Genomic DNA, 903288 nt, shown 5'->3' on the forward strand with positions numbered 1-903288 from the left:
TCACTTTCTGGCAGCCGCATTGGGCGATGTCGGCCTATGACGTTCAGTTCGTCGAACTGCCCGCCGGTGAAGAAGCGTGCTTCAGTGATCCGGCCTGGGGCCCGAACCCGAACGCTGTCAATGACTGCGACTTCTCGCCCTCGCGCATCTTCAAGGCCGGCTGGAGCGGTATGGAAGAGAAATGGCCAGCAGCCTTTGAAATCCTGACCAATTATCAGCTGGCGGTTGAAGATCAGCAGCCGATGATGGGCGCGATCGACGTTGACGGCGGAAAGGTCGAAGAAGTTGTCGCCGCTTGGATGGCCGAAAACGAAGGCAAGTGGCGTCCGGTTGTTGACGCGGCAACCCAGTGAGCCCGCGTAAGTGACGGACACGACTATGCCAGCCATCGCCTGCCGGAATCTCTGGCAGGTGTTTGGCCCCGGCGCTGACAAAGCCCTGACCGACGCGCTGTCTCGGTCAGGGAATGACGCCGACAAGGCTGCCGCCGCCCTTCGGGAACAGGGGCTGATCCCCGCCGTTCAGGATGCCAATTTCGAGGTTCAGGAAGGTGAACTTTTCGTCATCATGGGCCTGTCGGGCTCGGGCAAATCCACGCTGATCCGCTGCATCTCGCAGCTGTTGCCGGGCACAGGTGGTGAGATTCGGGTGGATGGCGAAAATGTCATCGGAGCCTCAAAAAAGGCGCTGACCGAGTTGCGCCGCAAAAAACTGGGCATGGTGTTCCAGCATTTCGGCCTGTTCCCGCATATGACCGTTTCTGAAAACGTGGCCTATCCGCTGCGCGTGCAGGGTGTGGGCAAGAAGGAACGGCTGGCGCGCGCGCAGGAGGTGATCTCCCTGGTCGGTCTGGAAGGGCGCGAAGACAGCTTTCCGCGCCAGCTTTCAGGTGGCCAGCGTCAGCGTGTGGGTATTGCCCGCAGCCTCGCCGTAAATCCCGATATCTGGTTTCTGGATGAACCGTTCTCGGCCCTCGACCCATTGATCCGACGCCAGTTGCAGGATGAATTCCTTCGCATTCAGGCGACGCTGAAGAAATCCATCGTCTTCATCACCCATGACATTCAAGAGGCGCTGAAGCTGGCCGACCGCATCGCCATCATGCGCGACGGCAAGATTGTTCAGATCGGAACGCCCACTGATATCGTATTGCGCCCGGTGGATGATTACGTGCGCGAATTCTCGAAGGATGTCGCCAAAGGTCAACACGCCAAGGTCGCCTCGGTCATGCGGAGCGAGGCGGAATGTGGCCCCGATGATCCCGGCCTCACCACCTCGATGACGCTGGACGCAGCCCTTGCGCATTGCATGGAGCTGTATGAACCCGTGCCCGTGCGGGATGAGGCGGGCAATGTCGTTGGCACGGTGCATCCGTCCGATCTGGCCGCAGCTCTTCAGGTGGACGAGACATGACCGCCATAACCGACCTCCCGACACGGCGCAGCGCGCAGTTGACGGCAGGTGCGAAGGCCGCCCTGATAACGGTTATCGTCGGTGCAGTTTGCCTCGCGCTCGAGGGTATCGCCCCGTGGCTGGTCAAGTGGCCCGCCGCGTGGGAACTGCCTGCAACCCAATGGGTTGGCGCGTTTCTGGACTGGTTTCTGAACCTGATCAAACCGGCAATGCGGCTGTTTTCGGACCTGATGACCCACCCAATGAACTGGGCGAATTTCGTGCTGGGCAAAACGCCATGGCCCATTCTGATCGGGATCGTGACCGCGTTGGGCTGGTATCTGGGCGGCTTGTCCATGGCCGCACTTGGCTTTCTGGGCCTGAGCTTTGTTTTGGCCTCGGGCTATTGGGCCGAAAGCATGAATACGCTGGCGCTTGTCGCCGTGTCTGTCCCTGTGGCGCTGGTCATTGGGGGCGCCATCGGCATCCTCGCCAACGAAGTGCCAAAGGTGAAATCCTTTGTGCAGGCCGTGCTGGACATCATGCAGACGGTGCCAACCTTTGCCTATCTGACACCGCTGCTGCTGCTGTTTGGATTTGGTCCTGTTGTTGGTCTGATTGCTTCGGCCATCTATGCCGCACCGCCAATGGCGCGCAATGTGATGCTGGGATTGGAACGGGTAGAGCCCGAAATAAAAGAGGCGGCCATCATGTCTGGCGGCACTCGGTTCCAGCAGCTGTTCCAGGTCGAAATCCCTGCCGCCACCACTCAGATCATGGTCGGTGTGAACCAATGTCTGATGGCCGCATTGTCGATGGTTATCATCGCCGCCGTCATCGGTGGGTTCAACGATATCGGCTGGGAGGTTCTGCTGACCATGCGCAAGGCGCAGTTCGGCGAATCGCTGATGGCGGGTCTGGTTATCGTGGTCTTTGCGGTGGTGATCGACCGGATGAGCGGTACTTTGGCGACCGAGCGTAAACGCTATGACAGCCGCGTTGTCTGGGCGATGCTGGGCTTTGCTGTTGTCTTCACCGCCGCCTTCTGGGCGTGGTTGCCAAACCCTGCGGAATTGACCCTGCTGGGCCCGATGGCCGAGGTCGTGGACAGCGGCCTGACCGCGTTCACGCAGGCCAACGGCCAGTGGCTGGACGCCCTCAAGAACAACTCATTGTTCTATGTACTGCTACCGCTTCGGATCGGGCTGGATCAGGCGGTGCTGCCCTTCACATGGGGTTTCCAGTGGACGTCGAGCTTGAGCTATGGCCTGTTCGCGGCCGGTGCCGGGATTGCGCTGTTGATGGCGTGGCGCGGGCGGCTGACTGGCGGGCTGGTCGTTCTGATCTTGATCGGAATGCTGGAAACCGGCATCGCGAACCTGCCCTGGCCCTTTGTCCTGACCGGCGCTGCCGCGCTGGGCTGGGTCGCCGGAGGCTGGCGTCTGGCCGCGCTCTGCGTGGGGCTGCTCTGCACCATCCTCGTCTCGGGCCTGTGGGAAAGGGCGCTGCTGTCGCTCTATCTTAGTGGTGCAGCGGTGTTTACCTGCGCTTTGGCAGGGGGGCTGATCGGTCTTGCCAGCGCGGTATGGCAGCCTGTGTGGAACGTGGTTCGCCCGATCTGCGATATGTTGCAGACGATCCCCCTGTTCGTGTTCCTGATCCCGGTGCTGATGGTGTTCCAGATTGGTGAGTTCTCGGCCTTTCTGGCGATCTGTGCCTATGCGATTGTCCCGATGATCCGCTACACGCGGCACGGGCTGGTCAATACACCGGATGAGATGATGGAGGCCGCAATTTCAAGCGGTGCGACCGAGTGGCAGATCATGCGTGATGTGCGGGCGCCTTATGCGGCCCCGACCATCCTTCTGGGGCTGAACCAGACCATCCTTTACGCCTTCGCCATGCTGGTCATCGCGGCACTGATCGGGACCACCGGTCTGGGCCAGTCGATCTATCTGGCGCTGGGTCAGGCGGATGTGGGGCTTGGTATTTCGGCCGGGGCTGCGATGGCGATTCTGGCACTGATCGCAGACCGCATCGTGCAGGGCTTTGCCGAAGAACGCCGCGCGGCGCTTGGGCTGTAATACAGGGCAGGGGCGGTGCGTCCGCCCCTGCGGCCCAACTTGATTTCGGGCAAGGACGTCGCTGTCCTCCCAGTCTAGACCGACCCCAACACGTTTGGAGAATATCATGACCGGTTGGGGCCTGTTCCTTGCAGCACTCATCGTTTTCCTGCTCAGCCATGCAATTCCTGTACGGCCCACTGTGCGGGGTTGGCTGATCGGCACGCTCGGCCGCCGGGGGTATTTCGCGGCCTATTCACTTCTGTCTTTGGCCGTGCTGGCATGGCTGATTGTTGCCGCTGCAAACGCCCCCTATGTCGAGGTCATTCCGCCGTTCGCAGTCTTGCGCTGGGTGCCGATACTGATCATGCCCGTGGTATGCTGGCTGGCTGTGACCGGGCTTGCGATCCAGAACCCGTTTTCTTTCGGAGGGATGGGCAACAGGTCCTTTGACCCCGAACACCCCGGTATTCTGCGCACCACCCGCCACCCGATCCTTGCCGCGCTGCTGTTGTGGTCCTTGGCGCATCTTCTGGCCAATGGAAGCCTGTCACATGTGATTCTGTTCGGCCTGTTTGCCGGATTTTCTGTTATGGGCATGGACCTGATCGACAGGCGTAAATCGCGTGAGATGGGCTTTGAATGGGTCCGGTTGTCCCGAAATACGTCGCGGTTCTTACTCCGCTCACCGCGACCCTGGCCACGCCCCTGGGTCTGGCTGACCGCACTGGTCGCTTATGCGGTTCTTCTTCACCTGCACGCACCTGTGATTGGTCTGCCGCCGCTTCCTTGACTGGGGGAGTAGTCGGGCAGCGCCTTGCGTGCTATTTGAAACGTCACAATCGATTTACAAGAGGTCCAAGATGCATCTGGCCTATGTCACCACCACCGACCGCGGCGCGACGGATCGCCTGCTCAGCGCTGTTGCTGGACGTCTGCTGGCGTCCGGCGCGAAACTGGCCGGTGTCGTGCAAACAAACACGGAATGCGCCGACAGCAGCAAATGCGATATGGACGTGCGCGTGCTGCCTAACGGCGAAACCATCCGTATCTCGCAATCACTGGGCACCCAGTCCCGTGGCTGCCGTCTGGACCCCGCAGCGCTGGAACAGGCGGTTGGGTATGTGACCGCCTCGCTTGCGAACGCGCCGGACCTGTTGATTATCAACAAATTCGGTAAACATGAGTCTGATGGGCGGGGGTTCCGCCCGGTGATCGGCGAAGCGCTGGCGCTGGAAATTCCGGTGCTGGTCGGCGTGAACGGGCTGAACGCCGAAAAGTTCAACGCCTTCGCCGAAGGCGCGGCCGAGGAGTTGCCTGCGGACTTGGACGAAATCGTGCGTTGGTTCAACCGCATAGCTCAGATGCGCCCGGCTGCGGAATAGGTGGGCAATCGACCGGCGTGTTGATCTGAACGTCATGACATGCGGTGGCGAAGACCACGCGGAACCCTTCGTCCACGATCCAGTCGCGTTAGCCCCGGGTTAAGATCTGTAAAACTGATCAGGTCTGTCGCATCTGAGAATGGTGGCAGACCAAAAGCAATAACGCAGCTGCCAGATTACAGAGCAGTGCGGACTACACGTCCTGACCATCTTCGAAATACATTGGAAAGATGGTGGGCGACCCTGGAATCGAACCAGGCGTGCGTCTCCGCGAGGGAGTTACAGTCCCCTGCCACACCTTGCGGCCTGTCGCCCACTGTCAGGCGTTGCACCTGACGTGGAGGCGTGATTACTAGCGCACCAAAGGAGCGTCAACAGGAAAATTTCCCTTTGGCGCAGGAAACCGAATTCCCGGCCCGGAGGCCCTTGAAATGAAGAAACCCAAATGGGTCGTCGAAAAGGAACAGGCGCGCAAAGCTGCCGCTGCAGAAACCGTCTGGCTGTTTGGCCTGCACGCGGTTCGCGATGCGCTGATGAACCCAAAACGGCAAAAACTACACCTGATGGTGACGCGGAATGCATGCGATAAACTGGCGGAAGCTATTGAATTTGCTGGGATCGAGGCCGAGATAGTCGACCCGCGAAAGTTTTCTGCCCCCATCGATGCCGGATCAGTACATCAGGGCGCAGCGCTAGAGGTCAAGCCGTTGGAATGGGGTAGTCTGGCCGATAACTGCATCGGTCGTGAAAACCCTCGTGTCATTCTGCTGGACCGGGTCACCGACCCGCACAATGTTGGGGCGATTCTGCGCTCGGCCGAAGTTCTGGGGGCCAGTGCTGTGATTGGCACACGCCACCATTCCGCGCCCGAGACCGGAGCACTGGCAAAAACCGCCAGCGGCGCGCTTGAACGGCAGCCCTATCTGCGGGTGCGCAACCTTTCGGACGCGATTGTCGAGCTTCAGGGCATGGGCTTTCTGGTTCTTGGGCTGGACGGAGAAGCCGACGTGACAATCGAAGGCGCTTTGGGCACTGGCCGGAACCGCCCAGTCGCGCTTGTGCTGGGTGCGGAAGGTCCAGGATTGCGGCAGAAGACAAAGGAAACCGTGGATCAGTTGGTTAAAATTGACGCAGCCGGGGGATTTGGTTCCCTGAACGTCTCAAATGCTGCGGCAATCGCCTTATATGCATCGCGACCCTGAATAAAGGAGAGCGTCATTCCCGGTCCTGCCAAAATCGCGACCTGCTGTTATTGCGGCACCCGGGCTGCCCTGATCCTGAAAGGCAAGGAACGGCACGAGCTTAGCTGTTCCAGCTGTGGGGCACCGCTGCACGACCTGAAGATGTTGCCCGTGCGGAAAGTACTCAAACCCGAACCGATGCGCGCCGCTGTGTCTCATACTGCCCCTCGGAAAACAAAGCGCAAAAAGAGGAAAAAGACCATGCTTGCGCGCGTGTTCGATGAAGCATGGGACGTGATCGAAGACGTCTTTGACTAAGTTTCAATTGGCGGACACTCATTCACAACCGCGTCAACAGGGGTTTCGAAAAGCGCGAAAAGTTGCATCTTGATGGTCTTGAATGTGCAGATTCCAATGTGACGATGCTGAACCGACGTACTCTTCTTTGCTCGCTGAGCACTGTGCTGCTTGCCCCTGCCGTATTTGCGCAGGACAAACCCGTGTATTACGCCACTGATGGTGTGGCGTTGGCGGGGTATGATCCCGTGTCATATTTTGGCAGCGATGCGCCCTCAAAAGGGGTGCCCGAAAATGCGGTCATGTGGAAAGGTGCCCGGTGGCATTTCAAATCGCAGACAAATCGTGAGCTCTTCGAGGGCAATCCGCGCGCCTTTGCGCCGCAGTTCGGCGGCTATTGCTCGTACGGGATGGCGATGGGCGTGCTGAAAAGCACAGATCCCAATGCGTGGCAGGTGGTCGATGGGCGTCTTTACCTGACGCATTCGCCCGAGGTCGAGGAAATCTGGCAGCAGGATCAAACAGGGTACATTGCGATGGCCGAAGAAAATTGGCCCGCAATTCTCTACGGAAGATAGGTAAAGTTCAGCTAATTGTGAAAAGTCATCACAAAAATGCGCTGCCCCTCTTTTTTTTAATAGATCCATGCTTAAATGTCACAGTGACCGCGGAACGGAACTGCCGCGGGTCATTTCACTGTCCCTCGTTCCAACAACTGGCGCCCAAGCTTTCTTGGGCGCTTTTTTCTTTTTGGAACGCTGTTAAGGATAGGGCATGCCAGATTATTCCGATCAGTACCTCAAGGCCATTTTGCAACGCACCAAGACGGTGGCTGTTGTCGGCGTTTCCATGAACCCGGTGCGACCCAGCTATTACGTGGCGCGCTATTTGTCGCTGAAAGGGTTCAAGGTGATTCCCGTTAATCCGGGCCACGCGGGCAATGACCTGTTTGGTCAGACGGTTTGCGGCAGCCTGTCAGAAATTTCCGAGCCTGTGGACATGGTGGACATTTTCCGGCGGTCCGAGGCCGTGCCACCTATTGTGGACGAGGCGCTGGATGCGTTTCCGTCGCTCGGTACGATCTGGATGCAGATTGGCGTGGAACACCCCGAAGCGGCGGCAAAGGCCAAGGCCCGTGGGGTCGATGTGGTGATGAACCGCTGCCCCAAAATCGAATATCAGCGCCTGTTTGGCGAATTGCGCATGGGTGGATTTTCGACCGGGATCATTTCGTCCAAGCTTTAGGGTTTGGCGGGGACGTAAGGTTTCAGGCGGGCGACCTGTTCCTTCCGCCGCTTTTCCAGCACCACGTCGCGCGGGACCCAGTCATACCGGGTATCCTCGACCAGCGGAGACCAGAACAACACGCCGCCATAACGCCACGGGTCCAATACGACACCGTCATACAGCGTCGCGCCTTTACGGCTGATGATTGCGGTGCTGTGGTCGATCCGCGTCGGGTTGTCCGCGTTTGCGATGGCACGGTGCAGATCCAGCGTCCGGAAGTTTTCCTGTTTCAGCCGCCGCTCGATATCCTCGGCCCAATGCCAGCACAGCCCACGCGGGCGCAGCCCCTTGTTGACCTTCATATTATGGATCAGGGGCGGGTCTGTGATCTGGTATTCCTCGACCAGCTGGGCGGTATAGGCGTAAGCAATTCCCGCCGCGCGTCGGGCCTCCTCGGGGTCGATATCCGGGCCAAGGCCCTGAATCTCCGAGGCGAGCCGCTGCACCTCGTCCCCGGTCGAGCGCGGCGGCGAGGTGCAGCCAGCCACGATGGCAAGGGTTGCCACAAGCATCAAAACTCGGATCATATCGCGCCTTCAGCCTGACAGTCTGGCATCCGATTATAACGGCACAGGCGACGGTGCGGAACCCGGGCCTTACCCTTTGGGGCGGGCAGCCTTTTCGGCGATACCACTGGTGCCCTGACGGCGGTCCAGCTCGGCCAGAACATCATCCAGCGCCACGTCCCGCGCGGCCAGCATGACCAGAAGGTGATACAACACGTCCGCCGCTTCCGAGGTCAGCTTAACCTGATCCCCTTTTACGGCTTCGATGATGGCCTCTATGGCCTCTTCACCAAATTTCTCGGCGCATTTCTCAGGGCCTTTCGCAAGTAGCTTGGCCGTCCAGCTGCTGTCGGGATCAGCCCCCTTGCGTGCCTCGATCGTGGCGGCCAGATCGTGCAAGATGCTCATGTCAACCTCATGGGGATGCCAGCTGCGACCATATGTTCCTTGGCCTCGCGGATGGTGTATTCGCCGAAATGGAAAATCGATGCCGCCAATACGGCGCTTGCGCCGCCCTTGGTGACGCCCTCGACCAGATGGTCCAGAGTGCCAACACCGCCCGAGGCGATCACGGGCACATCTACCGCGTCGGAAATGGCGCGGGTCAGCGGCAGGTTGAACCCGGATTTGGTGCCGTCGCGGTCCATTGAGGTCAGCAGGATTTCACCGGCCCCCTTGGCGACCACGGCTCTTGCAAAGGCAACCGCATCAATGCCGGTGGGTTTGCGCCCGCCATGGGTAAAGATTTCCCACTTGCCGGGGCTGACGGTCTTGGCGTCGATGGCGCAGACAATGCATTGACTGCCGAACTGATCTGCCGCTTCGGCAATCACGTCCGGGTTGGCAACCGCGGCCGAGTTGAAGCTGACCTTGTCCGCCCCCGCCAGCAGCAAGGCGCGCACATCGTCTTTTGTTCGCACCCCACCGCCCACGGTCAGCGGCACGAAACACTGTTCCGCCGTGCGCTGTACCACATCGAACATGGTGCCGCGATTCTCATGGGTCGCGTGAATGTCGAGAAAGCAGATCTCGTCCGCTCCGGCTGCATCATAGGCTTTGGCCGATTCCACCGGGTCGCCCGCATCGCGCAGGCCCACGAAATTCACGCCTTTGACCACACGGCCATCAGCAACATCAAGGCAGGGAATGATCCGGGTTTTCAGCATAGGATATCCTTTACGGGCGCACCTCTAGCGGCAAAGCCTTGCCGATGCCAGACTTGTGATTGTGAGCGGTCTCAAATCTGTGAGAATTGGGGTGAATTTCACAGAAGGAATATCGATATGCGTAGACTGATACTGGCTTATGTTTTTTCGTTCGGAGGCGCGCTGACCGCTATGGCAGATGATCTGATCAAGGTTCAAACCGACAAATCCGTGGCGGAGGCGCTGGACGCGCTTGAAGCTGCCGTCGGAAATGCAGGCGCAACCGTGTTTGCCCGCATCGACCACGCGGCCGGGGCGGAAAAGATCGGCACGCCCATTCCCGCCAATCAGGTACTGATTTTCGGCAACCCTGCGCTGGGTACGCCAGCCATGCAGATCGACCCGCGTGCCGGGCTGTTTCTGCCTCTCAAGGTGCAGGCTTACGAAGACGCCAATGGCCAGGTGTGGCTGATCTATGAAGACCCGAAAGAGACATTGGACGATCTGAACGATGTCGACAAATCACCGGTCATCGAAAAGATGCGCGGTGCGCTGGCCAAGCTGACCGCCGCAGCCGCGCAATAACCGATCACGACAGGGCGCGGATGGCCTCGGCCAGATCAATCGCGCCATCATAAAGCGCCCGACCTGAAATCGCGCCGTTCAGCGCAACGCCGCAATCGCGCAGGGCGATCAGGTCGTCCAGCGAACTGACACCGCCCGAGGCGATCACCGGGATGGAAACGGCCTGTGCAAGGGCAGCGGTCGCTTCGATGTTCGGGCCCTGCATGGCACCGTCGCGATTGATATCGGTGTAGATGATTGCCGCAACGCCTGCGTCTTCGAAACTACGGGCCAGATCGGTGACCTGAACGTCGGTCTCTTCGGCCCAGCCCTTGGTGGCCACCATGCCGTTGCGTGCGTCGATGCCGACGGCGACCTTGCCGGGAAAGGCTTTGGCTGCTTCGCGGACAAGGTCGGGGTTTTCGACAGCGACAGTGCCCAAAATGACCCGCGCCAGCCCTTTCTCGATCCAGGTTTCGATCGTGGCCATGTCACGGATGCCGCCGCCCAGTTGCGCAGGCACCTTGCACGCTTTCAGAATTGCCTCAACCGGCGCTGCGTTGACCGGCTCGCCTGCGAATGCGCCGTTCAGGTCGACCAGATGCAGCCATTCGCACCCTGCCTCGACAAAAGCACGGGCCTGAGCGGCCGGGTCTTCGTTGAACACGGTGGCCTTGTCCATTTCACCACGCAGCAGGCGTACGGCATTGCCGTCTTTGAGGTCGATGGCGGGGTAGAGGATCATGTCGGGCGGCCCTATATCACTGTTACACGAGCGGGATATCGCACAAGCAGGGCAGGGGATGCAACGCGACGCTGGGTCATTCTTGCCCGTCGCCCACTGGCGGGTCAGACTGCCTTCAAAACAGGGAGAAAATCATGAAGACTTTTACTCTTTCCGCGGGCCTGATGCTGCTTGCTACAGCTGCTTTTGCAGACGATCCGGTTGACGGCCTGTGGAAAACCGCGCCGGGCGACACGGGTGGCTATCTGCATGTGACGATTTCCGAATGCGGCAGTGCGATCTGCGGCACCATCGACAGCGCGTTCGACGCCGATGGCAACCAGCAGCTGGAATATGAGAACCTTGGCAAAAAGATCATCTGGGACATGGTTCCCGAAGGGGGCGGCAGCTATGACAGTGGTAAAATCTGGGCCCCCGACCGGGACAAAACCTACAACTCGAAGATGTCACTGGACGGCCAGAACAAGCTGACCGTCAAGGGATGCGTGGCGGGCGGCCTGATCTGTCGCGGGCAAACCTGGACGCGGGTTCAGTAAGCCTCAGGGCTTCCAGGTCAGGAAGTTGCCCAGCATGCGCAGGCCAACATCCTGGCTTTTCTCGGGGTGAAACTGCATCCCAACCATCGTGTCGCGGCCAATCACGGCCGTGACGTCCTGCCCATATTCCACATAAGCCAACCGCTGCGCCGGGTTGCTTACACGGAAGTGGTAGGAATGGACGAAATAGGTGTGATCGCCTGATTTCACCCCGGCAAAGATCGGGTGATCGCTTTCCAGAACCAGATCGTTCCAGCCCATATGCGGCACTTTCAGCGCGGCATCTGACGGTTCGATCCGAACAACATCACCTGCCACCCAGCCCAGACCATCGGTCTCGGTGTATTCATGGCCTTTGGTTGCCATCAGCTGCATACCAACACAAATACCCAGAAACGGACGGCCCTTCTGTTCGACCGCTTCGACCATCGCGTCATAAATACCCTTATGGCCGCGCAGCTCGGCGGCACAGGCCGGGAAAGCGCCATCTCCGGGCAGAACCAGTCGGTCCGCACGCGCAACCACATCCGCGTCAGAGGTGACGACAACGTCACCAGCGCCGACCTCTTGCGCCATGCGCTGAAACGCCTTTTCCGCTGAATGCAGATTGCCGCTTTCATAGTCGATGATGGCTGTCAGCATTTACAGCGCGCCCTTGGTCGACGGAATCGCATCCGCCTTGCGCGGATCGGTCTCAACCGCATCACGCAACGCGCGCGCGACAGCCTTGAACGCAGCCTCGGCGATGTGGTGGCTGTTGAAGCCGTGCAACTGGTCAATATGCAGGGTAATGCCGCCATGGGTGCTGAGCGCCTGAAAAAACTCGCGCACCAGTTCCGTGTCGAACGTACCGATCTTTTGCGTCGGCAGATCGACAGTCCAGATCAGGAACGGACGGCCCGACAGGTCCAGCGCACAGCGCACCTGAGCGTCATCCATCGGCAGATGGCATTCGCCATAGCGCCGGATGCCCTTCTTGTCGCCCAGGGCCTGTGTCAAAGCCTGACCCAGGGCGATGCCGGTATCCTCGACCGTGTGGTGATCGTCGATGTGATAGTCACCCTTGGCGCGGATTGTCATATCAATCAACGAGTGGCGCGCCAGCTGGTCCAGCATATGGTCAAAGAACCCGACGCCGGTCTGATTGTCATAGGTGCCGGTGCCATCCAAATTGACCTCGACCGAAATTTCGGTTTCGGCGGTCTTGCGGCTGATCGAAGCGGTGCGCATGGGCGAATTCCTTTTGCTACAGGCGCGCTTATAGACGGGGTGGGGCCGGTTGATCCAGACCATGCGTTGCAATCGCTGCAAACTGTTGCAAGGGATTGCACCCGGCCCGGCACCATGTCAGCTTGCAGACAACACGAACCAACAGGGCCACGCCATGTCCACCTGCGTATTCATCCAGATCCGCTGCAAACCCGGCACCACCTACAAGGTCGCCGAGGAAATCGCGCTGCGCGAAATACACTCAGAGCTTTATTCCACTAGTGGTGAGTTTGATCTGATGCTCAAGCTCTACATCCCCGAAACCGAGGATGTAGGCCATTTCATCAACGAACACCTGCTGGTGATTCCCAATATCGAACGCTCGCTGACGACGATGACGTTCAAGGCGTTTTAACCCAACTCAAACGTTGTCACGCCATAGATGCGGCTCAGGTCGATATCCGGCTGATCGCCGGAATACATCCGGGCCGTTTCGAACACTTTCGCAAGGCCCAGCCTGTCGGCCAGTGCAAAGGCGGCACTGTTGGGTTGTGGCATGTCGATGAACACCTCTTGCCCGCTTTGATCTTCGGGCAGAGCTTTTAATACGCTTGCAAGCAGTGCTTCGGCAATGTCGGCGCGGTCCGCAAACAGCGGCCCGACCTTGTATCCGGTCCGACAGGGGCGCAGCGTGGCATAGCCTTTGATCTGCCCGTCTTCGGTAAACACGCGGGACACATGGCCGCTTGCGCTCAGCCAACCATGCAGGAACGCATCGCGCCGGGCGGGGAAAAGCTGACGATCATAGTCCCTTAACGCATCTGAAACGGTGCTCAGCACATCAACACCAGCGGTCGGTGCCAGCGCGCCTAGGATATCTGCAACCCGCCCTGAAAAGCGGTAGTTGTTATAGGCAAAGGTGAACCCGGATTTCCGGTAGTTGTCCTGCTGCTCGACCACGCCATCCAGACCCATGTTGCGCCCGGCACAGTGGGCCAGCGCGTGCTGCGCAATCTCAAGCCCGTGGCCATGGTGTCTGTATTCTGGCTTGACGATGTAGAAACCCAAAAAGGCAAAATCATCGTCGTAGTTCACCGCCGAGACAGACGCGATCAATTCGCCATCCAGAAAACCTCCCAAGAACCCATCGGGATCAGTTGTACGAAAGCACTCGGCATCGTGACGACCCGGATTCCACCCCTCGCGCCCGGCCCAATCCACAGCCTCCTGCAACTCATCAGCGGACAAGGGGCGGATAACATAATCAGACATGCGAACATCCCGTGTTGCGAATTGCATTCAGAATGCCGCAACCGGGGCAGAAGAACCAGCATGTTTGGAAGGTTTGGTATCTGGAGCGGGCGAGGCGATTCGAACGCCCGACCCTAACCTTGGCAAGGTTATGCTCTACCCCTGAGCTACGCCCGCATCAGATACATATGTGGTCCGAAGACCTCTCAATGGAGCGGGCGAGGCGATTCGAACGCCCGACCCTAACCTTGGCAAGGTTATGCTCTACCCCTGAGCTACGCCCGCGCCGTTGAGTGAGGAGGGATGTATAAATTCCCACGCGGGGCTGCAAGCGGAAAAACACAAAAAGCGGGAAAAATCTTTTCGACGGAATCCGGCCCGTGATCCGTTCAACCCGTAATGCAAATCAGTAAAACACAGGCAGGAGGTGCCGTCATGATATCCGTTGCAGACCTGAAGATCGTGACACTTGCCGCGATGATTCTGATCGGCGCTGCCATCATGAAGCCGGACCTGCATGAACATGATCAGTTCACACCGGTTCTGCTGGGTGCACCGCAGATCGAAACAACCGTTCTGGCAGGGTAACACCCGCCAGACGGCCTAAAGCGCCAGAATCAGGTTTGCGAAGGCCGCCCCCAGAATGGCGAGGAACGTCAGGCTCATGCCGGCCTGCCGCAGGATGACGATCTGCGGCGTTCGCCCAAATCCGTACGCGTGCAAAAGACGCCCCGCCAGTAACATCAGCCCCAGCAGATGGACCAATATTCCGGCCGCGCCCTGAAGCTCAACCATGGCAATCAGCAACAGGGAAATCGGGGCGTATTCGGCGCAGTTCGAGTGTGTCCGTATCGCCTTGATCATCAGCTTGCTGCCACCATCCCCGACCGAGATCTTATCGCTGCGTCGTTGCAGGATCACTTTGACGCTGAGTGCGACGTAGAGAAGTGCGACCAAGGCCGCATAGATCGGGGTGATTGCAAGCATAATGGGTCTCCGCTCAATCATAGAAAAAGGCCGTGCGGTCTCCCACACGGCCTGACGAACATTAGGTTGTTTTCCGTCTTATTCCAGTTCGATCAGAAGGTCCTTTGCGTCAATCTGGCCGCCGGGCTGGATATGCACGGCTTTGACTGTCGCATCACGCTCGGCATGGATACCGGTTTCCATCTTCATTGCCTCGATGGTCAGCAGCATGTCGCCTTCCTTGACCTGCTGGCCTGCGGTGACGGTAACCGTGGCCACAACACCCGGCATCGGCGCACCGACATGATCGGGGTTGCCGACCTCGGCCTTTGGGCGCGCCTGTGTGGTTGATGTGACCATCCGGTTCGGCACCCGGATCACACGCGGCTGGCCGTTGAGTTCGAAGAACACCTTGACCTCGCCTTTTTCATCCGTCTCGCCGATGGCCTGACACCGGATTTCCAGCGTCTTGCCGGGGTCGATCTCGGCCGTGATCTCTTCGCCGGGCTCCATACCGTAAAAGAAGGTGCGCGTGGGAAGGGTACGGACCGGGCCGTAAATCCGGTGACGGCCCATGTAATCCAGAAACACCTTGGGATACATCAGGTACCCGTTCAGGTCCTCGTCATCGACCTCTTTGCCTTCCAACTGCTTGGACAACTCGGCGCGGGTGGCTTCAAGATCGACGGCAGGCACGTCCTTACCGGGGCGCTGGGTGTTGGGGGCCTCGTCCTTCAGCACCTTCTTGATGATGGTGTTCGGGAATCCTCCCGGAGGCTGACCCAGATTGCCGCGCATCATGTCGACGACCGAGTCGGGAAAGGCCACATCTGTCGCCGGATCCTCGACCTGTTCGCGGGTCAGGCCCTGACTGACCATCATCAGGGCCATGTCGCCAACAACTTTCGACGACGGCGTTACCTTTACGATATCGCCGAACATCTGGTTCACATCGGCGTACATCTGCGCGACCTCGTGCCAGCGCTCTTCCAGACCCAGACTGCGCGCCTGCGCCTTGAGGTTGGTGAACTGACCGCCCGGCATCTCGTGCAGATACACCTCGGACGCCGGGGCCTGCAGGCTCGATTCGAAGGCCGCATATTGACCGCGCACTGCCTCGAAGTAATCGCTGATCTCGCGGATGGCCTTGATGTCCAGCCCGGTGTCACGGTCGGTGTGGCGCAGGGCCTCGACCACGGTGCCCAGCGTCGCCTGGGAGGTGTTGCCGCTGAAGCTGTCCATTGCGCAATCCACCGCGTCCACACCCGCCTCAGAGGCGGCAAGGATGGTGGCGCTGGCGATGCCGGCCGTGTCATGGGTGTGGAAGTGGATCGGCAGTCCAACCTCTTCCTTCAGCGCCCGGATCAGAATCTTGGCCGAGGCTGGTTTCAACAGGCCCGCCATATCCTTCAGACCCAGAATATGCGCGCCTGCGTCGCGCAGTTCCTTGGCCATGCCGACATAGTATTTCAGGTTATATTTGGCGCGATCAGGATCCAGAATATCGCCGGTATAACAAACGGTGCCCTCGCAGATCTTGCCGTTGTCGATAACAGCATCCATCGCAATACGCATGTTCTCGACCCAGTTCAGCGAGTCGAAGACGCGGAAGACATCAATGTTTTTCGATGCCTGGCGCACGAATTCCTGCACCACGTTGTCGGGGTAATTGGTGTAACCAACCCCGTTCGCACCCCGCAGCAGCATCTGCGTCATCAGGTTCGGCATTGCCTCACGCAGGTCGCGCAGTCGCTGCCATGGGCATTCCTGCAGGAACCGGTAGGCCACGTCGAAGGTCGCACCGCCCCAGCACTCGACCGAAAACAGCTGCGGCAGGTTCGCGGCATAGGTTGGCGCCACCTTGATCATGTCGATCGACCTCATCCGGGTCGCCAGCAGCGACTGGTGTCCGTCTCGCATGGTGGTGTCGGTGATCAGCAGCTGCCGCTGCGCCTTCATCCAGTCGGCCACAGCCTGCGGGCCTTTCTGCTCCAGCAGGTTGCGCGTGCCCATCCGCGGCTCAGCCTTCGGCGCGGGGGGCTTGGCGACTTTCAGGTCGGCACGAGGTTCGGGGCGGCCCTTGGTTTCGGGATGACCATTCACCGTGATATCGGCGATATAGGTCAGAACCTTGGTGCCCCGGTCGCGGCGGCGCTTGAAGGCAAACAGATCCGGCGTCGTGTCGATGAACTTAGTGGTGTATTCATTCGACAGGAAGGTCGGGTGCTTCAGCAGGTTGATGACGAAATCGATATTGGTGCTGACGCCGCGAATACGGAACTCGCGCAGGGCGCGGTCCATCCGGCTGATCGCCTTCTCGGGTGTCGGCGCCCAGGCAGTGACCTTTGTCAGCAGCGAGTCGTAATACCGCGTAATCACCCCGCCCGCATAGGCCGTGCCGCCATCCAGACGAATGCCCATGCCCGTGGCCGAGCGGTAGGCGGTGATACGCCCGTAGTCGGGGATGAAGTTGTTCTGCGGGTCTTCTGTGGTGATCCGTGTCTGCAGCGCATGACCGTTCAGATGCACCTCTGCCTGACTGGTGGCACCGGTGGCTTCGGCCAGCGTTTTGCCTTCGGCGATCAGGATCTGCGCTTGAACGATATCGATGCCGGTGACCTCTTCGGTGACCGTGTGTTCGACCTGTACGCGCGGGTTTACCTCGATGAAGTAGAACTTGCCCGTCTCCATATCCATCAGAAACTCGACAGTGCCCGCGCATTCGTAATTCACATGGGCACAGATCTTGCGGCCCAGTTCGCAAATCTCGGCGCGCTGATCTTCGCTCAGGTACGGGGCAGGGGCGCGTTCGACGACCTTCTGGTTCCGGCGCTGGACCGAGCAGTCGCGTTCATAAAGGTGATAAATCTCACCATGCTTGTCGCCCAGGATCTGCACCTCGACATGGCGGGCACGGATGATCATCTTTTCCAGATAGCCTTCGCCATTGCCAAAGGCGGCCTCAGCCTCGCGGCGGCCTTCCAGAACCTTTTCTTCCAGCTCATCCTCCGACTGGATCGGGCGCATCCCGCGCCCGCCGCCGCCCCAGGACGCCTTGAGCATCAGCGGGTATCCGATCTCGGCGGCCTCCTTGCGGATCGCGTCCATGTCATCACCCAGAACTTCGGTGGCCGGAATGACAGGCACACCGGCCGCGATGGCCACGCGCCGCGCGCTGGCCTTGTCACCCAGTGCACGCATGGTCTCGGCCCGGGGGCCGATGAAGGTGATGCCGTTTTTGACACAGGCATCCACGAAATCCGGGTTTTCGGACAGCAGGCCATAGCCCGGATGGATCGCATCCGCGCCGCAGTGTTTGGCCACGCGGATGATCTCGTCAATCGACAGATACGCCGCGACCGGACCCATGCCCTCGCCAATCTGATAGGCCTCGTCCGCCTTGAACCTGTGCAGGCCCAGTTTGTCTTCTTCAGCGTAAACAGCGACGGTGCGTTTGCCCATCTCGTTTGCTGCGCGCATGACGCGGATGGCAATCTCGCCGCGATTGGCGATCAGGATCTTGTTGAAGTCTGTCATATCAGGTCCCGGTCTTTGGTGTTTGGGCGTCTTATTGGGCGGAGAATACGCACTGGTACATCCGTTCTTCTGGGTAGAACCGGCATGTTATCGCTCGCAAACGCCCTTTGGCCTCGGCACACTTATAGGGATGCCGCGTTGCAGCATCAATAATTTAGCGTTTCGTCTCAAACTGACATAAATCGGCCAGTCCCATCTGACCCATATTCGCGTGCAGATCCTGCCTCAGGATATCGATCACATGCGCGGGGCCTTTTGCGCCAAGTGCCGCAAGACCGTACAAAAAAGCGCGCCCCAGCATGACGAAATTCGCGCCCAGCGACAGCGCGCGCAAGATATCCAGCCCGCCTTCGACACCGCTGTCGAATATCAGTGGCAGGCGGGTCGCGTTCCGGATCGCGGGAAGAACCTCGATGCTGGCCGGGGCTGCATCGAACTGTCGGCCCCCGTGATTCGACACCCACAGGGCGTCCACACCCACTTGTTCCAGCCTGTCCGCATCCTCGGGGCGTAGGATGCCTTTCACGACAAACGGCCCATCCCAATGATCGCGCAGCAATTTGACGTAATCCAGATCCGGAGAGGTTCGCAGCAGGTATCCGACATGGGCCGTCGGCGGCAGATCACCGGGGTCATCGATATACTTGTCCAGTGTGCGCATGTGTGGAACACCGCTGCGCAGCATGCCCAGTGCCCAGGCGGGCCTTTGGACGATCTGTGCCAGCAGGCGCGGTGTCAGTTTCGGCGGCTGCCGCAGGCCCGAGCGTGTTTGCCGCTCCCTGCGCGAGGCGACAGGGACGTCAGCGGTCAGAACCAAAGTTCGAAATCCCGCCCGGCGCGCCCGGTTCAGCATGTCCATGCGAATCTCGGGGTCCCTTGGCGGATACAACTGAAACCACGCGGTCTCGCCCAGATAGGGGGCCAGGTCTTCTGGGCTCTGACTGGCCACCGTCGACAGCGAATAGGGAATGCCTGCTCTGGCGGCGGCCTGTGCCAGCAACCGCTCCGCATCAGGCCAGACCAGACCGCACATCCCGATCGGCGCAATACCGAAGGGCAAAGGACAGGTGCCGCCCAAGATTTTCACTGACGTATCGAATTCAAGGTCCTCATGCAGGATCGAGGGGCTCAGGCGGACATCATCCAGCGCCTTTCGATTGCGATGCCGCGTCGTTTCAATCCCGGTGCCACTGTCGATATATTCCCACACGAAGTGCGGCAGCCGACGGCGTGCGCGGCGTTTCAGATCGGGAATGCCGGGATAGGTACTGTGCAGGTCCATAAGGATTGATCCGACCTGCGGGGCGATTCGGCAAGGTTTTCAAGCGGCTTCCGGCGATGGGCGTTTACCCGTTGCAGGAACGCGCCTTGCCTGCTCCAGCGCCCCGGCGGCGACGTGAACCTGATTGCGCCCCTTGTCCTTGGCGACATACAGCGCATCATCCGCGGCACGCATCAAATCCTGCGGCATGGTGCCGTGGGCGGGGTAATGCGCGACCCCGACCGAGATTGTGATACGGGGCAGGGCCTTTTCACCATAGCGGACAATGACCGCCTCGACCGACTGGCGCAACTGCTCGGCACGGGTCATGGCATCTTCGGGGCTGTTGTCGGGCAGAATCAGCATGAATTCCTCGCCGCCGATGCGGCAGGCGATCTCGTCCCGGTCGCAACCCTGTTCCAGCGCCGCGCCGACCGCGCGCAACACCATGTCTCCGGCGTCATGACCGTGCGTGTCGTTGAATTTCTTGAAGTGGTCCACGTCCACGGCAATCAGGCTCAGCGCTGCGCCGGTCTGCTGGCTGCGGCTGATGGCCTTGCGCAATGTCTCGGTCATGTGGCGGCGGTTGAACAGCCCGGTCAGCGGGTCGCGCACCGACTGGTCATGCAGTTGATCGCGCATACGGACATTGGCGATTGCCATGCTGATCTGTTCGGCGCACAGCTGCGCCAGTTTGCGGCTTTTATGGAAACAGGCCTCTCGCCCCTCAGCCGAGCGCAGATGCAACAGGCCAACGGTTTCCCCGTGGGCCAGAATGGGAAAACAGAAATAGGGCCGCCCGTCATGCGGTTCGGCATGTTCGCAGACAAAATCGATCTCTGAGGCACCGAACTCGTAAGTCCGACCGCGCCTCAAACCCCAGCATCCCTCCGGATGGATATGAGATTTATGCGTTCCCCCGTTCCAGCTGGCACACCCGTCCAGCACATCGCGCGAGTTGGAATAGACGTACGCGCTGCCCTCAGCCTCGGGCAGGATATGGGTCATAAAGCGGGCCACCATGTCGAAAAGCTCATCCAGTGAGCGGCTTGATTGCAACCACTCGTTCAACTCGCCCAGCAGGCGCACCTCGCGCGCCAGGCGAAGCTGCTCTCCCATCAGTTCGCGTTCTTTCACGGCCCGTTTGCGCAAATCACGCATCTGGCGGCGGTTGGTGCGGTGGACAATCAGGATGACAGTGGTCAGTGCCAGCAGCGCGACACCGCTAAGAACCACCAACGACCAACGCACACGGGTAATGAACAGGGTCCTGAGATCGGTGATGTCCGAATAGAACTCGATAGCGCCCAGGAATACGCCATCCACGGTGATCGGCGTATAGACTTCGGCCACATGGCGGCTGCCCGGGCCGGTTCGCTTAGCGGGGTCGTTGTCAAATGAATCAACCTCTGTCGCGGGCTTTTCTTCGTGGTTGTAATAGACCCTTCCGGCGGCGACGACCGACTGGAAGTAGTGTTTTGTATTCACGGCCCCGATATCGTTTGCACGGGTCGACCAGAACACCTGACCGGATGCGTCAAACAGCTTGAACCGATAAATATCCGAGGTTTCGGGCAACAGCATCAGGAATTCCGCGTCATGCTCGTTCAACTCATGGAACCGAAACGTTGCATCCAGATTGTTCAGATGGCTTTCGACCTGACGGCTTAACCGCATGGCGTCTTTTCGCAGGTCCGATTCCAACATGCGGTCTACAACCGGGGCAGGGGCAGCATAGATGCCCCATCCCGCTGCCGCTGTCAGCGCGATCAGAATCAAGGTCACACCCACAAGTTTCAGCCGTGACGACCCGCCCGCCAGTTCCGTCGCTTCCATCTGTTCCACTCCCGCAGCCATGGAACCAGCATCCGGGTCAGGACTTGACAGAGGGTTAACAGCCCTACAGGGCAGCGGCATCTTTGTTTAGAATTGAATGCAAAAAGACCTGAAAAATCCCCGCGAACAAGCCGTGAACAAACTCTTTCCCTCGGCGATCATCCGGCGTAGTTTGGGGGCATGAGCAGTTTTGACGAAATGGACGCCTTCGAAGGCGCATCCCTGTCGGCGCGGGCTATGGCCGTGCGCCCTTCGCCCTATCTGGATGATCTGAACCCGGCGCAACGTGACGCGGTCGAACGTCTGGACGGCCCGGTTCTGATGCTGGCCGGGGCGGGGACCGGCAAGACCAAGGCGCTGACGGCCCGGATTGCGCATCTGCTCAACACGGCGCGCGCGCGCCCGAACGAGATTCTGTCGGTGACCTTCACCAACAAGGCCGCGCGCGAGATGAAAGAACGAGTAGGCCGCCTGCTTGGCCAGCCCGCCGAGGGGATGCCATGGCTGGGCACCTTCCATTCCATTTGCGTCAAACTGCTGCGCCGCCATGCGGAACTGGTCGATCTGAAATCGAACTTCACCATTCTGGACAGCGACGACCAGCTGCGCCTGCTCAAGCAATTGGTTCGGGCCGCCAATATCGATGACAAACGCTGGCCGGCGCGGATGCTGGCGGGGATCATCGACGACTGGAAAAACCGTGCGCTGACGCCCGACAAGGTGCCTGCGGCGGATGCCGGGACCTATAACAACAAGGGCATTGAACTTTACGCCCAATACCAGACCCGCCTGCGCGAGCTGAATGCGGTGGATTTCGGCGACCTGCTGTTGCACATGGTCACGATTTTTCAGACCCATCCGGATGTTCTGGAACAATACCAGCGCTGGTTCCGCTACATCCTTGTGGATGAGTATCAGGATACCAACGTTGCCCAGTACCTGTGGTTGCGGCTGCTGGCCGGGGGGCACAAGAACATCTGCTGCGTGGGCGATGACGACCAGTCGATCTATGGCTGGCGCGGGGCCGAGGTCGGCAACATCCTGCGGTTCGAAAAGGACTTTCCCGGTGCCTACGTGGTGCGGCTGGAACAAAACTACCGCTCGACCCCACATATTCTGGCAGCAGCTTCCAACGTCATTCGGGGCAACGAAAGCCGCTTGGGCAAAGAGCTTTGGACCGATGCCAAAGACGGCCACAAGGTCAACCTGATCGGCCATTGGGATGGCGAGGAAGAGGCCCGCTGGATCGGTGAGGAAATCGACGCGATGCAGGGCGGGACGCGCGGTATCCGTCCGATGAACCTTGATGAGATGGCGATTCTCGTCCGTGCCTCGCACCAGATGCGCGCCTTCGAGGACCGGTTCCTGACCATCGGTCTGCCCTATAAGGTGATCGGCGGCCCGCGTTTCTACGAGCGGATGGAGATCCGCGATGCCATGGCTTATTTCCGACTGGTGACCAGCCCCGAGGATGATCTGGCGTTCGAGCGGATCGTGAATACGCCGAAACGCGGATTGGGCGACAAGGCGCAGCAGACCATTCAGATTGTGGCGCGTGAGAACGGCGTGTCTCTGGTCGAAGGTGCCCGGATCGCAGTCGACAATGGGCTGATCAAGGGCAAGGGCGGCAAAGCGCTGCGCGAATTGATCGACGGGTTGGTGCGCTGGAATGCGATGACACGCGGTCCCCGGATTGAGGTCGATGATGACACTGTTATCGATGATGGGGTTTCGCCTATCCGATATGGCGCGCCCGAGCATACCCATATCGAACTGGCCCAGATCATTCTCGACGAATCTGGCTATACGGCCCATTGGCAGAACGACAAGACCCCCGAAGCGCCGGGGCGTCTGGAAAACCTCAAGGAACTGGTCAACCAACTGGACAATTTCGAAAACCTGCAAGGGTTTCTGGAACATGTCAGCCTGGTCATGGACAATGAGCAGGATGGTGACGGCGCTAAAGTCTCGATCATGACCCTGCACGCGGCCAAGGGGCTGGAGTTTCCCGTCGTTTTCCTGCCGGGGTGGGAAGACGGGCTGTTCCCCTCGCAGCGGTCGATGGACGAAACCGGCCTCAAAGGACTCGAGGAAGAACGCCGTCTGGCCTATGTCGGCATCACCCGCGCCGAAGAGGTTTGTACGATTTCCTTCGCCGCAAACCGGCGGGTATTCGGGCAATGGCAGAACTCGATGCCGTCACGGTTCATTGACGAGTTGCCCGAGGACCATGTCGAGGTGCTGACACCTCCGGGCCTTTATGGTGGCGGTCATCAGACGGCGGGCATAGAAACCCGCGCGGCCGAAGCCAACGTCTATAACTCGCCGGGCTGGAGACGGCTGCAGGCGCGGCAGGGCCAATATGGCATGTCGCAACCCCGCGAAAGCCGCAACACGGTGATCGACGCCACCGCACTGGCCAGTTTCACGCTGGGCGAGCGGGTGTTTCACCAGAAATTCGGTTATGGCGCGGTGATCGGGATCGAAGGTGACAAGGTCGAGGTCGATTTCGACAAGGCGGGCATCAAGAAAGTGGTCTCGCGTTTTCTGACCAACAAGGATGACGTCCCGTTCTGAGGCGTCATATCCCGTCGACCAGAACCAGATTGGTGGTTGCGGTGGCCTTTCGGATCTTCGCCAGTTCGATGTAATCCGGGTCGTCCTTCCAGGCGTTCGCCGCTGCAAGATCCGGAAACTCCATCAACACAATCCCGCCTTCTGGCCAATCGCCTTCGATCCGTTCGACCGGTTTGGATGAGACCGTCAGCAGGCGACCGCCGTGGCGGTCGAAGATCGGCATGAAACCTGCCAGATAGCCCTGGTACCCGTCGGGGTCGTGAATGTTGATCTGCGCAATGAAATAGGCGGCCATGGCGTCCTCCGCATCAGAAGTCAGGATGCCATCCTACACCAGTGTCTGAAAAACAAAAAAAACGGCGGTTCCCAGGGAGGAGGAGAGGGAACCGCCGTCTTGTCAACATCAGAGCAGGGAGGAGGAGAGCCCTGATGTATGCGAACCCGGGTTTGAACCCGGTATGAGGAAGACGCGGCGATGTCAGGGAGGAGGAAGACATCGCCGCGCGCTTTCAACATCAGAGCAGGGAGGAGGAAGCCCCGATGTATCCGTGTCCGGCAGGTTGAGGCCGGTATAAGGTGCGGCAACGTCAGGGAGGAGGAAGACGCTGCCGCTGATTACAGACCCTAAGGGAGGAGGAAGGGCCTGATCTCAGTATGCGTGTTGCGCTTATCGCGCGGATTGTTCGCTCGCTGCCTGCATGGCAACGCGGCGGATCATCGAGCGGTGCAGGCCAAGATCGGCTAGCTCGCGGTTCGACAGAGCGGACAGTTCATTGACGGTCTGGCGGTACAGGCGATAGCGCACGAACCGGGTCTTTGCGTTTTCCAAAACTGCGCCAAAACCAAACGCCGGTGCGTTCTTTACTGCTGTATGCGTGCTTGCGACTGCCATGCTCATCATCCGTATCTTTTTTGTCTTGCCGGTATCGTCCGGCCCTTGCTTGAGACTGAAGATAGGCAAATGCTGCAATTGCACAATAGGTCACGACATCAATGCTGCTATGCAGCAAATGCATAGATTGGCTTAGTTTTTTCATTTCGCAGCGATGCGCCTTGAAAATATGGGGTCGACCCTAGGTCAGCTTTGGCAGGGGCATCTGGCCCTTCCCGGTGGCCTGCCTTTGAATTGAGCGCACTCGGCGGGAAAATGGGCAAAACATATCCGTTCTGATGTTGACAAGGCTTGGGTAAATCGCTCGTGGGAAATCATGGGGCGATGTGGTCGCGTGGGGGAGATTGCCGGAAAGCGATCCGAAATTCTGAACGATTCGAAGGGCTGATTGTGCATTTGGGGCTAATATTTCCAGTCCAAAAGAAAAGCAGGCAAAATTCTTGGGAAATCGCGGGAAAAAATTCGGCCGCAGAATTTTCTATATATAGGGGCGTGTTTTTCATCACACGCTAAAACTGGTGTCGCGGGACTCGAATCCTTCAATGATATTCCGCTCTGGCCGTGTTCCTCATGACACGCTGCGCAAGTTTCCTATTGATTTCCATGAATTCCCATGTCATCCCTAATACATCCGATGAGGACGAGGCAGCAGGGGCACCAAACGACCCCGACCAAAAATATTCAGGTTTCATACAGGCATCTCGCTTTCATCAACCAAGAGATCCGGCGCGCGGGCGAGCAGACATCCCCCCAGGTGGCGCGCGCAGCTGGACATCCCGCTTAGCGGGTCAATGCGGCGGGTTGATCAGTGGCAGCAGATCAACCCGCCGTTTTTCATCCGGGGGGACCGTGAATTCAAGGTGGGGCGCAAGCGAAAGGGACAGTCGTCTTGGCGCGCAGGTTTAGAGGTGAGAGCCACCACAAGGTGGATACGAAGGGCAGGGTGTCGATCCCGGCCTCGTTTCGCCGTGTGCTTGAATCGTCCGATCCCAACTGGCAGCCCGGTGACAACCCTGAACTGGTGATTGTCTATGGTGACCACCGCCGCAGGTTCCTTGAATGTTATACCATGCAGGCGATTGACGAGGTTGATGCCAAGATCGATGCCCTGCCGCGTGGCTCGATGCAGCGGCGGATGTTGCAGCGCATGTTCCATGGTCAGTCTTTCCCGACCAACGTGGACGAAACCGGGCGTCTTGTGCTGCCCGCCAAGCTGCGCAGCAAGATCGGTCTGGAAGGCGAGGCGTTCTTTATTGCCGCAGGTGACACCTTTCAGATCTGGAAACCCGAGACCTACGAGGTCGAGGAACTGGCCAAGACCGAAGAATGGATGGATGATCTGCCGGACGATTTTGATCCGATGCAGTTCCTAGATGGCACCGGGGATGCGTAACGGCATGGCCGGCGCTGCGTCCTCATCTGAAAAACCACATATTCCCGTTCTGCTGCGCCCCTTGCTGGCTGCGGTTGCGCCGGTCACTGGCATTTGGCTGGACGGCACGTTTGGCGCGGGCGGCTACACGCGCGGGCTGTTGGAGGCCGGTGCGGACAAGGTTATCGGTGTAGACCGAGACCCGCTGGCCTTTGAAATGGCGGCAGATTGGGCGCTGGATTACGGCGACCGGCTGGTGATGCAGCCCGGCGTATTCTCGCGCATGGACGAATATGCGCAGGACCTGGACGGCGTTGTACTGGATCTTGGCGTGTCCTCGATGCAGCTGGATCAGGCCGAGCGCGGGTTTTCCTTCATGAAGGACGGTCCGCTAGATATGCGGATGAGCCAGCAAGGCGAAAGCGCCGCCGATCTGGTAAACACCGCGACCGAGGCGCAACTGGCCGATATCCTGTTCCACTATGGCGAAGAACGCGCCAGCCGCCGGATTGCCAAGGCGATTGTCAGGGCACGAACCGAGGCGCCGATCACAACAACCCTGCGACTGGCCGAGATTGTCGAATCCTGTCTGCCGCGTCCGAAACCGGGGCAATCGCATCCCGCAACGCGCAGTTTTCAGGGCCTGCGGATCGCGGTGAATGCCGAATATGAAGAGCTGTTTCAGGGCCTTATGGCTGCCGAACGTGCGCTGAAACCTGGTGGGCAGCTGGCCGTTGTCACCTTCCATTCCATCGAGGACCGGATGGTCAAACGGTTCTTTCAGTCGCGCGCGGGCAAGACAGGGCGTGCGAACCGCTATGCGCCCGAGAAGGAACAGGACCAGCCGCAATTCACGCTGAAGACCCGCAAGGCGGTGGGGCCCGACGAACAGGAATTGCAGGAAAACCCGCGCGCGCGCTCGGCCAAGCTGCGTGTTGCGATCCGTACCGATGCTCCGGCGGGGGAAATTGAGGCCCGCGCCATTGGAACGCCTCAACTTGGGGGAAGGGCAAGATGAAGAGTGTTTTGTATGTGTTGACTGCCCTGTCCGTGTTCGGATTGGCGCTTTGGGCCTATCAGGAGAATTATCGCACCCAACAGGTGGTGAAGGAAACGCAATCCCTGCAACGCGAGATCGGCGTGGCGCAGGTGCGGCTGGCGGTCCTGAACGCCGAATGGGCCTATTTGAACCGCCCCGACCGGCTGCGAGAACTGGCAGACCTGAATTTTGAACGTCTTGGTCTGCTGCCTCTGCGGGCCGAACAGTTCGGGCGCGCCGACCAGATTGCCTTTGCCGAGGATCCTGACCTGCCCATCGTTGACCCGATTGAATTGCAGGCCATCACCGACATTCAGGCCTTGGGCGAGGTGCAGATCCCATGACGCGCACGCCCCTTCGCCCACTGGCCCGTATCCTTGACGCCCGCGCCCGGGGCGATAACCCAAAGGCGATCGAGCGTGAAAACATCCGCAAGCGCCACGAAGACATGAAAGACCGCGCCCGCGCCCGCGCCGAAGGGCGTCTGCTGGTGCTGGGGTTGTTCTTCTTTTGCGCTTTCACGGTGGTTGGCGTCCGCATGGGTATGTTGGCAACGTCCGAGGCGCAGGAGCCGCTGGCCAATGCGCCGGGGGCTGCGATTGCCATGCAGCGCGCCAATATCGTCGACCGCGAAGGGCGCATTCTGGCAACCAATCTGGACACTTATTCCGTCTACGCGCAGCCACCGCTGATGATCGACCCGATTGCGGCAGCAGATCAGCTGGTCGCGATCTTCCCCGATCTGGATAAGGAGCGTCTGGTCAAGGACTTCACCGGCAACCGCAAGTTCCTGTGGATCAAGAAACGCATCTCGCCCGAACAGAAACAGGCCGTGCACGACATCGGTGATCCCGGCATCCTGTTTGGCCCGCGCGAAATGCGCCTCTATCCCAATGGCAAGCTGGCCGCGCACATCCTTGGCGGCTCCGGCTTTGGCCGCGAGGGCGTCAGCGCCGCCGAGGTGATCGGTGTGGCCGGGGTGGAAAAGCAGTTTGACGACTATCTGCGCGATCCCGCCAACGGCAACAAGCCGCTGCAACTGTCGCTGGACCTGACCATTCAGGCCGCGGTCGAACAGGTGCTCTATGGCGGTATGAAGATCATGAATGCCAAGGGTGCATCGGCGGTTCTGATGAATGCGCATACGGGCGAGGTTGTATCCGCCGCCTCGCTGCCCTCATTCGATCCCAATGATCGTCCGCGCCCGCCGACCTCGGGGTTTGATCCCTCAGACAGCCCGCTGTTCAACCGCTATGTGCAAGGCGTGTACGAACTGGGGTCGGTCTTCAAGATTTTCACCGCCGCGCAGGCGGTCGAGCTTGGGCTGGTAAACTCGAACACCATCATCGATACATCCGGCCCGATGAAGATCGGGCGCTTCCCGATTGGTGAATTTAACGGCAAGAATTACGGCAAGATCAGCGTGGCGGATGTGATCGTCCACAGCTCGAACCGTGGCACCGGGCGTCTGGCGTTGCAGATCGGTGCGCAGCGGCAGCAGGACTTTCTGAATGCGCTCGGCATGTTCGAACCGACTCCGTTCGAGATTGTCGAAGCCAAGGGTGGTGTGCCGCTGATGCCGAAGAAATGGGGCGAGCTGAGCACCGTGACCATCTCCTACGGCCATGGCCTGTCAACCAGCCCGATGCATCTGGCGGCGGGATATGCGGCGATTGCCAATGGCGGGCACTATGTCAGCCCGACCATCCTGCGCCAGAACGGTCCGCAATACGGCCCCCGCGTGATGTCGCAGGGAACCGCGCGTCAGGCGCAGAAAATGCTGCGCAAGGTGGTGACGGATGGCACTGCCAGCTTTGGCGAAGTGCAAGGGTATGACGTGGCTGGCAAGACCGGCACGGCAGACAAGCCCAAGCCACGCGGCGGGTATTACGAAGACAAGGTCATCGCCACTTTCGCAACGATCTTCCCGGCCTACGATCCGAAATATGTTCTGATCGTCACGCTGGATGAACCCTCGATCGTGGCTTACGGTGAAAAACGCCGAACTGCAGGCTGGACAGCAGTGCCTGTAGCTGCCGAACTTATCGGTCGCGTGGCACCTCTGCTGGGCTTGCGTCCCCGGCTTGAGCCTGAGGCGGGCGCTGCTATAACGCTGACCTCAAACTAGGCTGTCCGGCAAGAGGTGGGTCATGGGCACAAGGTCAAAGAAACTCAGCCAACTGGCCCTGACCGCGCGAGGCGGGGTAAACCCCGAGATCACCGGGCTGGCCGTTGACAGCCGCGAGGTGAAAGACGGTTTCCTGTTTGCAGCCCTTCCCGGCACGCGGGTTCATGGTGGTTCGTTCATCCAATACGCCCTGCGCATGGGGGCCGCCGCCATCCTGACCGATGCCGAAGGGGCGAGAATCGCAGCAGCTGAACTTGCGGCGTCGGATGCGGCGCTGGTGGTTGTCGAAGACCCGCGTCAGGCGCTGGCCGGGGCCGCCGCCCTGTGGTTCGGCGCGATGCCGCAGACCATTGTCGCGGTCACCGGAACAAACGGAAAAACCTCGGTGGCCACCTTTGTGCGCCAGATCTGGACCGAACTGGGCCATGCCGCCGTCAACCTTGGGACAACCGGTGTCGAAGGGGCATGGACAGCACCGCTGGCCCATACTACGCCCGAGCCGATCACCCTGCATCGCTGTCTGGCGGAAGCCGCCGAAAACGGCGTGACCCATGCCGCGATGGAGGCCTCGTCCCACGGCCTCGAACAGCGCCGCCTGGATGGCGTGCACCTGACCGCTGCCGGGTTTTCGAACTTCACGCAGGACCATCTGGATTACCACGAGACTTTTGAAGCGTATTTCGCAGCAAAGGCCGGGTTGTTCGACCGGGTTCTGCCACAGGATGGCACCGCGGTTATCAATCTGAGCGATCCCAAGGGGTCTCGGGTCCGCCGGATCGCCGAGGCGCGCGGTCAATCGGTGTTGACCGTCGGGTTGGGCGACGCCGATCTGTGCCTGATCAACCAGCGGTTCGATGCCACCGGGCAGGACCTGCGATTTGCGTGGCAGGGCCGGACCTTCCAGACCCGCCTGAACCTGATCGGAGGGTTCCAGGCCGAAAACATCCTGCTGGCTTGCGGTCTGGTGATTGCTGCGGGCGACAGCCCCGAACGGGTTTTTGAAACACTGCCGCATCTGACCACCGTGCGCGGGCGTATGCAGCTGGCCGCAACCCGCGACAACGGCGCGACAGTTTTTGTGGATTACGCGCACACCCCCGACGCCGTGGCCACCGCCCTCAAGGCGCTGCGTCCGCATGTGATGGGCCGCCTGATTGCCATTGTCGGCGCGGGCGGCGACCGCGATGCCACGAAACGCCCGCTGATGGGCAGGGCGGCCTCGAACTATGCGGATATGGTTTTCGTCACCGATGATAACCCGCGCAGCGAAGACCCCGCCGCCATCCGCGCCGCCGTCATGGCAGGTGCACTCGAGGCAGCGGGCGACGTCAGCGTGACCGAGGTCGGCGACCGCGCCGAAGCCATTCTGCGCGGCATCGATGCCCTGCAACCCGGCGACGCACTGCTGATTGCGGGCAAGGGCCACGAAACCGGGCAGGTCGTCGGCGATCAGGTACTGCCCTTTGATGATGTGGAACAGGCCAGCATTTCCGTCGCCGCGCTGGACGGGAGGGTCGCATGACGCTCTGGACAGCATCCGAGGCCGCTCAGGCAACAGGCGGGCGGGTCACGACCGATTGGACCGCTGATGGTGTCTCCATCGACACGCGAACCCTTCAACCCGGTGATCTGTTTGTTGCGCTGAAAGCGGCGCGGGACGGGCATGAATTCGTGGCCCAAGCGCTTGAGAAAGGCGCGGGCGCGGCTTTGGTCTCGCATATTCCCGACAACGTATCGCCTGATGCGCCACTGCTGATCGTCGATGATGTTCAGGCGGGGCTCGAGGCTTTGGGGCAGGCGGCACGCGCCAGAACGAATGCGCGTGTGGTGGGGGTGACCGGCAGTGTCGGCAAGACATCGACCAAGGAAATGCTGGCCGTGATCCTCGAAACACAAGGCAAAACCCATGCCAGCGTGGCCAGTTACAACAACCACTGGGGCGTTCCGCTGACCCTTGCACGGATGCCGTGTAACACTGAATTCGCAGTGATCGAGATCGGAATGAACCATCCGGGCGAGATTGCCCCGCTGGCCCGGCAGGCCCGCCCGCATGTGGCGCTGGTTACAACCGTGGCGGCGGTGCATCTGGAAGCCTTCGAGTCCGTCGCTGGTATCGCCCATGAAAAAGCAGCGATCTTTGAAGGGCTCGAACCCGGTGGCGCGGCAATCGTCAATGCAGATATCGACCACGCAGATATCCTGCGCCAAACGGCGCTTGGGCAGGGGGCCGGAATCGTGGATTTCGGCCAAGGCGCAACGGATTACCGGCTGACCGACGTTCAGCAGGCGGCGAACACCGTGAAAGCCGAGGCAGCCGTTGGTGAACAGGTAATCCGATTTGAGGTGAACTCTGCCGGTACGCATTTCGCCATGAACGCGCTGGGGGCCTTGGCAGCCTGCGTTGAATTGGGTGTTGATCTCGATGACGCCGTCGCAGGTCTGCGCGCATGGTCCCCGGTCAAGGGGCGCGGCGTACGGGAAAGCATTCCTCTGCCCGGCGGCGGGCAGATCGAACTGCTGGATGACAGCTATAACGCCAACCCGACCTCGATGGAGGCCGCGCTGGATGTACTCGCTGCCTCACAAGGCAAACGCCGCATCGCCATTCTGGGCGACATGAAAGAGCTGGGCACACAGGAAGTGGCGATGCACGCCGCCATGGCCGATGCCGAAGCGATGGCACATGTCGATCAGGTGCATTGTATCGGCCCGTTGATGCGGGCACTGCACCACGCGCTGCCCCCTGCCAAACGCGGTCTCTGGTCCGAAACCAGCGCCGAGATGGCCGGACGGTTGCCGTCGCTGGTCAGGGACGGCGATACTGTTCTGGCCAAGGGCTCTCTCAGCATGGGATTGGCCTCGATTGTTGACGGTCTGCGCAAAATGGGGCAAGGGGGCGCGCTTGATGGGTGATCACGCCCATGCGCCTCGTGTGAGAAAGGTATTGTCATGCTGTACTGGTTGACCGCCCTGTCGGATGGTGGGGATTTCTGGAACCTCTTCCGGTATATCACCTTCCGCGCAGGCGGTGCCTTCATGACGGCACTGATCTTTGGGTTCATCTTCGGAAAGCCCCTGATCAACGTGCTGCGCAGAAAGCAGGGCAAGGGCCAGCCGATCCGCAATGATGGCCCCGAGGGGCATTTTTCCAAGGCAGGCACGCCAACAATGGGCGGGTTGCTGATTGTCGGTGCTCTTGTGACCTCGACCCTTGTCTGGGCACGTCTGGACAACCCTTACGTCTGGATGGTGCTTTTCGTGACCCTGTCTTATGCGGCCATTGGATTCGCGGATGACTATGCCAAGGTGTCGAAACAGAACACCAAGGGCGTTCCGGGGCGGATGCGCCTTGCCTTGGGCGTGATCATCGCGGTGCTGGCCGCGCTCTGGGCGACGTTGCACCACCCCGAAGCGTTGCAGAATCAACTGGCCGTGCCGGTGTTCAAGGACACGCTGGTCAATCTGGGTATCTTCTATATCCCGTTCTCGATTGTCGTGATCGTAGGGGCCGCCAACGCGGTAAACCTGACCGACGGTCTGGACGGTCTGGCCATCATGCCAGCGATGATCGCCGCCTCGACGCTGGGCGTGATCGCCTATGCCGTGGGCCGCGTCGACTTTACCGAATATCTCGACGTGCATTACGTGCCGGGCACGGGTGAGATCTTTATCTTCACCTCTGCGCTCTTTGGTGCGGGTCTGGGATTTCTGTGGTACAACGCCCCCCCGGCGGCGGTCTTCATGGGCGATACCGGATCGCTGGCGCTGGGCGGCGCGCTGGGCGCCATTGCCGTGGCCACCAAGCACGAGCTGGTTCTGGCCGTCGTCGGCGGCCTGTTCGTGGTCGAGGCGCTGAGCGTGATCATTCAGGTCCTCTACTTCAAACGCACCGGCAAGCGGGTTTTCCTGATGGCCCCGATCCATCATCATTATGAGAAAAAGGGCTGGGCCGAGCCTACCATCGTCATCCGCTTCTGGATCATCTCGCTGATTCTGGCGATGATCGGTCTGGCAACGCTGAAGGTGCGGTAACGCTCCCGCCAGGTTCGAAGGGCCTGCGGCCCTCCTGCCACCTGTTGGGCCCGGCTCGCGCCGCAGCACGAGCCTGACACGCCCCTTGTCATTGAGATTTTCTTCAGTGCAGTGTGGCCTCCAAATCCAAATCAAAGAAGGTGGGTAGAATGATCCCGGTCAAAGGCTTTTCAGGGCAGAAAGTTGCGGTTCTGGGATTGGGCCGGTCCGGCCTGGCAACCGCACGCGCCTTGCGCGCAGGCGGGGCGGAGCCGGTCTGCTGGGATGACAACCCGACAGCTCGCGCCATAGCCGAGGGCGAAGGATTCTCCTGTGCCGACCTGCGTAAACAGGGGGCGTTTGACACCATTGCCACGCTCATCGTTTCGCCGGGCATTCCGCATCTTTATCCCGAACCCAACCCCGTGGTTGCCGCAGCCTTCGACGCAGGCGTGCCTGTGGACAATGATATCGGGCTGTTCTTCCGCTCTTTTGCGGGGCCGGAATGGAGCAACTATGACACTCCACCACGGGTCATCGCGGTCACCGGCTCGAACGGGAAATCAACCACTGCTGCTCTGATCCATCACATCCTGACCGAGGCCGGGCGCGAGGCGCAGCTGGCCGGAAATATCGGGCGCGGTGTTCTGGATATCGATCCGGGTGGCGATGGTTCGGTCGTGGTGCTGGAACTTTCCAGCTATCAGACGGAACTGGCCCGTGCGCTGACCCCGGATGTGGCGGTGTTCACCAACCTTTCGCCAGATCATCTGGACCGCCACGGCGGCATGGGGGGATATTTCGCGGCCAAACGGCGCCTCTTTGCCGAAGGCGGCCCGGACCGCGCGATCGTCGGCATCGATGAAACCGAAGGCGCCTTTCTTGCTGGCCAACTGGCCGAAGGGCCAGCGGATGACCGCGTAATTCGTATCTCGGTAACGCGAAAGCTGACGGGGCCGGGATGGCAGGTCTTTGCGCGCAAGGGGTTTTTGTCGGAATACCGCAAGGGGCGGCAGGCCGGGTCCATCGACCTGCGCGCGATCAAGGGCCTTCCCGGTGCCCATAACCACCAGAACGCCTGCGCGGCGTATGCGGCCTGCCGGTCGCTGGGCCTTGCGCCACGCGTGATCGAAGACGCGCTGCACTCGTTCCCGGGCCTGCCCCACCGCAGCCAGATCATCGCCGAGGCCGACGGGGTTACCTATGTCAACGACTCCAAGGCGACCAATGTCGACAGCGCCCTGAAAGCGCTTATGGCGTTCAAAAAGATCCGATGGATCTGTGGCGGCCTTGAAAAGGAAGGCGGTGTCGCAGCCCTGAACGCAGCAGCGGATCAGGTGATCAAAGCCTATGTTATCGGTCGTGAGGCGGCGGGCTTTGCGATGCAACTGACGTCCGACGCACAGGTTTGTACCACGATGGAGGCGGCAGTGGCGCAGGCCATGGCGGATGCACAGGCGGGCGAGACCGTTCTGCTGGCCCCGGCAGCAGCAAGTTTCGATCAATATGACAATTTCGAACAGCGTGGCGACGATTTCACAGCGCAGGTGCAAAAACGGCTGGGCTAACACCGCACCTGCAACAGCCTGCCGGTACGTGTGGACATTTTTCAGTCAGATTGACACTTTGTTGGAATTGAGGTTGCGTCACCTTAAGTTCAATAAAGAGGAAGCGGAAATGTCTGCACGCAAAATTCTCTCCATCCTTCCCGTCGTTGCGCTGGCCGGGGCCTGTGCCAATAGCGGGGCAAATTATGTTCCTATCATCGACGGGCCTGTGGGGCCGAACTACCAGTCCGATCTGGCCAATTGTCAGGCGCTGGCGCGGTCCCGTCCGACGCTGGACAGCAACACCGCGGGCGCTGCCGCCATCGGCGCGGCCGGTGCTGCGGCAACCACGGCAATTATCGACAACAGCGCCAGCGATCTTGGCCGTGCGGCGGCGGCCGGTGCTCTGGTCGGTGTGGGTGCCAGTGCGATCAGCAACACCCAGAACCAGGAAGTGATCGTGCGCAACTGCATGCGCGGTCGCGGCTACAACGTCGTAGGTTAATGCCGCGCAAACGGAAGTGTAGGTTAATGCCTGGCGGCAATGGCAACACCTGCGGCATGGCCTGATGACCACGCCCATTGAAAGTTGTAGCCGCCAAGCCACCCGGTGACATCCACCGCTTCGCCAATCGCATAGAGGCCAGGGACATCCTTGGCCTCCATCGTTTTCGACGACAGATCATCGGTATCTATTCCGCCCAGTGTGACCTCGGCAGTGCGATACCCTTCGGTTCCCGACGGTACCAGCCGCCAGTCAGACAGGGCCGCGACCAGTTCAGACAGCTTCGCGTCCGACTGATCGGCCAGATTGCCGGACATCGGAATGACTTGGCTCAGATACTCGACCAGCCGGGACGGCAGATGCCGCGCAAGTTCCGTTGTCAGCGCCTTGCGCCCGGCGTTTTGCCGTTGCGCACGCAGCAGATCGAACAGGGGCAGTTCGGGGATCAGGTTCACGCCGATCTCCTCACCTTCGCGCCAATAAGAGGACAGCTGCAAAACGGACGGCCCGCTGAGGCCGCGATGGGTGAACAACAGCGCTTCGTCAAAACTTGTGCGTTCGTTAGAAAGCCGCACGGGCAGGGAAACACCGGACAGGTCCTTGAACCGGCCATCCGAAAAGGTGAATGGCACCAGCGCCGCGCGGGTGTCGGTCACCCGCAGGCCAAACTGCCGGGCAATGTCATAGGCCAGCCCGGTCGCGCCCATCTTGGGGATGGATTTGCCCCCCGTGGCCAGCACCAGATTGGCACAGGTCAGATGCAGGCGCTGCCCCTCACGCTCGACCTCCAGCGCGAATCCGGTGCCATCCTTGCGCAGATCACGCAGCGCGGTCTGGACCCACAGCTCGGCGCCGGCGCGGCTCATCTCGTCCAGCAACATCTGGATGATCTGCTTTGAAGAGCCATCACAGAACAACTGCCCAAGCGTTTTCTCATGCCATCCGATGCCGTGCCGGTTCACCAGATCGACAAAATCCCACTGCGTAAACCGGGCCAGCGCGGACTTGCAGAAATGCGGGTTTTGCGACAGGAAGTTGTCCGGGCCTGCATACATATTGGTGAAATTGCACCGCCCTCCGCCTGAGATGCGAATTTTCTCGCCCGGCGCCTTGGCGTGGTCGATCACCAGCACCCGCCCACCGCAACGGGCCGCGCACATCATGCCTGCCGCTCCGGCGCCCAATATGATCGTATCGAACCTCATGCACCGCCCTTGGCGTGGATTTTCGGCGATGACAAGGGTGAAACCCGGCGCATCGGGCCTGAGGCAAAAGATTTAGTTGTCAGGTGAATGATTCCCGGAAAATCGGGGCCTGCGGGCGGTGACACCCTTGCACGGGGGCCGGTTTGGGCTGGTTGTCGGGATTTTGCACGGGTGTTTCGGGGCTGGGCTGGAAGGGCGCAGATCGCAGAAAACTACGTTAGGGTCCGATCAAATTGGGGCACCGTTCAGGTTGTGCAAGGCATCTGATCCCGCCACGTGTGGGGCCACCAAACAGGGTGGTGACTGGCTTGACCGGCTGAAACGGCGCGGGCCGGGCAACGTTCGGATACTTTTTGGAGAATCGATTTCCGGTACCAGTCAGCCGCTGTTGCGTCGTACTGTCCGCCCGGTTCAGCGGCAACAGGAAGGTCCAATGCCAAGGACTTGACCGGGGTCAGCCCTCGCGCACTCCTAACGGGAAGTCTTGCCGCATCAGCCCGTCTTGCCCGCCAAGCACCAAGCGCCACAGATGCCGGGTAAATTGGCCAAATTACACCGAAAAATATGTGCAAAAATAAAAATATGTCGACGGAAGTTCACTAAAACAATACAATATCCCTTATTATTTTGAACTTAACGCATTTTAGAAACCAAATCTCATCAGCGGGCCGATTAATGCCTCGTGATTTCCATTCAGGCCCGTGGCCCGTCCCGCGCAATGCAGCGCCATTCACACCCGTCGGCTGCATTTGCAATCGCAACACGCCTCTGATGCGTGCCAGCCCGCCTGTTTTCGGGGTGGCACATTTCAACAAGTTAAAGAGTTCCGAGACACGATCATGGGTATTAATCTGAATTTGAACAATCCAAGCGACCTTCCCAAGGCGCGGCTCAGGGCGATCCTGTTCCTTGATGCATGTGATTACTCTGCCGCCGTCCGCGAGGCCGAGCTTGAAACGCTGGCCAGAATCCGCCGCGATCTGAACTGCGTCAGCGATCTGGTTAACAGCTTTCGGGGCCGGGTGACCGGCCTGACCGGTGACGGGCTATGCGCCGTCTTTCCAAGTGCGCGTGCCGCCGTCGAAACTGCGCTGGGGGTGCAGGATGTCCTGACCCATGCCCCCGACCGGTACGCCAAGGGGTATCGAATTGGGATACATCTGGGCGACACGTTCGAGGTTGACCAGCAGATCATCGGTGACGCCGTGAACACGGCAGCGCGCATCGAAAGCGTTGGTTCATCCGGCGAGGTTCTGGTCTCAAGCGTTGTGCGCAATGCGCTGCGCGGGCGGCAGGATTTCCTGTTCAACTCGATCGGGCGGCCCAATCTCAAGAATATCGGTGCCTCGCTCGAGCTGTTTAAAGTTGCACGCGCAACAATCGACGTCCCCTATGAGAAGGACGGAAAAGAACAGCCGGTTCCTGTTCCCGCCAACCCAACGGCTTTCCGGTCAGAACAGCTGTCGTTCACCTTACCGCGCCCGAATTTCGTGATCGGTCTGTTGTCTCCGGATGTAGGCGGTGGTTCCGAAACCGCGGCATTCGTGTCCAACATCGTTGCGGAACAGCTGTCCAAATCCCTTACCGAAACCGAAGCGCTTGAGGTTCAGGATTACCGGGTGCCGCAGATTGCGTTCCCGCAGGAACCTTTGTCGGCAGGGCCTGACCTGTTCCTGCAATGCCGCGCCTCGACCTGTGGCAGCATGTTGCAAGTGTCCGCCACAGCAATGCGGTCGGAAGACAGGAAAGTGATCTGGAGCCAGAATGTAGTGGCCGATCAAGGTGACTTTCTGGGTCAAAACTGCTCTGGGCTGACGTCGTTCATCAGTTATGCCACCGACGCCTTGCTGACGGCCTTGCTGAACGGGCGTCACATGCGCGACCCGGCCGCCCATCACGCGGCGAAAACCGCCGTTGCCGCCGTGCATCACCTGCTGACCATGACCGGGCCGGGGCTGGACCAGCTCGAGGCCGATATTCTGGCGGCTTACGAGCTTGATCCCAAGCCGGTCTACCTTGCGTGGCTGGCTTATGTCACGACCTTCAAGGTCGGCGAACGGTACGGTACCTGGGATGCCGCGCTGGAAGCGCAGGCGCGCGATCTGGCCCGCCGCGCGGTCGAGGCTGACCCGGATAACGGCACCGTTCTGGGCCTTGTCGCCCACGTGCATTCCTACGTGTTCCGAGAGTTTTCGGTGGCGCAGGATCTGGTCGACCGCGCGCTCGAGCTCAGCCCTTATCGGGCGATGAGCTGGGATTCAGCCGCCATGCTTTATTGCTACACGGATCGTCCGGCGCTGGCGGTTGAAGCCGCGCAGAAGGCGCGGCTTATCGGGCGGCACAGCCCATACCGGCACCTGTTCGACGGGGCCGGTTGCGTCGCCGCGCTGGTCAATGGCGAGTTCGAGAAATCCATCAGGTTCGGAGAATCCGTGATGGAGGTTCAGCCGCAGTTCAAAACCGTCATGCGCTATCTGGCTGCGGCTTACGGGCACGCAGGTGACCGGCAGCGAGGCGAGTTCGCCTTGCAGCGGCTGACCAACCTGGAACCGGACATGTCGCTGGCCTGCATCCAGCAGGATCGGTTCCCGGTGCCAACACGGTTCAGCGCGCAACTGATGGAAAGCGGCCTGTCCAGGATCGGATTGCCGCAACACGCTTGAAGTAGGGGTAAAAGTAGGGGGTTTACTTATGTCTTACGTGTCCACGCTCAATGATTTTGGCATGATGGCCCGACGTGGAGAGCTGATTTCCTGCAAAGTGGTGAAATTGATGAACCTTGCCGGAACCGGTGGTCTCGGTGCCTCACCGGGGGACAATCGAAAGGCGTTGGACAATTTCATTTACGACGCGCAGAGGGAAAGCTTCATCGATTACCTCAATGCCATTCATGATCTGGATCCCGAGTTGCTGGATATTGAAAAACTGCGCGAGCTTACCGAGTTCATGCAGAACGAAGAATTCATCGACCCCTTCAGGTCTGACAGCCGTGTAAAAGGTGCGAAAGACGAAGAGATCGGGAAACGCTCTGCCCTCGGCGCGGCGTCTGTCGCGATGAGCGCATCTTCGGCATTCGCACTGAACCGAAACCGCAATAGAAACCGCAATCGGAACAGAAACCGGAACCGAAACAGAAATCGCAATCGTAACAGAAACCGCAGCGATTTTGACGTCGGCGGCAGCGATGCCTCCTTCGGCTGGCGCGAGATGCGCGATCTGTGCCGGATCGGTATGCTGCCCGCATCCGGATTGCTGGGCAAGGTCTGGGAAAATATCGATCTTCTGCCGCCACCGGGGCCTGACGAAAGCATGAAGGAAACTGAATACCTGCTGATCCTGCAAGGGCGGCTCAAGTGGTCAAATCAGGCAACACGGCGCGAGGAAATCGTGGCACAGGCAGGCTTTGGCATCGATGAATATCTCAGTCCGCTGGGCATTGACGAGAAGGGCGGCTTTGATGCGACCCGCGCGCTGATGACGATCCTGCTGGAACTGACGAATGAAATCGGCCTGACCTACAAGAACCGCTTCAGCCGGCCCAGACCCAATATTATCCAGCCGCTGATCCGGCCCTTTCTTCCGGTGCCTTATCATGCGGCTTACCCCTCGAACCACTCCTACCAATCCTTCGCGATTGCCGAACTGTTCTCGCGTCTGATCCCCGAACATCCGGGCACTGTCGCTTTGTTCCACCGCGCCCAGCGGATTGCTGAAAACCGCGAATGGGCCGGTTTGCATTATCCAAGCGACACAGCCGCCGGGCGAAGTCTGGCCAGAAAAACCGTGGCTTACCTGACCGAGGTTCTGGACGAACTGATGGACGAAGCACAAGACGAATGGCTGGGCTAAGGATCAACGCGAGGTGACGAAATGACCGCAGGAAACGAAGACTACGCACGCTATTACTATCTCTGGCATCTGGTCGCGATCAAAGCCTTGACCGTCAAGGCGCCCCTACCAGCCGACGGAGAGACCTGCCCGGAAATCGATACCGCGACCTGGGATTTCACAGGTCCCGCTCTGGCCGAGGCGAAAATCGCCCTGATCGACATGGGCGTGGCCCCGCATCACCCGAACCTGAAATCGCCGGACACCGGACCGGTTCCGGCGGACAGGGTCATTCGGGACGACGCCCTTGATCTGGCCAGCCACCCGTTCGGCGTCAAATACATCGACCGGTCGACTGTTGCGGCAGGGGCCGAGCATATCGAAGAACAGGTGCAACATCTGTCGGGCATTCAGGACCCCTTGGGCATTCCGGGCCTGACCTCTCAGGAACGGCGGGTGATTGCCGGGCTGAGGTCGGGTTTCGGCGTCAAACGTTACATCGATGCCTATGACGATCGCTATGCCGGGCACGGCACCAGCTGTGCCGGGCTGGCCTGCGGAACCAGCTTTGCAGCCGATCAATTCGGCAATACCGGCAATATCGCGGCGTATTACGGGGTCGATCCCAAAAGCAGGATTATTCCGATCACGACGTCGATCTCGCCCAGCCCGGAAGAATTGATTGCGGCGTTTCTTTATGCCCTCCACAAAGGCGCGCATGTCATCCTGTTTCCGCGCGATGCCGCGAACCCTGCTCATTGGCCGGGATATAGATTTCGCCCTGCCACTGGCACCGAGCCGTTCTATCCGGGTCTGGACTCGCACGAAAAGACCCGCCTGCACGAGACGAGGCGCGACGAACCCGACGGCGACGCGCGCGACATCTCGATGGCATGGTCGGCGCTGGACAAGATCATCAAATGGGTCAGCACGAGAATTCCGGTGGTCTGTGCCGCTGGCAATGACGGTCGAAGCGAGTTGATTTATCCTGCCAGCTTGTCTGGTGATCCAACCAACGGGATCATCTCGGTGGGGGCCGTCAACTATAATGGCACCCGGTCCGGGTATTCGAACTACTCTGCTGATCTGACCGTATCCGCCCCTTCGGATGACGGTGAGATATACAACCGCTATCAAATTCGTCTGGACCGTGATGCAGCCTCGGCCACTGACTTCCATCTGGAAAACCCGAAACATCACCTGAAACGCGACGGCAGTGGTGACGCGATCCCGATTGTCGATTTCGCATCTCAACGGTTGGTGACGTTGGATGTGCCGGGCCCGCGGGGCTATGTCGAAGGCAGCCTTGCCGCGGCTGTCGAAACCCGAAAAAAGGCTGTGGATGATCCTGCCGGGCTTTATACTGAATTCGGCGGAACTTCGGGGGCCTCGGCCCTCGTTGCAGGGGCGATCGCGATGATGCAGCGAAAGTCGCCCAATGTTCTCAATGGTGTGCAGATCAAAGCCATCTTCAAGAACCTCGAAACATCTGCAACGCGTTTCGACAACACCCACTGGTATTGGTCCTCTGCCGCAGGAACCCTGCAAGCTGACGCGATCAACGGTTACACGCCACCCCCCAGGGCCGAACTGTTCGGTGTGGCGGGGTTGCTGGATGTGCCGCTGCTGCTGACCAAAGTCTGACAGCCCGCCGCCTTCCGCCCGGTGGCCGTCGCAACACGGCTGACCGGCGGTCCGGGTGTGCGGCACGGGTCTTGGGCGGGAAATCCCGATTTGCCCGCGAACAGGCTGGCCTGATCGCCAAATTGCATGTAGACTTTCAGCCAGATCCCGAAAACGGGGCGTTAACGAGGCAGAGAGTGGCGGTATCTCATGACTGAGATGGTGTATGGCGCGGTCCAGGACCAGCGCGGAGAACCGATTCTACCGAAATGGTGGCGTACTATCGATCGCTGGACGATGTCCTGCGTTCTGATCCTGTTTACCATCGGACTGTTGCTGGGGCTGGCCTCTTCGCCGCCGCTGGCCGGTCGTAACGGGTTCGATCCCTTCCATTATGTCGAGCGCCAGGCCTTCTTTGGCGGATTGGCTCTGATCGCGATGCTGCTGACCTCGATGATGTCTCCAACCTTGGTGCGGCGTCTGGCCGTTCTGGGTTTTCTGGGGGCCTTCGTCGCTCTGGTCTTCCTGCCGGTGTTTGGAACGGATTTCGGCAAAGGCGCGGTGCGCTGGTATTCACTGGGCTTTGCCTCGCTGCAACCGTCCGAGTTTCTGAAACCCGGCTTTGTCGTCGTGGCTGCATGGCTGCTGGCCGCCTCGCAGGAAATCAACGGTCCTCCGGGGCGGTTGTGGTCCTTTGCGCTCTGCATGGCCATCGTGGCCATGTTGGTGATGCAACCCGATTTCGGTCAGGCCTGCCTGATCCTGTTCGGCTGGGGCGTCATGTATTTCGTGGCCGGGGCCCCGATGCTGCTGTTGCTGGGCATGGCCGGTGTTGTCGTTCTGGGCGGGATGTTGGCCTATTCGAATTCCGAACACTTTGCCCGCCGCATCGACGGCTTTCTGAATCAAGAGGTCGATCCGACCACCCAGCTTGGCTATGCAACCAACGCCATCCGCGAAGGCGGGTTGTTCGGCGTCGGCGTGGGGGAAGGGCAGGTGAAATGGTCACTGCCCGATGCCCATACCGATTTCATCATCGCCGTCGCGGCCGAGGAATACGGCCTGATCCTCGTCATGATCATCATTGCGCTGTATGCGCTGATCGTCGTGCGCTCGCTGCTGCGGCTGATGCGCGAACGCGACATGTTCATTCGTTTGGCCGGTACCGGTCTGGCCTGCATGTTTGGCGTTCAGGCGATGATCAACATGGGTGTTGCGGTACGTCTGTTGCCCGCCAAAGGCATGACTTTGCCGTTCGTCAGCTATGGCGGCTCGTCGCTGATTGCAGGCGGTATTGCCGTCGGCATGCTGCTGGCCTTCACCCGAAACCGCCCACAGGGCGAACTAGGCGATATTCTGCGCGGACGAGGATAATGGGGAACCCTTACCTGTTGATTGCGGCTGGCGGCACCGGGGGCCATATGTTCCCCGCTCAGGCGCTGGCCGAGGCGATGCTGCACAAGGGCTGGCGCGTGCGCCTGTCCACCGACCCGCGCGGTGCGCGCTATACCGGCGGCTTTCCCCATTCGACTGAAATTGTCGAGGCGTCCTCGGCCACCTTCGCCCGTGGCGGTCTGGCGGCCAAGGCGATGGTTGGCCCGATTATCGCTGGTGGTGTCACCAGCATGGTCTTCCAGATGATGCGCGACAAACCCGATGTTGTCGTAGGCTTTGGCGGTTATCCCTCGATCCCGGCGCTGGGCGCAGCGACCCTGCTGAAAGTTCCGCGGATGATCCATGAACAGAACGGGGTACTGGGCCGCGTGAATCAGCTGTTTGCAACCCGCGTTGCACAGGTGGCCTGCGGCGTCTGGCCGACGGATCTGCCTGAAGGCGCGCATGGCATCCACACTGGCAACCCGGTACGTGCCGCGGTTCTGGACCGCGCCGCCGCCGGGTATATCCCGCCGGGTGACTATCCGATGTCGGTTCTGGTGATGGGCGGCTCGCAGGGTGCGCGCATCCTCAGCGATATGGTGCCCGGTGCGATTGCCGCGCTGCCCCAAGACCTTCGCGCGCATATCCGTGTCTCGCATCAGGCGCGGGATGAAGATGGCGAACGGGTCAGCGCATTCTACCAAGATCATGGTATCCGCGCCGACGTTCAGCCCTTCTTCGATGACATTCCCCGCCGCATGTCGGATGCGCAGCTTGTGATCTCGCGCTCGGGCGCGTCCAGCGTGGCCGATATCTCGGTCATCGGTCGCCCTTCGATCCTGATCCCGTTTGCTGCTGCCGCCGGGGATCATCAGACCGCCAACGCGCGCGGGCTGGTCCAGGCCGGCGGGGCCATCATGATCCCGGAAAATGCGCTTGACGTTCCCACGCTGACACAGCAAATCACCACGGTTCTCACGAACCCCGAAGCCGCACAGAAAATGGCCCATGGTGCCCTGTCGGTCGGGGCGCCCGATGCCACCCAGCGTCTGGTCGCTCTGGTCGAGCAGCTGGCGCAGAAGGAGACCACATGAACCCAGCAACCAAACTGCCGCAGGACGTAGGGCCGATCCATTTTGTGGGCATCGGCGGGATCGGCATGTCGGGCATCGCCGAGGTGCTGCTGAACCTGGGGTATCAGGTACAGGGCTCCGATTTGAAAGCCTCGAAGATCACCGACCGGCTGGCCAGTTTGGGAGCCGAGATTTTCGTCGGCCAGCGCGCCGAAAACCTTGAAAACGCCGCCGTCGTGGTGGTCTCGACCGCAATCAAACCGGGCAACCCGGAGCTGGACCAAGCCCGCGCCCGAGGGCTGCCGGTTGTCCGCCGCGCCGACATGCTGGCTGAACTGATGCGCCTGCGCTCGAACATTGCCATTGCCGGAACACACGGCAAGACCACCACGACGACCATGATGGCCGAACTGATGGTGGCCGGCGATTTCGATCCGACCGTGATCAATGGCGGCATCATCCACGCCTATGGATCGAACGCGCGGATGGGGCAGGGCGAATGGATGGTGGTCGAAGCCGACGAGAGCGATGGCTCGTTCAACCGCCTGCCCGCAACCATTGCCATTGTCACCAATATCGACCCCGAGCATATGGAACATTGGGGTGATTTCGACAGGCTGCGCGACGGCTTTTACGAATTCGTCTCGAACCTGCCATTCTACGGTCTGGCCGTCTGCTGCACCGATCATGCCGAGGTTCAGGCCCTTGTCGGCCGCATCACCGACCGCCGCGTGCGCACCTATGGGTTCAACGCGCAGGCGGATGTGCGGGCTGTGAACCTGACCTATAAGGGCGGCGTGGCGCATTTCGACATCCACCTGCAATACGAAGACAAGATGATCGAAGGCTGCACCCTGCCGATGCCCGGCGATCACAACGTCTCAAACGCGCTGTCCGCTGTGGCTGTCGCCCGCCATCTGGGCATGAAAGCTGCGGAAATCCGCGATGCGCTGGCCAATTTCGGCGGCGTCAACCGTCGCTTTACAAAGGTCGGAGAAATCGACGGTGTCACCATCATCGACGATTACGGCCACCACCCGGTCGAAATCGCCGCCGTTCTCAAGGCCGCCCGTCAGGCGACCGAAGGCCGCGTGATTGCGGTGCATCAGCCGCACCGCTATTCCCGACTGTCCAACCTGTTTGATGATTTCTGCACCTGCTTCAACGACGCCGATGTTGTGGCGATTGCCGAGGTTTTTGCCGCTGGCGAAGACCCGATCGAAGGTGCCTCGCGCGACGATCTGGTGCAGGGCCTGATCCGTCACGGCCACCGCCACGCCCGTGCGCTGCTGGATGAAGACGACCTTGAGCGCCTCGTGCGCGAACAGGCCCGTCCGGGCGATATGGTCGTCTGCCTCGGGGCCGGTACGATCAGCGCCTGGGCCAATGGCCTGCCCGAGAGATTGCAAAGAAAACAAGCTGTTTGACGCGTCATTTGTTTGTCGCACAACTTAAAAGTGTGATACTCTGACTGCAGCAGTCGCGTGTCCTCGGAGGGGCGAATGGACTATTCGATGATCTTTGCAGCGCTTTGGGTGATCTGCGCCACCATCGTGGCAATGTTGCCGATGCGGCTGCAATTCCCGCCGGGGTTTGTCCTGCTGATCTGCGCACCAGTGCTGGTCGTGTGGCTTGGGTATGTCCATGGCTGGTTCTGGTCGGTCGCGGCATTTGCCGGGTTCGTGTCGATGTTTCGCAACCCCATCCGGTATTACTGGCGCAAATGGACAGGGCACGAGGTCGCGGAATGACATGGTCTATCGCTCTGGCGGCCCTGTGGGGCTTTGCCGCCAACATCCTTGCGCTGATCCCCAGTACCGACAACCACTGGACGCGCGCCTATATCCTGATCATCGTGGGCATTCCCATCGTCGGCTATGTCACCTATGAAAACGGCCCCTGGATCGGTTTGCTGGTGCTGGCAATGGGCATGTCCGTGCTGCGCTGGCCGGTGATTTATCTGACCCGTTGGACAAAGGCGAAAATGCAGGGCATGAAGGCGGCCAAAGAATAACCGGCCAACTTCAGGAGATCTGTCATGGCGACAATCGCCACATTTGCCTATCTACCGCTCGTTTCCTTCGTTCTGGGTGCCGCTGCCGGGTTTACGGCGGGCCGCTGGCTTGGCCTGCGCAGCCTTCTGTGGCTGATCGGGCTGACATCCGCGGTTGGTCTGGGGCTGATCGTCGTGCTGGCCGGTGTCGGAACGGGTGAAGAAGACAAGGCGTTCGGCCCGCTGGTCTGGTTGACTGCCGGCGTTCTCCCCTTCCTTTTCGCCGCAATCATGGGCGGGGTCGGTGGGCGCAGCCTGGCGGTGCGCGCGACTACATGACACGGCTTCCCCCTGTCCTTCCTGACGTCCGGGGCCGCCTGTCCAAAGCGCGTAACCTGTCTGACCTCACATGGCTCCGCGTCGGTGGGCCGGCGGATTACCTGTTTCAACCTGCCGATATCGAAGACTTGCAGGCCTTCCTGCGCGATCTGCCGGATGGTGTGCCGGTCTTCCCGATGGGGGTCGGCTCGAACCTCATCGTGCGCGATGGTGGCTTGCGGGCCGTGGTGATCCGGCTGGGGCGCGGGTTCAACGCCATCTCGGTTGAGGGCAATACGGTCATCGCGGGCGCTGCCGCACTGGACGCGCATGTTGCGCGCAAGGCCGCGGATGCGGGTGTGGACCTGACCTTTCTGCGCACCATCCCCGGCTCGATCGGGGGCGCGGTGCGGATGAATGCGGGCTGTTACGGCAGCTACACGGCGGACGTGCTGCGCAAGGCCACCATTGTCACCCGGCAGGGCGACCTGCGGGACCTGACGACCGAGGAACTGAACTTTCGCTATCGCCAGTCCGACTTGCCCGAAGGCGCCGTTCTGATTTCGGCCACGTTCGAAGGCCCGTCCGGCGATCCCGATGATCTTCATGCCCGAATGGAAGCGCAACTGAAAAAGCGTGACGAAACACAGCCCACCAAGGACCGCAGCGCCGGATCGACGTTCCGCAACCCGGCCGGGTTTTCTTCGACCGGGCAGGCCGATGACGTGCATGACCTCAAGGCGTGGAAAGTGATCGACGATGCCGGAATGCGCGGTGCGGCACGCGGCGGGGCGCAGATGAGCCCGAAACACTCGAACTTCCTGATCAATACCGGCACCGCCACCGCTGACGACCTCGAAGGCCTGGGCGAAGAGGTGCGAAAAAAGGTTTACGAAACAAGCGGCATCACGCTAGAGTGGGAAATCATGCGGGTCGGTGATCCGCTAAAAGAATAAAGCCCCGACCGTCAGACCAAAACAGGCAAATTCAGGCGACGGATCAAAGGCATAAACGCAGTACGGACCACCACATAAGGTCCGGGGACATTGAGGCGCACATTGGGTATGTCGAGCAGGACAAACCCCAAAGTGGCGGTATTGATGGGCGGCCCCTCGGCGGAACGCGAGGTGTCTCTCAGCTCTGGGCGCGAATGCGCAGCCGCCCTTGTGGGAGAAGGCTTTGAAGTGGTCGAACTGGACGCAGGTCCCGACCTCTATGCGCGCCTGTTGGATATTCAGCCGGATGTGGTTTTCAACGCCCTGCATGGCCGCTGGGGCGAGGATGGCTGCGTGCAGGGGATGCTGGAATGGATGCGTATTCCCTATACCCATTCGGGCGTTCTGGCCTCGGCCCTTGCCATGGACAAGCAACGCAGCAAGGACGTCTATCAGGCCGAAGGTCTGCCCGTTGTCCCCAGTGTGATCGTCCCGCGGGCCGAAGTGACCCGCGCCCATGTGATGGAACCGCCCTATGTGGCCAAGCCCAATAACGAAGGGTCCAGTGTCGGCATCTACATCGTTCACGAAAACGCCAACGGCCCGCCGCAGCTGTCCGAAGACATGCCCGACCAGATCATGGTCGAGAAATACGTGGCCGGGCGCGAGCTGACCGTGACCGTCATGGGCGACCGCGCCCTGACCGTGACCGAGATCATGACCGATGGCGGCTGGTACGATTATGACGCCAAGTACAAACCCGGCGGATCATGGCACGTGGTCCCCGCCGATATCCCGCAGGATATCTTTGATCGCTGTATGGATTATGCCTTGCGCGCGCATGATGCTTTGGGCTGCAAGGGTGTCAGCCGCACCGATTTTCGCTGGGATGACAGCGCGGGTGCTGATGGGCTGTTTCTGCTGGAAACCAACACCCAGCCGGGCATGACACCCACCTCGCTGGCCCCGGAACAGGCCGCGCATATGGGCATGACATTTGGTCAGCTCTGCGCCTGGATGGTTAAGGACGCCTCATGCAACCGTTAATCGCCAGCCGCTCTCTGGAAATCCATCGCACCAAGCCCCTTGCCGGGCCGGATGCCGATTTTGCCTCGGCAGATACGGAACCGCATGACACCCAGCCCATTCTGCGTCTGCGCGGGGCGCGGGTGTTTTCCCGCACCGCACGCCGCAGCGATCCGGCCCCGTCGCGCCTCAGCTATCGTCTTCAGCGCTGGATGCTGACACCGGGCATCCGTCTGGGCGTCAAGCTTGGCCTGCCGATCTGCGCCATTGCCGCGGCAGTTGGCGTCTATTTTGCCTCTCAGGAACGGCGCGAAGCGCTTGGTACCTATATTGCCGATATTCGCACCTCGATTCAGGAACGCCCCGAGTTCATGGTCAACCTGATGGCCATCGACGGGGCAGGCACCAGCCTGTCCGATGATATCCGCGAGGTCGTGCCTCTGGATTTCCCGATCAGTTCCTGGGATCTGGATGTCGAACAGATGCGCGACACGATCACCGGGCTTGATCCGGTGAAATCGGCAACCGTACGTATCCGTCCGGGCGGCATCCTTCAGGTCAACGTGGTCGAGCGTCAGCCCGTGATTGTCTGGCGGACGCATGACGGGCTCGAACTGCTCGACGAGACCGGCGCGCATGTCAAGGAAACCACCTCTCGCAAGGACCATGCCGACCTGCCGCTGATCGCGGGCGCGGGCGCGGATGCCCATGTGGCACAGGCGCTCGAGATCTTTCAGACCGCCCGCAGCCTGGGCAATCGTGTGCGCGGGCTGGTGCGCGTGGGTGAACGGCGCTGGGATCTGGTCCTGGACCGTGGCCAGCGCATCATGCTGCCGACCGAGCGCCCGGTGCGCGCGCTGGAGCGCGTGCTTGCGGTGAACGAGGTGCAGGACCTTCTGGAACGCGACGTGGCCGTGGTCGACATGCGCCTTGGCCAGCGTCCCACCATCCGAATGACCAAAGCCGCCAGCGAAGACTGGTGGAATACAAAAGTGACACTGAGTAACGGGCAGTAACGAGCATGATGACCGATCTTTATCAGTCCCAACGCGCCATGCGCCAAATGCGGCGCCAGGCATTGCAACGCGGTGTGATCGCGATTCTGGATGTGGGCAGTTCCAAGATTGCCTGCCTCGTTCTGCGTTTTGACGGATCGGGCCGGCTGAGTGAAGATAACACCATCGGCTCAATGGCGGGGCAGACTGGGTTTCGGGTTATAGGGGCCGCAACGACACGTTCGCGCGGCGTGCAGTTTGGCGAAGTCACCGCCATGCAGGAAACCGAACGCGCCATCCGCACCGCGCTTCAGGCCGCACAGAAGATGGCCGATATCCGTGTCGATCACGTCATCGCCTGTTTCTCGGGGGCCAACCCGCGCTCTTACGGGCTGGACGCACAGGTTGATCTGGATGGCCAGCTGGTGACCGAGGCCGAAGTGGGTCGTGTTCTGAACGCATGCGACGTGCCGGATTACGGCGACGGGCGCGAAGTGCTGCACGCACAGCCGGTCAACTTTGCGCTCGACAACCGCTCGGGCCTGATCGACCCGCGCGGGCAGATGGGCCAAAGCCTTGCGGTCGATATGCACATGCTGACCGTCGATGCGATGGCGATCCAGAACATCGTGCGCTGTATCAAACGCTGCGATCTGGAACTCGCCGGGATTGCGAACTCGGCCTATGTCTCGGGAATCTCCGCGCTGGTCGAAGATGAGCAGGAACTCGGCGCGGCCTGTATCGACATGGGCGGCGGCACCACCAGCGTTTCGATCTTCATGAAGAAACACATGATCTATGCCGATTGCGTGCGTATGGGCGGCGATCACGTGACCGCCGATATCTCGATGGGGCTGGGTGTGCCCGCGGCTGTGGCGGAACGGATCAAGACGTTCAATGGCGGCGTTCATGCGACCGGCGCTGATGACCGCGACATGATCGATATCGGCGGCGATACCGGTGACTGGGAACACGACCGCCGCACGGTCAGTCGGGCCGAACTGATCGGCATCATGCGTCCGCGCGTCGAGGAAATTCTAGAAGAGGTCCGCGTGCGTCTGGATGCGGCCGGGTTTGAACACATGCCAAGCCAGCAGATCGTTCTGACCGGTGGCGGCAGTCAGATCATGGGGCTGGACGGCCTGGCGACCCGCATCCTTGGTCAACGCGTGCGTCTGGGCCGCCCGCTGCGAGTGCATGGCCTGCCGCAATCGGCGACAGGACCGGCGTTCTCGTCCTCAGTGGGGCTCAGCCTGTTTGCGGCGCACCCGCAGGACGAATGGTGGGATTTCGAAATCCCGGTCGATACCTACGCCGCGCGCCCGTTCAAGCGGGCCGTCCGGTGGTTCCGTGACAATTGGTAGACACCTGCAACGGGCCGCGCTGTGTACGGCCCTGTTGCCGGGATGGGTTTCGGCCCAGACCATCATCACGCCCGAGGCATTTCTGGATGCCGCCGTCGGCAAAACGCTCACGTTCCATGAGATTCGCAGCGGCTATTTCGTCGGGACCGAGCAATTTCTGAACCGTCACGTTTCGGTTTGGCGACAAGAGGGGCAGGGCTGTGTCTATGGGCAGATCACCACGCCAAACGGTCAGATCTGCTTTCTCTATGACAATGATCCGGATGGTATTCCCGTCTGCTGGTGGCCCTTCCTGCACGAAGGCCGTCTGATGGTGCGTCTGGCCTCGTTTGCAGAAAGCGAAATCCAGGAGGTGCGCAGCATCACCGAAACCAGCCTGAACTGTCCAAGTGCGCCGCTCAGTTGAAAAATCCGGTTGCGGCGCGCCGATTTATCCCTCAAGATATCCACAAGGCCCGGCAGAGGCCTCGCGGCAGGACCTGAGCAGTTTTCCGCAGTGTAAATGATGGTCGACCAAAGCGTGACGAACGGCTGAGTCCTCGCGCCGGGGTCGTCTGCCTTGTGATGGTCGCCGATGTTTCCGCTATATCTGGCAGTACCCGCGAAATGCCGCCGGTTTCTGCCTTATTTCCTCCATATTTTGTGGTGAATCGCGATTTTTGACGTGACCTTTTCGCATCAGCCCGCTAGAATCGAGCAAGGATAGGTAAGAAAAATACCGCTTTGGCGGAACATAAATACAGGCGGACAGAGCATGACATTGAATCTTTCGATGCCCGGGCAAGACGAACTGAAGCCTCGGATTACAGTATTTGGCGTTGGCGGTGCGGGCGGTAACGCTGTCAACAACATGATTGAAAAACAGCTGGACGGCGTCGATTTTGTCGTCGCCAACACCGACGCGCAGGCGCTGCAGCAAAGCCAGTCCTCGGCGCGGGTGCAACTGGGTGTGAAGGTCACCGAAGGTTTGGGGGCAGGGGCCCGTCCGGCCGTGGGTGCCGCGGCTGCCGAAGAAAGCATCGAACAGATCGTCGACCATCTGGCAGGCGCGCATATGTGCTTTATCACCGCGGGCATGGGTGGCGGCACCGGCACCGGCGCCGCTCCGATCATCGCGCAGGCCGCGCGTGAGCTGGGTGTGCTGACCGTGGGTGTCGTAACCAAGCCCTTCCAGTTCGAAGGTGCCAAGCGGATGCGTCAGGCCGAGGACGGTGTTGAGGCACTGCAAAGGGTCGTCGACACGCTGATCATCATTCCGAACCAGAACCTGTTCCGCCTCGCCAATGAAAAGACTACCTTTACCGAGGCGTTCTCGATGGCCGACGATGTCCTGTATCAGGGTGTCAAAGGCGTAACCGACCTGATGGTGCGTCCAGGCCTGATCAACCTCGACTTTGCGGATGTACGCGCCGTGATGGACGAGATGGGCAAAGCCATGATGGGCACCGGTGAGGCAACTGGCGAAGACCGCGCCATTCAGGCGGCGGAAAAAGCCATCGCCAACCCGCTGCTGGACGAAATCAGCCTCAAGGGCGCCAAGGGTGTACTGATCAACATCACCGGTTCGCACGACCTGACCCTGTTCGAGCTGGACGAAGCCGCCAACCGCATCCGCGAGGAAGTGGACCCCGAGGCGAACATCATCGTCGGCTCGACGCTGGATACCGCGATGGAAGGCGGCATGCGCGTGTCGGTTGTTGCGACCGGCATCGACGCCACCGAGAAAACGGCTGATATCCCGGTCGCGCGCCGCTCGATGTCCGAGCCGCTGACCCGCACCGTTTCGGCCGAAGAATACGGTCGCGAAGAAGCGCCCGCAGCCGCCGAAATGGCAGAGCCCGCGCCGCAGATGGAAGAGAACCGCGAACCTTCGCTGTTTGAAGCCGCGGAAGAGCCCGCCCAGCCGAAGTTCCAGCCGTTTGATGAACGGGATGAGGACGATCTGCCGCCACCGGCCTATCAGCCGCGCGTCGCCGAATTCGAGCCGCAGCCCGAGCATATCGAACCGGCGCCCGAGGCTTTTGTTGCCCCGCGCGCGCCTGTTGCAGGCACCCCGTCGCCCGAAGCGCTCCAGCGTTTGCAGGCAGCGGTTCAGAAGGTTCCCTCGGCAGCTCAGCGCGCCGCAGCGCCCCGCCCGCAAGCGGCGGTTTCGCATCACGAACCCGAAGAACGCTCGCGGTTTGGCTTCAATCGGCTGATCGACCGGATGACCGGGCATGCCTCTGATACACCGGCCCATCCGCCGCGTCAGCAGCCCGTTCTGCGCCAGTCCGAGGCCACGGCACCGATTCACGATGAGGCCGACCCGGATCAGGATCGTATCGAAATTCCAGCCTTCCTGCGCCGTCAGGCCAACTGATCGCGGTAACAAAATCCACTCACGGGGTCGCCATTTGGCGGCCCTAATTCTTTTTAAAACAGTGGCTTACGAACGGGTAAGCAGGGTTTTGCCGATCTGTTACATACATGTTTCATTCGGTTACAAAGAGTGAGTTGAGCCTTGACGCGGGCTTCCTTAACTGAGTGTCCAACACAGCCCCAGCAGGCTGGACACCACTCGCCGAGGCCCATTTTGCAACATACGCTCAAATCTCCGGTCACGTTTAAAGGCGTCGGGCTGCATAGCGGCAAGCCTGCGACCATGATCCTGAAACCGGCAGCAGCTGGTCATGGCATCTGGTTCAAACGGACGGATATCCATCTGGGCGATGCGATGATCCCGGCGATCTATCACGTGGTCGAACGGACCCCGCTTTGCACCCGTCTGGTGAATGATGCCGGGGTGTCGGTATCCACCATCGAACATATCATGGCAGCTTTGGCCGGGTGCGGCGTTCACAACGCACTGATTGAAATCGACGGCCCCGAAGTTCCGATCATGGACGGGTCTTCGATCGATTTCGTACGCGGCATCATGGCCCGAGGCGTGCGCCGTCAGGCCAGCCCGGTGCTGGCCTATGAGGTGCTGAAGACCGTCACCGCATCGCGTGAAGGGGCCAGCGCAAGCATCGCACCTGCGGATGGGCTGATCATCGATTTCCACATCGATTTCGAAGACAGCGCAATCGGCAGCCAGACCAAGACGCTGGATATGCGCAACGGGTCGTTCGCGCGCGAACTCAGCGATTGCCGCACCTTCTGCCGCCGCATTGATGTTGAAGCCATGCGCGAACACGGGCTGGCCCTGGGCGGTACTCTGGATAACGCCGTGGTCGTGCAGGGCAGCGAGGTTCTGACGCCCGGCGGGTTCCGCCGCGTCGACGAAGCCGTGCGCCACAAGATGCTGGATGCTCTGGGTGACCTCTATCTGGCAGGCGGGCCGATTCTGGGCCGTTTCACGGGCGACAAGTCGGGTCATTCGCTGACCAACACATTGCTGCGCAATCTGTTTGAAACGCCCGGCGCGGTGCGCCCGGTTCTGTGCACGCCTGAACAGGCCGCACGCCTGCCGGGGCAGGGCCTGATCGTAAACGAAATTCCCGAAGTCGCCTGATCAGATCAACTCTGACGACATTTGCGCCAGATGTTGCATAAGGCGTTTTGCACCGGAATTTTCTGTGCTAGACCATGGCTCAATTCGGGGCGAACCCCATTAAGTAAGACGACAAGGATGGGCGGTATGGTTGGCAGCAAAGCGGCAGTCAGATTCGCAGGCGCGGTTCTTCTGGCAGCAGTTTTGACGGCATGCGGTAACGGGGGCGGCCTTTTCGGCAACAAGGGCGCGGACCGGGAACAGAATCTGGAAGGGTTCACACCGGAACAGATCTACACCCGTGGCGAATACGAACTGTCGCAGAATCGCTCGGATGACGCGGCTTGGTATTTCTCCGAGGTTGAGCGTCTGTATCCCTATTCAGACTGGGCCAAGCGTGCGCTGATCATGCAGGCGTTCTCGTTCCACTCCGACAAGAACTACGAAGAAAGCCGGGCCGCGGCCCAGCGGTATATCGACTTCTATCCAACGGACGAAGACGCGGCCTATGCCCAGTATCTGCTGGCGCTCAGCTATTACGACCAGATTGACGAGGTCGGGCGCGATCAGGGGCTGACCTTTCAGGCGCTGCAATCGCTGCGCACCGTGATCGAGGTTTATCCCGACAGCGAATATGCCACCTCGGCAGTGTTGAAATTCGATCTGGCCTTTGACCACCTGGCCGGCAAAGAGATGGAGATCGGGCGCTATTACCTGCGTCAGGATCACTTTGCCGCGGCCATCAACCGCTTCCGCGTCGTGGTCGAGGATTTCCAGACCACGTCCCACACCGCCGAAGCGCTTTATCGTTTGGTCGAGGCTTATCTTTCCCTCGGCCTGCTGGATGAGGCGCAAACCGCAGGTGCCATCCTTGGCTACAACTACCAATCCTCGGAATGGTATGACGATGCGTACAAGCTGCTGACCTCACGCGGGCTTCAGCTCAAGAGCCGTGGCAACAACTGGCTCAGCACGATCTATCGTCAGACCATCAAGGGTGAGTGGTTGTAATCGCCATGGCATTAGGCTTGGGACGCTGAAGACCCGATGCTGCGCGCCCTTGATATCCGCGACATGCTGATCATCGACCGGCTGGAACTCAGTTTTCAGCCGGGCCTGAATGCGTTGACCGGTGAAACCGGCGCGGGAAAGTCTATCCTTCTGGATTCGCTGGGCTTTGTTCTGGGCTGGCGCGGGCGTGCGGAACTGGTACGGCAGGGTGCGGCACAGGGCGAGGTTGTGGCCGAGTTCGAGCTTTCCGCCGATCATCCCGCACATGCGATACTGGCCGAGGCGGGCTTGCCGGGCGGGGATGAGCTGATCCTGCGCCGGATCAACACCGCCGAAGGGCGCAAGACCGCTTGGGTCAATGACCGTCGCTGCTCGGGCGATGTGCTGCGCGCACTGTCGGAAACCCTGATCGAACTGCACGGCCAGCATGATGACCGCGGGTTGCTGAACCCGCGCGGCCACCGGGCCATGCTGGACGATTTCGCCGGGGTCTCGGACCGGCTGACATCCGTTCGTGCGGCCTGGGCCGACATGTCACGCGCCCGCAAGGCACTGGCCGAGACAGAGGCCGCGCTGGCGGCCGTCCGAAGTGAGGAAGATTTCCTGCGCCACGCGGTTTCCGAGCTGGATCAGCTTGATCCTCAGCCCGGTGAGGATGCCGAACTTGATGCCCGCCGCCGCATGATGCAGGGGGCCGAGCGTATCCGCGATGATATCGCCCGCGCCTACGCGCTGCTGTCGGGGGACGGTGCCGAAGGGGCGATGTCCGACGCTATCCGGTGGCTGGAAGGCGTGTCCGGCAACGCAGGTGGTCAGCTGGACGAACCGATTGCCGCGCTGGGGCGCGCGATGATTGAACTGGGCGAGGCGCAGGATGGCGTGAACGCCTGCCTTCAGGCGCTGGACTTCAACCCGTCGGAACTGGAACAGGCCGAGGAACGCCTGTTTGCCATCCGCGCACTGGCCCGCAAACATGACGTGGCCCCGGATGACCTGGGCGCGTTTGCCGACACTCTGCGCACCCGCCTCAACCAGTTGGAAGCAGGCGATGCCGACCTGGCGGACAGGCGTGCCGCTGTGGACGCGGCACAAAAGGCTTATGACAATGCTGCCGCCGACCTCAGCGCGGCCCGCACGGCGGCTGCCGGGCGGCTGGACGCTGCCGTCATGGCGGAACTGGCTCCGCTCAAAATGGAACGCGCTGTATTCCGGACCGAACTCACCCCGGCCGAGCCCGGCCCCGAAGGGACCGACGCGGTGGCCTTTACCGTGGCCACCAACCCGGGCGCGCCTGCGGGGCCGCTGAACAAGATCGCCTCGGGGGGTGAACTCAGCCGCTTCCTGCTGGCGCTCAAAGTGTGCCTGTCGGGCGATGACAGTGCCCGCACGATGATCTTTGACGAGATTGATCGCGGCGTTGGCGGGGCCACTGCCGATGCGGTCGGGCGCAGACTCGCGTCATTGGCGCAGGGCGGGCAGGTGCTGGTTGTCACCCATTCTCCACAGGTCGCCGCGCGTGCGGCGCATCACTGGCGGGTGCAGAAACAGGTCACGGACGGGCAAACCCTGTCCACCGTCATCCCTCTGGCCCAGCCCGACCGGGTGGACGAGATTGCGCGCATGGTGGCGGGCGACACCATCACGGACGAGGCCCGCGCCGCCGCCCGGGCCCTGCTGCAGGCCTGATGCGCCCGTGGCACGAATTGGCCTCACACTGTCGCTATCTCACTTTTATTAGGGTGCTCCGTGGCTTACTAAGGGTTACGTGATGATCCCCGAGGGCCAATGACCCAGTCGACCCGCACCGTTCTGCGCAACCAGCTCAATCAGGCTCTGGCCGCGATCAAGGATGCGTGGCGGGTGATGCTGCGCCGGGGGCCAAGCCAGATCCAGTTCTGGTTCATCGCACTGGTCATCGGTATCGCTGCCGGTTTCATGGCGCTTGGGTTCCGCAAAGCCATCCGTGCGTTGCAGGCCTATCTCTATGACACCGACGACGTCCTGCTGCTGCACAGCCATGCCGAGAAACTGCCGTGGTTCATGATCCTGATCATCCCGATCATCGGTGGGCTGGTCGTGGGCCTGATCCTGAACCGGTTCACCAATGACGGGCGCGTCAGGTCAGTCGCAGATGTGATCGAAGGGTCCGCCATCACCGACGGGCGGGTCGAGGTCAAGGCCGGCATCGCCTCGTTCTTTGCCTCGCTGATCACGCTCAGTTCGGGCGGGTCAACGGGCCGAGAAGGCCCCGTGGTGCATATGGCCGGGGTGATTTCCACCTGGGTCAGCAACCGCATCCATGCCGACGGGATTACGGGCCGCGACCTGCTGGGCTGTGCTGTCGCCGCCGCCGTATCAGCCAGCTTCAACGCCCCCATCGCCGGGGCCCTGTTCGCGCTCGAGGTCGTGCTGCGCCACTTCGCCGTGCATGCCTTTGCCCCGATCGTCATCGCCTCGGTCGCCGGAACGGTAATCAACCGCCTCGAATATGGCGACGTTACCGAGTTCACGCTGGAAACGCCCGGATCGCTGCAATTCTATGTCGAACTTCCCGCCTTCCTGATCCTCGGCCTGATCTGCGGCTTTGTCGCGCTGCTGCTGATGCGATCGATCTTCTTTGCTGAAGATATCGGCAGCCATATCCAGAACCGCCTGTCCATTCCGGGCTGGCTGCGACCGGCCGTGTCCGGCGCGATGCTGGGGCTGATGGCGATCTGGTTCCCGCATATCATCGGCGTGGGCTACCAGACTACGATCCGCGCTTTAACCGGCGATCTGGTTTTGACAACCGCGATCCTGTTTGCGGTGACCAAGACAATCGCCGTGGCGATCACCATGGGCGGGCGCATGGGGGGTGGAGTGTTTTCACCGTCCCTGATGATCGGCGCGCTGACCGGGCTGGCGTTCGGACTGATCGCCACAGGGCTGCTGCCGGATGTGTCCGGCACGCACACACTTTATGCCTTTGCCGGAATGGGCGCGGTGGCCGCGGCGGTGCTGGGTGCCCCGATCTCGACCACTCTGATCGTGTTTGAACTGACCGGCGACTGGCAGATCGGCCTTGCTGTTATGGTCAGTGTGTCCATGTCCACGGCGCTGGCCTCACGCCTGGTGGACAGGTCGTTCTTCCTGACCCAGCTGGAACGCCGCGATGTCCATCTGGCCGCCGGGCCGCAGGCCTATCTGCTGGCAATGCTCCGTGCCGGGGCGGTAATGCGTCCGCTCGGGGATCAACGGTCGATCACTGCGGACGAGGCGCAAGCCCTGATCAAACAGGGCCTGTGCATTCAGGCCAGCGCCACGCTTGAGGCCGCGATGCCCTATTTCGACCGCGACGACATTCCCTGCATTCCGGTTATCGTTCTGGAACAGGACGGGTCCGAGACACCGGTTGGCGCGCTCTACCATGTCGACGCGCTCAAGGCTTACAACCGGGCCCTTGCAGCCACCGCGGCCGAGGAACATTCGTAAGGCGCCCGCGACCGGGACAAGCGTTCCGGAAACCTCCGCTGAAACCCTGTCCGGCGCCTCTAAATCTGCTCCACCTTCACCGAGTCCACCGGATAAAACGCCAGGTATCCCTTGATCTCGGCCACGGTGTAAATCGGGTCTTCATAGCTCCAGACCGCGTTTTCGGTCACCGAGGATTTGTTGACGATGGAAAAATGCGTCGCGTCGCCCTTGCCGGCGCAATGCGTCACCTTGTCGGTCTGATCCAGAAACGCCATCGCAACATCGCCGCGCGGAAAGTAAATCACCGGAGCTTTGTCGCCTTCGTGCAGTTCCAGCGCGTTGCTCGTTTCGCCCAGAATCGCACCGCCCGAACGGACAGTCCATTTGCCCGGTGCTTTTTGGATCGTGATCTCAGTCATTTCTATTCCTTCCGTCGACGTATTGGGGCCTCTCCTCTGCCCGTTCTATGTAACAGGCGGGTGTCAGATCGGCGCAGTTGCGGCATCCAACCACAGTTGCGCGTCATGTCCCAGCCTTGGGCGGATTTTTTCCGCGACGTCGCGATGATAGGCGTTCAGCCAGCCGCGCTCGTCAGGCGTCAACATATCCACCATGATCAGCCTGCGGTCAATTGGCACAAATGTCAGGGTGCGCCAGCACAGCATCGCGCGTTCCGCATCGCCACCGGGCAGGGCCGGAGCTTCTTCCACCACCACTAGGTTTTCAATGCGGATGCCAAAAGCGCCCTCGCGGTAATATCCCGGCTCATTCGACAAGATCATGCCGGGTTGCAGCGGGACATGGCTGACCTTCGACAGGCGTTGCGGCCCCTCATGCACGCTCAGATAGGCCCCGACGCCGTGTCCGACACCATGGTTGAAGTCCTGCCCCGCCGCCCATAGCGGCGTGCGGGCCACGCATTCGATGTCGCGCCCGGCCAGCCCTGCGGGCCAGCGCAGCATCGACATGGCAATCATGCCCTTCAGCACGCGGGTGAAGCAGGTCTTTTCCTCCGCCCCAACAGTGCCGATGGCAAGCGTCCGCGTGATATCGGTGGTGCCATCCAGATATTGCCCGCCACTGTCCAGCACCAGCAGATGACCATCCTGCAACCGGCTGTCGGTCTCGTCCGTCACGCGGTAATGCATGATCGCGCCGTTCGGGCCTGTCCCGGCAATGGTATCGAACGAGATATCCTGCAACACATTGTCCCTGCGGCGGTTTTCTTCCAGCCGCGTGACCACCTGCGTCTCGGACAGGCTACCGGGGGGCTGCGTGTCCAGCCAGCACAGAGTTTCGACCACCGCCACCGCATCGCGCAAATGCGCCTCGGCGCTGCCCGCGATTTCGGCCGGGTTCTTGCAGGCCTTGGGCAGGGCACAGGGGTCGCCGCCATCCACCATGGCATCGCCCAAAGCGTCTGCCACGATCTGCGGCACCGTGCTCAGATCCACCTGTACCGCACCGTCCAGCGCTGCCACCGCATCCAGAAACTCCGCAGGGTTGCGCACCGTTACCTTCGGGTCCAGATGATCCTGCACGTCCAACAGTTTTGCCGCAGACATGAACAGATCGACCCTGCCGTCGTCATGCAGGATCGCAAACCCGTGGGCCACGGGGTTGTAAGCGATATCCGACCCCCGGATGTTCAGCAGCCACATGATCGAATCCGGCAATGTTATCACTGCGGCCTTTCGCCCGGCCCGCCGCAGGTCTGCGGCCAGTCTGGCAATCTTGCTGTCAGCGGTTTCACCCGCAAACTCGATCGGATGCGCCTTGACGGCCTGCATCGGCGGTTCAGGCTGGTCTGCCCAGATCCGGTCCACCAGATTGTCGCACCGCACCAGTTCGACGCCTGTGCCCTCAAGCTCGTCAAGCGCGGCCGAGATTTGCCCTGCCGCGTGCAGCCATGGGTCGAAACCGACCTTGCCTCCACCGGGCAACTGCTCTTTCAGCCATGCACTCAGGCTCACGTCAGGCCACGGCACCGGCGTGAACACATCCGCGACCTGTGCCTTGACCTGCGTGCGATACCGCCCGTCGATGAACACACCAGCCATGTCGGTCAGCGCAGCACAGAACCCGGCCGATCCCGTAAACCCGGTCAACCAGGCCAGACGCTCATCCCGCGGGGCCACATACTCGCCCTGGTGCGCATCCGACCGTGGGATCAGAAACCCGTCCAACCCTTCGCGCACAAGCTCAGCGCGCAACGCAGCCAGACGCGGCGGCCCCTGCTCGGGCCGCGCGGTCACCTCAAAGGACTGGAACATACTACTCCTCCCTCAGCCGGGCGGTCGATATCGCCGCCTTTTCATCTTTTGGGAAATACTCCCGCCGGAGGCAAGGCCAGCCTAGCCGACCTTTTTCATCCCCATCACCCGCGCCCGCGCGCGTGGATCACTGTCGAACAAAGCCGCCAGTTGTTCCGTCATCGCACCAGCCAGCTGTTCCACATCGGTGATCGTCACCGCACGGTCGTAATACCGGGTCACATCATGACCGATGCCAATCGCCAGCAGCTCGACCATCTTGCGCTTTTCCACCATGGCAATCACATCGCGCAGGTGCTTCTCCAGATAGTTGGCGGGGTTCACGCTCAGCGTTGAATCATCAACCGGAGCTCCATCCGAAATCACCATCAGAATCTTGCGCTGCTCGCGCCGCGCGATCATCCGGCGATGCGCCCATTCCAGCGCCTCACCGTCGATGTTTTCCTTCAGCAGGCCCTCTTTCATCATCAGACCCAGATTGGGCCGCGCCCGCCGCCATGGGGCATCGGCGCCCTTATAGATGATATGGCGCAGGTCGTTCAGGCGGCCGGGTTGCTGCGGGCGGCCATCGTTCAGCCATGCCTCGCGCGCCTGTCCGCCTTTCCACGCCCGCGTGGTAAAGCCCAGAATCTCGACCTTCACATTGCAGCGCTCCAGCGTCCGCGCCAGAACATCGGCACAAATGGCCGCGATCGAGATCGGACGCCCCCGCATCGACCCCGAATTGTCCAGCAACAGCGTCACCACCGTATCGCGGAACTCGGTATCCTTCTCGACCTTGAAACTCAGCGGTGTGGTGGGGTTTGCCACAACGCGCGCAAGACGGCCCGCATCCAGAATGCCTTCCTCGCGGTCGAATTCCCAACTGCGATTCTGTTGCGCCTGCAATCGGCGCTGCAACTTGTTGGCAAGGCGCGAAACCGCCCCTTTCAAAGGTTCAAGCTGCTGATCCAGATAGGCCCGCAGCCGTTCCAGTTCCGCAGGCTCGGCCAGATCTTCGGCCGCAATCTCTTCATCATGCGTGCTCAGATAGACCTTGTAATCCGGGTCGGCCTCGGATGCGGGCGGCGGGGCAGGCGGCTCCAGCGGCGCTTCGCCATCCGGCATCTCCGCCTCGTCACCCAGCTCATCCTCGGCCATCTCATCCATCGAGACCTGCGCCTGAGATTGATCCTGCTGCTCTTCCTGTGTCTGCTCAGGGGTCGCATCCGCGTCCTGATCGTCCTGATCATCCTGACCGGTGCTGTCAGGATCGGGCTGTTCCTCGGCGTCGTCCTCGGCCTGATCTTCCTGATCGTCGTCCAGCTCGTCGGGGTCATCGCCCAGCTGATCGCCATAGCCCAGATCCTTGATCATCTGCCGCGCGAACTTGGCAAACTCCGCCTGATCCGACAGCACGTCATCAAGGTTCTCCAAGACGCCACCGGCCTGTTCCTCAATAAACCCGCGCCACAGGTTCATGATGTTCTCGGCCGCAGGCGGCAGATCGCGCCCGGTGGCCAGATGCCGGATCAGATAACCCGCCGCCACCGACAAGGGCGCATCGGCAGGCTGCTTGCACTGGTCATAGCCGCGCTGGATCGCCTCATGCCCGATCTTGACGTCTATGTTGCTGGCGGTGCCGGGCATATCCCGCGCACCCATCGCCTCGCAACGCGCCGTCTCCATCGCCTCGTACAAGTCCCGCGCCATATCCCCCGGAGGCGCATAGCGCGCATGGGTGGCGTCATCATGATACCGACGCTGCAAGGCCAGCGCATCCGCCGTGCCGCGCGCCAGCAGAACCTCTTCCCGCGTCATACGGCGCGACACCTGCGGCAGCCGCATCGCCTCGCCCGACAGACCTGATGGGTCGACCGTGTATGAGATGTTCAGCTCAGGGTCGTTGGCCATGACCTTGGTGGCCTCGGCCAGCGCTTTTTTGAACGGATCAGCGGGGTTGTCGTTGGGTTTGCTCATCAGGCAGGTCCGGTCTTGTTCTGTCCCGGCAACCTAGTGCTATTCCGGGGCCTTGACCATAGGGCCAACCCCCTTTTCCCATCGAACCAGCACACCTCTACAGCAGGTTCTTATGCAATCAGATGCACTTGCCCCATATAACCTACAGTCCCAGCTAATCACTCACCAGTTAGGAGTTACTCAGGTAGCGAAACTTCCTGGGTGTTTTTCGAGTAGAAACCGCGACCATACTTAATAGTGATGGCGTGCGTGAATTCTGCACATGCAATTGTGTGGGCAGCGAGAAGTCTGCCTTCGTGAACATTGTAAGGTTCGCCATCGTTAAGTTTGATCGGTGCCCAGTAGGTTTCGCCTTGGCTTCGCCAGTTTTTTTCCCAGCCGAGTGCTACTTTTTGCGCATCTGCTAAAACCGACATTCCTCCTATGGCCTCAAGAATCCAGTCGGCGGGTAGGTTGGTCTGAACTTTGTCGCCAAAGTAGTATTCGCGTGGCTTAGAGGACAAGTTGGCTATCTCCGAACCAACTAGTCCAGCTAGTGCGTTGGCATAGTTCACAGCCACACAGTGTTTGATCTTCTCGACTTCTGAAGCACCGGTCGGAAAAACGCTTGAAGATAGTTCGGCGTGCGCCAGAGAGGGCAACGAAATTAACGCTGCACCTATCGTTTGTCGTATCACCAATTAGCCCAAGCTCGCACTCGCCGCGCTTTCCGGCAATTCCTCGTCAAAGCAGCGCTGATAGAACTCGGCCACGGTCTGACGTTCCAACTCGTCGCATTTGTTCAGGAACGACAGGCGGAAAGCATAACCCACGTTGCGGAAGATCTCGGCATTCTGCGCCCAGTTGATCACGGTCCGCGGGCTCATGACGGTGGACAGGTCGCCATTCATGAAGGCGGTCCGGGTCAGGTCGGCCACGGTGACCATCTGGCTGACGGTCTTGCGGCCCTCGGCGGTGTTGTAATGCGGCGCCTTCGACAGCACGATCATCGTCTCGGCATCATGGCTCAGATAGTTCAGGGTCGAGACCAGCGACCAGCGGTCCATCTGTGCCTGGTTGATCTGCTGCGTGCCGTGGTACAGCCCCGTGGTATCGCCCAGACCCACGGTGTTTGCGGTGGCAAACAGGCGGAAACACGGGTTCGGCGTGATGATCTCGTTCTGGTCCAGCAGGGTCAGTTTGCCATCATGTTCCAGCACCCGCTGGATCACGAACATCACGTCGGCGCGGCCCGCGTCATATTCGTCGAACACGATGGCCACGGGGTTGCGCAGGGCCCAGGGCAGGATGCCCTCGTGGAACTCGGTCACCTGCTTGCCATCGCGCAGTTTGATTGCGTCCTTGCCGATCAGGTCAATCCGGCTGATGTGGCTGTCCAGGTTCACGCGCACAGCGGGCCAGTTCAGACGGGCGGCGACCTGCTCGATATGGGTCGATTTGCCGGTGCCGTGATAGCCCTGAATCATCACCCTGCGATTATGGGCAAAGCCCGCCAGGATCGCCAATGTTGTCTCGGGGTCAAACTTGTAGGTCGGGTCGATCACGGGCACACGGTCGGTGGCTTCGGCAAACCCTTTGACCTTCATGTCCGTATCAATGCCAAATACGTCACGGACCGAGATATCTTCGGTGGGTTTTGCGTTTACATCGATCGATCCGTCAGCCATGCGCCTTGTCCTTATCCTTTGCCCCGCTCACCGGGTTTGAACCCGTGTGTGGTGCAACATATTGCGGACAAGGGCAAGGGAAAGCGGCCCGCTCCGAAAGGTGAGCAGGTTTTTCTTTCAAACTGGCCCTATTGACGCGCGGACGATCCTTGGTCGCGATGGGAACAAGACGCAGATCAAGCCGCGTTCATCAACAATGACAGTGCTGCCATTCGGACGCACCCGCCAAACCATGTGTCCGAAAGGCTGCACGCAGGTAGGTATTCAACAATCTACATGTTGTAGAGGATGACCTTATCAGGCATATAATATGGTCTTATGGGGCGTTTTGTAAGTGATCGGGTGTTGGTGAAGCAGGAATGCCAAGCGCAGGCCTTACCGGGGTGTCGCTCCGTGTCGAATGACAGGCAGACGTTAGAAATTGCCTGCAAAGCCGCGGTGACTCCCGGTGGCATTTAACGCTCTTCTCCACACCGTCAATACGACGGGCCAGAACGATCTCATCGTCCAGAACACGACACAACCCGCGATCATCAGCGGATCGATGGTGTCGTTTGATGGGGGCACGACCTTCCAGCCCTACACCTATCTTGGCCAGGGAAACTATCGCGGAACCGGGGAATCCGGAGAGTTCATTCAGGTCGGCGGGCAGATCTACGCCTGGGATGCCAATAACCCAACAGGCCCGATGACCACAGGCAACTGGAAGATTACCCCGGTTGATCTGAACCCGACCGATCCACCCTGTTTTGTCTCGGGCACCCTGATCGAAACGGATTGCGGTCCGCGCCCGGTCGAAGATCTGGCCGTGGGCGATCGGGTTTGCGTGGCCGGTGGGACCACGCTGCCCATCGAATGGATCGGCAAACGAACGCTCAGCGCGCAAATCCTGCGCGTCCGGCCCCAATTCAACCCGGTTTGCATCCGGCGCGATGCGATGGGCAAGGGCCTGCCGGACAGGGATCTTTACCTTTCTCCGCAACACCGGGTCGTGCTGGGGGGCTGGCGGGCCGAGCTATATTTTGGCGCACCAAGCGTGTTCTGCGCGGCCATTCATCTGGTCAACGATGATACCATCCGGCAGGTGACGACGGGCGATGCGGTGACATATTACCACATCGCCTGCGCCGAACATGTGATCCTCACCTCGCACGGCCTGCAAAGCGAAAGCCTGTTTCCGGGCGATATGGCGCTGAAATCACTGCATCGCGACGATGTCGAGGAACTGCGCGCGCTCTTTCCGGGGTTACTTTCAGACGCAGGACCGCACCCCCAAACGTGCCTAAGCTGCCTGACCGGGCGCGAGGCACGCGCGTTGCGAGACATGTTCGCAGACTAGGCCCACATAACGGAAATCGTGGCGCCGCTGTTGGTGCGCGCTCGGATCACGCCCCGCTGTTAACTGCATAAGTGCAGAAGTTGCTAATCGGGGATCAACCGAACAAGGTTTGACGCCTTCATCCTCCGGGACATCGACCCAACATCATTCGCGCATGGCACGGGCATTATGGGCCGTTCAACCCGCCTATGCCCCAATCGGCATGGGTCTCGATAACACTGGCCACGGCCAGCGCCTTTTCCGCGATATCCTCCGGAGTGTCCTCGGCGAACGCGATGCGGGTCATCCTGTCGTGCATAGCTTCCGAGGTGTAAAACTCAAAGGCTCGCGTATTGCCCGGGCTGTTCCAGAACGCGGTGATCCAGATCGAGTCCCGCCCCGGAATACAATATGCACACCAATCGCGCCACAGACGCAGCACCAATTCGGTATCCGGGCTTGCGGCGACCTGTTCGAACAGCGACTCCAGCGGCCACCCTGCCAGGGCGAACATGCAAAGCGTATCGTCCAGACAGCCGCGTTCCCGTGCCATCTCGCGTTTCAGATACGCGCGCTGGAACCGGTCCAGAATCTGCCACTCCTCGGGTGACCAGTTATCCGGGTTACCGGTTTCAAACCGGTTCAGGCTCACCTCCAGCCCAACACTGGCGGGGTCTTCGTCCACGGACAGAATCTCTAGGATCCGGGGCAGCAGGTACCCCCATGTTTCGCGGGCTATCCCCGCGGGATCACAAGCGGCAAAGAACCAGTCCTGAACGTAATGCAGGGGCAGCTCGGCAATGGACGGCGTGAAGAAGTCCGCCTCAATATCGGCGTCCATGCAGCAGCCTTCGCAAACCTCGATACTGCTCGGCTTTGGATAGGCGAAAACCCTGTACGAATCGCTGACGATGTCAGAAAACGGATGATCCGGCGGGATCTTCGCGTTTGGCGGTTTCTGCTCTTTGCGTGCCACGGTCCTTGCATCCAAAACTGTTCTGTCGGGGCAAGGCCACGTCAGTGTGATCCCTGAACGCTACGAAACCCGGATCGATGCGTAAAGCTATGGTCGCGTGGTCAAAGCGAAAACCAAAGCTCATCCTTGCGAAAACCGCCTTTCACAAGACGATCCGCTTTCAACACATCCGGAAACTCGTCCTCCCAGTCCCGGAACATGTCATTTGTAACGATACGTGCCTTGCTGTCCCGCGCCGCCTGCAAGATCAACGGATCTGCCGGCGTGCCTTTGGGCGCGACCATGACCCGCTTGGCCCGCAAGCCCAGGGCGCGGCTCAGCGCCCGGTCGTTCATGTATTCCCCTTCGACCTTGTACCCGACGTTAGCATCGAACACGACTCCCGGTTTGAACCCGGCTTGCTTCAGGCTGGCCAGAACCTGCCGCAATGTTGCCAGATCCGGTGCGCCGTCTTTCCAGTGCATCACGTTCGACCCGTCCACGATGATCCATGTGTTGGCCCTGCGCCAGCCGAACCAGGCCCGGATCAGAAGGATCGTACTGGCGAACACACAAAGCAGGGCCAAAAGGAAAAGCCAGTCCATCTCGGTTGGATAGAACTGCGCCACGACCAGCCCGCAAAGTGAGGCAAGCAGCAAAAAGAAAGGCATACGCACAGCGGTTGCTCCGGGAAAAGCACTGTTTCAATTCCCACTACTATTGCGGGAATTGAAACAGGTTTCCAGACAGCATCCTCACAATCCGTTCAAACTGTGTAAACAGCTGGCGACTGACGGCGGCCTTACTTGAAATTCCGGCTGTCCTTGATCTGGTCCCAGGCCCAGACGACCTCTTGCAACTGCTCTTCCTGCGACCGGTCGCCGCCGTTCATGTCCGGATGCAGCACCTTGATCAGCTTCTTGTACGCCTTGCGCACTTCGGTTTTGGACCAGCTGTCATGGGCTTCCAGAATCTCGATTGCACGGCGTTCAGTGGGGGGCAGGCGACGTCCGCCACCACCCGAGGTGCGCCCCTTGTTCTGCGTGCTGTTGGCGCCCAGAACCTGATGCGGGTCCTCAATGCCCAGACGGGCCCAGGCGCGCGCCTCCGGGTCTCCCATCGGCTTGGTCTCACGTTCCCAAACCTTGTCCTTCGAGCGTTGCGCGTTCAGCTCGGCCTCAGTGGTCCCATCGAAGAAGTTCCACTTCTGGTTATACTCGCGCACGTGCTGCTGGCAGAACCAGAAATAGTCATCCAGAACATCCGGTGCCTTTGGCGCGCGGAACTTGCCCGGCTCGTCACACCCGTCGTGATCGCAGATCCGGACCGAGGTCTCGGACGCGCCTGACATGCCCCGGCGCCCACGCGGGTTCTTTTTCTTGGCGCTGGAAACGGACATATCGAATCCGAAGGGGTCTGATTTCGCCATGCTCTATCCTCACGAACGCATCTTTTCGACTCGGAGGCAGCAGTTTAGTCTAAGCAGCCGAAAGTAGAAGAGGGGGGCGGCAAAAATTTTGCCGCTGAGCAAAAAAATGAGCGTGACCGACGAAATCCGAACCCGCCTGCAAGCCGCCTTTGACCCGCATGAGCTTGACGTGATCGACGACAGCGAAAGCCATCGCGGCCATGCAGGTCACAGGGAAGGCGGCGAAAGCCATTTCAACGTCCGCATCCGCGCCGCCGCATTCGCCGGTCAATCCCGCGTCGCCCGTCACCGGGCCGTGCACAAGGCGCTGGGCGATATCGTGCCCCGCATCCACGCGCTGGCGCTGGATATCGGAACCTGACGCTGCGCCCTATTCCGCGCTCATCTGCGCCGACGGGGTCGAGGCCGAGATCGCATATTCCTCATCCGTCATGACGTCTTCGATCCCCTCGAACAGAGGCGTCGACAGGTAACGCTCGCCCGTATCCGGCAGCATCACCAGCATGACGGATCCCGGCGCCGCGGTTTCCGCCAGATTCATGGCCACCGCAAAGGTCGACCCGCCCGAGATCCCGGTGAATATCCCCTCTTCCGAGGCAAGGCGGCGCGCCCATTCAATCCCTTGCGGCCCCGGAACAGGGATCAGCTGGTCGTAATAGGCGTTGTCGATGGCTTCCTGAAGGACCCATGGAATGAAATCCGGCGTCCAGCCCTGAATCGGGTGCGGCTCGAAATTGGGGTGGCTTTCGGTGGGCTGGTGATCGTCGTTGCGCGTATTCACATAGCCTGACGACACGATGGCGGCATTTGCCGGTTCGGTCAGGATGATTTTCGTATCGGGCCGCTCCTTGCGCAACACTCGTGACACCCCAGCGACCGTGCCGCCGGTGCCATATCCCGTGACCCAGTAATCCAGCTGCGTGCCTTCGAAATCCGCAAGGATTTCCCGTGCGGTCGTATTCTCGTGAATATCGGCATTGGCTGCGGTCTCGAACTGGCTGGCCAGAAACCACCCGTTTTCCTCGGCCAGTTCCTTGGCCTTGGTATACATGCCGAACCCCTTTTGTGCCTTGGGGGTCAGAACAACCTTGGCGCCCAGAAAGCGCATCAGCTTGCGCCGCTCGACCGAAAAGCTCTCGGCCATCGTCACGACCAGCGGATATCCCTTGGCCGCACAGACCATGGCAAGCCCGATCCCGGTATTGCCCGATGTCGCCTCGACAACCGTCTGACCGGGTTTCAGCCGCCCGTCCCGTTCTGCCGCCTCGATGATATTCAGCGCCAGCCTGTCCTTGACCGACCCCGCCGGATTGAACGCTTCGAACTTCACATAAACGGTCACATGCTCCGGCGCGATCCGGTTGATCCGGATACAGGGTGTATCGCCGACTGTATCAAGGATGCTGTCATACAGGCGTGCCCGCCCCTGTGTCTGCCGAATACCCATTTCAAAGTCCCTCCCGGTTTTTCGGTTAACATGCCACAGATTTCGCTGGGTTGATAAGCACATATCGCGCCCGCAGCGCCAAACCTGCCCGCGGGCGGGCTGCTCAAACTGCGGTGCACACCGTGTTGCAGGTGTAACCGCACGTCAAACCCTGATCCGTCTCAGGCGTCTTTCTTGTCATTGGCGGTGTCAGTGTCCTAGTCAACCTAGTCCCGGCTTTTCAACGACAAAGGCGGTTCATTCGCTTCTTCTGAAATTGGTTTCGGCGCGGCCACCACACCGGGGCCGGGGATCGGTTGGGCCAATGGGGTATCGTCAAACTCGGGCACTTCTCCGATCACCGACGCATCGACTTCCTCGGCCACGACCCGCCGGAACACCAGCACATTGCGCCAGTTTGTGGTCGATCCGGTCAGGCCCGAGCGTTCCTCGCTGGGCAGCAGCTCGGCGCGCTGGTATTCCCAGCCGTCCTGCGCCATCTGGTTCAGAACCTGTTCGACCGAGACCGCAAAGCGGCCCTCGGCCGTTTTCACGCCCTTGGCTTTCACGCCCTTTTGCGGCGCGGGGACGACCTTGTATTCAAAAAGCTGCATCAAGTGTTCCTAAATACCTGTTCGCGCCAACTTACCACGCTGACCCCGGGGTGAAAGGGCCGTCGCCCGAGCGGCGGTTTTCAGCCCTGATTATTGCCGTTAGCCTGTGCCGCCTTGGTCACAACCGACAGGCACAGCTCGGTCGCCACTGCCATGTCCTGCACCGAAATCCACTCCAGCGGCCCGTGAATGCACTGCATTCCGGTGAACAGGTTGGGGCAGGGGGTGCCGAACTCGGTCAGGCGCGACCCGTCGGTGCCGCCGCGGATCGGCACCGACAGCGGCTCGATCCCCAGCTCGCGGCAGGCGTCGCGCGCCAGATCAACCGGTGTCATGTCGTTTTCCAGCCAATAGCGCATGTTCCTGTACTGGTGGCTGATATCGCAGGTGATGGTCGCGCGCGGTTCCGTGGCCTGCACGGCCGCACAGACCTGCCGCACGATGTCACGTTGCGCCTCAAGGCCCTCCATCTCGAAATCGCGCAGGATCAGCTTGATTTCCATCTCGGACGATCCACCGCTCATGTCGGTGACATGGATGAACCCGTCGCGGCCATCGGTTGTTTCGGGCGTCATGGTGGCCTGCGGCAAGGTCTGCACGATCTTTGCCGCCAGATGGGCTGCGTTCACCATCTTGTCCTTGGCCAGTCCGGGGTGGATCGATACCCCCTCGATCCGGATCACGGCGCGGTCGGCCGAGAAGCTTTCATATTCGATCTCGCCCACTTCGGCACCGTCCAGAGTATAGGCGAAATCCGCCCCCAGATCCTTGGGCAGCTGTTCGGTAACGCCGCGCCCGATCTCTTCATCCGGGGTAAAGGCAATGCGGATAGGCCCGTGCGGGATATCCGGGTTTTCGATCAGATGCCGCGCCATGGTCATCAGGATCGACACCCCGGCCTTGTCATCCGCGCCCAGCAGGGTGGTACCCGACGCCGTGATCAGGTCATGTCCGATCTTCTCGGCCAGATAGGGGTTCTCGTCCGGGGACAACACCAAATCCGGATTGTCCGGAAAGGAAATGTCGCCACCGTTATATCCCTTGATCACCCGCGGCTTGACGCCCGTTGCATTGAACTGGGGGGCCGTATCCACATGCGCCAGAAAGCCCACCGTCGGGCCGGGCGCGGTGCCGGGGATGCTCGCGACGACCACGCTGTCACCTGTCAGTGTCACATCCTTTGCGCCGATCTCGGTCAGTTCCTGCTTCAGCAGGTTCAGCATGTCGAACTGTATCTGTGTGCTCGGCGTGGTCGCCGAGGTCTCGTCGCTCTGACTGTCGATCGCCGCGTAACGCACCAGCCGATCTTCGAGTTCCTGATCAAATCTGTTCTGCATGATACCTCACCTCTCTGGGTCGGAAGAAAGGGTGCAATCACAGGCGAAGTCAAGCCGATGAGCTGACCCCATTTCTTAAGAAATCGTGGAAATCTGATTGTACAAACCTGACAACTGCCACTGGCAGGCTTGTACAAATTGTAAGGTTCAGGAGCTCAGCTTCTTGCTGACCAAATCGTTAACGGCCTTCGGGTTGGCCTTGCCGCCGGTCGCTTTCATCACCTGACCCACGAACCAACCCGCCAGTTTCGGGTTCACTTTGGCCTTCTCGACCTGGGCCGGATTGGCCGCGATGATCTCGTCCAGTGCAGCCTCGATCGCGCTGGTGTCGGTGACCTGTTTCATCCCGCGATCCTCGACGATCTGCGCCGGGTCACCGCCTTCAGTATAAACGATTTCAAACAGGTCCTTGGCGATCTTGCCCGAGATGGCATTGGACGAAATCAGGTCGATGATCCCACCCAGCTGCGTCGGAGAAACCGGCGACTCCGTGATGTCGTGGTCTTCTTTTTTTAGACGCCCGAACAGCTCGTTGATCACCCAGTTCGCGGCCAGTTTGCCATTGCGGCCCTGCGCGACCTCTTCGAAATAGGCCGCCGATTCCACTTCAGCAGTCAGCACTGAAGCGTCATAGTCGGTCAAGCTGAACTCACTGATAAAGCGCGCTTTTTTGTCGTCAGGCAGTTCTGGCAGATGGGCGGCGATATCGTCCACCCATGCCTGTTCGATCTCCAGCGGCAGCAGGTCGGGATCGGGGAAATAGCGGTAATCATGCGCTTCTTCCTTGGACCGCATCGACCGGGTTTCGCCCTTGTCCGGATCATACAGACGGGTTTCCTGCTCGACCTTGCCACCGGCTTCGACAATGGCGATCTGGCGGCGGGCTTCGACTTCAATGGCTTGCTGGATGAACCGCATCGAGTTCATGTTCTTGATCTCGCAACGGGTGCCCAGATGCGAAAAGTCCTGTGTTTCCTGATACTTCTCATAAGCACCCGGCAAACAGATCGAGACGTTGACGTCCGCCCGCAGGTTGCCGTTCTGCATGTTGCCATCGCAGGTGCCCAGATAGCGCATGATCTGGCGCAGTTTGGCGATATAGGCGGCGGCCTCTTCCGGCCCGCGAATATCAGGGCGGCTGACGATCTCCATTAGGCAGACACCGGTCCGGTTCAGGTCGACAAAGGACATGTGCGGGTCCATGTCGTGGATCGATTTGCCTGCGTCCTGCTCCATGTGGATACGTTCAATCCGCACCATGCGCGCAGTGCCGTCACCCATCTCGACCAGCACTTCGCCTTCGCCCACAATAGGATGATAAAGCTGGGAAATCTGGTAACCTTGCGGCAGGTCAGGATAGAAATAGTTCTTGCGGTCAAAGGCCGATTTCAGGTTGATATCCGCTTTCAGGCCCAGCCCGGTGCGCACCGCCTGTTCCACGCAGAACTCGTTGATCACCGGCAGCATCCCCGGCATTGCCGCATCCACGAAGGCCACGTTCGAGTTCGGCTCGGCCCCGAATTTGGTGGACGCGCCCGAGAACAGCTTGGCATTGGATGAGACCTGCGCATGCACCTCCATTCCGATCACCAGTTCCCAATCGTGCTTGGCCCCGGCAATGGTTTTGGGTTTGGGCATTTCGTGTGTCAGGTCGAGCATGGCGCGCCTCATTTCCGCAGAAGTCTAAGCCTGCGTATTAGGCCCGGCAGGGCCTAGGGGCAAGGGGGAATCCTGACGCGTTCAGTTCTTGGAAAACTGCAGACCAGACGGTGTGAAGGTTACATCCTTGCCGCTGCGCAGTTCATCCCGGAACAGATCCGAGATAGCGCGCAGCGCGTCGCGCTGACCGCGCGCAGCAAACCGCTCGGGCGAGTTGATGCGGACCGAGTTGTTGAACCCGTTGGCGGCATGGGCCCAGATCAGGGGGTGAAGCTCGGTCAGGTGATCGCGGATCAGCCAGTTTGCGGTGTCGCGCATCTGGGCGCGGACATTGTCTGCTTTTTCGTTCAGCCCGTGACCATTCTGAATGGTGATTGCACAATAGGCCGACAACATATTGATCATCTGCTGATCAGGGCGCAGACCGACGATATCGCGCAATCCTTCAAGGAAATATTCGACATCGACCTGTGCGCAGGCCTCTTCGTCCAAAGCGATGGCATCGAATTGCACCCACGTATATCCACCTGCGCCCCAGATATCCTGTGTCCGGACGGCATTGCGCAGTGCCTGTAATTCCAGTTCTGCGTAGCTGCCGAACCACCGGGGCAAAAGATGGCTGCCCATCGCGCGCATGTGACGCTGATTGTGCGGGTCCAGTGTGATCAGGTGCTCGTACTCATCGGCAACGCGGGCGTTTGACTTGCGCTGCCCGGCCAACAGGGCACAACCGGCGGCCGCAATCAGAGGGCTGTCCGACGCATCCGCCTTGCACTTGGGCAAGATCGCAGCGGCCCGGTCGAAATGAGCGGCACAGCGCGAGCGGTGCAAGGGCGGCAAGGCCGTGTCCGTGGCGTTCCCGCGCCAGGCCCAGGCCAGATCGATATGGGCCAGCGCCACAACGGCAGCGATCATCGGATCACCAGGATTGTCAGACAACTCGCCTTCCAGTTCCGAAATACCACCCAGCAAATCGTAATCGGATATGGCCTTGCCGTCCGACAGCGCATGTTCCGCAGCCAGAACCACGTCAGATCTGGCCCCGAACGCCAAAAGATCGGCAATCGGCATACCATCCGATACGGCGGCACGATCCTGATCCGCTGCACGCATTTCTTCGGACAACTCGGTCCAGCGGTCCTGTCTGGCCAGATAGCGCCCATGTTCGATTGTAGAATGTCCAATCAGATTGTCGCAATTCGATGTCGCCACAGGAATGTTGAGCTGCCCATGTTCAGGCAGGGCAGCGGCCAGTGCAGATTTCGTTGCGCACAGATCTTCTGAGGCGTCCGTGGGATTGGATATGGGTTGGGCAAACAACGCCCTTAACGACCGAAACATGGTAAAACTCAAAACTGTAAAAACACTTAACTGAGTCTGAAGTCTGGCGAGGTATCAGGCTCAATTCAAGTGATTTGCTCAATAAACTTTGTTTTTTGTGTCCAATGCGTCCGTAGATCACGCAGTGTTTCAGAAAACAGTGAAATGATGACGGTTTACGCGAAAACCTGCCTGTCTCAGAATGGCTTCCAGATCCCGATGCGGAGGCAGAGACTCATCTGGCAGCCGGATTCGTTTCCCGGATTTCAGGACGATGGATACGCGAACGGAAAAGTCCCACCGGGTGTCAAATTGGAAATGGTCGATATCCCGCATTGGGATGTCGCCCTTACGATTACCCGTGAACCAGCACACTGCATCCGCGTCCAGCTGCACCCCGGCGCTGGTGTTCTGGATCACGTCCCATAGCGCTGGGAGGGTGGCCAGAGACAGCAGGCCAACAACCCACCAAACCGCGTCGAACAGGATGACCAGAGCCAGCAGGGTCGCGTAGATGCTTGCCAGAATGACCAGTGTTCGCGTGTTCCGGTTGCGACGGGTAAAGCTGTAGGGTGTCATGCGCCGAGGATGCGGGATACCATTTCCGTCGTGTCGCGCGACAGGTTCGGAGTTTCCGCAATGCGGGACAATTGTGCGCGCATCAGGTCCTGACGCCCGGCGTCGTACCGTTTCCAGGTCTGGAAGGCAGAACACATCCGTGCCGTGGTTTGCGGGTTCACAGGATCAAGGCGGATCAGCCAATCGGCCAGCAGGCTGTACCCGGCAGCATCCGGTTGGTGGAACCCTGCGTGGTTCATCGCCAGCGCGCCCATAACAGCGCGGAACCGGTTCGGGTTCTTCCAGTTGAAGTCGGGATGCCCGGTCAATGCCTTCGCCGTTTCCGGTGTCGCCTCTGGTGCGGCCATGGTCACCTGCAAGCCAAACCATTTGTCCATGACCAGCCGGTCATGCTGCCATTGGTCATAGAAGGCGGCCAGCTGCGCCTCGCCCTTGCGGGCGCGCAGCAGGCAGGACAGGGCGGTCAGTTGCAGGGTCATGTTATCCGCTTTGGCATACACAGTGGCCGCCATTGCCCCTCCGTCCAGACGAGAAGTCAGCGCCAGTGCCGCGCTGCCAAGGGCGCGTTTTCCTGATTGCTCGGCATCCGGGCTGTAGGGGCCATCAACCAACGCCTCGCTGTGCAGGCGGGGCAGCAGATCCTGCACGTGCTGTGCCGTGGCCTGCCGCAGCGTTTCGACCGCCGACCAGATTGCCATCGGATCGGGCGTCTGGCCGCGTTCATGCAAGGCCGCAGCCAGTTCGGATTGCGTCGGCAGCCCAAGCATCAAGGCGCGATAGGCCGGGTCCAGCGTGTCGTCGCGCAGCACGGCCAGCAGCCCGTCAAGGTAATCGGCGTCTGGGGTTGCCTCGTCCAAGATCATCCGCAGCAAGGTGTTTTGCGCCAGCGATCTGCCAGCCTGCCAGCGGTTGAACGGATCTGTGTCATGCGCCAGCAGAAACGCGCGTTCGGCGTTTGAATGATCGTGTTCCAGAATGACCGGTGCCGAGAAATCGCGCAGGATCGAAGCTGTGGGCCTTGTCGCAAGCCCGGTGAACTGAAAGCTCTGCTCGGCCTCTGTCAGTTCCAGCACTTCAGTCGTGCGGACCTCATCCCCGTTTGGCCCCAGCAGGCCAACAGCGACCGGGATCACCTGGGGCAGTTTCTCTGCCTGACCCGGTGTGGGATCGGTGCGCTGTTTCAGTGTCAGGGTATAGGTCCCGTCGGCCCAATCTTCAGATACGGTCAAACGCGGCGTGCCCGATTGGCTGTACCACCGTTTGAACTGGGTCAGGTCGCGGCCTGTGGTGTCTTCGAACACCTTCAGCCAATCCTCGATCGTGCAGGCCTGCCCGTCATGGCGGTCAAAATAGAGGTCCAGCGCCTTTGCATAGGCCTCATCCCCGACCAGCCGTTTCAACATGCCGATCACTTCGGCACCTTTTTCGTAAACGGTGGCCGTGTAGAAATTGTTGATCTCCTGAAAGCTTTCGGGCCGGACCGGGTGCGAGAGCGGGCCGTTATCCTCGGGGAATTGCCGCGCCCGCAGGTCGATGGCGTCGTGTATGCGCTTTACGGGGGCCGAGCGCATGTCGGATGTGAACTGTGCATCGCGGAAGACGGTCAGGCCTTCTTTCAGACACAGCTGGAACCAGTCGCGGCAGGTGATGCGGTTGCCCGTCCAGTTGTGGAAATACTCATGCGCGATGATCGCCTCGATCCGTTCGAAATTGGCATCGGTCGAGGTTTCGGGACTGGCCAGAACAGCCGAAGAGTTAAAGATGTTCAGCCCCTTGTTTTCCATCGCGCCCATGTTGAAGTCATCGACGGCGACGATGTTGAAGACGTCCAGATCGTATTCCCGGCCATAGACATCTTCGTCCCATTTCATGGACTTCTTCAGCGCCTCCATTCCGAAGGCGCATTTGCCCTCATCCCCCTGGCGTACCCACAGGTTCAACGCCACATCCCGGCCTGATCTGGTGGTGAACCGGTCGGGATGGGCCACAAGATCCCCAGCGACAAGCGCAAACAGATAGGCAGGCTTGGGCCACGGGTCGGTCCATTCGGCCCATCCTTCGCCCTTGCCCGAGGGGTTGCCGTTCGACAGCAGAACCGGCAGGTCGCCATTGATACGCACGGTAAAGGTGGACATGACATCGGGGCGATCCGGGTAATATGTGATCTTGCGGAAACCCTCCGCCTCGCACTGGGTGCAATACATGCCGTTCGACATATAAAGCCCCTCCAACGCCGTGTTGTTGCCCGGATCGATCTCAACTTCGGCTTCCCAGATGAACGGAGCGTCGGGGACATCGGCGGTCAGGCCCTTGTCTGTGACGTCAGGCGAAACTTCGGTTCCGTTAATGGAGGCGCGGATCAGGTTCAGATCCTCGCCATGCAGGAAAAAGGTGCGGTCGGAGGCGTCGGGGTTTGGACGAAACGCGATACGCGACGTGACCCGTGTTGCATGTGCCGACAGATCGAAGGTCAGGTGCACGCTGTCCAGCAGATAACCAAATGGAGTGTAGTCTTTCAGGAAGATCGTGGTGGGGGCAGCGTCGCGCATGGGGGCCTCGCATCGGTTCGTGTCTGGCGCGACGTTAGGGGCATCGTTCCAGAGCTGCAACTGGCCCCCGCCATTCCCTTGTTGTTTTTGAAACAGCTTCCGTTCGATCCGAATAACCCTAACGCAAAGTCGAAAGTTGCCTATCGGAAACTTTCGGCCTAAGTCACTTACGCATACAATGGCACACAATCGCAGGAGAGCAGGAAGATGAGTGGCAGACAAACCCTGAGCGGGCTGCAGATCGATCCAATACTGGCAGAGTTTATCGAGACGCGGGCATTGCCGGGTACGGGTGTGTCGGCGCAGGATTTCTGGGCGGGTCTGGCACGACTGGTTTCTGAACTGGGGCCGAAAAACCGCGCGCTTCTGGCCAAGCGGGCCGAAATACAAGGGCGCCTCGATGGCTGGCATATTGCGCGCAAGGGTCAGAGCATTGATCCCACTGACTATCAGGCTTTTCTAAAGGAAATCGGTTATCTGGTCGAGGAAGGCGACGGGTTTCAAATCGACACGACGCATGTCGACCCCGAGATCGCGCTGACACCGGGGCCGCAGCTTGTTGTGCCGATCACCAACGCACGCTTTGCGCTGAACGCGGCGAATGCGAGATGGGGCAGCTTGTATGATGCGCTTTATGGCACCGATGCGATAGGCGATCTGCCAACAGGCGGTGGGTATGATGCGGCGCGCGGTGCACGGGTGATTGCATGGGCGAAAGCCTTTCTGGATGACGCTGTACCTCTGGCTGGTGGGTCTTGGGCCGACGTGTCGGGACTGCATGTCGAAGAAGGTGCTCTTTCCCCGGCACTGGCAAACCCCGATCAATTTGTTGGTTTCGGTGGCGCGGCAGACAAGCCGGCTTTTGTGCTTCTGAAAAACAATGGCCTGCATATTCAGATCATGATCGATCCGACTGGAGCCATCGGCGCCTCTGATCCCGCAGGTATAGCAGACGTCCGGCTGGAATCCGCTCTTTCAACGATTATGGACTGTGAAGACTCGGTCGCTTGTGTTGATGCGGCGGATAAGGTCGTTGCCTATGGCAACTGGCTGGGCCTGATGAAGGGTGATCTGACCGAAGACGTCACCAAGGGCGACACCACGTTTACCCGCAAGCTGGCAGAGGATCTGACTTTCACCACACCGACAGGTGAGCAGGCGACCCTGAAAGGCCGGTCGCTGATGCTGGTGCGGAATGTCGGCCACCTGATGACGAACCCGGCCGTTCTGGACGCCGAAGGGCGCGAGATTGGCGAAGGGTTGATGGACGCACTCTGCACCACTCTGATCGCAATGCGTGACCTGCAACGGGATGGGGGGAACTCGGTCGAAGGGTCGGTTTATGTTGTGAAGCCCAAGATGCACGGGCCGGAAGAGGTTGCCTTTGCGGTCGAGATTTTCGACATGGTCGAAGACATTCTGGGTCTGCCGCGCAACACCGTAAAGCTGGGGATCATGGATGAGGAACGCCGCACGTCGGTAAACCTGAAAGAGTGCATTCGCGCCGCGAAATCGCGCGTCGCCTTTATCAACACCGGTTTCCTGGACCGGACGGGGGATGAGATTCATACCTCGATGGAGGCCGGGCCGATGCTGCCCAAGGGCGACATCAAGAACACGCCCTGGATTGCGTCTTATGAAGACCGCAATGTCGATATCGGTTTGGCCTGTGGCCTGAAAGGCAAGGCGCAGATTGGCAAAGGCATGTGGGCGATGCCGGACCGGATGGGCGACATGCTTGAGGCCAAGATCGGTCACCCGCTGGCTGGTGCGACCTGCGCCTGGGTGCCGTCGCCCACAGCTGCGACGCTGCACGCCACACATTACCACAAGGTCAACGTACTGGCCCGTCAGGACGAGATCGCAATGGCGGGTGCCCGAGGAACACTTGACGATTTGCTGACCATTCCCCTGCTGGGGGGGCGCAATCTTGGCGACGCGGAAATCTCGCGCGAGGTCGAGAATAATGCACAAGGCATTCTGGGCTATGTCGTGCGTTGGGTCGATCAGGGCGTGGGATGTTCCAAAGTCCCCGACATCAATGACATCGGGTTGATGGAAGACCGTGCGACCTGCCGAATTTCGTCTCAGGCACTGGCCAACTGGTTGCATCATGGCATTGTCGACGAGGCACAGGTGATGGCTGCGATGCAGAAAATGGCGGCTGTCGTGGATCGCCAGAATGCAAGTGATCCGGGTTATGTCCCGATGGCGCCGGGCTTTAACGGAATCGCTTTTCAGGCGGCTTGTGACCTTGTGTTCAAAGGTCGTGTGCAGCCCTCGGGCTACACCGAGCCGGTCCTGCACGCGCGCCGTCTGGAATTGAAGGCGGCCACAGCGTAAAACGAAGGGGGCGATCCGCCCCCCTTTTCTTCTTTCGACATGCAGACACAGGAATGCACATGGAAGTTTCCCTTCGCAAAGCCCGTACCATTATCCGCAAAGCACTTGAGAAAGGCCGCGAGATGGAGCTTAAGCCACTTTCAGTGGTTGTTCTGGACGCAGGCGGCCACGTCATCGCGTTCGAGCGCGAGGATGATGCCGCACCGGGCCGCTTTGCGATTGCGCATGGCAAGGCGTATGGCTCTGTCATGCTGGGTATGGCGGGCACGGCACAGATGCAGCGGGCCGAGGCGCAAGCCTACTTTATGGCGGCGGTAAACGGAGTGTATGGCGGGCAGGTCGTACCAGTTCCGGGCGGGGTCTTGCTGCGGGGGCGAAAAGGGGACGTGATCGGTGCCGTAGGGGTGACCGGCGACACGTCAGAAAACGATGCTGCCGTTGCGATGGCGGGAATTGAGGCCGCCGGGTTGGACGGAGAGATATAGATCCGACCAAAGAGAGCAGCTCCGTCAAAGTAATGACTTGGCGCATGTTCCCAACTTGAAGTTTGGTGCTGGGAAAACGTGCCGGGACTGGACTGAATGTCGGGAGAAAATTTGTGCACCCCTGAACACGTCCCTGCGCTGTCACGCAGGAGGTGTATTCTTGCACGACTGTGAAGCTGCGGTTAGCTTCCTTTCCAAGGGGATGAATAACAAGGAAAGCGGAATGTCTCGACCCGTTGTTGGTATTATCGGCAACTCATACCTCATGAACGATCAATACCCGACCCATGCAGGGGGGACGATGAACTCTGACGCTGTGGCGAACGTATCGGGATGTTTGCCGCTGCTGATCCCCGCCGATCCCCGATATGTATCGGTTGAGGAGTTGCTGGAGGTTTGCGACGGGTTCCTTCTGACCGGCGGCCGCCCCAATGTGCATCCCGAAGAATATGGTGAACCTGCAACCGAGGCGCATGGAGAGTTTGACCGCGCGCGTGACGCAATCACCTTGCCGTTGGTTCGGGCCTGTGTGGACCGGGGTCAGCCGTTTCTGGGCATTTGCCGCGGATTTCAAGAGGTCAACGTGGCCATGGGCGGAACGCTCTATCCGGAAATTCGCGATTTGCCGGGGCGGATGAACCACCGGATGCCGCCCGATGGTACACTTGAGGAAAAATTTGCACTGCGCCATGTTGTGAAACTGACCAAAAATGGTGTGTTCCACGACTTGTTTGGTGCGCAGGAGGTCATGACAAACACGCTGCACGGGCAGGGGATCAAGTGCATCGGACAGCGTGTGGTGATCGATGGGCATGCTCCGGACGGAACGCCCGAGGCGATTTACGTCAAGGACGCGCCCGGATTCACGCTGTCCGTGCAATGGCATCCCGAATGGGATGCGATCAACGACCCGGTTTCACGCCCCTTGTTCGAAGCCTTCGGCATGGCTGTGCGGGGATGGGCGGCGGGGATTGCCTGTCAGGCAGTTCAGAAATCAGCCTGACTTGGGCACCGGACCGCGCGGGTGCGCGACGGACCGGTGCAGGGGAAGGTAAATGGCAATCAGACCAGCAGGTTGAACTGATTGACCAGCGGTAGGCTGCGCGCGCGTTTTCCCGTCAGATCAAACAGGGCGTTGCCCAGTGCGGGCATCGAGGGGGGCGTGCCGGGCTCACCAGCGCCGCCCATATGGCGATTGGTCTCCAGAACGCGCACCTCGACTTGTGGCGCGGTATGCATACGAAGGGCGTCATAGTCAGGGAAGTTGAACTGCTCGACTTCCCCGTCGGCAAAGGTGATCGCGCCGAAACATGCAGCCGACAGGCCATACATCATGCCGCCAAACATCTGCGCCTTGACGTTTTCCGGGTCCAGCGCCAGCCCCATGTCGCAGGCGATCCAGGCCTTGTGAATGCGGATGGCACCGTCTTCGTCGACAACTTCGATAACCTGAGCCACCGGCGTGCCGAAGCTGTAGGTGAAGGCTACGCCACGGCCTACGCCGTCAGGTGTTTTCCCGGTCCAGTTGGACATTTCCTTGACCGCTTCCAGACATCCGGCAGACGGGGCGTGTTCGGTTCTCATTAGCTCTAGCCGGAAGTCCAGCGGGTCGCGCCCTGCGGCATGGGCCAATTCGTCCATGAAGGTCTCGTGGAAAAAGCCGTTGTGGCTGTTGCCGACCGAACGCCAGAAGCCTACCGGGACAGCCAGATCAGCGACGTGGCCGCTCATCCGGTAGTTTGGCACGGCGTAAGGTTGGTTGAAGAACCCTTCGACCAGCACTTTGTCGGGTCCGCCTCCAGGGAAGCCGGTGTAACGCTCGACCGCCTGTTGCGTGCAGGACTGTGCCGCAACCTTGCCGTCAATGAGAACGGCTTTGCCGTCCTGAACAGCGCCGCGCATCCGGGCGATGGCGCCGGGGCGGAAGTAGTCGTGACGCATGTCTTCTTCGCGGCTCCAGGTTGTCTGGACCGGTATGCCAGGCACGGCCATCGCGACCTTGGTGGCGATTTCCCCAAAATCCAGCTCACCCCGGCGGCCAAACCCACCCCCCAGATAGGTGGTGTGAATCTGAACAGCCTCAGTGTCCAGATTTGCGGTATTCGCAGCGCGAAACCGGATCAGCGTCGGGGCCTGATTGCCGCACCACAGCTCCAGAGCATCTCCGGTATAGAGCGCGGTGGCATTCATCGGCTCCATCGTGGCGTGCGCCAGATAGGGCACTTGGTATTCGGCAGTGATCTCGGTCGCGCCATCCGGCGTCATGCTGACATCGCCATCGTCGCGCATAGTCGAGTTCGGCGCGTCGTCAAACGCCTCGGCAATCTTTGAGAAAATGCCGTCCGTATCAGGTGGATATGGCGCATCGCCCCAGTCGATCTCAATAGCCTCGACCGCCTGGTTGGCCAGCCATGTGTTGTTCGCGATCACGGCAACCCCTGTGCCCAGATCAACAACCTTCTCGACCCCGGGCATGGAGATTGCAGCACTGTCGTCAAAGCTGTTCATCGCGCCGCCCAGTTTGGGGTTCATGCGCACGGCAGCAAATTTCATACCGGGCAGGCGAACATCGATGCCAAACTCGGCAGTGCCTGTCACTTTGCCCATCATGTCCAGTCGCGGTTGTGTCCGGCCCAGATAACGCCATTGGGACGGGTCTCGCAAAGGTACCTCGACGGGTTCCAGTCCGGACGCTTCCACTGCAAGATCGGTATAAGCGATCTTGTCACCGTTCGGGGCGATGACATGGCCTGAAGATGTTTTCAGGTCCGAGGGCGCGACCCCCAACCGATCAGCGGCGGCGCGTTTCAGCGTTTCACGGGCCGAAGCGCCGGCTTGCCGCATCCTCTCGAACCCGTCCTTCATCGAGGTTGAGCCGCCTGTGACTTGCAGGCTTAGGGCCTTGCCAAGAACACCCAGTGCTTCACCTAAGTTGTGCTGGAAGTCCGAGATGTCGTAGCCCTTGTTTGGCAGTCCCTCGCCCATCATGGCTGAGTTGTAATAGGCGGTTGCTGCCGGACCGTGCAGGACGGTGATTTGATCCAGATCGACATCCAGTTCTTCGGCGATCAGCGCGGCCCACGTGGTTTTCACGCCCTGTCCCATCTCGGCACGGGGCGCGAACAGGGTGACGCCATTCTGATCGATCAGCACGAAGGGGTTCAGTGTCGCTTCACCTTCTTTCGGTTTCAGCGGGTTGGGGGCAGGGCGGGTGACATAATACGCGCCAAAGGCGACGCCGCCAACAATTGCGGCTGAGCCGATCAGGAACGTACGGCGGAAAATTTTGCCAACAGAAGCCATCTCTTATGCCTCCTTCAACTTGGATGCTGCGTCGTGGATCGCGGCCCGGATGCGAGGGTAGGTGCCACAGCGGCACAGGTTTCCCTGCATCGCCTCATCGATCTCTGCGTCCGTGGGCGCAGGGTTTTGCGCAAGCAGGGCAGCGGCCTGCATGATCTGGCCCGACTGGCAATAGCCACATTGCGCCACCTGATGATCAGCCCAGGACTGCTGGATCGTAGCCAGCGCTTCTGGCGTTCCGACGCCTTCGATTGTGGTCACCTCGCCCCAGACATTCGACAGCGCCACCTGGCATGAGCGTACGGCCTCGCCATCGATATGAACCGTACAGGCCCCGCAAGCGGCGACGCCACAGCCGAACTTAGTGCCGGTCAGGCCAACCTCATCCCTCAGAACCCAAAGCAGGGGGACATCATCCGGCAGGTCGATCTGATGGGGAGTTCCGTTAATCTTCAGGGCCGTCGCCATGGCGCACCTTTTTGTATCTGTGGAAGGTTCTGACATAATGGTTGTAAAGTGTCAGTCTGTCAATTGACAAATTAAACAAAGAATGTCAGAGATTTTCTTATGAAAGATACGAGTGACGAATCCCGGCAGAAAGCGATCCTAGCATCTGCTTTTCAGGCCTTTTCCGCATACGGGTTCCGCAAGACCTCGATGGATGACATTGCGCGCGGTGCAGGGATGTCGCGGCCAGCGGTCTATCTGTATTTCAGGAACAAGGAAGCGATCGTTCGCAAGCTGACCGAACGGCATTACGAGGAAAAGACCGTAGCGGTGGCCGAGGCGTTGAACGGCGAAGGCTCGGTTTCGGACATTGCCAGGAAGGCGATCCATGCCCAGACCGAGGGTATGGCTGCGATTTTGGCGTCGCCGCATGGGATTGAGATGCTGGACACAACCAAATCCATGGCCATCGATATTGTCGAGCGGGGCGAAGGGGAACTTGCCGCGCTTTATGCCGAATGGCTGAGGCGAGAGCAGGATGCTGGCCGCGTTCGCCTGTTTGACACGCCTGAAGAGACGGCGAAAACACTTACGGTCACGCTGAAGGGGATCAAGCTGACCGCGTCAGACGCCGAGGAATTTGAAAGGCGCACCAAACAGCTGGCTGCCCTGATCGGAGCTGGGCTGGAAATCAGGTAACGCGCTGCCGGGTTTTGTACTCTGGCGTGTCCCAAAGCTTGTTCTGCATGACATCCGCCAGAATCCCGACTGCACGCTCGACATCGCTTTCATCGATATACAGCGGCGTGAAACCAAACCGCATTGTGTCAGGTGCGCGGAAATCTCCAACGACACCACGCGCGATCAGTGCTTGCATCGCGGCGTAGCCTTCCCTGAAGCGGAATGAAACCTGACTGCCACGCTGCTCGGGAACACGCGGACTGTCCAATTGCAAGTCGGGGCAGGTCGCCTCGACCCGACGGATGAAAAGCTCGGTCAATTCAATGGATTTGGCGCGCACATCCGCCATGTCGGCCATATCCCAGATATCCATGGCCGCCGAAAGTGCGGTCATTTGGATGATCGGAGGTGTTCCAACGCGCATACGCTCAATCCCGCTTCCGGGCCGATAGTCCAGGTCAAAGGCAAAGGGCGCTTCGTGCCCCAGCCAGCCGGACAGGGCCGGGCGCACACTATCTGCCAGTCGGGGCGCAACATAAATGAAAGCGGGCGCACCGGGGCCGCCATTGAGGTATTTATAAGTGCACCCGACTGCGAAATCGGCATTGCACCCTGCAAGGTCAACGGGGATAGCACCTGCGGAATGCGCCAGATCCCAAACCGTCACGACACCATTGGCATGGGCCAGTTCCGTCAGCGCTTTCATGTCGTGCATCCGGCCCGTACGGTAATCCACTTCGGTCAGCATCAGGACCGCGACCTCTTCGGTGATTGCATCTGCGACGCCCTGCGGGTCGACGACGCGCAGTTCGTATGCGCCCCCAAGGGATCGCAGCAGGCCATCGACCATGTACAGGTCTGACGGAAAGTTCCCATTGTCGGAAAGCACAACCTTGCGGGTCGGGTTCAGTTCAAGAGCAGAGGACACGGCCTGATAAACCTTGATCGACAGGGTGTCGCCGGTCACGACGCTGCCCGGCTCGGCACCGATCAGGCGGCCAATTCGATCTCCAAGCTCAGTGGGAAGGCCCATCCAACCGGCCTTGTTCCAGCCGGTGATCAGCATTTGCCCCCATTCCTCGGTCAGCATGTTCTGCACACGAGACGCAGCCGTTTTAGGCAGCGGACCCAACGAGTTGCCGTCCAGATAAATCACGCCCTCGGGCAGGTCGAACATGGCTTTGGTTGCTGCAAAATCGGTCATGAAGGTTCACTCACTTGTGTGGTCGTCTTTTGTTGCATTTGGGGTAGCCGATCCTGACATGTCTGTCTATCGATGCGACATACTGGTCTTTTGCCAATCTGGTCGAAAAACGATAGGACGTCGGTCAGAAGCGACATATACCCGAAATTGTCGTCGCTCATGAGGGATTGGAATGCGCTGGATAGATGTACCGCCGGTTTGGTTGATCGCTTTCGCGGCGCTGGCATGGGCGCAAGCCAGATACATGGCGTTGGGCCTGTCACTAGAGAGCGGCCTGACCGACCTTCTCAGCGGAGTTCTGATCGGCGGCGGCCTTCTGATGGCCGTTCTGGCCATTGTCGAGTTTCGCCGCCACAAAACAACCGTCATTCCCCATGAGACACCGACCGCGATGGTGCAAACGGGCATCTACAAACGCAGTCGAAACCCGATCTACGTCGGTGACGTTCTGATTCTTGCGGGTTTGATCCTGCGGTTTGACGCCGTGTTGTCACTGGTTTTGGTTCCAGTCTTCGTCTGGGTGCTGGAGCGCCGGTTTATCCTGCCGGAAGAAGACCGCCTGCGCCGGCAGTTCCGCACGGATTTCGCACGCTACGAACGCAAGACGCGGCGTTGGATCTAATGTGGCTGATTTCGTGATGTCACGTAAAAAATGCTGCACTTGCGAAATAATGTTGCGCAGGATACATCTTTGCTTAACAAAGAATACCGACCACCCGCTCGGACAGAGTAAAAATTAGGGGGACTGCCAGTGAAGATAGGCACGCCAAAGGAAATACTGGACGGTGAGAGCCGGGTTGCAATGACGCCCGACTCGGCCGTGCAATTGCAGAAGCTGGGCTATGAGTGCCTGATCGAGAAAGGCGCCGGCGCGGCTGCCGGTTTTTCGGATGCCGCATACGAGGCCGTAGGCGTTGAGGTGGTCAAGACCGCAGCGTCGCTGTGGAAGACCGCGGATATCATTGCCAAGGTTCGGATCCCGACTGAGGCCGAACTGAAACGGTTGACCAAGGGCAAGACCCTGATTTCGTTCTTCAATCCTGCGGGCAACGAAGAAGGAATGGAGCTGGCCAAATCCAAGGGCGCCAACGTGATCGCCATGGAGATGGTGCCACGCATCTCGCGTGCGCAGAAGATGGACGCGCTGTCGTCGATGGCAAATATCGCGGGCTATCGTGCCGTGATCGAGGCAGGCAACAACTTTGGCCGTTTCTTCACCGGTCAGGTGACCGCCGCCGGTAAAGTTCCTCCTGCCAAGGTGCTGATCGTTGGGGCCGGTGTGGCCGGTCTGGCCGCAATCGGGACGTCCACGTCGCTGGGCGCGATCACCTACGCGTTCGACGTGCGCCCTGAAGTGGCCGAACAGGTCGAATCGATGGGGGCGGAGTTCGTCTATCTGGACTTCGAAGAAGAGCAGCAGGATGGCGCGGCCACAGGCGGTTATGCCTCGGTCCAGTCGGAAGAATTCCGCAACGCCCAGCTGGCCAAGTTCCGCGAACTTGCGCCCGAGATGGACATCGTGATCACCACCGCCCTTATCCCCAACCGTCCGGCGCCCAAGCTGTGGCTGGAGGATATGGTCAAGGCGATGAAACCGGGTTCGGTCATCATCGACCTTGCAGCCGAGCGTGGCGGTAACGTCGAAGGCACTGTGCCGGATGAGAAAGTCGTAACCGATAATGGCGTGACCATAATCGGTTATACAGACTTCCCCAGCCGGATGGCGGCACAATCCTCGTCGCTTTATGCAACCAACATCCGTCACATGATGACTGACCTGACGCCCGAGAAGGACGGTCAGATCAATCACAACATGGAAGATGACGTGATCCGCGGCGCAACCGTGACCCATGCGGGTGAGATTACCTTCCCGCCGCCACCGCCCAAGATTCAGGCAATTGCGGCGCAGAAAAAGCCCGAGGTCAAGGAACTGACCCCGGAAGAGAAAAAGGCGCAGGAGATTGCGGCCTTCAAAGCGCAGACCAAGCAGCAGTTCACCCTTTTGGGTGTTGGTGGCGCGCTGATGCTGCTGGTGGGGCTGGTTGCCCCGGCCAGCTTCATGCAGCATTTCATCGTCTTCGTGCTGGCCATTTTCGTAGGCTTCCAGGTGATCTGGAATGTCTCGCACAGCCTGCACACGCCGCTGATGGCGATCACCAACGCGATCTCGTCGATCATCATCGTCGGGGCATTGATGCAGATCGGATCGGGGTCGTTCCTGGTCATTCTGCTGGCGGCGCTGTCCGTCTTCATGGCCGGGATCAACATCTTCGGTGGCTTCCTCGTAACCCGGCGCATGCTCGCCATGTTCCAGAAATCTTAAGGAGGCCGGGCACATGGAATTTGGCTTCACCACTGCCGCCTATGTTGTTGCGGCTGTTCTGTTCATCCTTTCCCTTGGCGGGTTGTCGAACCAGGAAAGCGCCAAGCGCGCGGTCTGGTACGGCATCGTCGGCATGGCGCTGGCGGTTTTTGCCACACTGGTTGGTCCGGGTTCTGGCCTGTGGCTGCTGTCGATCCTGCTGATCATTGGCGGCGGTCTGATCGGTCAATACGTGGCGCAGCGCGTCCAGATGACCGAGATGCCGCAGCTGGTGGCCGCGATGCATTCACTCGTCGGTCTGGCCGCTGTGTTTGTGGGTTTCAATGCACATTTTGAAATCGGCAACGTGGCACAGGTCATGGCGATTGCGGATACGGCGAAAGAGGCGGATTTGCATGATCTGGGCACCTTTGCCAAACTGATCGCCAAGAAGACACCGGCCGAACTTGCTATCCTGCACGTGGAATTGTTCCTGGGCATCTTTATCGGCGCGATCACCTTTACCGGTTCGGTCGTGGCCTATGGCAAGTTGGCGGGCAAAGTGACCTCGGCGGCGACAAAGCTGCCCGGTGGTCATGCGCTGAACGCGGCGGCTGCGGGTCTCTCGCTGATCTGTCTGATCTGGTACACCGCGTCTGGCGGGCTGTTGCCGCTGATCCTGATGACCCTGGCCGCTTTGTTCATCGGTTATCACCTGATCATGGGCATCGGTGGCGCGGACATGCCAGTGGTTGTGTCGATGCTGAACAGCTATTCGGGCTGGGCCGCGGCGGCGATTGGTTTCTCGCTGGGCAATGACCTGCTGATCGTGGTCGGTGCGCTGGTGGGCTCAAGCGGTGCGATCCTGTCCTACATCATGTGCAAGGCGATGAACCGTCACTTTGTCAGCGTGATCCTGGGCGGCTTTGGTGGCCCGCAGGGTGAACAGATGGCTGTTGAGGGAGAGCAGGTGGCTATTGAGGCTGATGGCGTGGCTGCAGCCCTGAACGATGCCGACAGTGTAATCATCATTCCCGGCTACGGGATGGCGGTTGCGCAGGCACAGCAATCGGTCAGTGAACTGGTCCGTAAGCTGCGCGCCAAGGGTAAAGAGGTACGTTTTGCGATCCACCCGGTCGCGGGTCGTTTGCCGGGCCATATGAACGTGCTGCTGGCCGAGGCGAAGGTGCCCTATGATATCGTTCTGGAAATGGACGAGATCAATGACGACTTCCCGGATACGGATGTGGCCATCGTTATCGGCTCGAACGACATCGTGAACCCTGCGGCGCAGGAAGATCCCAACAGCCCCATTGCCGGTATGCCGGTTCTGGAATGCTGGAAGGCCAAGCAGGTCTTCGTGTCAAAACGTGGTCAGGGTACAGGGTATTCGGGTATCGAAAACCCGCTGTTCTTCAAGGAAAATACCCGCATGTTCTATGGCGACGCCAAAGCGTCTCTGGACAAGCTGCTGCCGATGATCGAGTGATTAACCGGTTTGATCCATTTGCAAAGGGCGCCTTTGGGCGCCCTTTTCTTTTTTTGTTTTATTGGGGGCTTTGCCCCCAAACCCCTAGGATATTTATGGCCAGATGAAGCGCGCTGGTTGTGGTATATTAGATGTGCGTATGGTTGGAGCGAAACATGCAGAAAGTGAACGGTATAGGGGGCGTATTCTTTCGGGCCAGTGATCCTGAGGCGTTGAGCCGCTGGTACGAAGAACATCTGGGCGTAAACCACTATGATCCGGTGCCCTGGAAGCAGCGCGAAGGGTATACGGTGTTTGCGCCTTTCGCTAAAGACACTGAGTATTTCGGAAACCCGGATCAGCAATGGATGATCAATTTTCGGGTCGATGATCTGGGCGCGATGATACAGCAGCTCGAAGCTGCCGGAATCTCTGTTGAGACCCGCCCAGACTGGGACAGCGAGATCGGAAAGTTCGCTCGGCTTCACGATCCGGAGGGAAATCCGATCGAGCTGTGGCAGCCAAATCAATGAGATAGTCGGTTTGTATACCTTTGTATTCGTGTAAGTATATGAAATAAAATAAGAATTGATGTATCCGAGTTGTGACGTATAGTGCGGACACCGCTATCGGAGCCTCGGAATGACGCCAATCGATGATCACCCGCTGCGCTATGCGCTGGCAAATGAACTTCATGCCCGCCCGTTTCCGGCCGCCGATACGCCGTGCACGGTCGCCTTTCTTGCGATCAAGAAGCCTGAAGCAGCCGTCGCTCGGGACCGCAGTCAGGATATTGCCCATCTGATCGATCTGCTTGACCGACATGGGGCGCAACATCCGCAGCCGGGGGCCACGCATTATGCCGGGCAGATAGGACGCCATTGGCTGAAATGGGAGCAGCACACTGAGTTTGTCACGTATACGGCGATTGTGCCGAATGTCAGCGGCCGCCCCTTCAACCCGGCTGATTTCGAGGTATTTCCCCCGGATTGGCTAATGGCCAGTCCGGGCCAGAGGATCACCTCGCTGCTGATGCGGGTGGTGCCGCGCCCGGAAGATGCGGCTGTAAAGGTCGCTCTGGCTGATTGGTTCGAACCTGAAAGTCTGGCGGTGTCGCGGGTGTTGGATGCTTCAGCAATTTGCGCCAGCGATTTCCGTATCGACCCGGCTGGTCACATGCGTTTTGCCCTGTTCGTGACCGAAGGCACGGGCACGCGCCGCACAGGGCGTATCATCCAGCGGCTGTGCGAGATCGAGACATACAAGGCGATGTCGATGCTTGGCTTTGCCCGCGTCAAACAATTGGCCCCCCGGATCGAGGAACTGGATGCCCAGCTGGCGAAGCTGATGGTTGAAATGACGGATGACACCACCCCACCAGATGCGCTGTTGCCTCAATTGCTGGCCATATCGACCGAGCTCGAGACCATATCGGCCCGCAGTTCGTTCCGATTCGGTGCGACCGGCGCTTACGAGGCGCTGGTCAATCAGCGGATCGATGTCCTGCGCGAGGAAAGGTTCGAAGGCGGCCAAAGCTTTGCCGATTTCATGATGCGCCGTTATGACCCTGCGATCCGTACCGTGAAATCAACAGAACGCCGCCTGCAGGCGCTGTCTGACCGGGCCATACGTGCGGGTGAGTTGTTGCGCACAAGGGTGGACGTCGAGCGGAGTGCACAAAATCAGGCCCTGTTGGAAAGCATGGATCGTCGGGCCGATCTTGCCTTGCGCTTGCAGCACACGGTTGAGGGCCTTTCTGTGGTGGCCATCAGTTATTACGCGGTCTCACTTGTCGGCTACCTTCTGTATCCGTTGACTGCCGCCGGCATAAGCAAGGGAATGCTGACGGCGGCGGCGACGATCCCGGTTGTAGCGGGCGTATGGTTCGCCGTTCGGCGCATCCGCAAACGCCTGGGTTAAGCTGCAATTGCCAATTTGCGCCCAACCTGTAGAACGGGTGAGGCGGGCAGACAGCACGAGGTTCTCTGTTGATTGGTGTTTTCTCGGCATGGCGGGCAGTTGCGACCATGTTCATCCTGAACGGGGCTTTGTTCGGCATCTGGGCCTCGCGCATACCGGCCGTGCGCGACCGGTTGGAGCTGTCCCATGACGCGTTGGGGTACGGGTTGTTGTTCATGGCGGCCGGGGCCGTCTGTTCGTTTCCGGTCACAGGGCGGTTGACGGATCGGTATGGCGCAGTTGCGATAACCCGGATTGTGGCCGTTCTGTACACGATGTCGCTGGTCCTGCTTGCTGTTGCTGGCGGGTTTTGGGCGCTGGCGTTATGTTTGTTTGTTTTTGGCGCCTTTCACGGATCGATGGATGTGGCGATGAATGCCTGGGCCGCCGAGGTCGAGCAGGCATATGACAAACCTGTAATGTCGTCATTCCACGCCATGTGGAGCCTTGGGGCCGGTCTTGGCGCGCTCAGCGGGTACGTGGCTGTTCAGATGGGGCTGACGGTTCTGGTGCATTTCCTATTGGCGGGTGGCGCGGTTGTTGCCTTCGCGCTGGCCTTGTCGTGGGTGCGCTGGACGTCGAAACGGTCCGAGCGGTCGCAAAGCTCGGGTTTTGCTTTGCCCTCGGGCGCGCTGATACTGGTCGGATTCGCGGCCATGTGCGGTGCATTGGGTGAAGGCGCCGTCGCAGACTGGAGCGCGATTTTCCTGCGAGACGTTTCCGGGGCGCCCGAAAGTGTTGCCGCATTGGGCTATGCCGTGTTTTCCGTGACGATGGTGGCGTTTCGCCTAGCAGGCGCGATTGTCATTATGCGGTTTGGTCCCGCTGCGACGGCCCGGTTCGGCGGGATCTGCGCGGCGTTGGGCGTTTTCGCTGTGGTTTCTTCGGTCGCGCCTTTGCCCGCATTGGCGGGGTTTGCGCTGATGGGCATAGGGTATGCGGTGATCATGCCGCTGGCGTTCAGCCGTGCAGCCAGCGATCCGCTTGTCCCGCCGGGGCAAGCCATCGCAAGTGTAGCTACGCTGGGATATGGCGGGTTATTGATAGGGCCGCCGCTGATCGGATTTTTGGCGGAACTGTTTGGCCTGCGTCTGGCGTTCGCCGTGCTGTTGCCACTGGCCGTTCTGATCGTGCTGTTGGCCGGCGCGCTGAGGCGCGCCGACTAAACTTGTTTCAGCGTCCGCGAATGCGGGGATCCAGCGCGTCGCGCAGACCGTCACCCAGATAGTTGACGCTCAGCACCGTCAGCGAGATTGCCAGACCGGGCCAGAATACACGCTCGGGGTATTGCTGAAGATAGTCGACACCATCAAACAACAGGCGGCCCCATGTCGGGAAGTCGGGCGGGAATCCCAACCCAAGGAAGGACAGCGCGCTTTCGGTGATGATCGCTGTGGCAATCCCCAGCGTTGCCGACACCATGATTGGCGACAGAACGTTCGGCAGGATATGCCGCGTGATGATCTGGCTGTTACTGGTGCCGATGGAGCGCGCGGCGAGAACGAATTCACGTTCCTTGATGGCCAGCACATCACCGCGCACGATCCGCGCAGTCGGCATCCATGAGGTGATGCCGATGGCGCAGACGATCAGGATGAATATCCCGCGCTCCAGCCCAAAAGCCGCTGACAGGGGCTCGCGGAACAGAAGCATCATGACCAGCAGCAAAGGCAGCAGGGGCAGGGCCAGAAACAGGTCGGTCAGGCGCATCAGCGGCCCATCGAGCCGTCTGAAGAATCCTGCCAGAACGCCGATGAACGATCCCAGAAACAGCGCCAGCAACATCGCGGTTATGCCAACCGAGACTGAGGTTTGACCACCCGACATCATGCGCGCAAGAATGTCGCGACCCAATTGATCGGTGCCAAAGGGATGCGCCCAACTGGGGCCCTGATTGCGCGACCGGATATCGATCTGGGTTGGATCGATGCTCCACAGATACGGGCCCAAATAAACACCGGCGACGATGATGATAAACAGGATCGCACCGACCATTGCGCCTTTGTGGGTCTTGAACTGATCCCACACATCGCGCCATTGGCTGCGGGGAGGGGTGGCCAGTTCTTCCATCACGCCGGCCGTTGGCAAGGCTGTCGAGGCAGGTGCAAATCCTTCGTCCGGGACCAGTGTATCGGTACGATCATGATCAGTCATATCGAATCCTCGGGTCCAGAATGCCGTAAAGTACGTCAGCGATCAGGTTGAACAGCACGATCAGTACGGCAAAGATGAAGGTCAGGGTTTGCACCATCGGCAGATCATTGGCCTGAATCGCTCCGATCAGCAGCTGACCGATGCCATTCACTTTGAACACCTGCTCGGTGATGATGGCGCCACCAAAGATGGACGGAATACCCAGCGCAATCACGGTGACCACCGGGATCATCGAGTTTCGCAGAACGTGAACCATGACCACGGTGTATTCGCTGAGACCCTTGGCGCGGGCGGTGCGAACATAATCCTGATTGAGGTTATCCAGCATGGACGCGCGCATGAACCGGCTGAGCTGCGCTGTAATCTGCAAGGCCAGAACCATGACCGGCATGATCATCTGTTTGAGTTGCACAACGAAACTGTCCCAGCTGTTGACCACCAGCGTGGTGTCATAGATCGACGGGAACCAGCCCAGCTGGACCGAGAATATGACGATCACCAGAACACCCGAGAAGAAGGGTGGAACGGAAAAGCCAACCATCGACACGAAGGTACCCATCTGATCGAACCAGGAATATTGGCGGTAGGCCGAATAGATGCCGATGGGCAGCGCGATCAGGATGGCGACCACATAGGCGGTGCCGACAACCCACAGGGTCTGCGGGATCCGCTGAACGACGATGTCCATGACCGGCGAGCGGGTCTGCCATGAAATCACGCGCAAGTCGCCTTCGGAGAAGGTTGTACCGAATACAGAGTCGACCAATACCTGTGGTTCTATCCAGAAGAACTGCACGATCCATTTCCAGAACCGGATATGCATCGGCTGGCCGAGGCCAAGCGCCTCGCGCATCTTCTCTTTGACTTCCGGGGGAACGGTGAGCGGAACCTGTGCCATCGGGTCGCCAGGGGCAAGCTCGAGCAGCAGGAAGATGACGAGGCTGATGAACAGCAGTGTGGGCACCGCCAACACCAGTCGTCTGATTGTAAAGTTGAGCATTCAAAGGCGCCTTTGTTGATGCGTCTTCTTGTTGGAACGGCCTGCAAATGACCGCGCCCCGAAGATCGGGGCGCGGCTTGGCAGGTTTAACGCTTAGGAGCCGGTTTTGCGGTACCAGTCCGCAACGTTCCAAAGCTCGCTGTCCCAAGTGTTCAGGATCACGCCACCCAACGTGTTGGAATGTGCAGAGACCCGTCCACGATCAACCAGCGGAACCACGACATAGCTGTCCTTGGTCAGCATATCGTTGAGTTTACGTGCAATTTCGCCACGCTTTTCAAGCTCACCGGTGCGGCCCAGTTCGGCCACCAGCTTGTCATACTCGGCGTCACAGTAACGGTTGATGTTCTCACCCTGCCACTGGCTTTCCGGCTTGGGTGCCTTGTCACAGGTGTGCTGCGCAAGATAGCTTTCCGGATCGGTGCCATCGAAGTTGTTGGCGTACATTTCAACGTCTGCATAGAAACGCTGGAATGTGTCCGGGCTGCCCGGGTCACCGCCGAAAAAGACCGACGCGTTGATGTTGCGCAGCTCGGTTTCAACACCGATTTGGCTCCACCATTCCTTGATCAGCGCCTGGAAGTCCTGACGAACAGCGTTGGTCGAGGTTTGATAGACCAGCGACAGTCTTACACCATCCTTGGCGCGGACGCCGTCAGCGCCTTTCACCCAGCCGGCTTCATCCAGCATCTGGTTCGCGCCGTCAATGTCCTGCGTCAGACACTCGGTGTTGTCGCTTGCGTACAATGCCGGGGCCGGTACCAGGTTGCAGGTCGGGCGACCGGCTTGACCGTAGCCAATCTCAACCAGAAGATCACGGTCGATTGCCATCGACAGGGCCTTGCGAACAGCCAGTTCCGACAAGGCTGGGTGCGGATGTTTGGCGGTTGAACGTTCGCCTTCAGGCAGGCTGGGGGACGGATCTGTCATGTTCATTTCGATCCGCTCAACCAGGGTCCCGAATGCCGCGATGGGAGTACCTTTACCACCTTCCTTCATCTGCTCGATGACTTCAGGCGCCAGCTGCAGGTTCCACGCATAGTCGAATTCGCCGGTTTCCATCACAGCACGGCCAGCCGCCGTTGCGTCACCGCCACCTTTGAAGGTCAGCGTGGCAAAAGCGGGCTTGTTTGGGTCACGATAATTCGGGTTGGCCGACATGGTGATCACGTCGTTTGGCTTGAATTCGTCCACAACAAACGGGCCGGTTCCGATCGGGCCAAAGTTCTGGTCTGTACATTCAGGCGCCTTGGAGCCCATGCAGTTCTGAAACTGGGCCATCTGGATAATTGGCGACTGACCACCCATGAACGGGCCATAGGGGTTCGGCTTTGGTTCGGCAAAGTTGACCTTGATGGTCAGATCGTCGATTGCCTCCACGCTTTCGACGCCTTCAAACTTGGCAAGCTGGGCGCAACCACCTTCCGGATGCATGCAATAATCCGCGGTGAACTTTACGTCGGCCGACGTCACGGGCGATCCATCGGACCAGACCAAACCGGTTTTCAGCTTCCACGTGATCGATTTCAGATCCGACGAAACACCACCGTTTTCCACGGTCGGGATATCCTCGGCGAGATAGGCTACAAGGTTCCCGTCTTGGTCATAGCGACCGAGCGGTTCAATCACCAACGAAGCCGATTCGATGTCTTTGGTGCCCGAGGACAGGTACGGGTTCAGGATCGACGGCGCCTGCCAGTAAATGATGCTGACATTGCCGTCCGATCCACGCTCAGCAAAGGCCGCAGGGGCCATCGCCGTGCTTGCAATCGCACCAAGCAAAAGGGTTTTGATTTTCATAAGTTACTCCCAAGTTGGACACGTTCGTGTCTCGATTATCTCCGCAAGGCCTGCGGGTTTGGCGTTGCCGCCCCAAGGTAAGGTTTTGATCAACAAAGATAATAGCGCTAACGATTTCAGTCTGCGCCGCCTCCCCAGGTCGGTTACATGGCGTATCGAAACAGAACCTGAGAAAATTGCAAGTAGTGCCGTCGCGAAAATGTGTAATGGGTTTGACTTTTCCCGGCGGCCCGCCTTAGCGTTCGGAATTCAGAAAAAGAATACCGTCGTCAAGGGAGCGCGCGCGTGCTGGATCAGCCTATTGCACAGATTAAAAAACTGCGGGTGGAGTTTCAGACGAAGGATGGCCCCGTTGTCGGTGTTGAGGATGTCTCGTTCGAGATCAAACCGGGTGAAACCGTTTGTATCGTTGGCGAATCGGGCTCGGGGAAATCGGTGTCTTCGCTGTCGCTGATGCGGCTGGTCGAGTTCGGAGGGGGTGAAATCGCGGGTGGTGAACTTCTGTTCGATCGCCGCGATGGGGGCGAAATGGACCTGTCCAAAGCCGATCCGGATCTGATGAAACAGATTCGCGGCAACGAGATCGGGATGATTTTTCAGGAGCCGATGACGGCGCTGAACCCAGTTTTTACCGTTGGTCGCCAGTTGACCGAAGGTCTGCGCATCCACAAGCAGATGTCGAAGGTAAAGGCCGAGGACCGGGCGCTTGAGTTGCTGCGCCAGGTTCGCATCCCCGAGCCTGAGCGTCGTTTGAAACAGTACCCGCATGAGCTGTCGGGCGGGATGCGCCAACGTGTCGTCATCGCAATGGCGATGGCCTGCGAACCCCGCTTGCTGATCGCGGATGAACCTACCACAGCGCTGGACGTGACCATTCAGGCCGAGATCCTGGCCCTGATGGATCGCCTCAAGCGCGAAACCGGTACGGCGGTAATGTTCATCACCCATGACATGGCGGTTGTGGCGCAGATGGCTGACCGTGTTGTCGTCATGTATCGCGGCAACAAGGTCGAAGAGGGGACCGTCAGGGAAATCTTTGAAAACCCGCAGCATGATTACACCAAGGCGCTTTTGGCCGCAGTGCCGAAGCTGGGTGAAATGCAGGGTAAGTCGGCGCCCGAACCGATGAAGTTGCTGGGTGTCGAGGGGCAGAAAATTGCACCCATCCCCGGAACCGAAGAAGTTTTGTTGACGGTAAAGAACCTGACCACGCGGTTTCCGGTCAAAGGTGGTCTTCTGCGGCGCACGATCTCGAACGTTCATGCGGTGGAGGATGTGTCATTCACACTGAACAAAGGTCAGACGCTCAGCCTTGTGGGCGAATCCGGGTGCGGCAAGTCCTCGGCCGGGCGTTCGATCCTGCGGCTGGTCGAGCCGATGGCGGGTGAGGTCAATCTGGACGGTGTCGATATCATGAAGCTGGACCCGTCCGGCCTGCGCAAGGCGCGGCTGGACATGCAGATGATCTTTCAGGACCCGTTCGCCTCGCTGAACCCACAAATGCAGCTGGTCGATCAGGTCGCCGAGCCGATGCGCAACTATGGCGTGGCGTCGGGATCCGAGTTGCAGGACCGCGTCGCACAATTGTTCGACAAAGTGCAGCTGCCGCGCAGCTTCATGCGTCGTTTCCCGCATGAAATGTCCGGTGGGCAGCGTCAGCGGATCGCGATTGCCCGCGCACTGGCCCTGAACCCCAAGCTGATCATCGCGGATGAGGCGGTCTCGGCCCTCGATGTGTCGGTTCAGGCACAGGTTCTGAACTTGATGATGGAACTGCAATCCGATTTGGGGCTGTCTTATCTGTTCATCAGCCATGACATGGCCGTGGTTGAACGTGTCAGCCACTATGTCGGCGTTATGTATCTGGGCCGCATTGTGGAACTGGGCCCGCGTGCGCGTGTGTTTGAAAACCCACAACACCCCTATACGCAGGCGTTGATGAAGGCAGTTCCAATTGCTGACCCGAACAAGCGAAAGACTGAAAAAGACCTGAACTTCAAACCGATCCCGTCACCAATCCACCCTGTCGATTTCAAACCGGAACCCTCTCAATATCACGAGGTTGAACCGGGTCACTTTATCCTGACCACAGACAGTGGGTACTGACCCGATGGGCAAGCGCCTGACGCCGCTTGAGATCATGACCAAGCTGATCTCATTTCCAACCGTGAGTCGTGACACCAATCTGCCGTTGGTCGACTGGGTGGAAGAATACCTGAAAAGCCATGGGATCACGTCGCACCGCTGGGCTGATCCGAATCAGCCGCATAAGGCGGCGATCTTTGCGCATGTCGGCCCTTTGGAAGAAGGCTCAGTTGTGCTGTCCGGGCACACGGATGTAGTACCGGTTTACGGGCAACCCTGGGACACCGACCCCTTCACCGTGACCGAGAAGGACGGCAAATATTTCGGGCGCGGCACCTGCGACATGAAGGGATTTGATGCGCTTGCCATCTGGGCGCTGGTCGAGGCGCATTACGCAAATGTGAGGCGACCGCTCCAACTTGCGCTGAGTTTTGATGAGGAAGTCGGTTGTACCGGGGCGCCGCCGATGATCGAGGCGATGCACGACGTTCTCCCCAAAGGTTCGGCGGTGATCGTGGGTGAGCCGTCGATGATGCAGGCGGTAACAGGTCACAAGGGCGGTTTCGGCTTTGACACCCATATCGTCGGGTTCGAAGTTCACAGCTCGATCATGCACACAGGCGTCAACGCCATCATGGCAGCGGCCCCATTGATCGACTGGGCCAACCAGCAGAACGCGCGGAACTTGGCGGCGCAACCCAGTGCCGTTGCCGCCGTATTCGATCCACCCTGGACAACCTGCCATGTCGGTATGATTGAAGGCGGAACGGCCCATAACATTACTGCCAAAGACTGCCGGTTCATGATGGATTTTCGGACCGTGCCCGACGAAACGCAGGCCCAATGGCGAGATGCCTATTTCGAACAGGTTCGGCACATTGAGGCTCAGATGCAGGCCGTTCACCCGGATACCCGCATCGAACTGACTGAAAACTTCGCGATTCCGGGGTTGATCCCGGAAGAGGATGGTGAAGCCGAAGCACTGGTACGCGCCCTGACCGGAGACAACGCAAGCCATGTGGTCAGTTACGGGACCGAGGCAGGCCAGTTTCAGGAGGCCGGGTATTCTGCCGTGATATGTGGACCCGGAGACATAGCGCAGGCACATCAGCCGAATGAGTTTGTTACGATTGAACAATTCGAAGCCGGTCATAAATTCATGCAGCGATTGGTTGAAAAACTATGCGCCTAGCCCGGTGTAATACGGTGCCAGCGGTTGAGAGAAAGGTCTTGAGATGCCCGTAAAAAACAGACTTGCGGAAATGCATGGCGAGATTACCGAATGGCGCCGCCACCTGCACGCCCATCCGGAGCTGATGTATGACGTCCATGAAACTGCGGCCTTTGTTGCCGCCCGTCTGAAAGAGTTCGGAGTGGACGAGATCACTCCGGGCATTGGCAAAACGGGCGTTGTCGGGGTGATCAAAGGGCGCACGGATACGCAGGGGCGCGTCATCGGCCTGCGGGCGGACATGGATGCGCTTCCGATTGAAGAGGCGACAGGGCTGGACTATGCCTCGACCGTGTCGGGCAAGATGCACGCCTGCGGACATGACGGGCACACTTCGATGCTGCTTGGGGCCGCGCAGTACCTTTCCGAGACGCGCAATTTCGATGGCACTGTGGTTCTGATCTTCCAGCCCGCCGAGGAAGGCGGGGCCGGCGGTCTGGCCATGTGTCAGGACGGGCTGATGGACCGCTGGGGCATTCACGAGGTCTATGGCATGCACAATATGCCCGGTCTTCCGGTGGGCGAATTCGCAATTCGCCCCGGCGCGTTGCTGGCCTCGTCCGATGAGTTTGAAATCACCGTCACTGGCAAGGGCGGACACGCCGCTGCACCGCACGAGGCGGTGGATACGACGCTGGTGGCCTCGCATATCGTTGTTGCCTTGCAATCGGTGGTGTCCCGGACCGTTGACCCGATCAAGCGAGTTGTCCTCACCGTTGGGACGTTTGTGACGGATAGCGTTGCGTCGAACGTGATCGCTCATACGGTGCGTTTGCAGGGAACCGTGCGGACACTTGACCCCGAGTATCGTACAATCGCCGAAGAACGCGTGCGCCGGATTGCCGAGGATACAGCCTCGGCCTTTGGCGCGAAGGCGGAAGTTATCTGGACACCCGGATACCCGGTGACAGTGAATTCCGAGGCCGAAACGGGCTATGCGGCCGAGGCGGCAGCTGCGGTTGCGGGCAAGGTCAACGACAGCACGGACCCGATCATGCCGTCCGAAGATTTTGCCTATATGCTTGAAGAACGCCCCGGCGCGTACATCTTTATCGGGAACGGGGATACGGCCATGTGCCACCACCCGCAATACAACTTTGACGACGACGCGATCCCCGCCGGTTGCAGCTGGTTTGCCGAGCTTGTGGAACGACGATTGCCTGTCGCATGAAACAGGGAGAATGACATGCCGATCAAGAACCGTCTCGCAGAGATGCATGATGAGATCACCGGTTGGCGGCGTGACATTCACCAACACCCGGAAATTCTGTACGACACTCACCGCACCAGTGCGCTGGTTGCGGAAAAGCTGAACGAGTTTGGTTGCGACGACGTCGTGACTGGCATCGGTCGTACCGGAGTCGTTGGCGTCATTCGCGGCAAAAGCGACACACGGGGCCGTGTGATTGGCTTGCGCGCCGATATGGACGCCCTGCCGATGCAGGAACAGACCGGGTTGGACTATGCCTCGGAAATACCGAATGCGATGCATGCCTGTGGTCATGACGGCCATACGGCGATGGTTTTGGGGGCCGCCAAGTATCTGGCGGAAACCCGCAATTTTGATGGCACGGCAATCGTGATCTTTCAGCCCGCCGAAGAGGGTGGAAATGGTGCCGAGGCCATGTGCAAGGACGGTCTGATGGATCGGTTCGGCATTCAGGAAGTCTATGCGATGCACAATGTGCCGGGTATTCCTGCCGGGCAGTTTGCCATTCGTTCGGGGCCGTTGCTGGCGGCAGCGGATGAGTTTGACATCCATCTTGAAGGGCGCGGCGGCCACGCGGCAAAACCTCATCAGACGATTGATACAACGGTGATGCTGTCGCAGCTGATCGTGGCGTTGCAGACGATTGTGTCGCGCAATGCGAATCCGATTTTGCAGGCCGTGCTGTCTGTGACCTCGGTCGAGACGTCCTCGAAAGCGTTCAACGTGATCCCGCAATCAGCACGGATCCGCGGCACTGTTCGGACCCATTCCAACGAGTTGCGCGACCTGATCGAACAACGGCTGAAGGAAGTCTCGGAAGGGATCTCTGCAACATTTGGCGGGTCTGTGAACGTCACCTATAAACGCGGTGTTCCGGTGACGATCAATGCCGAAGCTCAGACGGGATATGCAGCAGAGGCCGCGGTGTCGGTTGGGGGCAGTTGCATTGAAGCGCCGATGGTGATGGGGGGCGAGGATTTCTCGTTCATGCTGGAAGAGAGGCCCGGGGCATTCATCGTTTTGGGCAACGGTGACAGTGCCGGGCTGCACCACCCCGAATACAATTTCAATGACGAGATCATCCCCATTGGGTGCTCGTGGTTTGCGGAAATGGTCGAGCGCCGGATGCCAGCGGCTTGACCTGAATCAGGAGAGAGAAAAGACATGCCAGTCAAGAACCGCTTTGCCGAATTGCAGAATGAAATCACGGAATGGCGAAGGGATCTGCACGAAAATCCCGAGATCCTGTTCGAAACCCACCGCACCAGCGCGAAAGTGGCCGAGAAGCTGAAGGAGTTCGGCTGCGATGAGGTTGTGACCGGTATCGGACGTACCGGTGTTGTCGGGGTGATCAAAGGCAAGTCGGACAGCAAGGGAAAGGTGATCGGCCTGCGCGCAGATATGGATGCTTTGCCGATACATGAGGCAACGGGGTTGGACTATGCCTCGAAAACGCCGGGTGCGATGCATGCTTGTGGCCATGACGGGCACACCGCGATGTTGCTGGGGGCGGCAAAGTACCTGTCGGAAACCCGCAACTTTGACGGCACTGTTGTCGTGATCTTCCAACCTGCTGAGGAAGGTGGCGGCGGGGGCCGCGAAATGTGCGAAGACGGAATGATGGACCGCTGGAACATTCAGGAAGTCTACGGCATGCATAATTGGCCGGGGCAGCCTGTTGGCAAGTTCGCAATCCGGCCGGGTTCGTTCTTTGCGGCAACTGATCAGTTCGATGTCACCTTTGAGGGTCGCGGCGGACATGCCGCCAAGCCGCATGAGACTGTGGATACTACAGTTCTGGCAGCGCAGGCAGTCCTTACGTTGCAAACGATTTCTTCGCGCAATGCCGACCCAATAGACCAGGTCGTGGTGTCTGTGACATCGTTTGAGACGTCATCCAAGGCATTCAATGTGATCCCTCAGACCGTGCAGATCAAAGGCACCGTGCGCACAATGAGCAAGGGCATGCGGGATCTGGCTGAAAAGCGGATCAACGAGATTTGCAACGGTGTAGCGGCCACGTTTGGCGGCACCGCTGACGTGACTTACATTCGCGGGTACCCGGTAATGGTGAACAGCGACGAGCAAACAGAGTTTGCGGCGGATGTGGCCCGGTCGGTGTCCGGTGATTGCGACGAGGCACCGTTGGTCATGGGGGGCGAAGATTTTGCCTTCATGCTGGAAGAGCGCCCAGGCGCCTATATTCTTGTGGGCAACGGTGACACCGCAATGGTTCATCACCCGGAATACAATTTCAACGACGAAGCCATTCCGGCCGGATGCAGCTGGTGGGCAGAGATTGTTGAACAGCGGATGCCAGCCGCCTGATGGTGAGGGTGGGGGCTCTGCCCCCACACCCCCGGGGATATTTCTAGCCAGATGAAGCGGGATCCTTTGCTTGCAGATCAAGCACCGTGCAGAGGGTTTCGACGACGGCATCCAAGGCGGTCGACTGCGTATTGACGCAGGATTGTGCAGCCCTTCGGGCGGCTTGAAGGGCATTCTGGTCCGACAGCCAATGTGAAACGGCCTCAGAGAGGTCAGCGGATGTCTGGACCTCGACAGCGCCCTTGGCGTCGATCAGCGGGGCAAAGGTTTCTGCAAAGTTGAAATACCCTGGGCCGGTGACCACGGCGGCCCCAGCCTGTGCCGGTTCAAACGGGTTGTGTCCGCCAATCTCTTTCAGTGAGCCCCCAAGGAACACGATCGGGCAAAGCGCGTACCAGGTTCCGGTTTCGCCCAGTGTGTCGGCAACATACACGTGCGTCGTATCTGTGATCGGTGCATTTTTTGACCGGAAGGATGCCTTGAGCCCGGCGTTGTTCAGAAGTTCTGCAACCTCGTCGCGTCGTTCGGGGTGGCGTGGGATCAGTAGCAGCAGAAGGTCGGGCCAATGTTGCAATAACGCCTTGTGGGCTGTCAGAACGCTGTCCTCTTCTCCGGCGTGGGTGGAACTGGCGATCCAGACAGGTCTGGCGGCTATTTGCGCACGAATGTCGTCCAGCGTGCTCTGGTCCACGGGCAGAGGATCGGACATGGCCTTGAGGTTGGTGCCGGGCTGCACCCGTTGGGCTGGGGCACCCATGGCAATCAGGTTGGCTGCTGTTTTGTTGTTTTGCGTTAAGAGCAGGCGAAATTTATTCAGGACAAACCTTGCTGTTTTAGGGCGCTTCTTCCATCCGGCGACAGATTTGTCCGACAATCGAGCATTCAGCAGAGCCAGCGGAATGTCGCGCCCCGCGCTTTCGACAATCAGCCGCGGCCAGATCTCGCTTTCGACGAAGATCCCGGCATCGGGTTGCCAATGGTCCAGAAAGCGTTGAACCGGGCCGGCTGTGTCAAGCGGTGGGTACTGGTGTCGGGTGCGAGGCGGCAGTCGCTTTTCGATCAGGGCCGCTGAGGTTGGCGTTCCTGAGGTGATCAGAAACTCGGTTTTGGGAAGGCGGTCGGCCAGCCGATTGATCAGAGTGAGGACCGACAGGCTTTCGCCGACACTGGCGGCGTGGAACCAGATCAACTGCCCTGCGGGGCGGGGCATACTGGCATGGCCAAGACGCTCCTGTTGGCGATTGGCTGGTACACCGGCAGCCTCAAGTTTCTTTCGGACGGTTCTCCAGACCAGAGGTGCGGCCAGAGAGATCAGGGCGCAGTACAGGTGGTACAGTGCTGTGGGGCGGTCTTGGTGATCCGGCATATATCAGCCGCCTGTATGGCTCATATGGCGGCTCATCCGACCATCAACGGACTGGCGAGAATAGTCGAAGTCATGACCTTTTGGCTTCAGGTTAATCGCCGCACGGATGGCATCTTCAAGCGGCTGTTCGGTATCGGGGTGATCCCGCAATGCGCCCCGCAGATCCGCCATGTCCTCCTGCCCCAGACACATATAAAGCTCGCCGGTGCAGGTCAGGCGCACGCGGTTGCAGCTTTCGCAGAAATTGTGGGACAGGGGCGTGATGAAGCCGATCTTCTGACCTGTTTCTTCCAGCCTGATATAGCGGGCCGGTCCGCCTGTGCGTTCGGCCAGATCAGTGATCGTGTAATGGTTTTCGTACTCTTTGCGCACATCCTTGAGAGACCAGTATTGATCCAGTCGATCCTCGTTGCCGATATCGCCCATCGGCATGACCTCGATCCAGGTCAGGTCCATGTCGCGCTCGGCGCACCATTCGGTGATCTTCGGCAGTTCGGGTTCGTTGAATCCCTTGAGCGCAACAGCGTTGATCTTGATCCGCAGCCCGGCCTTTTGCGCCGCGTCGATGCCATTCAGTACCTGTTTGAGGCGGCCCCAGCGCGTGACTTTTGCAAATTTGTCGTCATCCAGCGTATCCAGGGAAACATTCACACGGCGCACACCGGCGGCATAAAGATCTTCGGCAAAGCGATGCAACTGCGAACCGTTTGTCGTGAGCGTCAGCTCTTTCAACGCACCGCTTTCCAAGTGGCGGGTCATGGCGTTGAAGAAGGTCATGATATTGCGACGAACCAATGGCTCACCGCCGGTAATGCGCAGTTTCTCGACGCCCATTCTCACAAAGGTCGAGCACATGCGATCCAGCTCTTCCAGCGTAAGAAGGTCTTTCTTGGGCAGAAAAGTCATGTTTTCGGACATGCAGTAGACACAGCGAAAATCACAGCGGTCCGTAACGGAGACGCGGAGATACGTGATGGCGCGGGCAAACGGGTCGATGAGCGGAGCAGACATGCGACATAGGTAAAGCTGTAACCTGCCTGCGACAAGTGCGAACTGCGCTTTGCACTGGATCACACCCGCATGGGGTTGTAGTTTCCGGGAATGAAAAAGGCATTTGTTTTTCTATGCGTTGTTTTGACCGGGTGCGATACTGTCCGGGCATCGACGGAACGTGTGTTCGGGTCGGGGGATGAGGCGGCTGCGGCCGTATCGGACGTTGAAACTGCGCCAGTTGTCGCTGAGGAGGTTCTTCGGCCCGAGCCGGTTGCGGCACGCCCCAGTTGGGTCGGAGCCAAAACAACCATTGCCGGGCTTGGTGATCCGACCACACCAGGGCGCTGGATGCAGACGCCGCTGGTCGATAGCGAGGTAACGGCGCGAGTTGTTGTGCCCAGAACCGGCGCGCAGGCCTATATCACCCTGGTTCCTGCCGCAGGCCCGGAAAGTAGCGGCAGCCGCTTGTCGCTGGATGCCATGCGGGCCCTTCTGGTGCCATTAGACGAACTGGTCGAAGTCGCGGTCTATGCCGACTGACTTTTCAGGTATTTGGCTGCTTCGCGTCGGGCGAACGGTTTCATGGCATCACCATGTCTGTCCAGAAACGCGATCACACGTTCGGGGTCGTGTTTGGACAGTTCCCGGAGCCACCAGGCGATTGATTTCTGAATAAACCAGTCGCGGTCAGGGACATATCCGGCGGCCCAGCCGAGGATACAGTCGCGACGTTGCAGGTCTTCGGGCTTGGGGTGGTTCTGTTTGGTCCAGGGCAGTGTTGCGACAAGGGCCGCGCGCCGGGTCCACATGTGATCGGACTGAGTCCACTGTTCGACGACAATCAGTCTCTCGGGGTCGGCCATCAGTCGTTTTTGCATCGCCATGCAGGCATGATCGGCGACGGCCCAGGCGTCAAAATCCGGTAGCCAGCTTTGAAGCAGGTCCCAAACCTGATCGTCGGGCCGGATGCGGGCCTGGGTCAGAAGCTTGGCCGCGGCAAGGCGCGCTTCGTGGATATCGGTTTGCCACAGCGCCTTGGCCAGCGCGACGCGTTTTTTCACATCCAGCTCTTGCCGCCATGCTTTGGTCAGATCGTTGAGAACCGGGTTGGCGACGCCCAGATAGACGCGATCCGCCTTGTGATAACTGGCCATCTGACCCGCACGTTCGGGGTCGGCATGGGCTTTGATCTGATCAAGAAAAGTGGTCAGCATCGGGGTCAGACCGGAACGCCTGTTGGTTCGCCGTCTATCGTCTGGCTGTTCTTTTCTGCCCAACAAAACCGGATGTCGCCGTCCGTTTTGCCATCGACCCATTTCTGCATCGTGTCGCGGTCGGACTGGAATGCCATGAACGGCACTGCATACCCGCAGGAGGTCTGAACCATTTCGATCGACTGGTCGTAGATCTGCCGGGCGCTGCGGTGGTTGGGGAAAAGATTGGCCAGTTCATCCCAGCCCTCATCTCCGACGTGCAGAGTGCGGGCAGTGCCATATGTGCGCAGGATCAGCGGGCGTTTGGTGAAGGAGCACCACATCAGTGTCATCCTGTTGACTTGCATCAGATGCCCCGCCGTCTCGTTTCCGCTGCCAGTCAAGTTCATCCAGACGATGCGGTTTGGTCCCAGCACCCGCAGCGAGTCCATACCTTTGGGCGAGATATTGACCTTTCCCTCGGTCCCGGCAGTGCCGACGAAGAACATATGCTGATCTTCGATGAACTTTTGATGCGCGTCATCAAGCTGGGAAAACTGTTTGGACATGGGTCACTCTACCGTCACTGATTTTGCCAGATTGCGCGGCTGGTCTACATCCGTCCCTTTGGCTACAGCCGTGTGGTATGCCAGCAACTGTGCGGGAACCGAATAAAGGATCGGCGCAAGACTGGTGTGAATATGAGGCATCCGGATTGTGCTCCAGACGCCGTCTCCGGCCTCGTCAATTCCATCATCATCAGACACAAGGATCACTTTGCCCTTGCGCGCCATCACTTCCTGCATGTTCGACACGGTCTTGTCGAACACGGTGTCGCGGGGTGCCATGACGACAACAGGCATATGCTTGTCGATCAGGGCGATGGGTCCGTGTTTCAACTCGCCCGATGCATACCCTTCGGCGTGGATATAGCTGATTTCCTTGAGCTTCAGCGCCCCTTCCATTGCCAAAGGATACATCAGGCCACGGCCCAGGAACAGAACGTCGCGCGCCTCGGACAGGCGTTGGGCTGCTTTGCGGATCGCCCGGTTCTGATCCAATGCCGTGTTCAGCACGGTCGGCAATCCGCGCAGCGCAGCGGTGTGATCGGCGATTTCCTCATCGGTCAGAGTGCCGCGGTCGGCCGCTGCCTTGAGCGCCAGCATCAGCAAAACGCTTAGTTGACAGGTGAAGGCTTTGGTCGAAGCCACACCGATTTCAACGCCAGCATGGATCGGCAGGGCGATATCGCTTTCCCGAGCAATCGAGCTTTCGGGGACATTGACGACGGAAACAATCTTGTCCGCCTTGCCCTCGCAATAGCGCAGCGCGGCCAAGGTGTCGGCGGTTTCACCTGACTGGCTGACAAACAGCGCCAGTGTGCGACCCGTGATCGGAGGTTCGCGATAGCGGAACTCGCTGGCGATATCGACTTCCACCGGCATCTTTGCCAGTTGCTCGAACCAGTATTTCGCAGTCAGGCAGGCGTAAAACGCGGTGCCGCAGGCGACCATGGTCAGACGGTCCAACTTGCTGAAATCCAGCTCGGCGTCGGGTAACACCACGCGATCACCGCCCGTGGGCAGGTAGGATCGGATGGCCTCAGCCACAACGATAGGCTGTTCAGCGATTTCCTTGGCCATGAAATGCTTATGCTCGCCCTTGTCGGCGCGCGCATGATCCAGCTTGATCTTGCGCTTTTCCCGGTTGGCCAGTTCACCGGCCTCGTTGCGGATTTCCAATGATGTTCGGGTCAGAACCGCGCGGTCGCCTTCCTCAAGATAAGTGATCTGGTTGGTTAGCGGCGCAAGGGCAATGGCGTCCGAACCCACATACATCTCACCATCCCCGTGGCCGATGGCCAGAGGTGATCCTTTGCGGGCGGCTACAATCAGGTCGTCCTCACCATCGAACAGGAATGCAAGGGCGAAGGCACCTTCCAACTTGTCGATGGTCTTGAAAGCGGCCTCGACCGGGGACATGCCTGTGTTGAGGTGATGTTCCGTCATCAGCGCGACGGTTTCCGTGTCGGTTTCGGTCTTGAAGGCCACGCCGTGTTTGGCCAGTTCCGCCCTCAGGTCGCGGTAGTTTTCGACAATCCCGTTGTGAACCACGGCCACCGGGCCAGCCTTGTGGGGATGCGCGTTGTTGACGGAAGGCGCGCCATGCGTGGCCCAGCGGGTGTGACCAATGCCGGATTTTCCCGGCAGCGGATCATGCACCAACAGATCGCTGAGGTTGACCAGCTTGCCGACCGCACGCCGACGCCCCAGGACACCGTCATTGACGGTTGCAATCCCGGCACTGTCATAGCCGCGATATTCCAGCCGTTTCAGGGCTTCTACCAGAATAGGGGCTGCTTCATGCTGCCCCAAGACACCTACAATTCCACACATATCTCAGGCCTCGTTTTCGCGGCGAGCCTTCTTCGCCTTCAACATTTCAAACAGTTTTCGCGCGTAGCCGGGTTTGTTTTCCTGCTTGGCGCGCGCCAAGGCCAACGCCTCGGGCGCTACGTCTTTGGTCACCACTGTGCCTGTCGCTGTCATTGCGCCATCGCCCACCGTGACCGGGGCCACGAGCATGGTGTTGGAGCCGATAAAGACATTCGCACCTATGTTGGTCTTGTGCTTCATCACACCATCATAGTTGCAGGTGATTGTTCCCGCGCCGATATTCGTCGCAGCACCCACCGATGCGTCCCCGATATAGCTGAGGTGGTTGACCTTCGCGCCTTCGGCGATTTCTGCATTCTTGATTTCGACGAAATTGCCAACCCGCGTGTTTTCGGCCAATTCTGCGCCCGGACGCAGCCGCGCGTAGGGGCCGACGATGGCACCGCGACTGACATGGCACCCTTCCAGATGGGAAAAGGCCCGGATGGTTGCACCGCTTTCGACAGTCACTCCGGGGCCGAAAACCACGTTGGGTTCGATTACTGTGTCACGCCCAATCACAGTGTCTGCGGACAGGTATACCGTATCCGGTGCCATCAATGTGACACCCATATCCAGCAGTTCTGCCCGCGCGCGCGCCTGAAATACGGCGTCGGCGGCGGCCAGATCAGCGCGTGAGTTCACGCCCAGCGTCTGCGCCTCGTCACAGGCGACGGCGGTTACGTTCAGACCGCGGTTGCGGGCGATCTCAACTACGTCTGTCAGATAGTATTCGCCTGAGGCATTGTTGTTTTCAACGGCGTCAATCAGCGAAAAAAGCAACCGGGCATCACAGGCCAAAAGGCCCGAGTTGCAAAATGTTATGGCGCGCTCATCATCTGATGCGTCTTTGAATTCGACAATGCGTTCCAACGTGTCGCCATTCATGACCAACCGGCCATAGCGGGCCGGATCAGCCGCTTCGAACCCAAGGATGACCAGGTCATTTCGGGACCGTGCCTCGACCATCCGCTCCAGCGTATCGGGTTGTAAAAACGGGGTGTCGCCGTAAAGAACTACGATATCACCGTCGAACCCGTCCAGTGCTGTCCGGGCCTGACCAACCGCATGGGCTGTACCCAATTGTTCCTCCTGAACGGCTATCCGGGCATCTTCGTCTTCGTCCTGAGCAACCTTTGCTACAGCTTCGGACCCGTGGCCGGTGACGATCACCGTGCGTTCGGGCGACAAAACAGACCCGGCACGCATCGCGTGAACAAGCATCGGAGCCTGAGCGATGGGATGCAGGACTTTGGGAAGGTCCGAATTCATCCTGGTGCCTTTTCCGGCGGCAAGGATGACAAGGGCAATGGTCATGAAATCGTTTTCTCTTTGTGTTTTGTTGCCGACCGTTTTATCCGCTGGGGGCAAAGGCGCAAGCTGTTCGGCCATCAAACAAGATTGCCGATTGAAACAGGACACGGCGAAAACCTGCCGAAACAGGAGGCAACATGCGGACCGTCATCTTCGATCTGGACGGCACTTTGGCGGATACATCAAGCGATTTGCTGGCGGCAGCGAACCATTGTTTCCGCGAAATGGGGCATGGTGATGTGCTGGTCCATGGGCAGGATGCAGGCATCGCGCTGCGTGGCGGGCGCATGATGTTAACCCAAGGGCTGAAACGCGTTGGAGCTTACGACGAGGACACCGTTCAGGCCTATTATCCGGTTCTGCTTGAGGCTTACGCGCAAGATATCAACACCCACACAAGTTTCTATCCGGGAGCGTTGCAGGCCGTCGAGATGCTGAGTAACGCGGGCTACGGTGTCGGCATTTGCACCAACAAGCCGGAACATCTGGCCGAATTGTTACTGACGCGCATGGGAGTGCGGGACCGTTTTGCCTCGTTGGTAGGTGCGGATACGCTGCCGGTGCGCAAGCCGGACCCGGCCCCTCTGCGCGAGGCTGCGCGACGGGCCGGGGGAGATCCAGCCTGGTGCGTGCTGATCGGAGATTCGGATACCGACCGCAATACCGCCCGAGCGGCAGGGGTCCCATCGGTTTTGGTGACTTTCGGGCCGTCAGGGGAGGACATGGCAGCGCTGGAGCCCGAAGCCCTGCTGCATCACTTTGACGACTTGCCCGATCTTGTGCCTGATCTGATCGGTGCGGCAGCCTGAAACCTTGACCGGACCCTGTCGGAGATCCAGAAAAAGACCATGACGGAAACATTCATTGGTAATTTCACGCAGCAGGAACCCCTTCCAGACGACGCAATCGAGGCAGCGCTGGCTGTCCTGCGTCACGGGCGGCTGCATCGCTATAACGTGGTCCCCGGTGAGTTGGGGGAAACGGCCCTGTTGGAACAGGAGTTTGCTGCACAGATGGGGGCCAAGTATTGCTTGGCGGTTTCCTCTGGCGGTTATGCGCTTGCCACCGCGTTGCGGGCCGTCGGTGTGCAGCCGGGCGACCCGGTTCTGACCAATGCGTTCACTCTGGCTCCGGTGCCGGGATCAATTGCATCGGTCGGAGCGCGGGCGATCTTTGTCGGCGTCACCGAAAACCTGACCATCGATCTGGAGGATCTTGAGGGCAAACTGGATCAGGCCCGTGTCCTGATGCTCAGCCATATGCGCGGGCATCTGTGTGACATGGATCGTCTGATGCAGATGTGTGACGCGGCAGGCGTTATCGTGATCGAGGACTGCGCACACACGATGGGCGCGGCCTGGCGTGGTCAGTTGTCGGGGCGGCAGGGGGCGATCGGGTGTTATTCCTGCCAGACCTATAAGCACGTGAACTCGGGCGAGGGCGGTTTGCTGGTTACTGATGACGCGGAACTGGCGGCCAAGGCCACAATGCTGTCGGGGTCATACATGCTGTATGAACGCCATCTGGCAGCGCCGGGACCTGAAGTGTTCGAGCGGATAAAGTACACCACACCCAATGTGTCCGGTCGCATGGACAATTTGCGTGCCGCCATCCTACGCCCTCAGTTGCGGGATCTGGACCGGCAGGTGACACGGTGGAACGAGCGCTATCGCGAGATCGAGACCGGGCTGCGCGGCACTCCGGGCCTGACGATTGTCGAGCGACCCGAAGAGGAAACCTATGTCGGGTCTTCGATCCAGTTCCTGCTGTTGGATTGGTCGCCTGAGCGGATAGCCGACGTTATCAGCCGCTGCGCCGCGCGTGGGGTCGAGATCAAATGGTTTGGCGGGGCTGAGCCAACAGGGTTCACGTCGCGCTATGACAGCTGGAGATATTTTGAAAGCGAACGAATGCCGGAAAGTGATCGTGTTCTGGCAGGCATCATGGATATGCGTGTGCCGCTGACCTTTTCAATGGAGGATTGCCAAGTGATCGCGCGCATCATCCGAGCCGAAGTGGGCGCAGTTTATCAATCCTAGCAAAACAGAGTGCGCTTTCAGCGCACACTCGACCCTTGAGAGCGCCGCCCGGTTTGGGCGGCGTTTCGCGTTTTGGTCCGGGCTTTCACAAAGATTGACCGAAGACAGATTCGCTGTTAGAGATTTATTGAACACTTGTTCATTAATGCGGAGGGAGGACACAGATGTTCATGGCCACGATGAAGTTTGATCTGGGTGAGGATGTGAACGCCCTGCGCGAGATGGTGCATCGGTGGGCGCAGGAGCGTGTCAAGCCGATGGCGGCTGAGATTGATGCCAAGAACAGCTTTCCGAATGAACTGTGGAAAGAAATGGGAGAGCTTGGTCTTTTGGGTGTCACCGTGCCAGAAGAATACGGCGGTGCGGGCATGTCCTATTTGGCGCATACAATTGCTGTCGAAGAAGTTGCGCGCGCTTCTGCCTCGGTTTCGCTGTCTTATGGGGCGCATTCCAACCTGTGTGTGAACCAGATCAAGCTGAACGGTACGGAAGAGCAGAAACAGAAATACCTGCCGCGCCTAGTATCGGGAGAACATGTGGGTGCGCTGGCGATGTCGGAACCTTCCGCAGGTTCGGACGTGGTGTCGATGAAGCTGCGGGCGGAAAAACGCAACGACCATTACCGACTGAACGGCAACAAGTACTGGATCACAAACGGGCCAGACGCGGATACACTGGTGGTTTATGCCAAGACAGACCCCGATGCCGGATCGAAGGGTATTACTGCATTTCTGATTGAAAAAGAGATGAAGGGTTTTTCGACTTCACCCCATTTCGACAAGTTGGGGATGCGCGGGTCGAACACGGCTGAACTGATCTTTGAAGATGTCGAAGTGCCGTTCGAGAACGTATTGGGAGAAGAGGGCAAGGGCGTAGCCGTGCTCATGTCAGGTCTGGACTATGAGCGCGTGGTTCTGGCCGGGATCGGAACCGGCATCATGGCCGCCTGTCTGGATGAGGTGATGCCGTATCTGGCCGAGCGCAAGCAATTCGGCAAACCGATTGGCAGCTTCCAACTGATGCAGGGCAAGATTGCCGACATGTATACCGCGATGAACTCGGCACGGGCCTATGTCTATGAGGTGGCCAAGGCCTGTGATCGAGGAGACGTCACTCGGCAGGACGCAGCGGCGTGCTGTCTTTACGCATCCGAACAGGCGATGGTTCAGGCGCATCAGGCGGTTCAGGCGCTGGGCGGGGCAGGGTTTCTGTCGGATGCACCGGTCAGCCGGATTTTCCGGGACGCCAAGCTGATGGAGATCGGCGCAGGCACCAGCGAGATTCGACGGATGCTGATCGGCCGGGAAATGATGAACGAAATGCGCTGAGTGAAGACGCCCCGCAGACGAGGTTACAGCGGGGCGTTTCGATCAAAGGATCAGAAGCGATGAACGTAGGAAATACCGACCAGCCAAGGGTCGATGTTTGCAGTGCCAATATCGGCTCCGTTCAGCGTGACGTCCGAGTCGATGTCGAACCAGCGTACATTCAGACGGACCGCACCTTTGTCGGTGATCATATAGTCGAGACCGGCTTGCAGCGATACGCCGAAGGAATCATCGACCTTGAGGTTGCCAAGGGCAGATTGCTCGTCAAAGAAGATGGTATAGTTCAGACCTGCACCGACATAGGGCTTCCAGGCGCTATTGGTCGGGAAGTGATAGTTCAGCGACAAGGTGGGCGGCAGATGTTTGACGCTGCCAGCGTCCACGCTTCCACCCAAGGTGACGTTATGTTTGAACGGGGTCGCGGCCAGCAGCTCGATCCCCAGATTGTCTTGGATGAAATACTCGGCGGTGAAGATCGGGCGCGTATCCGAGTCGATATCGGCGCTAAGGCCGGCCAGTGTTCCGTTGTTGGATCTCGGGTCAAGGTACCCCACACCGATACCGAGCGTCCAATCCCCCTGAGATTGGGCAAACGCAGGGGCGGCCAGAGCCACCAACGCGGTGGAAAGAGTCAAAGCGGCGAGTTTCTTGGTCATTGTCTTGCCTTTGGTTTCGTTGATGACCTTGGTGTTGCAGCGACTGAAATTGCCCACTCTGATCTGCATCAAGTAAACGTGAAAGAACTGGCTGCAGATGAATCGATAAGTGCAGGAAATATAGGGAATAATCACCGTGCTAAGCGCTGAGCGCATACCGGGTTTGCGCCCGGATGGAGGCTGGGATCTGCCGGACAGTCTGAACATGGCGCAGCAGTGCCTGCGGCATGCGGGGGATCGGGTTGCGCTGATCGATTTAACCGGACCGGACCCGCAGCGCATCAGCTATGCGCAACTGTCGCAAATGACGGACGGATTAGCCCGAGCATTATTGCGCCATGTGCAGCCCGGTGATCGCGTTGGAGTATTGCTAAGCCAATCTCCCTGGTGCGCGGCGGCCCATCTGGCGATCTGGAAGATCAGGGCTGTGTCGGTCCCTTTGTTCAAACTGTTCAAGCAGGACGCGTTGCGGTCGCGGGTCAGTGGCGCAGGTGTCCGGATTGTGCTGACCGACGCCGAAGGGGCTGATCTGTTGGGTGATCTGGCTGCGCCTTTGATCGCGTCGGAAATTGGCGAGGAAGGCCTTGCTGTACCATTCGCCGCGACCAGCCCAGATGATCCGGCTGTGTTGATCTATACTTCGGGCACCACCGGCAGCCCGAAGGGCGCGCTGCATGGACACCGGGTTCTGACGGGGCATCTGCCGGGAGTTTCGATCAGCCATAATCACTTGCGCGAAGGTGACTGTCTTTGGACCCCGGCGGATTGGGCGTGGATCGGCGGACTGTTCGACGTGCTGATGCCGGGTCTTGCGCTGGGCATTCCGGTCGTTGCCGCGCGGCTTGAGAAATTCACCCCCGAGGCCTGCGCTGACATCATCGCGCGTGGCGGGGTGCGGAACGTCTTTTTCCCACCAACGGCGCTGCGAATGCTCAAGGCAGCGGAACAGGTGATCCCCGATCTGCGCTCGGTCGCATCCGGGGGCGAACCGCTGGGGGCCGAAATGGTGGCATGGGGTCAGAAGGCGTTCGGCCTGACGATCAACGAATTTTACGGCCAGACCGAATGCAACATGGTCGTATCTTCCTGCGCCGAAGATTTCCCTGTGCGCCCCGGCTGTATCGGCCAACCGGTGCCAGGGCATGAGGTTGCTGTGATTGATGAGGACGGCAACCCGACCGGGGACGAGGGCGACGTGGCCATCCGGCGCGGCTCGGCCTCGATGCTTCTGGAGTACTGGAATCGCCCCGAAGCAACCGCCGAGAAGTTCCGGGGCGACTGGCTGATCACCGGTGATCGCGGCGTGTGGGAGGGCGACTATCTGCGTTTCGTAGGACGCGATGACGACGTGATTACCTCGGCGGGTTACCGCATTGGCCCGGCCGAGATCGAGGACTGCCTGCTGACCCACCCGGCAGTGGCGACGGTGGGTGTGGTCGGAAAACCTGACCCGCTACGGACTGAGATCGTCAAGGCTTATGTGGTTCTGAAGCCGGGTGCCGAGGCCTCGGGCGCTGAGTTGCAGGAGTGGGTCAAAGATCGTTTGGCGCATTACTCCTATCCGCGCGAGGTGGCGTTTCTGGAGGAACTGCCGATGACGGTGACGGGGAAGGTGATCCGGAAGGAATTGAAGGCGCGGGCGGCGGGGGAGATTGGTTCGTGAGAGAGACTCGCGTCATAAGCAGGTTACTATGGTCGGCCTCGGTCGCTCTGATCTTTCCGTCAGCAGCACTGAGTACTGACGATGATCCGAGTCAGTTCCATGAGCCCGTCCTCGGCGTTGAAGATTGGTTAGATGGGTGCGCGCGACTCAGCGAAGAAACGGTGATGACGGTTTCGAAAACCGAACTGGAAACCGACTGTGTCTTGTTAGCGTTGGAATATTGTACACGGGAGCAGTCGAACTCTTATGGCGAGATATGTCACGACATTTTGGTTGAGCATATTCTATTTCGAAGTGAAGAAATTTCGAAATCATTGCCTATGAACCCGAACCTAACGGAAGTCAGGCGATTTTCGTATGCCAATGCTTTGCAGCGTGCTTCGGAAGTTACTCAAGCAATTTGCGGTGCCGATTTGTCTGAAAAACAGTGCCAATTAAAGAATGCAACTTTGAGGTGGCTGGATTTGCGGTATGCAGACCGGCTGCTGGAGGGTGAACGAAAATGAAACTCACATCCAAAGCCGTACCCGGCTCCGAGGGCTTCAAGACAAACCGCGCCGCTCATCTTGATGCGCTGGCGCAAATCTCTGCTGCTGCCGAAGCGGCCCGCATGGGCGGGGGCGAGAAATCCCGCGCGCGGCATGAATCTCGCGGCAAGATGTTGCCGCGCAGGCGGGTGGCGAACCTGCTTGATCCGGGGTCTCCGTTTCTGGAAATCGGGGCGACGGCGGCGCATGGGATGTATGGTGATGCAGCACCCTGTGCCGGGGTCATCGCGGGCATTGGCCGGGTGCAGGGGCGCGAAGTTATGGTGGTGTGCAATGACGCCACCGTGAAGGGCGGCACCTATTATCCGATGACCGTCAAGAAGCACCTGCGCGCGCAGGAGATTGCCGAGGAAAACCATCTGCCCTGCATCTATCTGGTCGACAGTGGCGGCGCGAACCTGCCCAATCAGGATGAAGTGTTCCCAGACCGCGACCACTTTGGGCGTATCTTCTACAATCAGGCGCGGATGAGCGCGAAGGGTATCCCTCAGATTGCCGTGGTTATGGGGTCGTGCACGGCGGGTGGGGCCTATGTTCCAGCAATGTCCGATGTGACGATCATCGTGAAGGAACAGGGTACGATCTTTCTGGCAGGGCCACCTTTGGTCAAGGCTGCAACGGGTGAGGTTGTCAGCTCCGAGGATCTGGGCGGTGGCGATGTGCACACGCGCCTGTCGGGTGTGGCAGATTATCTGGCCGAAGATGATGCGCATGCGTTGGCATTGGCCCGCCGCGCGGTTGGGTCATTGGGCGGTGCCGGGCTGAAGCCCGGCCTACAGTTCGAAGCACCTGAGGAGCCTGCTTATGATCCGGATGAAATTCTGGGTGTCGTTCCCGCCGACTTGCGCACGCCCTATGACATCCGTGAAGTGATCGCACGGCTGGTCGATGGCTCTCGGTTTGATGAGTTCAAACCCCGCTTTGGCGAGACACTGGTCACCGGCTTTGCCCATGTCAAAGGGTGCCCAGTCGGGATCATTGCCAACAATGGCGTGCTGTTCTCGGAGGCTGCGCAAAAGGGCGCGCATTTTGTCGAGCTGTGTTCGCAGCGCAAAACGCCCCTGGTCTTCCTGCAGAACATCACCGGCTTTATGGTAGGCCGCAAATACGAGAACGAAGGGATCGCCCGCCACGGCGCCAAGATGGTGACGGCAGTTGCAACGACGAGCGTTCCCAAGATCACGATGCTGGTGGGCGGCTCGTTTGGGGCCGGGAACTATGGCATGGCAGGACGCGCCTATCAGCCAAGGTTTCTGTGGACATGGCCGAACTCTCGGATCTCGGTGATGGGGGGCGAGCAGGCCGCAGGCGTATTGGCGACAGTCAGGCGCGACGGGATCGAACGACAGGGCGGTACCTGGTCGGCCGAGGAAGAGGCCGAATTCAAACGTCCGACGCTGGACATGTTCGAAGAGCAATCGCACCCGCTATATGCCTCGGCCCGTCTCTGGGACGATGGCATCATCGACCCGCGCAAAAGCCGCGATGTGCTTGCCTTGTCGCTGAGTGCGGCGCTGAATGCCCCGATTGAGGAGACACGTTTCGGCGTGTTCAGGATGTAAGATGAACGTTTCATTGAATGACGTCATGGCCCGCTATCCTGGTGCCCAGACTTTCAAGTTTGGTGACAATGCCCGGCTGAGTGCTGAGCTGCTGGCTCTGGTACGATCAGGGCGGAAAACGGCAACCTGCGGTGCGTTGCGCGACTATCCCGAAGGTAGCCCTGACACTCCTGTTGTCGGGCGGAGAGACATTGCGCTGGATTGGGATGATCGTCCGGCCTTGGTGATCGAAACGGTCGACGTCTCGACCTGCCGATACTGCGACGTAACCGAGGATTTCGCGTTGGCAGAGGGCGAAAATGAAACGCTCGAGGGATGGAGAGAGGGGCATCGCCAGTATTTCGAACGCAATGGCGGGTTTGATCCCGAGATGGAGCTGCTGTGCGAACGATTTCGCCTTGTCGAAGATCTGGCGGTTGAGGGGTAAGCTATGTTCAACAAAATCCTGATTGCCAACCGGGGCGAGATCGCTTGCCGGGTTATGGAAACCGCTCAGAGGATGGGCGTGTCCTGTGTGGCTGTTTATTCCGATGCGGACGCTGCGGCCAAGCATGTGCAGATGGCGGATGAGGTCATTCATATCGGCGGCCCCGCCCCGGCGGAAAGCTATCTGAAGGGCGATGTGATTATTCAGGCTGCGCTGGATACGGGCGCGCAGGCGATCCATCCCGGTTATGGCTTCCTGTCAGAGAACCCCGATTTCGTCGACGCGGTTGAGGCTGCGGGTTTGACCTTTATCGGCCCATCAGCGGATGCGATCCGCAAAATGGGCCTCAAGGATGCGGCCAAGGTGTTGATGGAACAGGCTGGCGTGCCCGTGGTGCCCGGCTATCACGGCGACAATCAGGATCCCGAACATTTGGCGGGTGCGGCGGATGCGATTGGGTATCCGGTGCTGATTAAGGCCGTTGCAGGCGGCGGCGGTAAAGGTATGCGTCTGGTCGAACGCCCCGAGGATTTCCGTTCCGCATTGGACAGCGCACGGGGCGAAGCCAAAACCGCTTTTGGCAATGACGCAGTGCTGGTCGAGAAATTCGTGGCCAAACCTCGCCATATCGAAGTGCAGGTATTTGGTGACGGTACCCATGCGGTGCATCTGTTTGAACGCGATTGCTCGTTGCAACGCCGCCATCAGAAAGTGATCGAAGAGGCACCAGCCCCGGGCATGACTTCTGAGATGCGGGAGGCGATGGGGCAGGCCGGTGTGCGTGCCGCCGAGGCGATCGGGTACAAGGGTGCAGGCACGGTGGAGTTCATCGTCGATACCTCGGACGGGCTGCGCCCCGACAGATTCTGGTTCATGGAGATGAACACCCGCCTGCAGGTGGAACACCCGGTTACAGAGGCCATCACCGGCATCGATCTGGTGGAATGGCAGTTGCGCGTAGCAGCAGGAGAGAGACTTCCCAGGCAACAGGATGATCTGTCGATCTCGGGTCACGCCTTCGAAGCCCGGCTTTATGCCGAGGATGTACCAAAGGGGTTCTTGCCGGCGACAGGTACATTGACCCATCTGGTTTTCCCGGCCAACTGCCGAGCGGATAGTGGTGTTCGCACAGGTGACACGATCAGCCCCTGGTATGACCCGATGATTGCCAAAGTGGTGGTGCATGGTCCGACCCGCGCGGTTGCGCTTGAGACGTTGCACCGAGTGCTGCGGCAGACCGAAGTGGCGGGCACCGTTACGAATCTCGCCTTTCTGGGAGCGCTGACCCGCCATGACGGATTTGCCTCGGGCGATGTGGATACGGGCCTGATCGGGCGCGATCTTGACGGGTTGGTGCGGGAATCGCCGACTCCGGCCACAACCGCAGTTGCGGCTGCTATGACCGCACTGGATTTGGTTAATGTCACGCCTGACACCGGGTTTTCGCTCTGGGCTCCGTTGCATCGGGCGGTGCAGCTGTCCGATCAGGGAGAGGTTCTTGATCTGGACGTGCAAGTCGACGGGTCGGATCGCCAGCTTTGGCAGCTGGGCGAACACCGTGTCGTGGCCGAGCGGATCTCGGGGCAGTGGACGCTGAACGGCGCACCGATGCCGCGGGTCGCTGTCAGCGGAACAACTTTGACCGTATTTACCGACTACGGTCACAGTTTCGACGTTGTCGACCCGCTGGACCGGGATGCCAGCGCGACGGGTGACACCAACGTGATCGAGGCGCCGATGCCGGGTCTGGTCAAGGCAGTTTTTGCCACCGCGGGGCAGACCGTTCAGGAAGGCGACCGTTTGGCCATTCTGGAAGCGATGAAAATGGAGCATTCGTTGCTGGCCGCGCGCGATGGTGTGGTGGCCGAGGTGCTGGTCGAAGATGGCGCGCAGGTCGAGGCTGGGGCAGCTTTGGTGCGTTTGGAAGAAGAGTGATCTGTACCCGCGCGGCTTGACGTGGCACGGTCGCGCGATCCGTATTTGGAATGAGAACAAGCCATAAGGGGTTCTGACATGGGTGATCTGGTCGAAATCTACGAGGTTGGACCGCGCGACGGGCTACAAAACGAAACACGTGAGATACCGGTTGCCGACAAGGTGGCGCTGATCAATTGCCTCAGCCGCGCCGGGTTTCGACGGATCGAAGTTGCAAGCTTTGTCTCTCCCAAATGGGTGCCTCAAATGGCGGGGTCGGCGCAGGTTCTGGCCGGTATTACCCGCGCGGACGGCGTGCGCTACGCGGCGTTGACGCCGAATATGCGCGGATACGAGGATGCGCTGGCTGCCGAAGCGGATGAGATTGCCATTTTCGCGTCGGCTTCCGAGGGGTTTTCCAAGGCAAACATCAATGCCTCGATCGCCGAGTCAATCGAACGGTTCACGCCGATTCTCGAAGCGGCGCGTCATATCGACCTTCCGGTTCGCGGCTACGTCTCTTGCGTGACGGATTGCCCCTATGATGGCCCGACCCCGCCCGAGAAAGTCGCCGAAATTGCCGACCGGTTGTTTGCGTTGGGCTGTTACGAGGTGTCATTGGGGGACACGATCGGGCAAGGCACGCCAGACAAGATTGCGCATATGCTTCTGGCGGTTCGGGAAAGGGTTCCTGTGACGCGGCTTGCCGGGCATTTTCATGACACCAATGGGCGTGCAATCGACAATATCGATGCGGCACTTTCGCTGGGTGTGCGTGTGTTCGACGCGGCCGTGGGTGGGCTTGGCGGTTGCCCATATGCTCCGGGGGCTGCGGGTAATGTCGCGACTGAAACCGTTGCAGCGCATTTGCACCGGTTGGGCTATCAAACCGGTCTGGATATCGATGTGGTCGAAGAGGCCGCGCAGATGGCCAAGGCGTTGAGAGGCTAACATGTTCGAAACAATCTCGATTTCAGCAGACGAACGCGGTGTTGCCACGTTAACTCTGGACCGGGCGGAAAAGCACAACGCGCTCTCGGGTCAGATGATTGCCGAGCTGACACAGGCCGCGTCGCAACTGGGTCAGGATGGCACTGTCAGAGCGGTCGTTCTGGCTGCTGCGGGAAAGACGTTTTGCGCTGGTGGTGATCTGGGATGGATGCAGGACCAGATGGCGGCCGACAAGGCGACGCGGTTTGTCGAGGCGCGCAAGCTGGCCGAGATGTTGCAGGCGTTGAACACGATGCCCAAACCCCTGATCGGGGCGCTACAAGGCAACGCCTTTGGCGGAGGTGTTGGAATGGCGGCCGTGTGCGATGTCGCCATCGGTGTAGATAGTCTGAAGATGGGACTGACCGAGACCCGGCTTGGGCTGATCCCAGCGACAATCGGCCCTTATGTTATCGCTCGTATGGGTGAGGCGCGGGCACGGCGTGTATTCATGTCGGCCCGGTTGTTCGATGCGCCCGAAGCGGTTGATTTGGGATTGCTGGCAAAGGCTGTGCCTCCCGAGCAGCTTGCGGCTGCGATAGAAGATGAACTCCGGCCCTATCTTTCGTGCGCGCCGGGGGCAGTTGCATCTGCCAAGGCATTGGTTCGAACTCTGGGACCTCGTATTGATGATGCCACAATCGACCAGACCATCAACGAACTGGTCGAGCGCTGGGAAACGGAAGAGGCACGTGAAGGGATCGCGGCGTTCTTCGAAAAACGTAAACCTGCATGGAATAAGTAAGTTTACCGAGTTTCCGTAAGCCAATGCAAATCGCTCGTGATGCGATTCTATGCCGCGCTGTCAAGCGTATGTTTGATGGCAGAGGGGGCTGTGTTCGGTTGACCCTCTGACCCGGCGGGGATAGAGAATGTCCAGTCAACACGCCAATTGACGGCGCACCCGACAAGATGCGTGCGCAAGAAAGGAGCTATTCGTGGAAGACCTGCTGCGGGAGTATCTCCCGATTCTGGTGTTTCTGGCCGTTGCCGTAGGCCTTGGAATCGTCCTGATTCTTGCCGCCGTTGTACTGGCTGTCCGCAATCCCGACCCCGAAAAGGTCAGCGCATATGAATGTGGCTTCAATGCATTCGACGATGCGCGAATGAAATTTGACGTCCGATTCTATCTGGTCTCGATTCTCTTCATCATCTTTGATCTTGAGATCGCATTCCTGTTTCCCTGGGCTGTCGGGTTCCGCGATATCAGCGATGTCGGCTTCTGGTCGATGATGGTGTTTCTGGCCGTGCTGACCATCGGCTTTGCCTATGAGTGGAAGAAAGGGGCCCTGGAATGGGAGTGATGACCGGTGCAAATACCGCTGGCGTCGACAAAGAAGTCGCCACTCAGGCCCTGAATGCCGAGTTGCAGGACAAAGGTTTTCTGCTGACCTCGAGCGAGGATATTATCAACTGGGCCCGTACGGGTTCGCTGCATTGGATGACCTTTGGTCTGGCCTGCTGCGCGGTTGAAATGATGCACACTTCGATGCCGCGCTATGATGCGGAACGTTTCGGCATCGCGCCACGCGCCTCTCCGCGCCAATCTGACGTGATGATCGTGGCTGGCACGCTGACCAACAAGATGGCTCCTGCCTTGCGCAAGGTTTACGACCAGATGCCCGAGCCGCGCTATGTGATCTCGATGGGATCCTGCGCGAATGGGGGGGGCTACTACCACTATTCCTATTCCGTCGTGCGTGGCTGTGACCGGGTTGTTCCGGTGGATATTTACGTGCCTGGCTGCCCTCCAACCGCCGAGGCGCTGCTTTACGGTCTGCTACAGCTGCAACGCAAAATCCGCCGCACCGGCACAATTGTACGCTGAGGGGAAGGGTAGATGAGCGAAGCACTCAAAGAACTCGGCACCCAGCTTGAACTGAAACGAGCCGATTGCGTTCTGTCCTGGGATGTGACCCATGGCGAGCTGAACGTCGATGTGGCGCCGTCGAACCTGGTGGAATTCGTAGAATTCCTGCGGTCGGACCAAAACTGCAAGTTCTCGACATTGGTGGATATCACCGGCGTCGATTACCCCGAACGTGCCAAGCGGTTCGATGTGGTGTACCACTTCCTGTCGATGTACCAGAACCAGCGTGTCCGTCTGCGGGTTTCGATCCGCGAAGATGACATGGTGCCTTCGATCGTCGATATCCACCCCTCGGCCAACTGGTTCGAGCGTGAGGTGTTCGACATGTTCGGCATCCGGTTCTCGGGACATCCAGATTTGCGGCGGATTCTGACGGACTATGGATTCCGTGGCCATCCGCTGCGCAAGGATTTCCCGACCACCGGCTACACCGAGGTGCGTTATGACGAGGCGCAGAAACGCGTGGTCTATGAGCCGGTCAGTCTGGTGCAGGAATACCGTCAGTTTGATTTCATGTCCCCATGGGAAGGTGCGAACTACATTCTGCCGGGGGATGAGAAACAGGAGACATAATCATGGAGTTCCTGATCTGGATAATTCTGGTTGTTGCAACGGTCATTCCGATGATCAAGCTGCTGCCGCATTTCGGGATCAACAAGAACTGGGCGTTTGCATGCATCATCTCTCCGGTCGTGATTGTCCTGCTGTGGATGATGGCGATGAAACTGCAAGAGATGGAGCGACGCTGAGATGATGGGTGAGTTGATCATTCTGGGCGCGTTAGGGGTTCTACTGGCCGGAGCTGCGGTCAAAGCGACCGAGGCGGAAAAGGTCCGGGTTCGGGCCGAAGCAAAGAAGAAACGAGGGCGGTGATGGACGGCTCAAGATACGATGACGGCAGCACGGACGCGCTGAGCGGCGAGCAGAAGATCCGCAACTTTAACATCAACTTCGGCCCGCAACACCCTGCGGCTCACGGAGTTTTGCGTCTGGTGCTCGAGTTGGACGGTGAAATCGTCGAGCGTTGCGACCCGCATATCGGCTTGCTGCACCGTGGCACCGAAAAGCTGATGGAAAGCCGGACCTATCTGCAGAACCTGCCGTATTTCGACCGTCTGGACTATGTAGCACCGATGAACCAGGAACATGCCTGGTGTCTGGCCATCGAAAAGCTGACCGGGGTCGAGGTGCCGCGCCGTGGCTCGCTGATCCGGGTTATGTATTCCGAGATCGGGCGCATCCTGAACCACCTGCTGAACGTGACGACGCAGGCGATGGACGTCGGCGCACTGACCCCGCCACTCTGGGGTTTTGAAGAGCGTGAAAAGCTGATGGTGTTCTATGAGCGTGCCTGCGGTGCCCGCCTGCACGCCGCTTATTTCCGTCCGGGTGGTGTACATCAGGACCTGCCGCCGGAACTGCTGGACGATATCGAGGCGTGGAGCCACGAATTCCCCAACGTCCTTGATGACATTGACGGGCTGCTGACCGAAAACCGCATCTTCAAACAGCGCAACGCTGATATCGGCGTCGTGACCGAGGATGACATCCAGAAGTACGGCTTCTCGGGCGTGATGGTGCGCGGATCGGGTCTGGCATGGGACCTGCGCCGCGCGCAGCCCTACGAGTGCTACGACGAGTTCGAGTTCCAGATCCCCGTTGGCAAGAACGGCGACTGTTATGACCGCTACCTTGTCCGTATGGAAGAAATGCGCCAATCGCTGCTGATCATCCGTCAGGCCATCGCCAAAATCCGCGAGTGCCCCGGTGACGTTCTGGCGCGTGGCAAGATCACCCCGCCGAAACGCTCGGATATGAAGACCTCGATGGAGAGCCTGATCCATCACTTCAAACTGTACACCGAAGGCTTCCACGTGCCTGCCGGTGAGGTCTATGCCGCTGTCGAAGCCCCCAAGGGCGAGTTCGGCGTCTATCTAGTTGCCGACGGCACCAACAAACCCTACCGCGCCAAACTGCGCGCCCCGGGTTTCCTGCACCTGCAAGCCATGGACCACGTTGCCAAAGGCCACCAACTGGCCGACGTCGCCGCCATCATCGGCACTATGGACGTCGTATTTGGAGAGATTGACCGCTAATGCTCCGCCGTCTTCATCCCGAACAACCTGAAAGCTTTGCCTTCACCGCTGCCAACCAGCAATGGGCCGAAGCGCAGATTACCAAATATCCCGAAGGCCGTCAGGCCAGTGCGGTGATCCCTCTGCTGTGGCGTGCACAGGAACAAGAGGGCTGGCTGAGCCGCCCGGCGATTGAATCCGTCGCCGACATGCTGGGTATGGCTTATATCCGCGTGCTAGAGGTGGCCTCGTTCTACTTCATGTTCCAGCTGCAACCGGTGGGATGTGTGGCCCATGTTCAGGTTTGTGGCACGACCTCCTGCATGATTTGCGGGGCCGAGGATCTGATCGCTGTCTGCAAGGAGAAGATCGCGGCCAAGCCACACGTGCTGTCCGCCGATGGCAAGCTGAGCTGGGAAGAGGTCGAATGCCTTGGCTCCTGCACCAATGCGCCGATGGCACAGATCGGCAAGGATTACTACGAAGACCTGACCGCTGCGAGCTTTGGCAAGATCCTTGATGATCTGGTGGCAGGGAAAGTTCCGACGCCGGGCCCGCAGAATGGTCGCTATGCGGCTGAACCGCTCAAAGGGCTGACCAGCCTGACGGAGTATGACAGCGGCAGAACGCAGTACAACGCCAGCGTCGAACTGGCCACTAATATTGGTGATACGGTCAAGCGCATTGATGGGACCGAGGTTCCGATTCTGACCCCTTGGTTGGGCAAGGATGGCAAAGCGGCTGCGACCAAAGCTGCACCGAAGCCGCCCAAAGCGCCAACCCCGGCGAAACCTGCTGTGAAACAGGCCGCTGAGGCGAAGGCAGCGCAAGAGGACCAGCCCGAAACACTGACGGGCGCGCGCGACGGCAAGGCAGATAACCTGAAACTGTTGAAAGGCGTAGGCCCCAAGCTGGAGCAGACCCTGAACGAGTTGGGCTTCTTCCACTATGATCAGATCGCAGCCTGGACGCCGGAACAGGTCGCCTGGGTCGATGCTCGGCTGAAGTTCAAGGGCCGGATCGAGCGCGATGGCTGGATTGAACAGGCAGCCAAGCTTGCGGCGGGTGAGGAAACCGAATTTGCCAAACGTGCCAAGGAAGATGGCACCTACGAAGACTAAACGGGTGCCCCATCGGGGCATCGGGGGATGATGGACAAGGATAAGGATCAGGCCATAGCCCGAAAGGGCAGACATATCGGCATCGTAATAGCGGTGACGATGGTGATCTGGCTTGCCATGAATCTGTTCATTGGCCCCGCGCTGGGTTTGACAGCCCGGCACGCGCTGCTGTTTGATTTTGCCGCTTTGGCGGCATTCATTTATGCGGGTGTGAACATTTTTCAACTCTGGCGCATGCGTCAGGACAGCTGAAGGTAACGAATGATGCTGAAGGATCAGGACCGGATCTTTACCAACATCTACGGGATGCACGAACGCACGCTGAAAGGCGCGCAAGCCCGCGGGCATTGGGACGGCACAGCTGGCCTGATTGAAAAGGGCCGGGACTGGATCATTCAGACAATGAAGGATTCCGGGCTGCGCGGACGCGGCGGTGCGGGCTTCCCAACTGGCCTGAAATGGTCGTTCATGCCAAAGGAAAGTGACGGTCGCCCTTCCTATCTGGTTGTGAATGCCGATGAGTCCGAGCCCGGCACCTGCAAAGACCGTGAGATCATGCGCCATGATCCCCACACGCTGATTGAAGGGTGTCTGATCGCCTCTTTCGCGATGAACGCGCATACCTGCTATATCTACCTGCGCGGCGAATATATCCGCGAGCGTGAGGCATTGCAGGCCGCGATTGACGAGGCCTATGACGCGGGGCTTCTTGGCAAAAACGCCGCTGGTTCGGGCTGGGATTTCGATCTTTTCCTTCATCACGGGGCAGGGGCTTATATTTGTGGCGAGGAAACCGCCCTTATCGAAAGCCTTGAGGGCAAGAAGGGTATGCCGCGGATGAAACCTCCGTTCCCGGCGGGCGCGGGGCTGTACGGATGTCCGACCACTGTGAACAACGTGGAATCCATCGCGGTGGTGCCGACCATCTTGCGACGGGGTGCGGATTGGTTCGCTGGATTTGGTCGTCAGAACAACGCAGGTACCAAGCTGTTTGCGATCTCGGGCCACGTGAACAACCCTTGCGTCGTCGAAGAGGCGATGTCGATCCCGTTCGAACAGCTGATCGAAACCCATTGCGGCGGCATTCGCGGCGGGTGGGATAATCTGCTGGCGGTTATCCCTGGTGGATCCTCGGTTCCCTGCGTGCGAGGTGAAAATATGCGCGACGCGATCATGGATTTCGATTACTTGCGCAACGATCTGGGTTCGGGTCTGGGCACGGCAGCGGTGATTGTGATGGACAAATCCACCGACATCATCAAGGCGATCTGGCGCCTGTCGAAGTTTTACAAGCATGAAAGCTGTGGTCAGTGTACGCCGTGTCGCGAAGGCACCGGCTGGATGATGCGTGTGATGGATCGTCTGGTGCGCGGTGAAGCTGAGCTGGAAGAGATCGACATGTTGTTTGACGTGACCAAACAGGTCGAAGGACACACGATCTGCGCCTTGGGCGATGCGGCCGCCTGGCCGATCCAGGGCCTGATCCGCAATTTCCGGGAAGAGATCGAAGACCGCATCAAGGCTCAGAAATCGGGCCGTATGGGTGCGATGGCAGCGGAGTGAACGAGATGGAAGTGTTTGCAGAATATAGCCACGCAATTGCGTCGGTTGTGCTTTTCACGCTGGTTGTATTGTTTCTGGCGCCGTTTTCGGCACTGGCCAAACAAGCCAAGGGGCTGGCACCCGGTGCGACACCTGACCAGGATTATGCCGACAAGGCGTATCGTCTGAACCGGGCCTATCTGAACGGGACGGAGACACTTCCTGCGTTTGTGACAGTCATTACAGCGGCGATTCTGCTGGGCGTCAGCCCGTTCTGGGTAAACCTTCTGGCCTCGGTGGCGCTGGTTGCGCGCTTGGCGATGCTGGTGGTGCACTTGAAGGGGATCGGCAAGCCAACCAGCGGCCCGCGGACAATTTTGTATGTGATCGGATGGGCGTGCATGTTCGTGATCGGGCTTATGGCATTGGTCGCGGCGTTTTGATAGCGACGCAGCGGAACAGAAAACAAAGAGGGAAAGTATGAAGGCCCCCAAAGCCCTTATTGTTGCGCTGGCATTGGTTGGTGTTTCCGCTTGCGGTCTGGTTAAACCGTCGGCAGATCGGCTTTTGTTTGATGGCAAGTCGTTCAGAACCAAGGCGAAGGTGGTCGACAAGAAGACCTCGCCCGCGGACTTTACGGTTGTCGTCAAAGGCGTCTCTGCTTCACTCGATGGTGCGCGCGAGGCCGGACGTCATGAAGGAACCAAATTCTGCATCCAGAACTTCGGGTCGTCTCGGATTTCGTGGACGGTGGGTCCGGATACAGACCCGCAGAACCTTAGCATCAGCAATGATCAACTGACATTTGCAGGAACCTGCCAGCGGCCATGACCGGTGTTTTTCCATATCTCCGGTGGGCGAGCAGGGTGTTATTGCCTAGCAGCCGCGAACCGCTTCGTCTTGGACAGTCCAAGACGAAAGGAAAACCCATGTCTGTTACAAAACTAGCCGCCCTCGCATCGCTGATGGCCTTGCCCGTGGTTGCAGAAGCAAAGCCGCCCTTGAGGGATGTCAAAGAGATCGACAACGAACTCTACTACATCGCCATTGCAAATGAGATTTCCGAGTTCTGCCCGTCGATCAGCGGGCGGCGATTGAAAGCGATCAGTGTGATGTGGGGACTGCGGTCCAAAGCGAATAATCTGGGGTACTCGGACACGGAAATCCGCTCATATGTCGAGTCGGATGCTGAAAAGGATCGGATGCGGGCGAAGGGCGAGGCTTATCTGGCGAAAAACGGCGTGTCCTACGACAACCCCAAAACGTTCTGCTCTTTGGGGCAGAAGGAAATCCAAAGAAACAGCGCCATTGGCGTTTATTTGAGAGCGAACTGAGAGCCATGTCTGACCTCCGCAAGATCAATATCGACGGGCAGGAAATCGAAGTCGAAGGTGCGATGACCCTGATACAGGCCTGTGAGCAGGCCGGGGTCGAGGTGCCGCGTTTCTGCTATCACGAGCGTCTGTCGATTGCGGGAAACTGCCGGATGTGTCTGGTTGAAGTGGTGGGCGGTCCGCCGAAACCGGCTGCATCCTGCGCGATGCAGGTACGCGATCTGCGCCCGGGGCCAGAAGGGCAGCCACCGGTGGTCAAGACGAACTCTCCCATGGTCAAGAAGGCCCGCGAAGGGGTGATGGAGTTCCTGCTGATCAACCACCCATTGGATTGCCCGATCTGTGATCAGGGCGGAGAGTGCGATCTTCAGGATCAGGCGATGGCTTATGGCCTGTCCGGTTCGCGGTTCAAGGAAGCCAAACGCGCGGTTGATGATCTGGATCTGGGACCGCTTGTGGGCACCGCAATGACCCGCTGCATCAGTTGCACCCGTTGCGTGCGCTTTACCACCGAAGTCGCCGGGATCACTCAGATGGGTCAGACAGGGCGCGGTGAGGATGCCGAGATCACCTCGTATCTGAACCAGACGCTGGATTCGAACCTGCAGGGCAACATTATCGACCTGTGCCCGGTTGGGGCACTGACCTCGAAACCTTATGCGTTTACCGCCCGCCCGTGGGAATTGACCAAGACCGAAAGCATCGACGTCATGGACGCGCTGGGATCGAACATTCGTGTCGATACCAAAGGGCGCGAGGTGATGCGCTTCCTTCCTCGCAATCATGACGGAGTGAATGAAGAGTGGATCAGCGACAAAACCCGCTTTGTCTGGGACGGGTTGCGGCGTCAGCGACTGGACAAGCCTTACATCCGCGAAAACGGTAAGCTGCGCCCGGCCTCATGGTCCGAAGCTCTGACCAAGGCCGCAGAATCGCTGAAAGGTGCTGAGAAGCCAGCCGGTATCGTCGGTGATCTGGTACCGGTCGAGGCCGCATTCGCATTGAAACAGATGATCGAAGGGCAAGGCGGAGTTGTTGAGTGCCGCACCGATGGGGCCAAGCTTCCGGTCGGGAACCGTGGCGGATATGCCGGGACCGCCGCGATTGAAGTCATCGATACGGCCGAGCGTATTCTTCTGATTGGCACCAACCCGCGCGATGAAGCACCGGTTTTGAACGCGCGTATCCGCAAGGCGTGGGCGCACGGGGCCGAAGTCGCTTTGGTGGGTCCAGCGGTCGATCTGACTTATGGGTACCATCATGTGGGCGATGATCGCGCAGCGCTGCAAAAGGTTGTCGACATGGGCGGCGACGATGAAATCAGGGGTAAACGCTCGCTGGTCATCGTCGGGCAGGGAGCGCTGCAGGAGGCGGACGGAGGAGCTGTTCTGGCTGCCGCGCAAACAATTGCCGCAAATACGGAAAGCGGCCTGATCATTTTGCACACTGCGGCGTCGCGCGTGGGCGCGATGGATGTGGACGCCACCAACGATGGCGGTATGGAAGCAATCAATGCTGCGGATGTGATCTATAACCTTGGTGCGGATGAGGTCGAAATCGGCGAAGGCGCCTTTGTGATTTATCAGGGCAGCCACGGGGATCGGGGCGCGCATCGCGCAGATGTGATCCTGCCGGGCGCGGCATATACCGAGGAAAACGGTCTGTTCGTGAACATGGAAGGCCGCCCGCAACTGGCGATGCGCGCTGGGTTTGCGCCTGGTGAGGCCAAGGAAAACTGGGCCATCCTGCGTGCGCTGTCGGCTGAGCTGGGGGCGACACTCCCCTATGACTCGCTTGCGCAGTTGCGCACAGCCTTGATCGAGGCGGTTCCCCATCTGGCCCGCATCGACGAGGTGATCGAGAATGAGGTTCAAGCGCTGGAGGCCGGGTCTTTGGGCAAGGCGACCTTCCGCAATGCGATCAAGGATTTCTATCTGACCAACCCGATCGCTCGGGCCTCGCAACTGATGGCCGAGCTTTCGGCGCAGGCGCAAGCCCGCAAAGCTGAGAAGATTGCGGCGGAATGAACGAAAGCAGTTTCATATCGCAAACCAGCGCTGTGGTCGGGTGGCACCTGACTGCGCCGGAAATGTGCGTGAAACGAAAGAAAAAGGGTGGCGCAATGGCGGCAGATGCTGTTTACACCAACGCGCCGACCCAGCCGCAGTTTGCGCAGGCATCGGGCCTTTGCATCGCGCGCGAAAAACGGAATACCCACGGTGTGAGGACCAATGGCTGAATTCTTTAACACCCCCGGCGGAATAGCCATCATCATTCTGGCGCAAGTGCTTGCTGTTGTTGCCTTCGTGATGATCTCGCTGTTGTTCCTTGTTTATGGCGACCGCAAGATCTGGGCCGCTGTCCAGATGCGCCGCGGCCCTAACGTGGTCGGCGTTTACGGTCTGCTGCAATCGGTGGCGGATGCGTTGAAATACGTCGTCAAAGAGGTCGTGATCCCCGCGGGGGCCGACCGCACGGTTTTCATCCTCGCGCCGCTCACCTCTTTCGTGTTGGCGATGATCGCCTGGGCGGTGATCCCGTTCAATGATGGCTGGGTCCTGTCGGACATCAACGTCGCAATCCTCTATGTCTTCGCCGTTTCCTCGCTTGAGGTTTATGGCGTGATCATGGGTGGTTGGGCGTCGAACTCAAAGTACCCGTTCTTGGGCTCGTTGCGCTCAGCCGCGCAGATGATCTCATACGAGGTTTCCATCGGTCTGATCATCATCGGTGTGATCATCTCGACCGGGTCGATGAACTTTGGTGACATCGTCCGCGCGCAGGATGGGTCGTTCGGCTTCTTCAGCTGGTACTGGCTGCCGCATTTCCCGATGGTCTTTCTGTTCTTCATTTCGGCGCTGGCCGAGACCAACCGACCACCGTTTGACCTGCCCGAAGCGGAATCGGAACTGGTGGCGGGTTATCAGGTCGAATATTCGGCCACACCCTTCCTGCTGTTCATGGCCGGTGAATACATCGCGATCTTCCTGATGTGCGCGCTGACCTCGCTGCTGTTCTTCGGCGGCTGGCTGTCGCCAATCCCGGGCCTGCCCGATGGCGTGTTGTGGATGGTCGCCAAGATGGCGTTCTTCTTCTTCATCTTCGCGATGGTCAAGGCCATCACGCCTCGCTACCGCTATGACCAGCTGATGCGATTGGGCTGGAAAGTTTTCCTGCCGTTCTCGCTGGTTTGGGTGGTCTTTGTGGCCTTTGCGGCGAAATTCGACTGGTTCTGGGGCGCATTCGCCCGTTGGAGCGTAGGAGGCTGATATGGCAAACATCGATTACACCCGCGCTGCCAAATACTTCCTGCTGCAGGATTTCTGGGTCGGCTTCAAACTGGGCCTGAAGTATTTCTTCGCTCCCAAGGCCACCCTGAACTATCCGCACGAAAAAGGCCCTCTGTCCCCGCGGTTTCGCGGTGAACACGCCCTGCGCCGCTATCCAAACGGTGAAGAGCGCTGCATCGCGTGTAAACTGTGCGAGGCGGTCTGCCCGGCACAGGCCATCACCATCGATGCCGAACCCCGCGCGGACGGCAGCCGCCGCACCACGCGCTATGACATTGACATGACCAAGTGCATCTATTGCGGCTTCTGCCAAGAGGCATGCCCGGTTGATGCCATCGTCGAAGGCCCGAACTTTGAATTCGCGACGGAAACCCGGGAAGAGCTGTTCTACGACAAGGAAAAACTCCTGTCGAACGGCGAGCGCTGGGAAGCCGAGATCGCGCGCAATCTGGAACTGGACGCACCGTACCGATGAGTGACAGCCCGACAAATCCGTTCGAGCTGATGATGAAGCAAGCTCAGGACATGGCCAAGGCGATGAACCCGGCGATGGAAAGCTTCTCGCCCAAGGGGTTCGAGGCGCTGTGGCCAACCATGCCCAAAGAGGTCATGGAGATGATGTTCGGCAACACCGTCAACAAGGACGGGCTGGATGCCAAAACGCGTCTGCTTCTGACGCTGGCCGGGCTGACCTGCCAGGGTGCGCAGGCGGATTCGGCCGTGCGCCAGACCGTGCGTCATGCGCTGGAAGCGGGCGCGAAGAAACAAGAGATCGTGGAAACGATCGGTCAGATGTCGGTCTTTGCCGGCATCCCGGCCATGACCCGCGCGCTGGATCTGGCGCAAGAGGTCATGGGCGACAACGAGGATGAGGATCAATGACCGTCTTTGCCTTCTACCTGTTTGCCATCAGCGCCATCACCGGCGGGCTGTTCACGGTGATCAGCCGCCAACCGGTGCACTCGGTCCTGTGGCTGATCCTGGCGTTTCTGTCCTCGGCAGGGCTGTTCGTGCTGCTGGGGGCCGAGTTCGTGGCGATGCTGCTGGTCATCGTCTATGTCGGCGCGGTCGCGGTTCTGTTCCTCTTCGTGGTGATGATGCTGGACGTGGACTTTGCCGAGCTCAAGGCCGAAATGGCGCGCTATATGCCGCTGGCCCTGCTGATTGGTCTGATCATCCTGATGCAGTTTGTCATGGCTTTCGGGGCGTGGGACAGCGCACAGGGTGCTGCGGCCAATCTGGCCCAGCCGGTCCCGACAGACCGCCACAACACCGAGGCGCTTGGCCTCATCCTTTACGATCAATACTTCCTTCTGTTCCAACTGGCGGGCCTGATCCTGCTGGTGGCCATGATCGGCGCCATCGTTCTGACGCTGCGCCACCGCAAGGACATCAAGCGTCAGGACATTATCGGCCAGATGATGCGTGACCCGGCCAAGGCGATGGAGTTGAAGGACGTGAAACCGGGGCAGGGATTGTGAGAGGCGAACTCTTGAAAGTTTTAGCCATGACGGCTTGTCTTGCGCTAGCTCCGGCGTCGCTGTTGGCGTGTGAGAGTGCGCCGCAGAACGAGGGTTACAAGTTAAAACGAATGAACTCCGATTGCAGCTTTGTAAATGGCGGTAGAGGGCAATTCGAAACGTTCTCCGGAGAAGCCGTAGTCAATATCGGCAATGGACGCATTGGACAACGTGTGAATGCCGGAGACGGTTGCAGCCCGAAACAAAGCCTGTTCTTTCAAAACTGCGGCAGCGGAGAAGGTATCGTTATCGATGGAGAATATAGGCCGACCAACATCGCCGGTTACGTGCCAAGTTCTATTGATCTGATACAAAAGCCAGAAGGTCCCATCGGACTAACCGCTGAGACAACAGTCGCCGAACTGAAGCAGATTGCATCCGAACATCGAAATTCATTCACGAAAGATATCCGGAAGTTCTTTGCTCGAACCAAAAACCACAAGCGCATCGACTACACCTGCGGCTGCAAACTCTACTACCCCGACTCGCCAGGAGCGAAGCTATGATCGGACTTGAACACTATCTTACGGTCGCGGCGACGCTGTTCGTCATCGGCATCTTCGGTCTCTTCCTGAACCGCAAGAACGTCATCATCCTGCTGATGAGCATCGAACTGATGCTGCTGGCAGTGAATATCAACCTCGTGGCGTTTTCCAGTTTCCTCGGCGATCTGGTCGGGCAGGTGTTCACGCTGTTCGTGCTGACCGTTGCAGCAGCCGAGGCGGCGATTGGTCTGGCCATTCTGGTCTGTTTCTTCCGCACCCGCGGTACGATCGCGGTTGAAGACGTCAATATGATGAAGGGGTAAGGGAACATGGAAACCACCATCCTCTTTGCCCCGCTGGTGGGCGCGCTGCTCTGCGGGTTCGGCTGGAAGTTCATTGGCGAGAAAGCGGCCATGTGGACCGCGACGGGCCTGCTGTTCCTGGCCTGTCTGCTGTCCTGGATCGTGTTCTTCACCTTCGACGGGCAAACGCAGCAGATCGAGATCATGCGCTGGATCGAAAGCGGCTCGCTTTCGACAAGCTGGGCCATCCGTCTGGACCGACTGACGGCGATCATGCTGATCGTGGTGACAACCGTTTCGGCGCTCGTGCACCTGTATTCCTTCGGCTACATGGATCACGATCCGCAATGGCGCGAAGGCGAAAGCTATAAGCCGCGTTTCTTTGCCTATTTGTCCTTCTTCACTTTCGCCATGCTGATGCTGGTGACGGCGGATAATCTGGTGCAGATGTTCTTTGGCTGGGAGGGCGTCGGCGTCGCCTCATACCTGCTGATCGGGTTCTATTATCGCAAGCCTTCGGCCAATGCGGCGGCAATCAAGGCCTTTGTGGTCAACCGGGTTGGCGACTTTGGTTTTGCTCTGGGCATCTTCGCGCTGTTCTTCCTGACCGACAGTATCAACTTCTCGGATATCTTTGCCTCTGCTCCTGCGCTGGCAGAAGAGAAGCTGCATTTCCTGTGGGGGGAATGGACCGCGATCGAAGTGATCTGCGTTCTGCTCTTCATCGGTGCGATGGGTAAATCGGCGCAGTTGATCCTGCACACATGGTTGCCGGACGCGATGGAAGGCCCGACGCCTGTGTCAGCACTGATCCACGCTGCGACCATGGTGACCGCAGGCGTCTTTTTGGTCTGTCGCATGTCCCCGCTGATGGAGTTCGCACCGGGTGCGACAGGGTTCATCACTGTTCTTGGCGCCTCAACCGCGTTCTTCGCTGCTACTGTTGGTCTGGTTCAGACCGATATCAAACGTGTCATCGCGTATTCGACCTGTTCGCAGCTAGGCTACATGTTTGTGGCGGCGGGCGTGGGCATGTATTCGGCGGCGATGTTCCACCTGTTTACGCATGCCTTTTTCAAGGCGTTGTTGTTCCTTGGGGCCGGTTCCGTGATCCACGCGATGCATCACGAACAGGAGATGACCGAATATGGCGGTCTGCGGAAGAAGATCCCCTACACCTTCTGGGCGATGATGATCGGTACCCTGGCGATTACCGGTGTTGGTATCCCGCTGACCACCTTTGGTTTTGCCGGTTTCCTGTCAAAAGACGCAATTATCGAGAGCGCCTATGCGGGCGGATCAAGCTATGGCTTCTGGTTGTTGGTCGTCGCTGCCGCGTTCACCTCGTTCTACAGCTGGCGTCTGATCTTCCTGACCTTCTATGGCGAGCCGCGCGGCGACAAGCACACGCACGATCACGCACATGAAAGCCCGATGGTGATGTTGGTGCCGCTGGGTGTACTGTCGCTGGGTGCGGTATTCGCGGGCATGATTTGGTACGGAAACTTCTTTGGCCATGCGGATAAAGTCGGCAAATTCTACGGTATTCCGGTTGCAGAAGCCTCAGAGCATGCCGAGGCCAGTGATCACGCGGCGGCGGATGCGTCGCACGGCGAAGACAGCCATGCCGATGACAGCCATGCTGATGACGCCGCGCATGGTGAGAATGCCGCAGAGGGCGGGGACCACCATTATGTGTTTGCGGGCGAGCCGGGTGAAGGGGCGCTTTATATGGCGCCGGACAACCACATTCTGGACGATGCGCATGCGGCTCCGAAATGGGTCAAGGTTTCACCATTCGTTGCGATGGTGCTTGGCTTTATCGTGGCCTATTGGTTCTACATCGTGAACACGTCTCTGCCCGCACGTCTGGCAGCAAACCAGCGTCCGCTGTACCTGTTCCTGCTGAACAAATGGTATTTCGACGAAATCTACGACGCGATCTTTGTCAAACCCACTGTCGCCCTTGGCCGGTTCTTATGGAAACGCGGTGACGGCAACACGATTGACGGCTTCCTGAATGGGGTTGCTATGGGCGTGATTCCCTTCTTCACCCGCCTCGCAGGCAAGGCGCAGACCGGGTACATCTTTACTTACGCCTTCTGGATGGTTTTGGGCATTGCGGCCCTTGTCACCTGGATGTCGATCGGCGGAGGCGCACACTAATGGACAATATCCTATCTATTGTCACCTTTATCCCCGCCATCGCAGCAGGCATTCTGGCGCTGTTCCTGCACGGCAGCGACGTTGCAGCGCAGCGCAACGCCAAGTGGATTGCATTGCTGGCGACAACTGTGACGTTTCTGGTGTCAATTGGCATCTACACAGGCTTTGATCCTTCGAACACCGGTTTCCAGATGGTGGAAGAGGGTGAATGGCTGATGGGCCTGAAATACAAGATGGGTGTGGATGGAATCAGCGTTCTGTTCGTGCTGCTGACCACTTTCATCATGCCGCTGACCATTCTGGCCAGCTGGAATGTGACGGACCGCGTCAAAGAATACATGATTGCTTTCTTGCTGCTGGAAACGCTCATGCTGGGCGTGTTCATGGCGCTGGACCTGGTGCTGTTCTACCTGTTCTTCGAGGCGGGTCTGATCCCGATGTTCCTGATCATCGGTATCTGGGGCGGCAAGGATCGTATCTATGCCAGCTTCAAGTTCTTCCTTTACACCTTCCTTGGCTCGGTGCTGATGCTGGTGGCCATGGTCGCAATGTATGCTGACGCGGGCACCACGGATATCGAAGCGCTGATGGCCCATCAGTTCGCATCCGAGAGTTTCAGCGTGTTGGGCATCTATGTCACCGGCGGTATGCAAACGCTGATGTTCCTGGCCTTCTTCGCGTCTTTTGCGGTGAAAATGCCGATGTGGCCGGTGCACACCTGGTTGCCCGATGCGCACGTTCAAGCGCCGACGGCGGGCTCGGTCGTGCTGGCCGCGATCCTGTTGAAGATGGGCGGCTACGGCTTCCTGCGGTTCAGCCTGCCGATGTTCCCGGTTGGCTCGGCGGTGATGACTGATCTTGTGCTTTGGATGTCAGCTATAGCGGTTGTTTATACCTCGCTGGTGGCACTGGTGCAGGAAGACATGAAAAAGCTGATCGCGTATTCCTCGGTCGCGCATATGGGCTTTGTCACGATGGGCATCTTTGCAGCGAACCAGCAAGGCATTGACGGCGCGATTTTCCAGATGCTGAGCCACGGGTTCATCTCTGCCGCGCTCTTCCTCTGTGTCGGCGTGATCTATGACCGGATGCACACCCGCGATATCGAGGCTTATGGCGGTCTGGTCATCCGGATGCCCGCCTATGCGCTGGTCTTCATGCTGTTCACCATGGCCAATGTCGGACTGCCGGGCACCAGCGGGTTCATCGGTGAGTTCCTGACACTCATGGGCACATTCCAAGTCAACACCTGGGTGACCGCTGTTGCGGCGACCGGTGTGATCTTCTCGGCAGCCTACGCGCTGTGGCTGTACCGCCGTGTTGTCTTTGGGGACCTGATCAAGGAAAGCCTGAAGGCGATGACGGACATGAGCTCGCGCGAGCGGCTGATTTTTGCCCCGCTGATCGTGATGACCATCCTTCTGGGCGTTTACCCGTCGCTGGTGACCGATGTGATCGGCCAATCGACGACGGCACTCATTTCGAACTATGACACGGCTCTGGCCGCGGCTAAGGCTGCGACCCAGACTGCCGCTTCGCATTAAGGGAGCTTTGGAGACATGATCCAGGCTGATCTGACAATTATCCTGCCGGAAATCGTTCTGGCGATCTATGCGATGGTGGCTCTGTTGGGGGCTGTCTACACCTCGAAAGACGGGCTGGCTTCGGTTCTGGTCTGGACCACGGCGGGCCTGATGGCGGTTCTGGCGATCTGGATCGCTACCCAGGGCAGTGGCACCAACGTAGCCTTCAATGGCATGTTCGTGGATGACGGGTTCGCGCGTTTTGCCAAAGTTGCCATCCTTTTGTCGGCAGGTGCCGTGCTGGTGATGAGCCAGGAATACATGGCGCGCCGGGGTCTGCTGCGCTTTGAATATCCGTTGCTGGTGGCCCTTGCAGCCGTCGGTATGATGATGATGGTGAGCGCGGGCGATCTGATGTCTCTTTACATGGGACTCGAGCTGCAATCCCTTGCGCTGTATGTTGTTGCTGCGCTGCGTCGTGACAGCGCGAAATCAACCGAAGCAGGGCTGAAATACTTTGTTCTGGGCGCCCTCAGTTCAGGTCTGCTGCTGTATGGTGCTTCGCTGGTTTACGGGTTCACAGGCACGACACTGTTCTCGGGCATTATTCAGACGGTCCATCATGGGGACGTCTCGGTTGGTCTGTTGTTTGGCCTGATCTTCCTGATTTCGGGTCTGGCATTCAAGGTTTCGGCTGTTCCGTTCCATATGTGGACACCGGATGTCTATGAAGGGTCGCCTACGCCAATTACGGCCTTTTTTGCCACCGCCCCGAAAGTCGCGGCAATGGCCTTGTTTGCACGCCTGCTGCATGACGCCTTCGGAGGTGTGGTCAAAGACTGGCAGCAAGTGATCGTATTGCTGTCGGTGCTGTCGATGCTGCTGGGGGCGGTTGCCGCAATTGGTCAGCGCGACATCAAGCGTCTGATGGCGTTCTCGTCGATTGCCCATATGGGCTATGCGCTGATCGGTCTGGCGGCTGGTACCGAGTTGGGTATTCAGGCGATGCTGATGTATCTGGCGATTTACGTGACCATGAACATCGGCACGTTTGCGTTTATCCTGATGATGGAACGCGACGGCAAACCCGTCACTGACATTGATGCGCTGCGCCAGTATTCCAAACGTGATCCGGGCAAGGCACTTGCTGTTCTGATCCTGATGTTCTCGCTTGCCGGTGTGCCACCGATGCTGGGTTTCTTTGCGAAATTTGGTGTTTGGCGGGCTGGTGTAAGTGCCGATTTGACCGGCCTTGTTGTGGTTTCAGCCATCGCATCGGTAATTGGCGCCTTCTATTACCTGCGGATTGTGTTCTACATGTATTTCGGGGCCGAGAACGAAGACCCGATTGAAACGCGGTCGACACCCGTTCTGTGGGTCGCCCTGATGGGGTCCGCGGCGCTGATGCTGATCGGGGTCTTCTATCAGTTTGGGATCGAGGGCGCGGCAGCGGCTGCGGCGGCAACTCTTGTCAACTGAACGTTATGAACAATCTGAAAGAGGGGGCTCGGTCGCGTGACCGGGCCTTTTTGATATGACCAAGTGGCCACAAGGCTATGGCCTGCACGAGGTGCAGGAAGTTGATAGCACACTCAACGAAGCGGCGCGGATTGCCCCCAATGCCCGTGGTCCTGTGTGGATCATGGCGCATCATCAGACGGCTGCGCGTGGGCGACGCGGACGGTCATGGGCCAACCCCATGGGTAACCTTGCCGCGACCCTTTTGATGCGCCCCGAAGGTGCACCAGAACAGGCGGCTCTGCGCAGTTTTGTTGCGGCACTGGCTCTGTTTGACGCTTGTGTCTCTGTGACGGGGCGTGCGGCGGGGCTGTCGTTGAAATGGCCCAATGACGTACTACTGAACGGTGGCAAGCTTGCTGGTATTTTGCTGGAAAGCGCCGGGCAGGGGCGTGGTGTGGCGTATCTGTCCATCGGTATTGGTGTGAATCTGGCCAACGCCCCAGACGCCGACGCGGTGGAACCGGGCGCGGTCCGACCTGTCTCTCTTTTGTCGGAAACCGGTGCAAACGTCACGCCCGAGGATTTTCTGACCGAGCTTGCTTCAGCCTATGCCAAATATGAAACTCAGTTTGTTACCTACGGGTTCGAACCCATTCGCACCGCGTGGCTGTCCCGTGCTGCCCGGCTGGGCGAGGTTATTACGGCCCGTACCGGAACGTCCGAGACGGTTGGGACCTTCGAAACGGTAGACGCAGGCGGTAACCTTGTCTTAAACACCGCCAAAGGCCGCGTGAGCATTCCTGCGGCGGATGTCTATTTCTGAAAGGGGCGCAAATGCTTCTGGCCATTGATTGCGGCAATACCAATACAGTCTTCTCGATCTGGAACGGTCAGGAATTTCTGTGCACCCTGCGCACCTCGACCCATCATGCACGCACGGCGGACGCCTATTTCACTTGGTATTCGACGCTGGTGAAACATTACGGGATCGAGGCGAATATCTCGGATGTCATCATTGCGTCGACCGTGCCGCGCGTGGTGTTCAACCTGCGCATCTTTGCCGATCGCTTTTTTGGGTGCAGGCCGCTGGTGGTAGGTAGGCCGGATTGCCTGTTGCCCGTGCCGCCGCGCGTGGATCAGGGGACTGTGCCGGGCCCGGATCGACTGGCCAATGCAGTTGGTGCATTTGACCGTCATGGCGGCAATGTCGTTGTGGTGGACTTTGGTACCGCAACAAATTTCGACGTTGTCGCCGCGGACGGTGCCTATGTTGGGGGCGTCATCGCTCCGGGTGTGAATCTCAGCCTTGAGGCTTTGCATCAGGGCGCAGCCGCACTGCCGCATATCGACATCACGCGTCCCGAGAAGGTGATCGGTACGAATACGGTTGGTTGTATCCAGTCAGGCGTGTATTGGGGGTATTCCGGCCTGATCGAGGGGCTGATCGCGCGGATCAAGGCCGAATATGGAATGCCGATGAAAGTCGTGGGAACCGGAGGGTTGGCCCCCTTGTTCGATCAGGCCGACGTGGGGTTCGACGTAATCGAAGATGATTTGACGATGCACGGCTTGACCGTGATTCATCGCTATAACAAGGATAATGGCTCGATATGAGCAGTGAAAGATTGATCTACCTGCCGCTGGGTGGCGCGGGCGAAATTGGTATGAATGCCTACGTGTACGGATATGGCCAGCCCGGGCAGGAACGCCTGATCCTGGTGGATCTGGGTGTCACCTTTCCCGATATGGACACAACACCGGGCGTCGACCTGATCTATGCGGATATTTCTTGGTTGAAAGAACGGGCCGACCGGCTGGATGGCGTTTTCATCACCCATGCGCATGAAGACCATGTCGGCGCCGTGGCTCATTGCTATGAGGCACTGGGAGCTCCGATTTATGCCCGGGCTTTCACGGCCAATATCGCGCGTCGCAAGATGGAAGAATACGCGCACCCGACCGATGCGGTGACAACCGTGTCCTCTTGGCCCGAAACGATCTCAGTCGGACCGTTTACGGTGGGCTTCCTTCCGGTTTCACATTCGATCCCGGAAAGTGCTGCTTTGGTCATCGACACGCCCGCAGGGCGCGTGGTGCACTCGGGTGATTTCAAGCTAGATGCAAACCCAGTCGTGGGCGAAGCCTTTGATCCCGACCTGTGGGCCGAGATTGCCAAGCCGGGCGTCAAAGCGTTGGTTTGCGACAGCACGAATGTTTTCTCGGCGCATCCGGGCCGTTCGGAATCCGAGGTCGGGCCAGAGATTACAAAGCTAGTCGAAAACGCCGAGGGTATGGTTGTGGCAACCACCTTCGCGTCGAACGTGGCACGGGTCAAAACACTAGCCGAGGCGGGCGCGCGAGCGGGGCGTTCGGTTGTGTTGCTAGGGCGCGCAATGCGGCGGATGATCGAAGCTGCGACCGAAACCGGTATCCTGTCGGACTTCCCCAAGGTGATCAGCGCGGAAGAAGCGTTGGATCTGCCGCGCCAGAACCTGATGCTGATCGTGACTGGCAGCCAGGGCGAACGCCGTGCGGCAAGCGCGCAACTGGCCCGTGGCAAGTACCGTGGTCTGGAACTGTCCGAAGGCGACCTGTTCTTGTTTTCGTCGAAAACCATTCCCGGAAACGAACGTGGCGTGATTTTCATCATGAACCAGCTCAGTGAAAAGGGCGTGGATGTGGTGGATGACAGCTCGGGCCTCTATCACGTCTCTGGCCATGCGAACCGACCTGATCTTGAGAAGGTGCACGCGCTGATCGATCCGCAAATTGTGATCCCAATGCATGGAGAGCACCGGCACCTGCGCGAGCATGTCAAACTGGCTGAGCAGGGCGGCAGAACGGGTGTGCTGGCCGTAAACGGCACCATGCTGGACCTCAGCGGCAATGCACCCGTGGTGGTCGACTATGTCGAATCCGGGCGTACCTATCTGGACGGTACGGTGAAAATCGGTGCGTTGGACGGCGTGGTACGGGACCGTATTCGCATGGCTCTGAACGGCCATGTTACTGTGACGGTTGTTCTGGATGAAGAAGACGAGCCGCTGGGCGAACCGTGGTGCGACACGATGGGCCTGCCCGAGGTCGGAACGTCCCGCGCCGGATTGGTCGAAGTGTTGGAAGAAGACCTGAACCAGTTCCTAATGCGGGCGGCGGCCAAGACCCTACGAGATGACGACAAGCTGGAAGACGAAATGCGCCGGATCGTGCGTCAGACGGCAAAAGCGGAAATCGGCAAAAAACCCGAAGTGACGGTGGTTGTCAGCCGGATGCGGTGAAACTGATTGGTCAGTCGTGCTCGGGCATCGGATAGCCTCTGAGCCGCAGGAACAGATTGGCTTCTTCGTTGTTCTGATAGAACGGAACCGATACTGGCGGCTCGGGTGAGGTCACCCGGGCTGCGACCTCGGCCAGAACAACCTCGGTGATAAACGGCAGATCCAGTTCACGCGCCCGATCCAGTTCCACCCATTGCAGATGCGACAGCTCGTCCGAGGCATGGCTGAAATCATCCAGATCGCCCTGCAGCGCATCGGCATCGACCAGAAAAAACCGCGCATCGAAGCGGCGGGGGCGGCCGGGCGGTGTGACTGCGCGAAAAACAAATTGCAGCGCAGCTGCCGACGGCACGTAACCCATGGCGGAAAAGCTCTGCCAGTCGTCAGGAACGCTGCCCGGCCAGTGTCCTGTCTGGCCAAGGACAAGTCCTGTCTCCTCCCAAAGCTCGCGAATTGCTGCGGCGGCAAGGGCGTGTTGTTTTCCGGATTCCGCCTGTTCCGCCAACCGCTCAAAACACAGGTCAGGCAGTGCGGTCGCAAGCGGTACATCTGCATCCGCCGGATCGACAGCTCCACCGGGGAACACGAATTTGTTGGGCATGAACACGGCCTTGGACCCACGTTGCCCCATCAGGATCGACGGATTGGTCCACCTGTTTCGCAGCACGATGACGGTTGCGGCATCGCGGATGGCGGTCTTGTCGGTCGTCATGCGGAAAACAATCGCTTCTTCCGGCTCATGAATCGTTGCCAAAACCGTGCATACGACGCGCCCACTGATAAGCGACCACAGCGCCTTTCAGACGGGGGAGCAAAAACAGCGACAGTGCAACGCAAGCAATGGAAAACCCGATGGCCATCACCCATGGGTCCGGGCGCCAGTTCACATACGAGACGTGCAGGGCCGGGGCCAACAGGTGCCCGACCAGCAGGATCGTCAGATAAGCTGGGCCATCATCGGCGCGATGGTGAAACAGTTCCTGCCCACAGTTCGAGCAGGTGTCATTCACCTTCAGGTAGCTGTGCAACAGCTTGCCTTCACCGCAATTTGGGCACTTGCACCGAAACCCTTTGACCAATGCAGGCCAGGTTTCTCGCTCGTTCTGGGTTGTGGTGTCGATCGTCTGATCCGTCATAATATAACTCGCGCAGTAATCTTTGGCGGATAATGCGCCTGAACGGGTGGTTTTTAAAGGGGGGTGCGTCGCTTTGCAACGCACCTCAGGTGAACCACGTCGTGATATACCGCGCTGGTTCAAAAAAAGTTGCTGGCACCGCGACGGAATTCCCTGCCTCGCGCGTTTGAATGGTTATGAGCAGCGGCACTCAGGCCGCGTCAACAAGGGAAAACCGAAATGAAAAATGCAAAGTTCATCACGGCGATTGTCCTGTCGGGTGTTGCAATCACCGGCACGTCCGTTCTGGCGGCTGGTCCGGGTGGTCGTGAGCCAGTGTCCTTTCAGGAATTGGATGCCAATGGCGATGGTCAAGTGACGCAGCAGGAGATGGAAGCACATTATACCGAGCGTTTCTCGGCCGCGGATACCGATGGGGACGGCCAGCTCAGCCTAGAGGAGATGCAGGCTGCTGCTCAGAAAAAAGCAAACGACCGGGTCGCCAAAATGTTCGAAAACAACGATGCGAACAATGACGGGTTCCTAAGCCAGGACGAGTTGCCGAAACCGCGCCGGGGTGACAAGATGTTTGACCGGATGGATGCAGATAACAGTGGTGGAATATCGGAACAGGAATTTGCCGATGCCAAAGATCGGATGGGACGGCACCATAAGAAAAAGAACCATAAGTCAGGTGCAATCGACAACTGAAGCAGGGTGGAGGACCTGACCTCCCACCTACACGATGTTCGCGGTGCGGATTGCACCGCGAGCTCTCTCAGCGACGATGTGTTGCTGAGCCAATTCGCTGATGGTGACGCACAGGCTGCGCGGGTTTTAACCGATCGCCTTGGGCCGCTTTGTTATTCCGTTGCGTTGCGTATGTTGGGCAATCGGGCCGAGGCAGAAGACGTAACGCAGGAGGCGATGATGCGGTTGTGGCAGATGGCGCCGGATTGGGTGCCGGGTCAGGCCAAAGTTTCGACATGGCTGTATCGCGTAACGCTGAACCTGTGTGTGGACATCCGGCGCAGGAAGGCCCCCGGCAGGTTGTCGGATATTCCTGAGCCGGAAGATGGCAAAGCCAGCGTGGCCGACCGACTGCAGGATGAAGCCCGCGTGGACGCGTTGCAGCTTGCCCTGGCGGAGCTGCCAGAAAGGCAGAAGCAGGCTGTGGTTCTGCGCCACATCGAAGAGTTGCCCAACACTGAAATTGCCGGGATCATGGGAATTTCAGTGGAAGCGGTTGAAAGCTTGACCGCGCGGGGCAAACGAAGTCTGACCGCGATACTGGCCGGGCGACGTGAAGAACTGGGGTATGACGATGACGGATGAAAACCTGGAACTGGATCATTTGTTTGCGCAGGCTCGGCAGAACCGACCGGCGCTGCCCGATGATCTGGCCGTGCGCATCCAGACAGATGCTGAAAAACTCCGTCTTAGTCGCCTAGGGCCTGAACCTCGACCTCAATCTTCGATCTGGCATCGAATGATGGACAACGTTGGTGGCTGGCAGGGGGTGGGCGGCTTGATCGCCGCCAGTGCGGCGGGGCTCTGGATCGGCTTTTCCGCGCCGGGGTTCCTGCCCGATCCCGCCAATCTGCTGACATCGCAAGAGGCGGCATTTTTTGTGGCGGACCTTGGATATGACACGAGTTTTCTGGAGAGCACAGAATGAACGCTGCCCTTAAACCGAAACGCCGGTGGATGACGGTTTTGTTGGTCTTGTCATTGGCTCTGAACCTGTTGGTTGTCGGTGTTGCAGTCGGAACCGTGCTGCGCCTGAAGGATGGAGATCACACCGAGGCACCGCCGGGATTCGGCCCGGCGCTATATCGCTCTTTGCCGAAAGATGATCGAAAAGCGATGCGAGGGGAACTGTCTGCGCTACGCGAAAAAGACCTAAGGGGGCGCAGACAGGACTTTGAAGCCTTGAGCCTGGCACTGCGCACAGTGCCCTTCGAACCAGTCGCCGTTGAAGTGTTGTTGCAGAAACAGTCGCAGGCAACGGCAGAACTGCAACTAGCCTTGCAGACACGATGGCTGGCTCGCGTCACCGCCATGAGCGACGCAGAGCGGCAGTCTTATGCGGACAGGTTGCAAAAGATCGTCGAACGCGGGCCGCATGGACACAAGAAAAAGGATTGACGGGTTCAGGCGGCGCTTTGCCTGATACTCACCTGATTGCGCCCCGCTTTTTTTGCTGCGTAAAGGGCTTTATCGGCGGCTTTCAGGATATCTTCTACAGGAACGGGCGTGCGTTCTTTTCCCGGCTGACCCGATTGCGGCATCTCCAGCCCAATGCTGATCGTGACGTTAACCTGTAAACCTTGGTCCGATAGCAGGAACGGGGCGCGACAAATGCTGTCGCAGATGGTCTCAGCCAGTTTTCTGGCTTGCTTTTGTGACACATCGGGCACCGCGAACATGAACTCTTCACCGCCGATACGGGCGACAAAACCTTTGGATCCAAGTGCGCTTTGCATGCGTTTTGCGGCCAGCGTCAGAACACAATCACCGGCGCCGTGGCCATGGCAGTCATTGATGGCCTTGAAATGGTCCAGATCCGCCAGCATGACGGCAAAGCCACACCCGGTACGGGCAGACTGGCGCACGATCTGATCCAATGCCCGCATGGCGTAACGACGATTGTGCAACCCGGTCAGCGGATCAATCCAGGACTCGGCGATCCCTTTTCTCAATGATACGCGCAAATGATCAAGCCGCGCCTTGCGCGCAATCTGATTGTTCAGCCGCAACAGGATCTCTTGCGCGCAGAATCCCCCCAGGCACACGGCGTCTGCTCCTCTGTCCAGCGCTTCTGAGGCCTGCACGGCATCGTAGTCTTGCAAGACGCCAATCAGGACAGTGTTCCGGGTTGCTGCCCGTGACCTGAGATCTGCAAGGATATTCAGCGCGGACGGGTGCGAGCTCAGTTCGACCACAATCGCGTCCGGTATCGGTCCGGACAAAACGCCCTGCAAGTTCGATTGAAGGTGCCAGGACAGATCGAAATGGTGCTGGCCTTGCAAGGCCTTGTGCCAAAGGGCACCGGTTCGGACAGTATTGGTCAAGATATCAACCCGGGCCGCGTTCGGGGGGGTGATCATGACAGGGGCGGGTTCCCCAAATCCAATAGGTTGTGATCCGTTGCTGACCTGCAAATCTTGAGTAACTGCGCGCGCACGCAAAAGGCTGCGAATGCGTGCCAGCAGCAACGTATCTTTGAAAGGATGCGTCAACACATCGTCCAGCCCGTCTTTCAGGGCACGCAGGCGCGCGTTTTTGTCATTCTGTGCTGCAAGTACGACAACGGGCACGTCATCCAGGCCAGATACTTCGGTAAGGGCTTTCTTGACATCTGCGGCTGTTCCGTCGGGCAATGTCTGTGCCGTCAGTACAAGGTCCGGCTGAACGCGACGCGCAAGGGCTTGTAGCCCTTCAAGTTTTCCACCCTGTACCACGTGATACCAGGCAGCGGTCAGTTGAACCTTCAGCATTATGCGGTTGGTTGATACCCCGTCGAGGACAAGGATGGTGCCTTGCACAGACATAGTCGTTCACCGTTGATTGCATGCGTGAACAAATTGTTTATGAGTCTGGTTAACAAACTCTTTCCATCACCTGATCCGAGCACTGTTTATGTCCATTTCGCCCGATTCAGCCGAGACTCTTGCTCTGACGGCCTTGGGTTGGCTGGTCAGCAATGACGAGCTTTTGCCTGTCTTTCTTGGCTCGACAGGTGCTTCGATCGGGGATGTTCGCAATCGGGCCGGTGACCGGGACTTTCTGGCTTCGGTTCTCGATTTTCTAGTGCTTGACGATTCGTGGGTCATGGCGTTTTGTGACGCCAACTCGATCGCCTATGATCACCCTGCCCAAGCGCGGGCGGTTCTGTCAGGCGGTGGCGATGTACACTGGACCTGAACACCTTTTCCGCAGGAGCACGCGATGCCAATAGAAGCAATCGTCTTCGACAAGGATGGCACTTTGTTCGATTTTGCCAAAACCTGGGGAACCTTCGGGCGGTCGTTGCTGATGCGTCTGACAAAGGGGGATGTAGACCGGGCTGTGGAACTCGGCAGCATCATCGGATTTGACTTCGAGCAAGAGCGGTATTCCACGGATAGCATTGTGATAGCCGCAACAGTCGAAGAAATCGCCGAGGTGCTTATTGCGCATGTTGACGATGTGACATTGCAGGAAGTTGTAGACATGATGAATGCCGAGGCCGCAGCGGCTCCTCAATCCCCTGCCGTGCCGTTGGGTCCATTCCTGAAAGGGTTGCAGCAATCCGGGATCAAACTGGGCCTTGCGACAAATGACAGCGAGCATCCGGCTTTGCAGCATCTGGAATCTGCGGGAATACGCGAACACTTCGATTTTGTCGCCGGGTATGACAGTGGTCATGGGTTCAAACCCGGGCCAGGTCAGTTGCTGGCCTTTGCCGCACAGGTCGGGGTCGAGCCGTCGCGCATTGCAATGGTGGGGGACAGTGTTCATGACCTGCAAGCGGGGCGCGCAGCCGGGATGATCACCATTGGCGTTTTGACCGGATTGGCTGAAGCAGATGCGCTGGCACCGATGGCGGATGTGGTCCTTCCGGATATCGGTCACATTCCAGCGTGGCTGGCCGAAAAATGATGTGTTGATCCCGAAAATCGACGAACAATTATAGAAAACCGACAAGCTCTGTCGCAGATGGAGCGGCCAGAAACGCGTCTTCGGGTCTTGCTTGTACCAAGCCAGAACGGAGGCAACCATGGCCGAAACCAACACACGCAAACGCCGCGGCGGAGGACGCGCAGGTGCGGCAGCGCGCAGGGGTAGCGCGGTGATTGACCAGATGCCGTGGGACCCACCCATCAATATAGATCGCCCGACTGAACCGCTGGATCAGGCCGGGATCGAAGCGATCCATGAAGGGGCCATGCGTATTCTGGAAGAGATCGGGATCGAATTCTACAACGAAGAAGCAATCGGCATCCTGCGCGAAGCGGGGTGCACGATCAATGGTGACAACGTCCGCATGGGGCGCGATTTTGTCATGGAGATGATCGCCAAGGCGCCCAGCCAGTTTTCCATTACTCCCCGAAATGTTGACCACAGGATCGAGATAGGTGGAAAGAACATTCTGTTTGGCAACGTTTCGTCGCCGCCCAATTACTGGGACATGGAAATCGGAAAGAAAGTGCCGGGCAATCGCGAGATGTGCCAGAATCTTCTGAAACTGACGCAGTACTTCAACTGTATTCACTTCGCTGGCGGATATCCTGTAGAACCCGTCGATATTCATGCCAGTGTCCGGCATCTGGATGTGCTGTATGACAAGCTGACCCTGACCGACAAGGCGATGCACGCTTATTCGTTGGGTAAGGAACGTGTCGAAGATGTGATGGAGATGGTGCGCATCGCGGGCGGTCTCAGCCACGAGGAATTCGAGGCCTCGCCACGGATGTACACCAACATCAACTCGACCTCGCCGTTGAAGCATGACCATCCGATGATAGATGGTTGCCTGAGATTGGCGCGGCGCGGGCAGGCGATTGTCGTAACCCCCTTTACGCTGGCGGGGGCAATGGCACCAGTAACAATGGCAGGCGCGGTTGCACAGTCCCTGGCCGAAGCCTTGTGCGCCATCGCTCTGTTCCAATATGTGCGCCCTGGTATCCCCTGTGTAATCGGAACTTTCACATCCAATGTGGACATGAAATCAGGCGCGCCCGCTTTCGGGACGCCGGAATACATGCGCTCGACCCAAATGACCGGGCAGATGGCGCGATATTATGGGCTGCCGCTGCGTTCATCCGGTGTTTGTGCGGCCAATGTGCCAGACGGGCAATCCGTGTGGGAAACCTCGAACTCGCTCTGGGCGGCCGTACAGTCGGGCACCAACATGGTGTACCACGCCGCCGGTTGGCTGGAGGGCGGCCTGATCGCCAGCCCGGAAAAATTCATTATGGATTGCGAGGTTTTGCAGCAAATTCAGCGCTATATGAACCCTGATCTGACCGCGACCGGGCCGGATGAGATTGCTTTGGATGCCATTCGAGCAGTTGGCAATGACGGTCACTTTTTTGGAATCCAGCATACACAGGATCGCTACAGCACGGCCTTCTACCAGCCCTTCCTGAGCGACTGGAAGAACTATGAAGGCTGGGAGGCCGCCGGAGGCATCTGGACGGCTGAGCGTGCGCATCACATGTTCAAAGAGATCATCTCGAGCTTTGAGGCCCCTCCGATGGACGATGGTATTCGCGAGGAACTGGCCGAGTTCGTCGAACGTCGCAAGGCCGAAGGCGGCGCGCCGACGGACTTCTGACAAGGTGGGTAGTGTCGTCTTGATACTCAGTTGCATTCACAGCAACTCGGGGCGAATTTTGGCTATTTGTTAAGGTTTCTCAGACCACAGTGCCAAGGACACCAATCTGAGGCATCCGATGCATGGTCTGATCAACCGGGCGATACAATCCTTTGTCGGCGCGACCTACGGGCAATCCTGTTGGGTTCGCGTGACCGAAGGTGCGCGGCTTGGGTTTGTCGAGTTTGAAGCCATGCTCATCTATGACGATGACATGACGACGCGGTTGCTCGAGGCCCTGAGTATTGACCTCAACCGACCACAGGCGGAAATCCTTGAAGATCTGGGAACATATCTGGTGTCCCATCCGAACATGGAAGGGCTGCGCCGACTGCTCAGGTTTGGGGGTGTCACCTATGTCGAGTTTCTTCATTCCCTAGATGATCTTGCGGATCGTGTGAGACTGGCTGTCTCTGATCTGACTTTGCCTGCGCTTGAGTTGAGAGAGCTTTCAGCCACGGAATACCAGTTGTGCTGCCTTCCGGACTTACCGGGATTTTCCAGTGTTATGGTCGGGGTCCTACGAGCGATGGCCGATGATTATGGTGCGCTGGTGATGCTGTCGCATGAGGGTCGTCAGGAGTGTTGTGAAATCATTTCAATCATTTTGGTCGAAAGCGCCTTTGCCGAGGGGCGCCATTTTGATCTGGGGGCTCGGAACAGATGACACCTACCGAAGAACTGGCCGAACTTCTGGAAACGCTTTGCCCGATGTTCATGTTGGTGGACCGCAGCGGATGCATTCAACAAGCGGGCCCGACATTGCAAAAGTTGCGGCCCGAATTGCCTTTGGTCGGGCTGGGGGTTCTGGACATGTTCGAGCTGATCCGCCCCAGAACAGTCACCACCCTTCCCGCATTGATGTCGATGGCCGGTGCCAAACTGCATCTGAGATTTCGCGATGAACCACGTACGACCCTGAAAGGCCTGGTCGCACCCTTGCCCGAGACGGGCGGTGCAGTCATCAATCTGTCATTCGGTATTTCGATTTTGGATGCGGTTCGGGATTACGCGCTGACAAGCGCAGATTTTTCCGGCACCGACCTGGCGATCGAGCTGTTGTATCTGGTCGAAGCCAAATCTGCCGCGATGGAAGCGTCCCGTTCACTTAATCTCAGGCTTCAGGGGGCAATGCTAGCCGCGGAAGAGCAGGCATATACCGATACATTGACGGGATTGAAGAACCGTCGCGCGATGGATCATTTGCTGGGGCATCTGATCCTGACAAATTCTAGATTCGCTCTTATGCATCTGGATTTGGACTTCTTCAAATCCGTGAATGATCGGCTGGGCCATGCTGCCGGGGATTACGTCCTGCAACAGGCAGCCCGCATCATGCTTGAAGAGACGCGTGGAGACGATACGGTCGCGCGGGTCGGCGGGGATGAGTTTGTCATTATTTTCAAAGGTCTGACGCGGGAAGAAACCCTGGAGTCCATCGCCGGGCGCCTGATCGCGAGGTTGAATGAACCCATGATGTTTCAGGACCAACCGTGTTGTATCTCTGCAAGTATCGGAACGGCCTTGTCCACCCAGTTCAAGGTTCCCAAAGCCGCCGACATCCTTCACGCCGCCGACCTCGCCCTTTATCAGGCCAAGCGAGATGGCCGGTCCTGCCACCGCCTGTATTCCACTCTGATCAAAGCGCAAACCTGAGTTTTGCCTGTTTCCGGGGCAAAGAACTCAGGCGAATTTTTACGCGAGCTGAACGGCCTTCGTTACCTGCTTGGCAATCTGGTGCCGGATGGGTGGCAGTTCCCCAACCACTGGCAGCAGGACGCCTTCGAAGCCTGCTTGGCTCAACCCTGCGGGCACGTCGTCCACTGCGTGCCCCCCGGTGCAGGCAAAGAACGGAAGGCACAGCGCCTGAGCCCCCATGCCAGTCGCGGCTTCGGAAATGGATGGCGGTTCTTCAACAAACCCAACGCGGACAGATTTGAAAGCCAGCATTTCTTGAAGCTGCGATGCGAAACCCAGAGCCACGGCCGACGGGTTTCGGCTACGCCCCGACCCATGGGCGGCAATGACCAGATCGGTCGACGCAGTTGCCCAATTCCTTTGGGACAACTCGGATTGCAGGGCGTGCGCGGTCAATGCCGGTAGCTCTGGGTCAACACCCAATGGGTCTAGAATGCGCGCTTTGTGATCCCCTAATCGCTTGGGTAGTGCGCTGGTGACAAACCATCCGTTTGCCATGAAAAGCGGATAGATGACCGTGTTTTCCGGCAGGCTGTTCAGTTTAGCCTCGAACGCGCCGGGCGCGGCCAGAGTTGCAGCATGCACCGTTACATGCTCGGTCAGGGCGCCGACCGTAGCCGCGAACGCAGCCAAAGCAGCCTCAGCCGGTTCTGGATCGGACGGCTGGCCATGTGCGACGATGATGGCATGTGGCATTTGGATCTCCTGACACGATATGCGTTACGTGCCTCTGTGCGAACTGAAGTCAACACTACTGTTAGCCCAGAACCGTTAGCCAAAGCCAGACAGTCAGGATGGATGTGGCTGTCCCAATGAGAACAGAAGAAGCTGCGACCCGCTTGGCGCGGCCATACATATTGGCAAAGATATAGGCGTTAAACCCTGGCGCCATGGCTGCGTTCAACACCCCCGAGCGGAAAAGGTCCTGCGGCAGCCCCGTGGACTTGCCGAATATCCACACTAGGCTGGGATGTAGCATCAGCGAGATTGCGCAAACAAAGGCGATAGTTCGCAGATCGCCTTCGGGTTTGTATTTGACCAGTACCCCGCCCAGTGCAAACAGGGCGCCGGGCAGGGCGGCCCGAGTGATAAGACCAAGGGCTTCGTCCACCACAGCCGGGATGGTCAAACCGGACAGATTGACCACGAACCCCAGTGCAATACCAAGGATCAGCGCGTTCTTGAACATTGCAGACAGAACAGAACGTGCCATGCGCGCGCCACCGTTTCCGCGATTGCGGACAACCTCCATCACCGTGATCCCTACGCCGTAACAAAACGGGGAATGGAAGGCGATAATCGCATAGTTGCCTGTCAGGTTCTCAGGACCATAAGCGCGTTCGGTAATCGGCAATCCAAGCAGAACCGAGTTTGAGAACAGGCAACAAAACCCGATTGCCACGCAGTCTTCCCATTCGCGGTTGAAAATGATGCGCGCACCAAAAAGACCCGTGGTGAAACACAAGGCAGCGGCGGAATAGAAGCTGGCTAAAAGCCGGGGATCGAAACTGGCGCTGAGGTCCAGATGCGCGATGGCCAGAAACAACAGGCATGGGATCGCGAACCCTTGCGTAAATCTCATCAGCCCGTCGACATGGTTTTCTTTGAAATAACCTGTTCGTGTTGCCGTGTAACCGGCGCCGATCACAAGAAAGACAGGAAGAATGACGTCAATCAGGCTTTGCAGCATTTGGCCCCCATGCAGCTGCCAAGCTGCGATATCTTATGCAAAAGGAACAGGGGCCTGAAACGCGTGATGTATCACCATCCCGTCATAGGCGGGGGTGATATTGTCCGGAGTTTCTGCATCGACGGTCGCATAGTCCAGATCGATATGCATGTTGGTCAGTATCGCCTGTTTTGGTTGCAGCTTTCCAATCCACTCCAGCGTTTTTTCCAGATGTGCATGTGTGGGATGAGGGCTTCGGCGCAGGGCGTCGATAATGAGATACTCCAACCCTTCCATTTCAGGCCATGCTGCGTCGTAAATTTCGGCAACATCCGGCAAATAGGCGAGCTGCCCCATACGAAAGCCCAGAGAATCTATCGAGCCGTGGTTCACCTTGAACGGTCGAAACGGAATGGAACCGCCGGGTCCGTTGATTTCGAACGGCCCTTCGATGGATTTGAGGTCGAGGATCGGAGGATAGGGTGACCCTTCGGGTTGAATGAAGGCGTATCCAAACCGCCCCAGCAGGGCGTTCTGAGTATCACCATCAGCCCAGACCGGAACACGGGTTTTCATGTTGAACACGATCATGCGCAGGTCGTCGATTCCATGGACATGATCCGCGTGAGAATGTGTATAGACCACACCATCAAGCCGCCCGGTGCCCGCGTCCAGCAACTGGCTGCGCATGTCCGGGGTCGTATCAATCAACACGGAGGTTGTGCCGCCTGGACCGTCACGCTCGACAAGCAGGGAACAGCGTCGGCGAATGTTCCTGGGGTTTGCAGGGTCGCAATCACCCCAGTGACCACCCAACCGGGGTACGCCGCCTGACGATCCGCAGCCCAGAATGGTAAATCTCAATTCGGTCATGCAGCGGCCCTGTACGTTGCCGCCTTGCTGAACAGCCGGTCAAAGTTCGCCTGAGTTTGGGCGGCAAAAGCCGGATACTCCAGCCCGAACAGCTCGGCCCCTTTTCGGGCTGTATGTGCGGTATAGGCCGGTTCGTTTCGCTTGCCACGATAAGGGGGCGGTGCCAGATAGGGCGCGTCAGTTTCCACCAGAATGCGATCCACTGGCGCGCTTGCGAAAATGTCGCGCAACTCCTGGCTTTTGGGAAAGGCCGCAATGCCGGACATGGACAGATAAAACCCCAGATCCAGCGCGGCCTTGGCCAACTCGGCCGAGGACGAGAAACAGTGCATCACGCAGGAATAGGGCGCGTTGCGATACTCTTCGGCCAGAATTTGGGCCATATCGTCGTCTGCGGCGCGGGCATGAACGATCAAAGGCAACCCTGTGCGCTGGGCGGCTTCGATATGAATGCGCAGCGACTGCTTCTGAAGCTCTGCGCTATCGGCTGTATAGTGGTAATCCAGACCGGATTCGCCGATGCCCACAAATTTCGGGTGCTGTGCCAATGCGACCAATTCATCGACCGAGACCATAGGCTCGTCTGCGGCACTCATCGGGTGGGTCCCTGCAGCGTAGAATACCGGCGCATGGGCTTCGGCAATCGCACGGACCGCGGGTTCATTGCGCAGCTTGGTGCAAATCGTCACCATCCGGGTCACGCCAGCCTCGGCCGCGCGCGAAATGATGTCGCTCAACTGACCGTCAAAATCCGGGAAGTCCAGATGGCAATGACTGTCGGTGATCTGGGGGATGTCGCTCATCTGACCTGGCCGGCGGTTTCCTGTATCTTGAACACCGTATCTAGGACCAGAGCGGCAGGGTCAAGGTTCACCGCCTGACCATGTCGCGCGCGGGCTGTGATTGTCGCGGCGACTTCGGCCCATCGACGAGCCTGATCCGTAGAATTCGACAATCTGACCAGCGTTTCAGCTTCGTTCGGGGCGGCTTCGGGGGACGGTGGTGCACCGGTTGCCCCGGTCAGGGCCAGCCGAGACAAGGCGACATCGATCAGTGTCAGCAGCAGATCAAAGCGCTCGGCCGCGCCGCGTTGTGCTGCAGCCTCGGCCAGGGCCAGTGCGCGCTGCCGGTCCAGACGGGGCAGGGTGCCCAGAATGGCAATCAGTTCGGCATAGATTTCAAGTCCGCCCAGATTGATCAGGCGAACCGCGTGCCCGACCGAGCCAGCGGCCAATGCGGCGAGATATTCGGGGTGCGCCAGTAAGGTCGTCCCGGTTTGCGACAGCGCGTCCTGCATATCCCCAGCGTTCAGCGGCCCCAGACGTAGGGTACGGCAACGAGAGCGGATGGTTGGCAGCAAGCGCGAGGGTTGGTGCGATACCAGCAAAAGGGTGGTGCGCGCCGGAGGCTCCTCCAGCATCTTCAGCAGTGCATTGGCGGCGCTGACATTCATCTCATCCGCCGAATCCACGATTACGACCCGGCGCCCGCCATCGGCAGAGGACAGGCCAAAGAACTTTCCCAGCTTTCGGATGTCGTCCACAACGATTTCGTTGCGCAGCCGCCCCTGATCATTCAGTGACCTGGCTATCGCGGCCAATCCCGGCTCGGCCCCGGCCAGTATGCGACGTGACACCGGGTGGTTGGGATCAATGTCGAGAGTCTCTGGCGGTGGCGGCGCGCCAAACAGCCCACCGTCGTTTGCCAAAGGTGTTGCCAGCAAGAACCGCGCAATCCGCCATGCCAACGTCGCCTTGCCGACACCACGCGGCCCGGTCAGCAACCAGCCGTGGTGCAGCCGGTCCGAGTTGAAGGCGGTCAGAAACGCCTGTTCCGCTGCATCCTGACCAAAAAGCTGGGCGGTCTCGCGGGGATGCGGCGCACCAGGCACCTGATCCGGAGAGGGGATTTCGTCATTCATCGTCTATCGCAGTGCAGCCTGGACGATTTCTGTCACATCCTGTGCAACGCTGTCCATGTCCCGGTTGCCGTCCACAACGCGGAAACGGTCAGAAAACTCACGGGCCAGCGCCAGAAAGCCCGCCCGCATTTTCTTTTGCAGGTCCGGGCCGAAATCTTCGAACCGTTCTTCCGCGCCTTGCCGCCCTTTGGCGCGGGACAGGCCGGTATCGGGGTCCATGTCGATCAGCAGCGTCAAGTCAGGCTCGCGCTTGATCATCAGGCTGTGCAGCTGATCAACAAGGCCGCGCAGATCTCCCCGCGATAGGCCCTGATACATGCGTGTGCTGTCGGCAAAACGGTCGCAGATCACGACTTGCCCTGCGGCCAGCGCGGGTTCGATCGTACGTTCCAGATGGTCGCGGCGGGCGGCCGTGAAAAGCAGAATTTCCGTTTCTGCCGACCAGCGGTCGGGATCACCTTCCAACACCAGACTACGAATTTCTTCCGCGCCAGGCGAGCCGCCCGGTTCACGCGTCAAAACGACCTCATGACCCTGCGCGCGCAGTTGATCTGCCAGCATCCGCGCCTGAGTTGACTTGCCTGATCCGTCAATGCCTTCGAAAGTCAGAAATAACCCGGCCCTGGTCACATCGACTCCAGCGGGTTATTGATCACGTCTTTCAGAACAATGCCACCAACGGTCAGCATACGAACGACAAATCCACCAATTGCAACGTCTTCCGCTGCCACCAGCGGACGTCTTATTTCCGGCAATCCTTCAGGCTTGATGACAAGCTCGGCCAGTTGCTGGCCTTTTTTGACCGGCGCATTGATGGGACCCTGATAGACCACTTCGGCCTTGACGTTCTGTGTGCCCAGAACTGGAAACAGAACCGTCAGATCGCCGTCAGGTACAAGACCTACGGTCTTTTTCTCGCCCATCCACAGCTTGGCTTCAGCTATCGGCGTTTCCGCGTTGGCAACTGTCCTCTCGACAAAATTTCGAAACGACCAGTTAACCACGGCCTCAGCCTCCTCTGCCCGTTGGCCGGTGCTGTCCAGCCCGCTGAGGACGAAGATGACACGGCGGTCGCCCTGTTTGGCGGAGCCGACGAGGCCGTATCCGGCCTCCTGCGTGTGGCCGGTTTTAAGGCCATCCGCGCCGATGCTCAGTTTCAGCAACGGATTGCGGTTACGGGCATTCGATGGCGCACGGCCATCGAATTCGAATTCCTCTTCTGAAAACAGGGGGTAATATTCGGGGAAGTCGGTAATCAGCCTGTCGGCCAGAACCGCCAGATCGTGAACCGACATCATATGTCCGGCGGCAGGCCAACCGTTCGAGTTCGCGAAATTCGAGTTGTTCATACCGATCTGCTTGGCGCGTTGGGTCATGTATCGGGAAAACCCGGCCTCTGTCCCGTCGGGGCTCAGCGCCTCGGCGAGCACCACGCAAGCGTCATTGCCTGACAGAACGATGATGCCGCGCAGCAGGTCCTCGACCCGAACCCGGTCCTGCGTGTTCAGAAACATGGTCGAGCCGCCATAGCTCATCGCGTGTTCAGACACGGGCAGGGTTTCGTCCAGCGTCAGTCTTCCGTCACGCAGCGCTTCGAAAGCAACATACAGCGTCATGAGCTTGGACATGGATGCAGGCGGCAAGGGTTGATCAGCGTCTTTTGCTAAAAGCACCGTACCGGTGGTCTGATCGATCACATATGCCGCGCGGGCGGATGTATCAAAAGCCTGAGCCGGGATTGCCAGCACGGCAAGCCCAAAGGCCAGAACAGAAACTCGCAATGAGGATAGCATGTTATGCCTCCCTGTATCAGTCGGACACGGTGAACGCATCTTTGAAACCAAGATCCTTTACATCTTTTTGAATGGCTTTGCGTTCGGCCCGGGTTGTGGCAGGGCCAACCAGGACCCGCCATACTGTTTTGTTTTCGGTTTTCAGTTCCCGCACAACAGTCGACATGCCATTCCGGCGCACTTTCTCAGCAGCGGCATTGGCATTTGCTTCGACGCTGAATGTCCCGATCTGCACGAATGGTTTGCTCAGCGGAGACGCAGCGCCTGTTGCTGCTGCCGCGGTCGGAATCGCTTCGGTCGCGTCAATCGCGGCTGCCGCGCCTTCGATGGGGTCCAGCGGCGTTTCGGTGATTTCAGTGGGGTCATTCTTTTGCCACCACTTTCGTTTCGCGGGTTTTTCAGCGGGGGCTTCGACAGGCGCATCGGACAACGCCGGTGCAGCTGCGGCCGCCGCAACTTCTGCGGCCACATCCACACTGTCTGTTGCGACATCCGCCGCAGCCACGGTGGCTCCCGCAGCCGCCGCTGCTGGCTCTTGTTTCTGCCACCACTTCCGCTTGGCGGGTTTTTCTTCAGCGGGCTCTGTCGGATCCTCAGTGGCTGATGCCGCGTCGGTGGTCGTATCCGTACCTTCGGTCGCTTCGTTGGCAGAACTTGCCGCTTCCGCCGCAACCACTGCTGTACCAGCTGCTGCCGCTGGCGCCTTCTTTTGCCACCATTTCGGCTTGGCCGGTTTTTCGCTATCTGCCGCGGATGGATCGTCGGTGGCTGCGGCATCCGACACCGCAACCGTATCCGCCGCCTCGTCTTCCGGTTTGGGCGCGTCCTCTGGTGGTGATTCCTTTACAACTTCACGGCGCAGAGCGACGACACTGACCTTTGTCGGCGCGCCCGCCAGCATTCCGAGCTGTTCCGCAGCCGCAGATGACACCTGAAGTGCCGGGCCGGGCAGGTTGCGTTCACGTCGGAACAGGGCCCCTGTTACGGACTTGTTGTTCGTAGTGTTCGTAATCACGACACGCTCGGGCTGTGAAACATCCGGGTACGCGACCCAGATCCCGCCCAGCGAGGGTCTGCCATCCCAAAGCCCCGCTTCGGTGACCTGAAAAACATCAGGGGCTTCGACGTCACGCTGCGAACTCGAAGCCGCCTCGGGAAGGAGTTCGGTTTTGTTTGAGTTTTCTTCAGGTTTTTCAGCCTCTTGAAGAATGTCCTCACACCCGCTCAGAACTGTCAAAGTCAACGCCAGATACGCCAACCGTTTCGGTCCCGGGCGTGTCATGATCGCTCGCTTCATCTGCTTATCCCTTGCCTGAAGGGGTCTCGTTCTCGGAACCCCGCTGCCGGTCTGCTGGTTCTGCTTGCCAGCCTGTTTCGGTCTATTTCGGGGATCATAACGCGGCTGAAGAGTCATGGAAAGACCGCTGCGCGGGCTTCGGCAAGAAATCCCGATTTCGACTTGCCTCTGGCAGAACTTGCGCTTAGACCCTGCCTTCGACGGGGAGGTGGCAGAGTGGTCGAATGCGGCGGTCTTGAAAACCGTTGGGCGTGAGAGCGTCCCCAGGGTTCGAATCCCTGTCTCCCCGCCACTCATACCGTCTTTGCTCTGAGTTTTTTGCAGTGAATTGTGCTGCCGTTCCGGTCGGATGCCGACAGCATCCCGACCAGAGATGACGCGATGTACGCTGCGTCCCAGTCATCCACCCAGTCCATGTGAAGTTCAGTTAGGCTGGCCTGATTTCACATTCAGCGAAACACCCGGTCAGTGAAAAAACACTGAAATTGAAAGTAAGTTATATTGTGCCTAGAGCTTTTGCCGGAGGTACGCATGAAACTGACATCCTATTCCAACTATGCGCTGCGGTCTTTGCAGTTGGCAGCGCTCAAAGCTCCGGATCGCATTCGCGTTGATGATGTCGTGAGGGTGCACGGCCTTGCCCGGCCGCATATCGTAAAAATCGTGCATGAGTTGGGTCGGGCCGGTTATCTGGAAACAGCACGCGGCAGAGGCGGCGGTTTCCGGTTGGCCAAACCGGCGGAACAGATCAAAATCGGCGATGTAATTCGCCTGACCGAAGGCCCCCTGGATGTGGTCGAATGCTTTAACCCTGAAAAAAACACCTGCCCTTTGATCGGGATATGCAAACTGTCTCAAGCGATCCAAAAGGCAACGGGGGCTTTCATGGCTGTGCTTTATGATCTGACGCTGGCTGACATCGCCTCAAACAGAAACGAGTTGTTGAACCGTATCGCGCCGATTGAGGAGGGCATTGTGGCACCCATGCGCAACGCAAGATGACAATTTTGGACTGGACTGAGCGATTTCACGGGACAAGCCGCCTTCCGAAGGCTGTGCGTGAAAGGTTACGTACGGCGGCCCGTATTGTGCGGTGCCCAAAAGGCGCTCAGGTATTCGGCCCTGACAACGTTCCCGACAGCCTATTGTTCTTGTATGACGGACGGATCCGCGTTTCTCAAAGTTCGGATTCGGGCCGCGAGATCGTGCTCTATCGGGTCGAGGCGGGGGAAAGCTGTGTGCTGACGACGGCCTGCATGCTGGCAGAAGAAGCATATAACGCTGAAGGTATTGCCGAAACCGACGTAACGGCGGTGATCTTGCCGAAACATGCCTTCGATCGTCTGGTCTCGGAGGAAGACGCATTTCGTGAGTTTGTGTTCGAGGCCTACTCGCGCCGGCTGATTGATCTGTTGCGGGTAGTCGATGACGTGGCATTCGGGCACCTGGATATTCGCCTTGCTGAACGCCTTCTGGTTCTGTCCGGGGGTCGGGAAGACATTCAGGCGACGCATCAGCAACTCGCCAGCGAACTGGGCACCGCGCGTGAAGTCGTATCGCGGATTTTGCAGGACTTTCAAAAACGCGAGATGATTACCCAATCGCGGGGGCGCATTACGATAACCAACAAGGCGGCTTTGGAACAGTTGGCTCAAAGCACCTGACCATTTCGGGAAATTTTCCGGTTTCGTGACTTTGTCACTGAAGTCGGGGTTTCAAAGTTATACTTACTCCTCAACTTTTCATGCCGCCAAGGTGATTGCAGGTCTCACGCGAAGGCCGGATATGGGCTGGCAGAAACGGAGGAGGAGAAGATGGATGTGCGCAAACACGCCCGGACATTCGGCGGCACCGCCATTGCGTTGCTTGTTGCTGCTTTGGTCGGCGCGGCTGGCAGTTACATCTTTCTGATGTCCGGGCACGGGCATCGCCAGGGCATGGCCGGTGAAAGGGCAGAGCATCGTCACGGTGCAGATGGGCAAGGCCACGACGAGGTCAACATGCCGGGGCTGCGGGGCGAGAACGCGACGCCCGAGGAAAGCGCCGAGCTGGCTGTGATGTTCCGCAATTTCGATACGATCACACGCGAGGTTGAAAACCTTCCCAACGGTATTCGCACTGTCACACGATCTTCCGACCCGGATGTCATGGATGCTCTGATCTCCCATGTTGCCGGGATGATCGATCGGGTGGGCCGCAAGGATGATCCAATGATCATTATTCAGAGCCCGACCCTCGACATATTTTTCGACCATGGCGACAAGATCACCTCAGACATCGAAGTGACATCCGAAGGGATCGTAGTGATGCAAACATCCGACGATCCGGAAATAGCCAAAGCCATGCATATCCATGCGGCCGAAGTGAGCGCGATGGCGGATCGCGGCATGGACGCCGTCCACGAAATGATGATGACACGCGGCGGAAACGGGTAACGGATCCGCGCCAGTTAGGAGGCAAGATCATGAATGATCAGAAGTCTATCGAGATACACAACCAAAAGATGGCCGACGCGATAGCGACGCCGATTGACAGCTACCCGGTGGATCTGAGCGTGAAGCCCGATGTCCAGGGTTTTTACGACGAGGCGACCGCGACAATCAGTTATATCGTTGCAGACCCGACCTCGAATGCCTGTGCGATTATCGACAGTGTCATGGACATCGATTATGCCGCTGGCCGCATTACGTTTGGCCATGCCGACATGCTGATTGCCGAGGTTGAAAAGAGGGGGCTCAAGCTGGAATGGATCATTGAGACCCACGCCCATGCCGACCACCTGTCAGCCGCGCCTTACATCCAGCAAAAGCTGGGCGGTAAGATAGGCATCGGTGAAAACATCAAGATCGTGCAAGACGTGTTTGGCAAAATCTTCAATGAAGGCACCGAATTTCAGCGGGATGGCAGCCAGTTTGATGCCCTGTTCGTCGATGGCATGACCTATAAGATCGGCAACATGACCGCCTTTACCATGCATACACCGGGCCACACACCCGCCTGCATGGTGCATGTTGTCGGGGATGCAGCCTTTGTGGGCGACACGTTGTTCATGCCTGACGGTGGCTCGGCGCGGGCCGATTTCCCCGGTGGCGACGCGGGGACATTATTTGACTCGATCCACAAGGTGCTCAGCCTGCCGGACGAAACCCGGCTGTTCATGTGTCACGATTATGGTCCCAACGGGCGTGACATCCAGTGGGAAACCACGGTGATCGAGGAGAAGGCCCACAACATTCATGTGGGTGGTGGCAAGACTAGGGACGAGTTTATCAAGATGCGGTCCGAGCGCGACGCGACGCTGGCGATGCCAACGCTGATCGTACCCTCTATTCAGGTCAACATCCGGGCGGGCGGCATTCCAACGGACCAGGATGGGAACCAGATGCTCAAAGTTCCAGTCAACAAGCTCTGAACGCAAGAGGCACCCATGGACATCAGAAAGATATCAGGCTCAGTTTCGGTGTCGCCGCAGGTTACGCCAAATGACATCGAGGCGATAAAAGGCGCGGGCTTTCGTGCCATCATTTGTAACCGCCCCGATGGCGAAGGTGCCGATCAGCCGACATTCGAGGAAATCGAAGTAGCAGCGGAGAAACTGGGTCTCGAGGTGCGCTATGTTCCAGTGCAAACCGGGATCGTCAGGGACGAGGACGCCGAGGCCTTTGGCAGCGCGCTGACCGAGTTGCCGGGTCCGGTTCTGGCCTATTGCCGGACCGGCACGCGCTCGGCCACTTTGTGGTCGTTGAACGAGGCGGCGCACAAGCGTCCGGTATCCGAGATCCTGTCAGCCACCAAGGTCGCCGGTTATGACATGAGCGGCGTTGCACGCCGCATTGCCAATGGTGGGAAAACGCCGACCGACACGGGCGACGCATCCTTCGACGTGGTTATCGTGGGCGGTGGGGCAGGCGGTATTGCCACTGCGGCCAGCCTGCACGCGCGCAAATCCGACCTGTCGATCGCCATCATTGATCCGTCTGACGTGCATTATTATCAGCCCGGCTGGACTTTGGTGGGCGGGGGTGTCTTCTCAGCAGAACAGACCGCCAAGACGATGGGATCCCTGATCCCGCGCGGGGTGAAGTGGATCAAGGCGGCAGTTGCTGCCTTCGAGCCGCTGAACAATGCCGTTATTCTGGATGGCTGTCGCGTGGTGAAATACGACCGTCTTGTCGTGTCTCCGGGGCTCAAGCTGGACTGGAGCGCGGTCGAAGGGCTGGAAGAAACCTTGGGCCGCAACGGGGTGACCTCGAACTACCGCTATGACCTGGCGCCCTACACCTGGCAGCTTGTCGAAGGGCTTAAGGAGGGCCGGGCGCTGTTCACGCAGCCGCCGATGCCGATCAAATGCGCGGGTGCGCCACAAAAAGCCCTATATCTGTCGGGCGATGCGTGGTTCCGGCGCGGTGTTCTGAAGGATATCGACATCCAGTTCATGAACGCAGGCGGTGTGCTGTTCGGGGTCAAGGACTATGTCCCGGCGCTGATGGAATACGTCAGAAAATACGACGCCTCGCTGAATTTCTTTCACAATCTGGTGTCGGTAGATGGGGCGGCGAAAAAAGCGACCTTTAAGGTTGAAATGCCGGACGCCGAGCCCGAGTTGGTCACAGTCGAGTTTGACATGATGCATGTCTGCCCGCCACAGGTCGCGCCGGACTTTATTCGCGTGTCACCACTGGCGGATGCTGCGGGCTGGGTCGATGTTGATCAGGCGACACTGCGCCACAAGAGTTTCGACAATATCTGGTCGCTGGGCGACGTGATGAACGCGCCCAACGCCAAAACCGCAGCGGCGGCGCGTAAACAGGCACCGACCGTGTCCGATAATATCGTGGCAGATATTCAGGGCCGCGGCCCGGTTGCCGCCTATGACGGCTACGGCTCGTGCCCGTTGACGGTCGAGCGTGGCAAGATCGTTCTGGCCGAGTTCGCTTATGGTGGGGTGATGACACCCAGCTTCCCGAAAATCCTGATCGACGGAACCAAACCCAGCCGGTTGGCGTGGCTGTTGAAAGAGAAGCTGCTGCCGCCGATCTACTGGTCCGCGATGCTGAAGGGCAAAGAGTGGTTGGCCAAGCCCGAACCACTGAAGGTGGCGACCGATTAACTCCCTTCGAAACTGACACCGGAAGAACCGGTGTTAGATCTGGCCTGTCCCGCCTTCACTAAATGTGCGACGGGCCACGGTATGGCGGTCAGAGCCTTCCGCGCTCTGGCCGCCGCTTTCTCAGGACGTGAACCCATGCAGAGCCTTTTACGTTTCCTTCCTATTCTGGACTGGGGTCGCCAGTATAGACGTGCGTCGCTGTCGAATGATCTGATCGCAGCCGTGATCGTCACGATCATGCTGATCCCACAGTCCTTGGCCTATGCCTTGCTGGCAGGGTTGCCGCCTGAGGCCGGGATCTATGCTTCGATTCTACCGATCATCCTTTATGCAGTTTTTGGCACCAGCCGGGCTTTGGCGGTGGGGCCGGTGGCGGTTGTGTCGCTGCTGACAGCCAGCGCCGTGGGGCAGGTGGCCGAGCAGGGCACAGCTGGATACATGGTGGCGGCACTGACACTGGCTTTCCTCTCGGGTGGGTTTCTGGTGCTGCTGGGCGTTTTTCGACTGGGCTTTCTGGCCAATTTCCTCAGCCATCCTGTCATCGCTGGCTTCATCACCGCGTCGGGTGTCCTGATAGCGACCAGCCAGTTAAAGCACATTCTGGGTGTCAGCGCGCATGGGCATACCCTGCCGGGGATGCTGGGTTCAATCTTCGAAAACCTTGGGCAGACCAATTGGCTGACGGTAATCATCGGCGTGCTGGCCACTGCGTTCCTGTTTTGGGTGCGCAAGAACCTCAAACCCGCGTTGCGGCGCATGGGGGTGACGCCCTTGCTGGCTGACGTGCTGACCAAGGCCGGACCAGTGGCTGCCGTGGTGGTGACCACAGTTGTCGTCTGGGGGTTCGGGCTGGATGCGCAGGGCGTCAAGATCGTCGGCGACGTGCCTCAGAACCTGCCGCCACTGACTTTGCCGGGGCTGTCCTCGGACCTCATCGGTGCATTGCTGGTGCCTGCGATCCTGATCTCGATCATCGGTTTTGTCGAAAGCATCTCGGTTGCGCAGACGCTGGCTGCCAAGAAACGCCAGCGCGTGGACCCCGATCAGGAGTTGATCGGTCTGGGCGCAGCCAACCTGGGCGCGGCGTTTACCGGCGGCTTTCCGGTCACCGGCGGGTTCTCACGATCGGTCGTGAACTTCGATGCGGGGGCGGAAACCCCGGCGGCAGGCATATATACCGCTGGTGGTCTGGCGATTGCCGCGCTGTTCCTGACACCGCTGGTGTACTTTTTGCCCAAGGCCACCCTGGCCGCGACGATCATTGTTGCGGTGCTAAGCCTTGTGGACATGTCGATCCTGAAAAAGACCTGGGGATATTCGCGCGCCGATTTTACCGCCGTAGCCGCCACCATCGTTTTGACTTTGCTGGCCGGGGTCGAAACCGGTGTGGCCAGCGGCGTGGCGATTTCGATCCTTCTGCATCTCTACAAAACCTCGCGCCCGCATGTGGCCGAGGTCGGGCTTGTGCCGGGCACGCAGCACTTCCGCAATATCAATCGCCACAAAGTCGACACCGAGCCGTCACTTGTGACGCTGCGGGTGGATGAAAGCCTGTATTTCGTGAACGCCCGTTTCCTCGAAGACCTGATCCAGGCGCGAGTGACCGAGGGCTGCGAAATCCGCAACGTGGTTTTGATGTTCTCGGCGGTGAACGAGGTCGACTTTTCAGCCCTCGAAAGCCTTGAGGCCATCAACCACCGCCTGCGTGACATGGGCGTTGGTCTGCACTTGTCCGAAGTCAAAGGCCCCGTCATGGACCGCCTGAAACAGTCGCATTTCCTCGATGACCTCAACGGGCAAATCTTTTTGGCCCAGTACGACGCATGGCAGCGGTTGACCGCACCGGACAGGGTAACAGCAGCGGCAGAGTAACCGGAGACGCATTCAGGTCAGAGTCCCGCGGGAAGTGCCGATGCGGGCTAAACACTCGGGTTCACCTTAAGAAAAAGGTACGCTGCCGTGGGCCGCGCTCATCCGCGTTCAGGAAGGGATTTGCTACGACGTCAGATCAATAATGCAACGTGGCGAATTCGAGCGGAAGCGCATCAAAGCTTTGCCAGATTTGCTCACAATACTCGGACTGAGCAACCGCAAAACGAACCATCCTGATTGTCAGTTCCTGTGAAGGAAGCGTACTGTCAACGCGTTGAAGCTGACCTGTTGCCAGGGACGCAGCAACCAGGGAATGAGGTAACCAGGCAACGCCAATTCCATTGATGGCATATTGTTGCATCGCAAGTGTCAGGGCTGTTTCAGCTCTGGTCACAAGTGTGGTTTCCTCTGGTAATCGCGGCGCGATTTTCCGAGCGAAAACTTGACCCAGAAACACATCGGGCGGATAGCCTATGACCGGAAGTGCCGCAATGGTGATTTTGTTGCGAACAGAGGGCGCGCAAACGGGAATCAAAGTGTCCGTGCCAAGTGTCTTGGCTTCGAATGCGTCACCAATACTGCTTATTTCGTCGCCCGGAACCGAATACATGATCGCGAAATCGACCTGTTTTGAGATCAGGTTCAAAAGACATTCGTCCTGGTTCCCCGATCGCACGTGAATTGAGATATCGTCATTCTCGGTCAGCGTTTGCACGATCCTTGGCGAAATCGTGGTCGTCAAAGCATGTTGGCACACAAACGACAGTGACTTCCCGGTTTGGTCATTCGCTGTCTTCAGCACATGTCGCAGTTTGTGCAGCCGCGTACTAAGCTCTCTCAGTTCGGGCTCCAATGACTGAATGCCAGGCATAAGTGATACGGGCTTGCGGCGGCGGTCAAACAGGGTGGCTCCGACGCTGTTTTCGATAAGCCGTATACGCCGGGTGAAGGCCGATTGAGTGAGAAGCCGCTTTTCAGCGGCTCGTGTCAACGAACCGCCATCCAAAACAGCCAAAATGTCATCGATCCATTCCAAGCGCATGGGGTTTAAATAGACCAAGCATTTCTAATATGCAATTCATGCAAGTTATGAGTTGAATTTCGAATTAGATACGCGGTTCAAGCGATGATAAATTGCCAAAAGTCAATGTTAGGAGCCTCCACATGCATCTCGCCCGCTTTCCCCGTGTGCACCTTGCCCATCTGCCGACGCCGTTGGAGCCGATGAAGAGGCTGTCCAAAGAACTGGGGGTGGAAATCTGGATCAAACGCGATGACTGCACCGGTATGTCGACCGGTGGCAACAAGACCCGAAAGCTGGAATTCCTGATGGCCGAAGCCGAGGCGCAGGGCGCGGATATGGTCATGACGCAAGGGGCGACACAAACCAACCACGGCCGACAGACAGCCGCTTTTACAGCCAAGCTAGGATTTGATTGCCATATCCTGCTGGAAGATCGCACCGGTTATCAGGACGGAAACTACAACACCAACGGCAATGTCCTGTTGGATCACCTGCACGGTGCAACCACCGAAAAATTTCCTGGCGGGCATGACATGCCGGCCGAGATGGAAAAAGCAGCGGAAAAGAAAAGGGCAGAAGGACGCAACGTCTACGTCATCCCCGGTGGTGGATCAAACCCGACAGGTGCCCTTGGCTATGTGAATGCAGCTTTTGAGCTTTTGGGTCAAGCCAACGACCGCGGTTTGAGAATTGACCGGCTGGTGCACGCGACCGGCTCTTCGGGAACGCAGGCAGGGCTGGTGACCGGCATGTGCGCCATGAACGCGAAGGTGCCGGTTCTGGGGATCGGGACCAGGGCGCCCCAGCCTAATCAGGAACAAATGGTTTACGATCTAGCCTGTAAAACAGCCGAGAAGCTGGGATGCGCAGGCGTCGTGAACCGCGAAGACGTGATGGCCAATACAGATTACGTCGGACAGGGTTACGGCTTGCCTACCGAAAGTGGTATCGAGGCAATCCGGATGTTTGCCGAGCTGGAGGGGATACTTTTGGATCCCTGCTATTCGGCAAAAGGTGCGGCAGGTCTTATTGATCTTGCACGCAAAGGCGAGTTCCAGGACCAGCGAGTCGTATTCCTGCATACCGGCGGTGCAGCGGCGCTGGGAGGGTATGACTTTGTATTTGACCATCAGAACCGCTGGGTCAATATCTGACCAATGACGCGGGCGCCGATCGGTATTCTTGGTGGCATGGGTCCCGAGGCGACTATCCTCCTCCAGCGCAAGTTGGTGGAGGCAGTGCCGGCAAGCGATGATCGCGACCATATACCCTTGTTGATCGATATGAACCCGCAGGTGCCGTCTCGCATTGCTCACTTGATTGACGGAACGGGCGAGGATCCGGGGCCTGTGCTTGCCGCGATGGCACGTCGTCTTCAAGCTGCCGGGGCTGTGGCATTGGCCATGCCGTGCAACACAGCACATTACTATGCTGCTGCGATTACGGATGCCGCGACTATTCCCTTGTTGAACATGGTGGAACTGGCAGTGGATCGTGCCGACCGGACAATCGGACCGGGTGGGTGTATCGGGATGTTGGCGTCGCCCGCGCTGCGGCGCGTAGGTCTTTTCGACACGGCGTTTCAAGCGCGGGGAATGTCAGTTGTCTGGCCAGCAGATGAGGGCAAGATGCTCGCGGCCATCCGCAGGATCAAGGCCGGTGATCCTTACAATGAGGCACGCGAAACTCTGAATACCGTATCTGCGGAACTGATTGGTGCCGGGGCAGATATGCAACTTATCGCGTGTTCAGAGCTGTCGTTAATCGCCGACAGTGTCGCCGCGGACGTAATAGCCGTTGATACGATTGACCTGTTGGTTGATGCGATCATCGCGTTTTCCCAAGCAAATCGCACCCACTCTTGATCCTGCTGAAAGTGGGGCAAGTGATAAGGCTGGAAGGCAGCGCTGCTGTGCAGTTGTGATCGTTGATCGTCTTGCAGATCACCTCAGCGCATAACAAATGGGTTCGACATCGGTTTGTCCGATGTATTCAGCCAAACGGTCTTGGTTCGCGTGTAATCGTGAATGGCCTCCAATCCCGCTTCCCTGCCATAACCGGATTGATTGAAACCGCCAAAGGGCGCGATGGGTGAGATGGCGCGGTAGGTGTTGATCCAGCAGATGCCCGATTTCAGGCGTGATGAAACACGGTGAGCACGGGCGACATTTTCGGTGAAGATACCCGAGCCAAGCCCGAACGGCGTGTCATTGGCCAGGGCGATTGCCTCTTCTTCAGTGTCGAAGGGCAGCAAGGACATGACGGGGCCGAACATTTCCACCTTCAGGGTCTCCGTCTCGGCATTGGTGCATTCCACCAGCGTTGGGGCCATGAAATAACCTGACCGATCCAGTGGCGCGCCACCGAAACGAATACGTGCGCCCTGTTCCTTGGCCTTGGCCAGCGTCGCCTGAATTCTGACAATCTGAGCTTTTGTGCACAGCGGGCCAATGTGTGTTTCAGGTTTCAATGGATCGCCGATGACAATGCCCGTCATCTTTTCTTCGATTTTGGCGATAAGGGATTCCATAAGGGGGCGATGGATCAGCCCGCGTGATCCTGCGACGCAGCTTTGACCTGAAGCGCCGAAGTTGCCCGCGACCAGGCCGTTGGCGGCGCCATCCAGATTGGCATCATCGAATACTATGATCGGGGATTTTCCACCCAACTCCAATGTGGTTACGGCAAAGTTCTCAGCCGAGTTGCGCACCACATGGCGCGCCGTTTCCGGGCCGCCAGTGAACGCGATCCGGTCCACGTCAGGATGCCGGGTTAGAGGGATCGCACAGTTTTCTGCGTCCCCGGTAATGACGGAAACGACGCCGGGTGGGAATCCCGCTTTGTCGATCAAGCGGGCGAACTCCAGCATTGGGGCGGGCGCAATCTCTGATGCCTTCAGCACAACCGAGCACCCCGCGGCCAGAGCTGGCCCAAGCTTGGTAGCCGTCAGAAACATCTGCGCGTTCCAGGGGACAATTGCGACCACCACGCCAATGGGCTCGCGCCGCGTAAAGACATGCATGTCCGGTTTGTCGATCGGCAGGACCGCGCCTTCGATTTTGTCCGCCAGCCCCGCATAGTAGCGATAATAATCGCCGACATAAGCCGTTTGGGTCGCGGTTTCCGCCAGCAGCTTGCCGCTGTCCTTCGTCTCGACCTCGCCAAGGCGTCCTGCGTTCTGTTCGATCAGTTCCGCAAGCCGGAACAACAGTTTGCCACGCGCGGTTTGCGTCATGTCCCGCCACGCCGGATCGTCAAGTGACTGGCGCGCTGCAGAAACGGCGCGCTCTACGTCTTCGGGTGCGGCGCAGGCGAAACTGGCCCATTCCTCGCCCGTCGCGGGGTTCAAAGAGGTCATCACTTGCCCACGTGCCCCTTCGGTCCAAGTGCCGTCGATAAAAAGCTGGAAATGTGGCTTATGGTGCATTGCGGCCCCTTACTGAAACTTTGGCATTACATCGTCGATGAAACGGGCAAGCGATGCGCGTTTGCGTTCGAAGCTCATGCCGCTGTCGATCCAAAACGAGTATTCATCATATCCAAGGTCTTCATAGCGTTTCAGACGCTCTGTTACCCCGTCCGCCGTGCCGATTGTCAGATCGCGCACAAGGTTTTCGGGTGCCATCATTGCGTTGGCTGCCATTTCTTCTTCGGTCAGAGCCTGAATCAATCCCTGTCGGACTGGTCGCTTGTTTTGGAACCACGCGCCGAAATAGTTGTAGAACCGGGACAAATCCCGCGCAGCCTGATCCAGTTCAGCGTCATCGCGCCCGACATAGGTGTGGTGAAGCAGCATGATCTTGGGGCGCGCTCCGCCGTGATTGGCGCAGGCGGTCTCAAAACGGGTCATCAGTGTCTCGATTTCTTCGATGCCTTGCCAGAGCGGGGTGACCTGAATGTTGAACCCGTTCTGAACGCCGAACTCGTGGCTGTTCGGATCCCGCGCGGCAATCCAGATGGGTGGCCCGCCGAGCTGCACCGGCTTTGGCGCCGAACTGGTGGCGGGAAACTGAAAGAACGCTCCGTCATGCGCGCAGTCGCCTTCCCACAATTTGGGCAGCAGAGGAGCGATCTCTCGCATTCGCTGACCGGCGGTCCATGCGTCCAGACCGGGCATAAGCCGCTCATATTCATAAGAGTAGGCACCGCGCGCTATGCCCAGTTCGATCCGGCCACCGGTCATGATATCCGCCGCGGCTGCCTCTCCCGCCAGTTTGATCGGATGCCAGAACGGTGCGATCACAGTGCCGGTGCCAAGGCGCACGTTTTTGGTATGATGCGCGATGTCCACCAGCGACATCAGCGGGTTGGGTGCGATGGTGAAATCCATCCCGTGGTGTTCACCGGTCCAGACCGCACGCATCCCTGCCTGATCAGCCATCTTGCACAGCTCGATGAACTCTTCATACAACTTCTCATGCGACTCTTCGGGGCCCAGCCGTTCCATATGGGCAAAAAGGGAAAACTCCATTCCTCAGGTCCTTTCCGACAGGCTGTGCACATCGCCCCGCTGGGCGTCACCCAGATAAAGCGAGAAATTGCGGGTTCGGCTTTCCAGCGCAAAACGAGCCATCATGGTGGCGATGGGTGCTGACGCGTAAGGCAGGGTCGCCAGGTCTTTGGTTGCGACTGCGTGAAACGGGCCATGCCGGGGCAGGGCGGGCGCAGACGCAAGAATGTAAACATGGTGCGTGGTGGCATCGTCATAGACGGAATACGCGACGCCAAGGTGTGCATTGATACCCCTTGCCGTCAGGTTCTGCATAAGGCTGCTTCGCAGATCTTGCCGATCTGACAGCGTAACTTGCGGCGGGCGGAAACCGGCATCTGTTTTCTCCAGAAAGACGTGCTCGTCCTGCTCGATGATCGCGCCACAGACCACATTTCGCCCGGATGGTTCCAGCGCGCCACGCTCCAGCCCGAGGCTGAAATACTGCCCGTTCGCATAGCCAAGTCCGGTGGCATCGTTCTGAGAATACGTTTCGACTTGACCGATTAAAACGCAATGGTCGCCGGCTTCGACAACCTGATGAGTGCGGCAGGAAAACGTTGCGACTGCCCCCCTGATCAAAGGGACGTCATTCTTATCAAAGTAGTGATCGACTTTGGCAAATCGATCACCTTTGAACCCGGCAAACGTATTGGATACGTTTTCCTGCCCCTCGGCCAGAATGTTCACCGCGAAACGGGCGCAGGTTGCAAAAACGTCGAAAGAAGACAGGTTTTTTCCCGGACAGACCAAAAGCAGCGGCGGGTCGAGAGAAACCGAAGTGAAGGAATTGGCCGTAAAGCCAAGTGTATTGCCTACGTCATCACACGTCGTCACAACCGTCACACCGGTCATGAACCGACCGAATGCACGACGAAGGTCACGAGGATCAAGCGCGGTCATGGGCGCAGCTCACTCAGAAAGCTGGAAATCGCAGCGTTGACCTGATCTGCATGCGTCATCGGCATCATATGTGCAGCGCCTTCAATGATTTGCGCGCGCCCATTCATCGCGGCGTCCGCCATGGCGCGTGACATCTCCGGGGTTGAATTGGGCTCAAGACTGCCGGTTAGAAAAAGCGCCGGGCAGCTTAGTTTCTCCAACGCATCGCGTCGGGGGCACTGGCTGTGGGCGAAGACGGAATAGGCCGTTTTATACGCAGCCGGGTCCATGGCCGTCAGCCATCTACGGCAGGCATCGCGCTCAGCCGAGGCGACATCTCCGAACCATCGATGCAATGTGCTGGTGGGATCAGCGATCGTCTTGCCATCCAGCTGCGCCGCACGGTCGCGCACGGCCTGTGCCGCATTCGCGGCTCTCTCAAAAACCGCGTTCAATGCGACGACCCCACAAACCCGGTGTGACGCTTTGGTGGCAAGATCAAGCGCGATCATGGCCCCCATCGAGTGGCCAACCAAAACGACCGCTCCACTCATGCAGTCCAGAACACCCCGAGCCGCTTCGGTGTACGCCGAAAGCCCGATGCTGAGGTCAGTTAATGGGCTGTTTCCGTGACCGGGCATGTCCGGAGCGGTCATGCAACCCTCGGACTCAAGCCCGTCCAATTGTGCGCCCCAAGCTTCAGCCCGCAAGCCAACACCATGCAACAGAAGGATATTCTGACCCGAACCAGTCTGGATAGCCGCCAGCCCGCCGATCTCAGACCGCGGCCGGGTTGTCCAGGTCATGGCCCAAATCCTTGAGATCCTGATAACGGTCACCGATACGGTGGTGCGGTCTGCCCGAGGTTGCTGCGCCTAATACGACCACAACTTCGTCATCGCGCGGTGCGTCAGAAATTGAGAACTGAATTGTCAGGTAGTGCGACCTCCGCCCGGCATTGTTTTTATCCATCAACGGCACCATGATCGGCGCATTTGCCGGACCACGTGTGTTGGTGAACGCCAGATAGGATTTCGCACCGACGGCCTCACGGTAGTGATTGCCAAAGCGCAACGTGTGAATAAGGCCCGAAGCGTGCTCGACCTCACCATTCAGCCCGACCACGGCGGCTTTGCCATAGGCTTCGATTGCCTCACCACTCCCGGCCAGTTTGATCATACGTTTCGTCATCATCTCACCCAGAACAGGGCCATAGGCCTGTATCTCGGGTTTAAGGTCTTCCACAAACCGTCCTGCCCAGGGGTTGTGAACCACTGCGGCCACGGCAAACATGCGCCATGGGGTTTTGGCGGCTCGGAAGCCCTCGACAAGGACCTCCTCATCGTAGGTGACGATCTTACGTATTTCCGGTTGCATCAAAGCTCTCCTGTCGCGCTCGCAAACGTTAAAAACGGACAGGGTTTTTGACAAATGATTGAATTATGTGCTTTGCCATTAAAAAGATTAATGGACAGCTTGACCAAATGGGTAAATCTCTTCCACCACTGACCTGGTTCCGATCCTTCGAGGCGGCTGCACGAACGCTTAGCTTTACGGCGGCTGCCGAAGAGATTGGCTTGACGCAATCGGCGGTCAGTCAGCAGGTGAAATCGCTCGAGATGCGTTTGGGGACAGCTCTTTTTGTGAGGCACCCCAGAAGCTTGGCGCTGACGGATGCGGGGCGTAAACTATTGCCCGAGGTTGGCAGCGCGCTTGAAGCGCTTGCCGCGGCTGCCGGGCGCGTGGACGCCAGCGCGTCCGGAGACATCTTGACTGTCGCCACGTCTGTTAGCATCGCCCAGTGGGTTATTGCCCCATATCTGTCAGATTTTACCAGACGCCATCCTGAAGTTCGCGTCCGGCTTCTCAGTGCGATCTGGCCCGACGATTTCCACGCATCCCACGCTGATGTTCAGGTTCGGTTCGGATCAAAGAAACAGGTGGGACAGGGCGCTGTCCGCCTGATGCCTGACCGGCTGGTTGCCGTGAAATCCCCGACGGTCGCGGGCGGTGTGTTTGACCTGCCTCTGATTGAGGCTGTCGGGACATCAAGTGGGTGGGGTACATGGTTTGAAAAACAGGACTTGCGCCGCCAACCTGGTGTTTTTGTCGATACATTTGGGATGGCACTGCAACTGGCCGTTCACAGCAGCGGTGTCGCGTTGGTCAGCGAATTACTGACGACTCATGCGATTGCCGCCGGTCTGGTCATACGCGCGCATGAATGTTCGGTTGACAGCAACGAAGGCTATTACCTCTCGTCAAACGCCGCCAATCCGGCTGCCCGGTTGTTTCACGACTGGGTGTTGGCCTTGGTAACAGAACAGACCCCGAAGGTCGTCGACGTCTCTGGCTGACGGCAGAGGTTGATTGACAGTGTTCCATCGATAGGGTCACGTCACCAGATGAACAATTGGGGGAGGGCGTATGCAAATCATCAACAATCCACATCGGGGGGGCCAAAAGCTTGCACCGTCTGCGCCGTATCCTTCTACAAACGCTGCCCGTGTTGCAGACTTGCTTTCTCAGTGCCCTGTCGCGAAAGAAACGCCATTGGTTGATGCCGGGAAACTGGCCCCTGTAGCCAGGCTTTGGGTAAAGGATGAGCGGGCGCGGATGAACCTTGGTTCGTTCAAAGCTTTAGGGGCAGCCTATGTAATTGCGCGTCATGCGGCCGAGAAGACAGGTGAGCCGGGTGAACAAACTCTGGCAGGCGCGACCTATGTGACTGCCAGCGCCGGGAACCACGGCATGAGTGTTGCGGCTGGTGCCAGAATCTTCGGTGCGAAGGCTGTTGTTTACATTGCTGAAACTGTGCCCGAAACCTTCGCGGAACGTCTGAAAGGCCAAAAAGCCGAAGTTGTTCGAAGTGGCGCTGACTATGCCGCCAGCATGGAGGCCGCGAAAACGGCTGCCGAAGACAACGGATGGATATTGCTGTCGGACAGTTCGTGGGATGGATATTATGACCTGCCATGGACGCTCATGGAAGGATATCTGCAAATGGCGGCAGAGGCTGTCAGGCAGTGCCCTGAGATTCCGACGCATATTCTGTTGCAAGCAGGCGTGGGCGGGCTGGCCGGTGCTGTCGCAGCTTACGCACGACACATCTGGGGCGACACACCGAATATCGTTGTGGTTGAACCCGAAGCGGCGCCCGCGTTGCAGGCCAGCATAGTTGCCGGAAAATGTGTTTTCGCGGATGGCCCGGACAGCATCATGGGGCGTCTGGACTGCAAGGAACCGTCGTTGATCGCGTTAAACGGATTGGCCCGCGACACAGACCTGTTCCTGACCCTTTCAGATGACGATGTGGGGGCAAAGCTTGACGCGATGGCAAAGGTCGGGCTGACCACCACGGCGTCAGGCGGGGCAGGCCTTGCGGCGGTGATGAACGATACAGCACGGAAAGCCTTGGGGATCGACGAAAACTCACGCGTGTTGTGCTTTCTGTCGGAGATCGCGGAATGAGGGGGTTCGATCAGACAGAGTTCGAGGCGCGCACCAAACGCGCGCAGGAGCTGATGCGAGCCGCGGATTTGTCGGCGCTGCTGCTGACCACAGAAACTGATGTGCGTTACTTTACCGGCTATCTGACCCGATTTTGGGAAAGCCCAACCCGGCCATGGTTTCTGGTCGTACCGGCCACGGGCAAACCGGTGGCCGTGATCCCTTCGATCGGGGCCGCGCTCATGGGGCAGACCTGGATCGATGACATCCGAACCTGGAGCGCGCCCGATTTGCAGGACGACGGTATCTCGCTTCTGGCCGATGTCCTGGCCGAACTGACGCCCGTTTCAGGCAATGTCGGAATGCCGGACGGCCATGAGACTCATGTGCGTATGCCCATGGCGGACATTGAACGCTTGCGCGGCGCTCTCGGCACGCGACGCATCACCGGAGATCAGGGTATCCTGCGCCGGCTGCGCATGATCAAATCCCAGGCTGAAATTGCCAAGATCCAAACAGCCTGTGGTATTGCGGGACGCGCCTTCACCCGCGTGCCCGAGATTGCCCGCGCAGGGGTGCCTCTGGACACGGTTTTTCGCCGCTTCCAGATGCTCTGCCTTGAGGAAGGGGCCGATTGGGTGCCGTATCTAGCAGGCGGGGCAGAGCAGGGCGGCTACAGTGATGTAATATCACCTGCAACTTCGGCGCCGTTGGAACCTGGCGACGTACTTATGCTGGATACAGGTCTGGTTTGGGATGGCTATTTCTGTGATTTTGATCGCAATTGGTCTGTAGGCCCAGCCCGGCCTGAGGTGAGATCAGCGCACGCCCGACTGGTGGAAGCCTCAGATGCCGCGTTCGAAATCGCCCGACCCGGTGCAACAGCCTCAGATTTGTTCCATGCTATGAACAAGGTGCTTACCAAAGATGCTGAAGGCACAGATGCAGGGCGGCTGGGTCATGGGTTGGGGATGTCACTGACAGAATGGCCATCCATTATTCCGGCAGACCAGACCGTGCTGGAACCCGGCATGGTTTTGACACTGGAGCCGGGCATCGCCGTTGGTACAAAAATACTTGTCCATGAAGAAAACATTGTCATCACCGAAGGCGCTCCGTGTTTTCTAAGCCCGCGTATCGGGCCAGAGGTGATCGAGATATGACCCGAATACATTACGCCCTTGATGAGGACGATCCCAAGGCCACCCCGCTTGGTCTGATCGTGTTGCAGACCGATGAAACGTTGGAGCCTGAGTTCAGCTCGTATTTTTCGGACCGCAAGTATCCAATCTACGTGACGCGTATTCCCAGCGGGATTGAGGTGACGACGGAAAGCCTTGCGGAAATGGAGAAGGCGCTGCCAGCCGCCGCCGGATTGCTGCCCAGCGCGCGACCTTATCGCGTTGTCGGGTACGGGTGCACGTCTGCAAGCTCGGTTATCGGGTCCGACCGTGTAGCGGAACTTGTCAAACAGACATGCCAGACCGCCGAAGTTACAAACCCTTTGCGTGCGGCTACGGCCTGTGCGCGACACCTGGGAGTTTCGAAATTCGCGCTGCTGTCGCCCTATATTGAAGAGGTAAACCTTCCCCTGCGCCGGGCCTTTGCACAAGGCGGAGTGGAGATGGATGTTTTTGGGACATTCGGGGAATCAGAAGAGGCCAAAGTTGTTCGGATTTCGGTGCAATCCGTCATCGACGCTGCCACGAAACTGGGCTCGGACCCGTCGGTTGATGCGGTTTTTCTGAGTTGTACAAACCTTCGCACGCAACAGGCTATTCCCGAGATACGCGCTCGTATCGGCAAGCCGGTTCTGTCCAGTAATCAAAGTCTTGCGTGGCATATGCGGGTTCTGAACGAAGCCGGGTGAGCTGTTAAATCCCGATATTGTGTAACAAAACCGGGATTCACTGTTGCAATGTGAACATCGCTTGGTCTTAACTAACGGCTACAGATCAATGAAATCCGCAGAAGACGGATAATCATTTGACGTAACAGGGGGTCTTGTGGCCGATACAATGAACGACGCCGCGTTTGTCGAATTCCAACGCGTACAGAAGTCTTATGACGGCGAGAACCTCGTCGTAAAAGACCTAAACCTTGCAATGCCCAAAGGTGAGTTTCTGACAATGCTTGGGCCGTCAGGCTCGGGCAAGACGACTTGCCTAATGATGCTCGCCGGATTTGAAACCGCCACGCACGGTGAAATCCTCCTGGGCGGCAAGCCCATCAACAATATCCCGCCGCACAAGCGCGGTATTGGCATGGTTTTCCAGAACTACGCTTTGTTCCCGCATATGACGGTGGCCGAGAACCTGTCGTTTCCACTTGAAGTCCGTAAGCTGGGCAAGTCGGAGCGGGATGAAAAGGTCAAGCGCGCGCTGGATATGGTTCAGATGGGCGCCTTTGGTGGCCGACGTCCTGCTCAGCTGTCGGGCGGGCAACAACAGCGGATTGCTCTGGCCCGTGCCCTGGTATTCGAGCCCGAACTGGTCTTGATGGACGAGCCTTTGGGGGCATTGGACAAGCAGCTTCGTGAACATATGCAGTTCGAAATCACACGTCTGGCCCATGAGCTTGGGATCACAACTGTCTACGTGACCCACGACCAGACCGAAGCGCTGACCATGTCAGATAGGGTGGCCGTCTTCGACGATGGCCGCATTCAACAGCTTGCGCCACCTGATCAGCTTTACGAAGAGCCGGAAAACAGTTTCGTCGCGCAATTCATCGGTGAAAACAACACGTTGGAAGGTGTTATTAAATCGATTGATGGCGACACTTGCGTCGTACGCCTGGATGATGGCTCGGAAATCGACGCGGTTCCGATCAACGTCCACAACGCAGGCGACCGGACCAAAGTTTCGATCCGCCCTGAACGTGTGGAATTCAACAAAGACCGCCTGCACGCCGACGCCCATACTTTGAAAGCAAGGGTCGAAGAATTCATTTACATGGGCGACGTATTTCGGTTCCGCATGTCCGTTGCCGGAAACAACGAATTCATCGCCAAAACTCGAAATGCGCCTGATGCCGTACGCCTGACCCCGGGTCAGGAGATCGAGATCGGCTGGCTGGCACAGGATTGTCGTGCGCTCGACGCATAGGCCAAACCGCGCGGGACAAGCGCGGTTAAGCTGAGGGACCGGCCGGTGAAAACCCGTGCATCGGCTGACCACCACATAAAACGGGATGAACTGGGAGTAACACATGAAACCAACCAAGATCATGCTCACTGCGGCTGCAATTGCGACGGCTGCGGGCACTGTTTCAGCCGAGGAGATGACCATCGTTTCCTGGGGCGGTGCCTATTCAAAGTCGCAGTTGAAGGCGTATCACGAGCCCTATTCGGAAAAGACTGGCATCACGATTCTGAACGATGACAGCTCGAACGAGGCCGTCGCCAAACTGCGCGCGATGAATGAAGCGGGCAACATCACATGGGATGTAGTGGATGTTGTGGCCGCTGACGCAATCCGGCTTTGCGACGAAGGTCTGGCGCTTGAAATCGATTTTGACAGCCAATTGGCTCCGGCTCCGGATGGCACGCCGGCTTCTGAAGATTTCGGGGAACTGTTAGTCAGCGACTGCTTTATTCCGCAGATCGTCTATTCGACCACATTCGGCTACCGCACCGATCTGGTAGGTGACACCCCACCAACCGACATCTGTGCAGTGTTCGACCTGGAGGCATATCCGGGCAAGCGTTCGCTGGAAAAACGCCCCATCAACAATATGGAATGGGCGCTGCTGTGTGACGGCGTCGCGAAGGATGATGTCTATGACGTTCTGGCGACTTCGGAAGGTCAGGATCAGGCTTTGGCCAAGCTGGACACCATCAAAGACAGCGTTGTCTGGTGGTCCGCCGGTGCGGACACGCCTCAGTTGCTGGCTGACGGCGAAGTTGTCATGGGTTCGACCTATAACGGTCGTCTGTTCAGTGTGATCGAAGAGCAGAAACAGCCGGTTGCAATGCTGTGGGACGCGCAGGTGTTCGATCTGGACGGTTGGATCATTCCTGCCGGACTGAGCGATGAGCGCAAGCAGCGCGCTTTGGACTATATCATGTTCGCAACCGACACTCAGCGTCTGGCGGATCAGGCCAAGTACATCTCGTACGGTCCGGCCCGCGCTTCGTCAGCTCCACTTGTGGGTCAGCACGCCGATCTGGGTATCGATATGGCACCGCATATGCCGACCGATCCGGAAAACGCCAAGAACACGTTCCTGTATAACTACGAATTCTGGGCGGATTACCGCGACGATATCGACGCCAAGTTCCAGGCATGGCTGGCGCAGTAAGCGATTGATTTCATGACACAGTCGGGGGCGGTGCGCCGCCCCTGAACCAAGACATACCCGAGGGGCTCGAATGACTGACGCAAGCCAAAACGCCGGACCCATGCTGGCAGCGGACGGAACGCCGCTCAAACTATCGCTGGCACGCTCGCTGCGGCGGCAAAAGCTGCGCGCCCTTCTTCTGATCGCCCCTTTGCTTTTGTTCGTGCTGTTTTCCTTTATTGTGCCGATCGCGGCGATGCTTTTCCGATCGGTCGAGAACAGCATCGTTTCGGAAACACTGCCTCTAACTGTCGAGGCGCTTCAAAATTGGGACGAGCAGTCTGGCGAATTGCCGGGCGAAGATGTGTATAACGCATTTGTCCGCGATATGATTGTTGCGATTGACAACAAAGAGCACACACGGCTTGGTTCGCGTTTGAACTACGAAGAAACCGGTATGTCTTCGATGTTCCGCAAGTCAGGCCGTCAGATCAAGAAACTGGATCCTGAAACGGATGGTCCGTTCAAAGAGCAACTAATTGAAATTCACGACGGATGGGGCGATCCACAAACGTGGCGCGTGATCAAAATCCATTCGCCGAAGATCACCAACGGGTATTTTCTGAATGCAGTGGATATGCGCAGAACCCCTGACGGCGCGCAATCTCAGCCTGAAGACAAGCAGATCCTGATCAAGTTGTTTGGCCGGACCCTGTTCATGTCACTGGTTATTACCGGCGCCTGTATTCTTCTGGCGTATCCGGTCAGCTACCTGCTGGCCACCCTGCCGATGCGGGTGTCGAACCTGTTGATGATCCTTGTGCTCTTGCCGTTCTGGACGTCGCTGCTGGTCCGAACATCAGCCTGGAAAGTCATGCTGCAACAGCAAGGCGTAATCAACGAAACGCTGGTCTGGCTGGGGTTAGTAGCCGACGATGCACGGCTGGTGATCATCAACAACCAGATCGGTACGATCACAGCGATGACGCATATCCTGCTGCCATTCATGATCCTGCCCATGTATTCAGTGATGCAGACCATTCCGGAAACTTATACACGCGCTGCGAAATCCATGGGGGCGACGAACTGGACGACCTTCTGGCGCATTTATTTCCCGCAATCCATTCCGGGCATCGGCGCTGGTTCCATCCTCGTGTTCATTCTGGCGATTGGCTACTACATCACGCCTGAAATTGTGGGTGGTACCAAAGGTGTCTTTATATCAAACCGGATCGCCTATCACATCTCGTCTTCACTGAACTGGGGACTGGCGGCGGCGCTGGGAACGATACTGCTGGCGGTCGTTCTGCTGCTCTACTGGGTCTACGACAAGATCGTGGGCATTGATAACGTGAAGTTGGGATAATCAAGATGGCCGCACTTACTCCGATATCCCGCAAACCTCTGTCCATGGTTCTGCCCAGCGTCGCACTGGCCGGGGCATTCGCTGGTATCTTTGTCGGCGCCGGAAACGGCTCGGTTCTGCTGGGGGTCCTGGGCGGCGCCATCGTGATCGCCGGACTGGCATGGGTTTACATCAACATTCTGAAGAACGAGAAGTTGGCCCGCTGGATCAATATTCTCGGCTTTGGCATCGCAGGCTTCCTGTTGTCAGGTCTTATGGGAGGCGTTCTTGGCCTGCTGGGCGGCTGGTTCTTTATTTGGTTTACCTACTGGCTGTACGAAGGGCGATACCGGCGCAAGCTGCTGCCATACCTGACCGCGCAGCAAGTTTTTTACCACTACCTGTTTCGGGTGATCTGCGGTGCGATCTTCGTCTTCCTGATTACACCGATCCTCGTGGTCTTGCCGCTGTCGTTCAACGCACAGGACTTTTTTACCTTTACGCCAGAGATGTTGCGACTGGACCCTGAAGGGTATTCGCTGAAGCACTACCGTGATTTCTTCACCAACAATGAATGGCAACGCAGCTTCAAGAACTCGCTGATCATTGCCCCGATTGCCACAATCATCTCGGTTTCGCTTGGTACTCTGGCGGCCATTGGTCTCAGCCAGAGCCACGTCCCCGGTCGCCGTGCTATCATGGGAATCCTCATTTCGCCGATGATCGTTCCGCTGATCATCTCGGCCACCGGCATGTTCTTCTTCTACAGCGATATCGGTCGTTTCCTTGAAGGGACGTTGGGCATGAACAAGAACTTTGTGGGCTATCTGAAAGTCATCCTGGCGCACGCCGTTCTGGGTATCCCATTCGTGATCATCACTGTGACCGCCACGCTTGTGAGCTTTGATCGCTCACTAACGCGTGCTGCTGCGAACATGGGGGCAGGGCCGGTACGTACCTTCTTCAAGATCCAGATGCCACTGATTCTGCCGGGTGTGATCTCGGGTGGTCTGTTCGCCTTCATCACCTCGTTCGACGAAGTTGTGGTGGTTCTGTTTGTGGGCTCAGCCAGTCAGAAGACTTTGCCGTGGCAGATGTTCACCGGCCTGCGGGAACAGATCAGCCCGACCATTCTGGCGGTTGCGACAATCCTTGTGGTTCTGTCGATTGCGCTGCTGACCACGGTTGAATTGCTGCGGCGTCGTTCGGAACGCCTGCGGGGGCTTTCCCCCGCTTGACGGATCGTATCGTCTGATCTAACGATTTCCCTGTTCACCCTCGCTGCGATGGCGTCGCGGCACGTAAGGGGGTGATCGGCTCTCGGACCCCGAGACCGCCTGTCCTGAACGCCGGGACATGTGGCCGGGATTTGTCGCCCGGCAAAGTTGAGAGACCAAGTGATGACCGACACAACAAAACGCCCCGAATTCTTTACCTGCCACAATGGTGACAAAGCGCCTTTGCCGTTCAGCAAGGGTGAATATGATCGCCGTCTCAGCAAGCTTCGCAGCATCATGGCCGCACGTGATATCCCTGCGGTTCTGCTGACATCGATGCAGAATATCGCCTACTACTCGGGCTTTCTGTATTGTTCCTTTGGCCGTCTGTATGGCTGCGTGGTCACTCAAGAGGCCTGCACCACCGTTTCGGCCAACATCGACGCCGGGCAACCGTGGCGTCGGTCGGTCGAAGACAACGTGATTTATACTGACTGGAAGCGCGACAATTATTGGCGTGCGGTTGCAAGCCTGATCGGCAACGCCAAGCGCATCGGCATTGAAGGCGACCACATGACGCTGGCCGCCCGCGACACTGCCCTGCGGATGCTGGGTACCCCCGAGCTGGTTGATATCGCGCCGGATACAATGACCGCGCGCATGGTCAAGTCCGCCGAAGAGATTGAATTGATCAAGGGTGGCGCACGCACCGCGGATGTTGGCGGGTCGGCGATCCATGCGGCCATTCGTGAAGGCGCGACAGAGATCGAGATTGCCATGGCGGGCCGAGACGCAATGGAAGAGGAAATCGCGCGCGCCTATCCAGATGCCGAATATCGCGACACCTGGGTTTGGTTCCAGTCCGGGCTGAACACCGATGGCGCGCATAACCCGGTGACAAAACGCGCCCTGCAAAAAGGCGATATCCTGTCGCTGAACACTTTCCCGATGATCTCAGGCTATTACACTGCGCTGGAACGTACCCTGTTTCTGGGCGAGCCGGACGCCGACAGCCTGCGCCTGTGGAAGGCCAATGTGGCGGCCCATGAACTGGGTCTGAGCCTGATCAAACCCGGTGCGACCTGTTCAGGCATCACTGCCGAGATCAACCGTTTCTTTGCCGATGAGGGGCTGCTGCAATACCGCTCGTTCGGGTATGGCCATTCTTTCGGCATCCTCAGCCATTATTACGGGCGCGAGGCCGGTCTGGAATTGCGAGAGGATATCGACACCGTGTTGGAACCTGGCATGGTCGTTTCAATCGAGCCCATGCTGTGGATCCCCGAAGGGCAACCCGGTGCAGGGGGCTACCGCGAGCATGATATTCTGGTGGTTGGCGAAGACGGTGCCGAGAACATCACCGGCTTCCCATATGGGCCTGGCCACAACATTATCGATGCCTGATACAAAGAAGGGGGAGCAAACGCTCCCCCTTCATCTCTCGCGACCGGCGCGTTCGCGAAAGATAAAACCCAGGAAATTCAACAATAGCTGCGCGGCCAGAATCTGCGTGCTTTCGCTGGGGTCATAGGCTGGTGCCACTTCGACAAGGTCGATGCCGACGACATTGCCGCGCTTGGCGAGGCCCTGAAGGATTTCCAGAACGTCATAATACAAAAACCCCCCATGGCTTGGCGTCCCGGTCCCTGCTGCGATGGAAGGGCAAAAGGCGTCAATATCTATTGTCACATAGTACCGAGCACCTTCGGGAATTCGCTCAAGAACAGCCTCGGTTCCCAGCTTTCTCACCTGACGCACGGACAAGATGTCTGACCCACGTGCGCGCGCGTCCTCGTATCCTTCCTTGGCGGTTGACGAGACGTTTCGAATACCCAACTGGGTCATCCCCGAGACATAGTCTTTTTCGATCGCCCGTCGCATGGGGTTGCCGTGGCCATTGGTGACACCGTGACGCTCGTCCACGAAATCCAGATGCGCATCGATTTGAACCACGTGGATCGGGCCATTTTGCGCACAATCATCTTCAAACGCAGAAATGCAGGGAATGTTGATAGAGTGATCGCCGCCGATCACAAGCGGCAGCGCCCCGGCGGTCAGGATTTTGCGGACACCATAGGCGATGTTTTCGTGGCTGGCCTCGGTCTTTGTGTGGACGATATCCGCATCCCCCAAATCCACAATACGTACTGAACTGTCCAGATAGGTTGCGTCGTCTTCGTGGTCATAGGCACCGGCATGTCCAAAACTGAACAGGGTCGAAGCTTCACGCACGGCCCGAGGGCCGAACCTTGCCCCGGCCCGCCATTGCGTGCCGAAATCAAATGGCGCACCAAGGACGCAAACATCCGCATCAATATTGTCCCAATCCTCGACATACGGAGATTTTCCAAAGGTCGATATTCCAACGAAAGGTAGGTTCAGTCGACCTGACGCATATCCATGATCCTGCATTATCAATCCTTTTAGATGGCCCTGTCGCCTTGCGTGCAATTGAACATGAGAAGGCGGTGCAATGAAATTATTTTTCTTCGATCAAAACATGTCTGGCGTTCAGACAGGTCCGATCCGGTGCATTCTTTCCGTTTAGCTGTTGGTCGTTTCTCCTCAAACGAAAATTCAGAGGGGCAAGCTGGTATGCAGCAAAATCATTCACGGCAGCACATGATTTTGCGGGCGATACACAGGTCCGGCGAAACGCTGTTGACATGGGCGCAGGTGTTCAATCCACCGATGGCTTTTCCATCACGCCTGCAAAGCCAGCTGCGAGCCGGGCGCAATCGTTGGCGGTGCGCTGTTCAGAGCGTCGCGCGCAAAACCTGCGGCAGCTTTGTATTTGGCCATGAAACTGGCCCTTTCAGCCAAGGGAATGACTGTTTCAATATCGTCGAACACACCGCCACAGCGGTCGTTGACCAAATTCAACAGGCCAAAAGGCCCGGCACCCCGATTGCGAAGGACAAGGTCTGACACCGGACCGCACAGCGTGTCATCATAGGCCGCCAGCGCGGTTGGGCCCACGCCATGCTTGAGCAGACTGGCCCCCAATATGCGGGCGTCCATAATTGCTTGGCTGGCCCCATTCGATCCGGTAGGGTACATCGGGTGTGCGGCGTCTCCGATCAGGGCAACCGGCCCGTCAACCCACGTTTCAACCGGATCGCGGTCGATCATTGGGTTTTCATATGTCACATCCGCACCGCGGATCAGAGTTGGAACATCCAGCCAGTCATAGGTCCATCCGTCAAAATGGTGCGCGAAATCCTTGGCCTCGACCTGCCGGAACCACCCGGTTGCCGCATGCGCGTCCGGGTCATCGTAGGTGACTTCGGCAATCCAGTTTATCAGCGCCATGCCGGTTCCGGGATCAGGGTGTGAGATCGGGTAGATCACCATTCGTTTCTTATGCGTACCCAGTCCGACAAAGGAAGAACCCGTGCGCACGGGCTTTGCCAAAGTTGTGCCGCGCCACATGACGGCGCCTCCCCAATGGATCGGAGGTTGGCTTGGATGCATCTGGTTTCGGATGGCTGAATGGATACCGTCGGCGCCGATTAGAATGGCACCGGTTTCGCGGACGTCCCCCTGGTCAGTTTGCAACCGCACTGTAACCGTCTCATCCGCATTGGTCTGGTATCCCGTGGCCCGAGCACCAAGGCGTACGGCATCCGGGCCTGCGCGTTCGACAAACCGCTGGTAAAGCGCCATGTGAAACGCGCCGCGATGCACCGCGTATTGCGGCCAGTTGTAACCAGCGAAAGTTCCGCGCGGTTCCGCGTAAATCTCGTGCCCATTCAAACCAACAAGCGCCCATTCCTGCGAAGGGACGCCGAACTTATTCAGATCCTGAGCCGTGAAACCCAGATCGTACAACTCGCGCACAGCGTTGGGTTGCAGGTTTATTCCGACACCCAGCGGGCGCGGGTGCCGAACGCTTTCAAAGACAGTGCAGTCGATGCCAATCTGATGCAGTGTCAGTGCCAGCGACAACCCGGCAATACCACCACCCGCGATCAGCACTTTTGGATCTGTCATGTTGCGTTCCTTTCAGTCCGATTAGTGGCGGGTATCGGTTGTCGATAATCTGCGCGCTTGGATCCAGCCTCAACCGCAAATGCGTTTGATCCGTTCCGGGGATGGATGAAGGCTTGCGGCGTTGCGCAGCCGCACCCGCAGACAAGTCAGAGCGGTATCAATCGTCGTTTGCATGAACCCATGCGCCATCGCCGCGCTGTCACCCTGTTTCAGCTTTCTTCGAGCGGATTGCCAATTGTCCAGTGCGTCCGAGATCGCATCGCATGTCCAATGCTCGGCTTCATGCGCAACAAATTCGGCAAAGGCGTCGCCCGCAGGCTCTGCGGCAAGACGTGTTGCCAGCATACGCGCATGTATGCCGTTGGCCCCTTCATAGATCGAGGTAATTCGGGCATCGCGATAGGTCTGCTCCAGCCGGTATTCGCGCAAATAGCCATAGCCGCCCAGTACCTGCATACCCAATTCGGCGGCCTTGATACCGGCTTCGGTGCAATAGACCTTGGCAACCGGGGTCAGAAAATCGACTAGGTCAGGCGATGTACCCCGTTCCATGGTGACAAATGCAAGATGTGCAAGACTGCGGCTGCTGATTGCCAGCCAGTCGATTTGATCCAGCATACGGCGGATGTCGGCATGTTGATCCAGTGTTGCCGGTTGACCGTCGGCATTGCGTCCCTGCACCCTTTCACTGGCAAAAGTACTGGCAATGTCATAGGCCCGCGCGGCGTGCGCGACGCCCTGTAGGGCGACATCAAGCCGGGCGTGGTTCATCATGGTGAACATGGCCAGCAGGCCTTCACCCTCGGCCCCGATCAGTTCAGCTTTGGCCCCATCAAATGCCAGCTGGCACGTGGGTGAGGCATGCAGGCCCATCTTTTCCTCGATGCGCGTTACGGTAACGTGGTTACGGCTGCCGTCAGTGCAGGTGCTGGGGCATAGAAACAGCGATAAACCTCTGACGCCTTCATCGGACGTGCGCGCAAGCACAAGATGCAGGATATGATCGCTCATGTCCTGGTCACCGCCAGAGATAAAGATTTTTTCTCCCGTGATCTTCCAGCCATCTTCAGCAGGTTCCGCCCGGCAGCGCACGCGAGAAAGGTCAGACCCGGCCCCGGGTTCGGTCAGGCACATGGTGGCCAGAGTTTCACCCGAGGCCAGAGAGGGAATGTACCGGGACTGCTGATCTTTCGTGCCAAAGCGCAACAAGGTACGCACCGCGCCCGGAACCAACCCAGTAACCATCTGAAGGCTGTGGTTTGCGCCCGAAAACACCTCGGACGTTATGGCCAGTATCAGGGCACCAAGCCCTTGACCGCCATATTCTCCAGGCACGGTGAGCGAGGGCCAGCCCTGTTCCGAATACGTTGCATAAACTTGGGCAAAGCCGGCAGGCATGGATACGCGACCGTTTTCCAGCGAGCATCCCTGCCTGTCTCCCGGCTCGTCCAGCGGGGCAATTTCACCTTGTGCGAAGGCGGCAAAATGTTCGCCGATCTCACCAGCAAGGTCAGCGTCCCAATCTGGAAGATCGGTGGCCCGGACTACGTGGTTCAACGTGAATAAGATGTCCGCAAGTGGGGCTTCGAATGGCTTCATGATCATGTCACCCGATAGCTGGTGACTTCGACGACCACGACGCGGCCCGGTTCTGGCGGTTCGGCACCGTCGAAGTTCAAAGTGACTGGGTAGGGCAGTGATGGGGCAGGGGGCAGCATCACGGGGTCAGTCCCAGCAGGCGCGCGGCATTGCCTTTGATGATGTCCGAGCGCAGTTCGTCCTTGATATTGATCTTCTCGAAATCCGACAGCCAGCGTTCTGGAGTGATCATGGGCCAGTCGGACCCAAACAGGACCTTTTTCTTGAGGATCGAGTTGCAGTATTTCACCAGAATCTCGGGGAAGTACTTTGGTGACCAACCGGACAGGTCGATATAGACGTTGGGCTTGTGCTGCGCCACGGACAGCGCCTCTTCCTGCCAGGGAAATGACGGATGCGCGAGGATGATCTTCATATCCGGAAAATCGACGGCGACGTCATCCATGAACATCGGGTTCGAGTATTTAAGCCGCATTCCGTTACCACCCCGCATGCCCGAACCGACACCGGTCTGACCAGTGTGAAACAGGGCGATGCAGCCTTCCTCGGCGATTGCTTCGTAAAGGTCATAAGCCATGCGGTCATTGGGGTAGAACCCCTGCATCGTCGGATGAAACTTGAACCCTTTGATACCAAATTCGCGGATCAGGCGGCGCGCCTCTCGTGCGCCCATCTTGCCCTTGTGCGGATCAATTGACGCAAACGGGATCAGCACGTCGTCATTTTCCGCCGCCAATGCGGCAACTTCTTCGTTCTTGTAGCGCCGATAGCCGGTTTCCCGCTCGGCATCGACCGGGAAGATCACCGCGGCTATGTTTTGCTCGCGATAGTGCTGTGCAGTTTCGGGAACCGTAGGCGGATGGCTCCACGGCGCGCCAAAGTAGTTGGCCATGGTTGCCTGCAGGTCGTCATAGCCGTCATCCGAGTGGCACCCGCAGGGTTCTTCAGCGTGGGTGTGAATGTCGATTGCGCGAACCTTGGAGATATCGACCATCTGTTCGTTCCTTTCTCAGATCTTTATGATTGCCGGATCGGCGTCGTCATAAAGACGCTCAAGTAAATTTTGCCGGCGTGTCAGTATCTTGCGGAAATTGAGGTTCCCCTTGGCGGTCATTTCGCCCTCGGGCATCGAGGCGAGCTCGCTAAGGACAATGGCGCGCCCGACCCGTGTGGAGCTGCCCGATAACTCGCGGGCGCGCTCTGCCAGGCGGCGGTGAATTTCGCCTTGCAGCAATTTGCAGCAGTAGGCGCCACTGTCGTCGTTCAGGTCAAATCCTTCCCGCTTCAGCTCGGCGACATCGGGAAAGACCATGACGCCGATCTCATTTCTGTCGGCACCTGTAATGACCAGATCTGAGGCAAGAGGCGCAAGACAGGTCAACAAGTCCATCCTCAATTGCGCGGCCCGCACCCATGTTCCGGTCAGCAATTTGAAATCCTCGGATATCCGGCCGTCGAATTTCATACCTTTGTTTACGTCCTGCGGGTCGATGAACCGCATGGCGTCGCCGGTAATGAAAAACCCTTCTTCATCGAAAACGCTGGCTGTCTTGCCCGGCTCGTTGAAGTACCCGGGCATCACGTTTGGCCCTTTGATGCGCATTTCGCATCGCATGTCTTCATCCGGTATCAGCTTGAGTGTCACGCCGTTCATCGGAACGCCAACAACCCCGGAACGGTCAATGGGCTCGGACTGCATCATTGTGGCGGGCGCTGTCTCGGTCAGCCCCCAGGACGAGGTCATCAGCGGTATCTCACCTTTGACATCCAGCGCCATCTGTTCAAATCCAGACCAGATGTCCTGTGGCAGTGAAGCGCCCGCATAAAAGATCAGATCAAGTTCTTCGAAAAACCGCCGACGCAAATCGCCATCCCGCTGCAATGCGCCCAGCAGCATGCTGTAACCTACGGGGACATTGAAGCTGAGCGTGCCGGTGACCATGGACAGGTTTTCCAGCGTCCTCTCAAACAGACCGGCTACCGGTTTGCCGTCGTCGATGTAGAAGCTTCCGCCGTTGGCGAGCATCATGTTGAAGTTATGAGATCCGCCAAAGACGTGGTTCCATGGCAGCCAATCGACCACACGGGGCGGACGCGTGCGCAGAAATGGCAACCCGTCGGCCAGCATGGTCTGGTTCACGCACATCATGCGTTGGGTCGTGATGACCCCCTTCGGGGCCGAGGTTGAACCGCTGGTCATTAGGATCTTGGCGACGGAATCGGGGCCAACCAGTTCATAGGCTGCCTCCAGATCGACACTGACATCCCCTTTGAGAAGTTCGTCGAACGCTGTGACCTGACTGTTCCTGCCTTGTCGGCTGGCTACGATTTCGACCCCTTGAAGCGCATCCAGTTCCAGCGCCTCTCGGTATTGATCCGCATCGACGACATAGGCCATCTTCGGGCGCACCAGTTCGATGGCATGGCGCAGGCGGCCATGTGCACCGTGGATCAAGGCGTATTGTTCGGCTACGGGCGCAGTCGGTACGCCAATGTACTGAGCAGCCAGGCTCAGCAGACCATGATCCAAGCCGTTGCCGCTCATGATCAGGATCGGTGTGTCAGGCCCCATCCCACGCGCCAATAGCGAGCTTGCGATTGCCCGCACCTTTTCAAGCGTGGTCGCATAGCTTTCCTTGCGCCATCCTGCGCCGCCGCGTTCAGCAATGAACGTGCGGTCAGGCGCGTCCGAGGCCCAGGCGTGCAGCCAGACACCGGTTTTGTCGACGACAGGACCAAGAGTGTGGTTCGATTTCAGCAGGATGGAACCGTCGGCCCGATCTTCGCGCGAAACAGAATGCACCAGGTACTCCGATGTGCGTTGCATGATCAGCCCCTTTTCCTCGCTTTTTCGATCGTCCTGAGGGCATCGAAAACGGTGGTGATGGTTGCGTCATCCAAACCGGCCAGCAGCTTGCCTTCGTGGGCGGTAACCGCGGCGACGGCCTTTTCATATAATTGCCTGCCCGCCAGTGTCGTCCTTAGCGCATAGGCGCGCCGGTCGGTCGGTACCCGGTCGCGGACGATCAGTTCCCTGCGCTCCAGTTCATCAATGATGACGACAAGGTTCGGGCGCTCGATATCCATTGCGTCAGCCAGTTGGGACTGCCGCAAACCGGGGTTATCGACGATGAGAACCAGTGCCGTATACGTCAGCATTCGCAGACCAAAGGGACGCAGAGTTGTTGTCAGGTCTTCCTGCACCACATTGAAGGCCCGTTTCATGCGATAACCGACAAACCCCCGCAGCGTGGCATCGCTGATCGTGTTAGGCGCGCCGTCTTCTGGCGTGTGTTCATGTTTCTTTTTCATGTGTTCACCTGAAGTTCGGGGCGCGCTTTTCAAGAAAGGCCCGCAGTCCTTCCTGCGCATCTGGTGTTGTTTGCGACAGGGCCGCGGCCAGCGATTCAGTAAACAGTCCGTCGTTCTGCGACATTTCATTGATCCGCGCGACCGCCTGAATCATCAGATAGTTTGACAGTGGCGCGTTTCGGGAAATCTTACCTGCCAGCTTTTGGGCCAGCACTAAAGCCTCGCCTTCACCCACGCTATAATGTGCCAGTCCCAGCGATACCCCTTCATCGGCACCATATTTGCGGCCGGTCAGCATCATCTCGGTCATCCGATCGGCCCCCAGCAGGCGCCCAACCCGCGCGGTCGCACCGCCACCGACAAATATTCCGCGCCGGCCTTCGGGAAGCTGAAAGATCGTCGAAGGTTCAGCGATGCGAACATGTGTTGCCGCTGCAAGCTCCAGCCCGCCGCCGATCACGGCGCCAAACATGGCCGAGACAACCGCAAGCCCACCCAACTGGATCTTGTCCATGACACTGTGCCAGTGGCGGGAATGGTGCAGGTTTTCCTCGGCGGTACGATGAACATGCTCGGACAGGTCCAATCCGGAACAATAATGCCCTTCAGTTCCAGTCAGGATCACCACGCGTACGTTCTTGGGTGGAGCTGAAAAGAAATCATCCAGCGCGCCTAACAGTTCCTCGCACATCGCGTTTCGCTTGTCAGGGCGGTTCATGGTCAGGGTCGCGATGGATCCGTTGACCTCAATGTTCAGGATTTGGCTGTCCATGGGGAACTCCTTACCGGGGCGGCAGACGAACGGCGCCATCAAGTCGAATAGTGGTGCCATTCAAAAACGGGTTTTCAACGATCTGTTCGGCGAGCATTGCGAACTCACGCGCTTCGCCAAGGCGGGCCGGGAAGGGAATGTTCGCAGTGATCTTGGCACTGACCTCTTCCGGCAAGCCTTCCATCATTGGCGTGTGGAACAGGCCAGGTGCGATGGCCATCACCCGAATCCCCGACTGCGCGAGCTCCCGTGCGGCAGGCAGGCACATCGAGGCGATTGCCCCTTTGGATGCGGCATAAGCGGCTTGACCCAATTGACCGTCCTGCCACGCAACCGACGCCGTGTTGATGATCACACCGCGTTCACCGTCAGCCAACGGGTCGAGACCGGCCATGTGTCTCGCCGCGTGGCTCATGACGTTGTAGGTGCCAAAAAGGTTCACGCGCAGAGTTTTCTCGAACACGTCGAATGACAGCTTGCCTTCGCGCCCGACGATCCTGGCCGCCATGCCGACGCCCGCACAACTGACAGCGATTCTGGGTGCCGACCCGAAATGGGCTATTGCCGTCTCAAACGCGGCACTGACGGCGGCCTCGTCACTGACATCGGCTTGCAGGGCAAGACCACCAATTTCGTCAGCAACTGCCTTCGCACCTTCAGCATTGAAATCCAAAACGGCAACCTTTGCTCCGCTGGCGGCGAAATGCCTAGCCGTTGCAGCACCCAGCCCGCTTCCGCCGCCGGTGACCAGGGCGACACATCCACTTAACTGCATCGTGCTCTCTCCATTTTAGTATGTTCAATCATTGTTGTGTCTCATATCTATTTTCGGATGGGCCCGCCCCGGACCGCTGATGGTGATTTCGCTAGGGGATCAGGAACAGGGTAATGGCCGGAAACAGCACCAGGATCATGACCCGAATGATGTCAGAGGTGACAAACCACATCACTGCCTTGTAAGTTTGGGTCATCGGGGTTGAACGATCCATAGCGTTGATAATGAACAGGTTCATCCCGACCGGAGGGGTGATCAGCCCGACCTCGACAACGATCAGAACCAGAATACCGAACCAGATGGCCACATGCTCGGGGCTCATGCCGAAATCCAGTGCGCTGATGACCGGAAAGAAGATCGGGATAGTCAGCAGGATCATTGACAGGCTGTCCATCAGACATCCAAAGATCAGGTAGAACACCAGGATCAGGCACAACACCATCCACGGGCTGAGCCCAAGTCCAACGACCCAGCCAGACAGTTCCTGCGGTACCTGAGTGAGCGCTAGGAAACTGTTATACAGCCCTGCGCCCAACACGATGAAGAAGATCATCGCCGTGCTTGAGGCCGTTGCAATGATGCTTTCGACGAAGACCTGCCAGTTCAGATTGCCCGAGATCAGAGCAATCAGCCCGGTTCCCGCCGCCCCCACGGCTGCGCCTTCGGTTGGGGTGAACCAGCCAAGATAGATGCCACCGACAACAAGGCCAAAAACCAGAAGGACAGGCCAGACATCCAGCAGTGCCCGAACGCGTTCAGGATATGGGATCGCTTCGCGGGTGCCCGCGGCGTCAGGATACATGCGCACATAGATCGAAATCGTGATGATATAGCCGAGCGCTGCCAAAATGCCGGGGACAAAGGCCGCGAGAAACAGCTTAGCGATATTCTGTTCCGTCAGGATCGCATAGATCACAAGGATCACCGAAGGCGGGATCAGAATGCCCAATGTGCCGCCAGCAGCAAGCGTTGCGGTTGAAAACCCGCCGGAATAGCCGTAGCGGCGCAGTTCGGGCAGCGCGACACGGCTCATCGTTGCGGCAGTGGCAAGGGAGGACCCGCAGATTGCGCCAAATCCGGCACAAGCGCCGACTGCCGCCATGGCGACGCCCCCTTTGCGGTGGCCCAGCCAGCTTTCAGCAGCTTTGAACAAGGCTGAAGACATGCCCGACAATGTCGCGAACTGCCCCATCAGCAGGAACATCGGAATGATCGTCAGCGAATAGCTGGAAAAGGTTGAGTAGGTTTCGGTTTTGAGCTTGGCCATGAACATGCTGGTGCCACCCATGGCAAAATACAGCCCGCCAATCCCGCACAGCAACATGGCAAGGCCAATCGGTGCGCGCAGAAAGATCATGATCAGAAGTACGGGAAAGGACACGTAGCCCAGTTCGAGCATGGTCAATGTGCGGCCTCCCCGCGGTAGGGCAGGATATGACGCCCGGTGACAAGCTCGATGACCTGCGCGACGGCGCAATAGACAGCAACAAGTGATGCGACAAGGGCGGCAACAAAGCTTAGCCCATAGGCCCACCAAACCGGAAATTGCAGCAGAAAGGTCGTTTCACCATAGTCCAGCTTGTTTTGCATGCCGACAAACAAGCGCCACGTAATCAAAAGAATGACAAGCGACAGGACGAATTCCCAGAATGTGATGATCACTTTGTTCGCCTTTGTCGGAAGCGTGTTGGTGAATACGTCGACTGTGGCGTGAGAGCCATAGAGCTGGCAGATCGGCAGGAACGAGAATATGGCGAATGCAATGCCGGCTTCGACCAGTTCAAAATCGCCATTCACCGGTCCGACGCCCGATGCAATCAGCGCATTTGCCGCTGCTTCCGACAGTGACGTCATAACGTCCGAGTGGCCCAGCGTATTCAGGCCGCGCCCCAGCACGCTGACACAGGTCAGCAGGACCAGCGCAGTCAGAACCACACCGCCGAGAACGGCCATGAAGCGCGCGATGCGCTCTACCAGTTTCCGCATGATCAACTCCAAAGGGATTGCTCTCCCGGCGTGAAATAGCGCCGGAAGAGCGACCGGATCAGTTGCCGGAGTATTGCGAAATCAGTTCGAGCGCGCGGGCGCGCAAACCGGTTCCGTCCAGACCTTTTTCATCCATCTCGGCGATCCAGGCGTCAGTGGTCGGCTGTGATGCTGCCTTCCATTCCGCGACCTGTTCCGGGCTCAGCGTGATGATGTTGTTGCCGCGTTCCATCGCCTGCTTGTGAGGCCCGTCGTCATCGGCCTGCATCTGCTTGCCTGCGAAGGCCGAGAATTCAGCACCCGAGTTGGCGTCGATGACGGCCTTCAGATCATCCGGCAGTGCATCCCAGCGGTCCTTGTTCATCGCGAAGATGAAAGTGGTGGTGTATAGCGTGTCGTCGCCAAAGGTCGTGTGGTTTCCGACCAGCTCGTTGACCTTCAGGGCGCCGGTCACTTCCCAGGGAATCACGGTGGCGTCGATCACGCCTTTGGACAGCGCTTCAGGCACCGCAGGAACAGGCATGCCAACCGGGGTTGCTCCAAGCGAGCTGAAAAGGCCGTTGGTTACGCGTGTCGGTGCGCGCAGCTTTACGCCGTTCAGATCCTCGATGCTTTCGATCGGTTCCTTTGAATGGATCAAACCGGGGCCGTGCACCCAGAGCCCGAGTACTTTGAACTGCTTGAAGTCATCGTCCATCATGGTTTCTTCGGCCAGATCCCAATAGGCGCGTGAGACGGCTTCGGCATTAGTCATGGTGAACGGCAGTTCGAACACCTCGGTTCGGGGAAAGCGGCCTGGTGTATATCCGGACACAGTCCAGACAATGTCTGCCACACCATCAATGGCTTGGTCGATCAGTTCGGGGGGTTTGCCCCCAAGCTGCATGGACGGAAACCTTTGAATTTCGATCCGGCCATCCGAATCCGCTTCGACCTTGTCGGCCCAGACATCCAGAACGTTCTTGGGTACGTTGGCTTGTGCCGGCAGGAATTGGTGCATCCGCAGTGTCACTTCGGCCGCGATGGCAGTGGTTGACATGGCACCGAAAGCAATCGCCGTCACTGCAGATTTGAGTATGGTTCTGCGCAAGTTGGTCATGGTCTCCTCCCTAGATGACCTATGAGTATCATCCCCTGTTCATGATTGCTCATATTAGTTATGTTTTATAACGAGTTATATCCACTTTTTTTAGTGTTTGGTTTCAGGTCCTTTTCGGAAAACAGAATGTTCACACATGTGAACCTTTTCGTCGAAACGCTACGCATCAGACAGGTCATGCGCGGACGCAATTTATCCTCTCAGGATTACATTGCCCTCGGTTGGCTCAAAGGTAAATTGAGATTTCTTAGATTTTAGTTTCTAGTTTCGGAAACTAAAGCTCAAAAATTGTGGATTTGCTTTCCTTGTTTTAATTGAACCAGCGTCCGCTTTGTAATTCAAGGCCGTGTGTTATCGTCGGTGACAGCATCAACTGCCTTGCCTGCGAGCTTCAGGAACGTTTCGCGTTCATTCGGAGTTAGCCCTCCGAGGATCTCGTTTTGCAGGTCAATTACGACTGGCATAGCCGCCGCAAGGATGTCTTTTCCTTTTCCGGATAAGGTGACCTCTCGCGCGCGTCTGTCACGTTGACTGACCGAGCGTTTGACGTAGTTTTTCTGCTCCAGCCGGTCGATGACCCCGCCGATTGTTGCGCGGTCATAGGCGATTTTCGCCGCGACTGTGGCCTGATCAATGCCGGGTTCGGCGCGAATTGTTTCAAGTGCTGCGAACTGAACGGATGTAAGGTCAATCCCGGCCTCCTGCATCCGGACCGAGAACACGTGGGTTGAAATCTGATTGAGCCTGCGGATGAGGTGACCCGCCATTCCGTAAATACTCATTCAAAACCTCCGAAATCACTTTACGCCGTCACTTTTTCAGAACTACCGCGGCAATTAGTGAGTGTACATATCTTTGTTGACAAGAAATAGTAAGTATAGTTATTAAAATTGCATGAACCTGCGGAGGAGGGGGCAATGCAATATTACGTTGATGGATTTCGTCCGGGTGATCCGGATATCAAACCGGCTGCGTTCGGTCACCACAACCACCCCACAACCTTCCCCGAAAAGGTTGATGTTCTGATCGCGGGTTGTGGACCGGCCGGGCTTTGCCTTGCGGCGCAACTGGCCGGGTTCGCCGAAATTTCGACAATGATCGTGGATCAAAAGCCGGGTCCGATGGAGAAAGGCCAGGCGGACGGTGTCAACGTCCGTTCGATGGAGATGTTTCAGGCGTTTGGTTTCGCTGAGAAAGTGAAGCGCGAAGCGTATTGGGTCAACCAAACGGCATTCTGGACGCCCGATCCCGCAAACCCGGACCACATCCGCCGGGCGGGCACGGTGCAGGACGTGGCCGACGATCAATCCGAGATGCCACATACCTTGATGAATCAGGCCCGGATTCATGAGCTGTTTCTGGAGGTGATGAGAAATGCTCCAACGCGGTTGCAACCCCATTACGGGCTTCGTGTCAGCGATTTGACGATTGATACCGGTTCCACGGATCACCCTGTCACGGCCGAGCTTGAACGCCTGGGCGATGATGGTGACGTGGTTAAACGGCTTACAGTACGTGCGAACTATGTCGTAGGCTGTGACGGTGCACGCAGCAATGTGCGCAGGGCTATCGGGGGTAAGCTGCAAGGCGACGCCGCACACCAGGCGTGGGGCGTTATGGACATATTGGCGAATTCCGATTTCCCCGACTTGCGGCGGAAATGCCTTGTTCAATCGGCTTCGGAAGGAAACGTTCTGATCCTTCCACGCGAAGGCGGATACCTGTTCCGAATGTATGTCGAGCTTGACAAGCTGAACCCGGATGAGCGGGTCGCCAACCGCAATCTGACGGCTGACCATATCATCGCTGCCGCGAACCGGATCATGCGTCCTTATTCCATCGACATAAAAGAAGTCGTTTGGTGGTCGGTCTACGAGATCGGCCACAGGTTGACCGACAAGTTCGACGATGTCCCGCAGCATGAAATTGCAACACGTACCCCGCGCGTGTTCACGGCGGGCGACGCCTGCCACACCCATAGCCCCAAGGCGGGTCAGGGGATGAACGTGTCGATGGGCGATACATTCAACCTGGGTTGGAAACTGGTGCATGTGCTGACAGGAAGGTCAATGCCTGACCTTCTTCACAGCTACTCGGCCGAGCGTTTGCAAGAGGCCAAAAGACTGGTCGAAACCGACCATAAATGGGCCCGGATCATGAGTGCGCCACCGGGCGAGTCAGAGCTTGACGGCACCGACATGCCCCGATTTCAAAAACAGTTTATCGAAAATCTGGAATTCACCGGCGGGCTTTCGGTTCACTATGGGCCTTCGGACTTGGTCGCCGAACCGGTTCACCAGCATCTGGCGCGTGGGCTGGTTATAGGCAAGCGATTTCATTCAGCACCAGTTGTCCGGCTTGCAGATGCCATGCCCATGCAATTGGGGCATGTGGCCGAAGCGGATGCGCGCTGGAGGCTCTATGCCTTCGCAGGACAGAGAGACGCAGGTACCCAAGGCGGATCGATCCATCAGCTTTGCGAGGTTTTGCAAAGCGATCCGAACTCTCCTCTGCGACGGTTTGTGCGCCCTGACGAAGACATCGACGGTTTGATAGACCTACGGGCCATCTTCCCGCAGGATTTCATATCGCTGAATTATGAGGATATGCCGTCTCTTTTGAAACCCGAGAAGGGCAGGTATGGCCTGCGCGACTTCGAGAAGGTTTTTTGCGTTGATCACAAGAGGCGTGAAGACATCTACGAAATGCGCGGAATTGACCGGACAAAGGGCTGTATGGTCGTCGTCAGGCCGGACCAATATGTGGCGCATATCCTGCCATTAGAGTGTCACGCTGACCTGTTTGACTTCTTTTCCAGGCTATTTGTTGCGGGCGGCGGTCGATAAGTGCGACGACTCAGACCCCAACGGACCGCCGTTACGAGGGGAGAATGGACTGTCGCATCCGTGCTTGGTTCGGCAAGATTACCGCCTGTTCAAAGCTGGATTGGCGCTTGAATCCGCCCGTGTCGTAGGAAGGCCCTCTAGCCAGAAAGCTGAGCGCAGGTTTTTCAGGACGCGTTTAACGTGGCCAGAACCTCGGCGCTGACCTCAACACCGTCAGCCTCGGCTGCCGCCCGTTTGGCCAGACGCCCATCACCCGGAACACGGGCGTCCCCATTACCGACAATTTCTGAGCAAATGCGCGCGATATATTGATTGAAGGCCTCGTTGCCGAACCGCGTCGGATCAATCGCAATCAGTGTTGCACCGCCTTTGATGTTAAGGGCTCCGAACGCCTCACGTTCTTGATTGTTCACGGAAAGGGTTCCACCAGCCAGGGCGGCACCCAACACTTCAACCATGAAAGCGATTGCGGCGCCCTTGTGCTCGCCAAAAGGTAACAGGCTGCGGGTTTCCAGGATAGCGTTCGGGTCCGTACTGGGTGCGCCGTCAGGGTCCAGACCGGCAGGGTGGGGCAGGTCGTGCCCCTCGGCTGCGGCCATGCGGATATCCATCAAAGCAACCATTGAAGACGCCTGATCCCAGACTATCGGCGCACCGCCCTCGCGCGGACAGGCAAAAGACATCGGGTTGGTGCCAAATACCGGGCGCACCCCGCCTTGCGGCACCACCATGGACAATGAGTTGATCACGGCGAAAGCCACCAGACCAGCTTCGGCAAGCGGTTCGGTGTCAAACCTTAACGCGCCCAGATGGTGGCAATTTGCGCAGGTGAAAGCGGCAATGCCGTTTTCCCGCGTCATTTCGATCAACATGTCGCGGGCTTCGGCTGCCGCGACCTGATAATACCCGTTATCGGCGTCACAGCGCAGAACGCCCGGGGCAGCCTTTTCTATCTTTGGCTTCGCATTGCCGTTTGCATAGCCCGAGGTGAAGCTTTGGACATAGACCGGCAGCATACGCAATCCGTGGCTGCGCGGGCCGTCCCGCTCGGACCGGGTAACAATGTCGGCCAGAAAATCGCTGCCCTGTGCATTAACTCCGGCAGAAACAAGTACGGCTTTCGCCAGCGCCCGAACCTCGGCAAGAGAAAGCGTTTTGATCGAGTGTTCGGTCATGTTTTCAAATCCAGTCTTCTTACTTCAGGGGTCAGGCACGCGCACGTGCGTTGGTGGGATCAACGGCGCAAGTATCGATCACCTCGGCATCGCGCATTTCGTTATGGACCAACACCTGCATCCTTGCACCCGGCGCGGTCATATCGTTTGGTACAAGTGCCATCGCTATGTCGTGGTTGCAATAATAAGAAAACCCACCCGATGTAACGCGACCAATCAGTTCACCGTTTGCATAAACACCTTCATCGAACATCACCGAAGTTTCGCCAAAGGGAAGTTTCAACGTGACCAGCCGTTTGTGATTGCCCTCGTATCTCTGCTTCTCCAGCGCCGCTTTTCCGATGAACTCGCGTCCCTCGGTGACGACAAACCGATCAAGGCTGGCCTCATATGGTGTCATGTCCTTGCAAATCTCACGGTTGATGGCGCGATAGGATTTTTCAAGGCGCATGGACTCCAACGCCTCAAGCCCGAAGGGTTTTACACCGGCTTTCAAAAGCAGGTCGACAAGATGGCGGTTATACCCGACCGGATGGTGCAGTTCCCAGCCCAGCTCGCCTGTGTAAGATACCCGAAGCAGGTGAACGTCTTTGGCATAACCAACTTCACCTTTTTGTGCAGAGAGCCAGGGAAAAGCTGCGTTCGTCAAATCGTTGTCGGTCAGCGGTTGCAAAATCTCACGCGCCTTGGGACCCGCCAGAGCGATCACACCCAACTGTTCTGAAACGTCTTCAAGGATAACCGATTGATCTTGTGGTAGCAGACGTTGCAGCTGATCCCAGTTATAGGCGCGCCAATTCGGGGTAGAGACCAGATAGAAATCATTCTCGGCATAGCGGACAACTGTGTATTCCGCATCCATGCCACCTTTTGCGTTCAACAACAGCGACAGGCTCATCCGGCCCACTTTAGGCAGTTTGTTTGCCATCAGACCATCCAGCCACCGCGCGGCGCCGGGACCGCGTACAGTAAACTTGGTCATTGGCGACATCTCGATGAACCCGGCCTCTTCGCGGGTGGTGTGCACTTCCTCCTGAACGCGTTCCATGTGATTGGTGCGGCGGAAAGAATGTTCAGGGATCGCCTCTTGCGGCGATTTGGCGAACCAGCGCGGGAATTCATAGCCGTTGAAGCTGGTCCAGACTGCGCCATGCGCCGTCAGCAGATCGTAAGACCCCACGGTTTTCATTGGGCGCGCGTCCGGGAAATCTTCGCCGGGGATATGCGCGTTCATATGTGTGCCCCAGGTTTCGCGAACCTTGTCCATGGTCCAGCGTTTAGAGGCGTAGTCCGAGAAACGGCGCGGGTCCAGTTCCGACATGTCCATGCCCGGATCACCGTCGACGATCCAACGGGCCAGCCGTTCGCCCACGGTGCCGCCCCACAGAATGCCGCCGGGCATCCCTTCGGCCAGCCACAGGTTATTGTGCCCTGGCGCTGGCCCGGCAAGTGGCAATTCGTCCGGCGTCATTTGGAAGGGTCCGCGCGTGTTGGCCTTGATGCCCACCTCGCCAAGGACCGGAACCCGCTCAATAGCCCGTTCCCATTGGGTTTCCACGGCATCGAAATCCTCGGGCAAGAGGTCTGCGCCAAAGTCAGGTGGCACGCTGTCTTCGGCAAACAGCTTCAGGTCCTTGGTGAACTCATAGGGCCCGAACTGAATGCCGCCGACATCTTCGCGTAGATATGCGCCGTAATCCTCATCCCGCAGGATCGGGAACTCGGGCAAACCCTGCGCACGACGTTCCTTGAGCAGTGGAACTGTTTCCGTGGTCCAGTACTGGTGAACGATGGGAATGCAGGGCAGGTCCAGCCCAACGCGTCGGGCATTTTCACGGGCATAATTGCCGGTGGCAAAAACCAAATGCTTGCACGTGATCTCTCCCTGATTGGTGGTCACTTTCCAATGACCGCTTTCCAACTTTTCATACGCCTGTGCTTCGGTGTTCTGATAGACTGTGGCGCCCGCATCTCGCGCCAGCTTTGCCATTGCCATGGTGATGTCGGCCGGGTTCACATAGCCGTCCTCGGTATGCAGGAAACCGCCGCGAATATGCTCAGACTGGTTCAGAAGGGGATGAACATCGGCAATTTCCGCGGGCGTCAGCAGTTTGCAGGGCACACCTGCAGCCTCGGCAATCGAGATATATGACTGGAATTCATCCCAACGTTTCTGGGTGTTGGCAACGCGCAGCTGACCCACTTTGCGCAAGCCTACCGACGTACCCATCTTCTGTTCGACTTCTGAATAGATGCGGATGGTTTCCATCGTCATCTTCGACACGTTATGGGACCGCACGAAGGTGACCAGCAGACCGGCGGCATGCCAGGTCGAGCCTGAGGTCAGTGTGGTCCGTTCCAGCATCACCGCATCGCTACAGCCGTGCTGTGTCAGACCGTACAGAATGGACGCGCCCACACATCCGCCGCCAACGACAACAACTTTGGCATGTGATTTCATTCGCCGATTTCCTTCTTGCGACTGATCATGGTGTCAGAAGCTCTGCCTGCCCGAAATCAGTAAGATGAGAACATTCCGAAGTTTTTACGGAAACATGTTGCCAGACAATCGCAAAAAATTTCTCCCGCGGCTTAGTTCAGGTCACCTCTTATCGGGCACCTTCGTATTGGTCGCTGTCTGGGTCTGGGTCATTCAGTGCTGTCCAGGACGACATCATTTTTATATTCCTTGTCTTGTTTCACCTTGTGATGTTAGCGCAAACCGTGCCAGTGAAACCTGATGCCTTTGCAAAACTGGGTTTCTGTTGCCTCAGTATTGCGGCTTACAAATGGGAGGAGCAGGTGTATCTCGGTCTTGATATGGGGACGTCAGGTCTTCGGGGAATTGTGGTCAGTGAAGACGGTGACGTCGTTGCCGAGGCCGAAGCGAGCGTGAACACATCGACACCGCATCCGGGCTGGTCAGAGCAGGAACCTGCGGATTGGGTTGAAGCGTGTCAAAAGGTCGTTGCCCAGTTGCAGGGGCAAAACAGCGCTGCGTTTTCGGCAGTGCGGGGCATAGGTCTGAGCGGGCATATGCATGGCGCAACGCTTCTGGACCGAAATGGTAGCGTATTGAGGCCCTGTGTCCTTTGGAACGACACAAGGTCTGCCCGTGAAGCTGCCGAACTGGATGCGCTTTCCGCGATGCGATCGATCACCGGAAACATCGTTTTTCCCGGCTTCACTGCGCCCAAGCTGGAATGGATGCGCAGGCATGAACCTGACGTTTTTGAAAAAACCTCCAAAGTCTTGCTCCCCAAAGACTATTTACGCTTCTGGCTGACCGGAGAATACATAAGTGAAATGTCCGACAGCGCGGGTACAGCGTGGTTGGACGTCGGACGTCGGAAATGGTCGGAAACAGCGCTTGAGCTCAGCCACATGCGCCGGGATCAGATGCCCGAACTGGTCGAAGGCAGCGCCGTCGGGGGCGAGCTGAGGGCGGAGATATTGCAGCACTGGGGCCTGACCGGACCCGTAGTCGTTGCGGGCGGGGCAGGCGACAACGCCGCGGCTGCCTGTGGTATAGGAAGTATCGCCGAAGGCAGCGGTTTTCTATCGCTGGGAACGTCGGGTGTGCTGCTGGTTGCCAAGGACAGTTACGCGCCCGCACCGGAAACGGCGGTTCACTGCTTCTGCCACGCGGTGCCGGACCACTGGATTCAAATGGGTGTCATCCTGTCGGCGACCAACAGTCTGAACTGGCTGTCCCGGAACCTCGGCCAATCCGTTGGTGCACTCGCATCGGCGTTGCCGGATACCGTCACCGGGCCGTCGAAGACCAAGTTCCTGCCATATCTGTCGGGGGAACGTACCCCTCATAATGACAGCGCTATCCGGGGGGCGTTTATGGGGCTGGATATTGCGTCGGATCCAGAGGATCTTGCACAGTCCGTGATGGAAGGTGTCTCGTTCGCGCTGCGAGATTGCCTTGAAGCCCTCAGGAGCACGGGAACCAACCCTGAAAGCCTGATGGTCGTCGGTGGGGGCGCACGATCCCGTTTCTGGGTCGAGACGCTGGCAACTGTTCTGAACATCCCGCTTGCCTTGCCTAAAGGCAGTGAATTCGGAGCCGCCATAGGCGCGGCACGCCTTGCGGCCTGCGCAGTAAAAGTTGCAGATCCGGCGGAGCTCATGACATCGCCAGAAATCTCTGAAATAGTTCAACCGCGCGTGGGGTTATTCGACGCCTATGAGGCTGAATATCAAAGATACCGCCAATTTTATGCGGCTCTATCCCCCCTGTCTGCGTCATGATGAAGGACGTCACTTCAGTACCAATCGAACAGGTTGTTCTGTTAGATGGTGTGATGTCGGTCTCGCTGCTGAGTTATGGTGCGATCACACAAGGGTGGTGGATCGGTGAAACGCCCTTGATCCTGGGCTATCCAGACCCGCAGGAATACTTGGCGGACCCGTATTACATAGGCGCAATCGTGGGTCGCGTCGCCAATCGGATCGGTGGCGCAACGTTTAAAATGCAGGATGCCGCTTATCGCCTGACAGCGAATGAGGGGGAAAACACGCTGCATGGCGGTGCGCTCGGGCTGTCGCGCAGCCACTGGATTATCAGGAAGACCAAGCCGAACCGTGCGGTTCTGTCGTTGACGTCACCTGACGGCGATGATGGTTTTCCCGGAGAAATCAGGTTCGAGATTCATGTCGAGCTGGCTTTTCCACGGCTGACTTACACGATCACCGCATGGCCGGACCGGTCTACACCGATCAGTATCGCGCAGCACAATTACTATTCTCTGGGATGTCAAAGCGGTATTCTTGACAACCGTTTGACACTGAATTCCAAGCGGGTACTGGAGTTGGACGACAGCTCCATTCCGACAGGCGTCGTGAATGAGCTTGAAACGCAAGCGCTGGATTTCTCATCCGAGCGCGTTATCGGTGATGAGGGGCGTGGCCTTGACCACTACTTCGTGTTTGAAGAGGCGGGCAAATCAAATCGACCGGTTGCAACGGTTGAAACACCGTCAGGTTTGCGCATGAGTGTTTACTCTGATCAGCCCGGCGCGCAGGTCTATTCCGCGTCGTACCTGTCTGATCCTTTCACACCATGCGCAGGGCTTTGCATTGAGCCTTCCGGTTACACGGACGCTGTGAACCACCCCTTGTTTCCGTCCGTCATCTATTCTCCGGACAAACCCTATAAACAAGTTCTGACGTTGGAAATCGCAGAGGATCAGGCATGAAAGTTGCGATATCGGTGTATGCTCTGGCCTTTTGCGTGACACTGTCGGCGGCGCAGGCGCAGGCGCAGGACCTCGGGCCGCTTCCTCAATTTGTAGAACCGGACCTTGCCAAGGTCGAACTGGGACAGTTGCTGTTTTACGACCCGATCCTGTCGGGGAACAAAAACATCAGCTGCGCCACTTGTCATCATCCGAAACTGGGAACGTCAGACGCGCTGTCTCTGGGTATCGGTGAAGGCGGTGTGGGGCTGGGGGCAGCGCGCAGGCTTGATCAGGAAAACATGCCCGAGCAGCGCATTCCCCGAAATGCACCGGGGCTGTGGAACCTTGGGGCGCTGGAATTCACCACCTTCTTTCATGACGGGCGTCTTGAGGCAGACCCGTCACAGCCTGACGGGTTCAGAACGCCCTTGGGCACAGATATGAGGCCGGGCTTCCAATCTGCACTGGCCGCGCAAGCGATGTTCCCGGTCTTGTCGGCTGACGAAATGGCGGGCCACTATTCGGAAAACGAAGTGAGCAAAGCCGTACGTCTTGGTTTGCTGACCCAAAAGGATGGCGCATGGGATCTTATCGCGGCGCGTGTTGCCGCAATCCCGGAATACAGGACACGCTTTGACCAGCTCGCGCCCGGAGAAGAGATCACTTTTACCGCAATCGCCAATATCATTGCTGATTTCATCGCTTTTGAATGGCGCGCTGACAACAGCCTGTTTGATCGTGCGATGCGAGGAAAAGAGGAGCTGCCCGAGCAGGCGCAAATGGGGCTCGACCTTTTTTTCGGCAAGGCCGGGTGCAGCACCTGCCATTCCGGCTGGTTCCAGACGGATCATGGGTTTCATTCTATCGCCATGCCGCAAATCGGGCCGGGAAAAGCCGCCCGGTTCGAGAACCATGTTCGCGATGACGGGCGATTGCGTGTGACGGGCAATGCGGATGACGCCTTCACATTTCGCACGCCATCCTTGCGTAATGTAACCCTGACGGCACCCTATGGTCACAACGGAGCCTACGCGCGGCTTGAAGATGTTGTCCGTCATCATCTGGATCCGGTCGCAGCTTTGCGCAGTTACTCGATCGAAAAAGCAGCGTTGCCAGAGTTTCCGGGCGCGGAAGATCAAAAAGCCTTGCTCGACCCCACGTTGATCGAGGCGATTGCAGCGTCGAATGAACTGGCCCCAATCAGCCTGAGTGATGACGAGGTGAACGCCATTCTAAGTTTCCTCAGCACACTGGAAGACCCGGCAGTCCGGCTAGGTGTGCCTGCGCATGTGCCCAGCGGTTTGCCTGTTGATCAATGATCAGCGGTCGATGCGAAGCACCTGATTGCTTCTGAAGGTCTGCCAATCACCAACTGTGCCGTCTGGCCAGATAACCCGCAGCGCCAGTTCGTCCGCGTTGCCCAGGCCAAAGTGATGAAGCCCTGAGATGCCGCTTGCGTGACCGCCGCCAATGGTCACTTCCCGTGTTTGAATTCCGTCGGTGGTTTTGACCTCGATGAAGCTGCCGACAGCTGCGCGGTTGGAACGATCCTGGCCAAGATCAACCTGAACCCAGTTTCCAAGTTGTTGTTCGTTCTGAAATACTTCAAGCGCTGACCCGCGATTGACCACGACCAGATCAAGCGATCCATCCCCGTTCAGGTCCGCCAGGGCTCCACCGCGGGACTTGCCCATAGAGGCGACACCCGCCGCTGAGGCAGCCTCGAAAAACTGATCATCTGCGGATTGCAGCAACAGGTTGTTGGGGTCAGTTTGCGCTGCATCGGGCATCTGTTCGACATTGCCCTTGGCGACAAATATGTCGTCGCGCCCGTCGTTGTTGACGTCGCCGAACTGCGCATGCCAGCCGGTTGAGGGGCGGCCATCGCCACCAACATGCGGCCTGTGCGCCGTTGTTCCCCGGTCATAAGTCGCGTCGCGCCATGTCGGCCCCTCGGCAGTGGGATCAAAGATCTGAAACTTCTGGTCCCCCATCGAGGTCAGGTAAACATCCGGGAAGCCGTCCCCTGATATATCCCTTGATGCAATCCCCATGCCCCAGATCGAATAGGGCAGCCACCCATCTTCCGGCGCGTAAAGGCGTGGCGTGTCTTCCATAGCCCAAAGCTGCTCTTGCCCGCCGCGCACATAGTAATGGCGGTCGTTACTGACACGCAGGTCCGCGCGCCCGCTGCGCGCCCAGTCGGAAAACAGAATGGACAAGGAACAATGTCCCGGTGCCAGGTGGAGAGGTGGGCCATAGGCCGCCCCTTCGGGGCGATACAAAAGCGTCGGCCCGCAGGCTTCAAACGGGCCATCGGGGTTGGTTCGGTCGACATATGTTCCAAAAGCCAGTGTCGGCAGGGTTTGACCGCTTTCCCAAGTGGCGGAGAATCCGGTGGTCCAGTGATCCTGAGACTGGAAATTCAACGAGGTGAACGGTTCGAATGCGCAATTTGGTTTGCCACGCAACAAAACGTCTTCACCAACGCGCAATACTGCCAGGTCCACAAACCCGTCTCCATCGATATCCAGTGGGTAAGCGCCGGTCACGCCGGTCAGAGACAGTGCGCTTGGCGTTTCTGACCGAAAACTGACATTGGGTCCTGATGTGTTGACAAACAATTGAGCTGGATTAGTTCCTCCTGCGGCAAACAGCTCGGGCCGATCATCGCCGTTGCAGTCAAAAACGGCAACGCCTCCGCCGACGAAGTGCTCCCACCCGCCGTCGTAAACATGGCTGGGGACGTCGATGCTGTTAAACTGTGGCAGGCTGATGTCAGCCAAGGCGGCAGACGCTGTCGCTAGCAGGATCGTCAGTTCAACTCGCATTTTCCGCCAGTTCCCTGACTTTCAAAATCGAGACTTGTTCGATCCCATAGGCCGCCGCCCCTTTTGCCCACATTGAATCCCCCCAATGGTTTACGTTGATTTCAGGCAGCGGCGCGTCAACGCTGACAACACCGTTATTGATGCGGGTCATCACTGCGTCGGAATGCAGGTATTCAAAGCTGCCTCGGGTGCCGGACAGGATGATACATTCCGGATCGAACAGATTGATCAGGTTGGAAAGCCCCATTCCAAACATCTGACCAGCGCGCGACAAAACGGAAATGGACCGGGCATCACCGGATTGGGCAGCTGCGTGAATATCAGCAAGAGTGTGCGGGTCAGTAGCCTGGCTGGCAATGGTTGCCTCGCGGATCAGGGCATATTCCCCAACATAAGCTTCAAGGCATCCGCGCTGCCCGCACTGACATAACGCGCCATCCAGCTGAACTTTGACATGCCCGAATTCCGCACCGCAGCCGCGCTCGCCGCGATATAGCTTGCCATCCAACACAATGCCCAGACCAATGCCGTGTTCTATCGTGACAACCAGAAAGTTCTTCAACCCTTTGCCAAGCCCGAAAAGCTGTTCGGCCTTTGCAACCAGATTAGCGTCATTCTCGATGAACGCGGGGCAGGGGAGCACTTGAGACAGAAGCGGGCTCAGATCCACGTTGCGCACTGTCAGCGAAGATGACCAATGTACAAAGTTCCGCTCTGCGTCGACCAGTCCGGCAATTCCGATGCAGACGCCGGAAACCTCTGTCAGGGACCTGCTTGCAGAGACGCAAGCCTGGTCCAGCGCCGCGCATATCTTTTTTGCAAACGCCTCCGGGGCCATCCGGGCCTCCTCCAGCGGATGAGTGTAAGAGGTGATCTCGGTGCCTTCAAAATCGACCAGGATGACTGAAATCTGGTGCCGGGCCACTTTTACACCGGCAATCAGGTGACATCCGCCATGCAGCTTCAGCAGCACACGTGGTCTGCCGCGGCGCGCGGATTTTGACGGTGTTTCGCTTTCGATTTCCTGAATCAGACCAGCTGAAAGCAGATCTGACGTTGCCGCCGTCACTGTCGCTGGGCTGGTCTCAAGCGCGCTTGCAATGTCGATCCGCGATATCGCCCCGGTCGACCGGATTTGTTCCAGCACGCGCAAACGGGTGATGTTTCGTTGATCCGTAGCGTTTGAAGAAACCTTGCTTTTCAGCATCCTGCCCTCGCGAATCTGGTGATTTCCTAAGCGTAAGCGGTTTTTCTTCTTTCCGGTAGCATAAATATTTTACTGACTGAAATAAATATGATACTCAGAATTGTGAGAGCCACGAATCATGAAGCGATGGCTCGATAAACCGGGAGGAAATCATGAAACGAATTCTCAGCGCTTCTGCTGTGGCCGTCCTGATGGGAACGGTTGCGTTTGCAGAAACCACGGTCGGTGTCAGCTGGTCGAACTTCCAGGAAGAGCGCTGGAAAACCGACGAAGCGGCGATCAAAGCCGCGCTTGAGGCAGGCGGTGCCGAGTATATTTCGGCAGATGCGCAATCGTCGTCGGCCAAGCAATTGTCGGATATTGAAAGCCTGATCGCCCAGGGTGTTGATGCGCTGATCATTCTGGCGCAGGATTCCCAGGCCATCGGTCCAGCTGTTCAGGCAGCAGCCGACGAAGGTATCCCAGTCATCGCTTATGACCGTTTGATCGAAGATGATCGGGCCTTCTACCTGACCTTTGACAATGTCGAAGTCGGTCGTATGCAGGCGCGCGCGGTGTTCGACGCGATGCCCAAGGGCAACTATGTGATGATCAAGGGCTCGCCAACCGACCCGAACGCGGATTTCCTGCGCGGTGGCCAACAGGAGATCATCCAGGGCGCTGTTGACAGTGGTGACATTGTGATCGTCGGCGAAGCCTATACCGATGGCTGGCTGCCTGCGAACGCGCAGCGCAACATGGAACAGATCCTGACGGCCAACGAAAACAAAGTCGATGCTGTGGTCGCGTCAAATGACGGAACTGCAGGCGGTGTTGTTGCTGCACTGACCGCACAAGGTATGGACGGCATTCCGGTGTCGGGTCAGGATGGCGACCATGCGGCGCTGAACCGGGTGGCCAAAGGCACGCAAACCGTTTCGGTCTGGAAAGACGCACGTGAGCTGGGCAGAGCCGCAGGTGAAATTGCGGTCGCGCTGAGCGGTGGAACGGCTGCGGCAGACGTTGAAGGCGCGGTCAGCTGGACTTCGCCAGGTGGAACCGAGATGACGTCAGTCTTCCTGGCACCTGTGCCGATCACAAAAGACAACCTGTCCGTTGTGGTCGATGCTGGCTGGATTCCGCTGGAACACCTGTGCCAGGGCGTCGAAAACGGTCCTGCACCCTGTAACTAAGTCAAGTCTCCAAACCATAACGTCTCTGGCCCGCAAGGTCGGGCCAGAGACCATAGCTGAACATGAAAGATCGGATATGACCGAAACTTCGTCTCAGCCGGTACCCCAAAAAGCAAAGGCCAGCCTGTTCCAGCAACTGGAACTGGACATGCGGCTATTGGGCATGATCGGCGCCTTCATCATCCTGTGCATCGGCTTCAACATCGTAACGGATGGCCGTTTTCTGACGCCCAGAAACCTGTTCAACCTGTCGATTCAGACGGTCTCGGTCGCGATCATGGCCTGTGGCATGGTGTTCATTATCGTGATGCGCCACATTGATCTTTCGGTCGGCGCGCTGCTGGCGACCACATCCGCCGTCATGGCGATGACCCAGACCGAGCTTCTGCCGAACGTGCTGGGGCTAGGTTTGAATCACCCGGCCACCTGGGCAATCACCCTTGTTGTCGGCCTTGCAGTTGGAACCTTGATCGGCGCATTCCACGGTTGGATGGTCGGCTATCTGACCATACCGGCCTTTATCGTGACGCTTGGCGGTTTTCTGGTCTGGCGCAACGTCGCCTGGTACATGACCGATGGCCAGACTATCGGCCCGCTGGACAGCACCTTCCTGATATTTGGCGGAACCAACGGGACATTGGGAACAACGGTCAGCCTTCTGTTCGGCCTTGCCGCCACCGCTATTGCGGTTTGGGCGTTGTGGAGCGGTCGACGCTCCAAGGCTGCCCATGGGTTTCCTGTGAAACCGGTTTGGGCTGAAACTACATTGGCGGGGATCATTGGCATCGCCATTATGGGCTATGTCTTGATCGTCAACAGCTACTCGATTCCCACCCGCAGGCTGGAACGTATGTTCGAAGCGCGCGGCGAGGCCCTGCCTGAGGGGCTTGTTGTGGGTTATGGTATCCCGATCTCGGTTCTGATCCTGATCCTTGTTGCGGTAACCTTGACTGTTGTGGCCCGCAAAACCCGCTTTGGCCGCTATATCTTTGCCACGGGGGGCAACCCGGATGCGGCGGAACTGTCGGGCATCAACACTCGCATGATGACCGTCAAGATCTTTGCCCTGATGGGGTTCCTGTGTGCGCTGTCGGCGGTCGTGGCTTCGGCCCGCCTGGCCAACCACTCGAACGATATCGGCACATTGGATGAGCTGCGCGTGATTGCTGCGGCCGTAATCGGCGGCACGGCGCTGTCCGGTGGTATCGGTACGATCTACGGCGCGATCCTTGGCGCGCTGATCATGCAGGCGCTTCAATCGGGCATGGCTATGGTTGGCGTGGACGCACCGTTTCAGAACATCGTCGTGGGCACCGTTCTGGTTTTGGCCGTCTATATCGACATCGTCTATCGCAAACGTCTGGGAGCGAAATGATGCAAGCACAAGAAACACAGAACCAAACTTCGGGCCGAGGGTCCGGCCAGCCTCCGCTTGTCGAAATGCGCGATATCTCGATTTCGTTCGGCGGCATCAAGGCGGTGGACCGTGTCTCGGTCGACTTGTACCCGGGCGAGGTTGTTGGCCTTCTGGGCCACAACGGGGCCGGTAAATCTACGCTGATCAAGGTGCTTTCGGGTGCCTATCAGAAGGACCACGGAGAGATCCTGATCGACGGCAAGAAGGTTGAGATCAACAACCCCCGCGATGCGCGTGCCAACAATATCGAGACGATCTATCAGACGCTGGCCTTGGCGGACAATCTGGATGCAAGTTCGAACCTTTTCCTGGGGCGGGAAATGGTAACGCCTTTCGGGCTGGTCAACGATGCTGCGATGGAGGCCGAATGCCGCAAGATCATGGCACAGTTGAACCCGAACTTTCAGAAGTTCAACGACCCGGTCTCGGCGCTATCCGGTGGTCAGCGGCAGTCGGTGGCCATCGCGCGTGCGGTATATTTCAATGCGCGCATCCTGATCATGGACGAGCCCACAGCCGCGCTTGGCCCGCACGAAACACAGATGGTGGCGGACCTGATCCAGCAGCTCAAGGCGCAAGGGATCGGAATTTTCCTGATCGACCACGATGTGCATGCAGTAATGGAGTTGTGCGACCGGGCTTCGGTCATGAAAAACGGGCAACTGGTTGGCACAGTCGACATCGCCGATGTCACGGATGACGATTTGCTGTCGATGATCATTCTGGGCAAGAAACCTGGTGAAAAGACGGAATGAGGTAAAAGAGATGACGAGCGGTTTCTTTCAGGGGATCGAGCAGGTCCAATTCGAGGGCGAAAACAGTAAGAACCCGCTCGCATTCCGTCACTACAACCCGGACGAGATCGTCATGGGTAAGCGCATGGAGGATCACCTGCGTTTTGCCGTGGCGTGGTGGCACTCGTTTGCCTGGGAAGGCGGGGATCCGTTTGGTGGCTCGACTTTTGAACGCCCATGGCATCCGCAAGACGACATGGGCCGCGCGAAGATGAAGGCCGATATCGCCTTTGAGATGTTTCAGATCCTGGGACAGCCCTATTTCTGCTGGCATGACGCGGATATCCGCCCTGAGCATGGGAACTTCGCCGACAATCTGCGCACGCTGAATGAGATCACCGATTATATCGGTGAAAAGATGCAGGCATCCGGCACCAAGCTGTTGTGGGGAACGGCCAACATGTTCAGCCACCGTCGCTGGATGGGGGGTGCCAGCACCAACCCCGACCCCGACGTCTTTGCTTTCGCTGCCGCCACGGTGAAATCCTGTTTGGACGCGACCCACAAACTGGGCGGCGAGAACTATGTGCTTTGGGGTGGACGCGAGGGCTACGAGACGCTGCTCAATACCGACATGAAGGCCGAACTGGATCATATGGGCCGGTTCCTGAACATGGTGGTCGAGTACAAGCACAAGATCGGCTTCAAAGGCACGATCCTCGTCGAACCCAAACCGCAGGAGCCGTCCAAGCATCAATATGATTTCGATGCGGCAACCTGTATCGGTTTCCTGCGCAAGTACGGTCTCGAGGATGAGGTCAAGCTGAACCTGGAACAAGGGCACGCAATCCTGGCAGGACACAGTTTCGAACATGAGATCGCTGTTGCTGCGGCTGAGGGTATGCTTGGGTCCATCGACATGAACCGGAACGATTACCAGTCCGGGTGGGATACGGATCAGTTCCCCAACAACACGCCCGAAGTCGCGCTGGCTTATTACCACATCCTGAAAGCGGGCGGGTTTACCACGGGTGGCACCAACTTCGACGCTAAACTTCGCAGGCAATCCATCGACGCCGAAGACCTGATCGCTGCCCATGTGGGCGGGATGGATATCTGTGCCCGGGGCCTGAAAGCAGCAGCCGCTATGCTTGAAGATGGTGGGCTGGAACAGGCACTGGCCGACCGGTATGCAGGCTGGAAAACGCCCAAGGCTCAGGCGATGCTGAATTCCGACCTCGACGAGATTGCGGCACGGGTGCTTGCCGAAGACCTCAATCCTCAGCCGCGCTCGGGGCGTCAGGAAGTGCTTGAGAATTACGTGAACCGCTTTGTGTAATTCCGGCCGGCTCAGCCAGAACTCAAAATAATCGGTGTACAAAGCCCCGGAAACGCGTGAGTTTACTTAGGCGTTGCCCGGGGCTTTCCCTTGTCGAACGCAGTGGCATCATGGGCCCGTCTGGGTCGCGCAGGTGGGACGACCAGAGTATTGGTGGAAAAATCATCAGGTAAGGCAATCTTTCTAAGCGGCAACCTGATGCTACATGTGACGCGCATGTCGCTGACCACGAGCATCGGATTGATGGCGATCTTTGCTGTCGATTTTGTCGATATGGTCTTTATCTCGATGCTGGGCAACGACGCGCTGGCCGCAGCGGTAGGTTATGCCGGGACGCTGCTGTTTTTTACGAACGCCATCAATATCGGTCTGTCGATTTCTGCCGGGGCGCTGGTCGCGCGTGAGTTGGGCGGCGGGCGGGTCGAACAGGCAAGGCAATACGCGTCCAGTGTCGCCGTGCTGGGGCTGATCGTCGGGTTGGTAACCTCAGTTTTGGTGCTGCTGAACGTCAGCTTTCTGCTGTCGCTGCTTGGCGCAAAGGGCGAGGTTTTGCGGCTGGCGACGCGCTATGTCTCTATCATTCTGCCGACCATGTGGGTGATGTCGATTGCGATGGCGGCGATGGCTGTGCTGCGCGCCCACGGCGATGCGCGCCGATCAATGATGGCAACGATTTACGGCGGCGTTGTGAATGCAGTTCTTGACCCGATTTTGATATTTGCCGTTGGACTGGGGTTGGATGGGGCCGCGATAGCCTCAGTTCTGGCGCGGCTATGTATGTTGGGCGCAGCCTTATGGCCCGCGCTGCGGGTGCATCAGGGGTTTGCACGCCCATCGATGAAACAGGTGGCACAGGATTTTCGGCCCGTGCGGGCCATCGCAATCCCTGCTGTTCTGACGAACGTCGCCACGCCGATCGGGAATGCCATCGTTGTTCGGGAAATCGCGCAGTTCGGAACGGATGCAGTTGCGGGCATGGCGGTGATCGGGAGGCTGTTGCCGGTGGCGTTTTCGGTCATCTTTGCGCTGTCCGGCGCGATAGGGCCAATCATCGGGCAGAATTTCGGGGCAGAAAAATTTGATCGCGTGCGCACTGCGTTTCTGGCCGGGATCAAGTTCACCGCAATCTATGTTCTTTGCATGTCGGCTATTTTGTTTTTGCTGCGGTCCCCAATTGCAAATTTGTTCGCAGCCCAGGGGGAAACGCGCGTACTAATTTACTTGTTCTGTGGCCCGCTGGCATTGGCTTCTTTCTTCAACGGTGTGATTTTTGTGACAAATGCCAGTTTCAACAATTTAGGCCATCCGGTCTATTCCACGTGGATAAACTGGGGTCGTCACACCATTGGCACATGGGTGTTTGCCACGATTGGCTCACAAATCGCCGGGGCGTCGGGCGTTCTGTTGGGGCAGGCTTTTGGGGGCGTCATCTTTGCTGTCATAGGATGGGTTCTTGTCGCGCGCGTTGTTGCGCGGCTGGAACGCGTGCAATCGCCCGAGCCTTTTACCGATCAGGGGCGACTTCACTCGCTGTTCGGGCGTCGCGGCTGGTAAGCGATCAGGTCAGTTCCCCTGATTGCGCGCCTCCAGTCGTTCCAAGTTGACCACCGTTGACAGCATCAGGCGGTCATGGCTCCAATCCCGTGTCTGCTGGATTGAGGCCGACCCCAGAGCCAAAAGGGCGCCAAAGATCAGCGTCATGCCGAGGAACAATGCCGGCAAGGCGGGTACCGAAGGCTGAACATCGGTCAGTGCGATTACACGTTGCCGCAGTACGCGCTTTGCCTTGCCGCCTGTCACAAAAGCAACATTCAGAACGCGTGGGCTGTTGGTTGAGATTGTCCGGGCGCAATAGTCCAGCAGGCACGCCGTGTATTCCCGCGCATCAATCCGTTTGCGCGCAACAACCGACTGGTCACAGGCCAACTCGCGCAGCCGGCCGAATTGATACTTGAGCATCAGGTAGGCAGGGTTCCAGAACAAAAGCGGACGCAGCAACTCAAACCCCAGTTCCCATTCCACATCACCAGTACGGATATGCTGAAACTCGTGAGCGAGCGCAAAACGCAACTCGCGCGGGGTGTCCAGCAAATGGCTAGGCAGAACGACGTGGCGGCGGCGAAGTCCGCGCACGGCGAACGGCACGGTGATGCGATCGGACAGGCGAATATCCACCTTGGCAGACCGCCGCCAAAGAAAACTGGAATTGACAGTCTGACGGATCGCCATTGCGTCCCGCAAGGCACGCGCGGCGTACACGGCAGCGACACAGGCAAGTATGGCGGCAACGAGGGTGATCACAGGTTGCTGTCCCGACAATGCAAGATCTACCCACCTTTCGCGAGTGTTCAGCAGTGCTTCAAACTGCGTCGCAGGCATTGCGATGTCACCGCGCAGATAGGCCGCAACAGCGATATCACCAAGGGCCACGGCACTGCCCGGCCAAGCGTAGGTCGTCAGCGACGACACGCCAACCGCCAGAAACGGGCTGGCAAGGACGCAGATGCACAGAGTCTTGAGGGCCCGCAACTGTACAACATAGCCATTGCGCAGTGCGGTGCGGCTTAGGGCCGTGCGGGTCATCAGCCAGATGACCGCCGAAAAGGCCAGCACGATGTTGAGTTCGATGAATGCGTCGAGAACCGGTCTAACCGCTGTCATTTTGCAGTCTCCTCTCTACCAGTGCTCGAATTTCCTCCAGGTCGGCTTCGCTCAGCCCCGCGTCGTCGACCAGCCGCGCCACCAGTGTGGCGGGGGTGTCGTCAAAAAGCGTGCGCGACAGATTTTGCAGCGAACGGGCCTGATATCTGTCCTTTTCCAGAAGCGGCGTATAGATCAGGGTTTTTCCCGACTTTTGGCTTTCCACAAAACCCTTCTCGTCCAGAATGCGCAGGATCGTGGCCCCGGATGTATAGGCCAGGTTGCGTTCTGACGGCAGGCGGTCCAGGACATCACGCACCGAGCCTTGCCCGAGGGCCCAGAGCTCGTTCATGAACTCCAGTTCGACCTCGGTCAGCAGATTTGTCGTCTTTTTCTTTCGCATCGGTCTCGGTGTCGTCATGGTTATTATGCCTGACAGACAAGCATCCTTTCGCGATTTCTCAAAGTCTAAACTTTCCAGAACACAAAAACGCCCCAGCCAATCGACAGGAATAGCGGTGTCCAGACCGGTTGCCCGACCAATCCAAGCCACGCCAGGAAAATGTACGCGGACCCCAGAAGGGTTATGAACAGGCGATCCCCTAGCGTGGTTGTCAGCCCCAGAACCCCGCGTCGTTCAATCCCGTCGCGGAATTTGAAGCCTTCCAGCAAGCCAATGCATGCTATGGCCGAGAAGATGCCGACAAACACGGCCAGCGTGGCAGGTGTCCATGCCATCCAGAAATCAGGCCACAAGGGGTCCGTCCACGAGAACCCTTTTTCGGCCTCCTGTCCGACATTGCCCCATCCGGCCTTGGCCTGGGCAAAGGCTGCTGAGGGCAGGAAGGGGAGGGTGAGAAGCAGTTTTCGCATGTCGAACCTCACACACGTCCCATCGCGAAGCCACGCGCGATGTAGTTGCGAACAAACCAGATGACGATGGCACCGGGGATGATGGTCAGGGTGCCCGCGGCGGCCAGCAGACCCAATTCGTACCCGGCACTGGATGCTGTGCGGGTCATCACGGCAGCGATGGGTTTGGCTTCAACCGCTGTCAGGGTCTTAGCCAGCAGCATTTCAACCCATGAGAACATGAAGCAGAAGAACGCCGCGACACCGACACCTGCCTTGATGTTGGGCAGGAAGATTGTCACGAAGAAGCGCGGGAACGAATATCCATCCACATAGGCGGTTTCATCCAACTCCTTTGGGATGCCACGCATGAACCCTTCCAGAATCCACACCGCCAGCGGCACGTTGAACAGCGTATGGGCCAAAGCCACGGCCAGATAGGTGTCGAAAAGGTGGATCGACGAATAGAGCTGGAAGAATGGCAGGGCGAACACGGCCGCCGGGGCCATGCGGTTGGTCAACAGCCAGAAGAACAGCTGCTTGTCGCCGAGGAACCGATAGCGTGAGAACGCATAAGCCGCAGGCAGGGCAACGCAGACGGAAAGCACTGTGTTCAGAGTCACATAGGTAATCGAGTTGATGTAACCCCAGTACCACGTCGGGTCAGTGAAGATGGTGATATAGTTTTCCAGCGTAAAAGTCTGGGGAAACAAGGAAAAGCCCGACAGGATCTCGTTCGTGGTCTTGAAGGACATCGCCACCAGCCAATAGATCGGAAGCATCAGGAACGCTATATAGAGGATCGGGATGATGGACCGCTTTTTCATTCTGCGTCGTCCTTTGTCATCAGGGTGTAGAAGAGCCACGACACCAGCAGCGTGATGGCGAAATAAATCAGGCTCATCGCTGCCGCCGGGCCAAGGTCGAACTGCCCCAGCGCGATCTTCACAAGGTCAATCGACAGCAGGGTGGTCGAGTTGCCGGGACCGCCCCCAGTCAGAACAAAAGGCTCGGTATAGATATTGAAGCTGTCCATGAACCGCAGCAGAACCGCGATGGTCAGAACCGTCTTCATCTTTGGCAGCTGGATATAGCGGAACACCGACCACGGGCTGGCGCCGTCGATTTTGGCGGCCTGATAATAGGCGTCGGGGATTGATACGAGGCCCGCATAGCACAGCAGCACGACCAGCGACGTCCAGTGCCACACATCCATGACGATGACGGTTATCCAGGCCGAAAGCGGCTGTTGCGTCATGTCATAGTTGATGCCTAGCACGTCATTCAGGAAATATCCCAGCAATCCAATCTTGGGCAGGGTGAAGATGTTCCACATCGACCCTACAACGTTCCAAGGGATCAACATCGGCAAGGCCATCAGCACCAGACAGACAGGCACCCAAAAGCCTTTGCGCGGCATCGACAGGGCGACGATGATGCCCAGCGGTACCTCGATGATTAGGATCAGGAAGGTGAACAGAAACTGCCGTCCAAGTGCTGCCTGAAACCGGTCGGATCGCAGGATCTGTTCGAACCAGCCCAGTCCTTCCCAGAAGAACTGGTTGTTGCCGAAGGTTTCCTGCACCGAGTAGTTGACCACCGTCATCATAGGCACCAGCGCGTTGAACGCTACCAGCGCAAGTACGGGCAGGACAAAGAACCACGCCTTTTGGTTTTCCGTTCTCATTGCACCCGCTCCTGAGTTGCGATCCAGCCGTCGCGGTAGACGCGGGATTGTTCGGGTTTGAATTGCAAAAAGACCTGTGATCCCGGTTCCGGTACACTGTGTTCGGTCACGACCTTGAGGGCGGTGTTGCCGACCACGGCGCTGACCACATAGTGGCGGCCGATATCGGCGACCTTGGTCACATGTGCCGGAATGCCAGTGTCGCCGAAACCTACATATTCCGGGCGGATACCCAAATCGGTGCGGCCGCCGTCACCGTGTGTGGGACCTTCCAGCATGACCTCGTGCCCTTCAAATACGGCGCGGTCGCCTTTGGCTTCACACGGAAGGACATTCATACCCGGCGAGCCGATGAAATGGCCGACAAATGTGTGCTGCGGCCGTTCAAACAATTCGACAGGTGTTCCGATCTGAACCACTTCACCGTCTTGCATTACCACCACTTCGTCGGCGAAGGTCAGCGCCTCGGTCTGGTCGTGCGTCACGTAGATCATGGTTGCCTGCACGCGCTGATGCAGCTCTTTCAGCTTAGACCGCAGTTTCCATTTCAGGTGCGGGTCGATCACGGTCAGCGGTTCATCGAACATCACCGCATTCACGTCGTCGCGAACAAGGCCGCGACCCATCGAGATCTTCTGCTTGTTGTCCGGGCTCAGGCCCGATGCGCGGGTGTTCAGCATATCCGTAACATCCAGCATCTCGGCGATTTCTAGAACACGGCGCTTGATTGTCGCAGGCTCAACCCCCCGGTTTTTCAGCGGGAAGGCCAGGTTCTCGCCCACGGTCATCGTGTCGTAGATCACCGGAAATTGGAAAACCTGCGCGATGTTGCGTTGGTCCGGGGGCAGGGCGGTGACGTCCTGATCATCGAACAATATCCGGCCTTCCGAGGGGGTAAGAAGACCGGATATGATGTTCAGCAGCGTTGACTTGCCACAACCTGACGGTCCCAACAGTGCATAGGCTCCGCCATCGCGCCACGTGACGTCGATTTCCTTCAGCGCATAGTCCTCGGGGCCTTTTGGCGATGGCAAATAGCTGTGTCGGAGGTTTGAAAGCTTGATCTGTGCCATGTCAGGCCACCCTATTGCCGTCTTGGCTGAAGTACCGGCAATGGGCCGGGTTCATGTAGAAACTGTGATCTTCGCCGACCTGATAGGGATGCACACCAGCGGCGAGTGAAACCCAGGCTTCATCCCCATGCTGGAAATGCGCGCTGGAATCCGAACCTGACAGTTCGGTCACGATCACACGTCCGGTCAGTTCGACATCAGCGTCAGACGTACGGAATGGCGTCACGCGATGAGGGCGCACAGCGACCATATATTCCCCATCGGCCATGTCCGAGACAGCCCAGCCGACATTGCCTGCCAATTGCGCCCGGGCGCTGGCAACGGTGATACGAGCCACATTGATAGGCGGGTCCGAGAATACACGCGCCGCGGCAATGTTTTCCGGATTACGGTAGATGTCGGTGGTTGGGCCGAACTGGGTCACGCGGCCGTCGTCCATCAGCGCGGTGTAGCCCCCCAGCAGCAATGCCTCTTCAGGCTCCGAGGTGGCGTAGACAACGACGGCCCCGCGACCAGCGAACAGGTCGGGCAGTTGTTCGCGCAACTCTTCGCGCAGTTTATAATCAAGATTCGCCAGCGGCTCATCAAGGAAGACGGCGCGGCTTTCTTTTGCGATGGCACGCGCCAGCGCGGTTCGCTGTTGTTGCCCGCCCGACAGCTCATGCGGGCGGCGGTGCAGCATAGGGCGCAGTTGCAGCAGATCGGCGGCCTCGTCCACGCGGCCATCGATCTCGGACTTGGCCATGCCAGCTACGCGCAGAGGCGAGGCGATATTGTCGAATACGGTCATATGCGGGTAGTTCACGAAGAACTGGTGCACCAGGCTGATCTGCCTCTTTTGCGTGTTCAACCGTGTCACGTCCTGCCCGTCCATCAGGACCTTGCCCGAGGCGATCGGGTCCAACCCGGCCATCATCTTGATCAGTGACGTTTTTCCGGAACCTGTCGCGCCCAATAGCACGTTGAAATGGCCGGTTTGCAGCGTCAGGTTGGTTGGCTTGATATGGATGACGTTGCCGACCCGTTTGGTCGCGTCTTGAAGTTCGATCATCTGGGAAACTCGCGGGGCATTCAGGGGTAGGCCGGGCTTAAGCCCGGCCTACGATGTTGCTTTTACTGGGACTGCCAGCGCTTAACCAGTTCGTCATAGTTGACGGTCTGGCCCTGCGGCTTTTCGTTTTCCAGCTTGGCCTTGGGCGAACCCGCTTTTTCCAGCCAGAATGCGTCGTCCTGCGGTTCATTCAAACGCGGGCCACAGCCACCGTAGACACCGGCGCTTTCATCCGCGGCCTGCATACGGGCCATGGTGATGTCCATCTCTTCGGCCAGACGGTCCATCGCCTCTTGCGGGGTGAAGGCGCCCGAGTTCACGTCACCGATCTGCTGCCACCAGATCTGGGCCAGCTTTGGATAGTCCGGTACGTTGATGCCGGTCGGCGACCATGCCACGCGGTCAGGCGAGCGATAGAATTCGACCAGACCACCCAGCTTGGATGCACGTTCCGTGAACGACTCGTGGTTGACCGAGCTGTCGCGGATGAAGGTCAGACCCACATGGGACTTCTTCACATCAACAGTCTTGGACGTAACGAACTGGGCATAAAGCCAGGCTGCCTGCGCACGATCCGAGGGGGTTGATTTCAGGAACGTCCAGGAACCCACGTCCTGGTAGCCAACCTTCTGGCCTTCTTCCCAGTAGGGGCCGTGGGGGCTGGGCGCCATCCGCCACAGCGGCGTGCCTTCGTCATCCACGGTGTTGTTGCCTTCGGACTTCGGCTTCACCATGTCGGCGGTAAAGGCGGTGTACCAGAAAATCTGCTGGGCCACGTTGCCCTGGCTCAGTGCCGGCAGCGACTGATAGAAGTCGTAAGACGCCGCACCTGGAGGCGCGTAGGCCCGCAGCCATTCGTCCCATTTGCGGATCGCATAGACCGCAGCGGGGCCATTTGCAGCACCACCGCGCGACACCGAGGCGCCGACCGGGTTACAGGTGCCCGCTTCCATGCGGATGCCCCATTCGTCAACCGGAATACCGTTCGGCTCGCCCTTGTCACCGGCACCGGCCATCGAAAGCCAGGCGTCGGTCATGCGCCAGCCAAGGTCAGGCGCGCGCTTGCCGTAATCCATGTGGCCGTAGATCGCCACGCCGTCGACTTCTTTCACGTCATTGGTGAAGAACTCGGCGATGTCTTCATAGGCCGACCAGTTGACCGGAACGCCCAGATCATAGCCGTATTTCTCTTTGAACGCGGCCTTGTTGGCCTCGTCATCGAACCAGTCCTTGCGGAACCAGTAAAGGTTCGCAAACTGCTGGTCGGGAAGCTGATACAGCTTGCCGTCCGGCCCGGTGGTGAACTGAATGCCCATGAAGTCATCCAGATCGATTGTCGGCGAGGTTGTCGCCGCCCAGTCGCCGCCCATCATGTCGGTCAGCGGATAGGCCAGTTGCAGGCGCGAGTGGGTACCAATCAGGTCACTGTCGTTGACATAGCCGTCATACAGGTTCCGACCTGTCTGCATCTGGGTCTGAACAGCCTGGACCACTTCGCCTTCGCCAAGGATCTGGTGATTGACCTTGATGCCGGTGATTTCTTCAAAAGCCTTGGTCAGAACCTCCGACTCGTAGGAATGCGTCGGAATACCTTCGGACAGGACGTTGATTTCCATGCCAGCGTAGGGCTGTGCAGCTTGGATAAACCATTGCATCTCGGCCATCTGTTCGTCTTTCGACAAGGTCGATGGCTGGAATTCGTCGTCGATCCAACGTTGTGCTGCGGCTTCGTCGGCCCAAGCGGACCCGTGCCCCGCAATGACGGCAGCCGCCGCCACTGCGGAAAGTAGATGTCTCCGCATCTGTCTCCTCCCAAAAATTATGGTTCTCCGGCGGGAACCGGATGCAGAACAGCATCAGCGATTTTTTGCGTATGTGTCAAACTAAATTTTTAGTAATTGACGTTCAGGCATTCACAAGACAGGTGATTCGAGCGTCCTTCCAGTGCAGAGATTGATTGTAAACAACTAATTTTGCTTGTGAAAATCTATTGAGTTCAAGCGGGGTAAATAGGGAAATCCACCGTGACTCAATGCGGGCTTGCAATGACGGCTGGCGCGCAGAATTGCACTCGTGTTTCGTGAGGCACCGACACTGATCCGGCACTGAGTGGGAAGTCAGGCAAACCAGCTTCCCAGATCATTATTGCTAAAACTCAGTGCTCACATAGCACCAATCCGGTCCGAAAAAAGGCCGGATGTGGCAATGCGGATGTGGCACTGCCTTGCCGTTCACGGTATTCCGTGTCCATATAAAGAAAATTTCCGGAGCCGGTTCGTGAAGAAGAATACCCTCAACACCCATCGTGAGCTGGAATTGCTTGATGCCCTAAGACGTTTGGGTGGAACGGCCCGGAATTCAGATTTGGCGAATATGCTCGGCGTCTCCGAAGAGACGGTGCGCCGAACGATCAAAGCCTTGTCAAAGGCGGGTACGGTCGAGCGCGTTCATGGCGGTGCCTATCTTGCCGGAGTGCAGGGCGCCCCCAACTTCTTTCACCGGATTTCGCAAGACGCGGATGAAAAGCGTTTGATCGCCGGGCATACCGCGAAACTGGTTCGCGATCAGATGACCGTTTTCCTGGATGTGGGATCGACGACTGCCTTTGTCGCCGAAGAACTGCGCCAGGTCAGTAACCTCACGGTTGTCAGCAACTCCATCGGCGTCGTGCAGACCTTGGCCGGGGTCAACGGAAACCGGGTGCACCTTTTGGGGGGTGAGTTGCAGATCGATGAAAGGGGTACCTTTGGTCACGTCACCCATAAGCAGCTGCAACGCTATGCCTTTGACATCGTGATCCTGAGCACGGATGCGATTTCAGACAGCAAAGGGTTTCTGTATCAAAGCGCGGCCGAAGCGGATCTTGCATCGGTGGTGGTCAGGTGTGCGGACCAGGTTGTTATGGCTGCAGCGCATTCCAAGTTTGGTGAAAGGGCACCTTATGTGGGGCCGGATCCTCGGCTGGTGCATTCGCTGGTCACGGATGCTGTGCCAAAAGGTGGGGTGGCCAGATTCCTTGACCGTTGGGGCATCGAAATTCAGATCGCTGATGACATCTAGGTTGCTGTTTTAAGGCGCAGCCCGGATGGTCTTGCTGCATTGGGATGGAAGAATCTAAGGAAGAGTGGCAGCCCGTAGGGGAATCGAACCCCTCTTTCCAGGTTGAAAACCTGGCGTCCTAACCGATAGACGAACGGGCCACTTGGTATCAGGTCACAAGCGCAAATGGCAGCCCGTAGGGGAATCGAACCCCTCTTTCCAGGTTGAAAACCTGGCGTCCTAACCGATAGACGAACGGGCCACGCTGGCTTGTGGAGGGCCTTTTACGGTTTCGCCGTGACCCCCGCAAGCGTAAAAACGCAGGGATTGGAAAGTTTTTTAGCGCACCAAAGCTGCGTGTTAACGGGCTTCTGCCGCGTCCTCCAGCCTGAGCTGCACAGATTGGCGTCCGCCCCAGGTGTTGACCTCTAGCCGACCCGCAAAATGAAAGCGCGCACCGCCGTGATTTGACAGTTTTTCGCCCATCGGCCCGTCAAAAGCACCAAAGGCAATCGCATCCAGCCCGCCGCCCATTCCATCGGTCAGCGACAGTTTCAGATGCGATTCACCGACCCGTTTGGCAAAGCGAACCTGCAGGTCAGGCAACGCATAGCGCGGGGCCGGAGCACCGGCGCCAAACGGTCCGGCCTGTTCGATCTGCTCGATCAGATCCACGGTTGCCGCGCCGGGCATCAACGCGCCATCCAGTTTAAAATCCGCAGGACCGCCCTGGCCGGCCCCCTGTCTGGCCAGCAACTCGCTCAGGCGCTCCATTGCGGGTTCCAACTGATCGCGCATGACGGTCAAACCTGCGGCCATCTTGTGGCCGCCTCCTTTGACCAGCAACCCTTCGGCCGCCAGACGCTGGATCGAAGCCCCAAGATCGACGCCAGAAACCGAGCGGCCCGAACCCTTACCCTCATCCCCATCAAAACCGATCACGATTGCCGGTCGATTGGTTGTCTCCTTCAGCCGAGAGGCCACGATACCAACGACACCGGGGTGCCAGCCCTCGCCTGCCGCCCAGACCAAAGGGGCGTCCAAGCCACGCGCCTCGGCCTGCGCCAGCGCGGCGGAACGCACCGCGTTTTCAATGTCGCGGCGCTCAGTGTTCAATGCATCCAGACGTTCGGACAACGCCTGCGCCTCATGCAGAGAATCGGTACTCAGCAAGCGCGCGCCCAGATCGGCCTGACCGATCCTTCCCCCGGCATTCACACGGGGCCCAAGCAGAAACCCCAGGTGATAACTGTTGGGTGCTGTATCCATGCGCGAGATATCGGACAGCGCGACAAGGCCGGGGCGCTGCCGCTGTGCCATCACTTTCAGCCCCTGTCGCACCAGGGCGCGGTTAGCTTCTATCAGCGGCGCCACATCGGCAACGGTCGCCAGGGCCACCAGATCCAGAAGGGCCACCAGGTCCGGTCCCCTTGCGCCTGCGTCACGCAGCTGGCGACCGGCTTCGACCAGCATCAGAAACACCACGCCTGCCGCGCAAAGATAACCAAGATCGCCGCTTTCATCCTGTCGGTTTGGATTTACCACAGCGACGCAATCGGGCAGCGTCTCGCCCCCCAGATGGTGGTCCAGAACGATCACATCCGCACCCGTAGCCGCCGCAATCGGATCATGGCTGAGCGTGCCGCAATCAACGCAGATGATCAGGTCATGCCTGGCCGAAAGCTCCTGCATTGCGGGAACGTTGGGGCCATACCCTTCGTCGATCCGGTCCGGCACATAAAGCGTCGCCTGCACGCCCATCTGCCGCAGCCAGACCAGCAGCAACGCAGCAGAGCTGCCGCCATCGACATCGTAATCTGCAAACACCGCGATTTTCTGACGATTGCGGACGGCTTCCAGAAAGCGCGTGGCGGCAACTTCCATATCCTTTAAGGCCCGCGGATCAGGCAGCAACTCCTTCAGCTTTGGGTCAAGAAAGCCGGGCGCCTCCGATACTGGCACGCCGCGCCGGGCCAGAACTTGGCAAACGGCACGGGGCAGGTCGGTTTGTTGCGCCATCATCTCGGCCGCCCGCTCAATCTCGGGGCTAGGTCCAACCCAAAGCCGTCCCGTCAGTGATTGCTCGACTCCAAGAAAACTCATTGCTCGCCTCTTATGCGCCAAGGCCGGACCCTTGCGGACCCGGCCTCTTCACCTTTTCAGAAATACTCTGGCCGAAGGCAACGGCGCAAGCCGTTATGAATTGTCATGCGGCCAAGTCGGCGTGCGGTAGGACATGCGGCGTACCGACCCGGTCTTGGACCGCATCAACAGCGTCGTGGTTTCCACCCAGCCGGGCTCGCGCTTGATCCGGGGCAGCAAAGAGCCGCCAGTCACGCCGGTGGCGGCAAAGATCACATCCGCCGTCACCATCTCATCACGTGCATAAACTCGGTCCAGATCGGTGATGCCAGCCTTGGCGGCCCGGCTACGTTCGTCATCGTTCCGGAACAACAGGCGGCCAAAAATCTGCCCGCCCATACATTTCAGCGCAGCGGCGGCCAACACACCTTCGGGCGCGCCGCCCTGGCCCATATACATGTCGATGCCGGTCACTTCGCTTTCGGCGCAGTGCATGACACCCGCCACGTCACCATCAGTGATCAGACGGATCGCGGCACCGGTTTCGCGCACTTCGGCAATCATCGCTTCGTGGCGCGGGCGTTCCAGAATGCAGACGGTGATGTCGGCCGGTTTGCACCCCTTGGCCTTGGCCAGCGCTTCGACACGCTCGCGCGGCGTCATGTCCAGATTGACAACGCCTTCCGGCAGACCCGGGCCAACCGCCAGTTTGTCCATATAGACATCCGGCGCGTGCAGCATCGAGCCGCGCGGGCCCATTGCGATGACGGTCAGTGCGTTCGGCATATCCTTGGCGGTCAGCGTGGTGCCTTCCAGCGGATCCAGTGCGATATCCACGCCGGGGCCATTTCCGGTGCCAACCTCTTCGCCGATATACAGCATCGGTGCCTCGTCACGCTCGCCTTCACCGATGACCACGACACCTGCTATATCCAGCAGGTTCAGCTGTTCCCGCATCGCGTTCACTGCGGCCTGATCCGCGGCCTTCTCATCGCCCCGGCCCACAAGCGAAGCCGAAGCCAGTGCAGCCTGTTCCGCTACCCTCGCCAGCCCCAGAGACAGCAGGCGGTCATTGAAATCGGTCTTGGCAGCACTCATGTTTCTGTATCCTCTGGTCAGTATAGCCGTGTCTTCCGGCATAGCTTGCGTTTCATGCAGGCCGCAAGGTCAAACCGCTTCAATCCGCAATGCAACTGGGTCGCCTGCCACCACATCGGTTTCGCGGAAACCCTCCAACGCGACGTCCAGCGCCGTTCGGGTGGTCTTATGGGTGACGATCAGTACAGGCGCTGTGCTTTCGGCATGTGCATATTGGCGCATCCGGTCGATTGACACCCCGGCATTGCCCAGAATGGCCGCAACCTTGGCCAATGCACCAGGTTTATCCAGCAGGCCCAGTCGCAGATAATACGGCGCAGGTCGGCCGGTGACGGCGGGAACTGCGGTTTCAAGCGTGGTGGCCGGGCGGCCAAAGGTCGGGATTTGCAATCCGCGCGCCAGATCGCAGACATCGCCCATCACAGCGCTGGCTGTCGGGCCTTCGCCCGCGCCGGGGCCGCGCAGAACAACCTGCTCAACCGCGTCGCCTTCGATCACGACCATATTGGTGCCGCCTTCCAGCTGGCCCAGTGGTGAGTCACTGGGTACCAGGCAGGGCTGCATACGTTGCTCCAGCCCGCGCGCGGTGCGCTGCGCCACGCCCAGCAGCTTGATGCGAAAGCCCATGTCTTCGGCCTGGTCGATGTCGTCCAGGCTGATCTGCTGGATACCCTCAATCTCGATCGCGTCGAAATTCGGCTTGGTCCCAAACGCAATCGAGGATAGCAGAGCCAGCTTGTGCGCAGCGTCGATACCCCCGACGTCCAGATTGGGGTCTGCCTCCAGATATCCCAATTCGGCGCATTCATCGAAAAGGGCATTATAGCCCTGACGCTGCGACTGCATCCGAGTCAGGATGTAGTTGCACGTCCCGTTCATCACACCCATCACGCGGGTGATCTCGTTACCCGCCAGACCTTCGGTCAGGGATTTGATAACCGGGATACCACCAGCGACAGCGGCCTCAAACCGGATCACACGACCGGCGGCCTCGGCTTTTTCAGCCAGTTCCTGCCCGTGGATGGCCAGCAACGCCTTGTTGGCCGTGACCACATCCTTGCCACTGGCCAATGCTGCTTCGACCGAGGCTTTGGCTGGACCATTCTCGCCACCCATCAATTCGACGTAAACGTCTATGTCATCGCGTTTTGCCAATGCAACCGGATCAGTTTCCCAGGCATAGTCCGACAGGTTCACGCCACGGTCCTTGTTCGGGTCGCGCGCGGAAACAGCCACGATTTCAATCGAACGGCCTGTACGGGCCTGCAACAACTCTGCATGGCGGCGGACGATCTTGACGACACCCACGCCGACCGTTCCCAAGCCCGCAATTCCCAGCCGCAGTGCCTGTGTCATGTCGTGGTCCTTTTCCGCTCGAGTATTTTTGGTGTCGGATGCTTGTCCAATCAGCGCTGCCTTAGCGGGTTCAGGCCAAGGGTGCAATCCGTCACCGGGGGATAGTGGGGGTGATTTATGGCGCGTCAGTTGGTTTGCGCGTTTTGTAGCGCCTGCGCCTTTTGAGCCAAGGTATTGCTGCGTTGTGTCAGTTCGTCTTCGACGGCGGCCGCCTGATGGATCGGATCCACCGGTGGCCCCAAGGTTTCCTGCAGCGGAATAAGGCGCGGGTAGGCGGCGGATCTGACCGCAGCCTGTTCGCTGCCTTCCAGCTCGGGAATGTCCGCACAGGCGGTACAAAACAGAAAAAGTGGCAAAACAGGCAGCAGTTTCATGTCGCAGGCTTTTCGGTCTTTGTTGCCTTATCGTGATGCACGTTTTGACGACATCGTTCAAGCGGGGTTCTATATGAACATCTGTTCATATACTGTAGACCCATGGCACGCACTCAAGGCTCACATTCCGACATAACCGGCCCGCGTATCCGCAAGGCCGCGCTGCACCTGTTTGCCCGCTATGGGTATGCCGCTGTCTCGATGCGGCAGATCGCGAAAGAGGTCGGGGTCCAGGCAGGCGCGCTTTATAACTATACGCCCGACAAACAGAGCCTTTTACACCGGTTGATGCGCGAACACATGCAGGACCTGCTTGAGGCGCTAGATGCAATGGGCCGTTGCGACGATGCAAAAGACGCCTTGCGCCAGTTTATCGGCTTTCACATCCGCTTCCATTTGCAACGCCCCGACGAAGTTTTCATCGCCTATATGGAGTTGCGCAATCTTTCGCCCGAAAACTTTGCTGAAATCGAAGACCTGCGGCGCCAATACGAAAACGTGCTGGAAAGCATCCTTGACTCAGGGCAGCAGGCCGGAAAATTCGCAATTTCGGACACGAAGATTGCAACGCTGGCCGTGATTGCCATGCTGAACGGCGTGATGACTTGGTACCGTTCGGGTGGTCGCCTGTCACTGGACGAGGTCGAGGAAATCTATTGGAACATGGTGCACAAGGCAGTGACGGCCTGACAGGGTCAAACCGTCACGCTGTTAGTGCGCGGGGCGAATGAACGTGCCATTGCGCAGCTCGCGAAATGCCTGTTCCAGTTCGGCCCGCGTGTTCATCACGATGGGGCCATGCCACGCGACGGGTTCATTGATCGGAGCCCCTGAGATCAGTAGGAACCGCACGCCTTGGGGGCCAGCCTGAACGGTGATTTCATCGCCAGTGCCAAAACGGACAAGCGTGCGATCCCCAGACATGTCGCGGATATTGACCTCTTGCCCGGCGATTTCCTTTTCCAGCAGCACACCTGTCGGCTGCGAGGCATCGGCAAAGGCGGCCTGACCCTGAAACACATAGGCGAAAGCACGGCGATACGTATCGATTCGGAAAGTTTTCTTCACACCCGCCGGGACAGAGATATCCAGATATTGCGGGTCAGCAGCTATCCCGTCTACGGGTCCAGTCTTACCCCAGAAATCACCTACGATCACCCGCACTGTCGTGCCATCGTCATCGGTGATTTCGGGGATATCCTTGCTTTGGACGTCCTGATAGCGCGGGGCGGTCATCTTCTGGTCCGAAGGCAGGTTGCCCCACAACTGGAAGCCGTGCATCTGGCCTGAGATGTTGCCGCTTGGCATTTCCTGATGCAGGATACCGGATCCGGCGGTCATCCATTGCACATCACCTGCGCCAAGCGTGCCGGTGTTGCCCAGCGAATCCGAATGTTCGACCGTGCCGGTCAGGACGTAAGTGATCGTTTCGATCCCCCGGTGCGGGTGCCAGGGAAAACCGGCCTGATAATCCTGCGGGCGTTCATTTCTGAAATCATCAAACAGCAGAAAGGGATCCAGTTCGGACGGGTCCTGAAACCCGAATGCGCGGTGAAGTTTCACACCAGCCCCTTCCATTGTGGGGATGGCTTTGCGTGTTTCCAACGTCGGTCTAAGGGACATGTTTGCCTCCGTTTCATCCGGGCAGCATGTAATCTCTGCGCCACAGCAGTCAATTTGCACAAAATAACCGGACCTGTGCGAAATTGTTTTGCGGCCAAACCCCTGTTGTTTCCGGCGCAAAATGGCTAGATCGAAGTGGATCAGACAGGAGACATCCATGCAGGACGACGTGTTGGCAACGATTCAGGCCTCATCCCCCAGACGATGGACCGGGGTAGGGATGCTGACAACGGTTGGAATGCTGGTTACCTATGTCGCGCTGGCATCGCCGCCCGAACCGGTTTGGCAGGTGTTTCTGTTTGTCGTTGGCGGTGCATCGCTTTGGCTGGCGCTTCGGGTATGGCGCGCCACAGAAGACTGTATCGAACTGACCCGGACCGAGTTGCGAACGGGATCGGGTCAGGTCATCGCGGAAGTGGCCGATATTGAAACGGTGGATCGGGGTGTATTCGCGTTCAAACCGTCAAACGGCTTTCTGGTCCGTACGCGAAACAAAGCGGCGAACCGCTGGGCTCCGGGATTGTGGTGGCGGGTGGGTCACCGGGTTGGCGTGGGCGGCATGACATCTGCCGCCGAAGCCAAGTTCATGTCCGAAATTCTATCCGCTATTTGTGCAGACGAACGGGGTCCTGGATAAGTTACACGCAACTTCGTTAGTAAAGCGGGGACGGGTGAAGATGAAGTTCTCAAAGGTGATACCTGTCGCAAAGTCCCAACCCGGTCTAAACGTGGGGATGTACTCATTCGACGTTTCGACCAGAATGACCGTATCCTGATTGGGCATCGGCGGCAGGCGATCTTCGATTTCATCGATGCTGTTGTCGTCCCACTCATTGTCAAAGCCGCGAACGGTCGACCAGCGCACATAGTGGCGTTTATCGTCCTCATCGTAAACGATCAGCGAGACACGCATTTTCACGTCTGACCGGTTATTGATCATCTTGCCCGCCAAATCGTGCAGCGAGTCGATATACACATCTGTTACGGCCTGCGTTTCACGCGAAATCAGGTCGCTGATTGTATAAGCTGCCTTCAGATTGGACGCGCTTTGACGAAACCCCTCGAATGCTGTGAACGTGAACGTAATCGTCCATAACATCAGTGGAAAAATCATGAGGGCTTCTACGGTCAGAATGCCACTTTCGTCTTTCTTGAAGACTTTGACGCGATTTCTCAGATTTTGGAGTACAGACATGATCTTACAGTGGCTCCTGTACGAATGCCGTTGTTGCGGTCACCGCGTAGTGGCCGGTAGCGTCCGGGACAAGCTTGGCAATGGCAGAGGTCTCAAGAACCGGATCTATGCGCAGGCAGGCACGTAGGATCATCAACTCATTGGACTGGCCGCTCTTGAAATCCAGAACCGGCTTGGGATCTTCAGAACTGTCCGTGCAGGGGATGTCGTCAGAAAGCAAGATACCAGCGAACGCGTCCTGCTTGACCATTTGCAGTCGCAAATTCCCTGTACAATCCTTGATTCCGGACACTTCGCAAATCCGATCCCTGATCACGTCGTGATTCCAGTCCGTACCTGTACCCAGCCGAATATCCCTTACGATCAGGTCAACCCCACGCTCCAAAGCAGCATGCCGCATTGTGATGATGGACAGTTCGGCTCCTGCCACGAGAAGCGCCAGGAAGAAGGGTACGAGCATGATGAACTCGATTGTCGCATTCCCTGCCTCGGATTGTCGAAACAGGCGTAGCATCGACAGCTTTCTGCTGATCATTGGGTTAGCCTCAGCTTGCGGATCGACGATGCGATGGATTCAAAGGCTTTCTCAAGGTTCAGGCCACTTACGTCATAGACGTGGCTGTCAGAGCTGGCACAGTCTTTGAGGGTCCTGTATCCGCTTCTGGGCGCTTCGAATGCGATACCGTAAACGATGATACCCTGATCTTTGGCCGCATCACAAATGTGCTTGGTGCGCTGGTTCTTGGCCGACGTTTCGACTTTCGCGTAGGCCTTGGAATACCATTCTGCCCAACCGCTGGACTGCCAGTAATAGTTGTACCGTGCGTTCCATGCCAAAGATACTCGGTTAAACAGTTCAGGATATGTCAACCGAACGGCTGTTCCGGGTTCTTCGTTCAGCTCTGTCTCAGGTTCCGGGTTTCCGTAGGGATGATCCGCCCAAACGTCTTGCTGAGGCCAGAAAAAATTCGGACGACCCTGAGAATGGTACACGGTGTATTCATCAGCTTCCGGGTTGTACCAGACGTCTGACATACCTTCGCGCAGCGATGGGTTAAGCATGTATTGATCGGTGTTCTGACCATCGGTCATAACAATGGCGATTTTCAGAACGTCGGTGCCATAGTCCGAGGGACGGACCGAGAATTTTGATGGCACAATTGTTGTACCTGCATAGGATGGATCCTGTTCCAGTGACAGGTCGCGAACAATTCCGCGCATGCTCGGGTCCAGCAAGGCAGTACCCCACTTCATCCCAATATCGATTGATGTGTTCCCACCGGGGGTGAGGGACGCAATCTGGGCAAGCAGTTTGTTCATATTGTCGGTGACAGGGGTGATTGCACTCCCTGCGCGGACCGGACAAACGGGCAGGTCGATTGACCCTTCAGAATAGGTGAAAGGATCGAAATGGGCGGTGCGCTCCAACGTGTCATCCCGTTCCAGATCAGAATCGCTGTACTGTTCCGGAATGAAGTTTACGCAGTGCGAATAGCTGTGCTCCTGCGTGACATTCGTGAACTTGTCCAGGATTGATGCACCAGCGTTGACCTGCGTTGCATAAGGAACAATCGAGATTGAAATCTGTGTTTCGTCAGGTTTGTCTAGCATGAGCCTCACAAATTCCGACGCAGCTTCTCTCAATACCGCGATTTTTGTCTTTGATGGCGTGGCGGACGATTGAGACATGGAGCCGGAGATGTCGAGAACCAACGAGATTTCGACAGCGCCAATGGATTCTTCAGCCGCGCTGGTCGCAACAAGGCCCAGTTCAGTGACTTTGCCGAACCTCAGATAGCGGGTCGGCACAACCGCTTCAGCTGTAGCAGTTACTTTTTTGGAGCCGAAACCTTCGACGACCGTCGTAATGGCATTCAGATTGCCCAGCCCGGCCTTGTCCATGTAAGAATCGACGACCGCCTTGGCGGGAAGGTCCTGGTCGAGGTCTGCGGCGGCAAGCACAGCGCGGTCCAGTGTGGATTGCAGGCTAGCGCGGTCACGCTCATACTTCATGACATCCATGGCCATGCCGGTAATCGCCAGCATCAGGACCACCATAAACAATACGAAAATGGTGAAGACGCCATCTTCGTTCCGAGCGAACTGCACTAACTTGAACGTTTTGCGCTTCGGTTTCGAGCCGTCGTTACAAAGCAAGGAATTAAGCATTCTGGTTACTCCGCTTCACACGTCGAATTCGTGCGTCAAAGAAAAAGAGATTTGGGACAAAGTTAATTTTCAAACGTGGCGTGAATTGGGCGAAAAAGGCTTGGTTTTGGCCTTTTTACGCGCCCGAGGGGTATAATTCGGACCGTTTCAGGTGATCTGTCGATGAAATGAAAACAATTCGTTAAGGAGTTGGCCGATCTGAGCGACTCACCCTAGGGCAACTAAGCATGCGTTCATAAAATGATTAAAAAAAGTGCATTGTTTGATTGCAGCATGCCGCCAGTGGTGCGACAAAACGTCGTGACGTATCGTCATGTACCGCTACGGAGGATTTTATGACCGGCATCAAAGAACCCAGCTTTCGTGAAAGTGTTGACCTGATGTTCAACAGGGCAGCCGCCCTTATGGAGCTGCCGCCGGGGTTGGAGCAAAAGATCCGTGTCTGCAACGCAACCTACACAGTTCGATTTGGTGTTCGGTTGCGTGGTGAAATTCATACCTTCACCGGATACAGATCTGTCCACTCGGAACATATGGAGCCGGTCAAGGGCGGTATTCGATATGCCACCGCAGTGAATCAGGACGAAGTCGAAGCCTTGGCTGCGCTGATGACGTACAAGTGCGCGCTTGTCGAAACGCCGTTTGGTGGCTCCAAGGGGGGGCTTTGCATTGATCCACGAGAATATGAAGAGCATGAGCTGGAACAGATCACGCGGCGATTTGCGTATGAGCTTGCAAAGCGAGACCTGATAAACCCTTCGCAAAACGTGCCTGCGCCCGATATGGGCACCGGTGAACGTGAGATGGCCTGGATCGCCGACCAATACGCGCGGATGAACACAACGGATATCAACGCGCGCGCCTGCGTCACCGGCAAGCCCTTGAATGCGGGCGGCATTGCCGGGCGGGTCGAGGCGACCGGACGTGGCATCCAATATGCGCTGCGCGAGTTTTTCCGCCACCCTGAAGACATTCAAAAAGCAGGTTTGTCGGGCAAACTGGATGGTAAGCGCATTATCGTGCAGGGGCTTGGCAATGTAGGTTATCACGCAGCCAAGTTCCTGAGCGAGGAAGATGGCGCGCGCATCACCGGAATCATCGAATGGGACGGTGCACTATTTAATCCCGACGGCATTGACGTCGAAGCCGTGCGGCAGTGGATTGTCAAACACGGCGGCGTAAAAGACTATCCCGATGCGACCCATTCCGCTGAAAGTGCAGCAGTGATGGAGGCCGAATGCGACATTCTGATCCCGGCGGCTTTGGAGGGTGTTATTAACCTGTCGAACGCCGATCGGATCAAGGCGCCGCTGATTATCGAAGCTGCCAATGGTCCGGTTACCGCTGGCGCGGATGAAGTCCTGCGCAAGAAAGGCACAGTGATCATCCCCGACATGTATGCAAATGCGGGCGGTGTGACGGTGTCTTATTTTGAATGGGTCAAGAACCTTAGCCATATCCGCTTTGGCCGGATGCAGCGTCGACAGGAAGAATCGCGTCATGAACTGATCGTCAGCGAGCTGGAAAGGCTGGACCGGTACCTGGGCGATGCATGGTCGATGTCGCCGGACTTTAAGGCCAAGTACCTCAAAGGCGCGGATGAGCTTGAGCTGGTGCGCTCGGGTCTCGATGACACAATGCGCATTGCTTATCAGTCGATGCGTGAGGTTTGGCACAGCCGTGATGATGTCGAGGACCTGCGCACGGCGGCTTATATCGTGGCGATTGACCGTGTTGCGAAAAGCTACCGTGCCAAAGGTCTCTAATGTGATTTCGGGTGGCCGTGTTCGGCCACCCGCTTGTCCGCATTCCCCGGTGATGTGAAAAAAAACGATTGTGGAAGGTCTCGGCTCGCGTCGTTAAACTGACGCTCAGAAACGATTCAGGGAGCTCCCTATGTTACGTATCGCTATCACCGCAGCTTTGCTGGCTACGCCTTTGGCGGCAGCGGAAACCAAAGAACAAAGTTGTGGATATCAGGCAGATGTTGTCAGGGCGATCCAGAAAGCACGGCTGGATCGCGTAAAAGAAGAGGATGTTGCGAGCGCAATCGCTTCTACGAGCCCGACTTGGCCAGCGGGTTACAACGCTGCGATCCCACATTTGACTTCCTGGGTATTCCAACAAAAGAAACGAGATCTGCGAAAAAATGATCTCAGTGAGATCATGTACCAACAATGCGTGGACAACTGGGATCAAGTTCAGGCAATAAAAAACAACCTCAACAATTGATATGTCATTGCCCCCCGGATTTCTGGACGAATTGCGCACGCGGCTCAGCCTGTCTCAGGTTGTCGGGCGCAAAGTCATGTGGGACCAACGCAAGTCCAATCCGGGCAAAGGGGATATGTGGGCGCCTTGCCCGTTCCATCATGAAAAGACGGCCTCGTTCCACGTGGATGACCAAAAGGGGTTTTACTACTGCTTTGGCTGTCACGCCAAAGGCGACGCGATCAGTTTTGTGAAAGAGACCGAGAATGTCTCGTTCATCGAAGCTGTCGAGATTCTGGCCCGCGAAGCCGGGATGCCGATGCCTGCGCGCGATCCGAAGGCGCAGGAAAAACAGGACCACCGAACACAGCTGGCTGATGTGATGGAGCAGGCAGCGCAGTTCTTCCGCCTGCAACTCAAGACCGGGGCAGCAGCCGCCGCACGAGACTACCTCGCGCGCCGCGGGTTGAACGCGCAAGCGCTGGACCGGTGGGAGATTGGATTTGCCCCGGACGATTGGCAGGCGCTTTGGGACCATCTGCGCGGTAAGAACGTGGCCGAGGACCTGATCCTTGGGGCCGGGCTGGCCAAGCCCTCGAACAAGGGCAAAAAGCCTTATGATACCTTCCGCAACCGCATCATGTACCCGATCCGCGATCCACGCGGACGTTGTATCGCGTTTGGTGGGCGGGCGATGGACCCCAATGACAACGCGAAATATCTGAACTCGCCCGAGACCGAACTGTTCGACAAAGGACGCAGTCTTTACAATCAAGGCCCGGCACGACAGGCGGCAGGGAAGGGGCAGCCGCTGATCGTGGCCGAAGGCTATATGGATGTGATCGCGCTGGCCGAAGCAGGCTTTGGCGCGTCGGTTGCCCCATTGGGTACCGCCATCACTGAACATCAGCTGCAACTGCTCTGGCGGATATCGGACGAGCCGATCATTGCGCTGGACGGCGACACGGCAGGTCTGCGCGCTGCGATGCGGGCGGTTGATCTGGCTTTGCCGCTGCTCGAAGCTGGAAAGTCGCTGCGGTTTGCCCTGATGCCCGAGGGCAAAGACCCCGACGACCTGCTGCGCGCCGAAGGGGCAGGTGCCGTGAAGGCCGTACTGGATGGTGCCATTCCGATGGTCAAGCTGCTGTGGCAGCGCGAGACCGACGGCAGGGTGTTCGACAGCCCCGAACGCAGATCTGCGTTGGACAAAGCACTTTGGGAAAAAATCAAGTTAATCCGGGATAAGTCGATACGAAATCACTATCGACAAGAAATTAGGGATCTACTTTTCCATTTCTATCGCTCTCAGAAACAAATCCCTGCGCGAATCTGGAAGTCCAAAAGGGAGCGGGACCTTAAGTCCGCTGGACCTACACAAGGCACTCTTACTTCCTTCTTAGTCACTCAGAAGAACAGCGCGGATATTCGTTGGAAGGAAAGTGTAATTCTCGCAATCGCAATATTGACACCCGCCTTGGTTGTCCAGTTCGAACATCAGATTGATGAAATGTCGTGCCTAGATCCCGAACTGAATGCGATGCGGGATGTTTTGCTCAGACACGCAATCGACGACCCGGAAAATATCAAAGACCATATTGTTGCAGCTTTAGGACCTGAACCCCTTGAAAACCTGCTGGCGCTTAGCCATGTCGCCATAATACCCTGTGTGCGAAACCCAGGCGACGTAGAAAAGGCCGAGATGACACTGGCCGAAGAACTCGCGAAAATCAAAGCGCTCCGGGGGCGTGAGGAAGAAATAGTTGAGGGTCAAGAAGAGATCACAGCTACTCCGGATGAAACACTTACATACCGACTTGGTCAGGCGGCAGAAGAACTTAATCGCGCAACACGAAGTCAAAACGAAGACAAGGCTGTATACGATGTTGCACACAACGGTGCTCGTTTGAAGAAAGCTGAACGAGATGGCTTTGCTGATTCCCTTGCCAAGATCGATTTCACTCGGAAACGCCGGTAAAATGGTGTTTTCGTAAGGCACTGGAAAAGAAAAACAGGTAAACGGGTGGCCGAATCACTTCTACGCGCTAATGATTCGGATCAAACGAATCACCCATCCCTGCAGGAGCATTGAATGGCCGCCAAAGATACGACCGAAGATAGCAAATCCGACGAGCAGGAACAGGAAATCTCGCTGGACATGAGCCAGGCCAACGTCAAAAAGATGATCGCCGAGGCCCGCGAGAAAGGTTACATCACCTACGATCAGCTCAATCAGGTTTTGCCGCCTGATCAGGTCAGCTCGGAACAGATCGAAGACGTTATGTCGATGCTGTCCGAGATGGGCATCAACATCATCGAAGATGAAGAGGCCGAAGAGGAAGAGAACAAAGGCTCGACCGATCTGACAACCACAGAAAGCAACCGCGAGGTTGCGTTGGCAGGGGCCGCCACCGAAAAGCTGGACCGCACCGACGACCCTGTTCGCATGTATCTGCGCGAGATGGGTTCGGTTGAACTGCTCAGCCGTGAGGGCGAGATTGCCATCGCCAAGCGGATTGAAGCAGGGCGCAACACCATGATCGCAGGCCTGTGCGAAAGCCCGTTGACCTTCCAGGCGATCACCATCTGGCACGATGAATTGTTGTCCGAAGACATTCTGCTGCGGGATGTCATCGATCTGGAAACCACGTTCGGCAACCAGCTGGACGAAGACGGCGACGCGCCAGTCGTTGATGCGTCTGCCGTGCAGGCTGCAAAACCTGCAAGAGAGGCCGGGCCGGAACTGGATGCGGATGGCAACCCGATCACCAGCGACGACGATGATGACGAAGACGATCAGGTCAATATGTCGCTGGCCGCGATGGAAGCGGCATTGAAGGATCAGGTTCTGACCACTCTGGAACGGATCTCTACCGATTTCGCGATGCTGTCTGAAATGCAGGACAGCCGTATTTCGGCCACCCTGAACGAGGATGGCACGTTCAGCGAAGAGGACGAGGCGACTTATCAGAAGTTGCGGGCCGAGATTGTGCAACTGGTGAATGGTCTTCACCTGCACAACAACCGGATCGAAGCTTTGATCGATCAGCTTTACGGTATCAACCGTCGCGTTATGGCGCTGGACAGCTCGATGGTGAAGCTGGCCGATCAGGCGCGGATCAACCGTCGCGAGTTCATCGACGAATACCGCGGCCGCGAACTTGACCCGAACTGGCTGGCCGAGATGGCGGAAAAGCCGGGTCGGGGTTGGCAGATGTTCATCGAACGCTCGACCGCGAAGGTCGAAGAGCTGCGCAACGACATGGCTCAGGTCGGCCAGTATGTGGGTCTGGACATCAGCGAATTCCGCCGCATCGTTCAGCAGGTACAGAAGGGCGAAAAAGAGGCGCGGCAGGCCAAGAAGGAAATGGTCGAAGCCAACCTGCGTCTGGTGATCTCGATCGCCAAGAAGTACACGAACCGCGGCCTGCAATTCCTTGATCTTATTCAGGAAGGTAATATCGGCCTGATGAAGGCGGTAGACAAGTTCGAATACCGCCGCGGCTATAAATTCTCGACCTATGCAACGTGGTGGATTCGTCAGGCTATCACGCGTTCGATCGCGGATCAGGCGCGCACGATCCGTATTCCGGTTCACATGATCGAAACGATCAACAAGCTGGTCCGGACCGGCCGCCAGATGCTGCACGAGATCGGCCGCGAACCGACACCCGAGGAACTGGCCGAAAAGCTGCAAATGCCGCTTGAGAAGGTTCGCAAGGTGATGAAAATCGCCAAAGAGCCGATTTCGCTGGAAACGCCGATTGGTGACGAAGAAGACAGCCAGCTGGGTGATTTCATCGAGGACAAGAATGCCGTGCTGCCTCTGGACAGCGCCATTCAGGAAAACCTCAAGGAAACCACCACACGGGTTTTGGCATCGCTCACCCCGCGCGAAGAACGTGTGCTGCGGATGCGTTTCGGCATCGGTATGAACACCGACCACACGCTTGAAGAGGTGGGTCAGCAGTTCAGCGTGACCCGCGAACGTATTCGCCAGATCGAAGCGAAGGCGCTGCGGAAGCTGAAGCATCCCAGCCGATCCCGAAAACTTCGGTCCTTCCTGGATCAATAATTTCCAAGGCGCCTCACCCGAGGCGCCTTTTTTCAATCAAGGCGCTCTTCACGATGGCCTGTTCTCCCATCACATTGGCGGGAACGCACAAGGCCCGGACCTTCTGTCCTTCTATATCCGTTCTGTCCACTCATGGGACGGGCCGGGGCGAGGTTTTTCAAGCTGATGACCCCCGGTCTCACGTCCGTATCGGGTGTGCCAATCGTGTCTTGAACGCGCTGGGCGGCTGGCCTGTCCAACGTTTGAAAGCGGTCGAAAATGCGGCCTGATCCGCATAGCCCAGCGAATAGGCGATTTCGGACAAGGGCATTTCATTCTTGATAAAGGTCTGCGCCAGGTCGCACCGCAGTTCGTCGACAACATCGCGATAGCTGGTGCCTTCATCCCTGAGGCGCCTGCTGAAGGTTCTAAGGCTCATCCCCAGATCAGCCGCGACGCTTTCGGCCTGCGGGATTGCGCCGGGCAGGGAACGGGTAACCAGCCCTTCGACCTTGGAGCGGGTCAGATGTTTGGGGGCGCCTCTCTCAGAAAGCAGGCGATCTGCATATCCCAGCAAGTGCTCTCTGAGTTGGGGGTCATATGTCGGCACAGGCAGGTCCAGCGCGGAAAGTGGCAGGATAATCTCGAGGTTCTCAGCCCCAAAGGTCACGGGAAAACCGGCAAGCTTCTCAAATCTTCGGGCGTGGTCGCCGACCCTGTGCTGAAACCGAATTTCTATCGGATAGAGATTGACTTGCGTCAGGTTCCGCATTCTGGCCAGGGTCGCAAATATCAGGAATTCGGTGCGTCTATGATACCGCGCAAATCCGGGGTCTTTCCACTCGGCTTCCAAGGTCGCAAAGTTACCCGCGACGCGCAGGTTAAGCGCGATGGCAGGGTCGATGATGCCGTGAAAGCGCGAGAGGTTCTCCATCACCTGTTTCAGATCGCGGGAATACTTGCTGATATAGGCGGTCACGGTCGAGGCTGACGTAACCTCAAGACCCGTGCGAGCCGCAAACGTGACGTCGTGGGTGGCGTCACATGCATAACGGATAAACAAAGCCTCGCTTTGTACGCTGTAGGTTGAGACCGGCGGCGCGATATCCTGAGGGCGCAGCCCTGCCATCTTCAGGACATTACAGGACATATCGCCATTTCCGGAATAGCGGTCCAGTGCCTGAACAAACAGATGAAGTCGGCCGATATCGACATCCATCGCGAAGCAGTACCTCAAATTTTCAAATACATAAGCGGACTATTACAGAATTCTCTTTCATGATCGACGGTGCTGACAAGTCGATTTCACACAGAAACAAGCCATCGGTGGCAAATTCTCGAAATTTATTGACCGGTATGGACAAGCGTCGCCATGTGCAACGAACCAATTCAGCAATGTTGCCGGGTCCAGACCTTTATGGGGATGAGGTCAGAGCCTCGGGGAAATCACCAGCCTCTGGTCAAGGCTCCCCGGCACGCCCCCATACCTTTCGTACATGTCGCATTGCTTCGCTCAGGTGGTTTTGTCAGGCTGGCTTTAAGTCAAAAATACCGGTGAAAAACCTTGCAAGATGTTTTTTAGAATACAGGGGTTTATGACCAAAACCTGATTGTGTTTGACGGCGAATGCGTGCTGTGTTCGGGGTTTTTCCAGTTTATGCTGAAACGTGACCGGCGCCATGTTTTCCAATTTGCCACGGCGCAGTCCCCGCTTGGGCAAAAACTGTATCGAGATCTCGGCCTTCCCACACAGGATTTTCAAACCAATCTGGTGGTCGTGGATGGCGCTGTTTTTCAGCATCTGGATGCATTTTCTGAGGCGATGCGACAGTTGCGCGCTCCGTGGTCGCTGTTATCAATATGCCGGTTTCTGCCTCGGCCCATCAAGGATCCGGCCTATCGCTTGATCGCACGAAACAGATACGCGTTCTTTGGGCGTTCCAAGAAATGTCTGGTTCCCTGTCCCGATATCAGGGCTCGTTTTGCCGAAAACGGGTACTAGCGATGGGAGATCCCTTTCTTAAGGCGATAGGATCGACCGAAAGGTTGCCAAGGGCGGTTCGAGTTCTGCACACGAGCGAGGGCTACTTTACGGGGCGCTGCGACATCGAACGTGGCAAAGGGCTATGGGTTGCCCTTGCAACACGTCTGGCCGGATTTCCGCGAAGCGGCAAAGACGTCCCCGTTTCTCTGCACATTGGTGCAAATGGCGAATTCTGGTCATGGGACCGGAATTTCGCGGGCCACAAAACCCGATCAACTCTGAAATATGATACGAAAAGAGAGTGTGTTCGGGAATCTTTCGGCTCGATCTCAATCTGGTTAAAGCCCATTTGGCGGGAAAACGGAATGGATATCAAAATCCTCCGCCTGACCGTGTTTGGTATTCCGATGCCAGCTTTTACCTTGCCGCGATCAAGAACGCGCGAATGGCAGGACAAAACGGGGCGCTTTCGGTTTGATGTGTCTGCTGGCGCGCCGGGACTGGGAATGTTGATCAGGTATCAGGGATGGCTCACGCCGGTTCACGTATCGCACGAGACAGATTAAACAGAACGTGAGCGACCCTGTGCCGACGAAGCTAATGGCCTAACCTTTTTGACACACACACAATCAGGGAAGTAATGACAATGAAACATACACGGACATTTGCCGCGGTTGCCGCCCTGGCGTTCAGCATTCCCATGGCTGCTGACGCAGCGCCGCACGGGTACCGGACCGAGCCGATAAACGCCACTGACTTCGAGGTTATTCCGCGCGGCGACCAGCGTACCGAAGGATACTGGTGCGCGGCAGCGGATTATGCACGGCGTACTTTGGGCGCGGGCTGGCGCGATCCGATCTACGTGTTGCGCGGGTATGGGCCAAGCGTCACCACAGGGCGTAAAACAGCGGTTCAGTTTTCGATCAAGCCGCCACAGAATGTCGGTGCGCAGCCAAGCAGCTTTGTTTCGGTTGGTTTTCAGCCGGGGTACAGCATATCTGTACAAGGCGCGAATGCCAGGTGTAACTATCGACCGTTCTTTAACGACTGACAAAACGGCGAGACACCGTGAATGCAGACTGAATTTGTAATTCAGACCCAAGGTTCAGGTCTTTACGAGTTCACGGCCGAGTTGACGCATTGGCTGGGGCAGGTGGCGACGGATGGCTTACTGACGCTTTTCGTTCGCCACACCTCCTGTTCGTTGCTTATTCAGGAAAACGCGGATCCCGAAGTTCAAACCGACCTTCGGGCGTTCTTCGAAAGGCTGGTGCCGCCATCCAATCACCCGTCAATGTCGTATCTAAGGCATACTTATGAAGGCCCCGATGACATGCCCGCGCATATAAAAGCTGCGCTGTTGCCTGTATCCTTGTCGATACCTGTGGTGCAGGGTCGCCCATGCCTTGGAACATGGCAGGGGATATATCTGTTTGAACACCGCACGGCACCACACCAGAGACGGATTGCAGCGCACCTGGCCTGACCCTTTATCTAGCGGTTGAAATTTCCGACTACCCAAATCCTAGTTGCTGCCCTATAGTTGTGGATAAGTAAGTCGCAGCGCTTACAAAAAGAGGCGGAACAAGGGACGAGGAGACGGCGGATGCGCTGCCCGTTTTGCGGAAATATCGATACTCAGGTAAAAGATTCACGTCCGGCAGAGGATCACGTGGCAATCCGCCGACGCCGGTTCTGCCCGGCCTGTGGCGGGCGGTTCACGACCTATGAACGTGTGCAACTGCGTGATTTGGTTGTCATAAAGACCAATGGGAAGCGCGAGGACTTCGACCGCGACAAACTGGAACGTTCGATCCGTATCTCGATGCAGAAACGGCCAGTTGATCCTGAACGGATCGATCAGATGATATCGGGTATCGTACGTCGGCTGGAAAGCATGGGCGATACGGATATCCCGTCCCACAAGATCGGCGAGATCGTCATGGAAGCTCTGGCGCGGATCGATACCGTCGCTTATGTTCGCTTTGCGAGTGTGTACAAGAATTTCCAGGCGGCCGATGATTTTGAGGAGTTTGTCCACGAACTGCGCCCGCCGCAGCCACCGACGGACGAGTGAGCGAAACAGATAAGCGATTCATGGCGCTGGCCCTGTCACTGGGGCGGCGCGGTCAGGGGATGTGCTGGCCAAACCCTGCAGTGGGTTGTGTTATCGTGCGCAAAGGCCGGATTGTCGGGCGCGGTTGGACCCAGCCGGGCGGTCGCCCCCATGCCGAGACCGAGGCTTTGGCGCAAGCCGGGCAGGCCGCGCACGGTGCGACCGCCTATGTAACTTTGGAACCCTGCGCCCATCACGGCAAGACACCCCCCTGTGCCGAGGCTTTGATTGCTGCGGGTGTCGCCCGTGTCGTGGCCGCCGTGGAAGACAGTGATCCGCGCGTCGCAGGGCAGGGCTTTGCCAAGTTGCGCGAGGCCGGAATTAAGGTCGTAACCGGTGTCCTCGCAGAGCAGGCGGAACGTGATCTGGAAGGCTTCTTCCTGAAGACGGAACAAGGCCGACCTTTCGTGACCCTCAAGCTAGCCAGCAGTTTTGATGGGCGGATCGCAACCTCGACCGGACACAGCCAATGGATTACCGGGCCACAGGCGCGTCGTGTTGTCCATGCCATGCGTGCGCGTCACGATGCGGTGATGGTCGGAGCGGGTACCGCGCGGGCCGACGATCCGTCACTGACGGTTCGGGATCTTGGCGTTGAACATCAACCGGTGCGCGTTGTCGTTTCGCGCCATATGGACATATCCCTGATGGGACATTTGGCCCGCACAGCATCAAAGACACCTGTCTGGCTCTGCCATGCGCATCACCCGGACGCCGAGCGCGCGAAAGCCTGGGAAGGACTGGGCGCAAGGCTGATCCCATGCGCGTTGAAAGATCATCAGATTGACGCGGTCGATCTGCTCCATCAGTTGGGGCAAGCCGGTCTGACCAGCGTCTTCTGCGAAGGGGGGGCGGCGGTGGCGGCGTCACTGCTGGCAGAGGATCTGGTGGATGAACTGGTCGGATTTACTGCCGGATTGACCATCGGTGCCGAGGGGCTGGCGGCAGTTGGAACATTGGGGTTAACGACGCTGGACGCGGCGCCAAGATTCGAGCTGACGGAAACCAATAGGGTGGGTGGGGATATCCTGCACCGTTGGCGCAGGGCGTCTGACTAGGTTTAGCGCCACAAGTGCGCATGTGTCGCAAACACGCCCTGAAGTTTTGACAGAACACGATTGAAGGGACCGGTCGGGGCACAAGTGCCCTGCGCCAGACGTTCAACGGCAACCTCGACGGGGCAGGGTTGCCCCGTGACCGGGTCGAAATAGCGAGGATAATCAATAAGGGTGGCATGGACGAGGCCCATCAACGTCGGTCGCGCACCACGCCGGGCAGGAACAGCCCCCAGATCCGTGGTCAGCCCCCAACCCGCATAAAAAGGCGCGCCCAGAGTTGTAACCTTCACGCCGCGCAGCAAAGCTTCGAACCCCAGAAGCGACGTCATGGTCCATACTTCCTGCACGTGCAGCAACAATGATGCGGGGTCTGTTTGGGTTGCAACGATGTCGGCAATTGCCTCGGCATCGATCCTGCCTTCGCGCAAACCCGCTTCGACATCGGGGTGGGGTTTGTAAATCAGGATCGCGTCGGGATTGGCGTCGCGCGCAGCTTTCAGCAGGTCCAGATTGTTGCGAACCGCGCTGGTACCCAACAGGATTGAGGCATCGTCCTCGACCTGTCCGGGCACAAGAATACGATGGCCTTCGGGCAGGGGGCTGGCGGGATTGCCGGTATTGTATTTGCTCAAGCCTGCGGCCAAGAGGTTCTCGATAAGACGCTCTGCGCGCAGGTCCTGATCCGGCCTCAACGTTTCACGCAAAGTGATCAACTCTTCCAACTGGCTGGGTTTTGTCGGGTTGTAATAGATACCGAATTCGTCCGTCACCAGCGACAGTGGCGGGACCAGTGCCGCCCCAAGTCCGCGTGAACGCAAGAACCCGTCTTCGACCCGAACCGCCCCTTCGGTGTTTCTTGCCTGGCTGGCCCAGACCATGTGGGGGTGGTCCGGTGTGCCGGGTTGAGATGCCGTAAAGCGCAGCTTTCCATGTTGTCCGAAGAACTGTTGCAGATGCCTGCGTTTCCACAAGCGCATCCCGGATGCCGTCCAGCCGTTCTTGTCCTGTCGCCAAACGCGGGTCTGTGCCTCTAACGTGTCCAGCACCGTTTCCAGCTCGCACAGCTGATCGCGATAGGGATCGTACCAAGTCGGGTAAAGCAGCATGGCGGCCGCGAACAATTGTGCCCGTGTCAGGCTGCGCTGACGACGCGGAACGGGGCGGTCATCCTGCGTCAGGCCCCATCCTGCATAGAAAGGTTGGCCGAAAACACGCGGTTTGTGGCCAGCCAGAATTGCCTCAAACCCCAGTTGCGAGGACACGGTGTAGACTGCGACAGCCCCTTCAAGCAACGGCCATGGGCTGATCGGGTCGCTGAACTGCGATATCCGGTCTGACAGGTCCTGATTGGTAAAATGCCCCTGACGGTGACCAGCCAGTGTTTCAGGATGCGTCTTGATCAGGATACGCGCGCCGGGGTTTTCCTCCTGCGCCAAGACAAGCATTTCAAGAAACCGGGCGCGGTCCGCTCCGCTTGCTGTTACCGACGCATCGCCAACCGTCTGATCAATCACCAGAACATAACCCGGATCGGGTGGGTCAAGATCGAGATCGAAGGCGGAATACTTGCTGAGGTTAAGCTCCCTGATCCGCGTGATCGCGGCGCGGGCACGGTTCAGCAGGGCCGTGTCATCCAGGGGGTGCGTGGCCAGCACTGTTTCAAGCTCAGACGGCGTGGCGGCATCGAAATGCAGGCCGGAACGATCCAGTAACAGCCCCAAAGGGGGCTCGCCATTCCGGCCCGGGTGCAGAGATCTGAGAAAGGCGTCCTCGACCCGCAGAACCGGGGCAGCGTGTTTTTCGGCGATCTTAAGGCCGCGATGTGCTGTCGGGCTGTTACCCCAGACGCCTACGCAATCGCCGTCTTTGGGATATCCCAGACGAATGTCGTAACCCGAAAGCGACAGGATTCGTCTCAGACGATTCTGGGTCAGAAAGCCGCCGTTATAGACGAACAGCCGATTTTGCCCGCTCCCGGCTGACGTGTCGGGATCGGGCCTCATGCATCAATTGCCGGTTAGGGTGGCAACGTTTGCAACGGGTGTCAGACCGCCTGCGATAAGTGAGATCGATTTGCTCCATTGTGCATAGGGCGCTTCGGTCACGTAGATCGTATCATCGTCCCGGATCACGAAATCGCGTGCAATGAACAGGCCGTTGGGGGCTGTCAGGTTCAGCAGGTAGATCATGCGCTGATCCCCTTTGAGGTCGGCGCGTCCGGTGATACTGCGGGCGACATCCTGACGTTCCTTGCGCAGGATAAAGATACCCGTTGGATCTGAGGACAGCGTCAGCAGACCACCGACCTGTGCCAAGGCTTCCAGTGCCGACAGGTCCTGGCTTTCAAATGCCACGCGCGACTGGCCCCCGGTTGCGCCAAGGGCGATATACGATCTGCTGTCCTCTTCCACCAGAATGCGGTCGCCACCGCGCAGGGCGACGTCCAGCTTGGGGTTGCGAAACAGGTCCTCGTACCAGACGGTACCCTTCTGATCGCCCCGGATCAGGGTCACCAGCGCGATGTCAGACGCGACCGAGACTCCGCCTGCCTGGGACAACATACCAAGCAGCGACCGGGTTGGCCGTTCAATCGGATAAATGCCCGGCGCGGCAACCGTGCCCGTCAGCGAGACGGTGGACCCGTCACCAGCGACGCGCCGCACTTCGACCTGCGGGTCCGGCGTTTGCTCCTGAAGCTTGTCTGTGATCAGAACGCGCAGCTGTTCCGGCGTGTTTCCCGCAGCCCGAATCCGGCCTGCATAGGGAACAAAGATAAATCCGTCGCTGTCGACCTGAACCTCATTCAACGTGGTTGCAAGACCGGTTTCGCCGGACAGAAGGCCATCGTCGACGTTTTCCCAGATGGTCAGCCCCAGCACGTCGCCAGGGCGGACGGTATCCGCGGTCAATGTCTGGGCACTGCTAAAGGAGGAAGAAAAACCATACTGAGGAATAGCGGATGTCGCGCGTGTGACGTTGTCATCAACTTCAACGACAAATGCGTTGCCCCCTTTTTGAACTGAACCGGCCAGAATTTCGGATTTGTTCGGTCCGGATTTTGGCAGCTGGCACGCGGCCAGCAGGCCAATTGCAGCCACAAAGGACACGCCCCGAATCCATCGCCTAGGAGAGACTTTCACCGCCCGATATCCTCAGTCTTTTGTAGTTGCGTGCAGATTAGCTGGTAAGTTGCTTAACTTCCAGTCACACACCACCCGTTTCATTCGACGACTTTCAACTGTGTCGTTCGCGCCTCGTTCGTATTCAGAACCGATTGGTAGGGATCGTTGGTGTCCAAAAGCATATCCACGGCGCGGCGCAGCAGCTGACGGCGCCCTCGTCTTGAATAGAACCCGCCGGGTACCTGACTGGTTTCCAGAAGAAATTGCCGATAACAGCGATAGGCTTCGGAATCGGGGCGGCAAGGATCGGCAAAAAACGCCGCGATCGGCTGCTGCGAGACGAAATCGGGTTTGTCATAAACCGAACGCCCGAAAATGCGCAATGGAATGCCCCGCCACAGGACCTGCTGTCCGGCGGTGGAATTCACGGTGACGGCCGAATTCGCCTCATCCAGCAATCTGGCCAGCTTGCCGCCCGGCACATAATGAACCCGGTCGTCGATGCCGTGTTTTCTGGCAATCTCGCGAGCCCGGCGTCGCAACGGTTCGCGATGGTTTTCCAGGGGGTGTTCCTTTACCACCAGCCTGTGATGGGTCGGCGCGCCTTGCGCAAATCCTTCGATTGCCAGCTCAAGAAATTCACACATGCCCGAAAAGCTGGAATGAGCCTTCACCGAGCTGTCATGCCCAAGCTGCAACAGAACGAGGTGGTAGGGGTATCCGCCCCATCTGACCCGCGCCGTCGCCACACTTCGCTGAAGACGATGAAAAGGCATCAAAAACAGGCGCTTGAGGTACAATCTGAATTCTTGCGAGACAGGTAATTCCCTGTGCGGTTGAAAGTTTCGGTAGCGGCTGTTCAGAGTCATCACGAACCAATGATAAAGGGCGCCATAGAAGATATGATGCCGCATGTCTCCCCAATGCGACGGGGGCGGCGGCGCCTTTCGGTCGGACAGGGCCATGGCCTGACGCATCTGCTGAACGTCCAGCGTCATCAGCCGGGAATTTCCATTTGACCCGTCCCGCTCATAGGTCACCCACCAGGGGCGCAGATACCCCTCCTCGAATACATGTACGGTAACTCCGCAAGACCGTGCGATTTCGACCGCACGCGCATGTATGGGTCTGGTGTCGCCATATAGTACAATGTCCGTAACAGCTTTTTCAGCGATTAAAGAGGACAGTGTTGCGGGCCAGTTTTCCGGTTTGTCCTGAAACGGGATGTAACTTGCTTTGTCAAACCAGAACGCCTGATCGCCTGCATTGAATCCAACTCGCCAGACCCGAGCCCCCGTCGCGCGCAACATACGCCCCAAGGCCGGGAAAAAAGGTCCGTGCGGGCCCTGAAGGAACAGGAAGACCCGATCATGAGACCTTAAAGGCGGGTGCTGCATCCGAACTGCTCGTATTGTTGTTGTTGCCAAAACTATGCCCGTTTGGTCGGTGTACGGCAAGGCAGGGCTTGCCCGCGCGGCCCGTTGGCCTTACCTCGACGGTGATAGTCAGGCACAGGTTAGAAACTGAGGGTTAACGGAATGTTTACAGGGATCGTCACCGACATGGGCACCGTCGCCGAGCTGGAGCAGCAGGGAGACCTGCGTGCGCGGATCAGGACCACCTATGACACTGCGGGCATCGATATCGGGGCCTCGATTGCCAGTGACGGTGTGTGCCTGACCGTGATCGCGCTGGGCGACGATTGGTATGACGTCCAGATCAGCGCGGAAACCGTTTCGAAAACCAATCTCGACACCTGGACTGTCGGCAAGCGTGTCAATCTGGAACGCGCCCTGAAGGTTGGTGACGAACTGGGCGGTCACATCGTTTCGGGCCATGTGGATGGTGTAGCCGAGGTGATCGCGATCAAGGAAGACGGCGACAGCACCCGCGTCATCCTGCGCGCGCCAAAAGATCTTGCACGGTTTATCGCGCCCAAAGGGTCGGTGGCACTGAACGGCACATCCCTGACGGTCAATGACGTGACAGACTGCGATTTTGGCATCAACTTCATTCCACACACCAAAGAGGTCACCACTTGGGGTGACGTGCAGGTCGGTGACAGGGTCAATCTTGAGATCGATACGCTGGCCCGTTATGTGGCGCGTCTGGCCGAAATGTCCTGATAGGATACGTCGCGTCGGAACAGACCTGCGCCGTTTGTGGACTGGTCTTTGTGCCCTCAGTGGTCTATTCCGCCGTTCAAACATGCCATGCGAAAGGCTGCCCAATGAGCTTTGAGACACCCGGCCCGGTCGAGGCCCGGCTGCGCGATGCGATCAGCCCGATCGAAGACATTATTGAAGAGGCGCGTGCGGGCCGGATGTATATCCTGGTCGACCACGAGGATCGCGAAAACGAGGGCGATCTGGTGATTGCTGCCGAGTTCGCCGATGCCGAGGCCATTAACTTTATGGCCACCCATGGCCGTGGCCTGATCTGCCTGCCGATGACGGCAGAACGGGTCGAAGCACTTGGGCTGCCGATGATGGCGGTGAACAACTCATCCCGGCACGAAACCGCATTCACCGTGTCCATCGAGGCGCGCGAAGGGGTCAGCACCGGGATCTCTGCCGCCGACCGTGCGCTGACCGTGGCGACTGCGATCAACGAGCAAAACACGATGGCTCATATCGCAACGCCCGGCCACGTCTTCCCCTTGCGCGCCAAGCGGGGTGGGGTGCTGGTGCGTGCCGGTCATACCGAGGCTGCCGTTGATATCTCGCGTCTGGCCGGCCTGAACCCCTCGGGCGTGATCTGCGAGATCATGAAACCCGACGGCACCATGGCGCGTCTGCCCGATCTGGTTGAATTTGCGCAAGAGCACAACATGAAGATCGGCACAATCAGTGACCTGATCGCCTACCGGTCGCGCAACGACAATCTGGTGGTTGAAACCTCGCGTCAGATGGTGACCTCAGAATATGGTGGCGAGTGGGAAATGCGGCTGTTCACCGATCAGACCCATGGCATCGAACATGTGGTCATGATCAAGGGCGACATTACCACACCCGAACCGGTGTTGACCCGCACCCATGCTCTGCACGAGGCCCCCGATATTCTGGGTCTTGGTCCGAAATCCTCGCGCGAACTGCCGCGCGCCATGGAGAAGATTTCTGAAGAAGGACGGGGCGTGGTCTGCCTGTTCCGTCAACCGCGCAACTCGCTATATGCAACGGGTGACGAGGGGCCGCGCACAATCAAACAAACCGGTCTGGGGGCGCAGATCCTGTCCAAGATGGGAATTCAGGAACTGGTTCTGCTGACCGACTCGCCGCAAACCGTATATCTGGGGCTTGACGCGTTTGGCCTGTCCATCGTCGGTACCCGTTCGATTTTGAAGGAAGACTGATCATGGCTGCTCAAGACGAACATGGCGTTCTGCCGACACCGACATTTGACAAGCCGGTCAAGCTGCTGATCGTGGCGGCGCCGTTTTATCGTGCGATTGCCGATAACCTGATCACGGGCGCGAAGGCCGAAATCGAAGCCGCGGGCGGAACCTGCGAAGTGGTCGAGGTGCCCGGCGCGCTGGAAATCCCGACCGCCATCGCAATGGCCGACCGTCAGTGCAACTTTGATGGCTACGTCGCGCTGGGCTGCGTCATTCGTGGCGAGACAACGCATTACGAAACCGTTTGCAATGACTCCAGCCGGGCCATCCAGTTGATGGGCCTGCAGGGCCTGTGCATCGGCAATGGCATTCTGACTGTGGAAAACGACGCGCAGGCCGAAGTCCGCGCGAACCCGAAAAAGATGAATAAAGGGGGTGGGGCTGCTGCTGCGGCCTTGCATCTGATCGCGCTCAGCCGTAAGTGGGGCTCTTCCAAAAAGGGCGTTGGTTTCAAACCGCCGTCCGAGTCCATCCTCGTGGCGGGCGACAGCAACGGACCCTCGACAGCATGACCAAGACAGACGCGCCGAAACCGGCCAACCAGAAACGCCTGATGAAATCCGCCGCCCGGCTTTATGCCGTGCAGGCGCTGTTCCAGATGGAACAGTCCGGGCAAACGACCGAAGCTGTCGTGAATGAGTTTCTGGATCACCGTTTTGGCGCTGTCTATGAGGGTGAGGAAATGTTGGACGGTGATATCAGTGTCTTCCGCTCGTTGGTCGACAATGCGGTGAACTATCAGGCGGCCATCGACCAGATGACGGACCGTGCGCTGGTCGCCAAATGGCCGATCGCTCGGATTGACCCGACCTTGCGGGCGCTGTTCCGTGCGGCTGGGGCAGAGCTGACCCAAAGCGACACGCCGCCAAAGGTTGTCATCACTGAATTTGTTGACGTTGCGCGTGCGTTTTTCCCGGAAGGCAAAGAGCCGAAATTCGTCAATGCTGTGCTGGATCATATGGCGCGTGAGGCACAGCCCGAGGCATTCTGACGCCTTTACGAGAACCAGATATGCGCTAACTTGAATGTCATAGCGCAAAGAGGTTCGCCATGCCCAAACTGATCCGCCTTTATATCACGCAAGTTGCCTGGGGCTTTGTCATTTCGGCTGTGTTTGTCGGCGTCCTGTTGGCGCTGAATGTCGCAAACCTGCGCCATCTGATAACCAGTTCGGAAATCGGTCTTATCGCTTTGGTGATGATCTGGTTCATGAACGGCATTGTCTTTGCCGGTGTCCAGTTCGCCTACAAGATCATGAGCATGGCAGAAAAGCCGCAAGGCCCGCGCCGGGGGACACCTGTTGTACACAGCTTTGAACCGGCGGTTGCAAAGCAGGAAGCCCGCGCTGGGCGCTGAACTTCCGTGGAAAATGTGGCGGGACCACCAAACAACCGTGTGGTTTGATTCCCGAGGACCTGTATATACAGGTGGGCGCCAGGTAATCAGGCCAGGACCTGAACAGAGCCAGCCCCCTCGGAATTGCTTAAGGCCACCAGAATGCTACCTTTCACAAGAAGGGCAGAACCCGCCACGCGCTTAAGTAGGGCGTATGACGGGTTCGCACAAGGGGTCAGGCATCAACAGTTTCGTGCAATGCCGTGCGCATCTTGCCAAAGTGTTCGTCCCAACCCTTGTCCAGCGCCAGGATCAGGCCAAAGGCATCGGCCCCCTGCGGCAGGCCTTCATGCCGAAGGTCAAGGCGCGTCCCGCCTGCGACGGGTTCCAGGGTCCACTTGACTACGCTCACCGTGTCGCCCATCGGTTTTACGGTGAACGTGTATTCCAGATATTTGGGAGGGTTGGCAACGCGAACCTCACCCCAGATCAACAGGTCGCCGCTTGTCGTGCCAAACATCTCCAGCTTTTGACCCGCGGACAGAGTATGTCGAGGTTTGTGGAACCATTCCGCCAGACGATCCGGGTCTGTAAGATAAGCCCAAACCGTTTCCGGCTCGGCCCTCAGAAAGATCGATTTATTCAGAACTGCATCGGTCATTTCGATTTCCTTTCAACAGCTTCCTTGAGAGAGTTGAGGCGATCGTCCCAGAACTGGTCAAAATATCTGAGCCAGTCCAAAACGGGGGCCATCCCCTTTGGTTCAAGACGGTTAATGCGTTCGCGGCCGCGGGTTTCAACGGTGATCAAGCCGCCGTCGGATAGCACGGTCAGATGTTTTTTGACCGCGGCCCGGGTCATGTCGAACCGGTCTGTCAACTGCCCGATGGTCATGTCTTGAGACGAGAGCAATTGCACAATGTCCCTACGTGTGGGATCGGCCAGCGCACGAAACGCGTTTTGAGTTCGGTTATCCATAAGCAACCCCGGAAGAGATACCATTTGGTATCATATTAATGCGACACCCAAAGGTATCATGTCAAGTGCGACGCAGCACTTTACTTTTGTTCCCTAATTGTTCACATTTCTGACATGACTTTAGATCTGCAGCCCGGACAGAAACTGGCGCGTGGCGTCGCACGCCACCTTGCCGCGCATGGTTTTGTTTCTGTTGAAGAATTCGTTCCGGCACGTGGTCTGCGTGTCGATGTGATGGGGCTGGGTCCCAAAGGTGAGATTTGGGTGATCGAATGCAAATCCAGCCGTGCCGATTATCAATCGGATGCCAAATGGCAGGGCTATCTGGAATGGTGCGACCGATTCTTCTGGGCCGTGGATACCGAGTTTCCGACCGATCTGTTACCTGACGAAACGGGCTTGATCATTGCTGATGCCTATGATGCCGAGATCGTGCGCATGGCGCCCGAGGACAAGCTTGCTCCAGCGCGGCGCAAAAAGATGATCCAGAAATTTGCAACAGATGCAGCACGCCGACTGCATGCACTGCGCGATCCGCGCTTGTAAAAAGCTCAGCCTTTGACGGCGAGGGCGGCCTGTATCGCGGCGCGGATCTCGTCTGCGATTTCTTCGGCTTCCTCGGGATCGAAATCCATCGGAATCTCGATGCCGTCGGCTTCGATGAACAAGCGTACCATCCCCTGATCGGTCGGGCCGATTTGCAGGTTGGCCTGTATATCGCGTTCGGTATTGATGCCCATCTGTGCCTCCGAGCCTGAGCGTTCGTGCTAACGCGCACGGGGTTGAGAATCAAGTCACCTTTGCGGTCAGATAAGACATGGATAAAGTGGTTCTCAGAACGTTTCGCCCCGATGATGCCGCGTGGCTGGTTGAACAGCACGGGTTGCTCTATGCGCGCGACGAAGGATTTGATGACAGCTTTGCCCCATTGGTTGCGCGCATCCTTGAGGAGTTCATTGCAGACAACGACCCGTCCTTTGAAAAAGGCTGGATTGCTGAACGGGCTGGACAAAGATTGGGTAGCATCTTCTGCGTGCGCGTGGACCAGACGACCGCCAAACTGCGCCTCTTCCTGCTTGTCCCCGAGGCGCGCGGACTTGGGTTGGGGAAACGGCTGTTACAGACCTGTACAGACTTCGCACGCGAGGCTGGATATCGGGAAATGGTTCTGTGGACCCATGAAAGCCATACGGCTGCCTGCGCGCTTTACAGGGCGTTTGGCTGGGAACTGATCGACAGCAAACCGGTGCATTCCTTTGGGGTCGATCTTGTCGAACAAAGCTGGAGAATTCGGCTTTAATCCTCTTGCATTCCCCCGGCGCGTTCGGTACATCGCCCCTCACGAAGTGCCGCCTTAGCTCAGTTGGTTAGAGCGCTGGATTGTGGATCCAGAGGTCCCCTGTTCAAGCCAGGGAGGCGGTACCATCTCCCAAAGCTGTTTTTTTGTTTGATTGCTTGAGATTGTTCGGCTCAGTTGCACCAGTTTTTTATGGAGGTAGCTTCGAACAAAAAGGGGGCAAATTCGGATTTTGCCCAAAAATTGCCCAAAAAAGTAAGCGAAACAGACAACCAAGACCTCAGAATAAGTGCAGAAGTGTTAGCTTATGTTTCTCTCAAAATCTCTAGATTTGCTCAAACATCTACGGCGTAGACAAATTTTTTGCTCGAGCCTTCGGTTCCCTAAGGCTACTTGCGAAGTTTGCCGACGCGGGAGTGAATTCTGTCCAACATTCGACGTGCCATCGACGGGTTAACCACAAGACGAAGTTGGTCAATGTGTTCACGGTGACAATTACGAAGGCGTTTTCCACTACCACAAGGACAACTCAGGTGACCCTTTATTGGGTTTTTGGCTAAGATTTTGAGGTGATCGGCGATAAGTTTTGCGTCTGGTTCCAAGCCCAGAATATCCCCGAACGCCTCCAACTCTCCTGCAAGGCCATGAGACCTTTCACCTAAGGGCCATTCGCCTTTTCCCGTCTCCGCTAACTTGGTCTCATACCAGTGTTGGCTGAAGAAGTAGTCATCGATCGGACCTAAGAAATACTCTTGCAAACTAGGTTCGGTGGTGCGCAATAGCCATTCCTCATAGACACCGACGCAACAGTTGCCATGCTGTTCGAAGATGTGTCTGTCTAGAACCCGTTCAATCCGTCCACCGGTTTCGAAAACCACCGGCTCATCCTCTGGAAAACTCGCGGGAACAGCGATTTGGACTTCGAAACTGTCAAACTCACCGAGTGGTCCAGTCAAGATGTACTTTCCGGCGATGCAAACCAAATCCTTCCAAGTAGTGACACTTAGTTCGGGTTGGTACTGAGCGACGTACTTGTTGGCCTCTTCAATTAAGGCCTCCGGCGGGGCCGTTTCTTCGTCCTTTTTCGCTATTGCGCCCATGGTTTATTTCCACCACCTGCTGCACGCTTGGCTTCCAGCGCTGCCTGCGCACGATCCGTCTTCTCAGAGTCTGTAAGCGCAGCGGCTGCGGCAGAAGCAATCATTGGAGCGGCAAGTCCAACACCAAGCGCTGACTTTTTCTCTAGTGGCGCTACGGCGCTGTTAGCTGCTTCTTGTGCTGGATCGAAGAAACTGTGGCGGAAGACTTTTTTCCAAACTCGCTTTGCGTCTGCATCGCCCGTGTCGTCTGCATTAAGTTTGTCGAGCTCTTTGACGCAAGCTTCTGCTTGTTCGATTAACCGCCCAATGCGATCAGTGTCTTTCTCGTCCGAAACTTGAATGCCATCTGCGTACACAGGCAAATGTTTGGACCGATACGATAGATTGCGAAGCGTTTCTCGAAAGCTCTCATCGTCACGCCCCTCGGCTGAAACGTAAGCCTCAATGAATAGAGCCGTGGCGACCAGTCCTCCGGGGAATTTCAAACCCAAACGTTTTGAATGTGTTTTGGTGTAAAACTTCCCCAACCGAATAATCCGGCGGAGCTGGTAGCTTCCCGAAGTCTCAGGGCTCTTAACTGAAACCTGAGTTTCGATCCATTTATTCATGGCTGCAGGGTCGGACACTACCCACTCGTCGCCAGCGGACAGCTCGTATTTCCAGCCTGCTTCCGTCCAACTTCTCTGGAAAACCGGAAAGTCACATTGATAGCCATCGGAATAGACGACCCGGACGCACTTCATCTTGGTTTCGGGATCGTATTTCATGTTAGTTGCTTTGGCTGCAATTGCGTTCTTTACCCAATTGCGGGTAGTGCGTGGGCCCGAGGCCTCGCTCTTTTCGAACACAACCCCAAGGTCAATGTCGTAGCGACTATCTTGGTCCGCTTCTGGTGGTTGTGTCATGGTCTTTTGAGCATATCCACCTTGGTTTATAGTATCCACAAGAGATGGTTTTTCAGCATCCTCCAGCCCTCGTGTGATGCGGTCAAGATTCGCTTCGCGGCGGCGTTTCATATCCGCTCTCTGGGCGTTGGTGAGCCTCACGTGGTCAGAGTGAAATGAAGAAATTTCTTTTGAATAGTCGTACATATCGTGTCTCGTTCAGGTTATACATCAATAACTGGGGCCTTCACCGATTCACTTCAAGAGCCTTCTTACATAAACTTTAGGGAGAACGAACTGTGTACGCCTTGTTGCCCTGGAAGCTGCTTTCGACAATATTGTTGGTTGTTATTGCGGCGGCCCTTTACGTTGACGACTTGTTAGCGATAGTCGGTATTGCAGTCCCTGAAGCTATGATTGTGCGTGCTCTTCCGGTTGTGCTGCTCGGTTTGTTCTCGGGTTTCTTTGGGCCGACTGGATACTATGCGCCATGGAGAATTCTTTGGCGCGTCGTACCTGCGCTGAACAATTGGTTTCCAGACCTCAATGGTGTTTGGGTTGGGCGCACCAGCACAAACTGGCCGACAATCAAGCGGCTTTTCGAGGCAGCGCAGGGCGATCAAAAAATCACTGAGCAGGAACTGCACGACATCCCGGATCAGGCAGATGCTATGGCCGTTCAAATCACGACCAGCCTGTTTAGCCTAAAAATTGATGCGGGCCTCAGTTCGACAAACGGGCAGTCCCATTCTATCACAGCAAAGCCATGGAGGCATCAACACACAGGGCGAGTACATTTGTCTTATGTGTATCGACAAGAAACACCAAACCCGGGATTGACCGACGAGGAAACTCATCTCGGAGCTGCGGAACTTGTCTTGGACGCCGATGACTACTCCAAGGCAGAAGGTACTTATTGGACGCGTCGTTCATGGCGTACCGGGCGTAACACCGCCGGTAGTATATTGCTGGAACGAGTGCAGACTTACAAAAGCAAAAAACAAAGCCTCAGAGAATTCGCGACAGAGCACAAGTCAAAGATGGCAGCTAGCCAGTAGCTCTGAACAAGAAACGCTCGCTTAGACTATCAGATTTCGTGAGACAATTTTCGTGACCTCGTCAATTGTCTGCTGATCATTGGGGATTAGGTGCCCGTACTGATCTAAAGTAAATGCCACGGAACTATGGCCAGCAAAAACTGATGCTTCCTTTATCCGTCCTTCTCTAACCAATAACGAAACAAAAAAGTGTCTTAGTCCATGTAGGCCGTGATCGACTAGCAAAGGTTTGAATTGCTCCTCTCGCCGCGTATTGACGCGCTTTAGAAGTGGTTTCCAGAATTTGTTTTTGACGTTGTTATAATCGATTGGGTGGCCTGCACGCGTTGGGAAGACCCAGCCTTCCTTAGTTGCGGGGCAGGCGAGACGCCATTCGGCGAGCGTTGGCCAGACCAATTGAGGGACTGGTATTGTGCGCCTCGAGTTCTTTGTTTTGGTCTTTCCAACCCGATGTTTGAGCGACTGGTTACTGCGCGCACGATCAACTTTCCGGTTTATCGTGACGGATGAGAAACCAGCACCGAAGTCGCTCCACTGTAATCCAAGACATTCAGATATTCTTATCCCGGTCATCCGAAGCAGAAGAAACATGGGATAGTATCTTCGGTATGTCCGCGCGATACGAGGATCATCCGAATTGTAAAGGTCGCGAGCCATTTCATCTATTTCGGCCATATCTTGTTCGGATGGGATGCGACCCGACTTCAAGTCTTCTTGTGCACTCCAATCCAACTTGATTTTTACGCCTTCAGCGGGATTGGTGAAAACGGCATCGAGCAATGCAGCATATGTGAAAATGGCTTTTGCGAGATTTAGGGCGTGTTTGGCTGTGTTTCGACTGGGACAACGCGCAATCAGGTGATCTCGAAACTCTCGCATTTTTGCAGTGTTGATATCGCCAAGTGGAAGCGCTCCTATTTGTGGGTTGATCCAGTTGCGGAGATAGGACTCGTATCCGGCGATTGTCGCCGGTTGAAGGGGCTGTTCTCCATCACGGCCATTTCGACTATCCGTTATGAACTTTTCCGCGAACTTCTCAAAAGTGGTGTGACCCTGAGCGATTGCTTCATCTTGCAATTCCGAGGCCAAACGTTCTTTGGCCAACTGTTTAGCTTCTCTTCCGGACTGTGCTGTGACCCGTTTCCTTTGACCAGAGGGAGTGTAGTAGGCCTGAACCCAATAACTACTTCCGTTTACGGTTTCGATACGCGGGCGACCGGAAAGGCGTGCTTTCATTTTGGACAACTCATCACCTCAAATCTGGATAATGAGTTAAGCCAACTACCAAATTATTATCGAGTCAATGGCGGTAAATAATTGGCTTTAAACGGAAAAATCCAGTTTTTTGTCATTTTTGCTGACCAAATTTTTGAGGGAGGTTCATTTAAAATGACAATGACAAAAGCACTCACAAAAGTTACTGCCCAAATTGTTGCCCAAAAAATTTTCTCGAATCATTTAGTGACTTGATATTCAAAAGAATACCTCTTGATTCCGGGCCCCTTGTGGATCCAGAGGTCCCCTGTTCAAGCCAGGGAGGCGGTACCATTCCCCCAAAATCGACTGTCCGTGTTCGCACCGCCAAGCGCATTACAAACATAGTGTAGGCTCGAACGCCGGAAAGTCCGGCGCGCTGATCTTTAGCGCGCCAGGTTCAGTTTGAACCGCATTTTCACCCGTTTCGCAGTGGGCAGGTGGCGGTTCAGGCGTTTGTTGATGAGGCCAAAACCCCCGACAATCACCAATGTCAGCAAGATGAAATAGAACGCCAGAATTGGATAGGGAATAAACGGGTTGAACGTCTTGTCCGCGAAATAGCTGGCGTAATAGAGCGCGTCGCCGCGCTGCTGCCAGGCCGGAAAGGCCGAGAAGAAGACCAGCGTGGTGGCGTGGAACAGAAAGATGGCTTCGTTCGTGTAGGCAGGCCAGGCCAGCCGCAGCATGGTTGGCCAGACGATCCGCCGAAACCGCGACCAGCCGGACATACCATAGGCATCTGCCGCTTCGATATCTCCCTTGGGGATCGAGCGCAGAGCACCATAAAAAATCTCACCTGAATAGGCTGCGGTGTTCAGGAACAGCACGATCAGTGCGCCGAGCCAAGCCGAGGTGAAGGTGTCAAACATTGGATAGGTTTTCTTCAGCGACAGGAAGAAGAAATAGGCAAAGAAGAACTGGATAAAGAGCGGCGAGCCCCGGAACAGGAAGATGAACCATTCGGCAGGTTTGCGCAGCCATTTGTTGGTCGAGGCTTTGCCGACGGCCAGTGCAGTGGCCAGAAAGAACCCGGTCGCCAGCGCCATGACGCCGAAATAGATGTTCCAGATCATGCCCGATCCGATCAGGGTGAACTGTTCGCACAGGGTGAAATCGGTCTTGGGCAGCAGGCGCTCCCCAATGCCAAGCGAACGCAGGCCGTAATCCTGAATGGTCTGGATGCAGCTCATGCTCGGGCTCCCTGAAAAGGAGATTGCGTGCGCGAATGAGATTGCTGTGCAATCGCGTGCGGCACCCGGATGCGGTCTTGAACGCGGATCATCATGCCGTGGTCTCCTTGCGCAGAAGCTCTCCGCCCGAAGTGGCCTGTCCGTGGGACAATCGCCGCATCAGTTTTTCCAACCCAAGTTCCGAGAAACGGGTCATGCCAAGGTAGAAGATCAGCAGGAACAGGAAATACCACATGCGCCAGTCGCCATGCGGGTATTGCGTGAATTTCGAGGTTTTGGTGCCGCCCAGTTCGCGCGCCCAATACACGATATCTTCAACACCCAGCAGGAAGAGCAGGGGCGTCGCCTTGATCAGCACCATCCACAGATTGGACAGGCCGGGCAGCGCGTAGACCCACATCTGAGGCACCAGGATGCGCCAGAAGGTCTGGCGGCGGTTCATACCATAAGCTTCGGCCGTTTCCAGCTGCGCATGTGGTACGGCGCGCATCCCCCCGAACAGGACATTGGCCGCAAAGGCGCCAAAAACGATAGAGAACGTGATGACCGCCAGGAAAAACCCATAGGTTTCATGCATCCATTCAGGCGCGGTCCCGAGTGGCAGCTTGGCAGCCTGACAAACAAGGAAATCATTGCCCTGGCGGATTGGGTCGGTCCAGTCCGGGCACAATATCTTATGCCGCGTCCACTCGAACGCCTGATCCAGTGCGATGACGAAAAACAGGAAAAACGCAATGTCGGGCACGCCGCGCACAATCGCGATATACCCTTTGCCCAGCCAGCTGAGCGGGGGGAAATGCGAGCGCGCCGCCATGGCACCTGCAAACCCGAAGCCAAGTGCGACGGGCGCGGTCACAGCCAGCAGGGCCAAAACCTTGATGAAAGACAGGTAGAACGACCAGTGTACGCCATTGGTCAGGTAGCATGAAAACCAGCGGAACGTGCCCAGCGTGTCAGGATCAGCGCAGTACGAGAACATATGGCGTCTTTCCAACGTCTGTTCCGGCTAGGCCGGAATCGGCCCGGTGCCGAGGCACCGGACCGGGATTGGTCAGGTCTTAGTTGGTGACGACCGAACCGTCAGTACCGTATGTGGCGGTGCCTTCACCGAACCACTTGATCAGCATCTCGTTCAGCGTGCCGTCGGCTTTCATCGAAGTGATGGCTTCGTCGAACTTGCCGCGCAGTTCACCGTCGCTTTCACGCAGGCCCATGCCGACGCCGCCGCCCAGCGGAACCGGATCGCCGACAAAGACCAGCTCACCGCCCGATTCCTCGACCAGCGGCACCAGATAGTCGCGGTCGGCCAGAACGGCATCGGCTTCGCCGTTACGGACGGCTGCGATGGTTTCTTCTGGGGTCGCGAACTCAACCAGCGTTGCGCCGGATTCGGCAACGTGACCCGCCTGGATCGTGGCGGTTTGCGCCGCAACGACACCGCCGGTTACGTCTGCCGAGTCAGAGGTCGCAACATAGGCCGAAGCGGTCGGCGGGTAATAGTCTTGGGTAAAGTCGATGACCTCATCACGTTCGGCTGTGATCGACATACCGGCGATGATGGTGTCGTAGTTGCCCGAGACCAGGTTCGGAATGATCGAATCCCAGTCGTTCTTGACCCATTCACACTCCAGGTTGGCGCGTTTGCACAGCTCGTCGCCGACTTCACGCTCGAACCCGTCGATTTCACCTGCATCGTTGATGAAGTTGTACGGAGGGTAGGCGCCCTCGGTGCCCATGCGGATCGTGTCGGCCATGGCGATACCAGCAGTCAGCGCCAGGGCCGCAGTGGACAGAATCAGGTTTTTCATTGGTTACTCCCCAGTTTTGGTTCTGTTCTTGAAGTTAAGCCGCCTGAGTGGCGGAGAGAAAGCCCCGAAGCCGCTCGGATTCGGGTGACGTAAAGATATCTTCGGGCAAACCTTCTTCCTCGATCAGGCCCTGATGAAGAAATACCACGTGGCTCGAGATATCTGCCGCCATTTTCATGTCATGAGTCACGATGATCATGGTGCGCCCTTCGGCTGCCAGATCCTTGATCACCTTGATCACTTCCTGTTCCAGTTCGGGATCCAGCGCCGAGGTCGGTTCGTCGAACAACAGCGCCTGTGGTTCCATGCACAGCCCCCGCGCGATAGCGGCGCGCTGTTGCTGACCGCCGGACAATTGCGCCGGATAGGCGTCGCATTTGTCGCCAATGCCAACTTTCTCAAGGTATTTGCGCGCGCTGTCTTCCACTTCGGCCTTGTCGCGGCCCAGAACGGTCACGGGGGCTTCCATGACATTTTGCAGGATGGTCATATGCGCCCACAGATTGAACTGCTGAAACACCATCGACAGGTTGGTGCGGATGCGCAGGACCTGCTTGGGGTCCGCGGGGCGGCGCCCATGGCTATCGCCCGACCATTTGACAGGTTCGCCTTTGAACAGGATTTCGCCCTGCTGGCTGTCTTCCAACAGATTGCAGCAGCGCAGCAAAGTTGATTTTCCTGACCCCGATGACCCGATCAACGAGACCACGTCGCCGCCATGCGCTGTGATGTCCACCCCCTTCAACACTTCCAGATTGCCGAAGCTTTTGTGAAGGTTTTTGATTTCGATGACGGGAGCGGTTTCTGTCACGGGCAGTCCAGTAGTTTGTGGTGTTGGTGCGGTACTAGGGCCGAAAAATTTGCTCAATGCAATGCGCAATTCGCAAATTCAGGGTCGGAAACTGTCAAATTGACCAAATGCACCCGACAATTTGGCCATCAGATTATCCGCTGGGCGCATGGCGGTGGCGGGGTCGGTACGGACAGGTACTCCTCCGCCGGGATGTCGATCAGCCCCTGAATGTGCAGCGTTTTGCGGTCGTGTTCGGCAAGGTTTTCTATTGCTGCCCGAACTGCGTCTGCGACCAGATCCGCGTTTTGGTCGGGTCCGGTAATATAGGGCAGGGTCGGTGTAGAAGCGGTTTTTGCCAGTTCGCGCAGGCTTTCGCCCAGATCGGTATGTTCTTGCAACATCATCCAGGTCAACGCATCCAGCGCCGCGAAATCTGCCTTCCCCTCCGAGACCGCCTGCGCTGACAGCGCGTGACCGCCTGTCTCCAACAACGACGCGGGATACAGGTTCTCCCGGGATAAATGCGTGATGGGTGCCGCCCAGCCGGATTGGGACAATGCTTCGTTATATGCGAAGATACCGTCAGTCATTCCCGCCAGCGTGCGGTCGTCGTCGCGCCGCGCCACAAAGACCGAGCAATAATGCCCGGCAGGGCAACCGGGCAGGCCGTAATCCGGGGTGCCCACCAGTTGAACACGACCATGCAAGCGTGTGCGATAGGGCATTCCACAGGTCTGTGCCAGCACCAGATCGGGATCAAGCCAAACCTGCCAAACATCGGCGTCTCGGGTCAGCTGTTCTGGCCCGTAACCCAGATTCGTGCGAATCAACCCCCAGAACCGACCATTGGCGGCCTGAACCTCGGGCATGTCGTACATGCCAAGCATGGCTATCAAGATTTGGCGGCCTTTTGCCGGGCCAAAGCCGAATCCACGTCGCTGACCCCCAGCAGGCTGACAACCAGACGCAGCAGCGAGTCCTCCTCACCCGTGCGGTGGCCATCAGCCAGGGCCACTGACCACAGCGCCTGAACCACCGCCAGCCGGTTTTCATAAGCGACTGCTTCCTTGATGGCGCGGGTAAAACGGACCGTGTCGGGGGCTTCAGCCTCCAGATCTTCGGCACGGGCGCGCAAAGCCGCGCTTTCGAATGGGGACAAACCGTATCGTTCTGCCGATATGCGGTCGATGCGCGACATTTCTGAGGCAGAATAATCGTTGTCAGATCGTGCCAGACGCACCAGCAGGGCCGTCAGGGCCAGGCGGGCATCATCTTCGACAAGCGGGTCGGGCTTGGGCTGTGTGAGCCTGGAAAGAAAGTCACTGAACATGGGTAAGATATAGCGGGCGCTTAACTCACATCCAAGCGGCTTTGGACGCGCTCGCGCGCTGCCTGACTGTCATTGTAGCTCAGGCCCATGGCAATGCGGGCTTCTTCGACGATCTTTATCTCGCCCTCGTCCGAACTGCCATCCGCCAGAACGATTTCCCACAACGCGTCAAGGGCTGCCAGCCGCTCTTTCAGATCCGTGGTTTCCCGGATCAGTTTGCCGAACGTATCAGTTTCCGGTGCCGCAGCATGGAGTTTTTCACAGGTGGCACGCACCTTGGCTGCCTCAATCGCGTTATGCTGGTACAGACGGGCCAGTATCTTGTCGATCAGACTGATCTCTTCCAGCTTGTAATCGCGATCTGCCTGCGCGACGCGCACCATCAGAGCACCCAGAGCAAGTTCTGCATCCGGGTCCGGCAACTGTTCATGATGAGGCGGTCTGAGCGCCTTAAAGAACCTTTTCAACATAACAAACACCTAGACGACAGGTCGTGATCGGCCAAGCACGAAATGCTGGTCTTGATACAGTATTGCATGTATCCAGCGCCGAGTCGGACCTGTGCACGATAAAGTTGTATTTGAAAGGAAGTTTCAGATGATACCGCGTTTACCTGGTGCAATGGGGATCAGTAAATCAGACAAGGGGCTGGAAATCGCACCTTGGTTCAATCCGCTCGTTTCGAAAGCTGAAGGCTACAATGTCAAAATAGCAGACGTACTGACCGCGCAAGAACTTTTGGCGTCGGCGGAGGGAAATGACACAATTAACCCTGATAGTTACGGCCTTATAGAGGAGATAGACTTCGTCGGCAGCGCCACCGAGTTGGGTTCAGTCGTGCCAAAAGACGAACATGGCAGTTTCGATTATATATATAGTTCCCATAATTTTGAACATTTACCGAATCCGATCAAATTTCTTCAAGCTTGTGAGGCGCTACTGAAGTCAGGGGGGCGCTTGATCATGATCGTACCGGATGGGCGGTTATGTTTCGACCATTTCCGCCCCCCGACAACTACGTCAGAATGGCTTGAAGCCTACCGGGAAGATCGAAAGAAACCGACAGAAAAGCAGGTTTTTGACTCGCGTTACGTTCTCTCTCGTGAGGCCTGCGGCGCAGAGTTCAAGCCTGTTAACCATCAAACACCACCTGAACTTCACAGACTGCAATTTGATCCCGCTGTTTTGTGGGAACAGTGGCAGCAAACAACGCCAGAATCTCCTTATCAGGATGCTCATTGCACTGTTATGACACCCAGTTCGCTGCGCTTGATGCTGCAAGACTGCCAATACTTGGGCTTGACATCTTTGCAAATCGAAGACGTGCAGGAACCCAAGGGTATCGAATTCATGGTCGTGATGCGTAAGCCAGCGCAAGACGTTCAGGTTTTGAATGCCGAAGATTACGCAGATGTTCGATTGGAGCTTCTGCACCGGGTCTGGAAGGATCAGGGCTGGCGTGTAACACAGTTCGGTGCTGTTCATGGAAAGTTGGCGTTGTTTCCCGGCGGCAAAAGGTATCAATTACGAGGATCCAAAATTGGTCAGATACTTCGGAATATGAACTATCGGCGCCTTAAAAAAAGGCGTTCAAAAACTTAACGTTATCTTTCGACCAGTCAGGGTTTACGGGGATTCAGGTGTCTTGATCGGTTTAGTTGGTCGGGGATTTTCAATGAAAACCCTAGCCAACTTTGAAGATAAATTACCACCCAGGTCACTCAGGATCCGGTGAAATGGCTTCGGTCAGGCTTTTGACGTGATTACCAGGTCAGGGCCTCTTTGGCTGCGGTTTGCAACCAGGCCAGCATTTGGCGATAGGGAACCGGACCGTAGCTGATCCGCGCGACCCCCAGTTTTGCCAGGGTAGGCGTATCCGGCGTGCCGGGCAGGGCGATGATATTGACCGGTAAGGCCGTGGATTCGCAAAGCCGAGCGATCAGGGCTTCGTTCTTTAGCCCGGGTGCAAAGAATCCGCTGGCACCTGCATCAGCATAGGCATTGGCACGGGCAATGGCCTCATCCAGCATCGTGTCGTCATGGGTGTCCGCTGCTGCCTTCAGGAAGATATCTGTGCGCGCATTGACATAGGCGGGAATGCCTGCGCGCGCGCAGGCGTCGCACATCGCTTCAACACGTTTGGCCTGAGTGGCGATGTCAAAGAGGCCGTCTCCACCTATGATCTGGTCTTCAAAGTTGAAACCAACAACACCGCAGTCCAGCGCGCGCTGAACGTTTTGCGCGATCCCTTGCGGGTTTTCGGCATAAGCGCCCTCGAAATCCAGTGTTACGGGCAAGTCAACCGCTGCAACGATGCGGCGTGCATTGTCCAACGCGGCCTCAAGTGGAATGTTCTGCCCGTCGCCATAGCCCTGCGCCATGGCAACAGGGGCACTGCCGGTCGCGATGGCCTGGGCACCAGCGTCCCGAACAGCGCCAGCGCTGCCAGCGTCCCAGATATTGAACAGAATGACAGGATCGCCTTTCTTGTGAAGGCTGGTAAAGGTCACGGCTTTCTGGGACTGGCTGGTCATCGGAACTCTCCTGTTGTCGCGTATCCTACAGCTAACGCTGTGAAAATGACCCGGCCAGAGTTTTTGCACCCAGACAGGTCACTTTGAGGTGACGGCACAGGCACAGATTGCGTCAGCTGTGCAAAGTCCCTGTGACATCCACCGGTTTGAAACCAAGGCCTCAGGCTTCGCCCGCAGCGCCAGAGACGAATTTCGCGCTAAACGCAGATTCGCCAAGACGTTGCAGCAGGCTCAGCTGTGTCTCCAGCCAGGCTTTATGACCTTCTTCTTCCATCAGGATACGTTCGAACAATGTACGCGAACCAACATCACCGACTTCGGCCGCCTGTTGCGCTGCATTGGTGTAGAAATCGACGGCCTCACTCTCGTCTTGGAGATCAGAGGCGAACATTTCTTCCAGCGTGCCCGCTGCGGCTGGGCTTTTCTGAAACGCAAGCTCGGGGGTTCCTCCCAGAAACAGGATACGTTCGATAAAGGCGTCAGAATGCACCAGTTCTTCCTGCATCTCGCCCCGCATTTTCTCAGCCAGAATATCAAGGCCCCAGTCGTCCAAAACGTGCGCGTGCAACTGGTATTGGTGCGCGGCAGTAAGCTCCATATGAAGCGCTTGCTGAAGGTTGCTGATCGTTGTTGCGTTGCTCATCGGAAATCTCCTGAAATCGTGAAATGCAAAAGCAGAAAGCCTGCCTCTGCACACAGTTAAGAGATCAATCCCCACGAAACAACGTGGGGTGACAGTCCGACACAGTCAGGGATCAGACCAGGCGTGAGGTATCTTTCGCGGCCCGCACAAAATCGCGAAACAGCGGATGCGGGTCAAACGGCTTGGACTTCAGTTCCGGGTGGTACTGAACGCCAATGAACCACGGGTGATCCGCCCATTCCACGATTTCGGGCAGACGACCGTCCGGCGACATGCCCGAAAACTTCAGGCCCGCTTTTTCAAGCTTGTCGCGATACTTGATGTCCACCTCATAGCGGTGGCGGTGCCGTTCCTCGATCTGGGTGCCGCCATAGACCTCGGCGACTTTGGACCCGTCCGCCAATACTGCGTTGTAGGCCCCAAGGCGCATTGTGCCGCCTTTGTCGTCGCCGACCTTGCGCTCGACCTTGTGGTTGCCCTGTACCCACTCTTTGAGGTGATAGACCACCGGTTCAAACCGTTTCTTCCCGGCCTCATGGTCGAATTCCTCGGACCCGGCTTCGGTAATACCCGCAACGTTTCGCGCTGCCTCGATCACCGCCATCTGCATGCCAAGACAAATGCCCAGATAGGGGACTTTGTGCTCGCGCGCATATTGCGCCGCCTTGATCTTGCCTTCGGTGCCACGCTCGCCAAATCCACCGGGGACGAGGATAGCGTGGAAGCCTTCCAGATACGGAGCTGCGTCTTCGGTGTCGAAAACTTCGGCATCCACCCACTCGATCTTGACCTTCACACGGTTGGCCATACCGCCATGGGTCAGCGCCTCGGCAATCGACTTATAGGCGTCTTCAAGCTGCGTGTATTTGCCGACAATGGCCACTTTCACTTCGCCTTCGGCGTTGTGGATGCGGTCGCTGACATCTTCCCATTTGGCCAGATCAGGTTTGGGGGCGGGGCTGATCTGGAAGGCATCCAGAACGGCCTGGTCCAGCCCCTCGCGGTGATAGGCCAGCGGCGCGTCGTAAATGGTGGACAGGTCCTGCGCCGCGATCACGCTGTCTGGGCGCACGTTGCAGAACAGGGCCAGCTTTTCCCGTTCCTTGGTCGGGATCGGCCCTTCGGACCGGCAGACCAGAATATCGGGGGCCAGACCGATCGAGCGCAGTTCTTTCACCGAGTGCTGGGTAGGCTTGGTTTTCAACTCACCCGACGCTTTGATGTAGGGCAGCAACGTCAGATGCATAAAGATACACTGGCCGCGCGGTTTGTCCTGACTGAACTGTCGGATGGCTTCAAAGAAGGGCAGGCCTTCGATGTCACCCACGGTACCGCCAATCTCACACAGCATGAAATCAACCTCATCCTCGCCGATGGCGATGAAATCCTTGATCTCGTTGGTGACGTGCGGGATCACCTGAATGGTCTTGCCAAGGTAATCGCCGCGGCGTTCTTTCTCGAGCACGTTTGAATAAATCCGCCCGGAACTGACCGAGTCGGTCTTGCGCGCTGCGACACCGGTGAACCGTTCGTAATGGCCAAGGTCCAGATCGGTCTCGGCGCCATCATCGGTGACAAACACTTCGCCATGCTCAAAGGGCGACATCGTGCCGGGATCGACGTTCAGATAGGGGTCCAGCTTGCGCAGACGCACCGAATAACCGCGGGCCTGCAACAAAGCGCCCAAAGCTGCCGAAGCCAGCCCTTTGCCCAAGGACGAAACCACACCACCGGTGATGAAAATAAAACGTGCCATAGTTTTTCGGCTGCTCCCGTGAGACGTCAAAATCAGCTGCCCGGCGGTTCCGAAAAACCGCTGCATCACGGGACTTCACGTATAAAGGATTCGCGCCAAAAGCGCAAGAGAACCGCAAGATGCTGTTGCAGTCCTCTTTCATGTTTCTAGGTTTTGTGGATCAATCCGCCTGCGGGATCAGAGGCGCGTTGTCGTCCTGTGCCGGCGGCAAAAGATCATCAACCGACGGAATCGCCGGTGCGCTTTCCTCGGTCGAAGCCGGTGCCGGAACGCCCAGACGGTCGATTACCGAGCTGCCCGAAGATTTTTGAGCCGCAAGAATGGTCAGCGTGATCGAGGTGACGATGAAACAGGCCGCCAGAATCCACGTCAGCTTGCCCAATGCCGTCGCTGCTGCGCGACCGGCCATGGCACCGCCACCACCCATACCCAGGCCACCGCCTTCGGACCGCTGCATCAGGACAACGGCGATCAGGCCCAGAGCCAGAAGAAGATGGATAATGAGAACGACGTTTTCCATGGTGGTCCTGTACAGCGTGGCGTGTATCGCGTGGTACTTATGCAAGTTTGCCAGCGGGGGCAAGTCAGGAGTTGGCATCAACTTCTTTGATGTATCCCATCACGTCATAGGGACTGGACAGTGTGTTGATTTGTGACGCAGGCTGCGGCCATGCCACATGACGATCACGACCACCCGCATGCCCTGTTGCCACCTGAACCCGCATTGCGCGTCAAAGCGCTCGAGACGATTCTGACCCGCAAAGGGCTGATCGATCCGGCGGCTCTGGATGAGATCATCGACACTTATCAGAACAGGATCGGGCCGCAAAACGGCGCGCGCGTCGTTGCCAAAGCCTGGAGCGACCCTGCCTTCAAAGCTGCCCTGCTTGAAGACGCCACTCCGGTCGTAGCGGACCTTGGCTACTATGGCCGCCAGGGCGAACATATGGTGGTGGTCGAGAATACACCGGACCGGCACAATATGGTCGTCTGCACCCTGTGCAGCTGTTACCCTTGGCCGCTGCTGGGTATCCCGCCCGGATGGTACAAATCCGACGCCTACCGAGCCCGCGCAGTGCGAGAACCGCGCAAGGTGTTGGCCGAATTCGGCGTCACCTTGCCCCAAGACACCTCTGTACGGGTTTGGGATTCGACGGCCGAGATTCGCTATCTCGTCTTGCCCATGCGCCCTGAAGGCACAGACGGAATGAGCGAAGATGAGCTTGCTGCGCTTGTGACGCGCGACAGCATGATCGGCACGGGCCTTCCCAAGGTGCCATCATGACCCGCGTTCACGATATGGGAGGCCGTTTCGGTGATGGTCCGATACACCCCGAGGCAGAGGACGCGCCTGTTTTTGCCGAAGACTGGCACGCCCGCGCTCTTGCGGTGACACTTGCATCCGGGTTTCTGGGGCAGTGGAACATCGACGTTTCGCGCCACGCGCGCGAACGCTTGTCTCCGAAGGATTACACCCGGTTTTCATATTATGAGAAATGGATATCCGGTCTGGCCGATCTGCTGGTCGAAAAGGGTGTTCTGACATTGGATGATCTGCGTGGCGTGAGCGGCGACAATCCGCACCCCTTGGCAGACAGAGCGCTCAAGGCCGAAGCGGTGTCCGCTGCGCTGGCCAAAGGCGGGCCTGCGGACAGGCCTTCCAACGTCGCGGCGCTGTATTCTGTGGGGCAAGAGGTTGTCACGGTCCGGCCGACAGCAAATCGCCTCGTGGATGGAGGTCACACGCGCCTGCCTGTCTATGCATCCGGTGCCAGGGGCCGAATCCTGCGCCTGCACGGAACCCATGTTCTGCCCGATTCCAATGCGCATGGGTTGGGTGAGGCGCCAGAGCCGATTTATGCAGTGGCTTTTGCGGCATCAGAACTCTGGGCCGCCACCGAACATCCCGCCGACCAGGTGGTGCTGGACCTCTGGCAAAGCTACCTGGAACCGGCATGAACGACTGTATCTCACACGGAGCCCCCGAGCCGGTTTTTGCTGAACCCTGGCACGCTCAGGTCTTTGCCGTCACCGTCGCGCTGAACGAGGCCGGACGGTTCGAATGGGCGGATTGGGCGGCGCGTTTTTCAGCGACATTGAAACACAATGGGCTTGCCGGGGAATTGGATGGCGGTGACGATTACTTCCACGCATGGCTGGAAACGCTTGAGGCATTGCTGGCCGAACAGGGCGCTGCAAGGCCGAAAGATGTGCTTGATCTGCATAAGGCCTGGGAAGAGGCTTACCTGACCACTCCGCATGGGCAACCTGTCCACTTACGGCGACAGGGTTAGGGGGCTCTGCCCCCGCCGCCCGTTCCGGGCGCCTCCCCCGGGATATTTACAGCCAGGTGAAGCAGGGGATCCACTCTTCATCTGGCTACAAATATCCCCGCCGGAGGCATCGCGCGCGAGCGCGATTTTCCTCTGCGGCGAAATATCGGTTTCCCTGCCGTTTTTGCCCCGCTATATGAGCCGGGTTTGATCACTCAGCACGAAAAGGACCGGATATGGCCAACGTGGTTGTTGTCGGCGCCCAATGGGGCGACGAAGGAAAAGGCAAGATTGTCGACTGGCTCAGCGAAAGGGCGGACGTAATCGCGCGTTTCCAGGGCGGTCACAATGCCGGTCATACGCTGGTGATCGACGGTGAGGTTTATAAGCTGCACGCGCTTCCTTCGGGCGTGGTACGCGGCGGCAAGTTGAGCGTTATTGGCAACGGCGTGGTTCTGGACCCCTGGCATCTGGTCAATGAGATCGCAACCATCCGGGCGCAGGGTGTTGAGATCACTCCTGAGACGCTGATGATCGCTGAAAACACGCCATTGATTCTGCCCATTCATGGCGAGCTGGACCGTGCGCGCGAGGAAGCTGCGAGCAAAGGCACCAAGATCGGAACAACCGGTCGCGGAATTGGCCCGGCCTATGAAGACAAGGTTGGGCGGCGTTCTGTTCGCGTTGCCGATCTGGCGGACGAAGCCACGCTGGAGGCCCGCGTGGACCGCGCATTGCAACATCACGATCCGTTGCGCAAGGGTCTGGGTATCGAGCCGGTTGACCGCGACGCGCTGATTGCTCAACTCAAAGAGATCGCGCAACAAATTCTGCCGTTTGCAGCTCCCGTCTGGAAAGTGCTGAACGAAAAGCGCAAGGCCGGGAAACGCATCCTGTTTGAAGGGGCGCAGGGCGCGCTGCTGGATATCGATTTCGGCACCTATCCCTTTGTGACGTCGTCAAACGTGATTGCGGGGCAGGCGGCAACCGGTGTTGGTATCGGCCCAGGCTCGATCAATTTCGTGCTTGGCATTGTTAAGGCCTATACCACCCGTGTTGGAGAAGGGCCGTTCCCGACCGAGTTGGAAGACGCAGACGGTCAGCGTCTGGGTGAACGCGGGCACGAATTCGGCACGACAACAGGCCGCAAGCGCCGCTGCGGATGGTTCGACGCCTGTCTGGTGCGCCAGACCTGCGCAACCAGCGGCGTGAACGGTATTTCGCTGACCAAGCTGGATGTTCTGGACGGGTTTGAGACACTTAAGATCTGTACCGGGTATGAGCTGGATGGCGAACGTTTGGATTACCTTCCGACCGCTGCTGATCAGCAAGCCCGCTGTACCCCGATTTATGAAGAAATGCCGGGGTGGAGCGAATCGACCGAAGGCGCGCGCAGCTGGGCGGATTTACCTGCAAATGCGATCAAATATGTGCGTCGGGTCGAAGAACTGATCGAATGCCCGGTTGCGCTTTTGTCCACAAGCCCGGAGCGGGACGACACCATTCTGGTGACGGACCCCTTTGCTGACTGATGCGCGAGAAACAGAAGACAGGGTTGAGTTACAAGGCACGCCGGCGCTGGTCGCTGGTGATCCTTGTGCTTGGCCTTCCGCTGTACATCATCGCCGTGGTGACGATCGTGAACTTGCTGGGGCGTCCTCCGATCTGGATTGAGTTGCTGGTTTATATCGTGCTGGGCATCCTTTGGGCCCTGCCGTTCAAGTTCGTGTTTCGCGGCGTCGGTAAAGAAGACCCCGATCAGTCCTAGCGCTCGTGAGGTACGTGTAAATGACCGGGCCTGCTGAGTGCCGTGCGGGAAAACGCGTGGTCCTCGGCGCTTTGGTGACGACCGTCTGGTAACAGTCGAAACGTTCGGGCTTTGTCATTCAGGACGGGCGTTTGGTCCAATGGCCAAAAGCAAAAAGGCCGGGGGTAAACCCGGCCTTGATTGATAACCTTCAAGCGTGATCAGCCTACGGCACGCTCGTCATCGGGGCGAAAACCGATCAGGTTGGACGCCGCGAAACGCCCGCCTCCGGCTTTCTCGATTTTACCATCGCGCAGCAACTGCCCAAAAGAACGCAGGCTTTCTTCGCGATTGAACTCGTCTTGTTTCAGCGAACGCACCTTGTTCATCAGCTGCGGGCGCGAAAACTGCTCCTGACCTTCGATGAAGGACAGATAGGCGGCAGCCGCTTCCAGAAGATCAGGCAGCGATTGCGCACCCTGTTCCTGTGCAAACTGTGCAAAACCGCCTTCCTCTGATCCGGTTGTTTCCTGGTCTGTAGTGACGCGACGTGGCAAGACCGGACTTGCGGATGTTCCGTGTTCATCCACGCGCTGCTCGGCCACCAGCTTGAGTGGCGCCGGAGCTTCTGGTGCCGGACGCATGCTGGTTACCTTGATTTCGGGTCGCCGTGGGCTGACCACGGATGCCAGATCGCCGCGGTATTCCCGGTCGGCCGCCTCTTTCGAGCGCGCCTGACCGTCGCGGTCGGCTTCGGTGGCTGCGACGGCGGTGCGCAGGTGCGAATAGGTTTCGCGCGCATCGCTGCTGCTGGGGTCATCCATATGCTCGCCGGTCTTTGCCATCAGGCGCGACATATCCTGATCGGGATCCGCATCGTCAGCCAGTTTTTGGCTCGAACGACCGGACAGGTGCTGTTCGATCTCGGAAATTTCGGTCAACAGGTGCATTTCGTCTTCTGCCGTCAATACACCCTGCGTCAGGTCTTCCTCGACCGGTTCATCGTCGGATTCAATTGCTACGTCTTCAACGTTGAGGATGTTGGGGGCATCTTCTTCGTCGAAATCGTCTTCGGCAACGTCTTCAAGATCAGCGAACAGAGGCTCGGCAGCGGACTGATCCGCCACCGGCGCGTCTTCGATTTCGTCGATATGCAGGGGCTGGGGGGTCAGGGGCGCCTGCAGGTCAACGGTTTCTTCGATCTGAGTTTCAGAAGCTTCGGGGATCAGCGCTTCTGCTGTCTCAGCCGCTTGCGGTTCTTCAGCTTCCTGATCCTGCAACTCATCAATCGCAGGCGCTGCAGGCTCTTCGGTTTCCTGGGCTTCAGGCTCAGTGGGTTCGGCAAAGTCTTCTGCGCTGAGCGCACCGGCCTCAAACGCAGCGGCCACAGCATCTACCGGGGGGGCGGTATTGGCCAGCAGCGGCGACTCTTCGTCTTCGGAATACTCGGCAGCGGGCACGTCGGAATGAGAGACGACTGCGCGAATGCGTTGCAGTTTCGCCGCGATGCTGTCAGCAGCCGGGGGCGGGGTGTCCGCGACAGGTTCTGCCTCGGCGAACCCGGTCTGCGCGGGGGCCGTATGCGGCTGAACATGAGCGGGAGTTTCGGCAGCCTTGATAGCGGCCGTGTGCGGGGCCGGTTCTTCAGCAGCGACAGGAGTTTCGGTGGTCTGAGTGGCGCGCAGCAACAGGCCGGATTCGTTCTGACGGGCTTCGACGCGCTGTGATGCATCGCGCCGGGCGATGCGGGTCAGCATTTCGGCATCCGGTTGCGGGGGTTCTGAGCCGAAGTAGCGGTCATCCGCTGCGAGATCGCGGAAATACTCGGCGATGGCTTTCATCGTTTCAAAGGAATCATCAAATCCTTCCAAAGTGCAGGAGAAGGTTCCATATGAAACGGTTAATACCTTGTTATTCTGTACCATCAGACGCACGTCCTTTACAAACTACGAGAGCCCACTTACCCGGAATCGGGAGCACACGAAGGCTCTGAACTTTATGCATGAACCTATCATTTTGTGGTCTTAATGTGTCCAAATCCGGGAAAAATGGCCAATCTTAGGAAAATCAAGACAATTGTACGCTCTGCCGATCCAATTGGGCTGTTCGGAGGTGGATTTATCGGATCTGGAGACCTGAATCTGGTGCTGAATCGCGTCAATTCGGTCGTTGCCGCCGATGGCGGAGCGGACGTTTTGACAGAATCAGGCCGGATTCCCGATGCGGTGATTGGTGACTTCGATTCGCTGAGCAAAGCGACGCAAGCAAAAATTCCCGCGGATCGCCTGTTTGCCATCCGCGAACAGGACAGCACCGATTTCGACAAGGCTCTGCGCAATCTGCACGCTCCGCTGGTTCTGGGGGTTGGGTTTCTTGGCGGGCGGCTTGATCATCAACTGGCCGTTCTGAACGTTCTGGTCCGGCGGCAGGATCAGGCCTGCATATTGCTGGGCGAACGTGAATTGGTTTTTCACGCACCGCCAGAGATCAAGCTGCCGGTTGCGCCCGGCGAAGTGGTCTCGCTGTTTCCGATGCAGCCAGTAACGGGGCGTAGTACCGGGCTGGAATGGCCGATTGACGATCTGGCCTTTCGGCCGGACGGGCAGGTGGGAACGTCCAACCGCGCACTGGCACCTGTCGAGCTGAAGATGGATGGGCCGGGCTTGCTGGTGATGATCCCGCGCGCTGCACTCGATCCGCTTATGCAGGTGTTTCTGTCGGGGCAGACCGGGCGCTGGCCCGCTCGCGCAGAATGACGTACAGGCCTGCGGCAATGGTAATGACGATGCCAACTGCAGCCAATCCGTCGGGCAGGTCGCTGAAGATCACCCATCCGATCAGGGTTGCAACCGGGATTTCCAGATATTGCATCGGGGCCAGTGTAGCAGAGGGCGCATAGCGCAGCGACCACGTCATCAGCAGATGGGCGACCGTACCCAACACCCCGATCGCAATCAGCAGCCAGTTCAGGTCGCTGGACGGCAGGGTCATCGAGAGCTCTTGAATGTTCATTTGCGTGCCAATCAGAAGGATCGGAGCCAGAAGGACTGTCGCAAATACGCCGGACACGGCTTGCAACGACACCGGGTCGGTCTCTTTCGCGACTTGCCGTGTGACCAGCATGAACAAGGCAAAGACTACGGCAACGATCAGTGGCAGCAACGCAGGTGCACCCACCTCGGCAAAGCTGGGTTGAATGACCAGCAATGTGCCAATGAACCCGACGATGCAGGCGGCAAGACGGCGGGAACCGACCTCTTCCTCCAGAACATATTTGCCCAGCAGCAGCATGATGAATGGCATGACGAAAGCAATAGCAACGGCGTCCGCCAAGGGCAGGAATTGCAGCGCGCTGAACATGGCCGAAATGCCGATGATATGCAGCAGCGCCCGTAGCAGGGTCAGCCGCAGGATCCGTCCGCGCATCCGCCAGGGTCGCCCCGTCACCGCAACCAGCGGGATCAGGATCACCGCTTGCACCGCGAAACGCACCGTGACCAGCAGACCCAGCGGCGTGGTCTCGCCCAACAGCTTCGCCATCGCATCCCCCAAGGGCGCGAGCACGCAAAAACCGAGCATCAAAAAGATGCCAAAGACGGGTCTGTCCTGAGTCATGAGCGCGACGCTAACTGTTTCGCAACGCAGAGGGAAGCGCTGTTGTCAGCGGTCGGCCAGGGGCTGAAACTTGGTGTAATCCGGCCCGTTGCAGGTAGGCAAACCATCCTCCAATTTCAGCCATTTCAGCTTTTCTTCATGCGCGACATGTAACGTAGGTTCCAGCGCTTCAGGAGAGTCCAGCGTCGCGACAAAAAGGTGCATCACATCCGACATGGCGGTTGAACGGAAGGACATTGGCGTGCCGCAGTGCGGGCAGAAGCTGCGCTCGACACCGGGAGAGGAGTTGAAACGCTTGGGCTCTTCACCGGTCCACCGCCAATGGCCATCGTGAACTCCGAAATACGTTGTCATCGGCGCTGCGCACTGGCGACGGCAACTGTCGCAATGGCAGCTGACGCATGACAGTACCGGAGGGTCGACCTCGAACCGGATCTTGCCGCACAGACAATGTCCACGCATGTCGTCCCTCACTTTCGGTTTCAGCAGTTCGGTACGTTCACAGCCAGACCACCCAGCGACGTTTCCTTGTATTTCTCATGCATATCATGGCCGGTCTGGCGCATCGTCTCGATCACCGCGTCCAGCGGCACGAAATGCTGACCATCTCCGCGCAAGGCCAGCGAGGCCGCTGAGACCGCTTTGATGGCCCCCAGCCCGTTTCGTTCGATACAAGGAACCTGAACCAGCCCGGCAACAGGGTCGCAGGTCATGCCCAGATGATGCTCCAGCGCGATCTCGGCGGCATTTTCCACCTGTTCGGGGGTTCCCCCCATCACGGCGCAAAGCCCGGCTGCCGCCATGGCGGCCGCGCTGCCAACTTCGGCCTGACATCCCGCTTCGGCACCCGAGATTGAGGCGTTGTATTTCACCAACCCGCCAATGGCCGCCGCGGTCAGCAGGAAATCCTCGATATGACTTTCGGACGCGCCCGGTACATGATCAAGATAATAGCGCAGAACAGCGGGCAGAACACCTGCGGCCCCGTTGGTGGGCGCGGTGACAACTTGCCCGCCCGCCGCGTTTTCCTCGTTGACCGCCATGGCATAGACGCTCATCCAGTCGTTAATCGTGTGCGGCGCGGTCAGGTTCATGCCGCGCTCGGCCATCAGCGCATCATAGATGCCTTTCGCGCGGCGGCGCACTTTCAACCCGCCCGGAAGGATGCCGTCAGTGGTCAAGCCACGTTCGATACAGGCATTCATGACGTCCCACAAACGGGCCGAGCCTTTCGCGAAACTGTCGGCGCAGCCCCGCGCGATCTCGTTTGCGCGCTTCATCCCGGCAATGCTTTTGCCACTGGATTTGGCCATCTCAAGCATTTCTGCGGCGGATTTGAACGGGAACGGGACCGGGTCGCCTTCGTCGGTGTCTTTCCCCTCGGCCAGTTCTTCCTCGGTCAGGACAAAGCCGCCGCCAATCGAATAGAACACCTGCCGCAGGATCACATCGCCCTGTGCGTCGGTGGCCATCAGGATCATCCCGTTGGCGTGTCCGGGCAGATTGTTGTCGTAGTCAAAGATCAGATCCGCCTTGGGATCGAAATGAAGCGTCGGCAGGCCTTCGGGCGTGACCGTGTGCGTGCGGGCGATATCAGCCAGCGCGGCCTCGGCCTTTTCATTGTCATAGGTGTCAGGAACAAAACCCGCCAGACCCAGAATGGTCGCCCGATCGGTCGCGTGACCGACACCGGTGAAGGCAAGCGAGCCGTGCAACGATCCTTTCAGGCCTGTAAATTCAAAGGGGGAGGCGCGCATCATGTCCAAAAAGCGCGCCGCGGCCACCATCGGGCCCATTGTGTGCGATGAAGACGGGCCAATGCCCACTTTGAACATATCGAAGACAGATAGGAACATATCAGATAGCCGAGCCTTCCGGGGGATTAGCGTAAGTAGGGGATGTGAAGGGTGTAACGCCCAAACCTTCCGCAGCGATTGCCGAACGGGTGGCGGGGCATGTCTCAAGGTGCAGAAGCACTTTCTGCAGATGCGGCGTGTCGGCCAGTTGATACCAGCTACGGTCAGCACTTACGGGGTACAGGGCCATCCAGCGCATCATGCAGGCGACATAATAGGTCAGAACCGATGGGACACCTGCGCGAAACCACTCAGGCCCGCGTTGCGCCAGCGCATCCAGCAGCCGCAAGTGCTGCAGCAACCGGGGTCGGATGCCCGCGCGCAGCGTGTCGGCCTGAAAGGCGTCTATGTATTTTTCAGCGTAGAACAGGATGCGCAGATCCGCATGCAACGTGTTGGACGCGAAAAACAGCCATTTCAGAAATCCGGCGCGTTCAGGATCATCCGCCGTCGGGGCAAGTTGACCATGGCGCTCCGTCAGCCAAAGCAGGATCGCCGCGGTTTCAAAGATCGGGCCCTGCGGCGTTTCCAGAACCGGGATCAGCCCGTTGGGATTAAGCGACCGATACGCGTCGCTGTCCTGCTCGTTCTGGCGGCGGTCCACCAGCACCGTTTCATAAGCCACGCCCATCTCGTCCAGCGCCAGCCGGATCACCAGCGAGGCGTTGTCAGGGGCATAGTGCAGGCGGTACGGGGTCAACATGCGCGCAACTTACAGCGCAAAGATGTGGGTGTAAGACATGATTGCGACTTTTCCGACAGGAAACGCGTAGTCCTGAGACATCTTAACACCTGTCGGATCGCAAAATGGGGTCGCAGTCGCCTGACGCATTCCCTATAACTCCGTCAGAATAAACTGGGAAAGCTGCCATGACCAGAGATCTGTCGCCAATCGACACTGCGAAATACGTTGCCGCGTACCGTGCCGCCGACATGGTCGAAGACGGGATGCGCGTGGGCCTTGGCACAGGATCGACAGCCGCCTGGCTGGTGCGCCGTCTGGGTGAACGGGTGCGCGAAGACGGCCTGCGGATTAAGGGTGTTCCAACCTCGACCCGCACGGCGCAGCTTGCCCGCGAGGTTGGTATTGACGTCATTTCACTGGATCAGGCCGGTTGGCTGGACATGACCATCGACGGCGCGGATGAGTTCGATCAGGACCTGAACCTGATCAAGGGGGGCGGCGGTGCGCATCTGCAGGAAAAGATTGTGGCCACCGCCAGCGATCAGATGATCGTCATCGCCGATGCAGGCAAAGAAGTTGAAACTCTGGGGGCCTTTCCACTGCCTGTCGAGGTCATTCCCTTTGGCTGGCAGACAACGCGCACATTGATTGAGGAGGCCCTGGATACAATGGATGTGCTTGGGACATCCTCGGCGCTGCGCATGAATGGCGAGGCTCCGTTTGTAACGGATGAGGGTAACCACATCCTTGACCTGCACCTCAAGCGCATCGGCAACCCGCGCCAGATGGCGCTGATCCTGAACCAGGTGCCCGGTGTTGTGGAAAATGGCCTGTTTATCGACATCTGCGATAAGGTCGTGATCGGCCATGGCGATGGCCGGGTCGAGCTGCGGGATATCAACGCGGGCACAGTTGCGATGGATCAGCTGCTCAGCGGATCGCGCGATAACCTGTTTTCCGATTTTTCGGACTGAGTTTCGTGCAGTTCCGTTCGGCAAGTGGCTATGAAAGTTCGAATTTTCCGCGTCGGGGGTTGGCACAGGCTTTTTTACGCCCAGATATCCAGAGAACTTTGAAAGTTGAACGAAGGAACCCGGCATGAGCTTTGACTATGATCTTTTTGTCATCGGCGGAGGTTCGGGCGGGGTCCGCGCGGCGCGTGTTGCGGCGGGCGAAACCGGTGCCAAGGTCGCGCTGGCCGAAGAAGACCGGTATGGCGGCACCTGTGTGATCCGGGGCTGCGTGCCAAAGAAGCTGATGGTCTTTGCCAGCGAGTATTCAAGCATGGTCGGGGATGCGCAGGCCTATGGCTGGGACATTCAGCCCGGCGCGTTCAACTGGAACACTTTCCACGGCAAGCTGGTGGCCGAGCTTGATCGGTTGGAAGGGATATATCGCAATATCCTGAAGAACAACGGCGTCGAAAGCTTTGACCAGCGTGCGCGCCTTGTGGATGCCCACACGGTCGAGCTGACCGATGGAACCCGCAAAACCGCCAAACACATTCTGATCGCCACTGGCGGTCGCCCGGTTGTTCCGGATTTTCCGGGCTCGGAACTGGCGATTACGTCGAACGAGATATTCCATCTGGGTAAGCTGCCAGAAAGCATCCTGATCGTAGGGGGCGGTTATATCGCCTGTGAATTTGCCGGGATCATGAACGGGCTGGGGGTCAGGACGACTCAGTTCTATCGCGGCGCACAGATCCTTCGGGGTTTTGATGACGAGGCGCGTGGACTGATCAGCGAAGAAATGTGCCAGAACGGCATCGACCTGCATCTGGGCACCAATGTGCTTGAGATGAAAAAGCAGGGCGACAAGATCTGGGTCAAGGCCACCAACGGCTCCGAGCAGAGTTTTGATGTGGTGATGTATGCCACGGGCCGTGCGCCGAATGCCGATAACCTTGGGTTGGAGGCTTTGGGCGTTGAACGCGGTCGTAAGGGCGAGATCATCGTGGATGAATACAGCCAGACCGCCGTTCCCTCGATCTTTGCCATTGGCGATGTGACCGACCGGGTGAACCTGACCCCGGTCGCGATTCGCGAGGGGATGGCCTTTGTGGAAACCGTGTTCAAAGGCAATCCGACACCGGTAGATCACGAATTGATCCCGACTGCGATCTTCACTCAGCCCGAGATGGGAACTGTCGGCCTCAGCGAAGAAGAGGCAGCGGAACAAGAACCGATCGAGGTTTATGCCACATCTTTCAAGCCGATGCAGAAATCTTTTGCTGGCGGCACGCAGCGGGTACTGATGAAACTCATCGTCTCTCAGGCCACGCGCAAGGTGCTGGGTTGCCATATTGTCGCCCCCGGTGCCGGCGAGATGATCCAGCTGGCGGGAATCGCCGTAAAGATGGGCGCGACCAAGGAAGATTTTGACCGCACGGTTGCAGTTCACCCGGTCATGGCCGAAGAACTGGTGACAATGCGGCAACCTGTGCGCACGGCTTGATTTGCAAGCGCGCGCACACAGGTTACAAGGGAACCCGTGATCACACGGTCCAAAACGAAGGAAAAGATACATATGGCGGGCAACAGCGGCGGCCCCTGGGGGGGCGGAGGCTCATCCGGTGGCGGAGGAAATCAGGGTAACAACGGGAACGGGCGCAAGCCTCCCGAAAGCGATGGCCCGCATATTCCCGAGATCGATGAACTGATGAAAAAAGGCCAGGAACAGCTGCGCGTCCTCATGGGCGGCCGTGGCGGCGGTGGCCGTGGCGGTAGCGGTGGTCAGGGCGGTGGCGGTCCGGCCTTTACCAAGGGCACAGTTGCGATTGGCCTTGTTGCAGCTGCAGTAGTCTGGGGGCTTGCGAGCTTTTATACTGTCAAACCCGAAGAACAGTCTGTCGAACTGTTTCTGGGTGAATTCTCGGCCGTCGGCAATCCGGGCCTGAACTTTGCGCCATGGCCGTTTGTAACCGCCGAGGTTATTCCGGTGACCCGCGAACAGAACGAAGACATGGGTGGCGCGCGTGGTAGCGACGATGGCCTGATGCTGACCGGCGACGAGAATGTGGTCGACATAGATTATCAGGTTGTCTGGAACATCAACGACCCGGCCAAGTACCTGTTTAATCTGCGTGATCCGCGCCAGACGATCCGAGCCGTGTCCGAATCCGCGATGCGTGAGATCATTGCGCAAAGCGAGCTTGCACCGATCCTTAACCGTGATCGCGGCGTAATCGCAGACCGTTTGCAGGTGCTGATTCAGGATACAATGGACAGCTACGATTCGGGTGTGAACATCATTCGCGTCAACTTTGACAAAGCCGACCCGCCACAGGACGTGATCGCCTCCTTCCGCGATGTCCAGGCTGCCGCGCAAGAACGTGACCGGTTGCAGAACGTGGCAGACGCTTATGCCAACCGTGTGCTGGCCGAGGCACGCGGTGAAGCCGCACAGATTCTGGAAGAGGCTGAAGGGTACCGCGCCCAACAAATCAATAGTGCTCAGGGTGAGGCCAGCCGCTTTAGCGCGGTTCTGGAAGAATACTCCAAGGCACCGGACGTGACTCGCAAGCGTCTGTACTTGGAGCGGATGGAACAGATTTTGGGTGACGTCGACAAGATCATTCTAGACCCGAGTTCGAGTGGACAAGGGCAGGGCGTCGTGCCCTACCTGCCACTGAATGAGCTGCGCCGTAGTCCTTCTGGGGAGAGCAACTGATGCGTAAGACGACATTTATTTTGCCGATCGTTTTCATCGCGGTAGTCGGTGTTCTTTCCTCGATTTTCATCGTGGACGAGCGCGAACGTGCTCTGGTTTTACAATTTGGCCGCGTTGTCGCGGTGAAAGAGGAGCCAGGTCTGGCGTTCAAGATACCGGTGATTCAAGAAGTAGTGCGCTATGACAACCGCATCCTGTCCATCGATGTCCACCCGCTGGAAGTTACTCCGCTGGATGATCGTCGTCTGGTGGTTGATGCGTTTGCGCGTTATCGAATTTCTGATCTGGAACAGTTCCGTCAGGCCGTTGGCGTCGGTGGTATCCCGGTGGCCGAGGATCGTCTGGACCGCATTCTGCGTGCTGAAACCCGCGAAGTACTGGGTTCGGTTTCCTCGCGTGACATCCTCAGCTCGGACCGTGCAGCCTTGATGCTGCGGATTCGAAATAGCGCGATTGCCGAAGCGCAGGCGTTAGGCGTCACCGTAATCGACGTGCGCCTGAAAGCGACCGACTTGCCGCAGGCCAACCTTGAGGCCACATTTGACAGGATGAAGGCCGAGCGGGAACGTGAAGCGACAGATGAACGCGCACGTGGTAACGAGGCGGCGCAACGTGTGCGCGCGCAGGCTGACCGGACTGTGGTTGAACTGGTGTCGGATGCGCGCCGTGAGGCTGAGATCACCCGCGGTGAAGCCGACGCCGAACGCAACGCGATCTTTGCCGAAGCTTATAGCGCCGATCCGGAGTTCTTTGAATTTTACCGCTCGTTGACGGCCTATCAGAATGCGCTGCAAGGCGGTAACAGCTCGCTGGTGTTGAGCCCGGATTCCGAGTTTTTCAATTACCTGGGTTCACCCACAGGGCGGAGTGTTCCGGCGGCTCCGGTCTCTGAATAATGGGCATGATCCTTCTGGCCTTCGGGCTGGTACTGATTGTCGAGGGGCTGGCCTATGCGCTGGCCCCTTCGCTTATCGAACGGATGCTGGAGGCGCTGCGCGCCATGCCCGTACAGGCCCGGCGTCTGGCCGGGTTGCTTTGTGTTGTCAGTGGTTTGATCCTGCTCTGGGGGGCATATCAACTGGGCTTTTGACGGGGCGGTTTCACGTGCGGGTGATTTCGCTGCGATCCCGAGTTGCTCACCGGGTTAAACTGACTACATTGGAAACTAAGAAAGGCCGATACAGGCCTTGGCAAGATTGTCGACAAGGAGAGCTCAAGTGCAGGCGAAAGCGCGCAGTTTTTCCGTCCGATGGGACGATGTGAGTGTTTGGATGCGGCTGATGTGGCTGGCCTTTGCAGGTACACTGCTTGTGCTGGCGCAGTCGGTTTCTGCTCAGGCCAGAAGCGAAAGCCTGGCGCCCTTGGCGGAAAAGATCAGCCCGGCCGTGGTGAACATCACCACAAGCACCCTGATCGAAGGTCAGACAGGTCCGCAGGGCATCGTGCCCGAGGGGTCTCCGTTCGAGGATTTCTTTCGCGAGTTTCAGGATCGCAACGGCGGCAATGACAACAGCCCGCCCCGACGCAGCAACGCCCTTGGGTCGGGTTTTGTGATCTCCGAGGATGGCTTTATTGTCACCAACAATCACGTCATTGCGGAAGCTGATGAAATCCTCATAGAATTCTTCCCCGGCGACGGGCAGCCCAAAAATGAACTGGTGGCCAAGGTCATCGGAACCGATGAGAAAACCGATATCGCACTGCTCAAGGTCGAAGCGTCCGGCCCCTTGAAATACGTGCAATTCGGCGACAGCGACGTGGCGCGTGTGGGTGACTGGGTCATTGCCATGGGCAACCCGCTTGGTCAGGGCTTTTCTGTATCCGCTGGTATCGTATCCGCCCGCAACCGGGCGCTCAGCGGATCTTATGACGACTACATCCAGACGGATGCGGCGATCAACCGAGGCAACTCGGGCGGTCCGTTGTTCAACATGGACGGCGAAGTGATCGGCGTGAACACCGCCATCCTGTCGCCCAACGGTGGCTCGATCGGCATCGGCTTTTCGATGGCGTCGAACGTGGTAGTGAAGGTTGTCGATCAGCTGCGCGAGTTTGGTGAAACCCGGCGCGGCTGGCTGGGTGTCCGCATTCAGGACGTGACCGAGGACATGGCCGAGGCCATGGGGCTGGAAAAGCCCGGCGGCGCGCTGATCAGCGATGTTCCTGAAGGCCCCGCCCAGGAGGCCGGTCTGAAAGCAGGCGACGTGATCATCAGCTTTGACGGTGTCGAAGTCGAAGACACCCGTGGTCTGGTCCGTCAGGTTGGCGAAACAGAAGTCGGCAAAGCTGTCCGGGTCATTGTGCATCGCGATGGCGGCACGCAGACAATTCTGGTCACGCTGGGACGCCGCGAAGACGCAGAAAGCAAAGAAGATGACGAAGAAGAAACGCAAGATGCTCCGGTCGAAGAAAACGCCGATATTCTCGGGCTGACTATCTCCCCGCTCACAGATACGCTGCGCGCGGATATGGGATTGGATGCAGATGCCGAAGGTCTGGTGATTTCGAATGTCGACGAAGCGTCTGAGGCCTACGCGAAAGGGTTGCGTGCTGGTGACCTGATTACCGAAGCGGGTCAGCAGAAAGTGGAAACCATCGCGGATCTGGAGGCCCGAATGGACCAATCGCGAGAGGCTGGGCGGAAATCCCTGCTGCTTTTGGTCCGCAGGGGGGGCGAGCCGCGATTTGTGGCGCTAAGCCTGGAAGAGTGATTAGAAAAGGCCGGGACAAGCGCCTGGCCTTTTTCATTGCCTGAACACCTGAAGAGGCATGCAGAAAGAAAATGAGCCATACGCGGTAATTGCGTATGGCTCAGATACAGGGAGAGATCAGTGGACAGATATCGGGGATGATTCTCTGACCTCCTACGGTAACAACTTCACCTTAGGTCAACGCCGACCTCTTCGTATGTGAACCAGATCACACTGGGTCAGATAAGTTCGGAATCGGCCAGTTCCCGCAAAGCGTCGAAATCCTGAATCAGCAATCCGCCGCGCGAGGATTCGACAATATTGTCGCGTTTCCAGATCGAGATCGTCTTGGAAACGGCCTCGCGTGTGGCCCCGACAAATTCGGCCAGTTCGCTCTGCGACAAGGTGATGCGCTGCGTTGGGTCGTCCTGCAATTCCGACAGATGCAAAAGCTTTCGGGCCAATCGAATGGGCATGGGCAAAAAGACCTGCTCGTTCAGCTGCAACCCCATCCATCGCATGCGCACCCCGGCCAACCGGATCAGATCCACGGCAAGATCAGGCTGTTTTCTGATCTGGTTCATGACGTCATTGCGACGTACGCGCAAAACGCGCGATGGCTCGGCCGCCGCAATAGTCGCCGTGCGCGGGCCGTTGTCAAACAGCGCAATTTCGCCAAAGACTTCGCCAGGGCGCATCAGGGTCAGCGTCAGCTTTCGCCCGCTCATCGCCAGAAAGGACACTTCAAGCGTGCCTTCCAGAATGGCATAGAGCGAATCGCCTTCATCGCCCTGTTCGAATAGGGTTTCACCTTGAGCCAGCGAGATGTCGGTCGCCTGCGCCGAAAGCATCTCTCTAAGCCCGTCGGAGGCCTCCGAAAGGAAGCCGCTGGTGGGAAAGGCCGTCATGTATACACCGATCTTGGGTAAGGTGTGAGTGTGGGTGGTGACACAACTTCCCATAGCTCGGTGGCTAAGCCAAGAATTTTGTTTGTTTTGCAGGTATTGCGACGTCAGGGCAGCTATTTCTGTTCCGGGTCGTCCATATAGCGTTGCAGGATGCTGAATTGCAGCATCAGGAAGGCCATCAGCGCGATGGGAAATCCGAAGGTTTCGATTTTGACCCAAAGGTCGGTCGACATGGTGCGCCAGACAAACTCGTTTGCGGCGGCCAGAACGGCGAAACAAGCGCAAAGGCGGCGCGTCAGAATCATCCAGCCTTCGTGCTTCATCGGCAGCAATTCATCCAGTACATAAGCCAGATAAGATTTCTTTTGCAGCAACCCGATGCCAAGGATCAGGGCGAACAGGCCATAGACAAGCGTGGTTTTCATCTTGAAAAACCGCTCGTCATTGAACCATGCGGTCAGGCCACCAAAGAAAATGACCATGAAGGCCGTGAAAATCTGCATCCGGCTAAGCTGGCCGGTCAGGTACCACAGGATACCCATTGCCCCCAGCATCAAAGGCACGAAGATAATCGTGGCGATGATAAAGCCGGAATACTCGGTGCCACCGATCGGAAAGCTGTTATCACGCAAGCGCAGATAGATGAAGAAGAAGGCCAGCGGCGGGCCAAGTTCCAGCACCTGTTTCAGAAATGGGTTGATATCTTTTTTGCCTGTCATCGGTACGTCCTGCTGCTTACCCGCCCATTTCAACTATTACGGCGCCGAGTGCAATCAATGCCATCAATGCAATGCGTCTTGGGCCAACGGTCTCCTTCAGGACAAGCCAGCCGATCAGCGCCGCAAAGACGGTTGAGGTTTCGCGCAGCACGGCGGCTTCGCCGACTTTGTCCAGCCGTGTGGCCAGCATGATCGACCCAAAGGACAAAGGCGCGATGATGCCGCCGGCCAGACCCCGCAGCATCAGCGGGCCGGGTGCAGGGCGATGTGTCATCGCGCGCCATCTGAGGAAGGCGTAGACCGGCATCGCCGCGCCGTCGATCATGAAGAACCAGGCCAGAAATGTGAACGGGTCGGCGGTGGCGCGTATGCCATAGGCGTCATAGGTGGTGTAAAGCGCCACAAACAGGCCCGTGATGATCGCCAGTGTCAACGCGATGCCCAGCGTATCCCTGTTGGTTTCCAGGAACCTGAAGTTGTAGGCGGCCAACCCAAATATTCCGGCCAGCAGGGTGGCCACGCCCAGCCACTGAACGGCCGAGAATGTTTCACCGAACAGAAGATAGGCACCAATGACCGTAAACAGCGGGCCTGTCCCGCGCACGACGGGATAGACGACCGTGTAGGACCCCTTGGTGTACGCCGCGGCCTGCAGCGTCTTGTAGGCAATGTGGATCAGCCAGACGAGGGCGAAGATCGGCCACATATGAGGTTCAGGCCAAGGCACCACGAAAAAGGCAAACGGGGCGGCCATCAGGCCATAGCTGGCGTCAATGGCGCCGCGGGACAGCCATGGATCATGGCGGCCTTTCTGTAGCGCCCCGAACGCGGCGTGCAGGAAGGCGGCCATCAACGCCAGTGCCAGCGCCAGTTGGTGACCCGCTTCGGTGCCTTCAAGTGAGATCAGCCAGTCGCTCAATTACGCAAACCTTTTGCAGGGCGGAGAGGGGTGGGGGCTGTCTGCCCCCACACCCCCGAGGATATTTTGGGCCAGATGAAGAGGCGGATCAGCCCTTGTCGAGCCCGGTCAGGGCGGCGGCGAATTCTTCGGGGTCGAAGGGGGCAAGGTCATCAATCTGCTCTCCCACCCCGATTGCATGGATCGGCAGGCCGAACTTGTCGGCCAGAGCGACCAGCACGCCGCCCTTGGCGGTTCCGTCCAGCTTGGTCATGATCAGGCCCGAGACATCGGCCAGCTTGCGAAAGGTTTCCACCTGGCTCAGCGCGTTCTGGCCTGTGGTGGCATCGAGGACCAGCAAGGTGTTGTGCGGCGCGGTCTCGTCAACCTTGCGGATGACGCGGACGATCTTGGCCAGCTCCTCCATCAGATCCGTGCGGTTTTGCAGGCGTCCGGCGGTGTCGATCATCAGCAGGTCCGCGCCTTCGGCCTGTGCCCGGGTCAGCGCGTCAAAGGCGAGGCTGGCGGGATCCGAGCCCTCGGGCGCGGTCAGAACCGGAACCCCGGCGCGGTCGCCCCAGACTTGCAGCTGTTCGACGGCCGCAGCACGAAAGGTATCACCGGCGGCGATGACGACTTTTTTTCCAGCCTGCTTGAACTGGCTGGCCAGTTTGCCGATGGTCGTGGTCTTGCCCGAGCCGTTGACACCGACGACCAGCACCACTTGCGGGCGTTTGGGGTAAATCGGCAGTGGCTTGGCCACGGGCTCCATCACACGGGACACTTCCTGCGCCAAAAGCTGTTTGATTTCCCGGGTCGAGAGTTTGCGCCCAAAGCGCCCCTCGGCCATGTTCGAGGTGACACGGAGGGCGGTGTCGACGCCCATGTCAGAAGCGATCAGCAGCTCTTCGAGCTGCTCGAGCATGTCGTCATCCAGCGTGCGGCGCATTTCAGTGGCGGCGCCGCCGCGGCTGAACAGGCGGTTCAGGATGCCTTTGGATTCGGGAATTTCCGGCGGAGGGGCCATGGGCTTGGGGTCTGCCGGGGCGGGGGCAGGTTGTTCAGCCGGTTCCTGCGCCGGTTCAGGGGCCGGAATTTCCGGGACCGGTTGCGGCTCGGGCTCTGGTTCGGGGAGGACTGGGTCGGGTGCGGCGATTTCCTCGCCACCATCCTCGACGATGGCGTCCAGCCCCTGTTCGAGGCGGGATGAGGATTTGAACAGCTTGTCCTTTAGCTTTGAGAAAAACGCCATATTTGGTCTCCGCAGGTGTTCCTTTCACCTAATGCGGATTTGCGGCAGTTGCAAAGGGTCACGCAAAAGCGAAGACGAACCCAAATTGCGCGCCCCAGTAGAGCGGCCAGATCAGATAGGGAGTCAGCTTGTGGGCGGGATGGTTCGCAGGCAGCAGGAACTTTTCCGTTGCAAGGATCAGGTCGGACGCGATGAAGGCGATTGCAGCCGGAAACGCCCATCGCAGGGCACCTGTCTGGGGCAGCGCCAGCACGGTGATCCCCATGCCAAGGATGATCGGTATATAGGCCAGAACAGGGCCTTTCAGATCTCCGGCCCGAGAGGCAAGCAAGGTGGCCATGACAATGCCCAGAATGATCAGAGACCACACGATCGCGGGGGCGTCCCAGATCAGGCTGGCGGAACTTGCGGGATGCGAAAGAAACAAGGCGATATAGGCCAGATGCCCGGCGGCAAAAGCGGCAATACCAGCCATGAACGTGGCATCCGTTTCACGCGACAACAGCGCGTCCCCGGTCGCGCACAGTGCAAGCGCAACGGCCAGCATCCATGGGCCGCCCTGCAGAACCGCAATGACTGCCAACACGGCGACCGAGGTGGTTTTCAGCACAGTGCGCAAGGAACTGGCTGGTCGGACCGTCAGGGGCAGGTATCCCAATGCGCAGCCAAGGGCGATCCAGAAGAGAAGGGTTGTCATGTCACCTCACCGCGGTTTTCGAATACCATCATCCCGAGTGGGGCAAATAATCAAGCGCTTACGTGGAGTTAAGCGTGTTTCGCCAACCCTCGGCCAAAGGGTGAATGGCGTCTCCGGATCGCATCTGACACAATGGGCGTATGTTCCGAGCGCTGATGATTCTCGCCTGTTTTGCCGCACCGCCCGCTGTGGCCCAGACCCCTTTGTCCGGCCCCGAATTCGACACCTATACGCGGGGCAAGACCCTGTTTTACGGGTTCGAAGGGCAGGTCTACGGGGTCGAACGCTATTTGCCCAACCGCCGCGTGATCTGGTCTTTTCTGGATGGCGATTGCAAGGAAGGTGTCTGGTATCAGCAGGAAGAGCAGATTTGTTTCATCTACGAAGACCGGTTTGATCCCCAATGCTGGGTCTTTACGCGATCCGGCGGTGGCCTCGTCGCGCAGTTTGAAGGCGACCCGCAGGCGACCGAGCTGTACGAGGCGGAAGATATCGGTGAAGAAATGGTGTGTTATGGCCCCGACGTCGGTGTCTGACTAGGTCACCCGAAGCTCATCATAGCTGAGCATGACATGCTCCTGATATGCAGGTCTTTCTGTCAGCTTTTCGTAATAGCGCCGCAGGTTGGGCAGGACCCTGCGGGATATGGCGATGTCGTAATAGCGATAGAGGATATGTCCCAGCTGAATATCGGCCAGCGTCAGATCGGACCCGCACAGGTAGGTGTTTTCTGATAACCGGGTATCGGCAAGTGCCAGTTTGCTTTCCAGTGCGGCAACGGCCTGTTTAATCGCGTGTTGGTCCTGCTGCGCCGGAGCAGTTCGCACAACCTGCCAGAACACGGGTACCGTGAAATCCATCGCAATGTTGATCTTGGCCCATTCCGCCCATTTGTCGACTTCGGCCCGTTGGACCGGGTCGCGCGGCCAGAACGCATTCCCGCCATAGGCATTCGCCAGGTAGCGCAGGATTGCGCCGGTCTCCCACAGCGGTGGGTGATTACCATCCTGGAGTACTGGGATGGTGCCGTTCGGGTTCAGCTTGCGAAAGGCATCGGTGTCCAGCCCACCGAACCTGTGCCCTGCATCGTGGCGATGAAAGCGCAGCCCTAGCTCTCCGACGCACCACATCAGGGCCTGAACATTCGATGACGTTTTGCGGCCCCAGATTGTCAGCATGGCTTAGAACAACGATCCCTGATCTGGTGCATCCGGTTTGGTTTTCCGGTTGGGCTGCTTTGCGGCTGTCCCGGCGCCAAGAATGCCATCGGCGAATTCGATGTCCAGCGCCGTATGTTTCGCGGCCTCGGCTTTGGTCGTGATGACATTCCCATCTGCGCGGACCACAGCATATCCGCGTTCCAGCGTGGCCTTGTAGCTGAGCGTTTCGCGCAGGCGGTCGGTGGCCTCAAGCTGATGTTTCAGACGATCCAGCCGCGTGGTCTGCGCCGCGTTCAGCCGGTCACCAAGCCGGGCAAGGTTTTGCGCGTGCTGGCCGATCTCGCGTTGAATCGGTCGCAGGGACAGGCGCGAAGACAGGTTGCGCAGTGATTCCTGACGGGCCGAAACCAGACCGCGCAGAGTTGACGGGCGCAGATGCGCAGACAGTTCCACCACTTGCAGGCGACGGTTTTGCACTCCTCGCGTCAAAGCTGGGGTCAGGCGATCTGCAATCAAATCAAGGCGTTGTCTGGGGGAGTTCAACAGACTGTCAGGGCGCGGCAGGGCGCGGGACAAATCGCGCAGCCTTTGCGAACGGCGCTGCACCGCGTCCGTTGCCGCGCGCGACAGACGTGCGCCTTGCTCTCCGGTCCAGGCGAGCAGTTCGATGCGGACCGGCACGGCCAGCTCTGCCGCAGCTGTGGGTGTAGGCGCGCGGCGGTCCGAGACGAAATCAATCAGGGTCGTGTCGGTTTCATGCCCGACGGCCGAAATTAGCGGTATTTCCGATGCGGCGGCGGCGCGCGCGACACTTTCTTCGTTGAAGCCCCAAAGATCTTCGATCGACCCACCGCCACGGGCCACGATGATCAGGTCAGGACGGGGCAGTGCGCCACCGGGTGTAAACTGGTTGAACCCTTCGATGGCGCGGGAAACCTCGGGGGCGCAGTTTGCGCCCTGCACGGCTACGGGCCAGATCAGCACCTTGCGCGGGAACCTGTCCCGAAGCCGGTGCAGAATGTCACGGATCACCGCGCCCGAAGGCGATGTCACGACGCCGATGATCTGCGGCAGATACGGCAGGGGCTTCTTACGCTCGGGCGCAAACAGACCTTCGGCCTCAAGCTGTTTCTTGCGCTTTTCCAGCAAGGCCATAAGCGCGCCCTGACCGGCAACGGCAACTTCATCGACATTCAGGTTGTATTTGGATTGCGCGCCAAAAGCGGTCAGGCGACCGGTGACGACAACCTCCAGCCCTTCCTCTGGCACGACCGAGAGGCTGGAAACCTGACCTTTCCATGTTGTGCAGGCCAAAACGTTCCGGTCGTCCTTGATGTCGTAGTACAGGTGCCCGGATCGGGCCTTGAACACGCGGCCAACTTCGCCGCGCACGCGGATTCGCCCGAACGCGCCTTCCAGCGTGCGTTTTACCTCGCCCGATACCTCGGAAACCGTGTATTCAGGGGTGTTTTGGCCCGGAATCGGGTCATCAAGCAGGTCGGACATTTCAGCGCCTTGTTTCAAATGCTCACCCAGCTTAGAACGCCGCGCAGGCGAGGCCAAGCAGATCGGAGACGACCCCATGAACATCCTTATTCTCGGCAGCGGCGGGCGCGAACACAGTCTGGCCTGGGCGGTGATGCAAAACCCCAAATGCGACCGTCTGATCGTGGCGCCGGGCAATGCCGGGATCGCTCAGATCGCGGATTGTGCCGCTCTGGATATCGAAAACGGCGGGGCCGTCGTCAGCTTTGCCGAGGAAAACGCGATTGATTTCGTGATTGTCGGCCCCGAGGCCCCCTTGGCAGCAGGAGTGGCGGATCGCCTGCGCGAAGCCGGGGTGCTGGTTTTCGGACCGTCTGCCGAAGCGGCCCGGCTGGAAGCCTCGAAAAGCTTTACCAAGGAAATCTGCGACGCGGCACATGCCCCCACCGCCGCTTATGCGCGGTTCACCGCGCCCGAACCCGCCAAGGCTTATATCCGCGAACAGGGCGCGCCCATCGTGGTCAAGGCCGATGGTCTGGCCGCCGGCAAGGGCGTGATCGTGGCCATGGACGAAGACACGGCGCTTGACGCCATTGACGACATGTTCGGAGGTGCCTTTGGTGGCGCGGGGGCCGAGGTCGTGATCGAAGAGTTTATGGACGGCGAAGAAGCGTCTTTGTTTGTTCTGTGCGATGGCCAAGACATCCTGTCCATCGGCACGGCACAAGACCACAAGCGGGTGGGCGAAGGGGATACCGGCCTGAACACCGGGGGGATGGGTGCCTATTCTCCGGCGCCGGTTCTGAGTGCGGAAGTTGAAGCGCGCGCGATGGAAGAAATCGTGCGCCCCACCATTGCCGAAATGAAGCGCCGGGGCACACCGTTTCAGGGAATTCTCTATGCGGGGCTGATGATCAAGGACGGCCAGCCGCGCCTTGTGGAATACAACGTCCGTTTTGGGGACCCGGAATGTCAGGTCCTGATGATGCGTCTGGGCGCGCAGGCGATGGACCTGTTGCATGCCACCGCCGAAGGGCGGCTGGGCGAGATGCGGGTCAACTGGGCTGATGATCACGCGATGACGGTCGTGATGGCGGCCAAAGGTTATCCGGGAACCTACGAGAAGGGCACGGTCATCAAAGGATTGGACGGCATGCCCGAGGACAGCAGCAATATGGTGTTTCATGCCGGCACTAGCGAGGCTGCGGGGCAGGTGCAGGCTGTCGGCGGGCGCGTTCTGAACGTGACCGCGCGCGGAAAAACGCTGCAAGAGGCGCGCGACCGGGCGTATCAGATGGTTGATGCCGTGGATTGGCCCGAAGGGTTCTATCGTAGCGATATCGGCTGGCGCGCTTTGGAGGGATGATCGGGCATGGGGCTTTGCCCCCTCGGCCTTGCGGCCTCCCGACGCTGCGCGCGTTCGCGGTCGAAATCGTCCACTGGACGATTTCCTTTCAACCGCTCACCCCCAGGATACTTTTGGCCAGATGAAGAAGCGGATCAGCACTTCAGGGCTGATGTGAGACTGTCGCGGTGTTTGAGCGGGCCCAGGTCCGTCAGATGCCAGCCATCCTGATAGGAAACACGGATGATCTGCGACCAGTCGGCGCTTGCGAGGATCATCTCAGGGGGTTCACCACAGCTCCTCAGGCCGCCGGAAATGAAATCCTCACCGATCTTGTGGTTGGTCAGGCCGGGCAGAGCGGCGATTTCGGTCAGGCCGCCATCTTTGAAGCGCCAGATGCGCAGGGTTTTGGCCAGGTGGGGGCGGTCGATATAGGCGATTTCGATATTGCCGTCACCGTCCAGATCAGCAGCACCGACCGGGGCGAGCCAGCGGAAACGTGCGCCGATATGAGGTGTGGCCGCGATTTTTTCGCCAGCGGCGTTGTAGATCGCAAGCTGAGCGCCTGTTGTGTCCTGCGTTTCAACGACAATTGCTTCAACCGCGCCGTCCCTGTCGATGTCTGCCAGACGCGGCGCGAGGTCTTCGAATACACGGTCCTGTGGCAGGCGAACCGTTACGACTGTGTCATTGACCACAAGTTCCAGCGCGCCGTATTCGATGTTGTCGCCCAAAACACCATGCGCGTATCGCGTGGTTGGTTCCGTGAAGCGAGCGTCGGTGATGGTGTCCGCCGGGACTGCGATTGGCAGCGCGCACCACATGCCAAAAGGGAGCAAAGCGCTGCGCACCCGACATTGCCACAGGCGGGCGGGTTGACGCGGCGCTTTGGACAGCATCAGATCTGCTTTTCGGGCATCTGGACAATCAGACCGTCCAGCGCGTCGGTCACCTTGATCTGGCAGGTCAGGCGCGAGCGGGCCGGGTCGGGCTCATAGGCGAAATCCAGCATATCCTCTTCCATGTCGTCCTTGGCCGGGATCTTCTCGACCCAGTCGGGGTGGACATAGACATGGCAGGTCGAGCAGGCGCAGGCACCGCCGCAATCGGCCTCGATGCCGGGAATATTGTTGTCTCGGGCCCCTTCCATGACAGTCAGTCCGTTGGCGACCTCGACAGTGTGCTCGGTACCGCCATGCTCGACATAGGTGATCTTTGCCATTGCGTGCGTCTTCCTTTTGCGATGTTCGAAACCTTCCTTAGTGAAGGGAGTTAGGTGTTTCCAGCCTCATTTGCGACTCCTTGCGCCGTGTCTGGACTTTCCTGTATTTTGTTCTATTTTTGTTCTTATGTTTACTGCCCCTTTTCACCGCGCGATTTCAAACCGGGACTGGCCGCGACCGCCGTCCTGTCTGCCCTCCGCCCAGCTGGAGGCCCCGCCCGAAGGGGCGCGTGTGGCCGTGGCCGGGCTGGTGATCTTGCGGCAGCGGCCGGGGACAGCCAAAGGCGTGATCTTTCTGACGCTTGAGGATGAGACCGGGATCGTCAACGTGGTGGTCTGGCGCAAAATCTACGAACGCTTCCGCCGTGCGGTGATCTCGGGGCGGTTGCTGAAGGTGACGGGCCGGATGCAGCGGGCGCATTCGGTGACCCATGTGATCGCGGAAGAGATCGAGGATATCTCGGGCATGCTGGACCTGCTGGTGCAGGGGCAGGGTTAGGCCTGCTGTGCGGATCAATCCGACATTGTCCGTCGCAGTGCCGCAAACCCGCGCCTGAAGGGCGGGCGATATGTTTTCTATGCCCCAAATGCGCGATTAAGGCGCTTTTCCGCCACTTGAACGCGGGATGGTCGACTCTTTGGCACCGGGCGAGTAGTGACACGCATCTTTGCGCATCGGCTTGTGTCAAAGCTCGGGCCGGATTGCGCATCACTCAACGTCTTTTCAGAGTCAGTTCGGATGCCCAACGCAACACACCAAGGATCGCTCCAAAATACCGTCTCTCTGGACGAAAGCCGGATTTCCGACCGTCTGGCTGAGCTCTCGGAACTCACGCGTTCAGCGGGATATGTTCATACCGCCCGAATGATCGATGAGGCGTTAAGCGCTTATTCCTTTGAACGCAGGCAGGTTGAGACTGCAAAAAGGCTTCGGTCGGAGTTGCAGCAACTCAAGCGGATGGAGGCGTCGCGCTCGGCGGCGAAAGCGGATCGAAAGCCGCATTTGGTCCCGAGCTTTCGGTCCCGGCGGTCGGCAAAACCCGATGGGATGCTTTTCGAAAGGGCAGAGCGTTCTGACGGCGCAGCCCAGAAAGCCGGAGCGCGCAAAGGGCAGGCCGCATTTGTCCTGACGACCCGGATGCGTGTTGACGGGCGGAACGTTGCAAGGCTGCGCAATGGGCACTGGACAGGCATATCCATGTCTTTCCCCGCGGAACCTGAATTCCAGTTTCGCTGACAGGTCGCCCCGCGCCAAGGATTCGCTGCCGGGGGTGCTGGTCGTGTTGGTGCGGGGCGGAGTAACCTGGTACGGGGACAAAGCGGGCCATAACTGCACCGCTGTAAAGGTCCGCTTCATTAGACAGCTAGGCTATCCGAGTGAACGCTTATCGAGCCAGAAGCACACCAAGATAGACAACGTAAGCGAGCACAAAGAGCCCGCCCTCGCGCCGACTGATTGACCAGCCGCTTCGGGCAAACCCGATAAGGACAAGCGTTGAGGCACACAGAACCCAGATATCGAGACGAATAATCTCGCCAGGAATGACCATAGGTTGCACCAGAACAGTTACGCCAAGGATACCCAAGATGTTGAAGATGTTACTGCCCAAGACGTTCCCGAGTGCGACATCTCCCTCACCTTTCCGAACTGCGATGATTGAAGTGACGAGTTCCGGCATTGAGGTTCCGATTGCAACAATTGTCAGCCCAATTACCGTCTCCGAAAGCCCCGCTGTCTCAGCGAGAGACACGGCACCTGTCACCAAGAGCTTTGCCCCAAATATCGTGATTGCCAGCCCTGCAACGGTGATTAGTAACGACACGGCAAGTGATGTTTCTGGGCCGATCACGGCTTCTGCTTCGTTCTCGTAGACAGCTGCGGCTGGCGTGCCTTCGGACCTATACTCAGACCACAGTGTGAAGCCCAGATAGGCCGCCAAGGTGACGACAAGCCCTGCGCCGATCAGCCGGCTGATTTCGCCGTATAGAACTACGCTTAAACAAAGGAGAGTTACTATCACGACCGCCGTGCCGTCCCGGCGGAATGCTCTCGGGTTCACGGCGATAGGCGCGATGAGTGCTGCGATGCCGAGTATTAGAAGAATGTTCCCAATGTTGCTGCCGACAACATTCCCAATTGAAATGCCTGAAGAACCGGAAAGCGCGGCTTGCAAGCTTGTAACCAGTTCCGGTGTTGACGTTCCGAAGCCAACCAGTGTCAGTCCAATGACCATCGGTGAAATACCGAACGACTTGGCAGCAGAAACCGATCCGCGCACCACCAATTCGCCACCGACCACTAAGCCAACAAGGCCAAAAACGACAAATAATGCCGCGTACATCTTGAGTGGGTCTTTCTGAAGGATTTCCGTCGCTCATGTAATGATTTGCCAAACCTATACAATAGCAAAGGCGGATATTCGCGCATCACGCAGCATACGTAAGATTGACCTCAAAACCGGCCATGGAACAAGCCTACCGCTTGAACAAAACGCTCTGCGCCTGCTTGTCCCGGTGATCCCCTCGCAACTCGGCATAAAGCGCGCGTCCGGCCTGAACAGCTGGGCGGGCGCTGACGGTCTCCAGCCAGCGGGCAAAGTGCGGCTTGTCCTCCAGCACCTGCTGCTGACCTTCCCACAGGCTGGCCCAGCCCCAGATCGACATGTCGGCGATGGAATAGAAATCGCCCGCGACATACTCGTTTTCGGCCAGCCGCCGGTCCAGTACGCCGTAAAGGCGCGCGACCTCGGCGCGGTAGCGGTCCTTGGCATAGGGCAGGTCCTGTGGCGGGTCCAGTTGCGGGGCGTAGTTCAGGAAGTGATGCGCCTGACCCGCCATCGGGCCAACGCCTCCCATCTGCCACATCAGCCATTCCTCGACCGCGATCCGGTCGCGCTCGGTCCTGCCATAGAACCGCCCGGTCTTGCGGGCCAGATACATCAGGATCGCGCCGCTTTCGAAAACCGAAATAGGTGCGCCGTCCGGCCCGTCGGGATCGACGATGGCGGGCATCCGGTTGTTGGGCGCGATCTTCAGGAAACCGGGGTCGAACTGGTCACCCTTGCCGATATTGATCAGATGGGTGGTGTAGGGCAGCTCCATCTCTTCCAAGGCGATGGAAACTTTCCAGCCATTCGGTGTCGGCCAGAAATACAGATCAATCGGGTCAGCCATGTGTTCTCCTGATGTTGACGGGGATCATGCGGGTTTCTGCCGGTTCGGCAAGTACCGCTTACGAAAGCGTGACCGAACCGCAGGCCGGGCTTGACCGAGAACCGCCCGAGGCGTATTGCGATCCTGAAGCTACGTGGCGATTTGTTACCGGATTGCGGGCCACGCTAAACAACACCGCTAAAAGGTCAGGATGAAAGACCCCTTTCGCTTGGCCGCGTCTGGGGTTTTTTGTTTGCCTCCACCCGAGGCTGAAAGGATTGAGATGAGCGAGAACTGGAACAAACGCACCCAAGCCGTCCATGGCGGCATCCGTCGCAGCCAGTATAACGAGGTGAGCGAGGCGATTTTTCTGACGCAGGGTTTCGTCTACGAAAACGCTGAACAGGCCGAGGCCCGGTTTCTGGAATGTGGCCCGGACGAGTTCATCTATGCCCGTTACGGCAACCCGACCGTGTCCATGTTCGAGCAGCGCATCGCGGCGCTGGAAGGCGGCGAAGATGCGTTTGCGACGGCCTCGGGTATGGCCGCCGTCAACGGCGCGCTGACCTCGATGCTGAAGGCCGGGGACCATGTCGTTTCGGCCAAGGCGCTGTTCGGCTCGTGCCTCTATATCCTTGAAAACATCCTGAGCCGCTATGGCGTGGACGTGACCTTTGTTGACGGCACCGATCTGGAACAGTGGAAGGCTGCGATCCGCCCGGACACCAAGGCCGTTTTCTTTGAATCCATGTCGAACCCCACGCTTGAGGTGATCGATATCGCCGCCGTGGCCGATCTGGCCCATGCGGTCGGAGCCGTTGTCGTGGTGGACAACGTGTTCTCGACCCCGGTGTTCTCGCGCGCGATCCAGCAGGGTGCGGATGTGGTCGTCTATTCAGCGACCAAGCATATCGATGGGCAGGGCCGTGCGCTGGGCGGTGTGATCATCGGAACCAAGGACTTCATCCGAGGAACAGTTGAACCCTATCTTAAGCATACCGGCGGCGCGCTGAGCCCGTTCAATGCGTGGATCATGCTCAAGGGTCTTGAGACGATGGCGCTGCGGGTCAATGCTCAAGCCGAAAGCGCGCAAAAGATTGCCGAGGCGCTGGAAGGGCACCCGGCGCTGGAACGTACACTTTACCCCGGTCTGAAAACCCATGCCCAGAACGCGCTGGTTCAGACCCAGTTGGGCGGCAAGGGCGGAACCGTGCTGTCGCTGGACATTAAGGGCGGCAAGGATGCGGCGTTTGCCTTCCTGAACGCAATGACCATTCCTGTGATTTCGAACAATCTGGGCGATGCCAAATCCATCGCGACGCACCCGGCGACAACAACGCACCAGCGTCTTAGTGACGTGCAGAAGGATCAGCTGGGCATTACACCGGGTCTGATCCGCTTTTCCGTCGGGCTTGAGGATGCCGGTGACTTGCTGGCCGACCTTCAGCAAGCGTTGGAAGCCTCGCAGAAATAAACCAAAGCCCCCCGCGCGCCCATTTCGTGCGTGGGGGCTGGCTGCGTGCCTATGCGGCCACTCTGTTTCGGGCGGCAGCTAGGCGCACCGCCCGCTGTTCCCGCCTTCAAAAGGCGCTAACTGTTGCGAGATGACGGTTTTGCGCCGGATTTTTCAATCCGGGCTGCTATTGCCGACGTATCGGGTTAGACTGGTAATAGACCATCAGTCATATATAGTCCGACGACCAACCAAGGAACTGCCGCTGATGAACGTTCACCCGCGCGACATTGATGAAAAACCGGATCGGGACAAGGCTGCCGAGGCTTTGAACGTTTTGCGGCAATGGGCAAAGTCCGCCTCGGAAGCCGATATAAACCAGCTTGACCCGGCTGTGGCCCGGCTGCTGCCCGGTCTGGCGGCGGGCAACTATCCGCCCTTTTCGCGCGCTTACCCCGATGACTTTACCGTCGATGCAGCGTACCGCGCTTCCTTGCCGGATTTGCAGAACGGCCCGTCCAGCCTGATCCGTGGGGCCAAACAGCAGATTCAACATGTGGGTATTTCGAACTTCCGCCTGCCGATCCGGTTCCACCGGAAAGAGGGTGAAGACCTGACGCTGGAAACCTCGATCACCGGCACGGTCAGCCTCGAGGCCGAGAAAAAGGGCATCAATATGTCCCGGATCATGCGGTCTTTCTATAAACATGCGGAACGGACGTTCAGCTTTGAGGTCATGGAATCCGCTCTGGATGATTACATGTCCGATCTGGACAGTTTCGACGCCCGTATCCAGATGCGCTTTTCTTACCCGGATAGGATCAAAAGCCTGCGCTCGGGCCTTGAAGGGTACCAGTATTACGATATAGCGCTGGAACTGGTCGAACAGAACGGTGTGCGTTTAAAGATCATGCACCTTGACTATGTCTATTCCTCGACCTGCCCATGTTCTTTGGAACTCAGCGAACATGCCCGGTCGATGCGCGGTCAGCTGGCGACGCCGCATTCGCAACGCTCCGTCGCACGGATCTCGGTTGTCGTGGATTGCGATGCGGATTGCCTGTGGTTTGAAGACCTGATTGCGCTGTGCCGCCGTGCGGTTCCGACGGAAACTCAGGTCATGGTGAAACGCGAAGATGAACAGGCATTTGCCGAGCTGAACGCAGCCAATCCGATCTTTGTCGAAGATGCCGCGCGCCTGTTCTGCGCCGAGCTTCTGGCAGATCATCACGTTGGCGATTTTCGCGTTGTCGCAAGCCATCAAGAGAGCCTGCACAGCCATGACGCCGTGTCGATTCTGACCGAAGGCCCAACCTTCACCGCGTCCAGCCTGGACCCGAAACTGTTTACGACCCTGTTTCACGTTGGCTGAACGTCTCGGGTAAGTGGCTAGAATTTAATCAGAGATTTATCTGATCGGCGCTCATTCGCCGCAGTGCAGCAAAAATGCTGCAATTGCGTGAAGACTTCCTGTATCCTGACGGGGAATGCAGCTTCGGCACACCGGCGCGCTCAATGGTGTGTCACCCGAAAGGAAGCCGAGACGTGAGACGCCTTGGACTGCAAGACCCCAACCTCCGCCCGGACCCCCCGAGCGGGCAGGGCGCTTTACCCTCACTCTTCGGGCTGCATCGTTTTCAGAGGAGATCTATGGAATGAATCCGATTACCCAACCGCTAGAGCTTCAGGCCGCAGCTATACGCATGGCTGGCTATGCGATCGTCAACCAGATCAAGATCGCACAGATCATGACCCGTTCGGCACTTGAACTGCCGATGGTGCCGGCCCACGCCCTGCACCTGGCAGCATCAGCACCGGTTCCTGTGGTGGAAACACCGGCGGAAAAACCGGTGGCCAAACCCAAACCCGCCGCGACCCGTGCGAAACGCGTACCGGTGAAATCGTCAACGCCCAAGAAAAAGCTGGCCCGCAAACCTGCACCGTCCAAGCCGGCGGCCACACCGGTTGAGTTCTCAGCCAGTCCGCGGCCCACGGCAGCACCCCCGGCGGCAGCCAAACCGACACCAGCGGTTAGGGATGAAATAGCAGTAAAACCTGTTGAATCTACGGTGACACCTGCGACCGCAACCGTGTCGCCCGTAACGCCCAAGCCCGCCCCTGCAAAACCGGCGCCTGTTCAGGCAACGCAGGTTAAGCCGACACCGGCCGATCCTGCCCCGGCTGAGGTGCAGGCGAAATCTGCCCCGGCAACAGAGCCGCGCAAACCGCAGGCGCGAAAAACTCGTGCCCCGTCCAAACCACCCGTGATGCCCGGAGCAGATGCCAAAAACTGACGGGTAAACCGGGATCATCTGCTTGACACGGTCGGGTTGGCACGCCAACCCTGCGCGTCATGATGGATCTTCGCCCGGTCGGATATGTGATTGGCTTGCTGGTCGCCATTCTTGGGGCAACCATGCTGCTGCCTATGCTCGCGGACCTGATCGAGGGGCGCGGGGAATGGCACGTGTTTCTGGAAAGCGCGATTATCACGACGCTGACCGGGTCCGTTCTGGCGATGAGCTGCTCGAACGGTGTGGACGAAGGGCTGACCATCCGCCAGACCTTCCTGTTGACAACCGGTGTTTGGGCGGCGCTGCCCCTGTTTGGCGCAATTCCGTTTCTGTTCGGTGAAACCGAGCTGCGCTTTGTCGATGCGTATTTCGAGGCGATGTCCGGCCTGACAACAACAGGTTCAACGGTGATTTCCGGGTTGGACACCCTGCCGCAAGGGCTTTTGCTGTGGCGCGGTATCCTGCAATGGCTGGGGGGCATCGGGATCATCGTTGTCGCCATGGTGTTCCTGCCCGAGCTGCGCGTTGGCGGCATGCAAATCTTCCGCTCGGAAGGTTTTGAAACAATGGGAAAAATCCTGCCCCGCGCGCAAGAAATCGCGGGTCAGATTTCGCTCATCTATGTTTTCCTGACACTTGTCTGCGCGCTGGTTTACGCCGGTCTGGGAATGAACTTTTTCGACGCCCTGGTACATGCGTTGACAACGCTTTCGACCGGCGGGTTCTCGAATTATGACGCCTCGTTCGGAACCTTCTCGGGGCCCGCCGAATATGCGGCGTCGGTCTTCATGATTTTGGCGGCGCTTCCTTTTGTGCGCTACGTCCAGCTGGCAAACGGCCATACAGCGTCCTTGTGGAAAGACAGTCAAGTTCGCGTGTTTCTGGCGACCATTCTGGTTCTGGTCATCATCATGTCGATTTTCCTGACATCGGTCTTTCCGCATCACTGGGAACAGGCGTTTCGGGAATCTTTGTTCAACATCACCTCGATCATCTCGGGGACCGGCTATGCCAGTGTCGATTACATGGGCTGGGGCAGCTTTCCGATCATGATGTTCTTCCTGATCGGCCTGATTGGCGGCTGCGCGGGATCGACGGCATGTTCGATCAAGATATTCCGCTATCAGCTGCTGTTTGCCTCGATCAAAAGTCAGATCAAACGGATCAGGTCTCCGCATGGCGTGTTCGTGCCGCTCTATGATGGGCGGCCTGTGGGGCAGGGTATTCTGACCTCGGTGATGAGCTTCTTCATGTTCTTTGTCCTGTCGATGGGCGTTCTGTCCTGGGCGCTGGCGCTGACCGGTCTGGACTTTATCACAGCCGTTTCCGGGGCAGCGACCGCGCTGGCCAATGTCGGTCCCGGTCTGGGCGATCAGATCGGACCAGCGGGCAATTTCGCAAATCTCAACGACACGGCTAAATGGTTGCTGACAATCGGGATGCTGGTCGGGCGGCTCGAGCTGTTGGCCGTTTACGCGATCTTCACTGTTCAATTCTGGAGAGGCTGATGAAAAGACCCCTTGGCGCGCAGATTTCGCATATGCTCAAGGATCGTGGCGTGGACGTGATTTTCGGTATACCCGGCGTTCACAATCAGGAAATGTATCGCGGCATCGAAGAGGCTGGCATCCAACATGTTCTGGCCCGTCACGAACAGGGGGCGGGGTTTATGGCCGATGGGTATGCCCGCGCAACCGGCAAGCCGGGGGTTGCCTATGTGATCACCGGGCCCGGCCTGTGCAACATCATGACGCCGATCGGGCAGGCCTACAGCGACTCGGTGCCGATGCTGGTGGTGTCGTCCTGCCTTGATGAAACACAGGCCCTGCGCGGCCAGTTGCACCAGATGAAGGACCAGCGCCTTGCGGCCGGAACTGTTGCCGACTGGTCGGCACAGGCCAACACGGCCGAGGCCGCCTATGCGCTGGTCGAACGCGCCTTTGAAGAATTCGAGCTGTCGCGCCCGCGCCCCAAGCACATTCAGGTGCCAATCGCGCAGTTGCAGGCCGAGGCCGACCCGGCACCTTTCCCCAACCAGCCCGCGTTGCGCACCAAGGCGTTGCCGCCTGACGTATCGCCGGTTGTCTCGATGCTGAACCTTGCGCGCAGGCCGCTGTTCATTCTTGGGGGCGGTTGCAAGTCCAACGACTGGCGGCAGATTCTGACACAGCTTGGGGCTGCATGCTTTACTACATACGCAGGGCGCGGGCTGCCGGGCGCAAACTATCCGCTGGATTTCGGCGCGTCGCTGCCGCGCCCCGGCAGCGCCGAGGTTATCGCCTCGGCGGATCTGGTCATCGCGGTCGGCGCCGAATTGGGCGAGGTCGATCTGTGGCGCAGCGACCTTGGGCATTCGTCAACGCTGATCCGCGTTGACCTTGATCCCGAAGTCCTGTCGGACCACCATCGCGCCGCGATCAAACTGCAAACCGACAGCGAAAGCTTTGCCCGCGCCTTGTGGCAGGCGACCGAAAACCTGAAACCGGCAACCGGCTGGTCGCCCGACGAAATATCCGAAACCCGCGCCCGGTGGCGGGCCGAGGTGGATGCCGAACGGCCCGGAATTGCAGCAGTGGCCGATGCGCTGCGCGCCGCGATGCCCGCTGATACCATGATCTATTCCGACATGACCCAATTCGCCTATGTCGCGAAAGAGGTGTGGGACATGGCCTATCCGCATCACTGGCACCATCCGACCGGGTTCGGAACGCTGGGCTATGGTCTACCGGCCGGAATTGGCGGCGCGGTGGCGCGGCGCGGCAAACCAACGGCGGTTATCGCCGGGGATTACGGGTTCCACTATACGATGCAGGAACTGGGTGTTGCGGTCGAACTGGGTTTGTCGCTGCCGATCATCCTGTGGGACAATGGCAAACTGAAAGAAATCGAAGACAGCATGGTCCGCAGCCAGATCGCGCCCAATGCAGTGGTGGCGCATAACCCGGACTTCTGCAAGCTGGCCGAAGCTTTTGGCGCGCGCGCCTCAGCCCCTTCATCTCTGGCTGAGATGCAGAGCGCGGTTCGCGCGGCTTTCGATGCACCTGTCCCGACCTTGATCCACGTGACCCCGGACATTCTGTAACAAATAAAAGCGCCGCAGGTTCATGCGGCGCTTTGATGTTTCAATGTCTGGTTTCAATATCTGCGCGCGTTCAATCCCAGCAATGCACCAGAACCGTCATTCCGGTCGCGCGCCGGTTCAGCTCGTTGGGGGAAATCCGGGTGGTTTCCTCGCTCGACTGACCGGAAACACCGGCTTTCGTCAGGATTTCTGTCAACCGCTCGACCGTTGCCGCAAGGCTGACTGACGCGGGCAGGGTGCGCCCCTCGGACGGTGTGGGCAGCAGCATGCCAACCACGTTGCCGCTGTCGTTGAAGACCGGCCCGCCCGCATCGCCGGGCTGTGCGTTCAGCGCCAGCCGTTTGACACCCGTCTCGCCGTTCAGGCCACGGATATCCGCGATTTGGCCGTAGGTCAGCGTCGGTGCGCCCAAAGCCCCCTGGTAGGAAAAGCCGGATACGGCCACTTCGGACTGGATGCGCGGTTGGGTGGTGCTGAAAGCAGCAACACTCATAGGGGCAAGAGCTTTTGCAGGGCGCAAGACCGAAACACCAAGCTCCGGGTCCGTCAGCGCCAGCTGAACCTCCTGATCCCCTTCCAGAGTGATCCGGGTGCAGCTTTCGGCGGCTTCGGACACCGTCAGAACCGTGCCGTCCGCACCAGCGAAAAAGCCCGACCGCGACAACCGGGGCTTGCGGATCTGAAGACCCGAGACCAGATCGATGCGCTGTTCCGCATCCGCACCGGCGGCGGCATCCAGAACCGCGCCGGTTGTGCTCAGGCTGGTCGCCATCGCAGCCAGAACACGCAGGCGGCGCGCTTCGTCCCCTTCGGGCCAGACGAGTGTAAAGCCCTTGATCTTTCCATCATCCAGCCGCGCCTGCGTGAATGACACGATCCCATTGCCGCGCCCTTCAAGGGTGAACTGGTCGCGGCCCAGCTCGCGCGGGCCATTCAGCGGAACAATCTCAAGCGACTGCATCACCTCGTAAAGGGCGCGCAGCGTGTTCTTGTCACCCTCCTGACTGATCAAAAGGGCCTGGGCGTTCAGGTCCGAGGCGCTTTTGAAATGCACGAACGGTGCCTCATAGCGGTCAAAGCTGACTGTACCCAACGGCATGTCCAGCGCAATTCCGGCCGCGTCATCGGAATACCGGTCCATCCCGGCCGAGATCAGCGGCGCGTTGTATTCATCCATCAGGGCCTTGCGTTGCACCGTGGTCAGAACGCCCGTCGCCTCATACCCGTTGAACCGCTGCCAATCGCCCATCGACCGGCGGGTTCCCTGACCGAAAGCGCCATCGATGGTCGAATTATAGAAACCCGCCGCTTGCAGGGCTGTTTGCAGGTCTTTCCGTTCCTGCGCCGTCAAAAGGCGCTCGGATTGCAACGCCTGTTCGCGGGTTTCATCCGAATCCTGTGCGGTCGTAACCGCCACGGGTTCTTCCGCCTGTGCTGCCGGTTCTGTCAGCACGCTAACAACGTCGCGGTTCACCGCGTTTTCGCCGACCGGCCAGAATTGCTGCCCCAGCGCGCTTGAAAACGCGACAAAGCTGTCACGCGGGATCTGCCCCTCGGCCCGGTATACGCGCAAAACCTGCTCGGCATCGCCGCGCGAATAGGGGCCAATGACTATGGCATACCAGCCGCTGTTCAGCCGAAACCCGTTCACGTCGGGCAAGGTGCTGGCATAGGCTTGCGCCCGGTCCTGCGCTTCGCGCAGCGAGGGCTGCGCCTCGACCTGAACCCAGACGCCGGGATCTTGTTGTGCGGTCGCGGCGCGCAGGCCGACCAGAAGAAACAAAAGAATTGCTGAAAATACGCGTGTCATAGTCTGCCCGTGTTATGCGGTGTTTGTACTGAGGTGCAGAATACGCGATTTCATTTGCCAAATACCATGCTGTGAATGCGGGGAATTTGTGGTGTGGCCGCGCAGATACAGCCACAGCCCAAAGCCCCGTTGACGCCCCTCGACCCCTTGCATAGGAAGGGCCAAACCGACCGGAACCGGGCGCACGGGGCGCCCAGAGGGAATGTCATGACCGAACCGACCAGCGCACCGCGTTCATTTCAGGAAATCATCCTTAGGCTTCAGTCCTACTGGGCCTCGAAAGGCTGCGCGATTCTGCAACCCTATGACATGGAGGTCGGGGCAGGGACGTTCCATCCCGCTACCACTTTGCGGGCGCTGGGGTCCAAGGCATGGGCCGCAGCCTATGTTCAACCGTCGCGCCGTCCCACGGATGGGCGCTATGGCGAAAACCCCAACCGGCTTCAGCATTACTACCAGTATCAGGTGCTGATCAAACCCAGCCCGCCGGATTTGCAGGAGCTGTATCTGGGCAGCCTTCAGGCCATCGGCATCGACATGGACCTGCATGATATCCGCTTTGTCGAAGACGACTGGGAAAGCCCCACGCTGGGCGCTTGGGGGCTTGGCTGGGAAGTCTGGTGTGACGGAATGGAAGTCAGCCAGTTCACCTATTTCCAGCAGGTCGGCGGCCATGACTGCACGCCTGTCTCGGGCGAGCTGACCTATGGGCTCGAGCGTCTGGCGATGTATGTGCTGGGCATCGACCACGTGATGGACATGCCGTTCAACGATCCGCAATCGCCCAGCCCGCTGAAATACGGCGACATCTTCAAACAGACGGAAGAGGAATACGCCCGCTGGAACTTTGACGTGGCCAATACCGAGGTTCTGCTGCGCCATTTCGAAGAGGCCGAGGCTGAATGCGCCACTATCCTGGCGCAGGCACATGACGACCCGAAAACCGGCAAGCGTATTATCATGGCGCATCCGGCCTATGACCAATGCATCAAGGCGTCACACATCTTCAATCTGCTGGATGCACGGGGCGTGATCTCGGTCACCGAACGGCAGGCCTATATCGGGCGCGTGCGGGCGCTGGCCAAGCAATGCGCGGATGCCTTTGTGCAGACCGAGGCCGCCGGGTTCAGCGCCGGATGAGGCGATCAGGCCAGCCCCGGCAACAGGGCTTTCAGGCCGTCCGCGATCATGCTGACGGCGATAGCCGCCAGAATCATCCCCATAAAGCGGCTCATGATCACGCGCGCGGTGTCGGACAGGCGTTGGGCCAGCCAGGCCGCGTTCCAGAACGTGATCAGAAGCAGGCCAACAATGGCAAGGAATACACCAGCATAAACAATGGCTTCTACGGGCTTCTTGATCTGGTGTGCATACAGGATCAGCGTGGTGATCGTGCCGGGGCCGACCAAAACGGGAAAGGCCAGCGGATAAAAGGCGACGGTATCCGGTTCGGGGTAAGCGTCCTTTTCCCCCTTCGTCCCGTGATGAGAGGTGCTTTCGTGTCCGTTCAGCATGTTAAGGCCGATCATCATGACAACCAGACCACCGGCGACGCGCAGATGATTGACACTGATGCCAAAAAGGCCAAGCGCCTGACTACCGACCAAGGCAAAGGCGCCGCCAAGGATCAGGCAGTAAACCGCTGTTTTGACCGCAATCTTGCGTTGTTCGGCGGCGGACAGGTCCTGAGTGACGCTCAGAAACACCGGCAGGTTGGTGACCGGGTTCATGATCGCAAACAATGCGCCGAAAAATCCGACGGCAAGGGTGGATTCCATCGCGTTGACCTCGTTTCTGCCTGTCCCCGGATGAAACCTGTCCTATTTTACAAGAACTTGAAAGAGGCGGCCTGAAAGATGACGGGAAAACTGCTGACAATTCTTCTGCTGCTGTCGGCCATCGTGGCAGGCGTCGGCATGTATTATCTACAGGTCTACGGCTATTATTATGAGGTCGAACCGCAACCGGGGCAGGACGTTACCCTGATGACGGATGCGGGCGGTGTGCCCGAGCCCATCGCCTATTCCGGGTTTCAGGCAATCGACGCCGACAGCTCGCCGATCCGGTATCGTGCCTGCTTCGAAACCGAATTGTCGCCGGACCAGATGGCTGGATACGTGCCTGTCGAAAACTCCGAACCCCTGACCGCACCGGGATGGTTTGAATGCTACGATGCGGTGTCTTTGGCGGATGCGCTTGAATCAGGGCAGGCGCGGGCGTTCATGGGGGTGAAGAACATCCATTTCGGCGTCGACCGGATTGTGGCGATCACCGCGGATGGTAAGGGCTATGTCTGGCACGCGTTGAACAATTGTGGTGAAAAGGCCTATGACGGTACCGTCGTGGGCGAGGAATGCCCGCCGCGCCCGGAAAACTGAAGGAGCAGATCGTGGGTCATGTCATAGAAATCCCCGATTTCCTGACGGCCACACTGGGGTTTGCGGTCTATCTGATCGGGGCCGAGATCAATGCCCGTGTCGCTACCCTGCGCAACTTCAACATCCCCGAACCCGTGACAGGGGGCCTGCTGGCCTCGCTGGTGGTTCTGATGCTCTATCTGGTATTCGGGATCGAACTGTCCTTTGGCCTGACAGCCCGCGATTTCTTGCTGGTCCTGTTTTTTGCCGGGATCGGCCTGAACGCCCGCCTGTCTGACCTCATTGCGGGTGGTAAGCCGTTAATCTTGCTTTTGATTCTTACTCTGGCGACGATTGTCTTTCAGAATGTGATCGGCGCGGCTGGGGCGGCGATCTTCGGCTATCCCGCACAGGCCGGTGTGTTGTTCGGATCGGCTGCCCTGATCGGTGGGCACGGAACGGCAATTGCATGGGCGCCGGATGTGGCGCAGGCAACGGGCCTTGACGGCGCGACCGAACTGGGTGTGGCAGTCGCCACCCTTGGATTGGTCCTTGCTGCGCTGGTTGGCGGCCCGATTGCGCGCCTGTTGGTCGAACGGCGCGGCCTGACGCCTGACCGCCCTGACGAAGAACCCAGCGTCGGATTGCCGGATGAGCATGACGGGCACACCACAAGCATCGATCATCTGACCGTCATGCGCGTCCTGCTGCACCTGAACCTTGCGATCATCTCGGGGTATGCGCTGAATGAATCAATTGCCGCCGCCGGGCTGAAACTGCCGCTGTTCGTGCCCTGTCTGATCATGGGCATCGTGATCGCCAATCTGCGGGAAGCGCTGTTTCCCGGTGCTCCGAAAGTGTCGCGCACTCCATCGCTGGCGTTGATTTCGGAATTTGCGCTGGGCGCGTTTCTCGCAATGTCGCTGATGAGCCTGCAACTCTGGACCATCGCGCAGCTGGGCATGGCCATTGCCGTGATCATGACAGCGCAGACGGTGTTCGCGGTGCTGTTCGTCCTTTGGGTGCTGTTCCCGGTCATGGGGTCCAACTATCGCGCCGCCGTACTGGCCGCCGGGTTTGGCGGCTTTGCGTTGGGGGCCACACCCACCGCTATCGCAAATATGACAGCCGTGACCAAGCGATATGGCCCATCGCCTATTGCCTTTATCGTGCTGCCCCTTGTATCCGCCTTCTTTGTGGATATCGCCAATGCCATCGTCATTCAGACGATCGTCAATTTCTAAGGACCGACAATGCCCGACCTGCTGATCGAACTGTTCTCCGAAGAGATCCCCGCACGGATGCAAGCCCGTGCCGGCGAGGATCTGAAAAAGCGGATTACCGATGGTCTGGTCGAGGCCGGTCTGACCTATGCAAGCGTAGCCGCCCTGACCACGCCCCGCCGCCTGACGCTGGCGGTCGAGGGGCTGCTGGCGAAAAGCCCCACCATCCGGGAAGAACGCAAGGGCCCAAAGGTCGGCGCACCCGACAAGGCAATCGAAGGGTTCCTGCGCGGCGCGGGCCTGACCCGTGATCAGCTGGAAGAACGCGAAACGCCCAAGGGGGCCATCTATTTCGCCACCATCGAAAGGGCGGGTCGCCCCGCGGCAGAGATCATTGCCGAAGTGCTCGAAACCACCATCCGCAATTTCCCTTGGCCGAAGTCCATGCGCTGGGGCAGTGGCAGCTTGCGCTGGGTGCGCCCGCTGCATTCGATCCTGTGCATTCTGACGGATGAGGCCGGGGCGCAGGTGGTTCCAATGGATGTCGACGGCATTTCGTCCGGCGACACCACAGCAGGCCACCGCTTTATGGCGCCCAACCGCTTTTCGGTCACGTCTTTCGACGATTACGCGGCCAAGCTGAAGCGGGCTTTTGTCGTCCTGTCCCCCGAGGAACGCGCCCAGCACATCTGGAACGACGCCCAGAACATGGCCTTTGCCGCCGGTCTTGAACTGGTCGAAGACAAGGGTCTGCTGGCCGAGGTCGCCGGGCTGGTCGAATGGCCGGTTGTCCTGATGGGGCGGATCGACGACGAATTCCTCGACCTGCCGCCCGAGGTGCTGCAAACCTCGATGAAAGAACACCAGAAGTTCTTCTCGGTCCGCAATCCCAAAACGGGCCGGATTGAACGGTTCGTCACTGTTGCGAACCGCGAAACCGCTGACAATGGCGCGACCATTCTGGCGGGCAATCAGAAAGTGCTCTCAGCCCGTCTTGCCGATGCCAAGTTCTTTTGGGAAAATGACCTGCGCATCGCCAAATCGGACATTGCACAATGGACCCGCGCGCTGGAGAACGTCACCTTCCACAACAAACTGGGAACGCAGGCCGACCGGATCGGTCGTATCGCCGCGTTGGCCCGCGAACTGGCACCAGTAACCGGTGCCGATGCCGATCAGGCTGAAAAAGCCGCGCGCCTGGCCAAGGCCGACCTCAGCTCGGAAATGGTCTACGAATTCCCTGAGCTTCAGGGCCTTATGGGGCGGTATTACATCGAAGCGGCAGGTGAAGATGCCGCCGTGGCCGCCGTCGCGCAAGAGCACTACTCGCCTTTGGGGCCGTCGGATGATGTCCCCACTGCTCCGCTGTCGGTGACCGTTGCATTGGCCGACAAGCTGGACACACTGACCGGGTTCTGGGCGATTGATGAAAAGCCTACTGGCTCGAAAGACCCGTTTGCCCTGCGCCGTGCGGCGCTGGGGGTTATCCGGTTGGTGCTCGACAATGACCTGCGTCTGCATCTGGATCGGTTTTTCGACAGACAGCTGCTGCGTGCTGAAAGCGCTGCAAACGAGGCGCTGGCGGCTGAAAATGTTGACGAACTGTTGGATGAAATCGCAGATCATGGCGTGTTTGGCGCAGCCTTCCAGACTGTCAAGGAAAGGCTGGGAGAATTGTCGGGTGCCGATTTCCTGAGTCTTGAAAAGAAGATACCCGACGCATCCGACGATCTCCTCTCGTTCTTCCACGACCGCCTCAAGGTCTTCCTCCGCGACGAAGGCATCCGTCACGACGTCATCGATGCCTGTATCGCGATGGACGGAAATGATGATCTCAACCTGCTGGTCAAACGCGCCCGCGCGCTGAACGCGGTGATCGCGACCGAGGATGGCGAGAACCTCGTGCAGGGCTTCAAGCGCGCCAACAACATCCTGACCCAGGCCGAAGAAAAGGACGGGGTGGAATATTCCTACGGTGCGGATGTGAAATTCGCCGAAACCGACAGCGAAAAGGCATTGTTTGCCGCTTTGGATGCAGCACAGGCGCAAATCGAGCCCGCGCTGAAATCAGAAGATTTCCCCACGGCCATGGCCGCCATGGCCGGGCTGCGCGGGCCGGTGGATGCGTTCTTTGAGGATGTGCAGGTCAACACCGACAATGACATTGTTCGCCGCAACCGGCTGAACCTTCTCAGCCAGATCCGGCAGATCTGCTCCAGCGTGGCCGATCTGACCCGGATCGAAGGGTAAACGACTGGGCGCACTGGCAGGCGCGCCCACAACGCACTTGCGTGAAGGGCGCAAGCGCCTATGCTGCAGACAAACCAAAAGGTGCTGCAGTGCAGAATAATCCGAATACAACGCTCATTACATCCGACGCGCCTGTCACCGCCCATACACATGGCGGGCGGGCCAAATGTCTGCAACGTCTGGTCCGGCTGGACCTGCCGGTGCCCCGAACCGTTGCGCTGTCATTTGATGCCGTTCACCAGATTGCAGAAGGGGCGATCCCGGATATTGCGGCGATCCTCGAACAGTTCGACCCGACCTCGTTGCTATGCGTCCGACCCAGTTCCGAAGATCCCGATTGGGGCGGCCCCGGCGCGGTTCTCAATATCGGAATGAACGACGCGCGCTATGTCGACCTGTCCGACACCATGGGCGCCGAGGCCGCCGCAGCTCTGTATCTGCGGTTCGTTCAAAGCTATGCGATCCACGTGGCACGGCTGGATGCGGATGTGTTCGATGACATCGAAGCTGATGGCCGCGAGGGGTTGCGCCACTCGCTGCGCGCCTACGAGGATGAAACCGACGAGGTCTTTCCGCAGGACAGGGGCGAACAGCTGATCGGTGTTCTGCGCTCGATGGCGCGTGCATGGGACGGGACGTCCGCGCGCTTGCTGCGGCAGGCCAAGGGGGCACCCGCAGATGCCGGGCTTGGGTTGGTCATCCAAGAGATGATCCCCGGCGTCGGGAAAGGCGAATGCGGATCTGGCGTTCTGCAACTGGTTGATTCCACAACCGGAATGCCACAAATCACCGGCCGCTATCTAAGCCAGAGTCAGGGGCGCGATGCGCTGGGTGAAGATGTGGCAGCCCTGTTTCTGGAAAAAGACCCGCGCGGCCCCTCGCTGGAAGAGGTCGCACCAGATGCTTTCGCCGAGGTCAAGGCTCAGGCCGCGCTGATGCGCGAGAAACTGCGCGAAGAGATGCAGGTCGAATTCGTCATTCAGGACGGCACCGTGCATATTCTCGATGGTGTCCGGGTGCAGCGATCGGCCCGCGCGGCCATGCGCATTGCCGTACGTCTTGCCGAAGACGGTATCATACCGCCGCAAGAGGCGGTGATGCGTGTCGACCCGCACGCGCTGAACGAACTACTGCACCGTCAGGTCCACCCCGATGCGCAACGCGATGTGCTGACCACGGCCATTGGTGCCAGCCCCGGTGCCTCGACCGGCAAGATCGTGTTTACTTCGGCCGAAGCACAGGCCAGTGCCGCCCGTGGCGAGGCATGTGTTCTGGTGCGCCGGGAAACCTCGCCCGAGGATGTACGCGGGATGCACGCCGCCGTTGCGGTTCTGACGGAAAAAGGCGGCATGACCAGCCACGCGGCCGTGATCGGGCGCGGATTGGGTCTGCCCTGTATCGTCGGGGCCTCGGAAATGCGGTTTCAGACGAAAGACAAGATGCTGACCGCACCGGATGGCCGGGTATTCAAAACCGGCGATATTGTCACCATTGATGGCAGCTCGGGTCAGGTGCTGGCCGGTCAGCCCGCCATGCTCGAGGCCGCGTTGGATGACTGTTTCCAGACACTGATGGGCTGGGCCGATGCCGAGCGTGACATCGAAATCCGCGCCAATGCCGACACACCGGCTGATGCGCAGACGGCCCGGAACTTTCAGGCCCAGGGGATCGGTCTGTGCCGGACCGAACACATGTTCTTTGACCCCGGCCGTCTGATCGTGATGCGCGAAATGATCTTTGCGCAAACCTCGGCGGGCAGGGCGGCGGTGCTGGAACGCCTGCTTCCGATGCAGCGCGAGGATTTCGTTCAGCTGTTCAGGATCATGGAAGGTCAGCCTGTCTGCATCCGCCTGTTCGATCCACCCTTGCATGAATTTCTGCCGACAACGCGCACCGGGCAACGGGAGTTGGCCGAGGCGCTGGACCTGCCCGTGTCCGACGTCGAACGCCGGGTTGAGGCGATGACCGAATACAACCCCATGCTGGGCCTGCGCGGCGTTCGTCTGGGTGTCACCGTACCCGAGATCTACGACATGCAGGCGCGCGCGATTTTTGAAGCCACGCTTGACGCCCGAAAAAACGGTGCTCCGGTGGTGCCCGAAGTGATGATCCCGCTGGTATCCGCCAAGCGCGAGGTTGAACTGGTCAAATCCCGCATCGACTCGGTCGCCGCCGCCGTTGAATCGGAACGCGGGCAGAAGTTCGAATATCGGCTGGGCGTCATGGTCGAAACGCCACGCGCCTGTCTGCGCGCGGAAGAGATCGCGCCACAGACTGCTTTCATGAGTTTTGGAACGAACGACCTGACGCAGATGACCTACGGCCTGTCCCGCGACGATGCCGGTCGTTTCATGTCCGCTTACGTGCGGCAGGGGGTCTTTACCGAAGATCCGTTCCATGTCCTTGATCCGGACGGGGTGGGCGAGCTGCTGAAACTCGGGGCGGAACGCGGGCGTGCCGCGAAGCCGGATGTGACCCTTTCGGTCTGTGGCGAACACGGCGGGAACCCCGAATCAATCGCCATTTGCCGCGATCTTGGATTCGACTATGTGTCATGCTCACCGTTCCGGGTTCCGGTCGCTCGGCTGGCTGCCGCTCAACTGGCGATTTCCTCCAGACTTGGGGGTTGACACCGCGCCGGACCCCAAGGAATAGTGGGTTATACGGTCACTCGTAGGCGAAAAATATTTTCGCTACGGGCGATTTTCCACTTGCTTTTTTCAAGATACTGGACCTTTGCGTCAGTCTGGGGTATCAGCCTCGTCGCGCCCGCCGGGGGAGGGTAAGGCGCGTGATGTGCCTGTGCGAGGTTATCTGATGATACGTTACATATTGGCTGTTGCCGCAGTGGCGGCAACCGTTCTGCCGAGTGCATCCTTCGCTGAGAAGGAAGCGACTGATACTGCAAAACAAGAACTTGTCGCCCGCAGCGAGCTGCCAGCGCAAAGTTTTCGGGACTATTTCAAGCTGTTCCAGCCCCGCAAGGCGGCTGAACCTGTCGAAGTGTCCTTCTCCAAAGACTGGCTTGACCAGCAACCAAAGGCCTCCGGTGGTGAAAACTGGAAATGCCTGTCCGAAGCCCTGTACTTCGAGGCGCGCGGCGAAAGCGTGCGCGGCCAGTTCGCGGTTGCCGAGGTGATCCTGAACCGGGTCAAAAGCAGCCGTTTCCCGGATTCCCTGTGCGGGGTGATCCATCAGGGGACCGGCAAGAAATACCAGTGCCAGTTCACGTATACCTGCGATGGCCGCAAGGAAGTCATCCACGAGAAAAAGGCGTATGAGCGTGTGGCGAAAGTCGCGCGGGCAGCCATTGATGGCGTGGCAAATGAGTTGACCGAAGGGGCAACACACTATCACACGACGTCGGTGCGCCCGTCCTGGTCGCGGGTCTATAAACAGACCGCGAAAATCGGCGTGCATGTTTTTTACCGTCACAACTACCGGACAGCGAGCAACTGATTGACGCACCCGCGCTGGAAGCTTGCTGGCGTGGGGCAGGTTGCACCCTATATTGCGGGCCAGGAGGCCCGTGATGATTTTGAACCGCAGACACCTTTTGCAATCCGCCGCCGCAGCATTGCTGATGCCGCGTGTGGCCAGCGCGGATTTTGCACCGCTTAATGCGCGTGTAGCCAAACACCCGATCGCGCCAGCAAGTTATCCTGAAACGGAAGTCTGGACATATGACGGGTCTGTCCCCGGCGTTGAACTGCGTGTCAGGCAGGGCGACCGCATCCAGCGCACACTGATGAATCAGCTTCCGCAAGCCACGTCGGTCCATTGGCACGGCATTCGCATCGAAAACGCCATGGACGGCGTGCCCGGCCTGACGCAGGACGCAGTCGAGACGGGCGCAAGCTTTGATTACTCCTTCGTCGTTCCCGACGCAGGGACCTATTGGTATCATGCGCATAACCAGTCGATGGAACAGGTTGCGCGCGGGCTTTACGGGCCGCTGATCGTCGAAGAAAGTGCTGCCCCCGATGTGGATCAGGATCTGGTACTGATGCTGGACGACTGGCGGCTTGATCCGGAAACCGCTCAGATCACGGATGATTTCGACAATGGCCATGATCGCAGCCATGCTGGTCGGCTGGGGAATATCATCACTGTCAACGGATCCCTTGACCCGCGCGTTGAGGCGCGACGGAACGACCGTCTCCGGCTGCGCCTGATCAACGCCTCCAACGCGCGGATTTTTGACCTGAATCTTGACGGGTTGTCTGGTTGGATCGTCGCTCTTGACGGTATGCCACTGGAAACGCCGATCCCATTGTCTGGGGCTTTCCCAATCGCCCCCGCACAACGCATCGATCTTGTTGTGGATGTCGTGGCTGCGGGCGATACGGCAAGTCTGGTGAGTGTTGAGCGCGATGGTGCCTTTGGCATCGTTCGGTTTGATGTTGACGAACCTCTCGCACCTGCGCCGCGACAAGGCGTGTCAGCGTTGCCGCCCAACCCTTTGCCAGTCATCGAGGATGTCTCATCCGCACCATTGCACCGGATGTCCCTGCAAGGCGGGGCGATGCGCTGGCTGGATAGCGCCCGGATCGGGGACACAGAATTGCCAGGCCAGGAACTGGCGCAGTTGGGCCGGTTCTGGGCCCTGAACGGTTATGCGGAACGCCCGTCCGACCCGTTTCTGGATGCCCGGACCGGGGGTCTTCACAGGATCGAGTTCGTCAATGAAACAGTCTTTCCACATGCCATGCATTTGCACGGTCACCACTTCCGACTGATCCAGCCGGACGGATCGCTTGGCCCGTGGCGCGATACTGTTTTGGTTGATCGCGGACAAACCCGCCAGATCGCTCTGGTCGCGGATAATCCGGGGGACTGGCTGTTGCATTGCCATATGCTGGGACATGCCGCTTCGGGTATGACGAGCTGGTTTCGCGTTACCTGACGCCGCATTCGGCGGTTGGAATGGCGTTTGTTTGAATGTTATAGGCCCTTGCAACGCCTATAGAGGGCAAGCCCTGCAACAAGCCGAAAAGGCCGGACCCATGAGTTCTGAAATCCGACTGGCATTTGCGCACCCGACCGAACGGTCCGAGGCGACCTCGCCCCGAGGGCCGCTGGACCGCATTTCCCTGCGCGACCATATTGTCGAGGTTGAAATCGGTGCGTTTCAGGCCGAGCGGGGAACAACCCAGCGGATCTGTTTCAATATCGTGGTCGAAGTCCGGCCTCTGACCGACCCGATTGACGACGATGTGGATCGCATCCTGTCTTATGACCGGGTGACGGAATCCATTGCCTATGAACTCGCGGCCGAGCGTCTGAACCTGCTTGAAACCCTGGCCGAGCGTGTAGCCGAACGTATCTTGCATGAACCACAGGCTGTAAGGGTCTTTGTTCGCATCGAAAAACTGGATCGCGGCCCAGGCGCTCTCGGGGTCGAGATCGTGCGGGGGAAAGACTCGGTTCATCACGACGTGACCGAGGAAGATCGCCCGCATCCCCGTCTGGTCTACTTGTCGAATGACGCTATCGCGTCGGACAATCTGACCGGGTGGATCGACCAGTTGCAGAACCGACAGCGCCCGCTGATCCTGTGTGTGGGGGCGTCAGACCTGGCTGCGCCGCAAACCGGCCACGCAATGACACAGCGCCGGATTGACCTGCTGGCGATCGAGCAGAACGCGTGGGTTCTGGCCGCGCGCGATCACCGCTGCAAGGTGGTTTCAACCCGGACGGAACTGGACTGGGCCATGAAGAACGGCCAGATCTGTGTCTGGGCCCCGTCCAAGATCGTGCTGGACGCGGTGGATGGTCCGTCCGCCGCGCCCTCCGACGCCGTGGCTTTGGCCGCATGGTTTGCGGCGACCTTTGAAGCCAGCGAAATGATGGTCATCGGCGGCGAATTGCCGAAAACGCCCAAAACCCCCCTGCGGGCTGTGGCCGTGGATCAGGCCGAATTGTGAGCATCTATTTCAGACCGCTGGTTCAGCACGGCCAGACCCGGCCCGCTGGCGCGTATTCTCTGGCCGGTCAGCCCCTGTGGTTTACCCATGTCGAAGCGCTTGGGCGCGATACCGCACCGCAGATCATGGCAGCATCGGATATTCCCGGTGGGGCGCTGGAGCGGTTGACCCGCCCGCGCGCACCCATCGCCAGGCTGGATATGCAGGTGCCGCACATCATGGGCATTCTCAACACCACGCCTGACAGTTTCTCGGACGGGGGTGTTCACAGTTCCGTCGAGGCCGCCCGCGATGCCGCTGCAAGGATGGTGGCGCATGGAGCCACCATTCTGGATATTGGCGGGGAATCAACGCGCCCGGGCGCGGATTGCATTCCGGCAGATCAGGAAATTGCCCGCACCCGCCCGGTGATCGAGGCGATTCGCGCACAAACGGATGCCCTGATTTCAATCGACACCCGCAAAGCCAGCGTCGCCAAAGCGGCGTGTGCGGCGGGCGCGGGGCTGGTCAACGATGTCTCGGGGTTCACGTTCGATCCCGAATTGGCACCGTTTTGCGCTGACAAGGGCACACCGGTCTGCGTCATGCATATGCAGGGTGATCCAGCCACGATGCAGGAAAACCCCAGCTACGACAACGTGTTGCTGGATGTTTATGACTTCCTCGAAACCCAGATCGCTCTGCTGGAAAACTTGGGGCTTCGGCGCGACCTGATCATCGTCGATCCAGGTATCGGTTTCGGCAAGACCGAGGATCACAACCTGACCTTGCTGCGCAATCTCAGCCTGTTTCACGGGCTTGGCTGCCCGATCCTGCTGGGCGTGTCCCGCAAGGGCTTTATCGGAACAATTGGACGGGAGCCTGACAAGACTGCCCGCGCGCCGGGTTCAATTGCTGTGGCTTTGGCCGGATTGTCTCAGGGCGTGCAGATCATTCGCGTTCACGACGTCGCCGAGACCGCTCAGGCCTTGCGCCTATGGGCCGCTGTCCGGTAATCCGGTTTCACGGAAAATCACGGAGTGACACCAATGCGCAAGCTGTTCGGAACCGACGGGGTGCGGGGCACGGCCAACACGCATCCGATGACGGCGGAAATGGCGTTGCGCATCGGGGCTGCGGTGGGGCGCTATTTCCGGCGTGATGCGACCGGTGTGCACCGGGTCGTCATCGGCAAGGACACACGCCTGTCCGGCTATATGCTGGAAAACGCGCTGACCGCCGGTCTGACGTCAACGGGAATGAATGTGCTGTTGCTGGGGCCGGTTCCGACGCCTGCGGTGGGCCTGATGACGCGGTCGATGCGGGCCGATCTGGGTGTCATGATCTCGGCCAGCCACAACCCGGCAGAGGACAACGGCATCAAGTTCTTTGGTCCCGACGGTTATAAACTGTCCGATCAGGCCGAGATCGACATCGAAAAGCTGATCGACGAAGGTGTCCGGCCTGCTCAGGCCCAGAATATCGGACGGGCGCGTCGTGTTGATGACGCCCGGTTCAGATATGGCGAGCGTGTGAAATCCTCGCTGCCGCGCGATGTGCGTCTGGATGGTCTCAAGGTGGTGATCGACTGTGCCAATGGCGCCGCCCACCGCACCGCGCCCGAGGTTCTTTGGGAACTGGGTGCAGACGTGATCCCGATCGGGATTTCGCCCAACGGGAAGAACATCAACCTCAACTGCGGATCGACCAAGCCGCAACTGGCCGCCGAAACCGTCGTGGCGCATGGCGCTGACGTTGGTGTCTGTCTGGACGGCGACGCGGATCGGGTTGTTATCGTCGACGAGACCGGTCAGATCGCCGATGGCGATCAGCTTATGGCGCTGCTGGCGACGGCCTGGAAAAAATCCGGGCAGTTGAAAGGCGATGCCCTTGTGGCCACGGTGATGTCCAATCTGGGGCTCGAACGGCACCTCTCGTCACACGGCATGCGACTGGAACGCACGGCTGTCGGTGACCGTTATGTGGTCGAGCGCATGCGCGAAGGCGGCTTCAACCTGGGCGGTGAACAATCCGGTCATATCGTGATGAGCGATTATGCCACCACCGGCGATGGCCTGATGGCCGGCCTGCATTTCCTGGCCGAGATGGTTCTGTCCGGTCGCAAAGCCTCGGACCTGTCCAAGCAGTTCGAAACCGTGCCGCAATTGTTGAAGAACGTCCGCTATGCCAACGGTCAAACTCCGCTTGAAGTTCAAAGCGTTAAGGCTGCCATTGCCGATGCCGAGGCGCGGCTGAACGGGCAGGGCCGGTTGCTGATCCGCAAATCCGGCACCGAGCCGCTGATCCGCGTTATGGCCGAATGCGAGGATGACGCGCTGCTGTTACAGGTCGTCGACAGTATCGTGGCCGAGGTCGAAGCCGCCGCAGGCTAGCGCCCGAACAGAACCCTGCGCAAGCTGAACCATTGGCTGATGGCCATGCCCGTCAGGATCAGGGCCAGGGCGACGTAGAACCGCAAGGGCAGGGCCTCGGACAGGATCCAGGCCCCGAACACCATCGACCAGATCGGCACCTGATAATTCACCAGCGTCAAAAACACCGATCCGGCGCTGCGGGTGATCGAAACCCGCAGCAAATTGGCGAAAGCTGTGGGGATCAGCCCGAGGACAATCAGGGCCAGCGATGGGCGGTTGCCCTGCCAAGTAGGGGCACCTTCGACCAGCAGCATGATGGGCACCAGCAGAACAGCGCCGACCAGCAGGGTCAGCGCGGCCAGCGCCAGCGGCTCGACCGGCGGGCAGCGTCGTGTCAGAATCGACGTCGAGGCATAGCAGAGGGCGGCAGAGATACAGGCCAGCTGCGCCAGCGGCTCGGTCCCTTGACCCAGCTTTGCCAGACCGGGTCCGATCAGGACCAATGCGCCGGAAAACCCAAGGCATACGCCCAGAAACCGACGCAGGTTCAGCGGCTCATCTGAAAAGAAATGCGCCAGCGGCAACACCATCAGCGGAATTGCGGCCATGGACAGCCCTGCAAAGGCCGAGGGTACATATTGCTGCCCCCAGCTGAGCAGCATGAAAGGCACCGCAGTCGACAACACGCCAATCAGCAGGATTGATGTTGTCAGCGCGGGTGTCAAAACCGGCATACGGCGCCCGGTGATCCGCATCAGGACAAGCAATGTCACCGCACCCAAAGTGGTGCGCGATGTCGCCACGGTAATCGGGCCATAGCCTTCCAATGCCATCGCGACGACCATGAATGTGCCGCCCCAAATAAGCCCCAGCGTGAAAACGCCGCTCCAGTCCTGCTTCGTGGGTTGTTCAACCATTCCATCCCCTTATCCCGCGTGCGCGCCGGTGTCACGGGCTGATCTTGACTTTATGTTAGTTTCTACTTACTGTAAGCAATGACTTACGATATGACATTTTCAGCTTTGGGCGATGCGACCCGCAGGCAGGTGTTCGAAGCCGTTGCCAGCCAGCCTCAGGCAGTGGGCGAACTTGCGTCAAAGCTGCCGGTAAGCCGACCGGCCGTCTCACAACATCTCAAGGTGCTGTCTGATGCTGGGCTGGTGACATGCCACGCGAAAGGGACGCGCCGGATCTATGCGGTGCGCCCCGAGGGGTTGGCAGAGCTGCGCAGATGGCTCGACCGGTACTGGAGCGACGTGATGAACAGCTTTGCAGATGAGGTGACCAGAGCAGGAGAGAGGCCATGACAGACCCGATTGTCAAAACAATTGTCGTAAGTGCCTCTGCTGCGCGTGCGTTCGACATCTTCGTCAACCGCATCGGGACATGGTGGCCGCTGGACAGCCACGCGGTGTCCGCATCGCAGGGACAACCGGCAAGGGACGTGGTTATTGAACCCCGGATCGGAGGCGCGGTCTATGAGGTCATGTTCGACGGAACCCGTGCCGACTGGGGTCAGGTGCTGGCAATTGATCCCGGCCAATCCGTGGCATTCACCTGGCATCCGGGCACCAACAGCGGGTCTCCTACGCGCGTCGATGTGCGTTTTGAGGATTACGGTTCGGGGCAGGCCAAAGTCACCCTGACGCATTCCGGCTGGGACGTCTGGGCAGGGGAAGCGCCCGAAAAGCGCGGCGGCTACGATACGGGATGGGATTTCGTGCTGGGCGCATGCTTTGCCAAAGCGGTCTGAAACTGAAAAAGGGCGACCGCTTGGGCCGCCCTTTGCCTGACATCGGTCAGACTTAGTTCTTTTCTTTGTCGACCATCTTGCCGGCCGAGATCCACGGCATCATGCCGCGCAGCTTGGCGCCGGTCTCTTCGATCATATGCTCGTCATTGGCGCGGCGCGACGCTTTGATGGTCGGCTGGCCAACGGCGTTTTCCAGCATGAAGTCACGGACGAATTTGCCCTGCTGGATGTCGTCCAGAACCGCTTTCATGCGGGCTTTGGTCTCGTCGTATTTCAGGATGCGCGGACCGGTGACATACTGGCCATACTCAGCCGTGTTCGAGATCGAGTAATCCATGTTGGCAATGCCGCCTTCATAGATCAGGTCAACGATCAGCTTCACTTCGTGCAGACATTCGAAATAGGCCATCTCGGGTGCGTAACCGGCCTCGACCAGAGTTTCAAAGCCGCAGCGGATCAGTTCGACCAGACCACCGCACAGAACGGCCTGTTCGCCGAACAGGTCGGTTTCACATTCTTCGCGGAAGTTGGTCTCGATGATGCCCGAACGGCCGCCACCGATGGCCGAGCAGTAGGACAGGCCGATTTCCAGCGCCTTGCCGGTTGCATCGTTGTGAACCGCGACCAGGCAGGGCACGCCGCCGCCTTTGGTGTATTCGCCACGCACGGTGTGACCGGGGCCTTTGGGGGCCATCATGATGACGTCAACGCCGTCCTTCGGCTCGATCAGGCCGAAATGGACGTTCAGGCCGTGGGCAAAGGCGATGGCCGCGCCCGGCTTGATGTTGTCATGAACGTATTTCTTGTAGGTTTCGGCCTGCAATTCGTCGGGCATGGTGAACATGATGACGTCGCACCAGGCAGCCGCTTCGGCAATGCCCATCACTTCCAGACCTTCTGCTTCGGCTTTCTTGGCCGAGGGCGAGCCTTCGCGCAGGGCGATGACCAGGTTCTTGGCACCCGAGTCGCGCAGGTTCAGCGCGTGGGCGTGACCCTGGCTGCCATAGCCCAGGATAGCCACTTTCTTGTCTTTGATCAGGTTGATGTCGCAATCGCGATCGTAATAGACGCGCATTTTGCCGGTCCTTTCTGGTTTGGTTGGGGCGGTTCTACCTGCCGGGCGTCCGATTGGCGATAGGGTTGGGCTTGAGTATTTGTGAAAAAGATGAAGAATAATTCTTGGAAACGGAAAATACCGAAAAAATCATGCTTGACGATATCGACCGGCGCATTTTGCGCCATTTTCAGGCCAACCCCAGCCTGACCACCGCGGAACTTGCCGATCTGTGCCGGATCAGCGCTGGCGTCTGTTGGCGCAGGCTGGAAAAGATGCAGGCGGCCGGGATCATCGAAGGGCAGGAGGCGGTGATCGACTGGGCCGCAATGGGCTATGCTGTCGAAGTGTCGCTTCGGATCACCTTGGACAAGACACAGGCCCGCGCCTTTGACGAGTTTATGGAAGAGGCCCGCAACGTGGCCGAGGTGATCGAAATCCAGACCTTTCTGGGCCGGGTGGATGTCCGCCTGTCGGTCATAGCGCGGGATATGAAGCACTATCAGCAGCTTTATCGGGACCGGATCCTGACCCTGCCGCATATCGCCGATATCGAAGCGCTGATGCATATCGCGCGGGTCAAGCGGGACGAGGTGTTGCCGGTATGATCGAGTTGGACGAGATTGACCGCCGTCTGCTGCGTGCGCTGCAACAGGACGCCACCCAAAGCGCAGGTGCCCTGGGTCGAAGGTTAAATCTGTCTCAACCCGCCACCTGGCGGCGTATCCGCAGGTTGGAGGACGCCGGGATCATCAAGGGCCGAAGGTTGCGCCTGAATGCCGAGGCGCTCGGCTTTGGCGTGACCGTGTTTCTGGGGGTCAAGCTGGCGCGAAAGGGCCAGATCAGCCTTGAGGATTTCGAACGCGCCGTCAGCGCCATCCCTGAAGTTCAGACTGTCGAGCATGTTCTGGGTCTGTACGACTACCGTTTGCGCGTCGTGGCGCGGGACCTGTCCGATTTCGAACGCGTGTTGCGGCGCCGGATCATGACGCTGCCCGGCGCAGGCGATGTCGAGGCGAATGTTCTGCTGAGCGAGGAACGGCTGCCGGGACCGATTGGGTGACCTGCCTTAGTATCTGGTGCGGATGTAATATCCGGGATGATGGGTCAGGCGGGCAAATGTAATCGGTTTGTCTTCTTTCCATGTGGTGCGCTCCATCTGGATCATCGGCGCGCCCGCCGTGGTTCCCATGAATTCCGCCAGCCTTGCATCAGCGGAAATCGCGCAGAACGCAACCTCGGCATCGTTGAACGGAGCGGCATTCAACAGCCACTCATGCGGTCCTTGCTGGGTCAGGTCGGCCTTTTCCACATCGGGGACGGTTCCGATATTGATCCAGCGCTCTTCAAGCTGGAACGGGCGGTTGTCCGCGTAATGCATACAGACGACATGCAGAACCCGCGTCTCGGCGGGGACATCAAGCTGAGAGGACAGCCAGCGGGGGCAGGCCTCGACAGTCCGTTCCACCAGCGCATAGCGATAGGCGGCATTCTGGCTTTCGACCATCTGTCGCGCCAGCGAGAATTCCAGCTTGGCGTGTTTGCTGGGTTCTTTCTTGACCCGCGTACCGCTTTTGCGCTTGCGTTCGATGAAACCCTGATCGGCCAGTTCCCTGAGGGCGCGGTTCACCGTCGCGCGGGCGCAATTGAATTCTTCCGCCAGTTGCGTTTCGGTCGGCAGCAAAGATCCCTGAGGCCACACGCGGCTTTCAATACGTCGTTTTACTTCATCTCGAACGGACTGGAAGTTAATACGCTTATGAATCGTCACAGGAAAAATATCCCTTCAAGTAAAAAGTGTGCGCATCTGTTCAGAAGCAAGCAGAAGTGTAAAGGGGAAGTGACACTGGTTGGCGTCATTTTCTTGTGTTCCCAGCGTCCTACAGCACCAAACAGGCCGATTTTACCCGCATTCCGTGGCGTCACTATTTGTCGCGAAATGGCTTTACTGGCCAAGGTAAAGAGACCAAGACTGCACTGACGATATTGAAAGGACGCCATATGCCTGCCTTGCTGAAAAACGTTGACCCGAACGGGCTCGAAGAATTCTCGGTCGTATTCACCGATCGCTCGCTGAACCATATGTCCCAAAAGTTTCAGGGGGTAATGCGCGACATCTCGGCCATGCTGAAAGAGGTGTACAAGGCAGACGGGGTGGCCGTCATTCCGGGCGGTGGCACCTATGCGATGGAAGCGGTCGCCCGGCAATTCGCGCGCGGGGCGGAAGTCCTTGTGGTTCGGAACGGGTGGTTTTCATACCGCTGGAGCCAGATCATCGAAAGCGGCGCCCTGACCAGCTCGACCACCGTGATGAAGGCGCGCGAGACCGGCAATACCAGCCCGTCCCCCTTTGCGCCCGCACCGATTGACGAGGTCGTCGCAACGATTCGCGAACAGAAACCCGGTGTTGTGTTCGCACCGCATGTTGAAACGGCGGCAGGTGTCATCCTGCCGGATGACTATGTGACCGCCCTGGCCAGCGCGGCGCATGAGGTGGGTGCGTTGATGGTACTGGATTGCATCGCATCCGGGTGTGCCTGGGTGGATATGAAAGCCACCGGCGTCGACGTCCTGATCTCGGCCCCGCAAAAGGGCTGGAGCGCATCGCCTTGTGCCGGTCTGGTCATGCTGTCCGAACGGGGCGAAGCGCATCTGGAACAGACAAGCTCGGACAGTTTCGCCATCGACCTGAAAAAGTGGCGCCAGATCATGCAGGCCTATGAAAATGGCGGTCACGCCTATCACGCCACGATGCCCACCGATGCGCTGCTGGCTTTCCGCGACACCATGGCAGAAACCAGGGGATACGGGTTCGAAAAGCTGCGCAAGGCGCAATGGGCATTGGGCGACGGCGTGCGGGCGATGTTGAAGGAGTATGGCATTGTCTCGGTGGCGGCTGACGGTTTCGGCGCACCCGGCGTTGTGGTCAGCTACACCTCGGACCCCGAAATCCAGAACGGCAAGAAATTTGCCGCTCTGGGGATGCAGATTGCCGCCGGGGTGCCGCTGCAATGTGACGAACCCGAAGGCTTCAGCACCTTCCGTCTGGGCCTGTTCGGATTGGACAAGCTTTATGATGTAGACGCCACCATCGCGCGCCTGAAACGCGTGCTGGATCAGGTTCTGTAAACAGGCCGGGCCTTAGCGAACGCCAAGGCCCATCTGCATCAGCGTCTTGCGCACAGGCGGCAGGGAATACAGCGCGCTCAGCCCCATTGCGCGCGCATCCCGCAGCGGGCGCGCCTCGATCATCGAGGCGCGGTTCAGCAGGTCGATCCCTTTGACCCGCATCTCGATCTCGGTGTGGCGCGCCTTGTGATATGCGTCCAGCATCTGCGCGTCGCCCAGACCTTCGGGCTGGGATTGCGCCAGATCCAGCAGGCAGCGCAGATCGCCCAATGACATGTTCAGCCCCTGCGCGCCGATCGGCGGCACCACATGCGCGGCCTCGGCCATCAGGGCAATGCGCTCACCCGCCAGCCGTTCCGCGGACTGGCTGATGATCGGCCAGATGGTCCGGCGCGACGCCAGCTTCAAGGGGCCAAACAGGCCACAGGACCGTTCTGTCATCGCAGTCTCAAACGCTTCGGCATCAAGGGTCAAAAGGTCAACGGCATTTGGCCCGCGTTCCATCCAGACAATGGCGGACGAGGGCTGCCCCTGCCAATCGGGCAGCGGAACCAATGTGAACGGCCCGCCAGACCTGTGTATCTCGGTCGAGACATTCTCGTGCGGTACGGGATGCGTCACCGCGAACGCCAGCGCTTTCTGCCCATACCGCGTTGTATGCACGTTGATACCGGCGGCCGCGCGCATGGGAGAGTTGCGCCCATCTGCGGCCAGCACCAGCTTGCAGCGGATGCGGCTGCCGTCGCTCAGGCCAACGCGGGCTTCGGCAGTGCGGGTGAACAGGCTGACGGTGCCGGTGCCGGGGCGGAAATCGACATTCGGCAGCTCTGCCAGCCGCGCGACCATTTCCCGGCGCAACAGCCAGTTGGGCAGGTTCCAGCCAAACGGTTGCTCGGAAATGTCAGCGGCGTTGAAATCGCGTATGATGCGGGGTTCGGGCACGTCCCCGCCAGCATCGACAATACGCATGATCTGCAGCGGCGCCGCATGCGTATCCAGCCGTGCCCACAGGCCGCATTGCTCCAGCAGGCCGCGCGCAGGTTGCAGAAAGGCGGTGGTGCGCAGGTCGGACCCGTCCACATCCCGTTCGGTGATCGGTGGCGCGGGATCTACGCACACCACGTCAAACCCGGCGGTTCCAAACGCCGCCGCTGCGGTCAGACCGGCGATTCCACCGCCGGAAATCAGGATGTCACAACTGTCAGTCATGGCGCCTCTCATCAGTTCGGGCAGACCCTAGTTCGGTTCCGCCCCCTGCGCCAAGTGACATCCTGTCCCGTATCTCAGCCGCGTGAGATCAGGATCAGGACCAGGAACATCACCGGCACCATCATCAGGGCAGGGATGTAAAGGCCGGGAAGGCCGAACACCATGGCGGAACAGCCCCACATGCTGAGGACCGCGCCGACGGTGTAATACAAGTCCTCCGCCTTGGCGTTGGCGGCGTCGCGGGCCAGCCACCCGAAAACCGGAACTGCAAAGAAAAGGCGCTGCCAAACCGGCAGGCGTCCGGGCATATCGATCGCGCTCATGGGGCTTCTCCGTTCTGTTCGTCGCTCCAGCGCATATAGGGCTGCGCATGCGGGTGCAGAACGTACGGATCGTCGCAGTGTGACAGGCTACCGCAGGCGGGCCAGAAATGCGGTCAGATCGTCCGTGTGATGGTGGATGTGATCGGCCTCATGCGGGTCCGGGGCGACATGAACCGTGCGCATTCCCATCTCATGCGGGGCGGCCAGATTACGCGGGTCGTCCTCGAACATCGCGGCCTTGTCAGCCTGAATGCCATCCTGTGCAAAGATGGCTTCAAAGGCGGCTTTCTCGGGCTTGGGCCGATACCCGGCATGTTCGACGCCATAGATTGCATCAAACAGCCCCGAAAGCCCGCGCGCCTGCAAGACCCGCTCGGCGTAGGGCGCGCTGCCATTGGTGTAGACGATGCGCCGTCCGGGCAGGGCGCGAATGTGATCGGCCAGCTCTGCATCCGGGTCCATATGGCTCATGTCCACCTGATGCACCGCGTGCAGATAGGGCTCGGGGTCCAGATCATGTTCGGCCATCAACCCGGCCAGCGTGGTGCCGTATTGGCGCCAGTATTGCCCGCGCAGCCTGTCGGCCTCGGCCCGGTCCACGCCGATGGCTTGCACCACATAATCCGTCATCAGAACTTCGATCTGATCGAACAGCTGCATATGCGGCGGATACAGGGTGTTGTCCAGATCGAACACCCATTGCGTGACATGACTGAAGGACGGTTTGACCATGGCTTGGGTTTAGGGCGCGGGCCGGGTGATTTCAATGCCGTACTTGATTGCTGCCCCCAGAGACGGATAGACATGTCCGAACGAGGAGACAGAATACCCCATGAGCCAGACCCGATCCCCCACCAAGGATGCCTATAGCCTGATACTCGAAGCCATTGATGTCGGCGTCTACAAGCCCGGCGATCGTCTGGTGGAAAGCGAGCTGGCAGAACGGTTCGGGGTGTCGCGCACCCCGATCCGCGAAGCGTTGCAACGCCTGGAAACCCAGTCTCTGCTGGAACGGGACGGTCGGTCACTGATCGTGGCGTCGCTGGACCACAACCAGATGGCCGAGCTTTATATCGTGCGCCGCGAACTGGAAGGGCTCGCCGCGCGGCTGGCTGCCAAACACGCCACCGAAGAAGAGATCAGGGTTCTTCAGGACATGGTTCTCGAAGATGACAAGCTGGTGGGCGATCCGATGGCGCTGTCACGTGCCAACCGGCGCTTTCACGAACAGATCCATCTGGCCTCGCACAACCGCTACCTTGTCCAGCAGCTTGATCTGGTGCACCGGACTATGGCCTTGATGGCGACCACGTCGCTGGCCGTGCAGGGGCGCGGAGAGATTGCCCAGAGCGAACATAAAGGCATCGTCGAAGCCATTGCCGCGCGCGATGAAGAGGCGGCGGGGCGGGCGCTCAAGGATCATATCTCGATCGCGTTCATGACGCGCCTGAAACAGGACGCAAGTCGCCGCGACAAGTGATTATCAGGTCAGCGGCTCGTCTTCGCTGGCCTGTCCGTGCTGGGTCTTGTCCCAGAAAAACGGGTTGGTCGCCAATTCCCACAACGCCTTGTAACCGGCAATCACGCCTAGCGGGAAATACAGAAACATCGTCGGAACCCAAGGCAAAAGAAACCGCCGCTCACGCGCGGATACGGCGATCAGGCCAACAACGATACTCAGTCCCTCTGCCACCAGAAACAGCCCGATAAGCGCGGTTGAGATGGAATGCGGCAGAATAGGCCCCATCGGATTGGCCAACCCCAGGCTTGACAGCCAGAATACCCAGAGAATGGGTGCCAGCAGAAATTGCCCCAACGTGCCCAAAAAGAACGCCTGAAGGCCCAGAAATTTAACGGCACCAAGGTCACGCCACAGTTTTCGCGGGCTGCGCATATGCACCAGATACGTGACCATGAACCCCTTGAGCCAGCGCGAGCGCTGTTTGACCCAGGGCCAGGCCCGGAAATTCGCCTCCTCATATGTTGTGGTATCCACCATTTCGGTCCGGTACCCGGCCCGGCACAGCCTTACGCCCAGATCAGCGTCCTCGGTGACATTGTGGGCATCCCAGCCGCCCAGTTCCAACAGTTTGTCGCGACGGAAAAAGAACGTGGTGCCCCCAAGCGGCACCACCAGCCGCATGCGGGCGATCCCCGGCAGGATCACGCGGAACCAGCTGTTGTATTCGATGGTAAAGCAGCGAGACCGCCAGTTGCTGCGCGGGTTGTAGTAATCCAGAACCCCTTGCAGGCACACAACATCCGGCGCGGCCTGGGTGAAATGCGCCACCACACGCTCAATCTGATCCGGTTGTGGGGCGTCTTCCGCGTCCCAGACGCCGACGAAGTCGCCCCGGCAGAAATCCAGCGCGTAATTCATGGCGCGCGGCTTGGTGGTCAGCCCGTTCAGCTCGGGCACCTCGACGATGCGCATCCAACTGGGCAGGCTCATCTGCGCAAGGGCATTGCGCGTCACGTCATCCTTTTCCTCAAGCACAAGGATGACATCCAGCAACGCCTTGGGATAGGTCAGCCGCTGTAGCCTGTGCACCAGAGCGTTTGCAATCTCGCGCTCCTTGTACAATGGCACCATGATCGACACGCAGGGCTGCCGCAATGTGATGGCAGCTTCGGTGTGGTCCGGCTGCGTTCTCAGACGATGCCAAAGATAAGCCAGCGTGCCAGCCGTCCGAAAGACGGCAAAAAGCACCAGAGTTCCCACAGCCATGCCCAGCATCGCCAGCAGGCCAAACGCCGGGAACAAGGCAAACAGCCCCAGCACACACAACAGGGCCACCGACGGCCCTACGCGCGACCTAAGGGTCCAGTTGCGGCAGCTTTGCGCGGGATCAACTCGCGTTTCCGCCGATCTGGCCAAAGACCCCGAGAATTGCCGCGCGATCGTGCGGTCGATCTGATCGGATGCCGCCAGCACCGGGATCACGGCATAATCGCATTCGCGCATTTCGGCGGTCACGGTTGCGAACCGGTCGGGCCGGGCCGTGGCCACCAGAACAAGGGGGCCAATCCGCATCCAGGGGATGACATTGTGTTGCAGCCAGAAGTCGACCGGCATCAGCCCGCTCAGTTCCAGCATCGGCGGGATCTGTTCAAGATCCGCAATCTGCCAGCCGGATTGCGCGGACAGCGCGCTCAACACGTCCTGCCGGGTGGCATAGCCTTCGCCGACCAGTATCTCTCCCAGCGGAGCGTTCTGTCTGGTTTGCTGGCTCAGCGCATGGTCCAGCTGGGATCGGGTGATGGCTCCGGTTTCCAGCAGGCAGGTGCCCAGTGGTTTCCGATACCCGGGCGCAGGGATCGGTGCGGCGGACGTGAAATCCAGAAGATCAAGCTCAGCCATAACAAAACCCTGGCGCAGTTACCTGCGCTCAGGGTTGTTCGATCAAGGTTAACGCCCGGTTAACACTGCACAGACAAGCAGTTATGCCTGTATTTTCTTCTTTTCCATCGCCTCGGCGAAGCGCTCGAACAGATAGAAACTGTCCTGCGGTCCGGGCGATGCCTCGGGGTGGTACTGCACCGAATAGACCGGCCGGTCAGCCATGCGGATACCGCAGTTCGAGCCGTCAAACAGCGACCGGTGAGTTTCCACGACGCCATCGGGCAGGGATTGCGCATCGACGGCAAAACCGTGGTTCATCGAGGTGATCTCGACCCTGCCGGTGTCCAGATCCTTGACCGGGTGGTTCGCGCCATGGTGGCCGTGGTTCATCTTGACCGTCTGACCACCCAGCGCCAGCGCCAGCATCTGGTGTCCAAGGCAGATGCCGAACACAGGCAGGTCTGTCGTCTCCAGAATCTCTTTGATCATTGGAACAGCGTATTCGCCTGTTGCTGCCGGATCGCCGGGACCGTTCGACAGGAACACACCGTCAGGCTGATGTGCCAGCACGTCGGCTGCGGTCGCAGTCGCGGGCAGAACGGTAACGTCACATCCAGCAGATGCGAGGCAGCGCAGGATGTTGCGCTTGGCGCCATAGTCAATGGCAACAACCTTGTGGGCGGGGGCCTTCTGACGCTGGTACCCATCCGGCCAGGCCCACCGCATCTCATCCCAGCGATAGCTTTGTGCGCAGGTGACATCCATGGCCAGGTCCATACCCTCCAGCCCGGCGAAGCCGCGCGCGGCAGCGACCAGCGCCCCAATGTCGAAGTTTCCCTCGGGATCATGGGCCAGCGCCACATGCGGGGCGCCCTGCTGCCGGATGGCACGGGTCAGGCGGCGGGTATCGACACCACCGATGGCGATGCGCCCCCGGCGCGCCAGCCAGCCCTTGAGTTCCTCGGTCGAGCGCCAGTTTGATGGCTCGGTCGGATCCCATTTCACAACCATGCCTGCCGCGACCGGATCACCGGTTTCGTCATCCTCGGGGTTCACACCGACATTGCCGATATGAGGGAATGTAAAGGTCACGATCTGCCCGGCATAAGACGGGTCGGTCATGATCTCCTGATATCCGGTCATCGCCGTGTTAAAGCACAGCTCGGCCACAGTTTGCCCGGTCGCACCGAAGCCTGCGCCGTAAAACAGGGTTCCATCGGCCAAAGCCAGACATGCGGTGGGCTTGGACGGGGCATTCGGGGCCATGGCGCGACTCTCCTGTAGGGTAAATCGGCGCATACCTAAGGGGGTTGCGCGTCTGGGTCAAGTCTGTTCAATTTTTTTGCTATTGTTGTTTTTCAAATAGTTAGCTGTATTCACCCCCGGTTGTGTCAGGCTTTTTGTTTCGATATGGTCGGGGTTCCTTTGTCATGGGGATGGACAAACCAAATGGACATGCGATCACGGGTGAATGCCGCCCTGAAGCAAGCAATGAAAGACAAAGCAGCCGAGCGTCTGTCGACGCTGCGGTTGATCAACGCCGCCATCAAAGACCGCGACATCGCGGCACGTGCGTCCGACAATGAAGAAGCAAAGGGATGCAGCGACGCAGAGGTTCTTGAAATCCTTGGAAAAATGACCAAGCAGCGCAAGGAAAGCGCACGCGCCTACGAAGAGGGCGGTCGCCTGGATCTGGCCGAACGCGAGATTCGCGAAGTCGAGGTGATCGAGGAGTTTCTGCCCAAACAGCTGGATGACGATGAGGTCAGCAAGGCCATTCAAACCGCCATCACGGCAACCGGCGCGGGTTCGATCCGCGATATGGGCAAGGTGATGGGCGAGTTGAAGACGCGCTATACCGGCCGGATGGATTTCGGCAAGGTCGGCCCGATGGTCAAGGATCACCTGTGCGCAGCCTCAAACGGCGATTGCTGAGGCACTGGGCCCTGTGAATTGCTACTGCGCGACCGGCTCGCGCAGTCTTAGAACAAGCTCGTCATAAAGCGTGATCCGCTCATCTTCGGACAGAAACGCCCCGATTTCGACCTCGCGCCCGTCTCCCACAAGGGTGACATAATGCGGCACCGGGCCGCCTTTCTCGTGCATCGCCGGTCGCGCCCAATAGCGGTTGCAAGACCATTCGTGCTGCTCTTTGCCGGGGGTGTGGTGCACCAGCCGCGCATGTGTGCCCGACAGGGTCAGAACCTCGAAAACACTGCGGGCGCGGTAGTTGGTCTTGATGGCCAGCCACAGCCCCAGCACAGTGATCAGCAGAAACGGCAGCAGCCCCCACAGGATCACGGAACCAAGCGTGGCCAGCAATGGGATCAGGCCAAACAGGAACACCGACAATATCGTGATCATCGCCCCTCGCGGAGGCAGCGAGTTATGCGGCCAAAGCCGCAGTTCCTGTTCGGTTTCCGAGGTCTGATTCCACGTGTAGGGCATACCGCGAACATAGCGCAGCGCGGCCTCATGTCGACGGGTTTTGATCAGACGACGTGGCCGACCCGAGACCAGGATAGGGCGTCATCCAGACGATCGTCACCCCAGAACACCTCTTGCCGGACAACAAAGCTGGGGGCGCCGAAAACACCCAGTTTGACGGCGGTTTCCGTCTCGGCCTCAAGGGCCGCGACGATGTCGTCGCCTTGCGCGCGCGCCAGGGTCAGTCGGGGGTCCTGCTGACACCGCAAAAGCGCCTCGGACAGTGCACTTTCGCTACCGGCTTCCACCCCTTCTTCGAACCAGATGCGATATAGCGTCTGGGTGAACGTCACGCCCCAGCCGTCCATCATTCCAAGCACCGCAACCTGATTGGCCAGCGGCAGATTGGAAATCGGATAGGGCGCGGGCAGGTTGGCGTGGATGTGGTACTTGGCACAGCGGCGTTCGATGTCGCGCCACATATAAGCCGATTTCACAGGCTTTCCGGCAAAAGGAATATTCTGCTGGGCCGACATCACCGTACGCACGTTGAACGGGCGCCAGTTCACCGTGGCGTCATGCTGGGCGCACCATTCGTCCAGACGCATCACGGTCAGGAAGCTGTACGTGCTGCCAATGGAATACCAAAAGTCGATCTCGGGCATTGCCGACCCTCCGACTGTTCCGTCCGCACATCATAGCTGATTTCGGGGCACTTGGCGAACGCGAGGTGAGGGCAAAGAAAAACCCCGCCACCTGGGCGGGGTTTCTTTGGATCAGATCGAGATCAGTGCGCGTGGCCCTTGTCCCAGTCTTCCTGCTTGGGCAGCTGCTCGAACGTGTGCTCGGGCGGCGGCGTGGGCAGGGTCCATTCCAGCGTATCCGCATACTCGTTCCAGTAGTTGGGCCGGGTCTCGCGTGCGCCACGCAGCAGGGCGTAGATCACGATGCCGAAGAACAGCAGGAACGAAGCGAACGAGATGAACGCACCAATCGACGAAACATAGTTCCACTGCGCGAACGCCTCGGGATAGTCGATGTAGCGGCGCGGCATGCCCTGACGACCCAGGAAGTGCTGCGGGAAGAAGGTCAGGTTGGCGCCGATGAAGAACATCCAGAAGTGAACCTTGCCCCAGAACTCGGAATATTGGCGACCGGTCATTTTCGCGAAGTAGAAATACATCCCCGCAAAGATCGCAAAGACGGCACCCAAGCTCATCACATAGTGGAAATGCGCAACCACATAGTAGGTGTCGTGATAGGCACGGTCCACGCCAGCCTGCGACAGAACCACACCGGTCACACCGCCAACGGTGAACAGGAACAGGAAGCCGAAGGCAAACAGCATCGGTGTCTTGAACTCGATGGAACCGCCCCACATGGTCGCGATCCACGAGAAGACCTTAACGCCCGTCGGAACCGCGATGACCATCGTGGCCAGCATGAAATAGGCCTGCTGACGCAGCGACATGCCGACGGTGTACATGTGGTGCGCCCACACGACAAAGCCCAGAACACCGATCGCGATAATCGCCCAGACCATCGGCAGATAGCCAAAGATCGGCTTGCGCGAGAAGGTCGCGATGACATGGCTGATGATGCCGAAACCGGGCAGGATCACGATATACACTTCCGGGTGGCCAAAGAACCACAGGATGTGCTGATACAGGATCGGATCGCCGCCACCGGCCGGATCAAAGAAGGTAAAGCCAAAGTTGCGGTCCATCAGCAACATGGTGATTGCGCCCGCCAGAACCGGCAGCGACAGCAGAATCAGCCACGAGGTGACGAAGATCGACCAGCTGAACAGCGGCACCTTGAACAGGGTCATGCCGGGGGCACGCATGTTCAGGAAGGTGGTGATCATGTTGATCGCGCCGAGGATCGAGGAGGCGCCCGATACGTGTACGGCAAAGATCGCAAGGTCCATGGACATGCCGCCCTCGGTCGTGGACAGCGGCGGGTACAGAACCCAGCCCACGCCCGAACCCATCTGATCGTTCCCACCGGGGCTCAGCAGCGAGGCCACACCCAACGAGGTACCGGCAACATAAAGCCAGAAGGACAGGTTGTTCATCCGCGGGAACGCCATATCCGGCGCGCCGATCTGCAACGGCATGAAATAGTTGCCAAATCCGCCGAACAGGGCAGGGATGACAACAAAGAACATCATCAGAACACCGTGATAGGTGATCATCACGTTCCACAGATGCCCGTTGGGCGTACACGGGTCGGCCATGAAGCCTTCAAGGCACATGTACTGAACACCGGGGTGCATCAGCTCGAGCCGCATGTAAACGGTCATCAGAACCGAGATCAGACCGGCCAGAGCCGAAACGATCAGGTACAGAATCCCGATGTCCTTGTGGTTGGTCGACATGAACCAGCGCTGGAAAAAGCTGCGCTGGTCTTCATGGTCGTGACCATGAATGGCTGCGTCTGCCATTATAGGTGCCTCCTGTTGCAACTACACCGCGCAGCCGGACCTCTCCAACGCGCGGGATTCCTGCTGGTTTTAGAATGCGTAGGGGCGACCTTCAATGGCCGAGTTTGATCTGGATCAAGATAAATGGCCGCACCCCCCTTGAAAAGGAACGATCAAGAGGCCCGGATCTGAGCGTTTCGGGGGGTGGCGATACAGCGGATCTGGTACCTGTGTTCAGGTTGTCCTCAAACGGGACGGGCTCTCAAAGCCGACCCGGTAGGCGTGAACCCTTGCCGTCGGCCTAATCCCCCGAACCGAGGACAGGGAAGGGGGTGTTGAGGCCAAAGTAACAATCTGAACCTGAGGGTTTTCCAAGTTGCGAGGAACACTCGATAGTCTATAGATGCACACACATAGACTGGTTTCGCTTGGAGCAAAAATGGGCGTAAAAGGTGTGAGAGCCGGGGTATCAATAAGGGTAGCAATTTCCTGCTTTATTCTTCTGATAGCTTTACCCGCTACTTCGAAAGAAGGCTTCGATCCTCTGGACTATTTTGTAAAACCAGATGAAGCCGATATGCCAGATTTGGCAAACCGTTGGTGGCAGTGGTTTTATAGTATCCCGAAGATACAGAACCCGAGACTTGATTCCACCGGAATACATTGTGCTGCTATGCAATCAGGAGGCGTCTGGTTTCTTGCCGATGCCGAATCCGGCGAACTCATTGAACGGAAGTGTCAGGTACCTTTTGGGAGAAGCCTTTTCTTTACAGTCATTAACAACATCGGTTGGACGCCTCCCGGTGTTGAACAGAGTTGTGACGAGGCTAAGGCGTGGGTAGATTTTGAGCCAGTTTCGAGTGACGTTATCGAAGTTAAACTAAACGGGACGCCATTTCCAAATCCTGCATTGCATCTTGTTGGATCGTCAGATTGCTTTGATATTCTTGCCCGAATTCCCAGTGAGTACAATCCGCCGAGTTATTATCCATCCGCAACTGATGGCTATTGCTTCATGCTTAAACCTCTTCCGGTCGGCATCTACGATTTGTCGATTTTGGCTGTTTCAAAATGGGACGGCGGTCAAAATACTCTTCAAAACGTGCGCTATTTGATCGAGGTTGTACCAGAATAGGTTTTAACGGCGACAGGAAAACCTGAAAGTCAGCTTTGTCCCGCTTAGCGGGCATTCAGGAGCCCCTTGGGCGTGACATTGCCAGGCATGGCAGGTTATTTCAGCAAGGCAGATGTCGCCACCCTCTGTCGAGGGCGTCTCAGCCCTCCATCGCCTCCAGCTCGTCAATGAAGCCTGAGATCATCGACAGGCCTTTGTCCCAGAACTTGGGATCGCTGGCGTCCAGGCCGAACGGGGCCAGCAATTCCTTGTGGTGCATTGAACCACCAGCGCGCAGCATGTCGAAATACTTGTCCTCGAACCCATCCGCGCCGCTTTCGTAAACGGAATAAAGCGCATTCACGAGGCCGTCGCCGAAGGCATAGGCATAGACGTAAAAGGGCGAGTGAACGAAGTGCGGAATGTAAGCCCAGAAGGTCTCGTACCCGTCCATGAATTCAAATGCGGGGCCAAGGCTTTCGGCCTGTACACTCATCCAAAGGGCGTTGATGTCATCCGGGGTCAGCTCGCCCTCACGTCGGGCAGCGTGCAGCTTGCATTCAAAGTCGTAGAAGGCGATTTGTCGGACCACCGTGTTGATCATATCTTCGACTTTGCCAGCCAGCAGAACCTTGCGCTGTTCCGGGGTTTCGGCCTGTTCCAGCATCTTGCGGAAGGTCAGCATCTCACCAAAGACCGAGGCGGTTTCCGCCAGCGTCAGCGGGGTGGATGACAGCATCTCGCCCTGGCCTGCGGCCAGCACCTGATGGACGCCGTGACCCAGTTCATGAGCAAGCGTCATCACATCGCGCGGCTTGCCCAGATAGTTGAGCATCACATAGGGGTGGACATCCGTAACTGTCGGATGGGCGAAGGCCCCCGGCGCTTTGCCCGGTTTCACCGCCGCGTCGATCCATCCTTTTGAGAAGAAAGGCGCCGCGATTTCGCCCATGCGGGGATCAAAGGCATCATACGCGTTCATCACCGTCTTTTGGGCCTCTTCCCAATTCACGATACGCGTGTCTTCCATGGGCAGGGGCGCGTTGCGGTCCCAGACCTGCATGACGTCCAGTCCAAGCCACTTGCGCTTCAGCTCATAATAGCGATGGCTGAGTTTGGGGTAGGCGGCCACGACCGCCTCACGCAGGGCCTCGACCACTTCTGGCTCGACATCGTTCGACAGGTGACGCCCGGTCTGAGCGGTCGGCATCTTGCGCCAGCGATCAACGATTTCTTTCTCTTTGGCCTGCGTGTTGTGAACGCGGGCGAAGGTTTTGATGTTGTCCTGAAAAACCGATGCCAGTTCACGCGCCGCGGCCTCACGTTTCGCGCGGTCCTGTTCCGTCAGCAGATTCAGGGTGCCTTCGATGTTCAGTTCTTCACCGTCGACATGAAATGCCAGTCCGGCAATCGTTTCGTCGAACAGACGTTCCCACGCGTCGCCGATAACCCCCAGATCATGAAGGAATTTTTCCAGCTCGTCAGACAGTTGGTAGGGCTTCATTGCACGGATGCGACGGAACACAGGTTCGTAGCGGGCGAGATCCGTGTTGGCCGCAAAATGAGCTTTCAGAACATCGTCTTCGATCCGGTTGATCTCGAGCGTGAAGAACACAAGCGGAGTGGTGAAGATCGTGATCTTTTCCTGCATATCCGACAGGAATTTGGCGCGCTCTGCGTCTGTGGTCAGTTGGTAGTAGCGCAGACCTGCAAAGGACATGACACGCCCGGCGATGGCGTTGATCTTTTCGTTGCGATGCACACAGGTCAGCAGGTCTGCGGCCTCCAGATCGGCCAGCTTGCCTTCGTAATCGGCAGCAAATGCGGCACATTCGCCTTCCAGCCAATCCAGATCGCGCGCTAATTCGGGTGCGCCTTCCGAGGTATAGAGATCGCTCAGATCCCATTCCGGAAGATTGCCCAGATTGCCGGAACCACCGATTGCGTTCGCGTCACGGACAGGGAAGGGAAGGTCGCGCATGGATCACCTTTAGTAGACTGCTTTTGCAAACATCTAGGGCTGGCGCGCCCGGATCACAAGCGGCCAATCCCAAAGGTGAAAGGGTTTACGAGGAAACCAGCTCGGATGCACCATTGGCCTGATTGGCCAGAAAATGCGCCGCAATCTTGTCCAGCACCGGCCCCCGAACCTCGGGTGCTTCCATTAGTACCTCGTGTTCACCATCCGGAATTTCGATCAGCGTTCCGTTGGGCCAATTGGCCATGCGCGCACGAATTGCCTTGCGGTCAACGATTTGCTCATGGCTGCCCAGAAATGTCAGGCAGGGTGTCTGAGGGGCGGTCTGCTCCATTAACCAAGCACATTCATCCAGCGACTCGCGCAGCCACAGATTTGAAGGGGCACCAAGCGCGAGTTCTGGGTGTGCATTCAACTGATCCTGCATCATCCGGTACATGTCCGGGTCGCGGGTCAGCATGTTTCCCTCGAAAGGTTGCGACAGGACATAGCTTTTGAGTGTTGTGGTGGGGGGCGTTCGTTCGCCCAGGCCAAGCGCTGTGCCCCAATAGGCCGTAACGCGGCTTAGGGGTTTCATGACCGGAGTGAAGAAAATTCCCCACATTGGGCCCGTGAAAGCGCAAGCGGCAAAACATCCTTTCTCGATGACGGCACGCAACCCGATTGCACCGCCCATCGAATGCCCGACCACGTACCATGGTTTTGGCAGATCCAGCGCGCTTGCAAGTTTCAGAGTGACCTGAACGTCCTGCTGGTAATCGGTGAACTGATCGACATGTCCGACCCGAGCATCGTCCAGCAATCGATCTGCAAGACCCTGACCGCGCCAGTCGACGGCCAGCATGGCGAACCCACGCTCTACGAATTCGCTGGCAGTAGTGCCGTATTTCTCAATGTATTCCGTGCGTCCAGGAAACATCATGACAGTGCCATGTACCTTTCCGTCCGGAAGCCAGTGAGCAACGCGAATGCGTTTTTGATCCGACGTTATCAACCAGTGGGCCTTTCCACCGGCGGGGCCGCCGGCCACGTCTTCAAACAAAGGGGCCGGCGAGAACTCCATCAGGCCAGTACCGATGCAAGTTTCATGGCAACACCCATGTCGCCATCAATGCTCAGCTTGCCGGACATGAACGCACCTGTCGGGTTCAATTCACCGCTGAGGATTTGTTCGAACGTGTCGGCATCAGCGCTTAGGGTGACATCAGCGTCATCGTCGCTGACCCGCGCGCCGTTGGAATCCAGGACAATGGCACCCAGATCGGCGATATCAAACTTGGCCGAGGCATCAAACGCGCCGCCTTCCAGTTTTTCATTCAGCGCGGCAGCTGCCTTTTCAAGTATCTCGCTCATGTTTTTCCTCATATTGTTAGTGCGCCGTGAATGGACATCCCCGGTCGCAACGCTACACTGATTATTGTTATGAGCATTGCAATCCACAATCTCAAAGGTATCGTCGCGGCACTTTTTGTCCTAGTCACGATTTCCTCCACTTGCCTCGCGCAACAGGCGGATTCGCGGAACGAGGGCGAATTGCTGCAAAAACTTGCCCAATCGACACCCGATCAGGCCATCGCTTTGGATCGGCAGTTGCAAGCCCTGTGGGCGCAGTCCGGTTCAGCATCGGCTGATCTGCTGCTAGAGCGTGGCCGTGAAGCGCTGGATGACGGCGACATAGGTGCGGCATTGGATCACCTGACCGCCCTGACGGATCATGCGCCCGAATTCGCTGAAGGCTGGCATCTGCGCGCTTCGGCCTTTTTCGGAATCGAACGGTTTGGCATGGCCGCTGCCGATCTGGAACATGCCCTGACCCTGAACCCCAACAATTACGAGGCAATCTATGGTCTGGGCCTGATCTTTGAGATTATCGGACAACCTGACAAAGCCTACGACGCCTATTCACGGGCATTGGCTATACATCCCCACCACGAAGAAGTAACCAACGCGGTGAATCGACTGAAGCTGCAGATCAACGGCGCAGCGCTGTAAGGTCCGGGCAGGGGGCAAAGGTGAGCGGGTCATCCCGAATAGTGGCCGTTCTGGGCCCTACGAATACAGGTAAAACCCATTACGCAATCGAACGGATGCTGGGATACCGCACAGGTATCATCGGTCTGCCGCTGCGTCTGCTTGCGCGCGAGGTCTACGATAAGATCGTCGCCATCCGCGGGCCGTCGATTGTTGCGCTTGTCACCGGTGAAGAGCGGATCGTGCCCCCCCGGACCCAGTATTGGGTCTGCACTGTCGAGGCGATGCCCGAAGGTGTGGGCGCGGATTTCGTGGCGATTGATGAAATCCAGCTGTGTGCCGACCCCGAGCGCGGCCATGTCTTTACAGATCGCCTGCTTCGGTCGCGCGGAACAAACGAGACACTTTTTCTTGGCTCTGACACCATGCGTGGCCCGATTGCCGCGCTGGTGCCCGAGGCGCAGTTTGTCCGGCGCGAACGGATGTCGCAGCTGGTCTATTCCGGTTCGAAGAAACTCAGCCGGATGCCGCCCCGCAGCGCTATTGTCGGATTTTCGGTCGAAAATGTGTATGCCATCGCGGAGCTTCTGCGCCGCCTGAAAGGTGGCGCGGCGGTTGTCATGGGTGCCCTCAGCCCGCGGACGCGGAATGCTCAGGTGGAGCTTTATCAAAATGGTGAGGTTGATTACCTGGTCGCCACAGATGCTATCGGCATGGGCCTGAACCTGGATGTTAACCACGTTGCCTTTTCATCCCTGACCAAATTCGACGGGCGGCGGATGCGTCCGCTGGCCCCGAATGAGCTTGCCCAGATCGCCGGCCGGGCCGGGCGCGGGATGTCGGACGGCACCTTTGGCGTGACCGGAGAGGCACCGCCGCTGGACGAAGGTGTCGCGCAGGCGGTCATGGACAGCCGGTTCACGCCGATGAAAAAGTTGAACTGGCGGAATGCCGCTCTCCGGTTTGGTTCGATTGAAGCACTGATCAACTCGCTTGAAGTCAGTCCAAATGACGAACACCTGATCAAAGCCCGCCCTGCTGATGACCTGAATGTGTTGAAATCGCTGTCACAACAGGCCGAGATTGTCGCCCGCGCAAGTGACGGTCCATCCATTCGATTGCTGTGGGATGTGTGCAGAATCCCTGATTTTCGCGGCATCAGCCATGCAGAGCACGCAAGCCTGTTGGAAGTGATCTATGGCCACCTGCACGAACGCGGCAGTATTCCCGATGATTTCATGGCCCGGCAGATACGGCGGATTGACCAAACCCATGGGGATATCGATGCGTTATCCAAAAGGTTGGCATATATTCGCACCTGGACATATGTTGCGCAACGAAACGGTTGGGTGCGTGACGAATCACATTGGCGTGACGAAACGCGCACTGTAGAAGACAGACTGTCTGACGCACTTCATGAGCGTCTGACTCAAAGATTTGTGGACCGGCGTACATCGGTTTTGTTGCGGCGGCTCAAACAGAAGGAGGCCCTTTTGGCCGAAGTAAATGACAAGGGTGAAGTGACCGTCGAAGGCGAATTCGTCGGTCGTCTGGAAGGGTTCCGGTTTAGTCCGGACAAAAGCGCGCAAGGAACCGAGGCGAAAGCGCTCAAATCGGCATCCCTGCAAGCACTCGCGCCGCAATTCCATCTGCGTGCCGATCGCTTCTACAATGCGCCCGATACCGAAATTGATTTCACCGATCAGGGCGGCCTGATGTGGGGCGAATATGCCGTTGGCAAACTGGTTGCCGGGGCCGAACCTCTCAAGCCCGTGGTCGAGGTTTTTGTGGACGAGGCCGCAGGTCCGGATGTCGAACAGAAGGTGCGGCGCCGGTTGCAGCATTTCATCGACCGCAAGATCGCTGCACTGTTCGAGCCGCTGCTGAATCTGTCGCGCGACGAGGAGCTCAACGGGCTGGCGAAAGGGTTTGCCTTCCGCATGGTCGAGGCGCTGGGCGTACTGCCGCGCGCCGGCGTCGCGCAAGAGGTCAAGGATCTGGATCAGGACGCGCGTGGCGCCTTGCGCAAGCATGGCATCCGCTTTGGCCAGTTCACCATCTTCATGCCGCTCTTGCTGAAGCCCGCACCGACGCGTCTGCGTCTGGTGCTGTGGGCGCTGTATGGCGGTTTGCAGGAATTCCCCGAAGCACCGCCTCCGGGGTTGGTGACTGTGCCGGTCGCCAAGGATGCACCGCAGGGTTACGACACCATGTGCGGCTACCGCGATGCGGGCGACCGATCGATCCGTATCGACATGCTGGAACGTCTGGCCGATATGCTTCGTGCGGAAGACAGCCGTGGCGGGTTCGAAGCCAAGCCGGATATGCTGTCGATCACTGGTATGACGCTTGAACAGTTTGCTGACCTGATGCAAGGGCTGGGTTACAAAGCCGAACGCGGCGAGCGTGGCAAGGTCAAACCGGAACCGGTTGAGCAGCCTGTGACAGAGGCGGCTGAACAAGCCGTTATCGACGAGACGCCAGCACCTGACGCGGCATCAGAAGAGGTCGCCGCGCCCGCAGAGGAGGCAGCTGAGGCCACCGAAAGCACCGAGACGGCAGCCGAGGCTGTCGCAGAAGGTCAGGTCGCGGAACCTGCGTCGGATGAACCCGAGGTCGAAGTGTTTTACACCTTCACCTGGGGTCGTCAGCGTCAGCCGAACCGTGGTCCGCGCCGCGAGTCGGGGCAGGGCAAGGGGAAACCACGGGGCAAACCGCAGGAGGGCCGTGGCAAACCGCACGGCAAGAAGGGCGGAAAGCCGCAAGGGGCCAAGACCTTCTCGTCACGGCCACCGAAAAAAGAAAAGGCCATTGATCCCGACAACCCGTTCGCCGCAGCGCTTATGGGTCTGAAGGACGGTAATTGACGCAAGATGGCCGAGGCCAAACTGCGGATCGATAAATGGTTGTGGCAGGCGCGGTTCTTCAAGACCCGCAGCCTTGCCGCCAAACAGGTCAGTGGCGGCCATGTCCGGCTGAATGGAAACCGGGTGCTGAAACCGGCGCAGGCCGTGGCCCCCGGTGACGTTCTGACCTTCTCGCAGGGTCGCATCGTCCGCGTCATACGTGTGGAAAAACTGGGGGAACGCCGAGGTCCGGCACCCGAGGCGCAAACTCTGTACTTTGATATGACCGAAAAGCAGGAAGCGCCTCTTGTAAATCCAGGTTTCGAGGGAAAAGGTCGGCCAACCAAGAAAGATCGACGCGCTATTGATCTTTCTCGCCCGGAAGATCACTGATCCTGTCTTGAAGAGCGGGCCAGACTGAATTAGCTAGTCGCTCAAACCGCAAACAGGAATCCGACCATGACCTATGTAGTCACCGAAAACTGTATCGCCTGCAAATACACCGACTGTGTCGAAGTGTGTCCGGTGGACTGTTTCTACGAAGGTGAAAACACGCTGGTCATTCATCCTGACGAATGCATTGACTGCGGAGTGTGCGAGCCCGAGTGCCCCGCCGATGCAATCCGCCCCGATACCGAGCCGGGTATGGAGGAGTGGGTCGAGTTCAATCGCAAGTATTCCGAACAATGGCCGGTGATCGTCACCAAAAAAGACCCGCTGCCCGACGCAGAGGAGCGTGACGGTGAAGAGGGTAAGATGGAGAAGTATTTCTCGGAAGCGCCCGGAGAAGGCGGCTGAGTGATTCGTTCCACACGGCCTGTTTTTACATAAAGATCACGGCACAACCTGTTGAACGCAGGTTGAATATGAAAAATTCCCGTAAGGTAAACTTTCGGGCGTCGTAATTTTGTGATATACTAAATCCACATGATGACCGAGATTGGGATGCGCTCCGTAAGTATGCTCACTTTGGAGTATTGAATTTGTGACAATATCGCCGCCTGACGGGGCTGAGACAGTCCCCGCATGTGGTGTTTTTGTTGTCCGTGTCCCGTCCGCAAGCAAGGAAAAAACTGAATGACAAAGTCGAAAAAGCTCGAGTTCCGCCCGAACGACTATGTTGTCTACCCCGCCCATGGCGTGGGCCAGATTATCTCGATCGAGGAACAGGATGTCGCGGGATTCTCGCTTGAGCTGTTCGTCATCTCATTTGAGAAAGACAAGATGACGTTGCGCGTGCCGACCAACAAGGCGACCGAATCCGGTCTGCGGTCGCTCAGCTCGCCCGATGTGATCAGCCAGGCGATGAAAACGCTGAAGGGCAAAGCCAAGGTTAAACGCGCCATGTGGTCCCGTCGCGCGCAGGAATATGAACAGAAGATCAACTCGGGCGATCTGATCTCGATCGCCGAAGTTGTCCGTGACCTGCACCGCACCGATGATCAACGCGAGCAGAGCTATTCCGAGCGTCAGCTGTACGAAGCCGCTTTGGAACGTCTGACCCGTGAGGTCGCGGCTGTTTCAGGCGCTGGCGAGGTGTCTGCCGCCAAGCAGGTGGACGAAGTTCTGACCTCACGCGCTGCCTGATCGAAGGTACTTTGACAAAACGGGCCGCTCCGAATTTGGGGCGGCCTTTTTCGTGGCTTGGTGATTTGTTCAAGTGGCGCTAATTTCACTGTGTATGCAGCGGATTACCGGACAGACATGAAGCAGACTGTGAAATACCTGTATATCGGACACGACCCTGTTTCGGTTTGGTTTAGGTATGCGCTGATCCTGTTCGATGTTGCGACAATCATTTTCTTTGTCGCGACGGCCCACATCCCGCATGGGCCAGGTTTGACCGTTGCAAGCCAACTGGTCGGCGTGCTGATTTTTCTGGATTTCTCTGCGCGGCTCTGGATTTCAAAAGACCGCTGGAAGCTGTTGCGCCAGATTTACACGGTGGCGGATATCGTAGTCGTCCTCTCTCTGGTGCTTGATCCGTTTTTGACAGGCAACCTGGCTTTCCTGCGGATATTACGCGCCCTGCGTCTGATCCATTCATATCACCTGCTCTGGGATTTGCGGCGCGACAGCCGTTTTTTCCGCACGCACGAGGACGCTGTTATCGCAGCGATCAACCTGCTGGTCTTTGTCTTTGCCACCTCGACGGCCGTTTTGGTGTTTTTTATACCAGAAGACGCGCAAACGCCCTACGTAGATGCGCTGTATTTTACCATGGCGACGCTCACGACGACCGGGTTTGGCGACATCACTTTGGTCACACCGGGTGGCAAGCTGTTTTCTGTCTTCATTATGGTCGTTGGCGTGGCACTGTTCGTCCGGCTGGCGCAAGCAATTTTCGCGCCACAGAAGGTCCGTCACAAATGCCCCAGCTGCGGGCTGTACCGGCACGACCCAGACGCCGTGCATTGCAAACATTGCGGCGATACGTTGCGAATTGAAACAGGGGGGTCGCCTTAGGTCTGGGCGCTGAGTGTAAGCAGAAACGTGATTTCCGCCAATTGCTGCGACGCTCCCAGAATATCTCCGGTTTGACCGCCGATCTTGGTTTTTGCGACGAGCCCCAAAACGGCAACGACCAAAGTCGCGAAGACTATCGCGTTAAGCGCCAGACTTCCGCACAAGCTGAAAGCGACCAGAATCGCGATGCCCACAGCGATACAGGCTGTTCCTGCGCCGGGGGTACCAACCGAATGGCTCAGGCCCGACGTTCTGGCGTTTGGAAGAAGTACCATCAGTGCTGGCATCAATGCGCGGGAAAATACACAAGCCGCAACCACCATCCAGATCGGACCAGTGACAAGTATGGTAGAAATCGCGGATACTCGTAAAAGCTGCGACATCACCAAAGCGAGCACGCCGTAAGTTCCAATCTGGCTGTCCTTCATGATCTCCAGCCGCCGTTCAGCGGTGAAACCGCCCCAAAGCCCGTCGAACGTATCGGCCAGACCATCTTCGTGCATTGCCCCGGTCATCAGGATCAGCGCTGAAACCAGTAATGAAGCCGCCACAAACGGGGGCAGTTGAAGCCCCATCGCCAGCCAACCGGTCAGGCATGCCAACCCGCCAACGACCAGCCCAACCAGTGGAAACGCCCATACCGATTGTGCCTGCCGGGCAAAAACGGCTTTGGGCAAACGGGGCAGGGGCAGGCGGGTCAACAGCACCAGGGCCAGCGGAACATCCCACAGGGAAAACGGTTTGGTGTCGTTTTTATGCACGCCCGTGCCTTTCGGGGTCTTGTTGGTTTCGATCCTTCGGTTAAACACGCAGGACCACTCTGATGCAATGAGGCTTTCATGCTGCCTGAACTGAATGATTTGAACACGTTCCGTGCTGTCCTGGCGGGAGCTCCGGGCCCAGATGCCGCAGCGGTGCAGGGCGCGGCCGAGCGAAATGGACAATTGACCAAACCCCCCGGCGCGCTTGGTCGGCTTGAGGATCTTGCAGTCTGGTATGCAGGATGGCGGGGGGACGCCCGTCCACAGATCAGTGCGCCTCAGGTTATCGTGTTTGCCGGAAATCACGGTGTTACCGCGCAGGGTGTTTCGGCCTTTCCACCGGAAGTGACCGTGCAGATGGTGATGAATTTCGAACATGGCGGGGCGGCGATAAATCAGTTGGCCAGGGCCGCAGGCGCGAAGATGGATGTACACGCGCTGGATCTGGACAAGCCGACCGCGGATTTCACCCAAGCCCCAGCCATGACAGAGGATGAATTGCTAGCCGCGTTGCGCACTGGCTGGCAGGCCGTTGATCCGCAATCTGATCTTTTGGTGGTCGGCGAAATGGGTATTGGCAACACCACCCCGGCTGCGGCTATTGCCTGTGCTCTGTTTGGTGGCGACGCGTCCGATTGGACAGGTCGCGGAACTGGTGTGGATGACGCAGGTCTGGTCAACAAAACCCGTGTCGTGGCCGAGGGTGTCGCCAAACACGCGTCAGATGATGGTCTGGACATCCTGCGCTGTCTGGGTGGACGCGAGATAGTCGCAATGGCGGGTGCAATTGCTGCTGCGCGGGTGTTGCGCATCCCGGTGATCCTGGACGGGTTCATTTGTTCGGCCGCCGCCGCCTGTTTGTGGAAGCTGTCCGATGGCGCGCTGGATCATGCTGTGGCAGGTCACCAAAGCGCCGAAGCGGCCCATGGCGCCGTGCTGGCGAAATTGGGTAAAGAGCCGTTGCTGAGCCTTGGCCTGCGGTTGGGCGAAGGGTCCGGCGGGGCATTGGCGATCAACATTCTGAAAAGTGCCGTTGCCTGTCATTCCGGCATGGCAACCTTTGCCGAAGCTGGGGTATCTGACAGCTAAACCCGTACCTGGCCCGGGCAAAGGCTTGGGTCAGGCCGATTTTTTCGCGTGCTCTTCGGCCAGTTCCAGCAGCGCGGTTTCCAGATCCTTTTCCAGCGCCTGCGAACGCTCAATGTATTTTTTGTTTTCGGCGGTTGGCAGTCCGGGAACCCAAAGCTCGGCCAGATCACGCAATGACTTCCGGTCGTGGTGGTAAAACGTCTGCTCGGCCTGGGCTGCTTCGTACTCACTCAGCCCGATATTCTCCAGAACATAGCGACCTGCACGCAGCGAGCTGTCGAACATTTCCCGCACGATGTCATTGGCACCCGCCTGATACAACTCGTACACATGGGTCCGGTCGCGGGCGCGGGCGATGATGTGCAGGTCAGGGCGCTGCCGTCTGGCATAGCTGACCAGTCGCGTGACTTGCTTGTGATCATCCATAACGGCGACAAGAACGGATGCTTTGTCCAATCCCGCCGCGCGCAACAGTTCCGGCCGAGTGGGATCACCCAGAAAGCCTTTGACACCAAATCGGCGCATCAGCTGAATGGTTTCAATATTGTGGTCCAAAACGACTGTCTTGAAACCGCTGGCCCGTACCAGCCGGTTGACGATCTGACCAAAGCGACCAATGCCGGCGATGATGACCGGGCCCTTTTCGTCGATCACGTCCGGTTCGGGGGTGGTCGCTGAATCGCCAATCTTCTTTGACAAGGCGTCGTAGACAATGAAAAGAAGAGGTGTGATCAACATCGTCAGAGCAACGATCATCAGCAGCTTTTGCGACAGGTTGGGCGGAATAACATTCTGTTTCGTCGAAAATGCCAGCAGGACAAATCCGAACTCACCAGCCTGCGCTAACCCAAGGGTGAACAACCAGTGATCACGCCCCCGCAGTTTGAAAGCCTTGCCCACTAGATAAAGGATGATCCCCTTGGCAAGTATCACAAGCAGCGCCAGTCCAATCAGGTCCAGCGGGTCGTTGAAGAAATAACCAAAGTCTATTCCGGCCCCGACCGTGATGAAAAACAGCCCCAGAAACAACCCTTTGAACGGTTCAAGGTCACTTTCCATTTCATGTCTAAATTCAGAACTGGCCAAAACAACACCTGCCAGGAACGCGCCCAAGGCAGGTGACAGGCCGACCAGTGTCATCAGAAACGAAATCCCCACGACGATCATCAGTGCTAGTGCGGTGTACATCTCGCGCAGACGGGTTGCGTGGATGAAGCGAAACAACGGTCTTGTCAGGTAGACACCGGCCAGAATGACAAACACCACCGCGCCGATTGTGACCAGGGTAACGGCCCAGCCCGGCAACCCCTCGACCAGTGACAGGCTGTGATCGCCCGCGCCATGTGAACCGCCGGCCCCCCTGTCTATCGATCCATCGGCTTGGAAGCGTGGCATGGCGGGTAGGGCCAGCAGTGGCAACAAAGCCAGAATTGGGATCACCGCAATGTCCTGCGTCAACAGAACCGAAAATGTCGCGCGGCCGCCATTTGTCTGCATCAGGCCTTTTTCTGACAGGGTTTGAAGAACGATCGCGGTCGATGAAAGCGAAAGGGTCAACCCTACCGCCAGGGCAACCGACCAGGGATGGTTGGCGTACATGGCCACGGCAGCAATCGCGATTGTTGACAGCAACACCTGCAATCCGCCCAGACCCAATAGCTTGTCGCGCATGTCCCATAGGGCGCGTGGCTCCAGTTCCAGGCCAATGAGAAACAGCATCATCACCACGCCAAATTCGGCCACATGCTGAAGATTTTCGGTTTCCGCTCCGACAAGTCCCAGTACGGGTCCGATAATGATCCCGGCGGCAAGATAGCCCAGCACGGACCCCAACCCCAGTCTGGCAGACAGGGGAACGGCAATGACAGCCGCTGCCAGATAGATCGAAGCCTGATATAGAAAGTCGTCCATGTGTGTCCTCGGAACCTTTTCAGGTGGGAAGGGGGGCGTCGCGTTTAAGTTGATCCATTACGATCTGGCTCTGTACTCGTGCAACGGCAGGATGCGGCAGGATCACGTGATGTAGCAAGCTGTTGAGGGCGGACAGGTCGTCACAGTAGATGTGCAGCAGATAGTCGGCCTCGCCCGTCATCGTCCATGCGCTGGTAATCTCGGGGCGGGTGTCGACCATGCGGGCAAAGCTTGCGGATTGCTCGGGGCCATGGGTGCCCAGATGCACCTGAACAAACCCCTGCACCTGCAGGCCCAGTTTCAGCGGGTCCAGCCGGGCAGCGTATCCGGTGATGTACCCTTCGACTTCAAGCCGCTGTCGGCGGCGTCCCGCTTGACTGGACGACAAGTTCAGCATTTCACCCAGTTGATGCGCCGTCAGATGTGCATCTTTTTGCAGCGCGGAAAGCAGTCGCTTGTCGGTTGCATCCAGCATGTGCGGAAAAATCCTGATTTTATTAATTTATATGCGCGTTTTGCGCGTCATCTTGCAGTTTATACGAAAACAATGCGCAGAAACAGCGCCAGAAAAGTCGTATTTTTGAATCAGCAAAGAAATTCCTGTTTTCGTAGGAGACGCGCCATGGGTCCTTTCCCGCACAATGCCCCGAAATCCGTGATCAGCGAAGAAAACCCTGCCGGTACAGATGGGTTTGAATTCGTCGAATTCGCCCATCCAGAACCGCAGGAGCTGCGTGATCTGTTCGCAAAGATGGGGTTTGATCTGGTGGCCCGCCACAAGGAAAAACCTGCTGTCGAGCTTTGGCAACAAGGGGATGTCACATACATCCTGAATGCTGACCCGGACAGTTTCGCGGCTAAGTTCGTGGCCGAACATGGGCCCTGCGCGCCATCGATGGGCTGGCGGGTGGTGGACGCGCAAAAAGCGTATGAGCATGCCCTGTCAAAAGGTGCGGAACCTTACGACCACGATGACAGAACAATGAATGTGCCTGCGATCAAGGGTATTGGCGGGTCGCTGATTTATTTCATTGATCAGTACTACGACACATCACCCTATAATCAGGAATTCAATTGGATCAAGGAATCAAAACCTCGGGGCGAGGGGTTCTTCTATCTCGATCACCTGACGCACAACGTCTACAAGGGCAACATGGACAAGTGGTTCAAGTTTTATGGCGACCTGTTCAACTTCCGTGAAATCCGTTTCTTTGACATTCAGGGGAAGTTTACCGGCCTTTACAGCCGAGCGCTGACGTCTCCCTGCGGCCGTATCCGTATTCCGATCAACGAGGACCGCGGCGAGACCGGGCAGATCGTGTCTTACCTGAAGAAATACAAAGGCGAAGGCATTCAGCATATCGCTGTTGGCAGCGACGACATCTACGCTTCAACCGATGCTATTGCTGAAAACGGGCTGAAGTTCATGCCGGGTCCAAACGAAGCTTATTACGAGAAGTCCAGGACCCGCGTGGTCGGCCATGAAGAGCCGCTAGACCGGATGATGAAACACGGCATCCTGATCGACGGCGAAGGCGTCGTTGACGGAGGCGAGACGCGCATTCTGTTGCAGATATTCTCGAAAACGGTGATTGGCCCGATCTTCTTCGAGTTCATTCAACGCAAGGGTGATGATGGTTTCGGTGAAGGGAACTTCCAGGCGCTGTTTGAATCCATCGAGCGTGAACAGATCGAAAGCGGCGAGATTTCGGCAGCTTGATCAAAGTAAACCAACATGTCGGAGGCGGTTCTGCCGCCTCCGACGCGCCTGTTTACAGTTAATGGGTCAAGGCCTTGAGTGCCGAAATCAGCCACGCGGCATCGCCAGCGTCACGTTTTGACCCTTCTTCTGATAACGCAGCTCGCTGTCGCTGATGGCAATGACCTTGCCGCCGTCAATACTGTCCCCAACTTTCAGTTTCTTGTAACGTCCACTGGGAAGCCGGACCAAGGCGCGCCGGTTGGCGGGTGTGCCGTAAACACCGATCAGATTCAGGCGACGCAAATTGATCGCGTTATCGAGCGTGGCCTGCCGGGCAACAGACGCAGTTGTGGGAATCTTGGGGGCGACAGATTTCGCCTGAAACGATCCGGATTCGTCAGAGCTCTGGTCCAGCGCGGCCGTTGATCCAAGATTGGAGTTACCAGAAGCGGGTGCCTTTGCAGTGTCCAGACCCGCCGGGCGCACCCTGGGGCGCGGGACACGGACAACGGCCAACGCGGTTGGCGTCTCGTCGATTTCTGTGCGCGCTTGCAGACTGTCCGGGCGTGCTTTTGGGCGCTTGGCCGAAAGCTCTGCCAGCGACCGCCCCCCCAACTGCCCGCGTTCGAAACTCTCGACCAGATCTGAAGGGCGAGGTTTGGGTCGTAGACCGGCCAGCCTTTCGTCGACCTCGTCAAGTACGGGTTCATCTTCGAAACGCACTGGCGTTGCTGGCGGAACCTTTGACGGTCGGCCTTGATAAACGACAATCCCATCCGGGTTCAGCGTTCCTTCCGGTGTAGGTGCCACAAGCCCGCGATCATCCAGATTGAACCGCGCTCCTGCTATGCCATGTTGCACGTCCCGAACGAAGGGTTCGTCGGTATCGAAACTGGAAGCTGGGGGCAGGGCAACCGCATCGCTGGACAGGTCGGATTTGTCGATCGATGTCAGATACAAATCGTCCGGTTCCGGGGCTTCTGGCACGTCCAAAGCGGCCGGAGGCGTTACATTCACACCGGAGGCAGCGCTGATATCCTCATCTGCCTCGGGGTCCTGAGCGATGGGGTCTACCGGGGTAGGGGCCACCTTGAGCGCCTCAAGGATTGCCGCGTCGGTAGGGGTGAGCTCTGGTTGTTCTACGGCTTCGGCCTCGGCTTCGGCAGGTTCTGGCGTGGGGGGCACATCCCTGTCCAGTGGAGCCTCAGGCGGCAAGTTTTCAGGGGGGGTGATTGCCGCAACTTCGGGCACTATCAGTGGCAGGGCGTCGATATCCGGCTCGGAAACACCTATCTCGGTAGAAGTTGGACTCAGTGCGGTCTGATCTGTTTCTCCACCGCTGTCCAAGGCCAGCCAAACGCCGAAAGCGCCGCCAAGAAGAACCGCCGCGGCAAATGCCGGGATCGCAATGCGCGGTGCCTGCGCTTTCGTATTCGCAAACTTATTGTCAGGTGTTTCGGGGGTCAGAAACACGTTTGGTGCGGCTGTTCCTGCAATGGGATGCGCTGGTTTCCCGGCGGATTTTGCCGGTTCGGGCTGGTCTGTGTTTTTTGCCGACAGCGGTGGCTCTGCTGGTCGGGTTTCCGATGCGCCCGAACGCTCTGCGAACAATGCTTCTCGGGGGAATGCGTCTGCGTCTTCTTCGGCGCAAAATAAAACCGGCACGAAACCATGGTCCGAGGCAAAGGCCCGAGCCTCGCTCAGCGTTTCTTGCGCAACAGCCGCAACATAGGTGGTGCCGCCTTCGGTTTGATAGTCGTAGCTAAGTTCGGACAAAACGTAAGGCGTTGCGTCAGCAAGTGCGCTCTCAATGCGTTCCACTGTGTCTTGGGGGGGTAAGCCATCGGTTGCAACCTGAAGGTATCGAACCTGTTCGGAAGGCAAAACAAGCTTGCAGCTCAGGTCGTTTTCCAACGCAAAAGCGTTTTCCCGCAAAACCTGCATCTGACCAGACAGGTCCGGCGAATCCAAGGGAATCGAGCCGATAACGAACCATTCGTCATCCGAGTGATGATGCAATGATATTCCGGTCGCAGAAAAAGACAGCGCAAAGGCAGGTTTCATAATCCGCAGGAACCATAATTATCAACGTCAATGCAAACACCTTGGCGTTCGCAGACCGACATTAAAGCAGGAACTTGCCGAGGGAAAGAAAAAGGCAAACTCTCCTCTTGTATGGCAATGCATCGCCGACCCATCTTTAACCCAAGCAAATCGGAGTGATAACATTGAAGACATTCGCTTTTCTGGCCGCGATGATGGCCGCAACGACCGCTGGACTTGCCCATGCGGAAGAACGTCGCATCACAGTTGACGCAACTGGAACCATAGTGGTTGCCCCCGATATGGCGACGATCACATTGGGTGTGACAAATGAAAACGCCGAGGCTTCGGCGGCGATGCAGGCCACCTCGGACTCAGTTGCGAAGATGCTTGCGCGCCTGACCGGGATGGGGATTGAAGACCGCGATATCCAGACCCGCGATCTGTCGCTTTCCCCTGTTTGGTCCGGGCGGCACGGGCAGAATGGAGAAACACCGGAAATCTCGGGATTCGCTGCCTCGAACCGCGTGTTTGTGCGTGTGCGTGATCTGTCCAAACTAGGAAGTATCATGGATGCGGTCATTCAGGATGGCGCCAACGATTTCGGGGGCTTGAGCTTTGGGGTGCAGGATACCAAACCAATCGAGGCCCAAGCGCGCGCGCAAGCTGTGGGCGAAGCTATGGCCAAGGCCGAGCAGCTGGCACAGGCGGCGGGTGTAACCCTTGGCGCGGTGCAAACGATTTCGGAACAAACGGGGGGCGTGCGCCCGATGCCCGAGATGCGCATGATGAGCATGGCTGACGCAGGGGGTGTACCTGTGGCAGGTGGTGAGGTTTCGGTGTCTGTCAGCGTCTCGATGGTGTTCGAGATTTCCAAATGAATTCAACCCTTCGCGCGGGCCAACAGCGGTTTTCGTTGTTGGCCCGAAGCGTCGAAATTATCGGGTGACAACCAGGCCTCGAAAGCATCACGGATGCGTGGCCATTCGGTATCTATGATTGAATACCAGGCCGTGTCGCGGTTGCGCCCTTTGTAGTGGGTTGCTTGGCGAAACACGCCTTCGAAGGTGAACCCAAGCCGCTCTGCCGCACTGCGCGACGGACCATTCAGCGCGTCGCATTTCCACTCGTATCGCCGGTAACCCAGTTCATCGAACACGCGCCGCATCATCAGATACATGGCTTCGGTTGATTGCGGCTTGCGCTGAAGCAGGGGTGAAAAGTGGATATGCCCGACCTCAATCGCTCCGGCGGCGGGAGCTATCCTGAGGTAAGAAGCCATGCCCAACGGTACCTCATCACCGTCCAGAACGGTATGGAACATCGGGTCCGCGTCCACGCAGTTGGCGCGCGCCCAGTCTTCGAACTCAGGTTCGCTGTCAAACGGGCCGTAGGGCAGGTAGGTCCAGTTGTGGCCATCCGTGTCCTTGGCAAACGCCCGGAACAGTCCGGGCGCGTGCCTGTTCACATCAAGGGGCACGACAGAACAATACCGGCCCACCATCGGCGTATAGGGTGGTGTCGGGCGTGGAAAGTTACCCGAAACCGGTAAACCGATGGGCTGGCCAAGGTTGTTTGTATCGTGCTGGGTCATGGTCAGGCGGTTGCTTTGGCCAGAGCCTGATCAAGGTCGGCAATCAGATCGTTCACGTCCTCGATCCCGATGGATACGCGCACCACGCCCGGGCCTGCGCCCGCGGCTTCCTGCTGTTCTGGGGTCAATTGACGATGTGTGGTCGAAGCCGAATGAATGATCAGCGAACGCGCGTCGCCCAGATTGGCTACGTGGCTGAAAATCTCCAGCGCATTGACCAGTTTGATACAGGCGTCATAGCCACCTTTCACGGCGAATGTGAACAGGGCGCCGGCACCGCGTGGATACTGAGCTTTGACCCGATCCTGATAGGGCGATGACGGCAATCCAGCATAGGTGACGTAGTCCACCCGGTCATCCGCTTCCAACCACGCTGCGATTTTCTGGGCGTTCTCCACGTGGCGCTCCATCCGCAGCGACAGGGTTTCGATCCCCATCAGCGTGTAGTGGGCCGCCTGCGGGTTCATGGTCATGCCCAGATCGCGCAGACCGATGGCGATGCCGTGGAAGGTAAAGGCCAAAGGTCCGAACGTTTCGTGGAACTTCAGTCCATGATAGGCCGGTTCGGGTTGGCTGAGCGAGGGGAACTTGTCATTTGCCGACCAGTCGAACTTGCCCGAATCCACGATGCAACCGCCGGTGACCGTACCGTTGCCAGTCAGGTACTTGGTGGTCGAATGCACGACCAGGGTCGCTCCGTGTTCGATCGGGCGGCACAGATATGGTGTTGCCGAGGTGTTATCGACAATCAGCGGAATGCCCGCCGCATCGGCCACATCTGCCAGTGCACGGATGTCCGTCACATAGCCGCCGGGATTAGCGATGGACTCGCAGAAAATCGCACGGGTATTTTCATCGATTGCGCCCTTCACCGCGTCCAGATCATCGGTGTCGACAAACTTGGCAGACCACCCAAAGCGTTTGATTGTCTGGCTGAACTGGGTGACCGTGCCGCCGTACAGACGGGTTGAGGCGACCACGTTGCAACCCGGACCCATCAGCGGGAACAGCGCCATGATCTGGGCCGCGTGCCCGGACGAACAGCAAACGGCACCAACACCGCCCTCAAGTGTAGCCACGCGTTCCTGAAGGACAGCCACAGTTGGGTTGGTCAGGCGCGAATAGATAAAGCCCACCTCTTGCAGGTTGAACAGGGCCGCTGCGTGGTCTGCATCGCGAAACACATAGGCCGTGGTCTGATAAATGGGTGTCTGGCGCGCTCCGGTCGCCGGGTCGGGGCGGGCGCCCGCGTGAATTTGCAACGTGTCGAAACCGTAGGTGGGACCGTCAGACATCTTGAAAATCTCCTGTTGGAATTTGTCTTGCGAAATCTGTAGGCCATTGCCCGCTTGCGCACAACGATCCTGTCAGCGCAGCCAGAGGCCCTTGCTTTTGATCGTGTTGCGGATGGCCTGTTCACGTCGTGGCAGATGATCGCGGTCAAACAGGGCGCGGACTTTTGCGCCTTTACCCTGCAGAACCATCTTTTTCAGCGGCTCATATTGCTTGAGAACCTTCTTGACCTTGTTTGGAGCGACGATGGTTTCCAAAACGTCTATCACATGATCGCTTTCACGGGCGTACAGCAAGGGAAACAGGCGATAGTGGCAACTGACGGATCCATCCAGCAAACCAGAGGGCAAAACATCACGACCACCGCCGAACGAGTGAATGACAAGGGGCAGGGCGGCCTGATCCAGCCAGGGGTCAAGGCTTTGGCCTGTCAACTCCGGAATGTTTTCGTCGCGGATTGTTCTGGCGTAGTCCAGAAAACGCTCACCAAATTTCCGGGGACATTTGTAGAAGAAATAGCCTGCATTGAAATACAGGTACCGCCGCCAGTGGTCCCGGGGTTGATCGGTGTCCAGCGAGCTTTCGAAATCCAACCCGAACCGGGCGTAAAGTGCGCGCCAGATACCGTCAAAACCGGGACCATACAGCGTTGGTTTGGGCCATGTCCCTTCAACTTTCAGTGACGCGCTGGGGCGGTCGAAGTCAAATGGGACGGATGTGATCTCGCCAGTGATCAGCGAGTCGGTGTCAAAGAACACAAAGGGCTCATCTTCCGGCAGGGCCATCAGCGCTTCGATCTTGTTGCCGTAGGGATAGCTTTCACCGAATACATGCGAGTCGAAGGGCAGAATTTCAGCATCCAGTTGTTTCAGGGCTTTCAGAACATCTTCGTCCTGAATGCGGGGATCCTGTTTCCAGCGTGGCCCCGGATTGGGCGTGGCGACAAACAGTTTGCCCCCGAACTGCGGTGAAGAATGGCGCAGTGAAGCCGCAAACAGCAGGGCCTCGTATTGCAGGCGGTTGTTTTGACCGACGACCGCGACGTTGAATTTCTGTGACGTTGCCTGCATCTATGCCCGTTCCCGACAGGTGTTTGACCATGCACCTTGACGTTCGGATTACATCAAGCGGCCCAAGGCGTCAAAAGCGGATAATTTGAAATTTCATCACGCGATCCCATTTCTTTCAGGGGTTGCTTCAGAAAGGGATACACATGCGGATCAATGCGGATTTCACCAAACGGGTCGCAGTACACTTTGACGAAAGTGAATGGGTCGCTTCTCCCGCAGCAGGGGTCGAGCGCAAAATGCTGGACCGGATTGGTGATGAGGTGGCCCGCGCAACAACCATTGTCCGCTTTGCGCCCGGCAGCACCTTTTCCGCCCATACCCATGACGGCGGCGAGGAATATCTGGTGCTGGACGGTGTATTTCAGGACGAGACCGGAGATTTTCCCGTCGGCAGCTATGTTCGCAACCCTCCAACTTCCTCGCACACTCCGTCCGCTGCCGAGGGCGCAACCATTCTGGTCAAGTTGCACCAGTTTGACCCGCAGGACCGGACTGAGGTGCGTCGCTCGATAAATGGCGATTCTGACGTACAGCTGTTCAAAGATGATCATGAGGACGTTTTTGTGCGGACATGGGCTGATGGGGGCGTGGTCGAACTGGACGCGTGCGACGGCATGGAAGTGTTTGTCATAAGGGGCAGTTTCTCTGAATCGGGGGAAGAATTTTGGAAATGGGACTGGTTGCGCCTGCCTCCCGGAACGCACTCGCGGGCTGTTGCAGGGCCTGATGGGGCCCGAGTCTGGATCAAGTCCTGCCACCTTGGTGAAATGGTCTGAATGCTTTTCGGCCCTGAAATCAGCTAAATGCCAATAAATCCGGGTTTAACGGCCCGGATTTTCGATTTTTTGACCATTTGGCAAATTTTACCAATTGATAAAAAATTTATTTGTGGCAAGCTGAGGTCATAACAAACATATCTACAGGGAGTAGAGTGATGGCACAGGGCCAGATGGCACCCGGCATCGTCGCGGGGCGGCTTTCAAGCGATGAGCTGACCTCGAATTTCACCGATCTGCATCCGCCATTGGCCCCGCATGAGGCCGCAGTTGCAGCAGACCGTTGTTATTTCTGCTATGACGCACCTTGCGTGACAGCGTGTCCGACAGACATCGATATTCCGCTATTCATCCGGCAGATTCAGGCCGGACAGCCCCAGGCTGCCGGGCGAACGATCTTTCAGCAAAACATTCTGGGCGGAATGTGCGCCCGTGTCTGTCCGACGGAAACACTGTGCGAGGAGGCCTGTGTTCGTGAGGCGGCCGAGGGCAAACCGGTCGAGATCGGACGGCTACAGCGCTTTGCGACAGATGATCTTATGTCCTCGGGCGCGCATCCGTTTGAACGTGCGGCATCGACCGGGAAAACGGTTGCTGTCGTGGGGGCAGGGCCTGCTGGTCTGGCCTGTGCGCATCGTCTTGCCATGCTGGGCCATGACGTGGTGATCCACGAAGGCAAGCCCAAACCGGGCGGTCTGAACGAATATGGGATTGCCGCCTATAAATCGACCAACAACTTTGCGCAGGCCGAGGTCGACTGGCTGCTGAAAATCGGTGGTATCACGATTGAAACCGGGTCGGTTCTGGGTGAAGGCATCTCACTGGATGGTCTGGTCGAAAACTACGACGCGGTGTTCCTGTCCATCGGGCTTGCTGGGGTCAATGCCCTGCGCGCGGATGGTGTTGACAAGGACGGCGTGCGGGATGCCGTCGATTTCATCGCGGACGTGCGGCAAGCTGGTGATCTTGCAAAGCTTCCTGTCGGGCGGAACGTCGTCGTTATTGGCGGAGGCATGACTGCCGTGGACGCGGCGGTAAAGTCCAAATTGTTAGGTGCCGAAAACGTCACCATTGCCTATCGCCGGGGACGCGACGCCATGGGTGCCAGCCGGTACGAGCAGGATCTGGCAGCCTCGCACGGGGTTCAGATTTTGACCAATGTGCAGCCGGTGGCAGTACACGGCAATGGAGCCGCTACCGAGATTGAGCTGGAATATACCTCGAGCCAGAACGGTCAGCTTACCGGAACCGGAGAGACGGTCCGGCTGCGGGCAGATCAGGTTCTCAAAGCCATCGGTCAGACGCTGGAAGGTGCGCCGGAAGGGCTGAAGCTGGACGGCAACAAGATCGCTGTCAGCGGTGCAGGCCGCACTTCCGTGGCTGGTGTCTGGGCAGGTGGAGATTGCGCGGCGGGCGGCGAAGACCTCACCGTTACGGCTGTTGCTGAAGGCCGGGATGCTGCGATGGACATCCACGCGACGCTGGTTTCGTGATAGGATGGGGTATTCGCCCCATTCCTTTCGCTGCTGAGGTATTCCCATGTCCCAGATCGAACAAGCCGTAGCGCAACACTACACCACCGGAGCACTGGCCGACCGCGTTCGCGCGGCGCTTGAGGCCAGCGGTATCGATCCGGATGCGGCCACGGTCGCAGACCTGAAAGCGGGGGACGAGTTCCACACGGGCGGCGTTCTGGCGACCAACAACCTGTTTGCGCAGTTGTCGCCGACCCATGCGACCCGTGTTCTGGATGTCGGATGCGGTATCGGCGGAACCTCTCGCTATGTCGTGGATCGCTATGATTCGACAGTAACAGGCGTCGATCTGACACCGGAATTCGTTGAAACCGCCAGGGTTCTCAGCGATATGGTCGGGCATTCCTCGAAAACCAACTTTCATGTGGGCAGCGCTTTGGAGATGCCGGTGCCGGATGCTGGTTTCGACCTGGCCGTCATGATGCATGTGGGCATGAACATTATGGACAAGGCCGGACTGTTCGCCGAAGTGTCGCGGGCGCTTGCCAAGGGCGGTACTTTTGCCCTGTTCGATGTGATGGCCGGAGACGTGGACGAGCCGCTGGCTTTCCCTCTGCCGTGGTCCACTGTTGCCGAGACCTCGTTCGTGGATGCGCCGGATGTTTATAAGTCTGCGGCAAGCGCCGCGGGTTTTGAACTGGTGACGGAAACGGATCGCACCGAATTCGCGATACAGTTCTTCGAGGACGTCTTTGCAAAGATTGCCGAATCCGGCCCGGCACCACTGGGCATTCATCTGATGATGGGCGAGACGGCGCCCGAAAAGTTCCAGAACTACGTCAAAAACCTCAAGGCCGGGCGCATACGCCCGACCGAAATGATATTCAAAAAAAATCCGGCTGAGCCGGGAAGGGAGAAGCCATGGCCGATCTGACGACTAACTTTCTAGGCATTTCCAGCCCCAACCCTTACTGGCTGGCCTCTGCGCCGCCGACGGACAAAGAATACAATGTTCGTCGCGCGTTTGAGGCCGGATGGGGCGGTGTTGTGTGGAAGACGCTGGGGTCCGAGGGACCGCCGGTCGTAAATGTGAACGGCCCGCGGTATGGCGCGATTTACGGTGCCGACCGCCGTTTGCTGGGACTGAACAATATCGAACTGATCACCGACCGCCCGCTTGAGGTGAACCTCGAGGAAATGGCGCGGGTCAAGTCCGACTATCCGGATCGCGCCCTGATCGCTTCGATCATGGTGCCCTGCGAGGAAGAAGCCTGGAAAGTCATTCTGCCGCGCGTGGCCGAAACCGGCGCGGACGGAATCGAATTGAACTTCGGTTGCCCGCACGGGATGAGTGAGCGCGGCATGGGGTCCGCCGTGGGGCAGGTGCCGGAATATATCGAGATGGTCACGCGTTGGTGCAAGCAATACTATGACCGTCCGGTCATCGTGAAGCTGACGCCGAACATCACCGACATCCGGAAACCCGCGGCGGCGGCCAGAAATGGTGGCGCGGACGCGGTGTCGCTGATTAACACGATCAATTCGATCACCAGCGTCAATCTGGACACGTTCAGCCCGGAACCCTCGATCGATGGCAAGGGCAGCCACGGAGGGTATTGTGGCCCTGCCGTGAAACCGATCGCCCTGTCGATGGTGTCCGAAATCGCACGGGCTGAGGCGACGCATGGCATGCCGATCTCGGGCATCGGGGGTGTCACCACATGGCGTGATGCGGCCGAGTTTATTTCGCTGGGATGTGGCACGGTGCAGGTCTGTACCGCTGCGATGACCTATGGGTTCAAGATCATCGATGAATTGACAGCAGGTCTGTCGGAATGGATGGATGAAAAGGGGTATACCAGCATTGATGAGGTGATCGGACGCGCGGTGCCCAATGTCACCGATTGGCAATACCTGAACCTGAACTACATCGCCAAAGCCAAGATCGATCAGGACCAGTGCATCAAATGCGGCCGGTGCTATGCCGCCTGTGAAGATACCAGCCATCAGGCGATTTCAATGTCGGATGACCGTGTGTTTGAGGTAAAGGATGACGAATGCGTCGCCTGTAACCTCTGCGTTGATGTCTGCCCGGTCGAAGGCTGCATTTCGATGGTGCCGATGGCGGCGGGTGAAATCGATCCGCGCACCGGGAAAGAGGTTCAGCCGACCTACGCGAACTGGACCACGCACCCGAACAATCCGATGGCCAAAGCAGCGGAATGATCGAGACAGGGAATATCCCTCAGGGGCCGCAGACGCGGCCCCTGAATTCATGGTGTCAGGAGTTTTCGGTACAGCGTATCGACAAAGGGTTCTGCACCCTCAAACGGGTTTTCGTCGCCCAGAATAGCCCGCACCTGAACGTCGAAATCGGCATAATGCTGCGTCAGCGCCCAGATCGAAAACATCAGATGATAAGGGTGCAGCCGCGTGATTTTGCCCTGATCCATCCAATTGGTGAGAATGGTGACCTTTTCGTCAACCAGTTGTTTGAGATCATTGGACAAAGCATCGTGAATGCGGGGCGCGCCTTGCACAAGCTCATTGGCAAAAAGGCGGCTTTCCCGTGGTAGCTCCTGACTCATTTGCAGTTTCCGGCGAATATAGGACAGCATTTCCTCCATCGGATCACCGGTCTCATCCAGATCGTGCAAGGGCGCCAGCCAGGTTTCCAGCAAGCCCGAAAGCAATTCGGTGTGGATCGCCTCTTTCGACGCGAAATAGTAGAGGAGATTGGGTTTGCTCAACCCCGCCTCGGCGGCAATCTGATCGACGGTCGCCCCACGAAACCCGTGTGCGGAAAACACATTCAGGGCAGCCTCGAGAATCGCGGCTCGGTTCTTCTTCTGGATACGAGTCGGTGCGCGGTCTTTCGGCATGATTTCAGTGTGTCTCTTTTTTCGTCGGATAGGCACGGATTACACTGAAATTTCAGGCTTTGCCGCGCAATTTCTTGACTGATACCGAACCCGTGATAGCGTGAGTTTGACCAGTTGGTCAAATCAAGACACCAATAGCGAGCAAAATCGCAAGCAAACAGGGAATAAGACAATGGCAGCTCCGGCGCAGAATCTCAGGATCAATGGCGACAGGTTGTGGGACAGCCTGATGGAGATGGCTAAGATCGGTCCCGGTGTTGCGGGGGGGAATAACCGGCAAACTCTGACTGACGAAGATGCCGAAGGCCGCGCCTTGTTCCAGAAGTGGTGTGAAGAGGCTGGATGCACCATGGGTCTGGACCAGATGGGCAACATGTTTGCGCATCGTGAGGGCACCGATCCGGACGCTTTGCCGGTCTATGTGGGATCGCATCTGGATACGCAGCCGACCGGTGGAAAATATGACGGTGTGCTGGGCGTTCTGGGCGGGTTGGAAGTTATCCGAACGCTCAACGATCTCGGGATCAAGACAAAACACCCCATCGTGGCGACCAACTGGACCAACGAGGAAGGGACGCGATATGCGCCTGCCATGCTGTCGTCCGGTGTCTTTGCAGGAATGCACACGCAGGCTTGGGCGTATGACCGTGAAGATGCCGAGGGAAAGAAATTCGGGGATGAACTGAACCGGATCGGTTGGCGCGGCGAAGAAGAAGTCGGCGCGCGCAAGATGCGCGCTTTCTTTGAGTTGCATATCGAACAGGGCCCGATCCTTGAAGCTGAAGGCAAGGATATCGGCGTCGTTACCCACGGTCAGGGTCTGAGCTGGACACAGATCACGCTGACCGGAAAGGATGCCCATACCGGTTCGACCCCGATGCCGATGCGCAAGAATGCCGGGCTGGCGATGGCGCGCATTCTTGAGAAAGTGGACGAAATCGCCTGGTCTCATGCACCGCATGCGGTTGGTGCTGCGGGGCATATTGACGTTTTCCCGAACTCGCGAAATGTAATCCCCGGAAAAGTCGTTTTTACGGTCGATTTCCGCTCGCCCGAGCTGGAGGTGATCACCGACATGGAAAACCGCCTGCGGGTGGCGGCGGAAGATATTGTCGAAGAAATGGGCCTGCAGATCGAATTCGAGAAAGTCGGCGGTTTCGATCCGGTTAAATTCGACGACGATTGCGTGTCTGCCGTGCGCGATGCGGCTGAGAGGTTGGGCTATTCGCATACCAACATCATCTCGGGCGCGGGGCATGATGCCTGCTGGATCAATCGTGTGGCCCCGACCGCCATGGTCATGTGCCCCTGTGTCGACGGACTGAGCCATAATGAGGCTGAAGAGATCAGCAAGGATTGGGCAGCAGCCGGGGCAGATGTCCTGCTGCATGCCGTGGTCGAGACTGCCGAAATCGTGGAATAGGGGGCGCTGCCCCCGTCGCCCATTGGGCGACTCCCCCGGGATATTTTTGGCCAGATGAAGCAAGCGGCGCAGACCGCATCAGGGAGTTCAAAATGAGTACTGTTATCAAAAACGGAACCGTTGTCACCGCGGATTTGTCTTACAAGGCGGATGTATTGGTCGAAGGCGGCGTCATCACCGGGATCGGGATGGGTCTGAAAGGTGATAAAGAGCTGGATGCGACCGGCTGTTATGTGATGCCCGGTGGGATTGATCCGCATACCCATCTGGAAATGCCGTTCATGGGCACCTATTCCAGCGACGATTTCGAAAGCGGTACGCGGGCGGCCCTGGCGGGGGGCACGACGATGGTTGTTGATTTCGCGCTGCCCAATCCGGGTGAAAGCCTGCTGGATGCCCTGAAGCGCTGGGACAACAAATCGACACGGGCGAATTGCGACTACTCGTTCCACATGGCAGTGACATGGTGGGGTGAACAGGTATTTGACGACCTCAAGACCGTGATCGAGACGCGCGGCATCAACACGTTCAAGCATTTCATGGCCTATAAAGGCGCATTGATGGTGAATGACGATGAGCTTTACGCCTCGTTCAGGCGTTTGGCCGAACTGGGCGGAATCGCAATGGTGCATGCCGAGAATGGTGACGTTGTTGCCGAGCTGAGCGCCAAGCTGCTGGCCGAGGGGAACTCTGGCCCCGAAGCGCATGCCTATTCCAGACCACCGCAGGTGGAGGGTGAGGCCACCAACCGGGCCATCATGATCGCTGATATGGCGGGCGTGCCGCTTTATGTTGTTCATACATCCTGCGAAGAGTCTCATGAGGCCATTCGCCGGGCCCGAATGCAGGGCAAGAGAGTGTGGGGCGAACCGCTGATTCAGCATCTTACCCTGGATGAAAGTGAATATTTCAATCAGGATTGGGATCACGCCGCGCGGCGGGTAATGAGCCCTCCGTTCCGCAATAAGCAGCACCAGGACAGCCTGTGGAATGGCCTGCAATCAGGATCGCTGAGTGTTGTGGCAACCGACCATTGCGCCTTTACGACCGAACAGAAACGCTTTGGAGTTGGGGATTTCACCAAGATCCCTAACGGGACCGGCGGTCTGGAGGATCGGATGCCGATGCTGTGGACGCACGGTGTGAATACCGGGCGCCTGACGCCCAACGAATTTGTAGCGGTGACTTCAACAAACATCGCCAAGATACTGAATTGCTATCCGAAAAAGGGCGCGATCCTTGTTGGAGCGGACGCAGATATCGTCGTATGGGATCCTGAGAAAACGAAAACGATCAGAGCCAGTACGCAGCAATCTTCGATCGACTACAACGTGTTTGAGGCCAAAGAGGTCAAAGGCTTGCCGCGCTTTACGCTGACCCGTGGACAGGTTGCGGTACATGATGGTGAAATCCGCACGCAGGAAGGCCATGGCGAGTTCGTAGCGCGCGAGGCAAATACGACCGTCAACAAGGCTTTGAGCGCGTGGAAAGAACTAACCGCCCCTCGGCCAGTTGAGCGGACAGGTATCCCGGCGACGGGGGTTTGATCCGTTGGGCCGCTATTTGGGCGGCCCCGGCACCACTCTTTTCAAGGCAGTAGAATGACCACTGAAAGCACGAACCAGCACGTCATCGAAGCAAGGCAGCTTGACCTCACCTTTCAAACCAATGACGGGCCTGTTCACGCGTTGAAAGACGTGAACCTGACGATCGACAAGGGTGAATTTGTTAGTTTCATTGGCCCCTCGGGCTGTGGGAAAACCACTTTCCTGCGCTGTATCGCGGCCTTGGAGTCACCGACCGGCGGGTCGCTGACTGTCAACGGAATGACAGCGGACGAAGCGCGGCGAAACAGGGCCTATGGATATGTCTTTCAGGCAGCGGGCCTTTATCCCTGGCGCACCATCGCAAAGAACGTCAAGTTGCCTCTTGAGATCATGGGCTATTCCGCGTCCGAGCAGGAAGAAAGGGTGAGAAAAGTCCTGGAACTGGTTGATCTTGAAGGGTTCGGTGGGAAATTCCCATGGCAGTTATCCGGCGGGATGCAGCAGCGCGCCAGCATCGCGCGGGCCTTGGCCTTTGATGCTGATATCTTGTTGATGGATGAGCCGTTCGGCGCTTTGGATGAGATTGTACGCGACCACCTGAACGAGCAGCTTCTGGCGCTTTGGGCAAGAACCGAAAAAACCATCGGTTTCGTGACACATTCGATTCCCGAAGCCGTATATCTGAGCACAAAAATTGTCGTGATGAGCCCGCGGCCGGGGCGGATTACGGATGTGATCGACAGCCCGCTGCCAAAGGAACGACCGTTGGACATTCGTGACACCCCAGAATTCATCGAAGTGGCCCATCGTGTTCGCGACGGGTTGCGGGCGGGGCATTCTTATGACGACTGATCCGGGGGCAGAAACCATCAGACGGGCCGTGGTAGGTGACGTGCCGGCTTGTGCCCGCGTGATTTACAATTGGGCCTCGCAGACGGACTGGATGCCTGATGAAATGCCGGTGGAGGAATTGGCGGCCTTGATCCGCGATGCGTTCGACAGCCGTGAGATCTGGGTCGCGGGTGATCCGGTTGATTGCTACATGTCCGTTGATCCGGCACAGAGTAAAATCGGTGCGTTGTATTGCAGCCGGACGGGGCAGGGAATTGGCAAGTGTTTCGTTGACAAGGCGAAGGAGGGTCGGACCCACCTTTGGCTGACAACACACAAACCCAATCAGGCGGCGCAGAGGTTTTACCGCCGTGAAGGGTTCGAGGTAACCGCCGAAGAACTGCCTGCACCGCCGGATACAGTGCCCGTCTTTCGTATGGAGTGGCACGCATGAAGCAGATCATCGCCGTTTTCACCGTCGTCGCCGTGATCGTTCTGTTCTGGTATGCCGCTTGCGTTCCAATGAACATCAAAGGGGTTTTGACCGAACTTGAACGTGGTGGAGCCGAGGTTCAGCCGCCCACCGCAAGCGCGCGCCGGGATCTGGGAGAGTTCGGTCTGGTTCTGGATAATTCGTTCGCGATTCCAGTAACTTGGGAGCAGGGCAAGCCCCGTTTGCCATCACCTCATCAGGTGGCGACTGAACTGTGGGATACAACTGTCCTGAAGAAAATCAACTCGAAAAGATCGCTGATCTTTCATGGGTGGGTGACACTCAGCGCTACGATTCTGGGCTTTGTCATCGGGACCGGGCTGGGAGTCTTGTTGGCCGTTGGGATCGTGCATAGCCGCGTGATGGATTTGTCGGTCATGCCATGGGCTATCGTGAGCCAGACGATCCCGATTATCGCTCTGGCACCGATGATTATCGTGGTCCTGTACTCGGTTGGGGTTCAGGGGATCATTCCCAAAGCGATCATCTCAGCGTATCTGAGCTTTTTTCCGGTTGTTGTAGGCATGGTCAAAGGGTTGCGCAGCCCTGACGCGATGCAACTTGACCTGTTGCGGACCTATAATGCCAGCCAATCCCAGGGGTTTTGGAAACTGCGCTTGCCTGCGTCGATGCCATACCTGTTCACCTCGTTGAAAATCGGTATTGCGGCATCGCTGGTCGGCGCAATCGTGGGCGAGCTGCCGACAGGCGCTGTCGCAGGATTGGGCGCTCGGTTGCTGGCAGGCAGTTACTATGGTCAAACCGTGCAGATATGGTCAGCGCTTTTTGCAGCAGCCATTCTGGCCGCGTGCCTGGTCGGTTTGCTGGGATTGATTGAACGGTCGGTTCTGAGGCGAATGGGGATGGCGCAATGATGTTGGTTGTCTTTGCTTTGCTGCTGTGGGCCTTCGGCTGGTGGTTGAACAGCCGATTGGCCAGTGGCCCGCAAGCCGACAGCCAGATGGTACGCTTCCTGGCACCGGTGATTTTTGGTCTGACCATCGTCGGAGCCTGGGAGCTGGTGGTCCGCGGGCTTGAAGTACCGCTGGTCATTCTGCCTGCACCCTCCGCCATAGCGGTGCGATTTGCAGGTAGCCTTGACATTCTTTGGGCCGACTTTGTTCAGACGATCCTGAAAGGCGCGCTCAGCGGATATGTCATCGGCTGTGGATCGGCCTTCCTTATAGCGATTGCTGTTGATCGGTGGGATTTCCTGCGTTTGGGGCTATTGCCAGTCGGGAATTTCGTCGCGGCTTTGCCTATTGTGGGGACGGCACCCATTCTGGTCATGTGGTTCGGGTTTGATTGGCATTCCAAAGCGGCGGTGGTCGTTGTGATGGTGTTCTTTCCGATGCTGGTCAACACCGTGGCCGGTCTGCGCGAGGCCACAGCGATGCAGCGTGACTTGATGGAAACCTATGCTGCAAGTTATTGGCAGAGCTTTCTGAAGTTGCGGTTGCCTGCGGCGATGCCTTTCATTTTCAACGGGTTGAAGATTTCGACAACTTTGGCTTTGATTGGCGCCATCGTGGCTGAATTCTTCGGATCGCCAACACTCGGTATGGGATTTCGGATATCCACCAGCGTCGGTCAATTGTCGTTGGACATGGTCTGGGCCGAAATCGTTGTTGCCGCTATCGCAGGTACGGCCTTTTATGGCCTGGTGGCGGGAATCGAAAAAGTGGTGACGTTCTGGCACCCCTCACAACGCGGATAAGACGAAGAAAATCAACAGACCCTGAAAATCGGGGCGCAACAAGCAACTAGGAGAAATGAAGATGAACAAGCTATTCAGCGGGGCGGTTGCCGCCTTTGGTCTGGCAGCCAGTACGGCGCTGGCGGCGGATGAAGTGACACTGCAACTGAAATGGGTCACGCAAGCACAATTCGCGGGCTACTACGTTGCCAAGGACAAGGGCTTTTACGAGGAAGAAGGGCTGGACGTTACCATTCTGCCCGGCGGGCCTGACATTGCTCCGACACAGGTGATTGCGGGCGGCGGTGCTGATGTGACCGTTGAATGGATGCCTGCCGCTCTGGCCGCACGTGAAAAAGGGTTGCCGTTGGTGAACATCGCCCAGCCGTTCAAAAGCTCGGGCATGATGCTGACCTGCTGGAAAGATGCCGGTATTTCGTCGCCCGAGGACCTGAAGAACCGCACGCTGGGCGTCTGGTTCTTTGGCAATGAATTCCCGTTCATGAGCTGGATGAGCCAGTTGGGCATCAGCACTGATGGGAAAGGCGACAACGGTGTGGAAGTTCTGAAACAGGGCTTCAACGTCGATCCGCTGCTGCAACGTCAGGCGGATTGCATCAGCACCATGACCTACAATGAATACTGGCAGGTCATCGATGCCGGTGTCAGCCCGGATGAACTGGTGACTTTCAAATACGAAGACCAGGGTGTCGCGACGCTGGAAGACGGTCTTTACGTTCTGGAAGAAAATCTCAGCGATGCGGCATTCACCGACAAGATGCAGCGGTTTGTGCGCGCCTCGATGAAAGGTTGGAAATACGCCGAGGAGAACCCCGATGAAGCGGCAGATATCGTGCTGGAGAACGATGCAACGGGTGCGCAGACAGAAGAGCATCAGAAACGCATGATGGGTGAGATCGCCAAGTTGACCGCAGGTTCGAACGGCGCGCTGGACCCGGCGGATTTTGATCGCACCGTTGGTACTCTGCTGGCCGGAGGTTCTGATCCGGTGATCACCAAAACACCCGAAGGGGCCTGGACGCATCAGATCACGGACGCTGCTCTGAACTGACGCCAACGGTTCATCTGACTGATAAAAAACGCGGTCCCAATCGGGGCCGCGTTTCGTATTCGGGATGTCGGAATTGTGTCTGTGCTTGGCACCGAAATGAAGTAGTATTTCCCTGTAATCTAGCGATTTCTGTACGAAACGTAGATAACAAGGAAGAAAATGCAGGAATTTTCATCAGAATTCAGCGCTGCGATCGCCTTGATTCTCGGGGGAGATTCTGAGCTGTGGGCAATTGTGTTGTTGTCTCTGAAAGTGTCCGTGTTTGCAGTGCTGGTTTCTGCTCTGATCGGAATGCCCGTGGGGGCTGCGTTGGCCGTCGCCCGGTTCCCCGGCCGCAGGATGCTGATCGTCCTGATGAATGCACTGATGGGGTTTCCACCGGTTGTCGTGGGCCTGCTGGTCTATCTGACCCTGTCCCGTTCCGGTCCCCTTGGGGTGCTTGAGCTTTTGTACACTCCGACTGCCATGATCATTGCGCAGGTCGTTTTGGTCACCCCCATTGTCGCGGCTTTGACGCGTCAGGTTGTTGAGATGCTGGCTGAGGAATATTCCGAACAGCTGCGCTCCTTGGGTGTGTCACGGCTGGCCTCGGTGCCGGTTTTGTTGTGGGATGCGCGACTGGCACTTGTCACGGCTTTGCTTGCAGGTTTTGGACGCGCCATCGCCGAGGTGGGCGCGGTTATCATCGTTGGCGGAAACATCAATCATGTGACCCGCGTGATGACGACAACCATTGCGCTTGAAACGTCGAAGGGAAATCTGTCTCTGGCACTGGCGCTGGGGGCGATCCTGATCGGAATTGCAATTGCCGTAAACGCGATGGTCAGCGCGGTCAGTTTGCGGGCCGAACAGGAGGGGTTGCGCCATGCGTGACGTGACCTGTGACATGTCGAACTGTCTGACAGTTGAAAACTTGCAAATTCGCAGCAACGGCAAGGTTTTGCTGGATGTTCCTTCATTGGTTATGGATGGTCTGGGGCCGACGTTGCTTCTTGGCCCCAACGGTGCGGGCAAAAGCCTGTTGCTGCGGTGCTTGCATGGCCTGATCTCGCCGGATCGCGGGCGGGTGGTGCAGGATGGAAACCCTCTGAGCGCCGCGCAGAAAGCGCGCCAAGCCATGGTGTTTCAGAGACCGGTTCTGTTGCGACGGTCTGTTGCTGCAAACCTGGGCTTTGTCCTTAAGCGACAGGGCATTGGGCGAACAGCAAGAAAGGCACGTATCACCGAGTTGCTGGCCGAAGGCGGGCTGGATGGTAAGGCCCGGCAATCCGCCCGATCACTGTCGGGCGGCGAGGCCCAGAGGCTGGCCATATTGCGTGCCTTGGCGCTGGAGCCCGAAACACTGTTTCTGGACGAACCGACCAGCGCCCTTGATCCCGGCGCGACACAGATGATCGAACGTATGGTTCTGCGCGCCTCTGCGCGGGGTGTACGGATCGTGATGGTGACACATGATATTGGTCAGGCCCGTCGTTTGGCCTCGGATGTGGTCATGATGCAGGGCGGTCATGTGGTTGAACACGGCCCTGCAAAACAGGTTTTGGATACCCCTGTAAGCGAAGCATCGCGCCGCTACCTCGCGGGTGGATTGGTTACTTAAGAGATAGAACGGAGAGTATGATGTTCCGCGCAATATTTCGGGCAGCAGTGATAGCCCTTGGTCTGTCGGCAAGTGCGGCCAGGGCAGAGACTCCGTTCATTGTCGTTCAATCTACGACATCCACCCAGAACTCGGGGCTGTTGGACTATATTCTGCCGTGGTTCGAGGCCGATTCGGGCATTGACGTGCGCGTCGTGGCCGTAGGAACAGGTCAGGCAATTCGCAACGCAGTGAACGGTGACGGTGACGTCCTGCTGGTTCACGCCAAATCCGCCGAAGAGAAATTCGTCGCTGATGGATATGGCGTGGAGCGGAGGGACCTGATGTATAACGATTTTGTATTGGTGGGCCCCAAGGCAGATCCTGCCGGAATTCGCGGTGGTGCCGAAATTTTGAACGCTCTTGCTGCGATCGCAAGCGCTGAAGCCCCGTTTGCATCGCGCGGAGATGACAGTGGAACGCATAAGGCCGAGCTGCGGCATTGGTCTGCCGCGGGGCTGGATCCAACCGGCGCATCCGGAAGTTGGTATCGGGAAACCGGGTCGGGTATGGGGGCAACGCTGAATGTGGCCAGCGGCATGAACGCGTATACTCTGACAGATCGGGCGACGTGGCTATCCTTTGGTAACAGAGGCAATCTTGAGATCCTGGTCGAAGGTGATCCGCGTCTGTTCAACCAATATGGTGTGATCCTCGTAAATCCCGAAAAGCATCCCCATGTGCGCGCTGCCTCTGGACAGCGGTTCATCGATTGGTTGACCGGGCCGGACGGGCAGGAGGCGATCGCCTCTTTCCGACTGGACGGTCAGCAGGTGTTTTTCCCCAATGCGCAATAAGCTGGCCTGCGGCCAGCCCCTGCGGGGCGAGTATTTTTGAAAAGATGAAGGCGCGGGTGGAAGCTCACCCGCTGGCCCCATTGTGGTGGATCGTGCCAAGACCAGACAGGTCATAGCCGCCGAATTCGCTTGCCCGCTGGGCGAATTGACCCGAGCGCAACAGGGTCAGCAGTTTCTGTATTGGCGGATCGAAGAAGGCCCGGCGCCAGATCGCGAGGTCCAGCCGCTCGGAATGAGTGGGGACAAAACCCAAGTTGTAGAGCCCGGCTAGGGCGCCAAGCCCAAAACCGGCCTCGGCCTTCCGGTCATGCAGGGCGATGGCCAGCTCTTCTTCTGTGCGTGCGCAGCCTGGTCGAATGTCCAGATCATCCCGGCTCAGACCGTGGGCATCAAGTTGGGAGTCAAACAGGCGCTGGCTTGCCGCACTGTCCTGACGTAGCATGACGGTGCGAGACTTGAGGTCGTCAAAAGAATTGATGTCGGATATGCCCGGGGCAAGAAGCAATCCACGCTCACGTCGGGCGATTTCAAACAGGATCACCGGGGCTTCGCCCAAAGTGTCAAGCAGGGATTCTTTGTTGAATCCGCCATTTTCGTGGATGTGCAGCACAGCGGCCTGCGCGCTGCGTTTGCTGAGCCTGATCAGCCCGTCAAAAGAACCGTCGTAATAGGTGGCCAGCCCCGATCCACTTTCACGTAACGCCCAGTCCAGCAAGGGATCGTGGCTGCCCGCTATGATCGGGGGCAGGGGCGGTTCGGCGACCTGAGGACCGGATCGCGACGCGTTGAGCCAGGCAATGATCTCGGCCCGCGGAAACAACAGCTTACCCATGGCGCGCACGCACGGTATTTCGCCTGACGAGGCAAGGTCATAGGCCTTCCGCTCGCCAATGCGCAGCAGATCGGCCAGTTCACGGGTGGTCAGATATTGCGGCATTCAGTCGAGGCGCACGGCGGTGCCGGATGTTGTGTCAGCGGTACTGAATCCGATTTGTTCCAGCACAAACGGGGCTGCGCCTGCAATAACGACCATCGCGGCGACGGCGGCGAGAAAGGCTTTCATGGGCTCCTCCGGTTCAGTTCCGGTCAGTTGTTGCGCGACGCAGAAAAGCGATAAGATCCTGGCGATCCTGTGCTTTGGCAATCCGCTGCATCGGCATTTTCGACCCCGGAATGTAGTGGTCTGGCCCTTCGTCGAAAAGGGCATTTATCGTTTCGTCATTCCAAATGATATCAGAGCCTTGCAATGTATCCGAGTACAAATATCCGCGAACTGTGCCGGCCGGACGTCCAAATACACCGTGCAGGGTGGGGCCTGCACGTCGTGCATTATCGGAGGACAGGCTGTGACAGATCGAACATTTGCGCGCAAACTGGCGTTCTCCGTTGTCCATCTCATCAGGATTTTTCAGGAAACTCGGTTCTGCCGAGGCCATCTGGTGTTGGCCGGACAACGCGTCCACAGGCCAGCTGTACATCGCCTCGTCAAGTCCGCCCGCATGGATGCTTTTACCGTCTGCGGAAAATGCCAAAGCCCAGACCGGACCGCGCAACGTGGCGCGAAAATCCTGTGCAATGCGCCAATCGACGGTGTCGATGACCATAATATACCCTTCGCCATCGCCTACGGCCAAGAGTCTCCGATCCGGGCTGAGTGCAAGGGCAAGGATCGGGCGGCGGTCCAGTGTGAAGTCGCGCTCTTCCCCGGTGGCAAGGTCAAGGATACGCGTAACACCGTCAACCGCACCATAGGCGATCCAGTTATCCTGTGCATTCAGGGCCAGTTCATTGATGCCGAACCCGTGCTCGACCAGACGCCTTGTTTCCTGCCTGCTGGATACATCCCATAGCCGCAAAGCGCCGTCGACGCCCGCCGAATAAAGCTGCGTGCCGTCAGGTGAGAATGCGACCGCGTTTACGCCACTGCCAGTCGGTCCAAGCCGCGCGGGTTCTGTGCCATCGACAGGCCACAGGCCGATTGTTCCATCCCAGCTGGCCGTGGCAATAAGGGTTTCTGACGTGGCAAGGCCGACAATCTTGCCCTTGTGTCGGCCAATGACTTCACCGCTGGGCCATTTGCGCAGGGTGAAATCGTCCCCAGCAGAATAGAAAGCGGAGCCGTTGAACGCGACTGCGTTCACCGCCGCTTCGTGCCCTTCGAACCAATCTGGCTTTTGCCCGGTCCAAAGACCCACAGAGTTGTCGAAACTGGCTGTTGCGATGCGACCGTCTGGCGCGGTGGCAATGCCCATAATGGGGCCGCCATGCCCTTTCAGTGTAAAGAACTCTGCCACGGCAGGCAGGGGCACCAGCGCCAGCGCCAGAACCAGCCCACGCATCTATTCAGCGGGTGAGGCGGCTGCTTTGCCAGCCTCTTTTTCCTGCACCTCTTCCAGCCAGAGCGAGTGATGCTCGCGCGCCCATTGTTCCTCGACCTCGCCGGTTCCCATGGCGTCAAATGCGCCCTCCATACCGACCGAGCCGAGATAGATATGCGCAACGATGATCGCGATGAACACATAGGCAATCATGACATGCCAGACTTGGGCGAATTGCATCTCTTCCTGCGGTGACATCTGCACCGGCAAGGTCAGACCCAGCGCCTGCGGAACGCCCGTGGCGTTTGCGACCGAGAAGGTCTTGGCGAACAGGGGCAACTCGAACGGAAACAGCAGTGATAAGCCGGACAGACTGATTGACACGCCCAGCAGGATGCAGGCCCAGAAGATGATCTTCTGCCCCGCATTGAATTTCCGGGCGGGCGGGTGGTTGCCCTTGGTGAACAGGCCCCCGCCAGCGGCCAGCCATTTCAGGTCAGTGCGGTTGGGGATGTTATGAGCAATCCAGTTCACCGTGACGATGATCAGACCCAGCATAAAGGCCCAGGCCAGATTGTTATGCAGCCACTTGCAGCCTTGTGCGATGGTGGCGAAACCTTCCTTGCCGAAGACCGGGATCAGGAAGTCGCGGCCATAGAGCGTGAGCAAACCAGTAATGCCGAGGATCAGGAACGATCCTGCAAACAGCCAATGGCCAAAACGTTCAATCCCGTTGAAACGGGTGACTGTGCGGCCCGTTTTCTCTCCATCGATGTGGATTTTCCCACGGATCAGGAAGAACAGCAAAATGATGCCCAACATCCCGGCGATGATGTAAGTGCCATATTCGCGCAGCGGTCCGGTGCGGAAATTCAGCCACCACATGCCACCATCCTGTATCAACACGCTAGCAGCGGGGCCGTTTGACGACACGGTCACATCGGCCGAACCATAGCGCAACGCACGGTACACATCGCTGTTCGATGCAACACCACGGGTGCCAAGCTGCCCCATCAGACCCTCGACATTGCTCTGGCCGGTATTGTCGGAGCGATAAGCGTTATCCACCTTCTCACCACGTTGCCGGGCGAGGATGTCTTCGAGGGTCGTCGCTCCGCCGGTTCCCGCCCTTTCAGGTATGGCGGTGCTGTCATCGGTCGTTTGGGCGGCACCCGAAAAGGTAAGCCCAAGGGTGAACAGAAAAGCGATGAGAAAGCGGAGCATCTGAACCTCGGTCAAATTCCAAGATCGGACAACCCGCGCTGAGCGGGTTGTCCATTGCTTTGTGCAGACAGCGGCTTAGCCGTCTTTCTGGTCGTAGGCGGTACCCCAGCCCCAGGCGCCCGAGCCGAAACCGCGCGCCACGACGCGTTCACGGTAAACAGCCGACACCACGTCGCCGTCACCGGCAAGCAGGGCCTTGGTTGAGCACATTTCGGCGCAGATGGGCAGTTTGCCCTCGGCGATCCGGTTGCGACCATATTTGGCGAACTCTGCGGTCGAGTGGTTTTCTTCGGGACCACCAGCGCAGAACGTGCATTTGTCCATCTTGCCGCGTGAACCGAAATTGCCCGCCTGCGGGTATTGCGGCGCGCCAAACGGGCACGCGTAAAAGCAATAACCGCAACCGATGCACAGGTCCTTGGAGTGCAGGACAACACCTTCTTCGTTCTGATAGAAGCAGTCGACCGGGCACACCGCCATGCAGGGTGCGTCCGAACAATGCATACAGGCCACCGAGATCGAGCGTTCGCCCGGGTTGCCGTCATTGATCGTCACCACCCTGCGGCGGTTGATACCCCAAGGTACCTCATGCTCGTTCTTGCACGCGGTTACGCAGGCGTTGCATTCGATGCAGCGTTCAGCGTCGCAGAGAAACTTTGCTCTAGCCATTAATCGTCCTCCTTACGCTGCCGAGATCTTGCAGAGAGTACACTTGGTCTCCTGCATCTGGGTCACTGAATCATAGCCATAGGTCTGGGCGGTGTTGGAACTTTCGCCCAGAACATAGGGGTCAGCACCGGCGGGGTATTTGTGCCGCAGATCCTCGCCCTGGAAATGGCCGCCAAAGTGGAAAGGCATGAAGGCGACACCGGCACCAACCCGATTGGTCAGCATCGCCATCACCTTGACCTTGCCGCCTTCCGGACCTTCGACCCAGACCTGTTGTCCGTCCCGAATGCCAAGGTTGTTGGCATCGCGCGGGTTGATCTCGACGAACATATCCTGCTGAAGTTCAGCAAGCCATGGGTTAGACCGGCTTTCGTCACCACCGCCTTCATATTCGACCAGACGACCAGACGTCAGGATTATCGGGTAATCCTTTGAAAAATCGTTCTTTTGGATCGAAGCATAGAGGGTGGGCAGGCGATAGGAGTGCCGATCCTCGTAGGTCGGATAGTCCGCCACCAGATCACGCCGGTTCGTATAAAGCGGCTCGCGATGCAGTGGGATCGGATCCGGGAAGGTCCAGACGACCGCGCGGGCCTTGGCGTTCCCGAAGGGCGCGCAGCCATGCTTGATCGCCACCCGCTGGATACCACCTGAAAGGTCGGTTTTCCAATTGGTCTCGGGGCCTGCAACGGCATCGATTGCAGCGCGTTCTTCAGCCGTCAGGTCACCGTCCCAGCCAAGATCCATCAGCATCTGCATCGTGAATTCAGGGTATCCGTCCTGAATTTCTGATCCAACGCTATAGACCCCTTCGGCCAGCAGGTTGTCGCCATCGCGTTCCACACCGAACCGGGCGCGGAAGGTCAGGCCACCTTCGGCCACCGGTTTGGACATGTCATAGAGGTTCGGTGTCCCCGTATGACCCATCTCAGCGGTTCCCCAGCAGGGCCACGGCAGACCATAGTATTCGCCGTCGTTTGGTCCACCAATGGCCTGCAGCGTGGTTCTGTCGAACGTGTGCTGATTGGCCATATGGCTTTTCAGACGTTCCGGCGACTGCCCGGTATAGCCGATGGTCCAGAGGCCCGAGTTGAACTCACGCGTGATGCTTTCAACATTCGGGGTCTCGGGGTCTTCCATCTCGATATTGCGGAACAGGCGATCCGCCCAACCGAACTTATTGGCGAACTTGGCCATGATGACCTCGTCCGGCAGGCTTTCGAACAGCGGTTCTACGACCTTGTCACGCCACTGCAACGAGCGGTTTGACGCGGTGACCGAACCTCGGGTTTCGAACTGCGTACAGGCGGGCAAAAGATAGACGCCATCGGTACGGTCATGCAGAACAGCGGAAACGGTGGGATACGGGTCGACCACGACCAGCATGTCCAGCTTTTCCATTGCCGTTTTCATTTCCGGACCCCGCGTTTGCGAGTTCGGCGCGTGACCCCACAGAACCATGGCACGGACATTGTTGTCCTGATCCATGTTCGCAGGGTCTTCCAGAACACCGTCGATCCAGCGGGATACCGGGATACCGCTTTCATTCATCAGCGGTTTGTCCTTGCCGTCTTTGCCCTTGATCGTGGCGAACTGGCCCTTCAGCCAATCCAGGTCTTCACCCCAGACGCGGCTCCAGTGGCCCCATGCGCCCGCGGACAGGCCGTAATAGCCGGGCAGGGTATGGGACAATACACCAAGGTCTGTCGCGCCCTGCACGTTGTCGTGGCCGCGGAAGATATTGGTGCCACCACCCGAGGTACCCATATTGCCCAGCGCAAGCTGAAGCACGCAATAGGCGCGGGTGTTGTTGTTGCCGTTGGTGTGCTGTGTGCCGCCCATGCACCAGATGACCGTGCCGGGGCGGTTGTTGGCCATGGTTCGGGCAACACGTTTCAGTTGCGAGCCAGGCACGCCGGTGACGCGTTCTGTTTCTTCAGGCGTCCATTTGGCCACCTCATCCTGAATCTGGTCCATGCCCCAGACCCGGGTGCGGATGAATTCTTTATCCTCCCACCCGTTGTCGAAGATGTGCCACAGGATGCCCCAGATCAGCGCAACGTCTGTGCCCGGGCGGAAACGGACATATTCATCCGCATGGGCCGCGGTGCGCGTAAATCGCGGGTCGCAGACGATCAGCGGTGCGTTATTCTGCTCTTTCGCGCGCAGAACGTGCAGCAGAGAGACAGGGTGCGCCTCAGCCGGGTTGCCGCCGATGATGAAGATGGCGCGCGAGTTGTGGATGTCGTTATACGAATTGGTCATGGCGCCGTAGCCCCATGTATTCGCAACACCCGCAACCGTGGTCGAGTGGCAGATACGGGCCTGATGGTCCACGTTGTTCGTGCCCCAGTAGGCGGCGAATTTGCGGAACAGATAGGCCTGTTCGTTATTGTGCTTTGCAGAGCCCAGCCAATACACGCTGTCGGGCCCGGATTCTTCGCGGATCGACATCATGCCATCGCCGATCTCGTTGATCGCCTCTTCCCAGCTAATGCGCTTCCACTCGCCGCCTTCCTTTTTCATCGGATATTTCAGTCGGCGTTCACCATGGGCGTGCTCGCGAACCGAGGCCCCCTTGGCACAGTGTGCACCAAGGTTGAACGGGCTATCCCAGCCGGGTTCCTGCCCGACCCAGACACCGTTCTGCACTTCGGCAACGACAGTACAGCCGACCGAACAGTGGGTGCATACGGATTTGATGTTTTCAACGGCCTGTTTGGCCGCCGTCTGGGCACTGGCTGGCGTCACGGTTCCACCTGTGGCGCTGATCGCGGCAAGGCCGCCGATCGTCAGGCCCGAGCCACGCAGGAATGCGCGGCGATCGACGGTTTTCTCGCCGACCTGGGACAGGATACTTGTCCGCTGGGGGCGTCTCGCAACCCCGTTGGTCTTTTTCCTAAGCATGTCTTTCCTCCCTTGCGCGCCGTGTAAGCCACGGCTGGCTTGGTACTGCTGAAACCGACGTCAGGGCCAATCGCAACCGTCTGTCGGTGTGAGAGCGTCCGATCCTAGAACCGGGTGCTCTCGATGTAGGCGCGTGTATGCGCAGTATCCTGAATGCGGGTTTCGTCGGCCGGCAGCGCGGCGGCTTCGGCCTTCCCGGTCAGGCTGGCGGCGGCAACGGCAGCGGGTGCTGCGGTTCCGGCCAGTTTGAGGAAGTCACGGCGGGTGGCGCCTTCTTCCTTGGTCTTGCTCATGGGAACCTCCTTTCCCAATTGCGGTTTGGCGCCCATAGGACACCGGCGATGTGCGGGTTACCCCGCCGTCATCCGGAACGCTTCGCGCTCGATCTCCATGAACACCCGACCGGCAGTGCCGACGGATGCATAAAGAACCGAGTTCTCGGCTGCTTCCAAATCCGAATAGAAATGCGTGGCCCAGGGGCCGATATGCTTGCTCCAGAATGCCTTTTGGTCATCCAGGGATGCCGGGCTGCCAAAACGCCCGACGATCATTCCGGCCATCATCTCCATCAATGAGGCGATGTTATCTTCGGGCTCGAACACGTTTTGGGCACGTGTGATCCCGCGAACCGCCATGTCATTGCGCAGCTGAGCCAAGGGTTTCTCGTTCAGGAAGCCCGTCAGGTAGAAACTGGCGTAAGGCAGCAACTCACCCCGGCCCAATCCGATGAACAACGCATTGAATTCCCGTTCGGCAGCGGCTGGCTTGGTGACCTTGGCAACCCGCGCCATGGATTGAATGGCCTTGCCGAGATCCGTGTCATCTCCGACCAGACCAGCCATTTGGTTCAGCAACATCTGGTCCGGAGGACCTGCCAGTAACAGACCCAGAAAGTTATAGAAATCCGCGCGCAGGCGATCCTCGGCTGAAACATCCAGAGTGTGCGCGTCACTTGCGGTCATTCGGTCATCCTTCAAATTCAAATGTCATTCGACGTGGAGACGGGGGACGGTCGACTTCTTCCGGCTCTTCCACTTGAACCACTGAAACCGGCTGTGGCACGGGATCGGGGTCAACTGGCACGACCTCTGGTTCAGAGAGCGTATCAGTTTCGATTTCGTTTTCTTCCGTTTCTTGCGCGTCGGCGGCCAGCGCTTCGACATGCGCCAGCATGCCTTTTCCAACTTGATAGGCGGTTTGGATGCTTTCGATCACGCAGGCCGCATCGGTATAGTCCTCGCCGTAATCGACCAGCCCGTCGACATTGGCTAGAACAGGGTTCAACCGCCACAGCCGACGCAGGGCGCGGCGCCGCAGGCGATCAGGCACTGCCTTGGACATAAAGCCCGAAACATCATCGCAGGGTCCGAGGGTATCCGGATTGGGAAGGTTGAATTCGGCCAAAATCTCGGCGTCACTCTTTTCTTCAAGTTCGGTGTGATGTGCTGCGATCACCCGTTCTTCGAGGGCCATCGCCTCGGCTTCAGCTTCGGCCTGAACGGCTGCCTTCCGGCGCGACCAGAAATCACGCCGCTCTGTCATTGCAGCACCCGTCTCGGCGAGCGGTACACGTCCGATACCTGCCTGATACGCGCATCACCTTTACCGTCTTCAACCAGATCCGTCCGCTTCTTGTCGCGACGGCGCTTGACGAACACTTCGTGCTGGTGATGTTTCAGGGTGAAATCCCGCACCCAAGCGATCAGCCCTTCGGTCATCGGGATTTTCTCGACAATTTCTTCGCCGGTATCTGCGTAATCCTGCCCCTGGAACGGAGAAGCGGTGATCAGAACTGCATTCAGCGGCGTGTCGCCCTTCAGCTCATTCCGCAGTACAAGATAGATCGAGGGCTGCCCGTCCGACAGGTTGACCAGATAGGCTTCGGTCTCGTCCGCCCAAAGAGTCAGAGGAAGGGTGGCAGCGTGGTATTCGACCGCCTCGCCTTCGCGGCGCAGTTCCTGCCAATCGGCTGGCCCTGCACCAGGCAACACGGCGACCGCGCGCCAGTTCCAGCGGGCCCAACGCGTGACCCCGGGTGTTTTGCGCACAATGACGCCAACCGGCATGTCGATCTGGCTTGCGGCCTTGGCCACTGGATCCTCCCCGAAAGGCTCTCCCCTGCCTTTCCACGTCCACTATGGTACACAAAATAGCCACGTGCCAAGCCCGTGCGTTAATACTTTGGTCGTATTCCCGGTAGCGTCTTCGTGATCAAAGCCTGAGAAGGCTTTTGTTTTATGGGATTTTGCCGCGAAATTCTACCCGGCGCCCTGCACGCTGCGCAGGGTTGAAGTTGCTTCATCGGGAATGCAGCCTAAAGTGCAGAGGATCGGGACTGCTTCCCGAGGGAGGGGACATGGGCACGAAACTTTTGCTCTGCGATTGCGCGGGAACTCAGGCGCTGGATCCGGACAGGATCGAAAGCGCCTGCGGAATTTCCTGTTCAAAGGTGCATACCGCGCTTTGCACAAAAGAACTGCAATCCGCTGCGGCCTTGATTCAAGAGGGCGATACCGTCATCGCCTGTCTGCAAGAACAAGAGGTGTTCCGGTCGCTTGCCGAAGATATGAATATTGAGACCCCCGGCTTTGTCGACCTGCGGGATCGCGCTGGGTGGTCCGATCAGGGCGCGGATGCGACGGCCAAAATGGCTGCCTTAGCCGCCGAAGTGTTCCTGCCGCAACCCGTGACGCCCAGCGTTGATGTCATCAGCGAAGGCACGTGTTTCATCATGGGTCCGGGCACCGTTGCCTTTGGACTGGCGGAAAGGTTGGCCCGGACACTGGCTGTAACCGTTCTGGTCACAGATCAGGCTGAGCCGGACTCTCGGGCCTTCGACGTCATCCGGGGACAGTTGCGGTCTGTTTCGGGTGCTCTGGGTGGGTTTTCTTTGCGTCTGGACAATGTGCAGCAAGTGGTTCCCGCAGGCAGGGGTGCTTTCAATTGGACGGAACCAAGAGATGGGGCGCAATCGGCCTGCGATATCATTGTTGATCTGACGGGGGGCACGCCCTTTGTGCAGGCCCCGGCCAAGCGCGAGGGGTACTTGCGGGCTGATCCCAAGGATGCGGTTTCTGTAGAAAGTCTGGCTTTCGACGCCGCCCAACTGGTCGGAACATTCGAAAAACCCCTGTACGTGCGACTGGAAGAAACACTTTGCGCCCATTCGCGGGCGGAACAGGTCGGGTGCTCAAACTGTCTGGATATCTGCCCAACCGGTGCAATCACGCCCTCGGGCGAGCATGTAGCGATTGATCCGATGGTCTGCGCCGGGTGTGGTGAATGCGCGGCGGTCTGCCCGTCGACGGCGATAACCTATGAAGATCCACCTGTTTCGGCCTTGTTGTCACGGATGCACACTCTGGCGCGCACGTACCGAAGGGCAGGCGGTATCGCACCCCGGTTGCTTGTGCACGACGCCCACGGGGCCGAAATGATAAGGCTTGCAGCAAGGTTCGGGCGGGGATTGCCTTCGGATGTTATCCCGCTGGAATTGAAAGTGATATCCGGGTTCGGTCATTCGGAAATGCTGGCCTCACTGGCTCATGGATTTGCGCGTGTGGATGTGCTGCTGGCACCGACGACCGAGCGGGATGCGCTGGATCGCGAACTTGAACTGGCACGTGCCATAGCCAGTTCGGATGGGATCGGGCTGATTGAGGAGGTGGACCCTGATGCGATGGCAGACTTGCTGTATGCGCAAAATGTCCCCGAACCGTTGGCAGATCCGGTCTTGCCACTTGGCAACCGCCGACAAATCGCGCGACTGGCCGCACAGGCCCTGAATCCGCAGGCCAAAGCCCCGCTGCCATTGCCTGAAGGTGCGCCTTACGGTGCCGTTGCAGTGAATACTGACAGTTGCACGCTCTGTCTTAGTTGTGTGTCTCTGTGCCCGTCCGGGGCTTTGATGGATAACCCTGACAAGCCCCAGCTGAACTTTCAGCAGGATGCGTGCCTGCAATGCGGAATGTGCAAGACGATCTGCCCCGAAGATGCGATCACCTTGGTACCACAAATGGACCTGAGCGATGCTGCCTTGTCTCAGCAGGTCCTGAACGAGGAGGAACCATTTGCCTGCGTCGAATGCGGGGCTTTGTTTGGGGTGAAATCAACCGTTGAACGGATCATGGAAAAGCTTTCGGGCACGCACCCGATGTTTGCCTCAACGGAACAGGCGCGGATGATCCAGATGTGTGACAATTGCCGGGTGAATGCTCATTTCCAGCAGCAGGACAATCCGTTCCAGTCAAAACCAAAGCCTCGGGTCGTTACCACCGAGGATTACTATTCGGATAGAAAGGATCACTGAAGCTTTAGCGGCGAGCCCAGATCTGCGGCGTCAATGCGCGAAACAAATGCCAGGATGGCTTCAAGATCGTCCAACGTCATCTTGACCGGGTGAATTGGGGATGGTCGCTCGGGATCAAAGGGGGGTGTCAACCCGTCGATCTGCGTGAATGCGGGGTGGGGATTGAGGGCAAAGAACGCCTCGAACCGTTCCGACCAATCCGGCATCGCGCGCAGAACCGCGAAAGAGGGGGTTGAGCCAAGCCCGCTCATCCGGTTTCGGGGGCCAATCACATGACATCGACCACAATGGGTCATAGATAGTTCTTCGCCCAGCACGGTGTTGCCATCCAGGATATCGTCCGACTGGGTGAATGTGGGATCAAAGCCGGTGCTGAACGGTTCACTCACCGCAGGAAGAAAACCTTCGACAGTGCGCTTGCCGATATCTGATTGCAGCCAGTCGCGAAACCGGATTTGACGATTATCACCTTCGATCCGCAGGTGATAGACCACTCCACCACGGGCAAAGACAGGATCACCGGGCGGCGCGGTTTCCAGCACCATGGCACCGGCATCATCTGCGACAACGCGTATCCCGGTCTTGAGAGAGAAGCGAGGAAGGATATGTTGCAACAGACCGGAGTCTTTAACCTCTGCCGGAGCCGCAAGGCCAATCGCCTCCTGCGACAAGGAGGGGGTGGCGGTGAGCGTCAGGCTCAGGCACAACAAGACAAGGCGCATGGTTTAGCCTAACTATGAAGGCTGCGATGCGTCAAATGAACAGAAAGAGACGGAGACACATGCAATGAGCGGCGACCAATACATGTCGACACGCACGCCCCTGTCGGCGGGGCACACCAAGGAGAGAACAGCATGAGTGTTCGTGACGCGGTTCTGGCGAAACTGAAAAAGATCACCGATCCGGTTTCGGGTCAGGACATTGTCAGCGCGGGCATCGTGCGCGCGCTGAATGTTGAGGGCGACACGGTTCGCTTTGTTCTTGAGATTGATCCGAAGCATGCCGACAAGATGGAACCTGTGCGCGCAACAGCTGAGAAGGCTGCGCAGATGGTTGAGGGCGTTGCAAATGTATCGGCCCTGATGACTGCGCATTCCGATAAGGCGCCGCCGGATTTGAAGCCGAAACCCAAACCATCCCAAACTGGACCGCAGGCCGTTCCCGGTGTTGACCGGATCCTCGCGGTTGCTTCTGGCAAGGGGGGGGTGGGCAAATCCACCGTGTCGGCCAATCTGGCCTGTGCACTGGCCGCAGAAGGGCGGCGCGTGGGTCTGCTGGACGCGGATGTTTACGGGCCGTCGCAGCCTCGGATGTTAGGCGTCTCGGGCCGCCCGGCCAGCCCCGATGGCAAGACGATCCTACCGCTGCGCAACCACGGCGTCACCATGATGTCGATGGGGTTGATGACCAACGAAGGGCAGGCGGTTGTCTGGCGCGGGCCGATGCTGATGGGGGCGCTGCAACAGATGATGAGCCAGGTGCAATGGGGTGCCCTGGACGTGCTGATCGTCGACCTGCCGCCCGGCACCGGTGACGTGCAACTGACGCTAAGCCAGAAATTCAAGGTGGACGGCGCTATTGTCGTCTCGACGCCGCAGGACGTGGCGCTGATTGATGCCCGCAAGGGGATCGACATGTTCAATCAGCTCAAGACACCTATTGTTGGGATGATCGAAAACATGTCCACGCATATCTGTTCGAACTGTGGGCACGAAGAACATGTTTTCGGTCATGGTGGTGTCAAGTCTGAGGCCGAGGCGACGGGCGTGCCGCTGCTGGGTGAAATCCCGTTGCATCTGGACATTCGTGTAGCCGCAGACGGGGGCGCGCCAATTGTGGTCAGCAAGCCAGACAGTCCTCAGGCCGAGGCTTTCCGCAAGATCGCCCGCGACATGATCACCAAAGGCACCGCATGAGCCAACCGGTCTTTCCCCCTTTGTTGACGGGTCACCCGGTTCAGGGTGGGGAAGACCCGTTTGAACGGGCCCAGGCTATGGCGGCTTTGGGCTGCGATGCGGGGGCGGTTGTTTATAACATTCAGGCCGATTACCTGCGTGTCGCGATCGTATTTGCGCCCGAGGTGCCACTGCGGGACGCGATGGCGATGCTGCCGCTTTGTGCTGTCGGGTTTCAGAATGCGCTGGGCGCTCTGGCCCCGCCTGAAGTGGCGGTGCATCTGGAATGGGACGGTGTGATCTGTGTGAATGGCGCGAAATGCGGTGTGTTCCGCGTTTCGGCATCCGGGGAAAACGCGGAAGAAGAACCGGATTGGCTGATTGTCGGCTGGGAGCTCGCATTGATGCAAACCAGCACCGCGCCCGGCGAGACACCGGATGTCACAGCCCTTTATGATGAAGGCTGCGCCGAGGTGTCGGCCACGCAACTGGTCGAAAGCTGGTCACGCCATATGCTGACCTGGCTCAACCGCTGGCAGGAGGATGGCAACGCGCCGCTGCATGCCGAATGGATGGGCCTGCTGCGTGGGGTAGGTGAGCCACGGGTCGATGGCGGTGTATTCCTTGGAGCGGATGAGCGGTTCGGAATGCTGATCCGCGACGGGGTCAACACCCGTTTGCGCCCGTTGACGGAATTATTGGAGAACGGACGATGAAACTGGCCCGCGCCATCCATTTCGATGAAAGCGACATGAACGTGTTTCATTCTCCGGCACGTACGGGCGAATGGTGCGTTTCGGGCGGGTTCGAGTTTTCGAACTGGAGCGGCGCGGATCTGGAAGGTAAGGCGCGTCAGGCTTTTGCGAATGGCTGGCTGGGGCTGGAAACCTTTGGCCGGGTGACATTTGTGGCGGTAACCCAGATCGAAGCCGCTGAAAGGGATCAGGTCACCCGCAATTTGGCAGAACATTTCGTGCAGTATTATGGAGCGCCCTCGGTCGAAGCCGCATTAGGCGTGGCACAGGCTGAGATTGATCACATGTCAGATCTGTGTGAAGACCATGCCGCCAACACGCTGCTGACCGTCGCCAGAGAATTGTCTGAGACAGGAGTGCACGAAGCCTTTCGTGTGATCACTCCGCAAGACGCACAGCTAGAGGTGCTGACGGTGCATGGGGCGCTGGACGACTAGAAAGGGTCGACAAACCCGCCGAACTGACCGCGCTTGAAGATCAGACCCTTGCCAGTGCGGTACATGACCTGATCCACATGACCGACAATGATCAGATGATCTCCGGCCTCGTGCCGGGCGTGCAAACGGCAGTCAAACCGAGCCAGACAATTGGCCAGCTGCGGGCGATCAGCCTCGTCTGTCGTCCACTCGGCATGGGTGAAATCCACACCGTCGCGTGCAAATCTTAGCGCCTGATCCTGTTGATCCTGAGCCATGACGTGGATCGAGTAATGCGTGCAGGTGCTGAACGTATCGAAGCGGTTTGACTCTCTGGCCAGGCACCACAGCACCAGCGGCGGGTCCAGGGACACCGACGCAAACGAGTTTACGGTGATTGCACGTGGGCCGTCTTCGGTTTGCGCAGTGATCACGGTGACACCCGTTCCGAAACATCCCAGAGCCTCACGAAAGGCGTGGCTTTGATCCGGTGTTGGTGTGAAAATCTTTTCCGTCATATCGCGCGCGTGTTCCTTGGCCGCGCATCAGGTGCCATGCGTGGCCCGGATTGTCCACGAAAAGCTGAACGGCTATTGCAATTTTCGGAGTTAATTCAGGTCTTCCAGAAGACGTCCGTGTTTGCGGGTCTGGACGATGACTTCGCCAAAGGTGTTCAGCCCGCGCGCTTGCAGGATGGGCAGCATCTTGACCAGCGCCTCGGCTGTTGCCACCGCGTCGCCCAATGCCGTATGACGCAGCGCCTCGGGGATAGTGATGTCTAGCCGTTCACACAGCGCGTCCAGTGTATGTGTATCGCTCGCGCCGAACAAAACAGCCGACAACAGCACAGTGTCGAGTATCGGATGATCCCATTCGACTTCCATACGCTTGGCATGGCGGCGAAGGAACGCCATGTCGAACGGGGCGTTATGGGCTACGATCACCGCATCGCGTGAGAATTGGTGAAACACACGCCCGGCTTTGACAATATCCGGTGCGCCCTGAACCATGCGATCACTGATCTTGTGCACGCGGGTCGAGGCAGCAGGGATCGGAATGCCCGGATCTACAAGCATGTCCAGATGCTCGCCCGCGACGATCTTGCCTTTCACAACGCGGACCGCGCCGATCTGAACGATCTCATCCTTGTGCGGCAGCAAACCGGTTGTTTCCGTGTCAAAGACCACAAAACACAGATCCAGCAAAGAGCGGTTTTCGAACGCGCCGTCACCCGGCGTGTCCAGCAATTCGAAATCATAGACCAGCGGGCGGGCCTCATCTGGCGACATACGGGCAACGCTGTCTTCGAACACCAGCATGTAACCGGGTGCGTCACCCAATGGCTTCATTCGGGCCGAATAGGTTTGTCGGCCGTCCACGCTGGTCAGGGTGCAGAAAACATCCTTACCTGATTTGCACAACTTTCCATACGCGTCCGTCAACCCCGTCGATTCGATGTATTCGAAGAGCGAGGCGTTCAGGCGGGGATGCGCGATCTGGGCCAGCACCTCGGCCGCCTGACCGTCATACAAAACGATCTGGTGTTTTGGACTGGCCAGCAACATGGCGACCGGGATCTCGGTCAGAAGGGCAGTAAGGCGCTGTTTTTCCGCCGCCAGATGAGCGGTTTCAGCAGCCACCGCCTCGGCTGTGTGCATGGCATTTGCGGCAAGTTGCTCGGCCAGGCCAGCTGCAGCAGGGGCCAGATCTCCCAAATACCGCGCGGCCTGCATGTCCAGGTCCGTGCTGACACCGGCATGAGCGCGGGCCCGCAGTTGCGCTGAAAGCCGTTCGATCGGCTTGGCGACATTGTCGTCAAACAACAGCCAGACACCGGCGATCAAAGCCAGCAATCCAAACCCGATCAGAACCTCGGCAAAGATGAAGTCATCAAACAGGTCAGGTTGTGCGGCCCGGGCATAGGTGATCCACAGGGCGGCGGAACTGATTGATATCCCGCCGAGCGCGAGCAGGCAGAAAAACAGAAATATCCTGAGCCGCAGGCTTAACCCTGTGAGCATTGTCAAACCCCGCAGGTGGCGTCGATGATGGGGTCGGCAGGCCCGGCAGATATCCAGTCTGCATTCAGCAGACGTCCGTCATCGGAAAACTCAGCACCGTCCGCAAGGTTGGCGCGACGATTCTCGGCACAGTTTACGGCCACGGGCAGTTTTGAAACCGGAGCCCAGCGACCGAAGAAATAAAGATCGACAAGTCGTTGGTCGGGAACGTTTTCGTTTGTTCGCACCGACACGGTGTCAATAGCGGCAAAGCGGTCGACGAAGGGCACGGCATAGGTCCACGGGCGGTAGAGGGCGCGGCTTTCAACCTCTTGCACGATTGCCATTTCCTCGGGAAGTTGTTCGCGCGTACGGTCGTACCAGGAATACTCGCTGGATATGGTCACAGCGATCATCCCCAAACCCGCCGCGACCGGAGTAACCCATTTCGGCAACCGCCCTCCGGTCAGCTTGTTCAGCACAAGAACGATACCCGCAAAAGCGAAGCCCGCAAAAACAGTGCCGATCAATTCCAGAAACATCGTGTCTCTCCGTTCTTCAGATGCATGTCAGCCCAGCATTCCCTTGCCGTGGCCGACCGCTGATTGCATCGTTTTTACCACAACGAAGGCGTCACGAAGATGACTTCGCTCAAAGTCCGAAAGATCGGATGGTGGCAGATAATTGTCTGGTTTCTTGCCCGATTTGACCAGCTGGACCTGATGTTCAAGCCGGGTTTCGGCGATCAGATCATAGGCGTCCAGCAAATCGCGTGCGCCCGACGCGCTGAGAACGCCATTGGCCTCGCCAGCCTTCAGACGGGCGCGCGTATTGGCCTCGGGCAGTTCGCCTTGCAGGGCGTAGATTCGCGCCAGATCCACGACCGGAACAACACCATTGTGTTTCATATCCAGCGTGTTGCGGTGCTCGCCCGACCGGATGGTCGCAAAACCACGCAGCAATCCCAGCGGCGGCGTGTGTTTCAACGAGTTCGAGATCATATGTGCGACGAAGATCGAATTGGACCTTGCCGCCGCCAATGTGTCGGCCTGCAGGTCGGCGAACAGGTCGAACGCGCCGCCAATCGGACGCAAGTCAAACATGACCGAGGCCAGCATCTGCGCTTCGGGGTTCGGTTTGGCGATCCATCCCTTGAAATAGTCGCGCCAGACACGCACCGGCTGACACCAGCGCGGATTGGTCGCCATCATGTCGCCGGGACAATAGAAATAGCCACAGGTATCCAGCCCGTCCGACACGAACCCGGCCAGCATTGCAAAGTATTCCATATCCGCATCGGTCACGCTGTCATCCAGCATCAGGCAGTTGTCCTGATCCGACACGCCTGTCTGCTCCTGCCGCCCTTGCGAGCCGCATGCCAGCCACAGATACGGCACAGGGGGCGTGCCCAGTTTCTGTTCAGCAAGGGCCAGAAGGCGCCGGGTAACCGTGTCAGCAACGTCGGTGATCAGGCGCGTGACGATTTCGTGCCGGTTCCCTCCTGCAACCAGTTGTACCAGCAGCTGTGGGATTTCCGCCGTTACCCGCGCCATATCTTCGGCGGTATTTGCCTGGGCGATGCGTCGCACCAGTTCGGCCGAGTTCACGGCCTGGTAATGTGTCAGGTCGGTTTGTGTGACGATACCGACCAGCCGACCGCCCTCTGAAATCGGGACGTGGCCGATGCCGCGTTCCATCATGATGTGCAACACGTCTGAGCCGATGTCACCGGGTGACAGGGTGACGGGGTTCGCGGTCATGATCTCGGAAACCGGTGTGGACGGAGGCAGGCCGTCCGCAACATATTTGCCTGAGATATCCCGGAGCGTCGCGATGCCCTGCAACGTGTCGCCGTCTGTGATGCATAGTGACGAGATGTGTTTGTCGCGCATGATCTGCGCCGCTTTCTGAACAGGCGTATCCGCGGGGCAGGTAGCCGGGTTATGTGCCATCAGAATATCAATGGAACTGGTCGCAAGGCTTTGCGGGCCGCTTCTGTCGCCGCGTGTGCGGTTGAAGAACTTGGCGACCACATCGTGACCGTCGATCAACTCGCGCACCAGATCCGGTGGCAAAACAATCAGGACCGACGGAGTGTGCGCACGCGCCTTGGTGGCTGCCTTGCCGTCTTTCAGCAGTCCGCGCTCTCCAAAAGAATTGCGCAAGCCTAGTTGAGAGACAACTGCACCATTCTCATCGGTGATTTCAACCTGTCCTTCATAGATCACGAATACGCCGGGAAGCGCATGACCCAGTTCATAGACCGAGGTGTCTTCCTCTACTTCCCAGACCTCGATCTGTTTTACGATCTGATCCAGGGCTTCAGCCGGTAACGCGTCATAGGGATGAACGGATTTCAGAAACCGGGCGATTTCATCGTGGGACAGGGGCATCTGATGTCTCCGGTGTTCTGGTGAAAAAATCCCGCCCAGTGGTATGCCGGGCGGGAGTAGTGGATCGAAAGACGCGGTCGAAGGCAAGAGCCAACGACCGCATCATGCTCACTTGTTCTGAGCTGCACCCGCACCACGGGGAATGCGAACGCTTTCGACCAGTTCCTTGATCTCCGGCGGAGTTTCCTTTGTCATGCCAGCCACAACATAGGCGACAGCAAAGTTGACCATGGCACCGACAGCGCCGAACGAGGTCGACTGGATCGGACCCAACAACGGATCGGCATCGGTGAACGAGTTGGTGTCCGGAATAAACATCCAACCCTTGTGCAGGAAGATGTAGACCAGGGTAACGACCAGACCTGCCAGCATACCTGCAACAGCACCGGTGTTGTTGATGCGGGTCGAGAAGATCCCCATCATCAGTGCCGGGAAGATCGAGGCTGCCGCCAGACCAAAGGCCAGAGCAACAGTCTGTGCTGCAAAGCCCGGAGGATTCAGACCCAACCAGGTCGCTACAGCAATCGCCACAGCCATCGCAATCCGTGCCGACAGAAGCTCGCCTTTTTCCGAAATCTGCGGGTTGATTGCGCCCTTGATCAGGTCGTGGGACACGGCCGACGAAATCGCCAGCAGCAAGCCCGCAGCAGTCGACAGAGCAGCCGCAAGACCACCGGCAGCGACCAGACCGATTACCCAACCGGGCAGGTTGGCAATCTCGGGGTTGGCCAGAACCAGGATATCGCGGTTGAACTTGGTCAGCTCGTTACCGACCCAGCCTTTTTGTTCCGCAATCGCCTGCATCGATTCAGATTTGTCATTGTAGTACTGAATCTTGCCGTCGCCGTTCTTGTCCTCCCAATCCAGCAGGCCGGTTTTCTGCCATGTGGCCATCCAGTCGTACCGTGCATCATTGTCGATCTGTTCGACTGTAACGGCACCACCTTCGATGCCACCATTGGGCCACATCATGTCGGTGATGTTCAGACGGGCCATTGCGCCAACAGCCGGAGCGGTCAGATACAGCAGCGCGATGAAGACCAACGCCCAGCCAGCCGACCAACGTGCGTCAGACACTTTGGGGACGGTGAAGAAGCGCATGATAACGTGCGGCAGACCGGCGGTACCGATCATCAGCGACAGGGTGAACAGCACCATATTCAGCGTGTTGGAGTGATGGGCCGTGTATTCGTTGAAGCCCAGCTCTGTTACGATGCCGTCCAGTTTGGTCAGTAGCGGTACACCGCTTGCAGTGTCGCCAAACAGACCCAGCGCCGGAATCGGAGTGCCGGTCAGCTGTAGCGAGATAAAGATGGCAGGGATGGTGTAGGCGGTGATCAGCACGCAGTACTGAGCGACCTGTGTATAGGTCACGCCCTTCATCCCTCCGAACACCGCGTAGGCAAACACAACGCCTGCACCGATCAACAGCCCGGTGGTGTTCGACACTTCCAAGAAGCGGCCAAAGGCAACCCCAACACCGGTCATCTGACCGATAACGTAGGTCACCGATGCGACAATCAGACAGATCACCGCAACGATGCGCGCTGTCTGGCTGTAGAAACGGTCGCCGATGAATTCCGATACGGTGAACTTGCCGAATTTGCGCAGGTACGGCGCAAGCAGCAGGGCCAACAGCACGTAGCCACCCGTCCACCCCATCAGGAAGGTCGAGTTGTCATAGCCGGTAAAGGCAATCAGGCCCGCCATCGAGATGAACGAGGCCGCAGACATCCAGTCCGCCGCTGTTGCCATACCGTTGGTGACCGGGTGTACGCCGCGACCGGCGGCGTAGAACTCTGATGTGGAACCCGCGCGGGCCCAAATCGCAATGCCGATGTACAGCGCGAAGGATGCGCCGACAAACAGCAGGTTGATGGTAAACTGATCCATTATCCCCGCTCTCCCTTACTCTTCATCCACGCCGTGTTCGGCGTCTAGCTTGTTCATGCGCCAGGCGTAGTTGAAGATCAGCACCAGAAAGACCAGGATCGATCCTTGCTGAGCGAACCAAAAGCCCAGATCAGTACCACCGACGGCGATGCCCGACAGCAGCGGACGCAGCAGGATGCCGAATCCAAATGACACCAGCGCCCAGATCACGAGGCTGATGTAGATGAGGCGCAGGTTGGCCTGCCAATAGCCCTTGTCGGCTTCGGCTGCCTGCGCGGAGTTTGTAGATTGATCCGCCATTGCGGGTTCCTCCTTCGCTTCCTCGTTTGGCGGCCCGGTGCTCAACTCCTCCAGTGCGTCGGTCCGCTTCTCGACAATGCCCAACACCGTATGGTGCCAGGTAAAACTTCACCAGTCCGCCAAAGCGGTCTTTTGAAGTATTCTTTTTAGGATCAAAGCCTTGTGGCTTATCTCCTCCCCTTAACTCATGGTGTCGCTCACGATCCCTTCGAGATCGCCAGCGATATCTTCGATCCTGCCCATGGCATTGATGCGTTTCAAAACACCGTGACCGTCGTAATAGGTGATCAGCGGCGCGGTCTGTGCATGATAAGCCGCCAGGCGCGAAGCCACGGTTTCAGCGTTGTCATCCGCGCGGCGCTTGAATTCGGTGCTGCCGCACTTGTCGCACTTTCCGTCTTCGGCTGGCTTCTTGAACTGGTCGTGGTACCCTTCGCCGCAGCCCGCGCAGGTGTAGCGGCCCGAAATGCGGATCACCATTTCGGCATCTTCCACTTCCAGGCTGATTGCTGCGTTGATCTTCTGGTCATTGGACGCCAGCAGACCATCCAGCGCCTCTGCCTGAACCGTTGTGCGGGGGAACCCATCCAGAATGACGCCCTTGGCGCAATCTGATTGCGCCATACGGTCGCGCAGGATCGCAATGACGATCTCGTCACTGACCAGATCACCGGCTTCCATCACGGCTTTGGCGGCTTTGCCTGCGTCCGTGCCTGCTGCAACGGCTTCGCGCAGCAGGTCACCCGTGCTGAGTTGAACAAGCCCGAATTTCTCTTCCAGCATCCGGGCCTGCGTGCCCTTCCCGGCGCCCGGAGGGCCGAGAAGGATGAGTACTGCGGGAGTGGTGATCGTGGCGGCGTCCATCACATCCTCACTTGCTTGCGCGGTTTTCGATCAGGTCTTCGACCACCGACGGATCGGCCAGTGTCGAGGTGTCACCCAGCGAACCAAAATCATTTTCGGCGATCTTGCGCAGGATGCGGCGCATGATCTTACCGGAACGTGTTTTGGGCAGGCCCGGGGCCCATTGGATCACATCGGGGCTGGCAATCGGTCCGATTTCGGTCCGGACCCAGGTGCGCAACTCCTTACGGAGCTCTTCGCTTGGTTCACGGTCATTCATCAAAGTGACATAGCAATAGATGCCTTGCCCCTTGATTTCATGGGGATACCCAACAACCGCAGCTTCTGCTACGGCGGCGTGTGCAACCAGAGCGCTTTCCACCTCGGCCGTTCCCATGCGGTGGCCAGACACGTTGATCACATCGTCCACGCGGCCGGTGATCCAGTAGTCGCCATCTTCATCGCGACGACAGCCATCACCAGTGAAGTAGTAGCCTTTGTAATCCGAAAAATAGGTCTTTTCGAACCGCTCATGATCGCCCCAGACAGTGCGCATCTGGCCGGGCCAGCTGTCTTTGATGCAGAGCACACCCTCGACACCATTACCTTCGATCTCAACGCCGGACTGAGGGTCCAACACCACCGGTTCGATGCCAAAGAACGGTTTCATTGCCGATCCGGGCTTCATTGCATGGGCGCCGGGCAGGGGGGTCATCAGGTGACCGCCGGTTTCAGTTTGCCACCATGTATCCACGATGGGACATTTGCCCTTGCCGACGACTTCGTTGTACCAATTCCAGGCTTCGGGGTTGATCGGTTCACCCACGGTTCCCAGAGTGCGCAGATCGCTGAGGTCGCATTTCTCGACAAACTCTTTGCCCTGACCCATCAGGGCGCGGATCGCTGTGGGCGCGGTGTAAAACTGGTTCACCTTGTGTTTTTCGCAGACCTGCCAGAAACGCGACGCGTCGGGGAAGGTTGGAACGCCTTCGAACATCAGCGTTGTCGCACCATTGGCCAGCGGGCCATAGACAATATAGCTGTGGCCGGTCACCCAACCCACATCCGCCGTACACCAGTACACGTCGCCTTCGTGGTAATCGAAGGTGATCTCATGCGTCATTGCGGCGTAAACAAGATAGCCGCCGGTTGTGTGAACAACGCCTTTTGGCTGACCTGTCGAGCCGGAGGTGTAGAGGATGAACAGCGGATCTTCGGCGCTCATTTCGGCTGGTGCGCAGTAGTCGTCCGCCTCAAGGGCCATTTCGTTGTAGTCAAAGTCACGACCGTCAATCCAGGTGGTCTGGCCACCGGTGCGTTTGACGACAAGGCACTTGACCGTATCCTTGCAGTGTAGCAGTGCCGCGTCAGCATTGGATTTCAGCGGCGTCTTACGACCACCGCGCGGAGCCTCGTCCGCGGTGATGACAACCTTGGCGTCACAGCCGTTGATCCGGGCTGCCAGAGCGTCCGGCGAGAAGCCTGCAAAAACAATAGAGTGGATTGCGCCGATCCGCGCGCAGGCCAGCATGGCATAAGCGGCCTCGGGGATCATAGGCAGATAAATGACGACGCGGTCGCCTTTGCGCACACCCATAGATTCAAGGATGTTGGCCATGCGGCAGGTGCGGCGGTGCAGTTCTGCGTAAGAGATATGCTGAGCCGGATCATTTGGATCGTCCGGTTCCCAGATGATTGCCGTTTGATCACCGCGGGTTTTCAGGTGGCGATCCAAACAGTTGGCCGAGACATTCAAGGTGCCATCGGCATACCAGTTTATTTTAACCGAACCGAAATCGTAGTTAACGTCTTTGACCTGGGTGAAGGGTTTGATCCAGTCGACGCGCTTGCCTTGCTCGCCCCAGAATGCGTCGGGGTCACTGATCGAAGCGGCGTACATGCCGGCATATTTTTCGGCATCAACATGCGCACGGGCGACGGTTTCTGCGGATGGCGGATAGGTCTTGGCATCTGCCTGGGCAGCGGTGGTCATTTTTGAGGCTCCTCCCTCTGGACTGGATTACGTTGGGACATTTTTTGCCACTTGGTCCGGCAATGTCGATCCCGTTCCTCCCCAAGGTCGAATATTACCGAGTTCTGAAAATAAATAAATAAATTGCCGGAATCCCTGAATTTATTTGTAAAGAAATTTCTAACCACGGCCACATCTAGTAAAGAAAATGCGTAAATTTTGTGAAAATCTTTTTAAAGTAAATGGATAGGTGTAACACATGTCCTGCTTGCATTGCTTGACACAAGCGGGGGTCAGTCCACGAACACCTGGTTTTCCTGCATGCGCAATCCAAGCGGGAACTTCTTCTGATACCAGCGGAAAGCCAAGGCAGGGTTGGCACAGTAGAATGTTGGCGCTAGCTTGATCCTCAAGCGCCTCGGGAGGAGGCGCAGCAATGGGAGATCAAATGATGAAAAAGATGTTGAGCGGCGCGGCCGTCGCCGCCCTGAGCTTTGCTTTTGTCGGTGAAGCCTTTGCAACTGAATGGAACGCATCAGTCTGGGGCAAACGTCGTGCCTTCACCGAGCATGTTGAAAAACTGGCCGAGCTTGTCAGCGAAAAAACCGGCGGTGAATTCACCATCAATGTCAGCTATGGCGGACTATCCAAGCCGCGCGAGAACTTGGACGGTATTGAAATCGGCGCCTTCGAGATGGCTCAGTTCTGCGCAGGCTACCACCGCGACAAAAACCGCGCGATTACTGTTCTGGAGCTGCCCTTCCTTGGCGTGAACAACCTGCAGGAGGAGGTGGCGATAAGCCATGCGGTATATGACCATCCCGCAGTCAAAGATGAGATGGCCCAATGGAACGCCCGCATCATCATGACCTCGCCGATGCCGCAGTATAACTTGGTCGGTACCGGCGAGCCACGCGATGAACTGGCCGATTTTGACGGAATGCGGGTCCGTGCAACTGGCGGTTTGGGGCAAGCCTTTGAGGCGGTCGGAGGTGTTCCGACATCGGTCCCTGCAACCGAAGCGTTCAATGCCATGGAATCAGGTGTCGTCGACACCGTGGCCTTTGCCCAGCACGCACATCTGTCTTTCGGGACGATCAACGAAGCCGACTGGTGGACGGCAAACCTGAACCCAGGAACGGTAAACTGCCCAGTCGTGGTCAACATTGACGCCTATGAGGCCCTGCCAGCCGCGCATCGCGAGGCGCTGGACAGCTCGATTGATGAGGCGATTGACCATTACCTGACAAATTACGACGGATTGCTCGAGCAATGGGACAGTGTTCTGCAAGAAAAGGGTGTCCAGAAAGTCATGATCGATGATGCCGTGATCGCAGAATTCCGCACCAAGGCAGCCGACCCGATCCGTGAGAAGTGGATCGCGGAAATGACGGAACAGGGACTGCCAGCGCAGGATCTTTATGATCTCGTTCAGGCGACGCTGACCCAACAGCGCGGCGGCAACTGATCCTGAACACGGGTGCCCAACGGGCACCCGGTACACGAATATTGGGGAACACCGGAATGGCAGGACAGGCCACAGTGCTGGTGGACGGAAGCCGTCTGAGCCAGCTGGATCAGAAGTTATTGAAACTGGAGCGTTTTCTGGCGCTCATCAGCGGTTTCGCAGTATTTGGCTTGATGGTGCTGGCCGTTATTTCGGTCAGTGGGCGCAATGCCCTGAATGCCCCATTGCCAGGATATGTTGACTGGATCGAACAGGCGATGCCACTGATCGCATTTCTGGGCATTTCATATGTTCAGCGCGATGGCGGCCACATCCGCATGGACATCGTTCTATCGCGCCTTCACGGCAGGGGGTTGTGGCTGTTCGAACTGGTCTCGGTGGTTTTGATCCTGCTTCTGATGCTTGCACTGGTTTGGGGCAGTTGGTCTCACTTCGACCGCTCCTTTGACTTGGGCGCACCATTGTGGAGCCGCGACAGTTCCATTGATATCGGAATTCCATTGTGGCCCGCCAAACTACTGGCCCCCATCGCGTTTTCCGTACTGTGCCTGCGGCTTGCTTTGCAGGCTTGGGGCTATGGCCGCGCATTATGGCTGGGACTGGAAGCTCCGGTGGCCGTTCCGTTGATACAGGACGCGGCAGCACAAGCAGCGGCTGAGGCCGAACAGTTCGAAGGGCAGGACTGATTTATGGACACGATTGAAATTGGCCTCTGGGTTACGGGCGGGCTTCTGGTCTTTGTCGTGGTCGGCATGCGCGTGGCCTTCGCTGCGGGCTTGGCCGGGCTTATCGGGCTGGTTTGGATTTTTTGGGCCAAGTTTGGGTATGATCCTGCGCGGTTTGGAAAGGCGCTGACAGTTGCGGTCAAAACCGCCGGGCAAGTGCCGCATTCCAAAGTTGCCTCTCACACCCTCAGCCTGATCCCGACCTTTATCCTGATCGGGTATCTGGCCTATTACGCAGGGCTCACGCGGGCGTTGTTTGAAGCTGCCAAACGCTGGGTCGCCTGGGTTCCTGGAGGGTTGGCGGTTTCAACTGTTTTTGCCACCGCCGGTTTCGCCGCGGTTTCGGGTGCCTCGGTCGCCACCTCTGCCGTCTTTGCCCGCATCGCGATCCCGGAAATGCTAAAGGTCGGCTACAACAAACGCTTTGCTGCTGGTGTGGTGGCCGCCGGAGGAACGCTGGCCTCGTTGATCCCACCATCGGCCATACTGGTGATCTACGCGATCATCGTCGAGCAGGATGTCGGGAAGCTACTTCTGGCGGGGTTCATTCCGGGTGCTTTTTCAGCGATCATCTATGCCGTGCTGATTGTCGGGATCGCTGTGATCTTTAAGTCCGTCGGTCCTCCGGTCACAGGCTTTACATGGAAACAGCGCTTTTCGGCCCTTCCCGGAGCCATTCCTATTGTCGCCGTCATCCTGATCATCATCTGCTTTGTCTATAACCCGTTTGGTGAAAAAGCGTGGGGCACACCGACGGAAGGCGGCGCAATCGGCGCCTTCATTGTCTTCTGCTTCGCGCTGTTTCACGGGATGCGGTGGAGCGAGTTCAAATCCGCGCTGCTGGAGACGGCCAAGCTTACCGCGATGATCTTTTCGATCATCTGGGGCGTTCTGATCTATGTTCGATTTCTAGGGTTTGCAGACCTTCCCGGCGCCTTTTCTGACTGGATAACCGGGCTCGAGATGTCGCCCATGATGATCTTGATCTGCATTCTGCTGGCTTATGCCGTGTTGGGCATGTTCATGGATGCGATTGGAATGCTGCTTTTGACCTTACCTGTTGTTTATCCGGCGGTCATGGCGCTGAACGGCGGCGAAATGGTCAGTGCTGCAGACAGTGCGTTTGGCATGTCTGGGCCGATGTGCGCGATCTGGTTCGGAATTCTGGTAGTCAAAATGGCCGAATTCTGTCTGATCACACCGCCCATCGGACTCAACTGCTTTGTCGTCGCCGGGGTGCGACCGGATTTGAGTGTTCAGGATGTCTTCAGGGGTGTGACGCCGTTTTTCGTGGCCGACGCCCTGACCATAGCAATGCTTGTGGCGTTCCCTGGTATTGTACTCTACCTGCCATCGCTTGCGGGTTAGCTAGGATGCGAGGCTCTACCTCGCGCTCCGGGATATTTAAAGCCAGATGAAGAACGGATCCCCTGCTTCATCTGGCTAATAAATATCCCGGGGGAGGCGCCCGGCACGGGCGACGGGGGCAGAGCCCCCTTAGGTGCGCCTAACCGGCCCGCATCAGCATTCCGAACAGGTCGCGCGGATCGTCCGGGTCTGCCAGCATGTCCAGAGGTTCAAAGAATGCGGTGCTTTCGATCGCCTGCTTGACATAACGCAGGGCTGAGAAATCTTCAATCGCGAAGCCAACGCTGTCGAACAGGGTGATTTGGCGGTTGTCTGTGCGCCCTTTGGCAGCACCGGTCATGACCTGCCACATCTCGGTCACGGGATGATCAGCATCCAGCGCCTGAATCTCGCCCTCGATCCGGGTTTGCTCGGGATATTCGACGAAAATGTCTGAGCGCAGCAAGATGTCGCGATGCAATTCTGTCTTGCCGGGGCAATCGCCACCGATGGCGTTGATGTGGACGCCGGGACCGACCATGTTGTCGGTGAGGATGGTGGCGTTTTTCTTGTCTGCCGTGCAGGTGGTGATGATCTGAGCGCCTTCAATAGAATCTTCCGGCGTCTTGCATGGGACGACCGTCAGGCCCTTGCCTTGTAGGTTTGCGGCGCATTTCGCTGTTGCACCGGGATCGGTATCGTAAAGCCGCACAGTGTCGATCCCGCACATTGCCTTGAAAGCGAGGCATTGGAACTCGGACTGCGCCCCATTGCCGATCATGGCCATGGTTGTGGCATTCTTCGGGGCAAGATAGCGTCCGACCAGAGCCGACGTTGCCGCCGTGCGCAACGCCGTCAGCATCGTCATTTCGGTCAGCAGTGTGGGATATCCGGTGTAAACATCCGCCAGCAATCCGAATGCGGTCACAGTTTGCAGACCCTCGGAGGTGTTTTTGGGATGACCGTTCACGTATTTGAACCCATATGCCTCACCATCCGAGGTGGGCATCAGTTCAATCACACCGTGCGGAGAATGCGCCGGGATACGCGGGGTCTTGTCAAAGCTTTCCCACCGTTTGAAATCGGATTCGATTTGATCGGCGATCTGAACGATCATCTGTTCGACGCCAATGTGGTGGATCAAACGCATCATGTTGTCGACGGACACAAAAGGCACGAGTGCCTTGTCAGAAGGTTGCATCGTACTCTCCTATCGGCGGGCAAGGTGGACGCCTGCAATCATGCAGCGTACTGACCCACCAGCGGTTTCGATTGTTGGGACGGACAGTGGCAAAGGCGTTGCACTGGCTTGGATTATTTTGATTTGATCAGGAGTGAGGGCGCCTAACGCTCGGCTCGACAATGCCAGCACCAATCCATCGCGTCCCTTCAACTCAATTGCATTCCCCGCAAATTCGGCGATTTGGTCATGAGTCAGATCAATCACGGTTCGACCGGATTCCTCTAACCGATTGCGAATGTTCAAGCGACGGTCGGGGTCCGATATCATGTCGAGGCAGATTAACGCGTAATGAGTGCCGATCCCCATCAATACGTTGGTATGATAAACGTCCCTGCCTTTTGCGTCGCGGGCCTGAAAGGCAATTGGTTCATAGTTGAAATGAGTGCAGAACCGCTCCAGCAAGACCGGGTCGGCGCGATTGGACGTGACTGTATACGCGATGCGGGCAATGTGGTCCAACACCATCGCACCTGTCCCTTCCAGCGCAAGGTTGTCTTGTTCCAGCCCGGAATAGTCTATGACATCCTGCACGCGATACTCATGTTTGAGCAGTTCGATGACATCGGTTCGCCGCTCGCGTCGGCGAGAGGGCACGAACATCGGGTAAACTGCTATGTGACCACCAGGATGTGTGGAAAACCAATTGTTTGGGAAAACGCTGTCGGGTGTGTCGAGATCGCCAAAATCATCAAAAACGTGAACAGTGATTCCTGTGTCGCGCAGGCGTTGAACTGCCTGGTCATGTTCATCTCTCGCAGCTTCCGACGTGGCTGCGGCCGACGTGATACTCAGCGTTTGAAACGCATTGTCATCGCGTGTTTCCGGGTTGGAGGCAAAGGCATGTGGCCGGATCATTACTGCTGCAGACGGTGCTTGTAGCGATAGCATCAGAAACTCCGGGTGGGGCGGTCAAAGACGCGACGGCCCATAAGTGAGGCGGCCAGATCGACCATAAGTTTTGCAGTGCGGCCACGTTCATCCAAAAACGGGTTCAGTTCGACAAGATCCAGCGAACTGACCAGTCCGCTTTCATGCAGCAGTTCCATGACCAGATGAGCCTCGCGCTCGGTCGCACCGCCGGGAACAGTGGTGCCGACGGCAGGGGCGATGGCCGGGTCCAGGAAATCAACATCCAACGAAACGTGGAGAAGGGCGTTTTCAGCTTTGACGCGGTCCAGAAACGCCAGCAACGGGGCCTTGATCCCATGTTCGTCAATGCTGCGCATGTCGGCCAGCATGGCCCGGTTTTGTTCCAGCGCCGAACGTTCTGCCGGGTCGACAGAGCGTAGGCCGATCATGCCGACGCGGTCCGTTGGCACGATGGCAGGTAAGGAAGGAAATGCCTCGAACCCCGGCCTTCCTGTAAAATAGGCGACGGGTGTGCCATGCAGGTTGCCGCTGTCTGTGCTGTCGGGGGTGTGAAAGTCACTATGGGCATCCAGCCACAGAACGAACAGCGGGCGGTCAATCTTTGCAGCATAAGCGGCCATCCCGGTCACGGTTCCCATGGACAACGCGTGATCGCCGCCCATGAAAATCGGAATGCCCCGATCAGCCGCTTTTAGCGCGACCTTGCTCAGCGCTTGCGTCCAACCGATGCATTCGGGCAGCGCGAACAGGTGCGGATGTTCGGGCAAGCCGGTTTCTTCAGGTTGCACGTCGCCCCAATCGCAAACGGAGTGACCAAGATCGGTCAAGGCCTGATCCAGCCCGGCCACGCGATATGCGTCAGGACCCATTCGGCAACCCTGACGCCGTTTTCCGGCGTCCATCGGCGCGCCGACTAAAATGATGTTATTGCGTTCCATGTGGTCCATTTAGGCCGTCACTGTGTCTTGCGTGAAGAGCGCAAAATGCTCAAAATGGTTCAGGAAACTCCTTAGTGAGAAAGTGATATGGACGAATTGGATAGTCGTCTGCTGGGCGCATTGCAGCGTGACGCGCGCGCCAGCCTGTCAGAGCTGTCGGAAACGCTGGGCGTAACCCGCACTACGGTGCGCAGCCGTTTGCAACGGCTCAAGCAATCTGGTGAGATCGTCGGTTTTACTGTGTTGACGCGTCGGGATCTGGCACAAAGCCCTGTGCGTGGGCTGATGATGCTAGAAATCGAGGGGCGCGGTACCGAGCGCGTGATGTCCCGGATCGGGGCTATGCGGCAGGTCACGGCGGTCCATTCGACCAACGGCAGTTGGGATTTGATTGCCGAAATCAGTACGGAAACTCTGGCCGAGCTGGACGAGGTTCTGTTTCATATTCGCAGGATCGACGGCGTTACACGTTCGGAAACGAACCTGCTGCTGTCAACGCGCAAGGGGCGGCTCTAGTGCTTTGAGATAAATGCGAATTGTGCCAGAGTTCGTGAGTAGACAGGGTGCGGCTTACCCTTAGGTAGGCCTCTTGCTGATTAAGGGTTCAGTATTTCCGGAAGGCTTGCGGCATGACCACATCTGATAATGGTGACGAACCTTTGGCCGAAAAGTGGGCCGAACGTCTTGCTGGTCTACTGGAGAAACCCTGGCTGCGCATCGCGATACCGGTCGTTATTACCGGGATTGCCCTTTCGGTTTTGCACGATCTGTTGGCCCATGTGAAATGGTCGGATGTCCAGACAGATATTTCGGCGACATCATGGAAGTTGATGTTTTTTGCGATGTGCTGGACAGCGTTCAGCTTTTTGTCGCTGTCGCTCTATGATGTGTTCGCGGTACAAAGCGTGGCGGATGGCAAGGTGCCGTTACCTGTGGCGGGGATGGCCGGAGCCAGTGGATACGCAGTGTCGAACTGCCTTGGATTTTCCTACATCACAGGAACCGCAATCCGGTATCGGATATACGCGTCGCTTGGCTTGGATCTTGGCCGGGTGGCTGGTGTAATCGCAACCTCATGGGTGGCGTTCTGGATGGGTCTGATCCTGATTCTGGGCCTGTTGCTGACCCTGCACCCGGATGGAATATCCAAGGTGATGCCCGTCAGCGAAACGGTCGAAACCACCATAGGATTGTGCTTGCTGGTTGCATTTGTCGCGATGTTCATTTGGCTGTCCAGCGGTGGCCGACGGTTGGCTGTTGCAGGTGTCGGTTTCGATTTGCCCGGAGGCAAACTGGCGGGCCTGCTGACGTTGGCTGCCATCGGCGACCTGTTTGGCGCATCCATGGCGCTTTACGTACTGATGCCGGATGATTTGGGGGTCGGGTACCCGTATTTCTTCACCATCTATATCGCTGCCATTGCCGTTGGAATCCTGAGCCATGCGCCGGGCGGGATCGGCGTGTTTGAGGCGACATTGATTGCCGGTCTGGGGGCGTCGGGTCGTTCGGATGTGATTGCTGCGTTGCTGCTTTACCGGGTGGTTTACACTTTTTTGCCATTTGCAGTCGCCAGCCTTTCCATTGCCGTTGCATCGGTCTTGACCCAAAGACACATGATCGGCGGTGCCGCGGTTTGGGTCTATCGTGTGATCCGCCCCATGGTTCCAATGGTCGCGGCCGGGGTTGCCGCAGTGGCCGGGGTGATCTTGCTGGTGTCGGGCGCGCTGCCAGCGGGGGCGCAAAAGCTCGGCACGCTGAAAGATCTGCTGCCCCTGTCATTTGTCGAGGCTTCGCATCTTGCAGGCAGCGTCGTAGGCGTATTGCTGTTGCTGGTCTCGCGCGGGTTGTTCCGCAAGCTCTACAGGGCATGGGTCGTTGCGATGGTGTTGATGGGGGCGGGATTCTTTGCTTCGCTTGCAAAGGGGCTCGACATCCACGAAGCGCTTTCGATGCTGGGAACGATTGGTCTGCTGGCCATGTTTCGCGGTGCGTTCTACCGGGTCAGTGGCGCGTCGATATTTCGGTTGAACATCCCATGGCTGATCAGTGTCGTAGTTCTGCTGGCGGTGATTTTCTGGATCGGGCTGTTTGCATATTCGCATGTCGAATACCAAAATGATCTGTGGTGGCAGTTTGCTTGGAACGGTGACGCCTCGCGCTTTTTGCGGTCCAGCCTTGTCGTGGCCGTGATCGTGGGCATTGTTGCCATGAACTCTCTGTTCGGGCGTGAGATTCCGACACCACAGCGGGTTGAAATCCCAGAGGTTGTCGAGCGGCTAGTGATGGAGAGTGAGGATACGGAATCCCAAATCTCGCTTACCGGTGACAAGCAATTCCTGATCTCACCGGATGAGACCGCGTTTATTGCCTACGCCGACACAGGCAATGCGCTGATTTCGAAAGGAGAACCGGTTGGTGACGAGGGTGCCGGGCAGCAACTGATTTGGCAGCTTCGGGAAATGGCGGATCGCGAAGGTAAACTTTGCGCGTTCTACAGTGTCTCGACCAAATATCTGCCAACTTTTCTGGATCTTGGACTGTCGATCCTGAAAATTGGCGAGGTTGCGCGGGTTTCTTTGCACGATTTCTCGCTGGACGGAAAGTCGCGCAAGCGGTTCCGGCAAGCCAAGAACCGTGCTGAACGCGAAGGATATGTGTTCGAGATTGTTCCGAAGGAAGAACTGGCGCCTCTGTTGTCAGACTTGCGTGGGATTTCAGACCGCTGGCTTGCGCAAAAGGCCGGTGCAGAAAAGGGCTTTGCGCTGGGGGGATTTGATGATGAATACCTGTCCTATTTCGATCATGCTATCCTGCGTGATGGCAACACCGGCAAGATCATGGCCTTTGCCAATCTGTTCCAAGGGGGGAACAAGTCGGAGCTGTCGCTGGATCTTATGCGCTATGAACCCGATAGCCCAAGTTTCCTTATGGACGCTCTTTTCGCCGACATGATGGATTGGGGCGCGCAGCAGGGGTTTCACTGGTTTTCACTTGGTGCCGCACCGTTTTCAGGGATCGAAAACCGTCAGCTTGCTTCGCTTTGGAACCGCATCGGTGGGTTCGTTTACGAACATGGCGAGCAATTCTACCATTTTGAAGGCCTGCGCGCGTTCAAGCAGAAGTTCGATCCGGAATGGAGCCCGAATTATCTGGCCAGCCCCGGCGGGCTGGCCGCGCCCCGCATTCTGTATGAGGTCAATATCCTGATCTCGGGCGGATTGCGCGGGTTAACCAAGTAGCACTTAATTCAGGCTTGCGCGGGTTGGGGTTTTCTGCAGCAGATCGCCCCAGTCCGTGCGATAGGCCATCTCGGCCAGAACGGTTTCGGGCAGGAATTCCTGGTTTTGCCGGATCTGCCATCCGCCGCCCAGGCCCTTGTAAACCGCCACCAGATTGCTGGATACCTGCTGCCGTGCCTCGATCAGATTGGCCTGCGACCGCAATAGCGCGGTCTGGGTGTTCAGCACGCGCGAATAATCGGCAATGCCGTCTGTATACTGGCTGACGGCGATTTCGGCAGCTTTGCGTGAGGCCTCGACACTTTGTTGATAGAACCCAACCTGCTTACGTGCCTGCGCATAAGCGACCATGGCACTTTCAACTTCGGAATAAGCGGTCAGCACAGTGTTCTGATAATTCGCAATCAGCGCCTGATAAGCGGCGTCCTGCGCGCGAACATTGTTCTTGATGCGGCCATAGTTCAGCACATTCCAGACCACACCGGCACTGGCCAGACCGGTTGTGCTGCCACCGCTGAACAGATCGCGCCCGCCGGATGCCTGCAGCCCGATCGCGCCAGACAGGATGAATTGGGGATACAGGTCCGCCATCGCGATGCCCACTTGTGCCGATTGCGTGGCTGCCGCCAGTTCAGCCGCGCGCACATCCGGGCGGCGGCGTAGCAATTCAGCGGGAACGCCCACTGCCACATTTGCTCGGGCCGATGGAATGTGGCTGGAATTGCCCAACAGACCGGTCATGCGTGAAGGTGTCGTGCCCAACAACACCGCAAGCGCGTTCTTGGTCTGTTGCAAGTCGCTTTCCAGTTCGGGTACCAGCGCCTTAGTGTTGTTCAGCAGGGCGGTGGATTCCTGCACGTCCAGTTCCGTGGTGACGCCATTGTTAAACCGCAGCTGAGTCAGGTCTGCCGAATCCTGCTGCAATTTGATGTTCTCACGCGCAATTGCCAGCGTCTCTTGCAACGCCCGGATATTGACGTAAAGCGCGGCGACATCCCCGGTCAGCGTCACCAACGCGTCGTCGTAATTCGCCACTTGCAGGGCCAGATTGGATCGCGCGGCCTGAACGCCGCGCCGCTGCGCGCCCCAGACGTCCAACTCCCACTGGGCATCGAAGCCGACTTGCGAGGTCGAGAATTCGGTATCCAGCGGGATGACGCGATTGACATCCGAAATCGGCCCCAGATTGTCGCTGATCTGGCGCCGTTCAAGCGAGCCGCCAATGGCCTGCGACTGCGGGTAAAGCTCGCCAAAGGCGATACCCAGTTGTGCACGGGCCTGCAAAACCCGCGCGCCAGCGACCTGAAGTGTCAGGTTCTGGGCGTAGGCCTCGGCAATCAGTTTGTTGAGGGTAGGATCATTGAATGTTTGCCACCATTTCACGACAGGCGCACTGCGCGACGTCAGCCCGCTTTGACCGGCGCTGGGGTTGTTGACCTCAATCCACTGTTTCACGACCGGTGAGTTGGGGCGCACGAAATCCGGCCCAACGGGTGTGCAGGCCGCGAGAGTGGCGGCACAAATGGCGGTTCCCAACAACCTGCGGAGTGTCATGGCGCGCATCCTCAGATATCCAGAGGTCGGATGAAGTTGGCGAAGGAATAGAGACGGATGTTGATACGCCTCAGAAACTCAAAACTTTTGCCTTGGCCTGTATAGATCGCCACTGCGGCATGACCACCTGCCGGGAAAATGTGGTCTTCCGGAACATCGACGGTGATCTGGACCGCAATCCGACCGGGCAGTTTGGGCAGCTCGAAACCGGGCAGGCGGCCCGACGGGATGAGTTGCCCCTGCCGGGTGGCCCACCAGATCGCTTCGACCTTGCCCGTCAGGATTTCACCGGGATAAAGATCAAGTGCAACTTCGACCTCTTGCCCCGGCTCGACAAATTTCAGGTTCTGCTGGCGGAACGTGGCAAGGATATAAGGGCTTTCATCAGTCACAAAGCTGGCAATCGCACCCAATCGGACGTCACCGACTACCAATCCGGGGCGAGCCTGCTGTGAGACGATCATGCCATTTTCAGGCGCATAGATTGTTGTGTTTTCCAGAAAATATTCGGCTTCGGCCAATTGCGCCTGCGCCTGAAGGATGCCGGTGTTCACGCCGTCAATCTGCGATTCCAGCGCCAGCTGAGCCTTGGCCAGGTTCGCCTCGGCCTGTTTAACGGCGGCCTGATCTTCCGTCACCTGTTCGTTCCAACGGTCGAGGTCGTCCTGACGGGCACCTCCGGCGGGAACAAGGTTCTCATACCGCGCCTGTTGGGTTTGCGCATAAGCCAGTTGTGCATTGGCCCGTTCGACAGCTTCGGTCGACGCGATAACATCCTGTTCAAGGATTTTGGCATTCTGCGCTGCCGCCACCAACTGGGCCTGTGCATTATCGACCGCCAGCGAAAACACCGTATCGTCGAACCGATAAAGCGGATCGCCCTTTGTGACCGGTGTGTTCGGTTCAACAAGAACCTCGGACAGGATCGTCGGCTGTGTCAGCTTTGGGATGATCTGTATGGTCGAACGCACCACGTGGCTGTCTGCCGAAAACGGCTGAAAGAAGCGCAACGCCACAAGGAAGATCAGCAGCAGATGTGCGCCCACCCAGAACGAAACAATGCCCCAGGCAATGTTAAACTTCAGCCATTCCAGCTTGAAGAAAATGAGCCAGACGAAAATGATGTAGAACAGAGTGATGCCGAGGGCGACGAACATAGGTATTAGGGTCCTTCGGTCTTAACTGGGTTGTGTGTCGTCTGTGTCCAGACGATTCTGGTATTCGGGTTTGACCTTGCCGCCCAAGCGTTTGATTTCATCGCGAATGGCATCTTTTTCCTCGTCCGGGCCGCGGCGAATATCGACCGTGACGCCATCGTGAAAAGCCCACATGAAGGCGTGTACCCAGGGCACGACAGCCAAGAACCCCATCCATCCCATGATCTTTACAGCTTCGGCGTGGGGATGATTGCGTTTGATCGCGATCCGCCCCGGAAGGCCCATAATGAAAAGGAACAGCGCCATAACTGCTGCAAGCAGCAGGATCAGCGCGGCCAATGTCAGATAGTCATAATAGCCCAGCGGCTGGCCCAGTAGTCCCATGCGTGTGCCTCCATCAGGGGAAGGTTAGGGTATCCTCAGTCATTCGCTTTCAGTTCGTCAATCAACTTGTAGTCGGTGGGCGGGTCATCACAAATGCCCGGTCCGCATTCCAGCAGAGTTGAACCGGCGTTCAGCACGGCCAGTGCCAGCATGACAAAGAAGGCGGTTTTTGCCAGCTTGTTTCCCCCAAATCGTACCTCGCTGGTCGCGCCCGAGACATATTGGCGATCAAACAGCAGCATGAACGACGTACCCAGCAGGACTAGGAAAAAGGCGATGCCCGCCCAAGTGTAATAATGCAGCCCAAGAACGGGCGATCCATAGTGGCCGGTTCCCGGCACAATGTGCAACAGGATTTGCCGGATCGAAACACTGCCGCCATACAAAGCTGCAATCAGCATGATGGCATAGTGCTGCGGTCGCGCGCCATACAGCAGGTTCAAGCCCAGCCCGACGCCGACAGCAACAAAGCCGACACGCTGCAACAGGCAAAGCGGGCAAGGCAGTTCGTAAAGGAAAAGTTGATAAAAAAACGCCAGCGCCAGAACGAGACAGACGGCCAACATTCCGATCGCGTTAAATGTTCGTGACAGTTCAGGTGTCATGACGAGGCCCTCAAAGCTGAATTGTCAGCTGACTGGTGGCGTGGAATTTCAACCAGTAGACACTCAGGGCAATTGTAACAAAGAACAGCGCATTGCCTGCCTTCGTCATGTTGAAATAGTTGAGCCCCATCGTGGCGGTAAGTAGTGCAAATAAAAGCGCAATCATGGCCCGGTGCTCCCCTCCCGTGCACATATCTTTATGCAGACGATAGTGTCAGGCCGGGTGGCATCTGGCAAGCGACGTGGTAATTTTGAGACTATTCTTAATGTCCGCTAGTTACACAGTACGATGTCCGTTTGCCATTCCTGACTGCGCAGGTGCAGATCGCCAGGTAACGGCGCATCAGTGTAGATCGCGTCTATTTCAGCCAAGGAAGTGATGCGCGCCGGGGCCGAGCGGTGAAACTTTGAATGGTCGGCAACCAGAAAAGTTCGGCGTGCCTGCGCAATGATGGTCTGGCTGACTTGTACCTCCTGAAAGTCGAAGTCCAGAAGATCTCCGTCAGTGTCCAAAGCTGAACAGCCGATCACGGCAAGATCAAATTTGAATTGCCGAATGGTCGAAACAGTCAGGGTCCCGATCAACCCGCCGTCTGTGCGCCGCAGGACGCCTCCAGCCATGACGACCTCACAATCCGGGTTCTCAATCAGAATGTTTGCGACATTCATGTTGTTCGTCACAACCATCAGGTTCTTGTGGTGCAGCAATTGCCGCGCCACGGCCTCGGTTGAGGTCCCGATGTTCATGAAGATCGACGCACCGTCGGGGATATCGGTGGCGCAAGCCTGTGCAATACGGGTTTTGGCGTCGGAATTCAGGGCGCGGCGGTCTTCATATCCGATGTTGGAAACGCCCGAGCGCAGAACCGCGCCGCCATGCACCCGATCCAGTTTACCTGCCTCGGCCAGCTCGGTCAGGTCGCGCCGGATCGTCTGGACCGTGACACCAAATCTTTCGGCCAACCCGTCAACGGTGACGCGGCCTTCGGCCCCGGCAATGTCCAGAATGTCAGATTGGCGGAAAGACAGGGACATGGGTGTTTCCAGACTTGAAGTGTTTCTTTTCGTTTTTGTTCTTTCTGGCCGGTTTTGCAAGAACGGCATGCGAAAATTTCAGATCAGTGTTGTAAAACGAAAAAATTCGAACATAAACATTGACCATACGAAGGATGTTCTGGCAAATGCCTATCATCCATCCTGACAAGGAATCATTGGCATGCAGTCAGCGGACGTTCAGATAACGGACCTTTTTATCATCGGTGGCGGGATCAATGGTTGCGGCATCGCACGGGATGCTGCTGGCCGCGGGCTGTCAGTTGCTTTGGCAGAGATGAATGATCTGGCTTCAGCGACGTCATCAGCCTCGACCAAATTGTTTCATGGCGGGTTGCGCTATCTGGAATATTTCGAAATCCGTCTGGTCCGTGAGGCCCTGATCGAGCGTGAAACCCTTTTGCGCGCGATGCCGCATATCAGCTGGCCGATGCGCTTCGTGCTGCCATACCATAAGGACATGCGGTTTGACTCGGAAACGCCGACCTCACGGCTGCTCAGCACGGTCATGCCGTGGATGCGCGGGCGGCGTCCGGCCTGGCTGATCCGGTTGGGTTTGCTCATGTATGACAATCTGGGTGGTCGCAAAATTCTGCCGGGCACCACGTCGCTGAACCTGCGATCGGCTCCGGAAGGGGCCCCACTACAGGACAAATTCGAAACGGCTTATGAATATTCCGACTGCTGGGTCGAAGATTCGCGGTTGGTGGTCCTGAATGCCCGCGACGCCGAGGCGCGCGGTGCGCAGATCATGGTGCGAACCGAAGTGATTTCCGCCGAGCGGGTGGACGACCTTTGGCAGGTATCCATTCGCGATCGCGACGGCGGCGAAACCCGTCTTGTCCGGGCCAGAATGCTGATCAATGCAGGTGGCCCTTGGGTCGGGGACATCATCCAGTCCAAGATCCGTGTGAACTCACGCGAGGGTGTTCGGCTTGTTCGGGGCAGCCATATTGTGACACCCCGGCTGTATGACCACGACAAGTGCTATTTTTTTCAGGGCGAAGACGGCCGCATCATTTTCTCCATTCCTTACGAGCAGGATTTTACCCTGATCGGCACAACGGATCAGGATCACCCGGACCCTGACACGAAACCCGTCTGTACTGAGGCCGAGCAGGAGTATCTGTGCACTTTCGCATCGAAGTATTTCAAGCGCGCTGTGACCCGCGAAGATGTTGTGTGGACCTATTCTGGTGTGCGGCCGCTTTATGACGACGGTGCCAGCAGTGCCACCGCTGCAACGCGGGATTACACGCTGAAAGTCGATGCGCAGGGTGGGGCGCCTGTATTGAACGTGTTTGGCGGCAAGATCACCACCTATCGACGGCTCGCGGAAAGTGCTCTTGAGAAGATTGGTGAGTTCTTTCCGAATATGCCGGGCCCCTGGACCGCCGGTGTTGCGCTGCCGGGCGGTGACTTTCCGGTTGACGCTGTTGAAGCCCTGACTGATCAGCTTTTGGCCGCGTATCCGTTTCTGGGTGCCGCCTGGGCTACACGCCTGATCAGGGCCTATGGAACTGAAGCAGCAGATGTCCTTGGGGATGCGCAGCAGTTGTCTGATCTGGGCGAGGATTTTGGCGCAACACTGACCGCGCGGGAAGTCGCGTGGCTGATCGACAAGGAATATGCCAGAACCGCCGAAGATGTCGTCTGGCGGCGCAACAAGCTGGGCCTGCGAATGAGTGCCGAGCAGATCGCGCGGATCGACGGTTGGATGGCTGAACGGCGGATCAGCAGCACGGCCTGATCCATCTTTCTATCCTCTTGGCGGGTGATCCGTGTTGTGCTAGCCGTTGGTTACGGTCGGCAGACACCGAGGCGTCGCTGCTCTTACCCAGAGTGCTAAACCTGCCAGTGAATTTGAAACTATCGCAACCATCCGGGCGTTGTTTCGTCAAGTCAGCGACCAACGATCGCGAAAAACGCCCGATATGGATTTGTGATGAGCAAAACTCCTGTACCGTTGCACGCCGATGATCTGACCGGATTCGTGCGCACCTTGTCCCAACAACTTGGCGACTCTAGCCCGTCGCACCTGACCCTGATGAATATGGTCGCCCGTTCCGCCGGGTTTCAGAACGTGCAACATATGCGCGCCACCAGTGCCGCTGCCAGGCGGATTGAGGCCCGCCCGAAACAACCGGCTGCTGACATGCGTACGGTTGAGCGTGCATTGCACCTGTTCGATGAGCAGGGCAGGCTTCGGCAATGGCCGTCAAAAAGATCTGTGCAGACTTTGTCCTTGTGGGGGCTCTGGTCTGCGGTACCGGCTGCTGCGGTGCTGCAAGAGGGTGACGTCAACGCGTTCCTCAATGCCGAACACTGTTTTGATGACCCTGCAACCCTGCGCCGGACCATGATCTCCTGTGGGCTGCTGACACGGAACCGGGATGGATCGGATTATCGCCGGGTCGAGCAGGCACCGACACCAGAGGCAAAGGTGGTGATCCGCGAAATCTCTGAACGGCGGCGGGGAAGATCAGACTAACGCCAGAAAAAGCCCCGCTAATGTGCGGGGCTTTGATTGGATCAGGCCGCTTCTTTTGACGGGCCGGGATCGTTTTTGCTGCCTTTCAGCCACTCGCGCATGCTTTGCATAAGGGCGTAGAGGACAGGCACCACGATTACGCCAACCAGCGTCGCGGCCAACATGCCACCGAACACGGCGACACCGATGGCTTTTTGGCTGGCCGCGCCCGCACCATTGGCAGCCAGCAGCGGTACGACCCCCAGCAGGAAAGACAGGGCGGTCATCATGACAGCGCGGAAACGCTGATGAGCGGCCTCGACGGCTGCTTCCTTGATCGATAGACCCTTGGCGCGTTGTTCCATCGCGAACTCAACGATCAGAATGCCGTTCTTCGAAGCTAGACCCACCAGCATGATCATACCGATCTGCGTATAGAGGTTTATGTCACTGCCAACGATGGCAACCGCGGCCACCGCCCCGAACAGGGCTACGACCACTGACAGCAGGATCGAGACCGGCATAGTCCAGCTTTCATACTGCCCCACAAGAAACAGGTAACCGAATAGGATGGCCAGCCCCAGAATGATGATCACCAGGCTGCCGGACGCCAACTGTTGTTGTGCCGTCCCCGTCCATTCGAACGAGTATCCCGGCGGCAGGGCCGAAGCAGAAACCTCTGTCATCGCGGTGATCGCATCGCCGCTGGACAGGCCCGGTGCTGGTACCGCTGTCACCGTTGCCGATCGGAACAGGTTATGCCGCTTCAGCAGAACCGGCCCCAATACGTTTTCCACGTCGATCAGGGTACCAAGTGGCACCATGTCGCCCTTCTGTGAGCGCACATAGAGGCTGGCAATGTCATCGACATTATCGCGATAGCTGCCTTCCGCCTGGATCATTACGCGATAGACGCGACCAAACAGGTTGAAGTCGTTGACATAATATGACCCCAGTTGGGCCTGCATGGTCTGGAAAATCTCAGCCACCGAGACGTCCAGTGTCTTGGCTTTCTCACGGTCCAGATCCACGAACAGCTGCGGAACGTTGGCACGGAATGTGGTATAGGCCTGTCCGATCTCGGGTCGCTGGTTGGCCGAATAGACAAACGATCCCACAGCCGATGCCAGATCCTGCGGTGAACCGCCGCCGGTTTGCTGCACCTCCATCTCGACCCCGGCAGACATGCCGAGACCCTGAATTGGTGGCGGGTTGAAGGCAACGGTCGAGGCTGCGGTCTCATTATTCGCGATGGCCAGCACCTTAGCCAAAATGGCTTCGGCGCTCAGGTCTTCCTCCTGCCGTTCGCTCCAGTTGTCAAGGTTCACGAAGATCGCAGCGCCGTTGGTGATTGTGCCGTTCAGCAATGAGAAGCCATTGATCAGAACGGTGCTGGACACACCCGGGATCTCGCGTATCTGGTCATCAAGGCGCTTTGTCACGGCCTCGGTTCGTTCCAGCGTAGCAGCATCAGGCAGTTGCACGTCAACAAAGAGATAACCATTGTCTTCCAGCGGGATAAACCCAGCTGACGTGTTCGACATGATTGCCCCTGTTCCCATGCCGAGCCCAACCACGATGGCCAGCGCGATAGCCGGAAAGACAAGCAGTTTGCGAACAATGGCGACATAGCCATTGCGAACGCCACCAATGAGATTTTCGAACAGCGCAAGCAGCCCCTTGGGTGGCCCCGAGCGGGCCTTAAGGACCAGCCCACACAGCGCGGGCGACAGTGTCAGCGCGTTGATGGATGAGATTACAACAGCGGTCGAGATCGTAACAGCGAACTGAGAGTACAGCCGCCCTGAGATACCCGGCATGAAGGTTACCGGTACGAACACCGCCAACAGAACCAGTGTGGTCGCGATGACGGGGCCGGTGATCTGCCCCATAGCCTTACGGGTGGCTTCGGCTGGGGGCAGCCCCTCATCAGCGATGATGCGCTCGACGTTTTCGACCACGACAATGGCGTCATCAACCACGATACCGATGGCCAGCACCAGCGCAAACAGCGAGATCGTGTTCAACGACATGCCGAAGGCCAGCAAGAAAGCAAACGTGCCGATCAGTGAGACCGGGATAGCAACCGCCGGAATGATCGTCGCGCGCCAACTTCCCAGGAACACAAAAACGACCGAGATCACGAGGGTAAAGGTCAGGATCAGCGTGGAAACAACGTCATTCAAAGAAGCTTCGACAAAGTCTGTCGTGTTAAAGGGGACATCATATTCGACATCCGTGGGGAATGCGCGGGACAGCCGCTCCAGTTCCGCCTGCACGCGCTCTGAAACGGCCAGGGCGTTTGCGCCGGGGGCCTGATAAATGCCGATCACGGTGGCGGGCACGGACTGAAAATAACCGGATGCCGAGTAAAACTGTGCACCAAGCTCAACCCGGGCGATGTCCCTTACGCGGACAATTGCGCCGGCATCTCCAGTACGGATCACGATGTTGCCAAATTCTTCGGCTGACGTCAGTCGCCCTTTGGATTTGATCGTGTATTGAAAGGTCTGGCCTTCGGGAACAGGTGGTGCACCAATCGAGCCTGCGGACACTTCGATATTCTGTTCGCGGATCGCGTTGATCACATCGCCTGGTGTGATGGACAGGGCTGCCATCTTGTCCGGGTCCATCCAGACCCGCATGGCATATTCAAGGTTGGTCAGAACATCAGCCTTACCCACGCCCTGCACACGCGCCAGCGCATCGCGCAGGTTGATCGAGGCATAGTTGGAAAGAAACACGCTGTCATAGGTGCCGTTGGGCGAGGTCAGCGTGACCAGCATCAGCATGTTGGTCGACGATTTTTGTGTAACAACGCCCGAAGATGTCACTTCGGCGGGCAACGACGACATTGCCTGTGCCACCCGGTTCTGCACGTTGACCGAGGCGATATCGGGGTCGGTGCCAACTTCGAAGGTTACGTCCAATGAATACGAGCCGTTGTCAGACGATCTGGACGTCATGTAGATCATGTCGTCCACACCGTTGACCTGCGCCTCGATCGGTGCGGCAACAGTGTTTTCCACTGTTTCCGCATTTGCGCCGGTATATTTGGTGGATACGTTGACGACGGGCGGGGTAATGTCAGGGAACTGCGCGACCGGCAGCACCAGATAGCCGATGCCACCCATGATGGTCAGTACCAGCGAGATGACAAACGCCAGCTTTGGCCGGCTGATGAACAGGGCTGAGAACATCGATTATTCTCCCGGCTGTTCAGAAGCGACGACCGCGTCAACAGCCACGCCGGGGCGGACCCGTTGCAGGCCCTCGACAATCACGCTTTCGCCCTCACGCAAGCCTTCCGTAACGATGATGGCAGTACCTTCCGTGTTGCCTGTGGTGATGTATCGCTGCTCCACCATCTGTTTGTCGTTTACTACAAGAACAAAGTCACCACGCTGGTCGCGTTGCAGTGCAGCTTGCGGCACCAGAACTTGCAGGGTTGGTTGCAGCGCTTCAATCTGCACATTCACGAATGCACCATCCAGGATCAAACGGTCGGCATTTTCGAACTGGGCGCGCATTGTGATCGCACCGGTCAACGGGTCGATACGATTGTCAACGAATACGATCCTGCCCGTTTCATCCAACTTGGTTCCATTTGGCAGCGTGATATGCACATTGGGGCTTTGCGGGCTGTCAGCAAGAGAGGCGGAATTTGCGCCAACGGTCTGAAGAACCGAAGTGAAGATTTTTTCGTTGAGCGAGAAATTCACATAGATCGGCGTCTCGCTGACAATGTTCACCAGCGGGGGGTTGGTCGGGCCTACCACATCGCCGACACTGGTGGTGATGCTGCCGATACGCCCATCAAAAGGCGCGTGGATCTGTGTATAGCTGAGGTCCAGTTCGGCCTGCTGGATCGCTGCATTTGCGGCCTTGACCTGAGCCTCGGCGACCAGTTCGTTTGCCCGCGCGATGTCACGTTCGGATTCAGGTGTCGCGTCGCGCTTGTAAAGCTCTTCCTTACGCGCCAGGTCAACCTTGGCCAACTCAAGATTTGCCTCGGCCCGGTTCAGATCAGCTTTTCGGGCCTCCAATGTCGCTTCGTAAAGGTCCGGTTCGATGGTGAACAACAGGTCGCCTTCTTTGACCGTTGCCCCATCCTCGACATTTCGGCTGTTGAGAAAACCGTTCACGCGGGCGACGATGTCGACCTTATTGATCGCCTGAGCGCGCCCTATGAAGGAAGCCTCGTCGGTGATTTCTTCGGTGTAGGCGGCCGCAATCGTAACTTTCGGTGCCGCTCCTTCGTCCTGTGCAGTTGCAGGTTGGGCCAGTCCCAGGGATATCAGCAATAATGCGGTGGCAATTGGATTGCGGGCCTGAGTTGGAAAAGGGAAAACTTGGGACATGGCGAAAGCCTCGTGCATTTCAGAAACAATTGGTGTCCATCCCGGCGGTCACAATCGCGCGAGTCGACAAAACTTGTTTGCAGGATGGCTTGTTTACCACGATTTCTCAAGCGCGATGAATCCCGAGGTGGTTCGCGATGACGCCAAAAATTTGAGCAAGTAAGCTGGTTTAGGTGTCGGCCCGTTCCGAGGTGCCGAACGAAAACAGGGGCCAACGGCCCCCGTTTGAGTATCCGAATATCAGGGTGGTCAGCCGCGTTTACCAGCGAATTTTGCCTGCCATTCTTCGCGCTGTTCGTCTGTGATCTTGGCGAACAGAACGTCTGGCACGGTAAGGTCGTGACCCGCGGGTAGCGCGTTCAACGCTGCGGCTACGTCTTCCGGCCAGCTGGTATCAAGCGTGTTCATGGCGCTTAGCATCTTGGCCGCAGCATCAGGGATGAACGGCGCGCTGAGCACGGCATAGAACCGGATCAGGTTCAGACCCAGACGCACCTGTGCAGCGGCTTGTTCGGGGTCTTCCTTGAAGGTTGACCACGGCGCCGCAGCTTGCAGGAATTCATTGCCAGCCACCCAGATGGCCCGCAGCTCCTGAGCCGATTTGCGGACGTCCATTGCTTCCATATGCGCCTCATAGGCGCGGACACGTTTGGTAAGTTCATCGATCAGAGCGTTCTCACGCTCGCCAAACTCACCGCCTTCGGGCACCACCTCACCGAATTTCGAGCGGCAGAACTTAGTGATGCGGCTGACGAAGTTGCCCAGAACATCGGCCAGATCTTTGTTCACGGATTGTTGGAAGTTCTCCCACGTGAACTCGCTGTCGCTGCTTTCCGGTGCATGGCTCAGCAGCCACCACCGCCAGTAGTCAGCTGGAAGAATCTCGAGCGCCTGATCCATGAAAACGCCACGACCCTGCGAGGTCGAGAACTGGCCGCCGTCGTAGTTTAGATAGTTGAAGGATTTCAGGTGGTCGACCATTTTCCACGGCTCGCCCGACCCGAGAATGGTGGCGGGGAAAGAAAGCGTGTGAAACGGCACGTTGTCCTTGCCCATGAACTGGACATAGCGCACATCGTTCGCGCCCTTGTCGGTGCGCCACCAGCGTTCCCACTCGGAATCGGGTTTCCCAGTGGAATCCGCCCATTCCTTGGCACAGGCGATGTATTCAATCGGCGCGTCGAACCAGACATAGAAGACCTTGCCTTCCATACCGGGCCAGTCCTGATCGCCTTTCTTGACCGGAACACCCCAGTCCAGATCGCGGGTGATCCCCCGGTCTTGCAACCCGTCGCCATCATGCAGCCACTTCTTGGCAATGGATGTGGTCAGGATCGGCCAGTCGGTTTTGCTGTCAATCCAGGCATCCAACTGATCCTTCATTGCCGATTGGCGCAGATAGAGGTGCTTGGTCTCACGCACTTCCAGATCGGTCGAGCCCGAAATGGCCGAGCGCGGTTCAATCAGGTCGGTTGGATCCAACTGCTTGGTGCAGTTTTCACACTGGTCGCCACGTGCGTTCTCATACCCGCAATTGGGGCAGGTGCCCTCGATATAGCGGTCGGGAAGAAAACGACCATCCGCGTTGGAATAGATTTGCTTTTCCGTGACTTCACGGATCAACCCGGCCTCATCCAGTTTCCCGGCGAAATGTTGGGTCAGCTTTTTGTTCTGCTCGCTGGATGAACGGCCAAAGTGATCAAAGCTCATCCCAAAACGCTTGGCGATGTCGGCCTGAATTTCGTACATGTCCGCGCAATACTCGGCCACAGGCTTTCCAGCTTTAGCAGCGGCCAGTTCGGCCGGGGTGCCGTGTTCGTCGGTGGCACACAGGAACATGACCTCGTTTCCCCGGCCACGCTGATAGCGTGCATACAAGTCGGCAGGCAGTTGCGAGCCGATCAGGTTGCCGAGGTGCTTGATCCCATTGATGTATGGGATTGCCGAGGTGATGAGAATCCGAGCCATATTCCGTTTCCGCATATCTAACTGCGCGTTCGTCTAACCTATGTCACCGCTCAGCAAAAGCCCGGTTTCGTAGATGACTGGAATAACTCTGATTTGTGACGCGCCCCTGATGGGACGACCAAGCCGCCGATGGCCGTTGCAATACGGTCAGATTGTAGTCAGCCAATTCGCAGACTCTCCGCAATGCAGGGCTGCGGGCTCGCTTTTCATTCCTCGCGGGCGCGTTTCAGCAACCTTCCGACCGTAAAGGATGTACGCGGTGCGTAGACGTAATTGGTTCTTTCCGCGGGTGTTGGACGCGACCGCATTCGGGCCAGGCCGAAGCCGATCAGGAATACGTGGCCGACCGCGACAAATGCAAACAGCGCGCTGGGTCCAAAATCCTGGATCAGTGTTGATGTGATATAGGGTGACGCAATTGCCCCCAGCGCGTACCAGAACATCAGGGCGGCAGACAACTCGACCCTCTGCTCGGTTGTCGCAAAATCGTTGGCATGTGCGGATGACACCGAAAAGATCGGGAATGTCGTAAACCCAAAAAGCCCTGCTGCCAGCATGACACCGACAGTTCCCGTGTCGCTTGCCGCCATTGTGACCCCGCAGCTTAGTACCGCCGCGACCGAAAGCCAGATCAAGACCCAGCGCCGGTCGTACTTGTCAGCGAGCCACCCCATCGGATACTGCGCCAGTGCCCCGCCCAGAACGAAAGAAGCTAGGAAGAAGGCGATTTGATCCACTCCCAGCCCGACTTCCTGACCGTAGACGGGCCCGACCATTCGGAAAGATGCTGAGCTGAGTGCAGAAACAATGACGCCTGCTACGGCCAATGGCGAACTGTGCCACGCCAGTTTCGGGCGCAGGCGGGGGGCGTCAGGCGTCTTCGGTTGACTTGCGCGTGTCAGCGTCAGCGGCAGCAACGAGGCGCAGCACAGGATCGCCAAGAGGTTGTAGGATACATACGAGGCGGGTGGCAGGACAGCGATGATCAACTGAGCACTCAGCGAGGCACCCATATCGACGATGCGATAGGTGCCCATGGCTCGTCCACGTGTCTCATTGGTTACTTTTGCATTCAGCCAGGCTTCGATGACGGTATAACAGCCTGCCACACATGTGCCCGAGGCGATGCGCAGCGCCGCCCATACATAAGGATTGTCTGTCAGGGTGTGGCCGATCAACCCCATCGCGCCCAGCGCTGTGCATACGGCAAATGCGCGGGAATGCCCGACGCTGCCCATCAGTCGCGGCGCCCACCAGCAACCTATGAAAAAGCCAAGAAAATGCGCCGAACCCAGCATACCGATCTGTTCGGTCGAAAAGCTTAACGTGATCCCGGAGATGGCATCCAGTGGCCCGACGCCGCCTGTTGAAAGCTGAAGCAGAATGACCGACAGAAACAGGGCGGCAAATGAAATGATCGTGCGCATGGTTTTCTCAGATAGGCGGCGTCACCGGACAATGCGCGCAACTATTCGACTTTATCCAGTCGTTTTTTGCTTTTTGTCAGTCAGGTTGCTCGAATGATCTCGGCACGAATGTCCAGCCCAACATGTTGTCCTACCAGATCGGGATAACCCGAGGCACCGAAATCGTGCCGGTTCAAAGTCCCGATCAAACCTATGGACAGGCGGCTCAGGTCGTTCGCGGCTGTACCAGGCTGGCGGTACAGGTTGGCTTCCAAGGTTATGGAGTGCGTCAGACCTCGGATAGTCAGTTCTCCCTTGACACGAGCGCCATTCGAAATGCGCCCATCCGCCCCCAATTGAATGTCAGTCGAAACGAACTGAATTGTCGGATAGGTTTCGGCGTCCAATACACTGGGGCCGAGCATCGGCATGCGGGCAAAGGGCAAGCGGGTTCTGGCCTTGGTAACGTCCAGCACCACCGTGACCCGGCTGTTTTGCAGGCGTTGCGTGTCAATTTCCACGTTCGCGTCCCGGATCGGCATTGATCAGGTCTGGGGAATGCCGGAGAGGTCATAGGTAAACCCGACCCGGGTGCCGTTCGGTGACAAATTGTATGGCTTCAAGGCGGCCTGCACCGTATTCGCCAAAGGCAGAGCCGCCATCCCCGTAAGTACGAAGCGGCGGGTCAGGTGTGTCATGCCATGACCGTGTCCCGTCTGGGGCGGGATCTTTTGATCAACATCAGAACGATGGCAATGTTCAAGCCGTTCCAAAGAATGCCGTTGACGAAAGCCAGTTGGTAACTTCCGGTGACATCGTAAATCCAGCCTGACATCCAGCCACCAAGCGCCATGCCAAGAATTGTCATCATCATGACGAATCCGACTCGCGCGCCGGCTTCTTGCGGCGGCATGTATTCGCGGACAACCAAAGCGTAGCTGGGCACGATGCCACCCTGCGCCAGACCGAATAGCAAGCTGATCACATAAAGTGAGACCATCCCGTCATACGGCAGGAACAGGAACAGCGCGATGCACTGCAATACAGAGCCGATCAGAAGTGTCATGACGCCACCGAGACGGTCGGCCAACAGGCCCGAGACGATACGGCTGGCGACGCCGCCCAGTAGCATCAGCGATAGCATCTCAGCCCCCACTGCGGGGCCGTATCCCAGCCCGACGCAATACGACACGATATGGACCTGTGGCATGGACATCGCTACGCAACATCCAATGCCGGCCAGACCAAGAATGTACTGTAACACGCGTGGTGAAACACCGACACTGCGTGCGTTGATCCGGGCTGTGGCCGCGGCTGTGTCGTGCGCCTCGATTGGGACCTTGCGGCGCAACAACAAGGACAGGGGGATGACAACCAGCAACGTCAGAACCGCCAATGTCAGATAGACCTGTTGCCAGCCGTCGCGTGCCAGAATACCGGACAGCAGGGTGGGCCAGATTGCCCCGGACAGGTAATTCCCGCTGGCCACCAGAGCGACGGCGATTCCACGCCGTTTCATGAACCAGTGCGAGATATCGGCGATCAAGGGCCCAAATCCGATCGATGTTCCCAGCCCGACCAGCAGATGCGCCGCGGATAGTAGCGTTATATTCGGGGCCAGCGTTGCCAATAGATAACTGAAGGCGCTTAAAACAGCAGCGCCGATCAGGGCGCGTGTCACACCCAGCCGGTCCACCAGTTGCCCCAGCCACATATTGCCCAGCGCAAATCCAATCATCGTAAGTGTATATGGCATCGAGGCTTCGGCGCGACCGGCGCTGAATTCTGCTTCGACGGCGGGCATGACCACGATTACAGCCCACATTCCCACATTCGCCACAGTTGCGATGGCGAGCGTGATCAGAAGGCGTATCCAGGAATAGCGGCTGTCATGGATCGGATGGCTCATGCGGCGACGCTAGGGTGCGATCCGGAGTTTGGCCAGTCACATCTTGCGTGATCCTTGCGGCTTCACGTCAGAATGTCCTCTGTTTCAATGCGTTTCAGGTGCAGACCGGTGCGGGCAGCGGTCTGAGTGGCTTGCCAGCTGACCGGGGGCAGGGCGCGGGCGCGGCGGCGGGTCAGGGTCCAGTGCCTGGCATCCCCCTGATGGGCGGCGGCCATGTGCCAGCGTGTCTCAACCCCTTGTGCGCCGCCATCACCGGGCGTCAGCAGCAGGCCAAGCGGGGCATGGCCCATCGTGCCGCCTTGTTCTGCGGCCAGATGCATCCGCCGCACTGGTGTCAGCCCCGGCGCGCCGGGCAGGTCGCCTATGATCAGCGGGATGGCTCCGCTGCGCAGCGCCTCTTCGATACACCATAGCAGATCTTCGGCGCGGGTGGGATGGACGAACAGAAAACGCGCCGGATCAGCAAAGGCCATCATTCCGTCGGGATTCAGTTGGGCGGGCTCCCACGCGGGGGAAATCCACAGCACGGGCCCCTGTGTCTGACCGGCCAGCCAGATGGCAAAGCTGCGCCGGGCGGGGCCGTAAGCCTCGTGCATGCGGCCCGGTTGCAGGGTGATCTGCGAATGGAGATTTACCCCCGGTACCTGACGCGCAGGTTTGTGGCCAAGAAGCTGAGCAGACATGCCTGCAAGCTATCATGTTCCACTTTTGTTCTCAAGGGGTGAGGAGCATTAACGGGACAAGATCAGCTTGCCATCCGCAAACTGAATGCTTGAAAAACGGTGCAGATATTCCATCCCCAAAAGCGATTTGTCCAGCTCACCCTCGTTGACCCAGGCCGAAACGTTCTGATCCGTAATGGGTCCTATCGTCAGGGTCTCAAGCCGCACCGGCGCGGTTCGCACCTCACCGTTTGCAGTCAAGGCGCGCCCGAAATAATTCAGCTGATCGGGATCAATGCCTGCCCGTTTGGCATCCTGCGCGTTCAACACGATCTGGCTGGCACCGGTGTCGACAAGAAAGGTAATCAGCTCACCATTCACCAGAACCGGAAGGTAATAATGGCCGTCATAGGCGCGGGGAACCTCAACCGAGTTTCCGGTGACACTCATCTGCGGTGCGGGACCGACCGAGGAGCGAATATCCTCCCACAGGCCGACCAGTGCGATGACCCCGACGAATATGAACACCCATGCCATGACCTGCTGCAATGTCTTGCTAAGCGACTGCCGATTATGCGTGACAAACCACATCAGCAGCGCCGCCCCCAGCAGGGCCAGATAGATCAGGCGTCCAATGTCGAAACTGTCCATGCGGTTACCCGGAAATCCCTCTAACCTTGTGAATATGGGGATTTAAGATGCAAATCCAAAGGCCTTGAGGCCATCGAGAATGAACTGAACAGACAATGCAGCCAGCAGCATCCCAAGAAGCCGGGTCAACACGTTCAATCCGGTTTTCCCCAAAAGCCGTGCCACGGCCCCTGATGAAAGATACATCACAAAAACCATTGCCAGAACGACCAGCATAACGCCGATGACCACGGCCAGGCCCTGAATGCCGGGATGTTGACCGGCCAGCAGGATCATAGTGGCAATCGCACCGGGCCCTGCAATCAGTGGGATACCCAGTGGAAACACAGACGGGTCCGGATGTTCTTCCTCTTCGGCGCTGTTTTCACGACGTTTGGTCCGGCGTTCAAACAGCATATCGAGCGCGGTCAGAAACAGCAAAACACCCCCCGCAACACGAAACGCCTCCATCGAGATGCCGACAAATCCCAGCAGCGCTTCGCCGAAGGCCGCGAACATCGCCAGAATGCCGCCAGCAGTCAGGCACGCGCGAACAGCGACAGAGCGGCGCGTGTGCCAATCCATGTTCTGGGTCAGGGCCACAAAAATCGGCGTTTGCGCCGGTGGATCAAGAACCACGAAAAGCGTTGTGAACGCGGTGATCAGAAATGCGGTGTCAATCACTCTTTGCTACTCTGTTGCAGATGTTTCAAAATTCTCAGGGCGTCTTCGGCCAGTCCGGAGGGAACATAAACATGATCGTGGTGATAGCCCGCGACCATGTTTGCCGGAATTCCGGCCTGTGCCAACGCCCCCGAGACTGCAGCGGTCAGACCCACGCCTTCCAGCGAGGAGTGCACCTGAAGCGTGATACAGCGCATAGCGACCGCCTCTTTTGGTGCGCAATTGATCGGAACGACTAAAGACAGCCCATCGGCCTCGACGTAACTGGCGCGTGTCCCGTCGGGCCAGTCCATATCTTCGGGCCAGACCACAAATGCGAATTCTCCGGGTTGAATTTCGGGATGCATTCCCGCGATCATTGCTTTGGTTTCAACGACAGGATCGCTCATACCGTTTCTGCCTGTTCCAGTCGCTCAGCAGCGGCGATCCAAAGCGCTTCTGCTTTTTGCATAGCCTCGACCACCTCGGCGAATTTGCGATTCCAGATTTCCAGATCGTTGATCTTGTCGTCTTCGTAAAGCGTCGGGTCGGCCAGTTTTGCCGCGAGCTTGTCGTGCATCTCTGTCAGTTTCTCGACCCGGTCCTCGCATTTGCGCAGGTCCGCCCGCAATGCCAGCATGGTATCGCGCGAGGCGCGTTTGGGCTTCTCTGTTTGTGGCTTTTCTTTCACCGGTTTGTCACGCGCCAGCAATAGGGCACGATAGGATTCAAGGTCACTGTCATAAGATTTGACCGTACCGTCCGAGACCAGCCACAACCGATCGGCAACAAGCGACAGCAGGTGCATGTCGTGGCTGACCAGCACGACAGCACCCGAATAGGCGGTCAGCGCTTCGACCAGCGCCTCACGGCTTTCGATATCCAGATGGTTCGTCGGCTCGTCGAGGATCAGCATATGTGGTGCGTCGATGGTTGCCAGCAGCAGCGACAGGCGCGCCTTCTGCCCACCCGACAGGCGGCCAACCTCGGTTTCCGCCTGAGCCGCGTTCAGGCCGAACCCCGCCAGACGCGAGCGCCACTTGCCCGGCGCCTCGTCCGGGCGCAGGCGGCGCAGGTGGTCCAGTGGCGTTTCGTTCACATAAAGCTCGTCCACCTGATGCTGAGCGAAATACCCGATGCGCAGCTTGTTGCTGCGGGTCATCTTGCCTGCCATCAGGGGCAGGCGGTCTGACAGCAGTTTGGACAGGGTCGATTTACCCTGACCGTTCTTGCCCAGCAGCGCGATGCGGTCATCCTGATCGATGCGCAGGTTCAGGCGGCGCAGTACTTCGGTTTCGCCATAACCCGTCACACCGCCTTCAATCTGGATGATCGGTGGCGACAGTTCCTCGGGCTCGGGGAAGGAAAACGCACGCAGCGCGGCCTCTTGCGGGGTTGAGACCAACTGGATGCGTTCAATCATCTTCAGGCGCGATTGGGCCTGTACGGCTTTTGACGCCTTGTAGCGGAAGCGATCCACAAAGCTTTGCAGGTGTGCGATGCGGGCCTTGGCCTTTGCATTCTCGGATTCCGCCTGCGCTAGACGTTCCGCCCGCCGTTCGGCGAATTTGTCATAAGGCACGGCGTAATAGGTGAGTTTGCGATCCTCCAGATGCAGGATCGACCCTACGGCACGGTTCAGCAAGCCCCGGTCATGGCTGATGATAATGACCGTGTGCGGATATTTCGCCAGATAGCTTTCCAGCCATAGCGCGCCTTCAAGATCCAGATAGTTGGTCGGTTCGTCCAACAGCAACAAATCCGGTTGCGAGAACAAAACCGCCGCCAAGGCCACGCGCATCCGCCAGCCACCGGAAAAATCCGAGCAGGGGCGCAATTGGTCTGCGTCGTCAAACCCCAACCCCTTGAGGATCGAGGCCGCGCGGGCTTCGGCCGACCAGGCGTCGATATCGGCCAGCCGCGTCTGGATTTCGGCAATTCGCGTGGGATCTGTTGCGTTGCCAGCCTCGGCCATCAGGGCGCTGCGCTCGGTATCAGCGGCCAGAACAGTGTCGATCAGCGAAACGTTGGACGAGGGGACCTCTTGCGCGACCCCGCCAATGCGGTCGCGCTTGGGGACCGAAATATTGCCCGATTCCAGCGCCAGCTCCCCGCGGATCAGGCGAAAAAGCGTGGTCTTTCCCGTGCCATTCCGGCCCACAAGGCCAACCTTGTGACCGTCTGGTATGGTTGCGCTGGCGCCATCAAACAATGGGCGGCCTTCAACGGCATAGGTGATGTCTTCGATCCGTAACATGGAGCGCTCTTAGCAGAGGTGTGATGCCGCCGCCAGCGGCTTGGCATTTTCAAGTGTCAAGCAATGTGTTAGCGCTGTCTCGTTTGCTTTTTGAAACGGTTTTCCACATGCGCGCGGCCCGGACGCCTCCATCCCTGATCACGTTGATCTTTGCTACGGCGCTGTCTGTACTGACGCTCAACATGTTCCTGCCGTCGCTGGCACATATGAGTGAAGATTTCGCTGTGGATTACGGTCTGATGAACCTGTCGGTCGCGGGGTATCTGGCGGTTTCGGCAGTGTTGCAACTGATCATGGGCCCGTTATCGGATCGCTTTGGGCGCAGACCTATCCTTTTGATTTGTATATCAATATTTGTCCTTGCGTCGATCGGATGCACACTGGCCGGATCGATCTGGGTTTTTCTTGGCTTCCGCCTGCTTCAGGCTGCTGTTGTCGCCGGCTCGGTCCTGTCCAGCGCGTCGATCAGAGACCGTTACGCACCGAATGAGGCGGCAAGCAAACTCGGTTACGTCGCGATGGCCATGGCCTTAGCCCCGATGCTTGGGCCGATGTTGGGTGGGGCGCTGGATATGCTTTTCGGTTGGCGTTCGGGGTTTGTCCTGTACTCGTTGCTTGGAGCAGGGTTGCTGGTGCTGCTTTGGTTCGACCTGGGCGAAACCAACACGAACCGCTCGTCCACATTTGGTGCCCAACTGCGCGAATACCCACACCTGTTCCGTGCCCGCAGGTTCTGGGGTTATGCCCTATGCGCGGCGTTTTCGATTGGGGGGTTCTACAGCTTTATCACCGGTGCGCCGCTGGTTGCCGCAGCGTGGTTCGACCTGAGCCCAGCAACGCTGGGGCTGGGGATTGGCATCATCACCGGCGGGTTCATGGTTGGCAATTTTGTCACCGGTCGGATTGCGGCCCGGACGCGCCTGACGACAATGATATTGTCGGGGCGGATCGTGGCCTCAACTGGCCCGTTCTGCGGATTGATGCTGTTTCTCGCTGATCTGGGATCGGTCTGGGTCTTCTTCGGTTCGGCAATCTGTGTCGGCTTTGGCAACGGTTTGACCAATGCCAATGCCGCGGCCGGTGTCATGTCGGTACGCCCCGGGCTGGCAGGTAGCGCGGCAGGGCTGTCGGGGGCAATGATCGTGGCTTTGGGAGCTGTTCTGACCTCAATGACCGGCGCGTTCGTCAGCCCCGAAAACGGGCCGTATCTGGTACTGGGCATGATGTGGGCCTGTAGCTTTACCGGCTTGATGGCGGTGCTTTACGTTCGTCGACTGGACCGTGTCGACCCTTTGCCAGAAACAATCTGAACTGCAAAGCCACCGGCAAGGCATCATTACACTTTTCATGGATCAAAGACCGTGATACCCGGCGCGCGATGGATTTCGGCGCGGATCCCGCGTCACATTATAAGGAGAGGCCGATATGGCACTGGAACGCACATTCTCGATCATCAAACCCGATGCAACCCGCCGCAACCTGACCGGCAAGATCAACGCCAAGTTCGAAGAAGCAGGCCTGCGCATCGTGGCGCAAAAGCGCATTCACATGACCAAAGCTCAGGCTGGCAAGTTCTATGACGTTCATGCCGGACGTCCGTTCTATGACGAACTGTGCGAATTCATGTCGTCGGCTCCGGTTGTTGTTCAGGTTCTGGAAGGCGAAGGCGCCATTGCAAAGAACCGTGAAGTCATGGGCGCAACGAACCCTGCGGACGCAGCCCCCGGCACCATCCGCGCTGAATTCGCGGAATCGGTCGGTGAAAACTCGGTCCACGGTTCGGACGCACCGGAAACCGCAGCGGTTGAAATCGCATACTTCTTCTCGGGCATTGAACTGGTCGGTTAAGCCACAGCCATTGGTGACAAACAGGGGCCGCATCCTTGGTTGGGTGCGGCCTTATTCGTTCAGAGCTGCTTTAAGTCCTTTGGTGCAACACGAACTCCGATGGCGTCCAGATCTGCAATCATCTGGTTTTCCGGAGCAGCACCGTTACCAGCTTTGATTGCGTCGAACCTTTCGCGCAGGGCTTTCTTCTCGTCGCCCTTGCAATCGTTCCACGGGCGGCCCTGCAATCCCATCACCAGAACATAATATCCGATGAAATGCGCCCTGGTGCCGGCGCGCAACAGGCGGGCATAGGCTTCGTCCGGCCCCAGTTCTCGCAGCGCCTCAGCCGAATGAATACCAGCACGTGCGCAGGCCTGTTCAAAGGCGGGGCCAAGGTTTCGGATCGAAGATACTGGTTCGCTCATAGCGGTGTCTTACTTCGGCACCCGAGGCCTGTCACCCCGTGATTACACTCGGTCGCAGGCATAATGCCTTGATGTCCTTTCGGGTTCAGCCGAGACTGAAAAGGAGAACCTTGGATGGCGTTGGAGCAACCAAACCAAACAAGGGGCGCGCGCATATGATCGTTGAGAAACCTGTAAAGGGGTTTCTGAAGTTGAACTGGAAAGGCGTATCATGACCAGATCGTCAAGCGATCAGTTCATTTTCCCAGCGAGGATTGACGAAACGGCTCTGGCAAATGCCATTGCCGGGTTTTCCCAAAAAGTTTCACCCGATAGCCCCGTCGCAGCTTTCGCATTGCTGGATTGTCACGATCAGTCACTGCGCGCCTCGGGTCGTGCTTTGATCGATACTGGCGGGGTGTTGCACCTGCTGCGGAAGGACCACGGCCCTTTGTCTCAGCAGCACTCGGGGCATCTGCGGTTTGCACGGGACTTGCCAGAAGGGCCGGTTCAGAAGGCGCTGAGCGACTTTCCTGAACTACGGGCGCTGACGCAGATTGGTGTTGGAGAGATCGAGGCAAAGACCTTCGCCGTGCTTGATGATCTGCAAAAGACAAAAGTCAGGGGTACTTTAACGTACATGTCGACGCCATCAGGGCAGGCAACCATTGTACGAATTCAGCAGTTGCGCGGGTATAAGAAGGCCTATCAGTTGGTCCGTTCCGCTCTCGATCGCGTTTCGGGCGGTGTTCGTGACGTTGAAACGGTCTATCCCAGTCTGTTTCCAGACATGGTTCCCTATCAGGCCAAGCCTGAAATAAAGTTCGGTCAAGCAGATCCTTGCAGCGAAGTCGCTGCGAAAATCGTTCAAATATATCTGAGGGTTGCACGGCAAAACGAGGAGGGCATGATCGCTGATATCGACACCGAGTTTTTGCACGATTACCGGGTTTCGTTGCGCAAGATCAGGTCAGTGATCAGCCTGTTCAAGGGTGTGTTGTCCGAGGCCCAGACGGCCGAACTGAAGCGGCTCTTTTCCGATCTTATGGCCCCCACGGGACCTCTGCGTGATTTGGATGTCTACCTTCTGAAAAAAGACAAGTATTTCAATCTTATCCCGCCGAGCCTTCACGCAGGACTGTCCGAGATGTTTGATCAGTTTCAAACGGAACGTACACAAGAGCAACTGCGCCTATCTCGCTGGTTGCGCAGCGCCGACTACACGACGTCCATGACCGACCTGACCGCAATGTTCACCAGTACTGATTACTTGGACCTCGGACCAAACGCGCATCGCGGCACGTATGACTATGCCTGCGCGCTGATCTGGAAGCATCATCGCAAGATGTGCAAACTGGCGCGCGGCATAAGCGATGATACGCCAGACAAGACGGTGCATGAGCTTCGTATCGAATGCAAAAAACTAAGATATCTGATGGAATTGTTTGCCCCGCTCTTCGATGCGAACGGATTGAGAACGATCCTTAAACCGTTGAAAAAACTTCAGGATAATCTTGGTTTGTTCAACGACTATTCTGTGCAGCAAGACGCGTTGCTGACCTTTGTAGCGTCGCACGCCGATACGCAAGGCCACGTAAACGCGCAGATCGGTTTGTCCGTGGGCGGCCTAATCGCTGTGCTTGATCAACGTCAGAAGACCGAAAGAAAACGCGTTGTCGCAAGCTTCCTTCAGTTCGACGGGCAAGAAATCCGGCACATGTTCCGCAGTCTGTTTCACCACAAAAAGGAGTAGGGAATGAAGATCATTGCCTGTTACAGCAATAAGGGCGGTGTCGGAAAAACCGCTACTTCGGTGAACCTGGCCTATGCCTATGCGCAGGCTGGCCAAAAAGTTTTGCTATGCGATCTCGATCCTCAGGGGGCGTCCGGGTTCTATTTTCGGGTGAAGCCGTCAAAAAAACTGACGGATGCCCGTTTTTTTGAGGATGTGGAGCGGTTTACCAAAGCCATCCGGGCAAGTGATTTTGACGGGTTGGACGTTCTGCCCGCAAACCTGACTTTCCGCGACTTTGATATCTTCCTGTCGCGCATGCGGAACAAACGCTCGCGTTTGAAAAGGGCATTGTCGGCGGCTGGCAGTGACTATGATCTGGTTCTTCTGGATTGTCCGCCCAATTTTTCCACCTTGTCCGAGAATATCTTTCGGGCCGCTGATGAAATCGTTGTTCCGATCATTCCCACAACCCTGTCCGAGCGGTCATTCGATCAGCTGGTTGGCTTTTTCGACAAACACGGGCTGCGTAAGAAGAAGCTGCGGGCGTTCTTTTCGATGGTGCAGAACCGGAAGTTGTTGCATCGGGAAACGATGGTTTCAATGCGCGCCCAGCATCCCAAGCGCATTTTACACGCGGTTGTGCCTTTCGCTGCGGATGTCGAAAAGATGGGGCAATATCGGGGCCCTGTCTGTACTTACGCAGGTCGTAGCGCTGCTGGTGCGGCATATCGGGCGCTGTTTGATGAGCTGGAAGAAAGAGCGGGGGCACCCTGATGAGCAAAGAAATTGAACGCAAGTTTCTGGTGGCAAGGTTGCCGAACCTGAGCCGCGCAGAAAAAGCAGAGGTGCGTCAGGGGTACCTCACCGCGCCGGAGGACTCGACCGAATTGCGCCTTCGGCAAAAGAACAATGTGTTTTTCCTGACCTTAAAAGGCGGCGGTGATCTTGTACGTGTTGAGCGTGAGGCAGAGATAACCCGAGACCAGTTTGAAACCTTCTGGCCGGAAACCAAAGGTCGCCGGGTCGAGAAGGTGCGTTACACGGATCTAATGCCAGACGGCCACCAGTTCGAGCTGGATGTTTTTTCAGGCGGTCTGGAACCCCTGCGTTTGGTTGAGGTTGAGTTCCATACCAGTGAAGACGCAAATGCCTATGTCCCGCCGGGTTGGTTCGGTGCGGAAGTTACAGGGGATAAACGGTACAAAAACAAGGTATTGGCGATAAACGGACTGCCGGATTAACTCTGAATTGCCAGATTGATCGTAGTTTCCAAACCTGGGTCGCAGTTTCGGGCTGCGAATGTCCCGCCATGCATATGTGAAATCGCGGCAACCAGCGCGAGCCCCAATCCCGCATTGCGTTCCGTCCGCGCCGGATCAAGTGTGACGAAGGGAAGTTGAAGGCGATCCAACTCTCCGGGCGGAACACCCGGACCACGGTCCCGAACCCGCAATTGGGCAAATCCGTCCTTGGTACCGATAGAGATCGTGATTGCGGTATCCGCCGGTGCATAACGCATCGCGTTTTCCAGCAAATTAGAAAGAGCCTGCGAGAGTAGGGGCCGGTGCCCCTGAATAGCCGGGGCAGAGCCTGTAACCTCAAGGCGGATGTCCTGATCTGCGGCCACCGGGTCATACAGTTCCACGACATCTCCAACCAGTTGCTGCAAGTCGATGTCTTCGAATTGCTCGCGCCCTAGACCGGCCTCGGCCCGCGAAATTTCGGTAAGCTGCCCCAAGACCCGCAAAACATGGTCGATTTCTCCCGTAGCCCGCGCAATGTCGATTTCGCGGTCCAGATCGCTTTTGCCGGGCTCGGAAAGGGATTCGACCCTTTGGCGAAGGCGGGACAAAGGAGAGCGCAAATCATGTGCGATAGAGTTCGACGTGGTGCGCAGATTGCTCACCAGCTCTTCGATCCTGTCGAGCATGTTGTTCAACGTGCCAGAGACCTGATCGAACTCGTCCCCGGTTCCGCGCAGGGGCATCCTCTTGGAAAGATCGCCGGAAACGATGTTTTCGGCTGTGCTTGCGATGTCTGACAGGCGCGAAAACACCAGACGTGTGAACAGCCAGCCAGTGATCACGCTCAGAACAAATGCTATTCCTAGTGCCAGTGCCAGAGATCGGAACAATACACGGTCGAATTGTTGACGGGCCGCCGCATCCCGTCCCACCAAAAGGCGTTCACCACCGGGCAATCGGATCGAAGCGGCCGAGATGGGCACCAGTTGGTCATTGTCAGCCCTGCGCAACTCGAGGTCGACCCAACCGCTTCCGGCGGTCACATTGACCGGCCAGGTTTTCAGGTTACCCACAAGCTTGACGCCCTGCCGATCCGCCAGCAGATACAGCGCGTCTCGATCGGACGCGCTTGGAAGACGACGCTCGATCGCTGTAATCAGCCCGATCAGCCCGCGCCGTTCATATTCATCGGCAAGCCCGGTCAGTTCGGCGGACACGACCGATCGGGTCTCGGATTCGATGCTCCGGTTGGCTGTCACATAGACCAATGCCAGCACAGACGCGGTCAGTAACGTGCTTAGCACCATGCTGGTGGCGACAAGTCTTGTTCTTGAATTATTAAGGGAAAGCCGAAGGTTATCCATCGGACATCATGTAACCCGCACCGCGAACTGTTTCAATCAAAGGTATGTCTCCGCCTTCATCCAACTGGCGGCGCAGCTTTGAAATATGAACATCCACAACGTTTGTGTTCGGGTCGAAATGATAATCCCAGACGCCTTCAAGCAGCATGGTACGCGACACGACACGGTTCTTGCGGCGTAGAAAGAACTCAAGGATCTGGAATTCACGAGGCGTCAGCGTAATCTCATGGCCGTCACGCGTAACCTTGCGGGTCAGTAGATCCATTTCAAGATCCTTGCAGGTCAGCGTCGGCGTTTCCTCGGATTCCTGCGGACGCCGCAACAAGGCTTCGATCCGCGCATGAAGTTCCTGAAACGAGAAGGGCTTGACCAGATAATCGTCGGCGCCTGATCGCAATCCTTTGACGCGCTCATCCACTGCGCTCATGGCCGTCAACATCAAGACCGGTGTTTTCAACCCCGCTGCACGCAGGGATTTGATCAGGGACAGACCGTCCAGACCGGGCAACATCCTGTCCAACACAATGGCGTCAAAACCGCCGTCCGTAGCGTGGTACAATCCCTCGCGGCCATCAGCAGCCGTTTCGACCACATAGCCTTCTTCGCCAAACCCTTTGGCAATGAAATCCCTGGTGTCAGCGTCATCTTCGACGATCAACAGACGGCGGCTCATGATGTGGTTCCTTTCCCTAAGGATTTAAACACAAAATTCAAACAAAGCATATGGTTTGCTGACGATCTTGCCGGGTGCTGGGCACGCACCCGGCAAGCCCGACGGACAGCGGACAACTCAGGTCCGCCGGGTGAGGCACGCGCCGGATCTCCCCATCAAGCGGCGCGCGCATGGTGTTAGTCAGACCAGTTCGACAGCAACGAAAATCTGGCTGCCGGCCCGATTGATCAATACCAGTGCCGGGTCTGTCTTTTCGCTGTCCAGTGCGGCCTTCAGCGCTTCGGGTGTGAACGTGTCCTGGTTGCCCAGTTTGACGATCACGTCACCGCGTTGCAGACCCGCCCGGGCCGCAGGGCTGTCCGGTTGCAAGTCTGTGACGACCACACCTTCGACGGTTTTAGCAATACCCGCTTCAGCCCGCACCGTTTCGGTCAGCGGGGCCACTGTGACACCAAGCGACGTGCCTGCTGCATCAGATTCGACAGGGCTGTCGGACTGAGCCGCCGCTGCCTGATGCTGGCCAACGGTCAAAGTGACCGTTTCCTGTTTGCCATCGCGCAGAATGGTCAAATTACTGGCGGTGCCGACCTTGGTTGTGCCCACCAGAATAGGCAGGTCACCACTGGAGTCTACGGCTTCGCCATTGAAAGACAGGATAACATCGCCTTGTTCCAGGACGCCATCTGCAGGGCTGTCGGCGACAACATCTGCCACCAGTGCACCCGAGGAGGCATCAATTCCCAGCGCCGCCGCAAGCTGCGGGCTGATATTCTGGATCGAAACACCCAGCCACCCACGGCTGACCTGCCCGTCATCCTGTAGATCGGCTGCAATATGTTCAACGATGTTCGAGGTTACGGCAAATCCCAGCCCGACAGATCCGCCACTGGGGGAATAAATGGCCGAGTTTACACCAATCACTTCGCCGTCCATGTTGAAAAGCGGGCCACCAGAGTTGCCCTTGTTGATAGCTGCGTCCGTTTGAATGAACTCGGCATATGGCCCGTCCGAGATATTGCGACCTTTAGCCGATACAATGCCGGTAGTGACCGTGGAGCTCAAACCAAACGGGTTGCCGATCGCTACGACATCTTCGCCAACACGGATTGCATCGCTGTCACCCAGTTCGACGGCTTGCAGGCCCGGGACTGCATCGATCTTCAAGACTGCAATGTCTGTCAGCGGGTCGGTGCCAACCACCTCGGCCTCAAATGTCCGGTCATCACTTAGGCGAACGGTTACAGTCGCGGCATTGTCCACCACATGGTGATTGGTGACGATATAACCGGCTTCATCCAGTACAAACCCTGACCCGAGCCCTTGTGCCGGACCGCGTTGAGGCATGTTGAACCCTTCAGGCCCACCAAATCGTTTGAAGAATTCCCCAAACGGGTGACCGTCAAAGTCAAAATTCTGACCCTGTGTGGGGCTTGGGGCGGTCTTTTGCTCGGCAATGATGGTTACAACCGAAGGGGAAACGGTTTCGACAAGATCGGCAAGCGCTTCATCCGCCATCGAAGGTATAGCGGTTGTGGCCAGCATGGCTGCGCCCAATGCGCTGACCCCCATCCAGTTGGATGTGCGGGGAAGTAAAAGCGAAGATTTTCGGATGCTCATTTCTGTCTCCTGGTTTGATCACGCAATTTCCGTTGCGCGTTGAGACATGAGATGCACTGTCAGGATTGGGGTTTCCTGACTGATCAATTAATAAATCTTAATTTTGCCACAAAGCGGGTGTTTTGTGGTGAAGGACGTTGATCAGGATTCGCTGATTTAACCGAGGAGGTCGAAGGCGAATCGGAGGATTGTTGCCAAAACAGACGTCAAACTTTCAAAAAAGTTGAATTTTCATTGTTTTGTTGACAATGCTTTCACTGAACAGTGGGGAAAAATGCTGCTCTTCCAATGGTTGTGGGCGAGTCCGGGAAACTTCGGGCTTGACGCTGTAACTTTGCCGATAGGCAGCTGAATGGGTGCATAAGTTTGCGCTTAATCCCGAATCGATGATACGTGCACCGGACTTGGATCGCCTATAGGTTGAGCAAGCCTTGGTGCTATGTTGCCTAAAAGCCAAATCGAGGCACGCGAAATTAACCTATTCTTCCAATTTTACGTTGTTTCTAAGGATCGGATAAGTGAGGATGAAATTGCCCAAGTGAGGGGAAGCCAAAAGCGCTAGGGGGCGCTGGCGGCTAACTCAGTTACCGGAAGTTTTAGCGGCGTGTTAACGAGGGGGTCTTGTTTAGGTTTAGCGGCTAGGGAACCAGAGTGTCTTTAAGACCTATTGGTCAAACTTTTGGAATTGTGGAAAGTGGTAGTCCTGTATTGGGCACCGGCCCGGTCGATATCGACCGGGCCGTGTTTATTTAAACGGTGCGTTTCTTGCACCAAGCTGCCCAATCTTCCGGCGTATCCAGATCCAAAACCGCGTTTTGACCGGGCAGGGGTTGCAGGAATACGCCACCTTGTTGTGACCGGACCACCGTCTGCGCGCCGTGATCGCCGTGTAATGCCGAAAGCTTACTGAAAAGCGTCCGATCGAAGATCACCGGGTGCCCGGGCTTTCCATCTGTGGTTGTTCCGCGCCAGATTACATTGTCGGGATGCAACTGGCGTGCTTTCAAGATCGTTCTCAGATCGGTCTGGGTCAGGTCGGGTAAGTCGGCCAGCAAAACCATGACCGCGGGTGCATCAACAGGAAGGTGTTTTATGGCGGTGCGCAAACTGGCATTCATTCCCTCGGCCGCGTCCGGTACGGGAACGGTCTGTACGTCCATTCCTGCAAGAGCATCGTATCTTGGATGCGGGCGCGGTGGCAGGGCGACAAGGACAGGTGCCACGCCACGCGCTAGGGTCGCCGTACGGGTCAGCAGTGGAATGCCATCAATTTGCTGCATAAGCTTGTCCAGCCCGCCCATACGGCTGGAATGACCGGCAGCAAGCAGGATGATGGGGATTTCGGTCATTGCGCCACACTGCTGTCAGTCATGTGTGCTGTCATCCCCTCATGCGTGTGCCATCTGGGTCAAACAAAGGTGTCGAGATAACCTTCGCTTTGCGCATCTGCCCCAGAATCTCGATTTCAACCTCCAGACCATCTTCTATGCGCCCGGACGGCAGAAAGCCCATGGCGACAGATTTCTGCGCAAAATGAGAGTAGCCGCCGGAGGTACAGAACCCAACAACCGAACCATCCAGCCAGATCGGTTCATAGGCGTTGACGTCCGCATCGTCTGTTTCAACCTCGAAGGCTGCCAACTGGCGGATGGTTCCGTTGGCCCGTTCTAATTCCGCTGTATCGCGGCCGATGAAACGGGTGTTTTTGCTGAATGCAATGAACCGATCCAATCCCGTTTCAGCGGCGGTGTAATCCGGCGAATACTCTCGCATCCATGAGCCAAAAAACTTGTCCAGCCGCAGGCTCATCATTGCGCGCATTCCGAACGGAACAATTCCGTGGGGTTGTCCGGCCTCCCACAGTGTCCACCAAAGCTGACGCTGCGCTAAGGGGTCGCAATAGATTTCATAACCAAGATCGCCCGTATAGCTGACACGCTGAACGATACAGTCGGTCATGCCGACAGTCATCCGGCGCACGGTCAGGAAGTTGAAATCCGCCAGGTCGTCTCGGGTGCAGAGCGCCAGAACCTGCGTTGCCTTTGGGCCGGCAATCTGGAAACCGTTCAACCGGTCGCTGATGTTTTTAATTGTTACACCGTCCTGAGCGTTTTGCTGGAACCACCGCATGTGGAAGGCCTGACTGCCATAGGACGCCGTAAGCTGGAATTCAGTGTCACTCAGGCAGGAAACCGTGAAATCGCCGATTAGCTTGCCTTTTTGCGACATCATTGGGGTCAAAGACAGCCGACCGGGTTTCGGAATGCGACCAGCCATGATCTGGTCCAACCAGTTCCGAGCATTGGGTCCGGTGATGCGGTATTTGCCGAAATTGTGGACTTCGTTGATACCTACAGCTTCACGCACCGCCCGCACTTCGCGCCCCGTCGCCTCGAACGCGTTCGAGCGGCGGAAGGACGGCGTTTCAAATCCCGGCTCGTCTTCCTGCGCAAAATAATTTGGCACTTCAAGGCCGTATTGCTGCCCCCAAACCGCGCCAAGATCGCTGAAGATGTCATACATTGGTGTTGTGCGGTTGGGGCGTGCGGCGGGCAGTTCTTCGTTCGGATAGGCGACGCTGAAGCGTTTTTGATAATTCTCGATGACTTTGGGGCGGGTATAACCTGGGCTGATCCAGTCGCCGAAGCGGGCAACATCCATGGCAAACACATCGCGCTCTGGCTCGCCTTCGATCATCCACTGCGCCAGCGTCAGGCCAACGCCGCCACCCTGACTGAACCCGGCCATGACACCGCAGGCCGACCAGTAGTTGCGCATTCCGGGTACAGGGCCGACCAGCGGGTTTCCATCAGGGGCAAAGGTAAACGGCCCATGGATCACCGATTTTATCCCGGCCTCAGCCAGCACGGGAAAGCGGCGATAGGCGAATTCGATACTGTCGGTGATCTTGTCATAGTCATCGGGCAGCAACTCGTGCCCGAAATCCCACGGGGTGCCGTCTACTGCCCAAGGCTTGCAGGGTTGTTCGTAGAACCCGATGCACAGACCACGCCCTTCCTGCCTTAAATAGCTTTCACCCGCCGGATCCATGACATGCGGATGCTCGCCACCCGCATCAATGATCGCTTCGATCTGGGGGATCGCGTCTGTGACAAGGTATTGATGCTCCATCGGGTGCAAGGGAAAATAGACACCCGCCATGGCACCAACTTCGCGTGCCCAAAGCCCGCCCGCATTAACAATGTGTTCGGCATGGATTGTGCCTTTGTCGGTGACGACATCCCAGCTTCCATCGGGGCGCTGGTTGGTTTCACGCACCATGCAATGGGTTTCAATCGTAGCACCGCCCATTCGCGCGGCCTTGGCATAGGCATGGGTGGTGCCTGACGGGTCCAAATGACCATCCAGCGGATCGTAAAGAGCGCCGATAATTCCGTCGATGTTCGTAATGGGCGCGATCTTTTTGATTTCTTCCGGGCCGACGATTTCTGTCTCAAGCCCCATGAACCGATGCTTGGCGCGTTCGGCCAGCAGCATATCAAACCGGTCCTGATTGTCGGCCAGTGTCACACCGCCCACGTGGTGCAGGCCACAGGACATGCCGGTGATCTGTTCCAGTTCTTTATACAGCCTGATCGTGTAGCCCTGTAGCGCCGCCATGTTGGTGTCGCCGTTGAGGGTGTGAAACCCGCCTGCTGCATGCCAGGTCGAGCCGCTGGTCAGTTCGGACCGTTCCAGCAACATGACGTCCGACCACCCAAGCTTGGTCAGGTGATAAAGAACCGAACATCCGACAACGCCGCCACCAATGACGGCCACCTGGCATGTGCTTTTCATCCGCTCCTCCTTTTCTGGTAGGACGGTGCAGATCAACGATAAAGCATTCTGTCATACGAGCGACAGAGCGCGTCGTTTTTGTCTTGCGTCCAAACCCTATAGGGGCCGCACTTTCAGGGCTGTGATACGATTGCCTTCGCGTGCTGTTACCTCGAACCGGAAGCCATGGAACGAAAACACTTGCCCAACAACCGGGATCATCTGGGCTTCGTGGATGACCAGACCAGCTAGAGTGTTGGCCTCTTCATCCGGTAGCGACCAGTCCAGCGCACGATTGGCGTCACGAATGGTCATCGCGCCTTCGACAAGGAATTGGCCATCATCCGTCCGCACGACCAGCACCTCTTCGGCGATATCGAATTCATCTGCGATTTCGCCCACAATTTCTTCGAGAATATCTTCAAGCGTGATCAGTCCACGCAATGAGCCATATTCGTCTACGACCAGTGCAAAATGAGCGTGCATTCGCAGAAACTCGCGCATCTGGTCATCCAGAGTTGTGGTCTCTGGAACGAAATAAGGGGCATTCGCGACTTTGTCGATGTCAAAGCTGGCCAGACGGTCGGTGCCGCCGTCGCTGCTGCCAGCCTGTGCATACATCGCGCGGAACAAATCCTTGGCGTGAACAACGCCAACAATGTTCTCCTGCTCGTCCCTGAAAACAGGTAGACGAGTGTGAGGGCTTTCAAGGCATTGCCTCAGGATAGCTTCGGGTGGGGCGTTCGCATCGATCATCTCGATGTTGGAACGGTGGAGCATGATCTCTTCCACCGTGCGGTCGCCCAGATCCAGCGCGCCGAGGATGCGGTCGCGATCTTCTTTTTCAACAACCCCTTCTGAATGGCCCAGTTGCAGGGCGCCTGCGATTTCTTCGCGCACGGCCAGAATGTTGCTGTCAGGATCGATCTGAACTCCGAACAAGCGCAATACGCCGCGCACCAGCAATCGCACGGCTGCGACGACAGGCGAAAACACCGTCACGACCACGCTGATGATCGGCGCTACGGCCGCAGCGGCCTTTTCGGAATTGGTGATGGCGTATGTTTTCGGCAAAACTTCGGCAAAGATCAGCACCAGAAAGGTCATGACCAGCGTCGCCAATGCCACGCCGCTTTCGCCAAAAAGACGTGTGAACAACGCCGTCGCCAGTGACGCGGCAAGAATGTTGACGAGGTTGTTGCCCAGCAGAACCGACCCGATCAGACGTTCGTTGTCGTCGGTGATTTCCAGCGCCTTTTTAGCCCCGCGCGATCCCTTGTCGGCCTGAGCGCGCAGTTTCCCCCTTGATGAGGCGGTCAGCGCCGTTTCCGAGCCCGAGAAAAATCCGGACAGGATAAGTAGGAACAGGATAGCGCCGGTCGTAAACCAGAATGCGCCGTCGATCATAGAAGGTAAGGGTTCCATTGGTCCTTGATAGGTTAGTGTACTGCATCCGTTATGGGGACGTCGCTCCGCTGGATCAAGGTCTTAGCCTTTGTCCTCATTGCGGTCTTTGCTCAGTGGGTGATGTTGCAACACCAGTTCCGCCAGACGTTCATCCAGAACATGCGTATAGATTTCGGTCGTCGCCACGTCTGCATGACCCAATAACGTCTGGATCGATCTCAGATCAGCACCATTGGCCAGCAGATGCGTTGCGAATGCATGGCGCAGCGTGTGTGGTGTGACTTTTTCAGAAGAAACACCGCCGCGTACAGCCAGCTCTTTCACCAGCAAAAAGAACCTGTGCCGTGTCAGATGACCGGACTTTCCGCGTGATGGGAACAGAAAGCGCGAGCGTTGAGCGCCTTTTTCCGCGGCCAGATCCTCGGCCTCGTCCCGCGCGGTCAGCCACGCGGCCAGCGCATCCCGGGCCGGGGGCGACAGGGGGACCATTCGCTCCTTCCCCCCTTTCCCCAGCACCAGCAGCATCCGGGGATCGCCACGGGCCGAGGAGACGGGCAGGGAGACAAGTTCAGTCACCCGCATTCCGGTGGCGTACAAAACCTCCATCAGGCAGGTGTTTCTTAGTCTGTCAGCTTCGGTTCGCCCGGTTTTTCGGGCGGCCTCCAGTAAACGATCAACTTCGGGCACATCCAGCGTCTTGGGCAGCCGTTTCTGCCGGCCGGGACCTTTGATCTGAATGGCAGGATTGGCTGCGCGCCAGCCTTCCTCGAAGGCAAACCGGTACAGCTGCTTTATAGCAGACAAACGCCGTGCGCGGGTCGAACGTGACAAGCCCTGTGCATCGCAGTCGATCAGGTAGGCTTCGATCAGGTCGCGATCTGCCTGATCAAATCCGGATTTCTTGCGGTCCAGCCATTCGGCAAAATCTTTCAGGTCGCGCCCATAAGCCAGCAGCGTATTGGTCGCAGCGCCAAGCTCTGCCGCCTGCGCCTGCAAGAACGTTGAAATCCACAGTGCATCCGATGCTGGAGAGCCCATGATCAACGCTTTTGCAGGATCAAAAGGGACAGGGCCGCACGTCGCGCGGTGTCTTCCAGCCCAACGCGCCGAAATGTTGCAATTGCCGCTGTCAGATCCACCAGATTGCCCCGCGCACCATGTGCAAACAATTGCATGGCTTCAATTATGGCTTCGCCCAACTGACCGTTGGTCAGCAACGCATCAATGTCGTTTGGCACCGGCGCTGCCCATTCGAACCCCTGAGCGACGGCATCAGCCAAAGAGGACGGGGACACCGCGCGCCCGGGATCGCCTTGTGCCAAAGCGGCAAGAAACCGGGTTTCGTTCGATGTGTCAGGTGTTGACAAGGCGGCCTGTTCGTAAAGCCCGGACAGCATCAGAATACGCCAGCGCAGGTTTTCGGTGGCAGCAACCGGTAATGTGACAGTCGATAAGCGCTCGGCAAACAGTTCGGCAAACGGAACCTCAAGCCCGACACCGCGCATCTGTTGCCAGACCGGCTGCAAGGTCTTTCCGATCGCTTCCGCGTTCCCGGTGTCTAACGCGCTTTCAAAACGCTGAACGGCGGCCACTCGATCCCAGACAGCACCTGAGGCCGCCGGGTCACGCTCAGTATAAAGGCCCAGCAGCTGATTGGGGGTTAATGCGCCAATGCGGGTAAGCCGTTCCGCTGCTTCGATCTGTGCCTTCCAACCTGCGACATCGCGCAGATCCGCATTGGCAAACGCCCGTGGCAGCGGAGCGGAGGGAAGTCGTTCGCCAATTGCCTCAAACAAACGGAACGTCAGGGGATCAGGGTTCTCAGGCTGCGGCAGGTAAGCTGCGCCTTCATACAGTTCCGGGCTGAGGAAACGGTCCAGAACTGCCAGATCCTCGGGTGGAAGGATTTCAAGCGCATGCGCTGCCTCAAGGGTCAGCGCGGCTGAAGCCCAATCCCCGCGGCGGGCCTTGCAGAAGATCTGAGCCGCATAGTCCCGCGAAAGATGCGGTTCGGCAATAAGGGCGGTACAACTGCGATCCTCATCCCCGGTCAAGAGCGTCGCATCGAACCAGCGCTTGAAACGGTCTCGCGTGTCAGTAGGTCCGGCCAGTTGAACAAGCGATTGCGCCGGATCAGCGGCACCCAGTTGCATCAACCGATCCAGCCGCGCCAGTAAAAGGGTTTCTTCGGCCAGAGGCCCTGACGGCGCGCGTGTTTCAGACAAGAGTAACGTGAACAACAATCGCTGCATCGCCGGGTTGTCACGCACGTGGACGTCGGCGATCAGTTCGGCCAAGCGATCCGCATCGCTGCCTTGCCAAAGGTCGACGGGCAGGCCGGTGACAGAGGACGAAACAAGGCCCAGCGGCTGCGACAGCGCTTCAAGCGAAGTCACCTCAATTCCTGGCAAAGTGCCATCTTGCGTGACCGGTGGTTCCAGCAGAACGGTTCCCGGCAGGTTTTCCGGCGGGTCTGTCAGCCATTCGATGGCGGATAAGGGTTCCTGCGCATGTGCCGACCCGGCCAGTGTGATTGCCAAAAGCAGTTGCTTAGTTGACATCCAGTACAACCGGCTCGCGAATTTCACTTTGAGGCGCAGAGAAATCCACACCAAAGAATGGACCGACATAGGCATAGGCAACCAGCCCGATGAATACTAGGCACAGAACATATATCAGGAATTTGATCAGACGGCTCATGGCGTCACGCTGCCTCAATTTTTGGTTTTGACCAAGTTATAACTGGCATTTTTCCCAAGATCACGTCATTCACGGTGAAATGAGCGAAATTAAGCATAACACGCACTCAGCGGACGCGCAGACCCGATTTGCTCTGCACAAAACCGTGGTTCTGGTGGGGATGATGGGGGCTGGTAAGACAGCCGTGGGCCGCGCCTTGGCTGCGCGTCTGGGTGTTCCATTTCTGGATAGTGATGCCGAAATCGAATCAGCCGCCAACATGACCATCCCCGAAATCTTTGAGCGGGACGGGGAGCCGTTTTTTCGCACCAAGGAAACACAGGTCATCAGCCGCCTGCTGGGCGAGAAAAAAGGCATCCTTTCAACGGGTGGCGGGGCGTTTCTTCAGCCCGACAACCGGCGTATGATCACCTTGCGCGGGGCGTCTGTCTGGCTGCGGGCAGACCTGAAAGTTTTGTGGAGCCGAGTTCGCCACAAGGACACGCGCCCGCTGCTGCGCACTGCTGATCCTTATGCGACATTGAAAGCCCTCTACGAGGCGCGTGTTCCGGTTTACGCGGAGGCAGATTTGATCGTGGATTCGGATGGCGAAACTTCGATCGAGAATATGGTGGACCGGGTTGTCGACGCCTTATTGGCGCGCCCTGATGTTTTGGAAATCAGATAATGCACCAAACAGTACACGTTGAACTTGGAGACCGGTCGTATGACGTTGAGATCGGTCCGGATCTTCTGGCGCGCGCAGGCGATTGGATTGCACCGCTATTGGCGCGCCCCAAGGTGGCCGTCCTGACAGATGAGAACGTAGCTGGCCTGCATCTGGACGCACTACGTGCGGGTCTGAAAGCCGCCGGAATCGAAATGTCCGCGCTGGCCTTGCCAGCCGGGGAGGCGACCAAAAGCTGGCCTCATTTCGAACGCGCGGTTGAGTGGCTGTTGGCTGAAAAGGTTGAACGCAGCGACGTTGTTGTGGCCCTTGGTGGCGGCGTAATTGGTGATCTTGCCGGCTTTGCCGCAGCCGTCCTGCGCCGAGGTGTTCGGTTCGTGCAAATCCCAACGTCTTTGCTGGCGCAGGTCGACAGCTCCGTCGGAGGGAAAACAGGGATCAACGCCCCTCAGGGGAAGAACCTTATCGGCGCTTTTCATCAGCCATCGCTGGTTCTGGCCGATACATCTGTGTTGCAGACCATGACCCAGAGGGACTTTCTTTCAGGGTATGGCGAGGTGGTGAAATACGGCTTGCTTGGGGATGCTGATTTCTTTGAATGGCTTGAGGCGAACGGGCAAAGCGTGTCCTCGGGTGACTTGGCCGCGCGGGTGCGTGCGGTAACCCGCTCGGTTCAGATGAAAGCCGATATCGTGGCCCGGGACGAAACCGAACAAGGTGACCGCGCCCTGCTGAATCTGGGACACACCTTCTGTCATGCCTTGGAGGCTGCCACTGGTTATTCGGACCGTCTTTTGCATGGCGAGGGCGTGGCCATCGGCTGTGCACTTGCGTTCGAGCTTTCGTCCCGCCTTGGGCTGTGTTCACAAGAAGACCCAAGCCGGGTACGCGCGCATCTGCGGGCAATGGGTATGAAAACGGATCTGGCTGATATTCCGGGCGAATTGCCAAGTGCCGAGTCACTGGTGGATCTGATGGGGCAGGACAAAAAGGTCGTGGACGGCCAGCTGCGGTTTATCCTGGCCCGCGGAATTGGTCAGGCTTTTGTGACCTCGGATGTGCCGAAGGATGCGGTCTTATCGGTTCTGTCGGACGCTCTCGCCCCGGTGTGACGCAGGGGTTAACGACCCTGAATGACCATCAGCTCGCCGATGTTTTCGCGGGTTATGTAACCGATCATACGACCGCCATGGCTCAGAACTGCAATCGCCGGCGCACCATTGTGCAGGTGTTCCAGTACGTCCTCAAGGCCGGTTGTCAGCAAGACTGTGGGAACGTCAGCATCCATGATCGAGGTCGCGGGCGCAGTTCTGGGCTGGTCGCTTGCCAGAGCGGTGAACAGGCGATCGCGTGTCACAAAGCCCAGCAAAGTGTGATTTGGGTCCAGTACCGGAAACTCGTGCTGTGTGGTGTGAATGACGGCTTGCGCAGCTGTGCTTAGCGTATCGCTGGGGGACAGGGCATGAAATTCAGTGATCATCGCGTCACGAGCCAGAACACGGCGGACCGCGGATCGCAAAGCGACATCCTGGCTTTCTGCATTCGCTGCAAAGAACACGAATACGGCGATCAATACCAGAATTGGATTGCCGGAGCTCAGCCCTAGAAATCCAAACCCGACAGCGACAATCTGGCCACCAACCGCTGCAATTCGGGTGGCTTTGACGCGATTCATGCGCAAACAGAGAAGGGCGCGAAAAACGCGGCCTCCATCCATTGGGAAGGCCGGGATCAAGTTGAAGATGGCCAAAAGCAGATTGATATAGGCCAGCTTGTCCAAAATCCTCACATTTGGTGATTCCAATTGCGCGAGGGTCTCAAGCGGCATCCCTGCACCAAGCACGGCAAGGCCAATGAAGATAGCGATATTCACTGCCGGACCCGCAAGCGCCACCAGAACCTCTTGCATCGGTTTTTCCGGCATTCTCTCAAGTCGGGCCAGGCCACCGATGGGCAGAAGGGTGATGTCGGGGGTTTTGATACCATAGCGCCGCGCCATAAGAGCGTGACCGAACTCATGCGCGACAACGCAGGCAAACAGGGCCAGAACAAAGAGAAGGTTCTCAATCGCGGCTGGCAGGCCACCGGTCGAGAATGCGGCAAAACCGACCCAAGCCAGCAGCAGAAAAAAGGTGACATGGACCCTCAGTTCGGAACCGAGCAATCGGCCGAGAGAGAAGGACCATGTCATATTGTTACTCCGCTTTGGTTAGAACGGAATCTCGTCATCGTCGATTCCGCCCGAGGCTGGTGCCGCAGAGCTGGAAGGACCGCCATAGGGGTCATCGTAACCGCCACCGGCCTGGCCACCACCATAACCGCCGCCGCTGCCGCCACCGCCTTCACCACGACCGTCCAGCAGGGTCAGTTCCCCGCGATAGGGGCGTAGGACAACCTCGGTCGTATACCGATCCTGACCGGATTGATCCTGCCATTTGCGGGTTTCCAGCTGGCCTTCGATATAAACCTTGCTGCCCTTGCGCAGATATTGCTCGGCGATGCGGGCCAGCGGTTCCGAGAAGATGGCAACCGAATGCCACTCTGTCCGTTCGCGCCGCTCACCTGTGTTGCGGTCTTTCCAGTTCTCCGAGGTGGCAATGCGCAGGTTGCACACTTTGCCGCCGTTCTGGAACGACCGGACCTCGGGGTCGCGGCCAAGATTTCCCACCAGAATGACCTTGTTGACTGAACCCGCCATGTAAATCCTCGTTCTGTTCTGCGTAAATGCGCCGAATCTGACGCAATGAGTTTCGTGAGACCCTATACGGCCTGCATCATGGTTGAAAACAGTTGATACAACACTGTCGAATAAGAGTCTTACTGTACTATTTACCAAGCTTTCATTTTTTGCGGGAATACCTATACTCCCACTGGTTTTGATCGAGCAGGATAAGCAAAGATGCGTTCTTGGGTTGCTGGGTTTTCCGTTGCCTGCCTTGTATTGGCCGTTGCGCCGGTGCAGGCACAAACATTGTCCAGCAAAAGCCGCAAGGATATCTTCCTGAAGCAGGCGAAGGTTCTGGATTCTCGTGCGGCAACCCAGTACCGCGACTCGGCCCGGCTGAAACCCAAAACAACGCGTGATCAGGTCAGCAAACGGTATTCAGGAAAATATCGTGGAGAATATCTGGAAATCGCACGGCGTGTTGCTCGCCTTCACAACATCCCTGAAGATCTCTTTTTGCGTCTGGTGCAGCAGGAAAGTGGATGGAACCCACAGGCGAAGTCACATAAAGGTGCGTTGGGATTGGCGCAGCTTATGCCACAAACGGCCGAGCTTTTGGGCGTAAACCCGCATGATCCCAAGCAGAACCTCGAAGGCGGTGCCAGATATCTGTCTTGGCAGTACCGCAAGTTCAAATCGTGGCCTTTGGCGCTGGCGGCCTATAACGCGGGTCCTGATGCGGTTGAAAAGCACGGTGGGATCCCGCCGTACAAGGAAACCCAGAACTACGTGAAGGTTATCTGGGGCGGCTGAAACTGATGCTGCGCTGCAGAGTGTCGTATTCTTGATTCAGTGCAACGCCTCCAACTAACCTGACAGGGTATCGCCCAGTAACTGGTGAGGCCCCTCATGCCTGTTGATCATCCGCAGATTCCCAAAGAAACGCTGGCAAACTGGCAGCAACTTGTTGATCTGGTCGCAGAACTGGCCGACGTGCCCGCAAGCCTGATCATGAAAACCGACGCGCCGGATCATGCGGTTTTGATCACATCCGATCACCCCGAGAATCCATATCCGGTCGGTCTGAGTTTCCAGTTGAACCCCAAGCTATACTGTAAGGGTGTTCTGGAGCGTGACGGAGAGTTGGTGGTCGAAGACGCCAAATGTGATCCGGTTTGGGCGGACAACGACGACCTGGAACACGGAATGACCTTTTACATCGGCTTACCGCTGAAATGGCCCGATGGATCGGTGTTCGGCACAATCTGTGTTCTGGACCGTAAACAGAACCGGCGGGCCTTGTTATTCCGTGAGGGGTTGGCGCAGTTCGCGCGCATGGTCGAGTCGGATTTGGCTTTGTTGCAAGAGGTTTATCTGAGACGCGCGTTGGAAGAGAAACTGAACGAAACACTTGCCCAGCTTGAAACGCGTGTTTCGGATCGAACCCGAGAGCTGCAGGAGACGAACACAGCGTTGCGCGTATTGCTCTCAAGTCTCGACGATGACCGCAAGAACCGGGATCACGAAATCGTCGAGCAGGTTCGCAGCAGAGTTTTGCCGTATCTTGAAAAGGTTCGGGCGCAGCTTTCAGGGGATGAGGCGCAGTTTGTCTATCTTGAGCTGGCCGAGAAGAACCTGAACGAGATCACGTCTTCGCTGTCTGACAAGTTGACGGATGCCTTTGCGGCAATGACCCCGACAGAAATGGAAATTGCTCAGATGGTCATGTTTGGGAGAACCACGAAGGACATAGCCAAGGCCCTGTCCCGAGAGACGTCGACAATCGATTTTCACCGCAACAACATTCGCCGAAAACTTGGACTTGAGGGCCGGGATAAAAACCTGCGCAGTCACTTGCTCTCGATTTCGTGAATGTCGAATATGGGGATTGCCCCCATATTCCACCCCTATTTTTTCGGTCTGAGCCGATGTGCTTTAGCTTGTTACCTTTTGGGATGAGGTGCGGAAAAAAGGCGCACGTCCAACAGAGAGGTACATAGATATGGATCGCAAGGATCTGAAGCCGACCATCCTGAAAGGGGACAGGGATCATCTGGCACCGGGTTTGTCTCGGCGGTCATTTTTCATGGCGGCAGGTGCTGCCGGTGTTGGCGCGACCGCTTCAGTGCTGGGGGCGAAACCGGCCGAAGCGCAATCGCAAGCCTGGTTGCAGCCAGGGAACAATAACCATGTGATTGACCTGCAGGGATCGACGGGTCAGGCCAGTGCCGGAGTTGTCGGTATCGATTATTATGGCCATTGCGCCATCAAGATCACTTCGCCCAACGGCGCAACGGTCCTGCTTGACCCCTGGCGTGATGACCCGTCGGGCGCGTGGGGGCTTTGGTTCCGCAATGAATTCCCCCAGATTCCGGTAGACATTACCCTGTCGACCCACGCGCATTTTGATCACGACGCGATCGAACGCCCAAGCTCGACCATGGTTCTGGACAGGATGGTGGGCAATTTCGAGTTCGCCGATATCAAGATCACTGGTTTTGCTGATAAACATGCCTGCGTGGCGCCGGGGTGGTACAACTGGACCAATGCACTGGCCGAGTTTGGGGTCGATGCCTGCCCACCGAACAATGTGGGTCATATGGATATGGTGGTCTATCTGGTGGAAACAGGCGGCATTCGTACGCTGATCTGGGGTGACAATCGCCATAACCCACCGCAGGAGTTTTGGGACGCCGTCGGACAGGTCGATGTTCTGACCCTGCCGGTAGACGGGTCGCAACATATCCTGAGTTTCGATCAGGGTAATGACATCGTGGCCAAGCTAAAGCCCAAGATCATTATCCCAACCCATTACCTGAATGAAGTCACGTCTTACACGCTGACCACGCTGCAATCTGCGGACGAGTGGGTAAAGGGGCAGAAAAGCTATCAGATGCTTGACAGTGCCAGCCTGAAACTGGAGGCCGGAGAGATTTCAGGCATGGATCAGGAGTTCATGCATTTCGGCAACAACGTCATGACCGGCTGAGAGTCTTGTAGGGAACCACCACTCACAAGCGTCGCCGGTCTCCTCGTGACACGCGGCGCTCACAGAAAGGGCCGGTCAACGACCGGCCCTTTCCAGTAAAGATCCGCAAACCTATTCAGCCGCGACTTTGATCACGGGTTGCATCCGTGCCAGCACCTCTTCGGACAAGTGGCACTTTACCTGATGACCCTCGGCCAATGTCTGCACTGGCGGTACATGCGACTCACAGCGACCGTCAGGCACTTCGGACTTCCAGCGACACCGTGTCTGGAACGGGCATCCCGGTGGCGGGTTCATGGCCGAAGGGATATCACCCTCCAGTACGATGTGCTGCTTTTCGACCGATGTATCGGCGATGGGAACAGCACTCAGCAGCGCTTCGGTATAAGGGTGGTAGGGGGGTGCAAAAACCTGGTCAGTTGTGCCCAGCTCGACCACGTGGCCCAGATACATCACCATTACCCGGTCGCTGAGGTATCGCACGATGGAAAGGTCATGGCTGATGAACAGCAACGTGGTTTTGTGCACGCGCTGAATTTCCATCAGCAGGTCGGTCACCGCAGCTTGCACGGAAACGTCCAGCGCTGATACGGGCTCGTCGGCCACCACGATGCGCGCATCACCAGCAAAGGCGCGCGCGATACCAACGCGTTGCTTCTGGCCACCTGACAGCTGACGCGGCATCCTGTCTGCAAAGGCGCGCGGAAGTTTCACCAGATCCAGCAGCTCCAGCATCCGCTTCTTGCGATCAGCCTCGGAATTGCCAACACCGAAGATTTCCAATGCCCGGATGATTTGGCGCCCAACGGTCATCGACGGGTTCAGCGTGTCGAACGGGTTCTGAAACACCATCTGAACTTCACCAACGGTCTTTGCGTCACGCTCTTCTATGGGCACTTGTTCGATATTGCGGTTGTCCAGCAGAATCTGCCCATCCGTGGCCGTCTCAAGACCCATCAGAACTTTGGCGAACGTGGATTTGCCGCAACCGGATTCGCCCACAATGGCCAACGTCTCGGATTCATGCGCCTCGAAACTGAGCGTTTCGTTTGCTTTCACAACCTTCTTTTCGCCACCGCCGAACAGGGCGTTTGCCGCAACCTCATAGTATTTCTTGAGGTTGTCCATCTTCAGAACGACCCTGCCGATCTCACCTTTCTCTTTCTGTTCACCCACCGTGATCGGTGCGTTCCAGTCGATCTCTTTGAATTTCAGGCAACGGGTATGGTGCCGGTCATTTCCGGGCACTGCCTCCATCAGGATGTCCTTGGCGTCACAGCGACCCTCTTCGAAATAGTCGCAGCGCGGGCCGAAATTACAACCAGGGGGCCGCTCATGGGGTAGAGGAAAGTTCCCCGGTATAGCCACCAGCGGGCGCGAATTCTTGTCGGCCCCCGGCAGCGGGATCGACCGGAACAGGGCCTGCGTATAAGGATGCTGCATCTCATCAAACACATCCTTGATCGAGCCGCGCTCGACCGCCTCACCTGAATACATGACGCAAAGCCGGTCGCAGGTTTCCAGAACCAGACCGAGGTTGTGCGAAATGAACAGCATCGAAGTGCCGTATTTCTTACCCAGATCCTTCACCAGTTCGACCACGGCAGCCTCAACCGTCACGTCAAGTGCCGTCGTTGGCTCATCAAGGATCAGCAGCGCCGGTTTTGACATCAGTGCCATCGCGATCACGATCCGCTGTTGCTGACCGCCTGACAGCTGGTGCGGGAACGAGTTGAGCATTCGCTCTGGGTCCGGCAGGCGCACATCGGTGACAACTTCCAGAGCGCGCGAATACGCTTCTTCTGCGCTGACGCCCTCGTGAATCATGGGCACTTCCATCAGCTGCTTGCCGATCTTCATCGCCGGGTTCAGCGAGGCCATCGGCTCCTGATAGATCATCGCGATCTCATTGCCGCGTATGTCGCGCAATTCATCTGAACTCATTTCCGCCAGATCACGACCCTTGAACTTGATCGTACCGCCAACGATGCGACCGTTTTTACCAAGGTCCTGCATGACGCCCAGCGCCACCGTGGATTTACCGCAACCAGATTCACCGACCAGACCAACAGCTTCACCGGGTTGGACGCTGACTGAGAAATCCATCACAGCCGGAATTTCCCGCAGGCGGGTAAAGAAGGAAATCGACAGCTTGTCGATCTCAAGGATCGGGCCGTCATAATCCGCCATCTTGCTCATCTTGTATCTCCTCACCAGATCGAGGGGATCCCATTCATCTGGCTAAAAATATCTCGGGGGGTCCGGGGGGCTGGCCCCCGGTCGCTTTCACATCAGTCTTTCAGACTTTCTTCGCGCAAACCGTCGGCCAGCAGGTTCAGACCCAGAACCAGCGTCAACAAGGCCAGCGCGGGCGGCAGAGCAGGGTGCAGGTAGATCGACAAAAGCTTGCGCCCCTCGTTGATCGTCGACCCCCAGTCAGGGCTTTCGGGCGGCAGGCCCAGCCCAAAGAAACCTAAGGTTCCCAGAAGAATGGTGGTATAGCCAATGCGCAGGCAGAAATCGACGATCAGCGGGCCACGCGCGTTGGGCAGGATTTCCCACAGCATGATGTACCACGGACCCTCGCCACGGGTTTGTGCTGCCGCCACATAGTCACGGGTTTTGATGTCCATCGCCAGTCCGCGCACAATGCGGAACACGGTGGGCGAATTCACAAAGACCACCGAGACAAAGACCACCAGAATACCGCCTGGAATATCGAAAAGATCCAGATAGGTCGGCAGACCCCAGATACGATAGGCGTCGGTATTGATGATGTAGCCACCGGTCGAAATCAGAGACAGGTAGAACCAACCTGCAACCCCCAAAACTCCGATCAGCAGCGGTGTTCGGAAGTTCGGTCTGGTATAGTAGCGTGAGTTCAGCAGCACGCCGAGGAATATGATAGGGAATACGAACAAGACAGCCGCCATGTAGTTCGGCACACCGGTCGCAACGATCTCAGGTGTGACCAGCAGATAGAACAGCAGGATCACTGGGAAGGCCAGGATCAGGTTTGCAAGGAAGGACAGCAAAGTATCCAGCCGACCACCGTAGTAGCCTGCCGGCAGACCCAGCGTGATGCCAACCATGAAGGCAAATATCGTGGCAAGCGGGGCGATCTGAACAACAATCCAAGCCCCTTTGACCATGCGGCTGAACACGTCGCGGGCCAGGTTGTCGCCACCCAGCAGATACCAGGCGTATTGACCGTCCTCCAGATTGGACAGTGGCGTCCCTGGCACTTTGTTCTTCATGCCCGAGACCTGCGACAGCGGATCATGTGTAACGATCAGATCCATCGCGCCGAAAATCCCGGTGAAGACCCAGAACATCACAAGGCCAAAGCCAATCATGCCGATTGGACTGTCAAACAGTTTGCCGTAGAGGCCAAGCTTGCGTTTGAAAGCGATCGACATGGCATAAAGGATGATCAAAGACACCCATACGGGCAAAAACTGCTGGGACATGGCGCCAATTATTCCGGCGCTGGTGCCCATCAGAACGCCTAGCACAATATAGGCGAGTGCGATTCCTACACTGGCCAGGAAACTGTAACGCAGCGCCAATTGTATCAGTGTCCGCAGGCCTGAGCTTGAGCTCAACGTACCGTCCGGGTTCACCGTCATCTGGTCTTCGGGCAGCACGATGCTGGCCAGCATCCATACGGCAATGGACAAGAGCATCAGCGCAAGGCCAAGTGCAAAAAGCGGGTTCAGGAAGGCGATAGAGCCGGTCCAGGTAAGTGGTTCCATGATCTAACCCTCCTTAAGAAATGCGTATGCGCGGGTTGAGGTAGACATAGCCGATATCAGAGATCAGCTGGGTCACCAGCACCACAAAGACCGACACGACCGAAATTGCCAGTAACAGCTGAATGTCGTTATTGCCCGCGGCCTGAACCAGCGCCCAGCCGAAGCCCTTGTAGTTGAACAGGGTCTCGACGATCACCACGCCATTCAGCAGCCAGGGGAATTGCAGCATGATGACGGTGAACGGTGCGATCAGCGCATTACGCAGCGCATGTTTCATGACGATATTGGGGAAGGACACACCTTTCAGACGCGCCGTCCGGATATATTGGGCGGTCATCACTTCAGTCATCGAGGCGCGGGTCATCCGGGCAATATAACCCATCCCATAAAGCGCAATGGTCAGGACCGGCAGGAAGAAGTTTTCAAAGGTCGGGTTCTCCATCGCTTGCGTGGCCGTACCCTTGAACCACTTCAATCCAACTGCAGAAGAGGTGAAGATGGCGATAAAGATCACGCCCGAGACGTATTCCGGTGTCGCCGTCGTTGTGATGGCGAAGGTCGACAACGTCCTGTCGGTGGCAGATCCTTCTTTCATTCCTGCCAAAACACCAAGGATCAACGCAGACGGAACCATCAGCAGCATGACCCAGAGCATCAGACGGCCAGTCAGAGCCAATCTGTTGCCAACAACGGTCGAAACCTCTTCCTTGAAGACAGTCGAATAGCCCCAATACCCTTGCAGGATTCCGCAGAAATTCGGAGATTCCTCGGCGGTTTTGCCCGGCAGAATGCATCTTCCCTGAACGGTTCCGTCTTCATTCGTGTACCGATATGAGGGCAGGACACCCAGCCATTCGCCGTATTTTATCGGAGTGGATTGGAGGTAACCATTTTTGTTCAGGTAGCTCTCAACCTGCTCATCCGACATCCGAAAGTTGCCCTGCGTTTTCGCCAGCTTTTCGAGGTTCGGATAGAGGTTGGTTAAGAAGAAAACCAGGAATGTCAGACACAATGCCGTCAACAGCATGATGCCAACGCGCCTTAGAATGAAAAGTCCCATATTTGCCCCTGTGGGTCGGCTAGCGCGGGTTTCATGGAACGCCACGCTTAGCTGTTATTATTTGTTCGCCGCATTCAGGAAGAAGAGGCCGCGCCGAGGTGGCGCGGCCTTTTGTGTTTTGGCTCAGGACGTAAAGCCGAACTTATAAAGCTGCGGCAGGTCAGCGATATGCTTTTCAACACCCACCAAATTGTCGCGATGATGGCGCATCGCAGTCCGCCAATAAGGTTGGATCGTGACACCTTCGTCGATCATGATCGCCTGCAGTTTGGCCATCACTTCGCGACGCTTATCTACGTCCGCGATCGAGTTTGCTTCAGACAACAAGGCGTCGAACTCTGCATTGGCGAAACCTGATTCATTCCAGGCAACACCTGACTTGTAGGCCAGCGCCAGAACCTGGGTGCCCAATGGGCGGTGGTTCCAGTTCGTCGACGAGAAGGCGTATTTCGTCCAGTCGTTCCAGAAAGTTGATCCCGGCAGAACTGTGTGCTTGGCCTTGATGCCAGCGTCGTTCAGTTGCGCTACAACCGCAGCTGTGGTGTTACGACGCCAGTCATCGTCGATCGATTGCACTTCATGCTCAAAGTCACCCATACCCGCTTCGTCCATCAGGGCTTTCGCGCCGGCAGGATCATACGGAATGCGAGTTACGGCCGAGTCATGTTCAGGGTGCATTGGCCCGACGTGGCAGTTGTCAGCCGGAATGCCATAACCCGACATACCCAGTTCCAGACACACTTCGTTGTCCACCGCCATGGCTAAAGCCTGACGAACGCGCTTGTCGCCGTAGATTTTGTTACCGTTTTCGTCCTCCGCCAACTGGTTCGGCCGGATAACGATGGTGAAGCCCGACGGGATTTCCGAGCGCACAAGCCCAATGCCGTCGAAGATGTCGACGAATTCGCCAACAGACTCCCAGTTCATGTCGATCTCTTCGGCCTCATAAGCCGCAAGGAATGCAGCCGGGTCAGTGCCGTAGTCGATGAACTCGATGCGGTCTATATAGCCGCCTTTGCCGGCCTCATAACCCCACCATTCGAATCCTTCGTTGCGCACCAGCACGCCTTTGACGCCAACTTCGTGGCTGTCGGGCAGCATGAAGCCTGTGCCGACCGGGTTTGAAAGCATGTCGTTTGCATCAAAGCTGCTATGAACGATAGGAGCGGGATAGTCCGCCATGCCCGGGATGATCGTGATGTCAGGCGCGTTGCACTTCAGTTTTACAGTATGGGAGTCGACAACGGTGATCGCACCGTCCGCAGCTTGCTGAGTGCTTTCGTCGATAAGCGACGCCATACGCGATGCCATCGAGTTGCCTTCCAGACCAGCGTCACACCATCCAGCGATGTTGCGGGCCACGTCTTCGGCTGTGAAATCGTCGCCATTGTTCCACTTTACGCCCTTGCGAACGTTCAATGTGTATTCGGTGGCATCGGCGTTAGCTTCCCAGCTTTCCAGCAGCATCGGCTTGAACGAGCCATCGTTGTTGTATTCGACGAGGTACTCCAGCCAGCCAGCTGTGAAAGTAGCAATTTGCGTCCAGTCATAAGTCCGCGGATCTTTGAGCGCACGCACTTCCATCTGATAGCGGATGGTGCCGCCGCGCTGCGGCTCTTGCGCCGCCGCAGGCGACTGCAGACCGATCAATCCATAGGCTGCCGGTACCGCGACACCCAGCGCCGTCGCGCGGGCCAGAAATTCCCGGCGGCTAAGCTTGCCGTCACGGTATTCCTGCGCGTGCATCTCGGCCGCCCAGTGCACCTTGTCTGTGGTGATTGCCGTATTGGTCATAAATGTCTCCCTGTGACATTGATTTTGTTGATTTGTTATTGTTCTAAGCGACACGGGCTTGTCCTGTCGAAAGAAAGAAGGGTTCCGGTTTTTGGACTCTGTGCATCCCCATGCCGCTATTCGGCACCAGAATTCACTTAACGTCAACGTTCGGAATCGACATAAAATGCACAAAAGCGACGTTCCCGCAGTGTTGATACTTTGGCGCGGATTTTGTCATGTGGCGCTTCGTCAGGAGAAATCCTTGCGGAGATTCTGTGTCAAATCACTGATAACAGACGAAAAACTAATTCGTTTCCGTTGATCCGTTTACTTTGGTTGTCAAATCTTGTGGAATGAACAACACTAGATATCACTTTGAGAAATCAACGTGATTCCATGTTTTCATTCTGGCCCGGAACCACGTGCGTTGGCGTTTGGCAAATTGCCTGGTCGAGATTGTGGCCCTTTCACGGGCCTGATCCAAAGTCAGTTTTCCATCCAGATAGGCCATAAGCTCTGGCACACCAATGGCTTTGCAGGCGGGAAGAACGGGGTCGAAACGATCCCGCATGGCGCGAACTTCGTCGATTGCGCCCAGTTCCAGCATCTGGTCAAAACGGCGTTCAATCCGGTTCAGAAGCCACGCTTTGTCGACGTCGAAAACGATTGGAACCACATCTTTCAGCCGTAAGATTGGCGGTGGAGTATCGGCCTGCCAGGACATCAGGCTGCGCCCCGTGGCACGCTGCACTTCCCAAGCGCGCTGCACGCGCGCGCGGTTCTGTATATCCAGACCAGCCAGAGTCTGTTCGTCAACCCCGGCAACAAGATCAGCAAGGGTCAGTAAGTTTGCTTCGGCCCGCACCTGCACTGGGGTAGCAGGGATCTCGGCCATGCCTTCGGTCAGGGCCGTGAAATACAATCCTGTGCCGCCGACGATGATTGGCCGCTGGCTCCCGGTCAGCAGTGGCACCACTTCACGCAGCCAGTGACCGGCTGAATAATCCTGATCATAGGCGATGTGACCATAGAGCAGATGCGGTGCGCGTTCTTCTTCTTCGGCAGATGGTCGGGCCGAAATCACGCGCCAACAATCATAAACCTGACTTGCATCGGCATTGACGATGACCCCGCCATGGCGTTCGGCGATCTCCAGTGCCAGCGCTGATTTCCCGGATGCTGTGGGCCCTGCAATCAGGACAGGCTTGTCATCGGGAATAGGGGGCAATTGCCGAAATATCGCGTCTGTTGATCGCCGGGTCATATGCGGTTGCCTCAATCCTCACCAACCGCATTGAACCTGCGGAGCTTTTGCTTCATTTTGCGCCGGAAATTAACCCCGTGCCAGCCCGGAGCGCAACATGAGCCTTTCCCCGTCTTCTGAAACTGCCGAAACCCCGAAAACCACATACAAACGTGTCATGTTGAAAATTTCAGGAGAGGCATTGATGGGAGATCAGGGCTTTGGCCTGCACCCTCCAACCGTTCAGCGCATCGCGCAAGAGGTGAAATCGGTTCACGATCTGGGTGTTGAGATCTGCATGGTTATCGGTGGCGGAAACATTTTCCGGGGCCTGAGTGGGTCTGCTCAGGGTATGGAGCGGACCACAGCAGACTATATGGGGATGTTGGCCACGGTGATGAACGCACTGGGTATGCAGTCAGCCCTGGAAGAGATTGGGGTGTTCACGCGGGTTATCTCGGCCATTCGGATGGATGAGGTGTGCGAGCCGTATATTCGCCGTCGTGCCGTGCGGCACCTTGAAAAGAAAAGGGTGTGCATCTTTGCTGCCGGAACCGGTAACCCGTATTTCACCACCGACACCGCGGCGACATTGCGCGCCAATGAAATGGCATGCGAGGCGATTTTCATGGGCAAGAACGGTGTCGACGGCGTTTACGACAAGGATCCCAAGCAACATGCCGACGCGGTGCGCTATGACACGGTCACCTATGACGACGTTCTGGCCAAGCGCTTGCGGGTCATGGATGCGTCGGCCATCGCGCTGGCGCGTGACAACAACCTGCCTCTGATCGTCTTCGGTCTGGATGAGCCCGGTGGTTTCCGTGGTATTCTTGCAGGCGAGGGGACGTATACCAAGGTTCAGGGTTGAGGCCCGAACGAGACTTGGCCCAGAGTATGAGCAACTCAGCCCTGGCAGTCCCGCCGGGGCTTTTTCTTTTGCTTCAGCTTGACGGTCGCGGATGGCGCTGTCTAAGTAACGGTGTCCTTCTGCGGTGAAGGGCTGCCCGGTGTTTCGTCAGTCCATGACGCAAGCACAGGCTGGGCTGGAAGACCTGCCATGATTTCTGAGATGTCCGGAAACATGAGCGGGCATCTTGTTGATATGACAGCACAACTAAGGAGCAATGAGGCATGAGCTCTCTGGATATCAATTTCGTTCGGGCACAGTTTCCGGCTTTTTCCGAACCCAGCCTGAAAGGACAGGCGTTTTTTGAGAACGCGGGCGGGTCTTATACCTGCAAGCCGGTGATCGACCGTCTGACTCGGTTCTATACACAGCGAAAGGTTCAGCCCTACGCCCCGTACGAGGCCAGCCGTCTTGCAGGCGCAGAGATGGATGAGGCACGCACGCGCATGGCCGCCATACTGGGTGTTGAAACCGATGAGCTGAGCTTTGGCCCATCGACAACTCAAAACACCTATGTTTTGGCGCAGGCATTCCGGCAGTGGATGAAACCCGGCGAGGCGATTGTCGTGACCAATCAGGATCACGAGGCAAATTCTGGCCCTTGGCGCCGTCTGGCCGAGGCAGGGATTGAGGTGCGGGAATGGCAGATCGATCCGGAGACCGGATCACTGAACCCGCAGGATCTGGAAAATATGTTGGACGAAAAAGTGCGTCTGGTCTGCTTTCCGCATTGTTCCAATGTCGTGGGAGAAATTAACCCGGTCACCGAGATCACTGCGATTGCCCACGCGGCAGGCGCATTTGTCTGCGTGGACGGCGTATCTTATGCCCCGCACGGGTTTCCGAATGTTGGCGATCTAGGGCCGGATATCTATCTGTTTTCGGCCTATAAAACGTACGGCCCTCATCAAGGCTGCATGGTCATTCGCCGAACATTAGGAGAGTTGTTGCCCAACCAGGCGCATTATTTCAACGCCGATGTTCTGTATAAACGCTTTACCCCGGCAGGCCCGGATCATGCCCAGATTGCGGCAAGTGCAGGTATGGCCGATTACGTCGAGCTTCTGTGTGCTCATCACGGCGGGCCTGACATGGGCGCGGCAGAGCAGGGTGCATTTGCCCATGATCTGATGCGCGCGCATGAGGTGTCCTTACTGCAACCGGTTCTGGACGCGGTAAAGGATCGCAATGCGGTGCGTCTGATCGGCACATCAGACGCCACCCGGCGCGCGCCGACCGTTGCGCTGTCGTTGAACCGCCCGGCTGAACCTGTTGCGGCGGAACTGGCGCAATACGGCGTTATGGCCGGTGGCGGCGACTTTTATGCTGTGCGCCCCTTGAAAGCGATGGGAGTAGATCCGGCAGAGGGCGTTTTGCGGGTCAGCTTTACGCATTATACCTCGCAGCAGGAGGTTGATCAGCTTTTGGAGGCGCTTGAACGCGTTTTGTAATCCACTTTCCGCCGGGATTCGTAGAATGAAGAAACCAACTGGGCGAATATGGAAAACGAGCATTCTCCGATCATCTTATGGTTCCGACGGGATCTGCGCCTGTCGGACCATCCGGCGTTGACTGCAGCTGTCGCAAGCGGTCGTCCGATCATACCAGTTTTTGTTCATGACCCTCTTGTGCGACACCTTGGCGCGGCCCCGAAATGGCGGTTGGGGCTGGGTCTGGGGGTCTTTAGCGACGCTCTGACGAGGCTGGGTAGCCGCCTGATCCTGCGGCGTGGCGATGCGCTTGAGCATTTGCAGACACTTGTTAAAGAGACGGGCGCAAAGGCTGTCTATTGGTCGCGGGCCTATGATCCGGCGTCGATCAGACGCGATACACAGATCAAAACGGCTCTGACCGAACTGGGGGTATGCGCAAAGTCTTTTTCCGGTCATTTGCTTTTTGAGCCCTGGACGGTAGCAACAAAACAGGGCCAGCCGTTTCGTGTCTACACCCCTATGTGGCGCGCGATTCAGCGGCGGGACGTGCCCGCGCCGGATGCGTTGGTGTCACGCTTGGCAGCGCCAGCTACCTGGCCTTCCAGTGACAGACTAAGCACCTGGCAGATGGGTGCGGACATGAATCGGGGTGCTGCAATCGTGCGTCCCCATGTCCAACCCGGCGAGCAGGCCGCCCGCGATCGCCTTGAGCACTTTCTCGACCATATCCCCCGTTATTCCACTGACCGTGACCGATTGGATTTGGAAGGAACATCAAACCTGTCAGAATACCTTTCATTGGGCGAGATCGGGCCACGTACAGTCTGGCACAGGGTTCAACAGGCTGCGATGATGGGAACCCCCGGCACTGAGGCATTTCTGCGGCAGATGGTCTGGCGTGAGTTTGCCTATCACCTGATGTATCACTCACCGCATCTGCTGACCGAAAACTGGAAAGCGGAATGGGATGATTTCCCCTGGAACGTCGATCCGCACCATCCTGAAGTTGCCGCCTGGAGGCAGACCCGAACCGGAATTCCTGTCGTCGATGCTGGCCTGCGACAGATGTATGTGACAGGCCGTATGCATAATCGGGCCCGGATGATTGTTGCCAGCTACCTGACCAAACATCTGATGACACACTGGAAAATCGGGATGAGTTGGTTCGAGGATTGCCTGATTGACTGGGACCCGGCCTGTAACGCCATGGGCTGGCAGTGGGTTGCTGGGTCAGGCCCCGACGCGGCACCTTTCTTTCGCATATTCAACCCTCAAACGCAGGCGGAAAAGTTTGATCCGCAGGGGTCTTACCTGCGGCGCTGGATCGCCGAAGGCCAGACGAAACCCAGTGACATTGCGCTTTCTTATTTTGCTGCGGTTCCCCGGTCATGGAACCTGTGTCCGCAGGCGGATTATCCCGAACCTGTCGTGAAACTGGCAGACGGTCGAAACCGCGCCTTGCGTGCGTATGAAAGCCGAAAATCCCACTAAGGAACTGAAAACTTGCCAGAAACAAAATCGCGCCCTAGCCTGATAACTGTACCGCAGAGGGGAGAGCGGATGGTGCTGACGACGACAGAGGGGCAGTCGGATCTGCCCAGGTATTTCGCCCAGGTCTTCAAGATGCTGACCCGAATGGAGTCGGGGCGGTTGGACATTACATTGCCCGATGGCCGCACTTTTCGCGCTGAGGGGCCCAAGGCAGGGCCCGTCGCCCAGATCGACATTCACAACGGAGATGTTTTTGCCCGCCTGATCCGCGAAGGCGAACTGGGTTTTTCTGATGCCTACCTTGAGGGACATTGGAGCACGCCAGACCTCCGCTCATTCATGGATCTGGTCCATTTGGGGTCTGAGACCGTCTATGACGGATTTACTGGGAAATTTCTTGTTCAGGCCTATGAACGGCTACGGTTCTGGCTTCACCGTAATAACAGGACGCAGGCGAAGAAGAATATCTCGTACCACTATGATCTAGGTAACGACTTCTACGGTTTGTGGCTGGATGACACGATGACCTATTCCAGTGCCATTTTTGAGACCGGGCAAGAAAGTCTGGAGAAGGCGCAAACTGCCAAATACGCAAGCCTTGTCGATGAGATGGGGGCCAAACCCGGCGACCACATTCTGGAAATCGGATGCGGATGGGGCGGTTTTGCCGAATATGCCGCGAAAGAACGGGGCCTGCATGTAACCGGCCTTACGATCAGTGAGGAACAATTTAAATATGCGAAAGAGCGTATTGAAAAAGCAGGACTTTCGGATCAAGTGACGTTCAAGTTGCAGGACTATCGCGACGAGCGTGGACAATATGATGGCATCGCCTCAATCGAGATGTTCGAGGCGGTGGGCCAAAAATACTGGCCGGTTTATTTTGAAACCGTTCGTGAGAGACTGAAGCCGGGGGCACAAGCGACCTTGCAAATCATAACGGTGGGTGACCACCGCTGGGATTACTACAAGAACGGTGTAGATTTCATTCAGAAATACATCTTTCCGGGCGGAATGCTCCCATCACCTTCGATCCTGCGGCAGCAGATCAATCAGGCCGGTCTAAATGTGGTGAAGTCGAAAGAATTCGGCAAAAGTTACGATCTGACACTGCGGAGATGGTATGAAACGTTCAACGCAAAATGGGAACAGATCGCAGATCTGGGGTTTGATGAGCGTTTTCGCCGCATGTGGAATTATTATTTGACGGCGTGTGGCGCAGCCTTTGACACGCGCAATTGCGATGTGACACAGATCACCGTAGCAAAGCAAGTTAACTGACGGACCGTTATATGCCCACTGCCTCGCGTCTCGTAGCCGCCGTTTGCCTCATCGTGCTGGCCTTCATTGTCTCTGGCATGATCATCGAAAACGGTGAAGAAGGTAAGGATTATGGGTACTTTACCGTGGTCAACATGGCCCTTGGTGCGGTTTGCGGGTGGGGCATCATGGGTAAGCGGGCCGGGCGCGGTTGGACTGCTGCGATCAACAATGGGCTGACTGGTGTCGCCTCGATGATTTTCTGGGCGCTGTTCGTGCAGGGCTGTTATGAAATGTTCCGGCTTGCCATGCGCAATCGTTACGGTGGCCCGTTCGAGGCCATACTGGCCATTTTCAAAATCGGGATTGAGTACGGTAAGCTGCTGATTTATCCGGAAATCCTGATTGCATTCCTGATTGGTGCCGTTGTCTCGGGGCTGGCCACAGAACAGGCCAACCGTTCGTGGCGCTGATCCGTTTCCTTACAAGAGAGATCGAATTTGTCTGATTTGTTTTTTTATGGAACGCTGCGGCACTTGCCGTTGTTGGAACGCGTTCTTGGTCATCCTCTGAGCGAAAGCAAAGCACGGCCCGCCCGACTTCGAAGACATGCTGTCCATTCTGTTCAGGGGCAGGATTTCCCGATGATCCTGGAAACGGAAGGCGCCAGTGCCGAAGGGTTGCTCGTGCAGGACTTGTCGCCTGAGGATCTGGCCAGGCTGGATTATTACGAAGGGTCTTTCGACTATGATCTGAAGCCTTTGAAAGTCGAATTAGAAGACGGGACCGAGGCCGAAGCGCAGGTCTTTTTTCCGGCACCCGATGCATGGAGACCGGGTGATTTGTGGTCGCTTCAGAACTGGGCGGACAGATTGGGCGAACTCACAACGCTCGCAGCTGAGGAAGAGATGGCCTATTTCGGGAAGGTCGCCCCCCGGGTCATGGCCCGCAGTATTCGCGCCACGCAAACGCGTGCCTGGTCGAAGATTATGGCCGGGCAGCGGCGAACCGGTGATCCGCGGGACATTGCAAAAGACGTGATCGTGCATCGCCATGACCGGGTGTATCTCGATTATTTCGGGATGGAGGAAATCGATCTGCAACACCGGCGGCATGACGGCAGCATGGGTCCGGTGCTGCGCCGTGGAAGCTTGTTGCAGGGCAGTGCGGTCGGCGTTCTGCCCTATGATCCGGTCCGTGATACCGTTTTGATCGTGGAACAGTTCAGACCGCCGGTTTTCCTGAACAACGATCCGGAACCCTGGCTTTGGGAAGCGGTGGCCGGGATGATTGATCCGGGCGAGACACCCGAACAGGCCGCGCATCGCGAGGCGATGGAGGAGGCGGGTATTCGTTTTGATAGGCTGGAATATGCCGGCGGGGCCTATACCTCGAGCGGATCTTCCACCGGGTTCATGTATCTTTATGTTGGCCTGGGTGAGTTGACACACACCACAATCACTGGCGGCCTGGACACAGAAGGTGAAGACATCCGTAGTCAAATCTTGCCGTTCGATGAATTCATAGACTTGACGGATCGTCATGTTTTCAAGGATCTACAATTGGTGTCTCTGGCTTATTGGCTGGCCCGCCATCGGGACAGATTGCGCGGGTGACTATCCTGCTTGTGGTCGCGGCGGTGCGGCTGTAAATCTTCGATGGTACAAAACGACAAGGGGCCGTCATGCGCATTGCACGAGATCTTGCTGACGCAGTAGGAAAAACACCGTTGATCCGGCTGCGCCGCATCAGTGAAAAAACTGGTTGCGAAATTCTCGGAAAAGCCGAATTCATGAACCCCGGTCAATCCGTCAAGGACCGTGCTGCACTCTATATTATCCGTGATGCCATTGCGCGGGGCGATTTGAAGCCCGGCGGCACCATTGTGGAAGGCACCGCAGGCAATACCGGTATTGGCCTGGCGCTGGTGGGTGCGTCAATGGGGTTCAAGACCGTGATCGTGATCCCGGAGACCCAGTCGGAAGAAAAGAAAGACATGCTGCGGCTGGCAGGTGCACAACTGGTTCAAGTTCCAGCCGCACCTTATCGCAACCCCAATAATTTCGTGCATTATTCCCGCCGTTTGGCCGAGGAATTGGCGCAGACGGAACCTAATGGGGCGATCTGGGCCAACCAGTTTGACAACGTGGCGAACCGTCAGGCCCATGTTGAAACCACAGGACCCGAAATCTGGGAACAAACAGAAGGTAAGGTCGACGGGTTTATCTGTGCTGTCGGGTCGGGCGGTACGTTGGCCGGGGTTGCCGAAGCGTTACAGCCCAAGGGTGTGAAAATCGGTCTGGCCGATCCTATGGGTGCGGGTCTCTACTCTTACTACACCACCGGTGAAATCGCGATGGAGGGCGGATCGATTGCCGAAGGTATCGGACAGGTGCGGATAACAAAGAACCTGGAAGGGTTCACGCCGGATCATTCCTATCAGATCACTGACACCGAGGCGTTGCCCTATATCTTTGACCTGCTCCGTGAAGAGGGGCTGGTTATGGGCGGGTCAACCGCGATCAACATGGCGGGCGCCGTGCGTCTGGCCAAGGAAATGGGGCCGGGCCACACGATTGTGACTGTCCTTTGCGACTATGGCACGCGGTATCAGTCCAAGCTGTTCAACCCGGATTTCCTGCGCGAGAAAGAATTGCCGGTGCCGGATTGGATGACTGAAGCACCGCGCAGCATTCCCGGCGTTTTCGAGGACGTGTGATGCCTGGGCAGGTTCGCCTGTTTCTGACACTGGTATTCCTGTGTCTTGTCGGGCTCGCAGGCGGTGCTGTCGCGCAGCTGACCGACAGGCAAAGTGAGTATTACCGGGGCTGGATAAAAACGGCTGACCGTGCCGAGTCCGTGATTGAAGCGAACCGTGCGTCAAACGCTGCGTTTGAGAATTTACGTTCTGAAATAAACGGTTACCGAGAGGACTTTAACAAGGCACGCAGCGCCAACACAGACCGTATCACAACGCTGGAAAGCCAGATCAAGGCGCTTGGTCCGAAACCGGAAGGGGACGCGACCGAACCTGAAGACATCGCTAAATTGCGAACTCATCTTAATGATCAGCTCAACAGTTTGCGCGTTCCGCGCATCATTTCCGAAGAAGCGTATACCCGTGCAAACGGATTGATCAGTGAAATCGATCGGATCATCCGGACGCGGCAGACAAAACAATTCTTTGAGCGCGGGCCGTCACCGATCAACCCCGTATATTGGGGACCTGCATGGCAAGACGTAAAAGAGGCGCTTCAGAGCCTGACAAATGAAACAATTACCAACCTGCGTTCGGACGTAGTGAAAGAACGTATCCGTGATCGTGGCTTGGGAATCCTGTTTCTGGTGATCCTGGCCGCGGTTTTACTGATCTTCGGCAAACGTTGGTCCGAGCGGGGCGGCGACTATCTGAGGTTGCTGGGCGGAGCGGGCACTGGTGTTTGGTCCTTCATCATTTCTCTGTTGCGGATTCTGTTGCCATGGATCGGTGTCGTTGCCGCCATCGCCGCGATCAGTCTTTCGGGTATTCCGGGTCTGCGAGGCAGTTTGTTGCTGGAAAAAATCCCCTACTGGGCGGCAATTGCCTTCTTCTACGACTGGATTGGCCGACAGATTTACGTGATTGGCGCTTCACAAGGATTCAAGCGCCTGTCTGCTGCTCGGATTACCGAATTGCGGATATACATTGATCTGTTGGCTTTGATGTTGATCCTGCACGAACTGGCGCTTCTGTTTCAGCAGATCGAAAACGTCTCGGATGCGACCCGTGCGGTTATTAGCTTTCCCGTGATCGTCGGAACGGCATTGCTTTTGCTCCGCGTGCGGCAGACCCGAACGAACGACCGCCTGCTGGACCAGACGGCGTCTACCCGGGCCGCCGGATTCAGCCAGTTATTGGAATTCCTGCGCAAGGCCATGTTCCTGCTGGGGATTGCAACACCCGTTCTGGCAATCGCCGGGTATACCAATGCGGCCGAAGCGATCGTGTTTCCGGCGGTAAAAACGCTGGTTCTGATTGCCGCATTGGCAATTTTTCAACGGTTCGTCAGTCAGATATACGGATGGATCACAGGGCAGGGCGACGCTGCGCGCGACTCTCTTTTTTCAGTCTTGGTGGGCTTTGCACTGGCCATCGTCGCGCTGCCTGTTCTGGCGATATACTGGGGTGCGCGTGAAACGGACCTGCTTGAGGTGTGGTCACGTCTGCTGCTTGGCTTTGACATCGGCGGTGTCATGATCTCGCCCAGCAATTTCCTGACATTTATCGCTGTATTCGCAATCGGATATACGCTGACACGGTTGTTGCAAAGCGGGTTGCGCAACTCGCTGTTGCCCAAAACCAGCATCGATCCGGGCGGGCAGAATGCGATTGTCGCTGGCTCGGGGTATATCGGGATCTTTCTGGCTGCGTTGGCAGCGATTATGGTCGCGGGGTTCGACCTGTCGTCGCTGGCAATTGTTGCTGGTGCACTGTCCGTCGGTATTGGCTTTGGCCTGCAAACGATTGTGTCCAACTTTGTGTCCGGCATCATCCTTCTGGTCGAACGGCCAATCTCCAAGGGTGACTGGATTGATGTGAACGGGATGATGGGCTACGTACGTGACATTTCCGTCCGCTCGACCCGTATCGAGACGTTCGACAGATCGGATGTGATCATTCCCAACTCGGACCTGATCAGCGGTGTTGTCACCAACTATACGCGTGGCAATACAATCGGCAGGGTGATTGTTCCGGTCGGCGTCGCATATGGCACTGATACGCGTCTGGTCGAGACCATCCTGAGTGAGGTTGCGAACAACCACCCGATGGTTTTGGCCAACCCGGCGCCCAGTGTGGTGTTTCAGGGGTTTGGAGCGGATGCATTGGATTTTGAAATCAGGGCGATCCTGCGGGATGTGAACTGGGTTCTGTCCGTCAAATCCGACATGAACCACGAAATCAACCGACGCTTCCTTGAAGCAGGCATCGAGGTGCCGTTTGCACAGCGTGATATCTGGTTGCGTAATCCCGAAGCTTTGCAGACCTCAAACAAGGTGAAAGCTGCTGGTTCTGCGTCCAAACAGAAGGCAGATGAGTTGACGACAAGAGAGCCAGTTGAACTGACCGAATCTGATCTGGACCCCGACGCTGGCGATGAAATCTGACGACCTGTCCGAAAGCTGAAGAGTAGCCTTTCCGGTGGTTTGGCACACCGGAAAGGCGACCGGATTTAATTGATCTTTCCCGTGATTTCACCGAATTGGGGCCTTGCAAATTCCATGACATTGGTCCAAACATCGCCGGCACGGAGAGGTGGCCGAGTGGTCGAAGGCGCACGCCTGGAAAGTGTGTAGGCGGGGAACCGTCTCCAGGGTTCGAATCCCTGTCTCTCCGCCATTACTCCTTCTAACAGAGAACTATGTCTGCCCCGGCGTCTTGGCTGTGCAACGCAGTTTCGTGAACCACGCCAGATTTCCGAAAGCCCAGGATCGTATACCCTGGTCGCTATTGCTTTCCCTTAAAAGAACACCCGTTAAGCCGGAAAATAAAAAACACTATAAACATTAACAAAAATATCAATTTGATATAGAGTTATAGTGTTTTTGTTCTGTATCGCTTGGGTTTTCGTGTGACACAAACGCTTTATGACAAATACGGTGGCTTCAAAACGATCAGCCGTGTCGTGATGACCTTCTATGAAATGGCGTTGGATTCGGATGATATAGGCCATTATTTTGAAGATATCGACATGCCTCGGCTGATTGATCATCAGACGAAATTCGTATCGTCCCTGATTGGCGGACCGGCGTCATTCAGTGATGACAGGATCGAAGCCGTTCACAGGCATCTGGGTATTTCACACGACGAATTTGATGTGATGGCTGAGCTGTTTGGCGAAGCGCTGAGCGTGCATGGTATGTCCGATCAGGATATCAAAACCGCGCTGGCTGCAATTGAAGGGAAGCGTTCAATTATCGTCGCCCGAAACGCGGCATGAGCATTCATGCGATAAACGAACAGCTGTTACGCGCCATCGGTGTCGGCATTGCCGTGGTGCGCGCCTCGGATCTTCAGTTCGTGTTTCATAACGGACCTTTCGCAGAGTGGTTTGGAACCCCCGAGAACGGCAGTACTCTTACGGACATTCTGCCTGCCCTTGATCCCAAAGAACTGGAAGACGTCAAGCAATCGGGCCTGAGATATTCGGTTGAGTTGCAGATCAAACCAAAGCGGCGGACCTTGATCTTTGCGGTCGCAGTTTCGTTGGCAAGCGGATTGTCCGAGCAGGTTCTGATTGTCGAGTGCCAGAACATCACGCGCATTCGCGAGCTGGAAAGCATGATCGACAGCTATTCCACCATGGTCGAACGCAACACACGAGAACTGGAACGCGAGAAAGAACGGGTTGAACGCCTGCTTTTGAACTTGATGCCACGGGCGGTTTATGAAGAATTCAAGACATTCGGTGTTGTCACTCCGCAGCTCTACAAGCAGGTGTCTGTGGTCATGCTGGACTTTGTGGGTTTCACCGATTTCGCGGCCAAGACCGACCCGACAGTGACCCTGAGTGAGTTGAACGACATTTTCACGGCGTTTGACAGGATCGTTGAACAATTCGGGTGTGAAAGGATCAAAACAATAGGTGACGCATATCTTGCGGTCTCAGGCATGCCTGACCCGACACCCGATCACGCGACTGCAGTGGCTCATTGCGCGGTACGTTTCCTGCGTTATCTCGAACGCCGTAACGAAAGCCATCCGCACAAATGGCAGGCCCGGATCGGTTTGGGCATGGGGGCCGCAGTCGGGTCTGTCGTGGGCATTCAAAAATACGTCTACGACGTTTTCGGTCCGGCGGTAAATATCGCGTCCCGACTGCAAATATTCGCCAATCCTATGAAAATCGTTGCGCCGGAAGAGATGAAATACGCCCTGATTGACGAGTTTCAGGTCTCGGACCTGGGACGTGTCGACATAAAGGGAATGGGCGAGATGAATCTTATCAACGTAACGTCCGGGCTGAGCTTACCGCAAAGCAGTCGAACTTTTTGAAAGGTGTCAGTCGTCCTGAGGGATCAGACCCAGCCCTCGCAGATAGATACCAATGCCGCTTTCCAGCAGGTCTTCCGGGGGGAAGGGAGACGTCGCCCCGGTATTGCGCGCGTATAATTCGACCACGCCATGGCTCATCGCCCAGATGTGCGCGCTGAACATCGACGCGGGCGGGCGCTTTTCTGGTGGAATATGTTGCGACAAGTCAGCGGCTGCTTTCTCGAGAACCGATTTGGCCCGATTGGCGGCCATGGATAATTCTGGGGTGCGATTCAACGAAATTCCGCTTTCAAACATGGCGATGTAGTGGCCGGGGTTCTTCCGGGCAAAAGCCAGATAGGCCCGCCCGGTTGCTTCGAAGGCGGATAGGGCAGAGGGTTGGCCTGTGTCATAAGCGTATTGCATCAGGTCCGCGAACATCTCGAATCCCTGCCGTGCGGCTTCGGCGATAAGGTCTTCGCGCCCTTCAAAATGGCGATAGACTGCGGCTGGTGTTACGCCAGCGGTTTTGGCGGCTTCAGATAACGTAAAACCTGTCGGCCCCTTTTCTTCGATCAGGGACAAGGCTGCCTCGATCAGAGCTTGCTTTAGGTTTCCGTGATGATAACCGCGTTTCGACATCCCGGCCTCAGGTTCTTCGATTAGGTATTGGAAGACAAGGGGATAGATCAAATACACCCGGTCGTCCAACACTTGCCCTTGAAAGCCTTGGCCGGGCAGGGCGAAAACGCAACCTACGCTTCCCAGACATCCGGACCACCGCAGATCAGGGGATCAATGTTACCAATGCTTTTTGCGTCCTTCTCATCATAGTCCAGCGTGTGCAGGACCGATTGAATTGCTGCAAGACGGGCGCGTTTCTTGTCGTCGGACCGGACTATTGTCCAAGGAGATATGTCTGAGTGTGACCGGGTAAGAGTTTCCGAAATCGACTGTGTGTATTCGTCCCACTTGTCCAACCCTGCCACGTCAATCGGGCTGAGTTTCCATTGCTTTAACGGGTCGGTTTCACGGGCCAGAAAACGGTTCAGTTGCTCAGCGCGCCCGACATTGAGCCAGAACTTGAAGAGTTTGATGCCATCATTGACCAGACCCGTTTCAAGCGGCAGAACCTGACGAAAGAACCGCTCGCGCTCTTCCCGGGTGCAGAAACCAAAGACGTTTTCGACCACGCCGCGATTGTACCAGCTGCGGTCAAAGAACACGATCTCGCCGGCTGCAGGCAGGTGCGGGATGTAGCGCTGAAAGTACCATTGACTGCGTTCAGTTTCCGAGGGTTTGCTGAGCGCCACATTGCGCGCTCCGCGCGGGTTCAGGTTTTCGCGAAACCGTTTGATCGTTCCGCCCTTACCGGCAGCATCGCGGCCTTCGAAGATGATGGCGATCCGTTGCGCCGTGTCCTTGACCCAAGACTGCATTTTGACCAGCTCGATCTGGAGCAGTTCCATCTGCTCATCATAGTCCTTGGGTTTCATCTTCTCGCTATATGGGTAGGTCGGGTTCAGGATATCGCCTTTCTTCGAATTCTCGATCTCATCCCGCACAGCTTTGGGCGCGCTATCCTGAAAATACTTCTCGATAGAACCTTTTTCGGTCCGAGCCATATGTCACCTCGCGATAAAACCCATATCCGACTATGGATTAGAGCTTGGATTAACGCAAACCTGCACGCTGCACTGCACGATCAATTGCGGCAGCAACCTCGGGCGCTGCGACAACCTGCGGCATGTGACCGATCCCCGGTAACGCGACCAGTTCGGCCTGCGGGATTTGCTGGATCAGACGTTGCGAATGCCATTCAAGGCCGACAGTGTCGTCGGCGGTGCCGTGAACGATTTCGGTTGGCACTGAAATCTCACCGTATCGCGGCTGCAATTGGGTTATCTCATCCAATAGGTTGGCCCGTTGCTTGGCATTTGCATGCATGGAACTGCGCCGGATGGTCAGGCCGGGCCCAAAATGTTCAGCATATCCAGCGGGGGCCGATTGGGGCGCAAATACACTGTCCAATGCCCGCGTTACGTACCAATCGGGCACAAAGGAAGAAATCAGAGGCAGGGCGAGCGTATTGCCGAGCGTGGTAGACGCTAATTGGTTAAACCCATCCAGCGGCGTTTCCCACGGAATGGCGGCGGGTGCGATCAGAACAAGTGCTGAGAGGTCGTCGGTCCTGGTGACCGCCCATGCAAGCGCCACTGAACCACCATAGCTTTGGCCCGCCACGACAGGCTTGTCCGCCCCAAGCTGGGCAGCAGCTTTTTGCAGGATATCCGCTTGTTCCGTGATCGTTTCACCGTCTGGGTTGAAACTTTCTGAAAACCCCAGGCCGGGCCGGTCAAAAACGATGACGCGGTAGTTTTCCGCCAGAATAGGTGCCAGCGCAAAGGTCATGTCGCGGGTGTTGCCGCTTGAGCCGTGAAGAAGGACAACATCCGGCCCATTCCCTATGACAACCGCATGAACCGCGATTCCGTCGACATCAAGAATCTGGCCTTCGGGTGGGAAAGCCGCTTCTGCATGTGCTTCATTCCGGGCGCTGCGCCACGCAGTCACAGCGACAAGGCCCAGAATGATGAGGCTAAAGGATATCAAGGTTTTAGTGGCCAATTTTGCTCATATCAAAAGGCGTCGTCTGATAGATTTCGTTTATCCAGTTTCCGTAAAGAAGATGCGCGTGACTGCGCCAACGGTTTTGAGGTGTCTTGGATGGGTCATCATCCGGATAATAGTTGATCGGCACGTTGATGGGCGTGTTATTGGCGACGTCGCGGTCATACTCCTGTTTCAGCGTGTCGCTGTCATACTCAAAATGATTGAAGATATACAGCGCGCGGTGGCTGGGATCTTCGACCAGACAAGGGCCCACATCATCGCTGCCCAGCAGGGTCGTCAAACCCTGCGCGGCGTCGATCTCATCTTGTTTCATTTCCGTCCAGCGGCTGACCGGGATAACGCAATCGTCAGAGAACCCACGTAAAAAAGGTGATGCAGGGTTCAGATTGCGGTGGCGGAAACAGCCAAAGGCCTTGGCATCCAGCATGTGCTTTCGAACACCATGAAAATGGTTGATCATCGCCATCCCTCCCCAGCAAACACCAAAGGTTGAATGAACGTTGGTTTGGGTCCAGTCGAAGATTTCGCTGATTTCATCCCAATAGGTGACATCACCGAATTCCAGATGCTCGATCGGCGCGCCAGTAATGATCAGGCCGTCAAATTTCTGGTCCTTGACCTCCTGAAAAGGCTGATAGAACTCGGACATATGCTCGGCGGCAGTAGTTTTTGTCTGATGTTCCGTCATACGGATCAATGACAGTTCGATCTGCAACGGGGTTGCACCGATCAGGCGCGCAAACTGGTTTTCCGTCTGGATCTTCTTCGGCATCAGATTTAGCAGCCCGATGCGCAGGGGGCGAATATCCTGACGCATTGCCTGATCCTCGGACATGACCATAACGCCCTCTTTGTTCAGGACGTCAAAGGCGGGCAGATCAGAGGGAATTTTGATGGGCATGTGTCTGACTTCGAAGAGATTAGGGAAAACTGGTAGTTAGGCGTTATTGCGTCTGGCCTCAAGGGTGCGTTCGATCAACTCATCGAAATCGGCCGCATCGCGGATCTTGCCGATGTCGTTGGCATCAATCGTCACGCCCCAGTTCTTTGCCATCGCCTCGTATCGGGGCTGACGATGGGCCAGGGCTTGCGCATAGGTCCAGCGGACAAAATCATCGGGGTTGACCTCGGCCTCTGCACAGCCGTGTTGATCCAGATACTCGGTCCAGGAACGTGTCAGGAAATCAGCCTGATAGGACATGGGTTTTGGGGCCTTGTCGAAACGGCGCACAAGGTCGGCTGTGTGACCCTCGTCACCCTTCAGCCAGATCATGAGGGTGTGCCGCGCGAGTTCGGACAAAACCTGATCCCTTGGGTCTTCGGGATCTACCCACTCGCAGATGGATCCGCCCGTATCGCAGATAAAGTGAGGATATTTGTACAGACGCTCGGCGCGGTCGATGAAGTATTCGGTGTCCAGCAGCGCATGAATTTCGGCCAAGCGAAACTGTTCCTGCCTGCGGCGGTACTCCGGCATGTCCAAGCCGCCCAGATCGGGGTTTCCCGGCTTGCCCAGATAAGCGGCAACAGGTGTCAGGTTGGCGAATGAAATATTCGAACCGATATAGATCGAATCCGACAACAGCAGTTCACGCAAGAACGGAACTTTCATGGCCTCGGCCTTGGCATTGTCGGTGATGTACTCGCCCATATAGCGCGTGCCAATCCGGTAATCGATCGAGTAGTGGAACCAGTTCCCAGAATCTCTGAGGATGTTGGATACGTAGGTCTTGCCCAACCCCGACATGCCAAAGAACAGCACTTTCTTTCGGCTTGCCGTGCGCCAGTCATTGGCTGAGGTGTAGATCATTTTGCGCTGTCCTTTTTTGCCCTAGCTAAATCGGGCAGCGCACGGCGTCAATTGGGCCGGGACGAACGATTGAGAACCAAAAGGCCAATCGCCAGAACGGCAAAGCCCAGAAAGGCATTTGGGGGCAGGGACTCTTCGCGCAGTAATGCACCCAGAACAATAGCGACCGGAGGTATGACAAGTGTGACCAGCATCAGATTGCCACTGCCGGCCATTGCCAAAACCCGGTAGTAAAGCAGATATGCGCCGGCCGTTGCGACAATCGCATAGTACCCGATGGCCACCCAGGTTATTGCGGGTAACGCCAAGCTGGGTACTCCATCAACTGCTAGTGTTATTGGCGATACCAGCACTGTCGAAGCCGTCAGCATACCGGCGGCGGCAATCACCGGGGGAAGGTGCGATAAAGTCTGCCTCGCCCAAGCCGCGGCACATGCGTAGGAAACTGTTCCGGCCAACACTGCAAGCTGAGCGGTGCTTTGCAGGCTGAAACTCAAGAAGTTCAGCACTCCAATCGCGATTGAGACACCAAGAAAGCCCAGGCAGACACCCAGTAGCCGGGTTTTTGTCAATCGCTCGTCGCGAAAAAACAGTGCTGCTATCAAAACGCCGAAGATCGCAGTCGCCGCGTTCAGGATCGCCGTCAGACCCGTGTCAATGTAAAGCTGCCCCCAAGCCATCAGGCTGAAGGGGATGACGTTGTTCAACAGCCCCATGACCAGAAAAGTGCCCCAGATACGGGGCGCGCGCGGCACCTTGATCCGCCTGATCCAAGTTACCAGCCACAAAACCAGCATGGCCCAGAATGTGCGATGCAAAACCGAGGTCATCACGGGAAGCGTGTCCAGAGCGACCCGGATGGAAACAAAGGAGGCGCCCCAGATCAGTCCAAGGAGCAAAAGCTCGGCCCAGGCGCGGAGAGAGAGGTGTTTTTGTTCGTTCATGCGGGCACTGTTTCATTGATGTTAACCAACGGCGACCCGGTTCATGCGAAAAAGCCCCGCAGAAACTGCGGGGCTTTACAGTTACATAAGATTACTCAGATCAGTTCAGAGCGTATGTGATCTGGAAACCAACGCTCCAGGCGCTGTTGCCTGTGAACGTACCACGTGCCGCGGGACCAGCACCATTCGCGGTGGCATCCCCGATGTCGGTATAACGAACACCGCCCGAGATTTTTGCCTTCTCAAGCGAATACGTGCCACCCAGACCGATGCTCCAGAACCCATCTGTCGGACCGAGGTTCGAAACCGGCGTACCTTGGGAAGTTTCGTAGCCCAGTGTCACAGCACCAGAAAACTCTTCCGAGAACTGATAACCCAAACCCAGCGAGTAGGTGAACGTGGCGTCGTCATAGTCAACCAGGTTGCTGGTCGGCGGATAGTTTGGCGGATTATACACAAGTTGTGGCCAGTCGACCCAACGGATCGAGCCAAACAACAATGTCTTGGGCGCCACGCCCGTTTGAAAATCCAGATTCACAGACTGCGGTGTTTCAATCTCACTCGAAGTGTTTACAGGCAACCCTCCAGTCAAAGCACTGGATTCTGTCTGTGAAAGATCGTGGCTGATCTTGGAGTTATAGGTCAGAGATACGCGCGCGGCGATCTCAGGTTTTTCCCAGGCGACGCCCACGACATACCCGAATGCGGTATCTGCGTCAGTATTCACCTGATAGCCTGCGGTAATGGGAACAGTAATCGAAGCCTCGACGCGCTGCGCGCGAATACCGCCGATCGCACTGAATCCACCGTCGAATTTGTACCGTAGCAAAGCGGTAATCGCATCAGTGTCAGCAGTTGCCTGCAACACGCGGGGGTCTGTGGGATTAACCGGGTTGATCGAAAGCGGGTAGGCGGCCGCATACTGAATATCGGCACCGTAGGGTTGATCATAGATCAGTGCGAAATCAAGCTTTTCGGTAAGCGCCGTTTTGAACCCAAGGTGCGGTGTAAAAAAGTCGTTCGCAACTTCACCTGAACTAATGGGTTGGCCGCCGTTTGTACCAAAAATGTCTGGCATCGTGCCGGTCACGCTTGGGTCGGTATACCCCAACCGAAACTGAACTGCAGAGCCTTCTTCAAAGATCAGGTTGATACCCTGACCGCTGCGGTCCAGACCGCCTGCAAAACCAGCCGTTGCTCCAACGCACAATGCGCACGTTGCGAGTAGTGTTGTTTTCATTCTGTCCTCCCGAACTTTTTTCGAGTATTTGCCTGGCGAAGAATTGAGTGAGTCCAGCGCTTACCCGTGTGTAATGCGCGATACTTTCTTTTCAGTTAGTTTAAGGTCAACTGGTGACGGTGCGTTACTTGTTGCCACTACGGTTCTGAACTGTTGCCAAACTGTTACGATTTTCGGACCAGATGTTCAGGAAAATGCCAGTAAAGATGACGGCAGCGCCGATCAGTACCCAATGGTCGATGGGTTCATGATAGAGGAGCATCCCGATTACTGCGATTGTCGGAAGACGTGCAAAATCAAAGGGAATGACCACGGTTGCCGGGGCTATGGATAGGGCATTGGTAATACAGAAATGCGCCAGCAAACCCGCCAGCCCAACCAAAATCAGATAGGGAGCGGTCTGCATTGTCGGAAGCGCAATCTGACCATGGATGCCAGCGGCTGTGGCCCCAAGGACTGCTTGCATTGTAGTCAGCCAGAAAACAATACACCCAATGCTGGCAAATCGCGTGAGCTTCTTGGTGGTAATCGTTGTAAACGCAAAGAATACTGCGGATGCGGCGGCTGTCATAAGGCCGGGGCTCAAAGGGGCAGCGCCGGGGCGCGTGACGATCAGAACGCCCGAAAACCCGATAAGCGCCGCTATCAACCTGAGCGGCGTCAACCGTTCGTTCAGAAACAGCGGCGAGAGCAGGATTACCCAAAGCGGCTGTGTGAACTCCAGCGCGAATACCTGCGCCAAGGGAGCCACTGCCACGGCGTAGAACCAGAGATTTTGCCCCGTGAAATGTAAGGTGTTTCGTAAGGCGTGCAATCCCAGCCGTTCCGTCGAAACTTGCTGCCAGTTGCGAGTCACAGTCAGGACAGTTGCAACAACAACGAACCCAACGATGCTGCGATACATCATGATTTCAAAGGTATCATGCGCAGAACTCAGTTCACGCCCTGCAACCGCCATGGAAGAGAATGAGGCGATCGCGCCGGTCATCCATAGACCGGCCTTGATTACGTCTTTCTGCGCATGGCTCATTTCGAGCGTCCCTCAGGTTCGTCGCGGGGCCGCGCTGCCAAAAGACCGCAAAGCCAAGCGCTTATGATAAGCAGACTAGGTTCGTCCGGCTATTCAAACGCCGAAGGTGCGCCAGATTCAAGGTCGTATAGTTGACTGCCCGGTACAAAGGCTTGAATGAGTAGGGCGTTTTGCCGCTCAATCAGTTAAGTTTTACGCAGACACCCGCCGGTCATTCCCACTCGATGGTGCCGGGGGGTTTCGATGTGATGTCATAGGTACACCGGTTGATGCCTTTGACTTCGTTGATGATCCGCGTTGCCGTTTCGCCCAGGAATTCATGGCTGAACGGGTAGTAGTCCGCGGTCATGCCATCGACAGATGTTACGGCCCGCAGCGCGCAGGCGTAGTCATAGGTGCGCCCGTCGCCCATGACACCTACGGTCCGCACTGGCAAGATGGCAACAAAAGCCTGCCAGATGTCGTCATAGAGGCCGTGTTTACGGATCTGGTCGATAAAGATCGCATCAGCTTCACGCAAGATGCCCAGTTTTTCGCGGGTGATTTCACCGGGGCAGCGGATTGCCAGACCAGGGCCGGGGAAAGGGTGACGTCCGATGAAGCTCTGTGGAAGGCCAAGTTCGCGGCCAAGCGCGCGAACCTCATCCTTGAACAGCTCTCGCAGGGGCTCGACCAGCTTCAGGCCCATCTTTTCCGGCAAGCCACCGACATTGTGGTGCGATTTGATGGTTACAGAAGGCCCGCCCGAAAATGACACCGATTCGATTACATCCGGATAAAGCGTCCCTTGCGCCAGGAACTCGGCCCCTTCAATGGTGTCAGCGTGTTTTTGGAAGACGTCGATGAACAGCTTACCGATGATCTTGCGCTTGGTTTCCGGGTCGCTTTGCCCTTCAAGCTCGCCAAGGAACAGTTCGGATTCGTCCGCGTGGATCAACTGGATGTTGTAGTTGTCGCGGAACATGCCGACGACTTCTGTCGCCTCGTTCTTGCGCAACAGCCCGTGGTCGACGAAGACGCAGGTCAACTGGTTCCCAATCGCCTCGTGGATCAGGATCGCCGCGACCGAGCTGTCAACACCGCCCGACAAACCGCAGATGACCTTCTTGTCGCCAACCTGCTCGCGGATCTTGCGGACCATTTCTTCGCGATAGGCCCCCATGGTCCAGTCGCCCTTGAAACCGGCCAGCTTGACGAAGTTCGCATACAGCTTCGCGCCCTTGGGCGTGTGGTGCACCTCGGGGTGGAATTGCACGGCATAGAAGTGACGCGACGGATCGGCTGTGATCGCAAAGGGCGCGTTAGGCGATGTGCCGAAGACCTGAAACCCCGGTGCGATTTCACTGACGTGGTCGCCGTGGCTCATCCAGACCTGTTCATCCCCGTCGTCAAACCAGCCGTTCAGAATTGCCAGTTTGTCTTTTGGCGTGACAAAAGCCCGACCAAACTCGGCCGTGCCATGGCCGCTTTCGACCTTGCCGCCAAGCTGGTGCATCATCACTTGCTGGCCATAACAGATGCCCAGAATCGGCACGCCATAGTCAAAAATCTCTTGCGGAGCACGGGGCGAGCCCTCGCGCGTCACACTGTCCGGCCCGCCCGAGAAGATCACCGCGCGCGGGGCCATTTCCCGCACGAAATCCATCGTGACATTCTGGTAAGGGTGAATTTCGCAATAGACATTCAGCTCACGCAGGCGGCGGGCAATAAGCTGCGTAACCTGGCTGCCGAAGTCGATGATCAGAAGGCGGTCGTGGGATGTCTGGGTCATGTCAGCGCCTTAGGGCAAGCCCGCACATTTCGCAAGAGCGAGGTCCGATTCCAGCGCGGGAATCAAAAAAGATCACTGCAAAAATTTTTGACTCGAGGGTTTACACCGGTGGCTCCGTCGGCGCACTTGGACAGGGCAGAAGGGTACGCTTTCCAATTCCAGATTTCACCCTTGGCGGCCGGTTCGCCGGATTGCCGCACGGCAATGTCGCTTTTCCCCCCAACTTGCCGCAATCCCTATGCTTGCGTCCGGGCAAACCTGTATCAAACGCTCAATCTAACCAACAACACGGGATCTTCTCATGACTGAGGCAAACACCCGGCGCAGGGCGAGAGGTGGCGGTGGCGCTGCCCGCCGTGCCGAGCGGACTGCAGTTCGTATCGAGACCGCGAAATACATCGAACGCAACATTCCGAACTTCGAAATCCTCAACGAAGAGGCACTGGAGATCATTGAAAACAACGCGGAAACCGTGTTGGAAGAGATCGGTGTTAACTTTGTTGATAACCCTGCCGCTCTGGAACGCTGGCGCGACGCGGGTGCGGATATCGACGGTGAACGCGTGCGCATTCCGCGCGGCCTTGCTCGTGAGCTGATTAAAACAGCGCCCAGCGAGTTCACCCAACATGCCCGCAACCCCGAGAAGTCGGTCGTGATTGGTGGCCGGAACATGGTTCTGGCCCCGGTTTACGGCCCTCCTTTCGTGCGCGATGCACAAGGCGGCCGTCGTTACGCGACGATGGACGACTTCAACAAGTTCGTGAAACTTGCCTATATGTCCAAGTGGCTGCACCATTCGGGCGGTACGGTGTGTGAACCGACCGACATTCCGGTGAACAAGCGCCATCTGGATATGCTGAAGGCGCACATGACCCTGTCGGACAAGCCTTTCATGGGCTCGGTGACCGATCCCAGCCGGGCGCAGGATTCGGTTGAAATGTGCGAAATCCTGTTCGGTAAGGAATTCGTCCAGCAAAACACGGTGATGACGTCGCTGACCAACATCAACTCGCCGATGACATTCGACGATGTGATGATGGGCTCGCTGGAAGTCTATGCCCGCAACAATCAGGCCTGCATCATCTCGCCCTTTATTGTGGGCGGTGCGATGGCGCCGGTCTCGGTGGCCGGTACTTTGACCCAGGTTCTGGCCGAGGTTCTTGCCGGTGTGGCGTACAGCCAGATCGTCCGTCCTGGTGCTCCCGCGATCTTTGGGGCATTCGTGACCTCGATCGACATGAATTCTGGCGCGCCGACCTTCGGTACGCCGGAAGCTTCGCATATCACCTATGGCGCGGGTCAGCTGGCGCGGCGTCTGAACTTGCCGTATCGGTCCGCAGGGTCGTTCTGCGGCTCGAAACTTCCGGATGCGCAGGCGGCTTATGAGACAGCGAACTCGCTGAACATGGGTCTGTTGGCTGGCGTGAACTTCATGCTGCATGCCTGCGGCTGGCTGGAAGGTGGCCTGGTGGCCGACTTCGAGAAATTTGTTATGGATGCCGACCAGTTGGGCGTTTTGCATTCGCTGGCCAAGGGCGTGGCCTATGATGACAACGCGCAGGCCATGGATGCGATCCGGGAAGTTGGCCCCGGCGGGCACTATCTAGGATGCGCCCACACGCAGGCGAACTTCAAGGAATCGTTCTGGAAGTCCGATCTGCTGGACTACAAGCCATATGAAACCTGGCAGGAAGAAGGTGCGCGTGATACGCGGGCTCTGGCCTCTGTGCGGGTTGAACACCTGCTGGCGAATTATCAGCAACCGCATATGGAGCCGGATACAGCCGCAGCACTGGAAGCCTATATCGCCGAGAAAAAGGCCTCCATGCCGGATGCGTTTTCCTAATTATTGAAGGACCGGGGCGCGGTTGGCCTGATACAGCCGCGCCTCACCCAACAGCGCGATAAGAATGTCGAGATGCCGGACCAGAGAGTATGCGGCATCATCTTCTTTGCGCAGTTCATTCACCTCTTTTTCCATCTCCATCAATTGCAGCAGGGCCTGACCTGAACCCGGCAATGACCCGTATCCCAGAATACGTTGCAGATGCCTGTCCCGGTTGTACTCTCTCGCTCCGAAATTGGCGGCTCTTGCCAACATGCGTGGGCGGTGAAGCATTGAGATCATTGTCATCAGGTCCTGCATCTTACGTGTCCCGTGTCTGAAGGTTTACCGGACTATTTAATGCACAACCTAAGCGGGTGTTGCCTGCGTGACAGCCTCTCCGAACGATGGTTTCACGACTGTTTATCTTTTTGAATCAAATCTGGTTCGTGCCTTGTGCGGTTAACGAACGAGTAACGAATGGACCTCTAGTTAGATTTGGTTAACCCGCTATCCGAGGGCGAAAAGTGACATTTTGTTTTGTCGACGAGGGCAAATAATCATGGAAAACAACATGGCTTTCACCATTCCGGCATGGGTTCCAGAGGGGGCGCAAAGATACCTTGCTCATACCGAAACCGGACGCTCGATCCGCGATATCGCGAGATCGGCAGGTTGCCATGCGTCAACCATCCTCCGGCAAATCCGGCGTATCGAGATGCGCCGTGACGATCCTTTGGTGGATGCGGCGTTGCAGTCGCTGGCAGAAACACATTTTTCCATGCCCGACGACGCAGGCGACTCGGTCGTGATCGCGGATGAAGCTGCCCAGGAAGAGGCGTTCGAAAGAGAGGCATTGCGCATTCTGCGCCGCCTGAGCGAGACAGGTTCGGTTCTTGCCGTGGCTGAAGAAATGGACAAAGCGGTAGTCGTTCGTGACACCGGCAACGCCGGAGCGACCAGAACCGCGGTCGTCGATTGCGAGATCGCTCAGGCTCTGGCCTTAAAGGACTGGATTTCCTGCGATAACCCCGGTCGCATTTCACGGTACAGAATTTCTGCGGCTGGCCGAACGGCACTGAGCCACCTGATCGCAAAAGCGGAAAACAAGGCGCGGGTGGGGACCGAAGTCGGATTTGCCGAAGCTCAGTCGTTGTTTCAGGCAAAAACATCGGGTGGGGCGACTGACCGGATCAGGCGCATTCGCTATAGCGCCACGGAAAGCCCGTTGGTTGCCCTTGCACGCAGACGCGACCGCGATGGCAAGCCTTTTCTGGATGAATCGCTTGTCAGCGCAGGAGAGCGGTTGCGCGAAGATTTCGAGTTGGCGCAGATTGGTCCTCAGGTTTCACAGAACTGGGAGCGGTTTCTAACGGCTGGTGGCCGCAGCAGTTATGACAGTGAAAGCCACGGAGGAAAGGGATCATCGGATGCGCGGGACCGCGTGGCGCGGGCCCTGTCTGACCTTGGCCCCGGACTAAGTGATGTTGCCCTGCGGTGTTGTTGCTATCTCGAAGGGTTGGAACTGGCGGAAAAACGCATGGGTTGGTCGGCACGATCCGGAAAGATTGTTCTGCGGATCGCGTTACAACGGCTGAAACGTCACTATCGGGATCAGGCTGAACGCGACCGCATGATTGGCTGAAGGTACAAAAAAAGGCCCGTTAAAACGGGCCTTTTTTCGTCTTGTTATTACTCAAGCCAGTTCGGGTTCTGCCATCGCCTGAAGATGTTTCATCAGGTTTTCGGGCGAAGACACGCCATAGGGATCTTCGGGGCAGTTATCCATCAGGCCAGGTTCTTCGAACCAGGCTTCGACAACACCGTCGTTTACGATGGCAGCATAGCGCCATGACCGCATGCCAAAGCCCAGATTGTCCTTGTCAACCAACATACCCATTTTACGGGTGAATTCGCCCGATCCATCCGGAATGACCTTGACGTTGGTCAGGCCCTGATCTTGCGCCCATTTGTTCATCACAAAGCTGTCGTTGACAGACATGCAGTAGATTTCATCGACACCCTGGGCAATGAAATCGCCATATCCGTTTTCAAAGCCGGGCAGTTGATATGTCGAACAGGTGGGCGTGAACGCGCCGGGCAATGAGAATAGGATCACGCGTTTTCCGGCAAAATAGTCAGCGGTGGTCTTGTCTTCCCAACGGAATGGGTTTGGTCCTTCGATTGAGTCATCGCGGACACGGGTGTGAAAGGTCACGTTGGGCAGTATTGCGCCGGATTTCATGTTCAAGCTCCTGTGATTCACCTGTGATTTTGCCGTGACTTAAAACAGTTCTAAACTGCCTTCAATCGACGATATGCCGCATTTTGAATTAATAACCTCTTCTCATTACTCATTGAAAACATGCGGTGAAACGGATTTTTACAATCTCGTTTTCGCTCATGCGCGGCGGCGTTGCATAGCGGCTATGCGCCGCTGGTGTAACACTGCACATCTGTTTATGTTATGAGCGACAAGATTGACCTAAAGTCAGGAATATTGCCCGTGCGAGATCTGAAGATCCCCGAACAGCGCCATCCGGAAAAAGCGCACCGCCCGGATAATGCGCAGCCCAAGAAACCGAACTGGATCAGGGTCAAGGCACCCGGCGGCAAAGGTTATGCAGATACGCGCCGGATCATGCGCGACAATAATCTGGTCACAGTCTGCGAAGAGGCGGGATGCCCCAATGTCGGCGAATGCTGGAGCCAGGGCCACGCCACCATGATGATCATGGGCGAGATCTGTACCCGTGGCTGCACATTCTGCAATATCGCTACTGGCCGCCCAGACGACCTTGACGCCTTTGAACCCGGCCGGGTGGCACATGCGGTCGAAAAACTTGGCCTGAACCATGTGGTTATCACCTCCGTTGATCGGGATGATCTGAGTGATGGCGGTGCCGAGCATTTTGCTCAGACCATCCGCGCGGTGCGGCACCGCTCTCCCAAAACCACGATCGAGATTCTGACGCCCGATTTTCTGAAATGCGATGCTGACGTTCTGGAAATTGTGGTTCAGGCAAAGCCGGACGTCTTCAATCATAATCTGGAAACCGTACCGGGTTTGTACCCCGAGGTTCGCCCCGGCGCGCGGTACTTCCATTCACTGCGTCTTTTGCAGCGGGTGAAAGAACTTGATCCGTCGATCTTTACCAAGTCTGGCATCATGCTTGGGCTTGGCGAAAACGAACAGCAGGTGCGTCAGGTCATGGATGACATGCGCGCGGCGGATATCGATTTTCTGACGATTGGCCAGTATCTGCAACCAACACCGAAACACCACGGTGTTGATCGTTTCGTAACACCCGACGAGTTCGCGTCATACGAAAAGGCAGCTTACGGCAAAGGCTTTCTGATGGTATCTGCGTCACCGTTGACCCGGTCTTCCTATCACGCTGGTGATGATTTTGCCCGGCTGCGCGCGGCGCGTCTAGAAAAGCTGCAACACGCGTGACACCGGATCAGATCGCGCGACTGACATGTCTGCGCCACGAGCTGCATCAACAGCCTGAACTTTCGGGACAGGAAAAGAATACCGCAGCACGGTTGGCTGAACTTCTGCGCGACGCAGGCGCTGACCATGTCCTGACCGGAATAGGTGGGCACGGGATTGCCGCCGTTTTCGAAAGTGGCCAACCTGGTCCCACCCTGGGCATTCGCTGCGAACTGGATGGGTTGCCGATCCAGGAGTTGGCGGACCATTCCTACGTATCACAGGTCGCGGGAAAAGGGCATTTATGCGGCCACGACGGGCATATGACAATGGTTCTGGGCGTAGCAGACGGGTTGAAACATCACCGCCCCAAGAAGGGCCGCGTCGTATTGATCTTCCAGCCAGCAGAAGAGACCGGCCATGGTGCAATCGCTTTCCGGGCTGATCCCCAGTTCGCCGGGGTTGCGCCCGACCTCGTACTGTCTTTGCACAACTTACCAGGATTGGAGTTGGGCGCGGTCGAAATTTGTGACGGTCCTGCCAACTGTGCCTCACGCGGGATGCAGATTGTTTTGACTGGAAAGACGTCGCATGCCGCTGCTCCGCAAGATGGGGTGTCACCTGCCAGTGCGCTGGCAAGTCTGATGCCGGCTTTGACCGCGTTAGGTGGCGGAGGGGATCTGAATGACGACTACGCATTGACCACCGTCACACATGCCACGTTGGGTGAGCGCACGGTCGGAGTAGCACCGGGGCGGGCCGAGCTGTGGGTGACGCTTCGCACAGTCACGGACGCGCGAATGGCGCAGCTGATCAGCGACGCTGAATCGTTGGTCCACGAAACGGCCAAAGCCGAAGGGCTGGCGGTCGAAATCAGTTATGACGAAGTGTTTGAGGCTTGTGCCAATCACCCGGAAGCAGTTTCGATCCTGTCCAAGGCCTGCACGGAGCAGGGCGTTTTTTGCAGATTGGTCGATCAGCCACAGCGGTTTTCAGAAGATTTCGGCCAGTTCGGAAAAAGCGCGAAAACCGCCATGTTCTGGTTGGGGTCGGGAAGTGACCAACCCCAGTTGCATAACCCGGACTATGATTTCCCGGATGCGCTTATTCCGATTGGGACCGGGATATTTCTGAGGACCATCGAAGCTGTGTTAGGCCGCGACTGCTAGGACCGAGGCTTTCAATTCATCAGATCGCCAACGATTCCAACAGCTTCTATTACAGTCTTCGTATCATCTGATATCGAGATTATTTCGTCGTCGACCCGAATATACCGTTGCCCCGGCTTCAGCGGTTTGAGCTTCCAGTTGTCGAGGTCGTCAATATAGTCAAAATCCAGGTCGTCCGGTAATTTCTGACCTCGGGTGTATCGTTTGATTTGACCGGGCGGAACAGCCTTGCCGTTTGACTTAATGGATTTCTCTACTTTGGTTTTGTTGGCACCTTGTCCTTTGCCCTTGTTGTCTTTTGCATATGACGCGCTTGAAATGGACACGATCACCATAATAACGCCAGCTATCGCGATAAGACGCTTCATCAAAATTCCTCCTGTGACTACCTGAAGGGTAAAGCGACGAGGCGATGGTTGTCTATTGATATTCTAAATAATGAATTTTTATCGGGTCTGAGTACGAGGCCGGAAAAGGCCCGCTCGGGCTATTCGTCCGTAAAGCGGACTTTGCCAATATAGGGCAGGTTGCGATTGCGTTGGGCGTAGTCAATTCCATAACCCACGACAAATTCGTCTGGTATCTCAAAACCGATCCAGTCTGATCGGAAATCCACTTCGCGGCGGCTCGGCTTGTCTAGCAAGGCAATGGATTTCAGGCGCGCGGGGTTACGGCTTTGCAGCAACTTGGTGACATGGTTCAACGTATGGCCTGTGTCAACGATATCCTCGACAACCAGCACGTCGCGCCCTTCAATTGCGCCGCGTAAGTCTTTGAGAATGCGAACTTCCCTGCTGCTCTCCATCGCGTCTCCGTAAGAAGATGCTTCAAGGAAATCCACCTCGATCGGAAGGTCAAGTTCGCGCACAAGGTCGGCGATGAAAACAAAGCTGCCGCGCAGCAGACCCACGACCACCAGCTTGTCTGTTTCTTTGAACTCTGCCGAAATGTCGCGACACAGCTCCTCGATTCGAGCGGCGATGGCCTTTGCCGAGATCATCTCATCTATCACATATGCGCGGTCAGTCATCGCAGCCCCCTTGATCTTTGGCGCGCAACATACGACATGACGCGCCATTGTCACCTGCAAATACCGGACGTCATGCCTATCCATTCGGAAACCCGCCACCTGCCGTATACAGCCCAGCAGATGTACGACCTGGTTGCCGATGTGGCCAAGTACCCCCAATTTCTGCCATGGTGTGCTGCTGCCCGCATTCGCAAGACCTATGCGATGGAAGAGGCTGAGGTGATGGAGGCTGATCTGGTCATCTCGTTCAAGGTTTTCCGGGAACGATTTGGCAGCAAAGTCACCCTGTTTGCGGATCAAAAGAAAATCGACACCGAATACTTGGACGGCCCCTTCAAATACATGAAATCCGACTGGCAGTTCGAGGACGCGCCTGATGGGGGCTGCAACGTCTCGTTCCATGTGGATTTCGAATTCAAGAACGCCATCCTGCAAGGGATTATCGGTGTGGTTTTCAACGAAGCGATGCATCGGATCGTGCGCGCGTTCGAGGCGCGCGCGCAAGAACTCTACAGCTAGGTCTTTACCCTTGTCAGGCGCACGCTAGACTACGCGCATGACGGAATTTACAGTATCATTGGCCGCTTTTGCGGCAGGGCCGATTTCTACGTCGTCTCAGGCGCGAATCGTCACATCGCTATCTGTTCTTGACTGGGTCGCTGTGGGCCGGGCAGGCGCGCGCGAACCCGTCTCAACCACGGTTCGCGACATGATACTTTCCGAAGGCGGGAACCCTCAGGCGCATCTCTTTGGCGGCGGCTCGGCGCCGCTACGTGGTGCGGCGTTGGTGAATGGCACGGTGTCTCACGCGCTGGATTACGATGACACGCATTTCGCCCATATCGGGCATCCTTCCGTCGCCATTTTGCCTGCAGCCCTTGCGGTGGCCGAATGGGATGACCGTATTCTTGTCGACTTTCTCGAAGCCGCTTTGGTGGGTATGGAAACCTCAATCCGAATTGGCTTGTGGCTGGGGCGCGGTCACTATCAGGCAGGGTTTCACCAGACGGCGACATCCGGTGCCTTTGGGGCGGCAGTCGCTGTTGGCCGTTTGCTGGGTTTTGACGCAAACCAGATGCGAATGGTTCTGGGTCTGACGGCGACGCGTGCGGCGGGGCTGAAGGCGCAGTTCGGAACCATGGGCAAGCCGTATAATGCCGGACTTGCCGCTTCAGCAGGGGTCGAGACGGCCTTGCTGGTACAGCGCGGTTTTCAGGCCAACGCCGACGCGCTGGAGGGTCCTTATGGATTTGGGGCAACGCATCAAGGTGCAGCGGATCAAACTGCTCTGGATGGGTTGGGCGATGAATGGCTGTTTGAAACGGTCAGCCACAAGTTTCACGCCTGTTGCCACGGTCTTCACGCCGCTCTGGAAGCCGCGCGGGAGTTGGACATAGCGGAGCCAGAGGTCGCCGAGATCCAGATTAAGACTCATCCGCGCTGGATGAGTGTGTGCAATCAACTGTCACCGTCAACCGGACTGGGGGCCAAGTTTTCCTATCGGACAGTGATCGCGATGCAGGCGCTGGGATATGATACGGCTTTGCCTGGTAGTTTCACCGACAAGGTCTGCGTCGACCCGCGTATAACGTCTTTGCGCGACCGCATCACGGTCGAGGCAGATGACAGCCTGTCAGAAACGCAGGCGCATCTGTTCCTGCTGCGTCGCGATGGCATTCGCCGCGAAGCGACGCATGATCTGCTGAACACAGTGTCGTTGTCGGACCGTGAGGATCGCGTGCGCGACAAAGCGACCAAGCTGATCGGTGCGGATGAGGCGGACACGATCTGGTCGATGCTGCGCACTGGGGGACGTGCCCGCGATCTGGCCGAACGTATGGCGGGTTAAGCCACGCACCAGTGCAACGGAAAGCCCGGGTCAAATACAGTCACTGGTCCATCGCCTGTTTCAATCTTTGAGGGATACGAAACGGGCTCACCCTTGGTCAGGGTAATCATATCCTGGTTCACCGGTAAGCGATAGAAACCCGGCCCGTTGAGCGACACGAAGCCTTCCAGCTTTTCCAATGCACCTTCCCGGTCAAACATTTCAACCACCAGAGACATGGTGTTGGTCGCCGTAAAACAGCCCGCACAGCCACAAGCCATTTCCTTGTTTGCATCCGTGTGCGGGGCACTGTCCGTGCCCAGAAAAAACCGCGCATCGCCCGATGTTGCGGCGGATAGCAGGGCCAGACGGTGTTCCTCGCGCTTGGCAACAGGAAGGCAATAGTAATGCGGTTTGATGCCACCAACTAGGATATGGTTGCGGTTGATAATCAAGTGATGCGCCGTGATCGTTGCACCCAGATCAACCGCGTTGGCTTTGACATAATCCACACCATTGGACGTGGTGATATGTTCCATCACAACACGCAGGCCCGGAGTCGATCTGCGGATCGGATCCAGAACACGGTCGATGAACACGGCTTCGCGGTCAAATATGTCGATCTCGGGATCCGTCACCTCGCCATGCACACACATGGGCAGGCCAATTTCGGCCATCTTCTCAAGCACCGGGCGCACTTTGTCGAAGTCGCGCACACCTGAGGCGGAGTTGGTGGTAGCCCCGGCAGGATACAGCTTGACGGCTTTGATCAGACCGTTGGCATGGGCCGCTGCGACATCTGCGGCATCTGTATCTTCGGTCAGATACAGGGTCATCAACGGCTCGAACGTCATACCATCGGGCAGAGCCGCCATAATGCGGTCTCGATAGGCGGCGGCCTGATCGCCGCGCACAACCGGCGGTACAAGGTTCGGCATAATGATCGCACGGGCGAAATGGCGCGCGGTTTCGGGCAGGACGGCCTGTAGCATCGCGCCATCGCGCAGATGCAGATGCCAGTCGTCGGGGCGGCGGAGCGTAAGGGTGTCGGTCATGGCCTTCCGCTAGCATAGCTGTTGCGAAAGACCAACTGCGTCCGCGCAAGGCACAAAAAAAATCTTGTCAACCGACCTGAACGTCGTAGCTCTGTCCAAGGTTGAGGCCTTGACGCCCAGACACTTGCATGACCTGTTTATCCCTAAAGCAGAGAGGGGTTCCATGACACAGCCAGATTCCATCGATGCCGTGCAGCAGATGCTGGGTCGTCAGGGCTATGTCTGCGGTCGTGCCCTTGCGACGGTTGTGTTCCTGTCGCTGAAGCTTGGACGCCCGTTGTTCCTGGAAGGCGAAGCAGGGGTTGGAAAGACCGAGATCGCCAAGGCTCTGGCATCCGGGTTGAACCGGCGCCTGATCCGGTTGCAGTGCTACGAAGGGCTGGATGCGTCGTCAGCTGTTTACGAATGGAATTTTCCGGCGCAGATGGTCGCGATCCGAACGGCTGAGACCGCGGGTGGGGCCGACCGGGGCGCGTTGCAGACTGAACTGTTCTCGGACGAATACCTGATCGAACGCCCCTTGTTGCAGGCGATGCGCCCGGACGAAAACGGAGCGCCAGTTCTGCTGATCGACGAATTGGACCGGACCGACGAACCGTTTGAAGCGTTTCTGCTCGAAGCGCTCAGTGACTTTCAGGTCACCATCCCCGAACTTGGCACTATAAAAGCACCTGAACCGCCCATCGTGATCGTCACCTCGAACCGGACGCGGGAAGTGCACGATGCTCTCAAGCGCCGTTGCCTCTATCATTGGGTCGACTACCCCAACTTCGAGCGTGAGCTCGAAATCCTGCACGCCCGTGCGCCTGAAGCTGCGGAAGCACTCAGTCGCGAGGTTGTAGCCTTTGTTCAGCGTTTGCGCACCGAGGATTTGTTCAAGAAACCCGGTGTGGCCGAGACCATCGACTGGGCGAAATGCCTGTTGGCGCTGGATGTGATGAACCTCAGCCCCGAGGTGATCGGGGATACGCTGGGTGCGATCCTCAAATATCAGGACGACATTCAAAAACTTCAGGGGTCCGAGGCAAAACGCATCCTCGACGAGGCCAAGGCCACGCTCGAACCGGTCTGATGTTTCATCTTTTTTCAAATACTCCGGGGGTATGGGGGCAGAGCCCCCGTAACGTCTGATGGCCGAACAACTTCCGCTGGATATCCCGGACAACCCAAAGCTGGCGCACAACATCACCCATTTTGCCCGCGCACTCAGAAAGGCTGGGCTGCCAATCGGACCCGGTCGCGTGATCGACGCTATTCGTGCCGTGCAGGCGGCAGGTTTTTCCGAGAAACAGGATTTCTACTGGACCTTACACGCCTGTTTCGTGAACCGCCCGGAACACCGCGTGATTTTTGCGCAAGTCTTCCGAATGTACTGGCGAGACCCGCGTTACATGGAACACATGATGGCGATGATGCTTCCTGCAATTCGGGGCGTTCAGGAGGTGCGCAAGGCCGACGCCGGTGAAAAGCGCGCGGCTGAGGCACTGCTGGACGGGGTTGAGCGTGATTTGCCGGACGCTGCCGGGCAAGAGGAAGGCGAAACCGAGATCGAAATCGACGCGACCCAGACCGCCTCATCCGAGGAACGGCTGCGCAATCTGGACTTCGAGCAGATGAGCACGGCCGAAATCGCGCAGGCCAAGCGCGTATTGGCGCGGATGACACTGCCGGTAAAGCCAATTGAATCACGCCGCGGGCAGACAAGTCATTTGGGGCACCGCATCGACCGTGCCCGCACATTGCGCGCGGCCATGCGGCAAGGGGGTGAGTTGCGCGAAATTGCCAGGCTACAGCCCAAACTACGCTGGCCAAATCTTGTCGCACTTTGCGATATTTCCGGCTCGATGAGCCAGTACAGTCGGATCATCCTGCATTTCCTGCATTCAGTGTCCAACGCCAAGGGAGCGGGTTGGGCCAAGGTCCATGCCTTCACATTCGGCACACGCCTCACCAACATAACGCGCCACCTGCACCAACGGGATGTAGACGCGGCACTTGCCGCAGCAGGGGCCGAGGCGCAGGATTGGGAGGGCGGCACGCGTATCGGAGAGTGCCTGCATCAATTCAATAGGGACTGGTCACGCCGGGTGATGGGGCAGGGGGCGGTTGTTCTGTTGATCACAGACGGGCTCGAGCGGGATGATCCCGAGCTCCTCAGGAAAGAGATCGAGCGTCTGCACCTGTCCTCAAAACGCCTGATCTGGTTGAATCCCTTGTTGCGTTGGGACGGGTTCGCGCCCAGGGCGCAAGGGGTTGCCGCGATGCTACCGCATGTTGACAGTTTTCGCGCAGGGCATTCGATTGCCTCACTCGAAGACTTGGCCGCAGCGATTTCACAACCCGACGATGAGGGGCAGAAAGCACGGCTGATGGCCGCGCTTTCCGACTAGCAGCTTACGACAGCTGTTCTTCATTGCACTTGCGGGCCATCTCCATGGCTTTGTAAGTGCCTGTCAGATCGACGGTGAAGGCGTAGGATGTCTCGGGAAACACGATCATGACCTTCTTCTTGGCCAGATCATCCGCGAACTGTGGGCTGTCCGACAGAACATAACCACCGGAATAGCCTTTGGTGATGTTACCTTTCATGCCGGTCGCTTCACCCAGATATATGTTGTCGCCCAGCAGGATGGCGACTTCTTGCGTCTCGCCACGTTTGATATCGGTTTCAGCCTTGGTGAAGATGCCGACATATCCCACGCCACGATCTTCGGTCAGGCCCATCTGAACGACGTTTTCCGCATCATCCACCGCCTCGATCAGGCAGGATTTCTTTTCAGTGTCGATGAAGACTTTCCAGCCTTCAACCTCTCCATAGCGTTGGAATGTGTCAGCCCACGCTGCGGTTGAAGTCAAAAGACCAACTGCCGCGCCCAATGCAAGAATACGTTTCAACTGCATGTCTCCGATCTATGATTTGTATGGTATGCAAGCCAGACCTGAAGTCGGTTGCCTGCACAGGCTAGAACTCGGGTCACAAACAATCAATGCTATGATTTGTTGAATATGGCTCGGGCAATGGCGTTGCCTTATGGGGTTCAATATAGACCTTTTGGTAAGCCTGATGCGCTTTTCATCACGCAATTCCCGCTTATGTTGGTGTCATAGGTCATCCGGAGGTTCCGATGGAACGATTCGACAACAGTCCTGAAACGGCGCTTGACTGGCACCGCAGCGGGCGCGGCGCGGCGCTCGCTACAGTTGTCGAAACCTGGGGCAGTGCACCGCGGCGGGTGGGATCCCAATTGGTGATTGGTGGCGATGGTCGGATAGAAGGTTCCGTTTCTGGTGGATGTGTCGAAGGTGCTGTTATCGTCGAGGCGCTTGAAGCCATTGATGAAGGCGAAGCGCGTTTGCTTGAATTCGGGATCAGTGACGACGATGCTTTCGCGGTTGGTTTGGCCTGTGGGGGGACTATACGCATTCTTGTCGAACCCATAGGAGAAGTCCTGCCCGAATCTATGTTGGCGGAACTGGTTGCCGCTCGGGCCGCTCGTGAGCCCGTTGCCTACGAAGTCAATGTCGAGACCGGGCGCAGGGCGTTGCGCCGCAATGCTTATGCCGACAGGCTGCGTATGGATCGGTCAGGGTTCGAAGAGGATGGCCAGACCTTTGTCGCAGTACATAACCCACCGCTGAGGTTGCTGGTCGTTGGGGCGGTTCACATCGCGCAGGCTCTGGTGCCGATGGCGCGGATTGCGGGCTATGATCCAACCATTATCGACCCGCGTGACGCCTTTGCGTCCAGAGCACGTTTTCCCGGTGAAACGATCCTGACGGATTGGCCGGATGAAGCCGTTGCGAAGCTGGGACTGGACGCGCGGACCGCTATTGTCCTGCTGACACATGACCCAAAACTTGACGATCCGGCGCTACAAGCCGCGTTGGCCGCCGATGTGTTCTATATCGGTGCATTGGGGTCAACACGCACCCATGCCAAGCGCATTGAGCGTATGAAAGCGGCGGGTTTTACCGATGCGCAAATCTCTGGCATTCATGGGCCCATTGGCCTGGATATCGGGGCCGCCGGTCCCTCGGAAATCGCGGTTGCGATACTGGCGCAGATCACTGCAGTTCTGCGAGGGAAAGCATGAAATTTGGGCCTGTGCCGGTGTCCCAGGCAGAGGGGGCCATTCTGGCGCATTCGGTTACAGCGGATGGGCGAAAGCTTCGCAAGGGGCTTGAATTGCGCTCGGAACATGTGGCGCAACTGGAAAAGGCTGGTCTAAGCGAGGTCATTGTTGCCCGACTGGATTCCGGCGATTGCCATGAAGATCAGGCGGCACGTAAGCTGGCGTCTGCGCTGGCACCTGATCCGGCATCAGCCAACTTGCGTGTTACCGAGGCATTTACCGGGCGGATAAACCTTTTGGCCGACGGGCCTGGGGTTGCCGTGCTCGATGTTCGTGCACTTGAATTGTTCAATCTGGTCAATCCAATGATTACCGTTGCGACCGTTCCGCAGTACCAGCAAATGGGTGCGAACGGCATGGTGGCGACCATTAAGGTCATCTCATATGCCGTGCCAGAGGCTGATGTTCAGCGCGCCGCCGGGCTGGCACAAGGAGCTGTGCGTCTGGCGCGGCCTGTTCATCGGACAGCCGGTCTTGTTGTAACGGAAATTCCCGGTGGTCCACCGAACGAAAAGGGGATTGCGGCCATTCGGGGACGGGTCGAGGCATTGGGAATGGAGCTTGCGGAGGTGCAGATTGTTCCGCATCGAACAGATTCCTTGACCAGCGCGATTTCTATGGGGAAAGGCGATCTTCTGATGATATTGACGGGATCGGCCACCTCGGATCCCAACGATGTCGCACCGTCGGCCGTTCGGCTGGCTGGCGGGACGATTGATCGCTTTGGTATGCCGGTTGATCCGGGAAACCTGCTGTTTCTTGGGGACTTGCAGGGCCGACCTGTGATCGGCTTGCCGGGATGCGCGCGCTCTCCGGCGTTGAACGGGGCCGATTGGGTGCTGTCGCGTGTCGCATGCGGGATTGAAACAACAGGTGCAGATATTGCCGGAATGGGGGTTGGCGGATTGTTGAAGGAAATCCCGACCAGACCTCAGCCGCGGGCGAAAAGAAACGACTGACCGCCGTCAAGGTCCGCGATATGGCGTATCACACCGTACTTGCGGCCAATGTACTATTGATATTCTAGGGTTTTCTCATCCTTGGCAATACGCCGGGTCGCCAATACGCGCCGGTGTCCTCCCGGGCTTTTTGAAACTGTTCGACCCTATCCCGTGCGGCGTCTCCTCCTGCATCAAAGAGATGTCCGAGCAGGCATTCCAGAACCGCCATCGCGCCAGAAAAGCTAGAAAACGGATGTAAAGTGCGGGTGCTGACGGGCAGAACGACATCCGGGTTGACGCCGGGTGCAATCACCTCGCTATCCGACAGCAACACAATCTTCATGGCCCGGTCGCGGGCAAAACGCATCGAATGGATCGTATCTGCGGAATAGGGATGGACGGTGATGGCAAACAAACAATCCTCGGACGTGGCCTCGACCAGGTCATCGACAGCCGAGCCCATGTGTCTTGGTATCAGCTGTAATCCGGGATGGGCCATGCGGCCGGCGTAGTGAAAATAATAGGCCAGCGCATGACTGGACCTTGTGGCGGTCACATAACAACGACGTGCAGACACCATGTATTCAACGGCACGCTTGGCCAATTGCGGCTCCATCAGGCGCAGGGATCGGGACACAACATTCATCTCATTGCGCGCAAATCTGGCCTGTGCGTCATTGAAAGGGTCTTGTCTGGGTGACGTGGTTAACCATTCCTGACCAATCCTGTCTTCACTGTCGGTTGTGAGAGCAAGGCGAAATGGGTGGCGAAAGGCGTCAAAACTGTCGAATCCCATACGCTGCGCCAGTCGAACAAGAACACTGGTGCTGATGCTGATCCGGTCGGCTGTCGCTCGGACCGGGTTCAGGCCGAAATCACCTGGATGGTCGATAATATATTTCGCTGCGACTTGCATCTGCGCAGGCATTCCGTCGATCTCGCGTCGGATTTGGCTGGTCAAGGCTGTAAGGGTGGGCGTCATGCCGAAAAGAAACATATGTTTTCTTTTGTGTAAATTGAAAACATCATCCAGCGAATCTAACTGAGGGCAAAGACTTGGGTGGTGCTATGACATCAAAAACAACTAACAGCTCGGACAGGCCCTACATTCTAGTTGCGCCAAACGGTGCCCGGCGGTACGCGTTGGATCATCCAGCCTTGCCACTCAGGATTGATCAGATCGTCATATCTTCGCGGGATTGCCATGCCGCAGGTGCGGATGGGTTGCATCTGCATATTCGGGATGCAGACGGACGGCATTCACTGGACGCCGGATTGTACCGGGAAACGCTTGCGGAATTGCAGCGCGAAGTTCCAAAAATGGAGCTACAGATCACGACCGAAGCTGCCGGGCAGTTCGACGTGGCATCGCAACTGGACTGTTTGCAAAAGGTGCGACCTGAATGGGCATCAATCTCGGTGCGTGAAATCGCCCGCGATCTGAACCTTGCGCCCAGGGTCTATGCACTATGTGCGGATCAGGGCACACGGGTTCAGCATATCTTGTATGATACTGAGGACGCACGTTTACTGGAACAGTGGCTCGCTTTGGGCATCGTACAGGCGGATCAGACAGATCGTTTGCTTGTTCTGGGGCGATACAGCGATGGCCAGCAATCTGTGCCTGCCGATCTCGACGCCTTTCCAGAATGCCCGGCCAGTTGGATGGTGTGCGCCTTTGGAACGCAAGAACATGCCTGTCTGGCTGAGGCTGCGCGACGCGGTGGTGACGTGCGGGTTGGGTTTGAAAACAGTCTGACGGGGCCGGATGGCAGGCCGTGGGCAGATAACGCGGCCTCGGTTGCAGCATTAGTCGAATTGCTTGGAAGGGCACAGAAATGAGTCATGTTTTCCCACGTCACACGAAATCGGACCTTCCTGTCGCGGTCGGCGGCGATGGCTGTTATCTGATCGACGCAAAGGGCAAGCGTTACCTGGATTGCGGTGATGCGGCGGTATCTTGTCTGGGCCATTCGAGCCAGGCCGTGATCCAAGCGGTACAGCAGCAGGTGGAACAGATTGCCTTTGCGCATACAGGGTTCATGACATCAAAACCGGCTGAGGCTTTGGCCGAATTGTTGATCCGGTACGCGCCGGGGGATCTGGACCGGGTGTATTTTGTTTCGGGCGGGTCCGAGGCGACCGAAGCGGCGATCAAGCTGGCGCGCCAGTATTTCCTTGAAATTGGTCAGCCTGAACGGCGTCACGTTATCGCGCGAAAGCAAAGCTATCACGGCAACACTTTGGGGGCTTTGTCCGCAGGGGGTAACGCATGGAGACGGGCACAATTCGCCCCGATGCTGATCGAGATGACGCATATCTCTGCCTGCTACGAATATGCCGAAAAACCGGAAGACGAGAGCAGCTTTGACTATGGTCAGCGTGTGGCCAATGAGCTGGAATCCGAAATCCTGCGGCTGGGCCCTGATACTGTCATGGCATTTATGGCCGAACCAGTGGTTGGGGCTACCCTTGGCGCAGTCCCTGCGGTTGAAGGGTACTTCAAGCGTATTCGCGAGATCTGCGACCACTATGGTGTGTTGCTGATTTTGGATGAGGTGATGTGCGGTATGGGCCGAACCGGTCACCTGTTTGCCTGCGATCATGACGACATCGCGCCGGATATTTTGTGTATCGCCAAGGGGTTGGGGGCCGGATATCAACCGATCGGAGCCATGCTGTGTACCGGCAAGATCTATAACGCGATCCGCGACGGATCAGGGTTTTTCCAACATGGACACACCTATGTCGGTCATCCGGTCGCCACAGCCGCCGCATTGGCGGTAGTCCGTGAGTTGACCGAACGGGATTTACCTGCGCGTGCCGGGGTCATGGGCAACAAGCTGCGATCCGCCCTCGAGGCTGCATTCGGACAGCACCCGAACGTGGGAGATATCCGTGGGCGCGGGTTGTTCCGTGGTGTTGAACTGGTCGCTGACCGCGACAGCAAGGCCCCTTTTGATCCATCACGTGGCATCGCAGGTAAGGTGAAAAAGGCAGCACTGGACGAAGGGTTGATTTGCTATCCCATGGCTGGCACGCGGGATGGCCGGAACGGCGATCATGTACTGCTGGCGCCGCCCTTTATTATTGAAGAGGAACAGATAGGCGAACTCGTCAGCAAACTGGAACGCGCCCTTTCTGCTGTGTTTTGACTTTACCGTGAGCGCACTGTTCGCCCGCAGCTTATTTGTTAATGTCGCGGGAGAAGTATCTGAAAAGGCGAAATCAATAGTGCTGGATATTTGGCGCAGTTTCCGTGCGCTTCCCCTTTGGGTGCAGATCTGGGTGGCCGTAATATTGGTGCCGGTTAATCTGGTTCCGCTTGCTTTCCTGGATCAGCCACAAGGGATGCTCATCGCTGTTCTGGCGATTACCGGTATGGCGCTGAACATACCCATCATGGCGGTTGCGCGCGGGATGAGTGGCGCGATGGCCTTGCCGCACATTCTGTGCTGGGTTCCACTAGTTGTCATTGTAGCGCTTTTGTTGTTTTCCGATGCGACCCTGAGCACTGCCTTTGCCAAGTTTCTTTGGGTGCTTCTGATCGTTGACGTAATTTCCCTGCTTTTCGATTTCAGGGATGCGGTCAACTGGTTACGAAGCAGACGCGCGACCTGAACAAAAAAAGCCCCTTCGGCAGCGAAGGGGCTTTGATCGTTTTGGTCTTTGAAGCAGATTACTTATGCGGAAGCGGACCGATCATCATGACCATCTGACGGCCTTCCATCTTCGGCATGTTCTCGATCTTGCCGACCTCTTTGATGTCTTCGGCCACACGCTCCAGCAATTCGCGACCCAGGTTCTGGTGTGCCATTTCACGGCCACGAAAGCGCAGGGTGACTTTGACTTTGTCGCCCTTTTCCAGAAACTTAAAGACGTTCTTCATTTTGACGTCATAGTCATGCGTATCGGTGTTGGGTCGGAATTTGACCTCTTTCACTTCGATGACTTTTTGTTTTTTGCGCGCTTCGTTTTCGCGTTTTTGCGTTTCGTACTTGTACTTGCCGAAATCCATGATCTTGCAGACCGGTGGGTTCGCATTAGGTGAGATTTCGACCAGATCAAGACCTGCATCTGCGGCCATCTGCATGGCTTTGGCGGGATGAACCACCCCGACATTTTCACCTTCGGCACCAATCAGCCGAATTTCGGGGGCACGGATTCTTTCATTTACGCGCGGGCCGGTTTCACGTTGAGGCGGCGCGTTGTGAGGTCTGCGAGCTATGGGTTCATTCCTTTGATGATTGCAGAATTTCGAGCCCGGAATTTAAACCGGGCGAGACCGCACTTCAAGCGGCATAAATACAGGGTAATGCGAAAAAACTTGTTTTCTGCCGGTGTTTTTCGCGTTCAAGGCGGCAAAGCCCTGAACGCAGGGTTGCTTTAGCCGACAAAGGCTTTTTCGATCACGAACTCCTTGGGTTCCGAGTTAGCGCCTTCACGCAAACCAAACCCCTCGAGAATTTCCTTGATATCCAGGTTGAAAGCCAGCGAACCGCAGACCATTGCACGGTCGGTTTCAGGCTTGATGCCGCCATCAATACCCAGATCGGAAAATACGGTGCCATCCTGAAGAAGGGTGGTGATGCGGCCCATCTTGGGGCTCTCTTCCCGTGTGGTGGTCGGGTAATAGCGGATCTTGTCGGCAAATCCTTCACCGATCAGTTCGGCCAACAGTTCGTCCTGGCGGATGCTGTCGATCAGCTGACGGCCATATTCCAGCTCTGCCACTTCGCGGCAGGTGTGGGTGATGATGACCTCGTCATAATCCTCATAGGTCTGTGGTTCACGCAGCAGCGAGGCAAAAGGTGCAAAGCCGGTGCCGGTTGCAAAAAACCACAGGCGTTTGCCGGGCAGCAGGGCGTCATGCACCAATGTGCCAACCGGTTTGGGACGCAAGATGATCTGATCACCCGGTTTGATATGTTGCAATTTCGACGTCAGCGGGCCGTTCTGAACTTTGATCGAATAAAACTCCAGCTCTTCATCCCACGAGGGCGAGGCGATGGAATAGGCGCGCAGCAACGGCTTGCCGTTGTCACCCAGCAGACCAATCATCACAAATTCGCCCGAGCGGAACCGCAACGAGGCCGGGCGCGACACCTTGAAAGAAAACAGGCTGTCGGTCCAGTGTTTGACGTCGGTTACGGTTTGCGCGTCCGGAAGGACGGGGACTTTTACTGCGGTTGCTTCGCTCACGGGCTTCATCTCTGTCATCGTTTACCTGCCGGTCTGCTAAACCGACATCTCCGTTTAATCTTTGATCCAAGTCAGGAAAAGGGGACAGATTGCCCCCTTTGCGTCACAAGCTGGCAAGTGCGGGATTAGCCGCGCAGGCGGGCCTGATAGTTATTCTCTTTCCAGTTCGCGCGGGCCAGCCACTGATCCTCGGGTTGGCGATCTGCCAATTCTCCGTCGATCTCGACCTCGTCAAAGCCGCTGCGGCGCGCCATGGCGTATTGATCGGCAAGCACATGCCCTTTGGCGCGCAACCGGCCTTTGTAGCCCTTCAGGCGCAATGTGCGGGCGATGGTAAAGCCGCGACCATCTGCGAAGGAGGGGAAGTCTACCCGAACCAGCCTGGTGCCGCCCAACCGGTCATACAGTTCGTCCGGGTCTGTCTCCGAGCTCACGTCCAGCGCGACCACGTCATTGGCGGCGTCATCCAAAGTGACAAAGCCGTCGGTCCAGTCATCGGGCGAAAAGCCCTCATCCGTTACGATTACGTTCATGTTTTCTCTCCGACGCGCATCATCTTGCCATCGACAAAATGGATGCCGCATTCTTCCTTATTCTGGTCGCGCCAGCGTCCGGCGCGGGGGTCTTCGCCCTCTTTGACCGGCGAGGTGCAGGGCGCACAGCCGATCGAAGGGTATCCTTTGGCCACCAGCGGGTGCCGGGGCAGGTTGTTTTCTTCCATATAGGCCCGCACATCCTCGGGCGCCCAATGGGCGAGCGGGTTGACCTTGATCCGGCCTGTACCATCTTCGACCTCGAAGAATTCCAGCGCGGCGCGCGTGCCGGCCTGAAATCGCTTGCGTCCGGTTATCCAGCCATCGAACCCCACCAGTGCTTTTTGCAGCGGGAACGTCTTGCGCAGGTTGCAGCACGCGTCCGTGTCGCGCAGGCGCAACGCACCGTATGGGTCTTCGCGCTCAACTTCTGCATCCTCGGCCCGGACGATGCGAATGTTGGTAAGCCCTAGACGCTCGCTCACCTCCTGCTGGTACTCCAGCGTTTCGGTGAACAGCATTTGCGTGTCCACGAAAAGAACGGGCGTTGCCTTGTTCACCACCGCCGCCATGTGCAAAAGAACGACAGATTCCGCACCAAAGCTCGAGACCAGAGCAAGCTCATCGATCTCATCAATCGCCCCATGCATGACATCATGAGCGCTGTGGTGCCGGAACCGGGCATTCAGGTCTTCGACACGTTCAGTCAGTTCGCGTCTGTCCCGGCCCAGTTCCGTCTGGATCAGGTCAAGCGGCATTTGCTCGGGCCTCGGGGTAGAGGGCGTCTTTGAACGGCGCCATGCCCACCCGGCGATATGTTTCCAGGAATGTCTCCTCTGCGCCTGCACGCTGGTTCAGATAGGTGTCGACAATGCGCTCAACGGCAGGAACGATTTCGTCATAGGCAAAGCCCGGACCGGTGCGATCACCAATTGCTGCAGTTTCGGTCGCATCGCCACCCAAAGTGATCTGGTAGTTTTCCACGCCTGCGCGGTCCAGACCCAGAATGCCGATATGGCCGACATGGTGGTGACCGCAGGCGTTGATGCAGCCTGAGATCTTGATCTTCAGGTGGCCGATGTCATGCTCGAGCTTCAGGTCCTCGAACCGCGTCGCAATTTCCTGAGCAACCGGGATCGAACGCGCCGTCGCCAGCGCGCAATAATCCATGCCGGGGCAGGCGATGATATCGCTGATCAGACCGATATTGGCGGTTGCCAGTTCGTATTCCTTCAGCTTGGCGTGGATCGCGGGCAGGTCCGATTTATGGACATGCGGCAGGATCACGTTCTGCTCGTGGCTGATGCGCAGCTCGTCATAGGCGAACTCTTCGGCCAGATCGGCCATCACGCGCATTTGCTCGGCAGTTGCATCGCCCGGCGTTGCCCCATGCTTCTTGATCGAGATCGTGACAATCGCATGGTCCGCGTCCTTGTGCGGCGCGATGTTGGTATCGACCCACGAGCGGAAAACCGGATCGTTGGTATAGGAGCTTTCAAACGACGCGACCGAAGCTTGGCGGAAGGCAGGCGGTGCAAAGTGGCCCTTTATCTCTTCCAGCAGGTTCATGTCCGCGCCTTTGAACTGCGGGCGGACCTTCAGGAAGCGTTCGTTAACCTTGGCGCGGATAGCGTCGATGCCATGCTCGTGCACGGTGATCTTAATACGTGCTTTGTACTTGTTGTCGCGGCGACCAATCTGGTTCCATACGGAAACGGTGGCTTCCAGATAGGCCAGCAGGTCATCAAAGGCGACGAATTCGGACAATTCCTTGCCGATCATGGGCGTACGGCCAAGGCCACCGCCAACAATGACGCGCGCGCCAAGAACGCCGTCACGCTCAACCAGTTGCAGGCCGATGTCATGTGCCTTGATCACGGCGCGGTCGTTTTCACTACCAGTGATGGCGATCTTGAATTTGCGCGGCATAAACTGGAATTCCGGGTGGTCGGTCGACCACTGGCGCAGCAATTCGGCGTAAGGGCGGGGATCAGCGACCTCATCCGCTGCGGCGCCAGCAAAGTGGTCGGCGGTCACGTTGCGAATAGTGTTGCCCGAGGTCTGTATGGCGTGCATGCCAACCTCGGCCAGCGCGTCCAGCATATCCGGCACGTCGCTCAGCTTTGGCCAGTTGTACTGGATGTTCTGACGCGTGGTGAAATGGCCATAGCCTTTGTCCCACTTCTCGGCCAGCAGCGCCAGTTGACGCATTTGCGCACTGTTCAGCGTGCCATAGGGAATGGCGACACGCAGCATGTAGGCGTGCAGTTGCAGGTACAGCCCATTCATCAGGCGCAGCGGCTTGAATTCGTCTTCGGTCAACGAGCCGTCAATGCGACGCTCGACCTGGGCGCGGAACTGCGCGTTACGTTCTGCCAAAAATGCTGTGTCGAACTCGGAGTAGCGATACATGTCTAGCTGTCCTTGTTTGCAGCCCCGAACCTAGGGGCCTTGAAGGGGAGAGATATGGCCAGAGGTCAGGCCCGGGGCTGCGGGGAAGTTTCCTGTTTGCCGTGGGCATAGTTGGACGGACCAGTCCGGCGGAAATCTTCCCGAAAATGGGTGGGCTCGGGGCCGTTCTTGCTAGCAACGGCATCGGCTAGATAGGCGCCAACGACTTTATTTGCCTGACGCGCCGCATCCAGCAGACGCACCTGTGCATGTGCTTCGTCAGTGATCAGTTCCGCTTGAGACAGATCACGCGTCCAACTGTCATCTTCGGTCTGGTAAATGACGTCACCTACCAGCAAATCATTTGCGGTGACGACTTTGGGGGTAAAAGCGCGGGCCATCAGGCAAGCTCCTTATTGAATTCGGTTACGGCCTGCGCCGCTTCGCGCGGGGCAAGGCCATAGAATGTCAGGGCCGGTCCGTCCAATTCGGCGGCGGCCAGGTCGGCGGGCAGTTGATCCAGTGTGGTGGACAGTATCCGTTGGTTCGGGCGCGAGGCGTTTTCGACCAGCGTGACAGGGGTGGCGCGATCGGCGCCATGCATGATCAGGCGACCCTGGATAAAGCGGGCAGATTTCTTGCCCATATAGATCGCAGCAACCGAACCAGCCCGTGCCAGGGCATTCCAGTCATGATCGGCAAAACCTTTCATGTCGTGCCCAGTCAGGAACCGCACCGAGGAATTTCGACCGCGTTGTGTCAGGCTTTGGCCGATGCCAGCCACCGCGGCAGAGGCCGCTGTGATACCAGGAACGATCTGCCACGAAATGCCAGCCGCCTCGACGGCCTCGATCTCTTCATCCAGACGGCCAAAGACAGTGGGATCACCGGACTTCAGGCGGACCACGCGGTTACCATTCAGGGCATATTCGACCAAAAGCGCGTCAATATCACTTTGCTTCCAGGATGGGCCGAACCCGGCTTTGCCGACATCAACCAAGGCGGCGCTTTGACCGGCTATGTCCAGAACGGGTTCACTGATAAGGCGGTCATGCAGCACAACATCAGCCCGCTCAATCGCGGTCAGCGCCTTGAGCGTCAGCAACTCGGGGTCGCCCGGACCTGCGCCGACAAAGTCGACATGTCCTTTGGGGCCTGTTGTGCGAACGTCCTGCATTGGATCATCTCGGGTGTGGTTTGACTTGACCCTCAATATAGGAAATATTCCCACCAAAGCGCCATATGGGCGCTCAAATAAGGACAAACGTTCCGTCAATGAAAAATTTTGGAACGAAAACTTCGATGTGGAAGGAAAATTGGAATGTCGGTGCGGATAGATGATACGGATCGGAAAATTCTGGCCGAGCTGCAACGCGATGCAGGGCAGTCACTGGACGAAATAGCGGCTCGGGTCGGCAGTTCAAAGACGCCTGTCTGGAATCGTATACGCAAGCTCAAGAGTGCAGGAATAATAGGTCAGCAAACGGTTTTGCTGGATGCCGAAGCGCTCGGGTTTGAAGCGACTTTCTTTGTTTTGATCCGCACATCGGAACACGAGGCTGAGTGGCAGCGCAAGTTCCTTAAGGCGTTGCGTGATCACCCCGAGGTGCAAGAGGCGCATCGGCTGGCAGGTGACATTGATTATATACTCAAGGTTCGGGTCAAGAACGCGCGCGCCTATGATCAATTCTACCAGTCGCTGATATCGGAGGTGCGAGTGCACAACGTGACCGCGCTTTTGTCGATGGAAGAAATCAAGTCCACAACGATGCTTCCCCTCAACGCATTGGTTGAAGGGGCGTAAAAGGCAGGTGCTTCCAACGCCGGATCGAGCCGCGCCTTACACAGGTCAGACCTGAACCATTAACCGTTCCAAACCATGGAAGTGATAGCTGTCTGAATAGGTTGGCTCTGTAGCGAGCCGCAGGTTCGGGCAGCTATTGAACAGAATGGGCAGGGCTATGCGCATTTCCAACCTTGCCAAAGGGGCGCCGACGCAGAAGTGGATGCCTCCGCCAAAACTTGTGTTGACCTCAATCGAGCGCGTCGGAACAAACCTTTCGGGTTCATCCCAGACAGCAGGGTCGCGGTTTGCAGCGCCAAGCAATAGTGCGACCTGATCACCGCGCCTGAACGAATGCCCAAATATGTCAACGTCTTCATACGCATAACGTGTGAACATGTGCAAAGGCGGGTCATAGCGCAGAATTTCTTCAATCGTTGCGTCGATCTGGTCCGGTGCCAGAACGCCGGGGCTGGTATAAGTTTGCAACAGAGTTTTCACACCGTTCGCCAGCGAATGCACAGTTGCTTCGTGACCTGCATTCAGCAGCAAGATGCATGTTGCGACCAACTCGTCGATGGTCAGCTTTTCACCTTCTTCCTCGGCGCTGATAAGCCGGGTGATCAAATCGTCACGGGGATCATTGCGTCGCTGGTTAATGTATCCCAACAGGAAATCCGTGAACTCCTGAGACGACTTGGCCGCCTTATCCTCGGTCGCCTGCGTCCGGTTGGCCTGATACATGGCGACCATGTCATGCGACCACTGCAACAGGTTGGGTGCCATGTCTTCGGGAACGCCCAGCAGTCGGCAGATGGTTCTCACCGGGACCTGCGTGCAATAGGCACTCAACAGGTCGAAAGGTGTATTCGGAAACGTCTCGATAAGACTGTGGCATAGCGATTCAATGGAAGGCTGCAATGCAGAAATTTCCCGCGACGTGAAAGCGCGCATGACAAGCGCTCTCAGGCGGGTATGTCGCGGGGGTTCAGCTTCAAGCAGCGAGTGGGCTTCGATAGCCAGCCAGGGGGCCAGATGGGCAGGGCCCTGTGTCGCGCATTCAGGCGGAACTTCCCGCCCAAACCGGCGGTCGCGAAGAAGTGTCCGCACCGCCTGACAGGACGTTGCAGCAACCATATTGTAGTCGCGCCAATAGAACAGATCACCAGCAGTGCGGGCATGATCATAGAAAGGGTAGGGGTTCTGAACGAAACCCGGATCTGTCGGGGATTGCGAGAATGACTTCATGCGACGCACACTTGCCACGAGCCGCGTTGAATGCAAGACCCTGTCTATGCAGAGAGTTTGGATCATTGTCGGTTTTTTGTCCGCTGTCGGGCTGCTATCGAGTTTTGTTTGGTCTTATGGTTATCGTCAGGCGCTGTCTCAGCTAAGTGACAAGGCCGAAGCTGACCTTGAACTGGCGGCGGATCGGCTCAGTACCCAGATGCAGGTCTATCAGGAACTGGCGGTTCTGATGGCGACACATCCCGCCTTGCACGCGTTGGATACACCGACACAAATACATGACGCGCAAGCGATGTTGCTGGACGTCGCCGACAAGACAGCGGCCGTCAACATGATGTATCTGGATCGCAGCGGTCGGGTTCTGGTCACCGCACAGCCAGTGGCACAGCGAGATATGTCCGCACATCCAGCGTTCAGGCGCGCCATGCAGGGTGCGGTGGGCACCGCGCATGAGGTGGTTCCAGAGAGTGGCGACCGGATATATTCCTATGCCGCTCCGACTTTTGCTCCGTCTGGGCAAGTCGAAGGTGCAGTGATGGTGGTTGCCGACGTCCAGGACATTGAACAAACCTGGCGGGGCAGTACCGAAGCCGTGTTCTTTGTTGATTCTGACGGTGTCGTCTTCATCTCGAACCGATCAGACTTGCTGTTCTGGAGCCGCGAGGCTGGCCAGTCCGGGCTGACACCGCCAGAAGGTGCGTCGGTGGATTTTGCAGCGACGCGGGTCGGCCAGCATGAATTGTGGCGGCTGAACTGGGGGCGGTATTTGCCACGCGACGCGTTGCACCTAACGCTTGAACTGCCTGTGATCGATATGACCGCCGAGGTTTTGGTGGACGTGGCTCCGGCCCGGCGACTTGCGGGGTTGCAGGCGGCGGCGGTCGCAGCGATCTGTCTGGCGTTTGGTGCCATGCTGTATCTTGCCATGGAGCGGCGACGGACGCTGGCTAATGCCAACATGGTTCTGGAAAGCCGGGTGGCGCAGCGTACCCGTGCATTGACCCAAGCGAACACTGCGTTACGCCGCGAAGTTGCAGAACGTCAGGAGGCCGAAGCAGCCCTGAAAAAAGCGCAGGCCGAACTGGTGCAGGCAGGTAAACTCAGCGCATTGGGGCAAATGTCGGCGGGGATCAGCCACGAACTCAACCAACCCTTGATGGCAATCCAGCAATTCGCGGACAATGGCACGGCCTTTCTTGAACGCGGCAAAGGCGACAGGGCCAGCGAAAACCTTGGGCGTATTTCGGAAATGGCCGCCCGCATGGCCCGGATCATCAAGAATCTGCGCGCGTTTGCCCGCAACGAAAGCGAACCAATGGGCCGGGTCGATCTGGTGCAGGTTCTGAAAACCGCCGTCGAGTTGACCGAAACCCGTTTGCGTGACGATGATGTGACGCTGGAATGGGAGCCGGGACAGTCTGCGGTTTATGTTTGGGGGGGTGAAGTCCGATTGGTGCAGGTCTTTGTTAATCTGATCAATAACGCGGCGGATGCGATGCTGGGGCGACCCAAACGGCACATTTCGATTGTGATGCACGAAGAAGACCGGTTGCGCGTTTCTGTGCGGGATACCGGCCCGGGGATTGAAGACCCCGACCGTGTGTTCGAGCCGTTTTATTCGACAAAAAGCGTAGGATCCTCTGAAGGTCTGGGGCTTGGTCTTTCTATATCATATGGTCTTGTTCAAAGCTTTGGGGGTGAAATTCGCGGGGCAAACACAGCTGATGGCGCAGTGTTTACCGTCGAACTGGAACCCTATGGAAAAGAAGAGGCAGCATGATGCGCAGGGTTCTGTTGGTCGATGATGACGCAGCTGTTCGCGAGGCATTGGCGCAAACCATTGAACTTGCAGATTACGCACCGACAACAGCCGGTTCTTTTGTGGCGGCCAAGGATAATATTCGGCGGGATTTCCCCGGTGTGATTATTTCGGACATTCGAATGCCCGGGCGGGATGGCTTCCACTTGTTGGCGTATGCTCGGGACATCGACCCCGAGCTTCCGGTGATCCTTTTGACCGGAGAAGGCGATATCCCAATGGCCGTGGAAGCCATGGGAAAAGGCGCGTTCGATTTTCTGGAGAAACCATGCGCTGCGTCTGACCTGATGGACGTTCTTGAACGCGCATTCGCGGCCCGCACTCAGGTTTTGGAACAGCGCGCCCTGAAATCTGAACTTGAAAGGGGGGATCCGGCCGCACGTTTGCTGTTTGGTCTGTCGCCGCAAGCCGAGGCACTGCGGGATCGTGTGCGAACTGTTGCACCGACAGGGGCCGAAGTTCTTGTTACCGGCCCGCCGGGCAGCGGCATATCCAAAGTTGCCGAAGTGGTCCACCTGATGTCGCCCGCTGGTCAGGGGCCTTTTGTCAAACGTCCGGCTTCAAGCCTAAGCCCCGATGATCTTGCCCAAAGCTGCGGCGATGCTGTGGGTGGATCCCTGTTTCTGGACGAAGTGTCCGCCATGCCCCAAGCCACGCAGTTTGCGGCGTTGGAGATCATCGAGCGCGGTCCGGGGGGGCGTATTATTGCAGGAACAACCGCTGATCTGTCCGCTTTATGTTCGCAAGGGCGGTTTAACGCAGATCTGTTCTATCGTTTGGATGTGATGCGGGTGCGTGTTCCATCATTGGCGGAACGCCCCGACGACATTCCGGTGATTTTTCGCCACTATGTGGCGCAAGCGGCCGAACAGGCAGGCATCGCAATTCCCGAGATTTCGTCCGAACATCTGGCCGCCTTGATGGCCAGCGACTGGCCGGGCAACGCCCGTTCGCTGATGTCGGCAGCAATGCGGTTTGTTCTTGGAATGCCCGAGGAGGTTACACAAGCAACGGACCTGGGGTTGAGCGAACAGATGGCGCGGGTGGAACGATCTTTGTTGATTGCAGCTTTGGGCCGCCACAATGGAAAAGCGTCAGATGCGGCCAAGGCGCTGAAGCTGCCGCGCAAGACCTTTTACGACAAGCTGGCGCGCTATCAGATTCGTCCCGAGGATTACCGCAGATGAGCGGGAACTGGATTGGCACTTCTGATTCGAATGAAGTGATTCGGAATATGTGCGGAATTCCGCACAAGCCGCACTGAGGATGTGCGAGTTTTCGCACGGCTCGGGACTGTGAAGCGCAGAACCCGAACCAACAAAGCTGTAACACTTTGGTATTAAACATGTAATCAGACACTTTCCGCAATCGCAGTCAAAAGTTGTGTGCTTTACCCTGAGTCGCTTCACTGCACGCCATACGGCGCTTACCCGGCGTCGACTGCAAGTTTCAAGGAACTCTGGGAGGATATCAGATGAAGCTTCTGACAACGGCAGCAACTGCGCTTGCTCTGACTGTAACCGCAACGGCTGGTATGGCTGCATGCGACGAAGGTGAAATCGTCGTTAAGTTCGCGCATGTGACGAACACCGACAAACACCCCAAGGGCATCGCGGCATCGCTGCTGGAGCAGCGGGTCAACGACGAAATGAACGGCACGATGTGTGTCGAGGTCTACCCGAACTCGACGCTCTACAACGACGACAAAGTTCTCGAAGCGATGTTGCAGGGCGACGTGCAACTGGCAGCGCCCTCGCTGTCGAAGTTCGAGAAGTTCACCAAACAGTTCCGCCTGTTTGACCTGCCGTTCATGTTCAAGAACGTCGACGCTGTAGACGCGTTCCAGGCCTCGGCCGAGGGGCAGGCGATGAAAGACAGCATGCAGCGCCGCGGCCTGCAAGGGCTGGCGTTCTGGCACAACGGCATGAAGCAGATGTCGGCCAACAAGGCTTTGGTTGATCCGTCGGATGCAAACGGTTTGAAATTCCGCGTGCAGTCGTCAGATGTGCTGGTGGCTCAGATGGAGGCCATTGGTGGCAGCCCGCAAAAAATGGCGTTCTCGGAAGTGTATGGCGCGCTGCAACAGGGCGTGGTGGACGGGCAGGAGAACACCTGGTCGAACATCTACGGCAAGAAGTTCTTTGAGGTGCAGGACGGTATCACCGAAACCAACCACGGCATCATCGACTATCTGGTCGTGACATCGGTGGATTGGCTGGACAGTCTTGATCCGGCGGTGCGGGATCAGTTCCTGACCATTCTGGCCGAAGTTACCGAGACCCGGAACAAAGAAGCCTTTGCTGTGAACGAAGCGGCCAAAGCGTCGATCATCGATGCGGGCGGCGTCATCCGTGAACTGACCCCTGAACAGCGTCAGGCCTGGGTCGACGCGATGAAACCGGTTTGGGACAAATTCGCCGGTGACGTGGGTCAGGACAAGATCGACGCGGCACAGGCCATCAACGCCGGCTTCTGATCCGGTCAAAGACCGCGCGTCCGGGGACTGGGGAGTATTCGACGCGCAGGCCGGGCGGGCTGAAATGGCCCGCCCCATTCTCAACTCTCTCTTCAATAAAATGCGGGGACTGAAAGATGTCTGGTGCGAACTCCGGCCAGGGCGGGCTGATCGACCATATCGAAGAAACCCTGATCGCGTTGCTTTTGGGCCTTATGACGGTCGTTACATTTGCCAACGTGATCGCGCGGTTTGTCTTTAATTCCAATATCCTATGGGCGCTTGAGTTGACAGTGTTCACGTTTGGCTGGCTGGTGCTGCTGGGCGCGTCTTACGCGGTCAAGAAACATGCTCATCTGGGCGTGGATGCAATCCTAAACATGCTAGCGCCAGCACCGAGGCGTCTAATGGCGTTAGTCTCGGTCGGATGCTGTCTGGTGTTTTCGCTGCTGATGCTCAAGGGGGCATATGATTATTGGGCCGTCTTTGCAGATCTGCCGCCAACATCGGGCCGCTGGTTCCCGACTGGGTTTGATTTCGGCGCACGCAGCCAGAGTTTCTACGAGGTGGACGACATCCCCATGGTTGCGCCGCTGCGCTTTCTGGAAGACCTGATCAACTATGGCGAGGGGTATGAAAAACTGCCCAAGGTCGTACCTTACCTGGTTCTGCCTGTATCCATGCTGCTGCTGGTGATCCGGTTTACGCAGGTCGCCGTTCAAATCTGGCGTGGTGAGACCGATCGCCTTGTCGCCAGCCACGAAGTCGAGGACGAGATTGAGGAAGTCCGCGCACAACAAGGGGTGCATGACTGATGGACGTTATCCTTCTTTTCTCGATGGTCATCGGCCTGCTGCTGATCGGGGTTCCGATTGCGGTTGCACTTGGCCTCAGCTCGACCCTGTTCCTGCTGATCTATTCCGACAGTTCGCTGGCTTCTGTCGCAGGCACGCTGTTCGAGGCGTTCGAGGGGCATTTCACCCTTTTGGCGATCCCGTTCTTTATTCTCGCCTCGTCCTTCATGACGACAGGCGGCGTAGCGCGTCGGATCATCCGATTCTCGATTGCTTGCGTGGGGCATCTGCCCGGCGGTCTGGCGATTGCGGGTGTGTTTGCTTGTATGCTGTTTGCCGCGCTTTCAGGATCGTCCCCGGCCACGGTTGTAGCTATCGGTTCGATCGTCATCGCAGGTATGCGCCAGGTTGGGTATTCCAAAGAGTTTGCCGCCGGTGTGATCTGTAACGCGGGTACGCTGGGCATCCTGATCCCACCGTCCATCGTGATGGTTGTGTATGCCGCCGCCGTCGAAGTTTCAGTTGGGCGCATGTTCCTGGCTGGCGTTATTCCCGGTCTGATGGCTGGCTTCATGCTGATGATCACCATCTATGTCATGGCAAAGGTCAAGAACCTGCCCAAGGGTGAATGGAAGGGGTGGGGTGAGGTCTTTACCTCGGCCCGCGAGGCCGGTTGGGGCCTGTTCCTGATCGTTATCATTCTGGGTGGCATTTATGGGGGTATCTTTACCCCGACCGAGGCTGCCGCGGTTGCTGCCGTCTATGCCTTCTTCATCGCCAGTTTCGTCTACAAGGACATGGGTCCGCTGAGTACGGAAGGGGACGCACAGAACCTGCCACTGCTGAAAAAGCCCTACGCTTTGGTCACAGCGTTCTTTCACCCCGACACCAAGCATACTCTGTTCGAGGCAGGAAAGCTGACGGTGACGCTGTTGTTCGTGATCGCCAACGCGCTGATCCTCAAACATGTTCTAACGGACGAACAGGTGCCGCAGCACATTGCTAGCGCCATGCTTTCAGCGGGTCTTGGACCGGTAACCTTCCTGATCGTGGTCAACGTAATCCTGCTGATCGGTGGTCAGTTTATGGAGCCGTCGGGCCTGCTGGTGATCGTTGCACCGCTGGTGTTCCCGATTGCCATCGAGTTGGGTATCGATCCGATCCATCTGGGCATCATCATGGTGGTGAACATGGAGATCGGGATGATCACGCCCCCGGTCGGTTTGAACCTGTTCGTAACCTCGGGTGTTGCGGGTATGCCGATGATGAGCGTTGTGAGGGCGGCGCTGCCGTTCCTTGCTGTCCTGTTCGTCTTCCTGATTATGGTGACGTATATTCCGTGGATCTCGACCTTCCTGCCCAACACCTTCATGGGGCCGGAAATCATAACCAATTAGGTTGTTTGACGATGTACGTAACCGGGCGGTTTCGACCGCCCGGCTTTTTCGTATCTTGAAACCGCGCACCGGGTTCATATCTCGGGTCCAGAGGACGACCTCCCCATATCGGGACATTATTCGGGACGACCCGAACGGATACGAGGTTGTCTTATGCCCTGGGTATTCCTTCTATTTGCTGGCCTGTTGGAAATCGTCTGGGCCGTAGCGATGAAGCAATCGGCTGGTTTCACCCGATTGTTGCCTACGGCCTTGATGGGGCTTTCGATGATCGGGTCTTTCGGTCTTCTGGCGCTGGCGATGCGCGACCTGCCGTTGGGCACGGCTTATACCATCTGGACCGGTATCGGGGCTGTGGGGGCGTTCTGTGTAGGTATCCTGTTTCTGGGCGAAGCCCTTAGCCCTGCGCGGATTCTGGCGGCTCTTCTGATCGTGTCAGGTCTCATCCTGATGAAGCTGGCGTGAGCGTTTTATTGACCAAGCCATTTTGCTTGGGCAGGGTTTGGAAAACACGGGAATTGGAGACTGGAATGCTGACCGAGACCGACAAGCGCCTGCTGCGCGTGGCTTATGACGAGGCAAAAGCCGGGTTTGATGAAGGTGGATGCCCTATCGGATCAGTTCTGGCGCGGGGTGGCGAAATTGTTTCACAAGGGCGCAATCAACGTGTACAGGGCGGGGATCCGATCGCACATGGGGAAATGGATGCTTTGCGCAAAGCCGGGCGTCAGAAAACCTATCGCGACACGGTTCTTTACACGTCTTTGTCACCTTGCATGATGTGTTCCGGCACTATCGTTCAGTTTGGTATCCCGCGCGTGGTGGTCGGCGATACCCAGAACTTTGGTGGCAACGAAGACTTCCTGCGCGACCGCGGCGTCGAGGTGGTGATAGCCAACGATCCCGACTGCATCGCACTGATGCAGCGGTTCATCGAAGAAAAGCCAGAGCTTTGGGCGGAAGATATTGCCGAGTAAAGGCGAAACCTAGACGCTCTCCAGCGCCTGAATAATGCCCGTGAAATCCCCGGCCTTCAGGCTGGCGCCGCCCACAAGCGCACCATCGACATTTGAAACCGCAAAGATCTCCGCCGCGTTGGAGGGTTTTACCGACCCGCCATAAAGCAAACGGACAGAGCGACCCACACCTTCGCCAAAACGACGCTCTAACCGGGCGCGGATGAAGTCGTGAACCTCTCCGATCTCATCAAGCGTTGGAACCTTGCCAGTGCCGATGGCCCAGATCGGTTCATATGCAATGATCAGGTTCTCGCCGGTTGCCTGATCCGGGATCGACCCCGACATCTGACCGCCGATTATGTCGAGCGTATTGGCCGCCTCGCGCTGTTCCAGGCTTTCGCCAACGCAAATGATCGCTTTTAACCCCGCATCCATCGCAGCACGGGCCTTGGCGCGTATATCCTCGTCATGTTCTTGATGGTCCACGCGCCGTTCGGAATGACCCAGGATGACTGATGTCGCGCCCGCGTCCAGCAGCATCTCAGCGCTGATTTCGCCTGTATACGCGCCTGCGCTTGCCGCGTGGCAATCCTGCCCGCCAACAGTAACTGCTGACCCGCGTACGGTGTCTGCCGCGCGGCTGAGCAATGTTGCCGGAGGGCAGATCAGGATATCGACAGAAGCGTCTGGGTGGGACTTGCACAGTGCTTCAAGCTCGCTCAGCGCAGCACCGGTTCCGTTCATTTTCCAGTTTCCTGCCGCAAGCTTGCGCCGCATACCCGTATCTCCCTGATCATTCGATGATTTAAGATGCGGATAGCATTGTCGGCACGATCTTACAATTCCACTGATCGGGTGGGTTCGTGCGCTTTGATCGACGCACGGCGTTCGGTCGGGCCCGAGTCACAGGATTACCCGGCGCAAACTAGGATTTCTGCACGATGCTCTCATCGAATTTGATGGATTCACCGCAACCGCAAGCGTCGACGACATTCGGGTTCCTGAACTTGAAACCTGATTCCAGCAACGACACCTCGTAATCGATTTCAGTCCCGAACAGAAACATCTGCGCCATTGGTGCGATCATGACGCGTGCACCATCCTGTTCAACGACTTCGTCGTGTGGATCGGCCTGATCGACATATTCCATGGTATATTCCATGCCCGCACAGCCGCCTTTCTTTACGCCAATGCGCAAGCCGACGTGGCCACCCGAGTTCATCAGGCGGGTAATTTGCTCTGCGGCTTTGGGCGTCATGGTCACAGCCTGTTTGCCGGGAATGCCGAACATGTAAGTCTCCGTTGTCGCGCGTTGCATTTAATCTAGGGCTCAGGGGGCCAAGGCTCAAGACGGTGTGTTATAAAGAGTTTTATCAGGATGAAACAACCCGGCATACAGTATGGGTTCGCTGAAAACACCCGACCGTTAAACCGTGGAGCTGAATAGGTTTAAGCTGGTTGATCGCCAAAACGGTTCGCATTGTGAAATCATCGGAAAGGATAATATTGTGAAGAGATTAAATGCAATTTTTAATCCAGTCTTGTTGGGAGCGGTACTTACCATTGCAGTTCTTTTGTTTGTTCCGGATGATGCGGTGGCCGCCAATGATGGAGAGAGGCATCCGGTAAACTGCGCGACCGCCGAGGGCGATCTGCGCGCCATCGCGACTGAGAAAAAGCACGCGCAGGACCAACAGTTGGAAAGTGTTGCCGCCATTACTCCTGCCGGGGCACTTTTGGGGCTGGTCACAGGAACGGAACACAAAAGGCTGCAAATGCTATCGGGGGACTACATCAATCAACTGGATGCCAGATCTGCGGAAATCAAAAAGACCTGCAATTTGAACTGATCACCCGTCGTTAGGTGATCTGGATATGAAAAGGACCGTTCTCGGGCAAGAACGGTCCGTGTTTCTGGCCGGAATTCGGGGGGCGGTCAAATCATGTCTGGCCCGAGGTACGATACCGATTGGTGCCGTCCGCAGGTCTTTTCCCGTATCATTGTGACAGGTACAGCACGAACAGGTAACAAAAAACACCAATGTTTTGTGACAAATAGCCGGGAAACTGTGGTCGGTGCCTACATAAATCCCAGTTCCAGACGTGCTTCGTCTGACATCATCTCCATACCCCAGGGTGGCTCCCAGGTCAGTTCCACGTCGACCTCTTTGACGCCTGCAACAGGCTCGATCGCTTCCATGATCCATCCGGGCATGTCGCCGGCAACCGGGCATCCGGGGGCTGTCAGCGTCATGATCACCTTCACCGCGTTGTCCGTGGAAATGTCGATCGTGTAGATCAGGCCGAGGTCATAGATATTCACGGGGATTTCCGGGTCATAGACCGTGCGGCACGCCTCGACCACGGGCTCGTACAGGGGGTGCTCAATGGTTGACGGCGCAATCAGCGGTGTGCCTTCAAACTGTTCGCTCGGGTGGGTCATCTTTGCCTCGGGTCTGTTGCCTGAGTGATTATATAGGGAATAGCCGCAACAGCGTCCAGTAGGGCGGCGGCGCCGATAGGGGCGCCGCGGCAATTTAGTCGTTGATGTCGTGGTTGAAGGTTTTGACCTGACCTTGCGGCAATGCAAACAGTTTCCGCAAAACAAGCCACGCAATCAGTGACATCACTGCGAAGATCAACGCCAACACATTCAAAGACAGAGCCATTCCGGATACGGCAAGGATAAGGCCCGTGACTGCGGCCCCGATTGCAAAGCCCAGAAAAATGAACCCTGGCAGGACAATCTCAAGGATACCCAGCGCCAATGCGGCGGCGAGCCAGATCCACCAGGTCAACCAGAAGGGGTCTGCCATCATTTTCCTCCTTTTAACATTTTGAATGCGTCACCAAAGGCTTCCAGTGCGTTGGCAGGCACAACAATAGTTTGCTTGCCAGTACCGTTTCCAAGCGCATTCAGGGCTTCAACCTGCTTCAAGGCAACCTGATACTGGGCCGCTTCAATGCCGTTATCCTGAATGGCCTTGGCGACCACACCAGTGGCATAAGCTTCGGCTTCGGCCTGAATGCGCCGCGCCTTGGCGGTTTGTTCCGCCGCATAAAGCTCGGCGTCGGCATGCAGCTCGACTGCGCGTTTCTTGCCCTCGGCTTCTGTCACCTGCGCACGACGGGCGCGTTCGGCGTTCAGCTGTTGCAGCATGGCGTCACGGGTGGCCTGATCCAGATTTACGTCCAGAATCTCGGCGCGGGTGACTTCGATGCCCCAGTCATCGACAGCGGTTTCAACGCTTTCCTGAATACGCGTGATCAGTTGGGACCGGTTCGACTGGACCTCATCCAAATCCATTTTACCGATCTCGGCGCGAACGATCCCGGCGACAGTGGTAGCAATCGCGCCATCAACGTCGCGGATTCGGTAGACCGTCTTTTCAGGTTCGAGAATACGGTAGAAGACCGATGTATCGATCTGCACCAAAACGTTGTCCTTGGTGATTGCGTCCTGCGTCGCGTTTGGCAGTTGGCGTTCCAGAATCGAGATCTTGTGGCGCGCAATGTCCAGCAGCGGAACGATAAAGTTGATGCCGGGGCCAAGCACGGAATGCAGGCGCCCAAACCGTTCAACCACATATTTTTCGGACTGAGGCACAATCTTGATGCCCTTGAAAATGATAACAATTACCAGCACCGCGGCCAGCAGGTAAATGATGTTTGACGAAAGCAATCCGATGATTTGGTCTTCGGTCATACTGTCCTCTTGTTTTTGTGTACTATAGTATACATGTGGCGATTGAGTCGCTCGATTTCAACTCTGGTATGAGGGGAAAGCAGTCCCATGCAAATGCCTCGATAATGAAACGCTGTATCGAAAAATCGTGCTGTGACCGCTTTGCATCCCTAATTGTTTGCGGTATCGGGCGGGGATGAAACTGATAATCGATACAGATCCTGGCATCGATGATGCCATGGCAATCGCCTATGCCGCTGCAGCACCCGAGATCGAGCTGATCGGCCTGACCACGGTGTTTGGAAACACGCATGTACATCAATCCAGCCGCAATGCCCGGTTCCTGCTTGATAAACTGGGTCTGGATCTGCCTGTCGCGGAAGGGGCTGCCGTTGCATTGGGTGCCGATACACATTCGCCATCCGAACATGTGCATGGTCCCGAAGGATTCGGTGACCTGACTGACATTCCCGAGATTGGAAGTAACCACGCCCTGTCAGCTGCTGAATTTCTGGTCGACATGGCACGAACCCACAAGAAAGAGCTGGTGGTTTGCGCCGTGGGCCCTCTGACCAACATCGCCAACGCCATTCGTCTGGATCCGGAATTCGCCGACAATCTGGGGCGTTTGGTTATAATGGGCGGGGCGGTGTACTGCCCGGGTAATATTACAGTACATGCTGAGGCCAACATCTATCATGATGCGATTGCCGCTGAAGAGGTCTTTGCCACGCCGCCGGAAACCGTTCTTGTCGGTTTGGATGTCACGCTGAAAACGCTCTACGAGACTGCGGATTTCGAAAGCCTGGCAATGCGATCACCTGATATGGGGTCCTTTCTGCGCGATATCTCTCGCTTTTACCTGAAGTTCTACAAGGACGTCGGTGGTCTGGAAGGCTGCGGCCTACACGATTCGACGGCTGTGATCGCTTGTTCTCATGGCGCCATGTTTGACATGGTCGAAACGGGTCTGCGGGTTGTCACCGAAGGCGACCAGAAGGGGGCAACGCGACCTGATCCGGAACGTCCCGTAGTTCGGGTCTGCCGCGACGTGGACGGGGCAGGGGTTGTTCAACTGTTTACAGACCGTGTTGCCTCGCTACCCTGACGGGTTGCAAAGACCAAACGGATCGGGCAAAGCCTGCCCGGTTCGGCGACCCGAGGGATGACATGACCCAACAGTTTTCTTTTGATCTGAAGGCAACAGACGGCAAAGCCAGGACCGGAGTGATCAGCACACCGCGCGGCGACGTGAGAACGCCTGCCTTTATGCCGGTTGGCACTGCAGCAACGGTCAAAGCGATGATGCCGGAAAGCGTTCGGGCGACCGGGGCAGACATCCTGCTGGGGAACACTTATCACCTGATGCTGCGCCCGACCGCTGAGCGTATTGATCGACTGGGTGGACTCCACAAGTTCATGAACTGGGATCGGCCCATTCTGACAGATTCCGGCGGATTTCAGGTCATGTCGCTGGCCGGTTTGCGCAAGCTGACTGAAAAGGGCGTGACCTTCAAATCCCACATCGACGGGTCAAAGCACGAATTGACGCCGGAACGGTCCATGGAGATCCAGCGCCTGTTGGGCTCGGACATTGTCATGTGTTTCGATGAATGCCCTGCGCTGCCAGCGGATCGTGACCGCATTGCCGAGTCGATGCGCCTGTCGATGCGTTGGGCGGAACGGTCGCGCGATGCGTTTGGCGATCGTCCGGGGCATGCGCTTTTTGGCATTATGCAAGGTGGGTTGGAAAAAGACCTGCGCGAAGAAAGCGCCGAGGCGTTGAAATCTATCGGTTTCGAAGGCTACGCAGTTGGTGGCCTGGCGGTCGGCGAAGGGCAAGAGGCCATGTTCTCTTGCCTCGATTATGCCCCCGATTTCCTGCCATCGGACAAGCCGCGCTATCTGATGGGCGTCGGCAAGCCCGACGATATCGTCGGTGCTGTTGCCCGCGGGATCGATATGATGGACTGCGTGTTGCCCTCGCGGTCTGGGCGTACAGGGCAGGTTTTCACCCGCTACGGCGTGGTGAACATCAAGAATGCCCGTCACGCAGACGATCCGCGGCCGCTGGACGAACACTGCACTTGCCCGGCTTGTTCGAATTATTCCCGCGCCTACCTGCACCACGTGTTCCGCGCGAATGAGATGATCTCTGGCATGTTGCTGACATGGCATAACCTGCATTATTTTCAGGAGATCATGGCCGGCATGCGCGACGCGATTGCGGATGGTGCGTTCGAAGCCTGGCAGGCCGATTTCCACGCGCAACGCGCGCAGGGGGATATCGAACCGCTGTGATATTTTGCCCTCTCCAGGAAGAAATCTGCCAGTTCTGCGCAGCCGGGCTGTTTTCTGGCGACTGATCGCGCAAGACCGGGGCGTATCCTACTATTTTGGTGGATATGTTCCCGGCACGCCTTGCAGTCCGCCAAACCTCGGTTCATTCTGATTGGTGATACATGGCGGTAAGGTTGAAAATGGGCGATGAGGCCCCACCTTTATCGTCCAAGACAGGAGACGGACAAATGTTGCCTCGATGAGGGACAAGTTCCGTCTTGCCAACGATAAGGATAGAGCATGCAAGAGCCTCTGAATTCCTCCTACCCCGTCCTGCCGCTGCGCGATATTGTGGTGTTCCCACATATGATCGTGCCGCTTTTCGTAGGCCGTGACAAATCGGTCCGCGCGCTGGAAGAGGTGATGCAGGATGACAAGCAAATTCTGTTGTCCAGCCAGATCGATCCCGGCGTTGACGATCCGGATGAAGAAGGCATCTACCGCACCGGCGTTTTGGCCAATGTGCTGCAACTTCTGAAGCTGCCCGATGGCACGGTGAAAGTGCTGGTCGAGGGGCAGGCGCGCGTTCAGATCACCGAGTTTCTGGAAAACGAAGAGTTTTTCGAAGCCCGCGCGGAATACCTGACCGAAATTCCCGGCGACGTCACCACGACCGAAGCGCTGTTGCGCACTGTCGCGGATGAGTTCGAGCGTTACGCCAAAGTGCGCAAGAACATCCCCGAAGAGGCACTGACCGCAGTAGGCGATACCACCGAGCCTGCGAAGCTGGCCGACCTTGTGTCCGGGCATCTGGGCATAGAAGTCGAACAAAAGCAGGAGCTTCTGGAAACCCTCAGCGTCAGCGAGCGGCTTGAGAAGGTCTATGGCCTGATGCAGGGCGAGATGTCTGTTCTGCAGGTCGAGAAGAAGATCAAGACCCGTGTCAAATCCCAGATGGAGAAGACGCAGCGTGAGTATTATCTGAATGAGCAGATGAAGGCCATTCAGAGGGAACTTGGCGATGGCGAGGACGGCAGCAACGAAGTTGCTGAACTGGAAGCCAAAATCGCCGAAACCAAGCTGTCGAAAGAAGCGCGGGAAAAGGCCGAGGGTGAGCTTAAGAAGCTCAAGAACATGTCACCTATGTCGGCCGAAGCCACAGTTGTGCGCAACTATCTGGATTGGATTCTTGCTCTGCCTTGGGGCACTAAATCCCGTGTCAAAAAGGATCTGGGCCGCGCGCAGGAGATTCTGGACGCGGACCATTATGGGCTTGAGAAGGTCAAGGAACGGATCGTTGAATACCTCGCGGTTCAGCAGCGCTCGAAAAAGCTGAAAGGGCCGATTCTTTGCCTTGTCGGCCCTCCGGGCGTGGGCAAGACCTCGCTGGGTAAGTCGGTTGCCAAAGCTACCGGGCGTGAGTTCATTCGCATCTCACTGGGTGGTGTTCGAGACGAATCCGAGATCCGGGGCCATCGTCGGACCTATATCGGCTCCATGCCCGGCAAAATCATTCAGGCGTTGAAAAAGGCGAAGACCACGAACCCGCTGATTTTGTTGGATGAAATCGACAAGATGGGACAAGATTTCCGGGGCGACCCAGCATCCGCGATGCTTGAGGTGCTGGACCCGGAACAGAACAACACGTTCATGGACCATTATCTTGAGGTTGAATATGACCTGTCCAACGTGATGTTCCTGACCACGTCGAACAGCTACAACATGCCCGGGCCTTTGCTTGACCGGATGGAGATCATCCCGTTGGCCGGTTACACAGAGGACGAAAAGCGTGAGATCGCCAAGCAGCACCTGATCAGCAAACAGGTCAAGAACCATGGTTTGAAAGCCAAGGAATTCGAACTGACCGATGAGGCGCTGCAAAAGATCATCCGCACCTATACCCGCGAGGCGGGTGTACGGAACCTTGAACGTGAAATCGCCAAGGTCGCGCGCAAGTCGCTGACCAAGATCATCAAGAAGGATGCAGAAACCGTTAAGGTTACACCCGAAAACCTGCAAGATTTCCTGGGCGTGCCGAAATTCCGTTACGGTCTGGCCGAGCAGGACGATCAGGTTGGTGTTGTCACCGGTCTTGCCTGGACGTCAGTGGGTGGCGACCTGCTGCATATCGAAGCGTTGAAACTGCCCGGCAAAGGGCGGATGAAGACGACCGGTAAGCTGGGCGATGTGATGAAGGAATCCATCGACGCCGCTTCGTCCTATGTGCGTTCGATTTCACCTCAGATCGGGGTAAAGCCGCCGCAGTTTGACAAGATCGACATTCACGTTCACGTGCCGGATGGCGCGACACCCAAGGATGGCCCATCGGCAGGTCTGGCCATGGTCACGTCGATTGTCTCGGTTCTGACCGGTATTCCGGTTCGGAAAGACATCGCGATGACCGGCGAAGTCTCACTGCGCGGGAATGCGATGCCGATTGGTGGATTGAAAGAAAAGCTACTGGCCGCGCTGCGTGGTGGGATAAAGACCGTTCTGATCCCGGAAGAGAATGAAAAGGATCTCGCGGATATCCCGGACAACGTCAAAGAAGGGCTGAAGATCATCCCGGTCAAACATGTCTCGGAAGTTCTGGAACACGCATTGGTGCGCAAACCTGAACCGATCGAGTGGGATGAAGCCGCGGAAGAGGCCGCAGCAGCGGCGGCGCAAGCTTCTGGAAACACTGAGTCTTTAGCAACTGCGCATTGAACTCCAAGGCGGCGGGGGTACCCCCGCCGTCTTTCGGTCTCAAGGGCCAAAGATCGACACTGATCAAGACGTGATGAACAGGCTCAGGTTTTTATTGAATAAGTACAAGTATTGCGTGAGGCTGGCTTGTTGCATTTCTTTTCGTCGTATTGAGGCTGTTGCTCAAAGCGACACAGGGGATTCGTATTTGGACTGACCAGCGTCAATATATCGGCAACAGCAGCCCTCTGATTGCCGGAGAATTTGCACTTTCAAGCAAGCCCCAGAGACGCTCGACGCGCATTTTGAGCGAGAACAAATCAACGCGCTGTTCAGGCAATGAACAGGTTATTTGAAGGAGAGGCTTAGTTCTTGATCCAATAGGCTCCGGTCCAATCAACTTCGATAATTGGCTCGGTAATCCCATGCGCATTGCGATAATCTTCCACGGCCTTCTTGCATGGTGGCCATGAGTTGTAGTCGTCGATAATGACGTGCCCACCCGAGACCACTTTGGGATACAGGTTTTCAAGAATTTGAATGGTCGATTCATATAGATCGCCGTCTGCACGCAGAAGGGCAATCTGTTCAATCTCAGCGCTTGGAAGTGTGTCTTTGAACCATCCAGGCAAGAACTTTACCCGTTCATCCAGCAAGTCAAAGCGTTCAAAATTGGCCTTAACTGTGTCAACGGGAACAGCAAGAATCTCTTCTTCTGACAGATCGTAGCCTGTGTCGTCCGGAAAATCCGTACTATTGGGTTTAGGCAATCCTGCAAAGCTGTCTGCCAACCAGACCTTACGATCTCGGTCACCATGTAGCTCTAGGACGGCTTTCATAACCATCGCGCAACCACCGCGCCAAACACCGCATTCAATCAGGTCGCCGGGAATGCCCTTGTCCAGAATGCTCTCAACGGCCTCCTGAATGTTATCAAGGCGTTTGTGGCCAACCATCGTATAACCAAACATGGGCCAATCACGGCCTTCGATCCGGTCAGAATGAATGTAGTCTTTCTTTTCAACCAGAAGCAGGTTTTGCTTGGCCAGCGTGCGTATCAACGAATTCTTCTGCATGACACTGGGATCTTGACTGTTTCTGACTTGCTCAACCCTGTAGGCAGATTCGGGATAAACCGATGCAGTCATCAATTGTTTAAAAAGCTTCAAAGGGTCCATTTCATGCTCCAAAAATGCGCAGAAGATCAATACTTCATACGTGTTTTTGTGCAATCAAATTTTCTTCTTTGTGTTGAGGCCAATCGAAGAACCTAAGCTGAGGCAGTGGATTGTACACGGTGTAGTTGCGTAATAATGGTGGAAAGCTATGCGGGAAAATGGTGGGTGATAACGGATTTGAACCGCTGACATCTTCGATGTGAACGAAGCGCTCTACCACTGAGCTAATCACCCATGGGACGGGGTGATATCTTTCCCGAAGGTTGGCTGCAAGGGAAATAGAACCCGCGGCATCCGCAAAAAATCGCGCCGTATACAAAAATCTGGAATCTGACAAAAAACTTGAAAACGCCGCTTGACGCTGCCCGAGCGTAGCCATAATACACCCAAACGTTCAGCAATGAACTTGCAGCGGGCGGTTGTAGCTCAGTTGGTTAGAGTACCGGCCTGTCACGCCGGGGGTCGCGGGTTCGAGCCCCGTCAACCGCGCCATCGCTGCCATCCTTGGTCCAGGTTAAAGGCCACGAAAATAGATGCGCGGTTGTAGCTCAGTTGGTTAGAGTACCGGCCTGTCACGCCGGGGGTCGCGGGTTCGAGCCCCGTCAACCGCGCCATTTTCCTCCTCTAACAGATCAAGGGTTGCGCCTTTTTAGGCACCTTTAGTCAATCCTGTGTTCATTGCAGGTTTTGATCGGCGAAAATTCGACTGTTCACTAAATGTTCTAACTTTTCTGTTGGAGTCTTGGTCTGGCTCGCCTATCTCTTAACCACTTGTTTGTTGGGGGCCGCATATGGCTGAGCTGAAGAATATCGAGGTGCGCGGCGCGCGCGAACATAACCTCAAAGGTATAGACGTTGATATCCCTCGGGATCAGTTGGTGGTCATAACTGGATTGTCGGGTTCGGGGAAGTCCTCATTGGCGTTTGACACCATCTATGCAGAAGGCCAGCGCCGGTATGTCGAAAGCCTTTCGGCCTATGCCCGGCAGTTCCTGGATATGATGGAAAAACCGGATGTCGATCATATCAGCGGCCTGTCTCCGGCAATTTCGATTGAACAAAAGACGACGTCCAAGAACCCGCGTTCAACTGTGGGCACGGTGACCGAGATCTATGACTATCTGCGTCTGCTGTTTGCCCGCGCCGGAACGCCCTACAGCCCAGCCACCGGGCAACCGATTGAGGCGCAGCAGGTGCAGGACATGGTCGACCGGATCATGACAATGGAAGACGGTACGCGCGGTTATCTTCTGGCCCCCATCGTGCGCGATCGGAAGGGTGAGTACAAAAAAGAATTCCTGGAGCTGCGCAAACAGGGTTTCCAGCGCGTCAAGGTGGACGGAGAGTTCTACGAACTGGATCAACCGCCTGTATTGGATAAGAAATTCCGTCACGATATCGATGTGGTTGTTGATCGACTGGTTGTGCGGGAAGGTATGGAAACGCGCCTGGCCGACAGCCTGCGCACCGCTCTGGATCTGGCGGACGGGATTGCCATATTGGAAACTGCCCCGCGTGTGGGTGATCCGGAACGCATCACATTCAGCGAGAATTTTGCCTGCCCGGTCAGCGGTTTCACCATTCCCGAAATCGAACCACGCCTGTTTTCGTTCAACGCGCCCTTCGGTGCCTGCCCGGATTGTGACGGTCTTGGAGTTGAGTTGTTTTTCGATGAACGCCTGGTGGTGCCGGACCAGACGCTGAAACTCTACGATGGTGCTTTGGCACCGTGGCGCAAGGGTAAATCCCCTTATTTCCTACAAACAATCGAGGCCATTGCGCGCCATTACGAGTTTGACAAGAACACGCCCTGGAAAGACCTGCCTTATAATGTGCAGGAGGTCTTTCTGCGTGGGTCCGGGGATGATGAAATTCAGTTCCGGTACGATGAAGGTGGGCGCGTCTATCAGGTGACCCGCAGTTTTGAAGGCGTGATCCCGAATATGGAACGCCGGTACCGCGAAACCGACAGCGCATGGATTCGTGAGGAATTTGAACGATATCAAAACAATCGTCCCTGCGGCGCCTGCGAAGGTTACAGGCTTCGGGCCGAAGCGCTGGCGGTAAAGATCGCCGGGCTGCATGTGGGGCAGGTGGTGCAGATGTCGATCCGTGAGGCTTTGGCGTGGATCGAAGACGCGCCCAACCACCTGAGCGCCCAGAAAAACGAAATTGCCCGCGCCATTCTCAAGGAGATTCGCGAGCGACTCGGTTTCCTGAATAACGTTGGCTTGGAATATCTTACGCTGTCCCGTTCAAGCGGAACACTGTCAGGTGGCGAGAGCCAGCGTATTCGTCTGGCCAGTCAGATCGGCTCGGGGCTGACCGGGGTTCTCTATGTTTTGGATGAGCCTTCGATCGGGCTGCATCAGCGAGACAATGACCGGCTTCTGGGTACGCTCAAGAACCTGAGGGATCAGGGCAATACGGTGATCGTTGTAGAACATGACGAGGAAGCCATCCGTGAAGCTGACTATGTTTTCGATATCGGTCCGGGAGCAGGTGTACATGGCGGGCAGGTGGTCAGTCATGGAACGCCTGCGCAAATCGCGGCGGATGCGGCCTCCATTACCGGGCAGTACCTTGCAGGAACGCGTGAAATCGCAGTTCCGGTACAGCGCCGTAAAGGCAAGAAGCAGAAAGTCACGGTGGTCAAGGCCACAGGCAACAACCTGAAGAATGTCACAGCCGAATTCCCCTTGGGCAAATTCGTTTGTGTCACCGGAGTGTCTGGCGGGGGTAAATCCACCCTCACCATCGAGACATTGTTCAAAACCGCGTCAATGCGGCTGAACGGAGCACGTCAGACACCAGCACCCTGTGAAACCATCAAGGGGCTGGAACACCTCGATAAGGTCATCGACATCGACCAGCGACCCATTGGGCGAACGCCGCGTTCAAACCCGGCGACTTATACTGGCGCCTTCACCCCGATCCGAGATTGGTTTGCCGGTCTGCCCGAGGCTAAGGCACGCGGATACAAACCGGGTCGCTTCAGCTTTAACGTCAAAGGCGGGCGGTGCGAGGCATGTCAGGGTGACGGTGTCATCAAGATCGAGATGCACTTTCTGCCGGATGTCTACGTGACTTGCGAAACCTGCAAAGGCGCGCGGTATAACCGCGAGACGCTTGAGATCAAGTTCAAGGGCAAATCCATCGCGGATGTGCTTGATATGACAGTGGAAGATGCGCAGGAGTTCTTCAAGGCCGTGCCGTCAATCCGGGACAGGATGGACGCCCTTGCTCGTGTGGGTCTTGGCTATATCAAGGTGGGTCAACAAGCCACAACGTTGTCAGGTGGCGAGGCGCAGCGGGTAAAGCTGTCTAAGGAACTGTCGAAGCGTTCAACCGGGCGAACGCTCTATATTCTCGACGAACCGACAACAGGTCTGCATTTCGAAGATGTGCGCAAGCTGTTGGAAGTGCTGCACGAACTTGTCGATCAGGGCAATACTGTGGTGGTGATTGAACATAATCTGGATGTGGTCAAAACTGCGGATCATATCATCGACATTGGACCTGAAGGTGGTGATGGCGGTGGCGAAATCGTCGCCACCGGAACACCAGAAGACATAGCCGATGTTGAACGCAGCCACACCGGGCGATACCTGAAGCCGATGCTGAAAGGGGCGCGCGTCGCGGCAGAATAAGTGCCTAGACGCGGCCTCAGTTCAGGATATCTGCGATCGCGCCGATCAGGTTCAGGACTTTGCGTGTCTCGGGGTCGACCCGGTACACGTAATCACCCGCACGGACATATGAGTAGTTTCGGTTCAACCCATAGCGATAGGGGTCATTGATCCAACGGTAGTCGTTGGTAATGAAGTCACCATCGCGATAGATTTTCTTTGCCTGACCAGGCGGCACGCAGGGAACGGATTTCTTGGCCAGACCCGGAGGGCAATGACCGGCCTTATTCTTTGCAACCGCGGCAACCGGGGAAAGGGCCAAAGCCGTCAGAGTTGCCGTCGTCACCAAAAATCTCGTCATGTCGCCGTCCTTTGCGATTTGGCCAGCCGGGCCTTTTGTTCATGACTGCCTAGATGGTCGCTTGCCCAACATCTGTCAAATCGTTGGGCAAGATGCCGCCAGTTGTCTTATTCACGCCCGCGCTTTTCGAACCGTGGCAGCATGGCACTGAAATCGCGTCCCTTGCCATCTTCATTCTCGACAAATTGCTCATAAAGCGCGGTGGCAACCTGACCCATCGGTGTATCTGCATCTGCACTCTCTGCCGCCTGCTGGCTCAGGCGCAGGTCCTTCAACATAAGCTCGGCCGCGAAACCGGGGGCGTACCCATTGTCCGCCGGGCTTTGCGGACCGACACCGGGGGCAGGGCAATAGGCGTTCATCGTCCAACTGTATCCGGACGACGTACTTACCACGTCAAACATCTTCTGCCGGTCCAGACCAAGCTTGTCGGCTAGGGCGAAGGCTTCACAGGTTGCGATCATGGTGACACCAAGGATCATGTTATTGCAGATTTTGGCGGCCTGGCCGGCACCGGCCTCACCACAGTGAACAGCTTTCTGCCCCATGATGTCGAACAGGGGGGATGCCTTGGCAAACGCGGCCTCTGATCCGCCAGCCATGAAGGTCAGCGTGCCAGCAGCAGCGCCACCGATGCCACCTGAAACCGGCGCGTCTACGGACAACAGTCCGGCGTTGATGGCCTGATCCGCAACTGCCCGCGCGCTTTCCACATCAACCGTCGAGCAATCGATTAACACGGCACCTTGCGCCATTGCGGGAATGATTTGATCGGCAACGGCCCTCAGAATCGCACCGTTTGGCAGCATCGTGATGACAGCTTCGGCCGCTGCAACGGCTTCCGAAGCGGTTTCGGCCGGAGTAACCCCGTCAACCGTCACGCCCGCTGTGTCAAAGCCAAGTACCTTATGACCGGCTTTTGCCAGATTGGCCGCCATTGGCGCGCCCATGTTTCCCAGTCCGATGAAACCGATTTGCATCTCTTAATCCTCTTCGAAAGTCAGGGCGTCCGCACCCAGGGGCTGAAGCATTTTCGACACGGCAACCAGAGGGACGTTCATGTCAGGAAACTGCCAGTTCGGATTGCGATCCTTGTCGATGATCTGAGCGCGGATACCTTCCAGAAAATCTCCATGCTCCATCGCGCGGTAGGTGAAACGATACTCCATCTCCAGAGCTCGGCGTATGGTCAGAGAAGGGGTGCGCAGGCGGTGAAGAATCTCGATCGTGCAGGCCACGGAAAGCGGCGCGTTCTTCCTCAGCATGCCCAGAGTTTTCGCCGAAAACTCACTGTCGTCGCTGTGCAGACTGTTCAGAACGTCGCCAAGGGTTTCACCGGAAAAATGCTGGTCGATCTGGGCCTGCAAGTTCGCCAATTCACCATCAGAAGGTGTATCGGCATGGTCAGCCAATAGTTCAGCGTTTCCAGAGGCTTCGAGCAGCTCGATCAGATCGGACCATTGTGATTGCGGGATGAAAAGATCGGCAAACCCTGCATAGATCGCATCCGCAGGCCCCATCCGATAGCCCGTTGTCCCCAGAAACTCACCCGTGCGTCCGGGTGCAAGGGCCAGCATCAAAGAGCCGCCGACATCCGGCACCAGTCCGATGGAGCATTCTGGCATGGCAATCTTTGCGCTTTCACCCACAACGCGATGGCTGCCATGGCATCCGATGCCAACACCGCCGCCCATCGCGAACCCCTGAAGAAAGCTGATGACCGGCTTTGGATATTCGAAGGTCAGGGCATTCAGACGGTATTCGTCACACCAGAATTTCTGACCGTAAGAAAAATCGCCCTTGGTGCCGGTTTCATAAAGTTCAGCAATATCACCGCCCGAGCAGAAGGCTTTTTCCCCTTCGGCGTCCAGGATGATCAGGTCGATCTCATCGTCCTCGCGCCAGTTGCGCAGCGCTGTGTCGATGGCCATGCACATGTCATAGGTCATCGCGTTCAGCGCATGAGGACGGGTCAGGGTGATACGCCCGGCACGGCCTGTGGTGCGGATATCGATATCTGACATGGATGCCTCAGCGATTGGCAAGCAACTGGCGCGATACGATCACACGCATGATCTCGTTCGTGCCTTCCAATATCTGGTGCACACGAAGATCACGCACAAGCTTTTCGATGCCGTAATCAGCAAGGTAGCCATAACCACCATGCAATTGCAGGCACTGATCCACCACTTTCGATCCGGTCTCAGTGACGAATTTCTTGGCCATGGCGCAGAACTTCGTGGCATCGGATGCGCCCTGATCCAGCTTCCAGGCTGCCTGCCGAAGGAACGTGCGCGCGGCCTGCAATTCGATCTCCATATCCGCCAGACGGAACTGAAGGGCCTGAAACTGGTCGATGGATTGGCCAAAAGCCTTACGTTCAGACATGTATTGCAGCGTCATGTCCAGCCCCGCCTGAGCGGCCCCAAGGGAACAGGCCGAAATGTTAAGCCGCCCGCCATCCAGCCCCATCATCGCATATTTGAACCCGTCTCCTTCCGTGCCCACAAGGTTTCCGGCCGGTATCTTGCAATCGTCGAACTGAACTTGCGCGGTGGGTTGGCTTTTCCAGCCCATCTTCTGCTCGAGCGCGCCGAAGCTGAGTCCGGGCGTGCCGTCTTCAACGTAAACGGTCGATATCCCTTTGGGTCCATCCTGACCGGTACGCACCATGCAGACGTAAGCGTCGGAATATCCGCCGCCTGAAATGAAGGCTTTTGTTCCGTTCAGCGTATAGCCTTCATTGGTTCGTTCGGCACGTGTTTTCAGCGCCGCCGCATCCGATCCAGAGCCGGGCTCGGTCAAGCAATAACTCAGCACAGTTTTCAAGCTCAGAACATCGGGCATAATGCGCGCCTTGAGGTCATCGTCGGCAAAATTGTCGAGCATCTTGGCGCACATGTTATGGATCGACAGGAAGGCTGCGACCGACGGGCAGGCCATCGATAAGGCCTCAAAAACCAGGGTTGCATCCAGACGGGTCAGGTTTGACCCACCGCTAGCCTCTGACACGTAAAGGGCACCGAAGCCAAGCTCTCCGATTTGGGGCCACAAGGTTTTGGGGATCGTTCCATCAGCCTCCCATTGCCGGGCAAAAGGGGCGATATGTTCCTGCCCAAAGGCATGTGCCATATCGAAAATGGCTGTTTGTTCCTCGCTGAGTGCGAAATCCATGGCGCTCCCTCCCATCGGCAATGAATTGAACAGTTGTTTATTTCTGAATTCTTACAGAAATTTTGCAGGTTCAACAATGGCTCTGGGCACGGGGCTGTTGTCGTTAGTGCCTAAAGATCCGCATGGAACTCTTCGATCAGGTGGCGTACGACGGCCTTGCCGGGATCTTCTCCTCGTGCGGCAGCCTCGGCGTGAACGCGGCGCTGGCGTGTGGCCGAGGTGCCGTTTTCGGCAATCTGCCGCAGGCGGGCCAGTTCCGACATTGTGCCCAGTGCCTCGGCATCTTCGGCCAGCAATCCCATCAGATCACCGATCAAATCGGACATGGGTTTGATCGAGCGATCGCCGAAGTCGATCAATCCTTCGCCCACACCATATCGCTGTGCGCGCCAGCGGTTTTCACCTATAAGAAAGCGATCATATTGCCGCCAGCGCAAGTTGCGATCTTTCAAGCGGCACAGCATTCTGGTCAACGCCTGAATAAGGGCGGCAAGTGAAAGCGTGTGCTCCAACCTTGGCTGGACATCCATAATCCGCGTTTCAAGCGTTGGAAAGCGATGCGAGGGGCGCAGGTCCCACCAGATCTTAGTGGTATCTTCAATGACCCCCAGTTCAATCAAAATACCTGTCGTGCGTTCATATTCGCCCCAGCTTGCAAAGACCGGCGGCAGACCAGTGCGCGGCAAATTATCAAAGACAGTCAGGCGGTACGAAGACAGGCCCGTATCCTCGCCATTCCAGAAAGGCGAGGACGTGGACAACGCCAGAAGATGCGGCAGGAAGTAAGACAATTGCGGCATCAGATCAGAACGCAATGCTTGGCTTTCAACCCCGACATGAACATGCATTCCGCAGATCAGCATCCGGCGGGCCACGCCCCCCAGCGCATGTTGCAGCTCATCATAGCGTTCTTTGCGGGTGTGATGCTGATCCTTCCAGTTTGCGAAAGGGTGGCACGACACGGCAATTGGCGACAGATTATAATCCGCTGCCCGTTCTGATACACAGGACCGCAGGCGTTTCAGGTCCTCGCGCGCCGAAGCGACGGTTGCATGCGGGCGGGTGCCGACTTCAATCTGGCATTGCAGGAATTCGGGGCTGACCTGACCTTCGAAATCATTCTGACAGGCTTCCATCAGCGCTTCGGGGGCTTCGGACAATTGGAGGCTGTCGCGGTCTACAAGAAGGTATTCTTCTTCGATCCCGATCGTGAATTCCTGCTGCATGGCGGCCCTCGCGGTAGTTATTTCGATCAGTGAATACGGAAATTTTCTTTTTGCCAAGGGTTTGCCCGGCTTGTCCTTGCAGAGGAACGACTAGCAAAGGTAAGGAACATCGCAGCAAAGACTACGGAGCCAGCGACTTGAAACCCAGAAAATTCCCGCAGATCAACGCCGCCCTGGATGAGCTGGGTGTGAAACTGGTCGACAAGGTCACCGAACAGGATGAGCGCACACGGTTGAAAGCTTTTGAGGCTGCCGGAGGTCTGACGCGCCCCGTCTATGCTTTGTCCCCGGGGATGGATGGGTTTGATATTTCGCAGCTGGCCAGTGAATACGCCATGCACAAGAATGCGCTAGAGGCGCTAAAGGATCCAGAGCGCAATCAGACTGGCTATCGTACCGGAAACGGCTATTACGACAGCCCGGACGCGGATGCCTTGTATCTGATGATCCGCCGCTTTCAGCCCCGGCGGGTGATCGAGGTTGGATGCGGTAACTCGACCCGAGTAACCCGGCAGGCGGTCATCGATGGCGGGTTTAACACCACAATTACGGCCATCGATCCGTATCCCCGCGCTGACATTGTCCATGTTGTTGATCGGTTCGAACAAAAACGGCTGGAGGAGGCCGACCCGGCGCTGTTTTCAGAGCTGGAAGCCGGCGACATCCTGTTTATTGATTCCAGCCACGTCGTGCGGATGAGCAACGACGTCGCTCATCTTTTTTGCCGCATCATTCCAACACTGAAGCCCGGAGTGGTGATCCATGTGCACGATGTTTTTCTGCCCTACGAATACCCCAAGCGGTTCTTCTATGATTGCCCAGGTTGGGGTGAGCAGTACATGCTGCACGCTTTGCTGCAATCTGGCGCGTATTCAATGCTTTGGCCGGGATATTACTTGCAACAGGATCGACCCGATGCTGTCGCCGATTTGCCCTTTTTGGCTGAAGGGCGCGCGCAAAGCATCTGGGTGCAGCTAAAAGAAAAATGATCTCAGACTGATCCGGCGTGACGAAAGCCCCGTATCCCTTTCCATAACAAGCTGGAGAGGAGAAGACAGCCATGTTTCGTCGTACTTTTATGGGTGCCGCCGCCGCATTTGCATTTGCCATGCCGCTCAAAGCGCAGGCTGCAGATATCGTTGATACCGCTGTAGCAGCCGGATCGTTCAACACGTTGGTGGCCGCAGTTCAAGCCGCAGGTTTGGTAGATACCTTGAAAGGAAAAGGTCCATTCACCGTCTTTGCCCCGACAGACGAAGCCTTTGCCGCACTACCCGAAGGCACGGTGGAAACGTTGTTGTTGCCGGAGAACAAGGATCAACTCGTATCGATCCTGACATACCATGTAGTACCAGCCAAAGTGATGTCCGGCGACATTGCTGGCAAGCGCGCCAAGGTTCTGACTGTTCAGGGTGATCGGCTTAGCGTGAATGCCAAAAACGGCGTCAAAGTGAATGACGCCAAGGTCATACAGGCAGATATTGAAGCCAGCAATGGCGTGATCCACGTGGTCGACGCTGTTATCCTGCCGGAATGACGCTCTGTTCCTTAAGAGATCAAAGCCCCGGCGTATGACCGGGGCTTTTGCTTTTCTGAGCTGGTAGATTAGATCAAACGAACCTGTGTGCCGACCTTAACCAGCGGATACAGTTCTTCGACATGCTGGTTGTAAAGGCCGATACAGCCAGAAGAGCTCTGCCGGCCGATCTTGCGGGTGTCATGCGTGCCATGAACCAGGTAAGCGGGCCAGTCCAAATACATTGCACGTGTGCCCAGCGGGTTTCCGGGATCACCGCCATCGATCCGAATAGGCAGGCTGGGGTCACGCTCGCGCATCGAGGCAGTCGGTGTCCAGCTTGGAAACTCGGTCTTGCGCACAACTTTTGTGTAGCCGCGTTTTGTAAGCTCTTCGCTCATGGGAACAGAGCTGGGGTACAGCTTATAGGTGCCATCCGGTGCCCAATAGTGAACCGCGCGGCTGGTAATGTCGGCCAACAGGCAGCCTACGCCCAGCTCATCAAAATGGTCCTGCCAGTTTTGCTGCGAGAAGGACGACACATTGCGCCGTACCGGCAACTGTGTGCTGATCGCGTCTTCGGTTTGCGGGAAAGCATCAGTGCTTTGTGCCCGAACAAGGGCGGGGGTCGCCATCAGGGATGCAACGCCTAGCAGGGCGGAACGACGGGTTATTCGGGATTGGGACAAGGTTGCCTCCGGTAAGTTCACTGCTCGCTGTGTATTTGGCGGCAAGATATTTCCATTGGACGCAATTTTCCAGAGCGACGCACCTGAATTTCTTGTGAGCGTGGGGAATTTGAAAGCTGGTCGGCGGAAAGATGCAAAAACCCGGCCCTGAATGGGGCCGGGTTCCATGGTCGTGCAGGCAGAAATCAGTCCATGGCTTTGAAGTTGAACTCGCCACCTTCCTTGATGCCGGACGGCCAACGTGCGGTCACTGTTTTGGTGCGGGTGTAGAACTTGAAGCTGTCCGGGCCATGCTGGTTCAGATCACCAAACATGGATTTTTTCCAACCACCAAAAGTGTGATAAGCCAGCGGAACGGGGATCGGAACGTTGATACCCACCATGCCGATATTGATCCGGCTCGCAAAGTCGCGCGCTGTGTCACCGTCGCGGGTAAAGATCGCTGTGCCGTTGCCGTATTCGTGGTCCATCGCCAGGCCAATCGCCTCTTCGTAGGAACCTGCTCGGACAGTCGACAGAACCGGGCCAAAGATCTCTTGTTTGTAGATGTCCATGTCCGGAGTGACGTGGTCAAACAGGTGCGGGCCGACAAAGAAACCGTCCTCATAACCTTGCAGGCTGAAGTCGCGGTTATCGACAACCAGCTTTGCGCCTTGCTCGACACCCGAATTGATCAGGCCAAGGATACGCTCTTTTGCGGCTGCTGTTACTACAGGGCCCATGTCGACATCGTCACCAGCGGTGTAGGGGCCTACTTTCAGCTTTTCGACGCGTGGGATCAGCTTTTCGATCAGCTTGTCCGCGGTTTCTTCACCAACGGGAACCGCAACAGAGATTGCCATGCAGCGTTCGCCAGCTGCGCCAAACCCGGCACCGACCAGCGCGTCGGCGGCCTGATCCAGATCGGCGTCCGGCATGACGATCATGTGGTTCTTGGCACCACCAAAACACTGCGCGCGTTTGCCGTTTGCTGTGGCGCGGCTATAGATATACTGCGCGATCGGGGTAGACCCCACAAAGCTGACGCCCTGAATGATCTCGCTGTCGAGGATCGTATCAACGGCCTCTTTGTCGCCATTCACGACCTGGAACACGCCTTTGGGCAGACCGGCTTCGACAAACAGTTCGGCCAGCATCAGCGGAACCGAGGGGTCACGCTCGGAAGGTTTCAGAACAACGGCGTTACCGCAGGCCAGTGCAGGACCGACATGCCACAGGGGCATCATCGCAGGGAAGTTGAAGGGCATGATCGACCCCACGACACCTAGCGGTTGGCGCATGGAATACATGTCGATGCCGGGGCCTGCGCTGTCTGTAAACTCACCCTTCAGCATCTGCGGTGCACCGATGCAGTATTCGATCACCTCCAGACCACGCTGCAAGTCGCCCTTGGCATCGGGGATGGTCTTGCCGTGCTCGCGGCTAAGTGCCTCGGCCAGTTTGTCCATGTCGCGGTTCATCAGGCCGACCATTGCCATCATGACACGTGCACGTTTCTGAGGGTTGGTTGCGCCCCATTCGGGCTGGGCAGCGGCTGCGGCCTCAATCGCCGCCGTGGTTTCCGCTGCACTGGCCATCGGGCACTTGTATTGAACCTCGCCCGTTGCCGGGTTGTAGACGTTGTCGAAACGACCGGATGTACCGGCGACCATTTCGCCGTTCAGGAAATGGGTCAGATCTTGCATCAATAACTCCTCCGATAGATTTATGCGCACAATAGGCTTGCAGAAATCCCGCGAACAGAGGCAATGTCTCAAAAGAGTTTTGCAAAAATGCAAAAGGAAGCGGTGTGACTCCAAACTGGGACGATATGCGGATCTTTCTGGCCGTGGCGCGCGAGGAAAGTCTTTCCTCCGCTGGTCGTATCCTGAAAATCGACCCCGCCACCGTGGGGCGACGTGTTGCGCGATTGGAAACGACGCTGGATTCTGCGTTGTTCACCAAGTCGCAGCAGGGCTATGTCCTGACACCGGCAGGGCAGCGCCTGTTGGAGCATGGGTTGCATGCCGAAGAGGCGATGCGCGCAGCGGCCGGAGCCGTGGCAGGATCCACGAAATCACTCAGCGGGCAAATCCGGATCGGCGCGCCAGATGGCAGCGCAAATTACCTGTTGCCCCAGGTCTGCGCCAGGATCAGTGATTCAAACCCGGAACTGGATATTCAGATTCTGGCTCTGCCGAGGGTGATCAACCTGTCCCGTCGCGAGGCCGATATGGCCGTGACCGTCAGCGCGCCAACCGCAGGGCAGCTTTTGGTCAAGAAAGTCAGTGACTACAAACTACACATGGTCGCGACCGATGAATATTTGAAACGTCACGAACCAATCCACTCGGTCGCTGACCTCAAGGGGCACCGGTTGATCGGTTACATCCCTGACATGATCTTTGACCGTGAACTGGATTACCTGAACGATATTGGGGTTGACCGTGTCGCGCTTGCATCGAACTCGGTCTCGGTGCAATTGCGGCAGGTCAGTTTGGGAACAGGCGTTTGCGTGGCACATGACTTTACGTTGCCGTTCCATCCGGGGCTACGGAAAATCCTGACGGATCAAGTGAGTCTGACACGAAGTTTCTATCTGGTCCGGCATGAAGGAGATCAGCGCAATGAACGGCTGAACCGCTTTGCCGATGCCCTAACGCGCGGCATTCGCGAGGAAGTGCTTCGATTGGAAGCAGATGCCGGTGCTTGACAGGTCGCCACAATCGCGCAACGCTTTGGAATAAGTGTTATTATTCCGGAGGAATTCTTCATGTTGGTACAGGCTATCCTGACGTCCAAAGCGACAAACGGCGTTGTAACGGTGGCGCCAACGGCGACAGTTTCAGAAGCCTCGAAAATTCTTGCGGAAAAGCGGATCGGGACGGTTGTTATTTCGGACGATGGCGGAGAAACCGCTATTGGAATTCTGTCTGAACGCGACATCGTCCGCGAGCTTGCCGCCAGCGGTAGCGGCTGTCTCGACCAGCCTGTAAAATCCTACATGACGCAGGATCTGATCACGACGACGCGTCAGGCCTCAGTTCAGGATATCATGGCCCGCATGACAGAAGGGCGCTTTCGCCATATGCCGGTTGTCGAAGACGGTAAACTGATCGGCATCGTCACACTTGGTGACGTGGTAAAGGCCCAACTGGCCGAACTGGCGATGGAAAAAGACGCTCTGGAAGGCATGATAATGGGGCACTAACAGCAAGGGGTGCCAAAGCAATCACTTGCACCTGCAGCAAAGTTGTGTTTGCTTGCGCAGAAATTTTGTTGCGCAGGAGGGCGCGATGCGGGTTGGTTTGTATCCGGGAACCTTTGACCCTATCACCATAGGGCACATCGATATAATTCGCCGGGCGGCGGCATTGGTGGATAAACTGGTCATTGGCGTCGCCATCAACCGGGACAAAGGCCCGTTGTTCTCGCTGGAAGAGCGCGTCGCCATGATCGAGGCCGAATGCGCCGAACTGACCGAACAAACCGGCACGGAAATCATCGCTCATCCCTTCGAAAATCTCTTGATCGATTGCGCAAGGGATGTCGGTGCGCAGATCATTGTACGCGGTTTGCGCGCTGTCGCGGATTTCGAGTATGAATTCCAGATGGTTGGCATGAACCGCGCACTGGACGACTCGATCGAGACTGTTTTTTTGATGGCCGAAGCACGCCATCAGGCGATTGCTTCAAAACTGGTGAAAGAAATTGCCCGCTTGAACGGGGACGTGTCAAAGTTTGTCACGCCCCGTGTCAATGCCGCACTGCGTGAGCGGTTAAGCGGTTAGGCTAGGGCGCCCATCGCGGCGGCCGTATCCAGCATCCGGTTCGAAAAGCCCCATTCGTTGTCATACCAGGCCAGCACGCGAACCAGCGTGCCGTCGGTGACTTTGGTTTCCGCCAGTGACACTGTCGAGCTGTGCGAGTCGTGGTTGAAATCGACCGAGACCAGAGGACGGCTTTCCGCCGCCAGAACACCGGGGATCTTTGCCGCGGCGTCAATGAACAGTTGATTGACCTCATCTTCGGTCGTTGGGCGCGAAACCTCGGCAACCAGATCAACGACCGAAACGTTCGGGGTGGGTACCCGGATGGCCTGACCCGTCAATTTGCCCTTGAGTTGCGGCAGTACCAGCCCCACGGCGGCGGCTGCACCGGTTGTGGTAGGGATCATCGACAGGGCTGCGGCGCGCGACAGGTAGGGGTCTTTTCCAACCGTGTCATGCACAGGCTGGCTGGCGGTATAGGCGTGAACGGTGGTCATGTTGCCATGTTTGATGCCAAGACCAGCGTCCAAAGCTGCGGCAACCGGAGAAAGGCAATTCGTGGTGCAGGATGCGTTCGATACGATCAGATCGTCGGCTGTCAGTTCGTTATCGTTGACACCAAAGACGATGGTTTTCACACCGCCGTCACCCCGTGCCGGGGCTGAGATCAGGACTTTCCGCGATCCGTTCTTGAAGTGACGTTCCGCTGCTTCGCGGGTGCGGAAAACCCCGGTGCATTCCAGAACAACGTCGATATCAGACCAAGGCAGGTCTTCGGGATTACGCTCACTGCTCAGGCGGATCGGGCCGCGCCCCACATCCATGCCGGCGTCTGTAAGCGTGACAGGGTTGGGATAACGGCCATGAACACTGTCAAACTCGAATAGATGCGCGTTCATGTCGGGTTTGCCCAAGTCGTTGATCGCGACGATCTCAACGTCTGTACGTCCGCTTTCCATCACCGCGCGCAGAACCCCGCGCCCGATCCGTCCAAATCCGTTGATCGCTAGTTTCAGGGTCATGGTTCGCTCCGTACAAATATCACAATTATATGAGTTAGCGCTAACAATTACACATCAAGAGAAATGTCAAGAAAAACCTCTGTCATCGCCAAAAAGCGAGCCAGTCCAGAAAGTCGTAAAGCTTCTTGCCGAGGAACAACATGTGCTCGGTACCATACAAGGCCACGTCCAGCATCATGCCCCCAAGCAATAGGACGCCAAGCCACATAGCAATTTGATTGTTCATGTCGGTTCCGAATGAAAATGCCCGCTCAGATAACCTGAGCGGGCACCAACGTACAAGCGAAGTCCGAAGGGTCAGTTAAGGCGGCCCATGGCGACGGCTACGTCTGCCATGCGAACCGAAAAGCCCCACTCGTTGTCATACCAGGCCAGCACGCGCACCATGCGATCATTGACGACGCGGGTCTGGTCGGGTGCGAAGATCGAGCTTTCTTCGGTGTGGTTGAAATCGGTTGATACCAGCGGCGCGGGCTCAAATCCCAAAACGCGCTGCATCGGGCCTTTGGCTGCTTCTTCGACGATTGCGTTGATTTCGGTCACCGAGGTGTCACGCGACGCACGGAACGTCAGGTCAACCGCAGAAACATTCGGGGTAGGAACCCGGATGGCGGACCCGTCCAGACGGCCTTTCAGGTTTGGCAGAACTTCACCCAAAGCTTTGGCAGCACCGGTTGAGGTCGGGATCATCGACATTGCGGCAGCGCGGGCGCGATAGAGATCACTGTGGCGACGGTCCAGCGTGGGCTGGTCTCCGGTATAGGCGTGAATGGTGGTCATGATGCCATGTTCAATGCCGACACCCTCGTCCAGAACCTTGGCCAGCGGGGCCAGGCAGTTTGTTGTGCAGGAGCCGTTCGACACCATGTTGTCATTCGCGGTCAGGGTGTTGTGGTTCACACCAAAAACGATGGTCTTGTTCACATTTTTGCCGGGGGCGGACAGCAGCACCTTGCCCGCACCGCGATCCAGATGTGTTTTGGCCTTGGTGCCATCATTGAATTTACCGGTGCACTCCAGAACGACGTCACAGCCTTCCCAGTCCAGTTCATTCATATCGTAGGTCGAAAACATCTGCATTGGGCCACGACCCAGATCCATCGTGTTGCCTTCGATTGAAACTTCGCGCGGGAAACGCCCATGAACGCTGTCATATTTCAGCAGATGCGCAGAGGTTTCCAATGGGCCGGTTGCGTTGACTTTGATCACTTCGATGTCGTTACGCCCCGACGCGGCGATGTGCGACAGGGTGCAGCGGCCAATACGGCCAAAACCATTGATACCGACCTTGATGGTCATGTGACGTCTCCTGATGCGCTTGCGTTGAGGGCCATATAGCGGCGAAATGGGAATCTCAAAAGGGCAAAAACGGCATATTTTTAAGGTGTTAGCGCAAACCTGCGACGGTTGCGCTAACGCTTGCGCTAGCCGTTGGATCAGGTAGGGTCCGGATGCGGCAGCGAACGGGAAAGGAAACGCGATGAGTGGTCTTTTGGCCTTGTTGGACGATGTGGCCGGGATCGCCAAGGTCGCGGCGACATCGGTGGATGATGTCGTGGCTGCGGCAGGCAAGGCAGGGGCCAAGACTGCAGGCGTAATCATTGACGACGCTGCGGTAACACCAAAATACGTTCAGGGCTTTGCCCCGGCGCGCGAATTGCCGATCATCTGGCGTATCGCGCGCGGTTCGGTTTTCAACAAAATCATACTCCTGTTGCCGGTGGCCTTGTTGCTGGCCAATTTCGCCCCGTGGCTGATCACCCCACTGTTGATGCTGGGTGGATCATATTTGTGTTTTGAAGGCGCCGAGAAGATTTTTCACGTCCTGTTTCCTCATGGTAGCCATGTAATTGAAGAGGATATGAAAAACCGGGACCCGGGCCATCTGGAAGAGCAGAAGGTCAAGGGCGCAATCAAGACCGATTTTATTCTGTCTGCCGAGATTATGACCATTGCACTGGCGGCGATCGAAGCCCCGAACCTATGGATGCAGGCCGCGACGCTGGCCGTTGTGGGGATCGGCGTGACGGTGGCCGTCTATGGGTCGGTGGCTCTGATCGTGAAAATGGATGATGTTGGGCTTTATCTGGCGCAGAACGCGCCGATACCTATCGGTCGCGGTCTGGGCCGAGGGTTGGTCAAGGCAATGCCCGGGGTGATGAAAATACTGTCCATTGTCGGAACAGCGGCGATGCTGTGGGTGGGGGGCTCGATCGTCATCCACGGGATGGAGGTGTTGGGCTTTGGATGGTTGGGCCATCATATCCATGATTGGGCCTATACCATTGGGCATTCTGTCTCTGATCAATGGGTTGGTGTGGTTGAGTGGGTGTCCAAGGCCACGATGGATGGCGTATTTGGTTTAGCTTGGGGGTTGGTTTTGATCCCTGTTGCAACCCGGATCATAGCACCAATGTTAAGTAAGAATGCGAAACACTGAATTGACCCGTTACCGTCTAGGCACGACGATCGATGGCCCGCTTATTCGAAAAGTGGGCACGCGCGGATTAAACGGCAGATCCTCAATTCTATCGGCTTTGAGTGTTGCGGCCGACGAAGTCCCATTCGATGAATCCGAGCTGTACAGTTTCTTGCATTTTCGTGTTGATACCGCTTTCAGGGCGCAGGAGCGTAGCCGTTGGTTCGGGGGACGCTTTTACAACGCTTTAGTGGGTCAATCGGCTACTTATGTTCCGCTGTCTGGAACCCATCTTCGCCAAGCGTTGTATTGTCTCGGCCTGCAAGAACCTGAGAAAGTGGTGGTGCAAGGACGGTATGAGTTGCGATTGGATTACGCTCTGAAAGCCTATGAAGAACTTGCACTTCGGGTTAAGGCTGAACCCAAATGAAAAGGGCGGCCAAGGCCGCCCTTTGCTCGATCAGGTGGGACTGATTTACAGCCCCAACAATTCCTTGACCTTTGCGACGGTCGCTTCGGCGGTGATGCCGAAATGCTTGTACAGTTCTCCCGCAGGGGCCGAGGCACCAAAGCTGGACATGCCGATGAACCCGGCTTTGGCTTCGCGGCCACGTTCACCCAGCAACCAACGATCCCAGCCACCAGCGCGAACCGCGGCTTCGATACCAACGCGGACCGGACCCGCCGGAAGGACGCGCTTGCGGTAGGCTTCGTCCTGCTGTGCGAACAGCTCCATGCAGGGCATCGAGACGACGCGGGTGCCGATGCCCTCGGCCTCGAGCATCGCTTTGGCTTCCATGGCCAGCGACACTTCGGAACCTGTGGCGATCAGGATTGCCTGACGCTTACCTTCTGCTTCGGCCAGAACGTAAGCACCTTGTGCGGTCAGGTTCTTGGTCTTGTGCTCGGTACGTACCGTTGGAACACCCTGACGGGTCAGCGACAGGACCGAGGGGCTGTCCTTGAAGGTCAGCGCCAGTTCCCATGCCTCGGCCGTTTCAATGGTGTCAGCCGGGCGGAAGACAAAAGTGTTGGGGGTTGCACGCGAGATCGCCAGATGCTCGACAGGCTGGTGGGTCGGGCCGTCTTCGCCCAGACCGATCGAGTCATGGGTCATCACGAAAACCGAAGGGATCTTCATCAGCGCCGCCAGACGCATGGACGGGCGGGCATAATCGGTGAAGGCCATGAATGTACCGCCATAGGGGCGGATACCACCATGCAGCGCCATGCCGTTCATCGCCGCCGCCATGCCGTGTTCACGGATACCATAATGGATATAGCGACCCTTGCGGTTTTCCGGAAGGAACACGCCCATATCGGCCGATTTTGTGTTATTTGACCCGGTCAGGTCCGCCGAACCGCCAACGGTTTCGGTCATGATCGGGTTTACAACGTTCAGGACCTTCTCCGACGACGAACGGGTGGCCAGTTTCGGCTGGTCTTCGGACATCTGCTTTTTGAAGGCGCGAATGGCTCCGGCCAGACGCTTGGGGGCCTCGAATGCATATGCGCGGGTGAACTCAGCCTGCTTACGCTCGGACAGTTGTGCGAAACGCTCTTCCCATTCCGAACGCTCGGCAGCGCCACGCGCACCGATAGCTTCCCATGCGGATTTGACACTGGCAGGCACGTCAAACGCGTCATGCGCCCAGCCATAAGCCTTCTTGGCGGCCTTCAGCTGATCCGCATCGGTCAGCGCACCGTGCCCCTTTGACGTGTCCTGCGCCGCGTGGCCCAGAGCAATGTGGGTTTTACACGCGATCATTGTCGGCTTGTTCGACTTCTTCGCCTGAACGATGGCCGCGTCGATGGCCTTGGGGTCATGACCGTCGATTTCAATCACATGCCAGCCCGAGGCCGCAAAGCGGCGAACCTGATCGGTGCGGTCGGCGATGTCGACGGTGCCGTCGATGGTGATGTTGTTGTTGTCCCAGAAGACGATCAGCTTGCTCAGCTCGTGACGACCGGCCAGGGTGATTGCCTCCTGGCTTACGCCTTCCATAAGGCAGCCGTCGCCCGCGATGACATAGGTATAGTGGTCAACAACCTTCTTGCCATAATGCGCGCGCTGGATTTCCTCGGCCATCGCAAAGCCCACGGCGTTCGAGATACCCTGACCCAGCGGTCCGGTCGTGGTTTCAACACCAGAGACCAGAAAGTTTTCTGGGTGGCCTGCGGTTTTTGCGCCCAGCTGGCGGAAATTCTTGATCTCCTCCAGCGTTACATCTGCATATCCGGTGAGGTACAGCAACGAATAGACCAGCATCGAACCATGGCCTGCGGACAGGATGAAGCGGTCACGATCCGGCCAGTTCGGGGCCGAGGCGTCAAACTTCAGATGCTTTTCGAACAGGACGGTCGCGACATCCGCCATGCCCATGGGCATACCGGAATGTCCGGAGTTTGCAGCGGCGACGGCATCAAGGGTCAATGTGCGGATGGCCGCAGCTTTGTCCCAGTGTTCGGGGTTGGCATTGCGCAGCGCAGTCAGGTCCACGGGCGTTGTTCCTTTGGATAAAAAGCAGATTGCGGGCTCAATACCACTCAGCACTCAAAGTGCAAGCAGAACCGGGGTTTATCCGCTTGGATTGCGTGAACTGCGTGGTCCAAGTGGTTGAAAGCAAACAGTGGGTATTTTCTGTCGCATTCCGTTAGACTGGCGGCAGGCGGGATTCGATTTTGATTCGGATCGCTTCGCAACAGAATGAACCTTGATAAAGAGGTGACAGGGGCATGAGCCAACTTGAGGAATTACAGCACCGCATTATTGCGGCGATGGACCGTATCGGAGCGGGCGTCGACGCATTGGGCGGCGCGTCCGTAGATGCCCGCCCGGAGGACGGCCTCCAGGCAGCGCTTGAAGATGAAAAAGTTGCGAACGCGCAGCTTCAGGAACGTCTGAGAACCCTAAAGGAACAGCACGAACAGGAAGTGGATGGGCTGAGAGCCGATCTTGAGGAGTTGCGAAGCGCTCCGACCAATACAGCCGAAACAGACGCTCTGCGTTCCGAGCTGGAAGAAGCCCGTGCGAAAATCGCGACGGTCGAAGCCGCGCGCGCTGAATTGGCCGAAGCCAAGGCCGCATTGGACAACAGCACCGAGCTGGAGGCGCTGAAAGCGGAAAACAGCCGTCTAAAGGACGAACTGTCAGATACAGTCCGCGTCGACGACCTGAGCGCCGAGCTTGAGATGCTGCGCGCTGAACGGACCAGTCACGGCGCTGCAATGTCGCGACTGGACGACGATCTGCAACGGATGCGCAAGGCAAACGAGCAGTTGCGCACTGCGATAGAGGAATTGCGCGCCGCCGCCGCCGAAGGTGTCGCAGATGCCGAGCTGCTGAACCGGGCCACCGTCGCGGAACTGGAAGCAACGCGCGCGGCACAGGCGTCAGACGCCGCCGAAGCGCAGGCAGTTCTTGCAAGGTTGGAACCTCTGCTGTCGCAGGCGAAACTTGTTGAAGGTGAGGTAGAGTGATGCCCGAAGTGACCATTCATATCGGCGGGCGCGGTTTTGACGTATCCTGCCGGGACGGGGAAGAGCCCTTTCTGCACGCTGCCGCCAAAGTGTTGGACGACGAGGCACAGGTGCTGTCCGATCAGATCGGTCGTATGCCGGAATCCCGCATGTTGCTGATGGCCGGCTTGATGCTGGCCGACAAGACTGCGGCAACAGAGGACAAGGTCAAATCGCTCGAAGGGAAACTGGCCGAAGCCGAAGCCGAGCTTCAGGCGCTGCGAAGCGCCCCGGCGCCCGAACCTGAGCGCATCGAAGTGGCTGTGGTTCCGCCATCTGTTACAGATACGCTGGCCGAACTGGCCGCACGAGCCGAAGCGCTGGCCGCAGTAGTTGAGGAGAAAAAGGCACGATGAAGGTCCTGCGCAAATTCATCTGTGTTGCGGCGCTGGTCATGCCCGCAACAACGGCACTGGCCGAAATCGATATTCTGTCTGTCACCTTCACCTGCGAAAACGGAATACCGCTGCCTGTTACCTATTTCAACGCACCGGATAGTACAGGGGCCGCGGCAACCTTGGTGGACAATTCTCTGGTTGTTATGCGTCAGGTCGAAAGCGGTTCAGGTATCCGCTACGAATCCTTTGGTGAAAGTGGAACCTACATCCTGCGCTCGAAAGGGTGGGACGCGTCGGTTAGCTATTTGGCGGCGGGCGCCGCCAATGAGCAGGAGATCTATCGGGGTTGTTCCAGCCGGTAGGCCGGATTACGCGTTTGCTTCGCGGATTTTGTCGGCTGCTTCCTTGTTGTAGCCGACATTATTTTCGTCGAACAACGCATCCAGTTCACCCGACAAGGTCATCTCGGTGATGATATCGCAACCGCCAACAAACTCGCCTTTGACATAAAGCTGGGGCACAGTTGGCCAGTCGGAATAATCCTTGATCCCCTGACGCACTTCTTCGTCGGCCAGAACGTTCACATCCGTGTATTCGACGCCCATATAGTTCAGCACGCCAGCCACGCGCGAGGAGAACCCGCATTGCGGCATTTCCTTGGTGCCTTTCATATACAGCACCACATCGTTGGCTTTGACGGTTTCGTCGATCCGGGTCTTAACGTCGGTCATCTTGTTTTCCCTTTTCATCCGCATCTGCGGGGATTGTTCCATCACTGGGCAAACTGAGTGCCCATCCTTCCGTTTCAAGCTGCCGGTGTTCAGCCTGCGCCATTTTCACCGGATCAAGCCCATATCTCTCAAGGCCGCCCATTTTGCTGAGTTCACCCGGATCCGGACGCATATCGGACAGTTTTCTTTTTCGGTTGCGTTTGACATAGGCTTCGATCAGCGCGGCGGCAACTATCAATGCTGCAAATAAACCTATCCAGAACAACAAGCCATTCATAATTGGGCACTCTCAACCTTTGCGCTGTGTGAGTTTTCGCCGTCTCATATTCCTTGTGACGCGCCAATATCTGGGCCCATATTTCAGTAGCTTCGGTAGATCACAAAACAGGATCGCCAAGGAGCTGATAACGTCTAAGAACAGAAAGGTTAGTCTCAGTAGAGCCCATCCTATCGGTTCGTCTGCTATTCAGGCACTTTCGTGGTCAATGCCAGTGCGTGCAGCTCTCCATCCGGGCCATCCATCTTGCCCTTCAGGGCCGCATAGACGGCGCGCTGTTGTTGAACTCGGTTTTTGCCGCGAAAGCTTTCGTCCACCACCATGGCGGACATATGAACACCGTCGTTGCCGCCAACCTGAATGACCGCATCAGGAAAGGCTTCTCGCAGCAGGTGTTCTATTTGATGGGCGCTCATCGGCATGTAGGTAACTCCTGAAGGTCTTTCCAAAGATGTAGAGCGCTTGAACCTGGCGCGCAAGGGCACATGAATGTGCCAAAACGACGAAACCTGCGCTTATTCAGGGCGCAGGTTTCGAGCGATATTTAAACAGCCTGATCAGGCGACGGCGTCGGCAAAGCTGTTGCGGAAAACGGCCGTCAGGTCTTCTAACGAGGCCTCCGAGCCGCCGATCCTGACGGTATCGCCAGTAAACCGACCTACCGAGACCAGCGGTACACCTGCCTGACCCGCCGCGATCATCAACGCTTCGGCCTGATCAAAGTTGCAAGCGACCAAATACCGTGCCTGATCTTCCCCGAACAGAAATTCCGTCGGTGCATCATCCAGACACACGCCTACCCCGGCGGCCTCGGCCAGTTCGAAGGCCGCAAGCGCAAGGCCCCCATCACTCAGGTCTGTGCAGGCCTTGATCATTCCACGATTGGCGCGAATGAAATCGCCGTTGCGTTTTTCAGCGTCCAGATTCACATGCGGCGCGTCGCCATCTTCTCGGTTGAAGACCTCGGCCAGAAGGGCGGACTGGCCCAGATGACCTTTGGTTTCGCCGATCACCAAAGCCACGTGGCCCTCGCGCACCTCGTTGCCGATGATTTCATCGCTGTGATTCAGCAGCCCGACAGCGCCGATTGTGGGCGTTGGCAGGATCGCCTGACCGTCGGTTTCATTATACAGCGACACGTTGCCGGATACGATCGGCATGTCCAGCGCGCCGACTGCGGCGCCGATGCCCTGAACGGCGCCGACAAACTGACCCATGATTTCGGGCTTTTCCGGGTTGCCGAAGTTCAGGTTGTCTGTTGTGGCCAGCGGTTTGGCCCCAACAGCCGTCAGGTTACGGTAGGCTTCGGCCACCGCCTGTTTGCCGCCTTCAACCGGGTTGGCGCGGACGTAGCGCGGGGTCACGTCAGAGGTGAACGCCAGCACCTTGTCGGTGCCGTGAACACGCACCATACCCGCACCCAGGCCCGGTGTCCGGTTTGTATCCGCCATCACCATCGTGTCGTACTGCTCATAAACCCACTGCTTGCCCGCGTAGTTGGGCGACGACAGCAGGGCACGCAGGCCGTCAATCGGGTCGATCTGAGGCACTTCGGCAAGGTCTTCGGCTTCGGGCGTCGGCACCCAAGGGCGATCATATTCGGGCGCGGTCGAAGACAGTTTGGACAGGACGAGATCGGCCTTGACCTCACCGTTATGCATGATCAGGAAGCGATCCTCGGCAATCGTTTCACCGACGATGGCAAAGTCCAGGTCCCATTTCTCGAACACGGCGCGGGCTTCGGCCTCAAGCTCGGGCTTGAGAACCATCAGCATGCGTTCCTGAGATTCGGACAGCATCATCTCATAGGCTGTCATATTCTCTTCGCGCTGGGGGACGTTTTCCAGATCCAGGCGCACGCCCAGACCACCCTTGTCGCCCATCTCAACGGCGGAACAGGTCAGGCCCGCAGCACCCATGTCTTGAATCGAGATCACGGCGCCGGTCTGCATCAGCTCCAGTGTTGCTTCCATCAGGCGCTTTTCGGTGAAGGGATCACCCACCTGAACAGTGGGGCGTTTTTCCTCGATGGTGTCGTCAAATTCGGCCGAGGCCATCGTTGCGCCACCAACACCGTCGCGACCAGTTTTTGCACCAAGATAGACCACCGGCATGCCCACGCCCGACGCGGCAGAGTAGAAGATCTTGTCACTGTCGGCCAAACCGGCGGCAAAGGCGTTCACAAGGCAGTTGCCGTTGTAAGCCGGGTGAAAGCGGACCTCGCCCCCAACGCAGGGAACACCGAAACAGTTGCCATAGCCGCCAATACCTTCGACCACGCCGTTGACCAGCTGGCGGGTTTTGTGGTGGCCGGGTTCACCGAAGGACAGCGCATTCATCGAAGCGATCGGGCGCGCGCCCATTGTGAACACGTCCCGAAGGATGCCGCCGACACCCGTTGCCGCACCTTGGTAGGGTTCGATGTAGGACGGGTGATTGTGGCTTTCCATCTTGAAAACCACGGCCTGACCGTCCCCGATATCCACGACACCGGCATTCTCGCCCGGGCCGCAAATGACTTGAGGCCCCGAGGTTGGAAGAGTGCGCAACCATTTCTTCGACGACTTGTAAGAACAATGTTCGTTCCACATCGCCGAGAAAATACCAAGCTCGGTAAAGGTCGGTTCACGCCCGATGATCTCGAGGATCATGTCATATTCCTCGGGCTTGAGCCCATGTGCTGCAATCAGATCGGGTGTGATAGCGGGCTCTTGCATCTTCTGTCCTGTGTCCAAGTGGGCCGAGATTGCGCGCCTTGTAGGGCAAGCGCGCGCGTGTGGAAAGGGTCAAGACGGCGCAGGTCGCGTCTTTCAAAGAAAAACGGAACCGGCATCACGGCCGGTTCCGTTAAACCGCACAGCAGTCCTGCTGCAAATCGCCGACGTAAACCCTGAAGATTACGCCGATCCCTGGTCTTTGTTGACCTCGGCAGCAGCTGCGGCGCCGACAGCAGTCTTCTGTTCGGGCGTCAGATGCTCGACCTCTTCCAGCCCGGGAATTGCAACGCGCACCTCGCGGCGGGCAAAGTCAATGCCGTTGGCCTTGAACTCGGCCTTGACCTTGTTGAAGATCTCCTTGCGCAAGGTGAACTGCTTGCCGGGCTTTGCCATGAATTTACCGCGAATGATCATGCCGACATCGTCGAAGTCGAACACGCCCTGCGATTTGAACGGTTGCAGAAAGCCTTCTTTGTGGGTTTCGTCCTCCATCATCTCGGCCCCGATCTTTTTGAAGATTTTCTTGACCTTGTTGGGATCGGTATCAAAGGGCACGGTGAATTTCAGCTTCATGATCACCCAGTCACGGCTGTAATTCGTCAGCTTCTGGATTTCACCATAAGGGATTGTGTGCACAGGCCCCCTGTGATGGCGCAGTTGCATCGAACGGATCGAGATTTTTTCGACCGTTCCTGTGGTTCCGCCCACATCGACATATTCGCCGACGCGGAAGGCATCATCGATCAGGAAGAAAACACCACCGACGATATCCGCCACCAGTTTCTGAGCACCAAAGCCGATGGCCAGACCCAGAACACCGGCACCGGCCAGAAGCGGTGTGATGTTGATACCCAGCGCACCCAGTGCCAGCAGACCGAAGATAACCGAGATGGTGATCTGGACCGTAATCCGCATCAGCGGCAGAACCGTCGCCAGACGAGAGCCCCCGGCACCGCCGCCTTCACCGCTTGCTTCCTCGTCGACCGCTTCAGCCGCGGTCTGCTCTTTGGCCAGCCTGCGGTTGATCCATAGTGAGACGACCTCGTTCAGGATGTAGCCGACTGCGATGATCAGAAGGAATTCAATGACAGCACCGCCAACTTCGGCACTGACACCGGCCGAGGCGACATTGCGTAGGTCAAGATGCCAGGTGCGGGCGATCATGAAGACAATGATCAGCCCGGCAATGACCCGCCCAATCCGGATGTAGCTGCGCTTGGCCGCGCGATGAGCGCGTTCGGCCAGCGGGCCTTCGCCAGACATCGGCGGCTGCAAATGGCGTACCAGCCCGCGGATCAACGTGTCGAGAGCAGGGGCAATCAGCAACCAGAACATGGTTGTGAAATGCGCACCACGACCCAACAATCTCAGCGTCGATGGATCGCGTTGCGCGACCAGGAATTCGACCAGCAGCCAGATTGTCACCGAAACGCCAATGGCGAAGTAGGGATAATAATGCGCAACTTCTTTATCGAATTTCGTGTGATCCGGATCTGTTCCCAGCATCATCTGAGACAGCCCTTCGCGCGCGGTCCATGCGATGATAGCGATGTAGACATGGGTTGCCGCGTTCAGCCAGAAGCCGATGCGTGTATCGTCGCCTGTCACGCCATTAAGAGCGTTGAAGCGCACAACAAACAGCGTGAACCCGATCAGGATCAACAACCCGATCAGATTGCGATGCAGATACTTTGCCCAATGATCGTCAATACTCACCAACCGATATTTGGGCTTCTCCGGTGCCAGAACAAAACGTGAGGCCGCAGCCCCCAGGCGCGGGATCCAGATCAGATAGAACACAAACGGACCGGCATAGGTGATCTGTTCGGGTGTCAGAATCCCGCGACCAATCGCGCGAATGACGACATAGAACACGATCAGCCCGGCAATTTCGCGACAGAACCTGCGGAACAGATAACTGACAGCTCCCTTGAGATCAGCCTCCTCCCCAACTTCGGTCGCTTCATGCCAGCGACGGGTCAGGAAAATGAACAGCTTCTCGGCTATTAAACCAGCAATCAACACAGAAAGAATAAGCCCAAACAGGGTAAAGACACCGTTCGTTCCAAACGTGTCGCTGAAATTGCCAAACGCAGTTATCTGTGCTGTGACGATATTTGGAAGCGTGGTCAGAACGTGTGTCCAGGACGACACCATCTCGGCCCATATTTCGCTTATTTCGGTTAGCGGGTCTTCCACGTTCGCCTTCTCGGCAGCCTGTTTTTCGGCAACCGCATCTAGGCGTTCCAAAAGAATTGCGCGCACCTGATCATCTGACATGCGGGCAACAAGACCGTCGACCTGTTCAGGCGTTAAATCGTCTGGAATGGTCACTGTGGATGTTGAGCCGGTGTCTTGCGCATATAGCGGAACCGCCAAAAATAAAGCGGAGACAATCGCCAACACAAGGCGGAATAGGTGGAACATGGATTTTCCCTCGAACACGAAATTGTTTCGTTTTTTTTGGGATCATATGCCTATGCGTGTATTTTTCCCAGAGCTTTCGCTGACTTGATACAACACCTTGAGCAAAAAAAAGGCCGAGCAATAAGCTCGGCCATAGTCCAACAGGGAGGTATGAAGATGATGAGCGTTTCAGCATCACCGTCTTCGAGTGCTCATTTAGGGGTCAGTTTGTGAACGTTCAAGGAAATTAACCCTGAAATGACCTCATGCCCGCTATGCTTTGTGTGCATAGCTATAGTTTCCCCATCTTTTTCAGCTGTTTGCGCTGTGCGATAATCTCGTCCTGCACAAAGTCACGGAACGCCCCGACACGTTTTGAATGTCGAAGTTCTTCGGGATAGGCCAGATACACCGGCACGTCAGCGGTTTCGATATCCGACAGAACCGGCACAAGATGCGGGAAATCCTGTGTGACGTAATCTGGTAGAACCCCAATCCCGAGATTGTGCAACACACCCTGAAGAACGCCAAAGTAGTTGTTCACCGTCAACAGCGAAGCAGGATTGTAGGTCATAAGATGGCGTACCATGGCCGCGCTGGCGCCCACCTGGGGTGCCGCGGGTGTTTGACAGATCAGCCGGTGATTTTGGATATCCTCCAGAGATTTCAGCATTCCGCCATGGGCTTCGATGTAGTTGTGCGTCGCGTAAAGCGCCATCTGAACCGTCATCAGGCGTTTTCGCACAAGATCTGCCTGGCTGGGTTCCTTCATACGAATGGCGACATCCGCTTCTCGCATGGGAAGGTCCAGAACACGTTCTTCCAGCATCAGGTCGATGTTGAGATCAGGGAATTGTTCATAAAGCTTGGGCAGGCGCGGGGCGAGCCAAAGCGTGCCAAATCCAAAGGTCGTCGTGACCCGAAGAACGCCAAAGACCTCTTCTTCACTGTCGCGAATGCGTGCGGCAGCTGCGTCCAGCCGTTTTGACATGGCGGATGTGGCGTCGAACAACAATTCACCCTGTTCGGTGAGAATCAGCCCCCGGGCGTGACGGTGAAAAAGGGTGGCATCCAATGACTCTTCCAGCGCACGGATCTGTCTGCTCACGGCGGATTGAGACAAATTGAGCTTGTCCCCGGCATGTGTGAGGCTGCCCGCATCGGCCACCGCGTGAAATATTCTAAGCTTGTCCCAATCCATCGCCGCAACTTTCGTTATCTTTTCGAACGCCTATATGAAACAGGTAACAAGTTCTACAATCAAAGGCCGAAATCGTTACGGTTCAGTGCATAAAACCTATACAGGTCAGAAATTATGACCTAAAATGCGCTGAGTACATGCACACTGATCTGGCGAGGGGAGACGTCTGATGAGTCAGCCACAGATTACGTTAAACGACCGGTTCGATCTTGAGAAAAGCCCCGTTCTTCTGAACGGAACACAGGCGCTTGTCCGGTTGATGCTGATGCAAAAGGTCAGAGACCGGCAGGCGGGACTGAACACTGCGGGGCTGGTGACTGGATATCGTGGCTCGCCACTGGGCGCTGTTGATCAGCAGATGATGCGGGCGCAAAAGCAGTTGTCCCAAAGCGATGTTACGTTTCAGTTTGGATTGAACGAAGATCTGGCGGCAACAGCGCTGTGGGGCAGCCAACAGGCCGGCTTGCGCGGCGACGGTAAGTTCGATGGGGTTTTCGGTCTTTGGTACGGCAAGGGGCCGGGCGTAGATCGGTCCGGTGACGTCATGCGCCACGCGAATATGGCCGGTACCGCCAAGCATGGCGGTGTGCTTATGGCGATGGGTGATGACCATACTGGCGAAAGCTCGACCGTGTTGCATCAGTCCGAATGGTCACTGGTGGATATGTATATGCCTGTCGTCAGCCCGGCGGGCGTGCAGGAAATCCTCGACTACGGAATTTACGGCTATGCCCTCAGCCGTTTTGCCGGGGTTTGGGTTGGGCTAAAGACCATGAAGGACACAATCGAGGTTACTTCGGTTGTGGATGGTCGCCCCGACCGAATGCAGGTTGTCGTACCTGATTTCGATATGCCGGAAGGCGGTTTGAATATCCGCCTTGGGGACACGCCGCACCTGCAAGAAACGCGCGTCATCGATTACAAGAGGTTTGCAGCCGAGACGTTTTCACATGCCAACAAGCTGGACAAGCGGATATGGGGCAAACCGGGTGCAAAGATCGGGTTTGTTGCGGCCGGTAAGAACTGGCTGGACCTGACCCATGCGCTCTCGCTTTTGAACATCGACGAGTCCGAAGCCGAGCGGCTGGGGATCACGACCTACAAGGTGGGACAAACCTTCCCGCTGGACATGGTCGGGTTCCACGACTGGGCCGAAGGACTGGACCTGATCGTGATCGTCGAGGAAAAGCGCAAGCTGATCGAAGTTCAGGTCAAAGAAGCTATCTTTGACGACCGTCGCGGCCGCCGGGTTTATGGGTGGTACAAGGGCGGCGCCGGTACGTTGCATCGCGATGAACTGTTCCCGACCCGCGGCGCGCTGGACCCGATCATGATTGCCGAAAAGCTGGGTGAGATCCTGATCGAAGAAGGGCGCGAAACCGATGGTATTCGTGCGGGTCTGGCCTCATTATCCGAAGCACGCCGGGCTGACAACGCACAGGAAATTGCAACGCGGCTTCCGTATTTCTGCTCGGGCTGTCCGCATAACAGTTCGACCAAAGTCCCCGATGGCAGCCGTGCCTATGCAGGGATCGGTTGTCATTACATGGTTCAGTGGATGGACCGGAACACCACCGGCTTTACCCAGATGGGCGGTGAAGGCGCGAACTGGATCGGTGAGGCACCGTTTTCGACCACCAAACACGTGTTCCAGAACCTTGGCGATGGCACCTATAACCACTCGGGCGTTCAGGCGATCCGCGCGGCGTTGTCAGCAGGCACGAACATCACCTTCAAGATCCTGTTCAACGATGCCGTCGCCATGACGGGTGGGCAGGAGAATGAAGGCGATCTGACCGCAGAACGGATCGTTGCCGAGGTCAAGGCCATGGGTGTCCGTGAGGTTGCTCTGGTCTATGACGAAAAGGAAGACGTGAACTTCAAGGCTTTGCCGTCGAGTGTTCAGACGTTCGAGCGTGCGGAACTGATGCAGGTACAGGAGAAATTTCGCGAGATCGAGGGCGTCTCGGTCATCGTTTATGTTCAGACCTGTGCGGCCGAAAAACGCCGTCGCCGCAAACGCGGCACGTTCCCGGACCCGGACAAGCGCGTATTTATCAATACCGATGTCTGCGAAGGCTGCGGCGATTGCGGGGTGCAGTCGAACTGTGTGTCGATTGTGCCCAAGGAAACAGAACTCGGACGCAAGCGCGCCATCGATCAGTCAAGCTGCAACAAGGATTATTCCTGCCTGAACGGCTTTTGCCCATCCTTTGTCACGCTTGAGGGGGCGAAAATCCGCAAAGAGGCAACGACCGAAATCGACTTGCCGGACCTGCCGATGCCGGTGTTGCCCAAGATCAGCGGCACCCATAACGTGGTGATCACGGGTGTCGGGGGAACCGGTGTTGTCACGCTGGGCGCGATTCTTGCGCAGGCTGCCCAGATTGACGGCAAAGGCGCGGGCATGATGGAAATGGCGGGCTTGGCGCAGAAGGGCGGCGCGGTTCACATCCATTGCCGTCTGGCCAACGCACCCGAAGACATCAGCGCCATCCGTGTCGCAACCGGCGAAGCCCATGCGCTGATCGGCGGTGATCTGGTGGTGTCCGCTGGAGCCAAAACTTTGGGCCTGACGCGCACAGGCCGTACAGGCGCCGTTGTGAACAGCCATGAGACGGTAACAGGCGACTTTACGCGCAATACCGAGTTCCGCATTCCTGCCGATCAGCTGGAACTGGCCCTCCAGGCACGGTTAAAAGAAGGTGTCTCGCTGTTTGACGCGACCGAGTTGGCACGCGCCGTGATGGGCGACTCGATCTATTCCAACATGATGATCTTTGGCGCGGCGTGGCAGCGGGGGTTGTTGCCCGTCCGCCATCAGGCGATCTTTGATGCCATCGAATTGAACGGAACTACGATTGAACGGAACAAGCGTGCGTTCGATATCGGGCGTTGGGCGGTTCTGCATCCCGCTGAAGTGCAGTCCATTCTGTCCCCGACCGTGACCGAGATGCCCAGATCGCTGGATCAGAAGATCGAATTCCGCGCAAGCCATCTGACCGATTACCAAAGTGCGCGGCTGGCCAAACGGTATCGCAAGCTGGTCGACAGTGTTGAGGATGCGGATATCCGCGAGGCGGTGGCAAAAGGCTATCACAAGCTTTTGTCCTACAAGGATGAATACGAAGTCGCGCGCCTTCTTCTGACAAGCCGTGACAAAGCGGCTGCCGAGTTCGATGGCGACTTCAAGATGACGTTCCATCTGGCCCCGCCCTTTTTGGGGGGATCGGGCAGCAACGGCAGACCCCGCAAACGTGCGTTTGGCGAAGCCATCCTTGGCCCACTGAAGCTTTTGACCCGGTTGAAGGCACTGCGCGGTACGCCACTGGATATCTTCGGCTATTCGTCGGAACGCAGGATGGAACGTGCGTTGATCCGTCAATATGAAAAGGACATGCGCGAGGTTCTGCCGCTTGTATCGCAGACAACACGCGATGCGATTGCTGCCCTGGCTCGTTTGCCGCTGGATATCCGTGGGTTTGGCCCCGTATTGCGCGAGAACGAGGCCAAAGCAGCCAAACGGCGCGAGGAGTTGCTGGCCGTCATTCGCGGCGGAGGGACAGGGTTGCAGGCTGCGGCGGAATAAAACGTCACAAGCGTGTCACGATAGCTAGGCAAAATCGTTACTTGCACTTATTTTGCAGGCAGCAAACCGGAGACCCATATGCCTTCCCGTCGTCATGCCGTTCCCGACATTTCCTATGCGCATTCCGCGGAAACCAAAGGTGGGCGGATGGTCATCAAGCTGATGGAGAACACGACGGGCCGTATGCGCCTGATCAAACGCGCGGACGGGTACGAGAAAGACGTTGCCAATGGGCGCGACTTTTGGGCTGTGATGGTCGAACGCTATGGGCTTACACTGGACGTGGCGGGGGGATCGCTTTCGAATATCCCGAAAGACGGTCCTCTGATCCTGATTGCCAATCATCCCTACGGAATTCTGGATGGCCTGATGATGGGACATATCCTGTCCGAGACGCGGGGTGATTTCCGCATTCTGGCCCATCGGGTGTTTCGCAAGGCCGAAGACCTGAATCGCATCATTCTGCCAATTTCGTTTGATGAAACGAAAGAGGCGATGCAGCTGAACCTTGAGACCCGCAAAACCGCACTCACATATCTGGGCGAAGGCGGGGCGATCGGCATTTTTCCCGGCGGCACGGTCAGCACCGGGGTTAAGCCGTTTTCCCACCCCATGGATCCGGGTTGGCGCGGGTTTACCGCGCGGATGGTGGCGAAATCTAATGCCACAGTTGTTCCGGTTTTCTTTGATGGCCACACCTCTCGTCTGTTTCAGATCGCCAGCCATCTGCACAGTACTTTGCGGATGGGCCTGCTGATCAAAGAGTTCAAGAAACGCGTTGATACACCGGTGAAGGTCGTAGTCGGAGAGCCGATCAGGCGCGACATTCTGGACCCGCTCAGCAAGGATACGCGCAAGATGATGGATTTCCTGCGCAAAGCCACGTATGAGCTGTCTCCAACGCCGTTGAAGTCTTATGATTACGGCTATGAGTTTGAGGAACGGCATCGCGCCTGAGTGATCTAATGGCAGTAGGTATCTTTGATTCCGGTTTGGGCGGTCTGACCGTCCTGAGTGCCGCACAGCAACGTCTGCCGGACGTTGATTTCCTGTATTTTGCAGACAGTGCACACGCGCCATACGGTGTGCGTGATGCCGAGGATATCTATCAGCTGACCCGCAAGGCGGTTCAAGATCTGTGGTCGCGTGGCTGCAATCTGGTGATTCTGGCCTGCAACACGGCCAGCGCCGCAGCGTTGCGGCGGATGCAGGAAGAAGGCGTGCCCAGCGGCAAACGCGTTCTTGGCGTTTTTGTCCCGTTGATCGAAGCACTGACCGAACGGCAATGGGGCGACAATTCTCCGCCGCGCGAAGTGGCCGTCAAACATGTGGCGTTGTTTGCAACGCCTGCCACCGTGTCCAGCAGGGCCTTTCAGCGGGAACTGGCATTTCGGGCCATCGGAGTAGATGTCGAGGCACAGGCATGTGGCGGCGTTGTGGATGCCATAGAAGACGGTGACATGATCCTGGCCGAAGCCTTGGTGCGCAGCCATGTGGATGCGCTGAAACGCAAAATGCCAGAACCTCAGGCTGCTATTCTGGGCTGCACGCATTACCCGTTGATGGCCGAAGCATTCCAGGCGGCGTTGGGTGACGATGTGCAGGTTTACAGCCAGGGTGCGCTTGTTGCTGACAGTCTGGCAGATTACCTGCAACGTCACCCCAACATGTTGGGCGAGGGCCCGAGTGGTTTTCTGACAACTGGCAAACCCAATGTAGTCAGCGACCGGGCGACGCAGTTCCTCCGACGACAAATCACGTTCCAGGCTGCCTGACTTAGGTCAAGGACGCAGCCACTTTGCTTCCCTTATTTCAAGGCCGTCACATCGGCGGTCGAAACATGTGACACTCAAGTGAAAGAGGTCTGACATGACCCATAAAATCGCAATTTTGGGCGCTTCGGGCTATACCGGCGCTGAACTGGTGCGGCTGATCGCCGAGCACCCGAACATGGATATCGTCGCGCTGGCCGCCGAACGTAAGGCTGGCATGACCATGGCGCAGGTTTTCCCGCATCTGCGCCACATGGATCTGCCTGATCTGTGCAAAATCTCCGAGATCGACTTTTCGCAGGTTGACCTGTGTTTTTGCGCTTTGCCGCACAAAACCAGTCAGGAAGTGATCCGGGACTTGCCGAAAGATCTGAAAATCATTGACCTGTCTGCCGACTTCCGGCTGGCCGACCCTGACGAGTACGAAAAATGGTACGGCAATCCGCATACCGCGCTAAAACAGCAGGAAGAGGCGATCTATGGTCTGACCGAGTTCTACCGCGAAGACATCAAGGGGGCACGGCTTGTTGCGGGCACCGGGTGCAATGCGGCGACCGGGCAATATGTTCTGCGGCCGCTGATATCTGCCGGGGTCATTGATCTGGACGATATCGTTCTGGACCTGAAATGCGCCGTGTCAGGGGCAGGGCGGTCATTGAAGGAAAACCTGCTGCACGCTGAACTGAGCGAAGGCAGCAACGCCTATTCCGTTGGAGGGACGCACAGACATCTTGGCGAGTTTGATCAGGAGTTTTCGAAACTTGCCGGTCGGGCTGTGTATGTGCAGTTCACGCCCCACCTTATCCCTGCAAACAGGGGTATTCTGGCCACAACCTATGTGAAGGGCGACCCGCACAGCATCTACGAAACGCTTGCCAAAGCCTACGCGGACGAGCCGTTCATCCAGATGCTGCCGATGGGTGAGACTCCTTCAACCCACCATGTGCGGGGGTCGAATTTCTGTCATATCGGTGTTGTGGCGGATAGGATTGAGCGGCGCTCAATTGTGATTGCGGCGCTGGATAACCTGACAAAAGGTAGCAGTGGGCAAGCCTTGCAGAACGCGAACCTGATGTTAGGTGAAGATGAAACTCTGGGCCTGATGATGGCCCCGCTTTTCCCGTGAGGATGGTATGAAAACGCTCAAGAAACGTCGGCGCGTACAAGTCATTCTGGTGGCAGTTGTTGCCTTGGTGGCGGCAACAGCGTTGATTGGCTGGGCATTGCAGGACGGGATCAACTTTTTCCGCTCACCCAGTGAGGTGATTGCTGAGCCGCCGAAACCAACCGAAGTGTTCCGGATTGGCGGCTTGGTCGAAGAAGGCTCGATCATTCGCGGACAGGGCGAAACCATTCGTTTTGTTGTAACGGATGGTGGCGAAAGCGTTCCGGTCTCGTTCACAGGTGTTCTGCCTGATCTATTCTCGGAAAATCAGGGAATGATCGGCACGGGCAGTTACGTGAACGGGGTCTTTGAAGCGACTGAAATTCTTGCCAAACATGATGAAACCTACATGCCGAAAGAGGTCATGGACGCTCTGAAAGAGCAAGGTGTCTATAAAGGCGCGGAAGAAAGCTAAAAAACCTCTGAACCTGCTTCGGAGCGTTGCGTGCATGGTGCATGCAGCGCTCCGTTTCGTTTTGAATCGTTAATGTCTGTCGGAAACGGTGTGGCCACCTAACGTTACGAGGGTGGTATGCAAACGGTACGCCAAATTGCCAAAGATATTGTGGCCCGTGAAGGGGGCTTTGTTTATGACCCCGACGATCCGGGCGGAGCAACCAAGTTCGGGGTCACGATTCACACTCTGCGCAGGCTGGGCTTGGATCTGACCGGCGACGGCCGGATTGACGAGGCGGATGTGCGCGCTTTGTCCCCTCGGCAAGCGGTCGACATCTTTGTGCAGCATTATTTCGACAAGCCGCGCATTGGTGAGCTGCCCGAAACCCTGCATGCCTCTGTTTTCGACATGTATGTGAATGCCGGTGCGCAGGCGGTGAAGATTCTTCAGCGGCTGCTACAGGAAATGGGGTTTAACGTCACCGCCGATGGTGTGATCGGCCCGCGAACCGTGGCGGCTTGCGAAAGCGCGGCGCAGCCAGAGCCCGATGTTCTGCGCGACGCTTACGGAATAGCGCGGCGAAACTACTATTTTCGCCTTGCTGATCGGCGGGCTGCATCCAGAAAATACGCGCGCAGCCGTACAGGCGGCAAAGGTGGCTGGATAATGCGGGCCGAAGAGTTTCTTTCGCCGCGTTATCACCTTTCGGACAGCGACTTTAACAAAAGGATCGCGGCATGGGGCTGATTTCAAGTGTGCTGGCGCTGCTGTTTGGAAACGGCCGCAACGTCTTGCAGGAAACCGCAGAACTCTATCGTGAAAACACCGAAGCAAGCGCAGTACGGGCTAATGAGGTTCAAACTCAGGCCATGTTACAGTTTGGCTCCGAATTTCAGGCGCCTCAGAAGGGGCTGTTTGACCGTGTCATGGACGGCGTGAACAGGTTGCCGCGCCCGGCGCTGGCATTGGGAACGCTTGGCTTGTTCGTTGCCGCCATGGTCGACCCAATATGGTTTGCCGCACGGATGCAGGGCATAGCCTTGGTACCAGAGCCGCTCTGGTGGTTGCTGGGCGTGATCGTGTCGTTTTACTTTGGCGCGCGTCACCAAAGTAAAATGCAGGATTTTCAGCGGGATATCCGCTCAACCATGACGCAACTGCCAACGGTCTTGAGCAATATCGAGGCCTTGCGCACCATGCAGAGCGACAGCCCGGGAGTTGTTGATCCCGGTCCGAATGCTGTACTGACCCGCGATGTCGTACTTCCCGAAGAAAACCAGGCTCTGAACGATTGGCGAAAGCTTCGCGGTATCTGACCCGCGACACTTTGTGCGTGCAGAACTAGCTAAAGGTCATGGCCCCCGGTTCCGCACCGGCGTATATTCCGGGGCATGATTACAGAACTTGGCCACTTCACCCTGATCCTCGCGTTCTTTGTCGCCATAGTGCAAAGCGTTGTTCCACTTATCGGCGCCTCAAAACGCTGGACCGGCTGGATGGCCTTTGCAGAGCCCGCCGCGATCGTCCAGTTCCTGCTGACGGCGTTTGCATTTGGTGCTTTGATCTGGGCGTTTGTAACGTCTGACTTTTCCCTCAGGATTGTGGTCGAGAACAGCCACACGGCAAAGCCGATGCTGTACAAGATCAGCGGAACATGGGGCAACCACGAAGGATCCATGCTGCTGTGGGTGCTGATCGTCACCCTGTTTGGAGCGACGGCGGCTTTCTTTGGTGGCGGCTTGCCACCGACACTCAAGGCCCGTGTTCTGGCCGTTCAGTCGGCCATTGCCGTGGCGTTTTTCGGTTTCATCCTGTTCACGTCGAACCCGTTTGACAGGCTTGCCATCGCTCCGTTTGACGGGCGTGACCTGAACCCACTGCTGCAAGATCCTGGGCTGGCCTTCCACCCGCCGTTTTTGTACCTCGGCTATGTCGGGCTGAGCATGGCATTCAGCTTTGCGATTGCTGCCCTGATCGAAGGGCGTATCGATGCAGCATGGGGCCGGTGGGTGCGCCCCTGGACGCTGGCGGCATGGGTTTTCCTGACTATCGGAATCGCGTTGGGATCCTGGTGGGCTTATTACGAACTGGGCTGGGGCGGTTTCTGGTTCTGGGACCCGGTGGAAAACGCATCCTTCATGCCCTGGCTGCTAGCGGCGGCGCTGTTGCACTCGGCAATTGTCGTGGAAAAGCGCGAAGCATTGAAAAGCTGGACCATTCTGCTGGCAATTATTGCGTTTGGATTTTCCCTGATCGGCACGTTTATCGTGCGTTCAGGTCTGCTGACCTCGGTACATGCTTTTGCCAATGATCCTGAACGCGGTGTGTTCATCCTGATCATTCTGGTCTTCTTCATCGGTGGCGCGCTTACCTTGTTTGCCGCGCGGGCGCAGGCGATGGAGGCCAAGGGCGTTTTTGGCATGGTCAGCCGCGAAAGCGCGCTGATCGTGAACAATGTCCTTCTTGCGGTCAGTTGTTTCGTTGTCTTTGTCGGGACGATGTGGCCGATGGTGGCCGAGATGATGTTCGACCGCAAACTCTCGGTCGGGGCGCCGTTTTTCAACGCGGCCTTTTCACCATTCATGGTTTTGCTGGGTATGATTCTGCCGGTCGGGGCCATGCTGCCGTGGAAACGCGGTCGGTTGGGCAAAACGGCCTGGTCCCTGCGCTATGCCTTTGGTCTGGCGCTGGCGATTGCGTTGTTGGTTTGGGCAATGCAGACCGGTCGCAGCGCGTTAGGGCCCGTAGGCCTGTTTTTGGGGGCATGGATCACTTTCGGTGCCGCCATTGATTTGTGGAGCCGGACAGGCCGCAATGGCAGCTTCAAACGTCTGATCCGACTTCCGGGCGCCGATTGGGGTAAGGCAGTTGCCCATACCGGCCTTGGCGTGACGATCTTTGCGATTGCCGGTCTGACCGCGTGGGAGGCAGAAGATATCCGTGTGGCGCAGCTGAACCAGCCGTTCGAAGTGGGTCAGTTTACACTGACGTTGCAGGACGTGCGACGGGTACAGGGGCCGAACTATTTTTCAACCACGGCTGATGTTTTGGTGGAAAAGGGCGGTCGCGCCATCGGAACGCTGCATCCCGAGAAACGGGATTATCCCGTCGCACGTATGCCGACGACCGAGGCCGCGATTGACTATCGTTTTCTTGGTGACCTTTACATCGTCATCGGGGATCAGCAGGCAGACGGTGGCTGGGTCATGAGAACCTATATCAAGCCTCTGGCGAACTGGATCTGGGGTGGATGTATCCTGATGGCGCTCGGCGGTGTCCTCAGCTTGAGCGACAGGCGTTTTCGCGTCGCCGCAGGCGCGCGTAAATCCCCCGCTGGCGGAGTACCCGCAGAATGAAGCGCCTTGTTCTGATCCTGCTGCTGCTTGCAGCACCCGTGTTTGCGGTACAACCTGATGAAGTTCTGGACGACCCGGTTCTGGAGCAGCGGGCGCGCGACCTGAGTGTTGGATTGCGGTGCCTGGTGTGTCGCAATGAAAGCATTGACGAAAGCAACGCCGATCTGGCGCGCGATCTGCGGTTGCTTTTGCGCGAACGTTTGGTTGCGGGTGACAGCGACGAAGAGGCCATCTCGTTTATCGTTGACCGCTACGGCGAATATGTCCTGCTCAAGCCCACCACCAGTGGCTCGAACCTGCTGTTGTGGCTTGCCGGGCCGATCATGCTGCTGATCGCTGCCGCAGTCGGGCTGAACTTTCTTCGCACACGCGCCAGGGCGCAGGTTTCGGGTGAAACCGAAGCTCTAAGTGCGGAAGAACAAGAACGCCTTCGCCAAATTCTTGAAGACTGACGTTTGGTTCTGCTTTTCCCATCCTGCCCGGACAAGTAAGTGTGCTGAAACACGTGGCGCGAGGGAAAGGTTTTCATGAATTACGAAACGGTTCTATTGGACATATCGGACGGTCTGGCGGTTCTGACCCTGAACAGACCGGACAAGATGAACGCGCTGACCACTCGGATGCGGGCAGAGATTACCCACGCGATGAAAGACGCCGCGGTTAAAGCGCGCTGTATCGTTATCACCGGCGCGGGGCCGGCGTTTTGTTCCGGGCAGGATCTGGGGGATGCATCATCGACCGGCAAGATCGATCTGGAACGATCATTGCGCGACGAGTACGAGCCGATGCTGGAAGCCATCCACAGCTGTCCTGTTCCGACGATCGCGGCTGTAAACGGACCTGCTGCGGGGGCAGGGGCCAACCTTGCGCTGTGTGCGGACGTGGTTATTGCAACGGAGAGTGCGTATTTCCTGCAGGCTTTTGCACGTATCGGCTTGCTGCCCGATGCCGGGGGCACCTGGTTCATGCCGCGTCAGATGGGCTTGGCCAAAGCAATGGGGGCCGCCTTGTTTGCTGACAAGATCAGCGCCCGGCAGGCCGAAGAATGGGGCATGATCTGGGAAGCTGTCCCCGATGATGCGTTTGCCGCACATTGGCACAAAAGGGCAGAATATCTGGCCAAAGGTCCAACCGCCGCCTATGGCGCGATCAAGCGTGCCATCCGCGGGACCTACGAAAACACATTGCAGCAGCAGCTTGCAACCGAGGCGCATCTTCAAGGTGAATGTGGCCGGTCGCGGGATTTTGCAGAAGGTGTGGTGGCGTTCATGGAAAAACGCCCTCCGAAATTCGAAGGGCGTTGATAAGCGTTAGGCGCGGCGACGGCGACGCGTGCGGCGTTCGGGGCCTGCGTCGTCCTCGGTTCCGTCCGAAGCCGACGAAAACGGCCCCAGTGCCTCGGTGATCTGATCCAGTGTCGGGCGCTCGCCGCGCGAAGTGGTATCCAGCGCTTCGCGCATTTTGCGCAGATGATCGGGCATGGTCCCGCAGCACCCGCCGATGATTGTTGCGCCCGAATCCCGTGCCATGGCAGCATACCGACCCATCAGTTCGGGTGTCCCGTCATAATGGATATGGCCATCCACGTATTTCGGAATGCCCGCATTGCCCTTTGAGATCAGCGGACGCTCGGTGCCTTGCGCTGCAAAACCCAGAACCGTGCGCAGGATATCCGACGCACCGGTGCCACAATTGGCCCCAAAAGCGATCGGTGGGTTTGGCAAGGTTTCAACCAAAAGCGCAAGATCGGCCGAGGTGACACCCATCATCGTGCGCCCGGCCGTGTCAAAGCTCATCGTGCCGCACCAGGGCATGTCGGCCAGCGCAAAGGCCTCGGCTGCCGCGCGGAATTCCTCTGGCGCGCTGATGGTTTCCACCCAAAGAACGTCAACTCCGCCCGCTTTCAAAGCCTCGGCCTGTTCATGGAACATTTCAACCGCGTCGGAATGCGACAGGCTGCCGACCGGCTCCATAATCTCGCCGGTGGGTCCAACCGATCCGGCCACGACGATAGGGCGCCCGGCTTTGTCCGCGATTTCACGTCCAAGTTCTGCGCCGATACGGTTCAACTCGCCCACGCGGTTCTGCGCATCATGCAGTTTCAGACGCGCCGCAGTGCCTCCAAACGTGTTGGTCAGAAACAGGTCGCTGCCCGCATCGACCGACCCCTGATACAGCGCCCTGATCTTGTCCGGAGCATCCACGTTCCACAGCTCAGGCGCGTCACCTGATTGCAGACCCATGTTAAATAAGTTGGTCCCCGTTGCACCGTCCGCAAGAATGGCGTCTTTGGTGTCCAGAAGTTTGCTCAGCGCGTTTGTCATAGGGTTATTCCAGAAAAAGCGTATAAACGCTGCAAAAAAACAGAGACGCCCCGTGTCTCATGACCAGGGCGTCAAATCAATTTCATAAAACTCATGAAGATCATGAATTTTGCATTTCAGGCAATCAGTGCTCGCCTTCCACCATCACCTGTTCTTTGGCTTCAACCAGAAGCTCGGCCATTTTCGAACGGATCGTGGCTTCATCCGCAAGATCACCCAAGTAGGCTTTGACCGCCTCGACAACATCGTCTTCGCCGACATGCTGTAGGTCGGTATGAACCAGTTCCTGGCCGTATTTCCGTGCCTGTTCAACAGTTTCGCCCTTCAGCGCAGACGCCCAGACAGCCATAAAGCGGTTGCGGCGCATCCGAGCGATGAACTGCATCTTTTCGTCATGGGCGAATTTGCTTTCAAACGCGGCTTCACGTTCGTCGAATGTGGTCATTGGTTGGGGACCCCTTGGATTACCGTTTCTCACTGATGATATGACAATAGGACACTCTGGGTGCAAGGTATTTGCGCTGCGTCAAAGGCCCTCGGGGCAGCGAACTTGCGGGAACGCAGGGCTTGCACTATGAGGACGCCAACGTGAAGGGACTCATTCCCTTTCGCCAGTCTGGAAAGGTCGCTTATGGCGCGTCGCAAGAAAATCTACGAAGGCAAGGCCAAAATTCTGTATGAAGGCCCCGAACCGGGCACCATCGTACAGTATTTCAAGGATGACGCCACCGCGTTCAATGCCGAGAAGAAAGACGTGATTGACGGCAAAGGCGTGCTGAACAACCGTTTGTCCGAGTTCTTCATGACCGGGCTGACCCAGATTGGTATTCCGAACCACTTCATCCGGCGCCTGAATATGCGCGAACAGCTGGTGCGCAACTGCGAGATCATTCCACTAGAAGTGATCGTGCGCAATTACGCGGCCGGTTCGATGTCGAAACGTCTTGGCATCGCAGAAGGGACGCAATTGCCACGTCCGATCGTTGAATATTGCTTCAAGGATGATGCTTTGGGCGATCCTCTTGTCACCGAGGAACACATCGCCGCGTTTGGCTGGGCCAGCCAGCAGGACATGGACGACATCCTCAGCCTCGCGCTGCGCGTGAACGATTTCCTGAGCGGCGTGATGCTGGCGGTGGGTATTCGTCTGGTTGACTTCAAGATCGAAATCGGGCGCGTGTTTGAAGGCGACTATCAGCGGCTGGTCGTTGCGGATGAAATCAGCCCGGACAGCTGCCGCCTGTGGGATATCAAGACCGGTCAGAAACTGGACAAGGATGTATTCCGCCGCGATCTGGGCAGCCTGACAGATGCCTATTCCGAGGTCGCCCGAAGACTGGGTGTGCTGCCTGCCAGCAACGTCACCAAGCCGACGCTGATCAACTAAATACCACGCCTTAGCAGCGCCGCCCCCTCAGGGCGGCGTTTTGCCTTTGCCAAGTTATTGGCAGAGCAGGGTGCTTGCGTGTGGCCGGGCCGTTTGATCAGATGACTATTCCGAAGTTTCCAGCCGCCGTGCCAGCACAACTACTCAGGTCCATCTGACGGCGCAGGATCGTCACTCGCCTGCGGCAAACTGCGTTTGAAACAGGGTTGTCGAAACCCATCAGGCGCGCTATCCCCCGCGCAACGAAATGGGCCTTGTATGCGGCCCACAGTTGGAGTTGCCAAAATGAAAGCACGGGTTCATGTGATGCTCAAGAACGGGGTGCTGGACCCGCAGGGCGAAGCAGTACGTCACGCATTAGGTGCAATGGGCTTTGATCAGGTCGAAGGCGTACGTCAGGGCAAAGTCATCGATCTTGAGCTTGCCGATGGCGCAACCGAGGCAGACGTGACCGAGATGTGCGAAAAGCTTTTGGCCAACACCGTCATCGAACGCTACGAGATCGAACTGGTCTGATTGATGCGGGCCGCGCGTCTGATCACCTATCGTCAACCGCTTGAGGTGTCGACGATCCCCGATCCGGTTCCCGCCGAAGACGGTGTTGTGGTGCGAGTGCTGGCCTGCGGTGTGTGCCGGTCCGACTGGCACGCGTGGTCGGGCTCAGACCCGGACGTTGTCCTGCCCATGACACCCGGTCACGAGTTTTGCGGCGAGGTGGTCTCGGTCGGTGCGCGCGTTAAACGGTGGCGTGTTGGGGACCGGGTGATTGCGCCCTTTATCCTTGCCTGTGGGCATTGCCCGGACTGCGCAAAGGGTCATCAGACAATCTGTCCGAACCAGGTCGTGCCCGGCTTTACCTGTGACGGGGCTTTTGCTGAATATGTTGCCGTGGCTCATGCCGATGCCAACCTGACATCTTTGCCCGACAGTATCGCGCCTGAAATCGCCGCCGCATTGGGGTGCCGCGTAACCACAGCATGGCAGGCGCTTGTTGGCCGGGCGCAGGTGCAGGGTGGCGAGTGGATCGCTGTATTTGGCGGCGGCGGTGTCGGAATATCAACGCTTCTTCTTGGCAAGGCGCTCGGCACGCGTGTAATCGTTGTCGATATCACCGAGGACAAGCTGGCCTATGCCAAAACTCTGGGCGCCGACGCGGTGGTCAATGCCGCGACATGTGATGCCCCACAGGCGGTGAAAGACATCACCGGTGGCGGCGCCGATGTTGCGATCGAGGCGCTTGGCGTCGAAGCCACGACCGTTTCCGCCATGCGATCCCTGCGCAAAATGGGGCGCATGGTGCAAATCGGAATGCCCACGGGGGACCATGCACAGATGTCGTTGCCGATGGATGTGCTCTATTCTGGTCAGCTCTCCGTATTTGGCACCCGTGGGATGCCAAGCTGGCGCTATCCGTCGCTGTTGTCGCTGATCGCGGGTCAAGGGGTCGACCTGAGCCCGCTGGTGACCCGGAAAATAACCCTAAACCAGGTAAGCGCCGAGCTTGCCGCTTTTGACCATCCAACGCCTCCGGGTGTTGCGGTTGTCACAGATTTTGTCTCGTAGGAGGGCCCGCCATGCGTGCAGCCGTAATCGTTTTCCCCGGATCCAACTGTGACCGAGATCTTGCCGTCGCCTTTGAGCAGGCCGGTTTTCAGGTCGATATGGTCTGGCACAAAGACGCGGCTTTGCCCGAAGGTATTGATATCGTGGGCGTGCCGGGCGGGTTCTCTTATGGAGATTACCTGCGTTGCGGCGCAATCGCGGCCCAATCGCCGATTTGCAAGGCCGTCGTCGAACACACGCAGCGCGGCGGTTATGCCGTAGGCATTTGCAACGGTTTTCAGGTTCTGACCGAAACCGGCATTTTGCCGGGCGCATTGCTGCGCAATGCTGGGCTGAAATACATCTGCAAGACCGTTGGCCTAAGGGTTGAGACCAGCGACTGCGCGTTTACCAGCGGCTACAACGCAGGCGATGTGATCGGTATTCCGATTGCGCACCACGATGGCAACTATTTTGCGGATGACGCGACGCTGGCCGCGCTAAAAGATCAGGACCGGATCGCTTTTACCTATGCCGAAAACCCGAACGGCTCGATCGGGGATATCGCCGGAATCCTGTCGGAAAACCGCCGCGTTCTTGGCATGATGCCGCACCCCGAACGCGCAGCTGATCAGGGTCATGGCGGCACAGACGGGGTGGCGTTGTTCCGCGCATTGTCAGGTGTGTTTGAAGCGGCGTGACTTGAGGTCTCGCCCGCCGGGGCGTAACCTTTTGCCATGAACACAGAAGTTCGATCTGGCTGGTCAAATATGTTGAAACCGTTTCGTGGTGCACCGCTGGGCTGGCGGTTGCGGCTGGCGGTTCTTGTTCTGCTGGTCGCGACAATTGCAACAGTGTGGGTCACGAACCGGCTGTTGACCGACAGGTTCACCGAATCCACGCGCAACCGGGCGGAACTGCGGCTGACGCTGTATTCGGGCAACTTGCTGAGTGAACTGCGCCGCAACTCGATTGTTCCGCAATTGCTTGCCCGCGACCCAACGTTGATTTCCGCATTGCAGTCAGGCGATTACACCCTGTCGACACAGCGCCTTATTTCATTCGTGGAAGAGATCGGCGCGGCCTCACTGGTTTTGCTGGACAGCGACGGGCGCACAGTTGCCGCGACCGACCGAAACAGGTTGGGCGAAGGACATCGGAACACGCCATATTTTGTGGATGCGATCCGCTCGAACGCGACGATCTTCTCTGTTATTCCCAAGGACGCAGGCGGGTACAGCTTTGTGTATTCGCGCCGGTTGGAGAACGGGGCCGAGTTCCTGGGCGTAATCGTCGTCGAGGTTGACCTGCAAAAGTTCGAACGCGCTTGGGCAGGTATCTCGGATGCGGTGATGGTTACCGACAGCACCGGCAACATCATTTTGTCCACGGAACCCCGCTGGCGCGGGCTGGATGAGAACACGGCGATGCTGCGCCAACCGCCACAAGGGGCGATCCAGCGCGCGATCCGGGCAACAACCGATTGGACCGCGCTGCCGCCTGATGCCTATCTTCAGGGCGAAGCGGTGATGCGGATCGAGACGCGCATTCCTTTCCGCGGCTGGCAGATGACCTCGTTCACGACCTATGCCTCGATCCGGGAAAAGGTGAACAGCGTTCTGGCGCTGGAAATCATGGGGTTTGCGATTCTTCTGGCGCTTGCGTTCTATGCGTTGAGCCGCCGTGCCACGTTGCGCATGACCCTGTTCCAGCGCGAGTCGGCAGAGCTTCGCGCATTGAATGCACGGCTACAGCGGGAAATCGCTGAACGTGAACGGGTTGAAAAGACGCTGGATTTGGCGGAACAGACGCTTGCGCAAAGCTCGAAACTGGCCGCCCTGGGCGAGATGTCGGCAGCGGTCAGTCACGAGTTGAACCAGCCTCTGGCGGCAATGAAAACCTATCTGGCCGGGGCCCGTCTGCTGCTGCGCCGCAACCGCCCGGAAGAGGCCCTTGCCAGCTTTGGCCGCATCGATGGTCTGATCGAACGGATGGGGGCAATTACCCGGCAGCTCAAGTCTTATGCGCGCAAGGGTGCGGATGCGTTTTCACCAGTAAATCTTGGTGAAGCGCTGGCCTCGTCCCTGTCGATGATGGAGCCGCAATTGCGTCAGCGACACGTGAAGATCACACAGATCGTACCAGAGGAACCCGTGATCGTGATGGGGGACCGAATGCGCATCGAACAGGTCATGGTCAACCTCTTGCGAAACGCGCTGGACGCCACCAAATCAGTGGCGGAGCCGGATGTGGAAATCATCTTGGCAGCTGGTGACACGGCTGTGCTGACCGTACGCGACAACGGGCACGGAATCGAGGATATCGAAAACCTGTTCGAGCCGTTCTACACAACCAAACAGCCCGGAGACGGTGTTGGTCTGGGGCTTGCCATCTCGTCGGGGATCGTGAACGACCATGGGGGACGGCTGACTGCACGCAACGGCCAATATGGCGGTGCGGTGTTTGAAATGCAGTTGCCTGCACTGGGAAGCGACGGCCTTGAAGCCGCGGAATAACGAGGAATGACTATGGCACAAGCCATGAAAATTGCCATTGTTGACGATGAACAGGACATGCGCCAATCGATCAGCCAGTGGCTCGCTTTGTCCGGCTATGACACGGAAACCTTCGCCAGCGCGGAAGATGCGCTCAAGGTGTTGGGTCCGGATTATCCGGGGATAGTGATTTCGGACATCAAGATGCCCGGAATGGACGGCATTCAGCTTCTCAAAAAGCTGATGGGCGCTGACAGCACCTTGCCCGTGATCATGATCACCGGTCACGGCGATGTTCCGATGGCTGTTGAGGCGATGCGTGTCGGTGCATTCGATTTCCTTGAAAAACCCTTCAACCCCGACCGCATGTCTGAACTGGCCAAACGGGCCAGCAATGCGCGGCGTCTGACATTGGACAACCGCGCGCTGCGCCGGGAATTGTCCGGCGGCACCCAGATCATGAACAAACTGATCGGTGCCAGCCCGGTTATGGAACGCCTGCGCGAGGATATCCTCGATCTAGGTCAGGCGGATGGCCATGTGCTGATCGACGGAGAGACAGGGACCGGAAAGACGCTTGTCGCACACGCCCTGCACGCGGTTGGAAGCCGTGCCGGCAAGAAATTCGTGCTGGTGTCCTGCGCGGCGCACGAGGAAGACGCGTTGGCCAAACGTCTGTTTGGGCCGATGATGCCTGAAGACGCCCAATTGCCCGCCATCGAAGAGGCGCGGGGCGGAACGCTGGTTTTGGAAGATGTCGAAGCGCTCAGCGATTCCCTGCAAGCCAAGCTGCTCAGCGTGATGAACGAGCAGGGCACGCCGGCCGAGACACGCATCGTAGCGATCTCGAACCTGCAAGAGGCCGGAAAAACCTCCGAAGATGTCTTGCGGCCTGATCTGTTCTATCGATTGGCCGCCTTGCGCATCACCATGCCGCCCCTGCGCCAGAGGGGCGAGGACATCCTGACCCTGTTTACCCGTCTGAGCGAGCAGTTCTCCGAAGAATACGGTTGTGATGCGCCTCAGGTAAGCGCTCAGGAAGCCGCGCAGCTGTTGCAGGCGCCCTGGCCGGGGAACGTGCGCCAGTTGATCAACATTGCCGAACGCGCGGTACTGCAATCGCGCCGTGGGTCCGGAACGATCGCCTCGCTGTTGATGTCGGATCACGAGGAAATGCAGCCGGTCATGACCACCGAAGGCAAGCCGCTGAAGGAATATGTCGAAGCCTTTGAACGGATGCTGATCGACAACACGATGCGGCGGCACAAAGGATCTATCGCGTCTGTGATGGATGAACTGTGCCTGCCGCGCCGAACGCTGAATGAAAAGATGGCCAAATACGGCCTCCAGCGGTCGGACTATCTGTAAACTGGGTGACGGGGGCTCTGCCCCCGTCGCCTTTGGCGACTCCCCCGGGATATTTTTGGCCAGATGAAGGCGATCCCGCATGCCACGGTTGGGGGCGGTGCAGTTTGCCCATTGTCTTTTCCACAGGACTGCTTTTATTGTGTCCGGACGGGCCGGGCCAGTTTTGTGTCCATAAGCCCCGAATCATTGAGTTTCGCTGCTTTGCTGAAGGTGATGACATATTATTCGCCGCAAAGCAGACCGATTGTGCCCCTTTCGGGGCAATGTAGTACCTGAGCCCGGAACGTCTGGGCGAAAGGAATAAATGGGCAGGCTGCGGCTAACGCGCCTGTCGGAGAAGAACCGCGATGACGCGCGCGCAACGATTGAGTGACCGGGCAGGGGGCCACAGCGCCAGACCCTGCCGCGCGCCGTCCGATATCGCCCTGACAAGACACCTCCCCAAATGTGCCTGTCCACCTGGACGGGTCAGGACAACGCGTTTGGCGCGGTGCACCAAGGACACATGGCTAAGAAAATGCTTATCGATGCCACCCACGCGGAGGAAACCCGCGTCGTGGTGGTCGACGGAAACAAGGTCGAGGAGTTCGATTTTGAATCCGAAAACAAGCGCCAGCTTGCTGGCAACATCTATCTTGCAAAAGTAACACGGGTTGAGCCGTCGCTTCAGGCGGCCTTTGTGGATTATGGCGGGAACCGGCACGGCTTCCTCGCGTTTTCGGAAATTCACCCGGACTATTACCAGATCCCCATAGCCGACCGCGAGGCGCTGATGGAGGAAGATCGCGCCTATGCCGAGGCCATGAAGGCGCGGGATGAGGCCGACGAGGGCAAGCCGAAAAAGCGGCGTTCGCGCGCCCGATCAAAGGCCGCGGATCTTAAATCGGACGATCTGGTCGAAACGATTGAAGTTTCGACCGAGCCGACCGGTATGGAAACCATCGACCTTGACGATGCCGACATGGAGGTGCCCGAGGGGACATCGCCTATGGAAATCGTCGGTGAAACACCTGTTGAGGAGCCTGCGGACAACGAAGCGCCAGAAGCTGTGTCAGATGACACTGCTGAGGAAACGGCTTCGGAAGACGAGGCTCAGGCTGAAACGGTCGAGTCTTCACAAGACGATGCAGCAGGGGATTCTGATGACGCGGCGGATGCTTCAATCGCTGACGATGGCGATGAAGCGTCTGAATTGTCTGAGAATGACCCGGACGCAGATGATGGCGATGCGGATGAGGAACACGCTGACGCAGCCGCGAAAGATGACACGATTGAAACCGTAGCCGAGGAAGACGACAGCGAGGACATCCGCCCTCAGCGCAAGCCACGCCCACGCCGGTATAAGATTCAGGAAGTGATCAAAGTGCGCCAGGTGCTGCTGGTGCAGGTCGTCAAGGAAGAACGCGGCAACAAGGGGGCAGCCCTGACGACCTATCTGTCGCTGGCAGGTCGCTATTGTGTTTTGATGCCGAACACCGCGCGTGGCGGTGGGATCAGCCGCAAGATCACCAACGCAGTTGACCGCAAAAAGCTGAAAGAGATCGCTGCGGATATTGATGTTCCGACAGGGGCGGGTTTGATTATCCGGACTGCAGGCGCCAAGCGCACAAAATCGGAAATCAAGCGCGACTATGAATACCTGCAACGCCTGTGGGAGCAGATCCGGGCATTGACCCTGGAATCCATTGCACCTGCGAAGATCTATGAAGAAGGCGATCTGATCAAACGGTCGATCCGGGACCTTTATAACCGCGATATCGACGAGGTTCTGGTCGAGGGCGAGGGCGGATACCGCATCGCCAAGGACTTCATGAAGATGATCATGCCGTCCCATGCCAAGAATGTGAAACGGTACGAGGACGCGCTGCCGCTGTTTGCGCGCTATCAGGTGGAAAGCTATCTGGCGGGGATGTTCAACCCGACCGTTCAGCTGAAATCTGGCGGGTATATCGTGATCGGCGTGACCGAAGCGCTGGTGGCAATCGACGTGAACTCGGGCCGGGCCACGAAAGAAGGCTCGATCGAGGAAACAGCGCTGAAAACCAATCTGGAAGCCGCGGAAGAAGTGGCGCGTCAGTTGCGTCTGCGTGACCTTGCCGGTCTGATTGTCATCGATTTCATCGACATGGACGAGCGCAAGAACAATGCGTCGGTTGAAAAGCGTCTTAAGGACAAGCTGAAAACCGACCGTGCCCGCATTCAGGTCGGCCGGATTTCGGGTTTTGGCCTGCTCGAGATGAGCCGTCAGAGGCTGCGCCCGGGTATGATCGAGGCGACCACGCAGCCATGCCCGGCATGCCATGGCACCGGCCTGATCCGTTCGGACGACAACATGGCGCTGTCGATCCTGCGTCAGATCGAAGAAGAAGGCACGCGCCGCCGCTCGCGCGAGGTTCTGGTGCGCTGCCCGGTCAGTATCGCGAACTTCCTGATGAACCAGAAGCGCGAGCATATTGCCCAGATCGAATCGCGCTATGGCCTGTCTGTACGGATCGAAGGCGATGTGCATCTGGTCAGCCCGGATTTCTCGATGGAGAAATTCAAGACCGCCAGCCGCATTGTTCCCGAAGCGACAGCTCCTGTCGTGTCGGTCGATGCCTCGCTGATGGATCTGGTGGATTCTTCGGAAGAGGAGGAAGCCGAAGAGGATATCGCGTCGATTGAAGATGATACCAAACCCAAGCGCAAGCGCCGCCGTCGTCGTCGCAAGAAAGGCGCGGGCAACGGTGACGCGGCGGAACAGGGCGCGGATGACGGCGAAGGGTCAGAGCAGGAGGATGCCGTAGGCGAATCCGCTGAAACGGAAACCGCTGTCGAGACAACCGAAGCCGAAGCAACGGAAGAGGAAAAACCCGCCAAGCCCAAGCGTAAGCGCGCTCCGCGTCGTCGTAAGAAAGATGCGGTAGCAGAAGAGGGTGCGGAACAGTCGGAAGCACCGGACACCGATGCCGGGGCCGATGCACCGGCGGTTGAAGAGGCGGCCTCAGACGCAGAAGCCGAACCTGCCGAGGCGGCTGTCGCCGAGCAAAGCGAAGCCGATGAGACTGCTGACGCTGCGCCGGAAGCAAAAGACGTAGCCGAGCAGACTGACGAAGTCGCACAAGCAGAAGCGGTCGTTGCGATGGAAGAACCTGAAGTTCAATCTGCCGATGAGCCGGTCGAAGACGCACCGGTGGAAGAAACACCCGTGGCAGCAGAACCTGAACCGGTGCTTGAAACTGTGGCAGATGAACCTGAGCCAGAATCCGACAGGCCCAAACGGCGCGGATGGTGGTCGTTGGGCAACTGATGAAAGGGCGGGCAAATTTGCCCGCCTTTTTTATATCATTAAGTCAGTCGGATTTTTGGATCAGATAGACCTGATGTTCGCCATCCAAATCCTGAGACAGCAATGTGTGGCCAGCTTCGGCGCAAAAATGCGGGACATCGATGATGGCTGCCGGGTCATCAGCCAGTACACGCAACACAGAACCTTGCGGCATGGATTTCAGCCGTTTGCGGGCCTTGAGGACGGGCAGGGGGCAAAGAAGGCCCAGCGCATCCAGCGTATCTGTAATCTCTGACATGATTTTCGGGATAGGGCGTAGTTGTAATATTGTCCAGATTCCAAGCACGAGGATGTGACTCATTGGCCCCGTGACGGACCGCCATTCATCACTTATGTGCTTAGACATGTTCGGAATAGAAATCATAGACGCGGGGCTGCTGCCCGCCATGTTTGTTGCCCTGCTGGGTGGCCTGATTAGCTTTCTGTCGCCTTGTGTGCTGCCCATCGTGCCGCCCTATCTGGCATATATGAGCGGCGTCACGATCAACGAAATGCAGGATGAGGCCCGCGCCCGGCGCAAGGCAACCATGTCAGCGCTGTTCTTTGTGCTGGGCCTGTCGACGGTTTTTCTACTGTTGGGATTTACCGCATCTGCCTTTGGAGTGTTCGTGCTGCAAAATCAGGTGCTTTTTGCCAAACTGTCCGGTGCCGTTGTCATTGTCTTTGGTCTGCATTTCCTGAATGTCTTCCGCATCCCCTTTCTGGACCGCGAAGCGCGGATCGAAACCGGCGATTCCGGTGGCTCGGTCTTTGGTGCTTATATTCTTGGGTTGGCCTTTGCTTTCGGCTGGACGCCCTGTATCGGCCCCCAGCTGGGCGCGATCCTGTCCCTTGCGGCAACCGAGGCCTCGGTGGCGCGCGGCACGCTGTTGCTGGGTGTTTATGCAGCCGGATTGGGTATTCCGTTTCTGCTGGCAGCCATGTTTCTCAACCGCTCTATGACCGTGATGAACCGGATCAAGCCCTATATGGGCGTGATCGAAAAGGTCATGGGAGGACTGCTGCTGTTCGTGGGCATCATGCTGATCACAGGCCTGTTCACCCGCTTCAGCTGGTGGTTGCTTGAAACCTTCCCGGCGCTTGCGAATTTCGGCTGAGCGTCTGCCCCCCTTACCTTGACCTAAAGCCTGCGTTAACCTGCGCGGCAGAAGGTAAAGGCATGAGCAGTCAGAGAAATCAGTCACAGGTTCGCAAACGCCGGGTGTTCTACATCCCCGGTTATGACCCGATGCCGCCGCGACGATATCGCGAGCTTTACCGAACCGAGTCGCAGGCGCAGGCCCGGATCTCGGGATATGAGATCGCCATGGCCCCCAAGTCCGCAAAAGGTCTGTTCGGCTGGTCCGTGACATCATTGCAGGACGGTGCGTCTGTTGAGACAGAAATCGAAGTTCTTGTCTGGTCAGACATCGTGCGCGACAGCATGTCCGCGTCGATCCCTGCAACCTACGCGCAGTTGGCCCACACGGCGTGGATATACATTTCGACCGGCGCTTTGTGGCGCCTGATGCGGTTGCGCAAGGGCCCGGTGATTGCGGCGCTCTATCCGGTGGCGATGTTGGTGTCTCAGCTGCTGGTTGCGTTTGCAGTCGTGTGGGCATGTGTGGCGATGGCTGGCTGGTGGGGTCTGTTTCCGGGTATCGCCGTTGCGGTTGCGCTGATGCTGTGGTTCCGCAAGATCGACAACCGGCTGTTTGCCTATTACCTGATGCATGATTACGCCTATTCCGCGCAGCTGAAGGGGGAAACTCCGCTTAAACTGAAGGACAGACTGGCCGTATTCCGCAAGGCGATTGAAGCCGCTCTGATATCCGGTGTGGATGAGGTACTGGTCGTGGGCCACAGTTCGGGCGCGCATATGGGGGTGTCTGTTCTGGCCGACCTGATCCGCGACAGGGCTGTGCCGAAACAGGGGGCAGAGTTGTCGTTCCTAAGCCTGGGGCAGGTGATGCCTATGGTATCCTTTCTGCCAAATGCGCATGGCCTTCGGTCCGACCTTCAATTCCTGTCCTCCAGTTCAGACATCACGTGGGTCGATGTCTCGGCCCCCGGGGATGGCTGTGCATTTGCGCTGTGTGATCCGGTGGCCGTTACAGGGGTGGCCGGACCAGAGAAACGCTGGCCGCTTGTCCTGTCGGCGGCCTTTACCCAAACCCTGTTACCTGAACGTTGGAAAGCCTTGCGCTGGCGGTTTTTCCGGCTGCATTTTCAGTACCTTTGCGCCTTCGATAAGCCGGGTCTGTACGACTATTTTCGGATAACGGCAGGCCCTTTGACGCTAAAGCAGCGGTTCCTTGGGCGCACACCTTCGCGCAGCCGGATTGAGACGCCAGTGTCCAAATACACGTCGGTGCGCCCATGACCCCGCCCAAGCCCCAGCCACGCGCAGACAAGGTTTCCCTACTGCGCTATCTGAAACTGTTTCGTCAGGATCTGCTGTCTGCGCAGCCAGCGCGCCTTTATCGCGCGTGGATGGCCGAATTCAGGACACCCTTCTTTCGATCTTTCCTGATCAATCAACCGGACCTGATTGACACCGTCCTCAGGAAACGCCCCGAAGATTTCCCTAAATCGGGCCGGATCAGCGAAGGCCTGCGCCCCTTGCTTGGAAATTCGGTGTTTCTGACCAATGGAGAGACGTGGAAACGTCAGCGGCGCATCATTGACCCGGCATTTGAGGGCGGGCGGCTGAAAGACACGTTTCCCGCCATGCTGGCCGCGGCAGACGCATGTGTTGAGCGGTTGCGGCCCCATGCCGGCAAACAGATCGAAGTCGAAGAGCAGACAAGCCATGCCGCAGCGGATGTGATCTTTCGCACCTTGTTTTCGGTGCCGATCGACCACGCCATAGCTAACAAGGTGTTTGAAAAGTTCCGCAGCTACCAGCGCGAACAACCTCTGCTGAACCTTGCAGCTTTCGTTCCGCTGCCCAAATGGATGCCTCGGTTTCACTCCCGAACGACACGGAAAAACGCCGAAGATATTCGCAACCTGATCACTGACCTGACCCATGAGCGGGCTGAGGCGATCAAGGCCGGAACCGCACCCGACGATCTGGCAACCAAGATCATGACGACCGCTGACCCTGAAACCGGTCAGTTTTTCGGGCCCGAGGAAATGGTCGATCAGGTCGCGATCTTCTTTCTGGCAGGCCATGAAACCAGCGCATCGGCTCTGGCGTGGACAGTTTATCTGCTGGCAATTTATCCCGAATGGCAGGAAAGGATTGCTGACGAAGCTGCCACTCTAGACGATCCGACATTTGCCTCGGTTTCCAAACTCAAGATCAGCCGCGACGTGTTTCGCGAGGCACTGCGCCTTTACCCACCGGTTCCCATGATGGTGCGAGAGGCCACGGGCCCACACCGTTTCCGAAACAGGGACGTTCCCAACGGGTCACAAATCGTCATCAGCCCTTGGCACCTGCACCGTCACGAACGGTTATGGGACAATCCCGACGGCTTTGACCCGACTCGCTGGAACAGTGAAAACGGCAAGACATGCCAGCGCGAAGCATATATCCCTTTCTCCGCAGGTCCCCGCGTTTGTACCGGGGCCGGGTTTGCCATGGTCGAAGGGCCGCTGATCCTGTCGATGCTGGTGCGAAATTTCAAATTCGAAACAATCAGCGGCAAAACGCCGGTTCCGGTGGCCCACCTGACCGTTCGATCCAGGGATGGCATATGGTTGCGGCTGATTGAGCGCTAACAAACTACCATCGGTCCTGACTGTGATGTATGCGGGGGGAGACATCGGAATCATCATTGAACGGGAAAACACTATGGCCAAAGCAGAACAGCGCGCGCAGATGATCAACGGCGCAGGCTTTATCGCGGCATTGGATCAAAGCGGCGGCTCGACCCCGAAAGCTTTGGCGTTGTACGGCGTTGACGCGTCGACCTACAGTTCGGACGCTGAGATGTTCGGTGAAATACAAAAGATGCGCGCGCGGATCATTCTGGCAAATGACTTCACCAAGGACAAAGTCATCGGTGCGATCCTGTTCGAACGCACCCTCGGGGAAGAGATCGAGGGCCGCAAGGTCGCAGATTACCTTTGGTCGGTCAAAGGCATCGTGCCTTTTCTGAAAATCGACAAGGGCCTCGAGGATCAGGCCAACGGCGTTCAGCTGATGAAGCCGATCCCCGGTCTGGCCGACACGCTGGCAAAGGCAGAAGGCGTATTCGGCACCAAGGAACGTTCGGTCATCCACGAGGCTAATGCCGAAGGCATCGCGGCCGTGGTCGCCCAGCAATTCGACGTAGCCCGTGAAGTGACTGAAGCCGGGATGGTTCCAATCGTCGAGCCGGAGGTCAACATTCATTCAGAAACCAAAGCCGAGGCCGAGGAGATTCTGAAAGCTGAAATCCTGAAGAACCTCGACCAGCTGGTCGAAGGGCAGGAGGTCATGCTGAAGCTGACGATCCCGACACAGGCAAACCTGTATGACGAACTGGCCGACCATCCGCGCGTTCTGCGCGTCGTCGCGCTGTCAGGCGGGTATTCGACCGAAGAGGCCTGTAACCTGCTGGGTCAAAACGGCAAAATGATCGCGTCTTTCTCTCGCGCACTGACCGAAGGTCTCTCGAAACAGCAGTCAGACGCCGAATTCAACGCCGCTTTGGGCGGCAATATTGACAAGATTTTCAAAGCCTCTGTCTGATTCTCAGACGGGTTTCGTGAAAGAGCGGCGCAACTGTGCCGCTTTTTTTCTGCTGATACAGCCCTCGGCATGGTCATTGACCAGTCCCATGGCCTGCATGAACGCAAACACCGTCGTGGGGCCAACAAACTTCCAGCCCCGTTTCTTGAGGTCCTTCGACATCGCCACCGACTCGGGCGATGTGGATGCCGATTGCGGGGGCGGCGGCGTTTCCGCCTCATACCGCCAGACATAAGCAGCCAGCGATCCTTCAGACGCCACCAGCTCCTGCGCGCGGCGGGAGTTATTGATCACCGCCTCGATCTTGCCCCGGTGGCGAATGATCCCATCATTTTGCAGCAGACGTTCAACATCGGCTTCAGAGAATTCGGCCATCTTGTTGAAATCAAATCCATAAAACGCTTCTCGGAAATTCTCGCGCTTGTTCAGGATCGTGCGCCAGCTAAGACCCGACTGAAAACTTTCCAGGCACAGTTTCTCGAATAACCGCTGATCATCCGAGACCGGAAAGCCCCATTCGTTGTCATGATAGTCAAAGAATTCCGGCGCGGCCTGGCACCAGGAACACCGAGGTTGACCGTCTGGCCCCAATACTGTGTTGCTCATGAATGTACCCCTTTTGTTCCTCGGGGACGTTACACCCAACGACCAAGATCTGACAAGTGTTAAACCTTGTCTCGGTACCAGTTCAGAATAAACACGCGAATAGCCGAGGCCAATCCGGTTTCCGGGTCGCGGTCAACATCAATCTGCGCGGCCAGTGCATTGATTGGCTGATCTTTTTCTTTCGCAATGTCGCGTAATGCCCGCCAGAATTCATCTTCAAGCGAGACAGATGTCCGGTGGCCCTTGAGGGTCAATGAACGTTTTATCGGCCGACCGCTCATTCATCCAGCTCGTGATTGTCAAGGTCACGCTTCTGCTTGTCCTGCTGAAGCCTGACAATTGCTTTCTCGGACTTGGTGCGCCCAAAGGCGACGGCATTCTCATCTGCGCGGGCCTTCTTCTCGGCCCGCGCCTTTTCTTTTCGATACCGGTTCAGGTTGACCGGCTTGCCCATTAGTCTTTCGGGCCGATCATCTGTTCGGGGCGTACAACGGCATCAAAGGTTGCCTCGTCCACAAACCCCAGCGCAATGGCTTCTTCCTTGAGGGTTGTGCCGTTCTTATGCGCGGTCTTGGCGACCGTGGTGGCGTTGTCATAGCCGATGGTCGGGGCCAGCGCCGTCACCAGCATCAGCGATTCCTTCATCAGCTTGTCGATGCGCGGCTCATTGGCCTTGATGCCCAGCAACATCCGCTCGGTAAAGCTGTCGGCGGCGTCGCCCAGCAGCTGGATCGATTGCAACAGGTTGTAGGACATCATCGGGTTATAGACGTTCAGCTCGAAATGGCCCTGACTGCCTGCAAAATTCATCGCGGCGTTGTTGCCCATTACGTGCGCAGCAACCTGTGTCAGCGCCTCGGCCTGGGTCGGGTTCACCTTGCCGGGCATGATGGACGAGCCGGGCTCGTTCTCGGGCAGGATCAGTTCGCCAAGCCCCGAACGCGGGCCAGAGCCCAGGAAACGGATGTCGTTGGCGATCTTATAGCAGCTGCCCGCGATGGTCGCCAAAGCCCCGGACATAAAGACCATAGCGTCATGAGCGGCCAGCGCTTCGAACTTGTTTGGCGCAGTCACGAAGGGCAGGCCGGTGATCTGCGCCATATGACCCGCAACAGCTTCGCTCCAACCGTTTTGCGTGTTCAGGCCGGTGCCTACGGCGGTGCCGCCCTGCGCCAGCTCATAGATGCCGGGAAGCGCTGCGTGAACGCGTGCAATCCCCTGACGGATCTGGTGGGCATAACCGCTGAATTCCTGCCCCAGTGTCAGAGGCGTTGCATCCTGTGTATGGGTCCGGCCAATCTTGATGATGTCCTTGAACTCATCAGCCTTCTGCTCAAGACCAGAGGCCAGCTTTTCAAGCCCGGGCAGAAGGACGTCACGAACACTCATCGCTGTGGCGATGTGCATCGCGGTGGGAAAGGTGTCATTCGACGACTGACCCATGTTGCAGTGATCGTTCGGATGCACGGGGTCTTTTGAACCGATGACACCGCCCAGAATTTCGATGGCGCGGTTCGCGATGACCTCGTTCGAGTTCATGTTCGACTGGGTGCCGGAACCCGTCTGCCAGACGACCAGCGGAAAGTTGTCGTCAAACTGGCCGTCGATCACCTCACCCGCAGCCTGAATGATGGCATCGGCAATTCTGGCATCCAGCTTGCCGGTTGCCTTGTTCTCCATCGCGCAGGCTTGCTTGATCACGCCCAGCGCACGCACAATGGCAATGGGTTGTTTTTCCCAACCGATCGGAAAGTTCATGATCGAACGCTGCGTTTGCGCGCCCCAATACTTGTCGGCAGGAACCTCGAGCGGGCCAAAGCTGTCGGATTCGGTGCGGGTCTGAGACATCTGTCACTCCGTCTGGTATGCTGTTGTATGCCGTTTAGCCGCAGCTAAGCCGTGACGCAATCGGCCAGTTGCGCGCACTTTAAACCCAAGGGCGTCAAAGGTATAGGCGCGGGGTGCGTCACTTTTATTGTTATCGTCGGGGAATGTGCCATTGTGCGCGGCCCCCTCTCAGCTACAATAGGTTAGTAGCCGCCTTGGAGGACAAGATGTCGAATTTCCATCGCATTACGCTTGAAAAAGCGATCGTGTTATTTGCTGTCTGTGCTTTGTGGCTGTCCGTTTTGGGCGCATCTGCGCGCGCCGCGGACATTACCCCGTTCCTGGGGGATTATGTGGGCTCGGCAAATGTCGTGGATGCGGACGGAACCTCAACTCCAAGGGATATGAGCGTTTCAATTTTCGAGACCAAAAACGGGTTCAACGTCAGCTGGCAAACCACCACCTACAAGCTAGACGGGCGGGTAAAAGAACAGCAGTTCTCGATTGACTTCGTGCCCTCGGACCGCCCGGATGTGTTCTCGGCCGCGATGAAACGCAATGTGTTCGGTCATGAGGTTCCGCTGGACCCGATGAAAGGTGAACCCTTCGTATGGGGACGTATCGTTGGCGACACACTGACCGTGTTTTCGTTGTTCATCGACGTGGACGGCGGATATGAATTGCAGCAGTTCGACCGAACACTAGCCGAAGACGGGCTGAACCTGTCATTTTCACGCTTCATAGACGGCCAGAAATCCCGATCAGTCGAAACATTTCTGATGAAACGCTGAACCCCGCGCCGGGCGGGGCTCAAAGGCTTATTTGCGGAAGCTGTCCAGCGACACGACATCGGCGTCGTGATGTGCCTCTTCTTCCTCTTCGACCTCGATCAAGTCATCTGCAACATAATCGTCATCATCTTCGTCGTCCGGGCTTTCGAACCGCAGTCCAAATTCCACCGATGGATCGACAAAGGTCTTGATCGCGCCATAAGGAATATAGAGCGGTTCCGGCGCGTCCCCGAAATTGAGAGTAATGGCGAACCCGTTCTCTCCGACTTCGAGGTTTTCAAACCAGTGCTGCATGACGATTGTCATTTCTTCCGGATACCGGTCGCGCAGCCAATCCGCGATGTCCACGCCATCTTCGCGTGTGTCGAAGGTAATGAAAAAGTGATGCGCTCCGGGCAGACCGGATTTCGATACATCCGTCAGCACAGTCTTGATAAGCCCGCGCATGGCGGTGTGCATCAGGTTGCCATAGTCGATGCCTTGCGACATGTGTCATCCTCAAAAGTGGTTAAGCTCAGCATAGGGGTTTTGTTCGGAAACGAAAGGGCAGGTATGATCGTATTGATCAGATATTATGCGCAGCCAGCCCTGCCAGTGACATCAGAACCAGCACCGTACCGATCCCCAATTTTAGTCTAAATATCAATATTCCAGCAATAAAGGTTAACGCAAGCGCCGGGATATCGAGCGAGGACAGTCGGGGCACGGGTATTGCCGCCGGACCCAAATTCATATCTGGCACCGATTCGAAAAGAACATTCAGGGCAAACCACACGGAAAGGTTGAGAATCACTCCGACAACAGCGGCGGTGATGCCGTGAAGGGCGGCAGACAGGCGCGGACGCGTGGCCAGACGGTCAAGATAGGGGGCCGTCAGGAAAATCCACAAAAAGCAGGGCACGAACGTTGCCCATAGTGCGACAGCGCCCGCAGCAAGCGCCAGTGAGAATCCACCGTTGATCTGCCCCGCCAGCATGGCGACGAACTGCGTAACCAGTATCAATGGTCCGGGGGTGGTTTCCGCCAGCCCCAATCCGTCGATCATCTGGTCTGCACCGATCCAGTGGTACCGATCCACAACGGTTTGCGACATATAGGCCAGAACGGCATAGGCACCACCAAAGGTCACAACGGCCAGACGGGCAAAGAACCACCCCAAATCGCTGAGCAATTGATGCCCGCTGAGTGTCAACGCAACAAGCGGCCCCAGCCAAAGCGGCAACCAGATCGCTATCGTCCGGGCCGAGCGGGCAAGGTGCGGCGTGTCCTGAGCCGTGGCTGCCTCAGCGGGTCCTTGATGACGCAAATACCCCCACAGGGCCGCAATCAGAATGATCAGCGGGAAGGGCAGGTTGAACAGAAAGATCGACAGAAACGACAGGCCCGCGATGACACGATGTTCCATATCCGTCAGCGCCTTACCTGACAGCTTGCGCAGGGCTTGCAGGACGATCACGATGACGGTCGCCTTGATGCCGGTAAATACGGATTGCACCAGTGGAACGTCGCCAAATGCTGAATAAAGCGCGACTAGAACAGCAATGACAAACGCCCCTGGCAAAACGAACAGGCTGCCCGCAATCAGCCCGCCCACGACACCGCGCAAGCGCCAGCCAGCATAGGTTGCCAATTGCATTGCCTCTGGACCGGGCAGCAACATGCACAAGGAAAGCGCGCGCAGATAGGTCTGTTCATCCAGCCAGGGCCTGCGCTCGACCAGTTCTTGATGCATCAGCGAGATCTGGGCGGCGGGGCCGCCAAATGACAACAGGCCGATCCGTCCGAATACCTTGAAAAGGTCCAGTGCCGAAGGTCTCATGCGCCATGACCCGATGGCCAGTCATGCTTTTCATCAAACCCGTCGCGTGCCCAGCGGAACAGAGCATCATAAAGGTGCAATCCGGCTTCAAGTTGAGCATGGTCATCGCGATACTGGCGGGACAAACCTACCGAGAACGCCAGCAACCCAGCGGCTTCCGGGGCCAGATCATGCTGGTCGGTATCCGCAGCGCGAATGATCCGGGCCATACGCTCAAGCGCCTCGGTTCGCAGGTCAAATGCCCGGATCATCGTGTCAAATGTGCAGCCGCTGTCCTGATGCGTCCAAAATGTACTCGGAACGTCAAAGGGGGTGGCATCAAAATGATCAACGACTCCCTGAACTTCTTCCGACGCGACGAAAAGGAACCGTGCCTTGCGGTCAACAAACCGGCGGATCAGCCAGGGGCAGGCGATGCGGTCAATTTTGGGTCTTTGGCGCGTAACCCACAATGTGCTGCCATTAACGCGCGCCGGTAATACCGACTGGGGGATCAACGGCGCCTCACGCTGTTCGTGCCACCCTTCAAACCCACCTTCCAGATGTTCGGCGTTTTTGCCCGCCCCTCGTAGCCAGGACGCTACCCCCTGACTGAGCTTTTTGCCCTTGTGGCAGATTATTACACAAGGGTCGTTACCAATCAGACGACTCATCGCGTCGATTTCCGTGTGCGGACAGCGAATTGATCCCGGAATCAGCCGCGGATCCTTACTGAAATCCGCATCAGTGCGTATATCGATCAGAACAGGCGCCTGAGGCGTTCCGATTAACCGGCTCAATTGGGTCGGTGTAATGGCGTTAAGAGCAGCCATAGCATGTCTCCTTTAGTCATTCGGATCCATGCGAAGCTTGGGCTGACGCCTCACGGGGTGTTCGCAAGCTGACCCCCTGAGTCAGTGCTACCGCGCAAGAACATAGGGGGTCAAGATTGCGGTTTGAACCGTCAGGACCAGTCGAGCCGCTGACCGGTCATGCACACGGGAAGGGTATCGGCGGGAAACTGCCCCATCTCTTCAAAAAACGAGATGAAATCGAAATGATTATACGCTTCGACCATCTTATTGTCTTTGAACCGGGCCATGACCTGACCGGTCACCTCCAAAGGGGCACCGTTATCGGCCCGGCACGTCTGCACATGCAGGATTGCGGATACCCAATCGCCGTTTTCGATGATCTTGGGCAAATCCACCTTGATATCCCCCAAGACATGACGAAACGCCGTGACGAGGTCCCGAAAATCGTCCGCACCCACCTGCATTTCGGGGATCAGCCCCTCGGCCATGGTTTCGGGTGCAAAGAACTGATCGATCGCCTCGGTGTTTCCGTTTTCCCAAACCTCAGAATACCAGGATCTGAGTATCTCTGAATTCGTCATCCCAACGCTCCTGTCCAACTGCGAACACGATGGCAAAAAGGAATGAACAAACTCTGAATCTGCGCAAAGGCGGCATAAATATCAGACATATTGGGGGGAAGTGCAGGTTTCTGTTGCCAGGTACCTGCGAACCCCGCCTTACGCGGCTAGGCGCAAGGACTTAAGTTTCGGTCTTGTTACTGCTTACGCAGCAACTGCAACCGGAGCACGATTGTCGTTTGCAATTGTACTGTTTTCGCCGGTAACGGTGGCAGACAGCCGAGACAAAGCTTACCCCTTTAGACGTTCGTCGATCCTGTTTCGGCCCCATGATCCTCAAACGAAGGATTTTGGTGGAGCCGCCGGGTACCGCCCCCGGGTCCGATCCGCTTATTACGAGCGCGTTTATGTCCATAGTCCCGAAGGACATCTCATATATAGGTGAGGTGAGCGGCGGATGCAAACCCGGATTGCACATCTTTGTTGTCTTTAATTACAGAGCGTTACGCGACCCTATTGAAGTTTCCGGCGATCAACCATATCACCAGCACCCGTTCGATTCCACCGAAAGTAGCTGCCTTCAAGAAAGGCGGGTTATCCAGCGCCAATGGCAGGAACTGGTCTAGCGCGGCACCGGCATTGATTACGCCCAAGGACAGTGTGTTCCGGCTCAAAGGAAAGCGATCAAACCGCCGACCACAGCCCCAAAAGACCAACCAAAACAAGGCTCAGCGCCCAGATGAGTTCAAGGTTGAACCAGCTGCGGGACAGGAAACGCAGCCCCAGCCAACGATAAACGGCGAAGGCCAGAAACCCTCCGCCCAGAACCATGGCGGCGGTATGCAAGGCCGCAACTCCCAGAACCAGCAGACCGTTTGTTGTCATGATTTTGGAAATCGCCTGATGACCGGCATCCAGTTCATCCAGCTGGCACAGGCCCAGATAGATCGGAACCAGCATAAGGGCGGCCCCGTGCGCAAGAGCCACGAGAAACGACCACAGAGCCAGTTTGCTGGGTGGTATACGCGACAGAAAACGGGGATGGCGGCGGGTGATTGCAATGTAAAGCCCCATCGCGATGACAATCAACGCAGCCCAGATGCGGATTTCCTTTTGATAATCGACCAGAACGGCCATCAGCGCAAAGGGCAGAAGGACACCCAGCATGGCAACGAAATGCCCACCGGCCAAGGCCGCCAGTGCGCGCCACAGGGCGGATTGGCGCTGCTCCATCAGGGCAGAGGAAACCGCCAGCGGCCAGCCCATCCCGGGGTTCAGCCCGTGATACGCGCCGCTCAGAACAACGGCCAGCCAAAGGCCAGCCGTTGATGTCATCAGGGTTTCCAATTCAGACCGAGGGGTAACAGAAACTGTCGGTTGAACAATCTCCGCCCTCCAGCCGGATTTGGTGGCTGCGATATCCTTTGGGGAAATCGACCCAGAATTTCGGGTCCAAAACCAGCCCGCCATTCTCGCCCACATCCGCCTTGACCATGGCCGCGCCGCCTTCTTCGGGATAGAACTGATCGTCCCACGTGGAATAAAGCGAATTGGTCCAATAGACGCGTTTACCATCGCGGCTGATCTCGACCATTTGCGGCCCATAGCCAAAAGTCTGACCGTTCGGATGTTTGGTCTTTTTGACAATCCCTCCGATTTCGACCTTCCCGGCAAGGGTCGGGTTCATCGGATCGGACACATCATATTGATGCATCTCGCCGGTGCCCCAGCAGGCGACATATAGGTATTTGTCATCCAGACTCAGGTCGATATCGGTGACCAGTGGTGGTACGGCGGCAAACCCCTTGAGAAGATCAGGAAGATCATCTGGATCAGCGGGTTGCGGGTCGATGGTGATCGTTTTCTTGGCTTCGAACGTGCCGTCGTCATTGCGCCACCACGTAAAGATTGCGCCTTGAAGGTTGGTGGTATCAACGACAACGCCGCAGAACCCGTGTTGTTTGACCGGGTCATGCGCGGGCCGGATTTCCAACGCCATCTGGTGGTTTTCGCCCAGATCGATGGTCTGAATATTGGTCCGGTTGCGCAGGTTCCAGAAATGGATGCGATGACCGTATTTGTTCGAAAGCAGATCCTCTGCCACCAGCCCGTTTTCAAATTGTGGGGGAAGGCCCCATTCGGAACTGACCATGTAATCGCGCGGCAGATTCCACCAGAAATCATAATGCTTGTCCTGCACGCCGCGCTCGATCTCATAGCGCCCGATGATCTCGAAGCTTTCACAATCCATGATGAAAATACCCGGAGGACCATCCGTGCCGTCCTCGCCGCCGCCGCCCAGCGTGCTGACATAGATGCCTTCCGGCCCGCAATGGATCGTGTGCGGTCGTGAATACCCGGTTTTATCAAAGACTTCCTCGGGTTCGATGATCTTGTGAATCTTCGCCTCAAGCGGGTTCTTTACATCGATGATGTATATCCGGCTAGAACGGATACCGGGGATGATCAGATAGCGACGTTCCAGAAACGCATGACCGCTGAGCGGTGACAGCGATGAGGAACAGGCATTCCAGCCGAAATGGTGAAACTCGTCGCCTTTTTCGGGCATGATCACCTGATGCACGATCTTCCCGAAATCGGCCGAGGTTGGATCGACATTCACAACTGCCAGCCCGTCAGGTTGCGAAAAATCGGGGCTGAGCATCAGCGTGAAAGCAAGCGTTTCAGCAGGGCCTTCCATTGCCAGCTTGGCTGACGGATAAAAGGTTGGGTCCGGTCTTTTGTTCATAACGTCCTCCCGTAAGTCATTGTCATTCAATTCATATTGAGAGTTCCGGTCTTGACGCCGGATGACATTCTGCCTGCTCGTACCTTTGCCTTTGAAAGTTTGTTTCCGTTTAAGCCCTCAGGCCGGTTTCCGTTTGCGTTCGGCCACATCGTGGGCCAGTTGCTGTGTGTAATGTTCCAGATCGACCAGCGCGGCGTCGACGGTATCTGCGTCTCTGGCCTCAAGCGCGTCTGCAATTCTGGTGTGCAATGCGATGATTTCTTCGCGCGAACGTGCCGTGAAGGTAATCATGTTCATCAAAGGCTGCATCGCCTCGACCGCGCCAGCCAGTTGATAGGACAGGACCGGGTTGTCGGCCCCGTCCACCAGGGCCCTGTGGAACGTGACGTCTGAGGCACAAAATGCCTCATCCGTCAGGCCGGGCTGGGACTGGCGAAAAATTTCCGCCCGCATCGTGGCAAGCTGATCCGCCGTTCGTCTTTGGGCAGACAGGGGGGCACAGGCGCGCTCCAGCGCATAGCGGGCCTCGCAGGCCGTATCAAAGCTGACCGCGTTCATCGACAGCAGCAGGGTCGAGGTTGTGATCTGCTGCGAATAGGCATCTTCGAAACTCAGGCGGTTCACGAACGCACCTCCGGTAGCGCCACGCTGCGTGCGGATCAGGGACTGCGCCGCCAGTCGTTTCAAAGCCTCACGCACCGTTGGGCGCGAGACCTGAAATTGCTCGGAAAGTTCCGCTTCCGAGGGCAGGCGCGCATCCACGATCAACTCGCCTGAAACAATCGCGTCCCGGATGGCTTGCGCAATCTGGGCAGACAGGTCGGCGGTTTTCCGAGGTGCGGTTTTCATGTTCAGAAGACCCTGAGCAAATTTTTATTTGTCTGACATTTAAAAGTCTGACATTTGAAAAGCAAGAGAGTTGAGTCGGGAGGCCGAAGTGAGTCGTACTTGGCTGCGCAGCGGAATGTGGCTGGGCTTTTATGTCCTGATCCTGTGGGCGTGGTGGGTCATGTTCGCGATGGGCCGCGACATGGACCTTGACCTGATTGGTCGTCCGGGGCCCATGGGGCAGGCGATGGCTGCGATGGACCCGCGCATGGATATGTACATGCCGATGGCCGAGTTTGGCACGCTGTTCTGGATGTGGGCGATCATGATGGCGGCCATGATGCTGCCGACACTTGTGCCAACCCTGCGCAGCTATGACGACCTGATCCGCGGTGCCAATGGCACCCGTGCCGGTTGGCTGGGTGTACTTGCAGGGTATTCGTTGGTTTGGGTCGGGTTTGCGGCTGTGATCGCGGGAACGCAGCGGGCCCTGCTGTTTGGTGGCGTGATTGATATGCTGGGCATTGCCAGGTCCGGCTGGGTTGCGGGCGGGTTGATGATCGTAGTTGGCGCGTTTCAGTTCTCGCGCGCCAAAGAGGTCTGCCATGGTGTGTGCCACGCCCCTATGGCCTATTTCCTGGGCCATTGGAGAACTGGATTTGCGGGCGGCGTCCGCATGGGGCTGGACCTTGGTGCCTTCTGCGTCGGATGCTGCTGGGGTTTCATGGCGCTTGGTTTTGTGGGCGGTGTCATGAGCCTTTTGTGGATGGGTCTTGCGACCCTATTCATGGTTTTGGAGAAACTTCCCCAGATCGGTCATGCTGTAACCCGACCGGTGGGATTTGTATTGATTGCGGGCGGTCTTGTCCTGCTCGTTTACCCTATTAACTACGGAGGATAAGCCAATGGCAAAGAACAGAAAACCGGATGCCGACCGGTTGCCCGTCAGCCAGCGTATCGACAGCCGGATGCCCAATCCCAAACGTCGCGAGATGAGCCCGACGGACTGGGCCATCAAGGGGGAGTTGATCCTGAACTGCTCGTGCGATGTGTTCTGTCCCTGCGTCGTTTCACTGGGCGCGCACCCTCCGACCGAAGGGCATTGTCATGCCTGGATGGGTATTGTCGTTGATGAGGGCCATTATGAGGGCGAGGACCTGTCGGGTCTGAATATCGGCCTGCTGGTCGATATTCCCGGCCGGATGGGCGAAGGCCAGTGGAAAGTGGCGGCTTACGTAGATGAGCGCGCCAGCGGCAAAGCCTATAACGGGCTGCTGCAAATCTTCAGCGGGCAGGCGGGCGGTACCACCGGTCTGTTCACCATGCTCGTCAGCGAAATCATCGGGGCCGAACGGGCACCGGTTCAGATCGAGCGTGACGGCACCAAGCGCCGCATCATGATCGGCCGCAAGATTCAGGGTGAGATCGAGATGCTGGCGGGCAAAGACCCCGAACATCCCGTGATGGTTTCAAACTCCAAATACTGGATGGGTCCTGACATCATCGTGGCGCGCGGCACCAAGTCGAAAGTGCGCGACTACGGGCGCGTTTGGGATTTTGGCGGCAAGTCCGCTGAAATCTGTCCGATCGATTGGCACGGGCCCAAGTGATGATCACAGGCGCGCTTGCGCAAGAGATGGCGCGGTAAAATCACTGGCAAAACTCGCAGTTGGCCGAGTTTCTGCAATAGTTGTCGCATCAGAAACTGACTGTTGATTGGGCCAATCAAAAGGTGCTTAGTCGTAAAAGAGGTCGACATCACAATGTCTTACGAAAACTGTGTCATCCATATCTTCAACCATCAGACCCACCACCGGGATCAATTGCACAAAATGCTGACCGAAGTTGGTTCGCAAACGCCCGTCAGCGACATCGTCTTTATGCCCAAGGAGGTTTGAATGCCGCAGATTTCCGCCTCTCGCCGCTTGCGGCGCACACCGTTTTCAGAAGGGGTCGAGGCCGCAGGGGTCAAGGGATACACGGTTTACAACCGCATGCTGTTACCCACGGTCTTCGACAGCATCGAAGCCGATTACCGGCATCTGAAATCCCATGTGCAAGTCTGGGATGTCGCATGCGAGCGGCAGATCGAGCTGCGCGGACCGGACGCCGCGCGCTTGATGCAGATGCTGACCCCGCGCGATTTACGGGGGATGTTGCCGGGGCAATGTTTCTATGTCCCCATCGTGGACGAAACCGGAGGCATGCTGAATGACCCGGTTGCGGTAAAACTGTCCGAAGACCGCTGGTGGATTTCAATCGCTGACAGCGACCTGTTGTTGTGGGTCAAGGGAATCGCCGTTGGATATCGTCTGGATGTGCTGGTGGACGAACCGGATGTGTCACCTCTTGCTGTTCAGGGTCCCAAAGCCGACGACCTGATGGCGCGTGTCTTTGGCGACCGGGTGCGCGACATCCGGTTCTTCAAATTCGATATGTTCCAGTTTGAAGGTCGCGATCTGGCTGTGGCGCGATCGGGCTATTCCAAACAAGGCGGGTTCGAGATTTATGTGGAAGGCAGCGATATCGGCATGCCCCTGTGGAACGCCCTGTTTGCAGCAGGGGAAGATTTGCAGGTGCGCGCCGGATGCCCGAACGTGATCGAACGGATTGAAGGCGGCCTTTTGTCTTATGGCAATGACATGACCGACGACAACACCCCGCATGAGTGCGGTTTGGGCAAGTTCTGCAACACACATACCGCGATTGGCTGTATCGGTCGGGACGCGTTGCTGCGTGTGGCCAAGGAAGGGCCTGTTCAGCAAATCCGCCCCGTCGCCATTGCCGGCGATCCTGTACCGGGCTGCGACCGCCCATGGGGCCTTTACGCGGACGGCAAGCGTGTGGGGCAGGTGACCTCGGCCGCGTGGTCACCCGATTTCAACACCAACGTCGCCATTGGCATGGTACGCCTGAGCCATTGGGATGCGGGAACGGAGCTGGACGTAGAAACACCAGATGGAATGCGCCGCGCGACCGTGCAGCCGCATTTCTGGATTTAAAGGGGGGTTTTGGGGGCGCTGCCCCCGTCGCTGCGCGACTCCCCCGGGATATTTGGGGCCAGGTGAAGCAACGGGCCGGTTACAGAAACACGAAAGGAATTGAGAGATGTTCAATGCACTTGTGATGGACAAGGACGAAGAAAGCGGTTTGGCGAGCGCGTCGGTCAGGCAACTCACGCTGGATGATCTGCCGCATGGCGACGTCACGGTCGCGGTTGAATATTCCACAGTGAACTACAAGGACGGTCTGTGTCTGTCCCCCAAGGGGGGCGGTTTGGTGCGGGCGTATCCGCATGTCCCCGGAATTGATTATGCCGGTACTGTCGAGGCATCGACCGATGCGCGTTACAAGCCGGGTGACAAGGTTGTTCTGACCGGGTGGCGGGTAGGCGAGGCGCATTGGGGTGGTTATTCGCAGAAAGCCAGTGCCAAAGCGGACTGGCTTGTGCCTCTGCCGGATGGGCTTGATACCCGGCAGGCGATGGCTGTTGGTACCGCCGGGTTTACCGCGATGCTGGCCGTGATGGCGTTGGAGGATCACGGGCTGACCCCCGATCGCGGCCCGGTTCTGGTAACCGGGGCGGCCGGTGGTGTCGGGTCGGTGGCCACTGCCATTCTGGGTCATCTCGGCTATCAGGTGGCTGCCGTGACCGGGCGACCCGAAACCGGAGATTATCTGAAATCGCTGGGTGCAACGACAATAGTGCCCCGCGATGAGCTGAATGAGACAACCAAGCGCCCGCTGGAAAGTGAAACCTGGGCAGGCTGCGTGGATGCTGTGGGCGGTGCGATGCTGGCGCGTGTGCTTGGGCAAATGAAATACGGCTGCTCGGTCGCGGCCGTGGGTCTGGCGGGCGGTGCGGCGTTGCCTGCAACGGTGATTCCCTTCCTGCTGCGCGGTGTGAATCTTTTGGGCATCGACAGTGTCATGCAGCCCTATGAAAACCGGGTTCGTGCCTGGAAAAGGATCGCCACCGACCTGCCCATGGACAAGCTCGAGTCGATGGTTCAACCGGCGGCCTTGTCTGATCTTCCGCAACTGGGTGCCGATATCCTGAAAGGGCAGGTCAAAGGGCGCGTTGTTGTCGACGTGAATGCCTGAGCGCAGATGACAGCCTAAACCCGATACGATGCCGTGTCGGGTTTTGCGAAGGCGCGTTTGGTACAAAATGATCGCAACACCTCTGGCCATTGGTACAAAACCGCCTCATGATTGCTATACATCCCAAATGTGATGGCGTAAGACCCATCCAAAGAGTACCTGAATACGGGGAGTGAGCAGCATGTCTGACGACTTCGAACTGGACACCGATGACCTGAAACGCCGCATGGATGGCGCAATGGCCAATCTGAGAACCGAATTTGCCTCGCTGAGAACCGGGCGCGCCTCGGCTTCGATGCTTGAGCCCATTATGGTAGACGCTTACGGCTCGACGACACCGATCAACCAGGTGGGCACCGTCAACGTCCCAGAGCCGCGCATGGTCACTATAAATGTGTGGGATAAGTCATTGGTAGGAAAGGTTGAAAAGGCCATTCGCGAAAGCGGATTGGGCATCAACCCGCAGCTGAACGGCACAATCATAATGCTGCCGATTCCCGAGTTGAACGAAGAGCGTCGCCGTGAACTGGGCAAGGTCGCTGGCCAATATGCGGAAAGCGCCCGGATCGCGATCCGCAATGTGCGCCGGGACGGCATGGATCAGATCAAGAAGGCAAAAGCGGACGGTATGTCTGAAGACGACCAGAAGCTGTGGGAAAGCGAAGTGCAGGATCTGACGGATGCGATGATCAAGGCTGTAGATGCGGCGCTTGAAACCAAGCAAACTGAAATCATGCAGGTCTGATCTGGTCTGATGCCGAAAGATCCCCAAACCGATCCGGTCTGCGGCCCGCGCCATGTCGCTATCATCATGGATGGCAATGGCCGCTGGGCGCAGGCGCGTGGTCGCCCCAGGCTGTTTGGGCACCATGCCGGTGCGCGGCGTGTTCGCGAGGTTGTCGAGGCCTGCCCACATCTGGGGATCAAGTACCTGACTGTGTTTGCATTCTCGACTGAGAACTGGAAGCGAACGCAGGTTGAGGTGGCCGGGTTGATGAGCCTGTTTCGGCGCTACATCATCAAGGAGACACGGACCCTGGCGGATAATGGCATCCGGGTTCGGTTCATAGGTGATCGGGTAAGGTTGGATTCAAAACTGATCGAATTGATGGATTCACTGGAAGAAGAAACCAAGGACAACGACCTTGTTCATCTGACGGTCGCCCTGAATTATGGCGGTCGGGACGAGGTAGCGCGCGCCACCAAACGTCTCGCGCGGGATGTGGCCGACGGGCGGCTTAAACCCGAGGATGTGGATGAAGAAACGTTGCCTAAGTATCTGGATACACGCGTTCTTCCGGATCCTGACCTTGTCATTCGAACCAGTGGCGAAGCACGGATTTCAAATTTTCTGCTGTGGCAGTCCGCCTATTCCGAGTATGAATTTATAGATACGTTGTGGCCGGATTTCACCGCGGCAGAACTCGAAAGGCTATGTCGCAACTATGGGGCCAGAGAGCGCCGGTACGGGGCGGTTCTGGCATGAGTGATGGCCGGTGGTCTGATCTGACGAGCCGGGTCCTTTCTGCCGCCGTTCTGGTTGCGATCGGGGCCATCGAAGTCTGGCTTGGCGGTCTCTGGTTCGAGGTCTTCATTGCAGCTGCTTGTGGCCTGATGACCTGGGAACTGGTTCGGATGATTGACCCTGAAAGCCAGGGTGTGGCCGTGCAGTTGGGCGTTCTGACTGCGTTTGCCGTTATCCTCAGCTACCACCTGCCGGCGCTATACACGCTCCCTGTCGTGCTTGCGCCAGCTTTGGTGGGTATGGGACAGATCGGTCGTTCGAAAACCTTATACGGCTTGTTCGCGGTCTGGATTGTTGCGGCTGGTCTGGGATTCATTTCCATTCGCGAAAACTCGGGATTTGGCTGGATGGTCTGGCTGATAGCGGTGGTGGTGGCCACGGATGTGGCGGGCTATTTTGTGGGCAAAATGGTCGGAGGGCCCAAGTTCTGGCCAAAGGTCAGCCCCAAGAAAACATGGTCTGGAACGGCAGGCGGATGGGCTGCCGCGGCCTGTGTCGGTATCGCCTTCGCAAGCCACGCGGGTTTCGGATTTGCCTTTGTTGTTGTTTCCGTTTTCGCATCAATGGCCAGCCAGGCGGGTGACATAATCGAAAGCGCGATCAAACGTAAGTTCGGGGTCAAGGACAGTTCGAACCTGATCCCCGGCCATGGCGGCTTTCTGGATCGGTTCGACGGCATGATGGGGGCTGCGGTGTTTGTTCTGATCGCAGGGCTTCTGTACACGCCGGGTAAGATGTAATGCGACGGATTTCCGTTCTTGGCGCCACGGGTTCGATCGGGCAAAACACGCTTGATCTGATTTCGCGTAATCCCGAAGACTATGATGTGGTGGCGCTTACCGGCGGCGCGAATATTCAACAGCTTGCCGATGACGCTCGTCGGTTGCGCGCCGATCTGGCTGTCACGGCACACGAAGACAGGTTGGAGGACCTGCGCGTCGCCTTGGCAGGCAGTGGGGTCGAAGTGGCGGCCGGGCCGCACGCAATTACCGAGGCTGCCGCGCGTCCGGCGGATTGGGTCATGTCAGCAATCGTCGGGGCAGCGGGCCTTGCGCCTGGGATCGAAGCCCTGAAACAAGGGACGACACTGGCCTTGGCCAACAAGGAAACACTGGTCTGCGCCGGATCACTGGTTATGGAAACTGCAAAAAACCATGACGCGCGTTTGCTTCCGGTCGACAGTGAGCATTCTGCCGTGTTTCAGGCGCTGGTTGGCGAAGATTTCAACACGGTCGAACGCGTGATTATCACCGCAAGTGGCGGAGCGTTCCGCGACTGGCCGCTGAAGGATCTGGCAAACGCCACCGTCGAACAAGCGTCCAGCCATCCGAATTGGGATATGGGACAGCGGATCACAATCGACAGTGCCTCGATGTTCAACAAGGCGTTGGAAGTAATAGAAACAAAAGAATATTTCGGAGTATCTCCGGATCAAATCGAAGTTTTGGTTCATCCTGAATCCATTGTCCATGCAATGGTCGGGTTTCGAGATGGCGCAATGATGGCACATATGGGCGCCCCCGATATGCGCCATGCCATAGGGTATGCGTTGCACTGGCCGGAAAGGCAGAAGCTGCCGGTTCAGCGGCTGGACCTGGCAAAGCTGGCTCAGCTGCGCTTTAACGAACCGGATCTCACACGCTATCCAGCCCTAAAACTTGCTTGGGACGTAATGGAGCGCGGTGGGCTGGCCGGCGCGGTATTCAATGCCGCCAAGGAACGCGCGCTGGATCACTTCATTGCGCGCCGGATCGGCTTTCTTGATATGGCGGACACCGTTTCTGCCGTATTGGACAGGTTTGACGCAACGGGTGGCCTTATTGATGCCCCGATGACACTTGATAACGTACAGCAAACCGACCATCTGGCACGTCAGTGGGTCGATAACACTGTGATGGAACGAGCAGGATAGAAATTTGGACGTACTTTCCCTGATCCCGCAATTCGGCAATCTGCTGTGGACGATTGTTGCCTTTGTTATTGCGCTGTCGGTCATTGTGGCCGTGCATGAATATGGCCACTACATTGTGGGCAGGTGGTCGGGTATCCATGCCGAAGTCTTCTCGCTCGGGTTCGGGCCGGTGCTCTGGAGCCGCAAGGATAAGCGCGGAACCAAGTGGCAGATCGCAGCATTGCCTTTTGGTGGATATGTAAAGTTTCTGGGCGATGCCAATGCGGCCTCGGGCAAGGATGAAGAGGCGATGGAAGACATCGCGACCCAAAATCCTGAGGAGTTGCGCCGCACCATGCACGGCGCCCCGCTATGGGCACGGGCAGCAACTGTCGCGGCTGGCCCGGTCTTTAATTTCGCCATGTCCATTCTGGTTTTTGGCCTGATCTTCTGGTCACAGGGCGTTTCGCGTGAACCCCTGACCGTTGGCGCGTTGCAGCCTTTGCCAGGCACCGTGCAGGAATTGCGCGAGGGAGATGTGATTACGGCTATCGCCGGTCGTCCGACACCGGACTATGACGAAGAAGTCGCATGGAAGGAATTCATCGACCAACTGCCTGTTCAACCGGTTCTGGATTATTCCGTGATCCGCGATGGCCACCCCCTTGAGGTTCAGGCCCCCTGGATGCTTCCGCCGCTGATCCGTCAGGTTGCTCCGCGTAGCGCGGCTATGGATATCCAACTGAAGCAAGGGGATGTCATCACCTCGGTCAATGGTGAACCGATCTTTGCCTTCGAACAGCTAAAGGATCATGTCGAAGGATCGGACGGCCGCGTCTTGCTGCTTGAAGTCTGGCGGGATGGGTCCGAGTTGGAATTTGCCCTGGCGCCCCGGCGCACGGATGAACCGCAGCCTGATGGTGGTTTTGTCACCCATTGGCGCATCGGAATCGTCGGTGGCATGATGCTGGAGCCTGCTACGGTACCGGCTGGTCTTTTCGATTCCCTAAAGGGCGGTGTCATCCAGACAGGCCGCATCATCGAAGGGTCCTTGTCCGGCATGTGGCACATGGTGACGGGCGCAATCAGCACCTGCAACATCTCGGGGCCAATCGGAATTGCCGAAACCTCGGGGGCGATGGCCAGCCAGGGGGCGCAGAACTTTATCTTCTTCATTGCTGTCCTTTCGACGGCCGTAGGCTTGTTGAACCTGTTTCCCATTCCGGCGCTGGATGGCGGGCATCTGATTTTCTACGCCTACGAGGCCATTGCCGGGAAACCACCCAGCGACCGGGCGTTGCGCATACTCATGGGCATTGGAATTGCGATCATTCTGACGCTGATGCTGTTTTCGGTCAGCAACGACCTGTTCTGCTGAATGTGGCGGCTGGAGCAAATTCCAGCCGCATTCCCGCCATATTTCAGCGCTACAGTATTCCCGTCAAAAGGGAACAGTCATGTCCAAAACGCTGAAAAAATCGTATCAAAGCTTTAGCTTCCTGTTCATGTTGAATTGGGACGTTATGCTGAGCTTTGCCGTTACAGCGTTGGCAATGGCTGGGGCCGCCTATCTGGCGGGAATGTGATTCTCGGCTAAATCGTAGGTCTGTTGTCCCGTGGCTGTCTGCCTGACTGCTTCGATATCGCCTTTTGACAAGCTCATTCAATCCCGTTACTCAGCATTAAAGTCTCAAAATTCTGGGTAGAGCATAAAATGACTGACAGGCGAGACGCAGGCACATCCTGCGGGGGGCATAAGCCGATAAACAATATTTTGTGGCAGGCGCTAACGGTTTTTTTCCTTTTTGTTGCGGTAAGCTTACTGGCGTTTCCACATGCGGCATCGGCGCAAAGCTACACGATCAACTCGTTTGATGTTGAGGGGAATCGCCGGATCGAAACCGGGACAATCATCGCTCGTACCGGAATAGAACCGGGCCAGACCGTAACGGCCGGACAGCTTAACGATGCCTATCAGCGTTTGCTTGACAGTGGTGTATTTGAAACAGTCGAACTGACACCGCGCGGCACGACTCTGGTCATTCAGGTTCAGGAATACCCAACGATCAACCAGATCAGCATTGAAGGGAATGCTCGCGTCAAAGACGACGTTCTTCTGGACGTGATCTCGTCGCAACCACGCCGGGTTTTTACGCCTCAGGCGGCCGAAGCGGATGCTGACACGATCGCCGAAGTGTATTCGGCCCAGGGTCGTGTCGCGGCAACTGTCATTCCTCGCATCATCCGTCGCAGCGACAACCGGGTCGATCTGGTCTTTGAAGTGGCAGAAGGCACGACCATTGAGGTCGAGCGCGTCAGCTTTGTCGGCAACCGCGCCTTTTCGGACCGGAGGCTGCGCCGGGTACTGGAAACCAAACAGGCAACGTTTCTGCGGACATTCTTCCGCAACGACACGTTTATCGGCGACCGCATCGAATTCGACAAACAAGTCATTCGCGATTTCTACCTGTCGCGGGGCTATATCGATTTCCGTGTGAACAGCGCCAACGTCGAATTTACCCGCGAACGGGATGCGTTCTTTCTGGTGATGAACGTCACCGAAGGCCAAAAGTTCTCGTTTGGAAAGATAACGACGGTTAGCGAAATCGCCGGTGTCGATGCGGCGCCGTATCAGGATGCGCTGAAAATCAAACCTGGCGTGACCTATACGCCGACGCTGGTGGAAAACTCGATCGCGCGGCAAGAGCGCCTTGGGTTGAAGCAGGGCGTTGATTTCCTGCGTGTTGAACCGCGTGTGACGCGCAATGACCGAGATCTTACCCTGGACGTCGAATTTGTTCTGACGAAGGGTCCGCGTATTTTTGTTGAGCGGATCGATATCGAGGGCAACACCACCACGCTGGACCGTGTGATCCGTCGTCAATTCGACACCGTCGAAGGTGACCCGTTCAACCCGCGTGAAATCCGTCAGGCCGCGGAACGCATCAATGCGCTTGGGTTCTTTGCGGTTGCGGAAGTTGAGCCTCGGGAAGGGTCGTCACCCAGCCAGGTCATTCTGGATGTGGATGTCGAAGAACAGCCTACAGGCTCTCTGAGCCTTGGCGGCAGCTACTCGGTCACAGACGGCTTCGGGATTGCAATCGGCCTGAACGAGGCGAACTTCCTGGGACGCGGTCAGAATCTTGGTGTGTCCATCTCGACAGCACAGGATTCAGAACAATACACGATTAACTTTACCGAGCCCTATTTGCTGGGCCGAAAGCTGCGTTTCGACCTTGGACTGGGTCTGTCGGCAACCAATTCCGGCTTTGCGAGTTACGACACGAGCTCGTTGTTTTTCACACCTCAACTGACCTATGCAATCGGCGAACTATCTGCTCTTCGGTTGCGCTATGATTGGGACCGCAGCGAGATGACCCAGCAGAGCGATCAGGTCAACGGTGCGGTGATTGCGTCTGAGATTGCGCAGGGGAAACGGACATCCAGCTCGCTGGGACTGTCATACATCTATGACAGCCGGATCGGTGGTCTGGACCCGAATTCAGGCGTTCTGTTCGAGGTTGGCGTCGACGCGGCGGGTCTTGGTGGCGATAACAAATACTTCAAAACCACCGCTCGCGGGATCGCCCAAACACGGGTCTGGAACGAAGAAGTCGTTCTGCGTGCAACACTGGAACTGGGTGCGTTTAATTGGACTGGCGATGGTTTCAGCCGCGCTGTTGACCGCTTTGTTTTGGGGCCTCGTACCTTCCGCGGGTTTGAACCGGCCGGTATTGGCCCGCGTGATTTGTCCAATGGCCAGGATGATGCCATCGGTGGCAACTATTACTGGGTCGCGCGTTTTGAAACCGATTTCCCCTTGGGTCTGCCCGAGGAGCTGGGCCTGCGGGGCGGTCTGTTCTATGATGTTGGAAACCTATACAACATCAACGATGTGAACACCGCAGGGGCAAATATCGTTGGTGCAGACGGGTCCATTCGTCACGTAATCGGCATCTCGGTCCTGTGGGAAACGCCGTTTGGACCTTTGCAGTTCAACTTCTCGAAGGCTCTGAAAAAGGAAACGTTCGACAAGGAACAGAACTTTGACCTGACCATTCAGGCACGGTTCTGATCTGCGATGACGAACAGGTTCTTTACCTTGATACAGGGCCCGCTTTGGGCCCTGTGTGCATTTTTGATGCTGTTTCAGGCCCCTTCGGCTGAAGCACAGCAACTGGGTGTTCCGCAAGCCAGCGTGGTCACATTGTCCGGCGAGCAGCTGTTCAAGAATTCGGCATTCGGGCAGCGTGTTTTGCGCGAGATCGAAAAAGAAAGCGCGATGCTTGCGGAAGAAAATGAACGGATCGTCGCGGAACTCAGCCGCGAGGAAAAAGACCTGACTGAAAAGCGTGCAACCATGCCAGCCGAAGAGTTTCGACCTCTGGCCGAAGCGTTCGATGTCAAGGTGCAGTCCCACCGTGATGGGCAAAGAGCAAAGCTTGACGCGTTGGCGCGTCGCAGCGAAGAGGCGCAACAGACGTTCTTTGAAATAGTTCGTCCGATCCTTGTTGATTTGCTGCGCGACTTTGGGGCCAGCGTGATCATCGAACGTTCCAATGTCGTTGTAAGCACGTCAGATATCACAGAAGCTGCGATAACCCGTGTAAACACGGCAATTGGCGATGGCAGCGGGCTGCAAAAAGACAAGAGCGAATAGGTTCGCTTGCCCTTACGAGGCTGTATTGCTAACCACGCTGAAAAAGAAACATTCAGAACGGGATACCTGCATCATGACAACGGAACCCAAAAGCGCCGATATTCAGTTGATCCAAAGGATCCTGCCGCATCGTTATCCGTTTTTGCTGGTCGATAAGGTGGTTGACATCTCTGGCTATCAATCGGCCCGCGGTATCAAGAACGTCACCATGAACGAGCCGCATTTCCAGGGGCATTTTCCGGGAACTCCGATCATGCCAGGTGTTACCATCGTTGAGGCGATGGCGCAGACCGCAGGCGTGATGCTGGGCGTGGGTATGGATGTCATCGACACCGAGTTGCTGATCTATTTCATGAGCATCGACAAGTGTAAATTCCGCCGGAAAGTTGTTCCTGGCGACGTGCTAGAAATGCATGTCGAAACGGTTCGCGGCAAGAAGGGTGGCAAGCTTTTCAAATTCAACGGCCGCGCAACTGTTGATGGTGAAGTGGCCGCCGAGGCAGAATTCTCGGCCTATGTCGATTGGGATATGGAAAAAACAACATGAGCGGTATCCATCCCAGCGCGATTATCGAAGACGGAGCGCAGATCGGGCAGGATTGCATCATCGGTCCTTTCAGCTATGTGGGCGCCAATGTAAAACTGGCTGATCGGGTCGAGTTGAAGTCTCATGTCGTTGTGACCGGTGATACATCGATTGGCGAAGACACCGTGATCTTTAATTTTTCGGTGATCGGTGAGATTCCTCAGGACCTGAAATTCGGCGGTGAAAACACACGCCTTGAAATCGGTCAGCGCAACCGCATTCGCGAGCATGTAACGATCAACACCGGAACCGAAGGCGGCGGTGGCGTAACCCGGATCGGGGATGATTGCCTGCTTATGGCAGGTGTTCATGTGGCCCATGACGTACAGATCGGCAACCGGGTTATCATGGTGAACCACGCGGGCGCAGCTGGTCACTGTATCGTCGAGGATGATGTAATCGTCGGTGGCATTTCGGGCCTGCACCAATGGGTGCGCGTTGGACGTGGGGCTATCATCGGTGCGCTCACCATGGTGCCCAAAGACGTCATTCCCTACGGACTGGTACAAGCATCCAGGGGTGAGCTTGAAGGTCTGAACCTCGTGGGTCTCAAGCGTAAAGGTGTTTCGCGCGAAGACATCTCTGCACTGCGTGCCGCGTTCAAGGAGTTGTCTGAAGGCGAAGGAACGTTCATGGATCGCGCCTACCGTCTTGGTCAGGGTAACGACAGCGACTATGTGCAGCGGATCGTTGATTTTGTCACCGGACACAGCGATCGGTCGTTCCTGACACCGAGGAAATAGGAACATGCTTGCGTTGATTGCGGGAACCGGGGCGCTGCCGACCGAATTGGTTGCCCAATTGGCGGAACGTCCGCTGATCTGCGCGATGGAAGGTTTCCTGCCGGATGATCTGGTCGCAGATATCGTGTTTCCTCTTGAACAGCTTGGCAGTTTTATCGCCGGGCTTCAGGCGAAGGGCGTGACCGAGATCTGCATGGCCGGCGCAGTTCGGCGCCCGAAGGTTGATCCTAAACGTATTGACGCGGCAACGATGCCATTAGTTCCGGTGATCCAGCAGGCCATGCTGTCGGGTGATGACGGAGCCTTGCGGGCTGTCATTGGCCTGTTGGAAGGCGCAGGATTGCGGGTGTCTGCCGCGCATGAAATCGCCCCTGGCCTGTTGCCGCCTTTGGGCTGTCTGACTGATGTGCACCCATCCGAGAGTGATATGGCAGATGCAGACCGCGCTGCCGGAATTCTGCGGGCCATGGGAACCGCGGATATAGGTCAGGCCTGTGCCGTTTTAAAAGGGCAGGTGTTGGCAATCGAAGGCATCTTTGGAACCGCCTGGATGCTTCAGTCCCTGACACAACGCCCGGATGCGGGGGGCGGCATACTGTTCAAAGGTCCAAAACCCGATCAGGACCGTCGTGCCGACCTGCCCGTCATAGGACCGGATACCATCACGGATGCGGTCGCGGCAGGCTTGTCTGGCATCGTTCTGGAAAAGGGCGGTGTGCTGGTTTTGGAAAAAGAACAGGTCATCACCGAATGTAACCGTCTTGGGCTGTTCCTGTATATTCGCGAGCGAGCGGTCTGATGCGTGTTTTTCTGGTCGCCGGTGAACCTTCGGGCGACCGGCTGGGCGCCGCGTTGATGGAGGGGCTGAAGACCCTGATCCCCGATATTGAATTCGACGGGGTGGGCGGACCTTTGATGGCGGTTCAGGGGCTGACCAGCCGGTTTCCGATGTCGGAACTTTCGGTGATGGGTTTGATCGAGGTTCTGCCGAAGTTTTTCCACCTCAAGCGTCGAATCTCGGAGACCGCGCAAGCAGTGTTGGACACGCGGCCGGACGTTCTGATAACCATCGACAGCCCCGATTTCAGCCTGCGTGTCGCCAAAATCGTCAAAGCCGCCAGTGATATCCGCACCGTGCATTACGTCGCGCCCAGTGTCTGGGCCTGGCGTCCGGGGCGAGCGGATAAAATGGCAAAGGTCATCGACCATGTGCTGGCACTGCTTCCGTTCGAGCCGCCATACATGGAGCGGGCAGGGATGGAGTGTGACTTTGTTGGCCATCCAGTTGCCAGCGAACCGACGGCAACACAGGCTGAGATTGCAGCAATCCGGAGCAGGTACGACCTAGGGGATGCACCAGTCCTGCTGGCTCTGCCCGGATCGCGCCGGGGTGAGATCGAGCGTCTGGCAGACACGTTTGGTGAGGCATTGCGGCTGTTTTTGACGGATCATCCCAGTTATCGCGTCGTGGTTCCAACCGTAGGTGCAACAACTGATCTGGTCAACGATATGACGCAAAACTGGCCGGGCGCACCAATAGTGCTCGACCCGCGCCAAATCGGGGCCGGGCAAGCCACCATCGAAAAACGCGCGGCCTTTGGCACAGCACGTATTGCGCTGGCCGCTTCGGGTACGGTTTCTTTGGAACTGGCCGCGCAGAATACACCCATGGTGATCGCCTACAAGCTCAATTGGCTGACCCAGAAAATGGCTGAACGCATGGTCAAGCTGGACACTGTTACATTGGTCAACCTGGTATCTGAAACACGCGCCGTGCCTGAATGCCTGCTGAACGATTGCCAGCCAGAAAAGATCGCCAAGGCCCTGCATGATGTGACCAATGCCCCCGACGCTCAGCAACTTGCGATGAACCTGACAATGGAAAGGTTGGGGCGCGGAGGAGAAGCTCCGGGATTGCGGGCGGCACGAGCTGTGCTGGACAGAATGCAGATTGAGCATGCTTGATCACACGCTGTTCGCCGCTTCAGCCGGGATTGCCATGATTTCCACCAATCTGGACAATCTGGCCGTCTTGCTGGGTTTGATACTGGTGATCGAGCAGCGCCGCGCCATCATTGGCTTTGCCGTCGCGCAAACAATTGTTCTGACATTGGCCATGACCGTCGCTTTGGGCGTTGACCAGAGCGGCGCGCCGTTTTGGATCGGGTTTCTGGGTCTTGTGCCACTGGCCTTTGGTCTGCGCGGTATCTGGAGGCAGCTTTTCGGGGCCAATTCTGAAGGAACCGAGGCAAAAGGGGCCGTGACCTCGGTGGTTACCCTGTTCCTGAGCCTGTCGATTGACAGTTTCGCGGTCATGACACCGTTATTGGCGGATTCTACCCCCTCATACCGCGTTGCCGCCTTGATTGGCGCAGCACTGGCCGCTTCCGTGCTGGTCTTTACCGCCGCCTGGGGCGCCCCTCGGGCCAAAAGCCTGGGGCCACGCGTCGCCCGAATGGATAGGGTCGCCCCATATATCATGGTCTGCGTTGGGCTCTATATCCTCTTCAATTCGCCTACGGACGCCCTGTAAGAAATTTGTTCCGGCGTTCCGTCTCGGGTTTGTGATCCGCGACCGTCTGTTGCAGCGGTGCGGACTTAAAGTATCCTCTCTAAAAAAGGAGCTTTCATCATGACCCGCATTCCCCCTTTGTCAGACGCCGAGATGGCAGACGAGACACGCGCGTCTCATGCGGCTTTGGGCGCTTATGGTCCGTTCGACAATTGGGCCCGGGTCGCCGCACATTGCCCACCGGTTCTGGAACATGTCGCAGGGATGCTAACAGCGTTACGGGAACAGCAGACCTTGCCGCGTCGTGCGCTGGAACTGGCCATGGTGACGGTTTCCAAACTGAACGCCTGTGACTACTGCGTCTCGCATCATACTCCGCTGTTGACAGTTGCTGGTCTCAGCCCCGAAGGCGCGGCGCGTTTGCCAGATGTTGACAACCACCCCGAGCTGGACGCGTGCGACAAGGCCGTCGTGCGATACGCCGAGGCGGTAACGACACGATCAGGCCGCATGCGCGACGCCGAGGTTTCCAACTTGCGGGATTGGTTCAGCGATGCCCAGATTGTCGAGTTAACCTGGCGCATCGCTTTGTGCGGTGCATTCAACCGGTTCAACGATGCGCTTCAGATCCAGATCGAACCGGAGGTTGAACCGGTTTCAGCCTAGTACCCGCGCCAGATCCAACCGCCGCCAAAGATGCGGCTGCCTTCTGAGGCATAGAAGACGCAGGCCTGACCGGGCGAGATGCCTTCTTCGGGTGTCAGCAATTCAACCTCAGCAGTGGTGTCGGACAGCGGTCGAATAATGGCTTCACGCGGGGGGCGGGTCGAACGGACCTTGACTGACAGGTGCCATTCTTCGCGAGAAGTGAAGGGTTCATCGCCCAGCCAGTTGATCTCACGCACGGGGACGACACGCGTTGCCAGCATCTCTTTGGGGCCGACAACGACCTGTTTTTTGTCCACGTCCAGCTTGACCACATAAAGCGGTTCGCTCAGACCGCCGATGCCCAAGCCGCGCCTTTGGCCGATCGTGTAATGGATCACACCGTTATGCTGTGCCAGAACGCGGCCATCGGCATGAACAATCTCGCCCGGCTCTGCAGCACCGGGGCGCAGCTTTTCTATAACGCTGGCATAATTGCCATCGGGCACAAAGCAGATGTCCTGACTGTCAGGCTTGTCCGCCACAGACAACCCATATTGAGCCGCCATTTCGCGGGTCGCGTCTTTTGAGGGCAGGTGGCCAAGCGGGAAGCGCAGGAAATCAAGCTGTTCCGGCGTTGTCGAGAACAGGAAATAGGATTGATCCCGGTTGGCATCTTCCGCGCTGTGCAGTTCCGGGCCGTTTGGCCCCATCTTGCGCTGGATATAGTGCCCGGTGGCCATACAGTCAGCCTCAAGATCCTTGGCGGTTTCCAGCAGGTCCTTGAATTTTACCCGCTCGTTGCAGCGAATGCAGGGTACGGGGGTTGCGCCTGCCAGATAGCTTTCTGCAAACTCATCGATCACCGCGTCCTTGAAGATGTTTTCGTAGTCCAGAACATAGTGGGGAAACCCACGCTCTTCTGCCACGCGGCGCGCATCGTGGATATCGATCCCGGCACAGCACGCCCCTTTCTTGGCCAGAGCCGCTCCATGATCATAGAGTTGCAGTGTCACACCGACCACGTCATAGCCCTGATCGGCCAGATAGGCTGCGGCAACAGAGCTATCGACGCCCCCCGACATGGCCACAACCACCCGCGTTTCCGAGGGCGGTTTGGCAAAGCCAAGCGAGTTCAGCGGGGGCTCGGTGTCGAGGGCCATTGGCGGTTCCTGTCCGGGTTAAGAAAGACCGGCAGAATATAGGAAAATTCTACACACTCTCAAGAGGCGGTTTCATACGACCTTAAGTAGGCTGGTGCCAGCTTTGATGCAGCAAAGAGGGTAAAGCGATGTATTTGCACAAAGTGGAAGGGCCAAGGTCTGTTTCTCTGCCGGATGGGTCCATACTGACACGCGCCGATCTGCCGCCGTCAAGCACAAGGCGGTGGGTGGCCTCGCGCAAGATTCTGGTCGTGCGTGGGGTACTTTACGGGCTGATCAGCCTGTCTGAGGCAAAACAGAAATACGGGATCAGCGACGAAGAATTCAACGGCTGGGTTTCCCTGGTCGCAGAACACGGTGTCGAGGCTTTGAAAGCCACGGCCTTAAAAAAGTATAGACAACCTATAGGTGAGCGGGAATAAATGATTCAACGGTAACGTCAGATTAACCATTCTTGGTCAGGTTTAATTTTAATTGGAATTATTGACCCGAATTGGAGCAGTGAAAATGCGTATACTTCTTGTCGAGGATGATCCGACCACGTCCAAAAGCATCGAACTGATGCTGACGCATGCGAACCTTAACGTCTATGCAACGGATCTTGGCGAAGAAGGTATCGATCTGGCAAAGCTCTACGATTACGACCTGATCTTGCTGGACCTAAATCTGCCGGACATGAACGGGCATGAAGTGTTGCGCCAGTTGCGGATTGCCAGGGTGGAAACACCGATCCTGATCCTATCGGGTGCAGATGATACGGACAGCAAGATTAAAGGCTTCGGGTTTGGCGCGGATGACTACCTGACCAAGCCCTTCCACCGTGAAGAACTGGTGGCCCGTATCCATGCCATCATCCGCCGGTCGAAAGGGCATTCGCAGTCCATCATCCACACAGGTCGCGTGGCCGTTAACCTGGACGCCAAAACCGTCGAGGTGGACGGAAAAACCGTACACCTGACAGGAAAAGAGTACCAGATGCTGGAATTGCTCAGCTTGCGCAAGGGTACGACTTTGACCAAGGAAATGTTTCTGAACCACCTATACGGAGGCATGGACGAACCCGAGCTGAAGATCATCGACGTCTTCATCTGCAAACTGCGCAAGAAGCTCAGCAACGCAACTGGTGGTGAGAATTATATCGAAACCGTTTGGGGGCGGGGCTACGTGTTGCGCGACCCGCAAAGCAACACATTGGACGAGACGCGAATGGCGGTCGGCCTCTGAATTGAACCGTTTGTGTCGCTGGTAGTCCAGGGCGGCACTTTGCACTCACGGCTCAGCACATCTGGACCTGGCCATGGCCTCGCCCTATCACTGAGGTCCAAGAACGCGTGACAGGGCGAGGCCATGAGCAATTCCATTCCCATATCAGACCTGACGGATGATGAGGCGCGTGCCGAACTGGCGCGGTTGGCGGACATCCTGTCGCGAGCCAACACTCTGTATCACGCAGAAGATGCGCCCGAGTTGTCGGATGCGGATTATGATGCCCTCAAACGCAGAAACGCCGAGATCGAGGCGCGTTTCCCTCACCTGAAACGTGCTGACAGCCCGACAGAGCAAGTCGGGGCCAAACCGGCGGACGGGTTTTCAAAAGTTACTCATGCCGTCCGAATGATGTCACTGGGAAATGCGTTCGACGATGGGGACATTACCGATTTCGACACCTCGATTCGCAAATATCTGGGCCTTGATGCAGGTGCGCCATTGGCTTTCACAGCTGAACCCAAGATTGACGGCCTGTCTTTGTCCTTGCGATATGAGAACGGACAGCTGGTTCAGGCCGCGACGCGGGGTGACGGTGAAGTTGGCGAGAACGTGACGGCCAACGCCTGCACAGTCCCCGATATCCCACAGCTGATCGAGAACGCGCCCCAAATTCTTGAGGTCCGGGGCGAGATTTACATGTCTCATTCCGATTTTGAAGCGTTGAATGAGCGGCAGGCTGAACGGGGGGGCAAACCCTTTGCCAACCCGCGCAATGCAGCGGCAGGGTCACTGCGCCAGCTGGATTCGGAAATTACCCGTTCCCGCCCATTGCGCTTCTTCGCCTATGCATGGGGTGAACTGTCAGAGCCTTTGGCAGATACTCAGATTGGAGCAATTGAGCGTCTTGCGACCCTTGGGTTCCCCACGAATCCCTTGACCCGCCTATGTGCCACGACTGAGGACATGATCGCTCATTACCGGGATATCGAAGCGCAGCGTGCGACCTTGGGGTATGACATCGATGGGGTCGTCTACAAGGTAAACGATCTGTCTTTGCAGGCACGTCTGGGTTTCCGCTCAACGACGCCAAGATGGGCAATTGCGCATAAGTTCCCAGCCGAACTGGCCTGGACCAGATTGGAGGCGATTGACATTCAGGTTGGTCGAACAGGGGCGCTTAGCCCCGTGGCACGGTTGCATCCTGTAACGGTTGGCGGAGTGGTCGTCTCCAATGCCACATTGCACAACGAAGATTACATCGCAGGGCGCGATGCCAAAGGCGGCGCGATCCGTGATGGAAAAGATATCCGAGTGGGCGATTGGGTTCAGGTTTATCGCGCTGGCGATGTGATCCCCAAACTGTCGGATGTCGACTTGCCCAAACGCCCCGCCGATGCACGCCCCTTTGCCTTTCCGACACATTGCCCCGAATGCGGAAGCGATGCGATCCGTGAAGAGGGCGACGCGGTTCGACGGTGCACCGGCGGCCTGATCTGTCCCGCGCAGGCCGTTGAAAAACTAAAACATTTCGTGTCGCGCAAAGCCTTTGATATAGAAGGGCTGGGTGCAAAACAGATTGAAATGTTCTATGGGGATCCAACCCTTCCGATCAATGCGCCAGCTGATATCTTCACGCTGGAACAACGGGACGCAGCCAGTCTGACGCGGTTGAAAAACCGGGACGGGTGGGGCGAAACATCTGCCAGGAACCTGTTCGAAGCTATTGATGAAAAGCGGAAAATTCCTTTTGCGCGCTTGTTGTTTGCACTGGGCATTCGACATGTGGGCGAAGTCGGTGCGCGCGATCTGGCACTGTATTATCGTGATTGGGATGCGATGGCGCTCGCGTTGGACACTGCACGACCGGCTGCGCTGGCGCAACGGCGGGCGGATGAGGCGGAAGACGCAGAGCGTGCGGCAGCGCAGCTTGAAGGGCGTCGCGCACGCGTGAAAGAAGTGCGGGACGCAGCCATCGCGGAGGCCAATGTCGCAGCCGATGCCAATGCCGCCTGGGCAGAGCTGATCGGCATCGACGGTATTGGCGCAACGCTTGGCCTTTCATTGTCGGACGCATTTGCCAATGAAGAGGAACGACGGGCTTTCGACACGCTGCGCAGCGAATTGACGGTTATCGCCCCCGACGCGCCAGCCTCGGACAGTCCGGTCGCGGGTAAAACCGTAGTGTTCACCGGAACGCTGGAAAAGATGACCCGCGCCGAGGCGAAAGCGCGGGCCGAGGCGTTGGGCGCCAAGGTTTCCGGCTCTGTCAGCAAGAAAACCGATATTCTGGTCGCGGGTCCCGGGGCCGGGTCAAAGGCGAAAAAGGCAGCGGAACTTGGGATCGAAACTTTGGACGAGGATGGCTGGCTTCAGCTGATAGAAGGCGCATGAGCGGACGGCCCGAACAGCTTTTCCCGCTATTTGCGGGGCTGGAAACGTTGGATGGCGTCGGCCCCAAGACCGCACAAGCCATGGCGCAGACCGGGGTGGAATCCCCGCGCGATGTTCTGTTCAGCCTGCCTTATGCCGTGGTGGATCGGCGCAGGCGGGATTCAATACAGGGGGTGGACCTGCCGGCCACTCTGACCGTAGAAGTGACAGTTGGCCCGCACAGACCGCCCCGCAGCAAGGGCGGTGCCTATCGCGTTCATGTCGAAGACAGTCAGGCCGATTTCCAGCTGGTCTTCTTCCACGCACGTGGTGAGTATCTGAAGAAAGTGTTGCCACAAGGATCACGCCGCGTGGTTTCCGGCAAGTTGGAACTGTTCGACGGCATGGCGCAGATGGTGCATCCGGACCACATGCTGCCCGTTGAACAGGCCGGAGATATCCCGGAATTCGAACCGGTTTACCACCTGACGCAAGGGCTGACGCAGAAAACAGCGTTCAAGGCCAGCCGCAGCGCATTGGCACGCGCACCCGAACTTGAGGAATGGATCGATCCGGCGCAGGTGTCACAGCAAAACTGGCCAAACTGGTCCGCGGCCATTCACGCCGGTCACAATCCGCGCGGCGCGGATGATGTAGCTCCGTTTGCCCCTGCACGTCAGAGGTTGGCGTATGACGAGTTGTTTGCGCACCAGCTGACGCTCGCTCTGGCCCGGCAACGAGAGCGCAAGTCGCGGGGAATCGTCAGCGTGGGAACCGGGGTACTGCAATCGAAAGTGCTGGCAAGCCTTCCATATCGCCCGACTGGCGCACAAACGCGCGCCATTGATGAGATTTCGGCTGATATGGCGTCTGACGCCCGAATGAACCGGCTGTTACAGGGCGACGTCGGCGCCGGCAAGACGCTGGTGGCTTTCATGGCCCTTCTGATCGCGGTTGAGGCAGGCGGGCAGGGCGTGATGATGGCCCCGACCGAAATTCTGGCGCGCCAGCATCTGGAAGGATTACGCCCCCTGGCGGAGCAAGCCGGAGTGGTTCTGGAACTGCTTACCGGACGTGATAAGGGCGCGGAGCGGCGTGCCAAGCTTGAGGCGCTTAAACAAGGCGATATTCACATTCTGGTTGGCACACATGCAGTGTTTCAAAGCGATGTTGAATTCAAGGCGCTGAGATTGGCCATCGTCGACGAACAGCACCGGTTTGGCGTGCGGCAGAGGATGGAGTTGTCGGAAAAAGGCAAGGGGGCAGATGTTCTGGTAATGACTGCCACCCCCATCCCGCGCAGTCTGGCGCTGGCGCAATACGGCGACATGGATGTTTCGGTGCTGGATGAAAAGCCTCCGGGGCGAAAACCGATCAAAACGGCGATTGTCAACACACAGCGCATGGACGAAGTCATAGCCCACCTGCGGCGTGCGATTGATGAGGGGCGACAGTGTTACTGGGTGTGCCCTCTGGTCGACGAATCCGAAGTTTCGGACCTGACAGCGGCCGAGGAACGCTTCAAACGCCTGCGGGCCATTTTGGGTGAGGGCGTTGTGGGGCTGGTTCATGGTCAGATGCCACCAGCCGACAAAGACGCCGCGATGAGCGCATTTCAGAATGGGAAAACAAAGGTCCTTGTTGCCACGACGGTGATCGAGGTTGGCGTGAACGTACCCAACGCAACGATCATGGTCATTGAACGGGCCGAGATCTTTGGGCTGGCGCAATTGCACCAGTTGCGGGGGCGCGTCGGGCGCGGGGATGCAGAATCCACCTGTTTGCTGATGTATCAACCACCGCTCAGCGAGGGAGGGCGCAAGCGGCTGGAGGTTCTGCGCGAGACAGAGGATGGCTTCCGAATCTCGGAAACTGACCTTGAGATGCGAGGCGCGGGCGATCTGATCGGAACTGCGCAATCCGGGTTGCCAAAATTCCATATCGCGGATCTGGAACGTCAGGCAGGATTGATGGCCGTCGCCCAATCCGATGCGCGGGCGCTACTAACGACCGATCCCAAACTGACTTCGGACAGGGGACGGGCCGCACGTGTACTTTTGTGGCTGATGAAACAGGATCAGGCGATCCGTTTGATTTCAGTGGGTTAGCTGTAACGTTCCCTAAAGTTCACAAATGTTCTCAAAAAGTTCTTTACCTGCGCTTGGAAATATGAGAACAAAAGGTCAACAAAGGATTAAAACTCTGACCGGAGGTGACCCTATGCTGACCCAGATCAAGACCGCTTTCAGCCGCGCGCAATCGACCATCCTGCAGGATGCCGTTGGCGTGTTGTCTTTGGTCGTGATGCTGATGGTGGCCCTTCACCTGCCAGTTGGTTTCTAAGCCTTTCTGCCTGCGATCTCGTGCCGAAATATCCGCGCTGTCATCCCCATTTCAGTCAAGGGTGACCTGCCTGTCCCAAACCCCTTGAGGGGCCATGCCTCGGCCCCGCGCGGTACACCGGACCCCACGCGAGACACGCAATACCTGCCGCCGCCCTTTCGCCCGGAAAGCGCGGCGGCTTTTTTTACAATTGGCCGGTTTTGAAGATTTCCAACAGTGCGGACAGGACTGAGTTGGCAGCAACCGAGGCCAAAATCATCCCCATTACACGGCTGATGATCGCCGCGCCTGAATGGCCGATCAGCCGAATGATGGGCTCGGCCAATAGCATCAGTACAAACGCAACCAGCAATACAGAAAGCATGACAAGCGCTGTGATACCCTGATCAGCGATACTGTAACGGTGGTTGTCGGTCAGGATAACGATTGCCAGCATCGCGCCAGGGGATGCCAATGAAGGCACGGCCAGCGGGAATATCGCCGGGTTCTGCTGGTGATACGCGTCTTCACGATCTTCTTCGGCTTGCCGTTGTTCGACCTCTTGTTTGCTTTCACCAAAGATCATCGTCAGGGCAAACAGAAACAGGATAATGCCGCCAGCGACCTGAAACGAATTCAGCCCGATATCCAGCGCTTCGATCAGCACCTGACCAAATACAAGGAAAAACAGCAATACGGCAGCACTTATCACGGCTGCTAACAGCGCTGTCCGCCGCCGGCCTGCCGCGTCCAATCCCGCAGTAACGGCGATGAAAACGGGAATTGTTCCAATCGGGTCGATAACGACCCAAAGCGTCACGAAATGCTCGAGCAAATTATTCAAACCCATCCCTCCTGAAATCTTGGCAGAGGGTAAACGGGTTTCCGCCAAATAGCTATAATCAGGCGCAGTTTGCCTGTTCAGCCTTCGCCATGGCCTCAGCCGTGGCATCCAGTACCAGCAAGATCGACGCATGGCGGTTCTTATAATCCCGAGCGGGCATCAGCACCTCAAGCCCGTCAAAAGGTGCATCGGGTGCAGGACCGCCATTCTTGAGCATGGCCGCCAACTGATCGCGCGCAGCTTCGACCTGCGCCCGCGACGCGCCAATTATTGCATCCCCAACGACCGAGGCAGACGCTTGCCCCAAAGCACAGGCCTTGACGTCCTGACCAAAGGCACTGATCTGACCGTCGCGAACCTTGATGTCGACAGTTACAGTCGATCCGCATAAAGGTGAGCGTTTCTTGACGGTTGCATCGGGATCTTCCAGTCGCTCAAGATGCGGAATATCCGCAGCCAGCGCCAGAATGCGCCCGGAATACAGCTTAATCAGGTCGTTCTCGCCGCTCATGGCTTTCCCTCGTCGTGTGTTACCCATACATAGTGGCCAGCCCACCGGATGCAAAAGGTTTTTCAGATGTCTGACCCAGTCGTGTTTGACCCCTCTAAATTGAGATTTAATGAGGCGGGTCTGATCCCGGCGATTGCGCAGGATGAAGCATCAGGCGAGGTTCTGATGATGGCCTGGATGAACGTGCAGGCGGTTGAAAAGACCCTCGAAACCGGGCGGGTAACCTATTGGTCGCGCTCGCGGCAGGCCTTCTGGATCAAGGGCGAAACCTCGGGCCATGTGCAGGAACTGGTGGATTTCCGGATTGATTGCGACCGGGATTGTCTATTGGTTCTGGTTCGTCAAACCGGTGCAGCCTGCCATACCAACCGGCGAACCTGTTTTTTTACCGCCGTTCGGGATGGGGTCGAGGCTGAACTGATGGCGCCAATGGAGTAGGGGTCAAAGCCCAACCATTCGGCGTATGTCGCCCGGGCTAGCCCCTTCGGCCCGGTATTTTGAGATCGCGCGGGCATCATCGCGTTTGGCCAGCCGTTTGCCTGCATCATCGCGGATCAGGTCGTGGTGGAAATACTCGGGTGTCGGCAGGTTCAGTAACACCTGCAACAGAACGTGGATGCGGGTCGCGTCAAACAAGTCCCGTCCCCGTACCACCTGTGTTATACCCTGAGCTGCGTCGTCAAGTACGACGGACAAATGATACGACGTCCCCATGTCACGGCGGGACAGAACAACATCACCTATGGTGGCAATCAACTCATCAGGCGAAAAGGTGACAATGCCGGTTTCGCCGCCCGGACCCGAACCCAGCTCAAGAAACTGATACCTGTCGGGGTTGCGGACCGCCTGACACGCCTTGACCACGTCCAATCGCAATGGGTCCTGAGTTGGACGAGGAAGTACCGATAAATCTTTGCCAACAAACCTTTTTCGACAAGTCCCAGGGTAAACAAGCCCGTCGGGTCCAAGCATAGGTGCGCCTTCCTGCGGCGCACTGGTTGCAGCGGCGATATCTTTGCGATTACACGTGCATGGATACAAAAGACCCTGCGCCCATAGCTGATCCAGCGCCTTGTGGTAAAAGCCCAAACGATCCGATTGGCGCATCACGGGCTCCGGCCATGTCAGCCCCAACCATCTGAGGTCGTGGTAAATCTGATCCTCCCATAGCTGTCGCGAGCGGGATTGATCGATATCCTCAATTCGCAGCAGGAACCGGCCGCTTTCAGAAGCAGCCCGATCGCTGGCAACCAGCGCAGAATATGCGTGCCCAAGGTGAAGGGGGCCTGTTGGGGATGGCGCAAAGCGCGTTACGAGAGTCACGCTTTTTCTAATACATACACGTCAGAGTTAAGGTTGATACCGGGCAGGTGGGGGCCGTGTTCACGAAATAACAAACGTGCGGCCCCCATGTCGACCCAATCCGTCAGACGGCAGGTGAATTTATGGTCCGCCAACGCATGATCGTTCAGCGAAAAGCCAAGCAAACCACCCTTGGGCAACGCGTGCATCAACAAATCCAGTGTCTCGGGCGGGGCAGCACCTTTTCCGATCACTCCTATGGCAGTAATCATCGTGTACTCCCCACGCTTCAACGGCGCGGGCTTGGCGATATCGAATCCGGTCAGTGTTCGATAAACGCCCTTGCTGGCGGCTTCCTGAAGCATGTTCTCTGTTGGGTCCATCCCATCGATGACTTCAAAGCCAACAGCGCGCAGGGCAAGCCCCGACAACCCGGTGCCGCAGCCGTAGTCCAGAATTGGGGTCTGCGGCTTCGGTGCGAAAGACCACAAAGCCGCTGCTACACGGCCCGGCGTGGCGTAACCGTGTTCACCGACTTCCTTTTCATAGGTTGCAGCCCAGTTCTGATAGTGCGCTTCAGTCGCTTCAGGCGTGCCGAGGTTGTATGTGCTGTTCAGAAACGTGTCGTTCATTCCAGCATGCTAGGCCGAGTCCGCATTACGCGTCCAGTCAGCAATGTTCCAACCAGGTACTCCATTCAGCTTTGGCCCGGTCGGTATAGGCCTTGTACCGGTCTTTACGACCCCGACGCCCGCCTTTCAGGCCATCCACGGGGCGAAACAGGCCGAAATTCACGTTCATCGGCTGAAAGGTCTTAGCCTCGGCACCACCCGTAATGTGGTGAATCAAAGCACCCATTGCGCTGTCTTGCGGAACAGCGGGCAGGTCACGCCCCAAAATCTGAGCAGCGGCAAACCGACCAGCCAGCAACCCCATCGCGGCGCTTTCTACATAGCCTTCCACACCCGTGATCTGTCCAGCAAACCGAATGTTGGGTTTGGATTTCAACCGCATTTGCGAATCCAGAAGCGTGGGAGAGTTGATGAACGTATTGCGGTGAATGCCGCCCAACCGGGCAAAGCTGGCATTTTCCAAGCCAGGGATCATACGGAACACGTCGGTCTGGGCGCCGTATTTCATCTTTGTCTGGAAACCCACGATGTTAAACAAGGTGCCCAATGCGTTATCGCGGCGCAACTGCACCACTGCATGTGGTTTCACGCCGGGCTCATGCGGGTTGGTCAGCCCGACCGGTTTCATCGGACCATGGCGCAGCGTTTCGCGACCGCGTTCGGCCATAACCTCGATGGGTAGACAGCCGTCGAAGTAACCTGTTGCCTCGCCTTCGTGAAATTCGGTTTTTTCTGCTGCCAGAAGCGCGTCTATGAAGGCCTCGTACTGATCCCGGTCCATCGGGCAGTTCAGATAGGCCGTCCGCTCTTCTTCGGTCTCGCCCTTGTCGTAGCGTGATTGCATCCACGCTTTGCTCATGTCGATGCTTTCGGCATAGACGATCGGTGCGATGGCGTCGAAAAAGGCAAGTGCGTCAGACCCTGTCTCGGCCTGGATGGACTGACCCAGCGCGGGCGACGTCAGGGGGCCGGTCGCAAATATCCACTGGCCATCGCTGGGCAGGGTCGTCACTTCTTCGTCGGTTACCGTCACGCGTGGGTGGGCGCGAAGTTTTGTGGTCACACTTTCTGCAAACGGGTCACGGTCCACAGCCAGCGCGCCACCGGCTGGCAGGCGGTGTTCATCGGCTGTTGTCATGATCAACCCATTGGCGGCACGCATTTCCCAATGCAGCAGACCCACTGCGTTCTGCTCATCATCATCCGAGCGGAACGAGTTCGAGCACACCATTTCCGCCAGATTGCCGGTCTGATGTGCAAAGGTGCCGATGGTCGGACGCATTTCGTGGATCACAACATCCACGCCCATTTCAGCAACTTGCCAGGCCGCCTCTGACCCGGCCATGCCGCCGCCTACAATATGCAAAACTTGTGTCATGCGATGCCACATAGGGCAGACCACAATCGGGCGCAACTGAGGCAAAGCGGTTTCACGAATTTTATAGAAGGGGTCTTGGGGTCGCCGCTGCGGGATTGTCAGCGCTGGTGAGAGAGACCAGCTGGAGGGACCTTCCGCCCACGGCGACCCAAAAGTGTCCTGAGGCCTTGGCCTCGACCCAGCTTTGCCACAGTGTCGCCCTTTTGGAAAGTGCAAAATTCAAAACAGTGGCGAAAAATGTGCAAAACAATTGCATTATTGGGACCAATTTGGGGGACGTTTTTCGATAAAGGCTGAAATGCCTTCTTCTGTATCCCGGTACAGCATGTTCTGCGCCATTACGTCACCGGCATAGGCATAAGCCTGATCCAGCGGCATAAGAAGCTGTTGATAAAACGCCTCTTTACCGATTTTGACAGCGGATCCCAGCTTGGAAGCAACCAGTTCTGCCAGCGCATTGGCTTCGTGTTCAAGACGCGTCTCGGGGACAACGCGGTTGACCAAACCCAAATTAGCCGCACGTTCGGCTGATATGAATTCACCAGTCGTCAGCATTTCAAATGCCTGCTTTCTGGGGATATTGCGGCTGAGGGCCACCATTGGTGTCGAGCAGAACAAACCGATATTGACGCCGTTCACCCCAAACCTTGTGCCTTCCGCGGCGACGGCCATGTCACAGGTGGCTACCAGCTGACACCCGGCGGCGGTTGCAATGCCGTGGACCTGTGCGATGACGGGCTGGGGTAGGGACTGGATCGACATCATCACTTTCGCGCAGCGCGAAAACAGGTCATTGAAATAAGCTTTGCCACCATCTTCGGACTGGCGTCCGGCCGTCATCTGTTTCAGGTCGTGCCCGGCGCAAAAAACCTTACCCTGACCCGCCAGGATCACAGCCCGGATCGACGTGTCTTCACGCAACGTGTCCAGTTCAGCCTGAAACGCCGACAGCATCTCGTCACTCAGCGCGTTCAGCCGCTCTGGGGCGTTCATTGTAAGCCGTGCAACAGCGCCGGTGTCGTTACGTTCCAGAATTGCCATCTTGCCCTCCGATCACATGTTGGGCCAACTCTAGGTCGGTATGAGCAGGAGGGAAAGCATGGCTTTGGCAATGAACCGGGACGAACTGTCACAATACCTAAAGGAGGTTTTCCCGCAGGTGCATAAAGACTTTGTCGTCGAGGACCTGACCGAAGATACAATCACCATGCGCCTTGTTGTGAAGGATCAGCATCTGCGGCCGGGGGGTACGGTTTCGGGACCATCCATGTTTGGGCTGGCTGATGTTTGTGTATACGCGATGGTTCTGGCGCGAAAAGGGCGTCAATCCCTGGCGGTCACAACGAACAGTTCCCTGGATTTTCTACGCAAACCAGCAGGCAACACGGACATGATTGCTATATGTCGCCTGCTGAAACTGGGCCGGACTTTGGCCGTCGGTGACGTACTTATGTATTCCGATGGCGCGGAAGACCCTGTTGCCAGAGCGACGATGACCTATTCCCTGCCACCTGCAGGGTCCGCGGCCGCGAAATTCGGATAAAAAAGACCGGGGACAAGCCCCGGCCCAGGAAGAGGTCCCAATAATGGGACTGGGGATCAGTTAAATCTGCCAAAAATGGCGCTTTACCTCGCGGCGCGCATCATGGCGTGTCAGACCGACGTCTTTCAGCAAGCGGTCATCCAGATAACTAAGATTGACGCGGCTACGGCGACGACGCTCCCATTGAGTGACCGCTGCCGCAAACCGCACGGCCAGTGCAGCGGCCAGAGGCAGCCGGGGGCTGTCGGTCAGCAGCAGAAGGGCGGGGGTGTGCATTGTGCGTGTCATCTCGGAATTCCTTTCAATTGTATTGACACAAATCAGTTGTACTTGGTACACGTGACTGATACATTTGAAATTGTGTCAAAAGCAAAGGAAGAATTGTAATGGATACAATTTGGCCAGAGGCGCTACCGAAATCCAAAGGACCGAAATACACTCTGGTTGCTGACACAATTCGAAAAGCCATAGATAACAAATCTTTGGAAGTGGGCGTCAAACTTCCTCCGGTGCGCGAACTGGCGTATCGCCTGCAAATAACGCCTGGTACAGTCGCGCGCGCCTATACAATCCTGACAGATGAGGGGTTGTTACAAGCCGAAGTCGGGCGTGGTACATTTGTTGCGCCGCCAAAATCGCCCATTCTTGACGACGTTTGGGCGCGGCAACTGCATCTTCGGGACGACAAATACAATGCCAATGTAAGTCTGTTCAGCCCTAGGTTGGCAGATATGGGGCAGGTGTCCCTGATCCGTGAATGTCTGAAAAAAGTGTCGCAAGCCGATCCGGGTTTGTTTCTGAATTACCCGACGCGTGACGCGTACCAGCCCGTGCGACAGGCGGTTGTGGACTGGTTGTCAGACCTTCCGCTGGGCGCACTGACCCATGATGATATTGTGTTGACACATGGCGGCCAGAACGGGCTTTGCGTTGTGTTTCAGACGATCCTGCGCGGGCCCAAACCTGTCGTACTGGTCGAGGACCTGTCTTATGCCGGGTTCCGTCGCGCAGGCGAACTGATGCGCGCGGAAGTGGTCGGTGTGAAGATGGACAGATGGGGTGTCGATCCGGCAGCGTTAGAACATGTTCTGCGCCACACGACAGCGCAGGCCGTCTGCGTGTCGCCAGAAGTTCAAAACCCAACGGGCGCACACACACCGTTGGAGCGGAGGAAAGAGATCGTTGAGATTGCCCGTCGCTTTGATTTGCAGATCATTGAAGATGATTGCTATCGCATGGGCGATGCCCGAGAGCCCAGCTTTCGGGCACTGGCGCCTGAACGGGGATGGCATGTGTCATCAATCTCGAAGATTCTGACACCGGCATTGCGTGTGGGTTTTGCTATCGCCCCCAGAGAAAAAAGTGTGGATCTGCGCCGGTCCGCTGAATACGGATATTTCGGATTGGCCCAGCCCTTGGCGGAATTGACCCGCCTTCTGCTGTCCGATCCGCGTACGCGTCAGATCGCCAAGGATGTGCGCACGCGGATGGGGGATTATCTACGCGTTGCCGTCAATACCCTGGGTGGGTTTGATCTGAACTGGGCCCCGGACGTTCCCTTTGTCTGGCTGAGCCTTCCGTCTGGCTGGCGGTCGGCTGCATTCAGTCGCGCGGCCGAGCGGGAAGGGATACAACTCCGATCCGCCGACGAGTTCGCGCTGCGCGATGGACGCGCGCCGAACGCGGTACGTATTGCCATGAATGGTCATGTGTCACTGGAACGGTTCGAGGACGCGATGCAGCGCCTGCGTGTTCTATTGGACAATCCGCCTGAACAAATCAGCGTTTGAATATGGGGTAATATATTACCTATTTTCTAAGTATTTGGTTTTACATGCATAAATAAGACTAATGCCGCTTGACCTGCGTGCAGGCACCTCATAAAACCCGTCCATCGAATTCGGGCCGCTCCGCTGGGGCGGTCTTTCACATCAAACAGGACTATCCTGCCATGAAAACCTTTTCTGCAACACCTGCAGACATCGACAAGAAGTGGATCCTGATCGACGCTGAAGGCGTTGTTCTGGGCCGTCTTGCTTCGATCGTCGCCATGCGCCTGCGTGGCAAGCACAAAGCGTCGTTTACTCCGAACATGGACATGGGCGACAATGTCATCGTGATCAACGCTGACAAAATCCAGATGACCGGCAAGAAGCGCGAAGAAAACTTCTACTGGCACACTGGCCACCCGGGCGGCATCAAGTCGCGCACCAAACAGCAGATCCTGGATGGCGCACACCCCGAGCGTGTTGTCTTCCAGGCCGTCAAGCGTATGCTGCCAGGCAACCGCCTGTCGCGCCAGCAGATGACCAACCTGCGTATCTATGCCGGTGCCGAGCACCCGCACGAGGCCCAGGCCCCCGAAGTTCTGGACGTCAAGTCCATGAACAAGAAAAACACCCGGAGCTAATGACCGATGGTTGATCAGATCAATACTCTCGAAGAGCTGAGCGCCGTCGCAGGCGTTGAAACCGTGGCCGAAGAAGTCATCGTACGTGAACCCGTACGTGACGAGCTGGGCCGCTCCTATGCCACTGGCAAGCGTAAAGATGCTGTTGCCCGCGTTTGGATCAAGCCGGGTTCCGGCAAAGTCACCGTAAACGGCAAAGATCAGGACGTCTATTTTGCACGCCCCGTTCTGCAGCTGATCCTGCGCCAGCCGTTCCAGGTTGCCGGCGTAGAAGGTGAATTCGACGTTGTTGCAACCGTCAAAGGCGGTGGCCTGACCGGTCAGGCCGGTGCGGTTAAGCACGGCATCTCGAAAGCGCTGCAACTCTATGATCCGAACCTGCGTGGCGCACTGAAAGCCGCTGGCTTCCTGACCCGCGACAGCCGCGTTGTGGAACGTAAGAAATTCGGTAAGCGCAAAGCCCGCCGTTCGTTCCAGTTCTCGAAGCGTTAATTCGCCGGGAATACCCAAAAGAAAGGGCTCGCACTTGCGAGCCCTTTTGCTTTGCGCGGGTCAGGGATTCATTCTTCGTAAACGAGTTTCCACGCACCGTTTTCAACAACGTTGACGAACACAGTATCCGCGCCCTGATGGTCTTCAGGACCATAGGTTATGTGGTTGCCAACCAGATCGTCCTGATAATCCAGCGTTTCCATCGCTGCGATGAAACTGTCCTGCGTCAGATCAGGGCCTGCGGCCTCCAACGCCTTAACCATCATTTCAGCCGCCGAATAACCCAGCATGGCAAATCCGACCGGATCTTCGCCTGTGGCTGCCTTGTATTCCTCGATAAATGCGGCCGGGGCAGGTTGATCCGCGCGTGCCCAAAGGTCCTGCCATGAGGCTGCCGCGTAGAATCCATCGGTCACGCCACCAGGAACCTGCGCCACGACCGTCAGGAAACTGGCTGATGTGCCGAGAAATTTCATATCGGTCAGGCCCATTTTCTTAGCGGTGCCCACGACAGTGATCGCCTGCCGCACCCCAAGCGCCATGGTGACGATATCACAACCCTCTTCCTTGAGCTTGCTCAGCGATCCGACGAAATCTGTCTCATCCGGTTTATGGGTGGTTTCTGATCCAAAAGTGAGCCCGGCTTCTTCGGCTCCGGCCTTGCTGCCTTCTAGAATTTCCTCACCAAAATCTGTCGGCAGGTACATGGTGCAGACCGTCTTTGAGCCAAACTCGCCAGCCAGATAGTTCACACCGACACGCGCCTGATCGAAATAGGTCGAGAAGGAGGTGAACTTGTTCCGCATGGGTTCCTGCAACATCTGACGCGCAGCTGTAAGAGGCGCTACGTTGGGAATGCCTTTGGGATCCAACAGCTTGAACCCTGCCATGTTCATCGGCGTGCCAAGCGATTGCAGCATGGCAAATACCTTGTCGCGATTGAGCAGTTTGTTATAGCCCTGCATCGCACGTGGCATCTGATAGCCGTTGTCTTCGACCACGTAACGAATTTTTCGCCCGTGCACGCCACCGGCTGCATTCACCCGATCAAAGACGACATTTGCACCTTTGGTTGCCGGAACACCCACTGCGGCGAATATCCCGCTCAGGTCGTTGACAGAACCAATGACAATCTCATCATCGGTCACGCCCTGTGTTTGCGCCCAACCAAGTGTTGCCGATGCTGTCAGCAGTGATGCAGCCGCCAGACTGTTGCGTAATTTCTTCATCTCTTTCCTCCCGTTAATCTTTTGGTCAAGTGTACATGTCTTCGATCAGATGCCCGTGTTTCTTTTCAACCAGTCCGCGTTTCAGCTTCATCGTCGCAGTCAGTTCGTCGTCTTCAGCGGTCAGCAGGACGTCGATCAGACGGAAATCCTTGATCTGTTCGACCCGCGCAAATTCTGCATTAACAGCGGCAATTTCCGAACTGATCAACTGCCTGATTTCCGGTGCCGCGCATAGCGAGGCAAAATTCGAGAAGGGGATTTTATGGCCCTGCGCGTATTTTTCGACATTTTCCTGATCAATCATGATCAGTGCCGTCAGAAATTTGCGCCTGTCCCCGATGATGATTGCGTCCGCGACATAATGACTGAACTTAAGGCGGCTTTCGATCTCGGCTGGGGTGATGTTCTTACCACCTGCGGTGATGATGATATCCTTCAGGCGGCCCGTGATGGTGACATAGCCATCCTTATCTATTGACCCCATATCCCCGGTACGCAGCCAGCCATCGGCGGTGAAGGTTTCTGCTGTCTTCGCGTTGTTGCGCCAGTATCCCTGAAATATGTTCAGGCCCTTTAGTTGGATTTCGCCATCGTCCGAGATGCGAATGTCGCACCCTTCGACAACTTTGCCTATGGTTCCGATCTTATTGCTGTCTGTGGTGTTGAGCGTGGCGAGGCCCGAAGTTTCGGTCATCCCGAACCCTTCCACCAACGGCACGCCGATGGACCAGTACCATTTTAGCAGATCGGTCGAGATTGGCGCGGCGCCTGTTCCGCCTCGTCGCAGTTTGTCCAGACCCAACATTCGGCGCAGGTTTTTCAAAACCAGCTGATCCCAGAACCAGAATCTGGTGGCGACGCCGGATGGAACTGGTTGGCCTGCGCTCAGATATCCGGCACGGCGCGCACCAGTTTTTAATGCCAGGCCGAATGCCAGCCGCCCCAAAGGCGTGGCTTCCTGTGTCAGGATCTGGACGTGTGAGTAGATCTTTTCCCAAACCCTTGGCACCGCTGTGAAGGTTGAGGGCGAAACCTCCTGAAGGTTTGCGAAAACAGTTTCAGGGCTTTCGGCAAAATTGACAGTGCAGCGGGCCGCCAAGGGGAAATAGACCGAGACATTACGTTCCAGAATGTGACACAGAGGCAGGAAACACAGCTGTTCATCGCTGGGCAGCGCTGGCAGCACCCGTGCAGCGGATTCGATGGCGGCCAGGATGTTTTCATTGCTAAGCATTGCGCCTTTCGGCTGACCGGTTGTACCCGACGTATAGACCAGCAAGGCAATGTCCTGCGGTTTGGCCAATGCGATTTCCGCTTCGAAGCGCCCGGGCTCGGCCAGTTCCGCCTCTTGGCCCAAGGCGAACAGCTCGTCGATCATCATGCAGCGCGGATGGTTCAGGTCATGCAGCCCTTCGTCCTCGAGGATGATCACCTTGATCAGATCGGGAACCTCGGCCTCAATTCCCAGAAACTTGTCCAGATGCTCTTCATCCTCGACAATCAGAAACCTGGTGCCGCTGTCGTTGACCAGGTATTGCAACTGACTGGCGGAATCCGTGGTATAGACGCCGGAAGCGATACCGCCAACGCCCTGAATGCCCATGTCGAGCCATGCCCATTCCTTGCGGTCCTCGGACAGGATTGAGACCACGTCGCCGCGTTCCAGTCCCAGCTTGCGCAAGGCCAGCCCGATCCATTTGGCATGCTGCCAGTAATCGGCCCAGGAATAGGATTTCCAGATACCCAGGTCTTTTTCGCGATGCGCCGTTCGGCTGCCCAGTTCGGCACATCGGCTTTGGAACAACTCAGCAATGGTGATGCAGCCATCAACGCGTACCGGGCGCTGCCCTGCCGTTGCGTTGAACTGAACGCCGTTTATCATGACCTGAGGGGGTAGGGGCGTGGCGTCCATCCGTCTTACCTCCACGTCTTTTTCCGCTTCCAGCGGCGGCTTTCGCGCGCGCCTTCTTCCTGTTTTCCAAGATAAAAGCTCTGAATATCCTCGGATTGCAAAAGCGCGTCCGCGGCACCGTCCATGACGATGCGACCCACCTCCATGACATAGCCATGATGTGCCAGTTCCAACGCCGCATTGGCATTCTGTTCAACCAGCAACATTGTCATGTTCTGTTCTTCGTTCAGACGTTTGAGAATGCCGAAGATCTCTTGCACCAGCAGAGGAGACAGTCCCAGAGACGGTTCATCCAGCAACATGATACGAGGCCGGGCCATCAATCCGCGCCCTATGGCCAGCATCTGTTGCTGTCCGCCCGAAAGGGTTCCGGCCTCTTGCGACCGACGGTTTTTCAGAATCGGAAAATAACGGAAGACCAGCTCACGATCCTGTTCGATCTGGTCTTTGTCTTTGCGGGTGTAGGCGCCGAGACTTAGGTTTTCATCAACCGTCAGCAGTGGAAAAACTTCGCGCCCTTCCGGGATGTGAACCACCCCGCGCTGGACAACCTTGTGCGGTTCCCAGCCCTGAATGTCGCCGCCATCAAAGGTGATTGTTCCCTTTTCCGGGTCCATCACGCCAGAGATGGTTTTCATCAATGTGGTCTTGCCCGCGCCGTTTGCGCCAAGGATCGACACGATTTTTCCTTCGTGAACATCCAGCGAAACGCCCCGAATGGCCATAATGGGGCCATAAAAACTTTCGACATTACGGACTTGCAAGATCGGGGCGTTCATGAGGCTTTCCCCAGATATGCCTCGATCACGGCTGGATGCGATTGCACGTCTGCCGGAGACCCGAGGGCCAGCTTTGCCCCATCTGCCATGGCCAGGACCCGGTCGGACACGCCCGATACCAATCCCATGTCGTGTTCGACCATCAGCACGGTAATTCCCATTTGGCGCCGGATATCGTCGATCCACCAGCGCATATCGGTCGTCTCTTCCACCGACAGTCCCGAGGCTGGTTCATCCATCAACAGCAGCTTGGGATCGGTCGCCAGGGCACGTGCAACTTCGACCACTTTGCGTACGCCATAAGGCAGCCCTGAAATCATCTTGTCGCGATAGGCCTGCAGGTCGAGGAAATCGATGATCTGTTCGACTTTTTCCCGGCTCTCCAACTCTTGCCGTCGGACCGCAGGGGTGAACAAAAGTTCTGAAATCAAGTTCGTTGTCCGATGCCTGTGTCTTCCGACCAGTAGATTTTGCAGGACAGTTGCGTGTTCGAACAGCTCGATATTCTGGAAGGTTCGCGCCACCCCAAAGGCAGCCACGCCAGACGGTTTAACCTGAAGCAGATCGTGACCATCAAACCGGATCGACCCTGAAAACGGTTCGTAAAAGCGCGAGATCAGATTGAAGACCGTCGATTTGCCCGCGCCATTCGGCCCGACTATGGCAAAGACTTCGCCCTGCTGAACCTGGAAGGACAAATTGTCCACGGCTGTCAGACCACCAAATTTCAGGGTAACGTTTTCAAATTCCAGCAAGTTCATCTCAGACGCTCCGTCTTGAGATAGGATTTCTGCCGTTTGAACATGTCCTTGCGATAGAAAGGAAACAGTTCGAACCAGGTGCGGATTTTCAGCCAACGGCCATAGATGCCCATGGGTTCGAAAAGGATGAATGCAATCAGAATCATGCCAAAGATGCCGAACTCCAGCCCCGGAATGGCAACGGTGTTTCCGCCGATGATCGCGCCGACATATTCCTTTGAAATCGATAGAAACTGCGGCAAAAACCCGATGACGATTGCGCCCAGAAACGCGCCATGGATCGAGCCCAGCCCGCCGATAACGATCATCATCAGCAATTGGATCGAGATCAGGACGCTGAAGGTTTCATTGTTAAACGCACCAGCAAACAGCCCCATCAACGCGCCGGCCCAACCTGTAACCGCACAGGACAGGGCAAACGAAATCATCTTTGTTCGCGCGATATCGATACCCATTGCCTGCGCCGAAACCTCGGAGTCGCGCACGGCGATGAAGCTGCGTCCCAAAGGGGCACGTAGCAGGTTTACGTAACCCAACGTGACCAGAATGGTGACAGACAGAACCAGCCAGAAAAAAAGATCAGGCGTCCCCCAGCGGTCAACCGTAAGGCCAAAGACCTCGACCCCGCCGATATATTTACCCGCGACACCACCAGTGATCGGCTCGGACAGAACAATGATGTCATCCATCAGGATGGACAGCGCCATGGTAAAGATCGCCAGGTAGATACCATGAAGCCTCAGGGCAGGGACTGCGACGGTCACGCCCGCGATCCCGGTCAGAATTCCGGCCAGCGGAAAAGCGACCAGAAAAGGCGCGCCTGCCTCAATCAGGGCCACGTTGGCGTAACAGCCGAAGGCCAGAAAGGCCGCATGGCCCAGACTGACTTGCCCTGTATGTCCAGTCAGGATCATCAGACCCAGACCGGCAATGGTCCAGATCAGAACGTTTGTCAGTTCACCCAGATAGAAATCGTCCAGCACGAGAGGCGCAGCCGCGACGACAAACAGAAGAAGCAGATAAAGGCGCAACTGGAACCCGTCTTTCCACGGGCGGATATCCTGCATGTAGTCGGTTTTGAAAACGATACGCATGGCTCAGACTTTCTTGACCCGGACCTGACTGAACAGCCCGTTTGGTCGGAAGATCAGGACGGCAAGCAGCAAAGCGTATGGCGCGACCTGGCTATAACCTGCCGCAATGTACCGGCTGGCGAAGGGTTCGATAACACCGACAATCAGCCCTCCGGCCAATGCACCCGGCAAACTGCCGAACCCGCCGATAACGGCGGCGGCAAACGCCTTGATACCCAGCAATCCGGTTGTCGGATCCACAGCACCTTTTGCAGCAAAGAGAATTCCGGCAATTCCCGCAACACTTCCGGCCAGAGCCCAGACCCATCCCTGAACACGCCTGACGGGAATGCCCATGTAATAAGCTGCCAGCTGGTTTTGCGAGGCGCCCTGCATCGCCAGCCCCAGTTTGGTGCGGCTGAAGAAAACATAGAGCGACCATGTCAGCAGCACCGTGACGACGATTATCGCGACATCTTCCATCCCCAGCACAAGACCGCCCATACGCACTTCTTTGCCCGCAAGCGGGTTTTGCAGTGTTTGCGGCTCGTGCCCCCAGATCAGACCGGCAATGAAACGGATCACAAAGCCCAAAGCAATGGTCAGTATGACAACGGCGGTCTGGCTTTCACCAAACAGGCGGCGAATGATCAGGCGATCCAGAAGATAACCGAGCGCGGCCATTATTCCCAATGATACCGGCAGAGCGAGCCAGAACGGCAACCCCATATATTCGGTATTTGTCAGGCCGATGGTCACAAATGCGCCCAGCATCATGAAATCGCCCTGCGCAAAGTTAACCGCTTCGGTAGCCTTGTAGATCAGAACAAAGCCAAGCGCGATCAGGCCGTAGACACACCCGTTCGCCAGCCCGCTAATCAGCAGCTGCGCGTTATCCACACTGTCCTCCCTCCACCGGTTTTCCAGCGTCTTGTTCCGCCCGCGTATATCCTCCGGTAACGCAGGTGAATTCTACTATGGGGTGATAATCACCTTTCCGTCACTCTTTTTCAGCGCGTCAGCCAGATTCGGCACAAGATTTTCAAGCGTAAGGTGTTCGGAAACATCCGTTTTCCAGCGACCATCGGCAAAGCGGGCCTGAACTTCGGCCACAACCCGCATCTGGTCAGCGGGCGGCGTCGACATCATCCAGTGCGTCAGCCAGAAACCTTCGATCCGTTTGCCCATGAAGATCAGCTGACCTGTCTGAAAAAGCGTTGGCGCTTGGGTCGAAAGTTTGCCGTAGCTGACCCAGCGCGCCCGGTTTGGCATGGTGCAGAACAGTTTCTCGGACAGTTGATCCGTCACCGCATCAAGGAAGACCCGAGGTTTCAGCGTGGCGCTTATCGCGGCAAACTTCTCGACGACTTCAGGATCGGACGTCACAAGCACTTCGGCTGCTCCAAGACTTTTCAGCATTTCGACTGTCTCGGCCCGGCGCACCAGCGCGATGGGTTTCAACCCCAGATCACGCCCGAGGCTGCACATCAGTTTTCCCAACTGGCTGGACGCAGCGGATATCACAAATGCATCGCCGTCTTCCCTTGCCATGTCCACCATCGCCATCGCGGTAAGCGGGTTGACGATTTGCGCGGCCCCGTCATCATCTGAAATATCCGGACGCAAGGGGATGCACATTTGCATCTGCGTCACTATGTATTCCGCCCAGGCACCGGATCCAGCGGCCACGAAAGCGACACGCAGCCCCTTCAGCGCCTCGGCACCTTTTCCGGTTGCAACGACGTCGCCACAGCCTTCGAATCCGGCCGCGGCACCTTTGACACGCGGCTGGCCATATTCACCCTTGATAAAGTGGAGGTCGGACGGATTGACCGACGACGCGCGCAGGCGGATCAATACCTGACCGGGGCCGGGATTGGGAACGGGCAGTTCCGCTGCTTCAAGCCAGTCGGCCGCATCCTCGATGACTGGTCCGGTCGAAGTGTCCGAGTACCCGCCGTGTTTCAGGATAGCAGCTTTCATTATTTTGGGCAGGTCAGTCATGGGATCATCCTCTAGATGGCGTGTTCAAAGCGCACACCTGTCTAAACAGGAAACTGCCGACTGGTGACATTGAGCGCGGATATCGTGTCGGAGCAGCCAATCAAATGCCGCACACTGGGTCAATTCAGAGAAACGATAACGTAAGGGCACGCCCGAAAAATAGGCGTGAGGGGTAGGGGCCGGGAACGGGCTACCGGCCCCTTCTTTGTTATTGCTGCGTCAACAGCGCGGTCAGTTCCTGAATCTTCAAGGCGATGGTTTCAGGCGACTCTTTAATGTCATTTACGATCTTGATCGCCTGTTCTTTCAGATCCGTGGCCAATGTGCTGTCCTGAATCGAGGTCATGATGCCTTCATAGTCGAAATTGGTGGCGTCCAGCTTGCCTTCCTGAATCCAGGAGTTCAGCAATTCCTGTCCCTGACCCGCCAGCGCCGCCACCTGATCACCGGCCTGCTGTGCTGCCTCGGATGCTTGTTCCGCGACAGACGAAGCCGCCTCGCTGGCTTGATCGGCAACCGACGATGCGGCTTCCTGAGCCTGTTCGGTCAAGGATGAACCTGCCTCGCTGGCCTGTTCTGTTGCGTCTTCAAGCGCGTCAGTCGCAGCTTCCTGAGCGGTTGCCGCGGCATCAGCCACTGCATCGCCCGCCTCCTGCGTTGCGGATTGCACTTGTTCAGCCGGGGTTTGTTCGGACTGGTTGAGATAGTAGTAACTACCAACACCGACAGCGGCGATGATGATCAGGATAAGAATACGCGACATGTGTGTCTCCTTTGGAAAATGTGTCGCCGGGATGCGTTAAATGTAGCGGATATACAAAGGGGAATTCCTGTGAATTCTCAGCAGAATAGAGGTTTGAGCCGGGCTACGCTGATTGCACCCGATTTCACGGCAAGAACACGCCGGGTGACCTAAGCCACTACAGTTTCTGACAACGGACCACTTGCAATTTTGCTGAGAACCCAGATCCGACCGGAAGACGTTTTCTAACGGCTTTCGATATTGGAATTGTGGCGGAGAGACAGGGATTCGAACCCTGGGTGGGCTTGCACCCACAACGGTTTTCGAGACCGCCCCGTTCGACCACTCCGGCACCTCTCCGCGGGGGTCTGTGAGGGGGGGATTTAGTCAGGAACGAACGGGGGTGCAAGCAAAAAATTCCGGAAATCGTGAATGCCGGGATTTTCCGTTGCCTGCCAGCGTAAAACACCTACTCTGATTGCTATGACACAGTTTGCACACCGCATCGCCATTTGGTTTCTCGCCCCGTTTCTGGCACTTGTTCTGGTTCCTCTGGAGCTTTCCGCAGCGAACCGAGATCGGATCGAGGCCTTTCTGACCACAACCGGGTTTGACGTGGCTCTTGAAAGCATCGCCCTTAGCTCACGGTCCGCGCCGCAGATGTTGGGTGTTGACCCAGAGGGGTTCGGCTCGGACTGGACCCGTTTGACGGACGAGGTTTTTGAAGTCGATGCAATGCACGACACCGCTGTTTCCATTCTGGAGCAGACCCTAAGCGACGAGGCCCTGGCACACGCTGTCGAGTTTTACGCGTCTGATCTGGGGCAACGTCTCGTCGAGGCCGAGAATGCCTCACACATGCAAGAAGACGATGACGTCAAGCAATTGGCAGGTCAAAGGATTATCTCTGACCTGATCAAGAGCGGTTCGAAACGGGTCGAAAGTTTTAAACGCATGAACAACGCGATTGATTCCACAGGCACGGCACTGCGTGCCTTGCAGGAAATTCAGGTGCGTTTCCTTCTGGCGGCCAGCGCATCGGGGGTCATCGAGCTGCAGTTGGGCGGGGATGAACTGCGCGAATTGATGAAGCAAAATGAACCGGCAATGCGCCAGTCGCTGCAACTGTCTAATCTGGCCGGTGCGGCTTACACCTATCAAGGTTTTTCCGACGCTGATTTGGATACATATGTTGACGCGCTGGAACAGCCGCTGATGCAGGAAGTCTACGAGCTGTTGAACGCCATCCAATATGAGATCATGGCCATGAGGTTCGAGGTTCTTGCCGCACGGATGGCCGAATTGCACCCGGCACAGGACATTTGATGCAGCGCGTAGTTCTGGCATTTGTGGTCGCTCTGAGTTGGGCACTGCCGCTATATGCCGATGGAAAAGTCGACCGACTGGCAAAAGCCATGCGTCTGACGCAGGTGATGGAAATCCTTGTTCACGAGGGGCAGGGCCATCGCGAGACTCTTGATGATACCTTTTTGGACAACAAGGGAGGCGCTTATTTCGAGGCGCAGGTCAATCGTATCTACGATCCCCTTTGGATGCGGAAACATTTGACGGACGCCTTCGTGGCGGGCATGTCCGATGTTCAGCTTGATCAGGCCATCTTGTTTTTTGAAAGCGATCTTGGCCAGACCATCGTAACGCTGGAAAATTCGGCCCGGCGCGCCATGTCGGATCAGGCAATCGAAGACATGGCCCGAGAAGCCTATAAATCCGCAGAACGCAGCACCGCTCAGTTCGCTTTGGTCAAGGAATATATCGAGGCAAATAACCTGATTGAAAAGAATGTTCAGGGGGCATTGACGTCAGACTACAGCTTCTTTCGGGGTCTTGATGTTGATGCGCGGACCGACGATCAGGAACTGCTGGCCGAGCTTTTGTTGCAGAAGGACAGTCGGAGCGAGGACACCGAAGAGTGGCTTTTCTCGTTTCTTCTTATGGCCTACCGCCCGTTGGACGAGGCTCAGATGCGCGAAAATATCGCGTTTTCCAGAACCGAAACGGGACGGGCCCTGAATGACGCCGTGTTTGACGGCTTTGACCGCATGTTCAATGATATTTCCTATCGCCTGGGGCAGGCGGTTGCACAGGCGCTGAGGGCGTCCGATCTTTAACGCCGCTTTGGTGTTGACTTTTACCTGCATTCTATGGATAAGCGCGCATCCCGGCCGGTTTTCCGCGCCGGGTATCGTTATTATTTGGCCTGCATGACATTGTCAGGGGTCATTCACACAGCCCGAAAAGGGCGCGCTGTTCGAGGTGGCATTCAAGTTTCTTGGGGCCAAAACACCCGCAAAGGGGACCACAGAACGCGGGTTAGAAAAGGAAAAACGCATGTTTGCGGTCCTCAAGACTGGCGGCAAGCAGTACAAGGTTCAGGCGGGCGATATCCTCCGCGTTGAAAAGCTGGCTGCCGACGCAGGTGAAAAAGTTCAATTCAACGATGTTCTGATGCTGGGGGGTGACGCTCCGGTTGTTGGCGCACCATTCGTTGCAGGCGCAGGCGTTCAGGCCGAAGTGATCGAACAGATCAAAGGTGACAAGGTCATCAAGTTCGTCAAGCGCCGTCGTAAGCACAGCTCGAAGCGTACCGTTGGCCACCGTCAGAAACTGACACTGGTCAAAATCACCGACATTCTGGCGTCGGGCGCTGACAAATCGGGCATCAAAGCTGCAATCGGTTCAGCTCCGGCTGGCGAAGCGGTACCTGCTGCAAAGCCTGCCAAGAAAGCAGTAGCCAAGGCTGAAGCACCCGCTGCTGCCGCTGCTGACGATCTGACCCAACTGAACGGTGTCGGCCCTGCCGCCGCCAAGAAGCTGGTTGAGGCCGGTATCGCGAGCTTTGCCGCTCTGGCCGCCTTGTCGGATGAGCAGATTGCTGCTATCGAAACGGTCAAAGTGAAACCTGAATGGGTTGAGCAAGCCAAAGAATTGGCTAAAGGCTAAGGAGAGAGAGAATGGCACATAAAAAAGCTGGCGGTTCCTCCCGTAACGGTCGCGACTCAGCTGGTCGTCGCCTTGGCGTAAAACTGTATGGTGGCCAGGCCGCTATCGCAGGCAACATCATCGTGCGTCAGCGCGGCACCAAGTTCTGGCCGGGCGAAGGCGTAGGCATTGGCAAAGATCACACCATCTTTGCAACTGTCGATGGCGCCGTGAAGTTCCACAAGGGACTTAAAAACCGCACCTTTATTTCGGTCCTGCCAGTGGCGGAGGCCGCAGAGTAAGCCGAGACCCAGAAGGTTTAAGAAAAATTCATGGGGGACCGGCACAAAGTGCCGGTCCCCTTTCTCGTTTTAACGCAGTCGTGATCGAAAGAACCAATGACAGTCGCAACCACCAGTTTCCTGATATTTGCCGCCTCTCAGGTCGGCACGCCAGGGCCGGCCAACATGGTCCTGCTGGGAACAGGTGCGCGCTATGGGTTTCGCGCCGCATTGCCTTTTGTGGCCGGTGTCGTGCTTGGCAAGCAGCTGATTATCTGGCCCGTGGGCTTTGGCCTGCTGCAACTGGCGGAACAGGTTCCGACAGTCTTCGCGGCGCTGAAATATGCTTCGGCTGCATATATTTGCTGGCTGGCGTGGAAGATCGCGAATTTGCGATTGTCGCGCGAAAATGCGGTCGGTGATGTTCCGGGATTCTGGGCGGGGTTGATCGTGCATCCGCTGAACCCAAAAGCCTGGGCCATGATTGTTGCGGGTTTTACCGGCTTTGTCGCGGCGGGGACGTCCAGCTTTGATGCAACGCTCACGATCGCTCTTAGTTTGTTGATCTGCCAGATCGTTTTGCACCCGATCTGGACTTTTGCCGGGGATAGAATCGCGCATGCGGTTGAAGGTCGCCCGGCGGAAAAATATCTGATGTGGACGTTGGCGGGTCTTACGGTCGCGTCCGTACTATTCGTGTTGTTCGGAGGAGGAACACACCAATGAAGCTTGAGACAATAATTAATCAGCCGGTCATTGAAACCGAGCGGTTCGATCTACGCCCCCTGCGCCGGTCGGACATGGGCCTTATCGAGCATTATGCAGGTGATGAGCGCGTGGCCCGGATGACCACCAGTATCGCACATCCACTGGCCCCCGGATCGATCGAAGCCTTTGTAACCCGTTCGATGGCTGACAACCGGGATGAAGACGTCTGGGTCATGGATGCCACCAAGGACGGAGGTCCGGAACTGATCGGTGTGATTTCGCTGAAACGGCTTGATCGGAATCAGTCTGAAGTCGGCTATTGGGTCGCGCCGATCTATTGGAACACGGGCATTGCCTCGATGGCTGTCGAAGCACTTGTTAACGCCAACCCGCTGGAGAACGCGACGATGTTCGCCAGTGTGTTTCAGGATAATCCGGCCTCGGCCCGGGTCCTGACCCATTGCGGGTTCCAGTATCTGGGCGATGCGGAAAGCTATTCGGTGGCGCGCGATGCGAATGTGCCCACCTGGACATACAGTAAAAAACTCTGACTTGTGGCCGATGGGGCCTTTGCAGTAGGGGACACACATGAAATTTCTCGATCTCGCAAAGGTCTACATCCGGTCCGGGGCCGGCGGTAGCGGCTGCGTCAGCTTCAGACGCGAAAAGTTTATAGAATACGGCGGCCCCGATGGCGGGGACGGCGGCAAAGGCGGGTCTGTCTGGGCCGAAGTTGTGGATGGGCTAAACACCCTGATCGACTTCCGCTATCAGCAGCACTTCTTCGCCAAAAACGGGCAACCGGGCCGGGGGCAGCAACGCACCGGCAAGGATGGGGACGATATCGTTCTGCGTGTGCCGGTTGGCACTGAAATCCTGGACGAAGACGAAGAAACCGTCATCTGCGACCTGACCGAAGTCGGGCAACGTGTTCTGCTGGCCAAGGGCGGCAATGGCGGGTTTGGCAACCTGCATTTCAAATCTGCCACAAATCAGGCCCCGCGCCGCGCCAATTCGGGGCAGGCGGGGATTGACCGCACAATCTGGCTGCGGCTCAAGCTGATCGCCGATGTGGGTCTTTTGGGTATGCCGAATGCAGGCAAGTCGACCTTTCTGGCGGCCACGTCGAATGCGCGGCCCAAGATTGCCGACTATCCGTTTACCACGCTGCACCCCAATCTTGGCGTTGTCGGCGTGGACAACGTCGAATTTGTTGTGGCCGATATCCCGGGCCTGATCGAAGGTGCTCATGAAGGCCGTGGCATTGGTGACCGTTTTCTGGGTCACGTGGAACGCTGTGCCGTGTTGTTGCATCTGGTCGACGGCACCTCTGCGACGGTCGCCGATGATTACCGCACGATCATTCACGAGTTGGAAGCCTATGGCGGCGAGCTGGCTGAAAAGCCCAGGATCACTGTTCTGAACAAGATCGACGCGCTGGATGACGAAGAACGTGCCCTTGCCGTCGCAGAGCTTGAGGAGGCCGTGGGCGGCCCCGTCATGACGATGTCCGGTGTGGCGCATCTGGGTGTAACCGAAGTTCTGCGGGCGCTGCGCAGCCAGATTGACGACAACCGTGTGCGTCAGAAACCCGCTGAGGAGGCACAGCCTTGGCAACCCTGACCTCGGCACGCCGTCTGGTGGTAAAAATCGGGTCGGCTTTGCTGGTTGATCGCGACACTGGCCTGCTGCGGTCTGACTGGCTGCTGTCGTTGGCGCAAGATGTTTCCTGGCTCAAGGGGCAGGGGAAAGATGTGATCCTTGTTTCATCCGGTTCGATTGCACTTGGCCGCGGAGTATTGGGCCTGCCGATGGCGGCACTGCCTTTGGAACAGTCGCAGGCTGCTGCTGCGGTTGGGCAAATCCGGCTTGCACGCGCCTACGAAGAGGCGTTGGCACCCCATGGGATCACTACAGCGCAGGTTCTGGTGACGCTTGAAGACAGCGAAGATCGCCGCAGGTATCTGAACTCACGCGCGACCTTGGAAACTCTGCTGGGGTTAGGCGTCGTACCGATCGTCAATGAAAACGACACGGTTGCAACGGACGAAATCCGTTATGGCGACAATGACCGCCTGGCCGCGCAAATCGCCGTGACAGTAGGGGCCGACCAACTGATTCTGCTGTCGGATGTGGATGGTTTCTATTCCGGTAATCCAAAAGAAGATTCCTCCGCGACGCGCTTCGAGACAATCGACAGGATCACACCCGAGATTGAAGCCATGGCTGGTGATGCGGGATCGGGCCTATCCAAAGGTGGGATGAAGACAAAGCTGTTGGCGGCCAAGATGGCAACCGCTGGTGGTTGCGCCATGGCAATTACTGAAGGGTCGGTTCTTAACCCTTTGAAAATGCTCGAAAACGGTGCCAATTCCACATGGTTTACTGCGACATTGGATCCACATGCAGCCCGCAAACGCTGGATTTCGGCAATGAAACCTCGGGGTGAGATCACAGTGGACGAGGGGGCGGCCAAGGCACTGGCCAATGGCAAAAGCCTGCTACCTGCCGGGATTGTGGAAGTGACCGGAGATTTCGGTCGTGGCGATCCTGTCGCCATCCTTGATCTGGAGTCCCGTCGTCTGGCTCAGGGGATCAGCCGGTATACGGCGCAGGAAGCCGATGCGATCAAGGGGCGTAAGTCTTCTGAGATTGAAGCGACGCTGGGCTATCCAGGCCGCGCAGCCCTCATCCACCGGGACGACCTGGCCCTTTAACTTTCAATAAGATGATCTGAAAGGCACGCGATATGAAAGACTTCGACAGCATTCCTGCTCTGATGGAAGATCTTGGGAAACGTGCCAAAGCCGCTTCGCGTGAACTGGCTTTCGCAACAGCTGAACGAAAGCACGCAGCGCTGATTGCAGCCGCAGATGCGGTTTGGGCCAATCGGGCACGGATCATCGCAGCCAATCAAAAAGATCTGGAATTCGGCCGCGACAAGGGTCTGAGCCCCGCAATGATGGATCGCCTGATGCTTGATGAGGCGCGTATTCAGGGCATGGTCGACGGGCTGAGAACCGTCGCAGATCAGGCCGACCCGGTGGGTGAGGTTTTGTCAGAATGGAATATGCCCACGGGCCTTAACATCCAACGCGTCCGGACACCGTTAGGGGTTATTGGCGTGATCTACGAAAGCCGACCCAACGTGACTGCGGATGCCGGGGCGCTGTGTCTGAAATCGGGCAATGCGGTAATCCTGCGCGGCGGATCCGAGAGCTTTCATTCCTCAGCCGCGATCCATGCCTGTCTGGTCGAAGGGCTGAAGGCCGCGAACCTGCCCGAAGACGCCATCCAACTGGTGCCCACACGCGACCGCGCTGCAGTGCAGGAGTTGCTGACGCTGACCGACTATGTCGACGTCATCGTTCCACGCGGTGGCAAGGGACTGGTGGGCCTTGTGCAACGAGAGGCCCGTGTGCCGGTCTTTGCTCATCTCGAAGGCATCGTGCACATTTACGTCGACAAGGCTGCTGATCCGCAGAAAACGCTGGAAGTGGTACTGAATGCCAAGACCCGCCGCACTGGTATTTGCGGAGCCGCTGAATGCTTGCTGGTTCATCAGGATATCGCCGACACACTGGGGCGTGACGTCGTTGCGGCACTGGTCCAGTCAGGTGTCGAGGTTCACGCCGATGGTGTTCTCGCTGGAGAGAGTACAGTTGCTGCTACGGCGGATGACTGGGGAAAAGAGTTCCTCGACAACGTGATCGCTGCGAAGCCCGTTGCCGATATCGACGCTGCGATTGCTCATATTCAGCAATACGGCTCAAACCACACTGATTGCATCATGACCGAGGATGACGCAGCAGCAGCCCGTTTCTTTGAGCGTCTCGACAGCGCAATCCTGATGCATAATGCCTCGACCCAGTTTGCGGATGGCGGTGAATTTGGCATGGGGGCAGAAATCGGAATCGCGACGGGCAAGATGCACGCGCGCGGGCCGGTCGGGGCGGCGCAATTGACCAGTTTCAAATATCTCGTACGCGGGAACGGAACGATCCGGGCTTAAAACCGAAGTGACACGCGGGTTGCCGAGGTTTCAACGGCAATCCGCCGACCCATCGCAGCCGCCGTTTCAGGCAGCAACGCGAATTGAACGTGCGCGGGCGTGATTTTGGTGGGAAAACGACCTGTCACGACGTTCTTCCAAAGATCACCATCGACATTCAACCTGTCTGCAACCCCGGTCACGATCCACTTGTTGCCCTGATTAACGATCTCGACCGCGCCGCCAAGCGGCATGGCGCTTTCACAGCACATAAGCGCCAGAAAGGCCAGTTTGACCTGATTACGGGGCACTGGCCCGGTCAGGTTCCAATTGAACCGTATCCGCCCCGCACGCTCGATATCTTTCAGCAGTTCGGTTACTTCGGCCCGACCAAGCGGGTGATCACTGCTCGAGCCAAAGGCAACACGGAAAAAGCGAATACGTGCCCCGGCACTTCCGACGCTGCCCGAGATCAGCTCCATCTCGGGCCCCTGTACGGAGCCCACCATATCCAACAGCTCAAGCCCGTTGGTGATCGCCCCGATCGGGCTGATCAGATCATGGCAAATCCGCGAACCGATCAATTCGGCCAGGTTGACGTTGCTCTCGCCCATGCGTACCTCCGACTGTATCTGCCGCACGTCCCGGAGGCCCCTATGACAGACATGAATGCTATACTTGCACCGGGCATGTTCGTCCGCCACCCGGATTTTCCCGAATGGGGCGTCGGACAGGTTCAGTCCAACATTGCAGGCAAGATCACCGTGAACTTTCGCGAGCAGGGGAAAGTGGTGATCGACGGTACGCGCATCGCCCTGATGCCGGTCTTTGATCCGTGAAAGTGGTTTAGGAAATGTTAACAGCGCTGACCGAAGCGGGGCTTGTTGCCTTTGGCCGAATAACTGCGGTATCAGCAGCCAATAGAACACGGATCACCCCATATGCCGGATACTGGCCCTTCTTTCACCGTAAAACTGGCCGAGACCGAAGCCGACCTGCAAGCAGCTCAACGCCTGCGCTATGACGTCTTCGTGCGTGAGTTGGGGGGCGGCGGAGAGATGGTTGATCACGATGCTGGCCTCGAGAAAGACCGTTTCGACCCGTATTTCGATCATATGTTGGCGTATGATGATCACACCGGCGAAATTATTGGCGTCTACAGGATGTTACCGGGCGAACGTGCTGCGGAACTGGGGCAATTCTATTCCGAAGATGAATATGATCTGACCGTTCTCAAGAACAGTGGGCGCAAACTGTTGGAGTTGGGACGGTCGTGCCTGCATCCCGACTACCGTGGGGGTACGGCAATGTACCACCTGTGGAACGGTTTGGCCGCTTATGTAGCGGAACGTGAAATTGAAGTCTTGTTCGGCGTTGCGAGTTTTCACGGAACAAACGTGGCCACATTGGCGCAACCCTTGTCGATGCTTCACCACAACCATCTGGCTCCGCCAGAGTTGCGCGTACGGGCGCAGCCCGATGTTTTTCAGTCGATGGACCTTGTGAAACCAGAGGCTTTGGACCGCCGCGCCGCCATGGTTCAGGTGCCAGCATTGATCAAAGCCTACCTGCGCTTGGGTGGTTTCGTGGGCGAGGGTGCCTTTATCGACCACACCTTCAACACAACGGATGTTTGCCTGATCCTCGACACGACGCGCATGAATGAACGGCAGCGTCGAATTTATGGCGGGGCGTGACGCTGTGAACGACCCGCTCTGGAATAGTGAAGACGCGCCCGACCCGATCGAGCTGGGCTTTATTGGATGGGTTCTGGCCATTCTGCGTGGAGTACCGCTAGCGGCCCTTGTCTTTGGTGGCCTGATCATCCTTCTGACTGTTCGCTTGATAGAGTATCCGTTTTTCGGCGTCCGGCGACCTGTCACGCCGTTCATCACGCAGTTTGTCTGCCGCAACGCGTTTCGAATTCTTGGCATCGGGTTTCGCACATCAGGCGCGCTGATGAAAGAGAGGGGGGCAGTGGTGGCAAACCACACATCCTGGCTGGATATTTTTGCTCTGAACGCGCGCAAGAGGGTCTATTTTGTTTCCAAGGCAGAAGTCGCCAAATGGCCCGGTATCGGCTGGCTGGCCCGTGCGACCGGAACCCTGTTCATCGAACGGGATCGCAAGAAAGCCAAGGAACAAACCAAACTTTTTGAAACCCGCCTGAAGGTGGGTCACAAACTGTTGTTCTTCCCCGAAGGCACCTCAACAGATGGACTTCGAATTTTACCTTTTAAAACAACGCTTTTCGCTGCGTTCTTCGCGGATGAATTGCGTGATTTCATGTATATCCAACCCGTTTCCGTGGTGTTTCACGCGCCCAAAGGCCAGCCAAAACGCTTTTATGGCTGGTGGGGGGATATGGAGTTCGGGCCGCATTTGCTGAAGACCCTTGGCGCACGTCGGCAAGGAACTGTTGAACTAATCTATCATGCGCCAGCGCGGGTCAGCGACTTTGAAAACCGCAAGGCTCTGGCCGCCCATTGTGAAGACGCTGTCAGGCATGCGCACGCATTGGCGCAGCTTGAAAAATAAGGCCGATTGGGCCTTGCGTAGTGCGCAAACCTGCCTTATACGCGCGCCATTCAAACCCGCAGGCGGGGTTTGGCCTTTTTGAGGGAGACATCCTCATCAAGACCGCCGGTTGGAGCGTCCGCTTCTTTCACCCCCGCCCAGGCGTAAACCGGAAAAGGAAAATAGCATGGCTCTTCCCGAGTTCACCATGCGTCAGCTGCTGGAAGCTGGCGTTCACTTTGGTCACCAGACACAGCGTTGGAACCCCCGCATGGGCCCGTTCATCTACGGCTCGCGCAATGGTATTCACATCATGGACCTGACCCAGACCGTTCCGATGCTGGATCAGGCGTTGCAGGCTGTTCGTGACACCGTCGCAAAGGGTGGCCGCATTCTGTTTGTTGGTACCAAGCGTCAGGCCGCTGGCCCGATCGCTGAAGCGGCTGAAAAGTCGGCTCAGTACTACATGAACCACCGTTGGCTGGGCGGCACGCTGACCAACTGGAAAACCGTTTCCCAGTCGATCAACCGTCTGAACCAGATCGACGAAGCCATGGAATCGGGCGCAGAAGGCCTGACCAAGAAAGAGCGTCTGGGCATGGAACGTGACCAGGGCAAACTTCAGGCGTCGCTAGGTGGTATCCGCGAAATGGGCGGCGTTCCGGACCTGCTGTTCGTCATCGACGTCAAGAAAGAAGCATTGGCCATCGCAGAAGCCAACAAACTGGGTATTCCGGTTGTGGCTGTTGTCGACACCAACTGCTCGCCCGACGGCGTTGACTACATCATCCCCGGCAACGACGACGCAGCACGCGCAATCGCTCTGTACTGCGATCTGGTCGCACGCGCCGCTCTGGACGGCATGACCGCACAGATGGGCGCAGCAGGCGTAGACCTAGGCGCATTCGAAGAAGCTCCGGTTGAAGAAGCTCTTGCGGAAGAAGCCGCAGAAGCTCCTGCCGAAGCGTAAGCTGCCCGTCACGTAAATGACATATGGGGCAGGGTATGACCTGCCCCAATTCCGTTTGAATTGAGGAGAGCCAAAAGATGGCAATCACAGCAGCAATGGTTAAAGAACTGCGCGACTCGACCGGCGCAGGCATGATGGACGCAAAAAAAGCGCTGACCGAAACCGGCGGCAACATGGACGACGCCGTTGACTGGCTGCGCACCAAAGGCCTGGCCAAAGCGGCCAAGAAATCGGGCCGTACCGCAGCAGAGGGTCTGGTTGCTGTTCACGTCAGCGGTGGCAACGGTGTTGCTGTCGAAGTGAACTCGGAAACCGATTTCGTTGCGAAAAACGCTGAGTTTCAGGAAATGGTCGGCAAGATCGCAAACGCGGCTGAAGGCGTGGACGGTATTGACACGCTGATGGCGGCTGATCTGGGCGGCAAAAGCGTTGCCGATACCCTGACCGACAAGATCGCCACCATTGGCGAAAACATGTCGGTGCGCCGAATGGCCAAACTGTCTGGCGACACTGTTGTGTCTTATGTGCACAACGCTGCGACCAACGGCATGGGCAAAATCGGTGTGCTGGTTGCACTGTCGGGTGGTGATGAGGCTATCGGCAAGCAGGTTGCGATGCACATCGCCGCTGTGAACCCGGCTGCCCTATCTGAGGCCGACATGGACCCGGCAATTGTCGAGAAGGAGAAGCAGGTTCAGATGGACATCGCCCGCGAATCCGGCAAGCCGGAGCAGGTGATCGAGAAGATGATCGAAGGCCGCATGAAGAAATTCGTCGCCGAATCGACATTGCTGAGCCAGCAATTCGTTGTGAACCCTGATCTGACCGTTGAAGCCGCTGCAAAAGAAGCAGGCGCAACCATCACCGGCTTCGTTCGCTTGGAGGTTGGCGAAGGCATCGTTGTGGAAAAAGAAGACTTCGCTGCCGAAGTCGCAAAAGCCGCTCAGGGCTAAAGAACGGCTCCGACTGGGGCCTTGCTGAACAAAATTAAAGGGTTACGCATTGCGTAGCCCTTTTTTGTTAGTGGCACATCATAGAATTGGCAAAGAAGTGAAGGATTGGAGGGCCCCGCATGATGGGGATGGTCGAGGCCCCCCAAAATTCCGACACAGGTACGCGGACGAATAGGCGCCCCCTTGTCAGAGTGATTGGAGAGCTTTGAAATCGCAAAGATCCAATCGAATGTTCCCTGGCTAAAGCCACCACTCACGGAACACTCTCACTTTGCAACTTTTAGGTTAGATTTGAAAAGTAGTGATTTCCTTACCTAGGGTAAACTGACGCTGGATGGCATCACAAAAACACTCCTAAACTTCCATAATGAACATCTGATTATGCAAAGATGCCTTTAAAACAGCCTGAGCCGTCGTTTCGACCGACAACGCCTCACGGGCGAGTCGAAGATGCTTTTCGACAGTTGCCGCTGTCAGGCCCATCAGCAGGGCTATGTCCTGCGTGGTTTTGCCGTCACCGACCCATTGCAAAGCCTCGCGCTGACGCTTTGTCAGGGCCCGGTTCGGAGGGTTGAAAGGCAACGTCAGGATCTTCAGATGCGCAACGTTGTTCATTAAAAGAATGTCTTCGCCGTGCTCCTGCCAGATTGCGTCAATGTCTTCCTGGCTCATCCCTTCCTTGGCGGACAAGGAAATCGCCCCTTTGGAGCGCACCGAGACTGAGTTGAAGCTGATGGTGTAACCAGAAACAACACCCATGGACTTGTTGAACTCGAAAACCTCGCGCTCTTTATCGGTCATCGACCCGCGAGAGTGCATGTCCAGCAACATTCTCCAGCTGGCGGCGCCTTCATTGTCCAGCGCCCATTTCAACATGGGGGCGTGAAAATACAAACCGTCCTTGATGAAACCGTCCACATAGGCGCGGTTATGATTGGTCAGGATGACAAAATCCTCTGGATCGCCCAATGAGGTTGCCGTCCTGTATTGCGTATGGCCGTAGATTAAACGATCAAGCCCGTATTCCGCCATTTGTCGGCAATGCGCATCCCACAGGTCTTCCAGGGTTTTGGCATAGCTGACAAATCGTAGATATTCCCTGAGGGTCATGCCGTATCACCTGCTTTCAGATGGGCGGCCAGTGCGTCCAGTGCAAGAACATAACCTTGGGCGCCAAATCCACAGATCTGCCCCAGAGCGACAGGCGCGATATAGGACTTGTGACGGAATGCTTCCCTTGCATGGATGTTGGATAGGTGAACTTCGACAACCGGCAGTTCAACTGACGCGATGGCATCCATCAGCGCAACCGACGTGTGTGTGAACGCCCCCGCATTGATCACAAGGCCATCCTGCACACCGCGTGCGCCGTGGATCGCATCAATTAACACACCCTCATGGTTGGATTGCAGATGCGAGACTTCTAGGCCAATGGACGCGCCATGTCGCTGGCACTCGTCCTCGATCATCTTCAGAGTGGTGCTGCCGTAAACCTCGGGCTGCCGTGTGCCAAGCAGGTTGAGGTTTGGGCCATTCAATACCAAAACGTTGTGCATGTCTTCACGATCCCCATTAATGGTACATAGACGCCTTGAGGTTGGGTTGTCTACCTGCCTTTGCCGGATCGAGTACAGTCGAAAAACCGGTGTGGGAATCGGGCCGCCATTTTGTTCCCGGCCTCAATTTTCCTCCATGGTGACAACGATTTTTCCCAGAACGGATCGTTGCGACAATTGTTCAAGCGCCTCGTGCGCGCGGGCAAGCGGGAACCGGGCGCTAATCCGCGGTTTGATTTTCCCGGCTGTGTTCAGATCGAACAGGTTCTTGACGTTGTCAGCATGGCCGATCGGGTCGCGGAATACTGACGCACCCCAAAACACACCAACGATCTGACATCCTTTCAAAAGGGCCAGATTCAAGGGAATCCGCGGAATGCCCGCTGGGAAACCGACGACAAGGTAACGACCGTTCCAAGCCATGCTGCGCAGGGACGGTTCGGCCAGCGCACCCCCAACGGCGTCGTAGACGACGTCAACGCCGTCAGAACCTGCGAGTTTCTTAACTTCGGTTGAGAAGGCTCTTTGTGCATCCCTGTCCATGTCGCGCGGGTAAATCACCACGTCATCGGCACCAATCTGGCTACAGAATTCGGCCTTTTCAGGTGATGAAACGGCTGCGATCACCCTGGCACCCATGGCTTTGCCCAGTTCAATGGCGGCTGACCCCACACCTCCGGCGGCACCCAGTACCAACAGGGTTTCACCGGGTTGAATCTCCGCCCGATCCTTCAACGCGTGGTAGGACGTGCCGTAGGTGAAAATGAAACAGGCGGCATCTTCATAGGGCATCGCATCAGGAATTCGGATTGCAGTGTCCGCCTTGAGTGTGACATGGGTCGAAAACCCACCATGCCCGGTTAGGGCCAAAACACGGTCGCCTGGCTTAAATCCATTGACGCCTTCGCCCACAGCCAGAACTTCACCCGCAATTTCACCGCCCGGAGCAAAGGGCCGTGGCGGCTTCATCTGGTACAGATCGCGGATAATCAACATGTCCGGAAAATTCACGCCCGCTGCTTTCACACCGATCAAAAGCTGACCTTTGCCCGGTTTCGGGTCGGGTAGGGTCGTAAGCTCCAGGGTTTCGGGACCACCCGGTGCGACGCTGAGTAATGCTTGCATACCGCCTCTGATCTGCCTGTACTTTGTGTCGAGGAAGTTTTGGTGCAGCATGGTTTTTTGTCAACGCTACGGTCCAACGCCTGCCGCAACGGCAAGAGGAACGCAATATGTATCACGATGAACTGGTGACAATGAAACTGAGGTACACAGAATGACACCCGACACGCTCTTTTCGCTTCACGGCAAAACCGCATTGGTAACAGGTGGAGCGACTGGTATAGGCCGCATGGCAGCCGAGGCGCTGGTTCGGGCGGGTGCGCGCGTGCTCATTGCCTCAAGAAAAGGAGACGCCTGTGCCGAGGTCGCCGCAGAACTGAACGCGCTGGACGTGCCGGGCAGCGCCGAAGGCTTTGCCGGTGACATTGGCAGCGAAGTCGGTATAGGCAAGCTGGTCTCTGACATTCAGGCGCGTACGGAAAAACTAGACATCCTGATGAACAATTCGGGGGTGTCCTGGGGTGCACCGATGGGGCAGTTTCCCTACGATGCATGGGAAAAGGTCATGTCTGTCAACGTGACAGGGGTATTCGAACTGACCCAGCGGCTTTTGCCAATGCTAATGAAATCAGGCACCGCCAAAGACCCGGCGCGCATTGTCAATGTCGGGTCGGTCATGGGTGAAGTCCCTATGGGCGATGGGGCCTACAGCTATTCGGCCTCAAAGGCTGCGGTTTTGCATCTGACCAGGGTCTTGGCCAAGGAACTTTCACCGTACCACATCACGGTGAACGCACTCGCTCCGGGACCGTTTGTGTCGCGCATGACGGCCTTTGCGACAGCCGATGAGGATACCAGAGAACGGGTTGGCAAGTCTGTACCTCTGGGTCGCGTCGGACGGGACGAGGATATCGCAGGCTGTATGTTGTTCCTGTGCGGTCGCGGCGGCAGCTATGTGACAGGCGCAGTGATCCCGGTTTCGGGTGGGATCAACGTTGTGACCGCCGGAAACATCTTTGCCGAGGCCCTGTGACGGGAAGACAGCCAATGAAAACCGAAACTAATCTGGATCTGGCAGCCGTAGATACGTATCTGAAAGCGCATCTTTCCGGCTACAACGGGCCATTGGAGGCCAGGAAATTTGACGTGGGGCAATCCAACCCGACGTTTGAGTTACGCACGCCAGAGAAAACCTATGTGCTGCGCCGAAAACCCGCCGGAAAATTGCTGAAATCGGCACATGCCGTTGATCGCGAATTTCGGGTTCAAAGCGCCCTTGCCGGAAGCGAGGTTCCGGTGCCCAAGATGTATCTGCTGTGTGAAGATGACAGCGTCATCGGCTCGGCCTTTTATGTGATGGAGCGTTTGCAGGGCAGGGTGTTTCCCGACCCAACCCTGCCCAAAGAAAGCAACGAAACTCGCGCCGCCATCATTGACGAGATGAACAGGGTTCTTGCCCAGCTGCATATGGTGGATATCGATGCCGTTGGCCTGTCTGACTATGGGCCGGTTGGCAACTATTACGAGCGTCAGATCGCTCGCTGGACCAAGCAATACCGAGCGTCCGAGACCTCGGCCATTGCGGATATGGATGCGCTGGCTTCAGCGCTAGAGACCTCGGTACCGGCCGATGACGGGCAGTGCACGCTGGTGCATGGGGATTACCGCATCGACAACCTGATGTTTGCGCCGAACCGGGCGGAATGTATCGGAGTGCTGGATTGGGAACTGTCGACGATCGGTCACCCTTATGCGGATCTGGCCGCAGTAATCATGCAATGGCAGTTGCCGCCGGGAAAACAGGGCCGGGGGCTGGCGGGTGTGGATCGAAAGAGCCTGGGCCTGCCCAGCGATGAGGCATTCATTGCCCAATACTGCAAACGTCGAGGCCTGGATGGCATAGACAATTTCGGCTTTTATCTGGGCTTCAATTTCTTTCGTATGGCGGGCATTCTACAGGGTGTCTACAAACGCGCGCTGGATGGGAATGCGTCAGACCCCGACCGCGCAAAGGCTTTTGGCGCATATGTTCCTATATTCGCCCAGCACGGCCTGAAAGCTCTTGAGTCCACATTAGAGTGACGACCTATCAAGCTGTTTTTATGTCACTATCTTGCCTTGAAAGCTCAACTTCAAGGTTTGGCAGACTGTTCTTTCCAAAAAACAATTCGGCCCCGGTGAACATGCTGGGAACCCCAAACACGCCACGCCGAACCGACGATTTAGTTTTCTCTTTCAGTTTCAGTTTAACGTCGGGACTTGTCATGGCTTCGCGAATTTTGCGAACGGGCAAGTCGTTTTCGTTCAGAATATCCGTTAGGACACCGATCTCGTCCGCCTTCTGACCATGTACCCAAATAGCATCAAAAATCGCGTTTATATATTTGACTTCCCAAGGTTTTCCATTAGCAAAACACGCGCCTCGCATGGCAAGTTTGGTATTGATCGGAAAATGCGGGCTCATATGAAAGCTCAGCCCACGACGGCGGGCAAACCTATGCAGATCATGCGTCAAATAGGCCGTTTTCTGGCGGTTTTCGGAATATGCCTGAAACGGGCTTTGGTTATGCGTCGCTTTGAACACCGCAGGCAACAGGACAGGAACATAAGTAATGCTTACGTCATAGCGCTCGGCAAGATCGGGGAGCATTTTATAGGCGAGAAACGCGTTCGGGCTGCAAAAATCGTAAATAAAATCTATGGTCCGCGTCATAGGGTTCCTCCGTTTCGGTCCCTTGAAATCTTGTTCATTGAACTTCAGGCGAATCTGCGTCGAAATCAGTCTAACATTTCATTGTGAGGCACGCTGAGGAAGCCTGATCACGAATTTCTCTGCAACACGCAGCTTTTTGCTGTTATTTCAGGTCACAAGCCTAAACAGTCACTGCTTAACACCGAACGGAAATATCTAAATGTCCCACAGGCAATCCATGTTTGATCAAACCCGGCTGGATCGGCTTAGCCATTGGATGGAGAGCTATGTTGAGCAGCGCAAATATGCCGGATCATCCTTTTTGCTGCGCCACAAAGGGGACGAAGCCTTTTTTCATGCCAGTGGTGTCAGCAGTCTGGAGACTGGCCGGCCATTCCAACGCGACACGCTGGTGCGCATTTATTCCATGACCAAACCGGTCACATCAGTCGCGTTGATGACATTGGTCGAACGTGGACTTGTTCACCTGAACGCGCCTGTTTCTGAACTTCTACCTGAATTCAAAGATATGCACGCGCTGGTACCGGGGGCGGAGAGACTGGATCAGACCGAGGCTGCACCGTCTCCCGCTCTGCATCAGTTACTGACGCATACCAGTGGGTTAAGCTATCCGTTCAACCCCGGGCTTTTACCCCATGCGATGGATGAACGGGACCTTATTTTCAAACCCAATCAGGGACTTCTGGAACACCTTGTGCGCGATCTGGCAGGGCTGCCACTGGCGTTCCAACCCGGTGCACGCTGGGAATACTCGGTCGGTATTGACGTGCTGGGTCGTGTGATCGAGGTGGTCTCGGGCCAGTCATTGGAGCAGTTCTTTCGAACCGAAATCCTTGAACCACTCAACATGCGAGAAACAGGTTTTTCCGTACCCGTTGGGGTAGGGGATCGTTTCGCATCGCTCTACACCCCATTGGCTGGCGACGCGATGGCGCTGAATTCCGCGGATCACGGCAGCGAAAGCCTGAGGCTGTTTGATTCCCACATAGTATCCCCGTTCGAAAACACGACGACCTTTTCCGGCGGTGGTGGTCTGATCTCGACAATCGATGATTATGCCAAATTCGCGGACATGCTTCGAAACCGGGGGGCCGGGAACGGGTGCCGCATACTTGGTCCGAAAACAGTTGATTTCATGATGCGCAATCACCTTCCCGGCGACATTGCGTCAATGGGCCCGCAGAGTTTTGCAGAGCAACCGATGGAAGGAATGGGCTTTGGGCTGGCCGGTGCGGTTGTTCTGAATCCCGGTCTGGTAAGGGTTCCCGGCTCTATCGGGGATTTCAGTTGGGGTGGAATGGCGTCGACCTATTTCTGGATTGACTGGCAGAATGACCTGACGGCGATTTTCTTTACCCAATTGTCCCCGTCAAGTTCGTACCCATCCCGTGCCGAACTCAAGGCGCTGGTCCATGCCGCCATGATTGAATGATTTCTTCTGTACTGATACCCGGTGCCGGACGACACAACTTGCGAGCAGACGATGACCGAAGCGGAACGTATCTTACTGGATCTTCTGGATATTGAACGGCTTGAGGTCGATCTGTTTCGCGGGACGGGGTCGGGCGGTGAAACGCCAACACGCATATTTGGCGGGCAGGTCATTGCGCAAGCGCTGGCTGCGGCATATCGAACTGTAGAAGAACGGTTGTGTCATTCGCTGCACGCCTATTTCATTCGCCCGGGCGATCCTGAGAAACCCGTTATTTATCAAGTTGATCGAGCGCGAGACGGAGGTTCTTTCACAACCCGCCGCGTGGTTGCAATTCAGCATGGAAAACAAATCCTGAACATGTCGGCGTCCTTTCATGTCCGGGACGAAGGCTGGGACCATCAGCATCCGATGCCCGTCGTGAACGCACCAAAAACGTACCCGTCCCGATCTGAATTGCGTAAAACATACGTTGAACGTGTTCCCGAAAGGTTGAGGGGCGAATTGCTGCGCGAACGCCCGATCGAGGTCCGGGAAGTCGATCATCTGGACCCATTCACACCGAAAGTCTCTGATGATCGAAACCAGACCTGGTTTCGTATGCCCGCTGCCGCTTCGGTCGATGCCAGAACGCAGCACTTACTGCTGGCTTATGCGTCTGACATGAACCTGATGTCCTCTGGATTGCGGCCTCACGGTCTGAGCTGGTTTAGCGGAGAGTTCAACGGCGCAAGTCTGGACCACGCGCTATGGTTTCACGCGCCGGTGAATTTTCAGAACTGGCATCTGTACGTGATGGATTCGCCGTGGACGGGGCAGGGACGCAGCTTTAACCGTGGATCGATCTATTCCGAGGACGGTTCCCTTGTTGCATCTGTTGCACAGGAAGGATTGATGCGCAGAGTTCGCGCGCAACCTTAAGTGTTGTCGCTAAATCTCTGATTTAACTTCTGCATTCCACTTAGCCACCGGTCATAGTCAGCCGCCTTGAACTGCAAATAGTCAGCGACTTGTGGATGAGGTAGAACTAAAAACTGTTCATTTCGAATAGCTTGTACGCAGGAGTCAGCCACATCGCTGGGCTCGAGCACTCCATCAATCGAAGCTACTGAAATTTCATGTCCTTCGGTCATTCTTGAACGCACAGCCTGCGGACACAAGACCGAGACTTTCAATCCTTCAGCGCCATATGTCAGCGAAAGCCATTCGGCAAATCCTACAGCGGCGTGTTTAGTAACCCCATACGGGGCTGCACCAGGTTGGTTCAGCAAACCTGCCGCAGACGCAGTTATCATAATATATCCGCCGCCGCGACGAACCATGCGTGGAACCAGATGGCGGGCAGTCCAAACATGGGACATTACATTGATCTTCCAGATCCGATCCCAATCTTCGTCCGCAACATCGATACCACCAAGCGTCAGAATTCCGGCATTTGCGCAAAACAGGTCAATTGGACCGACAGTTTCTTCTACAAAATCAATGAGATTCTTGATCTGCGCTTCGCTGGAAACGTCGCAGGGATACGCCTGACCACCGGTTTGTTCCGCAACCAATTTAGCACCAGCGATATCGACATCCGAGCAAACAACACGTGCTCCTTCATGGGAAAACCGTTCTGCAAGACCACGACCAATGCCTTGGGCAGCGCCGGTGATAACGACAGTTTTGTTCTCAAGCTCCATGCGTATTCCGGGCAGGTTCGTTACAGTGTTTTCAAAGTGTTGGCTTGCGTTCCGTATTACAAGTCCTACTATTTTACCATAATACAAATTATACGTTATATGACACGGCGGAGAATTACTCAGATACAACCGCAATCAGTGATCAAACAAATTCGACCAAAACAAGTCTGATGCGTGTTATCCCAATGCGTAACCAGCACCGCGGACTGTGCGAACAGGATCAACCCCGCCATGTTGCGTCAAGGCTTTGCGCAAGCGTCCAATATGAACATCAACCGTACGCGTATCGACATAGATGTCGCGTCCCCAGACCCGATCCAGCAATTGTTCACGGCTCCAGACCCTGCCCGGCTTTTCCATGAACGTGCTGAGAAGCCGGAACTCGGTTGGGCCCAGTTTCAAGGGCTTGCTGTCGCGGCTGACCTTGTGGGTTTCCGAATCCAGAATGATGTCGTCATATTGCAGTCGCAAGCCAACAGTTGCCGGTCGAACGCGGCGCAGTTGTGTTCGAACACGCGCCATCAGTTCGACGATCGAATATGGCTTGACCACGTAATCGTCGGCACCGGTTTCAAGCCCGCGAACCTTGTCTACCTCTTCTGATCTGGCCGACAGCATGATTATCGGGATAGAACGTGTGTCCGGACGGCTTTTGAGTCGGCGGCAAACCTCAATCCCGCTAAGGTTGGGCATCATCCAGTCCAGAACGATGATATCCGGGCAGTCTTCGTCGACCAGCAACATAGCTTCGTCACCGCTGGCTGCTTTTGAGACGCGAAAACCCTCGGCTTCAAGGTTGTAGGCCAGCACCTCGCGTTGGGCCAACTCATCCTCGACCACCAATACTGTCGGTTGATCTGCGGACATCTGAAGCGTCTCCTACGCTGTTTGCGACGTTATGTCGGCCTTGGGCCGAGCCTCGGTCGGGCGGTCGCCTGTGACCAGATACACCACCTGCTCGGCAATCGAGGTTACATGGTCGCCCATACGTTCGATGTTCTTGGCGATGAAATGCAGGTGCATACAGGCGGAAATATTGCGCGGATCCTCGGCCATGAAGGTCAGGAGCTCGCGAAACAGGCCGTTATACATCTGGTCGACCTCTTCATCGCGGTTGATGACGTCGGTGGCCAATTCCGCGTCGCGCTGAATATATGCGTCCAGCGCGTCGCGCAGCATACGTTCGACCTCGCGCGCCATGCGGCGCAAGGCAGCGGCGCTGCCGCTGATCTCGCCCGCATTGGCAAGAACGGTCGTACGCTTGGCGATGTTCTTCGCATAATCACCAATCCGCTCGAGGTTGCCGGATACCTTCAGGACCGAAAGAACCAAACGCAGGTCACTGGCCGTGGGCGCGCGCAAGGCAATCAGACGCGCGGTTTCCTCATCAATCAGATCTTCCAAGGCGTCGATGGCCTTGTCACCTTGCCGCACATCCTGGGCCAGCTCAACGTCACGGCTTTCTAGAGAGCGCGCCGCGCTCATGATAGCGGCCTCAACCAGACCGCCCATCTTCATGATATGCGCCTGGATTGTTTCGAGGTCGCGGTCAAAAGCAGATGCAATATGTTGTTCGCTCATTGTTTGATACCTGTGTTTAGCCGATACGGCCTGTAATGTAGCTTTCCGTGCGCGGATCGACCGGGTTAGTAAAAATCTGCCCGGTTTCACCGAATTCGACCAGATTTCCCAGGTGGAAGAAGGCCGTTTTCTGGCTGACGCGCGCGGCCTGCTGCATCGAATGGGTGACGATCACAACCGAATATCGGGAACGCAATTCGTCGATCAACTCTTCGACCTGTGCGGTTGCAATCGGGTCCAGCGCCGAGCACGGCTCGTCCATCAACAGGACTTCCGGTTCGGTTGCCACGGCGCGCGCGATACACAAACGCTGCTGCTGCCCCCCTGAAAGGCCCGTGCCAGGCGCATCCAGACGGTCCTTGACTTCATCCCAGATCGCGCCTCGGCGCAGGGATTTCTCAACGATTTCATCAAGTTCCGCCTTATTCTTCGCCAAGCCGTGGATGCGCGGACCGTAGGCCACGTTGTCGTAGATCGACTTGGGGAACGGGTTCGGTTTTTGAAACACCATACCCACTTTGGCGCGCAACTGTACGGGGTCGACCCGCTTGTCATAGATGTCTTCGCCGTCCAAAAGGATATCACCTTCGACACGGCAGATATCGATGGTGTCGTTCATCCGGTTCAGACACCGCAGGAAGGTCGATTTTCCACAACCCGAAGGGCCGATAAAGGCCGTGACGGTCTTGTCTTCGATCTCAACACTCACGTCCTTGATGGCGTGGGTATCACCGTAATAAACCTGAACCTTCTTCGCGTTGATCTTGATGTCTTTGGAGTCCACGGTTCTCTCCACTCGTGTCATGTCGTTCATTATTGCCCCCAATTACCAGCGGCGTTCAAAGCGGCGGCGCAAGATGATAGCGATGATATTCATGGTCAGCAGGAACATCAAAAGGATGATGATTCCGCCCCAGGCCTTTTGGTAGAACCCGACATCAGCGCGTGCGGCCCAAGTGTAAATCTGGGCGGGCATTGCCGAGTTCGGCTCGGTAAAGCCGGCAAGGAACCCGTCGGGATATCCCCGCGCCACAAAGCCTACCATGCCGATCAGCAACAACGGTGCAGTTTCACCCAAGGCTTGTGCCAGACCGATGATGGTGCCGGTCAGAATGCCCGGCGCGGCCAAAGGCAGCACGTGGTGGAACACAGCCTGCATTTTCGAGGCCCCTACCCCCAACGCTGCATCACGGATCGACGGTGGAACCGCTTTCAGCGAGGCGCGGGTCGAGATGATGATCGTCGGCAATGTCATGAGGGTCAGAACCAGACCACCTACCAGCGGTGCCGATTGTGGCAGGTGCATGAACTGGATGAACACGGCCAGACCCAGAATACCGAACACAATCGACGGCACGGCTGCAAGGTTCGAGATGTTCACTTCAATCAGGTCGGTGAACCTGTTCTGCGGGGCGAATTCTTCAAGATAGATCGACGCTGCCACACCAATGGGCAGTGACAGGCCCAAAACCACCAGCATCATGAAAAATGACCCAATGACCGAGGCGCCGATGCCAGCACCGCCCGGGTTGTCAACGCCAGAATCCGCGCCGGTGATGAACGGCCAGTTGAAAGCCTGCTTGATGATGCCCGCCTGTTCCAGCGCATCAACCAGATCCAGATCGCTTAGCTGTAGAAACCGGCTGTCCTGCAAGGTGTCACGGGACACGCGGCCTTTGAAATACCCGTCGACCCGGCTGGAGGCGGCCAGATCAAACTTGACCGGATCACCCAGCTTGCCGGGGTTGTCGGCATAGTAAGTTCGGATTGTACCGCCGATTTTACCAAGAAGACGTTCGATGGCCGCTTCGTCGAAATCAACGCTGATCCCTTGGTCCTCCAGTTCCTTGCTCAGCTGAGCGATGAACAGGTTGGAATAGGCCTTGGTCTTGAACAACGTACTTTCCGCCTCGTCTCGCTGCGCAGCGGACAAGGTGAAATCCACGCTGACAACAGTGCGCTGAAAGGCCGGAATACCTTGCGACAGGATCGAGGCGAACAGAACGATCAGGAAGAACAGGCCCGTTGCAATAGCGACAATCCCGTATGCCCGAAATCGTTTCTCTGCATTTGCACGTTTTTTGGTATGTGCATCCCCTACAGTCAGCGAGACTGAGCGATGACCTGTTTCTGGGCTTTGCATGCTGGCGTCGGTCATTCGTATTGCTCCCGATACTTGCGCACGATGTAGAGGGCAAAGATGTTCAGCCCAAGCGTGAGGGTGAAAAGGGTCATGCCCAGTGCAAAGGCTACAAGCGCTTCGGGCGATGCGAAATCCGCGTCTCCGGTCAGCTGGCTCACGATTTTTGCGGTGACGGTCGTCATGGCTTCAAACGGGTTCAGGCTCAGCCGCGCTGCGGCCCCTGCCCCAAGGACCACGATCATTGTCTCACCTATGGCGCGCGATGCGGCCAGCAGGATCGCCCCCACGATACCCGGAAGCGCCGCTGGCAGAACAACCTGACGGATGGTTTCGGACTGCGTTGCACCCAATCCGTAAGAACCGTCGCGCAGAGCCTGCGGCACCGCGTTGATGATGTCATCCGACAACGAGGACACAAACGGGATCAGCATGATGCCCATGACCAACCCAGCGGTCATGACTGCCGTGCCAGCCTTCATCCAGCCAAGCCCGTCATCCCCGAACAGTCCAAGCAAAAGCGGACCAACGGTAAGCAGCGCAAAAAGGCCGTAAACGATGGTCGGGATACCTGCCAGTATCTCGAGCAGCGGTTTTGCTACGGCGCGGACACGGGGTGACGCGTATTCGCTGAGGTAAATCGCGGCGAACAGCCCGATCGGGACAGCCACCAGAAGGGCAACGAGCGAGATATAGAATGTCCCCCACAGCAGGGGAAGAATGCCAAGTTCAGACGACCCGCCGCGCCCCGAAAAACTGGGGGCCCAAGTCGTGCCGAAAAAGAAATCGGTAGCAGGGTAGAGTTTGAAGAATTCCCAAGTGTTGAAAACCAGGGACAGGACGATCCCGACAGTAGTCAGAATTGCGATGGACGCGGCTGCCAGCAACAGGATTCGCACGCCCTGCTCGACCACATTGCGCGCGCGGTATTCCGCGTGGGTTTGAAGCCAGCTGACCGCAGCACCGGCGAGTGCCGTCAGTATGACGGCGACTGTCATGATCGAATAGCCGGTCGCATTCATGATCCGATAGCTTTGCGCCGCGCGCAGCACAGGTTGCGTGATATCCGACGTCACCACCTGCCCGGCATCCTTCAGACGCTGGGTCATGTCGATCACATCCGCGCGCTCGTTGCGCGCCAGTTCCTCGGGTATCTGCCCGGCGGCAACTGCGTTATCCAAGCCGTACGCGGTGCGACGGACCTCGGCCATGACCAGATTGAGGGACGCGCCGTCTTCGATGGCGGAACCCGAGATCATTTCGGATACCTGAGAGTTCACGTAAAGCGGTTGTACTAGCAACCAGAGGATCATAAGGCCAAATGCGGGAACGATCGTCTTGAGGGCGACATTTGCGCCATAATACGACGGAAGCGAGTGCAAAGCCCGGATATCTCCTTTGGCGCTTTGCAGGGCGCGTGTGCGCCCCAACAGGTAACCGACTGCAGCAATCGCTAGCACGATCAGAACAAGCCATACTATCGGCATGAAACCCCCATTTGGTCTTGGCCGGGAAAGCTAAAAAATGTGGGGGCGACAGGAATGCCGCCCCCCGGTATTTCGAACCAAAGGCGGGATTAGCTGCCCGAACCCATGGTAACTTCGTTGGCGATTGCATCCTGAGTCTTTGCCAGCTCAGGGTCCGCAACCAGACCATAATTTGCCAGAGGACCCGAAGCGCCTGCGATTTCGTCGTGGGTAAAGAACTGGGCGTATTCTTTAAGGCCGGGAATCACGCCGATATGGGCTTTCTTCACGTAGAAGAACAGCGGGCGCGAAACCGGATATTCACCGGTCGAGATGCTTTCGGTCGAAGGAGCGATACCCGACATGGTTGCCACTTTCAGCTTGTCGGTGTTGTTCTCGTAGAACGCCAGGCCGAAAATGCCGATGCCATTGGGGTTGGTGTCGATACGCGCCAGCGTTTCGGTGTAGTCACCATCGATGTCGACCGCCTTGCCGTCGGTACGAACAGCCAGACAAGCATCTTCTGCGTCGTCTTCGCTCATGCCGCCAGCAATCATGGCTTCCATCGCACCGGTCGCTTCACAACCGATCAGCAGAACTTTTTCTTCGAATACTTCACGGGTGCCGTGTTTGGTACCTGGAATGAAGCCAGCGATTTCTACATCAGGCAGTTCCGGGTTGAATTCGGCCCAGGTGGTGTAAGGGTTATCAACCACTTCACCGTCTTTCAGGACTTTTGCGCCCAGTGCGTTAAAGATGTCGGCAGGTTCAAAAGCGGTGAAGGCAGGACCGTTCTGCTGGCTTGCAAAGACGATGCCATCATAACCGATGCGGACTTCCATGATGTCAGTCACACCGTTTTCGGCGCAGGCCTTGATTTCTTTTTCACGGATCGCGCGCGATGCGTTTGCAATGTCGATGGTGTTTTCACCAACACCCTCACAGAAACGCTTCAGACCAGCTGACGAACCGCCCGATTCAACAACCGGGGTCGGGAAGTCGGTGTTCTCACCAAACAGTTCCGCGACGATCGACGCATATGGCAGAACGGTCGACGAACCGGCAACCTGAACGTTGTCACGGGCAGCAGCGGTGGTTGCCGAGACGGCGGTGATTGCCAGCGCAGAAGCCGACAGTTTTACAAAGGACATTTCAGTCTCCTTGAAAAGGTATGATTGATCACCCCCATGATGATCCTGCGTGCACCCCTAGGTGCCGTGCGTAAGCCTTTTGTGACAAGTGTGTAACGCTTTTATGACAACCCTCGTTTATCCGGAGATTTCAGGTCAAAAAAACGTAACGAGGCAGATTTTGAAGGGTGATAATGCGGGAAGGGCTACCGTGGTAAGATGACTGTAAAGACGGAACCTTTTCCCAACTCACTTTCCACGCGCAACCGTCCGCGGTGGCGATTGACGATGTGCTTGACGATGGCCAGCCCCAGCCCCGTTCCACCCAACTGCCGCGACCTGTGATTGTCGGCGCGATAGAAGCGCTCGGTCAGGCGTGGCAGATGCACAGAATCAATTCCTGGCCCCTTGTCGATGATCTTCACCCGCACCCCAGGCCCACGCATCGCCGCGTCACGCTCTGATGACAGAACGCTGACTGTGACGCTGCCACCGCTAGCACCGTATTTTATTCCGTTTTCGATCAGGTTGGTGAATACCTGACGTAACTGATCGCTGTCTCCGGTTACTGAAAGCGGGCCGTCCTGTGCGTCAAGCGTCAGCGTCACACCCGCCTCTTCCGCTAGGGGGCGCAACGAGTTAAGGGTGGATTGCAGCAGCCCTGTCAGCTCCAGCTGTTGCTTTGGGCGAACTCTTTCTTCGCTTTCCACGCGGTTCAGGGACAAAAGATCGCCAACCAGCCGGTTCATCCTGTTGGCTTCATCGGCCATGATTTGCAGGAACCGGTCACGCGCAGCCGGATCGTTGCGTGCAGGGCCGCGCAAGGTTTCAATGAAGCCCATCAGTGCCGTCAACGGTGTCCGCAATTCGTGACTGACATTGGCAACAAAGTCGCGGCGCATCTGACTTGCCTGTTCCAGGTGCGTGACATCTTGAAAAGTGGCCAGAATGGCGCCACCCGACACGGCTCCGACCCCGTTCATATATCGGCATTGCACATCAAATGTTGTGTCCTGAGCGCCATCATTGGAAAGATGACGCGCCGTCTTGGTTCCCTTCAACTGAAGGCTTTGCTCAATCGCTTCGAGAACCTGTGGCTGCCGCAGGATGGTCGCAAAATGCCGCCCTACAATATTCTGCCCCAGAAGGGTTTTTGCATCCGTATTGGCGGCAATGATCCGTTCGGTCTGATCCACCATCAGCGCGGGCATAGGAATGGCCTGAACATATCCATCAAGAAGGTTATCTGACATGCTTCAAACCCCGATCAATCCGCGCGTCTTACTGGACAGGTCTTAAGGTGTCCCGAAACCTGCGCATGTTTTCCTGATAGTGCAGCGCGCTTAGGGTAATCCGTTTTGCTGCGGCCTCGTCCAGCTGGCGCACCACTTTGCCCGGAGCCCCCATCACAAGGGAGTTATCCGGAATCTCCTTGCCTTCCGTGATCAAGGCCCCTGCCCCGATCAGGCAATTCCGTCCGATCCGGGCACCATTCAGAACAATCGCGCCCATTCCGATCAGAGTATTTTGTCCGATCGTACACCCGTGCAGCATCACTTTGTGTCCGATAGTGCAATTCGGACCGATCGACAAAGGGTACCCGGCATCGATATGCATGACGCAGTTTTCCTGAACGTTGCTGCCTGCACCAACGCGGATTTCCTCGTGATCTGCGCGTATCGTGCAGCCGAACCAAACCGAGGCACCCTTTTCCAGCACAACCTTGCCGATCAGGTTGGCATCGGGCGCAACCCATGTGTCCTCGTGAATATCCGGCATGTGCTCGCCTAACGCGAAGATCGTCATGACAGCCCCTCGAATTCGTTTTGAAGTTTGCGCACGTGTTGTTGCAGATTTGGCTGTTGAATACGGCGCATCCGTTCGGCGCTGACGATGGTCTTGAGCTTCTTTTCGGTCGCCTCAAGATCGTCATTGATCAGGACATAATCGTAATAGCCCCAGTGGCTGATCTCATCCCAGCTTTTGAGCATCCGCCGTGCGATAACTTCATCGCTATCTTGTCCACGCGATTCCAGACGGCGGCGCAGTTCAGGGATCGATGGCGGCAAGATGAAGATCGACAACGCATGCTTACCCAGATCCGAGTTGCGGATCTGAACCTCGCCTTGCCAGTCCACGTCGAACAGCACGTCCTTACCCGCGTGGATCGAACTACGCACCGGATCAGCGGGTGAGCCATAGAAATTACCGAAGACATGCGCATGTTCCAACATCTGGCCATCGGCGACCTTCTGCTTAAACTCGTCTTCAGAAAGAAAATAGTAATCCCGCCCATGTTCTTCCCCCGGACGCGGGGCACGGGTTGTGGCCGAGACCGAAAACTCAAGGTCCTTGTCCCAGTCCATCAGCCGCTTTGCCAGGGTGGATTTGCCTGCCCCGGACGGGGAAGACAGGATGATTAAAAGGCCTCGGCGATCCACCATATCAGTCGTTCCCATCATTATTCTACGTTTTGCACTTGTTCGCGCATCTGATCGATCACCGCCTTCAGTTCCAGCCCGACAGCCGTCAGTTCCGTACTCTGAGCCTTGGAACACAGCGTGTTAGTTTCGCGGTTGAATTCCTGCATCAGGAAATCAAGCTTGCGTCCGACAGCCCCTTCCTGCCCAAGCAACTCTCGCGCTGCGGCCACATGTGCAGACAGGCGGTCGATCTCTTCGGTAATGTCGGCTTTGACCGCGATCAAAGCCAGTTCCTGCGCGACGCGATCCGGGTCCGCGCCCTGCGCATTGTCCAGTACGTGCGCCAGATTGTCCCGAAGTGCCGCGGCCATCTTGTCCTTGCGTTGCACGGCCAGATCGGCTGCCTGCGCTGTCAGCGCCGCAACTTGGTCCAGCTGAGTGTTCAGCACGGCCGCCAACGCTTCGCCTTCGGCCTGGCGCATTCCGACAAAAGCGGCCAACAGGTCGTTGAAATCTTCGGTCAGGCGCGCCACCAGCGGAGCGGGATCATCCGCATCTGCGGTTGCATCCAACATGCCTTTCAGTGCCAAAAGGTCCGAGGCGCGCGCCGGTTCCAGAGCGATGCCGCGCGCAGCTGCCATCTTGTGTGTTTGCTCCAACGCACTCAGAGCAGCGGCCATAGCGACCTCGTTCAATGCCAGTTCCGAGGCAGAGTCCTCACGATTCAGACGCATTGAAAGGGTCACATTCCCACGGCTCAGGGATTTTGACAGCGTGGCCCGAAGGGCCACCTCAAGCCCGGTCAGCCATTCAGGGACGCGCAGGCGCATATCAAGGCCTTTACCGTTGACACTGCGCAACTCCCACGTCCAGCTATGCGGTCCGTATTCACCCTTCCCCGAGGCAAACCCGGTCATGGATCTGATCATGACTGTCCTTTCCTATAGCCTCACCCTTTTGGATGTTTGCCGCACCTAATGCGATTGACCGGTACAGAGCAAGAGTTGGCTGAGGCCGCATTTGTTTGGGGTAAGTTAACCATTCGTTAAAGAATTGCTCCAAAATTGAATAAACCCGAGTCAAACTACCCCTGGTAATGGCTTGCAGGCCACAAATGCTCCGGTTGTGTTGCATTTTATGAAAATGGCGGCCAATTGACGTAAGGGTTAAAAAATGAAAACCTTTTTCGGGACTGGTTCCGGGTCAGAATTTGGAAAGATCGTCGCAATGGATCGCTTTGACAGTGGGCGCAGCCTTACGCCGATCCGCCAGGCCGAAGCGTATTGGACTGCATTGCTGAGCGGTGACGGTGTTCCGATGCGGTCCCAGGTTGACCCGCGCGGGCTGGAAAACATACTCGAATATACTTTCATTCTTGAACGGATCGCCCCTGGACTGGCTCGGTTTCGCCTTGCCGGAAGTCACCTGAACGGGCTTGCGGGGATGGAGGTTCGTGGCATGCCTGTGACGTCCTTTTTTCAGCCCGATGACCGCGCCAGGATTAAGGATGTTCTGGAGCAGGTATTTGCAGCACCCGCCGTTGCCGAACTGGGTCTGGATTCGAGCGGGATACTGGGGCGTACCCGGATGCAGGCCTGCATGATCCTTTTGCCGCTCAAAAGTGATCTTGGCGACGTCAGCCGGGTTCTGGGGGTCATGGTCGCGGATGGAGCGATTGGTAAAACCCCACGCAGATTTTCGATTACGGATACGCGGATCAAATCGTTTTCGGAAATTCAGGCACCGGTTCCTGCTGCGCCTAAAACCGTTGACGGTTTTGCCGAAGACCAAACGGATTTCAAACGCGCGGCCAAACACCTTCGTCTGGTCGTGTCGCGCGATGACTGAACCAGTCTGAACACCCAGAACAAAAAACAGCGGACCGATGGCCCGCTGTTTTTCTTTCTTTTCGAACACTTAACTTGCGGCGCGTTTTGATCCGTTGCGGCGCAGGTTGGTCAGTTCTTCCGCCACAAGGAACGCCAGTTCCAGCGACTGAGACGCGTTCAGGCGCGGGTCGCAAGCGGTGTGGTAACGATCCGACAGATCCTCTTCGGTCACGGCCCGCACACCACCAGTGCATTCGGTAACGTCGAGACCGGTCATCTCGAAATGGACACCGCCAGGGATCGTGCCCTCAGACTGATGCACGCCAAAGAAATCGCGTACCTCACGCAGGACAGAATCGAACGGACGGGTTTTGTAGCCCGTGGCCGATTTGATGGTGTTGCCGTGCATCGGGTCGCAGACCCAAGTGACCTTGGCGCCTTCTTCCTTCACGGCCTTGACCAGACGCGGAAGGTGTTCACCCGCCTTGCCTGCGCCAAAGCGCGCGATCAGAGTCAGGCGGCCCTCTTCATTTTCGGGGTTCAGCTTCGACATGAGAACCTTGAGGTCTTCTGCCGTCGTCGTCGGACCACATTTCAACCCAATCGGGTTCAGAACGCCACGACAGAACTCGACATGTGCACCATCAGGCTGTCGCGTACGGTCGCCGATCCAGATCATGTGACCAGACCCGGCCAGCCAGTTGCCCGAGGTCGAATCCAGACGGGTCAGCGCCTCTTCGTACTCCAGCAACAGACCTTCGTGACTGGTGTAGAATTCAACAGTCGAGAATTCGTGTGTCGTGTCTGCCGTGATACCGGCCGCTTCCATGAAGTCGATGGTGTCCTGAATGCGATCTGCCACCTCAGAGTACTTCTGAACATCCTGTTCGTCGGTAAAGCCCAGAGTCCACGAATGGACGCGGCTCATGTCGGCGAAGCCACCAGTTGAGAAGGCACGCAGCAGGTTCAACGTGGCCGCCGCCTGCGTGTAGGCCTGCAACATCTTTTCGGGATTCGGGATCCGCGCTTCGGGCGTGAACGCCAGTTCGTTGATGATGTCACCGCGGTAGCTGGGTAGCTCGACACCATCCACAACCTCGGTCGGGGCGCTGCGTGGCTTTGCAAATTGGCCGGCCATACGACCGACTTTAACCACCGGCACCTTGGCACCATAGGTAAGAACCATCGCCATTTGCAGCATCACCTTGAAGGTGTCACGGATCGCATCGGCGCTGAATTGTTCAAAGCTTTCAGCGCAATCCCCGCCTTGCAGAAGGAAGGCCTCGCCGCGACCGGCGGCACCAAGATGTTGCTTGAGGCGCCGCGCCTCACCGGCAAAGACTAGCGGGGGATACTGCGAAAGCTGGGCCTCGACCTTGGCCAATGCGGCCGCGTCGGTATAGTCTGGCATCTGAACCCGGGGCTTGTTGCGCCAGTTCGATTTTTGCCATTCGGTCATAGCTTTGATCTCCGCTGAAGTGTTCAGGTCGCCTCTATACAAAAAGCAATGAAGAGTGACCATATCCCATTTGCGCCTCTTGACGCCGCAAACAAGCTTTGATCATGGTGACTGCCAAATACGCTGCGGGATACCAGGTTTTCCTGCGCAGAATTAAGGACATTTTGTCATGCAAGTGCAACGCCAAGCAGTCACGGTCGAAAATGCTGGGGCCACGCCCCGCCATTTCGTTTTTGTCCTGTTGGACAATTTTTCGCTACTGTCTTTTGCGTCAGCGCTCGACAGTCTGCGCATCGCAAATCGCATGGCGGACAAACAGCTTTATACATGGACACTTTCCGGTGAAGGCGGAAACTCGATTTCATGTTCGGCCGGGACCGAATTCAAGCTGGACCGTGATCTTGAGGAGTTGCAGCGCGACGATGTCGTTCTGATTTGCGGGGGCGTTGACGTACAGGCAGCCACCACCAAACGCATTCTGAACTGGTTACGACGCGAAGCACGGCGCGGATTGCGCATCGGCGGTTTGTGCACGGCTGCTTATACCCTGGCCAAGGCCGGGTTACTGGACAACAAGCGGGCGACGATACATTGGGAAAACTCAGACAGTTTCATCGAAGAATTCGATGAGGTCGAGTTGACGAAAGCTGTCTTTCAAATTGACGGCGGTCGTATGACAACGGCAGGGGGGACCTCGTCTATCGATCTGATGCTCAAGTTGATTGCAGACGACTTCGGCGAAGACCTGGCAAATGCGGTGGCGGATCAGATGATTTATTCGTCAATCCGGACAGATCAGGATACGCAACGTCTGTCGACACCGACGCGGATTGGGGTCCGGCACCCCAAGCTGAGTCAGGTCATTCTCATGATGGAAAAGAACATCGAAGAGCCGATCTCTCCTTCGATTCTGGCCAAGGAAGTCGGTATGTCGACTCGCCAGCTTGAGCGTCTGTTCCGGCGCTATCTCAGCCGCTCGCCCAAGCGGTACTATATGGAACTTCGCTTGCACAAGGCGCGGAACCTGCTGATGCAAACGGATATGAGCGTCATCAACGTAGCCCTGGCATGCGGCTTTGCCTCGCCCAGCCATTTCTCGAAATGCTACCGCGCACATTACAACACCACGCCCTATCGCGAACGCGGAGCGCAGAGCGGGCGGCTATCGGTGTAAGGTCACTCCGCCTTAGCCATTCTGTAAACCGCTCCCTGCCCAACCGAGATAAACCAGATCGACCCGTCTGGCGCTTCGACGATATCGCGGACGCGCTCGGTTTCAGGGCTTCTGATCTGTTCGGCCTCGTGCATCGGCTGAACGTGAAGCCGTGCGATATAGTCAAATTTCAACGACCCTACGAAGATATCACCCTTCCATTGCGGCCATAGCTTGCCGGAATAAACCAGCAGACCGGACGGCGCTATGGAAGGATCCCAGTAGTAAACTGGCTGTTCCAGCCCTTCTTTAGCTGTACCGTCGCCGATTTTTTCACCCGAATAATGCGTGCCATATGAAATAACCGGCCAACCATAATTCCGCCCTGCATGGGGTTGGTTGATTTCATCGCCACCCCGCGCCCCGTGTTCCGAGATCCAAAGTCGGCCAAGCGCGTCCAAATCCGCGCCCTGTGGATTTCGATGACCGTATGACCATATCTCGGGTTCGATATTCGATTGCCCGACAAAGGGGTTATCCGCCGGAACTGTCCCATCGCGATTGATGCGAATGACCGAGCCCATGGGATTGGACGGATCCTGTGCATTCTCCGCCTGTCCCCGTTCGCCCAAGGTCACGAATAATGTCCCGTCCGGCGTTTCGACCACACGGCTGCCAAAATGGCGACCACCTTTACCACCTGGCGATGCCTCGAAAATTACTCGAAGGTTCTGAAGGTTTTTGCCAGTCTCGGACAGGCGCGCAACCGCAACAGCAGTTCCTGCACCGTGGCCTTGCGGTTTTGCGAAGGTCAGAAAGACCTCTCGACTTTGATTGAAATCGCGTGAGATCGTGACGTCCAACAATCCGCCTTGCCCCAAAGTCGCGACCTTTGGAACGCCTGAAACATCCTCCACTTGTCTATTTCGAACATACAGCAACCTTCCATCCCGTTCCGTGACGAGGAAGCTTTCATCGGGTAAAATGCCAATCGCCCATGGGGTCTCCAACCCGCCAACCATTTCTTCCAGTTGGACCATCCCGGCTGAAACCGACAGCGTCTGGGCCGCGGCACTCAAGGCGCACAGTGAGAAAGAGAGAATCATCGCCGTTCTGAGCATTCTGGTCCCTTTCGGTGACAATCAGGGGTGAGTCCCAACAAAACAGATAGAATTTCAAACGAAAAAAACACGTTTGCGTTAGGACTTTTCTTTTCCGAACAGCTTGCCTAGGGTCGTCGCCAGAACGAATACGTTCACAACTGGGAGTAACCATATGAAAAAGCTGCTTACTGCAACTGCAGCAACTGCATTGCTGGCCGGCGCAGCCATGGCCGAAGATGTCAAACTGGGGATTTTGATCGGCTTTACCGGCCCGATTGAATCGCTGGCCCCTGCCATGGGATCAGGCGCGGAACTGGCAATCGCCGAAGTCAACGAATCCGGCAAGTTCATGAACGGTGCCAGCGTGGCTGGTGTACGTGCTGATACCGGCTGTATAGACAATGGTCTGTCCACCTCGAACGGCGAGCGTATGATCGCTGACGGCGTTGCAGGCATCATCGGCGGCGACTGTTCGGGTGTAACCGGCGCGATCCTGCAGAACGTTGCCATTCCAAACGGCATGGTCATGATCTCGCCGTCGGCGACCTCGCCCGGCCTGTCGACCATGGAGGACAATGGCCTGTTCTTCCGCACCGCGCCGTCGGATGCGCGCGAAGGTCAGGTTATGGCTGATATCCTCAAGGATCGTGGCATCAACTCGATCGCGCTGACCTATACCAACAACGACTATGGCAAAGGTCTGGCCGATGCGATCCAGACGTCCTTCGAAGCGGTTGGCGGCGAAGTGACCATCGTTACGGCGCACGAAGACGGCAAGGCCGACTATTCGGCTGAAGTTGGCGCGCTGGCCTCGGCCGGTGGCGACATTCTGGTTGTCGCGGGATATCTGGACCAGGGTGGTCTGGGCATCATCCAGTCGTCGCTGGACAGCGGTGCGTTTGACACCTTTGGTCTGCCCGGCGGCATGATCGGTGACTCGCTGCCCGCAAATGTCGGCCCCGACCTGAACGGCTCGTTCGGTCAGATCGCCGGGTCCGGTGGTGAAGGTGCAGAAAAGTACTTTGCACTGGCCGAAGCAGCCGGGTTTGACGGCTCGTCGCCCTATTCGCCAGAATCCTATGACGCGGCAGCGCTGTTCATGTTCGCCATGCAAGCCGCCGGTTCGACCAACCCCGCAGATTACGCGGGCAAAGTTATGGACGTCGCCAACGCACCGGGTGAAAAGATCTATCCGGGTGAACTGGCCAAAGGTCTGGAACTGCTGGCCGCCGGTCAGGACATCGACTATGTCGGCGCGTCCGGTGTCGAGTTGATCGGCCCCGGCGAAAGCGCGGGATCGTACCGCGAGATCGAAGTGACCGACGGCGAAAACAAGACCGTCAACTTCCGTTGATCCCGCATATCAAGCCATAAAATCAGACAGCCCGGGCCTTGTGTCCGGGCTGTTTCAATGACAAAAGGCTGCACCTCGTTTCACGGGGACAAGGCAAGGGGATACCATGATCGTCGTCGAGGACGTGCATAAGCATTTCGGCGGATTTCACGCGGTGGATGGGGCGTCGCTGGAAATCCAAAAAGGGTCGATCACCGGCCTGATCGGGCCCAACGGGGCCGGAAAAACCACTCTGTTCAACGTGATCGCCGGTGTTCTGCCTCCGACCAGCGGCAAGGTGGTCATGGATGGTGAAGATATCACCGGCCTGCCCCCGCATGAGCTGTTTCACAAGGGTTTGCTGCGCACGTTCCAGATCGCGCATGAATTCTCGTCGATGACCTGCCGCGAAAACCTGATGATGGTGCCCGGTGCGCAATCCGGTGAGGCGCTGTGGAATACCTGGTTCGGGCGCAAGCGCATCGCTGATGAAGAGCGCGCGCTGAAAGCCAAGGCAGACGAGGTGCTGGAATTCCTGACCATCGAACATCTGGCCGATCACAAGGCCGGTCAGGTATCGGGCGGTCAAAAGAAACTTCTGGAACTTGGACGCACCATGATGGTGGACGCCAAGATCGTATTTCTGGACGAGGTCGGAGCTGGCGTAAACCGCACCCTGCTGATGACCATCGCTGATACGATCCTGCGCCTGAACAAAGAGCGTGGTTATACGTTCGTCGTTATCGAGCACGACATGGATTTCATCGGCAAGATCTGCGACCCGGTCATCTGCATGGCCGAAGGAAAGGTTCTGGCCGAGGGCACTCTGGATGAGATCAAGGCAAACGAGCACGTGATCGAAGCCTATCTTGGCACCGGCCTCAAAAACAAAGACAAGCTGGAGGCCCAGACATGACCGCTGGCATGAGAGACAACCCCTATCAGGACGACAAGGGCAACAAGGACGCATCAATTACCAACACGCAAGGTATCGGTACAATGACGCCTGCCCATCGTAAAAGCGGTGCAACACACCGCGTTGAAGGCGGCCCGTTTCTGATCGGTGACACCATGACTGGCGGCTATGGCAAAGGCCCGGATATCCTGCACGACTGTACCATTGCCGTGGATAAGGGTGAGATCGCCGTTATCGTCGGCCCCAACGGTGCGGGCAAGTCAACGGCGATGAAAGCCGTGTTTGGGATGCTGGATGTGCGCGCGGGCTCAGTGCGTCTGGATGGCGAGGATATCACCAGCCTCACCCCACAAGACCGCGTGATCCGCGGTATGGGCTTTGTTCCTCAGACGTCGAACATTTTCACCTCGATGACTGTCGAGGAAAATCTGGAAATGGGTGCCTTCATTCGGCGCGACGATTTCTCGGACACGATGGAGCAGGTCTATGACCTGTTCCCGGTTCTGCGCGACAAGCGCAATCAGCCCGCCGGTGAGCTTTCCGGCGGTCAACGCCAGCAGGTTGCCGTGGGTCGCGCGCTGATGACGCAACCCAAGGTCCTGATGCTGGACGAGCCTACCGCAGGTGTCTCACCCATCGTGATGGATGAGCTTTTTGACCGCATCATCGAGGTCGCACGCACTGGCCTGCCGATCCTGATGGTTGAACAAAACGCCCGCCAAGCACTTGAAATCGCTGACAAAGGATATGTTCTGGTTCAAGGTCGAAATGCCTATACCGGGACAGGTAAGGAATTGCTGGCTGATCCGGAAGTGCGGAAGAGTTTCTTGGGCGGGTGAGAATGAAGTACCTTGCCAAATTCCTTGCGGTTTCCACCTTCTTTTTTGTGCCCGGAAACGGGTTCGCAGAAATTCTGCGTTTGAAGGCGAACGGTGTCGAGATGCACTGTATCGCAAAACACGATTGCAACCCACCTCTTGATTGCGGTGGCGATGATTTCAATGACTGCAAACAACGCAAGGGGTATTGCAAAGACTCCTGAGCTTCGCATTTCAGCCTCTTAAGGCGGAAGATACTAACGATCAAAAACCGTATGGCATGTTCGCGTTTGCTGGTCATGAAAAGTTCGTTTTAACGGGCGCAAAGATTGCTCTGGAAAACCAACAGAACGTAGTTTTGGTTTTGCTGAAGGGTCAACCGCCTTTGGATGAATTTGAGAACTGGAACGTCATGTTGTCAGATAACGGACGAATTAGTGTTCACGTGAAACTTACGAGCGGCATACCGTCTGTGGCTTCTTATCGTGGCGCTTGTCAGGTGCCCAATTAATGGGCTTCCTCACTCTTCCCGTTGTTTTTTGAGCAAACGGGCTAAGACTGAGCATGTGTTTCGCCCACGCTCAAATTATTCCGCCATCCCAAGATTTCCACGCGTCGGCTGCAATCCGGTCACATTGTGCGTTTAGCGCCGGGCGCTGTGAAGGAAACGGTTTCCCGGACAAACAAATCTGATTCCGAGAAATCAAGCGAACCTTCTGAATGAAAAACTCTATTCAGGACCCAAAAATGAAAAAATGGATATGGGTGGCCGTCGCCACTTTGTGCACGAACGCTGCAATTGCGGAAGAACGCCACTTTGTCTGCGTCTCAGACCGCGACGGCAGTGAAGTGCGCCTCAAACGGGCGTCGGAAGGAGACAAGGGCATCATCGAAACCGCAAGTGTTTCTGGCGACGCGATGGTCTTCAAAGGCGTTGGCAACATGACGTTTGTCTATATCCAGGGCGATGAGGTCATGACCTTTGTTGTGAACTATGACGACATGACCTTTGATCTTTCGGTCAAAGGCCCCAACGCGGGGACTGATCGCGGCGCTTGTACTGAAACAAACGCCTGAGCCCCTTCCGACCATCTCGACCACGCACCGGAATTGACCGGTGCGTGACTGAGCCGGGCTTGATGTGGAAAGTCCGTCCTTCTTGAAAGCTTTTCTAGGGTTTTTTCGCTACCAGCAGGAAAATATGACGATAAACCGCGTGCAAAACATTGTGCCCGCGCAGACCGTTATGCCATAAGGTCGCACCCGGACAGTGAGAAGAAATAATGGACTTACTCAACGCGCTTGTTGCGCTTGCCAACTTTGTCATCGTGCCTGCGATTGCCTATGGCAGTCAGTTGGCATTGGGGGCGCTTGGCGTGACCCTGATCTACGGCATCCTGCGGTTTTCGAACTTTGCCCATGGTGACACCATGGCCTTTGGCGCGATGATCGCTGTGCTTGTCACCTGGGGCTTACAGGCCGCTGGTGTCAGCTTTGGGCCGTTGCCGACTGCCCTGCTCGCCCTGCCCTTTGCTATCCTTGGCTGCATCATGCTGGTGTTGGTTACAGACAGACTGGTCTACCGCTTTTACCGCGAACAAAAGGCCAAGCCGGTTATCCTTGTGATCGTTTCAATGGGTGTAATGTTCATCATGAACGGTCTGGTGCGCTTTATCATCGGGCCGGATGATCAAAAGTTCTCGGACGGTGCAAGATTCTTGATATCCGCGCGGGACTTCAAGTCCATGACGGGCCTTCAGGAGGGTCTGGCCATCAAGACCTCGCAAGGGATCACCCTGATAGTGGCCGTTATTGCCGTGGCCTTACTGTTCTGGTTCCTCAACAAAACACGAACCGGAAAGTCGATGCGCGCCTATTCCGACAACGAGGATCTGGCGCTTTTGTCCGGCATCAACCCTGAACGTGTTGTGATGATCACCTGGATCATCGTAGCCGCCTTGGCGACCACAGCGGGTGTTCTTTACGGGTTGGACAAAAGCTTTAAACCCTTCGTCTATTTCCAGCTTCTGCTGCCGATTTTCGCTTCAGCAATCGTGGGGGGGCTGGGCAACCCGCTGGGCGCGATTGCCGGCGGGTTCATCATCGCGTTTTCCGAGGTGACGATCACCTATGCCTGGAAAAAAGTACTGACCTATGTGGCCCCCGAAAACCTGGAGCCGTCCGGATTGGTTCAGCTCCTGTCCACCGATTACAAGTTCGCTGTCAGCTTTGTCATCCTGCTGATCGTGCTTCTGTTTAAGCCCACGGGCCTGTTCAAGGGAAAAGCAGTATGACCGATTCTGTCAAAAACACTCTGCTTTTCATAGCTGTTGGCAGCCTCATTCTGCTGACCGGTTTCACGCAAAGCTGGAACACCGCCGTTCTGATTCTGAACATGGGGCTGATCTCGGCCATCATGGCGATCGGTGTGAACCTGCAATGGGGCTTTGCGGGCCTGTTCAACGTGGGGGTCATGGGCTTCGTCGCGCTGGGCGGTCTGGCCGTGGTGCTAGTATCAACAGCGCCTACCCCGGGTGCCTGGGGCGCAGGCGGTTATGGTATCGTTCTGTCTTTGCTACTGGGGGCTGCCACTGTTATTGCAGCCGTACTGGTGGCAACGAGAATGCCCAAAGGCCGGGTGCAGACGCTGACAATAATCACTGTCCTTATCGTCGGCTTTTTCCTCTACCGGGCCGTGTTCGACCCCAATGTTGCCGCAGTTGAAGCCATTGACCCGGCGATTGCCGGTAACATCGGTGGACTGAACCTGCCCGTTCTGCTGGCCTGGCCTGCCGGAGGTCTGCTGGCTGCCGGGGCGGCATGGCTGATTGGCAAAACCGCGCTTGGGCTGCGGTCAGATTATCTGGCGATTGCCACGCTGGGTATCGCCGAGATTATCATCGCCGTCATGAAGAACGAGGACTGGCTGGCCCGCGGCGTGAAGAACGTCTATGGCATCCCGCGCCCCTCGCCGGTTGTCGGGTATGAAGTTGACTTGCAGCAAGATCCGGCTTTTCTTGCCCGCGCCGAATGGCTGGGGCTGGATCCGGTCACTGCATCCACCCTTTCGGTGAAACTTGGGTATTCGCTGCTGTTCATGCTGGTTCTTCTGGCGCTGCTGTGGATGGCGCAGATGGCGCTGAAAAGCCCGTGGGGCCGCATGATGCGCGCAATCCGCGACAATGAAGTTGCAGCCGAAGCAATGGGCAAGGACGTCACCCGTCGCCACTTGCAGATTTTCGTATTAGGGTCGGCCATTTGCGGCATCGCTGGCGCGATGATGACCACCCTGGACGGACAGCTGACACCGGGCACCTACAATCCGTTGCGCTTTACCTTCCTGGTTTGGGTCATGGTGATCGTTGGTGGTTCCGGCAACAACTTCGGAGCCGTTCTGGGCGCGTTCCTGATTTGGTTCTTGTGGGTTCAGGTCGAGCCGATTGGCTTGTGGTTGATGAGTGTGATCACCGCAGGCTTACCGGATGGCAGCGCGCTGAAGTCACATCTTATTGATAGTGCCGCACATATGCGCCTTTTCACGATGGGCCTGATCCTATTGATTGTTCTCAGATTCAGCCCAAGGGGTCTGATCCCCGAGAAATAGACCGACGCCACGTTCCAATACACAAAACCGCGCCACTAATCTGGCGCGGTTTCTTGATTCTTAAGGTTTTTCTGAATAAACGGACCCACCACAGTGTTTCTGATTTGCGGCAGGTTGCTGGCACTCACCCTCGCCTATGCCGTTTCAATCGACCAACAAGACGAGTAGACAAGAGTAGAAAATGAAAGCACCACATCTGAAATCACTCATTCTGTTTCCGGCTATTGCGGTTGTAGTATCCGCATGCGTTCCCAGCCCCGAAGATCTTGAGACGACGCCGGTCAAGGTACAGACTCCTAAAGGTGTTGTGACCTGCCAGCTCTATCGTCAGGATCGTGTGACCTGGGACCGCGCAATCGACTTCCCAGCCACAAAGATGTCTGTCCCCGAGGCTGACGCCTATTGCCGTCAGGAAGGCCAACGCCGACTGAAGTAAACGCGACAGCGCCCCCAACGGGCGCTGCGTTCTTACCTGTTGCGGAACAAACCGCCGAGGATACCGCGCACGATCCGGCGCCCGGTAGTGCCTTTAAGCTCTTTGATCACCGCTTCGGTCATCGCTGTGGCAAAGGTGTCCTGCTTGCGCTCAACCCGGGATGAGGACCGGCCAACCCGGCTGCCCGAATATCTGCGGGCCGAAGAGTATTCGCGTTCGATCGGCGATTGCGCTTCAAAAACTTCGTCGGATTCGGCCAGTTCTGCGGCATTGGCCGCAGCTTGGGCCCGCGCCTGAAGAATCTCGAAGGCAGATTTTCGATCTATGTTCTTGTCGTATTTCCCCGCCATTGGGGAAACTGCTAGAATGTCCCGGCGTTCGGCATCTGAAATTGGCCCCAGCTGAGATCCCGGCGGGCGAATAAGCGTGCGCTCGACCACGCCCGGAACACCTTTCTTTTGCAGCATGGAAGTAACGGCTTCCCCCACGCCGACTTCGCGAATTGCCGTTTCCGTGTCAAAAGTCGGATTCTCGCGATAGGTTTCAGCGGCCAGCCTCAGGTTCTTTCGGTCCCGCGCCGTGAATGCCCTTAATGCGTGCTGAATACGGTTGCCCAGCTGTCCAAGAATATCTTCCGGGATATCGGCGGGACTCTGAGTAATGAAGTATACCCCCACCCCCTTTGAACGGATCAGGCGGGCGACCTGTTCGACCTTGTCCACCAGTACCTTTGGCGCATCGTCAAACAGCAGATGGGCCTCATCAAAAAAGAACACCAGCTTTGGTTTTTCAGGGTCTCCGACCTCTGGCAGCTCTTCGAACAGTTCACTCAACAGCCATAACAGAAACGTTGCATAAAGTCTTGGGGCGGCCATCAGTTGGTCTGACGCCAGAATGTTCACCATCCCCTGCCCGTTTTCGTCTGTTCGCATCAGATCGGCCAGATCCAGCGCCGGTTCTCCAAACAGCTTTGTACCGCCCTGATTCTCGAGGACCAGCAGACGTCGCTGAATCGCACCGATCGAGGATGTAGATACATTGCCGTATCGCAATGACAGTTGCGCCCGATTCTCTCCGATCCAGACCAGCAGCGCCTGTAGGTCCTTAAGGTCCAGCAACGGCATCCCTTCTTCGTCGGCCACGCGGAATGCGATATTCAGGATACCTTCCTGCGCCTCACTCAACTCCAGTAACCGCGATAGTAACAGCGGGCCCATTTCCGTCACTGTCGTGCGCACGGGATGGCCCTGTTGGCCAAACAGATCCCAGAATGTCACTGGGCAGGCAGAATAGGCAAAATCATCGAACCCGATCCGACCAGCCCGGTCTTGGAACGCCTGATGTAGTTTGTGCGTCTCGCTGCCCGGAAGGGCCAGCCCAGACAGGTCCCCTTTCACATCCGAGAGGAAAACTGGGACACCCGCCTGAGAAAACCCTTCTGCAAGAATCTGCAATGTCACAGTCTTGCCGGTACCAGTTGCCCCGGCAATCAACCCATGGCGGTTCGCATATTTCAACGCCAGTTCCTGCGGCTGGCCATAGTTTTCACCGCCACCGCCCAAAAAGATATTCGTGCCCATTAACATTGCCTTATTGTTCACCGATCCGCCGCCAGCATACAAAGTTAACCTTTGACTGCGATAGTCTATTTGCCTTGCATTGCGGGGCAGACTTCCTCCCTGTCGACTGGCCGTGCCTGCTGGCACGGCCCTTTTGGTTCGGCCACTGGATTATTATTCTGGCGCATAGATTAAAAATTGAGGATAGCTGTTGACCCGTGTGCGCCCCTTACGTAGGGTTTGCGCATAAATAAGTCGGCCAGTCCGACGGGGAGAAACTTATGGGGAAGGGAGCTGGTCGAACAGCTCCCTTTTTCTAATCTCCGAAGGTGCGGTTCCAGCCCTCAGGCAAGAATCCGTTCACCTTCGCAAAGGCTGTTCTGTTAGTGCCTGACACTGGTTCAGAAGAGTGTTAAACGAAGCGAAAAGATCAATCATCAACCCGAGGCATTCATGTTCAAGAAAATCCTTTCGTTCAACACGGTCGCCGCCGTTCTGCTGTCCGGAGCAGCGTATGCACAAGACACAACCACAACCGCGCCAGACGCTGGTCTGGACCTAGGTCAGGAAGGACCCCGGGTCGGAGAACAGTTCGTAAAGGAAGAATTCGGCGATTGGGACGTATCCTGTATCAAGGCACAGGAAGGCGAGGATCCTTGTGCCATCGTTCAGGTTCTGGAAGGCAACAATGGTGATCCGATCGCAGAAGTATCGATCGGGAAACTGCCGGAAGGTGGTGCCGCCGTTGCTTGGGCAAACGTCATCGTACCCCTGGAAACACTGCTGCAAGCGCAACTGGCCCTGTCAATCGATGGCGCTCCGCGTAAATTGTACAACTATCACCAATGCGTTCCCGTGGGCTGCATCGCGCAATTAGGTCTTAGCCAAGGGGATATCGATGCGATGAAAGCTGGCACTAAAGCGACGTTTTCGCTGGTTCCAGCCCGTTTCCCGGATCAGGTTCTTGAAATGGACATGTCGCTCTCCGGCTTCACATCGGGCTTTGACGCTCTGAACGTCAACACAAACTAAGAAAAAAACATCCGTGGAAGCCGCCGTATTAGTAACGGCGGCTTTTTCACTAAACCCGCTTCAGGGCCAGTACGGCATTTAACCCACCAAAGGCGAATGCGTTGCTGAGAGCGACGTCGACCTTTGCCTCGCGCGCTTCGTTCGGCACGACGTCCAACGCGCATTCCGGGTCCGGTTCCTCATATCCGATCGTCGGTGCAATGACACCGTCCCGCAGCGCCATGATACAGGCCAGCAGCTCAACCGCGCCGGTCCCGCCAATCAGATGACCGTGCATGGATTTCGTGGACGAGATCATCAGATCGTCGGCGTGTGGGCCAAATACGTCGGCCACAGCTGCGCATTCGGTTTTGTCATTTGCAGCCGTTCCGGTGCCATGAGCGTTGATATAGCCCACATCTTTTGCGTTCAGCTTCGCATCGGCCAAAGCACCAGCCATGGCACGCGCGGCCCCTTGTTTGCTGGGCATCACAATGTCCGAGGCATCCGATGACATGGCAAAGCCGACAACTTCGCACAGAATTTCGGCACCTCGGGCCCGGGCGTGTTCGTATTCTTCAAAAACAAAGACGCCTGCCCCTTCACCCTGCACCATTCCGTTGCGGTTGGCACTGAACGGGCGACATGCGTCTTTCGACATCACGCGCAACCCTTCCCAGGCTTTGACACCGCCGAAACACAGCATGGATTCCGAGCCCCCCGTTACCATGACCGGAGCCGCGCCACTACGCACCATCTGAAAAGCCTGAGCCATCGCATGATTTGACGACGCACATGCTGTCGAGACCGTGAAACTTGGGCCCTTCAGGTTGTGTTCCATGGAAACGTGGCTTGCGGCAGCATTGTTCATGAGTTTTGGAACGACAAAGGGATGTACCCTGTTTTTTCCATCCTCATAAACCGAACGGTAATTGTCATCCCAAGTCGAAACACCACCGCCCGCAGTCCCCAGAACAACACCTGATCTGGCTGCAAGTTCGCCATGAAACTCGATACCCGACTGCTCAATCGCCTCTTTGGCTGCCGTCAGGGTGAATTGGGTGAAGCGGTCGTACAGCGACATCTGCTGTCGGTTGAACCGCCCTTCTGCCTCGAACCCCCGGACCTGTCCGCCGATCTTGATGGCCAACCGGTCGACATCCCGAAATTCCAGATCGGAAATACCACAACGACCTTCGCGCATGGCTTCCAGCGTGTCAGGGACCGAATGGCCCAGCGAATTGATCGTACCCGCTCCGGTTATGACAACGCGTTTCATGAGCGTTTGTCAGACCTTTTCCGACACAAGCTTTTCGATCCCAGAGATGATCGCAGCCACATTCGAGATATCAAAATCACTGGCCTCGGGTTCGTTGGCATTGAAAGGAATCGAAATGTCGAACTCTTCCTCGATGGCAAATATGCTTTCGACCAGTCCAAGGCTGTCGATACCCAGATCTTCCAGCGTGCTTTCGGGCGTTACATCCGATGGCTCCAGAACGGCCTGCTCTGCAATGATCGCGATGACGCGGTCGCTGATGCTCATGTCGATCCCCTGATTATCAGTTTGAAGTTGATTTAATCGCTCGGGGTCTGTTTGAAAACAGCCTTTTTGAGTGCCTCGACGTCGCGGGCCATGCGGGGCAAGCGTCGTTGCGCCTTGTAGATATCCGTATGCGTTTCCATTTTGACGCCGGGATACCCCATGATCACGCGGCCGGCGGGAACATTGGACAGTATCTTGGTGCCGCCTCCGGCAATAACCCCGTCCCCGATGAATATGTTGTCGACAACGCCGGTCTGACCGCCCAGAACCACGTTGTTTCCGATCTCAACCGATCCCGACACACCAGTCTGACCGCACAGCAGGCAGTCCTGACCGACGCGAGTGTTGTGCCCGACATGGACCAGATTATCCAACTTGGATCCGTTGCCGATACAAGTGTTTCGGATCGTGCCATTATCGATTGTACAATTCGCGCCGACTTCGACGTCATCACCGATTTCCACCGCACCCAACGAATGAATGCGCAGCCAGCTCTGTGCTTTGGCCTCACCCTGATCGCCCATTGTCTTGCGTACATTTTCGACGCCCGAGACTTCGGGTGTTACGAAGCTGAACCCGTCCCCTCCGATCCGGGCACCGGGTTGCGCGATAAAGCGATCTCCGATCCGCGCCCGTGCGCCAATGCTGACCATTTCGCGCAACACCGCCTGGTCGCCCAATATGGCGTCCATTCCCACCACGCACTGTGCCCCTATGACAGAGCCTGCGCCGATCCGGGCGCGCGCGCCCACAACAACCAACGGACCAATCGCCACATCCGGACCGATTTCAGCGGTCGGGTCGATCACGGCCGAGGGGTGAATCCCGGGTTCAACTCCCTGCCCCCGATCCAGCATGGCCGTGATGCCAGCCATGGCCATGCGGGGACGTTTGACAAAGATCGCGGCACGCAATCCCATCGCCTGCCAGTCGGCCCCTTCCCAAAGGACAGCCGCACGTGCGGCTCCGTTGGCAAGCGCCTCGGCATATTTCGGAGACATAGCCATCGCCAAATCTGTCGGACCTGCGTCGCCCGGTTCGGCGGCGCGCACGATCGTCAGGCCGCCATCGCCCTGACATTCTGCCCCCAGAGACTCGGCGATCTGTTGTACGGTAAACTGCATGGCGGGCTTCCTTTTGGCAGGATTTGCCCTGTGCTTACCCCTGAACGTCCGGCAGGGCCACCCCTGCCTTTTGCAAGGCTTCCCAAATCTTGCCGTCCCGCCCATAAACATCGCGGCGATACTGCACTTCGCCTTTGGGCCCGATATAGGCCGTGCGATAAATCAGATGCACCGGAACTTTCTGCTCCAGATTGACTTTGGTTTCTTTTCCGGTGTTCAGAACGCGATGGAAGAATGCCTTTGGATCTTCCTCCTGTTTGGCCAGCAAGGCGTAAGCAAATTCAAAGGGCTGGGCCAAGCGGATACACCCATGTGAAAAGGCCCGAACCTCACGCGAGAACAGGTTTTTCTGTGGAGTATCATGCAGATAGATGTTGTGCTTATTGGGGAACATGAACTTCACCAGACCCAGCGCATTGCTTTGGCTGGGCGGTTGGCGCATTGCGAAAGGAAAATTTCTGGTCGTAAACTGGGTAAAATCCACCGCACTCCGATCGACTTGCCTGCCGCTTCTGTCAGTTATCAGAATATGGCCCACGGCATTCGGGTTTGATTGCAGCTTCGGCAGGTATTCCTTGGTCACGATCGAGCGGGGAACATGCCAACTTGGGTTAATCACCATATGCTCCATCTCATCCGAAAACTCCGGACTTCTGCGATCATGAGCATTTTTACCGATGACTGCGCGGGTTTCAAAAGTGACTTGCCCGTCGTCCACGATCTTGGCTGAGAAATCGGCTTGGTTCACAAGGATATGACGCGTACCTCGTTCCCGAGGCAGCCAGCGTTCGCGTTCCAACGCAACGTAAACGGCTTTCAACCGGTCTGTGGCTGGACGGTTAATCTCGGCAATCGTCCCCTTGCCCGCCACGCCATCGGGTTCAAGCCCATGCGCTGTTTGAAAGGTGCGTACACCTTCCAACAACGCGTTGTCGAAAGACGGGCTGGCGGATGGTTTCATGTAACCCATCACCACCAGACGGTCGCGCAGCTTGACAACATTCGGTCCGGTATCACCGTATTCCAGCTTGTTTTCGGGCACTGTTGGCCCCCATCCGCCCTGGAACACCAGTTTTTCCAGAACCAGCTTCTGCTTCATCAGCGCGCGGTATTGATGTGTTTGCGGTGACAGGGCTGCAAAGTAGGCCGCGCCCTGAGTGTTTATTCCCTGCAAATGCTCGGCCGCGCTGCGACGATCTACGGATCGAACCAGCCCCTCATCGACACTGCTGGGCCGGATTATGCCTGCGTAAAGCGCGTCGGCGTATTCGACAAAGATACGGCTCAGCTCTGCTTCAACAGCACCGAGATCGCGCACCGAACGGGCCTTTTCCATCTTCTCCATCACGGCGGCAACAGTCGGCTCGGCCTGTGGCAGGCCATGCAGATGCGCATTCGTAAGCGCATTGATCAGCGCCGCCCGGCGCCGTGTGTGTTCGGGCGTATCACCCACCCAAACTGGCGAAAACCCGTTCGCCCGGTAGAATTCGACCAATTGCGGCGCCTGCGGCGTATGTTCAGCAATCGCCATCTGAAACGCAGTCCCTGGCACCGCTTCAGGCGACGTATTGGCGACAGATGCAGTAGCCACGAAACACGCGGCAAACAGGATGCTGGTACTGGTGCGGAGAACGGAAAGCATAGGATGGCCTTGAAATTCAATAGCTTGAACTGGTGATTGATACGTCGCACGATTATGCAGTCGCGTCAGAACGCTTGTCCACTCACGAAATCCTTACCAATTCGCTTCTTCGTGGGCCTGATGCGCGTTTGCATCGGCAGGGTGACCCAAAGCCCACAACTGCGAAATTTTCGTGATTCGCTGTGACATATGCGCAAAAAACTGCCGAAATTTCCCCCTTGAAAAGGTGCAATTGAAACACTTCTTGGCCGTCGATTCCGATTGTGCCATACATTCCGCATCTGGGATGGGAATAATTAAGACAGTGCACGTAACATCGTGTGCAGGCAGGAACAGTACGGGACGAAACTAAAATGACAGAGAGCAGTTCCTCGGGCTTGACCCGGCGTGCCCTATTGGGAGCGTTTGCAGCAACGGCAGTCGTAGCAGCACCCACCTACTCCAACGCAGCAGGCTTTTTACGCGGTGGCGGCGATATTCGTCGCATTCGTATGTATTCCGGTCGCACTGGCGAACGGTTGGATATGATCTATTGGGTCGATGGTAAGTATATCAAGGACGCTGTCAAAGAAGTGAACAACTTCATGCGTGATTGGCGCACAGATCAGGTAAAATCCATCGATTTGCGCACGATTGATATCATGGCGGCATCACACAACCTGCTGGATGTCAACGAACCCTATATGCTGTTGTCAGGCTATCGCTCTCCTCAGACCAACGCAATGCTGCGCTCCCGGTCGCGCCGTGTGGCGCGCAATTCGCTTCATATGGAAGGGCAAGCAGCTGATCTGCGCCTTGCCTCCCGCTCGGTTTCACAGATGGCCAAGGCAGCGATGTCGTGCCGCGCAGGCGGAGTTGGTCAGTATTATGGATCGAACTTCGTACACATGGATTGTGGCGTGGTTCGCACCTGGCGCGGGTAACACCCGGACGCTTTTGGTCTGTTCAGAACCTATTCTGACTGTATCTTCCGGTCGGTTTTCTCGTAGTCGTAGCGATTGGCGGCAGAGCCGCCAAGTCTGCTAATTTGCTATTCTCGGCACCTGACAGAATATCTCTCCCTCAACCTCAACGGAATTACTGGCTTCAACGATTCCCATGGCCTCTTGTAAGAAGCCTCCAGCAGAGGCGGACAGTATAACAATATCTTTGACTATAAGCGCCATTGCGCTGGGCATTCGCACCCAAGCAGCCGTGTCTGCGCCAACAAGCGCGATGCCTTTTCCTTTTGTCGGGTATCGGAACACACGCACTAATCGATCCGAAGTCGCCAATCTTTCGGTGACTGAAAAGTTCGGAGTGATGTCGTGTCCCGCTTTACCGTGTGCTAACTGGAGACGCCAAATCCCAATGCGAATTTTATCCATCCAATCCAACAACAACCTAGCGTCCGTGCCAAGCAGGTAGCCTTCCTCAATCCTTTTGAACACCTCCTTGATAAGCTCCTCCAGTCGCCCGTAGTGTTGATTGCAACCAGTGCAAGCTGGAAGGGTCAAGTTGGACCAAAGTAGGCTCCGCTCCCCGTCAGGGGTCCAAAAGACAGCTGGTTTCTTTTGGTTCCCAGCAAGCCTCTGAAGCCACATTGGGATAATGTGTTCAAGGTTCTTGTTGTCAGGCTTTTGGCCACAGAAAACACATTGTCGCCAATGACGTTCTTCACTTTTCAATGTTTTTCCAATGCTCGTCTTAAACTGAGGAGAAACGTGTTTGATTACGCTGGATCACAAGGGAAGGATTCTATCAAGGCCACGGCTAGTCCTTGTGTGAAAGGTATCGACCATTGGTCAGGGTTGTTGTCTGCCCACTTGTAGAAAGAATGAACAATAGACTTGTTTGTTCCACCCGAACCAACAGCTAGCGGTCCAGCGTAACCGGGTGTATTACAGTTTTCCCTCATCACGACATAAATGCCGCGAGTGATGCCTAAGCAAAAACCGAGATCGCTGTGGTCCTGTGCGTGTTCTAGTGCTCGGTTTTCATAGTAATTGCGACAAATTTCCCAGCCCTTTCCAACCGAAAGTTCGGAAGACTGATCGGCATAGACGGGCAAAGTAGATGCCACGACTATTGAGAAAATAATGGTTAAGTTCTTCATCTACCGCTCTCTGGTTTCTCGAAGGATGTCGAGAATTTTTAAAACCCTATTATCCTTTTGTTATTTTTTCCTATTACTTACAATGACGCCTTAAACGACATAAATGACGATTTCTTTGAGCTGTCGTCGGCAAACTAGATGAACATTTCATTACCGTTCCGTTTACTCCTGAGCCGTAGCACGCTCTGCGCTCCCAAGGCCTGACATACTTTCTGTATCTATCCGTATCAGTTGGAGTTCATGCAGGATGCCCTCTTTGAAATGAAACGGTCTGATCCAGTATCGCAAGAACGGCCTTATGAGCCTCTTCAGAAAAAGGCAGCATAACCAAGGGGGCCATTTTCGCTGCCCTCAGTTCTTCAGGTTCAAAGTCTGGCCTGACTTTTAGCGTAATGTTCTTGTCGTCTTTCATTTCTCTTCACTTCACCAAGTTATGTCAGACGTCGAGCGCGTTCTGACTCGCATTCGATCATATGCAGTAGATGATTATGAAGAACCGAGAGTTCATGTCCTAAGGGTCGTGAGAGTGAGCGAGAAGTTCGCCTACAAACTCATCCGGCTCTATGTCGTATTTGTCGTACTCGACGGCTTGACCCGGCTTCAGGCCATACTTTCGAAGTACCGCCATTCCCTCCTCTCTAGTCTGAAGGTCTGATTGCCCCTTCGATCTCAACAGGCTCCATTCCCTGTCGATACGTCTAGTTTCTTCGAATGACCGCTTTGCCGCCAACGCAGGGTTGTCTGTATTGAGCGAGGAAAACAGATGGGCTTTTCCATTGTATTTATTCTGTAGGTCGGCCGGAATTCGGCGGCGATAGTAGGCCGTACCTCTACGCCACTCTACGTATTTTATCTTCATACTGATTGGGCCAATTTTGAACCAACTTGCTGCCATGTGTCACCTAATGTGTCACCTAACAGAGCGCAATAACAATCTAATACGTTGTATTTATTGGATTTTGTCGATTGAAATGGCGCACCTGAGAGGATTCGAACCTCTGGCCTCTGCCTTCGGAGGGCAGCGCTCTATCCAGCTGAGCTACAGGTGCCTTGGCCGTTAGCTAACCTTGTTCCAATCCGGGTGCAACTGCAAATCGCGATTGCCGCACTCTTATCAAAACCAAAATCAGGCAAACAGATCATGCGCCAATTCAAGCGCTTCGATCAGTGTATCAACTTCATCGGTAGTGTTATAGAGACCAAAGCTGGCGCGGCATGTTGCAGTCACCCCCAGATGGTCCATCAGCGGCCCGGCACAGTGGTGACCGGCGCGAACCGCTACACCTTTCTTGTCGAGAATGGTTGAGACGTCGTGAGCATGGCCAGCACCGTCCAGCGTAAAGCTGAAAATCGCGGCCTTGTCCGGGCGAGTGCCTTGAACCTGCAACCAGTTCAGCCCAGTCAGACGTTGCATCGCGTAATCGCGCAAGCTGGATTCATGAGCTGCGATGTTTTCCATCCCCAGGTCCATCATATACTCCAGCGCCACGCCAAGACCGATGGTCTGTACGATCCCCGGCGTGCCGGCCTCGAACTTCATTGGCGGGTCATTATAGATGATCTGATCCTTGCTGACCTCTTTGATCATGTCGCCGCCACCGATAAAGGGGCGCATTTCGGCCATGCGTTTGGATTTGATGTAAATCGCACCTGACCCTGACGGCCCATAAAGCTTGTGGCCTGTGATCGCGTAGAAATCGCACCCTATTTCTTCGACATTTACCGGCATGTGAACGGCACCCTGACTGCCATCAACCAGAACCGGGACGCCCTTGGCGTGGGCACCATCAGTTATGGCTTTCACATCTACAACCGTACCCAGCACGTTCGAGCAGTGTGTCACTGCAACCAGCTTGGTTTTCGGTCCGATTGCATCGATTACCGCCTGCGGGTCAAGCCCGCCCTCTGCGTCGACGTCGACCCATTTCAGCACGACGCCCTGTCGTTCGCGCAGGAAATGCCAGGGTACGATGTTTGCATGGTGCTCCATCACACTCAGAACAATCTCATCGCCCGCTTCAAGTCGCGGCATAGCCCAGCCATAAGCGACCAGGTTGATCCCTTCGGTCGTACCAGAGTTCAGGACGATCTCATTCTCGTTCGATGCCCCCAGAAACCGCGCGATCGTGCCACGAACGGCCTCGTATTTCTCTGTCGCAAGATTGGACAGGAAATGCAGGCCACGATGGACATTTGAATACTCCTCGGCATAGGCCCGCGTCACCGCGTCAATGACCACCTGAGGTTTCTGAGCCGAAGCACCATTGTCGAGATACGTTAAAGGCTTGCCATTCACCTGACGCGACAAGATCGGAAAGTCAGAGCGGATTTTCTGCACATCATACATAAGAGAGGTATTCCTAGACGGGCCCGGTTGGGCTTAGAAACAGAACGAAGGGGATGGCGACAAGGGCTGACAACACAATTACCGCAAAGGATTTCCAGAGCGACCCGAGTTGATGCGCTTCGTTCAGAAAATGAAGCGTGACGTAAAGGCTCAGGATTGCTGTCGCCAACAATGACATCATCATCAGGAACGGTAGGGTCAGGCTCAAGATCAGCGTCACGACCAAGGCGGCTATTTGCAGGAATTGCAGCCAGATCGTCAAAACCATCAGATCATCGAACTTCGCCAGACCTCCAAGCATTCGCCCGACCAGCAGGAATGCGACGATGCTCAGCATCATGGCCCCGGCCGAGCGCACCAAAACCATGGGAATGCTTTCGAGCGCCGGAGAGGGTTGGCCTTCCGCCATTGTTATTGACAAACCTATTCCCAATTGGACAACGCAGTTCAAAACGACCGCCAGTGCAAATGCCAGCCAAAGCACTTCTCGCCCCAGCTTGAGCGCCATCAGCCGTCGCGCCGCTTCGGCCGGGTTCCTGATCGTCAGGACAGCCATATTTCCCAGAAAACTCGAATTCATGCGACGGACCTTTGCACTTGTCTGAGACCGGATACCCAGAACCAGACAAAAACAGCAACCCAGACAAGACCCACAATCGTCAATGTAGGCCCTGGTCCGATAAACCCGGCGACAAGGCCGTTCAGCAGAACCAGCGGTGCAGACGACAACAGCGCCCAGAACAACGCCAGGCGCGCACCATAAGCGCTTCCCTGACCGCCAAACAAGCGCGCCGCCCAATGAGACACCAGTGCCAGCGTGTAAAAGACCAAGGGCAGAATGAACACGGATCCGAGCAGAGCACCACCCAAAAGCATGTTCAGCTCAACGCCTTCCAGATGCGCTTTGCGCGCAAGGCCAGGCATCTGGGCGATGAATGCCACCACACAAAACGCCATAACAAAGATCAGCGCCCGGTCTTCTCGTTGACCCATATCCAGAAGCCTGCGCACCACCCGCCCCGGCCCCTTGTACGTTGCTAGGATATCCGACGACAGGGCCATCAGCTTCGGCGCGCCAGCCACCCTTCCAGACGGCTTACGATTTCATCTGCCAAAGTGCTGTCTTCGATCTCATCCACTGCTTCGGCCAGGAATGCCAGCGTCAACATGTTGGTCGCGTCCTTGGCCGGAACACCCCGTGACCGAAGATAGAACAACGCCGTATCGTCAATCGCACCCGAGGTTGAGCCATGGGAACATGCCACGTCATCGGCGTAGATCTCAAGTTCCGGTTTAGCGAGGAACTGGCTGTCATCATCTAAAAGCAGCGATTGACTGATTTGGTAACCATCGGTTTTCTGGGCCCCTTGCTTTACAAGGATCTTGCCCTGAAACACTCCGGTCGCACCGTTGCGAAGCACTTTCTTAAAGACCTGACGGCTTTCGCAATTCACCGCGTCATGGGTGATGAACACCGTGTCATCATGGTGGAAATCACCATCCCCAACACAGGCCCCGGCCACATGCGCCACCGCATTGTCGCCGGTCAGTTCAACGACCTGTTCGTTACGGGTCAGCACCCCATTCGCAGTCAAGGTGAAGGACTTGTAGACCGACTCTGCCCCCAAACGCGTGAACATATGGGTCGCGGCGCGACGTTCGTGGTCCCTGCCCTGCGCCCGCACATGATGCAGCGTCCCCTTGTCGGCAATTTCAATCTCTGTACATTTGTTGAAACGCGACGCCGCCGGGCCGGATTCAAGAATAGTCACCTCGGCCCCGCTTTCCACGCGAATAACGTGATGCAGGATCGCGTCGGATGTCGGCGAGGCATGACGATAGATCAGGTTGATCGGTTTGGAGGGTTTGCCCGTAACGTGAATGGCAACGCCGTCCGACGCAAAAGCCGTGTTCAATGCAGCCAACGGGCGTTGAACCGGGGACTGGCCGCGCGCTTCCAGAACGCCATACAGGTCTTTTGCCCAATGAATGTCTTTGCAGCAGATGTCTTCAATCCGGTCGATCTTGACACCGTCCAGCGACAGGTCATCGGATTCCTCGGCGCTGAAGACCCCGTCGACAAAAACAATTTTCAAACGGTCAAGGTCGTTGAAAAGCACCGGTTCATCATTGATAAACACCGCCGCAGGCAAAGCCTCGGCAGAAATCAGACTATCGGGTTGAGTGTATTTCCAATACTCATCCCGGCGCCCCGGCAGGCCGGATTCCAGAACACGCGCCAAAGCGTCTTCGCGTGCACCACGGGTGCAGCCCGCATCGGGCATGATCAACGTAGCCAGACGCGCCTCGGTTGCGGATTGTTTCGCTTGCGGCAAAGCCATCAGTTCACCTCGGCCAGAATGTCGGCATAACCGTTGTTTTCAACCTCAAGCGCCAGTTCAGGTCCGCCCGTCTTAACGATGCGACCATTGGCCATGATATGCACAACATCCGGTTTGATGTGATCCAGCAGGCGCTGATAATGCGTGATCACCAGGAACCCACGGCCTTCGTCCCGCAGGGCATTCACACCTTCGGCCACCAGTTTCATCGCGTCCACATCAAGGCCCGAGTCGGTTTCGTCCATGATGCACATCTTGGGTTCAAGCATGGCCATCTGCAGGATTTCGTTACGCTTTTTCTCACCGCCCGAAAAACCAACATTGACCGGGCGCTTGAGCATATCCGCGTCGATCTTTAGCGTCTTTGCTTTGGCACGCACCTCTTTCAGAAAGTCTGCGGCAGACAGTTCCTCTTCGCCACGGGCCTTGCGCTGCGCGTTTACCGCGGTGCGCAGGAACGTCATGTTGCCAACGCCGGGGATTTCAACCGGGTATTGGAAGGCCAGGAAAACACCTGCTGCCGCGCGCTCTTCCGGTTCCATCTCCAGCAGGTTCTGACCGTCCAGAGTGGCCGAACCTTCGGTCACTTCGTACCCGTCGCGCCCCGACAGAACATAGCTAAGGGTCGATTTGCCCGACCCGTTCGGACCCATGATCGCGTGTACCTTGCCAGCCTCGACCGTCAGGTCCACACCTTTGAGGATCTGCTTGTCTTCTTCTTCAAGCTGTACGTGCAGGTTTTTGATTTCCAGCATTTTTTGTCCTTTTGCGTATCGCAAGGGGCGTCTTGGCCCCGCATTGTTCTAGCCCAGTAATCTGCGGATCAATCTGGCGAGGATCCAACCTAGGATCGCCCCGCCACCTACCGCCCAAACCGGGTTGATGAATTCCATGTAATGGGTGTTGACGTAGGCCACGCCAAGCAGCCCCCCCAGAACCGGCAATGCGTACCCAAGCCAGGTCAACACATCATCCTTACGGATGCGGGTTCTGGGTGACTGCGTCATCACCCAACCGACCCTTCAAGTGAGATGGCCACCAACTGCTGTGCTTCCATCGCAAACTCCATCGGAAGCGCCTGAAGCACGTCCTTGCAGAACCCGTTGACCACCAGGGCCACGGCTTCTTCCTCGTCCATGCCGCGCTGACGGCAGTAGAACAGCTGATCGTCATCCACTTTTGACGTCGTCGCCTCGTGCTCAACGCGGCTCGAGTTGTTCTTGACCTCGATATAGGGAACCGTATGTGCACCGCATTTGTCGCCGATCAGCAGACTGTCACACTGTGTGTAGTTCCGGCTGTCCTTGGCTTTCGGGTGCATCGACACAAGCCCACGATAGGTGTTCTGGGCCTTGCCCGCGCTGATGCCCTTGGACACGATGCGCGACTTGGTGTTCCTGCCCAGATGAATCATCTTGGTGCCGGTGTCGGCCTGTTGATAATTGTTGGCAATCGCGATCGAATAGAACTCACCCTGGCTTTCATTGCCGCGCAGGATGCAGGACGGGTATTTCCATGTCACGGCCGATCCGGTTTCCACCTGCGTCCACATCACCTTCGACCGGTCACCCCGGCAGTCGGCGCGTTTGGTCACGAAGTTATAGATACCGCCCTTGCCGTTTTCATCCCCCGGAAACCAGTTCTGAACAGTCGAGTATTTCACCTCGGCATCTTCTTCGACGATGATCTCGACCACGGCAGCATGCAGTTGTGCCGTGTCACGTTGGGGTGCGGTACAGCCTTCCAGATATGAGACGTACGAGCCCTTGTCAGCAATGATCAGGGTGCGTTCGAACTGACCGGTGTTCTCGGCGTTGATGCGGAAATACGTGCTTAGTTCCATCGGGCAGCGAACGCCCGGCGGGATGTAGACGAATGAGCCATCCGAGAATACAGCTGAATTCAACGTTGCATAGAAGTTGTCCGATACGGGAACTACAGTGCCCAGATACTTCTTGACCAGCTCAGGATGCTCTTTGATTGCCTCAGAGATCGAGCAGAAGATCACGCCTGCCTTTTTCAGTTCGGCCTGAAAGGTGGTACCCACGGAAACCGAGTCAAACACTGCATCGACCGCTACCTTGCGGCCCTCGGCGGGTGCATCCTCTGCACCTTCAACACCAGCCAGAATCATCTGTTCTTTCAGAGGGATACCAAGCTTTTCGTAAGTGGCGAGCAGCTTTGGATCAACCTCATCCAGAGATTTGGGTTTCTCTTCCATCGATTTGGGGCGGGCATAGTAATACTGGTTCTGAAAATCGATTGGCGGATAGTGAACCATTGCCCATTTGGGCTCTTCCATTTTGGTCCAACGCTCGAACGCGGCCAAACGCCATTCGGTCATCCACTCAGGCTCATCGTTTTTCCCCGAGATCAGACGGACGATATCAGGGTTCACGCCTTTGGGGGCGTATTCCATCTCGATATCGGTATTCCAGCCATATTTATATGTGCCGACCTCACGAACCGCATCCACGGTTTCCTGATCGACACCTTCTTTCACCTGGGTCTGGTCCAAAGTGGCCATGACTTACCCTCCGTCAGATCACGCAGCCCGCGCGCGATGCTTTTTCTCTTTTTCAAGCCACGTTTCGGCGAAACGCAGCACATCTTCTTCCGTCGTCTCTGGCCCCAACGAAACGCGGATTGCGCATGAGGCCACCGTCTCATCAAATCCCATTGCCGTCAGAACCCGACTGGTTTTGACTTTGCCGCTGGAACAGGCGGATCCCGCACTGATGGCAAAGCCAGACAAGTCCATCTGCATCACCTGCGTTTCGCCTTTCCAGCCGGGCGTCGCGAAACACAGGGTATTCGGGAGTCGCTCCTGATTTTTCCCGACAAAAATAGTAGATATTGCACCAGCCTCAAGGGCGTTTTCTAGAATATTTCTAAGTTCTCTGACTTTTTCCCATACTCCATCAGCCAGATCGCGTTGAGCTGCCTCGGCAGCCGCGCCAAAACCGGCAATACCCACCACATTTTCAGTGCCGGATCTTCGCCCCATCTCCTGACCGCCACCGCTGGCCAAAGGTTCGATATCGATACCTTGCCGCAGGATCAAAGCGCCAACACCTTTTGGCCCGCCAATCTTATGCGCCGACAGGATCGCCATATCTGCGCCACTCCAGGCAAAGGAAAACGGAATGCGTCCAACAACCTGCGTAATATCAAGCAACAGCCAATCAGCGCGCCGCGCGCCATAGGGCCACTGGTTCTCTACTTTCTGAGGCGGATGTGTGATGACTCCGGTCTCAGAGTTCGCAAGCCCTATCGCCAATATGTGCCCGGGGCCATAGGGATGCTCGCTACAATGGGTCAGATCGAAATGCGACCACAGCGCATCGTGGGCGGTGCTGTCGACAAAGACGTCGCAGCTTTCGGGGCGGTTTTGCAGAACCCGCGCTGCTTCGGTCGCGCCAGAGGTAAATATGACCTCTTGCGGACGGCAACCGACGGCCTCGGCGACCTGCGCTCGCGCGCGTTCGACCAACGCTTTTGCGGCACGCCCTTCTGCATGAACAGATGACGGGTTCCCGACCACATCCATCGCCGCGATCATAGCCTCGCGTGCTTCGGGTCGCAGCGGTGCGGTCGCGTTATGATCCAGATAAACACGTTTCATGGATACATCTTTTCCCGCAGGGATGTCATATGCATGTTCGACCTGCTCAGCTCATTCATCGACGACGGAAAACAGGCTTGGAACTGCCGGGCAAGGCGCAAGGTCGTTCCTGATCACATCAGACAGGCGCGTCTGGTGCAAAAAGACATAAACATGCGCGCTCAGGCTTTCCCACAAACGGTTCGTCAGGGATTGCGCCCTGCTGCCCGATGACGCACCGGATGCTCCGGCCCCTTTTTGCAGGGCATCAACCGTCTCATCCACGGCCGCAAGAACCTCGACCACGCGAATCTCGGACGCGGGACGTGCAAGACGATACCCCCCTCCGGGCCCACGGACAGACGCAACCAGTTCCGCGCGACGCAGCTTGACGAAGAGCTGTTCAAGATACGGCAGAGAAATGTCCTGCCGTTCCGAGATTTCGCCCAGGGTTACCAGCCGATCTGTCGGCTGAAGTGCAATATCCGCCAAAGCGACCATTGCGTAACGCCCTTTGGTCGAAAGCTTCATTCTCTGCCCCCTTTTAGACGGATCTGCGCGAAATCATTGACGCCGACGCTGCCAGTGCGTATCTCCGACTGGCAGCGCGATTGCGCCAAGCAATGTAATTAGAACCGTTCTAAGGTATCCGACGATTATAGTCAAGTATATCCGGATGCCCGCACGAAAATGACAGGACCAAAGCACACATGCCCGAGGTGATTTTTCCCGGACCCGAAGGCCGCCTGGAAGGCCGCTACCACCCGCAAAAGGAAAAAGACGCACCGATCGCCATCGTGCTTCACCCGCATCCTCAGTTCGGCGGGACCATGAACAACAAGGTGGTCTATAACCTGCACTATGCCTTTTACAACATGGGCTTCACAGTGCTGCGCTTTAACTTCCGCGGCGTTGGTCGCAGTCAGGGCGAATATGATCAAGGTGTTGGCGAGCTGAGCGATGCGGCATCTGCGCTGGATTACCTGCAATCCATGAACAACAACTCGAAACACTGCTGGGTTGCGGGCTTTTCGTTTGGGGCGTGGATCGGAATGCAGTTGCTGATGCGCCGCCCCGAAATCACGGGTTTCATCAGCGTGTCGCCGCCTGCCAACATGTATGACTTTTCCTTCCTTGCGCCCTGCCCGTCTTCGGGCCTGATCATCAACGGATCGGCTGACCGTGTGGCACCACCAGCGGACACCACTGCGCTGGTCAACAAACTGCACGAGCAAAAAGGGATCACGATCACCCATAACGAGGTTGAGGGCGCGGATCATTTCTTCCAGGATCGCCACATGGACACGCTGATCACAGATGTCAGCGACTATGTGAAACGTCGGCTGACCGAGAACACCCGCTAATGTCCGACACCATCACATCGCTTGCGGCCAAACTGGCCGAAGATACGATGAAGGTTATGGACGAAACCGGCGAAGACCGGTTCTTTGTAGAAGTGGGTCAGGTTCTTGGTGCGGCGTCTCAATCTTTGGAAGAGGCATTCCTGACGGAAATTCGCGTGCGTCTGGCTGAACGCAAGGCACGACAATTCGTGATCAAACGCCTCGCCGCGCATCGCGCGAAACTCAAGGCGATCGAAAAGCAATGACCGACCGCCTTGTTGCGCAGGTCGCGTTTCTGAAACGGGCCGACAGTCTGAAACTGGTCGAGCGGGCAAATGTCCTGCTTGACCAATCGAGGCCCGAAAACTCCGCCGAACACAGCTGGCACTTGGCATTGTGGGCAATGGTCATGGCACCACTGGCCGGGCCGGACATCTCGGTCGACCGGGTCATCCGCATGTTGCTACTGCATGATCTGGTTGAGATCGTGACAGGTGATCACCCGATTCACCTCGACACGGATTGGGGCAACGTGGCTGAGGCTGAACAGGCCGCCGCACAGGAATTGTTTGGCCTGTTGCCCGACGAACAAGCACAGGAATTTCTTTCGCTCTGGCATGAGTTTGAGGCGGATCAGACCCCGGATGCCCGGTTTGCCAAGATTCTGGATCGATGCCAACCGCTGTTTCAGGTTCTGTGCGCCACCGACCCGCGGCAGGATCATGTAGAAATTGCGCGTTCGAACCTAGCGGACGGACGCGCATCGTATCTGGCCCTTGCGTTTCCACTGGCCCACCAACATGCCACAAACCTCTTGAATAACTCGACCCCTCAGGATGACGCATTCACGAGAAGATTGGCGTTTCTTACAGAAGCGGACCAGTTGAAATCCGTTCTGCGCGCGTCACGCCTGATGGCCAGCGACCGGTTCGAAAACTCGGCGGAACATTCTTGGCATGTCATGCTCTATGCCTGGGTATTGGCGGAATACGCGCATTCGGATGTTCAGTTGGACCGAATACTACAGATGTTGCTTTTGCACGATGTTGTCGAAATCGACGCGGGCGACCACCCGATCCACGGTCATGTCGACCACGCGGAACAGGAAGCCAAGGAACAGGCCGCCGCCAAACGATTGTTTGGCCTTCTGCCTGACTGTCAACACCGGTCATTTACTGAACTATGGCACGAGTTTGAGACGGCTGAGACCACAGAAGCCAGATTTGCAAAGGCTGTTGATCGTTTTCAGACACCCATAGCAAATCTGGAAACAGGTGGCGGGTCATGGGTCGAATACAGCGTTAAATTCGATCAGATTGTTACGCGTGTCCGACCCGCAATTGCAGCGGGAGCGCCTCAGCTGTGGGACTGGCTGCAACCCCAACTGGTTGCGCATTTTGAATACTGTGAAACACGCGACCCTCAGGCATAAAAAAAGGAGCCTGAAGGCTCCTTTTTTCTTGCTTGGTTTCTAGCGGCGTTCAAAAAACACTACTACCATCAAACTGTTGAACCAAGTTGGCTGCATTCACTTCGACGGACCCCCCGTCAGCAAGCCACCCAATCGCCACTATCAGAGCCGAAGCAAATATGATTGATTTCGCAAATAACGTCATCGCTCAAAACTCGTTAACAAAATTAAAAAATATAGGGCAAATATTACATTCATTCGGTTGAAAAAACAGTCAGGTATACCTGACCCAAGGTAATCTTGTAGACTGCATGGCGGTCGACGTATTTCACTCACGCAAATCGCCATCTAGCCACCCGACCCACCCTTTTCGAGGTACTCAAATGCCCCAAGCCTATCTGTATTTGTTGCTGGCTGTTCTGGCGGAAACCATTGGCACGACAGCCTTGCAAGCCAGCCAGCAGTTTTCGCGGTTCTGGCCATCCGTGATTGTTGTCGTTGGGTATGCGTTTGCATTTTACCTCATGGCGCTGACGCTGAAGGTCATGCCTGTCGGTATCGTTTATGCAATCTGGTCCGGTCTCGGTATATTCCTGATCGCCGTAATCGGATTCATTGTGTTCGGCCAAAGGCTGGATTGGCCTGCGATCCTGGGGTTGACGTTGATCTTGTCCGGAATCCTGATCATTCACCTCTTTTCAAAGACTGCCGGACACTGAACCACGGTTAGGGCTGGTATATTTTGCCGCGCCACGTTATGCGCGCGGCAACTTCCCGTTCAAAGGCTGACCTCTCATGGACCTGCGCAACATCGCAATCATCGCTCACGTGGACCACGGCAAAACGACCTTGGTCGACGAGCTGCTCAAACAATCCGGTGCATTCCGGGAAAATCAGGCCGTCGCGGAACGTGCCATGGACAGTAACGACCTGGAGCGTGAACGCGGCATCACCATCCTGGCAAAGGCCACGTCGGTCGAGTGGAAAGACACACGCATCAATATCGTCGACACCCCTGGTCACGCCGATTTCGGAGGCGAGGTCGAGCGCATCCTCAGCATGGTCGATGGTGTTGTTCTGTTGGTGGACGCCGCAGAAGGCCCGATGCCCCAGACCAAGTTTGTAACGTCCAAGGCACTGGCGCTGGGCTTGCGCCCGATCGTGGTCCTGAACAAGGTCGACAAGCCGGACGCCGAACCTGACCGCGCGCTGGACGAGTGCTTTGACTTGTTCGCCAATCTCGGTGCGGATGACGACCAGTTGGATTTCCCTTCAATGTACGCCTCGGGCCGTTCTGGCTGGGCGGATATGGAGCTGGACGGCCCCCGCAAGGACTTGAGCGCACTATTCGACTTGATCGTCGATCATGTCCCTGCCCCGAAACAGATCGAACACAAAAATGAACCCTTCCGGATGCTGGCCACGACGCTGGGAAGCGATCCCTTCATCGGCCGTATCCTGACTGGCCGCGTCGAAAGCGGAACGCTGAAGGCTGGCGACAGCCTCAAGGCGCTTAGCCGCGATGGTTCGGTCATCGAAAACTTCCGTGCCACGAAAATCCTGGCGTTCCGGGGCCTGGGTCAACAGCCCATTGACGTGGCCGAAGCAGGCGACATCGTGACCATCGCTGGCATGAGCAAAGCCACCGTAGCGGATTCGCTGGTAGCCCCTCAGGTCACAGAGGCCCTGCCCGCGCAGCCCATCGATCCGCCGACCATCACCGTGACCTTCGGTATCAATGATTCTCCGTTGGCGGGCCGTGATGGCAAAAAAGTTCAATCACGCGTCATTCGAGACCGCCTGATGAAGGAAGCCGAATCGAACGTCGCCATCCGTGTCACCGACACCCCGGGCGGTGAGGCGTTCGAGGTTGCGGGCCGCGGCGAGCTGCAAATGGGCGTTCTGATCGAGAACATGCGCCGAGAAGGCTTTGAACTCAGCATCTCGCGCCCTCAGGTTCTGTTCCGTGAGGAAGACGGGCAGCGGCTTGAGCCCATCGAAGAAGTCACCATTGACGTGGATGACGAATATTCTGGTTCCGTTATTGAGAAGGTTACCGGCGCGCGTAAGGGTGAACTGGTCGAGATGCGCCCGGCCGGTACGGGCAAGACGCGGATCATCGCCCATGTCCCGTCCCGTGGTCTGATTGGTTACCACGGAGAATTCCTGACCGACACGCGCGGTACCGGTGTACTGAACCGTGTGTTCCATGACTGGGCGCCACATAAAGGGCAAATTCCGGGCCGTCGCGCAGGCGTTCTGATCTCGATGGAGAAGGGTCAGGCTGTGGCTTATGCGCTGTGGAACCTGGAAGAGCGTGGCCGCATGTTTGTTGGTCCGCAAACAGACGTGTATCAGGGTATGGTGATCGGCGAACACTCACGCGACAACGATCTGGAAGTGAACCCTCTTAAAGGCAAGAAGCTGACAAACGTGCGCGCCAGTGGAACCGACGACGCGGTCCGCTTGACGCCGCATATCCAGTTCTCACTGGAGGAGGCAATTGCCTATATCGACGATGATGAACTGGTGGAAGTCACACCAAACGCGGTGCGGCTGCGGAAGCGTTTTCTTGACCCGCACGAGCGTAAGCGAATGGCCAAATCTGCCTAGAACACCCTCAGGTTGCAAACTGACCAAACGGAAACAATGGCATTAGTGTGGCAAATTTGCTTCCAATTCGACAAAAGACGAAATCAGAAAAACCGGGCCCACTGCCCGGTTTTTATTTGAAAAATAACAGTTTTCTCCATATGGTTGAAGGCTTCTGACACAAGCCTCATCAACAAGATATTGTAGGTGCCCTCAAATTATGGTCAAAACACGTCAGAAGTGTGACGTCCTTCACAAACACCGATACGAGAATGGTGCATAGAAGGACATAGTTTAGTTATCGAGTTCCAAGGAGTTCAAAATGGGTAATAGAGCTCGCAAGTTTCCACTGTTTTTTATTGCGACAACTTTTCTGCTTTCACCTGCCGGTGAAACCTTTGCCGCTGGGACATGTACGGTTGCAACAGCACGGCAATCCGCTGCGTCCGCTCAGGTTTTGTGCGAATGCGATGCTGTGACATCCGGCATGATCCGCTACATTCAACGTCGGCATGACTTCGATCAGATCCTGGCGCGCGTCGGTGCAGAATGCGCCCCGCTGGCAGGCCTGCTAAGTGACTTCCCGACCGCATCAATCGGTGTCTCAGACCAGAGATCCGGGGACGGACCTTCCCAGGAAAACGGCACGCCCCCCAATGGCGGCGGCGGTAATCCAACCGGTGGTGAAGAACCCGGTGGCGAAGAGCCCGGTGGCGAAGAGCCCGGTGGCGAAGAGCCCGGTGGCGAAGAGCCCGGTGGCGAAGAGCCCGGTGGCGAAGAGCCCGGTGGCGAAGAACCCGGTGGCGAAGAACCCGGTGGCGAAGAGCACGAAGAAGACCGATAGAGACGAAATCGAGTATCAGCGAACCGGGCCTAGGAAAGCGGAGCGTATTCGACAGCAAAAGCTTTGCTGGTCAAGGCTTCGGGGCTAGAATACGTCGATACGCAAAACGTTCGGATTAATCCGTCCAAACGTCAGGTCAAAGACTACACTCTTGGGCGCAGATCAAATCTGCGTCTAAGGGCAGGAATTTGTGTATGTCGAAGATTCCGCTGAGATCAGCTGCGCCCGTAAACGCCAACCCATTGACTGGGCCGCTTCGGGTCTTGCATGCGCAGGAACAGATAGCGCGTAGCTGTCCAGGGCTTGATCCGGTTTGTGAGATTGTCCAAGATCAGGTCGCCCTGCGCCGAGCGGTAAACCAGAACCGCATGAGGTGTCCGGCGTGTGTCCAGTACGGTTGCAATCAAAAGCTTACTTGGATCAACCCCCGCATGGATCAGATCTCTTTTCTTCAACAATGCAAAGTCTTCACAATCACCGCCTCTGGGTGTTGGCAATGCCCATCGCTCACGCGTTTTGTACTGAGACTGATCCGTAACTTCCCGGGTCGACGCATTCACGCGACGATTCACTTGATTTACCACCGTCAGCTCTTGGTGGCTGGACAACGTCACCGAACGTTTCGCAGTGCAAGCCCAGTTATATTGGTTGCATAGGTTGATTGCACCTGAAGGCGGAGGCGAAGACGCAACGGTAGGGATAAAAACGCCGTCGGATGCCTGCGCGACAGGTGCGGACGCTATGACGCCGATACACACGGTGCAGATGCCCAATGCGCGCGACGCAACCGATGCAAGCACGGCAACACACCTCTTGGGTAAATTCGTTAATGAAATCATGCGAGGTCCCCGATCCGATGTTCTTCGAGCGATTGCATGTCCAACTGCACCACATTCTGTTTCTTGAAACTATCTGTGATCAGGTGTTACGCGCAATCTTTTGAGAACCTGCAAGCGAAACAGGGCAAAAATTCGTCCGAGAATCTGACAATTTTACGTAAGAATTTTGTTGGCGCGGCCACAATTTGGTCAGGAACCATTCGGTAGAACGTGAGAACCGGAAGATAAGATATTGAAACCTAACAATTATATAAAAAACAGCCCGCTATCGCGGGCTGATCGGCATCAACCAAACATGACATAAGCCGAATCTTGCTTATCCACTGCCGGTTTTCTTGAAATTATCAGTGCCTTGGAAGCAAGGCCCAAATGTCACTCGGTGATTTCTACCACAATCAGTTCACGCTCGCTTGCGCCGCGCGCGTGATTCAGGGCTTGCTGGTACTCATCCGAGTGATAGCATTCAACCGCAACCTCCAGCGACGGGAAGCGCGCCACTACGTTTCGTGGACGTTCCTTGCCTTCCAGCTGAACGTATCGCGCAGCACGGGCGATAAACTCGCCCCCGTGCTTGGCGATGGCCGGTCCGGCCAGTTCGGCGTATTTGCCGTAAGCCTCGGCGTCTGTCACCGTGACATGCGCAATCCAAAGAGCAGGCATATTATCCTCCCAAAACCTGTTGTGCGGCCTTGATTGCCGCATCTGCATTTGATGCATCCTTGCCACCGCCCTGGGCCATGTCAGGACGGCCGCCGCCGCCTTTTCCGCCCAACTCGATCACGGCCGCTTTTACAAGATCCACCGCCGAAATCCGTCCGGTCAGGTCTTCTGTCACACCTGCCGCAACGGCCGCCTTGCCGCCCGTATCCGCAATCAGCAGCACCGCACCCGATCCAAGTCGGCTTTTGTGTTCGTCAATCAACGCAGGAAGGTCCTTGCCTGAAACACCGCTGAGGGCTTGCGCCAGGAATTTCACGCCATTCACATCCCGCGCCTCGGCACCACCGCCCTGACCGGCCCCGCCAGCCATAGCCAGATCCCGGCGCAACTGAGCCACTTCGTTCTGCAAGGCCTTGCGTTCGTCCAGAAGGCTTTTCACGCGCGCCACCACGTCGTCCGGTTGCGCTTTCAGTTCCGATGCGACCTGAGCCAGACGTTGATCTTGCGCCGAAAGATAGCGGAAGGCTTCATCGCCGGTCAGCGCTTCGATCCGGCGCACACCAGCACTGCTGGCGCTGTCACCCAACACAACAAAGGTGCCGATATCACCTGTCTGGCGCACATGTGTGCCGCCACAGAGTTCTATCGACCACGTATCTCCGTTATGGCCTTTTCCTGTTGGCGCCTTACCCATAGAGACAACACGAACCTCGTCACCATATTTCTCGCCGAACAGGGCCTGGGCACCCAATGCGCGCGCGTCGTCGGGTGTCATGACCCGGGTTTCAACAGTCGAATTCTGGCGGATGAAATCGTTCACCTCACGTTCGACTTTTTGGATTTCCTCCAGGCTCAGCGCTTTGGAATGACTGAAGTCGAACCGCAGACGATCCGCCGCGTTCAGCGAACCGCGCTGCGCCACGTGATCACCCAGCGTTTCGCGCAATGCTTCATGCAGCAGGTGCGTGGCCGAGTGATTGGCGCGAATGGCGGAACGGCGGGCATGATCAACCTCAAGCTCTACCGCATCGCCTTTGCGAACAACTCCGCTTTGAACTGCTACCTTATGAGCATAGACCTTGCCGTCGGCAAACTTCCTCGTGTCCTCTACGCGGCTCAGGTGATCGCGATCCTCCAGCCTACGCAACGCGCCAGTATCGCCGACCTGACCGCCGGCCTCTCCGTAGAACGGGGTCTGGTTCACGACGACCCAACCGCTGTTGCCCGCGTCGATCTTGTCAACCAGTGCACCATCAACAACCAGGGCGACAACCTGCGCTTCGGCTTTCTCGGTATCATAGCCCAAGAAATCCGTCGCACCGGCGGTATCCAGCACATCAAACCACACGACCTGATCCGCTGCTTCACCTGACCCGGCCCATGCGGCACGTGCCTTGGCCTTTTGTTCGGCCATCGCGGTGTCAAAACCGTCCGTGTCGACGCTCAGGCCCTTTTCACGCAGCGCATCCTGCGTAAGATCCAGTGGGAAACCATAAGTGTCGTAAAGCTTAAAGGCCGCTTCACCTGACAGGGGTGCCCCCTCGGAAAGCCCTGAAACCTCATCATCCAGCAACTTCAGACCACGATCCAGTGTCTGCTTGAACCGGGTTTCTTCCAGCAGCAGCGTCTCTTCGATAAGCGGTTGCGCCTGTTTCAGTTCAGAATAATGCCCGCCCATCTGCTGCACCAGTGTAGGTACTAGGCGATGCATGACAGGATCCTTGGCGCCCAGCAGGTGCGCATGGCGCATGGCGCGGCGCATGATCCGGCGCAGAACGTATCCGCGACCGTCATTGCTGGGCATCACACCGTCTGCAATCAGGAACGAGGTCGAACGCAGGTGATCCGCGATTACCCTGTGATGCACGTTCTGGTCGCCGTAGGGATCGACACCGGTCGCATCCGCCGAAGCCTCGATCAGGGTCTTGAACAGGTCGGTGTCATAATTGTCATGGCTGCCCTGCAACAGCGCCCCAATCCGTTCGAGCCCCATACCGGTGTCGATGGACTGCATGTCAAGCTCGACCATCGAGCCATCTTCGAACTGCTCGTTCTGCATGAAAACGACGTTCCAGATTTCGATGAACCGGTCGCCATCTTCCTCGGGTGATCCCGGAGGGCCACCCCAGATGTGATCGCCGTGATCATAGAAAATCTCAGTGCACGGACCGCAAGGTCCGGTCGGACCCATCTGCCAGAAATTGTCATTGGTGGCGATGCGGATGATCCGGTCCTCGGGCACACCGACCTTCTTCCAGATTTCAAAGGCTTCATCGTCGGTATGGTAGACCGTGGTCAACAGGCGGGTCTTGTCGATACCGAATTCCCTGGTGATCAGCTCCCATGCAAAAGGGATCGCTTCATGTTTGAAGTAATCCCCGAATGAGAAGTTCCCCAGCATCTCAAAAAACGTGTGGTGACGCGCCGTATAGCCAACATTGTCGAGGTCGTTGTGCTTGCCGCCCGCCCGCACACATTTCTGGGCCGTGGTGGCGCGTTTGTAATCGCGGGTTTCCAGACCGGTAAACAAGTTCTTGAACTGCACCATGCCTGAGTTCACGAACATCAACGTCGGGTCATTGCGCGGCACCAGCGGGCTGGACGCGACGACCTCATGCCCTTGTTTTTCAAAGTAGTTCAGAAAAGTCGATCGGATGTCGTTCAGGGTTGGCATAGGGCTCTCTCGGCGCACATATATCTTGGTCTCCGTTGGTTTAGCCCCCCGTCAAGTGAGTGTCCACAGCAGAGGCACTCTGGAACGAAACAAGGCGACCCGATCAGGCCGCCTTGTTACAACTGTTGCAGTCTTTACGCAGAGGCTACGGATCACCCGCCTCAGGGCATCAGGCCTCCAGAATATCGTCATCCTCGGCAAACCCTGGCGACAAGTCGAATTCCAGCCCATGCGCCGCGCGGATCTTGTCTTCGATATCCAACGCCACCCGGCTGTTTTCCCGCAGGTATTGTTTGGCGTTCTCACGCCCCTGCCCGATCCGCTCATCACCATAGCTGAACCAAGACCCGGACTTTTCGACAACACCGGCTTTGACACCCAAATCCAGCAATTCGCCCATCTTCGAGATGCCTTCGCCATACATGATGTCGAACTCGACCTGCTTGAACGGCGGGGCCACCTTGTTCTTCACAACTTTTACGCGGGTCTGGTTCCCGACCACCTCATCCCGGTCCTTGATCGCGCCAATCCGGCGGATATCCAGCCGAACCGAGCTATAGAATTTCAGCGCGTTGCCACCGGTTGTGGTTTCCGGACTGCCGAACATTACGCCGATCTTCATCCGGATCTGGTTGATGAAGATGACCATGCAGTTCGAGCGGCTGATCGAGCCTGTCAGTTTGCGCATCGCCTGGCTCATCAGTCGGGCCTGCACACCGACACTGCTGTCGCCCATGTCCCCTTCGAGTTCCGATTTCGGCGTCAGGGCAGCGACCGAGTCGACAACAACCATATTGACCGCGCCCGAGCGCACCAGAGTATCCGTGATTTCAAGCGCCTGCTCACCGGTATCGGGCTGCGAGATCAGAAGCTCATCCAGATCAACACCCAGCTTGCGGGCATATTGCGGGTCCAGAGCGTGTTCCGCATCCACGAACGCGCAAACTCCACCCCGCTTTTGCTGCTCAGCTATACAATGAAGGGTCAAAGTGGTTTTGCCCGAGCTCTCAGGCCCGTAAATCTCAACAATACGCCCCATCGGCAGTCCGCCGATACCCAGCGCGATATCCAGACCCAGCGACCCGGTCGAGCTCGCCTCGATGTCCTGCCGGGCATCTTCGCCCAGCTTCATGATCGATCCCTTGCCGAACTGCCGTTCGATCTGGGCCAGCGCACTGTCGAGCGCCTTTTGCTTGTCTGCGTTTTTCTTGTCGCTCATAGTCAGAAGATCCGCCATTGTCCTGTCGCCTTCCCTTTTGTCACACCCTTAATCGGGCGGCAATCGCTGCTTTGTTCGCCTCTTGTTCCTTATGAGATCAAAAAGAGAACATTTCAACCAAAACTTACAGAAATCAGTCTTCTGCAATTGTGTTAAAGAGTCGTTTACGACAATCTGCACAAGTAACATGGCAATTTTTCGGATCGGTAAATGCTTGTTTTTTATAAAGAACGACTGGCTTTTCTTTCTGTCCCCAAGACCGGAAGCACGGCTTATCATACGGCGTTGCGTGACCGGGCAGATCTCATCGTTTCACATCCACCAGAGCTGAAACACGCCCCGGTGCGTCGGTATGACCGGTTTTTCCAGACCATGTTTCGAAAACTGTTTGATACCGAGATGGAAATTATGGCCGTTGTGCGCGAGCCGTTGGATTGGCTGGGCAGCTGGTACCGGTTCCGCAGTCGCGAAGACTTGATAGGTCAACTACGCTCGACACGTGACATGAGTTTTGACGCGTTCGTGCAAGCCTATTTGCAGGACACACGTCCAGAGTTTGCCAATGTCGGCAGCCAGGCGCAATTCTTCCGTACCCGCAACGACAGCGCTGGCGCTCATCATATCTTCAAATACGAAAATCAGGACAAGGTGTTGGGTTTTCTGCAATCACGGCTGGACATGCAGATCGATCTGAAGCGCGAAAACGTTTCGCCTCAGGGAGATTTACATCTGTCACCAGCCACCGAGCAGAAGTTTCGTAGTGCCTTCCCGGAAGAATTTGCGCTGCACAAAGCCGCATTGTGATTCATCAGTTGAGTTGTTGAAACACGGCCTCAGTCAGTTGGTTGAGGGAAAACGGCTTGGGCAGAAAGGTTGAGTTGGCAATATCCGGACCCGTATCGCCGAAAACGCCTTCGGTATACCCGGACACGAAGATCACACGCGCGTCCGGGCGCGTCTCCCTGGCCTTGCGCACCCAGGTCGGCCCGTCCATTCCCGGCATGACTACATCAGTGACGAATACATCAACACTTAACGCGGGATCTTCAAGCAGTCGAAGCGCCTCTTCCGCCGAGTCCGCCTCGAGCACGGTGTAACCCTTCAGCCGCAGGGCGCGCGTTGCAAAAGCACGAACAGGCGCCTCATCCTCGACCAGCAGCACCACGCCCTCACCCTGCCTGGCACTCTGAGATTCGGGCTGGGCTGGCAACTCGGCTTCGACTTCGGTCGCTGTCTCACAAACCGGAAGGAAAACCGTGAACTCGGTACCCCGTCCAATAGCACTGTCGACAAAGATGAAGCCGCCGGTCTGCTTGACGATCCCGTATGCCGTTGACAACCCCAACCCGGTGCCTTCACCAGTTCGTTTCGTCGTGTAGAAGGGTTCGAAAATCTTCTGCAGCTTGTCTGTCGGTATACCAACGCCGCCATCTACAACCTTGACTGTCACATAGTCGCCCGGTTGCACGGTTGCCCTGTCCCGCATCAGAGGTTGCGAAAGGGTCAACACGCTGGTTTCGATACGAATTTCGCCGCCGTCCGGCATGGCATCCCGCGCATTAACGACAAGATTCATCAGCACCTGCTCGAGTTGGCGCTTGTCCGCCCGCACGGGTTTGAGCACCGGATCGTGGCTCAGCGTTAATTGCACCTTTTCGCCAACCAAACGGTTCAGCAGGTGAATAAGGTCCGAGATCGTGTCACGCAGATCCAACACTTCGGGCCTGAGGGTCTGTTTCCGCGAAAACGCCAAAAGCTGACTGACCAACGCGGCGGCCCGGTTGGCATTCTGATTGATCTGCACCAAATCCCCGTAATCCGGGTCATTCTGGTCATGGCGCAACAGCAGCAGATCGCAGTGACCCGAAATGGCTGTCAGCAGGTTGTTGAAATCATGTGCTACACCTCCGGCCAATTGCCCTACGGCCTGCATCTTCTGGCCCTGAACGAATTGAGCTTCCAGCGTCTTCAGTTCAGTCGCATCGTTCAGAACCGCGATCAAGCATATCTTTCCGTCGACAAACACGCGGCTCAGGGTGACTTGAACAAAGATTTCCTTGTCGCCTCTAATGAACTGCAAGAACTCTGATCGCTGCGTTTCTTCATGCGCTTCGGTCCGTTTCAACCAATCCAGCACAGGGCCACTCATGCCCCGCATGATGTCGCTGATGTTACAGCCTTCAAGCTGCTTCTTTCCCAACAGTTTCGCCGCCAGCCGATTACTGTCCAGGATGATGCCGTCCTCGGAAAGCCTGAGAATTGGAACCGGAAGGTCGGAGAAAGACATGACCGCATCCCGTGCGGGCATCTGCGTAATCGGTAACAAACAAAGGCTTCGTTCCGACCCGGATTGAGAAAGTTCGGACACGGCTGCCAGAATATGACCATCGCGGGTCCTGACCGCGTTGACAGCTCCAATCCGCGGTTCTGCTTCGCTGAAAATATCCTGCACTCCGGCAGGGTGCGCACCAAACAAACGCTCGGCCGTGGCATTGACGCGCAATACATCACCTGCGCGTCCAATGGTTACAACCGGCAAGCCAAGGGTTTGCCAACTATACTGTTGAACGTAGTTAAAGCTCCAGCAGAACAGCCCCGGCCTCAATCGATGCACGGAAACTGAAATGGACCGGCCGCCACCGGGAAACTCGCTCTGGGCGCGTCCCGCGGATTGCGCACGTGATTGCAGGCTTAGTAAAATCGCCGATGGATTGGCAAACTTGGAGCGTAAACAGCGGGCCAGGGTTTCGCCCCGTACGGCCCCCAACTTTTTCTCCGCCAGGACGTTCGCGGCCAATATGTCACCATTCCCGTTTGAGATCACAACCGGAGCATCCTCGCGCTCTGCGAAAGCGGCCAAAAGGGCCGATATCTGATGCAAATTCCTGTTTGTAATCGCCCCCTTGATCCCAAACAAAAGCGCCACACCCAACAGGGAGATGCCTGTTGCCAGCAATCCTTTTGTCCAGTCCGACGGCATAAATCCAACCGCAGGTGCCAGGCTGATCAACAGCGCCAGAAACACCAACGACCCGATCCGAAACACCGATGGAGTATTGGCGGCTGAAGGGGCTGGAAAGAACTCAGTGATGTCAGGCATAAACGGCTCGGGCACATGTTTTGCGGTAGTAACAGGTAGAATTGGTTAACACTCGCCTAACGGCGCTAAAAAAAAATTCAGCTACCCAAGGTTGTATTTACTGAAAGATCAGCGCGTCAAGTGTGACGTAAAGAATCCGTCGGACCCGCGCGTTACCTGCCATGCGTGCCGGAAGGTTTCGCGCCAGCCCGCATGTTGCGCCAGAAACCTGTCGACAACCGCATCGTTCTCGTCCGCAAGAACCGAGCATGTCGCATATGCCAGCACTCCACCTGCTTGGACGAACGGCGTGATTTGTGCAAGAATGTCAGCTTGGATGAGCGTGAGATCTTGCAAACGTTCTTCAGTCAATGCCCATTTACCTGCTGGTGCGCGCCGCCACGAACCGCTGCCGGAACACGGGGCGTCGGCCAAAATGACGTCAAAAGGCCCGTGATCGGCAAGCTCTGTGTTGTTCAGGATGGTTATTCTGGCCCCTGCCCGTTCTGCCCGCGCCGGAACATCCTTCATTCGGCGTGCGTTTACATCATGAGCGTACACTTCGACACCCTTGTAGGCCGCAATCGCAAGCGACTTGCCACCGCCTCCGGCGCAGTAGTCCAAAACGCGCATTCCAGGGCGCAGACCCAAGGCAGCAACGACAGCCTGACTTGCCGCATCCTGAAGCTCGACCAAACCCTGAGCGTAAGCCTGACTTAGCGCGATCCGACGCGCCCCTTCTGTCACCTCCAGAGCAGTCTCGCATAACGGTGTTGGACGGGCTGAAATACCGTCGGTCGCCAAAGCATCAATCGCCCGGGTTACATCCGTTTTCAATATATTGACCCGCAGAAAAACCGGGGCGCGCTCTTGCAATGCCAATGCGCAAGGCACGGCGCCATCGTTCAAGGATGCAACGAACCGTGGCCACAGCCAGTTGGGAAGATCATATCTCTCGGCGTCGGATGCAAAATCCCTTGATACTTCGTCATTTTGAAGGGCTTCTGGCGCGTGGCGGTCACCGGTAAACAACTCAACCGGATCTTCACCCGATGCGCGAATTGCGCCGATCATCAGGCCACGGCCAGTTCCGGAACCGCCCAACGCAGCAAACGAGCGTTTGCAACGCAAAGCATCAAACACATGATCGCGAATAGCTGCCCGATCCTTGGAGCCCGCAAACCTGCTGCGCCGTGCCCAACCGGTCAGCGCCTTTTCAACCGGGGCCCCGGCCAGAATGTCGTCCAGAATTTCAATCGAGGCCTGAACGCGGGCAGCAGGTGTCATCACGGATTACCTTGGCTGAAACAGGCCGTGACAGGCCAATCCAAAATCACTACGGCACCCCGTGCATGGGTGCCGTATGTCATGCGCAACGGCTTACATCAGCCGGTAGTTCGGGCTTTCACGTGTGATCTGAACATCGTGTACGTGGCTCTCTTTCAGACCTGCGCCCGTGATCTTCACGAATTGGCAGTTTCTGCGCATCTCTTCGACAGTCGCGCAGCCGGTGTATCCCATCGCAGCGCGCAAACCACCAACAAGCTGGTGGATCACTGCGCTGGCTGATCCTTTGTAAGGAACCTGCCCTTCGATCCCTTCGGGTACCAGCTTGTCATTTGCCGCGTCCTTCTGGAAATACCGATCCGCCGATCCGCGCGCCATCGCACCAAGACTGCCCATACCGCGATAGGATTTGAACGACCGGCCCTGATACAAAATGACCTCACCCGGGCTTTCATCTGTGCCCGCGATCATCGAACCGACCATGGCGCAAGACGCGCCGGCCGCAATTGCCTTGGCAAAATCGCCCGAGAACTTAATGCCACCATCCGCAATGACCGGAACATCCCCCGCCGCAGCCGCACAATCACTGATCGCGGTCAGCTGAGGGACACCAACGCCCGCCACCATGCGAGTTGTACAGATCGAGCCGGGGCCAATGCCCACCTTGATGGCGTCAGCACCCGCGTCGATCAGCGCCTTGGTCGCCTCGCCTGTAGCCACGTTTCCGGCAATGATCTGAACCTCGTTCGACAGAGTCTTGACCCGTCTGACCGCATCCAGCACCCCCTGAGAGTGACCATGCGCCGTATCGACGACGATGATATCCACGCCCGAAGCCACCAGCTGCTCGGACCGCTCAAAACCCGCGTCCCCAACCGAAGTCGCGGCAGCCACTCGCAGGCGGCCAAGCCGGTCTTTGCACGCAGTTGGGTTCAGAACCGCCTGTTCGGTGTCTTTCAGCGTTAGCAGACCTGTCAGTTTTCCCGTGCCGTCGACCACCAGCAGCTTTTCGATACGACGGGCCCGCATCAGGCTTTTGGCCTCTTCCAGATCGGCGGGTTCTTTCAGCATTGCCAGGTTTTCCGAGGTCATCATCGCCTTGATCGGCGTGTCTTCGGAATTGGCAAAGCGCATATCCCGGTTGGTTACGATACCAACCACGCGACCATCCGCGTCAACTACCGGGAAACCGGTGAAATTATAGCGCTCGACCAGAGCCTTCGCATCGGCCAGGGTCTGATCCGCGCGCAAGGTAACAGGGCTATAGACGATACCCGACTCGAACCGTTTGACGCGGCGAACCTCGCGAGACTGCTCTTCTACGGAAAGGTTCTTGTGGATGACCCCAATACCGCCTGCCTGTGCCATGGCAATGGCCATGCGCGCCTCGGTCACCGTGTCCATGGCCGAGCTCAGCAGCGGGATGTTCATGGTAATCTCACGCGTGACACGCGTGGTTGTGTCCGCTGTTGCCGGCAGCACTGAAGATGCGGCCGGAACCAGAAGAACGTCGTCAAAGGTGAGTGCCTCACGAATCTGCATCTGAATACCCCATGCAAAAGCCCGTTTGGCGGTGACCCTATTGCATGGATTGAACCAAAGGAAAAGCCCTTGGGGGCAACTCTGTGGCTCCAGTTGCCTATACAGCCAAAGAAAACGACGCATGCCGCGCAAATCGTGCCGCTGTTAGCCCTTTCCCTTTGCGCTCAAACCCATATCTTGCCGGGAAAACGCGCGAACACAAAAAGGCATGTCACTCATGACCACCGACCCACTTGTCGTCTTTACCCCGTCTGGCAAACGCGGGCATTTTCCTGTCGGCACGCCAATTCTGACCGCAGCCCGCCAATTGGGAGTGGATCTGGATTCGGTCTGCGGGGGCCGTGGTATCTGTTCAAAGTGTCAGATCACCCCAAGCTATGGCGAGTTTCCCAAGCACGGCGTCACGGTGTCCCAGGATGCGCTGAGCGAATGGAACGCGGTCGAGCAGCGATATGACGACAAGCGTGGCCTGAAACCCGGTCGTCGTCTGGGCTGTCAGGCCTCGGTTCAGGGCGATGTCGTGATCGACGTGCCGCCGGAAAGCCAGGTACATCGTCAGGTCGTTCGCAAAGCCGCCACCGCACGCGCCATCACCATGGATCCGGCAACTCGTCTGTATTTCGTGGTAGTCGAAGAACCCGACATGCATTCGCCAACCGGTGATCTGGAGCGCCTTGAACGCGCGCTGCGCGAACAGTGGAATATTGACGCGGTCACGGCGGACCTGTCACTTTTGTCCAAGTTGCAACCGGTTCTGCGCAAAGGCAAATGGGAAGTCACTGTGGCCGTTCACAAAGGTCACAAGGACAGCGTCGCACGCATTGTCGAAATCTGGCCCGGCTTGCACGAAGGCGGTCTGTATGGGCTGGCCATCGACCTTGGCTCAACTACGATTGCTGCTCACCTGACCGACTTGGAAACCGGCGAGGTCAAGGCCTCATCGGGCCTGATGAACCCGCAAATCCGCTTTGGCGAAGACCTGATGAGCCGTGTTTCATATTCCATGATGAACCCCGGCGGGGATCAGGAAATGACAAAAGCCGTGCGCGAGGCGATCAATGATCTGACCACCTCAATCGCTGAAGAAGCCGGCATTGACACCGCGCTGATCGTGGAAACGGTGTTTGTCTGCAACCCGGTCATGCACCATCTGCTTCTGGGTCTGGACCCGGTGGAGCTGGGTCAGGCGCCCTTTGCCCTGGCCACGTCCGAGTCGATGTCCCTGTCCGCACGCGAGATGGAACTGACCAACATGAACCCTCGCGCGCAGGTCTATATCCTACCTTGCATCGCGGGCCATGTAGGCGCGGATTGTGCGGCGGTTGCCCTGTCCGAGGAACCCGGTATTTCCGAGGATTTGGTTCTGATCGTCGATGTGGGCACCAATGCCGAAATCCTGCTGGGCAACACCAGCCGCGTTCTGGCCTGTTCCTCACCCACCGGGCCTGCGTTTGAAGGCGCTCAGATCAGTTCTGGCCAGCGCGCAGCACCCGGCGCGATCGAGCGGATCGAAATCGACCCCCTTACCAAGGATCCCCGCTTTCGCATCATCGGGTCCGAGAAGTGGTCGGACGAAGACGGCTTTGACCTTGATGTCGCCACCACTGGTATCACCGGTATCTGCGGCTCGGGCATTATCGAAGCTGTGGCCGAGATGCGTATGGCCGGCCTTCTGGATGAAAGCGGCCTGATCGGATCGGCCGAGCAGACTGGAACGGCCCGCTGCATCCCTGAAGGACGCACACACGCTTACCTGATTCACGATGCCAGCGCCGAAGGTGGCCCCCGCATCACTGTCACGCAAGGCGACATCCGCGCCATCCAACTGGCCAAATCCGCGCTTTATGCCGGTGCGCGTCTGCTGATGGACGAGATGGAAGTCGACAAGGTGGATCGAGTGGTTCTGGCCGGTGCCTTTGGCGCCCATATTTCAACCAAGCACGCCATGGTTCTGGGCATGATCCCTGATGCTCCGCTGGACAAGGTCACCAGCGCGGGTAACGCCGCTGGTACAGGCGCGCGGATTGCGCTGTGCAATATCGGATCACGCGCTGAAATCGAACGCGTCGTGCGCGAGATCACCAAGATCGAAACCGCAATTGAGCCGAAGTTCCAAGATCATTTCGTGGCCGCCAACGCGATCCCGCACAAGACCGATTCGTTCCCGGAACTGGCGCAGGTTGTCACGTTGCCCAATCCAAGCTTCAACACAGGTGGAGAAAGCGAAACAGGCGGTGGACGCCGTCGCAGACGTCGCGGTTAACCAGCATTGGAACGACTCGCAGGTACGCCTCGGGTCGTTCCCTAAACTGGTTTCAGGTCGCGCTCCGCACCTCGTCCTGCGACGAAACGCCCATCTGCGCCATGGCAATACTCATTTCATCACTCAGCACAGACCACAGCTGCTCAAGCCCTTCCTCCCCTTCTGCCGCGATTGCAAATTGCAGGATGCGGCCGAAGAAGGCAAAATCTGCCCCGTTTACCAAGGCTTTCAAAACATCCTCGCCCGAGCGCAAACCGCTGTCGTAAAACAGCGGATAATCCGGACCGACGGCGTTCCGAATTTCTGGCAATACGGCAATCGGCGCTGGCGCACTGTCCAACTGGCGCCCTCCGTGGCTTGAGACCTGAATGGCATCGACACCTGCCGACTTGAGGCGCAACGCGTCTTCAGCATCCAGAACGCCTTTGACCACCAGCTTCCCGGCCCACTGTTCGCGCAGACGGGACAAAGTCTCCCAAGTCGCCTTGGCCCGGCTTTCCCGACGATCAAAATCATATCCGTCCATCAGGAAATTCGCCATACCGGGCTTGCCCCGCAGCAGCGTGGACAGCGACCACCGCGGATGAAGCGCAAAATCAAGCACCTGTTTCGGGCCCATTTTGAACGGCATCCTGAACCCATGGCGCAATTCACGCGGGCGACGCCCCACTTCGGGCACGTCCACCGTCAGCACCAGTGTTTCGTACCCCGCTGACTTTGCGCGCTCGACCAGCTTGAATGTACCACTGCCATCACCGCTGAAATACAGTTGAAACCAGGCATGTCCTTCTGCCTCGAGAATCAGGTCTTCCATCGGAGTCGATGCGACGGTTGATACCCCAAGCGGCACCTCGTACCGCGCCGCAAGACGTGCCAGCATCAGGTCTGCACCGGGGGCCGACAGGTTGCACATACCCATCGGTGCGATGCCAAACGGGCGCTGGGTCGACCTGCCAAAGACGGAACAAGCAAGCGACCTTTCACTGACGTCTTTCAGAATCCGTGGACGAAGGATCTGCGCATCCAGTGCAGCCCTGTTTCGGGTTGCGCCAACCTCGGCCCCGGCAGACCCATCGATATAGTCAAACACCATCCACGGCAGGCGCCGCCGGGCCAGGCGGCGCGCGTCTTCGGAACTGTGGATAGCGCTGGATAGCATCAGGCCTGTACGGCCTTCATGAACCGGTCGCGGATCACCACCGGATCCATCGTGATAACCGGCATCTTGGCGTTTCCGCTTTCGCACTTGGCCACGATGATGGTCATCTGTTTCGATCCCAGCGCTTCTTGCAGCACGCGGCCGGTATCTTCGGCCTGACATTCGATTACGCGCTCGCATCCTGCGGCTTCCGCCATTTTAGCCAGAGAGGTCTTCTGCCCCGCATATGTCGGCTGATCCCCAGTGGACCCGTACGACCCATTGTCGACGATCAACAGGATATAGTTGTCCGCCACGTTATTGGCGATGGTCGGCAAGGTACCCAGATTGGTCAGGACCGACCCGTCCCCATCGATCACGATAACCGGCTTGGGCTGCGACAAGGCCAGACCCAGACCGATGGATGAGGCCAGTCCCATCGTGCCCAGCATGTAGAAATTGGTGGGCTGGTCGTCGATGGCATGCAGTTCCTGACTTGGAATGCCGATGTTACAAACAACAAGCTGATCGCGCAGGATCGGAGCGATTTCTTTCAGAATTTCAGAACGGATCATTGGTCGCCATAGCCTCCCCAGAAACTGGCATCGGTCAGAATGGCGACCGGTTTGTTGCACATAAAGGTGTATTTGAGGATCGCGTCGAGTTCCTCAACATCTGACTGATGGTGGAAGTGATAAGTCGGGATATTCAACTGAGCCAACAGCGCTTTTGTATGCACGGCCATTTCAACCTGGCAGGCAACCGGTTCGCGCAGCTCTCCGCGATAGGAAATCAGCATGGGCAAAGGCATGCGATAATACTGGATCAGTGTCGCCAGCGTGTTGATCGTCACACCGATTGCGGTGTTTTGCATGATGATCGCGGGACGCTTGCCGCCCATCCATGCCCCAGCGCACAGGCCCATCCCCTCGTCTTCCTTGTTGGACGGGATGTGATGGATGTCCTCTCGCTGGTCGATTTCAGCGATGACGCCTGCCAGTTGCTTGCAGGGGACGGTGGTGACAAACGAGATATCGTTGGCCACCAGATCGTCGGTTATCTTCTTGTCTATGTTCATGGTCGGGCTGTTGGTCCTGTTGGGGCGCATGGCGCGATGAAGGAAATCAGGTTCTGCGGTGTACGTGTACAGCGCAGGGGGCATGACGAACGACGCGTGACGCTGTCGATCCCAAAAAATAGTCGCTCAGGTCCGGTTTGTGCGAACCTATAACAATGCAGTCCACATTGTTGCTGGTCGCGTAGTCAATGATGGTGCGGGCGGTGTGCCCTTTGATGATTTCGGCTTTCACACCATCCAGCCCGTCAACCTTTTGCAACAATGCCCGCCTCGCACGTTCGAACCCTTCGGCCACTGCGGACTTGTCCAGATAGGCGCTGACCGATCCCTGTGGCATTTCGTAGACATGTAAGCCTATGATCTCGGCCCCGTTTTCCGATAAGGCACGCGCGACTTCCAGCGTATGTTGTGAAATGCCGTGATCCAAAGCCATCGGGACCAGAATTTTCTTGTACATGGTGGCCTCCAGTTCTGTCGGGTTTATCCCCAGGGTCTCAGGATAATCTTCGGTGCGGCTACGGAGCCAGAGCGGATATCGCGAAACGCCTGGGCGCCATCGGCCAGTGCACGCTCTTCAACCCAATTCAGGGCGCCAAGACGGCCGTCAAAGATCGCTTGAGCGGTGTCGCGGAAATCCTGCGCGGAGTAGGTGTAGGATCCGATAAAGGTAATTTCCTGCAAGGTCATGCGACGCACGTCCAGACCTCCGGCATCTTCACCGAATCCGACATGCACGATCACGCCGCCCGGCGCGGCCATGGCCGAAGCGACCGACCGTGTCGCGGCATATCCGACAGCATCAATGACCAACGGGAAAGACCCATTGGGCGCATCCACGAGTGCAAAACTTTCGATTTCCGCCAGAAAAGCCCGGCGCAACGCGTTTGGTTCCGCGATTGTAACGTCTTCAATGCCCTGTGCCCGCAGGGCCAAGGCCGCCGCAAGGCCAATGGCCCCACCGCCAATCACCAAGGCGCGGCGGTCCATCGCAGAATGCAGAGCCTCGATCCCCAATCTGACTGCGTGCCAGCTTACCGCCAGAGGTTCGGCCAGCGCAGCTTTGGCGAAAGAGACATCCTCGGGCACGTCGACAAGATTTCTGCCGGGCATCGAGACATATTGCGCGAACGCCCCTTCGCGCGGCGGCATCGAGATGATCTGTCGGTTCGGGCACAGATTCTCGCGACCCGTCCGACATGCAGCGCATAGACCACAGCTTACCAGCGGGTTGATCGTCACCCGATCACCAGCGCGGATACCATCAGCGATGACACCGGCTGCCTCGTGCCCGAGGATCAGAGGCGCTGGGCGACGTGTATCATGGCCCAGATAAGCGTGCATGTCCGATCCGCAGATGCCAACCGCCTCGACCCGGATCAGGTGTTCCGATGCGCCCGGTTCAGCATTCGGCACATCGTCGAACACCATTTGTTCAACACCTTTGTAAACCAGAGCCTTCATTTGGCTGTAAACCCTCCGTCAACCATCAAAACCTGCCCCGTGACATAGTCGGACGCCCGAGAGCATAAGAACAAGATCGGCCCGTCAATATCCTGCATCCGCCCATTGCGTCCGATACAGGTTTGCTCGGCGTTCCGTTCTGCGCGCTTGGAGTCGTCGAACACGGCCTGCGTCAGTTCGGTGGGGAAGAACCCCGGCCCGATGGCGTTGGCGGTTATGCCAAAGGGCGACCAGGCCTCGGCCATGGCGCGTGTCAACTGCCCGATCCCCGCCTTGGATGCGCCATAGGCTATACCACCAGGAAAAGCGCGCGTTGTTTGCAGCGAGGCGAAATTGACAATACGCCCCCACCCCTTTTCCTTCATCGCCGGAACCATCGCCTGGCTGAGGAAGAACGGTGCGCTGAGGTTTAGGGCAAGCGTGGCATCCCACCCCTCAGGAGTAACATCATCCGCAGCCTCACGCGTGTTCACCCCAGCCGCATGGACTAGAATATCGGGGGGGTCAAACTTGGAAGCGACGGCCTGCGTCAGCGCATTCACCCCATCGCGATCTGCAACGTCTGCAACAACCGCTGCAGCGCGCGTGCCAATCTCGGCCTGCATCTGCGCCAATGCCTCGCTGCGCCGGGCTACGCCGACAACACGCGCACCGGCAGCGGCAAGAGTCCGAGCCACTTGCCGCCCAAGCCCCGAGCTGGCACCGGTGATACACGCCACCCGGCCTGTCAGGTCGAATAAAGTGCGCGGGTCATCCATCGGCGGTCAAGTCGAACTGCTCGTCCGGGAAATACTTCGCAAGACGCACATCTGCGGCGCGGGCGTGACCTTCCATTCCTTCCAACCGCGATATCCGCGCGGTCGCTTCGGCAATGGGCTTCGACCCTTCGCGCGTGGCCCGCTGCCAAGTAACTATCTTCATGTACTTATGGACACTCAACCCGCCAGTATAGCTGGCCGCGCCCGATGTTGGCAGAACATGGTTCGTACCGGTCGCCTTATCACCGTATGACACGGTGGTTTCCTCGCCCAGAAACAGCGATCCATAACAGGTCAGCCGTTCCAGCCACCAGTCCAGATCCTCAGCCTGAACCGTCAGATGCTCAGGTGCATATTCGTCGGAACAGGCGGCCATCTCTTCGCGGTTGGAACAGACGATAACCTCGGCATAGTCGCGCCATGCGGCCGAGGCGTTTTCGCGGTTCAATTCTGGCAGATCGGCGATTAGCGCAGGCACCAGTTCCATCACTTTTTGCGCAAGGCCACGATCATCAGTGACCAGCCAGACCGGTGAGTTGTATCCGTGCTCCGCCTGACTGACCAAATCGGTGGCGACGACATGCGCATCGGCAGACTGATCGGCAAGGATCAAACTGTCGGTCGGACCTGCGATCATGTCGATACCAACCTTGCCGTATAGGATGCGCTTGGCTTCGGCCACGAATTGATTGCCGGGGCCCACAAGGATGTTGGCGCGTGGCAAACCAAACAGACCGTAGGTCATGGCGGCAACGCCCTGCACGCCCCCCATAGCCAGAATGCTGTCGGCCCCACTGATATGGGCCGCATAAACGATGGCAGGCGCAACCCCTTCGCCAGGGCGCGGAGGCGAGCAGGCCGTGATGTGGCGACATCCCGCAACCTTGGCGGTGGTCACTGTCATAATTGCGCTGGCGATGTGGCTGTATCGCCCACCCGGCACGTAACACCCCGCAGCATCCACTGGAATTGCCTTCTGCCCAGCAACGAAGCCCGGCACGATCTCAGTCTGGACGTCAGAAACGGTGGCTTTTTGCGTCTCGGCAAAGCGCCGAACGTTGTCGTGTGCGAAACGGATGTCGGCCTTCAGCTTTTCGGAAACTTTTGCACAGGCGGCCTCAATCTCAGCTGGGGTCAGCAAGACATTCCCTTCGTACTTGTCGAACTTGGCGGCATATTCTCTTGCCTTTGCATCACCGCCCGCCTCGATATCGGTCAGAATGGTCTTCACCGTATCATGCACCTCTGAGGCGTGTGATTGAGCCGTTAAAGTTGCCTTTTTCAGATATTCGCGAGGCATGTTCAGCAGGTCCTATTGGTAGATTTCAGGTAACAATGTTGTCGACACGGCTGGCACGTAGGCGATCAGGATCACCACGATCAGCATGGTCAATACGAAAGGCACAGCTCGGGCGGCAATCTTCAGAATGGATTCACCGGTAATGCCAGACACGACGAACAGGTTCAGCCCAAGCGGCGGGGTGATAAAGCCCACTCCCAGTGCGGTGATCATCATGATGCAGAACTGGATCTCGTTCATGCCGATATTGTCAGCCAATGGTTTCAGGATCGGTGCCAGGATCACGATATTCGGTGTCGTCTCCATGACGCAGCCCGCTGCGATCAGGATGCCGATCATCAGCAGGATCAGCAGATACGGATCGTCTGTCAGCGAGGTCACCGAAGTGACAAACCCTTGCGGAACGCCCATGATCGCCAGCGCCTCGGCCAGCGGTGCCGAAAAGGCGATGATCGGCAGGATCACCCCGTTCACCTTTGCAGAGCTGACCAGCATCGACGGAAAATCTGCCAATGTCAGCGTACGCAGGATGAAGCCCATGATGATGGTGACGACAACAGCCGTGGCACCAGCCTCAGTCGGTGTCAGGCGCCCCGAGAAGATGCCATAAAAGATAATCCCCGGTACGATAAAGGCATACCAGCCGGACCTGAGCGCCTTGCCCAGATTGGCGAACCACTCCCCCATGGTCATCATTCCGCCGCCTTCGTAAGCATAAAGGCGGTTCATGATGATGTTGGTGATCAGGATCGACACCAGGATAGCCAGACCCGGGATCAGAGCGGCCAGAAAAAGCGTCGATGCAGAGATACCCAGCACAAGGCCAATGATGATATAGGCGATTGAGGGCGGTATCAGGATACCGGTGCAGGCACCGGCGGCGACCAGAGCACAGGCGTAGGGGCGCGGATACCCGCTTTCCACCAACCGGTTGATTGTCATCCGGCCGACCGCAGCAGCCCCGGCGGCATCCGACCCCGAAATCGCCGCAAACATTCCGCAGACCAGCACCGTGGCCGATCCGAAACCACCCTTGGCGAAGCATGTCAAAGCCTCGGCAACATCCAGAAACTTGCGTGACAACCCCGTCCGTACCAGAACATCCCCGGTCAGGATAAACAAGGGCACGGCAGTCAGGGCAAAAGCGTCGATGCCGGTAAACAGGCTCTCTCCGACAAGGCTGAGAGGAAGGTCACCGGACATGATCAGCATTACGATCGCAGCCGTTCCAATGGCCGCCCAAACCGGTACGGCCAAGGCGATCAGGGCAACAAACAGGATCACCGGCAGATAAAAATCCCAGCCCAGTTCAACGGTTTGATTGAGGGAGTTCCAAAGCATCCGGTTTCTCCTCAGTCAAACAGTTTGTCGCCTTCGAAGACGGGCGTGCCGTCGCGAAGGCATTTCAGATCGCGCAACAGGGATTGGATCAGTCGCCAGATCATCAGGGCAAACCCGGTCGGCACAGCCATCAGGAACCAAACCTTGGAAATCCGCAAACCGTCCGTAACGGAACCAAACTTGGCCGAAACGTGAACCGCTTCATACGACCAGTAGAGTGCGATGATCGCCACCATGAACATCACCAGATCGCCGAAGATATAAAGCAGCGCTTTGGGGCGCGGCCCGACATAGTGCATGATCACATCGATCCGGATATGGGCCCGCTCTTTCACCGCGGCAGCCGCACCTATCCAAGCCAGGTAGATAAAGGAATACCGTACGATTTCCTCGCCCCAGATCGAGGAATAGGCGAATATCTCGCGCCGCAGCACCTCGATGGCCATAGTGATCACCAGCATCACGTAGAACACCAGCAGCAACCAGCGTTCGGCGTTTCGGTCAATTTTCTGAAGAACGGTCATCTGATCCTCCGGCGATGGAACAGCCAGGTCCGCACCTGCCTTGTTGGGCCGCTGTTGGCCGCGCGGTACAAGAATCGTGGACGCCAGCAGGCGCCCACGGGTTTCACCTTAGGCGTCGTGGACGTAATATTTACCCTGCGTACCAGCCGCTTCGACCAGCTTCTCAAAGTTGTCCATCGAACCAGCCAGTTCCGTCTTGAACGGATCCCATTCCGAACGCTGATACCCACCGGCATCCTGCCATTCCGCCAGCTGATCATCGCTGAGCGAATGGAATTCAACACCAGCCTTGTTCAACTCGGCCATGGCATAGGCGCGGGCCGACGGAACCTTGGACAGGTTCTGATGACCAGTCATCTCGGCACCCCACATGATGCCTTCCTGCACGTCAGCAGGCATCGAGTTGAACCACTCCAGATTACAGGAATAAACCTGACTGTCCGGAACGGCCTGCGTGAAGGTCACATGGCTGAGGATGTCCTTGAAACCGAAAACATACAGCGCCCCTACCGACGGGTCGAGCGCGTCGGCAACACCCTGCTTGATCGCCGAAGGCGTTTCACCCCATGCGACAGGCGTCGGGTTGGCACCGACCATGCGATAGTATTGTTGCAGCATCTTCGATCCGGGAACGCGGAACTTGATCCCGCCCATATCTCCCGGGGTTATGACCGCATTGCCGCCCTGCCGGACTGCGACAACACGCGGATCGATATTCACGTAGAACAAGGCTTTGAAGCCTGCCGCCTCGACCTTGGGATGGACTTCGCTTTTCCACGTGTCTGAATGGACAAGGTTGGTGAAGCGCTGGTTCGACCCGCACAGATACGGCATGTTGATCAGGTCGACCGTGGACGCAAAAGGTGCAAAATTCGACAGAGAATGCTGCGCGGCCTGAATCGTTCCACCCTGTACTTTCTGCACCAGCGCGCCGCCCGCGCCTAGCTGGCCACCGGGGGCCAATTTGACATAGACCTTGCCGTTGGTGGCATTCTGGATGTTTTCCTTCAGGTCCAACTGCATGATGGGATAGCTGCGCGACGCGCCCAGCACATAGGCTGTTGCCACCGTCATAACATGGTCAGCGGCCTTCTCACGCTCACTCTCTTCTTTTGCGGTTTGCGCGGCGGCCTCTGAAGACCACAAAACACCCCCAGCCCCGGCAACCAATGCGGCTGTGAACGCGCCACTTGCGCTCAGCTTCAGAAAGTTGCGACGCTCTGCTGACGCCAGTTCAATCTTGTCGTTGTTCATGAATTGCCCTCCCAAGCAAAAGTTCAGCTGCCGTTCGTTGCGTTTCGGTCAGCTTCCTTTTTCAGAATTGCGACAACGAACAAAATCGACGCCGCGAACAGAACCAACATCTCTCCTACGTCGCCAAGAAACGCGCGGCCTGCGAAAGCACCCAAAGCAACGTTGGCGAAATAGATCGCGAAAACGACGGTAGATGCAGCAAGGACCATTTCCGGGACTCCCTTTCAGAATCGGCTCAACACCTTTGTAAGCGCTTACATCATTATTGCAAGCGCTTACATTGACCCTTTCATCATCTGAAAAATGCGATTAACTTAAGCCAACCAGAATTGAGAGTTCGAGAATGTCAAAACATCGGTCTGCTCCGACACTGGATGACGTTGCCAAGGCCGCGGGCGTTTCGACCGCGACAGTGTCCCGGTGTCTGAACAACCCGCAGCAAGTTGTTGAAGCAACGCGCAAGCGTGTCCTGTCGACGGTCGAAGAATTGGGGTACACGCCAAATTTCGCGGCCCGCGTGATGGCGGCCAAGCGGTCATTTACCATTGGCGCCATCATCCCAACCATGGAAAACGCTATATTCGCAAGGGGGTTGCAAGCGTTTCAGGAAGCGATACATCAGCGTGGCTACACATTGCTGGTCTCCAGTTCAGCCTATGAGCCCGAAGCGGAAAAGGATCAGATCCGAACATTGGTTGCACGGGGTGCAGACGGGCTGTTGCTGATCGGTCATGACAGGGACGCAGATATCTATGATTACCTGGATAGACGGAAAGTGCCCGCGCTGGTTGCCTGGTCCTTTCTGCCGGACAAACCTGTGCCGTCAGTTGGGTTTGACAACCGCAAAGCCATGAAAGCGCTGGCAGACCAGATCATCAGACAGGGGCATACGCGTCTTGCGACGATATCGGGTATCAGTTCGGGCAATGATCGGGCGCGGCTCAGGATCGCAGGGATAAAAAGCGCCATGGCTGACCACGGCTTGCAGCCGGATAACCTTATGGTGATCGAAACCACCTATGAATTCGAAAATGGCGCGACGGCGTTCAGGGATCTCATGGCGAGAGACACACCGCCGACCGCAGTTTTGTGCGGAAACGATGTTCTGGCTGTCGGCGCATTGAGACAGGCGCAAAAAATGGGGCTCCGAGTGCCCGAAGACGTGTCGATTACCGGCTTTGACGACATCGAAATCGCGCGCATTGTCAGCCCTGCCCTGACAACGGTTCACGTGCCCCACCGTGAAATGGGTCAAAAAGCTGCGCAGGAGTTGATACGGATGATCGAAACGAACTCTGCAGGCCAGTCTTTGGAACTTTCAACCCATTTGGTCACCCGAGACTCCTTGCTTGGCCGCATGCCCTAAGGCTCAGGAAGTTCGGCGATTTGTTCCCGAGTTTATTGCGTGTGAAAGGTGCACCGTTCTACGATTCAGTATGACGATCCCCTTTCATTGACCTGAATCAAGGCACGCAATACGACCACATAGTGAAGTACGAATATATCAACGGGCCCGACGCTCACCTGCCTGACCCCAAGCAAATTTACCGGTGATCAGTATTTCAACGGCGCAAAGGTTTCACTCCACGGGCGCGGCAAATGCGAGGCGCACTCTTCTGCCGACTACGCTCTGGCTTCTCGGGACCAAACGCACGTCAGTCACTCATATGATCGAGGCAACGGGACCAAGCAGAGAAACTTTAATGCCAACCCAAGACACGCAACGCATTCCAATTGGCGGATAGATGATGTCCATCGTTGAACAAAATACACCAAAGCTGCGACGGGCGCTGACGACCCCGCTGCTCACGCTCTATGGGCTTGGGGTAACCGTCGGCGCTGGAATATACGTGCTTGTTGGTGCGACGGCCGGGATTGCGGGCCCATTTGCCGCTGTTTCGTTCCTGATTGCCGCGCTTGTTGTTGCGCTGACTGCCCTGTCCTACGCAGAACTGGCAACCCGATATCCTGTGAGTGCGGGTGAAGCCGCTTATGTCGAAGCAGGGTTTCAGAAAAGCTGGATGGCCGTGCTGGTCGGTCTCGCCGTGGCCGCCTCGGGCATCATCTCGGCCTCGGCCGTGGCTATCGGGGCCGCGTCGTACCTTCAAACGCTTACAGGTTTAGGCATTTCAAGTCTGACAATCGGTGTAGTTCTGGTCATGGGGCTGATCGCCCTATGGGGGATCACGCAGTCGGTAATGGTGGCGGCGGTTATTACTGTCATAGAAATAAGCGGGCTACTCGTCGTTATTGGTTGGGGCCTGTCCCTTCCTGAGCCTCAGGGCTATGCGCTCACCCAGATGGTTCCCGGGCTGGACCCAAACGCCTGGAGAGGGATTTTTGCCGCTTCGCTTCTGGCGTTTTTCGCCTTTGTGGGTTTCGAGGACATGGCGAATGTCGCTGAAGAAGTTAAAGACCCCGCCGGAACAATCCCGAAAGCGATCCTGTTGACGCTTATTCTGGCCACGGTCTTGTATCTTGGTACGTCCATGACTGTTCTGTATGTGGTGCCGATCGATGTCCTTTCGACGTCCGCCGCGCCGTTGGCCCTGATTTTTACAGACGCGCCCGATGTTATCCAGCAGGGGTTTTCAGCCATTGCCATCGTTGCGACGATCAATGGTGTTCTGATCCAGATGATCATGGCATCCCGCGTGATTTACGGGCTCGCGGATCGGGATCATTTGCCAAAGTTTCTGGCTAAGGTGTCTCAGGTCACTCAGACGCCAACGGTAGCGACAATCATGGTCACGGCGATAATCCTGTTGCTGACACAAACGCTTCCAATCGCCATTCTGGCCGAGCGGACGTCGCAAATTGTTCTGGGAGTCTTTGTGCTGGTCAATCTGTCACTGATCCTTTTGAAGACCCGGGCTGAAACCGATGAACCGCAGTTCCGCGTGCCTCTTGTTGTTCCTCTCTTTGGGGTGGTGACCAGTTTGTTGCTTTTTGCATCCGCATTTCTGTAACCCTGTGTCATTAGGTCAAGGAAATCCTGCGATGCGATTTACGTGAACATGACCACTGACCAGCCTTCTACAAGAGTGCGGCTTTCTGCATGGTGGCATAGAACCTTTGTTGATCTGGCCCGACAGATGCAATGGTCCTACCTGCCACCGCTCATGGTCTATTTTGCCGCCGGTGTTTCTGGTCTGACATCGGTCGTCGGTGCCTTCTTTCTTAAGGACTACCTTAACCTATCCGCATCCTTTGTTGCCGGGCTGGCGTTTTGGGCCGGGCTTCCCTGGATCCTGAAAATGCCGCTGGGTCATATTGTTGATCTGTTTTGGCGGTGGAAGTCATTGCTGATCCTATTGGGGGCAACCCTGATCACCTTGTCCCTGCTCACCATGTACGGGCTTGTAGCCTTTCCCGGACATATGGCTGATGTCATGCCGCTGGAACATTGGTACATCATTGCCCTGCTCTTGGCGCCTTCCGGCTATGCCATTCAGGATGTTGTCGCCGACGCGATGACAGTCGAAGCCGTTCCAAAGATCAATCCCTACGGGCAGCCGTTTTCGCCCGAGGAAACCCGTGCACAGCATACAACAATGCAAACCCTGGGCAGGATCGCCATTTTCTCCGGTTTTGCAGCCGTTGCCGCGGTCAATATCTGGGTGTTCTCGGGAACCGAGGGCATGCAGAAATCAGACCGCCTTGCATTGTATGGCAACGTCTACCTGATCGCGCTTGTCATTCCACTGCTGTCCGTCAGCGGTGTGGTTTTGCACAGCTTGATACAGCGTCAACGTCTTCGCCAAGGTCATCCCCCTCATACCCATGACGAAACCACCGAGGTCAAATGGCCGATCCTGCTGGGCGGTCTCGCCTTTGTTGTATTGAGTATCGTGTTAGGAACATCGAATTTCCAACTCGCCCAGGAAACTATTTTTGCAGTCTCTCTGAGTGTGATCTTGTACCTGATGTCACGCTTAGTGAAGGAACTGAACCCAAATCAGGCAAAGGCCCTGATTGGTACGGCGATAATCATTTTCGTGTTTCGTGCGGTTCCTCTGCCCGGGTCGGGGTTGACCTGGTTCGAAATCGACGAGTTGGGGTTTGACGAGCAGTTCCTGGCAATCCTGGCGCTTCTGACGTCCCTGCTTGCATTGGTGGGGCTCATCGTCCTGAGACCGTTTATGGCCAACCGCTCGATTGCGCAGGTCGTCATCATTCTGACCATCGCGTCGGGGGTCCTCGCCCTGCCCAACCTAGCGCTGTATTACGGCGTGCATGAATGGACATCTGCGCATACCGGCGGGATCGTAGACGCAAGGTTCATCGCAGTCCTCGACACCGCAGTTGAATCTCCGCTGGGTCAAATCGCGATGGTTCCGATGCTGGCCTGGATCGCACGTAATGCTCCTGTGCATCTGAAGGCAACTTTCTTTGCCGTCATGGCATCATTCACCAACATGGCATTGTCGGCCAGCAGTTTGGCAACGAAATACCTGAACCAGATTTTCGTGGTGTCGCGCGCGGTAACCGACCCGGAAACCGGTGTCGTCACATCGATTGCCGATTACGGCCAACTTGGGCACCTGTTGATCGCCGTGGGCCTGATTTCTGTGATCGTTCCGTTGGTGGTCGTATTCCTTGTTCAAAAATCGCCGTTCCAGACCAACGACTGATTACTGGCTGACAGTTTCTCTCAGCAAGGTTTTTAGGTGCAAAACCGGAACCCCGATGTTCGAGCCCCCAAACTCTGGCAGGATCGCGGCGTTAATCGCGACCACCTCTCCCTTGCGGTTCAGGGCCGGCCCTCCGCTTCCTCCTGACGTTGTTTCCGCGTCATAAACGACTGCACCCGGGCTTGTCTGCGCCACAATTCCTCGGCTGGCGAGAGGTTGAACCTGGTTTTGCGCAGATAACCGTGCGGCGATCGTCCAGAAATTGACGGACCCGTCTTTTTCGAGCGTATTCAGAAACTCCGGCCCCGCCTGCGCAATTAATGATTTCAGGCCAGTAGGATACCCCAGCAGAAAGACTTCGTCACCGCTTCGTGGAAGATCTTCCGCCAGTGGCAATCCCAGCCCCTCGATACGGTTTGGATCAACCGACAAAAGTGCCAGATCAGCGGTTTCACTGAACCGGTCCAAAGTAGCCTCGATCGGATCGGTCTGACCTGGCAGATAGGCCAGCAACCGAAGCATCTCGGCCTCAAGACCTGCGTTTTTCAGTGCCTGAGCTTGGTCGCCGGATGTCCAGGGCAAGGCAACGTGGCGGTTGGTGGCCATCAGCGGCGTACCCTCCAGCAGAAATCCGGTGCCAGTGAACTGGAACTCCGCGGGCTCGCCTGTTGCGTCCGGTTCGATCCAGGGTTGTCCGAAGGGTGTTTGCAACTTCTCTCCGTTCGGCCCCAACACGTGGCGCAGCAGTTTACCGCTTTCGATATGACGCAATCCGTAGGCGCCCTGAATGAAAGCCACGGATTGAGTAGAGGCGGTGATGACCCGCGTAGACGCCCCCGCGCGTTGTTCAAGGGTACCCAACCGCTGCTCGGTTGATATCAGCTGGTTCTGAAAGGCTTCCCTCAACGCCACAAGGTCTTCGGGGGTTAGAACATCTTCCCGCGTCTGGCTAAGCATGGTCGCCACAGCTTCAATCTTGCGAGCTTCCTGTTGCAGGCTGTCGGCCAGTCTCCGGTCGTTTTGATAAAGCAGGAACAGCAGACCTGCGATCAGCGCAATCGCGGCTACTACCGTAATCCTGAAGAACATAGTGGTTTGAGAAACAAGCCTTCGCCCACTCTCACGCAGCGCACCCGACATTCTTTGGGCAAAGGGTCGGCGACTTGACCGCGCATAGGCATAGGCGTCGCTCAGGATATCCTCGACCGTATGACGGATGGGAAACCTCTGAGTACATATGCGGTATCGGGAGATCGGGCCCAATTCGCCAAACTCGATCATGTCGCCGTGTTTCAGCGTTGCCGACACAATCTTGTGGCCATTGACCCAGATGTCTTGCCCTGCCAGCGCGTTGAGCACATAGCCCCCCTCGGTCCACTGAAGCGTTGCGATATCTTCGTCATGGGGCGGTGTGTTGTCTTTCAGGCGTAGGCCTAGCGCACGGCCTTCGCCAACTGAAACAGTCAATGCGCTGTCGACAAGCCAGGAAACCGTTCCACGGGACGGGCCGGTCAGGCTCTCCAGAAAGGCATGAACATCACCTGCGCAAGGCTCTTGGGGGGTTCTCGTGCCGGTCTGATCAATTTCCCGCATAGTTGGGCTCTGCTCAACAGTGATGGGGTCACTCTATCATAAGACGCCCGGAATCCTACTAATCGCAAGGGGGATGCCCCAAACCGGAACTATCTACAGGCATAAATCAATTTGGTGGAACGTCCCGAAACGACCCCCATGCCTGCCAGAGCAGGCCTTCACCGGAAATCGCCGTCTGACCTGAGAGTTCTGGAGCGGGTAGCGGGAATCGAACCCGCGCGTTCAGCTTGGGAAGCTGACAGGCTACCATTACATCATACCCGCCGCACCTCTGAGATATAACCAGAGTTCCCTGACGCGCAAGCCGGATCGTTTCAGCTCGCCCGGAAAACATCACTCAGTCCGCGCACGAAGACTGTCGATCAGCGAGTCTTCAACATCCAAAGCCTGGATGGCCGCCTCAAGCGTACGGCTGTCCAGATGTTGCGGGTTCAGATCGACCCCTGCTGAAAACGCTTTGACAATGGCCTTCATGGCGCTGATGCGCGCATATCTTTTGTTATTGGCCGGTATTACGTGCCACGGCGCCAGATCGGTTGACGTCCGGGCCAGCATTTCATCCACGGCGACCTCGGTAACATCCCATTTCTCGCGATTCCGGAAATCCTCGTATGTCAGCTTCCAGCGCTTCAACGGGTTTCTGAGCCGTTCTGTAAACCGCTGCATCTGTTCATCTTCAGAGATGTGGAAGAACAGCTTGACGATCCGGGCACCATCGTCGACCAGCATGCGTTCGAAATCATTGATTTCCTGATAGGCAGCGCGCCAGCGCGTTTCCGGGGTCAGGTTCTCGATCCGCTCAACCAACACGCGCCCGTACCAGCTGCGGTCAAATGCTGATATCGCTCCGGACGGTGGCAAACGTTCCCAAAACCGCAGCAGGTAATGCCGGTTGAGGTAGTAGTTCCGGGGTGCCCCAATTGGCCAGACCTTAAAGCTGCGCGGGTCCAGAGCCTGGCTGATCCTGCGAATGGTTCCCCCCTTGCCTGCCGCATCCCAACCCTCGAACACCAGCACACCCTTTAGCCCGTGAAACAGATAAGCTTGCTGAATCCTGGCCAGTTTGGCCTGAAGATCAATCAGTTGCTCGAAATACTCCTTTTTGCCCAACCGCTTGGTCAGATCCGCTTCTGAGAGTTTCGGGGGGTGATGTTTGCTCATCGTGCCACCTGATCGTTGCGTCCCGGAACAGGATATCCTGAACCATTACGCAAAATCGACATTGATCAGGGTCAAACGAAAAGGCCGGGCGCAGTGCCCGGCCTTAGCTGTCTTTGTTGATGCAATCAGGCGCGGCGACGACGGCCACCGCCGCGACGACCACTGGCTGCGCCACCAGCCTCGTCAGGTGATTTGTTGAACCGGATCCACTCACCACCATGCGGGTCGTTGTTGGTCAGCAGGTTGGCAGCGCGGATGGCCTCCATCTCTTTTCCGGCGCGCGGCTTGGTGGAGCCCAGGCCGAACATCTGAACGAACGCCTCGTCATCCATACCTTCTGGCAGAATGATGCCAGCTGCGGCAAGGGCTTCTTTTTTCTCGGCAATTTTTGCCTGCGTCACTGGCAGAGCCACCGGGTTCATAATCGCCGAGGTCATGCCGGCACCCATTGCCATCGGCAGGAAGGCATTGTTGATGCCGTGGCGGTTCGGCAAGCCGAACGAGATGTTGGATGCGCCACAGGTGGTGTTCACACCCAGTTCCTCGCGCAGGCGGCGAACCAAAGCAAACACCTGCTGACCAGCTGTTGCCATCGCGCCAATCGGCATGACCAGCGGGTCAACAACGATGTCATGCGCGGGGATTCCAAAATCGGCAGCACGCTGAACGATCTTTTTGGCCACTTCGAAACGGACATCGGGGTCTTCCGAAATACCTGTGTCGTCGTTCGAGATTGCCACAACAGGAACATTGTATTTTTTGACCAGCGGCAGAACCAGTTCCAGGCGCTCTTCCTCACCGGTGACCGAGTTCAGCAGCGGGCGACCTTCCGCCGCCTCAAGACCCGCCTCCAGAGCACCGGGTACCGACGAGTCGATACACAGCGGAACTTCGACCAGACCCTGTACCAGCTCAACGATCTTGCGCATCAGTGGCGGTTCGGTCTCGTTCGGGTTGGGGTTCGAGTTGTAGACGACGCCCGCGTTGATATCCAGAACGGTCGCGCCCGCCATCACCTGCGCCAGCGCATCCTTCTCGACGGTCGAGAAATCGCCTGCCTCCAGTTCGGCCGCCAGCTTTTTCCGACCGGTCGGGTTGATCCGCTCTCCGATCACGCAGAACGGTTCATCAAAGCCCAGAACGGCAGTTTTTGTTTTTGATTCTAAGACTGTACGGGTCATGTCCGTTCCTTAGGAGTTTGCAGGCTGCGCCGAGGCACCGCCATTATTGATCGCCCAGTTGGCGTTGGTTTTGATCCCGCCCAGCGGGAAGAAGTGCACGTTGGTGATGTTGAAATCCGGGTTGGCCGCTTTGTGGTTGGCCAATTCAGTCACAACATCGTTCGGTTCATAGGGCAAGAGAAGCTTCGACACATCCATGGCGCGTTTTTGCAGAACTTTCAGCGACGGGCCGACGCCGCAAGCAATTGCGAACTTGATCAGGGTCTGCAGTTTGGCCGGACCGGCGATACCAATGTGGATGGGCAGGTCGATACCTACCTCTTTCAGACCATCCGCCCAGGCGATGATCGGCTTGGCATCGAAGGCAAACTGAGTTGCCAGGGCCATCTCGGCATCCGTGGTTTCGTTGAATTTCTGTTTCCAGCGCAGGGCGTCATCGACGTTCTTGGTGGACCCATCGGGATCGATGTCCCTGTTACCCTCGGGGTGACCGGCAACATGAAGACGCTTGAACCCTGCCTTGTCAAACAGACCGGTTTCCATCAGCTGCATGGAACTGTCGAAATCGCCATGCGGTTTTGTCACACCACCGGCCAGCAACAGCGCCTGCTCGACGCCCGCCTCGCCCTGGTACATCGAGATCCAGTTTTCCAACGTCGCCGCATCCTTGATGATCCGCGCCGGAAAGTGGGGCATGACAGGATAGCCTTCGGCTGCAATCCGCTTGGCTGTCTTGACCATATCTTCAATCGGGGTGCCCTCGATATGGGCAATGTAGACGCGTGTGCCCTCGGGCAGCAGCGCGCGGAAATCCTCGACCTTTTCGGCAGTCCGCGGCATGACCTCGATCGAATAGCCTTGCAGGAAGGCTTCGACAGTCGGGTTCACAGGGCTGTTTTCGACCACATCACGTTTCTTGAAGTTCAGCAAAGCCATTGAGGCCTCCCATTAAGATCCGGGCTTATGCCCAACCGTCATTTGCGATCAGCGCTTTGATGCGGTCCTGATCGTATTCCTTTTCCAGACGCAGGGCCTCGGCCTCGGCTACTTCTGCCGGGTCGCCATCAACCGCAAAAGGCTCGGCCTTGCGCCATTCGGCCAGATAGGCATCACTGTCCTTGGCGTTTACCTTCATGGCGGCGCGGTCGATGGCTTGCTCGAACCGTTCTTCCAGTTGCCGCTTCGCGCCGCGACGGCCTTTGCCGACGATGACCTGAGCGGGAATGTCGCGCCAGTACACGATGGTGACGTCAGGCATTACTGTGATTCCTCCTAACCCGATGGGCCGGTTCTAAACTTCAATGTGGGGATTGGTCGGTCGGTTTTCGACACCCGGCGCTTTTCAAGCGACGTTTTCGCCCACGGTGGCGTGGCGGGGTTTTAACCCGTCTCGCGGCAAAAACGCATACCAAAATTCTCATTGTCACTATGAGAGCATTGCATAATGAACAAAAAGCCCCGGACGGCATGACCCGCCCGAGGCTTGTTTCAACGCGTCTTGCCAAGGTTAACCGACCAACCCACCGTCTTCACGAGTAACCGCAATGATGGCTGAACGTGGAACCGAGTTACCACCGTCGGGCCAGTGGCTATTACCGTCTTCACCGGGGTGTTGAATACCAACAAACATGGTGCGGCGATCCGGCGACCAGCTGAGCCCAGTGATCTCACACTCGTTCGGGCCAACCAGAAAACGACGGATTTCACCGGTAACCGGGTCGCCTGCCAGCATCTGGTTGTTCCCCTGCCCTTCGAAGTCGCCCTCGTTGCTGTATTTGCCGTCGGTCTGGATCCACAGCAGGCCGTTGCTGTCAAACTTCAGACCGTCGGGCGAGTTGAACATGTTGTCGGCGTTGACATTGTCCGAACCGCCATACGCATCCTGATGCACGGTCGGGTTTCCGGCCAGTACATACAGGTCCCATTCGAAACCCGATGCGCCATGGTCTCCGCCTTCAGGGCGCCAGCGCACGATCTGACCGTATTTGTTCGCCTCGCGCGGATTCGGCCCGTTGACCGAAGTGTCGTCGCCACCGGCATTCGGTTTCACACCGCGGTTCTTGTTGTTGGTCAGGCAGCAATAGACCTCGGGCGCGTTCGGGTTGGCCGCAACCCATTCCGGGCGGTCCATGGTGGTCGCGCCAACAGCCGATGCTGCTTGCCGCGTATGGATGCAGATTTCGGCCTGCGACGTCATACCAGTTGTTTCGGGGGTCAGGTCCAGCCACTCACCAGTCCCGTCGTCGTTGAACTTTGCAACCGACAACGTACCGTTCTCAAGCAGCGCATGCGTGTCCACCCCAGCGGCATAAAAACCTTCCGAGACAAAGCGGTACAGGAACTCGCCCCGTTCATCATCACCCATGTAGACAACGACACGACCGTCATTGTTTACAATGGCCTCGGCGTTTTCGTGCTTGAACCGACCGAGCGCGGTCAGCTTACGAGGGGTCGAGGTCGGCTCGGTCGGATTGATTTCGACAACATAGCCTGCGCGGTTCGGCTCGTTAGGGTTTTTCGAGACGTCGAAACGCTCGTCAATTCCGGCCCATCCGTATCCCCAGTCCTTGGACGAAACGCCGTAGCGCTGAAGTTCGGCGCTGACCTCATGTTTTTCGTCCTCAGTCGAGAAGTAACCATTGAAATTCTCTTCACAGGCCAAATACGTCCCCCATGGGGTCATGCCATTACCACAGTTGTTCCAGGTGCCTTTACAGATGGTGCCTGTCGGATCGGCGGCAGTTTTCAGCAGATCATGGCCAGCGGCAGGCCCCGTCAATGACATGTCTGTCTGCGGCGTGATGCGGCGGTTATACGAGCTATCCTTGACGATGCCCCATTTGCCGTCGGTAACCGCAATCTCGACCACCGTCACACCATGCGCCATCATGCCTTTGGCGACATCGTCATCCGAGGCGGCTTTGGCGTCCGGGTTGTTGCCCCAAAGGATATCGCGATTGGTGTATTCGTTGTTCACGACCAGTAGAACGTGACCCTCGTGCAAAAACACATCCTGACCGTCGGTGTTATCACCAAATGCGCGCTCTTGGCTGGCAGCGGTTCCACGGGTGGCCGGATCAAATTCGGGCACATCAGACCAAAGCGGGTCGCCCCAGCGCACCATCACCTCGGCCTTGTAGCCCGGCGGCACGATGACGTCATCGGCAGTTGACGCCGGAATCGCCTCAAAGGCAAATCGATCTGCGGCTGCGCGCGCACCAGTTGGAAGCAGCGACCCACCCAAAGCCGTGAAACTTCCCATCGCCAATACGCCACCTAAAAATCCACGACGTGACAAGGCACGCTCAACGACGCGGTCAAACTCACATTCCTCTGGGCGCGGATTCACCACTTCATCGAATTCGTCAAAGGTCAGGACACGTTCATCTTTCATGGCAGGCTCCGTCTGCGGCTGATTGCGATCAAGAATCCCTCAACCGGGATCAAAGATCAAATCGCACCTCAGTATGAACGACGTGTGACATCCAGACCAAATTCGAAATGGAAATCGCTTGCACGTCGACGACGCCCCGCCTAGGGTCAAATCAACTCGAAAATCGGAGGGCGTTACGATGGCGCCCAAGCGTCCCAAAGGTGCGGGCGCGTTCCCGAAAGCGGTCGAAAGCCCCGCGCCGGCAAGACCCGATCCGGATGCCCTGTATGCGGCTCTGGATTTGGGAACAAATAGTTGCCGCATGTTGATAGCCCAGCCCAAGGGCAGCGGGTTTCATGTGGTTGACAGCTTCTCCAAGTCCGTGCAGCTGGGCGCGGGTCTGGAACGCACCGGACGTCTGTCGCGGGCGTCGATGGCACGCACCGTTCAGGCGCTGCGAATCTGTCAACAAAAGCTGAAGCGGAACAAAGTAAAACGGATGCGTCTGATCGCAACCGAGGCCTGCCGCCGCGCCAAGAATTCCCGCGAATTCATCCGACAGGTCAAACGCGAAACCGGACTGACGCTTGAAATCATCCAACCCGAAGAAGAAGCCCGTTTGGCGGTGATCTCCTGCGCCCCGCTGGTGTCCACCAAGACCGAACAGCTGTTGGTTGTCGATATTGGCGGCGGTTCGACCGAGCTGGTCTGGATCGACATTTCGTCCGTCCCTCGCCGTGACCGCCCGGCTGCGATCATGCGTTTGCACAACGGATTTCACACGGTCGACAGCCCTTTTCCGGCTGCAAAAGTTGTAGACTGGATCAGCGTACCGCTGGGTGTTGCCACGTTGCGGGATCAGTTCAATGACGTCGAAAACGACGCCGCTCGCTTTGCATTGATGAGCTGGTTTTTCGAAGAAAACCTGGCCGATTTCGCACCTTACAAAGATGAACAGACCCGCGAAGGTTTTCAGATCGTCGGCACCAGCGGAACTGTCACAACGGTTGCTGCATCGCATCTTGGCCTGAAGCGCTATGACCGGACCAAGGTTGACGGGCTGCGCATGACCAGTGATCAGATTGACAAAGTGATACGCGGGTATTTAGAACTCGGCCCTCATGGGCGCCGCCGGGATCCTCGGATTGGTGAAGACCGGCAGGCCCTGATCATGTCCGGCTCAGCCATTTTGCAGGCATTGTTGCGCTGCTGGCCCACTGATCGCCTTTCCGTGGCAGATCGGGGGCTACGCGAAGGCCTGCTTTATGCACAGATGAGCGCGGACGGGGTACTGGAAGACGGACCGTTCTGATGGCGAAGACACCAACTGGCAAAAACAACTCGGGGCGCGGTCAGCGTGACCTGAAGGTAAAGGTAAAAACCGCACGTGGTCGCAAGCTGAGTTCGACCCGCTGGCTCGAACGACAGCTGAACGATCCCTATGTCAAGCGCGCCCAGACCGAAGGATACCGGGGGCGGGCGGCGTACAAGATTATGGAGCTTGACGACAAGTTCCGCTTTCTCGTACCCGGAGCACGGGTTGTTGACTTGGGGTGCGCGCCCGGTGGCTGGTGCCAGGTCGCAGTCAAACGGGTAAACGCGCTTGGCGAAAAGTCAGGAAAACGGATCGGAACGGTGCTGGGCATCGACTTGCAGGAAGTGGAACCGGTTGCGGGTGCCGATACCCATGTGCTGGACTTCATGGAGGATGACGCCGACCAGAAGGTCAAGGACTGGCTGGGTGGCAAAGCGGATGTGGTGATGTCAGACATGGCAGCGGCGTCCTCGGGTCACAAGCAGACCGACCATCTTCGGATCATCGCACTGTGTGAAACTGCGGCCCATTTCGCGTTTGACGTGCTGGAAGAAGGTGGCACATTCGTAGCCAAGGTTCTTGCCGGCGGTGCCGAGGGCGATTTGCAAAAACTTCTGAAGCAGAAATTTCAGAAAGTGGCGCATGTGAAACCGCCCGCATCACGTTCGGACAGTTCAGAAAAATTTGTTGTGGCAACCGGGTTTCGCGGCTGAACTTAATCTTCCAATCGGATACGGTTCCCGGTCAGCCGTTGTTCGCGCAGCGACGTCGCGGCCATACCCTGCAACATCAGTGTATCCCCGTGCGAAACATATACAGGCTCGCGATTGCGCAGCTCTTCAATGCGCTGCGCCAGCGTAGCGGGGTTCGTCCCGGTTGCTTTCTGTCTTGTTGAATCCGCGGACATACATCACCTCAAAACAGCAAATCTGAAATGCTGTTAGCGTGAAATTTTGCCGTGAAGTTGGAACAAATCGGGCAAACCTGTGCCGGATCAGGGCCCCAGTTGTTGCAGCAATTGCAGCAAGGCCGGGTCATCGGGCAATCTGCCCAAGGCTTCTCGCAGGGCGATACGTGCGGCTTCCGGGCCGCGATTGATCTGTGCCAGCTGCACCACCATGGGCCACGCTTCGGCGCGCTGAGGATCCAGCGCTACAACCTCGCGAAATGCCCGTTCGGCAGCCGGGGCGTTGCGCAGCGTCAAGGCCATCCCCCCCAGAACCAGATGTGTTTCCGGGGCATCCAGCCTGTTCGAGATCGCCGCCTGCCACTCGGCCATCCCCTCCCCGGCCAGATCCTGTTGCTGAGATGTCAGAGCTTGAAGAGGGATACTCAGAAATTCCTTGGCGGCGGCTATGCGAACGTTGCGAAAAGGATCAGACAAAAGGGGCTCTAACCTTTGCGCACGATCCGTTGGGCTCGCCTGACGCTGCAAGGCTGCTGCATTTGCGCGTATCAGCGGATCGTCTTCCTGCAACAGTGGCGCTGTATACGCGGCAACCTCAAGCGAGCCAAAAGGTTGCAGCAGATACGCTGCTGTTGCCCGCACGATAGCGGGTTGCGAGGGGTCCGTTGCGACAGCAATCAAACCCTCTGGCGTGTTCAAATGGCCATCGGCAGCAGCTTTGAACACCGTGCCATAATGCGGGGCCCGATTGGCTGTGTCAGGAAACCAGCCTTTGATCCGGCTGGCAGCCCAGACCTGATCCTTATTCTGGTGGCAATCAGTGCAGGCATCAGCCCCCAATCCCAAATCCGGTCGCGGCACGCGAAAGCTGTGATCCCGGCGACCGTCCACGCCCATATATGTACGTTCGATCATGTGGCAGCTTTTGCACTGGGCACCCGCGCTATCCGTAACGTGATGATGGTGATTGGGTGTATCGTATTCCTGTTTCGCCAGCGTCGGGAAATCAGGGTTTCCGGCCGTGGAATGACATTGGGTACAAATACCGTTGCCTTCGGCCTTCAACTGCGCACTGTGTGGCTCGTGGCAGTTCATGCACCCGACCCCTCGGGCATACATTTTGGATTGCAGGAATGAGCCGTAAACGTAGACCTCATCCAGTATCTGCCCGTCCGGATGATACGAACCGGGCCGCAACACAGCCAGGTTATAGGCATCATGATACGAGGTTCCCGGCAAAGGGTTTCCGTTGCCATGTGCCTCGCGCCGCGAATGACACCCGGCGCATTGCTGGATCTCGGCCTCGGTCTGACCTTTTCCCCAGCTCATCGAAAAGCCTGTATCACTCAGCCCCTCAGTAACGCTCTGCCCTTTGGTCCAATCGATATGAGCTGACCCCGGTCCATGGCAGGCTTCGCAGCCAACACCAATCTCGGCCTGTCGGGAAGAGTATGTTCTGGATTGCGCGTCGTAGTTCTTTTCAAACCCTGTGGCGTGACATTCGGCGCAGCGCGCGTTCCAGTTCTTGTAAGGGCCCGTCCAGTGCAGCCCGTCTTCTGGTGGCAGATCCTGATCGGGGTATAAGTGATACCAGCGCTTCTGCTCGGTATCCCAAACCACATCAAAGCTTTGCAACCGCCCCGGTTCGGTTTCAAACAGATATTGTTGCAGAGGTGCGATTCCAACGACGGAATGCACATCATATGCCGTCGTCGCTCCGTCTTTTTCCGTTACACGAGCTGTGAACTTGTCTGCCTGTTTAGTAAATTCAACCGTCATCCCGTTCTGCACGAACCGGGTTCCATCGAAATCGGCGACCAGATGGCCGTCGCCAACTTCCGTCCAGGCCAAGGCATGATGAGACGAAGCCCATGCCTCGGCCTCGTGCTGATGGCAGTCTGAACACCGATCTGAGCCCACATATTCCAGTGATTGCGCCTGCCCTTCACTTGCGAGGGTTAAACAAGCCGCCAGAATGGCAAATCTCATGCCATATCTCCTTCAGCGGCGTTCCGAAGGTCGATCAATGCGCCGTTGTATTCAGCGCCAAGGATCAGCATCGCAGAACACAGATACAGGAAAATCAGCGCGGCCATTGCCCCGGCCAAACCCGCATATGTGGCACTGTAGGTGGCGAACTGGCTGATATAGACTGAAAATGCCCATCCGCCAGCTGCCCACAAAACCAATGTCAGTATGACGCCGGGCAGGATTTGGGTCAGGCTGTGCCTGCGGGTTGGCAGAATTAGATGTGCCAGCAGGACAGTGCCTGCCGGAACGGCCACGGTAAACGTCCACCGCAGGCGATCTACGGACAGCCAGTCCGCTACCGGAGCTTCGGTATGCTCTGCCACCAGTTTCGTGTAGACCGGCAAGACCACCTCGACCGTTGCAATAACAAGGATTGCCGAACCGCCAAGGATAACCAGGACCAGACACAAAAGCCGGGTTTTCCAAAAAGGCCAACTGTCCTGATCGTGATAGGCCTGATTCATCGCTGCGCGTACTGCGGCAACCCCGTTGGAAGCAAAGTAGATCGCAAGCAGGCCACCCAGCGTAATCACACCCGACCCCGCCCCGGCCAGAACCGCACGCAGCTCGGCCACGATCGGGTCGGCAACATCCCTGGGCCATGCCCCGAACAGCAGATCAATCAGCTCATCGGTAACATAGTCCTGCGACAATGCCCCTGCCAGCGCCACGGTGAACAACACAAAGGGAAACAGGGCCATCATCAGCGACATGGCGACATGGCTGCTCATGACAGGTCCGTTTTTCCTGACGAACCGGCGAAGTGCCAGCCATAACGCCTGAAGCGGGCGGCCAAATGGGGGAATCGTGGGTTTTGTCATCCTGCAACCCTAACCCGCCGAAATAAAACACAGAACCCGTCATCGGTATCAAAGTGACAAAAGCCGGTCTGCAAACCGCTGACTGCATTGCTAAAACCGGAATGCAGGTGCAGGATTGGGCAAAGCGGGACGATCACTAGCCTGCTTAAGAACAGATAAACAGGATACTGAATGATCCCGGATCAGGAAGATTTCACGGCTCGCCCCAGGCTAAAACTGTCTGTTGTCCGCGACACCTGCATTATCGCGGCGCTGATGGTGCTGGGGCTTTATGCGGGAGCGAACTTCCTGATCCCGCTTGCCATGGCACTGCTGGTCAACGTTCTGATCATTGCGCTGAGCGACCGCGTCGTCGCGCTAACCCGCGCTCCAGTCTGGCTGGCAAATATCGCTGGTGTGACCATCGTTCTGGCGGGTTTGTTCATGATCATGTACGTGCTGGGCAGTCAGGCAACGCAGTTTGCACGGTCCGTCAGCACGTACGAAAACCAGTTCGACGGGGCGGTTGAGCGCATAACCGGTCTTGTCGGCAACGACGTCACCACTTTCATCCGCGACAATCTGGTCAGCATCGACATGACCTATGTCGCACGCCTGTTGCTGGGCAGCGCTACGTCTCTACTGAACCAGTTCTTTCTGATCAGCCTCTATGTCGCGTTCCTGATGGCCGAGCGTCTGGCCTTTCGCAAGAAAATTCAACTTGCGGCTGGCGACCCCCAAACTGGCGCTGATTTTGCGACCATGCTTGATGCCATATCGATCAGCCTGCAACGATATGTTGGGGTTAAGACCCTGATCAGCCTGATCACAGCGGGCATCAGTTATTTTGTATTCAGGGCCCTTGGTTTGGAATATGCGGAAACCTGGGCCGTTTTGACCTTTGCTTTGAACTTCATTCCTTCGATCGGGTCGATCATAGCGGTGTTTTTTCCGGCCATGATCGCGCTTGTTCAGTTTGATACGATCGTTCCGTTTCTGATCATCTTATTTGGGTGCGGCACCCTTCAATTCCTGATCGGTAACTTCCTTGATCCGGCCATGCTGGGCCGCTCGCTGAACATGTCGACATTCCTTGTCATTCTGGCGCTGACATTCTGGACAACTGTCTGGGGCCTGATCGGCGCTTTCCTGAGCGTGCCACTGACGGTCTGTATTCTGATCGTGTTCAGCCACATCCCTGCTTTACGCCCGGTCGCGATCCTGATGTCTCTGGACGGCCAATTGGGCGAGGAGGACGGTCAGGCGCGTGCTAATAACTGAACTGCGGCGTGGCGTAGGCTTAAGTTCGTCGGGTGCCGTACACAGCCGCCAGCCTGTCCGCGTATGTTGGACCGCATACCGGTGTCACGACCCGAAACCTCAGGTCTGACAACTGGCTATCAATGCGCCCCGATCCAGCAGTCGAACCCGGCCATACCCCAGTTCGATTAACCCCAAATCCACAAGCCGGTGAAGGTTCCTGTGCAAAGTCGGTTGCGATACAGCAATCATCGCCGCCAGATCGTCCTGGGAAACATCAATCCATCCATCGGTTTTCGAGGTCCCCTCGTCCAAGTGAAGCAACCTCAAGACCAGCCGCTTTTCCGTTCCCGTCACAGCCAGATTTGCCATGATGCGCAAAGCGGTCCGCATATTCTCATGCGTCAACGCATAGAAATCCCGGATGTAGTCAGGATTGTTCTGAATCAACCGCGAGATGCTTAAATTTGGGAAAAACAAGGCTTGAGTGGCTTGCGTCGTGATAACACTGACCAGACGCAGCGCACCTGCAAACAAAGCCAGATCGCCGATCCAGAACCCAGCGCCGTCGCGGTGAAGCACAAACTCCTGACCATCATCCGCTGGGGCCGTTATCTGCACACCACCGCTGAGAATCGCGTAGATACCATTTGCCGGATCACCATAGTGATACAGCGTCTCTCCCGCCTCTACCGATTTCGGTATGCCAAGGGCTGCCAAATCGGCCTGAAACTCTGACGAGCGTTCACTGAACCATCCGGTGTTTCGTAATAGCTTCAGATTATTCATTTTGTCTCACATTTGTACTTTGCGATATAATCATATGATGAGTTTCCGACGCAAGAAGTAACCTATGCTAATGGTGTTCGATTCCTGCTACCAAAGATTTTCAATATGGGAATCAACACTTTGCTGCCGCGTTGTTCATGCATTTGAACGCCGGGTGATTCATTTCCTTTGGGGTCGCCAAGATCCTCTCAGATCAGGAGCAAACCATGTTACCTCCACGTTCGCTATCCGGCACCTGGCGCAGTAACTTGCGCCGACTTGCCGTGGTAACCGCCACGTTGACACTGGCCATACCCGCCTGGGCGCAGAACCAGAAACCGAATATCCTTGTGATCTGGGGCGACGATGTTGGTCAGTCCAACATCTCGGCCTACACGCGGGGGTTGATGGGGTATCAGACACCCAATATCGACCGTATCGCCGAAGAAGGTATGATGTTCACGGATTACTACGGTGAACAGTCGTGCACGGCTGGGCGATCATCTTTCATCATGGGGCAATCCGTTTTCCGCACGGGCCTGTCCAAAGTTGGCCTGCCGGGCGCTGAGGAAGGCATGCAGATCGAAGACCCGACCATTGCGGGCCTTCTGAAAGCGGAAGGCTACGCCACGGGTCAGTTCGGAAAAAACCACCTGGGCGACCGGGATGAACATCTGCCGACAAACCACGGTTTTGACGAATTTTTTGGCAACCTCTACCATCTCAACGCCGAGGAAGAGCCGGAAAACATCGACTATCCCAATGATGCTGTTCTGCCCGATGGCAGAACCTTCCGACAAGCTTTTGGCCCGCGCGGTGTAATCAAGTCGACAGCGGGTGGTGAGATCGAGGATACCGGCCCGCTGACCAAAAAGCGTATGGAAACGGTCGACGATGAAACCGCGGCGGCTGCGATTGAATTCATCCGCAAACAAGAGGAAAGCGGCACGCCGTGGTTCGTCTGGTGGTCAGGCACCCGGATGCATTTCCGCACGCATGTTTCCGAAGAGAAATGGGCAAAGGCCAATGAAATCGTCGGCAAGCAGGTAGATGAGTATACGGCTGGCATGATCGAACATGATATGCATATTGGCGACTTCCTGACTGCGCTGGATGAGCTGGGCATCGCCGACAAGACCATCGTGTTTTACTCGACCGACAATGGTCCGCACATGAATACCTGGCCAGATGCCGCGATGACCCCGTTCTGGGGTGAAAAGAATACCCAATGGGAGGGCGCATGGCGCGTACCTGCCATGGTTCGGTGGCCCGGCAAGATTACCGAAGGTGCTGTGTCGAACGAGATCGTGCATCATATGGATTGGTTACCGACATTCCTGGCTGCAGCTGGCAACGAAACCGTGAAAGAAGATCTTCTGGAAGGTGTCACCGTGGCCGAAGTTGGCGGCGGGCGCGACTATCGCGTGCATCTGGATGGCTACAACATCTTGCCGTTGCTGACCGGCGAAACAGACAAGAGTCCGCGCAGGGAAATCTTCTATTTCACGGACGATGGTGACCTTGCGGCACTGCGCTTCGGTGATTGGAAAATCACCTTCCTGGAACAGAAGGCATGGGCAACTTTGCGCGCCTGGATGGAGCCACTGACCCCTCTGCGCGTGCCATTGATCACCAACCTGCGACGCGACCCGTACGAGCGTGGCTACCGCACATCGAACACCTACTATGACTGGATGCTCGACCGTGCCTACATGCTGGTACCTGCGCAGGCCTATGTCGCGCAGTTCCTTGAAACCTTCAAGGAATACCCACCCCGACAGGAAGCGGCGAGCTTCAGCCTCGACAAGGTGATGGAGAAGTTGACGTCACCTCCGGGCGCACCGTGAACCTGACTGTTTGATCCAAGACACAGCAAAGCCGGAGTCCCGATACCGGGGCCCCGGCCCTTCTCATTAGCGGTTGAAAATTGAGGAATAATCCGTGCGTCTATTTTTGATATTGTGCAGTGTGCTAGGAGCGACGGTCGCCATCGCTGACCCCTTGCCGTCATGGAACAATTTAGAATCTAAAGCGAAAATCGTTTCGTTTGTTGACGAGGTAACCGACCCTGCCTCAGCTCATTACGTGACGCCTGATGATCGGATCGCCGTATTCGACAATGACGGAACGCTTTGGGCCGAACAGCCGGTGTATTTTCAGTTCCTTTTCGCCATGGATCGTCTGGCCGATCTGGCCAAGCGGGACCCGTCGATCCTGACAACTCCTGCTCTGGAAGCTGCTGCAAAGGGTGATCTAGCGACCGTTCTTGAAGGCGGGCATGAGGCGCTGATCGAAGTTGTCAACGCATCGCATTCTGGCACCAGCGTCGAAGAATTTCAGGCAGCTGTTGCGCAGTGGCTGGAAACCGAACGCCACCCCAACACCGGCCTTCGTTATGACCAGATGACCTATCAGCCGATGGTCGAGTTGCTGCGTTATCTACGTGACGAAGGTTTCAAGACCTACATCGTATCCGGCGGTGGCATTCATTTCATGCGCGTCTTTGCCGAGGATGCATATGGTATCCCGCCGGAACAGATATTGGGGAGCTATGCAGACAGCACCTATAAGGTGATCGACGGCAACCCGACGATCATCAAGGCACCGGGGCTAGCCTTCATCGATGACAAGGAAGGCAAGCCGATCAATATCGAACGCACGATTGGCAGACGCCCTATTCTGGCCGCAGGCAACTCGGACGGAGATTTCGCTATGCTGGATTGGACAACGTCGGGTGATGGTCCGCGTTTGGGAATTCTGATCCACCACACGGACGCCGAACGCGAATGGGCTTATGACCGCGAAAGCTCGATCGGAAAGCTGGCAGATGGGCTGGATCGGGGTCCTGACAAGGGATGGATCATTGTCGATATGGCGCAAGACTGGTCACGCATCTACACTGGGGCAAACTAAACGGCCCGAAAGATGTAAGACCCCATGTGGACAGCACTGGTATCTATCTTTGTATTCACGTTGTACGTGGCTGCATTTGTGTTTTCGATCCGAGCGGCACAAACCGCGCGGACACCGCAAGGTGCCGTTGGTTGGGTGGTTTTTTTGGTTTCAGCCCCTTTCCTAGCGGTGCCGTTGTATCTTTTTCTGGGACACCATCGCTTTCACGGATATCGCATCGCGCGCCAGAAAAGTGAGCGGGTTGTTGAAGGGATCAAAACCTTTGCCGATTACTCAAGGCCCGATCCCTCCTCAATGTCCATCAATCCGCGCCCGTTCGAGTTTCTGGCGCATCTTCCTGTGTCCAGCGGAAACGGTGCCCGGCTACTGGTTGATGGGCAAGCCACATTCGACGCCATTTTCGACGCCATCGACAAGGCCAAGAACTATATCCTCATTCAGTTCTACATCATCAGAGACGACGCACTGGGCCGCAAACTGCAATCCAAGCTGATCGAGGCGACGAAACGTGGGGTTCACGTCCGTTTCATGACCGATGCAGTCGGCAGTTACGGATTGCCGCGCGCGTATCTGGATACCATGCGTGAAGCCGGAATTGATGTAGCCGACCCGCGTCAGCAACGCGGCCCGAATTTCCGGTTTCAGCTGAATTACCGAAACCATCGTAAAACTGTCATTATCGATGGCGAGACAGGCTTTATCGGTGGCCACAATGTTGGCGAGGAATATCTGGGCAAACATCCGCATTTCGGTCATTGGCGCGACACTCACATAATGATGTCCGGTCATGTCGTCCGGCAATTGCAGCTTATCTTCACTGAAGATTGGCATTGGGCGCATAACGAAGACCTGATTGATGAACTTGACTGGGCGGGCAGTGAATCCGAACAGAACATGAATGCCCTGCTGGTCGCGACCGGACCCGGAGACGAAACCGAAACTGGCGCCATGATGTTTTTTGCAGCAATCGCCGAGGCAAAAGAACGGTTGTGGATTGCGTCGCCTTACTTCGTACCCGACATCGATGTCATGACAGCGCTGCAACATGCCGCGATGCGCGGTGTGGATGTGCGCATCCTTGTTCCTGACATGATCGACCATCGCCTGCCATGGCTGGCCGCGTTTGCCTATTTCGATGAAATCCGCGACTGTGGCGTGCGCGTATTCCGCTATACCGGCGGGTTCATGCATCAAAAGGCGTTCGTTGTCGACGATACGCTGGCCGCTGTTGGAACAACAAACCTCGACAACCGATCCTTCCGCCTCAACTTCGAAGCAATGGCGCTGTTCTTTGATGCCCGGGCTGCACAGGCCGTCGACCAGATGCTACAAGAAGATTTCGAAACCAGTTTCGAATTGACCCGTAGGTTGCGTCAACAACCGGCCCACATCCGCTTTGGTGCGCCGCTGGCACGGTTGTTTGCACCGATCCTTTAGGAAAAGAACTTCTCCTGAAAAACGCGGGTCATCAATGCGACCAGATACGCGGTCGACAATCCAAACGCCAACAGCCCGGTGACCGAAGCAAACGAGCCGAAAATGCGCAGCCCTTCACCCAAAACGATGTCGCCGTATCCGAGCGTCGTAAACGTCACCAACGAGAAATAGATGGCCGAGTTCCAGTCCGGCAGAACATTTAGCAACACCCAGACGATAGCCCAGATCCAGACCTGAATGGTGTGCGTTGCGATAATGAAGCCCAAGGCAACGGCAATCGGCCCCGCGGTTGCCACAAACACCCCGCGTGTGACCCATTTTTTGTCCATCTTGATTATGGACATCGTACACCAGGTCAGAAAGAGAATCTCGATCAGGATGCAAATACCCAGAAAGGTACTGCCCCAAACGATCTGATGCAGCAACGTCATGTATTTACACCCTGATTTTCGGCCACGAACTGTCAGGGCACAATGACCTTTCAAAACGCAAGGCACAACCCCGCCACCGGATAAGGTAGCCTGCGGCGAAAGGAACCGGTGAAAGGTCTGCACTGGACAGTTGGGAAGTCCGGCGCACATCCTGTGCAAAAAGGGCGCTTCATGCTGTTGATCATCGACCGAGTTCAAAAGACTTATCCCGGCGGGCGGCCCGTTTTGCGCGACGTGTCTCTGACACTGGATCAGGGACAAACGCTTGCTCTGACCGGTGAAAGCGGCAGCGGTAAGAGCACCTTGCTGAATCTGGCCGCCGCCCTGGACAGTTTCGACAGAGGCGAGATTACGCTGGATGGCACGCCCCTGTCCCCTTTGGATGATGCGGGCCGGGCCGGGTTGCGGCGCAGAAAGGTTTCGCTTGTGTTCCAGCAGTTCAACCTGATCCCATCGCTGACCGTGGGGCAAAACCTGTCCTTTCATGCCCGCCTTGCAGGTACCGAAAATGCCCAATGGTCCGGGCAATTGGCAGACCGGCTTGGGCTTTCGGATCTGCTGGACCGCTACCCCGAAAGCTTGTCGGGCGGCCAGCAGCAGCGGGTGGCCATAGGACGGGCCATGGCCGCGCGCCCGAAACTGTTGCTGGCGGACGAGCCGACAGGCAATCTTGACGAAACCGCCAGCGCCAAAGTGCTGGACCTGATGCTGTCACTTGTGGCTGATACTGGCGCAGCTTTGCTGCTGGTGACGCATTCCCCGCAAATCGCGGCCCGTCTGGACACGCACCTACGCCTGAGCGGCGGGCGCATCCAATGACATTGGCCGTCGTCCAGGCCCTGCTGTCCCATTGGCGGGTGCATTGGTTGCAACTGGCAACGCTGCTGATCGGTATCGCCCTGGCAACTGGTTTGTGGTCCGCTGTACAGGCCATCAATGCCGAGGCCCGCGCCAGCTATTCCCGTGCCAACGCCCAACTGGCACTTGGGCAGTTTGACGAATTGCACGATCCAGCCGGTTTCATCGCCATGTCCCGTTATGTCGACCTGCGTCGCGCGGGGTGGCAGGTGGCCGCCGTACTGGAAGGCCCTTATCGGGTCGCCGGACGTACGTTGCGTTTGATGGGCGTGGATATGGTGGCCTATCCCGCCCTGCCCGCAATTACCGAGGCCCAGCAAAGCGGTGCGCCGCCCGAACCGGCGGACATATTGACTGCTCCGGGTCGCCTGCTGGTTTCGACTGAGTTGGAGCCCTTGTTGCGCGATCAGGACACTCTGCCCCCGGTTCTCAGTACTTCTGCGCTGCCGCCGGATGTGATCCTGACGGATATCGGCGTTGCCGAACGTCTTCTGAATCAGCCCGGTGCAATCTCGCGGCTCATTATTCTGCCCGATCAGCCGCGCGGGCTTCAGTCCCTAACCACGATCACCCCAGAGCTGGAACGTATCAGCCCTTCACAAAAGATCGACACTGCTCGGCTGACCGACAGTTTTCATTTGAACCTGTCAGCCTTTGGATTGCTGTCCTTTGCGGTCGGCCTTTTTATCGTGAACGGCACGGTCGGGCTGGCCTTTGCACAACGCAGAGGCATCATCCGTACGCTGCGGGCACTGGGTGTCTCGATGCGATTACTGGTCTGGCTGATCCTTGCCGAGCTGACTTTTCTGGCCCTGATCGGTGGGCTCGTCGGGTTGCTTTTGGGCTTCTTTCTGGCCGGAGCACTTCTACCCGATGTCGCGGCCACGTTGCGTGGCCTTTACGGCGCACCAGTAACAGGGCAACTGACGCTGCAATTGCAGTGGGTTTTGGCAGGGATCGCCATGGCAGTCTTCGGCACATTGCTGGCCAGCGGCCACGCATTATGGCGCCTGTCGCGCATGCCCCTGCTGGCAAGTCCGGGCGTTCAAGCGTGGCGGGGCGACCCCCGCGCGCGCCATCTTGCAGCGGCATTGGGATTGGTCATGATCCTGGGTGGCGTTTTGGCTTATGTCAGTTTCGGGGGGCTGATCGCCGGGTTTGCCCTGTTGGCTGGCTTGCTGACCGGTGCAGCGCTGCTGCTGCCTGCGCTTTTGTCTGTAATGCTTTCACTCTGCGCCCGAGCGGCGCGGGGCCCTGTTACGCAATGGGTCTGGGCAGATATGCGGGCACAACTGCCCGGGTTGTCACTTGCCCTGATGGCCCTGTTGCTGGCTTTGGCGGCGAATGTCGGCGTAGGCACAATGGTGTCCAGCTTCCGGCTGACATTCGTCGGGTGGCTGGACCAGCGCCTGACGTCAGAACTCTACTTGACTGCCAGCGACGACGATCAGGGGCAGGAGATTACCGACTGGCTGCGCCCTCAGGTCGAAGCTATTCTGCCAATCCGAAATGTGGAATTGTCGCACGAGACGGGGCCTTTGTTTCTTTACGGTGTAGTAGATGATCCGGTCTATCGGCAGAACTGGCCAGTGATCACCTCAAGCCCGAATGCATGGGATGACGTCATGGCCGGGCGTGCGGTTCTGATCAACGAGCAACTGGCGCGACGTGCCGATCTCTGGCCCGGCGGTGCTTTGGCCTTATCGCCGGACCACATCCTGACCATCGCCGGGGTCTATTCGGATTATGGGAATCCGACCGGGCAAGCCATCGTCTCGATGGACCAACTGAACCGGATCGCTCCGGGTACGGAGGCCCGCCGCTTTGGCATTCGTCTAAACCCCGAAAACGCAACCGAAATGGCGCAAACCTTAAGGGAACGGTTCAACCTTCCACGTCAGGCTGTCGTACAGCAAGCTGCAATGAAGGCGCAGTCGCTTGCGATATTTGAGAAGACTTTTGTCGTGACCTCGGCGTTGAATGTACTGACCCTCGGCGTGGCGGGATTTGCCATTCTCACCAGTCTGCTGACCCTGTGGACCCAGCGCCTGCCACAGATCGCACCGGTCTGGGCGCTGGGGCTGAACAGGGCGCAACTTGCAGGGCTGGAACTGTTGCGCAGCCTATTGCTGGCGGCATTGACCGCCTGTCTGGCGTTGCCACTTGGGCTTGTTCTGGCATGGGTTCTGTTGACGGTGATCAACGTTCAGGCTTTTGGTTGGCGCCTGCCGATGTTCGTCTTCCCCTGGGATTGGCTGTGGCTGTTTCTACTGACCCTTCTTGCTGCCCTGCTTGCCGCCGCCCTGCCCGCGCTACGGATGCTGCGCCTGCCACCCGCCGATCTGCTGAAAGTGTTCGCCAATGAACGTTAGGACCCTACTAATCCTGCTTATGTGGCTCTACCCGATACCGCTTTGGGCGCAGGGCTATGCAGGTCTAGGCGGAACCGCTGAAGGTTTTGAAGTGCCGGCAGCCGGGTATGAGTTTGATTTCCCAAAGGATCACGGCCCCCACCCGGCCTACCGCATCGAATGGTGGTATCTGACCGCCAATCTCCAAGGGGACGACGGCCTGGACTATGGCATTCAATGGACCCTGTTCCGGTCAGCCCTGAAACCCTATGACAGCGACGGGTGGCAAAGCCCGCAACTTTGGATGGGTCATGCTGCTGTTACGACCCCCAAGGATCATTTTTTTACCGAGCGATTGTCACGCGGGGGGATTGGCCAGGCCGGTGTAACCGCACAACCGTTTGAGGCCTGGATTGATGAATGGCGCATGGCCGGATCGGATTTGGACAGCCTGTCACTGACGGCCAATGGTGATGAATTCGGCTATGATCTTTCACTGACAGCGCAAGGGCCATTGGTATTTCACGGCGACGCGGGCTATTCGGTCAAATCCGCCGATGGACAGGCAAGTTACTATTACTCGCAGCCCTTCTACACAGTCGAAGGCGTGCTGCATTTGCCGGATGGCGAGGTGCTGGTAACCGGTCAGGGGTGGCTGGATCGGGAATGGTCCTCACAACCCTTGGCGGCGGATCAGAGGGGCTGGGATTGGTTCTCGCTCAGTTTTGAGGGAGGCGATAAGCTGATGGCTTTTCGCCTGCGCGGGGATCGAGGCGATTTCACCTCGGCCACCTGGATCAATTCTGACGGCAGTACTGAGGCCATCCCCAACGGTACAATCGGCCTTTTGCCGCTGAGTACCGACGAGGTTGCCGGACGCAATATCCCGACACACTGGCAAGTCGACCTAGCGGATCGGGGCATAGATATTCAGGTCTCAGCCCTGACACCTGATGCGTGGATGGGTACCGGTTTCGAATACTGGGAAGGCCCTGTCACCGTAAACGGCAGCCATAAAGGGGTTGGCTATCTTGAGATGACAGGTTACTGAACCAACCCGACTTTTCTTTACGACCGGCGACGCGATCTTTTGCGCGCTGGAAAATCAGTCAGCGAACCACATAAACTGAGACGTTGGAATGCCGCACCACACGCGCTGCATTCGGACCAAGCAGATAGTCTTTGAAATCCGGCCTATGCGCGCCGATCACAATCAGGTCGGAACCGGCACTTTCGGCGGTTTTCAGGATCTCCTGATAGGCTGTGCCTGTCGCGACTACATGGCGGATGCTTTCATTGCGCTCTGCCCCCAATGCCGAAATGCACAGCGCCGTCAGTTTGGCTCGCGCCTCGGCCAACGCCTTGTCGTGAAAACCTGATTCAAAAAACCCGGACACCCAGCTTTCCCCGAAATCGGGCAGCACAGTCACGACATCCAACTGTGCCCCTTCCAGATCCGCCAAAGCAGCGGCTTTTTGCAGGACCGGAGCATCAATCTCGCCATTGCTGATATCAATGGCACACAGAACAGAACGTGTCATGCGGGCACCCCTTGTCTGGCGGCACGGCCGCGTTGCAGGAACGCGATAAGACCCAAGAGGATCATCGCTGGGATATACACCAGCTGCTTGGGCAGCTGGTCGGACGGCAAGCTGACCGACGTCAGGCGTACGGGTTCATCGCCATAGTAGTCAAAGATGGCCAGATCGTCGGCCACCGGCGCGCCAAACAGCGGCTCGTCAAGCTTGACCAGCCCGTCCTCGGGAACCAGCAGCAGGCCCATCGCCTCGACCCGTGCGGCCCCTCCTTCTTCGTCGCCCACAGTAACAACAACGGTTGTGTCCACCATTTCAAGCGTATCGTAATCGGGGCCTGCGACCACTAGGCGGACATCCGTTCCCGGCGGTGTCTGACCAATGGTCTCTTCAAATGCAGCGGGTTCAACCGATTCGAACGGAGGCGAGATGCGATCCATGAAATAGTCCGGTCGGAACAGGGCAAATGCCACCAGAACGAGCGCGACACTTTCATAGATACGGCTGCGGGTCAGGAAATACCCCATCGTACCCGCCGTAAAGACCAGAATCGCTATGGTCGCGAAAACGGCCACAGTGATCCCCTCAAGCCATGTAACGTCGATCAAAAGAAGATCAGTGTTGAAGATGAACACAAAAGGCAGTGCCACGGTGCGCAGGCTGTAGAAGAATGCTGTGAAGCCGGTTTTGATTGCATCACCGCCTGATACAGCGGCAGCGGCGAAACTGGCCAGACCCACCGGTGGCGTCACATCCGCCATGATCCCGAAGTAGAAGACGAACAGGTGCACGGCAATCAACGGCACGATAAGTCCGCTCTGCGCCCCCAGTTCAACGACCACTCCGGCCATCAACGAGCTGACAACGATATAATTCGCCGTGGTCGGCAGGCCCATGCCCAGAATCAGGCTCAGCAGGCCAACCATGATCAGCATCAGGATAAGATTGCCGCCCGACAGGAACTCGACCAGATCAGCCATAACCTGACCAACACCCGTCAAGGTCACGGTACCCACGATCACGCCCGCAGTCGCAGTTGCCAGTGCGATACCGATCATGTTCCGCGCTCCGTCAATCAGACCTTGCCACAGGTCAGCGACACCGTCGACGAAGGTACTGATTAAATTGCTCTGCCCCCGGAAAAGCGCCTTGAGCGGTTTCTGCGTCAGCAGGATTACGAACAGCAATGCGGTTGCCCAGAAGGCCGACAGCCCCGGTGATTTCTGTTCGATCATCAGGAAGTAAACCAGAACGACGATCGGCAGCAGGTGGTGCAAACCTGCCTTGTAGATATCTGCGACAACCGGCAGCGTGACTTCCTTTGCATTCGGATCGTCAGGCTCAAGGTCCGGCACTTGTGCCGCCAGAAAAAGCAATCCGACATAAACCGCGCAGACGATCAGGCTCAGCACAAGGCCCGCCGCGGACGGAATCAAGCTTGTTACAGCATCAACCGGGAATTGCGAGCCATAGCAAAGTCCTGCAAACACCAGGAAGAAGGCCAGCATACCCACAACGGTTCGCGCCAGATGCACGTCTCGGTCACCCAAGGTCGGCATGTTCCGCTTTACCGCTTCCAAATGCACGATATAGACCAGTGCGATGTAAGAAATCGCCGCTGGCAGGAAGGCGTGGGTGATCACCTCGACATATGAGATGCCCACATATTCCACCATCAGGAACGCCGCAGCACCCATTACAGGCGGCATGATCTGACCGTTCACGGAACTTGCAACTTCGACCGACCCCGCCTGTTCGCTGGAAAAGCCAACGCGCTTCATCAACGGAATGGTGAACGTACCGGTGGTAACAACGTTGGCAATCGACGAACCCGAGATCAGGCCAGTTGCCGCAGACCCCACAACGGCCGCCTTGGCAGGGCCGCCCCGCAGGTGACCCAGAGCGCCAAAGGCCATTTTTATGAAGTAGTTCCCTGCCCCGGCCTTATCGAGTAGCGCGCCAAACAGCACGAACAGGAATACGAATTTCGTAGAAACACCCAGCGCGATGCCAAACACGCCTTCGGACGTGATCCACATATGGCTCATGGCCTTTTTCAGGCTCGCACCTTTCCACTGGATCACTTCGGGGACCCAGGAAGACGATCCAAAGAACACATAGGCCAGGAAAACCGTGGCTATGATCGCCATTGCCGGACCAAGTGCGCGGCGCGCGGCCTCAAACAGCAACAGCAGCCCCAACAAAGCCACCCATTTGTCGATGTCATCGGCCAGCAGGCCATTATTGACCAGTTTCTCATAGAAGATGTAGCCGTACAGCGCGATACCCGCGCCCAAAACGCCCATGACCCAGTCCTGAACAGGGACATAATTGCGCGGGCTGGATTTCAGCGCCGGATAGGCCGCAAACGCCAGAAAGATCGCAAAGGCCAGATGGATCTGGCGTGAATTATTCACCACGCTTCCGGGCAGCAGGTAATTCGACAAGGGAGAGGCCAGAACGATCTGATATACCGACCACAAAACGGCAACAATCGCCAGAAACAGCCCCACGTTTCCAGCGGGATTTCGCGCCCCTGCATCGGATGAGGCGACAAGGTCCTGAAGCTCTTCCTCCGAGAGTGGGCGATTGCCCTGTGTATCGGAACTCATGTGAAATCTCCCCGTCCTGCGGCCTTGGATTCTTTGGCCCTCTTGTCCCCGGTTTATCCCGGATGTGAACCGGGGCGCCGCAAAAGGACGCCCCGTGTAAAGTCTGGCTTACTGAATCCAGCCTTTTTCTTTGTAGTACTTTTCGGCGCCCGGATGCAGCGGAGCGGACAGGCCGTCCGAAATCATCTCCTCGGGCTTGAGATTTGCAAATGCCGGGTGCAGCTTTTTGAAGTCTTCGAAGTTCTCAAAGACCGAGCTTACAACCGCATAGACAGCATCGTCCGACACATCCGCCGAAGTCACGAAGGTCGCGCCCACGCCAAAGGTGGTGGTGTCATTGTCCGAACCCCGGTACATGCCACCCGGGATAGTCGCAGTGCGGTAGTATGAGTTGTTGTCGATCAGACCCTGAATCGCATCACCGGTGACGTTCACTAGAACAGAATCGCAGGCTGTCGTAGCTTCCTGAATCGAACCCGACGGGTGACCCACGGTGTAAATCATCGCATCCAGTTGGTTGTCACAAAGCGCAGCCGACTGCTCAGCCGCTTTCAGCTCGGACGCCAATTCGAAATCATCGACGGTCCAGCCCAACGCTTCCAGAACCACATCCATGGTGCCACGTTGGCCAGAACCCGGGTTACCGATGTTCACGCGCTTGCCCTTGAGGTCTTCAAAGCTGGAAATACCGGCATCCGCGCGGGCCACAACGGTGAATGGCTCGGGGTGGACCGAGAACACCGCACGTAGCTTTTCGAAGGGACCTGCCTCTTCAAATTTCGAGGTGCCGTTATACGCGTGATACTGCCAGTCGGACTGGGCAACACCGAATTCCAGCTCGCCTTCGCGAATGGTGTTGATGTTGTAGACCGAGCCACCGGTCGATTCGACCGAGCAGCGCACTCCGTGCTCTTTCCGGCCCTTGTTCACCAGACGGCAGATCGCGCCACCTGTCGGATAGTAAACACCGGTCACGCCGCCAGTACCAATTGTAATGAACTCTTCGGCATAGGCCGCCGGAGCCAACATGGCTGCGGTTACAAACGTGCCGAGGCTCAATTTTCTGCTGTTTTTCATTTCAGAACTCCCACATTTTTTGTCTGGCAGTTGGAATTCAAATCAATCACCCTGCTCATGAATCCGTGCCGATAAAAAAATCGGCCCGCTTCACAGCAGATGCAACCTGTTGAATTTTCCAGTTTCTCCCAACCCCCTTGAGGGTTCATCCAGATACATTCAATGTCAAGGCCAGCGCCAGCCTGACTTGCTCCATTCCGCATATATGAGCGTAAGTTTTGAATTTTCCCCTCTGGCACACAGGAAAACCCGCCCGATCAGTCTTCCGGAACTTTACTGTCCTTTTCTGTTCAGGTCGGTTCGACAGCAGGACGTATACGGTGCCCCTGTATTAGCATGAGACTGATAACAGAGGACTGAAAAGAACGAGACCAGATCGAAAAGTGAGAGTTAAGTGCGCGAGCACGCAATAAGCCCGAAAAGAAAAAACAGGAAGCAGGTTCCCCTAACCCCCTGTTTTTACTTTGGTACCCAAGGCCGGACTCGAACCGGCACGGTATCACTACCGGGGGATTTTGAATCCCCTGCGTCTACCATTCCGCCACTTGGGCCACGGACACTGGATTAGCGCCCATCCGAGGGAAGGTCCAGAGGCAAAAATCATCCAATAATCCATTTGTTTCGACCGCGATGGTTGACGGGCCGTCAGGTGCGTGGTTTGGCTTTCCGGGGCCGAGAACGGGATTTGAGTGCTTAATGTTGCGATCACTTTATGACTGGACAATTCGTCTGGCGGAACACCCTCATGCGCTGTGGGCGCTGGCTGTTGTGGCCTTTGTCGAAAGTTCGTTCTTTCCGATTCCCCCCGACGTTCTGATGATTCCGATGATCCTGGCGCGCCCGTCGCGCGCCTGGCTGATTGCAACTGTTGCTCTGGTGGCTTCGGTTCTGGGCGGGATGCTGGGCTATGCGATTGGTGCGTTTTTCTATGAAAGTCTGGGGCAGCCCATTCTTGAATCCATGGGCAAGGCCCATGCGATGGAAGAATTCAACACACGCTTCAACGATTTCGGGTTCTGGGCGGTCCTGGCCGCCGGAGTGACGCCTTTCCCGTACAAGGTCATCACCATCATGTCCGGCTGGACAGGAATGCCGCTTGGGACATTCATCGCAACGTCGATACTGGCACGTGCGCTCAGATTCTTCCTTGTTGCGGCGCTGCTTTGGGGCTTTGGCGAGCCGATCCGTGAATTTATTGAAAAACGCTTGGGGCTGATGTTCACCTTGTTCATCGTCCTCCTGTTCGGCGGCTTCCTGGTGGTGAAATACCTATGACGAGACGTTCACAACTTATCGCACTGGCAAGTCTTGGGTCCCTGGCCCTTCTGCTGGCAGCTTTTGGCTTTCAATATCTGGGCGGCCTTGCCCCCTGTAAAATGTGTATCTGGCAGCGCTACCCGCATGGGGTCGCAATCGCGATTGGCGTTTTGGCGCTGGCCTTGCCAAGACTGAGCATCCTGCCGCTATGTGGCGCGTTGGCAGCGGCTGTCACTTCGGGTATTGGGTTTTACCACGCCGGCGTTGAACAAGGATGGTGGGAAGGTCCGACCAGTTGCACATCCGGCAGCATCAGTGGGATGTCGAATGACGACCTGTTCGACCAGATTATGTCAGCGCCTTTGGTTCGCTGCGACGATATCCCGTGGGAAATGTTCAACATCTCGATGGCCGGATGGAATGCCATTGCCTCGGCTGTTCTGGTACTGATCTGGCTCGCGGCGTGGCGGGCAAGCAAGGCCTAGAATTCGTCCAGCTCAGCATCCCAATACAGAAAATCGATCCAGCTTTCGTGTAAGTGATTGGGCGGAAACTTCCGACCAACATTGCGCAGTGCTTCGGCGTCAGGCTGACGGGGCGGCTTTCGCAGGCTCATTCCTGCCTGACGCAGCGATTTCGACCCTTTGCGCAGGTTGCACGGGCTGCACGCCGCCACAACGTTCTGCCAACTGGTCACCCCACCGGCGGCGCGTGGCACCACATGATCAAAGGTCAAATCACCGCGGCTGCCACAGTACTGGCACCGGAACTCGTCCCTCAGAAATAAATTAAAGCGCGTGAAGGCCACGCGCTTTCTGGGTTTTACATAGTCTTTCAGAACAACGACCGAAGGTATTCGGATCTGAGTACTTGGGCTGCGAACCACTTCGTCGTATTCGGCCACGATGTCGACGCGATCCAGCCAGGCGGCCTTGATCGCTTCCTGCCAGGGCCACAGGGACAACGGGTAATAAGACAGGGGGCGATAATCGGCGTTCAAAACCAATGCCGGATGATGCTTCAGCGCACCAGGCTCCCTGACAAATTCGGTCCTGAAGTCTCCGTCCATATCAGAATCGCTCCTCGCTCTGCTCTGCCCGTTTTTGACATCAGAGCGGGGAACACCCGCCCCGGCCTTAGTATAACTATATATCGTGTTAATACTCTGACAAGCCCTGATTTTCCACAATATGTCGCAAACTGGGTAATGCGAATCCGTAACAAGCGCATGACAGTTATCCACAGCTTGCGCGGGACGCACTCTTCGGGGTATGCGCGGGTCATGTCCTGGTTCATTCGCTTCAACAAACCTTATGATGTGCTGCCGCAGTTCACCGACCGCGACAATGGGGATACTCCGCGCAGTACACTGTCCGATTTCATCGATCTGCCCGGGGTTTATCCCGCCGGTCGGTTGGATCGTGACAGCGAAGGTTTGATGCTGCTGACTGACCACGGCAAGTTGCAGGCGCAGATCTCGGACCCCAAGCACAAGATGGCAAAAACCTATTGGGTTCAGGTCGAAGGCATCCCGGACGAAACCGCCCTGAAAGCGCTGCGAAACGGCGTCGAGTTGAAAGACGGCCTGACCCGTCCGGCGAAGGTGCGCCAGATCGACGAGCCAGACGACCTGTGGCCCCGCACCCCACCAATCCGCGAACGCGAGACTGTACCAGACAGTTGGATAGAACTGTCCATACGCGAGGGCAAAAACCGTCAGGTGCGTCGAATGACGGCCGCCGTGGGCCTGCCGACCCTGCGCCTGATCCGTTATCGAATCGGAGACTGGACTCTGGACGATCTGGAACCGGGCCAGTGGGACAGCCTGCCCATGCCATCCCTGAACACCACACCGCAACGAAAACGCGACCGTCGACCGCGCCGGTGACATACCCTGCCCTGATCTGCTAAACTTGAGTCATGAAACTAACTCCCGGAATACCGGCCCCTTCGGCGATTCTGGAAGCGTCGCTTTATGTCGATGATCTGGACGTAGCAGAACAGTTTTACGGCGAAGTACTGGGCCTGGAACGCATTCAGCGTGTCGCCGACCGCCACGTGTTTTACCGAATTGGCGGATCGGTCCTGCTGATCTTTAACCCGGAACAGACGGAACAGCCGCCCCTCAACCCGGACATGCCCGTTCCGCCACATGGCGCCCGTGGTGCAGGGCATGTGTGTCTTGTACTGACCCGTGGTGAAATCGCGGTAATGCGCAAGCACCTTCTGGATTGGAATGTCCCCGTAGACGCAGAATTTGACTGGCCCGGAGGCGCACGATCTTTGTACGTGCGCGACCCGGCCGGAAACTCAGTCGAGTTTGCGGAAGCGCATCTTTGGTCTTAATCCGATGCGAAACGACAGTGTTCTGCTGATTTAATCTTACCGGCTAAAGGCTCAGCTTGTCGCGCATGAAGGCCAGGGCCACACTCAGCCCGTCCGGGGCGATGCCGTGCCCGGTGCCCTTCATGACATGAGCGTAGACCTCTTTGAAACCGGCGGATTGCAGGGCCTCTGCCGCTTCGGGCAAGGATTGCGGCGGGACGACGTCGTCGGCGTCGCCATGCACCAGCAATACCGGCATCCGGCTGACAGTTTCGTCTGCCAGAAGGTCCGCCTCTAGCAAACGGCCTGAGAAAGCGACAATTCCGGCCACGGGGTCTTCGCGGCGGGGCGCGACATACAAGCTCATCATTGTGCCCTGGCTAAAACCAAACAGGACAACCTGTTCTGGCAGAACGTCTTCATCCACCATCAGCGCATCCAGAAAGGCATTAAAGTCCTCGACCGCCATTTCCATGCCCCTGCGCGCTTCTTCCTCAGACGACCCGTCAATCCAGGGAATCGGAAACCACTGAAAGCCATTGGGCATTCCGGGGATCTGCTCGGGCGCGTCCGGGGCCACGAACAATGTGTCGGGCAGATGTTCACCCAGCGGGTCGGCCAAACCCAGCAGATCGGCACCGTTTGCGCCATAGCCATGCACGAACACCACAACCGAGCGCGTGTCGCCCGAAACAGGCTCTTTCCGGAGCGCATTCAAAACCCGTGTCATCTGATCCCTTCTCTTTGCTTTGCAACCCGGTAATAGGCCCACAGCACCCGCGCCGCAACCGAGCGCCAGGGCGACCAGGCCTCGGCCATCTTGCGCAGTTCTTTATCCGTTGGGCGATTGGGCAGGTCATAGAGGATGCGCGCGGCCTCTTGCAGCGCCAGGTCGCCGGGGGCGATCACGTCAGCGCGACCAAGTGAGAACATGGCGTATATTTCCGCAGTCCATACGCCGATGCCTGGCACTTGCGTCAGCGTGGTCACAACCTCCGCATCAGGAACATCACGTAACGCTTTGTAATCAATACGCGCTTCTGCCAACGCCTTTGCATATCGGATCTTCTGACGGCTTAACCCTACGGCCCGCAGATCGTCATCCGTTGCCCACATGATCTTACGCGGACCTGTCAGTTTGGCGTCTTGCAGGCGTTGCCATATTGCATTGGCCGAAGCCACGCTGACCTGTTGGCTGACAATGGCACTCAGCAGTTGCGCGAACCCGTCAGGACGGCGACGTAGCGGCAATGGGCCAATCTGTTCCATTGCATAGGCCATGCGTGGGCAGCTCCGGGCCAGCCATTCAGCCCCTTCCGCCACACAACCCGGCGTTTCGATGATGCGGCCAACGGGCATGTAGTCCCCCTGCTCGGTTGTTACTGGCACGTTAGGCGCATGTGCCGCAGATGCAACCGGGTTGTGCCGCAAACACTTAGCCGATACCCATTCCGCCATGACCATGATCTCGACCCTTCCTAATGACCGTCAGGCCAAACGCAACGTTGCTGTCTTAGTGGCGGCGCAGGCCATTCTGGGCGCGCAGATGCCAATGATGTTCATCGTCGGAGGGCTGGCCGGTCAGTCGCTGGCGACCAATCCCTGCCTGGCGACATTGCCCATTTCACTGATTGTTCTGGGATCGATGCTGGCGGCCACGCCAATTTCGGCCATCATGCAAAAATGGGGGCGTCGGGTCGGGTTCCTTGTTGGCGCGACATCCGGTGCGTTAGGCGGGCTGATCGGGGCCTATGGCCTGTTTCTTGGCTCTTTCCCCGTCTTCCTTGTCGGCAGCCTGTTGACGGGCCTCTACATGAGCGCCCACGGATTTTACCGGTTCGCCGCAGCGGACACCGCGTCGGACGAGTTCCGCCCCAAAGCGATTTCCTATGTCATGGCTGGTGGACTGGCGGCTGCCATCATTGGCCCGCAAATCGTAAAACTCACATCCGAAGCCTATGTCATCCCTTTTCTGGGCACCTATCTGGCTGTCATTGGGATCAATGTTCTGGGGTCCGCCCTGTTCTTCTTCCTTGATATTCCAACACCTGCAAAACCCACCGGCTCCGAGCCCAAGGGGCGGTCGCGACTGGAATTACTGAAAACACCTCGCATCGCCGTGGCCATCATATGTGCCATGGTATCTTACGCGCTGATGAACCTTGTGATGACGTCAACGCCGTTGGCCGTGGTTGGTTGTGGTTACTCGGCCAATGACGCGGCGGACATCGTTACCAGCCACGTGCTTGCCATGTATGTGCCCAGTTTCTTCACCGGTCACCTGATCGCCCGGTTTGGTATCGAAAGGATTGTTGCGCTGGGTCTGGCGATTCTTGCAACCGCTGGCCTGGTCGCCTTGCAGGGCGTTGAATTGGGGAACTTTTTCGTTGCCCTCATTCTTCTGGGTGTTGGATGGAACTTTGGCTTTATCGGCGCGACCACGATGCTGGCCGCATCGCATGAGCCGCAGGAACGCGGCCGGATGCAGGGCCTTAACGACTTGCTGGTGTTTGGCGGAGTGACTATGGCCTCGCTGGCTTCGGGTGGATTGATGAACTGCTCGGGTGGGTCCCCGGTCGAAGGGTGGACAGCAGTCAACCTTGCAATGATCCCATTGCTGACACTGGCAGGCGGGGCCCTGTTGTGGCTGGTTCTGCGACCGGCCGACCCGGAACGGGCCTGATCACCAGCGCCCGCTGCCCACAGCCCACATCAAGGACAATCGCTGTTGTATTTCTCCCGGTACCAGAGCACCGGAGGCAACACGTTCGGGTCGGGCTATGGCTTGCTTCAATATCCGTTCGGCCAACCACCCGGAATATAATGCCGACCGTGCCTCAACCGAAATATCAGCCCGATGCGATCTGGCTTTGTACAGACGATTCAATGCGGCCCCGGCCAAGGCACGCACCCCTTCGTAGGTGCCGTCCAGCAACGGTATCCGCCCGCGTCTTTCCAGTTCAGGAATAACCCTCAGCCAGTTCGCCACCCCGACCGCATATCCAAAGTCACGCAACGCTGGTTCATCCGCTGCCCCCAGCGCCTGAGCGGATGCAACATACAATGAACCCGTACTGTGATCGATATAGGCGTCAAAGTGTTCCTGATCTTCGAACGGGTCACGGTATATATCCCAACGCCTTACGGCCACATATTCATCCAAAACGCCTGCCAGATGGGGCGAAAGAACCCGTGACAAGGGTGTTACCACCTCGTGCCGCCGTACGGTTGCCCCTTCAGCAATTTCCTGTAGCGCATCACGCCACCATTGCAGCCGCATCTCGGCGATCATCGGCTCTTGCGTCACCCAGGGTGCGCGGGCAACTTCGACGTTCAGCGCGTAAATTGGGAACAGGACTGCACGGTCTGCAACCGGTGCAGCCATCGCTGCGCGGAAACGATCTGGATCAGCCCGTTGCACAAGTGCCGCGCAGGCTATGACGTCTTGGTCAAAGACCACGCTCACTCGGCTGCTGCCTTTTTCGGATCACAATCGCGCACCAATTTCCACTGAATCGCATCCAGAAGCGCCTCGAAAGACGCATCGACTATGTTCGCGCTGACGCCCACGGTAGACCAGCGCCGCCCCTGCCCGTCTTCGCTGTCAATGATGACACGCGTGACCGCTTCGGTGCCGCCTTGCGTAATCCGCACCTTGAAGTCGACCAGACGCATATCTGACAGTACCTGCGAATACTGGCCCAGATCCTTGGCCAAGGCTTTGGCCAGCGCGTTCACCGGCCCCCTGTCGCTGCCTGACTCGTCCATGGATTCGCTGACAGACAGCTTCTTTTCGCCATCCACTCTTACGACAACAACGGCCTCGGACAGGCTGACCATCTTGTTGTATTTGTTCTTACGCCGTTCAACGGTGACTTTGTAACGCTTGACCTCGAAGAACTCGGGCAATTGACCCAGCTCTTCCCGCGCCAGCAGTTCAAAACTGGCCTGAGCGGTGTCATAGGAATATCCGTCAGCCTCGCGGGCTTTTATCTGGTCAAGGATGCGGCCAAGTGCCGGGTCACCTGCCTCAACACGCAAACCGGCCTCGGTCAAACGCTTACGCAGGTTTGACTGGCCAGCTTGGTTCGACATCGGAATGATACGCGAGTTCCCGACGCTTGCGGGTTCCACATGCTCATATGTCGATGGATCCTTGAGGATCGCGCTGGCGTGCAGCCCGGCCTTATGCGCAAAAGCCGACGCCCCGACATAAGCCGCCTGCTTGCTGGGCACTCTGTTCAGAACATCATCCAGCATCCGGCTGATGCGGGTCAAACCAGCCAAAGCCTCACGGCTGACACCAATATCAAACTGCGACGCATAGGGTTCCTTCAGCAATAGCGTCGGGATCAAAGCGGTCAGGTTCGCATTACCGCAACGCTCGCCCAAACCATTCAATGTGCCCTGAATTTGCCGTGCACCGGCCTCAACAGCAGCCAGAGAACAGGCAACGGCATTTTCGGTATCGTTATGGGTGTGAATGCCCAGCCGATCACCGGGCAGCCCGGCTGCGATCACCTCGGATACAATCCGCCCGACCTCGGACGGCAAAGCGCCACCATTTGTGTCGCACAGGACAACCCACCGCGCGCCAGCCTCAAGCGCTGCGCGACATACATCCACGGCATATTCCGGATTGTCCTTGTAGCCATCAAAGAAATGTTCCGCATCAAACAGCGCTTCACGCCCCTGCGCGACGATATGCGCGACCGAGGCGCGCACGTTTTCCGTGTTTTCTTCCAGTGAAATGCCAAGTGCGTGGGTGACGTGATAATCATGCGACTTGCCGACCAAACAAACAGCCTGCGTTCCCGCATTCATCACGGCTGCCAGCACATCGTCATTTTCGGCTGAGCGCCCTGCACGTTTGGTCATTCCAAAGGCCGTCAACCGGGCCGCGGTTTTCGGAGCCACCTCGAAAAACGCGCTATCGGTCGGGTTGGCGCCGGGCCAACCGCCTTCGATGTAATCCACGCCCAATGCGTCCAGCGCCTGCGCGATCTGCACTTTTTCTGCGGTCGAGAACTGCACGCCCTGCGTTTGCTGCCCATCACGCAGGGTTGTGTCATAAAGGTAGAGGCGTTCCTTGGTCATCAGACCTCCTCCAGCTTAGCGGCATCAAAACCGGCGCCCGGCACCAGTTCAACACCTTCCTTGCTCATTCGAACCTCAAGCCCTGCCGCAACATAAGCTGCCTTCAAGCGATCAACTTCCGAGAAGTCCTTGCTTTGCATCGCGGTGGCTCGTGCTTTCGCCAAACGGTCCGCATGGGCGGTCAGGTCGACAGATGCGGTATCGGCCCAGTCGCCCATCTCAGGCAAAAGCAAACCCAGCTGTTGCGCACTTGCCAACAGGCCTGCGGCGTCACCATCTGAAGCCAGACGGTAAAGCTCGCTGATGGCACCTGCCGTATTCAGATCGTCACTTAGTGCTGCGATGACTTCAGGTGCCGCGCTGGCAGCAGGCTCGATGCCTGCTGTCAGCGCTCGCCACTTGCGCAGAGTCGCCTCGGCCTCGTGCGCCTTTTTCTCGGTCCAGTCCATCGGCTTGCGATAGTGCGTTTGCAGAAAGACAAACCGGATCACCTCGCCCGGCACGCCCTGCTCCAACAGGTCATGAACGGTAAAGAAATTGCCCAGCGATTTGGACATCTTCTTGCCTTCAACCTGCAACATCTCGTTGTGCAGCCAGACCCGCGCGAATTCGCCATGCGGGTGCGCGCACTTGCTCTGAGCGATCTCGTTTTCATGATGCGGGAACATCAGGTCATTGCCACCACCATGGATATCAAAGCTCTCGCCCAGAAGTTCATAGCTCATGGCCGAGCATTCGATGTGCCAGCCCGGACGTCCCCGACCCCATGGGCTGTCCCAGCCCGGCAGGTCGTCGGTCGAAGGCTTCCACAACACGAAATCCATCGGGTTCTTCTTGTATGGCGCGACCTCAACCCGCGCACCCGCGATCATGTCATCGACCGACCGGCCAGACAGCTTGCCATAACTCTCTTTCCAGCTGTCGACCGCGAACAGAACATGACCTTTGGCGGGATAGGCATGGTCCTTGGCAATCAGGTCTTTGATCATCGCGATCATCTGGGTGATATACTGGGTCGCGCGCGGCATCTGGTTGGGTTCCAACGCCCCCAACGCCCCCATGTCGTGCAAGTACCAGTCGATGGTCTCGTCCGACCGCTCCTGCACCAATTGCTCAAGCGTACCTTCTGCACCAGCCTGTTTGCGCGTCAGTGCCGTCGCGTTGATCTTGTCATCCACATCGGTGAAGTTGCGCACATAAGTCACATGCTTTGCGCCATAGACGTGGCGCAACAGGCGATAGAGCACATCGAACACAACCACCGGACGGGCATTACCCAAATGGGCGCGGTCATAGACCGTTGGGCCGCAGACATACATCCGCACGTTTTCAGGATCGATCGGTACGAAGTCTTCCTTCGTCCGCGTCCGTGTGTTGTGCAGCTTGATCGTCGTCATCGGTCGGGCTCCTAAGAAACAGCAAAGGCTTGCGCGTTGGCGCGGGCTTAGCAACTTGTCTCAGGGATGAAAACGAAAGAAACCGGCCCGCTTGATAAATCAGCAGGTAATGCAGCAGATAATGATGCAGGTCACCGGGTTCATGGGACATCGGTTAGCATGGGATCATTCGCAAGCCAAGTGTTGAGTTTGCCACCCCCGTTGGGCACAGTGCCAAACATGGACCGAAATTTCGTCAATTCCATCTGCAAAACGCTTCCCGGCGCTGAACTGTCCGATCCCTGGGGCGGTGGCCATGACGCCTGGAAAATTGGTGGCAAGATGTTCGCCTGTATCGGAATCGCAAATGATGGTGTTTCCGTCAAAACGCCCGATATCGAGACGGCGCAGATGCTGATTGACGCCGGGATCGGCGTAAAAGCCCCCTATTTCCACCGCAGCTGGGTGCGTCTTCCGTTTGAAACCGGCGCTGACGAAATGCGCCATCGTTTGACTGTGTCCTATGACCTTGTCCGCGCATCATTGACCAAAAAACTTCAGGCCTCGATAGCGCCGCGAAGCTGATTGACAAACGCCTGCCGCTCTGTCCCATTCAGCGCAGAGTAACCGGGGCCCTTGTCATGGAATTGTCCAAGCGCATCACGCAGATCACCGGCGGCAGCGACGGGTGGGAGGTGTTCAATCGGGCCCGACGGATGCTGAATGAAGGGCATGCCGTGACAGAATTGACAATCGGCGAGCATGACGTTCGTACCGACCCGTCGATCCTGCACGCTATGGACCTGTCGGCCCGCAACGGTCACACCGGTTATGCCACTGTGCCCGGAACAGATTTGCTGCGTGATACGGTTGCTGCCCGGGTTCAGTCCCGCACAGGTATTCCAACGACGCGCAACAATGTACTGGTCACACCCGGGGGGCAGTCCGCCCTGTTCGCGGCGCATATGGCTGTGTGCGATCCCGGCGACACCGGGCTGTTTCTGGACCCGTATTATGCCACCTATCCCGGGACGATTCGCGGTGCCGGGGCCATTGCCCGCGCTGTTCGGACCGCTGCAGAGGATGCATTTCAACCGCGCGCCGAATTGATTGATGCTGCCGCGGAAGGCGCGGTTTCGCTGTTGATCAACACACCGAACAACCCGACCGGAGTGGTGTATTCCCGTCAGTCACTTGAAGCCATTGCCGATGTTTGCCAACGCCGTGACCTGTGGCTGATATCAGACGAAGTCTATGACACCCAGATCTGGGAGGGCGAGCACCTGTCCGCCCGCGTGCTGCCCGGAATGGCCGACCGTACCTTGGTGGTTGGATCAATGTCCAAATCTCATGCCATGACCGGGTCCCGATGCGGGTGGATCGTTGGTCCGGAATACATGATCCGTCACCTGATAGATCTGGCTACTCATACAACCTATGGCGTACCGGGGTTCATTCAGGATGCGGCCAGCTTTGCACTGACCGCAGGACACGAACTTGAAAACAAGATCGCCGCGCCGTTCCGTCGCCGCCGTTCATTGGCGATGGACGTATTAGCGGCACAGAACACAGTGGGGCTCGTCCCGGCGCAGGGTTCTATGTATCTGATGCTGGATGTACGGGCGACCGGGCTGACGGGTGAAGGGTTTGCGAACGCCCTTTTGGACACTCATGCGATTGCGGTCATGCCGGGCGAAAGCTTTGGCAAGGCCGCAGCGGGGCACATTCGGGTTGCCATGACCGTGGATGATGAGAAATTTGTCAGTGCCTTGAGAACCCTGTGCATGTTTTCAGCGCAGCTCGCCAAGCGACACGCGGCTGAATAGCCGCATTCAAAACCGAAACGTCGTACGCAGGTTGAAAACATTGGTGTCCAGACTGCCGCTGGACCGGGTGACATCGTCGAAATTCTGCCGCAGTGCTTCACCGCTGATGACGAAATTCTCGCCAATCGGATAGGCCAATCCGATTCCGTAAACCGCGGCTGTGTCACTGTCGACCGATGTATCAGCCCGCGCTGCGCCTACGACCACGTACCCCAGAGCGTTACCGAAATCATATCCACCACGCAATTTCAAGCTGGTCATGCTGTCGAGACTGCCCTGAGACTGTCCGAGGTTCAGGGACAGCCGATTATACTCCAACTCACCGCCCAGAACGAAATTCCCAAAGTCCCGGTCATAGCCCAGATGCGCACCAAAGGCCGTATCATCGCCATTTGCACCACCCGGACCATCGGCATCTGCAAATCCAAAACTGAAACCGGCATACCCGCCAGTCCAATCCTCCGCCGCAACAGGGTTAGCGCCGGCGATAAATATCGCAACAACAAGGACGGAAATAGGGTTCATAGTCGGGTTCAATGCGACACCGCTCTGGTTTCGATCAGAGGCAAGACTTCAATTCAATCTGTGACCTGCTGCTCACAATTCAACTCCGCGCAGCAGACCTTGGAAGTAAGTGAATGCAGTATAACAGATTTCTTCCAAAACGGGCGAAAATCTCGGCGTTTGGTTCTCTGACCCCATAAGCCGTGAGAATTGTCCATATGAATAATCATCAAAGGTCGCAAATAGAACAGATTGTGTCGCCGCGTTTTGGAATTGTGGCGCAAGACGTTGAGGGGCAAAATGGCAGACGATGACTGGAAAATCAGCCTGATCAGCCGCACCATTGGGGCGGATCGTGGCCGTGCCGCACGAGGACGGCCGTAAAGGTGTGCTTGCAGACACCTTAAGACATCACTCAACGACCGGATTCTTGAAATGAACGACCAACCCCGCAATTCTTCGCGCAGTGGCGGCCGCGCCGCGCGCCGTGCTGCCCGTGCAACCGCACTGCCTGAGCACCTGCGACCTGTCCGCCCCGGAATGGAAGGTGGCGTCCTGAATGTACTGACACAGGCGCAGATCGAACGCATCCACGAAGCAGCACTTACCGCGCTTGAAACCATTGGCTTGGCGGATGCCCCGCAAAGTGGCATTGACTATCTGGTCGGTGCGGGCTGCACCTTGGGTGACGATGGCCGTATCCGTTTCCCTCGTGCCCTTGTCGAGGACACGATTGCTAAGGCGAACCGCTCAGTCACTTTGTACAGCCGGGATGGAAACACCGATCTGGAATTGTCGGGCACCAAAGTGCACTACGGTACGGCCGGGGCCGCCGTGTCCATGGTCGACGTCCACGGTCGGGAATATCGCCATTCCACCGTGCAAGATCTGCACGATGCCGCGCGAATCTGCCAACAGCTTGATAACATTCACTTTGTGCAGCGGCCAATGGTCTGTCGTGACATCGCGGACAACCTCGAAATGGACCTCAACACAATTTACGCCTGTTGTTCTGGGTCCTTCAAACATGTCGGGACATCCTTCACCGAACCAAGCCACGTCGCACCGGCGATGGAGATGATCTATATGATTGCGGGCGGTGAAAACAAATTTCGCGAGCGCCCCTTCGTTTCGAACTCGAACTGCTTTGTTGTTCCTCCAATGAAATTCGCAACCGAAAGCTGCGAAGTGATGGAAGCATGCATCAAGTCCGGTATGCCTGTCTTGTTGCTATCTGCCGGTATGGCCGGTGCCACAGCGCCGTCGACCATCGCCGGTGCGATCACGCAAGCAACTGCGGAATGCCTGGCGGGATTGGTTTATGTTAATGCCGTAAGTCCCGGTGCCCCGGCGATTTTCGGCACCTGGCCCTTTGGTCTGGACCTGCGGACCGGTGCCATGTCGATTGGTTCAGGGGAACAGGCCCTTCTGACTGCCGGATGCGCCCAGATGCACCGGTTCTATGACTTGCCGGGCGGAGCTGCGGCTGGCGCATCGGATTCGAAACTGCCCGATATGCAGGCCGGCTGGGAACAGATGTGTTCGAACGTCATGGCAGGTCTGTCCGGTCTGAACATGGTGTATGAGGCGGCCGGGATGCATGCCTCGTTGCTGGGGTTCTGCCTGGAAAGCCTTATCCTCAGCGATGATCTGATCGGACAGGCGCAACGCTGTGTACGCGGGATCGAGGTGACGGATGACACGCTGGCACTGGATCAAATGGCGGCGGTATGCATGGGCGGCCCAGGCCACTATCTGGGAACTGACGCAACGCTGAGCCGGATGCAGTCAGATTACGTCTATCCAACATTCGGAGATCGCTCCTCGCCGAAAGAGTGGGTGGAGCTTGGCAAGCCCGATCTGGTGGAAAAAGCCGTAGCCCGGAAAGAGGAAATCCTTTCCACCCCTTCCCCTGCAAGGTTCGACCCGGCTCTGGACGCCGAGATTCGGAAAAAATTCAAAATCCATCTTCCCGCCTAAGGTGATGGAAAAGGCGGCCCGAAATGGATCGGGCCGCCTGTTCATTCGATGCCTACCCGTCGCTGGGCGGCAGCAATCCTGCCTCCTGCGCGATCGCGACCTCGTCTGCATCCAACGCTCCGTCACCATTGGCATCCATGGCCGAGAAAGTGTCAGCGTTGATTTCCGGTACGACTGCCTGAATTTCCTCGATGGTCAAAAGACCATCACCGTTGGTATCGGCTGAGGATTGGGCCGAAGCAACGCCGGGCAAGCCCAGAACGGCCACGGAAAGCCCGATCAAATAATGCGATTTCATTTCAGTGCCTCCTGAAAGGTGTGTTTGTGTTTACGTCCGGACAGCGCCCAGAAGCACATGGACACCCCGGCGCGTCACGCGCTTTGGTAGAACTTCGTGATTTCACGCCAATCTTCGCGTGTTTGCCCGAGTCGGGTTTGCGGCCCTCCGCCTGAAGAAGGCGGCAAAACCTGTATCGGCGGCTCTTGCCCGACAGGACCACCTCAATCCGGCAATGTGGCGCTTATCCGGGACGACTCGGCGGGTAAAAAGAAAGGGGGCCGAAGCCCCCTGTCAGTTTCGCCTTCCAGGCTCATTTCGTTGACCGCCCGGTGTTTTTTTGCCTGCGGCCTGGACTGCGCATGGGGCGAGCGCACCCGCCCCGTGAAAGAGTGGGAAGGAGCAAATATTCCGCCCCACCCTGTTCCCGGCCAACACGGGCATGTCGGCCGAGTGGAGAATGGTCAGTCGGTGACAGACCTGTTCTCCGTATTCGGCGGGGTCGGTTACTTAGGGCAGCGTCCGACCCCTACGCCCCGGGGTGCCAGGGCGTTAAATTCAGCTACACCCGCTTGTCGCGCCGCAGGTGTTGCACTTCATGCAAGTTCCGTTTCGTACCAGCGTGTAGTTTCCGCACTCGCCGCAGGGGTCGCCCTCATAGCCCTGCATCTTGGCTTTGGTGCGGGCGTCCATCCCTGTTGCCACTGCCGTTTCGGTGGCAGGCGCTTCAAAGACAGTTGCTGTTTCTGCCAAACCGGCCACGTCGCCATAACTGCCGTTGAACACCATCAGATCCTGCGGCAGACGCTTGCGCAGATACCCAGTTGAACTGATTTGTTTTAACACTTCCAACGACTTGGACGCCGCAGTTTCACTGATTTCCGAGACGTTGGAAACGCCTTCCTCTTCACCGCGTCCCAGATCATCAAAGGTAGCACCCTCGGGTTTCACATGGGCCAGATCGGTACGGTCCAGATAAGACACGGCCAGTTCGCGGAAGATGTAATCCAGGATCGACGTCGCGTTCTTGATCGAGTCGTTGCCCTGCACCATCCCTGCCGGTTCGAACTTGGTAAAGGTGAAGGCGTCGACAAACTCCTCCAGCGGCACGCCATATTGCAGACCGACCGACACGGCGATGGCAAAGTTGTTCATCATCGCCCGGAAGCCAGCACCTTCCTTGTGCATGTCGATGAAAATCTCGCCCAGTTGACCGTCTTCGAACTCACCCGTGCGCAGGTAAACCTTGTGGCCGCCAACGATGGCCTTCTGTGTATACCCCTTTCGGCGATGCGGCAGTTTCTCGCGATGACTGCGGATTATTTCCTTGACCACAACCTTCTCGATCACCTTTTCGGCCAGAACGACGGCTTTTTCCTGTGCAGAGCCGCTTTCCAACACCTCGGCCGCCTCGTCATCATCCTCGACCAGCGCAGCCGCAAGGGGCTGAGACAGTTTCGAGCCGTCGCGGTACAGCGCGTTGGCCTTCACACCCAGTGACCAGCTAAGCTCATAGGCCTTCTGGCAATCCTCGATTGTCGCATCATTCGGCATGTTGATCGTTTTGCTGATCGCACCCGAGATAAAGCTTTGTGCCGCCGCCATCATGGTGATGTGGCTGCCAACCCCAAGGAAACGCTTGCCTTTCTTGCCGCACGGGTTGGCGCAGTCGAAGATCGCGTAGTGTTCTTCCTTCAGATGCGGTGCACCTTCCAGAGTCATGGTTCCGCAGACATGGTCGTTGGCCGCGTCGATATCCGCGCGAGTGAACCCCAGATGACGCAACAGATCAAAGGTTGGGTCATTCAGCTTGGTCGCCGGAATGCCCAGAACACCGGTGCAGAAATCTTCGCCCAATGTCCATTGGTTGAAGACGAACCGGATGTCAAAGGCGCTTTCCAGCGCGGCGTCCACCTTGGCCAGTTCATTGGCACCAAAGCCGTGGCCAGTCAGTGAGGTGTGGTTGATCCCCGGCGCATTGCCGATTGTGCCGTGACCGACCGCGTAGGATACGATCTCTTCGATCTGCGACGAGGAATAGCCCAGCTTTTCCAGCGCAGATGGTACCGAGCGGTTGATGATCTTGAAGTAACCGCCGCCTGCCAGTTTCTTGAACTTGACCAGCGCAAAATCGGGCTCGATCCCCGTTGTATCGCAATCCATCACCAGACCGATGGTGCCTGTGGGGGCAATCACCGTGGCCTGTGCATTGCGGTAACCGTTCTGCTCGCCAAGGCTCAGCGCCTCATCCCAAGCGGACATGGCCAGATCGACCAAACGCTTGTCGGGGCAGTTGCCATGGTCCAGAGGCACCGGCTTGACGGCCAGTTTCTCGTACCCCTCAGTCACACCCTGCGCCGCGCGGCGGTGGTTGCGGATGACGCGCAGCATATGCTCGGCATTGCGCTTGTAGCCCTTGAACGGGCCAAGCTCACCGGCAATTTCAGCTGAAGTGGCATATGCCACACCGGTCATGATCGCGGTCAGCGCACCGCAGATCGCCCGCCCCTCGTCCGAGTCATAGCTGTAGCCCATGTTCATCAACAGGCCGCCAATGTTGGCATAACCAAGGCCCAGCGTGCGGAAGTCGTACGACAGCTGCGCGATTTCCTTTGACGGGAATTGCGCCATGGTCACCGAGATTTCCAGCGTCAGCGTCCATAGGCGCGAGGCGTGCATGTAATCGGCGGCCTGGAACTCACCGTCCTTGAGGAAGGTCAGCAGGTTCATCGAGGCCAGGTTACAGGCCGTGTCATCCAGGAACATGTATTCCGAACACGGATTCGATCCGCGAATTTCACCATCTTCAGGGCACGTGTGCCATTCGTTGACCGTGTCGTGGAACTGGATGCCAGGATCAGCACAAGCCCATGCGGCGTGACCAACCTTTTCCCAAAGATCGCGCGCCTTGACGGTCTTTGCGACTTTGCCATCGGTGCGGTTGATCAGCTGCCAGTCCGCGTCTTTCTCGACAGCAGTCAGAAACCCGTTGGTCACGCGGATCGAGTTATTCGAATTCTGCCCCGAGACCGAGCTATAGGCTTCCGAATCCCAGTCTGTATCATAGGTCGGGAACTCGATGCTGTCGTGGCCCTGCTTGGCGTAATCCAGAACGCGTTTGATGTAAGTCTCGGGGATTGCGACCTTTTTCGCCTCGCGGATCGCCTTTCTCAGCGCTTCGTTCTTGTTTGGATCATAGGCATCCTCGGCCGCACCGTCCCAAGAGCGAATGGCCTCGAAAATACCGTTCAGCATCTTTTCGTGCATCTTCGATCCGGCAACGATCGAGGCCACTTTCTGCTCTTCGATTACCTTCCATTCGATGAATTGTTCGATATCGGGGTGATCCGCATCGACAATGACCATCTTCGCTGCCCGACGGGTTGTCCCGCCTGATTTGATTGCGCCGGCGGCGCGGTCGCCGATCTTGAGAAAGCCCATCAGGCCCGAGGATTTGCCACCACCCGACAGCGCCTCGCCTTCTGCACGCAGATGGCTGAAATTGGTTCCGGTGCCCGAGCCGTATTTGAACAACCGTGCCTCGCGCACCCATAGATCCATGATGCCGCCTTCGTTCACCAGATCATCATCGACGGACTGGATGAAGCAGGCATGTGGCTGCGGATGCTCGTAGGCGGATTTGGATTTGGTCAGCTTGCCGGTCTTATAGTCGACGTAGTGGTGCCCTTGCGCCGGACCGTCGATTCCATAGGCCCAGTGCAGGCCAGTATTGAACCATTGCGGGCTGTTTGGCGCGGCGCGCTGAGTCGCCAGCATGTACCGCATCTCGTCGAAATAGGCGCGCGCATCCTCCTCGGTCGAAAAGTAGCCACCTTTCCACCCCCAGTATGCCCACGCACCGGCCAGCCGATCAAAGACCTGCTTTGAGGAAATTTCGCCCTCGAACTCAGCATCTTCAGCGGGAACCGACCGCCAGAGGAACTCGGGAACGTCTTTTTCCTTAACTTTGATCAATTTGGACGGGACGCCAGCCTTACGAAAGTACTTCTGGGCAATCACGTCGCTTGCCACCTGCGACCAGGTTGACGGAACTTCGATCCCTTCCAGGCGGAACACAATGGTTCCATCGGGATTTCGGATTTCAGATGTCGCGGACACAAAATCCAGTTCCGAATAGGCATCCTGATCTGGTTTGGTGAATTTTCTTTCAATCTTCATGTCCGCAGCCCTAGTTAAATTCCGCCTAATTTTCGGTTCACGGCACTACATTTTGAGTTGCGGAGCACCACCCGCAACGCCGACAGAAGCGCGCAAAGGTACTGGACGCTGCTTTGGACAGCGAAAAAGCCGTTACAACGGCTGCACGTTAATAGACTGTGCTTATCCGACCCTCGCCTGTTGCCGTCCCGGCTTGAACACCAGATATTGTGGCAATCTCTTCGGCTCATACAATTTGACGTATATTGCCATAGAAGGTCAACGCCCTTTTTCAGCCAAATTTGAAATCTTTTTTGTTGACCAGACCCAGACATGAGAGGAGTCAAACTCTGGGTACGATTCCTCCACAGGCTCGCCTGCGGTAAATTTTCGGTCACGACTCGAAGTCTCAATTAGAATTACCGTTTTTGCCAGCATAGTTATCTGTATTTGATCAACCAACACCTCGCTGGTTAGGCTGCAAAGGAATCAGCTTCGCCGGGTCTGTCGAACCCACACTGAACGACCAAAGGTTCACTTCGAAATGAGAAAGGCCAAACGAATGAAGTTGCTTCGCTTTATCCCCGCGTTGGCCTGTATCGTGGCCTGCACGCCACAAGAAACGCCCACCCCGTCTCGTAGCGCGCTGTTCGAAACCCATCCCAAAAGGTTATTTGAGGTATTCGAAACCAGTTGTTCTGGTCCCGGCAAGGTCTTTGAGAAAATCGGCGAACAGGCTTTTGAATGCAGCGAGTATCTGCCCCCAAAAGCGGCTGCCTATTTGATTCTGAACTATGACGGATTTCCGCAGGACCTGCCCCAGAGTGTCATGCGCCTGACATCGTCTAAAACAGGGTCCGGCTATCGCGTCGACGCACGATCGTACTTTAAAGTGCCGCAGAAAACCGGCGCAATCGTTGAGGTTCCACTGGAAAGTGACGTGCTGGATCAGGCGATCAGCTCGTTGTATCTCGCGATGGGCGGCACGCCCACATGAGAATATGAAGGAAGTGGTCGGGGCGGCAGGATTCGAACCTACGACCCCCTGTACCCAAAACAGGTGCGCTACCAGACTGCGCCACGCCCCGGACCGTGCGCCTTCCTAACGATGACAATCTGATTTGAAAAGCCCTAACAGGGCCAAATCGCAGGACCTTGCGAAAAAATTTCGTGCTGCATCTGAGTGCCGACACCGATAGAGTAGCGCGCGGACAATCCGGCATTGATTTCCAGCACCGCAAAAACGGCATCCCCACCTTCAATCGGTGTCAGATCGCCGGGAATCGCACTCTCATGCACATGTGTCACTGTGCCCGTACGGTCCAGAAATATCATGTCGAGCGGAATCAGCGTGTTCTTCATCCAAAACGCGACAGGTTGCGGTGGATCGAACACGAACAGCATACCGGATCGATTCGGCAACGACTCGCGAAACATCAACCCCTTTGACCGTTCTTGAGGCGTAACCGCCATTTCCACGTCAAATCGGATTGTCGCGCTGTCGTTCCGGAGTGTGACACGGCCGGCGCTGCACGCAGCAAACGCCCCCCCCGTCCACAGCGTGATCAGAAGCGTCCAGAATACCAGAAAACGGGTCATGGAACGGTCAGCCGTCCAGCGCGGCTTCCCAGGCGAGAACCTGCGCCGCCATTCGGCCACGTTTGCCGTCAATTACGCGCATCGCAAGCGCCTCTCCGGGCTGAAGGTCAGCAAGCCCCGAGCGCCGCAACACTTCGATATGCAAGAACACGTCTTCGCCGCGCCCGAAAACATTTGCGAACCCGAAGCCCTTGCCTTTGTCGAACCACTTCACCCGCGCGGCCTCCAGAGGGGCTTCTGTGATAGCGTCCGGATCCAACTCGGCGAAATCGGCCAACATCATCGACTCGGCGCGCGCCGGCGGGTCGATTGCAACAACCTCAACCGCCTGAACACCTCTGTCCGTGCGGTGTGTCATGATCTCGATACCTGCTCCGTCCGCGACGGAACTTTGGCCGAAATTGCGCAATACGTTCACATGCAACAGAATATCCGGGCCGCCTTCGTCAGAAACAACAAAGCCGTATCCCTTGGCGGGATCGAACCATTTTACGTGTCCACGGACGCGATACATGTTGTTCAGGTCTTCAGGCACGGTTTTCCCATCGCGAATTTTAGCAGTTCGTTAAGGGTCTGTTGTTTATGGGATTGGCAGACAATTTCAAGCCGAAAAAGTTGTTTACTTTCTGCTTGTTGCATTTCACGACACGTGAACGTCATGGATTCAACCTTTCAACATGCCATGCCGATCCCGGCTCAATTCGTTGCCATCTGAACCGATCATGCAAGCGGAACGCTCCATCGGCCCAGAATTCTATCTCTGTCGGCGTCAATCGGTACCCGCCCCAGAATGGAGGACGAGGTGGATTCGGCCCAAGTTTAGCAGTCACTTTCGCGACCTCTGCCATCAAAGCTGTCCGACTTGAAAGCGGTTGTGACTGCTTTGAAGCCCAGGCACCCAGTCGGCTTTTCAGTGACCTCGATGCATAATACGCATCAGCCTGGGGCCCGTTTTCACGACATACTGTACCACGAACACGAAGTTGACGCCGCAAAGATTTCCAATGCATTACAAATGCGGCTTTTTCGGACGTATCCAGCTCGTTCGCTTTGGCGCTTTCGTAGTTTGTATAGAAAACAAATGAATCCGCTTCGATTTCCTTCAGCAGAACCATGCGTGCATTTGGCAAACCGTCCGGGTCAACGGTTGCAAGCGCAATCGCATTCGGATCGTTCAATTCGGTTTCCTGGGCCTCAGCCAGCCACCGGGCCGCTATTGCAAACGGATCGGAGCCAGCAAAGATGCCATCACGCTCGGTCATTTCCATCCCCTGGAAAGTATTAATGACGAGCCTAAGGCGAGAACCCGCTGCGAGCAAGAGCGCACGGCCTTGATGCAGCGCTACCAATGGCATAAACCATGCCAATCTAACGCGAAGACAGGCGGAGAACCAAACATGTCAAATCAGTTGATGGCCGGCAAACGTGGCCTCATCATGGGACTGGCCAATGACAAATCTATCGCATGGGGAATCGCCCGCGCCTTGTCCGAAGCCGGAGCTGAACTTGCCTTTTCCTATCAGGGTGACGCCCTAAAGAAACGTGTGGACCCACTGGCTGCGCAACTGTGCAGCGAAATCGTTCTGCCCTGCGACGTGAGCGATGAGGCTTCAATTGATGGGCTTTTCTCGGCACTGGAAGAGAAATGGGGCAAGCTGGACTTTGTCGTTCACGCCATCGGTTTTTCTGACAAGAACGAACTGCGTGGGCGCTACGTGGATACCAGCCGGGCCAATTTTACGCTGACGATGGATGTATCCGTCTATTCGTTCACCGCAGTTATGCAGCGCGCGGAAAAGATGATGTCTGAAGGCGGCAGCGCCATAACGCTGACCTATTACGGAGCCGAGCAGGTGATGCCCCACTATAACGTGATGGGTGTTGCCAAGGCCGCTTTGGAAGCGTCGGTCAAGTATTTGGCGGAGGACCTGGGCAAGGACGGCATTCGCGTGAACGCGATTTCGGCCGGTCCGATCAAAACGCTGGCCGCCAGCGGTATTGGCGATTTCCGCTACATCATGAAATGGAACGAATACAACTCTCCGCTGCGCCGCAACGTGACCATCGACGATGTCGGCAAGTCGGCCCTGTACCTGTTGTCAGACCTCAGCAGCGGCGTCACCGGTGAGAATCTGCACGTGGATTCGGGCTACCATATTGTCGGAATGAAGGCCGTTGACGCCCCTGACGTGGAAAAAGGTTAAGAACATGAGCGCTAAGGACCGCCTGCCGCACGAAAAAGGATTTCACATCAGCTGGGACCAGATCCACCGCGACTCGCGCGCATTGGCGTGGCGTCTGGATGGGCAAGGCCCCGATGACGGCAGCTGGCGTGCTGTTGTGGCGATTACCCGTGGCGGCATGGCCCCTGCGATGATCGTCAGCCGTGAACTGGATATACGTACAGTCGATACGGTCAGCGTGAAATCCTACCATCATCAAGCTCAGGGTGAGGCGGAAGTTCTGAAAGCACCCGATACCAACCTTATGGGTGACGGAACCGGAATTCTGATCATCGACGATCTGGTAGACAGCGGAAAAACATTGGAGCTGGTTCGGGAGATGTATCCAAAAGCGCATTTTGCGACGGTTTATGCCAAACCCAAGGGACGCCCAATGGTGGATACGTTCATCACCGAAGTCAGTCAGGACACGTGGATCTTTTTCCCGTGGGATATGGCCCTTCAATATGTCGAGCCCTATCGGGGCACCGATTGAAATCAGATCAGTAGGCAGCACATGACGCTCAGCCGTACCGCCGCAACATTCGCGCCGCCAGTGATGGAAGCGCGCCGATGGGTCGAGGGCGTTTCGTTCCCACCCGAACGTCCGTTGATCAACGTAAGCCAGGCGGCGCCGGTTGACCCGCCGCCACTGGCCTTGCGCAAGGCTATGGCCGAATTTACCGTGCGCGAAGACCATGCGCACCTATACGGCCCTGTGCTGGGAAATGACGACCTTCGCACGGAACTGGCTGCGCAGATAAGCGCGCATTATGGGGCAAAGGTCGAGGCACCTCAGGTTGCTATCACCTCAGGATGCAATCAGGCGTTTTCAGCAGTGATATCGGCCATCACCGGTGAAGGGGATGAGGTTATTCTACCAACCCCATGGTATTTCAATCATAAAATGTGGCTGGATATGTCGGGTGTTCAGGCGGCGGACCTGAAGACCGGCGACGATTTGCTGCCCGGTCCGGAGCGCGCGCGGGCGCTGATAACGGACAAAACACGCGCAATTGCTCTGGTCACGCCCAACAATCCCGGCGGCGTTGAATACCCGGCAGACCTTGTCCGCGCCTTCTTTGAGCTGGCGCGCGAAACCGGGATTTACCTGATCGTCGACGAAACCTATCGTGACTTCGACAGTCGCAGCGGGCCGCCACATGATTTGTTCCAGCAACCAGACTGGGATCAGACGCTGATCCACCTGTATTCCTTCTCCAAGGCATACAGGCTGACGGGTCATAGGGTCGGTGCCATTGCAACGGGCCCCGCACTTCTGGCTGAGGTCGAGAAGTTTCTCGACACCGTTGCCATTTGCCCCGGTCAGATCGGACAGTTCGCCGCGCTTTGGGGTATGCAAAACTTGTCGCAATGGCTGGCAGGCGAACGCGACGAAATACTCGACCGTCGCGCTGCCATCCTTGAGGGTATGCCCGCGCTGGAAGCCGAAGGTTGGCGCCTTTTGGGACTTGGGGCGTATTTCGCCTATCTGGAGCACCCGTTTGACATTCCGTCCGACGAACTTGCCAGGCGTTTGGTGCGTGAAGCCGGTGTTCTGTTATTGCCCGGTACCATGTTTATGCCCGATCACCACCCGGACGGGAAACGGCAAGTGCGCATTGCCTTCGCCAACCTCGACCGCACAGGTTTGGGCCAATTGTTCGAACGGTTGCAGGGCCTGTCCTTCTAAGCTTGCCCCCCGGCGGTGTGCGTCGTATTCAAGGCGGCAACCGACAGGGCAGAACGCTGCCGTAATAACAAGAGGGCACCATGGCCGCAGGCGCTAAAAGTCTTTCGAAAACCTTTGTCTGGATTCTGATGGGCATGCTGATGCTGGGGCTCGCGGGGTTCGGCGCCGTCAACCTGAGCGGCACAGTCCGTACAGTGGCGCAAGTTGGTGATGAAAGCATCTCGATCGATGACTTTGTCCGCGAGTTGCAGCGCGAGATCCGCGCGGTTGAGGCGCAATCGGGTCAGCCCCTGCAAATGTCGCAGGCGCGCGATCTGGGGCTGGATCGAAACGCGCTTGCCCGCCTGACAACCTTGGCGGCACTGGACAATGAGGTGAGCCAGCTCGGGATCTCCATTGGGGATGAGAACCTGCAAAAAGAGATCGTGTCTGTCCCGGCCTTTCAAGGCGTAGACGGCAATTTCGACCGTGAGGCATACCGCTTTCAGCTTGAACAGGTCGGCATGACGGATTCCGAGTTCGAGTCGGACCTGCGCAAAGAATCCGCCCGTACGATCGTTCAAGGTGCGATCATGGGGGGTGTGGAAATGCCTGCCACCGTGACAGACACAATGGCCAACTATATTGGTGCCCGTCGCAGCTTTACCGTTGCGACGGCAGGGGCCGAGGCTTTGGAAACCCCCGTGGCCGAACCGACTGACGCGCAGATTCAGACCTACTATGACGAAAACGCTGAACAGTTCACCCTGCCCCGCACGAAACAGCTGACGTATGCGATTCTGTCTCCGGCCATGTTGGTGGACACGGTTGAGGTTGACGAAGAGGCTCTGCGAAAACTTTTTGAAGAGCGGTCGGCAGAGTATAATCAGCCAGAACGCCGTCTGGTCGAGCGCCTGAATTTCCCGGATGAACAAGCGGCCAACGACGCCATGGCGCAGCTTGAGGTCGGGGGCACGACTTTTGAACAACTGGTTCGGGACCGTGATCTGGAGCTTTCGGATATCGACCTGGGCGACCTCACGCGTGAGGATCTGGGCGAAGCCGCCGACGCCGTGTTCGGGGCAGAACTTGACGCCGTTGTCGGCCCTCTGCCATCGGTATTTGGCCCCGCCCTGTTCCGTATCAACGGATCCCTGGCTGCAAACAGCGTTCCCTTTGAGGAGGCCGAACCGGCCCTGCGCGAAGAACTGGCGACAGAACGCGCCCGCCGCCTGATCGAGGCGCAGTCCGAAGATGTCAACGACATGCTGGCTGGTGGAGCGACTCTGGAAGAATTGGCAAATGAAACTGAAATGGAGCTGGGTCAGATTGACTGGACCCGCGACAGCGCCGAGGACATAGCGGCCTATGACGGGTTCCGCGCGGCCGCCGAAGCCGTGCAAGAGGAAGATTTCCCTGAAATCGCATTTCTCGAAGACGGATCGATCTTTGCCTTGCGCCTGAACGACGTTCTGCCACGCCGCCCTGAACCGCTGGAAAGCGCACGCGACCGTGTCGCCGCTGCCTGGGTACAGGCAGAGACCAATAAAGCCCTTTTGGACAAAGCAAACGCCGCACTGAGCCAACTGGCCACTGATGGTGACTTCGCTGCGACTGGCCTGCCCTTCCGCATTGAAAACGCACTGACACGTACCGCGTTTCTTGATGACGTTCCCGCCAGTTTTATGAACGAAGTGTTCCAGATGGAACTCGGTGAGTTACGCGTCATTGGTGGAAATGGTGCAGCCTTGCTTGTTCGTCTGGACGAGGTTCTGCCTCCCGAGGATTCCGACGAACTGCGCCGGTTGCGCGACGCACTGGCTGCGCAGATGGATCAGGCGCTGTCGCAGAATATTTTTGACGCATACGTACGGGACGCTCAGACCCGCGCCCGCCCGGTCGTGGATCAGCAGGCGCTGAACGCCGTGCAGGCGAGCTTTTAAGCGAGACCAAGATGGCCCTGACACCCGATTTCGATACCTTCGCGCGCGCCTATGAAGCGGGCGAAAACCAAGTGGTTTACACACGTCTCGCCGCCGATCTGGACACACCCGTGTCGCTGATGCTCAAACTGACGGGCGCGCAGAAAGATGCGTTCATGCTGGAGTCGGTTACGGGCGGAGAAGTGCGTGGCCGCTATTCGATCATCGGCATGAAACCGGACCTGATCTGGCGCTGCCACGGCGAAACGTCCGCGTTGAATCGTTCGGCGCGGTTCGACGCCGACGCCTTTGTCGCGCAGGACGGCAATCCGATGGACAACCTGCGGGCGTTACTGGCAGAAAGCCGTATTGAGCTGCCAGACGACCTGCCTCAGGCTGCCGCCGGGCTGTTTGGTTATCTGGGCTATGACATGGTCCGGCTGGTCGAATACCTGCCGGACGTGAACCCCGATCCGCTGGGGCTGCCAGATGCGATCATGTTGCGCCCGTCTGTTGTCGCAGTATTGGATGGTGTCAAAGGCGAGGTGACGGTGGTCTCACCCACCTGGGCAAGCGACGGTCAATCTGCCAAAGCTGCCTATGCACAGGCGGCCGAGCGTGTGATGGATGCGGTCCGCGATCTGGAACGCGCGATGCCCGCCGAAACCCGTGATCTGGGCGACGCGCGCGAAGTTGCGGCACCGGTGTCGAACTTCACCAAGTCGGGCTATATGGAAGCGGTTGAAAAGGCCAAGGAATACATCCGCGCTGGCGATATCTTCCAAGTTGTTCCGGCTCAGCGTTGGACGCAGGATTTTCCGCTGCCGCCTTTTGCGCTTTATCGTTCGCTGCGGCGCACCAACCCCTCGCCATTTATGTTCTACTTCAACTTCGGCGGTTTTCAGGTCGTTGGGGCCAGCCCCGAGATTCTGGTGCGTGTGTTCGGCAGCGAAGTCACCATTCGCCCGATTGCAGGCACCCGTCCCCGTGGCGCGACCCCCGAGGAAGACAAAGCGAACGAGCTTGACCTGCTGGCCGATAAGAAAGAGCTGGCCGAACACCTCATGCTTCTGGACCTCGGGCGCAATGATACCGGCCGCGTGTCCAAAATCGGTACGGTTCGCCCGACCGAAGAGTTCATCATCGAACGCTACAGCCATGTGATGCACATCGTGTCCAACGTGGTGGGTGAGCTGGCGGAAGACAAGGATGCCCTGGACGCCTTCTTTGCCGGGATGCCTGCGGGCACCGTCTCGGGTGCGCCGAAAGTGCGGGCGATGGAGATCATTGACGAGCTTGAGCCGGAAAAACGCGGCGTCTATGGCGGCGGTGTTGGCTATTTCAGCGCTGGCGGTGACATGGACATGTGCATTGCCTTGCGCACCGCGATCGTGAAGGATCAGAAACTCTATATTCAGGCTGGCGGCGGTGTTGTCTATGACAGCGACCCCGAGGCCGAGTTCATGGAGACTGTCCATAAGTCAAACGCCATTCGGCGCGCAGCGGAAGATGCCGCTCGGTTCACCGGAAACGGCAACGGTTAAAGAACAAGGCGGCTGATCAGGAGATCGCCGCCTGAATCAAACAGTCACTGCACCTGTTTCATCAAGACGGCCGAGATCGGCGCCATCGCCACCCGGTTCCCGCGATCTTCAAGACCCCACAGCAAAAGGGCTGAGATTGTCTCTGGTCGTACCCGCCCCAGCATGACAACGGTTCCTTCCTGACCCGCCCGGAACGCGGCCTGATCCAGGAACCGGCGCATGATTCTGGGATCCTGTCGCGCCCCATCGATATCGCGGAACACAACGCTGGACGGAATGCCATTGCGAACCGCAAGCTTCTGGACAGTGTTCAGCCCATTGTCCTGTGTGATCAACCCGCGTCCGGTTCCGGCAGCAATTGCCGCGACCTGATCGGCCAGCTTGCGGTTTCCCTGAATGCCGCTGTTCACGCCTTCCAGAATACCCACTGTTTCAGGCAATGTATCCAGCCACACGGACAGGGAAACTTCGGCATCCTGCGCGCTTGCTGCCTCGGGCAAGTCCGCAAGGGCCAGAACTTCGAACCCAGCCGCGCGGTGCCGTGCCATCTTTTCCGCCGCATCCGGATCAGACGGGTTCACGGCAAAGCTGATCGGGTAAGGGAAATCCTGCAACGCTTCGGCGCCGAATGCGCCTTCGTCATCAATCAGAATGATCGACATCAGCGGCTTAGATTCCGGGTTCTCGAACTTGGCAGCAAAACGTTCAATCGGTTTTTCCGCAGATGGCTGTTCGGAAATCGCCTGTTCTGCAACAGGCTCATCATCGCGTTCCGTCAACGGCAGGATACGTTTTCCGACAATCGAACTGGCACTTTCTTCCTGTTCTCCCCCGATCTGAGGCAGCGCAGCAATACGCGGAAGCTCACGGGGCAAGGTATCTTCATCCCCTTCCACCGCAATCGGACTGCTTTCAAATGAATTATCAGTCGTGGTGTCATTTGTTTGTGGATCAGCCTCGACCTGTGGCAACGGATTTGGTTCGGGCTCAAGAACCGCGACCTCGGTCGTATCAGGCTCGGATGGAGGTGCGGGCGTTTCATCAATTACAACCGGCAAGGACTGTTCCTGCTGAACTGCGGGCACCTGGCTGGGCTCGGGCGGCGCAGCGGGGGCTTCGGTCATGACAGACACTTCGGTCGCGACCGATGCAGCGGGCTCGTTCGGAGCCTCAGCCGCTTTGCCAACCTCGGGTTGGGGCTCGGATGACGCTTCCAGCCCGGACACGTCGGCCAGATCTTCGCTGGCATTATCGGCGGCTTCTGGCGCACGCGGGGCCAGTTCCACCAGATCGGCATCAGAAACATCCTCGGCAAGTTCAGTAGGCGCCTCTGGTGTTTCTGAAATCGTCGGCGCTGGTGCTTCGGTCGCAACAAACGGCGTATTGACCATCGGCGTGTTGAGCGACACGACCGCACCCAAGATCAAAACAACGATCGCCCCTGCGACCATTCCTCCGAAAAATCCGCCCATATTTCCTGCCTTTCGCCTCTTTTCCCTGCCTCGCCCTGCTCTGCGCCATCTGGTGTGGCGCTCGGTCAATTGGAGGCGTCAGAAACCGTATGTCCTCTTGACGCTGCCGCCCAAGCCTGAGCATGTATGTGCGGACATTATACCGTGGCCCGGGGTTGCATCGCCAGCCCGAAATGCCCAAGCGAAGATAAGTGCCCATATGCTGCTGCTGATCGACAACTACGACTCGTTTACCTACAATTTGGTACATTATTTGGGCGAACTTGGTGCCGAAATGGTCATTCGCCGCAATGATGCGCTGGATGTGCAAGAAGCAATGGCCATGAACCCGGCTGGGATCCTGCTAAGCCCCGGCCCCTGCGACCCGGATCAGGCGGGCATCTGTCTGGCTCTGACCGAAGCCGCCGCCGAGACAAAAACACCTCTTTTGGGGGTTTGTCTTGGGCATCAGACCATCGGACAGGCGTTCGGTGGCAAGGTGGTACGATGCCACGAAATTGTGCACGGCAAAATGGGCATCATGCACCACACCGGAAAAGGCGTCTTTGCTGGCCTTCCATCGCCCTTTGAAGCCACACGTTACCATTCGCTGGTGGTCGAGCGCGAGACGCTGCCCGACTGTCTTGAGATCACAGCCGAGCTGGAAGACGGCACGATCATGGGGCTGCAACACAGGGAACTGCCTATTCTCGGTGTTCAGTTCCACCCTGAATCGATTGCGTCCGAGCATGGTCACGCCCTTCTCAAGAATTTCCTGCAAGAACTGAAAGTCCCCGCATGAGCGACGCGCTGAAACCGCTGATTGGAGCAGCCGCCGATCGTCCGCTGACCCGTAAAGAGGCCGAGACTGCCTTTGGCATCCTGTTCAACGGCGAAGCCACGCCAAGCCAGATTGGCGGGCTGTTGATGGCCATGCGCACGAGGGGGGAAACGGTTGATGAATATGCCGCGGCCGCGGCTGTGATGCGCGCCAAGTGCAATGCCGTGCGGGCGCCCGAAGGGGCGATCGACATCGTTGGCACGGGCGGGGACGGAAAAGGTACTCTGAATATCTCGACCGCGACGGCCTTTGTCGTCGCAGGCGCTGGCGTGACAGTCGCCAAACACGGCAACCGCAACCTAAGTTCCAAATCAGGCGCAGCGGATGCATTGGGTCAAATGGGCATCAACGTCATGGTTGGCCCGCAAGTCGTTGAAAGCGCATTGAAAGATGTCGGGATCGGATTCATGATGGCGCCGATGCATCACCCGGCTATTGCGCATGTTATGCCTTCGCGGCAGGAGCTGGGAACGCGCACGATTTTCAATATCCTTGGCCCGCTGACCAACCCTGCCGGTGTCAAACGGCAACTGACTGGCGCCTTTAGCCGCGAGTTGATCCGCCCCATGGCTGAAACACTAGGCTTGCTGGGGTCAGATCGCGCGTGGCTGGTGCACGGATCAGACGGGACAGACGAATTGACGATCACCGGTATCAGCTGGGTCGCCGCTTTAGAAGATGACGTGATCAAAGAGGTCGAGCTGCACCCCGAGGATGCCGGCCTGCCTGTGCACCCTTTCGAAGACATCCTCGGCGGAACCCCTGAAGAAAATGCCATCGCATTTCGTGCGCTGCTGGACGGCGCCCCGTCCGCGTATCGTGACGCCGTGTTGCTGAACTCTGCCGCCGCATTAATTGTCGCCGATGCTGCAAGTGATCTGCGCGAAGGCGTGGCCATGGCCGCCGAGAGCATCGACAGCGGTGAAGCCAAAAACAAAATCACGGCCTTGGCCGCCAAGACTCAGGAGGCCGCATGACCGAAACCGTTCTGGACAAGATCAAAGCCTACAAACTGGAAGAGATCGCAGCAGACAAGGCTCATAAGCCCTTGGAAACTCTGGAAAGTGAAGCACGCGCCGCTTCGGAAACCCGCGGGTTTGCCGCAGCTCTTCAAGCTGCGTCCCGGCAAGGTTACGGCCTGATTGCCGAGGTCAAGAAAGCCAGCCCCTCCAAGGGTTTGATCCGGCCAGATTTTGATCCGCCTGCCTTGGCCAAGGCCTATGAAGAAGGCGGTGCTGCGTGTTTGTCCGTGCTCACCGACACGCCGAGCTTTCAGGGTGCCAAGGAATATCTAACACAAGCGCGTAACGCGACATCTCTGCCCGCTTTGCGTAAGGATTTCATGTATGACCCTTATCAGGTGGTCGAGGCACGTGCTTTGGAAGCCGACTGTATTCTGATCATCATGGCATCCGTCAGCGATGATCAGGCAGCCGAGTTGGAACAAACCGCTTTCGATTGGGAGATGGACGTTCTGATTGAGGTTCACGACCAAGCCGAGCTTGAACGCGCAGCCCAACTGAAAAGTCCTTTGATCGGCATAAACAACCGCAATCTCAAGACCTTCGAAACCACTCTTGATACGACTCGGCGCTTATCCAAACTGGTACCGGCAGACCGTACTATCGTCTGCGAAAGCGGGTTGGGCACGCCAGAAGATTTGCGGGATATTGCGCGCTATGGCGCCCGGTGCTTTTTGATCGGCGAAAGCCTGATGCGTCAGGACGATGTCGAAGCGGCCACCCGCCATATCCTGTCCAATCCGCTTATCCCCGGAGTAATGTGATGCCGCTGACCCATTTCGATGCTCAAGGTCAGGCGCATATGGTCGACGTCTCGGGCAAAGAGGTCACAGATCGTTTAGCCGTGGCTGTGGGTCACGTTAAGATGGCACCGGAAACCTATGAAATCATTTCAGAACAACGCGCCGCTAAGGGCGATGTTTTGGGCGTTGCCCGCCTGGCCGGCATCATGGGTGCAAAAAAGACGCCGGATCTGATCCCGCTCTGCCATCCTTTGCCAGTAACTAAGGTTGCCGTTGAACTGACCCTCGACCCGGATCTGCCGGGAGTTCAGATCGAAGCAACGGTCAAAACGTCAGGTCAAACCGGAGTTGAGATGGAGGCCCTGACCGCCGTTTCCACCGCGGCCTTGACTGTGTACGACATGACCAAAGCCGTCGACAAAGCGATGGAAATTGGCGGCATTCATTTAAGTCTTAAAGACGGCGGAAAATCAGGACGTTACGAGGCGAAATGATTACCGTCGAAGAAGCGCGCGCCCTGCTGTTCGATCTTGTCGGCCCTCTACCTTCGGAACAGGTTCCCCTGGCCCAGTCTGCGGGACGTGTTCTGTCGCACGAGGTTGTGGCAACGCGCGACCAGCCGCCATTTGCGGCATCTTCGATGGATGGCTATGCCGTCAAAGCCGACGAAGTCGAGCTTCATGCCATGTTCAAAGTGGTGGGCGAATCCGCTGCGGGTCGTCGTTTCGACGGCTCGGTGGGCCCCGGTCAGGCCGTGCGTATCTTTACCGGCGCTCCGGTTCCCGAGGGCGCGGATTTCGTTGTGATTCAGGAAGATACCGACCGGCGTGGCGATCTGATCACGATCACAGACGACCCCGGCCCCAAAACGAACATCCGCCCTGCCGGTGTGGATTTTATGACAGGCACCCCCATCACGGCACCGCGTTTGATCCGCGCCGAAGACATTGCACTGATGGCTGCGATGAATGTCGCGCGGGTCCCGGTTTTTCGAAAACCCGTCATTGCCCTGATCTCGACCGGCGACGAACTTGTCATGCCCGGCGAAGAACCGGGACCGGACCAGATTATCGCGTCAAACACGTTTGGACTGCGGGCATTGCTTGAGGGGCTCGGTGCTGTGGTTCGTGTCCTTCCGATTGCACGGGACACGGTCTCATCACTTGAAACGGCTTTTCACCTGGCACGGGGGGCCGACCTCGTCGTGACGATTGGCGGTGCGTCGGTTGGGGACTACGACCTTGTGTCTGACGTTTCGCAGGGGCTGGGGATGGATCGGTCTTTCTACAAGATCCGAATGCGCCCCGGAAAACCTCTGATGGCTGGTCGCATGGGTGACACCGCGATGGTCGGACTTCCGGGGAACCCGGTCAGCGCGATGGTCTGTGGCTATCTGTTCCTTGCCCCGATGGTGCGCCGGATGCTGGGGCTGGAAATGGTTCTGCCACCCTTTCGCTCTGCCCGGTTGACCGAACCACTGTCACAAAACGGCCCGCGCGAGCATTACATGCGTGCGGTTCTAAGCGAAACGGGTATCCTGGCCTGTGCAGATCAGGACAGCTCTCTCCTCAGCGTTCTGGCGCAGGCAAACGCCCTTTTGGTCCGTCCCCCGAACGATCCCGCCCGCAAGGCCGGGGAAACGGTTCGATACCTGCCGATCTGAACTTCGCCCAAATTCATTGACACAAAACGTGAACATGCGTAGAACAAAAGAAAACGCATGAGCGACGAGGTGTGAGCAATGCTGACCAAGAAGCAATTGGATTTGTTGAAATTCATCCAAAAACGCGTGCAGGCGGACGGTGTTCCGCCCAGTTTCGATGAAATGAAGGCCGCGCTGGACCTGCGGTCGAAATCCGGCATCCACAGGCTGATCACTGCGCTGGAGGAACGCGGCTTTATCCGTCGCCTCGCGCATCGTGCCCGCGCGATTGAAATTGTGAAACTTCCTGAAAGCCTTGGCGGTGAACCAACTGCCGGATTTTCACCCCGCGTGATCGAAGGTGACCGGCCCAAAGGCCCCCGCCCGGCCAATATTGAACCGGTTGCGGTGGACGCGTTGGAATTGCCGGTGATGGGCCGGATCGCGGCGGGTGTCCCTATTGAAGCGATCAGTCATGTGTCACATCACGTGGCGGTCCCCGGCCCCATGGTTACCGGGAAAGGCCAGCACTATGCGCTTGAGGTTCGCGGTGACTCGATGATCGACGCGGGCATCAATGACGGTGATGTGGTTGTCATCCGCGAAACCGCGACTGCCGATAACGGAGATATCGTGGTTGCACTGGTAGAAGATCAGGAAGCGACGCTGAAACGCTTTTTCCGCCGCGGCAACGCTATTGCTCTCGAAGCGGCCAACCCGGCTTATGAGACGCGCGTTCTACCTGAAGAAAAGGTCAAGGTTCAGGGTCGCCTAGTTGGTCTGATCCGAACCTATTGATCCGGATTCAAACGACGGTCCCCGACGGGCTTCGGGGACCAGAGCCGGTGACCTGTCAGTTCTGTACTTGAAGTCAGCTTTCCATCAGACAATGACAGGCTGCCGGTTTCGGTCAGGTGATCCGGATCGAAGACGGCGCACGCTCCCTCAAGGGTCAGCGCAACTGTCGAAACAATGATCTGGTTGTTCTTGCATTCGTCGAACGCGTGCGCGGCCTTTTTGCCCGAGATATGGATGATTTCCATATCCTGATATGGGTACCGCTGAACGGTGCTGCTGTCCGGCCATCTGCCTGCTGCCGCGATCTGATCGGCACCGTCCCCGTCATTCTCAAGCCAGACGCTGGCAACAAACCCGCTGCCTTTGCTTCTGCTCAAAGCCCGGCCCTGAGCGGTCATCACGCCGACTAACCCCCCGTTTTCTGCGATCAGAACATCTGGCCTGTGGCCCGAGTTCCAAAGCAGAAATGACAGAACGACGGGCCCGACCCCGTACCAACGCGCGCGCCCTTGCCACAAGGCCAGCCACAAAGCACCAACAGCAACAAGTGGCAATACATACCAGGGCGGGCTAACTACGAAACCCTGAGCACCGTCCAGGTGCGACACCCAGTTTGACACCCCCAAGATCCAATGCAGCGCCCAGCCCATAACGGTCAGCGGAAAAGCCTCCAATCCAAATGGGGCGGCCAGTGCGGCGACAACCGCCGCAGGCACAACTAATAAGCCCATGACGGGTACGGACAGAAGGTTCGCCAGCAATCCATAGTGAGACATCGTATTGAAATGCGCAGCGCCAATTGGGGCCGTGGCAAGCCCGGCTATCGCCGAGGACATCACCACACCAGCAATCGGTTTCAACCAATTCGGGCCGGGTAACGGACCCACCTGTTGCAATGCGCCGAAGACGGCAACCAGGGCTGTCGTTGCCGCAAAGGACATCTGAAACCCCGGACTCAGCAGCGACTCGGGCCAAAGAACCAGAACGATCAGCGCAGCAACGGAAACCGCACGCAACGAGATCGCGCGCCTGTCGATCAACACGGCCCCCAGCATGACACTGACCATGACATAGGCGCGTTCGGTTGCGATATTCCCGCCGGACAACAGCAAATAAATCGTCGCCGCGATCAGCGCGAGCACAGCCGCAACTTTTCGGACAGGTAACCGCAGCGCCACGAAGGGGATCAGTGACAAACCAATACGGCAGGCCACGAAAACAAAACCCGTCAGTAACCCCATGTGAAGCCCGGAAATGGCAAGCAAATGCGCCAGGTTCGACGCGCGCAGGGACAAGAGCGTCTCCTGCCCCATACCACTGCGATCACCTGTGGTGACGGCAGCGGCAAACCCACCGATTTCTCCGGGCAGGATTTGTTTCACTCGCCGCGATATGGCCATTCGGATTGCGGTAATTCGAACACCGCCAATACCGTCCTTGACTGGCGCAATCGTCAATACAGGAACGCGGGTATACCCGACCGCACCCAGCTCCTGAAACCAGGCATGGCGACGAAAATCGAACCCGCCAGGTTCAACCGGGCCCTGCGGCGGCGAAAGATGCGCTGTGGTCATGATCCGTTGCCCAGGCGCAAAAGGGTCTGTTGCGCCATGAACAGAAAGACGGATGCGTTGCGGCCTGCGCTCCTGCGGTACGTCCCCTACGCGCACCTGATCGAGCGTCAACCGCAACGCATCCGAGGCAGACCGATCCATGGCGACGACCCTCCCCTCGACAGGGCCATAGTACCGCCAGGACAGAACCGGTTCTGCCACCATATGGGCGCGAGTGCCCGCCAGTATGACACCGACCGCAATCAGCGCCCCCCCGGTCGCTAACGCTCCCATCCCCGGTGGCAGCCGGCGGCTCAGGACGACAAGAGCCAGGAACAAGCAAGAAAGACCAGCGTATACCGGCCAGCCAGGCTCGCTCCGGGCACCGAAATAGAGACCGATCCCCGTTGCCAGCATGACTGGCGTCCACGGAAACAGGTACCCTGTCTGGTGCAGCAGTGCGGCCTCGACCCGTGCAAGAACACGCATGGTTGCCCCCGTCCTTCGGGCTCGTTAGACAGGCGTCAAACTATGCCAGATACGGTTACCAAAAGGTTAATCCTCAACATGTCCGAACAGGTCGTCACACGTTTTGCCCCCTCGCCCACAGGTTTTCTGCACATCGGTGGCGCACGCACCGCATTGTTCAATTGGCTTTATGCCCGCGGACGTGGTGGAAAGTTCCTGCTGCGGATCGAAGATACCGACCGGGAGCGCTCGACCCCCGAGGCAACCACCGCGATCCTTCAGGGTATGGAATGGCTGGGACTGGATCATGATGGCGATGTAATCAGCCAGTTCGAAGGAGCTGCCCGGCATGCCGAAGTCGCGCACCAGCTTCTGGCCGAGGGAAAGGCATATAAATGCTTCTCGACGCAGGACGAAATTGCCGCCTTTCGGGAACAGGCGCGGGCCGAGGGCAAGTCGACCCTGTTCCGCAGCCCCTGGCGTGACGCTGATCCTTCGGCTCTTCCCGAACTGCCATTTGTCATTCGCATCAAGGCTCCGCAGGACGGTACAACAGTGATCCGCGATCAGGTTCAGGGCGACGTGACCATTCGCAACGACCAACTGGACGACATGGTTCTGCTGCGTTCCGACGGGACACCGGTCTACATGCTGGCAGTGGTGGTCGACGATCATGATATGGGTGTTACCCATGTCATTCGCGGCGATGACCACCTCAATAACGCGGCGCGCCAGATGATGATCTATGAGGCAATGGGCTGGGATGTTCCGGTCTGGGCCCATATTCCGCTGATCCACGGGCCAGACGGTAAGAAATTGTCCAAACGCCATGGCGCGCTTGGCGCGCAGGAGTATCAGGCCATGGGCTATCCTGCCGCCGGGATGCGCAACTATCTGACCCGTCTGGGCTGGAGCCATGGTGACGATGAATTCTTTACTGATGCACAGGCAAAGGAGTGGTTTGATCTGAACGGCATCGGCAAAAGCCCTGCCCGGTTTGATCTGAAAAAACTGGAAAACCTGTGTGGTCAACACATCGCCATTTCTGAGGATGCTGCGTTGCGGCATGAAATCGGAGCCTACCTGGCCGCAGCTGCTTTACCACCCCTGACAGATTCACAATCGAGTGATTTGGAACGTGCGATGTATTGCCTCAAGGATCGGGCGCGGACTTTTCCTGAACTCCTTGAAAAGGCTCACTTTGCCTTGACGGAACGCCCAATCGTTCCCGACGAGAAAGCCGCAAAGGCGCTGGCATCTGTATCCGACGGTATACTGGAAGAATTGACGCCGCAGTTGCAAAATGCTAGCTGGTCTCGAGACGAACTGGAGGAGACCCTGAATTCCTTTGCCGAGTCAAAGGAGCTCACGTTCGGCAAGCTGGCTGGCCCACTCAGGGCCGCCTTGGCTGGTCGGGCCGTCACGCCTTCGGTTTTTGACATGATGCTTGTGCTGGGACGGGATGAAACCCTGGCGCGGCTTTCAGAAGCAGCGAAATAACCCGAATTTCATAAACGGGTAACGCTGCTCCGCTAACACCCGGACTGCGCGAAAGCGCGCAGTCGTTGCCCGCACTGCCCGAGGTTTCTTTGGCATGCGTATGAATGAAGAAGGGATAACCATGACAGACAGCAACAAAACAGCCACTCTGACCGTTCACGGCAAAGAGTATGAGTTGCCGGTTCATACCCCGACCGCCGGTCCGGATGTCATTGATATTCGGAAGCTTTACGGTCAGGCAGGGGTATTCACCTATGATCCCGGTTTCACTTCAACCGCAAGCTGTGACAGCACAATAACCTTTATCGATGGTGAAAAAGGCGAGTTGCTGCACCGTGGCTACCCGATCGACCAACTGGCAGAGAAATCGCACTTTCTTGAGGTCTGCTATCTGCTGCTCTACGGAGAGCTGCCGGTCGCAAAAGATCTGGAGAAATTCGAAACCACGATCACCCGCCACACCATGCTGCATGAGCAGATGCAGTATTTCTACCGTGGTTTCCGCCGCGACGCGCATCCCATGGCCATTATGGTCGGTGTTGTCGGCGCAATGTCAGCCTTCTATCACGATTCGACCGATATCGCGGACCCGCATCAGCGCGAGGTCGCCTCGCATCGCCTGATCGCCAAAATGCCGACAATCGCCGCATGGGCTTATAAATACCACACGGGGCAGCCCTTCGTGTATCCGCGCAATGACTTGGATTATGCGTCTAACTTCCTGCGCATGTGTTTCAGCGTTCCTGCCGAAGAATATGAGGTCAACCCGATCCTCAGCCGCGCGATGGACCGTATCTTAACGCTTCACGCAGACCACGAGCAGAATGCGTCAACGTCCACCGTGCGTCTGGCGTCGTCATCGGGCGCAAATCCGTTTGCATGCATCGCCGCTGGTATTGCCTGCTTGTGGGGGCCGTCCCATGGTGGCGCCAACCAGGCATGTCTGGAAATGTTGGAAGAGATCGGCACCGTAGATCGCATTCCCGAATTCATCGCCCGTGCCAAAGACAAGAACGACCCGTTCCGCCTGATGGGCTTTGGCCACCGCGTGTACAAAAACTTTGACCCACGCGCAAAGGTGATGAAGCAGTCGGCCGACGAGGTTCTGGATCTGCTGGGCATTGAAGACAACCCTAAACTGCAGGTTGCTAAAGAGCTGGAACGCGAAGCGCTGGAAGACCCGTATTTCGCCGACAAAAAACTGTTCCCGAACGTTGACTTCTATTCGGGTATCATCCTCGAGGCGATGGGTTTCCCGACCTCAATGTTCACACCAATCTTTGCACTTTCGCGGACTGTTGGCTGGGTCAGCCAGTGGAAAGAAATGATTGAAGATCCACAGAACAAGATCGGCCGCCCGCGTCAGTTGTACCTGGGTGAGACGCTGCGCGATTACGTGGACATCGAAAACCGCTGATCCATCAAAGCACGCAATAAATCCAGAAGGCCCCGGTTAAACCGGGGTCTTTTGCTTTCGATACTGAAGCAGCGGACGGTTGGGTATTTGGTTTCAGAACAAGCTCATTTGATCCCCGGGTTGCGGCGGAACTGCAAACCGCTCGCATCGTAACGGAGCGGATTTTATCGAAAGCCCCAGTCTTTTGCAGGTTTTAGCGAACCTCAGGGCGATGAGCTCGGCATATTCCCCCTCACCCCGCATCCTGTGCCCCCAGCGCGGGTCATAATCCCGCCCGCCATGCATTTCGCGCAGCTTGGACATGACCTTTTCTGCACGGGCGGGTTCGTGCTCTGCCAGCCAGTCCTGCCAAAGCTGCGAGACTTCGCGGGGCAATCGCAACATGATCCAGCTTGCCGCATCTGCGCCCGCCTCTTTTCCGGCGCCCAACAGGTTCTCCAACTCATGATCTGTCAGCCCAGGCACAATAGGCGAAGTCATTACGCGAACCGAAACGCCCGCATCGGTCAACGCTCTGATCGTCTGCAACCGACGGGCCGGAGACGGTGCGCGGGGCTCCATCCGCCGGGACAGACCCGCATCCAGCGTGGTAAGCGAAACACCAACCCGCACCAATCCCCGGCTGGCCATGTCAGCCAAAATATCCAGATCACGCTCGATCAATGTTCCTTTGGTCACGATTGCGACCGGGTGGTTGAACTCTTGCAAGACCTCAAGGCAAGACCTTGTAATCAGTCTGTTTTTTTCAATGGGCTGGTATGGGTCAGTGTTTGTCCCGATTACGATCGTGGCGACCTTGTAGGACTTTGCCGACAGTTCCTTGCGCAGAACAATGCTCATGTTGGGGCGCGCAACAAGGCGAGTTTCGAAATCCAATCCTGCGGACAAGCCCAGAAAGGCGTGGCTGGGTCTGGCAAAACAATAGACACAGCCATGCTCGCACCCCCGATACGGATTGATCGAACGGTCAAAAGGCAAATCGGGTGAACGGTTATAGGTGATGGCACTGCGCGCCACCTCATCCCGCGTCTCGGTTCGCAGGGGCGGCAAGTCTTCATCGATGACCCACCCGTCATCAACAGCCTGCGTTGCAAACCGTTCAAACCGCCCAGCAGTATTGGACGCCACCCCCCTTGCCTTGACGACATACCCGATGCTCACGATATATTTGTTCCCTATTTGTTCTTGCCGTACGATAAGCCTGAAACAAAACCTGTGCAAGCCAACCCTTCGAAGGAACAGGAACGCACAGATGAAAAATAAACAGGATAATATTGCAGACTTTTCAATCGAGCCGGTGCCATTTTTGGCATATAGGTCGGTCCCGAAACGACCAACGTCGCAATCGTCACAGTCAGAATGCGACGTTTTGGCCAAAACGGAAAAAATGCCACCACGGGCCGATGGCCCGCCCAGCACAGGGAATACCCCATGTCCGACGAAGAAGATATCGTCCTGTCCGAACTGAATGATGACGAACTGGTCGATCAGATGTTCGACGATCTCTATGACGGATTGAAAGAAGAGATCGAAGAAGGCACCAATATCCTGCTGGAACGCGGATGGACGCCGTATGACATCCTGACCAAAGCTCTGGTTGGCGGCATGACCATTGTGGGCCATGACTTCCGCGACGGCATTCTGTTTGTACCTGAGGTTCTGCTGGCGGCCAACGCGATGAAAGGCGGCATGTCGATCCTCAAGCCGCTGCTGGCTGAAACCGGTGCTCCGCGTGTTGGCAAAATGGTTATCGGCACCGTGAAGGGCGACATCCACGATATCGGCAAGAACCTTGTGTCGATGATGATGGAAGGCGCAGGCTTCGAAGTTGTCGATCTGGGAATCAACAACCCGGTCGAGAATTATCTGGAAGCACTGGAAACGGAACAGCCCGACATTCTGGGCATGTCCGCCCTGCTGACCACCACGATGCCTTACATGAAAGTCGTTATCGACACCCTGGTCGAACAGGGCGTGCGCGATGACTACATTGTTCTGGTCGGTGGCGCGCCGCTGAACGAAGAGTTCGGAAAAGCCATCGGTGCAGACGCCTACTGCCGTGACGCTGCTGTTGCAGTGGAAACCGCCAAGGATTTCGTGGGCCGCAAACACAACCAACTGGCTGGCTAAGACCACTCAGGTTTTTCTTGAAAGGCCGTCCATTTTGGGCGGTCTTTTTCGTTTTATTACACCGCCTCCGTCCTTAGGCGTCTTGATTATCCGATTGTAAACGAAAGTGCGGTTAAAAACCGAAACGTCCAAGTTTCGGGGGTTCCGTGCCGCAGTCATTCACAGCCATTTCGTTGGGCAAACTCGCCGATATCGATCATGTTGAGGGCAATTACGTCGCTGAAAACGCCTCCGCGCTTGTTGGGCAAACCTTCGGTCACACGGACGCGCCGTTATCGCACAACAGCGTGACATGGAGCGCCGTAGGAAACCCCGGCTCTGCCTATGACATGAACAACATGTCTGCCAATGATCGGTTTTCGATCGACGGCAGCGCGCCGCAAACCTTTGATGGCACATCAGTTTACCACGCCACTGTCACTTATTTCGACGGCACAAGTGCAAACATTACTGCCGTTGTCGCGCAGGATGTGGATGGCAACACATATCTGGTGCCAGAGTTCTCGGACAACGCAGATCAGGCCGCTCTGGAAGCGGGGCCTATACACTCGATCACCTTCAACAGTCTTGCCGGTAATCGGTATTCGGGACTGGTGTCAAGCCGCGAGGACTGGGATCTGGTCCCGTGCTTTACGCCCGGAACGTTGATCAGAACAAGGAAGGGAGAACGCCCGGTAGAAACGCTGCGTCCCGGCGACCGGGTTGAAACCCTTGACCACGGGTTTCAAACGGTGCGTTGGGCCGGGCAACGGCGGGTTCAGGCCGCAGGCACGTTCGCGCCGGTTCTGTTCAAGGCAGGCGCATTTGGAAACGCACGCGACCTTCTGGTGTCGCAGCAACACAGGATGCTGCTCTGGAACTGGCGCTTGGAACTGCATACCGGCTTTTCCGAAGCGCTGGCCCCCGCCAAACACTTAGTCAATGGACATGACATCATCCTCAAACCCGGCGGGGTCGTAACCTATATTCATCTGCTGTTTGATCAGCATGAGTTGCTCTGGTCGGAAGGCTGCCTGAGCGAGAGCTTTCATCCCGGCGCCCAAACCTGGAACGCACTTGATCGGTCGGCCCGACAGGAGATCCTATCGTTGTTTCCCGAGTTATCGAAGCAAGGTATCGCCGCCTACGGCCCGCCCGCGCGGCCTCTGTTATCGGCATTCGAAACACGAACGTCGGCAGCCTGACACGAGATGTCGGAAGAAGGCTTGCCTGCAAGCTGTTTTCGTTCTCTTGTGCCATGAGCCCATAAGGAAGCCGACCTATGCCAAGCGATACGCTACCGGATGATGCAAGCCTCACAACCAAAGGCTATGACGGCGTGGAAAACGCAGGCATCCTGCTGATCGCCTGCGGGGCACTTGCGCGCGAAATTCTGGATATCAAAACGCGCAACGGCTGGGATCACATGGCTCTGACCTGCCTGCCTGCAATCCTGCATGTTCATCCGGAACGGATCACGCAGGCAGTTGAAGACACCGTGGCCAAACACCGCGACAGGTTCGAAAAAATCTATGTGGTTTACGCTGATTGCGGAACCGGAGGTCTGCTGCAATCCGCCTGCGAAAAACTGGGCGTCGAGATGGTAAAAGGCCCTCATTGCTATTCGTTCTTCGAAGGCAATCAGGCCTTTCAAGAACGCGGCGAGGACGAAACAACTGCCTTCTACCTGACTGACTTTCTGGCCCGCCAGTTCGACGCATTTGTCTGGAAACCACTGGGCCTGGATCGCCACCCGGAACTGCGGGACATGTATTTCGGCAATTACACCAAACTGATTTATCAGGCCCAGATCGACGATCCGAAACTGACCGAACGCGCACGGAAATGCGCGGACCGCATGGGATTGGCGTTCGAACGTCGTTTCACCGGCTACGGCGATCTGGAAACCACTTTGTCAGACTGGGCAAACCGCCCTGAGTGACCTCAGGCGTTTTCCTGCGCGACCTGGCGGATGCGTTCGATCATGGCCCGCAATCCATTGGACCGCTGCGCTGACAGATGATCGTTCAAGCCCAGTCGGGCCAGTTCTGCCGCCGCATCGACCTGCGGCACCTCGGTCACCGGCAGTCCGTTGTATAGGGACCGAAGCACGGCGATCAGCCCGCGAACGATCAGCGCATCACTGTCGCCATCAAATTTGAACACACCTGCTTCGATCATCGGATGCAGCCAGACCTGACTGGCACAGCCGTGAACCTTTGTCGCCGGAACTTTCAACGCGTCATCCAAAGGCTCCATCGCCTTGCCCTGTTCGATGACATGGCGATACCGGTCTTCCCAGTCTTCGAGAAACTCGAAATCCTCGACAATGTCTTCAAAGGCAGGCGTGGCCATGGCGCAGTGATCCTTTCGTTGAAATCACATGTGACCTATGCCGACGACCACCTGCTGTCCAGCCCCAGCTGTGGCTTTTCAACGCGAAGAAATTACGCTAACCCATTGTCTGAATTCGTGTGAAAAGCAGTGGGTCCATGCAAAAGTCTCTGTCCGTTCTTATCATCGCCATGCTGACCCTGACTGCCTGCGGCAGCTGGCGCGACTCGCGGGTGAATCCGTCAAACTGGTTTGGCTCCAGCCGGTCTGTGAAGTCTGAAACGCCGTCGGACCCAAATGCCGCCGATGCTTTGGTTCCCAAGACAAGAGAGGGAAGAGGCCTGTTTTCGCGCCCAGACGCCGAAGATACCAGCATTCCAATCGCCAAAATCGATGAGCTGCGGATCGAGCCAATTCCGTCGGGCGCGATCATCTATTCCTCTGGCACCGCGCTTCGGCAGGGTGCCTATAACGCACGCTTGGTTTCGGTTAATTCAGAAGAAAACAAAGAAAAGGGAATTCTGGAGTTTGTATTCCGCGTGAATTACCCCAGCACAGAGACCCCGCAAGGATCTGAACGAACAAGAATGGTGTCGGATGCCATTAATGTCTCGACCCAGGATCTTGAAGGCATTCGTCTGATCCGTGTTGTCGGGCAACAGAATACTTTGGAATCACGGCGGCGGTAATCGCCGCTAAAGCGAGACGACCTTGACCGCCTGCCCTTTGGCCGCCAGCGCGATTTTCCCCTCGCACAGCTTTAGTGCGTCTTCCCCAAAGACCTCGTAACGCCATCCCGACATCGCGGGCAGTTCTCGTTCGCCAGCGGCAATCTGGTCCAATTCGGAACTTGTTGCGATCAGCTTGGCCGCAACGCCTGAGCTTTCAGTTTTGGATTTCAGCAGAACCCGAAGCAAGTCGGCCAAAGCCGGGTTGACCTTCAGGTTATCCCGGGAATTGTCGATCTTCGGCAGATTTTCCTGCGGACAATTTGTGCCCTTCGTCACCGCAGCAAGAATACCTTCGGCAATCGGGCCCTTGCGCGCCTCGCGCAGCAAAAGGCGTGATCCACCGAGATCGGCGATTGTCTTGGGCTTGGTCGACGCCAGTTCGATCAAAGCATCATCCTTGAACACCCGGTTGCGCGGCACGTTATGTTCCTGCGCATACCTTTCGCGAAACTGCGCCAGCTCGCGTACAACAGCCAGGAACTTGGCCGAATTCGTTCGCGTCTTGACCCGCTTCCAGGCCTCTTCGGGGCGAATGTCATACGTGGCAGGCTGCGTCAGCGTACGCAGTTCTTCAGCCACCCAGTGGCTGCGCATCGTCTTCTTGAGTTCCGCGGAAAGATATTCGTAGATCCTGCGAAGATGCGTCACATCCGCCAGTGCATATGTTTTCTGCGCCTCTGTCAAAGGGCGGCGGGACCAATCGGTGAACCGCGAAGTCTTGTCGACGCCCTGTTTGCAGATCTTCCGCACCAGCGTCTCATAGCCGACCTGCTCACCAAACCCGCAGACCATCGCGGCGACCTGTGTGTCGAACAACGGGTTGGGGAACACACCGGCCTCGACCCAGAATATCTCAAGATCCTGACGCGCTGCGTGGAACACCTTGACCACGTTCTCGTTTCGGAAAAGCTCATACAGCGGTTCGAGAGACAAGCCTTCAACCAGCGGATCAACCAGAACCGCGCTGTCTTCATCATCAGAGGGAAGCGCCAGTTGCACGAGGCACAGTTTCGAATAGTAGGTCCGCTCGCGCAGAAACTCGGTATCGACTGTGATATATGAATAGCTTGCGGCCGCCTTGCAGAAATCGGCCAGTTCTTGCGTCGTCGTCAGAGTTTTCATGCGCCGTACTAGTTTTGCTCTTGCTCTTGTGAGTGCCCGTAAATTCCCTCGCCCCCAAGCGATACCGACGACCATAGGACGATTTTCAGGCGAGTGTAAATCACCCTCGGAACCTCACGGCATGAGAACGGGTGACCTGTTGCCTTCGGCAAAACGGCGCAGCACCGCTGGATAAAGTTCATGTTCCCGGATCAGAACTTTTGCGGCCAGAGTTTCCGGGGTATCTGCTGGTTCGATATCCACCCGTGCCTGACCGAGAATCGGGCCATCATCCAGCGCCGCTGTCACCTCATGGACCGAGCAGCCATGTTCCGTATCGCCCGTTTCAATTGCGCGGGCGTGGGTGTGTAACCCCTTGTATTTGGGCAGCAATGAAGGGTGGATGTTCAACATTCGCCCCTGAAAGCGAGTTGCGAAATCCGCGGTCAGGACCCGCATGAACCCGGCCAGGCAGACAATATCCGGCCGCGCGTTTTCCAAGGGTTTCAGCAACTCAGCCTCAAAGGCTGCGCGATTGCCCTTGAATGGCCGGTGATCGACCACTGCGGTCGGAATGCCACGGTCCGCAGCTTTTTTCAGCCCGCCCGCCTGCGCATCGTTGGACAGGACCAAACAGGGCCGCGCCGGATGATCACCGGTCATGCTGTCGACAAGCGACACCATGTTGGACCCGCCGCCCGAAATCAGGATCGCGACGCGCTTGTGGCTCACAGCAGTTTGCCCGAATAGGCAACTCCGGGCGTTTCGGTGACAGTACCAATCTGCGCCACCGTCTCGCCAGCCTCGGCCAGCAAGGTCGAAAGCTGATCGGCCTTATCCGGGTCGCACACCATGATCAGACCTATGCCACAGTTGAAGGTCTTGAGCATCTCAGCTTCCGCGATACCACCAGTCTGCGCCATCCAGTTGAAAACAGACGGCAATTGCCAACTGCCCAGATCAATCTGGGCCCCCAACCCATCCGGCAATACGCGCGGCAGGTTCTCGGTCAGACCGCCACCGGTGATATGGGCCAGCGCGTGAACGCCACCTTCGCGGATCGCGGACAGGGCCGGTTTGACATAAAGGCGCGTCGGCGTAAGCAGCACCTCGCCCAATGAACCTTCACCAAAGGGGCACGGTGCATCCCAGCCCAGACCAGACAGTTCGACGAGTTTACGTACCAGTGAATACCCGTTGGAATGCACTCCGTTCGACGCCAGACCAAGCAGCACATCCCCCGCCTGGACCCCAGAAGGCAGGTCAGCGCCGCGTTCCATTGCCCCGACCGAGAACCCGGCCAGATCGAAATCGCCATCAGGGTACATGCCGGGCATCTCGGCAGTTTCGCCACCAATCAGAGCACAGCCGGATTGCGCACACCCTTCGGCAATTCCTTCAATGATCCGCGCGGCCGTGTCTGTGTCCAACTTGCCTGTCGCGAAATAGTCGAGAAAGAACAAGGGCTCGGCCCCCTGACAGATCAGGTCATTGACACACATGGCCACCAGATCGATGCCAACCCCGTCCACGACGCCGGTGTCGATCGCAATTCGCAGTTTTGTACCAACCCCATCCGTGGCACCAACCAGAATGGGATCCTGGTACCCGGCAGCTTTCAGGTCGAACAGTGCGCCGAAACCGCCCAGACCGCTCATCACGCCGGGGCGGTTGGTTCGCTTTGCTGCGGGTTTGATCCGGTCAACCAGAGCATTGCCCGCGTCAATATCCACGCCTGCATCGGCATAGGTGATTCCGTTCTTGCCCGCTGTCATGGCCAGTTCCTTTTGAATGCTTTGCGGGCGGGTTATTCGATTGTGGCGTTTGTTGCAACGGTCAGGCTTGACGCGGCTGTTCACCGTGATACGCAATGCGCCTAGGGGGGCCTGTAGCTCAATTGGTTAGAGCAGAGCGCTCATAACGCTTTGGTTGGGGGTTCGAGTCCCTCCGGGCCTACCAAATCACCGCCACTTGCCTTGAACACCCCGCACATCTCACTGGTTTTGTTTGCGTTTTTGACAACAAGCATTCATCCTGTCCCGTGCAACCTGTCCAAACGCGGTTCGAATTTAAAGGTATTGGTCCAGTTCGCAGATTTCCAGTTGCGATCAAAGCGTCCTTGGGTGACAGGTCTTGCTGAAATGCTCCAAAATCTTGTCGCGGGAATCCAGACGCACAAATTGTCATATTGGCGCGAGTTTGAACCGGTAGAGGTGTCAGTTTACCGGCCAATAATGATATCCGCGCACAAACCGCCCAAGCGTTCACTTTTGGCCAGTCTCAGGGTGCCACCATGGGCCCGTGCAACATCCGCCACGATTGCCAAACCCAAACCCACGCCACTGCCTTGATTCTGGTTGCGCGCAGGGTCGAGCCGCGTAAAGGGTTTGACGGCCTCTGTGCGCTGCTCTGCGGGAATTCCGGGGCCATCATCTTCGACACGGATGCGCAGCGACTTGGAATTCAGCGACAGGCTGACCTCAGCCCGGCTGCCGTAGCGCACAGCATTTCCGATCAGGTTTTCGACGGCCCGCCGAACGGCCATTGGGCGCAGCATTGCCGTTCCCTGCCCCTCGACAGCGACCAGTTCGGCTGGATGCCCGGCTCGTGTCGCGTCATCTACAATCTGTCGAACAAACTCAGCCGGATTGATTTCCTCAGGCGATCCTTCGGACGCCCCGCGCGAGAATTCGAGGAATGCATCAACCAAGGACTGCATTTCCGCCACGTCCTGTAACAAAGGTCGTGCCTCGTCCTCGGGCAGCATGGCCAGTCCAAGCTTCAGGCGGGTCAGAGGTGTGCGCAGATCATGGCTGACGCCGGACAACATCAGCGTCCGTTGTTCGATCTGACGTTCGATCCGTGATCGCATATCCAGAAACGCATTCCCCGCCGCGCGTACCTCGATGGCACCGCCCGGGGAGTACGGTACGCTCCGCCCTCGTCCAAACGCCTGCGCCGCATCGGCCAGCCGTGTGATGGGGCGCAACTGGTTTCGCATGTACAGAAATGAAATCGAGGTCATGATGATCGCGAAAAACAGCATCGTCACGATCAACTGATGCGGCGCCGCTGGCGACAATCTGCGCCGGTCGAAGGTCAGTTCCAGCACCCCCAGATGCGTATCCAGATACAAACGCGCCTCGCGGCTGCTTGGCAACGCAACAGCACTCAGCTCCGGCAGCCTTGCACGAAGTTCTGCCTCGACCTGAGGTGCTATGAAGTCGTACCACCGTGGACGGTCAGTTTTGGGAGTTTCGTTGGGAGGCAGAAATCGGGCCTGCATTTCCAGCGCCAGAAGATCCGGGCGCACTTCGGCCAATGCCTGGTGCTGCGTCTCGGCCCCGTCCATCATGGTGGTGATCAGCATCACTTCCCTTGAGGCTGCGCGCGTCATCTGGTCAGTGACATCTTCCAGATGCTTTTGAAGAAAGGAAACTCCTACAACCAGCAGCAACGCGATCACAGGAAGAACCAGAATCAGCGCTGCCCGGGCGTATAGGCTGCGTGGCATATAAGGTTTGAGCCAGTGCGTCGACATGCGCTAAACCTAGCGGGCTGCCCGGACAAGAGAAAGAGCACAGAATGCAGGCACCTGACGATTTCAATCCACCCGCTGGTGTTGCGACAGAATTGCAACCGGGTCTGCGGCGCATTCTGGCCCCCAACCCGTCACCGATGACCTATCGCGGCACCAACACCTATCTGCTAGGCGATCGCGACATTGCCGTCATTGATCCCGGCCCCGCAAGCGAAGAGCATTTGAACGCGATCCTGAATGAACTGCAACCTGGTCAGAGAATCAGCCACATAGTCGTCACGCACGCCCATCTGGATCACTCACCCTTGGCGGCACCCCTAGCCGCCCGAACGGGGGCTGCGATCTACGCGTTTGGCGGCCCCGAAGCCGGTCGCAGCGCAGTTATGACGACCCTTGCAGCACGTGGGTTGGCTGGAGGTGGCGAAGGCATCGACACCGCGTTTCGCCCGGATGTAGAGGTTGCGGATGGTGAGGTCATCTTGGGCGATAACTGGCAGCTTAAGGTTATTCACACTCCGGGGCATCTGGGAAACCACATTGCCCTGGCATGGCAGGATACCTGTTTCACCGCCGACCATGTGATGGGATGGGCCAGTTCGTTGGTGTCACCACCGGACGGAGACCTGACTGATTTCATGACAGCCTGCCACCGCCTGCGCGCGCGCGACTGGTCGGTTTTTCACGCGGGCCACGGTGCGCCAATTTCAGACCCTGCCGCGCGATTGGACTGGCTGATCCGACACAGGCAAAACCGCGAAGTTCAGATTCTGTCTGCCTTGGAGGATGCAGACGGAACGGCGCGGCAATTGGCCAAGCGTATCTACACCGACACACCCGCAACCCTGCTGCCAGCCGCGGAGCGGAACGTTTTTGCCCACCTCGTTGATCTGACTGGAAAAAAACAGGTGTCACCACACGGCGAACTATCTGCCACTGCAATTTTTCGCAGAGATCCTTGACGCCCGAAAAAAATTTAAGTTCGCGTGCTTAACCTCTGGACGCCGGGAATCCGGATTGCTATACGCCCCTCAGTTCCGGCGTAGCTCAGCGGTAGAGCAGTTGACTGTTAATCAATTGGTCGTAGGTTCGATCCCTACCGCCGGAGCCAAAATTTCCCAATATTCAATCTTTTTCAGGGTTAGAAACCACATCGGTATTCTGAGGCTTTTTCGTTGAAAAAATGATGACCGCCCTCTGGACGCCGGATACTCCGGTTGCTATACGGCGCGGACCGTTCCGGCGTAGCTCAGCGGTAGAGCAGTTGACTGTTAATCAATTGGTCGTAGGTTCGATCCCTACCGCCGGAGCCAATTCACCCCGCCAGATCGCGTCTCACCCCCCAAGGGCATCCTTGAAGTCCGCACGCAGGTTGCGTTTCAGCACCTTTCCGGTTGCGTTCAGAGGCAGCGCGTCAACAAAGACAACCTTGTCCGGAATCTGCCATTTGGCGATTTTCCCTTCGAAGAAGTCCAGAAGCTCTCCTTCGCTTGGATTCTCACCCTCGGCCCTTACAGCGACAAGCAACGGCCGTTCGTCCCATTTCGGGTGCGGAACACCGACTACGGCTGCGGTTGCCAGTTTCGGGTGCGCAACAGCGATGTTTTCAAGTTCGACCGAGCTGATCCACTCTCCTCCGGACTTTATGATGTCCTTGGATCGGTCACGAATGGTCATGTATCCATCGGCGTCCAGCGTTGCGACGTCGCCTGTGGCGAACCAACCGTCTTGCAACAGATCCTGATCCTGCATCAGGAAATAGCTGTCCAGCACCCAATGCCCCCGCACCATCAGATCGCCCTGCGTTTCACCGTCATGTGGCAGATCTTTTCCGTCATCATCCACGATTTTCAGTTCAACCCCGAAAGGAGGCCGGCCCTGACTCAGACGGATAAGGTGTTGTTCTTCAAGCGGCAGCACCAGATGTTTGGCCAATGGGCAGTTGGCCGTACCAAGCGGGCTCATCTCGCTCATGCCCCACGCATGGACCGTATCAACGCCGTATTTATTCCGGAAGGTTTCCATCATCGAGGGCGGGCAAGCAGCTCCTCCGATCACGGTCCGTTCGAGGCTTTGCAAGCTCGTCCCGCATTTGGCGGCATGTGCCAACAGTCCCTGCCAGATGGTTGGCACCCCCATGGCCAGCGTCACGCCATAGGTGTCGATCAGATTAACCAGCGCCTCGCCATGCAGATCCGGGCCGGGCAAAACCAGACGCGAGCCTGACATGGCGCAGGCATAAGGCGACCCCCATGCATTAACGTGGAACATGGGAACGACTGGCATCACGACATCCATCGCCGAAAAGCCGATCACGTCGCGCGTATTCGACGCGAAACTGTGCAGGACCGTCGATCTGTGGGAATAAAGAACCCCCTTGGGATGGCCAGTTGTGCCCGACGTGTAACAGAGCCCCGAGGCCGTATTTTCTTCCAGTTCAGGCCAATCAAAGGCCGCGTCACCGGTTTCGATCAGCTCATCATAGAATTTCACGTCGGGTATCTGTGCGGCGGCGTCATCATTGCGGGGGCCCATCAGAACAAAATGGCGAACATCCCTCAGCGCACCGTGCAAGGCGGCAACCAGCGGGATGAAGGTTGCATCAAAGAACAACACCCGATCCTGAGCATGGTTGATGATATAAGTCAGTTGTTCGGGAAAAAGCCTCGGATTGACTGTGTGACAGACATACCCCGCACCCGAGGTGGCATAATAGATCTCCAGATGGCGACGATTGTTCCAGGCCAGCGTCCCGACCCTGTCCTGCGGCTCCAGACCCAGCCGCGTTAGGGCCGACGCCAAACGCCGGGCGTTCACGGCTATCTCGGACCAGCTGGTTTCGGTCACTGTTCCATCCGTTTCGACCGAGATGATCTCGGTCTGGCCGTGGTAGCGCTGCGCGTGATCAATCAACGACGAAATCAGCAAAGGCTGCGTCATCATCTGTCCCAGCATGGACATCCTCCCGTCATGGGCGGGACCTTGCCTGGCCCCGGCCTGTTCCGTCTGGCACTGACAGGCAGAGGTGTTCCCTGTCACGTCAGTCCAGCCGTTTCCTAAGACGGAACCCTGCCAATCATTTAATTGTCTGACAATAAGAGAATGCAACTCACACCGATAGCGGACTACATTCCCGCCGCCTAATCCCGGTGTTTCAGTGCGTAGGCGACCAAGGCCGCGGTCGACCCATCCTTGCCCTCGGCGCTTTCTTCACCGTCCACGATGGGGCCAAGCGAATTGGCCAGTTCCTTGCCCAGCTCAACCCCCCATTGGTCGAAAGAGTTGATGCCCAGCAACACGCCTTCGACAAAAACCCGGTGTTCGTAAAGCGCAATAATCTGACCCAACACAAACGGTGTGAGTTTGGGGTAAATCAACGTTGTCGAAGGACGATTACCGGGGAAGACCCGGTGCCGGGCCTGCCGGTCCAGTTCATCACCCAGATACCCCTGCTGCGCCATGCGTTGTCGCGCTTCTTCGAACGAACGGCCACGCATCAGGGCCTCGGACTGGGCCAGACAATTGGCCAAAAGCAGACGGTGGTGATGGGTCAGTTCGGGTTCGTGCCCCTCGGCCGCAACCATGAATTCGCAGGGAATGACATCCGTGCCCTGATGGATCAGCTGGTAAAACGCGTGTTGTCCATTGGTGCCCGGCTCACCCCAGACGACAGGTCCTGAAGGCATGGTCAAGGACGACCCGTCCATCGCCACGGATTTGCCATTCGATTCCATCTCCAACTGCTGGAAATAAGCGGGCAGACGCAACAACCGCTGGTCATAAGGCAGCACCGCACGGCTGGTATATCCCAGAACCTGTCGATGCCAGATGCCAACCAATGCCAGCATCACGGGCATGTTTTCATCCCAGTCAGCCGCGCGGAAGTGAAGATCCATCGCCTGCCCGCCACGTAAAAACGCGTCAAAAGCTTTTGAACCAACCGCAATCATGACCGGCAAGCCGACCGGCCCCCAAACCGAATAACGCCCACCGACCCAATCAGCGAAACCAAAAACATGCTCCTCGGGAATACCGAAGGCCTGCGTCTTGTCCAAAGCGCTGGAAACGGCGGCAAACTGACGCGTCGGATCGCCCCCGCCTTCGGACATCCACGCACGGGCGGTGCGTGCATTGGTCATCGTTTCGATTGTGGTAAAGGTTTTTGAGGCGACAACGACCAGCGTGCGCGTCGGGTCGAGCTGCCGCAACGTGTCCGCAATATGCGCCCCATCCACGTTCGAGACGTAATGCACCCGTGGCCCATCGTGATAAGGTGACAGCGCCAACGTGGCCATGACCGGGCCAAGGTCTGACCCGCCGATGCCGATATTGACCACATCGGTAAAGTTGCCCCCCGCCCCAGCGATGGCGCCGCCACGCACCTCTTCAGCGAACACGCGCATCCTTTGCAGCGTGTCCAGAACCTCGGGCATAACGTCCTGACCGTCCACCTCAACCGGCCCGCCATCAAGGTTGCGCAGGGCCGTGTGCAACACCGCGCGCCCTTCGGTCTCGTTGATCTTCTCGCCCGCAAACATCGCATCACGCCGAGACGCCAGATCAGCCACTTCACACAATTGAACGAGCGCGGATCGCACCGCATCATCAATCTGCGTTTTTGAGTAGTCGAAGACCATATCCCCGGTTGAGGCTGAAAAAGCTTCAGCCCGGTTTGCATCTGCCGCAAACAGGTCAAGGATACGACGGTCACTTTTCGACTGAGCCAGTGTTTTCAAAGCATCCAGATGCATTGCCTTACTCCGCCCAGTGTACGGTCATGCCACCAAGAACTGCGGCGATCGGTGCCTCTTCCGGCGGTAGCGACATAGCTTTTTCAAGAACGGTGCGCTTTGCCTGACCATAGATGATCAGATGTTTCGACAGCGCCCCGTCCAGGACCGGAGCGGTCAGGGAAATTCGTGCCTCTGGCTGCACTTCGGTCCGGGCAACGATCAACGTAGGTGCATCACTGCGCAAAGCTTCCTCCAGCCCTTCCATCCCCGGAAACAATGAGGCCGTGTGCAAGTCTTCACCCATTCCCAGTACCAGCACCGATAATGGCAATACCGGCGCAATCAGCGACTCGATTTCGGGCAACGCTGCCTCAGGTTCTGCACCAGGGACATAAAGCGGAATATATTGCGCCGCAGAGGCCCTGCTGGTCAGCAATCTTTCGCGGATCAAACGCTCGTTAGAGCGGTCATGATCCGCTGGCACACAGCGTTCATCCGTTGGCAACACACGCACACGATCCCACTCAAGATCGGCGGCACACAGGCTGTCAAATACCGGGCCCGGAGTTGTTCCCCCGGGGACGGCCATTGCAACGGTATCATGGTGCAGCAATGCGGCCTCAAGATCGCCCGCCAACACGTTGGCCACGTCGATGGCAAGCATTTCGCGATCAGCATATTCCTGAATTTTCATGGCTTTATCCCTTGCCAGTGGCGTCCATCACGTTTCATTAGCAGTTCAGCGTCGCCCGGCCCCGTGCTGCCGCTGTCATAAGGCTTCGGCACGTCCCCGCGCGCCAACCATCCAGCGATGATCGGATCGGTCCAGGCCCAGGCGGCCTCAACCTCATCCCCGCGCATGAACAGGGTCTGGTTTCCACGGATCACGTCCATCACCAGTCGTTCATACGCATCTGGCGGGTCCTGATTTTCGGGGCCGAGGGCTTCGGCAAAGCTCATGTCCAAGGGAACATCGATCAGACGCATCCCGCCCTGCCCCGGTTCCTTGATCGTCACCTTCAGCGTGATCCCTTCATTCGGCTGCAACCGGATCGACAACGTGTTGGCGTGACGCCCCGCTTCTTCCCCGAAAATCGAATGCGGCGCGTCCTTGAACATCACGTTGATCACCGACGAGCGCGCCACCAGACGCTTGCCGGTGCGCAGGTAGAACGGTGTACCTGCCCAACGCCAATTGCTGATATGGGCCTTTAACGCCACATAGCTTTCGGTGGTTGATCGCAGGTTGCCAACGCAGTCCCGGTATCCCGGCCCGTCCGATCCGGCCGCAAACTGCCCCCGCACGATGTGATGCGGTTCAACCGGATTAAGCGCCCGGATCACCTTGAGCTTTTCATCCCGAACTGCGTCAGGATCGAACTTGGCCGGAGGTTCCATCGCAATCAGGCAGAGCAGCTGCATCAGGTGGTTCTGCACCATATCCCGCATCGCACCCGCGCGCTCATAATAATCTTCGCGCCCCGCGATACCGACAGTTTCCGCAACCGTTATCTGGATATGGTCGACATACTGGCTGTTCCACAGCGGTTCGAACAGCATATTGCCAAAGCGGACCGCCATCAGATTCTGGACGGTTTCTTTGCCTAGATAATGGTCGATCCGGTAGATCTGATTTTCATTAAAATGCGCGGCCAGCGTGGCATTCAAGTCCCGCGCGCTTGCCAAATCATGTCCAAACGGCTTTTCGACCACGATGCGGGTTTCTTCTGTCACCAGATCATACGCCCTAACCCGCTCGGCCAATGGCCCGAACAGGCTGGGACCGACTGAGAAATAGAAAGCGCGAACCCGGTCCGGCGAGAGCTTTTCGCCCAGTACATCCCAACCTTCCGACGTCAAGGCATCCAGCGATACATAGTCGACCCGTTGCAGGAACCGGGTCAGGGCTTGCGAATCCCGGGCGCGTTCCGAAGCGTGCCGTTGCAGCGACTCAGCAACCATCTTACGAAAGGCGTCCGCCGAATGACCGGCGCGCGCCGCTGCGATAATCCGGGCATCCTCGTGCCACTGACCCGCACAATACCGACGGAAAAGCGCAGGCAGGATCTTACGCTGCGCCAGATCACCGGTGCCGCCGAAAATGATCAGATCAAATGGATCAACAGGGATGACACGTGAAACCATGAGTTGTCCTTACCCTGACCCTTCCGGCATGTCCAATGTTAGCGCAACCAAAGCTCAATAAATCTTGTTGATCAAAACTCTGTCAGAACCCCTGCACCAGACTTACCAAATCCGCGACAAAGGGCTAGATCAGTTTGATGACTTCAACGAACCGGATGCGGGAATGAAAGACAACGCCCCTCAGCTTGCCAATATCGGCAAGTTTCAGCGTAAACTGGTAACGGCCGATGGCCAGACCCGCGCAAAGGTTTCCCTGACCAACCCTCAGACCCTGTGGTTCAACACCGGCACGCTGTGCAATATTGAATGCGTAAGCTGCTATATCGCCAGCAGCCCGACCAATGACGCACTGGTTTATATCACTGCAGACGAGGTTCGTGACTACCTGGATCAGATCGAAGCCCGCAATTGGCCTGTGCGTGAAATCGGTTTTACGGGCGGCGAGCCCTTTATGAACCCCGAGATGATCGATATGACCCGCGCCGCGCTGGAGCGTGGATACGAAGTTCTGATCCTGACCAACGCGATGGCCCCGATGATGCGCCGCAAGGTGCGCGACGGGCTACTGGCATTGCAAAGGACTTTCAATGACAAGCTGACCCTGCGTGTTTCCGTCGATCATTACCGCGCAGAACTGCACGACCTTGAACGCGGCAAGGGGAGCTTTGAAAAAACCCTGACGGGTATGAAGTGGCTGCGCGATCACGGCTTTAACATGGCTGTTGCCGGGCGCACCGTTTGGGGTGAGTCTGACACGGAAAGTCGCGCGGGTTATGCCGCATTCTTTACAGAGCACGGCTTTGACATTGACCCGCATAACCCGGCTCGGACCGTCCTGTTCCCGGAAATGGACGAAACTGTCGAAGTTCCCGAGATTACAACGGCTTGCTGGGGAATACTGAACAAATCACCCGATGCATTGATGTGCGCCAGCGCCCGCATGGTGGTGAAACGGAAAGGCGCTGACCGGCCTGCCGTGTTGGCCTGCACCCTGCTGCCCTACGAGTCGGAGTTCGAGATGGGGCATTCTCTGGCCGAATCCGAGGCTGACGTTCACCTGAACCACCCCCATTGTGCCAAATTCTGCGTGCTGGGCGGTGCCAGTTGCTCTGGCTGAACGATTCAGGAATTCCTGATTTCGCTTCGGACGGATCATCAGACACGCGCCGACCATTTCGCTTCAATGATTGAAGAGCATGCACCAACGGAACTCGTACCTGCCTCTCGCTCAGTTCACACGAAACTCGCCCACCATGCTGCGCCACTCACCCGGTGCGATCATTTTGCGATGGGTGAATTTGACCGAATGCAGCGGGCCTTCGATTTCGCGCTGCCAGAAGTCGATGAATTTGAACAGTTTCGGATGATCCGGCGCAAGGTCGTAATCCTGCCAGATGAACGTGTTCAAGACGTGGATATAGTCGGGCATATGATAGAAAAACTCAGCCGTTGTCAGCCCGTACCCCTTGAGCATCAATTCGGTTTCGCTTGGGTTCATGCAGACCTCCTGCTTGATACAAGGTCCATTCAAGATACCACGAAAAACTTCTAATACTTATATAACAATATGTTACTTGAGTATTACCGCGGAAAATCCCCGTAAAGGCGCTGCTTGCTTGCACCTTATGTGCCGGGTCTGATAAGATACACCCACAAGATATAGACCCAGAACAAGACACGGGCAGTTTACGTGAGCGATACGCCAGAAATTCCTGAAAACATGGATGAAACCCCGCCCGAGCGCCCAGTCTACGACGGCCCGACGGTTTCCATCGAATCCGAAATGCGCACGTCCTATCTGGACTATGCCATGTCGGTCATCGTTAGCCGCGCGATCCCTGATTTGCGCGACGGGCTGAAACCGGTGCACCGCCGCATCCTGTATGCGATGCACGAAACGGGGAACACGCACGACAAATCGTACCGCAAATCGGCCCGTCCGGTGGGCGACGTGATGGGTAAGTACCACCCGCATGGTGACAGCGCGATCTATGACGCACTGGTGCGGATGGCGCAGGATTTCTCGATGTCGCTGCCGCTGCTGGACGGTCAGGGCAACTTTGGCTCGATGGACGGCGATAACCCGGCGGCTATGCGCTACACCGAAGTGCGGATGGACAAGCCCGCCGCTTCCCTGTTGGCTGATATCGAAAAAGAAACGGTCGATTTTCAGGATAACTATGACGGCAAGGACCGGGAACCGACGGTTCTGCCGGCCCGTTTCCCGAACATGCTGGTCAATGGCGCCGGTGGTATCGCCGTGGGGATGGCGACGAACATTCCGCCGCACAACCTTGGCGAAGTAGTCGATGCGACTCTGGCGCTGATCGACGATCCCGACCTTACATCAGAACAGCTGATCGAATACATCCCCGGTCCCGACTTTCCGACCGGTGGCCTGATGCTGGGGCGTTCCGGTGCGCGCAAGGCCTATCTGGAGGGCCGTGGCAGCGTCATTATCCGCGCCAAGACCCGAGTAGAAGAAATCCGCAAGGACCGCTATGCCATCGTTGTCGACGAGATTCCCTATCAGGTGAACAAGGCCGCGATGATTGAAAAGATCGCCGAGGCCGTGCGCGAGAAGCGGATCGAAGGCGTGGCCCATGTACAAGACGAATCCGACCGCAACGGTGTGCGCGTTGTGGTCGAGCTCAAACGTGACGCGACGCCCGAGGTGGTGCTGAACCAGCTCTATCGCTTTTCGCCGATGCAGACCTCCTTTGGCTGCAATATGCTGGCGCTGAATGGTGGCCGCCCAGAGCAGTTGACCCTGCGCCGGTTCCTTACCTCGTTCATCGACTTCCGTGAAGATGTCGTTGCCCGCCGCACCGCCTACGACCTGCGCAAGGCGCGCGAACGCAGTCACATCCTGTGTGGTCTGGCTGTGGCGGTGTCCAACGTCGATGAAGTGGTCGCAACGATCCGGTCGTCTGCGGACGCGGCGCAAGCGCGTGAAAAGCTGATGACCCGCCGCTGGCCTGCCTCCGAAATCGAAAGTTATCTGCGCCTGATCGACGATCCTCTGTCCAAAATGAATGACGATGGCACCTATAACCTGACCGAGGTTCAGGCCCGCGCCATTCTGGAGTTGCGCTTGCAGCGCCTGACCCAACTGGGCGTAAAAGAGGTCACGGACGAGCTGGAAGAACTGGCAGCCAAGATCAAGGAGTACCTTGATATTCTGTCCTCACGCGAACGGATCATGAGCATCATCGCTGATGAGCTGCGCAGCGTGCGTGACCAGTTCGCGGTCGACCGCCGCACTGAGATCGTCGACTGGTCGGGCGACATGGAAGACGAAGACCTGATCGAGCGCGAAGACATGGTCGTGACCATCACTTCGGGCGGCTATATCAAACGTACGCCGCTGGCAGATTTCCGCGCCCAGAAACGCGGTGGCAAGGGCCTTTCGGGGATGCAGACGAAGGAAGAGGATGTTGTTACCAACCTCTTCGTTGCAAACACCCATACACAACTGCTGTTCTTCACAACAGATGGGATGGTCTACAAGCTCAAGACCTGGCGCTTGCCCCAATCCGGGCGTACCGGCAAAGGTAAGGCCATCGTCAACATTCTTCCGATCCCAACCGGTGTTTCCATCGCCGCAATCATGCCCGTGGATGTACCCGACGAAGAATGGGAAAACCTCCAGATCGTCTTTGCCACCAGCGCAGGTGACGTGCGTCGTAACCGCTTGTCAGACTTCACCAATGTCCGGCGCAACGGCAAGATTGCGATGAAACTGCCCGACGGCGTCGAACTGGTGAATGCACGCATCTGTTCAGAAGACGAAGACGTGATGCTGGTCACCAATTCCGGCCGCGCGATCCGTTTCCGGACCACCGACGTGCGAGTCTTTAACTCACGCGAATCCACAGGTGTCCGAGGGATCAGGCTGACCAACGGTGACCGTGTCGTGTCGATGTCCGTGATCCGTCATTTCGAGGCGACCCCCGAAGATCGTGTGGCCTATCTCAAGATGCGGCGTGCAGTTGCAGGGCTTACCGAAGAAGACGCTGGTGACGACGAGGAAGCCGCAGCAAGCAGCGATTTCAGCCAGGAAAAATATGCCGAGATGTCGGCGGCTGAAAACCTGATCCTGACCATCACCGCCGGTGGTGCTGGCAAGTTGAGTTCAAGCCACGACTACCCCGTGCGCGGACGTGGCGGCATGGGCGTAGCCGCGATGGACAAGGCGATGCGCGGTGGGGATTTGGTTGCATCCTTCCCGGTCGAGATCGACGATCAGATCATGCTGGCCACATCGAAAGGCCAATCTATCCGGGTGCCGGTCGATGGCATCTCTTTCCGCTCACGTTCCGCAGGTGGCGTGAAGGTATTCAATACCGGCAAGGGCGAAGAAGTCGTCAGCGTCGCGTGGATCGCCGATCAGGGCGACGAGGAAGAATGACAGTAACCCCGGGCACCGGTTCGACGATTCCCGGGGTTCAGTTCATGTCAGGTAGGCATTGAAAAAAGCGATGGTCCGGCTCCATGCCAGATTTGCCGCGGCTTCGTCATACCTGGGCGTCGTATCGTTGTGAAAACCGTGATTGACGTCCGGATAGAAGTGCACGCTGAATTTCTTTTGATTGGCTTTCAACGCCTCTGAATATGCAGGCCATCCAGCGTTGATACGCTCGTCCAGACCGGCATAGTGAATCATAAGAGGTGCTTCGATGGACGGAACATCTTCAGCTGGTGGTTGCCGACCGTAGAATGGCACCGAGGCCGCAAGGTCCGGATAGGCCACGGCCAAGGCGTTGCAAACACCTCCGCCATAGCAGAATCCGACAGCGCCAACCTTGCCTGTCGAAAGTTCGTGATCACGTAAAAACTCAAAAGCCGCGAAAAAATCCGCCATCAGTTTTTCCCGGTCCATCGAGCGCTGCATCTCGCGCCCTTCTTCATCAGTACCGGGATAGCCGCCAAGGGGGGACAACCCATCAGGTCCAAAAGCCAGGAAACCGGCCTTGGCCGCGCGGCGCACAACGTCCTCGATATAAGGGTTTAGACCCCGGTTCTCGTGCACGACCAGTACCGCAGGCAGTTTACCTTCGGCATTTGCCGGCATCGCCATCAGGCCGCTGGTTTCGCTATGCCCGTCCGGGCTGTCATATGCGACCACCATGGTTTGGATCGCGGGATCGTCCGGGGCCACCTGTTGAGCCCAGGCGTAATTAGGTTGCAACTGGTCCAGAATCATTGCGCCTGTCACTCCAGCAGCCGTGTATTTACCGGCTTTTGAGATGAACTCACGCTTGGACATCGTGCCGTGCACATATCCGTCGAATATCTCGAGGATACGCGGATCAAAATCACTGGCTTTCTTGCGGGCTTTTCCGGTCATCGTTGCCTCCCAGGCGATGGTATCGGTGCACCGATTCTAACGCTTGGGAGGCAATTCGGAAACTCACAAATCGTAGAGCGCGCCGAACTTGGCCTCAAGATAGCTTAGCAATGGGTCCGGTCCGGGTTCAACACCGCTGGCACGGGCAATCACCTCGCGCGGTGCATAAAGGCCGCCATGCTGCTGCACATGCTCACGCAACCAGCCGGTCGCGCCGGACGTGTCGCCTCGGGCCAGTTGCGCGTCAAGATCGGGTTCAGAGACGCGCAAGGCCTGATAGAGGCACCCAGCATAGACATTGCCCAGCGAGTAGGTCGGGAAGTAACCGAACAGCCCAACCGACCAGTGCACATCCTGCAAACAACCGTTCGAGGGCTTGTCGACCGCATAACCGAAATCTGCCTTGAACCGATCATTCCAGGCGGCCTCCAGATCGCCGACCTGCAAGTCTCCGGCCATCAGCGCGCGTTCCAGATCAAACCGCAGCATGATGTGCAGATTGTATTGGACCTCATCCGCCTCGGTGCGGATATAGCCGTTATGGACGCGGTTGACCGTCGCATAAAACGCGTCCGGATCGGCAATGCCGAAATCGCCGAACGCCTCTTTCATTTGTTCGAACAACCATCCGGTAAAGGCCCGCGACCGACCCAACTGGTTTTCGTAGATCCGGCTTTGGCTTTCATGCACGCCCATCGACACGCCAGACCCGAGCGGTGTCAGGAGGTATTTCTCGTCGATCCCCTGTTCATAGGCGGCGTGGCCCACCTCGTGAATGGTGGAATAGAAACAGTTGAACGGGTCTGTTTCGCTGGTTCGCGTGGTGATGCGGACGTCAAGACCGCTGCCGGAACTGAATGGGTGAACCGCCTTGTCCACGCGGCCATTGTTCAGGTCATAGCCAAAGGCGACCGCCAGTTTTTGTGTCAGACGCATCTGGGTCTGCTCATCAAAACTGCGGTTCAGGGCAGCGGGCTCGGGCCGCTCCAGCACGGCGGCACGCAGGGCTACCAGTCGTGGGCGCATCTGGTCGAAGATTTCCGCGATCTGGGCGCTGGTCGTGTAAGGTTCGTAATCTCCGGCCATGGCGTCGTATACGTCGCCCCCTTGCGCCAGCGCCTCGCCTTCCTGTCGTTTCAGCGACACGACCTCTTCCAGAACCGGAAGAAAGGCCGAGACATCTTCGTCTGCGCGCGCCTGCGCCCACTTTCCCTGTGCAGCGGACGTCACACGGGCAATCGCCGTCGCCAGATCGGCAGGCACCTTCACCGCGCGATCATATGCGCGCCGGATTTCACGCATCTGCGCCTTGCCGACCTCATCCTGAGGTGCGGCCTGATCCAGCCATTCGGCAACACGAGGATCGGAACGGCGCGCGTGCAGGACAGATTCGATAGCTGCCATTTCTTCGGCACGCTGAGGCGCTGCGCCGCGCGGCATGACGGTTTCCTGATCCCAGCCAAGCCGACCGGCGATCTGGCCCAAAGCCGAAGTTTCCCGCTGAAAGGTCATCAGTTCATTGAAAGCGGTCATAGTTTTAAACTCCGCGCACAGATGTTGCGATTGGATAAGCCGTGAGGAACCGCGCGCGCAGGATCAGCGTCCAGACGATAACGGCCATAAACTGGTGGAAGATAGCGATCTGCCATGGCGCGCCATAAACCACGGTCACGATGCCGACGACGACCTGTAACGTAAGCGCGGCGAAAGCAGCGTTAAAGGCAAAACGTGTCTGCGGATGCGCGCTGCCGCCACCACGTCGCCAGACGACGACGGCAAAGATGAACAGCAGATACCCCGCACAGCGATGGATGAACTGTACCAGACCGGGGCTTTCAAAGAAATTTCGCCACATCGGTTCCAACATAGTCGCATCCGGGGGCAGCACGTGCCCCCCCATCAGCGGCCAGTCGGTGTAAGACCGCCCGGCGTCGATCCCGGCGACAAGCGCGCCAATGAGTATTTGTAAAAAGGCGAAATGCATCAGCCCTGTGGACAATGAAAACAGCCTGACCTCTTTGGCCCGGCGCGCCTGCATCAGATCACGTTCTTCCCGGCCGAGTTCAAAGATGTACCAGGCTAGGGCTCCCAGGATCACAAAGGCCAGCCCCAAGTGTATTGCCAGACGGTAACTTGCAACAGCCGTCATGCCTTCACCCTGGGTGACGCCCGAGGCCACCATCCACCAACCAACAGCGCCCTGCAGACCGCCAAGAAGACCCGGAACGATCAACTTTCCCGTCCACCCTGTCGGGATCTTGCGGGAGAGAAGAAAGGTCAGAAATCCAACGGCCCAGACCAGACCGATCATGCGACCCAACTGACGATGGCCCCATTCCCACCAATAGATGGATTTGAAGTCACCCAACTCCATCCACTGGTTCTGGATGCGCCATTGGTCAATCTGCTTGTACTTGTCGAACTCTGCATGCCAGTCCGCCTCGGTCATCGGCGGCAAAGCTCCGGTGATCGGGCGCCATTCGGTGATCGAGAGGCCGCTGTCAGTCAGGCGCGTCAGGCCGCCAACCGCGATCATCACAACGACCAGAGCAAACAGGATCATCAGCCAGATGCGGATCGCGTTGCGCGCGCCGCCGCGCCCCCGGTCGATCATACCGGGTTGAACCGCCTGTTGTTTTTCGGTGTCCGTGACCTCTTCGAAGATGCTGCGCTTACCGCTCATGCTGTCCTCATGTCCTGATTTCGCCACAAGCTAGGGCTTGGGTGAAGATAGGTCCAGCCTCAGCCTTTATCCTTCCAGCGGACCATCTGCCGCATGATCCCGTGCAACATCTGCACATCGGCCCGTGTCATCCGCATCCGCGACCACAGGTTGCGCAGGTTAACCTTCATCCCTTCGGCCTTTTCGGGAGGGTAGAAGAACCCCGCCTCCTCCAGCCTGTCCTCGTAGTGCTCGACAAGTTTTTCGACTTCGATCCCCGTGGCCCAGTCGCCTTTGCCCAGGTCGGTCGACTCATGCACTACATCCCCGGTCTGGCGCATCCACTCATAGGCGGTCAGCAATACGCATTGACCAAGGTTCAGCGAGGCATATTCCGGGTTCACCGGCACCGAGATGATCGCGTTGGCCTTGGCGATGTCTTCATTCTCTAGCCCCGCGCGTTCAGGGCCGAACAGAACTGTAACCTTCTCGCCCGCAGCGATCTTTTCGGCGGCAATCCTCATTGCGTGTTCGGGGCTGTAGACAGGTTTGGTCAAGCCCCGCTGACGAGCTGTTGTGGCGAAGACAAACGTGCTGTCGGCCAGCGATCCGGCCAGATCATCAAACAACTGCGCCTCATCCAGCAAGCGCCCTGCACCGCTGGACATTGCCACCGCTTTGGGGTTCGGCCAGCCGTCACGGGGGGCTACAATACGCATCCGGTCCAGCCCAAAGTTCCACATCGCCCGCGCAGCAGCGCCGATGTTTTCACCCATCTGCGGGCGCACAAGAACGAAGGAAGGCTGGGGTTTGTCGCTGGGCATGGCTCACCTTAAGAAAACTTGGCCTGCTGTAATTGGCAGGCTCTTGCAGGGCAAGGCGCAAGGGCGTTATTTGCAGGCTCTTGACCATAAAAGTTTGCTTCCCAGCCGCAATCCGCTAAACCGCGCCAAAGACTGAAAGCCGAAGGACGCGCCCATGGACACCCCCGAGCAGCCGCAGATTTACCTGATCACGCCTCCGACTATCGAGTTGAGCACGTTCACGAACAAGCTGGCGACTGTGCTGGACGGGGTCGAGATTGCCTGTGTCCGCCTCGCGTTGGCCGGAAGTGACGAAGATACCATCGCTCGCGCGGCCGACGCTTGCCGTGAAATCGCCCACGCGCGCGACGTGGCCATCGTAATCTCGAACCATGTATTGCTGGCGCAGCGTCTGGGGCTGGACGGGGTGCATTTGGATGATGCTGCACGCTCGGTCCGCACCGCGCGCAAGGAACTGGGCGCTGATGCAATCGTCGGAAGCTTTTGCGGCGCGTCGAGCCATGATGGTATGACTGCTGGCGAAAACGGAGCGGATTATGTGGCCTTCGGTCCTATCGGCTCGGCCAAACTGAGGGACGGAACCCGCGCGGAAAAGGACCTGTTCCAATGGTGGTCCGAGATGATTGAGGTTCCGGTTGTGGCCGAAGGTGGGCTGACACCCGAACTGATCCGCGACCTGGCCCCCTGCACTGATTTCTTTGGCATTGGCGATGAGATCTGGGGCAGTGACGATCCGCTGGCGGCGCTGAAAACGCTGCTGGCGGCGTTGCTTTAACCCAGCACCCAAGGCTCGACAATCCAAAAGACACCGGCACCTGCAATCAGCATCGAGGCCAGAACCGATATCCGGCCTCGGGTTCGGTGCGAGCCGCCAGAAAACAAAAGCGACAGAGCAAGCCCAGCAAGGGCCACAACAACAAGCGGCAGAATACTCCCGGCGCCAAAGCCCAGGATGGCCGGGGGCAAATGATCTGGTGGCACCCCGATCCCGATCAGGTTCGAGGCAATTACCAGACCTTGAAAACCGCCAATGGCGAGAACCGCCAACAAACGCCAGACCTGCAATCGCCGGGCAACCAGGTTCCACAGCGCCAGAACGATGGTCGAAGCAACCAGAACAGGGGCCTCGCTCACTTTTCCTGCATCCAATACGCCATACAATCCCAGCCCAAGCCCGATCAGGGCGCCCGCTGACAGGAACATCAGTTGAGATACCACTGGGCGCAATTTCAAAGACAGAAACACTAGCGCCAAAACAAGAATGGATGGCTTAATTGGGTTTCGAAGAAACTGATCGACCCCTTTTGTGAAATATGTCTGCAATGTTTGTTGCGTTGTCAGAGACGCCCCGCCTTGCAAGGGGATCAGCGGGCTGGCTTCACCGGCAGCCAAATACCCGGTGTATGGCGCCGCGACATTTTGCTGTCGCAGAACGATTGGTCCGCTTTCTGACGGCCAGGTCAGACGCAGGTTTGACGCCTGATCGGGCAAAGGAGCAGTCAGCAACAGTTTGGAAACCCGCACTTTCTCCGTATCTCCCACAACAGGGATACGCACGCCTTCATAAGACAAACTCAATCGCTCTGGTGCCTCCACGACAAGATTTTGTTTCCAGAGATGAACGAACTCTTTGATCTGGGGTTCCAGCTCAGACGAAACCATTCGCCGCAAGGATTTGTAGTTTGGATCGTTGGAAAACGCAGCGGGCTGCGCGGGATTGTTCCCGGTCAACATGGCCTCGGCATTCCATTTCAACTCGAGAAACAGAGTGTTGGACTTGATCCAAAAATCAACAACGGTCGGCGGGGCGGATTGCGCCCTGCCCGATCCGGGATATAAAGTTGCAAGAACAAAAAAACTCAGGGCACAGGTTTTGAGGGTTCGAAAGATGACGCGGAAAGCAGGGCCATTCATACGAAAAGCTCCAACAGGAAAATCAAATCACCAATCATTGCTTTCGATTGTTCCCGCGAAGGCCGCAGATCGCAAGCCCAAAGGGTATATGGGACCTGTGGATCGTAAATCTCTGATTGCGGTAACGTTCTGACTTGCATGGGCATCACCGCTGCGGCATGACGTCCTTTATGACTCAGAACAGTAATATCCTGTGTATCGGCTCGGTCCTGTGGGACGTGATCGGACGATCAGCCAGTGCCATGCGGCATGGCTCGGACGTGCCCGGCCGGATTACTCGCCTGCCGGGTGGTGTTGCGATGAACATAGCCATGACGCTGGTGCGTTTTGGTATGACGCCCACCCTGCTGACTGCCATCGGTCGTGACCCCGAGGGCGACGAACTGATTCATGCCTGCTCCCGCCTCGGCATGATCACGGATCACATCTATCGCTCGCAGGACCTGCCAACCGACCGGTATATGGCCGTCGAAGGTGCCAACGGGTTGATCGCGGCCATTGCCGACGCGCATTCGCTGGAAGCCGCTGGCGCAAAAATCCTGCGTCCGCTGATGCACGGCCCGCTTGGTTATGAAAACATGCCCTTTGAGGGCCCCATTGCACTTGACGGAAACCTGACCCTGAACCTGCTGGAAGAAATCGCCCAAAGCCCTGCTTTCGCCCGTGCCGATCTGCGTGTTGCCCCGGCCTCGCCCGGTAAGGCCGAGCGCCTATTGCCCTTCCTGAAACACGCCCGCGCCACGCTTTATGTGAACCTCGAAGAGGCAGGAATATTGTGCCAGCGCGAATTCACCGATTCTGAATCTGCCGCAAAAGGCCTTCTGGATCGTGGCGCGCTACGCGTGCTGGTCACCGATGGCGGCAGCTCGGCCACGGTCGGTAGTTCAGACGAAATTCTGACCCAAACACCCCCCTCCGTTCTGGTCACCCGTGTGACCGGTGCCGGGGATACCTTCATGGCGGCTCATATCGCCTCAGAATCCGGCGGCGCATCAAGTGACGAGGCTCTAACCCGCGCTCTGCATGCCGCAGCAACCTACGTTTCCGGAGAAACCCCACTGTGATCGACATCCAATTTTCTGCCGAGGTCCGCGCCGCCAAGGAAGCGGGCCGTCCCATCGTTGCGCTGGAAAGCACCATCATCACCCACGGCATGCCCTACCCGCAAAACGTCGAAGTTGCGGCTCAGGTCGAACAGGATATCCGCGATGCGGGGGCGGTTCCGGCAACCATGGCGGTGATTGAAGGCAAATTGCATGTGGGGCTCGAGCCGGACCAGTTGCAATGGCTGGGTCAGACGCAAGGCGTTGCCAAAATCTCGCGCGCGGATATGGCGGCCTGCATCTCGACCGGCGGCACCGGAGCCACAACCGTCGCCGCCACCATGATCGCCGCGCATTACGCTGGGATCGAGGTATTTGCTACAGGCGGCATCGGTGGCGTGCATCAGGGCGCCGAAACCACGTTCGACATCTCGGCTGATCTGCACGAACTTGGCCATACACCGGTCACCGTCGTCGCAGCCGGAGCCAAGGCTATCCTTGATCTGGCCAAAACCCTTGAGGTTCTGGAAACGCTGGGGGTTCCAGTCATCGCCCATGGTCAGGATGCGTTTCCTGCCTTCTGGTCTGCAAAGTCACCCTATGCTGCCCCCCTGCGCATGGACACTCCAGAAGCTATCGCCAAGGCCCATGCAACCCGTCGCGCATTGGGCCTGCCTGGCGGGCAGCTGGTGGCCAACCCGATCCCGATCGCGGATCAGATCCCTGCCGAAATACTGGCCCCCATCATCGCCGAGGCACAGGCTGATGCTGATGCGCATCGGATTACCGGAAAAGATGTGACGCCCTATCTGCTGCAACGTATCTATGAAAAGACCGAAGGCCGTTCGCTGACTGCCAACATTGCCCTTGTGCGTAACAATGCGCGCCTCGCGGCGGCGATTGCACGGGCACTGGTAGAACAGGGATAACGCAAGCCTATTGTGCCAAGGCTACCGATTGACTACCTAAATCCCGATAACCACTCGGATCCAAGATGAATACACCGTTCGACGAAGAACCGCTTCATCGCCGCCCCGGCATGCTGGCACGGCTGCGCGCGTCGTTCCTGACGGGGCTGGTTGTCATTGCGCCGGTCTGGCTGACGGTCTGGCTGATCTGGTCGGTAGTCGGTTGGATCGACAGTGCGGTCCTGCCACTGGTTCCTCATCAATTCCAACCGGAACGTTACGTCGGTATCAACCTGCGCGGCGTGGGCGTCGTGATCTTCCTGATCTTTACCGTTATCGTAGGGTGGATCGCAAAAGGAATTCTGGGCCGGTCCCTGATCCTGTTCGCTGAAAGCGTGGTAGATCGGATGCCGGTCGTTCGCTCGATCTATTCCGGGATCAAACAGATCTCGGAAACCGTTTTTGCCCAAACCGAACGCTCTTTTGAGAAGGCATGCCTGATCCAGTATCCCCGCCGCGGGATCTGGGCCATTGGATTCGTCTCGACAACCGCCAAAGGCGAAATCAGCAAACGCGCGGAAACCGGAGGAGAGCTGCTCAGCGTTTTTGTCCCGACTACACCCAACCCGACCTCGGGATTTTTGCTTTTTTTCCCGGTGGAAGACGTAATTATGCTGGACATGACAATTGAGGATGCCGCGAAACTGGTGATTTCGGCCGGGCTCGTTTATCCCAACGAAAAAGACCCCACGCAACCGCCCGAGTGATTAACCGAACATAGCTGGCAGATCGACGGTACTGGTCTGACCCAGATCACTCTTATGCTTGGCCAGAAAACGATCCGCCGCTACCCGCCCCGCCTGTTTCAGCTTGTGCAGAATAACCGGGTTGGGCACGGTTTTGGTGGCAACAGACAGGCTGCTCATCAACTCGTTATCCGCAATCATATGCACCAGAACGCGGCTCATGTCCCCGGCCTTCAGCTTGCCCTCTTTCAGAAGCCGTTGAACAAAGCTGATTGCCCGCATTTCGCGAAACAGGGATGAATTGAAGCTGATCTCGTTTATTCGGTTCTGGATCTGCTGCGGTGTGACCGGCACCGCGTCGCGCTCCAACGGGTTAATATTCACGATCACCACATCATCCGGCAGATCATTGTTGAACAGCGGATAGAGCGCCGGATTACCAGTATAACCGCCATCCCAATAGGCCTCGATCCGGTCTGTCTTTGGATCAAATATCTCGACAGCCTTGAACAGGGTCGGCAGGCAGGCCGAAGCCAAAATGGCATCTGTCGAGACCTCCTCGCCGGTAAACACGCGGATCTTGCCGCTTCTCACACAGGTAGCGCACACAAACAGGCGGGGTCCCGCATCGGCGCAAACTTCCGCAAAATTGAACCTTTCCACCACCGGCTCCAGCGGATTGCTGTAGAACGGACCATAAGCATAAGGCGACACCATCCGCGACCAGGCATCGCCGATGGAAAACGGCACCGAATATTCCATCGCCTGCGCGATTGCGGCCGGTTCCAACCCGCGAAACCAATTGGCGATACGCATGTCACCAATCGCGCCCATACGCTTCCAAAGCCCATCCAGTTGCGCGCGCGCACCCTCACGTCCTGAATGAACCATCCCCGATTTGAACGCCGCACCGTTCAACGCACCGGCGGATGTTCCGGTGATCGCAGCAACCTCGATGTCTTCCTCATCCAGCAGCCGGTCAAGCACACCCCAGGTGAATGCCCCATGCGCACCGCCGCCCTGCAAAGCCAGATTGATCCGTATCACCGCCCTCACCCTTCATCTTTTCAGAAATACTCCGGAGGTTTGGGGGCAGCGCCCCCAAGGCCAATCACAAGGCGGTCCAGCCGCCATCGACAGAAATCGTGGTTCCCGTGATCTGCGCCGCCGCGTCCGAGCACAGGAAAATGGTTGTCCCGCCCAGTTGCTCAACGGTGGCGAATTCCTTGGAAGGTTGCCGTTCAAGAAGCACGTTTTTCACGACCTCCTCGCGGCTCATATTGTATTCTTTCATCGTGTTCGGGATCTGGGCCTCGACCAGAGGCGTCAGCACATAGCCCGGGCAAATGGCGTTGCAGGTGATCGGTTCTTGCGCCGTTTCCAAGGCAACGGTCTTGGTCATCCCCACCACCCCGTGCTTGGCGGCAACATAGGCTGCCTTGAACGGCGACGCCGTCAAACCATGCGCCGAGGCGATATTCACGATACGACCCCATCCCGCTTTGCGCATTATCGGCAGTGCGGCCGCGGTCGTGTGAAAGGCCGAGTTCATGTTGATCGCAATAATCGCATCCCATTTATCCACCGGGAACTGATCGATCGGGGACACAAACTGAATGCCCGCGTTGTTCACAAGTATGTCGCAAGATCCGGCCTGCTCAATCAGCGCGCGGCACTCATCGCCTCTTGACATGTCCGCCTTGATGTAACGCGCGTTGGTTCCGGTCTCTTTGGCAATCTCAGCAGCCAACGCGTGATCTTCGTCACGGTCCGTAAAGGAATTAAGGACGACATCTGCTCCAGCCTTCGCTAGCTCGCGCGCGACCCCCAGACCGATGCCAGAATTAGACCCAGTGATGATTGCTGTTTTGCCGGAAAGGCTCATGACCGTTCTCCCTGATGCGATGATTTGGTGCACAATGCCATGCTGCACCTGCAAAGAAAACGGGGAAACACACCAGTCTGAAATCCCAGCCTGACACTTCTCAAGCAGCCAAAAAAAACGCCCGCACGAAGCGGGCGTTAAGTTATTGAGGCAGGTTTCATACAGGCAAGAAACCTATCGAGCAGTGCATCCTTTATAAGCAATTCCACGCCTTCGTCCAAGCTAAAAGTTTGATAATATGAAAAATCATCACTACGGTGAATCCCAACAAAATAAGGCCAGAGCAGGATTGTTTCCAAAATGAGCCCGGATTTTCTCCGACCGTTTCGACCACTTGCGGCGGGAATCGCCAGCATTTTCATGATCTCTTCCGCCCATGCAGAATCGTCTCATGGCATAGCTATGTATGGAGACCCGGCCCTACCACCGGATTTTGTGTCACTACCCTATGCCAACCCCGATGCGCCCAAAGGCGGCAAAGTCGTTTTCGGAAATACTGGCGGCTATAACAGCCTGAACCCGTTTTTGCAAAAAGGCACCTCCCCCTGGCAATTGCCATTTTGGACCCATGAAAGCCTGATGGGGCGATCCTGGGACGAACCTTTCACACTTTACGGGCTGTTAGCCGAATCAGTTGAGACGGCTCCCGACCGGTCATGGGTTGAATTTACCCTGCGGGAAGAGGCCCGGTTTTCTGACGGCAGCCCGGTCACGATTGACGACGTGATCTGGTCATATGAGACGCTCGGCACTCAGGGGCATCTGCGCTATCGCGGTTTTTGGGACAAAATCGACAGGATCGAACAGACCGGCCCGCGTTCGGTTCTGATTACTTTCAACGTGCCGGATCGCGAACTTGCCCTGCTCGCAGGGATGCGTCCGGTCCTCCAAAAGGCGCAGTGGAAGGACAAGAAATTTGCCGACGCCGCCTTGCACGATGTCCCAATCGGCACCGGCCCCTATGTGATCGATAGCTACGAGGCCGGGCGCTATGTGAACCTACGTCGCAACCCGGAATATTGGGGGCAGGATATCCCGTTCCGCCGCGGCACCATGAATCTGGATGAAATGCGGATCGAGTTCTACGGCGACGGCAGCGTCCTGTTCGAGGCCTTCAAAGCCGGCGAGCTATCAGCGGTGCGTGAGTTCAACGGCGACAAATGGGACACGCAATACAGCTTCCCCGCCGTTCAGCGCGGCGATGTCATCAAGACCGAGATCCCGCATGGCAAACCGTCAGGCATGACCGGGTTTGTGATGAACACCCGCAAAGCCCCGTTCGACGACTGGCGCGTTCGCGAGGCCCTGACGCTGGCCTTCAACTTCGAGTTCATCAACGACACGATCACTGGTGGGGCGCAGCCAAGGATCACGTCCTACTTTTCAGGCTCGGACCTGGCCATGCAGCCCGGGCCGGCCCAAGGGCAGGTAAAAGCCCTGCTGGAACCCTTTGCCTCGGATCTGATCCCCGACACGATGGAAGGGTATGAACTGCCGAAGGGCGACGGTTCAGCCCGCAACCGCGCAAATATTCGCAAAGCCACCAAACTGTTGACCGAAGCGGGTTGGACCGTTCAGGACGGGGTCTTGCGCAACACGAATGGTGACCCGTTCAAAATGACGGTCTTGCTGCAGCAGGGTGACAGCGAGATGGCGTCGGTGGTCGAGATTTATTCCCGCGCTCTGGAACGGCTTGGCATTCAGGTTACGACGGAACAGGTCGACAACGCGCAGTATGTCGGGCGCACTGGGGAACTGGATTTTGATGTTACGCCTTTCCGGCGTGCTCTTTCACTGTCTCCCGGCAATGAACAGCGTTTGTATTGGGGAAGCGAGAACGCGGACACACCCGGCACACGCAACCTGATGGGCGTGGCCTCGCCCGCTGTTGATGCGATGATTGACGCCATGCTTGCCTCGGAAACACGTGAAGATTTCACCGCGGCAACCCGCGCGCTTGACCGGGTTCTGACGGCCGGTCGCTATGTCATCCCGATCTGGAGTTTTGATGTCGGGCGGATTGCCCACATACGCGAGCTCAGGTTCCCCGACACTGTGCCAATCTATGGCGATGGACCGCAATACATGCCGGAAGTGTGGTGGTACGACGCCAGGTAGTCACATGAAGATCAGGGCAGCCGGGTTTTGTAAAACACCGGCTGTTCACCGCGGAGTGTTGGCGGACGCCTTGAAATACACGATTCCTTTGCTCTTCCTTCCCGATTGGCCCATGAAAACCACGCCTGTCGGCGGAAATCAGCACATTGCCATCACATTCAGGTATACGTTTGGCGACGACAAATCGCAGCACCACATGCAGGCCATATCGGACGCCGGATGATCCCATGAGACGGGCCTTCGGCCTGCTTTGGCCAACACTAAAAGCTACATTGAATCGAAATATTTAGACGTAGCCCAAAGATCGAGATCGCCTTTACAATCTGCTCGCCGGGATTTCCCGGTGCCGCAACAAACAGGTCTCCTGATCCGCAAGTACTTTGAATAATTTCAAGCCCGCCGCCCTGTTGCGGCAGCTATTGCAGAGGCACAATCTTGTAAAAGGAATGCAGTGACATGCTGCGACATTTTGTCATGTCTTCCCTTACGGCACCCATTACGTACCCTAAGGAGGGGGAGAGCAGTCCTAATCGCTACATAAGGAAAGCTCATACATGATGAACTGGACGGATTTGACACAAGACTGGAATGCGGCCTACGCACGTGCAAAGCGGCGTTTTCCGAATTTGCGTGACCAAGACATGATGCGCGTATCACAAGATCGTAAAGGGTTCGAAGCCTATCTGGCAGAGCGTCACCAGTTAACCATGAACGAAGCTCATGAAGAGGTCGAAGATTTCCTGTTTACCGAAGGCCTGAACAGAGAATACTGCCGCGCGTCGCTAAGCAAGTGATGTGACCCAAAGGATTGTCGCGTCTTCGTCACTGACGGAGATTACGTTATGGCCCATGCTGCCATCGTAATAGGCGCTGTCACCCCTGCGCATTTCGACCGGCTCATAAAACTCGGTATAGAGCCGGACAACACCGGTTAGAACATACATGAACTCTTCGCCATCGTGGCGCACCCAGCCGTCGAATTCATCCATGGACCGCGCCCGAACCCGCGCGCGGTAGGGCAGCATGTGCTTCTTGGTCAGGGTTTCGGCCAGCAACTCATGCTCGTAGGTCGTTGTCGCGTGAGCCGCCCCTTCGCCCATCCGGGTAATCGCCATCCGTCCGATGACCTGATCCCGCTGTGGCGGTGTGAAAAGCTGAGGAACCGAGATTTCCAACCCAACCGCAAGCTTTTTGAGCGCGTCATAGGTAGGTGACATCTGCCCGTTCTCAATCTTGCTGAGGGTCGAACGGGCCAAACCGGCCTGACTGGCGGCCTGCTCCAGCGTCCATTTCCGCGCTTTTCGCAATTCGCGCACGCGCGCGCCAAGGTCCAGCGGTTCAACTTCGGTGTGATCGCCGGAATCGCGGGCAATTCGGATCAGGGATTTGGGATCTTGGGTGCTCATGCCATTCTCTATAGGCTTGGCCAGCCGCGCTTGCAACGCGCCAGACACCGCGTTAGCCAATGGCCATGTTTTCTGTCTTCGATCAGGGGGCGCCCGCGCCCTGCCCTGCACCCTTCAATCTGGCGGCGCACGTCCTTGGCCGCGCGGATCAGGTCCCTGATAAAGTGGCTTTGTCGGTATTAATGCCCCACGGCGCGCTGGACTGGACCTATCGCGACCTGCAATCCGCCGTACTGGGCACTGGCGCAGGATTGCTGCAAGCAGGTCTGACACCCGGCGAAATCGTTCTGATGCGGCTCGGCAATACGGTGGATTTCCCGATTGCCTATCTGGGCGCGATTTCAGTGGGTATCATTCCGGTGCCCACATCGTCGCAACTGACGGAACCCGAAACCGCCAGAATGATCGACGATCTGTCCCCAGCCGCGGTTCTTCGTGATCCCGCTGTCTCATGCGCGCCTCATCCCAGACAGATCGAGTTGGATGAACTGAAGGCTATGCACCATTTGCCCCCTGCCAGCTTTGAACTGGGCGACCCCGAGCGTATGGCATATGTCGTCTACACCTCGGGAACGTCGGGCAGTCCGCGTGCCGTGGCCCACGCGCATCGGGCAATCTGGGCGCGGCAGATGATGGTCGATGGCTGGTATGGTCTGCGCACGTCCGATCGGCTGTGTCACGCCGGAGCGTTCAACTGGACCTATACACTTGGCACCGGACTGATGGACCCGTGGACCATCGGCGCAACCGCCTTGATCCCGGAACCGGGCACGGACATCACCGCCCTGCCTGCTCTGCTCCACCAGCATCGTGCAACCATCTTTGCGGCGGCACCAGGGGTCTTTCGCAAATTGGTGCAAGAGTATGAGCAAATCAGCTTACCTGACCTGCGCCACGGTTTATGCGCTGGGGAAAAGCTTTCGCGCGCTCTGCACGAGAAATGGCTAAGCGCCACCGGTACGGAACTGTTCGAAGCCTACGGCATGTCCGAATGCTCGACTTTCATATCCTCAAGCCCGGCCCACCCCGCGCGCGGCGACGCATTGGGGCACCCGCAACCGGGTCGTCGCGTGGCCATTCTGGGCCCGGACGGCCCGGTGCCGCAGGGGCAAGAAGGTACCATCGCCATTCATCGGTCTGATCCCGGATTGATGCTGACCTACCTCAACGCACCCGATGAAGTTGAATCCCGGATGCAGGGCGAATGGTTCCTGACCGGAGATCAGGGGGCAATGGCAGTGGACGGCCAGGTCAGTTATCTGGGCAGGGACGACGACATGATGAATGCCGGTGGCTACCGCGTGTCCCCGGTCGAGGTCGAAGCCGCCCTGTCCCGTTTTCCCGGTATCACGCAGGTCGGTGCAGCTACGGTCGAGGTCAAACCGGACACATTTGTGATAGCAGCCTTCTATACCGGCCCGGAAAAGCTGGACGATGCGGCCTTGCGCGCTTATGTCGAGGCAAACTTGGCACGTTATAAACAACCACGCGCCTTCATCCACCTGTCTGCGCTACCAACCGGCGGCAATGGCAAACTCCTGCGCCGGGCGTTGCCGGCCTATTTCGAGGCACCAGCCACATGACCCAGACTGTCAAGCTCGACATCCTGTCCGATCCGATCTGTCCGTGGTGCTATATCGGTAAAACGCATCTCGACAAAGCACTGGCCAATGTGCCGGACCACCCTTTTGTCATCGAATGGCATCCGTTTCAGTTGAACCCTGATATGCCGGACGCAGGTATGGATCGTCGCGAATATCTGGAACGCAAGTTCGGCGGCAAAGATGGTGCCGTGCGTGCTTATGCGCCGGTGGTTGAACATGCTGAAAGCGCCGGTCTGAAGATTGACTTTGAAGGCATGAAACGCACACCTAATACACTGGATGCACATCGCCTGATCCATTGGGCGGGGATCGAAGGCAAACAGAATGCCGTTGTGGATGCGCTGTTCGATGCCTATTTTGTTCTGGCCCGAGACATCGGCGACCCCGAAGTCCTGTCCGACATCGCAGACAGTGCCGGAATGGACGCCGCAGTGGTCATGAAGCTGTTGAAATCCGACGCCGACCGCGAGGATATTCGCAACCGTGATACTCATTCTCGCGAAATGGGCGTCAGTTCGGTCCCGACCTACATAGTTGCCAATCAACATGCCGTTCCGGGTGCTCAACCACCTGAAATGTGGGAAAAAGTGATCGCCGAAATAATGTCTCAACTTGAGGCTTCCCCCGCAGAATAGCACAGAGGTCTGTGCGAATTTCCAGTCTGGCCTAACCTGACTCACCATGATAGCGCGAACAGGTTAGGAGTGCTTCATGGCCAACCGCATGTCGAAGGCGGAATTCATTGCGCTGATCGCAATGATGTTCGCCACTATCGCGTTTTCGATCGATTCAATGCTGCCTGCCCTGCCCGAAATCGGCGCGCAGCTCAGCCCCGATGATGTCAATCGCGCCCAACTGATTCTGACGTCCTTCGTTCTGGGAATGGGTATCGGTACATTCTTTACCGGCCCGCTATCGGATGCGCTGGGACGCAAGCCGGTGATCTTTTGCGGCGCGCTATTGTACATTGCGGCTTCGGCTGTTGCCTGGGCCAGTTCTTCGCTGGAACTGGTGCTGATTGCGCGCGTTGTACAGGGGCTGGGCGCTGCCGGACCACGTGTGGTGGCAATGGCCATCATCCGTGACCTGTATTCAGGCCGGGAAATGGCGCGCATCATCTCAATCGCTATGATGATCTTCACTTTGGTACCAGCAGCGGCCCCGATGCTGGGCGCTGGTGTTATCGCCCTCTTCGGCTGGCGCGGGATATTCATGTCCTTTATCCTGTTCGCGCTGGTCGTCCTTTTTTGGGTGAGTACACGACTGCCCGAGTCCCTGGCCGTCGAGAACCGCCGCCCCTTTCGCCTGCCCCTGATGATTGCGGCCGTGAACGAAATGTTTGCCCATCCCACCGTGCGCTTGTCTATCTTCGTGCAGACCTTGTGCATGGGGACCTTGTTCACCATGCTGACTATGGTGCAACCGGTCTATGATGTGATCCATGATCGGGCCGACAGCTTTCCCTTCTGGTTCGGGTTTGTCGCCCTGATGTCAGGTTCGGCCAGCCTTTTGAACGCAGCTTTGGTGGTGCGCGTCGGGATGCGCCGGATGGTCACATTCGCCTTCGGCGCGCAGATAGCCATCACGTCTGTCGTCATCATCCTGAACATGGCGAACCTTTCGCCCGATATGTCATTTGCCCTGTTTGTCTTCTGGCAGACGATGGTCTTTTTCATGGCTGGTGTAACCATCGGCAATCTGAATGCCATTGCCATGGAGCCCATGGGCCACATCGCAGGCATGGCCGCTTCAGTTGTCGGGTCGATCTCAACAGTAATGGCTGCAGCAATCGCCGCGCCGATCGGGCTTCTGTTCAACGGATCCATCGCGCCGTTGACAATTGGCATTCTGAGTATGTGCGTGCTGTCGTTTGGCCTGATGATCCACATGGGTCGCATCGAAGAACGGCTGCCGGCCTGACCTGTGAATCTCGGGTGAAACACGCTATCCTACCCCGAACTTAGGGGGAGGAACTGTGATGAACGATTACTACGATCTGGGCAGCTATTCCTGCCCGGTTTCCACTTCCAGCCCCGAAGCTCAGCTGTGGTTCGACCGCGGGCTGAACTGGACATACGGCTACAATCACGAAGAGGCGGTAGCCTGTTTTCAACGCGCGGCCGAGCATGATCCGAATTGCGCAATGGCCCATTGGGGTGTCGCCTATGCAGCCGGTCCCAATTACAACCTCCCTTGGGACCTGCTGGATGAGAAGGGTCAGGAAGAAGCGCTGGCACGGGCTTACGACGCGATGCAAAAAGCCCTTGGTCTGCTCGCAGGGTGCACTGCCGTCGAACAGGCCCTGATTCAGGCCCTGCCCGCGCGTTACCCGCAACGTGATCCGGTTCAGGACATGCACCAATGGGACCACGGTTTTGCCGACGCGATGCGCGCGGCATTTGCGGCGCACCCGGACCACCTCGACTTGCGTACCATCTATGTCGAAGCGCTGCTGAACCTGACGCCATGGAAGATGTGGGATCTGAAAACGGGCCAACCCGCCCAGGGCGCGGCAACGAAGGAAGCGCAAGATGCGCTTGAATGGGCCATGGCGAACGATCCGGCTGCGATGTCACACCCGGGCCTGCTGCACCTCTATGTTCATCTGATGGAGATGTCTACAACACCAGAAAAAGCCCTGAAAGCAGGGGATGTCCTGCGCACACTGGTTCCAGATGCCGGCCACTTAGTACATATGCCGACACATATCGATGTGCTCTGCGGACATTACCACAACGTTGTGCACTGGAACGAAAAAGCCTCGGAAGCCGACCTGAAATATTACGAACGCGAAGGCGCGTTCAACATTTACACAGGCTATCGCCAGCACAATTATCACTTTGCCATCTACGGTGCGCTTTTTCTTGGACAGATGGAACCGGCCCTACGTGCCAATCAGGGATTGTGGGATACAACACCCGAAGAGTTGCTGCGCATCGAAAGCCCCCCGATGGCCGATTACTTCGAAAGCTACATGTCCATGGGCCCTCACATCCTGATCCGGTTTGGCCGCTGGGACGAGGCTAAGGCACTGGAACTGCCCTCAGACCCAGACCTGTTCCGCACCCTGACGGCCACGACACACTACGCGCGCGCCATCGCTCATGCAGCAACCGGTGATATCGCCAATGCCGAGGCCGAAGAATATCTGTTCCTTGCCGCCAAAGAATGCGTTCCGGAAACACGCAGGCTGCACAACAACCGTGTGATTGACCTGCTGGAAATTGCGCGGGAAATGCTGCGCGGTGAGATCGAGTACCGCAAAGGCAACTTGGAAATCGCGTTTGCCCATCTGCGCCGCTCGGTCGAGCTGGACGATACCTTGCCCTATGACGAACCCTGGGGATGGATGCAGCCCACCCGCCACGCGCTTGGGGCACTTCTATTCGAGCAAGGACGGCTGGCCGAAGCGGAAGACGCCTATCGTGAAGATTTGGGCTTGGGCGGCACGCTAAGTCGCGCCTCGATACATCCTGACAACGTCTGGAGTTTGAAGGGCCTTTACGATTGTCTAAAGGCACGCAGCGAACAGGTCGAAGTCCTGCAGATCAAACAACGGCTTGACCTGGCGTTGGCCCGTGCCGACCGCATGGTGGCTGCGTCCTGCTTCTGCGCGCAGGCGGCAATGCGTAGCTAAAGTGTCCTGATCGTGCTGACGCACGATGCCTCCGGCGGGGATATTTTTAGCCAGATGAAGCAGGGATCCGCTTCTTCATCTGGCCATAAATATCCCGGGGGAGATGCGCGGAACGCGCAGCGGGGGCAGAGCCCCCTCTCACATCTCAACCTGCTTTGACCTTTTTTTGCGCCGCGACCACTTTTTCAGCGAGATCCCGGGCAATTGCAAAAGCCCCTTTGATCTTGTCACTGTCTTTTTTCCAGTCCCGGCGCACGACGATCTTGTTGTCTTTGACCTTGGCCATACCACGTTGATTTTGAATGAACTCAACCAGTCCCTGCGGCGAGGCGAATTTGTCATTGTGGAACTGGATGGTCGCACCTTTCGGCCCACCGTCGAGCTTTGCGATCCCGGCGCGTTTACACATGGCCTTGATCCGCACAACCAGCATCAAGGTATTCACCTCTTTCGGCAATTTGCCAAAACGGTCGATCAATTCCGCAGCAAAGCCCTCCAGTTCGACCTTTGTCGATAGAGACGACAGGCGGCGATAGAGCCCCAAGCGCACATCCAGATCTGGCACATAGTTTTCGGGGATCAGAACCGGCACACCCAGATTGATCTGCGGAGCCCATTGATCGTCCGCATCCGACAACCCCTCCATCTCGCCGGCTTTGATCTTGGCAATCGCCTCTTCCAGCATGGATTGGTAAAGCTCATAGCCCACATCGCGCATCTGGCCGGATTGTTCTTCACCCAACAGGTTGCCCGCACCACGAATGTCAAGATCCTGCGAGGCCAGAGTGAACCCGGCCCCCAACGTGTCCAGCGAGCCCAGAACACGCAGGCGTTTTTCGGCGGCAGCGGTCAGTTTCTGGCGCGGTTTGGTGGTCAGGAAAGCATAGGCACGGGTTTTCGAGCGCCCAACGCGACCCCGGATCTGATAGAGCTGGGCAAGGCCAAACATGTCCGCACGGTGCACGACCATCGTGTTTGCGGTCGGGATGTCCAGCCCGCTTTCGACAATGGTTGTGGCCAGCAGCACGTCGAATTTCCCGTCATAAAACGCGTTCATCCGATCATCGAGCTCACCCGCTGCCATCTGGCCATGGGCAACCACGTAAGTGAGCTCAGGCAGTTGATTTTTCAGAAATTCTTCGATCTCAGGCAGGTCCGAGATGCGCGGTACAACATAGAAACTCTGCCCCCCACGATAGTGTTCACGCAGCAGCGCTTCTCGGATTGTAACGGCATCGAACTCGCTGACATAGGTACGGATCGCCAGTCGGTCGATTGGAGGCGTGCCGATAATCGACAGATCGCGCACGCCGGTCAACGACAGTTGCAGCGTTCGCGGGATCGGTGTCGCGGTCAGGGTCAGCACGTGAATGTCTGAGCGCAGCTGTTTCAGCCGTTCCTTATGACCCACGCCAAAATGCTGTTCCTCGTCGATGATCAGAAGCCCCAGATTGTTGAACCGTATGTTCTTGGCCAAAAGCGCGTGCGTTCCGATCACGATGTCCACTGTCCCGCGGGCCAGACCGTCACGGGTTTGCTGGGCTTCTTTCGCCGAAACAAAGCGTGACAATTGCCGGACCTCCAGCGGGAACCCCCGAAAGCGTTCCCTGAAACTCGCGGCATGCTGGCGGGCCAGCAGGGTCGTGGGTGCCACAACCGCAACCTGAACGCCCGACATGGCGGCGACAAATGCGGCACGCATGGCAACCTCGGTCTTTCCAAATCCGACATCACCGCAGATCAGACGATCCATCGGCGCGCCGGAATGGATGTCCTCCATCACATCCGAGATCGCCCGCAACTGGTCTTCGGTTTCCTGATATGGGAATCGCGCGCTGAATTCCTCCCACGCGTGGGGCGGTGGATCCATGACCGGGGCTTTACGTAATGCACGTTCAGCGGCGATGCGGATCAGCTTATCCGCCATCTCGCGGATGCGCTCTTTCAGCTTGGCCTTCTTTGCCTGCCATGCACCGCCACCCAAACGGTCCAGCAGACCTTCGTCATGGCCGTATTTCGAAAGCAATTCTATGTTTTCGACCGGCAGGTACAGCTTTGCCTGCTCGGCATATTCCAGCAACAGGCATTCATGGGCGGCACCGGCTGCGGTGACGACCTCCATTCCCATGTAACGACCTATACCGTGATCCACGTGAACAACCAGATCACCGGGGCTGAGCGACTGGGTTTCGGTCAGAAAGTTTTCGGCCTTGCGGCGCTTTTTGGGCTGACGGATCAGCCGGTCGCCCAGCACATCCTGTTCAGCGATCACCGTTAGATCAGGAGTTTCGAACCCGTGCTCCAACGCCCAGACGGCAAGGTGCAAGCCGCGTTTTCCAATGCGGGTGCCGTTAGCCACATGTATCGCCTCGGCCAGCCCTTCGTCTTCGATCAGGCCGGTCAGGCGTTCCCGCGCGCCATCGGAATATGAGGCGATCAGCACCGGTCCTTTGTCGAGCTTTGCAGTGATGTGACTGGCCAAAGCACCGAACAGGCTGATGCTTTCCTGCTGGCGTTCCGGCGCAAAGTTGCGCCCGATGCGCCCACCCGCGTCGATGACACCGGGGCCAGAGGCTTGCGGCAGCGGGCTGAACTGCAAAACCCGACGATCCGCGACAGCCGCCTCCCAGGCGGTATCGTCAAGATACAACAACCCCGGAGGTGTGGGTTTATAGACCGTGTCCATGCGAGATCGGTTTTCCAGCGCCAGTCGTCGGGTCTCGTACTGATCGGCAATCGTATCCCAACGCGCCAGACGCGCGGGCGTCACCTGATCATCGACAGTGATCACCGCATCCGGCAAGTAGTCGAACAGTGTCTCCAGTTTTTCGTGGAAGAACGGCAGCCAGTGTTCGATCCCCTGATGTTTGCGGCCTGCGCTTACGGCCTCATACAAAGGGTCATCCGTACCGGCGGCACCAAACTCGATGCGATAGTTCTGACGGAACCGGGTTATGGCGGCCTCGTCCAGGATGACTTCGGACACCGGTGCAAGTTCAACGATGTCCAGCTTTTCGGTTGTTCGCTGGGACGCCGGATCAAAGCGGCGCGCGCCGTCCAGGACGTCACCGAACAGGTCCAGCCGAACCGGGCCCGCCTCTCCCGGAGGGAAGATGTCGATGATGCCGCCACGGATGGCGTAATCGCCGGGTTCCATCACCGTTGGACTTTGTGTGAACCCCATACGCACCAGAAAGTTTCGCAGAGCGGTTTCATCTATGCGATGGCCAACTCGGGCAGTAAACGCCGCCTCTCGCAAAACCTCCCGTGCCGGGACGCGTTGGGTCGCGGCGTTCAGCGTGGTCAGCAATACATACTGTTGGGGCATCTGGTGGACCAGCGCCGCCAGAGTAGCGACGCGCGCCGCCGAGATATCCGCATTAGGCGAGACCCGGTCATAAGGTAGGCAATCCCAACCCGGAAACACAAAGACAGGCATCTGAGGCGCAAAGAACGCCAGTGCAGCGCGCATCGCTTCCATCCGCTTGTCATCACGTGCGACATGGGCCACCGGCCCCCTGCTGCGGGCGATCTCGTTCAGCACCAGCTGCGCGTCAAACCCTTCGGGGGCGCCGCCAACTGTCACGTGGTTCGGAGCCTTCATCGCCTCGCCTTTCAGAATCTTCTATCCCAGAACGCCAATCGAAAGGTTCTGATACATGCCCCAGAACGAAGTGACCAGTATCGAGATCATGCCGATGATCTGGGTATACAGACGACAGCGGGAAATCGTTTTCGAGACAGTTTCGAGTGTCAATTCCTGCCGCCGGAGACGCCTTGCATGCACGATATTCACTAAAAGCACCAAGGTCATTGGGAACAAAAGCAAAAACAGGGCCTGCGCGAACTCGACATCATAATAAAACCCAAGCGTGGCCATCCCGGTGAACAGAAAACACCCAAACGCCAAAAGGATGGTGCCAGACATGTCGACGATCAGCAGAATCCGATTTGTATGGATGCGAACGATGTCGAGCAGATCGGTTTCGACCTGACCTCCGATCCGGCGGGCACGAACAACCAGATCATATGGGATGCCCATCACCCAGTGGCTGGCCGACGACCAGAGTACCGCCAGTACGATCCAGAACCACAGATTCGAAAAGCTGCGCATGTCGATGAGTTCAAAGATCGAAGAGTACCAGTCCAAACCCAACCCTTTATTCGCACTACTCAGGGGGGTTCCATCTAGGCGCGCGTCCATTGATACCCTTGAGACCTTTGTGAATTCATGCCACCCAATGCACGAATGTTCAAGGAGAACGCGCCATGAAACCGACCATTGCCCCATTTCCCATGACCCGCTTTCGCCGAGCCCGTCAATCACAGGCAATTCGTGCGCTGGTGCGTGAGAACACTCTGACAACGGATGACCTGATCTGGCCGGTTTTCGTGCGCGATGGCGAAGGTATTGAAGAGCCCGTGCCCTCGATGCCTGGTGTGGTTCGCAGATCGGTTGACCGGATTGCCAAAGCGGCGGTCGAGGCCCAGACCCTTGGGATTCCTGCGATTTGCATCTTTCCCTACACCGACCCTGCGCTGAAAACCGAAGACTGCGCCGAGGCATGGAACCCCGACAACCTGTCAAACCGGGCCATCCGGGCAATCAAGGCGGCGGCCCCAGACGTCGCCATAATGACGGATGTGGCGCTTGACCCGTATAACATCAACGGCCACGACGGATATGTCGTTGACGGAGAAATCGTGAACGACCAGACCGTCGAGGCGCTGGTAAAGATGGCACTGGCACAGGCAGACGCCGGTGCGGATATCATCGGCCCGTCGGACATGATGGACGGCCGGATCGGGGAAATGCGTCGCGCGCTGGAACGTGCGGGCCATCACAACGTGATGATCCTCAGCTATGCCGCCAAATATGCCAGTGCGTTCTACGGACCCTTCCGCGACGCGGTCGGTGCATCGGGGGCCCTGACGGGCGACAAAAAGACCTACCAGATGGACCCCGCGAACTCGGACGAGGCCCTGCGCCTGATCGAACGCGATCTGACTGAAGGCGCCGATATGGTGATGATCAAGCCGGGCATGCCTTATCTGGATATCTGCCGCCGCGTGAAAGACAATTTCGGTGCGCCGACATATGCCTATCAGGTATCGGGCGAATACGCGATGATTCAGGCTGCAGCCCAGAACGGCTGGATCGATGGCGAGAAGGTGATGCTGGAAAGCCTTCTGGCCTTCAAACGCGCCGGATGCGATGGAATTCTGACCTATTTCTCTCCTCAGGTTGCGCGCATCCTGCAGGGATAAAGCCCGCAAGTTTCGCGATATTTCGCCGATAAGATTTCCCGATCGGGCAGCTTTCCCGTGACACATCGCCCTGATCGGCGTATCCTTGCCGCCAAGACCGGGATCACCCGGCATTTCAGGCACAGTTACAGAGATAAAAAACCATGAGCAGTTCCAATTCCCCCCGACTGAATCGTCGCGGCTTTGCCTTGGGCATGGCAGGTCTGAGCTTGACCGCCGCCTGTGGCAACGGCGTCGGCAATTCCAACGCAGCAACAATCGATGCCCGTGTCGACGCCACGCTGACCGAGATGTACAGCCGCTATCCCAACACGGTTGAAATTGCGAACAAGGCCAACGGCATGCTGGTCATGCCGCTGATTACCGAAGCCGGTTTCGTGTTCGGTGGCGGTTACGGTCGCGGCGCGCTGCGCATCAGCGGTGCAACAGTTGACTTCTACTCGGCGGTCAAGGGCACGGCCGGGCTACAGATCGGCGCGCAGCAATATGCACATGTCCTGTTTTTCATGACCGAAGACGCCCTGAACGATTTCCGTCGTTCCAGTGGTTGGACAGCCGGAGCAGATATTGGCTATGTGGTCAGCGATCAGGGCGATTCCGTGTCGACAGACACAACGACATTGCGATCGCCCGTTCTTGCTGCAATCTTCGGACAGGCTGGGCTTCAGATCGGTGCGACCGTGGAAGGCACGAAATATACCCGCATTATCCCGTAATTCGGGCTTACCACTTCTTCTGGCAAACCCCATCACAGCGGAATGCTGCGGTGGGGTGTTTGTTTTCATCCTTTCCGCGCAGGTTCTCGCCGCGTTCCTCTTTCGGTTGGACCCGCCATCCACTAATCTCCGCGCAACCTTCATGGACTAGAATTTGGGGCAGTAATGGGTCTTGTTTTCCGCTGGCTGGTGCGCATCGTGTCGGGTCTGATCATGCTGATCCTCGCCGCAATGGGCCTCGTCTATTTTCTGGCCAGTCAATCCCTGCCGGATTATGACCAGACGCTCGAAGTCAACGGGTTGAGCGCTCCGGTTGAGATCGTGCGCGACACCGCCAATGTGCCGCACATTCTGGCCCAAAATGACCCGGATGTGTTTTTCGGTCTTGGATATGCCCACGCGCAGGATCGGTTGTGGCAGATGACAGTCATGCGTCGCACCGCGCAGGGCCGCTTGTCCGAGATCTTTGGCCCGCGCACCCTGCGCGTTGACAAGCTGTTGCGCCGGCTGGATCTGTACGGCCTTGCCCATCGCTCGGTCGAGGTACAGGACGATTATACCAAGGCTGCCCTTCGTGCTTATGCTGCCGGGGTCAACGCACGCCTAGCCGAGATCAACGACGAGGCATTGGGGCGTGGCGCGCCAGAGATGTTCCTGTTCAATGCCCCCGTCTCGCCCTGGCAACCGGGCGACAGTATTGCCGTGATCAAGCTCATGGCGCTGCAATTGTCCGGTCACCTGACCGACGAGGTTCTGCGGGCGCGGACGTCTTTGATGCTGAGCAATCCGGACAGACTGGCAGATATTCTGCCCGATGTTCCCGGCCCCGGCATCGCCGCGCTGCCTGAATATGCTTCGCTGTTTCCCAACCTTCCACGCTATGCCGCCGGTACAAGTTTTCCCGAAACGCCACTGTCCCCCCTTCCCAAACGCGGGCTGGCGGGCGCATCAAACGCCTGGACTGCTGCGCCTTCGCGCTCGGCAAGCGGTGGGACGTTGCTGGCCAACGACCCACATCTGGGCTTCACAGCCCCCGGCGTGTGGTATCTGGCACATCTTGGTCTGGCAAAGGGAAGCGTCATTGGGGCCTCGATCCCTGGTATTCCCGCAATCATGACCGGCCGTAGTGACCGGTTGGGTTGGGGCGTGACGTCATCTTATCTTGACGATCAGGACATTCATATTGAACAGCTGAACCCGGATAACCCCGAAGAATACCTGACCCCGGACGGTTATCAGGAATTCAAGACCCGTCCTTCGATCATTGAAGTCAAAGGGGAAGCTCCGGTTACATTGACGTTGCGCTGGAGTGAAAACGGACCGGTTTTGCCCGGTACGGATTACAAGCTGGAAACTATCACACCGCCAGGCCATGTTGCGTCTTTGTCCTGGACTGCGCTCAGCCCGCAAGACACTTCGATGTCGGCGTCCATGGCCCTGATGAACGCGGACAACGTGCAGGACGCCATAACCGTGGCGCGGCAATTCATTGCGCCTTCGCAGAACCTGTCACTGGTCGACAAAACGACGATAGGGATGAAACTGATTGGCGCCATGCCCCGGCGTGATCTGCAAAACCAGAGCCGCGGACGCATTCCGACACCCGGCTGGATTGAAGCAAACCGCTGGCAAGGTCGCCTACCCTACACCAAAAACCCGGAATATGTGGCCCCTGCTGGCGGCGTTCTAGGCAACACGAATAACAAGATCATCAACCGCCCGTTCCCGGATCATGTGTCCTACGAATGGGGAGACACTCAGCGCGTGCATCGCTGGGAACGCCTGATGCAATCGCGTGAGGTGCATACCCGCGACAGTTTCATCGAAGCGCAACTGGATACCGTCAGTTTCACCGCGCGCTCTCTACTGCCACTGATCGGTGCTGACCTTTGGTATACCGGTGCCTCGGCCCCCGAAGGGACGCCCGAGCGCCAGCGCCAGATTGCGCTGTCGCTGCTGGCGGACTGGAATGGCGAGATGAACGAGCATCTGCCCGAACCGCTGATCTACGCAGCCTGGGTGCGGGCCCTTCAGATCCGCCTGATCTCGGACGAGCTGGGGCCGCTGGCCAGCGAATTCAAACATGTCGAGCCTTTGTTCATCGAGCGAGTCTATCGTGACATTGATGGCGCCGGTGTCTGGTGCGATGTACGACAAAGCGCGCCGATTGAAACCTGTACCGAAATGGCTCGACTTGCATTGGATGATGCGCTGATCTGGATCACCGAACGCTATGGTAGCACACTTGAATCCCTACGCTGGGGTGATGCGCATCAGGCAACCCACGATCACCCCGTTCTGGGAAACGTGCCAATACTTCGGTATTTTGTGAACATTCGACAATCGACCAGTGGCGGCGACAACACCTTGCTGCGCGGGCGCACGTCGGGCGAAGGGCTCGACCCGTTTCAGAACGTGCACGGAGCCGGGTATCGCGGTGTGTATGACTTTGCCGATCCCAACAGCTCGGTCTTTATCACGGCTACCGGCCAATCGGGCCATTTCCTGTCGCGTTATTACGACGATCAGGCGCAGCTGTGGCGGCGTGGCGAATATATTCCCATGTCGCTGGACCTTGACCTTGCCCGCGCCGCTGCTGTCGGAGTGACCAATCTGATCCCACGCTAAGCAACGGGGTTTCGGCGAGTCCCCGCCCCTTTTTGTCCGGACCGTGGACGCCACGCGGCAGTTTCGCCTACCATCACCGGGCGAACTGTTTCGGACCAGGGGGAAACTATGGCCAGCATTCGGGATACTCTGAACAACTTTGCCCGAGATTACGCGATCGCCTGGAGTTCAGGTGACGCCGATGCCGTTGCCAGTTTTTTCACGCAGGACGGTCGGATCACAACCAACCGGGGTGAGCCTGTCGAAGGGCGTGCCGCGATTGCCGAAATGGCCCGAGAAGTCTATGCCGATTTTCCGGATCTGGAAGTGCGGTGCGACATGATGCGATGGGCTGGCTCTCACGCCCTGTTTGTCTGGACACGTGAAGGGCATCATGCCCAGACCGGCAACTATGTTATCGCGCGCGGATGGGATGAATGGGAACTTGCACCTGACCATCTTGTACAATCGTCAGTCGGCTGGTTCGACACCGATGATATACAGCGGCAACTTTACGGCACATGACTTAGGTTGTCTTTTTGCCCGCGGTTTCTATCGCATAATTCCGCGGTATTCCCTGCGTAATCAGAAACCACTCGGATGCCTTCGTCCGCCGCTGATGCGCATCAAATGCCCGCTGATTCACAAAAACCTCTGATACAGTGAACCGTCCGGGTGTGATCTGATCCTCGACAACATCGAACGACAGGCAACCCTCTTCCGCCTTTGTGAGGGCGATATGCGTGGGCAGAGCGGCGCGCACATCTTCAAGGCGATCCGCTGGGACATCAATAAATCCGGTCAGAAATACTCTTTGATCCAATGTGTCAGACAAGTTCCGCCACTTCGCCGTTTCTATAGTGTTTCGAATTGAGCAGCCTGTTTATCCGTCCAAAGGACAGTAATACGGAACCCTTTTTCGGTCTGCTCTTCGGATTGTACAACATCCTGCCGGAACAACCACGCCCGCTTGTTACCTTCAGCGAAGCTCAGGTTCAGAACATCCTCGTGCCGGGCCCCTTGCAGGATTGCTGCAATCTCGGAAAGCAAAGGGGTCACGCCTTCGCCGGTAACTGCCGAGATGGCAAATATGGCCGGATCGCGATCCGCCCTTGCCAATGCAGCGTCTTTTTCTTCGGCACTCAGTAAGTCAGTCTTGTTCCAAACCTCAAGCCGGGGGCGTTCTTCGTCGACACCAAGCGAGGTCAGGATTGCTTCGACATCCTGCGCCTGCGCTTCGGTTTCCTCATGGCTGATATCACGCACGTGAACAATCAGATCAGCGCCCAACACTTCTTCAAGCGTGGCCCGAAAAGACGCCACAAGCTCAGTCGGCAGGTTCGAGATAAAACCCACCGTATCCGACAGGATCACTTCCGGGCCATCGGGCAGTTGCACGCGGCGCATAGTTGGATCCAGCGTGGCAAACAGCATGTCCTTGGCCAACACTTCGGCCCCGGTCAGCCGATTGAACAGAGTAGATTTCCCGGCATTGGTATATCCAACCAATGCAACGATCGGATATGGCACCTTGGCCCGCGCAGCACGGTGCAACGTGCGGGTCTTGACTACTTTCTGCAATTGGCGACGCAGACGCACCAGTTGTTCGTCAATGGCGCGACGGTCGGCTTCGATCTGGGTCTCGCCAGGTCCGCCGACAAATCCCAAGCCGCCACGCTGACGTTCAAGGTGGGTCCAGGCCCGCACCAGCCGCGTCCGCTGATAGCTGAGCGCAGCCATTTCGACCTGCAACACCCCTTCGCGGGTACGCGCACGGTCGCTGAAAATCTCAAGGATTAGCCCGGTCCGGTCGAGGATCTTGACCTTCCATGCCTTTTCCAGATTGCGCTGCTGAACCGGGGTCACCGGCCCATCGATCAGAACCAGTTCAACCTCGTTTTCACGAAGCCGCTCGCCCAGTTCCTCGATCTTGCCACTGCCAAACAAATAGCCGGGCTGGGCGCGTTGCAGGCGAACGATTTCAGACCCGATCACGTCCAGATCGGGCAAAGCGGCGGCCAGCGCAACCGCCTCGGCCAGCGCCGGTTCGGGAACGCGGCGCTGTTCATCTGATTTGATTTCGGGATGCAGCACCCAGGCCCGGGTGCGCGTCCGGTCATGTTCCATCAAGAGGCGTCTTCGCCCTCATACAGGTTGATCGGCTGTGATGGCATGATGGTTGAAATCGCGTGCTTGTACACCAGCTGCGACTGTCCGTCGCGGCGCAACAATACACAGAAATTGTCGAACCAGGTGATCACACCCTGCAATTTCACGCCATTGATCAGGAAAATTGTAACCGGAACCTTAGCTTTCCGTACATTGTTCAGGAAGGCATCCTGAAGATTCTGTCTGTCCGAAGCCATATTTATATAATCTCGCCATTGTTCTTGCCACGCGTTGCGGACCAACACGCTCCCTCCGGTTCAGTATGGAGCGCCGCGTAAAGATATTCCAGACGAAAAATTAAGCAGAAAAAACGGCCGGACCCAACCGCTTCAATCCCGCCACAGCGAAGGAGTGATCAGGGCGATGATCGCAAGTGTCTCGAGCCGGCCAATGACCATCGCCGCGCACAGCGTCAGCTTGGCCCCTGCGGACAGGTCTATCAACCGGATCGGAACATCAGTGGCCAGTTCAATCAGCGGACCCGTCGTGCTGAGCGTTGCGACGCTGAGCACCATGGCCTGTTCGAACCCGGCGCCCATTGCGGCCAGCAAAAGGTTGAACACTGCCAATGTCAGCGCAAAGAGCATTAGAAAAATCCAGGCGATAAACGCGCCGTCCCTTTGAACGCGTCGGTTACCGCCTCCAACCCCGCTGACTGACGAGGGATAGATCAACCGGTCGATCTCGCGCGCACCATTCAGGTACAGGGCAAAAACGCGCAGCAGTTTGACACCGCCAGCCGTAGTGGCGACCCCGCCACCGATCAGCGCCAGCCCCATCAGCAACAATCCGGGCGTTCCCAGACCAGACAATTGCTGCGCATCATCCCAGTTTGCGCTTTCAAACCCGGCGGTTGTCAGAAAGGCCAGAACAGTGAACAGCATACCCCAGATGACCTGCAATGCCTGCAAAGGTTCGATTTGCCCGCCGATTTCCGTAACGCCTGCAATAACGCGAAAGAACAGTAACGCAGCAACGGCCAGCACAATCATCAGGCCAATGCGAAACTCCGGGTCCGTATCCAGGCGGGAATAGCCGGATGTTGCCGTGTCGGTCGAAAATGTCAGGCGCGAAAGGGCGAAGAACAGGAACAGAAACAGGATCGCCTCGCCCGTGAATCCCGCTTGCGCGCCTTCCATACCACCCACCGGAGAAATTCCCGACGTCGCCATGACCGACATTGCGTGGCAAACGGCCGTCAGACCATTTTCGCCAGCGATCAGAAGAAGGATCCAGATCACTGCCGTCAGCCCGGCATAGACCGGGGTCAGTCCCTTTGCCACACGGAGCAGCCGGCCACGTGGATCAACGCGTTCGCTTTGCGCAACACCCGATACCGGGCGACCCGGCTGACCGCGTGCCGTGACCTCGAACCCACCTAGCGACAAAGGCGCAAGGATTGCCGCGGCGGCAATCCACATCAGCAAACCGCCCATCCATCCAACCAAGGCACGCCACAGGTGCAGCGGGGCCGTCAGGCGGTCTGGATCCGGAAACAGATCCGCCCCTGTGGTCGTAAGGGCACTAACCATGTCAAAGTAAGCGTTCAGGAATGTGGTCGTTCCCAGCGCGTCGTGAAATGGAATTGCAAGAAAGACGGGAAGAATGGTGAAACATGCGAGCATCACCGCCAATTGTCCCAAAGTCCCACGCCGTGGCACGCGATTGGACGAGGCCAATGCGATACTGGCGACCAGAAACAACCCTATGATACCGGAATACAGAAACGATCGGGATGTGTCGTGATCATCCAGCGCCAGCGCGTAAACTGCCGGAACCCACATTGCCAGTGACGCAATAGCCCAGATCAGAAGAAACAGCGGCAACCGCCGCAATAGCCCGATCTGTTGTATCCCCGCATGCGCCATCAGAAGAAATCGATTGAAACCTGCATCAGGCGTTCGACCTCAGGCACGTCCTTGGCCATGGCAAAGATCGCGACGACATCCTTTTCATCGATCCTGAGGCTGCCCGTCGGTCGCATCACCTCATCTCCCTTACGCACAGCCCCCACCAGTACGCCTTCGGGAAAATCGATATCGCGCAGCTTTTGCCCCGCCATGGGAGAGGTTGACAGAACCTCGGCCTCGATCACTTCGGCCTCAGCATCTCCGATCGAGTAGACCTGTCGCACCCGGCCATGACGGATGTGGCGCAGGATAGAACTGACGGTGGTTGCCCGCGGATTGATATACGCGTCGATCCCCAAAGGTCCCATCAACGCCACCATGCTGGGATCATTGATCAAAGCAATCGCCAACGTGCAACCCTCGGCCTTGGCCCGCACAGCGGCCAGCATGTTCGTGCGGTCATCATCCGTAACCGCCAGCATTGCATCCGCCCTGTCGATACCGGCCTCGCTCAACAAACTGGCATCAAGACCATCACCGTGCAGCACAATCGTTCGTTCCAGCGCCTCGGCGGCGATCTCAGCGCACCGGCGATCCCGCTCGACGATTTTGGCGCGCACGCGGCTTTTTTGTTCTTCCAGAGTTCGCGCCACTTCAAGCCCGACATTGCCGCCGCCCACGATCACCACGCGATCCTGACGCTTTTGGGTCTTGCCAAACACCTCCATGGTGCGATCCACGTCTTTTACATTGGTAAAGACGTAGCATTCGTCGCCGACAAACAGCTGATCCTCGGATTCTGGTGCAAACAGCGTTCCATCGCGACGCACCCCCACTACGATCGAACTGAGCGTCGAGAACAAATCGGTCAGTTGCCGCAAGGGTGTGTTCACGATCGGGCAGTCCTCATCCACGCGAATTCCCAAAAGCTGCGCCTTGCCGTCCATGAAAACCTCGGTGTCAAAGGCGGACGGGGCCGACAGGCGGCGCATCGCGGCTGCGGCCACTTCGCGTTCGGGGCTGATCACCACATCAATCGGCAGATGATCGCGCCGGTAAAGGTCCGAGTGGATCGCTTCAAGATAGGATTTCGACCGCAGTCGCGCGATCTTTCGCTGGATCGAAAAGACCGAATGCGCCATTTGGCAAGTGACCATGTTCACCTCGTCCGAATGGGTCGCAGCGATGATCATGTCCGCATCGCGCGCGCCTGCCCTTTCAAGCACATCGGGGTAACTTGCAAACCCGGCGATCCCCTGCACATCCAGTGTTTCGGTCGCCCGCCGTACCAGATCGGGATTGTTGTCGACAACGGTGACATCGTTCAATTCGCCCGAAAGGTGCCGCGCAATCTGCCAGCCGACCTGACCCGCGCCGCAAATAATGACCTTCATGTTTCTGGCCCTTCTGCCTGAAAGGATTGAATGACAGATGCCCCCAAAGCGGTCAATTGAATTGTCATCACTGATCAGCTGCGGCAAGATAAGCATATGAAAACGCTGTTTCCTATGCTCGTGCCCCTGATGGTGCTGTCCTCGTGTGGGCCACTCTCGCTTTACTATCGTGAGGGTGAAACCGTGTCACGTCTGCAAAAAGAGACCACCCAGTGCCAGCTTAGGGCGGTAAAAGAGGTGCCGGTTGCCAATCAGATCCGTCAAAGCCCGCCGACTTATTGGCCTGGGCGTACGTATTGTGATGGCATGGGTCGTTGCTATCAATCCCCAGGCTGGTGGCAACCCGGCAGGGTTTATACCGTCGATGTCAACCAGGGACTGCGAAACACGGTCGAGGCGCAATGCATGGCCGAGAAGGGATTTCGTCCGGTCAGCTTACCGCCCTGCAAGCAAAACGTGAAATCACGGGTGCCACTGGCGCGAACAACGACATTGCCGCCCCTCAACAGTGCCTCATGCTTTGTGAAATTCGATGACGGGTCGTTTCAGATCATCACACCGGGGCAATCCGGATAAGAAAAACCACTGTTCCGCATGTTTGATCAATCCAGCTCGGTCGAAGCGCGTTTGCGCCGCGCGGCTAGCCACAGATGCAGCGCCATGGCAACAGCATAGAACCCGACCACGGCAATCAACATGCCTGCTTCACTGGTCCGCCACAGAATTGCAAGCAAAACAGGTGTGCCCAAAAGGTTACCCGCATTCCCCATCTGCGCCATCGCACCATAGCTAAGCGCCTGGTTTTCGGGTGTCGAGTTCAACTGCGGTACCGCTGCAAAGCTGCCGCCCTGAACAAGCCCCAGCACCGCAAAAAGCGCAACGCAGACAACGGGCAACGGGGCACCAAGAAACAGGGCGCCTATCGTCAGGATAGACAGCCCGAAACCAAGGGTAACAACGAATACGCCAGAACAAACGTTCAGCAACACTGGGACGGTAAGCCAGGAAATCACGATCCCGGCCAACGGCATCAAACCTGCGATCATCGCACTGACATCTTCCGGCAATCTTCCCGGAAGAATGGCCAGCAGCGAGACAAAGGTCAGCGTGTAAAAGAACCATCCGAGCGCCGGAGCCGACACAAATGCAGAGCGATAGGTCTGTACGTGTATGTCAATCAGTGTTCGAACGCTCCAAAAAGGATTGTTCACCAAAGCCGATGCACTGTTGGGACGGAAAGATACGATCAGGACGGCGATCAGAAACATCAGAACGCCATGGGTAGCAAAATAAACCGGCAGCCCGACCTGAGCGATCAATGGAAGCCCAAGCCATGCGTTCAGGGCAAAGGCGACACCAAAGAAACTGCTCCACAAAACCATTGCCGCGTTGCGCCATTTTCCAATCGTGATTTGCGCAATCAGAGTCGGCGCGGCGACAACGATGGCCAGATGAGAGACCCCTTCGACAACGCGACTGACCAGCATCAGGCCTAAACCGGGGATACTGGCCTGAAACAGGGACACCGCCCCGCCAAGGATCAAGCCAAACATCAGCAACCGGACAGGCCCCACCCGCCCCGCTATCGCGCCGGACAATGCACCAAGAATCGCGCCAATCAGGCTGATGACTGACAAAAGCCAGCCAATCTTATCCGCGTGCGCAGGATAGAGGGCCGCGACCTGAACAAAAGGAACCGCTATCTTGGCGAATTGGGTCGCCGCACCTAGCCCGGCAAGCCAAAGCAACAAAACCTGTAACAAGATGCGTAATGGATGGGGCATAGCCCGGTTCTACTGCACCCGACCGCACAGGAATACGCATAAATTATGCGCGTCCCGACCGTGCCCCACTGACCAGCCTAACCGGCGTTCCATCCGACAGGTACAACCGTTCCCAGGTGATCTGTCCGGCGCTGATCCGGATACGGTCGTGCCGCGCTTCGGAAGTTACAAACGACTTGGGGTTGGGCGCTTGCAAATCCCACCACCCCTCGTCCTGTAGCTCGGCCTCAGCCTGCCGGATCTCTTCCGTTGCAAATTGCCAGAGGGACACGCCAAGCAGTGCCCGTTGGGTGGTTTTCCAGTCCCGCGCCCGCCGGCGGGAATAGGCCAGGCACATATGGCTGGCCTCCTCAACCAGATGGATGCAGTCGGCCGAGTTCACGACAAGCCGTCTTAACGCGTTGTCATCCGCCCTGAAAGGAGCCAGCGCAGCAAACACCGAGTGTTGCAGATCAGTTGTCGGAATCTGAATCCCGTTTTCCCATCTGGAAACCGTGGTCTGATCGACCTCCAGAACCTCTGCCAGCGCGGATTGTTTCAATCCGATCGACCGTCGAAGTCGCTTTAACCGCCTGCCAAAAGCCGGGTAGCCTTCGACGAACCGGCCAGACCGATCAGAGTTCACCGTTCTCGCCATCCCTTCCACACATCCATCTGCCCGTGAACTATGACCCCAGACTCATTCTGCTGGTTCGGGCTCGTCGATTTGCGCGACCCGCGCACCGGATTTGTTTGAGGTCACAACACCCAGCGACTTTAGCTTGCGATGCAGCGCACTGCGTTCCATCCCGACAAAGCTGGCGGTGCGGCTGATATTGCCGCCAAAGCGGTTGATCTGGGTCAGCAGATACTCACGCTCGAACGCTTCGCGGGCCTCGCGCAGCGGCAAAGTGGCCAGCGCCCCCGACAAGACAACGCGGCCCGACTCTTCGGCCTTGTCTTCTTCGCTTGGCAGCTCGCGCGCCTCAATTGGGCCGGTGCCGTCACCCAGAATCAAAACACGTTCGATCAAGTTTTTCAGCTGGCGCACGTTACCCGGCCACGTCATTGTCTGAAGCAAAGCGACCGCCTCGTCCGACAGCTCCCGCATAGGCAACCCTTGGGTTTCGTTGCACATTTCGATGAAATGCTGGGCCAGAACCGGAATATCCTCGCGCCGGTCCTCGAGTGATGGAACGGTGATCGGAACCACATTCAGACGGTGATACAGCTCTTCCCGGAACCGCTCGGCCGCGATTTCATCATCAAGATCTTTGTTGGTCGATGAGATCACCCGAAGATCCACGCGCACTTTGTCCGAGCCACCCACGCGCTGGAATTGCTGATCCACCAGCACACGCAGGATTTTGGACTGTGTACCCAAAGGCATGTCGGACACTTCATCAAAATAGACCACGCCGCCGTGGGCTTCTTCCAGCAATCCGGATTCCACACCACGTTCGGCCGATTCCCGGCCAAACAGAACTTCTTCCACACGCTCAGGCTCAATCCCGGCACAGTTGACGGTCACGAAGGGAGCGTTTGCGCGGTTGGAGTGGGCATGGATATAGCGCGCGGCAATTTCCTTTCCAGAACCCGCAGGCCCGCGCAGCATGACGCGACCGTTTGACTTGGTAACCTTGTCCAACTGCCCCTGCATCGCCCGGAACGACGCGGATTTGCCGATCATGTCGGAGTTGTTGACCTCTTTCCGCTTCAGCGACGCGTTCTCGCGCCGTAGACGAGACGTCTCCATCGCGCGGCGGATCACCACCATCAACTGGTCAATGTTAAAGGGCTTCTCGATAAAGTCGTAAGCACCCTGTTTGATAGCAGCAACAGCGATTTCGATGTTGCCGTGGCCCGAAATAATCACCACCGGCACATCCGGGTTATCGCGTTTTACCGACTTGAGGATATCAATCCCGTCCATACGGCTGTCCTTCAGCCAGATATCCAGGATCAACAGCCCCGGCGGTTCGGAATTGATCGACGCCATGCACTCGTCCGAATTGGCTGCCAGCCGGGTTGAATAGCCTTCGTCCTCCAGAATGTCGGACACCAGCTCGCGAATATCGCGCTCGTCATCTACGATCAGAATGTCGCTCATCTTTGGCCTGCTTTCAGTTTGTTGGTTCTAATTGCCTGCTTCTGCGGCGCAACGGTTGGGGACATACCTGCCCCAGGCAAACGGATCACAGCCATTGCGCCAAAATGGTCCTGCCCGTCAAATACGGGCGCGTCCTCAAGGGTCAGCGCGCCGCCATGCTCTTCTATAATTTTCTTGACGATCGGAAGGCCCAGCCCGGTCCCTTCGTCGCGTGTCGTAACATAAGGTTCAAACAAACGCGCCCGGTCCTCCGGCAGACCGATTCCATTGTCTGCAATGGTAATGACCGTACCCGCACTGTCGCTTGATACCGCCACCTTGATCTGTGGCACCAGGTTGCTTGGGGCGCCCTTTTCTTGCAAGGTAACAATAGCTTCCCCAGCGTTCTTAATCAGGTTAGTCAATGCCTGGTTGAGCATGGTCGCATCTACATCCGCCATGATCGGCTGCTGCGGCAAATCGGCGTCAATCTGTACGTCCGGCTGTCCCGCCTGCTGCAAAAGAACGGCTTCGCGCACCAGTTCAACTAGGTCTTCCTCCCGTCGAACGGGTTCGGGCATCCGTGCGAACTTGGAAAACTCATCCACGATACGCCGCAGGTCGTTGGTCTGCCGCACGATGACGCCGGTCATCGACTCAAGGCTGCCGCTGTCTTCCTCATCCAGTTTGCGGGCGAACTTGCGCTTGATGCGCTCTGCGCTGAGCTGGATCGGCGTCAATGGGTTCTTGATTTCATGTGCAATGCGGCGGGCCACGTCCCCCCACGCCGCCATTCGCTGTGCGCTGACCAGATCGGTTACATCGTCAAAGGCAACCACATAGCCTTCCAGCCCGCCATCCTCTCCGCGACGGATGGCCATGCGAACCAGCAGGTTTTCCAGCCGCCCCTTGCGTGTGACCTTAACCTCACCCTGAACAGCCTCCTGCCCGCTGTCCTTGAGGCTTTCAAACAAGGGCAGAAACTCTGGGACTGCAATGCCGATAGCCAGGTGTTCTTCGCCTCGTGACCAGTCCAGCAATCGCTCGGCAGAACGGTTGACGAAGGTAACGCATCCATCCGGGTCCACGCCGACAACACCGGATGTGACCGAACTGAGCACGGAATCAAACAGGCGACGCCTTCTTTCGATTTGCTGGGTGTTTTCCAGCAGCGTGTCCCGCTGTCCTTTTAGTTGTCGGGTCATCTGGTTGAAATATCGGCCCAACATCGCGATCTCGTCGTCGCTGGCCTCTTCGATGACCTGAACGCTCAAGTCTCCGGCACCGACCCGCTGTGCTGCCGTGGTCAATCGTCCGACCGGGCGCGACAGCCGTTCGGCAAACCACATCCCCAGTGACATCGCAGCCAGGATCAGGATCAGCGCAAAGCCGAGATAGAGCAGGCCGAATTCGAACAACACCCTGCCCCGTTCACTTTCCAGCTGCTGATAGAACTGCGCCGTTTCCTTGGTGTCATCCAGCAGCGTCAACAACTGCCCGTCCACTTCGCGGCTGACATACAGGTAACGGTCCAGATAGGCGGTAAGCGGGACCAGCGCGCGGAATTCACTGTTTGGCCAGTCAGCAATGATCAGCAGCCCCTTTTCTGCCGCTTCCGTCATTTGCTCGGCTGTTGGCGCCTCATAGTTGAACAGATAGGACCGATCCCCGCGCGACCGGATTTCGCCCGTGCCGTCGATGACATAGGCCTCGCGCAACCCGCGCTGAATCCGGGCCTGCCCCTGCGCCAGAACCTCGCGGAGTTCGGCATCAGAAATGTAAAACTCCACCGAACGTGCGTTGTTCAGGAACCGCGCCAGAACGGTTGCGTCCTGCGTCAGACCACTGCGATGTTCCTGCTCATAAGCCTCTGCCGCCGTCAGGGAGGACCCGACAACCTGCCGTACGCGATCCGAAAACCAGCCTTCCAGACCGATATTCACGGTAAGGCCGGCAAAAATGGCGACCGTAACGGTCGGAACCAGCGCGAGCAGCGTAAACGCCCCGATCAGGCGCAAATGCAGGCGCGAGCCCGCCGACTTGGCCCGCCTGGCCGCAATCAGGCTACCCAACTGACTGAGCACCAAAGCCGCAACGACCAGAACATAGACTAGATCGGCTAGCAGAATCAGCCGCAATGTCGGCGCGGTCGCACCAAGATCAAAGGGACCAATGACAAGATATGTGGCAAGCGCCAGAACTGGCCCCAAGAGGACCAGCCCAAAGGTGCCGAAATTGCGCAGTTTCCGTGATTTACGCCATCGACCAATCGATAGGATCATCCCGCTCTGTGCTCGGGTTGCCACCGTCTGCCCTCATCCTGATGTGCCGCTTGTGCGGCTTACCGCCATATATCGTGATCTTTTCCTGACAGGTGCCAGGATGCCACGGTTTGTGTGGCGATATTACATCAGTTTGCGACGCCGTGTCACCTGAATATCGAGGTCAGTAATCTTTTTTCGCAGCGTATTTCGGTTAATCCCCAGTAAATCAGCACATTTTGCCTGATTCCCACCAGTTGCATCCAGTGCGATTTCGATTAGCGGAGCCTCAACCTCACGCAAAATCCGCTGATAAAGGCCCGGTGGCGGCAAAATGTTGCCGTGCAGATCGAAATACCGTCGCAGATGACGCTCGACCGAAGTTGAAAGCTTTTCACGTTCGCCACCGCTCAGAACCGGTGCGGCTTCGGGCTGGCTGCCCAACACCATTTCCACCTCGGCCTTTGAAATCTCATCTGCCCGGCTGGTCAGCCCCAAACGGCGAACGGCGTTTTCCAGTTGCCGTACATTCCCCGGCCATGAATAGCGCCGCACCAGCTCCACCGCATCAGAGCTAAGCCACCGCTTGTTGCCATTTTCCTTCTCTTCCCGGGCCAGAAAATGTTCGGCCAACAGCGGAATATCGTCGACCCTTTCGCGCAACGAGGGCACGTGGATCGTCGCCCCGCACAAACGATAATAAAGGTCCTGACGGATACGGCCGTTTTCCATCCCATCGGTCAAGTTTGTCTGGCTGGTTGCCATGAAACGCGGAGCATGATCGCCGGGCGTATCCATCATACGCACAACGCGGGCTTGAATTTCATCGCCGATATCCGCGATTTCATCTATCAGCAGCGTACCTCCACGCACCCGCGCCATCACGCGGGCCGGGCCCTCCAGATCGCTTAGGTCGGCTGCGGTGACTGTGACAAAGGGTAATGTACGCCGATCCGAAAAGTCGTGAATTGCCCGGGCAATCAGCGATTTACCCGTTCCGCTTTCACCCGAGATCATTACCGGCAGGTCGGTGTTCATCACGCGTGCGACCAACCGATACAAGGCCTGCATGACTGGCGTGCGGCCGACCAGAGGCAGCTCATCCGGACGCTCACCGCCTGCCTGTTTGGGTTCTGGCTGTGAGCGCTGCTTCTGATCCAGTGCCCGCGCCGTGCGTTTCATCAAATCCGGCAGGTCAAACGGTTTGGGCAGATAGTCATATGCGTCTGCCTCAGCCGCCTGAATCGCGGTCATGATCGTGTTTTGTGCGGAAATCACGATAACCGGCAATCCAGGGCGATCCTTTGCGATCTTCGGCAGCATCTCCAGACCATTGCCATCAGGCATGACAACGTCCGAGATCACCACGTCGCCTTTACCTTCGCCGACCCAACGCATCAGGGTGGTTAGCGAAGACGTTGCGTGCACCTTGCATCCGGCCCGCGTCAGCGCCTGAGTCAGAACGGTGCGGATTGTGCGGTCGTCATCCGCAACCAGTACGGTGCCATCCATCAGGTGCTCTCCTTCTTGTGTTCTGTTGCATCTCGCGGCGCGCGGCGCAGCGACAGTTTGAAAACGGTGCGGCCAGGCACGGAATCGGCGGAAATCCAGCCGTCATGGTCGGAAACGATCTTGCTGACCAGCGCCAGCCCGAGACCGGTGCCGTTTTCCTTGCCCGACACAAACGGGTCAAAAATGTCACCGCGGATATCCTCGGGCAGCCCTGGACCGTCATCGATGATCTCGATCTGCAACGGCAGCGAGTGACCCGACCCATCACTTCTGCGCAGCCGGAAGGAATGTTCGAAATACGTGCGCAGACGGATTGTTCCGCCCTGAGGCCCTGCGGCCTCGGATGCGTTTTTCAGCAGGTTCAGAACCACCTGAAGAAACTGGTCCGGATCGCCATAGGCCAGCGGCAATGATGGATCGTAATCCTCGATGATTGTCATATCCGCGCCAAATCCCAGCAGCGCGGACCGCCTTGCACGGTCCAGTACATCGTGGATATTGACCGGCCTGAGGTCCGGTTTCTGCAAGTTGCCGAATTGCTCGACCTGTTCCAGAAGCTTCACGATCCTTCGGCTTTCGGCCACAATAAGGTCTGTAAGTTCAAGATCCTGTGGCGAAATATTCATGCTCAGCAGTTGCGCTGCACCGGTAATCCCGGCCAGTGGGTTCTTAATTTCGTGCGCCAGCATCTCGGCCATGCCAATCGCCGACTGCGCCGCTGACTTGACCGTGTTGCCCAAGGTCATCCGGCCCGCCAGTTCACGAGGTGATATAATCATGATCATCGACCCCGGATGCCCAACCAGAGGCGCGATCTGCAACGCACATTGCAACGGCGCACGGTTCCCCGAACCAGCATCCACATCGTTTACGAACAGTGGCGTGCCTTGAGAACGGGCGCGCAGGAATGCTTCCTCCAGCGGTGCGTCAACGGCGATCTGGTCCCATACCGGATGCCCGATTACCGACCGGCGCGAGGCATTCAAAAACCCCTCGCCCGCCGAATTCACATCTGCGATGCGATCTTCTTCATCGATTATGAAGGCCGGAACCGGCAATGAGTTCCAGATGTTGGCGTTGGAATTCATGCCGCCACCTCGCCCGTATCGGCAAGTGCGTCCCCAAGCAGACGCAGGACTTCATCCGTGCTTCGCGACGTCAAAACTGCCCGGCGCAGCGGCGCAGGGGTTGCGGCCTGATCCATGTACCATCCCAGATGCTTGCGGGCGACACGCAGGCCCAGATCGGCACCGTAAAATCCCAGCATCGCCTGATAATGCGCGCGCACCATGTCGATCAGGACATTCCCGACCGGAATATCCGGCGCATCCTCCCCGTAGAGGTCGTGACTGATCTGCGCCAAAAGCCAGGGTTTACCCTGCGCGCCACGCCCGACCATGACCCCATCTGCACCAGACTGAGTCAGCGACGTTCGCGCGGCGGCAGTATCCGTGATATCTCCGTTCGCAATGACCGGAATCGACACGGCTTGTTTCACGGCCCGGATCGCGCTCCAGTCAGCGCGCCCCTTGTAGAACTGGCATCGCGTGCGTCCGTGGATCGTAACCATCTGAACGCCTGCGTCTTGTGCACGGCGCGCGACCTCAGGGGCATTCAGCAGGGTGTCATCCCACCCCAGACGGGTTTTCAATGTCACCGGAACGTCAACTGCACTGACTACGGCCTCGATCAGCGTCAGCGCATGGTCTGGTGTTTTCAGCAGGGCCGAGCCGGAATACCCATTTGTAACCTTCTTGGCGGGACACCCCATGTTGATGTCGATCACCCGCGCCCCACGATCAGCAACCTGACGCGCCGCCTCGGCCATCCAGTGCGCTTCGCGCCCTGCCAGTTGCACAGCTGTATTTTCCACATCGGCAGACAATTCGGCGCGCTCCCGCACTCCGGGTTTGGCCAGCACCATTTCCTGACTGGCGACCATTTCGCTGACGACCATGCCGGCGCCAAAGCGCATAACCAGATCCCGAAATGGGCGATCGGTGATTCCGGCCATCGGGGCCAGCAAAACCGGCGGTGTTACGAGTTTGTCAGCGAAGCGCAAAGTCAACGTGCTTAATCCTTGGGCAGTTGCAGTTCTGATATCGAATTCTACGCATATGAACAACAAAACGACGCGCAACAAGCCTGTAGAACCATCAACTGCCTATTTTTTAATCACATGACCATAGGTGATTGCCTCTGCAATCACCGCCGCCTAAACAAATGCAACAAAATGGAGGGCGCGCGGCATGACCACAGCTGCCATCATAGTCGCCGCGGGCCGCGGCCTTCGCGCAGGGGGCGACGTCCCAAAACAGTGGCGCAGCCTTGCAGGCCGTCGCGTGGCAGACTGGACAATCGATCGGTTCCGCGGACAGGTTGCCCACATCGTTCTGGTCTTATCCGACGAAGACACTCTGGCCTGGGAGGAGTTTCGTGATACCGACCTGATCCTCGCCACAGGCGGCGCAGATCGTGCAGGTTCTGTGCGCAACGGTTTGAAGGCCCTGGCGCACCTCGGCGTGAAGCGCGTCTTGATTCATGACGTTGCCAGACCTTGCGTTTCGTCTCGCACCATTCAGGACGTTTTGAACGCATTGGATGCACATCAGGCCGCCGCCCCCGGACTGGCGGTAACCGATGCCTTATGGATAGGACAAGACGGGGCCGTGACGGGCACGCAAGACCGCAGCAACTTGTTTGCGGCACAGACACCGCAAGGCTTTCACTATGACACCATCACCGCCGCCCATGCGGCGCATGCAGGCGGTGCTGCCGATGATGTTGAGGTTGCACGCGGTGCGGGGGTCGATGTCTGCATCGTACCGGGCGATGCGGACAACCTGAAGATCACCCGCCCCGAGGATTTTGCCCGGGCGGAACGTATCATGGGAATGGATATGGATGTAAGACTTGGCAACGGCTATGACGTGCACCGATTTGGCGACGGGGATCATGTGGTCCTTTGCGGTGTGAAGGTTCCCCATGATCGCGGGTTGCAGGGGCACTCGGATGCAGATGTCGGGATGCATGCTGTAACCGACGCGATTTATGGCGCATTGGCGCAAGGCGATATCGGGCAGCACTTCCCGCCCTCGGATCCACAATGGAAAGGTGCCGCCAGCAAGATCTTTCTGCGTCACGCGGTCAAATTGGCCGGACAGATGGGATATCGCATCTCGAACGTGGATTGCACGCTGATCTGTGAATATCCGAAGATTGGCCCTCACGCCGCTGCCATGCGAGAAGAAATGTCCAAAATCATGGGCTTGCGTGTCGATCAGATCTCGGTCAAGGCCACCACGTCCGAGCGTCTGGGCTTCACCGGTCGCAGTGAAGGCATCGCATCGCTTGCGACGGCCTGTCTGGTGAAATCATGAACGCGGCGCAGTTGATTGGCACCGTTGGCGGCATCGGATATATACGCCCTGCCCCCGGCACCTGGGGTTCGCTGGCCGCGCTGCCGATGGCTTGGGTCCTGCACACGCTGGGCGGATTCCCATTGCTGGCAATCGCAACGCTCGTGGTGTTCGCAGGCGGCCTGTGGGCCACGCGCGTGATGACCGACGGTCAGGACGATCACGACCCGTCGGAAATCGTCATTGATGAAGTTGCGGGCCAGTTCATTGCACTCTGGGCGATCTCATATCCGTCCTGGGCGCATGGGATCGACATTTCCGCCCTCTGGCCCGGCTGGGTTGCCGGGTTCGCCCTGTTTCGCCTGTTCGACATCACCAAACCCGGCCCCGTCGGTTGGGCAGATCGTCGCGGCGATCCTATTGGAGTGATGCTGGACGACGTGATTGCGGGTATTTTCGCAGCCGTTGGCGTGATGGTTCTGGCAGGCATCGCGCACGGGGTTCTGGGCCTATGAACGTGCCCGACCTGCTGAACCGCGCCAAGGCGCAGGGCGTTGTGATCGCGACAGCGGAAAGCTGCACCGGCGGTATGGTCGCTGCGGCCCTGACGGATATACCCGGTAGTTCGGCCGTCGTGGATCGGGGTTTTGTTACCTATACCAACAGGGCCAAACAGGACATGCTGGGTGTGCTGGCAGAAACCCTGCAGGCTTTCGGCGCAGTGTCCGAGCAGGTCGCTCGCGAAATGGCCGAAGGCGCATTGCGCAACTCACAAGCGCAGCTTGCCGTCGCGATTACCGGCATTGCCGGGCCGGGCGGGTCTGAGTTCAAACCCGAAGGGCGCGTATGTTTCGGACTGGCAAGAGAAGGCCGGGAAACCCAAACCGAAACGATTGAGTTTGGCGCGCAAGGGCGGGATGCGGTGCGCCGCGCCGCGCGGGATCATGCGCTGGCGTTGCTTCTGACTGGCCTTTCATAACGCGCACGATTTTTGGGCATTATCTGCCCATAGCCGCCAAAACTGTCATCACTTGAACAAAAGGCGACAAAATAGGCGACCAATTTGGGTGTTGCCTCTTTTTTCCTCACCTGCCCTCCGCTTCAAGGCTCTGCACATACACTCACTCGACCCCGGAGCGTTGTCAGATGACCTGCCCGGGAAACCATGCAGGGAAAAGGAGAGCGGCCCATGAATGGAGCCGATACAGCCTGGATCATAGTTGCTACAGCACTGGTCCTTTTCATGACATTGCCGGGGCTGGCCTTGTTTTATGGCGGGCTCGTACGTGCCCGAAACGTGCTCAGCGTTTTTATGCATTGCTTTGCCATTGCCTGTTTGATGAGCATTCTGTGGCTGGTGGCCGGGTACTCCATCGCCTTTGGGCCCGGTGAAAGTGGGCTTTGGGGTGGTTTGGGCAAGGCTTTCCTCAACGGTGTTGATGTGGACAGCCTTGCTGACACTCTACCGGAAATCCTGTTCTTTGCCTTTCAGATGACCTTTGCCATCATCACCCCGGCCCTGATCGTGGGCGCATATGTCGAACGGGTAGGCTTTGGCTTTGTACTGACCTTCTCGGCGCTATGGATGCTGCTGTGCTATGCGCCGGTGGTTCACTGGATCTGGGGCGGTGGAATGCTGGCCGATGGTGGTATTTTGGGCGACATTGGCGTGCGTGATTTCGCAGGTGGTATCGTGGTGCACGAAACCGCTGGTCTGGCAGCCCTGATCATCGCCGTCATCCTTGGCCCGCGCCGCAACCGCACGACCCCGCCGCATAATCCCGGCTATGTCATGGTGGGCGCCGCGATGCTGTGGGTCGGCTGGTTCGGCTTTAATGGCGGCTCGCAACTGGCCGCGGACGGAGGTGCTGCGATGGCGATGACCGTTACCCACCTGTCCGCCGCTACTGCCTCGTTGACATGGGCGCTTTGGGAACGCATCCGATTTGGCAAAGCCTCGATGGTGGGTCTTGTTACCGGAACAATTGCAGGTCTGGCCTCGATCACGCCCGCTTCGGGTTTTGTGGGTCCGGTTCAGGCCCTCATCATCGGTGCTGTTGCGGGCATTCTGTGTCAGGAAGCCGTCAGTCTGGTGCGCAACAAGCTGAATATCGACGACACGCTGGACGTGTTCGCGGTACATGGCGTCGGAGGCATCTTCGGCACCATCATGATCGCCCTGTTTGGCCTTGGCACATGGACCGCCCAGTTGGGTGGGCTGGTTATCGTGGGTGCCTTCACGGCAGTTGTCACGTTTGTGTTGGTCAAACTGGTTGCACAGATCACACCACTTCGCGTAAACGCCGAGACCGAGACAAATGGCCTCGACCTCTCGGTACATGGTGAACGGGCCTACGACATGAGCAGCTAAGCCCACCTTGGCTGCCTGTCGCCGGCAAGGGCAAAAGCGGACCTGTCATGGGTCCGCTTTTCTTGTTTTCGCGTCTTGTCCACTTACGACACACCCAAACCACCCTGAACCTTTAGGGCAAAAAATCAGCCTGACGCAGAATGCGCGTTGGTTCCTTTTGGTATAACGATCCGGCATTCCAAACCGCCTAGAAAACCGGATGCCCCCAGTTCAATCCGGCAGTCATAAGCCTTCAGCAGATCAACCGCTATAGCCAGCCCAAGGCCGCTGCCCGAGACAGAAGTATCCAGCCTTCCCCCAGAACGTAGCGCCTCGCGGTGAGCGTCCTGAGGAATTCCCGGGCCATCATCGTCAATCACAACTTCGATCCCGTTCTGGGTCCTCTTAGCCGTCAAACGGACCTTGTGTTTGCACCATTTGACTGCGTTATCCAGCAGGTTGCCCAAAACTTCTTCGATATCCTGCGCGTCCATACGCACCCAAAGACCCGGGTCGCGCTCAATTTTCAATGACTTTCCATCGCGCTCGGCCATGGTCGTGAACAGCCGCGCCAGTCGATCAATCGAATGAGACAGATCAGTACGAGAATGGGTCAAATCTGCAGTGTTCAGCGCCCGCATTCTGGCCAAAGACCGGCCCAGTTGCGCGTCGATACGGTCGAGAGCTTCCACAGCAGTATCCGTAGAACCTCCCGCTTCGCACAACAGCACCAGTTCATTGCGCATGATCGCAGTAGGTGTTTTCAGGGCATGAGCCAAATCTGCCGCCTGACGACGTGATCCTGATACGATTTCCCGATTTCGGCGCAAGAGCTGGTTCAAATCCTCGACCAGAGGAGACACCTCTTCTGGATAATCGCCTGGTCTAAGGTCTTCGTCCCGTTCCCAACGGTGCGCCACATCCGACCGCAGCTTTCTGAGTGGCGTCAGGATGATTGACGTCAGCAGTAGCGATCCAACGACACCGATCAGACCGACCAGCGCAAAAACCGGAAGCAGGTTTTGTTGTGCAGCGCGACGTTCCGCGACAAGCTGGGCCTGACTTTCGGCAACGCTTACCCCCCAGACCGTACCATCCTCATAAGTAATTTTCTGAAAGGCTCCTCGTAAAGCTTCGCTTTCCGGACCGGGCGTGTTCCAAAGCGTCGTTACATCAGGGTTACCGGGGGGTTCGGCAATGACTTCGTCGAACAGGGAAGCCGACGTAAAGATCTCGCCTTCGCTGTTGCTGACTTGCCAGTATCTGCCGGAATACGGTGTGCCATAGGCTGGATCGAACATCAGATCCCGCAGCGCATCCGGATCATGGGTCGTAACGCTCAACCCAACGACCAGTTGCGTGTGACGATCAAGTAGTGCGGTATCAAACCTGTCTGAAACGCGAGCATTAATGAACGAGAACACGGCCAGCGTACCGACACCCACTGAAAGGGCACCCGACGCGATCCCCCCCAGTAGAGCCCGTTGACGCAGGGATAACATCAGGCAGAGTCGATCATATATCCGCGGCCCCTAATCGTTGTGATCAGATCAGGGCCAAGTTTTTTGCGCAGACGGGTTATGAAGACGGCGATGGTGTTCGAGTCCCTGTCTCCATCGTATTCGTAGATATGCTCTGACAGTTCGGTCCTTGAGATCATACGCCCAATATTATGGGCCAGATACGTGAGAACAGCCAGCTCCTGGGCGGTCAGGTCGATGGGCACGCCATCCGCCGTCACACGCCCGTTGCGGGTATCCAGCACAACATTTCCCATTTCAACGACGGGATTCAACTGGCCGCTCTGCCGCCGCAGGATGGCACGGACCCGCGCTGCCAGTTCGGGCATATGGAACGGCTTGGTCATGTAGTCGTCCGCGCCTGCGTCCAACCCGTCGACCCTTTCGCTCCAGCCATCGCGGGCCGTGAGGATCAGCACAGGTGTCTTGATACCCGCACTGCGCCATTCCCGTAGAACTGAAATGCCATCACGTTCCGGCAATCCAATATCGAGGATGATCATGTCATAAGGTTCTGTTGCGCCCAGATGCAAAGCTTCCAGGCCGCTGTTCACAATGTCTACGACCCGACCTTCAGCGTTCAACAGTTTCTTGATCTGCTCGCAAAGGTGCGGTTCGTCTTCTGCCAGTAAGACTCTCATACTTAGGAATTATAGGCGTGCGTATGGCAGTTTAACCATTACTTTTTACCACCACCGTTTCCGCCAGAATTGCCGCCGCCATTTCCACCAGAGTTGCCACCACCGTTGCCTCCGGAATTGCCGCCACCGTTACCTCCGGAATTGCCTCCACCATTGCCGCCAGAATTGCCGTGACCGCCACCGCTGTTCCCACGGTTGCCGCTTTGACCCCCGTTTGCGTTGGCAGAAGACTTGCCTTGAGATTTCGCATTGGCCGAGTTTCCGGGCGCAGATTTCGCCGCTTCTGAGATTTGTTTGCCGATCGTGGACCTGTTGGAAACGACGACGCCGGTTTTTGCGTTAACAATAACACTAACAATCTTCCCGTTCGGTTTTTTGACCAGCACGCGGTAGTATACTTTGTCGGCCTGAAAAGCACGCGCATCAATGGGCGTTCCGCCAAAGACCTGCTCGACGCCTTTGATGACGTCCTGAAGACGGATAGCGTTGCCAGTGGTTGTCGCTTTGCGCAGCTCCGCCTGCTTCAGCTCACGAACGGCTGCATCGCCTTCTCCGGGCTGGAGAACGGCAACAAGAAACAAGATGGTCAAGAGCTTCTTCATCTTCGGCACTCTTTACTGCGCAACCACCTTAACAATCTACCGATTTCAACATGAACTGGCGATGAACGACCAGTTTGGCGTGGGTTCAATGATGATCGGTTTAGATAGCACCTGTCAGATATTGATTCCGGCTAGCGGTTTTTCGTGTGTGCTGACCGCGAAATACTCTGCCGGCCCAAATGAAACTCGCGTTCGACCTACGAGGATCGCTATGAAAACCAATTTGACCGGCGTGCTGAAGGCCTCCGCTCTCGCAATCGCAATGTTGGGCTCCACTGCTATCGTGGCGGCAGTTGCCCTTCCAGATGTGGCCTACGCCAAAGACGGCAATGGCAACGGTGGAGGCAATGGTGGCGGTAAAGGAAACGGCGGCGGTAATGGAAACAGCGACAATGCCGGAAATGGCAAAGGCAACGGCGGTGGTAATGGGGCGACCAAAAGTGGTGGTTCAAAATCCGCCGGTAAGTCGGGGCGCACAACCTCTGGCGCAAAGGGTTCGAAGTCAAAATCCTCGAAGGGAAAATCGTTCTCTTTGAAAGAGCTGTTTACCGGTAAGAAGTCCAAGAAAACTCAGACCAAGACCGCACCGGCCGCGCACGCGACAAAATCCAAGGTTCAGGTCGAGGAAACGGACCTGACCGATTCCCATAAGAAGGGGAATAAACTGGCTGCCGCACTGGGTGTCCACCCTTCAGAACTGGGTGCACTGAACGCAGCCAACGCAAGTGAGAAGGCCCTTCAGAACGCTGCACCGAATTCGCGCGTCGGTCGCATTGCAACCTATCGCGATACGGTTCTGGCTGGCGACAGCATCCGAGCTGAACTTGCCGAAAAACAAGACCTTCTGGATGATATGACCCCGCCGGATCGCTCCAGCGCCGAAATCAATGACGACCTTGAGGAAGCGCTGGCCGATGTTCAGGAAAAGCAGGACATCGTCGATGATCTCGAACAGCAGCTGGCAGACGCGGGAGGCACCGATCCTGATATCGAGGACGCTCTTCAGGACGCAAACGATGATCTGCAGGCTTCCAAAGATACCGCTGACAGCCTGAATGCCGAAAAACAGGCAGCCTTGGAATATGAGGAAGCCGTGCAAGACGTCGAAGACCTGACTGACGCCGTTGAGCAGCAGTCACTCGATGAGCGCGCGGCATTGGAAGACGCTGCGAACAAACCCGTCACCGACGAGGTCGAGGCTGCTGTAAAGGCAATGCTCGGACTGGATAGCTAACAGCTTTTGCCTTCATTCTTATGAAGTGGGCAAAAGACCGGGCCAGCTAAGTGATTACCAGCCGTTTGGCTGGCCCGACTTTCTCGTAAAGATCCTGACCGCCAGGTTGTATTGCGCGCATGCCCTACGCAAGTTGGCAAAGGTTACTGAGAAAAAATATAGCCCGCTCCAATTCGGAGCGGGCTTTATCGTTCCCTGATCATGTTGATCTGGAAATCTATCGGACGTTCTGATCTTCAGAAGTCCCGGTTCGCCTCTTCAAGTCGCTTGTTATTTACGATTTCTGTCAGTGCATTTTCGATAGGAGGGAAGCGACTGCTGCTCGAATTTGTATTGCTTGAAACTTCGCCATTCATGACGGGATTATGGGGTTGCATTGTCGCACATGCATACGGCGCAACCTCAATAGCAGTCTTGATCATGCTGTTCCCCTTCCATTCAACCGGACGTGGTTTGCCCGGCCTGTGCGATTAGTATGCCCCGAACCAGTTGAACACTCAGAGAATACATTGTTCACATTATGTTAATGTTGTCGCGAAATCATGAACAAAGACTAAGCCGTTAACAAAAAAGAATAATTCCTTCTATTGTATCTGCGATCAAGTGGGACGAACAGAAAAATCAGGCGAACTCCCCCTACTCCGTAGGGTTGTTTCCCCTCACGAAAGTGGCAGATCGTCAAAGCGAACGAGTCAGATTCCCTACACCGCAATAGAGGGCAAAATTGCGGCCGAAAAAAAGAAACTTACAAAACAGCCGACGAAATTACGACACAGTTCAGCAGTTATTCGACCGGCGTGGCACGACAAAAGGCGAGACCATGACGGCGGATAGATCCAAAAAAGATCAAGGAAAGGTCTTCAGACCGTCCTGGTAGCAATCCATTCGGTTCGCTAACCCGCAATCTGAGCAAAACCCCTGTCAGCATCAACGCTTCGGTTTAACAGATGCAAAAGCTCGATCTGGCTCGTTGCCCCTGTCTTGGAAAATATGGAACTTAAGTGCGAACGAACCGTCGTCGGGCCAATGGACAAAGTCTCCGAGATTGTCTTCACTGTCATTCCCTCTTTCATCATCGCACATACCCGAAACTCGCATCTGCTGAGTTCGGCTGGGTTATTTGGATCAAGGATTGGAACGAAGCGATTGTTGCTGTCGTATCTGGACCGGTGACCCCGAAGAACTTCGGAATTGGCAGCAACCGTTCCGGGTAAGCGTTTACTCCAGCCAGATGAAAGTGTTGGAGCCAGCGCACTTATCAGATCAAGTTCGAAGGTCTGCGGGCGAATACTGTAATGAAGCTCGATGTAATCGACCTGCGCCCCGGCTACGTCCAGCGGAATCAGGATAACCTCCACCAGCCCTTCAGGCTTTTGAGGCCGATAATGGGACATTGGTGATGCGTCGGAAAACACCAGGTCTGATAGTTTCCAGACTGAACCCGCTCTTGCAGTTGATATACACTCCCCAATAACCAGTTCGGCCTGCGTTTGCGGCTGTGAAGGCCAGATTTTTCCCAGCTGAACACAACAGCGCGCAATGTGCTTTGCCTTCCAACCTTTTTTCTGCGTTCTGACTATTAGAACCGCATCAGCATTTACCAGGCGCATTAAACAATTTACGGATCGAGACAAGGAGCCATTACCGCACAGGGCCTGAGTCCACTCCACTACAAAGTCCAGACTCTCCCTCGCCTGAGCGCTCTTTAAAAAACTAACACTCATAACAATTAACCATTCAACCAAACAGACCGACCAAACAAACAGGTTCGGATTACAACAACTAACTTGTGCCCCTTACGCAGCCACAGCAACCGGAATTATCTGGCTTGTCTGCGCGGAAAGTTTTCAAACAAATACTACTACAAAACTTTATCTATCTGTTTTTAATGTGTTTTTATGAACCATATCACCAACAATCGGCACGGGACCAATCCGCGATTGCCTGACCGTTCAGTAAAAATCAACAACCATCCTGCTCACAATTGCGACCCGACTCAATTCATTGTTTCGAAAAAAGGCGATTCGCCGTATGTTAATAGGTTGTTAATGCAGGGTTAAAAGTAATCTCCCATAGAAGTTATTACTTTAAAATCTTTCAATCTTTGATTGTATTTCAGTTACCTTTGAAGGAGGTCACGCATCTCCTGCGATTCTATTCTGATTCCCGAGCTAATGCATTTTCGCCTGGCTTGCGCTCAAGAATATGGAGCGCTGAAAACGTCTAACCTATTTGGGGGAAATAATGACTAAATTCATGAAGAAGTTTGTTAAGAATGAAAGCGGTGCAGCAATTGTCGAATATGGCCTGGCTCTTTTGGTCGTGGCGTCGATTGCAGTTGGCGCATTCTCGTACCTGGGCACCACCACCAACACAAACGTGACTGGTGCATGCGCTGCTCTGGGTAGCGCGACCTGCTGACCCAAACACACTTACCAAAATACTGAACTCTGCGCCGCCGTGCCACTGTTGCGGCGCAGAGTTCACCGCCAGGAATTTCGCGAAAGCAAGACGACCGAAGTTCCATATTTCAGAACGTAATTGTTGGAGAGAGTGATGCGTATCAGGCCAATCATTTCTACACTGTTTGGAATTGCGATAGCGTCCGGTTCCGTTTACCTGGCGAAAGATCACATTCAGTTTAAGACAAGCACTGCCGGTGTCTCGCCAGATGCCGATCTGGTTGAGATCTATGTGGCCCGATCAGAAATCGCTTTTGGTCAAACGATCGAAGCGCACGACGTCACAATTCATCCCTGGCCGCGCGAGGCGCTCCCGGCCGGAGTTTTCACGGATATTGATGTACTTGTTCCAAACAATCGCCGTCAGCTGCGGCGCGCCAAGGGCCGGTTCTATCCCGGCGAAGTAATGCTTCTTTCCAAGGTTTCGAACTTTGGTGAAAAAGTCACCCTAGTTCAAAAGTTGGGGGAAAACACACGCGCCATGGCAATCGAGGTCGATGCTGTAACGGCCGTGGGCGGTTTTGTTACCCCGGGCGATCACGTTGATATCGTCTTGACCCAAGGTGCCAAGCAGGACCTGCGCGCGGTCACCATCTTGCAGAATATTCGCGTCATTGGCGTAGACCAGCAGTCGGAAGAATTAAGCGATCAGCCTGAGGTCGCCCGCACGATCACAGTGGAAGTGACCCCGCAGCAAGGTCAACGTCTGGCCCTGGCTCAAAAGGCCGGAACCCTGAGCCTTACACTGCGCACCCTGGACAGCGTCGAGGATGAGCCCATGGAGATGGTTCGCCTGCGCGATCTGCTGCAGGAGGAAGGACCTGCAGAAAAGGTTGATATTCAACCCACTGTAAAGCTGCGCCGGGGAACCGAGACCGAGGTTGTGACCATCCAGCGGCAACAGGAAGAAGCGGAACAGGAAACAGAAGCCGCGCCCGCCGCCAAATTGCAACCTGATACCCCAAAAGATGCGCACCTTGCGCCGGCGTCCGCGATGCCGCGCGTCAAACCCCGCATTCGCCCAATCACAGTCAGTCAGACACCTGGTCAATAAGTTCAGCCATGCGAGCACATGCAATCATATCCGCATTCGCCCAAGAGGAGAACGGCACCGTCGCGATCCTGTGGGGCACAGCTTTGGTCGCATTCCTCGGGTTCTTTGCGATCACGCTGGACGTTGGCCGGTTGAATTCGACACATGCAGAGCTGCAGTCATTTGCCGACAACGTGGCTTTGGCCGCAGCGGGAGAGTTGGACGGCCAACCAGACGCGATTACACGCGCCACAAATGCAGCAGCAAATCTTGTCAGCGACAGCCAGACCTTCGCGAACGGGGCAACCACGCTTTCAGGATCGTCGGATTATACCCTCTTGTTTCACTCGGCGCTTCCGGCATCGGATCTGACCCCGCTTGGCGCAGATATTACAACTGATCCACGGAAGGCCAGGTTCGCGCAAGTCGTGTTGACACCCAAATCCCTGACGATGAGCCTGGCTTCGGCGCTGGACAAAATGCTTGGTGGGGCTGGGTTTTCTGCTGCCAGCGTTTCAGCCGAGGCAGTGGCCGGATACTCGAAAGCGGCGTGCGATATCTCACCCCTGATGTTCTGCCTGCCCCCGAATTGGGAATCCACTTTGACTGTGGGCGACCAGATCCTGTTGCGCAGCGGCGGCAACGGAACGGCCTGGGGACCGGGTAACTTCGGCTTTATTGATCTGGCGAATTTCCAAGACAGCTCGGGTGTGTGTGCCGACGAAGGGGGCAATAAACTGGCCTGTCTGATCGCGGCGCAAAGCCAGATCACCCAATGTGTTCTGACCAATGGTCTGAACACCGAACCCGGCCAGAAAAACGGCATTACCAATGCTGCATTCAACGTCCGCTTTGACATCTACCGCTCGGTTCTCAACGGTGAGAAAAACAACATCGATTTCGCGCCCGCACCAAATGTGATCAAGGGGATTGAAAGCAACGGTGGCGGCGCTTGCATTCAGGGAAATGAACAGACGACCCCTGATACAACTGGTCTGGGGCGCGACCTGTGCATGACTGCGGGCACATGCGGCGGAAACAACCGTTTCGGCGACGGCAACTGGGATCGAACCGGATACCTTAATCGAAACCACGATCTGGCAGATGGGATTGCCGACGGCATAGGCAGCGACTCGCATCTGCCCGCGCTGTCCGGGTCGGATACCGTTTTCGCCGGGACGCGGTACGGAATGTATCTGAGGGAAATAGCCTACGGAAATACAAACCCTCACGCGCCGCCGAACGCAAACTCCATTCTGGACCCTTCGCTTGCTGAAACCGGACGCCCGATGTGTTCCAGCCAGATGTCCGAAGACCCGGCGCGGCGCGTTGTTACGGCTGCTGGTGTTGATTGCGCGCAAAACCCGGTTTCCGGTTCGACTACCGGAGTTCCAGTCACAAAATTTGTTGCCGTGTTCCTGACTGAACCGGTGGGTGATGACGGCGGCTCGCCCCCCAGTTTCGACATCCACGGAGAGGTCGTCGGTTTCCCCGATGTGACCGGTGTTGGCAGCGGCGGCAACGGGTTCGGCGGCATCTTTCGCGACGTCGTACAGTTGTATCGATAGGGGCAGAGTGTTCATGTGTATTCGCCTCAGATCCCCTTTCAAACGCTTCGCCAAAAACGAAGATGGCGCGATCCTTGTCGAGTTTGGCCTTGTCATGCCGATTATGCTGCTGCTGTTGGCGGTAACCCTGGAATCCGCACGCCTTATGTGGTCGTACCAGTCGGTCATTGCCGGGGTCCGGGATGCCAGCCGATACATGTCGCGCGTCACGCCCTCGGATATCTGTTCGTCTGGCGGAACAGTCGCGGGGCTCAGCACAACTCTGAAAGGGATTGTCGAGCGTGACATTCACGGCAACAGCCTGTTTCCGCCCAGCATAACCGTCAACTCGGTAACGCCCAGCCTATCCTGCGTGTCCGGCACGTATCGCATGAACCCGGCGCCTGTCGGTCAGGTAAGCGCCAATATCACCGTTCAGTTTCCGCTAGGGGGCATTCTGAAGCTTTTCGGCAGCGGCGCGTCATCGATAACCACCGACGTCGCTGACACATCGCGGATATTTGGCCAATGACATGGTTGCGGAATAATCGCGCCACCTGGCGCCAGGTCGCGGACACGTTGCTGCGCGACCAAAATGGTGGGGTTCTTGTTGAATTTGCCGTGGTGGTGTCCCTGTTTTCCTTCCTGTTCCTGGCATTGCTGGACTTTGGTCGGCTGTCATACAGCGGAGTGAACGCGCAGAAGGCGGCACAGCTGGCGGCGCGCATCGCTGTGGTGCGCCCTGCGGCATGTCCGGGTGTGCCACAAACCCACACGCGGGGAACATCCGCGTTGTCCCCTCGCTTTGGCACCCCATGCAGTGCGTCGGCTGGCGTATGTGCCGACCCGGTAACGCCACCTTGTGCGGGTGACGCCGCCAACGCCACAGCATCTGAAATCTGGGGGCGCATCAACCCGTTGCTGCCCCCCGGCACGACGATTGACGCCCTGCAGTTTTCCTATGATTTCAATTCCAATCTGGGCTTCCTGGGTGGCCCTTACACACCCATGGTCACGGTTGAGCTGAACCTGAATGATTTTCAGTTCGTGTCGCCGCTGGCCGCACTTGCAAACGCCGCAGGCGCGACCAGCAGCACAATTCCTTCAACAGCCGGGTTTTCCAATTTCAGCGTTTCGCTGCCTGCCGAAGACCTGGCATCAGGAGAGTCAGGTTAATGGTTAAGAACGTTTCTAGTCTCAATTCACATTCCGTCATGCTTGTATCTGAAAGCGAAACCGTCGCTCAGGTGGTCGCCAATGCCTTTCCCGCCGGTCAAAACAACGAAATCTCCGAGAATGCGGGTTCGTTCAAAGCGTTGAACGGTACGGCGCGCAATCTGGCATTCAAGCATGACCTGGTTATTTTCGAAATCGACCCCTGCGACGCGGGCGAGGTTCTGGCCGTCAAAGACCTCCTGACCCATCGGCAAGATGACACCTTATTTGTCGCGCTGACGCAGAATGACGTTTCGATCTCGGTCGCCCGCGAGTTGCGGAAAATCGGCATCGACGAAGTTCTGCCCCTGTCCATTGATGAGGATGGGCTGAAAGCTGCGGTAGCAGAAAAAATCTCCTCCCGATCACTTCCGCAGGGATTCATTCAAAATGGTCCCTCTGCCCTTGGCACCGTCATTCCGGTTGCAAAATCCCGCGGTGGGATCGGAGCGTCAACGGTCGCGGTAAACCTTGCCTGCTCGCTGGTGGGCGGGAAAGGATCCTTCCTGAGGAAAAAGGCGAAAAACCGCGTCGCGCTTCTGGATTTTGATCTGCAATTCGGAAACGCGAACGTGTTTCTCGATCTTGAAGATAACGGGGGATGCCTCCAACTCATCGAAAATCAGGAAGAGCCGGATGATCATTTCCTGACGTCGATCCTTCAGAACCACGCGCTCGGTATTGATGTGTTGTGCGCGCCCGCGCCGTTGGTTCCGCTTCAGTCCATACGACCGGGCCTGATCGAAGGGATGCTCGACCTGCTTCAGCGCCGGTACGATTATGTTGTCATCGACCTGCCCTGTGCCGTTGTGGAATGGGTCGAACCCATTTTCAAACGCGCGAACCAACTGGCGCTGGTAACTGACACCACGGTTCCATGCGTTCGCCAGACCCGGCGCCTGATCGATTTCTATCGCGAGGCGAACGTGGCCCTGCCGGTCGAGGTTGTCGTGAACCGCGAGCGGAAGACGTTGATCAAACCTGCACATGTTCGCGAGGCTGAAAAGGTGCTGGAAACGAAACTGAAGCACTGGCTGCCGGACAATCCCAAGATTGCGCGAAACGCGGTCGATCTGGGACGACCGATTGTGGACATGAAGCCGCATTCGGACCTTGGCAAGGCCCTGACGAAACTGGCTGCGTCCATGTCCGAAGGCACCCGGCCAGCCGCACAAAAAACTGTATAATGGGAGATCGCCGTGTTTAACGAGTACAAATCACGCCGGGCCGCGTCCAAGTCGAATGTGTTGGTTCTGGAACGGCCAATCGAGGTACCAATATCCAAGGCAACACCAGAACCGGTGGACGTTGACCTGCAAGCGCATCTGGAGCTTAAAAGTCGCCTGCACAGCGAGCTTCTCGACCGTCTGAACCTGTCTGTGATCGACAAGGTCGAACGATCCGAACTGAAACGTCAGATCGCTGCGCTGGTTACCGGGCTGATCGAGGCCGAACGCCTTCATTTACGGTCCGAGGCATTTACAGCCCTTGTTGATGAACTCATTCACGAAGTGATGGGTCTGGGCCCGCTGGAACCTCTTCTGGAAGACCCGACCATCAACGACATTCTCGTCAACTCTTATGATCAGGTCTACGTGGAACGCTTTGGCCTGCTCGAGCAATCGTCCGTGCGCTTTCGCGACGAACGCCATCTGCTTCGGATCATTGACAAAATCGTCAGCCGGGTCGGCCGTCGTATCGATGAATCCCAGCCATGGGTCGATGCGCGTCTGGAGGACGGAAGCCGGGTCAACGCGATTATTCGCCCGTGTTCAGTTGATGGACCGGCGTTGTCGATCCGCAAATTCTCGCGCAATCCCCTGACCATCGACAAGCTGGTCCAGCGGGACAGCATGAACGAACAGGCAGCCAAGCTACTGGCTGCGCTGGTCGAAGCCAGGCTGAACATTCTGATTTCGGGCGGTACCGGTTCCGGCAAGACAACAATGCTGAACGCCGTTTCATCCTTTATCGACGGCAAGCAGCGTATCGTGACAATCGAAGATGCGGCCGAACTTCAGTTACAGCAAAGCCATGTCGTTCGCTTGGAAACCCGTCCCCCCAACTCGGAAGGTCAAGGGGTGATCACGCAGCGGGATCTGGTGCGCAACGCGCTCAGGATGCGGCCTGACCGCATTATTGTCGGCGAAGTCCGTGGTTCCGAATGCTTTGACATGCTTCAGGCCATGAATACAGGACATGACGGCTCCATGACGACCGTACATGCGAACTCGGCCCGCGATGCACTCAGCCGGGTCGAACAGATGGTGACGATGCTGGGGGCGGATTTGCCCGTCAGAACCATCCGGTCTCAAATCGCCTCGGCCATTCAGATCGTCCTGCAACTCAGCCGTCTGAGCGACGGGACACGCAGGGTCGTCAGTATTTCCGAAATCACGGGCATGGAAGACGACACGATCACGATGCAGGACATCTTTGTCTTCAAACGCCGTGGCAAGTCTGAGAATGGCGACGTTCTGGGAGAATTCCTGCCAACCGGAATACGGCCAAAATGCTTCGACCAGCTGGTAGCGGCTGGTGTTGATGTGGACACCAACATGTTTATTCACGGGGCAACGGCATCATGATTGACTTTCAGCCCAATACACTGAACATCCTGATCTATATTTCGATTTTTCTGGGAATTCTGCTCGCCTACGAAGGCGTTCACCAGCTTCTGGCGCGCAAGGAAACGCATGGCGAGGCCAGAAACCGCCGTATGAAACTGATCCAGAACGGGGCTTCGACGGATCAGGTGTTGCAGCTGCTCCGCGATCCGGCGATGCTGGCTGCTGGTGAAAAAGCCGGGCTGATTACGCGGTTTCGCCGTCTGCTTGTGCAAGCTGGTGTGGCGGTCAACCCGATTTGGGTGGTTCTCGCCGTCTCCCTTCTGGTTTTGATGATCTTTTTCGGGGCCTCCCGGTTCCTTGCCCTGGAACTGGCGGTCATTCTGAGCGCAGTTTTCGGCCTCATCAGCCCGATCATCCTGCTGGTCGCCGTGAAAGACGCCCGCGCGAAGAAACTGACGAAACAACTGCCTGACGCGTTAGACCTGATGGCCCGGGGGCTGAAAGTGGGCCACCCCGTCGCGGTGACGGTTGGAAACGTTGCCTCTGATCTACCGGATCCGATCGGGTCAGAGTTTGGCATCATCAAAGACCAGATCAACTATGGTGATGACGTCGCGACCGCCTTTCACGACTTTGCGCAACGGGTCGGAACAGAGGATGCAAAATACCTTGCCGTAAGTATCGGCATTCAGCATGGAACCGGCGGCAACCTGTCTCGCGTTCTAAGCATTCTGTCCCAGACCATCCGGGACCGGCACACGATGCAAAAGAAGATCAAGGCAATCTCTGCCGAAGGTCGCCTGAGCAGCCTTATCCTCACGATTTTGCCGGTCATCATTTATCTTTCGATCGAGGTCTCCTCGCCAACATTTTACGGCGACGTACGCAGCGATCCGCTGTTTCCGTATTTCGCCCAGGTGATCATTGGCCTGACAGTTGCCCAGGGTTTCATCCTGAAGCGACTGGTTAAATTCAGATTCTAAAGGGAATTGGGATATGGATATTCTTCAGGACATACTAAACGATCCGCGCGTCACACCGCAGTTGATCCTGTTGGTCGGAATCGCCCTTAGTGTTTTTTTTGTCGTCATGGGCCTTTCCGGATTTACGGCCAGTGAAAACACGGCAGCACGCCGCATGCGCGTTGGGACGGTATCACAAGGGCATGGGCAGGATTTTGACCTTATCCAGGGTGACAACAGCGACCCGCACGGGTTGCTGAAGGCCTTTGTCCCGTCGTCAAAACGCGAACGCTCCAAGATCGGCAAGCTTTTGAAACAAGCCGGAATTCGGCAAAAGCACGCCATTCGCACATATTATACCTTTCGGGTCGTCCTGGGGTTTGTGTTGCCTGCCGCGTTCGTGGCAACCATGGCTTTGCCAATCGAAACGCAAGTTCAGTTAGGGATCGCCGACCTTTTGCAGGGTGTTACGTGGGTTAACACAATGCAGGTCGTGACGGCACTGATGGTCTTGGGCTTTTATGGCCCGGCACTGTGGTTGCGCCGTCGAATAAAGAAACGCCGCCGGGCCATCGAACACAGCCTGCCAAACGCGCTCGACCTGTTGCAAGTCGCCATCGAGGCCGGGCTGGGCTTTGACGCGGCGATGATCCGGGTCTCGCATGAAATGGCCAAAGCAGCTCCGGAAATCTCGCAGGAGTTTTCGGTTCTTCAACTGGAGTTGCAGGCAGGCAAAGAACGTCAGGCCGCCTTTCTGGATATGGCGAACCGGGTCGGTATCGACGAGATGAATTCGTTCGCGAACGCCTTTTTGCAATCCAACCAGTACGGAACCAGCATATCCGCGTCATTACGCCGGTTCGCCACTGACATGCGGCTTGACCGAGAGCTTCGCGCCCAGGAGAAGGCAAACCGTCTGCCTGTGCAGATGTCTGCCGTGATGGCCATGTGCATGATGCCTGTCCTATTGCTGATTTGTCTGGCACCAATGCTGATCAGGTGGGTCAACATGTTCGGGCAAGGGTAACGCAGCGACAATGGTGTTCGCATAGCTGACTGCCCGGGAAACAGCGGACCTTAGGGGGGTCCGCTTTTCTTTTGTTCCAACAGCTCTCGACTCCGGGCCAAGGGTCGGGCTATCAGCCCGAAACATCATTTCATCGCCGAGGTCCTGCCATGATCCCCAGTTCTTTTCCCGATAGCACTGAAATCGCTCGCCTGACGGCCCGGATGCTGCTGGAGATCAAGGCTGTCCACTTCAACGCGCGCGAGCCGTTCACGCTGGCAAGTGGCCTTCCCAGCCCGACCTATATCGATTGCCGCAAGCTGATCTCCTACCCGCGCATTCGTTCCACGCTGATGGATTTTCTGACCGTTACAGTAATGCGGGACGCGGGTTTTGAAGCCTTTGACAACATTGCGGGCGGCGAAACTGCGGGCATCCCCTTTGCCGCGATGGTGGCCGAACGTATGGCGCTGCCGATGACCTATGTGCGCAAGAAGCCCAAAGGTTATGGGCGCAACGCGCGTATTGAAGGCGCAATGAGCGAAGGCGAACGCGTGTTGCTGGTCGAGGACCTGACCACCGATGGTGGTTCGAAACTGTCCTTCGTCGATGCAATCCGCGAGACCGGTGCCACCTGCGGGCATACGGCTGTGATCTTTTACTACGGTATCTTCCCCGAAACCGAGAAGACGCTGAGCGACCATGGTGTGAAGCTGCATCACCTTTGCACGTGGTGGGATGTTCTGGCCGAGGCTAAGGCGCAAAAAGCCTTTGATCAGGAAACACTTGACGGGGTCGAGGCGTTTTTGAACGACCCGCGTGGCTGGCAGGACGCGAACAAAGACTGACGTTGCGCAAACCGTTTCTCATTCAGAAACATTACGAGTAAGCCCAACGCTCCATCCACAACATGTTGACGGGGCCCTACCCCATCCTGCAATATGATGGGGTGGGAAGATATGCACAGGCTATCCCCAGAAAACATACAATTTGCGCCGACTCAGGGCGCTGCGTTATGGCCTCTGTCCAAGGGGCAAGAGAACAGCAATGAACGAGATCAGCAGTATCGAGCAGGCAGCGGCAAAGATTCAGAACGCCGAAACCATGCCGCATTCCATTGAGGCTGAACAGCAGCTTCTGGGTGCCATTCTGACGAACAACGACCTTTACGACCGGGTCGCTTCGATCATTGGGTCCGAGCATTTCTATGACCCGGTTCATGCCCGCATTTATGAGGTCGCCGCTGCACGCATTGCAAAGAACACGCTGGCCTCGCCTGTGACGTTGAAATCCTTCATGGCCGAGGATGAGGGCCTGAAGGAACTGGGCGGACCCGCCTATCTTGTCAAACTGGCCGGCGCGTCGATCAGTGCCTTTGCGGTACATGATTACGCCCAGATGATCTATGACCTCGCCATCCGGCGCGAGTTGATCCGCTTGGGCCGCGACATCTCCGACAAGGCCGCGCGGGTTGATGTAGCCAGCGAACCGAAAGAACAAATCGTCGAGGCCGAGCAACAGCTTTATCAGCTTTCCGAGCAGGGCCAGACCGAACAGGGGTTCCAGTCCTTCCTCAAGGCGGTCACAGAAGCCGTCAATGTTACCAACGAAGCCTACCAGCGCGGTGGCGGCATGGCTGGGATCTCGACCGGTCTGGTCGATCTCGACAAACAACTGGGTGGTCTTCACCCCTCGGACCTGATCATTCTCGCGGGTCGTCCGTCGATGGGGAAAACCTCGTTGGCGACCAACGTGGCCTTCAACGTGGCTAAAGCGTACAAACGCGGTCTGAAACCGGATGGTTCCGAAGGCGCGATTGACGGCGGGGTCGTCGGCTTTTTCTCACTTGAGATGAGCGCCGAACAGCTGGCCGGGCGCGTTCTGGCTGAGGCGTCCGAAATCTCCAGCCACAAAATCCGTCAGGGCGACATGACCGAGGCCGAATTCCGCCGTTTCGTGGATGCGGCCAAACAACTTGAAGCCTGCCCGCTTTTTATCGACGACACGCCCGCCCTTCCGATTTCTCAGCTTGCCGCCCGCGCGCGCCGGTTGAAACGCACGCATGGGCTGGACCTGCTGGTGATCGACTATCTGCAACTGTGCCGCGGCATGTCCGACAATCGGGTTAACGAGATTGCCGAGATTTCGATGGGCATGAAAGCAATCGCCAAAGAACTGAACATTCCGGTGATTGCCCTGTCGCAGCTTTCCCGCCAAGTCGAAAACCGCGACGACAAACGTCCACAGCTGTCTGACCTGCGTGAATCAGGCTCGATCGAACAGGACGCCGATGTAGTGATGTTCGTGTTCCGCGAAGAATACTACAAAGAACGTGAAAAACCCGGCGATCACGAGCTTGAGAAGATGGAAGAATGGAAGCAGGCCATGGAACGCCTGCACGGCAAGGCCGAGATTATCGTTGGCAAACAGCGCCACGGTCCAATCGGCACGGTCGAGCTGTCATTCGAGGCGCAATTCACCCGGTTTGGCAATCTGGTCAAGCCCTGGCAGCAGGGTGGCGAGATCGAAGGTTATTGATCGCGAAAGGACAGCCTTGCCTGGGTTTTCCTGACCTTCATTTGATTGCTGGCAAAGCAAAAAAGGTTCTCTGAACCTTTCGCGCCATTCAGGATCTGGTGCGCGAGCCGAGAATGGGTCCGCCCGCCTGTTTTCTGACAGATTGAACCCCGCACTCACCAAAGCGTCGGATTGTTCAACGCAGACACGCATTGCGACGGGCCGCCAAATGGCGCAAGGGCCTGACCATCCAGCGACTGCCCCAGCCAGCCATGCGGATGGCTCAGCTTCAGCGGCGGTTGTGCAGTGGCCTCAGAAATCTGTTCAAAACCTGTTTTTCGATAGTAAGCGGGATCACCGTAGGTGAGCGCCACGTTCACGCCTGATGTCCGCAGGCAATCCAAACCATACGCGATCAAAACCTGTCCAATCCCGGCTTTTTGCTTGTCTGTTCTGACAGCCATTGGCGACAGGATAAAAACCCGGCGCGCATCCTGTGGAAACAGCATTCGGGAAAAGATGGCACAGCCGAGCAACACCTGATCGCGTCGCGCGGTGCACACCATCAGATCCTGTGGTGGGGTGGTATCGATCAACTCTTGCACGAAAGCTTCGATAACAGCCCCATCGTCCGGGCTTTCCGACGCCGAAAAAACTTCTGCGAAAAACCGGGCTGTTTCGGACTGGTCTGGCGTTTGATCGGTATAAAAATCCATGATTTCCTCGGCATATGCCGCAGCACCGTTTATTGCCGCGATGGGACGATCTTGTTCACAAGATCACTTTAACACCTATGTGAAGACAATCCTGAAAACCGCTTAACACAGCAGTAAGTCGCCAAAATGCCTGCTTTTTTGGGTGTTTTCCGCCGTATCTGTCGTTTGATGGGTGCAATCTGTCGCGGAAAAAGCCCTTTCCCTCTTGACCTTGGACGGCGCAATGTCATGAACAGTCCCATGAGTACTGCACGTTTGACGATCAATCTTCAGGCACTCGCCAGAAACTGGCGGGCACTCGACGCGAAAACCGGGGTCGAAACCGGCGCCGTTGTCAAGGCGGATGCCTATGGGCTGGGCGCAGGACCTGTCAGCGACACGTTGGCAGAAGAAGGCGTTCGCAAGTTTTTCGTGGCTGCCGCAGAAGAAGGCACAACCGTTCGCGAGGCAGTTGGCCCCGGCTCGATGATTTTCGTTTTTTCTGGACATATGGAGGGCGATGCCGATCTGCTGCGCGGCAACGACCTGATACCGCTGATCAACTCGCCGGAACAGTTTCAACGCCACACAGAGGCCCTGCCCGACCACACGTTTGGTATCCAACTGGACAGTGGCATGAACCGGCTTGGTCTTGAACCTGCCGACTGGGCAGAGTTGCGCTCCAAAGCCGAAGCCTTGAACCCGGCGCTCATCATGTCTCATCTGGCCTGCTCGGACGAGCCGGACCATCCGATGAACCAGCAACAACTGAAAACCTTCCGCGAGATGACTGATGGGGTCGCCGCGCCGCGCTCTCTGGCAGCGACGGGCGGGATGCTTTTGGGGCCTGAGTTTCATTTCGATTTCTGTCGCCCAGGCATCGGCCTTTACGGTGGCATGCCCTTTGCCGGTGCAAAACCGGTCGTAACCGTTGACCTTCCCGTCATTCAGGTGCGTAGGTTGGCCGTGGGCGAGACCGTGGGTTACGGAAACACCTGGGTGGCGCGACGGCCATCCCGGATCGCCACTGTTGCTGCCGGCTATGCAGATGGCCTGCATCGCGCCATTGGCGGCGGCATCGACACATTTGCGGGCGACCAACCCTGCCCGGTTGTTGGACGTATCTCGATGGACCTGATCACCGTGGACGTCACAGACCTGCCGAAAGACCCGGAGCGTCTGCGCATTCTCAACGGTCATCAAACCGTTGATGATCTGGCCGAGGCCGCTGGTACGATCGGCTATGAAATCCTGACATCAATGGGCAATCGCTATTCGCGGGGCTACGTCGAATGAACCCAATCAGCGCGCTGGGGGGGCTGGGCCGCACCGTGCTGGGCCTGCTTGCGGCCTTTGGCCGGGTGGCCCTGTTCGCGCTTGATGCAGTGTCGCACATCTTGCGCCCGCCTTTCTATCCGCGTGAATTCGGGATGGCCCTGCTGAATATCGGCTGGTTGTCCCTGCCCGTCGTCGGCCTGACCGCCATTTTCACCGGCGGCGCGCTGGCCTTGCAAATCTATGCGGGCGGTGCGCGGTTCAACGCCGAAGCCGTCGTGCCCCAGATTGTCGCCATCGGCATGGTGCGAGAACTTGGCCCGGTGCTGGTCGGCCTGATGATCGCCGCGCGCGTGACCTCGTCCATCGCGGCCGAGATCGCCACGATGAAAGTGACCGAACAGATTGACGCTCTGGTCACGCTCTCCACTCATCCGATGAAATACCTTACTTCTCCGCGTGTACTGGCCGCCCTGATCACCGTGCCTGCGCTGGTCGCCGTAGGTGACGTTATCGGGATTGCGGGCGGGTACACTGTCGCCACGCAGAACCTGGGCTTCAACCCGGCGGCGTATCTGAAAAACACCGTCGATTTCCTTGAGATGCGCGACATTGTATCGTCTCTGGTCAAAGGCGCGGCCTTTGGCGTGATCGCGGCTATCATGGGTTGCTATTACGGCATGAACTCGGGCCGCGGCGCACAGGGTGTCGGTCGCGCAACCAAAGGGTCGGTCGAGGCCGCAGCCGTGTTGATCCTCGCCGCAAACTTTGTTCTCACAGGGGTGTTTTTCTCACTATGATCCGGATGGAGAACGTAGAAAAAGCCTTTGGTGACAACCACGTATTGCGTGGAATGAATCTTGAGATTCCCAAAGGAACCTCGATGGTCATCATCGGCGGCTCGGGCACCGGGAAATCTGTTGCCCTGAAATGTATCCTGGGTCTGATCAAACCCGACAACGGCATGATCTATGTCGACGGCAAAGACGCGTCCAAAGGCGACCGCGACGCGTTTCTGGCGCGGTTTGGCATGCTGTTTCAGGGCGGTGCGCTGTTCGACTCGCTGACCGTCTGGCAGAACGTCGCCTTCCGCCTGCTGCGTGGATCCCTGAAACGCCCCACCGAAGAAGCGCGCGAGATCGCAATCGAAAAACTGCGCCGCGTGGGCCTGAAATCGGACGTGGCGGACCGCTTTCCGGCAGAACTGTCAGGTGGCATGCAAAAACGCGTGGGCCTTGCCCGCGCCATCGCCGCCGAGCCCGAGATCATCTTTTTTGATGAACCCACCACGGGCCTCGACCCGATTATGTCCGGCGTCATCAACGACCTGATCCGCGAAATCGTGACAGAGATGGGCGCCACCGCGATGACCATCACCCACGACATGAGTTCCGTCCGCGCCATTGCCGACAACGTGGCGATGCTGCACGGAGGCGTCATTCAGTGGACTGGACCAGTCGGTCAAATGGATGCCTCGGGTGATCCTTATGTGGAACAGTTTATCAGCGGGAGTGCCGAGGGGCCGATTGAGGCGGTGCGGTGATGGCAGTGATGCTGGACAAATAAATCAAAAAAAACCATCGACGGAAATCTGACAGTTTCGCGTTAAACCAGAGCAACGTTATAGTTTGTCGGAGCTTCCCCATGCCCACTTCGTATTCTCGCGCGCAAATCGCCCTTCACTGGGTCATTTTCGTTCTGATCGCAATTCAGTTTCTCTTTCACGAGCCGATGTCTGATGCCTGGGATCAATTCGAACGCGGATTGCCTATCTCTATTCAAGCACCAGTTGCTCTCCATGTGCTCGGAGGGTTGCTTGTCCTTGCACTCGCGATTTGGCGGATTGCATTGCGCCTGACCCGCGGCGCGCCACCGCTTCCGGATAAAGAAACAGCCGCGATGAAGCTCGCCGCGCATGCCACGCACTTCTCACTCTATGCGTTGATGGTATTGGTGCCCGCCTCAGGTGCCCTGGCCTGGTTTGGTGGGATAGCAGCGTCCGCCGAAGTGCATGAGATCCTGAAAACGCTAATGCTCGTTCTGATTGTCTTGCATTTCCTGGCCGCCTTGTTCCATCAGTTCATTCTCAAAACCAATCTGATGGCTCGTATGAAGCGCGCAAGATAAACTACTGAACAAGCATCCTTGAACCCACGATCCAACACCGTAATGTCAGGCGGTCAAACATAATAGCGTTGGCCGCCATGATATTGCGTTTCGCAACCCTGTCACTTTTGGTTTTCTACCCCATCGCGTGGTTCGCCCCGCTGATGCGCGCAGGGTTTCTGCCGATCTTTGGCCTTAGCGAAATCAGCGTCATCACCGGCCTCCAGTCGCTTTGGAAATCCGACATCTTCCTTGCGCTGGTCGTCACCATCTTCGCCCTTTTCGCCCCCTACATCAAAACCATCGGCACGGCGCTGATCCAATGGAACCTGCTGGATGCCCGTGTGCAGCCTGCGCTCAACATCCTCGGCAAGCTGGCGATGGCCGACATATTCCTGATCGCGCTATACATCACGCTGGCCAAAGGCATCTCTTACGCCACTGTTGAGACCGCATGGGGTCTTTACCTTTTCACCGCCTGCATCCTTGCCTCCATCGCTTTGGGCATTCTCACCGAACGCCACTGCAAAACCAACGCCCGGACATAGGGCGCTGACGAAGAGGAAAGCCCTGCAAGGGCTTGAAGAACCGCCCGTCCTCGGGCACCAAGACGTCATGGCAAAACCAACCTTCTCCTGCTCCGCCTGCGGCGCATCCCATTCCCGCTGGTCGGGCCGCTGCGACGGATGCGGCGAGTGGAACTCGATCATCCAGGACGTACCTCTGTCGGCAGGCCCAGCCAAGAAATCGCTGGGCTCGAAACGCGGGCGGTCGATGACGCTCACCGACCTGTCGACCGAGGAAACCCCGCCACCCCGCACACTCTGCGGAGTGGAAGAGTTGGACCGGGTGCTTGGTGGCGGGCTTGTTCCCGCATCTGCCCTGTTGGTGGGCGGCGACCCCGGCATCGGTAAATCCACCCTGCTGCTGCAAGCGGCTGCCCGATTTGCCCGTGCTGGCGTCAAGACGATCTATGTCTCGGGTGAAGAAGCCAGTGCGCAGGTTCGCATGCGGGCGCGCCGCCTTGGGCTGGAAAATGCGCCGGTGCAACTTGCTGCCGAAACCAACCTGCGCGACATTCTTACCACGCTTGAAGCCGAGAAACCCGGTCTGGCGATCATCGACTCGATCCAGACCATGTGGGCCGACAATGTCGACAGCGCGCCGGGGTCCGTGTCGCAAGTCCGGGCGGCTGCTCATGAATTGACCGCCTTTGCGAAACGGCACGGCGTGTCGATCATCATGGTCGGACACGTGACCAAGGATGGCCAGATTGCGGGCCCCCGTGTTGTCGAACACATGGTCGATACGGTTCTGTATTTCGAGGGCGAGCGCGGCCATCAGTTTCGTATTTTGCGGGCGGTCAAGAACCGCTTTGGTCCCGCCGACGAAATTGGCGTGTTCGAGATGACGGGCAAAGGGCTCGCGCAGGTCACCAACCCCTCGGCCTTGTTCCTGTCGGAACGCGGTACGCCCAGCCCAGGCTCTGCCGTCTTTGCCGGGATTGAGGGCACACGGCCCGTTCTGGTCGAATTGCAGGCCCTTGTCGCCCCGTCCCCCCATTCACAGCCGCGCCGGACAGTGGTGGGATGGGACAGCGGGCGGTTGGCGATGATCCTTGCCGTTCTTGAAGCGCGTTGCGGCATTCCTTTTGCGGGTCTCGACGTCTATCTGAACGTGGCCGGTGGGTTGAAAGTCAGTGAACCCGCCGCCGATCTGGCCGTGGCTGCTGCATTGCTGAGCGCACGCGAAGACACAGCCCTGCCCGCAGACACCGTCGTTTTCGGGGAAATCTCGCTGTCAGGGGCACTTAGACCGGCTCCGCAGACAGAAAACAGGTTGAAAGAAGCACAAAAACTTGGTTTCACAGCGGCAATAGCTCCGGCAGGTGGCAAAACCGGTACTGTGGCAGGTCTGACACTCACCCGACCCTCTGATTTGGTGGGGTTTGTTGGCGAAACCTTCGGAGCAGGTTAAAGTCGCGCCTTGAGGGGCAGAAAAAGAACAGGCGAGGGCCATGGAAGGTTTTACAATAATCGACGGGGTAGTTGCCCTGATCATCGTGCTGTCAGGCTTGCTGGCCTACTCGCGTGGTTTCATGCGCGAAGTTCTGGCCATCGCGGGTTGGGTTGCGGCGGCCGTTCTGGCGTTCATCTTCGCCCCGCAGGCTGTACCTCTGGTCAAGGAAATCCCGGTCGTCGGAGATTTCTTGCGTGACAGTTGTGAATTGTCTGTGATCACCGGGTTTGCAGCGGTCTTTGCGGTGGCGCTGATCGTGGTCAGTATCTTCACACCGCTGTTTTCATCGCTGGTTCAGCGTTCGGCCCTTGGCGGCCTGGATCAGGCTTTGGGGCTGTTCTTCGGCATCGCTCGTGGCATCCTTCTGGTTGCGATTGCATTCTTCGTTTACGACACCGTCATGACCGGCCAGTCTTACACAATTGTTGATGAAAGCCGGTCGGCCAAGGTGTTTGAACAGTTCAGCGGCCAGATTGAGGAACAAAACCCCGAGGCGGCTTTGGGCTGGGTTACGACTCAGTATGAACAGCTGGTCGCCAGTTGCACGGCAGGAAACGCTGAACCGGCAACAACTGCGCCTTCCAACGGCTGATAGGCAGTTCACCAATTCATGAAAGCCCGGCGCTGCCGGGCTTTTTTGCTGCAGATCAGACAAACCCCTCTCCACCGCACACGGTGCAGCGGATTGTTTTCAAGCCAAAGCATCCGTCACATCGACTGAAAACCGGTTTTCCAAAGATATCTCTGCTTTTGGCGACCTCGCCTGCTCCGTTACAGATCTGGCACGACGCGCGCCCCAATCCCCTGCACCGATGGCACCGCTGCCTGATCCGTTCCTGGTTCTTGTGAGGAGGTTTATGTTGCCACATTCAGGTCCCCCCGAGGTGCTGAGATTTAGCAGTTATGTATGCAATCAAATGCATGACAGCACATATGTTTGCGCATGTCACCATCTTCGTTTTTCTACATCGACATGCGCAAACTTGGCCTGCGGCATTTGGCTATTGTGATCCTTTGATGACAGCCACGCCAATAGGCATTATGTGGGGGCCAACCCGCCACGGAATCGGAGCCACCGATCTTGTACTTTCTGTATGAATGCGCGCTGATCGCAGTGATGGTCGCCCTAACGGCGTCTTGTTCCTGCGTAGCGAACATTTCCGCGCTGAAGATGCAGAAAGTCCGGTGCCGAACTGCGGTCAATCCTCGAATGAAATCGTCATAGAAGTTGGAGCCCCTTAAATGTGTGGGATTTTAGGAATCGCAAGCCGGACACATGATGTCTTTGCTGAGATCTATGACGGGTTGCTGATGTTGCAGCACCGGGGTCAGGATGCCTCCGGGATCGTGACCTACAACGGCGAATTCTTCCGGGAAAAGAAAGCCAATGGGTTGGTCAAGGACGTGTTCAACGCCCAGGATGCTGAAACCCTTCTGGGTCATATCGGCATGGGTCATGTTCGTTATCCCACGGCCGGATCACTCAGCGCGGCCGAAGCGCAACCTTTCTTCGTGAACGCACCCTACGGTATCTATCTTGTTCACAACGGCAACATCACCAACACAGCGGAACAGCGCGAGAAAGTGACCGGGAAATATAGTCGCCACCTGCGCACCACATCGGATTCGGAAATCCTGCTGAACGTGCTGGCCGACAAAGTGGCTGACGCCATCAAGGTGAACGGCAATTCGGATCCGATCCGAAACATCTTTGCCGGTGTGAAGATGACGATGGAGCGGGTTCAAGGTGCCTACTCGGTAATCTGTCTGGTGGCTGGTGTTGGCATGCTGGCGTTCCGCGACCCATATGGCATTCGGCCCCTGTCGGTCGCAAAGCGCAATGTCGACGGTCAGGGGGACGATTATGCCTTTGCTTCGGAAGACGTGGCCTTTGGCATCAACAGTTTTGAGAAGCTGCGCGATCTGCGCCCGGGCGAGGCCATCCTGATCGACCTGAAAGGCAACATGCACGAGTTTCAGGCGGTCGAAGGCAAGCTGACGCCCTGTATCTTCGAGTATGTGTATCTGGCACGTCCGGATTCACTGCTGGACGGAGTCTCGGTTTATAAAACCCAGATGCGCATGGGACAGACGCTGGCGAAACAAATTCAGGACTCGGGCCTGGAAATCGACCGGATCATTCCCGTACCCGACAGCGCCCGCCCCGTGGCACTGGAAGCGGCTAAAATCACCGGCATCCCCTATCGCGAGGGGTTGGTGAAGAACCGCTATGTCGGGCGTACCTTCATCATGCCGGGTCAGGCCGAGCGACAGAAATCCGTGCGCCGCAAGCTGAATGCCGTTCCGCTGGAATTCGAAGGTCACCGCGTTCTGTTGATCGACGATTCCATCGTGCGGGGCAACACCATCAAAAAGATCGTTCAGATGTGCCGCGACGCTGGGGCAAAGAAGGTTTATGTGGCCAGCGCTTCGCCGCCGGTCAAATACCCCAATGTGTATGGCATCGACATGCCGACCAAGGCCGAGCTGATCGCAAATGGCAAAGAGATCGAAGAGATCCGTGAAGAGCTGGGCGCCGATGCGCTGTTCTATCAGCATTTGGAGGACCTGATCTGGGCCGCCCAGGAAGGCAACCCGGACATCCAAGGATTTGATTGTTCCTGCTTTGACGGCAATTACATTACCGGCAGCGTCAGCGCGGATTACCTGGACAGTCTGGAAAACAGCAGCCGTGTCAGCCAGAAACGCGCGGATATGCAGGTTCCGGGCGGGTCCTGGAATGCGGCCAAACTCGCCTCAGGCTGAAAGACCCCACCCATTTATGGCACGCCTGGATTCTGTTCAAACAGCGAATCAAACCGTTCGACATACAGATAGGACAGCCCTGTTAAGTATGGCTCGCATCTAAACTATTCCGCCGATGAGTGGAAATCTGCCACAACCCGGCGGTGAATCTTGCACGATCACAAGGGCTAACAAAAGGGTCGCTACGTCGTGAAGCGTCGTGTCTGTGAGGGTCTTTTGCTTACCTGATCGTTTTGTTATCGGACCGCAACCACTCACACAAATAAGGGGTTCGGAACTCACGCCGGGCCACGGACCATGTCAAACACCAATGTCAAAAGCGCGGCCACGCAGCAGGGCGCGTTAAACAAGAACTCTGTTTCTGTCCTGGGTGTGTTCGGGCCCAAAACCGATCTGCACGCCTTGGTACGCCTGTCATCGGGCCGCGTGAAAGAGGTTGAACCCGGAAGCCGTGTCGCCTCGGGCATGGTAGTTGCAATTGATGAACAGGGAATCATGCTGCGACAAAGCGGCCAGACCAAGCGGATCGCCATTCCCGGCAGCTAATCGCGACTTGACGCCCCTCGCGCAGGGGTTCAAACCGCAGCCATGACCGATCAGACAAAAATCGCCCTTATCACCGGGGCCTCTCGCGGGTTGGGCGCTGCGCTGGCCGAAGCGTTGGCACCTGAATACCATATCGTCGCCGTCGCCCGAACCACCGGCGGGCTGGAAGAGCTGGACGACCGAATCAAGGCGAAGGGCGGGTCAGCCACTCTGGCCCCCATGGACATCACCGATCCAAACGCCATGGCGACCCTGTGTCGTGGCATCCATGACCGTTGGGGTAAGGTCGACCTGTGGATGCACACAGCCATCCACACATCAGCACTGACACCGGTGCATTTTGTTGACCCCAAGGAATGGGCCAAGGCGATCAACACAAATGCAAACGCGACCTCGGTTCTGATTCCCTATGTCTCACCCCTTCTGGGCGAGAATGGCCATGCGGTGTTTTTTGACGATCCAAAGGCTGGCGAGAAGTTTTATGGCATCTACGGTGCCACCAAGGCCGCGCAGATGGCTCTGGCCCGCAGCTGGGCCGTCGAGACCGAACGCACCGGTCCGCGGGTTTCGGTTGTCGAACCCGCGCCGATGCCTACGGCCGTCCGCGCGCGGTTTCATCCCGGGGAAGACCGGAGCGTTCTGAACAGCACCAAGGATGAAGCTGCACGGATTCTGGCACTTCTTTAGGAAATGGCCCTGACGGGCCATGCCTCTGGCGGGGATATTTGCAGCCAGGTGAAGCCGGGATCAGACGATATGCACGTCGTTGCGCCCGGCCAGATCGACGAAGAATTGCCAAGCGACACGGCCAGAGCGCGACCCGCGCGTGGCTTGCCACTCAATTGCCTCGGCGCGCAGGGTCTGTGCATCAACGGAAACGCCATAGGCGGCGCAATAGCGGTCGATCATCGCCAGATACTCGTCCTGATCGCAGGGATGGAACCCAAGCCACAGGCCGAAGCGATCCGACAGCGAGACTTTTTCTTCGACCGCCTCGGAAGGATTGATGGCGCTGGACCGTTCGTTTTCGATCATATCCCGCGGCATCAGATGGCGGCGGTTCGAAGTGGCGTAGAAGACCACATTTTCCGGCCTGCCTTCAATGCCGCCATCCAGAACAGCCTTGAGAGATTTATAATGCTGGTCATCGTGGCTGAACGACAGGTCATCGCAAAACAGTATGAACCTGTAGGGTGCTGCGCGCAGATGGTTCAGCAACCGTGCGACCGTTCCCATATCCTCGCGCTGCAATTCGACCAGCTTTAGATCGGCGTAATCAGCGCTCAGTGAGCCGTGCACGGCCTTTACAAGGCTCGACTTTCCCATCCCCCGCGCCCCCCAGAGCAGCGCATTATTTGCCTTGTACCCTGCTGCAAACCGGCGCGTATTGTCCATCAACGTGTCGCGAGAGCGATTGATGCCGACCAGAAGATCCAGATCGACCCGGTTGACTTGCGTAACAGGTTCCAGTCGTTCCGGTTCGACATGCCACACAAATGCTGGAGCAACGGCAAAATCAGGCGCCACCAAAGGAGCCGGTGCCATGCGTTCCAACGCCTCGGCGATACGGTTCAGGGCTTGGTCATCCATGTGGGCCTCCGGTTTTGTCTTGAGGGGTTCAAAGCACGTTCCAATTGGCACAACAAGAGTTTCCAATGAAAAAGGCGCGCCATTGGATGGCGCGCCCTTTTGGTTTCGTCGGCAGACTTACTTGTCGTCTTCGAACTCCTGCATCAGGTCATCATCCGCTTCCGCTTCATCATCGTAGTAACCGTCAGCGCGTAACTGATCCTCGCGTTTCTTTTCAACTCGCGCGACCAGGAAGATCGAAATCTCGTACAGACCGTACACCACCACAAACAGAATGATCTGCGTAATGACATCCGGTGGTGTGACGACTGCGGCCAGAACCAGAATGCCGACCACCGCATATTTCCGAACAGCGCCCAGCCCCTCGGCACTGACCAGTCCTGCCTTCCCCATAAGAGTCAGGAGAACCGGCAGTTGGAAACATAATCCAAAGGCCACGATGAACTTGATCGTCAGGTTCAGATATTCCTGGGCTGAGCCCTGAAACACCACACTCAGCGGTGCCGCGCTGACCCCATCGGCCACGGCTTCACCCTCAGCCCCGAATTGCTGGAACCCGAGGAAAAAGTCATAGGCCAGAGGCGTGACAACGTAGAAGGCAAAGCTTGCGCCCAGGAGGAACATAAAGGGCGAAGCAAGCATGAATGGCAGGAACGCGTTTTTCTCGGACTTGTAGAGGCCCGGTGCCACAAAGCGCCACATCTGCATCCCGATATAGGGAAATGCCAGAATGAACCCGCCCAAGAGGGATACCTTGATTGCAACAAAAAACCCTTCCTGTGGCGAGATGAAGATCAGGCCACAATCCTGCCCGCGCTCGGCCAGAACGTCACACAGGGGATTGGTCAGGAAATTGAAGATCGGCGTCGCCACTGAAAAACAGATGATCATACCGATCAGAAACGCCACAACGCTGTGGATCAGCCGTGTGCGCAGTTCGGCCAGATGTTCGATCAACGGGGCCGAAGAATCGTCAATCTCGTCGGTTTTGCTCATGTCTTGCTTTCAGTGTTCAGCGCGGCTTCGGCCTCTTCTGCCTTGGCCAGCGCATCGGCTGCTTCTTTGGCTTTGCGCTCGGCGGTGGCACGGGCGGCTGATGCCTGTACCTTTTTGGCCTGCTCGGCCCGCTCGGCCGCCAGTTTACCCGTTTCGCTGTCAGGGTCGAACTTTGTCGGATCGATGCTTTTCGCCATCTCCTGCGCGGCTTGCTTGACACCGTCCATGGCCGATCCCACAGGGTTCACGGCAGCGTTGAGACCTTTCTTGATCTCATTCACTCCGGCCTGATCGGCGGCCTCGTTCATGGCGCTGCTGAACTCGCGCGCCATTCCGCGCGCCTTGCCGACAAAACGTCCGACATTGCGGAACAGCACCGGCAGGTCCTTTGGCCCCACAACGATCAGGGCAACGATGCCGATGACCAGAAGCTCGGTCCAGCCCAGATCAAACATCCGCGCTTACGCCTTGTCTTTCTCGGTTTCAGGTGTGACGTCCTTGGCCAGCTCAGAAGCGTCCTTTTCCAGCTCTTCCGAACCGTCCTTTACGCCCTTCTTGAACGCGGTGATGCCTTTGCCGACTTCGCCCATGAGCGAACTGATCTTGCCGCGCCCGAACAGAACCAGAACCACAACGGCGATCAGCAGCAGGCCAGGAAGGCCAATATTGTTGAGCATGTCTTCTCTCCTTTTTCGTCGGCACGTTTGCGCGCCGGGAACATCAACTGACTCAGTCTTTACGCCTCGATCGCTGGTCTCAAAAGGCATCTGCAACGGGTTGCGGGCAAAAATTTTGGAAAACGCGAGGAATCTAAGGGGTCGCAATTCTCAACTGACAGGTTTATGTCAGTTTCTATCCGTTAGGGATTTGGCATCGAAACAAGGTCAATGGAGATTTAAATGACCCACGTTGCTGAAATCGTCACCTTCACCCTGGCCAATGGCACCACACCGGAAGAGTTCGTGAAACTCAGTCAGGCCTCTGAGGCCTTTGTGCGCAGCGCGCCGGGCTTCGCCCATCGTCAGCTTAGCCAGGGCGAAGATGGTCGCTGGACCGATTATGTTGTCTGGACCGATTTGAAAGCGGCAGAGGACGCCGCTGCGCAGTTTCCGCAACAGGAATGTGCGGCAGGCATGATGGCGGTCATCAATCCCGATAGTATCCAGATGCGTCACGAGAAAGTCCTATGGAACATGACTGCCTAAACGCAGTCAGAACGGCGTGTCATGCGCCGCACTGACCGCCTGTTCGATATCATCCAGATCCTGCGCGATGGCAAACTGCACCGCGCGCAGGACATTGCGGACCGGCTTGAGGTGTCGGTCCGCACCATCTATCGCGACATGGATACGCTTGTTGCTTCGGGCGTTCCGGTCGAGGGAGAGCGCGGTGTCGGCTACATGGTGCGCGAGCAGATCACCCTGCCCCCATTGAACCTGACCACAGCCGAGCTTGAGGCGCTGAATCTTGGCATGGCCATCGTGGCCGAGGCCGCGGATACTGACCTGAAGGCTGCCGCACAATCGCTTGCCGACAAGATCGACGCTGTTTTGCCAACGCAGGTCGTGGCCGAGGCGGACAGCTGGAAATTCGCGGTCTACCCGTTTGCCGATGCCGCAAGGGGCCTTGCCCATATGGCACCGATCCGCGCAGCCATCAAATCACGTCAGAAACTTCACCTGTCTTATCGCCGCATCGACGGCGCTTTGACCGAACGCACCATCCGCCCGCTCCATATGGAATACTGGGGGAGGGTCTGGACCCTTACCGCCTGGTGCGAGCTGCGCAACGGATTTCGTGTTTTTCGAATCGACCTGATCGAAGCTGTTTCACCCCTTCCGGAGATCTTCGCCGACGAACCTGGAAAGCGCCTGAGCGACTATGACCCGTACGTCTGACAGGCTTCATCTTTTCAGAAATACTCTCGCCGACGGCATGGCCCGGTACGGGCCATCTAGTCTCATTTCAGATAAGGTTCCGGGTCTACGGACTCGAACCCTTTGCGGACTTCGAAATGCACATAGGCATTGTCGCCGCTCCGCAGTTGAGCCAGCTTCTGACCACGGCGTACCTTATCGCCTTTCTTGACGGTGATCTTGTCGACATTTGCATAGACAGTCAGAAGATCGTTGTTGTGCTTGACCACAATGATCGGCACCTGATCCGCGTCCGCGGTGATCGCCGCGACCGTACCGGCTTCGGCAGCAGTGACCGACGTACCCGGAGCGGCAGCGATGTCGATGCCCTCATTCTTGCCCTTGTCATAGCCGCGAATGATAGTGCCGCCAACCGGCAGGGACAGCGCGGATGTGCGCGTATTTGTTGGCGCTTCGGCGGTCACGTCGGGGGCCTCGGCCAAAGGCGCAACTTTTTCGTCCGGCAAGGGCTGCGTAGCGCTGGGTGGCGTCGGCGTCGGTGATCCCTGTCCCGGTTCCGTCACCTCCGTGGCGGGAACAGGCGCGGCACTAGCCGCATTTTGCCGGGGCGCTGGCTGGTTCTTGACCGGAATCAACAAGTACTGACCTTCACGCACGGTAAAATCAGATCCCAGCCCGTTCCATTCCGCCAGAGATTCAACCGGCACCTGGTAGAGGCGCGAGATTGTATAGGCCGTCTCACCCCGCTTGACCTTGTGCCTGACCGGCTCCGGCCCAGCTGACACAGGCGCGGGTGTTGGTGCCGGTTTCGCGGGTTCCAGTGTTGTGGTCTGAACCGAACCCGACGACGGCACCTGATCAATTGCAGACCCGGCAACCGACGCGATGTCCACACCGCTGCCAGCACCAACAGTGCGTGGCAGTGCAAGAACCTCACCCTCTCTTAGCGTGTCCGTTGTCTGAAGGCCGTTGAAACGCGAAAGCTCGCCCTCGGGCAGGCCAACCCGCGCAGCCACGTCCCGCACCGTATCGCCGCGGCGCGCCACGACCACCTGGTAGTTCGGATAGGTAATGACACCCCTGCTGTCTGGTGCCGGGCGGGATGCCGTCGCGGATTGCGCTGCATTGGTGGTCGAAAAGCCACCGATCTGCCCGCGAAGGTCATAATCCAGAGGCCCCTCGCACCCGGCCAGAATGGCCAGAGCGGCCACCCCGGTCGCACAGCGGCGCATTGCTGATTTGGATACTGCTTTCATAATTCTGTCCTCAACGCCTGCCCCTGTTACCCGGAGTTCCGGCGACCAATTCTTTAAGCCTATTACGCCTCGTCCTTTCCAAGCCCCTCCAGAAGGGGAACGAAACGGACCGACGTTAATTCGTCATAATCCAGACCATTTTCGGTGCGCGTCACTTTGATCAACTGCTGCACCGCGTCCGACTGGCCCACGGGTAGAACCATAATACCCCCGATTTTCAGCTGCGCCAAGAGCGGGCCCGGAGGATCCTCGGCTGCGGCTGTGACAATGATCCGGTCAAAAGGGGCTTGTTCCGGCAGGCCAAATGACCCGTCAGACAACATAGAAGTGATATTCGTCAGGCCCAGATCGGCAAACAGCTTGCTTGTTTCGCTCACCAACCGCCTGTGGCGTTCCACTGTATAGACCCGGCGGGCCAGTTTGGACAGGATCGCCGCTTGATAACCTGAACCTGTCCCAATCTCGAGCACCGTGTCCCGTGGTCCAACGTTCAGGGCCTGCGTCATCAGACCTACGACCGACGGTTGACTGATCGTCTGACCGCAGGAAATCGGCAACGGCATGTCCTCGTAAGCGCGCCCTGCGAACAGGCCGGTGACAAAGCGACCGCGGTCCACCTGCTCCATCGCAGCCAGCACGCGCGCATCCGTGACCCCCCGTTTGCGCAGGGCAAACAGGAATTGCATTACGGTTTCAGGGTCCAGTCCGCTCATTCGACCGCCTTCAATGCCTCCAGCATGTCATGCGCAGTCAGGTCAGCGCGCATCGGCGTGACCGAGATATAGCCTTCCAGATTGACGGCCGCATCCGTTCCGGGCGCGGTCGGATTGTGTTGATAGCCACCCTTTATCCACAGGAACCGTCGCCCCGAAGGCGAACTGTGCGGTTCGACCGAAAAACGCGTGTCGCGCCGAAACCCCTGCGCCGCAATCCGCGTGCCCAGAACATCGTCTGCCTGAACCGGTGGGAAATTCACGTTGTAGAACAGCCGGTAATCATCTTGTTCTGCCGGAGTTGCGTCCAGAATCCGGCGCACCAGATCTGCACCATACCGGGCGGCTGCCTCAAACGGGTCGTCAAGGCCCAGGTTGCGGGGGCCAAAATATTGCGACAGGGCAATCGCTGGGACGCCCTGCAATGCCGCTTCCATCGCGCCGCCGATCGTACCGGAATACAACGTGTTTTCAGCCGAGTTATTGCCCCTGTTCACGCCCGATAGAACCAGATCGGGAGGGGTATCCAACATAACGTCGTGAAGCCCTGCCAAAACACAATCCGCAGGTGAACCTTCGGCTGCAAAGCGCCGCTCGCCCAGCTTGGCGACCATCATCGGGTGGGTATAGCTGATGCAATGTCCGACCCCGGACTGTTCAAACGCGGGTGCGACCACCCAGACCTCTCCATCCGGTCCGGCCAGTTCAGCTGCAATCGCCTCAAGCGTGATCAAGCCCGGGGCATTGATCCCGTCGTCATTGGTCAGAAGAATTCGCATGTGCCCGATTTACCCCCGCGTTTGGCTCTTGATAGACCCGGGCCTGCGTTGCGGCAAGCGACGCGGCCCCGCAATCTGAGGTTTTCGCGCACCACTCGGGTGGAAATCGATGGATCAGCGCCTTGTTTCGGGGAAAACGAAGCACTTGTCGCGGCGGATGGTCAGCCACATCACCCGGCCCGGACTGGGCACAAACACGTTTGGAACCGTAGCCCTGAGGATCGAGCCATCATAGTCCATGCGAAACTCTACCAGGCTTTCATTTCCCAGAAATCGCGCGCGTTCGACGACACCACGGGCCGCAACACCGTCTGTTGGTGTCGGCAATGGCCCTCTGCCGTTGCGGTCAAAGTCCAGCTTGATGTGCTGAGGGCGAAAGACGATCTCGACATCCGTACCATTCGGAATGCCCGGTGCCAGGAACTGACCAAAGGGCGTATCCGCCAATGCGCCATTCACTTGCGCCCGCAAAACGTTGACATCACTGAAAAATGCCACCGCCGCCTTATCCGCGGGACGCGTATAGACGTTATAGGGCGCGCCCTGTTGCACGATCTTGCCACGCCGCATCAGGGCGATCTCGTCGGCCATGCGCATCGCTTCTTCCGGCTCGTGCGTGACCAGCAGTACAGCGGCATCTTCTTCCTTGAGAATGGCCAGCGTTTCGTCACGGATACCATCACGTAAACGGTTATCGAGGCCCGAAAAGGGCTCGTCCATCAGCATGATGCGCGGGCGCGGCGCCAGGGCACGCGCCAACGCCACGCGTTGTTGCTCGCCACCCGATAGTTGATGCGGAAAACCATCGATGAATCGCATCAGGTCGACCTTCTGCAACAACTCCTCGACCCGGGCGCGTTTTTCGTCCTTACTGCCCTTCAGACCAAAGGCCACATTTTTAGCCACACTCAGATGCGGGAACAGCGCAAAGTCCTGAAACATCAGACCGATCTCGCGCCGTTCCGGAGGCACCCGGAAGACGGTGTCGCAGATCAGCTTGCCATCAACATAAATCTCACCCGAGTCCTGCATTTCGACCCCGGCGATCATGCGCAACGTAGTGGATTTCCCGCAGCCCGACGGCCCCAGCAGACAGGTCACCTTGCCTGCCTGAACGGTCAGTGAAACATCATCCACAACAACCCGGCCTTCAAACCGACGGATAATGTTGCGAATTTCCAGACGCGGTGGAATTGCGTTACCTGTCACCGATGGACCCCGTTACCTTTCCCGATCAAATCCATCGGGCTTGAGCGGGGATAGCAACCCCGCCCCTCAGGTGCAAGGGATCAGCAACACCCGCCAGAAGCGACAGATGCACCCATGGCTTCAAACGGGCTTTCGCCACCACAGCCTTCGAAAATACCATAATGGGTCGAAAAATCGCCGATAAAGTCAAAATGACGGGCAAATCGCGTTTCTTTCAGCATCATCCAGGTATTGCCGCAAACCGGAAACACCTTGCCGGCTTCTATAACGTGGTGGTCATCCAGACCAAATTCATGCGGTGCGTTTGGCACGGTTCCCTTATAGATCACGGCTTGCCCATAATCTTCACAAGCCGGTTCCAATGCAGGTAGTTTGAACAGACGGTATGTCGCGGACAGGAACTTCAACGGCGCAACACGCTCTTCCAGTACGGGATTTTCGATCGTCAGCGGACGATGTGTCACGCGGCGCGGGTCGCCGAAACCGGCCGTTCGAGCCATTGACAGGAAATCATTCCAATAAAGCGCGCCGGACAGGCACTCGCCATAAAGAACTTCGTCTTCGGCCATCGCCTGCGGAATACGGCGGTCTGCATAGACATCCGAGAAATACATCTCGCCGCCCTCTTTCAACAACCTATGTGCGCCGCGCAGAACCGCATTCTTATCCGTGGCCAGGTTGATGACACAGTTCGAGACGATGATATCGAACGATCCGGGTTCCAGATCAAGCTCATCCAGTTTTTCTATATAGCCGTGATGGAATTCCACATTGCTGCGGGCATATCCAAACGCCTCGGCGTGATATTCCTGATGCGCGCGGGCGACGTCCAGTTGTTCGGGCGTCATGTCGACACCCACTACCCGGCCCGTCTTACCGACCATGGCGGACAAGGCATATACATCCCGCCCGGCCCCACACCCCAGATCAAGGATCGACGTGCCTTCAAGATCAAGTGGGGCAATCAGACCGCAGCCATAGTAGCGAGTCAGAACGTCGTCATTAATCTTTGAAAGGATCTTTTTGACATGGTCGGGCATGTCGTCAGGCGTGCAGCACGCATTGGTCTGCAAGTCAGCACTGCTTTGCAGGACTTCACCATAATAGTTCTGCACCGATTCATGTTTCATCGCGCTTTTCCCTCGCAAATGGTCATGTCCGAGCTAATGCAGCCGCCGGGCGTTCGCAATCCGGGGAAGGCGTTATTGACGAAAGCGTGAGCGGTCCCGCGCGGTTTTACCCAAGCAGGTCGAAGTCCACGCCTGCACGAATTTTGCCATTTACCTGAACCTCCAGCCGGTGTGCGCCGGGAACCAACTTGAACGTTGTGGCATCACCCTTCAACTTGTGGCGTTTTTCCAGCGTCAGTTTCCCGTTCTTCAAAGCCGCCTGCTTCAACTTGTGCACCTTGGCTGAGATTTTCCCGCCAGGTCTTTGAAAATGAATGATATAGTCAACCAGAACTGGCAGCTCTCCGACCCCTTTCAAAGCGACGGAAAAGGCCAGAGCGTCACCAATCTGAGCTTCCGAATTAAGGTTGACCGCGACCTCGATGTCCGCGTCCGGGTCATAGCCTAACATCTTCATTGCTTCGGGATGCCCCGCTTTCACAAGCCCGCGCAGGGTGTGTGACGTCATCCAGTCCAGTTCGTCCTGAGTCTGATGACCCTGGTTGCGCCACGCCTTCAGACGATCCAATACCAGATCCGGGTCTTTCTTGGTGATGTCATTCAGGTGATTGGATACGGACCGGGTGACATATCGCGTCGCATCTATGTGCAAATTGTCCAGCAACGGCAGCGGGTCCTGCAAACCCAATCCAACCGCCTGCCCCCATGGCAATCGGGGGCGCGTGCCTTCGCTGACCAACCTGCGCACATGGTAACTGTCATGAGAGCACCAGTCCTGCATCCGCCGCAATACCCGGTCCGGGTCGTGGTTAAGGAACGGTCGGATTGCCCATTCCATGGAAAACCTCTGTGTCAGTTCCTCCATCACGTCCAATGCCAGATCGGTATGCTCAAGTCCTATGGTCGCCACCCACTCACCGACCGGCGCAAAGATGAAATCGCCAAAGTCGTCATCCGTCTTCGTTGGGTCCAAAGGTGCAGGCAAGGCACGCAGGATCGTCGGGGCAACAGCAGGCAAATCACCGGGTACCGCCTGTTGCAGGCATGTGGCGATCCAGATGATCCGATCCTTCAGCTCTAACTCCAGCAATCGCGACATGACCGCAGATCGGAATGCCGGGGCATCAAATTCTGCATGAGAATTGGAAAACAAACCGCTGAGATAATTTACTTTCTCAGCGTTGAACATCTGATCTTTCAACGAAAACCCTTGTGCCATGGTCACATCGTCAAATTGGTTGCGCCACCATCCAGTAGAATGTTCTGACCAACGATGAACCCCGCATGTTGAGAGCACAGGAACGCGCAGGCAGACCCGAATTCCTGCCGCGTTCCATAGCGTCGCGCGGGAATGGTTGCCGAACGGTTTGCGCGTGCGTCTTCGATCGAGATGCCTTGCTGGGAAGCCACGCCGCTGTCCAGCGCATCCGCACGATCCGTTGCGTGAATGCCGGGCAGCAGGTTGTTGATGGTCACACCATGCGGTGCAACCTGGCGTGAAGTTCCTGCGACATATCCGGTCAAACCCGTGCGGGCTGCATTCGAAAGCCCCAGCACCGCAATTGGCGCGCGCACGGATTGTGAGGTGACGTTCACCACCCGCCCCCAACCTTTGTCCATCATTCCGGGAAGCAGCGCTTTCATGAACGCAATGGGGGTCAACATATTGGCATCCAGCGCCTTGATGAAATCATCACGCTCCCAATCCGCCCATAACCCCGGCAGCGGTCCACCGGCATTTGTCACAAGAATATCAACGCCCTGCGCCGCTTCGATCACCTTCGCCTGCCCTTCCGCAGTCGTCACGTCACAAGCGACTGTTTGTACCTCGACGCCATGCTCTGACCTGAGGCGTGCCGCCTCGCTCTCCAAAGCGTCCGAACCACGCGCATTCATCACAAGATTTACGCCAGCCTCAGCCAAAGCCTCGGCACAGCCCAAACCCAGCCCTTTGCTACTGGCACAGACCAGCGCGCGCTTTCCTTTTATACCAAGATCCATCGGATCCTCCCTGTCAGTCATTGCCGCATGTCTAGCATCGGCCAGACAGGGAAGACCAGAAATGGCTTGGGATCAGTAGAAGAACTCTTCCCGCACGATCTTGCCATCTGCGACGTGATAGACACCCACTTCACGCATATCGAAGGATTCGCCGGTTTCCTTTACCTTGCCCTGCACTTCAAAAATCACCGCAAAACGGTCTTCGCCGTGTACAAACGGATCGCTGACCGAAGCGCCCGAAACCTCGTGGGCGCCTTCCCACCATTCATGTTTGCCTCGGATCGCATCACGCCCCTGTATTTCGCGCCCCATGCCTGAGTAATCGACCGCTTCAACAGAAACTGCGTCTGACGCATACAATTTCTCAAGATTTTCCTTGGCGCGGTCCTCGCGGCAGCCGGCCACCAACTCGTTGGCAATCTCTTTCAAATCCATTGGTCTTCTCCACAATTTGTTCACTATATGTTCTTATTGCCACAAGCCTATGATTCGAACCAGCCCCTTTGTCTTGCTTCGGCAGGATTCCCCGCCTATACGCGCGGTCATGCTTGATACCTCGAACCAACCTACCCTGCCGCCCGAGATTGCCCGTCGCCGGACATTCGCCATCATCTCGCACCCGGATGCGGGCAAGACGACGCTGACGGAAAAGTTCCTGCTTTACGGGGGAGCCATTCAGATGGCTGGTCAGGTGCGCGCCAAGGGCGAGGCACGGCGGACACGCTCGGACTTCATGCAGATGGAGAAGGATCGCGGCATCTCGGTCTCGGCCTCGGCAATGTCCTTCGATTACGGGAATTTCCGGTTCAATCTGGTGGACACGCCCGGCCACAGCGATTTCTCGGAAGATACCTACCGCACACTGACGGCCGTGGATGCGGCCGTGATGGTGATCGACGGCGCCAAAGGTGTCGAAAGCCAGACGCAAAAATTGTTCGAGGTCTGCCGCCTGCGCGATCTGCCGATTCTGACCTTTTGCAACAAGATGGACCGAGAAAGCCGCGATACGTTCGAGATCATCGACGAAATTCAAGAGATGCTGGCCATCGACGTCACCCCCGCCGCGTGGCCGATTGGCGTGGGTCGCGATTTTATCGGCTGTTACGACATGCTGCGTGACCGGCTGGAGCTGATGGACCGCGCCGACCGCAACAAGGTGGCCGAGAGCATCGAAATTAACGGGCTTGATGACCCGAAACTGTCGGAACATGTTCCTGCACACCTGCTGGAAAAGCTGCTGGAAGAGGTTGAGATGGCGCGCGAGTTGCTGCCCGCGCTGAACCCGCAGGCGGTGCTTGAAGGGCATATGACCCCGATCTGGTTCGGCTCGGCCATCAACTCGTTCGGCGTCAAGGAACTGATGGAAGGCATCGGCGCATATGGCCCACAGCCGCAGGTGCAATCAGCCGAACCCCGCCAGATCTCGCCGGATGAAAAGAAGGTCGCAGGCTTTGTTTTCAAAGTGCAGGCCAATATGGACCCCAAGCATCGCGACCGGGTGGCATTTGTCCGCATGGCATCAGGCCATTTCAAACGCGGCATGAAACTGACCCATGTGCGGTCGAAGAAACCGATGGCGATTTCAAACCCAGTGCTGTTTCTGGCCTCAGACCGGGAACTGGCTGAAGAGGCCTGGGCCGGAGATATCATCGGCATTCCCAACCACGGCCAGCTTCGCATCGGTGACACGCTGACCGAAGGTGAAGCGCTGCGCGTCACCGGCATCCCCTCTTTCGCACCGGAACTGCTGCAAGGCGTCCGTGCGGGTGACCCGATGAAGGCCAAGCATCTGGAAAAGGCCCTTATGCAGTTTGCCGAAGAAGGCGCGGCAAAGGTGTTCAAACCTTCAATTGGCTCAGGCTTTATCGTGGGTGTCGTCGGCGCGCTGCAATTCGAGGTGCTCGCCAGCCGGATCGAGATGGAATACGGCTTGCCTGTGCGTTTCGAGGCGTCTCAGTTCACCTCGGCCCGCTGGGTCAGCGGTGACAAGGCTGAGGTCGAAAAGTTTGTGAAT

873 protein-coding genes, 19 tRNA genes, 1 other RNA gene, 1 pseudogene and 1 riboswitch (2 of these 895 running past the window's edge) are annotated in these 903288 nt (G+C 57.5%); of the genes and pseudogenes, 463 read left to right on the plus strand and 431 right to left on the minus strand.

The features are described 5' to 3' along the window. From ACR0NZ_RS00565 to ACR0NZ_RS00585, 5 genes are all read left to right on the plus strand, one after another. Positions 1-353: the 3' end of an ABC transporter substrate-binding protein gene (locus ACR0NZ_RS00565; RefSeq protein ID WP_209504562.1), read on the plus strand. Its footprint begins 598 nt before the window's first position; only the last 353 of its 951 coding nucleotides appear in the window; the start codon falls outside the window, past its left edge; it ends in the stop codon at positions 351-353. Between the two features lie 10 nt (positions 354-363). Next, positions 364-1413, plus strand: a complete 1050-nt coding sequence (locus ACR0NZ_RS00570) for a quaternary amine ABC transporter ATP-binding protein (RefSeq protein ID WP_480475875.1) — start codon at positions 364-366, stop codon at positions 1411-1413. Further along, entirely contained in the window at positions 1410-3476 is a 2067-nt protein-coding gene (locus tag ACR0NZ_RS00575) for an ABC transporter permease (protein ID WP_480516248.1), read from the plus strand. Before ACR0NZ_RS00570 ends, ACR0NZ_RS00575 begins: the two co-directional genes overlap by 4 nt. A gap of 106 nt (positions 3477-3582) precedes the next feature. Beyond that, complete coding sequence (locus ACR0NZ_RS00580) at positions 3583-4248, plus strand: NnrU family protein (protein ID WP_480516250.1); 666 nt, start codon at positions 3583-3585, stop codon at positions 4246-4248. Positions 4249-4318: 70 nt separating this feature from the next. After that, positions 4319-4840 carry a DUF2478 domain-containing protein gene (locus tag ACR0NZ_RS00585; protein ID WP_480475881.1) on the plus strand — a complete coding sequence of 174 codons (522 nt, stop codon included), beginning with the start codon at positions 4319-4321 and terminating at the stop codon, positions 4838-4840. Between the two features lie 231 nt (positions 4841-5071). On the opposite strand, the gene ACR0NZ_RS00590 is transcribed toward ACR0NZ_RS00585, so the two are convergent. Next, positions 5072-5155: transfer RNA gene (locus ACR0NZ_RS00590), tRNA-Tyr, on the minus strand. Between the two features lie 116 nt (positions 5156-5271). Between ACR0NZ_RS00590 and rlmB the strand changes: the two genes are divergently transcribed. From rlmB to ACR0NZ_RS00610, 4 genes are all read left to right on the plus strand, one after another. After that, positions 5272-6042, plus strand: a complete 771-nt coding sequence (gene rlmB, locus ACR0NZ_RS00595) for a 23S rRNA (guanosine(2251)-2'-O)-methyltransferase RlmB (protein ID WP_480516251.1) — start codon at positions 5272-5274, stop codon at positions 6040-6042. A gap of 15 nt (positions 6043-6057) precedes the next feature. Next, positions 6058-6339, plus strand: a complete 282-nt coding sequence (locus ACR0NZ_RS00600; RefSeq protein ID WP_480517718.1) for a hypothetical protein — start codon at positions 6058-6060, stop codon at positions 6337-6339. A gap of 182 nt (positions 6340-6521) precedes the next feature. Continuing rightward, positions 6522-6896, plus strand: a complete 375-nt coding sequence (locus tag ACR0NZ_RS00605; RefSeq protein ID WP_480516253.1) for a YHS domain-containing (seleno)protein — start codon at positions 6522-6524, stop codon at positions 6894-6896. 196 nt (positions 6897-7092) lie between these two features. Next, positions 7093-7563 (plus strand): CoA-binding protein, encoded by a 471-nt coding sequence (locus ACR0NZ_RS00610; RefSeq protein ID WP_480475887.1) that lies wholly within the window; start codon positions 7093-7095, stop codon positions 7561-7563. On the opposite strand, the gene ACR0NZ_RS00615 is transcribed toward ACR0NZ_RS00610, so the two are convergent. From ACR0NZ_RS00615 to hisF, 3 genes are all read right to left on the minus strand, one after another. Next, positions 7560-8132 (minus strand): hypothetical protein, encoded by a 573-nt coding sequence (locus ACR0NZ_RS00615; protein ID WP_480516255.1) that lies wholly within the window; start codon positions 8130-8132, stop codon positions 7560-7562. The two genes, ACR0NZ_RS00610 and ACR0NZ_RS00615, sit on opposite strands and share 4 nt — an antisense overlap. Positions 8133-8201: 69 nt before the next feature. Further along, entirely contained in the window at positions 8202-8519 is a 318-nt protein-coding gene (locus ACR0NZ_RS00620) for a phosphoribosyl-ATP diphosphatase (RefSeq protein WP_480475891.1), read from the minus strand. Continuing rightward, positions 8516-9277, minus strand: coding sequence for an imidazole glycerol phosphate synthase subunit HisF (gene hisF / locus ACR0NZ_RS00625; protein ID WP_480476924.1), 762 nt, complete (start codon positions 9275-9277; stop codon positions 8516-8518). Before hisF ends, ACR0NZ_RS00620 begins: the two co-directional genes overlap by 4 nt. A gap of 117 nt (positions 9278-9394) precedes the next feature. Here hisF and ACR0NZ_RS00630 point away from each other — a divergent pair, with 117 nt between their 5' ends. Continuing rightward, on the plus strand, positions 9395-9841 hold the full coding sequence (locus ACR0NZ_RS00630) for a DUF302 domain-containing protein (protein ID WP_480493785.1): 447 nt from the start codon (positions 9395-9397) through the stop codon (positions 9839-9841). Positions 9842-9845: 4 nt separating this feature from the next. On the opposite strand, the gene hisA is transcribed toward ACR0NZ_RS00630, so the two are convergent. Continuing rightward, the gene (gene hisA, locus ACR0NZ_RS00635; RefSeq protein WP_480493786.1) at positions 9846-10565 is read right to left on the minus strand and encodes a 1-(5-phosphoribosyl)-5-[(5-phosphoribosylamino)methylideneamino]imidazole-4-carboxamide isomerase; all 720 of its coding nucleotides are present in this window, start codon (positions 10563-10565) and stop codon (positions 9846-9848) included. A gap of 134 nt (positions 10566-10699) precedes the next feature. Here hisA and ACR0NZ_RS00640 point away from each other — a divergent pair, with 134 nt between their 5' ends. Further along, positions 10700-11101 (plus strand): DUF2147 domain-containing protein, encoded by a 402-nt coding sequence (locus ACR0NZ_RS00640; RefSeq protein ID WP_209504550.1) that lies wholly within the window; start codon positions 10700-10702, stop codon positions 11099-11101. A 3-nt stretch (positions 11102-11104) separates the two neighbouring features. Here ACR0NZ_RS00640 and hisH read toward each other — a convergent pair whose 3' ends face one another. Further along, positions 11105-11743, minus strand: a complete 639-nt coding sequence (gene hisH / locus ACR0NZ_RS00645) for an imidazole glycerol phosphate synthase subunit HisH (RefSeq protein ID WP_480493787.1) — start codon at positions 11741-11743, stop codon at positions 11105-11107. After that, a complete protein-coding gene (hisB, locus tag ACR0NZ_RS00650) occupies positions 11744-12331 on the minus strand; it encodes an imidazoleglycerol-phosphate dehydratase HisB (protein WP_480516258.1) in 588 nt (195 codons plus the stop codon). A gap of 154 nt (positions 12332-12485) precedes the next feature. Here hisB and ACR0NZ_RS00655 point away from each other — a divergent pair, with 154 nt between their 5' ends. Then, positions 12486-12725 carry an Lrp/AsnC family transcriptional regulator gene (locus ACR0NZ_RS00655; protein ID WP_480482339.1) on the plus strand — a complete coding sequence of 80 codons (240 nt, stop codon included), beginning with the start codon at positions 12486-12488 and terminating at the stop codon, positions 12723-12725. On the opposite strand, the gene ACR0NZ_RS00660 is transcribed toward ACR0NZ_RS00655, so the two are convergent. From ACR0NZ_RS00660 to ACR0NZ_RS00670, 3 genes are all read right to left on the minus strand, one after another. Continuing rightward, entirely contained in the window at positions 12722-13582 is an 861-nt protein-coding gene (locus ACR0NZ_RS00660) for a GNAT family N-acetyltransferase (RefSeq protein ID WP_480493789.1), read from the minus strand. The two genes, ACR0NZ_RS00655 and ACR0NZ_RS00660, sit on opposite strands and share 4 nt — an antisense overlap. An 81-nt stretch (positions 13583-13663) precedes the next feature. Next, positions 13664-13738, minus strand: a tRNA-Gly gene (locus tag ACR0NZ_RS00665). A 33-nt stretch (positions 13739-13771) separates the two neighbouring features. Further along, positions 13772-13846, minus strand: a tRNA-Gly gene (locus ACR0NZ_RS00670). Positions 13847-13996: 150 nt separating this feature from the next. On the opposite strand from ACR0NZ_RS00670, the gene ACR0NZ_RS00675 reads away from it, so the two are divergent. Then, complete coding sequence (locus ACR0NZ_RS00675) at positions 13997-14149, plus strand: hypothetical protein (protein ID WP_480516260.1); 153 nt, start codon at positions 13997-13999, stop codon at positions 14147-14149. Positions 14150-14164: 15 nt separating this feature from the next. Here the strand turns inward: ACR0NZ_RS00675 and ACR0NZ_RS00680 are convergent, their stop codons facing one another. The 4 genes from ACR0NZ_RS00680 to ACR0NZ_RS00695 all read right to left on the minus strand — a co-directional run bounded on the left by ACR0NZ_RS00680 (position 14165) and on the right by ACR0NZ_RS00695 (position 21182). After that, entirely contained in the window at positions 14165-14548 is a 384-nt protein-coding gene (locus ACR0NZ_RS00680; protein WP_480516262.1) for an MAPEG family protein, read from the minus strand. Positions 14549-14626: 78 nt separating this feature from the next. Beyond that, a complete protein-coding gene (locus tag ACR0NZ_RS00685; RefSeq protein ID WP_480516264.1) occupies positions 14627-18064 on the minus strand; it encodes a pyruvate carboxylase in 3438 nt (1145 codons plus the stop codon). A 154-nt stretch (positions 18065-18218) separates the two neighbouring features. Continuing rightward, complete coding sequence (locus ACR0NZ_RS00690; protein WP_480516266.1) at positions 18219-19346, minus strand: alpha-hydroxy acid oxidase; 1128 nt, start codon at positions 19344-19346, stop codon at positions 18219-18221. Between the two features lie 39 nt (positions 19347-19385). Beyond that, complete coding sequence (locus ACR0NZ_RS00695) at positions 19386-21182, minus strand: sensor domain-containing diguanylate cyclase (protein WP_480516268.1); 1797 nt, start codon at positions 21180-21182, stop codon at positions 19386-19388. 159 nt (positions 21183-21341) lie between these two features. Between ACR0NZ_RS00695 and ACR0NZ_RS00700 the strand changes: the two genes are divergently transcribed. Next, positions 21342-23738 carry an ATP-dependent helicase gene (locus ACR0NZ_RS00700; RefSeq protein ID WP_480516270.1) on the plus strand — a complete coding sequence of 799 codons (2397 nt, stop codon included), beginning with the start codon at positions 21342-21344 and terminating at the stop codon, positions 23736-23738. A 4-nt stretch (positions 23739-23742) separates the two neighbouring features. On the opposite strand, the gene ACR0NZ_RS00705 is transcribed toward ACR0NZ_RS00700, so the two are convergent. Beyond that, positions 23743-24033 (minus strand): DUF1330 domain-containing protein, encoded by a 291-nt coding sequence (locus tag ACR0NZ_RS00705; RefSeq protein ID WP_480516272.1) that lies wholly within the window; start codon positions 24031-24033, stop codon positions 23743-23745. Positions 24034-24405: 372 nt separating this feature from the next. Then, the gene (locus ACR0NZ_RS00710; RefSeq protein WP_480516274.1) at positions 24406-24630 is read right to left on the minus strand and encodes a DUF1127 domain-containing protein; all 225 of its coding nucleotides are present in this window, start codon (positions 24628-24630) and stop codon (positions 24406-24408) included. Between the two features lie 925 nt (positions 24631-25555). On the opposite strand from ACR0NZ_RS00710, the gene mraZ reads away from it, so the two are divergent. The 9 genes from mraZ (at position 25556) to ACR0NZ_RS00755 (ending at position 35232) form a co-directional block, all read left to right on the plus strand. After that, positions 25556-26023, plus strand: a complete 468-nt coding sequence (gene mraZ / locus ACR0NZ_RS00715; protein ID WP_480516276.1) for a division/cell wall cluster transcriptional repressor MraZ — start codon at positions 25556-25558, stop codon at positions 26021-26023. Between the two features lie 4 nt (positions 26024-26027). Beyond that, positions 26028-27020, plus strand: a complete 993-nt coding sequence (gene rsmH / locus ACR0NZ_RS00720; protein WP_480516278.1) for a 16S rRNA (cytosine(1402)-N(4))-methyltransferase RsmH — start codon at positions 26028-26030, stop codon at positions 27018-27020. Then, a complete protein-coding gene (gene ftsL, locus ACR0NZ_RS00725) occupies positions 27017-27385 on the plus strand; it encodes a cell division protein FtsL (protein WP_480516280.1) in 369 nt (122 codons plus the stop codon). The genes rsmH and ftsL overlap by 4 nt, the downstream gene beginning before the upstream one ends. Then, the gene (locus ACR0NZ_RS00730) at positions 27382-29169 is read left to right on the plus strand and encodes a peptidoglycan D,D-transpeptidase FtsI family protein (protein WP_480516282.1); all 1788 of its coding nucleotides are present in this window, start codon (positions 27382-27384) and stop codon (positions 29167-29169) included. The genes ftsL and ACR0NZ_RS00730 overlap by 4 nt, the downstream gene beginning before the upstream one ends. A 22-nt stretch (positions 29170-29191) precedes the next feature. Beyond that, entirely contained in the window at positions 29192-30691 is a 1500-nt protein-coding gene (locus tag ACR0NZ_RS00735; protein ID WP_480516284.1) for a UDP-N-acetylmuramoyl-L-alanyl-D-glutamate--2,6-diaminopimelate ligase, read from the plus strand. After that, the gene (locus tag ACR0NZ_RS00740) at positions 30688-32082 is read left to right on the plus strand and encodes a UDP-N-acetylmuramoyl-tripeptide--D-alanyl-D-alanine ligase (RefSeq protein WP_480516286.1); all 1395 of its coding nucleotides are present in this window, start codon (positions 30688-30690) and stop codon (positions 32080-32082) included. The genes ACR0NZ_RS00735 and ACR0NZ_RS00740 overlap by 4 nt, the downstream gene beginning before the upstream one ends. 36 nt (positions 32083-32118) lie before the next feature. Then, positions 32119-33201, plus strand: coding sequence for a phospho-N-acetylmuramoyl-pentapeptide-transferase (gene mraY, locus ACR0NZ_RS00745; protein WP_480475931.1), 1083 nt, complete (start codon positions 32119-32121; stop codon positions 33199-33201). Positions 33202-33350: 149 nt separating this feature from the next. Next, positions 33351-34748, plus strand: a complete 1398-nt coding sequence (gene murD, locus ACR0NZ_RS00750; protein ID WP_480516288.1) for a UDP-N-acetylmuramoyl-L-alanine--D-glutamate ligase — start codon at positions 33351-33353, stop codon at positions 34746-34748. A gap of 109 nt (positions 34749-34857) precedes the next feature. Continuing rightward, positions 34858-35232 carry a glycine zipper family protein gene (locus ACR0NZ_RS00755; protein WP_480475937.1) on the plus strand — a complete coding sequence of 125 codons (375 nt, stop codon included), beginning with the start codon at positions 34858-34860 and terminating at the stop codon, positions 35230-35232. A gap of 23 nt (positions 35233-35255) precedes the next feature. Here ACR0NZ_RS00755 and ACR0NZ_RS00760 read toward each other — a convergent pair whose 3' ends face one another. After that, positions 35256-36437 (minus strand): BaiN/RdsA family NAD(P)/FAD-dependent oxidoreductase, encoded by a 1182-nt coding sequence (locus tag ACR0NZ_RS00760; RefSeq protein WP_480475939.1) that lies wholly within the window; start codon positions 36435-36437, stop codon positions 35256-35258. Between the two features lie 839 nt (positions 36438-37276). On the opposite strand from ACR0NZ_RS00760, the gene ACR0NZ_RS00765 reads away from it, so the two are divergent. The 19 genes from ACR0NZ_RS00765 to ACR0NZ_RS00855 all read left to right on the plus strand — a co-directional run bounded on the left by ACR0NZ_RS00765 (position 37277) and on the right by ACR0NZ_RS00855 (position 58923). Continuing rightward, positions 37277-39100 (plus strand): adenylate/guanylate cyclase domain-containing protein, encoded by a 1824-nt coding sequence (locus tag ACR0NZ_RS00765; RefSeq protein WP_480516290.1) that lies wholly within the window; start codon positions 37277-37279, stop codon positions 39098-39100. A gap of 28 nt (positions 39101-39128) precedes the next feature. Continuing rightward, positions 39129-40286, plus strand: coding sequence for a phosphatase PAP2 family protein (locus ACR0NZ_RS00770; RefSeq protein ID WP_480516292.1), 1158 nt, complete (start codon positions 39129-39131; stop codon positions 40284-40286). Positions 40287-40307: 21 nt separating this feature from the next. Next, positions 40308-41909, plus strand: a complete 1602-nt coding sequence (locus tag ACR0NZ_RS00775) for a S8 family serine peptidase (protein ID WP_480516294.1) — start codon at positions 40308-40310, stop codon at positions 41907-41909. A gap of 189 nt (positions 41910-42098) precedes the next feature. Further along, positions 42099-43262 carry a putative lipid II flippase FtsW gene (gene ftsW / locus ACR0NZ_RS00780; protein WP_480475947.1) on the plus strand — a complete coding sequence of 388 codons (1164 nt, stop codon included), beginning with the start codon at positions 42099-42101 and terminating at the stop codon, positions 43260-43262. After that, positions 43262-44359 (plus strand): UDP-N-acetylglucosamine--N-acetylmuramyl-(pentapeptide) pyrophosphoryl-undecaprenol N-acetylglucosamine transferase, encoded by a 1098-nt coding sequence (locus ACR0NZ_RS00785; RefSeq protein ID WP_480475949.1) that lies wholly within the window; start codon positions 43262-43264, stop codon positions 44357-44359. Before ftsW ends, ACR0NZ_RS00785 begins: the two co-directional genes overlap by 1 nt. After that, complete coding sequence (gene murC, locus ACR0NZ_RS00790; protein ID WP_480493805.1) at positions 44356-45765, plus strand: UDP-N-acetylmuramate--L-alanine ligase; 1410 nt, start codon at positions 44356-44358, stop codon at positions 45763-45765. Before ACR0NZ_RS00785 ends, murC begins: the two co-directional genes overlap by 4 nt. A 75-nt stretch (positions 45766-45840) precedes the next feature. Then, complete coding sequence (locus ACR0NZ_RS00795) at positions 45841-46089, plus strand: DUF2484 family protein (RefSeq protein WP_480516296.1); 249 nt, start codon at positions 45841-45843, stop codon at positions 46087-46089. Continuing rightward, a complete protein-coding gene (locus tag ACR0NZ_RS00800) occupies positions 46086-46352 on the plus strand; it encodes a DUF2484 family protein (RefSeq protein WP_480475955.1) in 267 nt (88 codons plus the stop codon). The genes ACR0NZ_RS00795 and ACR0NZ_RS00800 overlap by 4 nt, the downstream gene beginning before the upstream one ends. A gap of 24 nt (positions 46353-46376) precedes the next feature. Next, entirely contained in the window at positions 46377-46670 is a 294-nt protein-coding gene (locus tag ACR0NZ_RS00805; RefSeq protein ID WP_209504519.1) for a hypothetical protein, read from the plus strand. Further along, positions 46667-47605: a UDP-N-acetylmuramate dehydrogenase gene (murB, locus tag ACR0NZ_RS00810; protein WP_480493806.1), complete on the plus strand. Its 939-nt coding sequence runs from the start codon at positions 46667-46669 to the stop codon at positions 47603-47605. Before ACR0NZ_RS00805 ends, murB begins: the two co-directional genes overlap by 4 nt. Before the next feature lie 102 nt (positions 47606-47707). After that, positions 47708-48631 (plus strand): D-alanine--D-alanine ligase, encoded by a 924-nt coding sequence (locus tag ACR0NZ_RS00815; protein ID WP_480493807.1) that lies wholly within the window; start codon positions 47708-47710, stop codon positions 48629-48631. Continuing rightward, complete coding sequence (locus ACR0NZ_RS00820) at positions 48619-49626, plus strand: cell division protein FtsQ/DivIB (protein WP_480475959.1); 1008 nt, start codon at positions 48619-48621, stop codon at positions 49624-49626. The genes ACR0NZ_RS00815 and ACR0NZ_RS00820 overlap by 13 nt, the downstream gene beginning before the upstream one ends. A gap of 8 nt (positions 49627-49634) precedes the next feature. Next, positions 49635-50969, plus strand: a complete 1335-nt coding sequence (gene ftsA / locus ACR0NZ_RS00825) for a cell division protein FtsA (protein ID WP_480475961.1) — start codon at positions 49635-49637, stop codon at positions 50967-50969. Further along, entirely contained in the window at positions 50956-51375 is a 420-nt protein-coding gene (locus tag ACR0NZ_RS00830; RefSeq protein ID WP_480516298.1) for a hypothetical protein, read from the plus strand. The genes ftsA and ACR0NZ_RS00830 overlap by 14 nt, the downstream gene beginning before the upstream one ends. 348 nt (positions 51376-51723) lie before the next feature. Next, complete coding sequence (ftsZ, locus tag ACR0NZ_RS00835) at positions 51724-53328, plus strand: cell division protein FtsZ (protein WP_480516300.1); 1605 nt, start codon at positions 51724-51726, stop codon at positions 53326-53328. Between the two features lie 213 nt (positions 53329-53541). Next, on the plus strand, positions 53542-54462 hold the full coding sequence (lpxC, locus tag ACR0NZ_RS00840) for a UDP-3-O-acyl-N-acetylglucosamine deacetylase (RefSeq protein ID WP_480516302.1): 921 nt from the start codon (positions 53542-53544) through the stop codon (positions 54460-54462). Between the two features lie 126 nt (positions 54463-54588). Then, a complete protein-coding gene (locus ACR0NZ_RS00845) occupies positions 54589-55452 on the plus strand; it encodes an outer membrane protein assembly factor BamD (protein WP_480475969.1) in 864 nt (287 codons plus the stop codon). Between the two features lie 36 nt (positions 55453-55488). Next, entirely contained in the window at positions 55489-57138 is a 1650-nt protein-coding gene (gene recN, locus ACR0NZ_RS00850; RefSeq protein WP_480516304.1) for a DNA repair protein RecN, read from the plus strand. Between the two features lie 99 nt (positions 57139-57237). Further along, a complete protein-coding gene (locus ACR0NZ_RS00855) occupies positions 57238-58923 on the plus strand; it encodes a chloride channel protein (protein WP_480516306.1) in 1686 nt (561 codons plus the stop codon). 59 nt (positions 58924-58982) lie between these two features. Here ACR0NZ_RS00855 and ACR0NZ_RS00860 read toward each other — a convergent pair whose 3' ends face one another. The 5 genes from ACR0NZ_RS00860 to cobS (ACR0NZ_RS00880) form a co-directional block, all read right to left on the minus strand. Next, positions 58983-59324 (minus strand): DUF427 domain-containing protein, encoded by a 342-nt coding sequence (locus tag ACR0NZ_RS00860; protein ID WP_480516308.1) that lies wholly within the window; start codon positions 59322-59324, stop codon positions 58983-58985. A 63-nt stretch (positions 59325-59387) separates the two neighbouring features. Beyond that, on the minus strand, positions 59388-61178 hold the full coding sequence (locus ACR0NZ_RS00865) for an aminopeptidase P family protein (RefSeq protein ID WP_480516310.1): 1791 nt from the start codon (positions 61176-61178) through the stop codon (positions 59388-59390). An 81-nt stretch (positions 61179-61259) separates the two neighbouring features. Further along, positions 61260-63137, minus strand: a complete 1878-nt coding sequence (cobT, locus tag ACR0NZ_RS00870) for a cobaltochelatase subunit CobT (RefSeq protein ID WP_480516312.1) — start codon at positions 63135-63137, stop codon at positions 61260-61262. A 176-nt stretch (positions 63138-63313) separates the two neighbouring features. After that, a complete protein-coding gene (locus ACR0NZ_RS00875) occupies positions 63314-63814 on the minus strand; it encodes a hypothetical protein (protein WP_480516314.1) in 501 nt (166 codons plus the stop codon). Positions 63815-63817: 3 nt separating this feature from the next. After that, positions 63818-64804, minus strand: a complete 987-nt coding sequence (gene cobS / locus ACR0NZ_RS00880) for a cobaltochelatase subunit CobS (protein WP_480475981.1) — start codon at positions 64802-64804, stop codon at positions 63818-63820. 448 nt (positions 64805-65252) lie between these two features. On the opposite strand from cobS (ACR0NZ_RS00880), the gene ACR0NZ_RS00885 reads away from it, so the two are divergent. Further along, complete coding sequence (locus ACR0NZ_RS00885) at positions 65253-66143, plus strand: Hint domain-containing protein (protein WP_480516316.1); 891 nt, start codon at positions 65253-65255, stop codon at positions 66141-66143. Positions 66144-66309: 166 nt separating this feature from the next. On the opposite strand, the gene ACR0NZ_RS00890 is transcribed toward ACR0NZ_RS00885, so the two are convergent. The 3 genes from ACR0NZ_RS00890 to ACR0NZ_RS00900 form a co-directional block, all read right to left on the minus strand. Further along, positions 66310-67098 carry a hypothetical protein gene (locus tag ACR0NZ_RS00890; protein ID WP_480516318.1) on the minus strand — a complete coding sequence of 263 codons (789 nt, stop codon included), beginning with the start codon at positions 67096-67098 and terminating at the stop codon, positions 66310-66312. Positions 67099-67199: 101 nt separating this feature from the next. After that, the gene (locus ACR0NZ_RS00895; protein WP_480517720.1) at positions 67200-67748 is read right to left on the minus strand and encodes an NYN domain-containing protein; all 549 of its coding nucleotides are present in this window, start codon (positions 67746-67748) and stop codon (positions 67200-67202) included. A gap of 131 nt (positions 67749-67879) precedes the next feature. Then, positions 67880-68506 (minus strand): J domain-containing protein, encoded by a 627-nt coding sequence (locus tag ACR0NZ_RS00900; protein ID WP_480475989.1) that lies wholly within the window; start codon positions 68504-68506, stop codon positions 67880-67882. Between the two features lie 106 nt (positions 68507-68612). Between ACR0NZ_RS00900 and ACR0NZ_RS00905 the strand changes: the two genes are divergently transcribed. Continuing rightward, positions 68613-68867, plus strand: coding sequence for a BolA family protein (locus ACR0NZ_RS00905; RefSeq protein ID WP_209597754.1), 255 nt, complete (start codon positions 68613-68615; stop codon positions 68865-68867). A gap of 9 nt (positions 68868-68876) precedes the next feature. On the opposite strand, the gene ACR0NZ_RS00910 is transcribed toward ACR0NZ_RS00905, so the two are convergent. From ACR0NZ_RS00910 to pepN, 7 genes are all read right to left on the minus strand, one after another. Next, complete coding sequence (locus ACR0NZ_RS00910) at positions 68877-69953, minus strand: PLP-dependent cysteine synthase family protein (protein WP_480493815.1); 1077 nt, start codon at positions 69951-69953, stop codon at positions 68877-68879. Positions 69954-70159: 206 nt separating this feature from the next. After that, positions 70160-70546 (minus strand): DUF4177 domain-containing protein, encoded by a 387-nt coding sequence (locus ACR0NZ_RS00915; RefSeq protein ID WP_480516320.1) that lies wholly within the window; start codon positions 70544-70546, stop codon positions 70160-70162. An 80-nt stretch (positions 70547-70626) separates the two neighbouring features. Next, positions 70627-71883, minus strand: coding sequence for a peptidase T (pepT, locus tag ACR0NZ_RS00920; protein WP_480516322.1), 1257 nt, complete (start codon positions 71881-71883; stop codon positions 70627-70629). Positions 71884-72030: 147 nt separating this feature from the next. Beyond that, positions 72031-73542, minus strand: coding sequence for an Asp-tRNA(Asn)/Glu-tRNA(Gln) amidotransferase subunit GatB (gene gatB, locus ACR0NZ_RS00925; protein WP_480516324.1), 1512 nt, complete (start codon positions 73540-73542; stop codon positions 72031-72033). Between the two features lie 81 nt (positions 73543-73623). Continuing rightward, complete coding sequence (locus ACR0NZ_RS00930; RefSeq protein WP_480516326.1) at positions 73624-74883, minus strand: hypothetical protein; 1260 nt, start codon at positions 74881-74883, stop codon at positions 73624-73626. 129 nt (positions 74884-75012) lie between these two features. Continuing rightward, positions 75013-75441, minus strand: a complete 429-nt coding sequence (locus ACR0NZ_RS00935; RefSeq protein WP_480516328.1) for a hypothetical protein — start codon at positions 75439-75441, stop codon at positions 75013-75015. Further along, complete coding sequence (gene pepN / locus ACR0NZ_RS00940) at positions 75438-77990, minus strand: aminopeptidase N (protein ID WP_480516330.1); 2553 nt, start codon at positions 77988-77990, stop codon at positions 75438-75440. Before pepN ends, ACR0NZ_RS00935 begins: the two co-directional genes overlap by 4 nt. Positions 77991-78197: 207 nt before the next feature. Between pepN and ACR0NZ_RS00945 the strand changes: the two genes are divergently transcribed. The 3 genes from ACR0NZ_RS00945 (at position 78198) to ACR0NZ_RS00955 (ending at position 81821) form a co-directional block, all read left to right on the plus strand. Beyond that, a complete protein-coding gene (locus tag ACR0NZ_RS00945) occupies positions 78198-80333 on the plus strand; it encodes a malate synthase G (RefSeq protein WP_480516332.1) in 2136 nt (711 codons plus the stop codon). A gap of 59 nt (positions 80334-80392) precedes the next feature. Further along, entirely contained in the window at positions 80393-80818 is a 426-nt protein-coding gene (locus ACR0NZ_RS00950; RefSeq protein ID WP_480481817.1) for a GlcG/HbpS family heme-binding protein, read from the plus strand. Positions 80819-81041: 223 nt separating this feature from the next. Then, a complete protein-coding gene (locus ACR0NZ_RS00955) occupies positions 81042-81821 on the plus strand; it encodes a gamma-glutamyl-gamma-aminobutyrate hydrolase family protein (RefSeq protein WP_480516334.1) in 780 nt (259 codons plus the stop codon). Positions 81822-81880: 59 nt separating this feature from the next. On the opposite strand, the gene ACR0NZ_RS00960 is transcribed toward ACR0NZ_RS00955, so the two are convergent. Both ACR0NZ_RS00960 and ACR0NZ_RS00965 read right to left on the minus strand, forming a co-directional pair. Continuing rightward, positions 81881-84121 (minus strand): xanthine dehydrogenase family protein molybdopterin-binding subunit, encoded by a 2241-nt coding sequence (locus tag ACR0NZ_RS00960; RefSeq protein ID WP_480516336.1) that lies wholly within the window; start codon positions 84119-84121, stop codon positions 81881-81883. Between the two features lie 3 nt (positions 84122-84124). Then, positions 84125-84589, minus strand: a complete 465-nt coding sequence (locus ACR0NZ_RS00965; protein WP_480516338.1) for a (2Fe-2S)-binding protein — start codon at positions 84587-84589, stop codon at positions 84125-84127. 99 nt (positions 84590-84688) lie between these two features. Here ACR0NZ_RS00965 and ACR0NZ_RS00970 point away from each other — a divergent pair, with 99 nt between their 5' ends. Next, the gene (locus ACR0NZ_RS00970; protein ID WP_480516340.1) at positions 84689-85267 is read left to right on the plus strand and encodes a TetR/AcrR family transcriptional regulator; all 579 of its coding nucleotides are present in this window, start codon (positions 84689-84691) and stop codon (positions 85265-85267) included. Here the strand turns inward: ACR0NZ_RS00970 and kynU are convergent. Beyond that, complete coding sequence (kynU, locus tag ACR0NZ_RS00975) at positions 85260-86453, minus strand: kynureninase (protein WP_480516342.1); 1194 nt, start codon at positions 86451-86453, stop codon at positions 85260-85262. The two genes, ACR0NZ_RS00970 and kynU, sit on opposite strands and share 8 nt — an antisense overlap. A gap of 172 nt (positions 86454-86625) precedes the next feature. On the opposite strand from kynU, the gene ACR0NZ_RS00980 reads away from it, so the two are divergent. The 6 genes from ACR0NZ_RS00980 (at position 86626) to ACR0NZ_RS01005 (ending at position 93348) form a co-directional block, all read left to right on the plus strand. Continuing rightward, positions 86626-87075, plus strand: coding sequence for a methyltransferase family protein (locus ACR0NZ_RS00980; RefSeq protein ID WP_480516344.1), 450 nt, complete (start codon positions 86626-86628; stop codon positions 87073-87075). A 129-nt stretch (positions 87076-87204) separates the two neighbouring features. After that, positions 87205-88776, plus strand: coding sequence for a Re/Si-specific NAD(P)(+) transhydrogenase subunit alpha (locus ACR0NZ_RS00985; protein WP_480516346.1), 1572 nt, complete (start codon positions 87205-87207; stop codon positions 88774-88776). Between the two features lie 13 nt (positions 88777-88789). Continuing rightward, complete coding sequence (locus ACR0NZ_RS00990) at positions 88790-90244, plus strand: NAD(P)(+) transhydrogenase (Re/Si-specific) subunit beta (RefSeq protein WP_480476023.1); 1455 nt, start codon at positions 88790-88792, stop codon at positions 90242-90244. Between the two features lie 155 nt (positions 90245-90399). Continuing rightward, positions 90400-90756: a VOC family protein gene (locus ACR0NZ_RS00995; protein WP_480516348.1), complete on the plus strand. Its 357-nt coding sequence runs from the start codon at positions 90400-90402 to the stop codon at positions 90754-90756. 109 nt (positions 90757-90865) lie between these two features. Further along, on the plus strand, positions 90866-92143 hold the full coding sequence (locus ACR0NZ_RS01000; protein ID WP_480493829.1) for a DUF3422 family protein: 1278 nt from the start codon (positions 90866-90868) through the stop codon (positions 92141-92143). A 68-nt stretch (positions 92144-92211) separates the two neighbouring features. Further along, positions 92212-93348 (plus strand): MFS transporter, encoded by a 1137-nt coding sequence (locus ACR0NZ_RS01005; RefSeq protein ID WP_480516350.1) that lies wholly within the window; start codon positions 92212-92214, stop codon positions 93346-93348. Positions 93349-93355: 7 nt separating this feature from the next. On the opposite strand, the gene ACR0NZ_RS01010 is transcribed toward ACR0NZ_RS01005, so the two are convergent. The 3 genes from ACR0NZ_RS01010 to ACR0NZ_RS01020 form a co-directional block, all read right to left on the minus strand. Beyond that, the gene (locus tag ACR0NZ_RS01010; RefSeq protein ID WP_480476031.1) at positions 93356-94336 is read right to left on the minus strand and encodes an ABC transporter permease; all 981 of its coding nucleotides are present in this window, start codon (positions 94334-94336) and stop codon (positions 93356-93358) included. Further along, positions 94329-95336, minus strand: a complete 1008-nt coding sequence (locus tag ACR0NZ_RS01015; RefSeq protein WP_209504480.1) for an ABC transporter permease — start codon at positions 95334-95336, stop codon at positions 94329-94331. The genes ACR0NZ_RS01010 and ACR0NZ_RS01015 overlap by 8 nt, the downstream gene beginning before the upstream one ends. Before the next feature lie 93 nt (positions 95337-95429). Continuing rightward, the gene (locus ACR0NZ_RS01020; RefSeq protein WP_480516352.1) at positions 95430-97136 is read right to left on the minus strand and encodes a peptide ABC transporter substrate-binding protein; all 1707 of its coding nucleotides are present in this window, start codon (positions 97134-97136) and stop codon (positions 95430-95432) included. A 285-nt stretch (positions 97137-97421) separates the two neighbouring features. On the opposite strand from ACR0NZ_RS01020, the gene ACR0NZ_RS01025 reads away from it, so the two are divergent. The 5 genes from ACR0NZ_RS01025 to ACR0NZ_RS01045 are packed head-to-tail and all read left to right on the plus strand — an operon-like array spanning position 97422 to position 103990. After that, positions 97422-99242 carry an ABC transporter ATP-binding protein gene (locus tag ACR0NZ_RS01025; protein ID WP_480516354.1) on the plus strand — a complete coding sequence of 607 codons (1821 nt, stop codon included), beginning with the start codon at positions 97422-97424 and terminating at the stop codon, positions 99240-99242. Positions 99243-99246: 4 nt separating this feature from the next. Continuing rightward, on the plus strand, positions 99247-100413 hold the full coding sequence (gene argE, locus ACR0NZ_RS01030; protein ID WP_480517722.1) for an acetylornithine deacetylase: 1167 nt from the start codon (positions 99247-99249) through the stop codon (positions 100411-100413). Positions 100414-100456: 43 nt separating this feature from the next. Next, positions 100457-101623 carry a M20 aminoacylase family protein gene (locus ACR0NZ_RS01035; protein ID WP_480516356.1) on the plus strand — a complete coding sequence of 389 codons (1167 nt, stop codon included), beginning with the start codon at positions 100457-100459 and terminating at the stop codon, positions 101621-101623. Between the two features lie 15 nt (positions 101624-101638). Then, on the plus strand, positions 101639-102802 hold the full coding sequence (locus tag ACR0NZ_RS01040; RefSeq protein ID WP_480516358.1) for a M20 aminoacylase family protein: 1164 nt from the start codon (positions 101639-101641) through the stop codon (positions 102800-102802). Between the two features lie 24 nt (positions 102803-102826). Continuing rightward, the gene (locus ACR0NZ_RS01045; protein WP_480476043.1) at positions 102827-103990 is read left to right on the plus strand and encodes a M20 aminoacylase family protein; all 1164 of its coding nucleotides are present in this window, start codon (positions 102827-102829) and stop codon (positions 103988-103990) included. 43 nt (positions 103991-104033) lie between these two features. Here the strand turns inward: ACR0NZ_RS01045 and ACR0NZ_RS01050 are convergent, their stop codons facing one another. Together ACR0NZ_RS01050 and moaA are read right to left on the minus strand one after the other, a co-directional pair. Next, positions 104034-105356, minus strand: coding sequence for a 3-deoxy-D-manno-octulosonic acid transferase (locus ACR0NZ_RS01050; RefSeq protein WP_480516360.1), 1323 nt, complete (start codon positions 105354-105356; stop codon positions 104034-104036). Positions 105357-105359: 3 nt separating this feature from the next. Further along, positions 105360-106367, minus strand: a complete 1008-nt coding sequence (moaA, locus tag ACR0NZ_RS01055) for a GTP 3',8-cyclase MoaA (RefSeq protein ID WP_480476047.1) — start codon at positions 106365-106367, stop codon at positions 105360-105362. 90 nt (positions 106368-106457) lie between these two features. On the opposite strand from moaA, the gene ACR0NZ_RS01060 reads away from it, so the two are divergent. Next, positions 106458-106889, plus strand: coding sequence for a hypothetical protein (locus ACR0NZ_RS01060; protein ID WP_480516362.1), 432 nt, complete (start codon positions 106458-106460; stop codon positions 106887-106889). Here the strand turns inward: ACR0NZ_RS01060 and ACR0NZ_RS01065 are convergent. Genes ACR0NZ_RS01065 through glmU form a run of 4 tightly spaced genes read right to left on the minus strand, consistent with a single transcriptional unit; the run spans position 106877 to position 111294 of the window. After that, positions 106877-107563 carry a DNA alkylation repair protein gene (locus ACR0NZ_RS01065; RefSeq protein ID WP_480516364.1) on the minus strand — a complete coding sequence of 229 codons (687 nt, stop codon included), beginning with the start codon at positions 107561-107563 and terminating at the stop codon, positions 106877-106879. The genes ACR0NZ_RS01060 and ACR0NZ_RS01065 overlap by 13 nt on opposite strands. A 5-nt stretch (positions 107564-107568) precedes the next feature. Next, a complete protein-coding gene (locus ACR0NZ_RS01070; RefSeq protein WP_480516366.1) occupies positions 107569-108111 on the minus strand; it encodes a pyridoxamine 5'-phosphate oxidase family protein in 543 nt (180 codons plus the stop codon). Positions 108112-108114: 3 nt separating this feature from the next. After that, a complete protein-coding gene (gene glmS, locus ACR0NZ_RS01075; RefSeq protein WP_480516368.1) occupies positions 108115-109938 on the minus strand; it encodes a glutamine--fructose-6-phosphate transaminase (isomerizing) in 1824 nt (607 codons plus the stop codon). Between the two features lie 3 nt (positions 109939-109941). Beyond that, positions 109942-111294, minus strand: coding sequence for a bifunctional UDP-N-acetylglucosamine diphosphorylase/glucosamine-1-phosphate N-acetyltransferase GlmU (glmU, locus tag ACR0NZ_RS01080; RefSeq protein WP_480516370.1), 1353 nt, complete (start codon positions 111292-111294; stop codon positions 109942-109944). 134 nt (positions 111295-111428) lie between these two features. Here glmU and ACR0NZ_RS01085 point away from each other — a divergent pair, with 134 nt between their 5' ends. From ACR0NZ_RS01085 to ACR0NZ_RS01095, 3 genes are all read left to right on the plus strand, one after another. Then, on the plus strand, positions 111429-112100 hold the full coding sequence (locus tag ACR0NZ_RS01085) for an HAD-IA family hydrolase (protein WP_480516372.1): 672 nt from the start codon (positions 111429-111431) through the stop codon (positions 112098-112100). 39 nt (positions 112101-112139) lie between these two features. Beyond that, on the plus strand, positions 112140-113330 hold the full coding sequence (locus ACR0NZ_RS01090) for a DegT/DnrJ/EryC1/StrS family aminotransferase (RefSeq protein ID WP_480516374.1): 1191 nt from the start codon (positions 112140-112142) through the stop codon (positions 113328-113330). Positions 113331-113494: 164 nt separating this feature from the next. Beyond that, positions 113495-114658 carry an isovaleryl-CoA dehydrogenase gene (locus ACR0NZ_RS01095; RefSeq protein WP_267362877.1) on the plus strand — a complete coding sequence of 388 codons (1164 nt, stop codon included), beginning with the start codon at positions 113495-113497 and terminating at the stop codon, positions 114656-114658. Between the two features lie 50 nt (positions 114659-114708). Here ACR0NZ_RS01095 and ACR0NZ_RS01100 read toward each other — a convergent pair whose 3' ends face one another. Beyond that, positions 114709-115314: an OmpW/AlkL family protein gene (locus ACR0NZ_RS01100; protein ID WP_480517724.1), complete on the minus strand. Its 606-nt coding sequence runs from the start codon at positions 115312-115314 to the stop codon at positions 114709-114711. A gap of 136 nt (positions 115315-115450) precedes the next feature. Here ACR0NZ_RS01100 and ACR0NZ_RS01105 point away from each other — a divergent pair, with 136 nt between their 5' ends. From ACR0NZ_RS01105 to ACR0NZ_RS01265, 33 genes are all read left to right on the plus strand, one after another. Next, entirely contained in the window at positions 115451-116977 is a 1527-nt protein-coding gene (locus ACR0NZ_RS01105) for an AMP-binding protein (protein ID WP_480516376.1), read from the plus strand. Further along, positions 116974-117483 (plus strand): hypothetical protein, encoded by a 510-nt coding sequence (locus tag ACR0NZ_RS01110; RefSeq protein ID WP_480516378.1) that lies wholly within the window; start codon positions 116974-116976, stop codon positions 117481-117483. The genes ACR0NZ_RS01105 and ACR0NZ_RS01110 overlap by 4 nt, the downstream gene beginning before the upstream one ends. Then, positions 117480-119087, plus strand: coding sequence for a carboxyl transferase domain-containing protein (locus ACR0NZ_RS01115; RefSeq protein ID WP_480516380.1), 1608 nt, complete (start codon positions 117480-117482; stop codon positions 119085-119087). The genes ACR0NZ_RS01110 and ACR0NZ_RS01115 overlap by 4 nt, the downstream gene beginning before the upstream one ends. Position 119088: 1 nt before the next feature. Beyond that, positions 119089-119514 carry an ASCH domain-containing protein gene (locus ACR0NZ_RS01120; RefSeq protein WP_480493839.1) on the plus strand — a complete coding sequence of 142 codons (426 nt, stop codon included), beginning with the start codon at positions 119089-119091 and terminating at the stop codon, positions 119512-119514. Between the two features lie 3 nt (positions 119515-119517). Further along, a complete protein-coding gene (locus ACR0NZ_RS01125) occupies positions 119518-121449 on the plus strand; it encodes an acetyl/propionyl/methylcrotonyl-CoA carboxylase subunit alpha (protein ID WP_480516382.1) in 1932 nt (643 codons plus the stop codon). Between the two features lie 78 nt (positions 121450-121527). Continuing rightward, complete coding sequence (locus ACR0NZ_RS01130) at positions 121528-122379, plus strand: hydroxymethylglutaryl-CoA lyase (RefSeq protein WP_480476073.1); 852 nt, start codon at positions 121528-121530, stop codon at positions 122377-122379. 1 nt (position 122380) lies between these two features. Continuing rightward, positions 122381-123163 (plus strand): crotonase/enoyl-CoA hydratase family protein, encoded by a 783-nt coding sequence (locus tag ACR0NZ_RS01135; RefSeq protein ID WP_480476075.1) that lies wholly within the window; start codon positions 122381-122383, stop codon positions 123161-123163. 193 nt (positions 123164-123356) lie between these two features. Next, complete coding sequence (locus tag ACR0NZ_RS01140; protein WP_209504455.1) at positions 123357-123722, plus strand: NADH-quinone oxidoreductase subunit A; 366 nt, start codon at positions 123357-123359, stop codon at positions 123720-123722. Then, entirely contained in the window at positions 123713-124246 is a 534-nt protein-coding gene (locus ACR0NZ_RS01145) for a NuoB/complex I 20 kDa subunit family protein (protein ID WP_209504454.1), read from the plus strand. Before ACR0NZ_RS01140 ends, ACR0NZ_RS01145 begins: the two co-directional genes overlap by 10 nt. 12 nt (positions 124247-124258) lie before the next feature. After that, positions 124259-124861, plus strand: a complete 603-nt coding sequence (locus ACR0NZ_RS01150) for an NADH-quinone oxidoreductase subunit C (protein ID WP_480516384.1) — start codon at positions 124259-124261, stop codon at positions 124859-124861. A gap of 2 nt (positions 124862-124863) precedes the next feature. Next, complete coding sequence (locus ACR0NZ_RS01155; protein ID WP_170569030.1) at positions 124864-125037, plus strand: hypothetical protein; 174 nt, start codon at positions 124864-124866, stop codon at positions 125035-125037. A gap of 1 nt (position 125038) precedes the next feature. After that, entirely contained in the window at positions 125039-125161 is a 123-nt protein-coding gene (locus ACR0NZ_RS01160) for a hypothetical protein (protein ID WP_280923171.1), read from the plus strand. Then, entirely contained in the window at positions 125161-126384 is a 1224-nt protein-coding gene (locus ACR0NZ_RS01165) for an NADH-quinone oxidoreductase subunit D (protein ID WP_480516386.1), read from the plus strand. Before ACR0NZ_RS01160 ends, ACR0NZ_RS01165 begins: the two co-directional genes overlap by 1 nt. Further along, positions 126384-127484 (plus strand): NADH-quinone oxidoreductase subunit NuoE, encoded by a 1101-nt coding sequence (nuoE, locus tag ACR0NZ_RS01170; RefSeq protein WP_480516388.1) that lies wholly within the window; start codon positions 126384-126386, stop codon positions 127482-127484. Before ACR0NZ_RS01165 ends, nuoE begins: the two co-directional genes overlap by 1 nt. Before the next feature lie 30 nt (positions 127485-127514). Next, positions 127515-127736, plus strand: coding sequence for a DUF5337 domain-containing protein (locus ACR0NZ_RS01175; RefSeq protein WP_209598087.1), 222 nt, complete (start codon positions 127515-127517; stop codon positions 127734-127736). Positions 127737-127748: 12 nt separating this feature from the next. After that, positions 127749-129047 carry an NADH-quinone oxidoreductase subunit NuoF gene (gene nuoF / locus ACR0NZ_RS01180; RefSeq protein WP_209504919.1) on the plus strand — a complete coding sequence of 433 codons (1299 nt, stop codon included), beginning with the start codon at positions 127749-127751 and terminating at the stop codon, positions 129045-129047. A gap of 5 nt (positions 129048-129052) precedes the next feature. Further along, positions 129053-129469 carry an MAPEG family protein gene (locus ACR0NZ_RS01185; protein WP_480493845.1) on the plus strand — a complete coding sequence of 139 codons (417 nt, stop codon included), beginning with the start codon at positions 129053-129055 and terminating at the stop codon, positions 129467-129469. A gap of 37 nt (positions 129470-129506) precedes the next feature. Continuing rightward, entirely contained in the window at positions 129507-129857 is a 351-nt protein-coding gene (locus tag ACR0NZ_RS01190; RefSeq protein ID WP_480476087.1) for a hypothetical protein, read from the plus strand. Positions 129858-129955: 98 nt separating this feature from the next. Beyond that, positions 129956-130360 (plus strand): DUF5333 domain-containing protein, encoded by a 405-nt coding sequence (locus tag ACR0NZ_RS01195; protein ID WP_480516390.1) that lies wholly within the window; start codon positions 129956-129958, stop codon positions 130358-130360. 5 nt (positions 130361-130365) lie between these two features. Continuing rightward, positions 130366-132387, plus strand: coding sequence for an NADH-quinone oxidoreductase subunit NuoG (nuoG, locus tag ACR0NZ_RS01200; RefSeq protein WP_480516392.1), 2022 nt, complete (start codon positions 130366-130368; stop codon positions 132385-132387). Positions 132388-132455: 68 nt separating this feature from the next. Continuing rightward, on the plus strand, positions 132456-132599 hold the full coding sequence (locus ACR0NZ_RS01205) for a hypothetical protein (RefSeq protein ID WP_480476092.1): 144 nt from the start codon (positions 132456-132458) through the stop codon (positions 132597-132599). Further along, entirely contained in the window at positions 132592-133629 is a 1038-nt protein-coding gene (gene nuoH, locus ACR0NZ_RS01210; protein ID WP_117868407.1) for an NADH-quinone oxidoreductase subunit NuoH, read from the plus strand. The genes ACR0NZ_RS01205 and nuoH overlap by 8 nt, the downstream gene beginning before the upstream one ends. Before the next feature lies 1 nt (position 133630). Further along, a complete protein-coding gene (nuoI, locus tag ACR0NZ_RS01215) occupies positions 133631-134125 on the plus strand; it encodes an NADH-quinone oxidoreductase subunit NuoI (protein ID WP_480516394.1) in 495 nt (164 codons plus the stop codon). After that, positions 134122-134532: a carboxymuconolactone decarboxylase family protein gene (locus tag ACR0NZ_RS01220; RefSeq protein ID WP_170476531.1), complete on the plus strand. Its 411-nt coding sequence runs from the start codon at positions 134122-134124 to the stop codon at positions 134530-134532. The genes nuoI and ACR0NZ_RS01220 overlap by 4 nt, the downstream gene beginning before the upstream one ends. Next, positions 134529-135131 (plus strand): NADH-quinone oxidoreductase subunit J, encoded by a 603-nt coding sequence (locus ACR0NZ_RS01225; protein WP_480516396.1) that lies wholly within the window; start codon positions 134529-134531, stop codon positions 135129-135131. Before ACR0NZ_RS01220 ends, ACR0NZ_RS01225 begins: the two co-directional genes overlap by 4 nt. 11 nt (positions 135132-135142) lie before the next feature. Beyond that, on the plus strand, positions 135143-135676 hold the full coding sequence (locus tag ACR0NZ_RS01230) for a hypothetical protein (RefSeq protein ID WP_480516398.1): 534 nt from the start codon (positions 135143-135145) through the stop codon (positions 135674-135676). Next, a complete protein-coding gene (gene nuoK, locus ACR0NZ_RS01235) occupies positions 135673-135978 on the plus strand; it encodes an NADH-quinone oxidoreductase subunit NuoK (protein ID WP_480516400.1) in 306 nt (101 codons plus the stop codon). Before ACR0NZ_RS01230 ends, nuoK begins: the two co-directional genes overlap by 4 nt. 6 nt (positions 135979-135984) lie before the next feature. After that, a complete protein-coding gene (gene nuoL / locus ACR0NZ_RS01240) occupies positions 135985-138123 on the plus strand; it encodes an NADH-quinone oxidoreductase subunit L (RefSeq protein ID WP_480516402.1) in 2139 nt (712 codons plus the stop codon). Continuing rightward, positions 138123-139667 (plus strand): NADH-quinone oxidoreductase subunit M, encoded by a 1545-nt coding sequence (locus ACR0NZ_RS01245; RefSeq protein ID WP_480516404.1) that lies wholly within the window; start codon positions 138123-138125, stop codon positions 139665-139667. The genes nuoL and ACR0NZ_RS01245 overlap by 1 nt, the downstream gene beginning before the upstream one ends. Positions 139668-139682: 15 nt before the next feature. Further along, positions 139683-141125 carry an NADH-quinone oxidoreductase subunit NuoN gene (gene nuoN / locus ACR0NZ_RS01250; RefSeq protein ID WP_480476104.1) on the plus strand — a complete coding sequence of 481 codons (1443 nt, stop codon included), beginning with the start codon at positions 139683-139685 and terminating at the stop codon, positions 141123-141125. A 55-nt stretch (positions 141126-141180) separates the two neighbouring features. Then, complete coding sequence (locus ACR0NZ_RS01255; protein ID WP_480476106.1) at positions 141181-141930, plus strand: biotin--[acetyl-CoA-carboxylase] ligase; 750 nt, start codon at positions 141181-141183, stop codon at positions 141928-141930. Positions 141931-141941: 11 nt separating this feature from the next. Next, the gene (locus ACR0NZ_RS01260) at positions 141942-142721 is read left to right on the plus strand and encodes a type III pantothenate kinase (RefSeq protein WP_480476108.1); all 780 of its coding nucleotides are present in this window, start codon (positions 141942-141944) and stop codon (positions 142719-142721) included. Beyond that, a complete protein-coding gene (locus tag ACR0NZ_RS01265; protein ID WP_480516406.1) occupies positions 142718-144385 on the plus strand; it encodes a ribonuclease J in 1668 nt (555 codons plus the stop codon). The genes ACR0NZ_RS01260 and ACR0NZ_RS01265 overlap by 4 nt, the downstream gene beginning before the upstream one ends. Before the next feature lie 10 nt (positions 144386-144395). On the opposite strand, the gene ACR0NZ_RS01270 is transcribed toward ACR0NZ_RS01265, so the two are convergent. Continuing rightward, positions 144396-145097: an NUDIX hydrolase gene (locus ACR0NZ_RS01270; RefSeq protein ID WP_480516408.1), complete on the minus strand. Its 702-nt coding sequence runs from the start codon at positions 145095-145097 to the stop codon at positions 144396-144398. Between the two features lie 25 nt (positions 145098-145122). Beyond that, positions 145123-145521, minus strand: coding sequence for a DUF983 domain-containing protein (locus tag ACR0NZ_RS01275; protein WP_480516410.1), 399 nt, complete (start codon positions 145519-145521; stop codon positions 145123-145125). Between the two features lie 219 nt (positions 145522-145740). Between ACR0NZ_RS01275 and ACR0NZ_RS01280 the strand changes: the two genes are divergently transcribed. From ACR0NZ_RS01280 to ACR0NZ_RS01295, 4 genes are read left to right on the plus strand one after another with little or no spacing between them, the layout of a single operon-like run. After that, a complete protein-coding gene (locus ACR0NZ_RS01280; protein WP_480516412.1) occupies positions 145741-146211 on the plus strand; it encodes an EF-hand domain-containing protein in 471 nt (156 codons plus the stop codon). A 6-nt stretch (positions 146212-146217) separates the two neighbouring features. After that, the gene (locus ACR0NZ_RS01285; RefSeq protein ID WP_480516414.1) at positions 146218-146835 is read left to right on the plus strand and encodes an RNA polymerase sigma factor; all 618 of its coding nucleotides are present in this window, start codon (positions 146218-146220) and stop codon (positions 146833-146835) included. Next, on the plus strand, positions 146825-147178 hold the full coding sequence (locus ACR0NZ_RS01290; protein ID WP_480476116.1) for a hypothetical protein: 354 nt from the start codon (positions 146825-146827) through the stop codon (positions 147176-147178). Before ACR0NZ_RS01285 ends, ACR0NZ_RS01290 begins: the two co-directional genes overlap by 11 nt. Next, positions 147175-147648 (plus strand): periplasmic heavy metal sensor, encoded by a 474-nt coding sequence (locus ACR0NZ_RS01295; RefSeq protein WP_480476118.1) that lies wholly within the window; start codon positions 147175-147177, stop codon positions 147646-147648. Before ACR0NZ_RS01290 ends, ACR0NZ_RS01295 begins: the two co-directional genes overlap by 4 nt. 5 nt (positions 147649-147653) lie before the next feature. On the opposite strand, the gene ACR0NZ_RS01300 is transcribed toward ACR0NZ_RS01295, so the two are convergent. Further along, positions 147654-149054, minus strand: a complete 1401-nt coding sequence (locus ACR0NZ_RS01300) for a diguanylate cyclase domain-containing protein (protein ID WP_480476120.1) — start codon at positions 149052-149054, stop codon at positions 147654-147656. Positions 149055-149142: 88 nt separating this feature from the next. On the opposite strand from ACR0NZ_RS01300, the gene ACR0NZ_RS01305 reads away from it, so the two are divergent. From ACR0NZ_RS01305 to ACR0NZ_RS01325, 5 genes are all read left to right on the plus strand, one after another. Then, on the plus strand, positions 149143-149427 hold the full coding sequence (locus ACR0NZ_RS01305) for a DUF3572 domain-containing protein (RefSeq protein ID WP_480476122.1): 285 nt from the start codon (positions 149143-149145) through the stop codon (positions 149425-149427). Between the two features lie 24 nt (positions 149428-149451). Then, complete coding sequence (locus ACR0NZ_RS01310) at positions 149452-150144, plus strand: HAD family hydrolase (RefSeq protein ID WP_480516416.1); 693 nt, start codon at positions 149452-149454, stop codon at positions 150142-150144. Positions 150145-150262: 118 nt separating this feature from the next. Then, entirely contained in the window at positions 150263-151822 is a 1560-nt protein-coding gene (locus tag ACR0NZ_RS01315; protein WP_480476126.1) for a trimethylamine methyltransferase family protein, read from the plus strand. A 118-nt stretch (positions 151823-151940) separates the two neighbouring features. Further along, positions 151941-152528, plus strand: a complete 588-nt coding sequence (locus ACR0NZ_RS01320) for a heme NO-binding domain-containing protein (protein WP_480476128.1) — start codon at positions 151941-151943, stop codon at positions 152526-152528. Next, positions 152525-153517, plus strand: coding sequence for a diguanylate cyclase domain-containing protein (locus ACR0NZ_RS01325; RefSeq protein ID WP_480516419.1), 993 nt, complete (start codon positions 152525-152527; stop codon positions 153515-153517). The genes ACR0NZ_RS01320 and ACR0NZ_RS01325 overlap by 4 nt, the downstream gene beginning before the upstream one ends. A gap of 39 nt (positions 153518-153556) precedes the next feature. On the opposite strand, the gene ACR0NZ_RS01330 is transcribed toward ACR0NZ_RS01325, so the two are convergent. The 8 genes from ACR0NZ_RS01330 to ACR0NZ_RS01365 form a co-directional block, all read right to left on the minus strand. Further along, entirely contained in the window at positions 153557-154255 is a 699-nt protein-coding gene (locus tag ACR0NZ_RS01330; RefSeq protein ID WP_480516421.1) for a CbiX/SirB N-terminal domain-containing protein, read from the minus strand. Between the two features lie 61 nt (positions 154256-154316). Next, a complete protein-coding gene (locus ACR0NZ_RS01335) occupies positions 154317-155249 on the minus strand; it encodes an AEC family transporter (RefSeq protein ID WP_480476134.1) in 933 nt (310 codons plus the stop codon). A 33-nt stretch (positions 155250-155282) separates the two neighbouring features. Next, complete coding sequence (locus tag ACR0NZ_RS01340) at positions 155283-156101, minus strand: MBL fold metallo-hydrolase (protein WP_480516423.1); 819 nt, start codon at positions 156099-156101, stop codon at positions 155283-155285. After that, positions 156098-156904, minus strand: a complete 807-nt coding sequence (locus ACR0NZ_RS01345) for a TatD family hydrolase (protein ID WP_480516425.1) — start codon at positions 156902-156904, stop codon at positions 156098-156100. The genes ACR0NZ_RS01340 and ACR0NZ_RS01345 overlap by 4 nt, the downstream gene beginning before the upstream one ends. Then, positions 156901-158022, minus strand: coding sequence for a DNA polymerase III subunit delta' (locus ACR0NZ_RS01350; protein WP_480516427.1), 1122 nt, complete (start codon positions 158020-158022; stop codon positions 156901-156903). The genes ACR0NZ_RS01345 and ACR0NZ_RS01350 overlap by 4 nt, the downstream gene beginning before the upstream one ends. A gap of 3 nt (positions 158023-158025) precedes the next feature. Further along, on the minus strand, positions 158026-158652 hold the full coding sequence (tmk, locus tag ACR0NZ_RS01355) for a dTMP kinase (RefSeq protein WP_480476142.1): 627 nt from the start codon (positions 158650-158652) through the stop codon (positions 158026-158028). Then, entirely contained in the window at positions 158649-159815 is a 1167-nt protein-coding gene (locus ACR0NZ_RS01360) for a D-alanyl-D-alanine carboxypeptidase family protein (RefSeq protein WP_480476144.1), read from the minus strand. Before ACR0NZ_RS01360 ends, tmk begins: the two co-directional genes overlap by 4 nt. 16 nt (positions 159816-159831) lie before the next feature. Continuing rightward, positions 159832-161097, minus strand: coding sequence for an SPOR domain-containing protein (locus tag ACR0NZ_RS01365; RefSeq protein ID WP_480516429.1), 1266 nt, complete (start codon positions 161095-161097; stop codon positions 159832-159834). A gap of 217 nt (positions 161098-161314) precedes the next feature. Here ACR0NZ_RS01365 and ACR0NZ_RS01370 point away from each other — a divergent pair. The 7 genes from ACR0NZ_RS01370 (at position 161315) to ACR0NZ_RS01400 (ending at position 168094) form a co-directional block, all read left to right on the plus strand. Beyond that, positions 161315-161404, plus strand: a tRNA-Ser gene (locus tag ACR0NZ_RS01370). Positions 161405-161643: 239 nt separating this feature from the next. Next, positions 161644-162114: an Rrf2 family transcriptional regulator gene (locus tag ACR0NZ_RS01375; RefSeq protein ID WP_480516431.1), complete on the plus strand. Its 471-nt coding sequence runs from the start codon at positions 161644-161646 to the stop codon at positions 162112-162114. Next, positions 162111-162776: a Crp/Fnr family transcriptional regulator gene (locus tag ACR0NZ_RS01380; protein WP_480516433.1), complete on the plus strand. Its 666-nt coding sequence runs from the start codon at positions 162111-162113 to the stop codon at positions 162774-162776. The genes ACR0NZ_RS01375 and ACR0NZ_RS01380 overlap by 4 nt, the downstream gene beginning before the upstream one ends. 150 nt (positions 162777-162926) lie before the next feature. After that, complete coding sequence (locus tag ACR0NZ_RS01385) at positions 162927-163547, plus strand: hypothetical protein (protein ID WP_480516435.1); 621 nt, start codon at positions 162927-162929, stop codon at positions 163545-163547. A gap of 92 nt (positions 163548-163639) precedes the next feature. Beyond that, positions 163640-164524 carry an MBL fold metallo-hydrolase gene (locus ACR0NZ_RS01390; RefSeq protein ID WP_480517726.1) on the plus strand — a complete coding sequence of 295 codons (885 nt, stop codon included), beginning with the start codon at positions 163640-163642 and terminating at the stop codon, positions 164522-164524. A 15-nt stretch (positions 164525-164539) separates the two neighbouring features. Next, entirely contained in the window at positions 164540-166222 is a 1683-nt protein-coding gene (locus ACR0NZ_RS01395; protein WP_480516437.1) for a bifunctional protein tyrosine phosphatase family protein/NAD(P)/FAD-dependent oxidoreductase, read from the plus strand. Positions 166223-166357: 135 nt separating this feature from the next. Next, positions 166358-168094, plus strand: coding sequence for a SulP family inorganic anion transporter (locus ACR0NZ_RS01400; RefSeq protein ID WP_480516439.1), 1737 nt, complete (start codon positions 166358-166360; stop codon positions 168092-168094). 136 nt (positions 168095-168230) lie between these two features. Here ACR0NZ_RS01400 and ACR0NZ_RS01405 read toward each other — a convergent pair whose 3' ends face one another. Next, entirely contained in the window at positions 168231-169136 is a 906-nt protein-coding gene (locus tag ACR0NZ_RS01405; RefSeq protein ID WP_480516441.1) for a LysR family transcriptional regulator, read from the minus strand. Positions 169137-169258: 122 nt separating this feature from the next. On the opposite strand from ACR0NZ_RS01405, the gene cuyA reads away from it, so the two are divergent. Both cuyA and cuyB read left to right on the plus strand, forming a co-directional pair. After that, complete coding sequence (gene cuyA, locus ACR0NZ_RS01410; protein ID WP_480516443.1) at positions 169259-170272, plus strand: D-cysteate sulfo-lyase; 1014 nt, start codon at positions 169259-169261, stop codon at positions 170270-170272. A gap of 3 nt (positions 170273-170275) precedes the next feature. Continuing rightward, complete coding sequence (gene cuyB / locus ACR0NZ_RS01415; protein WP_480493545.1) at positions 170276-170983, plus strand: cysteate racemase; 708 nt, start codon at positions 170276-170278, stop codon at positions 170981-170983. Positions 170984-171066: 83 nt separating this feature from the next. Here cuyB and ACR0NZ_RS01420 read toward each other — a convergent pair whose 3' ends face one another. From ACR0NZ_RS01420 to ACR0NZ_RS01440, 5 genes are read right to left on the minus strand one after another with little or no spacing between them, the layout of a single operon-like run. Continuing rightward, entirely contained in the window at positions 171067-172545 is a 1479-nt protein-coding gene (locus ACR0NZ_RS01420; RefSeq protein ID WP_480516445.1) for an aldehyde dehydrogenase, read from the minus strand. 9 nt (positions 172546-172554) lie between these two features. Beyond that, entirely contained in the window at positions 172555-173589 is a 1035-nt protein-coding gene (locus ACR0NZ_RS01425; RefSeq protein WP_480516447.1) for an LLM class flavin-dependent oxidoreductase, read from the minus strand. A 3-nt stretch (positions 173590-173592) separates the two neighbouring features. Then, positions 173593-174510, minus strand: coding sequence for a flavin reductase family protein (locus tag ACR0NZ_RS01430; RefSeq protein WP_480516449.1), 918 nt, complete (start codon positions 174508-174510; stop codon positions 173593-173595). Further along, entirely contained in the window at positions 174507-175295 is a 789-nt protein-coding gene (locus ACR0NZ_RS01435; RefSeq protein ID WP_480516451.1) for an alpha/beta fold hydrolase, read from the minus strand. The genes ACR0NZ_RS01430 and ACR0NZ_RS01435 overlap by 4 nt, the downstream gene beginning before the upstream one ends. Further along, positions 175267-175866: an amino acid synthesis family protein gene (locus ACR0NZ_RS01440; RefSeq protein WP_480516453.1), complete on the minus strand. Its 600-nt coding sequence runs from the start codon at positions 175864-175866 to the stop codon at positions 175267-175269. Before ACR0NZ_RS01440 ends, ACR0NZ_RS01435 begins: the two co-directional genes overlap by 29 nt. 107 nt (positions 175867-175973) lie before the next feature. Between ACR0NZ_RS01440 and ACR0NZ_RS01445 the strand changes: the two genes are divergently transcribed. From ACR0NZ_RS01445 to ACR0NZ_RS01485, 9 genes are all read left to right on the plus strand, one after another. Further along, positions 175974-176846: a LysR family transcriptional regulator gene (locus tag ACR0NZ_RS01445; protein WP_480516455.1), complete on the plus strand. Its 873-nt coding sequence runs from the start codon at positions 175974-175976 to the stop codon at positions 176844-176846. 70 nt (positions 176847-176916) lie between these two features. Then, a complete protein-coding gene (locus tag ACR0NZ_RS01450; RefSeq protein ID WP_480516457.1) occupies positions 176917-177960 on the plus strand; it encodes a pyridoxal-phosphate dependent enzyme in 1044 nt (347 codons plus the stop codon). Beyond that, positions 177957-179102 carry a M24 family metallopeptidase gene (locus tag ACR0NZ_RS01455; RefSeq protein WP_480476304.1) on the plus strand — a complete coding sequence of 382 codons (1146 nt, stop codon included), beginning with the start codon at positions 177957-177959 and terminating at the stop codon, positions 179100-179102. The genes ACR0NZ_RS01450 and ACR0NZ_RS01455 overlap by 4 nt, the downstream gene beginning before the upstream one ends. Then, positions 179099-179809, plus strand: coding sequence for a maleate cis-trans isomerase family protein (locus ACR0NZ_RS01460; protein WP_480476306.1), 711 nt, complete (start codon positions 179099-179101; stop codon positions 179807-179809). The genes ACR0NZ_RS01455 and ACR0NZ_RS01460 overlap by 4 nt, the downstream gene beginning before the upstream one ends. A gap of 136 nt (positions 179810-179945) precedes the next feature. Further along, positions 179946-181046: an ABC transporter ATP-binding protein gene (locus ACR0NZ_RS01465; protein ID WP_480476308.1), complete on the plus strand. Its 1101-nt coding sequence runs from the start codon at positions 179946-179948 to the stop codon at positions 181044-181046. A gap of 103 nt (positions 181047-181149) precedes the next feature. After that, on the plus strand, positions 181150-182241 hold the full coding sequence (locus ACR0NZ_RS01470; protein WP_480476310.1) for an extracellular solute-binding protein: 1092 nt from the start codon (positions 181150-181152) through the stop codon (positions 182239-182241). Positions 182242-182311: 70 nt separating this feature from the next. Further along, complete coding sequence (locus ACR0NZ_RS01475; protein WP_480516459.1) at positions 182312-183586, plus strand: ABC transporter permease; 1275 nt, start codon at positions 182312-182314, stop codon at positions 183584-183586. A gap of 5 nt (positions 183587-183591) precedes the next feature. Then, positions 183592-184803 (plus strand): ABC transporter permease, encoded by a 1212-nt coding sequence (locus ACR0NZ_RS01480; protein ID WP_480516461.1) that lies wholly within the window; start codon positions 183592-183594, stop codon positions 184801-184803. A gap of 162 nt (positions 184804-184965) precedes the next feature. After that, positions 184966-186186, plus strand: coding sequence for an aminopeptidase P family protein (locus ACR0NZ_RS01485; RefSeq protein WP_480516463.1), 1221 nt, complete (start codon positions 184966-184968; stop codon positions 186184-186186). A 30-nt stretch (positions 186187-186216) separates the two neighbouring features. Here ACR0NZ_RS01485 and speB read toward each other — a convergent pair whose 3' ends face one another. The 12 genes from speB to ACR0NZ_RS01545 form a co-directional block, all read right to left on the minus strand. Then, the gene (gene speB / locus ACR0NZ_RS01490) at positions 186217-187194 is read right to left on the minus strand and encodes an agmatinase (RefSeq protein WP_480516465.1); all 978 of its coding nucleotides are present in this window, start codon (positions 187192-187194) and stop codon (positions 186217-186219) included. Positions 187195-187485: 291 nt separating this feature from the next. Beyond that, positions 187486-188775: a flavin-dependent oxidoreductase gene (locus ACR0NZ_RS01495; protein ID WP_480516467.1), complete on the minus strand. Its 1290-nt coding sequence runs from the start codon at positions 188773-188775 to the stop codon at positions 187486-187488. A gap of 69 nt (positions 188776-188844) precedes the next feature. Then, complete coding sequence (locus tag ACR0NZ_RS01500; protein ID WP_480516469.1) at positions 188845-190374, minus strand: acyl-CoA dehydrogenase family protein; 1530 nt, start codon at positions 190372-190374, stop codon at positions 188845-188847. A 118-nt stretch (positions 190375-190492) separates the two neighbouring features. Next, a complete protein-coding gene (locus ACR0NZ_RS01505; protein ID WP_480516471.1) occupies positions 190493-191368 on the minus strand; it encodes an amidohydrolase family protein in 876 nt (291 codons plus the stop codon). Positions 191369-191383: 15 nt separating this feature from the next. Beyond that, on the minus strand, positions 191384-193201 hold the full coding sequence (locus tag ACR0NZ_RS01510; RefSeq protein WP_480516473.1) for a feruloyl-CoA synthase: 1818 nt from the start codon (positions 193199-193201) through the stop codon (positions 191384-191386). A gap of 2 nt (positions 193202-193203) precedes the next feature. Continuing rightward, positions 193204-193686: a MarR family winged helix-turn-helix transcriptional regulator gene (locus ACR0NZ_RS01515; RefSeq protein ID WP_480516475.1), complete on the minus strand. Its 483-nt coding sequence runs from the start codon at positions 193684-193686 to the stop codon at positions 193204-193206. A gap of 4 nt (positions 193687-193690) precedes the next feature. Next, on the minus strand, positions 193691-194458 hold the full coding sequence (locus ACR0NZ_RS01520) for a crotonase/enoyl-CoA hydratase family protein (RefSeq protein WP_480516477.1): 768 nt from the start codon (positions 194456-194458) through the stop codon (positions 193691-193693). A 10-nt stretch (positions 194459-194468) separates the two neighbouring features. Further along, entirely contained in the window at positions 194469-195233 is a 765-nt protein-coding gene (locus ACR0NZ_RS01525; protein WP_480476332.1) for an SDR family NAD(P)-dependent oxidoreductase, read from the minus strand. Positions 195234-195324: 91 nt separating this feature from the next. After that, positions 195325-196638, minus strand: coding sequence for a TRAP transporter large permease (locus tag ACR0NZ_RS01530; RefSeq protein ID WP_209504353.1), 1314 nt, complete (start codon positions 196636-196638; stop codon positions 195325-195327). Then, entirely contained in the window at positions 196635-197219 is a 585-nt protein-coding gene (locus tag ACR0NZ_RS01535) for a TRAP transporter small permease (RefSeq protein WP_480516479.1), read from the minus strand. Before ACR0NZ_RS01535 ends, ACR0NZ_RS01530 begins: the two co-directional genes overlap by 4 nt. Before the next feature lie 58 nt (positions 197220-197277). After that, complete coding sequence (locus ACR0NZ_RS01540; protein WP_480516481.1) at positions 197278-198318, minus strand: TRAP transporter substrate-binding protein; 1041 nt, start codon at positions 198316-198318, stop codon at positions 197278-197280. A 338-nt stretch (positions 198319-198656) separates the two neighbouring features. Continuing rightward, positions 198657-199100 carry a MarR family winged helix-turn-helix transcriptional regulator gene (locus tag ACR0NZ_RS01545; RefSeq protein ID WP_480516483.1) on the minus strand — a complete coding sequence of 148 codons (444 nt, stop codon included), beginning with the start codon at positions 199098-199100 and terminating at the stop codon, positions 198657-198659. Between the two features lie 135 nt (positions 199101-199235). On the opposite strand from ACR0NZ_RS01545, the gene ACR0NZ_RS01550 reads away from it, so the two are divergent. Continuing rightward, entirely contained in the window at positions 199236-201164 is a 1929-nt protein-coding gene (locus ACR0NZ_RS01550) for an FAD-dependent monooxygenase (protein ID WP_480516485.1), read from the plus strand. A 164-nt stretch (positions 201165-201328) separates the two neighbouring features. Here ACR0NZ_RS01550 and ACR0NZ_RS01555 read toward each other — a convergent pair whose 3' ends face one another. Continuing rightward, positions 201329-202339: an Ldh family oxidoreductase gene (locus tag ACR0NZ_RS01555; protein ID WP_480516487.1), complete on the minus strand. Its 1011-nt coding sequence runs from the start codon at positions 202337-202339 to the stop codon at positions 201329-201331. Positions 202340-202370: 31 nt separating this feature from the next. Next, positions 202371-204800 (minus strand): GcvT family protein, encoded by a 2430-nt coding sequence (locus ACR0NZ_RS01560; protein WP_480516489.1) that lies wholly within the window; start codon positions 204798-204800, stop codon positions 202371-202373. 341 nt (positions 204801-205141) lie between these two features. Here ACR0NZ_RS01560 and xylB point away from each other — a divergent pair, with 341 nt between their 5' ends. Genes xylB through ACR0NZ_RS01575 form a run of 3 tightly spaced genes read left to right on the plus strand, consistent with a single transcriptional unit; the run spans position 205142 to position 208847 of the window. Then, positions 205142-206599 (plus strand): xylulokinase, encoded by a 1458-nt coding sequence (xylB, locus tag ACR0NZ_RS01565; protein WP_480516491.1) that lies wholly within the window; start codon positions 205142-205144, stop codon positions 206597-206599. Continuing rightward, the gene (locus ACR0NZ_RS01570) at positions 206596-207546 is read left to right on the plus strand and encodes an aldose epimerase family protein (protein WP_480516493.1); all 951 of its coding nucleotides are present in this window, start codon (positions 206596-206598) and stop codon (positions 207544-207546) included. Before xylB ends, ACR0NZ_RS01570 begins: the two co-directional genes overlap by 4 nt. Then, a complete protein-coding gene (locus ACR0NZ_RS01575) occupies positions 207543-208847 on the plus strand; it encodes a cytochrome-c peroxidase (protein WP_480516495.1) in 1305 nt (434 codons plus the stop codon). Before ACR0NZ_RS01570 ends, ACR0NZ_RS01575 begins: the two co-directional genes overlap by 4 nt. Here ACR0NZ_RS01575 and ACR0NZ_RS01580 read toward each other — a convergent pair whose 3' ends face one another. Next, a complete protein-coding gene (locus ACR0NZ_RS01580; protein WP_480516497.1) occupies positions 208848-210359 on the minus strand; it encodes a CRTAC1 family protein in 1512 nt (503 codons plus the stop codon). Beyond that, on the minus strand, positions 210349-211566 hold the full coding sequence (locus tag ACR0NZ_RS01585) for an ROK family transcriptional regulator (protein ID WP_480516499.1): 1218 nt from the start codon (positions 211564-211566) through the stop codon (positions 210349-210351). Before ACR0NZ_RS01585 ends, ACR0NZ_RS01580 begins: the two co-directional genes overlap by 11 nt. 152 nt (positions 211567-211718) lie before the next feature. Here ACR0NZ_RS01585 and xylF point away from each other — a divergent pair, with 152 nt between their 5' ends. The 5 genes from xylF to ACR0NZ_RS01610 all read left to right on the plus strand — a co-directional run bounded on the left by xylF (position 211719) and on the right by ACR0NZ_RS01610 (position 217782). Further along, on the plus strand, positions 211719-212738 hold the full coding sequence (gene xylF / locus ACR0NZ_RS01590; protein WP_480516501.1) for a D-xylose ABC transporter substrate-binding protein: 1020 nt from the start codon (positions 211719-211721) through the stop codon (positions 212736-212738). 76 nt (positions 212739-212814) lie between these two features. After that, the gene (locus tag ACR0NZ_RS01595) at positions 212815-214113 is read left to right on the plus strand and encodes a sugar ABC transporter permease (RefSeq protein ID WP_480476360.1); all 1299 of its coding nucleotides are present in this window, start codon (positions 212815-212817) and stop codon (positions 214111-214113) included. Next, entirely contained in the window at positions 214113-214910 is a 798-nt protein-coding gene (locus ACR0NZ_RS01600; protein ID WP_209504341.1) for an ATP-binding cassette domain-containing protein, read from the plus strand. The genes ACR0NZ_RS01595 and ACR0NZ_RS01600 overlap by 1 nt, the downstream gene beginning before the upstream one ends. A gap of 10 nt (positions 214911-214920) precedes the next feature. Next, complete coding sequence (gene xylA, locus ACR0NZ_RS01605) at positions 214921-216228, plus strand: xylose isomerase (protein WP_480516503.1); 1308 nt, start codon at positions 214921-214923, stop codon at positions 216226-216228. 216 nt (positions 216229-216444) lie between these two features. Then, positions 216445-217782 carry an MATE family efflux transporter gene (locus tag ACR0NZ_RS01610; RefSeq protein ID WP_480516505.1) on the plus strand — a complete coding sequence of 446 codons (1338 nt, stop codon included), beginning with the start codon at positions 216445-216447 and terminating at the stop codon, positions 217780-217782. Between the two features lie 9 nt (positions 217783-217791). On the opposite strand, the gene ACR0NZ_RS01615 is transcribed toward ACR0NZ_RS01610, so the two are convergent. The 8 genes from ACR0NZ_RS01615 to ACR0NZ_RS01650 all read right to left on the minus strand — a co-directional run bounded on the left by ACR0NZ_RS01615 (position 217792) and on the right by ACR0NZ_RS01650 (position 225333). Continuing rightward, positions 217792-218889: a M56 family metallopeptidase gene (locus ACR0NZ_RS01615; RefSeq protein ID WP_480516507.1), complete on the minus strand. Its 1098-nt coding sequence runs from the start codon at positions 218887-218889 to the stop codon at positions 217792-217794. Continuing rightward, positions 218876-219271 carry a BlaI/MecI/CopY family transcriptional regulator gene (locus ACR0NZ_RS01620; RefSeq protein ID WP_480476368.1) on the minus strand — a complete coding sequence of 132 codons (396 nt, stop codon included), beginning with the start codon at positions 219269-219271 and terminating at the stop codon, positions 218876-218878. Before ACR0NZ_RS01620 ends, ACR0NZ_RS01615 begins: the two co-directional genes overlap by 14 nt. A 65-nt stretch (positions 219272-219336) precedes the next feature. Continuing rightward, complete coding sequence (locus ACR0NZ_RS01625) at positions 219337-219741, minus strand: DUF2160 domain-containing protein (protein WP_480486089.1); 405 nt, start codon at positions 219739-219741, stop codon at positions 219337-219339. An 8-nt stretch (positions 219742-219749) separates the two neighbouring features. Then, positions 219750-220547 carry a carbohydrate ABC transporter permease gene (locus ACR0NZ_RS01630; protein WP_155139158.1) on the minus strand — a complete coding sequence of 266 codons (798 nt, stop codon included), beginning with the start codon at positions 220545-220547 and terminating at the stop codon, positions 219750-219752. Continuing rightward, positions 220544-221407, minus strand: coding sequence for a carbohydrate ABC transporter permease (locus ACR0NZ_RS01635; protein ID WP_480493503.1), 864 nt, complete (start codon positions 221405-221407; stop codon positions 220544-220546). Before ACR0NZ_RS01635 ends, ACR0NZ_RS01630 begins: the two co-directional genes overlap by 4 nt. Continuing rightward, the gene (locus ACR0NZ_RS01640) at positions 221404-222480 is read right to left on the minus strand and encodes an ABC transporter ATP-binding protein (protein WP_480516509.1); all 1077 of its coding nucleotides are present in this window, start codon (positions 222478-222480) and stop codon (positions 221404-221406) included. Before ACR0NZ_RS01640 ends, ACR0NZ_RS01635 begins: the two co-directional genes overlap by 4 nt. 1 nt (position 222481) lies before the next feature. Then, on the minus strand, positions 222482-223531 hold the full coding sequence (locus tag ACR0NZ_RS01645; RefSeq protein WP_480516511.1) for an ABC transporter ATP-binding protein: 1050 nt from the start codon (positions 223529-223531) through the stop codon (positions 222482-222484). A gap of 62 nt (positions 223532-223593) precedes the next feature. Next, positions 223594-225333, minus strand: coding sequence for an ABC transporter substrate-binding protein (locus tag ACR0NZ_RS01650; RefSeq protein ID WP_480476378.1), 1740 nt, complete (start codon positions 225331-225333; stop codon positions 223594-223596). A gap of 475 nt (positions 225334-225808) precedes the next feature. Between ACR0NZ_RS01650 and ACR0NZ_RS01655 the strand changes: the two genes are divergently transcribed. Then, positions 225809-226591: a DeoR/GlpR family DNA-binding transcription regulator gene (locus ACR0NZ_RS01655; protein WP_480516513.1), complete on the plus strand. Its 783-nt coding sequence runs from the start codon at positions 225809-225811 to the stop codon at positions 226589-226591. Positions 226592-226656: 65 nt separating this feature from the next. Here the strand turns inward: ACR0NZ_RS01655 and ACR0NZ_RS01660 are convergent. From ACR0NZ_RS01660 to ACR0NZ_RS01685, 6 genes are all read right to left on the minus strand, one after another. Then, positions 226657-226731: transfer RNA gene (locus ACR0NZ_RS01660), tRNA-Glu, on the minus strand. A gap of 26 nt (positions 226732-226757) precedes the next feature. Continuing rightward, positions 226758-226832 (minus strand) — tRNA-Glu (locus ACR0NZ_RS01665). 98 nt (positions 226833-226930) lie between these two features. Further along, a complete protein-coding gene (gene recJ / locus ACR0NZ_RS01670; RefSeq protein WP_480516515.1) occupies positions 226931-228673 on the minus strand; it encodes a single-stranded-DNA-specific exonuclease RecJ in 1743 nt (580 codons plus the stop codon). A 93-nt stretch (positions 228674-228766) separates the two neighbouring features. Then, positions 228767-229750 (minus strand): class II fructose-bisphosphatase, encoded by a 984-nt coding sequence (gene glpX, locus ACR0NZ_RS01675; protein ID WP_480516517.1) that lies wholly within the window; start codon positions 229748-229750, stop codon positions 228767-228769. A 69-nt stretch (positions 229751-229819) separates the two neighbouring features. Continuing rightward, positions 229820-231106 carry a homoserine dehydrogenase gene (locus tag ACR0NZ_RS01680; RefSeq protein ID WP_480516520.1) on the minus strand — a complete coding sequence of 429 codons (1287 nt, stop codon included), beginning with the start codon at positions 231104-231106 and terminating at the stop codon, positions 229820-229822. A 125-nt stretch (positions 231107-231231) separates the two neighbouring features. Continuing rightward, positions 231232-231480: a hypothetical protein gene (locus ACR0NZ_RS01685; protein ID WP_480516522.1), complete on the minus strand. Its 249-nt coding sequence runs from the start codon at positions 231478-231480 to the stop codon at positions 231232-231234. A gap of 102 nt (positions 231481-231582) precedes the next feature. Here ACR0NZ_RS01685 and ACR0NZ_RS01690 point away from each other — a divergent pair, with 102 nt between their 5' ends. Next, positions 231583-232170: a TetR/AcrR family transcriptional regulator gene (locus ACR0NZ_RS01690; protein ID WP_480516524.1), complete on the plus strand. Its 588-nt coding sequence runs from the start codon at positions 231583-231585 to the stop codon at positions 232168-232170. A gap of 21 nt (positions 232171-232191) precedes the next feature. On the opposite strand, the gene ACR0NZ_RS01695 is transcribed toward ACR0NZ_RS01690, so the two are convergent. Continuing rightward, a complete protein-coding gene (locus ACR0NZ_RS01695; RefSeq protein ID WP_480516526.1) occupies positions 232192-233103 on the minus strand; it encodes a pirin family protein in 912 nt (303 codons plus the stop codon). Between the two features lie 157 nt (positions 233104-233260). Here ACR0NZ_RS01695 and ACR0NZ_RS01700 point away from each other — a divergent pair, with 157 nt between their 5' ends. Next, positions 233261-233740 carry a hypothetical protein gene (locus tag ACR0NZ_RS01700; protein WP_480476394.1) on the plus strand — a complete coding sequence of 160 codons (480 nt, stop codon included), beginning with the start codon at positions 233261-233263 and terminating at the stop codon, positions 233738-233740. On the opposite strand, the gene ACR0NZ_RS01705 is transcribed toward ACR0NZ_RS01700, so the two are convergent. Genes ACR0NZ_RS01705 through ACR0NZ_RS01715 form a run of 3 tightly spaced genes read right to left on the minus strand, consistent with a single transcriptional unit; the run spans position 233702 to position 236467 of the window. Further along, entirely contained in the window at positions 233702-234298 is a 597-nt protein-coding gene (locus tag ACR0NZ_RS01705; protein WP_480516528.1) for a TadE/TadG family type IV pilus assembly protein, read from the minus strand. The two genes, ACR0NZ_RS01700 and ACR0NZ_RS01705, sit on opposite strands and share 39 nt — an antisense overlap. 4 nt (positions 234299-234302) lie before the next feature. Next, entirely contained in the window at positions 234303-234833 is a 531-nt protein-coding gene (locus ACR0NZ_RS01710) for a TadE/TadG family type IV pilus assembly protein (RefSeq protein WP_480516530.1), read from the minus strand. Continuing rightward, positions 234830-236467, minus strand: a complete 1638-nt coding sequence (locus ACR0NZ_RS01715) for a Tad domain-containing protein (protein ID WP_480516532.1) — start codon at positions 236465-236467, stop codon at positions 234830-234832. The genes ACR0NZ_RS01710 and ACR0NZ_RS01715 overlap by 4 nt, the downstream gene beginning before the upstream one ends. Positions 236468-236802: 335 nt before the next feature. Between ACR0NZ_RS01715 and ACR0NZ_RS01720 the strand changes: the two genes are divergently transcribed. From ACR0NZ_RS01720 to rpoD, 4 genes are all read left to right on the plus strand, one after another. Further along, positions 236803-238233 (plus strand): Glu/Leu/Phe/Val family dehydrogenase, encoded by a 1431-nt coding sequence (locus ACR0NZ_RS01720; RefSeq protein WP_480476402.1) that lies wholly within the window; start codon positions 236803-236805, stop codon positions 238231-238233. 130 nt (positions 238234-238363) lie between these two features. Then, a complete protein-coding gene (locus ACR0NZ_RS01725) occupies positions 238364-238699 on the plus strand; it encodes a hypothetical protein (protein ID WP_480516534.1) in 336 nt (111 codons plus the stop codon). A 1-nt stretch (position 238700) separates the two neighbouring features. Then, complete coding sequence (gene dnaG, locus ACR0NZ_RS01730) at positions 238701-240653, plus strand: DNA primase (RefSeq protein WP_480516536.1); 1953 nt, start codon at positions 238701-238703, stop codon at positions 240651-240653. 114 nt (positions 240654-240767) lie between these two features. Continuing rightward, complete coding sequence (gene rpoD, locus ACR0NZ_RS01735; protein ID WP_480476408.1) at positions 240768-242750, plus strand: RNA polymerase sigma factor RpoD; 1983 nt, start codon at positions 240768-240770, stop codon at positions 242748-242750. Positions 242751-242928: 178 nt separating this feature from the next. Here the strand turns inward: rpoD and ACR0NZ_RS01740 are convergent, their stop codons facing one another. After that, complete coding sequence (locus ACR0NZ_RS01740) at positions 242929-243948, minus strand: helix-turn-helix domain-containing protein (RefSeq protein WP_480516538.1); 1020 nt, start codon at positions 243946-243948, stop codon at positions 242929-242931. A gap of 438 nt (positions 243949-244386) precedes the next feature. Here ACR0NZ_RS01740 and ACR0NZ_RS01745 point away from each other — a divergent pair, with 438 nt between their 5' ends. From ACR0NZ_RS01745 to ribD, 6 genes are all read left to right on the plus strand, one after another. Beyond that, positions 244387-244731, plus strand: a complete 345-nt coding sequence (locus ACR0NZ_RS01745; protein ID WP_480516540.1) for a thiol-disulfide oxidoreductase DCC family protein — start codon at positions 244387-244389, stop codon at positions 244729-244731. A 2-nt stretch (positions 244732-244733) separates the two neighbouring features. Then, a complete protein-coding gene (locus ACR0NZ_RS01750) occupies positions 244734-245279 on the plus strand; it encodes a DUF4166 domain-containing protein (RefSeq protein WP_480516541.1) in 546 nt (181 codons plus the stop codon). An 80-nt stretch (positions 245280-245359) separates the two neighbouring features. Continuing rightward, positions 245360-245764 carry a hypothetical protein gene (locus tag ACR0NZ_RS01755; RefSeq protein ID WP_480516543.1) on the plus strand — a complete coding sequence of 135 codons (405 nt, stop codon included), beginning with the start codon at positions 245360-245362 and terminating at the stop codon, positions 245762-245764. Positions 245765-245785: 21 nt separating this feature from the next. Further along, positions 245786-246199, plus strand: coding sequence for a secondary thiamine-phosphate synthase enzyme YjbQ (locus ACR0NZ_RS01760; RefSeq protein ID WP_480516545.1), 414 nt, complete (start codon positions 245786-245788; stop codon positions 246197-246199). Positions 246200-246319: 120 nt separating this feature from the next. Further along, entirely contained in the window at positions 246320-246790 is a 471-nt protein-coding gene (nrdR, locus tag ACR0NZ_RS01765) for a transcriptional regulator NrdR (RefSeq protein WP_267367325.1), read from the plus strand. Beyond that, positions 246787-247887: a bifunctional diaminohydroxyphosphoribosylaminopyrimidine deaminase/5-amino-6-(5-phosphoribosylamino)uracil reductase RibD gene (ribD, locus tag ACR0NZ_RS01770; RefSeq protein WP_480516547.1), complete on the plus strand. Its 1101-nt coding sequence runs from the start codon at positions 246787-246789 to the stop codon at positions 247885-247887. The genes nrdR and ribD overlap by 4 nt, the downstream gene beginning before the upstream one ends. Positions 247888-247889: 2 nt before the next feature. On the opposite strand, the gene ACR0NZ_RS01775 is transcribed toward ribD, so the two are convergent. The 3 genes from ACR0NZ_RS01775 to ACR0NZ_RS01785 form a co-directional block, all read right to left on the minus strand. Continuing rightward, positions 247890-249890 carry a capsular polysaccharide biosynthesis protein gene (locus ACR0NZ_RS01775; protein WP_480516549.1) on the minus strand — a complete coding sequence of 667 codons (2001 nt, stop codon included), beginning with the start codon at positions 249888-249890 and terminating at the stop codon, positions 247890-247892. Positions 249891-249893: 3 nt separating this feature from the next. Next, complete coding sequence (locus ACR0NZ_RS01780; protein ID WP_480516551.1) at positions 249894-251027, minus strand: polysaccharide biosynthesis/export family protein; 1134 nt, start codon at positions 251025-251027, stop codon at positions 249894-249896. Positions 251028-251107: 80 nt separating this feature from the next. Beyond that, complete coding sequence (locus ACR0NZ_RS01785) at positions 251108-252406, minus strand: capsule biosynthesis protein (protein WP_480516553.1); 1299 nt, start codon at positions 252404-252406, stop codon at positions 251108-251110. Positions 252407-252547: 141 nt separating this feature from the next. Between ACR0NZ_RS01785 and ACR0NZ_RS01790 the strand changes: the two genes are divergently transcribed. The 5 genes from ACR0NZ_RS01790 (at position 252548) to ACR0NZ_RS01810 (ending at position 255759) form a co-directional block, all read left to right on the plus strand. Beyond that, entirely contained in the window at positions 252548-253135 is a 588-nt protein-coding gene (locus ACR0NZ_RS01790; RefSeq protein WP_480516555.1) for a riboflavin synthase, read from the plus strand. Between the two features lie 104 nt (positions 253136-253239). After that, entirely contained in the window at positions 253240-254361 is a 1122-nt protein-coding gene (ribB, locus tag ACR0NZ_RS01795; RefSeq protein ID WP_480505670.1) for a 3,4-dihydroxy-2-butanone-4-phosphate synthase, read from the plus strand. A 2-nt stretch (positions 254362-254363) separates the two neighbouring features. Continuing rightward, positions 254364-254915, plus strand: coding sequence for a 6,7-dimethyl-8-ribityllumazine synthase (locus ACR0NZ_RS01800; protein WP_209504307.1), 552 nt, complete (start codon positions 254364-254366; stop codon positions 254913-254915). Then, positions 254912-255394, plus strand: coding sequence for a transcription antitermination factor NusB (gene nusB, locus ACR0NZ_RS01805; RefSeq protein WP_480481565.1), 483 nt, complete (start codon positions 254912-254914; stop codon positions 255392-255394). Before ACR0NZ_RS01800 ends, nusB begins: the two co-directional genes overlap by 4 nt. Positions 255395-255453: 59 nt before the next feature. Beyond that, entirely contained in the window at positions 255454-255759 is a 306-nt protein-coding gene (locus ACR0NZ_RS01810) for a hypothetical protein (RefSeq protein WP_480516556.1), read from the plus strand. Between the two features lie 214 nt (positions 255760-255973). Here ACR0NZ_RS01810 and ACR0NZ_RS01815 read toward each other — a convergent pair whose 3' ends face one another. After that, positions 255974-256399 (minus strand): SRPBCC family protein, encoded by a 426-nt coding sequence (locus tag ACR0NZ_RS01815; protein WP_480516558.1) that lies wholly within the window; start codon positions 256397-256399, stop codon positions 255974-255976. Further along, the gene (locus ACR0NZ_RS01820) at positions 256396-256716 is read right to left on the minus strand and encodes an ArsR/SmtB family transcription factor (RefSeq protein WP_480516560.1); all 321 of its coding nucleotides are present in this window, start codon (positions 256714-256716) and stop codon (positions 256396-256398) included. The genes ACR0NZ_RS01815 and ACR0NZ_RS01820 overlap by 4 nt, the downstream gene beginning before the upstream one ends. Before the next feature lie 114 nt (positions 256717-256830). Between ACR0NZ_RS01820 and ACR0NZ_RS01825 the strand changes: the two genes are divergently transcribed. Then, on the plus strand, positions 256831-257262 hold the full coding sequence (locus tag ACR0NZ_RS01825) for an MmcB family DNA repair protein (RefSeq protein ID WP_480493473.1): 432 nt from the start codon (positions 256831-256833) through the stop codon (positions 257260-257262). 5 nt (positions 257263-257267) lie between these two features. On the opposite strand, the gene ACR0NZ_RS01830 is transcribed toward ACR0NZ_RS01825, so the two are convergent. Then, the gene (locus tag ACR0NZ_RS01830; protein WP_117869403.1) at positions 257268-257456 is read right to left on the minus strand and encodes a DUF6324 family protein; all 189 of its coding nucleotides are present in this window, start codon (positions 257454-257456) and stop codon (positions 257268-257270) included. A 77-nt stretch (positions 257457-257533) separates the two neighbouring features. Here ACR0NZ_RS01830 and ACR0NZ_RS01835 point away from each other — a divergent pair, with 77 nt between their 5' ends. Beyond that, positions 257534-258016 (plus strand): GNAT family N-acetyltransferase, encoded by a 483-nt coding sequence (locus tag ACR0NZ_RS01835; RefSeq protein ID WP_480476440.1) that lies wholly within the window; start codon positions 257534-257536, stop codon positions 258014-258016. A 48-nt stretch (positions 258017-258064) separates the two neighbouring features. Further along, positions 258065-258141, plus strand: a tRNA-His gene (locus ACR0NZ_RS01840). Positions 258142-258402: 261 nt separating this feature from the next. On the opposite strand, the gene ACR0NZ_RS01845 is transcribed toward ACR0NZ_RS01840, so the two are convergent. Next, a complete protein-coding gene (locus ACR0NZ_RS01845; protein ID WP_480516562.1) occupies positions 258403-259113 on the minus strand; it encodes a hypothetical protein in 711 nt (236 codons plus the stop codon). Then, positions 259101-260204, minus strand: a complete 1104-nt coding sequence (locus ACR0NZ_RS01850) for a cyclic GMP-AMP synthase DncV-like nucleotidyltransferase (RefSeq protein ID WP_480516564.1) — start codon at positions 260202-260204, stop codon at positions 259101-259103. Before ACR0NZ_RS01850 ends, ACR0NZ_RS01845 begins: the two co-directional genes overlap by 13 nt. Positions 260205-260296: 92 nt before the next feature. On the opposite strand from ACR0NZ_RS01850, the gene ACR0NZ_RS01855 reads away from it, so the two are divergent. Beyond that, positions 260297-261055 (plus strand): Cap15 family cyclic dinucleotide receptor domain-containing protein, encoded by a 759-nt coding sequence (locus tag ACR0NZ_RS01855; RefSeq protein ID WP_480516566.1) that lies wholly within the window; start codon positions 260297-260299, stop codon positions 261053-261055. A gap of 21 nt (positions 261056-261076) precedes the next feature. On the opposite strand, the gene ACR0NZ_RS01860 is transcribed toward ACR0NZ_RS01855, so the two are convergent. The 8 genes from ACR0NZ_RS01860 to ACR0NZ_RS01895 form a co-directional block, all read right to left on the minus strand. Then, a complete protein-coding gene (locus tag ACR0NZ_RS01860) occupies positions 261077-262291 on the minus strand; it encodes a tyrosine-type recombinase/integrase (protein WP_480516568.1) in 1215 nt (404 codons plus the stop codon). A gap of 404 nt (positions 262292-262695) precedes the next feature. Continuing rightward, positions 262696-263502, minus strand: coding sequence for an ABC transporter permease (locus ACR0NZ_RS01865; RefSeq protein WP_480516570.1), 807 nt, complete (start codon positions 263500-263502; stop codon positions 262696-262698). A gap of 91 nt (positions 263503-263593) precedes the next feature. Then, on the minus strand, positions 263594-264481 hold the full coding sequence (locus tag ACR0NZ_RS01870) for an ABC transporter permease (RefSeq protein WP_480517728.1): 888 nt from the start codon (positions 264479-264481) through the stop codon (positions 263594-263596). Positions 264482-264560: 79 nt separating this feature from the next. Continuing rightward, the gene (locus ACR0NZ_RS01875) at positions 264561-265310 is read right to left on the minus strand and encodes a transporter substrate-binding domain-containing protein (RefSeq protein ID WP_480476444.1); all 750 of its coding nucleotides are present in this window, start codon (positions 265308-265310) and stop codon (positions 264561-264563) included. Positions 265311-265344: 34 nt separating this feature from the next. Continuing rightward, positions 265345-266121: an ABC transporter ATP-binding protein gene (locus ACR0NZ_RS01880; protein WP_209504298.1), complete on the minus strand. Its 777-nt coding sequence runs from the start codon at positions 266119-266121 to the stop codon at positions 265345-265347. A 128-nt stretch (positions 266122-266249) separates the two neighbouring features. Continuing rightward, complete coding sequence (locus tag ACR0NZ_RS01885) at positions 266250-266999, minus strand: phosphate/phosphite/phosphonate ABC transporter substrate-binding protein (protein WP_480476446.1); 750 nt, start codon at positions 266997-266999, stop codon at positions 266250-266252. Further along, entirely contained in the window at positions 266996-267433 is a 438-nt protein-coding gene (locus tag ACR0NZ_RS01890; protein WP_480476448.1) for a tellurite resistance TerB family protein, read from the minus strand. Before ACR0NZ_RS01890 ends, ACR0NZ_RS01885 begins: the two co-directional genes overlap by 4 nt. A gap of 20 nt (positions 267434-267453) precedes the next feature. Beyond that, on the minus strand, positions 267454-267903 hold the full coding sequence (locus ACR0NZ_RS01895) for a tellurite resistance TerB family protein (RefSeq protein ID WP_209504295.1): 450 nt from the start codon (positions 267901-267903) through the stop codon (positions 267454-267456). Positions 267904-268030: 127 nt separating this feature from the next. Between ACR0NZ_RS01895 and ACR0NZ_RS01900 the strand changes: the two genes are divergently transcribed. Then, complete coding sequence (locus ACR0NZ_RS01900; protein ID WP_480516572.1) at positions 268031-269035, plus strand: methyltransferase domain-containing protein; 1005 nt, start codon at positions 268031-268033, stop codon at positions 269033-269035. Positions 269036-269196: 161 nt separating this feature from the next. Here the strand turns inward: ACR0NZ_RS01900 and ACR0NZ_RS01905 are convergent, their stop codons facing one another. From ACR0NZ_RS01905 to secG, 4 genes are all read right to left on the minus strand, one after another. Next, positions 269197-269967, minus strand: a complete 771-nt coding sequence (locus ACR0NZ_RS01905; RefSeq protein ID WP_480516574.1) for an isocitrate lyase/PEP mutase family protein — start codon at positions 269965-269967, stop codon at positions 269197-269199. Positions 269968-270127: 160 nt separating this feature from the next. Beyond that, positions 270128-270610: a bacterioferritin gene (locus ACR0NZ_RS01910; RefSeq protein ID WP_480476452.1), complete on the minus strand. Its 483-nt coding sequence runs from the start codon at positions 270608-270610 to the stop codon at positions 270128-270130. Positions 270611-270722: 112 nt separating this feature from the next. After that, positions 270723-272366, minus strand: coding sequence for a CTP synthase (locus ACR0NZ_RS01915; RefSeq protein ID WP_480476454.1), 1644 nt, complete (start codon positions 272364-272366; stop codon positions 270723-270725). 160 nt (positions 272367-272526) lie between these two features. Continuing rightward, on the minus strand, positions 272527-272886 hold the full coding sequence (gene secG / locus ACR0NZ_RS01920; protein ID WP_480476944.1) for a preprotein translocase subunit SecG: 360 nt from the start codon (positions 272884-272886) through the stop codon (positions 272527-272529). A gap of 150 nt (positions 272887-273036) precedes the next feature. On the opposite strand from secG, the gene nthA reads away from it, so the two are divergent. The 5 genes from nthA (at position 273037) to ACR0NZ_RS01945 (ending at position 276407) form a co-directional block, all read left to right on the plus strand. Then, positions 273037-273651, plus strand: coding sequence for a nitrile hydratase subunit alpha (gene nthA, locus ACR0NZ_RS01925; protein ID WP_480476456.1), 615 nt, complete (start codon positions 273037-273039; stop codon positions 273649-273651). Then, positions 273648-274325, plus strand: coding sequence for a nitrile hydratase subunit beta (gene nthB / locus ACR0NZ_RS01930; RefSeq protein WP_480476458.1), 678 nt, complete (start codon positions 273648-273650; stop codon positions 274323-274325). Before nthA ends, nthB begins: the two co-directional genes overlap by 4 nt. Continuing rightward, positions 274322-274660, plus strand: coding sequence for a nitrile hydratase accessory protein (locus ACR0NZ_RS01935; protein WP_480516576.1), 339 nt, complete (start codon positions 274322-274324; stop codon positions 274658-274660). The genes nthB and ACR0NZ_RS01935 overlap by 4 nt, the downstream gene beginning before the upstream one ends. A 215-nt stretch (positions 274661-274875) precedes the next feature. Beyond that, positions 274876-276171: an adenylosuccinate synthase gene (locus ACR0NZ_RS01940; RefSeq protein WP_480516578.1), complete on the plus strand. Its 1296-nt coding sequence runs from the start codon at positions 274876-274878 to the stop codon at positions 276169-276171. After that, a complete protein-coding gene (locus ACR0NZ_RS01945; RefSeq protein WP_480476464.1) occupies positions 276171-276407 on the plus strand; it encodes a DUF2842 domain-containing protein in 237 nt (78 codons plus the stop codon). Before ACR0NZ_RS01940 ends, ACR0NZ_RS01945 begins: the two co-directional genes overlap by 1 nt. A 200-nt stretch (positions 276408-276607) precedes the next feature. Here the strand turns inward: ACR0NZ_RS01945 and ACR0NZ_RS01950 are convergent, their stop codons facing one another. Next, on the minus strand, positions 276608-278311 hold the full coding sequence (locus ACR0NZ_RS01950) for a hypothetical protein (protein ID WP_480516580.1): 1704 nt from the start codon (positions 278309-278311) through the stop codon (positions 276608-276610). A gap of 123 nt (positions 278312-278434) precedes the next feature. Between ACR0NZ_RS01950 and ACR0NZ_RS01955 the strand changes: the two genes are divergently transcribed. Next, complete coding sequence (locus ACR0NZ_RS01955; RefSeq protein WP_480516582.1) at positions 278435-279142, plus strand: thiamine diphosphokinase; 708 nt, start codon at positions 278435-278437, stop codon at positions 279140-279142. Here the strand turns inward: ACR0NZ_RS01955 and ACR0NZ_RS01960 are convergent. The 4 genes from ACR0NZ_RS01960 to ACR0NZ_RS01975 are packed head-to-tail and all read right to left on the minus strand — an operon-like array spanning position 279087 to position 282560. Beyond that, positions 279087-280001 (minus strand): DMT family transporter, encoded by a 915-nt coding sequence (locus tag ACR0NZ_RS01960; protein ID WP_480516584.1) that lies wholly within the window; start codon positions 279999-280001, stop codon positions 279087-279089. The two genes, ACR0NZ_RS01955 and ACR0NZ_RS01960, sit on opposite strands and share 56 nt — an antisense overlap. A gap of 45 nt (positions 280002-280046) precedes the next feature. Beyond that, the gene (locus ACR0NZ_RS01965) at positions 280047-280463 is read right to left on the minus strand and encodes a GFA family protein (protein WP_480516586.1); all 417 of its coding nucleotides are present in this window, start codon (positions 280461-280463) and stop codon (positions 280047-280049) included. Between the two features lie 20 nt (positions 280464-280483). Beyond that, the gene (locus tag ACR0NZ_RS01970; protein ID WP_480476474.1) at positions 280484-281857 is read right to left on the minus strand and encodes an L-serine ammonia-lyase; all 1374 of its coding nucleotides are present in this window, start codon (positions 281855-281857) and stop codon (positions 280484-280486) included. A gap of 1 nt (position 281858) precedes the next feature. Then, a complete protein-coding gene (locus tag ACR0NZ_RS01975) occupies positions 281859-282560 on the minus strand; it encodes a glutathione S-transferase family protein (RefSeq protein ID WP_480516588.1) in 702 nt (233 codons plus the stop codon). Positions 282561-282727: 167 nt separating this feature from the next. Here ACR0NZ_RS01975 and rpiA point away from each other — a divergent pair, with 167 nt between their 5' ends. The 6 genes from rpiA (at position 282728) to ACR0NZ_RS02005 (ending at position 288925) form a co-directional block, all read left to right on the plus strand. Beyond that, positions 282728-283516 (plus strand): ribose-5-phosphate isomerase RpiA, encoded by a 789-nt coding sequence (gene rpiA / locus ACR0NZ_RS01980; RefSeq protein ID WP_480493460.1) that lies wholly within the window; start codon positions 282728-282730, stop codon positions 283514-283516. 124 nt (positions 283517-283640) lie between these two features. Beyond that, positions 283641-284999 carry a glutathione-disulfide reductase gene (gor, locus tag ACR0NZ_RS01985; RefSeq protein WP_480516590.1) on the plus strand — a complete coding sequence of 453 codons (1359 nt, stop codon included), beginning with the start codon at positions 283641-283643 and terminating at the stop codon, positions 284997-284999. 72 nt (positions 285000-285071) lie between these two features. Next, positions 285072-286214 carry an FtsH protease activity modulator HflK gene (gene hflK / locus ACR0NZ_RS01990; protein ID WP_480476480.1) on the plus strand — a complete coding sequence of 381 codons (1143 nt, stop codon included), beginning with the start codon at positions 285072-285074 and terminating at the stop codon, positions 286212-286214. Beyond that, complete coding sequence (gene hflC, locus ACR0NZ_RS01995) at positions 286214-287110, plus strand: protease modulator HflC (RefSeq protein WP_480476482.1); 897 nt, start codon at positions 286214-286216, stop codon at positions 287108-287110. Before hflK ends, hflC begins: the two co-directional genes overlap by 1 nt. Continuing rightward, positions 287110-287304 carry a DUF2065 domain-containing protein gene (locus ACR0NZ_RS02000; RefSeq protein WP_480476484.1) on the plus strand — a complete coding sequence of 65 codons (195 nt, stop codon included), beginning with the start codon at positions 287110-287112 and terminating at the stop codon, positions 287302-287304. Before hflC ends, ACR0NZ_RS02000 begins: the two co-directional genes overlap by 1 nt. A gap of 127 nt (positions 287305-287431) precedes the next feature. Next, on the plus strand, positions 287432-288925 hold the full coding sequence (locus tag ACR0NZ_RS02005) for a Do family serine endopeptidase (protein ID WP_480516592.1): 1494 nt from the start codon (positions 287432-287434) through the stop codon (positions 288923-288925). Between the two features lie 218 nt (positions 288926-289143). Here ACR0NZ_RS02005 and ACR0NZ_RS02010 read toward each other — a convergent pair whose 3' ends face one another. The 5 genes from ACR0NZ_RS02010 to ACR0NZ_RS02030 all read right to left on the minus strand — a co-directional run bounded on the left by ACR0NZ_RS02010 (position 289144) and on the right by ACR0NZ_RS02030 (position 293378). Beyond that, positions 289144-289812 carry a Crp/Fnr family transcriptional regulator gene (locus ACR0NZ_RS02010; protein WP_480476488.1) on the minus strand — a complete coding sequence of 223 codons (669 nt, stop codon included), beginning with the start codon at positions 289810-289812 and terminating at the stop codon, positions 289144-289146. A gap of 113 nt (positions 289813-289925) precedes the next feature. Further along, entirely contained in the window at positions 289926-290531 is a 606-nt protein-coding gene (locus ACR0NZ_RS02015) for an inner membrane-spanning protein YciB (protein WP_480516594.1), read from the minus strand. A 16-nt stretch (positions 290532-290547) separates the two neighbouring features. Next, positions 290548-291450 carry an EamA family transporter gene (locus ACR0NZ_RS02020; RefSeq protein WP_480516595.1) on the minus strand — a complete coding sequence of 301 codons (903 nt, stop codon included), beginning with the start codon at positions 291448-291450 and terminating at the stop codon, positions 290548-290550. An 88-nt stretch (positions 291451-291538) separates the two neighbouring features. Next, on the minus strand, positions 291539-292681 hold the full coding sequence (gene ftsY, locus ACR0NZ_RS02025) for a signal recognition particle-docking protein FtsY (RefSeq protein ID WP_480516596.1): 1143 nt from the start codon (positions 292679-292681) through the stop codon (positions 291539-291541). Between the two features lie 58 nt (positions 292682-292739). Next, the gene (locus ACR0NZ_RS02030; RefSeq protein ID WP_480516598.1) at positions 292740-293378 is read right to left on the minus strand and encodes a lysoplasmalogenase family protein; all 639 of its coding nucleotides are present in this window, start codon (positions 293376-293378) and stop codon (positions 292740-292742) included. A gap of 155 nt (positions 293379-293533) precedes the next feature. On the opposite strand from ACR0NZ_RS02030, the gene ACR0NZ_RS02035 reads away from it, so the two are divergent. Beyond that, a complete protein-coding gene (locus ACR0NZ_RS02035; protein WP_480516600.1) occupies positions 293534-293914 on the plus strand; it encodes a hypothetical protein in 381 nt (126 codons plus the stop codon). Here the strand turns inward: ACR0NZ_RS02035 and ACR0NZ_RS02040 are convergent, their stop codons facing one another. Beyond that, positions 293915-294556 carry a glutathione S-transferase family protein gene (locus tag ACR0NZ_RS02040; protein ID WP_480516602.1) on the minus strand — a complete coding sequence of 214 codons (642 nt, stop codon included), beginning with the start codon at positions 294554-294556 and terminating at the stop codon, positions 293915-293917. A 3-nt stretch (positions 294557-294559) separates the two neighbouring features. Continuing rightward, positions 294560-296044, minus strand: a complete 1485-nt coding sequence (gene xseA / locus ACR0NZ_RS02045; RefSeq protein ID WP_480516604.1) for an exodeoxyribonuclease VII large subunit — start codon at positions 296042-296044, stop codon at positions 294560-294562. Positions 296045-296120: 76 nt separating this feature from the next. Between xseA and purD the strand changes: the two genes are divergently transcribed. After that, positions 296121-297389: a phosphoribosylamine--glycine ligase gene (gene purD, locus ACR0NZ_RS02050; RefSeq protein WP_480516606.1), complete on the plus strand. Its 1269-nt coding sequence runs from the start codon at positions 296121-296123 to the stop codon at positions 297387-297389. A 134-nt stretch (positions 297390-297523) separates the two neighbouring features. On the opposite strand, the gene ACR0NZ_RS02055 is transcribed toward purD, so the two are convergent. Together ACR0NZ_RS02055 and ACR0NZ_RS02060 are read right to left on the minus strand one after the other, a co-directional pair. Then, the gene (locus ACR0NZ_RS02055; RefSeq protein ID WP_480516608.1) at positions 297524-298267 is read right to left on the minus strand and encodes an FG-GAP repeat domain-containing protein; all 744 of its coding nucleotides are present in this window, start codon (positions 298265-298267) and stop codon (positions 297524-297526) included. Beyond that, a complete protein-coding gene (locus ACR0NZ_RS02060) occupies positions 298267-298590 on the minus strand; it encodes a 2Fe-2S iron-sulfur cluster-binding protein (RefSeq protein WP_209504265.1) in 324 nt (107 codons plus the stop codon). The genes ACR0NZ_RS02055 and ACR0NZ_RS02060 overlap by 1 nt, the downstream gene beginning before the upstream one ends. 127 nt (positions 298591-298717) lie before the next feature. On the opposite strand from ACR0NZ_RS02060, the gene ACR0NZ_RS02065 reads away from it, so the two are divergent. Continuing rightward, positions 298718-299089: an OB-fold nucleic acid binding domain-containing protein gene (locus tag ACR0NZ_RS02065; RefSeq protein ID WP_480476508.1), complete on the plus strand. Its 372-nt coding sequence runs from the start codon at positions 298718-298720 to the stop codon at positions 299087-299089. Between the two features lie 240 nt (positions 299090-299329). After that, entirely contained in the window at positions 299330-299827 is a 498-nt protein-coding gene (locus ACR0NZ_RS02070) for a hypothetical protein (protein ID WP_480516610.1), read from the plus strand. Positions 299828-299975: 148 nt separating this feature from the next. Here ACR0NZ_RS02070 and ACR0NZ_RS02075 read toward each other — a convergent pair whose 3' ends face one another. Together ACR0NZ_RS02075 and ACR0NZ_RS02080 are read right to left on the minus strand one after the other, a co-directional pair. Continuing rightward, positions 299976-300932: a calcium/sodium antiporter gene (locus ACR0NZ_RS02075; protein WP_480516612.1), complete on the minus strand. Its 957-nt coding sequence runs from the start codon at positions 300930-300932 to the stop codon at positions 299976-299978. 133 nt (positions 300933-301065) lie between these two features. Then, positions 301066-301764 (minus strand): glutathione S-transferase N-terminal domain-containing protein, encoded by a 699-nt coding sequence (locus tag ACR0NZ_RS02080; RefSeq protein ID WP_480516614.1) that lies wholly within the window; start codon positions 301762-301764, stop codon positions 301066-301068. Between the two features lie 123 nt (positions 301765-301887). Continuing rightward, positions 301888-301965, plus strand: a riboswitch (SAM riboswitch). Positions 301966-302026: 61 nt separating this feature from the next. On the opposite strand from ACR0NZ_RS02080, the gene metZ reads away from it, so the two are divergent. From metZ to ACR0NZ_RS02105, 5 genes are all read left to right on the plus strand, one after another. Continuing rightward, positions 302027-303217 (plus strand): O-succinylhomoserine sulfhydrylase, encoded by a 1191-nt coding sequence (gene metZ, locus ACR0NZ_RS02085; protein WP_480476516.1) that lies wholly within the window; start codon positions 302027-302029, stop codon positions 303215-303217. Positions 303218-303464: 247 nt separating this feature from the next. After that, entirely contained in the window at positions 303465-304568 is a 1104-nt protein-coding gene (gene folE2 / locus ACR0NZ_RS02090; RefSeq protein ID WP_480516616.1) for a GTP cyclohydrolase FolE2, read from the plus strand. Positions 304569-304851: 283 nt separating this feature from the next. After that, positions 304852-305490, plus strand: coding sequence for a hypothetical protein (locus ACR0NZ_RS02095; RefSeq protein ID WP_480516618.1), 639 nt, complete (start codon positions 304852-304854; stop codon positions 305488-305490). A 59-nt stretch (positions 305491-305549) separates the two neighbouring features. After that, positions 305550-306998, plus strand: a complete 1449-nt coding sequence (locus ACR0NZ_RS02100; RefSeq protein WP_480516620.1) for a TrkH family potassium uptake protein — start codon at positions 305550-305552, stop codon at positions 306996-306998. Next, on the plus strand, positions 306998-308572 hold the full coding sequence (locus tag ACR0NZ_RS02105) for a 5-guanidino-2-oxopentanoate decarboxylase (RefSeq protein WP_480516622.1): 1575 nt from the start codon (positions 306998-307000) through the stop codon (positions 308570-308572). Before ACR0NZ_RS02100 ends, ACR0NZ_RS02105 begins: the two co-directional genes overlap by 1 nt. Before the next feature lie 70 nt (positions 308573-308642). Here ACR0NZ_RS02105 and ACR0NZ_RS02110 read toward each other — a convergent pair whose 3' ends face one another. Further along, complete coding sequence (locus tag ACR0NZ_RS02110) at positions 308643-310382, minus strand: serine protease (protein WP_480516624.1); 1740 nt, start codon at positions 310380-310382, stop codon at positions 308643-308645. A gap of 207 nt (positions 310383-310589) precedes the next feature. Here ACR0NZ_RS02110 and ACR0NZ_RS02115 point away from each other — a divergent pair, with 207 nt between their 5' ends. Further along, a complete protein-coding gene (locus ACR0NZ_RS02115) occupies positions 310590-311522 on the plus strand; it encodes a glycine--tRNA ligase subunit alpha (protein WP_267363360.1) in 933 nt (310 codons plus the stop codon). A 5-nt stretch (positions 311523-311527) separates the two neighbouring features. Here the strand turns inward: ACR0NZ_RS02115 and ACR0NZ_RS02120 are convergent, their stop codons facing one another. After that, positions 311528-312160, minus strand: coding sequence for a MarC family protein (locus ACR0NZ_RS02120; protein WP_480476530.1), 633 nt, complete (start codon positions 312158-312160; stop codon positions 311528-311530). A gap of 78 nt (positions 312161-312238) precedes the next feature. On the opposite strand from ACR0NZ_RS02120, the gene ACR0NZ_RS02125 reads away from it, so the two are divergent. The 9 genes from ACR0NZ_RS02125 to glmM all read left to right on the plus strand — a co-directional run bounded on the left by ACR0NZ_RS02125 (position 312239) and on the right by glmM (position 324511). Next, positions 312239-312760 carry a DUF6446 family protein gene (locus tag ACR0NZ_RS02125; protein ID WP_480516626.1) on the plus strand — a complete coding sequence of 174 codons (522 nt, stop codon included), beginning with the start codon at positions 312239-312241 and terminating at the stop codon, positions 312758-312760. Beyond that, positions 312736-313983 carry a sodium/glutamate symporter gene (gltS, locus tag ACR0NZ_RS02130; protein ID WP_480516628.1) on the plus strand — a complete coding sequence of 416 codons (1248 nt, stop codon included), beginning with the start codon at positions 312736-312738 and terminating at the stop codon, positions 313981-313983. The genes ACR0NZ_RS02125 and gltS overlap by 25 nt, the downstream gene beginning before the upstream one ends. A gap of 9 nt (positions 313984-313992) precedes the next feature. After that, positions 313993-316212 (plus strand): glycine--tRNA ligase subunit beta, encoded by a 2220-nt coding sequence (gene glyS, locus ACR0NZ_RS02135; RefSeq protein ID WP_480516630.1) that lies wholly within the window; start codon positions 313993-313995, stop codon positions 316210-316212. Positions 316213-316301: 89 nt separating this feature from the next. Further along, positions 316302-318842 carry a putative PEP-binding protein gene (locus ACR0NZ_RS02140; protein ID WP_480476946.1) on the plus strand — a complete coding sequence of 847 codons (2541 nt, stop codon included), beginning with the start codon at positions 316302-316304 and terminating at the stop codon, positions 318840-318842. Between the two features lie 187 nt (positions 318843-319029). Then, positions 319030-319671: a cell wall hydrolase gene (locus tag ACR0NZ_RS02145; RefSeq protein ID WP_480516632.1), complete on the plus strand. Its 642-nt coding sequence runs from the start codon at positions 319030-319032 to the stop codon at positions 319669-319671. A gap of 73 nt (positions 319672-319744) precedes the next feature. Next, a complete protein-coding gene (locus ACR0NZ_RS02150) occupies positions 319745-321118 on the plus strand; it encodes a multicopper oxidase family protein (protein WP_480516634.1) in 1374 nt (457 codons plus the stop codon). Positions 321119-321218: 100 nt separating this feature from the next. After that, a complete protein-coding gene (locus tag ACR0NZ_RS02155; protein ID WP_480476542.1) occupies positions 321219-322139 on the plus strand; it encodes a dihydroneopterin aldolase in 921 nt (306 codons plus the stop codon). Then, positions 322136-323134 (plus strand): dihydropteroate synthase, encoded by a 999-nt coding sequence (gene folP, locus ACR0NZ_RS02160; protein ID WP_480516636.1) that lies wholly within the window; start codon positions 322136-322138, stop codon positions 323132-323134. Before ACR0NZ_RS02155 ends, folP begins: the two co-directional genes overlap by 4 nt. A 33-nt stretch (positions 323135-323167) precedes the next feature. Beyond that, a complete protein-coding gene (glmM, locus tag ACR0NZ_RS02165; protein ID WP_480516638.1) occupies positions 323168-324511 on the plus strand; it encodes a phosphoglucosamine mutase in 1344 nt (447 codons plus the stop codon). On the opposite strand, the gene ACR0NZ_RS02170 is transcribed toward glmM, so the two are convergent. Then, complete coding sequence (locus tag ACR0NZ_RS02170) at positions 324508-325410, minus strand: DMT family transporter (RefSeq protein ID WP_480516640.1); 903 nt, start codon at positions 325408-325410, stop codon at positions 324508-324510. The two genes, glmM and ACR0NZ_RS02170, sit on opposite strands and share 4 nt — an antisense overlap. A gap of 90 nt (positions 325411-325500) precedes the next feature. On the opposite strand from ACR0NZ_RS02170, the gene ACR0NZ_RS02175 reads away from it, so the two are divergent. Beyond that, complete coding sequence (locus tag ACR0NZ_RS02175) at positions 325501-325800, plus strand: ArsR/SmtB family transcription factor (protein WP_480516642.1); 300 nt, start codon at positions 325501-325503, stop codon at positions 325798-325800. After that, a complete protein-coding gene (locus ACR0NZ_RS02180; RefSeq protein WP_480516644.1) occupies positions 325797-326246 on the plus strand; it encodes an SRPBCC domain-containing protein in 450 nt (149 codons plus the stop codon). Before ACR0NZ_RS02175 ends, ACR0NZ_RS02180 begins: the two co-directional genes overlap by 4 nt. A 52-nt stretch (positions 326247-326298) precedes the next feature. On the opposite strand, the gene ilvC is transcribed toward ACR0NZ_RS02180, so the two are convergent. After that, a complete protein-coding gene (gene ilvC / locus ACR0NZ_RS02185) occupies positions 326299-327321 on the minus strand; it encodes a ketol-acid reductoisomerase (RefSeq protein ID WP_480476552.1) in 1023 nt (340 codons plus the stop codon). 131 nt (positions 327322-327452) lie between these two features. Between ilvC and ACR0NZ_RS02190 the strand changes: the two genes are divergently transcribed. Next, complete coding sequence (locus ACR0NZ_RS02190) at positions 327453-327908, plus strand: Lrp/AsnC family transcriptional regulator (protein WP_480476554.1); 456 nt, start codon at positions 327453-327455, stop codon at positions 327906-327908. Continuing rightward, complete coding sequence (locus tag ACR0NZ_RS02195; RefSeq protein ID WP_480516646.1) at positions 327905-328363, plus strand: Lrp/AsnC family transcriptional regulator; 459 nt, start codon at positions 327905-327907, stop codon at positions 328361-328363. Before ACR0NZ_RS02190 ends, ACR0NZ_RS02195 begins: the two co-directional genes overlap by 4 nt. A gap of 6 nt (positions 328364-328369) precedes the next feature. On the opposite strand, the gene ACR0NZ_RS02200 is transcribed toward ACR0NZ_RS02195, so the two are convergent. Next, on the minus strand, positions 328370-329071 hold the full coding sequence (locus ACR0NZ_RS02200; protein ID WP_480493423.1) for a GntR family transcriptional regulator: 702 nt from the start codon (positions 329069-329071) through the stop codon (positions 328370-328372). Positions 329072-329301: 230 nt separating this feature from the next. Here ACR0NZ_RS02200 and ACR0NZ_RS02205 point away from each other — a divergent pair, with 230 nt between their 5' ends. Further along, positions 329302-330429 (plus strand): aminotransferase class V-fold PLP-dependent enzyme, encoded by a 1128-nt coding sequence (locus ACR0NZ_RS02205; RefSeq protein WP_480516648.1) that lies wholly within the window; start codon positions 329302-329304, stop codon positions 330427-330429. Between the two features lie 12 nt (positions 330430-330441). Here the strand turns inward: ACR0NZ_RS02205 and ACR0NZ_RS02210 are convergent, their stop codons facing one another. The 3 genes from ACR0NZ_RS02210 to ACR0NZ_RS02220 form a co-directional block, all read right to left on the minus strand. Next, on the minus strand, positions 330442-331638 hold the full coding sequence (locus ACR0NZ_RS02210) for a UbiH/UbiF family hydroxylase (protein WP_480516650.1): 1197 nt from the start codon (positions 331636-331638) through the stop codon (positions 330442-330444). A gap of 74 nt (positions 331639-331712) precedes the next feature. Next, on the minus strand, positions 331713-331961 hold the full coding sequence (locus tag ACR0NZ_RS02215; RefSeq protein ID WP_480516652.1) for a hypothetical protein: 249 nt from the start codon (positions 331959-331961) through the stop codon (positions 331713-331715). Between the two features lie 87 nt (positions 331962-332048). Next, positions 332049-332693 (minus strand): pyrimidine 5'-nucleotidase, encoded by a 645-nt coding sequence (locus tag ACR0NZ_RS02220; RefSeq protein ID WP_480476564.1) that lies wholly within the window; start codon positions 332691-332693, stop codon positions 332049-332051. A 100-nt stretch (positions 332694-332793) separates the two neighbouring features. Between ACR0NZ_RS02220 and ACR0NZ_RS02225 the strand changes: the two genes are divergently transcribed. Beyond that, positions 332794-333441 carry a GntR family transcriptional regulator gene (locus ACR0NZ_RS02225; protein WP_267363400.1) on the plus strand — a complete coding sequence of 216 codons (648 nt, stop codon included), beginning with the start codon at positions 332794-332796 and terminating at the stop codon, positions 333439-333441. Between the two features lie 3 nt (positions 333442-333444). Here the strand turns inward: ACR0NZ_RS02225 and ACR0NZ_RS02230 are convergent, their stop codons facing one another. Next, a complete protein-coding gene (locus ACR0NZ_RS02230; RefSeq protein WP_480516654.1) occupies positions 333445-335322 on the minus strand; it encodes a glycosyltransferase in 1878 nt (625 codons plus the stop codon). Positions 335323-335403: 81 nt separating this feature from the next. Then, positions 335404-336570 carry a glutamine-hydrolyzing carbamoyl-phosphate synthase small subunit gene (gene carA / locus ACR0NZ_RS02235; protein WP_480516656.1) on the minus strand — a complete coding sequence of 389 codons (1167 nt, stop codon included), beginning with the start codon at positions 336568-336570 and terminating at the stop codon, positions 335404-335406. A 183-nt stretch (positions 336571-336753) separates the two neighbouring features. Between carA and ACR0NZ_RS02240 the strand changes: the two genes are divergently transcribed. Beyond that, entirely contained in the window at positions 336754-337239 is a 486-nt protein-coding gene (locus tag ACR0NZ_RS02240) for a GatB/YqeY domain-containing protein (protein WP_267366166.1), read from the plus strand. Between the two features lie 21 nt (positions 337240-337260). Here the strand turns inward: ACR0NZ_RS02240 and ACR0NZ_RS02245 are convergent, their stop codons facing one another. From ACR0NZ_RS02245 to ctaD, 3 genes are all read right to left on the minus strand, one after another. Then, complete coding sequence (locus tag ACR0NZ_RS02245; RefSeq protein ID WP_209504230.1) at positions 337261-337752, minus strand: DUF2244 domain-containing protein; 492 nt, start codon at positions 337750-337752, stop codon at positions 337261-337263. Positions 337753-337796: 44 nt separating this feature from the next. Continuing rightward, complete coding sequence (locus ACR0NZ_RS02250; RefSeq protein WP_480516658.1) at positions 337797-338396, minus strand: DsbA family protein; 600 nt, start codon at positions 338394-338396, stop codon at positions 337797-337799. Positions 338397-338518: 122 nt separating this feature from the next. After that, positions 338519-340177 (minus strand): cytochrome c oxidase subunit I, encoded by a 1659-nt coding sequence (ctaD, locus tag ACR0NZ_RS02255; RefSeq protein ID WP_267366169.1) that lies wholly within the window; start codon positions 340175-340177, stop codon positions 338519-338521. Between the two features lie 418 nt (positions 340178-340595). On the opposite strand from ctaD, the gene ACR0NZ_RS02260 reads away from it, so the two are divergent. Beyond that, positions 340596-341291: a hypothetical protein gene (locus ACR0NZ_RS02260; protein ID WP_480516660.1), complete on the plus strand. Its 696-nt coding sequence runs from the start codon at positions 340596-340598 to the stop codon at positions 341289-341291. Between the two features lie 139 nt (positions 341292-341430). Here ACR0NZ_RS02260 and ACR0NZ_RS02265 read toward each other — a convergent pair whose 3' ends face one another. The 3 genes from ACR0NZ_RS02265 to ACR0NZ_RS02275 form a co-directional block, all read right to left on the minus strand. Continuing rightward, complete coding sequence (locus tag ACR0NZ_RS02265) at positions 341431-343251, minus strand: M3 family oligoendopeptidase (RefSeq protein WP_480516662.1); 1821 nt, start codon at positions 343249-343251, stop codon at positions 341431-341433. Positions 343252-343336: 85 nt separating this feature from the next. After that, entirely contained in the window at positions 343337-344311 is a 975-nt protein-coding gene (locus ACR0NZ_RS02270) for an alpha/beta hydrolase (protein WP_480516664.1), read from the minus strand. Then, positions 344311-344601 carry an SCP2 sterol-binding domain-containing protein gene (locus ACR0NZ_RS02275; protein WP_480516666.1) on the minus strand — a complete coding sequence of 97 codons (291 nt, stop codon included), beginning with the start codon at positions 344599-344601 and terminating at the stop codon, positions 344311-344313. The genes ACR0NZ_RS02270 and ACR0NZ_RS02275 overlap by 1 nt, the downstream gene beginning before the upstream one ends. A gap of 69 nt (positions 344602-344670) precedes the next feature. Here ACR0NZ_RS02275 and ACR0NZ_RS02280 point away from each other — a divergent pair, with 69 nt between their 5' ends. The 6 genes from ACR0NZ_RS02280 (at position 344671) to ACR0NZ_RS02305 (ending at position 350531) form a co-directional block, all read left to right on the plus strand. After that, positions 344671-345240: a tetratricopeptide repeat protein gene (locus ACR0NZ_RS02280; RefSeq protein WP_480516668.1), complete on the plus strand. Its 570-nt coding sequence runs from the start codon at positions 344671-344673 to the stop codon at positions 345238-345240. Positions 345241-345260: 20 nt separating this feature from the next. Beyond that, positions 345261-348086, plus strand: coding sequence for a helicase-related protein (locus ACR0NZ_RS02285; protein WP_480516670.1), 2826 nt, complete (start codon positions 345261-345263; stop codon positions 348084-348086). A 6-nt stretch (positions 348087-348092) separates the two neighbouring features. After that, positions 348093-348458, plus strand: coding sequence for an RNA-binding S4 domain-containing protein (locus ACR0NZ_RS02290; RefSeq protein WP_209504209.1), 366 nt, complete (start codon positions 348093-348095; stop codon positions 348456-348458). Positions 348459-348524: 66 nt separating this feature from the next. Further along, complete coding sequence (fdxA, locus tag ACR0NZ_RS02295; RefSeq protein ID WP_170616129.1) at positions 348525-348863, plus strand: ferredoxin FdxA; 339 nt, start codon at positions 348525-348527, stop codon at positions 348861-348863. A gap of 279 nt (positions 348864-349142) precedes the next feature. Next, positions 349143-349652, plus strand: coding sequence for a CarD family transcriptional regulator (locus tag ACR0NZ_RS02300; RefSeq protein ID WP_117869282.1), 510 nt, complete (start codon positions 349143-349145; stop codon positions 349650-349652). Between the two features lie 117 nt (positions 349653-349769). Further along, positions 349770-350531 carry a potassium channel family protein gene (locus ACR0NZ_RS02305; RefSeq protein WP_480476612.1) on the plus strand — a complete coding sequence of 254 codons (762 nt, stop codon included), beginning with the start codon at positions 349770-349772 and terminating at the stop codon, positions 350529-350531. Here the strand turns inward: ACR0NZ_RS02305 and cobS (ACR0NZ_RS02310) are convergent. Continuing rightward, entirely contained in the window at positions 350528-351340 is an 813-nt protein-coding gene (gene cobS / locus ACR0NZ_RS02310; RefSeq protein WP_480516672.1) for an adenosylcobinamide-GDP ribazoletransferase, read from the minus strand. The two genes, ACR0NZ_RS02305 and cobS (ACR0NZ_RS02310), sit on opposite strands and share 4 nt — an antisense overlap. A 30-nt stretch (positions 351341-351370) precedes the next feature. Here cobS (ACR0NZ_RS02310) and cobT (ACR0NZ_RS02315) point away from each other — a divergent pair, with 30 nt between their 5' ends. Further along, positions 351371-352381 carry a nicotinate-nucleotide--dimethylbenzimidazole phosphoribosyltransferase gene (gene cobT, locus ACR0NZ_RS02315; RefSeq protein WP_480516674.1) on the plus strand — a complete coding sequence of 337 codons (1011 nt, stop codon included), beginning with the start codon at positions 351371-351373 and terminating at the stop codon, positions 352379-352381. A gap of 30 nt (positions 352382-352411) precedes the next feature. On the opposite strand, the gene ACR0NZ_RS02320 is transcribed toward cobT (ACR0NZ_RS02315), so the two are convergent. Together ACR0NZ_RS02320 and ACR0NZ_RS02325 are read right to left on the minus strand one after the other, a co-directional pair. Then, positions 352412-354292 carry a monovalent cation:proton antiporter-2 (CPA2) family protein gene (locus ACR0NZ_RS02320; protein WP_480493394.1) on the minus strand — a complete coding sequence of 627 codons (1881 nt, stop codon included), beginning with the start codon at positions 354290-354292 and terminating at the stop codon, positions 352412-352414. Between the two features lie 19 nt (positions 354293-354311). Further along, positions 354312-354767, minus strand: a complete 456-nt coding sequence (locus ACR0NZ_RS02325; RefSeq protein ID WP_480476618.1) for an Lrp/AsnC family transcriptional regulator — start codon at positions 354765-354767, stop codon at positions 354312-354314. A gap of 147 nt (positions 354768-354914) precedes the next feature. On the opposite strand from ACR0NZ_RS02325, the gene hppD reads away from it, so the two are divergent. After that, positions 354915-356012, plus strand: a complete 1098-nt coding sequence (hppD, locus tag ACR0NZ_RS02330) for a 4-hydroxyphenylpyruvate dioxygenase (RefSeq protein WP_480476620.1) — start codon at positions 354915-354917, stop codon at positions 356010-356012. 87 nt (positions 356013-356099) lie between these two features. Here hppD and ACR0NZ_RS02335 read toward each other — a convergent pair whose 3' ends face one another. Beyond that, the gene (locus tag ACR0NZ_RS02335) at positions 356100-358058 is read right to left on the minus strand and encodes a hypothetical protein (RefSeq protein ID WP_480516676.1); all 1959 of its coding nucleotides are present in this window, start codon (positions 358056-358058) and stop codon (positions 356100-356102) included. A gap of 155 nt (positions 358059-358213) precedes the next feature. Between ACR0NZ_RS02335 and ACR0NZ_RS02340 the strand changes: the two genes are divergently transcribed. Then, positions 358214-358918, plus strand: coding sequence for an SIMPL domain-containing protein (locus ACR0NZ_RS02340; RefSeq protein ID WP_480516678.1), 705 nt, complete (start codon positions 358214-358216; stop codon positions 358916-358918). A 2-nt stretch (positions 358919-358920) separates the two neighbouring features. Here ACR0NZ_RS02340 and ACR0NZ_RS02345 read toward each other — a convergent pair whose 3' ends face one another. The 3 genes from ACR0NZ_RS02345 to ACR0NZ_RS02355 all read right to left on the minus strand — a co-directional run bounded on the left by ACR0NZ_RS02345 (position 358921) and on the right by ACR0NZ_RS02355 (position 361994). Then, positions 358921-359631, minus strand: a complete 711-nt coding sequence (locus ACR0NZ_RS02345) for a GNAT family N-acetyltransferase (RefSeq protein WP_480516680.1) — start codon at positions 359629-359631, stop codon at positions 358921-358923. Positions 359632-359633: 2 nt separating this feature from the next. Beyond that, positions 359634-360926: an O-acetylhomoserine aminocarboxypropyltransferase/cysteine synthase family protein gene (locus ACR0NZ_RS02350; RefSeq protein ID WP_480516682.1), complete on the minus strand. Its 1293-nt coding sequence runs from the start codon at positions 360924-360926 to the stop codon at positions 359634-359636. A 72-nt stretch (positions 360927-360998) separates the two neighbouring features. After that, a complete protein-coding gene (locus ACR0NZ_RS02355) occupies positions 360999-361994 on the minus strand; it encodes a hypothetical protein (protein ID WP_480516684.1) in 996 nt (331 codons plus the stop codon). 143 nt (positions 361995-362137) lie between these two features. On the opposite strand from ACR0NZ_RS02355, the gene ACR0NZ_RS02360 reads away from it, so the two are divergent. The 4 genes from ACR0NZ_RS02360 to preA all read left to right on the plus strand — a co-directional run bounded on the left by ACR0NZ_RS02360 (position 362138) and on the right by preA (position 366471). Continuing rightward, the gene (locus ACR0NZ_RS02360; RefSeq protein WP_480516686.1) at positions 362138-362770 is read left to right on the plus strand and encodes a cupin domain-containing protein; all 633 of its coding nucleotides are present in this window, start codon (positions 362138-362140) and stop codon (positions 362768-362770) included. 158 nt (positions 362771-362928) lie between these two features. Beyond that, the gene (locus ACR0NZ_RS02365; RefSeq protein WP_480476634.1) at positions 362929-364263 is read left to right on the plus strand and encodes an NAD(P)-dependent oxidoreductase; all 1335 of its coding nucleotides are present in this window, start codon (positions 362929-362931) and stop codon (positions 364261-364263) included. Between the two features lie 46 nt (positions 364264-364309). Further along, positions 364310-365179, plus strand: coding sequence for a class I SAM-dependent methyltransferase (locus tag ACR0NZ_RS02370; protein ID WP_480516688.1), 870 nt, complete (start codon positions 364310-364312; stop codon positions 365177-365179). Then, the gene (gene preA, locus ACR0NZ_RS02375; protein WP_480516690.1) at positions 365167-366471 is read left to right on the plus strand and encodes an NAD-dependent dihydropyrimidine dehydrogenase subunit PreA; all 1305 of its coding nucleotides are present in this window, start codon (positions 365167-365169) and stop codon (positions 366469-366471) included. The genes ACR0NZ_RS02370 and preA overlap by 13 nt, the downstream gene beginning before the upstream one ends. 47 nt (positions 366472-366518) lie before the next feature. On the opposite strand, the gene ACR0NZ_RS02380 is transcribed toward preA, so the two are convergent. Next, positions 366519-367127: a TetR family transcriptional regulator C-terminal domain-containing protein gene (locus ACR0NZ_RS02380; protein ID WP_480516692.1), complete on the minus strand. Its 609-nt coding sequence runs from the start codon at positions 367125-367127 to the stop codon at positions 366519-366521. A 172-nt stretch (positions 367128-367299) separates the two neighbouring features. Here ACR0NZ_RS02380 and ACR0NZ_RS02385 point away from each other — a divergent pair, with 172 nt between their 5' ends. From ACR0NZ_RS02385 to ACR0NZ_RS02430, 10 genes are all read left to right on the plus strand, one after another. Then, complete coding sequence (locus tag ACR0NZ_RS02385; protein WP_480516694.1) at positions 367300-368550, plus strand: Zn-dependent hydrolase; 1251 nt, start codon at positions 367300-367302, stop codon at positions 368548-368550. A gap of 92 nt (positions 368551-368642) precedes the next feature. Then, positions 368643-370097, plus strand: coding sequence for a dihydropyrimidinase (gene hydA / locus ACR0NZ_RS02390; RefSeq protein ID WP_480516696.1), 1455 nt, complete (start codon positions 368643-368645; stop codon positions 370095-370097). A 54-nt stretch (positions 370098-370151) separates the two neighbouring features. Next, a complete protein-coding gene (locus tag ACR0NZ_RS02395) occupies positions 370152-370949 on the plus strand; it encodes an ABC transporter ATP-binding protein (RefSeq protein ID WP_480516698.1) in 798 nt (265 codons plus the stop codon). After that, a complete protein-coding gene (locus ACR0NZ_RS02400) occupies positions 370939-371382 on the plus strand; it encodes an N-acetyltransferase family protein (protein ID WP_480516700.1) in 444 nt (147 codons plus the stop codon). The genes ACR0NZ_RS02395 and ACR0NZ_RS02400 overlap by 11 nt, the downstream gene beginning before the upstream one ends. Next, positions 371379-372296 (plus strand): ABC transporter permease, encoded by a 918-nt coding sequence (locus ACR0NZ_RS02405; protein WP_480516702.1) that lies wholly within the window; start codon positions 371379-371381, stop codon positions 372294-372296. The genes ACR0NZ_RS02400 and ACR0NZ_RS02405 overlap by 4 nt, the downstream gene beginning before the upstream one ends. After that, the gene (locus ACR0NZ_RS02410) at positions 372293-373138 is read left to right on the plus strand and encodes an ABC transporter permease (protein ID WP_480516704.1); all 846 of its coding nucleotides are present in this window, start codon (positions 372293-372295) and stop codon (positions 373136-373138) included. Before ACR0NZ_RS02405 ends, ACR0NZ_RS02410 begins: the two co-directional genes overlap by 4 nt. 61 nt (positions 373139-373199) lie before the next feature. Further along, positions 373200-374189, plus strand: coding sequence for an ABC transporter substrate-binding protein (locus ACR0NZ_RS02415; RefSeq protein ID WP_480476654.1), 990 nt, complete (start codon positions 373200-373202; stop codon positions 374187-374189). A gap of 159 nt (positions 374190-374348) precedes the next feature. Continuing rightward, positions 374349-375062 carry an ABC transporter permease gene (locus ACR0NZ_RS02420; RefSeq protein WP_480476656.1) on the plus strand — a complete coding sequence of 238 codons (714 nt, stop codon included), beginning with the start codon at positions 374349-374351 and terminating at the stop codon, positions 375060-375062. Beyond that, positions 375055-375789 carry an ATP-binding cassette domain-containing protein gene (locus ACR0NZ_RS02425; protein ID WP_480516706.1) on the plus strand — a complete coding sequence of 245 codons (735 nt, stop codon included), beginning with the start codon at positions 375055-375057 and terminating at the stop codon, positions 375787-375789. The genes ACR0NZ_RS02420 and ACR0NZ_RS02425 overlap by 8 nt, the downstream gene beginning before the upstream one ends. Before the next feature lie 20 nt (positions 375790-375809). Beyond that, a complete protein-coding gene (locus tag ACR0NZ_RS02430) occupies positions 375810-376625 on the plus strand; it encodes an ABC transporter substrate-binding protein (protein WP_480476660.1) in 816 nt (271 codons plus the stop codon). Between the two features lie 64 nt (positions 376626-376689). Here ACR0NZ_RS02430 and ACR0NZ_RS02435 read toward each other — a convergent pair whose 3' ends face one another. The 10 genes from ACR0NZ_RS02435 to ACR0NZ_RS02480 form a co-directional block, all read right to left on the minus strand. After that, positions 376690-377562: a substrate-binding domain-containing protein gene (locus ACR0NZ_RS02435; RefSeq protein WP_480493374.1), complete on the minus strand. Its 873-nt coding sequence runs from the start codon at positions 377560-377562 to the stop codon at positions 376690-376692. Continuing rightward, positions 377563-377688, minus strand: a complete 126-nt coding sequence (locus ACR0NZ_RS02440) for a hypothetical protein (protein WP_480476664.1) — start codon at positions 377686-377688, stop codon at positions 377563-377565. It abuts the gene before it with no gap. 13 nt (positions 377689-377701) lie between these two features. Further along, a complete protein-coding gene (locus tag ACR0NZ_RS02445; protein ID WP_480516708.1) occupies positions 377702-378964 on the minus strand; it encodes a c-type cytochrome in 1263 nt (420 codons plus the stop codon). After that, on the minus strand, positions 378965-380167 hold the full coding sequence (locus ACR0NZ_RS02450; protein ID WP_480516710.1) for a formate dehydrogenase subunit gamma: 1203 nt from the start codon (positions 380165-380167) through the stop codon (positions 378965-378967). Between the two features lie 75 nt (positions 380168-380242). Further along, on the minus strand, positions 380243-380836 hold the full coding sequence (gene fdh3B, locus ACR0NZ_RS02455) for a formate dehydrogenase FDH3 subunit beta (protein WP_209504177.1): 594 nt from the start codon (positions 380834-380836) through the stop codon (positions 380243-380245). A 12-nt stretch (positions 380837-380848) separates the two neighbouring features. Next, entirely contained in the window at positions 380849-383743 is a 2895-nt protein-coding gene (locus tag ACR0NZ_RS02460) for a formate dehydrogenase subunit alpha (RefSeq protein WP_480516712.1), read from the minus strand. Positions 383744-383847: 104 nt separating this feature from the next. Further along, positions 383848-384036: a ubiquinol-cytochrome c reductase iron-sulfur subunit N-terminal domain-containing protein gene (locus tag ACR0NZ_RS02465; RefSeq protein ID WP_480516714.1), complete on the minus strand. Its 189-nt coding sequence runs from the start codon at positions 384034-384036 to the stop codon at positions 383848-383850. 57 nt (positions 384037-384093) lie between these two features. After that, entirely contained in the window at positions 384094-384705 is a 612-nt protein-coding gene (locus tag ACR0NZ_RS02470) for a TorD/DmsD family molecular chaperone (protein WP_480476674.1), read from the minus strand. Between the two features lie 4 nt (positions 384706-384709). Further along, positions 384710-385285, minus strand: coding sequence for a DUF3306 domain-containing protein (locus tag ACR0NZ_RS02475; RefSeq protein ID WP_480516716.1), 576 nt, complete (start codon positions 385283-385285; stop codon positions 384710-384712). Further along, a complete protein-coding gene (locus ACR0NZ_RS02480) occupies positions 385282-385836 on the minus strand; it encodes a DUF3305 domain-containing protein (protein ID WP_480516718.1) in 555 nt (184 codons plus the stop codon). Before ACR0NZ_RS02480 ends, ACR0NZ_RS02475 begins: the two co-directional genes overlap by 4 nt. 263 nt (positions 385837-386099) lie before the next feature. Between ACR0NZ_RS02480 and ACR0NZ_RS02485 the strand changes: the two genes are divergently transcribed. Further along, entirely contained in the window at positions 386100-388052 is a 1953-nt protein-coding gene (locus ACR0NZ_RS02485; protein WP_480516720.1) for a 4Fe-4S binding protein, read from the plus strand. On the opposite strand, the gene ACR0NZ_RS02490 is transcribed toward ACR0NZ_RS02485, so the two are convergent. Next, positions 388046-388774: a hypothetical protein gene (locus ACR0NZ_RS02490; RefSeq protein ID WP_480516722.1), complete on the minus strand. Its 729-nt coding sequence runs from the start codon at positions 388772-388774 to the stop codon at positions 388046-388048. The genes ACR0NZ_RS02485 and ACR0NZ_RS02490 overlap by 7 nt on opposite strands. Before the next feature lie 132 nt (positions 388775-388906). Here ACR0NZ_RS02490 and ACR0NZ_RS02495 point away from each other — a divergent pair, with 132 nt between their 5' ends. From ACR0NZ_RS02495 to ACR0NZ_RS02505, 3 genes are read left to right on the plus strand one after another with little or no spacing between them, the layout of a single operon-like run. Beyond that, complete coding sequence (locus tag ACR0NZ_RS02495; protein WP_480516724.1) at positions 388907-389968, plus strand: Mrp/NBP35 family ATP-binding protein; 1062 nt, start codon at positions 388907-388909, stop codon at positions 389966-389968. Next, positions 389965-390663, plus strand: a complete 699-nt coding sequence (locus ACR0NZ_RS02500) for a biotin/lipoate--protein ligase family protein (RefSeq protein WP_480476686.1) — start codon at positions 389965-389967, stop codon at positions 390661-390663. Before ACR0NZ_RS02495 ends, ACR0NZ_RS02500 begins: the two co-directional genes overlap by 4 nt. Continuing rightward, positions 390660-391139: a DUF6505 family protein gene (locus tag ACR0NZ_RS02505; protein ID WP_480516726.1), complete on the plus strand. Its 480-nt coding sequence runs from the start codon at positions 390660-390662 to the stop codon at positions 391137-391139. The genes ACR0NZ_RS02500 and ACR0NZ_RS02505 overlap by 4 nt, the downstream gene beginning before the upstream one ends. Here ACR0NZ_RS02505 and ACR0NZ_RS02510 read toward each other — a convergent pair. From ACR0NZ_RS02510 to acs, 8 genes are all read right to left on the minus strand, one after another. Continuing rightward, positions 391136-391636 (minus strand): flavin reductase family protein, encoded by a 501-nt coding sequence (locus tag ACR0NZ_RS02510; protein ID WP_480476690.1) that lies wholly within the window; start codon positions 391634-391636, stop codon positions 391136-391138. The two genes, ACR0NZ_RS02505 and ACR0NZ_RS02510, sit on opposite strands and share 4 nt — an antisense overlap. A 90-nt stretch (positions 391637-391726) precedes the next feature. Next, positions 391727-393139 carry a 3'-5' exonuclease gene (locus ACR0NZ_RS02515; protein WP_480516728.1) on the minus strand — a complete coding sequence of 471 codons (1413 nt, stop codon included), beginning with the start codon at positions 393137-393139 and terminating at the stop codon, positions 391727-391729. Positions 393140-393141: 2 nt separating this feature from the next. After that, the gene (locus ACR0NZ_RS02520) at positions 393142-393660 is read right to left on the minus strand and encodes a hypothetical protein (RefSeq protein ID WP_480516730.1); all 519 of its coding nucleotides are present in this window, start codon (positions 393658-393660) and stop codon (positions 393142-393144) included. Between the two features lie 27 nt (positions 393661-393687). Then, positions 393688-395511: a DUF294 nucleotidyltransferase-like domain-containing protein gene (locus tag ACR0NZ_RS02525; protein WP_480516732.1), complete on the minus strand. Its 1824-nt coding sequence runs from the start codon at positions 395509-395511 to the stop codon at positions 393688-393690. Between the two features lie 108 nt (positions 395512-395619). Beyond that, on the minus strand, positions 395620-397404 hold the full coding sequence (locus ACR0NZ_RS02530) for a sodium:solute symporter family protein (RefSeq protein ID WP_480476698.1): 1785 nt from the start codon (positions 397402-397404) through the stop codon (positions 395620-395622). A 15-nt stretch (positions 397405-397419) separates the two neighbouring features. Beyond that, positions 397420-397704, minus strand: a complete 285-nt coding sequence (locus ACR0NZ_RS02535) for a DUF4212 domain-containing protein (RefSeq protein WP_209504901.1) — start codon at positions 397702-397704, stop codon at positions 397420-397422. Between the two features lie 180 nt (positions 397705-397884). Further along, positions 397885-398568, minus strand: a complete 684-nt coding sequence (locus tag ACR0NZ_RS02540) for an adenylate kinase (protein ID WP_480493362.1) — start codon at positions 398566-398568, stop codon at positions 397885-397887. 7 nt (positions 398569-398575) lie between these two features. After that, entirely contained in the window at positions 398576-400540 is a 1965-nt protein-coding gene (acs, locus tag ACR0NZ_RS02545) for an acetate--CoA ligase (protein ID WP_480493360.1), read from the minus strand. Positions 400541-400970: 430 nt separating this feature from the next. Between acs and ACR0NZ_RS02550 the strand changes: the two genes are divergently transcribed. From ACR0NZ_RS02550 to ACR0NZ_RS02560, 3 genes are read left to right on the plus strand one after another with little or no spacing between them, the layout of a single operon-like run. Further along, the gene (locus tag ACR0NZ_RS02550) at positions 400971-401987 is read left to right on the plus strand and encodes a C4-dicarboxylate TRAP transporter substrate-binding protein (protein ID WP_480517730.1); all 1017 of its coding nucleotides are present in this window, start codon (positions 400971-400973) and stop codon (positions 401985-401987) included. Between the two features lie 56 nt (positions 401988-402043). Continuing rightward, positions 402044-402673: a TRAP transporter small permease subunit gene (locus ACR0NZ_RS02555; RefSeq protein WP_480472339.1), complete on the plus strand. Its 630-nt coding sequence runs from the start codon at positions 402044-402046 to the stop codon at positions 402671-402673. 3 nt (positions 402674-402676) lie between these two features. Beyond that, positions 402677-404080, plus strand: coding sequence for a TRAP transporter large permease (locus ACR0NZ_RS02560; protein ID WP_480476702.1), 1404 nt, complete (start codon positions 402677-402679; stop codon positions 404078-404080). Positions 404081-404219: 139 nt separating this feature from the next. On the opposite strand, the gene ACR0NZ_RS02565 is transcribed toward ACR0NZ_RS02560, so the two are convergent. From ACR0NZ_RS02565 to rocF, 3 genes are read right to left on the minus strand one after another with little or no spacing between them, the layout of a single operon-like run. Further along, positions 404220-405260 (minus strand): ornithine cyclodeaminase, encoded by a 1041-nt coding sequence (locus ACR0NZ_RS02565; protein ID WP_480516734.1) that lies wholly within the window; start codon positions 405258-405260, stop codon positions 404220-404222. Positions 405261-405269: 9 nt separating this feature from the next. Next, entirely contained in the window at positions 405270-406190 is a 921-nt protein-coding gene (gene ctlX, locus ACR0NZ_RS02570) for a citrulline utilization hydrolase CtlX (RefSeq protein WP_480516736.1), read from the minus strand. Further along, positions 406190-407110, minus strand: a complete 921-nt coding sequence (gene rocF, locus ACR0NZ_RS02575; RefSeq protein WP_480516738.1) for an arginase — start codon at positions 407108-407110, stop codon at positions 406190-406192. The genes ctlX and rocF overlap by 1 nt, the downstream gene beginning before the upstream one ends. An 87-nt stretch (positions 407111-407197) precedes the next feature. Between rocF and ACR0NZ_RS02580 the strand changes: the two genes are divergently transcribed. Then, entirely contained in the window at positions 407198-407626 is a 429-nt protein-coding gene (locus ACR0NZ_RS02580; RefSeq protein ID WP_480472343.1) for an Lrp/AsnC family transcriptional regulator, read from the plus strand. A gap of 113 nt (positions 407627-407739) precedes the next feature. After that, complete coding sequence (gene mprF / locus ACR0NZ_RS02585) at positions 407740-410349, plus strand: bifunctional lysylphosphatidylglycerol flippase/synthetase MprF (RefSeq protein WP_480516740.1); 2610 nt, start codon at positions 407740-407742, stop codon at positions 410347-410349. A gap of 3 nt (positions 410350-410352) precedes the next feature. Here the strand turns inward: mprF and ACR0NZ_RS02590 are convergent, their stop codons facing one another. The 6 genes from ACR0NZ_RS02590 to ACR0NZ_RS02615 all read right to left on the minus strand — a co-directional run bounded on the left by ACR0NZ_RS02590 (position 410353) and on the right by ACR0NZ_RS02615 (position 415084). After that, positions 410353-411903 carry an efflux transporter outer membrane subunit gene (locus tag ACR0NZ_RS02590; RefSeq protein WP_480516742.1) on the minus strand — a complete coding sequence of 517 codons (1551 nt, stop codon included), beginning with the start codon at positions 411901-411903 and terminating at the stop codon, positions 410353-410355. An 11-nt stretch (positions 411904-411914) separates the two neighbouring features. Beyond that, complete coding sequence (locus tag ACR0NZ_RS02595; RefSeq protein WP_480493357.1) at positions 411915-413060, minus strand: HlyD family secretion protein; 1146 nt, start codon at positions 413058-413060, stop codon at positions 411915-411917. Between the two features lie 21 nt (positions 413061-413081). Then, positions 413082-413444: a DUF3302 domain-containing protein gene (locus ACR0NZ_RS02600; RefSeq protein WP_480493356.1), complete on the minus strand. Its 363-nt coding sequence runs from the start codon at positions 413442-413444 to the stop codon at positions 413082-413084. 35 nt (positions 413445-413479) lie between these two features. Beyond that, the gene (locus ACR0NZ_RS02605; RefSeq protein WP_480516744.1) at positions 413480-414049 is read right to left on the minus strand and encodes a disulfide bond formation protein B; all 570 of its coding nucleotides are present in this window, start codon (positions 414047-414049) and stop codon (positions 413480-413482) included. A 10-nt stretch (positions 414050-414059) separates the two neighbouring features. After that, complete coding sequence (locus ACR0NZ_RS02610; RefSeq protein WP_480493354.1) at positions 414060-414215, minus strand: DUF5993 family protein; 156 nt, start codon at positions 414213-414215, stop codon at positions 414060-414062. A gap of 107 nt (positions 414216-414322) precedes the next feature. Further along, a complete protein-coding gene (locus ACR0NZ_RS02615; protein WP_480493353.1) occupies positions 414323-415084 on the minus strand; it encodes a DeoR/GlpR family DNA-binding transcription regulator in 762 nt (253 codons plus the stop codon). 181 nt (positions 415085-415265) lie between these two features. Here ACR0NZ_RS02615 and glpD point away from each other — a divergent pair, with 181 nt between their 5' ends. Beyond that, complete coding sequence (gene glpD / locus ACR0NZ_RS02620; protein ID WP_480516746.1) at positions 415266-416852, plus strand: glycerol-3-phosphate dehydrogenase; 1587 nt, start codon at positions 415266-415268, stop codon at positions 416850-416852. A 195-nt stretch (positions 416853-417047) separates the two neighbouring features. After that, complete coding sequence (locus tag ACR0NZ_RS02625) at positions 417048-417593, plus strand: DUF2087 domain-containing protein (RefSeq protein ID WP_480516748.1); 546 nt, start codon at positions 417048-417050, stop codon at positions 417591-417593. Between the two features lie 41 nt (positions 417594-417634). Here ACR0NZ_RS02625 and ACR0NZ_RS02630 read toward each other — a convergent pair whose 3' ends face one another. The 12 genes from ACR0NZ_RS02630 to ACR0NZ_RS02685 all read right to left on the minus strand — a co-directional run bounded on the left by ACR0NZ_RS02630 (position 417635) and on the right by ACR0NZ_RS02685 (position 431428). Continuing rightward, a complete protein-coding gene (locus ACR0NZ_RS02630; RefSeq protein WP_480516750.1) occupies positions 417635-420772 on the minus strand; it encodes an efflux RND transporter permease subunit in 3138 nt (1045 codons plus the stop codon). Positions 420773-420775: 3 nt separating this feature from the next. Beyond that, positions 420776-421933 carry an efflux RND transporter periplasmic adaptor subunit gene (locus ACR0NZ_RS02635; protein ID WP_480516752.1) on the minus strand — a complete coding sequence of 386 codons (1158 nt, stop codon included), beginning with the start codon at positions 421931-421933 and terminating at the stop codon, positions 420776-420778. 249 nt (positions 421934-422182) lie between these two features. Beyond that, positions 422183-423901, minus strand: a complete 1719-nt coding sequence (metG, locus tag ACR0NZ_RS02640) for a methionine--tRNA ligase (protein WP_480516754.1) — start codon at positions 423899-423901, stop codon at positions 422183-422185. A gap of 206 nt (positions 423902-424107) precedes the next feature. After that, a complete protein-coding gene (locus ACR0NZ_RS02645; protein ID WP_480472365.1) occupies positions 424108-425328 on the minus strand; it encodes an MFS transporter in 1221 nt (406 codons plus the stop codon). 80 nt (positions 425329-425408) lie between these two features. Beyond that, positions 425409-425828 carry a YceI family protein gene (locus ACR0NZ_RS02650; protein WP_480516756.1) on the minus strand — a complete coding sequence of 140 codons (420 nt, stop codon included), beginning with the start codon at positions 425826-425828 and terminating at the stop codon, positions 425409-425411. A 24-nt stretch (positions 425829-425852) separates the two neighbouring features. Beyond that, positions 425853-426005 carry a hypothetical protein gene (locus ACR0NZ_RS02655; RefSeq protein WP_480516758.1) on the minus strand — a complete coding sequence of 51 codons (153 nt, stop codon included), beginning with the start codon at positions 426003-426005 and terminating at the stop codon, positions 425853-425855. Beyond that, complete coding sequence (locus ACR0NZ_RS02660) at positions 426002-427216, minus strand: MFS transporter (RefSeq protein WP_480516760.1); 1215 nt, start codon at positions 427214-427216, stop codon at positions 426002-426004. The genes ACR0NZ_RS02655 and ACR0NZ_RS02660 overlap by 4 nt, the downstream gene beginning before the upstream one ends. 62 nt (positions 427217-427278) lie before the next feature. Next, complete coding sequence (locus tag ACR0NZ_RS02665; protein ID WP_480516762.1) at positions 427279-427899, minus strand: ImuA family protein; 621 nt, start codon at positions 427897-427899, stop codon at positions 427279-427281. A 48-nt stretch (positions 427900-427947) separates the two neighbouring features. After that, positions 427948-428529, minus strand: a complete 582-nt coding sequence (locus ACR0NZ_RS02670) for a retropepsin-like aspartic protease family protein (protein WP_480516764.1) — start codon at positions 428527-428529, stop codon at positions 427948-427950. A 42-nt stretch (positions 428530-428571) separates the two neighbouring features. Continuing rightward, complete coding sequence (locus ACR0NZ_RS02675) at positions 428572-429192, minus strand: MarC family protein (protein ID WP_480472375.1); 621 nt, start codon at positions 429190-429192, stop codon at positions 428572-428574. After that, the gene (locus ACR0NZ_RS02680; protein ID WP_480516765.1) at positions 429189-429581 is read right to left on the minus strand and encodes an ACT domain-containing protein; all 393 of its coding nucleotides are present in this window, start codon (positions 429579-429581) and stop codon (positions 429189-429191) included. The genes ACR0NZ_RS02675 and ACR0NZ_RS02680 overlap by 4 nt, the downstream gene beginning before the upstream one ends. Next, on the minus strand, positions 429578-431428 hold the full coding sequence (locus ACR0NZ_RS02685) for an ABC-F family ATP-binding cassette domain-containing protein (protein ID WP_480472379.1): 1851 nt from the start codon (positions 431426-431428) through the stop codon (positions 429578-429580). The genes ACR0NZ_RS02680 and ACR0NZ_RS02685 overlap by 4 nt, the downstream gene beginning before the upstream one ends. A 107-nt stretch (positions 431429-431535) precedes the next feature. Here ACR0NZ_RS02685 and ACR0NZ_RS02690 point away from each other — a divergent pair, with 107 nt between their 5' ends. After that, complete coding sequence (locus ACR0NZ_RS02690) at positions 431536-432738, plus strand: multidrug effflux MFS transporter (RefSeq protein ID WP_480516768.1); 1203 nt, start codon at positions 431536-431538, stop codon at positions 432736-432738. Between the two features lie 115 nt (positions 432739-432853). Then, positions 432854-433276, plus strand: a complete 423-nt coding sequence (gene ndk / locus ACR0NZ_RS02695) for a nucleoside-diphosphate kinase (protein WP_480516770.1) — start codon at positions 432854-432856, stop codon at positions 433274-433276. A gap of 59 nt (positions 433277-433335) precedes the next feature. Here the strand turns inward: ndk and ACR0NZ_RS02700 are convergent, their stop codons facing one another. After that, a complete protein-coding gene (locus ACR0NZ_RS02700; protein WP_480472383.1) occupies positions 433336-433683 on the minus strand; it encodes a TfoX/Sxy family protein in 348 nt (115 codons plus the stop codon). Positions 433684-433894: 211 nt separating this feature from the next. Between ACR0NZ_RS02700 and ACR0NZ_RS02705 the strand changes: the two genes are divergently transcribed. The 3 genes from ACR0NZ_RS02705 to ACR0NZ_RS02715 are packed head-to-tail and all read left to right on the plus strand — an operon-like array spanning position 433895 to position 436638. Next, entirely contained in the window at positions 433895-435415 is a 1521-nt protein-coding gene (locus tag ACR0NZ_RS02705; RefSeq protein WP_480516772.1) for a CHAD domain-containing protein, read from the plus strand. A 3-nt stretch (positions 435416-435418) separates the two neighbouring features. Then, positions 435419-436171: a ParA family protein gene (locus ACR0NZ_RS02710; protein WP_480472387.1), complete on the plus strand. Its 753-nt coding sequence runs from the start codon at positions 435419-435421 to the stop codon at positions 436169-436171. Further along, on the plus strand, positions 436171-436638 hold the full coding sequence (locus tag ACR0NZ_RS02715) for a CYTH domain-containing protein (protein WP_480516774.1): 468 nt from the start codon (positions 436171-436173) through the stop codon (positions 436636-436638). The genes ACR0NZ_RS02710 and ACR0NZ_RS02715 overlap by 1 nt, the downstream gene beginning before the upstream one ends. Here ACR0NZ_RS02715 and ACR0NZ_RS02720 read toward each other — a convergent pair. From ACR0NZ_RS02720 to ACR0NZ_RS02760, 9 genes are all read right to left on the minus strand, one after another. Beyond that, positions 436635-437948, minus strand: coding sequence for a sensor histidine kinase (locus ACR0NZ_RS02720; RefSeq protein WP_480516776.1), 1314 nt, complete (start codon positions 437946-437948; stop codon positions 436635-436637). The two genes, ACR0NZ_RS02715 and ACR0NZ_RS02720, sit on opposite strands and share 4 nt — an antisense overlap. Before the next feature lie 49 nt (positions 437949-437997). Next, complete coding sequence (locus ACR0NZ_RS02725; RefSeq protein WP_209504130.1) at positions 437998-438678, minus strand: response regulator transcription factor; 681 nt, start codon at positions 438676-438678, stop codon at positions 437998-438000. A 180-nt stretch (positions 438679-438858) separates the two neighbouring features. Continuing rightward, positions 438859-440295 (minus strand): DegQ family serine endoprotease, encoded by a 1437-nt coding sequence (locus ACR0NZ_RS02730; RefSeq protein WP_480516778.1) that lies wholly within the window; start codon positions 440293-440295, stop codon positions 438859-438861. A gap of 749 nt (positions 440296-441044) precedes the next feature. Beyond that, the gene (locus ACR0NZ_RS02735; protein WP_480472395.1) at positions 441045-441644 is read right to left on the minus strand and encodes a nucleotidyltransferase family protein; all 600 of its coding nucleotides are present in this window, start codon (positions 441642-441644) and stop codon (positions 441045-441047) included. A gap of 31 nt (positions 441645-441675) precedes the next feature. Then, positions 441676-444093, minus strand: coding sequence for a GcvT family protein (locus ACR0NZ_RS02740; RefSeq protein WP_480516780.1), 2418 nt, complete (start codon positions 444091-444093; stop codon positions 441676-441678). A 96-nt stretch (positions 444094-444189) separates the two neighbouring features. After that, a complete protein-coding gene (locus ACR0NZ_RS02745; RefSeq protein ID WP_480516782.1) occupies positions 444190-445497 on the minus strand; it encodes an HlyC/CorC family transporter in 1308 nt (435 codons plus the stop codon). Between the two features lie 63 nt (positions 445498-445560). Beyond that, the gene (locus tag ACR0NZ_RS02750; protein ID WP_480516784.1) at positions 445561-446517 is read right to left on the minus strand and encodes a site-specific tyrosine recombinase XerD; all 957 of its coding nucleotides are present in this window, start codon (positions 446515-446517) and stop codon (positions 445561-445563) included. Positions 446518-446519: 2 nt separating this feature from the next. Beyond that, positions 446520-448040, minus strand: coding sequence for a hypothetical protein (locus ACR0NZ_RS02755; protein ID WP_480516786.1), 1521 nt, complete (start codon positions 448038-448040; stop codon positions 446520-446522). Next, positions 448030-448179 carry a hypothetical protein gene (locus ACR0NZ_RS02760; protein WP_480472404.1) on the minus strand — a complete coding sequence of 50 codons (150 nt, stop codon included), beginning with the start codon at positions 448177-448179 and terminating at the stop codon, positions 448030-448032. The genes ACR0NZ_RS02755 and ACR0NZ_RS02760 overlap by 11 nt, the downstream gene beginning before the upstream one ends. A 79-nt stretch (positions 448180-448258) precedes the next feature. Here ACR0NZ_RS02760 and ACR0NZ_RS02765 point away from each other — a divergent pair, with 79 nt between their 5' ends. Together ACR0NZ_RS02765 and aroB are read left to right on the plus strand one after the other, a co-directional pair. Beyond that, positions 448259-448846 (plus strand): shikimate kinase, encoded by a 588-nt coding sequence (locus ACR0NZ_RS02765; RefSeq protein ID WP_480516788.1) that lies wholly within the window; start codon positions 448259-448261, stop codon positions 448844-448846. Further along, positions 448846-449958 (plus strand): 3-dehydroquinate synthase, encoded by a 1113-nt coding sequence (gene aroB, locus ACR0NZ_RS02770; protein ID WP_480516790.1) that lies wholly within the window; start codon positions 448846-448848, stop codon positions 449956-449958. The genes ACR0NZ_RS02765 and aroB overlap by 1 nt, the downstream gene beginning before the upstream one ends. 8 nt (positions 449959-449966) lie before the next feature. Here aroB and ACR0NZ_RS02775 read toward each other — a convergent pair whose 3' ends face one another. Both ACR0NZ_RS02775 and ssb read right to left on the minus strand, forming a co-directional pair. Beyond that, entirely contained in the window at positions 449967-451037 is a 1071-nt protein-coding gene (locus tag ACR0NZ_RS02775) for a site-2 protease family protein (RefSeq protein ID WP_480516792.1), read from the minus strand. An 18-nt stretch (positions 451038-451055) separates the two neighbouring features. After that, on the minus strand, positions 451056-451544 hold the full coding sequence (gene ssb / locus ACR0NZ_RS02780) for a single-stranded DNA-binding protein (RefSeq protein ID WP_480472412.1): 489 nt from the start codon (positions 451542-451544) through the stop codon (positions 451056-451058). A gap of 201 nt (positions 451545-451745) precedes the next feature. On the opposite strand from ssb, the gene ACR0NZ_RS02785 reads away from it, so the two are divergent. The 3 genes from ACR0NZ_RS02785 to ACR0NZ_RS02795 all read left to right on the plus strand — a co-directional run bounded on the left by ACR0NZ_RS02785 (position 451746) and on the right by ACR0NZ_RS02795 (position 454500). Beyond that, a complete protein-coding gene (locus ACR0NZ_RS02785) occupies positions 451746-452324 on the plus strand; it encodes a lytic transglycosylase domain-containing protein (protein ID WP_267363904.1) in 579 nt (192 codons plus the stop codon). 96 nt (positions 452325-452420) lie between these two features. Then, the gene (locus tag ACR0NZ_RS02790; protein ID WP_480516794.1) at positions 452421-453383 is read left to right on the plus strand and encodes a LuxR C-terminal-related transcriptional regulator; all 963 of its coding nucleotides are present in this window, start codon (positions 452421-452423) and stop codon (positions 453381-453383) included. Between the two features lie 130 nt (positions 453384-453513). After that, positions 453514-454500 carry an MBL fold metallo-hydrolase gene (locus ACR0NZ_RS02795; RefSeq protein ID WP_480516796.1) on the plus strand — a complete coding sequence of 329 codons (987 nt, stop codon included), beginning with the start codon at positions 453514-453516 and terminating at the stop codon, positions 454498-454500. A 111-nt stretch (positions 454501-454611) separates the two neighbouring features. Here the strand turns inward: ACR0NZ_RS02795 and ACR0NZ_RS02800 are convergent, their stop codons facing one another. From ACR0NZ_RS02800 to miaA, 5 genes are all read right to left on the minus strand, one after another. Further along, complete coding sequence (locus ACR0NZ_RS02800) at positions 454612-456699, minus strand: dipeptide ABC transporter ATP-binding protein (protein WP_480472418.1); 2088 nt, start codon at positions 456697-456699, stop codon at positions 454612-454614. A 92-nt stretch (positions 456700-456791) separates the two neighbouring features. Beyond that, a complete protein-coding gene (locus ACR0NZ_RS02805) occupies positions 456792-458255 on the minus strand; it encodes an ABC transporter permease (protein WP_480472420.1) in 1464 nt (487 codons plus the stop codon). Positions 458256-458268: 13 nt separating this feature from the next. After that, positions 458269-459315: an ABC transporter permease gene (locus tag ACR0NZ_RS02810; protein ID WP_480472422.1), complete on the minus strand. Its 1047-nt coding sequence runs from the start codon at positions 459313-459315 to the stop codon at positions 458269-458271. A gap of 123 nt (positions 459316-459438) precedes the next feature. Beyond that, entirely contained in the window at positions 459439-461109 is a 1671-nt protein-coding gene (locus ACR0NZ_RS02815) for an ABC transporter substrate-binding protein (RefSeq protein WP_480472425.1), read from the minus strand. A gap of 352 nt (positions 461110-461461) precedes the next feature. Then, positions 461462-462355, minus strand: a complete 894-nt coding sequence (miaA, locus tag ACR0NZ_RS02820) for a tRNA (adenosine(37)-N6)-dimethylallyltransferase MiaA (RefSeq protein ID WP_480516798.1) — start codon at positions 462353-462355, stop codon at positions 461462-461464. 97 nt (positions 462356-462452) lie between these two features. On the opposite strand from miaA, the gene pyrH reads away from it, so the two are divergent. From pyrH to ACR0NZ_RS02875, 11 genes are all read left to right on the plus strand, one after another. After that, on the plus strand, positions 462453-463205 hold the full coding sequence (pyrH, locus tag ACR0NZ_RS02825) for a UMP kinase (RefSeq protein ID WP_209504110.1): 753 nt from the start codon (positions 462453-462455) through the stop codon (positions 463203-463205). Between the two features lie 263 nt (positions 463206-463468). After that, positions 463469-464695 (plus strand): aminotransferase class V-fold PLP-dependent enzyme, encoded by a 1227-nt coding sequence (locus ACR0NZ_RS02830; RefSeq protein WP_480516800.1) that lies wholly within the window; start codon positions 463469-463471, stop codon positions 464693-464695. Positions 464696-464743: 48 nt separating this feature from the next. Beyond that, the gene (locus ACR0NZ_RS02835) at positions 464744-466168 is read left to right on the plus strand and encodes a cryptochrome/photolyase family protein (protein WP_480516802.1); all 1425 of its coding nucleotides are present in this window, start codon (positions 464744-464746) and stop codon (positions 466166-466168) included. A gap of 69 nt (positions 466169-466237) precedes the next feature. Beyond that, positions 466238-467449: a class I SAM-dependent methyltransferase gene (locus ACR0NZ_RS02840; protein WP_480516804.1), complete on the plus strand. Its 1212-nt coding sequence runs from the start codon at positions 466238-466240 to the stop codon at positions 467447-467449. A gap of 11 nt (positions 467450-467460) precedes the next feature. Beyond that, complete coding sequence (locus tag ACR0NZ_RS02845) at positions 467461-467901, plus strand: TrgA family protein (RefSeq protein WP_480516806.1); 441 nt, start codon at positions 467461-467463, stop codon at positions 467899-467901. 36 nt (positions 467902-467937) lie between these two features. Then, complete coding sequence (locus tag ACR0NZ_RS02850; protein WP_480517732.1) at positions 467938-469044, plus strand: NUDIX domain-containing protein; 1107 nt, start codon at positions 467938-467940, stop codon at positions 469042-469044. 68 nt (positions 469045-469112) lie between these two features. Beyond that, positions 469113-470147 (plus strand): cysteine synthase A, encoded by a 1035-nt coding sequence (locus tag ACR0NZ_RS02855; RefSeq protein ID WP_480516808.1) that lies wholly within the window; start codon positions 469113-469115, stop codon positions 470145-470147. Beyond that, positions 470147-472573 carry a DUF3772 domain-containing protein gene (locus ACR0NZ_RS02860; RefSeq protein WP_480516810.1) on the plus strand — a complete coding sequence of 809 codons (2427 nt, stop codon included), beginning with the start codon at positions 470147-470149 and terminating at the stop codon, positions 472571-472573. The genes ACR0NZ_RS02855 and ACR0NZ_RS02860 overlap by 1 nt, the downstream gene beginning before the upstream one ends. 142 nt (positions 472574-472715) lie before the next feature. Next, positions 472716-472805, plus strand: a tRNA-Ser gene (locus ACR0NZ_RS02865). A gap of 232 nt (positions 472806-473037) precedes the next feature. Further along, positions 473038-473406 carry a group I truncated hemoglobin gene (locus ACR0NZ_RS02870; RefSeq protein WP_480493317.1) on the plus strand — a complete coding sequence of 123 codons (369 nt, stop codon included), beginning with the start codon at positions 473038-473040 and terminating at the stop codon, positions 473404-473406. Continuing rightward, positions 473403-474461, plus strand: coding sequence for an adenylate/guanylate cyclase domain-containing protein (locus tag ACR0NZ_RS02875; protein ID WP_480472441.1), 1059 nt, complete (start codon positions 473403-473405; stop codon positions 474459-474461). The genes ACR0NZ_RS02870 and ACR0NZ_RS02875 overlap by 4 nt, the downstream gene beginning before the upstream one ends. 6 nt (positions 474462-474467) lie before the next feature. Here the strand turns inward: ACR0NZ_RS02875 and ACR0NZ_RS02880 are convergent, their stop codons facing one another. From ACR0NZ_RS02880 to guaA, 9 genes are all read right to left on the minus strand, one after another. Then, a complete protein-coding gene (locus ACR0NZ_RS02880) occupies positions 474468-475082 on the minus strand; it encodes a TetR/AcrR family transcriptional regulator (protein WP_480476721.1) in 615 nt (204 codons plus the stop codon). A 113-nt stretch (positions 475083-475195) separates the two neighbouring features. Beyond that, positions 475196-476065, minus strand: coding sequence for a polyphosphate kinase 2 (gene ppk2 / locus ACR0NZ_RS02885; protein ID WP_480516812.1), 870 nt, complete (start codon positions 476063-476065; stop codon positions 475196-475198). A gap of 49 nt (positions 476066-476114) precedes the next feature. Beyond that, entirely contained in the window at positions 476115-477068 is a 954-nt protein-coding gene (locus tag ACR0NZ_RS02890; protein WP_480516814.1) for an alpha/beta fold hydrolase, read from the minus strand. Beyond that, entirely contained in the window at positions 477058-477975 is a 918-nt protein-coding gene (gene metA / locus ACR0NZ_RS02895) for a homoserine O-acetyltransferase MetA (RefSeq protein ID WP_480516816.1), read from the minus strand. Before metA ends, ACR0NZ_RS02890 begins: the two co-directional genes overlap by 11 nt. Positions 477976-478011: 36 nt before the next feature. Beyond that, positions 478012-478884: an ATPase gene (locus tag ACR0NZ_RS02900; protein WP_480516818.1), complete on the minus strand. Its 873-nt coding sequence runs from the start codon at positions 478882-478884 to the stop codon at positions 478012-478014. A gap of 47 nt (positions 478885-478931) precedes the next feature. Continuing rightward, complete coding sequence (locus tag ACR0NZ_RS02905; RefSeq protein WP_480516820.1) at positions 478932-479828, minus strand: DMT family transporter; 897 nt, start codon at positions 479826-479828, stop codon at positions 478932-478934. Positions 479829-479928: 100 nt separating this feature from the next. After that, the gene (locus ACR0NZ_RS02910) at positions 479929-481068 is read right to left on the minus strand and encodes an OmpP1/FadL family transporter (protein WP_480516822.1); all 1140 of its coding nucleotides are present in this window, start codon (positions 481066-481068) and stop codon (positions 479929-479931) included. A 124-nt stretch (positions 481069-481192) separates the two neighbouring features. Further along, on the minus strand, positions 481193-482098 hold the full coding sequence (locus tag ACR0NZ_RS02915) for a DMT family transporter (protein WP_480516824.1): 906 nt from the start codon (positions 482096-482098) through the stop codon (positions 481193-481195). Between the two features lie 211 nt (positions 482099-482309). Next, the gene (gene guaA, locus ACR0NZ_RS02920) at positions 482310-483869 is read right to left on the minus strand and encodes a glutamine-hydrolyzing GMP synthase (RefSeq protein ID WP_480516826.1); all 1560 of its coding nucleotides are present in this window, start codon (positions 483867-483869) and stop codon (positions 482310-482312) included. A 301-nt stretch (positions 483870-484170) separates the two neighbouring features. On the opposite strand from guaA, the gene ACR0NZ_RS02925 reads away from it, so the two are divergent. Then, positions 484171-485715 (plus strand): trimethylamine methyltransferase family protein, encoded by a 1545-nt coding sequence (locus ACR0NZ_RS02925; RefSeq protein WP_480472461.1) that lies wholly within the window; start codon positions 484171-484173, stop codon positions 485713-485715. Here ACR0NZ_RS02925 and ACR0NZ_RS02930 read toward each other — a convergent pair whose 3' ends face one another. Beyond that, positions 485716-486015, minus strand: a complete 300-nt coding sequence (locus tag ACR0NZ_RS02930) for a DUF6477 family protein (RefSeq protein ID WP_480516828.1) — start codon at positions 486013-486015, stop codon at positions 485716-485718. Positions 486016-486256: 241 nt separating this feature from the next. On the opposite strand from ACR0NZ_RS02930, the gene ACR0NZ_RS02935 reads away from it, so the two are divergent. Next, positions 486257-487339: a DUF6456 domain-containing protein gene (locus ACR0NZ_RS02935; RefSeq protein WP_480472465.1), complete on the plus strand. Its 1083-nt coding sequence runs from the start codon at positions 486257-486259 to the stop codon at positions 487337-487339. A gap of 51 nt (positions 487340-487390) precedes the next feature. On the opposite strand, the gene ACR0NZ_RS02940 is transcribed toward ACR0NZ_RS02935, so the two are convergent. Next, complete coding sequence (locus ACR0NZ_RS02940) at positions 487391-487939, minus strand: redoxin family protein (RefSeq protein ID WP_480516830.1); 549 nt, start codon at positions 487937-487939, stop codon at positions 487391-487393. 261 nt (positions 487940-488200) lie between these two features. Between ACR0NZ_RS02940 and lipA the strand changes: the two genes are divergently transcribed. Further along, positions 488201-489151, plus strand: coding sequence for a lipoyl synthase (gene lipA, locus ACR0NZ_RS02945; protein WP_480516832.1), 951 nt, complete (start codon positions 488201-488203; stop codon positions 489149-489151). Next, positions 489148-490299, plus strand: coding sequence for an amidohydrolase (locus ACR0NZ_RS02950; protein ID WP_480516834.1), 1152 nt, complete (start codon positions 489148-489150; stop codon positions 490297-490299). The genes lipA and ACR0NZ_RS02950 overlap by 4 nt, the downstream gene beginning before the upstream one ends. An 11-nt stretch (positions 490300-490310) precedes the next feature. Here ACR0NZ_RS02950 and ACR0NZ_RS02955 read toward each other — a convergent pair whose 3' ends face one another. Continuing rightward, entirely contained in the window at positions 490311-490667 is a 357-nt protein-coding gene (locus ACR0NZ_RS02955; RefSeq protein WP_480516836.1) for a hypothetical protein, read from the minus strand. 119 nt (positions 490668-490786) lie between these two features. Then, complete coding sequence (gene hpt / locus ACR0NZ_RS02960; RefSeq protein ID WP_480516838.1) at positions 490787-491329, minus strand: hypoxanthine phosphoribosyltransferase; 543 nt, start codon at positions 491327-491329, stop codon at positions 490787-490789. 72 nt (positions 491330-491401) lie between these two features. On the opposite strand from hpt, the gene ACR0NZ_RS02965 reads away from it, so the two are divergent. Together ACR0NZ_RS02965 and ACR0NZ_RS02970 are read left to right on the plus strand one after the other, a co-directional pair. After that, on the plus strand, positions 491402-491848 hold the full coding sequence (locus ACR0NZ_RS02965) for a type II toxin-antitoxin system RatA family toxin (protein ID WP_480517734.1): 447 nt from the start codon (positions 491402-491404) through the stop codon (positions 491846-491848). A 37-nt stretch (positions 491849-491885) separates the two neighbouring features. Beyond that, entirely contained in the window at positions 491886-493178 is a 1293-nt protein-coding gene (locus tag ACR0NZ_RS02970) for an MmgE/PrpD family protein (RefSeq protein ID WP_480516840.1), read from the plus strand. On the opposite strand, the gene pyrC is transcribed toward ACR0NZ_RS02970, so the two are convergent. Then, positions 493175-494212 carry a dihydroorotase gene (pyrC, locus tag ACR0NZ_RS02975; protein WP_480516842.1) on the minus strand — a complete coding sequence of 346 codons (1038 nt, stop codon included), beginning with the start codon at positions 494210-494212 and terminating at the stop codon, positions 493175-493177. The genes ACR0NZ_RS02970 and pyrC overlap by 4 nt on opposite strands. A 163-nt stretch (positions 494213-494375) precedes the next feature. On the opposite strand from pyrC, the gene ACR0NZ_RS02980 reads away from it, so the two are divergent. Beyond that, on the plus strand, positions 494376-495284 hold the full coding sequence (locus ACR0NZ_RS02980) for an AAA family ATPase (protein ID WP_480516844.1): 909 nt from the start codon (positions 494376-494378) through the stop codon (positions 495282-495284). 58 nt (positions 495285-495342) lie between these two features. After that, entirely contained in the window at positions 495343-496602 is a 1260-nt protein-coding gene (locus ACR0NZ_RS02985; RefSeq protein WP_480516846.1) for a vWA domain-containing protein, read from the plus strand. Positions 496603-496606: 4 nt separating this feature from the next. Here the strand turns inward: ACR0NZ_RS02985 and ACR0NZ_RS02990 are convergent, their stop codons facing one another. Next, positions 496607-497113 carry a hypothetical protein gene (locus ACR0NZ_RS02990; protein WP_480472487.1) on the minus strand — a complete coding sequence of 169 codons (507 nt, stop codon included), beginning with the start codon at positions 497111-497113 and terminating at the stop codon, positions 496607-496609. A gap of 224 nt (positions 497114-497337) precedes the next feature. Between ACR0NZ_RS02990 and ACR0NZ_RS02995 the strand changes: the two genes are divergently transcribed. Beyond that, positions 497338-498306 (plus strand): XdhC family protein, encoded by a 969-nt coding sequence (locus ACR0NZ_RS02995; protein WP_480516848.1) that lies wholly within the window; start codon positions 497338-497340, stop codon positions 498304-498306. Further along, a complete protein-coding gene (locus ACR0NZ_RS03000) occupies positions 498303-499304 on the plus strand; it encodes a molybdopterin-binding protein (protein WP_480516850.1) in 1002 nt (333 codons plus the stop codon). Before ACR0NZ_RS02995 ends, ACR0NZ_RS03000 begins: the two co-directional genes overlap by 4 nt. Positions 499305-499368: 64 nt before the next feature. Here ACR0NZ_RS03000 and ACR0NZ_RS03005 read toward each other — a convergent pair whose 3' ends face one another. Then, on the minus strand, positions 499369-500283 hold the full coding sequence (locus ACR0NZ_RS03005) for a MurR/RpiR family transcriptional regulator (RefSeq protein WP_480516852.1): 915 nt from the start codon (positions 500281-500283) through the stop codon (positions 499369-499371). 71 nt (positions 500284-500354) lie between these two features. Here ACR0NZ_RS03005 and ACR0NZ_RS03010 point away from each other — a divergent pair, with 71 nt between their 5' ends. From ACR0NZ_RS03010 to ACR0NZ_RS03020, 3 genes are all read left to right on the plus strand, one after another. Beyond that, complete coding sequence (locus ACR0NZ_RS03010) at positions 500355-501128, plus strand: beta-keto acid cleavage family enzyme (RefSeq protein ID WP_480516854.1); 774 nt, start codon at positions 500355-500357, stop codon at positions 501126-501128. Next, positions 501125-502441, plus strand: coding sequence for an aspartate aminotransferase family protein (locus ACR0NZ_RS03015; protein ID WP_480516856.1), 1317 nt, complete (start codon positions 501125-501127; stop codon positions 502439-502441). Before ACR0NZ_RS03010 ends, ACR0NZ_RS03015 begins: the two co-directional genes overlap by 4 nt. 79 nt (positions 502442-502520) lie before the next feature. After that, a complete protein-coding gene (locus ACR0NZ_RS03020; RefSeq protein WP_480493298.1) occupies positions 502521-502907 on the plus strand; it encodes a hypothetical protein in 387 nt (128 codons plus the stop codon). Positions 502908-502965: 58 nt separating this feature from the next. Here the strand turns inward: ACR0NZ_RS03020 and infC are convergent, their stop codons facing one another. From infC to cobA, 7 genes and pseudogenes are all read right to left on the minus strand, one after another. Further along, positions 502966-503556, minus strand: coding sequence for a translation initiation factor IF-3 (infC, locus tag ACR0NZ_RS03025; protein WP_480476723.1), 591 nt, complete (start codon positions 503554-503556; stop codon positions 502966-502968). 116 nt (positions 503557-503672) lie between these two features. After that, the gene (locus ACR0NZ_RS03030) at positions 503673-504506 is read right to left on the minus strand and encodes a ferredoxin--NADP reductase (protein WP_209504075.1); all 834 of its coding nucleotides are present in this window, start codon (positions 504504-504506) and stop codon (positions 503673-503675) included. Between the two features lie 107 nt (positions 504507-504613). Beyond that, positions 504614-505021 carry a DUF934 domain-containing protein gene (locus tag ACR0NZ_RS03035; protein ID WP_480472503.1) on the minus strand — a complete coding sequence of 136 codons (408 nt, stop codon included), beginning with the start codon at positions 505019-505021 and terminating at the stop codon, positions 504614-504616. After that, the gene (locus tag ACR0NZ_RS03040) at positions 505018-505779 is read right to left on the minus strand and encodes a phosphoadenylyl-sulfate reductase (protein ID WP_480516858.1); all 762 of its coding nucleotides are present in this window, start codon (positions 505777-505779) and stop codon (positions 505018-505020) included. The genes ACR0NZ_RS03035 and ACR0NZ_RS03040 overlap by 4 nt, the downstream gene beginning before the upstream one ends. Continuing rightward, the gene (locus ACR0NZ_RS03045) at positions 505769-507433 is read right to left on the minus strand and encodes a nitrite/sulfite reductase (protein WP_480516860.1); all 1665 of its coding nucleotides are present in this window, start codon (positions 507431-507433) and stop codon (positions 505769-505771) included. The genes ACR0NZ_RS03040 and ACR0NZ_RS03045 overlap by 11 nt, the downstream gene beginning before the upstream one ends. A 65-nt stretch (positions 507434-507498) precedes the next feature. After that, positions 507499-507813 (minus strand): DUF2849 domain-containing protein, encoded by a 315-nt coding sequence (locus ACR0NZ_RS03050; protein WP_480516862.1) that lies wholly within the window; start codon positions 507811-507813, stop codon positions 507499-507501. Continuing rightward, a pseudogene (gene cobA, locus ACR0NZ_RS03055) lies at positions 507813-508559 on the minus strand (uroporphyrinogen-III C-methyltransferase); the annotation flags it as partial. The gene ACR0NZ_RS03050 and the pseudogene cobA, both read right to left, overlap by 1 nt. A gap of 174 nt (positions 508560-508733) precedes the next feature. Between cobA and ACR0NZ_RS03060 the strand changes: the two are divergent. After that, a complete protein-coding gene (locus tag ACR0NZ_RS03060; protein WP_480472511.1) occupies positions 508734-509216 on the plus strand; it encodes an Lrp/AsnC family transcriptional regulator in 483 nt (160 codons plus the stop codon). 45 nt (positions 509217-509261) lie between these two features. On the opposite strand, the gene ACR0NZ_RS03065 is transcribed toward ACR0NZ_RS03060, so the two are convergent. Then, complete coding sequence (locus tag ACR0NZ_RS03065) at positions 509262-510443, minus strand: cytochrome P450 (RefSeq protein WP_480472513.1); 1182 nt, start codon at positions 510441-510443, stop codon at positions 509262-509264. Here ACR0NZ_RS03065 and ACR0NZ_RS03070 point away from each other — a divergent pair. From ACR0NZ_RS03070 to ACR0NZ_RS03100, 7 genes are all read left to right on the plus strand, one after another. Beyond that, positions 510442-512223, plus strand: coding sequence for a sensor histidine kinase (locus ACR0NZ_RS03070; RefSeq protein ID WP_480516864.1), 1782 nt, complete (start codon positions 510442-510444; stop codon positions 512221-512223). The two genes, ACR0NZ_RS03065 and ACR0NZ_RS03070, sit on opposite strands and share 2 nt — an antisense overlap. Continuing rightward, on the plus strand, positions 512220-513449 hold the full coding sequence (locus ACR0NZ_RS03075) for a sigma-54-dependent transcriptional regulator (RefSeq protein ID WP_480516866.1): 1230 nt from the start codon (positions 512220-512222) through the stop codon (positions 513447-513449). Before ACR0NZ_RS03070 ends, ACR0NZ_RS03075 begins: the two co-directional genes overlap by 4 nt. A gap of 287 nt (positions 513450-513736) precedes the next feature. Continuing rightward, positions 513737-514738 (plus strand): DctP family TRAP transporter solute-binding subunit, encoded by a 1002-nt coding sequence (locus tag ACR0NZ_RS03080; RefSeq protein WP_209504066.1) that lies wholly within the window; start codon positions 513737-513739, stop codon positions 514736-514738. Between the two features lie 116 nt (positions 514739-514854). Next, entirely contained in the window at positions 514855-515532 is a 678-nt protein-coding gene (locus ACR0NZ_RS03085; protein WP_209504065.1) for a TRAP transporter small permease, read from the plus strand. After that, entirely contained in the window at positions 515532-516908 is a 1377-nt protein-coding gene (locus tag ACR0NZ_RS03090; protein WP_480516868.1) for a TRAP transporter large permease, read from the plus strand. Before ACR0NZ_RS03085 ends, ACR0NZ_RS03090 begins: the two co-directional genes overlap by 1 nt. 153 nt (positions 516909-517061) lie before the next feature. Continuing rightward, positions 517062-517373: a DMT family transporter gene (locus ACR0NZ_RS03095; protein ID WP_480516870.1), complete on the plus strand. Its 312-nt coding sequence runs from the start codon at positions 517062-517064 to the stop codon at positions 517371-517373. A 65-nt stretch (positions 517374-517438) separates the two neighbouring features. Continuing rightward, entirely contained in the window at positions 517439-517885 is a 447-nt protein-coding gene (locus ACR0NZ_RS03100; RefSeq protein ID WP_480516872.1) for a nucleoside deaminase, read from the plus strand. Positions 517886-517894: 9 nt separating this feature from the next. Here ACR0NZ_RS03100 and tpiA read toward each other — a convergent pair whose 3' ends face one another. Both tpiA and ACR0NZ_RS03110 read right to left on the minus strand, forming a co-directional pair. Then, positions 517895-518644 (minus strand): triose-phosphate isomerase, encoded by a 750-nt coding sequence (tpiA, locus tag ACR0NZ_RS03105; RefSeq protein WP_480516874.1) that lies wholly within the window; start codon positions 518642-518644, stop codon positions 517895-517897. A gap of 148 nt (positions 518645-518792) precedes the next feature. Next, positions 518793-519158 (minus strand): HesB/IscA family protein, encoded by a 366-nt coding sequence (locus ACR0NZ_RS03110; protein WP_480476725.1) that lies wholly within the window; start codon positions 519156-519158, stop codon positions 518793-518795. Between the two features lie 142 nt (positions 519159-519300). On the opposite strand from ACR0NZ_RS03110, the gene ACR0NZ_RS03115 reads away from it, so the two are divergent. Next, on the plus strand, positions 519301-519717 hold the full coding sequence (locus ACR0NZ_RS03115) for a hypothetical protein (protein WP_480516876.1): 417 nt from the start codon (positions 519301-519303) through the stop codon (positions 519715-519717). A 230-nt stretch (positions 519718-519947) separates the two neighbouring features. Here ACR0NZ_RS03115 and ACR0NZ_RS03120 read toward each other — a convergent pair whose 3' ends face one another. The 3 genes from ACR0NZ_RS03120 to ACR0NZ_RS03130 all read right to left on the minus strand — a co-directional run bounded on the left by ACR0NZ_RS03120 (position 519948) and on the right by ACR0NZ_RS03130 (position 521573). Next, complete coding sequence (locus ACR0NZ_RS03120; protein ID WP_209504059.1) at positions 519948-520310, minus strand: SUF system Fe-S cluster assembly protein; 363 nt, start codon at positions 520308-520310, stop codon at positions 519948-519950. A gap of 94 nt (positions 520311-520404) precedes the next feature. Then, the gene (locus ACR0NZ_RS03125; protein WP_480516877.1) at positions 520405-520683 is read right to left on the minus strand and encodes an NfeD family protein; all 279 of its coding nucleotides are present in this window, start codon (positions 520681-520683) and stop codon (positions 520405-520407) included. Next, positions 520683-521573, minus strand: a complete 891-nt coding sequence (locus ACR0NZ_RS03130; RefSeq protein WP_480472533.1) for an SPFH domain-containing protein — start codon at positions 521571-521573, stop codon at positions 520683-520685. The genes ACR0NZ_RS03125 and ACR0NZ_RS03130 overlap by 1 nt, the downstream gene beginning before the upstream one ends. Positions 521574-521748: 175 nt before the next feature. Between ACR0NZ_RS03130 and ACR0NZ_RS03135 the strand changes: the two genes are divergently transcribed. The 3 genes from ACR0NZ_RS03135 (at position 521749) to lon (ending at position 526541) form a co-directional block, all read left to right on the plus strand. Continuing rightward, the gene (locus ACR0NZ_RS03135; protein WP_480516879.1) at positions 521749-522660 is read left to right on the plus strand and encodes a nucleoside hydrolase; all 912 of its coding nucleotides are present in this window, start codon (positions 521749-521751) and stop codon (positions 522658-522660) included. A 62-nt stretch (positions 522661-522722) separates the two neighbouring features. Beyond that, positions 522723-523853, plus strand: a complete 1131-nt coding sequence (tgt, locus tag ACR0NZ_RS03140) for a tRNA guanosine(34) transglycosylase Tgt (protein ID WP_480516881.1) — start codon at positions 522723-522725, stop codon at positions 523851-523853. A 279-nt stretch (positions 523854-524132) separates the two neighbouring features. After that, positions 524133-526541 (plus strand): endopeptidase La, encoded by a 2409-nt coding sequence (lon, locus tag ACR0NZ_RS03145; RefSeq protein WP_480516883.1) that lies wholly within the window; start codon positions 524133-524135, stop codon positions 526539-526541. 344 nt (positions 526542-526885) lie between these two features. On the opposite strand, the gene ACR0NZ_RS03150 is transcribed toward lon, so the two are convergent. Together ACR0NZ_RS03150 and ACR0NZ_RS03155 are read right to left on the minus strand one after the other, a co-directional pair. Next, positions 526886-527698 carry a TylF/MycF/NovP-related O-methyltransferase gene (locus ACR0NZ_RS03150; protein WP_480516885.1) on the minus strand — a complete coding sequence of 271 codons (813 nt, stop codon included), beginning with the start codon at positions 527696-527698 and terminating at the stop codon, positions 526886-526888. 159 nt (positions 527699-527857) lie between these two features. Beyond that, positions 527858-527932, minus strand: a tRNA-Val gene (locus ACR0NZ_RS03155). A gap of 181 nt (positions 527933-528113) precedes the next feature. On the opposite strand from ACR0NZ_RS03155, the gene ACR0NZ_RS03160 reads away from it, so the two are divergent. The 3 genes from ACR0NZ_RS03160 (at position 528114) to uvrA (ending at position 531348) form a co-directional block, all read left to right on the plus strand. Continuing rightward, positions 528114-528190 (plus strand) — tRNA-Asp (locus ACR0NZ_RS03160). Positions 528191-528235: 45 nt separating this feature from the next. Further along, positions 528236-528312 (plus strand) — tRNA-Asp (locus tag ACR0NZ_RS03165). Between the two features lie 177 nt (positions 528313-528489). Continuing rightward, complete coding sequence (uvrA, locus tag ACR0NZ_RS03170) at positions 528490-531348, plus strand: excinuclease ABC subunit UvrA (protein WP_480516887.1); 2859 nt, start codon at positions 528490-528492, stop codon at positions 531346-531348. Between the two features lie 16 nt (positions 531349-531364). Here uvrA and ACR0NZ_RS03175 read toward each other — a convergent pair whose 3' ends face one another. From ACR0NZ_RS03175 to ACR0NZ_RS03195, 5 genes are all read right to left on the minus strand, one after another. After that, entirely contained in the window at positions 531365-531688 is a 324-nt protein-coding gene (locus ACR0NZ_RS03175) for a hypothetical protein (RefSeq protein WP_480472543.1), read from the minus strand. Between the two features lie 107 nt (positions 531689-531795). Further along, positions 531796-532668, minus strand: a complete 873-nt coding sequence (gene mmsB / locus ACR0NZ_RS03180) for a 3-hydroxyisobutyrate dehydrogenase (RefSeq protein WP_480516889.1) — start codon at positions 532666-532668, stop codon at positions 531796-531798. Between the two features lie 3 nt (positions 532669-532671). After that, entirely contained in the window at positions 532672-533712 is a 1041-nt protein-coding gene (locus ACR0NZ_RS03185; protein WP_480516891.1) for an enoyl-CoA hydratase/isomerase family protein, read from the minus strand. Positions 533713-533719: 7 nt separating this feature from the next. Then, a complete protein-coding gene (locus ACR0NZ_RS03190) occupies positions 533720-534862 on the minus strand; it encodes an acyl-CoA dehydrogenase family protein (protein ID WP_480493274.1) in 1143 nt (380 codons plus the stop codon). Between the two features lie 110 nt (positions 534863-534972). Continuing rightward, a complete protein-coding gene (locus ACR0NZ_RS03195) occupies positions 534973-536088 on the minus strand; it encodes a carboxylate-amine ligase (RefSeq protein ID WP_480516893.1) in 1116 nt (371 codons plus the stop codon). Between the two features lie 137 nt (positions 536089-536225). Here ACR0NZ_RS03195 and ACR0NZ_RS03200 point away from each other — a divergent pair, with 137 nt between their 5' ends. Together ACR0NZ_RS03200 and ACR0NZ_RS03205 are read left to right on the plus strand one after the other, a co-directional pair. Then, a complete protein-coding gene (locus ACR0NZ_RS03200; protein ID WP_480516895.1) occupies positions 536226-537077 on the plus strand; it encodes a class I SAM-dependent methyltransferase in 852 nt (283 codons plus the stop codon). 71 nt (positions 537078-537148) lie between these two features. Then, entirely contained in the window at positions 537149-537625 is a 477-nt protein-coding gene (locus tag ACR0NZ_RS03205) for a fasciclin domain-containing protein (RefSeq protein ID WP_480516897.1), read from the plus strand. A gap of 68 nt (positions 537626-537693) precedes the next feature. Here the strand turns inward: ACR0NZ_RS03205 and ACR0NZ_RS03210 are convergent, their stop codons facing one another. Both ACR0NZ_RS03210 and ACR0NZ_RS03215 read right to left on the minus strand, forming a co-directional pair. Further along, the gene (locus tag ACR0NZ_RS03210; RefSeq protein WP_480517736.1) at positions 537694-538239 is read right to left on the minus strand and encodes a L,D-transpeptidase; all 546 of its coding nucleotides are present in this window, start codon (positions 538237-538239) and stop codon (positions 537694-537696) included. Positions 538240-538478: 239 nt separating this feature from the next. Further along, positions 538479-539978: a CoA-acylating methylmalonate-semialdehyde dehydrogenase gene (locus ACR0NZ_RS03215; protein WP_209596112.1), complete on the minus strand. Its 1500-nt coding sequence runs from the start codon at positions 539976-539978 to the stop codon at positions 538479-538481. A gap of 125 nt (positions 539979-540103) precedes the next feature. Between ACR0NZ_RS03215 and ACR0NZ_RS03220 the strand changes: the two genes are divergently transcribed. The 3 genes from ACR0NZ_RS03220 to coaD all read left to right on the plus strand — a co-directional run bounded on the left by ACR0NZ_RS03220 (position 540104) and on the right by coaD (position 542063). Further along, positions 540104-540985, plus strand: a complete 882-nt coding sequence (locus ACR0NZ_RS03220; RefSeq protein WP_480476727.1) for a LysR family transcriptional regulator — start codon at positions 540104-540106, stop codon at positions 540983-540985. 60 nt (positions 540986-541045) lie between these two features. Further along, entirely contained in the window at positions 541046-541483 is a 438-nt protein-coding gene (locus ACR0NZ_RS03225) for a CBS domain-containing protein (RefSeq protein WP_480472559.1), read from the plus strand. 85 nt (positions 541484-541568) lie between these two features. Beyond that, positions 541569-542063, plus strand: coding sequence for a pantetheine-phosphate adenylyltransferase (gene coaD, locus ACR0NZ_RS03230; protein WP_480516899.1), 495 nt, complete (start codon positions 541569-541571; stop codon positions 542061-542063). On the opposite strand, the gene gap (ACR0NZ_RS03235) is transcribed toward coaD, so the two are convergent. The 3 genes from gap (ACR0NZ_RS03235) to gap (ACR0NZ_RS03245) form a co-directional block, all read right to left on the minus strand. Further along, on the minus strand, positions 542060-543064 hold the full coding sequence (gene gap / locus ACR0NZ_RS03235) for a type I glyceraldehyde-3-phosphate dehydrogenase (protein WP_480516901.1): 1005 nt from the start codon (positions 543062-543064) through the stop codon (positions 542060-542062). The two genes, coaD and gap (ACR0NZ_RS03235), sit on opposite strands and share 4 nt — an antisense overlap. 82 nt (positions 543065-543146) lie before the next feature. Beyond that, the gene (locus ACR0NZ_RS03240) at positions 543147-543290 is read right to left on the minus strand and encodes a hypothetical protein (RefSeq protein ID WP_480493268.1); all 144 of its coding nucleotides are present in this window, start codon (positions 543288-543290) and stop codon (positions 543147-543149) included. Between the two features lie 71 nt (positions 543291-543361). Continuing rightward, positions 543362-544363, minus strand: coding sequence for a type I glyceraldehyde-3-phosphate dehydrogenase (gene gap, locus ACR0NZ_RS03245; RefSeq protein ID WP_480516903.1), 1002 nt, complete (start codon positions 544361-544363; stop codon positions 543362-543364). Positions 544364-544544: 181 nt separating this feature from the next. Here gap (ACR0NZ_RS03245) and ACR0NZ_RS03250 point away from each other — a divergent pair, with 181 nt between their 5' ends. Beyond that, positions 544545-545504, plus strand: a complete 960-nt coding sequence (locus tag ACR0NZ_RS03250; RefSeq protein WP_480516905.1) for a DUF808 domain-containing protein — start codon at positions 544545-544547, stop codon at positions 545502-545504. After that, positions 545491-545913, plus strand: a complete 423-nt coding sequence (locus ACR0NZ_RS03255) for a hypothetical protein (protein WP_480516907.1) — start codon at positions 545491-545493, stop codon at positions 545911-545913. The genes ACR0NZ_RS03250 and ACR0NZ_RS03255 overlap by 14 nt, the downstream gene beginning before the upstream one ends. Before the next feature lie 45 nt (positions 545914-545958). Here ACR0NZ_RS03255 and tkt read toward each other — a convergent pair whose 3' ends face one another. Further along, positions 545959-547983 (minus strand): transketolase, encoded by a 2025-nt coding sequence (tkt, locus tag ACR0NZ_RS03260; RefSeq protein WP_480516909.1) that lies wholly within the window; start codon positions 547981-547983, stop codon positions 545959-545961. A gap of 236 nt (positions 547984-548219) precedes the next feature. Here tkt and ACR0NZ_RS03265 point away from each other — a divergent pair, with 236 nt between their 5' ends. From ACR0NZ_RS03265 to ACR0NZ_RS03275, 3 genes are read left to right on the plus strand one after another with little or no spacing between them, the layout of a single operon-like run. Then, positions 548220-548963 carry a hypothetical protein gene (locus ACR0NZ_RS03265; protein ID WP_480516911.1) on the plus strand — a complete coding sequence of 248 codons (744 nt, stop codon included), beginning with the start codon at positions 548220-548222 and terminating at the stop codon, positions 548961-548963. Further along, the gene (locus tag ACR0NZ_RS03270) at positions 548963-549358 is read left to right on the plus strand and encodes a cell division protein ZapA (protein WP_209504034.1); all 396 of its coding nucleotides are present in this window, start codon (positions 548963-548965) and stop codon (positions 549356-549358) included. Before ACR0NZ_RS03265 ends, ACR0NZ_RS03270 begins: the two co-directional genes overlap by 1 nt. Next, positions 549355-549702, plus strand: coding sequence for an MliC family protein (locus ACR0NZ_RS03275; RefSeq protein ID WP_480472575.1), 348 nt, complete (start codon positions 549355-549357; stop codon positions 549700-549702). Before ACR0NZ_RS03270 ends, ACR0NZ_RS03275 begins: the two co-directional genes overlap by 4 nt. Before the next feature lie 6 nt (positions 549703-549708). On the opposite strand, the gene grxD is transcribed toward ACR0NZ_RS03275, so the two are convergent. From grxD to ACR0NZ_RS03305, 6 genes are all read right to left on the minus strand, one after another. Further along, positions 549709-550071 (minus strand): Grx4 family monothiol glutaredoxin, encoded by a 363-nt coding sequence (gene grxD / locus ACR0NZ_RS03280; protein WP_480472577.1) that lies wholly within the window; start codon positions 550069-550071, stop codon positions 549709-549711. Continuing rightward, entirely contained in the window at positions 550058-550348 is a 291-nt protein-coding gene (locus tag ACR0NZ_RS03285) for a hypothetical protein (protein WP_480493261.1), read from the minus strand. The genes grxD and ACR0NZ_RS03285 overlap by 14 nt, the downstream gene beginning before the upstream one ends. 185 nt (positions 550349-550533) lie before the next feature. Continuing rightward, a complete protein-coding gene (locus ACR0NZ_RS03290; protein ID WP_480472581.1) occupies positions 550534-550770 on the minus strand; it encodes a BolA/IbaG family iron-sulfur metabolism protein in 237 nt (78 codons plus the stop codon). Positions 550771-550905: 135 nt separating this feature from the next. Next, positions 550906-553065, minus strand: a complete 2160-nt coding sequence (gene purL, locus ACR0NZ_RS03295; protein WP_480493260.1) for a phosphoribosylformylglycinamidine synthase subunit PurL — start codon at positions 553063-553065, stop codon at positions 550906-550908. A gap of 180 nt (positions 553066-553245) precedes the next feature. After that, positions 553246-555492, minus strand: a complete 2247-nt coding sequence (locus ACR0NZ_RS03300) for a mechanosensitive ion channel family protein (protein ID WP_480516913.1) — start codon at positions 555490-555492, stop codon at positions 553246-553248. Positions 555493-555763: 271 nt separating this feature from the next. Then, the gene (locus ACR0NZ_RS03305; protein ID WP_480516915.1) at positions 555764-556672 is read right to left on the minus strand and encodes a LysR family transcriptional regulator; all 909 of its coding nucleotides are present in this window, start codon (positions 556670-556672) and stop codon (positions 555764-555766) included. A gap of 169 nt (positions 556673-556841) precedes the next feature. Between ACR0NZ_RS03305 and ACR0NZ_RS03310 the strand changes: the two genes are divergently transcribed. The 10 genes from ACR0NZ_RS03310 (at position 556842) to ACR0NZ_RS03355 (ending at position 568255) form a co-directional block, all read left to right on the plus strand. Next, positions 556842-560261 carry an indolepyruvate ferredoxin oxidoreductase family protein gene (locus tag ACR0NZ_RS03310; RefSeq protein ID WP_480516917.1) on the plus strand — a complete coding sequence of 1140 codons (3420 nt, stop codon included), beginning with the start codon at positions 556842-556844 and terminating at the stop codon, positions 560259-560261. Between the two features lie 78 nt (positions 560262-560339). Next, the gene (locus tag ACR0NZ_RS03315; protein ID WP_480516919.1) at positions 560340-561218 is read left to right on the plus strand and encodes a lysophospholipid acyltransferase family protein; all 879 of its coding nucleotides are present in this window, start codon (positions 560340-560342) and stop codon (positions 561216-561218) included. Positions 561219-561226: 8 nt separating this feature from the next. Further along, on the plus strand, positions 561227-562036 hold the full coding sequence (locus ACR0NZ_RS03320) for a glutamate racemase (protein WP_480472593.1): 810 nt from the start codon (positions 561227-561229) through the stop codon (positions 562034-562036). Between the two features lie 94 nt (positions 562037-562130). Continuing rightward, positions 562131-563159: an N-acetyl-gamma-glutamyl-phosphate reductase gene (argC, locus tag ACR0NZ_RS03325; RefSeq protein WP_480516921.1), complete on the plus strand. Its 1029-nt coding sequence runs from the start codon at positions 562131-562133 to the stop codon at positions 563157-563159. Positions 563160-563166: 7 nt separating this feature from the next. Beyond that, entirely contained in the window at positions 563167-563613 is a 447-nt protein-coding gene (ccmE, locus tag ACR0NZ_RS03330) for a cytochrome c maturation protein CcmE (protein ID WP_209504023.1), read from the plus strand. Between the two features lie 117 nt (positions 563614-563730). Further along, positions 563731-564342 carry a holin-associated N-acetylmuramidase gene (locus ACR0NZ_RS03335; RefSeq protein ID WP_480516923.1) on the plus strand — a complete coding sequence of 204 codons (612 nt, stop codon included), beginning with the start codon at positions 563731-563733 and terminating at the stop codon, positions 564340-564342. Next, entirely contained in the window at positions 564333-564911 is a 579-nt protein-coding gene (locus ACR0NZ_RS03340) for a holin family protein (RefSeq protein ID WP_480516925.1), read from the plus strand. Before ACR0NZ_RS03335 ends, ACR0NZ_RS03340 begins: the two co-directional genes overlap by 10 nt. A gap of 75 nt (positions 564912-564986) precedes the next feature. Then, entirely contained in the window at positions 564987-566951 is a 1965-nt protein-coding gene (locus ACR0NZ_RS03345) for a heme lyase CcmF/NrfE family subunit (protein ID WP_480516927.1), read from the plus strand. Next, positions 566948-567403: a cytochrome c-type biogenesis protein gene (locus ACR0NZ_RS03350; protein WP_480472603.1), complete on the plus strand. Its 456-nt coding sequence runs from the start codon at positions 566948-566950 to the stop codon at positions 567401-567403. Before ACR0NZ_RS03345 ends, ACR0NZ_RS03350 begins: the two co-directional genes overlap by 4 nt. A 75-nt stretch (positions 567404-567478) precedes the next feature. Further along, a complete protein-coding gene (locus tag ACR0NZ_RS03355; RefSeq protein ID WP_480472605.1) occupies positions 567479-568255 on the plus strand; it encodes an enoyl-CoA hydratase-related protein in 777 nt (258 codons plus the stop codon). Between the two features lie 6 nt (positions 568256-568261). Here ACR0NZ_RS03355 and bmt read toward each other — a convergent pair whose 3' ends face one another. Both bmt and ACR0NZ_RS03365 read right to left on the minus strand, forming a co-directional pair. Further along, complete coding sequence (gene bmt / locus ACR0NZ_RS03360) at positions 568262-569275, minus strand: betaine--homocysteine S-methyltransferase (protein WP_480472607.1); 1014 nt, start codon at positions 569273-569275, stop codon at positions 568262-568264. Between the two features lie 124 nt (positions 569276-569399). Continuing rightward, positions 569400-569720, minus strand: coding sequence for a DUF1476 domain-containing protein (locus ACR0NZ_RS03365; RefSeq protein WP_480472609.1), 321 nt, complete (start codon positions 569718-569720; stop codon positions 569400-569402). 186 nt (positions 569721-569906) lie between these two features. On the opposite strand from ACR0NZ_RS03365, the gene purC reads away from it, so the two are divergent. The 7 genes from purC to ACR0NZ_RS03400 all read left to right on the plus strand — a co-directional run bounded on the left by purC (position 569907) and on the right by ACR0NZ_RS03400 (position 579356). Continuing rightward, positions 569907-570662, plus strand: coding sequence for a phosphoribosylaminoimidazolesuccinocarboxamide synthase (gene purC / locus ACR0NZ_RS03370; protein ID WP_209504015.1), 756 nt, complete (start codon positions 569907-569909; stop codon positions 570660-570662). A gap of 285 nt (positions 570663-570947) precedes the next feature. Beyond that, positions 570948-571178, plus strand: a complete 231-nt coding sequence (gene purS / locus ACR0NZ_RS03375) for a phosphoribosylformylglycinamidine synthase subunit PurS (RefSeq protein WP_117872765.1) — start codon at positions 570948-570950, stop codon at positions 571176-571178. 3 nt (positions 571179-571181) lie between these two features. Further along, the gene (locus ACR0NZ_RS03380) at positions 571182-572225 is read left to right on the plus strand and encodes a zinc-dependent alcohol dehydrogenase family protein (RefSeq protein WP_480516929.1); all 1044 of its coding nucleotides are present in this window, start codon (positions 571182-571184) and stop codon (positions 572223-572225) included. Positions 572226-572236: 11 nt separating this feature from the next. Beyond that, positions 572237-572905: a phosphoribosylformylglycinamidine synthase subunit PurQ gene (gene purQ / locus ACR0NZ_RS03385; RefSeq protein WP_480493251.1), complete on the plus strand. Its 669-nt coding sequence runs from the start codon at positions 572237-572239 to the stop codon at positions 572903-572905. A gap of 69 nt (positions 572906-572974) precedes the next feature. Then, a complete protein-coding gene (locus tag ACR0NZ_RS03390) occupies positions 572975-574720 on the plus strand; it encodes a sensor histidine kinase (RefSeq protein WP_480481076.1) in 1746 nt (581 codons plus the stop codon). A gap of 12 nt (positions 574721-574732) precedes the next feature. Next, entirely contained in the window at positions 574733-576067 is a 1335-nt protein-coding gene (locus tag ACR0NZ_RS03395) for a sigma-54-dependent transcriptional regulator (protein WP_480516931.1), read from the plus strand. Positions 576068-576572: 505 nt separating this feature from the next. After that, positions 576573-579356: an Rne/Rng family ribonuclease gene (locus ACR0NZ_RS03400; protein WP_480516933.1), complete on the plus strand. Its 2784-nt coding sequence runs from the start codon at positions 576573-576575 to the stop codon at positions 579354-579356. A gap of 43 nt (positions 579357-579399) precedes the next feature. Here ACR0NZ_RS03400 and ACR0NZ_RS03405 read toward each other — a convergent pair whose 3' ends face one another. Next, the gene (locus ACR0NZ_RS03405) at positions 579400-579633 is read right to left on the minus strand and encodes a sulfurtransferase TusA family protein (RefSeq protein ID WP_480481072.1); all 234 of its coding nucleotides are present in this window, start codon (positions 579631-579633) and stop codon (positions 579400-579402) included. Positions 579634-579739: 106 nt separating this feature from the next. On the opposite strand from ACR0NZ_RS03405, the gene ACR0NZ_RS03410 reads away from it, so the two are divergent. The 4 genes from ACR0NZ_RS03410 to ACR0NZ_RS03425 all read left to right on the plus strand — a co-directional run bounded on the left by ACR0NZ_RS03410 (position 579740) and on the right by ACR0NZ_RS03425 (position 584058). Beyond that, the gene (locus ACR0NZ_RS03410; protein ID WP_480493245.1) at positions 579740-580492 is read left to right on the plus strand and encodes a cytochrome c biogenesis CcdA family protein; all 753 of its coding nucleotides are present in this window, start codon (positions 579740-579742) and stop codon (positions 580490-580492) included. 62 nt (positions 580493-580554) lie between these two features. Beyond that, positions 580555-581757, plus strand: a complete 1203-nt coding sequence (locus ACR0NZ_RS03415; RefSeq protein ID WP_480516935.1) for a hypothetical protein — start codon at positions 580555-580557, stop codon at positions 581755-581757. Continuing rightward, a complete protein-coding gene (locus ACR0NZ_RS03420) occupies positions 581754-583103 on the plus strand; it encodes a cytochrome P450 (RefSeq protein WP_480516937.1) in 1350 nt (449 codons plus the stop codon). Before ACR0NZ_RS03415 ends, ACR0NZ_RS03420 begins: the two co-directional genes overlap by 4 nt. A 73-nt stretch (positions 583104-583176) precedes the next feature. Further along, positions 583177-584058: a fructose bisphosphate aldolase gene (locus ACR0NZ_RS03425; protein WP_480493240.1), complete on the plus strand. Its 882-nt coding sequence runs from the start codon at positions 583177-583179 to the stop codon at positions 584056-584058. 3 nt (positions 584059-584061) lie between these two features. Here the strand turns inward: ACR0NZ_RS03425 and ACR0NZ_RS03430 are convergent, their stop codons facing one another. From ACR0NZ_RS03430 to fumC, 4 genes are read right to left on the minus strand one after another with little or no spacing between them, the layout of a single operon-like run. Then, a complete protein-coding gene (locus tag ACR0NZ_RS03430; protein WP_480516939.1) occupies positions 584062-584664 on the minus strand; it encodes a DNA-3-methyladenine glycosylase I in 603 nt (200 codons plus the stop codon). A gap of 59 nt (positions 584665-584723) precedes the next feature. After that, positions 584724-584945 carry a ribbon-helix-helix domain-containing protein gene (locus tag ACR0NZ_RS03435; protein WP_480516941.1) on the minus strand — a complete coding sequence of 74 codons (222 nt, stop codon included), beginning with the start codon at positions 584943-584945 and terminating at the stop codon, positions 584724-584726. Continuing rightward, complete coding sequence (locus ACR0NZ_RS03440; RefSeq protein WP_480516943.1) at positions 584942-585118, minus strand: DUF4169 family protein; 177 nt, start codon at positions 585116-585118, stop codon at positions 584942-584944. The genes ACR0NZ_RS03435 and ACR0NZ_RS03440 overlap by 4 nt, the downstream gene beginning before the upstream one ends. After that, positions 585118-586512: a class II fumarate hydratase gene (fumC, locus tag ACR0NZ_RS03445; RefSeq protein WP_480472631.1), complete on the minus strand. Its 1395-nt coding sequence runs from the start codon at positions 586510-586512 to the stop codon at positions 585118-585120. The genes ACR0NZ_RS03440 and fumC overlap by 1 nt, the downstream gene beginning before the upstream one ends. 206 nt (positions 586513-586718) lie before the next feature. Here fumC and ACR0NZ_RS03450 point away from each other — a divergent pair, with 206 nt between their 5' ends. Further along, a complete protein-coding gene (locus ACR0NZ_RS03450) occupies positions 586719-587282 on the plus strand; it encodes a hypothetical protein (protein WP_480472633.1) in 564 nt (187 codons plus the stop codon). A gap of 27 nt (positions 587283-587309) precedes the next feature. Here ACR0NZ_RS03450 and ACR0NZ_RS03455 read toward each other — a convergent pair whose 3' ends face one another. The 8 genes from ACR0NZ_RS03455 to ACR0NZ_RS03490 all read right to left on the minus strand — a co-directional run bounded on the left by ACR0NZ_RS03455 (position 587310) and on the right by ACR0NZ_RS03490 (position 594053). Beyond that, positions 587310-587771: an SspB family protein gene (locus tag ACR0NZ_RS03455; RefSeq protein ID WP_480472635.1), complete on the minus strand. Its 462-nt coding sequence runs from the start codon at positions 587769-587771 to the stop codon at positions 587310-587312. Between the two features lie 76 nt (positions 587772-587847). Next, entirely contained in the window at positions 587848-589101 is a 1254-nt protein-coding gene (chrA, locus tag ACR0NZ_RS03460) for a chromate efflux transporter (RefSeq protein ID WP_480516945.1), read from the minus strand. Then, positions 589098-589913 (minus strand): chromate resistance protein ChrB domain-containing protein, encoded by an 816-nt coding sequence (locus tag ACR0NZ_RS03465; protein WP_480516947.1) that lies wholly within the window; start codon positions 589911-589913, stop codon positions 589098-589100. Before ACR0NZ_RS03465 ends, chrA begins: the two co-directional genes overlap by 4 nt. A gap of 131 nt (positions 589914-590044) precedes the next feature. Next, entirely contained in the window at positions 590045-590476 is a 432-nt protein-coding gene (locus tag ACR0NZ_RS03470; RefSeq protein ID WP_480472641.1) for an ester cyclase, read from the minus strand. 99 nt (positions 590477-590575) lie between these two features. After that, positions 590576-590922, minus strand: a transfer-messenger RNA (tmRNA) gene (ssrA, locus tag ACR0NZ_RS03475). Between the two features lie 217 nt (positions 590923-591139). After that, a complete protein-coding gene (locus ACR0NZ_RS03480) occupies positions 591140-591790 on the minus strand; it encodes a hypothetical protein (protein ID WP_480472643.1) in 651 nt (216 codons plus the stop codon). A gap of 13 nt (positions 591791-591803) precedes the next feature. Continuing rightward, a complete protein-coding gene (locus ACR0NZ_RS03485) occupies positions 591804-593204 on the minus strand; it encodes a selenium-binding protein SBP56-related protein (protein ID WP_480516949.1) in 1401 nt (466 codons plus the stop codon). Between the two features lie 117 nt (positions 593205-593321). Next, a complete protein-coding gene (locus ACR0NZ_RS03490; protein ID WP_480472647.1) occupies positions 593322-594053 on the minus strand; it encodes a FadR/GntR family transcriptional regulator in 732 nt (243 codons plus the stop codon). A gap of 115 nt (positions 594054-594168) precedes the next feature. Here ACR0NZ_RS03490 and ACR0NZ_RS03495 point away from each other — a divergent pair, with 115 nt between their 5' ends. The 19 genes from ACR0NZ_RS03495 to ACR0NZ_RS03585 all read left to right on the plus strand — a co-directional run bounded on the left by ACR0NZ_RS03495 (position 594169) and on the right by ACR0NZ_RS03585 (position 610719). Continuing rightward, positions 594169-594933, plus strand: coding sequence for a DUF2182 domain-containing protein (locus ACR0NZ_RS03495; protein ID WP_480517738.1), 765 nt, complete (start codon positions 594169-594171; stop codon positions 594931-594933). Between the two features lie 4 nt (positions 594934-594937). Next, positions 594938-595642, plus strand: a complete 705-nt coding sequence (locus tag ACR0NZ_RS03500) for a DUF1326 domain-containing protein (protein WP_480516951.1) — start codon at positions 594938-594940, stop codon at positions 595640-595642. A gap of 153 nt (positions 595643-595795) precedes the next feature. Further along, positions 595796-595930: a DinB family protein gene (locus ACR0NZ_RS03505; RefSeq protein WP_480472651.1), complete on the plus strand. Its 135-nt coding sequence runs from the start codon at positions 595796-595798 to the stop codon at positions 595928-595930. Continuing rightward, on the plus strand, positions 595931-597034 hold the full coding sequence (locus ACR0NZ_RS03510) for a dimethylsulfoniopropionate demethylase (RefSeq protein ID WP_480516953.1): 1104 nt from the start codon (positions 595931-595933) through the stop codon (positions 597032-597034). A 106-nt stretch (positions 597035-597140) separates the two neighbouring features. Next, on the plus strand, positions 597141-598136 hold the full coding sequence (gene acuI / locus ACR0NZ_RS03515) for an acryloyl-CoA reductase (protein WP_480485701.1): 996 nt from the start codon (positions 597141-597143) through the stop codon (positions 598134-598136). A 181-nt stretch (positions 598137-598317) separates the two neighbouring features. Then, positions 598318-598881 (plus strand): ribosome recycling factor, encoded by a 564-nt coding sequence (frr, locus tag ACR0NZ_RS03520; RefSeq protein WP_480472657.1) that lies wholly within the window; start codon positions 598318-598320, stop codon positions 598879-598881. A gap of 9 nt (positions 598882-598890) precedes the next feature. Then, entirely contained in the window at positions 598891-599622 is a 732-nt protein-coding gene (locus tag ACR0NZ_RS03525; protein ID WP_480472659.1) for an isoprenyl transferase, read from the plus strand. Next, positions 599619-600401 carry a phosphatidate cytidylyltransferase gene (locus ACR0NZ_RS03530; RefSeq protein ID WP_480516955.1) on the plus strand — a complete coding sequence of 261 codons (783 nt, stop codon included), beginning with the start codon at positions 599619-599621 and terminating at the stop codon, positions 600399-600401. Before ACR0NZ_RS03525 ends, ACR0NZ_RS03530 begins: the two co-directional genes overlap by 4 nt. After that, positions 600401-601573, plus strand: a complete 1173-nt coding sequence (gene dxr / locus ACR0NZ_RS03535) for a 1-deoxy-D-xylulose-5-phosphate reductoisomerase (protein ID WP_480516957.1) — start codon at positions 600401-600403, stop codon at positions 601571-601573. The genes ACR0NZ_RS03530 and dxr overlap by 1 nt, the downstream gene beginning before the upstream one ends. Before the next feature lie 4 nt (positions 601574-601577). Next, positions 601578-602930 (plus strand): RIP metalloprotease RseP, encoded by a 1353-nt coding sequence (gene rseP, locus ACR0NZ_RS03540; protein WP_480516959.1) that lies wholly within the window; start codon positions 601578-601580, stop codon positions 602928-602930. Positions 602931-603009: 79 nt separating this feature from the next. Next, on the plus strand, positions 603010-603138 hold the full coding sequence (locus ACR0NZ_RS03545; protein WP_267364732.1) for a hypothetical protein: 129 nt from the start codon (positions 603010-603012) through the stop codon (positions 603136-603138). A 128-nt stretch (positions 603139-603266) separates the two neighbouring features. After that, a complete protein-coding gene (bamA, locus tag ACR0NZ_RS03550; protein ID WP_480472667.1) occupies positions 603267-605627 on the plus strand; it encodes an outer membrane protein assembly factor BamA in 2361 nt (786 codons plus the stop codon). Between the two features lie 6 nt (positions 605628-605633). Beyond that, the gene (locus tag ACR0NZ_RS03555) at positions 605634-606212 is read left to right on the plus strand and encodes an OmpH/Skp family outer membrane protein (protein ID WP_480493217.1); all 579 of its coding nucleotides are present in this window, start codon (positions 605634-605636) and stop codon (positions 606210-606212) included. Positions 606213-606285: 73 nt separating this feature from the next. Further along, on the plus strand, positions 606286-606759 hold the full coding sequence (gene fabZ / locus ACR0NZ_RS03560) for a 3-hydroxyacyl-ACP dehydratase FabZ (RefSeq protein ID WP_267364735.1): 474 nt from the start codon (positions 606286-606288) through the stop codon (positions 606757-606759). Further along, positions 606756-607541 (plus strand): acyl-ACP--UDP-N-acetylglucosamine O-acyltransferase, encoded by a 786-nt coding sequence (lpxA, locus tag ACR0NZ_RS03565; RefSeq protein WP_480516961.1) that lies wholly within the window; start codon positions 606756-606758, stop codon positions 607539-607541. The genes fabZ and lpxA overlap by 4 nt, the downstream gene beginning before the upstream one ends. A 4-nt stretch (positions 607542-607545) precedes the next feature. Then, positions 607546-608340 carry an LpxI family protein gene (locus tag ACR0NZ_RS03570; RefSeq protein ID WP_480516963.1) on the plus strand — a complete coding sequence of 265 codons (795 nt, stop codon included), beginning with the start codon at positions 607546-607548 and terminating at the stop codon, positions 608338-608340. Further along, positions 608340-609506 (plus strand): lipid-A-disaccharide synthase, encoded by a 1167-nt coding sequence (gene lpxB, locus ACR0NZ_RS03575; RefSeq protein ID WP_480516965.1) that lies wholly within the window; start codon positions 608340-608342, stop codon positions 609504-609506. The genes ACR0NZ_RS03570 and lpxB overlap by 1 nt, the downstream gene beginning before the upstream one ends. After that, positions 609499-610074 carry a hypothetical protein gene (locus ACR0NZ_RS03580; protein WP_480516967.1) on the plus strand — a complete coding sequence of 192 codons (576 nt, stop codon included), beginning with the start codon at positions 609499-609501 and terminating at the stop codon, positions 610072-610074. Before lpxB ends, ACR0NZ_RS03580 begins: the two co-directional genes overlap by 8 nt. Positions 610075-610173: 99 nt before the next feature. Next, positions 610174-610719, plus strand: a complete 546-nt coding sequence (locus ACR0NZ_RS03585; RefSeq protein WP_480516969.1) for a carboxymuconolactone decarboxylase family protein — start codon at positions 610174-610176, stop codon at positions 610717-610719. Here the strand turns inward: ACR0NZ_RS03585 and mnmA are convergent. Continuing rightward, positions 610716-611861, minus strand: a complete 1146-nt coding sequence (gene mnmA / locus ACR0NZ_RS03590; RefSeq protein ID WP_480516971.1) for a tRNA 2-thiouridine(34) synthase MnmA — start codon at positions 611859-611861, stop codon at positions 610716-610718. The genes ACR0NZ_RS03585 and mnmA overlap by 4 nt on opposite strands. A gap of 128 nt (positions 611862-611989) precedes the next feature. Between mnmA and sciP the strand changes: the two genes are divergently transcribed. The 5 genes from sciP (at position 611990) to ACR0NZ_RS03615 (ending at position 617783) form a co-directional block, all read left to right on the plus strand. After that, positions 611990-612283 carry a CtrA inhibitor SciP gene (gene sciP / locus ACR0NZ_RS03595; protein ID WP_480516973.1) on the plus strand — a complete coding sequence of 98 codons (294 nt, stop codon included), beginning with the start codon at positions 611990-611992 and terminating at the stop codon, positions 612281-612283. Between the two features lie 85 nt (positions 612284-612368). Further along, on the plus strand, positions 612369-613085 hold the full coding sequence (gene ctrA / locus ACR0NZ_RS03600; protein WP_267364745.1) for a response regulator transcription factor CtrA: 717 nt from the start codon (positions 612369-612371) through the stop codon (positions 613083-613085). 123 nt (positions 613086-613208) lie between these two features. Further along, positions 613209-615461 carry an NAD-dependent DNA ligase LigA gene (ligA, locus tag ACR0NZ_RS03605; RefSeq protein ID WP_480516975.1) on the plus strand — a complete coding sequence of 751 codons (2253 nt, stop codon included), beginning with the start codon at positions 613209-613211 and terminating at the stop codon, positions 615459-615461. Then, positions 615458-617548 carry an ATP-dependent DNA helicase RecG gene (gene recG / locus ACR0NZ_RS03610; RefSeq protein WP_480516977.1) on the plus strand — a complete coding sequence of 697 codons (2091 nt, stop codon included), beginning with the start codon at positions 615458-615460 and terminating at the stop codon, positions 617546-617548. The genes ligA and recG overlap by 4 nt, the downstream gene beginning before the upstream one ends. Positions 617549-617660: 112 nt before the next feature. Next, positions 617661-617783: a hypothetical protein gene (locus ACR0NZ_RS03615; RefSeq protein WP_267366389.1), complete on the plus strand. Its 123-nt coding sequence runs from the start codon at positions 617661-617663 to the stop codon at positions 617781-617783. A gap of 184 nt (positions 617784-617967) precedes the next feature. Here the strand turns inward: ACR0NZ_RS03615 and ACR0NZ_RS03620 are convergent, their stop codons facing one another. Then, positions 617968-618606: a MarC family protein gene (locus ACR0NZ_RS03620; RefSeq protein ID WP_209596212.1), complete on the minus strand. Its 639-nt coding sequence runs from the start codon at positions 618604-618606 to the stop codon at positions 617968-617970. Between the two features lie 58 nt (positions 618607-618664). Continuing rightward, the gene (locus ACR0NZ_RS03625) at positions 618665-619117 is read right to left on the minus strand and encodes an iron-sulfur cluster assembly scaffold protein (RefSeq protein ID WP_480516979.1); all 453 of its coding nucleotides are present in this window, start codon (positions 619115-619117) and stop codon (positions 618665-618667) included. Between the two features lie 48 nt (positions 619118-619165). On the opposite strand from ACR0NZ_RS03625, the gene hisI reads away from it, so the two are divergent. After that, complete coding sequence (hisI, locus tag ACR0NZ_RS03630; RefSeq protein WP_480516981.1) at positions 619166-619555, plus strand: phosphoribosyl-AMP cyclohydrolase; 390 nt, start codon at positions 619166-619168, stop codon at positions 619553-619555. A 3-nt stretch (positions 619556-619558) separates the two neighbouring features. Here hisI and gluQRS read toward each other — a convergent pair whose 3' ends face one another. From gluQRS to ACR0NZ_RS03650, 4 genes are all read right to left on the minus strand, one after another. Continuing rightward, positions 619559-620440: a tRNA glutamyl-Q(34) synthetase GluQRS gene (gluQRS, locus tag ACR0NZ_RS03635; protein WP_480516982.1), complete on the minus strand. Its 882-nt coding sequence runs from the start codon at positions 620438-620440 to the stop codon at positions 619559-619561. Beyond that, a complete protein-coding gene (locus ACR0NZ_RS03640; protein WP_480505215.1) occupies positions 620437-621051 on the minus strand; it encodes a class I SAM-dependent DNA methyltransferase in 615 nt (204 codons plus the stop codon). The genes gluQRS and ACR0NZ_RS03640 overlap by 4 nt, the downstream gene beginning before the upstream one ends. Before the next feature lie 37 nt (positions 621052-621088). Continuing rightward, entirely contained in the window at positions 621089-622429 is a 1341-nt protein-coding gene (gene trmFO, locus ACR0NZ_RS03645) for a methylenetetrahydrofolate--tRNA-(uracil(54)-C(5))-methyltransferase (FADH(2)-oxidizing) TrmFO (protein ID WP_480516984.1), read from the minus strand. A 255-nt stretch (positions 622430-622684) separates the two neighbouring features. Next, the gene (locus ACR0NZ_RS03650; RefSeq protein ID WP_480516986.1) at positions 622685-623470 is read right to left on the minus strand and encodes an enoyl-CoA hydratase; all 786 of its coding nucleotides are present in this window, start codon (positions 623468-623470) and stop codon (positions 622685-622687) included. Between the two features lie 58 nt (positions 623471-623528). Between ACR0NZ_RS03650 and ACR0NZ_RS03655 the strand changes: the two genes are divergently transcribed. Further along, a complete protein-coding gene (locus tag ACR0NZ_RS03655; protein ID WP_480472700.1) occupies positions 623529-623972 on the plus strand; it encodes a PaaI family thioesterase in 444 nt (147 codons plus the stop codon). A 60-nt stretch (positions 623973-624032) separates the two neighbouring features. Here the strand turns inward: ACR0NZ_RS03655 and ACR0NZ_RS03660 are convergent, their stop codons facing one another. Continuing rightward, complete coding sequence (locus ACR0NZ_RS03660; protein ID WP_480472702.1) at positions 624033-624260, minus strand: DUF1127 domain-containing protein; 228 nt, start codon at positions 624258-624260, stop codon at positions 624033-624035. Positions 624261-624358: 98 nt separating this feature from the next. Between ACR0NZ_RS03660 and ACR0NZ_RS03665 the strand changes: the two genes are divergently transcribed. The 3 genes from ACR0NZ_RS03665 (at position 624359) to rpsI (ending at position 626874) form a co-directional block, all read left to right on the plus strand. Further along, the gene (locus tag ACR0NZ_RS03665) at positions 624359-625762 is read left to right on the plus strand and encodes an aminotransferase-like domain-containing protein (RefSeq protein ID WP_480472704.1); all 1404 of its coding nucleotides are present in this window, start codon (positions 624359-624361) and stop codon (positions 625760-625762) included. A 161-nt stretch (positions 625763-625923) separates the two neighbouring features. Beyond that, on the plus strand, positions 625924-626382 hold the full coding sequence (gene rplM / locus ACR0NZ_RS03670) for a 50S ribosomal protein L13 (protein WP_480472706.1): 459 nt from the start codon (positions 625924-625926) through the stop codon (positions 626380-626382). Between the two features lie 6 nt (positions 626383-626388). Beyond that, complete coding sequence (gene rpsI / locus ACR0NZ_RS03675) at positions 626389-626874, plus strand: 30S ribosomal protein S9 (RefSeq protein ID WP_209503959.1); 486 nt, start codon at positions 626389-626391, stop codon at positions 626872-626874. Between the two features lie 68 nt (positions 626875-626942). On the opposite strand, the gene ACR0NZ_RS03680 is transcribed toward rpsI, so the two are convergent. The 9 genes from ACR0NZ_RS03680 to ACR0NZ_RS03720 form a co-directional block, all read right to left on the minus strand. Next, complete coding sequence (locus tag ACR0NZ_RS03680) at positions 626943-628103, minus strand: ABC transporter substrate-binding protein (protein ID WP_480472708.1); 1161 nt, start codon at positions 628101-628103, stop codon at positions 626943-626945. 25 nt (positions 628104-628128) lie between these two features. Further along, entirely contained in the window at positions 628129-630015 is a 1887-nt protein-coding gene (locus tag ACR0NZ_RS03685; protein WP_480516988.1) for an AMP-dependent synthetase/ligase, read from the minus strand. A 5-nt stretch (positions 630016-630020) separates the two neighbouring features. After that, the gene (locus ACR0NZ_RS03690) at positions 630021-630794 is read right to left on the minus strand and encodes an ABC transporter ATP-binding protein (RefSeq protein ID WP_480516990.1); all 774 of its coding nucleotides are present in this window, start codon (positions 630792-630794) and stop codon (positions 630021-630023) included. After that, positions 630791-631555, minus strand: coding sequence for an ABC transporter ATP-binding protein (locus ACR0NZ_RS03695; RefSeq protein WP_480516992.1), 765 nt, complete (start codon positions 631553-631555; stop codon positions 630791-630793). Before ACR0NZ_RS03695 ends, ACR0NZ_RS03690 begins: the two co-directional genes overlap by 4 nt. Further along, positions 631552-632649, minus strand: coding sequence for a branched-chain amino acid ABC transporter permease (locus ACR0NZ_RS03700; protein ID WP_480516994.1), 1098 nt, complete (start codon positions 632647-632649; stop codon positions 631552-631554). Before ACR0NZ_RS03700 ends, ACR0NZ_RS03695 begins: the two co-directional genes overlap by 4 nt. Positions 632650-632652: 3 nt before the next feature. After that, positions 632653-633528 (minus strand): branched-chain amino acid ABC transporter permease, encoded by an 876-nt coding sequence (locus ACR0NZ_RS03705; protein WP_480516996.1) that lies wholly within the window; start codon positions 633526-633528, stop codon positions 632653-632655. A 75-nt stretch (positions 633529-633603) separates the two neighbouring features. Continuing rightward, a complete protein-coding gene (locus ACR0NZ_RS03710; RefSeq protein WP_480516998.1) occupies positions 633604-634632 on the minus strand; it encodes an alcohol dehydrogenase catalytic domain-containing protein in 1029 nt (342 codons plus the stop codon). Between the two features lie 208 nt (positions 634633-634840). Continuing rightward, positions 634841-635395: a hypothetical protein gene (locus tag ACR0NZ_RS03715; protein ID WP_480517000.1), complete on the minus strand. Its 555-nt coding sequence runs from the start codon at positions 635393-635395 to the stop codon at positions 634841-634843. Positions 635396-635644: 249 nt separating this feature from the next. Continuing rightward, positions 635645-635734, minus strand: a tRNA-Ser gene (locus tag ACR0NZ_RS03720). 123 nt (positions 635735-635857) lie between these two features. Between ACR0NZ_RS03720 and ACR0NZ_RS03725 the strand changes: the two genes are divergently transcribed. The 9 genes from ACR0NZ_RS03725 (at position 635858) to ACR0NZ_RS03765 (ending at position 643315) form a co-directional block, all read left to right on the plus strand. Then, entirely contained in the window at positions 635858-636700 is an 843-nt protein-coding gene (locus ACR0NZ_RS03725; RefSeq protein WP_480517740.1) for a DUF2059 domain-containing protein, read from the plus strand. Continuing rightward, on the plus strand, positions 636700-637503 hold the full coding sequence (locus ACR0NZ_RS03730; RefSeq protein WP_480472726.1) for a DUF2059 domain-containing protein: 804 nt from the start codon (positions 636700-636702) through the stop codon (positions 637501-637503). The genes ACR0NZ_RS03725 and ACR0NZ_RS03730 overlap by 1 nt, the downstream gene beginning before the upstream one ends. A 220-nt stretch (positions 637504-637723) precedes the next feature. Continuing rightward, the gene (locus ACR0NZ_RS03735) at positions 637724-638335 is read left to right on the plus strand and encodes a 50S ribosomal protein L21 (RefSeq protein ID WP_480517002.1); all 612 of its coding nucleotides are present in this window, start codon (positions 637724-637726) and stop codon (positions 638333-638335) included. Between the two features lie 11 nt (positions 638336-638346). Beyond that, complete coding sequence (gene rpmA, locus ACR0NZ_RS03740; RefSeq protein WP_050602452.1) at positions 638347-638616, plus strand: 50S ribosomal protein L27; 270 nt, start codon at positions 638347-638349, stop codon at positions 638614-638616. 96 nt (positions 638617-638712) lie between these two features. Next, positions 638713-639321 (plus strand): LysE family translocator, encoded by a 609-nt coding sequence (locus ACR0NZ_RS03745; protein WP_480472730.1) that lies wholly within the window; start codon positions 638713-638715, stop codon positions 639319-639321. After that, positions 639318-639854, plus strand: a complete 537-nt coding sequence (locus ACR0NZ_RS03750; RefSeq protein WP_480472732.1) for a GNAT family N-acetyltransferase — start codon at positions 639318-639320, stop codon at positions 639852-639854. The genes ACR0NZ_RS03745 and ACR0NZ_RS03750 overlap by 4 nt, the downstream gene beginning before the upstream one ends. 37 nt (positions 639855-639891) lie before the next feature. Then, positions 639892-640926 carry a GTPase ObgE gene (gene obgE, locus ACR0NZ_RS03755; protein WP_209596239.1) on the plus strand — a complete coding sequence of 345 codons (1035 nt, stop codon included), beginning with the start codon at positions 639892-639894 and terminating at the stop codon, positions 640924-640926. Further along, entirely contained in the window at positions 640914-642020 is a 1107-nt protein-coding gene (proB, locus tag ACR0NZ_RS03760) for a glutamate 5-kinase (protein WP_480472734.1), read from the plus strand. The genes obgE and proB overlap by 13 nt, the downstream gene beginning before the upstream one ends. Before the next feature lie 32 nt (positions 642021-642052). Then, complete coding sequence (locus ACR0NZ_RS03765) at positions 642053-643315, plus strand: glutamate-5-semialdehyde dehydrogenase (protein WP_480517004.1); 1263 nt, start codon at positions 642053-642055, stop codon at positions 643313-643315. Here the strand turns inward: ACR0NZ_RS03765 and ACR0NZ_RS03770 are convergent. After that, complete coding sequence (locus ACR0NZ_RS03770; protein ID WP_480517006.1) at positions 643312-643908, minus strand: histidine phosphotransferase family protein; 597 nt, start codon at positions 643906-643908, stop codon at positions 643312-643314. The genes ACR0NZ_RS03765 and ACR0NZ_RS03770 overlap by 4 nt on opposite strands. Before the next feature lie 42 nt (positions 643909-643950). Here ACR0NZ_RS03770 and ACR0NZ_RS03775 point away from each other — a divergent pair, with 42 nt between their 5' ends. The 5 genes from ACR0NZ_RS03775 (at position 643951) to tsf (ending at position 647734) form a co-directional block, all read left to right on the plus strand. Further along, positions 643951-644133, plus strand: a complete 183-nt coding sequence (locus ACR0NZ_RS03775) for a DUF3553 domain-containing protein (RefSeq protein WP_050602459.1) — start codon at positions 643951-643953, stop codon at positions 644131-644133. Positions 644134-644235: 102 nt separating this feature from the next. Continuing rightward, a complete protein-coding gene (gene olsB, locus ACR0NZ_RS03780; RefSeq protein ID WP_480517008.1) occupies positions 644236-644991 on the plus strand; it encodes an L-ornithine N(alpha)-acyltransferase in 756 nt (251 codons plus the stop codon). Beyond that, positions 644957-645832, plus strand: a complete 876-nt coding sequence (gene olsA / locus ACR0NZ_RS03785; protein ID WP_480517010.1) for a lyso-ornithine lipid O-acyltransferase — start codon at positions 644957-644959, stop codon at positions 645830-645832. Before olsB ends, olsA begins: the two co-directional genes overlap by 35 nt. Positions 645833-645998: 166 nt before the next feature. After that, the gene (rpsB, locus tag ACR0NZ_RS03790) at positions 645999-646781 is read left to right on the plus strand and encodes a 30S ribosomal protein S2 (RefSeq protein ID WP_480472744.1); all 783 of its coding nucleotides are present in this window, start codon (positions 645999-646001) and stop codon (positions 646779-646781) included. A 77-nt stretch (positions 646782-646858) separates the two neighbouring features. After that, positions 646859-647734 carry a translation elongation factor Ts gene (gene tsf, locus ACR0NZ_RS03795; RefSeq protein WP_480517012.1) on the plus strand — a complete coding sequence of 292 codons (876 nt, stop codon included), beginning with the start codon at positions 646859-646861 and terminating at the stop codon, positions 647732-647734. A 354-nt stretch (positions 647735-648088) separates the two neighbouring features. Here the strand turns inward: tsf and ACR0NZ_RS03800 are convergent, their stop codons facing one another. From ACR0NZ_RS03800 to ACR0NZ_RS03810, 3 genes are all read right to left on the minus strand, one after another. Next, complete coding sequence (locus ACR0NZ_RS03800; protein WP_480493168.1) at positions 648089-648844, minus strand: autoinducer binding domain-containing protein; 756 nt, start codon at positions 648842-648844, stop codon at positions 648089-648091. Beyond that, a complete protein-coding gene (gene aroQ / locus ACR0NZ_RS03805) occupies positions 648841-649290 on the minus strand; it encodes a type II 3-dehydroquinate dehydratase (protein ID WP_480517014.1) in 450 nt (149 codons plus the stop codon). Before aroQ ends, ACR0NZ_RS03800 begins: the two co-directional genes overlap by 4 nt. 123 nt (positions 649291-649413) lie before the next feature. Continuing rightward, positions 649414-650415, minus strand: a complete 1002-nt coding sequence (locus ACR0NZ_RS03810) for an NADPH:quinone oxidoreductase family protein (RefSeq protein WP_480517016.1) — start codon at positions 650413-650415, stop codon at positions 649414-649416. Between the two features lie 151 nt (positions 650416-650566). On the opposite strand from ACR0NZ_RS03810, the gene ACR0NZ_RS03815 reads away from it, so the two are divergent. Both ACR0NZ_RS03815 and ACR0NZ_RS03820 read left to right on the plus strand, forming a co-directional pair. Next, complete coding sequence (locus ACR0NZ_RS03815) at positions 650567-651385, plus strand: SDR family NAD(P)-dependent oxidoreductase (RefSeq protein ID WP_480517018.1); 819 nt, start codon at positions 650567-650569, stop codon at positions 651383-651385. Between the two features lie 14 nt (positions 651386-651399). Continuing rightward, positions 651400-652434 carry a phosphotransferase family protein gene (locus tag ACR0NZ_RS03820; RefSeq protein ID WP_480517020.1) on the plus strand — a complete coding sequence of 345 codons (1035 nt, stop codon included), beginning with the start codon at positions 651400-651402 and terminating at the stop codon, positions 652432-652434. 7 nt (positions 652435-652441) lie between these two features. Here ACR0NZ_RS03820 and ACR0NZ_RS03825 read toward each other — a convergent pair whose 3' ends face one another. Then, on the minus strand, positions 652442-653065 hold the full coding sequence (locus ACR0NZ_RS03825; protein ID WP_480517022.1) for a DsbA family protein: 624 nt from the start codon (positions 653063-653065) through the stop codon (positions 652442-652444). A gap of 217 nt (positions 653066-653282) precedes the next feature. Between ACR0NZ_RS03825 and ACR0NZ_RS03830 the strand changes: the two genes are divergently transcribed. Together ACR0NZ_RS03830 and ACR0NZ_RS03835 are read left to right on the plus strand one after the other, a co-directional pair. Next, complete coding sequence (locus ACR0NZ_RS03830; RefSeq protein WP_480517024.1) at positions 653283-654497, plus strand: serine hydrolase domain-containing protein; 1215 nt, start codon at positions 653283-653285, stop codon at positions 654495-654497. Between the two features lie 51 nt (positions 654498-654548). Next, on the plus strand, positions 654549-655418 hold the full coding sequence (locus tag ACR0NZ_RS03835; RefSeq protein ID WP_480476735.1) for an acyl-CoA thioesterase: 870 nt from the start codon (positions 654549-654551) through the stop codon (positions 655416-655418). On the opposite strand, the gene ACR0NZ_RS03840 is transcribed toward ACR0NZ_RS03835, so the two are convergent. The 11 genes from ACR0NZ_RS03840 to ACR0NZ_RS03890 form a co-directional block, all read right to left on the minus strand. Then, positions 655415-656182: an SDR family oxidoreductase gene (locus tag ACR0NZ_RS03840; protein WP_480517026.1), complete on the minus strand. Its 768-nt coding sequence runs from the start codon at positions 656180-656182 to the stop codon at positions 655415-655417. The two genes, ACR0NZ_RS03835 and ACR0NZ_RS03840, sit on opposite strands and share 4 nt — an antisense overlap. Positions 656183-656359: 177 nt before the next feature. Continuing rightward, positions 656360-657049: a phosphate regulon transcriptional regulator PhoB gene (gene phoB / locus ACR0NZ_RS03845; protein ID WP_480517028.1), complete on the minus strand. Its 690-nt coding sequence runs from the start codon at positions 657047-657049 to the stop codon at positions 656360-656362. A gap of 12 nt (positions 657050-657061) precedes the next feature. Beyond that, on the minus strand, positions 657062-657763 hold the full coding sequence (gene phoU / locus ACR0NZ_RS03850; RefSeq protein ID WP_480472766.1) for a phosphate signaling complex protein PhoU: 702 nt from the start codon (positions 657761-657763) through the stop codon (positions 657062-657064). 16 nt (positions 657764-657779) lie between these two features. Beyond that, on the minus strand, positions 657780-658577 hold the full coding sequence (gene pstB, locus ACR0NZ_RS03855) for a phosphate ABC transporter ATP-binding protein PstB (RefSeq protein WP_480480931.1): 798 nt from the start codon (positions 658575-658577) through the stop codon (positions 657780-657782). Between the two features lie 12 nt (positions 658578-658589). Then, positions 658590-659921, minus strand: a complete 1332-nt coding sequence (gene pstA, locus ACR0NZ_RS03860; RefSeq protein ID WP_480517030.1) for a phosphate ABC transporter permease PstA — start codon at positions 659919-659921, stop codon at positions 658590-658592. Further along, positions 659918-661390: a phosphate ABC transporter permease subunit PstC gene (gene pstC, locus ACR0NZ_RS03865; RefSeq protein WP_480517032.1), complete on the minus strand. Its 1473-nt coding sequence runs from the start codon at positions 661388-661390 to the stop codon at positions 659918-659920. The genes pstA and pstC overlap by 4 nt, the downstream gene beginning before the upstream one ends. Before the next feature lie 89 nt (positions 661391-661479). Continuing rightward, positions 661480-662520, minus strand: coding sequence for a substrate-binding domain-containing protein (locus ACR0NZ_RS03870; protein ID WP_480517034.1), 1041 nt, complete (start codon positions 662518-662520; stop codon positions 661480-661482). A 185-nt stretch (positions 662521-662705) separates the two neighbouring features. Continuing rightward, the gene (locus ACR0NZ_RS03875; RefSeq protein ID WP_480517036.1) at positions 662706-663752 is read right to left on the minus strand and encodes a sensor histidine kinase; all 1047 of its coding nucleotides are present in this window, start codon (positions 663750-663752) and stop codon (positions 662706-662708) included. A 28-nt stretch (positions 663753-663780) separates the two neighbouring features. Next, entirely contained in the window at positions 663781-664305 is a 525-nt protein-coding gene (locus tag ACR0NZ_RS03880; RefSeq protein ID WP_480472778.1) for a gamma carbonic anhydrase family protein, read from the minus strand. After that, entirely contained in the window at positions 664302-664943 is a 642-nt protein-coding gene (gmk, locus tag ACR0NZ_RS03885; RefSeq protein WP_480476737.1) for a guanylate kinase, read from the minus strand. The genes ACR0NZ_RS03880 and gmk overlap by 4 nt, the downstream gene beginning before the upstream one ends. Before the next feature lie 17 nt (positions 664944-664960). Further along, complete coding sequence (locus tag ACR0NZ_RS03890) at positions 664961-665851, minus strand: YicC/YloC family endoribonuclease (RefSeq protein WP_480517038.1); 891 nt, start codon at positions 665849-665851, stop codon at positions 664961-664963. A 244-nt stretch (positions 665852-666095) separates the two neighbouring features. On the opposite strand from ACR0NZ_RS03890, the gene ACR0NZ_RS03895 reads away from it, so the two are divergent. After that, entirely contained in the window at positions 666096-666770 is a 675-nt protein-coding gene (locus ACR0NZ_RS03895; RefSeq protein WP_480472782.1) for a PAS domain-containing protein, read from the plus strand. Positions 666771-666839: 69 nt separating this feature from the next. Here the strand turns inward: ACR0NZ_RS03895 and ACR0NZ_RS03900 are convergent, their stop codons facing one another. Further along, positions 666840-668210 carry a class II 3-deoxy-7-phosphoheptulonate synthase gene (locus ACR0NZ_RS03900; RefSeq protein WP_480493145.1) on the minus strand — a complete coding sequence of 457 codons (1371 nt, stop codon included), beginning with the start codon at positions 668208-668210 and terminating at the stop codon, positions 666840-666842. Between the two features lie 169 nt (positions 668211-668379). On the opposite strand from ACR0NZ_RS03900, the gene ACR0NZ_RS03905 reads away from it, so the two are divergent. Next, positions 668380-669384, plus strand: a complete 1005-nt coding sequence (locus ACR0NZ_RS03905; RefSeq protein WP_480472786.1) for a GlxA family transcriptional regulator — start codon at positions 668380-668382, stop codon at positions 669382-669384. 2 nt (positions 669385-669386) lie between these two features. On the opposite strand, the gene ACR0NZ_RS03910 is transcribed toward ACR0NZ_RS03905, so the two are convergent. Continuing rightward, entirely contained in the window at positions 669387-670484 is a 1098-nt protein-coding gene (locus ACR0NZ_RS03910) for a PQQ-dependent sugar dehydrogenase (RefSeq protein ID WP_480517040.1), read from the minus strand. Positions 670485-670638: 154 nt separating this feature from the next. Between ACR0NZ_RS03910 and ACR0NZ_RS03915 the strand changes: the two genes are divergently transcribed. The 7 genes from ACR0NZ_RS03915 to ACR0NZ_RS03945 all read left to right on the plus strand — a co-directional run bounded on the left by ACR0NZ_RS03915 (position 670639) and on the right by ACR0NZ_RS03945 (position 677573). Then, positions 670639-671820: an ABC transporter substrate-binding protein gene (locus ACR0NZ_RS03915; RefSeq protein WP_209503916.1), complete on the plus strand. Its 1182-nt coding sequence runs from the start codon at positions 670639-670641 to the stop codon at positions 671818-671820. A 106-nt stretch (positions 671821-671926) separates the two neighbouring features. Next, complete coding sequence (locus tag ACR0NZ_RS03920) at positions 671927-672715, plus strand: ABC transporter ATP-binding protein (RefSeq protein ID WP_209596275.1); 789 nt, start codon at positions 671927-671929, stop codon at positions 672713-672715. Positions 672716-672723: 8 nt separating this feature from the next. After that, positions 672724-673554, plus strand: a complete 831-nt coding sequence (locus ACR0NZ_RS03925; RefSeq protein ID WP_480517742.1) for an ABC transporter ATP-binding protein — start codon at positions 672724-672726, stop codon at positions 673552-673554. Positions 673555-674280: 726 nt separating this feature from the next. Beyond that, complete coding sequence (locus ACR0NZ_RS03930) at positions 674281-674610, plus strand: hypothetical protein (RefSeq protein ID WP_480517042.1); 330 nt, start codon at positions 674281-674283, stop codon at positions 674608-674610. Between the two features lie 206 nt (positions 674611-674816). Beyond that, positions 674817-675827, plus strand: a complete 1011-nt coding sequence (locus ACR0NZ_RS03935; protein ID WP_480517044.1) for a branched-chain amino acid ABC transporter permease — start codon at positions 674817-674819, stop codon at positions 675825-675827. Then, entirely contained in the window at positions 675824-677137 is a 1314-nt protein-coding gene (locus ACR0NZ_RS03940) for a branched-chain amino acid ABC transporter permease (protein ID WP_480517046.1), read from the plus strand. Before ACR0NZ_RS03935 ends, ACR0NZ_RS03940 begins: the two co-directional genes overlap by 4 nt. Positions 677138-677318: 181 nt before the next feature. Next, positions 677319-677573 (plus strand): hypothetical protein, encoded by a 255-nt coding sequence (locus ACR0NZ_RS03945; protein WP_480472799.1) that lies wholly within the window; start codon positions 677319-677321, stop codon positions 677571-677573. Positions 677574-677605: 32 nt separating this feature from the next. On the opposite strand, the gene ACR0NZ_RS03950 is transcribed toward ACR0NZ_RS03945, so the two are convergent. Next, positions 677606-679153, minus strand: a complete 1548-nt coding sequence (locus ACR0NZ_RS03950) for a helicase HerA-like domain-containing protein (RefSeq protein WP_480517048.1) — start codon at positions 679151-679153, stop codon at positions 677606-677608. Between the two features lie 432 nt (positions 679154-679585). Here ACR0NZ_RS03950 and ACR0NZ_RS03955 point away from each other — a divergent pair, with 432 nt between their 5' ends. Beyond that, positions 679586-680164: an invasion associated locus B family protein gene (locus tag ACR0NZ_RS03955; protein ID WP_480472803.1), complete on the plus strand. Its 579-nt coding sequence runs from the start codon at positions 679586-679588 to the stop codon at positions 680162-680164. A gap of 49 nt (positions 680165-680213) precedes the next feature. Here the strand turns inward: ACR0NZ_RS03955 and ACR0NZ_RS03960 are convergent, their stop codons facing one another. Genes ACR0NZ_RS03960 through ACR0NZ_RS03975 form a run of 4 tightly spaced genes read right to left on the minus strand, consistent with a single transcriptional unit; the run spans position 680214 to position 684455 of the window. Next, the gene (locus ACR0NZ_RS03960; RefSeq protein WP_480472805.1) at positions 680214-681422 is read right to left on the minus strand and encodes a beta-ketoacyl-[acyl-carrier-protein] synthase family protein; all 1209 of its coding nucleotides are present in this window, start codon (positions 681420-681422) and stop codon (positions 680214-680216) included. 9 nt (positions 681423-681431) lie between these two features. Continuing rightward, positions 681432-681689, minus strand: coding sequence for an acyl carrier protein (locus tag ACR0NZ_RS03965; protein WP_480472807.1), 258 nt, complete (start codon positions 681687-681689; stop codon positions 681432-681434). Positions 681690-681721: 32 nt separating this feature from the next. Next, the gene (locus ACR0NZ_RS03970) at positions 681722-682813 is read right to left on the minus strand and encodes a UDP-3-O-(3-hydroxymyristoyl)glucosamine N-acyltransferase (RefSeq protein ID WP_480493140.1); all 1092 of its coding nucleotides are present in this window, start codon (positions 682811-682813) and stop codon (positions 681722-681724) included. A 34-nt stretch (positions 682814-682847) separates the two neighbouring features. Then, positions 682848-684455: a L,D-transpeptidase family protein gene (locus tag ACR0NZ_RS03975; RefSeq protein WP_480493139.1), complete on the minus strand. Its 1608-nt coding sequence runs from the start codon at positions 684453-684455 to the stop codon at positions 682848-682850. A gap of 353 nt (positions 684456-684808) precedes the next feature. Between ACR0NZ_RS03975 and mepK the strand changes: the two genes are divergently transcribed. Beyond that, positions 684809-685378: a peptidoglycan L,D-endopeptidase MepK gene (mepK, locus tag ACR0NZ_RS03980; RefSeq protein ID WP_480472813.1), complete on the plus strand. Its 570-nt coding sequence runs from the start codon at positions 684809-684811 to the stop codon at positions 685376-685378. Positions 685379-686166: 788 nt separating this feature from the next. Here mepK and ACR0NZ_RS03985 read toward each other — a convergent pair. From ACR0NZ_RS03985 to iscR, 13 genes are all read right to left on the minus strand, one after another. Continuing rightward, positions 686167-686550, minus strand: coding sequence for a hypothetical protein (locus ACR0NZ_RS03985; protein ID WP_480517050.1), 384 nt, complete (start codon positions 686548-686550; stop codon positions 686167-686169). A gap of 238 nt (positions 686551-686788) precedes the next feature. Next, positions 686789-686962 carry a hypothetical protein gene (locus tag ACR0NZ_RS03990; protein WP_480517052.1) on the minus strand — a complete coding sequence of 58 codons (174 nt, stop codon included), beginning with the start codon at positions 686960-686962 and terminating at the stop codon, positions 686789-686791. Positions 686963-687061: 99 nt separating this feature from the next. Then, the gene (locus tag ACR0NZ_RS03995) at positions 687062-687445 is read right to left on the minus strand and encodes a DUF6538 domain-containing protein (RefSeq protein ID WP_480517054.1); all 384 of its coding nucleotides are present in this window, start codon (positions 687443-687445) and stop codon (positions 687062-687064) included. Positions 687446-687522: 77 nt separating this feature from the next. After that, positions 687523-687599, minus strand: a tRNA-Arg gene (locus tag ACR0NZ_RS04000). Between the two features lie 77 nt (positions 687600-687676). Further along, entirely contained in the window at positions 687677-688897 is a 1221-nt protein-coding gene (locus ACR0NZ_RS04005; RefSeq protein WP_480505150.1) for a cysteine desulfurase, read from the minus strand. Positions 688898-688910: 13 nt separating this feature from the next. Further along, complete coding sequence (locus tag ACR0NZ_RS04010; protein ID WP_480517056.1) at positions 688911-689453, minus strand: YIP1 family protein; 543 nt, start codon at positions 689451-689453, stop codon at positions 688911-688913. A gap of 20 nt (positions 689454-689473) precedes the next feature. Next, positions 689474-689959: a YIP1 family protein gene (locus tag ACR0NZ_RS04015; protein ID WP_480472819.1), complete on the minus strand. Its 486-nt coding sequence runs from the start codon at positions 689957-689959 to the stop codon at positions 689474-689476. Then, positions 689959-691239, minus strand: coding sequence for a Fe-S cluster assembly protein SufD (sufD, locus tag ACR0NZ_RS04020; RefSeq protein WP_480517058.1), 1281 nt, complete (start codon positions 691237-691239; stop codon positions 689959-689961). Before sufD ends, ACR0NZ_RS04015 begins: the two co-directional genes overlap by 1 nt. Beyond that, positions 691239-691994 (minus strand): Fe-S cluster assembly ATPase SufC, encoded by a 756-nt coding sequence (gene sufC / locus ACR0NZ_RS04025; RefSeq protein WP_480472823.1) that lies wholly within the window; start codon positions 691992-691994, stop codon positions 691239-691241. The genes sufD and sufC overlap by 1 nt, the downstream gene beginning before the upstream one ends. Positions 691995-692042: 48 nt before the next feature. Continuing rightward, positions 692043-692246, minus strand: a complete 204-nt coding sequence (locus tag ACR0NZ_RS04030) for a hypothetical protein (RefSeq protein ID WP_480517060.1) — start codon at positions 692244-692246, stop codon at positions 692043-692045. After that, on the minus strand, positions 692246-693766 hold the full coding sequence (gene sufB / locus ACR0NZ_RS04035) for a Fe-S cluster assembly protein SufB (RefSeq protein WP_480472827.1): 1521 nt from the start codon (positions 693764-693766) through the stop codon (positions 692246-692248). Before sufB ends, ACR0NZ_RS04030 begins: the two co-directional genes overlap by 1 nt. A gap of 18 nt (positions 693767-693784) precedes the next feature. After that, a complete protein-coding gene (locus ACR0NZ_RS04040; RefSeq protein WP_480517062.1) occupies positions 693785-694864 on the minus strand; it encodes a cysteine desulfurase family protein in 1080 nt (359 codons plus the stop codon). A gap of 51 nt (positions 694865-694915) precedes the next feature. Continuing rightward, entirely contained in the window at positions 694916-695374 is a 459-nt protein-coding gene (iscR, locus tag ACR0NZ_RS04045) for a Fe-S cluster assembly transcriptional regulator IscR (protein WP_209596301.1), read from the minus strand. Positions 695375-695553: 179 nt separating this feature from the next. Here iscR and ACR0NZ_RS04050 point away from each other — a divergent pair, with 179 nt between their 5' ends. From ACR0NZ_RS04050 to ACR0NZ_RS04075, 6 genes are all read left to right on the plus strand, one after another. Continuing rightward, positions 695554-696207, plus strand: coding sequence for an alpha/beta hydrolase (locus tag ACR0NZ_RS04050; RefSeq protein ID WP_170424714.1), 654 nt, complete (start codon positions 695554-695556; stop codon positions 696205-696207). Next, positions 696207-696452: a hypothetical protein gene (locus tag ACR0NZ_RS04055; protein WP_480493134.1), complete on the plus strand. Its 246-nt coding sequence runs from the start codon at positions 696207-696209 to the stop codon at positions 696450-696452. Before ACR0NZ_RS04050 ends, ACR0NZ_RS04055 begins: the two co-directional genes overlap by 1 nt. Next, positions 696449-697618: an HD domain-containing protein gene (locus ACR0NZ_RS04060; protein WP_480517064.1), complete on the plus strand. Its 1170-nt coding sequence runs from the start codon at positions 696449-696451 to the stop codon at positions 697616-697618. The genes ACR0NZ_RS04055 and ACR0NZ_RS04060 overlap by 4 nt, the downstream gene beginning before the upstream one ends. Positions 697619-697980: 362 nt before the next feature. Then, entirely contained in the window at positions 697981-698316 is a 336-nt protein-coding gene (locus tag ACR0NZ_RS04065; RefSeq protein WP_480517066.1) for a DMT family transporter, read from the plus strand. Between the two features lie 76 nt (positions 698317-698392). Then, positions 698393-700210 carry a translational GTPase TypA gene (gene typA / locus ACR0NZ_RS04070; RefSeq protein ID WP_480472835.1) on the plus strand — a complete coding sequence of 606 codons (1818 nt, stop codon included), beginning with the start codon at positions 698393-698395 and terminating at the stop codon, positions 700208-700210. A 301-nt stretch (positions 700211-700511) separates the two neighbouring features. Then, on the plus strand, positions 700512-701033 hold the full coding sequence (locus tag ACR0NZ_RS04075) for a hypothetical protein (protein ID WP_480517068.1): 522 nt from the start codon (positions 700512-700514) through the stop codon (positions 701031-701033). Positions 701034-701248: 215 nt separating this feature from the next. On the opposite strand, the gene ACR0NZ_RS04080 is transcribed toward ACR0NZ_RS04075, so the two are convergent. The 4 genes from ACR0NZ_RS04080 to recA form a co-directional block, all read right to left on the minus strand. Further along, positions 701249-701872, minus strand: a complete 624-nt coding sequence (locus ACR0NZ_RS04080; protein ID WP_480517070.1) for a transglutaminase-like cysteine peptidase — start codon at positions 701870-701872, stop codon at positions 701249-701251. Between the two features lie 372 nt (positions 701873-702244). Continuing rightward, on the minus strand, positions 702245-702532 hold the full coding sequence (locus ACR0NZ_RS04085) for a DUF1330 domain-containing protein (RefSeq protein ID WP_480517072.1): 288 nt from the start codon (positions 702530-702532) through the stop codon (positions 702245-702247). A 1-nt stretch (position 702533) separates the two neighbouring features. Next, a complete protein-coding gene (alaS, locus tag ACR0NZ_RS04090) occupies positions 702534-705206 on the minus strand; it encodes an alanine--tRNA ligase (RefSeq protein WP_480517074.1) in 2673 nt (890 codons plus the stop codon). 169 nt (positions 705207-705375) lie between these two features. Beyond that, positions 705376-706443, minus strand: coding sequence for a recombinase RecA (gene recA / locus ACR0NZ_RS04095; RefSeq protein ID WP_480472844.1), 1068 nt, complete (start codon positions 706441-706443; stop codon positions 705376-705378). A 192-nt stretch (positions 706444-706635) separates the two neighbouring features. Between recA and ACR0NZ_RS04100 the strand changes: the two genes are divergently transcribed. Then, on the plus strand, positions 706636-707229 hold the full coding sequence (locus ACR0NZ_RS04100) for a sulfotransferase family 2 domain-containing protein (protein WP_480517076.1): 594 nt from the start codon (positions 706636-706638) through the stop codon (positions 707227-707229). 4 nt (positions 707230-707233) lie between these two features. Here ACR0NZ_RS04100 and ACR0NZ_RS04105 read toward each other — a convergent pair whose 3' ends face one another. The 3 genes from ACR0NZ_RS04105 to guaB all read right to left on the minus strand — a co-directional run bounded on the left by ACR0NZ_RS04105 (position 707234) and on the right by guaB (position 712333). Further along, entirely contained in the window at positions 707234-709525 is a 2292-nt protein-coding gene (locus ACR0NZ_RS04105) for an ATP-binding protein (RefSeq protein ID WP_480517078.1), read from the minus strand. Between the two features lie 108 nt (positions 709526-709633). Beyond that, a complete protein-coding gene (locus ACR0NZ_RS04110) occupies positions 709634-710791 on the minus strand; it encodes an RsmB/NOP family class I SAM-dependent RNA methyltransferase (RefSeq protein ID WP_480517080.1) in 1158 nt (385 codons plus the stop codon). Positions 710792-710884: 93 nt separating this feature from the next. Continuing rightward, a complete protein-coding gene (guaB, locus tag ACR0NZ_RS04115; RefSeq protein WP_480517082.1) occupies positions 710885-712333 on the minus strand; it encodes an IMP dehydrogenase in 1449 nt (482 codons plus the stop codon). A gap of 217 nt (positions 712334-712550) precedes the next feature. On the opposite strand from guaB, the gene ACR0NZ_RS04120 reads away from it, so the two are divergent. Further along, the gene (locus ACR0NZ_RS04120) at positions 712551-714596 is read left to right on the plus strand and encodes an ASKHA domain-containing protein (RefSeq protein WP_480517084.1); all 2046 of its coding nucleotides are present in this window, start codon (positions 712551-712553) and stop codon (positions 714594-714596) included. Positions 714597-714648: 52 nt separating this feature from the next. Here ACR0NZ_RS04120 and ACR0NZ_RS04125 read toward each other — a convergent pair whose 3' ends face one another. The 11 genes from ACR0NZ_RS04125 to ACR0NZ_RS04175 all read right to left on the minus strand — a co-directional run bounded on the left by ACR0NZ_RS04125 (position 714649) and on the right by ACR0NZ_RS04175 (position 723659). Beyond that, entirely contained in the window at positions 714649-715755 is a 1107-nt protein-coding gene (locus ACR0NZ_RS04125; protein ID WP_480517086.1) for an alpha-hydroxy acid oxidase, read from the minus strand. Continuing rightward, positions 715755-716309, minus strand: coding sequence for a sulfopyruvate decarboxylase subunit beta (comE, locus tag ACR0NZ_RS04130; RefSeq protein WP_480517088.1), 555 nt, complete (start codon positions 716307-716309; stop codon positions 715755-715757). The genes ACR0NZ_RS04125 and comE overlap by 1 nt, the downstream gene beginning before the upstream one ends. Beyond that, entirely contained in the window at positions 716306-716812 is a 507-nt protein-coding gene (gene comD, locus ACR0NZ_RS04135; protein ID WP_480517090.1) for a sulfopyruvate decarboxylase subunit alpha, read from the minus strand. The genes comE and comD overlap by 4 nt, the downstream gene beginning before the upstream one ends. A gap of 46 nt (positions 716813-716858) precedes the next feature. Further along, positions 716859-717269 carry a universal stress protein gene (locus ACR0NZ_RS04140; RefSeq protein ID WP_480505127.1) on the minus strand — a complete coding sequence of 137 codons (411 nt, stop codon included), beginning with the start codon at positions 717267-717269 and terminating at the stop codon, positions 716859-716861. 23 nt (positions 717270-717292) lie between these two features. Next, the gene (locus ACR0NZ_RS04145; protein ID WP_480517092.1) at positions 717293-718273 is read right to left on the minus strand and encodes an alcohol dehydrogenase catalytic domain-containing protein; all 981 of its coding nucleotides are present in this window, start codon (positions 718271-718273) and stop codon (positions 717293-717295) included. Then, entirely contained in the window at positions 718270-719031 is a 762-nt protein-coding gene (locus tag ACR0NZ_RS04150) for an SDR family NAD(P)-dependent oxidoreductase (RefSeq protein WP_480517094.1), read from the minus strand. The genes ACR0NZ_RS04145 and ACR0NZ_RS04150 overlap by 4 nt, the downstream gene beginning before the upstream one ends. Further along, positions 719024-720331, minus strand: a complete 1308-nt coding sequence (gene hisD / locus ACR0NZ_RS04155) for a histidinol dehydrogenase (protein ID WP_480517096.1) — start codon at positions 720329-720331, stop codon at positions 719024-719026. Before hisD ends, ACR0NZ_RS04150 begins: the two co-directional genes overlap by 8 nt. Positions 720332-720343: 12 nt before the next feature. Continuing rightward, a complete protein-coding gene (locus tag ACR0NZ_RS04160; RefSeq protein WP_480517098.1) occupies positions 720344-721672 on the minus strand; it encodes a TRAP transporter large permease in 1329 nt (442 codons plus the stop codon). 11 nt (positions 721673-721683) lie between these two features. Continuing rightward, on the minus strand, positions 721684-722196 hold the full coding sequence (locus tag ACR0NZ_RS04165) for a TRAP transporter small permease (protein ID WP_480517100.1): 513 nt from the start codon (positions 722194-722196) through the stop codon (positions 721684-721686). A gap of 108 nt (positions 722197-722304) precedes the next feature. Next, complete coding sequence (locus tag ACR0NZ_RS04170; protein WP_480472866.1) at positions 722305-723450, minus strand: TRAP transporter substrate-binding protein; 1146 nt, start codon at positions 723448-723450, stop codon at positions 722305-722307. Between the two features lie 23 nt (positions 723451-723473). After that, positions 723474-723659: a hypothetical protein gene (locus ACR0NZ_RS04175; protein ID WP_480517102.1), complete on the minus strand. Its 186-nt coding sequence runs from the start codon at positions 723657-723659 to the stop codon at positions 723474-723476. A 134-nt stretch (positions 723660-723793) separates the two neighbouring features. On the opposite strand from ACR0NZ_RS04175, the gene ACR0NZ_RS04180 reads away from it, so the two are divergent. The 3 genes from ACR0NZ_RS04180 to ACR0NZ_RS04190 all read left to right on the plus strand — a co-directional run bounded on the left by ACR0NZ_RS04180 (position 723794) and on the right by ACR0NZ_RS04190 (position 728084). Then, positions 723794-724816: a LacI family DNA-binding transcriptional regulator gene (locus tag ACR0NZ_RS04180; protein WP_480517104.1), complete on the plus strand. Its 1023-nt coding sequence runs from the start codon at positions 723794-723796 to the stop codon at positions 724814-724816. Positions 724817-725198: 382 nt separating this feature from the next. Beyond that, complete coding sequence (locus tag ACR0NZ_RS04185) at positions 725199-726419, plus strand: APC family permease (RefSeq protein ID WP_480472873.1); 1221 nt, start codon at positions 725199-725201, stop codon at positions 726417-726419. A 48-nt stretch (positions 726420-726467) separates the two neighbouring features. After that, complete coding sequence (locus ACR0NZ_RS04190) at positions 726468-728084, plus strand: MFS transporter (RefSeq protein WP_480517106.1); 1617 nt, start codon at positions 726468-726470, stop codon at positions 728082-728084. Here ACR0NZ_RS04190 and ACR0NZ_RS04195 read toward each other — a convergent pair whose 3' ends face one another. The 7 genes from ACR0NZ_RS04195 to ACR0NZ_RS04225 all read right to left on the minus strand — a co-directional run bounded on the left by ACR0NZ_RS04195 (position 728085) and on the right by ACR0NZ_RS04225 (position 735413). Further along, on the minus strand, positions 728085-729677 hold the full coding sequence (locus ACR0NZ_RS04195; RefSeq protein ID WP_480493117.1) for a trypsin-like peptidase domain-containing protein: 1593 nt from the start codon (positions 729675-729677) through the stop codon (positions 728085-728087). It abuts the gene before it with no gap. Between the two features lie 190 nt (positions 729678-729867). Then, a tRNA-Gly gene (locus ACR0NZ_RS04200) sits at positions 729868-729941 on the minus strand. Between the two features lie 69 nt (positions 729942-730010). After that, complete coding sequence (locus ACR0NZ_RS04205) at positions 730011-730838, minus strand: polyphosphate kinase 2 family protein (protein WP_480472879.1); 828 nt, start codon at positions 730836-730838, stop codon at positions 730011-730013. A gap of 125 nt (positions 730839-730963) precedes the next feature. Continuing rightward, the gene (locus tag ACR0NZ_RS04210) at positions 730964-732019 is read right to left on the minus strand and encodes a methyltetrahydrofolate cobalamin methyltransferase (protein WP_480472881.1); all 1056 of its coding nucleotides are present in this window, start codon (positions 732017-732019) and stop codon (positions 730964-730966) included. A gap of 9 nt (positions 732020-732028) precedes the next feature. Beyond that, positions 732029-732955, minus strand: a complete 927-nt coding sequence (locus tag ACR0NZ_RS04215) for a methylenetetrahydrofolate reductase (protein WP_480517108.1) — start codon at positions 732953-732955, stop codon at positions 732029-732031. A 25-nt stretch (positions 732956-732980) separates the two neighbouring features. Then, positions 732981-733277 carry a virulence factor gene (locus ACR0NZ_RS04220; RefSeq protein ID WP_209503861.1) on the minus strand — a complete coding sequence of 99 codons (297 nt, stop codon included), beginning with the start codon at positions 733275-733277 and terminating at the stop codon, positions 732981-732983. Positions 733278-733526: 249 nt separating this feature from the next. Next, complete coding sequence (locus ACR0NZ_RS04225) at positions 733527-735413, minus strand: PhoX family protein (RefSeq protein ID WP_480517110.1); 1887 nt, start codon at positions 735411-735413, stop codon at positions 733527-733529. A gap of 178 nt (positions 735414-735591) precedes the next feature. Between ACR0NZ_RS04225 and ACR0NZ_RS04230 the strand changes: the two genes are divergently transcribed. Continuing rightward, the gene (locus ACR0NZ_RS04230; protein ID WP_209503859.1) at positions 735592-736704 is read left to right on the plus strand and encodes a Ppx/GppA phosphatase family protein; all 1113 of its coding nucleotides are present in this window, start codon (positions 735592-735594) and stop codon (positions 736702-736704) included. Then, a complete protein-coding gene (locus ACR0NZ_RS04235) occupies positions 736704-737420 on the plus strand; it encodes an RlmE family RNA methyltransferase (RefSeq protein ID WP_480472889.1) in 717 nt (238 codons plus the stop codon). Before ACR0NZ_RS04230 ends, ACR0NZ_RS04235 begins: the two co-directional genes overlap by 1 nt. Before the next feature lie 2 nt (positions 737421-737422). On the opposite strand, the gene ACR0NZ_RS04240 is transcribed toward ACR0NZ_RS04235, so the two are convergent. The 3 genes from ACR0NZ_RS04240 to ACR0NZ_RS04250 form a co-directional block, all read right to left on the minus strand. Continuing rightward, complete coding sequence (locus ACR0NZ_RS04240; protein ID WP_480472891.1) at positions 737423-737614, minus strand: hypothetical protein; 192 nt, start codon at positions 737612-737614, stop codon at positions 737423-737425. A gap of 87 nt (positions 737615-737701) precedes the next feature. Then, a complete protein-coding gene (locus tag ACR0NZ_RS04245; protein ID WP_480517112.1) occupies positions 737702-739603 on the minus strand; it encodes a cytochrome c3 family protein in 1902 nt (633 codons plus the stop codon). Next, entirely contained in the window at positions 739600-740466 is an 867-nt protein-coding gene (locus tag ACR0NZ_RS04250) for a YihY/virulence factor BrkB family protein (protein WP_480517114.1), read from the minus strand. Before ACR0NZ_RS04250 ends, ACR0NZ_RS04245 begins: the two co-directional genes overlap by 4 nt. Positions 740467-740637: 171 nt before the next feature. Here ACR0NZ_RS04250 and ACR0NZ_RS04255 point away from each other — a divergent pair, with 171 nt between their 5' ends. Then, the gene (locus ACR0NZ_RS04255; RefSeq protein WP_480472897.1) at positions 740638-741726 is read left to right on the plus strand and encodes an AI-2E family transporter; all 1089 of its coding nucleotides are present in this window, start codon (positions 740638-740640) and stop codon (positions 741724-741726) included. A 99-nt stretch (positions 741727-741825) separates the two neighbouring features. On the opposite strand, the gene ACR0NZ_RS04260 is transcribed toward ACR0NZ_RS04255, so the two are convergent. Continuing rightward, positions 741826-742494: a Crp/Fnr family transcriptional regulator gene (locus ACR0NZ_RS04260; RefSeq protein WP_480472899.1), complete on the minus strand. Its 669-nt coding sequence runs from the start codon at positions 742492-742494 to the stop codon at positions 741826-741828. 206 nt (positions 742495-742700) lie between these two features. Here ACR0NZ_RS04260 and ACR0NZ_RS04265 point away from each other — a divergent pair, with 206 nt between their 5' ends. The 3 genes from ACR0NZ_RS04265 (at position 742701) to cls (ending at position 746823) form a co-directional block, all read left to right on the plus strand. Next, positions 742701-744320 carry an arylsulfatase gene (locus ACR0NZ_RS04265; RefSeq protein WP_480480823.1) on the plus strand — a complete coding sequence of 540 codons (1620 nt, stop codon included), beginning with the start codon at positions 742701-742703 and terminating at the stop codon, positions 744318-744320. A 94-nt stretch (positions 744321-744414) separates the two neighbouring features. Then, positions 744415-745386, plus strand: a complete 972-nt coding sequence (locus tag ACR0NZ_RS04270; RefSeq protein WP_480517116.1) for an HAD family hydrolase — start codon at positions 744415-744417, stop codon at positions 745384-745386. Positions 745387-745410: 24 nt separating this feature from the next. Next, positions 745411-746823: a cardiolipin synthase gene (cls, locus tag ACR0NZ_RS04275; RefSeq protein ID WP_480472905.1), complete on the plus strand. Its 1413-nt coding sequence runs from the start codon at positions 745411-745413 to the stop codon at positions 746821-746823. Here cls and ACR0NZ_RS04280 read toward each other — a convergent pair. Beyond that, a complete protein-coding gene (locus tag ACR0NZ_RS04280) occupies positions 746820-747254 on the minus strand; it encodes an ion channel (protein ID WP_480472907.1) in 435 nt (144 codons plus the stop codon). The two genes, cls and ACR0NZ_RS04280, sit on opposite strands and share 4 nt — an antisense overlap. Positions 747255-747425: 171 nt before the next feature. Here ACR0NZ_RS04280 and ACR0NZ_RS04285 point away from each other — a divergent pair, with 171 nt between their 5' ends. Genes ACR0NZ_RS04285 through ACR0NZ_RS04295 form a run of 3 tightly spaced genes read left to right on the plus strand, consistent with a single transcriptional unit; the run spans position 747426 to position 751514 of the window. After that, on the plus strand, positions 747426-748073 hold the full coding sequence (locus ACR0NZ_RS04285) for an ABC transporter ATP-binding protein (RefSeq protein WP_480472909.1): 648 nt from the start codon (positions 747426-747428) through the stop codon (positions 748071-748073). Then, positions 748070-750484: an FtsX-like permease family protein gene (locus tag ACR0NZ_RS04290; RefSeq protein WP_480517118.1), complete on the plus strand. Its 2415-nt coding sequence runs from the start codon at positions 748070-748072 to the stop codon at positions 750482-750484. The genes ACR0NZ_RS04285 and ACR0NZ_RS04290 overlap by 4 nt, the downstream gene beginning before the upstream one ends. Then, positions 750474-751514 (plus strand): lipocalin-like domain-containing protein, encoded by a 1041-nt coding sequence (locus ACR0NZ_RS04295; protein WP_480517120.1) that lies wholly within the window; start codon positions 750474-750476, stop codon positions 751512-751514. Before ACR0NZ_RS04290 ends, ACR0NZ_RS04295 begins: the two co-directional genes overlap by 11 nt. A 58-nt stretch (positions 751515-751572) precedes the next feature. Here the strand turns inward: ACR0NZ_RS04295 and ACR0NZ_RS04300 are convergent, their stop codons facing one another. From ACR0NZ_RS04300 to ACR0NZ_RS04315, 4 genes are all read right to left on the minus strand, one after another. Continuing rightward, positions 751573-752004 carry a universal stress protein gene (locus tag ACR0NZ_RS04300; RefSeq protein ID WP_480472915.1) on the minus strand — a complete coding sequence of 144 codons (432 nt, stop codon included), beginning with the start codon at positions 752002-752004 and terminating at the stop codon, positions 751573-751575. Beyond that, on the minus strand, positions 752001-754610 hold the full coding sequence (locus ACR0NZ_RS04305; protein ID WP_480493107.1) for a TRAP transporter permease: 2610 nt from the start codon (positions 754608-754610) through the stop codon (positions 752001-752003). Before ACR0NZ_RS04305 ends, ACR0NZ_RS04300 begins: the two co-directional genes overlap by 4 nt. 108 nt (positions 754611-754718) lie before the next feature. Beyond that, positions 754719-755687, minus strand: a complete 969-nt coding sequence (locus ACR0NZ_RS04310) for a TAXI family TRAP transporter solute-binding subunit (RefSeq protein WP_480517122.1) — start codon at positions 755685-755687, stop codon at positions 754719-754721. 465 nt (positions 755688-756152) lie between these two features. Continuing rightward, positions 756153-756238: transfer RNA gene (locus ACR0NZ_RS04315), tRNA-Leu, on the minus strand. Positions 756239-756383: 145 nt separating this feature from the next. Here ACR0NZ_RS04315 and ACR0NZ_RS04320 point away from each other — a divergent pair. Together ACR0NZ_RS04320 and ACR0NZ_RS04325 are read left to right on the plus strand one after the other, a co-directional pair. Continuing rightward, entirely contained in the window at positions 756384-756962 is a 579-nt protein-coding gene (locus ACR0NZ_RS04320; protein ID WP_480472921.1) for a YqaA family protein, read from the plus strand. Next, a complete protein-coding gene (locus ACR0NZ_RS04325) occupies positions 756959-757429 on the plus strand; it encodes a disulfide bond formation protein B (protein WP_480517124.1) in 471 nt (156 codons plus the stop codon). Before ACR0NZ_RS04320 ends, ACR0NZ_RS04325 begins: the two co-directional genes overlap by 4 nt. On the opposite strand, the gene ACR0NZ_RS04330 is transcribed toward ACR0NZ_RS04325, so the two are convergent. Continuing rightward, on the minus strand, positions 757426-758013 hold the full coding sequence (locus ACR0NZ_RS04330; RefSeq protein WP_209503840.1) for an HNH endonuclease: 588 nt from the start codon (positions 758011-758013) through the stop codon (positions 757426-757428). The genes ACR0NZ_RS04325 and ACR0NZ_RS04330 overlap by 4 nt on opposite strands. 213 nt (positions 758014-758226) lie before the next feature. Here ACR0NZ_RS04330 and ACR0NZ_RS04335 point away from each other — a divergent pair, with 213 nt between their 5' ends. Further along, entirely contained in the window at positions 758227-758832 is a 606-nt protein-coding gene (locus ACR0NZ_RS04335) for an rRNA large subunit pseudouridine synthase E (RefSeq protein WP_480476745.1), read from the plus strand. A gap of 32 nt (positions 758833-758864) precedes the next feature. Continuing rightward, complete coding sequence (locus tag ACR0NZ_RS04340) at positions 758865-759290, plus strand: VOC family protein (protein WP_480517126.1); 426 nt, start codon at positions 758865-758867, stop codon at positions 759288-759290. Positions 759291-759333: 43 nt separating this feature from the next. Here ACR0NZ_RS04340 and ACR0NZ_RS04345 read toward each other — a convergent pair whose 3' ends face one another. Both ACR0NZ_RS04345 and ACR0NZ_RS04350 read right to left on the minus strand, forming a co-directional pair. Beyond that, on the minus strand, positions 759334-759999 hold the full coding sequence (locus ACR0NZ_RS04345; RefSeq protein WP_480472927.1) for an alpha/beta hydrolase: 666 nt from the start codon (positions 759997-759999) through the stop codon (positions 759334-759336). Next, complete coding sequence (locus ACR0NZ_RS04350; protein ID WP_480517744.1) at positions 759996-760628, minus strand: DNA-3-methyladenine glycosylase family protein; 633 nt, start codon at positions 760626-760628, stop codon at positions 759996-759998. The genes ACR0NZ_RS04345 and ACR0NZ_RS04350 overlap by 4 nt, the downstream gene beginning before the upstream one ends. A 97-nt stretch (positions 760629-760725) precedes the next feature. Between ACR0NZ_RS04350 and ACR0NZ_RS04355 the strand changes: the two genes are divergently transcribed. After that, complete coding sequence (locus tag ACR0NZ_RS04355) at positions 760726-761952, plus strand: MFS transporter (RefSeq protein ID WP_480517128.1); 1227 nt, start codon at positions 760726-760728, stop codon at positions 761950-761952. Here ACR0NZ_RS04355 and ACR0NZ_RS04360 read toward each other — a convergent pair whose 3' ends face one another. The 3 genes from ACR0NZ_RS04360 to cysS are packed head-to-tail and all read right to left on the minus strand — an operon-like array spanning position 761953 to position 765763. Further along, entirely contained in the window at positions 761953-762729 is a 777-nt protein-coding gene (locus tag ACR0NZ_RS04360; RefSeq protein ID WP_480517746.1) for a squalene/phytoene synthase family protein, read from the minus strand. It lies immediately after the preceding gene. Positions 762730-762731: 2 nt separating this feature from the next. After that, positions 762732-764366, minus strand: coding sequence for a citramalate synthase (gene cimA / locus ACR0NZ_RS04365; RefSeq protein WP_480517130.1), 1635 nt, complete (start codon positions 764364-764366; stop codon positions 762732-762734). Continuing rightward, positions 764366-765763 (minus strand): cysteine--tRNA ligase, encoded by a 1398-nt coding sequence (cysS, locus tag ACR0NZ_RS04370; protein ID WP_480517132.1) that lies wholly within the window; start codon positions 765761-765763, stop codon positions 764366-764368. The genes cimA and cysS overlap by 1 nt, the downstream gene beginning before the upstream one ends. A gap of 219 nt (positions 765764-765982) precedes the next feature. Here cysS and ACR0NZ_RS04375 point away from each other — a divergent pair, with 219 nt between their 5' ends. Together ACR0NZ_RS04375 and ACR0NZ_RS04380 are read left to right on the plus strand one after the other, a co-directional pair. Then, positions 765983-766327 (plus strand): MmcQ/YjbR family DNA-binding protein, encoded by a 345-nt coding sequence (locus ACR0NZ_RS04375; RefSeq protein ID WP_480493102.1) that lies wholly within the window; start codon positions 765983-765985, stop codon positions 766325-766327. A gap of 56 nt (positions 766328-766383) precedes the next feature. After that, positions 766384-767568 (plus strand): pyridoxal phosphate-dependent aminotransferase, encoded by a 1185-nt coding sequence (locus ACR0NZ_RS04380; protein WP_480517134.1) that lies wholly within the window; start codon positions 766384-766386, stop codon positions 767566-767568. Between the two features lie 6 nt (positions 767569-767574). On the opposite strand, the gene ACR0NZ_RS04385 is transcribed toward ACR0NZ_RS04380, so the two are convergent. Further along, positions 767575-768093 (minus strand): outer membrane protein, encoded by a 519-nt coding sequence (locus tag ACR0NZ_RS04385; RefSeq protein WP_480517136.1) that lies wholly within the window; start codon positions 768091-768093, stop codon positions 767575-767577. Positions 768094-768507: 414 nt separating this feature from the next. On the opposite strand from ACR0NZ_RS04385, the gene ACR0NZ_RS04390 reads away from it, so the two are divergent. Beyond that, positions 768508-770052 (plus strand): trimethylamine methyltransferase family protein, encoded by a 1545-nt coding sequence (locus tag ACR0NZ_RS04390; protein WP_480517138.1) that lies wholly within the window; start codon positions 768508-768510, stop codon positions 770050-770052. Between the two features lie 52 nt (positions 770053-770104). Here the strand turns inward: ACR0NZ_RS04390 and ACR0NZ_RS04395 are convergent, their stop codons facing one another. Continuing rightward, positions 770105-770350, minus strand: a complete 246-nt coding sequence (locus ACR0NZ_RS04395; protein ID WP_480472945.1) for an EF-hand domain-containing protein — start codon at positions 770348-770350, stop codon at positions 770105-770107. Between the two features lie 537 nt (positions 770351-770887). Continuing rightward, positions 770888-774508 (minus strand): vitamin B12-dependent ribonucleotide reductase, encoded by a 3621-nt coding sequence (locus tag ACR0NZ_RS04400; protein WP_480517140.1) that lies wholly within the window; start codon positions 774506-774508, stop codon positions 770888-770890. A gap of 541 nt (positions 774509-775049) precedes the next feature. Here ACR0NZ_RS04400 and ACR0NZ_RS04405 point away from each other — a divergent pair. Continuing rightward, positions 775050-775484, plus strand: coding sequence for a hypothetical protein (locus ACR0NZ_RS04405; RefSeq protein WP_480517142.1), 435 nt, complete (start codon positions 775050-775052; stop codon positions 775482-775484). Between the two features lie 14 nt (positions 775485-775498). Here ACR0NZ_RS04405 and ACR0NZ_RS04410 read toward each other — a convergent pair. The 4 genes from ACR0NZ_RS04410 to pdxH form a co-directional block, all read right to left on the minus strand. Further along, positions 775499-775575: transfer RNA gene (locus ACR0NZ_RS04410), tRNA-Pro, on the minus strand. Positions 775576-775618: 43 nt separating this feature from the next. Next, the gene (locus ACR0NZ_RS04415) at positions 775619-776086 is read right to left on the minus strand and encodes a DUF192 domain-containing protein (RefSeq protein ID WP_480517144.1); all 468 of its coding nucleotides are present in this window, start codon (positions 776084-776086) and stop codon (positions 775619-775621) included. 7 nt (positions 776087-776093) lie between these two features. Then, the gene (locus ACR0NZ_RS04420) at positions 776094-776600 is read right to left on the minus strand and encodes a cold-shock protein (RefSeq protein WP_480517748.1); all 507 of its coding nucleotides are present in this window, start codon (positions 776598-776600) and stop codon (positions 776094-776096) included. Between the two features lie 142 nt (positions 776601-776742). Further along, positions 776743-777348 carry a pyridoxamine 5'-phosphate oxidase gene (pdxH, locus tag ACR0NZ_RS04425; RefSeq protein WP_480517750.1) on the minus strand — a complete coding sequence of 202 codons (606 nt, stop codon included), beginning with the start codon at positions 777346-777348 and terminating at the stop codon, positions 776743-776745. A 135-nt stretch (positions 777349-777483) separates the two neighbouring features. Here pdxH and fabI point away from each other — a divergent pair, with 135 nt between their 5' ends. From fabI to trpE, 5 genes are all read left to right on the plus strand, one after another. Beyond that, positions 777484-778290 (plus strand): enoyl-ACP reductase FabI, encoded by an 807-nt coding sequence (fabI, locus tag ACR0NZ_RS04430; protein WP_480517145.1) that lies wholly within the window; start codon positions 777484-777486, stop codon positions 778288-778290. 4 nt (positions 778291-778294) lie between these two features. Beyond that, complete coding sequence (gene gpt / locus ACR0NZ_RS04435) at positions 778295-778804, plus strand: xanthine phosphoribosyltransferase (protein WP_480517147.1); 510 nt, start codon at positions 778295-778297, stop codon at positions 778802-778804. Between the two features lie 21 nt (positions 778805-778825). Continuing rightward, positions 778826-780001, plus strand: a complete 1176-nt coding sequence (locus ACR0NZ_RS04440; RefSeq protein ID WP_480517149.1) for an aminotransferase — start codon at positions 778826-778828, stop codon at positions 779999-780001. 80 nt (positions 780002-780081) lie between these two features. Further along, the gene (locus ACR0NZ_RS04445; RefSeq protein WP_480517151.1) at positions 780082-781923 is read left to right on the plus strand and encodes a SurA N-terminal domain-containing protein; all 1842 of its coding nucleotides are present in this window, start codon (positions 780082-780084) and stop codon (positions 781921-781923) included. Between the two features lie 11 nt (positions 781924-781934). After that, positions 781935-783446: an anthranilate synthase component I gene (gene trpE, locus ACR0NZ_RS04450; protein ID WP_480517153.1), complete on the plus strand. Its 1512-nt coding sequence runs from the start codon at positions 781935-781937 to the stop codon at positions 783444-783446. Between the two features lie 44 nt (positions 783447-783490). On the opposite strand, the gene ACR0NZ_RS04455 is transcribed toward trpE, so the two are convergent. Further along, positions 783491-784918 (minus strand): divergent polysaccharide deacetylase family protein, encoded by a 1428-nt coding sequence (locus ACR0NZ_RS04455; protein WP_480517155.1) that lies wholly within the window; start codon positions 784916-784918, stop codon positions 783491-783493. Positions 784919-785117: 199 nt separating this feature from the next. Between ACR0NZ_RS04455 and ACR0NZ_RS04460 the strand changes: the two genes are divergently transcribed. From ACR0NZ_RS04460 to lexA, 6 genes are all read left to right on the plus strand, one after another. After that, the gene (locus ACR0NZ_RS04460) at positions 785118-785699 is read left to right on the plus strand and encodes an anthranilate synthase component II (protein WP_480517157.1); all 582 of its coding nucleotides are present in this window, start codon (positions 785118-785120) and stop codon (positions 785697-785699) included. Continuing rightward, entirely contained in the window at positions 785696-786715 is a 1020-nt protein-coding gene (trpD, locus tag ACR0NZ_RS04465) for an anthranilate phosphoribosyltransferase (RefSeq protein ID WP_480517159.1), read from the plus strand. The genes ACR0NZ_RS04460 and trpD overlap by 4 nt, the downstream gene beginning before the upstream one ends. Next, complete coding sequence (gene trpC / locus ACR0NZ_RS04470) at positions 786712-787524, plus strand: indole-3-glycerol phosphate synthase TrpC (protein WP_480517161.1); 813 nt, start codon at positions 786712-786714, stop codon at positions 787522-787524. The genes trpD and trpC overlap by 4 nt, the downstream gene beginning before the upstream one ends. Next, positions 787524-787997 carry a cyclic pyranopterin monophosphate synthase MoaC gene (moaC, locus tag ACR0NZ_RS04475; RefSeq protein WP_480472966.1) on the plus strand — a complete coding sequence of 158 codons (474 nt, stop codon included), beginning with the start codon at positions 787524-787526 and terminating at the stop codon, positions 787995-787997. Before trpC ends, moaC begins: the two co-directional genes overlap by 1 nt. Then, entirely contained in the window at positions 787994-789166 is a 1173-nt protein-coding gene (locus tag ACR0NZ_RS04480) for a molybdopterin molybdotransferase MoeA (protein WP_480517163.1), read from the plus strand. The genes moaC and ACR0NZ_RS04480 overlap by 4 nt, the downstream gene beginning before the upstream one ends. 78 nt (positions 789167-789244) lie before the next feature. Continuing rightward, positions 789245-789943 (plus strand): transcriptional repressor LexA, encoded by a 699-nt coding sequence (lexA, locus tag ACR0NZ_RS04485; RefSeq protein WP_480517165.1) that lies wholly within the window; start codon positions 789245-789247, stop codon positions 789941-789943. Here lexA and ACR0NZ_RS04490 read toward each other — a convergent pair. Further along, complete coding sequence (locus ACR0NZ_RS04490) at positions 789937-791985, minus strand: ComEC/Rec2 family competence protein (protein WP_480517167.1); 2049 nt, start codon at positions 791983-791985, stop codon at positions 789937-789939. The genes lexA and ACR0NZ_RS04490 overlap by 7 nt on opposite strands. A 78-nt stretch (positions 791986-792063) precedes the next feature. On the opposite strand from ACR0NZ_RS04490, the gene gltX reads away from it, so the two are divergent. Both gltX and gltA read left to right on the plus strand, forming a co-directional pair. After that, the gene (gene gltX / locus ACR0NZ_RS04495) at positions 792064-793464 is read left to right on the plus strand and encodes a glutamate--tRNA ligase (protein ID WP_480517752.1); all 1401 of its coding nucleotides are present in this window, start codon (positions 792064-792066) and stop codon (positions 793462-793464) included. A 121-nt stretch (positions 793465-793585) separates the two neighbouring features. Further along, positions 793586-794881 carry a citrate synthase gene (gene gltA / locus ACR0NZ_RS04500; RefSeq protein WP_480472976.1) on the plus strand — a complete coding sequence of 432 codons (1296 nt, stop codon included), beginning with the start codon at positions 793586-793588 and terminating at the stop codon, positions 794879-794881. Between the two features lie 93 nt (positions 794882-794974). On the opposite strand, the gene ACR0NZ_RS04505 is transcribed toward gltA, so the two are convergent. Next, on the minus strand, positions 794975-796042 hold the full coding sequence (locus ACR0NZ_RS04505; RefSeq protein WP_480517169.1) for a PA0069 family radical SAM protein: 1068 nt from the start codon (positions 796040-796042) through the stop codon (positions 794975-794977). A gap of 270 nt (positions 796043-796312) precedes the next feature. Between ACR0NZ_RS04505 and ACR0NZ_RS04510 the strand changes: the two genes are divergently transcribed. From ACR0NZ_RS04510 to ACR0NZ_RS04520, 3 genes are all read left to right on the plus strand, one after another. Further along, a complete protein-coding gene (locus ACR0NZ_RS04510; RefSeq protein ID WP_209503809.1) occupies positions 796313-797011 on the plus strand; it encodes a corrinoid protein in 699 nt (232 codons plus the stop codon). 146 nt (positions 797012-797157) lie between these two features. Then, positions 797158-798195, plus strand: a complete 1038-nt coding sequence (locus tag ACR0NZ_RS04515; protein WP_480517171.1) for a Hint domain-containing protein — start codon at positions 797158-797160, stop codon at positions 798193-798195. Between the two features lie 77 nt (positions 798196-798272). Beyond that, positions 798273-798932: a DUF1638 domain-containing protein gene (locus ACR0NZ_RS04520; protein WP_480517173.1), complete on the plus strand. Its 660-nt coding sequence runs from the start codon at positions 798273-798275 to the stop codon at positions 798930-798932. A gap of 2 nt (positions 798933-798934) precedes the next feature. Here the strand turns inward: ACR0NZ_RS04520 and ACR0NZ_RS04525 are convergent, their stop codons facing one another. Next, a complete protein-coding gene (locus ACR0NZ_RS04525) occupies positions 798935-799345 on the minus strand; it encodes a SufE family protein (protein ID WP_480472984.1) in 411 nt (136 codons plus the stop codon). A gap of 137 nt (positions 799346-799482) precedes the next feature. Between ACR0NZ_RS04525 and ACR0NZ_RS04530 the strand changes: the two genes are divergently transcribed. After that, on the plus strand, positions 799483-800013 hold the full coding sequence (locus ACR0NZ_RS04530; protein WP_480517175.1) for a hypothetical protein: 531 nt from the start codon (positions 799483-799485) through the stop codon (positions 800011-800013). Positions 800014-800019: 6 nt separating this feature from the next. Here ACR0NZ_RS04530 and rnd read toward each other — a convergent pair whose 3' ends face one another. From rnd to purM, 3 genes are all read right to left on the minus strand, one after another. Continuing rightward, the gene (gene rnd / locus ACR0NZ_RS04535) at positions 800020-801177 is read right to left on the minus strand and encodes a ribonuclease D (RefSeq protein WP_480517177.1); all 1158 of its coding nucleotides are present in this window, start codon (positions 801175-801177) and stop codon (positions 800020-800022) included. 114 nt (positions 801178-801291) lie between these two features. Next, positions 801292-801888, minus strand: coding sequence for a phosphoribosylglycinamide formyltransferase (gene purN, locus ACR0NZ_RS04540; RefSeq protein ID WP_480517179.1), 597 nt, complete (start codon positions 801886-801888; stop codon positions 801292-801294). Then, positions 801885-802931: a phosphoribosylformylglycinamidine cyclo-ligase gene (gene purM / locus ACR0NZ_RS04545; protein WP_480472992.1), complete on the minus strand. Its 1047-nt coding sequence runs from the start codon at positions 802929-802931 to the stop codon at positions 801885-801887. Before purM ends, purN begins: the two co-directional genes overlap by 4 nt. Before the next feature lie 107 nt (positions 802932-803038). Here purM and ACR0NZ_RS04550 point away from each other — a divergent pair. Next, positions 803039-803115: transfer RNA gene (locus tag ACR0NZ_RS04550), tRNA-Ile, on the plus strand. A 262-nt stretch (positions 803116-803377) separates the two neighbouring features. On the opposite strand, the gene ACR0NZ_RS04555 is transcribed toward ACR0NZ_RS04550, so the two are convergent. After that, entirely contained in the window at positions 803378-804697 is a 1320-nt protein-coding gene (locus ACR0NZ_RS04555) for an ATP-binding protein (protein ID WP_480472994.1), read from the minus strand. A 44-nt stretch (positions 804698-804741) separates the two neighbouring features. Between ACR0NZ_RS04555 and ACR0NZ_RS04560 the strand changes: the two genes are divergently transcribed. The 3 genes from ACR0NZ_RS04560 to ACR0NZ_RS04570 all read left to right on the plus strand — a co-directional run bounded on the left by ACR0NZ_RS04560 (position 804742) and on the right by ACR0NZ_RS04570 (position 806007). Beyond that, the gene (locus tag ACR0NZ_RS04560; RefSeq protein WP_480517181.1) at positions 804742-805656 is read left to right on the plus strand and encodes an MBL fold metallo-hydrolase; all 915 of its coding nucleotides are present in this window, start codon (positions 804742-804744) and stop codon (positions 805654-805656) included. Positions 805657-805730: 74 nt separating this feature from the next. Next, positions 805731-805805 (plus strand) — tRNA-Asn (locus ACR0NZ_RS04565). Positions 805806-805932: 127 nt separating this feature from the next. Next, positions 805933-806007: transfer RNA gene (locus ACR0NZ_RS04570), tRNA-Asn, on the plus strand. A 22-nt stretch (positions 806008-806029) separates the two neighbouring features. Here the strand turns inward: ACR0NZ_RS04570 and ACR0NZ_RS04575 are convergent. The 4 genes from ACR0NZ_RS04575 to zwf all read right to left on the minus strand — a co-directional run bounded on the left by ACR0NZ_RS04575 (position 806030) and on the right by zwf (position 811572). Next, the gene (locus ACR0NZ_RS04575) at positions 806030-807649 is read right to left on the minus strand and encodes a long-chain-fatty-acid--CoA ligase (protein ID WP_480517183.1); all 1620 of its coding nucleotides are present in this window, start codon (positions 807647-807649) and stop codon (positions 806030-806032) included. 185 nt (positions 807650-807834) lie between these two features. Then, positions 807835-809445: a glucose-6-phosphate isomerase gene (gene pgi, locus ACR0NZ_RS04580; protein WP_480517185.1), complete on the minus strand. Its 1611-nt coding sequence runs from the start codon at positions 809443-809445 to the stop codon at positions 807835-807837. A 4-nt stretch (positions 809446-809449) separates the two neighbouring features. Continuing rightward, positions 809450-810121 carry a 6-phosphogluconolactonase gene (gene pgl, locus ACR0NZ_RS04585; protein ID WP_480517187.1) on the minus strand — a complete coding sequence of 224 codons (672 nt, stop codon included), beginning with the start codon at positions 810119-810121 and terminating at the stop codon, positions 809450-809452. Further along, a complete protein-coding gene (zwf, locus tag ACR0NZ_RS04590; protein WP_480517189.1) occupies positions 810118-811572 on the minus strand; it encodes a glucose-6-phosphate dehydrogenase in 1455 nt (484 codons plus the stop codon). Before zwf ends, pgl begins: the two co-directional genes overlap by 4 nt. A 163-nt stretch (positions 811573-811735) precedes the next feature. Here zwf and ACR0NZ_RS04595 point away from each other — a divergent pair, with 163 nt between their 5' ends. After that, a complete protein-coding gene (locus tag ACR0NZ_RS04595) occupies positions 811736-812689 on the plus strand; it encodes a radical SAM protein (protein ID WP_480517191.1) in 954 nt (317 codons plus the stop codon). A 111-nt stretch (positions 812690-812800) separates the two neighbouring features. On the opposite strand, the gene ACR0NZ_RS04600 is transcribed toward ACR0NZ_RS04595, so the two are convergent. Continuing rightward, positions 812801-813070: an usg protein gene (locus ACR0NZ_RS04600; RefSeq protein ID WP_480517193.1), complete on the minus strand. Its 270-nt coding sequence runs from the start codon at positions 813068-813070 to the stop codon at positions 812801-812803. A 192-nt stretch (positions 813071-813262) separates the two neighbouring features. On the opposite strand from ACR0NZ_RS04600, the gene gyrA reads away from it, so the two are divergent. Beyond that, on the plus strand, positions 813263-815983 hold the full coding sequence (gene gyrA / locus ACR0NZ_RS04605) for a DNA gyrase subunit A (RefSeq protein ID WP_480517195.1): 2721 nt from the start codon (positions 813263-813265) through the stop codon (positions 815981-815983). Between the two features lie 42 nt (positions 815984-816025). Here the strand turns inward: gyrA and yghX are convergent, their stop codons facing one another. The 4 genes from yghX to ACR0NZ_RS04625 all read right to left on the minus strand — a co-directional run bounded on the left by yghX (position 816026) and on the right by ACR0NZ_RS04625 (position 820408). After that, positions 816026-816922, minus strand: a complete 897-nt coding sequence (gene yghX / locus ACR0NZ_RS04610) for a YghX family hydrolase (protein WP_480517197.1) — start codon at positions 816920-816922, stop codon at positions 816026-816028. A 63-nt stretch (positions 816923-816985) separates the two neighbouring features. Then, positions 816986-818455: a carboxypeptidase M32 gene (locus ACR0NZ_RS04615; RefSeq protein ID WP_480517199.1), complete on the minus strand. Its 1470-nt coding sequence runs from the start codon at positions 818453-818455 to the stop codon at positions 816986-816988. A 4-nt stretch (positions 818456-818459) separates the two neighbouring features. Beyond that, positions 818460-819605: a heme A synthase gene (gene ctaA / locus ACR0NZ_RS04620; RefSeq protein WP_480517201.1), complete on the minus strand. Its 1146-nt coding sequence runs from the start codon at positions 819603-819605 to the stop codon at positions 818460-818462. A gap of 59 nt (positions 819606-819664) precedes the next feature. Further along, the gene (locus ACR0NZ_RS04625) at positions 819665-820408 is read right to left on the minus strand and encodes an RNA methyltransferase (protein WP_480473016.1); all 744 of its coding nucleotides are present in this window, start codon (positions 820406-820408) and stop codon (positions 819665-819667) included. A 154-nt stretch (positions 820409-820562) separates the two neighbouring features. Here ACR0NZ_RS04625 and ACR0NZ_RS04630 point away from each other — a divergent pair, with 154 nt between their 5' ends. Beyond that, positions 820563-821183: a thiamine phosphate synthase gene (locus ACR0NZ_RS04630; RefSeq protein ID WP_480517203.1), complete on the plus strand. Its 621-nt coding sequence runs from the start codon at positions 820563-820565 to the stop codon at positions 821181-821183. Here the strand turns inward: ACR0NZ_RS04630 and ACR0NZ_RS04635 are convergent. Next, a complete protein-coding gene (locus ACR0NZ_RS04635) occupies positions 821180-822322 on the minus strand; it encodes a hypothetical protein (RefSeq protein WP_480517205.1) in 1143 nt (380 codons plus the stop codon). The two genes, ACR0NZ_RS04630 and ACR0NZ_RS04635, sit on opposite strands and share 4 nt — an antisense overlap. 170 nt (positions 822323-822492) lie before the next feature. Here ACR0NZ_RS04635 and ACR0NZ_RS04640 point away from each other — a divergent pair, with 170 nt between their 5' ends. The 3 genes from ACR0NZ_RS04640 (at position 822493) to ACR0NZ_RS04650 (ending at position 825040) form a co-directional block, all read left to right on the plus strand. Continuing rightward, complete coding sequence (locus tag ACR0NZ_RS04640; protein ID WP_480517207.1) at positions 822493-823386, plus strand: PfkB family carbohydrate kinase; 894 nt, start codon at positions 822493-822495, stop codon at positions 823384-823386. After that, entirely contained in the window at positions 823383-824294 is a 912-nt protein-coding gene (locus ACR0NZ_RS04645; protein ID WP_480517209.1) for a pseudouridine-5'-phosphate glycosidase, read from the plus strand. Before ACR0NZ_RS04640 ends, ACR0NZ_RS04645 begins: the two co-directional genes overlap by 4 nt. Before the next feature lie 65 nt (positions 824295-824359). Beyond that, positions 824360-825040, plus strand: a complete 681-nt coding sequence (locus ACR0NZ_RS04650) for a DUF502 domain-containing protein (protein WP_480473026.1) — start codon at positions 824360-824362, stop codon at positions 825038-825040. Here ACR0NZ_RS04650 and ACR0NZ_RS04655 read toward each other — a convergent pair whose 3' ends face one another. The 3 genes from ACR0NZ_RS04655 to ACR0NZ_RS04665 form a co-directional block, all read right to left on the minus strand. After that, positions 825041-826066 (minus strand): patatin-like phospholipase family protein, encoded by a 1026-nt coding sequence (locus ACR0NZ_RS04655; RefSeq protein WP_480517211.1) that lies wholly within the window; start codon positions 826064-826066, stop codon positions 825041-825043. Between the two features lie 64 nt (positions 826067-826130). Continuing rightward, a complete protein-coding gene (locus ACR0NZ_RS04660; protein ID WP_480473030.1) occupies positions 826131-826904 on the minus strand; it encodes a 3-hydroxybutyrate dehydrogenase in 774 nt (257 codons plus the stop codon). 137 nt (positions 826905-827041) lie between these two features. Beyond that, positions 827042-827266 (minus strand): hypothetical protein, encoded by a 225-nt coding sequence (locus ACR0NZ_RS04665; protein ID WP_480493162.1) that lies wholly within the window; start codon positions 827264-827266, stop codon positions 827042-827044. Here ACR0NZ_RS04665 and ACR0NZ_RS04670 point away from each other — a divergent pair. After that, on the plus strand, positions 827205-829022 hold the full coding sequence (locus ACR0NZ_RS04670) for an extracellular solute-binding protein (protein ID WP_480517213.1): 1818 nt from the start codon (positions 827205-827207) through the stop codon (positions 829020-829022). The genes ACR0NZ_RS04665 and ACR0NZ_RS04670 overlap by 62 nt on opposite strands. 554 nt (positions 829023-829576) lie before the next feature. After that, positions 829577-829816 carry a hypothetical protein gene (locus tag ACR0NZ_RS04675; protein ID WP_480517215.1) on the plus strand — a complete coding sequence of 80 codons (240 nt, stop codon included), beginning with the start codon at positions 829577-829579 and terminating at the stop codon, positions 829814-829816. Here ACR0NZ_RS04675 and ACR0NZ_RS04680 read toward each other — a convergent pair. After that, complete coding sequence (locus tag ACR0NZ_RS04680) at positions 829805-830428, minus strand: helix-turn-helix domain-containing protein (RefSeq protein WP_209503779.1); 624 nt, start codon at positions 830426-830428, stop codon at positions 829805-829807. The genes ACR0NZ_RS04675 and ACR0NZ_RS04680 overlap by 12 nt on opposite strands. 65 nt (positions 830429-830493) lie before the next feature. Here ACR0NZ_RS04680 and ACR0NZ_RS04685 point away from each other — a divergent pair, with 65 nt between their 5' ends. From ACR0NZ_RS04685 to ACR0NZ_RS04700, 4 genes are all read left to right on the plus strand, one after another. After that, entirely contained in the window at positions 830494-832011 is a 1518-nt protein-coding gene (locus ACR0NZ_RS04685; protein ID WP_480517754.1) for a class I adenylate-forming enzyme family protein, read from the plus strand. Beyond that, positions 832008-832667, plus strand: coding sequence for a DsbA family oxidoreductase (locus ACR0NZ_RS04690; RefSeq protein WP_480517217.1), 660 nt, complete (start codon positions 832008-832010; stop codon positions 832665-832667). Before ACR0NZ_RS04685 ends, ACR0NZ_RS04690 begins: the two co-directional genes overlap by 4 nt. Positions 832668-832743: 76 nt before the next feature. Beyond that, complete coding sequence (locus tag ACR0NZ_RS04695; RefSeq protein WP_480517219.1) at positions 832744-833952, plus strand: multidrug effflux MFS transporter; 1209 nt, start codon at positions 832744-832746, stop codon at positions 833950-833952. 58 nt (positions 833953-834010) lie between these two features. Next, complete coding sequence (locus ACR0NZ_RS04700) at positions 834011-835669, plus strand: hypothetical protein (protein WP_480517221.1); 1659 nt, start codon at positions 834011-834013, stop codon at positions 835667-835669. 145 nt (positions 835670-835814) lie between these two features. On the opposite strand, the gene mfd is transcribed toward ACR0NZ_RS04700, so the two are convergent. After that, the gene (gene mfd, locus ACR0NZ_RS04705) at positions 835815-839273 is read right to left on the minus strand and encodes a transcription-repair coupling factor (protein ID WP_480517223.1); all 3459 of its coding nucleotides are present in this window, start codon (positions 839271-839273) and stop codon (positions 835815-835817) included. Between the two features lie 21 nt (positions 839274-839294). Beyond that, positions 839295-839819, minus strand: a complete 525-nt coding sequence (locus ACR0NZ_RS04710) for a component of SufBCD complex (protein WP_480486469.1) — start codon at positions 839817-839819, stop codon at positions 839295-839297. Positions 839820-839938: 119 nt separating this feature from the next. Between ACR0NZ_RS04710 and hemB the strand changes: the two genes are divergently transcribed. The 4 genes from hemB (at position 839939) to ACR0NZ_RS04730 (ending at position 844785) form a co-directional block, all read left to right on the plus strand. After that, a complete protein-coding gene (hemB, locus tag ACR0NZ_RS04715) occupies positions 839939-840937 on the plus strand; it encodes a porphobilinogen synthase (protein WP_480517225.1) in 999 nt (332 codons plus the stop codon). A 143-nt stretch (positions 840938-841080) separates the two neighbouring features. Beyond that, positions 841081-841653, plus strand: a complete 573-nt coding sequence (locus ACR0NZ_RS04720; protein WP_480473050.1) for a lipid-binding SYLF domain-containing protein — start codon at positions 841081-841083, stop codon at positions 841651-841653. Between the two features lie 165 nt (positions 841654-841818). After that, entirely contained in the window at positions 841819-844281 is a 2463-nt protein-coding gene (locus ACR0NZ_RS04725) for a penicillin acylase family protein (protein ID WP_480517227.1), read from the plus strand. A gap of 108 nt (positions 844282-844389) precedes the next feature. Continuing rightward, positions 844390-844785, plus strand: coding sequence for a nuclear transport factor 2 family protein (locus ACR0NZ_RS04730; RefSeq protein ID WP_480517229.1), 396 nt, complete (start codon positions 844390-844392; stop codon positions 844783-844785). Between the two features lies 1 nt (position 844786). On the opposite strand, the gene ACR0NZ_RS04735 is transcribed toward ACR0NZ_RS04730, so the two are convergent. The 5 genes from ACR0NZ_RS04735 to trkA form a co-directional block, all read right to left on the minus strand. Next, on the minus strand, positions 844787-845095 hold the full coding sequence (locus tag ACR0NZ_RS04735) for a putative quinol monooxygenase (protein WP_480493062.1): 309 nt from the start codon (positions 845093-845095) through the stop codon (positions 844787-844789). 20 nt (positions 845096-845115) lie between these two features. Beyond that, on the minus strand, positions 845116-846387 hold the full coding sequence (gene hflX, locus ACR0NZ_RS04740) for a GTPase HflX (protein ID WP_480473058.1): 1272 nt from the start codon (positions 846385-846387) through the stop codon (positions 845116-845118). Then, the gene (hfq, locus tag ACR0NZ_RS04745; RefSeq protein WP_005982826.1) at positions 846387-846626 is read right to left on the minus strand and encodes an RNA chaperone Hfq; all 240 of its coding nucleotides are present in this window, start codon (positions 846624-846626) and stop codon (positions 846387-846389) included. Before hfq ends, hflX begins: the two co-directional genes overlap by 1 nt. A gap of 132 nt (positions 846627-846758) precedes the next feature. Next, entirely contained in the window at positions 846759-848297 is a 1539-nt protein-coding gene (locus ACR0NZ_RS04750; protein WP_480517231.1) for a TrkH family potassium uptake protein, read from the minus strand. Next, complete coding sequence (gene trkA, locus ACR0NZ_RS04755; protein WP_480517233.1) at positions 848297-849673, minus strand: Trk system potassium transporter TrkA; 1377 nt, start codon at positions 849671-849673, stop codon at positions 848297-848299. The genes ACR0NZ_RS04750 and trkA overlap by 1 nt, the downstream gene beginning before the upstream one ends. Before the next feature lie 96 nt (positions 849674-849769). Between trkA and ACR0NZ_RS04760 the strand changes: the two genes are divergently transcribed. Further along, positions 849770-850249 (plus strand): hypothetical protein, encoded by a 480-nt coding sequence (locus tag ACR0NZ_RS04760; protein ID WP_480473064.1) that lies wholly within the window; start codon positions 849770-849772, stop codon positions 850247-850249. Between the two features lie 26 nt (positions 850250-850275). Here the strand turns inward: ACR0NZ_RS04760 and ACR0NZ_RS04765 are convergent, their stop codons facing one another. From ACR0NZ_RS04765 to dusB, 7 genes are all read right to left on the minus strand, one after another. Further along, the gene (locus tag ACR0NZ_RS04765; RefSeq protein WP_480517235.1) at positions 850276-851457 is read right to left on the minus strand and encodes an MFS transporter; all 1182 of its coding nucleotides are present in this window, start codon (positions 851455-851457) and stop codon (positions 850276-850278) included. A 43-nt stretch (positions 851458-851500) separates the two neighbouring features. Next, on the minus strand, positions 851501-852094 hold the full coding sequence (locus ACR0NZ_RS04770; protein WP_480473068.1) for a helix-turn-helix transcriptional regulator: 594 nt from the start codon (positions 852092-852094) through the stop codon (positions 851501-851503). Positions 852095-852136: 42 nt separating this feature from the next. Next, on the minus strand, positions 852137-853546 hold the full coding sequence (ntrX, locus tag ACR0NZ_RS04775) for a nitrogen assimilation response regulator NtrX (protein ID WP_480473070.1): 1410 nt from the start codon (positions 853544-853546) through the stop codon (positions 852137-852139). Continuing rightward, complete coding sequence (locus ACR0NZ_RS04780) at positions 853543-855807, minus strand: sensor histidine kinase NtrY-like (RefSeq protein WP_480517237.1); 2265 nt, start codon at positions 855805-855807, stop codon at positions 853543-853545. The genes ntrX and ACR0NZ_RS04780 overlap by 4 nt, the downstream gene beginning before the upstream one ends. Before the next feature lie 123 nt (positions 855808-855930). Then, positions 855931-857298, minus strand: coding sequence for a response regulator (locus ACR0NZ_RS04785; protein WP_480517239.1), 1368 nt, complete (start codon positions 857296-857298; stop codon positions 855931-855933). Then, the gene (locus ACR0NZ_RS04790; RefSeq protein WP_480473074.1) at positions 857298-858386 is read right to left on the minus strand and encodes a two-component system sensor histidine kinase NtrB; all 1089 of its coding nucleotides are present in this window, start codon (positions 858384-858386) and stop codon (positions 857298-857300) included. The genes ACR0NZ_RS04785 and ACR0NZ_RS04790 overlap by 1 nt, the downstream gene beginning before the upstream one ends. After that, a complete protein-coding gene (gene dusB / locus ACR0NZ_RS04795; protein WP_480517241.1) occupies positions 858383-859366 on the minus strand; it encodes a tRNA dihydrouridine synthase DusB in 984 nt (327 codons plus the stop codon). Before dusB ends, ACR0NZ_RS04790 begins: the two co-directional genes overlap by 4 nt. A gap of 181 nt (positions 859367-859547) precedes the next feature. Between dusB and ACR0NZ_RS04800 the strand changes: the two genes are divergently transcribed. The 4 genes from ACR0NZ_RS04800 to ACR0NZ_RS04815 all read left to right on the plus strand — a co-directional run bounded on the left by ACR0NZ_RS04800 (position 859548) and on the right by ACR0NZ_RS04815 (position 863028). Next, positions 859548-860678, plus strand: coding sequence for a bifunctional 2-C-methyl-D-erythritol 4-phosphate cytidylyltransferase/2-C-methyl-D-erythritol 2,4-cyclodiphosphate synthase (locus tag ACR0NZ_RS04800; protein ID WP_480517243.1), 1131 nt, complete (start codon positions 859548-859550; stop codon positions 860676-860678). Further along, positions 860675-861172, plus strand: a complete 498-nt coding sequence (locus tag ACR0NZ_RS04805) for a phosphatidylglycerophosphatase A family protein (protein ID WP_480517245.1) — start codon at positions 860675-860677, stop codon at positions 861170-861172. Before ACR0NZ_RS04800 ends, ACR0NZ_RS04805 begins: the two co-directional genes overlap by 4 nt. Beyond that, entirely contained in the window at positions 861169-861636 is a 468-nt protein-coding gene (locus tag ACR0NZ_RS04810) for a CinA family protein (protein WP_480517247.1), read from the plus strand. Before ACR0NZ_RS04805 ends, ACR0NZ_RS04810 begins: the two co-directional genes overlap by 4 nt. A 210-nt stretch (positions 861637-861846) precedes the next feature. After that, entirely contained in the window at positions 861847-863028 is a 1182-nt protein-coding gene (locus tag ACR0NZ_RS04815) for an ammonium transporter (protein WP_480517249.1), read from the plus strand. Positions 863029-863153: 125 nt separating this feature from the next. On the opposite strand, the gene ACR0NZ_RS04820 is transcribed toward ACR0NZ_RS04815, so the two are convergent. The 3 genes from ACR0NZ_RS04820 to ACR0NZ_RS04830 are packed head-to-tail and all read right to left on the minus strand — an operon-like array spanning position 863154 to position 865770. Next, on the minus strand, positions 863154-864509 hold the full coding sequence (locus ACR0NZ_RS04820) for an ATP-binding protein (protein ID WP_480493056.1): 1356 nt from the start codon (positions 864507-864509) through the stop codon (positions 863154-863156). Then, complete coding sequence (locus tag ACR0NZ_RS04825; protein ID WP_480473086.1) at positions 864509-865168, minus strand: response regulator transcription factor; 660 nt, start codon at positions 865166-865168, stop codon at positions 864509-864511. The genes ACR0NZ_RS04820 and ACR0NZ_RS04825 overlap by 1 nt, the downstream gene beginning before the upstream one ends. 38 nt (positions 865169-865206) lie before the next feature. Continuing rightward, entirely contained in the window at positions 865207-865770 is a 564-nt protein-coding gene (locus ACR0NZ_RS04830) for a PepSY domain-containing protein (protein ID WP_480517251.1), read from the minus strand. On the opposite strand from ACR0NZ_RS04830, the gene ACR0NZ_RS04835 reads away from it, so the two are divergent. Beyond that, entirely contained in the window at positions 865751-867004 is a 1254-nt protein-coding gene (locus ACR0NZ_RS04835) for a hypothetical protein (protein ID WP_480493055.1), read from the plus strand. The two genes, ACR0NZ_RS04830 and ACR0NZ_RS04835, sit on opposite strands and share 20 nt — an antisense overlap. A 236-nt stretch (positions 867005-867240) precedes the next feature. Here ACR0NZ_RS04835 and ACR0NZ_RS04840 read toward each other — a convergent pair whose 3' ends face one another. Both ACR0NZ_RS04840 and ACR0NZ_RS04845 read right to left on the minus strand, forming a co-directional pair. Continuing rightward, positions 867241-867426: a hypothetical protein gene (locus tag ACR0NZ_RS04840; RefSeq protein WP_480473092.1), complete on the minus strand. Its 186-nt coding sequence runs from the start codon at positions 867424-867426 to the stop codon at positions 867241-867243. Between the two features lie 471 nt (positions 867427-867897). Then, entirely contained in the window at positions 867898-868614 is a 717-nt protein-coding gene (locus tag ACR0NZ_RS04845; RefSeq protein WP_480517253.1) for a helix-turn-helix transcriptional regulator, read from the minus strand. A gap of 646 nt (positions 868615-869260) precedes the next feature. Between ACR0NZ_RS04845 and ACR0NZ_RS04850 the strand changes: the two genes are divergently transcribed. The 11 genes from ACR0NZ_RS04850 (at position 869261) to ACR0NZ_RS04900 (ending at position 880337) form a co-directional block, all read left to right on the plus strand. Then, on the plus strand, positions 869261-869425 hold the full coding sequence (locus ACR0NZ_RS04850) for a Flp family type IVb pilin (protein WP_267367933.1): 165 nt from the start codon (positions 869261-869263) through the stop codon (positions 869423-869425). A gap of 135 nt (positions 869426-869560) precedes the next feature. Continuing rightward, positions 869561-870520 (plus strand): Flp pilus assembly protein CpaB, encoded by a 960-nt coding sequence (cpaB, locus tag ACR0NZ_RS04855; protein ID WP_480517255.1) that lies wholly within the window; start codon positions 869561-869563, stop codon positions 870518-870520. An 8-nt stretch (positions 870521-870528) separates the two neighbouring features. Then, the gene (locus ACR0NZ_RS04860; protein ID WP_480493051.1) at positions 870529-872067 is read left to right on the plus strand and encodes a pilus assembly protein TadG-related protein; all 1539 of its coding nucleotides are present in this window, start codon (positions 870529-870531) and stop codon (positions 872065-872067) included. Positions 872068-872080: 13 nt separating this feature from the next. After that, the gene (locus tag ACR0NZ_RS04865) at positions 872081-872578 is read left to right on the plus strand and encodes a TadE/TadG family type IV pilus assembly protein (protein ID WP_480517257.1); all 498 of its coding nucleotides are present in this window, start codon (positions 872081-872083) and stop codon (positions 872576-872578) included. Next, positions 872575-873222: a TadE/TadG family type IV pilus assembly protein gene (locus tag ACR0NZ_RS04870; RefSeq protein WP_480517259.1), complete on the plus strand. Its 648-nt coding sequence runs from the start codon at positions 872575-872577 to the stop codon at positions 873220-873222. Before ACR0NZ_RS04865 ends, ACR0NZ_RS04870 begins: the two co-directional genes overlap by 4 nt. Positions 873223-873260: 38 nt before the next feature. Beyond that, complete coding sequence (locus ACR0NZ_RS04875) at positions 873261-874448, plus strand: CpaE/TadZ family protein (RefSeq protein WP_480517261.1); 1188 nt, start codon at positions 873261-873263, stop codon at positions 874446-874448. A 12-nt stretch (positions 874449-874460) separates the two neighbouring features. Next, complete coding sequence (locus ACR0NZ_RS04880) at positions 874461-875849, plus strand: TadA family conjugal transfer-associated ATPase (RefSeq protein ID WP_480517263.1); 1389 nt, start codon at positions 874461-874463, stop codon at positions 875847-875849. Continuing rightward, positions 875846-876814, plus strand: a complete 969-nt coding sequence (locus ACR0NZ_RS04885; RefSeq protein WP_480473110.1) for a type II secretion system F family protein — start codon at positions 875846-875848, stop codon at positions 876812-876814. Before ACR0NZ_RS04880 ends, ACR0NZ_RS04885 begins: the two co-directional genes overlap by 4 nt. 13 nt (positions 876815-876827) lie before the next feature. Then, the gene (locus ACR0NZ_RS04890) at positions 876828-877820 is read left to right on the plus strand and encodes a type II secretion system F family protein (protein WP_480517265.1); all 993 of its coding nucleotides are present in this window, start codon (positions 876828-876830) and stop codon (positions 877818-877820) included. 149 nt (positions 877821-877969) lie between these two features. Then, on the plus strand, positions 877970-878647 hold the full coding sequence (locus ACR0NZ_RS04895; RefSeq protein ID WP_480473114.1) for an orotate phosphoribosyltransferase: 678 nt from the start codon (positions 877970-877972) through the stop codon (positions 878645-878647). Positions 878648-878846: 199 nt separating this feature from the next. After that, positions 878847-880337 carry a replicative DNA helicase gene (locus tag ACR0NZ_RS04900; protein ID WP_480517267.1) on the plus strand — a complete coding sequence of 497 codons (1491 nt, stop codon included), beginning with the start codon at positions 878847-878849 and terminating at the stop codon, positions 880335-880337. Between the two features lie 155 nt (positions 880338-880492). Here ACR0NZ_RS04900 and ACR0NZ_RS04905 read toward each other — a convergent pair whose 3' ends face one another. After that, positions 880493-881032, minus strand: coding sequence for a GNAT family N-acetyltransferase (locus ACR0NZ_RS04905; protein WP_480517269.1), 540 nt, complete (start codon positions 881030-881032; stop codon positions 880493-880495). A 240-nt stretch (positions 881033-881272) separates the two neighbouring features. Between ACR0NZ_RS04905 and alr the strand changes: the two genes are divergently transcribed. From alr to ACR0NZ_RS04955, 10 genes are all read left to right on the plus strand, one after another. Beyond that, complete coding sequence (alr, locus tag ACR0NZ_RS04910) at positions 881273-882307, plus strand: alanine racemase (RefSeq protein WP_480517271.1); 1035 nt, start codon at positions 881273-881275, stop codon at positions 882305-882307. Further along, positions 882304-883086: an MlaE family ABC transporter permease gene (locus tag ACR0NZ_RS04915; protein ID WP_480473122.1), complete on the plus strand. Its 783-nt coding sequence runs from the start codon at positions 882304-882306 to the stop codon at positions 883084-883086. Before alr ends, ACR0NZ_RS04915 begins: the two co-directional genes overlap by 4 nt. Continuing rightward, positions 883083-883829 carry an ABC transporter ATP-binding protein gene (locus ACR0NZ_RS04920; RefSeq protein WP_480473124.1) on the plus strand — a complete coding sequence of 249 codons (747 nt, stop codon included), beginning with the start codon at positions 883083-883085 and terminating at the stop codon, positions 883827-883829. Before ACR0NZ_RS04915 ends, ACR0NZ_RS04920 begins: the two co-directional genes overlap by 4 nt. A 101-nt stretch (positions 883830-883930) precedes the next feature. Continuing rightward, the gene (locus tag ACR0NZ_RS04925; protein ID WP_480473126.1) at positions 883931-884413 is read left to right on the plus strand and encodes a cytochrome b; all 483 of its coding nucleotides are present in this window, start codon (positions 883931-883933) and stop codon (positions 884411-884413) included. A gap of 77 nt (positions 884414-884490) precedes the next feature. Next, positions 884491-884940 carry a paraquat-inducible protein A gene (locus ACR0NZ_RS04930; RefSeq protein WP_480517273.1) on the plus strand — a complete coding sequence of 150 codons (450 nt, stop codon included), beginning with the start codon at positions 884491-884493 and terminating at the stop codon, positions 884938-884940. 67 nt (positions 884941-885007) lie between these two features. Further along, a complete protein-coding gene (gene radA / locus ACR0NZ_RS04935) occupies positions 885008-886369 on the plus strand; it encodes a DNA repair protein RadA (RefSeq protein ID WP_480517275.1) in 1362 nt (453 codons plus the stop codon). A 40-nt stretch (positions 886370-886409) separates the two neighbouring features. Next, positions 886410-887003 carry a CvpA family protein gene (locus ACR0NZ_RS04940; RefSeq protein WP_267364181.1) on the plus strand — a complete coding sequence of 198 codons (594 nt, stop codon included), beginning with the start codon at positions 886410-886412 and terminating at the stop codon, positions 887001-887003. Between the two features lie 650 nt (positions 887004-887653). Continuing rightward, positions 887654-889177 carry an amidophosphoribosyltransferase gene (gene purF, locus ACR0NZ_RS04945; protein ID WP_480517277.1) on the plus strand — a complete coding sequence of 508 codons (1524 nt, stop codon included), beginning with the start codon at positions 887654-887656 and terminating at the stop codon, positions 889175-889177. 297 nt (positions 889178-889474) lie between these two features. Next, entirely contained in the window at positions 889475-889723 is a 249-nt protein-coding gene (locus tag ACR0NZ_RS04950; protein ID WP_480473134.1) for a hypothetical protein, read from the plus strand. Positions 889724-889765: 42 nt separating this feature from the next. Continuing rightward, a complete protein-coding gene (locus ACR0NZ_RS04955; protein WP_480517279.1) occupies positions 889766-890410 on the plus strand; it encodes an SDR family NAD(P)-dependent oxidoreductase in 645 nt (214 codons plus the stop codon). A 60-nt stretch (positions 890411-890470) separates the two neighbouring features. Here the strand turns inward: ACR0NZ_RS04955 and ACR0NZ_RS04960 are convergent, their stop codons facing one another. From ACR0NZ_RS04960 to ACR0NZ_RS04975, 4 genes are all read right to left on the minus strand, one after another. After that, complete coding sequence (locus ACR0NZ_RS04960; protein ID WP_480517281.1) at positions 890471-891313, minus strand: ATP-binding protein; 843 nt, start codon at positions 891311-891313, stop codon at positions 890471-890473. 117 nt (positions 891314-891430) lie between these two features. Beyond that, the gene (tatC, locus tag ACR0NZ_RS04965) at positions 891431-892309 is read right to left on the minus strand and encodes a twin-arginine translocase subunit TatC (RefSeq protein ID WP_480473140.1); all 879 of its coding nucleotides are present in this window, start codon (positions 892307-892309) and stop codon (positions 891431-891433) included. Beyond that, positions 892306-892764 (minus strand): Sec-independent protein translocase protein TatB, encoded by a 459-nt coding sequence (tatB, locus tag ACR0NZ_RS04970; protein WP_267364187.1) that lies wholly within the window; start codon positions 892762-892764, stop codon positions 892306-892308. Before tatB ends, tatC begins: the two co-directional genes overlap by 4 nt. 6 nt (positions 892765-892770) lie before the next feature. Then, positions 892771-892986, minus strand: a complete 216-nt coding sequence (locus ACR0NZ_RS04975) for a twin-arginine translocase TatA/TatE family subunit (RefSeq protein WP_209503727.1) — start codon at positions 892984-892986, stop codon at positions 892771-892773. Positions 892987-893208: 222 nt separating this feature from the next. On the opposite strand from ACR0NZ_RS04975, the gene ACR0NZ_RS04980 reads away from it, so the two are divergent. Continuing rightward, positions 893209-893514 (plus strand): hypothetical protein, encoded by a 306-nt coding sequence (locus ACR0NZ_RS04980; protein ID WP_267364188.1) that lies wholly within the window; start codon positions 893209-893211, stop codon positions 893512-893514. Positions 893515-893535: 21 nt separating this feature from the next. Then, entirely contained in the window at positions 893536-894207 is a 672-nt protein-coding gene (locus ACR0NZ_RS04985) for a helix-turn-helix transcriptional regulator (protein WP_480517283.1), read from the plus strand. 62 nt (positions 894208-894269) lie between these two features. Here ACR0NZ_RS04985 and ACR0NZ_RS04990 read toward each other — a convergent pair whose 3' ends face one another. From ACR0NZ_RS04990 to ACR0NZ_RS05025, 8 genes are all read right to left on the minus strand, one after another. Then, a complete protein-coding gene (locus ACR0NZ_RS04990; RefSeq protein ID WP_480517285.1) occupies positions 894270-895442 on the minus strand; it encodes a peptidoglycan DD-metalloendopeptidase family protein in 1173 nt (390 codons plus the stop codon). Between the two features lie 62 nt (positions 895443-895504). Continuing rightward, a complete protein-coding gene (locus ACR0NZ_RS04995) occupies positions 895505-896155 on the minus strand; it encodes a protein-L-isoaspartate(D-aspartate) O-methyltransferase (RefSeq protein WP_480517287.1) in 651 nt (216 codons plus the stop codon). After that, positions 896152-896934, minus strand: a complete 783-nt coding sequence (gene surE, locus ACR0NZ_RS05000; RefSeq protein ID WP_480517289.1) for a 5'/3'-nucleotidase SurE — start codon at positions 896932-896934, stop codon at positions 896152-896154. Before surE ends, ACR0NZ_RS04995 begins: the two co-directional genes overlap by 4 nt. 114 nt (positions 896935-897048) lie before the next feature. Beyond that, a complete protein-coding gene (locus tag ACR0NZ_RS05005; protein ID WP_480517756.1) occupies positions 897049-898116 on the minus strand; it encodes an ABC transporter ATP-binding protein in 1068 nt (355 codons plus the stop codon). 107 nt (positions 898117-898223) lie between these two features. Then, positions 898224-899273 carry a methyltransferase domain-containing protein gene (locus ACR0NZ_RS05010; RefSeq protein WP_480517291.1) on the minus strand — a complete coding sequence of 350 codons (1050 nt, stop codon included), beginning with the start codon at positions 899271-899273 and terminating at the stop codon, positions 898224-898226. A 106-nt stretch (positions 899274-899379) separates the two neighbouring features. Beyond that, on the minus strand, positions 899380-900492 hold the full coding sequence (locus ACR0NZ_RS05015) for a hypothetical protein (protein WP_480517293.1): 1113 nt from the start codon (positions 900490-900492) through the stop codon (positions 899380-899382). Positions 900493-900494: 2 nt separating this feature from the next. Continuing rightward, complete coding sequence (locus tag ACR0NZ_RS05020; RefSeq protein WP_480517295.1) at positions 900495-901274, minus strand: SDR family oxidoreductase; 780 nt, start codon at positions 901272-901274, stop codon at positions 900495-900497. Between the two features lie 72 nt (positions 901275-901346). After that, entirely contained in the window at positions 901347-901709 is a 363-nt protein-coding gene (locus ACR0NZ_RS05025; RefSeq protein ID WP_480517297.1) for a SnoaL-like domain-containing protein, read from the minus strand. Between the two features lie 109 nt (positions 901710-901818). On the opposite strand from ACR0NZ_RS05025, the gene ACR0NZ_RS05030 reads away from it, so the two are divergent. Beyond that, positions 901819-903288, plus strand: the 5' portion of a protein-coding gene (locus tag ACR0NZ_RS05030) for a peptide chain release factor 3 (RefSeq protein WP_480517299.1). 135 nt of this gene lie beyond the right edge of the window; only the first 1470 of its 1605 coding nucleotides appear in the window; its start codon is at positions 901819-901821; the stop codon falls past the right edge of the window.

Source organism: Ruegeria sp. AE3 (genome assembly GCF_056542225.1).

What these genes read in the sequence shown, in the direction of transcription:
- ACR0NZ_RS04105 (WP_480517078.1), bottom strand. Translation starts at nt 709,525, where the DNA reads ATGCCTGACATCACTGAGTTCTTTCCAGCCCCTTCAGCCGCCAATACT.
- ACR0NZ_RS03545 (WP_267364732.1), top strand. Translation starts at nt 603,010, where the DNA reads ATGTCCAAAACGCTGAAAAAATCGTATCAAAGCTTTAGCTTCCTGTTC.
- ACR0NZ_RS00915 (WP_480516320.1), bottom strand. Translation starts at nt 70,546, where the DNA reads ATGCAGCTTTTTGAATACAAGGTCGTCCCCGCGCCGCAAAAGGGCGTG.
- rplM (WP_480472706.1), top strand. Translation starts at nt 625,924, where the DNA reads ATGAAAACCTTTTCTGCAACACCTGCAGACATCGACAAGAAGTGGATC.
- ACR0NZ_RS01175 (WP_209598087.1), top strand. Translation starts at nt 127,515, where the DNA reads ATGGACAAGGATAAGGATCAGGCCATAGCCCGAAAGGGCAGACATATC.
- ACR0NZ_RS01085 (WP_480516372.1), top strand. Translation starts at nt 111,429, where the DNA reads ATGCGGACCGTCATCTTCGATCTGGACGGCACTTTGGCGGATACATCA.
- hpt (WP_480516838.1), bottom strand. Translation starts at nt 491,329, where the DNA reads ATGACTGACCGCGCATATGTGATAGATGAGATGATCTCGGCAAAGGCC.
- ACR0NZ_RS04375 (WP_480493102.1), top strand. Translation starts at nt 765,983, where the DNA reads ATGGACCGAAATTTCGTCAATTCCATCTGCAAAACGCTTCCCGGCGCT.
- gltX (WP_480517752.1), top strand. Translation starts at nt 792,064, where the DNA reads ATGTCCGAACAGGTCGTCACACGTTTTGCCCCCTCGCCCACAGGTTTT.
- ACR0NZ_RS04510 (WP_209503809.1), top strand. Translation starts at nt 796,313, where the DNA reads ATGTCCGACGAAGAAGATATCGTCCTGTCCGAACTGAATGATGACGAA.
- ACR0NZ_RS03890 (WP_480517038.1), bottom strand. Translation starts at nt 665,851, where the DNA reads ATGATCAGATCCATGACCGGGTTTGCCTCGGGGAAGGGTGAATACGGA.
- ACR0NZ_RS02205 (WP_480516648.1), top strand. Translation starts at nt 329,302, where the DNA reads ATGCCTGCCTTGCTGAAAAACGTTGACCCGAACGGGCTCGAAGAATTC.
- ACR0NZ_RS01725 (WP_480516534.1), top strand. Translation starts at nt 238,364, where the DNA reads ATGTTACGTATCGCTATCACCGCAGCTTTGCTGGCTACGCCTTTGGCG.
- ACR0NZ_RS01685 (WP_480516522.1), bottom strand. Translation starts at nt 231,480, where the DNA reads ATGAAACTGCTGCCTGTTTTGCCACTTTTTCTGTTTTGTACCGCCTGT.
- nrdR (WP_267367325.1), top strand. Translation starts at nt 246,320, where the DNA reads ATGCGCTGCCCGTTTTGCGGAAATATCGATACTCAGGTAAAAGATTCA.
- ACR0NZ_RS01635 (WP_480493503.1), bottom strand. Translation starts at nt 221,407, where the DNA reads ATGAGAACGGAAAACCAAAAGGCGTGGTTCTTTGTCCTGCCCGTACTT.
- ACR0NZ_RS03495 (WP_480517738.1), top strand. Translation starts at nt 594,169, where the DNA reads ATGTGGCTGGGCTTTTATGTCCTGATCCTGTGGGCGTGGTGGGTCATG.
- ACR0NZ_RS04765 (WP_480517235.1), bottom strand. Translation starts at nt 851,457, where the DNA reads ATGCCCCATCCATTACGCATCTTGTTACAGGTTTTGTTGCTTTGGCTT.
- ACR0NZ_RS03355 (WP_480472605.1), top strand. Translation starts at nt 567,479, where the DNA reads ATGAATTACGAAACGGTTCTATTGGACATATCGGACGGTCTGGCGGTT.
- ACR0NZ_RS04330 (WP_209503840.1), bottom strand. Translation starts at nt 758,013, where the DNA reads ATGGACGGAGACTTCAGGACCGAATTTGTCAGGGAGCCTGGTGCGCTG.
- ACR0NZ_RS02965 (WP_480517734.1), top strand. Translation starts at nt 491,402, where the DNA reads ATGCCTATCCATTCGGAAACCCGCCACCTGCCGTATACAGCCCAGCAG.
- ACR0NZ_RS02095 (WP_480516618.1), top strand. Translation starts at nt 304,852, where the DNA reads ATGAATCCGATTACCCAACCGCTAGAGCTTCAGGCCGCAGCTATACGC.
- ACR0NZ_RS03425 (WP_480493240.1), top strand. Translation starts at nt 583,177, where the DNA reads ATGGCCAAAGCAGAACAGCGCGCGCAGATGATCAACGGCGCAGGCTTT.
- ACR0NZ_RS02450 (WP_480516710.1), bottom strand. Translation starts at nt 380,167, where the DNA reads ATGCTCCGCTTTCTCATCGCTTTTCTGTTCACCCTTGGGCTTACCTTT.
- xylF (WP_480516501.1), top strand. Translation starts at nt 211,719, where the DNA reads ATGAAACGAATTCTCAGCGCTTCTGCTGTGGCCGTCCTGATGGGAACG.
- ACR0NZ_RS01145 (WP_209504454.1), top strand. Translation starts at nt 123,713, where the DNA reads ATGGGAGTGATGACCGGTGCAAATACCGCTGGCGTCGACAAAGAAGTC.
- pstC (WP_480517032.1), bottom strand. Translation starts at nt 661,390, where the DNA reads ATGCCGATAGTATGGCTTGTTCTGATCGTGCTAGCGATTGCTGCAGTC.
- ACR0NZ_RS03405 (WP_480481072.1), bottom strand. Translation starts at nt 579,633, where the DNA reads ATGTCAGAGATTACAGATACGCTGGATGCGCTGGGCCTTCTTTGCCCC.
- ACR0NZ_RS02750 (WP_480516784.1), bottom strand. Translation starts at nt 446,517, where the DNA reads ATGGGCTCTCCAGCATCGGATGCACTGTGGATTTCAACGTTCTTGCAG.
- ACR0NZ_RS00860 (WP_480516308.1), bottom strand. Translation starts at nt 59,324, where the DNA reads ATGACTGAGATCACGATCCAAAAAGCACCGGGCAAATGGACTGTCCGT.
- purM (WP_480472992.1), bottom strand. Translation starts at nt 802,931, where the DNA reads ATGACAGCGGGCAAGAACGGAATCACCTATGCCGATGCAGGCGTGGAT.
- ACR0NZ_RS01470 (WP_480476310.1), top strand. Translation starts at nt 181,150, where the DNA reads ATGAAACCAACCAAGATCATGCTCACTGCGGCTGCAATTGCGACGGCT.
- ACR0NZ_RS00630 (WP_480493785.1), top strand. Translation starts at nt 9,395, where the DNA reads ATGCGTAGACTGATACTGGCTTATGTTTTTTCGTTCGGAGGCGCGCTG.
- ACR0NZ_RS03880 (WP_480472778.1), bottom strand. Translation starts at nt 664,305, where the DNA reads ATGACGATCTTCGCGTTAGGCGAGCACATGCCGGATATTCACGAGGAC.
- fabI (WP_480517145.1), top strand. Translation starts at nt 777,484, where the DNA reads ATGTCAAATCAGTTGATGGCCGGCAAACGTGGCCTCATCATGGGACTG.
- ACR0NZ_RS04175 (WP_480517102.1), bottom strand. Translation starts at nt 723,659, where the DNA reads ATGGTCCTTGCTGCATCTACCGTCGTTTTCGCGATCTATTTCGCCAAC.
- ACR0NZ_RS03240 (WP_480493268.1), bottom strand. Translation starts at nt 543,290, where the DNA reads ATGAACAATCAAATTGCTATGTGGCTTGGCGTCCTATTGCTTGGGGGC.
- ACR0NZ_RS03090 (WP_480516868.1), top strand. Translation starts at nt 515,532, where the DNA reads ATGGACGTTATCCTTCTTTTCTCGATGGTCATCGGCCTGCTGCTGATC.
- ACR0NZ_RS00655 (WP_480482339.1), top strand. Translation starts at nt 12,486, where the DNA reads ATGTCCACCTGCGTATTCATCCAGATCCGCTGCAAACCCGGCACCACC.
- ACR0NZ_RS01380 (WP_480516433.1), top strand. Translation starts at nt 162,111, where the DNA reads ATGACAATTTTGGACTGGACTGAGCGATTTCACGGGACAAGCCGCCTT.
- pstA (WP_480517030.1), bottom strand. Translation starts at nt 659,921, where the DNA reads ATGACCGACGCCAGCATGCAAAGCCCAGAAACAGGTCATCGCTCAGTC.
- purC (WP_209504015.1), top strand. Translation starts at nt 569,907, where the DNA reads ATGGCGCGTCGCAAGAAAATCTACGAAGGCAAGGCCAAAATTCTGTAT.
- ACR0NZ_RS04890 (WP_480517265.1), top strand. Translation starts at nt 876,828, where the DNA reads ATGGATATTCTTCAGGACATACTAAACGATCCGCGCGTCACACCGCAG.
- ACR0NZ_RS04815 (WP_480517249.1), top strand. Translation starts at nt 861,847, where the DNA reads ATGAATGGAGCCGATACAGCCTGGATCATAGTTGCTACAGCACTGGTC.
- ACR0NZ_RS02515 (WP_480516728.1), bottom strand. Translation starts at nt 393,139, where the DNA reads ATGCTCACAGGGTTAAGCCTGCGGCTCAGGATATTTCTGTTTTTCTGC.
- ACR0NZ_RS02560 (WP_480476702.1), top strand. Translation starts at nt 402,677, where the DNA reads ATGGACACGATTGAAATTGGCCTCTGGGTTACGGGCGGGCTTCTGGTC.
- gap (WP_480516901.1), bottom strand. Translation starts at nt 543,064, where the DNA reads ATGACCCTGAAACTAGCGATCAACGGATTTGGACGGATCGGGCGCGGG.
- ACR0NZ_RS02380 (WP_480516692.1), bottom strand. Translation starts at nt 367,127, where the DNA reads ATGCCGAAAGACCGCGCACCGACTCGTATCCAGAAGAAGAACCGAGCC.
- ACR0NZ_RS01165 (WP_480516386.1), top strand. Translation starts at nt 125,161, where the DNA reads ATGGACGGCTCAAGATACGATGACGGCAGCACGGACGCGCTGAGCGGC.
- murC (WP_480493805.1), top strand. Translation starts at nt 44,356, where the DNA reads ATGAACCCAGCAACCAAACTGCCGCAGGACGTAGGGCCGATCCATTTT.
- ACR0NZ_RS04300 (WP_480472915.1), bottom strand. Translation starts at nt 752,004, where the DNA reads ATGACACGTTCTGTTCTGTGTGCCATTGATATCAGCAATGGCGAGATT.
- ACR0NZ_RS04955 (WP_480517279.1), top strand. Translation starts at nt 889,766, where the DNA reads ATGACCGATCAGACAAAAATCGCCCTTATCACCGGGGCCTCTCGCGGG.
- ACR0NZ_RS04075 (WP_480517068.1), top strand. Translation starts at nt 700,512, where the DNA reads ATGGGTAATAGAGCTCGCAAGTTTCCACTGTTTTTTATTGCGACAACT.
- mmsB (WP_480516889.1), bottom strand. Translation starts at nt 532,668, where the DNA reads ATGCAAATCGGTTTCATCGGACTGGGAAACATGGGCGCGCCAATGGCG.
- ACR0NZ_RS02595 (WP_480493357.1), bottom strand. Translation starts at nt 413,060, where the DNA reads ATGTTCGTCGCCCTCGGCATCACTCTGTTCTACATCATTTTCGTCTGG.
- ACR0NZ_RS03745 (WP_480472730.1), top strand. Translation starts at nt 638,713, where the DNA reads ATGACAGTCGCAACCACCAGTTTCCTGATATTTGCCGCCTCTCAGGTC.
- ccmE (WP_209504023.1), top strand. Translation starts at nt 563,167, where the DNA reads ATGAAAACGCTCAAGAAACGTCGGCGCGTACAAGTCATTCTGGTGGCA.
- ACR0NZ_RS01455 (WP_480476304.1), top strand. Translation starts at nt 177,957, where the DNA reads ATGAGGGGGTTCGATCAGACAGAGTTCGAGGCGCGCACCAAACGCGCG.
- hisF (WP_480476924.1), bottom strand. Translation starts at nt 9,277, where the DNA reads ATGCTGAAAACCCGGATCATTCCCTGCCTTGATGTTGCTGATGGCCGT.
- ACR0NZ_RS02995 (WP_480516848.1), top strand. Translation starts at nt 497,338, where the DNA reads ATGGAACGATTCGACAACAGTCCTGAAACGGCGCTTGACTGGCACCGC.
- ACR0NZ_RS01700 (WP_480476394.1), top strand. Translation starts at nt 233,261, where the DNA reads ATGCAGGACGACGTGTTGGCAACGATTCAGGCCTCATCCCCCAGACGA.
- ACR0NZ_RS03690 (WP_480516990.1), bottom strand. Translation starts at nt 630,794, where the DNA reads ATGAACGCCCCGATCTTGCAAGTCCGTAATGTCGAAAGTTTTTATGGC.
- ACR0NZ_RS04060 (WP_480517064.1), top strand. Translation starts at nt 696,449, where the DNA reads ATGACCGACCGCCTTGTTGCGCAGGTCGCGTTTCTGAAACGGGCCGAC.
- ACR0NZ_RS01440 (WP_480516453.1), bottom strand. Translation starts at nt 175,866, where the DNA reads ATGCAACCGGAAATACGTAAGATCGTCACCTACGATGAGGAGGTCCTT.
- ACR0NZ_RS02505 (WP_480516726.1), top strand. Translation starts at nt 390,660, where the DNA reads ATGAAACTGGCCCGCGCCATCCATTTCGATGAAAGCGACATGAACGTG.
- ACR0NZ_RS01830 (WP_117869403.1), bottom strand. Translation starts at nt 257,456, where the DNA reads ATGGGCATCAATACCGAACGCGATATACAGGCCAACCTGCAAATCGGC.
- ACR0NZ_RS00690 (WP_480516266.1), bottom strand. Translation starts at nt 19,346, where the DNA reads ATGGACCTGCACAGTACCTATCCCGGCATTCCCGATCTGAAACGCCGC.
- ACR0NZ_RS01395 (WP_480516437.1), top strand. Translation starts at nt 164,540, where the DNA reads ATGGACATCAGAAAGATATCAGGCTCAGTTTCGGTGTCGCCGCAGGTT.
- ACR0NZ_RS04650 (WP_480473026.1), top strand. Translation starts at nt 824,360, where the DNA reads ATGAATACACCGTTCGACGAAGAACCGCTTCATCGCCGCCCCGGCATG.
- ACR0NZ_RS01525 (WP_480476332.1), bottom strand. Translation starts at nt 195,233, where the DNA reads ATGCAGTTAAGTGGATGTGTCGCCCTGGTCACCGGCGGCGGAAGCGGG.
- ACR0NZ_RS00800 (WP_480475955.1), top strand. Translation starts at nt 46,086, where the DNA reads ATGACATGGTCTATCGCTCTGGCGGCCCTGTGGGGCTTTGCCGCCAAC.
- pdxH (WP_480517750.1), bottom strand. Translation starts at nt 777,348, where the DNA reads ATGACCGAGCGTGATGGCATCTTTGCTGGCTCCGATCCGTTTGCAATA.
- ACR0NZ_RS04665 (WP_480493162.1), bottom strand. Translation starts at nt 827,266, where the DNA reads ATGAAAATGCTGGCGATTCCCGCCGCAAGTGGTCGAAACGGTCGGAGA.
- ACR0NZ_RS03710 (WP_480516998.1), bottom strand. Translation starts at nt 634,632, where the DNA reads ATGACTGACCTGCCCAAAATAATGAAAGCTGCTATCCTGAAACACGGC.
- ACR0NZ_RS04305 (WP_480493107.1), bottom strand. Translation starts at nt 754,610, where the DNA reads ATGAGTTCCGATACACAGGGCAATCGCCCACTCTCGGAGGAAGAGCTT.
- ACR0NZ_RS00735 (WP_480516284.1), top strand. Translation starts at nt 29,192, where the DNA reads ATGGGCACAAGGTCAAAGAAACTCAGCCAACTGGCCCTGACCGCGCGA.
- lpxB (WP_480516965.1), top strand. Translation starts at nt 608,340, where the DNA reads ATGCGTGTTTTTCTGGTCGCCGGTGAACCTTCGGGCGACCGGCTGGGC.
- sufB (WP_480472827.1), bottom strand. Translation starts at nt 693,766, where the DNA reads ATGGCCACTTTGGACCAGACCCAGGTGAAAGAAGGTGTCGATCAGGAA.
- ACR0NZ_RS01965 (WP_480516586.1), bottom strand. Translation starts at nt 280,463, where the DNA reads ATGCGTGGACATTGTCTGTGCGGCAAGATCCGGTTCGAGGTCGACCCT.
- ACR0NZ_RS04280 (WP_480472907.1), bottom strand. Translation starts at nt 747,254, where the DNA reads ATGACGTTGCTGCATCAGATCGTTTGGGGCAGTACCTTTCTGGGTATT.
- ACR0NZ_RS04690 (WP_480517217.1), top strand. Translation starts at nt 832,008, where the DNA reads ATGACCCAGACTGTCAAGCTCGACATCCTGTCCGATCCGATCTGTCCG.
- ACR0NZ_RS01360 (WP_480476144.1), bottom strand. Translation starts at nt 159,815, where the DNA reads ATGCTATCCTCATTGCGAGTTTCTGTTCTGGCCTTTGGGCTTGCCGTG.
- ACR0NZ_RS04180 (WP_480517104.1), top strand. Translation starts at nt 723,794, where the DNA reads ATGTCAAAACATCGGTCTGCTCCGACACTGGATGACGTTGCCAAGGCC.
- ACR0NZ_RS03840 (WP_480517026.1), bottom strand. Translation starts at nt 656,182, where the DNA reads ATGGAGCTTGAGAACAAAACTGTCGTTATCACCGGCGCTGCCCAAGGC.
- ACR0NZ_RS00730 (WP_480516282.1), top strand. Translation starts at nt 27,382, where the DNA reads ATGACGCGCACGCCCCTTCGCCCACTGGCCCGTATCCTTGACGCCCGC.
- miaA (WP_480516798.1), bottom strand. Translation starts at nt 462,355, where the DNA reads ATGACCCGGCGATCAACAGACGCGATATTTCGGCAATTGCCCCCTATT.
- ACR0NZ_RS02495 (WP_480516724.1), top strand. Translation starts at nt 388,907, where the DNA reads ATGAGTGTTCGTGACGCGGTTCTGGCGAAACTGAAAAAGATCACCGAT.
- ACR0NZ_RS01630 (WP_155139158.1), bottom strand. Translation starts at nt 220,547, where the DNA reads ATGAAAAAGCGGTCCATCATCCCGATCCTCTATATAGCGTTCCTGATG.
- ACR0NZ_RS01705 (WP_480516528.1), bottom strand. Translation starts at nt 234,298, where the DNA reads ATGTCTGTACTCCAAAATCTGAGAAATCGCGTCAAAGTCTTCAAGAAA.
- ACR0NZ_RS01695 (WP_480516526.1), bottom strand. Translation starts at nt 233,103, where the DNA reads ATGTCCCTTAGACCGACGTTGGAAACACGCAAAGCCATCCCCACAATG.
- ACR0NZ_RS02815 (WP_480472425.1), bottom strand. Translation starts at nt 461,109, where the DNA reads ATGACCAATACGGCAATCACCACAGACAAGGTGCACTGGGCGGCCGAG.
- ACR0NZ_RS00740 (WP_480516286.1), top strand. Translation starts at nt 30,688, where the DNA reads ATGACGCTCTGGACAGCATCCGAGGCCGCTCAGGCAACAGGCGGGCGG.
- ACR0NZ_RS04100 (WP_480517076.1), top strand. Translation starts at nt 706,636, where the DNA reads ATGCTTGTTTTTTATAAAGAACGACTGGCTTTTCTTTCTGTCCCCAAG.
- ACR0NZ_RS01265 (WP_480516406.1), top strand. Translation starts at nt 142,718, where the DNA reads ATGAGCAGTGAAAGATTGATCTACCTGCCGCTGGGTGGCGCGGGCGAA.
- ACR0NZ_RS02835 (WP_480516802.1), top strand. Translation starts at nt 464,744, where the DNA reads ATGGAAAACGAGCATTCTCCGATCATCTTATGGTTCCGACGGGATCTG.
- ftsW (WP_480475947.1), top strand. Translation starts at nt 42,099, where the DNA reads ATGACTGAGATGGTGTATGGCGCGGTCCAGGACCAGCGCGGAGAACCG.
- ACR0NZ_RS02435 (WP_480493374.1), bottom strand. Translation starts at nt 377,562, where the DNA reads ATGCCGCAATATCTGACCACCCGTGAACTGGCCGATCTGCTGCGCATT.
- ACR0NZ_RS04840 (WP_480473092.1), bottom strand. Translation starts at nt 867,426, where the DNA reads ATGATCAAGACTGCTATTGAGGTTGCGCCGTATGCATGTGCGACAATG.
- ACR0NZ_RS00775 (WP_480516294.1), top strand. Translation starts at nt 40,308, where the DNA reads ATGACCGCAGGAAACGAAGACTACGCACGCTATTACTATCTCTGGCAT.
- ACR0NZ_RS00960 (WP_480516336.1), bottom strand. Translation starts at nt 84,121, where the DNA reads ATGGCTTCTGTTGGCAAAATTTTCCGCCGTACGTTCCTGATCGGCTCA.
- ACR0NZ_RS04125 (WP_480517086.1), bottom strand. Translation starts at nt 715,755, where the DNA reads ATGCTATCCAGCGCTATCCACAGTTCCGAAGACGCGCGCCGCCTGGCC.
- murD (WP_480516288.1), top strand. Translation starts at nt 33,351, where the DNA reads ATGATCCCGGTCAAAGGCTTTTCAGGGCAGAAAGTTGCGGTTCTGGGA.
- ACR0NZ_RS03965 (WP_480472807.1), bottom strand. Translation starts at nt 681,689, where the DNA reads ATGAGCATCAGCGACCGCGTCATCGCGATCATTGCAGAGCAGGCCGTT.
- ACR0NZ_RS02080 (WP_480516614.1), bottom strand. Translation starts at nt 301,764, where the DNA reads ATGGCTGACCCGATTGATCTGTATTTCTGGCCGACACCGAATGGCTGG.
- ACR0NZ_RS02010 (WP_480476488.1), bottom strand. Translation starts at nt 289,812, where the DNA reads ATGACGGCCTTTCCCACCAGCGGCTTCCTTTCGGAGGCCTCCGACGGG.
- ACR0NZ_RS04010 (WP_480517056.1), bottom strand. Translation starts at nt 689,453, where the DNA reads ATGGCTGTCCTGACGATCAGGAACCCGGCCGAAGCGGCGCGACGGCTG.
- ACR0NZ_RS04400 (WP_480517140.1), bottom strand. Translation starts at nt 774,508, where the DNA reads ATGAAGATTGAAAGAAAATTCACCAAACCAGATCAGGATGCCTATTCG.
- ACR0NZ_RS02790 (WP_480516794.1), top strand. Translation starts at nt 452,421, where the DNA reads ATGCCTGTTGATCATCCGCAGATTCCCAAAGAAACGCTGGCAAACTGG.
- aroB (WP_480516790.1), top strand. Translation starts at nt 448,846, where the DNA reads ATGCACCAAACAGTACACGTTGAACTTGGAGACCGGTCGTATGACGTT.
- ACR0NZ_RS04675 (WP_480517215.1), top strand. Translation starts at nt 829,577, where the DNA reads ATGATGAACTGGACGGATTTGACACAAGACTGGAATGCGGCCTACGCA.
- ACR0NZ_RS04985 (WP_480517283.1), top strand. Translation starts at nt 893,536, where the DNA reads ATGCGCCGCACTGACCGCCTGTTCGATATCATCCAGATCCTGCGCGAT.
- ACR0NZ_RS04960 (WP_480517281.1), bottom strand. Translation starts at nt 891,313, where the DNA reads ATGGATGACCAAGCCCTGAACCGTATCGCCGAGGCGTTGGAACGCATG.
- ACR0NZ_RS01325 (WP_480516419.1), top strand. Translation starts at nt 152,525, where the DNA reads ATGACACCTACCGAAGAACTGGCCGAACTTCTGGAAACGCTTTGCCCG.
- ACR0NZ_RS02740 (WP_480516780.1), bottom strand. Translation starts at nt 444,093, where the DNA reads ATGAAAAGCACATGCCAGGTGGCCGTCATTGGTGGCGGCGTTGTCGGA.
- nuoN (WP_480476104.1), top strand. Translation starts at nt 139,683, where the DNA reads ATGATCCAGGCTGATCTGACAATTATCCTGCCGGAAATCGTTCTGGCG.
- ACR0NZ_RS01710 (WP_480516530.1), bottom strand. Translation starts at nt 234,833, where the DNA reads ATGATCAGCAGAAAGCTGTCGATGCTACGCCTGTTTCGACAATCCGAG.
- ACR0NZ_RS00585 (WP_480475881.1), top strand. Translation starts at nt 4,319, where the DNA reads ATGCATCTGGCCTATGTCACCACCACCGACCGCGGCGCGACGGATCGC.
- ACR0NZ_RS02765 (WP_480516788.1), top strand. Translation starts at nt 448,259, where the DNA reads ATGAGCGAAATTAAGCATAACACGCACTCAGCGGACGCGCAGACCCGA.
- lpxA (WP_480516961.1), top strand. Translation starts at nt 606,756, where the DNA reads ATGAGCGGTATCCATCCCAGCGCGATTATCGAAGACGGAGCGCAGATC.
- ACR0NZ_RS01160 (WP_280923171.1), top strand. Translation starts at nt 125,039, where the DNA reads ATGATGGGTGAGTTGATCATTCTGGGCGCGTTAGGGGTTCTACTGGCC.
- ACR0NZ_RS01750 (WP_480516541.1), top strand. Translation starts at nt 244,734, where the DNA reads ATGGGAGATCCCTTTCTTAAGGCGATAGGATCGACCGAAAGGTTGCCA.
- ACR0NZ_RS03925 (WP_480517742.1), top strand. Translation starts at nt 672,724, where the DNA reads ATGAGAGACAACCCCTATCAGGACGACAAGGGCAACAAGGACGCATCA.
- ACR0NZ_RS01225 (WP_480516396.1), top strand. Translation starts at nt 134,529, where the DNA reads ATGACCGTCTTTGCCTTCTACCTGTTTGCCATCAGCGCCATCACCGGC.
- ACR0NZ_RS00695 (WP_480516268.1), bottom strand. Translation starts at nt 21,182, where the DNA reads ATGGCTGCGGGAGTGGAACAGATGGAAGCGACGGAACTGGCGGGCGGG.
- ACR0NZ_RS04560 (WP_480517181.1), top strand. Translation starts at nt 804,742, where the DNA reads ATGCAGGCACCTGACGATTTCAATCCACCCGCTGGTGTTGCGACAGAA.
- ACR0NZ_RS03870 (WP_480517034.1), bottom strand. Translation starts at nt 662,520, where the DNA reads ATGTCCTTTGTAAAACTGTCGGCTTCTGCGCTGGCAATCACCGCCGTC.
- ACR0NZ_RS01280 (WP_480516412.1), top strand. Translation starts at nt 145,741, where the DNA reads ATGAAAAATGCAAAGTTCATCACGGCGATTGTCCTGTCGGGTGTTGCA.
- ACR0NZ_RS00865 (WP_480516310.1), bottom strand. Translation starts at nt 61,178, where the DNA reads ATGTTCCAGTCCTTTGAGGTGACCGCGCGGCCCGAGCAGGGGCCGCCG.
- ACR0NZ_RS04405 (WP_480517142.1), top strand. Translation starts at nt 775,050, where the DNA reads ATGAAGTTGCTTCGCTTTATCCCCGCGTTGGCCTGTATCGTGGCCTGC.
- ACR0NZ_RS04005 (WP_480505150.1), bottom strand. Translation starts at nt 688,897, where the DNA reads ATGTATGATGTGCAGAAAATCCGCTCTGACTTTCCGATCTTGTCGCGT.
- ACR0NZ_RS04530 (WP_480517175.1), top strand. Translation starts at nt 799,483, where the DNA reads ATGCAAAAGTCTCTGTCCGTTCTTATCATCGCCATGCTGACCCTGACT.
- ACR0NZ_RS02110 (WP_480516624.1), bottom strand. Translation starts at nt 310,382, where the DNA reads ATGACACGCGTATTTTCAGCAATTCTTTTGTTTCTTCTGGTCGGCCTG.
- ACR0NZ_RS02155 (WP_480476542.1), top strand. Translation starts at nt 321,219, where the DNA reads ATGAGTTCTGAAATCCGACTGGCATTTGCGCACCCGACCGAACGGTCC.
- guaB (WP_480517082.1), bottom strand. Translation starts at nt 712,333, where the DNA reads ATGCAGATTCGTGAGGCACTCACCTTTGACGACGTTCTTCTGGTTCCG.
- ACR0NZ_RS03940 (WP_480517046.1), top strand. Translation starts at nt 675,824, where the DNA reads ATGACCGATTCTGTCAAAAACACTCTGCTTTTCATAGCTGTTGGCAGC.
- grxD (WP_480472577.1), bottom strand. Translation starts at nt 550,071, where the DNA reads ATGACCGACGTTAAGACCCGGATCGACGAAACCGTCAAAGCCAACGAT.
- ACR0NZ_RS02810 (WP_480472422.1), bottom strand. Translation starts at nt 459,315, where the DNA reads ATGGGACTTTTCATTCTAAGGCGCGTTGGCATCATGCTGTTGACGGCA.
- ACR0NZ_RS04820 (WP_480493056.1), bottom strand. Translation starts at nt 864,509, where the DNA reads ATGTTATCCCTGCGTCAACGGGCTCTACTGGGGGGGATCGCGTCGGGT.
- ACR0NZ_RS01775 (WP_480516549.1), bottom strand. Translation starts at nt 249,890, where the DNA reads ATGAGGCCCGATCCCGACACGTCAGCCGGGAGCGGGCAAAATCGGCTG.
- ACR0NZ_RS04490 (WP_480517167.1), bottom strand. Translation starts at nt 791,985, where the DNA reads ATGCGTGTTCTTGCACGGGTCGAGGCCGCACTGCTGCACCAGACAGGG.
- ACR0NZ_RS03555 (WP_480493217.1), top strand. Translation starts at nt 605,634, where the DNA reads ATGACGAACAGGTTCTTTACCTTGATACAGGGCCCGCTTTGGGCCCTG.
- ACR0NZ_RS00895 (WP_480517720.1), bottom strand. Translation starts at nt 67,748, where the DNA reads ATGCCTTTCTTTTTGCTGCTTGCCTCACTTTGCGGGCTGGTCGTGGCG.
- ACR0NZ_RS01130 (WP_480476073.1), top strand. Translation starts at nt 121,528, where the DNA reads ATGGGTGATCTGGTCGAAATCTACGAGGTTGGACCGCGCGACGGGCTA.
- ACR0NZ_RS03995 (WP_480517054.1), bottom strand. Translation starts at nt 687,445, where the DNA reads ATGGCAGCAAGTTGGTTCAAAATTGGCCCAATCAGTATGAAGATAAAA.
- ACR0NZ_RS02910 (WP_480516822.1), bottom strand. Translation starts at nt 481,068, where the DNA reads ATGAAAACAACACTACTCGCAACGTGCGCATTGTGCGTTGGAGCAACG.
- ACR0NZ_RS03665 (WP_480472704.1), top strand. Translation starts at nt 624,359, where the DNA reads ATGGATACAATTTGGCCAGAGGCGCTACCGAAATCCAAAGGACCGAAA.
- ACR0NZ_RS01430 (WP_480516449.1), bottom strand. Translation starts at nt 174,510, where the DNA reads ATGACCGCGCTTGATCCTCGTGACCTTCGTCGTGCATTCGGTCGGTTC.
- nthB (WP_480476458.1), top strand. Translation starts at nt 273,648, where the DNA reads ATGACCCGCGTTCACGATATGGGAGGCCGTTTCGGTGATGGTCCGATA.
- ACR0NZ_RS03265 (WP_480516911.1), top strand. Translation starts at nt 548,220, where the DNA reads ATGAGCCAACTTGAGGAATTACAGCACCGCATTATTGCGGCGATGGAC.
- ACR0NZ_RS03080 (WP_209504066.1), top strand. Translation starts at nt 513,737, where the DNA reads ATGAAGCTTCTGACAACGGCAGCAACTGCGCTTGCTCTGACTGTAACC.
- ACR0NZ_RS04085 (WP_480517072.1), bottom strand. Translation starts at nt 702,532, where the DNA reads ATGCCTGCTCTTTGGATTGCGCATGTCACGGTGACAGACGCCGAGGCT.
- glmM (WP_480516638.1), top strand. Translation starts at nt 323,168, where the DNA reads ATGCGCAAGCTGTTCGGAACCGACGGGGTGCGGGGCACGGCCAACACG.
- ACR0NZ_RS03680 (WP_480472708.1), bottom strand. Translation starts at nt 628,103, where the DNA reads ATGAAGAAATTACGCAACAGTCTGGCGGCTGCATCACTGCTGACAGCA.
- ACR0NZ_RS03435 (WP_480516941.1), bottom strand. Translation starts at nt 584,945, where the DNA reads ATGAGCGGTCGGCCGATAAAACGTTCATTGACCCTCAAGGGCCACCGG.
- ACR0NZ_RS02725 (WP_209504130.1), bottom strand. Translation starts at nt 438,678, where the DNA reads ATGAGCCGCCGTCTGTTGATCGTCGAAGATGACGCTGACACCAGGGAT.
- ACR0NZ_RS03820 (WP_480517020.1), top strand. Translation starts at nt 651,400, where the DNA reads ATGAAAACCGAAACTAATCTGGATCTGGCAGCCGTAGATACGTATCTG.
- ACR0NZ_RS02930 (WP_480516828.1), bottom strand. Translation starts at nt 486,015, where the DNA reads ATGCAGGACCTGATGACAATGATCTCAATGCTTCACCGCCCACGCATG.
- ACR0NZ_RS01825 (WP_480493473.1), top strand. Translation starts at nt 256,831, where the DNA reads ATGACTTTAGATCTGCAGCCCGGACAGAAACTGGCGCGTGGCGTCGCA.
- ACR0NZ_RS02465 (WP_480516714.1), bottom strand. Translation starts at nt 384,036, where the DNA reads ATGAGCAAGACCAAGGAAGAAGGCGCCACCCGCCGTGACTTCCTCAAA.
- ACR0NZ_RS00955 (WP_480516334.1), top strand. Translation starts at nt 81,042, where the DNA reads ATGTCTCGACCCGTTGTTGGTATTATCGGCAACTCATACCTCATGAAC.
- ACR0NZ_RS04225 (WP_480517110.1), bottom strand. Translation starts at nt 735,413, where the DNA reads ATGAAAGATGAACGTGTCCTGACCTTTGACGAATTCGATGAAGTGGTG.
- ACR0NZ_RS03470 (WP_480472641.1), bottom strand. Translation starts at nt 590,476, where the DNA reads ATGACGAATTCAGAGATACTCAGATCCTGGTATTCTGAGGTTTGGGAA.
- ACR0NZ_RS03135 (WP_480516879.1), top strand. Translation starts at nt 521,749, where the DNA reads ATGAAACTGATAATCGATACAGATCCTGGCATCGATGATGCCATGGCA.
- ACR0NZ_RS00765 (WP_480516290.1), top strand. Translation starts at nt 37,277, where the DNA reads ATGGGTATTAATCTGAATTTGAACAATCCAAGCGACCTTCCCAAGGCG.
- ACR0NZ_RS02610 (WP_480493354.1), bottom strand. Translation starts at nt 414,215, where the DNA reads ATGATTGCGCTTTTATTTGCACTACTTACCGCCACGATGGGGCTCAAC.
- ACR0NZ_RS02800 (WP_480472418.1), bottom strand. Translation starts at nt 456,699, where the DNA reads ATGAGCAAGATGGCGGATTATGACGGCCCGATCCTTGAGATCGACAAG.
- ACR0NZ_RS00980 (WP_480516344.1), top strand. Translation starts at nt 86,626, where the DNA reads ATGCGCTGGATAGATGTACCGCCGGTTTGGTTGATCGCTTTCGCGGCG.
- ACR0NZ_RS04245 (WP_480517112.1), bottom strand. Translation starts at nt 739,603, where the DNA reads ATGAGATTTGCCATTCTGGCGGCTTGTTTAACCCTCGCAAGTGAAGGG.
- moaA (WP_480476047.1), bottom strand. Translation starts at nt 106,367, where the DNA reads ATGTCTGCTCCGCTCATCGACCCGTTTGCCCGCGCCATCACGTATCTC.
- ACR0NZ_RS04335 (WP_480476745.1), top strand. Translation starts at nt 758,227, where the DNA reads ATGTCCTGGTTCATTCGCTTCAACAAACCTTATGATGTGCTGCCGCAG.
- mprF (WP_480516740.1), top strand. Translation starts at nt 407,740, where the DNA reads ATGACCACATCTGATAATGGTGACGAACCTTTGGCCGAAAAGTGGGCC.
- ACR0NZ_RS03175 (WP_480472543.1), bottom strand. Translation starts at nt 531,688, where the DNA reads ATGACGAGATTTTTGGTGACGACGGCAACTCTGACGGCTTTGGCCCTT.
- ACR0NZ_RS02710 (WP_480472387.1), top strand. Translation starts at nt 435,419, where the DNA reads ATGAAGATCATTGCCTGTTACAGCAATAAGGGCGGTGTCGGAAAAACC.
- ACR0NZ_RS01900 (WP_480516572.1), top strand. Translation starts at nt 268,031, where the DNA reads ATGATACCGCGTTTACCTGGTGCAATGGGGATCAGTAAATCAGACAAG.
- ACR0NZ_RS01610 (WP_480516505.1), top strand. Translation starts at nt 216,445, where the DNA reads ATGTCGCTGACCACGAGCATCGGATTGATGGCGATCTTTGCTGTCGAT.
- ACR0NZ_RS02745 (WP_480516782.1), bottom strand. Translation starts at nt 445,497, where the DNA reads ATGGAACCCTTACCTTCTATGATCGACGGCGCATTCTGGTTTACGACC.
- ACR0NZ_RS02040 (WP_480516602.1), bottom strand. Translation starts at nt 294,556, where the DNA reads ATGCTGACAATCTGGGGCCGCAAAACGTCATCGAATGTTCAGGCCCTG.
- ACR0NZ_RS04235 (WP_480472889.1), top strand. Translation starts at nt 736,704, where the DNA reads ATGGCGAAGACACCAACTGGCAAAAACAACTCGGGGCGCGGTCAGCGT.
- ACR0NZ_RS02615 (WP_480493353.1), bottom strand. Translation starts at nt 415,084, where the DNA reads ATGTCCCTGTCTTTCCGCCAATCTGACATTCTGGACATTGCCGGGGCC.
- ACR0NZ_RS03085 (WP_209504065.1), top strand. Translation starts at nt 514,855, where the DNA reads ATGTCTGGTGCGAACTCCGGCCAGGGCGGGCTGATCGACCATATCGAA.
- ACR0NZ_RS01895 (WP_209504295.1), bottom strand. Translation starts at nt 267,903, where the DNA reads ATGTTGAAAAGGTTCTTTAAGGCGCTCAGACCGCCTCATCATGAACAG.
- pepT (WP_480516322.1), bottom strand. Translation starts at nt 71,883, where the DNA reads ATGCAGAACAGATTTGATCAGGAACTCGAAGATCGGCTGGTGCGTTAC.
- mepK (WP_480472813.1), top strand. Translation starts at nt 684,809, where the DNA reads ATGACAGAGAGCAGTTCCTCGGGCTTGACCCGGCGTGCCCTATTGGGA.
- pstB (WP_480480931.1), bottom strand. Translation starts at nt 658,577, where the DNA reads ATGAACGACATGACACGAGTGGAGAGAACCGTGGACTCCAAAGACATC.
- ACR0NZ_RS01815 (WP_480516558.1), bottom strand. Translation starts at nt 256,399, where the DNA reads ATGACCGATGCAGTTCTGAATAAATCGATCTTTCTGAGGGCCGAGCCG.
- ACR0NZ_RS03625 (WP_480516979.1), bottom strand. Translation starts at nt 619,117, where the DNA reads ATGAGCGGCGAGAACGACCTGATTAAGCTGTATTCCGGGCGCATTCTG.
- ACR0NZ_RS00965 (WP_480516338.1), bottom strand. Translation starts at nt 84,589, where the DNA reads ATGGCGACGGCCCTGAAGATTAACGGAACTCCCCATCAGATCGACCTG.
- ACR0NZ_RS01650 (WP_480476378.1), bottom strand. Translation starts at nt 225,333, where the DNA reads ATGCGGAGACATCTACTTTCCGCAGTGGCGGCGGCTGCCGTCATTGCG.
- ACR0NZ_RS01335 (WP_480476134.1), bottom strand. Translation starts at nt 155,249, where the DNA reads ATGCTGCAAAGCCTGATTGACGTCATTCTTCCTGTCTTTCTTGTGATC.
- speB (WP_480516465.1), bottom strand. Translation starts at nt 187,194, where the DNA reads ATGCAGGATCATGGATATGCGTCAGGTCGACTGAACCTACCTTTCGTT.
- ACR0NZ_RS04980 (WP_267364188.1), top strand. Translation starts at nt 893,209, where the DNA reads ATGACCCACGTTGCTGAAATCGTCACCTTCACCCTGGCCAATGGCACC.
- gltS (WP_480516628.1), top strand. Translation starts at nt 312,736, where the DNA reads ATGCCCGCCGCGCCCGGAAAACTGAAGGAGCAGATCGTGGGTCATGTC.
- recN (WP_480516304.1), top strand. Translation starts at nt 55,489, where the DNA reads ATGCTGCGCGCCCTTGATATCCGCGACATGCTGATCATCGACCGGCTG.
- ACR0NZ_RS04885 (WP_480473110.1), top strand. Translation starts at nt 875,846, where the DNA reads ATGATTGACTTTCAGCCCAATACACTGAACATCCTGATCTATATTTCG.
- ACR0NZ_RS02735 (WP_480472395.1), bottom strand. Translation starts at nt 441,644, where the DNA reads ATGACCGAAATCCCCATCATCCTGCTTGCTGCCGGTCATTCCAGCCGT.
- ACR0NZ_RS03410 (WP_480493245.1), top strand. Translation starts at nt 579,740, where the DNA reads ATGTTCGGAATAGAAATCATAGACGCGGGGCTGCTGCCCGCCATGTTT.
- ACR0NZ_RS04140 (WP_480505127.1), bottom strand. Translation starts at nt 717,269, where the DNA reads ATGTACAAGAAAATTCTGGTCCCGATGGCTTTGGATCACGGCATTTCA.
- rpiA (WP_480493460.1), top strand. Translation starts at nt 282,728, where the DNA reads ATGACCAGAGATCTGTCGCCAATCGACACTGCGAAATACGTTGCCGCG.
- ACR0NZ_RS04990 (WP_480517285.1), bottom strand. Translation starts at nt 895,442, where the DNA reads ATGAAAGCAGTATCCAAATCAGCAATGCGCCGCTGTGCGACCGGGGTG.
- ACR0NZ_RS01385 (WP_480516435.1), top strand. Translation starts at nt 162,927, where the DNA reads ATGGATGTGCGCAAACACGCCCGGACATTCGGCGGCACCGCCATTGCG.
- ACR0NZ_RS01135 (WP_480476075.1), top strand. Translation starts at nt 122,381, where the DNA reads ATGTTCGAAACAATCTCGATTTCAGCAGACGAACGCGGTGTTGCCACG.
- ACR0NZ_RS03685 (WP_480516988.1), bottom strand. Translation starts at nt 630,015, where the DNA reads ATGGACGCCACGCCCCTACCCCCTCAGGTCATGATAAACGGCGTTCAG.
- ACR0NZ_RS02630 (WP_480516750.1), bottom strand. Translation starts at nt 420,772, where the DNA reads ATGTTCTCAGCCCTGTTCATCAGCCGGCCAAAGCTGGCGTTTGTCATC.
- bmt (WP_480472607.1), bottom strand. Translation starts at nt 569,275, where the DNA reads ATGACAAACGCGCTGAGCAAACTTCTGGACACCAAAGACGCCATTCTT.
- iscR (WP_209596301.1), bottom strand. Translation starts at nt 695,374, where the DNA reads ATGAAGCTTTCGACCAAAGGGCGTTACGCAATGGTCGCTTTGGCGGAT.
- ACR0NZ_RS04440 (WP_480517149.1), top strand. Translation starts at nt 778,826, where the DNA reads ATGACGCTCAGCCGTACCGCCGCAACATTCGCGCCGCCAGTGATGGAA.
- ACR0NZ_RS04065 (WP_480517066.1), top strand. Translation starts at nt 697,981, where the DNA reads ATGCCCCAAGCCTATCTGTATTTGTTGCTGGCTGTTCTGGCGGAAACC.
- gltA (WP_480472976.1), top strand. Translation starts at nt 793,586, where the DNA reads ATGACAGACAGCAACAAAACAGCCACTCTGACCGTTCACGGCAAAGAG.
- metA (WP_480516816.1), bottom strand. Translation starts at nt 477,975, where the DNA reads ATGCCCATCAAAATTCCCTCTGATCTGCCCGCCTTTGACGTCCTGAAC.
- argE (WP_480517722.1), top strand. Translation starts at nt 99,247, where the DNA reads ATGGGCAAGCGCCTGACGCCGCTTGAGATCATGACCAAGCTGATCTCA.
- cysS (WP_480517132.1), bottom strand. Translation starts at nt 765,763, where the DNA reads ATGACGACGATCAAGCTGCACAACACACGGACGCGGACGAAGGAAGAC.
- ACR0NZ_RS04835 (WP_480493055.1), top strand. Translation starts at nt 865,751, where the DNA reads ATGGTCAAGAGCTTCTTCATCTTCGGCACTCTTTACTGCGCAACCACC.
- ACR0NZ_RS02520 (WP_480516730.1), bottom strand. Translation starts at nt 393,660, where the DNA reads ATGTTTCTGGAATTGATCGGCACTGTTTTTGCGGGCTTCGCTTTTGCG.
- olsB (WP_480517008.1), top strand. Translation starts at nt 644,236, where the DNA reads ATGCCGGATACTGGCCCTTCTTTCACCGTAAAACTGGCCGAGACCGAA.
- gatB (WP_480516324.1), bottom strand. Translation starts at nt 73,542, where the DNA reads ATGCTCGACCTGACACACGAAATGCCCAAACCCAAAACCATTGCCGGG.
- ligA (WP_480516975.1), top strand. Translation starts at nt 613,209, where the DNA reads ATGAGCAATTCCATTCCCATATCAGACCTGACGGATGATGAGGCGCGT.
- ACR0NZ_RS03110 (WP_480476725.1), bottom strand. Translation starts at nt 519,158, where the DNA reads ATGTTCGGCATTCCCGGCAAACAGGCTGTGACCATGACGCCCAAAGCC.
- ACR0NZ_RS01040 (WP_480516358.1), top strand. Translation starts at nt 101,639, where the DNA reads ATGCCGATCAAGAACCGTCTCGCAGAGATGCATGATGAGATCACCGGT.
- ACR0NZ_RS04995 (WP_480517287.1), bottom strand. Translation starts at nt 896,155, where the DNA reads ATGAGCGGACTGGACCCTGAAACCGTAATGCAATTCCTGTTTGCCCTG.
- ACR0NZ_RS03050 (WP_480516862.1), bottom strand. Translation starts at nt 507,813, where the DNA reads ATGGCCCGCGCTTTTACCCCCAAAGTCGTCACCGCAAATGATTTGCTG.
- ACR0NZ_RS04925 (WP_480473126.1), top strand. Translation starts at nt 883,931, where the DNA reads ATGCCCACTTCGTATTCTCGCGCGCAAATCGCCCTTCACTGGGTCATT.
- ACR0NZ_RS05010 (WP_480517291.1), bottom strand. Translation starts at nt 899,273, where the DNA reads ATGAAACATGAATCGGTGCAGAACTATTATGGTGAAGTCCTGCAAAGC.
- ACR0NZ_RS01580 (WP_480516497.1), bottom strand. Translation starts at nt 210,359, where the DNA reads ATGCGAGTTGAACTGACGATCCTGCTAGCGACAGCGTCTGCCGCCTTG.
- ACR0NZ_RS04615 (WP_480517199.1), bottom strand. Translation starts at nt 818,455, where the DNA reads ATGACCGCTTTCAATGAACTGATGACCTTTCAGCGGGAAACTTCGGCT.
- ACR0NZ_RS04110 (WP_480517080.1), bottom strand. Translation starts at nt 710,791, where the DNA reads ATGACACCTGCTGCCCGCGTTCAGGCCTCGATTGAAATTCTGGACGAC.
- ACR0NZ_RS01420 (WP_480516445.1), bottom strand. Translation starts at nt 172,545, where the DNA reads ATGCACCATAAGCCACATTTCCAGCTTTTTATCGACGGCACTTGGACC.
- ACR0NZ_RS03340 (WP_480516925.1), top strand. Translation starts at nt 564,333, where the DNA reads ATGGGGCTGATTTCAAGTGTGCTGGCGCTGCTGTTTGGAAACGGCCGC.
- ACR0NZ_RS00580 (WP_480516250.1), top strand. Translation starts at nt 3,583, where the DNA reads ATGACCGGTTGGGGCCTGTTCCTTGCAGCACTCATCGTTTTCCTGCTC.
- ACR0NZ_RS03930 (WP_480517042.1), top strand. Translation starts at nt 674,281, where the DNA reads ATGAAAAAATGGATATGGGTGGCCGTCGCCACTTTGTGCACGAACGCT.
- ACR0NZ_RS02245 (WP_209504230.1), bottom strand. Translation starts at nt 337,752, where the DNA reads ATGCCCTACACGTGGAATCAGACCTCGGAAACCGAACAGGAACTGCGG.
- tsf (WP_480517012.1), top strand. Translation starts at nt 646,859, where the DNA reads ATGGCAATCACAGCAGCAATGGTTAAAGAACTGCGCGACTCGACCGGC.
- ACR0NZ_RS04230 (WP_209503859.1), top strand. Translation starts at nt 735,592, where the DNA reads ATGGCGCCCAAGCGTCCCAAAGGTGCGGGCGCGTTCCCGAAAGCGGTC.
- ACR0NZ_RS04250 (WP_480517114.1), bottom strand. Translation starts at nt 740,466, where the DNA reads ATGACAAAACCCACGATTCCCCCATTTGGCCGCCCGCTTCAGGCGTTA.
- ACR0NZ_RS01740 (WP_480516538.1), bottom strand. Translation starts at nt 243,948, where the DNA reads ATGGATGTCGATATCGGCCGACTTCATCTGTTTGTTCAGGCACTGGAC.
- ACR0NZ_RS03120 (WP_209504059.1), bottom strand. Translation starts at nt 520,310, where the DNA reads ATGACCCACCCGAGCGAACAGTTTGAAGGCACACCGCTGATTGCGCCG.
- argC (WP_480516921.1), top strand. Translation starts at nt 562,131, where the DNA reads ATGACCCATAAAATCGCAATTTTGGGCGCTTCGGGCTATACCGGCGCT.
- ACR0NZ_RS02805 (WP_480472420.1), bottom strand. Translation starts at nt 458,255, where the DNA reads ATGGAACCACTTACCTGGACCGGCTCTATCGCCTTCCTGAACCCGCTT.
- ACR0NZ_RS02460 (WP_480516712.1), bottom strand. Translation starts at nt 383,743, where the DNA reads ATGCTTAGGAAAAAGACCAACGGGGTTGCGAGACGCCCCCAGCGGACA.
- nuoF (WP_209504919.1), top strand. Translation starts at nt 127,749, where the DNA reads ATGCTGAAGGATCAGGACCGGATCTTTACCAACATCTACGGGATGCAC.
- ACR0NZ_RS02755 (WP_480516786.1), bottom strand. Translation starts at nt 448,040, where the DNA reads ATGTCAACTAAGCAACTGCTTTTGGCAATCACACTGGCCGGGTCGGCA.
- ACR0NZ_RS04395 (WP_480472945.1), bottom strand. Translation starts at nt 770,350, where the DNA reads ATGAAATCGCATTATTTGATCGGGCTTTCCGTGGCCGTTCTGGGCTTG.
- ACR0NZ_RS02760 (WP_480472404.1), bottom strand. Translation starts at nt 448,179, where the DNA reads ATGAGCCGTCTGATCAAATTCCTGATATATGTTCTGTGCCTAGTATTC.
- ACR0NZ_RS04420 (WP_480517748.1), bottom strand. Translation starts at nt 776,600, where the DNA reads ATGTATCGCGTCCGTGGACACGTAAAATGGTTCGATCCCGCCAAGGGA.
- ACR0NZ_RS03310 (WP_480516917.1), top strand. Translation starts at nt 556,842, where the DNA reads ATGAGTCAGCCACAGATTACGTTAAACGACCGGTTCGATCTTGAGAAA.
- nuoI (WP_480516394.1), top strand. Translation starts at nt 133,631, where the DNA reads ATGGCAAACATCGATTACACCCGCGCTGCCAAATACTTCCTGCTGCAG.
- ACR0NZ_RS02035 (WP_480516600.1), top strand. Translation starts at nt 293,534, where the DNA reads ATGATTCTCGCCTGTTTTGCCGCACCGCCCGCTGTGGCCCAGACCCCT.
- ACR0NZ_RS04210 (WP_480472881.1), bottom strand. Translation starts at nt 732,019, where the DNA reads ATGACCCGTACAGTCTTAGAATCAAAAACAAAAACTGCCGTTCTGGGC.
- ACR0NZ_RS03810 (WP_480517016.1), bottom strand. Translation starts at nt 650,415, where the DNA reads ATGCAAGCATTACTCAGCGTCGCACCGGGTGGTCCCGAAACCCTGGAG.
- ACR0NZ_RS03650 (WP_480516986.1), bottom strand. Translation starts at nt 623,470, where the DNA reads ATGGCAATTCTGGAACGTAACGACACCGGCGCTGTTGCACGGCTTACA.
- mfd (WP_480517223.1), bottom strand. Translation starts at nt 839,273, where the DNA reads ATGAAGGCTCCGAACCACGTGACAGTTGGCGGCGCCCCCGAAGGGTTT.
- ACR0NZ_RS02915 (WP_480516824.1), bottom strand. Translation starts at nt 482,098, where the DNA reads ATGAGCCATGCGCAGAAAGACGTAATCAAGGCCGGTCTATGGATGACC.
- ACR0NZ_RS03900 (WP_480493145.1), bottom strand. Translation starts at nt 668,210, where the DNA reads ATGACCGAATGGCAAAAATCGAACTGGCGCAACAAGCCCCGGGTTCAG.
- ACR0NZ_RS01975 (WP_480516588.1), bottom strand. Translation starts at nt 282,560, where the DNA reads ATGTTGACCCCGTACCGCCTGCACTATGCCCCTGACAACGCCTCGCTG.
- bamA (WP_480472667.1), top strand. Translation starts at nt 603,267, where the DNA reads ATGACTGACAGGCGAGACGCAGGCACATCCTGCGGGGGGCATAAGCCG.
- ACR0NZ_RS01625 (WP_480486089.1), bottom strand. Translation starts at nt 219,741, where the DNA reads ATGCGAAAACTGCTTCTCACCCTCCCCTTCCTGCCCTCAGCAGCCTTT.
- ACR0NZ_RS03570 (WP_480516963.1), top strand. Translation starts at nt 607,546, where the DNA reads ATGCTTGCGTTGATTGCGGGAACCGGGGCGCTGCCGACCGAATTGGTT.
- xylA (WP_480516503.1), top strand. Translation starts at nt 214,921, where the DNA reads ATGACGAGCGGTTTCTTTCAGGGGATCGAGCAGGTCCAATTCGAGGGC.
- glmU (WP_480516370.1), bottom strand. Translation starts at nt 111,294, where the DNA reads ATGACCATTGCCCTTGTCATCCTTGCCGCCGGAAAAGGCACCAGGATG.
- ACR0NZ_RS03060 (WP_480472511.1), top strand. Translation starts at nt 508,734, where the DNA reads ATGTCGGTGCGGATAGATGATACGGATCGGAAAATTCTGGCCGAGCTG.
- ACR0NZ_RS04730 (WP_480517229.1), top strand. Translation starts at nt 844,390, where the DNA reads ATGGCCAGCATTCGGGATACTCTGAACAACTTTGCCCGAGATTACGCG.
- ACR0NZ_RS01745 (WP_480516540.1), top strand. Translation starts at nt 244,387, where the DNA reads ATGCTGAAACGTGACCGGCGCCATGTTTTCCAATTTGCCACGGCGCAG.
- ntrX (WP_480473070.1), bottom strand. Translation starts at nt 853,546, where the DNA reads ATGAGCGACATTCTGATCGTAGATGACGAGCGCGATATTCGCGAGCTG.
- ACR0NZ_RS03185 (WP_480516891.1), bottom strand. Translation starts at nt 533,712, where the DNA reads ATGTCAGATATCGATATCCGCACCACAGGCCGTGCCGGGCGTATCACC.
- ACR0NZ_RS03505 (WP_480472651.1), top strand. Translation starts at nt 595,796, where the DNA reads ATGTCTTACGAAAACTGTGTCATCCATATCTTCAACCATCAGACCCAC.
- ndk (WP_480516770.1), top strand. Translation starts at nt 432,854, where the DNA reads ATGGCACTGGAACGCACATTCTCGATCATCAAACCCGATGCAACCCGC.
- ACR0NZ_RS04905 (WP_480517269.1), bottom strand. Translation starts at nt 881,032, where the DNA reads ATGGATTTTTATACCGATCAAACGCCAGACCAGTCCGAAACAGCCCGG.
- sufC (WP_480472823.1), bottom strand. Translation starts at nt 691,994, where the DNA reads ATGCTGGAAATCAAAAACCTGCACGTACAGCTTGAAGAAGAAGACAAG.
- ACR0NZ_RS04080 (WP_480517070.1), bottom strand. Translation starts at nt 701,872, where the DNA reads ATGATTTCATTAACGAATTTACCCAAGAGGTGTGTTGCCGTGCTTGCA.
- ACR0NZ_RS04525 (WP_480472984.1), bottom strand. Translation starts at nt 799,345, where the DNA reads ATGGCCACGCCTGCCTTTGAAGACATTGTCGAGGATTTCGAGTTTCTC.
- ACR0NZ_RS01755 (WP_480516543.1), top strand. Translation starts at nt 245,360, where the DNA reads ATGAAACATACACGGACATTTGCCGCGGTTGCCGCCCTGGCGTTCAGC.
- ACR0NZ_RS03440 (WP_480516943.1), bottom strand. Translation starts at nt 585,118, where the DNA reads ATGGGCAAGCCGGTCAACCTGAACCGGTATCGAAAAGAAAAGGCGCGG.
- ACR0NZ_RS03095 (WP_480516870.1), top strand. Translation starts at nt 517,062, where the DNA reads ATGCCCTGGGTATTCCTTCTATTTGCTGGCCTGTTGGAAATCGTCTGG.
- ACR0NZ_RS01915 (WP_480476454.1), bottom strand. Translation starts at nt 272,366, where the DNA reads ATGGCACGTTTTATTTTCATCACCGGTGGTGTGGTTTCGTCCTTGGGC.
- ACR0NZ_RS01520 (WP_480516477.1), bottom strand. Translation starts at nt 194,458, where the DNA reads ATGGACAGCCAAATCCTGAACATTGAGGTCAACGGATCCATCGCGACC.
- ACR0NZ_RS02385 (WP_480516694.1), top strand. Translation starts at nt 367,300, where the DNA reads ATGGCAGCTCCGGCGCAGAATCTCAGGATCAATGGCGACAGGTTGTGG.
- gpt (WP_480517147.1), top strand. Translation starts at nt 778,295, where the DNA reads ATGAGCGCTAAGGACCGCCTGCCGCACGAAAAAGGATTTCACATCAGC.
- ACR0NZ_RS01195 (WP_480516390.1), top strand. Translation starts at nt 129,956, where the DNA reads ATGTCTGTTACAAAACTAGCCGCCCTCGCATCGCTGATGGCCTTGCCC.
- sufD (WP_480517058.1), bottom strand. Translation starts at nt 691,239, where the DNA reads ATGGCTTTGCCGCAAGCGAAACAATCCGCAACCGAGGCGCGTCTGGCT.
- ACR0NZ_RS00660 (WP_480493789.1), bottom strand. Translation starts at nt 13,582, where the DNA reads ATGTCTGATTATGTTATCCGCCCCTTGTCCGCTGATGAGTTGCAGGAG.
- comE (WP_480517088.1), bottom strand. Translation starts at nt 716,309, where the DNA reads ATGATCCGTTCTGAAATTCTGAAAGAAATCGCTCCGATCCTGCGCGAT.
- ACR0NZ_RS02350 (WP_480516682.1), bottom strand. Translation starts at nt 360,926, where the DNA reads ATGTCTGACGGTCCCACCTACGGTTTCGACACGTTGCAAATTCACGCG.
- ACR0NZ_RS04760 (WP_480473064.1), top strand. Translation starts at nt 849,770, where the DNA reads ATGAAAACGCTGTTTCCTATGCTCGTGCCCCTGATGGTGCTGTCCTCG.
- ACR0NZ_RS03195 (WP_480516893.1), bottom strand. Translation starts at nt 536,088, where the DNA reads ATGCAGCAGGAATTCACGATCGGGATCGAAGAAGAATACCTTCTTGTA.
- ACR0NZ_RS02565 (WP_480516734.1), bottom strand. Translation starts at nt 405,260, where the DNA reads ATGCAACCTTCTGACAAGGCACTCGTGCCTTTTGTGTCCGTCGACAAC.
- ACR0NZ_RS04185 (WP_480472873.1), top strand. Translation starts at nt 725,199, where the DNA reads ATGTCCATCGTTGAACAAAATACACCAAAGCTGCGACGGGCGCTGACG.
- ACR0NZ_RS02720 (WP_480516776.1), bottom strand. Translation starts at nt 437,948, where the DNA reads ATGGTGCTAAGCACGTTACTGACCGCGTCTGTGCTGGCATTGGTCTAT.
- ACR0NZ_RS02475 (WP_480516716.1), bottom strand. Translation starts at nt 385,285, where the DNA reads ATGACAGAGCGGCGTGATTTCTGGTCGCGCCGGAAGGCAGCCGTTCAG.
- ACR0NZ_RS01940 (WP_480516578.1), top strand. Translation starts at nt 274,876, where the DNA reads ATGGCCAACGTGGTTGTTGTCGGCGCCCAATGGGGCGACGAAGGAAAA.
- glyS (WP_480516630.1), top strand. Translation starts at nt 313,993, where the DNA reads ATGCCCGACCTGCTGATCGAACTGTTCTCCGAAGAGATCCCCGCACGG.
- ACR0NZ_RS02635 (WP_480516752.1), bottom strand. Translation starts at nt 421,933, where the DNA reads ATGTCCCAAGTTTTCCCTTTTCCAACTCAGGCCCGCAATCCAATTGCC.
- ACR0NZ_RS02425 (WP_480516706.1), top strand. Translation starts at nt 375,055, where the DNA reads ATGCGTGACGTGACCTGTGACATGTCGAACTGTCTGACAGTTGAAAAC.
- hisD (WP_480517096.1), bottom strand. Translation starts at nt 720,331, where the DNA reads ATGCCTCGCGAATATCTGAAAAAGGCAACTTTAACGGCTCAATCACAC.
- ACR0NZ_RS04845 (WP_480517253.1), bottom strand. Translation starts at nt 868,614, where the DNA reads ATGCGCCTGGTAAATGCTGATGCGGTTCTAATAGTCAGAACGCAGAAA.
- fumC (WP_480472631.1), bottom strand. Translation starts at nt 586,512, where the DNA reads ATGTCTCAGACCCGCACCGAATCCGACAGCTTTGGCCCGCTCGAGGTT.
- ACR0NZ_RS03420 (WP_480516937.1), top strand. Translation starts at nt 581,754, where the DNA reads ATGACCCCGCCCAAGCCCCAGCCACGCGCAGACAAGGTTTCCCTACTG.
- ACR0NZ_RS01970 (WP_480476474.1), bottom strand. Translation starts at nt 281,857, where the DNA reads ATGTTCCTATCTGTCTTCGATATGTTCAAAGTGGGCATTGGCCCGTCT.
- ACR0NZ_RS03490 (WP_480472647.1), bottom strand. Translation starts at nt 594,053, where the DNA reads ATGAAAACCGCACCTCGGAAAACCGCCGACCTGTCTGCCCAGATTGCG.
- ACR0NZ_RS03730 (WP_480472726.1), top strand. Translation starts at nt 636,700, where the DNA reads ATGCAGCGCGTAGTTCTGGCATTTGTGGTCGCTCTGAGTTGGGCACTG.
- ACR0NZ_RS01560 (WP_480516489.1), bottom strand. Translation starts at nt 204,800, where the DNA reads ATGAAATCACATGCCAAAGTTGTTGTCGTTGGCGGCGGATGTGTGGGC.
- ACR0NZ_RS02175 (WP_480516642.1), top strand. Translation starts at nt 325,501, where the DNA reads ATGACATTTTCAGCTTTGGGCGATGCGACCCGCAGGCAGGTGTTCGAA.
- rpoD (WP_480476408.1), top strand. Translation starts at nt 240,768, where the DNA reads ATGGCCGCCAAAGATACGACCGAAGATAGCAAATCCGACGAGCAGGAA.
- ACR0NZ_RS04050 (WP_170424714.1), top strand. Translation starts at nt 695,554, where the DNA reads ATGCCCGAGGTGATTTTTCCCGGACCCGAAGGCCGCCTGGAAGGCCGC.
- uvrA (WP_480516887.1), top strand. Translation starts at nt 528,490, where the DNA reads ATGGCTGAGCTGAAGAATATCGAGGTGCGCGGCGCGCGCGAACATAAC.
- alr (WP_480517271.1), top strand. Translation starts at nt 881,273, where the DNA reads ATGAGTACTGCACGTTTGACGATCAATCTTCAGGCACTCGCCAGAAAC.
- glpX (WP_480516517.1), bottom strand. Translation starts at nt 229,750, where the DNA reads ATGAGTGCTGCCAAGACCGATTTCAATGACCGCCTGCTGTCTCTGGGG.
- ACR0NZ_RS02860 (WP_480516810.1), top strand. Translation starts at nt 470,147, where the DNA reads ATGCCTGGGCAGGTTCGCCTGTTTCTGACACTGGTATTCCTGTGTCTT.
- ACR0NZ_RS02320 (WP_480493394.1), bottom strand. Translation starts at nt 354,292, where the DNA reads ATGGACGACTTTCTATATCAGGCTTCGATCTATCTGGCAGCGGCTGTC.
- lon (WP_480516883.1), top strand. Translation starts at nt 524,133, where the DNA reads ATGCAAGAGCCTCTGAATTCCTCCTACCCCGTCCTGCCGCTGCGCGAT.
- ACR0NZ_RS01435 (WP_480516451.1), bottom strand. Translation starts at nt 175,295, where the DNA reads ATGACCTGGACAACCCGGCCGCGGTCTGAGATCGGCGGGCTGGCGGCT.
- ACR0NZ_RS01185 (WP_480493845.1), top strand. Translation starts at nt 129,053, where the DNA reads ATGGAAGTGTTTGCAGAATATAGCCACGCAATTGCGTCGGTTGTGCTT.
- ACR0NZ_RS02150 (WP_480516634.1), top strand. Translation starts at nt 319,745, where the DNA reads ATGATTTTGAACCGCAGACACCTTTTGCAATCCGCCGCCGCAGCATTG.
- ACR0NZ_RS01800 (WP_209504307.1), top strand. Translation starts at nt 254,364, where the DNA reads ATGGCTGCTCAAGACGAACATGGCGTTCTGCCGACACCGACATTTGAC.
- ACR0NZ_RS03015 (WP_480516856.1), top strand. Translation starts at nt 501,125, where the DNA reads ATGAGTCATGTTTTCCCACGTCACACGAAATCGGACCTTCCTGTCGCG.
- ACR0NZ_RS01330 (WP_480516421.1), bottom strand. Translation starts at nt 154,255, where the DNA reads ATGCCACATGCCATCATCGTCGCACATGGCCAGCCGTCCGATCCAGAA.
- nuoE (WP_480516388.1), top strand. Translation starts at nt 126,384, where the DNA reads ATGCTCCGCCGTCTTCATCCCGAACAACCTGAAAGCTTTGCCTTCACC.
- ACR0NZ_RS02430 (WP_480476660.1), top strand. Translation starts at nt 375,810, where the DNA reads ATGTTCCGCGCAATATTTCGGGCAGCAGTGATAGCCCTTGGTCTGTCG.
- ACR0NZ_RS03525 (WP_480472659.1), top strand. Translation starts at nt 598,891, where the DNA reads ATGCCGAAAGATCCCCAAACCGATCCGGTCTGCGGCCCGCGCCATGTC.
- ACR0NZ_RS02535 (WP_209504901.1), bottom strand. Translation starts at nt 397,704, where the DNA reads ATGGCGGATCAATCTACAAACTCCGCGCAGGCAGCCGAAGCCGACAAG.
- ACR0NZ_RS04630 (WP_480517203.1), top strand. Translation starts at nt 820,563, where the DNA reads ATGGACACCCCCGAGCAGCCGCAGATTTACCTGATCACGCCTCCGACT.
- ACR0NZ_RS01600 (WP_209504341.1), top strand. Translation starts at nt 214,113, where the DNA reads ATGCAAGCACAAGAAACACAGAACCAAACTTCGGGCCGAGGGTCCGGC.
- ACR0NZ_RS03035 (WP_480472503.1), bottom strand. Translation starts at nt 505,021, where the DNA reads ATGAACGTAATCGTAACGGATGAGGGCTTTTCGCCCGATGACTGGACC.
- ACR0NZ_RS03485 (WP_480516949.1), bottom strand. Translation starts at nt 593,204, where the DNA reads ATGAACAAAAGACCGGACCCAACCTTTTATCCGTCAGCCAAGCTGGCA.
- gmk (WP_480476737.1), bottom strand. Translation starts at nt 664,943, where the DNA reads ATGGTGGATCGCCGAGGCCTTTTAATCATCCTGTCTTCCCCGTCCGGG.
- hisA (WP_480493786.1), bottom strand. Translation starts at nt 10,565, where the DNA reads ATGATCCTCTACCCCGCCATCGACCTCAAAGACGGCAATGCCGTACGC.
- acuI (WP_480485701.1), top strand. Translation starts at nt 597,141, where the DNA reads ATGTTCAATGCACTTGTGATGGACAAGGACGAAGAAAGCGGTTTGGCG.
- mnmA (WP_480516971.1), bottom strand. Translation starts at nt 611,861, where the DNA reads ATGGCCCTCGACACCGAGCCCCCGCTGAACTCGCTTGGCTTTGCCAAA.
- ACR0NZ_RS03640 (WP_480505215.1), bottom strand. Translation starts at nt 621,051, where the DNA reads ATGAACGACACGTTTCTGAACAGCACATACAACCTCGGCACGCCTGAA.
- ACR0NZ_RS03875 (WP_480517036.1), bottom strand. Translation starts at nt 663,752, where the DNA reads ATGTCAGATAACCTTCTTGATGGATATGTTCAGGCCATTCCTATGCCC.
- ACR0NZ_RS02440 (WP_480476664.1), bottom strand. Translation starts at nt 377,688, where the DNA reads ATGAAAGCCTTTCTCGCCGCCGTCGCCGCGATGGTCGTTATTGCAGGC.
- ACR0NZ_RS00950 (WP_480481817.1), top strand. Translation starts at nt 80,393, where the DNA reads ATGGAAGTTTCCCTTCGCAAAGCCCGTACCATTATCCGCAAAGCACTT.
- ACR0NZ_RS03945 (WP_480472799.1), top strand. Translation starts at nt 677,319, where the DNA reads ATGAAAGCACCACATCTGAAATCACTCATTCTGTTTCCGGCTATTGCG.
- ACR0NZ_RS04575 (WP_480517183.1), bottom strand. Translation starts at nt 807,649, where the DNA reads ATGCTGGGACAGATGATGACGCAGCCTTTGCTGATTTCGTCGTTGATT.
- recA (WP_480472844.1), bottom strand. Translation starts at nt 706,443, where the DNA reads ATGGCGGATCTTCTGACTATGAGCGACAAGAAAAACGCAGACAAGCAA.
- ACR0NZ_RS02325 (WP_480476618.1), bottom strand. Translation starts at nt 354,767, where the DNA reads ATGCTGGATGCAACCGACAAGCGACTGCTTTCCGCGCTGCAAAAAGAT.
- ACR0NZ_RS03725 (WP_480517740.1), top strand. Translation starts at nt 635,858, where the DNA reads ATGACACAGTTTGCACACCGCATCGCCATTTGGTTTCTCGCCCCGTTT.
- ACR0NZ_RS00575 (WP_480516248.1), top strand. Translation starts at nt 1,410, where the DNA reads ATGACCGCCATAACCGACCTCCCGACACGGCGCAGCGCGCAGTTGACG.
- ACR0NZ_RS02500 (WP_480476686.1), top strand. Translation starts at nt 389,965, where the DNA reads ATGAGCCAACCGGTCTTTCCCCCTTTGTTGACGGGTCACCCGGTTCAG.
- ACR0NZ_RS02015 (WP_480516594.1), bottom strand. Translation starts at nt 290,531, where the DNA reads ATGACAGGCAAAAAAGATATCAACCCATTTCTGAAACAGGTGCTGGAA.
- ACR0NZ_RS04480 (WP_480517163.1), top strand. Translation starts at nt 787,994, where the DNA reads ATGATTACCGTCGAAGAAGCGCGCGCCCTGCTGTTCGATCTTGTCGGC.
- ACR0NZ_RS02660 (WP_480516760.1), bottom strand. Translation starts at nt 427,216, where the DNA reads ATGAGCCATCCGATCCATGACAGCCGCTATTCCTGGATACGCCTTCTG.
- aroQ (WP_480517014.1), bottom strand. Translation starts at nt 649,290, where the DNA reads ATGCACAACGTTTTGGTATTGAATGGCCCAAACCTCAACCTGCTTGGC.
- ACR0NZ_RS02580 (WP_480472343.1), top strand. Translation starts at nt 407,198, where the DNA reads ATGGACGAATTGGATAGTCGTCTGCTGGGCGCATTGCAGCGTGACGCG.
- ACR0NZ_RS00795 (WP_480516296.1), top strand. Translation starts at nt 45,841, where the DNA reads ATGGACTATTCGATGATCTTTGCAGCGCTTTGGGTGATCTGCGCCACC.
- ACR0NZ_RS02655 (WP_480516758.1), bottom strand. Translation starts at nt 426,005, where the DNA reads ATGACACACCTGACCCGCCGCTTCGTACTTACGGGGATGGCGGCTCTG.
- metZ (WP_480476516.1), top strand. Translation starts at nt 302,027, where the DNA reads ATGAGCGAGAACTGGAACAAACGCACCCAAGCCGTCCATGGCGGCATC.
- ACR0NZ_RS02775 (WP_480516792.1), bottom strand. Translation starts at nt 451,037, where the DNA reads ATGACATGGTCCTTCTCTCTCGGCCGATTGCTCGGTTCCGAACTGAGG.
- ACR0NZ_RS00855 (WP_480516306.1), top strand. Translation starts at nt 57,238, where the DNA reads ATGACCCAGTCGACCCGCACCGTTCTGCGCAACCAGCTCAATCAGGCT.
- ACR0NZ_RS01095 (WP_267362877.1), top strand. Translation starts at nt 113,495, where the DNA reads ATGTTCATGGCCACGATGAAGTTTGATCTGGGTGAGGATGTGAACGCC.
- glmS (WP_480516368.1), bottom strand. Translation starts at nt 109,938, where the DNA reads ATGTGTGGAATTGTAGGTGTCTTGGGGCAGCATGAAGCAGCCCCTATT.
- ACR0NZ_RS02605 (WP_480516744.1), bottom strand. Translation starts at nt 414,049, where the DNA reads ATGACACCTGAACTGTCACGAACATTTAACGCGATCGGAATGTTGGCC.
- ACR0NZ_RS03225 (WP_480472559.1), top strand. Translation starts at nt 541,046, where the DNA reads ATGTTGGTACAGGCTATCCTGACGTCCAAAGCGACAAACGGCGTTGTA.
- ACR0NZ_RS02300 (WP_117869282.1), top strand. Translation starts at nt 349,143, where the DNA reads ATGACAAAGTCGAAAAAGCTCGAGTTCCGCCCGAACGACTATGTTGTC.
- ACR0NZ_RS01315 (WP_480476126.1), top strand. Translation starts at nt 150,263, where the DNA reads ATGGCCGAAACCAACACACGCAAACGCCGCGGCGGAGGACGCGCAGGT.
- ACR0NZ_RS01345 (WP_480516425.1), bottom strand. Translation starts at nt 156,904, where the DNA reads ATGAGCGACATCCCCCAGATCACCGACAGTCATTGCCATCTGGACTTC.
- ACR0NZ_RS02550 (WP_480517730.1), top strand. Translation starts at nt 400,971, where the DNA reads ATGAAAAAGATGTTGAGCGGCGCGGCCGTCGCCGCCCTGAGCTTTGCT.
- ACR0NZ_RS03045 (WP_480516860.1), bottom strand. Translation starts at nt 507,433, where the DNA reads ATGTATCGCTACTCCGAGTTCGACACAGCATTTTTGGCAGAACGTAAC.
- ACR0NZ_RS01540 (WP_480516481.1), bottom strand. Translation starts at nt 198,318, where the DNA reads ATGACCAACTTGCGCAGAACCATACTCAAATCTGCAGTGACGGCGATT.
- ACR0NZ_RS01010 (WP_480476031.1), bottom strand. Translation starts at nt 94,336, where the DNA reads ATGACTGATCATGATCGTACCGATACACTGGTCCCGGACGAAGGATTT.
- ACR0NZ_RS02335 (WP_480516676.1), bottom strand. Translation starts at nt 358,058, where the DNA reads ATGAAACCTGCCTTTGCGCTGTCTTTTTCTGCGACCGGAATATCATTG.
- rlmB (WP_480516251.1), top strand. Translation starts at nt 5,272, where the DNA reads ATGAAGAAACCCAAATGGGTCGTCGAAAAGGAACAGGCGCGCAAAGCT.
- lexA (WP_480517165.1), top strand. Translation starts at nt 789,245, where the DNA reads ATGCTGACCAAGAAGCAATTGGATTTGTTGAAATTCATCCAAAAACGC.
- ACR0NZ_RS02840 (WP_480516804.1), top strand. Translation starts at nt 466,238, where the DNA reads ATGGTGCTGACGACGACAGAGGGGCAGTCGGATCTGCCCAGGTATTTC.
- ACR0NZ_RS04720 (WP_480473050.1), top strand. Translation starts at nt 841,081, where the DNA reads ATGAGCAGTTCCAATTCCCCCCGACTGAATCGTCGCGGCTTTGCCTTG.
- ACR0NZ_RS01365 (WP_480516429.1), bottom strand. Translation starts at nt 161,097, where the DNA reads ATGACACGCCCGGGACCGAAACGGTTGGCGTATCTGGCGTTGACTTTG.
- ppk2 (WP_480516812.1), bottom strand. Translation starts at nt 476,065, where the DNA reads ATGGCTCGGACCGAAAAAGGTTCTATCGAGAAGTATTTTCAGGATAGC.
- surE (WP_480517289.1), bottom strand. Translation starts at nt 896,934, where the DNA reads ATGCGAATTCTTCTGACCAATGACGACGGGATCAATGCCCCGGGCTTG.
- ACR0NZ_RS04445 (WP_480517151.1), top strand. Translation starts at nt 780,082, where the DNA reads ATGGCCGCAGGCGCTAAAAGTCTTTCGAAAACCTTTGTCTGGATTCTG.
- ACR0NZ_RS03800 (WP_480493168.1), bottom strand. Translation starts at nt 648,844, where the DNA reads ATGACCCTCAGGGAATATCTACGATTTGTCAGCTATGCCAAAACCCTG.
- ACR0NZ_RS04415 (WP_480517144.1), bottom strand. Translation starts at nt 776,086, where the DNA reads ATGACCCGTTTTCTGGTATTCTGGACGCTTCTGATCACGCTGTGGACG.
- ACR0NZ_RS03910 (WP_480517040.1), bottom strand. Translation starts at nt 670,484, where the DNA reads ATGCTCAGAACGGCGATGATTCTCTCTTTCTCACTGTGCGCCTTGAGT.
- ACR0NZ_RS01845 (WP_480516562.1), bottom strand. Translation starts at nt 259,113, where the DNA reads ATGGGCGCAATAGCGAAAAAGGACGAAGAAACGGCCCCGCCGGAGGCC.
- ACR0NZ_RS01425 (WP_480516447.1), bottom strand. Translation starts at nt 173,589, where the DNA reads ATGGAGTTTTCCCTTTTTGCCCATATGGAACGGCTGGGCCCCGAAGAG.
- guaA (WP_480516826.1), bottom strand. Translation starts at nt 483,869, where the DNA reads ATGACCCAGACATCCCACGACCGCCTTCTGATCATCGACTTCGGCAGC.
- ACR0NZ_RS01960 (WP_480516584.1), bottom strand. Translation starts at nt 280,001, where the DNA reads ATGACTCAGGACAGACCCGTCTTTGGCATCTTTTTGATGCTCGGTTTT.
- ACR0NZ_RS02180 (WP_480516644.1), top strand. Translation starts at nt 325,797, where the DNA reads ATGACAGACCCGATTGTCAAAACAATTGTCGTAAGTGCCTCTGCTGCG.
- ACR0NZ_RS03825 (WP_480517022.1), bottom strand. Translation starts at nt 653,065, where the DNA reads ATGACGCGGACCATAGATTTTATTTACGATTTTTGCAGCCCGAACGCG.
- ACR0NZ_RS00705 (WP_480516272.1), bottom strand. Translation starts at nt 24,033, where the DNA reads ATGGCCGCCTATTTCATTGCGCAGATCAACATTCACGACCCCGACGGG.
- ACR0NZ_RS04220 (WP_209503861.1), bottom strand. Translation starts at nt 733,277, where the DNA reads ATGCCTGACGTCACCATCGTGTACTGGCGCGACATTCCCGCTCAGGTC.
- ACR0NZ_RS04165 (WP_480517100.1), bottom strand. Translation starts at nt 722,196, where the DNA reads ATGACCGTTCTTCAGAAAATTGACCGAAACGCCGAACGCTGGTTGCTG.
- ACR0NZ_RS02170 (WP_480516640.1), bottom strand. Translation starts at nt 325,410, where the DNA reads ATGGTTGAACAACCCACGAAGCAGGACTGGAGCGGCGTTTTCACGCTG.
- ACR0NZ_RS03500 (WP_480516951.1), top strand. Translation starts at nt 594,938, where the DNA reads ATGGCAAAGAACAGAAAACCGGATGCCGACCGGTTGCCCGTCAGCCAG.
- ACR0NZ_RS03450 (WP_480472633.1), top strand. Translation starts at nt 586,719, where the DNA reads ATGTCGAATTTCCATCGCATTACGCTTGAAAAAGCGATCGTGTTATTT.
- ACR0NZ_RS04350 (WP_480517744.1), bottom strand. Translation starts at nt 760,628, where the DNA reads ATGCCCGTTGGCCGCATCATCGAAACGCCGGGTTGTGTGGCGGAAGGG.
- ACR0NZ_RS02940 (WP_480516830.1), bottom strand. Translation starts at nt 487,939, where the DNA reads ATGAAATCCGGCGCAATACTGCCCAACGTGACCTTTCACACCCGTGTC.
- ACR0NZ_RS01405 (WP_480516441.1), bottom strand. Translation starts at nt 169,136, where the DNA reads ATGCGCTTGGAATGGATCGATGACATTTTGGCTGTTTTGGATGGCGGT.
- olsA (WP_480517010.1), top strand. Translation starts at nt 644,957, where the DNA reads ATGAACGGCAGCGTCGAATTTATGGCGGGGCGTGACGCTGTGAACGAC.
- ACR0NZ_RS02690 (WP_480516768.1), top strand. Translation starts at nt 431,536, where the DNA reads ATGCGCGCGGCCCGGACGCCTCCATCCCTGATCACGTTGATCTTTGCT.
- ACR0NZ_RS04680 (WP_209503779.1), bottom strand. Translation starts at nt 830,428, where the DNA reads ATGAGCACCCAAGATCCCAAATCCCTGATCCGAATTGCCCGCGATTCC.
- ACR0NZ_RS04040 (WP_480517062.1), bottom strand. Translation starts at nt 694,864, where the DNA reads ATGAAACGTGTTTATCTGGATCATAACGCGACCGCACCGCTGCGACCC.
- ACR0NZ_RS01100 (WP_480517724.1), bottom strand. Translation starts at nt 115,314, where the DNA reads ATGACCAAGAAACTCGCCGCTTTGACTCTTTCCACCGCGTTGGTGGCT.
- ssb (WP_480472412.1), bottom strand. Translation starts at nt 451,544, where the DNA reads ATGGCGGGTTCAGTCAACAAGGTCATTCTGGTGGGAAATCTTGGCCGC.
- ACR0NZ_RS02190 (WP_480476554.1), top strand. Translation starts at nt 327,453, where the DNA reads ATGCTTGACGATATCGACCGGCGCATTTTGCGCCATTTTCAGGCCAAC.
- ACR0NZ_RS01275 (WP_480516410.1), bottom strand. Translation starts at nt 145,521, where the DNA reads ATGACGGATCAGACGATCGACACCACAACCCAGAACGAGCGAGAAACC.
- tatC (WP_480473140.1), bottom strand. Translation starts at nt 892,309, where the DNA reads ATGAGCAAAACCGACGAGATTGACGATTCTTCGGCCCCGTTGATCGAA.
- ACR0NZ_RS04285 (WP_480472909.1), top strand. Translation starts at nt 747,426, where the DNA reads ATGCTGTTGATCATCGACCGAGTTCAAAAGACTTATCCCGGCGGGCGG.
- ftsY (WP_480516596.1), bottom strand. Translation starts at nt 292,681, where the DNA reads ATGGCGTTTTTCTCAAAGCTAAAGGACAAGCTGTTCAAATCCTCATCC.
- ACR0NZ_RS01060 (WP_480516362.1), top strand. Translation starts at nt 106,458, where the DNA reads ATGAAAAAGGCATTTGTTTTTCTATGCGTTGTTTTGACCGGGTGCGAT.
- ACR0NZ_RS04320 (WP_480472921.1), top strand. Translation starts at nt 756,384, where the DNA reads ATGTTGCGATCACTTTATGACTGGACAATTCGTCTGGCGGAACACCCT.
- ACR0NZ_RS02215 (WP_480516652.1), bottom strand. Translation starts at nt 331,961, where the DNA reads ATGAGCGCGATCGATATGCCCGGACGCCTGCCGGTTTGGCAGCGCCTT.
- ACR0NZ_RS04195 (WP_480493117.1), bottom strand. Translation starts at nt 729,677, where the DNA reads ATGCGGGAAATTGATCAGACCGGCACGAGAACCCCCCAAGAGCCTTGC.
- ACR0NZ_RS04255 (WP_480472897.1), top strand. Translation starts at nt 740,638, where the DNA reads ATGATCCCGGATCAGGAAGATTTCACGGCTCGCCCCAGGCTAAAACTG.
- pgi (WP_480517185.1), bottom strand. Translation starts at nt 809,445, where the DNA reads ATGCATCTGGATGCTTTGAAAACACTGGCTCAGTCGAAAAGTGACCGT.
- fdxA (WP_170616129.1), top strand. Translation starts at nt 348,525, where the DNA reads ATGACCTATGTAGTCACCGAAAACTGTATCGCCTGCAAATACACCGAC.
- ACR0NZ_RS00770 (WP_480516292.1), top strand. Translation starts at nt 39,129, where the DNA reads ATGTCTTACGTGTCCACGCTCAATGATTTTGGCATGATGGCCCGACGT.
- ACR0NZ_RS00785 (WP_480475949.1), top strand. Translation starts at nt 43,262, where the DNA reads ATGGGGAACCCTTACCTGTTGATTGCGGCTGGCGGCACCGGGGGCCAT.
- ACR0NZ_RS01720 (WP_480476402.1), top strand. Translation starts at nt 236,803, where the DNA reads ATGACCGGCATCAAAGAACCCAGCTTTCGTGAAAGTGTTGACCTGATG.
- ACR0NZ_RS01860 (WP_480516568.1), bottom strand. Translation starts at nt 262,291, where the DNA reads ATGAAAGCACGCCTTTCCGGTCGCCCGCGTATCGAAACCGTAAACGGA.
- ACR0NZ_RS04670 (WP_480517213.1), top strand. Translation starts at nt 827,205, where the DNA reads ATGAGCCCGGATTTTCTCCGACCGTTTCGACCACTTGCGGCGGGAATC.
- ACR0NZ_RS01950 (WP_480516580.1), bottom strand. Translation starts at nt 278,311, where the DNA reads ATGGTACAGAATAACAAGGTATTAACCGTTTCATATGGAACCTTCTCC.
- ACR0NZ_RS04260 (WP_480472899.1), bottom strand. Translation starts at nt 742,494, where the DNA reads ATGAATAATCTGAAGCTATTACGAAACACCGGATGGTTCAGTGAACGC.
- purS (WP_117872765.1), top strand. Translation starts at nt 570,948, where the DNA reads ATGAAAGCACGGGTTCATGTGATGCTCAAGAACGGGGTGCTGGACCCG.
- ACR0NZ_RS01480 (WP_480516461.1), top strand. Translation starts at nt 183,592, where the DNA reads ATGGCCGCACTTACTCCGATATCCCGCAAACCTCTGTCCATGGTTCTG.
- ACR0NZ_RS02345 (WP_480516680.1), bottom strand. Translation starts at nt 359,631, where the DNA reads ATGACCCAGCACGATACAAACAACCTTGGCCAGCCCATCGGTTTACCG.
- ftsA (WP_480475961.1), top strand. Translation starts at nt 49,635, where the DNA reads ATGACCGATCTTTATCAGTCCCAACGCGCCATGCGCCAAATGCGGCGC.
- carA (WP_480516656.1), bottom strand. Translation starts at nt 336,570, where the DNA reads ATGGCCCCGAATGCCCCGTCCAAGCCCACCGCATGTCTGGCTTTGGCC.
- obgE (WP_209596239.1), top strand. Translation starts at nt 639,892, where the DNA reads ATGAAATTTCTCGATCTCGCAAAGGTCTACATCCGGTCCGGGGCCGGC.
- ACR0NZ_RS01945 (WP_480476464.1), top strand. Translation starts at nt 276,171, where the DNA reads ATGCGCGAGAAACAGAAGACAGGGTTGAGTTACAAGGCACGCCGGCGC.
- ACR0NZ_RS02070 (WP_480516610.1), top strand. Translation starts at nt 299,330, where the DNA reads ATGCCCAACGCAACACACCAAGGATCGCTCCAAAATACCGTCTCTCTG.
- ACR0NZ_RS04555 (WP_480472994.1), bottom strand. Translation starts at nt 804,697, where the DNA reads ATGTCGACGCACTGGCTCAAACCTTATATGCCACGCAGCCTATACGCC.
- hisH (WP_480493787.1), bottom strand. Translation starts at nt 11,743, where the DNA reads ATGCTGACAGCCATCATCGACTATGAAAGCGGCAATCTGCATTCAGCG.
- ACR0NZ_RS04940 (WP_267364181.1), top strand. Translation starts at nt 886,410, where the DNA reads ATGGAAGGTTTTACAATAATCGACGGGGTAGTTGCCCTGATCATCGTG.
- ACR0NZ_RS01955 (WP_480516582.1), top strand. Translation starts at nt 278,435, where the DNA reads ATGGCCAATCTTAGGAAAATCAAGACAATTGTACGCTCTGCCGATCCA.
- ACR0NZ_RS01190 (WP_480476087.1), top strand. Translation starts at nt 129,507, where the DNA reads ATGAAGGCCCCCAAAGCCCTTATTGTTGCGCTGGCATTGGTTGGTGTT.
- ACR0NZ_RS01155 (WP_170569030.1), top strand. Translation starts at nt 124,864, where the DNA reads ATGGAGTTCCTGATCTGGATAATTCTGGTTGTTGCAACGGTCATTCCG.
- ACR0NZ_RS01640 (WP_480516509.1), bottom strand. Translation starts at nt 222,480, where the DNA reads ATGGCACAGATCAAGCTTTCAAACCTCCGACACAGCTATTTGCCATCG.
- ACR0NZ_RS02410 (WP_480516704.1), top strand. Translation starts at nt 372,293, where the DNA reads ATGATGTTGGTTGTCTTTGCTTTGCTGCTGTGGGCCTTCGGCTGGTGG.
- ACR0NZ_RS02065 (WP_480476508.1), top strand. Translation starts at nt 298,718, where the DNA reads ATGTTTACTGCCCCTTTTCACCGCGCGATTTCAAACCGGGACTGGCCG.
- ACR0NZ_RS03250 (WP_480516905.1), top strand. Translation starts at nt 544,545, where the DNA reads ATGAGTGGTCTTTTGGCCTTGTTGGACGATGTGGCCGGGATCGCCAAG.
- ACR0NZ_RS03350 (WP_480472603.1), top strand. Translation starts at nt 566,948, where the DNA reads ATGAAGCGCCTTGTTCTGATCCTGCTGCTGCTTGCAGCACCCGTGTTT.
- ACR0NZ_RS02590 (WP_480516742.1), bottom strand. Translation starts at nt 411,903, where the DNA reads ATGACACTCCGCAGGTTGTTGGGAACCGCCATTTGTGCCGCCACTCTC.
- ACR0NZ_RS02510 (WP_480476690.1), bottom strand. Translation starts at nt 391,636, where the DNA reads ATGACGGAAAAGATTTTCACACCAACACCGGATCAAAGCCACGCCTTT.
- ribB (WP_480505670.1), top strand. Translation starts at nt 253,240, where the DNA reads ATGAGCTTTGAGACACCCGGCCCGGTCGAGGCCCGGCTGCGCGATGCG.
- cobT (WP_480516674.1), top strand. Translation starts at nt 351,371, where the DNA reads ATGCTGCCTGAACTGAATGATTTGAACACGTTCCGTGCTGTCCTGGCG.
- ACR0NZ_RS02490 (WP_480516722.1), bottom strand. Translation starts at nt 388,774, where the DNA reads ATGCGCCTTGTCTTGTTGTGCCTGAGCCTGACGCTCACCGCCACCCCC.
- ACR0NZ_RS03585 (WP_480516969.1), top strand. Translation starts at nt 610,174, where the DNA reads ATGACCCGCATTCCCCCTTTGTCAGACGCCGAGATGGCAGACGAGACA.
- ACR0NZ_RS01680 (WP_480516520.1), bottom strand. Translation starts at nt 231,106, where the DNA reads ATGACACAGGCACTGCGGCTGGGAATTGCGGGCTTGGGAACGGTCGGC.
- ACR0NZ_RS01515 (WP_480516475.1), bottom strand. Translation starts at nt 193,686, where the DNA reads ATGAAAAAGAAACATGAACACACGCCAGAAGACGGCGCGCCTAACACG.
- ACR0NZ_RS02225 (WP_267363400.1), top strand. Translation starts at nt 332,794, where the DNA reads ATGAGCCAGACCCGATCCCCCACCAAGGATGCCTATAGCCTGATACTC.
- cobS (WP_480475981.1), bottom strand. Translation starts at nt 64,804, where the DNA reads ATGGCTGACGGATCGATCGATGTAAACGCAAAACCCACCGAAGATATC.
- ilvC (WP_480476552.1), bottom strand. Translation starts at nt 327,321, where the DNA reads ATGCGCGTCTATTACGATCGCGATTGCGACATCAACCTGATCAAAGAC.
- ACR0NZ_RS01320 (WP_480476128.1), top strand. Translation starts at nt 151,941, where the DNA reads ATGCATGGTCTGATCAACCGGGCGATACAATCCTTTGTCGGCGCGACC.
- ACR0NZ_RS03830 (WP_480517024.1), top strand. Translation starts at nt 653,283, where the DNA reads ATGTTTGATCAAACCCGGCTGGATCGGCTTAGCCATTGGATGGAGAGC.
- cimA (WP_480517130.1), bottom strand. Translation starts at nt 764,366, where the DNA reads ATGACCAAGGAACGCCTCTACCTTTATGACACAACCCTGCGTGATGGG.
- ACR0NZ_RS04625 (WP_480473016.1), bottom strand. Translation starts at nt 820,408, where the DNA reads ATGCCCAGCGACAAACCCCAGCCTTCCTTCGTTCTTGTGCGCCCGCAG.
- hppD (WP_480476620.1), top strand. Translation starts at nt 354,915, where the DNA reads ATGGGTCCTTTCCCGCACAATGCCCCGAAATCCGTGATCAGCGAAGAA.
- ACR0NZ_RS04160 (WP_480517098.1), bottom strand. Translation starts at nt 721,672, where the DNA reads ATGCTTTGGAACTCCCTCAATCAAACCGTTGAACTGGGCTGGGATTTT.
- ACR0NZ_RS03365 (WP_480472609.1), bottom strand. Translation starts at nt 569,720, where the DNA reads ATGACCACATTCGACGAACGTGAAGCCGCGTTTGAAAGCAAATTCGCC.
- ACR0NZ_RS03935 (WP_480517044.1), top strand. Translation starts at nt 674,817, where the DNA reads ATGGACTTACTCAACGCGCTTGTTGCGCTTGCCAACTTTGTCATCGTG.
- ACR0NZ_RS04345 (WP_480472927.1), bottom strand. Translation starts at nt 759,999, where the DNA reads ATGACACGGGTTTTGAATGCGCTCCGGAAAGAGCCTGTTTCGGGCGAC.
- ACR0NZ_RS03770 (WP_480517006.1), bottom strand. Translation starts at nt 643,908, where the DNA reads ATGGGCGAGAGCAACGTCAACCTGGCCGAATTGATCGGTTCGCGGATT.
- ACR0NZ_RS04825 (WP_480473086.1), bottom strand. Translation starts at nt 865,168, where the DNA reads ATGAGAGTCTTACTGGCAGAAGACGAACCGCACCTTTGCGAGCAGATC.
- ACR0NZ_RS01000 (WP_480493829.1), top strand. Translation starts at nt 90,866, where the DNA reads ATGACGCCAATCGATGATCACCCGCTGCGCTATGCGCTGGCAAATGAA.
- ACR0NZ_RS04700 (WP_480517221.1), top strand. Translation starts at nt 834,011, where the DNA reads ATGAACGATTACTACGATCTGGGCAGCTATTCCTGCCCGGTTTCCACT.
- ACR0NZ_RS04215 (WP_480517108.1), bottom strand. Translation starts at nt 732,955, where the DNA reads ATGGCTTTGCTGAACTTCAAGAAACGTGATGTGGTCGAAAACAGCCCT.
- ACR0NZ_RS02600 (WP_480493356.1), bottom strand. Translation starts at nt 413,444, where the DNA reads ATGGGACTACTGGGCCAGCCGCTGGGCTATTATGACTATCTGACATTG.
- ACR0NZ_RS02400 (WP_480516700.1), top strand. Translation starts at nt 370,939, where the DNA reads ATGACGACTGATCCGGGGGCAGAAACCATCAGACGGGCCGTGGTAGGT.
- ACR0NZ_RS05015 (WP_480517293.1), bottom strand. Translation starts at nt 900,492, where the DNA reads ATGGCACAAGGGTTTTCGTTGAAAGATCAGATGTTCAACGCTGAGAAA.
- ACR0NZ_RS02530 (WP_480476698.1), bottom strand. Translation starts at nt 397,404, where the DNA reads ATGGATCAGTTTACCATCAACCTGCTGTTTGTCGGCGCATCCTTCGCG.
- ACR0NZ_RS01535 (WP_480516479.1), bottom strand. Translation starts at nt 197,219, where the DNA reads ATGCGGAAACTGGTAGAGCGCATCGCGCGCTTCATGGCCGTTCTCGGC.
- dnaG (WP_480516536.1), top strand. Translation starts at nt 238,701, where the DNA reads ATGTCATTGCCCCCCGGATTTCTGGACGAATTGCGCACGCGGCTCAGC.
- ACR0NZ_RS01050 (WP_480516360.1), bottom strand. Translation starts at nt 105,356, where the DNA reads ATGCCGGATCACCAAGACCGCCCCACAGCACTGTACCACCTGTACTGC.
- ACR0NZ_RS04015 (WP_480472819.1), bottom strand. Translation starts at nt 689,959, where the DNA reads ATGGCCCTGTCGTCGGATATCCTAGCAACGTACAAGGGGCCGGGGCGG.
- ACR0NZ_RS02270 (WP_480516664.1), bottom strand. Translation starts at nt 344,311, where the DNA reads ATGGAGTTCTCGCCGGCCCCTTTGTTTGAAGACGTGGCCGGCGGCCCC.
- ACR0NZ_RS04295 (WP_480517120.1), top strand. Translation starts at nt 750,474, where the DNA reads ATGAACGTTAGGACCCTACTAATCCTGCTTATGTGGCTCTACCCGATA.
- ACR0NZ_RS01090 (WP_480516374.1), top strand. Translation starts at nt 112,140, where the DNA reads ATGACGGAAACATTCATTGGTAATTTCACGCAGCAGGAACCCCTTCCA.
- comD (WP_480517090.1), bottom strand. Translation starts at nt 716,812, where the DNA reads ATGAACATAGACAAGAAGATAACCGACGATCTGGTGGCCAACGATATC.
- ACR0NZ_RS03070 (WP_480516864.1), top strand. Translation starts at nt 510,442, where the DNA reads ATGCGACGCACACTTGCCACGAGCCGCGTTGAATGCAAGACCCTGTCT.
- ACR0NZ_RS02970 (WP_480516840.1), top strand. Translation starts at nt 491,886, where the DNA reads ATGACGGAATTTACAGTATCATTGGCCGCTTTTGCGGCAGGGCCGATT.
- ACR0NZ_RS04385 (WP_480517136.1), bottom strand. Translation starts at nt 768,093, where the DNA reads ATGAACCCTATTTCCGTCCTTGTTGTTGCGATATTTATCGCCGGCGCT.
- ACR0NZ_RS03655 (WP_480472700.1), top strand. Translation starts at nt 623,529, where the DNA reads ATGGCTTTGGCAATGAACCGGGACGAACTGTCACAATACCTAAAGGAG.
- ACR0NZ_RS02000 (WP_480476484.1), top strand. Translation starts at nt 287,110, where the DNA reads ATGGGCATGATCCTTCTGGCCTTCGGGCTGGTACTGATTGTCGAGGGG.
- ACR0NZ_RS03190 (WP_480493274.1), bottom strand. Translation starts at nt 534,862, where the DNA reads ATGGATTTCGCACTCAGCGAGGAACAAACAGCCATTTTCGATATGGCA.
- ACR0NZ_RS01400 (WP_480516439.1), top strand. Translation starts at nt 166,358, where the DNA reads ATGCAGAGCCTTTTACGTTTCCTTCCTATTCTGGACTGGGGTCGCCAG.
- ACR0NZ_RS01785 (WP_480516553.1), bottom strand. Translation starts at nt 252,406, where the DNA reads ATGCAGCACCCGCCTTTAAGGTCTCATGATCGGGTCTTCCTGTTCCTT.
- ACR0NZ_RS00680 (WP_480516262.1), bottom strand. Translation starts at nt 14,548, where the DNA reads ATGCTTGCAATCACCCCGATCTATGCGGCCTTGGTCGCACTTCTCTAC.
- ACR0NZ_RS01340 (WP_480516423.1), bottom strand. Translation starts at nt 156,101, where the DNA reads ATGACCGAATTGAGATTTACCATTCTGGGCTGCGGATCGTCAGGCGGC.
- ACR0NZ_RS03530 (WP_480516955.1), top strand. Translation starts at nt 599,619, where the DNA reads ATGAGTGATGGCCGGTGGTCTGATCTGACGAGCCGGGTCCTTTCTGCC.
- moaC (WP_480472966.1), top strand. Translation starts at nt 787,524, where the DNA reads ATGCCGCTGACCCATTTCGATGCTCAAGGTCAGGCGCATATGGTCGAC.
- ACR0NZ_RS01305 (WP_480476122.1), top strand. Translation starts at nt 149,143, where the DNA reads ATGTCCATTTCGCCCGATTCAGCCGAGACTCTTGCTCTGACGGCCTTG.
- ACR0NZ_RS02145 (WP_480516632.1), top strand. Translation starts at nt 319,030, where the DNA reads ATGATACGTTACATATTGGCTGTTGCCGCAGTGGCGGCAACCGTTCTG.
- trpD (WP_480517159.1), top strand. Translation starts at nt 785,696, where the DNA reads ATGAGCGACGCGCTGAAACCGCTGATTGGAGCAGCCGCCGATCGTCCG.
- ACR0NZ_RS04865 (WP_480517257.1), top strand. Translation starts at nt 872,081, where the DNA reads ATGTGTATTCGCCTCAGATCCCCTTTCAAACGCTTCGCCAAAAACGAA.
- ACR0NZ_RS03210 (WP_480517736.1), bottom strand. Translation starts at nt 538,239, where the DNA reads ATGGCGACCCCCGCCCTTGTTCGGGCACAAAGCACTGATGCTTTCCCG.
- ACR0NZ_RS03000 (WP_480516850.1), top strand. Translation starts at nt 498,303, where the DNA reads ATGAAATTTGGGCCTGTGCCGGTGTCCCAGGCAGAGGGGGCCATTCTG.
- ACR0NZ_RS04030 (WP_480517060.1), bottom strand. Translation starts at nt 692,246, where the DNA reads ATGACGCAGTCACCCAGAACCCGCATCCGTAAGGATGATGTGTTGACC.
- ACR0NZ_RS04950 (WP_480473134.1), top strand. Translation starts at nt 889,475, where the DNA reads ATGTCAAACACCAATGTCAAAAGCGCGGCCACGCAGCAGGGCGCGTTA.
- gor (WP_480516590.1), top strand. Translation starts at nt 283,641, where the DNA reads ATGAGCTTTGACTATGATCTTTTTGTCATCGGCGGAGGTTCGGGCGGG.
- ACR0NZ_RS01500 (WP_480516469.1), bottom strand. Translation starts at nt 190,374, where the DNA reads ATGAAGCCATTCGAAGCCCCACTTGCGGACATCTTATTCACGTTGAAC.
- ACR0NZ_RS04915 (WP_480473122.1), top strand. Translation starts at nt 882,304, where the DNA reads ATGAACCCAATCAGCGCGCTGGGGGGGCTGGGCCGCACCGTGCTGGGC.
- ACR0NZ_RS02785 (WP_267363904.1), top strand. Translation starts at nt 451,746, where the DNA reads ATGCGTTCTTGGGTTGCTGGGTTTTCCGTTGCCTGCCTTGTATTGGCC.
- ACR0NZ_RS02030 (WP_480516598.1), bottom strand. Translation starts at nt 293,378, where the DNA reads ATGACAACCCTTCTCTTCTGGATCGCCCTTGGCTGCGCATTGGGATAC.
- ACR0NZ_RS03290 (WP_480472581.1), bottom strand. Translation starts at nt 550,770, where the DNA reads ATGCCGATGAGCGCCCATCAAATAGAACACCTGCTGCGAGAAGCCTTT.
- radA (WP_480517275.1), top strand. Translation starts at nt 885,008, where the DNA reads ATGGCAAAACCAACCTTCTCCTGCTCCGCCTGCGGCGCATCCCATTCC.
- ACR0NZ_RS04895 (WP_480473114.1), top strand. Translation starts at nt 877,970, where the DNA reads ATGATCCCCAGTTCTTTTCCCGATAGCACTGAAATCGCTCGCCTGACG.
- ACR0NZ_RS03275 (WP_480472575.1), top strand. Translation starts at nt 549,355, where the DNA reads ATGAAGGTCCTGCGCAAATTCATCTGTGTTGCGGCGCTGGTCATGCCC.
- ACR0NZ_RS01150 (WP_480516384.1), top strand. Translation starts at nt 124,259, where the DNA reads ATGAGCGAAGCACTCAAAGAACTCGGCACCCAGCTTGAACTGAAACGA.
- ctaD (WP_267366169.1), bottom strand. Translation starts at nt 340,177, where the DNA reads ATGGCAGACGCAGCCATTCATGGTCACGACCATGAAGACCAGCGCAGC.
- ACR0NZ_RS02195 (WP_480516646.1), top strand. Translation starts at nt 327,905, where the DNA reads ATGATCGAGTTGGACGAGATTGACCGCCGTCTGCTGCGTGCGCTGCAA.
- chrA (WP_480516945.1), bottom strand. Translation starts at nt 589,101, where the DNA reads ATGAGACCTTCGGCACTGGACCTTTTCAAGGTATTCGGACGGATCGGC.
- ACR0NZ_RS01505 (WP_480516471.1), bottom strand. Translation starts at nt 191,368, where the DNA reads ATGGTCGATATCTCCAAGGTTCGCGCAATCGACATTCACACCCACGCT.
- ACR0NZ_RS01255 (WP_480476106.1), top strand. Translation starts at nt 141,181, where the DNA reads ATGACCAAGTGGCCACAAGGCTATGGCCTGCACGAGGTGCAGGAAGTT.
- ACR0NZ_RS02880 (WP_480476721.1), bottom strand. Translation starts at nt 475,082, where the DNA reads ATGTCGAAACGCGGTTATCATCACGGAAACCTAAAGCAAGCTCTGATC.
- ACR0NZ_RS01615 (WP_480516507.1), bottom strand. Translation starts at nt 218,889, where the DNA reads ATGACAGCGGTTAGACCGGTTCTCGACGCATTCATCGAACTCAACATC.
- ACR0NZ_RS03695 (WP_480516992.1), bottom strand. Translation starts at nt 631,555, where the DNA reads ATGAACTTGCTGGAATTTGAAAACGTTACCCTGAAATTTGGTGGTCTG.
- ctaA (WP_480517201.1), bottom strand. Translation starts at nt 819,605, where the DNA reads ATGAGCGGTAAGCGCAGCATCTTCGAAGAGGTCACGGACACCGAAAAA.
- ACR0NZ_RS04930 (WP_480517273.1), top strand. Translation starts at nt 884,491, where the DNA reads ATGATATTGCGTTTCGCAACCCTGTCACTTTTGGTTTTCTACCCCATC.
- hydA (WP_480516696.1), top strand. Translation starts at nt 368,643, where the DNA reads ATGAGTACTGTTATCAAAAACGGAACCGTTGTCACCGCGGATTTGTCT.
- ACR0NZ_RS02370 (WP_480516688.1), top strand. Translation starts at nt 364,310, where the DNA reads ATGTCCCAGATCGAACAAGCCGTAGCGCAACACTACACCACCGGAGCA.
- ACR0NZ_RS00620 (WP_480475891.1), bottom strand. Translation starts at nt 8,519, where the DNA reads ATGAGCATCTTGCACGATCTGGCCGCCACGATCGAGGCACGCAAGGGG.
- ftsZ (WP_480516300.1), top strand. Translation starts at nt 51,724, where the DNA reads ATGACATTGAATCTTTCGATGCCCGGGCAAGACGAACTGAAGCCTCGG.
- ACR0NZ_RS01495 (WP_480516467.1), bottom strand. Translation starts at nt 188,775, where the DNA reads ATGACAGATCCAAAAGTGCTGATCGCGGGTGGTGGTATTGCCGGGTTG.
- nuoH (WP_117868407.1), top strand. Translation starts at nt 132,592, where the DNA reads ATGGCTGAATTCTTTAACACCCCCGGCGGAATAGCCATCATCATTCTG.
- ACR0NZ_RS02290 (WP_209504209.1), top strand. Translation starts at nt 348,093, where the DNA reads ATGGCCGAGGCCAAACTGCGGATCGATAAATGGTTGTGGCAGGCGCGG.
- metG (WP_480516754.1), bottom strand. Translation starts at nt 423,901, where the DNA reads ATGGCTCGGATTCTCATCACCTCGGCAATCCCATACATCAATGGGATC.
- ACR0NZ_RS00935 (WP_480516328.1), bottom strand. Translation starts at nt 75,441, where the DNA reads ATGACACCCTACAGCTTTACCCGTCGCAACCGGAACACGCGAACACTG.
- ACR0NZ_RS03580 (WP_480516967.1), top strand. Translation starts at nt 609,499, where the DNA reads ATGCTTGATCACACGCTGTTCGCCGCTTCAGCCGGGATTGCCATGATT.
- ACR0NZ_RS04860 (WP_480493051.1), top strand. Translation starts at nt 870,529, where the DNA reads ATGCGAGCACATGCAATCATATCCGCATTCGCCCAAGAGGAGAACGGC.
- purD (WP_480516606.1), top strand. Translation starts at nt 296,121, where the DNA reads ATGAACATCCTTATTCTCGGCAGCGGCGGGCGCGAACACAGTCTGGCC.
- ACR0NZ_RS02700 (WP_480472383.1), bottom strand. Translation starts at nt 433,683, where the DNA reads ATGAGCGAACCAGTATCTTCGATCCGAAACCTTGGCCCCGCCTTTGAA.
- hflC (WP_480476482.1), top strand. Translation starts at nt 286,214, where the DNA reads ATGCGTAAGACGACATTTATTTTGCCGATCGTTTTCATCGCGGTAGTC.
- ACR0NZ_RS03915 (WP_209503916.1), top strand. Translation starts at nt 670,639, where the DNA reads ATGAAAAAGCTGCTTACTGCAACTGCAGCAACTGCATTGCTGGCCGGC.
- ACR0NZ_RS03990 (WP_480517052.1), bottom strand. Translation starts at nt 686,962, where the DNA reads ATGAAAGACGACAAGAACATTACGCTAAAAGTCAGGCCAGACTTTGAA.
- ACR0NZ_RS01450 (WP_480516457.1), top strand. Translation starts at nt 176,917, where the DNA reads ATGCAAATCATCAACAATCCACATCGGGGGGGCCAAAAGCTTGCACCG.
- ACR0NZ_RS03320 (WP_480472593.1), top strand. Translation starts at nt 561,227, where the DNA reads ATGGCAGTAGGTATCTTTGATTCCGGTTTGGGCGGTCTGACCGTCCTG.
- xseA (WP_480516604.1), bottom strand. Translation starts at nt 296,044, where the DNA reads ATGTCCGACCTGCTTGATGACCCGATTCCGGGCCAAAACACCCCTGAA.
- ACR0NZ_RS03970 (WP_480493140.1), bottom strand. Translation starts at nt 682,813, where the DNA reads ATGCAGTTTACCGTACAACAGATCGCCGAGTCTCTGGGGGCAGAATGT.
- ACR0NZ_RS04265 (WP_480480823.1), top strand. Translation starts at nt 742,701, where the DNA reads ATGTTACCTCCACGTTCGCTATCCGGCACCTGGCGCAGTAACTTGCGC.
- purQ (WP_480493251.1), top strand. Translation starts at nt 572,237, where the DNA reads ATGCGTGCAGCCGTAATCGTTTTCCCCGGATCCAACTGTGACCGAGAT.
- trmFO (WP_480516984.1), bottom strand. Translation starts at nt 622,429, where the DNA reads ATGACACAAGTTTTGCATATTGTAGGCGGCGGCATGGCCGGGTCAGAG.
- ctlX (WP_480516736.1), bottom strand. Translation starts at nt 406,190, where the DNA reads ATGCTATCGCTACAAGCACCGTCTGCAGCAGTAATGATCCGGCCACAT.
- recJ (WP_480516515.1), bottom strand. Translation starts at nt 228,673, where the DNA reads ATGAGTTTTCTTGGAGTCGAGCAATCACTGACGGGACGGCTTTGGGTT.
- ACR0NZ_RS04810 (WP_480517247.1), top strand. Translation starts at nt 861,169, where the DNA reads ATGAACGTGCCCGACCTGCTGAACCGCGCCAAGGCGCAGGGCGTTGTG.
- tpiA (WP_480516874.1), bottom strand. Translation starts at nt 518,644, where the DNA reads ATGCGGCGCAAGCTTGCGGCAGGAAACTGGAAAATGAACGGAACCGGT.
- trpE (WP_480517153.1), top strand. Translation starts at nt 781,935, where the DNA reads ATGGCCCTGACACCCGATTTCGATACCTTCGCGCGCGCCTATGAAGCG.
- ACR0NZ_RS05025 (WP_480517297.1), bottom strand. Translation starts at nt 901,709, where the DNA reads ATGGATTTGAAAGAGATTGCCAACGAGTTGGTGGCCGGCTGCCGCGAG.
- ACR0NZ_RS03895 (WP_480472782.1), top strand. Translation starts at nt 666,096, where the DNA reads ATGAAAACCTTTTTCGGGACTGGTTCCGGGTCAGAATTTGGAAAGATC.
- ACR0NZ_RS00640 (WP_209504550.1), top strand. Translation starts at nt 10,700, where the DNA reads ATGAAGACTTTTACTCTTTCCGCGGGCCTGATGCTGCTTGCTACAGCT.
- ACR0NZ_RS04770 (WP_480473068.1), bottom strand. Translation starts at nt 852,094, where the DNA reads ATGGCGAGAACGGTGAACTCTGATCGGTCTGGCCGGTTCGTCGAAGGC.
- ACR0NZ_RS04380 (WP_480517134.1), top strand. Translation starts at nt 766,384, where the DNA reads ATGGAATTGTCCAAGCGCATCACGCAGATCACCGGCGGCAGCGACGGG.
- ACR0NZ_RS02275 (WP_480516666.1), bottom strand. Translation starts at nt 344,601, where the DNA reads ATGAGCGAGATACTTGAAAAGGCAGCTGCCGCGCTGAATGAAAAACTG.
- ACR0NZ_RS03300 (WP_480516913.1), bottom strand. Translation starts at nt 555,492, where the DNA reads ATGTTCCACCTATTCCGCCTTGTGTTGGCGATTGTCTCCGCTTTATTT.
- ACR0NZ_RS02120 (WP_480476530.1), bottom strand. Translation starts at nt 312,160, where the DNA reads ATGGAATCCACCCTTGCCGTCGGATTTTTCGGCGCATTGTTTGCGATC.
- ACR0NZ_RS04340 (WP_480517126.1), top strand. Translation starts at nt 758,865, where the DNA reads ATGAAACTAACTCCCGGAATACCGGCCCCTTCGGCGATTCTGGAAGCG.
- hisI (WP_480516981.1), top strand. Translation starts at nt 619,166, where the DNA reads ATGCAAAAGGTTTTTCAGATGTCTGACCCAGTCGTGTTTGACCCCTCT.
- ACR0NZ_RS02060 (WP_209504265.1), bottom strand. Translation starts at nt 298,590, where the DNA reads ATGGCAAAGATCACCTATGTCGAGCATGGCGGTACCGAGCACACTGTC.
- ACR0NZ_RS01620 (WP_480476368.1), bottom strand. Translation starts at nt 219,271, where the DNA reads ATGCGAAAGAAAAAGACGACAAATCTGCTGACCGAGGTCGAACTGGAG.
- ACR0NZ_RS02845 (WP_480516806.1), top strand. Translation starts at nt 467,461, where the DNA reads ATGCCCACTGCCTCGCGTCTCGTAGCCGCCGTTTGCCTCATCGTGCTG.
- ACR0NZ_RS04055 (WP_480493134.1), top strand. Translation starts at nt 696,207, where the DNA reads ATGTCCGACACCATCACATCGCTTGCGGCCAAACTGGCCGAAGATACG.
- hflX (WP_480473058.1), bottom strand. Translation starts at nt 846,387, where the DNA reads ATGGAACATGACCGGACGCGCACCCGGGCCTGGGTGCTGCATCCCGAA.
- ACR0NZ_RS02395 (WP_480516698.1), top strand. Translation starts at nt 370,152, where the DNA reads ATGACCACTGAAAGCACGAACCAGCACGTCATCGAAGCAAGGCAGCTT.
- kynU (WP_480516342.1), bottom strand. Translation starts at nt 86,453, where the DNA reads ATGACCGATTTTGCAGCAACCAAAGCCATGTTCGACCTGCCCGAGGGC.
- ACR0NZ_RS01570 (WP_480516493.1), top strand. Translation starts at nt 206,596, where the DNA reads ATGATGAAGGACGTCACTTCAGTACCAATCGAACAGGTTGTTCTGTTA.
- ACR0NZ_RS03270 (WP_209504034.1), top strand. Translation starts at nt 548,963, where the DNA reads ATGCCCGAAGTGACCATTCATATCGGCGGGCGCGGTTTTGACGTATCC.
- ACR0NZ_RS02875 (WP_480472441.1), top strand. Translation starts at nt 473,403, where the DNA reads ATGAGCATTCATGCGATAAACGAACAGCTGTTACGCGCCATCGGTGTC.
- cuyB (WP_480493545.1), top strand. Translation starts at nt 170,276, where the DNA reads ATGACGCGGGCGCCGATCGGTATTCTTGGTGGCATGGGTCCCGAGGCG.
- ACR0NZ_RS04120 (WP_480517084.1), top strand. Translation starts at nt 712,551, where the DNA reads ATGACCACCGACCCACTTGTCGTCTTTACCCCGTCTGGCAAACGCGGG.
- ACR0NZ_RS04150 (WP_480517094.1), bottom strand. Translation starts at nt 719,031, where the DNA reads ATGGATGACCCGCGCACTTTATTCGACCTGACAGGCCGGGTGGCGTGT.
- zwf (WP_480517189.1), bottom strand. Translation starts at nt 811,572, where the DNA reads ATGGTTTCACGTGTCATCCCTGTTGATCCATTTGATCTGATCATTTTC.
- ACR0NZ_RS04600 (WP_480517193.1), bottom strand. Translation starts at nt 813,070, where the DNA reads ATGAACCCAAGCGAAACCGAATTGATGCTCAAGGGGTACGGGCTGACA.
- ACR0NZ_RS03715 (WP_480517000.1), bottom strand. Translation starts at nt 635,395, where the DNA reads ATGTCGCGTATTCTTATCCTGATCATCATCGCCGCTGTCGGTGTTGGT.
- ACR0NZ_RS01125 (WP_480516382.1), top strand. Translation starts at nt 119,518, where the DNA reads ATGTTCAACAAAATCCTGATTGCCAACCGGGGCGAGATCGCTTGCCGG.
- ACR0NZ_RS01375 (WP_480516431.1), top strand. Translation starts at nt 161,644, where the DNA reads ATGAAACTGACATCCTATTCCAACTATGCGCTGCGGTCTTTGCAGTTG.
- gap (WP_480516903.1), bottom strand. Translation starts at nt 544,363, where the DNA reads ATGACCATCAAGGTCGGTATCAATGGTTTTGGCCGTATTGGCCGCTGC.
- ACR0NZ_RS04750 (WP_480517231.1), bottom strand. Translation starts at nt 848,297, where the DNA reads ATGGCGCATGCGGGGATACAACAGATCGGGCTATTGCGGCGGTTGCCG.
- ACR0NZ_RS00970 (WP_480516340.1), top strand. Translation starts at nt 84,689, where the DNA reads ATGAAAGATACGAGTGACGAATCCCGGCAGAAAGCGATCCTAGCATCT.
- ACR0NZ_RS01545 (WP_480516483.1), bottom strand. Translation starts at nt 199,100, where the DNA reads ATGAGTATTTACGGAATGGCGGGTCACCTCATCCGCAGGCTCAATCAG.
- ACR0NZ_RS04805 (WP_480517245.1), top strand. Translation starts at nt 860,675, where the DNA reads ATGAACGCGGCGCAGTTGATTGGCACCGTTGGCGGCATCGGATATATA.
- phoB (WP_480517028.1), bottom strand. Translation starts at nt 657,049, where the DNA reads ATGTCCGCAGATCAACCGACAGTATTGGTGGTCGAGGATGAGTTGGCC.
- ACR0NZ_RS03315 (WP_480516919.1), top strand. Translation starts at nt 560,340, where the DNA reads ATGCCTTCCCGTCGTCATGCCGTTCCCGACATTTCCTATGCGCATTCC.
- ACR0NZ_RS01350 (WP_480516427.1), bottom strand. Translation starts at nt 158,022, where the DNA reads ATGAATGACGAAATCCCCTCTCCGGATCAGGTGCCTGGTGCGCCGCAT.
- ACR0NZ_RS03415 (WP_480516935.1), top strand. Translation starts at nt 580,555, where the DNA reads ATGAGCAGTCAGAGAAATCAGTCACAGGTTCGCAAACGCCGGGTGTTC.
- ACR0NZ_RS00990 (WP_480476023.1), top strand. Translation starts at nt 88,790, where the DNA reads ATGGAATTTGGCTTCACCACTGCCGCCTATGTTGTTGCGGCTGTTCTG.
- ACR0NZ_RS01890 (WP_480476448.1), bottom strand. Translation starts at nt 267,433, where the DNA reads ATGTTCAGTGACTTTCTTTCCAGGCTCACACAGCCCAAGCCCGACCCG.
- ACR0NZ_RS04685 (WP_480517754.1), top strand. Translation starts at nt 830,494, where the DNA reads ATGTTTTCTGTCTTCGATCAGGGGGCGCCCGCGCCCTGCCCTGCACCC.
- ACR0NZ_RS03835 (WP_480476735.1), top strand. Translation starts at nt 654,549, where the DNA reads ATGACCGAAGCGGAACGTATCTTACTGGATCTTCTGGATATTGAACGG.
- ACR0NZ_RS01555 (WP_480516487.1), bottom strand. Translation starts at nt 202,339, where the DNA reads ATGACCGAACACTCGATCAAAACGCTTTCTCTTGCCGAGGTTCGGGCG.
- ACR0NZ_RS03735 (WP_480517002.1), top strand. Translation starts at nt 637,724, where the DNA reads ATGTTTGCGGTCCTCAAGACTGGCGGCAAGCAGTACAAGGTTCAGGCG.
- ACR0NZ_RS03130 (WP_480472533.1), bottom strand. Translation starts at nt 521,573, where the DNA reads ATGACCGAAGACCAAATCATCGGATTGCTTTCGTCAAACATCATTTAC.
- pyrC (WP_480516842.1), bottom strand. Translation starts at nt 494,212, where the DNA reads ATGACCGACACCCTTACGCTCCGCCGCCCCGACGACTGGCATCTGCAT.
- fabZ (WP_267364735.1), top strand. Translation starts at nt 606,286, where the DNA reads ATGACAACGGAACCCAAAAGCGCCGATATTCAGTTGATCCAAAGGATC.
- ACR0NZ_RS02625 (WP_480516748.1), top strand. Translation starts at nt 417,048, where the DNA reads ATGAGCAAAACTCCTGTACCGTTGCACGCCGATGATCTGACCGGATTC.
- nuoG (WP_480516392.1), top strand. Translation starts at nt 130,366, where the DNA reads ATGTCTGACCTCCGCAAGATCAATATCGACGGGCAGGAAATCGAAGTC.
- ACR0NZ_RS00675 (WP_480516260.1), top strand. Translation starts at nt 13,997, where the DNA reads ATGATATCCGTTGCAGACCTGAAGATCGTGACACTTGCCGCGATGATT.
- pepN (WP_480516330.1), bottom strand. Translation starts at nt 77,990, where the DNA reads ATGCGCGACGCTGCCCCCACCACGATCTTCCTGAAAGACTACACTCCA.
- ACR0NZ_RS01905 (WP_480516574.1), bottom strand. Translation starts at nt 269,967, where the DNA reads ATGACCAGCCAGTCCCAGAAAGCCGTGACCTTTACCAGCCTTCACAAG.
- ACR0NZ_RS04290 (WP_480517118.1), top strand. Translation starts at nt 748,070, where the DNA reads ATGACATTGGCCGTCGTCCAGGCCCTGCTGTCCCATTGGCGGGTGCAT.
- tatB (WP_267364187.1), bottom strand. Translation starts at nt 892,764, where the DNA reads ATGTTTGATCTGGGCTGGACCGAGCTTCTGGTCATCGGCATCGTTGCC.
- ACR0NZ_RS04205 (WP_480472879.1), bottom strand. Translation starts at nt 730,838, where the DNA reads ATGAGCAAACATCACCCCCCGAAACTCTCAGAAGCGGATCTGACCAAG.
- nuoK (WP_480516400.1), top strand. Translation starts at nt 135,673, where the DNA reads ATGATCGGACTTGAACACTATCTTACGGTCGCGGCGACGCTGTTCGTC.
- ACR0NZ_RS02685 (WP_480472379.1), bottom strand. Translation starts at nt 431,428, where the DNA reads ATGTTACGGATCGAAGACATCACCTATGCCGTTGAAGGCCGCCCATTG.
- ACR0NZ_RS03345 (WP_480516927.1), top strand. Translation starts at nt 564,987, where the DNA reads ATGATTACAGAACTTGGCCACTTCACCCTGATCCTCGCGTTCTTTGTC.
- ACR0NZ_RS04520 (WP_480517173.1), top strand. Translation starts at nt 798,273, where the DNA reads ATGCCAAGCGATACGCTACCGGATGATGCAAGCCTCACAACCAAAGGC.
- ACR0NZ_RS03075 (WP_480516866.1), top strand. Translation starts at nt 512,220, where the DNA reads ATGATGCGCAGGGTTCTGTTGGTCGATGATGACGCAGCTGTTCGCGAG.
- ACR0NZ_RS00900 (WP_480475989.1), bottom strand. Translation starts at nt 68,506, where the DNA reads ATGGCGAAATCAGACCCCTTCGGATTCGATATGTCCGTTTCCAGCGCC.
- ACR0NZ_RS01015 (WP_209504480.1), bottom strand. Translation starts at nt 95,336, where the DNA reads ATGCTCAACTTTACAATCAGACGACTGGTGTTGGCGGTGCCCACACTG.
- ACR0NZ_RS00820 (WP_480475959.1), top strand. Translation starts at nt 48,619, where the DNA reads ATGCAACCGTTAATCGCCAGCCGCTCTCTGGAAATCCATCGCACCAAG.
- rocF (WP_480516738.1), bottom strand. Translation starts at nt 407,110, where the DNA reads ATGGAACGCAATAACATCATTTTAGTCGGCGCGCCGATGGACGCCGGA.
- ACR0NZ_RS04725 (WP_480517227.1), top strand. Translation starts at nt 841,819, where the DNA reads ATGGGTCTTGTTTTCCGCTGGCTGGTGCGCATCGTGTCGGGTCTGATC.
- ACR0NZ_RS03985 (WP_480517050.1), bottom strand. Translation starts at nt 686,550, where the DNA reads ATGAAGAACTTAACCATTATTTTCTCAATAGTCGTGGCATCTACTTTG.
- ACR0NZ_RS03040 (WP_480516858.1), bottom strand. Translation starts at nt 505,779, where the DNA reads ATGCCGCTTGACCTGATCCAGACGGAACTGGGCCGGGACAGACGCGAA.
- ACR0NZ_RS01020 (WP_480516352.1), bottom strand. Translation starts at nt 97,136, where the DNA reads ATGAAAATCAAAACCCTTTTGCTTGGTGCGATTGCAAGCACGGCGATG.
- ACR0NZ_RS01510 (WP_480516473.1), bottom strand. Translation starts at nt 193,201, where the DNA reads ATGCAACGCACATCGGAGTACCTGGTGCATTCTGTTTCGCGCGAAGAT.
- ACR0NZ_RS02125 (WP_480516626.1), top strand. Translation starts at nt 312,239, where the DNA reads ATGACGGGAAAACTGCTGACAATTCTTCTGCTGCTGTCGGCCATCGTG.
- ACR0NZ_RS02220 (WP_480476564.1), bottom strand. Translation starts at nt 332,693, where the DNA reads ATGGTCAAACCGTCCTTCAGTCATGTCACGCAATGGGTGTTCGATCTG.
- cuyA (WP_480516443.1), top strand. Translation starts at nt 169,259, where the DNA reads ATGCATCTCGCCCGCTTTCCCCGTGTGCACCTTGCCCATCTGCCGACG.
- ACR0NZ_RS01550 (WP_480516485.1), top strand. Translation starts at nt 199,236, where the DNA reads ATGCAATATTACGTTGATGGATTTCGTCCGGGTGATCCGGATATCAAA.
- ACR0NZ_RS02470 (WP_480476674.1), bottom strand. Translation starts at nt 384,705, where the DNA reads ATGACCGCAAGTGACGCGCACACTCTGGATGTTTCAGCCGAGGATCGC.
- ACR0NZ_RS02645 (WP_480472365.1), bottom strand. Translation starts at nt 425,328, where the DNA reads ATGCGCACGATCATTTCATTTGCCGCCCTGTTTCTGTCGGTCATTCTG.
- frr (WP_480472657.1), top strand. Translation starts at nt 598,318, where the DNA reads ATGTCTGACGACTTCGAACTGGACACCGATGACCTGAAACGCCGCATG.
- ACR0NZ_RS01220 (WP_170476531.1), top strand. Translation starts at nt 134,122, where the DNA reads ATGAGTGACAGCCCGACAAATCCGTTCGAGCTGATGATGAAGCAAGCT.
- ACR0NZ_RS03400 (WP_480516933.1), top strand. Translation starts at nt 576,573, where the DNA reads ATGGCTAAGAAAATGCTTATCGATGCCACCCACGCGGAGGAAACCCGC.
- nuoL (WP_480516402.1), top strand. Translation starts at nt 135,985, where the DNA reads ATGGAAACCACCATCCTCTTTGCCCCGCTGGTGGGCGCGCTGCTCTGC.
- hemB (WP_480517225.1), top strand. Translation starts at nt 839,939, where the DNA reads ATGAAACCGACCATTGCCCCATTTCCCATGACCCGCTTTCGCCGAGCC.
- pyrH (WP_209504110.1), top strand. Translation starts at nt 462,453, where the DNA reads ATGAGCCTTTCCCCGTCTTCTGAAACTGCCGAAACCCCGAAAACCACA.
- ACR0NZ_RS03255 (WP_480516907.1), top strand. Translation starts at nt 545,491, where the DNA reads ATGCGAAACACTGAATTGACCCGTTACCGTCTAGGCACGACGATCGAT.
- ACR0NZ_RS05020 (WP_480517295.1), bottom strand. Translation starts at nt 901,274, where the DNA reads ATGGATCTTGGTATAAAAGGAAAGCGCGCGCTGGTCTGTGCCAGTAGC.
- ACR0NZ_RS01070 (WP_480516366.1), bottom strand. Translation starts at nt 108,111, where the DNA reads ATGTCCAAACAGTTTTCCCAGCTTGATGACGCGCATCAAAAGTTCATC.
- secG (WP_480476944.1), bottom strand. Translation starts at nt 272,886, where the DNA reads ATGGAAAACGTCGTTCTCATTATCCATCTTCTTCTGGCTCTGGGCCTG.
- ACR0NZ_RS03905 (WP_480472786.1), top strand. Translation starts at nt 668,380, where the DNA reads ATGCAAGTGCAACGCCAAGCAGTCACGGTCGAAAATGCTGGGGCCACG.
- ACR0NZ_RS03975 (WP_480493139.1), bottom strand. Translation starts at nt 684,455, where the DNA reads ATGCTTTCCGTTCTCCGCACCAGTACCAGCATCCTGTTTGCCGCGTGT.
- ACR0NZ_RS02240 (WP_267366166.1), top strand. Translation starts at nt 336,754, where the DNA reads ATGGACATGCGATCACGGGTGAATGCCGCCCTGAAGCAAGCAATGAAA.
- glpD (WP_480516746.1), top strand. Translation starts at nt 415,266, where the DNA reads ATGCAGTCAGCGGACGTTCAGATAACGGACCTTTTTATCATCGGTGGC.
- ACR0NZ_RS03960 (WP_480472805.1), bottom strand. Translation starts at nt 681,422, where the DNA reads ATGAAACGCGTTGTCATAACCGGAGCGGGTACGATCAATTCGCTGGGC.
- ACR0NZ_RS02280 (WP_480516668.1), top strand. Translation starts at nt 344,671, where the DNA reads ATGAGCATTGCAATCCACAATCTCAAAGGTATCGTCGCGGCACTTTTT.
- ACR0NZ_RS04850 (WP_267367933.1), top strand. Translation starts at nt 869,261, where the DNA reads ATGAAGAAGTTTGTTAAGAATGAAAGCGGTGCAGCAATTGTCGAATAT.
- ACR0NZ_RS00995 (WP_480516348.1), top strand. Translation starts at nt 90,400, where the DNA reads ATGCAGAAAGTGAACGGTATAGGGGGCGTATTCTTTCGGGCCAGTGAT.
- coaD (WP_480516899.1), top strand. Translation starts at nt 541,569, where the DNA reads ATGCGGGTTGGTTTGTATCCGGGAACCTTTGACCCTATCACCATAGGG.
- ACR0NZ_RS01245 (WP_480516404.1), top strand. Translation starts at nt 138,123, where the DNA reads ATGGACAATATCCTATCTATTGTCACCTTTATCCCCGCCATCGCAGCA.
- ACR0NZ_RS04635 (WP_480517205.1), bottom strand. Translation starts at nt 822,322, where the DNA reads ATGAATGGCCCTGCTTTCCGCGTCATCTTTCGAACCCTCAAAACCTGT.
- ACR0NZ_RS03455 (WP_480472635.1), bottom strand. Translation starts at nt 587,771, where the DNA reads ATGTCGCAAGGCATCGACTATGGCAACCTGATGCACACCGCCATGCGC.
- ACR0NZ_RS02900 (WP_480516818.1), bottom strand. Translation starts at nt 478,884, where the DNA reads ATGATCTACACCTCAGCCAATGACTGGCGCACGGCAAGCCGAAAGAAA.
- ACR0NZ_RS02055 (WP_480516608.1), bottom strand. Translation starts at nt 298,267, where the DNA reads ATGCTGTCCAAAGCGCCGCGTCAACCCGCCCGCCTGTGGCAATGTCGG.
- ACR0NZ_RS02795 (WP_480516796.1), top strand. Translation starts at nt 453,514, where the DNA reads ATGGATCGCAAGGATCTGAAGCCGACCATCCTGAAAGGGGACAGGGAT.
- ACR0NZ_RS01865 (WP_480516570.1), bottom strand. Translation starts at nt 263,502, where the DNA reads ATGAGCTGCATCCAGACCATTCAGGATTACGGCCTGCGTTCGCTTGGC.
- ACR0NZ_RS00615 (WP_480516255.1), bottom strand. Translation starts at nt 8,132, where the DNA reads ATGATCCGAGTTTTGATGCTTGTGGCAACCCTTGCCATCGTGGCTGGC.
- murB (WP_480493806.1), top strand. Translation starts at nt 46,667, where the DNA reads ATGACACGGCTTCCCCCTGTCCTTCCTGACGTCCGGGGCCGCCTGTCC.
- ACR0NZ_RS01715 (WP_480516532.1), bottom strand. Translation starts at nt 236,467, where the DNA reads ATGCTTAATTCCTTGCTTTGTAACGACGGCTCGAAACCGAAGCGCAAA.
- mraY (WP_480475931.1), top strand. Translation starts at nt 32,119, where the DNA reads ATGCTGTACTGGTTGACCGCCCTGTCGGATGGTGGGGATTTCTGGAAC.
- pgl (WP_480517187.1), bottom strand. Translation starts at nt 810,121, where the DNA reads ATGAAAATTCAGGAATATGCTGATCGCGAAATGCTTGCCATCGACGTG.
- ACR0NZ_RS04460 (WP_480517157.1), top strand. Translation starts at nt 785,118, where the DNA reads ATGCTGCTGCTGATCGACAACTACGACTCGTTTACCTACAATTTGGTA.
- ACR0NZ_RS02415 (WP_480476654.1), top strand. Translation starts at nt 373,200, where the DNA reads ATGAACAAGCTATTCAGCGGGGCGGTTGCCGCCTTTGGTCTGGCAGCC.
- ACR0NZ_RS02100 (WP_480516620.1), top strand. Translation starts at nt 305,550, where the DNA reads ATGATGGATCTTCGCCCGGTCGGATATGTGATTGGCTTGCTGGTCGCC.
- ACR0NZ_RS01875 (WP_480476444.1), bottom strand. Translation starts at nt 265,310, where the DNA reads ATGAAAAACCTGATTCTGTCCACTGCGGCCCTGGCGCTGACTGCTGGT.
- ACR0NZ_RS03950 (WP_480517048.1), bottom strand. Translation starts at nt 679,153, where the DNA reads ATGGGCACGAATATCTTTTTGGGCGGTGGCGGTGAAAACTATGGCCAG.
- ACR0NZ_RS03005 (WP_480516852.1), bottom strand. Translation starts at nt 500,283, where the DNA reads ATGTTTCTTTTCGGCATGACGCCCACCCTTACAGCCTTGACCAGCCAA.
- ACR0NZ_RS00610 (WP_480475887.1), top strand. Translation starts at nt 7,093, where the DNA reads ATGCCAGATTATTCCGATCAGTACCTCAAGGCCATTTTGCAACGCACC.
- ACR0NZ_RS03430 (WP_480516939.1), bottom strand. Translation starts at nt 584,664, where the DNA reads ATGAGCAACACAGTATTGGGGCCAGACGGTCAACCTCGGTGTTCCTGG.
- ACR0NZ_RS04975 (WP_209503727.1), bottom strand. Translation starts at nt 892,986, where the DNA reads ATGCTCAACAATATTGGCCTTCCTGGCCTGCTGCTGATCGCCGTTGTG.
- ACR0NZ_RS04455 (WP_480517155.1), bottom strand. Translation starts at nt 784,918, where the DNA reads ATGGGCGGATTTTTCGGAGGAATGGTCGCAGGGGCGATCGTTGTTTTG.
- ACR0NZ_RS02990 (WP_480472487.1), bottom strand. Translation starts at nt 497,113, where the DNA reads ATGCAGTTGAAACGTATTCTTGCATTGGGCGCGGCAGTTGGTCTTTTG.
- folE2 (WP_480516616.1), top strand. Translation starts at nt 303,465, where the DNA reads ATGAACGTTCACCCGCGCGACATTGATGAAAAACCGGATCGGGACAAG.
- ACR0NZ_RS02365 (WP_480476634.1), top strand. Translation starts at nt 362,929, where the DNA reads ATGGCACAGGGCCAGATGGCACCCGGCATCGTCGCGGGGCGGCTTTCA.
- ACR0NZ_RS02305 (WP_480476612.1), top strand. Translation starts at nt 349,770, where the DNA reads ATGAAGCAGACTGTGAAATACCTGTATATCGGACACGACCCTGTTTCG.
- ACR0NZ_RS04170 (WP_480472866.1), bottom strand. Translation starts at nt 723,450, where the DNA reads ATGAACAACGACAAGATTGAACTGGCGTCAGCAGAGCGTCGCAACTTT.
- ACR0NZ_RS04800 (WP_480517243.1), top strand. Translation starts at nt 859,548, where the DNA reads ATGACCACAGCTGCCATCATAGTCGCCGCGGGCCGCGGCCTTCGCGCA.
- ACR0NZ_RS01290 (WP_480476116.1), top strand. Translation starts at nt 146,825, where the DNA reads ATGACGGATGAAAACCTGGAACTGGATCATTTGTTTGCGCAGGCTCGG.
- ACR0NZ_RS01300 (WP_480476120.1), bottom strand. Translation starts at nt 149,054, where the DNA reads ATGTCTGTGCAAGGCACCATCCTTGTCCTCGACGGGGTATCAACCAAC.
- hflK (WP_480476480.1), top strand. Translation starts at nt 285,072, where the DNA reads ATGGCGGGCAACAGCGGCGGCCCCTGGGGGGGCGGAGGCTCATCCGGT.
- ACR0NZ_RS02260 (WP_480516660.1), top strand. Translation starts at nt 340,596, where the DNA reads ATGGGCGTAAAAGGTGTGAGAGCCGGGGTATCAATAAGGGTAGCAATT.
- ACR0NZ_RS04325 (WP_480517124.1), top strand. Translation starts at nt 756,959, where the DNA reads ATGACGAGACGTTCACAACTTATCGCACTGGCAAGTCTTGGGTCCCTG.
- ACR0NZ_RS04695 (WP_480517219.1), top strand. Translation starts at nt 832,744, where the DNA reads ATGGCCAACCGCATGTCGAAGGCGGAATTCATTGCGCTGATCGCAATG.
- ACR0NZ_RS04145 (WP_480517092.1), bottom strand. Translation starts at nt 718,273, where the DNA reads ATGAAGGCTCTGGTTTACAAAGGTGTTGAACAAATGGTGTTCGACGAT.
- yghX (WP_480517197.1), bottom strand. Translation starts at nt 816,922, where the DNA reads ATGACCGGAAAAGCCCGCAAGAAAGCCAGTGATTTTGATCCGCGTATC.
- ACR0NZ_RS03215 (WP_209596112.1), bottom strand. Translation starts at nt 539,978, where the DNA reads ATGCAAGATCTGACCCATTTCCTGAACGGCGAAATGGTCGCCGGTACA.
- ACR0NZ_RS00710 (WP_480516274.1), bottom strand. Translation starts at nt 24,630, where the DNA reads ATGGCAGTCGCAAGCACGCATACAGCAGTAAAGAACGCACCGGCGTTT.
- ACR0NZ_RS01445 (WP_480516455.1), top strand. Translation starts at nt 175,974, where the DNA reads ATGGGTAAATCTCTTCCACCACTGACCTGGTTCCGATCCTTCGAGGCG.
- ACR0NZ_RS01045 (WP_480476043.1), top strand. Translation starts at nt 102,827, where the DNA reads ATGCCAGTCAAGAACCGCTTTGCCGAATTGCAGAATGAAATCACGGAA.
- ACR0NZ_RS02955 (WP_480516836.1), bottom strand. Translation starts at nt 490,667, where the DNA reads ATGAAGCGTCTTATCGCGATAGCTGGCGTTATTATGGTGATCGTGTCC.
- ACR0NZ_RS01870 (WP_480517728.1), bottom strand. Translation starts at nt 264,481, where the DNA reads ATGTTCTCGTACTGCGCTGATCCTGACACGCTGGGCACGTTCCGCTGG.
- ACR0NZ_RS01935 (WP_480516576.1), top strand. Translation starts at nt 274,322, where the DNA reads ATGAACGACTGTATCTCACACGGAGCCCCCGAGCCGGTTTTTGCTGAA.
- fdh3B (WP_209504177.1), bottom strand. Translation starts at nt 380,836, where the DNA reads ATGGCTAGAGCAAAGTTTCTCTGCGACGCTGAACGCTGCATCGAATGC.
- ACR0NZ_RS02210 (WP_480516650.1), bottom strand. Translation starts at nt 331,638, where the DNA reads ATGACTGACAGTTGTGACATCCTGATTTCCGGCGGTGGAATCGCCGGT.
- ACR0NZ_RS03390 (WP_480481076.1), top strand. Translation starts at nt 572,975, where the DNA reads ATGTTGAAACCGTTTCGTGGTGCACCGCTGGGCTGGCGGTTGCGGCTG.
- tgt (WP_480516881.1), top strand. Translation starts at nt 522,723, where the DNA reads ATGACCCAACAGTTTTCTTTTGATCTGAAGGCAACAGACGGCAAAGCC.
- ACR0NZ_RS03955 (WP_480472803.1), top strand. Translation starts at nt 679,586, where the DNA reads ATGTTCAAGAAAATCCTTTCGTTCAACACGGTCGCCGCCGTTCTGCTG.
- cls (WP_480472905.1), top strand. Translation starts at nt 745,411, where the DNA reads ATGTGGACAGCACTGGTATCTATCTTTGTATTCACGTTGTACGTGGCT.
- ACR0NZ_RS03465 (WP_480516947.1), bottom strand. Translation starts at nt 589,913, where the DNA reads ATGGCTGCTCTTAACGCCATTACACCGACCCAATTGAGCCGGTTAATC.
- ACR0NZ_RS02355 (WP_480516684.1), bottom strand. Translation starts at nt 361,994, where the DNA reads ATGCAGGCAACGTCACAGAAATTCAACGTCGCGGTCGTCGGTCAAAAC.
- ACR0NZ_RS02540 (WP_480493362.1), bottom strand. Translation starts at nt 398,568, where the DNA reads ATGGACGCCGCCACGATCACCACTCCCGCAGTACTCATCCTTCTCGGC.
- ACR0NZ_RS02115 (WP_267363360.1), top strand. Translation starts at nt 310,590, where the DNA reads ATGACCGAACCGACCAGCGCACCGCGTTCATTTCAGGAAATCATCCTT.
- ftsL (WP_480516280.1), top strand. Translation starts at nt 27,017, where the DNA reads ATGAAGAGTGTTTTGTATGTGTTGACTGCCCTGTCCGTGTTCGGATTG.
- ACR0NZ_RS03700 (WP_480516994.1), bottom strand. Translation starts at nt 632,649, where the DNA reads ATGCGTATCGTTTTCAAAACCGACTACATGCAGGATATCCGCCCGTGG.
- ACR0NZ_RS02935 (WP_480472465.1), top strand. Translation starts at nt 486,257, where the DNA reads ATGGAAAACAACATGGCTTTCACCATTCCGGCATGGGTTCCAGAGGGG.
- ACR0NZ_RS01790 (WP_480516555.1), top strand. Translation starts at nt 252,548, where the DNA reads ATGTTTACAGGGATCGTCACCGACATGGGCACCGTCGCCGAGCTGGAG.
- trkA (WP_480517233.1), bottom strand. Translation starts at nt 849,673, where the DNA reads ATGAAGGTCATTATTTGCGGCGCGGGTCAGGTCGGCTGGCAGATTGCG.
- cpaB (WP_480517255.1), top strand. Translation starts at nt 869,561, where the DNA reads ATGCGTATCAGGCCAATCATTTCTACACTGTTTGGAATTGCGATAGCG.
- rpsB (WP_480472744.1), top strand. Translation starts at nt 645,999, where the DNA reads ATGGCTCTTCCCGAGTTCACCATGCGTCAGCTGCTGGAAGCTGGCGTT.
- ACR0NZ_RS04310 (WP_480517122.1), bottom strand. Translation starts at nt 755,687, where the DNA reads ATGAAAAACAGCAGAAAATTGAGCCTCGGCACGTTTGTAACCGCAGCC.
- ACR0NZ_RS04920 (WP_480473124.1), top strand. Translation starts at nt 883,083, where the DNA reads ATGATCCGGATGGAGAACGTAGAAAAAGCCTTTGGTGACAACCACGTA.
- recG (WP_480516977.1), top strand. Translation starts at nt 615,458, where the DNA reads ATGAGCGGACGGCCCGAACAGCTTTTCCCGCTATTTGCGGGGCTGGAA.
- rpsI (WP_209503959.1), top strand. Translation starts at nt 626,389, where the DNA reads ATGGTTGATCAGATCAATACTCTCGAAGAGCTGAGCGCCGTCGCAGGC.
- dxr (WP_480516957.1), top strand. Translation starts at nt 600,401, where the DNA reads ATGCGACGGATTTCCGTTCTTGGCGCCACGGGTTCGATCGGGCAAAAC.
- ACR0NZ_RS02265 (WP_480516662.1), bottom strand. Translation starts at nt 343,251, where the DNA reads ATGCGCGACCTTCCCTTCCCTGTCCGTGACGCGAACGCAATCGGTGGT.
- ACR0NZ_RS00760 (WP_480475939.1), bottom strand. Translation starts at nt 36,437, where the DNA reads ATGAGGTTCGATACGATCATATTGGGCGCCGGAGCGGCAGGCATGATG.
- ctrA (WP_267364745.1), top strand. Translation starts at nt 612,369, where the DNA reads ATGCGTATACTTCTTGTCGAGGATGATCCGACCACGTCCAAAAGCATC.
- ACR0NZ_RS03615 (WP_267366389.1), top strand. Translation starts at nt 617,661, where the DNA reads ATGCTGACCCAGATCAAGACCGCTTTCAGCCGCGCGCAATCGACCATC.
- ACR0NZ_RS03220 (WP_480476727.1), top strand. Translation starts at nt 540,104, where the DNA reads ATGCGGATCTTTCTGGCCGTGGCGCGCGAGGAAAGTCTTTCCTCCGCT.
- ACR0NZ_RS02420 (WP_480476656.1), top strand. Translation starts at nt 374,349, where the DNA reads ATGCAGGAATTTTCATCAGAATTCAGCGCTGCGATCGCCTTGATTCTC.
- ACR0NZ_RS04790 (WP_480473074.1), bottom strand. Translation starts at nt 858,386, where the DNA reads ATGAATTCCAACGCCAACATCTGGAACTCATTGCCGGTTCCGGCCTTC.
- rpmA (WP_050602452.1), top strand. Translation starts at nt 638,347, where the DNA reads ATGGCACATAAAAAAGCTGGCGGTTCCTCCCGTAACGGTCGCGACTCA.
- ACR0NZ_RS03100 (WP_480516872.1), top strand. Translation starts at nt 517,439, where the DNA reads ATGCTGACCGAGACCGACAAGCGCCTGCTGCGCGTGGCTTATGACGAG.
- ACR0NZ_RS04875 (WP_480517261.1), top strand. Translation starts at nt 873,261, where the DNA reads ATGCTTGTATCTGAAAGCGAAACCGTCGCTCAGGTGGTCGCCAATGCC.
- ACR0NZ_RS02525 (WP_480516732.1), bottom strand. Translation starts at nt 395,511, where the DNA reads ATGCCCCTGTCCCACGATGAAATCGCCCGGTTTCTGAAATCCGTTCAT.
- ACR0NZ_RS01485 (WP_480516463.1), top strand. Translation starts at nt 184,966, where the DNA reads ATGACCGACACAACAAAACGCCCCGAATTCTTTACCTGCCACAATGGT.
- ACR0NZ_RS00755 (WP_480475937.1), top strand. Translation starts at nt 34,858, where the DNA reads ATGTCTGCACGCAAAATTCTCTCCATCCTTCCCGTCGTTGCGCTGGCC.
- ACR0NZ_RS02105 (WP_480516622.1), top strand. Translation starts at nt 306,998, where the DNA reads ATGAAAAGACCCCTTGGCGCGCAGATTTCGCATATGCTCAAGGATCGT.
- ACR0NZ_RS02405 (WP_480516702.1), top strand. Translation starts at nt 371,379, where the DNA reads ATGAAGCAGATCATCGCCGTTTTCACCGTCGTCGCCGTGATCGTTCTG.
- ACR0NZ_RS01295 (WP_480476118.1), top strand. Translation starts at nt 147,175, where the DNA reads ATGAACGCTGCCCTTAAACCGAAACGCCGGTGGATGACGGTTTTGTTG.
- ACR0NZ_RS00805 (WP_209504519.1), top strand. Translation starts at nt 46,377, where the DNA reads ATGGCGACAATCGCCACATTTGCCTATCTACCGCTCGTTTCCTTCGTT.
- ACR0NZ_RS01850 (WP_480516564.1), bottom strand. Translation starts at nt 260,204, where the DNA reads ATGTACGACTATTCAAAAGAAATTTCTTCATTTCACTCTGACCACGTG.
- cobT (WP_480516312.1), bottom strand. Translation starts at nt 63,137, where the DNA reads ATGAGCAAACCCAACGACAACCCCGCTGATCCGTTCAAAAAAGCGCTG.
- ACR0NZ_RS03125 (WP_480516877.1), bottom strand. Translation starts at nt 520,683, where the DNA reads ATGGCAGACCCCTTCTGGTTGACCTGGTGGATCTGGCTCGCCGCCGCA.
- ACR0NZ_RS02855 (WP_480516808.1), top strand. Translation starts at nt 469,113, where the DNA reads ATGCGCATTGCACGAGATCTTGCTGACGCAGTAGGAAAAACACCGTTG.
- trpC (WP_480517161.1), top strand. Translation starts at nt 786,712, where the DNA reads ATGACCGAAACCGTTCTGGACAAGATCAAAGCCTACAAACTGGAAGAG.
- sciP (WP_480516973.1), top strand. Translation starts at nt 611,990, where the DNA reads ATGTATTTGCACAAAGTGGAAGGGCCAAGGTCTGTTTCTCTGCCGGAT.
- ACR0NZ_RS01835 (WP_480476440.1), top strand. Translation starts at nt 257,534, where the DNA reads ATGGATAAAGTGGTTCTCAGAACGTTTCGCCCCGATGATGCCGCGTGG.
- ACR0NZ_RS00910 (WP_480493815.1), bottom strand. Translation starts at nt 69,953, where the DNA reads ATGGGTATTCGGCAGACACAGGGGCGGGCACGCCTGTATGACAGCATC.
- ACR0NZ_RS04660 (WP_480473030.1), bottom strand. Translation starts at nt 826,904, where the DNA reads ATGAGCCTTTCCGGCAAAACAGCAATCATCACTGGGTCTAATTCTGGC.
- ACR0NZ_RS02925 (WP_480472461.1), top strand. Translation starts at nt 484,171, where the DNA reads ATGACTGAGGCAAACACCCGGCGCAGGGCGAGAGGTGGCGGTGGCGCT.
- ACR0NZ_RS03510 (WP_480516953.1), top strand. Translation starts at nt 595,931, where the DNA reads ATGCCGCAGATTTCCGCCTCTCGCCGCTTGCGGCGCACACCGTTTTCA.
- ACR0NZ_RS03920 (WP_209596275.1), top strand. Translation starts at nt 671,927, where the DNA reads ATGATCGTCGTCGAGGACGTGCATAAGCATTTCGGCGGATTTCACGCG.
- ACR0NZ_RS02830 (WP_480516800.1), top strand. Translation starts at nt 463,469, where the DNA reads ATGAGCTCTCTGGATATCAATTTCGTTCGGGCACAGTTTCCGGCTTTT.
- ACR0NZ_RS03480 (WP_480472643.1), bottom strand. Translation starts at nt 591,790, where the DNA reads ATGACATCAACGGCTGGCCTTTGGCTGGCCGTTGTTCTGAGCGGCGCG.
- ACR0NZ_RS00930 (WP_480516326.1), bottom strand. Translation starts at nt 74,883, where the DNA reads ATGTTTCGGTCGTTAAGGGCGTTGTTTGCCCAACCCATATCCAATCCC.
- ACR0NZ_RS04785 (WP_480517239.1), bottom strand. Translation starts at nt 857,298, where the DNA reads ATGGATGGCACCGTACTGGTTGCGGATGACGACCGCACAATCCGCACC.
- ACR0NZ_RS01810 (WP_480516556.1), top strand. Translation starts at nt 255,454, where the DNA reads ATGCCCAAACTGATCCGCCTTTATATCACGCAAGTTGCCTGGGGCTTT.
- preA (WP_480516690.1), top strand. Translation starts at nt 365,167, where the DNA reads ATGGCCGATCTGACGACTAACTTTCTAGGCATTTCCAGCCCCAACCCT.
- ACR0NZ_RS02730 (WP_480516778.1), bottom strand. Translation starts at nt 440,295, where the DNA reads ATGAGCATCCGAAAATCTTCGCTTTTACTTCCCCGCACATCCAACTGG.
- ACR0NZ_RS02555 (WP_480472339.1), top strand. Translation starts at nt 402,044, where the DNA reads ATGGCAGGACAGGCCACAGTGCTGGTGGACGGAAGCCGTCTGAGCCAG.
- ACR0NZ_RS01645 (WP_480516511.1), bottom strand. Translation starts at nt 223,531, where the DNA reads ATGATCGAACTTCAAGACGCGACCAAACGGGTCGGCAACGTCATCCAT.
- ACR0NZ_RS02705 (WP_480516772.1), top strand. Translation starts at nt 433,895, where the DNA reads ATGACCAGATCGTCAAGCGATCAGTTCATTTTCCCAGCGAGGATTGAC.
- ACR0NZ_RS01760 (WP_480516545.1), top strand. Translation starts at nt 245,786, where the DNA reads ATGCAGACTGAATTTGTAATTCAGACCCAAGGTTCAGGTCTTTACGAG.
- ACR0NZ_RS04240 (WP_480472891.1), bottom strand. Translation starts at nt 737,614, where the DNA reads ATGTCCGCGGATTCAACAAGACAGAAAGCAACCGGGACGAACCCCGCT.
- rsmH (WP_480516278.1), top strand. Translation starts at nt 26,028, where the DNA reads ATGGCCGGCGCTGCGTCCTCATCTGAAAAACCACATATTCCCGTTCTG.
- ACR0NZ_RS00905 (WP_209597754.1), top strand. Translation starts at nt 68,613, where the DNA reads ATGAGCGTGACCGACGAAATCCGAACCCGCCTGCAAGCCGCCTTTGAC.
- ACR0NZ_RS04780 (WP_480517237.1), bottom strand. Translation starts at nt 855,807, where the DNA reads ATGATCCTATCGATTGGTCGATGGCGTAAATCACGGAAACTGCGCAAT.
- ACR0NZ_RS01310 (WP_480516416.1), top strand. Translation starts at nt 149,452, where the DNA reads ATGCCAATAGAAGCAATCGTCTTCGACAAGGATGGCACTTTGTTCGAT.
- ACR0NZ_RS02665 (WP_480516762.1), bottom strand. Translation starts at nt 427,899, where the DNA reads ATGTCTGCTCAGCTTCTTGGCCACAAACCTGCGCGTCAGGTACCGGGG.
- ACR0NZ_RS03205 (WP_480516897.1), top strand. Translation starts at nt 537,149, where the DNA reads ATGTTTCGTCGTACTTTTATGGGTGCCGCCGCCGCATTTGCATTTGCC.
- ACR0NZ_RS01575 (WP_480516495.1), top strand. Translation starts at nt 207,543, where the DNA reads ATGAAAGTTGCGATATCGGTGTATGCTCTGGCCTTTTGCGTGACACTG.
- ACR0NZ_RS03305 (WP_480516915.1), bottom strand. Translation starts at nt 556,672, where the DNA reads ATGGATTGGGACAAGCTTAGAATATTTCACGCGGTGGCCGATGCGGGC.
- ACR0NZ_RS02670 (WP_480516764.1), bottom strand. Translation starts at nt 428,529, where the DNA reads ATGGACAGTTTCGACATTGGACGCCTGATCTATCTGGCCCTGCTGGGG.
- ACR0NZ_RS01035 (WP_480516356.1), top strand. Translation starts at nt 100,457, where the DNA reads ATGCCCGTAAAAAACAGACTTGCGGAAATGCATGGCGAGATTACCGAA.
- ACR0NZ_RS00945 (WP_480516332.1), top strand. Translation starts at nt 78,198, where the DNA reads ATGAGTGGCAGACAAACCCTGAGCGGGCTGCAGATCGATCCAATACTG.
- ACR0NZ_RS02250 (WP_480516658.1), bottom strand. Translation starts at nt 338,396, where the DNA reads ATGCCCGAGATCGACTTTTGGTATTCCATTGGCAGCACGTACAGCTTC.
- ACR0NZ_RS02985 (WP_480516846.1), top strand. Translation starts at nt 495,343, where the DNA reads ATGGCCGAACAACTTCCGCTGGATATCCCGGACAACCCAAAGCTGGCG.
- ACR0NZ_RS00700 (WP_480516270.1), top strand. Translation starts at nt 21,342, where the DNA reads ATGAGCAGTTTTGACGAAATGGACGCCTTCGAAGGCGCATCCCTGTCG.
- ACR0NZ_RS02905 (WP_480516820.1), bottom strand. Translation starts at nt 479,828, where the DNA reads ATGAACGAACAAAAACACCTCTCTCTCCGCGCCTGGGCCGAGCTTTTG.
- ACR0NZ_RS03765 (WP_480517004.1), top strand. Translation starts at nt 642,053, where the DNA reads ATGAAAGACTTCGACAGCATTCCTGCTCTGATGGAAGATCTTGGGAAA.
- ACR0NZ_RS03010 (WP_480516854.1), top strand. Translation starts at nt 500,355, where the DNA reads ATGACATCAAAAACAACTAACAGCTCGGACAGGCCCTACATTCTAGTT.
- ACR0NZ_RS04390 (WP_480517138.1), top strand. Translation starts at nt 768,508, where the DNA reads ATGAACGACCAACCCCGCAATTCTTCGCGCAGTGGCGGCCGCGCCGCG.
- ACR0NZ_RS02230 (WP_480516654.1), bottom strand. Translation starts at nt 335,322, where the DNA reads ATGGCTGAGCTTGATCTTCTGGATTTCACGTCCGCCGCACCGATCCCT.
- ACR0NZ_RS03030 (WP_209504075.1), bottom strand. Translation starts at nt 504,506, where the DNA reads ATGACAGAGATGAAGCCCGTGAGCGAAGCAACCGCAGTAAAAGTCCCC.
- typA (WP_480472835.1), top strand. Translation starts at nt 698,393, where the DNA reads ATGGACCTGCGCAACATCGCAATCATCGCTCACGTGGACCACGGCAAA.
- ACR0NZ_RS02980 (WP_480516844.1), top strand. Translation starts at nt 494,376, where the DNA reads ATGACACAGCCAGATTCCATCGATGCCGTGCAGCAGATGCTGGGTCGT.
- hfq (WP_005982826.1), bottom strand. Translation starts at nt 846,626, where the DNA reads ATGGCTTCGGACAGACAGAATCTTCAGGATGCCTTCCTGAACAATGTA.
- ACR0NZ_RS03065 (WP_480472513.1), bottom strand. Translation starts at nt 510,443, where the DNA reads ATGAAGTCATTCTCGCAATCCCCGACAGATCCGGGTTTCGTTCAGAAC.
- ACR0NZ_RS02360 (WP_480516686.1), top strand. Translation starts at nt 362,138, where the DNA reads ATGCGGATCAATGCGGATTTCACCAAACGGGTCGCAGTACACTTTGAC.
- ACR0NZ_RS02445 (WP_480516708.1), bottom strand. Translation starts at nt 378,964, where the DNA reads ATGCGTGGGCTGGTTCTGGCGCTGGCGCTGGTGCCCCTGCCTGCCGTG.
- ACR0NZ_RS01065 (WP_480516364.1), bottom strand. Translation starts at nt 107,563, where the DNA reads ATGCTGACCACTTTTCTTGATCAGATCAAAGCCCATGCCGACCCCGAA.
- hisB (WP_480516258.1), bottom strand. Translation starts at nt 12,331, where the DNA reads ATGCGCACCGCTTCGATCAGCCGCAAGACCGCCGAAACCGAAATTTCG.
- ACR0NZ_RS03150 (WP_480516885.1), bottom strand. Translation starts at nt 527,698, where the DNA reads ATGGACCCTTTGAAGCTTTTTAAACAATTGATGACTGCATCGGTTTAT.
- ACR0NZ_RS01460 (WP_480476306.1), top strand. Translation starts at nt 179,099, where the DNA reads ATGACCCGAATACATTACGCCCTTGATGAGGACGATCCCAAGGCCACC.
- purL (WP_480493260.1), bottom strand. Translation starts at nt 553,065, where the DNA reads ATGCAAGAGCCCGCTATCACACCCGATCTGATTGCAGCACATGGGCTC.
- ACR0NZ_RS03815 (WP_480517018.1), top strand. Translation starts at nt 650,567, where the DNA reads ATGACACCCGACACGCTCTTTTCGCTTCACGGCAAAACCGCATTGGTA.
- ACR0NZ_RS01910 (WP_480476452.1), bottom strand. Translation starts at nt 270,610, where the DNA reads ATGAGCAACGCAACAACGATCAGCAACCTTCAGCAAGCGCTTCATATG.
- rnd (WP_480517177.1), bottom strand. Translation starts at nt 801,177, where the DNA reads ATGAAAACTCTGACGACGACGCAAGAACTGGCCGATTTCTGCAAGGCG.
- ACR0NZ_RS04190 (WP_480517106.1), top strand. Translation starts at nt 726,468, where the DNA reads ATGACCACTGACCAGCCTTCTACAAGAGTGCGGCTTTCTGCATGGTGG.
- ACR0NZ_RS04640 (WP_480517207.1), top strand. Translation starts at nt 822,493, where the DNA reads ATGACTCAGAACAGTAATATCCTGTGTATCGGCTCGGTCCTGTGGGAC.
- ACR0NZ_RS03285 (WP_480493261.1), bottom strand. Translation starts at nt 550,348, where the DNA reads ATGAATGGCTTGTTGTTCTGGATAGGTTTATTTGCAGCATTGATAGTT.
- ACR0NZ_RS04830 (WP_480517251.1), bottom strand. Translation starts at nt 865,770, where the DNA reads ATGAAGAAGCTCTTGACCATCTTGTTTCTTGTTGCCGTTCTCCAGCCC.
- phoU (WP_480472766.1), bottom strand. Translation starts at nt 657,763, where the DNA reads ATGAGCGAACAACATATTGCATCTGCTTTTGACCGCGACCTCGAAACA.
- ACR0NZ_RS04355 (WP_480517128.1), top strand. Translation starts at nt 760,726, where the DNA reads ATGACCATGATCTCGACCCTTCCTAATGACCGTCAGGCCAAACGCAAC.
- nthA (WP_480476456.1), top strand. Translation starts at nt 273,037, where the DNA reads ATGCCACATGACGATCACGACCACCCGCATGCCCTGTTGCCACCTGAA.
- ACR0NZ_RS04870 (WP_480517259.1), top strand. Translation starts at nt 872,575, where the DNA reads ATGACATGGTTGCGGAATAATCGCGCCACCTGGCGCCAGGTCGCGGAC.
- ACR0NZ_RS03660 (WP_480472702.1), bottom strand. Translation starts at nt 624,260, where the DNA reads ATGACACGCACAATGCACACCCCCGCCCTTCTGCTGCTGACCGACAGC.
- ACR0NZ_RS01270 (WP_480516408.1), bottom strand. Translation starts at nt 145,097, where the DNA reads ATGACGACCGACAAGACCGCCATCCGCGATGCCGCAACCGTCATCGTG.
- ACR0NZ_RS03395 (WP_480516931.1), top strand. Translation starts at nt 574,733, where the DNA reads ATGGCACAAGCCATGAAAATTGCCATTGTTGACGATGAACAGGACATG.
- ACR0NZ_RS01115 (WP_480516380.1), top strand. Translation starts at nt 117,480, where the DNA reads ATGAAACTCACATCCAAAGCCGTACCCGGCTCCGAGGGCTTCAAGACA.
- ACR0NZ_RS02485 (WP_480516720.1), top strand. Translation starts at nt 386,100, where the DNA reads ATGGGCACGAAACTTTTGCTCTGCGATTGCGCGGGAACTCAGGCGCTG.
- ACR0NZ_RS01120 (WP_480493839.1), top strand. Translation starts at nt 119,089, where the DNA reads ATGAACGTTTCATTGAATGACGTCATGGCCCGCTATCCTGGTGCCCAG.
- ACR0NZ_RS02715 (WP_480516774.1), top strand. Translation starts at nt 436,171, where the DNA reads ATGAGCAAAGAAATTGAACGCAAGTTTCTGGTGGCAAGGTTGCCGAAC.
- ACR0NZ_RS04595 (WP_480517191.1), top strand. Translation starts at nt 811,736, where the DNA reads ATGAAAGACAACGCCCCTCAGCTTGCCAATATCGGCAAGTTTCAGCGT.
- ACR0NZ_RS03750 (WP_480472732.1), top strand. Translation starts at nt 639,318, where the DNA reads ATGAAGCTTGAGACAATAATTAATCAGCCGGTCATTGAAACCGAGCGG.
- nusB (WP_480481565.1), top strand. Translation starts at nt 254,912, where the DNA reads ATGACCAAGACAGACGCGCCGAAACCGGCCAACCAGAAACGCCTGATG.
- ACR0NZ_RS01260 (WP_480476108.1), top strand. Translation starts at nt 141,942, where the DNA reads ATGCTTCTGGCCATTGATTGCGGCAATACCAATACAGTCTTCTCGATC.
- ACR0NZ_RS03775 (WP_050602459.1), top strand. Translation starts at nt 643,951, where the DNA reads ATGACAGACATGAATGCTATACTTGCACCGGGCATGTTCGTCCGCCAC.
- ACR0NZ_RS03335 (WP_480516923.1), top strand. Translation starts at nt 563,731, where the DNA reads ATGCAAACGGTACGCCAAATTGCCAAAGATATTGTGGCCCGTGAAGGG.
- ACR0NZ_RS01820 (WP_480516560.1), bottom strand. Translation starts at nt 256,716, where the DNA reads ATGGATAACCGAACTCAAAACGCGTTTCGTGCGCTGGCCGATCCCACA.
- ACR0NZ_RS01595 (WP_480476360.1), top strand. Translation starts at nt 212,815, where the DNA reads ATGACCGAAACTTCGTCTCAGCCGGTACCCCAAAAAGCAAAGGCCAGC.
- purF (WP_480517277.1), top strand. Translation starts at nt 887,654, where the DNA reads ATGTGTGGGATTTTAGGAATCGCAAGCCGGACACATGATGTCTTTGCT.
- ACR0NZ_RS00845 (WP_480475969.1), top strand. Translation starts at nt 54,589, where the DNA reads ATGGTTGGCAGCAAAGCGGCAGTCAGATTCGCAGGCGCGGTTCTTCTG.
- ACR0NZ_RS02075 (WP_480516612.1), bottom strand. Translation starts at nt 300,932, where the DNA reads ATGTACGCGGCATTATTTGTCGTTTTTGGCCTTGTTGGCTTAGTGGTC.
- ACR0NZ_RS01690 (WP_480516524.1), top strand. Translation starts at nt 231,583, where the DNA reads ATGGCACGCACTCAAGGCTCACATTCCGACATAACCGGCCCGCGTATC.
- ACR0NZ_RS00685 (WP_480516264.1), bottom strand. Translation starts at nt 18,064, where the DNA reads ATGACAGACTTCAACAAGATCCTGATCGCCAATCGCGGCGAGATTGCC.
- ACR0NZ_RS03380 (WP_480516929.1), top strand. Translation starts at nt 571,182, where the DNA reads ATGCGGGCCGCGCGTCTGATCACCTATCGTCAACCGCTTGAGGTGTCG.
- ACR0NZ_RS01475 (WP_480516459.1), top strand. Translation starts at nt 182,312, where the DNA reads ATGACTGACGCAAGCCAAAACGCCGGACCCATGCTGGCAGCGGACGGA.
- ACR0NZ_RS02680 (WP_480516765.1), bottom strand. Translation starts at nt 429,581, where the DNA reads ATGAGCGATCCTGTCGTTGAAACCAAAGCAATGATCGCGGGAATGCAT.
- alaS (WP_480517074.1), bottom strand. Translation starts at nt 705,206, where the DNA reads ATGCCAACCCTGAACGACATCCGATCGACTTTTCTGAACTACTTTGAA.
- acs (WP_480493360.1), bottom strand. Translation starts at nt 400,540, where the DNA reads ATGACCACCGCTGCCCAGGCAGATGCCAAGACCTATCCGCCATCCGCA.
- ACR0NZ_RS01585 (WP_480516499.1), bottom strand. Translation starts at nt 211,566, where the DNA reads ATGCTGAAAAGCAAGGTTTCTTCAAACGCTACGGATCAACGAAACATC.
- ACR0NZ_RS04900 (WP_480517267.1), top strand. Translation starts at nt 878,847, where the DNA reads ATGAACGAGATCAGCAGTATCGAGCAGGCAGCGGCAAAGATTCAGAAC.